The sequence below is a fragment of the Streptococcus sp. KHUD_010 genome (assembly GCF_040207525.1).
GTDB classification, from domain to species: Bacteria; Bacillota; Bacilli; order Lactobacillales; family Streptococcaceae; genus Streptococcus; species Streptococcus hominis.
In genome coordinates this window covers 994,045-1,862,500 of the sequence record NZ_CP157941.1, presented here as the reverse complement: position 1 = coordinate 1,862,500, position 868,456 = coordinate 994,045, and the positions used below count along the sequence as shown (strand labels likewise).

Annotated in this window: 766 protein-coding genes, 33 tRNA genes, 6 rRNA genes, 2 other RNA genes, 51 pseudogenes, 3 riboswitches and 2 other annotated features (1 of these 863 cut by a window edge); of the genes and pseudogenes, 701 read left to right on the top strand and 157 right to left on the bottom strand. The window is 39.2% G+C overall.

Features of this window, described 5'->3' with window-relative positions; translation table 11 throughout:
* The first annotated feature begins 3 nt into the window (after positions 1–3).
* The 28 genes from ABKA15_RS09225 (at position 4) to purH (ending at position 18,159) form a co-directional block, all read left to right on the top strand.
* A tRNA-Gly gene (locus ABKA15_RS09225) sits at positions 4–75 on the top strand.
* A gap of 7 nt (positions 76–82) precedes the next feature.
* Positions 83–168, top strand: a tRNA-Leu gene (locus ABKA15_RS09220).
* Positions 169–177: 9 nt separating this feature from the next.
* Positions 178–251: transfer RNA gene (locus ABKA15_RS09215), tRNA-Arg, on the top strand.
* A 58-nt stretch (positions 252–309) separates the two neighbouring features.
* Positions 310–383 (top strand) — tRNA-Arg (locus tag ABKA15_RS09210).
* Positions 384–423: 40 nt separating this feature from the next.
* Positions 424–497: transfer RNA gene (locus tag ABKA15_RS09205), tRNA-Pro, on the top strand.
* A 6-nt stretch (positions 498–503) separates the two neighbouring features.
* Positions 504–577, top strand: a tRNA-Met gene (locus tag ABKA15_RS09200).
* A gap of 14 nt (positions 578–591) precedes the next feature.
* Positions 592–665, top strand: a tRNA-Ile gene (locus tag ABKA15_RS09195).
* A gap of 13 nt (positions 666–678) precedes the next feature.
* A tRNA-Ser gene (locus tag ABKA15_RS09190) sits at positions 679–768 on the top strand.
* A 12-nt stretch (positions 769–780) separates the two neighbouring features.
* Positions 781–854, top strand: a tRNA-Met gene (locus ABKA15_RS09185).
* Between the two features lie 6 nt (positions 855–860).
* Positions 861–933 (top strand) — tRNA-Phe (locus ABKA15_RS09180).
* 16 nt (positions 934–949) lie between these two features.
* Positions 950–1,020, top strand: a tRNA-Gly gene (locus ABKA15_RS09175).
* 39 nt (positions 1,021–1,059) lie between these two features.
* A tRNA-Ile gene (locus ABKA15_RS09170) sits at positions 1,060–1,133 on the top strand.
* 11 nt (positions 1,134–1,144) lie between these two features.
* Positions 1,145–1,232 (top strand) — tRNA-Ser (locus ABKA15_RS09165).
* Positions 1,233–1,316: 84 nt separating this feature from the next.
* Positions 1,317–2,123, top strand: coding sequence for a rod shape-determining protein MreC (gene mreC, locus ABKA15_RS09160; RefSeq protein ID WP_186832627.1), 807 nt, complete (start codon positions 1,317–1,319; stop codon positions 2,121–2,123).
* A gap of 1 nt (position 2,124) precedes the next feature.
* A complete protein-coding gene (gene mreD / locus ABKA15_RS09155) occupies positions 2,125–2,625 on the top strand; it encodes a rod shape-determining protein MreD (RefSeq protein ID WP_106387792.1) in 501 nt (166 codons plus the stop codon).
* A gap of 109 nt (positions 2,626–2,734) precedes the next feature.
* The gene (locus ABKA15_RS09150) at positions 2,735–3,955 is read left to right on the top strand and encodes a CHAP domain-containing protein (RefSeq protein WP_186832628.1); all 1,221 of its coding nucleotides are present in this window, start codon (positions 2,735–2,737) and stop codon (positions 3,953–3,955) included.
* Positions 3,956–4,087: 132 nt separating this feature from the next.
* Complete coding sequence (locus ABKA15_RS09145; protein WP_003027164.1) at positions 4,088–5,056, top strand: ribose-phosphate diphosphokinase; 969 nt, start codon at positions 4,088–4,090, stop codon at positions 5,054–5,056.
* Between the two features lie 154 nt (positions 5,057–5,210).
* The gene (locus ABKA15_RS09140) at positions 5,211–6,398 is read left to right on the top strand and encodes a pyridoxal phosphate-dependent aminotransferase (RefSeq protein WP_049533227.1); all 1,188 of its coding nucleotides are present in this window, start codon (positions 5,211–5,213) and stop codon (positions 6,396–6,398) included.
* The gene (recO, locus tag ABKA15_RS09135; RefSeq protein WP_186832629.1) at positions 6,376–7,149 is read left to right on the top strand and encodes a DNA repair protein RecO; all 774 of its coding nucleotides are present in this window, start codon (positions 6,376–6,378) and stop codon (positions 7,147–7,149) included. The genes ABKA15_RS09140 and recO overlap by 23 nt, the downstream gene beginning before the upstream one ends.
* Positions 7,146–8,144: a phosphate acyltransferase PlsX gene (gene plsX / locus ABKA15_RS09130; protein WP_186832630.1), complete on the top strand. Its 999-nt coding sequence runs from the start codon at positions 7,146–7,148 to the stop codon at positions 8,142–8,144. Before recO ends, plsX begins: the two co-directional genes overlap by 4 nt.
* The gene (locus ABKA15_RS09125; protein WP_186832631.1) at positions 8,141–8,386 is read left to right on the top strand and encodes an acyl carrier protein; all 246 of its coding nucleotides are present in this window, start codon (positions 8,141–8,143) and stop codon (positions 8,384–8,386) included. Before plsX ends, ABKA15_RS09125 begins: the two co-directional genes overlap by 4 nt.
* Positions 8,387–8,545: 159 nt before the next feature.
* Complete coding sequence (gene purC, locus ABKA15_RS09120; RefSeq protein WP_186832632.1) at positions 8,546–9,253, top strand: phosphoribosylaminoimidazolesuccinocarboxamide synthase; 708 nt, start codon at positions 8,546–8,548, stop codon at positions 9,251–9,253.
* Between the two features lie 46 nt (positions 9,254–9,299).
* Complete coding sequence (locus tag ABKA15_RS09115) at positions 9,300–13,025, top strand: phosphoribosylformylglycinamidine synthase (RefSeq protein WP_186832633.1); 3,726 nt, start codon at positions 9,300–9,302, stop codon at positions 13,023–13,025.
* A 90-nt stretch (positions 13,026–13,115) separates the two neighbouring features.
* Positions 13,116–14,579 (top strand): amidophosphoribosyltransferase, encoded by a 1,464-nt coding sequence (gene purF / locus ABKA15_RS09110; protein ID WP_049514282.1) that lies wholly within the window; start codon positions 13,116–13,118, stop codon positions 14,577–14,579.
* 235 nt (positions 14,580–14,814) lie between these two features.
* Positions 14,815–15,834: a phosphoribosylformylglycinamidine cyclo-ligase gene (gene purM, locus ABKA15_RS09105; protein WP_049514284.1), complete on the top strand. Its 1,020-nt coding sequence runs from the start codon at positions 14,815–14,817 to the stop codon at positions 15,832–15,834.
* Positions 15,834–16,385: a phosphoribosylglycinamide formyltransferase gene (gene purN / locus ABKA15_RS09100; RefSeq protein ID WP_049514285.1), complete on the top strand. Its 552-nt coding sequence runs from the start codon at positions 15,834–15,836 to the stop codon at positions 16,383–16,385. The genes purM and purN overlap by 1 nt, the downstream gene beginning before the upstream one ends.
* 51 nt (positions 16,386–16,436) lie before the next feature.
* Complete coding sequence (locus tag ABKA15_RS09095; RefSeq protein ID WP_350015350.1) at positions 16,437–16,604, top strand: phosphoribosylaminoimidazolecarboxamide formyltransferase; 168 nt, start codon at positions 16,437–16,439, stop codon at positions 16,602–16,604.
* A gap of 7 nt (positions 16,605–16,611) precedes the next feature.
* Positions 16,612–18,159, top strand: coding sequence for a bifunctional phosphoribosylaminoimidazolecarboxamide formyltransferase/IMP cyclohydrolase (gene purH, locus ABKA15_RS09090; protein ID WP_049514289.1), 1,548 nt, complete (start codon positions 16,612–16,614; stop codon positions 18,157–18,159).
* A 58-nt stretch (positions 18,160–18,217) separates the two neighbouring features.
* On the opposite strand, the gene ABKA15_RS09085 is transcribed toward purH, so the two are convergent.
* Positions 18,218–20,152: a GBS Bsp-like repeat-containing protein gene (locus ABKA15_RS09085; RefSeq protein ID WP_049514291.1), complete on the bottom strand. Its 1,935-nt coding sequence runs from the start codon at positions 20,150–20,152 to the stop codon at positions 18,218–18,220.
* Positions 20,153–20,508: 356 nt separating this feature from the next.
* Here ABKA15_RS09085 and ABKA15_RS09080 point away from each other — a divergent pair, with 356 nt between their 5' ends.
* Together ABKA15_RS09080 and ABKA15_RS09075 are read left to right on the top strand one after the other, a co-directional pair.
* Entirely contained in the window at positions 20,509–20,724 is a 216-nt protein-coding gene (locus tag ABKA15_RS09080; protein ID WP_049514293.1) for a hypothetical protein, read from the top strand.
* Positions 20,725–20,753: 29 nt separating this feature from the next.
* Positions 20,754–20,996: a hypothetical protein gene (locus ABKA15_RS09075; protein WP_049514295.1), complete on the top strand. Its 243-nt coding sequence runs from the start codon at positions 20,754–20,756 to the stop codon at positions 20,994–20,996.
* A gap of 11 nt (positions 20,997–21,007) precedes the next feature.
* On the opposite strand, the gene ABKA15_RS09070 is transcribed toward ABKA15_RS09075, so the two are convergent.
* Positions 21,008–22,027: an IS30 family transposase gene (locus ABKA15_RS09070; protein WP_192208559.1), complete on the bottom strand. Its 1,020-nt coding sequence runs from the start codon at positions 22,025–22,027 to the stop codon at positions 21,008–21,010.
* A gap of 243 nt (positions 22,028–22,270) precedes the next feature.
* Here ABKA15_RS09070 and ABKA15_RS09065 point away from each other — a divergent pair, with 243 nt between their 5' ends.
* The 10 genes from ABKA15_RS09065 to purB all read left to right on the top strand — a co-directional run bounded on the left by ABKA15_RS09065 (position 22,271) and on the right by purB (position 32,393).
* Entirely contained in the window at positions 22,271–23,098 is an 828-nt protein-coding gene (locus ABKA15_RS09065) for a sce7726 family protein (RefSeq protein ID WP_049512398.1), read from the top strand.
* A gap of 16 nt (positions 23,099–23,114) precedes the next feature.
* Positions 23,115–24,059: a sce7725 family protein gene (locus ABKA15_RS09060; RefSeq protein ID WP_049512396.1), complete on the top strand. Its 945-nt coding sequence runs from the start codon at positions 23,115–23,117 to the stop codon at positions 24,057–24,059.
* Complete coding sequence (locus tag ABKA15_RS09055) at positions 24,059–25,156, top strand: RES family NAD+ phosphorylase (protein ID WP_049512395.1); 1,098 nt, start codon at positions 24,059–24,061, stop codon at positions 25,154–25,156. Before ABKA15_RS09060 ends, ABKA15_RS09055 begins: the two co-directional genes overlap by 1 nt.
* A 207-nt stretch (positions 25,157–25,363) precedes the next feature.
* Complete coding sequence (gene purD / locus ABKA15_RS09050; RefSeq protein ID WP_049512394.1) at positions 25,364–26,623, top strand: phosphoribosylamine--glycine ligase; 1,260 nt, start codon at positions 25,364–25,366, stop codon at positions 26,621–26,623.
* Between the two features lie 59 nt (positions 26,624–26,682).
* Positions 26,683–27,864, top strand: coding sequence for an ATP-grasp domain-containing protein (locus ABKA15_RS09045; RefSeq protein WP_049512392.1), 1,182 nt, complete (start codon positions 26,683–26,685; stop codon positions 27,862–27,864).
* A gap of 322 nt (positions 27,865–28,186) precedes the next feature.
* Entirely contained in the window at positions 28,187–28,675 is a 489-nt protein-coding gene (purE, locus tag ABKA15_RS09040; protein ID WP_002312222.1) for a 5-(carboxyamino)imidazole ribonucleotide mutase, read from the top strand.
* Positions 28,662–29,750 (top strand): 5-(carboxyamino)imidazole ribonucleotide synthase, encoded by a 1,089-nt coding sequence (gene purK / locus ABKA15_RS09035; protein WP_049512391.1) that lies wholly within the window; start codon positions 28,662–28,664, stop codon positions 29,748–29,750. The genes purE and purK overlap by 14 nt, the downstream gene beginning before the upstream one ends.
* A complete protein-coding gene (locus tag ABKA15_RS09030; protein ID WP_049512390.1) occupies positions 29,751–30,701 on the top strand; it encodes a 2-dehydropantoate 2-reductase N-terminal domain-containing protein in 951 nt (316 codons plus the stop codon).
* Between the two features lie 8 nt (positions 30,702–30,709).
* On the top strand, positions 30,710–30,937 hold the full coding sequence (locus ABKA15_RS09025) for a hypothetical protein (protein ID WP_049512389.1): 228 nt from the start codon (positions 30,710–30,712) through the stop codon (positions 30,935–30,937).
* Positions 30,938–31,097: 160 nt separating this feature from the next.
* Entirely contained in the window at positions 31,098–32,393 is a 1,296-nt protein-coding gene (purB, locus tag ABKA15_RS09020; RefSeq protein WP_049512388.1) for an adenylosuccinate lyase, read from the top strand.
* A gap of 56 nt (positions 32,394–32,449) precedes the next feature.
* Here purB and ABKA15_RS09015 read toward each other — a convergent pair.
* From ABKA15_RS09015 to ABKA15_RS09005, 3 genes and pseudogenes are all read right to left on the bottom strand, one after another.
* Positions 32,450–33,109: pseudogene (locus ABKA15_RS09015) on the bottom strand (dihydroxyacetone kinase subunit DhaK); the annotation flags it as partial.
* A gap of 123 nt (positions 33,110–33,232) precedes the next feature.
* Complete coding sequence (locus tag ABKA15_RS09010; protein WP_186832723.1) at positions 33,233–33,949, bottom strand: GntR family transcriptional regulator; 717 nt, start codon at positions 33,947–33,949, stop codon at positions 33,233–33,235.
* A 146-nt stretch (positions 33,950–34,095) separates the two neighbouring features.
* A complete protein-coding gene (locus ABKA15_RS09005; RefSeq protein WP_192208559.1) occupies positions 34,096–35,115 on the bottom strand; it encodes an IS30 family transposase in 1,020 nt (339 codons plus the stop codon).
* A gap of 167 nt (positions 35,116–35,282) precedes the next feature.
* Between ABKA15_RS09005 and ABKA15_RS09000 the strand changes: the two genes are divergently transcribed.
* The 13 genes from ABKA15_RS09000 (at position 35,283) to ABKA15_RS08940 (ending at position 50,104) form a co-directional block, all read left to right on the top strand.
* A complete protein-coding gene (locus ABKA15_RS09000; RefSeq protein WP_049514676.1) occupies positions 35,283–37,088 on the top strand; it encodes a beta-galactosidase family protein in 1,806 nt (601 codons plus the stop codon).
* Entirely contained in the window at positions 37,085–37,561 is a 477-nt protein-coding gene (locus ABKA15_RS08995; protein WP_049514677.1) for a PTS system mannose/fructose/N-acetylgalactosamine-transporter subunit IIB, read from the top strand. The genes ABKA15_RS09000 and ABKA15_RS08995 overlap by 4 nt, the downstream gene beginning before the upstream one ends.
* Before the next feature lie 18 nt (positions 37,562–37,579).
* Positions 37,580–38,473: a PTS mannose/fructose/sorbose/N-acetylgalactosamine transporter subunit IIC gene (locus tag ABKA15_RS08990; RefSeq protein WP_049514679.1), complete on the top strand. Its 894-nt coding sequence runs from the start codon at positions 37,580–37,582 to the stop codon at positions 38,471–38,473.
* A complete protein-coding gene (locus ABKA15_RS08985; protein WP_003036938.1) occupies positions 38,460–39,287 on the top strand; it encodes a PTS system mannose/fructose/sorbose family transporter subunit IID in 828 nt (275 codons plus the stop codon). Before ABKA15_RS08990 ends, ABKA15_RS08985 begins: the two co-directional genes overlap by 14 nt.
* Positions 39,288–39,304: 17 nt before the next feature.
* Entirely contained in the window at positions 39,305–39,709 is a 405-nt protein-coding gene (locus ABKA15_RS08980; protein WP_049514680.1) for a PTS sugar transporter subunit IIA, read from the top strand.
* Positions 39,710–39,875: 166 nt separating this feature from the next.
* Positions 39,876–41,045 (top strand): SIS domain-containing protein, encoded by a 1,170-nt coding sequence (locus tag ABKA15_RS08975; protein WP_049514682.1) that lies wholly within the window; start codon positions 39,876–39,878, stop codon positions 41,043–41,045.
* Positions 41,046–41,055: 10 nt separating this feature from the next.
* Complete coding sequence (lacD, locus tag ABKA15_RS08970; RefSeq protein ID WP_003041031.1) at positions 41,056–42,057, top strand: tagatose-bisphosphate aldolase; 1,002 nt, start codon at positions 41,056–41,058, stop codon at positions 42,055–42,057.
* 42 nt (positions 42,058–42,099) lie between these two features.
* The gene (locus tag ABKA15_RS08965; RefSeq protein WP_049514684.1) at positions 42,100–43,137 is read left to right on the top strand and encodes an aldose epimerase family protein; all 1,038 of its coding nucleotides are present in this window, start codon (positions 42,100–42,102) and stop codon (positions 43,135–43,137) included.
* A gap of 174 nt (positions 43,138–43,311) precedes the next feature.
* A complete protein-coding gene (gene ruvB / locus ABKA15_RS08960; RefSeq protein WP_049514686.1) occupies positions 43,312–44,310 on the top strand; it encodes a Holliday junction branch migration DNA helicase RuvB in 999 nt (332 codons plus the stop codon).
* 1 nt (position 44,311) lies between these two features.
* Entirely contained in the window at positions 44,312–44,875 is a 564-nt protein-coding gene (locus tag ABKA15_RS08955) for a nucleotidyltransferase family protein (protein WP_049514687.1), read from the top strand.
* A 331-nt stretch (positions 44,876–45,206) separates the two neighbouring features.
* A complete protein-coding gene (locus tag ABKA15_RS08950; protein ID WP_106387814.1) occupies positions 45,207–47,654 on the top strand; it encodes an Sgo0707 family adhesin in 2,448 nt (815 codons plus the stop codon).
* A gap of 53 nt (positions 47,655–47,707) precedes the next feature.
* Entirely contained in the window at positions 47,708–49,171 is a 1,464-nt protein-coding gene (locus ABKA15_RS08945) for a SpaH/EbpB family LPXTG-anchored major pilin (protein WP_049514689.1), read from the top strand.
* 87 nt (positions 49,172–49,258) lie between these two features.
* Positions 49,259–50,104, top strand: a complete 846-nt coding sequence (locus ABKA15_RS08940; protein WP_003028548.1) for a class C sortase — start codon at positions 49,259–49,261, stop codon at positions 50,102–50,104.
* Between the two features lie 163 nt (positions 50,105–50,267).
* Here ABKA15_RS08940 and ABKA15_RS08935 read toward each other — a convergent pair.
* Together ABKA15_RS08935 and ABKA15_RS08930 are read right to left on the bottom strand one after the other, a co-directional pair.
* Positions 50,268–51,325 (bottom strand): annotated as a pseudogene (locus tag ABKA15_RS08935) (IS1182 family transposase).
* A gap of 31 nt (positions 51,326–51,356) precedes the next feature.
* Positions 51,357–51,567 (bottom strand): annotated as a pseudogene (locus ABKA15_RS08930) (hypothetical protein).
* A gap of 10 nt (positions 51,568–51,577) precedes the next feature.
* On the opposite strand from ABKA15_RS08930, the gene ABKA15_RS08925 reads away from it, so the two are divergent.
* From ABKA15_RS08925 to ABKA15_RS08895, 7 genes and pseudogenes are all read left to right on the top strand, one after another.
* The gene (locus ABKA15_RS08925; RefSeq protein WP_350015349.1) at positions 51,578–52,486 is read left to right on the top strand and encodes a transposase; all 909 of its coding nucleotides are present in this window, start codon (positions 51,578–51,580) and stop codon (positions 52,484–52,486) included.
* A gap of 50 nt (positions 52,487–52,536) precedes the next feature.
* Positions 52,537–53,052, top strand: a pseudogene (locus ABKA15_RS08920) (transposase); the annotation flags it as partial.
* Positions 53,053–53,242: 190 nt separating this feature from the next.
* The gene (locus ABKA15_RS08915; RefSeq protein WP_049511841.1) at positions 53,243–53,671 is read left to right on the top strand and encodes a low molecular weight protein-tyrosine-phosphatase; all 429 of its coding nucleotides are present in this window, start codon (positions 53,243–53,245) and stop codon (positions 53,669–53,671) included.
* An 8-nt stretch (positions 53,672–53,679) separates the two neighbouring features.
* The gene (locus tag ABKA15_RS08910; protein ID WP_049511842.1) at positions 53,680–54,093 is read left to right on the top strand and encodes an MORN repeat-containing protein; all 414 of its coding nucleotides are present in this window, start codon (positions 53,680–53,682) and stop codon (positions 54,091–54,093) included.
* The gene (locus tag ABKA15_RS08905; protein WP_350015348.1) at positions 54,083–55,900 is read left to right on the top strand and encodes an acyltransferase family protein; all 1,818 of its coding nucleotides are present in this window, start codon (positions 54,083–54,085) and stop codon (positions 55,898–55,900) included. Before ABKA15_RS08910 ends, ABKA15_RS08905 begins: the two co-directional genes overlap by 11 nt.
* Before the next feature lie 361 nt (positions 55,901–56,261).
* Positions 56,262–58,913 (top strand): bifunctional acetaldehyde-CoA/alcohol dehydrogenase, encoded by a 2,652-nt coding sequence (gene adhE, locus ABKA15_RS08900; protein WP_049511844.1) that lies wholly within the window; start codon positions 56,262–56,264, stop codon positions 58,911–58,913.
* Positions 58,914–59,340: 427 nt separating this feature from the next.
* Positions 59,341–60,492, top strand: a complete 1,152-nt coding sequence (locus ABKA15_RS08895; protein WP_049511845.1) for an iron-containing alcohol dehydrogenase — start codon at positions 59,341–59,343, stop codon at positions 60,490–60,492.
* A gap of 283 nt (positions 60,493–60,775) precedes the next feature.
* Here the strand turns inward: ABKA15_RS08895 and ABKA15_RS08890 are convergent, their stop codons facing one another.
* A complete protein-coding gene (locus tag ABKA15_RS08890) occupies positions 60,776–60,883 on the bottom strand; it encodes a helix-turn-helix domain-containing protein (RefSeq protein WP_106388128.1) in 108 nt (35 codons plus the stop codon).
* A 425-nt stretch (positions 60,884–61,308) separates the two neighbouring features.
* Between ABKA15_RS08890 and ABKA15_RS08885 the strand changes: the two genes are divergently transcribed.
* The 7 genes and pseudogenes from ABKA15_RS08885 (at position 61,309) to ABKA15_RS08855 (ending at position 65,639) form a co-directional block, all read left to right on the top strand.
* Positions 61,309–62,013: an N-acetylmannosamine-6-phosphate 2-epimerase gene (locus tag ABKA15_RS08885; RefSeq protein WP_049511846.1), complete on the top strand. Its 705-nt coding sequence runs from the start codon at positions 61,309–61,311 to the stop codon at positions 62,011–62,013.
* Positions 62,014–62,059: 46 nt separating this feature from the next.
* A pseudogene (locus ABKA15_RS08880) lies at positions 62,060–62,389 on the top strand (ABC transporter substrate-binding protein); the annotation flags it as partial.
* A pseudogene (locus tag ABKA15_RS08875) lies at positions 62,389–62,652 on the top strand (carbohydrate ABC transporter permease); the annotation flags it as partial. The pseudogenes ABKA15_RS08880 and ABKA15_RS08875, both read left to right, overlap by 1 nt.
* A 13-nt stretch (positions 62,653–62,665) precedes the next feature.
* Positions 62,666–63,121, top strand: a complete 456-nt coding sequence (locus ABKA15_RS08870) for a YhcH/YjgK/YiaL family protein (RefSeq protein WP_049511853.1) — start codon at positions 62,666–62,668, stop codon at positions 63,119–63,121.
* Positions 63,122–63,145: 24 nt separating this feature from the next.
* Positions 63,146–63,793: a DUF624 domain-containing protein gene (locus ABKA15_RS08865; protein ID WP_049511855.1), complete on the top strand. Its 648-nt coding sequence runs from the start codon at positions 63,146–63,148 to the stop codon at positions 63,791–63,793.
* 25 nt (positions 63,794–63,818) lie between these two features.
* A complete protein-coding gene (locus tag ABKA15_RS08860; RefSeq protein ID WP_049511857.1) occupies positions 63,819–64,736 on the top strand; it encodes a dihydrodipicolinate synthase family protein in 918 nt (305 codons plus the stop codon).
* A gap of 18 nt (positions 64,737–64,754) precedes the next feature.
* Entirely contained in the window at positions 64,755–65,639 is an 885-nt protein-coding gene (locus tag ABKA15_RS08855; RefSeq protein ID WP_049511861.1) for an ROK family protein, read from the top strand.
* Positions 65,640–65,707: 68 nt separating this feature from the next.
* On the opposite strand, the pseudogene ABKA15_RS08850 reads toward ABKA15_RS08855, so the two are convergent.
* Positions 65,708–66,552, bottom strand: a pseudogene (locus ABKA15_RS08850) (MurR/RpiR family transcriptional regulator).
* Positions 66,553–66,839: 287 nt separating this feature from the next.
* Here ABKA15_RS08850 and ABKA15_RS08845 point away from each other — a divergent pair.
* The 29 genes and pseudogenes from ABKA15_RS08845 to ABKA15_RS08705 all read left to right on the top strand — a co-directional run bounded on the left by ABKA15_RS08845 (position 66,840) and on the right by ABKA15_RS08705 (position 94,288).
* Positions 66,840–67,163 (top strand): hypothetical protein, encoded by a 324-nt coding sequence (locus tag ABKA15_RS08845; RefSeq protein WP_022525235.1) that lies wholly within the window; start codon positions 66,840–66,842, stop codon positions 67,161–67,163.
* Positions 67,153–69,111: a V-type ATP synthase subunit I gene (locus ABKA15_RS08840; RefSeq protein ID WP_049511865.1), complete on the top strand. Its 1,959-nt coding sequence runs from the start codon at positions 67,153–67,155 to the stop codon at positions 69,109–69,111. The genes ABKA15_RS08845 and ABKA15_RS08840 overlap by 11 nt, the downstream gene beginning before the upstream one ends.
* Positions 69,112–69,207: 96 nt before the next feature.
* Positions 69,208–69,687 carry a V-type ATP synthase subunit K gene (locus tag ABKA15_RS08835; protein WP_003027244.1) on the top strand — a complete coding sequence of 160 codons (480 nt, stop codon included), beginning with the start codon at positions 69,208–69,210 and terminating at the stop codon, positions 69,685–69,687.
* A 46-nt stretch (positions 69,688–69,733) separates the two neighbouring features.
* Complete coding sequence (locus ABKA15_RS08830; protein ID WP_049511866.1) at positions 69,734–70,324, top strand: ATP synthase subunit E; 591 nt, start codon at positions 69,734–69,736, stop codon at positions 70,322–70,324.
* A gap of 11 nt (positions 70,325–70,335) precedes the next feature.
* Positions 70,336–71,346: a V-type ATPase subunit gene (locus tag ABKA15_RS08825; protein WP_049511868.1), complete on the top strand. Its 1,011-nt coding sequence runs from the start codon at positions 70,336–70,338 to the stop codon at positions 71,344–71,346.
* On the top strand, positions 71,336–71,656 hold the full coding sequence (locus ABKA15_RS08820) for a V-type ATP synthase subunit F (RefSeq protein ID WP_049511870.1): 321 nt from the start codon (positions 71,336–71,338) through the stop codon (positions 71,654–71,656). The genes ABKA15_RS08825 and ABKA15_RS08820 overlap by 11 nt, the downstream gene beginning before the upstream one ends.
* A gap of 7 nt (positions 71,657–71,663) precedes the next feature.
* Positions 71,664–72,359: a GNAT family protein gene (locus ABKA15_RS08815; RefSeq protein ID WP_049511872.1), complete on the top strand. Its 696-nt coding sequence runs from the start codon at positions 71,664–71,666 to the stop codon at positions 72,357–72,359.
* Between the two features lie 104 nt (positions 72,360–72,463).
* Positions 72,464–74,254, top strand: coding sequence for a V-type ATP synthase subunit A (locus ABKA15_RS08810; RefSeq protein WP_049511874.1), 1,791 nt, complete (start codon positions 72,464–72,466; stop codon positions 74,252–74,254).
* A complete protein-coding gene (locus tag ABKA15_RS08805; protein ID WP_003041062.1) occupies positions 74,241–75,632 on the top strand; it encodes a V-type ATP synthase subunit B in 1,392 nt (463 codons plus the stop codon). The genes ABKA15_RS08810 and ABKA15_RS08805 overlap by 14 nt, the downstream gene beginning before the upstream one ends.
* Positions 75,633–75,644: 12 nt before the next feature.
* Entirely contained in the window at positions 75,645–76,268 is a 624-nt protein-coding gene (locus ABKA15_RS08800) for a V-type ATP synthase subunit D (protein ID WP_049511877.1), read from the top strand.
* 539 nt (positions 76,269–76,807) lie between these two features.
* Positions 76,808–77,527 (top strand): ABC transporter ATP-binding protein, encoded by a 720-nt coding sequence (locus tag ABKA15_RS08795; protein ID WP_049511879.1) that lies wholly within the window; start codon positions 76,808–76,810, stop codon positions 77,525–77,527.
* Positions 77,527–78,711, top strand: a complete 1,185-nt coding sequence (locus tag ABKA15_RS08790; RefSeq protein WP_049511881.1) for an ABC transporter permease — start codon at positions 77,527–77,529, stop codon at positions 78,709–78,711. The genes ABKA15_RS08795 and ABKA15_RS08790 overlap by 1 nt, the downstream gene beginning before the upstream one ends.
* A gap of 25 nt (positions 78,712–78,736) precedes the next feature.
* Positions 78,737–79,372 (top strand): TetR/AcrR family transcriptional regulator, encoded by a 636-nt coding sequence (locus ABKA15_RS08785; RefSeq protein WP_003027272.1) that lies wholly within the window; start codon positions 78,737–78,739, stop codon positions 79,370–79,372.
* A gap of 277 nt (positions 79,373–79,649) precedes the next feature.
* Positions 79,650–81,013: pseudogene (locus ABKA15_RS08780) on the top strand (threonine synthase); the annotation flags it as partial.
* A gap of 456 nt (positions 81,014–81,469) precedes the next feature.
* Positions 81,470–82,716: pseudogene (locus ABKA15_RS08775) on the top strand (MATE family efflux transporter).
* Between the two features lie 10 nt (positions 82,717–82,726).
* Entirely contained in the window at positions 82,727–83,338 is a 612-nt protein-coding gene (locus ABKA15_RS08770; protein WP_049511886.1) for an HAD-IA family hydrolase, read from the top strand.
* A gap of 92 nt (positions 83,339–83,430) precedes the next feature.
* Positions 83,431–83,865 (top strand): MarR family transcriptional regulator, encoded by a 435-nt coding sequence (locus ABKA15_RS08765; protein WP_049511888.1) that lies wholly within the window; start codon positions 83,431–83,433, stop codon positions 83,863–83,865.
* Positions 83,866–83,877: 12 nt separating this feature from the next.
* Positions 83,878–84,231, top strand: a pseudogene (locus ABKA15_RS08760) (DUF1304 domain-containing protein); the annotation flags it as partial.
* Positions 84,232–84,238: 7 nt separating this feature from the next.
* Positions 84,239–85,270, top strand: a pseudogene (locus ABKA15_RS08755) (Nramp family divalent metal transporter); the annotation flags it as partial.
* A gap of 92 nt (positions 85,271–85,362) precedes the next feature.
* On the top strand, positions 85,363–85,641 hold the full coding sequence (locus ABKA15_RS08750) for a hypothetical protein (protein WP_049511890.1): 279 nt from the start codon (positions 85,363–85,365) through the stop codon (positions 85,639–85,641).
* A gap of 109 nt (positions 85,642–85,750) precedes the next feature.
* Complete coding sequence (locus ABKA15_RS08745; RefSeq protein ID WP_049511891.1) at positions 85,751–87,325, top strand: AarF/UbiB family protein; 1,575 nt, start codon at positions 85,751–85,753, stop codon at positions 87,323–87,325.
* Between the two features lie 94 nt (positions 87,326–87,419).
* The gene (locus tag ABKA15_RS08740; protein ID WP_049511892.1) at positions 87,420–87,629 is read left to right on the top strand and encodes a hypothetical protein; all 210 of its coding nucleotides are present in this window, start codon (positions 87,420–87,422) and stop codon (positions 87,627–87,629) included.
* 111 nt (positions 87,630–87,740) lie between these two features.
* Positions 87,741–88,184, top strand: a complete 444-nt coding sequence (locus ABKA15_RS08735; RefSeq protein WP_049511893.1) for a zinc-dependent MarR family transcriptional regulator — start codon at positions 87,741–87,743, stop codon at positions 88,182–88,184.
* Positions 88,181–88,888 carry a metal ABC transporter ATP-binding protein gene (locus ABKA15_RS08730; protein ID WP_049511895.1) on the top strand — a complete coding sequence of 236 codons (708 nt, stop codon included), beginning with the start codon at positions 88,181–88,183 and terminating at the stop codon, positions 88,886–88,888. The genes ABKA15_RS08735 and ABKA15_RS08730 overlap by 4 nt, the downstream gene beginning before the upstream one ends.
* On the top strand, positions 88,881–89,687 hold the full coding sequence (locus ABKA15_RS08725; RefSeq protein WP_049511898.1) for a metal ABC transporter permease: 807 nt from the start codon (positions 88,881–88,883) through the stop codon (positions 89,685–89,687). The genes ABKA15_RS08730 and ABKA15_RS08725 overlap by 8 nt, the downstream gene beginning before the upstream one ends.
* Before the next feature lie 9 nt (positions 89,688–89,696).
* Entirely contained in the window at positions 89,697–91,199 is a 1,503-nt protein-coding gene (locus ABKA15_RS08720; protein WP_049511902.1) for a zinc ABC transporter substrate-binding protein AdcA, read from the top strand.
* A 143-nt stretch (positions 91,200–91,342) separates the two neighbouring features.
* Positions 91,343–91,810: a CopY/TcrY family copper transport repressor gene (locus tag ABKA15_RS08715; protein ID WP_049511903.1), complete on the top strand. Its 468-nt coding sequence runs from the start codon at positions 91,343–91,345 to the stop codon at positions 91,808–91,810.
* 3 nt (positions 91,811–91,813) lie between these two features.
* Positions 91,814–94,066, top strand: a complete 2,253-nt coding sequence (locus tag ABKA15_RS08710) for a heavy metal translocating P-type ATPase (protein ID WP_053092968.1) — start codon at positions 91,814–91,816, stop codon at positions 94,064–94,066.
* A 12-nt stretch (positions 94,067–94,078) separates the two neighbouring features.
* Positions 94,079–94,288 (top strand): heavy metal-associated domain-containing protein, encoded by a 210-nt coding sequence (locus tag ABKA15_RS08705; RefSeq protein WP_049511904.1) that lies wholly within the window; start codon positions 94,079–94,081, stop codon positions 94,286–94,288.
* 284 nt (positions 94,289–94,572) lie between these two features.
* Here ABKA15_RS08705 and ABKA15_RS08700 read toward each other — a convergent pair whose 3' ends face one another.
* Positions 94,573–95,433 carry an RluA family pseudouridine synthase gene (locus ABKA15_RS08700; protein ID WP_049511905.1) on the bottom strand — a complete coding sequence of 287 codons (861 nt, stop codon included), beginning with the start codon at positions 95,431–95,433 and terminating at the stop codon, positions 94,573–94,575.
* A 138-nt stretch (positions 95,434–95,571) separates the two neighbouring features.
* On the opposite strand from ABKA15_RS08700, the gene pbp2a reads away from it, so the two are divergent.
* The 4 genes from pbp2a (at position 95,572) to nusG (ending at position 98,860) form a co-directional block, all read left to right on the top strand.
* Positions 95,572–97,791 (top strand): penicillin-binding protein PBP2A, encoded by a 2,220-nt coding sequence (pbp2a, locus tag ABKA15_RS08695; RefSeq protein ID WP_049511907.1) that lies wholly within the window; start codon positions 95,572–95,574, stop codon positions 97,789–97,791.
* A gap of 49 nt (positions 97,792–97,840) precedes the next feature.
* Positions 97,841–97,993, top strand: coding sequence for a 50S ribosomal protein L33 (gene rpmG / locus ABKA15_RS08690; protein ID WP_003074882.1), 153 nt, complete (start codon positions 97,841–97,843; stop codon positions 97,991–97,993).
* Positions 97,994–98,002: 9 nt separating this feature from the next.
* Positions 98,003–98,179, top strand: a complete 177-nt coding sequence (gene secE / locus ABKA15_RS08685; RefSeq protein ID WP_003027327.1) for a preprotein translocase subunit SecE — start codon at positions 98,003–98,005, stop codon at positions 98,177–98,179.
* Between the two features lie 144 nt (positions 98,180–98,323).
* A complete protein-coding gene (gene nusG / locus ABKA15_RS08680; protein ID WP_049511909.1) occupies positions 98,324–98,860 on the top strand; it encodes a transcription termination/antitermination protein NusG in 537 nt (178 codons plus the stop codon).
* Positions 98,861–99,104: 244 nt separating this feature from the next.
* Here nusG and ABKA15_RS08675 read toward each other — a convergent pair whose 3' ends face one another.
* From ABKA15_RS08675 to ABKA15_RS08665, 3 genes and pseudogenes are all read right to left on the bottom strand, one after another.
* Positions 99,105–100,490 carry an IS1182 family transposase gene (locus tag ABKA15_RS08675; protein ID WP_192208576.1) on the bottom strand — a complete coding sequence of 462 codons (1,386 nt, stop codon included), beginning with the start codon at positions 100,488–100,490 and terminating at the stop codon, positions 99,105–99,107.
* 156 nt (positions 100,491–100,646) lie between these two features.
* Positions 100,647–100,717: transfer RNA gene (locus ABKA15_RS08670), tRNA-Cys, on the bottom strand.
* Positions 100,718–100,757: 40 nt separating this feature from the next.
* Positions 100,758–100,973 (bottom strand): annotated as a pseudogene (locus ABKA15_RS08665) (hypothetical protein); the annotation flags it as partial.
* A 351-nt stretch (positions 100,974–101,324) separates the two neighbouring features.
* Here ABKA15_RS08665 and ABKA15_RS08660 point away from each other — a divergent pair.
* The 17 genes from ABKA15_RS08660 to ABKA15_RS08580 all read left to right on the top strand — a co-directional run bounded on the left by ABKA15_RS08660 (position 101,325) and on the right by ABKA15_RS08580 (position 108,342).
* Complete coding sequence (locus ABKA15_RS08660) at positions 101,325–101,798, top strand: sigma-70 family RNA polymerase sigma factor (protein WP_192208621.1); 474 nt, start codon at positions 101,325–101,327, stop codon at positions 101,796–101,798.
* A gap of 246 nt (positions 101,799–102,044) precedes the next feature.
* Positions 102,045–103,600: ribosomal RNA gene (locus ABKA15_RS08655) — 16S ribosomal RNA — on the top strand.
* A 56-nt stretch (positions 103,601–103,656) separates the two neighbouring features.
* Positions 103,657–103,729 (top strand) — tRNA-Ala (locus tag ABKA15_RS08650).
* Positions 103,730–103,993: 264 nt separating this feature from the next.
* Positions 103,994–106,895, top strand: a 23S ribosomal RNA gene (locus ABKA15_RS08645).
* A 242-nt stretch (positions 106,896–107,137) separates the two neighbouring features.
* Positions 107,138–107,253: ribosomal RNA gene (rrf, locus tag ABKA15_RS08640) — 5S ribosomal RNA — on the top strand.
* The 16S, 23S and 5S rRNA genes sit together here with 13 tRNA genes alongside, the layout of an rRNA operon.
* 30 nt (positions 107,254–107,283) lie before the next feature.
* Positions 107,284–107,356 (top strand) — tRNA-Val (locus ABKA15_RS08635).
* A 9-nt stretch (positions 107,357–107,365) separates the two neighbouring features.
* Positions 107,366–107,436 (top strand) — tRNA-Gly (locus tag ABKA15_RS08630).
* A gap of 39 nt (positions 107,437–107,475) precedes the next feature.
* Positions 107,476–107,549, top strand: a tRNA-Ile gene (locus tag ABKA15_RS08625).
* A 13-nt stretch (positions 107,550–107,562) separates the two neighbouring features.
* Positions 107,563–107,634 (top strand) — tRNA-Glu (locus tag ABKA15_RS08620).
* Between the two features lie 13 nt (positions 107,635–107,647).
* Positions 107,648–107,737: transfer RNA gene (locus ABKA15_RS08615), tRNA-Ser, on the top strand.
* Between the two features lie 12 nt (positions 107,738–107,749).
* Positions 107,750–107,823, top strand: a tRNA-Met gene (locus ABKA15_RS08610).
* 6 nt (positions 107,824–107,829) lie between these two features.
* Positions 107,830–107,902, top strand: a tRNA-Phe gene (locus tag ABKA15_RS08605).
* A gap of 16 nt (positions 107,903–107,918) precedes the next feature.
* Positions 107,919–107,999 (top strand) — tRNA-Tyr (locus tag ABKA15_RS08600).
* Positions 108,000–108,006: 7 nt separating this feature from the next.
* Positions 108,007–108,077, top strand: a tRNA-Trp gene (locus tag ABKA15_RS08595).
* A gap of 14 nt (positions 108,078–108,091) precedes the next feature.
* Positions 108,092–108,164 (top strand) — tRNA-His (locus ABKA15_RS08590).
* A gap of 13 nt (positions 108,165–108,177) precedes the next feature.
* Positions 108,178–108,249 (top strand) — tRNA-Gln (locus ABKA15_RS08585).
* 9 nt (positions 108,250–108,258) lie between these two features.
* Positions 108,259–108,342: transfer RNA gene (locus ABKA15_RS08580), tRNA-Leu, on the top strand.
* Between the two features lie 107 nt (positions 108,343–108,449).
* Here the strand turns inward: ABKA15_RS08580 and ABKA15_RS08575 are convergent.
* A complete protein-coding gene (locus ABKA15_RS08575; protein ID WP_186832786.1) occupies positions 108,450–109,697 on the bottom strand; it encodes an ISL3 family transposase in 1,248 nt (415 codons plus the stop codon).
* 153 nt (positions 109,698–109,850) lie between these two features.
* Between ABKA15_RS08575 and ABKA15_RS08570 the strand changes: the two are divergent.
* Positions 109,851–110,753, top strand: a pseudogene (locus ABKA15_RS08570) (IS30 family transposase).
* Between the two features lie 564 nt (positions 110,754–111,317).
* Here ABKA15_RS08570 and ABKA15_RS08565 read toward each other — a convergent pair.
* From ABKA15_RS08565 to ABKA15_RS08550, 4 genes are all read right to left on the bottom strand, one after another.
* On the bottom strand, positions 111,318–111,923 hold the full coding sequence (locus ABKA15_RS08565) for a DUF998 domain-containing protein (protein ID WP_049514087.1): 606 nt from the start codon (positions 111,921–111,923) through the stop codon (positions 111,318–111,320).
* Between the two features lie 77 nt (positions 111,924–112,000).
* On the bottom strand, positions 112,001–112,666 hold the full coding sequence (locus ABKA15_RS08560; RefSeq protein ID WP_049514085.1) for a type II CAAX endopeptidase family protein: 666 nt from the start codon (positions 112,664–112,666) through the stop codon (positions 112,001–112,003).
* Positions 112,667–112,681: 15 nt separating this feature from the next.
* Entirely contained in the window at positions 112,682–113,077 is a 396-nt protein-coding gene (locus ABKA15_RS08555; protein WP_225620222.1) for a helix-turn-helix transcriptional regulator, read from the bottom strand.
* A gap of 181 nt (positions 113,078–113,258) precedes the next feature.
* Positions 113,259–114,629 (bottom strand): PLP-dependent aminotransferase family protein, encoded by a 1,371-nt coding sequence (locus tag ABKA15_RS08550; RefSeq protein ID WP_049514083.1) that lies wholly within the window; start codon positions 114,627–114,629, stop codon positions 113,259–113,261.
* Positions 114,630–114,757: 128 nt separating this feature from the next.
* Here ABKA15_RS08550 and ABKA15_RS08545 point away from each other — a divergent pair, with 128 nt between their 5' ends.
* From ABKA15_RS08545 to ABKA15_RS08520, 6 genes are all read left to right on the top strand, one after another.
* Positions 114,758–116,086: an MATE family efflux transporter gene (locus ABKA15_RS08545; RefSeq protein ID WP_049514082.1), complete on the top strand. Its 1,329-nt coding sequence runs from the start codon at positions 114,758–114,760 to the stop codon at positions 116,084–116,086.
* Positions 116,087–116,241: 155 nt separating this feature from the next.
* Positions 116,242–116,838, top strand: coding sequence for a TetR/AcrR family transcriptional regulator (locus ABKA15_RS08540; RefSeq protein ID WP_049514080.1), 597 nt, complete (start codon positions 116,242–116,244; stop codon positions 116,836–116,838).
* Complete coding sequence (locus ABKA15_RS08535) at positions 116,835–117,401, top strand: NAD(P)H-dependent oxidoreductase (RefSeq protein ID WP_049514079.1); 567 nt, start codon at positions 116,835–116,837, stop codon at positions 117,399–117,401. Before ABKA15_RS08540 ends, ABKA15_RS08535 begins: the two co-directional genes overlap by 4 nt.
* A gap of 85 nt (positions 117,402–117,486) precedes the next feature.
* Positions 117,487–119,829 carry an ATP-binding cassette domain-containing protein gene (locus ABKA15_RS08530; RefSeq protein WP_350015347.1) on the top strand — a complete coding sequence of 781 codons (2,343 nt, stop codon included), beginning with the start codon at positions 117,487–117,489 and terminating at the stop codon, positions 119,827–119,829.
* A 1,057-nt stretch (positions 119,830–120,886) separates the two neighbouring features.
* Complete coding sequence (locus tag ABKA15_RS08525) at positions 120,887–121,294, top strand: hypothetical protein (protein WP_049514075.1); 408 nt, start codon at positions 120,887–120,889, stop codon at positions 121,292–121,294.
* A gap of 461 nt (positions 121,295–121,755) precedes the next feature.
* Positions 121,756–122,445, top strand: coding sequence for an aspartate/glutamate racemase family protein (locus tag ABKA15_RS08520; protein WP_049514074.1), 690 nt, complete (start codon positions 121,756–121,758; stop codon positions 122,443–122,445).
* Positions 122,446–122,816: 371 nt separating this feature from the next.
* On the opposite strand, the pseudogene ABKA15_RS08515 reads toward ABKA15_RS08520, so the two are convergent.
* From ABKA15_RS08515 to ABKA15_RS08435, 17 genes and pseudogenes are all read right to left on the bottom strand, one after another.
* A pseudogene (locus ABKA15_RS08515) lies at positions 122,817–124,124 on the bottom strand (transposase).
* A 126-nt stretch (positions 124,125–124,250) separates the two neighbouring features.
* On the bottom strand, positions 124,251–125,396 hold the full coding sequence (locus tag ABKA15_RS08510; protein WP_049514265.1) for a tyrosine-type recombinase/integrase: 1,146 nt from the start codon (positions 125,394–125,396) through the stop codon (positions 124,251–124,253).
* A gap of 55 nt (positions 125,397–125,451) precedes the next feature.
* Positions 125,452–125,790 (bottom strand): DUF771 domain-containing protein, encoded by a 339-nt coding sequence (locus ABKA15_RS08505; RefSeq protein ID WP_021003289.1) that lies wholly within the window; start codon positions 125,788–125,790, stop codon positions 125,452–125,454.
* A gap of 23 nt (positions 125,791–125,813) precedes the next feature.
* Positions 125,814–125,924, bottom strand: a complete 111-nt coding sequence (locus tag ABKA15_RS08500; RefSeq protein WP_225620221.1) for a hypothetical protein — start codon at positions 125,922–125,924, stop codon at positions 125,814–125,816.
* A gap of 130 nt (positions 125,925–126,054) precedes the next feature.
* Positions 126,055–127,098 (bottom strand): phage tail tip lysozyme, encoded by a 1,044-nt coding sequence (locus ABKA15_RS08495; protein WP_049514259.1) that lies wholly within the window; start codon positions 127,096–127,098, stop codon positions 126,055–126,057.
* A gap of 8 nt (positions 127,099–127,106) precedes the next feature.
* Positions 127,107–127,334 (bottom strand): hypothetical protein, encoded by a 228-nt coding sequence (locus tag ABKA15_RS08490; protein WP_049514257.1) that lies wholly within the window; start codon positions 127,332–127,334, stop codon positions 127,107–127,109.
* Positions 127,331–129,257: pseudogene (locus ABKA15_RS08485) on the bottom strand (conjugal transfer protein). The gene ABKA15_RS08490 and the pseudogene ABKA15_RS08485 overlap by 4 nt, the downstream one beginning before the upstream one ends.
* Before the next feature lie 12 nt (positions 129,258–129,269).
* Positions 129,270–131,789 carry an ATP-binding protein gene (locus ABKA15_RS08480; protein WP_350015346.1) on the bottom strand — a complete coding sequence of 840 codons (2,520 nt, stop codon included), beginning with the start codon at positions 131,787–131,789 and terminating at the stop codon, positions 129,270–129,272.
* A 10-nt stretch (positions 131,790–131,799) separates the two neighbouring features.
* Positions 131,800–132,216, bottom strand: coding sequence for a conjugal transfer protein (locus tag ABKA15_RS08475; RefSeq protein WP_049514251.1), 417 nt, complete (start codon positions 132,214–132,216; stop codon positions 131,800–131,802).
* A 186-nt stretch (positions 132,217–132,402) separates the two neighbouring features.
* A pseudogene (locus ABKA15_RS08470) lies at positions 132,403–132,975 on the bottom strand (conjugal transfer protein); the annotation flags it as partial.
* An 11-nt stretch (positions 132,976–132,986) separates the two neighbouring features.
* Positions 132,987–133,355, bottom strand: coding sequence for a hypothetical protein (locus ABKA15_RS08465; RefSeq protein WP_225620219.1), 369 nt, complete (start codon positions 133,353–133,355; stop codon positions 132,987–132,989).
* Between the two features lie 123 nt (positions 133,356–133,478).
* On the bottom strand, positions 133,479–134,033 hold the full coding sequence (locus ABKA15_RS08460) for a hypothetical protein (RefSeq protein ID WP_049514245.1): 555 nt from the start codon (positions 134,031–134,033) through the stop codon (positions 133,479–133,481).
* Positions 134,030–134,266: a hypothetical protein gene (locus tag ABKA15_RS08455; RefSeq protein ID WP_049514243.1), complete on the bottom strand. Its 237-nt coding sequence runs from the start codon at positions 134,264–134,266 to the stop codon at positions 134,030–134,032. The genes ABKA15_RS08460 and ABKA15_RS08455 overlap by 4 nt, the downstream gene beginning before the upstream one ends.
* Before the next feature lie 19 nt (positions 134,267–134,285).
* Positions 134,286–134,672, bottom strand: a complete 387-nt coding sequence (locus ABKA15_RS08450; RefSeq protein WP_350015345.1) for a hypothetical protein — start codon at positions 134,670–134,672, stop codon at positions 134,286–134,288.
* A pseudogene (locus ABKA15_RS08445) lies at positions 134,650–135,273 on the bottom strand (replication initiation factor domain-containing protein); the annotation flags it as partial. The gene ABKA15_RS08450 and the pseudogene ABKA15_RS08445, both read right to left, overlap by 23 nt.
* A gap of 71 nt (positions 135,274–135,344) precedes the next feature.
* Positions 135,345–135,991 (bottom strand): annotated as a pseudogene (locus ABKA15_RS08440) (IS30 family transposase); the annotation flags it as partial.
* An 80-nt stretch (positions 135,992–136,071) separates the two neighbouring features.
* Positions 136,072–136,718, bottom strand: a pseudogene (locus ABKA15_RS08435) (site-specific integrase); the annotation flags it as partial.
* 359 nt (positions 136,719–137,077) lie between these two features.
* Between ABKA15_RS08435 and ABKA15_RS08430 the strand changes: the two are divergent.
* Positions 137,078–137,809 (top strand): MerR family transcriptional regulator, encoded by a 732-nt coding sequence (locus tag ABKA15_RS08430; RefSeq protein WP_049513752.1) that lies wholly within the window; start codon positions 137,078–137,080, stop codon positions 137,807–137,809.
* A 53-nt stretch (positions 137,810–137,862) separates the two neighbouring features.
* On the opposite strand, the gene ABKA15_RS08425 is transcribed toward ABKA15_RS08430, so the two are convergent.
* Positions 137,863–139,035: an NAD(P)/FAD-dependent oxidoreductase gene (locus tag ABKA15_RS08425; RefSeq protein ID WP_049513754.1), complete on the bottom strand. Its 1,173-nt coding sequence runs from the start codon at positions 139,033–139,035 to the stop codon at positions 137,863–137,865.
* Positions 139,036–139,180: 145 nt separating this feature from the next.
* On the opposite strand from ABKA15_RS08425, the gene ABKA15_RS08420 reads away from it, so the two are divergent.
* The 3 genes and pseudogenes from ABKA15_RS08420 to ABKA15_RS08410 all read left to right on the top strand — a co-directional run bounded on the left by ABKA15_RS08420 (position 139,181) and on the right by ABKA15_RS08410 (position 141,757).
* Positions 139,181–139,675: a DUF536 domain-containing protein gene (locus ABKA15_RS08420; RefSeq protein ID WP_049513756.1), complete on the top strand. Its 495-nt coding sequence runs from the start codon at positions 139,181–139,183 to the stop codon at positions 139,673–139,675.
* A 39-nt stretch (positions 139,676–139,714) separates the two neighbouring features.
* Positions 139,715–139,885: pseudogene (locus tag ABKA15_RS08415) on the top strand (YdcF family protein); the annotation flags it as partial.
* A gap of 114 nt (positions 139,886–139,999) precedes the next feature.
* Positions 140,000–141,757 carry a glycerophosphodiester phosphodiesterase gene (locus tag ABKA15_RS08410; RefSeq protein ID WP_049513760.1) on the top strand — a complete coding sequence of 586 codons (1,758 nt, stop codon included), beginning with the start codon at positions 140,000–140,002 and terminating at the stop codon, positions 141,755–141,757.
* Between the two features lie 55 nt (positions 141,758–141,812).
* Here ABKA15_RS08410 and ABKA15_RS08405 read toward each other — a convergent pair whose 3' ends face one another.
* Positions 141,813–142,112 (bottom strand): YbaB/EbfC family nucleoid-associated protein, encoded by a 300-nt coding sequence (locus tag ABKA15_RS08405; protein ID WP_003032106.1) that lies wholly within the window; start codon positions 142,110–142,112, stop codon positions 141,813–141,815.
* A 36-nt stretch (positions 142,113–142,148) separates the two neighbouring features.
* Positions 142,149–144,428 carry a Xaa-Pro dipeptidyl-peptidase gene (locus ABKA15_RS08400; protein WP_049513762.1) on the bottom strand — a complete coding sequence of 760 codons (2,280 nt, stop codon included), beginning with the start codon at positions 144,426–144,428 and terminating at the stop codon, positions 142,149–142,151.
* A gap of 108 nt (positions 144,429–144,536) precedes the next feature.
* On the opposite strand from ABKA15_RS08400, the gene gla reads away from it, so the two are divergent.
* The 8 genes from gla (at position 144,537) to fni (ending at position 152,600) form a co-directional block, all read left to right on the top strand.
* Positions 144,537–145,388 carry an aquaglyceroporin Gla gene (gla, locus tag ABKA15_RS08395; protein ID WP_049513763.1) on the top strand — a complete coding sequence of 284 codons (852 nt, stop codon included), beginning with the start codon at positions 144,537–144,539 and terminating at the stop codon, positions 145,386–145,388.
* Positions 145,389–145,604: 216 nt separating this feature from the next.
* Positions 145,605–146,870 (top strand): membrane protein, encoded by a 1,266-nt coding sequence (locus tag ABKA15_RS08390; RefSeq protein ID WP_049513765.1) that lies wholly within the window; start codon positions 145,605–145,607, stop codon positions 146,868–146,870.
* Between the two features lie 81 nt (positions 146,871–146,951).
* Complete coding sequence (locus tag ABKA15_RS08385; RefSeq protein WP_049513767.1) at positions 146,952–147,692, top strand: CppA N-terminal domain-containing protein; 741 nt, start codon at positions 146,952–146,954, stop codon at positions 147,690–147,692.
* Positions 147,689–148,624, top strand: coding sequence for a serine hydrolase domain-containing protein (locus ABKA15_RS08380; protein ID WP_049513769.1), 936 nt, complete (start codon positions 147,689–147,691; stop codon positions 148,622–148,624). Before ABKA15_RS08385 ends, ABKA15_RS08380 begins: the two co-directional genes overlap by 4 nt.
* 165 nt (positions 148,625–148,789) lie before the next feature.
* On the top strand, positions 148,790–149,668 hold the full coding sequence (gene mvk, locus ABKA15_RS08375; protein WP_049513770.1) for a mevalonate kinase: 879 nt from the start codon (positions 148,790–148,792) through the stop codon (positions 149,666–149,668).
* A complete protein-coding gene (gene mvaD / locus ABKA15_RS08370; RefSeq protein WP_049513771.1) occupies positions 149,650–150,594 on the top strand; it encodes a diphosphomevalonate decarboxylase in 945 nt (314 codons plus the stop codon). The genes mvk and mvaD overlap by 19 nt, the downstream gene beginning before the upstream one ends.
* Complete coding sequence (locus ABKA15_RS08365; protein ID WP_003032967.1) at positions 150,587–151,591, top strand: phosphomevalonate kinase; 1,005 nt, start codon at positions 150,587–150,589, stop codon at positions 151,589–151,591. The genes mvaD and ABKA15_RS08365 overlap by 8 nt, the downstream gene beginning before the upstream one ends.
* Complete coding sequence (gene fni, locus ABKA15_RS08360) at positions 151,584–152,600, top strand: type 2 isopentenyl-diphosphate Delta-isomerase (protein ID WP_049513774.1); 1,017 nt, start codon at positions 151,584–151,586, stop codon at positions 152,598–152,600. The genes ABKA15_RS08365 and fni overlap by 8 nt, the downstream gene beginning before the upstream one ends.
* A gap of 28 nt (positions 152,601–152,628) precedes the next feature.
* Here the strand turns inward: fni and ABKA15_RS08355 are convergent, their stop codons facing one another.
* From ABKA15_RS08355 to pflB, 5 genes are all read right to left on the bottom strand, one after another.
* Positions 152,629–153,909, bottom strand: a complete 1,281-nt coding sequence (locus tag ABKA15_RS08355) for a hydroxymethylglutaryl-CoA reductase, degradative (RefSeq protein WP_049513775.1) — start codon at positions 153,907–153,909, stop codon at positions 152,629–152,631.
* A gap of 1 nt (position 153,910) precedes the next feature.
* Positions 153,911–155,083, bottom strand: coding sequence for a hydroxymethylglutaryl-CoA synthase (locus ABKA15_RS08350; protein ID WP_049513776.1), 1,173 nt, complete (start codon positions 155,081–155,083; stop codon positions 153,911–153,913).
* A gap of 131 nt (positions 155,084–155,214) precedes the next feature.
* Positions 155,215–155,664: a threonine/serine exporter family protein gene (locus tag ABKA15_RS08345; RefSeq protein ID WP_152907032.1), complete on the bottom strand. Its 450-nt coding sequence runs from the start codon at positions 155,662–155,664 to the stop codon at positions 155,215–155,217.
* Positions 155,665–155,667: 3 nt separating this feature from the next.
* Positions 155,668–156,444, bottom strand: coding sequence for a threonine/serine exporter family protein (locus tag ABKA15_RS08340; RefSeq protein WP_049513780.1), 777 nt, complete (start codon positions 156,442–156,444; stop codon positions 155,668–155,670).
* 100 nt (positions 156,445–156,544) lie between these two features.
* On the bottom strand, positions 156,545–158,860 hold the full coding sequence (gene pflB / locus ABKA15_RS08335) for a formate C-acetyltransferase (RefSeq protein ID WP_106388280.1): 2,316 nt from the start codon (positions 158,858–158,860) through the stop codon (positions 156,545–156,547).
* 249 nt (positions 158,861–159,109) lie between these two features.
* On the opposite strand from pflB, the gene dinB reads away from it, so the two are divergent.
* Complete coding sequence (gene dinB, locus ABKA15_RS08330) at positions 159,110–160,177, top strand: DNA polymerase IV (RefSeq protein ID WP_049513783.1); 1,068 nt, start codon at positions 159,110–159,112, stop codon at positions 160,175–160,177.
* A gap of 36 nt (positions 160,178–160,213) precedes the next feature.
* On the opposite strand, the gene ABKA15_RS08325 is transcribed toward dinB, so the two are convergent.
* From ABKA15_RS08325 to rnhC, 3 genes are all read right to left on the bottom strand, one after another.
* A complete protein-coding gene (locus ABKA15_RS08325; protein WP_264341012.1) occupies positions 160,214–162,568 on the bottom strand; it encodes an ATP-dependent RecD-like DNA helicase in 2,355 nt (784 codons plus the stop codon).
* Positions 162,569–162,953: 385 nt separating this feature from the next.
* Entirely contained in the window at positions 162,954–163,568 is a 615-nt protein-coding gene (gene lepB, locus ABKA15_RS08320; RefSeq protein WP_049513786.1) for a signal peptidase I, read from the bottom strand.
* A gap of 3 nt (positions 163,569–163,571) precedes the next feature.
* Positions 163,572–164,462 (bottom strand): ribonuclease HIII, encoded by an 891-nt coding sequence (rnhC, locus tag ABKA15_RS08315; protein ID WP_049513788.1) that lies wholly within the window; start codon positions 164,460–164,462, stop codon positions 163,572–163,574.
* Positions 164,463–164,547: 85 nt separating this feature from the next.
* Here rnhC and ABKA15_RS08310 point away from each other — a divergent pair, with 85 nt between their 5' ends.
* The 7 genes from ABKA15_RS08310 to ABKA15_RS08280 all read left to right on the top strand — a co-directional run bounded on the left by ABKA15_RS08310 (position 164,548) and on the right by ABKA15_RS08280 (position 172,045).
* Positions 164,548–164,853 carry a hypothetical protein gene (locus ABKA15_RS08310; protein WP_049513789.1) on the top strand — a complete coding sequence of 102 codons (306 nt, stop codon included), beginning with the start codon at positions 164,548–164,550 and terminating at the stop codon, positions 164,851–164,853.
* Positions 164,850–165,398 (top strand): CvpA family protein, encoded by a 549-nt coding sequence (locus tag ABKA15_RS08305; RefSeq protein WP_049513792.1) that lies wholly within the window; start codon positions 164,850–164,852, stop codon positions 165,396–165,398. The genes ABKA15_RS08310 and ABKA15_RS08305 overlap by 4 nt, the downstream gene beginning before the upstream one ends.
* A gap of 60 nt (positions 165,399–165,458) precedes the next feature.
* A complete protein-coding gene (locus ABKA15_RS08300) occupies positions 165,459–167,789 on the top strand; it encodes an endonuclease MutS2 (protein WP_049513793.1) in 2,331 nt (776 codons plus the stop codon).
* 62 nt (positions 167,790–167,851) lie between these two features.
* Complete coding sequence (locus ABKA15_RS08295) at positions 167,852–169,270, top strand: C69 family dipeptidase (RefSeq protein WP_049513795.1); 1,419 nt, start codon at positions 167,852–167,854, stop codon at positions 169,268–169,270.
* A gap of 235 nt (positions 169,271–169,505) precedes the next feature.
* A complete protein-coding gene (trxA, locus tag ABKA15_RS08290; RefSeq protein WP_003032965.1) occupies positions 169,506–169,820 on the top strand; it encodes a thioredoxin in 315 nt (104 codons plus the stop codon).
* Positions 169,821–170,582: 762 nt separating this feature from the next.
* The gene (locus ABKA15_RS08285) at positions 170,583–171,440 is read left to right on the top strand and encodes a mechanosensitive ion channel family protein (protein ID WP_049513797.1); all 858 of its coding nucleotides are present in this window, start codon (positions 170,583–170,585) and stop codon (positions 171,438–171,440) included.
* Between the two features lie 17 nt (positions 171,441–171,457).
* Positions 171,458–172,045, top strand: coding sequence for a DUF4352 domain-containing protein (locus ABKA15_RS08280; RefSeq protein ID WP_049513799.1), 588 nt, complete (start codon positions 171,458–171,460; stop codon positions 172,043–172,045).
* A 71-nt stretch (positions 172,046–172,116) separates the two neighbouring features.
* On the opposite strand, the gene gdhA is transcribed toward ABKA15_RS08280, so the two are convergent.
* Positions 172,117–173,463: an NADP-specific glutamate dehydrogenase gene (gdhA, locus tag ABKA15_RS08275; RefSeq protein ID WP_049513800.1), complete on the bottom strand. Its 1,347-nt coding sequence runs from the start codon at positions 173,461–173,463 to the stop codon at positions 172,117–172,119.
* A 552-nt stretch (positions 173,464–174,015) separates the two neighbouring features.
* Here gdhA and ABKA15_RS08270 point away from each other — a divergent pair.
* From ABKA15_RS08270 to ABKA15_RS08260, 3 genes are all read left to right on the top strand, one after another.
* Positions 174,016–174,951: a dihydroorotate oxidase gene (locus ABKA15_RS08270; protein WP_049513802.1), complete on the top strand. Its 936-nt coding sequence runs from the start codon at positions 174,016–174,018 to the stop codon at positions 174,949–174,951.
* A 116-nt stretch (positions 174,952–175,067) separates the two neighbouring features.
* The gene (gene msrB, locus ABKA15_RS08265; protein ID WP_049513803.1) at positions 175,068–176,003 is read left to right on the top strand and encodes a peptide-methionine (R)-S-oxide reductase MsrB; all 936 of its coding nucleotides are present in this window, start codon (positions 175,068–175,070) and stop codon (positions 176,001–176,003) included.
* A 222-nt stretch (positions 176,004–176,225) separates the two neighbouring features.
* Positions 176,226–176,328, top strand: a riboswitch (purine riboswitch).
* Positions 176,329–176,451: 123 nt separating this feature from the next.
* Positions 176,452–177,717 carry a TRZ/ATZ family protein gene (locus tag ABKA15_RS08260; RefSeq protein ID WP_049513807.1) on the top strand — a complete coding sequence of 422 codons (1,266 nt, stop codon included), beginning with the start codon at positions 176,452–176,454 and terminating at the stop codon, positions 177,715–177,717.
* Between the two features lie 186 nt (positions 177,718–177,903).
* On the opposite strand, the gene ABKA15_RS08255 is transcribed toward ABKA15_RS08260, so the two are convergent.
* The gene (locus ABKA15_RS08255) at positions 177,904–179,082 is read right to left on the bottom strand and encodes an ROK family transcriptional regulator (protein WP_049513809.1); all 1,179 of its coding nucleotides are present in this window, start codon (positions 179,080–179,082) and stop codon (positions 177,904–177,906) included.
* 173 nt (positions 179,083–179,255) lie between these two features.
* Here ABKA15_RS08255 and ABKA15_RS08250 point away from each other — a divergent pair, with 173 nt between their 5' ends.
* The 6 genes from ABKA15_RS08250 to ABKA15_RS08225 all read left to right on the top strand — a co-directional run bounded on the left by ABKA15_RS08250 (position 179,256) and on the right by ABKA15_RS08225 (position 185,812).
* Positions 179,256–180,521 (top strand): PTS sugar transporter subunit IIC, encoded by a 1,266-nt coding sequence (locus ABKA15_RS08250; RefSeq protein ID WP_049513810.1) that lies wholly within the window; start codon positions 179,256–179,258, stop codon positions 180,519–180,521.
* 12 nt (positions 180,522–180,533) lie between these two features.
* Positions 180,534–181,430 (top strand): PEP phosphonomutase, encoded by an 897-nt coding sequence (locus ABKA15_RS08245; RefSeq protein ID WP_049513812.1) that lies wholly within the window; start codon positions 180,534–180,536, stop codon positions 181,428–181,430.
* Between the two features lie 34 nt (positions 181,431–181,464).
* Positions 181,465–181,785 carry a PTS sugar transporter subunit IIB gene (locus tag ABKA15_RS08240; protein ID WP_003033149.1) on the top strand — a complete coding sequence of 107 codons (321 nt, stop codon included), beginning with the start codon at positions 181,465–181,467 and terminating at the stop codon, positions 181,783–181,785.
* A gap of 9 nt (positions 181,786–181,794) precedes the next feature.
* Positions 181,795–182,118: a PTS lactose/cellobiose transporter subunit IIA gene (locus ABKA15_RS08235; RefSeq protein ID WP_049513814.1), complete on the top strand. Its 324-nt coding sequence runs from the start codon at positions 181,795–181,797 to the stop codon at positions 182,116–182,118.
* Between the two features lie 348 nt (positions 182,119–182,466).
* The gene (locus ABKA15_RS08230) at positions 182,467–184,389 is read left to right on the top strand and encodes a beta-glucoside-specific PTS transporter subunit IIABC (RefSeq protein ID WP_049513816.1); all 1,923 of its coding nucleotides are present in this window, start codon (positions 182,467–182,469) and stop codon (positions 184,387–184,389) included.
* Between the two features lie 157 nt (positions 184,390–184,546).
* On the top strand, positions 184,547–185,812 hold the full coding sequence (locus tag ABKA15_RS08225; RefSeq protein WP_350015344.1) for a CapA family protein: 1,266 nt from the start codon (positions 184,547–184,549) through the stop codon (positions 185,810–185,812).
* 80 nt (positions 185,813–185,892) lie between these two features.
* Here the strand turns inward: ABKA15_RS08225 and ABKA15_RS08220 are convergent, their stop codons facing one another.
* On the bottom strand, positions 185,893–186,402 hold the full coding sequence (locus tag ABKA15_RS08220; protein ID WP_049513820.1) for an HXXEE domain-containing protein: 510 nt from the start codon (positions 186,400–186,402) through the stop codon (positions 185,893–185,895).
* A gap of 14 nt (positions 186,403–186,416) precedes the next feature.
* Positions 186,417–187,286 carry an AraC family transcriptional regulator gene (locus tag ABKA15_RS08215; RefSeq protein ID WP_049513822.1) on the bottom strand — a complete coding sequence of 290 codons (870 nt, stop codon included), beginning with the start codon at positions 187,284–187,286 and terminating at the stop codon, positions 186,417–186,419.
* A gap of 111 nt (positions 187,287–187,397) precedes the next feature.
* Here ABKA15_RS08215 and ABKA15_RS08210 point away from each other — a divergent pair, with 111 nt between their 5' ends.
* Together ABKA15_RS08210 and ABKA15_RS08205 are read left to right on the top strand one after the other, a co-directional pair.
* Positions 187,398–188,837: a glycoside hydrolase family 1 protein gene (locus ABKA15_RS08210; protein WP_049513823.1), complete on the top strand. Its 1,440-nt coding sequence runs from the start codon at positions 187,398–187,400 to the stop codon at positions 188,835–188,837.
* Positions 188,827–189,212 (top strand): annotated as a pseudogene (locus tag ABKA15_RS08205) (VOC family protein). Before ABKA15_RS08210 ends, ABKA15_RS08205 begins: the two are co-directional and overlap by 11 nt.
* A gap of 497 nt (positions 189,213–189,709) precedes the next feature.
* On the opposite strand, the gene ABKA15_RS08200 reads toward ABKA15_RS08205, so the two are convergent.
* Complete coding sequence (locus ABKA15_RS08200; protein ID WP_049513827.1) at positions 189,710–190,855, bottom strand: cobalamin-independent methionine synthase II family protein; 1,146 nt, start codon at positions 190,853–190,855, stop codon at positions 189,710–189,712.
* A gap of 361 nt (positions 190,856–191,216) precedes the next feature.
* Between ABKA15_RS08200 and ABKA15_RS08195 the strand changes: the two genes are divergently transcribed.
* The 10 genes and pseudogenes from ABKA15_RS08195 (at position 191,217) to ABKA15_RS08150 (ending at position 203,836) form a co-directional block, all read left to right on the top strand.
* Complete coding sequence (locus tag ABKA15_RS08195; RefSeq protein ID WP_350015343.1) at positions 191,217–192,047, top strand: Cof-type HAD-IIB family hydrolase; 831 nt, start codon at positions 191,217–191,219, stop codon at positions 192,045–192,047.
* Positions 192,047–192,679, top strand: coding sequence for an SGNH/GDSL hydrolase family protein (locus ABKA15_RS08190; protein ID WP_049513830.1), 633 nt, complete (start codon positions 192,047–192,049; stop codon positions 192,677–192,679). The genes ABKA15_RS08195 and ABKA15_RS08190 overlap by 1 nt, the downstream gene beginning before the upstream one ends.
* 147 nt (positions 192,680–192,826) lie before the next feature.
* Positions 192,827–193,699, top strand: a complete 873-nt coding sequence (locus ABKA15_RS08185; protein WP_049513832.1) for a helix-turn-helix domain-containing protein — start codon at positions 192,827–192,829, stop codon at positions 193,697–193,699.
* Between the two features lie 844 nt (positions 193,700–194,543).
* Positions 194,544–194,765: a hypothetical protein gene (locus tag ABKA15_RS08180; RefSeq protein ID WP_225620218.1), complete on the top strand. Its 222-nt coding sequence runs from the start codon at positions 194,544–194,546 to the stop codon at positions 194,763–194,765.
* Positions 194,766–194,799: 34 nt separating this feature from the next.
* A complete protein-coding gene (ldcB, locus tag ABKA15_RS08175) occupies positions 194,800–196,941 on the top strand; it encodes an LD-carboxypeptidase LdcB/DacB (protein ID WP_186832783.1) in 2,142 nt (713 codons plus the stop codon).
* Positions 196,942–197,197: 256 nt separating this feature from the next.
* Positions 197,198–199,003, top strand: coding sequence for a pyruvate oxidase (gene spxB / locus ABKA15_RS08170; protein ID WP_049513835.1), 1,806 nt, complete (start codon positions 197,198–197,200; stop codon positions 199,001–199,003).
* 255 nt (positions 199,004–199,258) lie between these two features.
* Positions 199,259–200,395 (top strand): annotated as a pseudogene (gene lctO / locus ABKA15_RS08165) (L-lactate oxidase).
* A 254-nt stretch (positions 200,396–200,649) separates the two neighbouring features.
* Complete coding sequence (locus ABKA15_RS08160; RefSeq protein ID WP_049513837.1) at positions 200,650–202,089, top strand: 6-phospho-beta-glucosidase; 1,440 nt, start codon at positions 200,650–200,652, stop codon at positions 202,087–202,089.
* Positions 202,090–202,289: 200 nt separating this feature from the next.
* On the top strand, positions 202,290–202,967 hold the full coding sequence (locus ABKA15_RS08155) for a response regulator transcription factor (RefSeq protein ID WP_049513838.1): 678 nt from the start codon (positions 202,290–202,292) through the stop codon (positions 202,965–202,967).
* A 2-nt stretch (positions 202,968–202,969) separates the two neighbouring features.
* The gene (locus ABKA15_RS08150) at positions 202,970–203,836 is read left to right on the top strand and encodes a HAMP domain-containing sensor histidine kinase (RefSeq protein WP_350015342.1); all 867 of its coding nucleotides are present in this window, start codon (positions 202,970–202,972) and stop codon (positions 203,834–203,836) included.
* 50 nt (positions 203,837–203,886) lie between these two features.
* Here ABKA15_RS08150 and ABKA15_RS08145 read toward each other — a convergent pair whose 3' ends face one another.
* On the bottom strand, positions 203,887–204,645 hold the full coding sequence (locus ABKA15_RS08145) for an ABC transporter permease (protein WP_049513842.1): 759 nt from the start codon (positions 204,643–204,645) through the stop codon (positions 203,887–203,889).
* A 13-nt stretch (positions 204,646–204,658) separates the two neighbouring features.
* Positions 204,659–205,567, bottom strand: a complete 909-nt coding sequence (locus tag ABKA15_RS08140; RefSeq protein ID WP_049513844.1) for an ATP-binding cassette domain-containing protein — start codon at positions 205,565–205,567, stop codon at positions 204,659–204,661.
* Between the two features lie 222 nt (positions 205,568–205,789).
* Between ABKA15_RS08140 and ABKA15_RS08135 the strand changes: the two genes are divergently transcribed.
* Complete coding sequence (locus ABKA15_RS08135; RefSeq protein WP_049513845.1) at positions 205,790–207,397, top strand: alpha-glucosidase; 1,608 nt, start codon at positions 205,790–205,792, stop codon at positions 207,395–207,397.
* 202 nt (positions 207,398–207,599) lie between these two features.
* Here ABKA15_RS08135 and ABKA15_RS08130 read toward each other — a convergent pair.
* From ABKA15_RS08130 to ABKA15_RS08100, 7 genes and pseudogenes are all read right to left on the bottom strand, one after another.
* A pseudogene (locus ABKA15_RS08130) lies at positions 207,600–208,223 on the bottom strand (Type 1 glutamine amidotransferase-like domain-containing protein).
* Between the two features lie 14 nt (positions 208,224–208,237).
* Positions 208,238–208,614: pseudogene (locus ABKA15_RS08125) on the bottom strand (pyridoxamine 5'-phosphate oxidase family protein).
* A 20-nt stretch (positions 208,615–208,634) separates the two neighbouring features.
* Positions 208,635–209,273, bottom strand: coding sequence for a class I SAM-dependent methyltransferase (locus ABKA15_RS08120; protein ID WP_049513847.1), 639 nt, complete (start codon positions 209,271–209,273; stop codon positions 208,635–208,637).
* Between the two features lie 34 nt (positions 209,274–209,307).
* A pseudogene (locus ABKA15_RS08115) lies at positions 209,308–209,841 on the bottom strand (GrpB family protein).
* 97 nt (positions 209,842–209,938) lie between these two features.
* Positions 209,939–210,592: an energy-coupling factor transporter transmembrane component T gene (locus tag ABKA15_RS08110; RefSeq protein WP_049513849.1), complete on the bottom strand. Its 654-nt coding sequence runs from the start codon at positions 210,590–210,592 to the stop codon at positions 209,939–209,941.
* Positions 210,589–211,923, bottom strand: a complete 1,335-nt coding sequence (locus ABKA15_RS08105) for an ABC transporter ATP-binding protein (protein WP_049513851.1) — start codon at positions 211,921–211,923, stop codon at positions 210,589–210,591. The genes ABKA15_RS08110 and ABKA15_RS08105 overlap by 4 nt, the downstream gene beginning before the upstream one ends.
* A gap of 1 nt (position 211,924) precedes the next feature.
* Positions 211,925–212,485, bottom strand: a complete 561-nt coding sequence (locus ABKA15_RS08100) for an ECF transporter S component (protein ID WP_049513853.1) — start codon at positions 212,483–212,485, stop codon at positions 211,925–211,927.
* 82 nt (positions 212,486–212,567) lie between these two features.
* Positions 212,568–212,655: riboswitch (TPP riboswitch) on the bottom strand.
* 264 nt (positions 212,656–212,919) lie between these two features.
* On the opposite strand from ABKA15_RS08100, the pseudogene metE reads away from it, so the two are divergent.
* The 6 genes and pseudogenes from metE to ABKA15_RS08070 all read left to right on the top strand — a co-directional run bounded on the left by metE (position 212,920) and on the right by ABKA15_RS08070 (position 220,088).
* Positions 212,920–215,168, top strand: a pseudogene (metE, locus tag ABKA15_RS08095) (5-methyltetrahydropteroyltriglutamate--homocysteine S-methyltransferase).
* Positions 215,169–215,506: 338 nt separating this feature from the next.
* A pseudogene (gene metF / locus ABKA15_RS08090) lies at positions 215,507–216,359 on the top strand (methylenetetrahydrofolate reductase [NAD(P)H]).
* Between the two features lie 196 nt (positions 216,360–216,555).
* Positions 216,556–218,025 carry a 6-phospho-beta-glucosidase gene (locus ABKA15_RS08085; protein WP_049513858.1) on the top strand — a complete coding sequence of 490 codons (1,470 nt, stop codon included), beginning with the start codon at positions 216,556–216,558 and terminating at the stop codon, positions 218,023–218,025.
* A gap of 12 nt (positions 218,026–218,037) precedes the next feature.
* The gene (locus ABKA15_RS08080; protein ID WP_350015341.1) at positions 218,038–218,877 is read left to right on the top strand and encodes a Cof-type HAD-IIB family hydrolase; all 840 of its coding nucleotides are present in this window, start codon (positions 218,038–218,040) and stop codon (positions 218,875–218,877) included.
* A gap of 11 nt (positions 218,878–218,888) precedes the next feature.
* The gene (locus ABKA15_RS08075) at positions 218,889–219,482 is read left to right on the top strand and encodes a histidine phosphatase family protein (RefSeq protein ID WP_003030523.1); all 594 of its coding nucleotides are present in this window, start codon (positions 218,889–218,891) and stop codon (positions 219,480–219,482) included.
* Positions 219,483–220,088, top strand: coding sequence for a histidine phosphatase family protein (locus ABKA15_RS08070; RefSeq protein ID WP_049513862.1), 606 nt, complete (start codon positions 219,483–219,485; stop codon positions 220,086–220,088).
* A 234-nt stretch (positions 220,089–220,322) separates the two neighbouring features.
* On the opposite strand, the gene ABKA15_RS08065 is transcribed toward ABKA15_RS08070, so the two are convergent.
* The 3 genes and pseudogenes from ABKA15_RS08065 to ABKA15_RS08055 form a co-directional block, all read right to left on the bottom strand.
* Positions 220,323–220,733: a hypothetical protein gene (locus tag ABKA15_RS08065; protein ID WP_049513864.1), complete on the bottom strand. Its 411-nt coding sequence runs from the start codon at positions 220,731–220,733 to the stop codon at positions 220,323–220,325.
* Positions 220,708–221,613: a phosphodiester glycosidase family protein gene (locus tag ABKA15_RS08060; protein WP_192208568.1), complete on the bottom strand. Its 906-nt coding sequence runs from the start codon at positions 221,611–221,613 to the stop codon at positions 220,708–220,710. Before ABKA15_RS08060 ends, ABKA15_RS08065 begins: the two co-directional genes overlap by 26 nt.
* Positions 221,610–222,652 (bottom strand): annotated as a pseudogene (locus ABKA15_RS08055) (bifunctional glycosyltransferase family 2/GtrA family protein). Before ABKA15_RS08055 ends, ABKA15_RS08060 begins: the two are co-directional and overlap by 4 nt.
* A 267-nt stretch (positions 222,653–222,919) precedes the next feature.
* Here ABKA15_RS08055 and rpsF point away from each other — a divergent pair.
* From rpsF to rpsR, 3 genes are read left to right on the top strand one after another with little or no spacing between them, the layout of a single operon-like run.
* Positions 222,920–223,210, top strand: coding sequence for a 30S ribosomal protein S6 (gene rpsF, locus ABKA15_RS08050; protein WP_003026325.1), 291 nt, complete (start codon positions 222,920–222,922; stop codon positions 223,208–223,210).
* An 11-nt stretch (positions 223,211–223,221) separates the two neighbouring features.
* The gene (locus tag ABKA15_RS08045) at positions 223,222–223,713 is read left to right on the top strand and encodes a single-stranded DNA-binding protein (protein WP_106388308.1); all 492 of its coding nucleotides are present in this window, start codon (positions 223,222–223,224) and stop codon (positions 223,711–223,713) included.
* Between the two features lie 36 nt (positions 223,714–223,749).
* The gene (gene rpsR, locus ABKA15_RS08040; RefSeq protein ID WP_000068664.1) at positions 223,750–223,989 is read left to right on the top strand and encodes a 30S ribosomal protein S18; all 240 of its coding nucleotides are present in this window, start codon (positions 223,750–223,752) and stop codon (positions 223,987–223,989) included.
* Between the two features lie 181 nt (positions 223,990–224,170).
* On the opposite strand, the gene ABKA15_RS08035 is transcribed toward rpsR, so the two are convergent.
* Both ABKA15_RS08035 and ABKA15_RS08030 read right to left on the bottom strand, forming a co-directional pair.
* The gene (locus tag ABKA15_RS08035; RefSeq protein ID WP_049513871.1) at positions 224,171–224,848 is read right to left on the bottom strand and encodes a DUF1129 family protein; all 678 of its coding nucleotides are present in this window, start codon (positions 224,846–224,848) and stop codon (positions 224,171–224,173) included.
* 15 nt (positions 224,849–224,863) lie between these two features.
* Positions 224,864–225,808: a magnesium transporter CorA family protein gene (locus tag ABKA15_RS08030; RefSeq protein WP_049513873.1), complete on the bottom strand. Its 945-nt coding sequence runs from the start codon at positions 225,806–225,808 to the stop codon at positions 224,864–224,866.
* Between the two features lie 122 nt (positions 225,809–225,930).
* Between ABKA15_RS08030 and uvrA the strand changes: the two genes are divergently transcribed.
* Positions 225,931–228,756 (top strand): excinuclease ABC subunit UvrA, encoded by a 2,826-nt coding sequence (uvrA, locus tag ABKA15_RS08025; RefSeq protein ID WP_049513874.1) that lies wholly within the window; start codon positions 225,931–225,933, stop codon positions 228,754–228,756.
* Positions 228,757–228,793: 37 nt separating this feature from the next.
* Here uvrA and ABKA15_RS08020 read toward each other — a convergent pair whose 3' ends face one another.
* Complete coding sequence (locus ABKA15_RS08020) at positions 228,794–229,549, bottom strand: hypothetical protein (RefSeq protein ID WP_049513876.1); 756 nt, start codon at positions 229,547–229,549, stop codon at positions 228,794–228,796.
* A gap of 147 nt (positions 229,550–229,696) precedes the next feature.
* Between ABKA15_RS08020 and ABKA15_RS08015 the strand changes: the two genes are divergently transcribed.
* The 4 genes from ABKA15_RS08015 to nusB all read left to right on the top strand — a co-directional run bounded on the left by ABKA15_RS08015 (position 229,697) and on the right by nusB (position 232,300).
* Positions 229,697–230,758, top strand: a complete 1,062-nt coding sequence (locus ABKA15_RS08015) for a Xaa-Pro peptidase family protein (protein ID WP_049513877.1) — start codon at positions 229,697–229,699, stop codon at positions 230,756–230,758.
* Positions 230,759–230,816: 58 nt separating this feature from the next.
* Complete coding sequence (gene efp, locus ABKA15_RS08010; RefSeq protein ID WP_003037772.1) at positions 230,817–231,377, top strand: elongation factor P; 561 nt, start codon at positions 230,817–230,819, stop codon at positions 231,375–231,377.
* Between the two features lie 115 nt (positions 231,378–231,492).
* The gene (locus tag ABKA15_RS08005) at positions 231,493–231,882 is read left to right on the top strand and encodes an Asp23/Gls24 family envelope stress response protein (RefSeq protein ID WP_003037725.1); all 390 of its coding nucleotides are present in this window, start codon (positions 231,493–231,495) and stop codon (positions 231,880–231,882) included.
* Entirely contained in the window at positions 231,875–232,300 is a 426-nt protein-coding gene (nusB, locus tag ABKA15_RS08000) for a transcription antitermination factor NusB (protein WP_049513881.1), read from the top strand. Before ABKA15_RS08005 ends, nusB begins: the two co-directional genes overlap by 8 nt.
* A 70-nt stretch (positions 232,301–232,370) precedes the next feature.
* Here the strand turns inward: nusB and ABKA15_RS07995 are convergent.
* Positions 232,371–233,612: pseudogene (locus ABKA15_RS07995) on the bottom strand (IS3 family transposase).
* A 234-nt stretch (positions 233,613–233,846) separates the two neighbouring features.
* Between ABKA15_RS07995 and ABKA15_RS07990 the strand changes: the two are divergent.
* The 6 genes from ABKA15_RS07990 (at position 233,847) to ABKA15_RS07965 (ending at position 239,845) form a co-directional block, all read left to right on the top strand.
* Positions 233,847–234,320 (top strand): sigma-70 family RNA polymerase sigma factor, encoded by a 474-nt coding sequence (locus ABKA15_RS07990; RefSeq protein WP_049514563.1) that lies wholly within the window; start codon positions 233,847–233,849, stop codon positions 234,318–234,320.
* A gap of 237 nt (positions 234,321–234,557) precedes the next feature.
* Positions 234,558–236,113, top strand: a 16S ribosomal RNA gene (locus ABKA15_RS07985).
* A gap of 56 nt (positions 236,114–236,169) precedes the next feature.
* Positions 236,170–236,242 (top strand) — tRNA-Ala (locus tag ABKA15_RS07980).
* 264 nt (positions 236,243–236,506) lie between these two features.
* Positions 236,507–239,408: ribosomal RNA gene (locus ABKA15_RS07975) — 23S ribosomal RNA — on the top strand.
* Between the two features lie 242 nt (positions 239,409–239,650).
* Positions 239,651–239,766, top strand: a 5S ribosomal RNA gene (gene rrf / locus ABKA15_RS07970).
* A 5-nt stretch (positions 239,767–239,771) separates the two neighbouring features.
* Positions 239,772–239,845: transfer RNA gene (locus ABKA15_RS07965), tRNA-Asn, on the top strand.
* 495 nt (positions 239,846–240,340) lie between these two features.
* Here the strand turns inward: ABKA15_RS07965 and ABKA15_RS07960 are convergent.
* Positions 240,341–241,690, bottom strand: coding sequence for an aspartate kinase (locus ABKA15_RS07960; protein ID WP_049514561.1), 1,350 nt, complete (start codon positions 241,688–241,690; stop codon positions 240,341–240,343).
* A gap of 167 nt (positions 241,691–241,857) precedes the next feature.
* Here ABKA15_RS07960 and ABKA15_RS07955 point away from each other — a divergent pair, with 167 nt between their 5' ends.
* The 14 genes from ABKA15_RS07955 (at position 241,858) to ABKA15_RS07890 (ending at position 253,271) form a co-directional block, all read left to right on the top strand.
* Positions 241,858–242,649, top strand: coding sequence for an enoyl-CoA hydratase (locus ABKA15_RS07955; protein ID WP_003043475.1), 792 nt, complete (start codon positions 241,858–241,860; stop codon positions 242,647–242,649).
* A gap of 91 nt (positions 242,650–242,740) precedes the next feature.
* The gene (locus ABKA15_RS07950) at positions 242,741–243,175 is read left to right on the top strand and encodes a MarR family transcriptional regulator (RefSeq protein WP_003026022.1); all 435 of its coding nucleotides are present in this window, start codon (positions 242,741–242,743) and stop codon (positions 243,173–243,175) included.
* Positions 243,175–244,149, top strand: a complete 975-nt coding sequence (locus ABKA15_RS07945; RefSeq protein ID WP_049514559.1) for a beta-ketoacyl-ACP synthase III — start codon at positions 243,175–243,177, stop codon at positions 244,147–244,149. Before ABKA15_RS07950 ends, ABKA15_RS07945 begins: the two co-directional genes overlap by 1 nt.
* A 53-nt stretch (positions 244,150–244,202) precedes the next feature.
* Positions 244,203–244,427, top strand: a complete 225-nt coding sequence (locus ABKA15_RS07940; protein WP_003026017.1) for an acyl carrier protein — start codon at positions 244,203–244,205, stop codon at positions 244,425–244,427.
* 212 nt (positions 244,428–244,639) lie between these two features.
* Complete coding sequence (gene fabK / locus ABKA15_RS07935) at positions 244,640–245,614, top strand: enoyl-[acyl-carrier-protein] reductase FabK (protein ID WP_049514558.1); 975 nt, start codon at positions 244,640–244,642, stop codon at positions 245,612–245,614.
* Positions 245,607–246,533, top strand: coding sequence for an ACP S-malonyltransferase (gene fabD / locus ABKA15_RS07930; RefSeq protein WP_049514556.1), 927 nt, complete (start codon positions 245,607–245,609; stop codon positions 246,531–246,533). Before fabK ends, fabD begins: the two co-directional genes overlap by 8 nt.
* Positions 246,534–246,535: 2 nt before the next feature.
* The gene (fabG, locus tag ABKA15_RS07925; protein ID WP_049514554.1) at positions 246,536–247,270 is read left to right on the top strand and encodes a 3-oxoacyl-[acyl-carrier-protein] reductase; all 735 of its coding nucleotides are present in this window, start codon (positions 246,536–246,538) and stop codon (positions 247,268–247,270) included.
* Positions 247,271–247,332: 62 nt separating this feature from the next.
* Entirely contained in the window at positions 247,333–248,565 is a 1,233-nt protein-coding gene (fabF, locus tag ABKA15_RS07920; RefSeq protein ID WP_021001274.1) for a beta-ketoacyl-ACP synthase II, read from the top strand.
* Entirely contained in the window at positions 248,566–249,045 is a 480-nt protein-coding gene (accB, locus tag ABKA15_RS07915) for an acetyl-CoA carboxylase biotin carboxyl carrier protein (RefSeq protein WP_003043528.1), read from the top strand. It abuts the gene before it with no gap.
* A complete protein-coding gene (gene fabZ, locus ABKA15_RS07910; RefSeq protein WP_003043557.1) occupies positions 249,042–249,464 on the top strand; it encodes a 3-hydroxyacyl-ACP dehydratase FabZ in 423 nt (140 codons plus the stop codon). Before accB ends, fabZ begins: the two co-directional genes overlap by 4 nt.
* 16 nt (positions 249,465–249,480) lie before the next feature.
* The gene (locus ABKA15_RS07905) at positions 249,481–250,848 is read left to right on the top strand and encodes an acetyl-CoA carboxylase biotin carboxylase subunit (protein ID WP_049514551.1); all 1,368 of its coding nucleotides are present in this window, start codon (positions 249,481–249,483) and stop codon (positions 250,846–250,848) included.
* Between the two features lie 20 nt (positions 250,849–250,868).
* On the top strand, positions 250,869–251,732 hold the full coding sequence (gene accD / locus ABKA15_RS07900) for an acetyl-CoA carboxylase, carboxyltransferase subunit beta (RefSeq protein ID WP_049514550.1): 864 nt from the start codon (positions 250,869–250,871) through the stop codon (positions 251,730–251,732).
* On the top strand, positions 251,729–252,499 hold the full coding sequence (locus tag ABKA15_RS07895; RefSeq protein WP_049514548.1) for an acetyl-CoA carboxylase carboxyl transferase subunit alpha: 771 nt from the start codon (positions 251,729–251,731) through the stop codon (positions 252,497–252,499). The genes accD and ABKA15_RS07895 overlap by 4 nt, the downstream gene beginning before the upstream one ends.
* 112 nt (positions 252,500–252,611) lie before the next feature.
* A complete protein-coding gene (locus ABKA15_RS07890) occupies positions 252,612–253,271 on the top strand; it encodes a VTT domain-containing protein (protein WP_003025995.1) in 660 nt (219 codons plus the stop codon).
* Between the two features lie 40 nt (positions 253,272–253,311).
* Here the strand turns inward: ABKA15_RS07890 and serS are convergent, their stop codons facing one another.
* From serS to ABKA15_RS07860, 6 genes are all read right to left on the bottom strand, one after another.
* Positions 253,312–254,589, bottom strand: coding sequence for a serine--tRNA ligase (serS, locus tag ABKA15_RS07885; RefSeq protein ID WP_350015340.1), 1,278 nt, complete (start codon positions 254,587–254,589; stop codon positions 253,312–253,314).
* A 212-nt stretch (positions 254,590–254,801) separates the two neighbouring features.
* Positions 254,802–255,173 (bottom strand): DUF956 family protein, encoded by a 372-nt coding sequence (locus ABKA15_RS07880; RefSeq protein WP_350015339.1) that lies wholly within the window; start codon positions 255,171–255,173, stop codon positions 254,802–254,804.
* An 86-nt stretch (positions 255,174–255,259) separates the two neighbouring features.
* Complete coding sequence (locus ABKA15_RS07875) at positions 255,260–256,171, bottom strand: PTS system mannose/fructose/sorbose family transporter subunit IID (protein WP_049514544.1); 912 nt, start codon at positions 256,169–256,171, stop codon at positions 255,260–255,262.
* A 19-nt stretch (positions 256,172–256,190) separates the two neighbouring features.
* Positions 256,191–256,994 (bottom strand): PTS mannose/fructose/sorbose transporter subunit IIC, encoded by an 804-nt coding sequence (locus ABKA15_RS07870; RefSeq protein ID WP_049514542.1) that lies wholly within the window; start codon positions 256,992–256,994, stop codon positions 256,191–256,193.
* A 17-nt stretch (positions 256,995–257,011) separates the two neighbouring features.
* The gene (locus tag ABKA15_RS07865) at positions 257,012–258,001 is read right to left on the bottom strand and encodes a PTS sugar transporter subunit IIB (protein WP_192208564.1); all 990 of its coding nucleotides are present in this window, start codon (positions 257,999–258,001) and stop codon (positions 257,012–257,014) included.
* Positions 258,002–258,477: 476 nt separating this feature from the next.
* Entirely contained in the window at positions 258,478–259,290 is an 813-nt protein-coding gene (locus ABKA15_RS07860) for a Cof-type HAD-IIB family hydrolase (RefSeq protein WP_049514539.1), read from the bottom strand.
* Between the two features lie 106 nt (positions 259,291–259,396).
* On the opposite strand from ABKA15_RS07860, the gene ABKA15_RS07855 reads away from it, so the two are divergent.
* From ABKA15_RS07855 to ABKA15_RS07835, 5 genes are all read left to right on the top strand, one after another.
* On the top strand, positions 259,397–259,996 hold the full coding sequence (locus ABKA15_RS07855) for a DUF1361 domain-containing protein (protein ID WP_049514537.1): 600 nt from the start codon (positions 259,397–259,399) through the stop codon (positions 259,994–259,996).
* Positions 259,997–260,115: 119 nt separating this feature from the next.
* Positions 260,116–261,555, top strand: a complete 1,440-nt coding sequence (locus tag ABKA15_RS07850) for an NCS2 family permease (RefSeq protein WP_049514535.1) — start codon at positions 260,116–260,118, stop codon at positions 261,553–261,555.
* A 242-nt stretch (positions 261,556–261,797) separates the two neighbouring features.
* The gene (gene tsaE / locus ABKA15_RS07845) at positions 261,798–262,238 is read left to right on the top strand and encodes a tRNA (adenosine(37)-N6)-threonylcarbamoyltransferase complex ATPase subunit type 1 TsaE (RefSeq protein WP_049514344.1); all 441 of its coding nucleotides are present in this window, start codon (positions 261,798–261,800) and stop codon (positions 262,236–262,238) included.
* Positions 262,231–262,752, top strand: a complete 522-nt coding sequence (locus ABKA15_RS07840) for a GNAT family N-acetyltransferase (RefSeq protein ID WP_186832779.1) — start codon at positions 262,231–262,233, stop codon at positions 262,750–262,752. The genes tsaE and ABKA15_RS07840 overlap by 8 nt, the downstream gene beginning before the upstream one ends.
* Before the next feature lie 6 nt (positions 262,753–262,758).
* Complete coding sequence (locus tag ABKA15_RS07835; protein WP_049514342.1) at positions 262,759–263,874, top strand: LCP family protein; 1,116 nt, start codon at positions 262,759–262,761, stop codon at positions 263,872–263,874.
* 46 nt (positions 263,875–263,920) lie between these two features.
* On the opposite strand, the gene ABKA15_RS07830 is transcribed toward ABKA15_RS07835, so the two are convergent.
* Both ABKA15_RS07830 and ABKA15_RS07825 read right to left on the bottom strand, forming a co-directional pair.
* Complete coding sequence (locus tag ABKA15_RS07830; protein WP_049514340.1) at positions 263,921–264,208, bottom strand: hypothetical protein; 288 nt, start codon at positions 264,206–264,208, stop codon at positions 263,921–263,923.
* 9 nt (positions 264,209–264,217) lie between these two features.
* The gene (locus tag ABKA15_RS07825; protein WP_003025977.1) at positions 264,218–264,628 is read right to left on the bottom strand and encodes an HIT family protein; all 411 of its coding nucleotides are present in this window, start codon (positions 264,626–264,628) and stop codon (positions 264,218–264,220) included.
* 68 nt (positions 264,629–264,696) lie between these two features.
* Here ABKA15_RS07825 and ABKA15_RS07820 point away from each other — a divergent pair, with 68 nt between their 5' ends.
* The 18 genes and pseudogenes from ABKA15_RS07820 (at position 264,697) to ABKA15_RS07735 (ending at position 287,038) form a co-directional block, all read left to right on the top strand.
* Positions 264,697–265,428, top strand: a complete 732-nt coding sequence (locus tag ABKA15_RS07820) for an ABC transporter ATP-binding protein (protein WP_003025975.1) — start codon at positions 264,697–264,699, stop codon at positions 265,426–265,428.
* Positions 265,425–266,471, top strand: coding sequence for an ABC transporter permease (locus ABKA15_RS07815; protein WP_049514339.1), 1,047 nt, complete (start codon positions 265,425–265,427; stop codon positions 266,469–266,471). Before ABKA15_RS07820 ends, ABKA15_RS07815 begins: the two co-directional genes overlap by 4 nt.
* A gap of 50 nt (positions 266,472–266,521) precedes the next feature.
* Positions 266,522–267,319 carry a phosphotransferase family protein gene (locus ABKA15_RS07810; RefSeq protein WP_049514337.1) on the top strand — a complete coding sequence of 266 codons (798 nt, stop codon included), beginning with the start codon at positions 266,522–266,524 and terminating at the stop codon, positions 267,317–267,319.
* On the top strand, positions 267,316–267,951 hold the full coding sequence (trmB, locus tag ABKA15_RS07805; protein WP_049514336.1) for a tRNA (guanosine(46)-N7)-methyltransferase TrmB: 636 nt from the start codon (positions 267,316–267,318) through the stop codon (positions 267,949–267,951). The genes ABKA15_RS07810 and trmB overlap by 4 nt, the downstream gene beginning before the upstream one ends.
* Positions 267,952–268,294: 343 nt before the next feature.
* Positions 268,295–268,476, top strand: a pseudogene (locus ABKA15_RS07800) (dihydroxyacetone kinase transcriptional activator DhaS); the annotation flags it as partial.
* Between the two features lie 141 nt (positions 268,477–268,617).
* Complete coding sequence (locus tag ABKA15_RS07795) at positions 268,618–269,307, top strand: VIT family protein (protein ID WP_026248194.1); 690 nt, start codon at positions 268,618–268,620, stop codon at positions 269,305–269,307.
* A 247-nt stretch (positions 269,308–269,554) separates the two neighbouring features.
* Entirely contained in the window at positions 269,555–270,043 is a 489-nt protein-coding gene (rimP, locus tag ABKA15_RS07790; RefSeq protein ID WP_049514335.1) for a ribosome maturation factor RimP, read from the top strand.
* 50 nt (positions 270,044–270,093) lie between these two features.
* Positions 270,094–271,287 carry a transcription termination factor NusA gene (gene nusA / locus ABKA15_RS07785; RefSeq protein WP_049514334.1) on the top strand — a complete coding sequence of 398 codons (1,194 nt, stop codon included), beginning with the start codon at positions 270,094–270,096 and terminating at the stop codon, positions 271,285–271,287.
* A gap of 12 nt (positions 271,288–271,299) precedes the next feature.
* The gene (locus ABKA15_RS07780; RefSeq protein ID WP_003025961.1) at positions 271,300–271,596 is read left to right on the top strand and encodes a YlxR family protein; all 297 of its coding nucleotides are present in this window, start codon (positions 271,300–271,302) and stop codon (positions 271,594–271,596) included.
* On the top strand, positions 271,589–271,888 hold the full coding sequence (locus ABKA15_RS07775) for a YlxQ-related RNA-binding protein (RefSeq protein WP_049508327.1): 300 nt from the start codon (positions 271,589–271,591) through the stop codon (positions 271,886–271,888). Before ABKA15_RS07780 ends, ABKA15_RS07775 begins: the two co-directional genes overlap by 8 nt.
* A gap of 16 nt (positions 271,889–271,904) precedes the next feature.
* Complete coding sequence (gene infB / locus ABKA15_RS07770; RefSeq protein ID WP_049514333.1) at positions 271,905–274,724, top strand: translation initiation factor IF-2; 2,820 nt, start codon at positions 271,905–271,907, stop codon at positions 274,722–274,724.
* An 80-nt stretch (positions 274,725–274,804) separates the two neighbouring features.
* The gene (rbfA, locus tag ABKA15_RS07765; RefSeq protein ID WP_049514331.1) at positions 274,805–275,155 is read left to right on the top strand and encodes a 30S ribosome-binding factor RbfA; all 351 of its coding nucleotides are present in this window, start codon (positions 274,805–274,807) and stop codon (positions 275,153–275,155) included.
* A gap of 157 nt (positions 275,156–275,312) precedes the next feature.
* Complete coding sequence (locus ABKA15_RS07760) at positions 275,313–276,944, top strand: Na/Pi cotransporter family protein (protein WP_049514329.1); 1,632 nt, start codon at positions 275,313–275,315, stop codon at positions 276,942–276,944.
* A 206-nt stretch (positions 276,945–277,150) separates the two neighbouring features.
* A complete protein-coding gene (nagA, locus tag ABKA15_RS07755; protein ID WP_049514328.1) occupies positions 277,151–278,302 on the top strand; it encodes an N-acetylglucosamine-6-phosphate deacetylase in 1,152 nt (383 codons plus the stop codon).
* A gap of 271 nt (positions 278,303–278,573) precedes the next feature.
* Complete coding sequence (locus ABKA15_RS07750; RefSeq protein WP_049514327.1) at positions 278,574–283,091, top strand: S8 family serine peptidase; 4,518 nt, start codon at positions 278,574–278,576, stop codon at positions 283,089–283,091.
* Between the two features lie 716 nt (positions 283,092–283,807).
* The gene (glyQ, locus tag ABKA15_RS07745) at positions 283,808–284,722 is read left to right on the top strand and encodes a glycine--tRNA ligase subunit alpha (RefSeq protein WP_049514325.1); all 915 of its coding nucleotides are present in this window, start codon (positions 283,808–283,810) and stop codon (positions 284,720–284,722) included.
* Positions 284,723–284,725: 3 nt separating this feature from the next.
* Positions 284,726–286,765, top strand: a complete 2,040-nt coding sequence (gene glyS / locus ABKA15_RS07740) for a glycine--tRNA ligase subunit beta (RefSeq protein ID WP_049514320.1) — start codon at positions 284,726–284,728, stop codon at positions 286,763–286,765.
* 15 nt (positions 286,766–286,780) lie between these two features.
* Positions 286,781–287,038, top strand: coding sequence for a DUF896 family protein (locus ABKA15_RS07735; RefSeq protein ID WP_003025937.1), 258 nt, complete (start codon positions 286,781–286,783; stop codon positions 287,036–287,038).
* Positions 287,039–287,086: 48 nt separating this feature from the next.
* Here the strand turns inward: ABKA15_RS07735 and ABKA15_RS07730 are convergent, their stop codons facing one another.
* From ABKA15_RS07730 to ABKA15_RS07710, 5 genes are all read right to left on the bottom strand, one after another.
* The gene (locus ABKA15_RS07730) at positions 287,087–287,752 is read right to left on the bottom strand and encodes a TrkA family potassium uptake protein (RefSeq protein ID WP_049514318.1); all 666 of its coding nucleotides are present in this window, start codon (positions 287,750–287,752) and stop codon (positions 287,087–287,089) included.
* A gap of 11 nt (positions 287,753–287,763) precedes the next feature.
* Positions 287,764–289,119, bottom strand: a complete 1,356-nt coding sequence (locus ABKA15_RS07725) for a potassium transporter TrkG (RefSeq protein ID WP_049514317.1) — start codon at positions 289,117–289,119, stop codon at positions 287,764–287,766.
* Between the two features lie 242 nt (positions 289,120–289,361).
* Positions 289,362–289,667 carry a hypothetical protein gene (locus ABKA15_RS07720; protein WP_264341058.1) on the bottom strand — a complete coding sequence of 102 codons (306 nt, stop codon included), beginning with the start codon at positions 289,665–289,667 and terminating at the stop codon, positions 289,362–289,364.
* Between the two features lie 150 nt (positions 289,668–289,817).
* Positions 289,818–289,934 (bottom strand): DUF3278 domain-containing protein, encoded by a 117-nt coding sequence (locus ABKA15_RS07715; RefSeq protein ID WP_080984172.1) that lies wholly within the window; start codon positions 289,932–289,934, stop codon positions 289,818–289,820.
* The gene (locus ABKA15_RS07710; protein WP_049507201.1) at positions 289,912–290,145 is read right to left on the bottom strand and encodes a helix-turn-helix transcriptional regulator; all 234 of its coding nucleotides are present in this window, start codon (positions 290,143–290,145) and stop codon (positions 289,912–289,914) included. Before ABKA15_RS07710 ends, ABKA15_RS07715 begins: the two co-directional genes overlap by 23 nt.
* A 149-nt stretch (positions 290,146–290,294) precedes the next feature.
* On the opposite strand from ABKA15_RS07710, the gene rsmH reads away from it, so the two are divergent.
* The 24 genes and pseudogenes from rsmH to ABKA15_RS07590 all read left to right on the top strand — a co-directional run bounded on the left by rsmH (position 290,295) and on the right by ABKA15_RS07590 (position 310,475).
* Positions 290,295–291,245, top strand: coding sequence for a 16S rRNA (cytosine(1402)-N(4))-methyltransferase RsmH (gene rsmH, locus ABKA15_RS07705; protein ID WP_049514314.1), 951 nt, complete (start codon positions 290,295–290,297; stop codon positions 291,243–291,245).
* 8 nt (positions 291,246–291,253) lie between these two features.
* Positions 291,254–291,574 carry a cell division protein FtsL gene (gene ftsL / locus ABKA15_RS07700; protein WP_003031041.1) on the top strand — a complete coding sequence of 107 codons (321 nt, stop codon included), beginning with the start codon at positions 291,254–291,256 and terminating at the stop codon, positions 291,572–291,574.
* A 3-nt stretch (positions 291,575–291,577) separates the two neighbouring features.
* A complete protein-coding gene (pbp2X, locus tag ABKA15_RS07695) occupies positions 291,578–293,833 on the top strand; it encodes a penicillin-binding protein PBP2X (RefSeq protein WP_186832778.1) in 2,256 nt (751 codons plus the stop codon).
* 1 nt (position 293,834) lies between these two features.
* Positions 293,835–294,818 carry a phospho-N-acetylmuramoyl-pentapeptide-transferase gene (mraY, locus tag ABKA15_RS07690; RefSeq protein WP_049514309.1) on the top strand — a complete coding sequence of 328 codons (984 nt, stop codon included), beginning with the start codon at positions 293,835–293,837 and terminating at the stop codon, positions 294,816–294,818.
* Between the two features lie 526 nt (positions 294,819–295,344).
* Positions 295,345–297,303 (top strand): peptide ABC transporter substrate-binding protein, encoded by a 1,959-nt coding sequence (locus tag ABKA15_RS07685; protein WP_350015338.1) that lies wholly within the window; start codon positions 295,345–295,347, stop codon positions 297,301–297,303.
* Positions 297,304–297,493: 190 nt separating this feature from the next.
* Positions 297,494–297,579 (top strand) — tRNA-Leu (locus ABKA15_RS07680).
* 11 nt (positions 297,580–297,590) lie between these two features.
* Positions 297,591–298,157 (top strand): annotated as a pseudogene (locus ABKA15_RS07675) (gamma-glutamyl-gamma-aminobutyrate hydrolase family protein); the annotation flags it as partial.
* A 50-nt stretch (positions 298,158–298,207) separates the two neighbouring features.
* Positions 298,208–298,618: an effector binding domain-containing protein gene (locus tag ABKA15_RS07670; RefSeq protein WP_003073787.1), complete on the top strand. Its 411-nt coding sequence runs from the start codon at positions 298,208–298,210 to the stop codon at positions 298,616–298,618.
* A 143-nt stretch (positions 298,619–298,761) separates the two neighbouring features.
* Positions 298,762–298,847: transfer RNA gene (locus ABKA15_RS07665), tRNA-Leu, on the top strand.
* A gap of 128 nt (positions 298,848–298,975) precedes the next feature.
* A pseudogene (locus ABKA15_RS07660) lies at positions 298,976–299,910 on the top strand (IS30 family transposase).
* Between the two features lie 179 nt (positions 299,911–300,089).
* On the top strand, positions 300,090–300,971 hold the full coding sequence (locus ABKA15_RS07655) for a class II fructose-bisphosphate aldolase (RefSeq protein ID WP_003025917.1): 882 nt from the start codon (positions 300,090–300,092) through the stop codon (positions 300,969–300,971).
* Positions 300,972–301,075: 104 nt separating this feature from the next.
* A pseudogene (locus ABKA15_RS07650) lies at positions 301,076–301,537 on the top strand (GNAT family N-acetyltransferase).
* Between the two features lie 50 nt (positions 301,538–301,587).
* Positions 301,588–301,660: transfer RNA gene (locus tag ABKA15_RS07645), tRNA-Thr, on the top strand.
* Between the two features lie 222 nt (positions 301,661–301,882).
* Positions 301,883–302,329 carry a LytTR family DNA-binding domain-containing protein gene (locus ABKA15_RS07640; RefSeq protein WP_049514692.1) on the top strand — a complete coding sequence of 149 codons (447 nt, stop codon included), beginning with the start codon at positions 301,883–301,885 and terminating at the stop codon, positions 302,327–302,329.
* A 5-nt stretch (positions 302,330–302,334) separates the two neighbouring features.
* Positions 302,335–302,997 carry a membrane protein gene (locus ABKA15_RS07635; protein ID WP_049514694.1) on the top strand — a complete coding sequence of 221 codons (663 nt, stop codon included), beginning with the start codon at positions 302,335–302,337 and terminating at the stop codon, positions 302,995–302,997.
* A 134-nt stretch (positions 302,998–303,131) separates the two neighbouring features.
* Positions 303,132–303,320: a 50S ribosomal protein L28 gene (gene rpmB, locus ABKA15_RS07630; RefSeq protein ID WP_003025909.1), complete on the top strand. Its 189-nt coding sequence runs from the start codon at positions 303,132–303,134 to the stop codon at positions 303,318–303,320.
* A gap of 175 nt (positions 303,321–303,495) precedes the next feature.
* Entirely contained in the window at positions 303,496–303,861 is a 366-nt protein-coding gene (locus ABKA15_RS07625; protein WP_003031118.1) for an Asp23/Gls24 family envelope stress response protein, read from the top strand.
* Positions 303,862–303,863: 2 nt separating this feature from the next.
* The gene (locus ABKA15_RS07620) at positions 303,864–305,531 is read left to right on the top strand and encodes a DAK2 domain-containing protein (RefSeq protein ID WP_049514696.1); all 1,668 of its coding nucleotides are present in this window, start codon (positions 303,864–303,866) and stop codon (positions 305,529–305,531) included.
* Between the two features lie 285 nt (positions 305,532–305,816).
* On the top strand, positions 305,817–306,692 hold the full coding sequence (locus tag ABKA15_RS07615) for an ABC transporter ATP-binding protein (RefSeq protein ID WP_022525422.1): 876 nt from the start codon (positions 305,817–305,819) through the stop codon (positions 306,690–306,692).
* A 13-nt stretch (positions 306,693–306,705) separates the two neighbouring features.
* On the top strand, positions 306,706–307,440 hold the full coding sequence (locus ABKA15_RS07610; protein ID WP_003043605.1) for an ABC transporter permease: 735 nt from the start codon (positions 306,706–306,708) through the stop codon (positions 307,438–307,440).
* Between the two features lie 3 nt (positions 307,441–307,443).
* Entirely contained in the window at positions 307,444–308,541 is a 1,098-nt protein-coding gene (locus tag ABKA15_RS07605) for a sensor histidine kinase (RefSeq protein WP_186832772.1), read from the top strand.
* Positions 308,538–309,137 (top strand): response regulator transcription factor, encoded by a 600-nt coding sequence (locus tag ABKA15_RS07600; protein WP_186832771.1) that lies wholly within the window; start codon positions 308,538–308,540, stop codon positions 309,135–309,137. Before ABKA15_RS07605 ends, ABKA15_RS07600 begins: the two co-directional genes overlap by 4 nt.
* A gap of 125 nt (positions 309,138–309,262) precedes the next feature.
* Positions 309,263–310,150, top strand: coding sequence for an SPFH domain-containing protein (locus tag ABKA15_RS07595; RefSeq protein ID WP_186832770.1), 888 nt, complete (start codon positions 309,263–309,265; stop codon positions 310,148–310,150).
* 109 nt (positions 310,151–310,259) lie between these two features.
* Positions 310,260–310,475 (top strand): hypothetical protein, encoded by a 216-nt coding sequence (locus ABKA15_RS07590; RefSeq protein WP_049514702.1) that lies wholly within the window; start codon positions 310,260–310,262, stop codon positions 310,473–310,475.
* Between the two features lie 515 nt (positions 310,476–310,990).
* Here ABKA15_RS07590 and ABKA15_RS07585 read toward each other — a convergent pair.
* Both ABKA15_RS07585 and ABKA15_RS07580 read right to left on the bottom strand, forming a co-directional pair.
* Positions 310,991–311,731, bottom strand: a complete 741-nt coding sequence (locus tag ABKA15_RS07585; RefSeq protein ID WP_003031085.1) for an amino acid ABC transporter ATP-binding protein — start codon at positions 311,729–311,731, stop codon at positions 310,991–310,993.
* Entirely contained in the window at positions 311,728–313,293 is a 1,566-nt protein-coding gene (locus ABKA15_RS07580; protein WP_049514704.1) for an ABC transporter substrate-binding protein/permease, read from the bottom strand. The genes ABKA15_RS07585 and ABKA15_RS07580 overlap by 4 nt, the downstream gene beginning before the upstream one ends.
* Before the next feature lie 126 nt (positions 313,294–313,419).
* On the opposite strand from ABKA15_RS07580, the gene ABKA15_RS07575 reads away from it, so the two are divergent.
* The 9 genes from ABKA15_RS07575 (at position 313,420) to sufU (ending at position 323,157) form a co-directional block, all read left to right on the top strand.
* On the top strand, positions 313,420–315,309 hold the full coding sequence (locus tag ABKA15_RS07575; RefSeq protein WP_350015337.1) for a DUF2207 domain-containing protein: 1,890 nt from the start codon (positions 313,420–313,422) through the stop codon (positions 315,307–315,309).
* Positions 315,310–315,375: 66 nt separating this feature from the next.
* Positions 315,376–316,218 carry an undecaprenyl-diphosphate phosphatase gene (locus ABKA15_RS07570; protein WP_049514707.1) on the top strand — a complete coding sequence of 281 codons (843 nt, stop codon included), beginning with the start codon at positions 315,376–315,378 and terminating at the stop codon, positions 316,216–316,218.
* Between the two features lie 92 nt (positions 316,219–316,310).
* Positions 316,311–317,255: an IS30 family transposase gene (locus ABKA15_RS07565; RefSeq protein ID WP_350015336.1), complete on the top strand. Its 945-nt coding sequence runs from the start codon at positions 316,311–316,313 to the stop codon at positions 317,253–317,255.
* Positions 317,256–317,391: 136 nt separating this feature from the next.
* Entirely contained in the window at positions 317,392–318,147 is a 756-nt protein-coding gene (mecA, locus tag ABKA15_RS07560) for an adaptor protein MecA (RefSeq protein WP_049514496.1), read from the top strand.
* A complete protein-coding gene (locus tag ABKA15_RS07555; RefSeq protein WP_003028442.1) occupies positions 318,138–319,304 on the top strand; it encodes an MraY family glycosyltransferase in 1,167 nt (388 codons plus the stop codon). Before mecA ends, ABKA15_RS07555 begins: the two co-directional genes overlap by 10 nt.
* Before the next feature lie 90 nt (positions 319,305–319,394).
* Positions 319,395–320,165 (top strand): Fe-S cluster assembly ATPase SufC, encoded by a 771-nt coding sequence (gene sufC, locus ABKA15_RS07550; protein WP_049514506.1) that lies wholly within the window; start codon positions 319,395–319,397, stop codon positions 320,163–320,165.
* Between the two features lie 39 nt (positions 320,166–320,204).
* Positions 320,205–321,467 (top strand): Fe-S cluster assembly protein SufD, encoded by a 1,263-nt coding sequence (gene sufD / locus ABKA15_RS07545; RefSeq protein WP_049514498.1) that lies wholly within the window; start codon positions 320,205–320,207, stop codon positions 321,465–321,467.
* A gap of 15 nt (positions 321,468–321,482) precedes the next feature.
* The gene (locus ABKA15_RS07540) at positions 321,483–322,715 is read left to right on the top strand and encodes a cysteine desulfurase (protein WP_049514499.1); all 1,233 of its coding nucleotides are present in this window, start codon (positions 321,483–321,485) and stop codon (positions 322,713–322,715) included.
* Positions 322,702–323,157 carry a Fe-S cluster assembly sulfur transfer protein SufU gene (sufU, locus tag ABKA15_RS07535; RefSeq protein ID WP_049514501.1) on the top strand — a complete coding sequence of 152 codons (456 nt, stop codon included), beginning with the start codon at positions 322,702–322,704 and terminating at the stop codon, positions 323,155–323,157. The genes ABKA15_RS07540 and sufU overlap by 14 nt, the downstream gene beginning before the upstream one ends.
* A gap of 359 nt (positions 323,158–323,516) precedes the next feature.
* Here sufU and pbp3 read toward each other — a convergent pair whose 3' ends face one another.
* Positions 323,517–324,758, bottom strand: coding sequence for a D-alanyl-D-alanine carboxypeptidase PBP3 (gene pbp3 / locus ABKA15_RS07530; RefSeq protein WP_049514503.1), 1,242 nt, complete (start codon positions 324,756–324,758; stop codon positions 323,517–323,519).
* Between the two features lie 160 nt (positions 324,759–324,918).
* Positions 324,919–325,938: an IS30 family transposase gene (locus ABKA15_RS07525; protein WP_192208559.1), complete on the bottom strand. Its 1,020-nt coding sequence runs from the start codon at positions 325,936–325,938 to the stop codon at positions 324,919–324,921.
* Positions 325,939–326,090: 152 nt separating this feature from the next.
* On the opposite strand from ABKA15_RS07525, the gene ABKA15_RS07520 reads away from it, so the two are divergent.
* The 8 genes from ABKA15_RS07520 to nadE all read left to right on the top strand — a co-directional run bounded on the left by ABKA15_RS07520 (position 326,091) and on the right by nadE (position 334,729).
* Entirely contained in the window at positions 326,091–327,434 is a 1,344-nt protein-coding gene (locus tag ABKA15_RS07520) for a DEAD/DEAH box helicase (protein WP_049513049.1), read from the top strand.
* A 159-nt stretch (positions 327,435–327,593) separates the two neighbouring features.
* Positions 327,594–328,403, top strand: a complete 810-nt coding sequence (locus tag ABKA15_RS07515) for an amino acid ABC transporter permease (RefSeq protein ID WP_003028435.1) — start codon at positions 327,594–327,596, stop codon at positions 328,401–328,403.
* Positions 328,403–329,146 carry an amino acid ABC transporter ATP-binding protein gene (locus tag ABKA15_RS07510; RefSeq protein ID WP_049513047.1) on the top strand — a complete coding sequence of 248 codons (744 nt, stop codon included), beginning with the start codon at positions 328,403–328,405 and terminating at the stop codon, positions 329,144–329,146. The genes ABKA15_RS07515 and ABKA15_RS07510 overlap by 1 nt, the downstream gene beginning before the upstream one ends.
* Positions 329,147–329,256: 110 nt before the next feature.
* Positions 329,257–329,481: a DUF4059 family protein gene (locus ABKA15_RS07505; protein ID WP_003028431.1), complete on the top strand. Its 225-nt coding sequence runs from the start codon at positions 329,257–329,259 to the stop codon at positions 329,479–329,481.
* 63 nt (positions 329,482–329,544) lie between these two features.
* The gene (gene trxB / locus ABKA15_RS07500) at positions 329,545–330,456 is read left to right on the top strand and encodes a thioredoxin-disulfide reductase (protein ID WP_049513046.1); all 912 of its coding nucleotides are present in this window, start codon (positions 329,545–329,547) and stop codon (positions 330,454–330,456) included.
* Between the two features lie 397 nt (positions 330,457–330,853).
* Positions 330,854–332,230 (top strand): amino acid permease, encoded by a 1,377-nt coding sequence (locus tag ABKA15_RS07495; protein ID WP_049513044.1) that lies wholly within the window; start codon positions 330,854–330,856, stop codon positions 332,228–332,230.
* Between the two features lie 217 nt (positions 332,231–332,447).
* A complete protein-coding gene (locus tag ABKA15_RS07490) occupies positions 332,448–333,908 on the top strand; it encodes a nicotinate phosphoribosyltransferase (RefSeq protein WP_049513042.1) in 1,461 nt (486 codons plus the stop codon).
* On the top strand, positions 333,905–334,729 hold the full coding sequence (gene nadE, locus ABKA15_RS07485; RefSeq protein ID WP_049513040.1) for an ammonia-dependent NAD(+) synthetase: 825 nt from the start codon (positions 333,905–333,907) through the stop codon (positions 334,727–334,729). The genes ABKA15_RS07490 and nadE overlap by 4 nt, the downstream gene beginning before the upstream one ends.
* Positions 334,730–334,833: 104 nt before the next feature.
* Here the strand turns inward: nadE and ABKA15_RS07480 are convergent, their stop codons facing one another.
* The gene (locus ABKA15_RS07480; protein ID WP_350015335.1) at positions 334,834–336,090 is read right to left on the bottom strand and encodes an ISL3 family transposase; all 1,257 of its coding nucleotides are present in this window, start codon (positions 336,088–336,090) and stop codon (positions 334,834–334,836) included.
* A gap of 207 nt (positions 336,091–336,297) precedes the next feature.
* Between ABKA15_RS07480 and pepC the strand changes: the two genes are divergently transcribed.
* A complete protein-coding gene (pepC, locus tag ABKA15_RS07475) occupies positions 336,298–337,635 on the top strand; it encodes an aminopeptidase C (protein WP_106387873.1) in 1,338 nt (445 codons plus the stop codon).
* A gap of 309 nt (positions 337,636–337,944) precedes the next feature.
* Here the strand turns inward: pepC and pbp1a are convergent, their stop codons facing one another.
* A complete protein-coding gene (pbp1a, locus tag ABKA15_RS07470) occupies positions 337,945–340,107 on the bottom strand; it encodes a penicillin-binding protein PBP1A (RefSeq protein ID WP_049513507.1) in 2,163 nt (720 codons plus the stop codon).
* A complete protein-coding gene (recU, locus tag ABKA15_RS07465) occupies positions 340,100–340,702 on the bottom strand; it encodes a Holliday junction resolvase RecU (RefSeq protein ID WP_003028424.1) in 603 nt (200 codons plus the stop codon). The genes pbp1a and recU overlap by 8 nt, the downstream gene beginning before the upstream one ends.
* A gap of 69 nt (positions 340,703–340,771) precedes the next feature.
* On the opposite strand from recU, the gene ABKA15_RS07460 reads away from it, so the two are divergent.
* The 7 genes from ABKA15_RS07460 (at position 340,772) to ahpF (ending at position 347,022) form a co-directional block, all read left to right on the top strand.
* Positions 340,772–341,299 carry a DUF1273 domain-containing protein gene (locus ABKA15_RS07460; RefSeq protein WP_049513509.1) on the top strand — a complete coding sequence of 176 codons (528 nt, stop codon included), beginning with the start codon at positions 340,772–340,774 and terminating at the stop codon, positions 341,297–341,299.
* A gap of 69 nt (positions 341,300–341,368) precedes the next feature.
* Positions 341,369–341,710, top strand: coding sequence for a cell division regulator GpsB (gene gpsB, locus ABKA15_RS07455; RefSeq protein WP_049507090.1), 342 nt, complete (start codon positions 341,369–341,371; stop codon positions 341,708–341,710).
* Positions 341,711–341,723: 13 nt separating this feature from the next.
* An RNA gene (rnpB, locus tag ABKA15_RS07450) (RNase P RNA component class B) lies at positions 341,724–342,090 on the top strand.
* A gap of 55 nt (positions 342,091–342,145) precedes the next feature.
* Positions 342,146–343,300 carry a class I SAM-dependent RNA methyltransferase gene (locus ABKA15_RS07445; RefSeq protein WP_049513511.1) on the top strand — a complete coding sequence of 385 codons (1,155 nt, stop codon included), beginning with the start codon at positions 342,146–342,148 and terminating at the stop codon, positions 343,298–343,300.
* Between the two features lie 12 nt (positions 343,301–343,312).
* Positions 343,313–344,809, top strand: coding sequence for a cell division site-positioning protein MapZ family protein (locus ABKA15_RS07440; RefSeq protein ID WP_342991560.1), 1,497 nt, complete (start codon positions 343,313–343,315; stop codon positions 344,807–344,809).
* Between the two features lie 103 nt (positions 344,810–344,912).
* A complete protein-coding gene (gene ahpC, locus ABKA15_RS07435; RefSeq protein WP_049513514.1) occupies positions 344,913–345,479 on the top strand; it encodes an alkyl hydroperoxide reductase subunit C in 567 nt (188 codons plus the stop codon).
* Positions 345,480–345,489: 10 nt separating this feature from the next.
* Positions 345,490–347,022, top strand: coding sequence for an alkyl hydroperoxide reductase subunit F (ahpF, locus tag ABKA15_RS07430; RefSeq protein WP_049513517.1), 1,533 nt, complete (start codon positions 345,490–345,492; stop codon positions 347,020–347,022).
* A 45-nt stretch (positions 347,023–347,067) separates the two neighbouring features.
* Here ahpF and ABKA15_RS07425 read toward each other — a convergent pair whose 3' ends face one another.
* Positions 347,068–347,550, bottom strand: coding sequence for an S-ribosylhomocysteine lyase (locus ABKA15_RS07425; protein WP_049513519.1), 483 nt, complete (start codon positions 347,548–347,550; stop codon positions 347,068–347,070).
* 215 nt (positions 347,551–347,765) lie between these two features.
* Here ABKA15_RS07425 and ABKA15_RS07420 point away from each other — a divergent pair, with 215 nt between their 5' ends.
* The 13 genes from ABKA15_RS07420 (at position 347,766) to ABKA15_RS07360 (ending at position 362,274) form a co-directional block, all read left to right on the top strand.
* Entirely contained in the window at positions 347,766–349,373 is a 1,608-nt protein-coding gene (locus ABKA15_RS07420) for a ribonuclease Y (RefSeq protein ID WP_049513521.1), read from the top strand.
* 164 nt (positions 349,374–349,537) lie between these two features.
* Positions 349,538–350,164: a guanylate kinase gene (gene gmk / locus ABKA15_RS07415; RefSeq protein ID WP_049513523.1), complete on the top strand. Its 627-nt coding sequence runs from the start codon at positions 349,538–349,540 to the stop codon at positions 350,162–350,164.
* A gap of 25 nt (positions 350,165–350,189) precedes the next feature.
* Positions 350,190–350,504: a DNA-directed RNA polymerase subunit omega gene (gene rpoZ / locus ABKA15_RS07410; protein WP_049513524.1), complete on the top strand. Its 315-nt coding sequence runs from the start codon at positions 350,190–350,192 to the stop codon at positions 350,502–350,504.
* Positions 350,505–350,562: 58 nt separating this feature from the next.
* Positions 350,563–352,944, top strand: coding sequence for a primosomal protein N' (locus ABKA15_RS07405; RefSeq protein ID WP_350015334.1), 2,382 nt, complete (start codon positions 350,563–350,565; stop codon positions 352,942–352,944).
* Positions 352,945–353,018: 74 nt separating this feature from the next.
* The gene (gene fmt, locus ABKA15_RS07400) at positions 353,019–353,954 is read left to right on the top strand and encodes a methionyl-tRNA formyltransferase (protein ID WP_049513527.1); all 936 of its coding nucleotides are present in this window, start codon (positions 353,019–353,021) and stop codon (positions 353,952–353,954) included.
* Positions 353,944–355,257 carry a 16S rRNA (cytosine(967)-C(5))-methyltransferase RsmB gene (gene rsmB, locus ABKA15_RS07395; RefSeq protein WP_049513529.1) on the top strand — a complete coding sequence of 438 codons (1,314 nt, stop codon included), beginning with the start codon at positions 353,944–353,946 and terminating at the stop codon, positions 355,255–355,257. Before fmt ends, rsmB begins: the two co-directional genes overlap by 11 nt.
* A 17-nt stretch (positions 355,258–355,274) precedes the next feature.
* Positions 355,275–356,015: a Stp1/IreP family PP2C-type Ser/Thr phosphatase gene (locus ABKA15_RS07390; RefSeq protein WP_003025814.1), complete on the top strand. Its 741-nt coding sequence runs from the start codon at positions 355,275–355,277 to the stop codon at positions 356,013–356,015.
* Complete coding sequence (pknB, locus tag ABKA15_RS07385; protein WP_049513530.1) at positions 356,012–357,880, top strand: Stk1 family PASTA domain-containing Ser/Thr kinase; 1,869 nt, start codon at positions 356,012–356,014, stop codon at positions 357,878–357,880. Before ABKA15_RS07390 ends, pknB begins: the two co-directional genes overlap by 4 nt.
* A 255-nt stretch (positions 357,881–358,135) precedes the next feature.
* Positions 358,136–358,834, top strand: coding sequence for a cell wall-active antibiotics response protein LiaF (liaF, locus tag ABKA15_RS07380; protein WP_049513532.1), 699 nt, complete (start codon positions 358,136–358,138; stop codon positions 358,832–358,834).
* Positions 358,831–359,826, top strand: a complete 996-nt coding sequence (locus tag ABKA15_RS07375) for a sensor histidine kinase (protein WP_049513534.1) — start codon at positions 358,831–358,833, stop codon at positions 359,824–359,826. The genes liaF and ABKA15_RS07375 overlap by 4 nt, the downstream gene beginning before the upstream one ends.
* A 1-nt stretch (position 359,827) precedes the next feature.
* Positions 359,828–360,460: a response regulator transcription factor gene (locus ABKA15_RS07370; protein ID WP_003028406.1), complete on the top strand. Its 633-nt coding sequence runs from the start codon at positions 359,828–359,830 to the stop codon at positions 360,458–360,460.
* A gap of 40 nt (positions 360,461–360,500) precedes the next feature.
* On the top strand, positions 360,501–361,901 hold the full coding sequence (locus tag ABKA15_RS07365) for a Cof-type HAD-IIB family hydrolase (RefSeq protein WP_049513536.1): 1,401 nt from the start codon (positions 360,501–360,503) through the stop codon (positions 361,899–361,901).
* A gap of 1 nt (position 361,902) precedes the next feature.
* The gene (locus ABKA15_RS07360; protein WP_049513538.1) at positions 361,903–362,274 is read left to right on the top strand and encodes a S1 RNA-binding domain-containing protein; all 372 of its coding nucleotides are present in this window, start codon (positions 361,903–361,905) and stop codon (positions 362,272–362,274) included.
* 128 nt (positions 362,275–362,402) lie between these two features.
* Here the strand turns inward: ABKA15_RS07360 and ABKA15_RS07355 are convergent, their stop codons facing one another.
* From ABKA15_RS07355 to recX, 3 genes are all read right to left on the bottom strand, one after another.
* Positions 362,403–362,720, bottom strand: a complete 318-nt coding sequence (locus tag ABKA15_RS07355) for a DUF960 domain-containing protein (RefSeq protein WP_003043378.1) — start codon at positions 362,718–362,720, stop codon at positions 362,403–362,405.
* A gap of 119 nt (positions 362,721–362,839) precedes the next feature.
* Positions 362,840–363,373 (bottom strand): DUF402 domain-containing protein, encoded by a 534-nt coding sequence (locus ABKA15_RS07350; RefSeq protein ID WP_049513540.1) that lies wholly within the window; start codon positions 363,371–363,373, stop codon positions 362,840–362,842.
* Between the two features lie 86 nt (positions 363,374–363,459).
* Positions 363,460–364,236 (bottom strand): recombination regulator RecX, encoded by a 777-nt coding sequence (gene recX, locus ABKA15_RS07345; protein ID WP_106387871.1) that lies wholly within the window; start codon positions 364,234–364,236, stop codon positions 363,460–363,462.
* Between the two features lie 37 nt (positions 364,237–364,273).
* Here recX and rlmD (ABKA15_RS07340) point away from each other — a divergent pair, with 37 nt between their 5' ends.
* A complete protein-coding gene (gene rlmD / locus ABKA15_RS07340) occupies positions 364,274–365,632 on the top strand; it encodes a 23S rRNA (uracil(1939)-C(5))-methyltransferase RlmD (protein ID WP_186832765.1) in 1,359 nt (452 codons plus the stop codon).
* Between the two features lie 18 nt (positions 365,633–365,650).
* A pseudogene (locus ABKA15_RS07335) lies at positions 365,651–366,118 on the top strand (cytidine deaminase).
* Between the two features lie 279 nt (positions 366,119–366,397).
* On the opposite strand, the gene ABKA15_RS07330 reads toward ABKA15_RS07335, so the two are convergent.
* Entirely contained in the window at positions 366,398–367,330 is a 933-nt protein-coding gene (locus ABKA15_RS07330; RefSeq protein ID WP_186832764.1) for a nitronate monooxygenase, read from the bottom strand.
* A gap of 309 nt (positions 367,331–367,639) precedes the next feature.
* On the opposite strand from ABKA15_RS07330, the gene ABKA15_RS07325 reads away from it, so the two are divergent.
* The 14 genes and pseudogenes from ABKA15_RS07325 to ABKA15_RS07260 all read left to right on the top strand — a co-directional run bounded on the left by ABKA15_RS07325 (position 367,640) and on the right by ABKA15_RS07260 (position 382,057).
* Positions 367,640–367,873: a DUF1858 domain-containing protein gene (locus tag ABKA15_RS07325; RefSeq protein WP_186832763.1), complete on the top strand. Its 234-nt coding sequence runs from the start codon at positions 367,640–367,642 to the stop codon at positions 367,871–367,873.
* Positions 367,873–369,237, top strand: a complete 1,365-nt coding sequence (locus ABKA15_RS07320; protein ID WP_186832762.1) for a DUF438 domain-containing protein — start codon at positions 367,873–367,875, stop codon at positions 369,235–369,237. The genes ABKA15_RS07325 and ABKA15_RS07320 overlap by 1 nt, the downstream gene beginning before the upstream one ends.
* A gap of 10 nt (positions 369,238–369,247) precedes the next feature.
* Complete coding sequence (locus ABKA15_RS07315) at positions 369,248–369,502, top strand: DUF1912 family protein (RefSeq protein ID WP_022525301.1); 255 nt, start codon at positions 369,248–369,250, stop codon at positions 369,500–369,502.
* 345 nt (positions 369,503–369,847) lie between these two features.
* Positions 369,848–370,426 (top strand): annotated as a pseudogene (locus tag ABKA15_RS07310) (shikimate kinase).
* A complete protein-coding gene (locus ABKA15_RS07305) occupies positions 370,413–371,030 on the top strand; it encodes a GNAT family protein (RefSeq protein WP_186832761.1) in 618 nt (205 codons plus the stop codon). Before ABKA15_RS07310 ends, ABKA15_RS07305 begins: the two are co-directional and overlap by 14 nt.
* Positions 371,005–372,987 carry an N-6 DNA methylase gene (locus ABKA15_RS07300; protein WP_186832760.1) on the top strand — a complete coding sequence of 661 codons (1,983 nt, stop codon included), beginning with the start codon at positions 371,005–371,007 and terminating at the stop codon, positions 372,985–372,987. Before ABKA15_RS07305 ends, ABKA15_RS07300 begins: the two co-directional genes overlap by 26 nt.
* A complete protein-coding gene (gene rhuM / locus ABKA15_RS07295) occupies positions 372,980–373,990 on the top strand; it encodes a RhuM family protein (protein ID WP_186832759.1) in 1,011 nt (336 codons plus the stop codon). Before ABKA15_RS07300 ends, rhuM begins: the two co-directional genes overlap by 8 nt.
* A pseudogene (locus tag ABKA15_RS07290) lies at positions 373,983–375,227 on the top strand (restriction endonuclease subunit S); the annotation flags it as partial. The gene rhuM and the pseudogene ABKA15_RS07290, both read left to right, overlap by 8 nt.
* A gap of 112 nt (positions 375,228–375,339) precedes the next feature.
* Positions 375,340–375,693, top strand: a pseudogene (locus ABKA15_RS07285) (restriction endonuclease subunit S); the annotation flags it as partial.
* A 2-nt stretch (positions 375,694–375,695) separates the two neighbouring features.
* A complete protein-coding gene (locus ABKA15_RS07280) occupies positions 375,696–375,962 on the top strand; it encodes a hypothetical protein (protein WP_264341041.1) in 267 nt (88 codons plus the stop codon).
* Positions 375,917–376,654: a hypothetical protein gene (locus ABKA15_RS07275; RefSeq protein ID WP_264341042.1), complete on the top strand. Its 738-nt coding sequence runs from the start codon at positions 375,917–375,919 to the stop codon at positions 376,652–376,654. Before ABKA15_RS07280 ends, ABKA15_RS07275 begins: the two co-directional genes overlap by 46 nt.
* Before the next feature lie 12 nt (positions 376,655–376,666).
* Positions 376,667–379,318 carry a valine--tRNA ligase gene (locus ABKA15_RS07270; RefSeq protein WP_186832758.1) on the top strand — a complete coding sequence of 884 codons (2,652 nt, stop codon included), beginning with the start codon at positions 376,667–376,669 and terminating at the stop codon, positions 379,316–379,318.
* A 77-nt stretch (positions 379,319–379,395) separates the two neighbouring features.
* A complete protein-coding gene (locus tag ABKA15_RS07265; protein ID WP_106079176.1) occupies positions 379,396–381,213 on the top strand; it encodes a hypothetical protein in 1,818 nt (605 codons plus the stop codon).
* Entirely contained in the window at positions 381,206–382,057 is an 852-nt protein-coding gene (locus ABKA15_RS07260; protein ID WP_059221073.1) for a DNA adenine methylase, read from the top strand. Before ABKA15_RS07265 ends, ABKA15_RS07260 begins: the two co-directional genes overlap by 8 nt.
* 590 nt (positions 382,058–382,647) lie before the next feature.
* Here the strand turns inward: ABKA15_RS07260 and cysK are convergent.
* Both cysK and ABKA15_RS07250 read right to left on the bottom strand, forming a co-directional pair.
* Positions 382,648–383,577 carry a cysteine synthase A gene (gene cysK, locus ABKA15_RS07255; RefSeq protein WP_106387859.1) on the bottom strand — a complete coding sequence of 310 codons (930 nt, stop codon included), beginning with the start codon at positions 383,575–383,577 and terminating at the stop codon, positions 382,648–382,650.
* A 98-nt stretch (positions 383,578–383,675) separates the two neighbouring features.
* Complete coding sequence (locus tag ABKA15_RS07250; protein ID WP_106387858.1) at positions 383,676–384,311, bottom strand: YigZ family protein; 636 nt, start codon at positions 384,309–384,311, stop codon at positions 383,676–383,678.
* A 56-nt stretch (positions 384,312–384,367) separates the two neighbouring features.
* Here ABKA15_RS07250 and ABKA15_RS07245 point away from each other — a divergent pair, with 56 nt between their 5' ends.
* The 10 genes from ABKA15_RS07245 (at position 384,368) to trpB (ending at position 393,139) form a co-directional block, all read left to right on the top strand.
* Positions 384,368–385,669 carry a DEAD/DEAH box helicase gene (locus ABKA15_RS07245; RefSeq protein WP_106387857.1) on the top strand — a complete coding sequence of 434 codons (1,302 nt, stop codon included), beginning with the start codon at positions 384,368–384,370 and terminating at the stop codon, positions 385,667–385,669.
* Positions 385,666–386,331 carry a ComF family protein gene (locus ABKA15_RS07240; RefSeq protein WP_106387856.1) on the top strand — a complete coding sequence of 222 codons (666 nt, stop codon included), beginning with the start codon at positions 385,666–385,668 and terminating at the stop codon, positions 386,329–386,331. Before ABKA15_RS07245 ends, ABKA15_RS07240 begins: the two co-directional genes overlap by 4 nt.
* Positions 386,332–386,408: 77 nt before the next feature.
* The gene (raiA, locus tag ABKA15_RS07235; protein ID WP_106387855.1) at positions 386,409–386,951 is read left to right on the top strand and encodes a ribosome-associated translation inhibitor RaiA; all 543 of its coding nucleotides are present in this window, start codon (positions 386,409–386,411) and stop codon (positions 386,949–386,951) included.
* A 188-nt stretch (positions 386,952–387,139) separates the two neighbouring features.
* Positions 387,140–387,688 (top strand): 16S rRNA (guanine(966)-N(2))-methyltransferase RsmD, encoded by a 549-nt coding sequence (gene rsmD, locus ABKA15_RS07230; RefSeq protein WP_185952239.1) that lies wholly within the window; start codon positions 387,140–387,142, stop codon positions 387,686–387,688.
* Complete coding sequence (gene coaD, locus ABKA15_RS07225; protein WP_049512405.1) at positions 387,678–388,175, top strand: pantetheine-phosphate adenylyltransferase; 498 nt, start codon at positions 387,678–387,680, stop codon at positions 388,173–388,175. The genes rsmD and coaD overlap by 11 nt, the downstream gene beginning before the upstream one ends.
* Positions 388,156–389,211, top strand: coding sequence for a SepM family pheromone-processing serine protease (locus ABKA15_RS07220; protein ID WP_049512407.1), 1,056 nt, complete (start codon positions 388,156–388,158; stop codon positions 389,209–389,211). Before coaD ends, ABKA15_RS07220 begins: the two co-directional genes overlap by 20 nt.
* A gap of 139 nt (positions 389,212–389,350) precedes the next feature.
* Complete coding sequence (locus tag ABKA15_RS07215) at positions 389,351–389,914, top strand: YutD-like domain-containing protein (protein WP_049512409.1); 564 nt, start codon at positions 389,351–389,353, stop codon at positions 389,912–389,914.
* A 38-nt stretch (positions 389,915–389,952) separates the two neighbouring features.
* Positions 389,953–391,035 carry a 23S rRNA (adenine(2503)-C(2))-methyltransferase RlmN gene (gene rlmN, locus ABKA15_RS07210; RefSeq protein ID WP_350015333.1) on the top strand — a complete coding sequence of 361 codons (1,083 nt, stop codon included), beginning with the start codon at positions 389,953–389,955 and terminating at the stop codon, positions 391,033–391,035.
* The gene (locus tag ABKA15_RS07205) at positions 391,028–391,558 is read left to right on the top strand and encodes a VanZ family protein (RefSeq protein ID WP_186832757.1); all 531 of its coding nucleotides are present in this window, start codon (positions 391,028–391,030) and stop codon (positions 391,556–391,558) included. Before rlmN ends, ABKA15_RS07205 begins: the two co-directional genes overlap by 8 nt.
* Before the next feature lie 384 nt (positions 391,559–391,942).
* Positions 391,943–393,139, top strand: a complete 1,197-nt coding sequence (gene trpB, locus ABKA15_RS07200; RefSeq protein ID WP_264341044.1) for a tryptophan synthase subunit beta — start codon at positions 391,943–391,945, stop codon at positions 393,137–393,139.
* A 159-nt stretch (positions 393,140–393,298) separates the two neighbouring features.
* Here the strand turns inward: trpB and ABKA15_RS07195 are convergent, their stop codons facing one another.
* The gene (locus ABKA15_RS07195; protein ID WP_186832755.1) at positions 393,299–393,958 is read right to left on the bottom strand and encodes an A24 family peptidase; all 660 of its coding nucleotides are present in this window, start codon (positions 393,956–393,958) and stop codon (positions 393,299–393,301) included.
* Positions 393,959–394,111: 153 nt separating this feature from the next.
* Between ABKA15_RS07195 and ABKA15_RS07190 the strand changes: the two genes are divergently transcribed.
* From ABKA15_RS07190 to ABKA15_RS07180, 3 genes are all read left to right on the top strand, one after another.
* Positions 394,112–394,639, top strand: coding sequence for a Dps family protein (locus ABKA15_RS07190; protein ID WP_186832754.1), 528 nt, complete (start codon positions 394,112–394,114; stop codon positions 394,637–394,639).
* Positions 394,640–394,912: 273 nt separating this feature from the next.
* On the top strand, positions 394,913–395,137 hold the full coding sequence (locus ABKA15_RS07185; protein WP_003043479.1) for a YqgQ family protein: 225 nt from the start codon (positions 394,913–394,915) through the stop codon (positions 395,135–395,137).
* Complete coding sequence (locus tag ABKA15_RS07180) at positions 395,131–395,511, top strand: rhodanese-like domain-containing protein (RefSeq protein WP_106082915.1); 381 nt, start codon at positions 395,131–395,133, stop codon at positions 395,509–395,511. The genes ABKA15_RS07185 and ABKA15_RS07180 overlap by 7 nt, the downstream gene beginning before the upstream one ends.
* A 58-nt stretch (positions 395,512–395,569) precedes the next feature.
* Here ABKA15_RS07180 and ABKA15_RS07175 read toward each other — a convergent pair.
* A protein-coding gene (locus ABKA15_RS07175) for an ISL3 family transposase (protein ID WP_350015332.1) occupies positions 395,570–396,827 on the bottom strand; the annotation gives its coding sequence in 2 pieces (ribosomal slippage) (positions 395,570–395,923 and positions 395,925–396,827; 1,257 coding nt in all).
* Between the two features lie 127 nt (positions 396,828–396,954).
* Complete coding sequence (locus tag ABKA15_RS07170) at positions 396,955–397,680, bottom strand: pseudouridine synthase (protein WP_186832593.1); 726 nt, start codon at positions 397,678–397,680, stop codon at positions 396,955–396,957.
* Between the two features lie 177 nt (positions 397,681–397,857).
* Between ABKA15_RS07170 and typA the strand changes: the two genes are divergently transcribed.
* The 13 genes from typA to ileS all read left to right on the top strand — a co-directional run bounded on the left by typA (position 397,858) and on the right by ileS (position 412,538).
* Positions 397,858–399,699, top strand: a complete 1,842-nt coding sequence (typA, locus tag ABKA15_RS07165) for a translational GTPase TypA (RefSeq protein ID WP_186832594.1) — start codon at positions 397,858–397,860, stop codon at positions 399,697–399,699.
* A 64-nt stretch (positions 399,700–399,763) separates the two neighbouring features.
* Positions 399,764–400,048: a DUF3165 family protein gene (locus ABKA15_RS07160; protein ID WP_186832595.1), complete on the top strand. Its 285-nt coding sequence runs from the start codon at positions 399,764–399,766 to the stop codon at positions 400,046–400,048.
* A 73-nt stretch (positions 400,049–400,121) separates the two neighbouring features.
* A complete protein-coding gene (murD, locus tag ABKA15_RS07155) occupies positions 400,122–401,474 on the top strand; it encodes a UDP-N-acetylmuramoyl-L-alanine--D-glutamate ligase (protein WP_186832596.1) in 1,353 nt (450 codons plus the stop codon).
* A gap of 1 nt (position 401,475) precedes the next feature.
* Complete coding sequence (locus ABKA15_RS07150) at positions 401,476–402,546, top strand: UDP-N-acetylglucosamine--N-acetylmuramyl-(pentapeptide) pyrophosphoryl-undecaprenol N-acetylglucosamine transferase (RefSeq protein ID WP_186832597.1); 1,071 nt, start codon at positions 401,476–401,478, stop codon at positions 402,544–402,546.
* Positions 402,543–403,601, top strand: a complete 1,059-nt coding sequence (locus ABKA15_RS07145) for an FtsQ-type POTRA domain-containing protein (RefSeq protein WP_186832598.1) — start codon at positions 402,543–402,545, stop codon at positions 403,599–403,601. Before ABKA15_RS07150 ends, ABKA15_RS07145 begins: the two co-directional genes overlap by 4 nt.
* A 122-nt stretch (positions 403,602–403,723) precedes the next feature.
* On the top strand, positions 403,724–405,109 hold the full coding sequence (gene ftsA, locus ABKA15_RS07140; protein WP_186832599.1) for a cell division protein FtsA: 1,386 nt from the start codon (positions 403,724–403,726) through the stop codon (positions 405,107–405,109).
* 18 nt (positions 405,110–405,127) lie between these two features.
* Positions 405,128–406,402, top strand: coding sequence for a cell division protein FtsZ (ftsZ, locus tag ABKA15_RS07135; RefSeq protein WP_350015331.1), 1,275 nt, complete (start codon positions 405,128–405,130; stop codon positions 406,400–406,402).
* A gap of 1 nt (position 406,403) precedes the next feature.
* Positions 406,404–407,075, top strand: coding sequence for a YggS family pyridoxal phosphate-dependent enzyme (locus ABKA15_RS07130; protein WP_049512437.1), 672 nt, complete (start codon positions 406,404–406,406; stop codon positions 407,073–407,075).
* 9 nt (positions 407,076–407,084) lie between these two features.
* Positions 407,085–407,630 (top strand): cell division protein SepF, encoded by a 546-nt coding sequence (locus tag ABKA15_RS07125; RefSeq protein ID WP_049512440.1) that lies wholly within the window; start codon positions 407,085–407,087, stop codon positions 407,628–407,630.
* 4 nt (positions 407,631–407,634) lie between these two features.
* Positions 407,635–407,898: a YggT family protein gene (locus ABKA15_RS07120; RefSeq protein WP_003033872.1), complete on the top strand. Its 264-nt coding sequence runs from the start codon at positions 407,635–407,637 to the stop codon at positions 407,896–407,898.
* A 4-nt stretch (positions 407,899–407,902) separates the two neighbouring features.
* Positions 407,903–408,694, top strand: coding sequence for a YlmH/Sll1252 family protein (locus ABKA15_RS07115; RefSeq protein ID WP_186832600.1), 792 nt, complete (start codon positions 407,903–407,905; stop codon positions 408,692–408,694).
* Positions 408,695–408,703: 9 nt separating this feature from the next.
* Entirely contained in the window at positions 408,704–409,489 is a 786-nt protein-coding gene (locus tag ABKA15_RS07110) for a DivIVA domain-containing protein (protein WP_186832601.1), read from the top strand.
* A 256-nt stretch (positions 409,490–409,745) separates the two neighbouring features.
* A complete protein-coding gene (gene ileS / locus ABKA15_RS07105) occupies positions 409,746–412,538 on the top strand; it encodes an isoleucine--tRNA ligase (RefSeq protein ID WP_186832602.1) in 2,793 nt (930 codons plus the stop codon).
* Between the two features lie 235 nt (positions 412,539–412,773).
* On the opposite strand, the gene ABKA15_RS07100 is transcribed toward ileS, so the two are convergent.
* Entirely contained in the window at positions 412,774–413,187 is a 414-nt protein-coding gene (locus ABKA15_RS07100) for a MarR family transcriptional regulator (RefSeq protein ID WP_003028354.1), read from the bottom strand.
* Between the two features lie 63 nt (positions 413,188–413,250).
* Here ABKA15_RS07100 and ABKA15_RS07095 point away from each other — a divergent pair, with 63 nt between their 5' ends.
* The 4 genes from ABKA15_RS07095 to ABKA15_RS07080 all read left to right on the top strand — a co-directional run bounded on the left by ABKA15_RS07095 (position 413,251) and on the right by ABKA15_RS07080 (position 418,266).
* Entirely contained in the window at positions 413,251–413,688 is a 438-nt protein-coding gene (locus tag ABKA15_RS07095; RefSeq protein ID WP_186832603.1) for a GNAT family N-acetyltransferase, read from the top strand.
* A gap of 123 nt (positions 413,689–413,811) precedes the next feature.
* Positions 413,812–414,936, top strand: coding sequence for an AI-2E family transporter (locus tag ABKA15_RS07090; RefSeq protein WP_003028351.1), 1,125 nt, complete (start codon positions 413,812–413,814; stop codon positions 414,934–414,936).
* Positions 414,937–415,187: 251 nt separating this feature from the next.
* On the top strand, positions 415,188–416,837 hold the full coding sequence (locus ABKA15_RS07085) for a phosphoenolpyruvate carboxykinase (ATP) (RefSeq protein WP_049512448.1): 1,650 nt from the start codon (positions 415,188–415,190) through the stop codon (positions 416,835–416,837).
* Between the two features lie 88 nt (positions 416,838–416,925).
* Entirely contained in the window at positions 416,926–418,266 is a 1,341-nt protein-coding gene (locus ABKA15_RS07080) for a hemolysin family protein (RefSeq protein ID WP_049512450.1), read from the top strand.
* A gap of 151 nt (positions 418,267–418,417) precedes the next feature.
* On the opposite strand, the gene treR is transcribed toward ABKA15_RS07080, so the two are convergent.
* Positions 418,418–419,128, bottom strand: a complete 711-nt coding sequence (gene treR, locus ABKA15_RS07075) for a trehalose operon repressor (RefSeq protein ID WP_049512453.1) — start codon at positions 419,126–419,128, stop codon at positions 418,418–418,420.
* A gap of 179 nt (positions 419,129–419,307) precedes the next feature.
* Here treR and treP point away from each other — a divergent pair, with 179 nt between their 5' ends.
* From treP to ABKA15_RS07035, 8 genes are all read left to right on the top strand, one after another.
* Positions 419,308–421,317 (top strand): PTS system trehalose-specific EIIBC component, encoded by a 2,010-nt coding sequence (gene treP, locus ABKA15_RS07070; protein WP_049512455.1) that lies wholly within the window; start codon positions 419,308–419,310, stop codon positions 421,315–421,317.
* Positions 421,318–421,524: 207 nt separating this feature from the next.
* Entirely contained in the window at positions 421,525–423,156 is a 1,632-nt protein-coding gene (gene treC / locus ABKA15_RS07065) for an alpha,alpha-phosphotrehalase (protein WP_049512457.1), read from the top strand.
* A 159-nt stretch (positions 423,157–423,315) separates the two neighbouring features.
* On the top strand, positions 423,316–425,526 hold the full coding sequence (locus tag ABKA15_RS07060; protein WP_049512460.1) for an endonuclease/exonuclease/phosphatase family protein: 2,211 nt from the start codon (positions 423,316–423,318) through the stop codon (positions 425,524–425,526).
* A 168-nt stretch (positions 425,527–425,694) separates the two neighbouring features.
* Positions 425,695–426,492, top strand: a complete 798-nt coding sequence (gene pflA, locus ABKA15_RS07055; protein ID WP_003043316.1) for a pyruvate formate-lyase-activating protein — start codon at positions 425,695–425,697, stop codon at positions 426,490–426,492.
* Between the two features lie 140 nt (positions 426,493–426,632).
* Positions 426,633–427,568, top strand: coding sequence for a manganese-dependent inorganic pyrophosphatase (locus ABKA15_RS07050; protein ID WP_049512463.1), 936 nt, complete (start codon positions 426,633–426,635; stop codon positions 427,566–427,568).
* Between the two features lie 49 nt (positions 427,569–427,617).
* The gene (locus ABKA15_RS07045) at positions 427,618–428,130 is read left to right on the top strand and encodes a YiiX/YebB-like N1pC/P60 family cysteine hydrolase (protein WP_049512465.1); all 513 of its coding nucleotides are present in this window, start codon (positions 427,618–427,620) and stop codon (positions 428,128–428,130) included.
* A complete protein-coding gene (locus ABKA15_RS07040; protein ID WP_049512467.1) occupies positions 428,123–428,794 on the top strand; it encodes a DUF1803 domain-containing protein in 672 nt (223 codons plus the stop codon). Before ABKA15_RS07045 ends, ABKA15_RS07040 begins: the two co-directional genes overlap by 8 nt.
* Before the next feature lie 101 nt (positions 428,795–428,895).
* On the top strand, positions 428,896–429,654 hold the full coding sequence (locus tag ABKA15_RS07035; RefSeq protein ID WP_049512469.1) for a CPBP family intramembrane glutamic endopeptidase: 759 nt from the start codon (positions 428,896–428,898) through the stop codon (positions 429,652–429,654).
* 113 nt (positions 429,655–429,767) lie between these two features.
* Here ABKA15_RS07035 and ABKA15_RS07030 read toward each other — a convergent pair whose 3' ends face one another.
* Positions 429,768–431,213 (bottom strand): UDP-N-acetylmuramoyl-L-alanyl-D-glutamate--L-lysine ligase, encoded by a 1,446-nt coding sequence (locus ABKA15_RS07030; RefSeq protein ID WP_049512471.1) that lies wholly within the window; start codon positions 431,211–431,213, stop codon positions 429,768–429,770.
* An 85-nt stretch (positions 431,214–431,298) separates the two neighbouring features.
* Between ABKA15_RS07030 and ABKA15_RS07025 the strand changes: the two genes are divergently transcribed.
* The 13 genes from ABKA15_RS07025 to ABKA15_RS06965 all read left to right on the top strand — a co-directional run bounded on the left by ABKA15_RS07025 (position 431,299) and on the right by ABKA15_RS06965 (position 446,099).
* Entirely contained in the window at positions 431,299–432,927 is a 1,629-nt protein-coding gene (locus tag ABKA15_RS07025) for a polysaccharide biosynthesis protein (protein ID WP_003043362.1), read from the top strand.
* Positions 432,928–433,167: 240 nt separating this feature from the next.
* The gene (locus tag ABKA15_RS07020) at positions 433,168–434,262 is read left to right on the top strand and encodes a cystathionine gamma-synthase (protein WP_049512476.1); all 1,095 of its coding nucleotides are present in this window, start codon (positions 433,168–433,170) and stop codon (positions 434,260–434,262) included.
* Position 434,263: 1 nt separating this feature from the next.
* A complete protein-coding gene (locus ABKA15_RS07015; protein WP_049512478.1) occupies positions 434,264–435,430 on the top strand; it encodes a MalY/PatB family protein in 1,167 nt (388 codons plus the stop codon).
* Positions 435,431–435,499: 69 nt separating this feature from the next.
* Positions 435,500–435,652, top strand: a riboswitch (M-box (ykoK) riboswitch).
* A gap of 261 nt (positions 435,653–435,913) precedes the next feature.
* Positions 435,914–438,568, top strand: coding sequence for a magnesium-translocating P-type ATPase (gene mgtA / locus ABKA15_RS07010; protein ID WP_049512481.1), 2,655 nt, complete (start codon positions 435,914–435,916; stop codon positions 438,566–438,568).
* A gap of 97 nt (positions 438,569–438,665) precedes the next feature.
* Positions 438,666–439,295, top strand: coding sequence for a uracil phosphoribosyltransferase (gene upp / locus ABKA15_RS07005; RefSeq protein WP_003025639.1), 630 nt, complete (start codon positions 438,666–438,668; stop codon positions 439,293–439,295).
* 112 nt (positions 439,296–439,407) lie between these two features.
* Positions 439,408–439,998 carry an ATP-dependent Clp protease proteolytic subunit gene (locus tag ABKA15_RS07000; RefSeq protein ID WP_049512483.1) on the top strand — a complete coding sequence of 197 codons (591 nt, stop codon included), beginning with the start codon at positions 439,408–439,410 and terminating at the stop codon, positions 439,996–439,998.
* A gap of 91 nt (positions 439,999–440,089) precedes the next feature.
* Entirely contained in the window at positions 440,090–440,359 is a 270-nt protein-coding gene (locus ABKA15_RS06995; protein ID WP_049512486.1) for a YlbG family protein, read from the top strand.
* An 82-nt stretch (positions 440,360–440,441) separates the two neighbouring features.
* A complete protein-coding gene (locus ABKA15_RS06990; protein WP_049512488.1) occupies positions 440,442–441,605 on the top strand; it encodes an ABC transporter substrate-binding protein in 1,164 nt (387 codons plus the stop codon).
* Between the two features lie 393 nt (positions 441,606–441,998).
* Complete coding sequence (locus tag ABKA15_RS06985) at positions 441,999–442,868, top strand: branched-chain amino acid ABC transporter permease (protein ID WP_049512490.1); 870 nt, start codon at positions 441,999–442,001, stop codon at positions 442,866–442,868.
* 3 nt (positions 442,869–442,871) lie between these two features.
* On the top strand, positions 442,872–443,822 hold the full coding sequence (locus ABKA15_RS06980; protein WP_049512492.1) for a branched-chain amino acid ABC transporter permease: 951 nt from the start codon (positions 442,872–442,874) through the stop codon (positions 443,820–443,822).
* Entirely contained in the window at positions 443,822–444,586 is a 765-nt protein-coding gene (locus tag ABKA15_RS06975) for an ABC transporter ATP-binding protein (protein WP_003034299.1), read from the top strand. Before ABKA15_RS06980 ends, ABKA15_RS06975 begins: the two co-directional genes overlap by 1 nt.
* Positions 444,586–445,296: an ABC transporter ATP-binding protein gene (locus ABKA15_RS06970; RefSeq protein ID WP_003043423.1), complete on the top strand. Its 711-nt coding sequence runs from the start codon at positions 444,586–444,588 to the stop codon at positions 445,294–445,296. The genes ABKA15_RS06975 and ABKA15_RS06970 overlap by 1 nt, the downstream gene beginning before the upstream one ends.
* A gap of 146 nt (positions 445,297–445,442) precedes the next feature.
* Entirely contained in the window at positions 445,443–446,099 is a 657-nt protein-coding gene (locus ABKA15_RS06965; RefSeq protein WP_003025613.1) for a CBS domain-containing protein, read from the top strand.
* A gap of 66 nt (positions 446,100–446,165) precedes the next feature.
* On the opposite strand, the gene ABKA15_RS06960 is transcribed toward ABKA15_RS06965, so the two are convergent.
* On the bottom strand, positions 446,166–447,029 hold the full coding sequence (locus tag ABKA15_RS06960) for a YitT family protein (RefSeq protein ID WP_049512494.1): 864 nt from the start codon (positions 447,027–447,029) through the stop codon (positions 446,166–446,168).
* 154 nt (positions 447,030–447,183) lie between these two features.
* On the opposite strand from ABKA15_RS06960, the gene tmk reads away from it, so the two are divergent.
* From tmk to nth, 7 genes are all read left to right on the top strand, one after another.
* Positions 447,184–447,822: a dTMP kinase gene (tmk, locus tag ABKA15_RS06955; protein WP_049512496.1), complete on the top strand. Its 639-nt coding sequence runs from the start codon at positions 447,184–447,186 to the stop codon at positions 447,820–447,822.
* A complete protein-coding gene (locus ABKA15_RS06950) occupies positions 447,819–448,712 on the top strand; it encodes a DNA polymerase III subunit delta' (RefSeq protein WP_049512498.1) in 894 nt (297 codons plus the stop codon). Before tmk ends, ABKA15_RS06950 begins: the two co-directional genes overlap by 4 nt.
* Positions 448,713–448,746: 34 nt before the next feature.
* Complete coding sequence (yabA, locus tag ABKA15_RS06945) at positions 448,747–449,064, top strand: DNA replication initiation control protein YabA (RefSeq protein WP_003043534.1); 318 nt, start codon at positions 448,747–448,749, stop codon at positions 449,062–449,064.
* 2 nt (positions 449,065–449,066) lie between these two features.
* The gene (rsmI, locus tag ABKA15_RS06940) at positions 449,067–449,933 is read left to right on the top strand and encodes a 16S rRNA (cytidine(1402)-2'-O)-methyltransferase (protein ID WP_049512499.1); all 867 of its coding nucleotides are present in this window, start codon (positions 449,067–449,069) and stop codon (positions 449,931–449,933) included.
* Between the two features lie 2 nt (positions 449,934–449,935).
* Positions 449,936–450,442: a methylated-DNA--[protein]-cysteine S-methyltransferase gene (locus ABKA15_RS06935; RefSeq protein ID WP_049512501.1), complete on the top strand. Its 507-nt coding sequence runs from the start codon at positions 449,936–449,938 to the stop codon at positions 450,440–450,442.
* A 19-nt stretch (positions 450,443–450,461) separates the two neighbouring features.
* Entirely contained in the window at positions 450,462–450,815 is a 354-nt protein-coding gene (locus ABKA15_RS06930) for an arsenate reductase family protein (protein ID WP_049512503.1), read from the top strand.
* A gap of 323 nt (positions 450,816–451,138) precedes the next feature.
* On the top strand, positions 451,139–451,762 hold the full coding sequence (gene nth, locus ABKA15_RS06925; RefSeq protein ID WP_049512505.1) for an endonuclease III: 624 nt from the start codon (positions 451,139–451,141) through the stop codon (positions 451,760–451,762).
* 24 nt (positions 451,763–451,786) lie between these two features.
* On the opposite strand, the gene ABKA15_RS06920 is transcribed toward nth, so the two are convergent.
* Positions 451,787–452,614, bottom strand: a complete 828-nt coding sequence (locus ABKA15_RS06920; RefSeq protein WP_049512507.1) for an exodeoxyribonuclease III — start codon at positions 452,612–452,614, stop codon at positions 451,787–451,789.
* Between the two features lie 165 nt (positions 452,615–452,779).
* Here ABKA15_RS06920 and ABKA15_RS06915 point away from each other — a divergent pair, with 165 nt between their 5' ends.
* The 33 genes and pseudogenes from ABKA15_RS06915 to ABKA15_RS06755 all read left to right on the top strand — a co-directional run bounded on the left by ABKA15_RS06915 (position 452,780) and on the right by ABKA15_RS06755 (position 479,995).
* Complete coding sequence (locus ABKA15_RS06915) at positions 452,780–452,971, top strand: hypothetical protein (protein WP_003043393.1); 192 nt, start codon at positions 452,780–452,782, stop codon at positions 452,969–452,971.
* Positions 452,971–453,858, top strand: a complete 888-nt coding sequence (locus ABKA15_RS06910; RefSeq protein ID WP_039677026.1) for a replication initiator protein A — start codon at positions 452,971–452,973, stop codon at positions 453,856–453,858. Before ABKA15_RS06915 ends, ABKA15_RS06910 begins: the two co-directional genes overlap by 1 nt.
* On the top strand, positions 453,858–454,124 hold the full coding sequence (locus ABKA15_RS06905) for a thiopurine S-methyltransferase (protein ID WP_049512510.1): 267 nt from the start codon (positions 453,858–453,860) through the stop codon (positions 454,122–454,124). The genes ABKA15_RS06910 and ABKA15_RS06905 overlap by 1 nt, the downstream gene beginning before the upstream one ends.
* A gap of 338 nt (positions 454,125–454,462) precedes the next feature.
* Entirely contained in the window at positions 454,463–454,783 is a 321-nt protein-coding gene (locus ABKA15_RS06900; protein ID WP_049512512.1) for a hypothetical protein, read from the top strand.
* Positions 454,784–454,877: 94 nt separating this feature from the next.
* Positions 454,878–455,432: a hypothetical protein gene (locus ABKA15_RS06895; protein WP_049512514.1), complete on the top strand. Its 555-nt coding sequence runs from the start codon at positions 454,878–454,880 to the stop codon at positions 455,430–455,432.
* 70 nt (positions 455,433–455,502) lie between these two features.
* A complete protein-coding gene (locus ABKA15_RS06890) occupies positions 455,503–455,730 on the top strand; it encodes a hypothetical protein (RefSeq protein WP_049512516.1) in 228 nt (75 codons plus the stop codon).
* Between the two features lie 10 nt (positions 455,731–455,740).
* A complete protein-coding gene (locus ABKA15_RS06885) occupies positions 455,741–456,496 on the top strand; it encodes a hypothetical protein (protein WP_049512518.1) in 756 nt (251 codons plus the stop codon).
* A gap of 64 nt (positions 456,497–456,560) precedes the next feature.
* Complete coding sequence (locus ABKA15_RS06880) at positions 456,561–456,977, top strand: PrgI family mobile element protein (RefSeq protein ID WP_152907022.1); 417 nt, start codon at positions 456,561–456,563, stop codon at positions 456,975–456,977.
* Positions 456,862–459,231, top strand: a pseudogene (locus ABKA15_RS06875) (VirB4-like conjugal transfer ATPase, CD1110 family). The gene ABKA15_RS06880 and the pseudogene ABKA15_RS06875 overlap by 116 nt, the downstream one beginning before the upstream one ends.
* Before the next feature lie 17 nt (positions 459,232–459,248).
* On the top strand, positions 459,249–461,891 hold the full coding sequence (locus ABKA15_RS06870) for a phage tail tip lysozyme (protein ID WP_049512520.1): 2,643 nt from the start codon (positions 459,249–459,251) through the stop codon (positions 461,889–461,891).
* Between the two features lie 44 nt (positions 461,892–461,935).
* Positions 461,936–462,577, top strand: a complete 642-nt coding sequence (locus ABKA15_RS06865) for a hypothetical protein (RefSeq protein WP_049512522.1) — start codon at positions 461,936–461,938, stop codon at positions 462,575–462,577.
* Positions 462,578–462,590: 13 nt separating this feature from the next.
* Positions 462,591–462,845 (top strand): hypothetical protein, encoded by a 255-nt coding sequence (locus tag ABKA15_RS06860; RefSeq protein ID WP_049512525.1) that lies wholly within the window; start codon positions 462,591–462,593, stop codon positions 462,843–462,845.
* A 13-nt stretch (positions 462,846–462,858) separates the two neighbouring features.
* Positions 462,859–463,677 carry a hypothetical protein gene (locus ABKA15_RS06855; RefSeq protein ID WP_049512526.1) on the top strand — a complete coding sequence of 273 codons (819 nt, stop codon included), beginning with the start codon at positions 462,859–462,861 and terminating at the stop codon, positions 463,675–463,677.
* A gap of 19 nt (positions 463,678–463,696) precedes the next feature.
* A complete protein-coding gene (locus tag ABKA15_RS06850; protein ID WP_049512528.1) occupies positions 463,697–464,578 on the top strand; it encodes an LPXTG cell wall anchor domain-containing protein in 882 nt (293 codons plus the stop codon).
* Positions 464,579–464,592: 14 nt separating this feature from the next.
* Complete coding sequence (locus ABKA15_RS06845) at positions 464,593–465,099, top strand: hypothetical protein (protein WP_049512530.1); 507 nt, start codon at positions 464,593–464,595, stop codon at positions 465,097–465,099.
* A gap of 87 nt (positions 465,100–465,186) precedes the next feature.
* Positions 465,187–465,705 carry a hypothetical protein gene (locus ABKA15_RS06840; RefSeq protein WP_049512532.1) on the top strand — a complete coding sequence of 173 codons (519 nt, stop codon included), beginning with the start codon at positions 465,187–465,189 and terminating at the stop codon, positions 465,703–465,705.
* 1 nt (position 465,706) lies between these two features.
* A pseudogene (locus tag ABKA15_RS06835) lies at positions 465,707–467,434 on the top strand (VirD4-like conjugal transfer protein, CD1115 family); the annotation flags it as partial.
* Between the two features lie 119 nt (positions 467,435–467,553).
* Positions 467,554–467,733 carry a hypothetical protein gene (locus ABKA15_RS06830; protein ID WP_049512538.1) on the top strand — a complete coding sequence of 60 codons (180 nt, stop codon included), beginning with the start codon at positions 467,554–467,556 and terminating at the stop codon, positions 467,731–467,733.
* Positions 467,734–467,735: 2 nt separating this feature from the next.
* Positions 467,736–468,341 (top strand): zeta toxin family protein, encoded by a 606-nt coding sequence (locus tag ABKA15_RS06825; RefSeq protein WP_065428422.1) that lies wholly within the window; start codon positions 467,736–467,738, stop codon positions 468,339–468,341.
* Between the two features lie 36 nt (positions 468,342–468,377).
* Positions 468,378–468,710, top strand: a complete 333-nt coding sequence (locus ABKA15_RS06820; RefSeq protein ID WP_049512540.1) for a hypothetical protein — start codon at positions 468,378–468,380, stop codon at positions 468,708–468,710.
* Positions 468,711–468,723: 13 nt separating this feature from the next.
* Positions 468,724–471,069: a DUF6782 family putative metallopeptidase gene (locus ABKA15_RS06815; protein WP_049512542.1), complete on the top strand. Its 2,346-nt coding sequence runs from the start codon at positions 468,724–468,726 to the stop codon at positions 471,067–471,069.
* A 54-nt stretch (positions 471,070–471,123) separates the two neighbouring features.
* Complete coding sequence (locus ABKA15_RS06810) at positions 471,124–471,405, top strand: hypothetical protein (protein WP_186832608.1); 282 nt, start codon at positions 471,124–471,126, stop codon at positions 471,403–471,405.
* Positions 471,406–471,604: 199 nt separating this feature from the next.
* Positions 471,605–471,997 (top strand): plasmid mobilization relaxosome protein MobC, encoded by a 393-nt coding sequence (mobC, locus tag ABKA15_RS06805; protein WP_049512547.1) that lies wholly within the window; start codon positions 471,605–471,607, stop codon positions 471,995–471,997.
* Positions 471,988–473,628, top strand: coding sequence for a relaxase/mobilization nuclease domain-containing protein (locus tag ABKA15_RS06800; protein ID WP_049512549.1), 1,641 nt, complete (start codon positions 471,988–471,990; stop codon positions 473,626–473,628). The genes mobC and ABKA15_RS06800 overlap by 10 nt, the downstream gene beginning before the upstream one ends.
* Before the next feature lie 104 nt (positions 473,629–473,732).
* Positions 473,733–474,317, top strand: coding sequence for a recombinase family protein (locus ABKA15_RS06795; protein WP_039677044.1), 585 nt, complete (start codon positions 473,733–473,735; stop codon positions 474,315–474,317).
* Between the two features lie 91 nt (positions 474,318–474,408).
* The gene (locus ABKA15_RS06790; protein ID WP_003043418.1) at positions 474,409–475,230 is read left to right on the top strand and encodes a ParA family protein; all 822 of its coding nucleotides are present in this window, start codon (positions 474,409–474,411) and stop codon (positions 475,228–475,230) included.
* Between the two features lie 78 nt (positions 475,231–475,308).
* Positions 475,309–475,542: a hypothetical protein gene (locus tag ABKA15_RS06785; protein ID WP_003043299.1), complete on the top strand. Its 234-nt coding sequence runs from the start codon at positions 475,309–475,311 to the stop codon at positions 475,540–475,542.
* Between the two features lie 124 nt (positions 475,543–475,666).
* Positions 475,667–476,992, top strand: coding sequence for an ISLre2 family transposase (locus tag ABKA15_RS06780; protein ID WP_049512552.1), 1,326 nt, complete (start codon positions 475,667–475,669; stop codon positions 476,990–476,992).
* 370 nt (positions 476,993–477,362) lie between these two features.
* Complete coding sequence (locus tag ABKA15_RS06775) at positions 477,363–477,611, top strand: hypothetical protein (RefSeq protein WP_021001410.1); 249 nt, start codon at positions 477,363–477,365, stop codon at positions 477,609–477,611.
* A 206-nt stretch (positions 477,612–477,817) separates the two neighbouring features.
* Positions 477,818–478,099, top strand: coding sequence for an autorepressor SdpR family transcription factor (locus tag ABKA15_RS06770; protein ID WP_049512554.1), 282 nt, complete (start codon positions 477,818–477,820; stop codon positions 478,097–478,099).
* Positions 478,086–478,721, top strand: a complete 636-nt coding sequence (locus ABKA15_RS06765) for an SdpI family protein (protein WP_049512556.1) — start codon at positions 478,086–478,088, stop codon at positions 478,719–478,721. Before ABKA15_RS06770 ends, ABKA15_RS06765 begins: the two co-directional genes overlap by 14 nt.
* A gap of 189 nt (positions 478,722–478,910) precedes the next feature.
* Positions 478,911–479,366 carry a DUF3290 family protein gene (locus ABKA15_RS06760; RefSeq protein ID WP_003031485.1) on the top strand — a complete coding sequence of 152 codons (456 nt, stop codon included), beginning with the start codon at positions 478,911–478,913 and terminating at the stop codon, positions 479,364–479,366.
* A complete protein-coding gene (locus tag ABKA15_RS06755; protein WP_049512558.1) occupies positions 479,363–479,995 on the top strand; it encodes a DUF421 domain-containing protein in 633 nt (210 codons plus the stop codon). Before ABKA15_RS06760 ends, ABKA15_RS06755 begins: the two co-directional genes overlap by 4 nt.
* Positions 479,996–480,360: 365 nt before the next feature.
* On the opposite strand, the gene ABKA15_RS06750 is transcribed toward ABKA15_RS06755, so the two are convergent.
* Positions 480,361–480,621 (bottom strand): SemiSWEET family transporter, encoded by a 261-nt coding sequence (locus ABKA15_RS06750; protein WP_049512559.1) that lies wholly within the window; start codon positions 480,619–480,621, stop codon positions 480,361–480,363.
* Between the two features lie 241 nt (positions 480,622–480,862).
* Between ABKA15_RS06750 and metG the strand changes: the two genes are divergently transcribed.
* From metG to ABKA15_RS06695, 11 genes are all read left to right on the top strand, one after another.
* Entirely contained in the window at positions 480,863–482,860 is a 1,998-nt protein-coding gene (metG, locus tag ABKA15_RS06745; protein ID WP_049512560.1) for a methionine--tRNA ligase, read from the top strand.
* A 220-nt stretch (positions 482,861–483,080) separates the two neighbouring features.
* Entirely contained in the window at positions 483,081–484,382 is a 1,302-nt protein-coding gene (locus ABKA15_RS06740; protein WP_049512562.1) for an ABC transporter substrate-binding protein, read from the top strand.
* A gap of 68 nt (positions 484,383–484,450) precedes the next feature.
* Positions 484,451–485,332 carry a sugar ABC transporter permease gene (locus tag ABKA15_RS06735; RefSeq protein ID WP_049512564.1) on the top strand — a complete coding sequence of 294 codons (882 nt, stop codon included), beginning with the start codon at positions 484,451–484,453 and terminating at the stop codon, positions 485,330–485,332.
* 1 nt (position 485,333) lies between these two features.
* Entirely contained in the window at positions 485,334–486,161 is an 828-nt protein-coding gene (locus ABKA15_RS06730; protein ID WP_049512565.1) for a carbohydrate ABC transporter permease, read from the top strand.
* A gap of 20 nt (positions 486,162–486,181) precedes the next feature.
* Positions 486,182–486,748: a hypothetical protein gene (locus tag ABKA15_RS06725; protein ID WP_350015330.1), complete on the top strand. Its 567-nt coding sequence runs from the start codon at positions 486,182–486,184 to the stop codon at positions 486,746–486,748.
* A gap of 16 nt (positions 486,749–486,764) precedes the next feature.
* The gene (locus tag ABKA15_RS06720; RefSeq protein ID WP_186832609.1) at positions 486,765–488,990 is read left to right on the top strand and encodes an alpha-galactosidase; all 2,226 of its coding nucleotides are present in this window, start codon (positions 486,765–486,767) and stop codon (positions 488,988–488,990) included.
* Positions 488,991–489,051: 61 nt separating this feature from the next.
* Entirely contained in the window at positions 489,052–489,765 is a 714-nt protein-coding gene (locus ABKA15_RS06715) for a GntR family transcriptional regulator (protein WP_049512572.1), read from the top strand.
* A gap of 19 nt (positions 489,766–489,784) precedes the next feature.
* Positions 489,785–490,672: an ROK family protein gene (locus ABKA15_RS06710; RefSeq protein WP_049512574.1), complete on the top strand. Its 888-nt coding sequence runs from the start codon at positions 489,785–489,787 to the stop codon at positions 490,670–490,672.
* Positions 490,656–491,312, top strand: coding sequence for an SGNH/GDSL hydrolase family protein (locus tag ABKA15_RS06705; RefSeq protein ID WP_049512576.1), 657 nt, complete (start codon positions 490,656–490,658; stop codon positions 491,310–491,312). Before ABKA15_RS06710 ends, ABKA15_RS06705 begins: the two co-directional genes overlap by 17 nt.
* Positions 491,290–492,255: an acetylxylan esterase gene (locus ABKA15_RS06700; RefSeq protein ID WP_186832617.1), complete on the top strand. Its 966-nt coding sequence runs from the start codon at positions 491,290–491,292 to the stop codon at positions 492,253–492,255. The genes ABKA15_RS06705 and ABKA15_RS06700 overlap by 23 nt, the downstream gene beginning before the upstream one ends.
* The gene (locus ABKA15_RS06695; RefSeq protein ID WP_049512583.1) at positions 492,256–493,665 is read left to right on the top strand and encodes a glycoside hydrolase family 1 protein; all 1,410 of its coding nucleotides are present in this window, start codon (positions 492,256–492,258) and stop codon (positions 493,663–493,665) included.
* A gap of 507 nt (positions 493,666–494,172) precedes the next feature.
* On the opposite strand, the gene ABKA15_RS06690 is transcribed toward ABKA15_RS06695, so the two are convergent.
* Positions 494,173–495,354, bottom strand: a complete 1,182-nt coding sequence (locus ABKA15_RS06690) for a DUF2974 domain-containing protein (protein WP_186832610.1) — start codon at positions 495,352–495,354, stop codon at positions 494,173–494,175.
* Positions 495,355–495,447: 93 nt separating this feature from the next.
* On the opposite strand from ABKA15_RS06690, the gene ABKA15_RS06685 reads away from it, so the two are divergent.
* The 16 genes and pseudogenes from ABKA15_RS06685 to ABKA15_RS06610 all read left to right on the top strand — a co-directional run bounded on the left by ABKA15_RS06685 (position 495,448) and on the right by ABKA15_RS06610 (position 510,019).
* Positions 495,448–496,134 carry a response regulator transcription factor gene (locus ABKA15_RS06685; RefSeq protein ID WP_003043629.1) on the top strand — a complete coding sequence of 229 codons (687 nt, stop codon included), beginning with the start codon at positions 495,448–495,450 and terminating at the stop codon, positions 496,132–496,134.
* Positions 496,118–497,098, top strand: coding sequence for a sensor histidine kinase (locus ABKA15_RS06680; RefSeq protein ID WP_186832611.1), 981 nt, complete (start codon positions 496,118–496,120; stop codon positions 497,096–497,098). The genes ABKA15_RS06685 and ABKA15_RS06680 overlap by 17 nt, the downstream gene beginning before the upstream one ends.
* 122 nt (positions 497,099–497,220) lie before the next feature.
* Positions 497,221–497,979 carry a TraX family protein gene (locus tag ABKA15_RS06675; RefSeq protein WP_186832612.1) on the top strand — a complete coding sequence of 253 codons (759 nt, stop codon included), beginning with the start codon at positions 497,221–497,223 and terminating at the stop codon, positions 497,977–497,979.
* 203 nt (positions 497,980–498,182) lie between these two features.
* A complete protein-coding gene (locus ABKA15_RS06670) occupies positions 498,183–498,962 on the top strand; it encodes an ABC transporter ATP-binding protein (RefSeq protein ID WP_022524390.1) in 780 nt (259 codons plus the stop codon).
* Positions 498,943–500,919 (top strand): FtsX-like permease family protein, encoded by a 1,977-nt coding sequence (locus tag ABKA15_RS06665; protein ID WP_003040190.1) that lies wholly within the window; start codon positions 498,943–498,945, stop codon positions 500,917–500,919. Before ABKA15_RS06670 ends, ABKA15_RS06665 begins: the two co-directional genes overlap by 20 nt.
* Positions 500,920–501,071: 152 nt before the next feature.
* On the top strand, positions 501,072–501,938 hold the full coding sequence (locus tag ABKA15_RS06660; RefSeq protein WP_070671100.1) for an ABC transporter ATP-binding protein: 867 nt from the start codon (positions 501,072–501,074) through the stop codon (positions 501,936–501,938).
* 1 nt (position 501,939) lies between these two features.
* On the top strand, positions 501,940–502,803 hold the full coding sequence (locus ABKA15_RS06655; RefSeq protein WP_186832613.1) for an ABC transporter permease: 864 nt from the start codon (positions 501,940–501,942) through the stop codon (positions 502,801–502,803).
* A gap of 25 nt (positions 502,804–502,828) precedes the next feature.
* The gene (locus tag ABKA15_RS06650) at positions 502,829–503,284 is read left to right on the top strand and encodes a LytTR family DNA-binding domain-containing protein (protein WP_186832614.1); all 456 of its coding nucleotides are present in this window, start codon (positions 502,829–502,831) and stop codon (positions 503,282–503,284) included.
* 11 nt (positions 503,285–503,295) lie between these two features.
* Positions 503,296–503,700, top strand: coding sequence for a DUF3021 domain-containing protein (locus ABKA15_RS06645; RefSeq protein WP_106387819.1), 405 nt, complete (start codon positions 503,296–503,298; stop codon positions 503,698–503,700).
* A 163-nt stretch (positions 503,701–503,863) separates the two neighbouring features.
* The gene (locus tag ABKA15_RS06640; protein ID WP_259274366.1) at positions 503,864–503,992 is read left to right on the top strand and encodes a hypothetical protein; all 129 of its coding nucleotides are present in this window, start codon (positions 503,864–503,866) and stop codon (positions 503,990–503,992) included.
* A 138-nt stretch (positions 503,993–504,130) separates the two neighbouring features.
* Positions 504,131–504,898, top strand: a complete 768-nt coding sequence (locus ABKA15_RS06635; protein ID WP_049512592.1) for an ABC transporter ATP-binding protein — start codon at positions 504,131–504,133, stop codon at positions 504,896–504,898.
* The gene (locus ABKA15_RS06630) at positions 504,891–506,879 is read left to right on the top strand and encodes an ABC transporter permease (protein ID WP_186832615.1); all 1,989 of its coding nucleotides are present in this window, start codon (positions 504,891–504,893) and stop codon (positions 506,877–506,879) included. Before ABKA15_RS06635 ends, ABKA15_RS06630 begins: the two co-directional genes overlap by 8 nt.
* Before the next feature lie 146 nt (positions 506,880–507,025).
* Complete coding sequence (locus tag ABKA15_RS06625) at positions 507,026–508,414, top strand: amino acid permease (RefSeq protein ID WP_350015329.1); 1,389 nt, start codon at positions 507,026–507,028, stop codon at positions 508,412–508,414.
* Between the two features lie 68 nt (positions 508,415–508,482).
* Entirely contained in the window at positions 508,483–508,911 is a 429-nt protein-coding gene (locus ABKA15_RS06620; RefSeq protein WP_049512600.1) for a GNAT family N-acetyltransferase, read from the top strand.
* 12 nt (positions 508,912–508,923) lie between these two features.
* Positions 508,924–509,384: pseudogene (locus ABKA15_RS06615) on the top strand (GNAT family N-acetyltransferase).
* Positions 509,381–510,019, top strand: coding sequence for an RpiB/LacA/LacB family sugar-phosphate isomerase (locus ABKA15_RS06610; protein WP_049512602.1), 639 nt, complete (start codon positions 509,381–509,383; stop codon positions 510,017–510,019). Before ABKA15_RS06615 ends, ABKA15_RS06610 begins: the two are co-directional and overlap by 4 nt.
* Before the next feature lie 144 nt (positions 510,020–510,163).
* On the opposite strand, the pseudogene ABKA15_RS06605 reads toward ABKA15_RS06610, so the two are convergent.
* A pseudogene (locus ABKA15_RS06605) lies at positions 510,164–510,366 on the bottom strand (cold-shock protein).
* Between the two features lie 191 nt (positions 510,367–510,557).
* On the opposite strand from ABKA15_RS06605, the gene ABKA15_RS06600 reads away from it, so the two are divergent.
* The 9 genes and pseudogenes from ABKA15_RS06600 (at position 510,558) to ABKA15_RS06560 (ending at position 517,661) form a co-directional block, all read left to right on the top strand.
* The gene (locus ABKA15_RS06600) at positions 510,558–510,794 is read left to right on the top strand and encodes a DUF2829 domain-containing protein (protein WP_350015328.1); all 237 of its coding nucleotides are present in this window, start codon (positions 510,558–510,560) and stop codon (positions 510,792–510,794) included.
* Complete coding sequence (locus ABKA15_RS06595) at positions 510,787–511,485, top strand: 3-oxoacyl-ACP reductase (protein WP_049512605.1); 699 nt, start codon at positions 510,787–510,789, stop codon at positions 511,483–511,485. Before ABKA15_RS06600 ends, ABKA15_RS06595 begins: the two co-directional genes overlap by 8 nt.
* A 13-nt stretch (positions 511,486–511,498) precedes the next feature.
* Positions 511,499–512,236, top strand: a pseudogene (locus tag ABKA15_RS06590) (GNAT family N-acetyltransferase); the annotation flags it as partial.
* Positions 512,237–512,260: 24 nt separating this feature from the next.
* Entirely contained in the window at positions 512,261–512,701 is a 441-nt protein-coding gene (locus ABKA15_RS06585; protein ID WP_049512622.1) for an ASCH domain-containing protein, read from the top strand.
* 93 nt (positions 512,702–512,794) lie between these two features.
* Entirely contained in the window at positions 512,795–514,174 is a 1,380-nt protein-coding gene (gene glmU, locus ABKA15_RS06580; protein WP_049512607.1) for a bifunctional UDP-N-acetylglucosamine diphosphorylase/glucosamine-1-phosphate N-acetyltransferase GlmU, read from the top strand.
* Positions 514,175–514,182: 8 nt separating this feature from the next.
* On the top strand, positions 514,183–514,734 hold the full coding sequence (locus ABKA15_RS06575; protein ID WP_049512609.1) for an NUDIX hydrolase: 552 nt from the start codon (positions 514,183–514,185) through the stop codon (positions 514,732–514,734).
* A 10-nt stretch (positions 514,735–514,744) separates the two neighbouring features.
* Complete coding sequence (gene macP / locus ABKA15_RS06570) at positions 514,745–515,053, top strand: cell wall synthase accessory phosphoprotein MacP (protein ID WP_049512611.1); 309 nt, start codon at positions 514,745–514,747, stop codon at positions 515,051–515,053.
* A gap of 51 nt (positions 515,054–515,104) precedes the next feature.
* Positions 515,105–515,797, top strand: a complete 693-nt coding sequence (locus ABKA15_RS06565; protein ID WP_049512613.1) for a 5'-methylthioadenosine/adenosylhomocysteine nucleosidase — start codon at positions 515,105–515,107, stop codon at positions 515,795–515,797.
* 322 nt (positions 515,798–516,119) lie between these two features.
* Entirely contained in the window at positions 516,120–517,661 is a 1,542-nt protein-coding gene (locus ABKA15_RS06560) for an ABC-F family ATP-binding cassette domain-containing protein (protein WP_049512615.1), read from the top strand.
* A 189-nt stretch (positions 517,662–517,850) separates the two neighbouring features.
* Here the strand turns inward: ABKA15_RS06560 and ABKA15_RS06555 are convergent, their stop codons facing one another.
* Positions 517,851–518,654 carry a peptidylprolyl isomerase gene (locus tag ABKA15_RS06555; RefSeq protein WP_049512617.1) on the bottom strand — a complete coding sequence of 268 codons (804 nt, stop codon included), beginning with the start codon at positions 518,652–518,654 and terminating at the stop codon, positions 517,851–517,853.
* A gap of 224 nt (positions 518,655–518,878) precedes the next feature.
* Here ABKA15_RS06555 and ABKA15_RS06550 point away from each other — a divergent pair, with 224 nt between their 5' ends.
* The 5 genes from ABKA15_RS06550 (at position 518,879) to ABKA15_RS06530 (ending at position 525,781) form a co-directional block, all read left to right on the top strand.
* Entirely contained in the window at positions 518,879–519,823 is a 945-nt protein-coding gene (locus tag ABKA15_RS06550; RefSeq protein WP_143969950.1) for an IS30 family transposase, read from the top strand.
* 121 nt (positions 519,824–519,944) lie between these two features.
* Positions 519,945–520,376 (top strand): hypothetical protein, encoded by a 432-nt coding sequence (locus tag ABKA15_RS06545; protein ID WP_049514609.1) that lies wholly within the window; start codon positions 519,945–519,947, stop codon positions 520,374–520,376.
* A gap of 119 nt (positions 520,377–520,495) precedes the next feature.
* Complete coding sequence (locus ABKA15_RS06540; RefSeq protein WP_049514607.1) at positions 520,496–520,699, top strand: PspC domain-containing protein; 204 nt, start codon at positions 520,496–520,498, stop codon at positions 520,697–520,699.
* Positions 520,700–520,784: 85 nt separating this feature from the next.
* Positions 520,785–523,082 carry a DNA translocase FtsK gene (locus ABKA15_RS06535; protein WP_049514606.1) on the top strand — a complete coding sequence of 766 codons (2,298 nt, stop codon included), beginning with the start codon at positions 520,785–520,787 and terminating at the stop codon, positions 523,080–523,082.
* A 347-nt stretch (positions 523,083–523,429) separates the two neighbouring features.
* Complete coding sequence (locus ABKA15_RS06530) at positions 523,430–525,781, top strand: HAD-IC family P-type ATPase (RefSeq protein WP_049514603.1); 2,352 nt, start codon at positions 523,430–523,432, stop codon at positions 525,779–525,781.
* A 42-nt stretch (positions 525,782–525,823) separates the two neighbouring features.
* On the opposite strand, the gene ABKA15_RS06525 is transcribed toward ABKA15_RS06530, so the two are convergent.
* On the bottom strand, positions 525,824–526,177 hold the full coding sequence (locus ABKA15_RS06525; protein ID WP_049514601.1) for a DUF3397 family protein: 354 nt from the start codon (positions 526,175–526,177) through the stop codon (positions 525,824–525,826).
* A gap of 162 nt (positions 526,178–526,339) precedes the next feature.
* Between ABKA15_RS06525 and rplK the strand changes: the two genes are divergently transcribed.
* The 12 genes from rplK to ABKA15_RS06465 all read left to right on the top strand — a co-directional run bounded on the left by rplK (position 526,340) and on the right by ABKA15_RS06465 (position 539,419).
* A complete protein-coding gene (gene rplK, locus ABKA15_RS06520) occupies positions 526,340–526,765 on the top strand; it encodes a 50S ribosomal protein L11 (protein WP_003025466.1) in 426 nt (141 codons plus the stop codon).
* A gap of 90 nt (positions 526,766–526,855) precedes the next feature.
* Entirely contained in the window at positions 526,856–527,545 is a 690-nt protein-coding gene (gene rplA / locus ABKA15_RS06515) for a 50S ribosomal protein L1 (RefSeq protein WP_003032116.1), read from the top strand.
* Positions 527,546–527,828: 283 nt separating this feature from the next.
* The gene (pyrH, locus tag ABKA15_RS06510; RefSeq protein ID WP_049514600.1) at positions 527,829–528,569 is read left to right on the top strand and encodes a UMP kinase; all 741 of its coding nucleotides are present in this window, start codon (positions 527,829–527,831) and stop codon (positions 528,567–528,569) included.
* 3 nt (positions 528,570–528,572) lie between these two features.
* Positions 528,573–529,130 carry a ribosome recycling factor gene (gene frr, locus ABKA15_RS06505; protein WP_003069936.1) on the top strand — a complete coding sequence of 186 codons (558 nt, stop codon included), beginning with the start codon at positions 528,573–528,575 and terminating at the stop codon, positions 529,128–529,130.
* Positions 529,131–529,242: 112 nt separating this feature from the next.
* Entirely contained in the window at positions 529,243–530,097 is an 855-nt protein-coding gene (cvfB, locus tag ABKA15_RS06500) for an RNA-binding virulence regulatory protein CvfB (RefSeq protein ID WP_049514598.1), read from the top strand.
* An 80-nt stretch (positions 530,098–530,177) separates the two neighbouring features.
* A complete protein-coding gene (locus tag ABKA15_RS06495; protein WP_350015327.1) occupies positions 530,178–531,755 on the top strand; it encodes a type I restriction-modification system subunit M in 1,578 nt (525 codons plus the stop codon).
* The gene (locus ABKA15_RS06490; RefSeq protein ID WP_350015326.1) at positions 531,745–532,749 is read left to right on the top strand and encodes a virulence RhuM family protein; all 1,005 of its coding nucleotides are present in this window, start codon (positions 531,745–531,747) and stop codon (positions 532,747–532,749) included. Before ABKA15_RS06495 ends, ABKA15_RS06490 begins: the two co-directional genes overlap by 11 nt.
* A complete protein-coding gene (locus tag ABKA15_RS06485; protein ID WP_350015325.1) occupies positions 532,749–533,321 on the top strand; it encodes a restriction endonuclease subunit S in 573 nt (190 codons plus the stop codon). Before ABKA15_RS06490 ends, ABKA15_RS06485 begins: the two co-directional genes overlap by 1 nt.
* Complete coding sequence (locus ABKA15_RS06480) at positions 533,290–534,552, top strand: restriction endonuclease subunit S (RefSeq protein WP_350015395.1); 1,263 nt, start codon at positions 533,290–533,292, stop codon at positions 534,550–534,552. Before ABKA15_RS06485 ends, ABKA15_RS06480 begins: the two co-directional genes overlap by 32 nt.
* Positions 534,553–534,607: 55 nt before the next feature.
* On the top strand, positions 534,608–537,652 hold the full coding sequence (locus ABKA15_RS06475; RefSeq protein WP_186832725.1) for a type I restriction endonuclease subunit R: 3,045 nt from the start codon (positions 534,608–534,610) through the stop codon (positions 537,650–537,652).
* A gap of 53 nt (positions 537,653–537,705) precedes the next feature.
* A complete protein-coding gene (gene holA / locus ABKA15_RS06470) occupies positions 537,706–538,743 on the top strand; it encodes a DNA polymerase III subunit delta (protein ID WP_186832724.1) in 1,038 nt (345 codons plus the stop codon).
* Positions 538,744–538,813: 70 nt separating this feature from the next.
* The gene (locus ABKA15_RS06465; protein ID WP_022525198.1) at positions 538,814–539,419 is read left to right on the top strand and encodes a superoxide dismutase; all 606 of its coding nucleotides are present in this window, start codon (positions 538,814–538,816) and stop codon (positions 539,417–539,419) included.
* A 272-nt stretch (positions 539,420–539,691) separates the two neighbouring features.
* Here the strand turns inward: ABKA15_RS06465 and ABKA15_RS06460 are convergent, their stop codons facing one another.
* The 3 genes from ABKA15_RS06460 to ABKA15_RS06450 all read right to left on the bottom strand — a co-directional run bounded on the left by ABKA15_RS06460 (position 539,692) and on the right by ABKA15_RS06450 (position 544,326).
* Positions 539,692–541,053, bottom strand: a complete 1,362-nt coding sequence (locus ABKA15_RS06460; RefSeq protein ID WP_350015324.1) for a bacteriocin secretion accessory protein — start codon at positions 541,051–541,053, stop codon at positions 539,692–539,694.
* Between the two features lie 10 nt (positions 541,054–541,063).
* A complete protein-coding gene (locus ABKA15_RS06455) occupies positions 541,064–543,217 on the bottom strand; it encodes a peptide cleavage/export ABC transporter (protein ID WP_152907043.1) in 2,154 nt (717 codons plus the stop codon).
* Between the two features lie 89 nt (positions 543,218–543,306).
* Positions 543,307–544,326, bottom strand: coding sequence for an IS30 family transposase (locus tag ABKA15_RS06450; protein WP_192208547.1), 1,020 nt, complete (start codon positions 544,324–544,326; stop codon positions 543,307–543,309).
* A gap of 343 nt (positions 544,327–544,669) precedes the next feature.
* Here ABKA15_RS06450 and ABKA15_RS06445 point away from each other — a divergent pair, with 343 nt between their 5' ends.
* The 7 genes from ABKA15_RS06445 to ABKA15_RS06415 all read left to right on the top strand — a co-directional run bounded on the left by ABKA15_RS06445 (position 544,670) and on the right by ABKA15_RS06415 (position 553,330).
* The gene (locus tag ABKA15_RS06445) at positions 544,670–545,728 is read left to right on the top strand and encodes a serine hydrolase (RefSeq protein ID WP_080984160.1); all 1,059 of its coding nucleotides are present in this window, start codon (positions 544,670–544,672) and stop codon (positions 545,726–545,728) included.
* A 136-nt stretch (positions 545,729–545,864) separates the two neighbouring features.
* Positions 545,865–546,551, top strand: a complete 687-nt coding sequence (locus ABKA15_RS06440; protein WP_049513746.1) for a Crp/Fnr family transcriptional regulator — start codon at positions 545,865–545,867, stop codon at positions 546,549–546,551.
* 309 nt (positions 546,552–546,860) lie between these two features.
* On the top strand, positions 546,861–548,090 hold the full coding sequence (gene arcA, locus ABKA15_RS06435; RefSeq protein WP_049513745.1) for an arginine deiminase: 1,230 nt from the start codon (positions 546,861–546,863) through the stop codon (positions 548,088–548,090).
* A gap of 23 nt (positions 548,091–548,113) precedes the next feature.
* Positions 548,114–549,130, top strand: coding sequence for an ornithine carbamoyltransferase (gene argF / locus ABKA15_RS06430; protein ID WP_049513744.1), 1,017 nt, complete (start codon positions 548,114–548,116; stop codon positions 549,128–549,130).
* Between the two features lie 153 nt (positions 549,131–549,283).
* Complete coding sequence (gene arcC / locus ABKA15_RS06425; protein WP_003025409.1) at positions 549,284–550,231, top strand: carbamate kinase; 948 nt, start codon at positions 549,284–549,286, stop codon at positions 550,229–550,231.
* A gap of 237 nt (positions 550,232–550,468) precedes the next feature.
* Positions 550,469–551,971 carry a YfcC family protein gene (locus tag ABKA15_RS06420; protein WP_049508616.1) on the top strand — a complete coding sequence of 501 codons (1,503 nt, stop codon included), beginning with the start codon at positions 550,469–550,471 and terminating at the stop codon, positions 551,969–551,971.
* Positions 551,972–551,995: 24 nt separating this feature from the next.
* Entirely contained in the window at positions 551,996–553,330 is a 1,335-nt protein-coding gene (locus tag ABKA15_RS06415; protein ID WP_049513743.1) for a dipeptidase, read from the top strand.
* Between the two features lie 142 nt (positions 553,331–553,472).
* Here ABKA15_RS06415 and ABKA15_RS06410 read toward each other — a convergent pair whose 3' ends face one another.
* Both ABKA15_RS06410 and queA read right to left on the bottom strand, forming a co-directional pair.
* Positions 553,473–553,946, bottom strand: a complete 474-nt coding sequence (locus ABKA15_RS06410) for an arginine repressor (RefSeq protein ID WP_049513742.1) — start codon at positions 553,944–553,946, stop codon at positions 553,473–553,475.
* Between the two features lie 10 nt (positions 553,947–553,956).
* Entirely contained in the window at positions 553,957–554,985 is a 1,029-nt protein-coding gene (queA, locus tag ABKA15_RS06405) for a tRNA preQ1(34) S-adenosylmethionine ribosyltransferase-isomerase QueA (protein WP_049513741.1), read from the bottom strand.
* A 306-nt stretch (positions 554,986–555,291) separates the two neighbouring features.
* On the opposite strand from queA, the gene ABKA15_RS06400 reads away from it, so the two are divergent.
* From ABKA15_RS06400 to alaS, 16 genes are all read left to right on the top strand, one after another.
* Positions 555,292–555,999, top strand: a complete 708-nt coding sequence (locus ABKA15_RS06400; protein WP_049513740.1) for a glucosamine-6-phosphate deaminase — start codon at positions 555,292–555,294, stop codon at positions 555,997–555,999.
* Between the two features lie 116 nt (positions 556,000–556,115).
* Positions 556,116–557,489, top strand: a complete 1,374-nt coding sequence (locus ABKA15_RS06395; RefSeq protein ID WP_049513739.1) for a DUF1958 domain-containing protein — start codon at positions 556,116–556,118, stop codon at positions 557,487–557,489.
* 76 nt (positions 557,490–557,565) lie between these two features.
* Positions 557,566–558,735, top strand: coding sequence for an MFS transporter (locus tag ABKA15_RS06390; protein WP_049513738.1), 1,170 nt, complete (start codon positions 557,566–557,568; stop codon positions 558,733–558,735).
* An 831-nt stretch (positions 558,736–559,566) separates the two neighbouring features.
* Entirely contained in the window at positions 559,567–561,003 is a 1,437-nt protein-coding gene (locus ABKA15_RS06385) for a 6-phospho-beta-glucosidase (protein WP_186832709.1), read from the top strand.
* 320 nt (positions 561,004–561,323) lie between these two features.
* Positions 561,324–561,563: a SemiSWEET transporter gene (locus ABKA15_RS06380; protein WP_049513736.1), complete on the top strand. Its 240-nt coding sequence runs from the start codon at positions 561,324–561,326 to the stop codon at positions 561,561–561,563.
* 115 nt (positions 561,564–561,678) lie between these two features.
* Positions 561,679–561,993 carry a PTS cellobiose transporter subunit IIB gene (locus tag ABKA15_RS06375; protein WP_049513735.1) on the top strand — a complete coding sequence of 105 codons (315 nt, stop codon included), beginning with the start codon at positions 561,679–561,681 and terminating at the stop codon, positions 561,991–561,993.
* A gap of 60 nt (positions 561,994–562,053) precedes the next feature.
* Positions 562,054–564,045, top strand: coding sequence for a PRD domain-containing protein (locus ABKA15_RS06370; protein WP_350015323.1), 1,992 nt, complete (start codon positions 562,054–562,056; stop codon positions 564,043–564,045).
* A 12-nt stretch (positions 564,046–564,057) separates the two neighbouring features.
* Positions 564,058–564,375: a PTS cellobiose transporter subunit IIA gene (locus ABKA15_RS06365; protein ID WP_049513733.1), complete on the top strand. Its 318-nt coding sequence runs from the start codon at positions 564,058–564,060 to the stop codon at positions 564,373–564,375.
* A gap of 23 nt (positions 564,376–564,398) precedes the next feature.
* Positions 564,399–564,905 (top strand): hypothetical protein, encoded by a 507-nt coding sequence (locus ABKA15_RS06360; protein WP_049513731.1) that lies wholly within the window; start codon positions 564,399–564,401, stop codon positions 564,903–564,905.
* 39 nt (positions 564,906–564,944) lie between these two features.
* On the top strand, positions 564,945–566,288 hold the full coding sequence (celB, locus tag ABKA15_RS06355) for a PTS cellobiose transporter subunit IIC (RefSeq protein WP_049513730.1): 1,344 nt from the start codon (positions 564,945–564,947) through the stop codon (positions 566,286–566,288).
* 321 nt (positions 566,289–566,609) lie between these two features.
* Positions 566,610–567,641, top strand: a complete 1,032-nt coding sequence (locus ABKA15_RS06350; protein ID WP_049513729.1) for a competence protein CoiA family protein — start codon at positions 566,610–566,612, stop codon at positions 567,639–567,641.
* Positions 567,593–569,395, top strand: coding sequence for an oligoendopeptidase F (gene pepF, locus ABKA15_RS06345; RefSeq protein WP_049513727.1), 1,803 nt, complete (start codon positions 567,593–567,595; stop codon positions 569,393–569,395). The genes ABKA15_RS06350 and pepF overlap by 49 nt, the downstream gene beginning before the upstream one ends.
* Position 569,396: 1 nt before the next feature.
* Positions 569,397–570,080 (top strand): O-methyltransferase, encoded by a 684-nt coding sequence (locus ABKA15_RS06340; protein WP_049513725.1) that lies wholly within the window; start codon positions 569,397–569,399, stop codon positions 570,078–570,080.
* A gap of 106 nt (positions 570,081–570,186) precedes the next feature.
* Positions 570,187–571,125 carry a peptidylprolyl isomerase PrsA gene (gene prsA, locus ABKA15_RS06335; protein ID WP_049513723.1) on the top strand — a complete coding sequence of 313 codons (939 nt, stop codon included), beginning with the start codon at positions 570,187–570,189 and terminating at the stop codon, positions 571,123–571,125.
* A gap of 137 nt (positions 571,126–571,262) precedes the next feature.
* Entirely contained in the window at positions 571,263–571,832 is a 570-nt protein-coding gene (locus ABKA15_RS06330; protein WP_080984162.1) for an LURP-one-related family protein, read from the top strand.
* Positions 571,833–571,886: 54 nt separating this feature from the next.
* Positions 571,887–574,505, top strand: a complete 2,619-nt coding sequence (gene alaS / locus ABKA15_RS06325) for an alanine--tRNA ligase (protein ID WP_049513721.1) — start codon at positions 571,887–571,889, stop codon at positions 574,503–574,505.
* 206 nt (positions 574,506–574,711) lie between these two features.
* On the opposite strand, the gene ABKA15_RS06320 is transcribed toward alaS, so the two are convergent.
* The 5 genes from ABKA15_RS06320 to ABKA15_RS06300 form a co-directional block, all read right to left on the bottom strand.
* Positions 574,712–576,250, bottom strand: a complete 1,539-nt coding sequence (locus ABKA15_RS06320) for an ABC transporter ATP-binding protein (protein WP_049513719.1) — start codon at positions 576,248–576,250, stop codon at positions 574,712–574,714.
* A gap of 65 nt (positions 576,251–576,315) precedes the next feature.
* Positions 576,316–577,554 (bottom strand): aminoacyltransferase, encoded by a 1,239-nt coding sequence (locus ABKA15_RS06315; protein ID WP_049513718.1) that lies wholly within the window; start codon positions 577,552–577,554, stop codon positions 576,316–576,318.
* Positions 577,555–577,566: 12 nt separating this feature from the next.
* Positions 577,567–578,781, bottom strand: a complete 1,215-nt coding sequence (locus ABKA15_RS06310; RefSeq protein WP_049513716.1) for an aminoacyltransferase — start codon at positions 578,779–578,781, stop codon at positions 577,567–577,569.
* The gene (gene yidA, locus ABKA15_RS06305) at positions 578,781–579,590 is read right to left on the bottom strand and encodes a sugar-phosphatase (RefSeq protein ID WP_049513714.1); all 810 of its coding nucleotides are present in this window, start codon (positions 579,588–579,590) and stop codon (positions 578,781–578,783) included. Before yidA ends, ABKA15_RS06310 begins: the two co-directional genes overlap by 1 nt.
* On the bottom strand, positions 579,580–580,899 hold the full coding sequence (locus ABKA15_RS06300; RefSeq protein ID WP_049513712.1) for an HD domain-containing protein: 1,320 nt from the start codon (positions 580,897–580,899) through the stop codon (positions 579,580–579,582). The genes yidA and ABKA15_RS06300 overlap by 11 nt, the downstream gene beginning before the upstream one ends.
* A 123-nt stretch (positions 580,900–581,022) precedes the next feature.
* Here ABKA15_RS06300 and ABKA15_RS06295 point away from each other — a divergent pair, with 123 nt between their 5' ends.
* Positions 581,023–581,409, top strand: coding sequence for a DUF1934 domain-containing protein (locus tag ABKA15_RS06295; RefSeq protein WP_048786092.1), 387 nt, complete (start codon positions 581,023–581,025; stop codon positions 581,407–581,409).
* 363 nt (positions 581,410–581,772) lie between these two features.
* Positions 581,773–584,466 carry a cation-translocating P-type ATPase gene (locus ABKA15_RS06290; protein ID WP_049513709.1) on the top strand — a complete coding sequence of 898 codons (2,694 nt, stop codon included), beginning with the start codon at positions 581,773–581,775 and terminating at the stop codon, positions 584,464–584,466.
* Between the two features lie 85 nt (positions 584,467–584,551).
* Here ABKA15_RS06290 and ABKA15_RS06285 read toward each other — a convergent pair whose 3' ends face one another.
* On the bottom strand, positions 584,552–584,842 hold the full coding sequence (locus tag ABKA15_RS06285) for a hypothetical protein (RefSeq protein ID WP_049513707.1): 291 nt from the start codon (positions 584,840–584,842) through the stop codon (positions 584,552–584,554).
* A 223-nt stretch (positions 584,843–585,065) separates the two neighbouring features.
* On the opposite strand from ABKA15_RS06285, the gene ABKA15_RS06280 reads away from it, so the two are divergent.
* Together ABKA15_RS06280 and ABKA15_RS06275 are read left to right on the top strand one after the other, a co-directional pair.
* Positions 585,066–585,203 carry a winged helix-turn-helix transcriptional regulator gene (locus tag ABKA15_RS06280; protein ID WP_003028121.1) on the top strand — a complete coding sequence of 46 codons (138 nt, stop codon included), beginning with the start codon at positions 585,066–585,068 and terminating at the stop codon, positions 585,201–585,203.
* Positions 585,204–585,363: 160 nt separating this feature from the next.
* Positions 585,364–586,155 carry a DUF2785 domain-containing protein gene (locus tag ABKA15_RS06275; RefSeq protein WP_049513705.1) on the top strand — a complete coding sequence of 264 codons (792 nt, stop codon included), beginning with the start codon at positions 585,364–585,366 and terminating at the stop codon, positions 586,153–586,155.
* Here ABKA15_RS06275 and ABKA15_RS06270 read toward each other — a convergent pair.
* Complete coding sequence (locus ABKA15_RS06270) at positions 586,152–587,009, bottom strand: metallophosphoesterase (protein ID WP_049513704.1); 858 nt, start codon at positions 587,007–587,009, stop codon at positions 586,152–586,154. The two genes, ABKA15_RS06275 and ABKA15_RS06270, sit on opposite strands and share 4 nt — an antisense overlap.
* 113 nt (positions 587,010–587,122) lie before the next feature.
* On the opposite strand from ABKA15_RS06270, the gene ABKA15_RS06265 reads away from it, so the two are divergent.
* The 4 genes from ABKA15_RS06265 (at position 587,123) to ftsX (ending at position 590,942) form a co-directional block, all read left to right on the top strand.
* A complete protein-coding gene (locus tag ABKA15_RS06265; RefSeq protein ID WP_049513702.1) occupies positions 587,123–587,926 on the top strand; it encodes a Cof-type HAD-IIB family hydrolase in 804 nt (267 codons plus the stop codon).
* 204 nt (positions 587,927–588,130) lie between these two features.
* A protein-coding gene (prfB, locus tag ABKA15_RS06260) for a peptide chain release factor 2 (RefSeq protein WP_100069422.1) occupies positions 588,131–589,226 on the top strand; the annotation gives its coding sequence in 2 pieces (ribosomal slippage) (positions 588,131–588,202 and positions 588,204–589,226; 1,095 coding nt in all).
* A gap of 104 nt (positions 589,227–589,330) precedes the next feature.
* On the top strand, positions 589,331–590,023 hold the full coding sequence (gene ftsE / locus ABKA15_RS06255) for a cell division ATP-binding protein FtsE (protein WP_049513700.1): 693 nt from the start codon (positions 589,331–589,333) through the stop codon (positions 590,021–590,023).
* Positions 590,016–590,942 carry a permease-like cell division protein FtsX gene (ftsX, locus tag ABKA15_RS06250; protein ID WP_186832707.1) on the top strand — a complete coding sequence of 309 codons (927 nt, stop codon included), beginning with the start codon at positions 590,016–590,018 and terminating at the stop codon, positions 590,940–590,942. Before ftsE ends, ftsX begins: the two co-directional genes overlap by 8 nt.
* Positions 590,943–591,034: 92 nt before the next feature.
* Here ftsX and ABKA15_RS06245 read toward each other — a convergent pair whose 3' ends face one another.
* Positions 591,035–591,670 (bottom strand): MBL fold metallo-hydrolase, encoded by a 636-nt coding sequence (locus tag ABKA15_RS06245; protein ID WP_049513696.1) that lies wholly within the window; start codon positions 591,668–591,670, stop codon positions 591,035–591,037.
* 136 nt (positions 591,671–591,806) lie between these two features.
* On the opposite strand from ABKA15_RS06245, the gene ABKA15_RS06240 reads away from it, so the two are divergent.
* The 7 genes from ABKA15_RS06240 (at position 591,807) to ezrA (ending at position 601,675) form a co-directional block, all read left to right on the top strand.
* Positions 591,807–594,269, top strand: a complete 2,463-nt coding sequence (locus tag ABKA15_RS06240; protein WP_186832706.1) for a bifunctional DnaQ family exonuclease/ATP-dependent helicase — start codon at positions 591,807–591,809, stop codon at positions 594,267–594,269.
* Between the two features lie 121 nt (positions 594,270–594,390).
* Complete coding sequence (locus tag ABKA15_RS06235) at positions 594,391–595,371, top strand: YeiH family protein (RefSeq protein ID WP_049513692.1); 981 nt, start codon at positions 594,391–594,393, stop codon at positions 595,369–595,371.
* Positions 595,372–595,418: 47 nt separating this feature from the next.
* On the top strand, positions 595,419–596,651 hold the full coding sequence (locus ABKA15_RS06230) for an FtsW/RodA/SpoVE family cell cycle protein (protein WP_049513690.1): 1,233 nt from the start codon (positions 595,419–595,421) through the stop codon (positions 596,649–596,651).
* Positions 596,652–596,663: 12 nt separating this feature from the next.
* A complete protein-coding gene (locus ABKA15_RS06225) occupies positions 596,664–597,212 on the top strand; it encodes a DJ-1 family glyoxalase III (RefSeq protein ID WP_049513688.1) in 549 nt (182 codons plus the stop codon).
* Between the two features lie 128 nt (positions 597,213–597,340).
* Positions 597,341–597,904 carry a hydrolase gene (locus tag ABKA15_RS06220; RefSeq protein ID WP_018543441.1) on the top strand — a complete coding sequence of 188 codons (564 nt, stop codon included), beginning with the start codon at positions 597,341–597,343 and terminating at the stop codon, positions 597,902–597,904.
* Between the two features lie 12 nt (positions 597,905–597,916).
* The gene (gyrB, locus tag ABKA15_RS06215) at positions 597,917–599,863 is read left to right on the top strand and encodes a DNA topoisomerase (ATP-hydrolyzing) subunit B (RefSeq protein WP_003031868.1); all 1,947 of its coding nucleotides are present in this window, start codon (positions 597,917–597,919) and stop codon (positions 599,861–599,863) included.
* 87 nt (positions 599,864–599,950) lie between these two features.
* Positions 599,951–601,675, top strand: a complete 1,725-nt coding sequence (ezrA, locus tag ABKA15_RS06210; protein WP_049513684.1) for a septation ring formation regulator EzrA — start codon at positions 599,951–599,953, stop codon at positions 601,673–601,675.
* A gap of 219 nt (positions 601,676–601,894) precedes the next feature.
* Here ezrA and ABKA15_RS06205 read toward each other — a convergent pair whose 3' ends face one another.
* Positions 601,895–602,908: a lactonase family protein gene (locus tag ABKA15_RS06205; RefSeq protein WP_049513682.1), complete on the bottom strand. Its 1,014-nt coding sequence runs from the start codon at positions 602,906–602,908 to the stop codon at positions 601,895–601,897.
* 352 nt (positions 602,909–603,260) lie between these two features.
* On the opposite strand from ABKA15_RS06205, the gene ABKA15_RS06200 reads away from it, so the two are divergent.
* The 6 genes from ABKA15_RS06200 to budA all read left to right on the top strand — a co-directional run bounded on the left by ABKA15_RS06200 (position 603,261) and on the right by budA (position 610,394).
* Positions 603,261–603,917 (top strand): response regulator transcription factor, encoded by a 657-nt coding sequence (locus tag ABKA15_RS06200; RefSeq protein ID WP_049513680.1) that lies wholly within the window; start codon positions 603,261–603,263, stop codon positions 603,915–603,917.
* On the top strand, positions 603,914–605,290 hold the full coding sequence (locus ABKA15_RS06195) for a HAMP domain-containing sensor histidine kinase (protein ID WP_049513678.1): 1,377 nt from the start codon (positions 603,914–603,916) through the stop codon (positions 605,288–605,290). Before ABKA15_RS06200 ends, ABKA15_RS06195 begins: the two co-directional genes overlap by 4 nt.
* Positions 605,291–605,439: 149 nt before the next feature.
* On the top strand, positions 605,440–606,618 hold the full coding sequence (locus ABKA15_RS06190) for an AI-2E family transporter (RefSeq protein WP_049513676.1): 1,179 nt from the start codon (positions 605,440–605,442) through the stop codon (positions 606,616–606,618).
* A complete protein-coding gene (locus ABKA15_RS06185; protein WP_106388127.1) occupies positions 606,605–607,834 on the top strand; it encodes a tetratricopeptide repeat protein in 1,230 nt (409 codons plus the stop codon). The genes ABKA15_RS06190 and ABKA15_RS06185 overlap by 14 nt, the downstream gene beginning before the upstream one ends.
* Positions 607,835–607,916: 82 nt before the next feature.
* Positions 607,917–609,581: an acetolactate synthase AlsS gene (alsS, locus tag ABKA15_RS06180; protein ID WP_049513672.1), complete on the top strand. Its 1,665-nt coding sequence runs from the start codon at positions 607,917–607,919 to the stop codon at positions 609,579–609,581.
* Between the two features lie 93 nt (positions 609,582–609,674).
* Positions 609,675–610,394 carry an acetolactate decarboxylase gene (gene budA / locus ABKA15_RS06175; RefSeq protein WP_049513670.1) on the top strand — a complete coding sequence of 240 codons (720 nt, stop codon included), beginning with the start codon at positions 609,675–609,677 and terminating at the stop codon, positions 610,392–610,394.
* A 125-nt stretch (positions 610,395–610,519) separates the two neighbouring features.
* Here the strand turns inward: budA and fbp62 are convergent, their stop codons facing one another.
* Positions 610,520–612,169, bottom strand: a complete 1,650-nt coding sequence (gene fbp62 / locus ABKA15_RS06170; protein ID WP_049513669.1) for an Rqc2 family fibronectin-binding protein Fbp62 — start codon at positions 612,167–612,169, stop codon at positions 610,520–610,522.
* A 118-nt stretch (positions 612,170–612,287) separates the two neighbouring features.
* Positions 612,288–612,524, top strand: a binding site (T-box leader).
* Between the two features lie 131 nt (positions 612,525–612,655).
* Here fbp62 and trpX point away from each other — a divergent pair.
* Genes trpX through ABKA15_RS06155 form a run of 3 tightly spaced genes read left to right on the top strand, consistent with a single transcriptional unit; the run spans position 612,656 to position 615,326 of the window.
* Positions 612,656–613,660: a tryptophan ABC transporter substrate-binding protein gene (trpX, locus tag ABKA15_RS06165; protein WP_049513667.1), complete on the top strand. Its 1,005-nt coding sequence runs from the start codon at positions 612,656–612,658 to the stop codon at positions 613,658–613,660.
* A gap of 44 nt (positions 613,661–613,704) precedes the next feature.
* Entirely contained in the window at positions 613,705–614,571 is an 867-nt protein-coding gene (locus ABKA15_RS06160; protein WP_049513665.1) for an ABC transporter permease, read from the top strand.
* The gene (locus ABKA15_RS06155) at positions 614,568–615,326 is read left to right on the top strand and encodes an ABC transporter ATP-binding protein (protein WP_049513663.1); all 759 of its coding nucleotides are present in this window, start codon (positions 614,568–614,570) and stop codon (positions 615,324–615,326) included. The genes ABKA15_RS06160 and ABKA15_RS06155 overlap by 4 nt, the downstream gene beginning before the upstream one ends.
* A 15-nt stretch (positions 615,327–615,341) precedes the next feature.
* Here ABKA15_RS06155 and ABKA15_RS06150 read toward each other — a convergent pair whose 3' ends face one another.
* Entirely contained in the window at positions 615,342–615,683 is a 342-nt protein-coding gene (locus ABKA15_RS06150) for a hypothetical protein (RefSeq protein ID WP_049513661.1), read from the bottom strand.
* Between the two features lie 87 nt (positions 615,684–615,770).
* On the opposite strand from ABKA15_RS06150, the gene ABKA15_RS06145 reads away from it, so the two are divergent.
* The 24 genes from ABKA15_RS06145 to ABKA15_RS06030 all read left to right on the top strand — a co-directional run bounded on the left by ABKA15_RS06145 (position 615,771) and on the right by ABKA15_RS06030 (position 647,110).
* A complete protein-coding gene (locus ABKA15_RS06145; protein WP_003025304.1) occupies positions 615,771–615,983 on the top strand; it encodes a YdbC family protein in 213 nt (70 codons plus the stop codon).
* Positions 615,984–616,179: 196 nt separating this feature from the next.
* Positions 616,180–617,073 carry an ABC transporter ATP-binding protein gene (locus tag ABKA15_RS06140; RefSeq protein WP_049513659.1) on the top strand — a complete coding sequence of 298 codons (894 nt, stop codon included), beginning with the start codon at positions 616,180–616,182 and terminating at the stop codon, positions 617,071–617,073.
* Positions 617,070–618,284, top strand: a complete 1,215-nt coding sequence (locus ABKA15_RS06135) for an ABC transporter permease (protein WP_049513657.1) — start codon at positions 617,070–617,072, stop codon at positions 618,282–618,284. The genes ABKA15_RS06140 and ABKA15_RS06135 overlap by 4 nt, the downstream gene beginning before the upstream one ends.
* Positions 618,285–618,404: 120 nt before the next feature.
* The gene (gene rexB / locus ABKA15_RS06130) at positions 618,405–621,677 is read left to right on the top strand and encodes an ATP-dependent nuclease subunit B (RefSeq protein WP_049513655.1); all 3,273 of its coding nucleotides are present in this window, start codon (positions 618,405–618,407) and stop codon (positions 621,675–621,677) included.
* The gene (addA, locus tag ABKA15_RS06125) at positions 621,674–625,354 is read left to right on the top strand and encodes a helicase-exonuclease AddAB subunit AddA (RefSeq protein ID WP_049513747.1); all 3,681 of its coding nucleotides are present in this window, start codon (positions 621,674–621,676) and stop codon (positions 625,352–625,354) included. Before rexB ends, addA begins: the two co-directional genes overlap by 4 nt.
* Positions 625,355–625,874: 520 nt before the next feature.
* On the top strand, positions 625,875–627,785 hold the full coding sequence (glgB, locus tag ABKA15_RS06120; RefSeq protein ID WP_049513653.1) for a 1,4-alpha-glucan branching protein GlgB: 1,911 nt from the start codon (positions 625,875–625,877) through the stop codon (positions 627,783–627,785).
* Between the two features lie 3 nt (positions 627,786–627,788).
* Positions 627,789–628,931: a glucose-1-phosphate adenylyltransferase gene (locus tag ABKA15_RS06115; protein ID WP_049513651.1), complete on the top strand. Its 1,143-nt coding sequence runs from the start codon at positions 627,789–627,791 to the stop codon at positions 628,929–628,931.
* On the top strand, positions 628,921–630,060 hold the full coding sequence (glgD, locus tag ABKA15_RS06110) for a glucose-1-phosphate adenylyltransferase subunit GlgD (protein WP_049513649.1): 1,140 nt from the start codon (positions 628,921–628,923) through the stop codon (positions 630,058–630,060). The genes ABKA15_RS06115 and glgD overlap by 11 nt, the downstream gene beginning before the upstream one ends.
* Positions 630,057–631,490: a glycogen synthase GlgA gene (gene glgA / locus ABKA15_RS06105; protein ID WP_049513647.1), complete on the top strand. Its 1,434-nt coding sequence runs from the start codon at positions 630,057–630,059 to the stop codon at positions 631,488–631,490. The genes glgD and glgA overlap by 4 nt, the downstream gene beginning before the upstream one ends.
* Before the next feature lie 21 nt (positions 631,491–631,511).
* Complete coding sequence (locus ABKA15_RS06100) at positions 631,512–633,908, top strand: glycogen/starch/alpha-glucan phosphorylase (RefSeq protein ID WP_049513645.1); 2,397 nt, start codon at positions 631,512–631,514, stop codon at positions 633,906–633,908.
* Positions 633,909–634,244: 336 nt separating this feature from the next.
* Positions 634,245–634,445, top strand: coding sequence for a F0F1 ATP synthase subunit C (locus tag ABKA15_RS06095; protein ID WP_003025282.1), 201 nt, complete (start codon positions 634,245–634,247; stop codon positions 634,443–634,445).
* A 39-nt stretch (positions 634,446–634,484) separates the two neighbouring features.
* Complete coding sequence (gene atpB / locus ABKA15_RS06090; protein WP_049513643.1) at positions 634,485–635,198, top strand: F0F1 ATP synthase subunit A; 714 nt, start codon at positions 634,485–634,487, stop codon at positions 635,196–635,198.
* Positions 635,199–635,212: 14 nt separating this feature from the next.
* Complete coding sequence (gene atpF / locus ABKA15_RS06085) at positions 635,213–635,707, top strand: F0F1 ATP synthase subunit B (RefSeq protein ID WP_049513642.1); 495 nt, start codon at positions 635,213–635,215, stop codon at positions 635,705–635,707.
* Positions 635,707–636,243, top strand: a complete 537-nt coding sequence (locus ABKA15_RS06080; RefSeq protein WP_049513640.1) for a F0F1 ATP synthase subunit delta — start codon at positions 635,707–635,709, stop codon at positions 636,241–636,243. The genes atpF and ABKA15_RS06080 overlap by 1 nt, the downstream gene beginning before the upstream one ends.
* A gap of 15 nt (positions 636,244–636,258) precedes the next feature.
* A complete protein-coding gene (gene atpA / locus ABKA15_RS06075) occupies positions 636,259–637,764 on the top strand; it encodes a F0F1 ATP synthase subunit alpha (RefSeq protein ID WP_049513639.1) in 1,506 nt (501 codons plus the stop codon).
* A gap of 15 nt (positions 637,765–637,779) precedes the next feature.
* A complete protein-coding gene (locus tag ABKA15_RS06070; protein WP_049513637.1) occupies positions 637,780–638,658 on the top strand; it encodes a F0F1 ATP synthase subunit gamma in 879 nt (292 codons plus the stop codon).
* 34 nt (positions 638,659–638,692) lie between these two features.
* A complete protein-coding gene (gene atpD, locus ABKA15_RS06065; protein WP_003025268.1) occupies positions 638,693–640,099 on the top strand; it encodes a F0F1 ATP synthase subunit beta in 1,407 nt (468 codons plus the stop codon).
* Positions 640,100–640,109: 10 nt separating this feature from the next.
* Positions 640,110–640,529 carry a F0F1 ATP synthase subunit epsilon gene (locus ABKA15_RS06060; RefSeq protein ID WP_003028068.1) on the top strand — a complete coding sequence of 140 codons (420 nt, stop codon included), beginning with the start codon at positions 640,110–640,112 and terminating at the stop codon, positions 640,527–640,529.
* Positions 640,530–640,633: 104 nt separating this feature from the next.
* Positions 640,634–640,864, top strand: coding sequence for a DUF1146 family protein (locus ABKA15_RS06055; RefSeq protein ID WP_018543445.1), 231 nt, complete (start codon positions 640,634–640,636; stop codon positions 640,862–640,864).
* 38 nt (positions 640,865–640,902) lie between these two features.
* A complete protein-coding gene (murA, locus tag ABKA15_RS06050) occupies positions 640,903–642,183 on the top strand; it encodes a UDP-N-acetylglucosamine 1-carboxyvinyltransferase (protein ID WP_049513635.1) in 1,281 nt (426 codons plus the stop codon).
* Complete coding sequence (locus ABKA15_RS06045) at positions 642,176–642,352, top strand: DNA-directed RNA polymerase subunit beta (protein WP_041784006.1); 177 nt, start codon at positions 642,176–642,178, stop codon at positions 642,350–642,352. Before murA ends, ABKA15_RS06045 begins: the two co-directional genes overlap by 8 nt.
* Positions 642,353–642,450: 98 nt before the next feature.
* Positions 642,451–643,296, top strand: coding sequence for a DNA/RNA non-specific endonuclease (locus ABKA15_RS06040; protein ID WP_049513633.1), 846 nt, complete (start codon positions 642,451–642,453; stop codon positions 643,294–643,296).
* 289 nt (positions 643,297–643,585) lie between these two features.
* Positions 643,586–645,325: an ABC transporter ATP-binding protein gene (locus tag ABKA15_RS06035; protein WP_049513631.1), complete on the top strand. Its 1,740-nt coding sequence runs from the start codon at positions 643,586–643,588 to the stop codon at positions 645,323–645,325.
* A gap of 12 nt (positions 645,326–645,337) precedes the next feature.
* A complete protein-coding gene (locus tag ABKA15_RS06030; protein ID WP_106388096.1) occupies positions 645,338–647,110 on the top strand; it encodes an ABC transporter ATP-binding protein in 1,773 nt (590 codons plus the stop codon).
* A gap of 375 nt (positions 647,111–647,485) precedes the next feature.
* Here ABKA15_RS06030 and ABKA15_RS06025 read toward each other — a convergent pair whose 3' ends face one another.
* On the bottom strand, positions 647,486–648,487 hold the full coding sequence (locus ABKA15_RS06025; RefSeq protein ID WP_350015322.1) for a YdcF family protein: 1,002 nt from the start codon (positions 648,485–648,487) through the stop codon (positions 647,486–647,488).
* 136 nt (positions 648,488–648,623) lie between these two features.
* Here ABKA15_RS06025 and ssrA point away from each other — a divergent pair.
* The 32 genes from ssrA (at position 648,624) to ABKA15_RS05865 (ending at position 679,198) form a co-directional block, all read left to right on the top strand.
* Positions 648,624–648,973, top strand: a transfer-messenger RNA (tmRNA) gene (ssrA, locus tag ABKA15_RS06020).
* A gap of 8 nt (positions 648,974–648,981) precedes the next feature.
* Positions 648,982–649,069 (top strand) — tRNA-Ser (locus ABKA15_RS06015).
* Between the two features lie 150 nt (positions 649,070–649,219).
* The gene (locus ABKA15_RS06010) at positions 649,220–649,600 is read left to right on the top strand and encodes a CidA/LrgA family protein (protein WP_049513626.1); all 381 of its coding nucleotides are present in this window, start codon (positions 649,220–649,222) and stop codon (positions 649,598–649,600) included.
* The gene (locus ABKA15_RS06005; RefSeq protein WP_049513624.1) at positions 649,593–650,288 is read left to right on the top strand and encodes an LrgB family protein; all 696 of its coding nucleotides are present in this window, start codon (positions 649,593–649,595) and stop codon (positions 650,286–650,288) included. The genes ABKA15_RS06010 and ABKA15_RS06005 overlap by 8 nt, the downstream gene beginning before the upstream one ends.
* Positions 650,289–650,405: 117 nt before the next feature.
* Positions 650,406–650,918: an adenine phosphoribosyltransferase gene (locus ABKA15_RS06000; RefSeq protein WP_049513622.1), complete on the top strand. Its 513-nt coding sequence runs from the start codon at positions 650,406–650,408 to the stop codon at positions 650,916–650,918.
* A gap of 99 nt (positions 650,919–651,017) precedes the next feature.
* Positions 651,018–651,962 (top strand): homoserine O-succinyltransferase, encoded by a 945-nt coding sequence (gene metA, locus ABKA15_RS05995; RefSeq protein ID WP_049513620.1) that lies wholly within the window; start codon positions 651,018–651,020, stop codon positions 651,960–651,962.
* A gap of 8 nt (positions 651,963–651,970) precedes the next feature.
* Entirely contained in the window at positions 651,971–652,645 is a 675-nt protein-coding gene (locus ABKA15_RS05990; protein ID WP_049513617.1) for a DnaD domain-containing protein, read from the top strand.
* A gap of 93 nt (positions 652,646–652,738) precedes the next feature.
* Positions 652,739–653,428 (top strand): tRNA (adenine(22)-N(1))-methyltransferase TrmK, encoded by a 690-nt coding sequence (locus tag ABKA15_RS05985; protein ID WP_049513615.1) that lies wholly within the window; start codon positions 652,739–652,741, stop codon positions 653,426–653,428.
* On the top strand, positions 653,415–654,212 hold the full coding sequence (locus ABKA15_RS05980) for a Nif3-like dinuclear metal center hexameric protein (RefSeq protein WP_049513613.1): 798 nt from the start codon (positions 653,415–653,417) through the stop codon (positions 654,210–654,212). The genes ABKA15_RS05985 and ABKA15_RS05980 overlap by 14 nt, the downstream gene beginning before the upstream one ends.
* A 12-nt stretch (positions 654,213–654,224) precedes the next feature.
* Entirely contained in the window at positions 654,225–655,322 is a 1,098-nt protein-coding gene (locus tag ABKA15_RS05975) for an FAD-dependent oxidoreductase (protein WP_049513611.1), read from the top strand.
* Positions 655,323–655,799, top strand: a complete 477-nt coding sequence (locus ABKA15_RS05970; protein ID WP_049513610.1) for an 8-oxo-dGTP diphosphatase — start codon at positions 655,323–655,325, stop codon at positions 655,797–655,799. It begins immediately after the preceding gene.
* Between the two features lie 18 nt (positions 655,800–655,817).
* Positions 655,818–656,645: a ZIP family metal transporter gene (locus tag ABKA15_RS05965; protein ID WP_049513606.1), complete on the top strand. Its 828-nt coding sequence runs from the start codon at positions 655,818–655,820 to the stop codon at positions 656,643–656,645.
* Positions 656,646–656,835: 190 nt separating this feature from the next.
* The gene (rfbA, locus tag ABKA15_RS05960) at positions 656,836–657,705 is read left to right on the top strand and encodes a glucose-1-phosphate thymidylyltransferase RfbA (RefSeq protein WP_003030472.1); all 870 of its coding nucleotides are present in this window, start codon (positions 656,836–656,838) and stop codon (positions 657,703–657,705) included.
* A 3-nt stretch (positions 657,706–657,708) separates the two neighbouring features.
* Complete coding sequence (locus tag ABKA15_RS05955; RefSeq protein WP_350015321.1) at positions 657,709–658,302, top strand: dTDP-4-dehydrorhamnose 3,5-epimerase family protein; 594 nt, start codon at positions 657,709–657,711, stop codon at positions 658,300–658,302.
* Between the two features lie 30 nt (positions 658,303–658,332).
* The gene (rfbB, locus tag ABKA15_RS05950; protein WP_049513601.1) at positions 658,333–659,379 is read left to right on the top strand and encodes a dTDP-glucose 4,6-dehydratase; all 1,047 of its coding nucleotides are present in this window, start codon (positions 658,333–658,335) and stop codon (positions 659,377–659,379) included.
* A gap of 37 nt (positions 659,380–659,416) precedes the next feature.
* Positions 659,417–660,436: a UDP-glucose 4-epimerase GalE gene (gene galE / locus ABKA15_RS05945; protein ID WP_049513599.1), complete on the top strand. Its 1,020-nt coding sequence runs from the start codon at positions 659,417–659,419 to the stop codon at positions 660,434–660,436.
* Between the two features lie 305 nt (positions 660,437–660,741).
* Positions 660,742–661,332 carry a class I SAM-dependent methyltransferase gene (locus ABKA15_RS05940; RefSeq protein ID WP_350015320.1) on the top strand — a complete coding sequence of 197 codons (591 nt, stop codon included), beginning with the start codon at positions 660,742–660,744 and terminating at the stop codon, positions 661,330–661,332.
* A 118-nt stretch (positions 661,333–661,450) separates the two neighbouring features.
* On the top strand, positions 661,451–662,146 hold the full coding sequence (locus tag ABKA15_RS05935; protein ID WP_049508104.1) for a glycosyltransferase family 2 protein: 696 nt from the start codon (positions 661,451–661,453) through the stop codon (positions 662,144–662,146).
* Between the two features lie 6 nt (positions 662,147–662,152).
* Complete coding sequence (locus ABKA15_RS05930; protein ID WP_049513596.1) at positions 662,153–662,494, top strand: DUF2304 domain-containing protein; 342 nt, start codon at positions 662,153–662,155, stop codon at positions 662,492–662,494.
* Positions 662,478–663,761: a polysaccharide biosynthesis protein gene (locus tag ABKA15_RS05925; protein ID WP_049513595.1), complete on the top strand. Its 1,284-nt coding sequence runs from the start codon at positions 662,478–662,480 to the stop codon at positions 663,759–663,761. The genes ABKA15_RS05930 and ABKA15_RS05925 overlap by 17 nt, the downstream gene beginning before the upstream one ends.
* Positions 663,751–664,752 carry a glycosyltransferase gene (locus ABKA15_RS05920; RefSeq protein WP_049513594.1) on the top strand — a complete coding sequence of 334 codons (1,002 nt, stop codon included), beginning with the start codon at positions 663,751–663,753 and terminating at the stop codon, positions 664,750–664,752. The genes ABKA15_RS05925 and ABKA15_RS05920 overlap by 11 nt, the downstream gene beginning before the upstream one ends.
* A gap of 63 nt (positions 664,753–664,815) precedes the next feature.
* The gene (locus ABKA15_RS05915; protein ID WP_225620210.1) at positions 664,816–666,330 is read left to right on the top strand and encodes a DUF2142 domain-containing protein; all 1,515 of its coding nucleotides are present in this window, start codon (positions 664,816–664,818) and stop codon (positions 666,328–666,330) included.
* Positions 666,331–666,355: 25 nt separating this feature from the next.
* On the top strand, positions 666,356–667,006 hold the full coding sequence (locus ABKA15_RS05910) for an excalibur calcium-binding domain-containing protein (RefSeq protein WP_049513592.1): 651 nt from the start codon (positions 666,356–666,358) through the stop codon (positions 667,004–667,006).
* A 103-nt stretch (positions 667,007–667,109) separates the two neighbouring features.
* Complete coding sequence (locus ABKA15_RS05905; RefSeq protein ID WP_049513591.1) at positions 667,110–668,036, top strand: glycosyltransferase family 2 protein; 927 nt, start codon at positions 667,110–667,112, stop codon at positions 668,034–668,036.
* Between the two features lie 72 nt (positions 668,037–668,108).
* Positions 668,109–668,960 (top strand): dTDP-4-dehydrorhamnose reductase, encoded by an 852-nt coding sequence (gene rfbD / locus ABKA15_RS05900; protein ID WP_106388090.1) that lies wholly within the window; start codon positions 668,109–668,111, stop codon positions 668,958–668,960.
* 102 nt (positions 668,961–669,062) lie between these two features.
* The gene (locus tag ABKA15_RS05895) at positions 669,063–670,211 is read left to right on the top strand and encodes a glycosyltransferase family 1 protein (protein WP_049513589.1); all 1,149 of its coding nucleotides are present in this window, start codon (positions 669,063–669,065) and stop codon (positions 670,209–670,211) included.
* Positions 670,208–671,143 (top strand): glycosyltransferase family 2 protein, encoded by a 936-nt coding sequence (locus ABKA15_RS05890; RefSeq protein WP_049513588.1) that lies wholly within the window; start codon positions 670,208–670,210, stop codon positions 671,141–671,143. Before ABKA15_RS05895 ends, ABKA15_RS05890 begins: the two co-directional genes overlap by 4 nt.
* A 2-nt stretch (positions 671,144–671,145) precedes the next feature.
* The gene (locus ABKA15_RS05885) at positions 671,146–671,952 is read left to right on the top strand and encodes an ABC transporter permease (protein ID WP_003040405.1); all 807 of its coding nucleotides are present in this window, start codon (positions 671,146–671,148) and stop codon (positions 671,950–671,952) included.
* Positions 671,952–673,172 (top strand): ABC transporter ATP-binding protein, encoded by a 1,221-nt coding sequence (locus ABKA15_RS05880; protein ID WP_049513587.1) that lies wholly within the window; start codon positions 671,952–671,954, stop codon positions 673,170–673,172. Before ABKA15_RS05885 ends, ABKA15_RS05880 begins: the two co-directional genes overlap by 1 nt.
* Positions 673,173–673,196: 24 nt before the next feature.
* The gene (locus tag ABKA15_RS05875; RefSeq protein WP_049513586.1) at positions 673,197–674,948 is read left to right on the top strand and encodes a glycosyltransferase family 4 protein; all 1,752 of its coding nucleotides are present in this window, start codon (positions 673,197–673,199) and stop codon (positions 674,946–674,948) included.
* Positions 674,945–676,705 carry a rhamnan synthesis F family protein gene (locus ABKA15_RS05870; protein ID WP_049513585.1) on the top strand — a complete coding sequence of 587 codons (1,761 nt, stop codon included), beginning with the start codon at positions 674,945–674,947 and terminating at the stop codon, positions 676,703–676,705. The genes ABKA15_RS05875 and ABKA15_RS05870 overlap by 4 nt, the downstream gene beginning before the upstream one ends.
* 33 nt (positions 676,706–676,738) lie before the next feature.
* Positions 676,739–679,198, top strand: coding sequence for an alkaline phosphatase family protein (locus tag ABKA15_RS05865; RefSeq protein ID WP_049513584.1), 2,460 nt, complete (start codon positions 676,739–676,741; stop codon positions 679,196–679,198).
* Between the two features lie 175 nt (positions 679,199–679,373).
* On the opposite strand, the pseudogene ABKA15_RS05860 reads toward ABKA15_RS05865, so the two are convergent.
* Both ABKA15_RS05860 and mnmE read right to left on the bottom strand, forming a co-directional pair.
* A pseudogene (locus ABKA15_RS05860) lies at positions 679,374–679,733 on the bottom strand (transposase); the annotation flags it as partial.
* A gap of 166 nt (positions 679,734–679,899) precedes the next feature.
* Entirely contained in the window at positions 679,900–681,273 is a 1,374-nt protein-coding gene (gene mnmE, locus ABKA15_RS05855) for a tRNA uridine-5-carboxymethylaminomethyl(34) synthesis GTPase MnmE (protein WP_049511970.1), read from the bottom strand.
* Positions 681,274–681,627: 354 nt separating this feature from the next.
* Between mnmE and rpiA the strand changes: the two genes are divergently transcribed.
* From rpiA to ABKA15_RS05835, 4 genes are all read left to right on the top strand, one after another.
* Positions 681,628–682,317 (top strand): ribose-5-phosphate isomerase RpiA, encoded by a 690-nt coding sequence (gene rpiA / locus ABKA15_RS05850; RefSeq protein ID WP_049511972.1) that lies wholly within the window; start codon positions 681,628–681,630, stop codon positions 682,315–682,317.
* Between the two features lie 185 nt (positions 682,318–682,502).
* Positions 682,503–683,312 (top strand): purine-nucleoside phosphorylase, encoded by an 810-nt coding sequence (locus ABKA15_RS05845; RefSeq protein WP_049511975.1) that lies wholly within the window; start codon positions 682,503–682,505, stop codon positions 683,310–683,312.
* Positions 683,313–683,495: 183 nt separating this feature from the next.
* Positions 683,496–684,206: a purine-nucleoside phosphorylase gene (gene deoD / locus ABKA15_RS05840; protein WP_049512281.1), complete on the top strand. Its 711-nt coding sequence runs from the start codon at positions 683,496–683,498 to the stop codon at positions 684,204–684,206.
* On the top strand, positions 684,206–684,961 hold the full coding sequence (locus ABKA15_RS05835) for a hypothetical protein (RefSeq protein ID WP_049511977.1): 756 nt from the start codon (positions 684,206–684,208) through the stop codon (positions 684,959–684,961). The genes deoD and ABKA15_RS05835 overlap by 1 nt, the downstream gene beginning before the upstream one ends.
* Positions 684,962–685,019: 58 nt before the next feature.
* Here ABKA15_RS05835 and ABKA15_RS05830 read toward each other — a convergent pair whose 3' ends face one another.
* Positions 685,020–687,197 carry an LTA synthase family protein gene (locus ABKA15_RS05830; RefSeq protein WP_049511979.1) on the bottom strand — a complete coding sequence of 726 codons (2,178 nt, stop codon included), beginning with the start codon at positions 687,195–687,197 and terminating at the stop codon, positions 685,020–685,022.
* A gap of 239 nt (positions 687,198–687,436) precedes the next feature.
* Between ABKA15_RS05830 and ABKA15_RS05825 the strand changes: the two genes are divergently transcribed.
* The 29 genes from ABKA15_RS05825 (at position 687,437) to ABKA15_RS05685 (ending at position 714,983) form a co-directional block, all read left to right on the top strand.
* Entirely contained in the window at positions 687,437–688,600 is a 1,164-nt protein-coding gene (locus ABKA15_RS05825) for a class I SAM-dependent rRNA methyltransferase (protein ID WP_049511981.1), read from the top strand.
* A complete protein-coding gene (gene aroD / locus ABKA15_RS05820; RefSeq protein WP_350015319.1) occupies positions 688,597–689,274 on the top strand; it encodes a type I 3-dehydroquinate dehydratase in 678 nt (225 codons plus the stop codon). Before ABKA15_RS05825 ends, aroD begins: the two co-directional genes overlap by 4 nt.
* Positions 689,264–690,118, top strand: a complete 855-nt coding sequence (locus tag ABKA15_RS05815) for a shikimate dehydrogenase (protein ID WP_049511986.1) — start codon at positions 689,264–689,266, stop codon at positions 690,116–690,118. Before aroD ends, ABKA15_RS05815 begins: the two co-directional genes overlap by 11 nt.
* Positions 690,119–690,128: 10 nt before the next feature.
* The gene (gene aroB / locus ABKA15_RS05810) at positions 690,129–691,196 is read left to right on the top strand and encodes a 3-dehydroquinate synthase (protein WP_049511987.1); all 1,068 of its coding nucleotides are present in this window, start codon (positions 690,129–690,131) and stop codon (positions 691,194–691,196) included.
* A gap of 33 nt (positions 691,197–691,229) precedes the next feature.
* Positions 691,230–692,396: a chorismate synthase gene (gene aroC / locus ABKA15_RS05805; RefSeq protein ID WP_049511989.1), complete on the top strand. Its 1,167-nt coding sequence runs from the start codon at positions 691,230–691,232 to the stop codon at positions 692,394–692,396.
* Positions 692,396–693,232 carry a sulfite exporter TauE/SafE family protein gene (locus tag ABKA15_RS05800; protein ID WP_003042980.1) on the top strand — a complete coding sequence of 279 codons (837 nt, stop codon included), beginning with the start codon at positions 692,396–692,398 and terminating at the stop codon, positions 693,230–693,232. The genes aroC and ABKA15_RS05800 overlap by 1 nt, the downstream gene beginning before the upstream one ends.
* Positions 693,229–693,609 carry a DUF1634 domain-containing protein gene (locus tag ABKA15_RS05795; RefSeq protein WP_049511991.1) on the top strand — a complete coding sequence of 127 codons (381 nt, stop codon included), beginning with the start codon at positions 693,229–693,231 and terminating at the stop codon, positions 693,607–693,609. Before ABKA15_RS05800 ends, ABKA15_RS05795 begins: the two co-directional genes overlap by 4 nt.
* 9 nt (positions 693,610–693,618) lie before the next feature.
* Entirely contained in the window at positions 693,619–694,725 is a 1,107-nt protein-coding gene (locus ABKA15_RS05790; RefSeq protein WP_049511994.1) for a prephenate dehydrogenase, read from the top strand.
* A gap of 11 nt (positions 694,726–694,736) precedes the next feature.
* Complete coding sequence (locus ABKA15_RS05785) at positions 694,737–695,075, top strand: YlbF/YmcA family competence regulator (protein WP_049511997.1); 339 nt, start codon at positions 694,737–694,739, stop codon at positions 695,073–695,075.
* A gap of 214 nt (positions 695,076–695,289) precedes the next feature.
* Positions 695,290–696,204, top strand: coding sequence for an L-lactate dehydrogenase (locus ABKA15_RS05780; RefSeq protein ID WP_049511998.1), 915 nt, complete (start codon positions 695,290–695,292; stop codon positions 696,202–696,204).
* Between the two features lie 118 nt (positions 696,205–696,322).
* A complete protein-coding gene (aroA, locus tag ABKA15_RS05775) occupies positions 696,323–697,606 on the top strand; it encodes a 3-phosphoshikimate 1-carboxyvinyltransferase (RefSeq protein ID WP_049512000.1) in 1,284 nt (427 codons plus the stop codon).
* On the top strand, positions 697,599–698,075 hold the full coding sequence (locus ABKA15_RS05770; protein WP_049512001.1) for a shikimate kinase: 477 nt from the start codon (positions 697,599–697,601) through the stop codon (positions 698,073–698,075). Before aroA ends, ABKA15_RS05770 begins: the two co-directional genes overlap by 8 nt.
* Complete coding sequence (gene pheA / locus ABKA15_RS05765) at positions 698,072–698,905, top strand: prephenate dehydratase (protein ID WP_186832702.1); 834 nt, start codon at positions 698,072–698,074, stop codon at positions 698,903–698,905. Before ABKA15_RS05770 ends, pheA begins: the two co-directional genes overlap by 4 nt.
* A 12-nt stretch (positions 698,906–698,917) precedes the next feature.
* Positions 698,918–700,255 (top strand): LCP family protein, encoded by a 1,338-nt coding sequence (locus tag ABKA15_RS05760; RefSeq protein WP_049512006.1) that lies wholly within the window; start codon positions 698,918–698,920, stop codon positions 700,253–700,255.
* Between the two features lie 75 nt (positions 700,256–700,330).
* Entirely contained in the window at positions 700,331–701,692 is a 1,362-nt protein-coding gene (rlmD, locus tag ABKA15_RS05755) for a 23S rRNA (uracil(1939)-C(5))-methyltransferase RlmD (protein WP_049512007.1), read from the top strand.
* 211 nt (positions 701,693–701,903) lie between these two features.
* A complete protein-coding gene (locus ABKA15_RS05750) occupies positions 701,904–702,077 on the top strand; it encodes a hypothetical protein (RefSeq protein WP_186821892.1) in 174 nt (57 codons plus the stop codon).
* Positions 702,074–702,892: a replication initiator protein A gene (locus ABKA15_RS05745; protein ID WP_049512009.1), complete on the top strand. Its 819-nt coding sequence runs from the start codon at positions 702,074–702,076 to the stop codon at positions 702,890–702,892. The genes ABKA15_RS05750 and ABKA15_RS05745 overlap by 4 nt, the downstream gene beginning before the upstream one ends.
* Before the next feature lie 148 nt (positions 702,893–703,040).
* Complete coding sequence (gene dcm / locus ABKA15_RS05740) at positions 703,041–704,393, top strand: DNA (cytosine-5-)-methyltransferase (protein WP_049512011.1); 1,353 nt, start codon at positions 703,041–703,043, stop codon at positions 704,391–704,393.
* Positions 704,377–704,562, top strand: a complete 186-nt coding sequence (locus tag ABKA15_RS05735) for a hypothetical protein (protein ID WP_007518276.1) — start codon at positions 704,377–704,379, stop codon at positions 704,560–704,562. Before dcm ends, ABKA15_RS05735 begins: the two co-directional genes overlap by 17 nt.
* A gap of 9 nt (positions 704,563–704,571) precedes the next feature.
* On the top strand, positions 704,572–704,967 hold the full coding sequence (locus ABKA15_RS05730; RefSeq protein WP_049512012.1) for an arsenate reductase: 396 nt from the start codon (positions 704,572–704,574) through the stop codon (positions 704,965–704,967).
* Positions 704,964–705,197, top strand: coding sequence for a hypothetical protein (locus tag ABKA15_RS05725; protein WP_037613274.1), 234 nt, complete (start codon positions 704,964–704,966; stop codon positions 705,195–705,197). The genes ABKA15_RS05730 and ABKA15_RS05725 overlap by 4 nt, the downstream gene beginning before the upstream one ends.
* 2 nt (positions 705,198–705,199) lie before the next feature.
* The gene (locus ABKA15_RS05720; RefSeq protein ID WP_049512018.1) at positions 705,200–705,781 is read left to right on the top strand and encodes a CPBP family glutamic-type intramembrane protease; all 582 of its coding nucleotides are present in this window, start codon (positions 705,200–705,202) and stop codon (positions 705,779–705,781) included.
* 75 nt (positions 705,782–705,856) lie between these two features.
* Positions 705,857–706,345, top strand: a complete 489-nt coding sequence (locus tag ABKA15_RS05715) for a hypothetical protein (protein ID WP_049512019.1) — start codon at positions 705,857–705,859, stop codon at positions 706,343–706,345.
* The gene (locus tag ABKA15_RS05710; protein ID WP_186832701.1) at positions 706,345–708,165 is read left to right on the top strand and encodes a VirD4-like conjugal transfer protein, CD1115 family; all 1,821 of its coding nucleotides are present in this window, start codon (positions 706,345–706,347) and stop codon (positions 708,163–708,165) included. The genes ABKA15_RS05715 and ABKA15_RS05710 overlap by 1 nt, the downstream gene beginning before the upstream one ends.
* Before the next feature lie 17 nt (positions 708,166–708,182).
* Positions 708,183–708,425, top strand: a complete 243-nt coding sequence (locus ABKA15_RS05705; protein WP_024052562.1) for a hypothetical protein — start codon at positions 708,183–708,185, stop codon at positions 708,423–708,425.
* Between the two features lie 16 nt (positions 708,426–708,441).
* The gene (locus ABKA15_RS05700; protein WP_049512022.1) at positions 708,442–709,296 is read left to right on the top strand and encodes a type IV secretion system protein; all 855 of its coding nucleotides are present in this window, start codon (positions 708,442–708,444) and stop codon (positions 709,294–709,296) included.
* A gap of 242 nt (positions 709,297–709,538) precedes the next feature.
* Positions 709,539–709,892: a PrgI family protein gene (locus ABKA15_RS05695; RefSeq protein WP_037613260.1), complete on the top strand. Its 354-nt coding sequence runs from the start codon at positions 709,539–709,541 to the stop codon at positions 709,890–709,892.
* Positions 709,849–712,200, top strand: coding sequence for a VirB4-like conjugal transfer ATPase, CD1110 family (locus tag ABKA15_RS05690; RefSeq protein ID WP_350015318.1), 2,352 nt, complete (start codon positions 709,849–709,851; stop codon positions 712,198–712,200). Before ABKA15_RS05695 ends, ABKA15_RS05690 begins: the two co-directional genes overlap by 44 nt.
* Positions 712,197–714,983 (top strand): phage tail tip lysozyme, encoded by a 2,787-nt coding sequence (locus ABKA15_RS05685; protein ID WP_186832700.1) that lies wholly within the window; start codon positions 712,197–712,199, stop codon positions 714,981–714,983. The genes ABKA15_RS05690 and ABKA15_RS05685 overlap by 4 nt, the downstream gene beginning before the upstream one ends.
* A gap of 96 nt (positions 714,984–715,079) precedes the next feature.
* On the opposite strand, the gene ABKA15_RS05680 is transcribed toward ABKA15_RS05685, so the two are convergent.
* Both ABKA15_RS05680 and ABKA15_RS05675 read right to left on the bottom strand, forming a co-directional pair.
* Positions 715,080–715,925, bottom strand: coding sequence for a nucleotidyl transferase AbiEii/AbiGii toxin family protein (locus ABKA15_RS05680; protein ID WP_049512028.1), 846 nt, complete (start codon positions 715,923–715,925; stop codon positions 715,080–715,082).
* On the bottom strand, positions 715,922–716,512 hold the full coding sequence (locus tag ABKA15_RS05675; protein ID WP_049512029.1) for a type IV toxin-antitoxin system AbiEi family antitoxin domain-containing protein: 591 nt from the start codon (positions 716,510–716,512) through the stop codon (positions 715,922–715,924). Before ABKA15_RS05675 ends, ABKA15_RS05680 begins: the two co-directional genes overlap by 4 nt.
* Positions 716,513–716,705: 193 nt before the next feature.
* Here ABKA15_RS05675 and ABKA15_RS05670 point away from each other — a divergent pair, with 193 nt between their 5' ends.
* The 34 genes and pseudogenes from ABKA15_RS05670 to ABKA15_RS05505 all read left to right on the top strand — a co-directional run bounded on the left by ABKA15_RS05670 (position 716,706) and on the right by ABKA15_RS05505 (position 755,325).
* Positions 716,706–721,607: an SspB-related isopeptide-forming adhesin gene (locus ABKA15_RS05670; protein WP_049512283.1), complete on the top strand. Its 4,902-nt coding sequence runs from the start codon at positions 716,706–716,708 to the stop codon at positions 721,605–721,607.
* Positions 721,608–721,802 (top strand): thrombospondin type 3 repeat-containing protein, encoded by a 195-nt coding sequence (locus ABKA15_RS05665; RefSeq protein WP_049512032.1) that lies wholly within the window; start codon positions 721,608–721,610, stop codon positions 721,800–721,802.
* A pseudogene (locus ABKA15_RS05660) lies at positions 721,786–722,339 on the top strand (hypothetical protein). Before ABKA15_RS05665 ends, ABKA15_RS05660 begins: the two are co-directional and overlap by 17 nt.
* Positions 722,340–722,388: 49 nt before the next feature.
* Positions 722,389–729,210, top strand: a complete 6,822-nt coding sequence (locus ABKA15_RS05655) for an SNF2-related protein (protein WP_186832697.1) — start codon at positions 722,389–722,391, stop codon at positions 729,208–729,210.
* A gap of 69 nt (positions 729,211–729,279) precedes the next feature.
* Positions 729,280–729,579 (top strand): DUF5962 family protein, encoded by a 300-nt coding sequence (locus tag ABKA15_RS05650; protein ID WP_350015317.1) that lies wholly within the window; start codon positions 729,280–729,282, stop codon positions 729,577–729,579.
* A 15-nt stretch (positions 729,580–729,594) separates the two neighbouring features.
* Positions 729,595–729,885 (top strand): DUF5966 family protein, encoded by a 291-nt coding sequence (locus ABKA15_RS05645; protein WP_024052551.1) that lies wholly within the window; start codon positions 729,595–729,597, stop codon positions 729,883–729,885.
* 95 nt (positions 729,886–729,980) lie between these two features.
* Entirely contained in the window at positions 729,981–730,619 is a 639-nt protein-coding gene (locus tag ABKA15_RS05640) for a hypothetical protein (protein ID WP_024052550.1), read from the top strand.
* A 38-nt stretch (positions 730,620–730,657) separates the two neighbouring features.
* Positions 730,658–731,746 (top strand): DUF3991 domain-containing protein, encoded by a 1,089-nt coding sequence (locus ABKA15_RS05635; protein ID WP_049512042.1) that lies wholly within the window; start codon positions 730,658–730,660, stop codon positions 731,744–731,746.
* Positions 731,747–731,800: 54 nt separating this feature from the next.
* Positions 731,801–732,028 (top strand): DUF5965 family protein, encoded by a 228-nt coding sequence (locus tag ABKA15_RS05630; RefSeq protein ID WP_007520115.1) that lies wholly within the window; start codon positions 731,801–731,803, stop codon positions 732,026–732,028.
* The gene (locus tag ABKA15_RS05625; RefSeq protein WP_049512043.1) at positions 732,025–732,414 is read left to right on the top strand and encodes a DUF5945 family protein; all 390 of its coding nucleotides are present in this window, start codon (positions 732,025–732,027) and stop codon (positions 732,412–732,414) included. Before ABKA15_RS05630 ends, ABKA15_RS05625 begins: the two co-directional genes overlap by 4 nt.
* A gap of 44 nt (positions 732,415–732,458) precedes the next feature.
* The gene (locus ABKA15_RS05620) at positions 732,459–732,746 is read left to right on the top strand and encodes a hypothetical protein (protein WP_049476718.1); all 288 of its coding nucleotides are present in this window, start codon (positions 732,459–732,461) and stop codon (positions 732,744–732,746) included.
* A gap of 69 nt (positions 732,747–732,815) precedes the next feature.
* Positions 732,816–733,292, top strand: a complete 477-nt coding sequence (gene pezA / locus ABKA15_RS05615) for a type II toxin-antitoxin system antitoxin PezA (protein WP_049512045.1) — start codon at positions 732,816–732,818, stop codon at positions 733,290–733,292.
* A complete protein-coding gene (pezT, locus tag ABKA15_RS05610) occupies positions 733,292–734,074 on the top strand; it encodes a type II toxin-antitoxin system toxin PezT (RefSeq protein WP_049512047.1) in 783 nt (260 codons plus the stop codon). Before pezA ends, pezT begins: the two co-directional genes overlap by 1 nt.
* Positions 734,071–734,859, top strand: a complete 789-nt coding sequence (locus ABKA15_RS05605) for a DUF6414 family protein (RefSeq protein WP_049476721.1) — start codon at positions 734,071–734,073, stop codon at positions 734,857–734,859. Before pezT ends, ABKA15_RS05605 begins: the two co-directional genes overlap by 4 nt.
* Positions 734,860–736,002: an AAA family ATPase gene (locus ABKA15_RS05600; protein ID WP_049512049.1), complete on the top strand. Its 1,143-nt coding sequence runs from the start codon at positions 734,860–734,862 to the stop codon at positions 736,000–736,002.
* 338 nt (positions 736,003–736,340) lie between these two features.
* Complete coding sequence (locus ABKA15_RS05595; RefSeq protein ID WP_049512285.1) at positions 736,341–736,700, top strand: SAG1252 family conjugative relaxosome accessory protein; 360 nt, start codon at positions 736,341–736,343, stop codon at positions 736,698–736,700.
* 9 nt (positions 736,701–736,709) lie between these two features.
* Complete coding sequence (locus ABKA15_RS05590) at positions 736,710–737,075, top strand: MobC family plasmid mobilization relaxosome protein (protein WP_049512050.1); 366 nt, start codon at positions 736,710–736,712, stop codon at positions 737,073–737,075.
* Entirely contained in the window at positions 737,062–738,939 is a 1,878-nt protein-coding gene (locus ABKA15_RS05585) for an SAG1250 family conjugative relaxase (RefSeq protein ID WP_049512052.1), read from the top strand. Before ABKA15_RS05590 ends, ABKA15_RS05585 begins: the two co-directional genes overlap by 14 nt.
* A 161-nt stretch (positions 738,940–739,100) precedes the next feature.
* Positions 739,101–739,856, top strand: a complete 756-nt coding sequence (locus ABKA15_RS05580; RefSeq protein ID WP_049512053.1) for a DeoR/GlpR family DNA-binding transcription regulator — start codon at positions 739,101–739,103, stop codon at positions 739,854–739,856.
* A 198-nt stretch (positions 739,857–740,054) separates the two neighbouring features.
* Complete coding sequence (gene lacA / locus ABKA15_RS05575) at positions 740,055–740,480, top strand: galactose-6-phosphate isomerase subunit LacA (RefSeq protein ID WP_049512055.1); 426 nt, start codon at positions 740,055–740,057, stop codon at positions 740,478–740,480.
* 18 nt (positions 740,481–740,498) lie between these two features.
* Positions 740,499–741,014, top strand: a complete 516-nt coding sequence (gene lacB / locus ABKA15_RS05570; RefSeq protein ID WP_049512057.1) for a galactose-6-phosphate isomerase subunit LacB — start codon at positions 740,499–740,501, stop codon at positions 741,012–741,014.
* A gap of 12 nt (positions 741,015–741,026) precedes the next feature.
* Positions 741,027–741,956: a tagatose-6-phosphate kinase gene (locus tag ABKA15_RS05565; RefSeq protein ID WP_024052544.1), complete on the top strand. Its 930-nt coding sequence runs from the start codon at positions 741,027–741,029 to the stop codon at positions 741,954–741,956.
* A gap of 3 nt (positions 741,957–741,959) precedes the next feature.
* Complete coding sequence (lacD, locus tag ABKA15_RS05560) at positions 741,960–742,940, top strand: tagatose-bisphosphate aldolase (RefSeq protein WP_049512060.1); 981 nt, start codon at positions 741,960–741,962, stop codon at positions 742,938–742,940.
* Positions 742,941–743,331: 391 nt separating this feature from the next.
* On the top strand, positions 743,332–744,165 hold the full coding sequence (locus tag ABKA15_RS05555; protein ID WP_049512063.1) for a transcription antiterminator: 834 nt from the start codon (positions 743,332–743,334) through the stop codon (positions 744,163–744,165).
* Positions 744,166–744,185: 20 nt separating this feature from the next.
* Entirely contained in the window at positions 744,186–744,503 is a 318-nt protein-coding gene (locus tag ABKA15_RS05550) for a PTS lactose/cellobiose transporter subunit IIA (protein WP_002894735.1), read from the top strand.
* A complete protein-coding gene (locus ABKA15_RS05545) occupies positions 744,503–746,209 on the top strand; it encodes a lactose-specific PTS transporter subunit EIIC (protein ID WP_049512068.1) in 1,707 nt (568 codons plus the stop codon). Before ABKA15_RS05550 ends, ABKA15_RS05545 begins: the two co-directional genes overlap by 1 nt.
* A gap of 86 nt (positions 746,210–746,295) precedes the next feature.
* A complete protein-coding gene (gene lacG / locus ABKA15_RS05540; protein ID WP_049512071.1) occupies positions 746,296–747,702 on the top strand; it encodes a 6-phospho-beta-galactosidase in 1,407 nt (468 codons plus the stop codon).
* A gap of 96 nt (positions 747,703–747,798) precedes the next feature.
* On the top strand, positions 747,799–748,692 hold the full coding sequence (locus ABKA15_RS05535) for an aldose 1-epimerase family protein (protein WP_049512074.1): 894 nt from the start codon (positions 747,799–747,801) through the stop codon (positions 748,690–748,692).
* A gap of 224 nt (positions 748,693–748,916) precedes the next feature.
* On the top strand, positions 748,917–749,138 hold the full coding sequence (locus ABKA15_RS05530; protein ID WP_049512077.1) for a helix-turn-helix transcriptional regulator: 222 nt from the start codon (positions 748,917–748,919) through the stop codon (positions 749,136–749,138).
* Positions 749,139–749,441: 303 nt separating this feature from the next.
* Entirely contained in the window at positions 749,442–749,543 is a 102-nt protein-coding gene (locus ABKA15_RS05525) for a hypothetical protein (RefSeq protein ID WP_350015394.1), read from the top strand.
* Between the two features lie 55 nt (positions 749,544–749,598).
* Positions 749,599–751,467 (top strand): recombinase family protein, encoded by a 1,869-nt coding sequence (locus ABKA15_RS05520; protein ID WP_049512079.1) that lies wholly within the window; start codon positions 749,599–749,601, stop codon positions 751,465–751,467.
* Between the two features lie 361 nt (positions 751,468–751,828).
* Positions 751,829–752,569: an alpha/beta hydrolase gene (locus ABKA15_RS05515; RefSeq protein WP_049512083.1), complete on the top strand. Its 741-nt coding sequence runs from the start codon at positions 751,829–751,831 to the stop codon at positions 752,567–752,569.
* Positions 752,570–752,905: 336 nt separating this feature from the next.
* Positions 752,906–753,456: pseudogene (locus ABKA15_RS05510) on the top strand (glycosyltransferase family 2 protein); the annotation flags it as partial.
* 177 nt (positions 753,457–753,633) lie between these two features.
* Positions 753,634–755,325: a phospho-sugar mutase gene (locus ABKA15_RS05505; RefSeq protein ID WP_049512087.1), complete on the top strand. Its 1,692-nt coding sequence runs from the start codon at positions 753,634–753,636 to the stop codon at positions 755,323–755,325.
* Positions 755,326–755,378: 53 nt separating this feature from the next.
* On the opposite strand, the gene ABKA15_RS05500 is transcribed toward ABKA15_RS05505, so the two are convergent.
* On the bottom strand, positions 755,379–756,347 hold the full coding sequence (locus ABKA15_RS05500) for an NAD(P)/FAD-dependent oxidoreductase (RefSeq protein WP_186832696.1): 969 nt from the start codon (positions 756,345–756,347) through the stop codon (positions 755,379–755,381).
* 126 nt (positions 756,348–756,473) lie between these two features.
* Between ABKA15_RS05500 and ABKA15_RS05495 the strand changes: the two genes are divergently transcribed.
* From ABKA15_RS05495 to ABKA15_RS05435, 13 genes are all read left to right on the top strand, one after another.
* Positions 756,474–759,017, top strand: a complete 2,544-nt coding sequence (locus ABKA15_RS05495) for a M1 family metallopeptidase (RefSeq protein WP_049512090.1) — start codon at positions 756,474–756,476, stop codon at positions 759,015–759,017.
* 153 nt (positions 759,018–759,170) lie between these two features.
* Complete coding sequence (locus ABKA15_RS05490; protein ID WP_049512092.1) at positions 759,171–759,914, top strand: DeoR/GlpR family DNA-binding transcription regulator; 744 nt, start codon at positions 759,171–759,173, stop codon at positions 759,912–759,914.
* Entirely contained in the window at positions 759,911–760,822 is a 912-nt protein-coding gene (gene pfkB, locus ABKA15_RS05485; protein WP_049512094.1) for a 1-phosphofructokinase, read from the top strand. The genes ABKA15_RS05490 and pfkB overlap by 4 nt, the downstream gene beginning before the upstream one ends.
* Positions 760,819–762,768 (top strand): fructose-specific PTS transporter subunit EIIC, encoded by a 1,950-nt coding sequence (locus ABKA15_RS05480; protein WP_049512096.1) that lies wholly within the window; start codon positions 760,819–760,821, stop codon positions 762,766–762,768. Before pfkB ends, ABKA15_RS05480 begins: the two co-directional genes overlap by 4 nt.
* Before the next feature lie 160 nt (positions 762,769–762,928).
* Positions 762,929–763,303 (top strand): DUF1149 family protein, encoded by a 375-nt coding sequence (locus ABKA15_RS05475; protein WP_003024043.1) that lies wholly within the window; start codon positions 762,929–762,931, stop codon positions 763,301–763,303.
* Positions 763,304–763,306: 3 nt separating this feature from the next.
* On the top strand, positions 763,307–764,155 hold the full coding sequence (locus ABKA15_RS05470) for a DegV family protein (protein WP_049512098.1): 849 nt from the start codon (positions 763,307–763,309) through the stop codon (positions 764,153–764,155).
* Between the two features lie 10 nt (positions 764,156–764,165).
* Positions 764,166–764,933, top strand: coding sequence for a 4-hydroxy-tetrahydrodipicolinate reductase (gene dapB, locus ABKA15_RS05465; RefSeq protein WP_049512100.1), 768 nt, complete (start codon positions 764,166–764,168; stop codon positions 764,931–764,933).
* Positions 764,930–766,129 (top strand): CCA tRNA nucleotidyltransferase, encoded by a 1,200-nt coding sequence (locus tag ABKA15_RS05460; protein WP_049512102.1) that lies wholly within the window; start codon positions 764,930–764,932, stop codon positions 766,127–766,129. The genes dapB and ABKA15_RS05460 overlap by 4 nt, the downstream gene beginning before the upstream one ends.
* Positions 766,126–767,991, top strand: a complete 1,866-nt coding sequence (locus ABKA15_RS05455; protein WP_049512105.1) for an ABC-F family ATP-binding cassette domain-containing protein — start codon at positions 766,126–766,128, stop codon at positions 767,989–767,991. The genes ABKA15_RS05460 and ABKA15_RS05455 overlap by 4 nt, the downstream gene beginning before the upstream one ends.
* Positions 767,992–768,298: 307 nt before the next feature.
* The gene (gene pheS, locus ABKA15_RS05450; RefSeq protein WP_049512106.1) at positions 768,299–769,345 is read left to right on the top strand and encodes a phenylalanine--tRNA ligase subunit alpha; all 1,047 of its coding nucleotides are present in this window, start codon (positions 768,299–768,301) and stop codon (positions 769,343–769,345) included.
* A 5-nt stretch (positions 769,346–769,350) separates the two neighbouring features.
* Positions 769,351–769,878, top strand: coding sequence for a GNAT family N-acetyltransferase (locus ABKA15_RS05445; protein WP_049512109.1), 528 nt, complete (start codon positions 769,351–769,353; stop codon positions 769,876–769,878).
* 123 nt (positions 769,879–770,001) lie between these two features.
* The gene (gene pheT, locus ABKA15_RS05440) at positions 770,002–772,407 is read left to right on the top strand and encodes a phenylalanine--tRNA ligase subunit beta (RefSeq protein WP_049512111.1); all 2,406 of its coding nucleotides are present in this window, start codon (positions 770,002–770,004) and stop codon (positions 772,405–772,407) included.
* Positions 772,408–772,497: 90 nt separating this feature from the next.
* Complete coding sequence (locus ABKA15_RS05435) at positions 772,498–773,280, top strand: nucleotidyltransferase domain-containing protein (RefSeq protein WP_049512113.1); 783 nt, start codon at positions 772,498–772,500, stop codon at positions 773,278–773,280.
* Between the two features lie 83 nt (positions 773,281–773,363).
* On the opposite strand, the gene ABKA15_RS05430 is transcribed toward ABKA15_RS05435, so the two are convergent.
* From ABKA15_RS05430 to gorA, 3 genes are all read right to left on the bottom strand, one after another.
* Positions 773,364–773,837: a GNAT family N-acetyltransferase gene (locus ABKA15_RS05430; protein WP_049512115.1), complete on the bottom strand. Its 474-nt coding sequence runs from the start codon at positions 773,835–773,837 to the stop codon at positions 773,364–773,366.
* 146 nt (positions 773,838–773,983) lie between these two features.
* Complete coding sequence (locus ABKA15_RS05425) at positions 773,984–774,526, bottom strand: biotin transporter BioY (protein WP_049512117.1); 543 nt, start codon at positions 774,524–774,526, stop codon at positions 773,984–773,986.
* A 571-nt stretch (positions 774,527–775,097) separates the two neighbouring features.
* Positions 775,098–776,447, bottom strand: a complete 1,350-nt coding sequence (gene gorA / locus ABKA15_RS05420; RefSeq protein WP_049512118.1) for a glutathione-disulfide reductase — start codon at positions 776,445–776,447, stop codon at positions 775,098–775,100.
* Between the two features lie 259 nt (positions 776,448–776,706).
* Between gorA and ABKA15_RS05415 the strand changes: the two genes are divergently transcribed.
* Genes ABKA15_RS05415 through ABKA15_RS05405 form a run of 3 tightly spaced genes read left to right on the top strand, consistent with a single transcriptional unit; the run spans position 776,707 to position 779,814 of the window.
* Positions 776,707–777,861, top strand: a complete 1,155-nt coding sequence (locus ABKA15_RS05415; protein WP_049512120.1) for an efflux RND transporter periplasmic adaptor subunit — start codon at positions 776,707–776,709, stop codon at positions 777,859–777,861.
* On the top strand, positions 777,845–778,537 hold the full coding sequence (locus ABKA15_RS05410; protein ID WP_049512122.1) for an ABC transporter ATP-binding protein: 693 nt from the start codon (positions 777,845–777,847) through the stop codon (positions 778,535–778,537). The genes ABKA15_RS05415 and ABKA15_RS05410 overlap by 17 nt, the downstream gene beginning before the upstream one ends.
* Positions 778,537–779,814 carry an ABC transporter permease gene (locus ABKA15_RS05405; RefSeq protein ID WP_049512124.1) on the top strand — a complete coding sequence of 426 codons (1,278 nt, stop codon included), beginning with the start codon at positions 778,537–778,539 and terminating at the stop codon, positions 779,812–779,814. Before ABKA15_RS05410 ends, ABKA15_RS05405 begins: the two co-directional genes overlap by 1 nt.
* Before the next feature lie 108 nt (positions 779,815–779,922).
* On the opposite strand, the gene ABKA15_RS05400 is transcribed toward ABKA15_RS05405, so the two are convergent.
* Positions 779,923–780,093, bottom strand: a complete 171-nt coding sequence (locus tag ABKA15_RS05400) for a DUF3042 family protein (protein ID WP_003024081.1) — start codon at positions 780,091–780,093, stop codon at positions 779,923–779,925.
* 77 nt (positions 780,094–780,170) lie between these two features.
* Here ABKA15_RS05400 and miaA point away from each other — a divergent pair, with 77 nt between their 5' ends.
* The 9 genes and pseudogenes from miaA (at position 780,171) to recJ (ending at position 788,730) form a co-directional block, all read left to right on the top strand.
* Complete coding sequence (gene miaA / locus ABKA15_RS05395) at positions 780,171–781,055, top strand: tRNA (adenosine(37)-N6)-dimethylallyltransferase MiaA (protein ID WP_049512125.1); 885 nt, start codon at positions 780,171–780,173, stop codon at positions 781,053–781,055.
* A complete protein-coding gene (gene hflX / locus ABKA15_RS05390) occupies positions 781,048–782,286 on the top strand; it encodes a GTPase HflX (protein WP_049512126.1) in 1,239 nt (412 codons plus the stop codon). Before miaA ends, hflX begins: the two co-directional genes overlap by 8 nt.
* Positions 782,279–782,908 (top strand): cystathionine beta-lyase, encoded by a 630-nt coding sequence (locus ABKA15_RS05385; protein ID WP_186832694.1) that lies wholly within the window; start codon positions 782,279–782,281, stop codon positions 782,906–782,908. The genes hflX and ABKA15_RS05385 overlap by 8 nt, the downstream gene beginning before the upstream one ends.
* A 10-nt stretch (positions 782,909–782,918) precedes the next feature.
* Complete coding sequence (gene rnz / locus ABKA15_RS05380; protein WP_186832693.1) at positions 782,919–783,848, top strand: ribonuclease Z; 930 nt, start codon at positions 782,919–782,921, stop codon at positions 783,846–783,848.
* Between the two features lie 35 nt (positions 783,849–783,883).
* A complete protein-coding gene (locus tag ABKA15_RS05375; protein ID WP_186832692.1) occupies positions 783,884–784,492 on the top strand; it encodes a histidine phosphatase family protein in 609 nt (202 codons plus the stop codon).
* A gap of 9 nt (positions 784,493–784,501) precedes the next feature.
* Positions 784,502–785,257, top strand: a complete 756-nt coding sequence (locus ABKA15_RS05370) for an SDR family oxidoreductase (protein WP_186832691.1) — start codon at positions 784,502–784,504, stop codon at positions 785,255–785,257.
* A 9-nt stretch (positions 785,258–785,266) separates the two neighbouring features.
* Positions 785,267–786,004 (top strand): class I SAM-dependent methyltransferase, encoded by a 738-nt coding sequence (locus ABKA15_RS05365; protein WP_049512139.1) that lies wholly within the window; start codon positions 785,267–785,269, stop codon positions 786,002–786,004.
* Positions 785,982–786,389 (top strand): annotated as a pseudogene (locus ABKA15_RS05360) (GNAT family N-acetyltransferase). The gene ABKA15_RS05365 and the pseudogene ABKA15_RS05360 overlap by 23 nt, the downstream one beginning before the upstream one ends.
* A gap of 106 nt (positions 786,390–786,495) precedes the next feature.
* Positions 786,496–788,730, top strand: coding sequence for a single-stranded-DNA-specific exonuclease RecJ (recJ, locus tag ABKA15_RS05355; RefSeq protein ID WP_106388403.1), 2,235 nt, complete (start codon positions 786,496–786,498; stop codon positions 788,728–788,730).
* A gap of 136 nt (positions 788,731–788,866) precedes the next feature.
* Here recJ and ABKA15_RS05350 read toward each other — a convergent pair whose 3' ends face one another.
* The 3 genes from ABKA15_RS05350 to ABKA15_RS05340 are packed head-to-tail and all read right to left on the bottom strand — an operon-like array spanning position 788,867 to position 790,746.
* On the bottom strand, positions 788,867–789,664 hold the full coding sequence (locus tag ABKA15_RS05350) for an ABC transporter ATP-binding protein (protein WP_186832690.1): 798 nt from the start codon (positions 789,662–789,664) through the stop codon (positions 788,867–788,869).
* A 17-nt stretch (positions 789,665–789,681) separates the two neighbouring features.
* The gene (locus ABKA15_RS05345) at positions 789,682–790,377 is read right to left on the bottom strand and encodes an ABC transporter ATP-binding protein (RefSeq protein ID WP_049512144.1); all 696 of its coding nucleotides are present in this window, start codon (positions 790,375–790,377) and stop codon (positions 789,682–789,684) included.
* 3 nt (positions 790,378–790,380) lie between these two features.
* Positions 790,381–790,746 carry a GntR family transcriptional regulator gene (locus ABKA15_RS05340; RefSeq protein WP_049512147.1) on the bottom strand — a complete coding sequence of 122 codons (366 nt, stop codon included), beginning with the start codon at positions 790,744–790,746 and terminating at the stop codon, positions 790,381–790,383.
* 154 nt (positions 790,747–790,900) lie between these two features.
* On the opposite strand from ABKA15_RS05340, the gene ABKA15_RS05335 reads away from it, so the two are divergent.
* The 7 genes from ABKA15_RS05335 to ABKA15_RS05305 all read left to right on the top strand — a co-directional run bounded on the left by ABKA15_RS05335 (position 790,901) and on the right by ABKA15_RS05305 (position 799,633).
* Positions 790,901–794,002 (top strand): DNA polymerase III subunit alpha, encoded by a 3,102-nt coding sequence (locus ABKA15_RS05335; protein WP_049512149.1) that lies wholly within the window; start codon positions 790,901–790,903, stop codon positions 794,000–794,002.
* A gap of 82 nt (positions 794,003–794,084) precedes the next feature.
* Positions 794,085–795,095, top strand: a complete 1,011-nt coding sequence (gene pfkA, locus ABKA15_RS05330) for a 6-phosphofructokinase (protein ID WP_049512150.1) — start codon at positions 794,085–794,087, stop codon at positions 795,093–795,095.
* A gap of 58 nt (positions 795,096–795,153) precedes the next feature.
* Positions 795,154–796,656, top strand: coding sequence for a pyruvate kinase (gene pyk / locus ABKA15_RS05325; protein WP_003024114.1), 1,503 nt, complete (start codon positions 795,154–795,156; stop codon positions 796,654–796,656).
* 153 nt (positions 796,657–796,809) lie between these two features.
* Entirely contained in the window at positions 796,810–797,367 is a 558-nt protein-coding gene (gene lepB / locus ABKA15_RS05320; protein WP_186832689.1) for a signal peptidase I, read from the top strand.
* Positions 797,368–797,509: 142 nt separating this feature from the next.
* Positions 797,510–798,151, top strand: a complete 642-nt coding sequence (locus ABKA15_RS05315) for an amino acid ABC transporter permease (protein ID WP_186832688.1) — start codon at positions 797,510–797,512, stop codon at positions 798,149–798,151.
* Between the two features lie 9 nt (positions 798,152–798,160).
* Complete coding sequence (locus ABKA15_RS05310; RefSeq protein WP_049512155.1) at positions 798,161–798,790, top strand: amino acid ABC transporter ATP-binding protein; 630 nt, start codon at positions 798,161–798,163, stop codon at positions 798,788–798,790.
* A gap of 9 nt (positions 798,791–798,799) precedes the next feature.
* Positions 798,800–799,633, top strand: a complete 834-nt coding sequence (locus tag ABKA15_RS05305; RefSeq protein WP_049512158.1) for an amino acid ABC transporter substrate-binding protein — start codon at positions 798,800–798,802, stop codon at positions 799,631–799,633.
* A gap of 266 nt (positions 799,634–799,899) precedes the next feature.
* On the opposite strand, the gene ABKA15_RS05300 is transcribed toward ABKA15_RS05305, so the two are convergent.
* A complete protein-coding gene (locus ABKA15_RS05300) occupies positions 799,900–801,096 on the bottom strand; it encodes a cation diffusion facilitator family transporter (protein ID WP_049512160.1) in 1,197 nt (398 codons plus the stop codon).
* 153 nt (positions 801,097–801,249) lie between these two features.
* On the opposite strand from ABKA15_RS05300, the gene pcrA reads away from it, so the two are divergent.
* The 21 genes and pseudogenes from pcrA to radC all read left to right on the top strand — a co-directional run bounded on the left by pcrA (position 801,250) and on the right by radC (position 822,197).
* Positions 801,250–803,532, top strand: coding sequence for a DNA helicase PcrA (gene pcrA / locus ABKA15_RS05295; protein ID WP_049512162.1), 2,283 nt, complete (start codon positions 801,250–801,252; stop codon positions 803,530–803,532).
* A 19-nt stretch (positions 803,533–803,551) separates the two neighbouring features.
* Entirely contained in the window at positions 803,552–803,950 is a 399-nt protein-coding gene (locus ABKA15_RS05290) for an NUDIX domain-containing protein (RefSeq protein ID WP_049512164.1), read from the top strand.
* Between the two features lie 24 nt (positions 803,951–803,974).
* On the top strand, positions 803,975–804,874 hold the full coding sequence (locus ABKA15_RS05285) for a YafY family protein (protein WP_049512166.1): 900 nt from the start codon (positions 803,975–803,977) through the stop codon (positions 804,872–804,874).
* Between the two features lie 451 nt (positions 804,875–805,325).
* Positions 805,326–807,095 (top strand): ABC transporter ATP-binding protein, encoded by a 1,770-nt coding sequence (locus tag ABKA15_RS05280; RefSeq protein WP_049512168.1) that lies wholly within the window; start codon positions 805,326–805,328, stop codon positions 807,093–807,095.
* Complete coding sequence (locus ABKA15_RS05275; RefSeq protein WP_049512170.1) at positions 807,088–808,827, top strand: ABC transporter ATP-binding protein; 1,740 nt, start codon at positions 807,088–807,090, stop codon at positions 808,825–808,827. The genes ABKA15_RS05280 and ABKA15_RS05275 overlap by 8 nt, the downstream gene beginning before the upstream one ends.
* A gap of 120 nt (positions 808,828–808,947) precedes the next feature.
* Positions 808,948–810,225, top strand: coding sequence for a DUF2130 domain-containing protein (locus ABKA15_RS05270; protein ID WP_049512172.1), 1,278 nt, complete (start codon positions 808,948–808,950; stop codon positions 810,223–810,225).
* A gap of 9 nt (positions 810,226–810,234) precedes the next feature.
* Positions 810,235–810,671, top strand: a pseudogene (locus ABKA15_RS05265) (GNAT family N-acetyltransferase).
* Positions 810,672–810,702: 31 nt separating this feature from the next.
* Positions 810,703–811,503: an alpha/beta hydrolase gene (locus ABKA15_RS05260; RefSeq protein WP_049512174.1), complete on the top strand. Its 801-nt coding sequence runs from the start codon at positions 810,703–810,705 to the stop codon at positions 811,501–811,503.
* 7 nt (positions 811,504–811,510) lie between these two features.
* The gene (truB, locus tag ABKA15_RS05255; protein WP_049512176.1) at positions 811,511–812,389 is read left to right on the top strand and encodes a tRNA pseudouridine(55) synthase TruB; all 879 of its coding nucleotides are present in this window, start codon (positions 811,511–811,513) and stop codon (positions 812,387–812,389) included.
* A 25-nt stretch (positions 812,390–812,414) separates the two neighbouring features.
* Complete coding sequence (locus ABKA15_RS05250; protein ID WP_049512178.1) at positions 812,415–813,347, top strand: bifunctional riboflavin kinase/FAD synthetase; 933 nt, start codon at positions 812,415–812,417, stop codon at positions 813,345–813,347.
* A gap of 121 nt (positions 813,348–813,468) precedes the next feature.
* Positions 813,469–813,870 carry a Spx/MgsR family RNA polymerase-binding regulatory protein gene (locus ABKA15_RS05245; protein ID WP_003042028.1) on the top strand — a complete coding sequence of 134 codons (402 nt, stop codon included), beginning with the start codon at positions 813,469–813,471 and terminating at the stop codon, positions 813,868–813,870.
* Between the two features lies 1 nt (position 813,871).
* Entirely contained in the window at positions 813,872–814,156 is a 285-nt protein-coding gene (locus ABKA15_RS05240; protein WP_049512288.1) for a UPF0223 family protein, read from the top strand.
* Entirely contained in the window at positions 814,140–814,913 is a 774-nt protein-coding gene (locus tag ABKA15_RS05235) for an inositol monophosphatase family protein (RefSeq protein WP_049512180.1), read from the top strand. Before ABKA15_RS05240 ends, ABKA15_RS05235 begins: the two co-directional genes overlap by 17 nt.
* Positions 814,914–816,218 (top strand): RsmF rRNA methyltransferase first C-terminal domain-containing protein, encoded by a 1,305-nt coding sequence (locus tag ABKA15_RS05230; protein ID WP_049512184.1) that lies wholly within the window; start codon positions 814,914–814,916, stop codon positions 816,216–816,218.
* A 105-nt stretch (positions 816,219–816,323) separates the two neighbouring features.
* The gene (locus ABKA15_RS05225) at positions 816,324–817,190 is read left to right on the top strand and encodes a phosphate ABC transporter substrate-binding protein PstS family protein (RefSeq protein WP_049512186.1); all 867 of its coding nucleotides are present in this window, start codon (positions 816,324–816,326) and stop codon (positions 817,188–817,190) included.
* A gap of 21 nt (positions 817,191–817,211) precedes the next feature.
* Positions 817,212–818,123: a phosphate ABC transporter permease subunit PstC gene (gene pstC / locus ABKA15_RS05220; protein ID WP_049512189.1), complete on the top strand. Its 912-nt coding sequence runs from the start codon at positions 817,212–817,214 to the stop codon at positions 818,121–818,123.
* Positions 818,113–818,997, top strand: coding sequence for a phosphate ABC transporter permease PstA (gene pstA / locus ABKA15_RS05215; RefSeq protein WP_049512191.1), 885 nt, complete (start codon positions 818,113–818,115; stop codon positions 818,995–818,997). Before pstC ends, pstA begins: the two co-directional genes overlap by 11 nt.
* Positions 818,998–819,008: 11 nt before the next feature.
* Positions 819,009–819,812 (top strand): phosphate ABC transporter ATP-binding protein PstB, encoded by an 804-nt coding sequence (gene pstB, locus ABKA15_RS05210; RefSeq protein ID WP_003024159.1) that lies wholly within the window; start codon positions 819,009–819,011, stop codon positions 819,810–819,812.
* 42 nt (positions 819,813–819,854) lie between these two features.
* Positions 819,855–820,613, top strand: coding sequence for a phosphate ABC transporter ATP-binding protein PstB (gene pstB / locus ABKA15_RS05205; protein ID WP_049512193.1), 759 nt, complete (start codon positions 819,855–819,857; stop codon positions 820,611–820,613).
* A gap of 163 nt (positions 820,614–820,776) precedes the next feature.
* A complete protein-coding gene (gene phoU / locus ABKA15_RS05200; RefSeq protein WP_049512195.1) occupies positions 820,777–821,430 on the top strand; it encodes a phosphate signaling complex protein PhoU in 654 nt (217 codons plus the stop codon).
* Positions 821,431–821,516: 86 nt separating this feature from the next.
* Positions 821,517–822,197, top strand: a pseudogene (gene radC / locus ABKA15_RS05195) (DNA repair protein RadC).
* Here radC and ABKA15_RS05190 read toward each other — a convergent pair.
* From ABKA15_RS05190 to ABKA15_RS05165, 6 genes are all read right to left on the bottom strand, one after another.
* The gene (locus tag ABKA15_RS05190) at positions 822,194–822,886 is read right to left on the bottom strand and encodes a gamma-glutamyl-gamma-aminobutyrate hydrolase family protein (RefSeq protein ID WP_049512200.1); all 693 of its coding nucleotides are present in this window, start codon (positions 822,884–822,886) and stop codon (positions 822,194–822,196) included. The pseudogene radC and the gene ABKA15_RS05190 overlap by 4 nt on opposite strands.
* A 27-nt stretch (positions 822,887–822,913) precedes the next feature.
* Positions 822,914–823,558 carry a redox-sensing transcriptional repressor Rex gene (locus ABKA15_RS05185; protein WP_049512202.1) on the bottom strand — a complete coding sequence of 215 codons (645 nt, stop codon included), beginning with the start codon at positions 823,556–823,558 and terminating at the stop codon, positions 822,914–822,916.
* Between the two features lie 163 nt (positions 823,559–823,721).
* The gene (locus tag ABKA15_RS05180) at positions 823,722–824,069 is read right to left on the bottom strand and encodes a DUF1831 domain-containing protein (RefSeq protein WP_049512204.1); all 348 of its coding nucleotides are present in this window, start codon (positions 824,067–824,069) and stop codon (positions 823,722–823,724) included.
* On the bottom strand, positions 824,070–825,191 hold the full coding sequence (locus tag ABKA15_RS05175; RefSeq protein WP_049512207.1) for a cysteine desulfurase family protein: 1,122 nt from the start codon (positions 825,189–825,191) through the stop codon (positions 824,070–824,072).
* A gap of 9 nt (positions 825,192–825,200) precedes the next feature.
* Complete coding sequence (locus tag ABKA15_RS05170) at positions 825,201–826,160, bottom strand: ribose-phosphate diphosphokinase (protein ID WP_152907018.1); 960 nt, start codon at positions 826,158–826,160, stop codon at positions 825,201–825,203.
* 83 nt (positions 826,161–826,243) lie between these two features.
* Positions 826,244–826,804: a CYTH domain-containing protein gene (locus tag ABKA15_RS05165; protein WP_049512213.1), complete on the bottom strand. Its 561-nt coding sequence runs from the start codon at positions 826,802–826,804 to the stop codon at positions 826,244–826,246.
* 95 nt (positions 826,805–826,899) lie between these two features.
* On the opposite strand from ABKA15_RS05165, the gene ABKA15_RS05160 reads away from it, so the two are divergent.
* The 5 genes from ABKA15_RS05160 to mutY all read left to right on the top strand — a co-directional run bounded on the left by ABKA15_RS05160 (position 826,900) and on the right by mutY (position 831,484).
* Positions 826,900–827,571: a GTP pyrophosphokinase family protein gene (locus tag ABKA15_RS05160; RefSeq protein ID WP_049512214.1), complete on the top strand. Its 672-nt coding sequence runs from the start codon at positions 826,900–826,902 to the stop codon at positions 827,569–827,571.
* On the top strand, positions 827,555–828,373 hold the full coding sequence (locus tag ABKA15_RS05155) for an NAD kinase (protein ID WP_049512216.1): 819 nt from the start codon (positions 827,555–827,557) through the stop codon (positions 828,371–828,373). Before ABKA15_RS05160 ends, ABKA15_RS05155 begins: the two co-directional genes overlap by 17 nt.
* The gene (locus tag ABKA15_RS05150) at positions 828,370–829,260 is read left to right on the top strand and encodes an RluA family pseudouridine synthase (RefSeq protein WP_049512218.1); all 891 of its coding nucleotides are present in this window, start codon (positions 828,370–828,372) and stop codon (positions 829,258–829,260) included. The genes ABKA15_RS05155 and ABKA15_RS05150 overlap by 4 nt, the downstream gene beginning before the upstream one ends.
* A gap of 10 nt (positions 829,261–829,270) precedes the next feature.
* Positions 829,271–830,248 carry a phosphate acetyltransferase gene (gene pta, locus ABKA15_RS05145; protein WP_049512219.1) on the top strand — a complete coding sequence of 326 codons (978 nt, stop codon included), beginning with the start codon at positions 829,271–829,273 and terminating at the stop codon, positions 830,246–830,248.
* Between the two features lie 66 nt (positions 830,249–830,314).
* Entirely contained in the window at positions 830,315–831,484 is a 1,170-nt protein-coding gene (gene mutY, locus ABKA15_RS05140; RefSeq protein ID WP_049512220.1) for an A/G-specific adenine glycosylase, read from the top strand.
* A 114-nt stretch (positions 831,485–831,598) separates the two neighbouring features.
* On the opposite strand, the gene ABKA15_RS05135 is transcribed toward mutY, so the two are convergent.
* From ABKA15_RS05135 to ABKA15_RS05115, 5 genes are all read right to left on the bottom strand, one after another.
* Positions 831,599–831,946: a thiol reductase thioredoxin gene (locus tag ABKA15_RS05135; RefSeq protein ID WP_049512222.1), complete on the bottom strand. Its 348-nt coding sequence runs from the start codon at positions 831,944–831,946 to the stop codon at positions 831,599–831,601.
* A 391-nt stretch (positions 831,947–832,337) separates the two neighbouring features.
* Positions 832,338–834,056, bottom strand: coding sequence for a phospho-sugar mutase (locus ABKA15_RS05130; RefSeq protein WP_049512224.1), 1,719 nt, complete (start codon positions 834,054–834,056; stop codon positions 832,338–832,340).
* A 179-nt stretch (positions 834,057–834,235) separates the two neighbouring features.
* Positions 834,236–834,799, bottom strand: a complete 564-nt coding sequence (locus ABKA15_RS05125; RefSeq protein ID WP_049512226.1) for an ECF transporter S component — start codon at positions 834,797–834,799, stop codon at positions 834,236–834,238.
* Complete coding sequence (coaC, locus tag ABKA15_RS05120; protein WP_049512227.1) at positions 834,783–835,334, bottom strand: phosphopantothenoylcysteine decarboxylase; 552 nt, start codon at positions 835,332–835,334, stop codon at positions 834,783–834,785. The genes ABKA15_RS05125 and coaC overlap by 17 nt, the downstream gene beginning before the upstream one ends.
* A complete protein-coding gene (locus tag ABKA15_RS05115; RefSeq protein WP_049512229.1) occupies positions 835,331–836,023 on the bottom strand; it encodes a phosphopantothenate--cysteine ligase in 693 nt (230 codons plus the stop codon). The genes coaC and ABKA15_RS05115 overlap by 4 nt, the downstream gene beginning before the upstream one ends.
* Before the next feature lie 137 nt (positions 836,024–836,160).
* Between ABKA15_RS05115 and ABKA15_RS05110 the strand changes: the two genes are divergently transcribed.
* The 3 genes from ABKA15_RS05110 (at position 836,161) to ABKA15_RS05100 (ending at position 839,132) form a co-directional block, all read left to right on the top strand.
* The gene (locus ABKA15_RS05110; RefSeq protein ID WP_350015316.1) at positions 836,161–837,831 is read left to right on the top strand and encodes a formate--tetrahydrofolate ligase; all 1,671 of its coding nucleotides are present in this window, start codon (positions 836,161–836,163) and stop codon (positions 837,829–837,831) included.
* Positions 837,832–837,934: 103 nt separating this feature from the next.
* On the top strand, positions 837,935–838,474 hold the full coding sequence (locus ABKA15_RS05105; protein WP_049512231.1) for a GNAT family N-acetyltransferase: 540 nt from the start codon (positions 837,935–837,937) through the stop codon (positions 838,472–838,474).
* A gap of 4 nt (positions 838,475–838,478) precedes the next feature.
* Entirely contained in the window at positions 838,479–839,132 is a 654-nt protein-coding gene (locus ABKA15_RS05100; RefSeq protein ID WP_049512294.1) for a DNA alkylation repair protein, read from the top strand.
* Between the two features lie 172 nt (positions 839,133–839,304).
* Here the strand turns inward: ABKA15_RS05100 and ABKA15_RS05095 are convergent, their stop codons facing one another.
* Together ABKA15_RS05095 and ABKA15_RS05090 are read right to left on the bottom strand one after the other, a co-directional pair.
* Positions 839,305–840,195, bottom strand: coding sequence for a LysR family transcriptional regulator (locus ABKA15_RS05095; protein ID WP_049512234.1), 891 nt, complete (start codon positions 840,193–840,195; stop codon positions 839,305–839,307).
* Between the two features lie 123 nt (positions 840,196–840,318).
* Positions 840,319–840,675 carry a helix-turn-helix transcriptional regulator gene (locus tag ABKA15_RS05090; RefSeq protein ID WP_049512235.1) on the bottom strand — a complete coding sequence of 119 codons (357 nt, stop codon included), beginning with the start codon at positions 840,673–840,675 and terminating at the stop codon, positions 840,319–840,321.
* Between the two features lie 277 nt (positions 840,676–840,952).
* On the opposite strand from ABKA15_RS05090, the gene ABKA15_RS05085 reads away from it, so the two are divergent.
* Together ABKA15_RS05085 and ABKA15_RS05080 are read left to right on the top strand one after the other, a co-directional pair.
* Complete coding sequence (locus ABKA15_RS05085) at positions 840,953–842,575, top strand: malolactic enzyme (protein WP_049512237.1); 1,623 nt, start codon at positions 840,953–840,955, stop codon at positions 842,573–842,575.
* 13 nt (positions 842,576–842,588) lie between these two features.
* Positions 842,589–843,533, top strand: a complete 945-nt coding sequence (locus ABKA15_RS05080) for an AEC family transporter (RefSeq protein ID WP_049512239.1) — start codon at positions 842,589–842,591, stop codon at positions 843,531–843,533.
* Positions 843,534–843,594: 61 nt separating this feature from the next.
* Here ABKA15_RS05080 and ABKA15_RS05075 read toward each other — a convergent pair whose 3' ends face one another.
* Positions 843,595–844,287 carry a YoaK family protein gene (locus tag ABKA15_RS05075; RefSeq protein WP_049512240.1) on the bottom strand — a complete coding sequence of 231 codons (693 nt, stop codon included), beginning with the start codon at positions 844,285–844,287 and terminating at the stop codon, positions 843,595–843,597.
* 346 nt (positions 844,288–844,633) lie between these two features.
* On the opposite strand from ABKA15_RS05075, the gene ABKA15_RS05070 reads away from it, so the two are divergent.
* From ABKA15_RS05070 to ABKA15_RS05030, 9 genes are all read left to right on the top strand, one after another.
* Entirely contained in the window at positions 844,634–845,710 is a 1,077-nt protein-coding gene (locus ABKA15_RS05070; protein ID WP_049512242.1) for an aspartate-semialdehyde dehydrogenase, read from the top strand.
* Between the two features lie 54 nt (positions 845,711–845,764).
* Positions 845,765–846,646 (top strand): 4-hydroxy-tetrahydrodipicolinate synthase, encoded by an 882-nt coding sequence (gene dapA, locus ABKA15_RS05065; RefSeq protein WP_049512244.1) that lies wholly within the window; start codon positions 845,765–845,767, stop codon positions 846,644–846,646.
* Positions 846,647–846,680: 34 nt separating this feature from the next.
* Positions 846,681–846,848, top strand: coding sequence for a hypothetical protein (locus tag ABKA15_RS05060; protein WP_157944426.1), 168 nt, complete (start codon positions 846,681–846,683; stop codon positions 846,846–846,848).
* Positions 846,849–847,045: 197 nt separating this feature from the next.
* The gene (locus tag ABKA15_RS05055; protein WP_049512246.1) at positions 847,046–847,972 is read left to right on the top strand and encodes an RADC; all 927 of its coding nucleotides are present in this window, start codon (positions 847,046–847,048) and stop codon (positions 847,970–847,972) included.
* A gap of 94 nt (positions 847,973–848,066) precedes the next feature.
* Positions 848,067–848,909 (top strand): AraC family transcriptional regulator, encoded by an 843-nt coding sequence (locus ABKA15_RS05050; protein ID WP_049512250.1) that lies wholly within the window; start codon positions 848,067–848,069, stop codon positions 848,907–848,909.
* 150 nt (positions 848,910–849,059) lie between these two features.
* Positions 849,060–849,194, top strand: a sequence feature (ribosomal protein L10 leader region).
* Between the two features lie 38 nt (positions 849,195–849,232).
* Positions 849,233–849,733, top strand: coding sequence for a 50S ribosomal protein L10 (rplJ, locus tag ABKA15_RS05045; protein ID WP_049512252.1), 501 nt, complete (start codon positions 849,233–849,235; stop codon positions 849,731–849,733).
* A 70-nt stretch (positions 849,734–849,803) separates the two neighbouring features.
* Positions 849,804–850,172: a 50S ribosomal protein L7/L12 gene (gene rplL, locus ABKA15_RS05040; protein WP_003024225.1), complete on the top strand. Its 369-nt coding sequence runs from the start codon at positions 849,804–849,806 to the stop codon at positions 850,170–850,172.
* 231 nt (positions 850,173–850,403) lie between these two features.
* Positions 850,404–851,306 carry a DUF2268 domain-containing protein gene (locus tag ABKA15_RS05035; RefSeq protein WP_049512684.1) on the top strand — a complete coding sequence of 301 codons (903 nt, stop codon included), beginning with the start codon at positions 850,404–850,406 and terminating at the stop codon, positions 851,304–851,306.
* A 62-nt stretch (positions 851,307–851,368) separates the two neighbouring features.
* Positions 851,369–851,737, top strand: coding sequence for an EXLDI protein (locus tag ABKA15_RS05030; RefSeq protein ID WP_049512686.1), 369 nt, complete (start codon positions 851,369–851,371; stop codon positions 851,735–851,737).
* A 69-nt stretch (positions 851,738–851,806) separates the two neighbouring features.
* Here the strand turns inward: ABKA15_RS05030 and ABKA15_RS05025 are convergent, their stop codons facing one another.
* On the bottom strand, positions 851,807–852,670 hold the full coding sequence (locus ABKA15_RS05025) for an IS982 family transposase (protein WP_049512690.1): 864 nt from the start codon (positions 852,668–852,670) through the stop codon (positions 851,807–851,809).
* Between the two features lie 294 nt (positions 852,671–852,964).
* Between ABKA15_RS05025 and ABKA15_RS05020 the strand changes: the two genes are divergently transcribed.
* From ABKA15_RS05020 to trmD, 7 genes and pseudogenes are all read left to right on the top strand, one after another.
* Complete coding sequence (locus ABKA15_RS05020; protein ID WP_049512692.1) at positions 852,965–853,969, top strand: NADP-dependent oxidoreductase; 1,005 nt, start codon at positions 852,965–852,967, stop codon at positions 853,967–853,969.
* A 16-nt stretch (positions 853,970–853,985) separates the two neighbouring features.
* A pseudogene (locus ABKA15_RS05015) lies at positions 853,986–854,141 on the top strand (TetR/AcrR family transcriptional regulator); the annotation flags it as partial.
* A 296-nt stretch (positions 854,142–854,437) separates the two neighbouring features.
* Positions 854,438–854,629, top strand: a pseudogene (locus ABKA15_RS05010) (hypothetical protein); the annotation flags it as partial.
* A 21-nt stretch (positions 854,630–854,650) separates the two neighbouring features.
* On the top strand, positions 854,651–854,776 hold the full coding sequence (locus ABKA15_RS05005) for a DUF5966 family protein (RefSeq protein ID WP_225620255.1): 126 nt from the start codon (positions 854,651–854,653) through the stop codon (positions 854,774–854,776).
* A 159-nt stretch (positions 854,777–854,935) separates the two neighbouring features.
* Positions 854,936–856,511 (top strand): annotated as a pseudogene (locus ABKA15_RS05000) (ABC transporter ATP-binding protein).
* Positions 856,512–856,747: 236 nt separating this feature from the next.
* Positions 856,748–857,266, top strand: a complete 519-nt coding sequence (gene rimM / locus ABKA15_RS04995) for a ribosome maturation factor RimM (protein ID WP_049512702.1) — start codon at positions 856,748–856,750, stop codon at positions 857,264–857,266.
* A complete protein-coding gene (gene trmD, locus ABKA15_RS04990; protein WP_049512696.1) occupies positions 857,256–857,981 on the top strand; it encodes a tRNA (guanosine(37)-N1)-methyltransferase TrmD in 726 nt (241 codons plus the stop codon). Before rimM ends, trmD begins: the two co-directional genes overlap by 11 nt.
* A gap of 59 nt (positions 857,982–858,040) precedes the next feature.
* Here trmD and ABKA15_RS04985 read toward each other — a convergent pair whose 3' ends face one another.
* Positions 858,041–858,985, bottom strand: coding sequence for an IS30 family transposase (locus ABKA15_RS04985; protein WP_350015315.1), 945 nt, complete (start codon positions 858,983–858,985; stop codon positions 858,041–858,043).
* 190 nt (positions 858,986–859,175) lie between these two features.
* Between ABKA15_RS04985 and ABKA15_RS04980 the strand changes: the two genes are divergently transcribed.
* The 7 genes from ABKA15_RS04980 (at position 859,176) to ABKA15_RS04950 (ending at position 866,876) form a co-directional block, all read left to right on the top strand.
* Complete coding sequence (locus tag ABKA15_RS04980) at positions 859,176–860,099, top strand: zinc ABC transporter substrate-binding protein (RefSeq protein WP_049513993.1); 924 nt, start codon at positions 859,176–859,178, stop codon at positions 860,097–860,099.
* A gap of 8 nt (positions 860,100–860,107) precedes the next feature.
* Positions 860,108–862,672, top strand: coding sequence for a pneumococcal-type histidine triad protein (locus ABKA15_RS04975; protein ID WP_049513995.1), 2,565 nt, complete (start codon positions 860,108–860,110; stop codon positions 862,670–862,672).
* A 472-nt stretch (positions 862,673–863,144) separates the two neighbouring features.
* Positions 863,145–863,768 carry an SAP domain-containing protein gene (locus ABKA15_RS04970; RefSeq protein ID WP_049514022.1) on the top strand — a complete coding sequence of 208 codons (624 nt, stop codon included), beginning with the start codon at positions 863,145–863,147 and terminating at the stop codon, positions 863,766–863,768.
* Positions 863,769–863,833: 65 nt separating this feature from the next.
* On the top strand, positions 863,834–864,331 hold the full coding sequence (locus ABKA15_RS04965) for a GAF domain-containing protein (protein ID WP_049514024.1): 498 nt from the start codon (positions 863,834–863,836) through the stop codon (positions 864,329–864,331).
* A complete protein-coding gene (dnaX, locus tag ABKA15_RS04960) occupies positions 864,331–865,995 on the top strand; it encodes a DNA polymerase III subunit gamma/tau (RefSeq protein ID WP_049513998.1) in 1,665 nt (554 codons plus the stop codon). Before ABKA15_RS04965 ends, dnaX begins: the two co-directional genes overlap by 1 nt.
* A 38-nt stretch (positions 865,996–866,033) precedes the next feature.
* On the top strand, positions 866,034–866,228 hold the full coding sequence (locus ABKA15_RS04955) for a DUF3272 family protein (protein WP_003024260.1): 195 nt from the start codon (positions 866,034–866,036) through the stop codon (positions 866,226–866,228).
* Between the two features lie 231 nt (positions 866,229–866,459).
* Positions 866,460–866,876, top strand: a complete 417-nt coding sequence (locus ABKA15_RS04950) for a YjdF family protein (protein ID WP_049514000.1) — start codon at positions 866,460–866,462, stop codon at positions 866,874–866,876.
* A 60-nt stretch (positions 866,877–866,936) separates the two neighbouring features.
* Here ABKA15_RS04950 and birA read toward each other — a convergent pair whose 3' ends face one another.
* On the bottom strand, positions 866,937–867,872 hold the full coding sequence (birA, locus tag ABKA15_RS04945; RefSeq protein ID WP_049514001.1) for a bifunctional biotin--[acetyl-CoA-carboxylase] ligase/biotin operon repressor BirA: 936 nt from the start codon (positions 867,870–867,872) through the stop codon (positions 866,937–866,939).
* Between the two features lie 2 nt (positions 867,873–867,874).
* A protein-coding gene (locus ABKA15_RS04940; protein ID WP_350015314.1) for a LacI family DNA-binding transcriptional regulator crosses the window boundary here: on the bottom strand, positions 867,875–868,456 show its 3' portion. 420 nt of this gene lie beyond the right edge of the window; only the last 582 of its 1,002 coding nucleotides appear in the window; the start codon falls outside the window, past its right edge; it ends in the stop codon at positions 867,875–867,877.

Below are 868,456 nucleotides of genomic sequence, written 5' to 3'. Positions count from 1 at the left end.
AATGCGAACGTAGTTCAGTGGTAGAACATCACCTTGCCAAGGTGGGGGTCGCGGGTTCGAACCCCGTCGTTCGCTTGAGGAAGCCGGGGTGGCGGAACTGGCAGACGCACAGGACTTAAAATCCTGCGATTGGAAACAATCGTACCGGTTCGATTCCGGTCCTCGGCATAGGAAAGAGCACCCTTAGCTCAACTGGATAGAGTACCTGACTACGAATCAGGCGGTTAGAGGTTCGACTCCTCTAGGGTGCATAAATAGATTTGACTTTTTTTGTATTTGTGATATAATAAATTTATATTCATAGAAAGAGCACCCTTAGCTCAACTGGATAGAGTACCTGACTACGAATCAGGCGGTTAGAGGTTCGACTCCTCTAGGGTGCATAGAAAAGAAGTCTCTTAGACTTCATTTTTTCTATCCATACGGGAAGTAGCTCAGCTTGGTAGAGTACTTGGTTTGGGACCAAGGTGTCGCAGGTTCGAATCCTGTCTTCCCGATGCTATGGCGGTGTAGCTCAGCTGGCTAGAGCGTCCGGTTCATACCCGGGAGGTCGGGGGTTCGATCCCCTTCGCCGCTATAATTGATCTTGTTGGACCTTTAGCTCAGCTGGTTAGAGCTCTCGGCTCATAACCGAGTGGTCGTAGGTTCAAGTCCTACAAGGTCCATTTTGTTATATGTGGAGGATTACCCAAGTCCGGCTGAAGGGAACGGTCTTGAAAACCGTCAGGCGTGTAAAAGCGTGCGTGGGTTCGAATCCCACATCCTCCTTAGTAGGAATAGCGCGGGATGGAGCAGCTAGGTAGCTCGTCGGGCTCATAACCCGAAGGTCGTAGGTTCAAATCCTGCTCCCGCAATAGGTAGGCTCGGTAGCTCAGTTGGTAGAGCAATGGATTGAAGCTCCATGTGTCGGCGGTTCGATTCCGTCTCGCGCCATTATTTGATTGATTAAGCGGGTGTAGTTTAGTGGTAAAACTACAGCCTTCCAAGCTGTTGTCGCGAGTTCGATTCTCGTCACCCGCTTTGAACAGAGATGTTCAACTATACCAAGTTTTTGGACTTGGGCGCGTAGCTCAGGTGGTTAGAGCGCACGCCTGATAAGCGTGAGGTCGGTGGTTCGAGTCCACTCGTGCCCATAATAATTTTTGGAGAATTACTCAAGAGGCTGAAGAGGACGGTTTGCTAAATCGTTAGGTCGGGTAACTGGCGCGGGGGTTCGAATCCCCCATTCTCCGTATGTAAGGAGTGTAGCGGTAGCTATCTCCTTTTCTATTACCTGTTGAATCTGGCGTGTCTATTGTGGGAGTAAAGTGAATCGTATGAAAAAATCCAAATTTCTTATTATGACTGCTATTTTGATAATCGTAACTTCTGTACTTTTAGTTACTACTCGTTCTTTAGGTGTAGTGAATGCAACTTCTAATGTCGTTTCTATTTTGGATAATATTGTTTCAAAACCATTTAATTTTTTGGCGGATGTTAAATCGGATTTGACTGATTTATCACGGACATATAAAGAAAATAAGCAATTAAAAAAAGCTATATTTAAAGCAGAAGAACAATCTGCTGATTCGGCTTCATTAAAAGATGAAAATGCTCAATTAAGACAGCTATTAGAAATGAAAAATCTTTATGAGTCAAAAAAAACGGTTTCATCTGATGTTATTACGCGTATGCCGGTTTCTTGGTTATCTGAATTAACTGTCAATGCTGGTAGTCAAAATGGGATTCAAAATACAATGCTAGCAGTGGCAAATGGTGGCTTGATTGGTAGTGTGAAAGATGTCGCTTCTCATTCTAGCCGAGTAAATCTTTTAACCAATAATAAAAATGTTGATAATATTTCAGTAAGAATTCAAACGGAGACAAGCACAATTTATGGTGTGATTGTTGGCTACAGTAAAGAAAAGTCTGCTTTTATTATCAGTCAGTTAAATAGTTCGGATACCATTAAAAAAGGTGAGAAAGTTGTGACCAGTGGTTTAGGAACGTACAACATTCCTAATATTCCGGTTGGAACAGTCCTTTCTGTTACTGAAAAATCGGACCATTTAACAAAAGAAGTCTTTGTAAAACCAAGTGCGGATTTATCAGATATTCGTGTGGTGACATTAGTAGGAAATTGATATGAAATTTTTTAAAAGCTACATTTTATCCTTTTTGGTTTTATTTGTTGTGATGTTAGTGGATGGCCATCTTTCAAATCTTTTGACTAATTTATTTCCAAATAATATCCACTTACTAAGTCATCTTTTGCTTATCTTTATTTTGTATATTTCGATAAATCTTTCAGAAAATACTAATTTTATCATGTTGCTGTTAATTGGTTTGTTGTATGATGCGTATTATTTTCATGTTATCGGCATTTCGACACTATTGTTGCCTTTAGCGGGGGTTGTTATTAGTAAATATAATTCTGTTTTGATGTCTAATCGAGTTAGTCGTTTTTTAACAGTTGCCATTTTAGTATTTTTCTTTGAGGTGGCTACGTTCGCTTTGGCAAATGTTACCCATCTAACTCAAATGCCTTTTACAGATTTTGTCGTTTATACAATTGCTCCGACAATGGTCTCAAATTTACTATTCTTTTTGTTGCTTCAACCAATTTTGGAGAAGATATATTTATGATAAGATTTTATGATGAATTGGAAATAGAAATGTAATAAAGGCGTAACATACTCGGCGCCTTTTTTTGTTATACTTATAATTGTCTTATTGAATAGGAGTATAATCATTTATGAAGAAAAAATTACTTACATCAATCTTATTAAGTACAATGGTTCTTGCACAGGGAGCGTCTCTTGTAAATGTACATGCAGATTCTACTGATGACAAGATTGCTGCACAAGATAGTAAAATTAATAGTTTGAATGATCAACAAAAATCAGCTCAATCTCAAGTAGATCAAATTCAAGCTCAAGTTTCATCTATTCAATCTCAACAAGAAAAATTGAAAGCTGAAAACGAAAAACTTCAAGCTGAATCAACAAAATTATCGGCTGAAATCGAAACGTTGTCTAAGAATATTGTAGCGCGTAATGAATCATTGGCTAATCAAGCACGTAGTGCTCAAACGAGCGGTACGGCTACAAGCTATATCAATACAATTGTAAATTCAAAATCAATTACAGAAGCTATTTCACGTGTTTCTGCTATGAGCGAAATCGTTTCAGCAAACAACAAAATGTTGGAACAACAAAAACAAGATAAAAAAGCTATTTCTGAAAAACAAGTAGCCAATAATGAAGCGATAAATACTGTTATCGCAAATCAACAAACACTTGCAAATGATGCAAAAACATTGTCTACTAAGCAAGCTGAACTAAAAGCAGCGCAGTTGAATCTTGCTGCAGAAAAAGCAACTGCTGAAGGTGAAAAGAACTCATTGTTGGCACAAAAAGCAGCAGCACAAAAGGCAGCTGAAGAGGCAGCAGCACAAGAAGCAGCTTATAAAGCACAACAAGCAGCGCAAGAACAAGCTGTAGCTTCTTCTGCTAATACAAGTTTTGCAGCCCAAGTACAAGCTGTAAACAACAATAGTGGTGCAGCAGCTACTCCAACTCAAACAAATGTGACGCAACAAGCAACAACTACTAGAACTGTGAGTCGTCCTACATATAGTTCATCTGCTTCAACTTATCCAGTTGGTCAATGTACATGGGGAGCAAAAACATTAGCTCCGTGGGCTGGTGATTATTGGGGTAATGGAGCTCAATGGGCAGCAAGTGCGGCTGCAGCTGGTTTCCGTACAGGTTCAACACCTCAAGTAGGTGCAATCATTTCATGGAACGATGGTGGTTATGGACACGTTGCTGTTGTAACAGCTGTTCAATCAGCTACAAGTATTCAAGTATCTGAAGCAAACTATGCAGGTAATCAAGCTATTGGAAATTATCGTGGTTGGTTCAATCCAGCTGCTGCAGGACAAGGTTCATTTACTTACATCTATCCAAATTAATGAATATAAAGATAAAAAGCGCATCTTGCGTTTTTTATTTTTGATTGAAAAATTCACTAAAAAGGGTTACAATGTTAAGTGGAGAAATTTGTAACTGATTTACAAAGAAACGAATATATACTGGAGGAAATCATGTCGTTTTCTGATTTAAAGCTCTTTGCTCTTTCGTCCAACCAGGAATTGGCTAAACGCGTTGCTCAAGAGATTGGTATGGAGCTTGGAAAGTCAACTGTGCGTCAATTTTCTGATGGGGAGATTCAAGTAAATATCGAAGAATCTATCCGCGGAAAGCATGTTTTTATCTTGCAGTCAACGAGCTCGCCCGTCAATGATAATTTGATGGAAATTTTAATTATGGTGGATGCTTTAAAGCGTGCAAGTGCTGAATCAATCAATGTTGTAATGCCTTATTATGGCTATGCTCGTCAAGACCGAAAGGCACGTGCTCGTGAGCCAATTACTTCAAAATTAGTTGCAAATATGTTGCAAGTGGCTGGTGTTGATCGTTTGCTGACAATTGATTTGCATGCGGCTCAAATTCAAGGATTTTTTGATATTCCAGTAGATCATCTTATGGGGGCTCCTCTTATTGCGGATTATTTTGAACGTCGTGGGATGACAGGTAGTGATTACGTAGTTGTTAGCCCTGACCACGGTGGTGTGACGCGCGCTCGTAAATTAGCTGAATTTTTGAAAACACCGATTGCTATTATTGATAAGCGACGTAGTGTAGATAAGATGAATACGAGTGAGGTAATGAATATCATCGGTAAAGTAGAAGGCAAAACTTGTATTTTAATTGACGATATGATTGATACAGCTGGGACAATTTGCCATGCTGCTGATGCGCTTGCTGAGGCAGGTGCGGTAGAAGTTTATGCAAGCTGTACTCATCCAGTACTTTCGGGTCCTGCTATGGATAATATTCAAAAATCAGCGATTAAAAAATTGGTCGTGTTAGATACAATTTATTTGCCGGAAGAACGTTTAATTGATAAAATTGAACAAATTTCGATTGCTCATCTTTTGGCAGAGGCAATTGTACGTATCCATGAAAAACGTCCTCTTTCGCCATTATTTGAAACTTTAACGGCTCTTTAATGTAAGAACATCTAGATAGGAATCACTCTGATAGCTGGAGTGATTCTTTTGCTTCAATCAGATGATAAGTGATGAATTTTCTCAATATTATGATATTTTTGCTATGACTTAGGTTTTATAGTATAATAGTTCTATCAGATTTTGGAGGTAAGATATGGATTTGGCGAAACGTTTTAACAAAAATTTAGATAAAATTGAAGTTTCTTTGATTCGGCAATTTGATCAATCTATTTCGAGCATTCCTGGAGTTCTTCGTTTGACATTGGGAGAGCCTGATTTTACAACTCCAGATCATGTAAAAGAAGCTGCGAAAGCAGCAATTGATGCAAACGAGAGCCATTATACAGGCATGAGTGGGTTGTTAGCATTGCGTCAGGCAGCTAGTCAATTTGTGAAAGAAAAATACAATCTTTCTTATGACCCTGAAACAGAAATTTTAGTGACAATTGGAGCGACAGAAGCTCTATCTGCGACATTGACAGCTATCTTAGAAGAAGGAGATAAGGTACTGTTGCCTGCACCTGCTTATCCGGGTTATGAGCCGATTGTCAATCTTGTGGGAGCAGAGATTGTCGAAATTGATACGACAGAAAATGACTTTGTTTTAACACCTGATATGTTAGAAAAAGCGATTTTAGAGCAAGGAAATCAGCTTAAAGCAGTGATTTTAAATTATCCAGCTAATCCGACAGGAGTGACTTATTCACGAGAACAAATGACTGCGTTAGCCGATGTATTGAAAAAGTATGATGTCTTTGTTGTTTGTGATGAAGTGTATTCTGAGTTGACTTATACCGATCAGCCACATGTGTCTATTGCAGAATTTTTACCGGAGCAAACGATTGTTATCAATGGTTTGTCTAAATCGCATGCGATGACAGGCTGGCGTCTAGGTTTCACCTTTGCTCCAGCTGCTTTTACAGCTCAATTGATTAAAAGCCACCAATACTTGGTGACAGCTGCAAACACGATGGCTCAATTTGCAGGAGTGGAGGCATTGACAGCGGGTAAAGATGATGCAGAGCCGATGAAAAGGGAATATATTGAGCGTCGTGATTACATTATCGAAAAGATGACGGAGCTGGGCTTTAAGATTATCAAACCAGATGGTGCATTTTACATTTTTGCCAAGATTCCAGCTGGCTACAATCAAGATTCTTTTGCTTTTTTGAAGGATTTTGCACAAAAAAAAGCAGTTGCTTTCATTCCTGGTGCTGCTTTTGGTCAGTATGGGGAAGGTTATGTACGTCTTTCTTATGCGGCCGGCATGGATACGATAAAAGAAGCTATGAAGCGGCTTAAGGAATATATGGAGGAGTATGCTGAAATCCATCACAAGTAAAGGTTTGGTTCTCTATAATCGTAATTTCCGAGAAAATGATAAACTGGTCAAAATTTTCACAGAGCAAGCTGGTAAGCGAATGTTTTTCGTGAAACATGCTAGAAATTCTAAGTTGAATCCGGTTGTCCAACCATTGGTAGTGGCCGATTTTTTGATGAAAATAAATGATGACGGTTTGAGTTATATCGATGATTATCAAGAGGTTACGACTTTCCAGCATATCAATCATGATTTGTTTACAATGGCTTATGCAACTTATGTGGTAGCTCTGGCAGACGCCAGTATTCAGGATAATGAAATAGATTCGGCTCTCTTTGCTTTTTTGCAAAAAACGTTGGAATTGATGGAGCAGGGCTTGGATTATGAGGTGCTGACCAATATTTTTGAAATTCAAATTTTGTCACGTTTTGGTGTTTCTTTGAATTTCCATGAATGCTGCTTTTGCCACCGAGTAGGGCTACCGTTTGATTTTTCCTTTACTTATAATGGCGTTTTATGTCCGGAACATTATGGCAAAGATGAGCGACGGAGTCATTTGGATCCCAACATTCCTTACTTATTGGACCAATTTCAAGCGGTTCAATTTAGTGAACTGGAGACCATTTCTTTGAAGCCTGAATTGAAAAGACAATTGCGAAAAGTGATTGATCAAATTTATGAAGAATATGTTGGGATTCATCTAAAGCCCAAAAAATTTATTGATTCTCTGGGAGACTGGGGAGAAATTTTAAAGAACAAGGAGTCGAAATGAAAAAAATAGCAATTGATGCCATGGGTGGCGATTATGCTCCACAATCTGTCGTAGAAGGGGTTAATCGAGCATTGAACGATTTTTCGGATATTGAAGTCATCCTTTATGGAGATGAAGCAAAAATCAAGCAGTATTTAAAGGCAACTGAGCGGGTTCGTATTGTTCATACAGATGAAAAAATCAATTCAGATGATGAGCCAACTAAAGCAATTCGCAAGAAGAAAAATGCCAGTATGGTGCTAGCGGCAAAGGCAGTAAAGGATGGAGAAGCAGATGCGATACTTTCTGCCGGAAATACAGGAGCGCTCTTGGCTGCGGGATTTTTCATTGTTGGTCGTATCAAGAATATTGACCGTCCGGGATTGATGTCCACATTACCAACGACAGATGACAAAGGCTTTGATATGTTGGATTTGGGGGCTAATGCGGAAAATACAGCTCATCATTTGCATCAGTATGCTATTTTAGGGTCATTTTATGCTGAAAATGTACGTGGAATCAAGCAACCACGTGTAGGGCTTTTAAACAATGGGACAGAAGCAAGTAAGGGGGATCCCTTGCGGAAAGAAGTGTATGATTTGTTAGCGGCGGATGCTTCGTTAAATTTTATTGGAAATGTGGAAGCGCGTGATTTAATGGATCATGTGGCAGACGTTGTGGTAGCGGATGGCTTTACAGGTAATGCTGTGTTGAAAGCCATGGAGGGAACAGCCATGGGAATTATGAGTCAACTTAAAAAATCTATTTTAGATGGTGGCTGGAAAGCAAAACTAGGTGCAATGTTACTGAAAGATAGTCTAAAGTCTTTGAAGAGTAGTTTAAACTATTCTGATGTAGGCGGTGCTGTTTTGTTTGGAGTGAAAGCACCTGTTGTTAAAACACATGGAGCGAGTGATGCAAAAGCAGTTTACAGCACGATTCGTCAAATTCGTACAATGTTGGAAACGGATGTTGTAGGAAAAGCAGTAAATGAATTTTCGGGAGAGGCAAAATGACAGAACAAGAAATTTACGAAAAAATTGTAGAGATTATTCAGGAAAGTCGCGGTGAGGAATTTCAAGTTTCTCAAACACTCAGTTTGAAAGATGACCTGCAAGCGGATTCTGTTGATTTGATGGAATTTATTCTAACTGTGGAGGATGAATTCGGCATTGAAATTTCAGACGAAGATATAGATGAGTTGAAGAATGTGAGTGATGTTGTCGCTTGCGTGCAGAAAAACTTGAACAAAGCATAAAAACGAACTTTTTATTGACTAAATAAAGTAAAATATGAGAAAACAGTTGAAACCCCAGCTGTTTTTTTGATGTTTGCGAATATTGTACGGCATTTTCTTGAAAATCCTTTTTGAATATGATAGACTTAAGTCAGAAAAAGGTGAAAGGCGAATATTAAAATGATAGGTGATTTGTTATATTCGGGAAAAGCTAAAGATTTATTTTTGACAGATGATGAAAATCTTATTATTGCACATTACAAAGACCAAGCGACAATGCTTAATGGCGCTCGTAAAGAGACGATTAAAGGAAAGGGTGTTCTTAATAATCAAATCTCATCTTTCATTTTTACGAAATTGAATGAAGCAGGTGTGGCAACTCACTTTGTTAAACAATTGTCAGAAACCGAACAATTGAACAAAAAAGTGGATATCATTCCGCTTGAAGTTGTTTTGCGTAATGTCACTGCAGGTTCATTCTCAAAACGCTTTGGTGTTGAAGAAGGAATTAAATTAGATACTCCAATCGTTGAATTTTACTACAAAAATGATGATTTGGATGACCCATTTATCAATGATGAACACGTAAAATTCCTTGGTATTGCAAGTGATGAAGATATTGCTTATATCAAAGCAGAAACACGTCGTATTAATGAACTTTTGAAAGATTGGTTCAGCCAAATTGGTCTTAATTTGATTGATTTCAAATTGGAATTTGGTAAAGACAAAGATGGCAACATTATTCTTGCGGATGAATTTTCACCAGATAACTGCCGTCTTTGGGATGCTGAAGGTCATCACATGGATAAAGATGTTTTCCGTCGTGATTTAGGTAGTTTGACAGATGTTTACGAAGTTGTCCTTGAAAAACTCAAAGGACTTAACTAAAAGGCTGTGATTTCTTACTAGTAAAAAAATCTAAAAAGGATAAAAAATGAATAAACGAATTTTCGTTGAGAAAAAATCAAATTTTAACATTAAGGCTCAGGCGCTTGTTAAAGAACTCAAACACAATCTTCAATTAACGAGTTTGACCGATTTGCGTATTATTCAAGTGTATGATGTGTTTGGCTTGGCAGATTCGCTTTTTGAGCGTGCTGAAAAGCACATCTTCTCTGAACAGGTAACTGATACTATTTTGGCTGAAAGTGATGTGGTTGCTGAACTTGCTAACTATGCTTTCTTTGCCATCGAATCACTTCCAGGTCAATTTGATCAGCGTGCGGCTTCATCACAAGAAGCATTACTCCTTCTTGGCAGCAGTAATGATGTAACGGTTAATACGGCTCAACTTTATCTTGTTAACAAAGATATTAATACTGCTGAACTTGATGCGGTTAAGAATTATCTTCTTAATCCAGTAGATTCTCGTTTTAAAGATATTACGACAGGAATTGCACCGCAAGCATTTTCAGAGTCGGACAAAACGATTCCAAATCTTGATTTCTTCAAGACTTATACAGCAGCTGAATTTGCTGATTATAAAACTGAGCAAGGTTTGGCAATGGAAGTGGATGACCTTGTCTTCATCCAAGATTATTTCAAATCCATCGGGCGCGTGCCAACGGATACAGAATTGAAAGTGTTGGATACTTACTGGTCAGACCATTGCCGCCACACAACTTTTGAAACTGAGCTGAAGCATATTGATTTCTCAGCGTCTAAATTCCAAAAACAATTGCAAGCAACTTATGATAAATATATTGCTATGCGTGATGAACTTGGACGTTCTGAAAAGCCACAAACATTGATGGACATGGCGACAATCTTTGATCGTTATGAACGTGCAAATGGTCGCTTGGACGATATGGAAGTGTCAGACGAAATTAACGCATGTTCTGTTGAAATTGAAGTGGATGTGAACGGTGTAAAAGAACCTTGGCTTTTGATGTTCAAGAATGAAACACATAATCACCCAACGGAAATTGAGCCATTTGGTGGTGCGGCGACCTGTATCGGTGGTGCAATCCGCGACCCATTGTCAGGACGTTCTTATGTTTATCAAGCAATGCGTATTTCAGGTGCTGGTGATATTACAACACCAATTTCAGAAACACGTCTTGGTAAATTGCCACAACAAGTGATTTCTAAAACAGCTGCGCATGGTTATTCTTCTTATGGTAATCAGATCGGTCTTGCAACAACGTATGTTAAAGAATATTTCCACCCAGGATTCGTCGCTAAACGTATGGAACTTGGTGCCGTTGTCGGTGCAGCTCCGAAAAGTAATGTTGTCCGCGAAAAACCAGAAGCAGGCGATATGGTAATCCTTCTTGGCGGTAAAACTGGTCGTGACGGTGTCGGTGGTGCAACTGGTTCATCTAAAGTTCAAACGGTTGAATCTGTTGAAACAGCTGGTGCAGAAGTACAAAAAGGGAATGCCATTGAAGAACGTAAAATTCAACGTCTTTTCCGTAATGGTAATGTGACTCGCCTCATTAAAAAATCAAACGACTTTGGTGCTGGTGGTGTCTGTGTGGCAATTGGTGAATTAGCTGACGGTCTTGAAATCGACCTTAACAAAGTGCCTTTGAAATACCAAGGACTTAATGGAACTGAAATTGCCATTTCTGAATCACAAGAACGGATGGCTGTTGTGGTTCGTCCGAAAGATGTTGAGGCTTTCGTGGCAGAATGTCATAAAGAAAATATTGACGCGGTAGTGGTTGCCACAGTTACTGAAAAACCAAATCTTGTTATGACTTGGAATGGTCAAACAATCGTTGATATTGAACGTCGTTTCCTTGATACAAACGGTGTGCGTGTGGTTGTTGATGCAAACGTTGTGGATAAGGATGTTGCCCTTCCTGAGGTGCGTACAACATCAGCAGCAACACTTGAAGCAGACACAGTGAAAGTTCTGTCTGATCTTAACCACGCTAGTCAAAAAGGGTTGCAAACTATCTTTGACAGCTCGGTTGGGCGTTCAACAGTTAATCATCCAATCGGCGGTCGTTATCAAATCACACCAACAGAAAGTTCAGTTCAAAAACTTCCTGTTCAAAACGGTGTAACAACAACAGCATCAGTTATGGCACAAGGGTTCAACCCTTATATTGCGGAGTGGTCACCTTATCATGGTGCAGCTTATGCTGTTATCGAAGCAACAGCACGTTTGGTGGCAACAGGTGCGAATTGGTCTAAAGCACGTTTCTCTTATCAAGAGTATTTCCAACGTATGGACAAACAAGCTGAACGCTTTGGACAACCAGTTTCAGCTCTTCTTGGTTCAATCGAAGCGCAATTGCAACTTGGTTTGCCATCAATCGGTGGTAAAGACTCCATGTCAGGGACTTTTGAAGAATTGACAGTACCGCCAACATTGGTTGCTTTTGGTGTGACAACAGCAGATAGTCGTAAAATTCTTTCGCCAGAATTTAAAGCAGCTGGTGAATACATTTACTACATTCCAGGGCAAGCTATTTCACAAGAGATTGATTTTGACTTAATCAAAGCTAACTTTGTTAAATTTGAAGCGATTCAAAAAGCACATCCTATCACATCAGCTTCAGCTGTTAAATACGGTGGTGTGATGGAAAGTTTGGCACTTGCTGCTTTTGGTAACCATATCGGTGCTAAAGTAGAATTGGCAGAGCTTGTGACTAGCTTGACAGCACAACTTGGCGGTTTTATCTTTACATCTGCTGAAGAAATTGCTGAAGCTAGCAAAATCGGTGAAACAACAGCTGACTTTACACTTGCTGTCAATGGTGTCAACCTTGTAGGAGATAAACTTTTGTCAGCCTTTGAGGGCAAACTTGAAGATGTTTATCCAACTGAATTTGAACAGAGTACAAAACTTGAAGATGTTCCAGCAGTTGCTTCAGATGCAGTGATTAAAGCAAGTAAGAAAGTAGCAGAGCCGCTTGTTTACATTCCAGTCTTCCCCGGCACAAATTCAGAATATGATTCAGCAAAAGCCTTTGAACAAGCTGGAGCAAAAGTGAATTTGGTACCATTTGTGACACTTGATGAAGCAGCAATTGAAGCATCCGTTGACACAATGGTTGACAACATCTGTAAAGCAAACATTATTTTCTTTGCAGGAGGTTTCTCAGCGGCAGATGAACCAGACGGTTCTGCTAAATTCATTGTCAACATTTTGTTGAACCAAAAAGTTCGTGCAGCTATTGATAGATTTATTGAAAAAGGCGGGCTGATTATCGGTATCTGTAATGGATTCCAAGCACTTGTGAAATCAGGCCTGCTTCCATACGGTAACTTTGAAGATGCGACTGAAACAAGCCCGACACTTTTCTACAATGATGCCAACCAACACGTGGCGAAAATGGTTGAAACACGTATTGCAAATATCAATTCACCATGGCTTGCCGGTGTCAAAGTTGGTGATATTCATGCTATTCCAGTATCACATGGTGAAGGTAAATTTGTCGTAACAGATGAAGAATTTGCAGAACTTCGTGATAATGGACAAATCTTCAGCCAATACGTGGATTTTGGTGGCAAACCGAGCATGGATTCTAAATACAATCCAAACGGCTCTATTAATGCGATTGAAGGGATTACCAGCAAGAACGGACAAATCATTGGTAAAATGGGACATTCAGAACGTTACGAAGACGGTCTTTTCCAAAATATTCCAGGAAATAAAGACCAACATCTCTTTGCAAGTGCTGTGCGGTACTTTACAGGGGGATAATACTCGTCAAATATCAAAAGAAACTATGATTTCGGATTCTTTTGATAATGATTGAGCATAAAAATGACAGAAAAATAAGAGGAAATGTCAGTGACATACGAAGTTAAATCTCTAAATGAAGAATGTGGTGTTTTTGGGATTTGGGGGCATCCTCAAGCAGCTCAAGTGACTTATTTTGGACTTCACAGTCTTCAACACCGCGGTCAAGAAGGTGCTGGTATCGTCACAAACGATAACGGCAAACTTCTTCAGCACCGTAATACTGGTCTACTTTCAGAAGTCTTTAAAAATCCTGCCGATTTAGAAAAATTGACCGGGCATGCTGCAATTGGACATGTTCGTTATGCGACAGCAGGCTCGGCGTCTATTAATAATATCCAACCATTTCTTTACAACTTTACAGACGAGCAATTTGGACTTTGCCACAATGGTAATTTGACAAATGCAGTATCATTGAAAAAAGAATTGGAAGACCAAGGGGCGATTTTTAATGCCTCATCTGATACTGAAATTCTAATGCATTTGATTCGCCGTAGCCATAATCCTGAATTTATCGGTAAAGTCAAAGAAGCGTTGAACACTGTCAAAGGTGGCTTTGCTTATCTTTTGATGACAGAAGATAAATTGATTGCTGTGCTTGACCCAAATGGTTTTCGTCCCTTGTCAATTGGGCAAATGGCAAATGGTGCTTGGGTAGTATCAAGTGAAACGTGTGCCTTTGAAGTGGTTGGTGCCAAGTGGATTCGAGATGTGAAACCTGGTGAAATGGTTATTATTGATGACAATGGCATTCGGTACGATACCTACACGACGGATACTCAGCTTGCTATCTGTTCAATGGAATACATCTATTTTGCACGACCTGACAGTGATATTTATGGTGTCAATGTTCACACGGCTCGTAAAAATATGGGGAAACGTTTGGCACAGGAATTTCAACATGAAGCTGATATTGTCGTTGGTGTACCGAATTCATCACTTTCAGCAGCGATGGGATTTGCTGAAGAATCAGGTCTCCCAAATGAAATGGGCTTGGTGAAAAATCAGTACACACAACGTACTTTCATTCAACCGACACAAGAGTTGCGTGAGCAAGGTGTTCGCATGAAGCTCTCAGCCGTATCTGGTGTTGTTAAAGGTAAGCGCGTGGTCATGGTTGATGATTCTATCGTGCGTGGAACTACATCACGCCGTATCGTTCGTTTGCTTCGTGAAGCTGGTGCGACAGAAGTTCATGTGGCAATCGGTAGTCCAGAATTGAAATACCCATGCTTCTACGGTATCGATATTCAAAATCGTCGTGAATTGATTTCAGCTAACCACACTAAAGATGAAGTTTGTGAGATTATCGGTGCTGATAGCTTGACTTACTTGTCAATTGACGGTTTGATTGAATCAATCGGTCTTGATACAGATGCGCCTAATGGTGGTTTGTGTGTGGCTTACTTTGACGGTAAGTATCCAACACCACTTTACGATTACGAAGAACCTTACCTCAAGAGCTTAGAAGAAAAAACAAGCTTCTATATTCATGAAGTTAATGAAAATAAATAGAACTGTTTAATAGCTCTGCTATTTCCCAAAAGGAGAAAAATATTATGACAAAAAATGCTTATGCTCCACGTCTTACCACTGACTAAAGGCTAAAGCATTTGTCAGTGGACGCTTTGTCCTATGGGACCAAAGCTAAAGACCTGACTAGCTTTTTCAGTCAAAAGAATGGTTTGACTGAAAAAACGTCGCAATCTCCAATATGGTTTTTTGACAAAAAAAGAGAAGGAAAATTATTATGACAAAAAATGCTTATGCTCAATCTGGTGTTGATGTTGAAGCGGGTTATGAAGTTGTTGCACGTATCAAAAAACACGTTGCGCGTACTGAACGTGCAGGTGTTATGGGAGCTCTTGGTGGCTTTGGTGGAATGTTTGATTTGTCTCAGCTGGACGTGAAAGAACCTGTTTTGATTTCAGGAACTGATGGTGTGGGAACAAAACTCATGCTTGCCATTAAATATGACAAACACGATACGATTGGCCAAGACTGTGTTGCCATGTGTGTCAATGACATCATTGCAGCTGGGGCAGAGCCACTTTATTTCCTAGATTACATTGCTACTGGTAAAAATGAACCTGCAAAACTTGAACAAGTCGTTGCAGGTGTTGCTGAAGGTTGTGTTCGATCTGGCGCAGCTCTTATCGGTGGTGAAACTGCTGAAATGCCTGGTATGTATGGTGAAGATGATTATGATTTGGCTGGTTTTGCAGTAGGTGTTGCTGAAAAATCACAAATTATTGATGGTTCAAAAGTTTCTGATGGTGACGTTCTTCTTGGGCTTGCTTCAAGTGGGATTCACTCGAACGGTTATTCACTTGTCCGTCGTGTCTTTGCTGATTACACCGGTGAAGAAGTGCTTCCTGAACTTGAAGGCAAAAAATTAAAAGAAGTTCTTCTTGAACCAACACGTATCTACGTTAAAGCGGTGCTTCCACTTATCAAAGAAGAATTGGTTAACGGTATTGCTCACATTACTGGTGGTGGTTTTATTGAAAATGTCCCACGTATGTTTGCGGATGATTTAGCTGCTGAAATCGAAGAAGATAAAGTTCCTATTCTTCCAATTTTCAAAGCTCTTGAAAAATACGGTAACATCAAACACGAAGAAATGTTTGAAATCTTCAACATGGGTATTGGTTTGATGTTGGCAGTTAGCCCTGATAAGGTTGAGCGCGTGAAAGAATTGCTTGACGAACCAGTTTACGAACTTGGTCGTATTGTTAAAAAAACTGATGCAAGTGTGGTGATTAAATAATGAAAAAAATCGCAGTTTTTGCGAGTGGTAATGGGTCAAATTTTCAAGTTATTGCGGAGCAATTTCCAGTTGAATTTGTCTTTTCAGACCACCGAGATGCATATGTCTTAGAACGTGCAGAAAAACTTGGTGTGACAGCTCATGCTTTTAAACTTAAAGAGTTTGACAATAAAGCAACTTACGAAGAGGCTATTGTCACTTTGCTTGAAAAATATGATATTGATTTGGTTTGTCTAGCTGGTTATATGAAGATTGTTGGTCCGACTCTGCTAGCAGCTTACGAAGGCCGTATCATCAATATTCACCCAGCTTATCTGCCAGAATTTCCAGGCGCTCATGGGATTGAAGATGCCTGGAATGCTGGTGTCAGCCAATCCGGTGTGACCGTTCACTGGGTTGACAATGGTGTTGACACCGGAAAAGTGATTAAACAAGTTCGTGTGCCTCGTCTGGTTGATGATACTATTGACAGTTTTGAAGCTCGCATTCATGAAAATGAGTATAAACTCTACCCAGAAGTTTTAGAGAGCTTAGGAGTTGAGAAAAAGTAGTCAGCGTATTTGATAGCGTAGCTATTGGCAATGCTAGCTTATTAGAAGATTATGATGATGAAAAAAATTTTGGTGTTTGTATTAACTTTTATTGTCGTTGCCTTTATAGTAAATGTACTATTTGGCAATCTTGAAAATCCATGGCGTCTTAGTTTAGCTTATGCTATCGGGTTTATTGCTGGCATTATGATTAACTGGTTTATTTTTTATAGAAAGTAGGACTGAAATGACAAAACGTGCACTAATTAGTGTTTCTGATAAAGCGGGTATTGTTGAATTTGCTCAAGAATTGAAAAAACTTGGTTGGGATATTATCTCAACTGGCGGGACTAAGATTGCTCTTGATAAAGCAGGTGTGGAGACCATCGCGATTGATGATGTGACTGGTTTTCCGGAAATGATGGACGGTCGTGTGAAAACACTTCATCCAAATATTCATGGTGGTCTTTTGGCCCGTCGCGATCTTGACAGCCACCTTCAAGCCGCAAAAGATAACCACATTGAATTGATCGACCTTGTTGTGGTTAACCTTTACCCATTCAAAGAAACTATTCTGAAACCAGAAGTGACTTACGCTGATGCGGTTGAAAATATTGATATCGGTGGTCCTTCAATGCTTCGCTCGGCTGCTAAAAACCACGCTAGTGTCACAGTTGTCGTTGATCCAGCTGACTACGCTGTTGTTTTGGATGAATTGTCAGCTAATGGTGAAACAAGCTTTGAAACTCGTCAACGTTTGGCAGCAAAAGTTTTCCGTCATACAGCAGCTTATGATGCTTTAATTGCAGAATATTTCACAAAACAAGTTGGTGAAACAAAACCTGAAAAACTCACAATCACTTACGATTTGAAACAACCAATGCGTTATGGTGAAAATCCTCAACAAGATGCTGATTTCTACCAAAAAGCTTTGCCAACAGATTACTCAATTGCTTCTGCTAAACAATTAAACGGTAAAGAATTGTCATTTAACAACATCCGCGATGCTGACGCTGCAATCCGCATTATCCGTGATTTCAAAGACCGTCCCACTGTTGTTGCCCTTAAACACATGAACCCGTGTGGTATCGGACAAGCTGACGATATTGAAACAGCTTGGGATTACGCTTATGAAGCTGACCCAGTTTCAATCTTTGGTGGAATTGTTGTGCTGAATCGCCAAGTTGACGCAGCAACTGCTAAGAAAATGCACGCTATTTTCCTTGAGATCATCATTGCACCAAGTTATTCAGAAAAAGCCCTTGAAATCTTGACAACGAAGAAGAAAAACTTGCGGATTCTTCAATTGCCATTTGAAGCTCAAGAAGCTAGCCAAATTGAAAAAGAATACACGGGTGTTGTCGGTGGGCTTTTGGTTCAAAACCAAGATGTTATTGAAGAAAATCCAGCGGATTGGAAGGTTGTAACCAAACGACAACCAAACGACCAAGAAAAAACAGCGCTTGAATTTGCTTGGAAAGCGATCAAATATGTGAAATCGAATGGTATCATCGTGACAAATGACCACATGACACTGGGTGTCGGTCCTGGTCAAACCAATCGTGTGGCTTCTGTTCGTATCGCTCTTGACCAAGCGAAAGACCGTCTTGACGGTGCGGTCCTTGCTAGTGATGCTTTCTTCCCATTTGCGGACAATGTTGAAGAAATTGCTGCTGCAGGTGTGAAAGCAATCATCCAGCCGGGTGGCTCCGTCCGTGACCAAGAGTCTATCGACATGGCTGATAAATACGGCATTGCCATGGTGTTTACAGGCGTACGGCATTTTAGACATTGAAAATAATATAAAAACCTTGGATTTGTTTTCCAAGGTTTTTAAAGTTATTCAGAGGAACTTATTTTGGATAAATGTAACTAACTGCTCCTTGTCCAGCTGCATGAGGATTGAACCAGCCACGGAAGTTGCCAATATACTGTTTCCCAGCGTAGTTGGCCTCTTGAATCTGAATGCGTGTGTTTGAGGCTACGTGAGTAACAACTCCAACATGACCGTAACCACCGTCTGTCCAACAAATAATAGCCCCTACTTGTGGAGTTGTACCGGTTTTAAAACCAGCTCGTCTGGCGCTAGCAGCCCAATCACCACCATTGCCCCAGTAATTGCCAGCCCAAGGCGCAAGAGCTTTGGCGCCCCAAGTGCATTGCCCTTTTGGATAAGTCGTTGCTGCGGCATAATTTGGTTGGAAAGAAACAGCAGGTTTCTCTACTTGATAGCTCGTACCAGTTAGTCCAATCATTTGACCGTTGAGATTGCGGTAGACATGTGTATGGAAAAGCCCGCTGCCAGTGTGTTTTTGCGTATCAATTGTGAATTTGTAAATTCCATTTCCAGCTTTAGTAGCAGTGTACCACTGAATGTCGTCTTGTCCATTGACTTCAGACCAAGTCGGTAGGGTAATTGTTCCGTCACCGTAGGCATCTGTCACTGTCACCTCATAAAGATAAGTTGAGCGTTTATCGACAGATACTTTGGTTTTAATTTTTTCTGCGGACATAGTAACCGAATCCGTTGCGTAACTATGCTCGCTACCGTCTTTATATTTCACATAAATATGATTGGTGTATGTTCCAGACAAAACTTGATGATTGCGAATATCAAATGCTGCCGTAAATGTTCCGTCACCGTTATTAGTGGCTGTATACCACTTGATATTGCTTTGATTGCTTGTGCTCCAAATAGGTACTCGGACGGATTGAATCGGCTTGGACTTTGAAGTTTCACTAACTTTGACGGTATAAGTCCCTTGTTCTTGATTGATATTTTCAACAGAGAAGAAAGGTTTTTGCTCTTCTTCAGAAGGCAATTTATCAGCATCAACTTGGGCAGTGATTCCAGCTAAGCCAGTAAACTCTGGTTTGACATAGCTTTCTCCGTAAAGATGAATGTGATAAGTTCCTGTGTCATAGTTGTGTTTTTTTAGCTCAACTCTAACATTGTAGCTTCCATCAGGATTTTTAGTAGCTGCATACCATTGAAGATCATCCTGTCTGTTGCGGTCAGACCAAGCCGGAACAGTTAGTTTGTAGATTGTTTCAGGAACATTTTTGATCTGAATATCCATGATACCAGGCTCAGGAAAGCTAGTCTGAATAGTAGGATTTGGTTTTTCAAGGTTAAAAGTGGTGCCATTTAATCCAATCATCTTTCCGTTTTTACTTTCATAAGTATGAACATGGTAAACACCGTATCCTTTATGATTGGATAAGTCAATTTCTGTTGTGTCTTGCCCTGCCGTATACCACTTGATGTCATCTTGCCCATTTTCATCAGACCAAACAGCGTGTAAAATATTGGCATTTGTTTGATCTTTGTTTCGAGTAAAGGATATTTGAGCAGTCTTTCCTAAAACGGTTGTAGAAACCGTGCCGCTAGCTGGTTTTTCTACTTTGAAAGTCGTTCCGTTTAAACCGACCATTTTTCCATTGATATTGATATAGGTGTGGACGTGAAAGGTTCCATAACCAGTGTGCTGACGCAAATCAATAGCTGTAGTTGGTGTCTGAGGTGCAGAATACCACTTGATATCATCTTGCCCATTTTCATCAGACCAAACAGCGTGGTAAATGGTGTAAGGAACTTGTGTCTGTGAGCGTGTGTAGTTAATAGAAGCTGTATTTCCAGAAACATTGACGGTAATGTTGCTAGCAAGAGTTGCTGGATTTGAGCTTTTTTGAGCATTATCTGCTTCCGAGGCTTGAGCAGTTAGTTGAGCAGAAAACACGCCCAAAATAGTGCTAGATAGTAAAAATAATTGACTGTATTTCTTCATAAATCTCCTTTGAATAAATAATTTGGATAGTTCCATTTAGATTATTCGGGAAAAAAGATTGAAAGATGGTATAATTTTTAAATATTTTAAGTAATTGAGGCTATAAGCTGTTTTGGGATTTATGTTAGAAATATTGATCAATTGTTGCTAATTATTAATATGTTATTAATTGGTTATCAGAAGAGTTCTCAATAACTTTGGTTAACTATTGAATTCTTGGTAAAATACTATTTATTTTGTTAAAATGAAATGAGCTTTTCTTTTATGGTAATAATTGAAAAAATAATAATTCAATTATTAACTAGATAAAAGATAGTGGTAGTGATTACAAAGTAACTGTTATCCGGGAGTCATATATGAAAAAACAAATATTTTTAGTTGTGATATTGTTTGTTGTCTTAGTAACAATTGATTACCTTAACATTTTAAATATCAAAAAAATAGATTTAAATTTCTTTGTTGGCTTATTGAATATTGTTTGTATAATAATATTATTTTTGATAAGTTATCATACATTAGATAGAATTTCGAAAGAAAAAGAAAAAAATAAAAGGGAATTGCTAGCATACTAGCGAGTGATACTTATAATCAAATAAGTTTCATGATTGATAGAATTTTAACTGATGATATTGTTAAAAATAATATCGTTCCTAAAATTGATTTCAATGCTTATGGTGAACACGAAATTATTACAAATTTAAAGAAAGAACCTTTTAAAAACGAAAGGAAACTCTATAGTCTAATAGCTGATGGACAATTTAATGAAAAAGATTTTTTAGAATATTTAAAAATAAAAAATTCTCAATTGTCAAGTCAAGTGCAACAAAGTTGTTCCTCTGATTAAGTGAGTATCTTTCAAGCTGTTTGAGTTAGCTCAAACAGCTTTTTTGCGGACTGATAGCCATGGATTCGTCTAGGTCTTTCATTGATAGCCTTTGTATAGTCCTCTAAAAGTGTCGGATTTAGTTTTTTTAGTGAGGATCCTTTGGGAATGAACTCTCTTAATAATCCATTGAAATTCTCATTTGTGCCTCGTTCATAAGATGAATAGGCATGTGCAAAATAAACATCTAATCCCTCTATCTTACTCAATGATGAAAATTCGTTTCCATTATCTGCAGTTATGGACTTAATGGGATAAAGTTTCATACACTCTAAGACTGCTTGATTGACATACTCTGCTTTCTTTTCCACGAGTTTCTTTGTGACAGCATAGCGTGTTTGTCGTTCTACCAATGTTAAAATAGAAGGTTCTCCTATTGTCTTTCCACCCAGAACAGAATCGATTTCCCAATCTCCAAAACGGGAACGATTATTAATCTCCTCTGGCCTTTCTTCAATTGACTTTCCTAGATGTTTCTTGGTAGAGGGACGCTTGTTAAATTTCTTACGAATCCGCACTGCTCTTGGTAAATCAATAACCTTAATCTCTAACAAACCTTGATGGATATAGTTATAGAGCGTCTTGGTTGAAGGAACAACTGCATCTACATGTTGGAGTCTATAGGTATGAACAAAGGTATCCACGCTATGCACCCTTGGTTTCTCTCTCATCGCTTCTATAAATTTTGTCAGAAAATCGTTCGATACACGATCCAGTTTTAGATAATAGCTGGTTTCTCTAGCATCCCGATAACGGTTATGGGCAGCATCTGCATAATAGTGTTGGTAGTAGACCTTCTGCCCATTGACTTTTTTCAATTGTGTTATGGAACCACGATTAATTTCACGAGTAATAGTAGAGCGATTTCTCCCCAGTCTACGAGCAATTTCAGCAGGTTTGAGTCCTACGCTTAAATAAGCTTCAATTTCTCCTCGCTCAGCTTCAGATAAGTGCTTGTAGGATTGATTTGTGGTAGAATAATTTGTGGACATGTTCATCTTCCTTTATACTGTTTTTCGCAACTCTAGTATATCAGATGAACATGTCTTCTGTGTTGCACTTCATTTTACAACAGGGCATTTTTCTTATTTAACTATGAGAATAATATTTTTTGATAATCCAGAGTACTATGAACCAATAAAGGAAGAACTACTAGGGAAATTAAAAAAATCTCTTTTTTAGTATATTTGAATATGATATAATTTAATTAAGAAAAATGAGAGGAGGAAATTAAACTGACTATTAAAAAAAATAATCTATTAAACAGATTTTTTTCAAGATCTACTATAAAGAACCTCCTCAAATATAATAAGGATGAAGTTTTTGAAAAAATATCAAAAAATGAAATAGGACACTTAGAAACGATTCAAAATGTTTATCAAGAACTATCTAAAACATACCGGAATGAATATTTTTATAAAAATACTCTTTTGAATAAGCGACTATTGGGAATGCATAGTATAAATACTACTACAGCGTTAACAGAAATACCTGTTGGTAGAGCAAAACCAGATTTTATTTTAATCAACGGGAAAGCGGTTGTATATGAAATAAAAACTGAATTGGATAACTTTGATAGGCTTGAAAATCAAATTAATGAATACTATAAAGCCTTTAATCATGTCGCAATTGTTACATATGAGAAGAGCTTAGAAATAGCAAAAAGAAAAATTGCTGAAATTAATAAACCTATTGGACTTTACATTTTACAAAGAAATACAAAAATAAAAACAGTCATTGAACCTAAAGAATATAGTAGCGATTTAAATAGAGATGTTATTTTTAAAATTCTTCGTAAAGGTGAATATGAAAATATTGTTGAAAGATACTTTTATTCATTACCACAAGTTTCTCAATTTGAGTATTATGAAGTTTGTAAAAAATTGATTGGAACAATTCCATTGGAACAATTTTATTCAGATTTCTTAATTGAATTGAAGAAGAGAAATCCAATAAATAAAGAATTATTTGCAGAAGTTCCGTATGAACTAAAGTTTTTGGTATATTTCATGAATTTTAATTCTAAAGATTACAAAGCTTTGGAACAGTTTTTACAAGATTAAATAAAAGGAGACCTATATGTATTTTCCATATTTAAGAGGCAGACAGTATGAGTTAATTGCGCTTAGGGAGTTGTTAGCAAATAATAAATTAGGCAATAATGTTATTCCAATCATTGAGCCTGTAAGATTATCGCCTACGTTAATAAGTACTTTAGAAGGATTTAAAAATCAAGAGCAACAATGTTCGTTTATAATGAATCCAGCAGTAGGTTCTTTTAATGAGGAATATAAAGATTCCTCAAAAAGTAACCTGATCACTCGATTAGATGAAGTATTTGATGATAATGAGAATTTATATCATGTTTCATTGATGAGTAAAAATTATAATGAAAATGATAATTTTAAAGTTATTGACAATATTGAAAAACTGATAACAATATGTAAAAATCCGGATGATTTGGAAGGTTATAAAGGCTATTATGTTGGAAAAACTACAGCTTACAACCTTATCTCAGAAAACAGTAAATTAAGAAGAGAAGTGGGAGGGAATAAAGTTAAGCTTAGTGATAATTTTATTAAATTACTAAGAAATACGGATTACTCAGAGAATGCAGATGAATTTTTCTCGGATGATCATAGATTTTTCTTATATGATGGATATAAGGGATTCTCAGATTACTCTATTGTTGGTGAAGACTATAGTGAGTCTGGATTTGCACCTTATGCTGTTGCTATTCATATTGTTTATTTTGATAGAGATGAAAATTTAAGAATTCGACATTTTGTTTCAAATACTAACATAGATCCAACCAATCCCGCTGGTAAGTTTGCAGAAGCACTTGAAAAATTAATCCATGATGTCAGAGCGGGGGAAATTCAACGAACGCTAGCAATAGATGAATTTGAAAGACTATATACAACAGGGTCGTATCCAGGTCTTGGAACTGTGAAGAAATTATCTATTATGCATCATATAGAATTAGTGGGTGCGTATCTGGATCGAGTTGGTGGAGAAAGTTAATGAAAATTTGTCAAAATTGTTTTGCAGATGAAATACTTAAATCCCAAGTTATTACAGCTGGGAAAAAATCTAATTGTGATGTGTGTTGCATTAGAGATGATTTTACTTATGATACGGAAACTGATGATTATTTAATTGATTTCTTTATCCCATTTATTTCTATATTTTCTCCAATCCATAAGATTGCTAATTCTCAGCCCGGGCAGGGAACCTTGTTGAAAACTGAAGTTACAAATAATTGGAATATATTTGCTACCCAAAACGAGGTTGAGGTTTACCAAATGCTCTCAGAGATCTGCAAAGATTTTTTTGAGAGAAATCCAGAAATTCTAACTTCAACTGTTGCTGTAGAAAAAATGTACGATTCGGAATATGTGCAGGAGTTTTCATTAATCCGTGGAAGTTGGCAAGACTTTGTTGAGGATATTACATATAACAATCGTTGTCATTCTGATAAATTTAATAAAAAGATTTTTGAAAAATATTGTAAAAGCCTGCTGAAAGTCTATCAAGAAGAAAAAATATTTTATCGTTGTCGAATCTTAGAAAGTGAAATTGGATTTGATAAAGGTGGTATTGGTGCTCCTCCTAGGGGAAAAACTGCTGATGGCAGAGCTAATGCAAGGGGGATTATTATACTCTATTTAGGCGATAGCGAAAAGACAACGATACATGAGACTCGAGCGGGATTGCATGATTATGTCTGCATTGGAAAGTTTAAATTAAATGAGTCTATTAGGATTATTGATTTTAAAAAGATAAATGAAATTAGTCCTTTTGAAGATGGGATTATTGATGACATTGCTGAGTTAGCAATAAATAAACGTCCTTTACAGCAAATAGGTTCTGAAATGGGGAAAGCGATGAGGAAATCGGATGATGTATTGGATTATCTTCCGACTCAATATATCTCCGACTTTGTTAGATCTATCGTTTCAGAGGAAAAACCAAATGAATATGCCTATCAAGGTATCGAGTTTCGAAGTGTCATGAATCCAGGTGGATATAATCTAGCTATTTTTTCACCAGATTATTTTGATATAATGGATGATTTAGAAACTAAAAAAATTAATCACATTTCTTATGAATTCACTTAGTAAAAAGATCTTTCAGAGAATTATTCTTTTTAGTAATCATCTTATCCATCCTTGATAGGGTGGTTTTTTTGCTTACCCAGGCTGATCCAGTCAGCCGGTAGAGGCAGCTATTTTTTATCAAATCCAATTATTCTTATTCTGATTAGAATGGAACGAAACGAACGATTGTGATATAATTTAGATAAATAATTCGCAATGGAGTCGAAAATGAAACTTTTAGTTGTTGGTTCGGGTGGTCGCGAGCATGCGATTGCTAAGAAATTGTTGGAGTCACCGCAGGTGGAGCAGGTCTTTGTTGCTCCCGGAAATGACGGGATGACGCTTGATGGTTTGGATTTGGTGAATATCGGAATTTCCGAACATTCCAAGTTGATTGACTTTGCCAAAGCAAATGCTATTGCTTGGACCTTTATTGGTCCTGATGATGCACTAGCGGCTGGTATCGTTGATGATTTTAACCGAACTGGGCTTGAGGCTTTTGGTCCAACTAAGTTAGCAGCAGAGCTGGAGTGGTCTAAGGATTTTGCTAAGGAAATCATGGTCAAATATGGCGTTCCGACAGCAGCCTATGGCACATTTTCCAACTTCGAGAAAGCTAAAGCCTACATCGAAAAGCAGGGCGCTCCAATCGTGGTCAAGGCGGATGGCTTGGCATTGGGTAAGGGAGTAGTCGTGGCTGAAACCGTAGAGCAGGCGGTCGAGGCAGCGCATGAAATGCTGCTGGACAATAAGTTCGGCGACTCGGGTGCGCGCGTGGTTATTGAGGAGTTCCTTGATGGCGAGGAATTCTCTCTCTTTGCCTTTGTCAATGGGGACAAGTTTTACATTATGCCTGCGGCGCAGGATCACAAGCGTGCCTATGATGGTGACAAGGGACCAAACACAGGCGGTATGGGGGCCTACGCTCCTGTTCCTCACCTGCCGAAAAGCGTGATTGACCAGTCGGTTGATACCATTGTCAAACCAGTGCTTGAGGGTATGATTGCTGAGGGCCGCCCTTATCTTGGCGTACTCTACGCGGGGCTTATCTTGACTAAGGACGGTCCTAAGGTTATCGAGTTCAACTCTCGCTTTGGCGATCCCGAGACCCAAGTTATCTTGCCGCGCCTGACTTCTGACTTTGCACAGAATATCACGGACATTTTGGCTGGCAGGAACCCTGACATCACTTGGCTGGATTCGGGCGTGACCCTAGGCGTGGTGGTTGCTTCAAATGGCTATCCGCTCGCCTACGAAAAAGGGGTGCTTCTGCCAGAAAAGACCGGTGGCGACATAATCACCTATTATGCAGGGGCTAAGTTTGATGGCAATAGCCAGCTGCTCTTGTCAAACGGCGGTCGCGTCTACATGCTGGTTACTACAGCCGACAGCGTCAAGGCTGCGCAGGACAAAATCTACACCCAGCTGAATAAACAAAACACAACAGGCCTCTTTTATCGTACGGACATCGGAAGCAAGGCTTTGTAAATCAAATGTATTAAACTTTGAGCCGTGAGGCTTGAATATAGAATTCTGGTGTTTGAAAAATGAAAAACAGACTGCTATTTTTAGAAGGTTCTAGCTTAACTTCAAGAGAGACTCTAACAGTATTGCTAAAAGAGGGCTACAAAGTTGATGTCCTGTCTCCTGATAAGTTTTCTATTGCAACATTCAGTCGACTCACTCATAGAATTCCGACAGTTGATGTAAATCGTTTTCCTTTAGATTATTTGAAACAAGTTAGTCAGCTGCTTCATCAAAAAAATTATGCAGCTATTTTGCCGACACATGAGGAAGGCTGGTTATTGGCAAATGGGGAAAAATTTTTACCAACTCGTTTGCCAGTAGCGCTTGCTGATAAGGAACAAATTGAAAAGCTGGCTGGGAAGATTGCGTTTGCTGAAATTTCGGATCAGTTAAATTTGCCAATTCCTAAATGGGAACGTGTGGAAAATTTAGAATCTATTTCTCTTCCTTATCCTTATTGGCTAAAGGCAGACTATGGTACTGCCGGTCGTTCAGTTTATAAAATCACAAGTAAGGAAGATTTGGCGCAAGTTGCGAGCAGATTAACAGCGAGTGATGAAAAATGGATGGTTCAGCAAGACATAGTCGGAGACTATGGTCAGGTTCAAGCAGTATTTCATCATGGTCAGTTACTTGCGGTTCATTCTAGTGTTAAAGTGGGTTCTGGTGCCGGTGGTTCAGCTGCTGCTAGATTAAGTATAGAATCTGAGAAAACGAGAGAGCATGTCGAAAAATTAGGTCAATTTTTACAATGGCATGGTGCTTTAACTTTAGATTTTATATGTACCGGCGGTCACTTTTATTACATAGAGTGCAATCCTAGAATGGTTGAACCTGCTAATGCCTACAAAGCAGGAGTTAACTTCCCAAAAATCATGATAGAGTTAGCCAATGGCTGCTATTCCAAATCTGATGTTAGTGTTGGGCAAGCAGGGGTAGGGACGCATAGCCTGATGGCTTTGCTTATCGGTACTGCTGAGCGAACGAAGAGTAGAAAGAAGATTGTACGGACAATGAGGAAGTGGCTTTTTAACAGTGACAGTGAAGAGGTGTTAACACCTATTTGGAAGGATCCTCTAAGTTTTATACCTCTTGCGATTATTATCGGTCGCTTATTGATAAATCCTAGAAGTGTCACCAAGTTGGTTGATAAGACCGTTAAACATTATAGTGTGGAACCGACCACTCTAAAAAATATTTGAGCAAAAGATTCCGTTTATTCAAAGGAACATTCTGTTAGTTTTCCTATTTTTCTATGAAAATTTTGCAAGCGACAAAAAGTCGCTATAAAATAAAAAACGAAAGGAATTAAACACGCCTACGACAACAACACTGGGCAAAAAGATGAGTCTGACGACGAGGCACAAGCCTCTAGGAAAGACTTATGCTGTAGATGTCTGAACTTTCTACGCCAGTAGGCTAAGAAAGTCCTAGTCGTCCTGATGGGGTGCATCAGCGGAATCAAAGTTTTCTGATTTACCGCCCATTTTGTTGGAGATCGCTTTATGGCGTTTGTATCTTATTATGAAACCACTTATTTCTATTATCATGGGCTCCAAATCCGACTGGAGCACTATGCAAAAAACCGCTCAAGTTTTGGATAACTTCGGCGTAGCTTATGAGAAGAAAGTCGTCTCAGCCCACCGCACACCAGACCTCATGTTCAAACATGCAGAAGAAGCCCGCAGCCGCGGCATCAAGGTCATCATTGCAGGTGCAGGCGGTGCCGCGCATTTACCGGGTATGGTGGCAGCTAAAACAACACTGCCTGTTATCGGTGTGCCTGTCAAATCACGCGCACTCAGCGGCTTGGATTCGCTCTATTCCATTGTGCAGATGCCGGGTGGTGTGCCTGTGGCAACTATGGCCATTGGTGAAGCGGGAGCGACCAACGCTGCCCTGACAGCCCTGCGTATCTTGGCCATTGAAGACCAAGACTTGGCAGTCGCGTTAGCAGATTTCGCAGAGGAACAAGGAAAAATCGCAGAGGAGTCAACGAATGAACTCAACTAAAACCATTGGCATAATCGGCGGCGGTCAGCTGGGTCAGATGATGGCTATCGCGGCGGTTTACATGGGGCATAAGGTGGTGACGCTGGATCCGACGGCGGACTGTCCTGCCTCGCGCGTGTCTGAGATGATTGTGGCGCCTTACGATGATGTGGATGCTTTGCGAGAAATGGCTGTACGTTGCGACCTGCTGACCTATGAGTTTGAAAATGTCGACGCTGACGGCCTTGATGCGGTCGTAGGAGACGGTCAGCTGCCGCAGGGGACTGATTTGCTGCGCATTTCGCAAAACCGAGTACACGAGAAAGAGTTTCTTTCAAGTACAGGTGTGGATTTGGCTCCTTATCGCGTCATTCGCTCATCTGCAGACTTGGGAAATTATGATTTCTCTGTCAAGCGTGTACTAAAGACAGCAACGGGTGGCTACGACGGTCACGGTCAGGTGGTCATTAGAGACGAGGAGAGTTTAGCGACTGCGCGTGATTTGGCAGACAAGACTCTTTGTGTGTTGGAGGATTTCGTCCCCTTCACCATGGAAATATCGGTCATTGTGTCTGGAAATGGCACGGATTTGACCCTTTTCCCTGTTCAGGAAAATATTCACCGCAACAATATCCTTTCTAAAACGATTGTCCCAGCGCGGATTTCCCAAGATTTAGCGGACAAGGCTCTGCAAATGGCAAGAAAAATTGCCACAGAAGTCCAACTTTCTGGTACACTATGTATAGAGATGTTTGTGGCTGGCAACCAGATTTTGGTCAATGAAATCGCACCGCGCCCGCATAATTCAGGGCATTATTCTATCGAAGCCTGTGATTTCTCACAGTTTGATACTCATATCTTGGGTATTTTGGGTCAGCCCCTGCCAGAAGTGACCCTTCATGCCCCAGCTGTCATGCTCAATGTTCTTGGCCAGCACATGGAAAAAGCTGAGCACTACGTCGCAGAACATCCTAGCGCTCACCTTCATCTCTACGGCAAAGAAGAAGCCAAACACAACCGCAAGATGGGGCATGTGACTTTGTTTAGTGATGAGCCGGATGAGGTGGAGGAATTTGGGAAAGGGATTGATTTTTAAGTGAAAGTAGCAATTTTAGGTCTTGGGGTTATCGGGACCATTTATGCCTATGCTTTTCAAGAAGCAGGTCATCAGGTAGAACACGTGCTGAGAGAAAGTAAGAGAAGTACAGCACCAAACGTCTTGAAAGTTGATTTGCTAGATGGACGTTATGTCTCCAAAGGTGAAAATAAACAGGATACCTATGCGGTTCATGTAGCGGAAGCTCATTCGGAATATGATTTTATTTTTCTAAGCGTGCGTCATGGTTTTGTAAAAGAAGCCGTGGAAACTTTGCGAGAAAATCAGATTAAAGGAACTCTCGTTTTTTTCTGCAATTTTTGGAATACACGAGAGGAAGTAGAGAAATGGGCAGGGGAGTATGACTATATTCTCGCATTTCCGACAGCTGGTGGTCATATGAATGAGGATCATTTAGATGGCGTCTTGTTCGACCATTTAATGTTAGAAGGGGAGAAAAAAGCACACATTCCCAATTATGCTGATTTGACGGATTTGCTGACTTCAGCAGATTTGAAGTGGGAGGTTCCCCATGATATGGTTGAGTGGATTTGGATTCACATGGCGATTAATGCGGGTGTCACCTCGACAGCTGCACGTTCGGGGAATTTGGAAAATCCAGAACAGCTGGCTCTGAACTTGATGAATAGTTCTTCAGAATTATCATTAGCCATCAAGGTCATTCGAGAGGCTTTGAAAGTCGTAGAAGCGCGTGGCGTAAATTTGAAGCTTTACAAAGCTGAACTCTTACCTTATAAAATTCCCGCTTGGATTGCAGGAAAGGCCATGAAAGCCATGTTTGCGAAAAATGAGCTGGCACGTAAAATTATGACCTTACACAATGACAAACAAGATATCTTCTACTGTTGTCAAAGTGTCTATCTGACCGGTCAGGAGTTAGGTGTTGAGATGCCTATTCTTGAAGCAAATATGAAGGGAATTTCGATTTAGGAGGTTTTATGATTCAAATCATCGTGAATGTTTTTGTTGAAAAGGATAAAACTGGAACTGTTGTTGAAGTCTTGTATGCTAGTAGTGACCATGACAAGGTTCAAGCTAAATATGATGAATTAGTTGCTCAATATCCTGAAAACTATTTAGCAATTTATGATTTACCACTTGATACAGATTTGAATACACTAAATCACTACCCATCTGTATGGATTGGGAAAGAAGAGTTTGAATAAAACGACTTTTATTCGTTAAACGGATGTTTCACGCCGTGGGAAAAGCGTAAGCGACGGAAATTTTGAGACTTTAGGCTCAAAATTTAGTCATGAGATTCCAAAGGAAGCTGCTGACGTCCGCCCCACTTAAGTGAAACATCAAAAGAAAGGAAAACAAACTATGATCAACCGTTACTCTCGCCCTGAGATGGCGAACATTTGGAGTGAAGAAAATAAGTACCGTGCTTGGTTAGAAGTGGAAATTTTGGCTGACGAGGCTTGGGCTGAGCTGGGTGAGATTCCTAAGGAAGATGTGGTCAAGATTCGCGAGAAGGCGGATTTTGATATTGATCGCATTCTGGAGATTGAGCAGCAAACTCGCCACGATGTGGTGGCCTTTACTCGTGCGGTTTCTGAGACGTTGGGTGAGGAGCGCAAGTGGGTACACTTTGGTCTGACCTCGACAGACGTGGTGGACACAGCCTATGGTTATCTTTACAAACAGGCTAATGCCATCATTCGTAAGGATTTGGATAATTTCCTCAATATCATCGCTGATAAGGCCAAAGAACACAAGTTCACCATCATGATGGGGCGCACACACGGTGTCCATGCGGAGCCAACAACTTTTGGTCTTAAGCTGGCGACTTGGTACAGTGAAATGAAGCGTAATATTGAGCGTTTTGAACATGCTGCTGCTGGTGTGGAAGCTGGGAAAATCTCTGGTGCTGTTGGGAACTTTGCTAACATCCCGCCATTTGTGGAAAAATATGTTTGTGACAAATTAGGCATTCGTGCTCAGGAAATTTCGACCCAAGTCTTACCGCGTGATCTGCACGCCGAGTATTTTGCAGTACTTGCTAGCATTGCCACATCAATCGAGCGCATGGCGACTGAAATCCGCGGTCTGCAAAAATCCGAGCAGCGTGAAGTAGAAGAATTCTTTGCCAAGGGACAAAAAGGTAGCTCTGCTATGCCTCACAAACGCAACCCAATCGGTTCTGAAAACATGACCGGTCTGGCGCGTGTCATTCGCGGTCACATGGTGACGGCTTATGAAAACGTGTCGCTTTGGCATGAACGTGATATTTCGCATTCTTCAGCGGAGCGTATTATTACACCTGATACGACCATTCTGATTGACTACATGCTTAATCGCTTCGGCAATATCGTTAAGAATCTGACTGTTTTCCCTGAAAATATGCGCCGCAATATGAACTCAACTTTTGGTCTTATTTATAGTCAGCGCGTTATGCTGAGTCTGATTGAAAAAGGCATGACACGTGAAGAAGCTTATGATTTAGTACAGCCTAAGACGGCTTATTCTTGGGACAATCAAACAGATTTTCGTCCGCTACTAGAAGCTGATGAAGCTGTGACCTCTCGTTTAACACCAGAGGAAATTGACGATATTTTTGACCCAGTTTACTATACCAAACGTGTGGATGATATTTTCCACCGCATAGGTTTGGATTAAAACAAAACTAAAAAATCCAGTAAAATCAAGCTTGATTTTACTGGATTTTTGCTCTCTCACCAAGCAAAAGCATTAGTTGGGGTTTCTAAGGCTCTCAGCCAGAAACTGTCGGAAACACGACAGAGGGTAACAGAAAGTCCTGCCATATCGAGGCTCGTGATGAGGTGACCTGTTTTGACAAAGGGCAGTTTCAATCCTTCTATATCCAACAGTTGAAGAATGTCATCTGTGAAAACAAGTTCTTCCAATTTTGAAGTGCCGCCTAAGTTATTGATGAGGAGAATAAATTCTTGTCCTTCTTGCCACTTGAATTTCATTTTGATTTTGTTGACGAGCTCAACAGCGAGCAACTCGGAAGATTCAAACGGAACCATCCGATAACCGGGCTCACCATGGATTCCTATTCCGTAGGAAATTTGACCTTGGGGCAAATCAAAGATAGGCAGCTGCTTGCTTGGTAAGGTGGCAGATTTTGTTGCGACTCCCAGTGTTGCAATGGAGGTGGACAGAGAAAGAGCGAGCTTTTCCAACTCATCCAAGTTTGCTCCTTCTTTGGCAGCCTGCCCGAGAATTTTATGTAAGAGAATTGTTCCTGCAACCCCGCGGTGGCGGATTTGGAAGTTGCTTTTTTCGACTGAAATATCATCATGGGAAATGATGTATTTGACTGGAATTCCTTCCTTGCGTGTTTGATAAATGGCTTGGGAAAATTCTTTTTTAGTATATATTTTTTTCGAAATAGTACTTTTTTGTTTCAAAATTGGTCTAGATAGGTTATAATGATGTCAAGATATAAAAAAAGAACAGCTGGCATTCAGATGTTCTTTACATAAAAATAATTAGTGATTTCCACTGCGTGACACGAACTTGATTTTAAAGAAATCGCCACGTTTGTAGGCTTCGCTATACTCTAAAATTTGCCCTGTGCTTTCTAACTGTGTTGTTTTTACTTGAAAGACCGTTGGGAAGTTTGTGTCAATGTCCAGTAATGTTGCAACAGCTTTTGGTGTCGGGAAGATAATTTCATTGGTTTCTTCAAAGTGCTCGTCATTCATGTGGATATGATAGTCTTGTTTGAAGCGATTGTAAATAGAGCTGTAATATTCAAGATTTGGATAATTTGCATTGATATATTGCTCTGGGATATAGGATTGATGATAGATGTAAGGGGTATCTTTTGCTTTACGAAGTCTCTCGATTTTATAGTAAAATTGGTGTCCCTTCAAATCTAACTTATCAAGAAATTTCAAGTCGTTTCCGCGCTCGATCGATAAAACGGTCACTTGATCATTTTGGGTGGGAAATATCTCAACGTCAGAAAATTCAACGAGTTTGTGCTTACGCGCGCGCGACACAAATGTTCCTTTTCCTTGCTGGCGAATGATATATCCGTCTTTTGCTAGCTCATTTAAAGCTCTGACAACAGTAATAGAACTCACATCGTACATTGTGATTAGCTCAGCTTCTGTATAAAATTTATCTCCATTCTCAAATTGACCTGAGATAATCTTGCTTTTGAGTTCGTCTTTAATGTATTGGTATTTAGGGATTGCCATGTTATTCACCTCTCTTTCGCTTCCCTCTCATAAAAAATTTTACCATAATTTTTCTTAAAATGGTTAAATTTATTAAATTTTTCAAAAACTTCTCAATTGTCAAGTCAAGTGCAACAAAGTTGTTCCTCTGATTAAGTGAGTATCTTTCAAGCTGTTTGAGTTAGCTCAAACAGCTTTTTTGCGGACTGATAGCCATGGATTCGTCTAGGTCTTTCATTGATAGCCTTTGTATAGTCCTCTAAAAGTGTCGGATTTAGTTTTTTTAGTGAGGATCCTTTGGGAATGAACTCTCTTAATAATCCATTGAAATTCTCATTTGTGCCTCGTTCATAAGATGAATAGGCATGTGCAAAATAAACATCTAATCCCTCTATCTTACTCAATGATGAAAATTCGTTTCCATTATCTGCAGTTATGGACTTAATGGGATAAAGTTTCATACACTCTAAGACTGCTTGATTGACATACTCTGCTTTCTTTTCCACGAGTTTCTTTGTGACAGCATAGCGTGTTTGTCGTTCTACCAATGTTAAAATAGAAGGTTCTCCTATTGTCTTTCCACCCAGAACAGAATCGATTTCCCAATCTCCAAAACGGGAACGATTATTAATCTCCTCTGGCCTTTCTTCAATTGACTTTCCTAGATGTTTCTTGGTAGAGGGACGCTTGTTAAATTTCTTACGAATCCGCACTGCTCTTGGTAAATCAATAACCTTAATCTCTAACAAACCTTGATGGATATAGTTATAGAGCGTCTTGGTTGAAGGAACAACTGCATCTACATGTTGGAGTCTATAGGTATGAACAAAGGTATCCACGCTATGCACCCTTGGTTTCTCTCTCATCGCTTCTATAAATTTTGTCAGAAAATCGTTCGATACACGATCCAGTTTTAGATAATAGCTGGTTTCTCTAGCATCCCGATAACGGTTATGGGCAGCATCTGCATAATAGTGTTGGTAGTAGACCTTCTGCCCATTGACTTTTTTCAATTGTGTTATGGAACCACGATTAATTTCACGAGTAATAGTAGAGCGATTTCTCCCCAGTCTACGAGCAATTTCAGCAGGTTTGAGTCCTACGCTTAAATAAGCTTCAATTTCTCCTCGCTCAGCTTCAGATAAGTGCTTGTAGGATTGATTTGTGGTAGAATAATTTGTGGACATGTTCATCTTCCTTTATACTGTTTTTCGCAACTCTAGTATATCAGATGAACATGTCTTCTGTGTTGCACTTCATTTTACAACAGGGCTTTTTCAAAAACTATTGACATTTCATACAAAATATATTATATTAATCAATGTAAACGATTGTAAAACCAAAGATTTGTTGTATGAAAGAAGGGAATGACTTGGCAAGATTTGAGATTAAAGAAGAATTTTATCTGAATCAACAGCCTTTTAAAATATTGTCTGGTGCCATTCATTATTTTCGGATTCAGCCAGATGATTGGTATCATTCGCTTTATAATTTGAAAGCTCTGGGCTTTAATACGGTAGAAACCTACATTCCATGGAACGTCCATGAACCTCAGAAAGGGCAGTTTTGCTTTGAGGGGATCTTGGATTTGGAGAAATTTCTTCAAATTGCACAGGATTTGGACTTATACGTTATTCTTCGTCCGTCGCCTTACATTTGTGCAGAATGGGAATTTGGTGGTTTGCCGGCTTGGCTTTTAGAAGAAGATATGAGAATTCGTTCTTCTGACCCTGCTTATCTTGCAGCAGTTGCTAGTTATTACGATGAATTGATGCCGCTCTTAGTCCCGCATCTTTTGGAAAATGGCGGCAACATTCTCATGATGCAGGTCGAAAATGAATATGGCTCGTATGGTGAAGATAAGGAATATTTGAGAGCTGTTCGAGATATGATGCTAGAGCGAGGTATGACGTGCCCACTCTTTACATCAGACGGACCCTGGCGTGCGGCGTTGAGGGCAGGGACGTTGATTGAAGACGATGTGCTGGTCACGGGAAACTTCGGCTCCAAAGCTGCTTATAATTTTGCAAATCTGCAAGCTTTCTTTGATGAGCATGGCAAGAAGTGGCCACTCATGTGTATGGAATTTTGGGACGGTTGGTTCAATCGTTGGAAGGAGCCGGTTGTCACGCGAGATCCAGAAGAGTTGGCTGAAGCGGTTCACGAAGTCTTGCAACAAGGCAGTGTCAATCTTTATATGTTTCACGGGGGAACCAATTTTGGTTTCATGAATGGCTGTTCGGCGCGAGGAAGCATTGACCTGCCGCAGGTGACATCTTATGATTATGAAGCTCTTCTTGATGAACAAGGAAATCCAACGCCTAAATACTTTGCTATTCAGCAAATGTTAAAAAAATATTATCCAGAGTATCCACAAATGGAGCCTTTGGTAAAAGAATCGTTTGAGTTAAAGGATATTCCGCTCAGTGAGAAAGTTAGTTTATTTGAAACCTTAGAAGATGTAGAGCAGCCAATCGAAAGTCTTTACCCTATGAACATGGAGGAGCTGGGGCAAAATGTTGGCTATCTGCTCTATCGTACAGAAGCGGAATGGGATGCGGACAAGGAACGGATTCGTATCATTGATGCGCGTGATCGGATGCAACTTTTTGTCGATGGAAACCGTATCACAACTCAATACCAGACAGAAATTGGTGAAGACATCTTTGTTCCTAGGCAGAAGCAATCCACGCATCAGATTGATATTTTGATGGAGAACATGGGGCGCGTCAATTATGGACACAAACTGTTGTCAGAGACACAACACAAGGGCATTCGGACTGGAGTCTGCAAGGATTTGCACTTTATGCTCCATTGGAAACAGTATGTATTAGAGTTGAAAAATCCAGAAAAAATTGATTTTACGAAAGAATGGCATGAAAACCAGCCGGCTTTCTATGCGTTTGATGTCGAATTGAAAGTGCTTAAAGATACGTATATTGATTTGACCCACTTTGGCAAAGGAATTGTCTTTGTCAACGGTGTCAATATTGGGCGCTTCTGGGACGTCGGACCGACCTTATCGCTTTATATTCCACATAGTTTGTTAAAACTCGGACAAAATCGAATTATCATTTTTGAAACCGAAGGGAAATACAGCGAATTTATTCATTTAGTTCACAAACCTACATTTAAAACGATAAAGGGGGTAAATTTATGACAATCGTAGGGAATCGAATCGATGGACGTTTGATTCATGGACAGGTAGCTAATCTTTGGACTACTAAGCTCAATATTTCACGGATTATGGTCGTGGATGATGAAGTAGCAGAAAATGCTATTGAAAAAAGTGGCTTGAAGCTGGCAACACCAGCTGGTGTGAAATTGAGTATTTTGCCAGTCGCAAGAGCAGCTGAAAATATCTTAGCAGGCAAATATGATAGTCAACGTCTGCTCATTGTTGCGAAAAAACCGGACCGCTTTTTGAAATTAGTAGAAGCAGGTGTGCCAATTGAAACACTCAATGTAGGCAATATGTCGCAAACACCTGAAACGCGTTCTATCACACGCTCAATTAACGTGGTAGATGAAGACGTGGTAGTATTTAACAAGTTGCATGAAAAAGGTGTGGCAATAACAGCTCAAATGGTTCCAAATGATCCAGTTGAAGACTTTATGAAATTATTGAAATAAATTTAGGAGGTCATTGTTATGATACAATGGTGGCAAATTCTCTTACTGACGCTGTATTCAGCGTATCAAATTTTGGATGAGTTGACGATTAACTCATCAGCAGGCTCCCCTGTTTTTGCAGGTTTTATCACTGGTCTGGTCATGGGAGATTTGAAGACTGGTTTGTTTATTGGTGGTAGTCTCCAACTCGTTGTGCTTGGGGTTGGTACATTCGGTGGTGCCTCTCGGATTGACGCAACTTCTGGTGCGGTTCTTGCAACAGCATTCTCTGTGGCAACAGGTATGAAATCAGAACTCGCTATTTCAGCTATTGCCGTTCCGGTAGCAGCACTGCTGGTTTACACAGACGTTCTTGGACGTTTCTCTACGACTTACTTTGCACATCGGATTGATGCAGCAGTTGAAAAATTTGACTACAAAGGCATTGAACGCAATTACTTACTCGGTGCCATTCCGTGGGGACTTTCACGTGCCCTTCCAGTATTTCTGGCTTTGTGGCTCGGTGGAGACGCTGTAAAAGCCTTCTCAGACTGGCTTGCCAATAATGCACAATGGATCGCAGATGGATTGATTCTTGCAGGTAAAATGCTTCCTGGTGTCGGTTTTGCAATTTTGCTTCGTTACCTTCCAGTCAAGAAAAATCTCCATTATCTTGGTTTAGGTTTTGCCATTACAGCTATGTTGAAAGTTGTTTTTGACTATATTTCAACATTGGCAGCTGCTTCAGGAGCTGTCAAACAAATCGCTACAGCTCTTGGGGGCGCAAAATTTGAAGGCCTACCAATGATTGGGATTGCGATTATTGGCTTTGCCTTGGCAACAATCAACTATAAAAATGCAACTAACAAACAAGTCATGACCGTTGCTGCAGAACAATCAGAAAGTGGGGAAATTGACGATGACGAACTCTAATTATAAATTAACAAAAGAAGATTTTAAACAAATCAACCGTCGTAGTCTCTTTACTTTCCAATGGGGTTGGAACTACGAGCGTATGCAAGCGTCAGGTTATCTCTATATGATTCTACCGCAATTACGCAAAATATATGGAGACGGTACGCCAGAATTAAAGGAAATGATGCGGACACATACGCAATTCTTCAACACATCTAACTTTTTCCATACTTTAGTAACAGGGATTGACCTAGCACTTGAAGAAAATGAAGGAGTTGCGGCTAAAGATACCGTTACAGGGATTAAAACTGGTTTAATGGGGCCATTTGCAGCGATTGGCGATGCGATTTTTGGTTCTACTATTCCTGCTATTATGGGTGGTCTGGCTGCTGGACTTGCTGTTGAAGGCAATCCTCTTGGAATTTTCCTTTGGATAGCTGTGACAATCGCAATCAATGTCTTCCGTTGGAAACAATTAGAGTTTGCCCACAAAGAAGGGGTGAAATTAGTTACAACCATGCAGGACAAATTGTCTGCCATCACAGATGCTGCAACAGTTCTTGGTGTTTTCATGGTGGCTGCCTTGATTGCTACGATGATTAACTTTAAGTTTACCTATACACAAAGTTTCGGTGGTGTCACCTTCAATCTTCAAGAAACATTGGATAAAATCTTCCCACGTTTGGTTCCAGCACTGTTTACAGGTTTTGTTTATTGGCTGCTTGGTAAGAAAGGCATGAATTCAACAAAAGCAATCTTTATCGTGATTATTATTGCAATTGGTGTTTCTGCATTTTCACACTTTACTCATACACCAATCTTAGGTGTTTAAAAGGAGCTTCTCTATAAATGACAAAACAACTTGTATTGGTCAGTCACGGTCGCTTTTGTGAAGAATTGAAGAAAAGCACCGAAATGATTATGGGGCCACTGGACTTCATTCATACAGTTCCCCTGCTTCCAGAAGAAGGAATAGACGATTTTGCTGCTAAATTTTCAGCAACTGTAAAAGATTTAGATGATTACATCGTCTTTGCCGACCTGCTTGGTGGAACGCCTTGCAATGTCGTTAGCCGTCTGATTTTGGAAGGACTCCAAATTGAACTTTATGCAGGGATGAATATGCCAATGGTGATTGAATTTATCAATTCTGCCCTGACTGGCGTTGAAGCAAAATATATCGAAAAAGCGAACAAATACATCATGAAAGTCAATGATGTATTAGCAGAAATGAACGATGACGAAGATGAATAAAGGAGTGTCTAGCTAATAGTCGCTGAAAAACACGTCCTTGCTTGAATTGCTCCAATGAGCAATCTGTATAACTAAAGGGGCTGGGGCAAGAAAATGGATTTCTTTGAAATCATCATTTTCCCGCCTCCTTTCTTTTAGTTAGCATTGCAAAGCAGAAAGGAGAACCATGCTGGATTATACAAAGGAAGACTTGATTGAATTGGGTGCGGAAATCACCACACGGGAAATCTATCAACAGCCACAAGTTTGGCAGACGGCTTTCGAAAATTATAAAGCGCAATCTGATGAGATTGTAGCTTTTCTAAATGGGATTGGTAAAAAGCATGATTATATCAAGGTTATTTTGACAGGGGCTGGAACTTCAGCCTATGTCGGGGAGACACTTCTCCCTTATTTCAGAAAGATTTACGATGAACGCAAGTGGAACTTTAATGCTATTGCAACGACAGATATTGTAGCAAATCCTTTGGCTTATCTGCACAAGGAAGTGACGACCATTTTGGTTTCCTTTGCTCGTAGTGGCAATTCACCAGAGAGTGTTGCGGCAGTTGACTTGGCAAAAGACTTGGTTGAGGAACTTTACCAAATCACGATTACATGCGCCGAAGAAGGTAAATTAGCCCAGCAGGCACATGGTGATGAACGCAATTTGCTCTTGCTCCAACCTGCGCCGTCAAATGATGCTGGCTTTGCCATGACATCGAGCTTTACGTCTATGATGTTGACAGCCTTGCTCGTTTTTGACAAAACAGACTTAGTTACAAAAGAAGAGAAAATTTCTGCTTTGATAGCCTTGAGCCAAGAGATGTTAGACTCAGCAGCAGCCATTCAAAAAATGGTTTCCTTAGATTACAACCGTGTCATTTACTTAGGAGCAGGTCCTTTCTTTGGCTTGGCGCATGAAGCCCAACTGAAAATTTTGGAATTGACCGCAGGACAGGTGGCAACGATGTATGAAAGTCCCATCGGTTTTCGCCACGGTCCAAAATCGTTAGTGAATGAAGAAACGGTCGTTGTGGTATTTAGCTCGACAGATACTTATACTAAATTATACGATCTTGACTTAGTACGAGAAGTAGCTGGAGATGAGATTGCCCGCAAGGTAATTTTATTGACAGATCAAAAAGAAAATTTGGAAAATGTTGAACAAGTCATTCTTTCTAGTCAATATCTTGTGGATGATGTTTATCGCGTATTCCCTTATATTGTTTATGGTCAATTATTTGCCTTGTTGACAGCTCTCAAAGTGAAAAATCGTCCAGACACACCGTCTCCGACAGGCACCGTCAACCGTGTTGTGCAGGGTGTTATCATTCACCCATTTGACAAAGAATAGGAAGGAATCCATGGAAAAATTAAGGATTAGTCACGAAAAATTAGCGCACTTAAAAAATCTTTCAGCTGAAAATGGCATTATTGGAGCTTTGGCGATTGACCAGAGAGGTTCGTTGAAAAAAATGTTAGCAAGTGGCGCACAAGCTGTTTCAGGAGATGAAGCGCTCATTGAATTTAAACAATTGATTTCCAGTCAGTTGACTCCGTATGCAACTTCTATTCTTTTGGATCCAGAATTCGGTGTACCTGCTACCCAATTACGTGCGCCAGAATGCGGTCTTATCGTTGCCTATGAAAAAACAGGTTATGATGCGACAACAGAAGGTCGCTTGCCAGACTTGCTACTAAATTGGTCAGTCAAACGCATTAAAGAACTAGGCGGTGATGCAGTAAAGGTTTTGATTTACTATGATGTAGATGACAAACCTGAAATCAATGACATCAAGCAAGCCTGGGTAGAGCGCGTGGGAAGTGAATGTGTGGCAGAAAACATTCCTTATTTCCTTGAAATCTTGACGTATGATGCAAAGCGTGATAATGTAGTAGATGCAGATTATGCGAAAGTAAAACCGCACAAGGTCAATGAAGCCATGAAGCTCTTTTCAAATCCGCGCTACAATGTTGATGTCTTGAAAGTGGAAGTACCGGTCAATATGAATTTTGTCGAAGGGTTTACGAAAGGCGGGGTTGAACCTGTCTACAGCCTTGCGGAAGCCAAGACATTTTTCAAAGAGCAGTCTGATGCAACTCACCTGCCCTTTATTTTCCTGAGTGCTGGAGTTAGCGCAGAGCTTTTCCAGGAAACGCTCAAAGTGGCGCATGAAGCAGGTTCTCAATTCAATGGAGTCCTTTGCGGTCGTGCGACTTGGAAAGAAGCTGTTACCGTCTTTGCTAATCAAGGAGCAGAAGCAGCCAAAGCTTGGCTTGATGAAACGGGGCGTCAAAATATTGAAGACTTGAATCATGTTTTACGTGAAACAGCCGTTTCGTGGACGGAAAAGCTAGAGATTTAAAAGAGGAAAACATAAATTTGTAATAAAAACAAGGAAAGTTGTATGAAATCTTATCAAGAAGCTATTTTTGGAACATTTCAAGGAAAAGATATTGTTGCTTACACATTTGAAAATGACTTGGGCTATCGTTTGAAAGTCATGACTTATGGTGCGACTGTCTTAGAGTATGTCACTCCGGACAAAAATCATGAATTTGCAAATATCGTGGTGGGGTTTGATCATTTTGATGCCTATGTAGGCAACAGCCCTAAATATGGTGCAAGCGTCGGACCAGTTGCAGGACGGATTGCAAAAGCACAGTTTGAGCTGAATGGCGAAACGTATCAGTTAGAAGTCAACAACGCAGAAAATTGCAATCATAGCGGTTCTACTGGCTGGGACAGTGCTATTTTTCAAGTTGAGGAAGTCACGAATGAAGGCGTCACTTTTTACACCGAACGTGTAAATGGCACTGGTGGTTTTCCGGGAAATCTAAAAGTCTGGGTTTCTTATACTTTAACGGAACTAGGTGAGTTAGAGATTTCTTACCAAGTCCAGACGGACAAGGATACCTTGGTCAATCCAACCAATCACAGTTACTTCAACTTATCAGGCGATTTCAGTCAACCGATTGACAATTGTGTATTGCAGCTAAATACCTCAGGGGTATTTCCAATCGCACCGGACGGTGTGCCTGCTAAAACGCCAGATTCAGAGCGAGATTTTGTCAAAGATTTAACAAAGGGTGTGGCTTTTAAATATATTTTTGCCAATCAAGATGAGCAGATTCAGATTGTGTCCGGTTTGGATCATCCATTTGCATTGAAAAAAGGAGAGAAAGAAGCAGGTTCCTTGTACGATCCTAAATCCGGTCGCCTTTTGACATTTAAAACAAGTGCGCCATGCCTAGTGACGTACTCAGCAAACTTTGTAGATGATACAGTCATTTTAAATGGACAATCCATGATTCAACATAATGGCTTGGCTCTTGAAACCCAAGCCCTACCAGATGCCATTCACAGCGACCTGAAAGCTGATGTTATCTTGAAAGCAGGTGAGGTTTTTACCAGCACAACCATTTATCATGCAACAACTAAATAACACGATATATTGAAACGATAGATTATTTGTCTGTCGTTTTTTTATTTGAGATATCCAACATTATCAAATAAAGACTTTCTAGTCTTTTTCATAATAACACTCCCTTCAATTTCTATTTGTAAAATCTAAGGTTAAACCAGCTTACCAACCTGATTTTTTGTTATAATAATAGTTATGAGTAGAATTTTGGATAATGAATTGATGGGAGATGAGGAGCTCGTTGAGCGCACATTGCGTCCCCAGTATTTACAAGAATATATTGGTCAAGACAAGGTCAAAAATCAACTGAAAATTTTCATTGAGGCAGCTAAACTGCGAGATGAAGCGCTAGATCACACGTTGCTTTTTGGACCTCCAGGGTTGGGAAAGACCACTATGGCTTTTGTCATTGCCAATGAACTGGGAGTCAATCTCAAGCAAACTTCGGGTCCAGTTATTGAGAAATCGGGCGATTTGGTAGCGATCTTGAATGATCTGGAGCCAGGAGATGTCCTTTTTATCGATGAAATTCATCGCTTACCCATGTCTGTTGAAGAAGTGCTTTACAGTGCTATGGAAGATTTTTACATTGATATTATGATTGGTTCTGGTGAAACTAGTCGCAGTGTTCATTTGGATTTACCACCTTTTACTTTGATTGGGGCAACGACCCGAGCTGGTATGTTGTCAAATCCCTTGCGGGCTCGCTTTGGTATTACTGGACATATGGAATACTATGAGGAGACGGATTTGACCGAGATTGTAGAGCGAACGGCCGAAATCTTTGAGATGGAGATTACACATGAAGCGGCTGAGGAGTTGGCTTTACGTAGCAGAGGGACCCCTCGAATTGCCAATCGGCTTCTCAAACGCGTACGAGATTTTGCTCAGATTATGGGCAACGGACTAATTGATGACCAAATTACTGATCAAGCCCTGACGATGCTTGATGTGGATCAGGAAGGTCTAGATTATGTGGATCAGAAGATTCTCAAGACCATGATTGAAGTGTATGGCGGCGGGCCAGTTGGTCTGGGAACTTTGTCTGTTAATATAGCAGAAGAGCAGGAAACGGTAGAGGATATGTATGAGCCTTATTTGATCCAGAAAGGCTTTGTCATGCGGACACGAACAGGGCGCGTGGCAACCCGTAAGGCTTACGAGCATTTGGGTTATGAGTATTTGGAGAAATAACATGCTGTCCGAAAAAGAGATTTTACATGCGTTTTCATCAGACCGAGATATGATGACTATCTTACAGATTATCTATGACTTGAAATTGAAAGACAGCTGGCTTTGTGCTGGTTCGGTGCGAAATTTCATCTGGAATATCCTGTCGGACAAGCCCGGCTTTGATACAGAGACGGATGTGGATGTGATTTTCTTTGACCCAGATGTTTCTTATGAGGAAACACTCAACATTGAAAATCGGCTCAAGCGAGAATTTCCACATTACCATTGGGAAGTAAAGAATCAAGTCTATATGCATCTCCACAGTCCCAATACGCACCCCTATACTAGCTCACAAGACGCCATGAGTAAATATCCAGAGCGATGTACAGCTGTGGGGTTGCGTTTGCTGGAGAATGGCCAGTTGGAACTTTTTGCTCCTTACGGTTTAGATGATATCTTCCATTTTTATGTTCAGCCCACTCCACATTTCCTAGAAGATATAAGTAGGAGACAACTTTATAATAAGAGAATACAGAAAAAAGAGTGGCAGAAGAAGTGGAGTAAGCTTCAAATCGAATTTCTTTAAAATTTTTTAGAAAAAGGTAAAATCTTTAAGAAAAATTTAAGTCAATGGCGTTATACTATAATCACAAGTTGAGAAAAGCTTAACTTGAACTCCTAAAAACTTTTCTTTTTCATAATAATCTCCCTATAAGAGTCGCCCAATCGGCGGCTTTTTTTGCTTTTTTGAAAAAATTATATAAAAATTAGAAAAAAGACATAAGAAGTTTACAAAATGTAAACATTCTAAGATATAACTATTGACTGATGAAGGTTATTGCAGTATAATAAAATAGATATTTAATTATCCGCAATAATAAGAGATACAGTTAAAGAATAAATAGGAGACAAAGTTCATGTTCAAGTCAATAGGAAAAAGAATTGCTATGACAGCCATAGCGGTTTTCAGTTTTCTTTTATTGGTTTTTTCTGCGCAGAATACTATGGCAATTTCGCGGATTAAAGACGACACAGATTTATCTAAGATAAACTTGTACCAATTTACTTTGAGACAGGATAATATGGAAGTCCTTAACCAGAATGCAGCTGTAGTTAAGGATGTTGTTCCTGCTAATGGCTCTTGGAAAGAAAGCACAGTTTTTTCTTTGAAGGTAGATAAGAATCAAAATAGCCAGTCTTTTCCAAATACGATAACACTACGATTTAAAAATGCTGGTATTGTTTATGGTAAAGTGGTTGATGTCTACGTTAAGGTTAATAATGTTACAGCTAATCTAGCTGAAAAGAATGCTGACTATAATAACTCATCAAAAACAGTAGTTCCTTTCTTAACGGTAGATGAAAATTGGGGCACAAAATCCATTCAAATTATGGATTATATTTATCCAAATCATCCAACGGTGACACATGATATCTATCAATCTTACTGGATCAACGCTAATGTTACAGCTGAGTTGCGATATCAAGATGGAACCCCCTGTGATTTAAAATTAGTTATGACACCATCTGATATTGATGTCATCAGTAATATCCATGGACAAACCCTTAAAGAATCTTTTGCATTGGAAAATGCTACTAGTACTATTGCAAAGATAGTAACCAATAATGCCAACAACTTGGCAGAAGTAGCGTCTGGAGGTAATATTACTTGGACCCCTACTGATCCTAATGGAACAAGCAATGACTGGGACGAACATAATAAAACAGGTCTTGCAGTACGGTCAGTTAACAATACAATGACATTTTCCTATGGAACAACTGCAAGTTGCGGAGGTCTCTTTGGGATTTATACTGAAGTACCCGCGGCTCCACCTGTTAAAACAGTCAGTACTGAAAAAGTGACTGCTAAGTCTGGGCAAGAGATTAATTATACAGTAAATTATACTGCTCCAGTTCCAGGGGTTGACTTGATTGGGAATCTGGATAGTATGAAGATGGCAGACACCTTTGATGAACGGCTCGATTTTAAAAGTTTAAGTGTTGTTTTAGATGGTAAGACATTAATAGAAGGAGAAGATTATACTGTAGATGTTTCTGGACAAACTGTCACGGTGACTCCAGCAGCTAAGTATCTAGCTAAAGGGAACGGTGGTAAAAATTATGTTATCACTTATAAGACGGTAACTAATAGTAAAATTGAGCAAAATGGTTCAGATATTGAAAATCGAGCTGAACAAATTCTAGATAATGTTCCGTCCTACTCTAATACGGTTAAAACACAGGTACTTTTTAAGAAAACACACGAATATCGAAGCGGAACACTAGGTAAAGAACTACCGCAATCTGTTTTGGATTTACTTCCACCGGCTCAATTAGATATTCCAAATGGAACAACGGTTACACCTGACCCACCAAAGAATAATATCCAAAAAGTCAGTGTACCAGAAGGAAATTGGGTCTTTAAAGGCTACGACAAAGAATCAGAAGTCATTAACAACAAGGATGCTCATTTTATCGGAATTTGGGTGATTGAAGAGTATGCTAAACCAGTAAAGGATGTTACCGATACAGCCGGGACTAGTATTAATGGTCAAAGCGTTAAGCCTGGCGATGTTCTAACTTATACAATTAGTTATACAAATACGACGGATAGCGATCGTGAAGTAACTATTACAGATACAATTCCAAAATCAACAACTTATGTTAATGGCTCCGCAGATAATGATGGTGTCTATGCAGACGGGAAATTGACATGGAAAAAAACGGTTGCTAAAGACACTACTTTAAAAGTGACTTTCCAAGTAAAAGTTAATGATGATGTAAATGGTAAAGCTATAGAAAATACAGGACATGTGGATGATGGTCTACAAAAAATTGATACAAATCCAACCCATAATCCAACTCCTAAAAAACCAGTCAAAGATGTCTTGGATACTAAGGGCACTAGCATTGATGGTCAAGAAGTAAAACGTGGACAGGAATTGACATATACTGTAACTTATCAAAATACAACAGGACAAGCTCAGGATGTCACTATTACGGATGCAATCCCTGAACACACAACCTATGTTGAAAATTCGGCAGATAATGCTGGAACTTATGCGGACGGTAAAGTTACTTGGACTAAGAATGTAGCTGCAAATGAAACCTGGACAGTGAAATTCAAGGTTAAAGTTGATGACAAAGTTGATCAAGATAAAATTGAAAACACTGCTCAAGTCATTACTGGAAATAACACTGTAAAAACGAATACAACTAAAAATCCAACTCCTAAGCAATATAGTTTGCCAAGAACTGGAGGAACAGGCATTGGGATCTATCTAATGCTAGGTTCAGCTTTGGTAGTAGGTGCAGTTGCTGTGTTGACTTACCGTTTCTATCATAAACGAAAAGTTAACGGATAGACACATAGTAAATTATTAAAGTTGCTATTGTAAGGTTAATAAAAGGAGAAAAAATGAAACACATAAAATATATTTTAGCGGCCCTAGCTGCTGTACTAGCCGTCTTCACTGGTGGTAAAGTTTTGGCGGATAGCTATACAGTCACTTTAAATGGAACAACTACTGGACATACTTATGAAGCCTACCAAATTTTTGCTGGTGATTTGTCTGGAAGCACTCTTTCTAACATTAAATGGGGATCAGGAGTTAGTGCTGCCGGGCAAACTGCTCTTGGCGATGCGAGTGTCAAGGCAGAGAGCTTAGATGGAAAAGCAAAAGATGCTGCAGAAGCTCAAAAATTTGCTCAAGATGTTGCTCCATATTTACAAAATCCTGCTGCTACAGTAACGAGTACAGCTGGAACAACTACTTTTTCAGGCTTGGCTGCTGGTTACTACTTGATTAAAGACAAAAGTGGTTCTCAAGATGGAAAAGCTAGCTCATACACACGCTTCATTTTAGAAGTTGTGAAAGATACACAAGCAAATCTAAAGGCTGATGTTCCAACTATCGAGAAAAAAGTGCAAGATACAAATGGCTACCATGATGCAGTTGATTATGCTATTGGAGCTTCTGTTCCATTCCAATTAACTGCAACGCTGCCAAGTAACTACGACTCTTATAAAGAATATCATCTTTCATTTAATGATACTTTATCGGCAGGTTTGACTTATAATAAAGATGCGAAAGTTTATGTTATCAATAGTAATAATGAACAAGAAGTTACAAGTAAGTTTACTATTGATTCAAATGGTGCAAGTTATACAATCAACGATTTGAAGACTGTTACGACAGATGACAAAGGGCAAGCTGTTACCATTACAAAAGATTCTAAAATCGTCGTTCGTTATACTGCAAAATTAAACGACCAAGCTGTGATTGGTTCAACTGGAAATTCAAATACAGCTAGTTTGATTTATTCAAATGACCCAAATAGTACAGGTGGTGGTAGCAAAGGTGAAACGCCAAAAGATAAAGTTGTTGTCTTTACTTATCAAGTAGTTATCAATAAAGTTGACCAAGATAAACAAACTCCTTTGAAAGGTGCAGGTTTCACACTTTATAAGAAAGATGCTACTGGAAAGTATACGAAAGTAACAGAAATTGCCGCTGGAGAAACAACGACCTTTACTTTTAAAGGACTCAGCGCAGGTGATTATAAACTTTCTGAAACCCAAACTCCTGCTGGATATAATACGATTGCAGACGTAGAATTTAAAATTTCTGCTGAAATGGATCGCACATCTGATAATCCAACCTTGAAATCTTTAACGGCTACAGCAACTTCTACGAATAAGCTAACATTTACTAGCAATATCACTGATGGCTCATTGACCGCAAATGTTGTCAATAAAAAAGGTTCAATCCTCCCGTCAACAGGTAGCATTGGGACAACAATTCTTTATGCTGTTGGAACAATCTTAGTTCTTGGTTCAGGTGCTTTGCTTATCGTAAGAAAGCGTATGAATACAAAATGATTTAGAGTTTGAGACAGACTCAAGCAAAAGAGATGGACAAATTGCTTCTATCTCTTTTATTTGCTATACAAGGAGAACTCATTTAACATGATTACTTTTATTAAAAAACACTTTATTACTTTTATATTAGTTATCATCTTGTTAAGTGGGTTATCATTACTCCTATATCCTACACTTAGCAATATCTGGAATTCTTATCATCAGTCGGAAGCAATCGCATCTTATAAGCATCATGTAGCAGATATGAAGCAGAGTAAAGAAGAGGAAATGCTATCTGCTGCTCATGCTTATAATAAAACTTTAGCGACAGGAGTAACCCCCCTTTTAAATCTGACAAAGTCCGAAATAGAAACGTATAATCATATCTTGGATGTCACAGGTACGGGCATTATGGCTTATGTTGAGATTCCTAAGCTAAAGACGACTATGCCTATCTATCATGGGACTGATGAAGCTATTTTAGAAATAGCAATTGGGCATATCCCTGGGACTTCATTTCCAGTAGGTGGGAAAGGGACGCACTCTGTTATTTCTGGACATCGTGGTTTGCCCTCTGCTAATCTATTTACTAATCTTAACCATTTGAAAAATGGCGATAGGTTTATGATTCATGTATTAGGTAAAACTTTAACTTATAAAGTGGATCAAATTTTGACAGTTAAACCAGAAGAGATTTCAGCCTTGAAGATTGATCCAAATCAGGATTACTGTACCCTTGTTACCTGTACGCCTTATGGTGTGAATACTCATCGATTGTTGGTAAGAGGTCATCGAGTAGTTACTCCAAAAACAATAAAAAATCATAAAACAGAATCAAGTAACGATTTTTGGCAAATCATGGGGAGTAGTGTTGTGTTGCTTTTAGTGGTGGTTGGCTGGGGATTTCATTCTCGAAAAGTGAGAAAAGGCAGGCGCAGCAGACGGTCAACTTAGAGTGTCGTTGATTCACTAATAATTATATGCGCAATTTGAGAGCCTGAGACAATAATGTCTCGATTCTATCAAAAAAAGCAACGGTTTTGCCGTTACTTCAGAACGTAGACAAACGTCATTTTTGGCGTTTGTCTTTTTGTATTTTCAAAAATATTTTGTCTCATCATCTGATATTCCATCCAAAAATTGGATTTAGAACAAAATAAAAAGGCTTACCCACCCTTATTTTTACTAGTTTTTTGAGATTCAAACACGCCAAAGTAAGCCCAACCTTATCTTCCATCTTGGACTTGCCTTTCTCTCTTGTATAACGGAGGTTGTGGTATTCTTTGGCGGTTCCAAAGAGTCGCTCGATTGTTTCTTTGCGCTTCTTATAGAGCTCCTTCATCCCTTTTTGGTGCCGAATCTCTTCACAAAATTCAAGCGCATCTTTCCATATATGTCTTGTGATGACTTTCTGTTGATTCTGGCTTCGAGTACAAACGGATAATAGGGGACAGGCGACACATACTGTTGGATTACTCTTATACTCACGGTAGCCTGCTCGGGTCGTCGTGCGATAGGTTAATACTTGGTTCTCTGGACAGAGGTAACAGTCATAATAGGAATCGTAAACAAAATTACTGGGTCTTAACTTCCCTTTTACTCCCTTTTTTCGTGTTTTCTCCTATCTAAATCAATCTCAACTTCCAATTGCTCCCTCATAAATGTAGCTTGTTGGGCAACCATTTCTCTATGATACTTGTGACTGTTAGCTGCCGCTTTGATAGGGGTACCATCCACAAATATTTCAGAAGAATCAATCAAACCAGCACATAAAGCTTGATGGAGTACGTGTGAAAATATCTCAGTAATCAGTGCTTTATCTTGAAAACGACGGCTGTAATTCTTTCCATATGTAGTAAAATGAGGCACCTTGTCATCCAAGCTTAGTCCAAGAAACCAACGATAAGCTACGTTTACTTCAATGTCTTTAATGGTTTGGCGCATGGAGCGAATGCCATAAAAACATTGAATCAAAGGGATCTTGACCAACATGACGGGATCTAGACTGGGACGACCTTGATCGGGGCTATACGTTTCTTCAACCAAGTCATAGATAAAGTCGAAATCAACCTCTGCTTCCACTTGGCGAATAAAGTGATCTTCTGGAACCAATTCATCTATCGTATAGAAGCCATATTGGCAGCGATTATAATCAGGTTTTTCTTTGTGAAACATAGCAAGCACCTCACAACTTTTCTTACCTCTATTATACGACTTTACAAAAAGAAAAGCCCTTAGAAACTTCTGTTCTTAGGACTTTGTCTTCAATCTGAAGCAACGGTTTTGCCGTTGCTTTTTGCATGGTTGCGATAGTCTTGGTAAAATAGAATTGCTTAATAAACCATTTAGAAAAGCTATCTCATGGAAAGGCTATCTCATGCACATTCACTATAACATAAATCAGACAACTTTGCCACTAGAACTTGCTTGTGTCTTGCCCCAAGGCCACATCGTCTTCACTATCGAAAAGGTCGTCAATGCACTAGAAGACGGTCAGTTTCAGGCTTTCTACATGATTTTGGTCGCCCTTCCTATCACCCAAAGTTACTTCTGTCTGCCCTCCTCTTTGCTTATTCCCAAAGAAATTTCTCTGGCCGTAAGATTGAAAAGATGATGGCAGAAAATCTAGCCATGCAGTACTTGACAGGGCAGTTGGTTGTCAGCTATCGGACCATCAACCGTTTCCGTGTAGCTGCCGGGATGGAAAATCTGCTGCGAGAACTCTTTATCGAGCTCAATCTTCAGTTGAAAATGGAAAAATTGGTAACACTTGATGGTCTCTACATTGATGGCACTAAGATTGAGGCCAACGTCAATAAGTACAGCTTCGTTTGGAAGAAAGCGACAGAGAAATTCTCCGCTAAACTTCAAGAACAGATGCAGGTCTATTTCCAAGAAGAAATCACCCCTCTTATCCATCAAGCTATTGAACTGGATACACAAGAGTCCATCTCCTCAGAACAGTTGACTGAGTTCGCTCAACTTCTTGAAGAAGAATTGGCTGGACTGAGCCAAGACATTGAGGAAACACCAGTTAAAGGTAAGTACGAGCGTAAGACCAAACGCCGCAAGCTCAAGAAAGTCCTGCGTAAAGTCAAGGATGACTTTTCAGTGCGGACCGAAAAATACGAGATTTATCAAGAGACCTTCCAAGGTCGAAAGAGTTTTTCTAAGACGGATCATGATGCGACTTTCATGAGAATGAAAGAAGATCCTATGAGAAATGGACAACTCAAACCTGGCTACAATCTACAAATCGCCACTGAAAATCAGTTCGTCCTTCACTATGATATCTATCCAAATCCAACAGATACCAGAACGATCTTGCTTTTTTAGAAACGTATCCACATAAGTTAAAAAGGGTTGTCGCCGATGCGGGCTATGGTAGCGAAGAGAAGCTTCTCACCTTGGATAGGATGGGCGTTGACCACTTGATTAAATATGGTCTTTTTGACAAGGAACAGAAGAAAAAACACAAAGAATCTAATAGGAATTTGGCTAACTGGACTTACGATGGAACAGCTGATTCCTGTACCCATCTAGAGGGTTGGGTATACCAGTTTGACCACCTCAAACACAGCCATACCACGACAGGTTTCAAGCAGGAAATCAGGGATTATAAGGCAGAACAACCTGACTTGGCTCCGCAAAAGGGACTTTATGTCAATGAGCAATATCAAGTCTTAAAACGAAAAGAAAGCCAAGCGCTTTTATCTGACGAAGGCAGTCACATCTTTGCCCAACGTAAAGTTGATGTGGAATCTGTCTTTGGTCAGATAAAGGCTTGTTTGGGGTACAAACGGTGTAATCTCAGAGGCAGACGTCAGGTTAAAATTGACATGGGCTTGGTTCTCATGGCCAATAACCTACTGAAATATAACAAACGAAGCACTCAAAACTAAAAAGCAGAGACTATTAGCGAACAGAACTCTGCTTGTTAGAGTGAGTTAAAACACTTTTGTCCCAAACTCTTTTTGTTTGTATACGAAGATAACAGTTTCTAAATTGAAAAAATGAAGTTTTTCAAAAAATCTCAAGGGTTTAAATTCCTATTTTTTTAGATTTTGTTATAATAGTAAAGAGGTCTATGCTATGAAGAAAATTGTGTTTGTTTGCTTGGGAAATATCTGTCGCAGTCCGATGGCAGAGTTTGTGATGAAAGATTTGACAGATGATGTTTATGTTGAAAGTCGGGCGACTTCAGACTGGGAGCATGGCAATCCAATCCACTCTGGAACGCAGGCGATTTTTAAGAAATATGCCATTCCTTACGATAAAAGCAAAACTTCTCAACAAATTTCACAGCAGGATTTTGTAGACTTTGATTATATTATCGGAATGGATAAATCCAATTTTCAAGATTTGAGGAAAATTGCACCGAGAAAATATTTGGAGAAAGTATTTCAATTTGAAGAGAGAAGTGTGCCAGATCCTTGGTACACAGGTGATTTTGACGAGACTTATCGGCTTATTTTGGCAGGTTGTCAGAAATGGATTGAGCGCGTGAAGAGCGAAGATTAGTGGAGAGAATGGATACATTAAAAGAATTTTACGAAAAGTACAAAATTTATCTCACAAGGCATAACTTGGAATTGCTAGCAGTAACGGTTATTGTCCTATCAGCGATGGTGGCTTTTACATCAGGTATTCCCAGTCAAGGGGCATTGACCTTGGATAAAGGAGCAATCAAATATAATGGCAGCCTTGTTCGTGGTAAAATGAATGGTCAAGGAACCTTAACCTTTAAAAATGGGGATATTTATAAAGGTAATTTTAAGAACGGTATCTTTAATGGGAAGGGAACCTTTACAGCTAAAGCTGGTTGGAAGTATGAAGGCAACTTTGTGAATGGACAGCCTGAGGGGCAAGGCAAATTAACAACAGAAAATAATGTTGTCTACAAGGGAAAGTTTAAACAGGGGATTTATCAAAATGCGCATTAAATGGTTTTCATTAGTGAGGATTACAGGATTACTCCTAGTTCTGCTCTATCATTTCTTCCAGAAAGCTTTTCCTGGTGGGTTTATTGGTGTGGATATTTTCTTCACTTTCTCAGGCTTTTTGATTACGTCTCTTTTAATTGATGAATTTTCCAGAAACAAGGAAATTGATGTTAAAGGATTCTTAAGACGTCGCTTTTATCGGATTGTGCCACCGCTTGTCTTTATGATTTTGATTATCATGCCCTTTACCTTGCTAATTCGGAAGGATTTTGTGGCTGGTATTGGGACGCAAATCGCTGCTGCGCTCGGCTTTGTGACAAATTTTTATGAAATTTTGTCTGGTGGAAATTACGAGAGTCAATTTATCCAACATCTCTTTGTGCACACATGGAGCTTGGCGTTGGAAATGCATTACTATATCTTGTGGGGCTTGGCGACATGGTATTTAGCTAAGAAAAGTAAAACAGTCGGGCAATTTCGAGGGATTATCTTTCTCGTTTCGTTCGCTTTCTTCTTGATTAGTTTTCTTTCTATGTTTGTCAGAAGCTTCTTCGTTTCAAACTTTTCTGTGATTTACTTTTCAAGTTTCACGCATATCTTCCCGTTTTTTGCAGGAAGTATCTTAGCGACACTTTCAGGTGTGAGTGATTTAGGGGCACCTTTTCGTAAAATGGAGCAGGCGCTTGATTTAAAAAAGACCTTCTATCTACTTGGTGGTAGTTTTGCAGCTTTGCTGTTATTAATGTTCCTCCTAAGATTTGATAATTTATTGACTTATCTGTTTGGTTTCCTTTTGGCAACGGTATTTTCAGTCGTGATGATTTTGGCAACGCGTGTGCTCCACGATAAAACGCCGCATGTTGATGAGCCGCCTGTTATCACATTTATTGCAGATACGAGTTACGGCGTGTATTTGTTCCATTGGCCGTTTTACATCATCTTTTCCCAATTGATGGGCAATGGATGGGCAGTTCTATTGACAACCGTGCTTTCCTTTGCCTTGGCGGCTTTCTCTTTCTATCTGTTGGAGCCGACATTAGCAGGTAGAGAGCCAAAAGTATTTGGCTTGAAGATGGACATCAAGCAAATCACAACGCCTGTATTTTATAGTTTGATTCCATTAACACTGGTTGCTTTTGTCATGATCATGACTGCTCCGAAAATTGGTGCTTTTGAAGAAAATTTGCTCGTCAATGGGTTAAATCAAGCTGACAGTAAAATGCAGATCACTCGTACCCAAGCTGATAATGTGAGTGCCAGTCAATACAATGTAGCAAAGGGTACGACCGTTATCGGAGATTCGGTAGCTTTGCGAGCAAGTGAATGGCTCAAGCAGGCTATGCCGGAAATTCAAGTGGATGCAGCGGTCAGTCGAAACTTAGAATCGGGCTTGCAAGTCTATCAAATTGATATTTCAAACAAAGTACTTCTGGAAACAGTGGTCTTAGCCTTGGGAACCAATACGGTTGATAACTATGAAAGTCTGCTCAATCAATTTATTGCAAAATTACCGAAAGGTCATCGCTTAATCTTGGTAACGCCTTATGACGGACGCACAGCGCATGATGGGACCAGTATCGCTGTAAAAACACGTCAGTATGAATTGGAATTGGCGAAAAAATACGATTATGTATTTGTAGCGGATTGGTATCAAACTGCTATCCAACACCCAGAAATTTGGTATGGAACTGACTATGTGCACTTTGGCTCGGAGACAACAACGATCACCAAGGGCGGTGAACTCTATGCACAAACCGTCAAACAAGCCATTGATGAAGCTGTGAAAAAAGGAACAGTGAAGAAATAATAGTAATAATTAGAAGTCATGGATTGCCTTGCGATTCATGACTTTTGTGTGCTTTAAAAAGATAGTAGGGTAGAACGAGGGTGTAGGAATACACAGCAAAAATGCTCTTTTTTACATAACTTTTGTTTTTGGAAATCTTGAAAAAGTATGTGAAATATATAATTTTAAGTTTTAAACTTCACAAACAATGTTTTAAAATATAGTAGAAAACTCATATTTTGAAACAAATTCACAATATAAAAGAAAAAGTTTGTGAAGTTTACTTGAAAGTGTTTACAAGATAAAGAAAATAAGGTATAATAATCTTGTGAAAAAATTAACAAAGGATTTGTAAAAATCCTGAGAACCATTGGAGGAACACATGGCTGATAAAAAAACATTAACTCCCGAAGAAAAAAAGTTAGCTGCTGAAAAGCATGTTGACGAACTTGTTCAAAAAGGGCTAGTTGCTCTGGAAGAAATGAGAAAATTAAATCAAGAACAAGTAGACTACATTGTTGCAAAAGCTTCAGTTGCTGCTCTTGATGCACATGGTATCTTAGCAGAACATGCTGTTAAAGAAACAGGTCGCGGTGTCTTTGAAGACAAAGCAACAAAGAACCTCTTTGCCTGCGAACACGTTGTTAACAATATGCGTGGTGTTAAAACTGTTGGTGTGATTGAAGATGATCCTATTACAGGTTTAACGAAAATTGCTGAACCAGTCGGAGTAATCTGCGGAATCACTCCAACGACCAACCCAACTTCAACAGCGATTTTCAAATCATTGATTTCGCTGAAAACGCGTAATCCAATTATCTTTGCTTTCCACCCATCTGCTCAAGAATCTTCTGCTCATGCGGCACAAATCGTACGTGATGCAGCGATTGCAGCAGGTGCACCTGAAAACTGTGTTCAATGGATTACTCAACCATCTATGGAAGCTACAACAGCTTTGATGAATCATGAAGGTATTGCAACCATTCTTGCGACTGGTGGGAATGCTATGGTAAAAGCTGCTTATTCATGCGGCAAACCTGCTCTTGGAGTTGGTGCTGGTAACGTTCCAGCTTACGTTGAAAAATCAGCAAATATCCGCCAAGCAGCACATGATATCGTGATGTCCAAATCATTTGATAATGGTATGGTCTGTGCATCTGAGCAAGCTGTGATCATTGATAAAGAAATCTATGATGAATTTGTAACAGAATTCAAATCTTACCATACTTACTTTGTCAACAAAAAAGAGAAAGCGCTTTTGGAAGAATTCTGTTTTGGTGCAAAAGCCAACAGCAAGAACTGCGCTGGTGCAAAATTGAACCCAAATATTGTTGGTAAACCAGCTACATGGATTGCTGAGCAAGCAGGATTCAAAGTACCAGAAGGTACAAATATCTTGGCTGCTGAATGTGCAGAAGTTGGAATTAAAGAACCATTGACTCGTGAAAAATTATCACCTGTTATTGCGGTTTTGAAAGCGGAAGATACTGAAGATGGACTTAAAAAAGCTCGTCAAATGGTTGAATTTAATGGTCTAGGACACTCAGCTGCTATCCATACAAAAGACGAAGCTCTTGCAAAACGTTTCGGTACGGAAATAAAGGCAATGCGTATTATCTGGAACTCTCCATCTACCTTTGGTGGTATCGGTGATGTATACAACGCCTTCATTCCATCATTAACACTTGGATGTGGTTCATACGGACACAACTCAGTTGGTGATAACGTATCAGCTATCAACCTTCTTAACATCAAGAAAGTAGGGAAACGTAGAAATAATATGCAATGGTTTAAAGTTCCTTCAAAAATCTACTTCGAACGTAACTCAATTCAATATCTTCAAACTTGCGAAGGTATCGAACGTGTCATGATTGTTACCGATAAATCAATTGAAAAACTCGGTTTTGTACAACGTGTGATTGACCAATTGAATCTTCGTAAAAACAAAGTCACGATTCAAGTTTTCTCAGATGTTGAACCAGATCCAGATATCACAACAGTTCGTCGTGGTGTTGAAGTAATGCGCTCGTTTGAACCAGACACTATCATTGCCCTTGGTGGTGGTTCACCAATGGATGCAGCTAAAGGTATGTGGATGTTCTATGAACAGCCAGACGTTGACTTCGGTGACCTCGTTCAAAAATTCATGGATATCCGCAAACGTGCCTTCAAATTCCCATCACTTGGTAAGAAAGCACAATATATCGGTATTCCAACAACATCTGGTACAGGTTCGGAAGTAACACCGTTTGCAGTTATCTCTGATAAGGCAAATAATCGTAAATACCCAATCACTGACTACGCTTTGACACCAACTATTGCAATTGTTGATCCTGCTTTGGTAGAATCTGTTCCAGCATTTATTGCTGCTGACACAGGTATGGATGTCTTGACACACGCAACTGAAGCTTATACTTCTAACTTTGCCAATGACTATACAGATGGTATTGCTCTTCAAACCATCAAGTTAGTCTTCAAATACTTGGAAAAATCTGTAAAAACAGCTGACCCAGAAGCACGTGAAAAGATGCACAATGCCTCTACAATGGCTGGTATGGCCTTTGCAAATGCTTTTCTTGGGATGAGTCACTCAATGGCGCATAAGATTGGTGCTGTTCACCACACCATTCACGGACGTACAAATGCTATTTTACTTCCTTATGTTATCCGTTACAATGGAACTCGTCCATCTAAAACTACAACATGGCCTAAGTACAATTACTGGAAAGCTGATGAAAAATTCCAAGATATTGCTCGTATGCTAGGTCTTCCTTGCTCAACACCAGAAGAAGCGGTTGAAGCGTATGCTAAAGCTGTTTATGACCTTGGTGTAGCGGTTGGTATCAAGATGAACTTTAAAGATCAAGGTATTGATGAAAAAACTTGGAAAGATAGCTTACATGATATTGCCGTTCTTGCTTATGAAGACCAATGTTCACCAGCCAATCCACGCTTGCCAATAGTTACTGACATGGAAGAAATCATGGCTGACGCCTACTATGGCTATGCAGAACGTCCAGGACGTCGTAAATAGACAGTAAAGTTTGTTCTGATTTGAATCGTTCGTCATTGTACAGACAATGTATTCAGATTTTTAGACCTAAATCAGTTTATCAGTCACCATCTCCCTGCTTTTGTAGGGAGATTTTTCTATTTGGAGAGAGTGTTCTTTCTCTTGCTTGGTATTGTATGTGTTTTCCTGTAAACTAGTTGTGAAAAAAGGAGGGCGGTCATGTTTCAATTGTTAGTGTTTGATATGGACGATGTCATTGTGGATACAGAAAATCTTATACTTCTCTTTGCCCTAAAATATCATAATAGACTGATAAGTTTTGAATCTGTAAATTTGATACTAAAATAATGAAAAGTTGATGTTGCAAAAAGCATTATGAGTGTTATAATATAATTGTGTAAGCGGTTTCTAAAATAGATGATATTTATAAAAATAAGGAGGAAATATAATGTCAGTATTTTATGTTCCATCAGTTAATCTTATTGGTTGTGGTGTGATTAATGAAATAGGTGATCATATCAAAGAATTGGGGTATAAGAAAGCTCTCTTGGTGACAGACCATTATATTGCAAGCAGTGACATTTTACCTAAGGTAACTGCACCACTTGATAAGGAAGGCATTGAGTATGTCGTTTTTAGTGATGTTGAGCCAAATCCAACTGTAAAAAATGTTGAAGACGGTTTAGCTGTTTTGCAAGATAATAATTGTGATTTTATTATTTCACTTGGTGGTGGTTCGCCACAAGATGCTGCTAGTAGTATTTCAATTCTTGCAACGAATGGCGGGCGTCCGCAAGATTACGAAGGTGTTCACAAATCAAAAGAAAAAGGCTTGCCGGTTGTAGCAATCAATACGACAGCAGGAACATCAGCTGAAATCACGATTAACTATGTTATTACTGACGAAGAGCGTAAAGTGAAAATGGTTATGGTTGATAAGAATAGCCTTGCACTCCTGTCAGTAAATGATCCAGAATTGATGATTTCAAAACCAAAAGCTTTGACAGCTGCAACAGGTATGGATGCTCTTACACATGCGGTTGAAGCCTTGGTAACACCAGGTGCGTATAATGTAACGAAAAAATTGTCTATTGGTGCAATTGAGTTAATTAAAGAATTTTTGCCACGTGCTGTTGAAAAAGGCCATGACATTGAAGCACGCGAAGCTATGGTTAATGCGATTTTCCTAGGTGGGATGGCCTTTAATAATGCTGGGCTAGGTTATGTACACTCTATGGCTCATCAACTTGGAGCAGTTTACAATCTTCCTCACGGTGTTTGTTGTGCCATGCTTTTACCAGTTGTAGAGCGTGAAAATGCAAAACGTGTGCCAGAAGCATTCCGAAATGTTGCAAAAGCTCTTGGTCTCCATACGGAAGGTAAAAGTGATAAAGAATGCGCTGATTATGCCATTTCTGAAATTGAAAAATTATCAGCAACTGTGGGCATTCCGAAAAAATTGACAGAACTGGACATTAAAGAAGAGGAATTTGACTTTGAATACCTTTCTAAAAATGCACTCATTGATGCTTGTGCACCAGGAAATCCATTTATGCCAACCTTAGAAGAAACGATTGCTCTTTACAAAGAGTTGTTTTAAGCGCTGATTTGTCGTAAAAATAAAAAAGCGAGATAGAACTAATATTTGAAAATTTTTAGTCAGTAGTTTCAACTTCGCAAAGTTGTTCAATAGCCTCTCGGGCTGTCAAAGTGGTGAATGAAGAGAAACGCAGTTTTCATCAAAAATACTCATCTAAGCTTGAAAAATGACTAAGGAGTGGTTTGCTTTGCTGTAACTTTAAAGAAGTATTTAGATATTAGCTACTACGTCAAAAGCTTTTTGCTATTATAAAATAAGGCAGGGATAATATTGTCTCTGCCTTTTATTTGCGTTCGTCTTTTGGGGAATGTCCAAAATAGGTACGATATTTGTCATAAAAGTAAGTTTTATTTGGAAATCCAACACTTTGTGCTACCTCGTAAATTGGCATACGTGTAGATAGGAGAAGATGTTTAGACAGACGCCAGGACAATACCGAAAAGAACACCAGCAATGAGAAAATTTTAAACTTTTATTCAAAAGCGACTCTGGATGATACTCCTAAAAAAAGCATTCTCCCTTGCTAATTCTATTATAGGGTCTCCATTCTAGACAATTCTTGGGGGGATAGCATTCACAGAGATGCAGTCTTTGTATGCCTCAGAGGCAATCCGCAATGATTATAGTGTCATGTTAACAGAGCTATCGTTCTGGTTGAAACTACTTTCAAGATTTAAGAGAAAAGTAATTGTTATTAGAAATTAGAACCAAAATCTCAGATATTGTTGAAAGCGCTTTGAAAAATAGTTATAATAACATCGTAAGATTGAAAGCGCTTTAAAAATTGATCTACAATAGCAAAGGAGAAGGCTGTCTATGGCACAAATGACAAAAGACGAGCTGATTGCCAAAATAAAAAATGGCATCATTGTTTCCTGTCAAGCCTTGCCACACGAACCGCTATATACTGAAGCAGGTGGAGTTATTCCCCTTTTGGTGAAAGCGGCTGAACAAGGAGGGGCTGTTGGCATTCGAGCTAATAGTGTTCGGGATATTAAGGAAATTAAAGAGGTTACTTCGTTGCCGATCATCGGCATTATCAAGCGGGATTATCCACCTCAAGAGCCATTTATTACCGCAACGATGCGAGAAATTGATGAACTAGCAGCTCTGGATATTGAAGTAATTGCTTTTGATTGTACAAAGCGGGAACGTTTTGATGGTTTAAAAATTGCGGATTTCATCAAGCAAGTGAAAGAAAAATATCCTTATCAATTGCTCATGGCAGATGTGAGCACCTTTGAAGAGGGTGTGGCTGCAGCAGAAGCAGGTGTGGACTTTGTAGGGACAACTTTGTCAGGTTACACCTCTTATAGTCTGCAATGCGAGGGACCAGATTTTGATTTGGTAAAAAAATTGTGTGATGCAGGTTTGGATGTTATCGCAGAAGGAAAGATTCACTACCCAAGTGAAGCGAAAACCATTCATGACCTAGGTGTCAGAGGAATTGTGGTCGGTGGTGCCATTACGCGTCCCAAAGAAATCACAGAGCGCTTTGTTGCGGCAGTATGTGAAAATTAGGAACAATCCTATCCGTATAAAAGGATAAAATAAAAGGAGAAAAAATATGAGAATGAAGAAAATACTTTGTTCGTTGTTTGCAGGGGCTGCTATTTTATCGTTGGCAGCATGTGGAAATTCAGCTGGTTCAAACAAATCAGCTGATTCAGGAAGTTCTTCTGGCAAGACAGAGATTACTTGGTGGGCTTTCCCAGTTTTCACGCAAAAAAAGGCCAGCGATGATGTTGGTACGTATGAAAAAGAAATTATCAAGGCTTTTGAAAAAGCTAATCCAGATATTAAAGTGAAATTAGAAACCATTGACTTCAAATCTGGTCCAGAAAAAATTACAACAGCTATTGAAGCAGGAACAGCGCCAGATGTGTTGTTTGACGCATTGTGAAACCAGGTTTTGCTGCCCTTGCCATTTTTACCTTTATCAACACATGGAATGACTACTTTATGCAATTGGTCATGCTGACATCGCGGCAGAATCTAACTATTTCACTAGGGGTAGCAACGATGCAGGCTGAAATGGCGACCAACTATGGTCTGATTATGGCTGGTGCTGCTATGGCAGCTGTTCCGATTGTAACCGTCTTTCTTGTCTTCCAAAAATCCTTCACACAAGGTATTACCATGGGAGCTGTGAAAGGATAAGGAGGGAAAACGAATGATTTTCGATGAATTGGAAAATCTCGCCCATTACAAAGGTATCCATAAGCATTTGGATTGTGCTATTGATTATCTCTTAACTCACGATGTAAACGATTATGATTCGGGACGGTATGAGATTGCCGGAGAAAAAGTATTTCTGTTTGTACAGGAAAATGAATTGTGTTCTGACACGACAGATGAATTTGAATTTCATCAAGATTATCTGGATTTACATTTTCTTTTGGCAGGTCATGAAGTTATTCAATATGGCACAAGAGTAAAAGAAGTAAGAGAATCGTATGATAAAAAGAAGGATATTGGGTTTGTGATTTGTGAGCAGCTCTATCCACTTTATTTGGACAAGCAGAATTTTGCTGCATTTTTGCCCAACGAACCACATCAGCCCAATAGATTTGCTGCTAAAGGTGATAAGGTCAAAAAATGTGTCGTAAAAGTTTTGCTCAATGATTAAACTAATTGATTAGGAGGTAGAACCATGGAAAAGAGAGGTTCTCAGTTAATACGAAGTATATTTGATACAGATAATTTCTTTATGAGAATATGTGAGAAAATATTAGATTTGGTGACTGTGAACCTCATCTTTCTTTTGTCTTGTCTACCACTTGTTACGATTGGTATTGCCAAAATTAGCTTGTATGAAACTTTGTTTGTCATCAAAGATTCGCGACGCATAAAAGTAACAGCAACCTATGTGCAGGCATTTAGGAAAAATTGGAAGGTCGGTTTCAAACTTGGTTTGCTAGAACTCAGCATTGTAGGTATCAGTCTATTTGACCTCCTGCTTTTTTGGAAGCATGAAACAATGCCATTTCAAATGTTAAAAGCAACCTGTATCGGCGTCATCATTTTTGCTAGTTTGCTATTTTTATGTGTCTATCCTTTGGCAGCTAAGTTTGAAATGACGGTAAAAGATCTATTACAAACAGGACTGATCATGGTGAGTTTGCATTTTCTGTGGTTCTTTTTGATGATAGCCTTATTAGCTGTAATTGTCTTTTTACTCTCTAGTTCAGGATTTGTATTGCTACTGGGCTTTACTCTTTTTGTATTAGTTGGCTTTGCAGCCTTAGGGTTTTTGCAATTGCCTATTATGGAAACTATTTTTAATAAGTATAAACGATAAAACCAATTAACTTGGAGAATAAAATATGAGAGATTTAAAAAAATACGAAGGGGTCATTCCGGCCTTCTATGCTTGCTATGATGATCAAGGCGAGATTAATCCAGAGCGCGTGCGAGCTTTGGTAGAATATTTTCTTGAAAAAGGAGTTCAAGGATTGTATGTCAATGGTTCATCTGGTGAATGTATCTACCAAAGTGTTGCTGATAGAAAATTGATTTTAGAAGAAGTCATGGCGGTGGCAAAAGGGAAATTAACTATTATTGCTCACGTCGCTTGCAACAACACCAAGGATAGTATGGAGTTGGCGCGCCATGCAGAGAGTTTGGGAGTGGATGCTATTGCGGCTATTCCGCCGATTTACTTCCGCTTGCCAGAATACTCGGTTGCCCAATATTGGAACGACATTAGCGCAGCTGCGCCGCAGACAGATTTTGTGATTTACAATATTCCACAGTTGGCAGGTGTAGCTCTGACGCCGAGTCTCTATACAGAAATGCTCAAAAATGAACGCGTGATTGGTGTGAAGAACTCTTCTATGCCTGTCCAAGACATTCAAACCTTTGCAGCACTTGGTGGGAAAGACCACCTCGTCTTTAATGGTCCAGATGAGCAATTCTTAGGCGGTCGCCTGATGGGAGCAAGAGCAGGTATCGGCGGAACGTATGGCGCAATGTCAGAACTTTTCTTGAAGCTCAATCAATTGATTGCTGACAAAGAATTGGAAAAAGCAAAAGAACTGCAATTTACCATTAACGCTATTATCGGGAAATTAACAGCTACTCATGGGAATATGTATTCCGTCATCAAGGAAGTCTTGAAAATCAATGAAAATCTAAATATCGGCTCTGTCCGTTCTCCATTAACACCAGTGACAGACACGGATCGTCCGATTGTAGAAGAAGCGGCACGCTTGATTCGTGCAGCTAAGGAAGCATTCCTATAATAGAAAAAGAGGTGGATTATGAGAAAATACATTGCCATTGATATTGGTGGAACAAATATCAAATATGGTCTGATTGATGATACCGACACCTTGTTGGAAGCGCATGAAATACCAACAGAGGCTCATAAAGGCGGTCCAGAAATTTTGCGTAAGGTGAAGGGGATTGTAGCAAGTTATTTAGAGCAGACTTCGGTTGCTGGGATTTGTATTTCCTCAGCTGGAATGGTCGATCCAGATAAAGGAGAAATCTTTTATGCTGGTCCTCAGATTCCGAACTATGCAGGTACTCAGTTCAAGAAAGTGGTAGAAGAAACATTTGCCGTTCCTTGTGAGATTGAAAATGATGTCAATTGTGCTGGCTTGGCGGAAGTTATGTCAGGCAGCGGCAAGGGAGCGAGCATTGCGATTTGTTTGACGATTGGAACGGGTATCGGTGGCTGCTTGCTGGTGGACGGTCAGATTTTCCACGGTTTTAGTAATTCGGCCTGTGAAGTCGGTTATGTGTATCTGCCAGACGGTGCTTTCCAAGATGTGGCTTCAACGACTGCCTTGGTCAATTATGTAGCAGAGCTTCACGGAGAAGATCCTACTATGTGGAATGGACGCCGCATTTTCAAAGAAGCTACCGAAGGAAATGCACGTTGTATCCAAGGAATCGACCGCATGGTCAACTATTTGGGGCAAGGGATTGCGAATATTTGCTATGTGGTCAATCCAGAAGTGGTGATCTTAGGTGGCGGCATTATGGGTCAAGAGGCCATTCTTCGCCCTCGAATTGAGACTGCTATGAAAGCTTGTCTGGTACCAAGTATTGCTGAAAAAACCAAGCTCGCTTTTGCTCATCATCAAAATGCTGCAGGGATGTCTGGAGCTTATTATCACTTTAAAAATAAACATCCTTAACGGAAAACTTCCTATAATGAAAACGAGCAAATCCTTCAGTGAGGAGTTGCTCGTTTTTGTTTGATGCATTATTTGTGTCGCCTATAATAGCCATTTAATTTTTGATTTTCCCAAAAGCTGTTGAAGATTTTTTCCTTCTTTTCCCGGTCAATTTCTAGGAAAAAGGCATAAAGGAGGTCAATCATAAGTAGCATAGGAAACTGTGCTGAGGTGCGTAAGATATACTCTGGTTTGCTTTGAATGGCAACAGTGATGATTTCAGTAAAGGTTTCTTTGACTTTGTTGGGGTGTCCTGTTACTAAACCGTTTTCGCACCCATTGCTTGAGCGTCGATGAGGCTGTTGATGATAGATTGCGTTCCTCCGGACAAAGAAAATCCAATAACCAAGCAATTTTCATCTAGGATACTGGTTGTCCAAGCAAAACCGTCTTGATCTGTCAATGCTTCGCAGACAACACCAAGCCGCATGAGGCGCAGCTTCATATCGCGTGCGACAAGACCAGAGCTTCCCGTCCCAAAGAAATAGACGCGGTCAGCTGCTTCGATGAGATTGGCAACGCGCAGCAGTTTGTCTTCGTCAACCAATTCCTCAGTTTGTTGACGGATTTGAGCATAGTTTCGCAGCACTCTACGAGATAAGTCATTTTGTACTTTCTCGTCCTGTTCCGCGTTTTCTTGCAATTGATGAAGGTATTGAAAATTAAACTCTCTGTAGCCTTTAAATCCGCATTTCTTTGCAAAGCGTGTCAAGGCTGCTTGAGAGATGTAGAGAGCTTGCGCAACTTTTTGAGAAGAGAGATCGTCATATATGCTAGAAGGGCTCAAAAAGTAGTTGGCAATCCGATTTTCTAAGTCGGTCATGCTATCAAAGTGGCTTTCAATCGTCGTTAAGATATGCTGCGTATTTTCCATAAGAGGTCACTTTCTTTGCTGGTGATAGTTATAGAACAACTGTTTTAAGAGTATAATTGTATTATAACATTTTTAAGGGGAATTAAGTAGGAGAGAGCTTTTCAGAACAGGTAGTTAGGAAACACGTAAATAAGCAGGAAATATAAACTGATAGAGTGGAAAATGCAATATAAAAAATGTTCATCTACCCAGAAAAGAAATAAAACTCTGTGACGAATGATTTGAAAATGTGTTATAATTTATACAAGAAAGCGTTACACCTATTGTGTCAAAAGGAGGTGCAAGATATGACGAATGCTACTCTTGAGCAAATGCAGGAAATTGAGCAAGCAGCAGATGAAGTGTTGGCGGGCTACAAAAGTCAAATTCAGGAATTGCGAGAGCAAGCGGCTAGTAATCTGAAACAGCTAGGGCAATCTTACGACGAAGAGAAAGAGCGATTGGTGACCGAGTTAAAGGAGCGCTCTGAACGAGAGTTAGCTGTCTTAACACAGGATTTAGAGCAAACGAGACAAGAGAACGAAGAAAAAGCCCAAGCGGCTTTGTCAAATAAAAAAGAAGTGCTGCTACAAATGATTGTGGACAGGGTGGTAGAAAAATATGGCCATTAGTCAAATGCAGGAGTTGTCGCTGCTATTGCCAAAAGATTTGTTGGATGATGTCCTCTCCTATTTGCAAAATCTCCAGTCGGTTGAAATTCAAAACTTGCAGACAAAAGAAACTTGGCAGGGAGCTTTCGAGCAAGAGTTAGTGTGGAATCCTGATAAGTCTTTCTCGGAACATCTTCAAACTTTGACTCGGCGGCAGGAAAAACTTGGAAATATGATTGAACGCTTGCAAGCATTTGTGCCAAAGAAGAAATTACTGGAGTCGTTGAAGGAAGCTCCTTTGGAAACAACCTTTGTAAGTCTAGAAGAAGCAGGGCAGGCGCGTGATGAAGAAGCGCTTCTTGCTAACATTCAACAACAATTTCAATCGTTGACAAGAGCAGAGGAAGTTAAAGAAAGAGCTCAGTCAGATGTGGCAGAGCTAGAAAAATGGGCAAGTTTAGCCGTTACGCCGTCAGCACTTAAGCATTTTAAACACCTTCGTGCGTTTGTGGGAAGCATTCCAAGCAGTGAGAACAATCAGCTAAATGCTCGATTACGGGACTATCCTAATCTGGAAGTCCAAGAGATTTTTACCAGTACCACAGAAAGTGGAATTCTTGTGCTATGTAAAGCAGAAACAGCTAAGGAAATGCAAGCATTCTTGACAGAGCTTGGTTTCAAACCTTTTGAATATCCCTTTGAAGAATTGCCTAGTGAGCGCTTGACATCGTTAAAAGAAACGATAAAGGAACAAGAAACGGTTATCAGCTCAACGCAAACGCAGCTTGCAGCTTCCAGTAAGGAACTGCAACAGCTCAAGCTTCAGTTGGACTATATTTTGAATCTTACTTCTCGCCAAGAAAGCAAGGGAGAACTTGCCAGTACGCAGAATTTGGTTGCTTTAGAAGGCTGGATTGAGCAAGAGCAGATAGAAGATTTGAAAATGGGCCTTGCGCAACAATTTGGTGGGGCTGTCTTGCTTCAAATCCATGAAATGGAGGCAGCTGATCGACAGCGAGTCCCGACAAAACTTAAAAATAATGCTCTGATTGAGCCCTTTGAGCTGGTGACAGAGATGTATTCGCTGCCGAAATACGAAGATAAAGATCCAACGCCCGTGGTTTCGGTCTTCTACTTTATCTTTTTTGGCATGATGGCAGCTGATATTGGCTATGGTCTGTTGCTCTTTGGCGGAACGACTTGGGCTTTGAAGACTTTATATGTTAAGCCAAGTCTAGCAAAGAATTTACGCTTTTTTAGAATTTTAGGAATCGGTGTTGCACTCTGGGGAGTGATTTATGGTTCTTTCTTTGGCTTCAAATTGCCTTTTGCGCTCATTGATACCAGCACAGATGTGATAACCATTTTGATTATTTCGGTCGTGATAGGATTTGTAACAGTCATGACAGGACTGTTTCTCAGTGGCAAAAAGAACATTCGCATGAAGGATTATGCGGCAGCTTATAATTCAGGTTTTGCGTGGATGCTGATTCTCATTGGTCTGGCTTTGCTAGCAGCGGGGCGACTGTTCCCAACTCTTGCTATGGTCGGCTTTATCGGGCAATGGCTGGCTATTGTAAATGCTGTCGGCATTGTACTGGTTTCTATTATCAGCGCTAAGAGTTTGAAAGGCTTGGGTCCTGCACTGTTTAATCTATACAATATCAGCAGCTATGTGGGAGACTTGGTGAGCTTTACGCGACTCATGGCTTTGGGGCTTGCTGGTGCAAGCATTGGCTCAGCCTTTAACTTAATTGTTAGTCTCTTTCCGCCTTTTGCTCGCTTTAGTATTGGGATTGTGCTGTTTCTCGCCCTCCACGGTATCAATATGTTTCTCTCCTTTTTATCAGGCTATGTGCACGGAGCGCGTTTGATTTTTGTTGAGTTTTTTGGGAAATTCTACGACGGTGGCGGAAAAGCTTTTAAACCTTTGAAGCCAGCAGAGAAATATGTCCGCTACAAAAAATAGCACAGCGAAATTATTTTAGCAACTCAGCTAGAAGTTTTATGTCATTGACAAAATTACCAAATAAATAATGTTTACTATTAGAAATGGAGTTTATTCATGCAAGCTTTTTCATCTTATTTTTCAACTTACGGTGGTGCTTTTTTTGCCGCACTCGGTGTGGTTTTTGCGATTTTTCTCAGCGGTATCGGTTCTGCGCGCAATGTCGGTTCAACCGGTCAGGCTGCGGCAGCCCTATTAAAAGAACAACCTGAGAAATTCGTTAGCGCTTTGATTTTGCAGCTTTTGCCAGGTACGCAAGGCTTGTACGGTTTTGTTATCGGGATTTTGATTTTCTTTAAAATCCAGCCTGAAATGGCTCTTCAGACAGGTCTAGCCCTCTTTTTTGCCGCACTTCCAATTGGGATTGTCGGTTATTACTCTGCTAAATATCAAGGAAATGTAGCAACCGCTGGTATGCAGATTTTGGCAAAGCGACCTGAAGACGTCATGAAAGGGGTTATCCTTGCTGCTATGGTAGAAACCTATGCTATCCTTGCCTTTGTTGTATCTCTTTTGATGGTTTTAAATGTAAAATGAGACAGGTTCAATGTCTTGAAACAAGATTGCATAGAAGGAGGCAGATATGGAATTTGAATCTCATTTGAGGGATTCGGTTTTGGAGCAGGCGCATGAAAATGGGCGGCAGCTATTAGCCGATGCTAAAGAGTCTATTGAGCGTGAAGCTAAAGAGCAAGAAGCACGGTTGAAACAAGAAAAACTGCAACAGCGTGAGCAAGAAATAAAAGCGATCAACCGTCAGGTACAGCGTGAAGTGCAGCAGCTAGAAAATGAAAAACGTCAGTCTACTTTAGCGACCAAGCAAGGGATTTTGAAAGAATTATTTGCGGAGGCTTATGAGCAAATGGCGACTTGGTCGGTCGAGCAGGAGCAGGCTTTCTTGGAGCAGGTCTTAAAAAAGTATCCGCAAGAAGAACTTGTTTTGACAGTTGGCTCACGGACATTGGTTAAATATTCGGCTGGACAATTGGAACGATTGTTAGAGCACTATCCGCACGTAAAATTGGCTTCCTCGTCTGTGAGTGGAGAAGCAGGTTTTCTTCTTTCGCGAGGCAATATTGATGATAATTACCTCTATCGCAATTTAGTAGATTCTTTGTGGCAGGAGGAGAGTTATCAGCTTGCTCAGACGATTTTCCAAGACGAAGCAGACTAAGGAGGCATTCTATGAATGAAAAGACCTTCGCTCAAGTGAATACAGGAATTAGCATTCATGAGAGTAGCTTCTTAAGTCTGACACAATACGAGCAGTTGTTGCGGACTTTCACTTCTGAAAGTCGGTCAGCAGCTTTGGAAGGAACAGTTTATAATCTGGATCATGAGCAACTAACAGACTTAAATGCGATTGAGAAGTTTCTCATGAAACATTTGTTTGCAGAGTACGCTTGGGCTTTTGAAGTCAGTCCAGAATCTGCTTTGGTGGAGTTTTTTACGCTCAAATATACCTATCACAATCTTAAGGTGCTGCTTAAGCACAAGGCAACAGGTTTGAATTTAAAACCCCTCTTGATTATGGTTGGGCCTTATCCTTTAGATATTTTGGAGCATTTGGTTGCAACCTTTTCTGCTGAACATTGTCCTAATTTTATGGCGGATGAAATAGCAGCAACTTGGGCGGAATATCAGGATTATCAAGATGTGCGCGTTCTGGAAATTGGAATGGATCTGGCTTATTTCAAACACTTAAAAAGCTTGGAGTCTGCATTTGAAGACGAGCGGCTTAAGCAACTGGTGCGGTTGACAATTGATTTTTATAATGCAGTAACGGTGCAGCGTGCCATTCGTCACCAAAAACCGCACAGTTTCATGACACAGTTGTTATCAGATGAAGGCTCTTTGACGAGTGCAGAGTGGATTGAGTTGGCAGAAAAAGGCGATCTTGCTGGCTGGTTTTCCAAAGTTAATCCATTAGAATTTGACGCAGAATTACGCATTTATGAAGAAAAAATGCGTTCGGATAAGTTGACAAATCTTGAACTGGAGTATTTGGCAGACTTGGTTCAGTTTAAGCTCTTAGAACAAGGGCGATTTGAAACAAGTGGTCCGCTTCCGCTCGCTCGTTATTTATTGGGAAAAGAGCTGGAAGTGAAGAATCTTCGACTTATTTTGACTGGTTTGACAAATCAGCTTCCAGTAGAGACGATTAAAGAAAGGATGAGACCGATTTATGGCCAGTAAAACTTATAAAATTGGTGTGGTGGGGAACCGCGATGCCATTCTGCCTTTTCGCCTGATTGGTTTTCAGACTTTTCCAGTCACCGAAGCGACCGAAGCGGTGAATACTTTACGGCGATTGAGTCGAGAAGATTTTGCTATTATTTATTTGACAGAAGATATGGCTGCTGAAATCCCTGAAACGCTGGCTTACTATGATAAGCAAGTGCTGCCAGCGATTATCTTAATTCCGACCCATAAAGGGGTAATGGGATTAGGACAGAAGCGTATTCGCGAGAACGTAGAAAAAGCAGTTGGACAGGATATATTGTGAGGTTTTTATGAAAATGAATGAATTAGGCCAGCCCATTGGAGATGCCCTGCCGAATTTCAAACCGGGAGATTTGCCCAATCTGGAGCGTATAGAAGGGCGGTATGCTGTTATTGAGCGTCTGTCCAAGGACAAGCATGGAGCGGATTTATATGAAGTGTATGGTTCGGATTCTCCTGCTGACATGTGGACTTATCTCTTTCAAAATCCTGTTCAAAGTCAGGATGAGTGGTCGGCCTTGCTAGATCAGATGCTGGCAGTTCCAGATCGTTTTTACTATGCCATTGTAGATAAGGAGAGTGGCAAGGCATTGGGCACTTTTGCTCTAATGAGAATTAATCGGGGTAGCCGTGTCATGGAGGTGGGATCTGTGACCTATTCGCCCCAATTGAAACGAACCAGACTGGCGACAGAAGCCCAATATCTGTTGGCACGTTACGTTTTTGAGGAGCTGGAGTATCGCCGCTACGAGTGGAAATGCGATGCACTCAATCAACCTTCAAGATACGCAGCAGAAAGGCTTGGTTTTATCTACGAGGGCACTTTTCGTCAGGCAGTTGTTTATAAAGGGCGTAACCGAGATACTGATTGGCTAGCCATGATTGACAAGGACTGGCCAGCGGTCAAAATTCGTTTAGAAAAATGGCTAAGCCCAGATAATTTTGATGAAAATGGGCAACAAATAAAATCCTTATCTGATTTTTAAAATAAGAAGTATCAATTTTTGCTGTAGAGATAGCTAAGAAGGGTTTCAAGCTCACGGCAAGGATAGAAAATAAGCAAAAATCTCCCAAAGAATGGAGGAAGATTGTGAGTCAAGGAAAGATTATAAAAGTTTCGGGTCCTTTGGTAGTAGCTTCTGGGATGCAGGAAGCGAATATTCAGGATATTTGTCGTGTGGGCAATTTGGGCTTGATTGGGGAAATCATTGAGATGCGTCGAGATGAGGCCTCTATTCAGGTATATGAAGAGACCTCTGGGCTTGGACCAGGAGAGCCGGTGGAAACAACGGGGAGTCCGTTGTCGGTCGAATTAGGGCCGGGGCTGATTTCGCAAATGTTTGACGGAATTCAGCGGCCTTTGGCACGCTTTCAAACAGTAACTAATAGTGACTTTTTGGTGCGCGGAGTGCAGCTGCCTCATCTGAATCGTGAGACCAAGTGGGACTTTGTGCCTTGTCTGGAGATTGGAGTAGAGGTAACAGCCGGAGATATTCTGGGTACGGTTCAAGAAACCGAGCTGGTAGTTCACCGCATTCTAGTGCCGATTGGTGTCAGCGGCCGTGTGACTAAGATAGAAGCGGGGAGCTATACTGTCGATCAGCCTGTCTATGAGATTGAACAGGCAGATGGATCCGTTTTTGTTGGCAGTCTTATGCAGAAGTGGCCGGTTCGTCGAGGTCGCCCCTTTGCTCAAAAGCTAATTCCAGAGGAGCCTTTGGTGACGGGTCAACGAGTGATTGATACCTTTTTCCCTGTGACCAAGGGCGGTGCGGCTGCTGTTCCAGGTCCTTTCGGAGCAGGCAAGACGGTCGTTCAGCATCAGGTTGCTAAGTTTGCCAATGTGGATATCGTGATTTATGTGGGTTGCGGTGAGCGGGGCAATGAAATGACCGATGTGCTCAATGAATTTCCAGAGCTGATTGATCCAGCAACTGGTCAGTCTATCATGCAGCGAACTGTTCTGATTGCCAACACGTCCAATATGCCAGTTGCGGCGCGTGAAGCTTCTATCTATACAGGAATTACGATTGCTGAATACTTCCGAGATATGGGGTATTCTGTCGCCATTATGGCAGATTCGACTTCGCGTTGGGCAGAAGCTCTGCGGGAAATGTCAGGACGTTTGGAAGAAATGCCGGGCGACGAAGGCTATCCAGCCTATCTCGGCAGTCGGATTGCTGAATATTACGAACGAGCGGGTCGGGTTAAAACCTTAGGGAGTGACGAGCGTGAGGGAAGCATTACCGCAATCGGCGCTGTTTCCCCTCCGGGTGGAGATATTTCTGAGCCAGTCACGCAAAACACTCTGCGGATTGTCAAAGTTTTCTGGGGCTTGGATGCTCAGTTGGCACAACGTCGCCATTTCCCTGCGATTAACTGGCTCAGCTCTTACTCGCTTTATCTAGACGAGGTGGGTCAATATATCGATCAGCATGAGCAGTTGACTTGGTCGGAAAAAGTAACCAAGGCGATGAATGTTCTTCAAAAAGAGAGTGAGCTACAGGAAATCGTGCGGCTGGTCGGTCTGGACTCTCTGTCTGAAAAGGATCGTCTCACCATGAATACAGCTAAAATGCTTCGGGAAGACTACTTGCAGCAGAATGCTTTTGACGAAGTGGATACCTACACTTCCTTTAAAAAACAAGTAGCTCTGCTCACTAATATTTTAACATTTGATGAGGAAGCCAATCGTGCCTTGAATTTAGGTGCCTACTTTACCGAAATCATGAACGGTACTGTGGAGCTGCGAGATCGAATTGCTCGCTCTAAATTTATCCCAGAAGAGCAGCTGGATGCAATTTGTAATTTGGATGCTGCTATTCGAGAAAACTTGCATGAGATTCTTGCACAAGGAGGAGCAGATAATGAACGTGATTAAAGAATACCGTACTGTTAGTGAAGTTGTTGGTCCTTTGATGATTGTAGAGCAAGTAGAAGGCGTGCATTTTAATGAATTGGTGGAAATCCAGCTCCATGACGGAACTAAGCGTCAGGGGCAGGTTTTGGAAGTGCAAGAAGACAAGGCGATGGTGCAGCTGTTTGAGGGTTCCAGCGGTATCAATCTAGAAAAAGCTAAGGTGCGTTTTACCGGCAGACCGCTTGAATTGCCAGTGTCAGAAGATATGGTAGGACGAATTTTCAACGGTATGGGCAAGCCTATTGACGGTGGACCAGATATTTTGCCGGAAAAATACTTGGATATTGACGGTCAAGCCATCAATCCGGTCGCGCGAGATTATCCCGATGAGTTTATCCAGACTGGGATTTCAGCCATTGATCACCTCAATACTTTGGTGCGCGGTCAAAAATTGCCAGTTTTCTCTGGTTCAGGTCTGCCTCACAAGGAATTGGCTGCCCAGATTGCTCGTCAAGCTACGGTACTCAATTCAGAAGAAAATTTTGCAGTAGTCTTTGCGGCTATGGGGATTACTTTTGAAGAAGCCGAATTTTTCATGAACGACTTGCGGGAAACGGGAGCTATTGATCGCTCTATCCTCTTCATCAACCTAGCCAATGATCCTGCTATTGAGCGGATTGCGACACCGCGGATTGCCTTGACGGCTGCCGAATACTTGGCTTATGAAAAGGACATGCACGTTCTCGTCATCATGACAGATATGACCAACTACTGCGAGGCCTTGCGTGAAGTATCTGCGGCTCGCCGAGAAGTGCCGGGACGCCGTGGTTATCCGGGTTATCTCTATACCAATCTTTCCACCCTTTATGAACGGGCGGGGCGCTTGGTGGGGAAGAAAGGCTCAGTGACGCAGATTCCCATTCTCACTATGCCTGAGGATGACATCACTCACCCCATTCCTGATTTGACAGGTTACATCACCGAAGGTCAGATTATCCTGTCGCGTGACCTTTACAACAGCGGTTATCGTCCACCGATTAACGTTCTGCCGTCTCTTTCGCGTCTTAAGGATAAGGGCTCTGGCGAGGGAAAGACTCGGGGAGACCATGCAGCAACTATGAATCAGCTCTTTGCAGCTTATGCACAAGGCAAACAAGCCAAAGAATTAGCGGTTGTATTGGGAGAATCCGCCTTATCTGACACCGATAAGCTTTATGTCCAATTTACCGAGCGATTTGAAAAAGAATACATCAATCAAGGTTTTTATACCAATCGGACGATTGAAGAGAGTTTGGATTTAGGCTGGGAATTGTTGTCTATCTTGCCACGGACGGAGCTTAAGCGGATCAAGGACGACATGATTGATCAATATTTGCCAGAAAGCAAGCAGCACATTTAAGGAGGTGAGCCGATGACTCGTTTGAATGTCAAACCAACCCGAATGGAGCTGAACAACCTGAAAGAGCGCCTAAAAACAGCTACTCGCGGCCACAAACTCCTCAAGGATAAGCGGGATGAATTGATGCGTCGTTTCATTGAGGCTGTTCGCGAAAACGACCGCCTCCGCAAAAAGGTTGAAGCAGCTCTGGTTGGTCACATGCAGGATTTTGTATTGGCAAAAGCTTTAGAAAGCGACCTCATGGTGGAGGAAATTTTTGCTGTTCCTATGCGAGAAGTCAATCTTCATATCGAACAGGAAAATATCATGAGTGTGCAGGTGCCTAAGATGCATGCCCGTATTGACAATCCTTATGGTGATGATGAGGGAGATGTGGTTTATAGCTATGTAGCTTCTAATAGCCAGATGGATGAGACGATTGAGGATATGGGCAACCTATTGCCTGACCTCCTGCGCTTAGCAGAAATTGAAAAGAGTTGCCAGCTGATGGCAGATGAGATTGAAAAGACCCGTCGTAGGGTCAATGGCTTAGAGTATGCAACCATTCCGGATCTCACAGAAACCATTCATTATATCGAGATGAAGCTAGAAGAAGCCGAACGCGCTAGTCTAGTGAGAGTAATGAAAGTGAAATAAAAATGTGAGGGCATTAAAAAAATACTGAAAATAGGCTGTAAAACAATTTACAAAGAGTTCTGCAAAGTTTTCAGCCAGTCGGCTTTTGCGCTGACAAATTGGAAATAAAATAATAACAAAAGAGACGATGAATTCATCACATTCATCGTCTCTTTTGTTGATTGAAAAAGAAGCAGCTTTTTCTGTGGTCGTCTATTAGTATTCTTTGAAAAACTCATGGTGTGTCGTTGGCTTCAGCCTGTCTAATTCTGCACAATCATCCAAAATTCTCTTAAATTTCTCTGTAATAACGACAGCTTTTCCTATTTTTATACTTGAAGAAAATTAAAATCACACATTGTTAACTTCATTTTGTCATACTTACTGTTACTGACAATTCGGCTCTTTGATTTTTCATTACCTGTTAATAAGATTCACGCTTTTAGCAATATTTATTTTAAAAGCTAAGAAGTTTCCACTTGACAAGTGAGTGATTACTTACTATAATGGGAATTGTAGAGGTAGTGAGTAATCACTCATCTATTAGAAAGAGGTTTTTTATGGAAAAATTATTGGATTTACAAAACCTGATAAAAAATTTTGGCAGTCAGGTTGTTCTTAATCATGTTAGTTTCCATCTAGAAGCAGGGGAAATTGTTGGTTTAATTGGACCGTCTGGTGCTGGAAAATCAACGATGATAAAGACTATGCTCGGAATGGAAAAAGCCAACGAAGGGAAGGCGCTGGTTCTCAATCATCAGATGCCTAACCGGCGAGTTTTAGGAGATATCGGCTACATGGCACAATCCGATGCCCTTTACGAAAGTCTATCTGGGGCAGAAAATCTGGAATTTTTTGGAAAAATGAAAGGGCTGACGAAAACAGAACTTTCTCAAGCCATTCACCACGCTGTTCAGGTTGTTGATTTATCTGAACACCTCAATAAAACTGTTGCGGGCTATTCCGGTGGAATGAAGCGCCGACTTTCTTTGGCAATTGCTCTTTTAGGCAATCCTCGCCTCCTCATACTAGATGAACCAACTGTTGGGATAGACCCCGCACTGCGTCGTCAAGTTTGGCGAGAACTGCATCAACTCAAAAAAAACGGCGTTGGTATCCTAGTGACAACACATGTTATGGATGAAGCTGAATTAACAGATAAAGTTGGATTATTGCTAGATGGTAGAATAATGGCTTTTGATAGTCCTGCTAACTTAAAATCAAGCTATCAAGTTAATTCCATCGAAGATGTTTTCTTAAAGGCAGAAGGAGAATTATGATGAGAATTTTCGCGATTTCAAAAAAGGTATTGACAGAATTATTACGTGACAAACGGTCTCTGGCACTTTTGTTTTTGGCTCCAATATTCATCATGTGGCTCATGAATATTGCTTTTTCTGCCAGTACCGATACGAATGTTCAAATAGCTTCCGTAAATGTTTCAAATGCTGTTAAAAAGTCATTAGATGGTGTTAAACACATCAGTACTAAAGGCTATAAAACAGAATATGCGGCTAAAAAGGCTTTAAAAGACAAAAAGGCAGATGCCGTACTAGTTTATAAAGACAAAGAAAAATATAAGCTCACCTATGCTAATACCGATACTAGCAAAACCGCGCTAACGCGGCAGGCTGTTAAAAGCACTCTAAAACAAGTGCAAATACAGGAATTGCTTCAAAATCTCAAAAAGGCACAACAACAAGCGAGTGCAAAAGCAGCTCAAGCGAATAGATTGCCAGACAAATATCAAAATAATAGCCAGTCTGATATGAGTGAAGCTAACCTTAATCAAACCAAACAAACTAATATTCAACAAACGACATTTGATATTTCTGAAGATTATATTTACGGCAATAAAGATACCACCTTTTTTACTAAGATGGTCCCAATCTTGATGGGCTTTTTCGTCTTCTTCTTTGTTTTCCTCATTTCAGGCATGGCCTTGCTTAAGGAACGAACAACAGGAACACTTGATCGCCTTTTAGCAACCCCAGTCAAACGTTCAGATATTGTCTTTGGTTACATGCTTTCTTATGGCGCTGTTGCAGCCTTACAAACAACTATTATTGTGTTGTCAACAGTTTGGCTGTTAAAATTAAAAGTATTAGGAAGCATGATAGATGTTATTTTAGTCAATATTTTATTTGCCTTGGTTGCTTTATCTTTTGGATTATTATTATCCACTTTAGCGCAATCTGAGTTTCAAATGATGCAATTCATTCCTATCATTATTGTTCCGCAAGTATTTTTCTCAGGTATTATTCCTTTAGATTCCATGGCAAACTGGATCCAATCTATGGGAAAATTCCTCCCTCTTTATTATGCTGGACATGCGTTATCAGAAATTGTTTTACAAGGGACTAGTATCCTTAACCTAGAATCTGACTTATTTGTCCTCCTAATTTTCTTGTCTATCTTAACCGTTCTCAATATTGTTGGACTTAAACGTTATCGAAAGGTATAATAAAATAGACAAAAGTGAGGTAACTATGAACAACAGTAATATTTTACATAACTACAAAGAATGGTTAGAGCATCATCAAATGCCAGCTGGAAAAAAGAAAACATTAGTTGCTGCCATTGAACTTTTTTCTCAACAAGGCTATAATGGAACCTCTACTGCTCAGATCGCTGAAAAAGCTGGGGTTAGTCAGGCTACCATCTTTAAATATTTTAAAACTAAAAGTGAATTATTATCAGAAATTATGCAGCCTATGATTCCTGAGTTGAAGAAAGATTTTTTCCCGCGGCTTAAGAACTACCATCGTTTGGAAGAGACTGTTCATTTCATTGTTCAAGATCGTTTTCACTTTTTAGCTCAAAATGCAGAACTCATTAAAATTCTTGTGCAAGAATGTTTGGTCAATACAGAATTACGAGAAGCGCTATTAGTTAACATTCAAATGTCGATCTTGACTGACTTTACTGACTATTGGCAATTATTAAAAAGCAAAAACCCTCAAATCAATTCTAATCTCAGCGGTATGGATGTTATCAGAACGAATGCTGGTTTGCTTTTTGCTTATTTCGCACAGCGTTTTATTTTAAATATACCAACACTATCGCAAGCTGATGATTTAATCCTTATTGAAAAACAAATCCTGTCTCTTTTGACATTGAAATAAAATGCTACAAGACTATGACTCAAAAATCAGAGAGGCATAGGCTTTATTGAAGTAGGGCAAGCTCAAAGCGTCCACTGTAGGAAATAGAGACAATCTAATCAGTGTCATGTCTACAATGGCATAGTATAAAAGTTCAAAGTGTCAAAAAACTTTTCGAGGTAGCTATATAAACACTGAGAATCTCCAACTCCACTCTCTCACATTTCCCATAAAATGCGGGAATTTTCTGATAAATCATGTTATAATAGAACAGACTACACGAAAAGGACAGAAACTCATGACTTTAGTTTATCAATCAACGCGTGACGCAAACAATACGGTGACAGCCAGTCAGGCTATTTTGCAGGGGTTAGCAACGGACGGTGGTCTCTTTACGCCAATTTCTTATCCGCAGGTGGAACTGGATTTTACTAAACTCAAAGATGCTTCCTATCAGGAAGTTGCAAAATTGATTTTATCTGCTTTTTTAGATGACTTTACGGATCAAGAGCTGAATGACTGCATTAACAATGCCTATGACAGCAAGTTTGACACGCCAGAGATTGCTCCCTTGGTGAAACTGAATATGCCTATGACAGCAAGTTTGACACGCCAGAGATTGCTCCCTTGGTGAAACTGAATGGGCAATACAATTTGGAGCTTTTCCATGGTGCTTACGGTTTGCTTTCAAGGATATGGCTTTTGTCCTATTCTCCCCGCATTTTGATGACGACGGCAGCGAAAAAGCATGGTTTTGAAAAAATAAAAATCGTCCATTTTGACGGCAAACTTCTGGTGATACCGGAAAAAAGCAGCTATGGCAGGGCTTTTGCCGATGTGGCCAGGAAACGGAAAATCATCGTCCTTTTTACCCTAAAGACGGTGTCAGCAAGGTTCAGGAGCTGCAAAATGACCACTCAGACGGGGGGGACAATACTCATGTGGTGGGCTATTGAGGGGCAATTTTTGATGGACGCCCCAGACCAATGTCAAAAAAGCATGTTTTAACGATTGCGGTTTTCTTCGTGAGCGGCTAGCAGCGCACAAGTTTGCAATTTTTTTCTTCTGCTAACTCCATGAAATATCGGGGCGTTTTTGGTGCCACAGATTGTTTTTACTATGTTTTTATGCCTATGCACAATTGGTTTAAAACCGGTCCAGATTTCAGGCAGGCGAAGCAGTTTAATTTTTGCTGTTCCAACTGGAAAACTTCGGCAATATCTTAGCAGCCTATTATGCTAAAACAAAATCGGTCCTTCCGGTGGGGCAAGTTGATTTTGTTGCTTCCAATGAAAAACAATGTTTTGACCGATTTCTTTAAGACGCAAGTCTATGATAAAAAGCGTAGCTTTAAGGTAACGTCTAGTCCGTCTATGGATATTTTAGTTTCTTCAAACTTAGAGCGTTTAATTTTCCACCTGTTAGGAAATAGTGCAGAAAAGACAGCGGATTTGATGAAGTCTCTCAATCAGCATGGTCAGTATGAGTTGACTGATTTTGACCCAGCTATTTTAGAACTCTTTGCGGCAGAATATGCCACCGAAGTTGAGACAGCAGCTGAAATCAAACGAGTTTATGAGGCGTCTGATTACATTGAAGATCCGCACACAGCGGGTCCGCTTCAGCTGTTTTATCAAAAAATACCGGACAGCTACAGGTGATGAGGACTACGACCTGTTTATTGCTTTCAAACCGCCAGTCCCTTACAAAATTCCCCAGTTTGTGGGCAGTCGAAGCTGTGGACTGGGCAGGCAGGTCTGAGTGATTTTTGAAGCATTGGCTAAGTTACATGAGCTTTTCCGATGTGGTAGTTTCCGCCAGCGGGTGGATGGCTTTAGAAAAACGCACAAGTCCCGCCATAAAAACGACTGTCGCTGCTGACCAAAATGCAGGCCAGCAGTAGAAAAGCTATTTAGGACTTTTAATAATCTAATAAATTTTTTGTTAACAAAACACTCAGCTGGTAGCCAACTGAGTGGTTTTTCAGATTGCAAACAGAGTGTAAAAACAAAAATATTGCCAGCAAAGTGCAGAAAAAGTGTATAATCAAAAGCAGGAGTTTCATGATGTATGACCACTTATAAAAAAGATTTTTAAAATATTTGCCCCCTACCAGCCATGGTCGAAAAACTTTTTTGCAGATGCTAATGGGAAATGGTGGGACTCGTAATTTGGTAGCGAGTCTCGGTCTCGTGGGCTATTTTCAGGAGTTTTCGGTTGCTGGTAATGTTTATTACGATTTTACCAAGCCATTTTTTTATTGCGCTGGGAGCAGCGGTATCCAGTTTAATTTTCTAAAAGTTTGGAGAGAAGGAGATCGAGGACAAATCTAGCTTATCACACTAACGAAGCCATTAAATTAACTCTGATTTTGAGCGTCTTTCTAGGACTTTTCTCGCTTGTTTTTTTTGGACGCCAGATATTAGCTTGGCTGGGAACGGAGCCTGTCGTCGCCAATGCAGGTGGTCTTTATCTGGCTTTAATCGGGGGAACGATTCTCCTTTTGGGGTCTGATGACTACGCTAGGCTCCTTGATTCGGGCAACTAGCAACCCTCGCATGCCTATGTATATCAGTTTTTTAAGCAATCTGCTCAATGTCATTTTTTCCAGTCTTGCGATTTTTATTTTCCACATGGGAATTGTGGGAGTGGCGCTGGGCACCATTTTAGCCCGTCTGGTAGGCGTTTTGATTTTTATGGAAAGAATTGTCCCTGCCTCTGGCGCCTTGGAGTTGGAGGCTGGACTGGGACTTGTTGCGTTTATCTCTGCCAGCTGCTGGAGAGCGGCTGATGATGCGGGCTGGGGACGTGGTGATTATTGCCATTATCGTTAAGTTCGGGACAGCTGCCGTTGCGGGAAATGCTATTGGAGAGGTTGCTGACCCAGTTCAACTATATGCCGGGTTTTGCGGTCGCTACCGCAACGGTTATGTTAGTGGCTCACGCAGTAGGACAGGCAGACTTTCAGACAGTTAGGAAGCTGACGAAGCAGACCTACTGGCTATCTCTTGGGACTCATGTTACTGGTGGCTCTGCTTATTTTTGCATTTGGGCAACCACTAACACATCTTTATACAAAGGATAGCGGCGCTGTAACAGCTAGCTTGTCGGTCATTCTTTTTTCACTTTTGGGTGTGCCTATGACAGCAGGAACAGTCATCTACACGGCTGTTTGGCAAGGATTGGGAAATGCCAAGTTGCCTTTTTATGCTACGACTGTTGGTATGTGGTTGATTCGCATTGTGGCGGGTTACTTTCTGGGGGTAACTCTGGGATTGGGCTTGCTCGGAGTTTGGACTGCCACCCTTTTGGACAATACCTTTCGCTGGATTTTTTTTTACAAATCATCTATCAACGAAAAATGAGGAGTCAAACATGACAAGAGCTTTTATTTGGGATTTGGACGGAACATTATTGGATTCCTATGATGCAATTTTGGCGGGGATTGAGGAAACCTATATGCACTATGGCTTGGATTTTGACAGACCAGCTATCCATGCTTATATCTTGCAGCATTCTGTTCAGAAATTGCTGGAGAAAGTCGCAATAGAAAAAGGTTTAGATGCTGAAGAGATGAACCGTTTTCGAGGTCAAAGTTTGCAAGAGAAAAATGCTCACATTCAGCTCATGGATGGTGCTAAGGCTATTCTTGCTTGGGCGCAGGAAGCAGATATTCAGCAGTTTGTCTATACTCATAAAGGGAAAAATGCTTACCAAATTTTGGCGGATTTAGAGATTTTGGATTATTTTACAGAAATCGTGACTACTGCTAATGGATTTGCAAGAAAGCCCGACCCAGAAGGTGTGAACTATCTCGTAGAGAAATACCAGCTGGATAAGACAAGCACTTACTATATTGGCGACCGGACGTTGGATGTAGATGTTGCCTTTAACAGCGGTATTCAATCAATCAATTTCTGTGATGACCGACCAAACATTAATCACAAAATCAACCATTTACTAGAGATTAAACAGATAATCTGTTAAAGGGGAGCAAAATATTTGCTTTTCTTTTTTTGATAGTCTATAATTGATTTATCAATAATTGACTAGTCAATTAAAGCCGGGAAGGAGAATATATGGTTGCCATTCATCACCTGCTATATCAATTGCATTTAACCGATCAAGCCATCACGCAACTCTTTGAGAAAAAATTAGAAATCAGCTTAACGCGGTACGAGATACTGACCTTTTTATTGGACAATGCTCCATGCAGTCAAGTTGCTGTGCAAGAGGTCTTAAAAATCGATCCTGCAGCCTTAACTCGGCATTTCAAACTTTTAGAAGAGCGCGGTTATGTTCAACGGAGCCGCAATCCCAAAAATCAACGAGAGGTTCTAGTGAATGTCACGAATGTTGCAAAAGAGCAGCTTTTGCATGAGCCACCGACCTATCATGTAAATGTCAAAAAGCAAATGGAAAAAGTTCTCTCGGATGATGAGCAAAGGACGCTGAGCACTTTATTAGAAAAACTTGTATCTGGCTTAGACCAGATTACCGTGAAAAAACATTAGAAAGAAAAAATTATGTCACTCATTACTACGATATTAGCTACAATTGTCGCACTGGAACACCTCTATATCTTTTATCTATAAAGTATCGCTACCCAATCAGACAGCACCAGCCGAGTCTTTAACATGACAAAGGAAGAATTATCTCGCCCGTCCGTCACTTCCTTGTTTAAAAATCAAGGGATTTACAATGCCTTTTTAGCTCTTTTCTTACTATATGGCTTGTATATTTCACATAATTTAGAAATTGTGACCATTTTTGTTTTGTTTGTTATTGGGGTCGCAGCTTATGGTGCAGTAACGGCTAATAAGAAAATCATCTTGACCCAAGGCGGACCTGCGATTTTAGCTATTTTAAGCATTTTAGTCAAAGCCAGTTCGCTATCTCCTTTGGGTTATTACAGAGTTGGCTTTAATGGCAACGGACTTGGCAGAAGTCATCGGTGCAGGGATTGCGCTTCATTTACTATTTGGTTGGTCTTTGCTATTTTCGATTCTGATTACAGTCTTTGATGTTTTCTTGTTGCTTTTTTTGATGAAATTAGGCTTTCGTAAGATTGAAGCAATCGTTGGAACGCTGATTTTAACTATTTTATTGATTTTCTTATATCTGGTGATCCTTGCAAAGCCCGATCTTCATCATATTTTATCAGGATATTTGCCAAATGTGGCAGCTTATCAACATACGGCTAGTAAAAATGGAACGTCCGTTTTGACCTTAGCACTGGGCATTGTAGGGGCAACGGTTATGCCGCACAATTTGTATTTGCACTCTTCTATCGCCCAAACGCGAAAAGTTAATTACAAAGCCAAACAATCCGTGCATGAAGCAGTACGATTTATGATGTGGGACTCGAATATTCAATTGAGTTTGGCTTTTGTGGTTAATTCTTTGCTGTTGATTTTAGGGGCAGCTTTATTCTTTGGTCATGCGGATAAAATTGGTGCTTTTTCTGCAATGTACAATGCCTTAAAAGACCCTCAAATTGCTGGTGCTATTGCTAGTCCTATCCTCTCAACGCTCTTTGCAGTGGCTTTGTTAGCGAGTGGTCAAAACTCAACTATTACAGGAACTTTAACGGGACAAATTGTGATGGAAGGCTTCTTAAACATGAAGCTACCACCGTGGTTTCTCCGCTTGGTAACCCGCTTATTAGCTCTTTTGCCAGTTGTGATTGTTGCTATTTTATACGGAGACAAAGAACAAGTGCTAGACAATCTTTTGGTCTATTCCCAAGTCTTTCTTTCTGTCGCTTTGCCATTTTCAATCTTTCCACTCGTGTATTTCACCTCTAATAAAAAGCTCATGGGGGAATTTGTCAACAGCAAATGGAATACCTACTTAGCTTATTCCGTTTCTATTTTATTAACTATTTTGAATGTAAAACTTGTAGTTGATCTGTTTTAAAAATTTGTCTATCATTTCATTTTTCTCTAGAATAAATGGCTTAAAAGCGCTATAATGAAAGAGGAAAGATTTGCATATATGGAGGTGTTAAAATGGACGAATTGAAAAAAGTTTTGCTGGCAGGTATTGGATTGACATCTATGACCTATGATAAAGCCACTGAATTTGTTAAAGAATTGATTGCCAAAGGTCGCTTGACGGTGGATGAAGGCAAGCAGCTTCAGTCAGAGCTAAAGCGCAAAGTAAATGAAAAAACGGCTGAAAGTCCAGAGGAGCAATCCGATGATGTATATGCCACCAAGCAAGATATTAAACGACTAGAAGATAAACTAGATCAGCTACTCAAAGGACTTTCAAAAACAGAAGAATAATCTTCCATGATAACGCAGTCACAACTTTATAAAGGCTGCGTTTTTTGCTAAACTAAAAGTAGGATTTGAAAGAAAAAATGATGATGACAAACAGGATGGAGATAACCTTATGGCAAACAAGCGCTTACGAGAGATTCTAACAGCCTTTAGTGCAGTCGGCTGGTCCAATCTGAAAGATCGAAAAAAACCGTTGGACGAGAAAAAAGCTCCCAAGCAATTGCGAGAAGCTTTTGAACAACTAGGACCCAGTTTTGTAAAAATCGGTCAAATTTTATCTACCCGTAGTGACTTATTGCCAGAAATCTATATCAAGGAATTAAGCAAGCTGCAAGATGACGTCAATCCTTTGGACAAAGAGACTGTTATGGCTGCGATTGAAGACGAGTTAAAGTGTCCGATTGAGCAACTTTTTTTAGACGTCTCGCAGGAACATTTAGCAAGTGCTTCCGTCGCACAAACTCACCGTGCTGTTTTGTTAAATGGCGATGAAGTTGTGCTGAAAATTCAGCGTCCGCATATTCAAGAGCAGATTACAGAAGATATTGCGCTCTTGATTCGACTAGCTCGTCATTTTCCTAAGCATTTACTGCCTATGGTGGATTTGCCAAAGATTCTGCAACAGTTGCAGACCACTCTCTTGAACGAAATTGACTTTCGCAACGAAGCTAAGTACATGGATGAATTTGCCCGCTACAATCAAGAGATTCCTTGTGTTGGCGTGCCAAAGGTCTATCCAGACTTTACCACTCCGCACTTGATTGTCGAGGAATATATTCCTGGCGTTCGGATTAACCAATATGCTATTTTACAAGAAGCTGGCTATGACTTGGAAGATATTGGTCAGAAGCTCATGCTGAGCTTTATCAAGCAGGTATTTAAAGATGGCTTTTTTCACGGTGATCCACATCCAGGTAATCTCTTGATTCATGAAGGAAAGATTTATTTTATTGATTTTGGGATTATGGGAGAATTGGAAACGGGTTTTCGTATGTCTCTAAACGACATGTTGTCTAGCTTTACGACACAGGACATTGACTCGATGACGCAGGCTATTTTAACCATTACGACGGCTAGTGAACCAATCAATAAATTGCAATTAGAGCAAGACGTTGAACGCATGCTAACCAAATACGGCAATTTAGAGTTAGGCTCCTTGTCTATTACAGATATGTTTGAGGATGTAGTAGCGATTTGTAGGCGTCATCATTTGCAAGTACCGTCCCAGATGACTATTTTGGAAAAATCTGCCTTGCAAATTGAAGGACTTTTTCGCGAACTAGCCCCTAACATCAATCTGATGACACTCGCCAAGCAATATTTCCTTGAAAATATGAAGTCAGATATTCTACACCAGACTTTGAGTTACGATTCTTTCTTAATCGAACTACTTTATTTGCTACGGCATGGAAAAAGTATTCCAAGACGGCTTCATCAGCTAGTGGAGCAAGTGGTGAACGGTCGCTTGGTTGTCAACCATGACTTAATTGACTACAATCAACGCTTTCGTCGTGTTGAATCTTTAGCCAATCGTCTTGTACTAAGCCTAGTTTTTCTGGCTTTATTACTGACAGGTGGGATTTTAACCCTCAATCCAGACATGCTGTTTTTGGCAAAATTTCTTTTTGTCTTAGCGACAATGGTATTGCTGTGGTTACTCTATCTCATCATTCGCTCCACAAGATGAGAAGACAAAAAAGAGCGCGACAAGTTGAATTTTTGAAAATCACAACTTATCGCGTTCCTGCAATTTTAAAATAGTATTTTAGAAATTAGATATTATGGTATTTCATTTGTTATGCTTAAATGGAGGAACATCGCAGGAATTTATCCGAGACGGAACGAAAGACTATATCAAAAACTTGGTAAATAAACAGGTTACTAGTTTAGAAGGTACTGGATTTGAAGGTTTGAAGCATCCTAAAGAGGATTCAGAGCCATTTTCGTGGAAAAAACGAACGCGAAAGAAGCTCTATAAAGGTTTGAAGTGATATTCAAGCTTTTTTGATAGGAGAGAAGGTGAAATTTTCACTTGACTCTTATTTTCTTTATGATATACTTAACTAGTAAAGAATTAACTGGTTAATCAGAAAAGGAGAAAAATGAGTCAGCTAGCACATGAAATTGATCGTTTTTTAAATGAAATCATTTTAAAATCCGAGAATCAACATGAGATTTTGATTGGTTCTTGTACAAGTGGAATGCCTTTGACAAATACCCAAGAGCACATCTTGATGTTGCTGTCTGAGGAGTCGTTGACAAACTCAGAGTTAGCGAAGTGCTTAAACGTCAGTCAAGCAGCGGTAACAAAGGCCATCAAGTCATTGATTAAGCAAGAAATGTTGGAACCTTTTAAAGATGTGAAAGATGCGCGTGTTATTTTTTATCGGTTGACAGAATTAGCGAAGCCAGTTGCTGCGGAGCATCATCATCATCATCAGCATACATTGGAAATTTACGAAAAAATTGCCAATCAATATAGTTCTGATGAGCAAGCAACTATTCAACAATTCTTAGAAACCTTAGTGGGGGAAATCGGAAAATGAGGTATATCACAGTTGAAGATTTGTCCTTCTATTATGATAAGGAGCCTGTGCTGGAGCATATTAACTATTATGTGGATAGTGGTGAGTTTGTGACTTTGACAGGTGAGAATGGAGCAGCAAAAACGACCTTGATCAAGGCTAGTCTTGGTATTTTACAGCCTCGATTTGGTAAGGTGGCGATTTCTAAGACGAATACAGCTGGCAAGAAGTTGCGGATTGCTTATCTGCCACAGCAAATCGCTAGTTTTAATGCAGGTTTTCCCAGTACTGTTTATGAATTTGTTAAATCAGGTCGGTATCCACGTAAAGGCTGGTTTCGTCGTTTGAATGCGCATGATGAAGAACATATCAAGGTCAGTCTGGACGCCGTTGGCATGTGGGAACATCGAGACAAGCGGATTGGCTCGCTTTCGGGTGGGCAAAAGCAACGGGCAGTCATTGCACGCATGTTTGCTTCGGATCCGGATATTTTTGTCTTGGATGAGCCGACAACGGGGATGGATACTGGCAGCAAGGATGAATTTTATGATTTGATGCACCATAGTGCATACCGGCATGGCAAGGCTGTGCTGATGATTACGCATGATCCGGAGGAAGTCCGAAAATATGCGGACCGCAATATTCATTTGGTGCGAAATCAAGATTCGCCATGGCGGTGCTTCAATGTTCACGAAAGTGACAAGGAGGAGGTGAGCCATGTTTAATTTATTAGCTTACGACTTTATGCAGCGGGCTTTTCTGGCCGTAATTGCCATGAGTCTGTTCTCGCCGGTTTTGGGGACTTTCTTGATTTTACGTCGTCAGAGTTTGATGAGTGATACGCTCAGCCACGTGTCGCTTTCGGGGGTTGCTTTTGGCTTGGTGCTAGGCATCTCACCTACGATTTCAACGGTAGTGATTGTTATCATTGCGGCAGTCTTCTTAGAATACCTGCGGACGATCTACAAGGATTTCATGGAAATCGGAACAGCAATTTTGATGTCGACAGGACTTGCCATTGCTCTGATTGTGATGAGTAGGGGCAAGAGTTCCAGTTCTATGAGTTTGGATCAGTATTTATTTGGCTCTATTGTCACGATTAGTACAGAGCAGGTGATTTCACTCTTTATCATTGCGGCAATCGTGCTGGCATTAACCTTCCTCTTCATTCGACCAATGTATATTTTGACCTTTGATGAGGATACAGCTTTTGTGGACGGTTTGCCTGTGCGCACCATGTCCATTCTGTTTAACATTGTGACAGGTGTTGCCATTGCCCTCATGATTCCAGCGGCAGGTGCGCTGCTGGTATCAACCATTATGGTGTTGCCGGCAAGTATTGCTTTGCGGTTGGGGAAGAACTTTAAATCCGTTATCTTGTTGGCAAATATCATCGGCTTCTTAGGCATGATTGCTGGACTGTATATTTCATATTATGCAGAAACGCCAGCCAGTGCAAGTATTACCATTATTTTTGTCGGCGTATTTTTACTAGTAAATTTATTGAAAAAATTTATCAAATAGGAGTAAGAAATGAAGAAAATTGGTCTATTAGTGGCAAGCTTACTAAGTCTCTTTTTAGTGGCTTGTTCCAATCAAAAAAGCGCAAATGGGAAGCTAAATATTGTGACAACATTTTATCCAGTTTATGAGTTTACTAAGCAAGTGGCAGGCGATACTGCCAATGTCAAACTCTTGATTGGTGCAGGAACAGAACCGCACGAATACGAGCCTTCTGCCAAAGCAGTTGCAACGATTCAAGATGCGGATGCTTTTGTATATGAAAATGAAAACATGGAAACTTGGGTACCAAAATTGCTCAAAACTTTGAAAAAAGACAAAGTAAATGTGGTGAAGGCGACTGGAAAAATGTTGCTTCTTCCTGGTACAGAAGAGGAAGGAGATCATGATCATGGTAAAGAAGGACATCATCATGAATACGATCCTCATGTATGGTTATCACCAAAACGTGCTATTAAAATGGTGGAAAATATTCGTGACAGCTTAAGTAAACGCTATCCCGATAAGAAAGCGACTTTCCAAAAGAACGCAGCAGCCTACATTAAGAAATTAGAAAGTCTGGATAAAGAATATACAACTGGTTTAGCAAATGCAAAACAAAAAAGTTTTGTAACGCAACATGCTGCTTTTCGATATCTTGCATTGGATTATGGTTTGAAACAAGTTCCTATTTCAGGGCTTTCACCAGATAGTGAGCCTTCAGCAGCGCGTTTGGCTGAATTGACAAAATATATTAAGAAAAACAATATTAAGTATATCTATTTTGAAGAAAATGCTTCTCAAGCATTGGCGTCTACATTGGCAAAAGAAACAGGTGTGAAGTTAGATGTCCTTAATCCGCTTGAAAGTTTGACTGAAAAACAAACCAAGGACGGGGCTGACTACATTTCCATCATGAAATCCAACTTGAAAGCCTTGAAGAAGACAACTGACCAAGAGGGCGCTGAAATTTCTGCTGAAAAAGAAGAAAATACGAAGACCGTTCAAAACGGTTACTTTGAAGATAGTGCTGTTAAAGATCGTACTTTGTCTGACTACGCTGGTCAATGGCAATCTGTCTATCCATATTTGCAAGACGGAACTTTAGACCAAGTCTTTGATTACAAGGCAAAATTGAGTGGTAAGATGACAGCGGCTGAGTACAAAGCCTATTATGAAAAAGGCTATAAGACAGATGTGTCTCATATCAATATCACAGATAAGACCATGGAATTTGTAGTAAACGGGCAAAAGAAGAAATATACTTACAAATATGTCGGCAAACACACTTTGACGTATTCGAAAGGTAATCGTGGAGTGCGCTTCATGTTTGAAGCGACAGACCCAGATGCAGGTAAATATAAATATGTTCAATTTAGCGACCATAATATCGCCCCAACGAAAGCAGCGCACTTCCACATTTTCTACGGTGGTGAAAGCCAAGAAGCCCTCTTTAACGAATTAGAAAATTGGCCAACTTACTATCCAACTAAATTAAGCGGACAAGAAATTGCTCAAGAAATGCTGACGCATTGATAAAGACACAATTTCTATACAGAAAGAGAAAAATCGAGTTGAGTAAATCTTCTCGATTTTTTTGCTTGACAAATTCTGATTACAGATGTAAACTATAAAAGAATTGAAAATTACAACTGTAATCAGAAAAGAGATGAAACAAAATGGAACAACAAAATATCAGTCAGGCAGAATGGCAAGTTATGCGTGTTTTGTGGGCGTATCCCCATAGCAGAAGTACTGAGGTGGTGGAGCGTTTAGAAGCTGATTTCGATTGGAAACCGGCTACTGTCAAAACCTTGCTGAATCGCCTGAAGACCAAAGAGTTTATTTCAATGGAAAAGATTGAGGGCAAATTTTACTATGATGCTCTGATCTTAGAAGATGAGCATTTGGAAAATAGTTGGCGGACCTTACTTGACAATATGTGCAATACCAAGCATGGTGATTTAGTGATTTCAATACTAGAAAGCAATCAATTCAGTCAAATGGATTTGTCCCGAATCTTGGATGTTGTAAAAGAAAAGCAAGTTCAAGCACCGGAGACGATTCAGTGCAATTGTCCACCAGGTCAGTGTACTTGTGGTGCGCATTGTCAAGATGAAACGAATCAATCTAAAATGGCGGAGTAAAAAATGGAAAATGACAAAAAAGAGTATAAATTATCCGGTATGACCTGTGCAGCTTGCGCGATGACCATTGAAATGGCAGTCAAGGAACTTCCAACGGTTGAGGAAGCTACGGTGAACTTGGCGACGGAAAAATTGACAGTTTTTCCAAAAGAAGGATTTGCAAGCGAGCAAGTCTTAGAGACTGTGAAAGAAGCAGGTTACCAAGCGGTAGAAAAAGGGGAACAAAAGCAGTCGGATTATGCAAAACAGGTTGCAGAGAAAGAAGAAACCGTGCGCAAAATGGCGCGTCAGATTTGGTTTGCGGCAGGAGCGACCGTGCCACTCCTCTATATTTCAATGGGGAGCATGATTGGGTTGCCGTTGCCCTCCTTTTTAGGTCACATGACGCATCCCATTGCCTGTGTATTGGTGCAGTTTTTCCTTACTTTGCCAGCGATTTGGGTTGGTCGCGGTTTTTATGTACGTGGTTTTCGGAATTTGGCAAAACGGCATCCGAACATGGATAGTTTGATTGCTGTAGGAACGAGTGCAGCCTTTCTGTATAGTTTGTACTCGGTCGTTCAAGTTTTACTGGGGCATCATACTTTTGTACACCAGTTGTATTTTGAATCAGTTGGTGTGATTATCACTCTTGTTTTACTGGGGAAATATCTGGAAGCCAATGCCAAGGGACGAACTTCGCAAGCGATTCAAAGTTTGATGAGTTTAGTGCCCAATCAAGCAACGGTTATTCGTTATGGCGAAGTCGTCACAATTGATACAGAAGACATCAAGGTTGGAGACATTGTACGGATCAAACCGGGAGAGCGTATGCCAGTAGACGGTGTGGTTATCTCTGGACAAACCTATGTAGATGAGTCTATGATGACAGGGGAAAGTGTTCCTGTCGAAAAAAATGTGGGCGATGTGATTACCAGTGCCACTATGAATCAAACGGGTTCTATTGACTATGAAGCAACTAAAGTCGGTTCGGACACAACCTTGGCTCAGATTGTTCATTTGGTAGAGGAAGCGCAAGGCTCGAAAGCGCCTATTGCGGCTATGGCAGATAAAATCTCGCTCTACTTTGTACCAATCGTCTTGGGCTTGGCAGTTTTGGCAGCTCTGTTGTGGTATTTTCTAGCAGGAGAAAGTCTGCAATTCTCACTTTCTATTTTTATCGCAGTATTGGTGATCGCTTGTCCCTGCGCGCTTGGGCTAGCAACTCCGACGGCTATTATGGTAGGCACAGGAAAAGGAGCTGAAAATGGCGTCTTGATTAAGTCGGGACAGGCTCTTGAAGCGGCTCATTTGGTAGATGTTGTCGTTCTGGATAAGACAGGTACGATTACCGAAGGGAAGCCAAGTTTGACGGATGTGTTAACCTTTAGTGATGTCACACGGGAGAAATTGCTGCATTTGCTTGCAAGTAGTGAGCAACATTCAGAACATCCATTGGCGGTAGCAATTTTAGAAGCCGCTCAATCGGAAGCTATATCATTAGCACCGGTAATGGATTTCCAAGCGATTTCAGGTAAAGGGATTGCAGCTTATGTAGAAGCGCAAGAAGTGTTGATTGGGAATGAAAGCTTGATGAGACAATACCAAGTCGAGCTCGGCGAGCATATCTCTGATTTGATTTCTTTATCTCATCAAGGAAAGACGGCTATGTTTGTCTCAGTAGATAAAAAGTTAGTCGGAATTACAGCAGTTGCTGATCCAATCAAAAAAAATAGCCGTGAAGCTATTGCTGAATTGCAAAAAATGGGCTTAGAAGTGGTGATGCTGACAGGGGACCGTGAGGAAACAGCTCAAGCTATCGCAAGAGAAGCTGGTGTCGATCAAGTGATTGCAGGAGTATTTCCAGACGGCAAAGCAGATGTCGTCAAGAATTTGCAAGCGCAGGGGAAAAAGGTTGCCATGGTGGGTGATGGAATCAATGATGCACCTGCTCTGGTGCAAGCTGAAGTTGGGATTGCCATTGGTTCTGGAACGGATGTGGCTATTGACTCGGCCGACATTGTCTTGATGCATAGCGACCTTTTAGATGTGGTGACAGCCATTCGCCTCAGTCAGGCTACGATTAAAAATATCAAAGAAAATCTTTTCTGGGCTTTTGCCTACAATACCTTAGGAATACCAATCGCAATGGGTCTTTTATATGTATTTGGCGGTCCGCTACTCAATCCTATGCTAGCCGGTCTTGCCATGAGCTTTAGCTCGGTTTCTGTCGTCACCAATGCGCTGCGTTTACGGCGCTTTAAAATAGAATCATAAAAGGAGTTCATCATGAAACAAATTGTTACTTTAGAAAATATATCTTGCCAAAATTGCGTGAAGCATGTCACCGAGCACTTCCTAAAATTGGAAGGTGTGTCGGACGTTCAAATTGATTTAGATACAAAGGTTGCGACTGTAACCACCAATCATGCATACAGTGCAGAAGATTATCAAGCTACTCTGGCTAAAACGATTTATAAAGTTGTTAATGTTGCATAAAAAATGAGGCTGGGCAAAAAGTGTCCCAGCTTCTATTAGAATTAGTAATAAACGAATAACGCAGCTTCAACAATTCACTGAATTGTTGAAGGCGGGAAATCAGTCTTGCACAGCAAGTCACTATGATTGCTCAAAGCACTGCTTTGAGGTGGCAGATAAAACTTGCGAAGCAAGTATCCAAGCTGTTCGCTTTTCCAGCTTGGAAGAGCACATAATTACCCTTGCGGGGGTGGAACAGAACTAAAAATCGAAAATTTTTAGTTCTGTTCCACTCCCATTATTTTTTAAATCAATCCTTTCTCAAAGCTTTGAGAGCTGACTTCAACACTAATTTTTTCAAGCGTAAAAGGGTGTGTGAAAGTTAAACGATGAGCATGGAGCATGAGACGCTTTGCTTTTTGCGGATTGTACAATGGATCTCCAACGATAGGATGTCCGTGATGAGCAAGATGTACACGAATTTGGTGGGTTCGCCCAGTTTTAAGTTGACACTTGATAAGGGTGTTGTTTCCAATTTCTTTGAGCTTAGTGACCTGCGTTTCAGCGTATTGACCGTTTTTGTTATCCACTAGCCGTTTTCGCCGATCGTGACGGTCACGACCGATTTTATCTGTATAGATTTGACGTTTTTTGAGAAATGCTCCTTGTACCAAAGCCCAATATTCACGCGAAATTTCCTTGTTTTCTAGCAATCGATTTAAGATTGGCAAGATAAAAGGATTTTTCGCAAAAAGAACAGCTCCGCTTGTTTCCTTGTCTAAGCGATGAACGACATAGCAAGTATTTCCAACATAAGCAGAGACATGATTTAAAAGTGCCAGCTCCGTTGGTTCATTGGCATGTGTTTTTATACCTTCGGGCTTGTTGACAATGATGATGTGTTCATCTTGGTATAATTCTTCCACAAGATTAGCTTTGCCCATTAAAATAGACTTTTCTGGATAATCTTCTTCGTCAAAGATTAAAGCAATCGCATCAGCTGGATGAATCCGACTTTGCCAGTTAATGGGTTGTTGGTTTACAAGGACGTGTTTTTTAATGCGCAGAAAATGGCGAATCTTTCGTGGAATCAAAAAATGTTCTTCCAGCAGCTCTTTGACTGTCATCTCTGGCAAACCATGTGGAATCGTAATCGTAAATTGCATATAGTTATTGTAACAAAATAGCCGATGATTGAAAATAAGTAGCTCGAGATTAAATAATTTCTTAAAGTTTCCTAAACTAAACGCTTGAATAAGAAGTCCTTTCTTGTCTGGATATGGAGAAGGTGATAGAATAAGGATATGAAAAAATTAAGTGAGTTATTTGAAATAGTAGTGAATCATTTTAAAAAGGAAAGTCCTGAGCGCAAGCATCAAGAGGTGACAGAGATTGAAGAATCTGAGCCGCATTTGAGCCGATCTGGGAAAAGTCGGAAAAAGCCGATTTCTCAACACCCATTTCGTCGATTTTGGCGTCGCTATCACCTGACGAAGATTGTCTTAATTTTGGGACTTGGTTTTGGTTTGGTGACAGGAGGTTATCTCTTTTATGTTGCCAAATCCACTAATGTGAATGATTTGCAGAATGCTTTGAAAGCGACGACATCTATTTATGATAAGGACGGCAAAAAAGCTGGAAGTTTGTCAGGGCAAAAGGGAACTTATGTAGAATTGTCCCAGATTAGCCCGAATTTGCAACATGCTGTCATTGCGACAGAAGACCGTTCTTTTTATAAAAATAGTGGGATTAACTACGGTCGTTTTATCATGGCGATTTTGACAGCGGGACGTTCTGGCGGTGGCTCCACCATTACGCAGCAATTAGCCAAAAATGCTTACTTATCTCAGGATCAGACCATTGAGCGGAAAGCAAAGGAATTTTTCCTCGCCTTGGAATTAACCAAGAAATATAGTAAAAATCAGATTCTCACCATGTACCTCAATAATTCTTATTTCGGGAATGGTGTGTGGGGAGTAGAAGATGCTTCTAAAAAATATTTCGGCGTATCTGCTAGCCAGCTGACACTAGATCAAGCAGCTACCTTAGCAGGAATGCTTAAAGGACCGGAGCTATACAATCCCATTGCTTCTATCAAAAATGCAACCAATCGGCGCAATACCGTTCTGCAAAATATGGTAGCTGCTGGCTATATCAATCAAGCAACAGCCAATCAGGCAACAGTGAATGGTTTGGGCAGTCAATTGGTAGATGCTTACACAGGAAAATCGGCAGATTATCGCTATCCGTCTTACTTTGATGCGGTTATCAATGAAGCAGTTCGAGATTATGGTTTGACAGAAGCTGATATTGTTAATAACGGCTATCGCATTTACACAGAGCTAGATCAGAATTACCAAGCTAGCATGCAAGTCATCTATGATCGCGAAGATTTATTCCCGCAAGCAGCCGATGGGACAAGAGCCCAATCGGGTAGTGTAGCGCTTGACCCTAAAACTGGAGGTGTTCGCGCGCTTGTCGGGCAAATCAATAGTACGAGTGCCAATTTCAGAAGTTTTAACTATGCTACACAATCTTCAAGAAGCCCTGGCTCGACTATTAAGCCCTTGGCGGTTTACAGCCCTGCAGTTGCAGCAGGTTGGTCCATCAATAAAGAGTTGGACAATAGCACAACGACTTACGGAAATTACACCGTTAACAACTATGGTGGAATTCAATCCAGTCCGACGGTTCCCATGTATCAGGCTTTAGCGCAATCTTTAAATATTCCAGCGGTTGCTGCTGCTAATGAATTGGGACTGAAAAAAGTTTTTGAATATGGTAAAAAATTTGGCTTGAACATGGATAAAGTGGACCAGACCCTTGGAGTGGCTCTTGGTAGTGGCGTAACCACCAATCCGCTACAAATGGCACAAGCCTACTCGACTTTTGCCAATAATGGTGTTATGAATGATGCTCATTTGATTACCAAAATCGAAAATGCTAGTGGGCAAGTAGTCAAAACTCATAAATCAACTTCAACACGAGTACTTAACCGCTCAACAACAGAAAAAATGACTAGTATGATGCTGGGAACATTTACTAATGGTACAGGTGTTTATGCGGCCCCTTACGGCTATGATATGGCTGGGAAGACAGGAACGACAGAGACTGACTTTAACCCAGATTTATCAGGAGATCAATGGGTTATTGGTTACACGCCAGATGTGGTGATTAGTCAGTGGCTAGGTTTCCCAAAGACAGATAAAAATCATTATCTTACAGGCACTAGTGCCAATGAAGCTTCAGCTATTTTCCGAAGTGTGGCAAATAGTATCCTACCGTACACAAATGGTACGAAGTTTGGTGACGAAAATGCCTATGCAAAAAATGGCATTGCACCGGTTGATACGAATGGTACAAATGATACTGCAAATCAAAGTAACAATAGTTCAGATATTTTGAAAGATGTGCAAGATAAAGCCAAGAATTTGGTTGACCAAGCTAAGAAGGCAATTGACGATGCTAAGATTCCTGAAAAAGCACAGAATCTTTGGGACACGGTTAAGAGTTGGTTCCAATAGACTTGTCAAAAACGGGCTTTCCTGATATAATAAACAAGATGGAGGCGTTATGGCACTAAAAAAAGCGAGTCTGGCGTGCACGGTTTGTGGATCGAGAAACTATTCAATCAAATTGAGTAGTACGCCAAAACCAAAACGTCTGGAAGTAAATAAATATTGTAAGCATTGCAGTAAATACACGATTCATAAAGAAACTAGATAGGAGAAAGTTGTGAAATTCATTAAAGATACATTTCAAGTATTAAAAGATACAACTTGGCCAACTAGAAAGCAAAGCTGGGTAGATTTTATCTCAGTCATGGAATATACAGCTTTCTTTGTCGTCATTATTTATCTTTTCGACTTACTTGTCACAAGAGGTTTGGTACGATTGTTAAATATCTTTTAATTTTTAGCCTGCTTGTTGTTTTATCAAGTAGGCTTTTATCATAAAAATGGTAGTAAAAAGATTGCATTTGCCATTTTTGTGGTATAATAGGGCTAGAAAAGAAACCAAAGCCCTCAGGTTTTTTTATTTAGGAAAGGAAGAACGATGGACAGTTTTGATAAAGGCTGGTTTGTCTTGCAGACATACTCAGGATATGAAAATAAAGTAAAAGAAAATCTTTTACAACGTGCACAAACCTATAATATGTTAGAAAATATTTTGCGCGTGGAAATCCCAACGCAAACGGTACAAGTGGAGAAAAATGGAAAAACCAAAGAAGTTGAAGAAAATCGCTTCCCAGGTTACGTCTTGGTAGAAATGGTGATGACAGATGAAGCGTGGTTTGTCGTACGGAACACACCAAACGTAACAGGCTTTGTTGGCTCGCACGGAAACCGCTCCAAACCAACACCACTATTGGAAGAAGAAATCCGCCAAATCTTGATTTCAATGGGACAAACCGTTCAAGAATTTGACATCAATGCGAAAGTTGGCGATACAGTTCGGATTATTGACGGAGCTTTTGTAGATTATACGGGTAAAATCACCGAAATTGACAACAACAAAGTTAAAATGATTATTTCGCTATTCGGAAATGATACAGTTGCCGAAGTAAATCTGAACCAAATTGCAGAATTATAATAAAAAGTGAGCTAGAAATCAATTTTTATAGTTATTGGTTTTGGCTCATTTTTTGTGCTATTTTGATGAAAAATAAACTCTTGTTGAAAATGTTTGTCTCAAATTCATCCACCAACTTCATCATATTTTACCTAATTTAACCGAACAAAAAAATAAAAAAGCCCGATTTTACGGGCTTTCAGAACGTAGACAAACGTCATTTTTGGCGTTTGTCTTTTTGTATTTTCAAAAATATTTTGTCTCATCATCTGATATTCCATCCAAAAATCGGATTTAGAACAAAATAAAAAGGCTTACCCACCCTTATTTTTACTAGTTTTTTGAGATTCAAACACGCCAAAGTAAGCCCAACCTTATCTTCCATCTTGGACTTGCCTTTCTCTCTTGTATAACGGAGGTTGTGGTATTCTTTGGCGGTCCCAAAGAGCCGCTCAATTGTTTCTTTACGCTTCTTATAGAGCTCCTTCATCCCTCTTTGATGTCGAATCTCTTCACAAAATTCAAGCGCATCTTTCCATACATGTCTTGTGATGACTTTCTGATTATTCTGGCTTCGAGTACAAACGGATAATAGGGGACAGGCGACACATACTGTTGGATCACTCTTATACTCACGGTAGCCTGCTCGGGTCGTCGTGCGATAGGTTAATACTTGGTTCTCTGGACAGAGGTAACAGTCATAATAGGAATCGTAAACAAAATTACTGGGTCTTAACTTCCCTTTTACTCCCTTGGGGCGGGTATAGGGGAAGACAGGGGTAATCTCTCTGTCTAACAAAAATTTTGCAATACTTGGGGTTTTATAGCCTGAGTCCGCAATAATGTAGCGTGGGGAGAAAGCTTCTAACTTTGAAAAAAGGGCAGGGAAAGCCTGACTATCATGAACATTTCCTGCTTCAACCGTATAAGCCAAGGCCCAACCATGCTTATCACACGCTACTTGGGCAGAATAGGCAAAGACTTCCTTGTGTTCACCCTTGTGGAACCAACCGTTCTCAGGATCTGTCCTTGAGATTTTCTTTTCTTTAGCCTCGCTTCCTTTTGCGGGCTTTAAGGACTTCTTTTCGTGTTTTCTCCTATCTAAATCAATCTCAACTTCCAATTGCTCCCTCATAAATGTAGCTTGTTGGGCAACTATTTCCTTATGATACTTGTGACTGTTAGCTGCCGCTTTGATAGGGGTACCATCCACAAATATTTCAGAAGAATCAATCAAACCAGCACATAAAGCTTGATGGAGTACGTGTGAAAATATCTCAGTAATCAGTGCTTTATCTTGAAAACGACGGCTGTAATTCTTTCCATATGTAGTAAAATGAGGCACCTTGTCATCCAAGCTTAGTCCAAGAAACCAACGATAAGCTACGTTTACTTCAATGTCTTTAATGGTTTGGCGCATGGAGCGAATGCCATAAAAACATTGAATCAAAGGGATTTTGACCAACATGACGGGATCTAGACTGGGACGACCTTGATCGGGGCTATACGTTTCTTCAACCAAGTCATAGATAAAGTCGAAATCAACCTCTGCTTCCACTTGGCGAAGAAAGTGATCTTCTGGAACCAATTCGTCTATCGTATAGAAGCCATATTGGCAGCGATTATAATCAGGTTTTTCTTTGTGAAACATAGCAAGAACCTCACAACTTTTCTTACCTCTATTATACGACTTTACAAAAAGAAAAGCCCTTAGAAACTTCTGTTCTTAGGACTTTGTCTTCAATCTGAAAGCAACGGTTTTGCCGTTGCTTTTCATTCGGTTAATCCTGTTAAATCAGGTTACGGAAGGCGGTAGACGGATTTGAACCGACGATCAAGCTTTTGCAGAGCCGTGCCTTACCACTTGGCTATACCGCCACAACGTTTATTATTTTATCCTAAAAAATCGTTTTCGTCAAGAGTGTAGATTGCTTTCTCTTTGTAAAATTTTAGTGTTTTCCGATTAAATTTAATCATTAAAGTGGTGAAATTATCATTTTGATAAGCTGACATTACGGCGATGCTTCAATGAATCGGGGCAATAATCCCGATAAAGCTGATGATAAATTTTGGATAATGGCTTCATATTCCATTGTAAATGATGGGATTTAGCGATATACTGTAAGTGGCTCATTGGGACAACCTCCTGTTTGTTTCGTCACTTACAGTATAGTCCTTTTGGGCTTTTTATAGTGTTTTGAGTTTAACTAGCACCACGAGTAGTTTACTATCTATATTTACAGATTTTATAAAGGTAGATATTTACGATAATCGTGAAAAAGCAAAGTCTACTAAAGACATGAGATAAGACAATTGTTCTTTTTCAATTTTACCCGCTGAACAGCATGTAAAAGTGCCTGAAGAGATAGATAGGTGTATTAAGAAGTACGAAATAGAAACCAAAAAGAGTAGAATAGATAGAAGAAAACCAAAGGTTTCTCCTTCATGCTATCCTTAAAAGGTAAGAGCAAGGAAGGAGAAGGAAATGGAGTTCAAGGAGTTGTATGGGAAGGTAAGGGGGATTGTATTAAAGTGCCGTCGGGAATATTATGTCCACCTGTGGGAATTAAGCGATTGGGACCAAGAGGGCATGTTAGTACTCTATCAGTTGGTAAGTCGCTATCCGCAGCTGGTAGAGACAGAAAGTCAGCTCTATGTTTACTATAAGACCAAGTTCCGCAATCATATCCTGGACATCCTCCGTAAACAGGAAAGCCAAAAACGCAAACTCGATCGTCAAGCTTATGAAGAAGTGAGCGAGATAGGTCACAAGCTCAGCCTGAAAGAGTTGTATCTGGATGAATTGGTGATTCTCCGAGACCAGCTAAAGAGCTATCAAGCTCAACTGAGTCCAGAGAAACAAGAGCAGTACGAGCGCTTACTAGCTGATGAACGTTTCAAAGGCCGCCAAGCCATGATTCGAGAATTAAGAGCCTACTTAAAGGACTATAGCGATTAAGATAAGTCAGAACTTTTCTTTTTCAAAGGTCACAAAAAACAAGAAAAATAAAAAAAGATAAAAAAGGTATTGACAAGAAGAGAAGGAGGTGATATACTAAGATAGTTGTCGCTTGAGTGGCGACAAAGACCTTTGAAAACTGAACAAGACGAACCAATGTGCAGGCGACTGTTTAAAGACAGTCCGTCAAACATTAAGAAGAAACAATAAATCTGTCAGTGACAGAAATGAGTGAGAACTCAAACTTTATATGAGAGTTTGATCCTGGCTCAGGACGAACGCTGGCGGCGTGCCTAATACATGCAAGTAGGACGCACAGCCTATACCGTAGCTTGCTACACCATAGGCTGTGAGTTGCGAACGGGTGAGTAACGCGTAGGTAACCTGCCTATTAGAGGGGGATAACTATTGGAAACGATAGCTAATACCGCATAACAGTATGTAACACATGTTAGATGCTTGAAAGATGCAATTGCATCGCTAGTAGATGGACCTGCGTTGTATTAGCTAGTAGGTAGGGTAATGGCCTACCTAGGCAACGATACATAGCCGACCTGAGAGGGTGATCGGCCACACTGGGACTGAGACACGGCCCAGACTCCTACGGGAGGCAGCAGTAGGGAATCTTCGGCAATGGGGGGAACCCTGACCGAGCAACGCCGCGTGAGTGAAGAAGGTTTTCGGATCGTAAAGCTCTGTTGTTAAGGAAGAACGAGTGTGAGAATGGAAAGTTCATACTGTGACGGTACTTAACCAGAAAGGGACGGCTAACTACGTGCCAGCAGCCGCGGTAATACGTAGGTCCCGAGCGTTGTCCGGATTTATTGGGCGTAAAGCGAGCGCAGGCGGTTAGAAAAGTCTGAAGTGAAAGGCAGTGGCTCAACCATTGTAGGCTTTGGAAACTGTTTAACTTGAGTGCAGAAGGGGAGAGTGGAATTCCATGTGTAGCGGTGAAATGCGTAGATATATGGAGGAACACCGGTGGCGAAAGCGGCTCTCTGGTCTGTCACTGACGCTGAGGCTCGAAAGCGTGGGGAGCGAACAGGATTAGATACCCTGGTAGTCCACGCCGTAAACGATGAGTGCTAGGTGTTGGGTCCTTTCCGGGGCTCAGTGCCGCAGCTAACGCATTAAGCACTCCGCCTGGGGAGTACGACCGCAAGGTTGAAACTCAAAGGAATTGACGGGGGCCCGCACAAGCGGTGGAGCATGTGGTTTAATTCGAAGCAACGCGAAGAACCTTACCAGGTCTTGACATCCCTCTGACCGCTCTAGAGATAGAGTTTCCCTTCGGGGCAGAGGTGACAGGTGGTGCATGGTTGTCGTCAGCTCGTGTCGTGAGATGTTGGGTTAAGTCCCGCAACGAGCGCAACCCTTATTGTTAGTTGCCATCATTGAGTTGGGCACTCTAGCGAGACTGCCGGTAATAAACCGGAGGAAGGTGGGGATGACGTCAAATCATCATGCCCCTTATGACCTGGGCTACACACGTGCTACAATGGCTGGTACAACGAGTCGCAAGCCGGTGACGGCAAGCTAATCTCTGAAAGCCAGTCTCAGTTCGGATTGTAGGCTGCAACTCGCCTACATGAAGTCGGAATCGCTAGTAATCGCGGATCAGCACGCCGCGGTGAATACGTTCCCGGGCCTTGTACACACCGCCCGTCACACCACGAGAGTTTGTAACACCCGAAGTCGGTGAGGTAACCGTAAGGAGCCAGCCGCCTAAGGTGGGATAGATGATTGGGGTGAAGTCGTAACAAGGTAGCCGTATCGGAAGGTGCGGCTGGATCACCTCCTTTCTAAGGAAAAAACGGAAGCCATTGAGTTTGTCTTGTTTAGTTTTGAGAGGTCTTGTGGGGCCTTAGCTCAGCTGGGAGAGCGCCTGCTTTGCACGCAGGAGGTCAGCGGTTCGATCCCGCTAGGCTCCATTAGGATAGAATCCTACTGAACTTAATAAAGAAGTGAAGTTGAATACGAGACTAACTTCTTAGGAAAAAAGATAAATTTCCTTGTGTTCATGGAACACAACGTCAGTTTTCTATTTTTCTACAGAAGTCTTCGCAAGCGAATCGTCTCTTAATATCCTAAGATTAGCACATTGAAAATTGAATAACGATATCAAATAGTAACAAGAAAATAAACCGAAAACGCTGTGAATATTAATGAGTATATGACTGAGAGGTCAAAGATAAGGTTAAGTTAGTAAGGGCGCACGGTGGATGCCTTGGCACTAGGAGCCGAAGAAGGACGTGACAAACGACGAAATGCCTTGGGGAGCTGTAAGTAAGCGTAGATCCAGGGATATCCGAATGGGGGAACCCAACAGGTAGATGCCTGTTACCCGTATCTGTTAAGGATATGAGGAGGAAGACACAGTGAACTGAAACATCTAAGTAGCTGCAGGAAGAGAAAGCAAAAGCGATTGCCTGAGTAGCGGCGAGCGAAAGGGCAAGAGGGCAAACCGAGAAGTTTACTTCTCGGGGTTGTAGGACTGCGATGTGGACTTAAAGATTATAGAAGAAGACCTTGGGAAAGGTTGCCAGAGAGAGTAAGAGCCTCGTATTTTAAATAGTCTTTATACCTAGCAGGATCCTGAGTACGGCGGGACACGAGGAATCCCGTCGGAATCTGGGAGGACCATCTCCCAACCCTAAATACTCCCTAGTGACCGATAGTGAACCAGTACCGTGAGGGAAAGGTGAAAAGCACCCCGGGAGGGGAGTGAAAGAGAACCTGAAACCGTGTGCCTACAACAAGTTCGAGCCCGTTAATGGGTGAGAGCGTGCCTTTTGTAGAATGAACCGGCGAGTTACGTTATGATGCGAGGTTAAGTTGAAGAGACGGAGCCGTAGGGAAACCGAGTCTGAAGAGGGCGCCATAGTATCATGACGTAGACCCGAAACCATGTGACCTACCCATGAGCAGGTTGAAGGTGAGGTAAAACTCACTGGAGGACCGCACCAGGGCACGTTGAAAAGTGCTTGGATGACTTGTGGGTAGCGGAGAAATTCCAAACGAACTTGGAGATAGCTGGTTCTCTCCGAAATAGCTTTAGGGCTAGCGTCGACAGAAAGATTCTTGGAGGTAGAGCACTGTTTGGGTGAGGGGTCCATCCCGGATTACCAATCTCAGATAAACTCCGAATGCCAATGAATTATGGTCGGCAGTCAGACTGCGAGTGCTAAGATCCGTAGTCGAAAGGGAAACAGCCCAGACCACCAGCTAAGGTCCCAAAATAATTGTTAAGTGGAAAAGGATGTGGGGTTGCACAGACAACTAGGATGTTAGCTTAGAAGCAGCTATTCATTCAAAGAGTGCGTAATAGCTCACTAGTCGAGTGACCCTGCGCCGAAAATGTACCGGGGCTAAAACAATTTACCGAAGCTGTGGATCCTTTAGGGGATGGTAGGAGAGCGTTCTATGTGTGGCGAAGGTGTACCGTGAGGAGCGCTGGAACGCATAGAAGTGAGAATGCCGGTATGAGTAGCGCAAGACAGGTGAGAATCCTGTCCACCGTAAGACTAAGGTTTCCAGGGGAAGGCTCGTCCGCCCTGGGTTAGTCGGGACCTAAGGAGAGACCGAAAGGTGTATCTGATGGCCAACAGGTAGAGATTCCTGTACTAGAGTATAGAGTGAAGGAGGGACGCAGTAGGCTAACTCAAGCGTGCGAATGGAAGAGCACGTCTAAGCAGTGAGGTGTGATAGGAGTCAAATGCTTCTATCTGTAACATTGAGCTGTGATGGGGAGCGAAGTTTAGTAGCGAAGTGAGTGACGTCACACTGCCAAGAAAAGCTTCTAGCGTTAATTTATACTCTACCCGTACCGCAAACCGACACAGGTAGTCGAGGCGAGTAGCCTCAGGTGATCGAGAGAACTCTCGTTAAGGAACTCGGCAAAATGACCCCGTAACTTCGGGAGAAGGGGTGCTCAGTGTAACTGAGCCGCAGTGAATAGGCCCAAGCAACTGTTTATCAAAAACACAGCTCTCTGCTAAATCGTAAGATGATGTATAGGGGGTGACGCCTGCCCGGTGCTGGAAGGTTAAGAGGAGTGCTTAGCGGTAACGCGAAGGTATGAATTGAAGCCCCAGTAAACGGCGGCCGTAACTATAACGGTCCTAAGGTAGCGAAATTCCTTGTCGGGTAAGTTCCGACCCGCACGAAAGGCGTAATGATTTGGGCACTGTCTCAACGAGAGACTCGGTGAAATTTTAGTACCTGTGAAGATGCAGGTTACCCGCGACAGGACGGAAAGACCCCATGGAGCTTTACTGCAGTTTGATATTGAGTGTCTGTGCCACATGTACAGGATAGGTAGGAGCCAAAGAGATCGGGACGCCAGTTTCGATGGAGGCGATGTTGGGATACTACCCTTGTGTTATGGCCACTCTAACCCGGATAGGTGATCCCTATCGGAGACAGTGTCTGACGGGCAGTTTGACTGGGGCGGTCGCCTCCTAAAAGGTAACGGAGGCGCCCAAAGGTTCCCTCAGATTGGTTGGAAATCAATCGCAGAGTGTAAAGGTATAAGGGAGCTTGACTGCGAGAGCAACAACTCGAGCAGGGACGAAAGTCGGGCTTAGTGATCCGGTGGTTCCGTATGGAAGGGCCATCGCTCAACGGATAAAAGCTACCCTGGGGATAACAGGCTTATCTCCCCCAAGAGTTCACATCGACGGGGAGGTTTGGCACCTCGATGTCGGCTCGTCGCATCCTGGGGCTGTAGTCGGTCCCAAGGGTTGGGCTGTTCGCCCATTAAAGCGGCACGCGAGCTGGGTTCAGAACGTCGTGAGACAGTTCGGTCCCTATCCGTCGCGGGCGAAGGAAATTTGAGAGGATCTGCTCCTAGTACGAGAGGACCAGAGTGGACTTACCGCTGGTGTACCAGTTGTTCTGCCAAGAGCATCGCTGGGTAGCTATGTAGGGAAGGGATAAACGCTGAAAGCATCTAAGTGTGAAACCCACCTCAAGATGAGATTTCCCATAACGTTATGTTAGTAAGAGCCCTGAGAGAAGATCAGGTAGATAGGTTAGGAGTGGAAGTTGTGTGAGCAATGGAGCGGACTAATACTAATAGCTCGAGGACTTATCCAAGAAGTAATGAGAACGTGAAGAAAAGCGTATGATTTTAGGGAATCAGCGCAGAAGTCATAGGGACTTCAAGCGGATTTATCTAAATCACTAGCTTTTTAGTTCGAATACAATTACTTAAGTAATGAAGGCAGATCTAGTAAGGATTTAGCCGGAGTACAATTTCATTGAGAAAGATAGCGTAGAGGTAAACCTTTTACAATTTGAGACGTTATTCAATTTTGAGTGTGTTAGATACTCAGTAGTTAAGTGACGATAGCCTAGGAGATACACCTGTACCCATGCCGAACACAGAAGTTAAGCCCTAGAACGCCGGAAGTAGTTGGGGGTTGCCCCCTGTGAGATATGGTAGTCGCTTAGCAAGGATAGGAAGTAGAGATACTTCCTTTTTGGGAGTTTAGCTCAGCTGGGAGAGCATCTGCCTTACAAGCAGAGGGTCAGCGGTTCGATCCCGTTAACTCCCATTTCTTTAAGCGGGTGTAGTTTAGTGGTAAAACTACAGCCTTCCAAGCTGTTGTCGCGAGTTCGATTCTCGTCACCCGCTTTGAACAGAGATGTTCAACCATACCAAGTTTTTGGACTTGGGCGCGTAGCTCAGGTGGTTAGAGCGCACGCCTGATAAGCGTGAGGTCGGTGGTTCGAGTCCACTCGTGCCCATTTTAAGATATATGGTCCGTTGGTCAAGGGGTTAAGACACCGCCTTTTCACGGCGGTAACACGGGTTCGAATCCCGTACGGACTATAAAAATTTTATTGGAGGATTACCCAAGTCCGGCTGAAGGGAACGGTCTTGAAAACCGTCAGGCGTGTAAAAGCGTGCGTGGGTTCGAATCCCACATCCTCCTTAGTAGGAATAGCGCGGGATGGAGCAGCTAGGTAGCTCGTCGGGCTCATAACCCGAAGGTCGTAGGTTCAAATCCTGCTCCCGCAATAAGTAGGCTCGGTAGCTCAGTTGGTAGAGCAATGGATTGAAGCTCCATGTGTCGGCGGTTCGATTCCGTCTCGCGCCATATCAGTTTAATATCAGGAAGGGTAGCGAAGAGGCTAAACGCGGCGGACTGTAAATCCGCTCCTTCGGGTTCGGGGGTTCGAATCCCTCCCCTTCCATACCTTTACGGGCATAGTTTAAAGGTAGAACTAAGGTCTCCAAAACCTTCAGTGTGGGTTCAATTCCTACTGCCCGTGTTTATTGTGATATGGCGGGTGTGGTGAAGTGGTTAACACACCAGATTGTGGCTCTGGCATGCGTGGGTTCGATCCCCATCACTCGCCTATTTTATATTATTGGGGTATAGCCAAGCGGTAAGGCAAGGGACTTTGACTCCCTCATGCGTTGGTTCGAATCCAGCTACCCCAGTTTAACTTTGCCGGCGTGGCGGAATTGGCAGACGCGCTGGACTCAAAATCCAGTGTCCGCAAGGACGTGCCGGTTCGACCCCGGCCGCCGGTATAGCTTAAGTTTGAGAAACGTTGATTTATCAGCGTTTCTTTTGTTTTTGGTCAACTTTTGGTCAACTTTATATGGCTCTTTGTCAACTGTAGTGGGTTGAAGAAAAGCTAAGATCGAGAAAGGGCGAATTTCGTTCTTTCTTTTTTGATGTTCAGAGCGATAAAAATCCGTTTTTTGAAGTTTTCAAAGTTCCGAAAACCAAAGGCATTGCGTTTGATAAGTTTGATGAGATTATTAGTTGCTTCCAATTTAGCATTGGAATAGGGTAGTTGAAGGGCGTTGACAATCTTTTCTTTATCCTTGAGGAAGGTTTTAAAGACAGTCTGAAAAAGAGGATGGACCCGCTTTAGATTGTCCTTAATGAGTCCGAAAAATTTGTCAGGGTCCTTGTTCTGAAAGTGAAAAAGCAAGAGCTGATAGTGGTGTTTCAAGTCTTGCGAATAGCTCAATAGTTTGTCTAGGATTTCTTTATTGGTTAAGTGCATACGAAAAGTAGGGCGATAAAATCGCTTATCACTCAATTTACGGCTATCCTGTTGAATGAGCTTCCAGTAACGTTTGATGGCCTTATATTCATGGGATTTTCGTTCAAACTGATTCATGATTTGGACACGCAAACGACTCATAGCACGGCTTAAGTGTTGAACAATGTGAAAGCGATCCAGAACGATTTTAGCACACGGAAAAAGCTGTTTAGCTAAGTCATAGTAGGGACTAAACATATCCATCGTAATGATTTTCACCTGACAGCGAACAGCTCGATTGTAGCGGAGAAAATGATTTCTTATGATAGCTTGTGTTCTTCCCTCAAGGACAGTGATGATATCGAGCTTTTCAAAATCTTGTGCAATGAAACTCATCTTTCCCTTAGTGAAGGCATACTCATCCCAGGATATAATCTCAGGAAGGCGAGAAAAATCATGCTCAAAGTGAAAGTCATTGAGCTTGCGAATGACAGTTGAAGTTGAAATAGACAGCTGATGAGCAATATCGGTCATAGAAGCCTTTTCAATCAACTTTTGAGCAATCTTTTGGTTGATGATACGAGGGATTTGGTGATTCTTCTTGACGAGAGAAGTCTCAGCGACCATTATTTTCGAACAATGATAGCACTTGAAACGACGCTTTTTCAGGAGAATTCTAGTAGGCATACCAGTCGTTTCGAGGTAAGGAATCTTAGACGATTTTTGAAAGTCATATTTCTTCATTTGATTTTCGCAATCAGGACAAGATGGGGCGTCGTAGTCCAGTTTAGCGATGATTTCCTTGTGTGTATCTCTATTAACAACATCTATAATTTGGATATTAGGGTCTTTGATATCGAGTAGTTTTGAGGTAAAATGTAATGGTTCCATATGATTCTTTCTAAATGATGGTTTGATCGCTTTTCATTATAGGTCATATGGGACTTTTTTTCACCTTGAATATACAATATAAGTGCACAATAAAAACTCATAAGATTTTCTAGTAAAATAGAATTGAACAAACTAGTTACGAAAGGAAATCTTATGAGCTATCATCATTTTACCATAGATGAGCGTGAGAGTATTCTCATTTACCGTATGCAAGGCCTAAATTTTTCTCAAATTGCTAAGTTGCCCCATCGTTATCCGTATAGTATTAGCCGCGAGTGGAAACGGATGCTTGAAATAGATCACAATTTAAGCAATACCGTCAAGCATCTATTTCTCGATTATCAATGGTCTCCTGAAGAAATAGAAGGCCGGTTGCGATTAGAGTACGGGAAAGCTGTTATTAGTTATCAAACAATCTATAGAGCCATCTATCGCGGTCACTTTGACGACAAGCTTTTATATGGCGCTCGTGGTGTCATATAAAAGCTCCGTCATCGTGGGAAAACACCTCATACAAAAGATCATGTCGAAAATAGAGGGCAAATGTCTATTTCTCATACCATTCACGAAAGACTTGAAGACGCTAATAACCGAACTAGAATAGGAGATTGGGAAGCAGATACTGTTGCAGGTAAAACTGGAAAAGCTTGTTTAGTGACTCTAACGGATCGCTATTCTCGTTTTCTTAAAATCCAGAAGGTAGCTATCAAGAAAAGCAAGTTGGTTATAGAAACTATGGTAAAAATGTTAGAACCCTTGACAAAGCATACAGTAACTCCCGATAGAGGGAAAGAATTCACGTATCACAGAAATTGAGTGGTCAATTGAAAGTTGAAGTTTATTTTCCAGACCCTCATGCTCCATGGCAACGAGGGTCTAACGAGAATACGAATGGACTAGTAAGAGAATATTTTCCAAAAGGAAGTGATCTAACATTGGTTGATAATCAAACCCATTCAGCTGTGGGAGAACAAACTTAATAATAGACCACGAAAGTGTCTTAATTGGAAGACACCTTATGAAGTTTTCTACGAGGAAAATGTGCACTTAATTTGACAGTTCAAGGTTTAATATTCCCCTTATTTAGCCTTTTGTAAATAAATTGTAATTTTAAGGACAGAAAGTGTTCTATTTATTTGCAATTTCTCTTATGAAAATAACAATCGCTCTTTGCCTCTTCAATTATTTTCTCTTTCTTTTACCTCAATCACATAAAGCATAGAGAATAGGTTTTAAACGAAATTGTCCCAATTAGTCGATGAAGTTCATTATAACAAACTATCGCATTTTCAACTAAAATATGTAGAATTGTTGTTTATATTTCCTGCCAATTATTGACATAGTATAACAAAAGCCCGTCTCTTTTGGAGAAATACCCGTCGGAACACAAGTATCTTGTTCATTCAGCATAGTTTTCTCTTTCTAATAAACGATTTGTATCTCAATTAGTAACCACACTTATAGTTAGTTATAAAAGTATCTCAATTGTAGTAAGCAACTTCCGCCCTTTTCGCTTTACTATCTTGCTTTACTATCTTATCGTACAGTTCAAACAATTCTTTATTAAGAATCCCATATATAATAAAGGATACACTAAACGGCTATAATAAAATCCATAATCTATTTTTGTTGAAATAGTATTATACAAAAAATCAGGATATAAATATTGCTTGCGTACAGAAAAATGCGTTCTAATAACCCAAAGAAGGGTTTTAAAAAAGGTAAAATAAGTGCGGCGACCAATCCATATAAACCAATCTTTATCAGCCATTCTATTGCCAAGAAGAAAACAGCTAACGAAGGCACTAATGCACTCATTACATCGGTCAATTGAAAAAGAAAAATGGCCAAGACGGTAAACTGTAAAATAGCAAATAGCAAGTGCAGGCGACCGCTGATTGTTTTGTGGCTTCCCTCAATATCTGTTGGAAAAACCATGACTCCGAAATAGCCAACCAAAGCCAGTACTAATAACCAAATAGCTTTTTCTTTAAAGGCAGCCTCATAGTTCCAACAGATAAGAGCACCTATCAAGAAAATATTACGGAATGTACTGACAATTCCTGCCCAGTTAAAAAGATATTTATACTCCCCTACCCCATAGTCACTGACAGCATGTCTGATAGGACTGTAGATGCCCTTATTTTTTAAATGCAAGTCTAACATTAAATAGAAATAGACTAAAATACAAAGGATGACTAAAAAACTAAAACAGCTGGTCAACATATAAAAGAACCTTCTTCCTTAATAAATATAGAATTCAAAGCAGATTAAACAACCTCGGTTTAGTATAGTCTTCGCCTTTATATCAGTAAAAATATACTGCTATTATTGAAGATATGCACAGCAGATGAAAAAAGGAGATTATCTGTTTTGTGATAAGTATAAGCAAAGACAAGACCTGACATAAAATGAGGTAAAACGCCTAACAATTCATTGGCTGTAAAATGATTGACATGAATCATGGCAAAACAAAGACTGGATAAAAAAATCGCCACTCCCACAGAGCAATATTTTTTAAAAAAATTTAGCAAAATATAACGATAGATAATTTCTTCAACAAAAGGTCCTAAGATACCTAAAACCAAGATTAGCAGAGGTACAGGAAACAAATTCATTGCCGATCCAATATTGGTATCGTTAGTTAAGTTTGACTGGTCAATGTTAAAAAATGAATAGTCAAACTGAGCTAAAAAACTGCCTGCTATCGTAAAGAGGGTCATCGCTAAAAAGACAAGCAGCGTAATCCCCAAACTTTTCAGCTTATGCTGTTTTATCCACGACAAATTTTCCTTTAACCGATAACGCAACACATAGAGTCCAAATAAAGCTAGGAAAATATAAGCCAGCAGCGGGATAATCATTCTAAGTGACTGATTTCCATATGAAAAATGTATAAAATGCGGAATTACAAAAAGAAGAAAATAAATACCCGCAATTAAGGCTAATCCTCTTGTCTCTTTCGTCATTTCTGACCTCCAATATTAATGATTGTATTTTTGAAAATGAGAATAGATGAAAAAGATTAAGAAGCAGAGAAAAAGGAAACTAAAAAATAGGATATTTGTCAGACTAACGAGCGAGCAGCATAGGAATACACCAACTAAGCCAAGCATTTGCCCGATTTCCACCTTACTAACCGAATGAGATGTCGATTTTAGCAAAACTGTCCGACCGCATAATTTATCTAAAGAAATATGATAAATATCTGCTAACTGTATTAGACTGATGCCATCTGGAATCGTTTTGTCATTTTCCCAGTTAGAAACTGTTTGCCGGGAGACACCAAGCAAATTAGCTACTTGAATCTGACTATAGCCAAATACTTCTCTGCTTCTTCTTAACTGGTTTCCAAGCATTTCTCTTTTCATCATCATCATATCGTTTTTCTCCTTTTTGGTCTAGGTTAAATTCTTTAACATTTAGGGAGGAGCTAAGTCAAAATTCTTTGACAGGCCCTATTGTACAACTTTTAACCGATTAATCCGTTTTATGTTATTTTTTCTCAATTTTCTCTTAAGAGTAAAATAATATCATTTTTAATATAATTCGTACTTCTTATCATCTTAATAAATTCGTAAGGATATTTAGTCCTCTTTCTAATTCTTCCATATTTTCTGGCGAACAGATGGATACTCGTAAGGCTGACTGCTCTATGACACCGCCGACAAAAAACCGTTCTGCACAAAGAATTTCTACACCATGCTGCTGGGCAAGAGTTTCAACTTCATATCCTTTCCATTCCTTTGGTAATGGCAGCCATTGAAATAAAGCAAAAGGATTCTCAGAAGTAACTTCAGGGAAGAACTGACGGTAAAGACGATTGCGTTCTTCTGACAATCGGTTTTTTTGCTGGATAATTTCTTGGGCTTGTCCACTTGAAATGAGTTCACTGGTAATTTCAGCATTTAACAAAGAGATATGAGTATTGATATTATTAGCTGTAAGTGAAATCTTTTTGATAAATCGGTCAGGCACGACCATATAGGCGATCCGCAAGCCAGGAAACAACGCTTTTGAAAGCCCATGGATATAAAAGGTACAGTCAGGAATCAGGCTGGCTAATGGAGGCGGCTGTTGCTTATTGATAAAGGCATAGGTATCATCTTCAATTAACAAAAGCTGATGTTTTATGATGATATCAGCTAAAGTTTTTCGGCGCTGTGCGGTTAAGGTAGCACCAGTTGGATTATTGTTTGTTGGCACTAGGTAAATTCCCTTAATCTGATGCTGTTGCCACTTTTTCTCCAAATCTTCAGGAAGAATGCCTTTAGTATCAGATATGATGGGAATCAATTCAATCCGAAACTGACGGGCTAGGGAGATAAAATTGGTATAGGTAAAGGTATCTGTGGCAATCTTATCACCAGCCTGAAATACCGTTAGAAAAAGCAAAACAAGTGCGTTTTGAGTGCCGGAGGTTAGAAAGATATTCTCTTGAGAAGTACTGAGAGAAAAATTTTTCAGCCAATACTGGGCAATTCTTGTGTGCCAGTCGGTATCATTAACCGTATCAAAGCGAAAGAGTCTATCAATAGAAGGGCTCTGCAGCAATCGCCTAACGGTATCTGATGCAATAGTGTTCAGTTGATAGTAAGGTCTCAGATTACCGAGTGGAATTAGTGACTGATTCTTTTCAAGCGCCCCTAAAGGAGTTGCTTTATTTGGCGACACAAACGTTCCCTTGCCAATAACAGCATAAATGATTCCTTTTTGTTCGCATAGTTTAAAAGCTCGTGTAATAGTGCTGAGATTAATATCTAAAAAGTCTGCTAACTCACGCTGTGGCGGCAATTTGGTTTCAGCTGCCAGCCGGCCACTGACAATATCTTGCTCTAGCAACTCTGCCAGTGTAAGGTACAGAGGGGCTTTTAACAGTTTCTTATTAGGTTTCCACGTCATGGGATAATGTTCAAATGAATTAACAGACATATTCTCTCCTTATAAAATTATCTTGCCGACAATTTTTTGGATAATAAGAGCCAATTTTTTATTTATAATGATATTGTACGAATTGTATGGTTTTAATCTTATTATAGCAGATTAAAAGGAGAAAATAAATGACGGACTTAACCAAAGGAAATGAATTAAAAACTATACTCTATTTTTCTGTTCCCATCCTCTTAGGAAATTTATTTGAGCAATTATATAATGTGACGGACACTGCCATTGTCGGAAATCTTGTGGGGACAAAAGGATTGGCAGCTGTTGGTGCTAGTACTCAGTTAGTAACCTTAACAGTTGCCCTTTCAATAGGAATTTCCATTGGAGCCAGTGTACTTATCTCCCAGCTTTATGGAGCAAAACGTTTCCAAAAGATGAAAGATATTCTTGATACGAACTTGATTTTCACGAGTATTCTAGCTTTTATTTTAACAATTTTGGGGATTTTCTATTCGAGTATATTTCTAAGACAATTAAATGTACCTCAATCTTTATTAGCTGATGCGGATGTTTATTTAAAAATTATCTTTTTAGGCTTGGTGCCGCTTTTTGCATACAATACTTTAGCGAATTGTTTGAGAGGGATTGGAGATTCTAAGACACCAACTTATATTTTAATTAGTTCGGTTTGTCTGAATGTATTTTTAGATGTAGTTTTTATTGCGGGCTTTCATTATGGTGTTGCTGGTGCCGCCGGTGCTACTGTCATCGCTCAGTATTTTTCTTTCTTTGTCTGTTTATTGTACATGAAGCAAAAATATCCAGATTTGTTTCCTCATTTATTCGATTTAAAATGGAGCAACAAAGAATTGCGTTCATCGTTATCTATCGGTCTTCCCGCTATGTTGCAGCAGGTTTTCATTAGTTTTGGCTTTCTGGTGATTCAGTTTCTTGTCAACAGTTTTGGAACAAGCGCTATTGCAGCCTATACAGCGGCGTCTAAGGTTGACTCTTTTGCAGAAATGCCTGCTGTTAATCTCGGACAGGCATTGATGAATTTTACAGCCCAAAATGAAGGGGCCGGGAAAAGAGAGCGCATTAGCAAGGGTGGTAGAAGTACCTTATTATTTTCAATCAGTTTATCAATCTGCATTTCTGTTATGATTTTTGTTTTTGCTCCAGCATTCATTTCCATTTTTAATCATGATGCAGCCGTCATTCAAATCGGTCAACAGTATTTGCGTATTGTATCAAGCTTTTATCTGATTTTTGGAGCGATGCAGGTGTTAAATGGTTTATTATTAGGTTATGGAAAATCTCTTCTTCCTTTGATTGCTTCTATCACAACTTTCTGTATTCTCCAAGTGCCTTTAGCCGTCTTGTTATCTCGCACTTCCCTAGGATTTAATGGCATTTGGATGGCCGCTCCTTTTGGCTGGACGGCAGGCTTTCTGATGCGACTGTTTTATTATAGATATATTTTAAAAAGAACAAATTCTCTGTAGAATGAATAAGCATAAACTATGATGGCTTTTCTATCTCTAATCCCTTTTTATTCTTTTTACAATGAAAAGGGATTTTATTATACTCTTAGAATTGACAAAACAATGTAGACAGTGTATACTAACGGTGTAGACAACGTATACTTTTGGAGGAGACTATGAAACGTAACACAGCTGGATTGAAAGAAAGACTCATTCAGACAGGAGTGGAAGAAATCAAAAAACATGGCATTGAACAACTTTCGCTGAGAACTATCGCTAAATCTTGTGGTGTGACCCACGGAACTCCTTATCGTCATTTTGAAAGCAAAGAAAATTATTTAAAAGTGGTTTTAAAACGCCTCTCTACTTTTCTCAATCAAGAAATGCAACAGGAAATTGATTTGGAAGCTTCTGCTCGTCATCAATTGACTAAAATGGGTTTTAACTTCATCACCTTTGCCAAACAGTATCCATATTTCTTTGAAGCTCTTTTTGTTAAATTTCCTTTCAAATATATAAGGGTCACACAGGATACTATTTCGCTGGATTCAGATTTGCCAGGTTTTGAAGAATTTAAGCGTATTGTTTTGAAGCTTCGTAAAGAGGAACAGTTCACCAATAGTGAAACTGAAACATTGTTTCACTTTTGGAGTTTCATTTCAGGTTTTGCCGTTCTGGCGAACAGTCCCATTGGTTATGATCTTGATAACAAAGCGATTCAAACCACTATTGACCATATGCTTGATATTTATATCAAAGGAGAACGATCATGAATATTTTAATCATCTATACTCACCCAACCCATCAAAGTTTTAACTGCGCAATTCTCAAGCAGGTTCAAGCTAACATTTCGAGCAAACATTCTGTTAAAACCTTAGATTTATACAATGAGCAATTTGACCCGATATTACGATTTGATGAAAGTCATAAACGGCGTGACTTGGACAAAGTTGTTGAAATGAAAGAATACCGTGATTTGATTACCTGGGCGGATCATCTAATCTTTATTTTCCCTCTTTGGTGGAGTGGTATGCCTGCCATACTCAAAGGGTTCATTGACCGTGTTTTTGTAGCAGGTTTTGCTTATTCTTATAAAAAAGTCGGTCTTGAAGGGCATTTACAAGGGAAATCTGCTTGGATCATCACGACTCATAACACACCTTCTTTTGTAACACCTTTTGCACAGGATTATGGCAAAGTCCTAAAAAATCAAATTTTAAAAACTTGCGCTGTTGCACCGGTTAAATTGACTCAATTAGCAGGTGTCGAAAAGATTTCCGATGATAAACGTCAACAATTTTTGGAAGACATAGCTCAGATCGCCAGCTGCATTTGATAAATGTCAATAAAATTATAAAAACAAACTTTTCTTGGAATTTTGACTGTATGTCAGGTAGAGAGCAAGAAGAGAGGAAATGCTGATGTTAGAATTAAAGCATATTACAAAGATTTACAATAGTGGTGAGGAAGAAAACCGAGTACTGAATGATGTATCCATCCGTTTTGGTGAACATGAATTTGTCTCTATCCTAGGCGCTAGTGGCAGTGGCAAAACAACTCTCCTCAATATTATTGGTGGTTTAGATAGTTATGATGAAGGAGATATGATTGTAGATGGCACTTCGACGAAATCTTTCAAAGATAAAGATTGGGATAGTTATCGTAATGGGACCATTGGTTTCATCTTTCAAAATTACCAGCTCATCAGCCATTTGTCAGTATTAGAAAATGTTAAAATAGCTCTATCTATCTCAGGTCTATCCAATAAAGAAAGTCAGGAAAGAGCAGTTGTAGCTCTGAAAGATGTTGGACTGGAGCAGCATATTTACAAGAAACCCAATCAATTATCTGGTGGTCAGATGCAGCGAGTGGCTATTGCTCGGGCCTTGGTAACCAATCCTAAAATTATTTTAGCTGATGAACCTACTGGCGCACTAGACAGTAGCACTAGTATACAAATTATGAAACTGATTAAGAAAATCAGTCAGGGTAAGTTGGTTATTATGGTGACTCATAATCCTGAGTTGGCAGAAAACTGTAGTAGTCGAATTGTCCGATTATCAGATGGAAAGATTATCGAAGATACAGCCCCAAATCTTCAAATTGATTCCAATAAGGGTTACAAGCTTGGTAAAACTTCTATGTCTTTTGCTCGGGCAATTAGCTCTAGTTTTAAAAATTTGCTGACTAAGAAAGTTCGGAGTATCTTAACGATTTTTGCAGCGAGTATTGGAATTATAGGTATTGCTTCTGTTTTAGCGATTTCATCTGGGATGAATGGCTATATTAAAAGTATGCAGGAAGACACCCTTTTCACTATGCCCATAACTATATCAGCAGCAGACTCAGGAGGAATTCGAACCTTATCCGATCGATTAGCAGAAAAAACTGAAAAACCAATCAAAGAAATCAAGGTAGCTGAGCAAGGGAAAACACATCAGAATCATTACACTGAAGATGCTCTAGGGGGAAAAGACGGTGATTTCATCTCATATATGAAAAAGCATGCTAAATCTTACTACAAAAGTCTAAATTTCAATACTGGTTATATTCTTAAGGCTTTTGTCAAGGATACAGATGGTCAGATCCATCAGATTCAAGATAATGTGGTACGAACTTTAATGGCAACTACTACCAACTTTGCAGTTCTTCCAACAGATGAAACCACCATTACGGATAAGTACCGATTAGTTGCTAGCGAAGATAAGATATTTAAGTATCCAACTGGTAATCAAGCTATTCTATTTTTAGATTCAGATGGTAGTTTAAGTGAACAACAACTTGCTATGTTAGGTTATAAGGGGAAAAATAAAGTAAAGATAGAAGAACTTCTTGGTAAAGAAATCCATGTTCTTACAAATGACCAATATTTCCGACAAATTGGAGAGCGCTTTATTCCTAATGAAGTGACAGACAGCCTTTATCAAGAAGGGCAAACTCTGAGAATAACAGAAATCATGCAGCTAAAGGATGCTACCACAACCCCATTTAATGGAACAATTGGCTATAGTCAAACTTTTCTCAATCAATTATTGAAGGTAGAAAAAAGTTCAGCTATTGTTCAAGCACAGGAAAAAAGCCAGACCCGTAGTGCCTTGGAAATCAGTGGCGAGGTTCTGTCAGAAGAAAGCTACCAAACAATGATGCAACAACTAGGAGGTGACAACACACCAACAAGTTTAAGTTTTTATGCCAAGTCTTTTGAAGATCGAAAGAAGATCCTGCAAACTATACACACCTTTAATGAAGATGTAGCCAAAAAATATGGCAAAAACAGCAATGATTATGAACGCTATTCTGTCTCCTATACGGATATGGCAAAAACAGTATCAGAGGCTTTTACTGATATTATTGGTTCTGTAACCTTTATTCTAACTGCCTTTTCAGGCATCTCACTGTTAGTTTCTTCCATTATGATTGGAATTTTAATCTATGTTTCTGTTGTAGAGAGAACGAAAGAAATCGGAATTTTGCGAGCTCTGGGAAGCCGTAAGAAAGATATTTCGCGCATTTTTAATGCTGAAGCAGGGCTGTTGGGCTTGAGCTCTGGGGTATTAGGTATCGGAATAGCAGCACTTCTGACTATTCCCATTAACCAATTGGTAGCTGATTCGTTGAATATCAAAGATTTTACAGCTAACCTCTCTCCTGAGAATGCAGCTGCATTAGTGGCTCTTAGCATTATTTTGACATTCTTTGCCGGCTATATTCCTTCCAAGATTGCCGCTCGCAAGAATCCTGTTGAAGCTCTTCGAACCGAATAGAGCAATGCAAGAATCGGGAAATTCTATTCCTTTGGGTAATCTGAGATAGAGTCCTAAAGAGTATCTAAAAATAGTTTCATAATTTCTGTAGTAAGTAAAATTATCCTACTTCACTAATTTCCCATACCATTCGTAAAAAAACAATAAAAAACCGATAAGTATTTGAAATAGGGAATAGAGAATATTGGTCAAAATGATAGAAATTGTCTTGCCACACTAACAGATTTGCTATTTTCATTTCCTCAAATCAACTAGCTGTTAAAGTAGGATAATTATAACTGCTAATGACTCTGATGGTGAAGTAATTGACAAATGAAATCACAACACCGGATAAAGATTGATGATTTCTTAATTCAAAAAAATAGGAAGAAAAACTAAATCATAGAGCTCAGAAATGTCTAAATTGAATAATATCTTATGAAGTATCTATGAGGAATTTGTGCACCTAATTTGATAATTCAGTACCTAATAAATAGGGAGAAAAATATAGATGAAAACATTAATCATAGTAACACACTCAGATATGGAACATTCAACCATTAATAAACGTTGGATTGAGGAATTGGGGAAATATCTAGAAGAATATACAATTTCATGAATTATATAAAGAATGCCCAGAAGGTACTATAAATAAAAAAAGAGAATAGTAATTAGTTGAATCTCATCAAAACTTAGTTTTTCAATTTCCTATATTTAATTTTTCTAGTCCGTCATTGCTAAAAAGTGGATAGATAATGTATTAATTTATGGTTAGTCTTATGGTAAAAATGGAGGAGATAAATTACAGAGGAGAAAAATAGCATTAGCAGTATCTGCTGGGATTCAGGAAAAGGATTATCAACCTGATGGGAAATATTATTATACTCTTGAGCAGGGATTAGTTCCTTTTAAGATTTTATTTAAATTTTTATTGTCGCTAAAATTATCGTGATCTCTTTGCTTTTTATGGTTCAGAGAGGACACCCGGTTTCAACAAAGTAAGAAATTGAGAGAAGCGCATCTGCATATATTCAATTTTTAAAACATATATAATATTGGTCGTTAGGAGGTATTTATTATGGCTGTTTTGCAACTTCATAGAAAACTAAGTTTTGTCAATGACAGAGGCTTGCTTTATCTGATAGTGGACGATGTCAATCAAGGCAGAGTTACTGCAATTGTAGATAAGCAAATTGAACTATCGGCAGGAAAACATTCTCTTTATATTAAAGACATTCTGGGATTTACAAGTCAGGCATTACTTCTAGATATCAAAGAAAATGACAATGTCTCTGTTACAGTTGGGAACGCCCCCCCTTTCATTGTGTTAGTTGTTTTACTCCTTATCTTATCTATTCTGTTTAAGACTATGCCGTTTACAGCTGGTCTTTCTCTGGTGAACTGGGGGCTTCCAATTTTATGGATTATTTTCTTACTTTATTTAGTAGTTTTTCGCCGCCATAATCTTTATGATATTTCAAAATAAGGCAAACTTGCAGAGCAGTATGCTCAGTTCTCCTAGTTTTGTTTAAAGAATAGAATGAACAAGTTGAGAATTTGGCAATCAGATATTTTAGGTTGGGAATAATATATTGTAAGTAAGGGATTTTAGTGGTATAATAAGGACAGCCCGTTTGAATAACTACCACATTTTTTCTTACAGTATAATACAACTGGTTTTTTGTTAACTTATTCCACCTATCACTATGAATATAAACTATATAAATTAGCCAAAATTTGATGATAGAGTGATAAGCTAAAAATCTGAATTTAGTCATATGAATTAAAACTGTTATGAACCAAATTATTATTGATCCCTTTGTGGAAGGATTTAAAGAAACGACTATCACGGAAGTGTTGTTTGCGATTGCCGTCGGAAAAAGATCTCACAGTAGCATATTGTACAATTCATTGGCAATCATTAACAAGGAGGAGTTTAATTAGACGATGAAAACAATCGGTTTAATCGGGGGTATGAGTTGGGAAAGCACCACTTCTTACTACCAAATTATAAACGAAACTATCAAAAGGGAACTAGGCGGTCTACATTCTGCTAAAATCCTGCTTTACAGTGTGGATTTTGCAGAGATTGAGCATTATCAGGCTGTTGGAGACTGGGACAAGAGTGCGCAGGTGCTGGCGGACATTGCCCAGCGCTTAGAGCAGGCGGGTGCGGACTTTATCGTCATCTGTACCAATACCATGCACAAGGTTGCACCGCAGATTCAGAAGAAAATTGCAATTCCAATTTTGCAAATTGCGCAAGCAACTGCTCAAGCCCTGGTAGATGATGGTATTCGAAAGGTTGGACTCTTGGGGACTAAGTACACCATGACCCAAGACTTTTACAAGGAGAAATTACTAGAATCTGGGCTAGAAGTGCTGATTCCAGACCAAGCAGGCATTGCGGACGTCAATCGGATTATCTATGATGAACTCTGTCTGGGAGATATCAGAGAAAGTTCAAAACAGACATATCTTACCGTTATAGACGATTTAAAAAATGCTGGTGCAGAAGCCGTTATCCTAGGCTGTACAGAGATTGGTCTTCTAGTAAAGCAATCTGATATAGCTCTTCCTCTTTATGATACAACAGTTATCCATGCAGAGAAAGCAGCGAAGATGGGGATTGAGTGAAAGAATGGTTGTATTTAGCTTAAGTTCTTAAGACTATGAGTCAATTATTGGGGGATTTGATTCACGATATTTTTATACAAGCTTTCTAAAAAGAGATAAAAAAGAGGATGTTAGATAATTTTCAGAAGTTTTAGTAAGAAAAATTCTTAATGATAGAAGTGACGGAAAATTGATATGGTGATATGGTATTGTAGAAACTAGGATTTTAGAAAATATTAGTTTCTTTGCAGAAAGGCTGAAAATGATAAAAGTGCAGTAATAAAGGCTTTTAGTATTTAATGAAATTTAGGTTCCCCCTATATTTTAACAAGACTATCTCTACAACACAAAAAGTAAAGGCTCTTTGTCAACTGTGGTGGGTTGAAAAAAAGCTAAGATCGAGAAAGAACGAATTTCGTCCTTTCTTTTTTGATGCTGAGAGCGATGAAAATCCGTTTTTTGAAATTTTCAAAGATCCGAAAACCAAAGGCATTTCGTTTGATAAGTTTGATGAGATTATTAGTCGCTTCTAATTTTGCATTAGAATAGGGTAGCTGAAGAGCGTTGACGATTTTCTCTTTGTCCTTGAGGAAGATTTTAAAGACAGTCTGAAAAAGAGGATGAACTTGCTTTAGATTGTCCTCTATAAGTTCGAAAAATTTCTCAGGGTCCTTTTCTGAAAGTGAAAAAGCAAGAGCTGATAAGGCTTTATAGTGGTGTTTCAAGTTTTCTGAATAGCTCAATAGTCTGTCTAAAATTTCTTTGTTCGTCAAGTGCATGCGAAAAGTAGGGCGATAAAATTGCTTATCACTCAATTTACGGCTATCATGCTGGATGAGCTTTCAGTAATGTTTGATGGCCTTGTATTCATGAAATTTTCGCTCAAATTGATTCATAATTTGGACACGCAAACGACTCATAGCACGGCTTAAGTGTTGGACAATATGAAAACGATCTAGAACGATTTTAGCGTTTGGGAGTGAAACAGTCTGGGAGACTGTTTCAGCTTGATCCTAGAAATTCGAAAGCGAAGCTGTTTAGCCAAGTCCATAGTAGGGACTAAACATATCCATCGTAATGATTTTCACCTGACAACGAACAGCTCGCTCGTAGCGCAGAAAGTAATTTCGGATGATAGTTTGTGTCCTGCCTTCAAGCACAGTGATAATGTTGAGATTATCAAAATCTTGTGCAATGAAACTCATCTTTCCCTTAGTGAAGGCATACTCATCCCAGGATATAATCTCAGGAAGGCGAGAAAAATCATGCTCAAAGTGAAAGTCATTGAGCTTGCGAATGACAGTTGAAGTTGAAATAGACAGCTAATGAGCAATATCGGTCATAGAAGCCTTTTCAATCAACTTTTGAGCAATCTTTTGGTTGATGATACGAGGGATTTGGTGATTCTTCTTGACGAGAGAAGTCTCAGCGACCATTATTTTCGAACAATGATAGCACTTGAAACGACGCTTTTTCAGGAGAATTCTAGTAGGCATACCAGTCGTTTCGAGGTAAGGAATCTTAGACGATTTTTGAAAGTCATATTTCTTCATTTGATTTTCGCAATCAGGACAAGATGGGGCGTCGTAGTCCAGTTTAGCGATGATTTCCTTGTGTGTATCTCTATTAACAACATCTATAATTTGGATATTAGGGTCTTTGATATCGAGTAGTTTTGAGGTAAAATGTAATGGTTCCATATGATTCTTTCTAAATGATGGTTTGATCGCTTTTCATTATAGGTCATATGGGACTTTTTTTCTACAACAAAATAGGCTCCATAATATCTATAGGGGATTTACCCACTACAAATATTATAGAGCCCTTTATATCTTTTCATTTAATCGAAATAAAAGGTTTCTAACTTTATTGTTTTCTTCCTCGGCTTTTTCTTTAACTAGATGACCATAAGTTTCTGTAATTTCTGTTATATCCTTGTGACCCATTAGTTTTGAAACAGCCCAAATATCAATTCCCATAGCTAAAAGAGAACTACAATAACTATGTCGTAAACCTGTACTTGTCATGTTCAATGGTTTAATATTTAATTCTTGTAGAATACTTTTAAGCCACTTGTTAATTGTATTATTGCTTGATACTCCATTAAATAAATCAAAGAAAATCATATTATCTGGATTCTCTAAGTTATAGTATTTTAACATTCTAAATTGACTATCTTTTAATTCTTTAAGCACTTGAATGACATTTTTATCTATTGGCACAACTCTAACAGATTCTTCTGTTTTGGCTTTTGTCCATCTCCTCCTAACAGTATCATAACGACGATAAGTTTTAATAGCTTGCTGCTCCCATAGAACACAATCCCAAGATAGACCAGCGATTTCTCCTGTTCGCAATCCAGTTTTCAATTGTATGTATAATTGATAGGGCACAATAGATGTCCTGTAATCAAGATGATTTTCTAAATAGAGAGCTAACCTAGCATAGTCCTTTAAACTATGAATATATCTATCTTGTTTTTTCTTTGGAGAAGGACGACCAGATAAAATGACTCCTTCGACAAAGTTATGAACATTTATTTTATCACGTTTAGCAAAAATAAGAACCTTTTTAACCTCAGAATTTAAGCGACTAACATTATCTCGGCAATTAGTTTTAGCATAAGTATTTATAAATTCCTGATATTCACTCGCTTTAATATCACAGACAGGTTTCTCTTGGAAATATTTCTGTATAAATTTACCACGTAATTTATGCTTATTTAAAGTTGAATCAGATTTTCTTAATGGTTCAATCTGAAGTGCCGTCCACTTTTCCCATAACTGGTATAAAGTAGTATTCCTATCAATAACAGCTCCATTTTTTAATTTTATTTCCAAATAAAGTGCTTCAAGTTCCGCTTCTTTTTTTGTCCTAAAACCAGAATTAGACGCGATAACCTTCTTTTTGTTGTCAAATATTCTATAATCCCATAATTTCTTTTTTCCTCGTTGTCTATAGGAAATAGCCATGTTTACCTCTTTCTAAAATAAAAGTGATAATCAAGACTTTGTCCTGACTATTATATCATGTATCAAGTAGAATTTCTCTGAAGTTTTTCTCGAAATATTCTTTTGTTTTAGAAGCAAGAAAAAGATATTTACTACCATGAGAATTAGGATATTTCACAAAACCATTTGGATTTTTTTCAATATCAATATCATTTTTAATAGACGGACGATAAAGAATATTTTCGATTAACCAAGGGCGACTGACAGAAAGTAATTCTAATAATTCATTCATCGTCATATATTTCCCTTTGTTAGCATTCTTTTTCAGCATATCATATTCTTCCTTTTCAATAATGACTTTATCTTCTGGAAGAGCAACCGTGATATTTTCTAAATTTACAATCAGCTTATTCATTTTATCCTCTCCTATCTTTCAATTCATAAAATACAATAAGTGGGCTCTAATCCAACATATCCAGTCAATTTATAAATAACCTTTACTTGAATTTTCCAACCAGTTAAAACGCCATCTTTTATTTCATTTAACAATAATTCATCATCTACTTGATAATTTCTATCATCTCTGCGAAGCTCAAAGTTTTTTTACCACTTTGAACATCCTCAAAGAATAAGTGAGAAAGTTTAATCTCATGTATCATCTTTTCTCCTTTTCTATTTTTTACTTCCCAATCACATAAGTAAATTGGCTCGCTGTTGCCTTATCAAATGTACGGTAAGAGACAGTTCCAAGTCCTTTAGCATTTGATTCTGAAATTAAAATAGACCCGTCTGATTTGACCTGCTCCACAAATGCAATATGCCCGTAAGTTGGGTCTGCGCCAGCTTGTCCAGGAGAGAAGCTAAGAGCGCTATGTTCAGTTGGTGTATGTGTGGTTTGATAGCCTGCTTTCTGCTTCCAATCCCCACCATTGCCCATATAAGGGTCAAAATGAACGCCCACCTCTTTGGCTCGGTTATAGACAAACCATGTGCATTGTCCCCAAGGATAGGTCGCAGAAGTATAATTAGAGGTGTTGATTGCCTTTGTAAGGCTATATCCAGCCGGCACTCCATTAGAAGTTACGCCTCCACCGTCTCGTGTTTTGGTATTGGCTGTATTACCTGTTAAAGTATCTTTGAAGAGGTTATACCATTTTCTCGCATTCTTTTTTAGGTCACTAGCTTTGGTTTGACCGTCTGATAAAGCGACCCCTTCATAATGCTCTGACCAGTAAAGCGCTGCCTCTTCAGGGTCAGTCGTTTTTTGCATTTCTGTTTTGACTTTGCTATAAGAGCCGTTTAGCTCTGTAGATAAGAGGTCTAGTTCAATATCAGAATCTAATGTCTTTTGTTTTGCCTTTGACCAGCGATTGCCATTGATAGTAGAAGACCAGCCCGACCATTGGAAATAACCAGCTACACCGCCACCTATATTGACGGCTTTAGGGTCAAAGCCACTTTCACGTTCCGCAACCGCTAAACTTCCAGAAGCTCCTGCGATAGTAAATTGTTCTTGTGAGAGTTCATAATTCAGAATTTTGATGACATCACTTGCCCGTTCTTCTGAAATATTGGCTTTTTGAGCCACCTCTTTAGCGGTTAGTTTCGTTTGTAATCCTTTGGCTTGTCCATTAGATGCAAAAGCTCCCATGATAAGGACAACCAAGAACAAGGGGAAAAGGAGAACACTTAAACCGCTGACGATTACTAGTTTTTTCTTCATCTTCCCTCCTAAGTTTTCACATAAATTGTCATTATCACGGTGTCAAACCGCCATTGAGCCGTCAAAATGAGAGGATTTTCTTTGATAGTTGCCAACAATTGCTCTTTCTCAGCCTCTTTTACTGAAAATAAAAGAAGAAAGTCAATAGAAGGCTTTCTCCTTTCATAGGCAAGGGCAACCACATTGTTCACCGTCTGTTCAAAACCTCTTTTAGAATAAATGCGTGTATTCATCATTCCTTTCCTCCTCTCAATCGTGTTAATTCCTCTATTATCTGATATTTACGGTTGATATTGACTTTTAATTTATCGTCTTTTGGCAAGGTTTTACGATAGTTCTTGATAAAGGCATTTGAACCTTGCGCTTGGTATAGTGCTTCATCATCTTTGTACGGTTCTAACTCCTTTTCAAGTTTATTGATGTGATGTTTCTGTCTCCAAGAGAGGCGATTTTGACGGCGCTCTTCAAACTCTTTCTGTTCTCTGCTTTGCTTTGTATCCATTAGCGGAGAAGGTTCTGTGTCAAAAGGTTGAACGCTTGTGTCTTCTTCCTGAATAGCAGATTCAGAAGTCTCCATTGGCATATCGGACTTTTGAAACGGTGTTGTTACCTCATCAGAAGTGATTGGTTCTTCAAAAGAAGAAGTAGCGGGTGTTTCCTCCTCGTCATTTTCTGTAGGCGTTGAACTTTCTGTTTTTTCTGAAGTTGGATGGGGATTTGAAAAAAGAGTTTTCATCTGTTTACCAGCATTCATGAAGAGCCCAGCCCCAAATCCCGCTCCAGCAAGGAAAAAATTTCCGGATGTTTGAGCCATTTCAAAGGCGTTAGTGGCTTTTGTCGGCAATTGCTTCATAGTTTCCTGTCCATTTGTCACGGTTTCTTTGACTTTGGTATCTATCTCATCAAACGTAATCTTTGCTCGTGAACCGAGTAACAATTCAATCAATTCTCCTTTGTATTTCCAAAGCAACCAATAAATCACACCTTTGGCACAAACAGAAACGATTAGTTTAAAGAGAGCGCTAAAAGTAGACAAGGAAGAAAAATCTCCAATAACCTTATCAAAACGACTGCTTACTAAGTCTTCAATGATTTTTTCAAGGTAAAGTAAAGCTAAGGTTAGCAGGCTTGTAATGGCTGGAAAGGCAAGACCTCCAAACATGACCTTAAAAACTCCAAAGAGAATATCTTGCATTTTGGGAATAAAGGAAACCAAAAGGGCAATAGGGAAAAGAAGAATCATGATAAGGACAAGGGCTTGTGCAAGGACATTGAGCAACTGAATTAAGACAATAGGAATGGCAATGACAATCGCTTCTACCATTTTAAAAAGGATATAGAAGAACTTAACAGGGATATAGTCAGGAATAGCCGATACCCAACGGTTTTTCTCTTTATCATCGTTAGCTCCGTCTCCCATTTTTAAGTAATCATTTCTATCTGCGGTAGAAACGGCTTTAAACTTGCCTGATTTATCCAAGCTTCCTAGAACCTTTGAATCATCAAACGGTGCTTCTTTTCCTGTTTGACGGTCTTTGTATTTCCCGTTTTCTTGTCCTGTATTGACAAAGAGATAGGCTTTATAAGAGGTTTCTGCGATATAAGAATCAGCGACAGAAGACCCTATTTTTAAAGCCTGATTTTTTCCGTAGGAGACAGAGACATTAGAAATGTGATGAATCACTAGCGACATTGTCTACTGTATTGAGCAAATACAGTCCGCCAGAAGTTTCAGCAACTGTCCCAAACCAACCAAAGCCTAAAAAGAGAACTAGAAGGACATGAAGCAATCTTTGAGAGAAATTGCCTTTAGACATGAGGAACTGATAAAAGAGATAAAAAGCCAAGCAAAGGAGAAGCAAAAAGACTAATGAAGATTGAGCCACACCAGAAGTAGCTCCTGTAAAGCCTCGCCAAATGGATTGAGCCCCATTAAAGACATATTGCTTGTAAGTGTCGTAAAGACGGACATTTTCTAAAATCCGAATCATCAAGGAGAAGAAACCAACAATGAGATTAAGGAGGAAAAAGGGGAAGTTAACAAAGATTTCGTTGAACATCACCCAGATTCCGCTAATATCCAAAAATCCAGTTTGGACTGTATAAGATTTTAAAGAAAAAATATCCATGCCTTTTAATTTTTCAAATGCTTCTTGCACAAGCTCACCTCCTTAAGATGCGTATTTATTTTCAAGATTAGAAGAAACCGTAGCTTTCATTGGTTTTAGAAGTGGGTCAATACTGTCAAAAATGTTATAAATGGAAATCATATTGAGATTGCCGTAAACATCTTTATAGAGGCACTGCCCTGAAATCATATTTTTAATCCATTCCAGATTTTCTTCATTATCCGTTAGTCCAACATGCTCTAAAATATCGGGAAGTTCATTGTCTTCTCTAAAGGCAAAGAGTGTCCCAAAGCCTGTGGTATCGTCATCTCCTTCAGCGTCATGGACGGATTGGGTAATCAGGCAAAGGACATTGTTAAAGAAGCGTCCAACACGGCGCATGGATTGGATAACAGCTCGTCCTTCTGCCGACTTCATCAGTACCCATGCTTCGTCGAAAAATTCAATGGTATCTTCATAGCGATTGAGTTCTCCAAAGCGTGTACAGAAAGCTCCCAAAGCAAACATCAGCGCCGTAGAATTGATTTCTTTATCGTCTGGGGTGACATCTTGTTGATTGTCTTTATCTGGTAGGGACAAGTCAGCAACTTCTAAAACGGTCACCCGTTTATCGTAAGACAATCCTTCAATATTGCCGTCTGAAAAAGCCAATTCTAAAATAGAATTTTCAACAATTGAAGTCAAATAGTCTCCTACTTCAAAGATAGTGCTGTCTGGATTATTGGTGAGCTCTTTGAGAACATGTTTTAACCCAACCGTTTCTCCTGCTTGTCTTTGAGCGACCACTTTGTTAATCGCTCTAGAAATAGCCGTCATTTGTTTCATGGTGACCTTAATTCGCTTGTTGGAAAAAATAAGATAATTGAGCATGTTTTTTGAAACCGAAACAGCGTCATCTTTATCCAACATAACAATTGGGTCAAGAGCTCCATGATTGGATTTCACCTTACTATCCAAGGTGACAAAGTTTATCTGTTTGATATGTTCAGCCAGAAGCGGGAATCGTTTTTCAAAGTCTGGGTGATGGGCAATTGCTTCAAAGTGTTTTCGGATAGAGCGTTTCGGGTCAACATACAAGCATTTCACATCTTGAAGAGAGGTTAGGAGAAAGATAAGTTCTGCTAAAAAGGATTTTCCTTCACCCGTTGCGCCAGTAATCAAGATATGTGGATTCTTTGTGAGTTTTCCTGCAATCCCTTCTTTATTTCCAACGGTCGCATTAAAGAGCACCATATTTTTAGACGCTTCTTGTGCCTTTTCAATACTTTCCCAACGTCCTGTCCAATTATCCACCCGTCCGATATGCCAGCCAATATGGTTTCCTGAAGCTGTATTGGTAAACGGCATTAGCTCCGCAAAGCCTCTTGGAGTGACATAGTGTGTCCACGTTCTGGTCTTATTTTCAAGTGGTTGACCATAGAGGAGAGACTGGAAGAGATAGGGGGTGTCATGGCTAGCTTCACTCACTTCAACGTGCATATCGTCAAAGTAACTTAAGACCACCTGACGGCGATGTCGTAATTGGGATAGGCTAGAAGCAGCAATAATGAGATAAGCTCCATATTCAATGACTTCTTCTTTCCCACCAACCTTTTTCATCAAGTCTTTGAGAGACATTGCTCCTAGAATGATTTCATCTTGTTGGACGGTGTCAGTACTTTCTGCTTCATTCATAATGTTGCGGTAGCGAATATTAGAACGTGCCATTCGCCCTTTTAAAGAGTTCTTTTCGATAAATTCTGCCTTTATCCGTAGTTCTACAGGGAAGTTAAAGCGTTGGGTAAATTCTCCCAGATGAAAGCCATTAAAAATAATGGGTGTTTTAGCAATCGGAAGAATGGTGAGAAAAGAAGAACCATAGGGGATGTCTAATTTCATAAAGCCCCCTGCCATGGGTCTTAAGACCGTATCTGTCACATTAAAGAGTGCCCGATTGGCTGTGACCTCTTGTTTTAGATGAGGAATATAGCGCAAGTATTGCATGCGTTGATAGTAAAAGAGCTCTTCATTGGTCAAGCGTTGTGCCCGAAGAGCAGAAAGGGTTTGATAGACAGTAGCTTCACTAACCAGATAGTCTTGTGCCCAATCTTCAGGAATCTCATATTGAAAGCCCACGCTATTGGCAATCATTTCAGAGACTTTAGAGAAGCGCTCAACCGCCATATCCTGAACGGTGGTGTTTTGGTCATCTTTTAAAAGATTGACACCAATCAGCCAGTCAAACTGATAAGGAATTTCCATTTCTTGTGTCAATTTGTCTGTCGAATACTGCAACAGTTCTTCCCCCAATGCTTGACTATCGGGAGACAAGGCATGAGAAAAGTCTTTCATCTTTTCTTCTAGCAAATAGTCCTTTGGAATCAAGGAGACTTCAAAGGACTTGTTTTTAACTAGTTTTTTAATCAGCTGAGCAGTAGTCAACTTGTGTTTTTGTTTCTTAGCTTTATCGGTAATGGTGATGGGAGTATTAGGAATACGATAAAAACTCATCACCGTTTTATCTGTCGTTAAAGCTATGTTATCCTGTGTTTTAAGAATCGGATAGACTAGTTTTAGAACCATTAGACCTCCTTTATAAATCTGTTTTTTCAAAGACTATTTCTTCTTCATCCATCATTTTCATTCTATCTTCATGATAAATCGCTTTTCGATTGAAACGAAAATCTATAAGATAGCAGATGTAATCCCATAAGAAAACGTGCATTTTCTTTCCTTGTGGTTCATACTCTGTATAGAACTTAGCGAGTTTATAAGGGATATACCAGTAGAGATAGAGTGAAATGGAATGCGTTAATTTGTTCAACGGAAGAAGAATTGAGTTAAGTACTGTCAACATCAAAATCAAGACCAGGGCAAAGACCACAAAAAAGGAAAGCTGCATAGGTGTAGCAAAATACCAAATGCGTTTTCCTTTTTGTGTTTTAACTTCTTGAATCCAGTAGGGAGCGTTTATCCCTCTAGCATAATCATACAATCGTTCTTCTTCCATATCACAACCCCGTTTCAATTCCAAAGAGACGGAGGAACCAACCGACAACATGAAGTAATTGTCGTCCACCTCCTGTTAAAGAGGCAATCACTGCGTAGAAAACAAGCGTGGTAAATAGTTTTCCCCAAGAGCTGTTTCTCCAAGCTAAAATGATAAGGATAATCGCTCCAAAGGTAATGAATGAACCGTTTTTGTTTTGGCATAAGGAATATTAAAACCTGTTATGATTTCTTTTTCTTCTGTTTTATCGCCATTCTTTACAGTTTGTTTGTAATGTACTTCATAGGTGGCTGCATTATCTGTTATCGTTAGTAAGCGTGACCAGCTCAATTGACTAGGATTTTTGACTTGACCCTGTGCTTGAATATCAGGTTCTGAACCGTAGAAGCTATTCAGTCGTTTTGCTTGCTTTGTTTGACCGTCTGAATCATTAGGAACGGTAAAATAGCAATTAACAAAGTCATTCAGATAATACTGCAAGCGATTATCAATTGTTGTTGTAGCAGAAGAAGTAGAAGAAGCGGATTTGTTAGAAGAAACGGCTTTTTTAAGGTCTGTGACTTGACTGGATAAAGTCATGGCTCGAATCCCACCTAGTAAACCAACTAATAAAATAAAAGCCAATCCTGATAGAACGGCAAGATTGACTGTTTTTTTGTTGGCAATGGTTAGTTTAGGCTTTCCTTTCTTTTTAGGGCGTTTGGTGAAGTGTCCCAGATAATTTCTAAATTGATAAAGTGTCTCTTTTAATTTGTTCATTTGAATCCTTTCTATTCTTCTTGATATTTGGAAATATAAAAACCTTGAGGTGTTGCGATGATTTTACCTATGCGCATGAACTTCGCAATGATTTCTGAAGCATTTCCCATTGAATGAACAATAAGAGCAATATTTCTAGCAGAACGATTTTCAAACAGTTTGGTTAATATATTTAAATCTCCTTCACCAACAAATTCAAAACGACGGGCTAGGATACTCTCTAGTGGCCAATGCTTTTTCAATAGTTCTTTCACTAAATTTTCATCCCCGTTGCAATGGTGCAAAATATAGCTCTTGAGCTGATAAGCTTGCTTCAAAGAAAGAATAATGGAAACTTGCCAATCATCGAAAGAAACAACTTGTACATTTTCACTTGTCATATTATGGTTCTCTATACTCTGACAAATTTGATTTTGACTGTATCTCATTAGGTCTACTGTAGCGAGATGTTGGCTTGAAAAGTCAGAGTAACTCCTCAAAATTGCAATCATGATTCTCCTTTTTTATTGATTAGCTAAGTCAATCAATTTATTTCCTTTAGCATAAAGTTGCTGGTGAAGTTTATTGATTTCCTCATTGACATAATAATAACCACGCAGTTCAGAGCGGAGGCTTTCAACAAGCGCTTCTGGAAGCTGCTTAGCTTCTTCTTTTTTGAGAAGACCGTTTAATTCCCCTGCTTTTCTCCAAACTTCTTTAGCATTGTGAGATTTCATCAGTTCCCCTAACTCTAAAGAGATAGTTCTGATTTTCGTTTCAATTGTATTTTGTGTTGCCATTATCAGTTCCTCCATAAATATTGTTTGATTTTCTAAGATAACTTGTCTAAAAAGAGTGACAAGTTGTGTCGTCATGTGTTGATTGAAGTCTAAAACTTGACCATCAAGAGTGAAATAAGCGTGTTGGTAGTGAGCAGAATAACTAACATCAACTGTTTCACGTGCAAAAGCATCCAGAAAATAATCTTTTTCTTTCATTAAGTCAATATAAATATTCCAGAATTCATTTTTATCAGGAAAACAGAAAATTCCTTCATAAATTTTCTTTACAAAGCTCATTCGTCATCTTCCACTAAGTCATGATAGCCAAGGAATCGATAGATATTATCAGAATCAAACCAAAGCCAATCATTGATTTCTGTTTCTGTGGGAATACTTCCTGAAAAAATATCTTCACCAAGTGAAGTTAGTCTATCCATATCACCTCGTTCACGAACAGTGGCTAGTGTATTGCGTGCGCCTGACCAAGCCTTGAAATTATCCAGACTATTTAATTCAACTTTATATTCCATTCGAGTTTTCCTTTCATTTTTATAGTACCAATTGATCGTAGCCCGTCTGTACTAGCATTTCTGCCACCCAGCGAGCGTTTTTACTCATCTTTTTTAGCGGTTTTGTTGTTAATTCATCAAAAAAAGGCTGTCTAGCTTCTTGCCTAGCTGCCTTTTTAATCGTATTTTGTCGGTGATTCTCATCTTTAAAGGCTTGATTTCTAAATTGTTCCGCATATTTTAATTCAGAATCTTTCTTAGGTTGATAATATAAGAGCCCCCAATAATCAATCAAATCTTTAACCAATTCAAAATCGTAAAACGATAAGTAGAGTTCTTCATAACCGACTGGGAAGGTCTTTGTTTGAAGAGGGCGATTGAATTTATCAGGAATATTGAGTGGCTTATATCTGTCCGACAATGACATCAAAATCAACTCCATTTCGTTTGCAGATTTCTTCTGCTAGTTTGGTATGGTTATTACTTAAATAAGCTTCAGAAATAATCTCTGAAAGCTCATCTGTTTGAAAAACAATATCTGCTATCTTCATCAACTTCAAAGCACTAGAGACTTGTTTTGTGACCCAATGTTTTGTCCTTGCGTAGTTAATTTGACGGGGACGTGTGATAAATTTAAAACCCGCTTGTGTGCCAAGCAGGTTATCCCATTCACTATCATAGTTACCGTTCCAATCTTTCACTTCAAAATAGTTATTTAAAATCCGAGCGCCTATTTTGGTCAAGTCTGTTTCCAGCGTATACCATTCTTTTAAAATATCAAACGCCTTGGTATCATGTAGTTCAATCTCATAACGGTTTTTATAATTATAAGCTTCATGGATATAGTCAACAGAAACGTCTTTTAAGAGGGCTTGTTCATAATCCTTTTGATAAAAACGAATCATGAGACTGGATTGACGGCTCCCGAAGTTCAATGTTAGCCCTTGATTGACAAAGCGATTTTCAACTTTTTTCAAGCCCTCAATAGCGGTAAAGGTGCGGAGTTTACGCATGATGATTTTATTATCTCAATTGTCAAGTCAAGTGCAACAAAGTTGTTCCTCTGATTAAGTGAGTATCTTTCAAGCTGTTTGAGTTAGCTCAAACAGCTTTTTTGCGGACTGATAGCCATGGATTCGTCTAGGTCTTTCATTGATAATCTCCAAAACGGGAACGATTATTAATCTCCTCTGGCCTTTCTTCAATTGACTTTCCTAGATGTTTCTTGGTAGAGGGACGCTTGTTAAATTTCTTACGAATCCGCACTGCTCTTGGTAAATCAATAACCTTAATCTCTAACAAACCTTGATGGATATAGTTATAGAGCGTCTTGGTTGAAGGAACAACTGCATCTACATGTTGGAGTCTATAGGTATGAACAAAGGTATCCACGCTATGCACCCTTGGTTTCTCTCTCATCGCTTCTATAAATTTTGTCAGAAAATCGTTCGATACACGATCCAGTTTTAGATAATAGCTGGTTTCTCTAGCATCCCGATAACGGTTATGGGCAGCATCTGCATAATAGTGTTGGTAGTAGACCTTCTGCCCATTGACTTTTTTCAATTGTGTTATGGAACCACGATTAATTTCACGAGTAATAGTAGAGCGATTTCTCCCCAGTCTACGAGCAATTTCAACAGGTTTGAGTCCTACGCTTAAATAAGCTTCAATTTCTCCTCGCTCAGCTTCGGATAAGTGCTTGTAGGATTGATTTGTGGTAGAATAATTTGTGGACATGTTCATCTTCCTTTATACTGTTTTTCGCAACTCTAGTATATCAGATGAACATGTCTTCTGTGTTGCACTTCATTTTACAACAGGGCTTTGTTTTTTATTTGTAGTAATGAGTTTATTCTTTTTCGTTCTTTTATCATGTTAGGCAGAACAGTAACTGTTTTATCATCTATTGGTACTGCTCGTATGGAGGTATCATTTTTTGCTTTTGTCCACCCCCATGTTGTAGTGTTATATCTTCTATGTGTGTATAAATAATGATCTTCTAACTTTGTATCATCATCAGTTATACCACTTGCTTCTCCATACCTCATGCCTGTTTTAGCTATGATATATAGAACATGATATATAACTGTTGTCTCATAATCTAATTTTTCTTCCAGATAGTTTACTAATCTATGATAATCCTCAACACTATGAATATATTTTTCCTCGTTTTTTTGAGTTTCCTTTCCTGCAAAGCGTTCTACGTTACTTGTGAAATCATCAAGAACTATCTTATCAGATTGCACTAATTGTATAGTTTTTCTAATTGTTGAATTGATTCTACTTAAGTAATCATATCCAACAGTTTCCCCATGGATATTCATGGTTCTTTGATATTCTGTCGATTTTATATCAACTATTGCTTTATCTTCAAATAGTTTTTTTATTGTTTCTCTATAAATCTGCTAATTTTTCTTTATAACTTCTTTTTAAGTATAATTTTTAAGACATACCAAGTTTGATATAATTCAAGTCAATGTTTGTTACAATTTTCTTTTCTTCCTTAATTGATTTGTGAGCTTATCTAGATCAATTAGAGTTTAAAAATTGAAAATTTGTAATTGTGAGTCTCGTCTTCGAAAGGTTTCGACAATCCAATAGGCAGTTGAAGTAGTGAAGGAAGCAAACGAAGCTTTTAGTTTGAGTGGTGTTCGTCCAAGTTTGAAAAGCGAATGGTGTTGAGATTTTCTTTGCAAGCAACGTTAGCGATTTTTTGTGCAAAGCAAGGTCGTACTTTGTGATAACTATATTGGGAGGAAAATATTTTTAAAAAAGTATTGACTTTGACCTAAGTGGAGGGTTTATAATGAGATTTGTAAGGAGGAAATGATGTATCAAATCAAAGAAGCTGCGCAGCTTTCGGGTGTTTCTGTCAAAACACTGCATCACTATGATAAAATAGGTTTGCTTGTGCCGCAAAAGTCTGAAAACGGATATCGCCTTTATAGTGAAGCAGATTTAGAGCGCCTGCAAATTATTTTATTTTACAAATATCTTGGATTTTCTTTAAAGAAAATAGCAGAGCTGCTAAGTCAGGAAGAGCAGGAACTATTGCCTCACTTGAACAAGCAATTGCAGTTTTTGCAGCAGGAAAGGGAACATTTGGATACCTTGATTTCCACCTTACAAAAGACAATTCAAGCTCAAAAAGGAGAAAGAAAAATGACGACACAAGAAAAATTTGTTGGATTTACCTACGAAGACCATGCAAATTATTATTATCAAGCGGTTGAAACATACGGTCAAGAAGTAATGGACGAGTCTCGTGCACGACAAGTTGGCAAAGAAACTGAGATGACGGAAGCATTTAACAAAGTTTTTCGCAATCTAGCTAACAATATGCAAAAAGGTCTAGCTGTGGACGCACAAGAGAATTTATCAGAAGCCGAGCAGTTATTTCAAGCAATGAATACCTATGCCTTTGATTGCTCTCTAGAAGTTTTCGCTTTTATCGGAAAAGGCTATGTGGCAAATCCAGAATTTAAGAAAAATATTGACCAATTTGGAGTTGGAACAGCCCAATATGTAGCAGATGTTATCCAAGCATACGTTCACAAGTAAAATAAAAAGTAGGGCAAATGCTAGTGTTCTGCATGGTAGCATTTGCTCTATTTTTAGTCTTCCACTCTTCCAGCGACCCAGCCAGTACAGAGAGCGACTGTAATATTAAATCCACCGGTATGAGCATTGATATCCAGCACTTCGCCAGCAAAATAAAGCCCAGAAACTAGTTTGCTTTCTAAAGTCTTGGGATTGATTTCCTTAAGACTGACACCGCCTTTGGTCACAAAGGATTTAGCTAGAGACATTTTGCCGGTAATAGGAATCGGTAGAGCTTTTAGCCGTTGAATGAGCTCTTCTTTTTCTTTTCCAGTCAATTGTTTGCCTTTTTCAGGGAATGGTTGCGCGAAAAAGTCTGCCAGACGTTCAGGAAGTAATTGTTTGAGGCTATTTTTGAGCGATTTTTCTCGGTTATTTTCTAAAAATGCTGCCAAATCTTCCGCAGAAAACTGTGGTAAGACATCTAAATAAATGGTTTCACCGCCTTTGAGGAAACTGGAAAGTCGCAATGCGGCTGGACCAGATAAACCAAAATGAGTAAAGAGAAGGTCGTGAGTGATGATATGTTTATCATAATGGAGGGTGACATTAGCTAATGAAATCCCCTGTAAAGCCTTGTGTGGAAAGTCTGTCAAAAGTGGGCTTTCTGCAGCTTCTAGCTCTGTTATCGTATGGTTGAAATGGCGCGCAATCTCATAGCCAAAGCCAGTAGAGCCGGTTGAAGGATAGGATTTACCACCTGTGGTGACAATCAATCGGTCGCTGTTCCAAATGTGCTCACTTGACTTGATGATAAAGCAATCCGCATTTTTCTTTACAGAAACCACTTCTGTCTGTGTCTTGATTGTAGCATCCAGCTCTTTTATTTTTTGTTCCAAGGCTTCAATAATTGTAGAAGATTTGTCTGTTGTTGGGAAAACGCGCCCGTGGTCTTCCACTTTAAGTTTCACGCCATTCTCAGTGAAAAAATTCATAATGTCATGATTGTCAAACTGGGAAAAAACGCTGTAGAGGAAGCGACCGTTGCCTGGTATGCCAGCTAATAAATCCTCTAAAGTGCCATTATTCGTCACATTGCAGCGTCCGCCACCTGTTCCGGCAAGTTTCTTACCCAAGCGTTTATTTTTTTCTAAGAGGAGAGTCTTTTGTCCATGAAAGGAACTGGAAATAGCAGCCATCATACCAGCAGGTCCTCCGCCTATCACGATTGTATCAAAATGGTTCATTGTACTTCTTTCTTTAAATGAATATGTCAAATTTTATTGTATCATAAATATGGTAAAATTCCTTGAAATCCGGAGCAAATTTGACAGTTAAGCCTTGATATGATAAGATTTAGATATATATCTAGAAAAAGTTTCAGAGGAAATTATGGCAATTGAAAAGACAGTCAGCGAGCTAGCCGAGATTTTAGGGATTAGCCGTCAGGCGATGAACAATCGGGTCAAAACTCTTGCGCCCGAAGATACCGACAAGAATGAAAAAGGGGTCACCGTTGTGACGCGCAGCGGTTTGATAAAGCTGGAAGAAATCTACAAAAAGACGATTTTTGATGATGAACCGGTCAGCGAAGATGTCAAGCAACGTGAGCTCATGGAAATTTTGGTAGATGAAAAAAATGCAGAAATTGTGCGTTTGTATGACCAGTTAAAAGCAAAAGATGCTCAATTAGCTAAAAAAGATGAGCAATTGCGCGTGAAAGATGTGCAAATTGCTGAAAAAGATAAGCAATTAGACCAGCAGCAGCAATTGACTGCTAAGGCCATGAATGAGCGTGAAACTTTGCTATTAGAATTGGACGAAGCTAAAGAAAAAGTTCAAGCACAAGAGCAGAAAGGTTTCTTTGCAAGATTGTTTGGACGATAGAGAGAATCTCAGTTGAAGAAACTGAGATTTTTTTATAGAATGAAAGATATGATGAAAGAAAAAGTCGCAAAAGATATCAATATTCTTGCTTCTTTTTGTGGGAAGCGCGATTTGCCTGAATTAACACAGGAAGCTTTAGAAGATAAATATAGCCTAAAACAGGCTGATGTCATGGTGCTGTTTGGTGGAAGTATTCTAGCGGGTGGAGATTCTGACAGAGGTCAGAATAGTTTTTGAAGCATTAAAACAAGATTATACTGACTTAATTCGTCTAGCAAATCCTCTCTATGCTTCAGTTGATGAAAAATAAGTTAAAGGAGAATGATGAAACAACAGCGTTTAGGTTTTCAAAAACTCTATCAAAATCTTGATAAAATTCTATTTTTGTTTTTTATTATTTTTATGCTGACAGAATATGCTTGGTTGCCTTTTAATTCGTGGGCGGCAGGTACTTTGCTTCGTCAGACGGGTTATCAATTTCTATCGTATAACAATGTAGTTGGAGTGTTATCTAGTCATCCTCTAGTTACTTTGGCTTTTATCCTCTTGTTTTTAGCCAATCTGTTGGTCGCTTATGTTCAAATCACACTTCTTTTTTTAGGAGCGCACAATCTATTGACTCAAGACAAGCGAACCCTCTTGAAGTTTACCAAGAAAACCATAGCAGACAGTTTACTCATCTTAAAGCAGGCACGTCCTAGTAAAATCTTGTTTGTCTTGCTCTACATCGCTCTGCTCTTTCCTTTTCTCCGAAAAATCCTCAAAATTTACTACCTAAACAAGATTTTAGTTCCAAATTTTATCTTAACTTATTTGAAAGAGACGTATTTTTGGGGTGCTGTCGTCCTGACTCTACTTGTATGGCTGATGTTATTGATTGCGGTCCGTTTGATGTTTGCTTTGCCCAAGATTCTGATTGAGAATATTTCCGTCAGAGAAGCGGTTCAATTTAGTTTGGAAAAAACGCGTAAGCGTTTGGTATTTTATTCTTGGCAGTTGTTTTGGATTGTGACCAAGACTTTTCTCTTCTTTTTGGGAATGGCTCTGCCTCTCTTTCTTTTACAGCATGTTGCAGACGGTCATTCCAATCAAGTGGCAACGATTGCTGGTGTGATGAATTATGTGTTGCTGAAAAATGCTCACTATCTGATGTTGAGCTATTTCTTGATTAAATTTGTTTCTTTTCTGACTGAGCAAGGTTTGGTGGATTGTCCGCGGCGGAAGTTCGATCGCGTTTTGCGCTGGCTTGTAATTTCCATTGCTTCTGTATTCTTTGCTGTGGAAGGTTATATGTATCTCATTTTTCCATTGGAAACGGTTCCGGTTACGATTTCTCACCGAGGAGTGTCGCAGGAAAATGGTGTACAAAATACGATTCAGTCATTGGAAAAGACAGCTTTGCTGAAACCAGATTACATAGAAATGGATGTACAAGAAACAAAAGATGGTCAATTTGTCATGATGCACGATGCTAATCTTTTCAATTTGGCGGGTGTCAATGCAAGTCCACAGGATTTGACCTTGGCAGAACTAACTGCTTTAGATGTTTCAGAAAATGGCTATCGGACAAAAATTTCCAGTTTTGATGCGTATCTCAAACGTGCCAACGAATTGGGACAGCGGCTGCTCATTGAAATCAAAACCAGCAAAAAAGATTCTTCGGATATGATGGAGCGCTTTTTGAAAAAATATGGTCCAACGATTAAAAAGTACGGGCATCAAATGCACTCATTGGACTATCGCGTGATTGAAAAAGTTGTGAAATACGATGCTAGCATTAAAAGCTTTTTTATCCTGCCTTATAATACAATCTTCCCACGAACCAAAGCTAGTGGTTATACTATGGAATACTCCACACTGGATGAAAACTTTGTTTCTAAATTGTGGCAAGCAGATAAATTGCTCTATGATTGGACGGTCAACGATGTAAACAGCATTGCAAAATCTTTCCGCTTGAATGTTGACGGTATCATAACGGACGATGTTCAACTGGTGCAAAGTTCCATTAAAGAGCTGAGAGACAATCCAAAATATACAGACTTACTCCTCAATAAAGCCTTTGATTTCTTTAATTTTACATAAAATAGCCCCCTCTTAGCAATGAACTAGGAAGGGGGTAAGTTTTTTGAGATTTGTTTTAAAACGGCATTTTGCCTGCAAAGGCACCTAATTTTTTCTTAGTTGCGGCATCAATCTCAGCGAGGGCAGCGTTGATAGCTTGGGTTGTCATGTCAGATAAAGTTTCTAAGTCTTCTGGGTCGACAACAGCTTCTTGGAAGTCGATTTTGACGACTTTTTTGTCACCTGTAAGAGTTGCGACCACGAGGTCTTGAGCGGATTTGCCAACAAATTTTGTCGCCGCAAGCTCAGCTTGCCCTTTTTCCATTTGTTTTTGTAATTTTTGTGCTTGTTTCATCATTGATTGCATATTCATCATTGTTTTGGTTCTCCTTAATTTTCAAACATTAACATCTTATTTTACCATATCTGGCACATCTAAGCTAGAGTTTGCTAGGTCAATGGTCAAATGATAGTCAGTATTATCGCGGACGGTGTGCTCAAAGTCGGTTGTGTAAAGGACGAGGCGAAGTGTATCGCCTATTTTCATTTTGTAAATGGTTGGCTGCAATTCAAAAGAAAATTCCAACCATTGGTCTGGTGTGACTTCTTCGACGGTTAGCAGATTGTTGCGGTTTTGCAGATTGAGAAATCCTTTTGTCACAACGCGATGCGGTGTCTCTTTGAAAGGCAATTCCATTAAATGATCCAGCATATAAAAGCGACCATTGTCCATGACTTTTGGTGCAAGGACGCCAGGAATTGGAGTGAGGCGTTTAGCTTGTCCAATATCTAACAGCTGTGCGGAAATCAAGCCTTTATCGGTGCTGGATTTAAGGCGCAGATTGAGTTTGACGGGGCCGTTAAGGGAAAGGTCTTTTTCTAAGGTGAAGTCAACGGTCACTTGATTGACTTTTCCGTCAAAGAGTTCATTTTTGAAGGTTTGATAGGTCTTGCTGAAACGCTTGTAGTACGTCTCAGAGTAAGCATTTTGAATATCTTGAGTAGTACTACCTAGATTGAAATGAGTGTAGTGTTCTGGATTGCCGAAAGTCTCTAGTGACAACCAGCTTTGTGCTTGACTATTGTCTTGCCAGATTACGGTTGGCAATGCAAACGAGGAGTCATAGCCTAGCAGTTTCTTGCTGAGAAGTGCATTCATGGACTCACGAAAGTCAATGGATTGCCAATTGTTCATGTAAACGTGAGCGCCGTTGTGGAAAAACAAATGCTTTTTGATGTTTTGTGGCAGGGCGTGGAACATGTTGTACACATTGAGCGGCTTGACATTCCAGTCTTGGGAGCCATGCGTAAAGACGACTTCGGCTTTGACCTTGTGCGCGTGAATCAGATAGTTGCGGTCATGCCAAAATTGATTGTAGTTCCCTGTTTTGCGGTCGAGATTTTCTTTTAATGATTTGAGGCTTTTTTGATACTCAGCATCGTGACGAAGACGTTCACCTGCTAGAAGATTGCGTGAGTAAGTTAATTCAGTCAAAGAGTCAAAATCTTCACCAGGATAGCCTCCAGGACTTGTCACCAAACCATTTTCACGATAGTAATTGTACCAAGAAGAAATGCCAGCTTCAGCAATAATGACCTCAAGACCATCTACGCCAGTTGTAGCTAGCCCATTTGACAGAGTTCCGAGGTAAGAGATTCCTGTTGTAGCAACCTTTCCATTGGACCAAGTGGCTTTGATTTCTCGTTGTCTGGTATGGTCTGTGAAAGCACGACAGCGACCATTTAACCAATCAATAACATTTTTATAAGCCTCGATTTGATAATAATCTCCGCTCGTCATAAGGCCTTCAGAGTCCTTGGTTCCCACACCTGATACATATAAATTAGCAAAACCGCGTGGAAGCAAATAATCATTGAGCGTGTAAGTACCGATATGACCGAGTGTTTCTTCTGCTTGCTCCACCAATACTGCTTGACCTTGTGGTTTAACCAAGCAAACTTCAGAGTTATGGACGGTAATTTTTCCAGCTTCTTTTTTAACCAAATCCACATTCATGTTATAGAGCGCTTTGTCGCTAGCTTTGTCGTTGGTTCCTTGGTGATAAGGGCTGGCAGTCATAACGGCAGGAATTTGTCCGTCAAAACGAGGACGAATGATACTGACCTTAATCAAATCAGGCAGACCGTCTTCGTCGGTATCCACGCGCGATTCCACATAGACCACTTCGCGGATTGCATTATGGCTAGTAAAGGTCGCAAGACTTTTACCATTGAAATAGTGGTAGGTATTGTCTTCAGGGATCAAACCGTCGCTCACTAGTTTATCAATCAAGAGATTGCCGTTTTTGGTGCGTGTGTTGAGCAACTGATAGAGATTTTTGAGCAGATTTCCATAGGTAATGGGAAAGTTTACGTCCTTGCGGAATGTTTCTACATCGTCGAAGTCAACAAAGGGTACAAATTCCAGTAATTGAAAAGCAATCGTATAAAAAATCTCTGCTGTCAATTCTTGCTTGGACGTAAAAAAGCTGAGTAAGTCTGTATTTGAATTGGCAACTAAAGACTTTAAAGCATAGTCTGTATGTTTATAATTAAAAAAAGTTCTACGTACAAAAGTTTCTAAATTTTCTTTATCAGAATACTCTGGGTGGAAAGAAAATCCAATGCTTTCCATTTCAGCCAGCATTTTTTCGTTTGTTTCTGGTGTATAACTATACTGATTATAGCGCATATTTTTACTCCTTTTTTACATTTTGTCAAAAAATAACCTTTACATTATCCATTGTAACTGATAAAATAGGATTTGTCTAAAATTTTTTCATTAAAGAGGAGAACAAAAATGGACGTCACATGGGCTGTGAAATATATCACAGAATTTCTTGGAACGGCAATTCTCATTATTTTGGGGAACGGAGCTGTTGCCAATGTGGAATTAAAGGGAACCAAAGGTCATCAAAGTGGCTGGTTAGTCATCGCAGTTGGTTATGGTATGGGGGTTATGATTCCTGCTCTTATGTTTGGAAATGTATCAGGAAACCATATCAATCCTGCATTCACACTAGGACTTGCGATTAGCGGATACTTCCCTTGGGCACAAGTTGCGCCTTACATTATTGCACAATTATTGGGAGCGATATTTGGACAAGCATTAGTAGTAGCAAGTCACCGCCCTTACTATTTGCAAACAACAAATCCTAATGCGATTTTGGGATCATTCTCAACTATTGTAAATACGGATGACGGAAGCAAGAAATCACATGCTGCTTCTATGATAAATGGCTTTGTCAATGAATTTATTGGTTCATTTATCTTGTTCTTTGCAGCAATGGCCATGACCAAAAACTATTTTGGTGCAGAAGTTGTTAAATATGCTGCTACTCGTGGAGTGGATGCTACTCAAATCCAAGGAAAAGTTGCAATTGGTTCTCACATCAATGCCGGACTTGCTGTTGCCCACTTAGCACTTGGTTTCCTTGTCATGGCATTGGTAACGTCACTTGGTGGTCCTACAGGTCCAGGTCTGAACCCTGCACGTGACTTAGGCCCACGTATTCTTCATTTCCTTCTTCCCAAATCAGTTCTTGGTGAGCACAAAGGCGATTCAAAATGGTGGTATGCTTGGGTGCCAGTCATATCTCCAATCCTTGCTGGTATTGCTGCAGTAGCACTTTACAAGATAATTTATGGATAAGTTGTCAAAAAAGAAACGGTTCGTTACGAGCCGTTTTTTGATAACGAAGAGATAAGATTGAGCGAAAAAATAGATAAGTGACTAGACGCTTGCCAAGATAAAATGCTATACTAAAGAGTAAGGATAACAACAGTAATGGGAGTGAGACAGCAAAACTGATTTTTTGCAAAGTAGCAATTTTTGTCTCATTCCTACCTTTTATTTGGGAGAGATGAAATGGAATTAGATAAACTAAGTGGGAGACGGACTCTATTGTTCGGTATTTTGGCGATTCTTTTTGGTGTTATTATTATTGCAAACGGTGTTGATTTTACAAAATTTGCCCTAGATTTATTGGTCATTTACTTTTTATTTGTCGGAGTTATCAATCTTTTTTTCCGTTTCTTAGTGAAGAAAAATCGTATCAGTCTTGGTTCTGCCCTCCTCCATGTTTTAGTGGGACTGGTTGTTGGCTTTCTTAACCGTGCCAGCAATCTGCCAGTCAATATTGTCATTATTATATTGGGCTGTTATCAGCTGTGTACAGCGGCAATCTATGGTATTACATATCTTCTTTATCGGCAGAATAAGTTAAAAGGTGGTTTTCGTTATCTTTTTGATACCTTGCTCTATAGTGGGATTGGACTGACAACTGTCTTTTCTCCTAGCACGGATGGTAGGATGCAATTTTTGATTGTTGGTATTTATCTGATATTACTAGGCTTTTCTAATGTTCGAGATGGTCTTATGTTCAACACCGATGTGGAGAAAAAACAACTTCGACGCCGTATTCGGATTAACCTGCCTATCATTATCGCTGCCTTTTTCCCAGCAGAGCAACTGAATCGCTTTAATCGTTTTTTACAAGGTGAAAAAAAGAAACCACAAAAGGTTTATAGTAGTATCCGAGACGAAGAAAAGCCCGTTGACTTAGAGGTGCTAATCCATACGTCAGACCAGAATCTTTTTGGGATGATTGGACACGTTGATATTTGCTATAAAGGAAAAGTTATTTCCTATGGTAGTTATGATGCTTTTTCAGAGCGTTTATTCGGCACGATTGGAGATGGTGTCTTGTTTAAAGTAGATAAAGACGCTTATATTGACTTGTGCAAAGAAGAAAGCAAAAAAACCTTGTTTGGTTATGGGTTATCTTTGACAGATGAGCAAAAGCTAGCTGTGGAGAAACGGTTGGCTGAGATTGATGAGTTGTTGGAAGTGTGGGATCCACCGGCGGATTTGAAAGATGGTAAGCGCACGTATGCTTATAAATTGAAACATGAGTTGAATGCTCGTTTATATAAGTTTAAAACAAGTCGTTTTAAGACTTATTTTATCCTGTCTACCAATTGCTGTCTGCTAGCCGATAGCATTATCGGACAGGCTGGAACAGCCATTTTAGATATGCGTGGGATTATTGCGCCGGGAACTTATCAGTCTTACCTTCAATATGAATTTGAGTCAGCAAATGAGTTGGTAGTGGCACAAAATATTTACCAGTAATAGCATAATTTTTTCTATTTTTACATAAATATTTGTAAAATACACAAAAATTATTTAAAATAAAAAGGCTTGGAGGAATTTATGTGTTCAACAAATAAAATTGTAAATACGATACCAGTATTAAAAATCAATAATCGAAAAAACAATCTCGCATTTTATTGTCAAACTTTGGGAATGAAAAATTTGCTAGAGGAAGGAGCTTTTGTCAGTCTTGGAGATCAGACAAAAGTTGAAAAATTGCAGCTAGAAGAGTCGCCCAGTATGCGCACTCGCAAAGTTGTTGGGACTAAGAAATTAGCGAAAATTGTCATCAAAGTAGCTAATCCACGAGAAATTGAAGCACTTTTGGCGCGTGGTAGCAAAGTCGATTATCTTTACCAAGGTGACAATGGCTATGCTTTTGAAGCAACTTCGCCGGAAGGAGATACGTTTTTACTGCATAGCGAGGAAGATTGGGCAACCTTACAGAGAATAATGATCGCACCAGCATTTGCACCGCTAGAGGATTTTGTAGGGCTCAGCCAATTTACTATAGAGCAGATTCACATCAATGTTCCAGATGAGGAAAAAGCAGTCACTTTTTATCAGGAATGGTTAGGAAATCAGTCTGTTCTAACATTCTCACAAGCAAGCGGAGCAGATTTATTGACGGAGAGTACTCAAACTTGGGATTTGGCAGTGATTAAATTTACAGTTGAGCAATTTGATGTGGAAGCGTTGCGCGATTTATTGCAAGGAAGAGAAATTTTTGTTCCTAAATCGGGCAAATTTTTCCTGACCAAAGATGAGAGCCAAATTGAAGTTTGGATTGAAGCGGTATGAGTTCAAGCAAGATTCTCTCAAAAGTCGAAGAACAGATAGCACAACAAATCTATCCTGGAGCCAGCTTAGCTTTGTATACTCGTGGAGAGTGGCAAGAATATTATCTTGGTGAGAGCAATCCTGAGCGCAGTGAGAAAAGCCGAGCAGGACTGGTCTATGACTTAGCAAGTGTCAGTAAGGTTGTGGGTGTCGGAACGATTTTGGCTTTTCTATTCCATGAGAAAAAACTCGATTTAGATGCGCCTCTGACACAATATTATCCCGCTTTTCATGACAATTCTGTCACGGTAGGTCAGCTGGCTACTCACACATCAGGGCTAGATCCCTTTATCCCCAATCGAGATGCACTCAATGCGGCTGAATTGAAAGAGGCGCTAAATCATTTGAAAGTGCTTGATAGCAAGCGTTTTCGTTATACTGATGTGAATTTTTTATTGCTGGGTTTTATGGTAGAAGAAATTTTTCATTCTGCTTTGAGTGACATTTTTGAACAGAAAATTTTTCAGCCTTGGGGTATGAAAGAAACAGCATTTAGCCCTGTCGCGCAAGCGGTGCCAACGGTTCGCGGTGTGAAAGCAGGGATTGTACATGACCCCAAAGCGCGTGTGTTGGGCAGACACGCTGGTAGTGCAGGCTTGTTTTCGACAGTTCGGGATTTGAAGCTCTTTTTGGAGCATTATTTACAGGATGACTTTGCAGCAACTTTGACAAAAAATTTCTCAAAGGAGATTGGGAAAACACGCAGTCTTGCTTGGGATTTAGACAAAGAGTGGTTGCAACACACAGGCTACACAGGAACATTTATTATGTTTAATCGTTTGCAGCAGAAAGCGGTCATCTTCCTTTCCAACCGAACGTATGAGAAAGACGAACGTGCACAATGGATTTTAGACCGCAATGAGCTCATGGATTTGATTAAACAAAATCTGTAAAATGAAGACAGTTAGGATAAGAGCTGGATTTCCTGCTCTTTTTCGCTGTTTTAAAAGTTGAAATAAATTAGTTTGGAATATAAAAGGAATTGACTACTAACGATCGCTTTTTTCTATGAATTATATTAAAATAATAGATGAAGTATTGTGATGTAGAGAGAGAATATGACAAAAAAAGTAGGTGTCGGTCGGGCACATAGTAAGATTATTTTGATAGGGGAGCATGCCGTTGTCTATGGCTACCCTGCTTTGTCTCTACCTTTAACTAATATTGAAGTGACTTGTCGCATTTTGCCGTCAGATCATGCGTGGATTTTGTATGAGGAAGATACCCTTTCTATGGCAGTTTTTGCTTCTTTGGAATTTCTAGGGGTGCAAGAGGCTTATATTCGCTGTGAGATTGAGTCCATGGTGCCTGAAAAGCGCGGAATGGGTTCTTCTGCGGCAGTGAGTATTGCTGCGATTCGAGCTGTTTTTGATTATTATGAACAGGAGTTGGATAGGGAAACTCTGGAGATTTTAGCCAATCGGGCAGAGATGATTGCCCACATGAATCCGAGTGGTTTGGATGCTAAGACTTGCTTGAGCGATCATGCTATTAAATTTATTAAAAATGTTGGTTTTTCAGAGTTTGAGACGAATTTTGGAGCTTATCTTTTGATTGCAGACACAGGGATTTATGGGCATACACGAGAAGCCATTCAAAAAGTTGAGCAGCTAGGAATGACCGCTTTGCCTTACCTTCATCAGCTTGGTAAATTGACGAATGAAGTTGAAGCGGCGTTGAAAATTAAAGATTTAGAAGCAATTGGTATGGCTATGTCAGAAGCTCATCTCAGCCTAAAAAGTTTAGGTGTTAGTTGCCCAGAAGCAGATAAACTGGTTTCCATAGCGCAAGCAAATGGAGCACTTGGTGCGAAAATGAGCGGTGGTGGTCTTGGCGGTTGCATCATTGCTCTAGTGGCTAACAAAGAAAAGGCTGTCAGTTTAGTCGATTTATTGAGGGAGAAAGGAGCGGTGAACACATGGATCGAAAGTCTGTAAAGGTGCGGTCTTATGCCAATATTGCCATTATCAAATATTGGGGTAAGAAAGATACTGTCAAGATAATTCCTGCAACGAGCAGTATTTCTTTGACCTTGGAAAATATGTACACAGAAACAACTCTGTCTAGCTTACCAGCGAGTGCCCAGTCAGATGAATTTTACATCAATGGTGTTCTGCAAGATCAAGCTGAACATAAAAAAATGAGTAATATTGTAGATCGTTTTCGTCCTCAAGGAGCTGGTTTTGTACGAATTGATACCAACAATAATATGCCAACAGCAGCAGGACTTTCATCTAGTTCGAGTGGTTTGTCTGCGCTCGTTAAGGCTTGTAATGACTTTTTTGAATTGCACTTGTCCACAAAAGAACTAGCACAAAAAGCAAAATTAGCTTCTGGATCTTCTTCACGGAGTTTTTATGGACCGATTGCAGCTTGGGACAAGGATAGCGGAGAGATTTATTCAGTAAAGACAGATTTGAAATTAGCGATGATAATGCTGGTTTTGTACGATCAGAAAAAGCCGATTTCAAGTCGTGAGGGAATGAAACGCTGTGCAGAAACCTCCACGACATTTGATGATTGGGTGAGACAGTCAGAAGAAGATTATAAAGCTATGCTGACTTATTTGTCTAACAATGATTTTTCTAAGGTGGGAGAATTAACAGAAAAAAATACGCTTGCCATGCATGCTACCACTCAGACAGCAACGCCAGCTTTTTCTTACCTGACCGAAAAAAGCTATGAAGCAATGGACTTCATCAAACAATTACGCAGTCAAGGAGAGCGTTGTTATTTCACTATGGATGCAGGACCAAATGTAAAAGTGTTGTGTTTGGAAGAAGATTTGGAGCATTTGGTGCCGATATTTGCAGCAAAATACCGCCTCATTGTTTCTAAAACGAAGGAATTGCCAGATGACTAAAACAGTAAGAACATGTGGGAAATTGTATTTGGCAGGGGAATACTCTGTATTGACAGCGGGACAAGGCGCGATTCTGAAAAATATTCCGATTTATATGACGGGAAAAATTCATTTTTCTGAACGTTATCAGTTGTTTTCAGATATGTTTGACCATACTGTGGATTTGACACCTGATGATGAGTACAGTCTCATTCAGGATACAGTTGCTGTTATGAATGAGTTTTTACAAAGTCGATCCATTTCACTACGTCCCTTTTTCTTAACCATTACTGGAAAAATGGAGCAAGATGGAAAAAAATTTGGTCTTGGCTCTAGTGGGAGTGTCGTAGTTTTAACCATACGAGCAATAACGGCCTTGTATGGTCTGGCGTTATCTGCTGAGGAAACCTTTAAGCTGGCAGCCTATGTCCTTCTTAAACGTGGGGACAATGGCTCAATGGGAGATGTGGCTTGTATCGCTTATGAAGATTTGATTTATTACCAATCTTTTGACCGCAAAAGAATAGCGGAGCAGATCAATGAGTCGCCCTTAGAAAGTATATTAGCTCAGGATTGGGGAACTGTCATTCGGAGAATCCAACCACAACTTACATTTGATTTTTTTGTAGGCTGGACAAAAGAACCAGCTATTTCTAGAGATCTTATCAATCAGGTCAAATCAGCAATTTCATCCAGTTTTCTAACACAAACACAAGAAGAAGTTCTTCGACTGGAGAAGGCGCTGCTTGCTGGTGAGAAAGAAATTATGAAAGAAAGCCTAGAAAAGGTTAGCCACCTATTGGCGGAACTTAGCCCCGCTATTTACAATGAAAAACTGAGAGCTTTAAAAAGAGCCAGTCAAGGATTGGACTGTGTGGCAAAGAGTAGCGGTGCTGGCGGTGGTGACTGCGGCATAGCATTGTCATTTAGCGAGACAGATAGTCAAATCTTAGTGGAACGTTGGCGGGGGGCAGGAATTGACCTTTTATATAAGGAAAGGTGGGGAATGGATGAATAAAAATCGCAAAGACGAACACATAAGATATGCGCTTGAGTACGATTCGCCTTATAATAGTTTTGATGACATGGAGCTTATTCATTGCTCGCTTCCTAAGTATGATTTGGACGAGATTGATTTGACGACGCAGTTTGCAGGCAGAGATTGGGAATTTCCGTTTTACATCAATGCTATGACAGGTGGAAGTGAGAAAGGGAAGGGCATCAATCAGCGCTTGGCACAAGTTGCAGAAGCTTGCGGTATTCTTTTTGTCACAGGCTCTTACAGTGCTGCCTTGAATAATCCAACAGATGACTCATATACTGTCAAGCAAGATAAGCCAAACCTGCTCCTTGCAACGAATATTGGACTGGATAAGCCGTATTCCTCAGGGCAGCAGGCAATCACAGACCTTCATCCTCTTTTTTTGCAAGTGCATGTCAATCTCATGCAAGAATTGCTCATGCCAGAAGGAGAACGCTCTTTTAAAACTTGGCGAGCACATTTAAAAGATTATGCTGAGCAAAGCACAGTCCCGGTAGTGTTGAAAGAGGTTGGCTTTGGTATGGATTTGGCAACGATCGAAACTGCTTATGACCTCGGTATTCGAACGGTTGATCTTTCTGGTCGTGGCGGAACGAGCTTCGCCTATATTGAAAACAGGCGCGGTGGCAATCGAGACTATCTCAATGATTGGGGGCAATCGACACTCCAAGCCTTACTAAATGCTCAGCCGATGATGGATAAAATGGATATTTTGGTGAGTGGTGGCGTACGGCAGCCGCTTGATATGGTGAAGGCTTTTGTGTTAGGAGCTAAGGCTGTAGGACTTTCACGCACCATGTTAGAATTGATTGAAACGCATTCGGTGGATGAAGTCATCACGATTGTAAACAGTTGGAAAGAAGATTTGTGCTTGATTATGTGTGCACTTGGTTGCCAAAATTTGAGAGAGCTAAGACAAGTGCCTTATCTTTTGTATAGACGTTTGCGAGAAGCACAAGGTCAACTAAATAACGAAATCCGATGAGTTTTTTCACTTATCGGATTCTTTTTTTCTATGATTTTTGACGAATGTTTTCTAAAATTTCTTGTGCTCTTTTGAGACTAAAATGTTTCTCAGAAATGAGCTGAGAAACCAGAGGAGCGATTTCTGTATCCTTAGCTCCTGCTAAAAGAGCTAGAGATTTGGCTTGTAGCTTCATGTGACCGTGCTGAATACCAGTGCTGACCAGCGCTTTTAGAGCTGCAAAATTTTGCGCTAAGCCGATAGACGCAATAATACTGGCTAACTCTTTGGCGGTTGGTTGTTTTAGCAAATCGAAGCTAACTTCCACCGTAGGGTTGAGCCCAATGGAGCCCCCTTTGGTAGCAATGGGAAGAGGAAGTGTAATCTCTCCGCAGAGCGTTTGAGTAGCTTCCTTGATTGACCAAGTAGTCAATCCTTGATAGGAACCATTTCTACTAGCATAGGCATGCGCGCCTGCTTCAATCGCCCGCCAGTCGTTTCCTGTCGCTAATACGACAGCATCAATTCCGTTGAAAATACCTTTATTGTGGGTGCTGGCACGATAAGGGTCTTGCTTGGCAAATTGGCTTGCCAGCACGATTTTTTTAGCAATGTCAATGGCTTCTGATTTATTTCGACTAAGAAAACGAAGATCAATTTCACAAGTGGCAGTTACCAAGGCTTCTGTCGCATAATTTGATAGAATTGCCATCAGGCTTTCACCGCCAGTCAACTCTTCTAATGGTGTTTTCAACGCTTCTAGCATGGTATTGAGGATATTGGCGCCCATAGCTTCTTGGGTGTCAACTGTTAGATAAACGACTAAAAATTCAGCTTCGCCATTTAGCCATTCTACACGTAAATCACGCGCACCACCTCCGCGGTTGACAATCGACGGGTGTGCTTGATTGGCCAACTCTAGCAATTCTTGCTTGTGATTTTGGATATTTTTTATAGCCGCTTCAATATTTGCTACTTGATAGAGAGAAACCTGTCCAATCATTTGACGATTGTGAATAGTCGTTTTGAAGCCTCCAGAGCGCTTAATAATTTTTGCTGCAAAGCTAGCAGCCGCAACGACAGAGGGCTCTTCTGTTACGAAAGGTACCTGATAAACTTGCTCGTCTACCACAACATCAGGAACGAAAGAGTAGGGCAGAGCAAATGTCGCCAGAACATTTTCGCTCATTTGGTCGGCTATTGAGAGAGGGAGCATGTGATTATGCTCAAGGTTTGTTTGATTATCCTCGTTTAGTAAGTGATAGTCTTTTAAAATTTGCAAACGTTCTTGAAGCGATTTTTTTGAAAAGCCCGTCCAACTTATCTTCATATTATTTTTCCACCTTGATGTATGTACGTTGGTGTTCTACGATTTCTGCTAAGGCAAAGTCTTGATTTTCATAGCCTGTAAAGCTAGCAGAGCCATTTTCATCTAGTTCTGCTTCTTCAAAAAATACCTTCTCATAATCTGGAATGCTCAGAGGCGTACGGCTGTCAAGTTTTTCCATACGATTGGCTTCAAGCTGCTGCTCAAAGCCTGCTACGAGCTGCCCACTAAAGATTTCTGATACAGCTCCGCTTCCGTAGCTAAAGAGCGCAATGCGGTCACCTGCTTTGAGTGTCGTACTATTTTCAAGCAGGGAAAGGAGGCCTAAAAAGAGGGAGCCAGTATAAATGTTACCTACTTTTTGACTGTAAAGAATGGATTGCCCAAAATTTTCTTTCAGTTGTGCTTGTTGCTCAATTGGCAAACTCTTATCCATAATCTTTTTCATACCCTTTAAAGCCAATTTAGGATAAGGCAAATGAAAGCAAACTGCTGCAAAATCTTTCAAAGAGACTTGATTGCGTCTTAGGTACTCTGCCCAAGTCGTTTTTAAGCTATCTAAATACTGCTGAGTGGAGTACATGCCATTGACGAAGGGTGTTGTGGAATAATTCGGACGCCAGAAGTCCATGATGTCTCGTGTTTGAGCGACATTGTCCTCATTGAAGGCTAGAATTCGTGGATGACTAGTGATGAGCATAGCTATCGAACCAGCGCCTTGTGTCGGTTCGCCCGGTGTTCCAATACCGTATTTGGCAATGTCACTAGCGATGACCAAGACCTTTGAGTCTGGACGTTTTTCAACGTGTAGTTTTGCATAATCCAGTGCGGCAGTAGCACTATAGCATGCTTCTTTCATTTCAAAACTACGCGCAAATGGCTGAATTCCAAGCAAACCATGAATAAAAACAGCAGAAGCCTTGCTTTGGTCAATTCCAGATTCACTGGCCACAATTACCATGTCAATAGCCTGTTTATCTTCTTTGGCCAAAATAGATGCTGCTGCACTCGCTCCCATGGTTACAATATCCTCTGTGACAGGGGCGATACTGATTTCTTTTAATAAAAGCCCCTTACTTAGTTTTTCTGGGGCAATGTTACGTGTGGCTGCTAAATTTTCTAATTTTAATACATAGTTGGTTGTTGCAAAACCAATCTTATCAATTCCAATTGTCATCATTACCTCTATATATTTCGGTTTCATGTAAATATTATTCTATTCTATTTTATCATAATTCAAGTGGAAACTGAGAAAAAGACCCTCTTAAGATAAGAAGGGTTTTAGACAGTTTGACTATTTTTGTTGAATTACGAAGAACGGTGTTTTTGTAGATAATGGTAGAGTCTGAGCACCACCGTACCACTTGCCATTCCAATTGAAATGACCAAGGCTAAAATCACTACCAAGGTAGCATTAACCATAGCATGACTATAATTTCCGGTAACAAAAAAGGCAGTTGTACGATAAGAAAGATAGCCCGGAACCAATGGAGCTAAAATGGCTAAGATAAAGACGACAGCAGGGGTCTTATAGAGAATGCTCAAAACTTGACTAATGCAAGATCCGATAATAGCTGCAATAAACGTAGCAATAATCACATTTGTTGGGCCTTTTAATACATAATACAAAAGCCAGATGAACATTCCAAGGATTCCTCCTGGGATTAACATACTTTTTTGAACATTTAAAACGATTAAGAACGTCACAATTGCAAGAAAACTTGCGGCAGCTTGTAGTAAGACAGTCAATGGATTCACCTTTTATTTCATTAGGACAAGAGCTACGGAAGTACCAGCTCCGAGTGCTAAAGTGATCAACAGCGTTTCAAAGATTTTGCTCATTCCGGAGTTGAGATGATTGGTCATCAGATCACGCACGGCATTGGTCAGAGCAATACCGGGAACAAAAGGCATGACAGCACCAGCGATGATTAAGTCAGCACTGGAAGGAAAGCCAGAATAGCGCGCCCAGATCTGTGCCAGCAGACCAAAAATAAAAGCTCCGGCAAAAGCTGTGACAAAAGGAATGCGCACGTATTTATTGACCGAAAGAGAAAAGGCAAAGCCAAAGAAGGTTGCAAGAGCAGCGCCGAGCGCATCATAGAGATTGCCACCAAACATGATAGAGAAAAAAGGGGCACTAATAGTAGCAGCAAGTGTCAGTTGCCTGTTTGTGTAAGGTGTTTTCTTCTTTTTTAGCTGAGTTAATTTCTCAAAAGCATCTTCAAGACTGATGTCCCCACTAACCAGTTCACGCGATACTTGATTGACATCGCATACCTTTTCAATATTGTAATTTGAATGAGTGATCCGTTTCATCCGCGAAATGTTGGTGTTTTCAATTGAAAAGAAAATAGCAACTGGCATTGCGAGAGCATTACAATCTATAATCCCTTGAGAATGGGCAATCCGAATCATCGTATCTTCTACCCGATAAATCTCAGAGCCACTCTGAAGCAAAAGTGTGCCTGCTAACATCAAGACATCAACAGCTAGATTGAATTGTTCTTCCCTTTCTAAATTTTGTTTCTCCACCATTTCTATATCCTTTTCTTTTAACTAACAATAAGTCTATTATAGCATAAAAAAGAAGAAAACCAGCTGGAATTTCCAACTGGTTTTTGAGAATAGACTTGAATTAGCTAAGTGCGTCATCTACTGAGAGAACTTCGTGGAAGACACGTTGAGTCAATTCAGTTTTTTGTTCTTTTGTAAGGTATTTAGTGTTGACACAGTAACCTGAGATACGAACGATAACATCTTCGCCATTCATAATCTTGTCATAGACATCTTTAAGATCCATAACGTTCAAGTTGACGTGTTGACCACCATTTTCAAAGTAACCGTCAAGAATCGTTACCAAGTTATCCACTTGTTCTTCACGAGTTTTACCAAGAGCACGAGGTGAAACTTGTGTAGTGAGAGAGATACCATCTGCTGCATAGCCAAAGTCAAGGCTGGCTAGTGAGTTGAGGTTTTGTAACCAACCACCACGAGCTTTGTTAGATGGGTTCGCACCTGGTGAGAAGAATTCTAATTTAGATAAGTTCACTGAACCATCTTCGTTGAGGTATACCCCTTTGTGAACTGGAGAGTTACCAGTTTGTTTAGAGTAGGCAACGTTCGAAGTGATAGTGAGAAGTGATACAGTCGCTTCTGCATTCTTATAGAGTTTGTGGCTGCGCAGACGAGTAGTGTAAGCTTCAATCAACCATTCAGCTAATTCGTTTGAGCGAGGGTCATCTTCACCCCAACGTGGGTAGTCACCAGTTGTTTCATAGTCGTAAATGTAGCCATTTTCATCGCGAATTGGTTTAACAGTAGCATATTTGATAGCAGCTAATGTATCAACAGTATTGGCAAATCCACAGATACCAAATCCCATGTTAGCACGTTGATGTGTAGGCAAGAAGGCCATTTGAACAGCTTCGTAGTTGTACTTGTCTGTCATGTAGTGGATGATGTTCAAAGCATCTACATAAGTGTCTGTCAACCAATCAAGTGATTTTTCAAAGTTTGCCTTAACAGTATCAAAGTCAAGGACTTCATCACGAATAGGTTCGATGTCAAATACTTTGTAATCTTTGTGAACATCATCGTAACCACCGTTCAAACCAGTCAAGAGAGCTTTAAGGACGTTTACACGAGCACCGAAGTATTGGATGTTGTGGCGTTGTTCTTCATTTTCTGGGTCAAGTGGTGACACACAGCAAGAGATACAGCTCATTTCGCCATAGCCGTCTTTTGCCATTGTCGTTACACCTTCGTATTGGATAGAAGAATGTTTGTGACTCATGTGCATGCAGTAATGACGGAAAGTGTATGGTAATTTATCCGTCCAAAGAACTGTTAAGTTTGGCTCTGGAGAGTTACCGATGTTGTCCAATGTGTTCAAGAAACGGTAATCCATTTTTGTAACACGGTGGCGACCGTCATTTCCCATACCAGCCATAGAAGTTGTGATGAAAGTTGGGTCACCTGAATACAATTCGTCATAAGCTTTTGTACGAGCGAATTTCACAGTACGAAGTTTCAAAACGAAGTCATCAACAAATTCTTGGATTTCTGATTCGGTGAAAGTACCACGAGCTAAGTCACGTTCTGCATAAATGTCAAGAACGATTGGGACACGTCCAAGTGAAGTAGCAGCACCGTTGACAACACGACAGACAGCCATGAAAGCAATGTTCACCCATTGAATAGCTTCTTTTACGTTCATAGCAGGTCTGCGAACATCAAGACCATAAAGGTCACCTAAGCGAACAACTTCTTTCAATGATTGGTATTGAAGGTTGACTTCTTCGCGAAGACGAATAGTTTCTTCATCAATGTCTGTCAAAGCATTCCAATCTTCCACTTTTTCAGCCATCAAGTAATCTGCTCCGTAAAGTGCAAGACGAGCATAAACACCGATGATACGTCCACGTGAATAAGCATCTGGCAAACCTGTTACAGTGTGTGCGTGACGTGCGCGACGGATATTTGTTGTGTAGGCACGGAAAATACCGTCATTTACAGTTGTTACGTATTTTGTGAAGATTTCATGCATTTTAGGATCTGGTTCATAGCCATGTTCCTTCAAAGCAGTTTCCGCCATACGGATACCACCTTTTGGCATGAAGTTCAATTTGAACAATTCATCATTTTGGATACCATAGATTAATTCATTGTCTTTATCAATGTATCCAGCTGGAATGTCAGCGATTGAAGTGGCACGTGTATCCATTGGGAAACGTGTTTCTTCATAATGTGCTTTTGTGTCTTCGATAATTTTTTTAATGTGAAGAGAGCGTTCAGTTGGACCAGCTAAGAAACTTTCATCTCCGTCATAAGGAGTGTAGTTTGCTTGTACAAAACGAGATACGCTAGCTTTTTCGCGCCAATCTTCCCCTTTGAAACCTTCCCAGGCTTTGTCAAAAATATCCTGTGCTTCGACAACAGTTTTAACAACCATGTTTTTTTCCTCTTGTATCTTTCTAGTAACACAAATCTGTTACATTTATAAAATAAGTATAGCATATAGTAATCGTTTCCACAAATGGAATCTAGTCATAAAAGCACTTTCTTTTATAATACAGATTTAAAAACTAGCATAAATTGTATTATATTTTTGAAAAAATCAGCATATTTTCAAATATTTTGGAAAAAATGATAAAAATTGTATAATGGAAGAAAGAACAGAGTCAAGAAAGGAGCTGTATTGATGTTAATTTTTCCCTTAATCAATGACATATCTCGGAAAATCATTCACATTGATATGGATGCCTTTTTTGCCTCCGTAGAAGAAAGAGACAATTCAGCGCTAAAAGGTAAGCCGGTCATCATCGGAGCAGACCCTCGTTTAACAGGCGGACGAGGCGTTGTCTCAACTTGCAATTATGAGGCGCGAAAGTTTGGTGTTCACTCAGCTATGAGCTCCAAAGAAGCTTATGAGCGTTGTCCACAGGCGGTTTTCATTTCGGGAAATTATGAAAAATATCAGGCAGTCAGCCAGCAAATTCGAGCCATTTTTAAACGATATACAGATATGATTGAGCCAATCAGTATTGATGAAGCCTATCTGGACGTGACCAAAAATAAGCTGGGTATGAAATCTGCTGTCAAGATAGCCAAGCTAATCCAGCACGAGATATGGACAGAGCTTCATTTGACCAGTTCAGCTGGTGTGTCCTACAATAAATTTTTGGCAAAAATGGCTAGTGACTATGAAAAACCTCACGGTTTGACGGTTGTTTTGCCAGAAGAAGCAGAAGCTTTTCTCTCTCAAATGGATGTGGCAAAGTTTTACGGTGTTGGAAAAAAGACGGTGGAAAAGCTGCATGATATGGGCGTTTACACAGGAGCAGATTTGTTAGAAATTCCTGAGATGACCTTGATTGACTTGTTTGGTCGATTTGGATTTGACCTTTATCGCAAGGCAAGAGGAATCAGCAATTCACCAGTAAAAGTCAACCGTATTCGTAAGTCTATCGGCAAGGAAAGAACTTATGGGAAATTGCTCCATAACGAAGACGACATAAAAAAGGAGCTGACCCTTTTATCACAAAAGGTAGCTCGTAGTCTAAAAAAGCATGGAAAGTCTGGTAGGACGATTGTTCTGAAGATTCGCTATGCGGATTTTTCAACGTTGACAAAAAGACAGAGCTTAGCGACAAGAACGCAAGATGCGGAGCAGATTGAGCGCATTGCACATGAGATTTATGATAGCTTGGACGAGCAGACAAAGGGTGTGCGTCTTTTAGGAGTAACAGTGACAGGATTTGGGATGTAAAAAAGTTTGGAATAGGGAGTTCCAAACTTTTTTCTATCATTCTCCAAAAACACTTTGAATATCCTCATCCGTTATTCCAATCATGGGATTGATTTTCAAGAAATTTTCCTCAGCCAAGACATAGTTTTCCACAGGTGTTTCCAAATTATCCACAGAAGTGTGTATAACTTTTTCATCATTGATCAGGTCTGAAAAGCGTTGAATTAGATAGGTATTGCGAGCTGTACCAGTGTTTTTGACAGCAAAGTCAAAGGCAGACTTTTCCCCAAGAAGAATGAGCTTGCTTTTAGCACGAGTGATAGCGGTATAGATGAGATTACGTTGCAGCATGCGGTGGCTGCTGGACGTAATCGGTAAAATGACCACAGGAAATTCACTACCTTGCGATTTGTGGATACTCATAGCGTATGCCAGACGAATCTTATACCATTCGCTGCGTGGGTAAATGACTTCATTGCCATCAAAGTTGATAGTCAACTCGTCCTGTTTAGAGTCCGTATATTTTGCTGGCAGCAAATCAGTGATATAACCCAAATCGCCGTTAAAGACATTGCTTTCCGCATCATTGACCAGATGAATCACCTTGTCGCCTTGTCGGTATTGGCAATCCGTTGCTTCAAAAATGATTTGTTCTGTTTCGGAAGGGTTGATTAGATTTTGCATGAGTTGATTGGTGTGGTCAATCCCAGCCTGTCCGCGGTACATAGGCGCAAGCACCTGCACATCTTGAGCTGGAATGCCACTGCGGAGAGCTGCCTCCACGATGCGCTCGATCATCTGTGGAATATGCTCGTTGCGCGCTTCAAAATAAGAGCGGTCGGCTTTTTTCTCAGTGAAATCAGTTGGGAGGATGCCTTTTTGAATCTGACTGGCTAAGGTGACGATAGTAGAGTCTTTGCTTTGTCGATAAATTTTTTCTAATTTGGTCTGCGGAAGAAGAGGGATTTTCAGCAAATCTGCCAGCACTTGTCCGGGGCTGACAGAAGGCAGCTGGTCGGCATCTCCGACGATTAGGAGTTTGGTGTTTGATGAAATGTTGCTGAGGAGTTGATTGGCTAACCAAGTATCTACCATTGAAAATTCATCGACAATAATAAAGTCTGCGTCCAAATAATCATCTAAATGGCTAGTGTCATCGTCTCCTGTCATGCCTAAATGCCGATGAATCGTAGCGCTTGGAAGCCCTGTTAATTCATTCATGCGTCTGGCAGCACGCCCAGTAGGAGCTGCTAGCAGGATAGGCAAATCCTGAGATTTGCGCAAATCCAACCCATGCAGCAGAGCGTAAACGGCAATGATTCCATTGATGACGGTTGTTTTTCCCGTTCCGGGGCCACCCGTTAGGATAAAAATTTTGTGATTGATAGCGTCACAAATTGCTTGTTTTTGAGTCACATCATAGGAAATGGCAAACTCATTTTCGATTTGAGTAATAGCAGCTTCAATCTTTTTCGGTTCAAATTTGTTTTGCTTCCCTTTTTCTAAAATGCGCAAGAGATTGCTACGAATCCCTTCTTCGGCAAAAAAGAGACTGTTTTCAAAAATCTTTGTATCAATATTTTGAACTTTATCTTCTTCAATCAAATGTGCCAGCTCATCCGCAACAGAACTTGGGTCTAACTCAATCTGACGGGAACTTTCGAGGAGTTCAATCGTATGTTCCAGAAGTTCTTTGGCTTCAAGATAGGTGTCGCCTTTTTCCATAGATTGAGTGAGGAGCGTGTGAAGCAACCCAGCACGAAAACGCTCTGGAGCGGTACCTTCAATTCCTAAGCTTTGTGCCAGTTGGTCGGCAATTTTAAAACCAATTCCTTGAATGTCTTCTACCAATTGGTAAGGATAGTGTTCCACGATTTCTAAGGTTTCTTCCTTGTAGAAATCTTGCACTTGAAAAGCTAGTTTGTTGGGGATACCGTATTCAGATAGCTTGGCAAGGATTCTCTCGGTACCGTAATTTTGTCTTAGTTTCGTGAGAAAGGCTTCGCGATTTTTGGCAGAAAGACCTGCAATATCCTTTAATTTTTCTGGCTCTGCTAAAACTTTATCAATCGTGTTATCGCCATAGAGATCCACGATTTTTTGTGCTGTTTTTACACCAATCCCTTTAAAATGGTCGCTTGAAAAATATTTGACTAAGCCTTTGCTGGTTGGCTTTGCCCGCTCATAGCGTGTTATTTTGAGCTGTTCCCCATATTTAGGGTGTTGCACGAGGTTTCCCCAAAAAGTATAGTCTTCGCCCTCCATAATATCCGCCATGGTGCCCGTGACAATAATCTCAAAATCATCAAAATCTGCATCGGTGTCGTCAATATCTAACAGTAGAATCCGAAAGAAACTGCTGGGATTTTCAAAAATAATGCGTTCAATAGTGCCTGAAAAGTAAAATTCCATCATCTTCCTGTATCAATGTTAAAAGAATGGGAGTGGAACAGAACTAAAAATCGAAAAAATTTTTAGTTCGTAGTCCCACCCCCGCAAGGGTGCTTAAATAGTTATCAAGCTGTTTAAGGTTGCAGATGACGAAAACGAAGTTTTCGTCAAAGGTGCTCTTCCAAGCTGGAAAAGCGAACAGCTTTGATACTTGCTTCGCAAGCTTTATCTGCCACCTCAAAGCAGTGCTTTGAGCAATCACGGTGGCTTGCTTCGCAAGTCTGATTTCCAACCTTCAACAATTCACTAGATTGTTGAAGCTGCGTTATTCGTTTATTCCTAAATCTGATAGAAGTTGGAACACTTTTTGCCCACCTCCAACGAATCAAAATAGACTTGTTTGGGATTAAAAAGTGCCAATTCTATTCAAAGGCCAGAAGCGGAATTTTGCTTCGCCCTGCAATTGACTGGCTTTAAAGGTTCCTACCTGACGGCTGTCTTTTGAAACAAGACGGTCGTCTCCTAAGAGCAGGTATTCGCCTTTTGGAACTTCAATAGTGAAACTAGTGTTGCCGTTTGCGTCCTGCGTAAAGGCTTGAGCTTTGTCTGCTAAAGATTGGAAGAAACTATTGTAGGAATAGGTTTTCTGCAATTTATCATCTTTAAACTTCGCGAGGTAATTTTTAAGATAAGATTCGTTGGTCTTTTTGCCATTTACATACAATTGGTCGTTTTCGTAGCGGATAGTGTCTCCAGGAAGACCGATCACCCGCTTGACAATTTGCTTGGTTTTTCCATCTTCGTCTTTTTCACTTGCAACGACAATATCAAAGCGATTGACAGGCAGGGGTTTGACAACAAATAAATACTCTCCATTAGCTAAGGTTGGATCCATTGAATGCCCGTCTACCTTGACAGGAACCCAAAGAAAGGCGCGTGATAAGAAAAGAACGGTCATAAAGAGGATAAACAACCCCCATTCTTTCATAAATTTTGAAAAAGTAGTTGATTTTGTTTGCATAACTTACCTTTCTAGAAGTTTCTTTGCTTTTTCAGTATTTTTAAAATGCAGTTTTGCACTCACTTCTAAACTCTTCATACCATAGGCTTGAAGAAGCTGACTTGCGACTTTATCGGACTTTCTTCCTGCTCCGCTAGGCAATTCATAGCCGAGCTCTTGACTTAAATTTTCAAGATTTTCTAAAAAGAGGTCGCGTGCAATCATGGAACTGACTGCTACGGCTAAGTATTTCCCTTCTGCTTTTTCCTCTAATGTAATAGGATTTGAAAAGCGATTGCTTTCCTGCTGGAGATATTTTTGATAATTTTTGCCGCTCGTGAAGGCATCAATGACAATTTTTTCTGGTTGCACTCCCGTTTGCAAGAGCAGATAAATGGCTTGATTGTGAAGGGCAACCTTGACAGACACCGCATTGTAGCCAGAAGCGATAACTTGGTTGTATTTTTTCGGGGACAATAGCAGAGCTTGGTGCTGGATTTTTTCTTTCAACAGAGGAACGATTTGCCTGATTTTCTGGTCTGTTAAGGTTTTAGAATCGCCAACGCCCAATTTTCGTAAAAAATCATGCTGCTCTGGTGTGACAAAGGAAGCCACAATAGCGAGCCCGCCAAAATAAGAGCCATTTCCCACCTCATCTGTTCCAATCAGAGGACAATTTTGCCGATGAGATGTCGTTTTTTCTTTGGACGCTTGATAGCCAAAAAATTGTGCTGCCTGCTCTGCTTTTTCTCCTTGGAAGAGGACTTTTCCTGAAGTATAGACGGAGACAGTTGCCTTATCAAGTTTAAAAAGATAGCGAACGTAGAGATTTTTGCTAGCGACAAGCTGTGTCTGATATTGTGTGACAAAATCTTGAATTTGTCTCTCGCTTGGTTGCAAGGTAATATTTTCCATATTGTTATTGTACCATAAAAGTTATAAATTTCTTTAAAAACTGACAAAATCGCTTCCTTTTGGTATAATATTTTGAGGTGATTTTATGGCAAACTTAAATCGATACAAATTTACTTTCGGAAAGAAGAGTGTAACCTTAACAACAAAACACGATAATTTATTCATGGAAGAAGTTGAAAAGGTTGCGACAGAAAAATATCACGCAATTAAAGAGAAGATGCCTGCGGCAGATGATGAAACATTAGCTATTTTGCTGGCGGTTAATAGTTTAGCGACGCAATTGTCACGTGAGATTGAGTTCGATGACAAGGAGCAAGAGCTGGAAGAACTTCGTAAAAAAGTGCTAGAAGCCAACAAGCAAAAGGTAAGTGAGCAAGAGGGCGCCCTATGATTTCATTAGTAATTTTGCTGATTTTATCTTGGAGTTTTTACATTGGCTATTCGCGCGGAATTGTTTTGCAAGCTTATTATACTGTTTCGGCGGTTGTTTCAGCTATTATTGCGGGGCAATTGTACCAATCTCTAGGTGAAAAAATTAATCTTTTAGTACCCTATGCGAGTGCACAGGAAGGAACATTTACCTATTTCTTTCCCAGCAGCCAATTGTTCCAGTTGGATAAGGTTTTTTATGCCGGTCTGGCTTATTTAGCAGTTTATACGATTGTTTATAGCATAGCCCGTTTTATTGGGATTTTTATTCACTTGGTGCCAAACAAGAAAGCCAATGAGCGTTGGTACAATGTTGCTAGCGGTGCTTTGGCTATTTGTGTCACTTTGTTTGGAATTCAAATGTTGCTGACCGTTTTAGCAACGATTCCCTTACCACTTGTTCAAAATCATCTCAATGCCAGTGGTTTAGCTCGATTTATCATCAGTCACACACCAATTACTTCAGGAATGTTGAAACAACTCTGGGTGACCAAAATCATCGGATAAATACAAAGACTCAGTTGGTGGTGCTAGCTGAGTTTCTTTTTCATCGGGAAAGATAAGAATATGAATAGAAAAATTTTAGAAACATTAGAATTTGAGAAAATCAAGGCGCTTTTTGAACCCTATCTTCTGACAGAACAAGGGCGTTTGGAGCTGCAGCAGCTATTTCCGTCCAATAAACAGGAAAGGCTGGAGACAGCATTTTTAGAAATGACAGACGTGCAACAGATTTTTGTACAGCGTCCGCATTTTAGTCTGGCTGCGACCCAAGACATTACGGGCTTGACCAAGCGCTTGGAGTTGGAAAGCGACTTAAACATTGAAGAATTTCTCGCTCTGAAGCGGGTTCTGGCTGTCACGCAAGAATTGACTGATTTCTATGAGGATTTGGAAAATGTTGAGTTACAAAGATTGAACCGGCTTTTTGAAAATCTGGTTCCTTTTCCGAGCTTGCAAGGAGTGCTGCAAGCTATCAATGAAGGCGGATTTGTTGAAAGTTTTGCTAGTGATAATTTGGCTCGCATTCGTCGGAAAATTCAAGAAAATGAAGTTCAGGTGAGAGATATTTTGCAGGATATTCTCAAGAACAAGGGCGATATGTTAGTAGATCAAGTAGTAGCCAGTCGAAACGGTCGCAATGTTTTGCCGGTCAAAAATACATTCCGCAATCGTATCTCAGGCGTGGTGCACGATATTTCTGCCAGTGGAAACACGGTGTATATTGAGCCGCGGGCAGTGGTCAATCTCAATGAAGAAATTACCAATGCACGTGCAGACGAGCGCTATGAGATTTTGCGGATTCTGCAAGAGTTATCAGAACGCATTCGTCCGCATGCTGCTGAAATTGCCAATAATGCTTGGATTATCGGACATCTGGACTTTGTTCAAGCTAAGGTGCGTTTTATGCAGGAGAGAGGCGCGGTAGTGCCAAAGCTGTCTAACCGTCAGGATATTCGGCTGCTCCATGTCGCTCATCCTCTGATAGAAAATGCAGTAGCCAATGACTTGTACTTTGCGGCGGATTTGACAGAGATTGTCATTACGGGCCCGAATACAGGCGGAAAGACCATTATGCTCAAAACTCTAGGTTTGGCTCAGCTTATGGCACAGTCTGGTCTGCCTATTTTGGCAGATGAAGGGAGTCGAGTGGGGATTTTTGACCAAATCTTTGCGGACATTGGAGATGAGCAGTCTATTGAGCAAAGTTTGTCGACCTTCTCCAGCCACATGACGAACATTGTCTCTATTTTAGAGCAGGCTGATGAGAATGCTTTGGTGCTTTTGGACGAGCTGGGAGCAGGAACTGACCCTCAGGAAGGAGCAGCTCTTGCTATGGCAATTCTTGAGGACTTGCGGCTACGACAAGTCAAGACAATGGCAACAACCCACTATCCAGAACTCAAAGTCTATGGGATTGAGACTGAGGGAGTGCAAAATGCCAGCATGGAATTTGATACAGAGAGCCTAAGACCGACTTATCGTTTTATGCAGGGAGTACCGGGGCGTTCCAATGCTTTTGAGATCGCAAGGCGTTTAGGTCTGTCTGATAGAGTGGTCAAAGATGCTCAAGAATTGACTGACACGGACAGCGATGTCAATCGTGTTATTGAGCGCTTGGAAAAACAAACCTTGGAAAGCCGCAAGCGGTTGGATAATATCCGAGAAGTGGAGCAAGAAAATCTCAAATTTAACCGCGCTCTTAAAAAGCTCTACAATGAGTTTAACCGGGAAAAAGAAGCTGAGCTGAATAAGGCAAGGCTAGAAGCGCAGGAAATCATTGATGTGGCGCTGACGGAGAGTGATACGATTCTCAAAAATCTACATGCTAAATCCAGTCTCAAACCGCACGAAATTATTGAAGCCAAAAGCCAGCTGAAAAAATTGGCTCCTGAAACGGTGGATCTGTCACAGAATAAAGTGTTGAAACAAGCTAAAAAAGCACGAAAACCAAAGGTGGGAGACGATATTCTGGTAATTAGTTACGGCCAGAGAGGCACGCTTGTCAATCAGCTCAAAGACGGTCGCTGGGAAGCACAGGTTGGGCTCATCAAGATGACCTTAGAGGAAGCAGAATTTAACCTGCTCAAAGCTGAAAAAGAACAGCCTAAGAAAAAGCAGGTCAATGTGGTGAAACGAACGACAACAAGTGGGCCAAGAGCCAGACTGGATTTGCGAGGCAAGCGCTACGAAGAAGCTATGCAAGAGTTGGACGCTTTTATTGACCAAGCCTTGCTCAACAATATGGCGCAGGTGGACATTATTCACGGGATTGGGACTGGCGTCATTCGCGAAGGCGTCACCAAATATCTCCGCCGCAATAAGCATGTCAAGAGTTTTGGCTATGCACCGCAAAATGCTGGTGGTAGCGGAGCGACGATTGTGGTGTTTAAGTAATGCAGAGTTGGTGAACAAAACTGTTCATGGTAAAGAAGAAAGATTGAAAAGAGGAAACATTTATGAGACAAAAAGGAATACAAGATTCTTGTACAACGATTCTGGTTGGGAAAAAAGCGAGTTATGATGGTTCAACTATGATTGCACGTACAGAGGATTCGCAAAATGGTGTGTTTACGCCCAAGAAATTTATTGTTGTTAACCCAGAAGATCAGCCGCGGCATTATAAATCAGTGCTGTCAAGTTTTGAGATAGATTTGCCGGACAATCCAGTTCGCTACACCAGTGTACCGGACGCTCTTGCAAAAGACGGGATTTGGGGTGAAGCTGGTATCAATGTCTACAATGTAGCCATGAGCGAGACCGAGACGATTACCACCAATAGCCGAGTGCTGGGAGCAGATCCTTTGGTGGCGACTGGTATCGGAGAAGAAGATATGCTGACCTTGGTGCTGCCTTATATCAAAACGGCGCGTGAGGGCGTGTTGCGCTTAGGGAAGATTCTTGAAGAATACGGCACCTATGAGTCAAACGGGATTGCCTTTTCTGACGTGGATGAAATTTGGTGGTTGGAGACAATCGGCGGACATCATTGGATAGCTCGCCGTGTGCCAGATGACGCCTATGTGACCAATCCAAACCAGCTGGGAATGGATTATTTTGAGTTTGACAATCCAGAATATTTCCTCTGTGATCCTGATTTGCCGGACTTTATTCGTCGCAATCATTTGAATCTCAACTATGACGGGGAATCTTTCAATCCGCGCTATGCTTTTGGCAGCCAGCGTGACAAAGACCGTCATTACAATACACCGCGTGCTTGGGATATTCAGCGTTTTCTCAATCCAGAAATCGAGCAAGACCCGCGCTCCTTTTTCCTTCCTTGGTGTCAAAAACCCTACCGCAAAATCACGATTGAAGATGTCAAGTATGTTCTTAGCAGCCATTACCAAGACTCTCCTTATGACCCTTATGGCTTAGAAGGCACACCTCACAGCCAGCGGACTTTCCGCACGATTGGGATTAACCGCACAAGTCAAACATCTATCTTGCATTTGAGACCCAATAAACCCCAGGAAACGACGGGCATTCAATGGTTGTCCTATGGCTCTATGCCTTACAATACAGCCGTGCCTTTCTTTACTCAAATTTCTACGACGCCGACTTATTTTGCGAATACAGGTGAGAAAGTCTCTACGGATTCGTTCTATTGGACAAATCGCTTAATCGCTGCTTTGGCTGACGCGCATTTTTCTAGTCATCTGGGAGATTTGGATGATTATCAAGAAATAACTATGGCTTTGGGACATGAAATGTTAGGGCGCGTGGATTGTGCCTTGGAAAAGGGAGAAATAGTTGATTTTGAAGCAGAAAATCAAGCCCTAAGCGATAAGATTCAAGAAGCAACGGACCAACTTCTGAATAAAATCTTGCTAGACGCCGGCAATCTGATGACCAATCATTTTTCTTTGAGCGACTAACCTATGGAATGAGAGGAGTGAGCTTTTCACTCCATGGCACATTCTGATATGACAGAAGATTTGTATCAAGCAATTTCCAACGGATAGAAGTTTATTTTCGGAATGATTGAACGCTAATCTGCGGAGGAGCTTTTCGCTCCGTAGCAAATATTTTGCAAATGCTTCCTTTTAGTGTAGAATGATGTCAAGAAATGAAATAGAGCGATGACATCGGTCATCGTCAGAGGAGAATAATATGGTAGCAGCAGTTACAGATGCAAACTTTGCAGAAAAAACAAAAGACGGACTTGTCCTCATTGACTTTTGGGCAGCATGGTGTGGTCCTTGCCGCATGCAGGCACCGATTTTGGAAAAATTAGCCGAAGAAGTACATGAAGACGAATTGAAGATTTTCAAAATGGACGTGGACGCCAACCCAAATACACCAAGTGAATTTGGAATCATGTCAATCCCGACCCTCATCTTCAAGAAAGACGGGCAAGTGGTAAAGCAAGTTGTCGGTGTTCATACCAAAGAACAATTAAAAGCTATTGTAGCCGAATTAAGTTAAAAAAGAAAAGGCTTGAACGAAAGTTTCAGGTCTTTTTTCTTTTTAAGATTAGAAGAGTACTTTTGACAAAAATTCGTTTTCATCAGTTACTACCCTTTTGCTAATAGAAAATACACCAATCGGTGCTATAATGAGAATGAAGAAAGATTGTTTCAATCAGAAGGGGCGGTCAAATCATGGGAACACTTGGAATAGTAGCTGTATTCGTCATTGTTGTACTCTTATTCATTTGTATCTATCTTCTTTTCAAAGTTATCTTCAAAAAATAAAGTTAGAAGTTAAGTAGGAAATAATTACAAACGAGATAAACTACTTTTGATTCATGCTATCCGCCCGGCGGACGGAGTAAACCAAAAGTAAGGGAGACTTTCCGTCCGGCAGACGAAGCAAACAAAAAGTAGTTGAGGTCATCCGCCGCGCTGATGGAAAGAGGAGAAGTCATTGAAACGGTCGCTTTAAGTGACAAGTAAAAAAGGAAAGAAATAATTTATGAAGCAAGAAAAGCTCATTGGACTTAAACTTAGTAATCTTCCTTTCCGTGCTCAATAACAGCCGCAAGCACTATGCGGAAATCCTTGCCCGTCGCAAGGGCAAAGAGCCTAAAGCAGAAGCAGAATTGAACTAATTAAAAATGAAGTTGGGATTTTCCTGGCTTTTTTGGCTAGTAGGTGAAGTGAAAGTCAGCCAAATTATCCTTGGCGATAGAGTACGTGCGCCGATAAGGCTCGGATATGGTATAATAGAAATAAGCAGGAGGTGACTATGTTATTTGCGAACAAGAATGTATTCTATCGCTACTTTGAAAAACTCAACTGGTCTCATTTGGTAGATGATGTCTTTAGCAAGCTCGTTTCACTTTTGCTCTTGCTAGCTCTCTTTTACCTTGCTAAAAAGCTGGTACATGTACTCGTAAGAAAGATTATCTCACCCTCTTTGAAACTCTCCAGTCAAGACGAAGGGCGGCAAAAGACCCTCACTCGTTTGATTGAAAATTTGCTGAATTACACCCTTTACTTTTTTTTGATTTATTGGATATTGGCGATTTTAGGCTTGCCGGTGTCAAGTTTACTGGCAGGAGCTGGGATTGCTGGGGTGGCAATCGGGATGGGAGCGCAAGGCTTCTTGTCTGATTTAGTCAATGGTTTCTTTATTTTGTTGGAGCGGCAGTTGGATGTCGGAGACAGCGTTCGTCTGACTAATGGCTCGATTAAAATCGCAGGAACAGTCGTGAGCGTCGGGATTCGGACGACACAAGTGCGCGATGCAGATGGCACTTTGCATTACGTTCCTAATCGCAACATTACCGTCGTCAGCAATCTCTCACGCGGCAATATGCGAGCGCTCATTGATATTCCATTATACGCTCAGACGGATTTGGAGAAGGTCACTCGGATTATCCAGCAGGTCAATCAAGAATATGCGGGCGATCAAGTAGAAATTTTGCAGGAACCAACTATTCTAGGTCCTCAACTCGCGGACAATGGACAATTTTATTTCCGTGTCAGTATCACCGTCCAAAGCGGTAGCCAAAGCACCGTTTATCATCAATTTTACAGATTGTATCATGACGCTCTATTAAAGGGAGGAATTGATTTGCCAACTATTTATGCGCCAGCATAGGCAGAAAGGAGATTACTATGGAAGAACAAGTACCGCATGAAATAACGACCTCTGACGGTCACGTCTATCGCTTGAAACAGTCTTTGTATAAACAGCCTTTGTTTTGGACGACAATCATTAGCTGTGTCACGCTCTTTTGCATCACCCTCATGGTGGTTGGCTTAAGTATTGTCAACCTTGCTTTTCTAGGGCACGGCACTCGAACTGAAATTTATCAAGATAATTACAAACATCATCGCCTGGGAGATAGCGTTCGTTTTAAAAATGGTCTGAAAGTTACTGTCCAGTACATTCACGTGGATTCTAAAGAGCGAATGGAAGGTCAAGCAACAGGTGCGATGATTACGGCTAAGGTTATTATCGAAAATACCTCTAGCGAAAAGCTCCCACTCAATGTTTATGACTTTGATTTACAAGACGAAATGGGCGAATCCTATGTAATGGATGATGATATTTTTGAGGTCAACAAAATCAAAGAGGAACTCGTAGCGGGTGAAAAGGTAGAATGGAAGCTGATGTATGACGGTGAGGACGGATCGCAGCAGCCTTACACTCTCACTTATGACAATGTCAAGTGGGGAGAAACCAAAAGCGTGAAGTTTTAGAAATTTTCAGCAGAAGAACAGTAAAAGGCTGTGGACAAATTCGTCCACAGCCTTTTATTATGTATATTCGTTTAAACAATTCCTTGGGCAATCATAGCGTTGGCGATATTTTCAAAAGCAGCGATGTTTGCTCCTGCTAGATAGTCTTTGCCAAGATTGTAGTTTTCAGCAGTTGTCTTAGCAGTGTTGAAGATGTTGGTCATGATGTCTTTCAGACGAGTATCTACTTCTTCACGCGTCCATGAGAGACGGAGGCTATTTTGGCTCATTTCAAGAGCAGATACAGCCACCCCACCGGCATTGGCAGCCTTGGCAGGACCATAAAGGAGACCATTCTCTTTGTAAACGGCAATGGCGTCAAGATTACTTGGCATATTAGCACCTTCTGATACACAGAATACGCCTTGCGCTACCAAGCGTTTTGCTGCTTCACCATCGATTTCATTTTGAGTGGCACATGGCAGGGCAATGTCAAATGCACCTTCGTAAGTCCAGACAGAGCCTTCGTGATAAGTGGCACTGGCTCTTTCAGCAGCGTATTCTGTCAGACGAGCACGACGTTTTTCTTTCACATCTACCAGAAGATCAAAGTCAATTCCGTCCTTGTCAATGATATAACCATTTGAATCAGACACAGAAATGACTTTAGCACCGAGAGCAGTTGCTTTTTGCACAGCATACTGAGCTACATTTCCAGCACCGGATACGACAACGGTCTTTCCGTCAAAACTTTCACCGTTTGCTTTAAGCATTTCTTGCGTATAGTAAACAAGGCCGTAACCAGTTGCTTCTGGGCGAATCAGAGAACCTCCAAATCCAAGTGGTTTACCAGTCAAGACACCAGCATCAAATTGGCGTAGGCGTTTGTACTGACCGTAAAGATAGCCAATCTCGCGTCCGCCAACCCCAATGTCACCAGCAGGAACGTCAAGTGAAGGACCGATGTATTTTTGCAATTCTGTCATGAAGCTTTGGCAGAAACGCATTACTTCAGCATCTGTCTTGCCTTTCGGATCAAAGTCAGATCCACCTTTACCACCGCCGATTGGCAGTCCAGTCAAAACATTTTTAAAGATTTGTTCAAATCCAAGAAATTTCAAAATCCCTTGATTAACCGTTGGGTGGAAACGAAGACCGCCCTTATATGGCCCAACTGCGGAATTAAATTGTACGCGGTAACCGCGATTGACTTGAACCTTGCCGTCGCGATCAACCCAAGGGACACGGAAACTAATCACACGTTCTGGCTCGGTAATGCGCGCCAAAATGTTTTCTTCAATGTATTCAGGATGTTTTTCAAAAACTGGTTCAAGCGTGTTTAAAAATTCTTCTACCGCTTGCAGAAATTCTGCCTCGTGAGCATTGCGAGCTTTCACAGCTTCAAAAGTGCTTTGGATATATTCTTTAGCAGTTGTCATAGATTTCTCCTTAAATAAGATACAAGGACGAGTAAAAGTCGTACAAAAATAGGAGGCTGACACCGTGTTCGATGAACACAAGGAAACCTATCTTTTTTGCTAGACTTTCCATCCGAGTTCAGTTGCAATAAGATACTAAGACTGTAAAAAAACAAAAGCAATCACATCGCTATGCTCCTTAATATCCATATCCGTAATTCCCTATGCTCGAACGGTCATGGAAAAAAAGAGGTAGCTCAACAAAAGTTGCTTTGCAAGATTTGTTAGACTTGTCTGTTCTAGCTTTCAATGGTCTTAGCCCAATCACAGAACGAGACTTTCGTCTTAGTTCTATGTATGTTATCTTTTGTTACATGTGACATTATAACAGAAAACAAAAGAGCTGTAAAGAAAAAAGTTGAATTTTCTGAAAATTCCGACTTAATATTCAAAACAAACTCTTGCTCAGCAAAAATTCAGTTGTTTATCCCGAACGTTTCTTCTTTCTATTCCGTTCAAAGAGTCAGATTTCTGCTTTTAGTGGTACAATAGAAAAAATGAAAGGAGCATTTCATGCTATCAACTCAAACACAAATTGCTGGTTTTTCTTTTGACAACTGCCTGATGAATGCGGCTGGCGTTGCCTGCATGACGATTGAAGAACTAGAAGAAGTTAAAAACTCAGCTGCGGGAACTTTTGTGACTAAGACAGCAACCTTGCAAGCGCGAGCAGGAAATCCTGAACCTCGTTACCAAGATGTACCACTAGGTTCAATCAATTCAATGGGACTACCCAATCATGGATTGGATTATTATTTGGAGTATTTGTTAGACCTACAAAAAACAGAGTCCAATCGAATCTTCTTTTTGTCGCTGGTAGGTCTGTCGCTAGAAGAAACCCACACCCTTTTGAAAAAGGTGCAGGATAGTAACTTTAAAGGCTTGACTGAGCTCAATCTATCTTGTCCAAATGTTCCTGGAAAGCCACAAATCGCTTATGATTTTGAGACGACGGAAAAGATTTTGAGTGAAGTATTTGCCTATTTCACTAAACCGCTCGGTATTAAATTGCCACCATATTTTGATATGGCACATTTTGATCAAGCGGCAGCAATTTTTAACAAATTTCCTCTTTCTTTTGTCAACTGTGTTAACTCAATCGGAAATGGTATTTATATTGACGATGAAACAGTTGTTATTCGTCCGAAAAATGGCTTTGGCGGAATTGGTGGTGAATACATCAAACCGACTGCCCTTGCTAATGTTCATGCTTTTTATCAACGGCTCAATCCTACAATCCAAATCATCGGTACAGGTGGTGTGTTGACGGGTCGAGATGCTTTTGAGCATATTCTCTGTGGAGCTAGTATGGTGCAAGTCGGAACAACGCTGCACAAAGAAGGTGTAGGAGTTTTTGAGCGTATTACTGAGGAGCTGAAAGCAATCATGTTAGAAAAAGGCTATGAAAGCATAGAAGATTTCCGTGGGAAGTTGAACTATCTGGATTAAACCAGAGTGGTATTTAACAGTTCATTGCCATATCATTCTCAAGAAAGTTCTAATCAAATTCTTATAACATTTTAGGAATTTGTGAGAAAATAAGAACAAAGAAATGAGGTGTTTTTATGGCTGAAATTTATCTAGCGGGTGGCTGCTTTTGGGGCTTGGAAGAATATTTTTCCCGTATCACAGGTGTGACTGATACAACTGTCGGCTATGCCAATGGGCAGGTGGAATCTACCAATTACCAGTTGATTCATCAAACCGACCATGCTGAAACAGTTCATGTGACTTATGATGAAAATTTGGTTAGCTTACGAGAAATTTTGCTCTATTATTTTCGGGTGATTGATCCGCTGTCTATCAATAAGCAAGGAAATGATGTCGGACGTCAGTACCGCACAGGGATTTATTACATAAACGATACGGATGTGTCAGTCATTAGCGAAGTCGTAAAAGAGCAAGAACGGCAATTTGGCCAGAAGATTGCAGTGGAGGTAGAACCGCTGCGCCATTATGTATTGGCAGAGGATTATCATCAAGATTACCTCAAGAAGAATCCTAGTGGTTATTGCCATATCAATGTCAATGATGCCTACCAGCCTCTAGTAGATCCAGGACAATATGAGAAACCGAGTGAAAATGCTTTAAAGGAAAACTTGTCCGAGGAAGCCTATCAGGTCACTCAACATGCTGCAACCGAACGACCATTTGATAACGAATATTTTGCAACGTTTGAAGAAGGCATCTATGTAGATGTGACAACGGGAGAGCCACTATTCTTTGCTAGTGACAAGTTTGATGCTGGTTGTGGTTGGCCGAGTTTTACAAGACCGATTGCCAAAGATGTGATCAAGTATTATCAAGATAAAAGTCACGGTATGGAGCGGATTGAGGTGCGGTCACGTTCAGGAAATGCACACTTAGGTCATGTTTTCACAGATGGTCCACAGGATCAAGGTGGACTTCGCTACTGTATCAATTCAGCAGCGCTACGCTTTATTAAAAAAGAAGACATGGAAGCTGCAGGATATGGCTACTTGCTTTCATATATGAAGTAAGATCAGTAGAGTAAACAGGGCCTGAGCTAGACGGCTCTGCTTATTTCGCAACTACTCATAAATGTGTGGATAGAGCGACTAGCAGTTTCAAAACTAATTACAGACTAAACAAATGTTGTAGTGATTGATTGCCCAAAGTATTGCAGATAGGATTTGCGGAGTAAATTTCAATGTTTTTCCTATTTTTTAAAGCTTGCTATTTGGTGTGGATTTTGCTACAATAACTAAAAAATTCAATGAAAACATATAATCTCCATAATAGGGTTGGAGAGTTTCTACCGTCTTACCGTAAATAAGCGTGGCTTTGTCCTTAGTTATGTTGTCAGATACAAATAGAGCATAAGGTGAATGTGAAATGATTATCCATACGGTTTTTGTTTTTGCGATTGCTGCTGACGATGCACAGTGATTGGACATCATCTTATGGCTCTTGTTTAAAGGAGAAGCAATGAAAGCATTTAAACAGGTGAATTTGGTGACATGTGACGTAGATTTTCATGTCTATCGAAATGGGCTGCTGGTGGTAAACGGGGACAAGATTGTTTATTGTGGGAATGAGGACGCTACTTGGGAAGCGCGGGCAGATGAGACAGTAGATTGTGAGGGAGCTTGGCTTATGCCTGGTCTAGTCAATTGCCATACCCACTCTGCTATGACCACACTGCGTGGCATTCGAGACGACAGCAATCTCCACGAATGGCTAGAAGATTATATCTGGCCGGCAGAAAGCGAGTTTACACCAGAGGTCACAACAAGAGCTGTCAAGCTGGCACTTACAGAAATGCTTCAGACTGGGACGACGACTTTTAATGATATGTACAATCCCAATGGTGTTGAAATTGGGCAGATTCATGAAGTGGTGGCACGCTCTAAAATGCGTTGTTATTTTTCACCGACTTTATTTAGCTCCGATATAGAAACGACGGAAGAAACCTTGGCGCGTACTCGGACCATTATTGAGGAAATTTTGTCCTACAACGATGACCGCTTTAAAGTAATGGTAGCACCACATGCACCATATAGTTGCAGTAAGGAGTTGCTAAAAGGAAGCTTGGAGCTGACGCGTGAATTACAGCTGAAATTGCATATCCATGTGGCAGAAACACAAGCAGAAAATGGCATAATTTTAGAGCGTTATGGAAAACGCCCACTTGCTTTCTTGAAAGAATTAGGCTATCTGGAGTATGAGGGGATTTTTGCCCACGGTGTGGAATTAAATGAGCGAGAAATTGCAGAACTAACAGCCTCTAAGATTCATATCGCTCACAATCCCATCAGCAATCTCAAATTAGCATCTGGCATTGCTCCCATAACAGACTTGATTCAAGCTGGCGTGACAGTCGGACTTGCAACGGACTCGGTCGCTTCTAATAATAATTTGGATATGTTTGAAGAAAGTCGTACCGCTGCTCTTTTACAAAAAATGCGCACAAGTGACGCCACTCAATTTACCATTGAGCAGGCTTTGAAAACAATGACAATTGAAGGTGCCAAAGCACTCGGCATGGATGATCAAATCGGCAGCCTAGAAGTTGGCAAACAAGCAGATTTTTTAATCATTCAGCCAAAAGGTAAAGTGCACTTGTACCCAGAGGAAAATATGCTCTCCCACCTTGTCTATGCTGTCAAGGGAAATGATGTTAAAGATGTCTATATAGCAGGTGAGCAAGTTGTAAAAGACGGACAAGTCCTGACGATGGATGTAGTTATGTAAAAATGAAAGTTCTAAAGGAATCTTTGAAGAACCTCTTTGACACAATAGAGGTTCTTTCTTTATAAATATTTCAGACAAGTTAGTAAGTCCATCTTGTATTGTATAGTAAAAATTAGAGGTTCGTGACAATTGTTCTAACCTCTAATTTTTGTAATAAGTATAACAAGCTTATGAGCCATAATGAAGCTAAATGGATAAAAACTCCTTTTGCAGACAAAGCGCAACGCCAGCTGTTGCACCAGTGAAGTCATTGTAAGGCTCGATAATGAGTTCAGGCAAGTCTTTGAAGAGTAGTTTTGGTTGTTGTGAGATTTCTTGATAGAAAGCTGCAATGACTTTGTCATCAGTCAAGATGGGACTGTGCAGATAAATTTTCTTTGCATCAATCATCATGCTAAGGTTTAGCAGGGATTGTGCCAAATACTTAAATGCCAAATGAAGGAGATTGAGAATAGCTTGGTCTCCTAAGTTATATGCTGTGAGGATAGTTTGAATCGTGATCTCTTCTTTATCTGTGACAAGTGATTTTAAATGTGTCAACTCCGCAGTTTCAAAGATGATTTTTGCTTTTTTTATCAGCCAGCTTTCACTAGCATAAGTCTGCAAACAGCCTCTGCGTCCGCAACCACAGACTTCTCCGTCAGGACAAACAACGGTATGACCAATTTCGCCGATGACAATATTGCTTTTGCCGTAGATTTTGCCATTGTACATATAAGAGCAGTGCATACCCCGTGCAAAATGAAAATAGATAAAATTCTCATCCAGTTGGTAAGCAGAAAAAAGGCGCTTTGCTAGTGCCATGCAATTGACATTATTAGAAAAGTAAATTGGAAAAGAAAACTCGTTTTTAATCTTCGCTAGATCAAATTGTTTCCATGTTTGATTGTTTGTTGTAATCAAGTCATTGTGCAAATAGCGTCCAGGGATAGCTACTCCCACGGCTTGAATTGTATAGGAATTGTTCCGAAAAATGAATTGTTCAAGTAAATGACAAAACAAATCAGCGCCTTCTGCTAGAATTTTTTCCGAGGTGACGGTTGCTTTATCTTTATCAATCACATTTCCTGTATTATCACTCAACACAAAAGAAAAGTATTTTTCAGACAGTTCACAGCCGATGAAATAAGAGTGCTGTTTTTTAATACCCAAGAGGATTTTCTTGCGTCCGACTTTTGCGTGTTCTTCATCTTCCCCCAGCTCATACAGCAGTTTTTCTTGGATCAAACTTCCTGTAATCGCACTAACTGTGGCAGGAGTAATACCCGTCTCTTTTGAAATATCAATGCGAGAAATTGGCCCCTTGGCGTAAATTTTATCTAAAATAATTGTTCGTAACTCAGCTTGTTTTTTCGTTTGATTCATTATCTACCATCCTTCCCTGCATCTATTATATATTGATTATAAAAAATTATCAAATAGAAGTGAAAGCGCTTGACTTTTACAGAAAATCGTTTTAAAATATAATTAAAAAGCGAGATAAAGTTGGTTTTTGTCTGCTATTTAATAATATATTATAACCAAAGGAGATTGTAAAGATGGACAAATTTTTACAAGAGAAGTTAATGCCCGTTGCCATTAAGTTGGGAAATAATAAAGGCTTAGTAGCGATTCGGGACGGCATTACGCTTGCAGTGCCATTACTGTTGATTGGTTCTTTGTTTATGGTCATTGCTAGTTTTCCTGTTCCAGGATGGGAAGCTTATTTGACAAAAATTGGGGTTTCTACCTATCTATGGAAAGGTGTGGATAGTAGTTTTGGTCTGATTGGTTTGGTAGCCAGTTTTGGGATTGCCTACTATATGAGCCGCCAATACAAAGTGGATGGGATTCCTTCTGGGATTATCTCGCTTGCTGCCTTTATCACAGTGACACCATTCCTTACTACTAAAACAGGAAACGGTGTTCCCACAGCATTTTTAGCTTCACAAGGCCTTTTTGTAGCAATCATTCTTGGTTTGGTAAATGGTTATATCTATCAATGGTTCATCAATCATAATGTCCAAATTAAAATGCCTGATGGTGTTCCACCGGCAGTTTCAAAAAGTTTCAGCGCCATTATTCCAGGTGCAGTGATTATCACAGGCTGGTTGTTGGTTTATGCCCTTTTAGCAAGTTTAAAACTACCAAATTTGCATGCGGTAGCTCAAACTGTTTTAGGAAAACCGCTAGGTCTACTAGGTAATAATTTATTTGGTTTGATGATTCTAGTTGCTTTAAATAGTTCATTCTGGTTTGTTGGACTTCATGGAGGAAATGTTGTCAATGCGGTTATGAAACCATTGTGGCTTTCGAATCTTGATGCCAATAAAGTTGCTTATCAAGCAGGGGAAAAACTACCGCATATCTTTACCAGTGTCTTTATGGATAATTTCGTCTTCATTGGCGGTGGTGGTGCAACTATTGGCTTAGTATTAGCGATTGGTTATTTGGCGAAAAAGAAAAAATCAAGCAAACAAATCAAAACACTGGCACCTATTACAGTGGTTCCAGGTTTGTTCAATATCAATGAGCCAACAATGTTTGGTGTTCCAATTGTCTTAAACATTTTGCTTCTGTTCCCATTTATTTTGGCACCGATTGCGAATCTCATCGTTGCATGGTCATCCATGGTAAGTGGTCTTGTACCGTTAACATATACTGACCCAGGTTGGACAACTCCTCCGATTATTAGTGGCTTGCTGGCAACGGGAAGTTTTAAAGCATCTATTTTACAAGCTGTTCTTATTGTAATTGATATTTTAATCTATATTCCATTTGTAATTGCTATTGAAAAACGCTTCAAAGCAGAAGAAAATCAGTAGGGAGATGAGAATATGAAACGATTAATTAGTGCAAATCCTTCGGAAATTTTGAATATGACAGCCCAAGAGCTCAAGCAAAGCATTCAAGCGAGTGAAGGGCGTGTTGTGTTGTCTGAAAATGTTGTCATTCGTGAAACCTTTGTCGGAGACATTACCAATGCTGAAATTGCAAAAGCTTTCGGTGCAGATATGATTTTACTGAATTGTTTAGATGTTTTTAATCCAAAGATCTTTGGATTGGACTGTGAAGATAGTCAAGTGGTTCGAGAGCTCCATCGCTTAGTCGGAGCACCAATTGGGGTCAATCTAGAACCTGTTGATTTGCAAGCAGATATGTTGGAAGAAGTGCAAGTGATTGCTGCTGGTCGACAAGCCAGTCAAGCCTCTTTTGAGCAAATCGAAAAATTAGGTTTTGATTTTGTCTGTTTGACAGGAAATCCCGGTACAGGAGTTAGCAATAAAGAAATTGTTGCTGCGGTGAAATTGGCTAAACAATATTTCTCAGGTTTGATTATAGCTGGGAAAATGCACGGTGCAGGGGTATCCGAGCCGGTTGCAGATCTTCAGACAGCTGAGAAATTATTAGACGCGGGTGCAGATGTGATTTTGGTGCCAGCCGTTGGAACGGTTCCTGCTTTCAGCGATGAGGAAATGAGAGCTGTTGTAGATCTAGTACATAGTAAAAGAGGTTTAGTCTTGAGCGCTATTGGCACTAGCCAAGAGACATCAGATGTGAATACGATTAAACAAATCGCACTTCGTAATAAAATTTGTGGTGTGGATATTCAACATATTGGTGATGCAGGTTATGGCGGTCTGGCAGTGGTAGATAACATTTATGCACTAAGTAATGCTATTCGTGGCGTTCGACATACTGTGTCACGTTTAGCAAGATCCGTTAATCGGTAGAGAGTAATTATTTGATAAAATAGAAGGAGTAAACATGGCTAAAACAACCATTATGTTAGCATGTGCTGCGGGTATGAGTACCAGCTTGCTTGTTACAAAAATGCAAGCTGCAGCCGATGAAAAAGGATTAGATACAGAGATTTTTGCAGTTCCAGCTCAGGAAGTGGACGATATAATTTTAGAGAAAAAAGTAGATGTTTTGCTATTAGGACCGCAAGTTCGGTATCTATTAGAGCAATTTACGGAAAAATTGAAGGATAAAAACATTCCAATTGGAGTTATCCCAATGGTGGATTATGGCATGATGAATGGTTCAAAGGTATTGGCATTAGCTGAGGAACTGATCGGAGGCTAGAGGTTCGATATGGAAAATTCAAATTTAGAAAGTGTTATGTCACTGATTATGCATAGTGGTGAAGCCAAAAGTAATGCTTTTGAAGCGATTCAAAAAGCTAAAAAAGGCTGTTTTGAAGAAGCGCGTGAAAAATTAAAATTAGCTAACAAGGATTTAATATCAGCTCATAAATCTCAAACCGAAATGCTGACACAGGAAGCTCAAGGTGAAAAGATTGAGCTTAGCCTTTTGATGGTGCATGCTCAGGACCATTTGATGACAAGTTTGACTTTCATTGACTTGGCAAAAGAAGTCGTTGATGTGTACGAGCGGCTGGCAAATGAGATGAAGTAAAAAAAACGATTTTACACATTCTTATAAATCAAAACTTTGGTTGGTGATAATCCAATCAAAGTTTTTTAATTGTCTTACTTCGTTATTGAATGGTAGCTCTATCTCTAGTTTGATAACGATTTTTTCAAATTTTAAAAAACTTTTAGAAACCGCTTGCATTTTTAGAAACTTGTGTTATACTTAATTCATGGATTGTTACTGGTCATGCAGGCAAAACCTAGACAAATACGAGATATGAAGTAGGGGAACTACTTTCTATTTGGTATGTGTTTAGGTTTTTTTGTTACCGTTGTTCTATATTTATATGTGTAACAACACAGCTGACCTAAAAAATAAAGGAGGTCCATTATGGCAAAAGATTATACTGACTTAGCTCAGGATATTGTTGCTCACGTTGGTGGTAAGGAAAATATCATCAAGTTAGTGCACTGTGTGACGCGTTTGCGTTTTTCTCTGAAAGATGAGAGCAAGGCAGACACGGAATATTTGAAAAATAGAGACGGTATTGTAACGGTTGTAAAAGCTGGTGGACAATACCAAGTGGTGATTGGGAACCATGTGCCAGATGTGTATGCGGCGGTCATTAAGGAAGCAGGCATTTCTGGTGAGGGAAGTATTGATGTGGATGAGGGAGATGTTCCGCAAGGAAATCTATTTGACCGATTTATCGCTTTGGTGTCAGGACTTTTCCAACCAATGCTGGGAGCTCTTTCTGCAGCTGGTATGATCAAGGGTGTAGTTGCCATTATGGCAGCTTGTGGTGTTAAGTCGACAGACGGTGCTTATATCATCTTAAATGCCGCTGGTGATGGATTCTTCCAATTCTTACCATTGATTCTGGCTTTGACTGCTGCTAAGCGGTTTAAAATGGAAAAATTCACAGCGCTTGCAATTGGCTTTGCCTTGGTCTATCCAAATATCGCAGCTAGCTTTACAGCTGCCAAACCACTCTACACGCTATTTGCAGGAACTTTTATTGAGTCAAAAATCTACGCAACTTTCTTAGGTTTGCCGATTATCTTCCCTGCTTCTAGTTATCTATCAACTGTATTGCCAATCATTCTAGCAATTTGGGTCGGCTCAAAAATTGAAAAATTCTTTAAACGAATTATTCCAGATGTTGTCAAAGTCTTTGTTGTTCCATTCTTTGTTATCTTAATCACGGTACCGTTATCATTTCTTGTCATTGGACCAGTCATGACATGGGCTTCTGATATAGTCGGTGCTATTTTCACAGGTATTTATAGCTTCAGTCCAATTATTTATGGAATTATTCTGGGTGCTTTGTGGCAAGTATTAGTTATGTTCGGTCTTCATTGGGGATTGGTGCCGCTTGCAATTTTGGAATTACAAAAAGGACCAGGTGTCATTCTTGTAGCTTCTATTGCTATTTGCTTTGCGCAAGCAGGAGCATTGCTCAATATCTTCTTGCGTACAAAAGAAGAAAAAGTCAAACAGTTGGCTATTCCAGCTTTTATCTCAGCTTTGTTTGGGGTAACAGAACCAGCTATTTACGGGATTACCTTGCCAATGCGAACACCATTTATTATGACTTGTATTGCTGGTGCGGTTCAAGGGGCTTATCTCGCTTTCTTTAATGCCAAAATGCAAGTAATGGGTGGAATGGGACTCTTTGCGATTCCGTCTTTCATTGATCCCAAAGACTCACTATTACTCATTCACTTCCTTGTAGCAATTGCAATCAGCTTTGTTCTTGGATTTGTATTGACCCAATTTACAAAGATTCCAACTCTTTATGGTGGGGCACAAGAAGTCGTTGCTGAAAAAATCAGTCAGCCAGTTGAAGAGATTGCTACTGAGCAAGTCATCACAGCTCCGCTTAGCGGGAAAGTGGTTGCACTTGAAGATACGCCTGATGCTGTTTTTGCAAGTGGCGCAATGGGTCAAGGTGTAGCAATTGAGCCTAGTGTTGGCGAAGTTGTCGCTCCTGCTGACGGTGTGATTCGTCTGCTTTTCCCAACCAACCATGCGATTGGCTTAGCGACTGATGATGGCGCTGAAATCTTGATTCACGTGGGCATGGATACAGTCGCTCTTGAAGGAGAAGGCTTTATGGCACATGTTACTCAAGGCTCAAAGGTCAAGGCGGGTCAATTATTGCTAAGCTTTGATATAGATGCTATCAAGAAAGCAGGTTATCCTGTTACAACTCCAATCATTGTAACCAATATAGCTGATTATAAGACAGTTGAAACATTAGCTGACGGCGATGTGAAACTAGGCGATGATTTGCTGAAAGTAAGTAAATAATCTAAGAAAAGGACAAGCAAAATTTGTAGAGTTCCAAAACAGTTGGTCGAAAAAATCAACTAGAGCTACAAGCATGCTTCGTCCTTTTTATTATTTATCATTTCCTGCGTCATGTTTACTTCTTTGTGCTACAATAGAGTTATAGGGAGAGCAGGAGATGAAAAGATCAGAACGGAAAATACAGTCAGCAACTAATTGGCAGTTTATTTTAGGCTTGCTTTGCGCCGTGTTTGTAGCAGCAAGTGTGATTTTAGTAGCTGAAAAAATAAACGATAGCATTACGATTAAGGGAAAGTCGGCAAAAACAGGTGTTGTACAAAAGAAAAAAATGTCTTCTTCCTCAAATGGTGTACAGATGGCTCGTATCATGGCAAATGGAGATTTGCTGTATCATGAACTTCTATATATGAGTGCCTTACAGTCAGACGGGACGTATGATTTCACAGAGAATTATCAATATGTCAAACCTTGGTTGAAAAAAGCGGACTTGGTATTAGGAGACTTTGAAGGGACGATTCGACCAAATTATCCTTTGGCGGGCTACCCGCTGTTCAATGCGCCAGAGTCGGTGGTATCTGCTATCAAAGACGCTGGTTATCAAGTCGTGGATTTGGCACACAATCACATTTTAGATTCCCAATTAGAAGGTGTTACCACAACAGCGGAGGCCTTTGAAAAACAAGGCATTACACCAATTGGGGTTTACACTCATGAAAATCGAGATAAATCGTCACTTGTGATTAAAAAAGTGAATGGGATTAAAATTGCGCTCCTAGCTTATTCTTATGGATTTAATGGCTTAGAGGGAAATCTCTCTCAGGCAGACTATAATCATCATTTGTCGGATTTAAATGAAGAAAAGATGAAAAAAGAAATTGAGCGAGCCGAAAAAGAGGCTGACATTACCGTTGTCATGCCACAAATGGGCGTGGAATACCAGTTAGAGCCAACGGAGGAACAAGTCACTCTTTATCATAAGATGATCAAATGGGGAGCGGATATTATTTTCGGCGGGCATCCGCATGTCGTTGAACCATCAGAAGTCGTCGAACAAAATGGACAAAAGAAATTCATTATCTATTCTATGGGAAATTTCCTCTCCAATCAGCGTATTGAGACGATGGACGGTGTGGAAAATAAAAAATGGACAGAACGCGGCGTGCTCATGGACGTGACAGTTGAGAAATCACAGAAAGGGACGATTATCAAGAAAGTACAGGCACATCCAAGTTGGGTTAGTCGTGTGGCGAAAGGAACGTATTCACCAGAAGGCTATCCTCTCTACACCTATCAGACCTATATTTTAGAAGATTTCATTGAAGGTGGAAAATACCGTGACAAACTAGACCAAGTCACCAAAGAGCGAATTGACACTGCTTATCAGGAAATGAATGAGCATGTAAATTTGAAATGGGACGAATAGTTGAGATTAAAATAAAAAGCGCTTAAATGAGTCTTGCAGCAGACGACGTTTAAGCGCTTTTTGAATATTTTAAAAGGATTCTAGCTTAAGGAGGCGGAAAACAGTTTTCCTAACCAAAGTGCAAAAAATAGATTGCTGATAACGATGAGAACACCAATGAGACTGAAAACAAGAAGTTCAATTGTGTTGACATGAAGTAAAGTAGTGGTTTTCCAAATGATAATACTGCTAACAGGTAAACACAGGATAGAGGTTGCAAGAGCTGGGATATAGCGCCTAATCCAGATAGCTTGCAGGATATGAAGCACCAGATGAAGAGCGAAAGCGACGAATCCACCCAACCAGATGAGGTAAAGGAAGCGAGTATGGTAAAAAATAGCAAAGAAAGAGACAAAGAAAACCACGACAAATTCCTCTGCCACAGCTAGCGCGAAACCTTCTGTGGATAAGTCTTTGTGGGTATTTAGAATGAAAGAAGCTTTTTTCGCTAGCAGTTTTTCGTTTCGCTCTATCCACGGCATGAAGCCAATGATTTCTTCCAAATCATGAAAAATGAATAGCAGCGGAAACAACCAGATAGTATCTTTCATTGAATGCCTCCTTGTTATTTTTTCCGATATTGACTAGGAGTTATTTGGTAATACTTTTTGAATTGACGATTGAAGTTAGAGAGATTGTTAAAGCCAGACTGTGTAGCAATTTCTAGGACGGGCAAGGTAGAGTGTTGCAAGAGTTCAGCCGCTTTTCGCAAGCGAAATTGAATCACGTATTCCATGCAAGATACCCCAAGATGTTTCTTAAAGAAATTCATGAAATGGGTATCGCTGTAACCACAAATTTGAGCAAGCTGATCAATCGTGAGTTCCTCTTGATAATGACTACCAATGTAATCAATAATGGTACGGATTTTTTCTTCCTTGCGATAACCTTCCAAAGATTGCTCTTTTGAAATCACATAGCCATTTTCAAATAAGAGAAAAAAGAGTTGGTTGAGCTGGGATTTGAGCTGAAATTCAAAATACTCTGTACGGTAATAGCCTGTTTTCATGGCATCAAGTAAACACTGCCGAATGTCTGCATAGGCTGGCTGATTGGGTTTGATGACACGAACAAAATCCAACTGACCATTATAAAGTGGCTGCAAATATTCAATACTAGCTTGATCCATCGCAGAATAGCCCATTAAGTCCAAATGAAAGTTAATCGCATCCATATAATGGCGACGATTTTCAATTGGGTGAATGGAGTGAAGAGCATTGGGACGAATCAGGATAATATCACCTGCTTCACTATTAAAGTAATCATAATCAATGTGAAACTGCGCAGTTCCCTCATGAACATAAACCAGTTCAACATCCGTATGCCAATGAAAGAGAATGTCCGGCTGACCGTTTTTTGTAATGGTTCGTGTGAGAGAATAAGGAGTGCCTTGATTTCTGTAAACGATATCTTTGTGTAATGTTCCCAGATCCATAAGTGTTGCTTCTTTCGTAGAATAATATCAATTTATAAGAGAATTGTGTTAGAAAATACTCTTGTCTAAGATTATAATATAATTAAGTAAAAAATAAAAGAGGTAAAAGTCATGAGTAAATTTCCAGCAGACTTTCTTTGGGGCGGTGCAACAGCTGCCAATCAATACGAAGGAGCTTACAATGTGGACGGGAAAGGTCTTTCGGTTCAAGATGTGACACCAAAAGGCGGCATGCCAGCTAAAGCAGGTGATCTCAATCCTTTGATTACAGATGAGCCAACAGCAGACAATCTCAAATTAGAAGGGATTGACTTTTATCATCGTTACAAAGAAGATATTGCCCTTTTTGCAGAAATGGGCTTCAAGGTTTATCGTACTTCCATTGCTTGGTCACGGATTTTCCCAAATGGTGATGAAACGGAGCCAAATGAAGCAGGTCTAAAGTTTTATGATGATCTCTTTGATGAATTGGCAAAATATGGCATTGAGCCTTTAGTGACTTTGTCGCACTATGAAACACCGCTATACTTGGCACGCAAGTACAATGGTTGGGCAAATCGTGATTTGATTGGCTTTTATGAGCGCTATGTTCGTACTGTCTTTACTCGCTACAAAGACAAGGTGAACTATTGGTTGACCTTTAATGAAATCAACTCCGTTCTTCATGCGCCATTTATGAGTGGAGGGATTGCAACACCAGTAGAAGAATTGTCCAAGCAAGACCTTTATCAAGCAGTTCATCACGAACTAGTGGCATCAGCTCTTGCAACGAAGATCGGGCATGAAATCAATCCAGACTTTAAGATTGGTTGTATGGTACTAGCCATGCCAGCTTATCCGATGACGCCAAAACCAGAGGATGTACTGGCTGCCCGTGAGTTTGAAAATCAAAACTATCTCTTTTCAGATATTCATGCGCGTGGTAAATACCCAGCATATATGAACCGTTTCTTCAAGGAAAATGGAATTGAGATTCAATTTGCACCGGGTGATAAGAAATTGATGGCAGAACATACCGTAGACTTCATCTCCTTCTCTTATTATATGAGTGTGGTTCAAGCTCATGATCCAGAAAGTTATTCTGCTGGTCGTGGAAATGTTCTAGGTGGTCTGCAAAATCCTTATCTGGCAAGTTCTGAATGGGGTTGGCAAGTTGACCCAATCGGTCTGCGTCTAGTTCTCAATGCTTTCTATGACCGCTACCAGTTGCCACTCTTTATCGTAGAAAATGGTCTCGGTGCTAAAGATGTCTTGGTAGATGGTCCTAATGGTCCGACTGTTGAAGATGATTATCGTATTGATTATCTTAAACAACATTTGCAACAGGTCGGCGAAGCAATTGAAGATGGTGTTGAACTCTGGGGCTATACCACTTGGGGCTGTATTGACCTCGTGTCTGCTTCAACAGCTCAGATGAGCAAGCGTTACGGATTGATCTATGTTGACCGAAACGACGATGGAACAGGGACTTTGGCTCGCTACAAGAAGAAATCATTTGACTGGTACAAAGAAGTTATTGCAACGAACGGAGAAAAACTCTATGAAGATTGAGCATGCAGCCCTTTATGTTCGAGATTTAGAAGGGGCGAAATGCTTCTTTGAAACATATTTTGAAGCAAAAAGTAATCAGCTCTACTATAATCAGAAAACAGGTTTTCAGTCTTACTTCCTCAGCTTTGACGAAGGAGCAAGATTGGAAATCATGACTCGAAAGGAAGGTTTGGCGGAGAACAACCAAGAACTTCTCTTTTTGGGCTATCATCATTTGGCTTTCAGTCTAGGAAGCAGAGAAAGGTAGATGAATTGACAGCTAGACTCCAAGCAGACGGTTATCAACTTTTAAGCGGTCCACGTTTGACAGGCGATGGTTACTATGAAAGTTGTATTCTAGTTTTGGAAGGTAATCAGATTGAGTTGACCGTATGAGTAGCTAAATTTGCTCCTTATAAATAGAGAGTGGGACAGACATCAATCATTTGAAGAATGTGATTTTTCAGCAAGTCCTAGTTTCTAGTTGCTGACCTAAAACAGCCTACTGGACCGTTTTATCCCACCTCCGCACAAGTTGGTTAGGATAGCCACTATCGCCGGTACAGCTAGGGATAAGGTTATCCAATTAACCACTGCATTTTGCAAGCTAAACGATAAATACATGAGGTTGGAAATTTTTGTCCCAACCTCCTTTTTTGTGTTAAACAAATGAACTGAAAGTTGTAACATAGATATCAGGCGAAAAATATCTCAGTGCCGCTCTCTGTTGTTTTTACCTTAAAAATTTTCCAAATAGAGAAATCATTTTGATTTTACTCTTTTTCAGTCGTATTTATTTTTGAAAGTTAAAAAAGACAAACCTCAAAAAGAAGTTTGTCTCGCATTTTATAAGGGTTTGCTAAACAGTCATAAGAGCTGTCGTCGCATACAACTTAACCCCAAAACTTCTTAGCGATTTCTTGACCTTGTTTTATTTTAGCCCATTGTTGTGGAATAGCTAGTTCATTGCCTGAATCGCAGGAAGCAAAACCGCATTGATGTGACAGCAGGAGACGTTCCTTAGGAAAGATGGTGCTGGCTTGTTCTAATAAACGAAGCACGCGTTCTTCATCATCCAGATCAGTTGTCTTACTAGAAAGAAGTCCAAGAACAACTTCGGCATCTTTATCTTTCAGAGAAGCAAGAGCTTTCAAATCACCTGAGACGTCACTGTCCCATTCTAAGAAGAAGCGGTCATAGTGTTGATCACGCAAGAATTTTTCCGCAATCGCTTCATAAGTTCCGCCTGATGCTGAACGGCTTTCATAGTTTCCGCGGCAGTTGTGTGTCCAAACTTTCAGTCCTAATTGATGCCCGTAATCAGCCACCTCGTTATTGATCGCAATGAATTCATCAGCTAAATCAGCCAGCGCAGCATTGCCATCAGCAAAAAACGAAGCAGGATTTGATTCATCAAAAAGTTCCCAAAGGCAGTCATCAAACTGGATAATCTCACCGCCAGCTTCCTTGTATTCTGTCAAAAATTCCTTGTAGGCCTTGATAAGACCAGCTTTTAATTCGTCATTGGTTTTGTAAACTTGCCCTTCACCAGCAAGTTTATCAAAGATAGCCAGTTCTGTGTAAGCATGAGCAGGACCCCAAATGGTTAATTTTGTTTGCGTATCACCAGCTTCTTCCTTGAGCAGTTTGTAAATATCTAGAAAATGATGATTTTTACCTGAAAGTGGCTGGGTAATGCGAATACCGATGTCTTTACGTGTTTCGTACTGTCCGCCATCATGGTCTTTAAAAGTGTAGCCGTGGTCTGCAATGTAACGTTCAATACCTTTAAGTCCCCAAATAAAATCTAAATGCCACATGGACTTAGAATATTCACCATCTGTCAAAATATCAATACCATTTGCCTTTTCATCAGCAATGATCTTTTTAATCTCTGCTGTCTCCGTTTCAAGATAGCCGGGAAAACTGTCGTAAAATGGATAGTGAATATCATCACGATGTTCGATTTTATTTTTGTAGGCAAGTAGGTTGGCTGGGCGGAGTAAGGAGCCAACGAGCTGGAATTTTGATTGTGTCATGTCAAAAGCCTCTTTCTAAATTTCTTACTTTTTATTGTACACAAGCTAAGCACTTTTGAAAAATAGTTAATTTAGAGGAAGAGATATAGTTTAAAACTATACCCGAAAAGGCCAGTCCTTGCTTGAATACAATTGTTTCCTCTTCAACTCTCTTTTTGGTAAAATAGAAGAAAAAGGTTTGTTTAATATTTTGATATTTTTAAATGTGCTATAATCCTTTTGAATAGGATGTAAATGTAGCCAATCCTGTCCTGCATTATCCAAGCGGAATTACAGAAATGGTAAAAGGATAGTTGTACATCATGAAATAAATGAACGATGGGATTTGAATTTGAAAGGAATGATTGTTAAAGGTGATAACATGCCAATTAAGATGATTGTGACTGATATGGATGGCACGCTCTTAGATGAAAAAGGGGAATTCAATCGAGGTCGGTTGAAAAATATATTGGATGAGCTGGACAAGCGGGAGATTCGGTTTGTGGTGGCAACGGGCAATGAAATTCACCGGATGCGCTTGCTATTTGGGGATTTGCTGGAGCGCGTGACCTTGATTGCTGCAAATGGTGCGCGGATTTTTGATAAAAACGAGGTACTGCTGGGTACATGTTGGTCTCAAGACTTAATTGCACAAGTCTTGTCTTACTTTGAAGGGAGAGAACGTGATGTGCACCTCGTCGTCACAGCTGAAAATGGTGCCTTTGTCAAAACGGGGACGGTTTTCCCTATGATTGAAAAAGTCATGACAGCAGAAATGGCGCAAGAATTTTACCGAAAGATAAACTTTGTTGAAACATTGCGTCCAGACGATTTCCCACAAGTTCTGAAAATGAGCATGGTGGTAAACGAGCAAGTAGCAGTTCAGGCTACTCGACAGCTCAATCAGGATTTTGCAGACACATTAAACGCAGTCACAAGCGGCTATGGAGCGATTGACATTTTGCAAAAAGGAATCCATAAAGCTTGGGGGTTGGAGCAATTGATGCAAAAATGGGAAATTCAAGAGCAAGAAATCATGGCCTTTGGAGATAGTGAAAATGACATTGAAATGCTGCAATTAGCAGGGATTTCCTATGCTATGGAGAATGCAGATCCTAAAACCAAGGCAGTTGCCAATCACCTTGCACCAGCAAATACAGAGGCGGGTGTCCTGACAGTATTAGAGAGCTATTTGAGCAAAGGAGAGAGTTAATGGCTGTCCAATTATTAGATGAATGGCTTTTGAATGAGCAAGAGCAGGTCAGACAAAAGTACCAAGATTTGAATCGTATATCCCTTGAAGACCCTGATGTACTTTTTCTGGGAGATTCCATTGTTGAATATTTTCCATTGCATGAGTTATTAAAAACATCAAAAACACTAATAAACCGTGGAATTCGAGGGTATCGATCCGATTTGTTGCTAGAACATTTAGAATCTCTTTTATTCGGGCAGGCTGTTGATAAGGTCTTTCTCCTCATCGGCACCAATGATATTGGCAAGGAAATCCCGCAGCAAGAAACGGTGAAAAATGTGGAAAATATCATTCAAACGATTACTAGGAATTATCCTCTTGCAGAAATCTGCCTTCTGTCTGTTTTACCAGTCAATGAAACCGCTACTTATAAAAAGCGCGTTCATCGAAGAAGCAATCAAAAAATTCAAGCCCTCAATCATGCTTATCAAGAGTTAGCTTCTGCTTATATGAATGTGACCTTTTTGAATATCTATGACAATCTGCTAGATGAAGCAGGACAATTAAAAGAATCATTTACCACCGACGGGCTGCATTTGACGGTCGCAGGCTATCAAGTGCTGGCAGAGCGAATAGCAGAACAGTTGTAATCTTTGAGTCAACTATAGATTGGCAATTTTGAACTCGTTTCAATAGATATAATACCAAAAAATTATTATTGTCATAAAAATTTAATTTTATATATTTTAACTCATATGATATAATGAAAAATAATTATAAACTGTTGAAGGAATAGTATGAGTACATTATTAGCTACAAGATTAAAAAGTAAACGATTGGAATTAGGGTTATCCCAAAAAGAATTAGCCGAAGGGGTATGTGAGCAAGGTCAGATTAGTAGAATGGAAAAAGGCAAGTATATGCCTGGTTCGGATCTTTTATATTCATTATCGAAAAAAATGAATGTAACAATGAATTATTTTTTTGATGATAGTGTACTTGGTGAGACATCTAAGTTGGTACAATTCAAAGAGCTGGTAGAATCCTTTCTAGTAAAGCGTGAGTATGATTCATTAAAATATTTATACAGTTTAGAAGTTGATAAACAACATAGATTGCCATTATCAGACCAAAATTATCTTGAATGGATAGGGGCAATTGTTTCATTTCATTGTGATAATAAAAGAGAAGAGGCTATTAAAAAATTAGAAAAAATGCTTGTACGATTAAGTAAAGATGAGTTAATGTACCTTCGTATCTCTAATACCTTGCTTAATTTCTTTTTAGAAGAAAAAAATAATGATGAATTTGAAAAATGTTATCAAGCAGTACTACCTAAACTTCAAAGTATTGATTTTACTCATATAATAGAGCTGAAAATTTATATTAAAATTAGATATAATTTTTGCCGATATCTTTGGAAAAGCTCCCAGATTGAGAAGGGGATAGAGGAAACGCTTGATGTTATTGAAAAATGTAATGAATACAGTTGTAGTTATTTATTAGCAGATTTATACTGTATATTAGCAAATATTAGCGAGGATTTTTCTAGCCAAAGTATTGTAAAACAATATTTTACGCTTTCGCAAGTATTATATAAACTAAGCGGCAATGAAAAAATGGCATTGACGCTTGAAAAGTATCTTCGTGATAATTTTCAAAAAGTGTAAGTTAAAGATAAATTGTAGAAAAACACGAATAATCTTATGTCCAGTTAATTATGGGGATAATTTTATTCGTGTTTTATTTTTGAAACTGCTACCTTAAAACTAAGGGAATATATCCAAGCGCAGAAGATAATTATAGTTATAATTATAAAAAAAATGACTATTTTTATAAAAATCTATTGAAATAGTTTATTCAAAGGTATATAATGTGTACCTAGAAAGGAGATTTAATTCTGTTAAAAATATGAAGAATGTTATCAAAAATTTTTTGTTTCTATCAGGAATATGAGAATAAAGAAAATGTTACAAATAAATTACAAATATTTCTAAAATGTGTTGATTTTTACAAAATAAAGTTGTATAATGACTTTGGAATTTAAGGATTCCTGAAAAAGAAAGGAAATACAATGAAAAAATCATATAAATTGGCAAGTGTAACCATGTTATGTTCCTTGTTTCTACTTGGTGCTTGTCATAAAAATGAAGTCAAAAGTGGGACAATGGACATTCAGTAAAAACAACGAAAACAACAAAAAGTAGTAGCTCTAAAAAGGCAAAATCAGCCAAAACTACAAAAAAGAGTACCGCTAAAGCGAGTAATTCTAAATCAGAAAGTAATACTCAAACTGCCAGTGAATCGACATCGTCAGCGCCAGTTCAGCCATCCGCAAACCAGTCCTCTTCAAGTGTAGCGAATGCCAATAATGGCAACTCTACTTCATCGAAAACAACGTCCACAGTTGATATAAATGCTCTTGCTAGTGGGAACTTCTCAACGATTTCAGGAACTTGGAGTAATGATTCTGGGAGAAGTGTTACAGTTAGCTCCAATGGTCAGGCCACTTTTGTGGGTGAAAATAGAGAATATGCTCTAGCAGCTAATGAAACAAACATCAGTGGGTGTGTTTGGGGAACGATTTATCCAAAAGACGCTCAAGTAGGTGGTGCGGCATTCATTGTGATTCCTGCAGGAATAGCTGATCCTATTACAGGAAATGTCTCTAATACAGATCGTATTTTGATTGGGCAAGATGAAAATGCCAATGCACATCCCTTTTATAGAAATTAAGATGATAAACATAAATTAGAAAGTAGGACAAGTGATGAAAAAAAGAATGTTTGATCACGAAGAACAACGTTTTTCCATTCGTAAATATTCGTGCGGTGCGGCTTCTGTTTTGATTGGATGTGTCCTCTTTATGGGTGGTCAAACCGTGTCAGCTGATGAACGAGCCACGACTAGAACAATACCTGAAGCGGCTCAAGTTGGCACAGTAAATAAGACTCAAAACACAATTGAATCAACTGATGTGTCTTCTCAATCAGCAGCAACTCAAAAAGAAACTGCTGTAACAACAACTGCGCCAACTAGTTCTTCAGCGGATAAAGCTGTTTCTGTAGCTACAGAGACGACACCTTCTCAAACAACGACTGTTGATGCAGCGACACAGACAGAAGACGAAACAACAAATTCATCTGTTGATGCAACAACAGACACAGCTACCCCTTCAACAACTGCAAAAATTGAAAAGAGTCCTGTCGAAAAAGAAGCAGGGAAAGAAGAAATTGATGTTGCGAAATTGATGGATAAAACGCAAACAGTGCACGAAGCACGTCTGGCAGAATCCAAAGTAGCGCAAAGTGTACCTTCTTTACCAAGTCAGGGCTATTACACTTATACGAAACGTACGGAAGTGAAGAATGAACCGAAAGCAAGTGCAGCATTGCAATTTTATGTGAATGCGGGGGATCGCGTTTTTTACGACCAAGTTTTGATTGCAGATGGATACCAATGGCTAAGTTACCGCTCTTATAGTGGAGCTCGTCGCTATGCGGCTATTAACAAGCTGGTTCAATCTGAACCTCAACAACCAGTGAAACCAACACTTTCTTCAACAGGAACTCTCCCTTCTAGAGGAAGATATGCTTTCTCTAGAACGACAGAGGTTAAGAATGAAGCTAAATTGTCAGCTCCGACACAATTTACCTTTAATAGGGGCGACAGTGTCTACTATGATAAAGTGCTGGAAAATGATGGCTATCAATGGATTAGCTATGTTTCATATAGCGGTGTTCGTCGTTATGCGGCTGTGACAAAATTAGCTCAGTCAGAGTCTCAAAAACCAGCTCAAAACAAGGTGACAGGTACGATTCACATTGAAAACAAGACTTCCCAAGGTTTTGATGTGGTGGTGACAAATGTCAGCTCGACCAAGGGTGTGAAGACAGTGAAGCTGCCTGTTTGGTCCAGCCAAGGCGGTCAAGATGATGTGATTTGGTACGATGCAGTCAAGCAAACAGACGGCACTTACAAGTTGAGTGTAGATATTCGCCGCCATAAAAACAATCGTGGCGAGTACAACATTCACATGTATTACATTCAGTCAGACGGTAGCTTGCAAGGTGTAACGGGTACAACGACCAAGGTGGAAGGCTCTCAAACGGGTGCAAAAGAAGTACAATATAATGGCTCTTACTACTTTATCCAAGGTAAATATGATGAAATTGTAGTAGCAAATAAAAAGCATCCGATGGCTGCTAACTACAATCCTGGTGAAAATCTAACTGCAAAAGCTGCTTTCCTTCGATTAAGAAATGATATGATTGCGAAAGGCTATAATGTTGGATATGCTTATAGTGGCTTCAGAACTTATGATTATCAAAAAGTTTTGTATCAAAATTATGTGAATAAAGATGGACAAGCTGCTGCGGATCGTTACTCTGCACGTCCCGGTTATAGTGAGCACCAAACAGGTCTTGTCTTTGATTTAACGGATAAAGCGGGCAATCTTTTAGAGGATACTGCTGCAAGTAATTGGTTGAAGAACAATGCACATCGCTACGGTTTTGTAGTCCGTTACCAACCAGGGAAAGAAGCTTCGACAGGATACATGCCAGAAGCATGGCATATTCGTTACATTGGTAAGGAAGCTGATGAAGTTTATCATTCTGGTTTGAGTTTAGAGGAATATTATGGCTTTGAAGGTGGAGATTACGCTTCATCAGTAACTTCGTCAAAACCAACGACTCCGTCACCCCAAACACCTGCTATCCCTGCTCAAGGTGTCTATCGTTTTACAAAACGCTCCTCTATCAAAGCAGAAGCTAGAATGTCAGCCCCTGAATTGGCTTATTATGATGCCGGGCAATCGGTCACTTATGATAAGGTTTTGAATGCAGATGGTGCGACATGGATTTCTTATATTGCTTTTAGCGGAAAGAGACGGTATATTGCTATTGCTTAATTCAAACTTTACAACATCTACGGTTGAGAATCCGTAGGTGTTTTTTTATATTTGAAAAGCATTGTTTATTATGTCACAAACTTAGATAAAGCATAAAAGGAAATGCTGTTGTGTATAAGCTTTTTGATATTTTCTGAGATTGTGAAAATCTGTGAGCAAATTTTTTGTAAACAAATTCAAAAAGTATTATGATATTACCGTAACTAAAAAACAGATTTTGAAATTGCAATTCCATTCTCTGAGATGGAGGATTATTATGTCTAATGTGAAAACAGTGCCCGCTGCTGTTGCTATGCTTCGTGTATTAGAAGCATGGGGTGTGGAAAATGTTTACGGTTACCCTGGTGGTTCTGTCAATTCAACTATGAATGCGCTGGATCTGGAAAAGGAAAACATTCACTTTGTTCAAGTTCGTCACGAACAAGTTGGAGCTCTTGCAGCTGCAGCTCATGCTAAATTGACTGGAAAAATAGGCGTAACTCTTGGATCTGCTGGCCCTGGTGCTGTCAATCTTTTAAATGGCTTGTACGATGCGCGGGAAGATCATGCTCCGGTTTTGGCTTTGGTTGGTCAAGTTCCTAGCACAAATATGAATTATGATTATTTCCAAGAGTTTTCTGAATTACCGATGTTTAGTGATGTTGCGGTTTACAACCGAGTGGTTATGACACCAGAAAGTCTCCCCTATGTTGTCGATAAAGCGATTCGTGAGGCTTATAAACATAATGGTGTAGCTGTTGTTATCATGCCAAATAATTTTGGTTATGTAGAAATTCCAGATGTAGATTATGCTTCTCATACAGCAGAAAAAAACTTACCGTTGCCACAAGCAACGGATGCCGAAGTGGATCAATTTCTTGAACTAGTAAAAGCCGCTAAGCGTCCTATTTTTCATGTAGGTTCTGGTATCGGGAACAATGCCCAGTTATTGATAGAACTGTCTCAAAAATTGCAAATTCCGATTGCTGTAGCAGGTCTGGCTAAGGGCAAAATTCCAGATGACTTTGAAGCCAACTTAGGAACATTGAATCGTGCTGCTTCTAAGGTTGGTGATGAAGCTTTTGCGGCGGCTGATCTGGTGATTGCTCTTGGGACAAACTTCCCATTTGCCAACTTAGTTTATCGTTCTCATGATTTTAAGTTTGTTTCTATTGATATTGATGCTGCTAATTTTGGTCGTCATCACTACTTGGATTTAGGAATTTTATCAGATTCTGGAAGTTTTCTGAAAAAAGCCTTGGAACGTAGTGAACCGGTCGCTCCGCAACCATTTTATCAAGCAAGTGTGGCAGCCATGAAAGATTGGAAAGCTTATCTGGCACGTTTAATGCAAAAAGCAGACGGACCACTAGAGTTCGAACAAGTTTATCGCGAAATCAACCGCATTTCAGATGCCAATGCTGTCTATGGTATTGATGTTGGGGACAATATTATCAATAGCTTCCGCTTCTTAAACTTTACACCAGAGAAGAAATGGACCATCTCCGCTCTTTTTGCCACCATGGGTTATGGTGTACCAGCTTCTATCGCAGGTCAATTTGCTTTTCCAAATCGCCAAGTTTTCAATATTGCTGGGGACGGTGCATTTTCAATGGTGATGCAGGATCTGACGACCCAAGTCAAATACCAGTTGCCAATTATCAATATTATCACTTCTAACAATTCACTCAACTTTATCAAGTCTGAACAGGAAGATCTGGTCATGAACTTTTCAGGCGTAGATCTCTACGAAGTAGATTTTGCGAAAGTTGCAGAAGGAATGGGAGTAGAGGGAATAACAGTTAAAACTTTAGAGGAATTGCCAGCTGCATTTGACCGCGCACTTGAAGTTTCAAAATCTGGGAAGCCTGTTTTGATTGATGCTAAAATCACAGACAAACGTGGTATCCCTGTGGAAGAGTTGGAATTGGATATTATTGATGGTGACTTTGTAGAAAAAATTTCTGCTGGTTATCAAGAAACACATGGTCAAATGAGTCCAGAAGAATTCTTTGCGGCTTATGATGGGCAAGAGCTGCGACCTATTACAGCCTATTTCAAAGAATATGGTGTCAAGCCATAACGTGAGCCACAGCTTATCTTAATTTTTACGACCTTTATAGTAGTTAGAGTGGGAAGGCATCCCCTCTAACTCTACTATAAATTGCAAAAGCTGTTTCACTTCATTAAATTGGTATAAATTTTATACAAATTCTTATTATTCTGATCTGTTAGATAGACTGATTGAGTTTTTTGTTTTGAGAGAATGAAAGCGCTTGCTTTTAAAAGGTTTAATCTGACTTTCTCTGCAGATATGCATTAGACAGGAGGAAATATGATGTCTTACCAAACTAGTAGTGCTGAAGGCCCAGTTGATTTCATTAACACTTATGATTTAGAACCCATGGCTTAGAAGGTCATTCCCAAAGCTGCATTTGGCTATATTGCAAGTGGAGCTGAGGATACCTTTACTTTGCGAGAAAATATTCGTGCCTTTAATCATAAGCTAATTGTACCTCACACGCTTCGCAATGTAGAGAATCCAAGTACAGAGATTGAATTTGGCGGGGATAAACTATCGTCTCCAATTATTCTAGCCCCGGTAGCGGCTCATAAGCTAGCGAATGTACAAGGAGAAGTGGCTTCAGCAAAAGGTGTGCATGAATTTGGTTCTCTCTACACCACTAGCTCTTATTCAACAGTCGATCTTCCAGAAATTTCGCAAGCTCTTCAAGGACCCCCCCATTGGTTCCAGTTCTACTTTAGTAAAGATGATGGCATTAACCGTCATATCATGGATCGGGTTAAAGCTGAAGGGTATAAAGCAATTGTTTTGACAGCAGATGCGACTGTTGGGGGCAATCGTGAAGTGGACAAACGCAATGGCTTTGTTTTTCCAGTTGGCATGCCGATTGTAGAAGAATACCTTCCTGATGGTGCAGGCAAGACAATGGACTTCGTTTACAAATCAGCTAAGCAAAAATTATCCCCTCGTGATGTGGAATTTATCGCATCTTACTCAGACCTTCCTGTCTATGTCAAAGGTCCACAATGCCGTGAAGATGTAGAGCGCTCGCTTGATGCCGGTGCTTCTGGTATTTGGGTGACCAACCACGGTGGACGGCAAATTGACGGCGGTCCGGCAGCATTTGATTCATTGCAAGAAGTGGCTGAAACAGTTGACAAACGTGTACCAATTGTCTTTGACTCAGGTGTCCGTCGTGGTCAGCATGTCTTTAAGGCACTCGCTTCTGGGGCAGATTTAGTGGCTATTGGACGACCTGTGATTTATGGTCTAGCTCTTGGTGGTAGTGTTGGTGTCCGCCAAGTCTTTGAGCATATCAATGATGAATTAAAAACAGTGATGCAATTATCTGGTACCCAAACGATTGAAGAAGTAAAACACTTCAAACTTCGTCACAATCCTTATAATCCAACTTTCCCAGTAGACCCACGGGATTTGAAATTGTACTAAAATGGATAAATTATCATCCAACTCTCTTTGGCTTTTCAAAGGGAGTTTTGTTATGCTAAGCGATAGAGAAATGAAGTCAGATACCCGATTTTAATAACAATATTCAGTTCTAAATGACAAAAGTTAGCAAAAGTCGTTAATGCACTTGGAAAATAGAATAGTATCACTATTTGACAGTATTTTATAAGAAAACTTCTTCTTTGTTTGTTATAATATAAAGTGTAGAAAACGTTTTATATTATAAGGAGGAAGATATGACAGAAAAATTGACTTTTCCAGATGGATTTTTATGGGGCGGAGCGACCGCTGCCAACCAATGTGAAGGGGCCTATGATGTTGATGGTAGAGGTCTTGCAAATGTCGATGTGGTGCCGATTGGTGCGGATCGTTTCCCGATTATTGCTGGTAAGAAAAAGATGTTTGACTTTGAGGAAGGCTATTTCTATCCGGCAAAAGAGTCCATTGATATGTATCATCATTTTAAAGAAGATATTGCGCTTTTTGGCGAAATGGGCTTTAAAACTTATCGACTCTCTATCGCCTGGTCTCGGATTTTTCCAAAGGGAGACGAGCTGGAACCTAATGAGGCAGGCTTGAAATTTTACGAAGACCTCTTTAAGGAATGCCATAAGTATGGCATCGAGCCTCTGGTGACTATTACCCACTTTGACTGTCCTATGCACTTGATTGAGGAGTACGGGGGTTGGCGCAGTCGCAAAATGCTGGAATTTTATGAGCGTCTTTGCCGCACGCTATTTACTCGTTACAAGGGTTTGGTCAAATACTGGCTGACCTTCAATGAAATCAATATGATTCTTCATGCACCGTTTATGGGAGCAGGACTTTACTTTGAAGAAGAGGAAAATGAAGAGCAGGTCAAATACCAAGCAGCTCATCATGAATTGGTAGTCTCAGCTATTGCGACGAAGTTGGCTCATGAAATTGACCCTGAAAACAAGGTTGGCTGCATGCTGGCGGCTGGTCAGTATTATCCAAATACAGCCAATCCAGCAGATTACTGGGCAGCTTTGCAGGAAGATCGAGAAAGCTATTTCTTCATTGATGTCCAATCCAGAGGAGAATATCCAAACTATGCTAAGAAAAAATGGGAACGTGAAGGTATTGAAGTTGAAATGACAAAAGAAGACCTAGAATTGCTTAAGACCTATACGGTGGATTTCATTTCCTTCTCTTATTATTCCAGCCGGGTGGCTTCTGGTGATCCAAAGGTCAATGAAAAAACTGCCGGAAATATCTTTGCCTCGCTTAAGAATCCTTACCTAGAAGCTTCTGAGTGGGGCTGGCAGATTGATCCGCTGGGCTTGCGAATTACCCTTAACGTCATCTGGGATCGCTATCAAAAACCCATGTTTATCGTGGAAAATGGTCTGGGAGCAGTCGATACGCCGGATGAAAATGGCTATGTCGAAGATGACTACCGCATTGACTACCTAGCTGCCCATATCAAGGCGATGCGTGATGCAATTAATGTAGACGGCGTAGAACTTCTAGGATACACCACTTGGGGCTGTATCGACCTAGTGTCAGCCGGTACTGGCGAGATGAAAAAACGTTATGGCTTCATCTATGTTGACCGTGACAACGATGGAAACGGCACACTCAAACGTTCCAAGAAGAAATCCTTTGACTGGTATAAAGAAGTCATTGCGACCAATGGAGCAAGTGTGAAATAGAGCACTTGGGGTGTGAGACAGAATTTAAAATCAGTTTAATTGGCTCTCTTATTTCAAGAATTTGGTGAGAGTGGGGCAGAAATCAGTAGTTGCGTAGAAACTTGATTTCGTCATCCCGCTCTCTTTTTTGCTTTCCGTTGACTTCCGTCTTTTTCCTTGCTACACTAGGGATAAGAGATTTTGTTGGAAATGGAAGTAATATGGCTACTATTTTAATCATCGAAGATAATAACGATATCCATGAAATTTTAAAAGATTTGTTTGAAACTGAGCACAGAGTTTTCTCAGCTTATTCTGGAACGGAAGGATTGCTTATATTTGCGCAGGAAAAGATTGATTTGGTGCTGCTGGATATTATGTTGCCAGGGAAAAATGGCGATCAGGTCTTGGCAGAAATTCGCAAAAGCAGTCAGATTCCAGTGGTCATGCTGACAGCTTTGGGTGAGAAGTCGCTGGTTAGTCAGTATCTGTTGGACGGCGCGAATGATTACATCGTCAAACCGTTCGATCTGGACGAGCTTTTTGCGCGTGTGACAGTGCAGTTGCGTAACCACCTTTCACAAGAGCAAGCAACGGAAATTCAAGGGATAAAAAATATCCGTCTTTCACCAGATACATTTGAAGTGGTCAATGGCGAGAAGCGAGTTCGTTTGGGGAAGAAGGAGTATCAGATACTTCAAACCTTGCTTCGTCATCCGAAGAAAATTTACACAAAAGAAGAATTATTTGAATTGGTTTGGGGAGAACCCTACCTGCCGGGAGATAATACACTGAACACTCACCTTAGCAATCTTCGTAAAAAATTGGCCCAAGTAGATGATTCGGAAGAATATATCGAAACGATTTGGGGACTGGGTGTACGACTCAAGGAGGACTGAGAATGCTTGATTTTATACTAATTATGTTCATCGGTCTGCTTGGGCTCTTGCTCGTACGTTATCATGCTGCGGTCCGTAATTTTTCACAGCAGGTTCGTGAGAAACGAGAAACTGGTAGTCAAATTCGTTTGGCACCTCAAAACTACACCCAAACGATTGTTGAGTTGGCAAATGAAGTTGAAAAGCTCTTTCAAGAAGTAGAGCAGACACGTTTTATCGCTCGTCAGGAAAAGAAAACCTTGGATATGGCGATTAGCAATATTGCTCATGATATTCGCACACCCTTGACCATTGCTAGTGGCTATACCCAACAGCTTATAAAGGGAAAAGAAGAAAATGAACAGCTGTTGAAAATTGCAACCAATCTGTCCGTTGTTTCCAATCGTTTAGAAGCTCTCATGGAATACCGCCGTCTTATGGAGGGTGCAGTTCGACCGCAGTTTCGACAAATAGATATTTCCAAACCGGTTGCAAAGCAAATGCTTTCTTTTTATGATGCTTTTCAAAAGCAAGGAATTGAATTGCAAGTAAATTTGCAGGAGGGGTTAGTAGCAAAGACAGATCCAGAAATTTTGGAGCGAATTGTCCAAAATATGCTAAGTAATGTCCTCAAGCATGGAAAGGAAACTGCCCAGCTATCTTTAATCCGAAAAGATGCGGCTATTCATTTAAGTGTAAAAAACATTGTCCGTCAGCCCATTCAACATTTGGAAAAATTGACCAATCGTTTTTATTCTGAAAACCTCTCTAACACGGAAGAATCCTCTGGTTTAGGACTTTATATAACTCAGCAACTGGTAGATATTCTTGGCGGTGATTTAACCATGAAAGCTGAAGGAGAATGGTTTGGATTGTTTATCCGTTTGTGAATATTTTATACAGAAAAACAACTAATCATTTGACTAGCTGTTTTCTTTTGTTATAAATCTTTTCTTTTAAATACTTGTAAACCACTAAATGCAAAGAAAAGTGTGATGAGAAGGGCAATTGTTATGGTTTTGAAGACCATATCTTGCTTAGAGACCATGTCAAAATAGAATTGCATGTTCAAGTATTTCAACCAATCAACATCTGGATAAAAGGTAGTTGGCAAACCTAGCAGGGAAGCACCGACAAAATAGGTGAAAATAGCAGCTATAATAGAGTTAGTAGCATATAATGTGAATGAAACAAGACTAACCCAAGCAAAGGCACAGATAAATTGGACGCCAATCATAATGAGAAAATTCGAAAGGAAATGTTTTGGTGCTGTTCCAATGCCATTGATAAGTGTAGCTGGAATAAACGCAGAATAGGTTAGAATCAGTTGAAACACGATGAGACTAGCCAGAACAAAGAATTTAGATAGATAGAATTCTGTTCGTGAGATACCGCTAGTAATAGAATTTTTATATAATTTTTGAGTAAGATCAATTCCAATTAATAAAACAACAAGGATGATAATAAAAATAATAGTATTACTAAAATTACCAGAAGTTTTAGTGATAGCTTCAAAACCAGTCCAACCACTCTTCTTCTCCAATGCGTTTAAAGCTTTTGTGTCTGTATGTACCCCTACATTCCCCATAACACCATAGAGCACACCGGATAATAGTGTGATGATAAAGAAGAACTCCGTAATCCAAAAACCCTTTGAGCGAAAGAAACGATAAAAGTCTGCTTGAATAGTATGAATCATGATAAACCTCCCTCTATTTTACCAAATCTGTAAAGTATTTTTCTAAGTCTTGGCGTGCATAGTAGATTTCGTTGATAGCAATATTCATCTTTCCTAATTCTTGAATGATAGTGTTAATCTCATGCGAATGAGTAAAAATGTGTATCTCATCTGTTGCATTCACGACTTTCAGACGGTAGCCCAGATGATCGTGGAGTATGCTGCTTGCCTTGGCGAGATTATTTGTTTTCAAAACAATATAATCTTCACTTTCTTCTTCAAACTCTGCTTTCGTGATTTCTTTGATAAGTTGACCGTTTTCGATAATGCCGAATTTTGTAGCAACTAGGTATAGCTCGCTTAAAATATGACTGGAAATGATAAAGGTCATATTTAATTCTTCATTGAGACGTTGCACCAACTGGCGGAATTCTTTGATTCCGACAGGGTCAAGCCCGTTAATCGGTTCATCCAAAATCATTAAATCAGGCTTGGATAGAAGTGCAATGGCAATACCCAAGCGCTGTTTCATTCCAAGAGAAAAATCTCGAAATTTTTTCTTACCAGTATTAGTCAGTCCGACATAAGAGAGAGTTTCTTGAATAACCTTATTTGCATTGGGAATATGTCGTATTTTGCAGCAATAGTTTAAATTTTCATAAGCGGTCAGGTGGGCATAAGCGGCAGGAGCTTCAATGACAGAACCGACTCGCTTGAGAGCGTGCGTCCATTCGGATTTATTAGAAGAGCCAAAGAGAGCAACCGTACCGCTATTGGGTTGAATCAGTTGGGTAATCACTTTGATAAGCGTTGTTTTACCAGCTCCATTTTTCCCAATCAGACCGTAAATTTCTCCTTGCTTCACGGTGAGACTGACATCATCCAAAGCGAGTTGTTGTCCAAATTTCTTGCTGATGTGTTTCACATTTACAACAGTTTCCATAACGTGACCTCCGTTTTTTCTATCGTAGAGTTCCCCTCTTTTCACTATTTAGTATACACAATGCCTGTCAAATAAGTCTCAAGCAATTCTCAAATATTTCTAAAATTAACAGAGCCAAACTTTTTACATGCCAAAAAGAAATTAAAATTTAACGCAAACGCTTGCAAAGAATGCAAAATTTGTATAGTATGGAAAAGAAAAAAGACGAAAGCGAGATGTACAATGCAAAGAAAATGGTGGCATGATGCCGTGATTTATCAAATTTATCCAAAGAGTTTTATGGATAGTAATGGAGATGGAATTGGGGATTTAAAAGGAATTACAAGTAAATTGGATTACTTGAAAAAACTTGGAATTACCGCTATTTGGCTTTCTCCGGTTTATAAGAGTCCGATGGACGATAACGGTTATGATATTGCTGATTACGAAGCAATTGCAGATATTTTTGGTTCTATGGAGGATATGGAGGAACTGATTGCAGAAGGAGAGAAGCGCGATATTAAAATCGTTATGGATTTGGTGGTCAATCATACTTCTGACGAGCACGCTTGGTTTGTAGAGGCGCGAGAACATCCAGATAGTCCAGAGCACAGTTATTATATCTGGCGAGATAAACCAAATGATTTAGACTCTATTTTTGGTGGCTCTGCTTGGCAATATGATGAAAAAGCTGGGCAATATTACCTGCACTTCTTTAGCAAAAAACAACCTGATCTCAACTGGGAAAATGAAGCCCTACGTCAAAAAATCTACAAGATGATGAATTTCTGGATTGACAAGGGAATTGGTGGTTTTCGTATGGACGTGATTGACATGATTGGCAAAGTACCCGACCAGAAAATTGTCAATAACGGACCAATGTTGCACCCTTACTTGCAGGAGATGAACCGTGCAACATTTGGGGAGAAGGATTTACTGACAGTTGGCGAAACTTGGGGTGCCACTCCTGAAATTGCAAAGCAGTATTCCGATCCAAAGAATCATGAATTATCCATGGTGTTCCAATTTGAGCACATTGGTCTTCAATACAAACCGAATCAACCCAAATGGGATGTGGCAGCTGAATTGGACGTTCCTAAGCTCAAAGAGATTTTTGCTAAGTGGCAAAATGAATTAGGCGTAGAAGAGGGGTGGAATTCACTCTTTTGGAATAATCACGACCTTCCGCGTGTTGTCTCTATCTGGGGAAATGATACGAAATACCGCGAGAAGTCAGCCAAGGCTTTGGCGATTTTACTTCATCTGATGCGTGGGACTCCTTACATTTATCAAGGAGAAGAAATTGGCATGACCAATTATCCTTTTAAGACTTTGGAAGAAGTGGAAGATATTGAATCTCTCAATTATGCCCGTGAAGCCCTTGAAAAGGGGGTACCGCTGGATAATATTATGGCAAGCATTTGCGCGATTGGGCGGGACAATGCTCGCACACCTATGCAGTGGAATGCTAGTCAACAGGCAGGCTTTTCAACCGGTCAACCTTGGCTAGCTGTCAATCCTAACTATCCAACGATCAATGTAGAAGCAGCTCTGGAAGATTCAAATTCTATTTTTTATACTTATCAAAAATTGATTCAATTGAGAAAAGACAATGATTGGTTGGTGACAGCAGACTTTAAACTACTCGAAACAGCTGATAAGGTGTTTGCTTATCTACGAGAAACATCTACAAAGAAATATCTGGTCGTGATGAATTTTTCTAACGACGAGCAAGATTTTACCTGGGAAAATACTGTAAAGAAAGTTTTGATTGCGAATACAGAAGTGACCACTGCACTTCAAAATCACAAATTACAAGCTTGGGATGCTTTCTGTGTAGAGATTGATTGAGTAGAAGGTTCGATGAGAATAAACGGATAAGAAAATAGAGGTTGGGAATTTGTCCCAACCTCTAATCATACTGTGTAATAAACTGATGACGCATTGGCTAATTTCAAAACATGGCTTTGAGGAGTGAATTTAAAAAGCAGACTTTTGCCTAACTCTCATACTAAATAAAGCTTGTCTGTCAAAATTCGTGACAAAAAAACACCTAAACTGACTGATTATTAACTATTGTAATCCTATCGCCTTTCACTAGCACAGCTTGCTGATTGGTTAATTTAAGCAGTTTTAACTGTCCATCGTAAACATCAGCCGTTTGTTTAGCCGTTTCTTCAAAAGGAAAGTCGCCCCAATGCGGCAGGACAGAAAAATCAACCAGACCTAAGGCAGCATCATCCGTCAAATCAAGTGCTAGATTTTTATCATCTATTATCTGGCTGTAAGTATCGCTTGATGCAATGATAGCGCTAGCTGATTCACCAATATAAACCATTCCTTGATCCATACGCTCGCGAATCAGAGACAGTAATTCTTTTCCCTTTAATTCCTGCAAAAGATAGAAGGTATTGCCGCCTGAAATGTGGAGGCAAGGCGTTTGAGTAATCTTTTCTCTCACCACAGCCTCTGTCGCTTCTGCTATATCCAGAGGAACAATGTCAAATTGCAAATCAGCAAAAACAGCCCTGCCTTCATCAATATAATCGGTGTATTCTGCTACATTTCCAGCTGTAGGAATAAAAAGAACTTTCTTTTCCAACTCATGCTACTCTGCAAATTTTTCAAATAAAGGCTGCACTCCTGCAAAATACGAGCATAAGAATAAGGTTTTCATAGTCTAATCCTTTCTTATAAAAGCTGTTTCATTTCCTTAGGATGCAAGATTAAGACCTTGCGGATAAAGGAATACTTCTCTTTCATGGCATCAAAATCTGAGCCAGAATCTTTGAGTTTAGCCTCTGCATAAAATTTAAAGCCTGTCCCTTGATAGTTATTACGTCCTTCAACGTCTCTGCTTCCTAAGGTTACAATGACCTTGGAATTTTGCGCCAGATCTGCCTCCAAGTGTGTCATGCCCGCAGCTGGGATAAGCAAAGAACCATCTGATTTGGTTTGCAGATAGCTGTTCCATGTGTTGGTAATATGAGGTTCTATTCCACTCCCCCAAGAACGAGCGACACAACTCCCTCATGCTTTAAGACTTCTAAAAATTTATCTGGAAACACTGTACTCTCCTTTTCCTTATTTATAGACCGTTATACTTTTTTGCAATCACATAGCAGAGCCAACCAGCCTGCTTATGATAATCCTGCAGCTGCAAACCTATTTTATCCAAATAGTTGGCAAAGTCTTCTCTTTCTTTTAAGTTTGGTAAATAATACTTGATTTTACTTTGCTCACAAGCTATGATGAGCCGTCCATCGTCTGCCAGCACACGCTTGATTTCTAATAAAGATTGTCTCAAATCCGGCCAATGAAAATGCGTCTGAAAAGCACAGACGAGATCAAAGGTTTGATCAGGATATGACATCTGACCTACATCCATCACTTCAAAAGTAAGCCTATCTTGTCCGTAATGCTGCTGAGCCTGAGCGATAGCGTCCTTTGAAATATCAATTCCTCTGACTTGACTATTTGGAAAAAGCCTCTGCAGATAAGCTGTTGAGGCTCCATTACCAACACCGATATCTAATATCGTTTGATAAGACCTGTTAGGGAGTAAAGACAGACTCCACTTAGCCATAGGCAGATAAGCCTTATTCCATATTTTCATCATCAGTTGTCCTACAAAACCTGATGGATGTTTTGATTGACGAACGAGATAGTTAAGTAATCCCCAAAGCAAGGCTAGAGCTGCTGCTAAAATAATGATTAAAATGATCATCACTTATATCTTCCTTTATAATTTTTTTGGCTTTTTACGTATACTTCTTAATGAAATCAGTCTTAGCATCCGTATAAGCATCACGATGAAGTTCATATTTTTGCCATAAAGCTAGTTTTAAAGCTTCATATTTTTTAGCAACTTTTGGATGCTCTCTTAAATAATCTCTAAAATAAAGTTCATCATGATCTCCCTGATAATGTAGGTGGAGATGAAAAACTTTTTTGGTAAAGCCAGCTTCTGTATAGCCCTTATTAAAAGATATCCGATTCTTCTCTTCAGACATGAGCAAATATCCGGCATTTAGCAGCTGCCTTTTGCAATATTGTAAATCTAAATCTTTAGAAACTTCTAATAGCATATCAACAATATCTTTAGCCCAGATGTTAGAAATAGCCGTGCTGCCAATATGAGAAATTCTTTTGATACTTTTACCTGGCAACAGCTGCAAAAGCCGTTTTTATTCCGCCTGATACCAATGGTTCCACTCTTCTTTGTGCTGGATAAGAAAAATGGGAAATAACTGCCAGAGTTCTTCCAAAGTCATTTCTGATAAAGGTTTCCTCATGATTTTTTACCTCTTTTTAAAACTCACCCCCTTATTGTAGCAAAAAATCACTCGAAAGAGTGATTTAGACTGTGGGGAGGACTCGCACGGTATTTTTCTATCTTGGGATAAAAAGGGTTAGATTGATAAAAAGGAAAATCAAGAAGCAAGCAGGGGTGGTGCTTTTTGGTGTTTCCAAATGTCGGTAATAGCTTCGCATGACAGTCTCATCAAACCCGTGGGCGTACATGGCTTCCACATAAGAATCTCGCCAGTTGAAGGCGATAAAAATAGCTTTGATATAAAAGATTGGCGACCAGAAATGTAAGGTTTTACCCCGCAAGAGACTGGCTTCGCGAACGGCTTGGATTTCTTTTTGAATAATTGGAATAGCATTTAAGACAACGAGCAGTCCGTAAGTAAAGTGACTTGGAAATCCCTTCTGATGCCAGTAGCGCAAGAGTTGATTGAGATTGACGCCGTATAAAAAGGTCATTCCCAGAGCCGCTAAAGCAAAGGAACGTGTAAACAGAACGCTTGCTTGACTTTTATCGCCGTGAAGCTGGATAGCCCAGAAATTTGCCAATGCCGGAAGCAACGGCAGAAGGAACACCCAGAGAATGCCCCACCATTTCCTAAGGTAAGTAAGGTAGATAAGTGCCCCTACGACAACAGCGCAGTTGAGCCATGTTGAGCGGACAAAGGAAATTTCTAGCGTCAATACAATGAGAAGGAGCAAGAGTGCTAGGACATTTGTTTCTTCTTTTTTCATAGCGCTCTCCTTTCTATCAGTCCGTGAGATGTCAGCTCTACCAAGTAATCGCTAATGCCGTCCAAGGGCTCTAAGCGATGAGAAATAATAATAAAGCTCTGTTGTGCAGCTTTTTCTCTGATCCAATTAGCAAAAAAAACACAGGCTTTTTTATCTAAACCAGTAAAGGGCTCATCCATGAGTATGACAGGAGTTTCTAAGGTCAAGATAGCCAATAATTGAATGATTTTTTTCTGCCCTCCGCTCAAGTGGAAAAGACTAGAATCCATTTTGTCCCCTAAGCCAAATAAATCCAAGGCTTCTTGTACCTTTGCTTGGTTTTCGCTGGAAAGAGAGGGAAGGTTTAATTCCTCTGCGGGTGTCGTCCGAATGAATTGCTTTTCAGCATCTTGAACAACGGCAGTAATATGGCGATACAATTGCTTGTTCTTCTTAATTTTTCGTCCCTGATAACTCATATTGCCTTTGTACTTTTGCAATTGCAAAATGGCACGAAAAAGAGTTGATTTACCGGCACCGTTAGACCCGATGAGAGTCGTAACACCTTGCTGGAAAGTAAAATCCTCAATCGTAAAAAGTATTTTTGAGTCAAATTGACAGGAAACATGCCGCAATTGTAAGAGAGGATTTCGCTTGGTATTTTCACATGTCAGCTGATAGCTTGGGAGTTCCTTTTTTAAGAGAGCTACATCTCGTTTAAAAAGTTCGCCATTTTTTAACTCAACAAGGTGGTCAACGCAGTCAGCATAGAGGCTACGATCATGGTCACATAAAATAACAGTCTTCCCCATTTTTGTCAAATCCGCTAACAGATGAATCAAGCGCTTGCGTGCCTCTTGATCGACAGAAGCAAAGGGCTCGTCCAATAGAATAATCTGCGAGTCCATAGCCAACAGAACCGCCAGAGAGACTTGTTGCTTTTCTCCACCAGATAGGGTCAGAAAGTCCCGATGAAGCAAGTGATCTACTTTGCCAAGAGCAATCGCATGCTGGATTTTTCCATCAATCTGGTCAGCAGGTATCTGGAGATTTTCCAACGTAAAAATCAATTCTTCATAGAGAGTTGGCATGGTGAATTGACGGCTTGGATTTTGAAACATCATACTGAGGTAGGTGACTCGTTTATGAATAGGTAAATGAGATAGTAGTGTATCACCTAGTTTGACCTCTCCAGAGAAGTCTAGTTCGTTGAAATTCGTTAAAATCCGAAAAAGGGTTGATTTGCCAGCACCGGTATCACCAATCAAGAGCGTCATTTTTCCTGTTTCAAAAGCGAAGGTTAAATCTTTAAAGACATCTCTAAAATAAATGTGCTCTAATGTTAGTTTCATCTTATTTACCAGCAGCTTGGTTAATCTTGTCGTAAAGATTCATAATAATTTTGACTAGAACGGCGCAGAAAAAGAATACAGAGAAGAAGCGAACAATAAGCAATGCTAAGACAAAACCGGGTTTGAAAGCATAGTAACCAATTTTGAAATATTCATAGGTAAAGCTCAAAAGTGTCGTACCAATGGCGCTATAAGTCAGAGCTAGCCAGTCGTAGCGTTTGTATCGCGTCGCAGCAAACCCAAGCTCGCTACCAAAACCTTGAATGAGCCCAGAAATCAACGTGCTCATGCCAAATTGGCTGCCATATAGTATCTCTGTGAGGGCTGCAAGCACTTCTCCAATCGTGGCGCTACCAGCTTTGCGAATGAGCATAGCCGACATAGGAGCAGCCATGCACCAAAGTCCGAACAAGACTTCATTGGCGAAAGGCTCCAAACCTGCTGGTGCTAAAATAGCTGTCAAAATGTTGTAAAGAAAACCTGAACCAACAAAAATCCCACCGAAAAGAATAGCTAAAAGAGCTAAGAGGATAACATCTCGTAAACTCCATTTTTCAAACATAAAAAACTCCTTCTAACAAAGCAGATGAGGAGTTTTGGCACGACAAAATAAAATCTAATCACATAAATGATTAGAACGGTTTGGTCTTTCTTATACATTTCCCTGCGGCAGCATTAATTGCATCAGGTTCCATGGGTATAATCTCAGCCTTAGCACCCCAAATGTTCTTTGCTTTTTATTATGTTGCTATTCTAACATCTATTTTCAAAAATAGCAAGCAAAGGATTTTCAAAAATTTTGATGTATGCGGATACCATAGCCTTAAACTATATCAAATCATAAAATATTAAACGACACGCGATGGAATCAACGTTTGATATATATTTGGAATCTCGTTATAGTTTTTAACTATAAGAAAAGTCCAAAAATTCCAATTATACAGAGCTTAGATTTTCTGTTAAGATAGTGTCAACAAGAAATTTTGGAGGATGACTATGTCAACTACGATTATTGGCTTCCCGCGTTTGGGAGAATTCCGCGAATTAAAATTCACTACTGAAAAATACTTTAGGAATGAAATTTCAGCTCAAGAGCTCCTGGCTGCTGCCAAGGACCTGCGCGCCAAGCACTGGAATATCGTCAAAGAGCACGGGATTACTGAAGTGCCGTCCAACGATTTTTCTCACTATGATAACGTTTTGGATGCTGCTTTCCTCTTTAACGTAGTGCCGTCCTCTGTTCAGGGCTTGGACCTGTCTGATTTGGAGCGTTATTTTTCCCTGGCCCGCGGCTACCAAGGGGAAAAAGGGGACGTCCGTGCCCTGCCCATGAAAAAATGGTTTAACACCAACTACCATTACATCGTTCCAAAGTTTGAAAAAGAAACTCAAGTAAAACTTGCAGGCCACAAGATTTTTGACGAATACCAAGAAGCCAAGGAACTGGGCCTGGATACCCGTCCGGTCCTGGTAGGTCCCTTTACCCTTCTGCAGCTGTCCGACTTTGAAGAAGGGGTAGAGGCTGCCCAGTTTGTGGCTGCCCTGGGCAAGGCCTATCAGGAAGTCTTTGCCAAATTGGCCGACCTAGGAGCTGAGCGCATCCAGCTGGATGAGCCAAGCCTGGTCAAGGACCTGTCCGCCGAAGAGAAGGCCCTCTTCCTTGATCTCTACAGGAAAATCCTGGCTGACAAGAAGGGACTGGAAGTCCTGATTCAGACCTACTTCGGCGATGTTCGGGATATCTACTCTGATTTGATTGAACTGCCGGTAGACGCTATCGGTCTGGACTTCGTCGAAGGCAAGAAAACCCTGGAGCTGGTCAAGTCCGGCTTCCCGTCCGACAAGACCCTCTATGCCGGGATTGTCAACGGTAAGAATATCTGGTGCAATAATTATGAAAAGAGCCTGGCTGTTTTGGAGCAGGTTCCGGCTGAAAAGCTTGTGCTGACCAGCTCTTGCTCCCTCCTGCATATACCTTTCACCACAGCCAATGAAGACTTTGAAGAAGCCATCCCTCAAGCACTTTGCCTTTGCGGCTGAAGTTGAATGAGCTCCGAGACCTAGATGCCATCCGCAATGGTGGCGGAGCAGAAGCCCTGGCTGCCAATAAGGAACTCTTTACGACAGAGCGTGTCGGTAAAAATGCTGAATTGGCAACTCGTATCGCTGGATTGACAGATGCAGACTATACTCGTCTGCCGACCTTCGCAGAACGCGAAGCCATTCAGAAAGAAGCCTTCAAACTGCCGGCCCTTCCGACGACAACCATCGGTTCCTTCCCTCAGACCAAGGAAGTTCGGGCCAAGCGCCTGACCTTCCGCAAGGGAGAACTGTCCCAGGAAGACTATGACAAGTTTCTGGCTGAGCAGATTGACGAATGGATCAAGTGGCAGGAAGAAGTTGGTTTTGATGTTCTGGTTCACGGGGAATTTGAGCGTAATGACATGGTAGAATACTTCGGTCAAAACCTGTCCGGCTACCTCTTCTCCAAGAACGGTTGGGTGCAGTCCTACGGTATGCGTGGGGTGAAACCGCCGATTATCTGGGGCGATGTAACCCGCCTCAACCCGATTACTGTTAAATGGTCCAGCTATGCTCAAAGCCGGACTGACAAGCCGGTTAAGGGAATGCTGACGGGACCTGTAACTATCCTCAACTGGTCCTTCCCACGGGAAGATATTTCCATCAAGGACTCTACCCTGCAGATTGCCCTGGCCATCAAGGATGAAGTTCTGGACCTGGAAGCTGCCGGCGTTAAGATTATCCAAATCGATGAAGCTGCCCTGCGTGAAAAGCTGCCGCTCCGTCGCAGCGACTGGTATGAAGACTATCTGGACTGGGCTATTCCGGCCTTCCGTCTGGTCCACTCTACCGTTGCACCGGATACGCAGATCCATACCCACATGTGCTACTCAGAGTTTACCGATATCATCCCGGCCATTGACAACATGGATGCGGATGTTATCTCCTTTGAGGCCAGCCGCTCCAACCTGGAAATCCTGGATGAGCTCAAGGCCAAGAACTTCCAGACAGAAGTGGGACCTGGAGTTTACGATATCCACTCTCCTCGTGTACCAAATGAAGGGGAAATCGACTACACCATCGAAGCCATCCTGACCAAGGTGCCGAGCCGCAAGCTCTGGATCAATCCTGACTGCGGTCTGAAAACGCGTGGTATTACTGAAACCAAGGCCAGCCTGGTCCGCCTGGTAGAGGCAGCCAAGGCAGCACGTGAAAAACTTTAATCAAAAAATAAGAGCTGACAGAAGGGCGGACCTGACCCTGCCCTTGCTGTCTTATACTCTTCGAAAATCAACATGATACTTTGCCAGTTTCAACAGTCCAGTAGACTGTTGAAAGTTGCGGATAAAAGGAATGCAGTTCCTGTCAAAAACTGTCTGGGAGACTGTGAGAGGTTGCAAATAAAGAAAGCGAAGCTTTTCTCTTATGTAACTCCAGTGCTTTTGATGCAAACTAGGTTTGCTTTATCTGCAACCTCAAACTCTTTCCCAAAGAGTTTGACCGACTCGCTTTCGCGTCTAATTTTGATTTTCATTGAGTATTAGTAAAGGAATTGTAAAACATGTTTATCCAAAGCCCGTCTCTCTCTTTTGAAGTATTTCCTCCCAATCCAGCAGTAGGCAATGAAAAGATTATGGCGGTCCTGAAGGAAATGCAGGATCTGGCACCTCATTTCATCAGTGTAACAGCGAGTAATAATAAGTTCAATATCGAAGAAACAACGGTGCGTCTGGCGGACTTTATCCGCAATGACCTGCACATCCCGACCATTGCTCATTTGCCTGCGGTGTATTTGACCAAGGAGATGGTCTCAGATACGTTAGAAGCCCTTGATAGAGTAGGTGTGCATAAAGTATTGGCGCTTCGAGGAGATATTTTCCCAAATATGGAGCCAAAGAAAGATTTTACCTATGCGACGGATTTGATTGTATATTAAGGAACAGGCACCGCATTTTGAAATTATTGGTGCTTGCTATCCAGAAGGGCATCCGGACTCGCCCAATCAAATCTCAGATATCCAAAATCTCAAAAAGAAGGTGGATGCCGGATGTTCCAGTCTTTTAACACAACTTTTCTTTGATAATGAGAGTTTTTATGATTTTCAAGATAAATGTGTCTTAGCAGGGATTGAGGTTCCGATTTATGCGGGGATTATGCCGATTTTAAACCGTAATCAGGTTCTACGTTTGCTCAGAACCTGTGAAAACATTTATTTACCACGAAAATTTTGCTCTATTCTAGATAAATATGAACACGATCCAGAGTCGCTCAGAGCAGCAGGATTAGCTTATGCGATTGACCAAATTGTTGACTTAGTCACTCAAGATGTGGCAGGTGTTCATTTATATACGATGAACAATTCCGACACTGCTCATCGAATTTATCAAGCGACGCATACATTTTTTGATAAGTAAGGATGTCCTGACCTTTGTTGTTCTGCAGTTGAGCTAGAAACCTTAAAAGAGTGCTGAAAATGCGCTCTTTTTGGTTTTCTAATAGATAGGGAATGTTAAGTGATGAAAGAATAGTATCACTATTTTTGACTATTATACAAGAAAAGGGTTTCAAAAAAGAGTATAATAGAAGTAATCAAAGAACGAGGTGAATGAAATGACAGAAAAAAGGTTTCCGAAGGGCTTTTTGTGGGGTGGTGCGACTGCTGCCAATCAATATGAAGGTGGCTGGGATTTAGGTGGGCGTGGTCCGGCTACATCGGATACGGCCAAGGCAGTTCGGCCTGAGGAGCGTCAGAGTTTTGAATATTTTGCGTCTCCGATGACTAAGGCCAAGGTAATGGTGGCTTTGGAAGATAAGGAAGGCCTTTATCCTAAGCGCTGGGGCTCTGACTTTTATCATCGTTACAAGGAAGATATTGCTCTTTTTGCGGAAATGGGTTTTAAAACTTTCCGCCTTTCTATCGCTTGGAGTAGGATTTTCCCTAATGGAGACGACACAGAGCCTAATGAAGAAGGGCTGGCTTTTTACGATGCGGTCTTTGACGAACTATTGAAATATGGCATTGAGCCTTTAGTGACGTTGTCACACTATGAGACACCGATTCATTTGGCGTTAGAATATGGTGGCTGGAAAGATCGCCGAGTTATTGGCTTTTTTGAGCGCTATGTGCGGACAGTTTTTGAATGTTATAAAAATAAGGTGAAATATTGGCTGACATTTAATGAAATCAATATTATGGGCATTTCTGGCTATGTTGGCGGTGGACTGCTTTTTGAAGACGGGAAACAAAATTTCCAAGACTTGTATCAAGCAGCACATCATCAATTTGTAGCTAGCAGTTTAGTAGTTAAAGCAGCACGAGAAATCAACCCAGACTTCAAAGTGGGTATGATGCTTGCTCGTATGCAAGCTTATGCGGCTACCTGCAATCCTTTGGATGTCATGGAGGAGATTCAGAAAGATCATGAAAATCTTTTCTTCTCGGATGTACAAGTCAGAGGGAAATACCCAAGTTATGCTCAACGCTTTTTCAAACAAAATGATATTGAATTGCAGATAGAAGATGGTGACTTGGAGCTTCTAGCACAATACCCAGTTGATTTCATGTCCTTTAGTTATTATATGTCCTCTGTGGTACGCGCTCAAGAGGAAGCATCTGGTGAAAAGACTGCTGGTAATTTCTCAATGGGAGAGAAAAATCCTTATCTAGAAGCCTCTGATTGGGGTTGGCAAATTGATCCGGTGGGTCTGCGTATTACCCTTAATAAGCTCTATGACCGCTATCAAGTATCACTTTTCATCGTGGAAAATGGTCTGGGAGCGTTGGATAAGGTAGAAGCAGATGGTGCTATTCATGACAACTATCGAATCGATTATCTCAAGGCGCATATTAAGCAAATGTACGAAGCGATTGAGGACGGAGTGGAGCTTATGGGTTACACGCCTTGGGGCTGTATTGACTTGGTTTCTGCTTCCACTTCTGAGATGAGCAAGCGCTATGGATTTATCTATGTGGATGCAGATGATGAAGGAAATGGAAGTTATGACCGCTCCCGCAAGGATTCCTTCTTCTGGTACCAGAAAGTGATTGAAACAAACGGGGCAGCAGCCTTAGAAGAATAGAAAGGTCAACAGATGAGCAGAAAAATTATCTTTTTAGATGTAGACGGAACTTTGGTGGATTATGACAATCGCATTCCAGAATCCGCTGTTCAGGCTATTCGTCAGGCGCGGGGAAATGGGCATCTGATCTATGTCTGTACGGGACGTAGTAAGGCGGAAATGCCTCAGGAAATCTGGGATATTGGTCTGGACGGTATGATTGGCGGAAATGGTTCTTATGTGGAGCATGAAGGCCAGGTTATTATGCATCAGCTGATTCCTTTAGAAGTGGAAAAGAGAGTTGTAGACTGGTTGCATGAGAGAGGATTGGAATTTTATTTAGAAAGTAACAACGGTCTCTTTGCTAGTGAACATTTTCGTGACGCAGCGCGTCCGGTCATGAAACTTTATGCCAAGAAAAAAGGCAAAACAGATGCGGAAGTTGAACATCAAGAGGTTGAAGATGTGATGCACGGCATGGTCTTTGGTGGCGAGCTTTACCGAGATGATCTGAATAAAATCAGCTTTATTCTCACTTCTTATCAGGATCACTTGGACTCTAAGGAAGCTTTTCCAGAGCTCAAGGCTGGTACATGGGGTGGTCGTGGAGAGGAAGCTCTCTTTGGCGATCTAGGAGTTAAGGATATTACGAAGGCACATGCGATTGATGTACTGCTAGAGCATTTGGGGGCAAAAAAAGAAGATACAACTTTTGGAGATGCCAAGATTGACATTCCGATGTTGGAATATTGTCAAATTGGGGTTTCTATGGGTAATGGCGACCCAGAAATATTAGCCATGGCGGATATGGTGACAGATGATGTGGCCGAGGACGGTCTCTACAATGCCTTTGAAAAATTAGAACTTCTTTAGAGGAATATTTTATGACAAAAACACTTTATTTGATGCGACACGGGCAAACTTTATTCAATAAGCGGCATCGGATTCAAGGCTGGTGTGACGCCCCTTTAACGGACTTAGGAGTGTATCAGGCTCAGGTGGCTAGGCAATATTTTAAAAATGCAGCAATTACGTTTGATGCGGCTTACAGCTCAACATCTGAGCGAGCTTGCGATACTTTAGAAATTGTTACAAATGGTAGTCTTCCTTATCAGCGAGTTAAAGGCCTCAAGGAATGGAATTTTGGAACCTTTGAAGGAGAAAGTGAAGACCTCAATCCTCCTTTGCCATATGAAGATTTTTTTGTGACCTATGGTGGCGAATCTCAAGACCAAGTTCGAGAGCGCACGGCTGCAACCATCCTACAGCTCATGCAAGAAACGAAAGGCAAGTCTGTTCTCATGGTATCTCACGGTGGTGCTATGGCTAATTTTGCTCGTGCTTGGAAAGATAATTGGCAACTGGATGAGTTGGGTCACATGACAAATTGTGGTATTTTGAAGTTTACTTTTGAACATGACCAATTTTACCTAGAAGAAGTGATTGGTCACGATTTTAGCGGCTGGGAGGAAGCGTAAATGAAAGATTTATATTTGATGCGGCATGGACAGACTTTTTTCAATCAAGAGGGCTTGGTGCAGGGAGTGTGTGATTCACCGCTGACTGATTTAGGTATAGAGCAAGCCAAGCAAGCGCGAGCTTTTTTCGAGAAAAATGGCATTGAATTTGGCGGTATCTACTCTTCCACTCAAGAGAGGGCTTCTGATACCTTGGAAATTGTGACTGGTCGAACAGATTACACCCGTCTCAAGGGGGTGAAAGAGTGGAATTTTGGACTTTTTGAAGCTCAGCCAGAAAGATTGCAGCCTAAGTTTCGAGCTGGTGCGGTGTCTTTTGAAGATTTATACGTGCCTTATGGGGGTGAAGACGTGGCTCAAGTAGGAGAACGCATGCTGACCTCTCTGACAGAAGTCATGAAAAAAACGCCTGCTGTTGAGAATCCAACATTGGTCGTCAGTCACGGTGGTGCCATGTGGGCCTTCTATCTCAAGATTGCAGCCCAAGCTCTGGATCCCAAGGTGCGCTTTGGCAACTGCGTTATCTGCCATTACCATTATGAAAACGACCAGTTTCTGCTTCGACAAGTTATTGACCCGTTGGCTAAAACGGTCTATGACTTGTAACGGCAACTTACTTATTATCGCTTGCTCTCTTATAGAGAAAATAGCATAGAGTGGCTGTTTAATAGTTGAATAAAAGAAAGAAAATGATGGTTTTGGCCATCATTTTCTTTCTTTTTATATGTAATTTCTCAAATTTCCTTTTTCTGTAGGTGATTGCATTAGTAAACTATTCTGGGCTCAAGCATTTTACGAAAAATCTCGAAGAATTTTTCGAGATCTGCAATATTATAAAAGCTATTCTTCTGTCACCCACACGCTTCTGGTGAAGATCATGGAGAGTAGGGCTAATCCAGCAAGTCCTACTCCTACGTACCAGTAGGGGAGGTCCATTGTGGTGGAGCGTCCAGACAGGTTGACAATGCCACGAAAGAGCACACCAGTAGCAATGGTTGCAACCGCAGAATTCCAAAGATTGAGACTGAGCCGTGAAAGATTAGGAATCATTTTTTGGAAAATCAGAAGCACCACTCCTCCTATTAGTGGCACTCCAAAGAGATAATGCATATAAACTGAAGTCTCACCAAAGCTGAAGTGCTCGTAAATACGACTAAAAATGAAGAAAAATATTGTGATTAAGGCATAGACAATGGCTGTCTTTTTGAACCGTTTCTTGCTTGCTTTAGTAACCGATGTAGACAATGTCACTCACCGCCCTTTCTGAAATTGTTCCGTTTGTTGTTGGTTTATTGATGACCTTACCATTGAAGTAAAGAGTAGACGATCCTCCTCCGTCAAGGTTATAAGCTGTTTTCACCCCGTAAGACTTCATAACTTCTGCGAGTTCATAGAGAGAAAGTCCCGCGCTTTCTGAAGTTCGACCGTCTGATACAACGATAATATAGTGATTTTTGTCAATCATTCCAATAGCTGTACGCGGATTGGAAGACATGGATTGCCCCACTTCCGAATTGCTTGAAACAGCAATCTTACCGTTTTCAACTAAAGTTGGACCAAAAGCGAGAAGGTTTACAACACCTTTTTTAACCAAGTCATCAGCAGAAACATCATTTTCGTAAACAATTCCGAAGCTCCCATCTTTATAAATTGCTAAGTCACCATTACTAGCATCTTCACGAACGGTATTTCGATAGACAACACCATTGCGGATGACATAGCCAGTCGTGTTGGCTCCGTAGTAGTCTCCGTTGATAGCAAGAATGGCGTTGTTATTGGCTGCTGTGACAGAAGTCTTAGCAGTCACGTTATTTCCATAAGTATTTTGCGCTAGAGCGGTTTTGAGATATTCAGGCGAGCTGACCGTAATATCTGCAATGTATACTTTCGTGTTGCTGACGGTTTTTGTAGTAATCTTTACTGAAATATTATCGTCTTTATAGCTCGTATCAGTCGTTGTGGCATTTGTTGTGGCTTCAGCAGCAGTTGTACTTGTCGAGCTTGAAGAAGATTTTACAGTTGTAATAGACTCTGACAAGACAAAGGTTTTTAGCATTGAATAGGTAAATGATCCTGTTAGCAAAATACCAAAGAGACTGGCATAAGCATAGGATTTTTTAAATAATTTCATAATAAGGTATGAGTCCTTTCCTTGAAAATAATTTTTTTTGCACGAGCCAAGATAGGCAAAAGAGCAACGCTCCAACAATGATTTTAACAATCAGCAAATTGAGACCGAAGATGGCATAAAAGAGTCTAATCAAAAGGGTGTCAAGGATAAACAGGCCCAAGGCTAAACCGAAATAACCAGTCCCTGTTTTGGCGACACTGTCTTTATTTTTAAAGACCAGTTTTTTATTTGCGGAATAATTGAAAATCGAGCTCGTGACACGAGCCACTCCGTTTGCCAGTAAAATTTTGAGACTAGTTGGTACCGCAGCAAGCACCAAAAGGGCTAGCGCATAGACGATATAGTCAACCAAAAAACTACTAATTGAAGAAAGAGCAAATTTAAACATATCTTTATAAATCATAAGCCCATCTCGTACCGGTCTAAAGTGAGAAGCTTGATTGTCATTGATATAAACCGTCTCAATTGGAACTTCAATGATAGGGTATTCTTTGGAAGCAGCTAGTAACATATTCATTTCATATTCATAACGCTGCCCTTCAACCTTCAACATAAATGGAATCATGTTGGTTGTAAATCCGCGAAGTCCTGTTTGGGTGTCTGTCACGGAAACACCAGTCTGTTGCTTAAACAGAAATCGTGTTAATTTATTTCCAAAAGCCGAACGTAAAGGAACGTTGCCAGAAAAAGATCGAGTTCCCAAAATCAACCGATTAGGGTTTTCTTGAGCCTTTTTGCTCACTCGGAAAATATCCCAAAGTTTGTGTTGACCGTCTGCATCAGCTGTGACCACTGTTCCATATTGACCTAAGGAATCAATATAAGAAAAAGCTGTTTTCAGCGCTTGCCCTTTCCCTTGATTTGTTGTATGGCATAGAATAGTAGCATATTTCTGTGCTTCTCGAAAAATGGAATCATCGTTAGCTGGACTGCCGTCATTTACCACGATGATTTGCAGCGAACTCTTTTCCTTCACCTTTTGCAACAAATGAATAAGATGAAGGTCAGGTCTGTATGCGGGAATGACTAAATAGTTCATGTGTTTACTCCTTTCTTAGAAAAGTGATAGAAAATTTACACAACAGTATATAGAGCATAGCTTAAAACTAACTGATATCAGCTTTTTTTAAGGTTTTGAAGTGGAATGGGTAATGGAGTATAGGGAAAAACTGTGCTTTTTACAAAAACAAAAATCGAATTTTTCTTGCTATTTACCAGAATGTTTAGTATAATAGTTATTCGTGAGAAAACCTCACTTACCCCTTGCAATGTCTAGGGGTCATTAGACCAAAAGGAGGAAAAATCAATGGCTAAATACGAAATTCTTTATATTATTCGTCCAAACATTGAAGAAGAAGCAAAAAACGCTTTGGTAGCACGCTTTGACTCTATCTTGACTGACAACGGTGCAACTGTTGTTGAATCAAAAGACTGGGAAAAACGTCGTCTTGCATACGAAATCCAAGATTTCCGTGAAGGACTTTACCACATCGTAAACGTTGAAGCTGAAGACGCAGTCGCTTTGAATGAATTTGACCGTCTTTCAAAAATCAACGCTGACATTCTTCGTCACATGATCGTCAAACTTGACGCATAAGAAGGGTTACTATGATAAATAACGTTGTACTTGTGGGTCGTATGACCCGAGATGCCGAACTTCGCTATACTCCGCAAAATCAAGCGGTCGCAACATTTACTCTTGCTGTCAATCGCAACTTTAAAAATCAAAGTGGCGAGAGAGAAGCAGATTTTATCAACGTTGTGATTTGGCGTCAGCAGGCAGAAAATCTTGCAAATTGGGCTAAAAAAGGAGCCCTCATCGGAATTACCGGTCGGATTCAGACACGTAACTACGAAAATCAGCAAGGTCAACGTGTCTATGTGACAGAAGTGGTAGCTGATAATTTCCAACTGTTAGAAAGCCGTACCAGCCGTGAAGGTCAATCTTCTGGTAGCTATACTTCTAATAACTTCGGAAATTCATCTTCCAATTTTGGGAACTCAACTTCTGTTAACCAAGTACCCAACTTTTCTCGTGATGAAAATCCATTTGGGAACACCAATCCAATGGACATCTCAGATGACGATCTACCATTTTAATGGACAAACAGAATAATGATATAAAGGAGAAAGAACATGGCTCAACAACGTCGTGGCGGATTTAAACGCCGTAAAAAAGTTGATTACATCGCAGCAAACAAGATTGAATATGTTGATTACAAAGATACTGAGCTTCTTAGCCGTTTCGTTTCAGAACGTGGGAAAATCCTTCCTCGTCGTGTAACAGGAACTTCAGCTAAAAACCAACGTAAAGTAACAACAGCTATCAAACGCGCTCGCGTAATGGCTTTGATGCCTTTCGTAAACGAAGACTAAAATATAAAAATGAGCATGAATTTCATAAAATCATGCTCATTTTTTAAAACTCAATCAGCAACTAAATAGGTTGCTTTTCTTATGCTCAAAATTGTTTGAAACGGTTACTAAAAATATTTATCAGATCTTATTCAAAACATCAACCTGTTGAAACAAAGCGGATGCTCAAATAAAAATATGACTAAAGTTGTCTTGGTGCGGTTAAAGCACTGCGGATATTGAATCTCTTTTTGAGATAGAAACGCAGTGCCAACGTTCCACCACCGAACACAAGGATAAATAAGTTTGGTAGTTTTGGATTTAAAATAGCTGGCAATAGGAAGGTTGTTCCATAAAGAACAATAGCCCATAATATCGTAGCAGCTGAAATGATAAGAAGCGATTTGAAAAATGGTGGCTTTTGACTTTGGTCTTGGTCGGAATAATAAAAGCGGTAAATAAAGTAATACATTCCGTAAAATACGAGTGCCCCCACCGCGCTACCAAGTACAATCGTCACAATACCATAATTGCTAGAATTTTTGGAGAATAAGTTAACACTACTATTTAAGATAGTAAATAAACTAAAGACAAATAAGAAAGCATCCATAATCATGAGATACGGATTGGTATTTTCTTTGATAGTTTGAGCTTCTTTTTGTTTTGCTTCTGAAAAATTCGCTGCCCAAACAGTAGGTGCTCCATAAAGTCCGCGAGCGGTGATGCCTTTTGCTTGATTTTCAAGAATGGTTGGGATAATTTCCTCTAGCAAGACTTTGATTTCGTCGTCTGTCTTTCCGTCTTTGATGAGTTGATGGGTTGCGATGCGGATGAATTCTTGATTCTTTTTACTGAGTTTATCCAAAGAAACTTGTGTCATAAGATCTCCTTTTAATTAGAATAATTTTTTGTGAATAAGGTAAACAGTCAGGGAAACACTTATCGCAAAGGCGATAAAAATAATAATCCAAAAAGCGTGCGGTTCCCCGTTGAGTGGTAAGTCATTGTTTTTGAAGTTCATTCCATAGGCTGAAAAAATCATGGTTGGAATGGACATGACAATCGTCACCAAAGCCAGAGCTTTCATGATGTTGTTTTGATTATTTGAAATGATAGAAGCAAATGTATCGGTCATGCTGTGCAAGATATTTCCATAAATATCTGCCATCTCAATCGCCTGCTGGGTCTCGATGAGTGTATCTTCCAGCAAGTCCTCATCTTCTAAATATTTCTTAATATTGCTTGTAGCGCTAGTTAATTTTTTAATCACACGCTCATTGGTTTTTAAGGACGCTTTGAAATAGACAATCGTTTTTTCAAGCTCCATGAGTTCAATCAATTCTTCATTGCGAGTGGATTTGTGCAGTTGACTTTCGATTTGTTCGCTTTTACGATCAATGGAACGAAGCGCTGTCAAATACAGCTCGGCGTTTCGATAAAGAATTTGGAAAATAAAGCGAGAACGCATGAAAGTATAGAAATTACGCAGCCGTCGATTGATAAAAATATCCAATAAAGGAAGCTTTTCCAAACAGGTGGTAATAATCGCCTCTTCGGTAATGATAATCCCTAGAGGAATAGTCACATAATAAGTCTGATTATTTCGTTCTTCTGTAATTGGAACATCCACGATAATCAGGGTGTACTCATCTTCGATGGTGACACGAGACATTTCTTCTGCATCGAGCGGCGCCCTCAAGTCGGTAATGTCAATATCAAAAGCGTTGGCAATTTCAGTAGACTCGCTTTGAGAAGGGTTGACTAAATTGATCCAAGTCCCCGACTCAAGCGTATCAATTTCTTTAAATTCAGATGTTGTCGATAGAAAGACTTGTTTCATATTTTCCTCCTTCAGTTATTTGCACACCGTACTATTATACTATAAATTTCCGAGTTTTTGGGTAAAAGATTGCAGAAAATTTTGTTATAATAGAAAGAAGTTTAAAATAAAGTGTGGTAAGAATGCAGGATAAAATTATCATTCATGGAGCGCGAGCTCATAATCTAAAAAATATTGATGTCACGATTCCGCGAGACAAGCTGGTTGTCGTGACTGGTTTGTCTGGTTCAGGCAAGTCTAGTCTCGCTTTTGACACTCTCTATGCAGAGGGACAACGGCGCTATGTAGAAAGTTTGTCTGCCTATGCCCGTCAATTTTTGGGCAATATGGAAAAACCAGATGTGGATTCAATTGACGGTCTTAGCCCTGCTATTTCCATTGACCAAAAAACGACCAGCAAGAATCCGCGGTCAACAGTCGGAACAGCTACAGAAATCAATGATTACCTCCGTTTGCTTTATGCGCGTGTGGGAACTCCATATTGTATCAATGGGCATGGAGCTATTAAAGCTTCTTCTGTAGAACAAATCGTCAATCAAGTTTTGGAATTACCCGAACGTCAGAGATTACAAATTCTAGCGCCAGTTATACGTAAGAAAAAAGGACAGCACAAGACAATCTTTGATAAAATTCAAAAAGATGGATATGTTCGGGTGCGCGTGGACGGAGATATTTATGATGTCACAGAAGTTCCAGAGCTTTCTAAAACGAAAAAACACGATATCGAAGTAGTGATGGACCGAATTGTTATTAAGGACGGTGTACGCAGTCGGTTGTTTGATTCGATTGAAGCAGCCTTAAGAATTGCGGACGGTTACGTGGTGATCGATACGATGGATGGAAAGGAATTACTCTTTTCCGAGCATTATGCTTGTCCAGTCTGTGGCTTTACGGTACCTGAGTTGGAACCTCGCCTCTTTTCTTTTAATGCACCATTCGGCTCTTGTCCTGATTGTGACGGTCTGGGTGTGAAGTTGGAAGTGGACTTGGATATGGTGGTTCCTGACAGTAGTAAAACCTTGCGGGAAGGCGCCTTAGCTCCGTGGAATCCTATTTCTTCAAATTACTATCCTCAAATGCTAGAGCAGGCAATGATGGAATTTGGTATTGATATGGATAAGCCATTTGAGGACCTGACAGAAGACGAGCGGCAGCTGATTTTCTTTGGCTCTGAAGGGCGAGAATTTCATTTCCATTATGAGAATGAATTTGGTGGTGTGCGAGATATTGACATTCCTTTTGAAGGCGTCGTGACCAATATCAACCGTCGCTACCATGAGACCAATAGTGATTTCACCCGTACCCAGATGCGGCTTTATATGAATGAGCTGACGTGTGCAAGCTGCCATGGTTATCGATTGAATCCACAAGCCTTGTCTGTTAAAGTGGGGGGTGAAGGTGGTCTTAATATTGGCCAAGTATCTGATTTGTCTATTGCAGATCATTTAGAATTGATTTCTCATCTGACATTGACTGAAAACGAAGTGGCCATTGCAACACCGATTATTAAAGAAATTCGCGATCGCTTGACTTTTCTTCATAATGTCGGACTTAATTATTTAACTCTGTCTCGGTCTGCGGGAACATTGTCGGGTGGGGAGAGCCAGCGGATTCGCCTGGCCACTCAAATTGGTTCCAATCTCAGTGGTGTTCTTTATATCTTGGATGAGCCCTCTATTGGCCTTCATCAGCGGGATAATGATCGCTTGATTGCCAGTCTCAAGAAAATGCGTGATTTGGGTAATACTCTGATTGTTGTTGAACATGATGAGGACACCATGCGTGAAGCTGATTGGTTAATTGATGTTGGACCTGGAGCAGGTGTTTTCGGTGGCGAAATTGTTGCGGCAGGAACTCCAGAACAAGTTGCGAAAAACAAAAAATCCATTACAGGTCAATACTTGTCAGGCAAGCGTAAGATTGAAGTTCCTCTGAAGCGTAGAGTTGGAAATGGGCGCTTTATCGAAATCACAGGTGCGCAAGAGCACAATTTACAAAATATCACAGCGCGTTTCCCGTTAGGAAAATTTATAGCCGTGACGGGCGTTTCGGGCTCTGGCAAGTCTACTCTGGTTAATTCGATTTTGAAAAAGGCGATTGCGCAAAAGCTCAATCGAAATTCAGATAAACCGGGGAAATTTAAAAAGATTTCAGGCATTGAGCATATCGATCGTTTGATTGATATTGACCAGAGCCCGATTGGCCGAACACCAAGATCCAATCCAGCGACGTATACTGGCGTTTTTGATGACATTCGCGACCTCTTTGCTAAGACCAACGAAGCTAAGATTCGTGGGTATAAAAAAGGGCGTTTCTCTTTCAATGTGAAGGGGGGACGCTGCGAGGCCTGCTCTGGGGATGGGATTATCAAGATTGAGATGCACTTTTTACCAGATGTTTATGTTCCTTGTGAGGTTTGCCATGGAACACGGTACAATAGTGAAACCTTGGAAGTGCATTATAAGGAAAAGAATATCGCACAAGTTTTGGATATGACGGTCAATGACGCAGTCGAATTCTTCAAACATATTCCGAAAATCGAGCGCAAATTACAAACGATTAAAGATGTTGGGCTAGGTTATGTGACTTTGGGACAACCTGCAACAACCCTTTCTGGTGGGGAAGCACAGCGCATGAAGCTGGCTTCTGAGTTGCACAAACGTTCCACAGGGAAATCTTTCTACATATTGGATGAGCCAACAACGGGTCTTCACACAGAAGATATTGCTAAACTCCTAAAAGTTTTAGCTCGTTTTGTGGATGACGGCAATACTGTTCTTGTCATCGAACATAATTTAGACGTGATTAAAATGGCAGACCACATTATTGACCTTGGACCAGAAGGTGGTATTGGCGGAGGTACTATTATTGCTACTGGTACACCGGAAGAAGTAGCTGCAAACTCTGCTAGCTATACTGGCCAGTATCTAAAAGGAAAGTTAAAATAAGATTTAAAAGACTCTGCTTTTTTAGGCAGAGTCTTTTTTATAATAAATTACGAATTTTTTCTTTTATAAATGGGTTAAGAGAATAGTGTTTATCCAGATATTCTAGGAGTGCTTGAGCAGACTCAGAAATGCGTTCGTAACCTTGCAAAAAGTGAGGCAATTGCTTGGCTTCCTTTGGATAACCTTCTTCAAATCGTCTGTTGGTATTAAAGATATCTATAAAATTAGATTTAGAAGTTGTTTCCAAACTGATTAGTTCAGTCCAAAGCTTGACGGATCTGTTTTGGATGAAATCATAAGCAGCTAAATTTTCGCCTCGCTGATAGCGACCTAGCCCTAAATATAGATTACATGAAATTTCTCCCAACAGCCATTCACGGTCTCTGTTTTCTTTTGATGGCAGTCTTTGTGGCTGACAGATTGTTTCATCAAAACCGACCTCCTTCCAGATAATCTTGCCTTCAGCGAAGGGAATGTTTACTAGTTCATGAGCTTCAAAGACAGCAAATTCACAAAAAACATCATCTTCAAATAGAACTTTATGTCCGTCCACTGTATTTTGGTAGTGAAATGCAATTGGTTCTAGCTTACTTAACCAGGTTAGGTCTTGGATATAGGTCTGCTTGTAGCCATCTTTTACAATAACAAAGAAGTCTAAATCTGAGTACTGATCCAATCGTTCTCTTTCTGTTCCGCAAGAACCAAGTGCCAGCAAAGCTAGTGCTTGTTTCGAATCTTTTAGAGACTGACCAATCTCATCTAGTCTTTGTAACAGTAATTCTGTTTTATTCATATCGTTACCTCATTCTTTCTTGTTTAACAAAAATTATACATTTAGCGCTTTCAAATGTCAATTTCATCTAGTCCTAACTATATAGATTGTATTATTTTCGGTATTTTTTTGCTATAATAAATTGAATCATTTTACGGAGGTTTTCTCATGTTATCAAGAGTTGAAAAATTTGAAGTAGCCTTAAAACAGACAGAGTGTGATGCTGTTTTAGTAACCAATCTGAAGAATATTTACTATCTAACGGGTTTTAGTGGAACAGAAGCAACTGTTTTTATCAGTGACAATCGCCGAATTTTTCTGACTGACTCACGTTATACCTTGATTGCCAAAGGCGTGGTAAAAGATTTTGATATTGTCGAAACGCGTGATGCTTTGTCAGAAATTGCGAAGATCATTGCAAATGATAAAATAGAAACTATTGGATTTGATGACGAAATTTCTTATCATTATTTCAAAACTCTTGAAGATCTTTTTTTAGGTTACAAGCTGACAGCAATGACCGCCTTCATTGAAAATCTACGCATGATCAAAGATGAAGGAGAAATTGATACGATTCGAAAAGCTTGTCAAATTTCCGATCAAGCCTTTCTAGATGTATTAGACTTTATCAAACCAGGTGAGACAACTGAGTTGGCAGTTATGAACTTTTTAGATGCTCGCATGCGGCAACTTGGCGCGTCAGGAGCCTCTTTTGACTTTATTATTGCATCAGGTTACCGCTCTGCCATGCCGCATGGGGTTGCCAGTGAGAAGGTAATCCAGACTGGTGAGACGTTGACCATGGATTTTGGTTGCTACTACAAGCATTACGTCAGCGATATGACGCGAACTATTCATGTCGGTCATGTGACGGATGAGGAGCGTGAGATTTACGATATTGTATTACGGAGCAACCAAGCTATGATTGAAGTGGCGAAAGCTGGTATGAGTCGTATTGAGTTTGATCAAGTACCGCGCAAAGTGATTAACGATGCAGGTTACGGACAATATTTCACGCACGGGATTGGGCATGGGATTGGTCTTGATATTCATGAAATCCCTTATTTTGGTAAATCCTCTGAGCCGATTGAAGCAGGTATGGTCTTAACAGATGAGCCAGGCATTTATTTGGACGGAAAATACGGCGTGCGGATCGAAGATGACATTCTTATCACAGACACAGGTTGTGAGCTTTTAACGCTTGCGCCAAAAGAGTTAATTGTTATTTGAGAATTGTCAATGTTTATGATAAAATAAAGAGAAATCTATTTTAAAAGAGGTAATAATAATGATTGAAGCAAGTAAGCTGAAAGCTGGTATGACGTTTGAAACAACGGACGGAAAATTGATTCGTGTCCTTGAAGCAAGCCACCATAAACCAGGTAAAGGGAATACTGTTATGCGTATGAAATTACGGGATGTACGCACAGGTTCAACTTTTGACACAACTTACCGCCCTGAAGAAAAATTTGAACAAGCAATTATTGAAACGCGCCCAGCACAATACTTGTACCAAATGGATGACACAGCTTATTTCATGGATACAGAGTCATTTGAACAATATGAAATCCCAGTAGCAAATGTAGAGCAAGAATTGAAATTTATTCTTGAAAATTCAGAAGTGAAAATTCAATTTTACGGAAGCGAAGTTATCGGTGTTACAGTTCCAACGACTGTAGAATTAGTCGTAACAGATACACAACCTTCTATTAAAGGAGCAACGGTAACAGGTTCTGGTAAGCCAGCTACTCTTGAAACGGGTCTCGTAGTAAACGTACCGGACTTTATCGAAGTGGGACAAAAATTGATTATCAATACGCAAGAAGGAACTTACATTTCTCGTGCATAATTTATGCTAAGAACTAGAAGTTCTTAAATTACTATCAAATTCAGACTGAGAGCCTGACAAATATTGTGCAGACTCCTTTCCTTGAATGTCTTTGTGTCTTAAGAAAGGACAAGTTATGGCAACTGAACAATTAGGCGAAATCGTTATCGCACCGCGTGTCTTAGAAAAAATTATTGCCATTGCAACGGCTAAAGTGGACGGTGTTTACTCTTTCGCAAATAAAAGCATGTCTGACAGCCTTGCAAAACGTTCTTTAGGACGTGGCGTCTATCTTCATACCGCTAGTGATGGTGAAGTAACTGTTGACATTTATTTATACTTAGAATACGGTGTAGGGGTTCCAGCAGTAGCTGTTGCTATTCAAAAAGCTGTTAAAAGTGCTGTTTCTGATATGGCAGAAGTTGAATTATCCGCAGTGAACATCCATGTAGCGGGCATTGTGCCTGAAAAAACACCGAAACCAGATTTAAAAGATTTGTTTGATGAGGATTTCCTCAATGACTGATGTACAACTGGAAGCAAGAAGAGAACTACGTGAACGTGCATTTCAAGCATTAATGAGTTTGGAATATGAAAAAGACATTGTAGAAGCGTGTCGTTTTGCATATCTCTATGATAAAGATATGACAAACGATGCTGATGTGGAAATTCCAGCCTTTTTATTGAACCTTGTTACGGGTGTTGAACAGTCTAAAAACGAGTTGGATGACAAGCTTAGCCAGTACCTAAAAGAAGGTTGGACTTTGGAACGTCTTACATTGGTAGAAAAAAATATTCTTCGCTTGGGATTGTTTGAGATGACAGAGTTTGATACACCTCAACTAGTCGCAATCAATGAAGCAATTGAGCTATCTAAAAAATTCTCAGATGAAAAATCGAGCAAGTTTATCAATGGCATTTTAAGTAAATTTGTTATAGAATAAATTTTAAGAAGAAATGAATATAGATTGAGAGGACGAACTTGTACTGACCCCCAAAAAGTTGTACAAATAATTATTGAAAGGATTTAGTTCTGTATTGCACCGGACTAAGTCCTTTTAGTTTGCCCTTAATTCGTTTGTTGTTGTAGTAATCAATGTAGTTCACAATAGCTTGCTCAAGGTCTTCTCATATCCGTAAAACATCTCAGACTTAAGAATGCCAAAGAAGGACTCCATCATACCGTTGTCAGGGCTATTGCCCTTTCGTGACATGGAGGGTTGAATGCCCTTACTCTCTAGGAACCGATGATAAGAAGTGTGTTGGTATTGCCATCCTTGATCACTATGGAGGATCGTATTCTCATGTCTCTTATCTGTAAAAGCTTTCTCCAACATGGTTTTCACTTGTTCCAAATTCGGTGAAGTAGAGAGATTATAAGCAATGATTTCACTATTAAAACCCTCTAAAACTGACGTTGAATGAGATTCTCTGCTTTCTTGCCAATCTCTCTTTGGTAGGAAGAATACTTCCGTTTTCAACGAATTCGAGCCGCCAAACCAAGGACTTTCATCAGCCGTTGAACCTTTTTGTGATTGACCGTATAACCACGATTCCTTAATTCTAAATGGATTCGACAATAGCCATAGTTACCTTTATGTTCATTCTAAATGGACTGAATTTCAACTTTAAGTTCTTGATTCTTATCTGGTTGATCTAGCTGTTTTAAGTGATAGTAGTAAGTTGAGTGAGCTAAATGTGCCGTTTCAAGAAGTAAATCTAGTCGAAATCCTTCTGAAACCACTTCTCTAAATGTCTCTGCCTTTCTCGCTCTAGGGCTTCGTCCCTTTCCTCTAATTCTTTTAACTTTTTTAGGTAGGCCACCTCTGTACGTAAACGTTCATTCTCTTCCTGAAGTCGCTCTAGTTCTGTCATTTCTTCTCAAGTCTTCTTCCGTTTACGTCCCATTTTAGCTGCTCCCCCTCTTATTTTCTCAACAATAGTATACCCGTTTTTCTTGCATTGCGCCAGCCAATTCGGAAGCATTCCTTGGTTTGGAAGGGCATAATCTAGAGATACACTTCTTTGTGAACACCCTTCCAGTAGAACTTTATCCATCATTTCTTGTTTTAGTTCTGGAGAATAGTAACAATTCTTACCTTTCTTGACAATTTCTATTCCATAATGGTCAATTAATTTCACCATGTACTTTAGACCAGAAACATTCACACCAAATCTTTTTGAAAGCTGTTTGAAGCTTTGTCCTTGTTTTCTTAGTTCATAGATTTGAACTTTATCTTCATAACTCAATTTCATAATAAAACACCCCAAAAGTTAGATTTTTTCTGTCTAACTTTTGGGGTGCAGTTTAACTTCGTTCTCTCTTTTTCAATTTTACCCGCTGAACAGCATGTAAAAGTGCCTGAAGAGATAGATAGGTGTATTAAGAAGTACGAAATAGAAACCAAAAAGAGTAGAATAGATAGAAGAAAACCAAAGGTTTCTCCTTCATGCTATCCTTAAAAGGTAAGAGCAAGGAAGGAGAAGGAAATGGAGTTCAAGGAGTTGTATGGGAAGGTAAGGGGGATTGTATTAAAGTGCCGTCGGGAATATTATGTCCACCTGTGGGAATTAAGCGATTGGGACCAAGAGGGCATGTTAGTACTCTATCAGTTGGTAAGTCGCTATCCGCAGCTGGTAGAGACAGAAAGTCAGCTCTATGTTTACTATAAGACCAAGTTCCGCAATCATATCCTGGACATCCTCCGTAAACAGGAAAGCCAAAAACGCAAACTCGATCGTCAAGCTTATGAAGAAGTGAGCGAGATTGGTCACAAGCTCAGCCTGAAAGAGTTGTATCTGGATGAATTGGTGATTCTCCGAGACCAGCTAAAGAGCTATCAAGCTCAACTGAGTCCAGAGAAACAAGAGCAGTACGAGCGCTTACTAGCTGATGAACGTTTCAAAGGCCGCCAAGCCATGATTCGAGAATTAAGAGCCTACTTAAAGGACTATAGCGCTTAAGATAAGTCAGGACTTTTCTTTTTCAAAGGTCACAAAAAATAAAAAAAGATAAAAAAGGTATTGACAAGAAGAGAAGGAGGTGATATACTAAGATAGTTGTCGCTTGAGTGGCGACAAAGACCTTTGAAAACTGAACAAGACGAACCAATGTGCAGGCGACTGTTTAAAGACAGTCCGTCAAACATTAAGAAGAAACAATAAATCTGTCAGTGACAGAAATGAGTGAGAACTCAAACTTTATATGAGAGTTTGATCCTGGCTCAGGACGAACGCTGGCGGCGTGCCTAATACATGCAAGTAGGACGCACAGCCTATACCGTAGCTTGCTACACCATAGGCTGTGAGTTGCGAACGGGTGAGTAACGCGTAGGTAACCTGCCTATTAGAGGGGGATAACTATTGGAAACGATAGCTAATACCGCATAACAGTATGTAACACATGTTAGATGCTTGAAAGATGCAATTGCATCGCTAGTAGATGGACCTGCGTTGTATTAGCTAGTAGGTAGGGTAATGGCCTACCTAGGCAACGATACATAGCCGACCTGAGAGGGTGATCGGCCACACTGGGACTGAGACACGGCCCAGACTCCTACGGGAGGCAGCAGTAGGGAATCTTCGGCAATGGGGGGAACCCTGACCGAGCAACGCCGCGTGAGTGAAGAAGGTTTTCGGATCGTAAAGCTCTGTTGTTAAGGAAGAACGAGTGTGAGAATGGAAAGTTCATACTGTGACGGTACTTAACCAGAAAGGGACGGCTAACTACGTGCCAGCAGCCGCGGTAATACGTAGGTCCCGAGCGTTGTCCGGATTTATTGGGCGTAAAGCGAGCGCAGGCGGTTAGAAAAGTCTGAAGTGAAAGGCAGTGGCTCAACCATTGTAGGCTTTGGAAACTGTTTAACTTGAGTGCAGAAGGGGAGAGTGGAATTCCATGTGTAGCGGTGAAATGCGTAGATATATGGAGGAACACCGGTGGCGAAAGCGGCTCTCTGGTCTGTCACTGACGCTGAGGCTCGAAAGCGTGGGGAGCGAACAGGATTAGATACCCTGGTAGTCCACGCCGTAAACGATGAGTGCTAGGTGTTGGGTCCTTTCCGGGGCTCAGTGCCGCAGCTAACGCATTAAGCACTCCGCCTGGGGAGTACGACCGCAAGGTTGAAACTCAAAGGAATTGACGGGGGCCCGCACAAGCGGTGGAGCATGTGGTTTAATTCGAAGCAACGCGAAGAACCTTACCAGGTCTTGACATCCCTCTGACCGCTCTAGAGATAGAGTTTCCCTTCGGGGCAGAGGTGACAGGTGGTGCATGGTTGTCGTCAGCTCGTGTCGTGAGATGTTGGGTTAAGTCCCGCAACGAGCGCAACCCTTATTGTTAGTTGCCATCATTGAGTTGGGCACTCTAGCGAGACTGCCGGTAATAAACCGGAGGAAGGTGGGGATGACGTCAAATCATCATGCCCCTTATGACCTGGGCTACACACGTGCTACAATGGCTGGTACAACGAGTCGCAAGCCGGTGACGGCAAGCTAATCTCTGAAAGCCAGTCTCAGTTCGGATTGTAGGCTGCAACTCGCCTACATGAAGTCGGAATCGCTAGTAATCGCGGATCAGCACGCCGCGGTGAATACGTTCCCGGGCCTTGTACACACCGCCCGTCACACCACGAGAGTTTGTAACACCCGAAGTCGGTGAGGTAACCGTAAGGAGCCAGCCGCCTAAGGTGGGATAGATGATTGGGGTGAAGTCGTAACAAGGTAGCCGTATCGGAAGGTGCGGCTGGATCACCTCCTTTCTAAGGAAAAAACGGAAGCCATTGAGTTTGTCTTGTTTAGTTTTGAGAGGTCTTGTGGGGCCTTAGCTCAGCTGGGAGAGCGCCTGCTTTGCACGCAGGAGGTCAGCGGTTCGATCCCGCTAGGCTCCATTAGGATAGAATCCTACTGAACTTAATAAAGAAGTGAAGTTGAATACGAGACTAACTTCTTAGGAAAAAAGATAAATTTCCTTGTGTTCATGGAACACAACGTCAGTTTTCTATTTTTCTACAGAAGTCTTCGCAAGCGAATCGTCTCTTAATATCCTAAGATTAGCACATTGAAAATTGAATAACGATATCAAATAGTAACAAGAAAATAAACCGAAAACGCTGTGAATATTAATGAGTATATGACTGAGAGGTCAAAGATAAGGTTAAGTTAGTAAGGGCGCACGGTGGATGCCTTGGCACTAGGAGCCGAAGAAGGACGTGACAAACGACGAAATGCCTTGGGGAGCTGTAAGTAAGCGTAGATCCAGGGATATCCGAATGGGGGAACCCAACAGGTAGATGCCTGTTACCCGTATCTGTTAAGGATATGAGGAGGAAGACACAGTGAACTGAAACATCTAAGTAGCTGCAGGAAGAGAAAGCAAAAGCGATTGCCTGAGTAGCGGCGAGCGAAAGGGCAAGAGGGCAAACCGAGAAGTTTACTTCTCGGGGTTGTAGGACTGCGATGTGGACTTAAAGATTATAGAAGAAGACCTTGGGAAAGGTTGCCAGAGAGAGTAAGAGCCTCGTATTTTAAATAGTCTTTATACCTAGCAGGATCCTGAGTACGGCGGGACACGAGGAATCCCGTCGGAATCTGGGAGGACCATCTCCCAACCCTAAATACTCCCTAGTGACCGATAGTGAACCAGTACCGTGAGGGAAAGGTGAAAAGCACCCCGGGAGGGGAGTGAAAGAGAACCTGAAACCGTGTGCCTACAACAAGTTCGAGCCCGTTAATGGGTGAGAGCGTGCCTTTTGTAGAATGAACCGGCGAGTTACGTTATGATGCGAGGTTAAGTTGAAGAGACGGAGCCGTAGGGAAACCGAGTCTGAAGAGGGCGCCATAGTATCATGACGTAGACCCGAAACCATGTGACCTACCCATGAGCAGGTTGAAGGTGAGGTAAAACTCACTGGAGGACCGCACCAGGGCACGTTGAAAAGTGCTTGGATGACTTGTGGGTAGCGGAGAAATTCCAAACGAACTTGGAGATAGCTGGTTCTCTCCGAAATAGCTTTAGGGCTAGCGTCGACAGAAAGATTCTTGGAGGTAGAGCACTGTTTGGGTGAGGGGTCCATCCCGGATTACCAATCTCAGATAAACTCCGAATGCCAATGAATTATGGTCGGCAGTCAGACTGCGAGTGCTAAGATCCGTAGTCGAAAGGGAAACAGCCCAGACCACCAGCTAAGGTCCCAAAATAATTGTTAAGTGGAAAAGGATGTGGGGTTGCACAGACAACTAGGATGTTAGCTTAGAAGCAGCTATTCATTCAAAGAGTGCGTAATAGCTCACTAGTCGAGTGACCCTGCGCCGAAAATGTACCGGGGCTAAAACAATTTACCGAAGCTGTGGATCCTTTAGGGGATGGTAGGAGAGCGTTCTATGTGTGGCGAAGGTGTACCGTGAGGAGCGCTGGAACGCATAGAAGTGAGAATGCCGGTATGAGTAGCGCAAGACAGGTGAGAATCCTGTCCACCGTAAGACTAAGGTTTCCAGGGGAAGGCTCGTCCGCCCTGGGTTAGTCGGGACCTAAGGAGAGACCGAAAGGTGTATCTGATGGCCAACAGGTAGAGATTCCTGTACTAGAGTATAGAGTGAAGGAGGGACGCAGTAGGCTAACTCAAGCGTGCGAATGGAAGAGCACGTCTAAGCAGTGAGGTGTGATAGGAGTCAAATGCTTCTATCTGTAACATTGAGCTGTGATGGGGAGCGAAGTTTAGTAGCGAAGTGAGTGACGTCACACTGCCAAGAAAAGCTTCTAGCGTTAATTTATACTCTACCCGTACCGCAAACCGACACAGGTAGTCGAGGCGAGTAGCCTCAGGTGATCGAGAGAACTCTCGTTAAGGAACTCGGCAAAATGACCCCGTAACTTCGGGAGAAGGGGTGCTCAGTGTAACTGAGCCGCAGTGAATAGGCCCAAGCAACTGTTTATCAAAAACACAGCTCTCTGCTAAATCGTAAGATGATGTATAGGGGGTGACGCCTGCCCGGTGCTGGAAGGTTAAGAGGAGTGCTTAGCGGTAACGCGAAGGTATGAATTGAAGCCCCAGTAAACGGCGGCCGTAACTATAACGGTCCTAAGGTAGCGAAATTCCTTGTCGGGTAAGTTCCGACCCGCACGAAAGGCGTAATGATTTGGGCACTGTCTCAACGAGAGACTCGGTGAAATTTTAGTACCTGTGAAGATGCAGGTTACCCGCGACAGGACGGAAAGACCCCATGGAGCTTTACTGCAGTTTGATATTGAGTGTCTGTGCCACATGTACAGGATAGGTAGGAGCCAAAGAGATCGGGACGCCAGTTTCGATGGAGGCGATGTTGGGATACTACCCTTGTGTTATGGCCACTCTAACCCGGATAGGTGATCCCTATCGGAGACAGTGTCTGACGGGCAGTTTGACTGGGGCGGTCGCCTCCTAAAAGGTAACGGAGGCGCCCAAAGGTTCCCTCAGATTGGTTGGAAATCAATCGCAGAGTGTAAAGGTATAAGGGAGCTTGACTGCGAGAGCAACAACTCGAGCAGGGACGAAAGTCGGGCTTAGTGATCCGGTGGTTCCGTATGGAAGGGCCATCGCTCAACGGATAAAAGCTACCCTGGGGATAACAGGCTTATCTCCCCCAAGAGTTCACATCGACGGGGAGGTTTGGCACCTCGATGTCGGCTCGTCGCATCCTGGGGCTGTAGTCGGTCCCAAGGGTTGGGCTGTTCGCCCATTAAAGCGGCACGCGAGCTGGGTTCAGAACGTCGTGAGACAGTTCGGTCCCTATCCGTCGCGGGCGAAGGAAATTTGAGAGGATCTGCTCCTAGTACGAGAGGACCAGAGTGGACTTACCGCTGGTGTACCAGTTGTTCTGCCAAGAGCATCGCTGGGTAGCTATGTAGGGAAGGGATAAACGCTGAAAGCATCTAAGTGTGAAACCCACCTCAAGATGAGATTTCCCATAACGTTATGTTAGTAAGAGCCCTGAGAGAAGATCAGGTAGATAGGTTAGGAGTGGAAGTTGTGTGAGCAATGGAGCGGACTAATACTAATAGCTCGAGGACTTATCCAAGAAGTAATGAGAACGTGAAGAAAAGCGTATGATTTTAGGGAATCAGCGCAGAAGTCATAGGGACTTCAAGCGGATTTATCTAAATCACTAGCTTTTTAGTTCGAATACAATTACTTAAGTAATGAAGGCAGATCTAGTAAGGATTTAGCCGGAGTACAATTTCATTGAGAAAGATAGCGTAGAGGTAAATCTTTTACAATTTGAGACGTTATTCAATTTTGAGTGTGTTAGATACTCAGTAGTTAAGTGACGATAGCCTAGGAGATACACCTGTACCCATGCCGAACACAGAAGTTAAGCCCTAGAACGCCGGAAGTAGTTGGGGGTTGCCCCCTGTGAGATATGGTAGCCGCTTAGCATTTATCCGGCATAGCTCAGTTGGTAGTAGCGCATGACTGTTAATCATGATGTCGTAGGTTCGAGTCCTACTGCCGGAGTTGATAGATGATTAGAAGCCTTTGATATAATCAGGTTTCTTTTTTTGCTATTTTTCAAATTTATAGAATGAGTTATAGCTGCTTCATTTATCGAGAGGATTGTATTATCTCAATCAAATTAAGATTATTTGGTTTTTAGGCTGCTCTTGGAGATTATATTTTGTAATAGATTTCCGGGTGAGATAGGTGAGATGCTTATGTTTGCTGACGAATTCACCCATGAATAATGCATTCTGGGAAGATTACGTGTAAGAAATAATCAAAATTTGAAAATTTTTAGTTCGTACTCCTACCTGCCCTTACACTGTTGCCTTCATCATCAGCTACTACATCAAGATTTTGGGGTTAATATAATGCAAGTGGCTGAGCAAAAACTCATTCATGGTCAAAGTGTAATAATCTCTCATAGCAAAAAAAGCTTAAAATCAAGTTAATTAAAACGTTGATTTTAAGCTTTTTGACTATTTTATGAATTTTTACCTAGACTCTCAATTTTTATTCAAAAAAAGCTTTGTACAGTGCTTTTATAGCTGCTTTTTCTTGTTCGGAATTGATAACAATCATGATTGAAACTTCACTAGATCCTTGTGAAATCATTTGGATATTAATATGATTATCTGATAATGCTTTTGTTGCAGTAGCGGTCAAACCAATATGACTTTTCATTTTTTCACCGACAATCATAATGATTGAGAGGTCATGTTCGATTTCTGCGTGGTCGACTTCTAACTTTTGTCTTAATTGACGAAGAATTTCTTCCTCTTTAATGGGGGTTAATTCACGATCCCGAAGAATAATAGATAAGTCATCGATACCGGTAGGCATGTGCTCCCAGCGGATATTTAGATCTTCCAATATTTGCAGAACTTTTCTACCAAAGCCGATTTCACGGTTCATGAGGTATTTAGACATGTTGATACTGGTGAAATGGGCATCTGCAGCAATACCTACTACAGGGAAGTCCCTGTTGCTGTGCTTTAAAACAATTTTTGTACCAGAATGAGTGGGGTTATTTGTATTTTTAATAACGAGTGGAATTTTTCCACGGTAAGCTGGAATGAGTGCTTCGTCATGTAATACAGTAAAACCTGCATAAGCTAATTCGCGCATTTCGCGATAAGTTAATTCTGGAATGGAGTGTGGCATGTGGATAATGCCAGGATGTGCTGCAAAAATACCGTCAACATCTGTGAAATTTTCGTAAAGATCAGCTTTTACACCTGCCGCAATAATGGAGCCAGTAATATCGGACCCGCCACGTGAAAAGGTGCAAATCTGGTCGTCTTTTGTTACTCCAAAGAATCCTGGGATAATTAAGACTTCATCGGCTTCATTTAATTCTTCAATTTTATCATAACTGGAAGGGAGAAGTCGAGCATTTCCTGGTTCGCTGGATACAATGAGTCCTGCTTCTCTAGGGTGAACATAACGAGCATCTACGCCATTTTGGGTAAAATAAGCTGCAATGAGTTTCGCATTGTTATTTTCACCTGCAGCAAGAAAAGTATCGTACAAGAACTTATTATTTTCGATAGGAAGGCTTGCGAGCTTTTGGAAACTTTTTGAAATTCTCTCTAGAATATTTGGTTTAAGCTGCAGTTCTAACGCCATATCTCGATAACGCTGAATAATCCATTGTTGGTGTTTTGTTACGTCATTACCAGCAACATAGTCTCGATAATATTTAATGAGGGCATCTGTTACCTTTGTATCCTGAGTGCTTCGCTTCCCAGGTGCAGAGACAATCACGAAGCGACGTTCAGGATCAGCTTTTATAATCTGTAATACTTTTTCTAATTGACCAGCGGAGGCAAGTGAACTTCCTCCAAATTTAACAACTTTCATAAATTCTCCTATAGGCTGATTGTTTAAATTATAGCAAAATTCTGAAATCTTTTCAAATCTGCTTGTACTTACTTGCTAAAGCAAATATTTTATGTTAGAATGTAACCATATTATTTGATATTCAAATAATTTAATTGACAAAGAAAAGAATTGTCGGAGGCAATTTAATGCAATTTGAAAATATTTTATATAGTGTCAATGACGGTGTTGCGACTTTAACATTGAATCGCCCGGAGGTTTCCAATGGGTTTAATGTTCCCATGTGTGAGGAAATTTTAAAAGCCATTGAATTGGCTGCTGAGGATAAAGCTGTCCAAATATTGCTCATCAATGCAAATGGAAAAGTATTTTCTGTTGGTGGTGATTTGGCAGAAATGCAACGAGCAGTGGAGGCAGATGATATTCAGTCTTTGGTGAAAATTGCTGAATTAGTCAATGAAATTTCTTACTCAATGAAACAACTATCTAAGCCGATCATTATGAGTGTAGATGGACCAGTTGCTGGTGCGGCAGCTAATATGGTGGTAGCTGCAGATTTCTGTATTGCAACGGAGCGTTCTCGTTTTATTCAAGCTTTTGTGGGGGTAGGTCTTGCTCCTGATGCGGGTGGTCTGTATTTACTTGCTAGAGCGATTGGTGTGACGAGAGCAACTCAATTAGCAATGACAGGTGAACCGTTAAACGCAGAAAAAGCTTTAAATTACGGTCTTTTGTATAAAGTTTGTGAAGTTGAAAAGTTAGAAACTACAACGAATCAAGTGATTAAGAAGTTGAAACGTCATTCACTTAATTCTTATCGTGCTATTAAAGAATTGGTATGGAAGAGTTTGTTTACTGGTTGGGATGAGTATGCAAAACTCGAACTACAGTTGCAGAAGACATTGGCTTTCACAGAAGATTTCAAAGAAGGGGTGCGAGCTTATGCTGAGAAGCGTCGACCAAAATTTTCTGGGAAGTAAAAAAGTAGTTGCAATTTAATTTGATATTTGATATACTTTTCTAGTCAAATGTTTTGATGTTGAAAGTTTTTTGTTAGAGGAGGATAGATTTTTGGATTACCAATTGGTCAATGATTATTTAACATCTATTTTCAATAATGTATTGGTTATTGAAGAATCTAGTTTGAGAGGCAGTCGCTTCAAAGATATCTCTATCAAAGAAATGCACACGATTGATGTTGTTGGAAAAAATCCCAATGCGACTCCTAGTAGCGTAGCAAAGGAATTGATGGTGACATTAGGAACCGTAACAACTAGTTTAAATAACCTTGAAAGAAAAGGCTATATTGAACGGACACGTTCAGAAGTTGATCGTCGTGTTGTTCATCTGAATTTGACAAAAAATGGTCGCCTAATTTATCGCTTGCATAGAAGATTTCACAAGAGAATGGTTGAAAGAATCATTGAAGGAATGGATGCTGAAGAGATGAAGGTCATGGGAAAAGGTCTGACTAATCTGTATCGTTTTCTAGAGGATTTGAAATAATGAACTATGCGAAAATTAGTCAAGTCGCTCATTATGCTCCAAGTCAGGTGGTTACAAATGATGATTTGGCAAAAATAATGGATACGAGCGATGAATGGATTTCAAGTCGGACAGGAATAGAACGCCGTCATCTGTCACAAGCAGAATCAACGAGTGATTTGGCTACAAAGGTGGCAAGTCAATTGTTGAAAAAGGCGAATATCCATGCAGATGAGCTAGACTTTATCATTGTGGCAACTATCACCCCAGACTCTATGATGCCTTCAACGGCTGCACGAGTTCAAGCAAATATTGGTGCAAATCATGCTTTTGCCTTTGATTTGACAGCAGCTTGCAGTGGCTTTATCTTCGCTCTGTCGACAGCTGAAAAGTTAATTTCTTCAGGTCGTTACCAGAAGGGCTTTGTTATAGGAAGTGAAACCTTATCAAAAGTTCTTGACTGGTCTGATCGTTCAACTGCGGTTCTTTTCGGTGATGGTGCTGGTGGTGTTTTGCTAGAGAGCTCAGAGCAGCAGCATTTTTTAGCTGAAAGTCAATATACAGACGGTTCGCGTGGGGAAAGCTTGACTTGTGGTAAAGTTGGTTTATCTTCACCTTATTCTGAAAAGGGAGAAGTAGCGCCTTACTTGATAATGGATGGTCGAAAAATTTTTGATTTTGCTATTCGAGATGTGGCAAAATCTATAAAAAATACGATTGAATCCAGTGATATTCAAGTAAAGGATATTGACTATTTACTATTACATCAGGCCAATATTCGTATTTTAGATAAAATGGCGAAAAAGATTGGTGCAGCGAGGGAAAAACTTCCTGCAAATATGATGGAATATGGGAATACGAGTGCGGCGAGCATTCCAATTCTTTTATCTGAGTGTGTTGAAAAAGGACTCATTCACCTTGATGGCAGTCAAACAGTTTTGCTGTCAGGATTCGGTGGAGGTTTGACATGGGGCACACTTATTGTTACAATTTAGTTATTATGTGGTAAACACATGAATATAAATATTTATTTTTAAAGGAGTCTATCATGGCAGTATTTGAAAAAGTACAAGAAATTATTGTGGAAGAACTTGGTAAGGAACCTTCAGAAGTTACTCTTGAGTCAACTTTTGATGATCTTGATGCAGATTCATTGGATTTGTTCCAAGTTATTTCAGAAATCGAAGATGCATTCGATATTCAAATTGAAACTGAAGAAGGATTGAACACAGTTGGTGACTTGGTCGCTTATGTGGAAGAAAAAACAAAATAAAAAATGAAACGGGGCTGAGAGAAGATTCTCGCCCTCTTTTAAAAAAGGTATTGAGGTAGACAGTCAATTTTGCTAGGGTGGAACGATAAAATCAATTTAAAGATGATAGGTTCCACTCCCTCTTGTTTAGGTAATAGTTTGATTTTCAAATTATACAAAGGGTATAATTGAAATGATTGAGCTATTACTTAAGCAATATAAAGGAAGGTATTATGCAAACACGTGTTACAGAATTGTTAAATATTAAATATCCTATTTTCCAGGGAGGAATGGCCTGGGTTGCTGATGGTGACTTGGCTGGTGCAGTTTCTAAAGCGGGAGGTCTTGGCATTATCGGTGGTGGTAATGCACCGAAAGAAGTTGTCAAAGCTAATATTGATAAAATTAAGTCATTGACAGACAAACCTTTTGGCGTGAATATCATGCTGTTGTCACCGTTTGTGGAAGATATTGTTGACTTAGTGATTGAAGAAGGTGTCAAGGTTGTGACAACTGGTGCAGGAAATCCAAGTAAATATATGACTCGTTTCCACGACGCAGGTATTACAGTCATTCCAGTAGTTCCAAGTGTAGCATTGGCTAAGCGAATGGAAAAAATTGGTGCAGATGCAGTCATTGCTGAAGGAATGGAAGCAGGTGGGCATATTGGAAAATTAACCACCATGACTTTGGTTCGTCAGGTAGTTGAAGCAGTTGATATTCCTGTGATTGCAGCGGGTGGAATCGCAGATGGTCGCGGTGCAGCTGCAGGCTTTATGCTTGGTGCAGAGGCTGTTCAAGTGGGAACACGTTTCGTCGTTGCAAAAGAGTCAAATGCGCACCAAAATTATAAAAATATGATTTTGAAAGCTCGGGATATTGATACCACTATTTCTGCTCAACATTTTGGTCATGCGGTACGAGCTTTGAAAAATAAACTAACTAGAGAATTTGACCAAGCAGAAAAGGATGCTTTTAAGCAAGAAAATCCTGATTTAACTGTTTTTGAGAATTTAGGAGCTGGCGCTCTTGCAAATGCAGTTGTTCGCGGTGATGTTGAACATGGTTCTGTCATGTCAGGACAAATTGCGGGGCTTGTCAGCAAAGAAGAAACAGTTGAAGAAATTTTAAAAGATATTTACTACGGTGCAGCAGAGGTAATCCAAAAAGAAGCTAGCCGTTGGGCAGGAGTAACTAGAAATGACTAAAACAGCCTTTCTATTTGCAGGTCAGGGTGCTCAGTATCTGGGAATGGCTCGTGACCTTTACGATCAGTTTGATGTAGTAAGGACAACCTATGATGAAGCAAGTCAAGTATTGGGCTATGATCTACGATATCTGATAGATAATGAGGAAGAAAAGCTCAATCAGACACGCCATACTCAGCCAGCAATTTTAACCACTTCGGTTGCTATTTACCGATTATTGCAAGAAAAAGGAATGTATGCTGATATGGTAGCAGGCCTTTCTCTTGGGGAATACTCTGCCATGGTAGCAGCAGGTGCTTTGAAGTTTACAACGGCGGTTGATTTGGTGGCAAAGCGTGGTGCTTTTATGGAAGAAGCAGCTCCTGCTGGCTCTGGTAAAATGGTTGCGGTTTTAAATGCCGATTTAGCTACAATTGAAGTAGCTTGTCAAAAGGCAAGCCAGCTAGGAATTGTATCACCAGCAAATTACAATACACCTAGTCAGATTGTTATTGGTGGTGAAGTTGAAGCGGTTAACAAAGCAGTGGAATTGTTAAAAGAAGCTGGTGTTAAGCGTCTCATCCCTTTGAATGTTTCCGGTCCATTTCATACAGCTTTGCTAAAACCTGCAAGTGATAAATTGGCAAAAGTTTTGGAAACAGTTGAATTTGCTGATTTCAAACTTCATTTGGTAGGAAATACAGAAGCAACTGTCATGGAACAAGGACGAATTAAGGAACTTTTAACTCGTCAAGTTATGGAACCAGTTCGTTTTTATGATAGTATTGCAACGATGCAAAAAGTTGGTGTAACTAATTTTATTGAAATTGGTCCAGGTAAGGTTCTTTCTGGTTTTGTTAAAAAAATTGATAAATCGGCAAAGGTTGCTCACGTTGAAGATGTTAGAAGTTTATCTACTCTTCTAGAAAATAAGGAATAGGTATGGAACTTAAAGGTAAAAATGTTTTTATAACTGGTTCAACACGTGGAATTGGTCTTGCAATGGCACATAAGTTTGCGAGTCTAGGTGCCAACATTGTTTTAAACGGTCGCCGTGAGATTGATGAGGTGCTCGTCTCTGAATTTTCAGATTATGGTGTACAAGTGGTTTCTATCTCTGGTGATGTGTCAGATAGCACGGATGCCAAGCGGATGGTAGAAGAAACTATCGAAAAACTTGGAAGCGTGGATATTCTGGTCAATAATGCAGGGATTACAAAAGATAAACTCATGCTAAAATTGACAGAGGAAGATTTTGAACAGGTCTTGAAAGTGAATCTTGTTGGTGCTTTTAATATGACTCAAGCGGTTTTGAAGCCAATGTCGAAAGCTCGTCAAGGTGCTGTTATCAATGTATCAAGTGTGGTTGGTTTGATTGGCAATGTCGGTCAAGCAAACTATGCGGCTTCTAAGGCTGGACTGATTGGATTTACTAAGTCTGTAGCGCGTGAAGTAGCAGCTCGCAATGTACGAGTGAATGCTATTGCACCAGGTATGATTGAGTCAGATATGACCGATGTTTTGTCTGATAAAGTGAAAGAAGCTACGTTAGCACAAATTCCGATGAAACGTTTTGGGAATACCAACGAAGTAGCAGAAGTGGCAGCCTTTCTAGCTCGTCAAGAGTATTTAACTGGGCAAGTCATTGCCATTGATGGCGGCTTAACCATGAGGTAGAAGGTGACTAAAACTTACGAGTTTTAAGCATGTGATATATTTTCTTAATAAAGGAGTTTGAAATGAAACTAAATCGAGTTGTTGTAACAGGATATGGAGTAACTTCACCTATTGGAAACACACCCGAAGAGTTTTGGGATAGTCTAAAAGAAGGGAAGATTGGTATTGGTCCAATTACGAATTTTGATCCTAGTGTGATTGGTGTACATAATGCAGCAGAAATTAAAGATTTCCCGCTAGAAAAACATTTTGTTAAAAAAGACAAAAATCGTATGGATATGTATTCTATTTATGCCATTCATGCAGCTTTAGAAGCGTTAGAAAATGCTCATCTAGATACCGAGACAGTTGACCATGATCGATTTGGGGTCATTGTATCTAGTGGGATTGGTGGCTTAAAAGAATTGCAAGATCAAATTATCCGAATGCATGAAAGAGGAGCCAATCGTATCCAACCGCTCTTCATTCCTAAAGCACTTTCAAATATGGGAGCCGGAAATATTGCTATTCGTGTGGGAGCTAATGGGGTGTGTAAATCTATTACAACTGCTTGTGCGTCTTCTAATGATGCTATTGGAGAGGCATTCCGTGAAATTAAATTTGGTTTTCAAGATGTTATTTTAGCAGGTGGTTCTGAATGCTCTATCAACGAAATTGGCATCGGCGGTTTTGCAGCTCTTACAGCTCTTTCCACAAATGAAGATCCAAAACGTTCGTCTATTCCATTTGATAAAGATCGGAATGGATTTGTAATGGGAGAAGGGGCAGGTGTTTTAGTAATTGAAAGTCTAGAACATGCTGAAAAACGTGGGGCAACAATTTTAGCAGAAATTGTGGGGTATGGAAATACTTGTGACGCATATCACATGACAACACCATCACCAGCTGGTACAGGGGCTGCTAAAGCTATGAAACTAGCCATTGAAGAAGCAGGATTACAACCTTCAGACATTGCCTATGTGAATGCTCATGGAACTTCTACACAAGCCAATGAAAAGGGTGAAAGTCAAGCGATTGTTAATGTTCTTGGGAAAGAAGTACCGGTTTCTTCTACGAAATCTTTCACAGGTCACCTTCTTGGTGCAGCCGGTGCAGTAGAAGCTATTGCAACGATTGAAGCAATGCGTCATAACTTTGTACCGATGACTGCAGGAACGCAAGAACTTTCAGATGATATCGAGGCGAATGTCATCTATGGTCAAGGGCAAGAACATGATATTCCGTATGCGATTTCAAATACCTTTGGCTTTGGCGGGCACAATGCTGTACTTGCATTCAAGCGCTGGGAGGCTTAAATGAATATCAATGAAATCAAAGATTTGATGGCTCAATTTGACCAATCAAGTCTGCGTGAATTTTCTTATAAAAATCAAAGCGATGAATTAACTTTCAGTAAAAATGAAAGAACAGTTGAATCAATTGCTCCTTCTGCAGAGGATTCAACAGTGAACACCAATCTTGTTTCACAAGTAGAAGTTACCCAGCCAACTGTTCCTCCAATTGTGGAGGAAACGATTAGTCCAGAAACACCTACAGCTGAAGGCGATGTAGTAGAAAGTCCCTTGGTTGGAGTTGCTTATCTTGCTTCTGGACCTGATAAACCTTCCTTTGTTTCCGTTGGCGACCAAGTCAAGAAAGGGCAAACCTTGATGATTATTGAGGCCATGAAAGTGATGAATGAAGTTCCGTCACCTAAGGACGGTATTGTGACGGAAATCCTTGTCCAAAATGAAGAAATGGTCGAATTTGGGAAAGGTTTGGTGCGGATTAAATGATTGATATCAATGCGATAAAAGAAGCTCTTCCACATCGTTACCCTATGCTGTTGGTTGATCGTGTGTTGGAAGTGAAAGAAGATGAGATTGTAGCGCTTAAAAATGTTACAATCAATGAGCCTTTTTTCAACGGACATTTCCCTGAATATCCTGTCATGCCGGGAGTTCTCATCATGGAGGCTTTGGCTCAAACAGCCGGTGTTTTGGAATTATCCAAAGAAGAAAATAAAGGGAAATTGGTCTTTTATGCCGGAATGGACAAGGTGAAATTTAAAAAACAAGTTGTTCCTGGTGATCAGCTCATCATGACAGCGAAGTTTGTGAAGCGTCGTGGCACCATTGCGGTTGTGGAAGCGAAAGCAGAAGTTGACGGGAAGTTGGCAGCGAGTGGTACTTTAACTTTTGCCCTCGGACAATAAAAAAGGAGATTTCACCATGTTTCGTAAGATTTTAATTGCCAACCGTGGGGAAATTGCGGTCAGAATTATTCGTGCAGCTAGAGAATTAGGGATTGCGACAGTCGCAGTCTATTCTACTGCTGACAAAGAAGCTCTCCATACTTTACTGGCAGATGAAGCGGTTTGCATTGGTCCGGCAAAGTCGACAGAATCCTACCTCAATATGAATGCGGTTCTTTCTGCCGCAGTTTTGACTGGAGCAGAGGCAATTCATCCAGGCTTTGGTTTTTTGAGTGAAAATTCTAAGTTTGCGACGATGTGCGAGGAAGTTGGTATTAAATTTATCGGTCCTTCGGGAGCGGTAATGGATTTAATGGGTGATAAAATCAATGCGCGTGCTCAGATGATTAAGGCTAATGTGCCTGTAATCCCAGGTTCTGATGGCGAAGTTCATACTTCAGACGAAGCACTTGCGGTTGCAGAAAAAATCGGCTATCCAGTTATGCTGAAAGCTTCTGCTGGCGGTGGTGGCAAAGGTATTCGGAAGGTTGAAAAAGCAGAGGATTTAGTAGCTGCTTTTGAGTCGGCTTCCAGCGAAGCCAAAGCGGCTTTCGGAAATGGCGCCATGTATATGGAGCGTGTCATTTATCCAGCTCGGCATATTGAAGTCCAAATCTTGGCTGACCAACATGGTCATGTTGTCCACTTAGGCGAGCGCGATTGTTCACTTCAAAGAAATAATCAAAAAGTGCTGGAAGAAAGTCCGTCGGTTGCGATTGGCAAGACCCTTCGTCGTAAAATTGGGGAAGCTGCTGTACGAGCTGCCCAATCTGTCGGATATGAAAACGCTGGAACGATTGAATTCTTATTTGATGAAGGCAAAAGAGAATTTTATTTCATGGAAATGAATACTCGTGTACAAGTGGAGCATCCGATAACGGAATTTGTAACGGGGGTGGACATTGTTAAGGAGCAAATCAAAATTGCTGTGGGGCAAGAGCTGCCTTTTAACCAAGAAGATATTCATATAACAGGTCATGCGATTGAGTGTCGAATCAATGCGGAAAATCCTGCATTTAACTTTGCACCAAGTCCGGGAAAGATTTCCAATCTCTATCTACCGAGTGGTGGAGTGGGGTTGCGTGTGGATTCTGCAGTTTATCCTGGCTACACGATTCCGCCGTATTATGACAGCATGATTGCCAAGATTATTGTTCATGGTGAAAATCGCTTTGATGCATTAATGAAAATGCAGCGTGCGCTCTATGAGTTAGAAATCGACGGTGTTGTGACAAATAGCGGTTTTCAGTTAGATTTGATTTCAGACCCACATGTCATTGCTGGCGATTATGATACAGCTTTTCTTATGGAGAAATTTTTACCAGCTTATCAAAAGAAAAAGTAGAGGAGTAAAGGATATAAGTCATGGCTTTGTTTTCCAAAAAGGATAAGTATATTCGGATCAATCCAAACCGTTCCAGTCGTGAGAAACCTCAAGTGAAACCAGAGTTTCCGGATGAACTGTTTTCAAAATGTCCAGGATGTAAGCATATCATTTACCAAAAAGATTTGGGAAGTGAACGGATTTGCCCGCAATGTGGCTATACGTTTCGTATTTCAGCTTTTGAACGCCTCAATTTAACGGTAGATGCCAATAGTTTTGAGGAATTATTTACAGGAATTGAAACATCAGACCCCTTGAAGTTTCCTAAATATCGTGAAAAATTAAGGACTGTCCGTGAAAAAACAGGTTTGGATGAGGCGGTATTGACAGGAATTGCGACAATCGGTGGTCAAAAAACTGCACTGGGGATCATGGATTCCAACTTTATCATGGCTTCTATGGGAACGGTCGTTGGAGAAAAAATTACTCGTCTTTTTGAATATGCTACAGAACATCAGTTGCCAGTCACTTTGTTTACAGCTTCTGGTGGCGCTCGCATGCAAGAAGGAATTATGAGTTTGATGCAAATGGCTAAAGTATCCGCAGCGGTGAAACGTCATTCTAATGCTGGCTTGTTTTATTTGACGATCTTAACAGACCCGACCACGGGTGGGGTGACGGCTTCATTTGCCATGGAAGGAGACATCATTTTGGCTGAAACGCAAGCGCTTGTTGGCTTTGCAGGTCGCCGAGTAATTGAAACAACCGTTCGTGAAAAATTGCCAGATGACTTCCAAAAGGCAGAATTTTTGCTTGAACATGGTTTTGTTGATGCCATTGTCAAACGCTTGGAATTGCGCTCCACCATTGCAATGTTATTGGCTTTCCATGGAGGTGAACAGTGACAAAGATTACCCGAATTATTAAAGAAGCACGAGATCAGGCACGATTGACAGCTTTGGATTTTGCGCAAGGAATTTGCGAGAATTTTATTGAATTACATGGCGATCGTTCTTTTCGAGATGACGGAGCGGTTATCGGTGGAATCGGAACTTTAGATGGTCAGCCCATCACCGTTGTTGGGATTCAAAAAGGACGCAATCTACAGGATAATTTGCAACGGAATTTTGGACAACCTCATCCAGAAGGTTATCGAAAAGCACTTCGCTTGATGAAGCAGGCAGAGAAATTTGGTCGTCCTGTCGTTACGTTTATCAACACAGCCGGTGCTTATCCAGGAGTTGGGGCTGAAGAGCGCGGTCAAGGAGAAGCTATTGCACGTAATTTGCTCGAGATGAGCGATTTAAAGGTGCCGATTATCGCTATTATTATCGGTGAAGGCGGATCTGGAGGAGCGCTAGCTTTAGCTGTTGCAGACAAGGTCTGGATGCTAGAAAATTCAATTTACGCGGTGCTTAGTCCCGAAGGTTTTGCTTCTATCTTGTGGAAAGACGGCAGTCGTGCTATGGAAGCTGCAGAACTCATGAAAATCACTTCTCATGAGCTTCTTGATATGAGAGTAGTGGACAAGGTGATTCCAGAAGCAAGGCTTAGCAATCAGGATTTATTGTATGCTGTGAAGCAAGAAATAGTTGCTGAATTAACAAATTTGTCTCAGCTACCACTTGAACAACTTTTAGAAGCACGTTACCAACGATTTCGAAAATACTAATAAAAATCAGAAGTGGATTGGCTTGTACCGTTCACTTCTGTTTTTTTATTTTTAAAATACGCTTTTCTGTAATATTTTCTGCTATAATAGAGAATGGACAAAGGGAGAAGAGATGTTTATTATTGATTTTATCTTGCATATTGATGCACACATTTATAATATTGCTCATGCTGTAGGTGGCTGGACATATTTGATTTTGTTTTTGGTAATTTTTATTGAGACAGCTGCGGTAGTATTTCCATTCCTGCCGGGAGACAGCTTACTTTTTGCTGCAGGCGCTCTATCAGCTAATCCAGCAATGCATTTTAATGTTCTACTTTTTATGCTTCTATTTTTTGTGGGAGCTTTTGTTGGCGATACCTGTAATTTCTTCATTGGCAGAACCTTGGGTTATCGTTTTGTACATTATAAATTTTTCAGTAAATTGATAAAAGAAGAAAATATCAAAGAAGCAGAAGTGTATTTTGAAAAACATGGTTCTACTTCTATTATTTTAGGACGCTATATTCCCATTATTCGTACCTTTGTACCATTTGTAGCAGGCATTAGCCAATTCCCAGTTCAGTCTTTTCTGAAACGAGCTTTTATCGCAGCTTTGTCTTGGTCTTTGATTGCGACAGGGGCAGGCTATCTTTTTGGGAATATCCCCTTTGTGAAAACTCATTTTTCAGCGATTATTTTGGGAATTGTCATTGTTACCTTACTCCCAACTGTGATAAGTGTGGTTCGAAGTGCAATGATTAAAAAGCGAAACAATCAAATGAAGAGATAAGAAAACTCTGAGATAATTTGAAAATCTCAGAGTTTTTATGTTATTCTGGAGCAATCACTTCCACACCGCCTATGTATGGGCGAAGTACTTCTGGAATAGTGACGGAGCCGTCTTCATTTTGGTAATTTTCAAGAATGGCTGCAACGGTACGACCAACTGCAAGACCGGATCCATTCAAAGTGTGTAGAAGTTTAACTTTGCCGTCTGCTTCGTCACGGTAACGGATTTGGGCACGACGAGCTTGGAAATCTTCGGTATTGGAACAGCTAGAAATTTCACGGTAGGTATTCTGTGCTGGAATCCAGACTTCCAAGTCGTAGGTCTTCGCTGCAGAGAAGCCCATATCTCCTGTTGAAAGTGCAACAACGCGGTAAGGAAGATTTAATTTCTGAAGGATATTTTCGGCGTTAGCGGTCATTTTTTCTAATTCTTCATAAGAATGCTCTGGTTTGGCAAATTTGACCATTTCCACTTTGTGGAATTGATGCAAACGAATCAAACCACGGGTGTCACGACCGGCAGAACCAGCTTCAGAACGGAAAGACGGACTCATGGCTGTGAAGTAGATTGGCAAGTCTTTTCCGTCTAAAATTTCCCCACGGTAGTAGTTTGTCAAAGGAACTTCAGCAGTTGGAATGAGAACGTAATTTGTATCGCTCAATTCAAACGTATCTTCTTTGAATTTTGGATACTGACCAGTCCCAAACATAGAATCGTGATTAACCATGTAAGGAGGAATGACTTCTGTGTAGCCCTCTTTTTGATGCTCGTCTAACATGAAATTATAAATAGCGCGTTCTAGACGAGCTCCTAATCCTTTGTAAAAGAGGAAGCGAGCGCCGGTTACTTTTGCCCCGCGTTCCCAGTCGAGAATATCAAGATTTTCACCAAGATCCCAGTGAGCTTTTACATCAAAGTCAAACACACGTGGCGTCCCCCAACGGCGAACTTCTACATTATCGTCTTCGTCAGCACCTACCGGCACACTATCGTGAGGAATATTTGGCAAAGTCGTTGTAAACTCGGTTAATGTAGCGTCAATTTCTGCTAACTCTGCGTCTAATGCTTTAACTTCAGCAGATAATGTTTGCATGGCAGCAATTTTATCATCAGCATTGTCTTTATTACGTTTCGCTTGGGCAATTTCTGCTGAAACCGTGTTACGCTCTGCTTTTAAATTTTCAACCTTGACCAAGAGTTCACGGCGTTTGCTATCAAACTCTTTCATTTTATCAAGTGTTGCAGCGTCAACGCCACGAGTAGCTAATTTTTTTGCGATGATATCAAAATCTGTGCGAATGCGTTTAATATCTAACATCAGAACCTCCTGAAATAAAAATACACCTATGAAAGTGTTGGAGTGGCAGAGCCACGGTCCCATCCAACTTCACATAAGTGCACTTGATTGTTTATGAAATTAATATCACGGTAGAATTTCAAGCTAGCTCCCTATCTGCTCACAGCTGCCGCAGACTTTCTGAAAGAGATACTAGATTTACTTATCCGTTTCCTATGATTATACAAGAATTCTTATTTTTTTGCAAATAGATTTTTAAAAAATTGACCAATTGTTTGAATCAGTGTCGGTAATTTAATGACCTTTTCATTGCCGATATGATTTCGAGCATGTTTCAAAATAGTTCCAGCATCTTTTGAAGCGAAAAGGAATTTTCCTTTATTGGTAAAGACTTCAAAATGACGACTAATTCGTTTGCCAGACACATTGGCGCCGATTTGATGGATAGTATCCCAAGGGATTTGAATATAGTCTTCGACATTGGTATCTGCATAAAATTCGAGCGCTTTATCTCCAACTAAGAATTTTCCAACTTTCCCTCCAATTCCCAGATAAGAAGTTCCTGTTGTTTGAAAATCAATTTTTGTATTTTGTGATTGTGCCATGTTCAATCCTCGTTTATCTATTATCCTTTCTATTATAGCACATTTATTGTCAATAAAAAAGAAGGCCAAAACCTTCTTTTTGTTGTTTACATAATTCCGAAGAAGCGTGCTACAATACCAACGATGAAGAGACCGATGATAATTGTGATTGGTGAAACTTTTTTCTTAAGTAACCACATGCATAGGAATGTAAGAAGAAGCCCCATCAAGCCAGGAATTAAAGCATCTAACTGTCCTTGAAGTGTTTGAGCTTGTATTTTATCAAGTCCAAGACCACTATTTACTTGACCAAGGATATCATGTAATTGTTGACCAGTAACATTTCCTTTAGGGAATTCAATGTAGGCACCTTTAGACAAAGTCTTAGAAGGAAGTCCTACCGTAAAGGTAATATTTACCCAACGTTCAACAAGAACGGCGATGATGAACATACCAAGGATTGAAGCTCCTTTGGTGATGTCTTGAAGGATACCGCCTGACATGTCTTTTGTAATTTCAGAACCAGCTTTGTAGCCAAGTTCTTGAGTGTACCATAAGAAGGCCATACGGATAAGATTCCAAAGTACGAAGAAGAGGATTGGACCCATCACGTTACCTGCCATAGCAAGTGAGGCACCAAGAGCACCGAGGATAGGACGAACGGTAAACCAGAAGACTGGGTCACCGATACCAGCAAGAGGTCCCATCATACCGATTTTAACCCCCTGGATAGCAGTGTTGTCAATTTCAGCACCGTTAGCCTTTTCTTCTTCAAGGGCAAGTGTCACACCAATGATAGGCGCAGCTACGTATGGGTGAGTATTAAAGAATTCCAAGTGACGTTCAAGAGCTGCAGCACGGTCTTCTTTAGAAGTGTAAAGTTTTTTGATAGCTGGTATAAGTGCATACGCCCAACCTAAGTTTTGCATCCGTTCATAGTTCCAAGAACCTTGCAAGAAAGTTGAACGCCACCAAACTTTTTGACGATCTGATTTTGATAATTGAATTTTTTCTGTCATGGTATTAGTAGCTCCTTTCTTAGTAGTCTTCTAAAATATCACCAATTGGGTCATTTGATGTAGCAGAACCGCCGCCACCATTCCCGCCTTTTTTAGAAAGGTTGATGTAGATGAAAGCCATAGCCACGCCGATTGTACCAAGAGCGATAAGAGTTAATTGACTAACAGCTGCAAGTGCAAAACCGATAGCAAAGAATGGCCATACTTCGCGAGTTGCCATCATGTTGATAACCATCGCGTAACCAACGGCAACGACCATACCACCACCGACAGCCATACCACCTGACAACCAAGCAGGCATAGCGTTCAAGACACCTTGAACAACTGACGTTGGAACTGCAAGAAGAAGAGCAGCAGGAATAGCAATACGAAGACCTTGAAGAAGAAGTGCAACTAAGTGAGTACGTTCTACAGCACCGATGTTACCTTCTTTAGCAGCAGCATCAGCACCATGAACAAGACCTACTGAAATTGTACGAACAATCATTGTAAGGAAGAGACCAGCAACTGCAAGAGGGATAGCAGTTGTATAAGCGAAACTGATACCTTTATCAGTGAAGTCGCCACCTTGTACCATGATGATTGCAGATGCTACAGAAGCAAGTGCAGCATCAGGAGCAACGGCAGCACCAATGTTTGCCCAACCAAGAGCAATCATTTGAAGTGTACCACCAAGGATGACACCTGCTTCCAAGTGTCCTGTTACTAGACCGATAAGGGTACAAGCAACAAGTGGTTGGTGGAATTGAAATTGGTCCAAGATTCCTTCAAGTCCAGCAAGAAAGGCAACGAAGACCACTAAAATCATAGAAATAATTGACATATTCTAAATCCTTTCCATTATTGAACGTTGGCTTTTTTAATTAAGTCAAACAAATCTTTTTTGGAGTCATTTGGCACTTTACGTACGTCAAATTCCACTCCGAGGTCACGCAATTTTTCAAAGGTTGCAACATCGTCTTTGTCCATTGACAAAACGTTATTGACCATTGTTTTACCAGTTGAGTGAGCCATTGAGCCAACATTGAGTGTTTTGATATCGACACCACCTTCAACAGCACGAAGTGCATCTTGAGGAGTTTCAAAAAGAATCAGTGCATGTGTGTTACCAAAACGAGGGTCTTTTGCTACCGCAATCAATTTGTCAATTGGGACAACATTTGCTTTGACATTACCAGGAGCAGCTTGTTTGATCAACTCTTTACGAAGTTTATCAGCTGATACGGAGTCAGAAGCAACGATGATACGGTCTGCTTTAGAATCTGGTGTCCAAGCAGTTGCAACTTGACCGTGAAGAAGACGTGTATCGATACGAGCAAGATTGATTTTCAACTTGCCATCGCCGATAACGGTTCCTTCTGGAATAGCAGCTTGAGCAGTTGGTGCAGCCGGTGCACTTGCTACCTCAGCTACAGGATTTAGTTCTTCAGGAAGAGCTTTCACTCCGTCCTTGGCTTCTTTGATGATGTTTGCGACAACAGCGTCAACGCCAGCATTGGCGTCCATCATTCGTTCAGTATAAGCTTGAATCAACATTGGCAGATTCAAACCTGTAATGATCGCGAACTTGCGATCCGGATTTTCACCCATTACGCGGCTAGCTTGGTTAAATGGAGAACCACTCCACAGGTCAGCCAAAACTAGAACTTCATCGTTCGCGTCAAAAGCAGCCACAGCGTCATTGAACTTAGCATACAAATCATCAGGACCTTCATTTGGCATAAAAGTTACAACTTGAACTTTTTCTTGCTCACCAAAAATCATAGAACCTGATTGATGAATACCAGCAGCAAATTCACCATGGCTTGCAATAATGATTCCGATACTCATTATTGTCTTTCCTCCTTATAAAATGTTTGACTTAAGTTTAAGAAAAATTTAAGACTACTTAAGTATAAAACGTTTTCATGAAAAATGCAATAGTTTGAGCTAAAAAAATCAAAATCTTTCATATTTTTGACAGATTGTAAACGGACAAAACTAGCCATTTAAACAATATATTAACCTTGAAAAGCGATTGGAAAAATAATGAAAATTTTGAAAAAATAATTCTATCTACATGAATTATTGAATAAGAAAGAGGAGAATCAATAAAAAATCTAGAAACATTTTAAATTTAAAAAACAAAATTTATAATATTCAATTTATAGTATAAACAAACTGATAGAAAATAATTGAAAATCAATAGCTGATAAGACCGCCCCATGATTGCGAGTGCACAATCAGTTGCAGAAAAATAAAATCTGGGAAGATTACGTGTAAATATTAAAGAGTCGGGCAGAAAAACTGTCCAACTCTAAGTCTTATTATAAAAATAGTTTCAATAATTGATGAGCGACTCCGTCTTGGTCATTGGTAAGCGGCAGTTGTTCATCTGCGTAAGGGAGAAGTGTTTGGCTAGCGTTTTTCATGGCATAGCCAGTACCGGCAAAAGCTAACATCTCTGTATCATTGTGCTCGTCACCAAAAGCAATCAAATCTTTTCGATCCACGTTCAGAACCTCTAATAAATATTTCAAAGCAAAAGCTTTGTTGACGCCTTTTGGAGTGCATTCGAGGATATTGAGCGGACCGCCCCAAGTGTTGATAGATAATTGTTGTTGATAAAATTGATTCAATTCATCCGCCAAAGCATATTTATCATTGGCATGCGTTTGCAAAAGGATACAGTTGGGATTTTTGGTAACCAATTCTGGATTAAATTGATTTTCAGGTCGAAAAGATTCTACACCAAATAATTTCGGGTCGGCAATCGTTTCATTGGGGGCGGTGATATAAAATTTCTTCCGATATTCCCCAGCAATGAAGTCTGCTTCAATCTCTTCCTTCCTTTTGACAATGTCTAATAGATATTCTTTATCTAAAGTGATACATCTTTCCTGTTGCCACTTTTTATCCGGGATATGGGTCAAAGAGCCATTAAAGTTGATCATTGGAGTATGTAGCTCCAATTCTTTATAAAATTCCCGTGCCATTCGATAAGGGCGTCCAGTTGTGATGACAACATGGTGTCCTTTTTTAGAAATTTTTTTAATGGTTTCTTTTGTAAATTCAGATAATTTGCTGTCAGAATTAAGCAAGGTTCCGTCTAAATCTACTGCAATTACTTTTTTTGTCATAGTCTACTCTTTCATTTGTGCTGTTTTCTATTATAGCAGATTTTAAGATGAAAGTGCAGAATTTGTGATATAATGTTTTCTTATATAACGAAGGAGGAAATCGAGTATGCGTAAAACAATTATCATTCATATTTTCTTTGCGATTATTTCTGCTATCGTTTATGCCGAAGGAATTTTGACAAAAGGGCCAGATTTGATTTGGAATATGTTTCTAGCTTTGGTTGCCTATGATGCGGCTTTTATAGCCATTCAATTTAAGAAAAAATGGTTTTTCTTGCCTATAGCAATTCTTTGGCTAGTGTTTTATCCCAATACGTTCTATATGATTACGGACTTGGTACACATGCACTGGGTGAGTGACACCTTGTGGAACCGAGAAAGTCTGCATCTTTTTATGGCCTTTGTTCCAAGTATTTTCTTTGGGGTTCTATGCGGAATAGAGAGCTGGAATTTGATTTCGGGCTATTTGAAGCTCAAATGGTGGCTGGAATATTTGGCTATTGGAACCGTCTCATTTTTATCGAGTCTCGCAATTTACATTGGTCGCTATGATCGGCTCAATTCTTGGGATCTAGTCAGCCATCCTACGTTAGTCTTTGAGCGGTTGGCAGCTGCTTTGCAGAGGGAGCGCCTGTTATTCATTTTAGGGTTTACCTTTATTCAAATCATGTCCTTGGTCTTTTTGACCAAAAATCAGTCTAAATAAAGATTTTCTGTATAAAACATTGAATTAATTTGTTTGTTTTTAAAACTTCCGTTGAAATCATGGATATTTTGTGGTATTATATCTATTATCGTTCGTAAATTTTAAGGAGATTTTTAAAAATGGACAAGTTTTTTAAACTAAAAGAGAACGGTACAACTGTTCGTACAGAAGTTCTTGCTGGTTTAACCACTTTCTTTGCAATGAGTTATATCCTCTTTGTCAACCCTGAAATGCTCAGTCAAACAGGCATGCCAGCACAAGGAGTTTTCTTAGCGACTATCATTGGGACTGTTGCAGGGACGCTGATGATGGCTTTATATGCCAACATTCCTTACGCTCAGGCGCCTGGTATGGGACTGAATGCTTTCTTTACTTATACCGTTGTATTTGCACTTGGTTATACATGGCAAGAGGCGCTGGCAATGGTTTTCCTCTGCGGGATTATTAGTATTATTGTCACGTTGACCAAGGTTCGTACAATTATTATTCATGCAATTCCAGAGAGTTTGAAATACGCTATTTCTGGTGGAATTGGGATTTTCCTAGCTTATATCGGAGTGAAAAAAGCGGGACTTTTGAAATTTTCAATTGATCCAGGAACCTATACTGTTGCAGGAAAAGGTGCTGATAAGGCACAAGCAGCTATTACGGCTAATGGAATGGCAACACCGGGCTTGGTAGATTTTAACAATCCAGCTGTTCTTGTCGCTTTGTTTGGAATTCTCATCACTATTTTCTTTGTCCTTAAACGCATTCGCGGAGGGATTGTTCTCTCCATTGCAGCAACAACAATCGTAGCTATCTTGGTAGGGGTCGTAGACCTTTTAAAAATCAATTTTGCTTCCAATAATATCGGTGCTGCTGTTCAGGATTTAGGAAAGATTTTTGGTGCGGCACTAGGTAAAGATGGCTTGCTGGCTTTGTTTGCAAAACCAGCTCGTCTTCCAGAAGTGCTTCTAGCCATTTTGGCCTTTTCATTAACAGATATTTTTGATAATATTGGAACTTTGATTAGTACTGGTCGTAAAGCAGGTATCTTTAATATTGCAGATGAAGAAGCTGCTAAAGATTCGTCTGGGCTTCAGACTAAAATGGACAAGGCGCTGTTTTCAGACATGGTTGGGACAACGATTGGTGCGATTGCAGGAACTTCAAATGTCACGACTTATGTAGAAAGTGCAGCTGGGATTGAAGCCGGTGGTCGTACAGGCTTAACAGCACTTGTCGTTGCGGCTTTGTTTGTTATTTCAAGTTTCTTTAGTCCACTTCTTGCTATTGTCCCAACAGTAGCAGTAGCTCCTATTCTTATCATTGTCGGAATTATGATGCTTTCCAGTATGAAAGATATCGAATGGGACGATTTATCAGAAGCAGTACCAGCCTTCTTTACATCCGTTTTCATGGGCTTTACTTACAGTATTACTCATGGTATTGCCGCAGGATTTATCATGTATGCTTTTGTGAAAATCATCAAAGGTGAAGCCAAAGAAGTTCACCCAATTATCTGGGTGTTGGATGCTTTGTTTATCCTAAATTTTATCAGTCTAGCTTTGGCTTAATGATTGAAAAATCGGGAGTGGGACAAAAATCGGTAATTTCGAAGAAATTTGATTTTGTCGTCCCACCCCCGCACAGTTGAGTAGGGCTGTAAAGGTTGATTTATCAACCGCATAGAACCCACTCAACCACTGCGACTTGCAAGAAACTCATAAAAATCTGACAAGGTTAAGGACTTTTGTCCCAGCCTCTTTTCTTTTGTTAAATTTCAGCAGAAAATGAAAACTTCTGGTATAATAAAAGAATGTTTATCCATAATGAAGATGAGTTGATGGCGTGGGGCGAGAAATTGGGTGCTTTACTCCAAAAACAAGATGTGTTGATTTTAACAGGTGATTTAGGTGCTGGAAAAACAACCTTCACCAAAGGTTTAGCGCGTGGACTGGGTATCAAACAAATGATCAAAAGTCCGACCTATACTATTGTACGAGAATATGACGGACGCCTGCCGCTTTATCATTTGGACGTTTATCGTATTGGGGAAGATCCAGATTTTATTGATTTAGACGATTTTCTCTTTGGAGATGGGGTGACGGTTATTGAATGGGGCGAATTGTTGGGAGCTAGTTTGCCAAGCGATTATCTAAAATTGACAATTCTAAGAAAAAATGATGGCCGAGAATTGGTCTTTGACGCAAAAGGACATCGAGCTGAGAAACTGCTTGAGGAATTTGTCAATGGCTGAGTTAGAGCTAGTTATAAGAGAAGCAGAACCTCAAGACGCCAAATCTTTAATTGATTTTCTTAATCAGGTTGGGCAAGAGTCAGATTACATGACATTAGATGACGCAGGGATTTTGATGACAGAAGAGCAGATGAGCTCTTTCATTCAACATCAAGCCGCGTCAGATAACCAGATTTATCTAATTGCACTATTAGATAATGAAATTGCTGGGCTTGTGATCATTACAGCTGATTTTCATGAGCGAATTCGTCATATCGGGCAGGTCTTTATCGTGGTTAAAAGAGCATTTTGGAATCAAGGCTTAGGGAAATTTCTTCTAGAAGAAGCGATAGACTGGGCAGAGAATTCTGGAGTGATTCGACGATTAGAATTGACCGTACAAGTAAGAAATAAACGTGCTGTTCATTTGTATCAGGCGTTTGGGTTTGAGATTGAGGGCATTCAAAAAAGAGGAGCCTATCTTGCAGAAGGGAAATTTCTTGATGTTTACCTAATGGGAAAACTGATAGATTAGAATAATATGTTAAAAAAAATTATCTTAATGTTTTTAAGTTTGTGTCTTGTAACGGTTGCAGGACTAGGCGTTTATGGATTTACGATTTATAATCAATCAACGGATGTGTTGTCCAAGACTTACAAGAGTTTTGGAAAAGATACAGATGTCATCGCAGCTACCAAACCGCTTACCTTACTTTTAATGGGAGTGGATACCGGTAGTGGTTCACGATCAGATCCGTGGGCTGGAAATAGTGACTCCATGATTCTCATGACAGTTAATCCCAAGACAAAAAAGACGACGATGATGAGTTTGGAGCGGGATATTCTCACCAATATAAAAAATGGCGATGAAACCATGCAAGCAAAGCTTAATGCGGCTTATGCAGATGGTGGAGCTGAGCTAGCTATTTCCACAGTGCAAAAGATGATGAATATTCACATTGACCGCTATGTGCTTATCAATATGAAAGGTCTGGTGCAATTGGTTGATGCTGTTGGGGGAATTACCGTGAACAATACTCTTGGTTTCCCTATTTCGATTGAAGAAAATGAACCAGAATATAAAGCAGTTGTTGAACCAGGTAAGCAACACATAAACGGAGATCAGGCGTTGGTTTATTCTCGCATGCGTTATCAAGATCCAGAAGGGGATTATGGCCGTCAAAAGCGTCAACGAGAAGTCATTCAAAAAGTAGTCCAAAAAGTGCTGAGTTTAAATAGTGTCAGCCATTATCAGGCTATTTTAAAAGCTGTTAGCAACAATATGCAGACCAATGTAGAGTTGTCTTCAGGCAGTATTCCTCAATTATTAGGTTATCAAGATGCTTTCAAAAATATCGAAAGCAAACAGTTAAAAGGTGAAGGAGCAACTCTGGCAGATGGTGGTTCTTATCAAATCGTCACTTCGGAGCATATGTTGGAAATGCAAAATGTTCTGAGAAAATCGCTTGGCTTGGAAGAAGTAACTAAATTGGAAACCAATGCAGTTTTATATGAAGAATTGTATGGCAGTGCTGCTCCTAGTTCCAGTCAGTCAGGAAATGGCACAACAACTGGTGCTGCTGATTCTTCTGCGTATTCAAGCAATCCTTATGGAACAGATCAAAATGGACAGTATTACGGTCAATACGGACAATGACATGATAAAAAAGAATTTAGCGTGTGTCTAAATTCTTTTTTATTTCTTAGTTGATGTGAGTGTTCCAGATATCTTGAATTTGTTGAAGTCGAGCAGTAGCGTCTTGCTCAAAAAGTTTGAATTGGTAAGTTAAATCCTGTGAAATTGTTTGGAGATTGTCTTTTTGCTCTTGAACGACTTGGAGATTTCGTTGAATGTTTTGGAGATTGTCTTGAATCCTGTCCATTAGCTCATAACTTTCAACAGCCTCGTTCATGAGTTTTTCTCTATTTTTAACAAGGCAAAAGCTGGCTGCAGCTGCACCGGTGAATAACAATAGATTACTAAGTTTCATGGTTTCTCCTTATGCTTTTGAAATTTTTTCGGCTAATTCTGCAAGAGCAGGGAAGTTTGGTTCGTGCGCCACGAAAGTCAGTTTTAAATCATCATTTTCTGTATAGCGTGGTGCTAAATGGACATGTGTATGGAAGACAGATTGACCGGCAATTTCTTCGTTATTATTGATGATATTCATCCCCTTTGCACCAGTCGCCTTCATCACTTTACGAGCAATATCTGGTATTCGTGCAAAAAGTTGACTGGCAGCTTCACCGTCCATTTCAAGCATGTTGCGGAAATGTTTTTTAGGGACAACCAAGGTATGTCCGGGCGTTACTTGTGAGATGTCTAAAAACGCTAGAATTTCATCGTCTTCATATACTTTAGAAGCTGGAATTTCTCCTGCAATAATCTTACAAAAAATGCAATCTGCCATCAAATTTACCTCTACTTTGCTAGATTTTGTTATAATATAAGAACATTATACCAGAATTTGGAGAAAATATGTTAGAAATAAAAGGGCTTACAGGGGGCTATGTGAATATCCCTGTTTTAAAAGACATCAGTTTCACAGTAGGAAATGGGGAACTGGTGGGGTTGATTGGCTTGAATGGTGCGGGTAAATCCACTACAATCAATGAAATTATCGGACTTTTAACTCCTTATAAGGGTGAAATTTTAATTGACGGTGCCAAACTGCAAGATAGTCCTACGGCTTATCGTGAGAAAATTGGTTTTATTCCGGAAACACCTAGTTTGTACGAAGAATTGACTTTAAGAGAACATATTGAAACGGTTGCTATGGCCTATAATGTGGAGCAAAAGGTGGCTTTTGCACGCGTGGAGAAATTATTGACCATGTTTCGCTTGAAAGAAAAATTAGATTGGTTTCCGGTGCATTTTTCTAAAGGAATGAAGCAAAAAGTCATGATTATTTGTGCCTTTGTAGTCGATCCAAGTCTTTTTATCGTTGATGAACCATTTTTGGGACTTGATCCAGTTGCTATTGCTGACTTGATAGAGCTTTTGGAGGATGAAAAGGCAAAAGGCAAGTCAATTCTCATGAGTACGCATGTGCTGGATTCGGCAGAAAAGATGTGTGATTCATTCGTGATATTGCATAAGGGAGAAATCCGAGCTAAAGGCAATTTAGCAGAATTACGAGCAGAATTTGCTATGCCAGAAGCTAGTCTCAATGACATTTATCTAGCTTTGACAGAAGAGGCGAGCCTATGAGAGAACTGTTTCAAAAGCGCAAACAAGTATTTCGCAATCAATGTTTGAAGTATTCGCGCTATGTTTTTAACGACCATTTTGTCCTCTTTTTATTAGTTTTTACTGGCTTTTTAGCTGTTCAATACAGTCAGTTGTTGCGAAATTTACCTTCAAATCACCTGCCAATCATTCTTGCTTTAGCAGTTCTTTTGATTTTATTGTTGCCTCTGGGACGAATCGCAACATATATGGAAAAACCAGATAGTCTATTTTTATTGGTCAAAGAAGAGGAATTAAAAAGCTACCTACAAGAACAAACGCGTTTATCTTATCGGTTATGGGTCTTGCTTCAAACTGTTGTGTTGTTACTATTAGTACCGCTTTTTCTTGCCTTAGGCATGCCGCTTTGGGGCTGGTTTATTCTTGTTTTTCTTATGTTGATAGCAAAATGGTTCGTATTTTTGCAGAAAAGTCAAAAATTTTACCAAGGTGCAGGGGTGAATTGGAGCTATCTCATTGCTTACGAAGAAAGACGCAAGCAGACAATCCTACGTTTCTTTGCTCTCTTTACCAACGTTAAGGGAATTTCCAATAGCGTAAAACGCCGAGCATATCTTGATGGTTTGACGAATATTCTACCAAAAAGACAGTCAACTACTTGGCAAAATATGTATTTGCGTTCTTATTTGCGCAATGGTGATTTTCTTGCCTTGACTATACGGTTGCTGTTTCTGTCTCTTTTGGGAATTGGTTTTATCAGTCAATCGTGGATTGCTGCCATATTTGTGGCATTGTTAAATTATCTCCTGCTATTTCAGTTGACAGCCTTGTACCATGCCTTTGATTACCAATATTTGACGTTCTTATTCCCTTTAGAAATCAATTCAAAGTTAAAAGGAGTGAAACAAGTGATTGCTCTTATTGGCTACAGCGTGCTTTTTGTGGAAATAATGATGGCTTTGCTGTTTTTCCAAGATAGAGTAGCTTTGCTTTTTATGATAGGAATCACATTGCTACTCTATGTCATTTATTTACCATTCAAATTAAGAAGTTTGGTTGACTAAAGGAAGTAAAATTAGTAAAATAGATAGGAAACTTTTTACGGAGGGGAACAATGGACTTGGTTGATAATGAGCTAACTCTGACACCAATTGCAGGTAAAAGTGGGAAAGCCTATATGGGCACCTATCCAGATGGGGCGCGCGTTTTCGTCAAGATGAACACGACCCCAATCTTAGTAGGTTTGGCTAGAGAACAAATCGCACCGCAATTATTGTGGAGTCGTCGCATGGCAGACGGCAATGTCATGAGTGCACAGGAATGGCTATCAGGAAAAATTTTGACGCCGACTGAAATGGACAAAAAACAAATTGTAAATATTTTGACACGGCTGCATCGTTCACGTCCTTTGATGACACAGTTGCGTCGGTTGGGTTATTCCTTGGAGACGCCAGCAGATTTATTGGAATCTTGGTTAGAATACGCACCATTGGCAATTGGAAATAATCATTACTTACGGTCGGTTTTAAATGATATGCGTAGTCATTTACCACAATTTCGCGAGGATCATGCAACGATTGTGCATGGCGATGTGCGTCATAGTAACTGGATTGAGACAGATAGTGGATTGGTGTATTTAGTAGATTGGGATTCTGTTCGATTGACAGATCGTATGTTTGATGTGGCTCATATATTAAGCCATTATATTCCAGAGGTGCGTTGGAAAGAATGGTTGACCTACTATGGCTATCGCTATAATGAAACGGTATTGAAGAAATTATACTGGTATGGTCAGTATGCTTACCTATGTCAGATTGCGAAGTATTATGAAAATGCAGACTTGGAAAATGTAAATCGGGAGATTTATGCCTTGCGCAACTTCCGCTCAAAATACGGAAGAAAGGTGTCATGAGAGTTAGAAATCGCAAAGGCGCAACGGAATTACTAGAAGCAAACCCGCAATATGTGATTTTAAATCCTGCTGAAGCAAAGGGCAAGTGGCATGAGATTTTTGGGAATAAGCACCCTATTCATATTGAAGTGGGAAGTGGAAAAGGTGCGTTTGTTTCAGGAATGGCAAAAGCTCATCCAGAAATTAACTATATCGGGATCGATATTCAAAAATCTGTTTTGAGTTACGCTTTGGATAAAGTTTTAGCGACAGATGTTCCCAATATCAAGCTCCTTTGGGTAGATGGTTCTGATTTGACCAACTACTTTGAAAATGGGGAGATTGATCGCCTGTACCTGAATTTTTCTGACCCTTGGCCCAAGAAACGCCACGAAAAACGGCGTTTAACCTACAAATCTTTTCTCGATACCTTTAAGCGAATTTTACCAGAACATGGTGAGATTCATTTCAAAACAGATAATCGTGGTCTCTTTGAATATAGCTTAGTGAGCTTTTCTCAATACGGCATGAAACTAAATGGTGTTTGGTTAGATTTGCACGCGAGCGACTTTGAAGATAATGTGCTGACAGAATACGAGCAAAAATTTGCCAACAAAGGTCAAGTCATCTATCGGGTTGAGGCAGAGTTTTAAGGTGAAATAGATAATTGAAAGAGGCTGGGCAAAAAGTGTCCCAGCTTCTATCAGATTTAGTAATAAACGAATAACGCAGTAGGTGATTGGGCTCTTCATTCGCTGTTTAAGTACCCTTGCGGAGGTGAGTTTGGGACAAAAAGATTTCAATTTTTAAAAATCTTAATTATTAAGATCTTCAAATCTATAATTAAATGCGAAAAGCGAACAAAGTAGAATTCTGATTACCGGAAAACTAGTTTTGTTCGCTTTTTATATTTGAGGTCGGACTTTTGTCCCAGCCTCCACTCCCTTTTCTGATTTTCAGGAGAAAAGATTGCTAAAAAACAAGAGGAGCAAAAGAATGTCTCAAGCGACAAAATGAACTTTAGAAGCTTCATTTAAACATTTTGTTATAAAAGCTATTAACAAAATTTACGATTCAGGACATTGTAGGAGATTGTGGTATCAATCGAATGACCTTTTATCATAAATATATATATGTGTGATTTGGTAGAATGGTCTTGTTTTGAGTTTGCTAAAAAGTAAAACGTTTCTGTCCAAGTAGATATTCAAGAAATTTTATTAAATAGTAGAACTTTTCTCATTTTGTTCTTTTCTCTTGTGCTTGATTAAGTTTTTATTTATAATAATTCTAAATAAAGAGAAAAGAGAAGGTTGGCGATGATGAGAGAACAAGAGATTGATAAGAATTTTAGCGGTCGGCTTAATATTTTGCGAGCTGGAGTATTAGGGGCCAATGATGGTATTATTTCTATCGCGGGTGTGGTAATAGGGGTAGCAAGTGCGACAGAAAGTATTTGGATTATCTTTCTTTCTGGGTTAGCAGCAGTCTTTGCGGGAGCTTTTTCCATGGCAGGTGGTGAATATGTATCTGTCTCCACTCAAAAGGATACGGAGGAGGCCGCAGTTGTTAGAGAGCGAGATCTTTTAATGAAAAATCCAGATATTGCTAGGCAGTCGCTCTATGCAGCTTATATCCAGAATGGCGAGTGTGAGACTTCTGCCCAGCTTTTAACCAATCGAGCTTTTTTAAAGGATCCTCTCAAAGCTTTGGTAGCGGAAAAGTATGGTATTGAAGTAGAAGAATTTACTAATCCTTGGCATGCAGCAATCTCCAGCTTTATCGCTTTTGTAGCAGGAGCTATCTTTCCCATGCTGAGCATTGTCTTCTTTTCTGCTAGTTATAGAATTCCGGCGACAGTAGTCATCGTTGCTTTATCGCTATTGGGAACGGGATACACCAGTGCCAAGTTAGGAAAAGCACCGATAAAAAATGCCATGATTCGAAACTTAGTCATTGGACTTTTGACTATGACAGTAACTTATCTTGTAGGTCAATTATTTGCTATTTAATTTCGAAATAAAAAACCTTTATGAGGAGTGATTTTGATTGTAGGTTATTCTATTTGACTTTATAGTCAATTCTTTTTAGAATTATCTGTCAACCACAATGCTGAAATCAATCAATTTTCTTACGATTGATAAGTATAGCATCAAATAAAATACAGGAATATATTTTCTTGCATTTTATTTTTTCTTATGCTATAATACAAGTGACGAATATGAAAGAGAGGCGAGGAAGTATCTTCGCCTCTTATCTGTGAGGAGGTGTAGTCTTATCGCAACGATTGTAGAATTGGTAAAAGAGGTTGTCGAGCCAGTCATCCAAGAACCGTATGAATTAGTGGATATTGAGTACGGTAAGATGGGGAGCGACCATGTTCTTAGTATTTTTGTAGATAAGCCGGGAGGGATTACCGTAAATGATACGGCAGATTTGACGGACATCATCAGTCCGCTTTTGGACACGATTAAGCCGGATCCCTTTCCTGAGCAGTATTTTCTTGAAGTAACTAGCCCAGGGTTGGAACGTCCGCTGAAAACGAAAGAACAATTAGCAGATGCAGTTGGGCAATATATCCATGTTAGTCTGTATCAAGCAGTTGATAAAAGTAAAACCTTTGAAGGAACATTGCTTTCTTTTGAGGAAGATCATTTAACAATGGAATATAGGGATAAGACGCGTAAGAAAGTTGTTCAAATTCCTTACAGACTAGTATCTAAAGCAAGATTAGCAGTCAAATTTTAGCAAGAATAAAAAGAAAGGATTGCTTTTGTTTCCGCAAAAGCTAAAAAGACATGAGTAAAGAAATGCTAGAGGCCTTCCGTATTTTGGAAGAAGACAAAGGGATCAAAAAAGAAGACATTATCGAAGCAGTGACTGAGTCACTTCGTTCAGCTTATCGTCGCCGTTATGGTCAGTCAGATAGTGCAGCTATTGAATTTAATGAAAAAACAGGAGATTTTCGTGTCTATACGGTTCGTGAAGTGGTGGACGAAGTTTTTGATAGCCGTTTGGAAATCAGCTTAAAAGATGCTCTTGCTATTAGCTCGGCTTATGAACTTGGTGATAAAATCAAATTTGAAGAAGCACCGGCTGAATTTGGTCGGGTAGCAGCTCAATCTGCTAAGCAAACAATTATGGAAAAAATGCGCAAACAAACGCGGGCAATTACTTACAATAAGTACAAAGAACATGAGAATGAAATCATGTCAGGAACAGTCGAACGTTTTGACAATCGTTTCATCTATGTCAATCTTGGCAGCATTGAAGCGCAGTTGTCTAAACAAGACCAAATTCCTGGAGAAGTCTTTGCTTCACATGATCGCATTGAAGTTTTTGTTTATAAGGTTGAGGACAATCCTCGCGGTGTGAATGTTTTTGTTAGCCGCAGTCATCCAGAAATGATCAAACGCTTAATGGAGCAAGAGATTCCTGAAGTTTATGACGGAACGGTTGAAATCATGAGCGTTTCTCGTGAAGCAGGTGATCGAACCAAGGTTGCGGTACGCAGTCACAACCCAAATGTAGATGCAATTGGTACAATCGTTGGACGTGGTGGCGCAAACATCAAGAAAATCACCAGCAAGTTTCATCCAGCTAAGTATGATGCAAAATCAGACCGTATGATTCCTATTGAAGAAAACATCGATGTGATTGAGTGGGTAGCAGATCCTGCTGAATTCATCTACAATGCGATTGCTCCGGCAGAAGTGGATCAAGTCATCTTTGACAGTCAAGATAGCAAGCATGCTCTTGTCGTTGTGCCAGATAACAAATTGTCTCTTGCAATCGGTCGTCGCGGACAAAACGTACGCTTGGCAGCTCATTTGACAGGTTACAGAATTGACATCAAATCTGCAAGTGAATTTGAAGCTATGGAAGAAGCAGGTGAGCTTGGTGGATTTGCTGAAGAAGTAGAAGAATTTACAGCAGTTGAAAGTCCTGTAGAAACAGAATTTGTGGAAAGTGAAGTTGAAGCAGCAGACTAAAGGAGGGAAAGAATGGCAAAAACAAGAAAAATCCCTTTACGAAAATCAGTAGTTTCTAACGAAATCATTGACAAGCGTGATTTACTCCGCATTGTCAAAAACAAAGAAGGTCAAATTTTCATTGATCCGACAGGTAAGGCGAACGGACGTGGAGCTTATATCAAACTTGATAATGAAGAAGCGCTTCAAGCTAAGCAAAAACGAGTCTTTAATCGCAGTTTCAATATGGAAGTGGAAGACGATTTTTACGATGAACTGATTGCTTACGTGGATCACAAGGTCAAAAGAAGAGAGTTAGGTCTTGAATAAGCAAAAACTAGCAAATTTACTTGGCTTAGCACAACGAGCAGGTCGCATCATATCGGGTGAAGAATTGGTTGTTAAGGCTATACAAAATAGGAAAGCAAAGTTGGTATTTTTAGCCAACGATGCTGCTCCAAATTTGACCAAGAAAATTACTGATAAAAGTCATTACTATAAAGTAGAAGTATCAACCGTGTTTTCAACACTGGAATTAAGCACCGCAGTAGGCAAGGCAAGAAAAGTGCTTGCCATCACTGATGCTGGATTTACAAAGAAAATGAGGTCTCTTATGGAATAGAAGAGGAGGACAAGATTTGTCTAAAGTAAGATTGTACGAAATCGCGAAAGAACTGGGAAAAGAAAGCAAGGAAATTGTGGCGCGTGCAAAAGAGCTTGGTATTGAGGTAAAAAGTCATGCCAGCAGCGTGGAAAGTGAAATAGCAACACGTATCACAGCTAGCTTTTCTCAAGCAGCAGCTCCTAAAAAAGAAACGACTCAAAAGCCGACTCAATCGTTGCCTAAAGAGCAACCGTCAGCTTTAACGGCAGTAAAAGAAACGACCGAGGCTGAGAAGAAAGCAGAGCCGAAGGCAGTAGCTCCGAAGCAAAAGTCGGAAGTGGAAATGAAGTCGGCGCCTGCAAAACCAAAAAGTCGTAATTTTAAGGCTGAACGAGAGGCAAGAGCAAAAGAGCAAGCAGAACGACGGAATAAACAGCGAGACAATCGTCCGCAAAAACAACAAAATGGCGACAAACGAAATCAAGATGAGCGCAATCAGCGTAATGATCGAAGCAATCAAAATCGCAACGAACAACGCGACAATCGCAATCATCGAAACCAAGACAATCGTCGCCAAGGGCAAAATCGTTCACATGTTGCAAATCAGAATCGCCCTCAAACAAATCAAGGACCACGCATTGATTTCAAGGCGCGTGCAGCAGCTCTGAAAGCTGAACAAAATGCTGAATACGCTCGTGGTAGTGAAGAACGTTTCAAACAAGCTCAGGCTGCGAAAGCAGCTCAACGCGAGCAGAATAAACGGAAAGAACCTGTAGAAGAATTATTTCAAGCAGCAGCTACTATCGTGGAAGCAACAAAGCCAGCTCCACAGCCCCAAGTTGCTCCTGAAGCGAGTCAAACTCCCGCAGTTGACACTCGTCGTAAAAAACAAGCCCGGCCAGACAAGAAACGCGATGACTTTGATCGTGAAGAAGATGGTCCAAGAAAACAACAAAAGAATCGAAGCAGTCAAAATCAAGTGAGAAATCAAAAGAATAGTAATTGGAATCATAACAAGAAAAATAAAAAAGGCAAGAATAATCGGAGCAATAACCAAACTCCAAAACCGGTTACAGAACGTAAATTCCATGAATTGCCAAAAGAGTTTGAATATACAGAAGGCATGACCGTTGCAGAGATTGCAAAGCGGATTAAGCGCGAACCAGCTGAAATTGTCAAGAAACTCTTTATGATGGGAGTCATGGCGACCCAAAACCAATCGTTAGATGGTGACACCATTGAACTCCTCATGGTGGATTATGGTATTGAAGCTCATGCTAAAGTTGAAGTGGACAATGCAGATATTGATCGCTTCTTTGTGGATGATGATTATCTTGATCCAGATGCCTTGGTAGAGCGTCCACCGGTTGTGACCATTATGGGACACGTTGACCATGGGAAAACAACGCTTTTGGATACCTTGCGTAATTCTCGTGTTGCCACAGGTGAAGCAGGTGGGATTACACAACATATCGGTGCTTACCAGATTGAAGAAAATGGTAAGAAAATTACTTTCTTAGATACGCCAGGGCATGCGGCCTTTACTTCTATGCGGGCACGTGGTGCTTCTGTCACAGATATTACGATTCTTGTTGTGGCAGCAGATGACGGGGTAATGCCTCAAACGATTGAAGCCATTAACCACTCAAAAGCAGCAAGTGTCCCCATTATTGTAGCGATTAACAAGATTGATAAGCCAGGTGCCAACCCTGAACGGGTTATCGGTGAATTGGCTGAATATGGCGTTATGTCAACTGCTTGGGGCGGTGATTCTGAATTCGTCGAAATTTCAGCGAAATTCAATCAAAATATTGAGGAGTTGCTCGAAACAGTTCTCCTTGTAGCCGAAATTCAAGAATTAAAAGCCGATCCGAATGTTCGCGCAATCGGTACGGTCATCGAAGCGCGCTTGGATAAAGGAAAAGGTGCGGTGGCAACTCTGCTCGTTCAACAAGGTACTTTGAATGTGCAGGATCCAATCGTTGTCGGAAATACCTTTGGACGTGTACGTGCGATGACCAATGACCGCGGACGCCGAGTGAAAGTTGCTGGACCGTCTACACCAGTATCTATCACGGGTCTAAATGAAACACCGATGGCTGGTGATCATTTTGCAGTGTATGAAGATGAAAAAGCAGCGCGTGCAGCTGGTGAAGAACGTGCAAAACGTGCTCTCATGAAGCAACGCCAAGCAACTCACCGTGTTAGTCTTGAAAATCTCTTTGATACCCTTAAAGCAGGCGAAGTCAAGTCTGTCAATGTTATTATCAAAGCAGACGTGCAAGGTTCTGCCGAAGCCTTGACGGCTTCCCTTCAAAAGATTGAAGTAGAAGGCGTTAAAGTCACGATTGTTCACTCAGCAGTTGGTGCTATTAACGAGTCTGACGTGACTCTTGCCGAAGCTTCAAATGCTTTTATCATTGGTTTCAATGTTCGTCCTACCCCACAAGCTCGTCAACAAGCAGAAGCCGATGATGTCGAAATTCGTCTTCACAGCATTATTTATAAAGTCATCGAAGAAGTAGAAGATGCCATGAAAGGGATGTTGGATCCAGAATACGAAGAAAAAATTATCGGTGAAGCTGTTATCCGTGAAACCTTCAAGGTTTCTAAAGTCGGTACCATTGGTGGCTTTATGGTGGTTAGCGGTAAAGTAACTCGTGATTCTAAGGTTCGTGTGATTCGTGATGGTGTTGTCATCTTTGATGGTGCGCTTGCTAGCCTCAAACATTATAAGGATGATGTGAAAGAAGTTGGCAATGGGCAAGAAGGTGGTCTCATGGTCGAGAACTACAATGATATCGAGGTAGACGACATGATTGAAGCCTACATCATGGAAGAAATCACCAAATAAAATATGAATGGAAAAGAGACAGGCTATGGTTCATTAAAGTCTGCCTCAACCTTTTTCTAAAGTAAGTGAAAGGAGATATCATGGCAAATCAATTTCGTGTGGATCGTGTGGGCATGGAAATCAAACGTGAAGTCAATGAAATTTTGCAAAAAAAAGTTCGTGATCCGCGTGTTCAAGGAATTACCATTACAGATGTGCAAATGTTGGGTGACTTGTCAATGGCAAAAGTATACTATACGCTGATGAGCAAGCTTGCTTCTGAGCAAGAAAAAGCTCAAATTGGTTTAGAAAAAGCCAAAGGGACGATCAAACGTGAATTGGGTCACAACTTGAAGATGTATAAAATTCCTGATTTGACATTTATCAAAGATGAATCCATTGAATACGGGAATAAAATTGACCAAATGCTCCGTGATTTAGAACGAAAATAAAACGTAATTTAGCTATATCAATATATTTAAAAAGAAAGGAAATTCTATTTTTCTTTCTTTTTTTGATAAAAATGCTAAAAAAGGCTTGTTACTTTTACACTTATCCATTAAAATAGAAAAGGAGATAATCCGCTACATATTTTTCGGAGGGGAAAAGATGTCCATCAATTGGCAGCAAATTATATTTAGCTTTTTAGGCGGTTTAGGACTTTTCCTATATAGTATTCGAATGATGGGGGATGGCTTGCAGCAGGCTGCAGGTGATCGGCTTCGTTATTTTATTGACAAATATACAAGCAATCCATTTTTTGGTGTTCTAGTTGGGATTGGTCTAACAGCTCTCATTCAGTCCAGTTCAGGTGTGACAGTTATTACAGTTGGATTGGTGAGTGCGGGACTTTTAACGCTCAGGCAGGCAATTGGGATTGTTATGGGAGCCAATATCGGAACGACAGTGACCTCTTTTATTATTGGTTTTAAGCTAGGTGATTATGCCTTGCCCATTCTTTTTTTAGGAGCAGTCTGTCTCTTCTTTACCAAAAAGCGCTCCGTCAATAATATCGGTCGCGTTCTATTTGGGGTTGGTGGTATCTTCTTTGCTTTAAATCTGATGAGTGGCGCTATGGAGCCTTTGAAAGATTTAGACGCCTTCCGTGAATACATGATAAAGTTAAGTGGAAATCCAGTTCTTGGTGTATTTGTAGGAACAGGGATTACATTGCTCATTCAAGCTTCGTCTGCTACCATTGGGATTTTGCAGAATCTGTATGCAAGTGGCTTAATTGAGCTAAAAGGAGCTTTGCCAGTTCTTTTTGGGGATAATATCGGGACAACGATTACAGCGATTATTGCATCCTTAGGTGCTAATATTGCAGCAAAACGTGTGGCAGGTGCTCATGTAATGTTTAACGTGGTTGGTACCATTTTGTGTTTGATTGTGTTAGGACCATTTACAAGCTTGATTCAGTGGTTTCAAACGGCTCTCCATTTAAGTCCAGAAATGACCATTGCCTTTGCCCACGGAACTTTTAATGTCACCAATACCATTATCCAATTTCCATTCATTGGCTTGCTGGCTACTTTGGTAACGAAGCTAATCCCAGGTGAAGATGAAGTCGTGAAATACGAGCCGCTTTATTTGGATGTGATTTTGATTAAACAAGCTCCATCGCTTGCTTTAGGAAATGCAAAAAAAGAATTGCTGCATTTAGGAAGTTATGCGATGCGCTCATTTGAGTTGGCTTATGATTATATTGTGAACAATACTGAAAAGTCAGCAGACAAAGGGCATAAAACGGAAGAAGCAATCAACAAGATTGATGAAGATCTGACACGCTATCTGATTGATTTATCTAGTGAACCTCTTAGTCAAAAAGAAAGTGAAGTACTGACTAATATTCTGGACTCTTCACGCGATTTGGAAAGAATCGGAGATCACGGTGAAGCGCTTATCAACTTGACAGACTATATCCGTCGAAAAAAAGTAGAATTTTCTCCAGCAGCCTTGCAAGAGTTGGAGTTGATTTACAATATGACTCTTAGTTTCATTAAAGAATCTTTAGCTTCTGTAGAAAATAATGATATTGAATTGGCAAATAGTCTGGTGGCTAAGCATGAAGCGATTGATAAAATGGAACGCAGATTGCGGAAGACGCATATCCATCGCCTGAACAGAGGAGAATGCTCTACGCAAGCAGGCGTAAACTTTATTGATATCATCTCTCACTATACGAGAGTAGCAGATCACGCTATGAATTTGGCGGAAAAAGTGCAAGCGGAACAAATTTAAGATTGAGAAACAAACTGCTGAGAGGTAGTTTGTTTTTTGATGATTTAAAATACACAAAATAGGTCTATACCATTTACAAAAAAAGAAGAAAGCGGTATAATAAAAGGGACATAATGAATAAATGTGAGAGTGCCTCAAAATATCAATTGCAGTTGCTAGAAATTGTAACTTAATATAAACTCTCATCGAATGAAGGAGGTTTTATTATGCCTAAATACATTCAAGCTGATCAATTTTTCTATCCCCATGGTATTCGTCAAGGTGGCTATCTGGAATTGGTCGGTGGCAAATTTGGAAAATGGTCCAAGGAAATTCCAGCAGATTCAGATGTGATAAATTACACAGGTTATTCTATTGCGCCAGGCTTGGTAGATACTCATATTCATGGCTTTGGTGGTGTGGATGTGATGGACAATAATATCGAAGGGACGCTTCACACCATGAGTGAAGGACTGTTGTCAACAGGTGTCACCAGTTTTTTGCCAACAACTTTGACCTCAACTTTTGAATTACTGCTAGCTGTGACCGAAAATATTGGTGCTCATTACCAAGAAGCAACAGGTGCTAAGATTCGTGGGCTTTATTTTGAAGGACCGTATTTCACAGAAAAATACAAAGGAGCTCAAAATCCAATTTACATGAAAGATCCTCGAATGGATGAATTTCGTGCTTGGCAAAAAGCTTCAAATGGTTTGCTTAATAAAATCGCTCTAGCTCCAGAACGAGAAAGTGTTGAAGACTTTGTTCGCACTATTACGGATGAGGGCGTAACGGTTGCGTTGGGGCACTCAAATGCAACTTTTGAAGAAGCCAAAGCAGCTGTGGACGCAGGTGCTAGTGTCTGGGTTCATGCTTATAATGGAATGCGTGGATTGACCCACCGAGAACTTGGCATGGTCGGAGCTATGTATGAGCTGCCTCATACTTATGCAGAATTGATTTGTGACGGCCACCATGTTGATCCGAAAGCCTGTGATATTTTGATGAAGCAAAAAGGCCATGAAAATGTAGCACTCATTACAGACTGTATGACTGCAGGCGGCTTGGAAGATGGAGATTATATGTTGGGCGAATTTCCAGTAGTGGTCGCAAACGGAACTGCTCGTCTCAAATCAACAGGCAACCTCGCAGGCTCTATCTTGAAATTGAAAGACGGACTGAAAAATGTGGTCAAATGGGGCATTGCTAACCCACATGAAGCAGTTATGATGGCAACCCTCAATCCCGCAAAATCAGTCCATATTGATGATGTTTGTGGTCAAATCAAAGAAGGTCACGATGCGGACTTTATCGTTTTGAACAAGGATTTAGAACTCGTTGCAACTTATCTTGATGGTGAAAAACGATACGAAGCGTAAAGATGGAACATTGAAGTATTCATACAGTTTTTTAGAATCTAGGATAACACCCTAGGTTCTTTTTTTTCAGCTTTTTCATAATCAGTATGTGTGTATTCCGAACGATGGTTATATAAATAAAATAATTTTATAGTTAAAACTTTATATTTTCTATTTTTTATATATGTTCATAAAGAAATGTTACGTTTTCATTACAAATGCTATTTTGTGTGAATCTTCAGAAAAATTTACGATATAATAACTTTAAAAAAATAAAAATGAGGAGATTTATATGCAAAAACAACGTTTTTCATTGAGAAAGTATAAGTTTGGTTTGGCTTCGGTCGTTTTAGGTACATTTTTAGTGATTGGAGCAGCTCAAGTTCAAGCTGAGGAGCAAGTGGCAGCTAAGCCCGTAGTTGCACAGGAGACGAATGTTGTTACGACAACAGAAGCGACTACTCAATCAGCAACTGCGTCTGAAAATACAGAATCTGAGGCAGAGAAAACAGATTCTTCAGTAGCCACCCCTGCTGAAACACCGCAACAGACAGCGACTGCTCAAGTTGCTGAAGTGACATCAAGCTCTCCGGCTGAAGTGTCTTCCAACGCTGAAGAGCAACCAGCTCCAGAAGATACAAATGCTACAAAGGAGGAAACTACATCAGCTTCGCAACCGGAAGCAACATCAACAGAGGCAGAGTCGACTTCTGTGACGAATTCATCAGCTGCACCTACTACAAAAGCTGAGCCGGCTAAGACACCTGTGTCAGATGAAGCAAGACCTGCAAGTGTTAGCAGTAATGAAATCATCAAAGTTCCTCAAACCTGGCATCAAGGTTATAAAGGGGAGGGTACTGTTGTAGCGATTATTGACTCTGGTTTGGATGTTCACCATGAAGTATTGCGGATTACAGATCCTTCAAAAGGAAAATACAAAACTGAAGCCGAAATGGAGGCTGTTAAGCGTGCAGCTGGCATTGACTATGGGAAATGGTACAATGACAAAGTAGTCTATGCTTATGATTATATGGACGGTGATGATAATATTAAAGAAAAAGATACGTCATCGCACGGGATGCATGTAACAGGGATTGCTACAGGAAATCCAGATAAGAAAAGTGCTAATGGTGAATATGTTTACGGAGTAGCACCTGAAGCGCAGGTTATGTTTATGCGGGTCTTTTCTGATCGTAGCGGAACTACTAGTTCAGCTATTTATGCGAAAGCCATTGATGATGCGGTTGCCCTTGGAGCGGATTCTATCAATATGAGTCTGGGTTCTTCTACTGGTTCCACTGTCAATGCTGATCCAAGCATTGTGGATGCTATTAAACGTGCCCGTGCAAAAGGAGTTTCAGTCCTCATATCTGCAGGGAACAGCAACACATTTGGATATGGATATGATAAACCACTAGCGGAAAATCCTGATTATGGATTAGTCGGAAATCCCTCTACGGTAGAAGACTCAATCTCTGTTGCTTCCGTCAATAATACAGTGGTCACAGAAGAAGTCTTTAATGTCCTTGGGTTGGAAAACAATGCTGAATTAAATCATGGGAAATTCACTTATGCAGCAGCTGAAACAGAAGGACAGTTTGAAAAAGGAAAAGAGTATGAATATGTAGACGCTGGACTTGGTCGTGAAGAAGACTTTAGCGGAGTGGATGTCAAAGGAAAACTAGCTCTTGTGCAACGTGGCAGTATTACATTTGCAGAAAAAGCAAACAATGCACTGAAACACGGCGCGACTGGAATATTGGTCTATAATAATGTCGCAGGTGCGAATGTTACAATGGCTTTAGACGGAGAGGGCAAGAAAAATCCGGCAGTCTTTATTTCCAAAGAATATGGTGAAGCGCTGAAAGCTGGCAAGTACAAGTTAGTATTTAATGGTGCGATGGCTAATCGGGCCAATCCAGAATCTGGTAAAATGTCCGATTTTTCAAGTTGGGGTGTAACAACAGATGGTCAATTGAAACCAGATGTAACTGCTCCTGGTGGCTCTATCTTTTCATCTTTTAATGATAATACTTACGGCAGTATAAGCGGAACCAGTATGGCAGCTCCTCATGTAGCTGGCGTAGCCGCTCTTGTCAAACAGTATTTGCTAAAGAAATACCCAGACAAATCTCCTGCAGAAATTTCAGAATTAGTCAAAGCCTTGATTATGTCTACAGCGAAACCGCATGTCAATAAGGAAACTGGAACGTACACTTCACCCCGTCAACAAGGAGCTGGTATTGTAGACACAGCAGCAGCCGTATCTACAGATTTATATGTAACGGGCGAAAATAATTATCCTAGTGTATCGCTTGGAAATGTTAAGGATGAATTTACATTTGATGTGACCGTTCACAATCTTTCTGATAAAGATCGGACATTGAAAATGATTGTCAATACGAATACAGACAATGTTAAGGACGGGCGTTTTACACTCACTCCTAGAAAATTAACAGAAACTGTCTGGCCTGAGATTACTGTTAAGGCACACAGCAGTGAACGTGTCACGGTCAAAGTCAATACATCTAAATTTGCAGAAGAATTGACCAAGCTCATGCCAAACGGCTACTTCTTAGAAGGCTTTGTTCGTTTTGTCGATCCGGCTGATGACGGTGATGTGGTTAGCATGCCATTTATGGGCTTCCGTGGTGAATTTCAAAATCTACCAGCAGCTGAAAAACCAATTTATAATTTAGTTAAAGAAGGAAAATCTGGATTTTATTACGATGTTCCTGAAGATAAGAGTATTTCAGCCGGTGACAATGTGAGTGCTATTTTAACGACAGCTAATGAAACCCTTTATTCAACTGGGCAAACAACAGCTCGTAGTCCGATTGTCCTTGGTACGGTGGAAAATGAGCAAGGCACAAATGTCTTGCAGTTGGATGCCAATGGAAATGTTCGTCTTGCCTTTTCTCCAAATAATGACGGCAACAAAGACTTGATTCAGTACCGCTCTGTATTTTATCGGAATTTCACCAATCTAACCGCCAGCGTCTATGCAAGTACGGATACAGATTATCGTTCACCAATTTGGAAGAGCAGCAAAGCTTTAGATGGTCGTAAAAATTACTTTGATAGTAAAGGGCCGAAATCTTATGTGGTTGAAAATACCGTATGGGATGGTCGTGATAGTAGCGGAAATGCTGTGAAAGACGGCCTATATACCTATGTAATCCGCTACACACCAGATGTCCCTGGGGCAAATGAACAAGCGGTAGCTTTCCAACTTCAAATTGATACACAAAAGCCAGTCATCACATCAGGTTATATCACAAATACAAATGGAGTAGAAACATTTGTCGCTCGTCAGGTAAAAGATGAAGGGGAGGGTGGAATTCTAAGAAAAAGCCTCTTCTACCTTCAGCAAGATAAAAACAATAGCGTCCTCTATCAAGCTAGAGATGCTTTGGGAAATGTACGCATTTATGAACGCCGTGTTTATATTGCAGCAAATCAAGACGGCAGTTACACTTTGCCAAAAGGTGTAGAAAAGACCAATATTTTCTATTTGGTAGAAGATTTTGCTGGAAATAAAGATGTTATCTCTTTAGCAAAATTAGTAGGAGATGAAAATAGTGGACGAATTCGTGTAGCTTTGGTAGATGCTGAAAGTCATAAAGATTTGGATACGAGCTTTGTATATCGTATCAAAGATGCAAACGGTAACTATGTTAATCTTGATAAAGGAAATGACATCAACTTCTTAGGATTTGGACACTATGTGGCTGAATTGTTCACTTATGACAAAGGCGGTCTAAAACTGTACAGCCCTCAAACGCAAGAATTTGATTTGACAGCTGAGGATAGCTTTAAAACGATTGAATTTTTAGCGAAAGAAATCGCCTATGCTCCATTAAGTGTAGCTTTTGACCAAGCGGTTCCTAAAAATACATCAGTCGTCTTAAAAAATGCAGACGGAGATTTATTGGTATTACCAGTGCAAAAATATGGTCAAAATGCTTTTGGAAAAACGGTTGCAGTAGGTCGTTATACAGTTCTTGTGAAACTTCCTGCGGGTTATGAATTGTGGGATGAAAATCCAACGGTTGAGGTCTTTGAAGGTCAAAATAATCTTCTTAAGTTAGCGGTTATTATAAAAACGCAGCTACTAGCGGCTGTCAATAAACAAGCCAGTCTTGTCGCATCTGCTCAGTATTATAATGCAGCTGCAGAAAAACGCACAGCTTACGATCAAGCTTACGCAGTAGCTCAAGCTGCTGTGGCTGGCAAATTGACTCAAGCAGAAGTGGATAAAGTTCTAGCAGCCTTAAATACGGCTTCTAACGATTTGGACGGTAAAGATTCTGATATTGCTTCTGTGAAGCAAGCCATTGCTGCCTATGGTGCTATGACAAAAACAGGACGTTATGCTAACGCTACAGAGAAATACCGTCGCAATTATGACCAAGCTTTCCGAGCAGTTGCTTTGCTGTTAGCACAGGAGCGTGTAACTCAAGAACAAATTGATACAGTTTTAGCCCAATTAAAAGCAGCAGAGCAGCGACTGAATGGCAAAGACACGAACTTTAGCAGCTTGCAAAAGCTAGTGGATAGAGAAGTGGAATTTCAAGCAAGTAACTATCGCTTCATTTATGCTTCTGATGATGTCAAAGCAGCTTACTTAACAGCTTTTGAAGAAGTACAAGCTGTATTGGCAAATCCAGGAGCAAGTAGGGAAGAAGTGAAAGCAGCTACTGCAAATTTAAGAGAAGCAAAACGAAAATTAAATGGGAAAAGACCTCAAAAGGTTCAAACAGTAAGTGTTTTGACAAAAACAGCAGCTTCTAATGAGTTAGTCTCTTAAATAAAAATTGAGAAAAGTTTGGGAGTGGGACAGACAGCCATGATTGCTACGCACTCACCCACAGAAAGGGTGTAATCGTAAAGATTACGTATAAGAACTAAATGAAACAAAAATGTAGTTCATAGTCCTACCCCACAAGGTTGCTCAACAGTCTCCCAGACTGTTGAGGTGGTGGATAAAGAAAACAACGTTTTCGTCAAAAGTATTTTTCTGAGCTTGAAAAATCAAACGCCTTGAGACTTGTTTTGCAAGATCTATCCGTCACTCTGTGTTGTTGATTTATTACATATTATGCTTTGAGGTTGGGAATTTTTACCCAGCCTCAAACTTTTTTCAAATCTATGGTAAATTTCATCAGTATTTCTATTTTACAAAATTTTATTTTCCTGCTATAATAGTTTTTATGAAAGAGGTCTTGTCAGGATATTTTCTAGCGAGTCTGGGGTGGTGGAAGCCAGATAAGTGAAAGATGAGGACGGAGCTTTCGGTAAATTTTAGTCCTTGATGTTATCTTAAGGCTATATTAACAATGAAGTAATAAACTAGGGTGGAACCGCGTTTTGACGCCCCTATGCAAAGCAGTATAGGGTGTCGTATCGAGTGCAGTTCTGCTTTTTGTTTTGTTAATCAAATTGATTCACTTGTTGACACTAGTATATTCCCACTATAAACTCAAGTTACAAGAATATTATAATAAAAAGAATGGAGTAAACATTATGCCGAAGAAGTTAACCTTCCAAGAAATTATTTTAACGTTGCAGCATTTTTGGAATGAACAGGGCTGTATGCTCATGCAGGCTTACGACAATGAAAAAGGTGCTGGTACCATGAGTCCTTATACTTTCTTGCGTGCCATTGGTCCTGAGCCGTGGAATGCGGCTTATGTAGAGCCTTCACGTCGTCCAGCAGATGGACGTTACGGTGAAAATCCTAATCGCCTTTACCAACACCACCAGTTTCAAGTTGTGATGAAACCAAGTCCAAGTAATATTCAAGAGCTGTATTTGCAGTCTTTGGAGTTATTGGGAATTGATCCGTTGGAACATGATATTCGCTTTGTAGAGGATAATTGGGAAAATCCTTCAACAGGTTCTGCAGGTCTAGGCTGGGAAGTATGGCTTGACGGTATGGAAATCACGCAGTTTACTTATTTCCAACAGGTCGGTGGTTTGCCTACCAACCCAGTGACATCTGAAGTTACCTATGGTTTGGAGCGTCTGGCATCTTATATCCAAGAGATGGATTCTGTTTATGATATTGAATGGGCTGATGGCGTGAGATACGGAGAAATTTTCCGCCAACCAGAATTTGAGCATTCAAAATACAGTTTTGAAGTGAGCGATCAAGCCTTGCTTTTAGCAAATTTTGATCATTTTGAAGCAGAAGCGAAGCGCTGTTTAGAATACAATCTCGTCCATCCTGCTTACGATTATGTGCTGAAATGCTCTCATACCTTTAATTTGTTGGATGCTCGTGGAGCTGTTTCTGTGACAGAACGTGCAGGCTACATTGCTCGCATTCGCAATTTAGCGCGTATTGTTGCTAAAACTTTTGTAGCAGAGCGCAGACGACTAGGTTATCCATTATTGGATGAAGCAACACGTGAGAAATTATTGGCTGAGGAGGAGTAAAAAATGACGAAGAATTTATTGGTTGAGTTAGGGCTAGAAGAAATGCCAGCCTATGTCGTGACACCAAGCATGAATCAATTACGTGATAAAATGGCAGCCTTTTTAACAGACAATCGTTTAACTTTTGATAAGATTGAAATGTTTTCAACTCCTCGTCGCTTGGCTGTGCGCGTGTCCAATCTAAGTGAAAAGCAAACAGATTTAACAGAAGATTTTAAAGGACCAAGCAAGAAGATTGCTTTGGATGCAGATGGAAATTTCACTAAAGCCGCGCAAGGTTTTGTTCGTGGAAAAGGCTTGACTGTTGAAGATATCACTTTTCGTGAAGTCAAAGGCGAAGAATATGTCTATGTCACCAAGCAAGAAATCGGAAAACCTGTTGAGGAATTGATTGACGGAGTTGCCGATGTGCTGACCTCTCTGAGTTTTCCGGTCAATATGCACTGGGGCACCAATACATTTGAATATATTCGCCCCGTTCATACCCTAACTGTGTTGTTGGATGATGAGTCCTTTTTGATGAATTTGTTCGATATTGAAAGTGGACGGACAAGTCGGGGGCATCGTTTTCTCGGCCATGAAGTGAAGATTCAGTCAGCAGATTCTTATGAAGAGGACTTGCGCAAAGTTTTTGTCATTGCCAGCCCAATGGAACGTGAAAACATGATTTTGGATCAAATCAAAGAAATTGAGAGAATGCACAATGTTCATGTGGAGATTGACGAAGATTTGCTGGACGAAGTGCTGAATTTGATTGAATACCCAACCGCTTTTATCGGGCGTTTTGACGAGCGTTACCTAGATGTACCTGAGGAAGTTCTTGTGACTTCCATGAAAGTCAATCAACGATACTTTGTTGTTCGTAACGAAAATGGCAAACTTCTTCCATATTTTGTATCGGTACGCAACGGAAATACAGAACATCTTGAAAATGTGGTCAAAGGAAATCAGAAAGTTTTGGTAGCTCGTTTGGAAGATGCAGAATTTTTCTGGCGCGAAGACCAACGATTGGTTATTTCTGATTTGGTTGAAAAGTTGAAAAATGTGACCTTCCATGAAAAAATAGGTTCTCTAGCAGAGCACATGGAACGAACAGCAAAGATTGCAGCTCTTTTAGCAGAAAAAGCTCAGTTATCTAAGCAAGAAATGAAAGATGTAGCGCGAGCTGCAGCTATTTACAAGTTTGATTTGTTGACTGGTATGGTTGGTGAGTTTGATGAGCTGCAAGGTATCATGGGTGAAAAATATGCCCTGCTTGCAGGAGAAAACACAGCAGTAGCTAAAGCTATTCGGGAGCATTATTTGCCAACTGCCAGTGACGGTGAATTGCCAGACACGAAAGTTGGTGCAATTTTAGCTATTGCAGACAAGATGGATACGATTCTTTCTTTCTTCTCGGTCGGACTCATTCCAAGCGGTTCAAATGACCCTTATGCTCTTCGTAGAGCAACGCAAGGTGTCGTGCGCATTCTTGATAAATTTGGTTGGCACATTGCTTTAGATGAATTGATAGAACAGCTCTATGCGCTGCAATTTGACAGTCTCACATATAGCAATAAAGAACAAGTGCTTGATTTCTTCCGTGCACGTATTGAAAAAATGATGGACAGCGATATTCCGAAAGATATCGTGACAGCTGTGCTCAACAGCTCGACGTTTGTTGTACGTGATTTGGTCGAGGTGGGGGCCCTTCTAGCAGAAAAAGCACAAGAAGATTCTTTCAAATCATCGGTCGAAAGTTTAGCACGTGTCTTTAACTTGGCAGAAAAAGCAGAAACGGCTGGTGTTGTGGACGAGAGTCTCTTTGAAAATGCCGAAGAAAAAGCCCTTCATGCAGCAGTAGAAAACTTAACGTTATCTGATGACTTAACAGATAATATTGAGGGACTCTTCGCTTTAAGTCCAGTGATTGATGCTTTCTTTGACAATACTATGGTTATGGCTGAAGATGAAACTGTCCGAGCAAATCGTTTGGCACTCTTAGCTGCCTTAATGACGAAAGCCAAAAAAGTGGCACAATTTAACCAAATCAATACAAAATAATTCAAGGAGGGAAAAATGGAACCAAAGAAAATCGAACGCATCAATGAACTTGCCAAAAAGAAAAAAACAGTTGGCCTAACGCCAGAAGAAAAAGTAGAGCAAGCTAAATTGCGTGAAGAATACATTGAAGGCTATCGTCGTAGCGTTCGCCACCACATTGAAGGGATTAAAATTGTGGATGAAGAGGGCAATGACATCACGCCAGAAAAACTTCGCCAAGTCCAACGTGAAAAAGGCTTGCATGGTCGAAGTTTGGATGATCCAAATTCGTAATAAAGGTAACAAAACATCGCTGAGAATTTTTCTCAGCGATGTTTTCATCTATTTTGTAATATCTTCAAAGTGGTCAAATGTTTGACTGTCAATAACCGCCATCAACAGTTCGTCCTTTTTAAAGGTATAGTCAGGTGATGTATCAATGTTGAGAACACCGTCGGGTGCTTCTCGAAAACCAATGATGTTAAGCTTATGATTCTGACGAAGTTTTAATTGTGCTAAATTTTTACCAATCCAAGCCTGAGGTGGATAAAATTCGATAATAGATACATTTTTATCTAATTCAATGACGTCAGTCGTGGCTTGGTGCAAAATATTTTTAGCAAGCGAAATCCCGGTTTCACGCTCAGGGGAGATGCAGCGATCAGCTCCAACTTTTAGCAATACTTTTCTGGTTGTCTTACTTTTCACCTTGGCAATCACCTTTTCAACGCCTAAAGATTTACAGTGCATGACGGCAAGGACACTCGATTCTAGATTGTCACCAGTAGCGACCACTACCGTATCACAGGTATCAATTCCTGCAGCTTGCAGCAAATCGTGGTCTGTAATATCGCCGACCACGCCTCGTGCTAAAATGGGTTCAAAATGGTTGATGACATCTTCGTGGTCATCGACAGCTATAATATCGCAGTTGTATTTGCGAAGTGTGTTAATGATACTGCGACCGAAAACTCCCAGCCCCAGTATACCGATTGTTCGTTTATCCATAAAATTCCTTCCTATCCAATAATAATATTTGCATTGGCAAATTTAATTGTGTCTTTTTTCTTCGGTTTTCGATTGGAAAGACTGACAATTAAGGTCAATGGTCCGATACGTCCGATAAACATTAAAAACATAATCACCGTTAAGGCGGCATGGTTTAAAGTAGGTGTTAGATTTGCCGTTACGCCCACCGTTCCAAGAGCAGACATGGCTTCAAACATTAAGTAAATAAAACGATGTCCATTATCAGCGACCATAGTCAAAAAAGTCAAGCCAATGATAAAGGTTGTTGTAAAGACAATCAAGACACTAAAGGCTTTTTGAATGGTAGAGGGAGAAAACGTATGGTGGCCAAAATTAGTATGAGGCAAGCCAAGGATTTCCGTTCGGGCAAAGGCTAATACGACCAAAAAAGTAGTGATTTTTAAGCCCCCTGCCGTTCCTCCGGGAGCACCTCCTAGAAACATCTGAATGATGTAAAGGAGAAGGGTTACTGGGCGAGCTTGTGTATAGTCAATTGTTGCAAATCCAGCTGTCCGCATGGTGACGGTTTGAAAGAAGCTGACTAAAAGTTTCTTTTCAAAGGGAAGTCGACCAATCGTAGCTGTATTTTGGTATTCTGTTAGAAATGTCAAGCAGGTTCCACTGATTAAGATGAGAGCCGTTAAAGCAAGAACCAATTTTGTGTGAAAGCGCAATTTTCGCTTATGTCCTTTTGTCTGGATATTTGTTTTTAAGTCAAACCAAACTGAAAAACCCAAGCCTCCCATGATAATCAAAGCAGCAATGGTCAAATTGACCAAGGCATCTGTTTTGTATGCCAATAAGCTAGTGCTTCCTAAGTTGTCAAATCCAGCATTACAAAATGCAGAGATAGCAAGGAAAATGGAAGTTAGAAGTCCTTTTCCCCATCCTAAAAGGGGGACAAAGCGAAAACTGAGGATAAATGCTCCAAGAGTTTCAATGCTGAAAGTAATAAGAAAAATGGAGCGAAGAAAGTCGCGAATAGAATTTGTCTCATCTCGACTAAGACTTTCTTGTAAAGTAGTACGATTGGAAAAACTGAGTTTTTGATTGGAACGTACATAAATCAGCCCAATAAAGCTAATCAGCCCCAATCCGCCAATCTGAATGAGGAGCATGCAGATGATTTGCCCCCAAACATTGTAAGTATCTGCAACAGACTGCGTAAAAAGCCCCGTCACACAAACCATTGAAACTGATGTAAAGAGGTGGTCAAAATAATTAGCTTTAGAGGTCGCTGTCTGCATAAAAGGCAGATTTAAAAGAAGAGAACCCACCACAATCACAAGGGCAAAACTCAATAAAATGCGCCTAGCAGGAGATAATCTGGATAAAAAACGTGACATTCGTATCTTCCTTCATAGAATAATGACTTTATTTTACCACAAAGCAGCTTAAAAGACGAGAAGGAAGGCGCAAGAAGTCTAGTCCTTCTTTAAAAGTTTTCGACCGAAAAATATGCAACCAGCAATCACTGCTACATCTAACCAGAACAAGATTGGATCTGTTAAGATGAAGAAAAAGTAGAAGGAAATGATAAGGAGAATTACTAGAAGAGGTAAGATAATTTTTTTATATTGTTGAAGTTTCATTTAAGTTTAGCCTTTCTATTTTCTTTCTTTTTTTCTAGGAGTTCTATTTGTGGAAAGTAGATCATACCGCCAACGAGTGGTCCGATAATGAGGAATCCCACAATGAGCAAAATGACAAGTGGACTAGTTAGGGAACGCCAGAGAGCATGTAAATAGTTTACTTTCCAGTCTAGCGATTTTTGAAAAACTATCCATAAAAAGATAGCAAGGGGCAATAAAATAGCTGTCAGAATCGCTTGCCTTTTCAGTTGTTGTGGCGTGATTGGTAAGGTTGGAAGCTCTTCTTTATCAAACTTTTGCACACCTCGGTCTTCAGTCTTTAGGTAGACGATTTCTTGTGTTAAAAGTGCTAGCAATAATATAAATATAGGAAATGCGATTGCAATCACTTTGGGGAAATAAATTCCCAAAATAGAAGCCATAAGACTAGAGAATAGCAAAATATAATAAAGTCAGATAAAAGTCGCGCTGCTGGCTTTGCCAATCTCTCGCCGTCGATATTCATCTAGTGGTCCGACAATTCTAAATATACGTTTGATTAGTTTGTCAGTTAAAGATTCCTTTTTCATTTTTGTATCCCTTCAAATCATTCTTGTCATTCCAAAAAAGTGTGTTTAGGTCTGTTCCCAAAGCTAGTGCTAGGTTAATGCAAAGTTCTAGTGTGGGATTATATTTGTTGTTTTCAATCATGTTAATTGTCTGCCGCGAAACGCCGATCTTTTTAGCAAGTTCTAATTGTGATAGCCCAAGACTATTTCGGAATTCTCTCACGCGATTCATGCATTTCTCCTTATTTTGATGTCAAATATAACTGACGTTTGTGATTTTATTATAAAAATCCTTGGCTGATATGTCAAGTATAATTGACAAAAAACTTTACATGATTCTAAAATTCTTTTTTTAAATCTTTGTGGTATAATAGTAAAGATATGACAAATGAATTTCATCATGTAACAGTTCTTCTGCACGAAACCATTGATCAACTTGATATAAAACCAAATGGAGTCTATGTTGATGCAACATTAGGTGGAGCAGGACATAGTGAATATTTATTGAGTAAATTAGGGAAAAACGGTCATCTATATGCTTTTGATCAAGATCAGACTGCTATTGAGCATGCTCAAAAACGCTTAGCGTCGTATGTTGAACAAGGAATGGTGACTTTTATCAATGACAATTTTCGTCATTTAAAAGCTCGCTTGAATGAACTAGGTGTTGAAGAAATTGATGGTATTTGTTATGATTTAGGAGTTTCGAGTCCGCAACTTGATGAGCGTGAGCGTGGCTTTTCCTATAAACAAGATGCTCCGCTTGATATGCGAATGAATCGTGAGGCAAAGCTAACAGCTTATGAAGTAGTTAATCAATATAGCTATCATGATTTAGTGCGGATTTTTTTTAAGTATGGAGAAGATAAATTTTCAAAACAAATTGCTCGTAAAATTGAGCAAATGCGTGAAAAGAAACCGATTGAAACCACTACGGAGTTGGCGGAGATTATTAAATCTGCTAAGCCTGCCAAGGAATTAAAGAAAAAAGGTCATCCAGCTAAACAGATTTTTCAAGCTATTCGTATTGAGGTCAATGATGAATTGGGCGCAGCAGATGAGTCTATTCAACAGGCAATGGATTTGTTAGCAGTTGATGGGCGGATTTCTGTGATTACCTTTCATTCGTTAGAAGACCGCTTGGCCAAGCAGCTTTTTAAAGAAGCTTCAACAGTGGAGGTCCCGAAAGGTTTACCATTTATTCCAGAGGATTTACAACCTAAAATGAAATTGGTTACTCGGAAACCTATTTTACCAAGTAAAGAAGAACTAGATAACAATAATCGCGCGCATTCAGCCAAGCTGCGTGTGGCACAAAAAGTACATAAGTGAGGATTGAGATGGCAAATAATAGACCAAGAACGACTAGTCAGATACTTCAGGCGCGTATTCAAAGATTTTCTCGTGTTGAAAAGGCATTTTATGGCGCTATAGTCTTGACGGCAGTTATCTTAGCGACAAGTGTCGTATTTATGCAGACAAAATTATTGCAAGTGCAGCGTGATTTAACAACTGTCAATTCAAAAATTGAAGCGAAGCGAACAGAGTTAGATGATGCCAAGCAAGAGGTTAATGAATTGATCCGTAGTGAACGTTTGTCAAAATTAGCGAGTTCGCAAGAAATGACTCAGAATAATGAAAATATCAGAACGGCGGAGTAGAGCATGAATGGACTCAGAAGACGAATTTTAAACCATGCTTTGAAAAATCGTAGGAATCCTAGTTACAACCGTAGACGAGTAGGGAAAAATCTAAGCGTTTTGACGGTTTTTGTCTTTTTTGTTTTCCTAATCAATTTTGCAATTATCATTGGAACGGGAAAGAAATTTGGTGTGAATTTAGCGGAACAGGCAAGTCAAGTGCATCAAATCACAAAGATTGTCCCAGCTAAACGTGGAACTATTTATGACCGTAATGGTTTGCCAATAGCTGAAGATGCGACTTCCTATAATGTTTATGCTGTTATTGATAAAAGTTATAAGTCAGCAACAGGAGAAATTCTCTATGTAGAAGAATCTCAATACGATAAGGTAGCTGATGTATTTAACAAGTATCTTGGTATGGACAAGGACTACGTCAAAAAACAACTATCTCGAAAAAAATTACAACAAGTTTCGTTTGGTACTCAAGGGAATGGTATCAGTTATAGCAATATGAATACCATTCGTGAGGAATTGAAAAAAGCGAAAGTAAAGGGAGTTGATTTCACAACTAGTCCAAATAGAAGCTATAAAAATGGGAATTTTGCTTCTGTTTTTGTTGGATTGGCTCAGTTACAAGAAAATAAAGATGGTAGTAAAACACTTGTTGGAACGACAGGTTTAGAAGCTGCTTTAAACAAAACGTTAGCTGGAACAAATGGTGTCATCACCTATGAAAAAGATAAAAACGGAAATATAGTACCGGGATCAGACAAGGTTTCAAGGCAAACACAAGATGGAAAAGATGTTTATACAACCTTATCTTCAGACTTACAGTCTTTCCTTGAAACGCGGATGAATACTTTTGTGGAAAAAGCCAAAGGAACTTATGCCAGTGCCACATTAGTCAGTGCAAAAACTGGAGAAATCCTTGCAACGACGCAGCGTCCAAGTTTTGATGCTGATACAAAGCAAGATCTGACAAAAGACTTTGCTTGGTCTAGTGCTCTCTATCAAAATCAGTATGAACCTGGCTCAACGATGAAGGTCATGACACTAGCTGCAGCTATAGACAATAACACTTTCCCAGAAAATGAAACGTATAATAATAGTGGCTTACAAATTGCGGATGTAACAATTCGAGACTGGAATGTCAACATGGGACTTTCTGAAGGACAGACATTAACCTATGCTCAAGGTTTTGCTCTTTCTAGTAATGTGGGAATGGCTTCTCTTGAGAAAAAAATGGGTGATGAAAAATGGCTAGACTATCTTAGCAAGTTTAAATTTGGACTACCCACACGCTTTGGAATGAATTATGAAGATTACGGCGGTCTTCCGGCAGATAATATCGTTACTTATGCAATGAGTGCTTTTGGTCAAGGGATTTCAGTTACTCAGATACAAATGTTACGTGCTTTTTCTTCTATCGCCAATGATGGTGTAATGGTTGAACCAAAATTCATCAGTGCAATTTATGATTCAAAAAGTGGAAGTGCGCGTAAGGCTTCTACAGAAATTGTCGGGCACCCTGTTTCCAAAGATGCTGCTAAGTCAACGAGAGACCATATGGTGACTGTCGGTACAGATCCTATTTACGGAACCTTATATAGCAAGGCAGAAGGTCCGATTATCAAAGTGCCTAATCAAAATGTGGCAGTTAAATCCGGTACAGCACAAATTGCCGGAGAAAATGGCAGTGGTTATCTGACAGGGGCAAATGATTACATCTATTCTGTTGTAGCAATGACACCAGCAGAAAATCCTGATTTCATCATGTATGTAACTCTGAAACAGCCTTCAGAATCTTTCCAACCAATCTTCTGGAAAGAAGTTGTCAATCCGGTGTTAGAAGAAGCTGCAGCGATGAAGGATACGTTGAACTTGACGACGCAATCACCTGTTTTAAAATCGGTTTCAAAAGAAATAACTTATAAAATGCCATCTACTAAAAATACCAGCCCTGGTGATTTAGCGGATGAGTTACGACGCAATCTTGTACAACCTATTATCCTAGGTACTGGTAAAAATATTAAGAAAGTTTCTGTAAGAACAGGTGAAGTGCTAAAATCCAATCAGCAAATCCTTGTCTTAACAGATGACTTTACTGAAATGCCGGATATGTACGGTTGGACCAAGAAAAATGCTGAAACATTCGGTGAATGGTTGGGCATAAAAGTGCATGTTAAGGGTAAAGGCTCTAAAGTCGTTGCCCAAAGTGTCAAAACCAATGCATCACTCAAGAAAATAAAAGAAATAACAATTACATTAGGAGATTAGCATGTTACAAGCTATCGTTGCAGGTGTTGTGACCTTTATTCTAACTTTGGTGGGAATACCTGCTTTTATTCATTTTTATCATAAAGCCCATATTTCTGGGCAACAAATGCACGAGGATGTGAAGCAGCACCGAGCAAAAGCGGGAACTCCAACCATGGGTGGGACTGTTTTCTTGCTAGCTTCCGTTTTGTCCAGTTTTGTGATTGCACTTATATCAAGAGAACTCTCAAGCGCTGCTTTGATGATATTGTTTATTCTTGTTTTGTACGGTATTGTTGGTTTCTTGGATGACTTTTTAAAGATTTTTCGCAAAATAAATGAAGGCTTAAATCCCAAACAAAAATTAGTTCTTCAAATTATTGGTGGTATTGTTTTTTACTTTTTCTTTGATACTCATGGCGGAGGTGACTTACTCAATGTTTTTGGCTTCCCACTTCATTTAGGTTATCTTTATATCGCTTTTGCACTTTTTTGGCTGGTCGGTTTTTCCAATGCAGTCAATTTAACAGATGGTATTGATGGGTTAGCTAGCATTTCTGTTACAATCAGTTTGGCAGCTTATGCAGTTATTGCAACTGTTCAGCATCGTTTTGATATTTTAATTGTCATTTTGAGTATGATTGGCGGTCTGCTCGCCTTCTTCATCTTCAATCATAAACCTGCCAAGATTTTTATGGGAGATGTAGGAAGTTTAGCTCTCGGTGGTATGTTAGCAGCCATTTCGATGGCGCTTCATCAAGAATGGACGCTTCTCATCATTGGAATTGTCTATGTCTTTGAGACAACTTCGGTCATGATGCAGGTTTCTTATTTCAAATTGACCGGTGGTAAACGGATTTTCCGGATGACACCAGTTCATCACCATTTTGAATTAGGTGGTTTGTCAGGACATGGTAAAGCTTGGAGCGAATGGAAGGTCGATTTCTTTTTCTGGGGCATTAGTCTTGTAGCTAGCTTACTAACACTTGCAATTTTATATTTATAAGAGAAACGAGGCGGGGACAATATTATTTCTGCCTCGCTTTTTTGTGACGAAAACTTCGTCCCTACCTCACTAGCCTTCTAGATTGCTGAATAACCACCCTTCTGAGAGATGAGGTTAGAAACTAAAACATGCAAATTTTATCTCTGGATGTCTCTTTTTTTGGTTTTTAAAGAGCAGAAAATCCGAAAAATATATTAAAAAATCATGATTTTTCTTGTACTTATACGAAAAAAGTGTATAATAGGTTCAATATTTAGTTGAAGGAGGGGAGTAGTTGCTATCTTCATAAAGTAAAATAGCTTATTTTTTAACTTTAAAAGAATGTTTATTCAATTTGAATCAAAAAATAGAATTTATTATTTTTGTTTCTTTATGTATTTTGTGGCTTATTTTAATCATATTATGCAGAAAATAACTAGTATTTTGAATAAATAATATTTTCTGTCAAAAACAGCTCTTTACTTTTTGAGAATATTTCGGTATAATATTCAATGTAATAAGATGTGACATTAGAGGAGGTTTATCTATGAAATCATCAAAATGGATTATTGCAACAGGAGTTGTGCTAAGTGCTGGAATCCTATTATCAGGCTGTGGCAAGTCAGCTTCTAGCACATCAACTTATTCATACGTGTATACACAAGATCCAGATACGCTAAATTATCTGATGGCGAACCGTGCGACAACATCAGATGTTGTGACTAACTTAGTTGATGGATTATTGGAAAATGACCAATACGGAAATTTAGTTCCGTCGCTGGCTAAGTCATGGACAGTCTCCAAAGATGGCTTGACGTACACGTATAAATTACGTAAAGATGCTAAATGGTACACATCAGAAGGTGAAGAGTACGCAAATGTAAAAGCGCAAGACTTTGTAACTGGTTTGAAATACGCCGCAGATAATAAATCAGAAGCCCTTTACCTCGTTCAAGATTCTGTCAAAGGTTTGGATGCTTACATCAAGGGGGAAACGAAAGATTTTTCAACAGTTGGAGTAAAAGCTCTAGATGACTATACAGTACAGTATACACTCAGCCGTGCAGAGACTTATTGGAATTCAAAAACGACCAATAATATCCTCTTCCCAGTCAATGCAGATTTCTTGAAATCACAAGGAAAGAATTTTGGTTCTGTAAAACCAACCAGCATTCTATACAATGGTCCTTATCTATTGAAGTCTCTGACAGCCAAGTCTTCTATGGAATTTGCTAAAAATCCTCATTACTATGATAAAAAGAATGTTCATTTGGATAACATTAAATTGACATATTATGACGGATCTGACCAAGAAGCCCTTATCCGTAACTTCACAGATGGTGCCTATAGTGCAGCTCGTCTATATCCAAATAGCTCTAGTTTTGCTTCTGTTAAAAAACAATATGCTAACAATATCATCTATAGTTTGCAAGATGCGACCAGCTACTATTATAACTTTAACTTAAATCGTCAGTCTTACAACCATACATCTAAGAAAACAGATGCTCAAAAGGCTGCGACACAAGAAGCGGTGCTAAATAAAGCTTTCCGCCAAGCTATCAACTTTGCCTATAATCGTACTTCTTATGGTGCACAAAGTAATGGGAAAGACGGAGCGACAAAGGTATTGCGGAACACACTCGTGCCACCAACATTTGTTTCTATCGGTGATAAAACGTTTGGTGATGTTGTGTCTTCTAAATTGGTAAACTATGGCTCAGAATGGTCAAATATGAATTTGGCCGATGCACAAGATGCTTATTACAATCCAGAAAAAGCCAAGGCGAAGTTTGCTCAAGCTAAAGCAGAATTGCAAGCAAAGGGTGTTCAGTTCCCTATACACTTAGATGTACCGGCTGGTCAGACAAGTAAAACTGGTGTTCAATGGGAAAGTTCCATGAAGCAATCTGTTGAGTCTGTCTTGGGCACAGAAAATGTTGTCATTGATATTCAACAAATGAGTTCAGATGAATTAAATAATATCAGTTATTTTGCTAATACAGCTGCTCAAAAGGACTATGATCTGTATAATGGTGGTTGGTCTGGTGACTATCAAGACCCATCTACTTATTTAGATACATTGAATACAAAAAATGGTGGTAGTTTACAAAACTTCGGTTTGGAACCAGGTCAAGAAAATGATAAGATTAAGGCAGTTGGACTGGACACATATACAGAGATGCTAGCAGAAGCAAATGCTGAAACCAATGAAGCTACACGCTATGAAAAATATGCCGAAGCGCAAGCGTGGTTGATTGATAGCGGTTTAACAATGCCCAATCTTTCTCTTGGAGGAACGCCGTCTGTGACGAAAACAGTTCCATTTAGCCGTTCTTATTCATTAGTTGGAATCAAAGGAGGCTCAAGCAATTACTTTAAATATGTCAAATTGCAAGACAAAATTGTAACAACAAAAGAATACGAAAGTGCTAAAAAGAAATGGCTAAAAGAAAAAGAAATCTCTAATAAAAAAGCACAAGATAACTATGAAAATCATGTGAAATAAGTACAAGAAATTTCTATGGCTACTAAGTTTCATAGAAATTTCTTTTTGTACGAAATGGGCTATCATTCAAGTTCTTTTTAATAATGTTACCTAGCATCAACATTTAGGATTATTGATTGGATGCCTCACTTTTTCAAAAAATTTCTTGACAAGGTATTTCTCTCCTGTTATATTAGTAAAGTATTCAATCGCGGGGATGGTGGAATTGGCAGACGCGCAGGACTAAGGATCCTGTGACCGCTTTAGGTCGTGATGGTTCAAGTCCCTCTCTCCGCATGAGATAAGCTGGTTTTGGTCAGAGAGGAACTGAGGGTAAAATTCAGGCAATCCTCTATGCGCGTGAGCAGGATGTGCCTATGTTGGGCATTTGCTTGGGTATGCAGTTAACCTGTGTTGAATTCGCCCGTCACGTCCTAGGACTGGCAGATGCCAACTCAGCGGAGCTTAATCCAGACACATTGTATCCAATCATTGACCTCATGCGTGATCAGATTGATGTCGAGGACTTGGGTGGAACGCTGAGACTGGGGCTCTATCCTTCTAAGGTTAAGCGCAATTCTAAAGCAGCGGCAGATTATGACTATCAAGAAATCGTGCAACGTTGTCATCGCCATCGCTATGAGTTTAACAATGCTTTCCGCGAGCAGTTTGAGGCAACCGGATTTGTATTTTCTGGAGTTTTACCAGACAATCGCTTGGTCGAAATAGTGGAAATCCCAGAAAACAAATTCTTTGTGGCCTGTCAGTATCACCCAGATCTTTCCAGGTGCCCGAACCGACCTGAAGGTCTTTATACGGCCTTTGTCACAGCAGTGGAAGAGCCAGGAGAGATAGACTTGCTTTTTCTAGGATAAGCGATTTTTCTAGAGAAATATTATAATGAAAAACAAAAGGAGGGAAGAAGATGTTTCTAAACATTTTAGCTAGTATTCGTACTAATAATTTTCAAGATGAGCATTGTATAGAAAAAATCCAAGCTCTCTGGCAGGAACAAGAGGGGGCTGTGAAAGAAGCTTTTGCCCAAGGGGAACCAGTCTATGCTGTCTATCATGATTATGCTAGTGATTACAAAGGAGACTACAGTCTCTCTATCTGCCGTTTGACAGATGGGGAACTCTATGATTTTGATACCTCTGAGCAGACCTATCAAGTGTTTGAAGCGGATAAGGAGGATTCTCAAGCGGTTCTTCATGCTTGGCAGAGGATTTGGCAGGCAGAAGAAACAGGTGAGCTTCATCGGGACTACACTATTGACTTTGAAAAATACGATCCCGACCAAACTGTGGCTGTCTTTGTTGCGACTCAGAAGCACTGAGTTTTCTGTGTTCCTGTCTTAGCTTTATTTTCGCTTAGATTTCCCAGTCTTGCTACTTGAGTAGAAAGTTGATTTTTTGAAATAAAGTCAAAATTTTCTTGACAAGCCTTAGCTGTCCTGTTATACTAGTAAAGTACTCAATCGCGGGGATGGCGGAATTGGCAGACGCGCAGGACTAAGGATCCTGTGACCGCTTTAGGTCGTGAGGGTTCAAGTCCCTCTCTCCGCATGAGATAAGCTGGCTTCGGTCAGTTTTTTGTTTTGATAAATTGTAAAATATAGTGCAACAAAAAACCTCATAGTGTTTCATTGGTGTAAACTGTAAGTAACCACACAAACAGAACCCGAGGAAAAACTATGAGCTACTCCCATCTTACCATAACCGACCGAATAAAGATAGAAACTTACTTGGAATTAGGTTTGAAATCTTGCCAAATTGCAAATAAACTTGGCGTCCATAAGTCTACTATTTCAAGAGAGTTAAGACGATGCCAAAATGGTTATTCCGCAGTCTTAGCACAGGAAGAGTACGATCGCAGGGCCAAACAAAAAGGTCGGAAGTCTTGTTTGACACCAAAGTTGAAAAAGGAAATTGAGGAAGGTTTAAAATCCTCCTGGTCGCCCGAACAGATTTGTGGTCGCTATCAGCTTGAACAAAAGCCAATGGTAACTTTTAAAACTATCTATAACTGGCTCTATGCTGGTTTGATTATCTGGATTTGAGCGTCCTTCGTCGTAAAGGAAAAACTCGACAACCCAAAGAAACACGTGGAACATTTAGGATTGGTACGTCGATTGCCAAACGTCCTAAAGAGGTCAGGAATCGTAAAACTTTTGGTCACTGGGAGCTCGATACTGTAGTGTCTCCCAGAGGCCAAAGCAAGGGGTGTTTAGCAACTTTTCTGGAGCGAAAAACGCGCTTTTACTTAGCTTTCAAGATACTAGACAGAACTGCCAAATCCATGTTTTCAGCCATCGAACAACTTTGTAGGCTATTTCCAAAAGAGGCTCTTAAAACCTTCACTTCAGACAGAGGAAAAGAGTTTGCTTGCTATCCTATGGTAGAAAACTTAGGAATTTCCTTTTTCTTTGCGGATGCCTATTCATCCTGGCAGAGAGGAAGCAATGAAAACGCCAATGGCTTACTAAGAGAATATTTCCCAAAGAAAACAGATTTAGCCGCTATCTCTGATGAGGCTTTGAACAAGGCCTTATATGATATCAATCACCGACCACGAAAATGTTTAGCTTACAGAACTGCTTGTGAAGCTCTAGAGGATGAGTTCGAATAAATGTTGCACTTATTCTTGCAATTTATCTTTTATCATTTTGAACTGTGAGGCAGGAAATTTTGTTTTATAAGAGAAAACGCTTAAAAAATTAGGAAACACTGGTATTTTTTCCTAAAAAGTGATAAAATAAACAATGTAAATGGGAAAACCCATAAAAATAAATAGGAGGCCTAATACTAATGGCAATCGTTTCAGCAGAAAAATTTGTCCAAGCAGCTCGTGACAATGGTTATGCAGTTGGTGGATTTAATACAAACAACCTTGAGTGGACTCAAGCTATCTTGCGTGCAGCAGAAGCTAAAAAAGCTCCAGTTCTTATCCAAACTTCTATGGGTGCTGCTAAATATATGGGCGGTTACAAAGTATGTAAACTTCTCATCGAAAACCTTGTAGAATCAATGGGAATTACTGTACCAGTTGCTATTCACCTTGACCATGGTCATTATGAAGATGCACTTGAATGTATCAAAGTTGGTTACACTTCAGTTATGTTTGATGGTTCTCATCTTCCAGTTGAAGAAAACCTTGAAAAAGCTCGCAAAGTTGTTGAGTTTGCGCATGCAAATGGCGTGTCAGTAGAAGCTGAAGTTGGTACAATCGGTGGCGAAGAAGATGGTATCATCGGTGACGGTGAATTAGCTCCAATCGAAGATGCAAAAGCAATGGTTGAAACTGGAATTGACTTCCTTGCAGCAGGTATTGGTAACATTCATGGACCATACCCAGCTAATTGGAAAGGTCTTCACCTTGACCACTTGCAAAAATTGACAGAAGCTGTCCCTGGATTCCCAATCGTACTTCATGGTGGTTCAGGTATTCCTGATGACCAAATCCAAGCAGCTATCAAATTGGGTGTTGCTAAAGTAAATGTAAACACTGAATGTCAAATTGCCTTTGCAAAAGCTACTCGTAAATTCGTTGCTGAATACGAAGCAAACGAAGCAGAATACGATAAGAAGAAACTCTTTGACCCACGTAAATTCTTGAAACCAGGTTTTGAAGCAATTACAGAAGCTGTTGAAGAACGTATCGACGTATTTGGTTCAGAAGGTAAAGCTTAATTAGGCTTACCAAATCAACAAGAAAATCTCGCCTTGTGCGGGATTTTTGTTGATTGTTGAATACATAAAAGATAAAAATTTGTTGGCAGGAATGGGAGAGAGAAATGGCTCAGATTAAAGAAATCAAGAAAGAGGAGCAGAAGTTAGCGATTGCAGCTGAGATTTTGTCTGATTTACCAGAGTGGTTTGGTATTCCAGATAGTACTCAAGCCTATATTGAGGCGGCTGGGAAACTTCATGTCTGGGGAACTTATGAAGGTGATGATCCGCTTGGTTTTATTAGTTTGTCCTATTCTAGTGAAGACTGTGCAGAGATTGACTGCCTAGCTATCAAGAAAGACTATCATAGGCAAGGGATTGGATCAAAGTTAGTGAAGGTCTTGGAAATGGCAGCAAGATAACAGGTTGACTATTTACAAGTCAAAACAGTGGCACCGGGTCATTATCCAACCTACGATAGAACGAATGCTTTCTATCAGGCTCAAGGTTTTAAAAAATTAGAAATCTTCCCTCGGCTGTGGGATTCACATAATCCCTGCATGGTTTTAATCAAGAAAATTTCCTAAAAACTTCTTGACAAAAAAATTTGACGTGTTAGAATAAGAATGTGTTGAATGCCGATTTAGCTCAGTTGGTAGAGCAACGCACTCGTAACGCGTAGGTCGTAGGTTCAAGCCCTATAATCGGCATCATTGAAGGTCTTCAAACAGTGATTTGAAGGCTTTTTGTTTATTGTCTATTAAGCAATGTTGCGTAAAAAGGTGCTAGAATCTGATTAGCTTATGAAAAAGCAAAGAAGTTATTCAGATTTCACGACCACTTGCGTCTCGAAATGAACCACTTACTGAAAACCGCTTGAATTTCACGAACCAATTGTTATAATAAAATAAAGAAAAACGAGGGGAGCGTTTATGAAAATTCGAGTTGAGCTAGATTCTAATCTGGAAGAAGCAGAAATTGTCATTAAGGCACCTCGCTTTGATGAGCAGATAGAGCGCGTTCAGCGTTCTCTGGAAGAAGTTGCTAAGCCGTCTATTCTTTTTTACAAAGATACGAGCGAATACTATGTTGATTTAGCGGATATTCTCTTTTTTGAGACAGAGGGAAATAAGATTTTTGCACATGCTCGAAATAATGCTTATGAAGTAAAGCTGAAATTGTATGAGCTGGAAGAATGCTTGCCACGCTATTTCTGCCGTATTTCTAAGTCAACGATTACGAATATTAAAGCAATTTATTCGTTGGAAAAGTCTTTTTCAGGGACCAGTAGCATTCGCTTTTATGATACTCATAAACAAGTGCATGTGTCTCGGCATTATTTTCAATTTTTAAAAGAAAAATTAAGTGAAATGAGGTAAATATTATGAGAAAAACATTGTTTGGAATGGGGCTTTTGGTATTGGCAGGCTGGGTGCTACTACAAGGAAATTTTGGTATTCCGCTTATTGATTTCAATTTTTGGCCGATGTTCGTTGTGCTTGGATTTGCTTACTTTGCGATTGAAAATTTTTGGAGAGGAAATTTATCTGGTGGGGTTATTTTAGCCATTATTTCCTTAATCGTTGCAAATAGTAGCTATCACTTTTTGCCAATCTCATCTGGAACGATTTTCTTAGCAGGGATTCTGGCTTCTATTGGTATTGGATTGATTTTTAAACCAAAACGGATTTGGGGCGTTTATCGTGGTTCAAATACTCACCGCATTATAAATGGAGACATCAATTTTGGAAGTGGTACGCGCTACATCAATTCAGAAGATTTTACTTATGAAACGCTAGATTGTACCTTTGGTAATGCCACAGTTTACTTTGATAATGCCACGATAAAAGGCGATTCTGCTACCTTTGATGTTGATGTATCTTTTGGGAATGCAACGTTATATGTGCCTAGTAATTGGCGTGTGGAGTTAGACGTAGACAATGCTTTTGGCACAGTTACCAATCCCCGTAACATCAATGAGAAAGACAAGACCCTCTATGTAAAGGGAGATGTATCTTTCGGTCGTTTGGGAATTATCTATATTTAAGACTGATGGATTGGACTGCCTTGGCTAAATTTTGAAATATAGAGAAAATAGTCTTGCAAAATCATAGAAATTGTGATAAAATCTTACGGTATGTGGTATAAAACCCGTGAAACTAATCAGGAGGACAAGTATCAATGGCAAAAGTATGTTACTTTACAGGTCGCAAAACTGTATCAGGAAATAACCGCTCTCACGCAATGAACCAAACAAAACGTACTGTGAAACCAAATCTTCAAAAGGTGACAATCTTAGTTGATGGTAAACCTAAGAAAGTTTGGGCTTCAGCACGTGCCCTTAAATCAGGCAAAGTTGAACGCGTTTAATTTATGAAGAATCGGACCTCTGGGGTCCTTTTTCTTTTTGCATAAGAAAATAGATTTTTTACGACAAGGAAAATCCCCAACATTGACTGAATCCTTTCTAATTATGTACTCTCTCTTTTACAGTCCGCGTAAAATATGGTAAAATAAACTATAAAATACTTTTGAGGTAGAAACTATGACTGTAAAAATCAATACAAAAGATGGTCAAATCGAACTGACAGATGATGTCATTGCGACAATTGTTGGTGGGGCAGCAACTGAAATTTTTGGTGTTGTCGGAATGGCCAGTAAAAATGCCATTAAAGATAATTTCCAAGCTTTATTAGGCAAAGAAAATTATGCGAAAGGCGTTGTAGTAAAGACCACGGACGAAGGTAGCATTGCTGTTGATGTGTATACAGTTTTGAGCTATGGTACCAAGATCAGTGAAGTGTCTAAAAATATTCAAGAACGTGTGAAATTCAGTCTTGAAAATCAGCTTGGAATTACTGCCGAAACAGTAAATGTCTATATCCAAAATATTAAAGTTGTAGGAGAATAATCGTGTCAAATATTACTACTAGTTTATTTCAAGAAATGGTGCAGTCTGCATCTACTCGTTTGAATAAACAGGCTGAATATGTCAATTCTTTAAATGTTTTTCCTGTGCCAGACGGTGATACAGGTACCAATATGGGAATGACCATTGAAAATGGTGCAAAGGAAGTTGCGGACAAATCTGCTTCTACTGTTGGTGAGGTAGCTGGAATTTTTGCAAAAGGGCTCTTAATGGGTGCGCGTGGAAATTCTGGCGTTATCACTTCTCAGCTTTTCCGTGGTTTCTCTCAAAGTGTAAAAGAAAAGGAAGAGCTAACAGGACAAGATTTAGCCCTTGCTTTTCAGTCTGGAGTGGAAGTGGCCTATAAAGCTGTGATGAAGCCGGTTGAAGGAACGATTTTGACGGTTTCTCGTGGAGCTGCAATTGGTGCCAAGAAAAAAGCAGAAGAGACTAATGATGCTGTTGAAGTCATGAAAGCAGCTCTTGATAGTGCTAAGGTGGCTCTTGCTAAAACACCTGACATGCTTCCGGTCTTAAAAGAAGTTGGTGTTGTGGACTCTGGTGGTCAAGGTCTTGTTTTCATTTATGAAGGCTTTTTGTCAGCATTAACAGGCGAATATATTGCGTCTGAAGAATTTCAAGCAACGCCTGCAACTATGACAGAAATGATCAATGCAGAACACCATAAGTCAGTAGCTAGTCATGTGGCAACAGAAGACATCAAATATGGTTATTGTACGGAAATCATGGTAGCCTTGAAAAAAGGTCCAACGTATGTAAAAGAATTTGACTATGATGAATTCCGCAACTATTTGAATGAACTGGGCGACTCACTTCTTGTCGTAAACGATGATGAAATCGTAAAAGTTCATGTTCACACGGAAGACCCTGGTCTGGTCATGCAAGAAGGATTGAAATACGGAAGCCTTGTCAAGGTCAAAGTAGATAATATGCGCAATCAGCACGAAGCGCAGGTTGAAAAAGAAGAACGTGAAAATAGCCAGCCAACAGAAGAAAAAGAATATGCTATTATTGCGGTAGTTGCAGGAGAAGGATTGTCAGATATCTTTAAGGCACAAGGTGTGGACTATATCATCTCTGGCGGGCAAACGATGAATCCTTCAACAGAAGATTTCATCAAGGCTGTTGAACATGTGAATGCTCGTCATATCATTATTCTGCCAAACAACAAAAATATTTTCATGGCGGCGCAATCAGCGGCTGAAGTGATAGAACAACCTGCTGTAGTGATTGAAACAAGAACGATTCCGCAAGGTTTGACTAGCTTGTTAGCTTTTGACCCAAGCAAATCCATTGAAGACAACCATGATCGTATGACGGCTGCTCTTGCTGATGTTGTCAGTGGTAGTGTGACGACAGCTGTTCGTGATACAACGATTGATGGTCTTGAAATTCATGAAAACGATAACCTTGGTATGGTGGATGGAAAAATTGTTGTTTCCAATCCAGACATGTTGACGACATTGAATGAAACTTTTAGCAAAATGCTAGATGTAGATAGTGAGATTGTAACGATTTATATCGGTGAAGACGGTAGTGAAGACTTGGCTAATGAACTAGCGCAAGATATTACTGAAAAATTTGAAGATGTAGAAGTAGAAATACATAATGGCGGACAGCCAGTTTATCCATACCTTTTTAGTGTTGAATAAAACAGAAGAATTATTGCGAAGGGCGACTCGATGGAATCGTCTTTTTTATGACATTTGTCATGTTGAGCGATGACAAAATCATCTAGTGGCGATAAAAGAGTTGAGATATAATGAAAGTAACAAGAGGAAATGTAGAGTTATAAACCAAGTCTACAACCTGTTTTATTCTTCTTGCTGCAAGTAACTTTGTGGTAATCTAATCGTTGACCAGAAACTTCCTGAGCCAATTGCTAGGACTTCTGTATGTGTTGCATTTCCACCAATAAAAATAATGAGGAGAAAAAGATGAAGCTGATTGAGGTGAACCGTTTATCTAAAAAGATTCGTGGGAAAGAAATTTTGAAAGATATCTCTTTTACTATTAACGAGGGAGAATGTGTGGCGTTGATTGGTCCAAATGGAGCTGGGAAAACCACGCTCATGGATTGTTTGCTAGGTGATAAGTTTCTTACAAGTGGGCAGGCTAGTGTTCGAGGATTAAAGCCAACAGATGAGCAATTAAAGCAGATTGTTGCCATTTTACCACAAGAAAATACAGTTGTGGCAGATTTGAAGGTAAAAGAACTACTGAACTTTTTTCAAAGTATTTACCCACGTAGTTTAACTAATCAAGAAGTTGATGCCCTTTTGACATTTACGGATAAGCAAAAAGATCAGCTAGCCAGCAAATTATCTGGTGGGCAAAAACGGTTGTTTTCTTTTATTTTAGCTCTTATTGGCCGACCTAAAATTCTCTTTTTAGATGAGCCGACTTCTGCTATGGATACTTCCACTCGGCAGCATTTTTGGGAAATTGTGGATGAATTGAAGCAAAAGGGTGTGACCATTATTTACTCTTCTCACTATATTGAGGAAGTAGAGCATACAGCAGATCGGATTTTGGTTTTGCATAAGGGTGAATTGATTCGTGATACGACGCCTTACGCTATGCGCAGCGAAGAACAAGAAAAACACTTTACTATTCCGCTTTCTTACCAAGCTATTTTGGAAAGGTTACCTGAAGTGACCGAAATTGAAATCAAGCAAAATGCTCTCTCCTTTGCAACTAGAAAGGCTGGTCAAGTGTGGCAAGTCTTGGTAGAGAATGGTTGTACGATTGAGGAAGTAGAAGTGCGCAACCGGACACTATTGGATAGTATTTTTGAGACAACGCAAGAGTAAAAGGAGATGTATCATGAAAAATATGAGAAGTTTAATGAAGGTTGAATTGATTTTAATGAAGCGCCAAGCGGCTTATTATCTATTATCTATTGGATTGCCTAGTGTCTTTTATCTGATTTTCTCAGGTATGATGTCTGGGAGTGCCACCCCTACACTTGTACTCCAAACCTATCTCTTTTCTATGACAGTTTTTAGTATTATGTCCAGTGCTTTCTTTAGTATTCCAAGCACCTTGCAGTCTGATAAAACTAATAATTGGCAAAAAATGCTTCAACACTCACCTGTTTCTATGATAGAATATTATATATCCAAACTTTTCAGTGCTTTACTGACTTTCCTTCTTTCCATAGTCGTTGTATTTTCTGTTGGACATTTTGTTCGTGGAGTCAATCTTCCTGCAATGGATTGGTTAATCATCGCCCTAATTATTTTGTTTGGAAGTTTGGTTTTCATTGCTATGGGAGTACTAGTGAGTTTGCTTCCCAGCGCTCAGCTTATGTCTGTTGTGGGGAATATTGCCTATATGGCTTTGGCAGTCCTGGGTGGTCTTTGGTTTCCTTTGACCATGTTTCCAAAATGGCTCCAATCAATCGGTAAGTTGACTCCTAGTTATCAACTCATGCAGATTGTATCTTCTTATTTGGAACATCGCGAGTTTAATGCCATTGCAGCACTGATTGTTCTGGTTTACACAGTTGGTGTCAGCCTAGTGGTTCTTCAACTCAAAAAACGGATTGAGGTAAAATAATTTATGTGGAAAAAACTAAAAAATATTCACTATCTGTTTCATATTGCTTTAGTTTTTATTGTTTTTCCAATAGCGGGGGTCATCAGCGGGGACTACTCGCTTTTGCTCTTGTTGTGGACAGCATTTTTTATCGGAGCTTATTACAATCTTCTACTCGATAATCATCCGTTTCACCAGTGGCTGTCTTGGTGGATAATGATTGCCTACATTTTTTATAGTTCTATTTGGTTAAATCCAAGTTTTGTTTGGTACATCTTTTATCTATCAAATCTACTAATCTATCACTTTAATGAAATTCCATTTAAATCTTGGCGTTTTTGGTCCTTTTTTACCTTACAGCCAATCATTCTGTTTTCTATTTTTCTTAGAAATCCGAGTGATTTATCTTATCTGATATTTTTGATTGCGACCTTTTTATTTGCTGATTTATTGACCTTCGGATTGTATCGCATGCAGGTGGCTGAATTGCTTCAGGAGGAAAAAAGAAAGCAGAATGCTCAACTCAATCTGTTTCTAGCTGAAAATGAGCGCAATCGTATTGGACGAGACCTACATGATAGTCTAGGACATACATTTGCTATGCTCAGTGTCAAGACAGAATTAGCACAACAGTTTCTTCAAATGAAATCCTATGAGAAAGCTGGTAAAGAATTGCAGGAAGTGCATGAAATTAGCAAGCAGTCTATGGCAGATGTGCGACGGATTATTGATAATCTAAAAACACGAACCTTGGATGAGGAGTTAGTGACTATTCAGGCTATGCTGGAAATGAGTGGGATTCGGGTACAAGTACAGCATCAACTCAATATTGCTAGCATCGCACCGAATATTCAATCAAGCTTAAGTATGGTTCTACTAGAATTAGCAACAAATATCATCAAGCATGCTCAAGCAAGCAGTTGCCAAATTCATCTGTATTTTGAAAAAAATAGGTTAATAGCAGATGTTGAGGATAATGGGAAAGGTTTCAAAATTGCCACAGGAAAAGAGTTGCATTCTATTCGGGAGCGTGTGGAATCATTGTCTGGACAAGTAGAGATTTTAAGCTGTAAACAGCCAACTAAGATTCGAATAAACTTACCAATGGAGGGATTCAAATGAAATTGTTAGTCGCCGAAGATCAAAGCATGCTAAGAGATGCTCTGTGCCAATTGCTAGAACTGCAATCAGACGTGGAAACGGTTCATCAGGCTTCTAATGGGCAGGAGGCAATGACTCTGTTGCAATCTCACAAGATAGATGTGGCTATTTTAGATGTGGAAATGCCTAAGCAAACAGGTCTGGATGTGTTGGAATGGGTCAAGGAGAAGCAGCCAACTGTCAAAGTTGTTATTGTCACCACATTTAAACGTCCTGGTTACTTTGAGCGAGCGATTAAAGCAGATGTAGATGCTTATGTCTTAAAAGAACGCAGTATAGCCGACCTTATGAAAACGATTCATACTGTGTTAGGCGGAAAAAAAGAATATTCTCCTGAGTTGATGGAAGTCATGATGACAAGTAAAAATCCCTTGTCCAATCAAGAAATTTTGGTTTTGCAAGCGGCAGCAAGAGGTCTGTCTAGCAAAGAAATCGCTCAAAAGCTTTATCTGTCAAATGGTACCGTTCGTAATTATATGTCAAGCATTCTAACGAAATTAGCAGCGGAAAATCGATTGGAAGCGGTTCGAATTGCGCAAGAAAATGGTTGGATCTAAACTAGATATTGTGAGATATTAAAGAGAAATTTAACATAGTGATTTAACTAGTTTTTATCGCTTTTGTTTGATAAACTTTTTTAAATATGTTATAATCTTGAAAAAGAAGATAGGAGTTTTATATTATGTTATTTTTAGTAATGCCGATTGTTGTTATCGTCCTTATTATCGTTCTTTTTAGTTCGTTGTATGTTGTTCGTCAACAGTCTGTAGCGATTATAGAACGTTTTGGGAAATATCAAAAGTTAAGTAATAGTGGAATTCATTTGCGTTTGCCATTTGGTATTGATCATATCGCAGCGCGTGTGCAATTGCGCCTCTTGCAAAGTGAGATTGTGGTTGAAACGAAGACACAAGATAATGTATTTGTCATGATGAATGTTGCTACACAATACCGTGTTAATGAAAATAACGTAACAGATGCTTACTATAAATTGATTCGTCCAGAAGCTCAAATCAAATCTTATATTGAAGATGCTTTGCGCTCATCTGTTCCTAAATTGACATTGGATGAATTGTTTGAAAAAAAAGATGAAATTGCACTTGAAGTACAAAAACAGGTAGCAGAAGAAATGTCTACTTACGGTTATATCATCGTAAAAACCTTAATTACCAAGGTTGAGCCAGACGCAGAAGTCAAGCAATCAATGAACGAGATTAACGCTGCCCAACGGAAACGTGTTGCTGCTCAAGAATTGGCTGAAGCTGATAAAATTAAAATTGTAACTGCCGCAGAAGCAGAAGCGGAAAAAGACCGCCTTCATGGGGTAGGGATTGCAGAGCAACGGAAAGCGATTGTGGATGGTTTGGCAGATTCTATCAAAGAGCTGAAAGGTGCGAATGTTGAATTGAAGGAAGAACAAATCATGTCCATTCTTTTAACCAACCAATACCTTGACACGTTGAATAATTTTGCAGACAATAAGGGAAATAATACAATTTTCCTACCAGCAAATCCTGACGGAGTGGAAAGTATTCGAACACAAATATTATCAGCACTTAAAGCTAAATAAAGAATATTCTGAATTGCTTTATTCATCAAAATAGGCATCCTTTTCCGTTGACAAAACAAACAAAAACCTTTACAATATTTAGTTAGAAATAATAAAATAGGAGAAGGAAATGGCTAAATCTAACTTTGAAAAAGTAGAATCAGTTGTTAGCTGGGTTCGTGATAAGAAAATCACGGGTTATCGCATCAGTAAAGAAACGAACGCTCGTGAAATGTCTATCATTGCCCTTGCTCAAGGCCGTGCTAAAGTGAAAAATATTTCATTTGAAACCGCTCTTGGATTGATTGATTTTTACGATAAAAACCACGAAAAGTTTGAAAGCTAATCGTTGTATTTTTAGCAGGCTATCAGCCTGCTTTTTTCTGTTTGCAATTGTAAAATAGTATGATTTTATATGGAAATAACAAATAATTATAAAGTGGAAAGTTTATTTATTCGTTATCTATCTAATTTTTAAAAATGAATATTTTTACAGAAAAATGATAAACCGCTTTCTACAATACAATCTATTTTAAAAAATATTCTTAAAAATTAGAGTTTTATTTTTAACAAGAAAATGTTCTAATGAATGTGTATTCAAACATTCTGTTTTGTTTGAATAAAAATTAGTTTTTCAATTGACTTCTTAAAGATTTTGAAGAGAAAATAAAGACGAGACTGGGACAAAAGTCCTTAACCTCGTCAGATTTTTATGAGTTTCTTGCAAGTCTCAGTGGTGAGTGGGTTCTATGCGGTTGATAAATCAACCTTTACAGCCCTACTCAACTGTGCGGGGGTGGGACGACAAAATCAAATTTCTTCGAAATTACCGATTTTTGTCCCACTCCCGTCGGTTGTGGATTATCGTAAGTAACGTTGTAAAAATTCTTTTGTGCGTTCTTTCTTAGGGTGAGTAAAAATGTCTTCAGGCTTGCCTTCTTCAGCAATGATGCCTTTGTCCATGAAAATAACACGATTGGAGACATCACGCGCAAACTCCATTTCGTGCGTGACAACAATCATGGTTAAGCCCTCTTGAGCAAGGTCTTTCATTATTCTCAGCACTTCACCGACCATTTCAGGGTCAAGCGCTGAGGTTGGCTCGTCAAATAAAATGGCATCTGGATTCATGGATAAGGCACGTGCAATAGCAACCCGTTGCTTTTGTCCGCCAGAGAGTTGTTTTGGTTTGGCTTGCCAGTAAGGTTGCCCCATGCCAACTTTTTCAAGATTTTCTTTGGCGATTTTTTCGGCCTCTGCTCGTTCTCGCTTGAGAACAGTTGTTTGTGCGACAATGGTATTTTCAAGAACATTAAGGTTTTCAAAAAGGTTAAAGCTTTGGAACACCATACCGAGTTTTTCACGGTAATGAGTGAGGTTATAGTTTTCTTCTAGTACATTTTCACCACGATAAAGGATTTCTCCTCCACTTGGCTCTTCAAGGAGATTGATAGAGCGTAAGAAAGTAGATTTTCCACTACCAGAGCTTCCGATGATAGAAATGACTTCGCCGGAGTGGACAGTGAGAGAAATGTCTTTTAAGACTTCATTTTGTCCGTAGGATTTTTTAAGATGATTGATTTCTAAAATGGTATCGCTCATGCCTTTACTCCTTTCGTTTGCATTTGATTAGCGCCCGTTGTGTAATCATCTGTGTCAAAACGGCGTTCTACATAGCGGAGAATGCGTGTTACCGTAAATGTTAGGACAAAGTAGATAACGGCAATAATCGTAAAGGTTTGGAAATATTGGTAAGTTTGGGTGGCAATAGTATTTCCTGAGAAATAAAGTTCAACAACGGAGATAACATTCAGTACGGAAGTATCTTTGATATTGATGACAAATTCATTCCCTGTAGCAGGTAGAATATTGCGCACGACTTGAGGAAGGACAACTTTGCGCATGGTTTGGTTATGTGTCATTCCCAGAGCAGTTGCAGCTTCAAATTGCCCCTTATCAACAGCAAAGATTCCTCCGCGGACAATTTCACTCATATAAGCACCCGTGTTAATGGAAACGATAAAGATGGCTGCGATTGTACGATCAATGGAAACTCCAAATGCCTGTGCTGTTCCGTAGTAAATAACCATAGATTGAACAATCATAGGTGTTCCACGGAAAATTTCGATGTAGACATTCAGGAACCAACCGAATAAAGTTTGTAAAAGAGCGAGAGCTTTATTTTTGGCTGTAGGAGCGGTGCGGTAAACACCAATTAAGAGACCAATGATGAGCCCTGCAATTGTACCAGTAATGGAAATGATAAGGGTTAAGCCAGCTCCGCGCAGAAATTGGGGCCAGTTGTCTTTCAGAATCTTTGTCACTTGTCCAAAGAAAGTAGTTTTATCTTTGCTGGTGTCAGTTTCAACAGGTTGGTTTTGAATCATCTTGTCCATTAAAGCGACTTGGTCTTTGGCACTGATTTTAGCGATAGCAGCATTGACTTGTTCTAGACGATTGTCGTTTTTGCGCATTCCGATTGCAATCGTAGCATCCTCTTCATTAACTTCAAAACCTTTTTTGAACTGAATCATTTTAAATTTTGAATTAGCGGATTCTGCTGTGAGGGCTTCGGGACGTTCAGAAATGTAGCCGTCTATCACTCCTGACTCAAGTGCTTGGCGCATTTGAGCGAAGTCGCCCATTGCAGTTTCTTGCTTAGCGCCTGTCAGTTGGGAAATCAAATTGTAGAGGTAGACACCTTGTTGAGAAGTGATTTTTGCTCCTTTGAAGTCCTTCAACGTTTTTGCATTGGCATAGGATCCGTCTTTGTTGACTAGTACCACAGGCTCACTGGTGTAGTAGCTATTGGAAAATGCGATTTCTTTTTTTCGCTCGGCAGTTGGACTCATTCCAGCGATAATCATATCTAATTTACCTGATGTCAATGCAGGAATCAATCCATTCCAAGAAGTTTTGACCACTAACGGTTTTTTGCCCAATGCTTTTGCGACTTGTTTGGCGATTTGGACATCGTAACCGTTAGCATATTGGTTGGTGCCTTCGATTTTGACAGCACCATTTTTATCGTCATCTTGCGTCCAGTTGAACGGTGCATAAGCCGCTTCCATTCCGATTCGCAAGTATTCATCGGCTTGAGCTCTATTTGCAAATCCGAAACTAAGCAGCAGAAGTGCAAATAGAGATAAGAATAATTTCTTCATATTTTCTCCTCATCTAAAAATAGCTTCCTTTCATTGTACCGAAAAATGACATGCTTTTCAATATTGGGGAAACCCTTACTTGAAAAAATGGTATAATAAAGGCAATTAGTATAAGGAGATTGCTAGATGAAAAAGTTTTTTTGGAGTATCATAATTTTTTTCTCATGTTTGTTCTTCAGTCAACGAGTCTTGGCGGTGAGTTATGATATTGAATCCTACAAAGGGAATTTGCAGATTCATTCTGATAATACAGCGACATTTGTTGAAACAGTCACTTACCATTTCTCAAGTGGCTACAGAGGACAAATCATTACTTTGGGGACATCTGGTAAAGTTCCTCTGGGCTTTGATGTGGAAGGAAAGCAGACGATTCTAGCTTTAAGAAATGGACAACCTAAGAATGATATTACTGCTGTTCAAGAGTATATTGCAGGTGGCTATAAATATAAAATTTATAATGCTGGCAATAAAGGGGATCGTGTGACCATTGCGGTTACGTGGAAACTGAAAAATATGCTGTTTGTCTACAATGATATTGTAGAATTACACTGGATTCCAATCAGTGATTGGGATAAAAAATTAAATAATGTAGAATTTCGGATTACTCCTTCAGCTACTTCACAACAGACTGAATTGTATGCTCACACGGGTTATTTTATGAAGCCAGCTCAAGTGACACGAGAGGGAGATAGCTATCTGATCCGTGTCGCTAGTATTGCTAAAAATAGAAATTTAGAATTTCATGCATATTGGGATCGATCGCTAGTAACTGTTCCTGAAAATAGTTTAGCTGTTACAAAACGCAATCGGTTGCAAGAGTTTCGTCAAGTTGAAAAGGAAGTTGCTACCAGTACAAAAAAATATCAGAGATTAGTAGACTGGGACTTACCACTTGCTTTTGTGCTAGTTGGTCTGATTAGTCTAACTTTTTATGGCCTCTTTCAGTTCGCTATAAAACCCCGTGTAACGTTTCCTAAGCGTGCTCGTCTATACGAAATACCGCAAGATTTGCCACCAATGGTCATCGCTTCCAATGTTTATTCGGTAGATTTGACAGAGCTGGATCCAACGGAGAAGCAAGCAACGTCTTTGAAATTTGAAAATCTTGTACAAGCCACTTTGCTAGATTTGATTGACAGAGGGAATCTTATTTTTACAGATGATATGAAACAACCAAAATTACAAAGAGTGACAGATAAGGGTTTAGCTGATTTTGAAAAAGAATTTTTAAAAATGGCTATGGGAAACAATAAGCAGTTGCTTGTAAAAAATTTGTTTTCAGATTTTAAAATTGACGATAAGATATATAATAGTGGCGAGAAAGCTGTTCGTAGCGCGGGCAATAGAGTGAGAAAACTATTAAAATGCTATTTAAAACTTATTACAGAAAATATACATAAAATTATTGAGCGTGAGCAATTGCCAAATAATTATCGCCCTGTTGCTAAAAAGGAGCTCTTGTGTTTATATCTTTCAATGCTCCTTATGAATCTTATTGTATTTGCTTCTCTTGTCATCTTAGCTTGGATTTTCTTGGAGTATGGACTCGTATTTTATCAATTTGTAGTTAGCTTCTTCATTGCCGGCGGAATGCTGTATTACCTTTTGAGAAAATGCAAAATGGTGAAGCGTGATGGCGTCTTAAATGAAGAAGGGACAGAAAACTATTATTACTGGAAGAGTTTTGCTAATATGCTGCATGAGATTGCTCATTTAAAGGATACAGAAGTAGAGGGAGTGATTTTGTGGAACAGATTATTGGTTTATGCTGCTATGTTTAATTGTGCAGATAAGGTGACCAAGACCATGAAACTACGAAAAATCACAATTGATAATCCATCGATGAATGCTTTTGTTTATCAGGATATGGTGTATGATTTCCATGCGAGCTCACATGCTTTTGTTGGCTATGGGGCAGCAGCTAATTCGGCTAGCAGTTTCTCTGTTTCATCAGGTGGAAGTAGCGGTGGCGGCTTCTCTGGTGGTGGTGGAGGCGGAGGAGGAGGTGCTTTTTAAAAAGTGCCTCTATTCTCTCACTTGAAATTATGCTATAATGAAACAAATCAGCCTTAGGAGAAGAAAATGTTTATCATTGAAATTTTAAAATCCATCATCTTTGGGATTGTGGAAGGAATTACAGAGTGGTTGCCTATTTCTAGCACAGGTCACTTGATTTTGATACAGGAGTTTATCAAGTATAAAAATCAGAATGCTGCCTTTATGGAAATGTTCAATGTCGTTATCCAATTAGGAGCGATTTTGGCGGTTGTAGTGATTTATTTTGATAAATTAAATCCATTTAAACCGGGAAAGACAGCGCGTGAAGTGCAGAAAACATGGCAATTGTGGGCAAAAGTAGTGATTGCAGCTGCGCCGGCTGCCATTATTGGCTTACCTTTGGATGATTGGTTTGATGCACATTTTTATAACTTCATTTCTGTCGCTTGTATGTTGATTATCTACGGTGTAGCTTTCATTTTACTGGAAAAACGCAATAAAAACGTAGAACCGACAATTACCAGCTTAGATCGCTTGCCTTATAAAACAGCGCTTTACATTGGGCTATTTCAAGTATTGTCGCTTTTCCCAGGAACAAGTCGTTCAGGAGCAACCATTGTGGGTGGGCTTTTGAATGGGACCAGTCGTTCTGTGGTGACAGAGTTCACTTTCTTCTTAGGGATTCCTGTTATGTTTGGTGCCAGTGCTTGGAAGATTTTGAAATTTATTATCAAAGGAAACACACTTGGATTTGGGCAATTCTTCTTGCTGCTTGTAGCAATGGGCGTTGCATTTGGGGTCAGTCTCTATGTCATTCGCTTCTTGACAGACTATGTGAAAAAGCACGACTTCACAATCTTTGGGAAATATCGTATCGGGCTCGGTGTTTTGCTTATCGTGTACGGAATCTTTAAAGCTATTTTTTAAGTATCCCAATTTGTAAAATTAAGCTAGACAGAAAAAGCCATCTATGTTAGGCTCAGATAAACACCACATTTGTCTGAAAAGAACTAACATAAATGACCTATACTCATCTTACCACAAACGAGCTCGTAATGATAGAGGCTTACTATCAAGAAAACATAAAAGTTTCAGATATTGTGACTTCACTTGGCCGATCAAAACAGACAATCTACAATGTCATCAACTATCTGAAAGAGGGGCACTCTGCATATGATTACTATAACCGTTATAAAGTCAATAAGAAACGTTGTGGCAGGAATAAAACAAGTCTTACGCAATCAGAAAAAGATTTTATCCAAACTCATTTAGAACAAAATTGGAGCCTTGATGTCATTAAAGGAACTTATCCAGATAGGATTTCTTGTTCTATGAGAACTCTCTATCGACTAGCAGACCGTGGTATTTTAAAGAAAGAGGATCTCCCTTGGAAAGGCAAAAGAAAACCAAATGGTCATAGCGAAAAACGAGGAAAACAAGCGTTTCGCAGAGATTTACGTGAGAGAGCAGACAGTTATCCTAATTTTAAGACAGAATTCGGTCATCTAGAAGGGGATACAATTGTGGGAGAAAAACACAAAAGTGCAGTCATTACCTTAGTAGAACGCTGCTCAAAAGCCATCATCACACTGAAAACCAATGGACGGAAAGCAAGCGATATTGAGGCCTCCATCAATCAATGGTTGTCTCAAGTTCCCAGCCATCTCTTTAAGTCGATCACTTTTGATTGTGGGAAAGAATTTTCTAATTGGAAATCTATTTCGAATGTACATGACATTGATATTTTCTTTGCAGATCCAGGATGTCCTGGGCAACGAGGTCTCAATGAACATTCTAATGGCTTATTAAGACGAAATGGACTACCGAAACAAATGGATTTTACGAATATTTCTCAAAATTATTTATCAGTTATAGCTGATAAAAGAAATAGAATTCCTAGGAAGTCTTTGAATTATCAAACACCATACCAAGTTTTTCTGAGTTACTTGAAAAGTCTAACTTAATTTGACAATTTAGGTATTCAAAACTCAACAGTTTTTGTTGAGTTTTTTATTGGTAAAAGAAAATGAGGTTGTCTATTTTTTGTAAAAAAACCGAAATTTTAGTATAATGAAAAGACTAGAAGTATGAGGTAATGCGATGGAAATGAAGCAAATTAGTGATACAACGATTAAGATCACAATAAAATTAGAAGATTTAGAAGAACGTGGAATGGAGATGGCAGATTTTCTTGTTCCGCAAGAAAAGACAGAAGAGTTTTTCTATGCAATTTTAGATGAGTTGGAAATGCCAGAGAGTTTTTTGGATAACGGTATGCTCAGTTTTCGTGTAACTCCTAAACCAGACCGACTGGATGTGTTTGTCACCAAGTCTAAGATTGATAAGAATCTGAACTTCGAGGATTTGGCGGATTTGCCAGATGTAGAAGAGCTGTCTCAAATGTCTCCAGATGAATTTTTAAAGACATTAGAAAAAAATATTTTTGAGAAAAGTAAAGATGATATGGAGACTGTTCGTTCTTTGGAAACGGCGGAAGCAGACGATAACACAAGCACTTCTGATATGGAAGAACAAGATGAAAATAGTGACGAGCTCACACAAAAATATATCTATTACATTTTGAAATTTTCCAGCCTGAAAGAAGCAATTATTTTTTCTAAAACAGTAGATTATGCTGTCAATACTTCGGAGTTGTACAAAATGGACGATCACTATTATTTGACAATTCTGGTGGATATTGAGGGACACCCGAAGCGTTATCCAGCTTGGCTCCTTGCCTCTATGCGTGAACATGCAGAAGACACGGATGTGACGAGAGCTGTTTTGCAAGAGCACGGTTATTTATTGCTTGTCAACGAGGCGGTTGCCAGTCTTAAAAAGGTTAAATGCTTATGATTCCCTTCCCTTTAAAATTCATTTTGGTGTTGCTTGGAACCTTTTTCATCGGTGTGATTCTCACACCTTTGGTGCGTCTATTAGCATTTAAGATAGGCGCAGTTGATTATCCAAATGCTCGGAGGATCAATAAAAAACCGATGCCAAGCAGTGGCGGTTTAGCCATTGTCATTGCTTTTTCGGTTGCTACGCTTGTTTTTATGCCGATGATTGTACAGGCGACCTTTCATGGAAAAAGTTATTTTGATTATATTTGGCCTGTTGTCTTAGGAGGCGGAATCATTGCTCTGACAGGATTGATTGACGATGTAAAAGAGTTGAAGCCCTTAGCCAAGATGTCAGGAATTGTGTTAGCTGCCAGTTTGATTTGGCTATTGACGGATTTCCGTTTGAATCATTTTAAAATTCCTTTTGGTGGGCCGCTGCTGCACTTTGCTCCTTGGTTGTCTTTCATCTTAACCGTTATCTGGATTATTTCGATTACCAATGCTGTTAATTTGATTGACGGGTTGGACGGATTAGTGAGTGGCGTATCCATTATTTCGCTGGTGACAATGGGGATTGTTTCCTACTTTTTCTTGCCAGATCACAATGTTTTTCTAACCTTAACTATTTTCGTCTTGGTCATGTCTATTGCAGGCTTTTTCCCTTATAATTATCATCCAGCTATTATTTATCTAGGAGATACAGGAGCGCTGTTTATCGGTTTTATGATTGCAGTTTTATCACTTCAAGGTTTGAAGAATGCGACAGCTGTCGCTGTGATTACTCCGATGATTATTCTGGGTGTGCCGATTACAGATACCTTTTTAGCGATTGTCCGTCGAACTTTATCTGGGCAAAAGTTTTACACACCAGACAAGCGGCATCTTCATCATCGGCTGTTATCCTTGGGCTTAACACATCGTGGGACAGTCTTGGTTATTTATGGCATTTCTATGATTTTTGCCATGATTTCTCTTTTGCTAAATGTTTCGAGCCGTATTGGTGGGACACTGTTAATTATTGGGCTACTTTTTGGAGTGGAACTTTTGGTAGAACTAATTGGTGTTCTGGGGCCAAATCGAACACCGCTGCTCAATATCCTTCGTTTTATCGGAAATTCTGCTTATCGGGAAGAAATCCGAACAAAGTTCAGAAATAGAAAAAAGAAGTAGACTCGCACTTAAACAAAATAAAAGCCTTTTTGGCTTTTTTTTGCTATACTGGTAAGGTAGATTATGGATATGAAGAAAGGAAAGTTTGCCATGTCTGTGTTAGAAATCAAAGACCTCCATGTAGAAATTGAAGGAAAGAAAATCTTAAAAGGAGTCAATCTGACTCTTAAAACAGGAGAAATTGCCGCCATTATGGGACCAAACGGTACGGGGAAATCCACCTTATCAGCAGCGATTATGGGAAATCCGAATTACGAGGTAACCGAGGGAGAAGTTCTCTTTGATGGTGTCAATATTTTAGAACTGGATGTGGATGAACGAGCTCGCATGGGGCTTTTTCTGGCTATGCAGTACCCAAGTGAAATTCCAGGTATTACCAATGCAGAATTTTTGCGAGCAGCTATGAATGCAGGTAAAGAAGACGACGAAAAAATCTCTGTTCGTGATTTTATCATGAAATTGGACGAAAAGATGGAATTGCTGAATATGAAAGAGGAAATGGCCGAGCGTTATCTGAATGAAGGCTTTTCTGGCGGTGAAAAGAAACGCAATGAAATCTTGCAATTGTTGATGCTAGAGCCAACTTTTGCGCTACTGGATGAAATTGACTCTGGATTAGATATTGATGCGCTGAAAGTGGTATCTAAAGGTGTTAATGCCATGCGTGGTGAAGATTTTGGAGCTATGATTATTACGCACTATCAACGCTTGTTGAATTACATTACGCCTGATGTGGTGCATGTTATGATGGATGGGCGAATAGTGGCCTCAGGTGGCCCAGACTTAGCTGTTCGTTTAGAGCAGGAAGGTTATTCCAAATTGGCTGAAGAACTTGGTTTTGATTACCAAGAAGAAGTCTAGTCAACCTTTCTTTTTGCTTAGAAAAGATAGGAGAATGAAATGACAAAAGAAACCATTAAACATTTTTCACAAATGCATGCGGAGCCTGAGTGGTTGGCAAATCTCCGTCAAGCTGCCTTTGATAAAATAGAAGAGTTGAAATTACCAGTTATTGAGCGCGTGAAATTTCACCGCTGGAACTTGGGAGACGGCACGCTGTCAGAAAGTGAAACTCTTACAAATGTACCTGATTTCACAGCGCTGAATGACCATTTGACATTGGTTCAGGTTGGAACACAGACTGTTTTAGAGCAATTGCCGGCTGACTTGGCGGAGCAGGGTGTCATTTTCACAGACTTTTATTCTGCTCTTGAAGAAATTCCAGAAATTATTGAGAAACATTTTATGTCTTCTGTCAAATATGACGAAGATAAGCTTGCTGCTTATCATACAGCTTATTTTAATGGTGGAGCAGTGCTATATATCCCAGATAATGTTGAAATCAATCAGCCCATTGAAGGCATTTTTTACCAAGACAGTGAGAGCGACGTGCCATTTAACAAGCACATTCTAATTATTGCAGGGAAACATTCCAAGTTTACCTATTTGGAGCGTCTGGAGACTTATGACTCTGGGACTGTTCCCGTGACTGCGAATATCACGGTGGAAGTGATTGCACAGGCTGGTGCTCAGATTAAGTTCTCAGCTATTGACCGTCTGGGGGAAAATGTGACAGCTTATATCAGTCGCCGGGGCAAGTTGGACGATGATTCAATGATTGACTGGGCAATCGGGGTCATGAATGAAGGCAATGTGATTGCTGATTTTGACAGTGATTTGTTTGGTCGTGGCAGTCATGCGGATATGAAAGTGGTGGCTCTCTCTCGTGGTAGACAGATACAAGGGATTGACAGTCGCGTCACCAACTACGGTTGCAATTCAATCGGAAATATCCTCCAACATGGAGTTATTTTGGAAAAGGGAACTTTGACCTTCAATGGTATTGGACACATTATTAAGGGAGCTAAGGGAGCAGATGCTCAACAGGAAAGTCGAGTACTGATGCTATCTGATCAAGCACGTTCAGATGCCAATCCTATTCTTTTGATTGATGAAAATGATGTCACAGCAGGGCATGCGGCTTCTATCGGTCAGGTAGATCCAGAAGATATGTACTATCTCATGAGTCGGGGATTGGATAAGGCAACTGCAGAACGATTGGTCGTGCGTGGCTTCTTAGGCTCTGTTATCGTTGAAATTCCAGTTAAAGAAGTCCGTGCTGAGATGATTGAAAATATTGATGAAATTTTGGCTAAGAAATAAAAGATAGGAAAAGAAATGTCTAAACTTGATGTAGAAATCCTTCGGAGGGATTTTCCAATTTTGGATCAAATCGTCAATGATGAGCCTTTGGTTTATTTGGACAATGCAGCTACAACCCAAAAGCCTACGCAGATATTAGAGGCGATTGCAGCTTATTACGAAAAAGACAATGCCAATGTTCATCGTGGTGTTCACACACTAGCAGAACGGGCAACGGCAGCTTATGAAGCTGCGCGGGAACGAGTGCGCTCCTTTATCCATGCCGCTTCGACGAAAGAAGTTCTCTTTACGAGAGGAACGACGACTAGTCTCAATTGGGTGGCGCGCTATGCTGAAAATGTCTTGCAGCCAGGTGACGAAGTGCTGATTTCCGTTATGGAGCATCATTCCAATATCATTCCTTGGCAGGAAGCCTGTAAGAAGACAGGTGCTAGATTGATTTATGCTTATCTGAAAGACGGCATGTTAGATCTCACTGACTTTCGGTCGAAATTGACTGAAAAGACGCGATTTGTTGCTTTGGCGCATGTTCCTAATGTACTAGGTGTGGTGAATCCCATAAAAGAAATAGCAGAGTTAGTGCATCAGGCAAATGCTCTTTTAGTGGTGGACGGAGCTCAATCAGTCCCTCACATGAAGATTGATGTACAAGACTTGGACGTTGATTTCTTTGCATTTTCAGGCCACAAGATGCTAGGTCCGACTGGTATCGGTGTTCTCTATGGCAAAGAAGAGCTACTTGAGCGAATGTCGGCTGTCGAATTTGGTGGGGAAATGATTGATTTTGTCTATGAACAAGAAGCGACATGGAAAGATCTGCCTTGGAAGTTTGAAGCAGGCACACCCAATATAGCTGGTGCTATAGGTCTAGCTGCCGCCATTGACTATCTGGACAAGATTGGAATGGAAACAGTTCATCAGTATGAGCAGGAATTGCTGTCTTATGTCTTTCCCAAATTACAAGCTGTTGAGGGGCTTACCATTTATGGTTCGGAGGACTTGGCTCAGCGGTCGGGTGTTATTTCTTTTAATCTAGCTGGGCTTCACCCTCATGATGTAGCAACAGCTCTGGACTATGAAGGCGTGGCTGTACGGGCTGGACATCACTGTGCTCAACCTTTGTTGAGTTACCTAGGAGTGGCAGCGACTGTTCGAGCTAGCTTTTATCTGTATAATACCAAAGCCGATTGCGATAAGCTCGTTGAAGCTTTACAGAAAACAAAGGAGTTTTTCGATGGCACTTTCTAAATTAAATAGTCTTTATAAAGCAGTTGTGACGGACCATTCAGCTCACCCTCATCATCAAGGTCGATTGGAGGGTGTAGAACAAGTTAGTCTCAACAATCCTACGTGCGGTGATGTCATCAGCTTGTCGGTTCAATTTGATGAGCAGGGCGTGATTGAAGATATTGCCTTTGTGAATTCTGGCTGCAGTATTTCTACAGCTTCAGCCAGTATGATGACGGATGTAGTCCTAGGGAAGACGAAGGGTGAAGCGCTAGCTTTGGCAGAAATTTTTTCCCAAATGGTGCAAGGTAAGGAAGATAAGCAGCAACAGGAGCTAGGAGACGCAGCTTTTTTAGCTGGTGTTGCTAAGTTCCCCCAACGCATCAAATGCTCAACCTTAGGTTGGAACGCTCTTAAAAGGGCGATTGAGGAAGCTGGAAATTCTGAAAAGTTGAGTAAATGAAGCTAAATAAATAAGCTGAGACAAAAGTGCTCAGCTTTCTTTGTTTATATCGTTAGCATTACAGACGCAGTAGCTAATTGCTCAAAGCACTGCGCTGAGGTTACGGATAGAGCTTGAAAAGCAAGTCTCAAGGCGATTCGCTTTTCAAGCTTGAAAGAGTACTTTTGACGAAAACTTTGTTTTCTTTATCTGCCACTTCGACATTCCCACAAGGTTGCTATATCAACTTTTACAGCCCATTTGTCATCAAGTTACATTTGCTTATTTCCAACCTCAAAAGCTTCCTCAAGTCTTTCGAGCTATGCGGAGATGAACGATGAAATCAAGCATCTACGAGTACTGATTTCTATTTCGCTCGTTTATAATTTTTCATTGACATATTGGACGAATTCATTCCACCATGATTTGAGGAAGAAAGGACGCCCAATTTTCTCCGCTGAAAGCATGGAAATAGTTGGTGGCTTCTTGTCAAGATAGCCTTTTCCAATCAAATCATTATCAGTATAGGTCAATTTCCCAACAACGACACCCTTTTTTAAAGGAGTGGGATAACCGTTTTTATCAGTTGTAAAATGAACAGTCGGTTTTTTATGATTGTATCTCCGCACAATGGTGAGTTTTTCACTAGCAACAGCAGTGACTTCATCTTTTTGCCCGTTAATGACGCGGGCAGAGCTTTTATTGTAGGCTTCGCCTTTTTTCACAAGAGTTTGGACTGTGAATTGTTGATAAATATAGGTCATAAATCTAGAGGTAGCCGTAAAGCGGGCATCCTCATCCTCATCTGCATGATTAACATTGAGGAGAACCGTAATCAAACGCATCCCTCTTTGCTGGATTGTTCCGACAAAGGAAGAGCCTCCTTTATCAGAAGTTCCAGTCTTGAGGCCATCTACTCCAGCTCGAAAGGCGGGCATGTTTTTGAGCATGTGGTTGGACGATGTAAGCGTCATGCCTGCAAAGTTAGACGTAGCTTTTTGGGTGATTTCTAGAACTTCTGGGTAATCAAGGATTAAACGCCGGGCAATAATTGCAACATCGTGGGCGCTCATTTTATTTTCGTCTTCTTTTCCCGAACCAGGATAAATATGTTCTTCTCCTAAAACAGAATTATTCAATCCAGAAGCATTAACGATAGTAGCATCTTTGATTCCCCATTGCTGCAATTTAGCTTTCATCAAGTCAACGAATTTTTTCTCACTGCCAGCGACTTTTTCAGCTAAGGCAATTGCTGAGCTATTGGCGCTTGCTATTAAAGAAGTTTCTAATAGTTCTTCGACAGTATATTTTCTAGCTTCCAAAGGAACGTTACTGGCGTCTGGATTAACGGTTAGTTGATAAGGGTAGTCAGAAATATCTACTGAAGTTTGTAAAGTGAATTTTCCTTGATGAATCGCTTCATAGACTAAATAGGCTGTTAGTAGTTTAGTAATAGAAGCAATTTCAACTGGCTGATTAGCATCTTTTTCATACAAAATTTTTCCGGTTGCAACGTCAACTGCGATAGCATGCTTAGCACCTACTTCAAAGTTGTCTGCTAAAACTGTAGGAGCTAGGAAGATCAAGAGAGTCGTTACAAGAGTAATAATAAATTTTTTCATGGTCATCCCTTTTTTGTAAACTTATTATTATTGTATCATAAAATAAGGAGAGCTTCATAGAAAAGGGAGGAAATAAGAAGAGAAAAACATGATTCATTTTTATTTCTCAATTGTCAAGTCAAGTGCAACAAAGTTGTTCCTCTGATTAAGTGAGTATCTTTCAAGCTGTTTGAGTTAGCTCAAACAGCTTTTTTGCGGACTGATAGCCATGGATTCGTCTAGGTCTTTCATTGATAGCCTTTGTATAGTCCTCTAAAAGTGTCGGATTTAGTTTTTTTAGTGAGGATCCTTTGGGAATGAACTCTCTTAATAATCCATTGAAATTCTCATTTGTGCCTCGTTCATAAGATGAATAGGCATGTGCAAAATAAACATCTAATCCCTCTATCTTACTCAATGATGAAAATTCGTTTCCATTATCTGCAGTTATGGACTTAATGGGATAAAGTTTCATACACTCTAAGACTGCTTGATTGACATACTCTGCTTTCTTTTCCACGAGTTTCTTTGTGACAGCATAGCGTGTTTGTCGTTCTACCAATGTTAAAATAGAAGGTTCTCCTATTGTCTTTCCACCCAGAACAGAATCGATTTCCCAATCTCCAAAACGGGAACGATTATTAATCTCCTCTGGCCTTTCTTCAATTGACTTTCCTAGATGTTTCTTGGTAGAGGGACGCTTGTTAAATTTCTTACGAATCCGCACTGCTCTTGGTAAATCAATAACCTTAATCTCTAACAAACCTTGATGGATATAGTTATAGAGCGTCTTGGTTGAAGGAACAACTGCATCTACATGTTGGAGTCTATAGGTATGAACAAAGGTATCCACGCTATGCACCCTTGGTTTCTCTCTCATCGCTTCTATAAATTTTGTCAGAAAATCGTTCGATACACGATCCAGTTTTAGATAATAGCTGGTTTCTCTAGCATCCCGATAACGGTTATGGGCAGCATCTGCATAATAGTGTTGGTAGTAGACCTTCTGCCCATTGACTTTTTTCAATTGTGTTATGGAACCACGATTAATTTCACGAGTAATAGTAGAGCGATTTCTCCCCAGTCTACGAGCAATTTCAGCAGGTTTGAGTCCTACGCTTAAATAAGCTTCAATTTCTCCTCGCTCAGCTTCAGATAAGTGCTTGTAGGATTGATTTGTGGTAGAATAATTTGTGGACATGTTCATCTTCCTTTATACTGTTTTTCGCAACTCTAGTATATCAGATGAACATGTCTTCTGTGTTGCACTTCATTTTACAACAGGGCATTCATTTTTATTTTTAAAGCAAGTTCTGGTATAATAGATAGGATAAGAGACGAATAGAGGAAAACATGAAATTTACAGAATTTAAGTTTAAAGATTATATCCAAGAGGCACTCAAGGATTTGAACTTTGTTGAGGCAACAGAAGTTCAGGAAAAACTCATTCCGGTTGTGCTTGCTGGTCGTGATTTGGTGGGAGAGTCCAAAACAGGTTCAGGGAAAACCCACACTTTCTTACTGCCGATTTTTCAAAAGCTGAATGAAGATACAGATAGTGTTCAGGTTGTCATTACTGCCCCTAGTCGTGAGCTGGCTAGGCAGATTTATCAGGCTGCGCGTCAAATTGCTGCTTTTTCTGATAAAGAAATCCGAGTGGCTCATTACATTGGCGGAACTGATAAAAATCGTCAGATTGGGAAATTGAGTTCCAGTCAGCCGCACATTGTCATTGGTACGCCGGGACGTATTTATGATTTGGTTGAATCTGGTGACTTAGTCATTCATAAGGCGCATACTTTTGTCGTTGACGAAGCTGATATGACACTTGATATGGGTTTTTTAATGACGGTGGATAAGATTGCATCCAGTTTGCCGAAGGATTTGCAGTTTCTAGTCTTTTCTGCGACCATTCCGCAAAAATTGCAGCCATTTTTAAAAAAATATCTATCAACCCCTGTCATTGAGCAAATCAAAACCAAAACAGTGATTTCAGATACCATTGAAAATTGGCTGATTTCAACAAAAGGACGTGATAAGAATGCGCAAATTTATAAAATCACACAGCTCCTACAGCCTTATCTAGCGATGATTTTTGTCAATACTAAGACACGAGCGGATGAATTGCATAGCTATCTGACAGCGCAAGGTCTCAAAGTGGCAAAGATTCATGGGGATATTGTACCGCGGGAGCGCAAACGGATTATGAATCAGGTGAAGAACCTAGATTTTGAATACATTGTTGCAACAGATTTAGCGGCGCGGGGAATTGATATTGAAGGTGTTAGTCATGTCATCAATGATGCAATTCCACAAGATCTGTCCTTCTTCGTTCACCGAGTGGGACGAACCGGTCGAAATGGTCTACTGGGAACAGCCATTACACTTTATCAACCGAGCGATGATTCAGATATTCGTGAGCTAGAAAAATTGGGCATTCACTTCATTCCCAAGATGATTAAAAACGGAGAATTTCAAGATACCTATGACCGCGATCGTCGTGCCAATCGTGAAAAAAAGCAGGAAAAATTGGACACGGAAATGATTGGTCTGGTTAAAAAGAAAAAGAAGAAAATCAAACCGGGCTATAAGAAGAAAATCCAGTGGGCTGTCAATGAAAAACGTCGAAAAACGAAGCGAGCTGAAAATCGAGCACGCGGTCGTGCAGAAAGAAAAGCCAAACGTCAACAGTTTTAGTCTTAAAATTTCTTTATCACTCCCATAAATAAAAACAATTATTCTTTAGAGAACGAATGTGATAGACTAGTCTTGCTAGTCTATTTTTATCGTAGCAAATAATTGGTAAAATAAAAAAATTGTGATAGAATTAGACATTATCGAGAAAGGGAAGTTGCTATGATTGTTACAACAGTGATTTTAGCCTCTAATTGGTATCAAGAATTGGTTCAGAAGATTCCAGACGGACAGCTTTTTAGCTGGCGATCTGTGTTTGACGGACTACCCAGAATTATTGAAAAATTACCGACAACTTTGCTATTGACTTTGGGAGGAGCTTTTTTTGGCTTGATTTTGGCTCTCATTTTTGCTATTGTCAAAATCAACCGTGTGAAAGTTTTGTATCCTTTGCAGGCTTTTTTCGTTAGTTTTTTGCGAGGGACACCAGTGCTTGTTCAGCTCATGCTGACTTATTATGGGATTCCTTTGCTTCTGAAGGCCATCAACTTGCGATTTGGAACGGGCCTGAATATCAATGCTATTCCAGCCTATCTATTTGCCATTGTAGCTTTTGCTTTTAATGAAGCGGCTTACGCTAGTGAAACCATTCGAGCGGCGATTTTGTCTGTTGATGCTGGAGAAATTGAAGCAGCTCGTAGTTTGGGGATGACAAACGGACAGGTTTACCGCCGTGTTATTATCCCCAATGCAGCTGTGGTTGCCACACCGACCTTGATTAACTCTTTGATTGGCTTGACCAAGGGAACTTCTCTGGCTTTTAGTGCAGGGGTTGTTGAGATTTTTGCTCAAGCGCAGATTTTGGGTGGTGCAGATTACCGTTACTTTGAGCGCTTTATCTCAGTTGCTCTTGTCTATTGGGGCGTGAATATTGTGATTGAAGCACTTGGGCGGTTTATCGAAAAGAGAATGGCGATTGAAGCGCCTGATAATCTCAATCCACAAATACAGGCGAAAGGAGATGTTCGATAATGATTCGTATTTCAAATCTCAGCAAATCCTTTTCTGGACAAATGGTTTTAAACAATCTTAGTTTAGAGATTCAAAAAGGAGAAGTAGTTGCTTTAATTGGCTCATCTGGTGCGGGAAAATCTACTTTCTTACGCAGCTTGAATTATCTGGAACAGCCAGACAGCGGCACGATTGCCATTGATGATTTTACTGTCGATTTTTCTAAGATTAGTAATGAAGAAATTCTAACTTTGCGGCGAAAGTTGGCGATGGTATTTCAACAGTTTAACCTTTTTAATCGTCGGACAGCTTTGGATAATGTCAAAGAAGGTTTGTTGGTTGTAAAAAAATTCTCAGACCAAGAAGCAACGAATCTTGCCAAAGAAGAACTGGCAAAAGTTGGTCTGTCAGACCGTGAAAATCACTATCCGCGTCATTTGTCAGGTGGACAAAAACAGCGTGTTGCTTTGGCGCGTGCGCTTGCGATGAAGCCAGATGTTCTGCTTTTAGACGAGCCAACATCAGCGCTTGATCCTGAATTGGTAGGGGAAGTTGAAAAATCTATTGCAGATGCAGCCAAGGCTGGTCAGACCATGATTCTAGTTAGTCATGACATGTCTTTTGTTTCGCAAGTGGCAGATAAAGTGCTGTTTTTGGATAAGGGACACATTATCGAAACAGGCACTCCTGATGAAATAATGAACTGCCCTAAAGAAGAACGCACAAAAGAATTTTTTGCCAGTTACAAACGGACATATATTTGATATAATAGAAAAAGAAGCCCAGTTGGCCTTGCTAGCTGGGTTTATTTTCAAGTTTGCGGCATCCGTTTTGAATGCCTTCAATCATAAAGTTATGAAATAAGGGAGTGGCTATGCTGTCTCAAGTTTTTTTACTCTATCTAGAGAGTTTACTGATTACGGCGCTATTGGTGGGGAGTTTTCTCGGATTATGGATTGGGCTTCGTGCTGTTCGACGTGTTGATAAAACAATCAAAGAGCGACAAGCTCATCTGTATGATATGCTATTGATTGCAGTGATGACGATTCCGATTTTATCCTTTGCAATGATGGGAATTCTGCTTATCCTCAGAGCATAATGTTTGAAAAAAGAGCTTAATAACGTTAGAATAACAGTGATTACAATAAAGGAAGTAAATTTTATGTACGACACAATTATTATTGGAGCTGGACCAGCAGGCATGACAGCTGCGCTTTATGCTGCTAGAAGTAATCTCAAAGTTGGTCTTTTAGAAAGAGGCATCCCCGGTGGCCAAATGAACAATACCTCAGATATTGAAAATTATCCCGGTTATGCTAATATCAGTGGTCCAGAATTAGCCGAAAAAATGTTTGAACCGCTCGAAAATTTGGGAGTGGAGCATTTGTTTGGCTCTGTTGAAAAAATCGAAGACCAAGGAGCAATAAAAAAAGTCTTTACAGAAGATGAGGTTTTTGAAACGAAGACACTTATTATTGCGACTGGTGCCTTTCACCGTCATCTAGGAGTACCTGGTGAAGAAGAATTAAACAGCCGCGGGGTTTCTTATTGTGCAGTCTGTGACGGCGCCTTTTTCCGAGATGAAGATTTGCTTGTGGTCGGTGGAGGCGACTCTGCGGTGGAAGAGGCTGTATTTTTGACTCGTTTTGCAAAAACGGTGACCATTGTTCATCGGCGTGATGAATTGCGAGCCCAAAAGTTACTGCAAGAACGTGCATTTGCCAATGAAAAGATTCATTTTATCTGGGACTCAGTGGTAAAAGAAATCAAAGGTGACAACCGCGTTAGCAGCGTTGTGGTAGAGAATGTCAAAACAGGTGAAGTGTCAGAGCGTAAATTTGGCGGTGTCTTTATTTATGTTGGTTTAGACCCAGTTAGTGAGTTTGCCAAAGATTTGGGCATTACCAATGAAGCAGGCTGGATTATAACCGATAATCATATGGAAACGGCTATTTCTGGCATCTATGCTATTGGAGATGTTCGCGAAAAAGACCTTCGCCAAGTAACGACAGCTGTCGGTGACGGAGCAGTCGCAGGGCAAGAAGTCTACAAGTATATCACAGAGAATTTTTAAAGCGAAAGACCAAAATCGTCTTGAAAATTTTTAATTCATAGTCTCAGCCACGCAAGGCTTCTCAGTAGTCTCTCAGACTGTTTAGGTTGTGGATAAAAAACGAAGTATTTGACAAAGGCATTCTTTCGAACTTGCTTCGCAAGTCCTATTTGCCACCTCAAAGACGTGCTTTGAGCAATCAGCTATTGAGTCGCTGGTTTATTGCACTATAATACATTGGAGCTGGAGACTTTCGTCCCAGCTTCTTTTTGTTTAATAAAAATACAGTGATGCATTGGAGAATTAGGAAAGGAAAAGGTTCTTTTGATTTGTTCAATTCTCGTGCCCTCATAAATGACTAGTGAAATTATCAGAATTGTGGTACAATGGAAAAGTTCATGTGAAAAGGAGGCTTCGTATGAGTGAAAAGAATTCTGAAAATAATAAGAATAAAATGGAACGTGGCTTAAAAAATCGTCATGTCCAAATCATTGCTATTGCTGGGACAATTGGAACGGGGCTCTTTTTGGGAGCAGGACGTTCGATTAGTTTGACAGGGCCATCTATTATCCTCATTTACATGTTGACCGGCGTCTTTATGTATTTGATGATGCGGGCGATTGGAGAAATGTTGTATTATGATCCAGACCAGCACACATTTATCAACTTCATTACCAAGTATCTTGGGAATGGCTGGGGCTATTTTTCCGGTTGGTCCTATTGGATTTCCCTCATTTTTATCGGTATGGCAGAAATCACGGCAGTTGCACAGTACGTCCAATTTTGGTTTCCAACTTGGCCAGCATGGCTGATTCAAATCGTCTTCCTTGCCGTTTTGAGTATGGTCAATCTGATTGCAGTCCGAGTCTTTGGTGAAGTTGAATTTTGGTTTGCTATGGTTAAGATTATAGCGATTATTGCTTTGATTGTGACAGCGATTTTTATGGTGTTGACAGGCTTTAAAACGCCTAATGGTGTAGCCAGCATCAGCAATATCAGTCAAAATTTCCAATTATTTCCTAATGGTTTTATGAGTTTTGTCATGGGCTTTCAAATGGTCTTCTTTGCTTATCAAGCTATTGAATTTATTGGAATCACAACGTCTGAAACGGCAAATCCTCGGCAGGTATTGCCAAAGGCTATTAAAGAAATCCCCTTGCGGATCGTTCTTTTTTACGGAGGCTCTCTGCTTGCAATTATGGCGATTATCCCTTGGCGGGATTTGGCAACCACAGATTCCCCCTTTGTGATTGTTTTCAAGTTGGCAGGTCTCAAATGGGCTGCAGCTTTGATTAACTTTGTCGTATTGACTTCAGCTGCTTCAGCTTTGAATTCTACTCTGTATTCGACTGGGCGTCATTTGTATCAAATTGCACATGATTCACCTAATCGCTTTTTGAATGGAATCGGTGCTGGGAAATTATCCAGACAAAATGTTCCGCAAAACGCTATTTTGACCTCAGCGGTAGTGATTGCATTAGCTGCTTTTATTCAGGTGTTACCAGGAGTATCAGACTCCTTTGCTTTGATTACTGCTTCTTCATCAGGAGTTTATATTGCTATCTATGCACTCACTATGATTGCTCACTTGAAATACAGAAAATCAAAAGAATTTATGGCAGATGGCTATCTAATGCCAGCCTATAAGTTTCTCAATCCTCTTACTTTGCTCTTCTTTGCCTTTGTATTTATAACCCTCTTTTTACAAAAATCAACCGTTGTAGGAGCAATCGGTTCAGCTATTTGGATACTTGTATTTGGTATTTATAGCCAATTGAAATTTAAGAATAAATAATAATAATATAATAAAACCAAGGATAAATTTGCGACTTTTTAAAGTAGTACCCAGTGCACCTTGGTTTTTAAGATGTTTTAAAACTGAAAATTTAAACACCACAATACAACAGAAAACTTGAGAATAGTTATTTAAACACCTAAAGTTGAACAAGATTTCCTCTTGCTTGTTTGATTTGTGGTATAATAAGTGAAAATACATCTTATAAGGAGTCGTTATGTATCCAGATGATAGTTTAACCTTGCATACGGATTTGTACCAAATCAATATGATGCAAGTTTATTTTAGAAGAAATATTCATAATAAACGAGCTGTTTTTGAAGTTTATTTTCGGAAAGAGCCCTTTCATAGTGGCTATGCGGTTTTTGCTGGCTTGGAGCGGATGGTTCATTATTTAAATCATTTGACATTTTCAGATAGTGATATTGCCTATCTTCGTTCTCTTGACTATGATGAAGAATTTTTAGACTATTTAGCAAATTTAAAATTGGAATTAACAGTGCGGTCTGCACAAGAGGGAGATTTGGTCTTTGCGAATGAACCCATTGTTCAGGTAGAAGGTCCCCTTGCTCAATGTCAATTAGTGGAAACCGCCTTATTAAACATTGTCAACTATCAAACCTTGGTAGCGACAAAAGCAGCTCGGATTCGCTCAGTTATCGAAGATGAGCCTTTAATGGAATTTGGTACACGTCGAGCACAGGAAATGGATGCGGCTATCTGGGGAACTCGTGCGGCAGTGATTGGTGGAGCAAATGGAACCAGTAATGTTCGGGCGGGAAAACTCTTTGATATTCCAGTCTTAGGAACGCATGCGCATGCTCTCGTTCAAGTTTATGGAAATGACTATGAAGCTTTTAAGGCATATGCTGAAACGCACCATGACTGTGTTTTCTTGGTGGATACCTATGATACATTCCGCCTCGGTGTACCTGCAGCGATTCAAGTAGCGCGTGAAATGGGGGATAAAATCAATTTCCTTGGAGTGCGGATTGACTCAGGGGATTTGGCTTATATTTCTAAAAAAGTCCGCCAGCAGTTGGATGAAGCTGGTTTTCCAAATGCCAAAATCTACGCTTCTAACGACTTGGATGAAAATACAATCCTCAACTTAAAAATGCAAAAGGCAAAGATTGATGTGTGGGGCGTTGGAACTAAGCTCATCACGGCTTATGACCAACCAGCACTGGGAGCTGTTTATAAGATTGTGGCTATTGAAGATGAACATGGCAATTTGCGTAATACGATTAAGCTCTCTAATAATGTGGAAAAAGTATCAACACCAGGTAAAAAACAAGTTTGGCGGATTACTAGCCGTGCAAAGGGAAAGTCAGAAGGAGACTATATTACTTATGACGGCGTAGATGTAAATGCTATTGCCGAGTTAGAAATGTTCCATCCAACTTACACCTACATCAATAAAACAGTGACAAATTTTGACGCAGTGCCCCTTTTGGTTGATATCTTTAAACAAGGACAACTTGTCTATGAATTGCCAACCTTAACAGAAATCCAACAATATGCTCGCAAGGAATTTGACAAGTTGTGGGACGAATACAAACGTGTCCTTAATCCGCAAGATTATCCTGTGGATTTGGCGCGTGATGTATGGCAAGACAAGGTTGATTTGATTGATCAAATGCGCAAAAAAGCGAATCAAATGGGAGAAACAAAATGACCTTACAAGAAACGATTATCCAGCAATTAGGCGTGAAACCTGTCATTGACCCACAGGAAGAAATTCGTAAATCCATTGATTTTTTAAAGGATTATCTTAAAAAACATTCTTTTTTGAAAACCTATGTTTTGGGAATTTCGGGCGGACAAGATTCCACTTTAGCAGGACGTTTAGCACAATTGGCCATAGAGGAAATGCGTGCGGAGACTGGCGATACTAGCTATCAATTTATCGCAGTACGTTTACCATATGGAGTGCAGGCTGACGAAGCTGATGCCCAAAGAGCGCTCGCTTTTATCCAACCAGATGTCAGCCTTGTAGTTAACATCAAAAAAAGTGCAGATGCTATGACAAAGGCGGTTGAGGCTACAGGAGCAACGGTCTCAGACTTCAATAAGGGCAATATTAAAGCTCGCAGTCGCATGATTGCGCAATATGCTTTAGCAGGCGCTTATAAAGGAGCAGTGGTTGGAACGGATCATGCTGCAGAAAATGTGACAGCTTTCTTTACGAAATTTGGTGATGGTGGTGCAGATATTCTTCCCCTTTACCGTCTCAATAAACGGCAAGGTAAGCAACTGTTGGCTGCCTTGGGCGCTGATCCTGCCCTCTATGAGAAAGTACCGACTGCGGATCTGGAAGAAGAAAAGCCAGGCATTGCAGATGAAGTCGCTCTCGGTGTCACTTATAACGAAATTGATGACTATTTGGAAGGTAAGACCATTTCTGACCAATCGAAAGCTACCATTGAATCTTGGTGGCATAAAGGGGAGCATAAACGCCATTTGCCGATTACAATCTTCGATGATTTTTGGAAATAAGCAGGAGAATTGTTTTGACTCATGTTTTTTAAAATGCGTCGGTTGCTGAAATCAGCTGTATAACAAAAAGTGGCTCTTTGTCAACTGTAGTGGGTCGATGTCAGCTACCATCGCGAGAGGACGAGATTCGTTCTCTCTCTTTTGATGTTCAAAGCGATGAGAATGCGTTTCTTAAAGTTGTCAAAGCTCCTGAATCCAAAAGCGTTTCGCTTGATGACCTTGATGAGATTGTTAGTCGCTTCCAGCTTGGCGTTGGAGTAGGGTAGTTCCAAGGCGTTGGTAATCTTGTGTCTGTCCTTCAGGAAAGTCCGAAAGACGGTTTGAAAAATCGGGTGAACATCCGAAATAACCTCCTCCATCAGGTCAAAGAAATAATCAGCTTGCTTTTCCTGAAAGTGAAAGAGCAGAAGCTGGTAAAGCTCATAGTGCTGTCGAAGTTGGTCCGAATAGCTGAGTAGCTGATGGAGAATCTCTTGATTGGTTAAATGCGCCCGAAAAGCTGGTCTGTAAAAACGCTTATGGCTGAGCTTGCGGCTGTCCTGTTGGATGAGTTTCCAATAGCGTTTGAGGGCTCGGTATTCCTGAGATTTTCGGTCGAATTGGTTCATGATTTGGATGCGGACACGGTTCATAGCTCGGCTGAGGTGCTGGATAATGTGGAAACGATCCAGAACGATTTGGGCATGCGGAAAAAGCTGCTTGGTCAGCTGATAGTAAGGACTGAACATGTCCATGGTCATCACTTTAACCCTCATACGAACCTGTCTAGGATAGCGTAGAAAATGATTTCGAATGACCGCTTGGGTTCTGCCGTCCAGGATGGCTAGGACCTCATTGGTATTAAAATCCTGAGCGATAAAGCTCATCTTCCCTTTCTTGAAGCTATACTCATCCCAGCTCATGATCTCTGGCAGTCTCTGCCAGTTCGTTTCAAATTTGAATTCCTTGAGCTTGCGAATGACGGTTGAGGTCGAAATTGAGAGCCTGTGGGTAATATCAGTCATGGCTTGCTTCTCAACTAATAATTGAGCGATTTTCTGTTTGACTGCGACGGCAATCTGGTGATTTTTCTGGACGAGGGAGGTTTCGGCGACAGCCATTTTCCCACAGTTCTTACAGCGAAAGCGCCGCTTTTTGAGTCGGATAAGAGTTTTGTATCCTGCTGTCTCCAGATAAGGGATTTTAGAAGGTTTCTGGAAGTCGTATTTGGCCATCTGTCCCTTGCAGGCAGGGCATGGAGGGGCATCATAGTCAAGGTGGGCCAGGATTTCTTTGTGAGTGCCGGCATCAAAAAGATTGTCTATTTTGATATTTTGGTCTTTAATTCCAAGGAGTTTTGTGATAAAATCGAGTTGTTCCATATGAGTCTTTCTAATGAGTAGTTTCGTCGCTTTTCATTATAGGTCATAGGGGACTTTTTGTATACACAAAAATAGCTCCATAACCTCTGCGGTAGTTTTACCCACTACAGAAATTATAGAGCCCAAAAAGTTAGGTGCGCCTAACTTTTTGTTTGAAGAATTTTGAAAATAAGCTATAATAGTGTTTAGAATTAGAAGGAGGTATCTATGAATTCTATAGATCAACAATTTACAGATAAATTATATGCAAATTATGAAGCAACTGCTAAGTATGCTGCAATTGAAAATGCAGTTAGCCACAATGGTTTATTAACATCGCTTGAAAAACGTAGCAGTGCGATTGAAAACAATCCTGTGTTTTCCATTGATTTAACCAAAGATAAAGTCAGCAATCAAAAAGCATCTGGACGTTGCTGGATGTTTGCAGCACTCAATACTTTCCGTCATAAAATGATTGCAGGCTTTCAATTGGAAGAATTTGAATTGTCGCAAGCACATACATTCTTTTGGGATAAATATGAAAAATCCAACTGGTTCTTAGAGCAAGTCTTAGCAACAGCTGACCAAGACTTAACTAGCCGCAAAGTGAAATTCCTCTTAGATACGCCTCAACAAGACGGCGGACAATGGGATATGGTTGTGGCACTTTTTGAAAAATATGGAGTGGTTCCAAAATCAGTTTACCCAGAATCCATTTCATCTAGCAATAGTCGTGAGCTCAACCAATATCTCAATAAATTACTTCGTCAAGATGCACAAATCTTGCGTGACTTGGTTACTAGTGGAGCAAATACAGCAGCTGTCCAAGCTAAGAAAGAAGAGCTTTTACAAGAAATCTTTAATTTCTTAGCAATGTCACTTGGACTCCCACCTCGTACTTTTGATTTTTCTTATCGTGATAAAGACAACAATTTCCACAGTGAAAATGGCTTAACACCACAAGCATTTTACAAAAAATACGTGGATCTTCAATTAGATGATTACGTTTCAATCATCAATGCTCCTACAACTGACAAACCGTACGGTAAATCTTACACTGTTGAGATGTTAGGAAATGTCGTAGGAGCACGCGACGTTCGTTATTTGAATGTTAATATGGAGCGTTTGAAAGAGCTGGCTATTGCTCAAATGCAGGCTGGAGAAACTGTTTGGTTTGGTTCTGATGTCGGTCAATCTAGCAACCGTAAAGCGGGCGTTATGGTTAATAACATGTACGACTTCACATCAAGCATGGATATTGAATTGACACAAGACAAAGCGGGACGTTTGGATTACAGCGAAAGTCTCATGACCCATGCTATGGTCTTGACAGGTGTTGATTTGGATGAAAATGGAAAATCAACAAAATGGAAAGTGGAGAATTCTTGGGGTGACAAGGTTGGAGACAAAGGTTATTTTGTTGCCAGCGATGACTGGATGGACGAGTACACTTATCAAATCGTTGTCCGCAAGGAATTCTTAACAGCAGAAGAACTAGCTGCTTATGAAGCAGAGCCAAAAGTGCTTGCTCCGTGGGATCCAATGGGAGCTTTGGCTAGGAAATAATTAAAAAGAAGCGGGATAAAACTTTGGGACTTAATGAAAATCAAATTGCAAACTAAGAGACGAGCCGTAAGCAGATAAAAAGAGGAGCTTTTGAGATCGCAGATGAAACTGACAAAGTTTGAAGAGATTTTCATAAGGTATAAGACTGCTTCATGGTGGTTTCATCAGGAATTGAAATATTAAAAACACGAACAATCTTATAGCCAGTTATTTACTGGTCTTGATTGTTCGTGTTTTTTAATTTTTACAAAACTCTGATTTGAAGGTGCTAACTTCTAAACGGCTTGGCTTTCAGGAACTTCTTCATTATCAATTTCGTGCGGGAGGAGTGTCTGAATTTCCGCCGCCATTAGGAGAACTTGCAGACGTAGAAGCACTGGGTTCCGTACTTGATGAAGAACTGCTTGATGACTCTTGAGTAGAACTTTCTTGGCTGCTTGAAGAAGATGATGATTCTTCAAGGCTTGAACTGGAAGTAGAATTATAATAATTTCCTTGGTATCTATTAGTGGAATTGGCTAAAAAGACATAATTTCCGCTACGATAAAGACCACTAGGCATCTCCCAGTCCTCAGTTCCGCCTTCAGACAAGTAAGACATCATGGCACGGTAAACATCTGTTGCGACTTTCACGCCATCGTCCAGAACAGGAGTGAGACGATTAGTGTAACCTGTCCATACCGCCATTGAATATTTCTGCGTATAACCAACAAAGAGTTCATCAGGAGTCACAACACTGGAGCCACCATAAGGCTTCGTTAGTTTCGCCAATTCATCATCGGAGTAGTTGGAAGTCCCTGTTTTACCAGCTTGATAGACGCCAGATATAGCTGCATTAGTCCCAGTACCGGAAGTCAGGACGGTTTTTAGCATATTTGTCATCATGTAAGCTGTTGTTTCTTTCATCGCGGTTGTACCTTGATTAGAAAAATCTTTTGAGGTTCCATCGCTAAAGACAACACGACTGACATATTGTGGTTTGTAATAAGTTCCACCATTTGCAAAAGCAGCATAGGCAGCAGCCATTTTTTCACTGCTGGCACCATATTTTCGATCGGATTTTGTCGTGTTACTTGAAATGGCATTTGCATATACCATTTCTGGATAATTAATGCCCAGTCTGCTTAGGAATTTTTTAGACTTGCTGAGTCCGACAGCTTCTAACGTCTTGACAGCTGGAACGTTCCGAGACTCTTGAAGTGCATACTGAATGGTGATGTTTCCAAAATAGCGCATATCCCAGTTGTATACTGGAGTAGTTGTTCCAGGATAATTATAAGGAGCATCACTAATGTAAGTAGCCGTAGAAGTGTAAATACCATTTTCAATGGCTGGAGCGTAATCCGTGATTGGTTTCATGGTTGAACCCCAGTCGCGATTGGTTTCAACCGCTTGGTTAGTACCAAAAGAAACATTTGAAGCTTGATTTCGGGCTCCTAGTTGAGCAATTACCTTACCAGTTGTAGCATCTATAATGGTAGAAGCTACTTGTAATTCATCATCTGGATAAGCAACATATTCATTGCTATTATAAATATTCCAAAGGCGCTCTTGAGCTGCTCTGTTTACGTTTGTATAGACTTCCATTCCTGTCGTCAGCAAGTTATAACCCGTTTCTTCTTGGACTTGCTCAATAACTTGCTTTAAGTAGTTATCCATGTAAGCAGGATAAGAAGCTGAATTTTTCAAGCTTTGTAGACCATCTGTGACGGGCGTATTGACTGCTTTTTCATATTGCTCAGCAGAGATGTATTTGAGTTTATACATTTCTGACAATACAAGATTGCGACGATTTTTAGCAGCTTCTGGTTTTGTATAAGGGTCGTATTGGTTTGGTGCCTGAGGCATCCCCGCCAATAAAGCAGTTTGAGCTAAGCTCAAATCTTTCAAATCTTTGCCGTAATAACTTTTAGCAGCTGTTTGCATACCGTAGTTACCATTTGACATGTAGACCTTGTTTACATAATACGTAATAATTTCTTGCTTAGTGGCTTTCCGCTCTAATTGAACTGCTAACCAGGCTTCTTGAATTTTCCGTGATAGTGTTTGGTCGGCACTTGAAGTGGAGAAGTAGGTCAGTTTAATCAACTGTTGCGTCAACGTTGACCCTCCTTGTCGATTTCCTCTGCGCAGATTATTCAAGAAAGCACCCAAAATACGAACAGAGTCCACGCCGCGATGATTGAAGAAACGGTGGTCTTCAATTGCAACGATAGCTCGTACTAAGTCAGTTGGAATATCACTTGTTGCCGCATTGACCCTTTTTTCAGAACCTAAGTCAGCAATAAGATTGTTTTCACTATCATAGATTTTACTGGAAGTTGTGGCGACTAGCTTCTTTTCTGACAAGGCAGGTGCCTTGTGAACTTGATAGAGAAAAATTCCTCCACCAGCTACAACTCCAAGCATAAATAATGTAATGAGACCGATAGCCACATATTTTGCAGCTGTCAGTAGAGTTTGCTTATTCATTTATTTTACCACCTAGTAAATTTTGTTGAATGATTTCAAGATACGGAATGCTAGGAAGACCATTCTGTGAGATAGAATATCCATGCTTTTGAATGTAGTCAAGTGGCATGGACTTTTTCCCCTTGTCAATCTTGAAAAAGTTAATTAAATAAGGAGCAGGAAGTAGATATGTCGATTTTAAGGCTGAAAAGTGCAATAAAACGAAGCAAATTCCTCCTTGTTTGACGACTTGTTCCATGTGCTTGATTTGATGAGCATGAAAATTTTTCATCGGCATGGAAGCCTTTTGATGTGTTTCTTTTGCTTCAAAATCTATATAATGTCCTTGATAGACACCAGAATAGTCTGTTGTAGAGGCTTGTCGAAAGTAGGCTTCAACAATTTTTGCCCGACTACGTCTGGGATAATCCACTTTTACAATTTGAATAGGGGTCGGTTTTTTGTGAATGACCGCTAAATCGTGACTAAGATAATAATCATTCGTTTCATTGATCATTTTTTCAAACGACATTCCTCGATTCGCAAAGTCAACGGACTTCTTTTTGGGCAGTCTTAATGAATTTCGAGAGGGAACTTTATGTGGATAGTTGACCATATATCTCCTTATTGGTACAATAACATCACTCTATTATAACATAAAAAAGGAAATAAAGGGATAATTTAAGTGGTTAGCGTAGTAGTAGTAGGTTATCGGAATTTTGATTTGGGAATTTTTAATGACAAAGACCCTCGAATCAAGATTATTAAAAAAGCCATTCAGCGAGATTTGAAGCGTTTATTGGAAGAAGGTGTGGAGTGGCTGATTTTCACTGGGAACTTAGGTTTTGAAGTTTGGGCACTAGAGGTCGCAAAAAAATTGCAGCAAGATTACGATTTTCAAATTGCGACGATTTTTACTTTTGAGAATCAAGGTGAAAACTGGAATGAAGCCAATCAAGAAAAATTAAGTCGTTTTAAACAGGTGGATTTTGTTAAATACGCCTATCCACATTATGAAAATCCCAGCCAATTTCGTGATTACAATCACTTTCTACTCAGTAATACAGACGGGGCTTATATTTTTTATGATGAAGAAAATGAAACAAATTTAAAATATCTTTACCAAATGATGAAGAAACAAGAACAATATTTTACCAAACAATTAACATTTGATGACTTGAATGAGGTCGCAGAAAATTTTTCCGAAAATTAGATGTTTAACCTTGATTTTTGCGGTTCATTTTTTATATAATTAAAGTAATGAACGAGAATGGAGAGAGAAATGGCTAGTATTATTTACACACCGAAAGATATTTTTGATCAAGATTTTAAAGTTGGTGTCCGTGGATATAGCAAGGTTGAAGTGGACGAATTTTTAGATGATGTCATTAAAGATTACGAAACGTATGCTGCTTTGGTAAAGGAACTGCGTGAAGAAAATGCTCGTTTGAAAGCAGAACTCGCTAAAAAGTCAAATGAGGCGGCAACTTCCCCTTTGACGCAATCTATCATGGAAACCCCTCAAGCGGCATCTGCTACGCTGACAAATTTTGATATTTTAAAACGCTTAAATCGTTTGGAAAAAGAAGTATTCGGCAAGCAAATCTTAAATAACGAAATATAATAAGTAATGTGCAATTTTTGGATAATCGCGTGAAGAGTTCGTCTTTTCATGAGGAAAGTCCATGCTAGCACGGGCTGTGACGCCCGTAGTGTTTGTGCTAGGTGAAACAATAAGCCTAGGGATGGAAGTATCCGTTACGGCGACTGAAATGGCTAAGTCTTTGATAAGTCAAAATAGGTCTGAAAGTGCCACAGTGACGTAGTTTTTGCGGAAACGCAGGAAGTGGAACGCGGTAAACCCCTCAAGCTAGCAACCCAAACTTTGGTCGGGGCACGGAGTGCGTGGAAACGAACATAGCATTCTGACTGGAAACAGTAGACAGATGATTATCGAAGGAAATGATACCTAGTTATTTCTGGAACAAAACATGGCTTATAGAAAGTTGCATATAGGTTTAGCTAGCGTATTATGCTAGCTTTTATTTTGAGAGGACGAATGAAAACAAAATTCAAGTTGATTGCGACTGCTGCGGCTGGTTTAGAGGCTGTGGTTGGTCGTGAAATTAGAAATCTTGGCATAGAATGTCAAGTAGAGAATGGGCGCGTGCGGTTTGACGGAACTGTTGAAACCATTATTGAAACGAATCTCTGGTTGCGCGCGGCAGACCGCATTAAGATTGTTGTTGGTAGCTTTCCGGCTAAGACCTTTGAGGAATTATTTCAGGGGATTTTTGCTTTGGATTGGGAAAACTATTTGCCATTTGGAGCAAAATTTCCAATTGCAAAAGCAAAATGTGTCAAATCAAAACTTCACAATGAACCAAGTGTGCAGGCTATTTCTAAAAAAGCAGTAGTCAAGAAGCTGCAAAAGCATTATGCACGCCCAGAAAGCGTTCCCTTAATAGAAAATGGGGCGGAGTTCAAGATTGAAGTTTCTATTTTGAAAGACGTGGCAACTGTCTTAATCGATACGACAGGTTCTAGTCTCTTTAAACGTGGCTATCGGGCTGAAAAAGGTGGCGCACCGATTAAAGAAAATATGGCGGCTGCGATTTTGCTCTTATCCAATTGGTATCCAGATAAGCCTTTGATTGATCCGACCTGTGGTTCAGGAACTTTCTGTATTGAAGCAGCTATGATTGGCATGAATATGGCTCCGGGGCTTCATCGCCATTTTGCGTTTGAAGAGTGGAATTGGGTTGATTCAGACTTGATTAGTCATGTTCGCGCTAGAGCTTTAGGACAGATTAAGCAAGACATTCAGCTTGATATTTTAGGGACTGATATTGATGCACGGATGGTAGAGATTGCTAAACGAAATGCCGAAGAAGCAGGTGTTTCTGAGCAGATTGTTTTCAAGCAAATGCGCTTGCAAGATTTGCATACAGACAAGATAAATGGTGTCATTGTTTCCAATCCTCCTTATGGAGAGAGGTTGCTGGATGATGATGCTGTAACCAAGCTTTATCAAGAAATGGGGCAGACTTTTGCGCCACTAAAGACGTGGAGTAAGTTTATCTTGACGAGTGATGAAGCATTTGAAGCAAAATTTGGTAGTCAAGCCGATAAAAAACGCAAACTCTATAATGGGACTTTAAAAGTTGATTTGTACCAATATTTTGGTCAGAGAGTCAAACGCCAAATAGATTAGAAAGGATTTTCCGTGAGTAAAGACGAAAAACATTTGCCAGAACAAGAAGAAAAAGAATCAATTCTTGATTTTGAAACAGCTAAAGAAATGACGATTGGTCAGGCTGCTCGAAAAAGTGAAGAACTTGAAGCAGGAGTGACGGAAGAGGACAATGTACTGGATAAATACATCAAACAGCACCGTCAAGAAATTGAAGCTGGAAAATTTTCGGCTCAATCTGCAGAAGAAATGCCTGAAGCAGAAGATCAAAAACAACTGAGCCAGTTAGACTTGGCAGAATTTATCCAAGAGATGCACGAGGAGGTTCAAGAGGAAGTCCCCCTAGAATCTGCAGAGGTAGCATCTGAGGAGTCTGCCTTTGGTGAAACAGTAGCTGCACTTGCAGCCAGAGAAGCAGAACCGCAAGAAACTTCGGAAGAAAACAGTACACAAACTCCAGAGGAGCTAGAGGCTGAGACAAAAATAATGGAACCAATTCAGCCTGAAATGGATGATATTCCTGTGAGTTCAACTGAGTCAACGGAAAGCTATCCGACTTTTACAGCGCTGGATGAAGAAATGGAAACGGAGAAAGTTCCATTTTATAAAAATAAAAAAGTCGTGTATTCAGCAGTAAGTGTTATTTTACTGGCTTTAATCGGCGGAACAGCTTATCTGTCTTTGAACAAAAAGCAAGCGAAAACAACCACAACTTCAACGAGCCAAACAAGTAAATCTTCTACCACTTCTAGCTCTGAAAATAAGGATTTGAAAGCTTTCAATAGCCTTTATGATTCATTCTTTACAGATGCCAATAAATTGGCTTTGAAAAACAGCAGTTTCGGAAACTTAAACAAACTAAAAGCAGCACTAGAAAAATTAAAAAACACCAACGAGTACAATGTTGCCAAAGCAAAATACGATAGCTTGGTCAAACAAGTTGAGGCTGTTCAAAATGTGAATGCACAGTTCACCTCAGCAGCTATTACAGACGGTGTTTTAGATACAAAGGCGAAGATTAAAAGTGATGCCAAATTTACAGATGTCACAACTGGAAATACGGACTTGGATAAGGTGTTGAAATCTGCGATTAGCTTAGGAAAGAGTCAACAAACCTCTGCTCCTCAATCTGAGGCTGCCGCTGCACCGTCACAAAGCTCCGCTCAAGCACCTGTAGCAGAACAACCAGCTTCTGTACCAGCGCAAACAACTGCTCCAGCAGCACCAGCGTCAGGCGCGAATTTACAGCGCCATTTAAGTCGAGTGCCATACGACCAAACTAAAATTAACGACAGTAATAATCCAGCTTGGAATTTCAACCCTGGTGTGTTAGAGAAAATCTTAGCAACCTCACGGGAACGTGGCTACTTTACAGGGGATAATTATATTCTTGAGCGTGTGAATATTATCAACGGAAATGGTTATTACAATTTATTTAGAACAGACGGAACCTACCTCTTTAGTATTAACTGTAAAACGGGTTATTTTGTAGGAAATGGCGCGGGTTACGCAGATGCTTTGGATTATTAGGAAACGTTTTCAAGCAAGATATTAGACACTAAAAATCTTATAGGCTATAATGGGCTTATAAGATTTTTATTTTATTATAAAACTAATTTTGGAGGTAACCTTTATGTCACTTATTGGTAAAGAAATTATCGAGTTTACCGCAGATGCTTATCATGCTGGAAACGGGAAATTTATCACTGTTTCAAATGAAGATCTTAAAGGGAAGTGGAGTGTAGTCTGTTTCTATCCTGCTGATTTTTCATTTGTTTGTCCGACTGAGTTGGAAGACTTGCAAGAGCAGTATGCAGCTCTGAAAGAACTAGGTGTGGAAGTTTATTCTGTTTCAACAGATACTCATTTCACACATAAAGCTTGGCATGATTATTCAGATGCCATTGGAAAACTTGAGTACATTATGATTGGAGATCCATCTCATACCATTTCACTTGGTTTTGATGTGTTAGATGAAAGTGGACTATCTCAACGTGGTACTTTTATCATTGACCCAGATGGTGTTGTTCAAGCGCTTGAAATCAATGCAGATGGTATTGGTCGTGATGCTTCTGTCTTGATTGACAAAATCCATGCCGCACAATATGTACGTAGCCATCCAGGTGAAGTGTGTCCAGCTAAGTGGAAAGAAGGAATTGAAACGCTGACTCCAAGTCTTGATTTAGTTGGTAAAATTTAAGGAGGCTTATATGGCTTTAGATGAAACAATTAAAGCACAACTGAAGCAGTACTTGGAACTTTTAGAATCTGATGTTGTATTTCAAGCGTCTTTAGGTCAAGATGAGCGTTCTGAGCAGGTGCGGGCTTTTCTAGAGGAAATTGTAGCGATGTCTCCTCACTTATCATTGATAAATGTAGCAGCTAGCCGTCAGCCAAGCTTTACCATTGCTCAGGCTGGTCAGACGGGTCGTGTTCAATTTGCAGGTCTTCCCTTGGGGCATGAATTTACATCTTTTGTGCTTGCTTTGCTACAAGTCTCTGGTCGCGCACCAAAAGTAGAAGATGCTGTTATAAAACGAATTCAAGCTATTAAGCAGCCACTTCATTTTGAAACCTATGTCAGCTTGACTTGTCATAATTGCCCAGACGTTGTGCAAGCACTGAATACAATGGCTGTGCTGAATCCAACTATCAGTCACACAATGGTCGAAGGAGGCATGTTTAGACAAGAAGTTGAAGGCAAAAAGATTATGGCTGTCCCAACGGTTTTTCTAAATGGTGAAGAATTTGCGAATGGTCGTATGACAATTGAGCAACTGCTTGACAAGATTTCTGGACCTACTTCAAGTGAGGAATTTGACAAAAAAGAACCATTTGATGTGTTGGTCGTTGGGGGCGGACCTGCAGGAAGCAGCGCAGCTATTTATGCTGCTCGTAAGGGAATTCGTACAGGTATGGTCGTTGAAACTTTCGGTGGACAGGTGATGGAGACAGTTGGTATTGAAAATATGATTGGAACCCCCTATACAGAAGGACCTAAGCTGATGGCGCAAGTAGAAGAACATGCCAAGAAATATCCAATTGATATCATGAAGAATCAACGTGTGAAGAACATTGAGAAAAAGGAATTGATTGAAGTGGAACTTGAAAATGGAGCTGTTCTGAAAGCGAAAACGGCAGTTCTTTCTGTTGGTGCTCGCTGGAGAAATGTTAATGTTCCTGGTGAAGAAGAATTCCGAACAAAAGGTGTAACTAATTGTCCACATTGTGACGGTCCTATTTTTACAGGTAAAAAAGTAGCTGTTATCGGTGGAGGAAATTCCGGTATTGAAGCAGCGATTGACTTGGCTGGTCTGGCAGAGCATGTTTATGTGTTAGAATTTCTACCAACTTTGAAAGCTGATCAAGTGTTGCAAGACAGGGTACAGCAACTTAAAAACGTGACAGTTCTAACCAATGTAGCAACAAAAGAAATTCATGGTTCCGATCAAGTTGAAGCTATTACTTATCTCGATCGTGCGAATAATGAAGAACATAAAATCGAACTCAGCGGTGTCTTTGTTCAAATTGGTCTTTTACCAAATACAGACTGGCTCAAAGATAGTTCAGTTGCTCTCAATGAACGTGGTGAAATTATTGTTGACAAACATGGTGCAACAAATGTGCCAGGAATTTTTGCGGCTGGTGATTGCACTGATAGTGCTTATAAGCAAATCATTATTTCAATGGGGTCAGGAGCGACAGCAGCTCTTGGAGCGTTTGATTATTTGATTCGTCAATAAAAAAAACGAGCAGGAGAATTTGCATTTCCTGTCCGTTTTTTTATTTTACACAAGATGACGCTCAAAAGCATCATCGGAAATGCCTTTCTCTAAGACCAGTTTGCACCATTCTTTGGCAGAAAAGAGACTGTGATCTTTGTAATTGCCACAAGATTCAATAGTTGTACCAGGGACATCTTCCCAAGTGGTTGCTTCAGCAATTTCCTCTAGAGAAGCTTTAATGACTTTAGCAATTTCAGTTGAGCTATGTTGACCCCACATAATCATGTGAAAGCCGGTACGGCAACCAAAAGGCGAACAATCAATCATACCATCAATACGAGTACGAATGAGCTTAGCTAGCAGATGTTCAATCGTATGAAGTCCAGCGGTCGGAATGGCATCTTCATTAGGCTGTACTAGACGAACATCAAAGTTGGAAACGATGTCCCCTTTAGGTCCCACCTCTTCGCCAATCAAGCGTACGTAGGGGGCTTTGACAATCGTGTGATCTAACTCAAAACTGTCAACAATGACTTCTTTGACCATAAATAGAACTCCTTTTGCTTTTAATAAATTATACCATATTTTGCTCTAGCAAAGAAAAAATTTCTACTTAACAAAGCCTGTCAGGAAAAAGGATTTGCAAAAAAGAATGTGAAAACAGTCACGTATTTGTAAGAATTTAGTTTGTGAAAAATTGATTTTTATGATAAAATAATTAAGAATTTTACAATTCAATATCAATAATTTGAGGTAAAAACATGGAAATGATTTTTGCAGGTGTTTTTGCCGTCATCATTGGTTTAGTCATTGGATATGTAAGTATCGCAGCTCGCATGAAATCAGCGAAAGAAGCTGCGGAACTTACTCTTTTAAATGCTGAACAAGAAGCAACTAATTTACGTGGACAAGCTGAGCGCGAAGCGGATTTGTTATTAAAAGAAGTGAAGCGCGAAAGTAAATCCCTTAAAAAAGAAGCACTGTTAGAGGCAAAAGAAGAAGCCAGAAAATATCGAGAAGAAGTTGAGGCAGAATTTAAATCTGATCGTCAAGAATTGAAGCAATTGGAAAGTCGTTTGACAGAACGTGCGACAAGTCTTGATCGTAAAGATGACAATTTGACCAGCAAAGAAAAAACACTCGAACAGAAAGAACAAAGTATTTCTGATAGAAACAAAAACCTTGAGGCGCGTGAAAACAAACTGACAGAGTTGGAGCAACATAAAGAAGCAGAATTAGAACGTGTTGCTGCACTCTCACAAACTGAAGCCAGAGATATCATTCTCACTCAGACTGAAGATAAGCTATCAAAGGAAATTGCGACGCGTATTCGTGAAGCAGAGCAAGAAGTCAAAGAACGTTCTGATAAGGTGGCAAAGGATATTTTAGTTCAAGCCATGCAACGGATTGCAGGTGACTATGTTGCGGAGCAAACCAATTCAACAGTTCATCTGCCGGATGATACGATGAAGGGGCGCATTATTGGACGTGAAGGGCGGAATATTCGAACCTTTGAAAGTTTAACGGGTATTGATGTCATTATTGACGATACACCAGAAGTGGTGACTTTATCTGGTTTTGACCCTATTCGACGTGAAATTGCACGCATGACAATGGAAGCCCTGTTAAAAGACGGTCGTATCCACCCGGCTCGCATTGAAGAATTAGTAGAGAAAAATCGTCTGGAAATTGACCATAAGATTCGTGAATATGGTGAAGCAGCGGCTTATGAAATCGGTGCACCAAACTTACATCCGGATTTGATGAAGATTATGGGACGCTTACAGTTCCGTACATCTTATGGACAAAATGTATTGCGTCATTCTGTTGAAGTTGCTAAGTTATCTGGAGTCATTGCAAGTGAGCTTGGAGAAAATGCTAACTTAGCTCGCCGTGCAGGCTTCCTTCACGATATTGGCAAAGCCATTGACCGTGAAGTGGAAGGTAGCCACGTAGAAATTGGAACAGAATTGGCTCGTAAGTATAAGGAACATCCAATTGTGGTCAATACAATTGCCAGTCATCATGGTGATGTAGAACCGGAAAGTGTGATTGCAGTTATTGTTGCAGCAGCTGATGCGCTTAGTGCGGCTCGTCCAGGTGCTCGCAGCGAATCCCTTGAAAGCTATATCAAGCGCCTGCAAGACTTGGAAGAAATTGCCAATAGTTTTGAAGGTGTGAAAAATAGTTTTGCTTTACAAGCGGGTCGTGAGATTCGGATTATGGTCAATCCTGGTCAAATCAAAGACGATAAGATTACTATTTTGGCTCATGATGTGCGTGAAAAGATTGAGAATAACCTCGAATATCCAGGTAATATCAAAGTGACGGTCATTCGGGAAATGCGTGCTGTGGATTATGCCAAATAGACATTACTAAGAATGAATGTTTATCTAGCTAATGTATAATTTTAGGCAAGTAAGAGTGACTTGCATTGTTTTCTCAAAAAACAAGCATCTACCTATGCTAAAAAGCAGTTGAAAAAATACTGCTTTTTTGTTACACTAGATAGAAAGACAATGAAGGAGATATGATGGCGGATCGTGGCTTGTTAATCGTTTTTTCTGGTCCCTCAGGTGTGGGGAAGGGAACGGTTCGACGTGAGATTTTTGAAAGCTCAGACAATCAGTTTCAATACTCTGTGTCCATGACAACTCGTGCTCAGCGTCCTGGTGAAGTAGACGGGATTGACTATTTTTTCCGTACGCGAGAAGAGTTTGAGGAGTTGATTCGGCAAGGTCAGATGTTAGAGTACGCAGAGTATGTTGGCAACTACTATGGAACTCCTTTGACCTATGTGAATGAAACTTTAGATAAAGGGATTGATGTTTTCCTTGAGATTGAAGTTCAAGGGGCGCTTCAGGTGAAGAAAAAAGTGCCGGATGCTGTCTTTATCTTTTTGACACCACCTGATTTGGCAGAATTGCAAGATCGCTTAGTGGGACGTGGAACAGATAGCGCAGAGGTGATTGCCAAACGCATTGCCAAAGCAAGAGAAGAAATTGCTCTCATGCGCGAATATGACTATGCGATTGTCAATGATGAAGTTCCGTTAGCGGCTGAGCGTGTCAAGCGCGTCATTGAAGCAGAGCATTTCCGCGTGGAACGTGTCATAGGTTACTATCAAGATATGCTGTCAGAACAACTTTCAGTAAGATAAGAATTTAGAAATTAGGTACAAGATTATGATGTTAAAACCTTCAATTGACACCTTGCTTGATAAGGTGCCTTCAAAATACTCCTTGGTGATTCTTGAAGCAAAACGTGCTCATGAATTGGAAGAAGGAGCAGCTCCGACTCAAGAGTTTAAGTCCGTCAAATCGACACTTCGTGCTTTAGAAGAAATCGAATCTGGCAATGTCGGGATTCACCCAGATCCTGAAGGCAAGCGAGAAGCAGTTCGTCGACATGCTGAGGAAGAACGCTTGCGCAGAGAAGAAGAAGAACGTAAAATCAAAGAACAAATTGCGAAGGAAAAAGAAGAGGGTGAAAAGATTTAAGGTTGGGTCAGCTCAATCTTATTTTTTCTTTTAATGAGAAGTGAGAGGTGGTGAGAATGTGCAACTTGCAAAAGTCATTGTGGATGTCCCTTTAATGCAGACTGATAAACCTTACAGTTATGCGGTTCCGAAAGAATTTTCAACTATGCTAGAAGTTGGGATGCGTGTGCATGTGCCTTTTGGGAAAGCCAATCGCTTGATTCAAGGGATTGTCGTAGAGCTAACAGAAGAAACGACACCAGAATTGAAAGAGATTGCAGAGGTTTTGGACTTTACGCCAGTTTTAAATGAAGAGCAACTGTGGTTGGCAGAAGAATTGAGAAAATCTGTCTTTTCTTACAAAATTTCAATTTTAAAAGCTATGTTGCCGGGATTTTTGAATTCTAGCTATGATAAGATTCTCCATGCGCAACCTTCTTTGAATGAAGAAGATCGACTGCTTATTTTTGGCAATGCAGAGCAGCAACATTTCTCATCGCTTGATAAAGAGCTGCAAGCTAAGGTAATGCGTTTGACACGGCAAGGGGTGATTCAGGTAGAATACCAAGCGATAGATCAAAAGCATATTAAAACAGAAAAATGGTATCAAGTTAATCAAGGAATTTTGGAGCAGCTAGTCATTCCCCAACGGGCGAAAAAAAAGCAAGCCTTGCGAGACGTTTTGCAAGGTCAGACTGACATGTACCGTTTGACGGATTTGAAAGAGCATTTTTCAAGAGAGGTCATTCATTATTTTGTGGAGCAAGAGGCTGTACAAATCATCGAAAAAGAAGTTAGTCGTTCTGAGGCTTATTTTGAAAATGTTGCAACGGATTCTGCACTGGTGCTAAATGAAGAGCAAGGAGCTGCGGTTCAAGCTATCACGCAGCAAATCGGGCATGGTGGTAAGCCATTTCTACTAGAAGGAGTGACAGGTAGCGGTAAGACAGAGGTTTATTTGCAAGTCATTCAAGAGGCGCTCAGCCGTGGCAAGACAGCCATTATGTTAGTGCCTGAAATTTCCTTGACACCACAAGTTACCAATCGTTTTATTGAGCGTTTTGGAAAGAAAGTTGCCATTCTTCACTCAGGCCTTTCAAATGGGGAAAGGTACGATGAATGGCGCAAAGTTGAGCGAGGAGAAGCGCAAGTTGTTGTTGGTGCTCGTTCTGCTATTTTTGCTCCGTTAAAAAATATTGGTGCAATTATCATTGATGAAGAGCATGAAGCGAGTTACAAGCAAGACTCTAATCCACGCTATCATGCACGAGATGTCGCTTTACTACGTGCAAAGTACAATCAAGCCGTTCTGGTGTTGGGGTCGGCGACGCCGAGTTTAGAAAGCAGAGCGCGAGCTGGAAAAGGTGTGTATCACTTTTTGCAATTGACCAAGCGAGCCAAGCCGCAAGCTCAGATTCCTGAAGTGGAAATTGTGGATTTTCGTGATTGTATTGGGCAAAATGAGGCTAGTAATTTCACTCCGGTTCTGTTAGAGGCAATCCAAGATCGACTAGATAAGAAAGAACAGGTTGTTTTGATGTTGAATCGACGTGGCTATTCTAGTTTTGTCATGTGTCGTGAATGCGGAACGGTTGATACCTGTCCAAACTGCGATATTTCCTTGACCTTGCATATGGATACGAAAAGTATGAATTGTCACTATTGTGGTTTCTCAAAAGGGATTCCTCATACTTGTCCGAATTGCTCCAGTCGGAGCATTCGATACTATGGAACTGGGACACAAAAAGCCTACGATGAATTAGCAGAAGTCTTTCCGCAAGCTCGAATTTTGAGAATGGATGTTGATACCACTCGTAAAAAGGGCAGTCACGAACAAATCTTAAAAGAATTTGGTGAAGGGCGTGCAGATATTTTACTGGGAACGCAGATGATTGCAAAGGGACTGGATTTCCCGAATGTCACTCTCGTTGGAGTGCTCAATGCAGACACGGCTTTGAATTTGCCAGATTTTCGTTCATCTGAGCGCACCTTTCAACTCTTAACTCAGGTTGCTGGGCGTGCAGGACGAGCTGAAAAGGAAGGTCATGTGATTATTCAAAGTTACAATCCGAAGCATTATGCGATTACTTTTGCGAAAAATCAGGATTATGAGGGCTTTTATGCTTATGAAATGAGTATTAGAAAGCAGTTGGCCTATCCACCTTATTATTTTACGGTGGGTCTTACCTTGTCTCATAAAATAGAAGCAGAGGTCGTCAAAAAGTCATACGAAGTCTTGAATATGATACGTTCTGGCTTGTCAGATAAGGTTCAGATATTGGGACCAACTCCTAAGCCGATTGCCCGCACTCACAATCTCTATCACTATCAATTGATTATTAAATACCGTTTTGAAGAACACTTGCAAGATGTGTTGAATCAGATTTTGGATTGTACGCAAGAAAAGGTCAATAAAGACTTACGCTTGAGTATTGATCATGAGCCACAAAGTTTTATGTAGCCTTATTTTTAGCCTTTTTTAAAGAAATACACGACTTCTTCTGATATAATAGTAAAAAAGAATGTGAGGAAACCATGACAAACATTATTTTTATGGGAACGCCAGATTTTTCTGCAACGGTGCTTAAAGGATTGTTGGAAAGCAAACAGTACGAGATTTTGGCAGTTGTAACCCAGCCAGATCGCGCAGTAGGGCGCAAAAAAGAAATCCGCATGACGCCTGTTAAAGAACTGGCTTTAGACTATGGTTTACCCGTCTATCAGCCAGAGAAATTGTCTAAAAGTGCTGAATTAGATAGTTTGGTGAATTTAAACGCTGATGGGATTGTCACAGCAGCGTTCGGTCAATTTCTACCAAGCAAATTGCTAGATTCGGTCTGTTTTGCCGTCAATGTGCATGCGTCGTTGTTACCCAAATACCGCGGAGGAGCTCCCATTCACTACGCCATTATCAACGGTGACAAAGAAGCCGGTGTGACTATTATGGAAATGGTTAAAGAGATGGATGCGGGGGATATGATTGCGCATCGAGCGATTCCTATTGAGGAAACAGACAATGTTGGGACGATGTTTGAAAAGTTAGCACTTGTAGGACGCGACTTGTTGCTGGACACTTTGCCGAGCTATTTGTCTGGGGATATAAAGCCTGTTCCGCAAGACAAAAATCAAGTGACCTTTTCACCAAATATTTCACCAGAAGAGGAGAGAATTGACTGGACCAAGACCAATCGACAAATTTTTAATCAGATTCGAGGCATGTATCCGTGGCCAGTAGCACACACACTTTTAAATGGAGAACGTTTTAAAATTTACGAAGCCACTCCAGTAGAAGGAGCTGGTCAATCAGGAGAAATTCTTGCTATCGGTAAAAAGGAATTGATTGTAGCAGCTGGTGAGGGCGCACTTTCTCTGAAAACAGTGCAGCCAGCTGGAAAGCCCAAAATGGCTATCGTTGATTTTCTGAATGGTCTGGGACGGCAATTATCAGTAGGTGATTTCTTTGGTCAATAAAACAAAAACAGCGCGGCAAACGGCTCTTGCAGTTTTAGAAGCAGTTTTTTCAGAAGGAGCTTATTCCAATATTGCTCTCAACCAGGCTTTGCTAGAAGTGCCTTTAAGTTCTGCAGACAAAGGACTTGTAACAGAAATCGTATATGGTACCGTTGCACGTAAAATCACTTTAGAATGGTATTTGTCTCATGTTATTAAAGATCGAGATAAGTTAGATTCTTGGCTTTATATTCTCTTGTTGATGAGCTTGTATCAGATACTGTATCTTGATAAAATTCCGGCGCATGCGGTCGTCAATGAAGCGGTAGAACTGGCTAAGGCACGAAAAAAGGGAAGCGAAAAGTTCGTCAATGCAGTGCTGCGAAGACTATTGCGGAACGGAGTGGCAGACATAGGCAGTATTAAGCGTAAAAACAAACGCTATTCTATTCAGTATTCTCTGCCAGTTTGGTTGGTTAAAGTGCTGATTGAAGAGTACGGTGAAAAACGAGCTCTAGCCATTTTTGAGAGTTTATTTCTTCGGAATAAAGCCAGTGTTCGAGTGGTGGATTTAAGCCGTAAAGAAGAGTTGAAACAAGTGTTGCAGGCAGAAGATTCGCTATTAGCTCCGAGTGCGCTGGTGAAAAACCACGGTCATTTTGCAGGGCATGCCTTGTTTGAAGAAGGAGCTATTACTATTCAAGACGAGTCTAGCCAATTGGTTGCGCCAAGTCTTGAATTGCGCGGCGATGAAAAAGTGCTAGATGCATGCAGTGCGCCGGGTGGTAAAACCATGCACATTGCTTCTTACTTAACGACAGGGCAGGTCACGGCATTAGATCTCTATGAGCATAAGTTGGCTCTGATAAAAGAAAATGCACAGCGCTTAGGTATGGCAGATAAAGTGATTACGAAAAAGCTAGATGCGAGAAAGGTTTTTGAAACTTTTGGGGCAGATGCCTTTGATAAAATTTTAGTCGATGCACCATGTTCAGGAATTGGCTTGATTCGACGGAAACCAGATATTAAATACAATAAAGAAAATGCAGATTTTGCCTCGTTGCAAAAAATTCAGCTTGAGATACTGGATAGTGTTTGTCAAAGCTTGCGAAAAGGTGGTATAATAACTTACAGTACCTGTACGATTGTTTCGCAAGAAAATTTTCAAGTTGTTGAGCAGTTTTTAACAGCTCATCCAGATTTTAAACAGGTAAAACTAGAACATAATAGACAGGATATTCTAAAAGATGGCTGTATTTTAATTACGCCAGAATTGTATGGAAGTGACGGATTTTTCATCAGTCAATTCAAACGAATATCCTAAAGGAGGAAACTGACAGTATGGAAATTTCATTATTAACAGATGTTGGTCAGAAGCGTACAAATAATCAAGATTATGCCAATCAATTTGTTAATCGTGCCGGTATGACAATGGTTCTTTTAGCAGATGGGATGGGAGGTCACCGTGCCGGTAATATTGCTAGTGAAATGGCAGTAACAGATCTCGGTGCTGCTTGGGTGGACACTCAAATTGATTCCATTAACGGTGTCCGTGAGTGGTTCGCAGAACATCTCGAAACAGAAAATCAAAAAGTTCACCAATTTGGTCAAGATGAAGAATATAAAGGCATGGGAACGACGCTTGAAGCCTTAGCAATTATTGGTAATCAAGCAATTTATGCTCATGTAGGGGATTCTCGTATTGGTTTGGTGCGTGGTGACAGTTATAAGCAGTTGACAAGCGACCATTCTTTGGTGAATGAATTGCTCAAAGCAGGACAAATTACGCCTGAGGAAGCAGAACGTCACCCACAACGCAACATCATCACGCAATCAATCGGTCAAAGAGGCGAAGTGCAGCCTGATGTTGGCATGATTAGCTTAGAAGATGATGATTACATTATTTTGAATAGCGATGGTTTGTCCAATATGATTTCAGAAAGTGAAATTTATGATATTATGACAAGTGATATTGCTCTTTCAGAAAAAGCGGAAACCTTGATTCGCTTTGCAAATAATGCAGGCGGTCTGGACAATATTACAGTTGCCCTGGTTCATTATCATAAGGAGGATGCAGAATGATTCAAGTCGGCAAGATATTTGCCGGACGATATAGAATCATCAAACAAATTGGTCGAGGAGGCATGGCAGATGTCTACTTGGCGAAAGACTTGATTTTAGACGGGGAAGAAGTCGCGGTTAAGGTTCTAAGAACCAATTACCAGACAGATCCGATTGCTGTAGCACGTTTTCAAAGAGAGGCGCGAGCCATGGCAGATTTGGATCATCCTCATATTGTCCGGATTACCGACATTGGAGAAGAAGAAGGCCAGCAATATCTAGCAATGGAGTATGTGGCTGGACTTGACTTGAAACGCTATATCAAAGAGCATGCTCCTTTGTCCAATGAAGAAGCGGTGCGAATAATGGGACAAATCCTTTTGGCGATGCGTTTGGCGCACACGCATGGGATTGTTCACCGTGATTTGAAACCTCAAAATGTCCTTTTAACTCCAGATGGCGATGCAAAAGTAACGGACTTTGGAATTGCAGTAGCTTTTGCAGAAACGAGCTTAACGCAAACCAACTCTATGTTGGGATCTGTACATTATCTATCACCAGAACAAGCGCGTGGTTCAAAAGCGACCGTTCAGAGCGATATTTATGCCATGGGGATTATTTTCTATGAAATGCTGACAGGACATATCCCTTATGATGGAGATAGTGCTGTTACGATTGCCCTACAACATTTCCAAAAGCCCCTACCGTCCATTATTGCTGAAAATCCAAACGTTCCACAAGCATTGGAAAATGTAGTCATCAAGGCAACGGCAAAAAAATTGACGGATCGTTATCAGTCAGTTGCAGAAATGTATGTGGATTTATCAAGCTGCTTATCTGCTGACCGTCGAAATGAGAAAAAGCTAGTTTTTGATGACACTGCTAAAGCAGACACAAAGACACTGCCGAAAGTATCACAAAATACCTTGACTTCTGCGACGAAGTCAACACCTGCTCCTACAAAAGAAGTAGTCAGTAGTAAGCCTACGCCAAAAGCAAAAAAGAAGCGCCGTTTAAGAACACGCTATAAAGTTTTGTTATCAGCGGTGGTTTTAGTCATCGTAGCTCTGGTGGCTTTAGTCTATTTGAGTCCGTCAAATGTAAAAATCCCAGATGTTACTGGAAAAACTATTGCCCAAGCACGTTCTGCAATCGAAACTGCAGGTTTGAAAGTTGGCAAGGAAAAAGACGAATACAGTGATTCTGTTAAAAAAGATTCAGTTATTCGCACCAATCCAGAAGCGGGAACGCAACGTCGTGAGGGCAGTACGGTGGATCTGATTGTCTCAAAAGGGACTAAAACTTTTATTATGGAAGATTATAAAGGTCAGAAAAGAGCAGATGCTATCAACAATCTGGTACAAAAATACAAGGTTTCAAAAGGCTTAATTAAAACAGAAGAAGTTGAAAGTAGTGAGTATGCGGCAGGAACAGTTGTTGATCAAACACCAGCAGCAGGCAGCACTTATGATTTGACTTCAAAGACACGTATTACGTTAAAAGTAGCGAAGTCCGTTTCAAGTGTCACGATGCCAAGCTATATCGGCTCAACCTATGAATTTGCTTATAATAATTTGACGGAAGTGATTGGTATTCAAGGTGCGAATATTGAAAAACGTACGGTTACAACAGCTCCAGCGAGTACACAGGCAAATACAATTATCAGACAAACCCCAGAAGCTGGTCAGTCTTTGAATTTGAAGAGTGATCGCATTGTCTTATATGTATATGAGCCAAAAACCGAAGATTCTTCAACATCTGAAAGTAGTTCACAATCTGATAGCAGCTCAGATAAAACCAGCCCATCCTCTAGCAGTTCGTCAGCTAGTGGTAATGATGGAAGCAGTTCAAAAACGCCAGACACAAGTGCTAGTGCAAGCAATTAAACAAGTGAGAGGATAAAGTCGTAGTTTTTAACCGATTTTCCCTCACTTTTTTTGCGCTCGTTTTACAGCATTGATAAACGTTGTTTCTGATTAATCAAGTTTATCCAGTATATTGTAAATAAACATGTTAATTTCTAGGACTACATACTAGAACCTGAAAAAATTTAGTTCCATTTCATTGCTTTATTTTCATACCTTAGCCGGAGGAATTTTTGTAAGTTTTTGATACAATAGAGTAAGAAAGGTATCAAGGCTATGAGAAAGATCCAATTTTTTATCTTTGTTGAATCTATTCTACTGACATTTGCATTAGTGACCATTTTGTCTGGTCATTTTTCGCGTGTTATTCTTTTTTTGGTGCTCTTCTTGCTATTGCTCTATTATTATTTTGGAAAACAAAGAGGAAATTTTCTGCTAGTAACCTCTACCATACTGCTTTTTTTCATTATTATGCTCAATCCTTATGTTATTGCCGCCTTGCTCTTTGCGGTCATTTATGGCATGATTGTAGCTTATCCTTATATTTATAAAGAAAATGGGGTGACAACTCTCATCTTTGATGATGTAGTAGAACAAAAACGTGAAAAAAATCAATGGTTGGGAAATCTTCATCATTTTGGTTCATCGGATACCTGTCGATTTGATGACATCAATCTTTTCCGTCTCATGGGGAAAGATACGATTCATTTGGAACAAGTCATTATCACAAACCATGACAATGTGATTATTTTGCGAAAATTTTTCGGAAATACAAAAATCATCGTGCCAGTTGATGTGGCAGTCAGCCTGAAAGTGAATAATCTATATGGTGAATTGCAGTTTTTAGATCAACCTGTCTATGAATTGCGAAATGAAAGTATCGGCCTAACGACACCGGACTTCAAGCGAGCACATAAAAGCGTCAAAATTGTCCTGTCAACGTTTGTAGGGAATGTTGAGGTGGTTCGCAAATGAAAAAAGTCTACTACCTTTTGATTAGCTTTTATTCCCTACTCATTTTAGGAATCATTATTCATTATATTTTTAGTCTATTTAATTTTGACTGGCAACTGATTTTTAGTAATGTAGAGCGGCTAGAAAAATTTAGTTTCTTTGTAATTGTGCTGACTTTATCTCTGACAATGCTGATGATTTTAGGTGTTAAAGTGATTCAAACGGTCACTTTGTCGACCATTCAGACAAACTTGAAAAATGTTTTAGAAGGTCGAGAATTGCAAGAAATTCATCAGCCTGAAATTGATGCCTCTTTTCGGGAGGTTTCAGAGAAATTGACTCATTTGACAGAAAATCTGCAAAAGTCAGAGAACCGTGCCCTGCAAAATGAGGAGACGATTATTGAGAAAGAACGCAAGCGAATTGCGCGTGACTTACATGATACGGTCAGTCAAGAGCTTTTTGCTGCTAATATGATTTTGTCAGGTGTGACAGGTCAAGTGGAGAACTTAGATACGGATAGCTTATCAAAACAATTGACAGGCGTATCAGGAATTTTAAATACTGCCCAAAGGGATTTGCGTATCTTGCTTCTACATTTGAGACCGACAGAGTTGGAAGGGAAGAGCTTAGTTGAAGGGCTGAACCTCATCTTGAAAGAGCTATCAGATAAAAGCGATATTGAGGTGAGTTTTCACCATGATGTTCAAAAATTACCGAAACAGATTGAGGAGCATATTTTTAGAATTGCTCAGGAAATTATCAGTAATACGCTCCGTCACGCTAATGCGAATCATTTAGATGTTTATTTGTATCAAATTCGGAATGAATTGCAGTTGAAAATGACAGATGATGGGATTGGCTTTGAGCATACCTCGTCTGATGAATTGAGCTATGGTTTGAAAAATATGGAAGAAAGAGTAAATGACATGGCAGGAACAATGCAGATTTTAACCGCTCCGAAGCAGGGAGTGGCAATTGACATTCGTGTGCCATTATTGAAAGGAGCTTAGGATGCAGATTTTATTAGTAGATGACCATGAAATGGTAAGACTTGGCTTGAAAGGTTATTTGGATTTACAAGACGATGTGGATGTAGTGGCAGAAGCTTCAAATGGTCGCGAAGGAGTTGAAAAAGCTTTGGAGTTGCACCCAGATGTGATTATGATGGACATTGTCATGCCTGAAATGAATGGGATTGAAGCAACTCTGGCTATTTTAAAAGAATGGCCTGAAGCTAAAATTCTCATTTTGACTTCTTATTTGGATAATGAAAAAATTTATCCAGTTTTAGATGCGGGTGCTAAAGGATATATGCTCAAAACTTCTAGTGCTGATGATATTTTACGAGCGGTCCGAAAAGTAGCTAAGGGTGAACTTGCCATTGAAACAGAGGTCAGCCAAAAAGTGGAATATCATCGAAATCATATTGAATTGCACGAAGATTTGACCGCGCGTGAGCGAGATATTTTAGGACTACTGGCAAAAGGTTATGAAAATCAACGCATAGCAGATGAGTTATTTATTTCTTTAAAGACAGTGAAAACACATGTGTCCAATATCTTATCAAAGCTAGAAGTGAGCGATCGTACACAAGCTGTTGTTTATGCTTTCCAACATCACCTTGTCCCGCAAGATGACATTTAGTGGTATAATAGAAAAACAGAATAATTGCTAGAGGGAGATTATGGACGCAAAATTAAAGTATAAAGCCCAAAAAATCAAAATCGTCTTTTTCGATATTGATGATACGTTGCGAGTGAAAGATACTGGCTATATTCCGGAATCTATCAAAACGGTGTTTAAACAGCTAAAAGAAAAAGGAATTTTGACAGGAATTGCTTCAGGGAGAGGGATTTTTGGTGTAGTGCCAGAGCTGAAAGCATTGCAGCCTGATTTTTTTGTCACCTTGAATGGGTCCTATATTGAAGATAAAGCAGGAAAGGTTATTGCGCAAACCCCGATTGATCGAAATTTAGTAAAAACTTATATCGCTTGGACGAAGGAAGTTGGGATTGACTTTGGCCTCGTTGGTAGTCATGAGGCAGCGCTTTCGACGCGAACACCGCTTATTGATGAAGCCATTGATATTGTTTATCCTAATTTACCTATTCAGCCGGCTTTTTATCAAGACCACAATGTTTATCAGATGTGGACATTTGAAGATATCGGAGATAGTTTGCAATTACCAAAAGACTTGGGAGAACATCTGCGCTTGGTTCGCTGGCATCCGCATTCATCAGATGTTGTTTTGACCAATGGCTCAAAAGCAACAGGAGTTGCAGCAGTTACAGAATATCTAGGATTGAAATCTGAAAATGTCATGGTTTTCGGAGACGAGCTTAATGATTTAGAATTGTTTGATTATGCAGGTATCAGTATTGCTATGGGCATTTCACATAAAAAAATAAAAGCCAAGGCTGACTTTGTGACAAAAAAAGTAGAAGAAGATGGTATTTTTTATGCTTTGGAGGAATTAGGAATGATAGAAAAAGAATTACATTTTCCACAAGTAACGATGGAAACAGCAGAAGGACCGAAAGCGACTATTAAAACCAACCACGGTGATTTGAAATTTCAATTATTTCCAGAACAGGCACCGAAGACGGTAGCGAATTTTATCGCTTTGTCAAAGAATGGCTACTATGATGGCGTGATTTTCCACCGCATTATCAAGGACTTCATGATTCAAGGTGGTGATCCAACTGGTACGGGTATGGGTGGCGAATCTATTTATGGAGAAAAGTTTGAAGATGAATTTTCTCCGGAACTGTACAATATCCGTGGTGCACTTTCGATGGCCAATGCTGGTCCGAACACAAATGGCAGTCAATTTTTTATTGTGCAAAACAGCAAGATTCCTTATGCACAAAAGGAATTGGAACGTGGTGGTTGGCCGACACCAATTGCTGAGATCTATGCAAGCAATGGTGGAACGCCGCATTTGGATCGCCGGCATACTGTATTTGGGCAATTGCTAGACGAAGCTTCTTATCAAGTGTTAGATAAGATTGCGGCAGTTGAAACTGGTGCAATGGATAAACCGCTTGAGGATGTCGTGATTGAAACCATTGAAATTGAGGATTGAGATGAAAATTGGTGAAAAACTAAAAGGCCGAATTACTGGTATTCAGCCTTATGGTGCTTTTGTAGAACTAGAAACGGGTGCCATGGGATTGATTCATATCTCAGAAATTCGGACAGGCTATATCGAAAATATCCATGAAATTCTTCATGTTGACGATCAGGTCTTGGTGCAAGTGATGGACTATGATGAATTTTCAGACAAGGCTAGTTTGTCAATGAGAACTCTGGAAGAAGAGAAGCATCATTTGCCTAAACGCCATCGCTTTTCAAATGACCGTTACAAGATTGGTTTTGCACCGCTCGCTAAAAATTTGCCGACTTGGACCAAGGAAGCAATGGATTTTCTGAATCAATCAAAAGAAGAAACCAAATGACAAGAATTGTGATATTTTCACATAAAAGACCCCCTCAATAAGAGAGCATTGTATCTTATTGAGGGGGTTATTTATTCTCATGCATTTTCAGGTGGATATCAATTCTGTATTCTTTGTTCAAACCACTATCACATTAAAGCATATTCATCTGGCAGCATGATGGTTTCTTTGCCATTATTGTCAGTCACAAAGATTTCTCGTGGAAAAAATGGATCGAAAGCGTCATTAAAATCAAAAGAGACAGTAGTTGACAGACTTGCTTCGGAAAATCGAAATGTTAATTTTCCTTGATGGTTGATGAGTTCGAATCGAAGAAGTTCATCTAATTCAAACACACCTTTTAAAAAATTATCAATGATGTACCAGAAAGAATCAATAATGTCATCTGGCAAACTTGTTACAACACCAAAGCTGGCATAACGTCCACGTGTATTTGTAAAAGCCATTGTTTCTTCCTTTCTGTGCTCATTCATCAAAGTATTTTCTATATGATACATAAAATAAGCTTGAATTGCAAGAAATTGTTCTTTGAAAATCAAAAAGGACCAGAGGTCCCTTGACAACTTTAGCGATTCTTTAGCTCTACATAACGTTTGTACCAAATATTGACATAGGCTTGTGAAAAAGGTCCACGCTCATTATTAATCCAGTCTACTAAGATTTTCACATTCTCCTTGAGAATGTGATCTAAATCATTGGAATAGTTCATTTGCCGCTTGTGGCGCTCGTATTCATCTACATCTAGCAATCGCTTTTCACCATTGGTGAAGACTTTGACATCTAAATCGTAATCTATGTATTTCAATGCTTCTGCATCAAGATAATAGGGGCTGGCTAGATTGCAATAGTAGGAAATCCCATTTTCGCGGATCATAGCGATAATGTTAAACCAATATTTTTTATGAAAATAGACAATAGCTGGCTCACGTGTCACCCAACGCCGCCCGTCACTTTCTGTGACCAAGGTATGGTCGTTGACACCAATAATGGCGTTTTCAGTTGTTTTTAGTACCATGGTGTCGCGCCAAGTGCGGTGCAGACTTCCATTATGCTTATAACTTTGAATTGTAATAAAGTCGCCTTCTTTTGGAAGCTTCATAATCTACCAACTTTCTACAATTTATCAGGTTATCGCTTTTATTGTAACATATTTTCATGAAAAAACATAAATAAACCTTACATTTTTTATAGATATTCTTTGAGAGCGCTCGCAATATCAGAAAAATCAAAGCCTTTGCGTGCGAGTGCTTGAGTAAGGCGCTGCTTTAAATCATAGCCGTCGTATTTTTTGGAATACTTGCGGTATTGTTTGTCTAATTCTTTGTAAAGCAATTCTTGTTGTTTTTCGTCATCGTTTTCTATGGTAAGGCTTTGATAAGCTATTTTTGCTTCTTCATAGGAAAAGCCTTTATTGATAAGCTGTTGTAAGATTTTATCGTGAAGTGCTTTTTCTGGGAGCTTCCCTTGATATTTTTTGAGTAATTTTTGAGCAACTGTTTCTGCTAGGTTTGTAAAATCATGTTGACGCAACTCATCATCAATGATAGAAGCAGCAATTCCTTTTTGCATTAACTTTTGCTTGAGCGCATATGCACCTTTGTCTCCAGACAAGAGGTTAGCATTGATAATAGCATGGACATATTTGGAATCATCTAGCCAGTTGTCTTTTTTTAAGTTGTCAATAACGTGAACAATCGTTTCCTCTTCCATGTCGTGCTTGCGCAAATAATCATTGACTTCCTTTACAGTACGCTGCTTGAAAGAAAGATGATACAGTGCCAGATTTTTTCCATAAGAAAATTGAGCATATTCTTGGATTTCTTTCAGCTCTTGCTCAGTAATGTTCATGCCTTTTGACAACATAAAATGAACAATGGTATCTTCGGTGACATACAGTTTTTCCGTTTCGTCCATCTCTAAGAGATAAAGCCGCTTTTTCTTTTCAATTTTTGTAATTTTCATGATTCTATTATACCTCAAAATATGGTAAGATAGGCTTATGAATCTGAAAGTAAAACAAAAAATCCCCTTGAAAATCAAAAAAATGGGAATCAACGGGGAAGGGATTGGATTTTATAAAAAGACATTGGTCTTTGTGCCAGGTGCTTTAAAAGGTGAGGATATTTTTTGTCAAATCACGACGGTTAAGCGTAATTTTGTCGAAGCAAAACTGTTGACGATTAACAAACGCTCCAAGTATCGAGTAGAGCATCCTTGTGAGATTTATGAAAAATGCGGGGGTTGCCAGATTATGCACTTGCATTATGACAAACAGTTAGAATTTAAGGCTGATTTGCTGCGACAGGCTTTGAAAAAATTTGCACCTCAAGGTTATAAAAACTACGAGATTCGTCCAACGATTGGTATGCAAGAACCTCAATATTATCGAGCGAAGTTGCAGTTTCAAACACGGAAATTTAAGGGAGATGTAAAAGCGGGTCTTTATGCGCAGAATTCTCATTATCTGATTTCTTTGAAAAACTGTTTGGTTCAGGATAAGGTAACGCAGAAAATCATCAATAAAGTGGCCCTCCTTTTGGGGAAGTACAATTTTCTTATTTATGATGAGCGAAAAAATGCCGGCGTTCGGACGGTTATGATTCGCCGAGCTCGGAAAACAGGTCAGGTGCAGATGATTTTTGTCACGGGAAAGAAGTTGGACTTTTCTCCAGTCATTCGTGATTTGTCAGCAGAATTTCCAGAGTTAGAAACAGTAGCGGTCAATTACCATACGACAAAATCAAGCGAAATCTATGGAGACAGGACGGAGATTATCTGGGGGAAAGAGACCATTCAGGAAGGTGTTTTGGATTACGAGTTTTCCTTATCGCCTAGGGCTTTTTACCAGCTCAATCCAGAGCAAACAGAGGTGCTTTACAGTGAAGCAGTTAAGGCTCTGGATGTCGATTCAGAGGATTGTCTGATTGATGCTTATTGTGGCGTGGGAACGATTGGCTTTGCCTTTGCTAAAAGAGTCAAGTCTCTGCGAGGTATGGACATTATTCCGGAAGCCATTGAAGATGCTAAGCGAAATGCTGCTCGCCTAGGCTTTAACAATACTCATTATGAGGCTGGGACTGCTGAAAGTATTATTCCTCGCTGGTATAAGGAAGGCTATCGAGCAGATGCCTTGATTGTGGATCCGCCACGGACTGGTTTGGATGAAAAACTGCTTGAAACGATTGTTCGCTATGCACCGAAGAAAATGGTTTATGTCTCCTGTAATGTCTCTACTCTAGCTAGAGATTTGGTGCAATTGAGCAAGATTTACGATGTTCATTATATTCAATCTGTGGATATGTTTCCACACACAGCCAGGACCGAGGCTGTAGTGAAGTTGATAAGGAAAGAGGATTAGAATGGGTATTTGGGAAAAATGCATGAAGAAGCCAAGGAGTTCTATGATCTGCATGAGATATCGCCCTTTGTGTACGCTAATCATGTTGTAGCAGCTATTGAAGCAGAGGACGGAAAGATTTATATCAGCTTTTGCTTTGCTCCAACATCTTGAGGGCTGTTGGGGGTTGCAGATAAAATCAACGAAGTTGATATCAATAAATGTGGTGTCTTTCATCTCTGTGCTGAAAGGGCAGCAGCCTTTAATATGTATCAGTATTCTGGGCAGACAAAAATGAAACGAGTATTGGCTTTTCGTGATAAACCGCCTTATGGCGGAGGTTCTGGTATGCCTTGTGGAGCGTGTAGAGAATTTTTAATGGAATTGAATCCTGAAAATCGTCATATAGAGTTTATGTTGGATTTTGAAAAACGAGAAACGATTACTTTGGGAGAACTCATGCCTTACTGGTGGGGACAAGAACGTACTGAAAATGACGGGAAATGATATGAAACACTTTTACTGTATGTTAGAATAATATACGAGGCACTTTCTAACAACGAAAGTTCAAAGGATTAGGATGTATAAATTGCAAAGAAGGTATTCTGTAGTAATGCTATTGATATTTTATAGTATTTGATAAATGGACTTGTTCATGAGTGAGTCTAGTTTGAGGCAGATGACAAATAGACGACAGAAGTTGAGCAATAAAATGAAACGCAAATATTTTCAACTACTTCAGCAATAGAAAAACTTGTAGAAAACAATCTCTACAAGTTTTTTATTTTACAAGGAAATCTCTGTATTTTCCAATACTTTTTGTGCCTCTGATACGATTGTTTCAATGATTTCTTTGCATGGTCGGATTTCTTTTATCATACCAGCAATTTGACCGCACATCATGGAGCCGTTTTTGGTATCTCCGTCATATACAGCTTTTGAGAGAGCTCCAATAGTAATCTCTTCCAGTTCCTCACGGCTGGTACCTTTATTTTCAAGTTCTATATAATGATCTGTCATTTCGTTTCGGATACAACGAACGGGGGCACCCGCCCTCCTACCTGTGACAGCTGTATCTGTATCATTTGCCTTGAGAACGGCTTCTTTATAACTTTCAGCGATTGGGCATTCTTCTGACGCGAGAAATACCGTACCGAGTTGAACTCCTTGTGCGCCTAAAACGAAAGCAGCAGCAAGTCCACGACCGTCTGCAATACCCCCTGCACCAATCACGGGAATATCAACCGCATCAGCAATCTGTGGCAGCAAAGCCATAGTATTGGTGCTACCGATATGACCACCCGCTTCAGCTCCTTCAGCGATAACAGCGTCAACACCTAATTCTTGCATTTTTTTAGCATGTTTCACGCTGGCAATGACCGGAATAACCTTGATACCTGCTTCTTTGAGAGCAGGCAGAATGAATTTAGGGGTGCCAGCACCAGTTGTCACAACAGGAACTTTTTCTTCGATGATAACATTCACAAGCTCTTCGACATTTTTCAGCATCAGCATCACGTTAACAGCGAATGGTTTGTCTGTAAGTTTGCGCAATTCACGAATTTCGTCGCGCAATTGGTCGCCAGTCATGCCACCTGAAGCGATAATCCCCAAGCCACCTGCTTCTGAAACAGCAGCAACCAATGGATAGTGAGAAATTTGCGCCATAGCACCCTGAAAAATTGGATATTTAATGTTTAATAAAGTTGTAATAGACATACTATCTCCTCAGTCCTGTTTTTAAAATTATTATATCACGATTATAAAAACGTTTTCAAATCTGTGATTTAATAAATTTTCTTTTGTTTGTGAAATATTTTGCTTTGAAAAGAGGGGTTATCAATTATTTTACTTGTGAAAAATACAGAATCATTTTATTATAATAATTACTTATACTATATTAAAAATAGTTATAGATGCTTGATTCAGAAAAATGGAATGAAGCAAAGATAAAGAATGCTTTGATTTTGCTTAGAAAGCAACTGCTTTTTGTGTTATAATAATAGAAAAATGTTCATGAGGTGAAGTATGGACAATATCATTGATGTCTCCATTCCTGTAGCAGAAGTAGTGGATAAGCATCCAGAAGTGTTAGAAATTTTGGTAGAACTTGGTTTTAAACCACTTACCAATCCAATCATGCGCAATACGATTGGTCGCAAGGTGTCTTTGAAGCAAGGATCGAAGCTAGAAGGAACCCCTATGGATAAAATTATCATGACATTGGAAGCGAATGGCTATGAAGTGGTGGGGCTAGACTAATGGCAGACGAACGAATTGAAATTTTGAAATCTATTTTGCTGGATTTGCATTATGGTGCAACAGCAGAAGAGGTTCAAGAGCAGTTTAATAAGCATTTTACAGGCGTTTCGGCTATTGAGATCAGTCTTATGGAGCACGAACTGATGAACTCAGATACGGGCGTAACCTTTGAGGATGTTATGTCGCTTTGTAATGTTCATGCGAATCTTTTTAAGGGAGCGGTGAAAAATGTAGAAGTTGCAGATACAGATCATCCAGGGCATCCAGTTCGAATTTTTAAGCAGGAAAATCTAGCTCTTAGAGCTGCTCTGTTGCGGATTCGGCGCCTCCTTGATACCTATGCTCAAACAGATGATGCAGAAATGAAGACAGAGTTGGAAAAGGGACTGATGCGCCAGCTGGGCTTGGTCGGTCAATTTGACATTCATTATCAGCGCAAGGAAGAGCTGATGTTTCCGATTATGGAGAAATACGGTCATGATTCACCGCCCAAAGTCATGTGGGGTGTGGACGACCAGATTCGAGAGCTTTTTTGCGAAGCAAAGACCGCTGCTGAAGATTTGTCTAACCTAGGTATCGAGCCAGTTCGAGCAACATTTGAAAATTTTGCGGCTGAATTTGAGGCGATGATTTTCAAGGAAGAATCCATCTTGCTTATGATTTTGCTGGAATCTTTCACACAGGACGATTGGCTGAAAATTGCAGAAGAAAGTGATGCTTACGGCTATGCGATTATCAAGCCGGCTGAGAAATGGATGCCAGCTCGTCAATCATTCACGGAGGCAGAAAAAGAGGCTGCTGAGAAGACTGGAAGCGAAGCGGCAGCTAGTGATGAGCTTGTGTCAGACGGTACTATTCAGCAGGTCATTGAGACACCTGATGGGCAGGTCACCATTTCTTTTAAGCCAAAAAAGAAAAAGGCAGAAAACAATTTTGATCGACAGACCCAACAGTCTTTTGGACATGGCTATTTGTCAGTGGAAGAGGCAAATCTAATCTTGAATCATCTGCCGATGGAGATTACCTTTGTCAATAAGGAGGATATTTTCCAGTACTACAATGACAGTGTGCCAGCTGATGAGATGATTTTTAAACGGACGCCGAGTCAAGTGGGGCGCAATGTCGAGCTGTGCCACCCACCTAAGTTTTTGGAGAAAGTTCGCTTTATTTTTAAGGAGTTGCGTGAAGGCAAGCGAGATAAGTTTGTTATGTGGTTTAAGTCGGAGTCGCGGGGAAAATTTGTTCATGTGACGTATGCAGCAGTGAGAGATAAAGCAGGAGAATTTCAAGGGGTGCTGGAATATGTCCAAGATATTCAACCTTTCCGTGATATTGAAGAAGATTTCTACCGAGGAGTAGATTAGAAGGTATATGATGACGTACGAACAGGAATTTTTAAAGGATTTTGAAGCTTGGGTCAAAACTCAGGTGACTATCAACGAAATGGCTCTTGAAGAAAGTCAGAAAGTTTATGAGGAAGATAAAGATGAACGCGCTAAAGAAGCTGCGATTCGTTATGAGAGCCGCCTAGATGCCTATCAGTTTCTATTGGGGAAATTTGCCAATTATCAAGAGGGTAAGGGATTTCATGACCTACCAGACGGACTTTTTGGACAGAGAAATTATTGATTTTCTCTAGAAAACATGTTAAACTAAATGCATTAGAGGTGTTTTGAATCCCATTTGTCACAGAAAGCGGTGTTGCTGAGAAATCCGCACAAATGTCAAAACTGGTTGCTAAGGCTAAAATTGAAATAATGGTGTTTTTTTGTTTACTTTTAGGACTAAGCCACAAGTTGCGGGTTGTACTGGCATACATCTAAGCGAGCTAACGATGTAATAAAAGATAAACAAGAAGGCTAGAGTTGCGGGCGTCTGCCCGAAATTGGGTGGTACCGCGGAGAGATTCGTCCCTGTCATGGATGACAGGGATTTTTTATTTGGGGAAGTGATGTAGGAATAGAGGCTACGATGATGAACGTTATAATAATTGGAGCCCAGGCTTCAGGAAAGATGACAATTGGGCAGGAATTAGAGAAAGTATCTGATTTGAAGCTCTTTCACAATCATGACTCGATTGATTTTGTGACCCGCTTTTTACCTATGTCACCGGAAGCCAGAGAGCTGATTGATACCATTCGGTTTGATTTTTTTGAAGCCTTTGTCAAGGCAGACCGTGGTCTTATTTTTACAGTCGTTATTGATTTCAATGATGAAAATGATCTGGATTTTTTAAGACGAATTCAAGAGATTTTTCATTCATTTGAGAGAGAAGTCTTATTTGTAGAGTTAGAAACGGACTTGCAGGAGCGTCTGCGAAGAAATACGACGGAGAATCGCTTGCAACATAAGCCATGGAAGTGAAATGTGGAATGGTCGGAGTCTGATATTCTATCAACCATGGAATATGCCCGCTTTAATCCTAAGAAAAAGCCAAAAGACTTGGTGCATTATGTTAAAATCAACAATACAGATTTATCTGCCAAAGCAACAGCGGAGCTGATTCGGGATAAGATGGAACAAATTGAAGGAGGAGCCGATGAAAATCCTTGAAACTTATAATGGTAAAGAACTGCCAAAGGTTGAAACGGAACGCCTAATTTTGCGGCAGAGAATGGTAGCGGACGCAAAGGATATTTTTGCTTATGCCAGCTTGCCAGAAGTCAGCTATCCAGCTGGATTTCCACCGGTTAAGACAGTAGAAGATGAAATTTTCTATTTGGAGAATATTTACAGAGAAAACTTAGAGAAAGAGCAAATTCCGTCGGGGTATGGGATTTGTTTGAAAGGGACAGACAAGATGATTGGCTCGATTGATTTTAATCATCGCCATGCAGATGATGTCTTGGAAATCGGCTATACCCTGCATCCAGACTATTGGGGGCGCGGTTATGTGCCAGAAGCAGCGCGTGCATTGATTGATGAGGCTTTTAAGAAACTTGGTCTTCACAAGATTGAGCTGACTTGTTTTAGCTACAATGTCCAAAGTCAACGAGTCGCAGAGAAACTTGGCTTTACCCTCGAAGCTCGTATCCGAGACAGAAAGGATGTTCAAGGGAACCGCTGTGACAGACTGATATATGGATTGCTGAAGAGTGAGTGGGGGATTGATGGATTAGAAGGAGTTGATAATGGCGAAAAAAGAAGTAAATACTGATTTATGGGTTCACGAACTTTTGAAAGAAGCAGGAATTCGAGAAAAGTTTGATGCACAGGGAAGTAATGTTAAAGAGATTGATGAAGCACTGAAAACTGCCTCGAAAAAAGGGACTGGAAATTCAGGTTTTCCAGAATACGTTGGAATTGTTAAAGATTTTTTGATTGTTATTGAAGATAAGTCTGGATTATCCAAACATGTCAATTATACAAATGATGATTTAATTGCTGATGATACGAAATCAAATACAGACTATGCCGTTAATGGCGCTGTTTTTTATGCAAAACATTTAGCAGGTAAAGTTAATTATAAAAAAATCATTGCACTTGGTATTAGTGGTAATGAAAAAAAGCACCGTATTACTCCTGTTTTTGTAAATGAACGTGGTGAGTATTTTGAACTTGCAGACATTGAAACTTTGATTTCCTTTTCAATAGATAATATTGATGAATATTACGTAAAAGAGATTCTTCAAGAAGAAACCAATTTTGAAAAAGAAACAGCTGAAATTTTAAAAGATGCAGCAACTTTACATAATGATTTAAGAAATTACGGTAATATTGAGGAAAAGAATAAACCACTAATTGTTTCAGGAATCCTGTTAGCATTGAGAGAAACGGAGCATGGAAACTTCTCTTTGGAAAGTTTAACGGGAGATACTATAAAAACAGACGGGTCAAAGATATATACTGCCATCAAGTCTAATCTTCAGCGTGCTAATGTATCTCCCGAAGTAAAAAAAGATAAACTACTTAGTCAGTTTGCCATCATCAGAGACGATGTAAAAATTAATGAGAAGAATTCTAATCTCGGCAAAACACCTATCAAACACTTTACAGAATTTCTTTATAAGAGTATTTATCAAAGTTTAAGATATAACAGTTCTGCCGAAGATTATCTTGGTCGTTTCTACGGGGAATTTATGTCATACTCTGGAGGAGACGGCCAGAACTTAGGTATTGTCTTAACACCAAAACATATCACAGAACTATTTTGTGATTTAGTTGATTTAAAGCCGATAGATAAGGTTTTTGATCCGACTTGCGGTACAGCAGGATTCCTAATCGCTGCAATGCATGATATGTTAACAAAAGCGGAAAGTGATTATCAACGTGAGCAAATTCGTAAACATCAGCTCTTCGGAATTGAGGAGCAATCTTATATGTTTACAATTGCTACGACAAATATGATATTACGTGGTGATGGGAAAAGTAACCTTGAAAACCAAGATTTTCTACGCCAAAATCCTAGTAAGCTTCAGCTAAAACAATGCAATATTGGTATGATGAATCCGCCGTATTCAATGGGTTCGACAGCCAATACCGAACTGTATGAAATCAACTTTACAGAACATTTGTTAAATTCTTTAGTTGAAGGGGCTAAGGCTGTTGTGATTGTTCCTCAGTCCACCTTTACAGGGAAGACTAAGTTTGAAAAAGAAGCTAAACAAAACATTTTAAAACGTCATACTTTAGAGGGGGTTATCACACTTAATAAGAATACCTTTTATGGAGTAGGAACAAATCCCTGTATTGCAGTATTTACAGCTGGTATACCACATCGTCCGGAAAAAGAATGCAAATTTATCAACTTTGAAAATGATGGTTTTGAAGTTTCTAAACATATCGGTCTGGTTGAAACAGCTACAGCTAAAGATAAAAAACAACACTTGCTTGATGTATGGTTTGATCGCACGGAAGCAGAAACTAAGTTCTGTGTTCAAACAACGATTGAAGCTGATGATGAGTGGCTCCACTCTTTCTATTACTTTAATGATGAAATTCCTTCTGAGGCAGATTTTCAAAAGACAATTGCAGATTACCTAACTTTTGAAGTCAATATGATTACTCATGGACGAGGTTATCTTTTCGGAATAGAAGAGAAAGAGAATTACCAAGAAATTACCGATATTGAGGAACTTCCGATGGTAGCGGAAAAAGGTGACAAGTATGAATGAAATTTCTAATTTTGTCCTTTATACGACACCTAATGGTGATGTTAATTTAGATATTCTCTTACAAGATGAAAATCTTTGGTTGACACAAAAAGGGATTTCTGAGTTGTTCGGAGTTTCTAAATCAACGGTTAGTCACCATTTATCAAATATTTATAGTGATGGCGAGTTAGATAAGCTGGCAACTGTTCGAAAATTTCGAACAGTTCAAAAAGAGGGTAATAGAGCGGTTCAGCGCGAATTAGAATATTATAATCTTGATGCCATTATATCAGTCGGTTATCGCGCCAACTCAACAAAGGCGACACAATTTCGAATTTGGGCAACGAATACCTTAAAAGAATTTATTATTAAGGGGTTCGTACTTGATGATGAACGTCTTAAACAGGGACAAACGGTCTTTAGTCAAGATTACTTCCGTGAACTCTTAGAGCGAATCCGTTCCATTCGTGCCAGTGAACGCCGTATTTATCAGCAAATAACCGATATTTTTGCAGAATGCGCTATTGATTACGATAGAAATTCTGAAATCACTAAGAATTTCTATGCCATGGTGCAGAACAAGTTCCATTTTGCTATTACAGGTAATACTGCTGCTGAGATTATTTATCATAAGGCAGATGCTGAAAAGAATCAAATGGGATTAACGACTTGGAAAAATGCACCAGATGGACGAGTACTGAAATCGGATGTGACAGTTGCTAAGAATTATTTGCAAGAAACCGAAATTCGCCAGTTAGAACGTACCGTAACCTCTTACTTCGACTATATTGAAGGTTTGGTTGAGCGACGCAATACCTTTACTATGCAATCTTTGGCGGAAAGTATTGACCGCTTCCTTTCTTTTAATGAATATGAAATTCTAGAAGGAAAAGGATCTATTTCTAAAAAACAGGCAGATGAGAAAGCCAGTCAAGAATATGAGAAATTCAACCGCACCCAGAAAATCGTGTCGGATTTTGACAAGCAAATCAAAAAACTAATGGCAGGTGACAAAGATGAGTAAGTTAAAATTGACGGATGTGGAATGGGGAGAGTTTAAGATAGGGAATCTATTCGATGTATCTAATGTCAAAGGAAGGTCAGCCGAAAATTATAATTCAGGTAACACGCCATATATTTCCTCTTCTGGTACGAATAATGCTGTTATAAGCTTCGTAGAAGCTAATAAAAATATTATTACTAATTCTGGAGTGATTACCGTTGATCCAATAAAGGGTATTTGCTTTTATCATGATTACGATTTTGTAGGTCGTGGTTTTAGCGGCGCTTCAGTAAACATATTAATAAATAAAAATTTGAATAAATTTAGTGGACAATTTATTTGTACTGTTATTCAAAATACATCTATGTCTAAGGCTTCGTACGGCTATTTATTTAATGGAAATAGATTGAGAAATGGGAAAATACTTCTTCCTATCAATTCCCAAGGGCAGCCTAACTGGCAGTTTATGGAAGATTACATCAAGCAAGAACAGAAGCAACAAGTTCAGAAAATCATCGATTATTATGAGCGGAAATTGGTCGAGCTTGCTGGAGATGTGGTAGGACTAGACAAGGTAGAATGGAAAACGTTTCGTTTCACTGAAGTTTTTCAAGAAATTCAAAGAGGAAAACGTCTGACAAAAGCTAATCAGACAGACGGTCCTAAACCATATATTTCCTCAACTGCTGAAAATAACGGTGTAGATGGCTTTATTGGAAATGATGCAGGAGTTAGAGAATTTGAAAATGTTCTCACGTTAGCCAATAGTGGAAGTGTTGGTTCAACCTTTTATCAGCAATTTGAGTTTGTAGCTAGTGATCATGTGACGGCTTTAAAATCAGAGAATGCAGATAAATATGCTTATTTATTTTTATCAACAGTTGTCAAACGTTTAGAAGAAAAATACTCTTTTAATCGTGAAATCAATGATACTCGTATAAAAAGAGAGAAAATCATTCTCCCAGCTGATAAGCAAGGTAACCCCGATTTCCAATATATGTCTGACTTTGTGAAAAAATTAGAACTTGATAAAGTCCAAGAAGTGCTCGAATATATATATATATATATCAGAGTGAAGATCATTCTTGAAGAAAAAGTTTGTGAAATTTCTTGGAAAGATTTCTGGATTGAGGATATTTGTGAGATTAAATCGGGCGTTCGTTTGACAAAAGCAAATCAAGAAATTGGATTAAGACCATTTGTAGGTGCTAGCGATAGCGATAATGGAGTTACAGCCTTTGTATCTAATAAAAATAAGGGAATTATATACCTGTTTACACAACTACAAAGTATAGTTGTCAAATTTACAAAAATCTTATTTTAAGATACTATATATTGTGATTAGTGTAAAATGCTATATAGTTCCCAAAAATAAAAGTCTTGATGCAAATGTGCTTGGTGTAAATTACAATGGTAGCGTCGTTGAGAATTTCTATCATCCCTACGAAGCCATTTTTTCTGATGATGTCAAACGATTGAAATGGAAAGATGAAATATACGGAAACAAATATACCTACCTTTTCTTGAAACAAATGATTTTGTCTCAAAAAATCAAGTATGCCTATGGTTATAAATTCAATGGCGAACGTATGAAACGTCAAAAGATTATGCTTCCAGTTACTGAAGTTGGATCACCAGATTATGACTATATGAAAGCGTATATGCAGAGACAAGAGTTGGAAAAAATTTTTAAAATTTTGAATTATTTACAAGGAGAGAAATAGAATTGTCAAAACACGATTCAATTTTATCGGATAATCAAATAAAAATAATAAATGAAAAGTATGCTGAATTAAGTGATAATGATATTATCGAACGATTAGCGTATTTAGAGATTGTTAATGATGAGAAACATATTGTTACTTCTGATATTGAACCTACCAAGGAGCTAGTATCAATTTCTAACCAAATTTTTGATATAAAAAAAGATTTTCAGAAGATTCAGGTGTGTTTAAACTGTTTGTATCAGATGTGTCGGATTTTAAAAATTTAAAAAAAGACTTAGAAATGAAAAAATTGCCAATTGAAGAAAATGTTGTAAATCGTTCCATGCTTCATTTACTATCAAGTGGAAAGTTATTTGTTGATTTTAACGAAAATCAGATTAAGGCAAAATTTTCTATGGAAAGTGAAGAGTTTGAGCGTATTCATCAATTCTCTAGTTATCAATATGATACTAATTTTTCTTACAGGTTTTGCTATTATTTGAGAAATTTTTCGCAACATGTTGGTTTACCAATTACGGAAATCAATTTAAAAGAAGTAGATATAAATTCAGGCAAACAAATAGCCAATTTATATATTGATTTAGATTATTTACTTAATTCAAGCTTTAATTGGAAAAAAATGCGAAAAGAATTGAAAGAAAAACGCTTAGAAAATCCAAAGATTGATGCAAGTGACTTGGTTGAAAATTTATTTCATTCAATGATTGAGCTTTATGGAAATTATAATCAATTCTTTTTAGAATTAAATCACCAAAAACTGATTTCTTTAAGGGAAAAACTTAAGGATTTGGCTTTGAAACCAGTCAAGTATTACGTTTCAAGAATTAGTAAATACAATCTCAAATATAAACCTGAAAGTTTTACTATATCACCACTTGCAGCATTTGCAGAAATTGACGAGATTTATATGGAACTTTCAAAAATTGGTTTGGTAAATATTGTAAATAAAAATAATTAAGGAGCAAAACTAATGTCAAAAGAACTTTCACCAAAATACAATCCAGCCGAAGTTGAGGCTGGGCGTTATCAAAAATGGTTGGATGAGGATGTTTTCAAGCCATCTGGCGATAAGAAAGCTCATCCGTATTCTATCGTTATTCCACCACCAAACGTAACTGGTAAACTTCACCTTGGTCACGCTTGGGATACGACTTTGCAAGATATTATTATCCGTCAAAAACGGATGCAAGGTTTTGATACGTTATGGCTTCCTGGTATGGATCATGCGGGGATTGCAACACAAGCTAAAGTTGAGGCACGTCTTGCTGAAGATGGTATCTCACGTTACGACCTTGGTCGTGAAAAATTCCTTGATAAAGTCTGGGAATGGAAAGATGAATACGCATCAACAATCAAACAACAATGGGGTAAAATGGGTATCTCTGTTGACTACTCACGTGAACGTTTCACTCTTGACGAAGGTTTGTCAAAAGCGGTTCGTAAAGTCTTTGTTGAACTTTATAAAAAAGGTTGGATTTATCGTGGTGAATTTATCATCAACTGGGATCCAAAAGCTCGTACAGCCCTTTCTGATATCGAAGTTATCCACAAAGATGTCGAAGGTGCTTTCTACCACATGAACTACATGTTGGAAGATGGTTCACGTAGCCTTGAAGTTGCCACAACTCGTCCTGAAACAATGTTCGGTGACGTTGCCGTTGCGGTTAACCCAAATGATGACCGTTACAAAGATTTGATTGGTCAAAATGTTATCCTTCCAATCGTTAACAAAGCTATTCCAATCGTTGGTGACGAACACGCTGACCCAGAATTTGGTACTGGTGTAGTTAAAATCACTCCAGCACACGACCCTAATGACTTCTTAGTTGGTCAGCGTCATAACTTGCCACAAATCAACGTCATGAACGACGACGGTACAATGAACGAACTTGCTGGTGAATTTGCTGGTATGGACCGCTTTGAAGCTCGTAAAGCCGTTGTTAAAAAATTGGAAGAAATCGGTGCGCTTGTTGAAATTGAAAAAATGGTTCACAGCATTGGTCATTCAGAACGTACTGGTGTGCCAGTTGAACCACGTTTGTCAACACAATGGTTCGTTAAAATGGACCAATTGGCTAAAAATGCCATTGCTAACCAAGACACTGATGACGAAGTAAAATTCTACCCACCACGTTTCAACGATACTTTCCTACAATGGATGGAAAACGTTCACGACTGGGTTATCTCTCGTCAATTATGGTGGGGGCACCAAATTCCTGCATGGTACAATGCTGAAGGTGAAATGTACGTCGGTGAAGAAGCTCCAGAAGGTGACGGATGGACTCAAGACGAAGATGTGCTTGACACTTGGTTTAGTTCAGCACTATGGCCATTCTCAACAATGGGTTGGCCTGACACAGAAGCAGAAGATTTCAAAAGATATTATCCAAACTCAACTCTAGTTACTGGATATGATATTATTCCTTTCTGGGTATCACGTATGATTTTTCAAGGTATTGAGTTTACAGGTAGAAGTCCATTTGAAAACGTGCTTATCCATGGTCTTATACGTGACGAACAAGGACGTAAAATGTCTAAATCACTTGGTAACGGTATTGACCCAATGGACGTTATCGAAAAATACGGTGCTGACGCGCTTCGTTGGTTCTTATCAAACGGTTCTGCACCTGGTCAAGACGTTCGTTTCTCTTATGAAAAAATGGATGCCAGCTGGAACTTCATTAACAAAATCTGGAACATCTCTCGTTACATCCTCATGAATAATGAAGACCTTACGCTTGACCAAGCGAGCGCAAATGTTGACAAAGTTGTGGCTGGTACAGTCGGGAATGTTACTGACCGTTGGATTCTTCACAATTTGAATGAAACAATTGCCAAAGTTACTGAAAACTTTGATAAATTTGAATTCGGTGTGGCTGGTCACATTCTTTACAATTTCATCTGGGATGAATTTGCTGACTGGTATGTGGAATTGACGAAAGAAGTGCTTTACAGCGATAGCGAGGATGAAAAAGTTATCACCCGTTCAGTTCTTCTTTACACGCTTGATAAGGTTCTTCGTTTGCTTCACCCAATCATGCCATTTGTGACGGAAGAAATCTTTGAACAAATTTCTGAAGATTCAATTGTAACAGCAGCCTACCCAACTGTTAATTCAGCCTTTGAAAATGAAGCTGCGCATAAAGGTGTTGAAAGCCTGAAAGACCTGATTCGTGCTGTTCGTAACGCACGTAGCGAGGTGAATGTTGCTCCAAGCAAACCAATCACCATCCTGGTGAAAACCAGCGATAAAGAATTGGAAAGTTTCTTCAATGCCAATGTGAACTACATCAAACGCTTTACAAATCCAGAGCATTTGGAAATTGCTTCTGACATTGAGGCGCCAGAATTAGCTATGTCCAGCATCATAACAGGTGCTGAAATCTTCTTGCCACTTGCTGACCTTCTTAACGTTGAAGAAGAATTGGCACGTCTTGACAAAGAACTTGCTAAATGGCAAAAAGAATTAGATATAGTTGCCAAGAAACTCAGCAACGAAAAATTCGTCGCTAACGCCAAACCAGAAGTTGTCCAAAAAGAACGCAACAAACAAACCGACTACCAAGCTAAGTATGATGCGACTGTAGCGCGTAAGGCTGATATGGAGAAATTGGCTAAATAACCACAGAACACGGTGTAGAAGCCGTGTTTTTATGGTATAATATCAAATATACTTGAACAGATACGAAAGGAATACCTATGTTTGATACCGTAGTTTTAAATCCTTTGGAGGTTGATTTGGATTATAATAATCCTAGATTTTCAATGTTTGATTTTAATAGTGAAGAAGAAATAATTAAATATTTGATTGATTTTGAACAAATCAAAGAACTTGCATTTCAAATTTTAGAAAACGGATATAATACAATAGGTGAGCGTATTATTGTTTTAAAACGTGAAAATGCCGGAAAAATTAGTTATACTGTTTTAGAGGGGAACAGGAGAATTGCTTCACTGAAGCTTTTATTCCAATACATATCTCTCTTGACAAGTTCAGAAAGAAAAAAGCTTGAACAATTAAAGCCGAGCTTAAAGGATTTTGAAGTTAGTTGCGATGTGGTAAAAGAAGATACTAGAGACGAAGCGCTTTTTAAAATTAGTGCAAAACATGTTGATGGAATTAAAACTTGGAGTGCTACTGATAAAAGGGTATTTTACCACAATCTTTATACCCAATATAGGAAAAAGGGCTTATCAAGTGATAAAGCTTTAGATAAAATTAAAAATATCACTCCAGAAGGAAAAGTTGCGATACGAAATGCTATACAACAACTAAATTATTTAACTTCCGTTTATAATGTAACAAAAAACTATAAACCTGATTTAAAAGAATTAGCACATTTGGATACAGATGTTCTTGTTTCAAGGGTTTTAAGACCATTGATTAAAGAGTTAGATCTTGAGTTTAATGATGATTTTCAACTTGTAGCGAAAAATAGAAAAGTTTATTATGAAATATTAGGGTTGTTAGGTAAAGCAGTCTGGGTTGATAAAAAATTAGATACACGGGTATTTAGCGTACAAGGACAATGGAATGAAATTGTCAAAAATGATAAAGTGATCCCAGGTTTAGCTGGAAAAATCACAGAATATAAAGAATTTGAAAAAAACAAAGTCTTTAAGGAAGAATCGTCAAAAAATAATCCAATAAGTAATGATACAAAAACTACTGAAGATAGTGTGATAGATAATAAAGGGACATCTAACTTACCAGTCAATGATACGCGTGAGAATAACACGAAAAATAATGACACACAAAAACAAGAAACAAAATATAAATTTTTTGTTCCCCAGAAATCAGTTGCCATAAAACAGCGAAATTATGATTTAGTTAATGATATTGATTTAGTGGACAATGAGGGAAATAAGGTATCGAAACAAAGTTCAGAATACTCTAGAATTTCGATTAGCTGTACACATCGAAATATTGTGATAAAAAATAATGTGATAGACTCTATTTCTGAAAATGGAAAATATGATATTGCTGTCAATTACGCTGGGGAGACTAAACATTTTCAAATATTTTTAAATATAGAGATTGATGCTCATCAAGAAGATTATCAATTTTTGTTTAACCAACAATGGTATGATGAATCTTTATCAAAGTTATCTGCTAATCCCAAGTATTTTAAGATTTGTGGAGTAATAAGAAATCTACAAAAATATAACTCTTTATCACATAATGACGACGAGTATATCATACTTGCATTTTTGCTTCGTGCATTAATGGAATATACTGCTAAGGCTTATATAGACTTATTCTCAATCAAGAAGCCTGCTGATAATTTATCCTCCTTCATTACCACAGTTAAAGGACATTTATCTGATAAAGGATTATTAAATAAAGAGGAAGTAAAGGCATTAAAAAACACAAATGATATAGAGACATTAAATGGTTTAATTCATGATTACGGAGCCACTATAAGTTCTATTGATATTAAAACAACATGCAGTAAGTATCAAAAATATTTCTCTGTCGTTTTTGATAGACTATCAGAAGGAGTAAATAATGGATAACTTTAGCCCGTTACGCTATCCTGGAGGGAAAAATAAAACTTATCAATATGTTAAATATCTGGTAAAGAGCAATGATATAGATACCTATATAGAACCATTTTGTGGAGGTGCTGCAGTAGCGCTAAAGTTATTATTTAATAATGACGTAAAAAAAATAATGTTAAATGATTTTGATAGATCCATATATGCAATGTGGTACTCCATTTTACATAATACTGAAGCATTTATCAAAAAAGTAAAAGAAGCAGAATTTACAATTGAGGAATGGGATAAGCAGCAAGCTATTCAAAAAAAGAAAGAAAATGCTGACTTACTGACACTAGGTTTTTCCACATTTTATCTAAATAGGACAAATCGTTCAGGGATTATTCAGGCAGGTCCTATAGGTGGTAGAAATCAAACGGGAAATTATAAAATGAATTGCCGGTATAATATAGAAGTGCTGGTAAATAAGATTGAGTTGATTGCTAACAATAGAAATAAAATTCGTTTGTATAATTTAGATGCTATTGAGTTTATTAAAAACAATATTAGACGTACAAAGCGTTCGCTCACTTTTTTTGATCCTCCATATTTTGTTAAGGGAAAGCAATTGTATACAAATTTTTATGAATATATAGATCATTTAGAATTACGAGATACAATTGATAAATACATGAGTAATCACAAATGGATCCTTACTTATGATTTTCATGATAAGATTAAGAATATGTATTCAAATTTCGAATATTTTCCATATGTATTAAACTACAGTGCAGGGAATTCAAAAAAAGGAGTCGAGTATCTTTTTTTGAGTCAAACAATATCTTCTACAAAAATTGACAAGTATTTAGATATTTTATGAACTTAAAAGTTCATACTTATAATTTTAATGTAGATGCTTCTTTACTGTATAATGGATAAACTAATATCTGATAACAGAAAGGATTCATGCTGCTGAGGTAGCATGACGAAGTGGTATGTTTCATTATGTGTAATATATTTCTTTAAGCTCCTTCTCAGTTTCCTTTAGTATTTCCTAGCTATACTGTAACTATCCTAGCAATAGAATTCTAAACTTTTCTTATTAGTCTAATAATATAGATAAATGAATCATTCATTCAATGTATATTACAAAACAAGCATAAATTGGCTATAGAAAGTTACATTTAAACTATAGAAAGCATTATTTTATCTGCTATTTTCTAATAATAAGATTTAAACACCCCCATCAAAAAAAGAGGCTGGGACAAAAGTCCGACCTCAAATATAAAAAGCGAACAAAACTAGTTTTCTGGTAATCAGAATTCTGCTTTGTTCGCTTTTCGCATTTAATTATAGATTAGAAGGGCTTGATAATTAAGATTTTTAAAAATTGAAATCTTCTTGTCCCAAACTCTTTTAAACTGTTGGCAAATCCAAATTTAAAGTTTATACGTGTATATACCTTGATTTCTAAACCTCAAAATTATAGAGAGCGGTTGAGAGGTAGCGCTCGCCGTTATCTGGAGCAAGAGCTAGGACTTTTTTACCTGTTCCTAGTTTTTTGGCTACTTCAAGTGCAGCATAGATAGCTGCGGCAGAAGAAATCCCTACAAGAAAGCCTTCTTGTCCACCGACACGGCGTCCAAGGTCAAGTGCTTGATCAGAGGTAACACGGACAATACCGTCATAAGCTTGAGTGTCCAGTGTTTCTGGGATGAAACCAGCTGAAATTCCTTGAATCTTGTGTGGTCCAGGATTTTCACCGGACAGGATAGCGGACTCATCGGCTTCAACTGCGTAAACTTGTATATCTGGATTGACTTTTTTGAGAGCGTGAGAAACGCCAGAAATTGTACCACCTGTGCCAACTCCACCGACAAAGGCGTCCAATCCTTTTTCACCGAAAGCAGAGATAATTTCTGCTCCTGTTGTTCTTTCGTGTACTTCAGGATTAGCTGGATTGTTGAACTGTAGTGGTAGCCATCCGTTACGTTCTTTGGCGATTTCTTCAGCTTTGGCAATCGCACCTTTCATTCCCTCACTTCCGGGAGTGAGCACCAATTCGGCACCATAAGCTTGGATAATTTTGCGGCGCTCCACACTCATGGTTTCTGGCATAACAATAACGACCTTATAACCTTTAGCAGCACCGACCCAAGACAAACCGATTCCAGTATTTCCGCTGGTTGCTTCGACAATGGTTGCACCCGGCTGAATCAAGCCCTCTTGCTCAGCGGTCTCAATCATGCTGAGAGCAATGCGGTCTTTGACAGACGACCCCGGATTGAAAGCTTCTAGCTTGACATAGACATCAGCAGCGCCTTCTGGAACCAGCTTATTCAATTTCACAATAGGAGTATTTCCAATGAGTTCTGTAATGTTATGATAAATTTTTGCCATAAATGATACCTCGATTCTGTTGATACAATCAGTATAAAACGAAAAAGAGTCTTTGTAAAATATAAAAAAACTATCAAGTCGATAGCTTTTTTCAATATTTAGGATGAAGAAATGGGAACCTCAACTTTCCGCAATCCCTGCTCAACAATGTCAATTTTTCCATTAAACAGTTCAATCAAACTTTCTATAACGCTGTCCTTATCGTCTTTGTCAACGAAAATGGTCGTTTGTACTTGATCTGTAAAAGCTGTATCTTGTTCTTGCAACTGTTTGGCTTTAAGAAAATTTGGCAATTCTTGATACTGACTGTAGGAAAGAGTAAGTCTTAGTCCAAGTTGTTCTTTTATATGGACGACTCCGATGTCTTTGATAGCTAGGGCAACGCTGCCAGCATAAGCCCGAATGAGTCCACCTGCTCCTAACTTGATGCCCCCAAAATAGCGCGTCACGACAGCACAGACATTGGTTAGTTGGTGATTTTCTAAAACGCCTAACATAGGTACACCAGCAGTCCCACTTGGTTCTCCATCATCGCTACTTCGCTTCATTTCGCTCCGCTCTCCTAAAATAAAGGCAGAGCAGTTATGAGTAGCTTTGTAATGTTCTTTTTTAATAGTATTGATAAACTCTCGTGCTTCGTCCTCTGTTGTCACACGCTTGATATGACAGATAAAGCGCGATTTTTTGATTTCTTCTTGGACTTGACCGTCCTCTTTGATTGTTCTAAATTCCATATCTTCATTTTACAAAAAAACTTTTATTTTGCCAAAGTTTTTCCGAATAAATAGATATGACGGAATTACAAGATTGTTTAGGTCGTATTTTTACCAAAAGTCAACTGTCACCAGAATTGCAATTGCAAGCACAAACCGTAGCTGGAATGGTAGAAGAAAAAGGGAAAATAAGTTGCAATCGCTGTGGACAAGTCATTGACAAAGAAAAACACCAATTGCCAATAGGTGCTTATTATTGTAGGTTTTGCTTGATCTTAGGAAGGGTCAGAAGTGATGAAGATCTTTACTATTTTCCACAGGAAGAATTTCCTAAAGCGAATGTCTTGAAATGGCAAGGGAAGTTGACAGTATTCCAAGCCAAGGTTTCTCAAGGACTTGTAGAGGCGGTTGCTAAACGAAAAAATAGCTTGGTTCACGCAGTCACGGGAGCCGGAAAGACGGAAATGATTTATCAAGTAGTAGCACAAGTCATCAATCAAGGTGGTGCCGTCTGCTTGGCTAGCCCCAGAATTGATGTCTGCTTAGAACTTTATCGCAGACTGAAAGTAGATTTTACCTGTGATATTTCACTCCTGCACGGTGAATCAGAAGCATACTCCCGCAGTCCTCTCGTGATTGCTACAACGCATCAGCTTCTTAAATTTTATCAAACCTTTGATCTTCTTATCGTTGATGAAGTAGATGCCTTTCCTTATGTGGACAATCCGATGCTTTATCATGCGGTTCATCAGGCAGTTAAAGTAGAGGGAACGAAGATTTTCTTAACAGCAACTTCCACAGATGAGTTGGACAAAAAAGTGGCTAAAGGAGAATTAACTCGTTTGAGTCTTCCTAGACGTTTTCATGGGAATCCTTTGATTGTTCCTCAAAAAATTTGGTTGGCAGATTTTCAAAAATATCTTGGTCAAAAGAAGCTAGTTCCTAAGTTAAGACAGTTTATTCAAAAGCAGAGAAAAACAAGCTTTCCACTTCTTATTTTTGCTTCTGAGATTAAAAAGGGGCAGGAATTTGCAGAGATTCTTCAAAGCACTTTTCCTAATGAAAAAGTTGGCTTTGTAGCCTCGACGACTGAAAATCGACTGGAAATTGTAGAGAAATTTCGTCAAAAAGAAATCACGATTTTGGTAACGACGACGATTTTGGAGCGTGGGGTGACTTTTCCTTGCGTGGATGTTTTCGTGGTAGAAGCCAACCACCGTCTGTTTAGTCGCAGCGCTCTGGTACAAATCGCTGGACGCGTCGGTCGCAGTATGGATCGACCGACAGGCGAGTTAATCTTTTTTCATGACGGTGCGACTATGGCGATAGAAAAAGCGATTAAAGAAATTCAGGAGATGAATCAGGAGGCTGGTTTATGAATAACTGTCTGTTATGTGAAAGTCTACTTGATGAAAAGCTAACATTTTGTGATTTGCTGACTTTGACGAAGCCAAAAGCAAGAGCCTGTGATACCTGTTTTGAAAAATTTCAACGCATTTCAGGGCAGCATTGCCCAAAGTGTTATCGTGACGGGGCAAGTGAAGTCTGCATGGATTGCCAAGTGTGGATAGAAAAAGGAAAAGAAGTTTGCCATAAAAGCTGTTTTGTGTATAATGAAGCCATGAAAGACTTCTTCAGTCAATATAAATTTCAAGGGGATTATGCCCTTTATTCTGTATTTGCTGAAGTTTTGCAAAAGGAATTAAAAGTTTACCGTGATTATACGCTTGTTCCTATTCCTGTAAGTAGTGAAAAGTACCAGAAGCGAGGCTTCAACCAAGTAACAGCTCTTCTTGAGGGCGCACAGTTGCCATTTAAGGAAGTTTTAGAAAAGCATGATACAATTGCTCAATCCAGTAAAACAAGAGAGGAGCGATTGCAAAGCCGGCAGTGTTTTAAATTGAAAGACAATGTTCAACTTCCACCCAAAATCCTTTTGATAGATGACATTTATACAACAGGCTCAACCCTACAATTGGCCAAGGAAATTTTAGTGGAAGCGGGAGTGAAAGAAATTGTGACATTTTCATTAGCCAGATGATAAAAAATTTGCAAAAAAAAAATGAAAGCGTTATAATAAAATAAAGAAAAACAAATGCTTAGAAAGAAGGTACTTATATGATTAAATATAGTATCCGTGGTGAAAACCTAGAAGTAACAGAAGCTCTTCGTGATTACGTAGTTTCTAAACTTGAAAAAATCGAAAAATATTTCCAAGCTGACCAAGAATTGGATGCGCGTGTAAACTTGAAAGTCTATCGTGAAAAAACAGCCAAAGTTGAAGTAACTATTCCACTTGGTTCGATCACTCTTCGTGCAGAAGATGTTTCTCAAGATATGTATGGTTCGATTGATTTGGTGACAGACAAAATTGAACGTCAAATTCGTAAAAATAAAACAAAAATTGAACGTAAAAACCGTAATAAAAAATCAACTAGCCAGTTATTTACAGATGCTGTCGTTGAAGAAGTGGAAGTTACACCTGCAAAAGTCGTTCGTTCAAAACAAATTGATTTAAAACCAATGGACTTAGAAGAAGCTCTTCTTCAAATGGATTTATTGGGACATGACTTTTTCATCTATACTGATGTAGAAGATAACACAACCAATGTTCTGTATCGTCGTGAAGATGGTGACGTTGGCTTGCTTGAAGTAAGATAATCAATCAGTCCTCTGATTTATATCAGGGGATTTTTATTTGCTCTGCAATCAGCTCAAGATAATTGCAAAAAACTGTATTGAAAAATCATCATGTTTGAACGGCATCCCAAAAGTTGGACAGCAAAAAACAATTGACTTACAGTTATCACAGAAGAAAAACTGATACATTCTTTCGAGATTTTGTTATAATATTCTTTATGAGAGTTGTTGCAGGGAAATATGGGGGGCGTCCTCTTAAAACATTAGAAGGCAAAACAACCAGACCGACGACAGACAAGGTTAAGGGAGCTATCTTTAATATGATTGGTCCTTATTTTGATGGAGGACGAGTGTTGGATTTGTATGCCGGAAGTGGCAGTTTAGCGATTGAAGCTATTTCGCGAGGCATGGCTTCGGCTGTTTTGGTTGAAAAAGACCGCAGGGCGCAAACGATTATCAGCCAAAATATCATCATGACTAAGGAAAAAGAACGATTTGAACTTCTGAAAATGGAGTCCAATCGAGCGCTTGAATTGGTCACAGGACAGTTTGACTTGGTTTTGTTAGATCCACCGTATGCAAAAGAACAGATTGCTGCAGATATTGAAAAAATGGTTGAACGAGAGCTTCTGAGCGATGATGTACTGGTTGTTTGTGAGACAGACAAATCGGTGGATTTACCAGAAGAAATCGCAGGACTAGGCATATGGAAGCAAAAAATATATGGAATTTCAAAGGTGACGGTTTATGTCAGATAAAATTGGATTATTTGCAGGCTCTTTTGACCCGATTACAAAGGGGCATATTGACTTGATTGAACGAGCTAGTAAGCTCTTTGATTGCCTTTATGTTGGTATCTTTTACAATCTTGAGAAAAAGAGTTTTTTCAATATTGAAGCAAAAGAAAAAATGGTGACAGCTGCTCTAGCTCATTTGGAGAATGTAAAAATTGTTACTTCTCATGATGAATTGGCAGTGGAAGTAGCTAGAAAGCTAGGAGTGACAACTTTTGTACGGGGACTACGTAATAGTCAAGATTTGGATTATGAGGGGAATCTCAACTTTTTTAATCATGAATTAGCACCTGAGATAGAAACCATTTTTTTGATTAGCAAACCAGATTATCAGCATCTCAGCTCATCAAGAATTCGTGAATTGATTTCCTTTGAGCAGGATATTTCAAAGTATGTACCTGAAAGTGTCGTAAAGGAGTTAAAGAAACAATATGGAAAAACCAAGAAATAAATTTAAAAAATGGCCGATAATTGCAATAGCAGGGCTGATTTTGCTTTTCTTATCTTTTGTGGTTCCCTTGCCTTATTATATTGAGGTGCCGGGTGGTGCAGCAGATGTCCGTCAGGTATTGCGCGTGGACAACAAAGAAGATAAGGAAAAAGGTTCTTACAACTTTGTAACGGTTGGAATTCAGCATGCGACCTTTGCTCATTTGGTTTATGCTTGGTTGACACCTTTTACAGATATTTATTCGGCGAAGGATTTGACTGGCGGAACTTCTGATAAAGAATACATGCGGATCAATCAGTTTTATATGGAAACATCGCAAAACCTAGCTAAATACCAAGGATTGAAAAAAGCTGGCAAAGATATTACTCTGAAATATCTAGGGGTTTACGTCTTGCAAGTCACAAAGAATTCTACTTTTAAAGGCATTTTAAATATTGCAGATACCGTGACAGGTGTGAATGACAAGACTTTCAATAGTTCAAAAGAATTGATAGACTATGTTGGAGCGCAAAAGATTGGCAGCAAGGTCAAGGTGAACTATGTAGAAGACGGTCAGAAGAAATCTGCTACAGGTAAAATCATCAAACTTGAAAATGGGAAAAACGGGATTGGTATTAGCTTGATCGACCGAACAGAAGTCACAAGCAACACACCAATTGAATTTTCAACAGCCGGTATTGGTGGACCAAGTGCGGGCTTGATGTTTAGTTTGGCAATTTATACGCAAATTGCAGATCCAACATTGAGAGACGGTAGAAATATTGCTGGGACAGGCTCAATTGACCGCGAAGGAAAAGTTGGCGACATTGGTGGGATTGACAAAAAAGTTGTTTCAGCAGCAAAAAATGGTGCAGAAATTTTCTTTGCACCAAATAATCCAGTTACTAAGGAAGCTAAAAAAGCTAATCCTAAAGCGAAAACTAACTATGAGACCGCTTTGGAAGCTGCTAAAAAAATTAAGACCAATATGAAAATTGTACCCGTGAAAACTTTACAAGATGCCATTGATTACCTCAAGGACACAAAGAAGTCGTAAAAATAATTCAATAAAAGAGCAAGTTAATGATAGAAATTTGACTTTGCTCTTTTCTTCTTTCTCTATTTCAACTATCAAAAACACTTCTTTTTATGGTAAAATAGGTTTAATACAAGAAATAAGATGATAAAGGATAACTATGCGAAAAGAAATTGCACCTGAATTATACAATTATAATAAATTTCCTGGACCGGAGTTTCGGCAAAGAGGAACCAAAATCTTGACTGAGACAATTGAATTTGACTTGGTAGATAATTTCAAGGAAGGTTTTGCTATAACGGCTTTTAATCAGCGCTTTTCAGAAATTTTAACAAAATTTGATTATATTGTTGGCGACTGGGGAAATGAGCAGTTGCGTTTGCGTGGATTTTATAAAGATGACAAGGCAAATGAAAGTGAAGAAAAAATCAGCCGTTTAGAAGAATATTTATTAGAATACTGCAATTATGGCTGTGCTTATTTTGTCTTGGAAAATTTACAGCCGCGTCGCGCATCGTTTGATAAAAAATCTCATCACAAAAAGGAAAATGAAACCAAGCCACGTCGTCCTAAACAAGCTCGCTCCTATAAAGAAGAGCAACCCAAGCGAGAAAATCACCAGCGCAGTAAGCGACAAAATCAAAAGCAAAGAGCAAGAAAGCAAAATTCAACGAAGCAACAACAAACAAGCAGCCAGCGCCATTTTGTCATTCGTCAAAAATAGTGTATGGAATGGGTTTTGTAACGAATGAAGGAGAAAAAATGAAACCATCGATTTATAGCTTGACCCGTCAGGATTTGATAGATTGGACAGAAAGTAAAGGAGAAAAGAAATTTCGAGCTACTCAGATTTGGGAGTGGCTTTATCGCAAACGGGTTCAGTCTTTTACAGAAATGACAAACATTTCAAAGGGTTTATTAGCAAAGTTAGAAGATGAATTTGTTGTCAATCCGCTAAAGCAAAGAGTGGTGCAGGAATCGGCTGACGGCACAGTAAAGTATCTTTTTGAACTGCCAGACGGTATGTTGATTGAAACAGTTCTAATGCGTCAGCACTATGGTCTGTCGGTCTGTGTAACCACTCAGGTGGGTTGCAATATTGGCTGTACCTTTTGTGCTAGCGGGCTGATTAAAAAGCAGCGTGACTTGAATAATGGGGAAATTATGTCTCAGATTATGCTGGTGCAAAAATATTTTGATGAGCGTGGACAAGGTGAGCGCGTCAGCCATATTGTGGTTATGGGGATTGGCGAGCCTTTTGATAACTATGCCAATGTTCTCAAGTTTGTGCGAACTGTCAATGATGACAAGGGGTTGGCTATCGGAGCTCGTCACATTACGGTTTCCACTTCCGGTCTAGCACATAAAATTCGTGATTTTGCAAACGAAGGAGTGCAGGTTAATTTAGCTGTTTCTCTTCATGCACCCAATAATGAATTGCGCTCTAGCATTATGAAAATCAATCGTGCCTTTCCAATTGAAAAGCTATTTGCGGCGATTGAATATTATATTGAAACAACCAACCGCAGGGTTACTTTTGAGTATATCATGCTAAATGAAGTCAATGATGGAGTAGAACAGGCACTAGAATTAGCTACTTTGTTGAAAAATATCAAAAAGCTATCGTATGTCAATTTGATTCCTTACAATCCGGTTAGTGAGCACGATCAATATAGTCGCAGCCCCAAGGAACGTGTAATGGCTTTCTACGATACTCTAAAAAAGAATGGTATTAACTGTGTTGTTCGTCAGGAGCATGGTACAGATATTGATGCAGCCTGCGGCCAATTGCGCTCCAATACGATAAAGAAAGACAAGGAGAAGGCACTTGCGAGACATGCTTAGGTTAAAAGTATGGCTGCAATCAAATGGAGAATTAACGGTTAACGGGCGTAAAATTCTGACTTGGGGAAGCATGCTCTACATCGTCTTATTGTGTTTAATGTGTTTCCTTCCTCAAGTGCCAGAAAAGGGAATGGAGACGCCAGGGATTCAGCAGTTTGGTCGTGTCGTAGTCCTTCTCATTCCTTTCAATTCTTTGGTCAATCTTGGACAAATTACTTCTCTACTTCAATTGATTAAGGTTTTCGTGCAAAATGTGATGAATATTTTTCTGTTGGGCCCACTGATTTTTCAACTTCTCTGGCTTTTTCCTAAGTTGAGGAGCACTAAGCATGTGCTATTTGCCAGTTTTGCAATGAGTCTTTTTATCGAATGCACGCAGATTTTGTTGGATATTTTAGTTGATGCCAATCGTGTTTTTGAAATAGATGATTTATGGACAAATACATTGGGTGGATATCTGGCTTTTTTGCTGTATAAAACTTGTGTCAGCCATTGGAAAGATAAGTTTCTGACTTCTAAATAAAAATAAGAGTCATTGTTCGGATTTAGGATGCTTTTCCATGGTTTTTTCACTATTTTATTGATAGAATGGTGGAAAAACTCTATAATAATGCTCAAACATCAGAAAAGTAGTAAATTGATGCTTCCAGAGAGCTTGTGTTAGGTGTAAACAAGCAGTAGATATTTATGAAATGGGCTGATGTAAATGATATGAATTTGAAACAATAAAAATTCGGTGTGCACACCTTACAGTGTAACTTGTTGATAGACAAGATAGAGATATGCGGATAAGGTCTACTTTTCCCATAACTGAGGTGGCACCGTGCTCATACGCCCTCACACAGTTTTTGTGTGGGGGTATTTTGTTGTTTAAATTCAAGAATACTAAAGATTGTGAGGAAACATCATGGTAGAAAATAAAGGATATTTTGGTCAATTTGGTGGTAGCTTTGTACCAGAACTGATTCAAGTTTTATTAGACGAGCTAGAGGGAACATTTGAAAAGTATAAGAAAGATCCAGAATTCCTAGCAGAATATCATCATTATTTAGCAGATTATGCAGGTCGAGAGACACCGCTTTATTTTGCAGAAAGTTTGACGGACTATTTAGGAGGTGCAAAAATCTATCTCAAACGAGAAGACTTGAATCACCTAGGTTCTCATAAATTAAACAATGTTTTAGGGCAAATTCTCCTAGCAAAACGAATGGGTAAGACCAGAGTTATCGCAGAGACTGGAGCTGGTCAACATGGAGTAGCAACAGCTGCAGCGGCTGCTAAGTTTGGCATGAAATGCGATGTGTATATGGGTGCAGAAGATGTGGAACGTCAGCGATTGAATGTTTTCCGAATGGAAATGATGGGAGCAACTGTCCATGCGGTTGAAACAGGGACCAAAACATTAAAGGATGCGGTGGATGCTGCTTTTGCTGCTTGGATGACAGATTTAGATGCTTTTTATGTCCTAGGTTCAGCTGTTGGTCCTCATCCTTATCCAACGATTGTGCATGAGTTTCAAAAGGTCATTAGTCAGGAATCTTGTCGTCAAATTCTAGATAAGGAAGGCCGCCTACCAGATTATATTATTGCCTGTGTCGGCGGAGGTTCTAATGCAATTGGAGCATTTTCTGAATATGTGGCAGATAAAGAAGTCAATTTAGTTGGTGTTGAAGCAGCTGGTCATGGCTTGGATACAGACAAGCATGCGGCTACAATGACTAAAGGATCCATTGGAGTTGTCGATGGCATGAAAACGTATGCTGTATTTTCAGAAGATGGTCAGGTAGCTCCTGTTTATTCTATTTCCGCTGGATTGGACTATCCGGGAGTTGGTCCTGAACATGCCTTTTTTAAAGATTCAGGTCGAGTTGAGTATGTGGCTGCGACAGATGATGAAGCAGTAGATGCACTATTATTGTTGACACAAAAAGAAGGGATCCTTTCTGCCATTGAAAGTTCCCACGCTATTGCAGAAGCAGTTAAACGCGCACCACAATTGAGTAAGGACAAGATTATCATCGTCAATGTATCTGGGCGCGGCGATAAAGATGTAGCCGCTATTGCTGACTACTTAGAAAAAAGAAACACGAAAAATCAAGAGTGAAATAGACGATTATGATTACTAGTACAATCATCCCCCAGAAATATGAAATCTGGGAAGATGACGTAAAAAAACTAAAATTTGAAAATTTTAATCATCGCTCTCTTATTTCGAGAATCTGGAGACATTATCCCAGCCTCATGACAGAACGCTATTCTAATTTTATGGAAGCAACAGTTCGTACAGAAGCAGAACAATCACTCCAATCAAAAGACAGGGAACGAAAGCTATCCTGTCTTTTCTCTTTTTTAAGCAAAAGAGACATAATCCCACTAAGCTGGCAATTTGAATCAGCCAAAGAATCTCTGTCAACTTGAAAACAGTTGAACAAGAAGATAGAAAAAGAAAGTCTCCTGCGCCAATTCGTAAGTCAAAGAAAAAAGCTACTATTCCAAGGGCTAAAAAACTAATCATTAGAAGATTAAAACCTACCAAAAATAGGAGAAGAAGATGAAAGAACAACCAAATGAGGATAGGATATTCCTGTTCTCTTTGATCATAAAGAGCTAGTGTAATTCCCATTATGAGCAAGACAAGCTGGCTGATATTTAAGTAGCTTAAGGAAGTTGCGAGAAAGAGTAAACCACCTACCAACTCTAATATCAAGTAGCGAATGGGAATTTTTGACTGACAAAACCGACAACGCAGTCGATTGATAAGCTGAGAAAGGACAGGGACTAAATCACGAGGTGCTAATTTCTGTCCACAAGTATTACAATGACTGGAAGGACTGATAATAGATTGTTCAGGAAAGCGATCAATAACCAGCCCTAAAAAAGAAGCCACAATGCTTCCAACCAAGAAAAAATAAAAATGAATCATACTTTTTTATTCGTAAATAATTCTAAAAAATTGCAACTTTTCTAATAAAAGAAATTTCAGAGTTCAATCATTTGACTTTCTTATTTAGAAAGATTATAATTAAATCATAATCAAAAAGATTAGAATCATTCTAAATAAAAGCGAGGTAGGATAATGGTTAATCTAAAAAATGAAGCAGCAAAAGATGTTGCAACTTTTTCAAGTGTTGAGTCTTTCAGTAAGTCTCTTCCCAAAACAAAAGCAGTTTTAAACCAAGTGGTAGCGGATTTATACACTGCTCACATTGCTCTTCACCAAGTACATTGGTACATGCGTGGAGCTGGTTTTATGGTTTGGCATCCTAAGATGGATGAGTATATGGAAGCCTTGGATACGACTTTAGATGAAGTAAGTGAACGTTTGATTACTTTAGGTGGAACGCCGTATTCAACTTTGAGTGAATTTATCCAACACAGTAATATTGAAGAAAAAGAAGGAAAATTCAGTAAGAATGTTGCAGAAAGTTTGGAACGTGTCATCGAAATCTTCCGTTACTTGGTAGGTCTCTACCAAGAAGCTCTGGATATAACAGATGAAGAAGGAGATGATGTGACCAACGATATTTTTGTCGGTGCAAAAGCAGAACTTGAAAAGAATATCTGGATGTTAACAGCAGAAATCGGTCAAACTCCGGGCTTGTAAGTAAATTTTTGAGAGTAGAAAATAAATTTTTAAAATCTTTTAGAATTTAAGATAAGTTTAAGGAGGTGGCGTTATACTAACATCATCAGATGAAGACCTCCTAACTTTATTTGATAAAAATCCTAAACTTTTCTTTTTCATAATAATCTCCCTATAAGAGTCGCCCAATCGGCGGCTTTTTTGTTGTTTTTGAGCACTTGAAGAATGTTTTACTTACAAAATGAGTTCTTTTCAACCTTGAAATACTCCTAAAATTCTGGTAAAATAAGCCTCATGAAAACACTTTATGATGTGCAGCAATACCTCAAAAGTTTTGGCATTATTATCTATATGGGTAAGCGCTTGTATGATATTGAAATGATGAAAATTGAGTTAGAGAGGATTTATGATGCGGGCTTGATAGAAAGAATGGACTATCTAGAAGCTGAGCGGGTCTTGCGAAGGGAACATCAGTTGGAATTACAATATTTGAAGAAGAACGAGGAGAAAACATGTTAAACTGGATTTTATTGGCAATTATTGTTGGGATGTTAGGCTGGATGGGCTTTAACTATATTCGTGTTCGTCGTGCGGCTAAGGTAGTAGACAATGCAGAATTTGGTGATATGATTCGACAAGGTCAGTTGATTGATTTGCGCGACCCAGCTGATTTTCGCCGGAAACATATTTTAGGAGCGCGAAATATCCCGTCACAGCAGTTAAAAACGAGTTTGGGAGCTATTCGTAAGGACAAGGCTGTTTTACTGTACGAAAATAGCCGCGGGCAACGTGTTATGAATGCAGCTATTCTATTGAAAAAACAAGGTTATCAAAATATTTACATCCTCTCTACAGGACTAGATGGATGGAAAGGAAAAATCAAAAGTGAGTAATCCAAAGGAGATTGCTCACTTTTAAGGCTCTTTGTCAACTGTAGTGGGTCGATGTCAGCTACCATCGCGAGAGGACGAGATTCGTTCTCTCTCTTTTGATGTTCAAAGCGATGAGAATGCGTTTCTTAAAGTTGTCAAAGCTCCTGAATCCAAAAGCGTTTCGCTTGATGACCTTGATGAGATTGTTAGTCGCTTCCAGCTTGGCGTTGGAGTAGGGTAGTTCCAAGGCGTTGGTAATCTTGTGTCTGTCCTTCAGGAAAGTCCGAAAGACGGTTTGAAAAATCGGGTGAACATCCGAAATAACCTCCTCCATCAGGTCAAAGAAATAATCAGCTTGCTTTTCCTGAAAGTGAAAGAGCAGAAGCTGGTAAAGCTCATAGTGCTGTCGAAGTTGGTCCGAATAGCTGAGTAAGCTGATGGAGAATCTCTTGATTGGTTAAATGCGCCCGAAAAGCTGGTCTGTAAAAACGCTTATGGCTGAGCTTGCGGCTGTCCTGTTGGATGAGTTTCCAATAGCGTTTGAGGGCTCGGTATTCCTGAGATTTTCGGTCGAATTGGTTCATGATTTGGATGCGGACACGGTTCATAGCTCGGCTGAGGTGCTGGATAATGTGGAAACGATCCAGAACGATTTGGGCATGCGGAAAAAGCTGCTTGGTCAGCTGATAGTAAGGACTGAACATGTCCATGGTCATCACTTTAACCCTCATACGAACCTGTCTAGGATAGCGTAGAAAATGATTTCGAATGACCGCTTGGGTTCTGCCGTCCAGGATGGCTAGGACCTCATTGGTATTAAAATCCTGAGCGATAAAGCTCATCTTCCCTTTCTTGAAGCTATACTCATCCCAGCTCATGATCTCTGGCAGTCTCTGCCAGTTCGTTTCAAATTTGAATTCCTTGAGCTTGCGAATGACGGTTGAGGTCGAAATTGAGAGCCTGTGCGCAATATCAGTCATGGCTTGCTTCTCAACTAATAATTGAGCGATTTTCTGCTTGACTGCAGAGGCAATCTGGTGATTTTTCTGGACGAGGGAGGTTTCGGCGACAGCCATTTTTCCACAGTTCTTACAGCGAAAGCGACGCTTTTTGAGTCGGATAAGAGTTTTGTATCCCGCTGTCTCCAGATAAGGGATTTTAGAAGGTTTCTGGAAGTCGTATTTGGTCATCTGTCCCTTGCAGGCAGAGCATGGAGGGGCATCATAGTCAAGGCGGGCCATAATTTCTTTGTGAGTACCGCCATCAAAAAGATTGTCTATTTTGATATTTTGGTCTTCAATTCCAAGAAGTTTTGTGATAAAACCAAGTTGTTCCATATGAGTCTTTCTAATGAGTAGTTTCGTCGCTTTTCATTATAGGTCATAGGGGACTTTTTGTATACACAAAAATAGCTCCATAATCTCTGCGGTAGTTTTACCCACTACAGAAATTATAGAGCCACTTTTAATAGCTTTTTTCTAGATAGTGCCTCACTATTTCGAGTTCTGCTTGGTTCAATACTCGATATTCTCCTGCGGCTAAGTTTGGTTCTAATTCAAAATCTCCGAAATGAGTTCGTTTCAGAGAAGTAACTTTGACGCCAACAGTTAAAAACATCTTTTTGATTTGGTGAAATTTTCCTTCAGAAATAGTGACAGTAGCACGGCTCTTGTTTGAGCTAGAAGAACGAATTGTAAGAATGGCTGGTTTACAACTTGTTCCGTCAAGAAAAACGATGCCCTTTTGAAAGGATTGCACTGCTTGGTCATCTAGTAGACCATTAACTTCAACCTCGTATGTTTTTGTGACATGATATTGAGGATGAAGCAATTGAAAACCAAGTGGACCGTTGTCAGTGATTAACAGCAGTCCAGAAGTATCTCGATCGAGCCGTCCAACAGAATATAGATCTTCACTGAAATCTTCAGGTCTGATGAGATCTAGAACTGTTTGGAATTTGGCATCGGAATTAGCTGTCACAACGCCAAGGGGTTTATTCATCATAAAATATTGATGAGACTTACTCAGAACAGGTTGTTCCTCTATCGTAATTGTCTGCAAACCTGTATCAACATTTTGACTGAGTTTTCGAGCGGGACAGTCATCTACTAAGATTTTCTTTTTTAGGAGAGCTTGCTTCATTTTTTTACGGCTAATGTGAGCTTGAGCTAGTAGAATATCTAAACGCATACAGTTTCCTTTGTTTTTTTCTTATCATATCATAATTTTGCAATAAAGAATGTAAATAAATTTGTAGGACATTGATTTTCTAATGAAAACATTTACACCCAGTTTAACCGTGTTTTTTGCCTTAATCTGTGGTATAATTGTTCAGTTAGAAATAAAACTTAAGATTTAGAGGATAAAATGACAAAATTAAGAGAAGATATTCGCAATATCGCTATTATCGCTCACGTTGACCACGGGAAAACAACGCTGGTAGACGAATTATTGAAGCAATCACATACATTGGACGAGCGCAAAGAGTTACAAGAACGCGCAATGGACTCCAACGATCTTGAAAAAGAACGCGGCATTACCATTCTTGCTAAAAATACAGCTGTTGCTTATAATGGCGTCCGCATCAATATCATGGATACACCGGGACACGCGGACTTCGGTGGAGAAGTTGAGCGGATTATGAAAATGGTAGACGGGGTTGTTTTGGTTGTTGATGCTTATGAAGGAACCATGCCACAAACTCGTTTTGTATTAAAAAAAGCTCTTGAGCAAGATTTAGTGCCGATTGTTGTGGTCAATAAAATTGACAAACCATCTGCACGCCCTGCAGAAGTGGTGGATGAAGTCTTGGAACTTTTCATCGAGCTGGGTGCAGATGATGACCAATTGGATTTCCCTGTTGTGTATGCTTCTGCTATCAATGGAACGTCTTCTATGTCAGATGATCCTGCTGACCAAGAGCACACTATGGCACCGCTTTTTGATACTATTATTGATCATATTCCAGCACCAGTGGATAACTCAGACGAGCCACTTCAATTCCAAGTTTCTCTTTTGGACTACAATGACTTTGTAGGTCGTATCGGTATTGGCCGTGTTTTCCGCGGGACTGTAAAAGTGGGAGACCAAGTGACGCTTTCTAAACTAGACGGCACAACGAAAAACTTTCGTGTCACCAAGTTATTTGGTTTCTTTGGGCTAGAACGTCGTGAAATTGGCGAAGCCAAAGCGGGTGATTTGATTGCAGTATCTGGTATGGAAGATATCTTCGTTGGTGAAACCATTACTCCGACGGATGTGGTAGAACCATTGCCGATTCTCCATATTGATGAACCAACGCTGCAAATGACTTTCTTAGTGAACAATTCACCATTTGCTGGTCGTGAAGGAAAATGGGTAACGTCTCGTAAGGTTGAAGAACGCTTGCAGGCTGAATTGCAAACGGATGTTTCGCTTCGTGTGGATCCGACTGACTCGCCAGATAAATGGATTGTATCAGGTCGTGGAGAATTACACTTATCAATCTTAATTGAAACCATGCGCCGTGAAGGTTATGAGTTACAAGTATCGCGCCCAGAGGTTATCGTCAAGGAAATTGACGGTGTGCAATGTGAGCCATTTGAGCGTGTGCAAATCGACACTCCAGAAGAATACCAAGGTTCGGTTATCCAAAGTCTTTCTGAGCGCAAGGGTGAAATGTTAGACATGGTGGCTACCGGAAACGGACAAACACGTCTGATTTTCCTTGTGCCTGCGCGTGGATTGATTGGGTACTCAACTGAATTCCTTTCTATGACGCGTGGTTACGGGATTATGAACCATACTTTTGATCAATACCTACCATTGATTCCAGGTGAGATTGGAGGACGCCGTCGTGGAGCTCTTGTGTCAATTGATACAGGAAAGGCAACGACATACTCTATCATGTCTATTGAGGAACGTGGAACCATTTTTGTTAATCCAGGTACAGAAGTTTACGAAGGAATGATTATTGGTGAAAATTCACGCGAAAATGACCTGACGGTTAATATTACGAAAGCAAAGCAAATGACCAATGTTCGTTCTGCAACGAAAGACCAAACAGCAGTTATCAAAACGCCTCGTATTTTGACATTGGAAGAATCACTTGAATTCTTGAACGATGACGAATACATGGAAGTGACGCCTGAATCAATCCGTTTGCGGAAACAAATTCTTGATAAAAACCAACGTGCCAAAGCTGCTAAAAAGAAAAAATCAGCTGAATAATGAAAGAACGGTTTGCTTAGTTGTTAATATATTAAAGAAGCGGATGGGCTAGAAAGGAGCAGAAATGTTTTATTTGATTTTTGGAATTCTCATTCTGTTATTTTACATTTTTGCTGCTCCACAGAGCATTAAAGGAACTTTAAATGTAGTAGTTTTAGTGATTGCCCTAGTCGCTTTTATCATTTTACTAGGATTGGCAGTATTTCAGATTTTTCAATTACCGTCTGAGTTTTTCATAGGAATTTTTATGATAGGCGTAGCATATTTTTCTCTACGTGATATTTCAAAATTGTCACAAAAAAATAGAAAAGTATCGTTTCGCTCAAAACTTCGTAACAGACAAGAATAAAAAGCCGTAAAGGCTTTTTTATTTTCTGAAAAAAAGGTAAAATAGATACAGAAGAATTAAAAAGAGGCATGTTATGAAGCACATTACAAATTTTGAAAATAAAAAAGTGTTGGTTTTAGGTTTGGCCAAATCTGGTGAATCCGCTGCTCGTTTACTAGATAAGTTGGGAGCGATTGTTACAGTGAATGACGGAAAGCCGTTTGAGGAAAATCCTGCTGCTCAGTCTCTCCTTGAAGAAGGCATCAAAGTGATAACAGGTGGTCACCCTTTGGAACTCTTGGATGAAGAGTTTGAACTGATGGTCAAAAATCCCGGTATTCGTTACGACAATCCTATGGTAGCGAGAGCTTTGGAAAAGAAAATCCCCGTCATCACTGAAGTGGAGTTGGCCTATTTGATTTCAGATGCCCCAATTATTGGGATTACGGGCTCTAATGGAAAAACAACAACGACAACGATGATTGCGGAAGTCTTGACTGCAGGTGGTCAAAATGGTCTGCTTTCTGGGAATATTGGCTTTCCAGCCAGTCAAGTTGCAACAACCGCAACCCAAAATGATACATTGGTCATGGAGTTGTCTTCTTTCCAACTCATGGGCATTGAAGCCTTTCACCCAGAGATTGCAGTGATTACTAATCTGATGCCAACTCACATTGATTATCATGGCTCTTTTGAAGAATATGTCGCTGCTAAATGGAACATTCAAAAAAATATGAGCAAATCTGACTTCCTCATATTGAATTTCAATCAAACATTAGCGAAAGAGCTGGCTGCAAAGACGCAAGCGACCGTTGTACCATTTTCAACGACGGAAAAGGTAGACGGCGCTTACTTAGAGGGAAACATGCTGACTTTCCGTGGAGAGCCTGTTATGGCAGCAGATGAGCTTGGCGTTCCGGGTAGCCATAATGTTGAAAATGCCCTTGCAACTATTGCAGTTGCGAAACTGCGTGGCATTGAAAATCAAGTCATCAAAGAAACATTGGCAGGTTTCGGTGGCGTTAAGCACCGCCTTCAATATGTCGGTGAAATCAACCATGTTAAATTTTATAACGATAGTAAATCAACAAATATTCTTGCAACGCAAAAGGCCTTGTCTGGTTTTGACAATAGCAAGGTTATCTTGATTGCTGGTGGACTGGATCGTGGCAATGAATTTGACGAATTGGTGCCAGATATTCAAGGATTGAAGAAAATGGTTATTCTTGGAGAATCTGCAGCACGTGTCAAGAGAGCAGCGGATAAAGCAGGTGTTAGCTATATGGATGCTGCAGATGTGAAGGATGCGACGCAAAAAGCTTTTGCTGAAGCTCAAGCAGGTGACATTGTTCTTCTCAGTCCAGCAAATGCAAGCTGGGATATGTATCCAAATTTTGAAGTTCGTGGCGATGAATTTATTGCAACATTTGAAGAATTAAAGGGTTAAGATGAAAAAGATTGTATTTACAGGTGGAGGAACGGTTGGTCATGTGACTCTAAACCTTATACTCATTCCAAAATTCCTAGAAGCAGGTTGGCAAGTCCACTATATTGGTGACAAGCATGGGATTGAATACCAAGAAATCCAGAAGTCAGGTTTGGATATCACTTTTCATTCTATAGCAACGGGGAAATTACGCCGTTACTTTTCTTGGCAAAATATGTTAGATGTATTCAAAGTGGCTTGGGGCATTTTGCAATCTTTAGGAATTATGTTAAAGGTTCGTCCGCAAGCTCTCTTTTCTAAAGGTGGTTTTGTATCAGTTCCTCCTGTCATTGCAGCTCGCTTAGCTGGGATTCCAGTTTATGTACATGAATCAGACCTCTCTATTGGTCTAGCAAATAAAATTGCTTACAAATGTGCGACAAAAATGTATTCTACTTTTGAACAAGCCCATGCGTTGACAAAAATTGAGCATGTGGGAGCTGTAACAAAGGTAGGAGAAAAAATAACTGCACCAAATGAGCAGATTCAAGCAATTCAGCAACATTTTGATGAAAACCTTCCGACACTTCTGTTTGTTGGTGGATCAGCGGGAGCAAAGGTTTTTAATGATTTTGTAACGGCAAATAAAGCAGAGCTAACTCAGCATTACAATATTATCAATTTATCAGGCGATGCTAGCTTAGACGAATTATCAAATCATCTGTACCGAATTGCCTATGTGACTGACCTCTATCAACCGTTGATGGACTTGGTGGATGTCGTTGTTACACGTGGCGGATCTAATACTATTTTTGAATTGTTGGCTATGGCAAAGCTTCATGTAATTGTCCCTTTGGGACGCGAAGCAAGTCGCGGTGACCAGATTGAAAATGCAGATTATTTTGTGAAAAAAGGCTATGCCAAAAAATTAGACGAGCCTCAACTGAATTTGGAGAATCTTCAAAAAATGATAACAGAGTTGCTTGAACAGAAAGAATTTTATGAAGAAAACATGAAACAGTCCCACGAAATAAAATCGTTAGATGAATTTTATAACCTTTTAAAAAATGACATGGACAAAGGAAGAAAATGACAAAAAAGAAGCAAGAGGATCAGAAAGGGCAAGAAACAGAAAAACTTTCTGAGTGGCAAAAAAGAAACAAGGAATACCTTGAAAAAAAGGCTCAAGAAGAAGCTGAAAAAGAGAAAGAATTGGCAGAGCAAAAAAAGCAGCATTTGCCAAATCCTGAAAAATCAGATGTAGGCGAGGAAGATGAAAAAACAGAAGTAACATCTGATACTCAAGAAGCAGAATCAGAGGACTTAGAAGAATCCACTGTAACAGAGTTTTCCGAGGAAGAACAAGATGAACTTCTTGATAAAGCGACCTTGCGAAAAAAGAAGAAAGCGGAACGCAAACAAGCTAAGCAGGAAGCAAAAGAGGCAAGAGAAAAAATCGCTCCTCGCCATGTTTACCGTGCTTTGCCAGTATTGATTCTAAGTTCTATTTTGTTAATTTTAGCTATTTATTTTATAAGTCCCTATTCAAAATTAAAGAATATAGAGGTGACGGGCAATAAACAGCTTTCAAAAACAGAGGTGCTGGATGCTTCTAGTATTCAAAAAGAGGATTACACCTTGACGACGTATTTGAGTCAAAAGGCACATGCTAGAAATATTAAATTGTCAAGTCTATGGGTGAAAAAAGCAGAGATAAGTTACCAATTTCCGATTACATTTAAAATAAAAGTAACAGAATACACGGTTGTTGCTTATGATTATTCTGGGGAGCAGTATTTCCCAGTATTATCTAGTGGAGAAGAAATTGCTACTCCGGTTAAAAAATTCCAGTTGCCGAAAAGTTATATAACACTTGATTTTTCAGATAAAGCAATGCTTAAGAAATTTGTGCAACAATTATCAGGTATTTCTAATACAATCAAATCAGAAATTCAAACGGTTCAGCATACACCAAGTAAAGCGACTGAGGATTTGCTGACAATCACTATGACAGATGGAAATAAAATCTTAGTTCCTTTGTCAGAAGTAGCTAAAAAACTACCTTATTATGAAAAAATTAAACCACAATTGACGGAAACAAGCGTTGTGGATATGGAAGCAGGAATATTTAGTTACAGAAATAGCTAAAATAATGCAGAAAATCTACCCAATTTTTATTTTTTTATGTTATAATATGCTTTGAATAACTATACTTTTTTGATAGTTAAATTGATAAGTGAGAAACTTGGTAGATAGAGAGGAATGGTCTAATGGCTAGAGATGGCTTTTTTACAGGATTAGATATCGGAACAAGCTCCATTAAGGTCTTGGTAGCAGAACACGTAAACAATGAATTAAATGTAATCGGAGTTAGTAATGCAAAAAGTGCTGGTGTAAAAGATGGTATCATTGTAGATATCGAAACAGCAGCAAGTGCTATAAAATCTGCAATTTCACAAGCAGAGGAAAAAGCAGGGATTTCCATTAAGTTGGTGAATGTTGGCTTGCCTGCTAACTTGTTGCAGATCGAGCCAACACAAGGTATGATTCCTGTAACAAGCGAAACGAAAGAAATCACAGATGCAGATGTTGAAAACGTTGTGAGATCTGCTTTGACAAAAAGTATGACTCCAGACCGCGAAGTTATTACCTTTATTCCTGAAGAGTTCATTGTAGATGGTTTTCAAGGAATCCGTGATCCTCGCGGAATGATGGGCATTCGTTTAGAAATGCGTGGACTTCTCTACACAGGACCACGTACCATTCTTCACAATTTACGAAAAACAGTTGAGCGTGCAGGAGTTCAAGTAGAAAATATTATCATTTCTCCACTTGCTATGACCAAATCTGTTCTAAATGAAGGAGAACGTGAATTTGGTGCAACTGTCATTGATATGGGTGGTGGTCAAACAACAGTAGCTTCTGTTCGCAACCAAGAACTACAATTTACCAATATCTATCAAGAAGGTGGCGAATACGTCACAAAAGACATCTCAAAAGTTTTAAAAACTTCTAAAAAACTTGCAGAAAGCTTGAAGTTTAACTATGGCGAAGCATACGTACCTGCTGCTAGCAATGAGTCCTTCCAAGTGGAAGTGATTGGAGAAGTGGAACCAGTTGAAGTAACAGAGCACTATTTAGCAGAAATTATTTCAGCACGAGTTAAACATATCTTTGAACAAATCAAGCAAGATTTAGAAAGAAGACACTTATTAGAACTTCCAGGTGGAATTGTTATTATTGGTGGTGGTGCAATTTTACCAGGTGTGGTGGAATTGGCGCAAGAAGTTTTCGGTGTTCCTGTTAAACTATACGTACCAAATCAAATCGGTATTCGTAATCCAGCTTTTGCTCATGTCATTAGCTTATCAGAATATGCTGGAAATCTATCTGAAGTGGATGTTTTAGCACAAGCTGCTGTTCACGGTGATGAACTTTTGCGTCATCAACCGGTTGAATTTTCTCGTCCGACTCAACAAAGTCAGTCATTCAATCCGTTGCAGCGCTTTACTCAGCCGCAACAAACAACTGTGACTCCGATTGCTGAACCAGCAGAAGAAGTTGAACGTCCCGAACCACTTCCGACACAATCTCAACAACCAAAAGAAAAATTGACAGATCGTGTTCGAAATCTACTTGGCAATATGTTTGATTAAAGGAGAAGGTAATACATTATGACATTTTCATTTGATACAGCTGCGGCACAAGGAGCAGTAATTAAAGTTATTGGTATCGGTGGTGGTGGTGGTAATGCCATTAACCGCATGATTGATGAAGGAGTATCAGGCGTTGAATTTATCGCTGCCAATACAGATGTACAAGCTCTTAGTGGCTCAAAAGCAGAAACCGTTATTCAGCTTGGACCAAAGTTGACTCGTGGTCTTGGTGCTGGAGGACAGCCTGAAATCGGTCGTAAAGCGGCTGAAGAAAGCGAAGAGGTGTTGACGGAAGCTCTTACAGGAGCTGATATGGTGTTCATTACTGCTGGTATGGGCGGTGGCTCTGGTACAGGTGCTGCACCAGTTATTGCTCGTATTGCAAAAGGTCTTGGCGCCTTAACTGTTGCAGTTGTTACTCGCCCGTTTGGCTTTGAAGGAAGTAAGCGTGGTAACTTTGCGATTGAAGGAATCAATGAACTTCGTGAGCATGTAGATACACTTCTTATCATTTCAAACAATAATTTACTTGAAATTGTTGATAAGAAAACTCCTCTTCTTGAAGCTTTGAGCGAAGCAGACAATGTCCTTCGTCAAGGTGTACAAGGAATTACGGACTTGATTACAAGTCCAGGACTTATTAACCTTGACTTTGCCGATGTAAAAACCGTTATGGCGAATAAAGGTGATGCTCTTATGGGGATCGGTATTGGTAGTGGTGAAGAACGTGTTATTGAAGCTGCACGTAAGGCTATCTATTCGCCGCTTCTTGAAACAACGATTGATGGAGCTGAAGATGTCATCATCAACGTTACAGGTGGTCTTGATATGACCTTGATTGAAGCAGAAGAAGCATCAGAAATTGTCAATCAAGCAGCTGGTCATGGTGTTAATATCTGGTTAGGTACTTCTATTGATGATAGCATGAAAGATGAAATTCGTGTAACAGTTGTTGCAACGGGTGTTCGTCAAGAAAAAATTGATCGAGTAAGTGGTGTTCGTCCAGTTGCTCAACAAAATTCTTATGCAGCTGGAACTCGTGAAAATCGTAATTCTAGAGGAAGCCAAGGTTATGACCGTAACTTTGATTTGACTGAAAATCTTGAAGTTCCAAAACCAAGTCGTCAACGGACAGAAGCACCACAGGCTTCAGCATTTGGTGATTGGGATTTGCGTCGTGAGAATATTGTTCGCTCAACAGATGCGAGTGCCGCACCAGCTGTGAAACGTTATGAAGACACTAGTTCTGATGACGATGAATTAGAAACACCACCATTCTTTAAAAACCGATAAAATGGATTTAGCAAAGAATACATATCAAGTTTTAGAAAATGTAGCACAAGCTACTCAAAAAGCTAATCGCTCAAAAAATTCAGTAGAAGTAATAGCTGTCACCAAATATGTTGACAGCTCTACTGCTAAAGAGCTGGTTAAAGCAGGAATTCATCATATCGGTGAAAATCGAGTTGATAAATTTCTAGAGAAATATCAGGCTCTGAAAGATGAACGTGTAATTTGGCACTTAATTGGTACACTTCAAAGGCGAAAAGTGAAAGACGTCATCAATTATGTTGATTATTTCCATGCCTTAGATTCAGTAAAATTAGCTCAAGAAATCAACAAAAGAGCTGAACATATCATTAAATGCTTTTTACAAGTAAATATTTCCAAAGAAGCTAGTAAACATGGTTTTACTGTAGAGGAAATAGATACGATTTTACCTGAGCTAGAAAAACTTGAAAACATTCAGATTGTAGGTTTGATGACAATGGCACCGATTGAAGCAGATGAAGCGGAATTAAATGTCATTTTCCAACAAGCCTATCAATTACAGCAAAGATTACAACGTAAACAGTTACCTAATATGCCTTTTACTGATTTAAGTATGGGAATGAGCCGTGATTATACAATAGCCATTGCAAATGGTTCGACTTTTGTCAGAATTGGTACCGCATTTTTTAAATAGGAAAGTATTATGTCTCTTAAAGATAGATTTGATAAATTCATTGATTACTTTACGGAAGATGGTGAAGATGCTGTCGTTCAAACGCCTGAGCTACCACCACGTGCGAGTAGTCAATCTGTAACACCTACTAAAGAAAGAACAGTACATACGGCAAGTAGTTCTGTACAATCTTCTACAAGGTCAGGAGCAAATGAGAATATCACTCGTCTTCATGCGCGCCAGCAAGAATTGGCACAACACCGCACGATTTCAGATGACAAAGTGACCATCAATGTTCGTTATCCAAGAAAATATGAAGAAACAACTGAAATTGTTGATTTGTTAATTGTTAATGAAAGTATTTTGATTGATTTTCAATATATGACAGAAGTGCAAGCTCGTCGTTGTTTGGACTATTTGGATGGTGCACGTTATGTGCTTGCTGGGAACATTAAAAAAGTTGCGAGTACAATGTACCTTTTAACACCAATCAATGTTATTGTAAATGTTGAGGATTTAAAATTACCTGATGATTTGCAAAGTGGCGAATTTGATTTTGATATGAAACGTAGATAAAAGCATGGTTTGGATTGTAAATATACTTTATAATTTAGTGAGATTATATTCATTCATTTTAGTGGTGTATGCTCTATTATCATGGTTTCCAGGTGCCTATCAAACGTCGTTTGGTCAGTTAATTCTGCGGATAGTAGAGCCTGTTTTAAAACCATTTCAACGTTTCAACCTACAATTTGCTGGGATTGATTGGACGGTTCTTGTCGTTATCTTTCTTCTGAATTTTGTTTCTGGCATCATTTTGAATGCACTTTTGCTTTTAGCTTAAATTCATGAAGAATATTAAACATTTATACCAACATTTTACAGAAGAAGATCGTGAATTTGTTGATAAAAGCTTAGAAAAGATGCAGCGAGTTGAGGATTCTTATTCTTTTGAAGTAACTTCGTTTGTGAATCCACACCAAGTTGAAATTTTACGGAATCTTGGAAATCATTTGCAATTGCAAATATTTTCAAGTTCGGATTATTATACGAGTGAATTTGCGAAAGTCATTATTGCTCCTCTCTACTATGAGTTACAGGTAAGTGATTTTGAAATAGATCTGTTAGAAATCAGCTATGCGAATAAATTTCATCACTTAACCCATTCGCAAATAATGGGAACGTTATTGAATCAATTAGGGATTGAACGTAAAGTTTTTGGTGATATTCTTGTAGCTTCAGGTAGAGCACAAATTATGGTAGATAGAAAATTTACTCAATTTTTCATCGATCATATCTCAAGGATAGCAAAGACACCTGTAAAATTAAAGCAAGTAGATTTTTCACAACAAATTATCGCTCAAACTGATTTAAAGCTAAGAGATGTGCTTGTCTCTAGTATGCGTTTGGATAAAGTGATAGCTGCCTCATTTCATTTGTCACGAAGCATTGCCGCTCGGCTGATAGCAACAAAGCAAGTTAAGGTAAACTATTCTATGCTGGATGATCCCAGCCATCATTTGTTATTGAATGACTTAATTAGTGTACGAGGATATGGGAGAGTAAAAGTTTTAAGAGAAAATGGCTTTTCAAAAAATGGGAAGTATAAGTTAACTGTTGAATTATTGTCTAGTAAGTAAGGAGAAAATATGGCTATTACATCGTTAGAAATTAAAGATAAAGCTTTTGCTCACAAATTTAGAGGATATGATGTTGATGAAGTAGATGAATTTCTTGATATCATTGTCCAAGATTACGAAGATTTAGTTCGTGTCAATCATGAACAAGAGTCAAAAATTAAAAATCTGGAAGAACGTTTGACCTATTTTGACGAGATGAAGGATTCCCTTAGCCAGTCTGTATTGATTGCACAAGATACGGCAGAACGTGTAAAACAAGCGGCAAATGACCGTTCTGAAAACATTGTTCATAAGGCTGAGCAAGAGGCCCAACATTTGTTGGATGAGGCAAAATACAAGGCTAATGAAATTCTTCGTCAAGCGACTGATAATGCTAAGAAAGTGGCTGTTGAAACAGAAGAGTTAAAAAATAAAACGCGTGTTTTCCACCAACGTTTAAAATCAACCATTGAAAGTCAATTAAGCATTGTGAATTCTTCAGAATGGGAAGATATTCTTCGTCCAACAGCTACTTACTTGCAGACTAGTGATGAAGCCTTTAAAGAAGTTGTTCAGTCTGCTTTGGGTGAAGTTGTAACGACTCCAGAAGAAGATGAAGTAGATGTGACGCGGCAGTTCTCTCCAGAGGAAATGGAAGAATTACAAAGACGCATTGAAGAAGCAAATCGTGAATTAGCCGAAACACAAGCGTTTGAAACATTAGATGAGTCTGTCTTAGGATTAAATCTGACAAATGCTGAGACTTCAACAGATGACTCAGGAGCTACTTCAACAGAATCTGTAGATATTTTATAAGAGAATGTAAAAATAAGGTGCTAACAAAATATTCGCAGCGAGCAGGTGACGGTGAGAGACCTGTAATCCCTTTTGTTAGGATTATCATTTTGCAAACTTAAATCTGAAAACAGTAAGATTTAACGCTTAACTCACGTTACGAGTAAGAGGGATAGGAATCTTATTCTTATCTAAATGAAGGTGGTACCACGAATTTTCGTCCTTTTGATGAATTTGTGGTTTTTTTAGTTGTTACTAATATGAAAAAGGAGAACTTATGAAATTAAAAGAAACTCTTAATCTTGGGAAAACTGCTTTTCCAATGCGTGCTGGCTTACCAAATAAAGAGCCTATTTGGCAAAAAGAGTGGGAAGATGCAAAGTTGTATCAACGCCGTCAAGAATTGAATGAAGGTAAACCACACTTTACACTTCACGATGGTCCTCCTTATGCTAATGGAAATATTCATGTTGGGCATGCCATGAACAAGATTTCTAAAGATATTATCGTTCGTTCAAAATCGATGTCTGGCTATTATGCGCCTTACATTCCAGGATGGGATACTCATGGTCTTCCGATTGAGCAAGTTCTGGCAAAGCAAGGTGTGAAGCGAAAAGAAATGGATTTGGCAGAGTATTTAAAACTTTGTCGAGATTACGCACTCAGCCAAGTAGACAAGCAACGGGAAGATTTCAAACGCTTAGGTGTTTCTGGTGATTGGGAGCATCCGTATGTGACGTTGACTCCGGATTATGAAGCTGCTCAAATTCGCGTATTTGGAGAAATGGCGAAAAAGGGGTATATCTACCGCGGTGCGAAGCCGGTTTATTGGTCATGGTCATCTGAATCAGCTCTTGCAGAGGCAGAAATTGAGTATCATGATTTGGTTTCAACCTCTCTTTACTATGCAAATAAGGTAAAAGACGGCAAAAATGTGCTAGATACAGATACTTATATTGTAGTTTGGACGACAACACCATTTACTATTACGGCTTCTCGCGGTTTGACAGTAGGTGCGGAGTTTGATTATGTTGTGGTAAAACCAGCTGGGGAAAGCCGTAAATTTGTCGTTGCTGCTGACTTGCTCAATAGCTTGTCTGAAAAATTCGGCTGGGAAGATGTAGAGGTCTTGGCAACTCATCGCGGTGCTGAACTGAATCATATCGTGACAGAGCACCCGTGGGATGAGGAAGTAGATGAATTGGTGATTCTTGGTGACCACGTTACACTAGATTCAGGTACAGGAATTGTCCATACTGCTCCTGGTTTTGGTGAGGACGACTACAATGTTGGGATTGCAAATGGCTTAGAAGTAGCCGTTACAGTCAATGAACGTGGTATCATGATGGAAAATGCTGGTCCAGATTTTGCAGGGCAATTTTATGACAAGGTAGTTCCTACAGTAATTGAAAAGTTAGGTCAACTTCTCCTTGCGCAAGAAGAAATCTCTCACTCTTATCCATTTGACTGGCGGACGAAAAAGCCAATTATTTGGCGTGCAGTACCGCAATGGTTTGCTTCAGTTTCAAAATTCCGTCAGGAAATTCTTGATGAGATTGAAAAAGTGAAGTTCCACTCTGAATGGGGTAAAGTTCGTCTTTACAATATGATCCGTGACCGTGGAGATTGGGTCATTTCGCGTCAGCGGGCTTGGGGAGTGCCACTTCCAATCTTCTATGCGGAGGACGGCACACCGATTATGACAGAGCAAACAATTGAGCATGTGGCTGATCTCTTTGCGGAACATGGCTCTATCATTTGGTGGCAACGAGAAGCGAAAGATTTGCTTCCAGAAGGATTTACTCATCCAGGGTCACCAAATGGTATGTTCACTAAAGAAACAGACATCATGGATGTGTGGTTTGATTCAGGTTCTTCTTGGAATGGTGTGGTGGTCAATCGTCCTGAATTGACTTATCCTGCCGACCTGTATCTTGAAGGATCTGACCAATATCGTGGCTGGTTTAACTCCTCTCTCATCACATCTGTTGCAAATCATGGAGTGGCTCCTTATAAACAAATCCTTTCACAAGGCTTTGCTTTGGACGGCAAAGGTGAGAAGATGTCGAAATCTCTCGGCAACACCATTGCCCCAAGTGATGTTGAAAGACAATTTGGAGCTGAAATCTTGCGCCTTTGGGTGACGAGTGTGGATTCTAGCAACGATGTGCGTATCTCAATGGATATTCTTGGTCAAGTATCTGAAACCTACCGAAAAATCCGTAACACCCTGCGTTTCTTGATTGCTAATACTTCTGATTTTAATCCGAAAGAAGACGCTGTTGCCTACGATGACCTTCGCACTGTTGACAAATACATGACTGTTCGCTTTAATCAACTTGTCAAGACGATTCGTGAAGCATATGCAGATTTTGAATTTTTAGATATTTACAAAGCGATTGTAAATTTTGTGACAGTTGATTTATCAGCTTTCTATCTTGATTTTGCAAAAGATGTTGTCTATATTGAAGCCGCTAAATCATTGAAACGTCGCCAAATGCAAACCGTCTTTTACGATATTTTAGTAAAAATTACAAAATTGTTGACTCCAATTCTTCCACATACAGCAGAGGAAATCTGGTCTTACTTAGAACATGAGCCAGAAGAATTTGTTCAATTAGCAGAATTGCCAGATGCGCTGACTTTCCCTAATGAGGAAGAAATCTTGGATACGTGGACAGCCTTTATGAACTTCCGCAGTCAAGCGCAAAAAGCTTTGGAAGAGGCACGTAACGAAAAAGTGATTGGAAAATCCTTGGAAGCTCACTTGACTGTTTATCCAAATGAAGTCGTGAGAACGCTACTTGAAGCGGTTAATAGCGATGTTGCGCAACTTCTCATTGTTTCTAAATTAACAATCGCAGACGAAACAGCTCCTAAACATGCTATTGCTTTCGAGGATGTAGCCTTTACAGTTGAGCATGCAGAGGGACAAGTTTGTGAGCGTTGCCGTCGGGTAGATGAAACAGTCAAAGAACGCAGTTATCATGCAATTGTTTGTGACCACTGTGCAGAAATCGTTGAAGAACATTTTGCGCAAGCAGTTGCAGAAGGATTTGAAACGAAATAATCAAAAGGGAGTAGGACAAAAATCGGTAATTTCGAATAAAGTTGATTTTGTCGTCCCATCCCCGCACAGTTGAGTAGGGCTGTAAAGGGTGATTTATCAACCGCATAGAATCCACTCAACCACTGCGACTTGCAAGAAACTCATAAAAATTTGACGAGGTTAAGGAGTTTTGACCCAGCCTCGTCATTTTTTAATTTTAAAGTTGCAAATGCAACTAACGCCTGTTATACTGATTTCATTGAGAATTTTCTATTTTATTGAGGATGGCTTCTAATTGAAAGAGTTCAGAGGAAGTCAAATCTTTCATGACAGTCTGGATATAGGTCGTTTCAAATCCAATCAATCGGTCGTAGATTTGCAAAGCCTTCGTCGTAGGGAAAAGCTCTTTAAATTTCTTATTTTGAGAGTTGACTTTTTTTGTGATAAATCCTTTTTCCTCTAGTTTTCTAAGGGAACGACTAAGTGTTGTTTTATCAATTTTCACCATATGAGAAAGTTGAGATTGATTCAGTCCTTCATGCTCAACAATGCGGATAAGGATAAGAAAGAGATTATTATCTAGGTTATATTGGCTGGCTTCATGATTCATATTCATCATGGCTTGGCGAGAAATTATGCCCATTTGACGAAAGAGATGACGATAATCCATAAAAGGCTCCTTTTATAGTTGCATTTACAATTATTATATAATAAAGAAGAAGGGAAAAAAAGTATGTGGTATAAAAGGACATTTGAGGAATTAACCACCTTAGAATTTTATAAATGTTTAAAATTGCGTTTGGAAACATTTGTCGTAGAGCAAAATAGTGTTTATAATGATTTGGACGAGCATGATTTAGAAGCTATCCATATTTTTCATGAAAATGAAGCCGGCGAGGTAGACGCTTATGCGAGAGTATTTGAAACGGGCACTACCATTCATTTTGGACGTGTCGTGACAGCGGCTTCTACTCGCGGTCAAGGGCTTGGTCGTAAGTTGGTCCAAGCTATTATGGAGACTTGTGATGAAAAATGGCCTGAAAAAGAGGTTCACATAGAGGCGCAAGAGCAGGTGGTGGGCTTGTATGAGAAATTTGGATTTGAAGCTGTTAGTGAACCCTTCATCTTAGAATCACGTGTACATGTGAAAATGATTTACAAACGAGAATAAATGGAAAAATAAGTTTTGATCGTGGGAAACGAAAGAGTCTGTTCCTAAAATAATTTAAGTCGTTTACAAAAAGTACTCTATTTTAGTGGAAAATATGATAGAATAGCTGATAGGAGGAACAGTATGTTTCATAAAAGTAAGTTATTTTTTTGGACAACAGAAGTCTTACTACTAACCATTATCTTTTTTATCTGGCGGCAAATGGACGGCTTGATTTCCCCTTTTGTGAGCGTTTTAAATACGGTTTTAATTCCTTTTCTAATTGCGGGATTTTTGTACTATGTGACGAACCCATTAGTGAAATTTTTGGAGAAAGAGCTGAAAATTAAGAGGATTTTTGGAATTTTGATTACCTTGGTTCTCTTGTTTGGAATTATTGCTCTGGGAATTATTTATCTGCTACCTATTTTGATTACGCAGTTGACAAGTTTGATTTCTTCTAGTCAAAATGTTTATGGAGAATTGCAAAATTGGATTAACCAGCTATCGCAGCACTCTCTCTTTAAAAATCTGAATATCCAGTCTATTATTAAGCAGTTAAATTTGTCTTATGTGGATATTTTGCAAAATATTTTAAATAGTGTCACCAATAGTCTGGGGAGTGTCGTTTCGGCAGTAGTGAATACATTTTTGATTCTCATCATGACGCCGATCTTTTTGGTCTATTTCTTAATTGATGGGGATAAATTACTGCCCATGTTGGAAAGAACTGTTTTGAAGCGGGATAAGCTCAACATCACGAAATTATTGACCAATCTTAATGCAACGATTGCTCGGTATATCAGTGGGATTTCGATTGATGCGTTTATTATTGGAACGTTGGCTTTTATTGGCTATAGTGTTATTGGTCTGAAATATGCTTTGATATTTGCTATTTTTTCTATGATTGCTAATCTTATTCCTTATGTGGGTCCAAGTATTGGGTTGATTCCGATGATTATCACTTATCTGATTGCCGATCCGAAAAAAATGGTAATTGCAGTTATATATATGTTGATTGTGCAGCAAATTGACGGAAATATTCTCTATCCACGGATTGTAGGTGGCGTGATGAAGGTGCATCCCATTACCATTATGGTTCTCTTGCTTTTGTCAAGTAATATTTATGGGATTGTTGGGATGATTGTAGCGATTCCGATTTATTCTATTTTGAAAGAAATTGCAAAATTCCTAGCAAATTTATATGATAATCACCGAGCTGCGCAGGAGCAAAAGAAAAATGAGGAGTACGGAATTATCAACAAGTAAGGAAGAAAACAAAATCGATATTGCGAAAAAATTGATTTTGTCATCTCACTTTCAACCACTGCTTCGTTATAAAAACAATATCTTGTAAGGGTCTGGGAAATTTTTGTTCCAGATTTTTTATTTTAAAGTTATCTGAATGAAGATTCGAGATGGGAAAAATCCCTTTTCCTCTTTTTTATAATACGTTTTATTAAAACCATAAGTGTATTTTTATGCTAAAATAGAACTAATAAGATAGAGGAGGTACACTTATGGTAACACGTCGTAAATATTCTCCGCAAGAAATAAGAAAAGATTCTTCTTATTTTTCACCTTTGAAGGCAATCATTGAAACAGCTTTTTATGAAAATCAGGTTGTTGCAATAAAAACCGTAGAAGAAGCGTATCAATTGGCTTCCGCAGCTGCTGGGACAGTTGTCTTAGATATGCCTGTCATTCATACAAAGGAATTGGGCTTGCCTTCTTATGCTCGCGTTTTATTAACGAATTCTGGCGCAGTCGTTGGCCGAACAGCTGAGGCTCGACGGATTTTTGGTAGAGACAGTGAGGAAGATGAGAAGTTGCTTTCGATAGTACGCAGTGCAATTTATCAGGCTCATCATCGAAAATTTTATAAGGCAGATACAGTTGTAGGGCTTGATGAAGCCTTCATGGCTTGTGCTCATCTTATGGTTCCTGAGGATGAAATTAACAACCTGTATTCGTGGCTTTTAAATTTCCAAATTTTGGATGAAGAGTTTAAAAATCGTTTGAGAGTTTCTAAAAAGTACGATGAAAATGATATATTTGTCTTTTTTGACCCCAAATGGAAGCATCCAGATTATCCTGAAGGGTTGGTTTATTTTGATACTCAGCACAATTGTGTCATTATTTTGGGTTTAAATTACTTTGGTGAGTTGAAAAAAGCGACTTTAACTTTAGCTTGGGCAACTGCTGCTAGAAATGGATATGTAGCTTGTCACGGTGGCTTGAAAATCTTTAAACAAGAAGAGGCTGAAAAGAAAGACTATGTAGCCTCCTTCTTTGGTTTATCTGGCTCAGGAAAATCCACGCTGACGCATGCCAAACATAATGGAAAATATGATATTAAGGTTTTGCATGATGATGCCTTTATTATTTCTGTCAAAGATGGCTCTTCCATTGCTTTGGAACCGTCCTATTTTGATAAAACAAATGACTATTCCATTGGGCATAGGGAGCAGGACTTTTTTGTAACAGTTCAGAATTGTGGTGTGACACTGGATGACAATGGTTTAAAAAAATTGGTGACAGAGGACATTCGAAATGGAAATGGTCGGACAGTCAAGTCTCGCTTTGCAACGCCAAATCGGGTCGATCGAATTGATGAGCCGATTCAAACCATTTTCTGGATTATGAAAGATGATTCTCTCCCACCTTTGGTCAAAATCAACGATCCGCTGATGGCTTCTACGATGGGCTGTACCTTGATGACTAAGCGTTCCAACGCTGAAAATGTCACTGGCAAGCACGATGATTTAGTCATTGAACCTTATGCCAATCCATTTAGAGTTTATCCTTTGGTGGAAGATTATCAGAAATTCTGTAGTCTTTTTGAATCTGGTGTCGATTGCTATATCATCAATACTGGATTTTATATGGGAAAGGGAATTTCAAAAGAGGTCAGCTTGAATATTATTGAAAAAATTGTTGATGAAGAAGCAGAATTTAAACCATTTGGGCCATTGGAAGGTTTTGAATACATGGAATGTGAAGGTTATCCTATTCCGAATTTTGATTCTCGCTACAAACAATTACTTAGAGAAAGGATGCAAGTGCGGCTGAACTTCTTACTTGCCTTTAATCAAAAATACCCTAAAACGGCACTTCCTGTTGATGCAATTTCACGCTTGGAAACAGTCCTGCAAAATTTAGAATCCTAACCAAGCAATTTTCTTTTAACGCTCTCTATGCAAGAAGTCAAAAAGTATGCTATAATTAAGATTACTTATATATGAGGAGAGAACATTCATGGAAGACCCTAGCAGTCAGACCTTGTTACTGCAAGCTTTACTATTACTAGTTTTAACACTTTTAAATGCCTTTTTTTCAGCAGCAGAGATGGCGATGGTATCTTTAAATCGCGCTCGTGTAGAGCAAAAAGCTGAAGAAGGCGATGCAAAATACATTCGTTTGTTAAAAGTCTTGGAAAATCCTAATCATTTTCTGTCCACTATTCAAGTTGGGATTACTTTGATTACGATTTTGTCAGGGGCTAGTTTGGCCAATACACTCGGTCAGGAAATTGCTTCTTGGATGGGAAATTCCGAGACTGCAAGAGCCATTGCAAGCTTTTTATCTGTTGCTATTTTGACTTATATTTCGATTGTTTTTGGTGAATTGTATCCAAAGAGAATCGCTCTGAACCTCAAAGATTCCTTAGCGGTTCGTACAGCGCCAGTTATCATCTTCTTGGGAAAAATTGTCAGTCCCTTTGTTTGGCTTTTATCAGCCTCTACCAATCTGCTCAGTCGAATCACTCCCATGACTTTTGATGATGCAGATGAGAAAATGACACGTGATGAGATTGAGTATATGCTGACCAATAGTGAAGAAACATTAGATGCAGATGAAATTGAAATGCTGCAGGGGATTTTTTCACTAGATGAGATGATGGCGCGTGAGGTAATGGTGCCGCGTACCGATGCGTTTATGGTGGACATCAATGATGATACCAAGGAAATTATCGAAAGTATTTTGAGGCAGAATTTCTCACGAATCCCAGTCTATGATGATGACAAGGATAATGTTATTGGGCTTATTCACACCAAACGTCTGTTAAATGAGGCGTTTACTAATGGTTTTGATAATATTGTACTACGAAAAATTTTGCAGGAACCGCTCTTTGTGCCAGAAACGATTTTTGTGGATGATTTGCTGACAGAGTTGCGGAATACGCAAAATCAAATGGCGATATTGTTAGATGAATATGGTGGTATGTCTGGTCTGGTAACGTTGGAAGACCTACTGGAAGAAATTGTCGGTGAGATAGATGATGAAACAGACAAGGCCGAAGTAGAGGTGTATCAGGCTTCTGACCATACTTACTTTGTCCTTGGAACCATGAGTTTGAATGACTTTAACGAGTATTTTCAAGTTGAACTGGAAAGTGATGACGTTGATACCATTGCGGGCTATTATTTGACGGGCGTAGGCTCGATACCCGATGTGAAAGAGCGTTTGAGTTATGAAGTGGAAAGTCAGGGCAAAAAGCTCATTTTAACCAATGATAAGGTAAAAAATGGACGAGTGACAAAGCTCAAAGTAGAAGTTTCTGAAATAGTAGAAGAAGAGGAAGAAGTTGAGAAATAATCTCAGCTTCTTTCGTTTTTCAAAAATTGATAAGTTTGCTTTACTTTTATAAATATGTGAATGACATTAAAAATAAAGGAAGCAGATTGATGACATCCTTCCTTTTTGGCTATTTTAAATATTGAAGAGTGAATTTTGTGAAGGGTCATGATCATTTTTGCCGCTTGGCAAAGTCAACGAAACGGAATTTTTCGAGTTTATGACGACTATCTGTAAACTGAAATTGCTGTCCGTCTGCGAGATAGACTTTTGATTTGACAGAGACGACATGGTGGTCATTTCCAATGCTCATCAATATTTTATCGCGATTGGTAGCTGGATCAATTGTGATTTCTTTTTGGGCGTAAGCAATGTGTAGCCCCAGTTCACCTTCTAAATAAGCATAAATTGAATGCTCTGCAATTTCACGGCTAATAGAAGGGACAAAACTCTTATCAAGGTAATCAATATCTAAGACGGAGGCAATCCCGTCGACGACCCTTTGGCGAATAATCCGCCACACCAGACGGTATTCAGGAAAACCAGTAAGACTGGATAATTTTTTATCAACTGTAATTTTTTCTAACTGGATGACATTGGTTTTAGAATTCATTCCATGTTGCCGGACAAGTTCTTGGTAACTAGTTAGGTTGGAAACGGGAAAGTCAATCTGTTCTTGTTGGATGACTTTGGAGCCTTGACCTCTCATTTTTTGAATGAGACCAGCTTTTTGAAGCAAATCAAGCGATTTACGAATCGTGTCACGGCTGACCTTGTAGGTCTGGACAAGTTCGTGTTCGCTAGGAAGATAATCATTCATCTGATATTTCTCGTTTAGAATATCTTGTTCTAAGAGTTTAAAAATTTGTTCATATTTTTTCATGATATCCTCACTTGTTTTCTTTTTAGCATACAACTAAATAAATTTTACCAAAAAAGAGCTTTTTTTACCACAAACAACTTGCGGACATCTTTGGTATCGTTTACAATAAATGTATCAATCAATTGTACAATGATGAAAAAAAGAAGGAGAGTGTTAGGTTAAGCCTAGCCAAACAGAAAATGGGAAAATTTGAGAAAGACGCCAAGACGCTATTAGATGCTATCGGCGGCAAGGAGAATGTCTCAGCTGTCAGCCATTGTGCAACTCGGATGCGCTTTGTATTGGCAGATGAAAAGAAGGCAGACGTAAAAGCAATTGAAGCCATTCCAGCTGTAAAGGGAACTTTTACAAATGCAGGGCAGTTTCAGGTCATTATCGGAAATGATGTGCCGATTTTCTACAATGATTTTACAGCTGTTTCAGGGATTGAAGGTGTATCAAAAGAAGCAGCCAAAGCCGCTGCCAAAAGCAATCAGAATCCAGTACAGCGTGCCATGACAATGCTGGCGGAAATTTTCACTCCAATTATTCCAGCCATTATCGTTGGGGGGCTGATTCTCGGTTTCCGCAATATTCTGGAAGGTGTGCAGATTCAGGCGCTCGGTCAAAAAATGGTTGACGGTGTTGCTCAGTTTGCTAAAGACGGTACTCCGATTTACAATACAATTGTGGATGTATCACAGTTCTGGAGCGGGGTAAACTCATTCTTGTGGCTACCAGGTGAAGCGATTTTCCACTTCTTACCGGTTGGTATTGTATGGTCGGTTTCTCGTAAAATGGGAACCAGTCAGATTTTGGGAATTGTTCTTGGAATCTGTTTGGTATCACCGCAATTGCTCAATGCTTATTCAGTAGCTAGCACACCGGCTTCAGAAATTGCTAAAAACTGGGTGTGGGATTTTGGTTTCTTTACAGTTAGAAAAATTGGATACCAAGCACAAGTTATTCCAGCTCTGCTTGCAGGATTGTCGCTATCTTATCTTGAAATCTTCTGGCGCAAACGCATTCCAGAAGTTGTGTCCATGATTTTTGTGCCATTCTTATCCTTGATTCCAGCCTTGATTCTAGCGCATACAGTCCTTGGCCCAATTGGTTGGACACTTGGACAATGGCTGTCAACAGCGGTGCTTTCTGGCCTGACTGGTCCTGTTAAATGGCTCTTTGGTGCGATATTTGGTGCTCTCTATGCTCCGTTTGTTATCACTGGTCTGCACCACATGACCAATGCCATTGATACACAGCTGGTTGCAGATACAGGTGGCACAGCACTATGGCCAATGATTGCCTTGTCCAATATCGCTCAAGGTTCAGCTGTGTTTGCTTACTATTTGATGAACCGTCATAATGAACGTGAAGCACAGATTTCTCTGCCAGCAACGATTTCTGCTTATCTAGGTGTTACAGAACCAGCACTTTTTGGTGTCAATGTGAAGTATGTCTACCCATTTGTGGCAGGGATGATTGGTTCTTCTATCGCAGGTCTGTTATCGGTAACCTTTAACGTAACAGCCAATGCTATCGGAATCGGTGGGATTCCAGGTATTTTATCTATCCAAGCTAAATACATGCTGCCATTCTTCTTTGTTATGCTGGTGGCCATTGTAGTACCAATGCTATTGACCTTCTTCTTCCGCAAGACAGGTGTGCTTACAAAAACGGAAGATGAAAGTGTGAAATCACCGCAAATTGAAGCGATTGACGAAGCTAAAGAAGCAGCAAAAGTGGATTTTGCAGAAATTGTCAGCCCGCTTGCTGGAGAAGTCAAAGAATTAAGCCAAGCAACTGACCCCGTCTTTGCTCAAGGCGTGATGGGACAAGGAGTTGTCATTCTTCCAAGTGAGGGAGAACTGGTGGCCCCTGTGAACGGGACAGTATCAGTACTTTTCCCAACCAACCATGCTGTTGGAATCGTGTCAGATGAAGGTGTCGAATTGCTCATGCATATCGGTATGGACACTGTTAATCTCGACGGAAAAGGTTTTGAAGCTCATGTGGCTCAAGGAGACAGAGTGAGCGTAGGTCAGAAACTGGTTAGTTTTGATATAGCAGCTATTCAGGAAGCTGGCTTAGTGACTGAAACACCTGTGATTATCACAAATCAAGAGCAATTTCAGGCTGATGAACAGGGAACATTACCGCGAACTGTTAGACGTGGAGATAAGCTGATGACAGCTACTCGAATCGGATAAAATGTTTGATACGAGCTATGATGAGCAGGATTTTATCTAACGAATAGACAAATTTATCTCAGTAATCCATTTGCCTCACTGCTGGAAATCCAAGCAGCAATTTCTTAACGAGAGGCACAAAGGGCTCGTAGCAAAGAATAAAAGTAACGATAAAGGGGAGGAGCGCAAGCCCCGCCTCTTTCTTTTAGAAATAGAAAAGGAAGACAAATGGCATTAGATAAGACAAAAGTCGTCTATCAAATTTATCCAAAATCATTTAAAGATACGACCGGTAATGGGATAGGAGATTTTCAAGGTATTATTGAGAAAATTCCTTACCTCAAAGAATTAGGAGTGGATATGGTCTGGCTCAATCCTTTCTATCCCAGCCCGCAGCGTGATAATGGTTATGATATTTCAGATTACACAGCTGTCAACCCTCTTTTTGGAACGATGTCTGACTTTGAAGAGATGATCCAAGTTGGAAGAGAGCACGGCATTGATTTCATGCTGGACATGGTCTTAAATCACTGCTCAACTGAGCATGAATGGTTTCAAAAAGCTTTAGCTGGTGATCCGTACTACCAAGATTTTTTCTTTCTGCGCGATGATCCAACAGACTGGCTGTCTAAGTTTGGCGGCAGCGCCTGGGCGCCTTTTGGAACAACGGGCAGGTACTACCTGCATCTCTTTGATGTGACGCAAGCTGATCTCAACTGGCGCAACCCTCATGTCCGTGAAGAACTTTTCAAAGTTGTCAATTTTTGGCGGGACAAGGGTGTCAAAGGTTTTCGCTTTGATGTCATCAATCTGATTGGAAAAGCTGAGGTGTTGGAAAACTGTCCGGAAAATGATGGTAAGCCTGCCTATACGGACAAGCCCATTGTACACGACTACCTGCACATGCTGAATGAAGCGACTTTCGGACAGGCTGCCTCATTTATAACTGTCGGGGAGATGAGTGCGACTACTATTGAAAACTGCATTCTCTATACAGATCCGGCACGTCACGAATTGTCTATGGCCTTCAATTTCCATCATTTGAAGGTGGATTATGAAAATGGTCAAAAATGGAGCTTGAAAAAATTCGATTTTGAGGAACTCAAGCGTCTTTTCCATACGTGGGGCAAGGAAATGAGTGACCATGATGGCTGGAGTGCTCTATTTTGGAACAACCATGATCAGCCACGTGCCTTAAATCGTTTTGTTGATGTTCAGCATTTCCGTAATGAAGGAGCAACCATGCTTGCGGCCAGCATTCATCTGTCTCGTGGCACGCCGTATATCTATATGGGAGAAGAAATTGGCATGGTGGATCCAGACTATGACTCTATGGCAGATTATGTGGATGTAGAGTCTATCAATGCCTATCAGATGCTGCTGGAGCAAGGCAACACACCAGAAGAAGCTTTTGCAATTATTCAGGCCAAATCTCGCGATAATTCTCGCACTCCTATGCAGTGGGATGATTCAGCGAATGCTGGCTTTACGACAGGCGTCCCTTGGCTCAAAGCTGGGAAATCTTATCCTGAAATCAATGTTGAAAATGAGATGCAGGGCCCGATTTTCACTTTCTATCAAAAACTGATTGCCCTTCGCAAGGAGCTTCCTATCATTGCCGAAGGCAGCTATCGACCAGTTTATGAAGACAGTCAGCAAATTTATGCTTTCGAGCGTCAATTGGGGGCCGAAAAACTTCTGGTACTCAATAACTTCTATCCAGATCCGATTACGATAGATATTTTACCAGAGTATCAAAATGGTGAAGTGCTCCTTTCTAATTATGAAGAAGCTCAAACAGCAGAAGTTGTAACCTTAAGACCTTATGAAAGTTTGGCAATTATTGTAAATAAACACTAAATGTAGCAATAAATCCTAAAATCGACTGAATCATTCAGGCGATTTTTTTAAATCCGAGAGAAAGCGCTTGCATTATCCTTCTGTTTTATTTATAATAATTACGGTAGAAATACATCTCAAGGAAATTTGATTTCCAAATTATGATGTAAAGGAGAATATATGAAAAAAACTTCAAAGCAATTGCCTGTATTGTTTGCGACAGCTATTTTGTTAGCTAGTTTCGTTCTAAGTCCTGTTGTTCAGGCAAATGAGGCGAGCTCTTCAAGTTCAGAAACTTCTGTAACAACGACTTCAGAGTCTAGTTCTGTTGCTTCGACAACTCAGTCGCAATCATCAGAAACAACTTCTGAAAGTTCAGCAAGCAGTACGAGTAGTACGAATGATCCAAGTAGCACAAGCAAAGAAACACTTAAGACAGAAGCTTCAAGCAGTGAAGCAAGAGCCGCTGCTTCGGAATTTACCGAGGTAGCCAATATTGGTCAAATTCAAGGCGAAGCGCATGAATCGCCTTATAATGGGAAAAAGGTGCGCGTGTCAAATGTAGTCGTCACTAAAACGGATCGATATGGCTTTTATGTACAAGACATCAAAGCTGACGGGAACACAAAGACTTCAGATGCTATCTATGTAGTTTCAAAGGAAAAAGTAGCTGTTGGAGACCGATTGACGATTGAAGGTGAAGTTAAAGAAGGTTACATGGAGTCGCTCAGCATCCGTCCGGGACAACAATTTCAAAATCCGGCTGGTAGCTTGACTGTCACGCAATTGATAGCTTCAAAGGTAACAAAAGACGGAACAGCGGCATTGCCAGCTCCTGTCAATATTTCAGAGCGTATGCCAAAAGATGTCGTAGACAATACTCCGACTGTCTATGATCCAGAGCATGATGCTTTGGACTATTGGGAAAGTCTTGAAGGCATGTTGACAACAGTTAAAAAACCTCATGTGCTTGGACCACAATATCGCGGGGATATCTACCTGTTGCCTGCTGGCTATCAAGAATTACCGTTAAATAATATCGGTGGCGTCAATTTACGTCCGAATGTACAAAATACGGCAACCATTCCAGTTTATGTAGGAAATAAGTTTGTTGCCAAAGCCAAAGATTACTTTAACGAAGATGTTGTTGGAGTCGTGAGTTATCGCAGTAAAGTCTTTAAATTGGAGCCAACCCAATTGCCAGCTTTGCAAGACGGTGGTTTGCAAAGAGAGGTTTCTAAACTTTACCCAAGTGAAGATAAATTGACGATTGCTTCTTACAATATCGAAAACTTCTCGGCGAACAATGCAGTGGGCGAAACACCTGATGCAAAAGTGGAGAAAATTGCCAAATCCTTTATCAATGAAATCCATAGTCCAGATATTATCACACTCATAGAAGTTCAAGATAATAACGGAAGTGTCAATGACGGCACAGTAAGTGGTGTTAAAAGCGGGGAAAAGTTAGCTGCTAAGATTAAACAATTAGGCGGCAAAGAGTATAAGTATGTCGAAGTAGCTCCTGTTGACGGTGCAGATGGAGGAAAACCTGGCTCCAATATTCGTGTAGCTTTCTTGTACAATCCTCAACGAGTGAAGCTAGTAGAACGTGAAGCAGGAAGTAGCACAGAAGCGGCTGCTTTCAAGGACGGTCATTTGGTGAAAAATCCTGCCAGAATAGACCCAGCTAATCCAGTCTTTGAAAAAGTTAGAAAATCTTTAGCAGCTGAGTTTGAATTTAAAGGCGAACGGATTGTCGTGATTGCCAATCATTTAAAATCCAAGCTCGGGGACGATGCGGTCTATGGTTCAAAACAGCCTGCAGTACAAAATACATTGGCACAACGGATTGAACAAGCTAAGTTGCTGAATGCCTTTGTAAAAGAAGGTTTGAAGCAAAATCCTAATTTGAAGTTTGTCTTGACTGGTGACTTTAATGACTTTGAATTTTCTGATACAGCAAAAGCAGTTGCTGGTAATGAATTGGTAAATATGATGCTCAATCATGATGCAGCTGATCGGTATTCTTACTTCTACCGTGGCAGCAATCAAAGTTTAGACAATATCTTTGTTTCAAAAAATATTGCGGATAAAACAGTATTCTCACCAGTTCATATCAATGCTTCCTTTATGGAAGAACACGGTCGGGCGTCAGATCACGATCCCGTTATTGCACAGCTTGATTTTAGTCAGAAGAAAGGTAATACGACACCGACACAACCAACTGAGCCAAAACCTTCTGGTGACACCACAATGCCACCAAATAAAGATGATAAACTAACTAAAAAGAGGATTTTACCATCTACAGGAACAACAGGCGCTGAAGTCGCTGTTGTAGGGATTGTCATCTTAAACGCAACCCTCCTTTGGCGAAAGGAAGTGGCGGATTAAAAGGAATAGATGATAAACGAGAGAGTTTTAGACTTCTCTCGTTTTTTGAAAAATATTGAAAATGAAACTGAAAAACAGATTATTTTCTAAAAAATAGACAAATTGTGCCTCTATCTAGAAAAGAAGTGTTATAATAATAGTATAAAACGTTTTCAAGAGGATAAGACGATGGAAAAAGAAGTAATTGATTATGGAAAAGTAACAGGAATGGTCCATTCAACTGAAAGCTTTGGAGCTGTTGACGGGCCTGGCATCCGTTTCATTGTCTTTTTGCAAGGTTGTAAGATGCGTTGTCAATATTGTCACAATCCAGATACATGGGCAATGGAAACAAATAATTCAAGAGAGCGAACGGTGGAAGACGTCTTGCAAGAAGCGCTTCGTTATCGTGGTTTTTGGGGTAAAAAAGGTGGGATTACAGTAAGTGGTGGTGAAGCCCTCTTGCAGATTAATTTTGTGACGGCTCTCTTTACCAAGGCTAAAGAGCTGGGGATTCATTGTACTTTAGATACTTGTGCGATGCCTTTCCGCAATACACCAGAGTATCTCAAAGTTTTTGATCGCCTGCTTGAAGTGACAGATTTAGTGTTGCTGGATATTAAAGAAATCAATGATGCCCAGCATAAATTTGTGACAGGGCACACCAATAAAAATATTTTAGAATGTGCAAAATATCTGTCTGATAAAGGTGTTCCAATGTGGATTCGCCATGTTTTGGTTCCGACTTTGACAGACCGTGATGACGACTTAAAAGAGTTAGGTGAGTTTGTCAAAACCTTAAAAACAGTTGATAAATTTGAAGTGCTGCCGTATCATACAATGGGAGAATTCAAATGGCGTGAATTGGGTATTCCTTATCCATTAGAAGGCATAAAACCACCAACTGCTGACCGAGTAAAAAATGCCAAAGAGCTTATGAAAACAGAATCCTATACCGAGTACATGAACCGCGTACACAATAGTTGATACAAAAAAGTGAAATGTTAATAAGCACTCAAGGAGTTAGCCAGAAAAGCTGACAATTGGGTGCTTTTCTATTACTCTCTTTGTGAAAATCTTAAAATTGTGCTAAAATAGGGTGTATAAAAAGTTTATGAGGTACTATCATGTCTAAAATTTTAGTTTTCGGTCACCAAAATCCAGATTCAGATGCGATTGGTTCAGCTGTAGCCTTTGCTTACCTTACACGTGAGGCTTATGGATTGGATACAGAAGCGGTTGCTTTGGGAGAACCAAATGAAGAAACAGCGTTTGTCTTGGATACTTTTGGTGTAAAAGCACCGCGTGTGGTGATATCTGCAAAGGCAGAAGGAGTTGAGCAAGTCATTTTAACAGACCACAATGAATTTCAACAATCTATTTCTGACATTGCAGAAGTAGAAGTGTACGGTGTTGTGGATCATCACCGTGTAGCGAATTTTGAAACGGCAAGTCCATTGTATATGCGTTTGGAACCTGTCGGTTCAGCTTCTTCTATCGTTTACCGCATGTTTAAAGAAGCTGGCGTAGCTGTACCAAAAGAACTGGCTGGTCTGATGCTCTCCGGTTTGATTTCAGATACCCTTCTTTTGAAATCACCAACTACACATCCAAGTGACAAAGTCATTGCTCCAGAATTGGCTGAATTGGCTGGTGTGAATTTGGAAGAATACGGTTTGGCTATGCTTAAAGCTGGAACGAACTTAGCCAGCAAAACAGCAGAAGAACTGATTGATATTGATGCTAAAACATTTGAATTAAACGGAAATCAAGTTCGTGTGGCACAGGTCAACACAGTTGATATTGCAGAAGTTTTGGAACGTCAAGGTGAACTGGAAGCAGCTATTGAAAAAGCAAACGCAGCTAATGGTTATTCTGACTTCGTTTTGATGATTACCGACATTGTCAACTCAAACTCAGAAATCCTGGCAATCGGTCGCAATATGGATAAGGTAGAAGCAGCTTTCAATTTTGTTCTTGAAAACAACCACGCTTTCCTTGCTGGTGCTGTTTCTCGTAAGAAACAAGTCGTTCCGCAATTAACAGAAAGTTTTAATGCTTAAGAATAGAATAAAAAAGGAGTTTCGGCTCCTTTTTTGATACAATAGTTTTATGAAAATTCAAGATTTACAAAATGGGGATTTACTTTTTGTGTCCAGTCAATCTGATATGGCAGAAGCTATTCAGCGATCAACTGGGCGGTATAATCATGTGGCAATCTTTTTTGACGGCTGGATTTACCATGCGACAAGCGAGCGGGGAGTCATAAAACAGCCGATAGAGGAATTTTTACAGGACGATGAATGTTATAGTGTCTATGTTTTCCCTGATATAGATGCGAAAGCTGTCTGGAAAAGAGCAGAACAACACCTTTACAAGCCTTATAACAATAGCTTTTATCCAAATACGACAGGTTTTTACTGTTCTGAATATATTGCGGAAATTCTCCCCATTTTTGAAACTATTGCTATGCAGTTCGGTGATGAAGATGAGAAAATTGCTCCTTTTTGGCAGCAGTATTACAAGGAATTGGGGCTAGCTGTTCCTCTTCATCAGCCGGGAACCAATCCTAGTCAATTAGCTCAATCCGAAAAATTAGTTTATAAAGGAAGATTAGATGATTAAAGTAATCAATCCCAGTCGTTTGACGCGTCAGCCCTTTTTTCATGAATTGATAAATTACTTAGACCGACATGACGATGTTACTTTGCGAGAGATAAAGCGTGAGTTTGCAAATTTTCCCAATATTGATCGCTCCATGGAGGAATATATCAAAGCAGGATATGTACTTCGGGAAAATAAACGCTATCGTCAAAGCGTTCCTCTGTTGGAAAATGTGACGGATTTGTCTTTGGATCAGGAAGTCTTTGTGCGAGATGACAGTCCTCTTTATCAAGAATTGCTGAATATGCGTTTTGAGACGCATTTAACCAATCAAACAAACCAAGCTATTTTAGTAGAAAAAACGGATTTTCTCAGAAAGCAGTTGACGCTTTCCAATTATTTTTATAGGTTGAAACAACAATATCCATTGACCAATCAGCAACAAAAACTCTATGATTTGGTAGGAGATGTGAATCCTGAGTATGCCCTAAAATATATAACGGCCTTCCTCTTAAAATATGGTCGCAAAACTGAGCTGATGCAGAAACGGCGTGATATTTTTGTAGATACTCTAGTGATGTTAGGTTATATTGCGCCTAACGAGGCTGGGAAATATGAATTAAAATTGGATTTTGATAAGGAAACATTGACCTTTCGTGTAAAGAAAGCATTAGATAAACCTTAGAATAATAAAATTTTAAGGTTTATTTGATAGATTTATAAGTATAAGGTTTAAGTTTAGCAAGATTTGGTAGTCACTAAATCATTTCATGAAAGGAATGTATCGTGAATCTTTTAGCAAAAATTCGTCCGCCTCAGCCGTTGAAGTATTTGAAATGGTTTGATATTGTCATTGTGACAGCTCTGTTGTTTGGACAATTTATTTATCGTTCAACAGAACTTTATCTTGCGAGCTTGTCACCGTCCACTACGGCAGCAGTAACAGATACAGCTAGTAAAACAGCAAGGGACGGAGCAGCTTATTCCAGTAATTTAGAATTGCAGCTTCTCATGTTGGCTTTGACGATAGCTTATTTAATACTTCGCCGTTTTGACTTTAAGCAGTTGCCAATTCGTTTATCGTGGTCTGTACTCTTTTGGGTTCCATTTATCTTTGCGGTTATGGGGATTCTCGCGGATACAGTGACGACCCTTAGCGGAGAATACAATTATTTTGATTCGCAATTGTGGAAATATATTGATCTGACGGAAATTTTCCGCAAATTTATTGATTTGACACCTATGGCTATTCTCTATGCTTTGCTCAATGGCTTCTATGAAGAATTTTTCTTCTTAGGTTTATTGACCTCAGTAAAAGATAAATATAAGTGGTGGGTTCTTCTTTATTCGACGATTATTCGCGTTTCTTTCCATACCTATCAAGGAATGCTCTGGGCACTGACAATTGGTGTTGGCTTTGGAATTCTCTATTATTTTCTTTACAAATATAAGGCTAAAAACCTCTTACCATTCTTCCTCGTGTATGCACTTGCAGATATGTTTGGGTCAAGTCTGATGTATGTTTTGATTAGTTGGAGAAAGTAAAGTCATAAAGCAAGATTTTGATTTCTGAAGAATTGTGCTCAGCTCTCCTTGCTAGTATAAATTTTCTTAAATAATTAAAGGTCGAAAACGTTTGTCTCGACCTTTATTAGTTTCTATAAATATTTTTCAGCGATGGCATAATCACCTAGATAGTCTGCTTTTTCTCCGTTGATAATTTGGTAACAATCTGCGCCTTTACCAGCTAAAATGACAGCATCGCCTTCTCTGCTAGTTAAGCTAAGGGCTGTTTTAATGGCTTCTTTGCGGTCAGCAATCATATCAACATCAAAGGATATGTAAGAAGCAATTTCTTTTGCGATGGTAATTGGATCTTCGTAATTTGGATCATCTGCGGTTAAAATCACCGTTAGTTCAGGATGTTGATTCAGCAAGAGGCCAAAGTCCTTGCGGCGACTCTCGCCCTTATTTCCAGTTGCACCGAGCACCAAAATAATCTTACCTTTTTGATGTTCTTGAACGACCGATAGGAGATTAGCGAGACTGACACCATTGTGTGCGTAATCCACAAATACTTTGGCACCATTTTGTTGGGTCAGCACCTCCATACGTCCAGGTACACGTGTGCTTGCGATTCCCTTCTTGATGTCCGCAACGGAAGCACCCAAGCGGAGACAAGCAAGTACAGCGGCAAGCGCATTTTCTTGGTTGAAACGACCAATCAGCTGAATGTCAAATTTTTCTGCTAACTTTCCGCTGGTTTCAAAAGAGAAGGCTTGCGAGTGACGAATTTGATTGTCTGAATGCTGTCCGTAGAAATCATGCTCCATGGAAGCAACTTGCTCAGCCAAAACTTCAAAATGGTCCATTTCGCTATTGACCACCACAGATTGGCTATTTTCCATGAGAAGCCGTTTATGATAAAAATAGTCTTCAAATGTTGGATGTTCAATTGGTCCGATGTGATCAGGACTAATATTGAGGAAAACGCCAACATCAAAGGTCAAACCATAAACCCGCTTTTTCAGATAGGCTTGACTAGAAACCTCCATGATAAGATGAGTTCGTCCATTCTCAACAGCTGTCGCCATCATTTTGAACAAATCCAAGCTTTCCGGTGTTGTCAAAGCAGATTTGAAGAAATGTTCTCCGTCCAGCGTTGTGTTCATGGTAGACAAGAGAGCTGGCTTGTAACTTTGTTGGAGGATATGATAGGCGAAATAAGCAGAAGTGGTCTTTCCTTTGGTTCCTGTAAAAGCGAGCAACTTGAGTTTATTTTGTGGATTGCCATAAAATTCCATGGCAAGAAGGCTCATGGCTTGTTTTACGTCATTGACTATGAGAGCAGGAATTCCCACTTCAAAATCCATTTCACTGATATAAAGCTGTAGACCCGCTGTCACTGCTTTTTCCAAGAATTCTTTTTTAAAATTGTCACCCTTGACAAAGAAAAGAGTGGAAGCATCCACTTCACGGCTGTCGTAGCTGATTTTTTTAAAAACAAGATCACGATAATGATAAAAATATTGTCCCTTGTCGATAATCTCGCGGAAATTGTGATCGTTTTTTAAAATGTTTAATGCGTTTTCAATTGTTATCATACTTCTATTGTAAACTTAATGGCGAGGTTTTACAAGCGGAAAGGAAAAGTTTATAATAAGATGAGACTATTTTTAGAGGTTATGTATGGACCAACAAACAACAAATCAACAAAAACAAATGCTTCTAGGGACAGCGTGGCTGACAGCTAGTAACTTTATCAGCCGCTTTTTAGGGGCAATTTATATTATTCCTTGGTATATCTGGATGGGGAAACACGGTGCAGAAGCCAATGGATTGTTTACTATGGGCTACAATATTTATGCTTGGTTTCTTCTGATTTCTACGGCAGGAGTTCCAGTTGCAGTCGCCAAGCAAGTCGCCAAGTACAATACGATGGATCAAAAAGATCATAGTTTTACTCTCATTCGTGAATTTTTGAAATTCATGCTCTTGTTGGGGGTCATTTTTGCAGTTGTGATGTATCTTTTATCACCGTTCTTTGCGCGTGTATCAGGAGTTGGGAAAGAGCTGATTCCGGTCATGCAAAGTTTGTCGTGGGCTGTGCTAGTATTTCCAGCCATGAGTGTTATTCGTGGATTTTTCCAAGGTTTTAACAATTTAAAACCGTATGCCATGAGCCAGATTGCTGAACAAGTCATTCGTGTGATTTGGATGTTACTTGCAACATTCTTCATTATGAAATTGGGCACTAAAGATTATGTTGCTGCAGTGACCCAATCTACTTTTGCAGCCTTTGTCGGTATGTTTGCCAGTATGGCGGTTTTGGTTTATTTTCTTTGGAAAACGAATCTCTTGACATCTATCTTACACAAACCGGCTAATAGTGCTGAAATCAACAGCCGTGCTTTGCTGGTGGATACGATTCGTGAAGCCATCCCTTTTATCATCACGGGTTCTGCTATTCAGCTTTTCCAAATTATTGACCAGATGACATTTATCAATACGATGAAATGGTTCACCAATTATAGCAATTCTCAGCTGGTGGTTATGTTCAGTTATTTCTCTGCCAATCCAAATAAGATTACCATGATTTTGATTGCAGTAGCAACTTCGATCGGCGGTGTGGGGATTCCCTTGCTGACAGAAAACTATGTCAAAGGTGATTTAAAGGCGGCTGCGCGCTTAGTTCAAGATAATTTGAGTATGTTACTGCTGTTTCTTTTACCAGCAACGATTGGTTCTGTCTTAGTAGCGCGGCCATTATACACGATTTTCTACGGACGACCAGATAGTTTGGCCTTGGGGCTCTTCATTTTTGCTATGTTACAGACGATTATTCTTGGCGTCTATACTGTCTTATCGCCAATGATTCAGGCACTTTTCCAAAATCGTAAAGCAATTATCTATTTTGGTTATGGAGTTCTTGTTAAGCTCATTTTGCAAATTCCATTTATTTATCTGTTCAGAGCTTACGGCCCCTTGCTTGCGACTACTATTGGACTTATTGTTCCAATCATTCTGATGTACCAACACATTCGTCAAGTAACTGGGCTCAATCAAACCATTCTCTTCAAACGGAGTTTGTTGATTGGAATTTTAACGGCAGTTATGGCTCTTTTGATTGCCATTGTGGAAGTCGTACTTGGATTTGTCTTTCATCCAAGTGGACGCATTTCTAGCATGCTTTATTTGGTTATCATCGGTGGCTTGGGCATCGCTATTTATGGAGCAATGGCTTTGCGAGTCCGTTTGTTAGACCGTTTTATTGGTGAGAAAGCTCAAACCTTACGTCAAAAATTTCATATTCATTAAAAGGCCGAAAGGCTTTTTAATATTGTAGAAAATTTATAAGAATTAAGATATAATGAAATTGGTTATTGTGAGAATAAACATCTATGATTTGATAATCTTTTAATAGCTATTATAGTTATTAACTATATCTAGGTCTTGAAAAGAACAAAACACAGTGCTTTCGTAAGATGATACAATAGAATCACTTAGAAAATATAAGAATTGCTTGATTCCGCTCTTATCTTATGGAGGTTATTTATTATGGACAAAAAGTTACAATTAGACACGATTTTAGCTCATGCTGGTATTAAAACGGATGAAGCAACAGGTGCCTTGACAACACCTTTGCATTTTTCAACGACCTATCAACATCCAGAATTTGGAAAATCTACTGGATATGACTATACGCGCACGAAAAACCCAACGCGAAGCAGCTTGGAAAAGACGTTAGCAGCCATTGAGCATGCGGATTATGCGTTAGCGGCCAGTTCAGGAATGAGTGCTATTGTGCTAGCCCTTAGTGTTTTTCCAGTTGGAAGCAAGGTTCTAGCGGTTCGTGACCTTTATGGAGGCTCTTTTCGTTGGTTTCATCAAGTGGAGCAAGAAAGTCGCTTTCACTTTACATATGCAAATACGGAAGAAGAATTGCTTGCGGCTTTAACAGAGGATATAGATGTAGTGTATCTGGAAACCCCGACGAATCCGTTAATGCTTGAGTTTGATGTTGCATCTATTGCAGAAAAAGCTCAAGCAAAAGGTGCAAAGGTTATTGTAGATAATACGTTTTATACTCCAATCTATCAGCGACCATTGGAAAATGGTGCTGACCTCGTTCTTCATTCGGCGACCAAGTACTTAGGAGGACATAATGACGTTCTGGCTGGTGCCCTTATGACGAGTGATAAAGAGCTTTATGAGAATCTATTCTACAATCTCAATACGACAGGATCTGTTTTGTCTCCATTTGATAGTTATCTCTTGCTTCGAGGTTTGAAAACCTTGTCTCTGCGTATGGAGCGTTCAACAAAAAATGCACAAGCTGTAGTAGCTTTCTTGAAGAATTCACCAGCAGTAAAAGAGGTTCTCTATCCGGGAAAAGGCGGCATGATTTCCTTTAAAGTCAAAAATGAAGCAGTTATTCCACATTTGCTAAATACGTTAAAAGTCTTTACCTTTGCAGAAAGCTTGGGGGGAGTAGAAAGCTTGATTACCTATCCTGCGACTCAGACACACGCAGATATTCCGGCTGACGTGCGGGAATCCTACGGTTTAACAGATGACTTATTGCGATTGTCCATTGGGATTGAGGATAGTCGAGATTTGATAACAGATTTAAAATTTGCTTTGGAGGTATAATATGAGCAAATACAATTTTCAAACAGCACCGAATCGCTTGTCTCATCACACTTATAAGTGGAAAGAGACAGAGACAGATCCTCAATTGCTGCCAGCATGGATTGCAGATATGGACTTTGAGGTCATGCCGGAAGTAAAAAATGCGATTCATGACTATGCAGAGCAGTTGGTTTATGGCTATACTTATGCGAGTGATGAGCTGCTCCAAGCGGTGTTGGATTGGGAAAAGAGCGAACATCAGTATTCGTTTGATAAGGAAGATATCGTTTTTGTAGAAGGTGTTGTGCCAGCTATTTCTCTTGCGATTCAAGCCTTTACCAAAGAAGGAGACGCTGTTCTAATCAATTCTCCTGTCTATCCACCTTTTGCTCGTAGCGTTCGCTTAAACAATCGAAAATTAGTATCTAATTCTCTCAAAGAAGAAAATGGTCTATTTCAAATTGACTTTGAGCAATTGGAAAAAGAGATTGTCGAAAATAATGTGAAATTATATCTTCTTTGCAATCCGCATAACCCTGGAGGACGCGTCTGGGAAAAAGAAGTTTTAGAAAGAATAGGTCGTCTCTGTCAAAAGCACCATGTTATTTTGGTCTCAGATGAGATTCATCAAGATTTGACCTTGTTTGGTCATGAGCACCTTTCTTTTAATACGGTTTCATCAGATTTTAAAGAATTCACCATTATACTATCCAGTGCTACCAAGACTTTTAATATTGCAGGCACTAAAAATTCCTATGCTGTTATTGAAAATCCTTCATTACGTGCGCAGTTTAAACACCAGCAACTTGTTAATAACCACCATGAAGTGTCAAGTTTAGGGTATATTGCGACAGAAACGGCCTATCGTTATGGCAAACCTTGGTTAGTGGCACTAAAAGCTGTTTTAGAAGAAAATATTCAATTTGCAGTCGAGTATTTTGCCAAAGAGGCTCCGCGTTTAAAAGTAATGAAACCACAAGGGACCTATCTGATATGGCTTGATTTCAGTGCCTATGGTTTGACAGATGATGAACTTTTTGCTTTGTTGCATGACCAAGCCAAAGTCATTCTCAATCGAGGAAGTGACTATGGAAAAGAGGGGGAGTTGCATGCAAGATTAAATATTGCAACACCAAAACCCTTAGTAGAAGAGATTTGCAAGAGAATCGTGCATTGTTTGCCACAATAAGAATGAAAAGAAATTTTCAGAAACAGCTATTTTGGGTTGACAATCATTCTCAAGTGGAGTATAGTTAGTATGAAAAATCGGTAGGTGAGGCTACCATAGGGATACGGATGACTACCGCAAAGTAGTGGAGACACTACGCGTTGGTTAGCAGTTGAGATCGCTAAGGTTTCGACTAATGTCATTTCACCGCCCTATGGAGTTAAAGCTTGAACGGTAACACAAGACATACAGTCCTGCCATGTTTTTTCATGGTAGGATTTTATTGTTTTGAACTGATTTTTTAAAAGGAAAACCGCAAGGGAAAGGAGTGAGGAATATGCCAAATGATGATCACCCGAGTCAACAGAAAACCAGTCGATTGCCATATCTGAGCATTCCTCATGCTCCCTTTGGAATCGACTCTAGCAAATGAACGACATCTGAGCAAAAAGCTGTGTGCAGTTATTTTGTTGCTTGAATGCGTCTTAGATAGAGGAGAAATCAGTGAAAACAGCAAAAGAAAGATTAACAGATGCTCTTCATATGTCTGTAGGGGATACGATGACTTTTTTCAACACTTCCAGAGCAGGACTGACAGAAGAGCAAGTAGAAGAAAACCGTGATCTATACGGTGAAAATGAATTGACCAAAGGGCAAGAAGATTCAATTGTTAAAAAAATTTATGAGTCTATTATCAACCCGTTTACCGTTATTCTTTTACTCATTGCATTGGTGTCTTTGGTGACCAATGTTTGGCTGGCAAAACCAGGTCAAGAAGATCCGACAACGTTTATCATTATTGTTGTCCTTGTCTTGTTGTCTGGCAGTATTCGCTTTGTGCAAGAATTGCGGAGTGACAAAGCTGCCAGTAATCTTTCGCGTATGATTGTCAATACAGTGACAGTTATTCGTGAGGGAAAAGAGCAAGAAATTCCAATTACAGAATTAGTGGTAGGAGACATTATTCGCTTGAGTGCAGGAGATATGTTGCCAGCAGATGTGCTAATTTTGGATTCGCGCGACTTCTTCGTACAACAGTCAGGTTTGACAGGTGAAAGTGATGCGGTTGAAAAAATGGCATTGGATAAATGTGAGACAAAAGAAGCAGATAGCTTGCTTGAGTCTGAAGCACTTGCTTTTATGGGAACCAATGTGATTTCTGGTCGTGCCAGCGCACTTGTACTTGTTGTCGGGGACGATACCAAGATGGGCGCCATTGAGCAAACGCTTAATACGTATGACGAACCTACCTCTTTTGAGCGGGAAATGAACAGCATTTCATGGTTGCTCATTCGTCTCATGTTGGTACTTGTACCCATTGTCTTTCTTATCAATGGTTTGACAGACGGAGATTGGCTGGAGGCTGGTGTATTTGCACTTAGTGTCGGTGTTGGTTTGACACCAGAAATGCTGCCTATGGTCATCACTGCGAGCTTGGCTAAGGGTTCCATTCTTATGGCAAAAGAAAAAGTTGTTATCAAGAAACTTAATGCTATTCAAGATTTGGGAGCGATTGATATTCTTTGTACGGATAAAACAGGAACGCTGACACAAGATGAGATCGTTTTGGAATATCCGCTGGATATTCATGGAGAGCTTGATTTAGCCGTTCTTCGCAGAGCTTATCTTAATTCGTATTATCAAACAGGGCTAAAAAACCTAATGGATCGTGCTATTATCAATCGGACAGAAAAAGAAGCTGAAAAGCACGAAATTGTTTGCAACTTGGACCAAACTTTTAAGAAGATTGATGAATTGCCTTTTGATTTTGAACGCCGCCGCATGAGTGTGTTGGTGCGAGATGATGAAAATGTCGTTAGCATGGTGACAAAAGGTGCTTTGGAAGAAATGTTATCCATTTCAAATTATGTTGAAGATAAAGGGAAAATCCTTCCTTTGACAAAAGAAATTCGTCAAGAAATTTTAGCAGAAGTTGCACAGTTAAATGAACAAGGATTGCGTGTGCTGGGCGTCAGCTATCGCTCAGACTTAGATGCTGACTATGAATACACAGTAGAAGATGAGTCAGACATGATTTTGACGGGGTATCTTGCCTTTCTTGACCCGCCAAAACCTTCTGCGGCGCCTGCTATCAAGGCTTTAGCAGAATATGGTGTTGCCACCAAAATTTTGACAGGTGACAATGAAAAAGTCACAGAAGCGGTCTGTGAGAAAGTTGGCTTAGATGCAGAACATATCCTACTTGGTTCTGTGATTGAAACGATGTCGGATGACGAATTGAGCAAAGTTGTTGAAACCACAACTGTTTTTGCGAAATTATCTCCCGACCAAAAAGCGCGTATCATTTTGCAGCTGAAAGCAAATGGGCACAAGGTTGGTTATATGGGAGACGGCATCAATGATGCACCTTCTATGAAAGTAGCTGATGTAGGGATTTCAGTTGATACAGCTGTCGATATTGCCAAAGAAACAGCTGATGTTATCCTATTAGATAAGGACTTGTTGGTGCTTGAAAAAGGCTTGGTAGAAGGTCGCAAAGTCTATGCTAATATGACCAAATATATTAAGATGACAGTCAGTTCCAACTTCGGGAATATCTTTTCCTTGTTGATTTCAAGTATTTTCCTACCATTTTTGCCCATGGCACCGATTCATTTGATTGTGTTGAATTTGGTCTATGACATTTCTTGTATCGCTTTGCCATTTGACAATGTCGACCGTGAATTTTTGCAAAAACCGCGCATTTGGAGTGCCAAATCCATCACGCGCTTCATGGCTTGGATTGGTCCCATCAGTTCTATTTTTGACTGTATGACCTTCTTGATTTTGTTCTTTATCATTGCACCGATGATGACAGGTTCTGTTTATCATCATGGGATGTCTAGCGAGTTCATCACCATTTTCCAAACAGGCTGGTTTATTGAGTCCATGTGGACGCAAACGATGGTTATCTATATGTTGCGCTCACCCAAGTTACCATTTATTCAAAGTAGACCAGCTTTGTCCGTAGTTATGACAACCCTAGCAGCCGTGTTCTTTGTAACCTTATTACCCTACGGTCCTTTTGCTACGCTTTTAAAAGTGGCTCCATTAAACGGTACTTACTTCTTATTCTTAATCCTTGTCATGATTTTGTATATGGCAAGTGTTACGTTTGTGAAGCATCTTTATATTAAGAAATACCATGAATGGTTGTAAGCAATTGACAATCTTTGAAAAGGCTTGTTTGTCACGAGCCTTTTTTATGTTTTTTTGATATAATAAGAAGAATAAATTGAAAGAAGGAAAACCAATCATGGAAAAATTTCAAGTGATCGCACATCCGCTCATTCAGCATAAATTGTCTATCCTACGTCGTACAGATACCTCTACTAAGGCTTTTCGTGAGTTAGTAAATGAAATTGCTATGCTGATGGGCTATGAAGTTTTACGTGACTTACCATTAGAAGATGTGGAAATTGAAACACCCATTACAAAGACGGTTCAAAAACAATTGGCTGGTAAAAAATTAGCCATTGTCCCAATTTTACGTGCAGGTATCGGTATGGTGGATGGTCTTTTGAGCCTTGTGCCAGCTGCTAAAGTCGGACATATTGGCATGTATCGCGACGAAGAAACCCTAAAACCAGTTGAGTACCTTGTGAAGTTACCAGAAGACATTAGCCAACGTCAAATCTTTGTGGTGGATCCCATGCTGGCGACAGGTGGTTCAGCTATTTTAGCCATTGATTCATTGAAAAAGCGCGGAGCACACAATATTAAATTTGTCTGCCTTGTTTCAGCGCCAGAAGGTGTGAAAGCCTTACAAGAAGCTCACCCAGACGTGGAAATCTTTACAGCAGCCCTTGATGATCATTTGAATGAAAACGGCTATATCGTTCCAGGATTGGGAGATGCAGGAGATCGTCTTTTTGGTACAAAATAATGAGTTTTATGTTTGACCTTTTTTGACCAAAAGGCTATAATAGTCTCATATTTGAAAAATCTCACTAAAAATTGTTAGTCAGATTAAAATATCAGATGAAAAGGAGAATACAATGATTCCTGTAGTTATTGAACAAACAAGCCGTGGAGAACGTTCCTACGATATTTACTCACGCTTATTAAAAGATCGCATTATTATGTTGACGGGTCCTGTTGAGGACAGTATGGCTAATTCCATTATTGCGCAATTACTTTTTCTTGATGCGCAGGATAATACCAAAGATATTTATCTTTACATCAATACGCCAGGCGGTTCCGTATCAGCTGGTCTAGCGATTGTTGATACCATGAACTTCATCAAATCAGATGTCCAAACAATTGTCATGGGGATGGCTGCTTCCATGGGAACCATTATTGCTTCAAGTGGTGCTAAAGGCAAGCGCTTCATGTTGCCGAATGCAGAATACCTGATTCACCAACCAATGGGTGGAACTGGTAGCGGTACGCAACAAACCGATATGGCGATTGCGGCTGAGCATTTGCTGAAAACCCGGAATAACTTGGAGAAAATCCTTGCGGATAATTCAGGGAAAACCATTAAGCAAGTACATAAAGACGCAGAACGCGATTATTGGATGAGTGCTCAAGAAACCTTGGATTATGGTTTCATTGATGAAATCATGGCAAATAATAATTTAAACTAATCATTTGTTTATTACTGTACGAAAAATGTCCTCTGATGGGCATTTTTTTGATATACTTATAAATGATAAAAATAAATTAGAAAGAAAATTCATGTTTAAAAAAGAAGAACGAACAGGTTTGATTGTGTATTTGTATTACAATCGAGATGTGAAAAAAATAGAAACTATTGGCGATATTGTCTACCATTCTAAAAAGCATCGTTACCTCCAGTTGTATATTCCGACAGAGCAAGTAGAAGAGACGATGCAAAAGTTATCTAAGGAAAAATATGTCAAACAAGTACGGATCTGTCACATTCAAGAATTGGACACAGACTTTGTTGGAAACTTGTTTAGAGATAAAGAAAACGTAAACATATAAAAAAATCTCATTTACCACTTGACAATTGTCAGATAATTCGATATATTCTAAACATATCATTTCGGAACGAGGAGATAAGAATATGAAGAAAAAATTTGCTCTATCATTTGTTGCCCTTGCAAGCGTTGCCCTTCTTGCCGCTTGTGGGGAAGTAAAGTCAGGTGGCTCCAATGCAACTGGTACAAAAGTTGCTGATAAAACTATTAAAATCGGATTCAACTTTGAAGAAACTGGTGCAACAGCAGCTTATGGAACAGCGGAACAAAAAGGTGCCCAACTGGCTGTTGATGAAATCAACAAAGCCGGTGGTATTGATGGCAAGAAACTTGAAGTTGTCGACAAGGATAATAAATCTGAAACAGCAGAAGCTGCTTCTGTCACGACTAACTTGGTAACCCAATCAAAAGTAAATGCGGTTGTAGGCCCTGCAACTTCTGGTGCAACAGCAGCGGCAGTTCCTAATGCGACAAAAGCAGGTGTGCCTTTGATTTCACCTAGTGCGACACAAGACGGTTTGACGAAAAATCAAGAATACTTATTCATCGGAACTTTCCAGGATAGCTTTCAAGGTAAAATCATTTCTAAATATGTGACAGAAAAGTTAAAAGCGAAAAAAGTTGTGCTTTATACAGATAACTCAAGTGATTATGCCAAAGGTATCGCAAAAGCTTTCCGTAATGCCTACAAAGGTGAGATTGTTGCAGATGAAAAGTTTGTCGCTGGTGATACAGATTTTCAAGCAGCACTTACCAAGATGAAGGGAAAAGATTTTGATGCGATTATCATTCCTGGTTATTATACGGAAGCTGGTAAAATTGTCAACCAAGCGCGTGGTATGGGAATTGATAAACCAATCGTTGGTGGTGATGGCTTTAATGGCGCAGAATTTGTCCAACAAGCGACACCAGCTAAAGCTTCAAATATCTACTATATTTCAGGCTTCTCTTCAACAGTTGATGTCTCAGCGAAAGCTAAGAAATTCCTTGAAGCTTACAAAGCGAAATACAACAATGAAGAGCCTTCAACATTTGCAGCGTTAGCATACGACTCTGTTTATCTTGTTGCCAATGCTGCCAAAGGTGCTAAAACATCTGTTGACATCAAAGACAACCTTGCTAAGACAAAGAATTTTGAAGGTGTAACAGGTGATACCAGCTTTGACAAAAATCATAATACTGTCAAAACAGCCTTTATGATGACCATGAACAATGGGAAGGTCACAGCAGCTGAAACGGTTAAGCCGTAATCCTTCGCAATAAATTGCTTAAAATATATTTTATAGTGTATAAAAGAGTAACTATTTATGGTGAACATCGTAGATAGTTACTTCTCTTTATACGGGTTAAAAGAAAAGAGGCGGGATAAAAGTCTTAGTCTTAAAAATATGTTTCATTAAGGTTTGTAAGACATAGTGATTGATTGTTAGATATGTGTTTTAAGCTGTTAAAAATCAGTCAACTGTGAAATGAGACCTTAAAAGGTTTAAAGGTTTCATTTGCTCAAACTTAGAATAGATGAGTGAGAAAAATCAATTTTTTTGAAATGATGACTTGACTCGCTCTTTTTTCACAATAGATAAGAAAATGTGAACGATCACATAGTTCTTTCTTCTATACTATAATTAGAAAGTGTGGTGGCCATGCTCCAACAACTTGTTAATGGTCTAATTTTAGGGAGTGTCTATGCTTTGCTCGCTCTCGGCTATACCATGGTTTATGGGATTATCAAGCTCATCAACTTCGCTCATGGAGATATTTATATGATGGGCGCTTTTATGGGCTATTTCCTGATTAACTCCCTTCATCTTAATTTTTTTCTTGCCTTGATTTTGGCAATGATTGGGACGGCAGTTTTAGGTGTGCTGGTTGAGTTTCTGGCGTATCGTCCACTGAGAAATTCGACTCGGATTGCAGCTTTGATTACTGCGATTGGTGTTTCATTTTTCTTGGAATATGTGATGGTCTATTTTGTGGGGGCCAATACTCGTTCTTTCCCACAAGTGATTGAAACGGTTCGTTATAATTTTGGTCCGATTAGTCTCACAAATATCCAATTGATGATTTTGGTCATTTCCTTGATTTTAATGGTATTGCTGCAGGTTATCGTTCAAAAAACCAAAATGGGAAAAGCCATGCGGGCAGTTTCTGTTGATAGTGATGCAGCGCAGCTAATGGGAATCAATGTCAATCGTACAATTAGTTTCACTTTTGCTTTAGGTTCTGCTTTGGCAGGAGCAGCAGGTGTACTCATCGCGCTTTATTATAATTCCCTTGAGCCTTTGATGGGAATGACACCAGGGCTGAAATCATTTGTCGCTGCGGTACTTGGTGGGATTGGTATTATCCCCGGAGCAGCACTGGGGGGCTTTGTCATTGGTCTATTAGAAACCTTTGCGACAGCTTTTGGTATGTCAGATTTCCGCGATGCGATTGTGTACGGTATCTTAATCTTGATTTTACTTGTCCGTCCTGTAGGTATTCTTGGTAAGAATGTGAAAGAGAAGGTGTAAGCGATGAAAAAGAATGTAAAAGTAAATATTCTATGGTTTGTGCTCCTTCTTGCTGGTTACGGTTTGCTGACTCTCCTTGTCAGCGCTGGAGTTTTGAATGATTTTTACTTGCAAATCTTACAGCAAATCGGTATTAACATTATTTTAGCAGTAGGGTTGAATTTGATTGTCGGCTTTTCTGGTCAATTTTCTCTGGGGCATGCTGGCTTCATGGCAATTGGTGCTTATGCAGCTGCAATTATTGGTTCGAAATCTGCTACCTATCCTGCCTTTTTTGCGGCTATGGTGTTAGGGGCATTGATTGCAGGAGCAGTCGCTTTGATTGTCGGGATTCCTACTCTTCGTTTGAAGGGCGATTATCTAGCAATTGCCACACTTGGGGTCTCTGAAATCATTCGGATTTTAATCATCAACGGTGGTGATTTGACTAATGGAGCTGCGGGTATCTTGGGTATTCCTGCCTTTACCAATTGGCAAATGGTATATTTCTTTGTAGTTATTACAACTATTTTGACCATCAATTTTTTGCGCAGCCCAATTGGACGAGCAACCTTGTCAGTTCGTGAAGATGAAATTGCAGCAGAATCTGTGGGGGTCAATACCACTAAAATCAAAGTCATTGCTTTTGTTTTTGGAGCGATGACAGCTAGTATCGCAGGCTCACTCCAAGCAGGATTTATTGGCTCTGTTGTGCCGAAAGATTATACTTTTATCAATAGTATCAATGTCTTGATTATCGTGGTATTTGGTGGTCTTGGTTCTATGACTGGTACCATTGTTGCAGCGATTGTTTTGGGAATTTTAAACATGGTACTTCAAAATGTAGCAAGCATTCGGATGATTATCTACTCTCTTGCTTTAATTTTGGTGATGATTTTTCGTCCGGGAGGACTTCTTGGTACATGGGAATTGAGCCTATCACGCTTCTTTAAAAAAGATAAGGAGGTCAACTAATGGCGCTTCTTGATGTAAAAAACTTAACAAAAAATTTCGGCGGGCTGACTGCTGTTGGCGATGTGACCTTGGAGCTGAATGAGGGAGAATTAGTCGGTCTCATTGGTCCAAATGGTGCTGGAAAAACAACTTTGTTTAATTTACTGACCGGTGTTTATGAACCAAGTGAAGGAAGCGTAACCTTGGACGGTCATTTGCTCAATGGCAAAGCTCCTTATAAGATTGCTTCCTTAGGACTCAGTCGGACATTCCAAAATATTCGCTTGTTTAAAGATTTGACAGTCCTAGAGAATGTCTTGATTGCTTTTGGAAATCACCACAAAGCACATGTTTTTGCTAGCTTCTTTCGTTTGCCAGCTTTCTATAAAAATGAAGCAGAATTGCGTGAGAAAGCATTGAAATTGCTAAAAATCTTTGACCTAGACGGTGAAGCAGAAACACTTGCTAAGAATTTAGCTTACGGTCAACAACGTCGTTTGGAAATCGTGCGTGCTCTAGCAACAGAGCCTAAAATTCTTTTTCTTGATGAGCCTGCTGCGGGAATGAATCCGCAGGAAACAGCAGAATTGACAGAGTTAATTCGTCGCATAAAAAATGAATTCCAAATCACAATCATGCTGATTGAGCATGACATGAGCCTAGTTATGGAAGTGACGGAACGAATTTATGTATTGGAGTATGGTCGTCTGATTGCGCACGGAACTCCTGACGAGATTAAAAATGATAAGCGTGTTATCGAAGCCTATCTGGGAGGTGAAGCCTAATGTCTATGCTAAAAGTTGAAAATCTTTCTGTCCATTATGGCATGATTCAGGCTGTCCGAGATGTCAGCTTTGAGGTCAATGAGGGCGAAGTTGTTTCCCTTATCGGTGCTAATGGTGCCGGAAAAACCACAATTCTTCGAACCATTTCAGGACTGGTTCGTCCAAGTGCAGGAAAAATTGAGTTTCTAGGAAATGAAATTCAAAAAGTTCCTGCTCAGAAAATTGTAGCAGCAGGGCTTTCTCAGGTACCCGAAGGACGCCATGTTTTCTCAGGCCTGACTGTTTTGGAAAACCTAGAAATGGGTGCTTTCTTAAAAACAAATCGTGATGAAAATCAAGCAAATCTAAAGAAAGTTTTTTCACGTTTTCCGCGTTTGGAAGAGCGTAAGAATCAAGATGCTGCAACTCTTTCTGGAGGTGAGCAGCAGATGCTTGCTATGGGACGAGCTCTTATGTCTACGCCCAAACTCCTGCTTTTAGATGAGCCTTCAATGGGACTGGCTCCTCTCTTCATTCAAGAAATTTTTGATATTATTCAAGATATTCAAAAACAAGGCACAACTGTTCTATTGATTGAGCAAAATGCTAACAAAGCCCTCTCAATTGCCGACCGTGGCTATGTTTTAGAAACAGGAAATATTGTCTTGTCTGGCACAGGAAAAGAATTGCTCGCTTCCGATGAAGTCCGCAAGGCTTATCTCGGTGGGTGAAAAAAGGAGAAAGAAGTGGTTTTCTACTTCTTTTTTATTCACTAATAATATTCTTGAAAACATAAGCAAGTACCTTGAAAGCGTTTGAAATAAACTAGAAAATACAGTATAATAGAACTGAAAAATCAAAGATAAAGGAGATTCCCATGGCAGTTAAAGATTTTATGACACGAAAAGTAGTGTACATTAGTCCAGACACGACGGTAGCGCATGCGGCGGATATTATGCGGGAGCAAGGATTGCACCGGCTTCCTGTTATTGAAAATGACCAATTGGTCGGTTTGGTGACTGAAGGAACGATTGCCGAAGCAAGTCCTTCAAAAGCGACCAGCTTGTCTATCTATGAGATGAATTATTTGCTAAACAAGACCAAAATTAAAGATGTCATGATTCGTGATGTGGTGACGGTGTCACAATTTGCTAGCTTGGAAGATGCTACTTACTTGATGCTGAAAAATAAAATTGGCATTTTGCCAGTGGTGGACAATCAGCAAGTATACGGCGTCATTACAGATCGTGATGTTTTTAGAGCCTTTCTTGAAATTGCTGGCTATGGTGAAGAAGGTATTCGCGTGCGTTTCATTACAGAAGATGAAGTCGGTGTGTTGGAGAAGATAGTGCATTTGATTGTCGAAGAAAATCTCAACATCTCTAATGCTGTTAATATTCCACGCAAAGATGGCAAGGTTATCATTGAAGTTCAAATTGATGGCAATGTGGATTTGCCGGCTTTAAAAGCGAAATTTGAAGACAAAGGTATTCAGGTAGAAGACATTACCCGTACGTCAGCAAAAGCATTATAAAATAACAAAAACGCATGAGAGCAGTCTTTTAACTGTGATCATGCGTTTTTTATAATGGGAGCAAGATTATTTCTGAATCGGTTGCTTATTGACATCTAAGGTAAAGCCTTCACCAAGGATTTCATGGGCATCTGTAATGGTAATAAAGGCATGTGGATCGACGCTATGAATAACTTTTTTCATGGATTGCATTTCGTTTCGTCCAACAACGCAGTAAATGAGTTTCAGATCATTCTTGCTGTAGTAGCCTTGCCCATTGATGAAAGTAACTCCGCGACCGAGATCTTCGTCAATTTTCTTTGCTAATTCTTCTGGACGGCTAGTGATAACCATGAAGCCCTTGCCGGCATAACCGCCTTCACCAATCAAGTCAATTACTCGCGAAGCGATAAAGACAAAAATCAAGGTATAAGTCACTAAGCGAACATCTTTAAAAACAAGTATAACGAAAATAAGGACGCAGAAGTCTACAGTAAACATCAATTTTCCCATGGAGATATTCGTATACTTGTTAGCGATTCGAGCAATAATATCGGTACCGCCAGTCGTACCACCGGCATTGAAAACAATTCCTAGTCCAACGCCAGCAATAATCCCTGTCAGAAGCGTCACAATCACGAGGTCGCCTTCAAGGTTAATCACGAAAGGGATTTTTTCAAAGACCGCCAGCCAAGCAGAAACGGCAAAAGTCCCTAAGATACTAGAGTACAAAAGCCGCGATCCAAAAATTTTCCAAGCAATAATGAAAAGAGGAATGTTGATGATGAGATTCATCAGTGAAACAGGAATCTTAAAAAGATAGTATGTAATGAGGGTCACACCAGTTGCGCCTCCCTCATACAAATGATTCGGAATAATCAGATAATTGATTGCAAAAGCAAAAATTCCAGCTCCTAGAATAATCGTTAGATAGTTTTTAAACTTAGACATGCTAACCTCCTAATAATTTCTGTACATTCTATTGTATCAAATCTTGAAAACTTATGTATCATTTTGAAAAAATTTTTTTAAACTTTTTCTGGCAATGATTTTTCTGGAGTTTTTTGTTAAAATAGAAAGGAGAAAAAGGAAGAAATGAGTTAGTATGGCAAAAGGAATATTCATCTCTTTAGAGGGACCAGATGGTGCAGGAAAATCAAGTGTTTTAGAAGCCTTGATTCCGATTTTAGAAGCAAAAGGGCAGGCGCTTGTCACTACGCGTGAGCCTGGTGGAGTGGCAGTTGCGGAGAAGATTCGCGATGTTGTTTTAGATCCGAAGTATACGGAAATCGATGAAAAAACGGAATTGCTCCTCTATATTGCCAGTCGTAGGCAACATTTGGTGGAACGTATTTTACCTGCTTTAGATCGTGGTGAAATGGTGCTGGTGGATCGCTTTATTGATAGTTCGGTGGCGTATCAAGGTTTTGGTCGAGGCTTGAAGGTGGCTGATATTGATTGGCTGAATGATTTTGCGACCGACGGTTTGAAGCCAGATTTGACCCTTTATTTTGATATTGAAGCAGAAGAAGGCTTAGCCCGCATTGCTAAGAGCAGGGAGCGTGGAGCGGATCGCTTGGATCGTGAAAGTGTGGAATGGCATCGGCACGTGCGTGAGGGGTATTTGTCTATTCTTGAAAAAGAACCAAATCGTGTGAGAAAGATTGATGCTAGTCAGCCATTAGAAAAGGTCGTTGCAGATACTTTAGCAGTATTGGCAGAACAAGTTGAGAGTTTAAGATGAAAATAGAAGAAATAGCTCAGTTGCAGCCAGTTTTGTTTGAGCGTTTTGAGCACATTTTACAGCAACATCGGCTGAATCATGCTTATCTGTTTACAGGGGCTTTCGGCAGTTTTGAAATGGCTCAATGTTTGGCACAGAGCTTGTTTTGCACCAATAAAAATAGCGTTCTTCCTTGTGGAGAATGTCGAAATTGTCGGTTGATAGAAGAAGAAGATTTTTCAGATGTGACAGTCGTCCGTCCTGTCAATCAGATTATCAAGACAGAGCGAGTTCGAGAATTGGTACGCAATTTTTCGCAGTCTGGATTTGAAAGCAGCAAGCAAGTGTTTATCATTTGTGATGCGGACAAGATGCATGTCAATGCAGCTAATTCGTTGTTGAAAGTCATTGAAGAGCCGCAAAGTGAAGTGTATATTTTCTTGTTGACAGCGGATGAAAATCTTATTTTGCCCACGATTAAAAGCCGAGCGCAGCTATTTCATTTTCCAAAAAATCAAGCCTATTTGCTTGAAAAATTGGAGCAGGCTGGGCTGATAAAGACACAAGCAGAATTGTTAACTGCTTATAGTCAAACAGAAGAAGAAGCCTTACGTTTGGCAGCCAGCCCAACTTTTTTTGACTTGGCAGCAGAATGTGAGCGTTTTGCATCGCTTTGCTTAAATCGAAAAGAGGCCGCTTATTTGCAGGTTGCGAAGTTGGCTAGTCTGGCAGATGATAAGGAAAAGCAAGAACAGGTTTTGAAACTCTTGGAGCTTCTCTTTGCAAAAGAAATGCAAACAACGTGGGGATGCTTCTATTTAGAAGGTATATTTACAGCAAGAAAAATGTGGCAAGCCAATGTTAGTTTTCAAAATGCACTAGAATATATGGTGTTACAAGAAAGAGAATGATGTGCTACGTTGGCACAGGGAAATGGTAGTGAGGATGAATAAAAAAGAATTATTTGATGCCCTTGATGAATTTTCTCAAAATCTGCTTGTTACTTTGGCAGAGGTAGAGGCGATTAAGAAAAATCTGAAAAGTGTGGTGGAAGAAAACGTAGCGCTTCGCTTGGAAAATGATAAATTAAGAGAGCGATTAGGTCAAGTGGAGCACGCAGCAGCACCAAAAACGAAAAGAAATCGAGATAATTTGCGCAAACTCTATGAGGATGGTTTTCATGTGTGCACGGATTTTTATGGGCAACGTCGTGAAAATGATGCAGAATGTATGTTTTGTGATGAATTGCTTTTTAGGGAGTAAGCATGCAGATTCAAAAGAGTTTTAAAGGTCAGTCTCCTTATGGGAAGCTCTATCTGGTGGCTACTCCGATTGGGAATATGGACGATATGAGTATCCGTATGGTGAATACTCTGAAAGAAGTTGACTTCATTGCAGCAGAAGATACCAGAAATACTGGTCTGTTGCTCAAGCATTTTGACATTGCTACGAAGCAGATTAGCTTTCATGAGCATAATGCCAAAGAAAAAATCCCTGATTTGATTCGTTTGCTGAAAAGTGGTCAGGATATTGCGCAGGTTTCGGATGCCGGCTTGCCTAGCATTTCGGATCCAGGGCATGATTTAGTCAAAGCTGCTATTGCTGAGGAAATCGCAGTAGTGACTGTACCTGGTCCCAGCGCAGGTATTTCAGCTTTGATAGCTAGTGGTCTTGCTCCGCAACCTCATATTTTTTATGGATTTTTGCCACGCAAGGCCGGTCAGCAAAAAGAGTTTTTTTCTAATAAAAAAGCCTACCCAGAGACACAGATTTTTTACGAATCTCCTCATCGGGTTAAGGCTACTTTAGAAAATATGCTTAGTATCTATGGAAATCGCTCCGTTGTTCTGGTACGGGAATTGACTAAGATTTATGAGGAATACCAACGTGGCTTGATTTCCGAAGTGATAGACCATATTTCAGAAAATCCGCTTAAGGGTGAATGCTTGCTGATTGTGGAAGGAGCGAGCGAAGAAGCGCTTGATTTGTCGGAAGCGGATTTGTTGGCAGAGATTGATTTTCTAGTAGCAGCAGGAGCAAAGAAAAATCAAGCTATCAAAGAAGTGGCTAAAAAATATGGTTGGAATAAGAGTGAATTATATGCTCGTTATCATGAGCAAGTCAGTGAGTAAAAATGACTTTTTATAAACAAATTTATACTTCCCCTTTAGGAGAAATGTCTTTAGTTGCTGATGAGACAGGGCTGGTTGGAGTCTGGTTTCTCAAGCAGAAATATTTTGAGCGTGGTTTAGAGAAGGCCACGATGCCAGTAAAAAATGATATTCTGAAAAGAACTCGTCTTTTGCTAGATGATTATTTTAGCGGAAAGTATCCAGACTTTTCGAGTCTTCCTTTAGCTATTGTTGGGACGGGTTTTCAACAACGGGTCTGGGCTTATCTGCAAACTATTCCTTATGGGAGAACGGTCACGTATGGTCAGATAGCAAAGGAGTTAGATATTCACTCGGCGCAGGCTGTTGGTAGCGCTGTGGGTAGAAATCCCTTTTCTATCATCGTTCCCTGTCATCGGGTACTGGGAAGTCAAGGGCAATTAACCGGCTATGCTGGGGGATTAGACAAGAAAATATGGCTTTTGGAGCATGAAGGCGTAGAACTTAGCGAGAAAACTTTGGATAAATGATACAAATGGAGGAAATGATATGTTACGATTTATTGAATATCCAAAATGTTCGACCTGTCGCAAAGCCAAGGCTGAATTAAACCGCTTGGGTCTGGACTTTGAAGCAGTAGACATTGTCAAGGAAACACCTAGTAAAGAGGAAATTCTAACTTGGATGAAAAATTCTAATTTAAACATCAAACCTTTCTTCAACACTAGCGGACTCAAATATCGTGAGCTAGGTTTGAAAGATAAACTATCAGGATTGTCCGCAGGAGAAGCCGCAGAGCTTCTAGCAACCGATGGTATGCTCATCAAGCGTCCAATCTTAGAAAAAGACGGAAAAATCCTGCAAATAGGCTACCGCACAGAATATGCAACATTAGATTTGTAAATAAAAAAGAAGTGAGACGACAAAATAGATTTCTTTAAAATCGCAATTGTTGTCCCACTTCTTTTTAAGCTCTCCATTTTGGTATCATTGGTGTTCGTGTTATAATGTTTTTATACACTGAGAAAATCTCTTCAAACCTTGTTAGCTTGATAGTGAGATAGATCTAAAATTTGAAAATGTTAATCGTCAGTCTCTTAATTTAATCATCCAATACAACATATCCCGCTAGATATTTTGTATAGTCTCACTTTGCAAGGTTACTGAACAGTCTGTGAGACTGTTTGATTTTCATTGAATATTAGTAAAAAACGAAAAGAGAAAAAATGGTTTTATCAAAAAAACGTGCGCGAAAGGTGATTGAGGAAATCATCGCACTATTTCCAGATGCAAAGCCTAGTTTGAATTTTACCAATCATTTTGAATTGTTAGTAGCAGTCATGCTGTCGGCTCAAACGACCGATGCAGCAGTCAACACAGTCACACCAGCCCTTTTTAAAGCCTATCCAACTCCACGGGAAATGGCGGCGGCTTCAGAAAGCGAGATTGCCAAGTATATTGCTCGTCTGGGGCTTTATCGCAATAAGGCTAAGTTTTTGAAAAAATGTGCGCAGCAATTGCTCGATGACTTTGATGGTCAAGTTCCTCATACACGGAAAGAATTAGAAAGTTTAGCTGGTGTAGGGCGTAAAACAGCGAATGTGGTCATGAGTGTTGGATTTGGTATTCCTGCTTTTGCAGTGGATACCCATGTGGAGCGAATCTGCAAACACCATGATATTGTCAAAAAGTCCGCTACACCTTTAGAAGTCGAACAACGTGTGATGGAAGTACTACCTAAAAATGAATGGCTTCCAGCTCACCAAGCTATGATTTGCTTTGGTCGTGAAATCTGCCATCCTAGAAATCCTAAATGCGATCAATATCCGCAGTTGTACCATTTTGATTGAAAAAAAGAGGAGAAACCTCTTTTTTTATAACTCAATTTCCAATACAATTGGTGTGTGGTCTTGCCTTGTACCTGAGTCAATCATTTCTGACTTGGTTACTTTATCTGCAATTCGATTGCTGGTCAGCCAGTAATCAATTCTCCAGCCACTGTTATTGATTTTGCTGGTCTTGCTGCGTTGTGCCCACCAGCTGTAAACATTTGGAATATCGCCGTGAATGTAACGGAAAGTATCAGTAAAACCACGATTTAATAGATTAGTAAATCCAGATCGTTCTTCATCTGTAAATCCAGGTGAACGACGGTTGCTAGAAGGATGAGCGAGGTCAATCTCATTGTGGGCTACATTGTAGTCTCCTGTTGCAAGGACAGGTTTTTCTTTGTCTAAAGTTGTTAGATAGTCAGCATATTTTTGATCCCATACTTGGCGTTCTACTAGGCGTTTAAGTCCATCACCTGCATTTGGTGTATAAACTTGTGTAACGAAAAAATTGTCAAATTCCAACGTAATGATGCGTCCCTCGGCGTCCATAGTAGAAGGAGCGCCGATTTCTGGGAAAGTGATGATTGGTGTTAGGTTATTCTTATAGAGAAACATAGTACCGGCATAACCTTTACGAGCAGGCTCGATAGAAGAACGCCAGGTAAGTTGATAATTGGGGAAAAGCTCCTCTAAGATTGTTAAGTGCTTTTTGGTCGGTCCGTTAGCAGATAATTTAGTTTCCTGAATGGCGATAATATCAGCGTCTAATCTTACTAAAGTTTGTAAAACAGCTTGTGACAATTGCGCGCGTGCAGAGTCGCTGGTCAAAGCTGCGTTGAGAGAGTCAATATTCCAAGAAATGAGTTTCATACGGATACCTTTTCTAGATTTATTTTTTCTATTGTATCAAAAAATGACTGGCTAAGCGAGGTATGTGTCCCAAATTGGGAGAATTGAATAAATAATATTGAGAGAACGCAAAAAAGCGTTCTCTATTTTGTTTTTCTCAAAACCAATTTTAGGAGCTATTCTGTTATGAATATGAATCAGAAAAAATTACGTGCTAAACAAAGACAATCAAAGAATATGGTGATTGTAGAACTCATGGAATTGACAGGGTGGTCACGTGATCGTGTTATTGCTTCACTTGGCTATCTTGAAGCTACTAGAATGATAAAATTTCCTGAACAAGGTGGAATCATGCTGAGAGCAGGTGAGGTGAAATAATGGCATACGGAAGAATTTCTTTAGAACAAGCTCTAAACAGTGATAATTTTTATCAACTGCCTAAAGTAATTATTGGTACTAAGTTTTACAGCAAACTAAAAGCAGAAGCCAAATTATTATTCATGCTTTGTAGAGATCGTTTGAGTGTCTCACTTGACAGCACCCGAAAAGGAGATTTGAGGTTTGTGGATGAAGCAGGAGATATCTTTATCTATTACTCCATTGAAGAACTTGCTGAAGATCTTGGTTGTGGTAGAGCGAAAGTTATTAAACTAAAAAAAGAGTTGATCAAATATAGCTTAATTGATGAAGTTAGACAAGGATTAAACAAGGCTAATCGTATCTATGTGAAGAATGTTATTACTGATATTCAAATTCTAAACATGACTTTTGAAGAAGCACAACCTCTCTTAAACCCAGTAAAATCAACGGAAGTCTCAAAATCGAACTTCCAGAAGTTCGAAAATGGAACTTCAAGAAGTACCAAAAACGAACTTCAAGAAGTCTCAAAATCGGACTCAACTTATATTAAAGAGAGTAAGACTAAAAAGAATAAGAATAAAATAATTCTTTCTGAGGATGAGGAGGAATCTCCTTCTCGAAATTTGGAAGAAAAGAACCAAGAATTACTTTCTCGAAAAGTGGATAAAGCGACTCGTTATGATAAGGAGTACATTTGGAATCTGGTTCATGAACAGTTATTAAAAGATAACTTTACAGAGACCACAGTAAGCTATATATTGTTAAATTTTGAAGAGCGTTATCAATATGCTTTAGACAATATGAAATATGCTAGCTCCTCGGAGAGGATTGCTGAATATGTCTATAATGGCTTATTAGCTAGCTATAACAGCATAATTAGAAAACAAAACAAAGGAGTAAACTAATGGCACTTTTTGGAAATAATAAAGAGTCACAAAGAATGGCTGCAATGCGAGAAACTCAAAAACCAGAAGAAGAGCTAGAGATGTTGATTGAGTATTATGATAAAACAACAGAAACGATTTCAATTACATCCAACCTAGAAGAATTACAACAATTGGTTGGTAATTCCTTATCAACTGGAGCCAGTATGAATTTTCCAAGTGCACAACCACCTTTTGTAATCAATCCAAGGTGGGTTAAGAAAGTGACTCTTACAAAAAGGCAGTAGATTCAAAAGGGGAGTCTATGACACTGATTGCATACATTTTAGATTTTTGACCTGAGCATGTCAGAAAACTACTTGTGGCCTTTGAAAACTGAATAGAACGACTGTCCCGATTAGCGTGGCTTGGTATAAAAAGAAGCAGGGGCGGTGTAACGGGAGCTAGAAATGCATATCTAGTGCCTGCCACAGGAACGTAAAAGCATAGCAATCAATGCTATAAGCCAAAGGAGTTTGAGGTGAGCTAGACTATAAACCTTGCGTAAAAAACCACGGCGGAGGTGAAATACCCTCCCAAGATGGCTGCGTAGTTCAGCCTTCCATATCACAAAGGAGAAATCAAAATGAATGGAATCAAAACACAAAAAGACACGGAAGTGACCGTGTCAGATTTAAAAAATTTAGGACGTCAGGGCGACGTGACAGCTCGACTAGATTCAGGCGAGATTATTGAATTGAAAGCAAAGTATGCGATAAGAAAACGCCTGGCAATTGTTGCAGGTCAAGAAACTGAAGCTGAAATAATTGTTTTCTACCCAGAAATTTACAAACAGATAAGAACAGTGAAACGAAGAAATATTCTTATCGCTAGGAAAGTTAAGCACAAGAGAGAGACAATCTTACAGCTCACTGGTAAAGGCTATCACAGACCTAATAACGACTAAAAGGGGGTGTTGATAATACACGAATCATTATTATACCAAAAAAAGTTGTAAAACATGGTATAATAAAATCAAGAAAAGGGAATGGGGTGAGAAGATGACTGAACAAAAAGAATCACTAACAACGACTCAAGAGAAGCCCAAAGATAGACTGGATCAGCTAGTTGATCAGTACAATGCTGCAGTTCGTAAGTATGAACAAGAAACTAGTCCTGAACAAAAGCGAAAAGATTTGAAAGAGTTCCGCAAGCAGCGGAGAAAAGCAAAACGTCAGAACCGAGTTTATCCATGGACGGGTGCATCTTTTTGGGATTTCTTGGTTGGGTTATTCAAGGTTCTTTTTTACAGCCCTATCTTTCTTGTTCTCTTTGCAATTAACTTGTTGAAAATGATTATCGGGGTTTTTATCACTTGGATAGTCGGTAAATTTGCTATTTTATTTCTAGTTTTATTAGTGGGAGGAGCGATTACTTCTTTTTTACCTGATACTGAAAAAAATCTTATTTTTATTGTTGAAGGTCTCCCTAAACTATTTTTTAATATTGGTGGGATAGGAGGTTTCCAACTCTTCCCTGGAGGTATGATTGAAGTTTCTATCATGCTTCTGCTGGCGGTTATTGGCGCTGTTGGCGCTACAATTAACCCTGATTAACAATTATACTTACACTAGACGTCCCAGCTATTAAGAGGCGTCTTTTTCATACTCAAAAGGAGAAAAAATTATGGACACTATCGTACGTATTATTACTGTTGTTGGAGCAATTATCACTGTTTTAGGTCTCACATGGGGCTTGACTGGAGCTTATGATTACTTTGGCGGTCGTCGCAGCCGTGACACTACCCGTCAAGATCAAGGGCTGGAATCTATCATCTCAGGAGGTGCTATGGCAATCATTTCAGGTAGTCTGACAACAGCTATAGTGGCAGCTCTCAACGCCATTGCATTTTAAGGAGTCGCTTATGATTGATACGAATATTATCAATCAATTGACCTCAAGTCTCAGTAAATATAACCCAACACTAAATACTCAGATAATGGCTATCAATCAGTCTTTGTTAGCTGTAGGTTATATTTTATTATCCTTCTTTTTTATGCTAGAAATGCTCTCTTTTTACCAACATTTACGTCTTTCAGGTGGAGGAATTACTGTAAGAACCTGGTTAGAGGTTGGGATTAAATACCTTTTTGCTTTTGTTTTAATCACCTATTCTAGCCAAATCTTTGATGCAATTCTATGGTTGACAAATGCAACTATTCATCTGGTCGCAACGAACAAGAATATTACCTATGAATTTGTTGAACCAACTAAAGGAAACTGGTTTTTTAAACGTATTATTTCATTTATCGGAGGTAGTACTGAATTTATTACAAAAGTTACTGTCAATATCCTTGTTATGTTACGCTTTATTGAAATGTACCTACTCAAAGCTATTGCACCTGTTATCGTGGCTTTCTTTATGTCAGATGCTTTTCGAGGCATTGCGAAAAATGTCATTATGACCTTTGCGTCGGTGGCGCTACAAGGGTTGGTATTGATTGTGCTTTGTGCCATCTATCCCCTAGTGATTCAGGATGATTTGTTTAAAGTCACTATGACTGGATTTTGGGGAAATTTTGTGGCTTCCTTCGCTTCTATTGCCAAAGGAATTGTCTTTATTTTTCTTCTGATTGGAAGCAGTCGCAAAGCCAGGAGCTTATTAAACGTAATGGGTTAAGTTATTAGTCAGGACAGGAGTTCTGACTTTTTTATTTCCCTGCATTTTGGATAAAGGAGACCGTATGAATAAATTAGGCAGTGAATTTTTGAAAGAAGTCAAAAATTATGAACGGAGTATCATTGGCGGATTTACTTTTCGCCATATAGTCATGCTGACAGGTGTTGTTTTAGCGACTATTCTAGCAGCAGGAATCATTTTATTAGGCTTACCTGATATTTTGCATTATATTATCCTCCCTATTATTTTGATTCCCTTTATGATTTTTGGACTAAAACAAGAGGAACGATTGAAAGATATGTTGACTTTTAGGCTAACCATTCAAGAAAGAGCCTATCAAACTGAATTTGAAAGTGAGGAACCTTATGGTAAATTTACCATTTCTCAAGAAAAAGGGGTCAACGAGTTTGACCCCATCCCAACAGGAGAGGGGGAAGCGTCTCAAACGAACAATGAAGCCCTCAACACAAAATACAATTGATTATGAGCTACTCTTTGAGGATGGGCTTATGTATATTGATGGGAGTGAATATTCCCAGACTTTTCGGCTCGGTGATGTGAATTACATCACTGCAGGTGAGGAAGAAAAGGTTGATATTGTTGATTTTTACGCTGGAGCTTTGAACAGTCTCAACTCAGATAATGGCTATCAACTTCTTATCATCAACCGTCAGGTCGATAGTAACCTATTAACCAATATCACCTATGACGCCGAAGGAGATGGTTATGACGACTACAGATAAGAATATAATGATTTGATTGAGCACCGCTTTGCTTATGACCAAAATAATTTTACAGTAGAAAAATTTATTACCGTCACAACGTCAGCCTTTGACCGTAAAATGGCTAAGCGTCAACTGAAAGATGTGGAGACGAATTTGCGTAACCAATTTCAAGGGGTTGAGGTTACACTAACTGCACAGACGGGCAGCGAACGCCTCAATATCTTTTCTGATCTGCTTCGTGGGAATCCTTATCTCAACTTGGATTATCAAGATTTGGTCATTTCAGGATTGAAGACAAAGTCCTTTGTAGCCCCTAATCGGATTCGATTTTTTGAAAACTATATGATGATTGATGATAAGTTTGCCAAAATTATGTTTATCCGTCAATATCCCTCATTCCTTAATGATGGAATTGTTAAATCTTTAACAGATACAGGAATTGAACTGGCCATCTCTATCAATGCTAAGCCTTATGATATTGGTGAAGCAGTGAAAGATATTAACACAGCAGAAAGCAATGTCAAGCTGGATATGATTAAATCAATGCGCCGAGGTTTCTCGGAAGGGATTCCTGAAGATTTTGCTATCGGTGGAGTTGCCAGTGAAACCAATGAAGCAGCTAAGCGTTGGCGTAAAGAAGTACAAGATAATGATCAGAAAATCTTTTCAGGAGTGATTTGTGTCTTTTTTAAAGCGGACAGCTTAGAACAACTAAATGAATATAGTAACCGTGTCAAAACAGCTGGTCGTAAACATGTGGTAGATTTTGAAGATATTTATTATCATCAAGAAGAGGCTTTAAACACGGTCTTACCTATCGGACGTTGTTTTTTAGACGTGAAAAAGTCCCTTATGCGTGATATGACCACTTCAAATATCGCAACCCAAGTACCTTTTACCAATGTAGATTTACAATCTACATCAAAAAGGGCGATATATTATGGTCAAAACCAACTATCCAATAATATTATTACAGTTGACCGTAAGCGAGACCTTAATACAGGCTCTGGCGTTGTGTTGGGATCTTCTGGTTCTGGTAAGTCTGTTACGGTTAAAGCAGGTGAGATTATTCCAACTATTTTAAAATATCCTGAAGACCGTGTAATTATTGTTGACCCAGAAGATGAATACTCTGATATTGGTCGTGAATTTGGTGCCCAACTCATTGATATTTATGTAGGGTCAAACACTCACTTGAACCTCATGGACTTACCAGATGAAGATAGTTTATCTTCAGATGATACAGACCCAATCGGTCAAAAATCTAACTTGATTATGGGATTGTTTGAAAACATCTTGACAGAAGTTACAGACGAGGAGTTCTCTATTATTGACCGTGTTACTCATCTTTGTTATGAGAAAATTACAGACAGAACGCCAACGCTTAAAGATTGGCATGTTATCTTGAAGCAACAGCCTGAGCAAGAAGCACAAAATCTTGCGCTTAAATCAGAATCCTATGCAACGGGATCTCAGGATGTCTTCTCGTATGAGACAAACGTTGATATGGAGAGTCGCTTCGTTATTTTTAACCTGAAGAAACTCTCTGGAAAACTCAAACCATTTGCCCTCATGGTTATCCAAGACTATATCTGGAACCAGGTAGTCAATAACCAGGGAAAACTTACGACACATATTTATTTTGATGAAATGCAGCTGCAGTTTACTACAGATAATCAGGCGCAGTTCTTTACAGAATTATACTCACGTGTCCGCAAGTATGGAGCAATCCCAACAGGGATCACTCAAAATGTAGAGACTCTTATGTCACGTGAAGAAGGTCGTAAGCTGCTTTCAAATAGTGAATTTATTATTCTGTTGAAGCAAAAGCCAACAGATTTGAAAGTTCTGGCTGACACCATTCACTTAACACCTGCTCTTTTACGCTATGTAGCTAAACCAAAGGCTAAGGGGACAGGTTTAATTGTGGCTGGATCAACAGTTGTACCATTTGAAAATCCTATTCCAAGAGGAACAAAACTTTTCAATTTAATTGCTACAGACGCTTAGAAAAGTGAGGTGGCAGATTGACGGAACATAAAAAAACACGTGGCTTTCGAGAACGTCGTCAGGCTGTCAAGGAAGCCACCCAAGAGGCATTAAATACTTATAATGCTAAAGAATCTAAGTTTGCTATGAAGGATGCCTATAAAGAGGCTAAAGAGACTCAAAAAGCGGAAAAGAAACTCTATAAGTTGGTCAAAAAGCGCAAGCAACATTACGGTTTGAAAGTCTCTCCCAAAGATAAGGAAGCTTGGAAGCGAGCTAAGCAGGATAAACGGATTGCTAAAAAGGTTTATGTCAAAACAGCGGAAAAATCAGGTGGCACAGTAGGACAAAAGTTTCGACGTGGGACTTATCGGGCGTCTAAACAACTTGTTCGCTCAAACCTTGAGAACGCCGCTTCTCAAGATGAAACCCTCGGCGCAGTGGCAGAGGGCAGACGAAAAATTCGTAACTTTCATTATCAAAAAGATAGTGCCAAAAGTGCGGTTAAAGCAGGTGGAAATTTAGGAAAATGGACGATACAGAAAAGCTATGGCCTTACTAATCGAGGCTATAATTTTGTCCGAGGTCGAGGTTTTACAAGGACACCATTTCAGGAAAGCTGGCAAGGTAAATTGGCTAAACGTTATCGTAACTTTACAGTCAGATTTAAAGCCTCTAAGACTGGTAAAGTGACACGTGGAGCGGGTCGAGGGATTGACTTACTAACTAAGCCTCTTCGTACGGTTTTACATAATCCCTTATCTGCTAAGAGTTATATTATCATGTTCTTAGCAGCAGTCATCGTTGCCCTTGTCGGTGTTTTAGGTGGAAGCTCTACGGTTTCTCAAGATGAGTTCAAACTCAACCAAGCTTGGCTTTATTTCTCTCAGCTGGATAGAGAAAACTCAAATTCTAGAGTTGATTATTGGTCAGACATTGATTCAGTCATGACTTATATGAATTATCGTTATGGTGATTATGATTTGAAAGGAAAATGGGATGATGGTATTAACTCTAATCAAGCTGGAGCAGACCATAACAAAACTTATGAGAATGCCTTAACCAGTCTTTGGAATGGTATGAATCAGGAGACAGACCATCTTAAAACAATGAAAGACTTGTATAGTAAGAAGTCAAAAATTGCTTGGGCTATCTTACCAAAAGATGACCGTGAAGATTATGAAGAACTATTAGAAAGTGCTCAAACAGATGGCTATTATACTTACCTGCAGGAATTAGACAATCCATTCTATACGGATAAAGATGAGGCACATTATAATAGCCCCTTGCGTATTATCAAACGTTTTGGCTATACCAGTAAAAGCAAGATCTACCAAGGTTCTGTTCTTCAGGCAAATACAGGGCAGCAGCTTTTGGCGGTCATGTCTGGGACGGTTAAAGTTTCAGGTGCTGATGTCACGATTGAAACCAAGGAATCTAAATTCACTTACAAAGACGTATCAGGTATCCGTTTCAAGACAGGAGATACCGTTGAACAAGGTACGTTTATTGGAACTGTTAAGAGTAGCACTGGTCAGGAAGTTTATTACCAGAAACAAGAAGAAAAGGCGACGAAAAAGCAAAAAGCTAAATGGACGTATGTAAACGTCGGTTTTTACTTCCAACTAGTGAACTATACACAAACGACTTCTGTTTTAACAGATTTGAATTTGTCTGGAGATTTAGCCCAACGTTCTAGAGCTGTACGGGATTTCATTAAAAAGAAAATTCCGAATGCGACGGATAATGGGATTGCGGCAATGTTAGGAAATTTTGCGACTGAGAGCGGCATTAAGGCTAAACGAGCAGAAAGCGATTATTTAAGTCCGCCAGTCGGGGCAACCGAACAGTCTTGGGATGATGAAAATTGGCTCAATATGGGTTTTGCTCAAGGAGCCAGTGTTGGCCCTCTAGTTATTCACCGTGGCTTAGGACTTGGCATGTGGACAGATACTTCGGATGGAGCAATTAGAAATACACTTCTTAGAAACTATGCAAAGACAAAAGGAAAGAAGTGGTATGACCTAGAAACACAAATAGACTTCATGCTAGAAGGAGATAATCCTTATTATATCCGCATTTTGAAATCTATTTTGACAAGCAGCGAAAATGTCAATACTTTAACCACACGTTTTTTAAGCCAATGGGAGGGGAATGCTGGAGATAAGCTTGCCCAACGTCAAAATAATGCGAAACAAATGCTGACGTATTTCAAGCAAACCATCAAAGGAAGTGGAACAGAGGCCTCTTCTTGGAATTTCCCAAGCGGTTGGGAAAGTAAATTGGCTTTTGGGAAGCCTTCAACGACTTCAATGACAACACAGCCAGGCAATAACTACCCAGTTGGTCAATGTACTTGGTATGTGGCGAACCGACTCGTGGAAACAGGAACGGTTGGCAATGCCCTTTCAAGTAATAACGGCAATGGTCAAGATTGGGTGAGGAATTTAGTTGCTAAAGGCTGGAGATTCAGTACAACTCCTACCCCTGGAGCTGTTTGTTCGACAGCTGGTGGATTTGACTTCACTACAGTGGCTTATGGGCACGTAGCTTTTGTTGAGGCTGTCAATCATGACGGAACCTTCTTAATTTCAGAATGTAATTATTTGGGAGTCCAAGACAAAGTTCATTATCGTGTTCTATCAAATCAGGCGTACTATACTTTTGCAACACCAAAATAAATAGAAAGGAGCAGCGGTAGTCGAAAATCTACCGCTTTTCAATCATGTTAGATATTCAAAAAGTAAAATTTTTCAAAATTTTAGCTACTGTTCTGGGAATTGTGTTGATTTTCTTGATTGGTTTTGGTTTTGGAGCAAGGGGACAATCTCAAAGTTCTCCAAAGACTATAACCAAGAAATCAACTACAACTAAGAATAGTAAAACACAAGACGGTTCATTAACACAAAATTATGTAGAGGATTTTCTGATGGTTTACTATACTAAGAAAGACCTGGGAGAAAATCGCAATCGTTACAAAGAATACATGACAGACGCAATGTATAATCAGGCAGTTTCTCTAGAGAACGAACCAACTACACAAACCTATAAGGGTTATGTGGTGGACTTTGAGTATCGAAGCTCTAAGATTTACTTGGATACAAAAGAGAATGTAGCGCTGGTTAGCGTGACTTATACCAATACGCTTTTGGCCAAGAAAAACGACTACTCACAGTCTCAAAACACTACCAATACAGCTACTTTACGATTGAGTTTTTCTAAAATGAAGAACAAATTTTTAGTAAACCGTATGGAAAGTATTATTTTGGTGGATGCTAATAACAGTAATGACTATGCAAGCGTCAATACTCAAAAGACTTCTGATGATGCAACACCTCCATCAGAAAGTAATTCAGAAACAAAATAAAGGAGATTATAAAATGGCACAAAAAAACCTTAAAGACCGTTTGGCTGAAAAAGAAGAAGCACTGCAGAAAGCGGAAGAAAAGAAAAACTTCTATGCCAAGCGAGTAGCTAAACTCAAAGACGAAGTGAAAAACCTCAAGACGGAACGTACTCTGGCACTTCTTTCGGAACGTGATCTGGATTTGGATGACTTGGAACTGTTTGCAGATGAAATTAAATCACTTAAAAAGGCGTCTGAAACGTCTTCAGAACCTTCTTCCTCATACTAGGAGGTGAAGATAGATGACTTTTAAAATCATAGATGTCAACACCTTACATAGCCAACTGGTAACCAATCGTGACGAGTTGCTCAATCAATTGGAAATCAGAGAGAAACGCTGTAAAGCATTAGGTGAAACGGAAAGCTATTTGATTGAACATCTAGACCGTGATGATTCAGTGATGGAAAATCTTGAGTTTAACCTACCATACGATGGAATAATTGATGACTTGCTGAAGGACTTTGGTTTCAAGCGTCCTAGCAAAACAAATCCTCTGAGTACATTAACTAAGACTTCAGGAAAATCGCTTAAAAATGCCTCAGAATCGCCCTCTCAGCACCAACTATCTTCCTCACCTAGTTCAACAAGACAAAAACGGTCACTGCTTGCCCTGTTGAGTTTGCTTGTTGCGATTGTTAGCTTAATCTTTGCCAGTCTGTCCTTTAGTCAGATAACTAGCTTAAAGACGATGAATCAATCTCTAACTAAGCAGGTGAAAATGCTTCAAACTTTTGAGAAAGAAAAAACTGCTATTGATGTATTTGACCGTTATTTCATACCTAGTTACTATGCGAATACTAGAAAAGCTGTTAGCGATTTTGTTACAGAAGATTTGAAAGAAACTATTAACGTTTCAGAGGGTACCCTCCAATCGGTGATTCTGGAAGGTATCACTAAAAAAGGTAATAGCTATACCGTTACCTATGTATTAGTTGTTAAAGATAACAAGGAGAATCGAGCAAATGTCCGCTTGACCTATTCCCTTAAAAAATCTGTTAAAGCTCCTTATGGTTATCTTATAACTACACAACCGAAAACTCAAAAATATCCGAATAACTAATAGAAAAGGAAAAATTATCATGAAAAAAACATCATTTATTGCACTTATTACACTCTCTAGCTTGGTTCTTAGTCAAGTGGCTGCCTTTGCGGACGAAGGGACACCCCCCGTTGATTCAACAGCCAGTGTTGTTGTCACACCTACGCAACCTTCATCAACTCCTTCAGAGACTAATCCTACACCTACCATCCCACCCGTTGACAATACAGCAACACCAAATGTAACACCCTCTATACCTGATGCTAGTACAGACCCAACAACTCCAAGTACTACAGAACCAAGTAAAGATGATGCGGTATTACCAAAAGATTCTTCTTCAACTGTAGAACCTAGTACAGATAAGCAAGACTCAACAACATCGCCATCTGAAGATACCACACAAAAACCATCTGACCAGCCAAACCAAACTGATACGACAGATAAGCAGGATACAACAACTATAGATAATAAGACAGTGACTGTTCCAACGGTTGATGGCGGAAAAACAACCTTAACCCCAAGTGTAGATGTACCGACTAATAATCCTAACGTATCTGCCCAAACAGCTGTCAATGCAGGGGGAAGTCAAGTTGGTACAACTTCACAAGTGACAGGGCAAATTGTTCAGAACGTAACTCCAGCTGCTCCAGTTTACACTAATACTGGTTATCAAATTGTCTCAACCCTGAATAGTCAGGTAGTTGTAGCTTATGCGGACGGTTCCAGAGCTACAGTCAGTCCAGAAGAAGTTGGAGGGACAGTGAATGCAGATAAAACAATCTCTGTTCAGACTGCTTCAGGGGAAATGAAGACCCTACCATCAACAGGGGATGAGTTAGGATTATTGGCCAGTTTCAGCGGATTTGTTCTTCTGATTGGCGCTTGGCTGCTTCGCAAAAAGAACGGTGCAGATAAGGCCTAAAAGAAGGTAAGGAAGTGACAGACTTAAAGGGGCTTACTGAAAAGGAATTTAATCAGCTGAAGCCAAAAGCAGTTTATCCAACAGTAACAGAAGATTTACAAGAAGAGCTGACGTTTTCTCAAAAGACTTCTAAGGAACTGGAAACAGGCTATGAAGGCTTAAGGAAAGTTATTTTTAAAGGTCTTCTTAGACATCAAGTCACACTACGAGACATTCCTCAAACATTGCGAATGAACCCTATTGAGAATAATGGTTATTTCTGTGTAGTGGCTCATCGTTATGCAAGTGGTAGTGGTGACATCGATTATTTAACGGAAGTGTTATCAACGATGTATGAGGATGCTGTTTATGGTGTTTCAAGTGGTGTCATTAACCATACTGAGTTTTACGAGTTGATTTTTAGTTGGTTAAACTATCTTGACTATGATAAAATAGAGTTCAAAGGAGATGACGATTTTGAGCGCTATTTTCAAGAACAAAAAGCAAGACACAAAGAGTATTTTGAAGCTTTCTGGATATGAAAGACAGACACATTTACTCAATCAGCAGTTCTTAATGAAGAGCTGCTTTTTTAAATGAATGAGACTAATTTATGGAAAGGAGACTAAATGGAACAGGACAGAGTAGTTTTTCAACTGTCTAATGCTTCTAAAGTGACAGGAGAAACTATTTTAAAAGCCCTTTGGGCTATAATTCAATATGCTCATGAAAAACATGAGTACAACAAAAATAATCAGAATTTTATTGGTGAGACGAACTATAATCAATTCATGGCAACTAACACTAATAAAGATATGCTGATACTGGAAAATAAAGATATTCATATAGGAAAACTGAAAGAATATCTTAATGAAAAAGGCATTGGATTTACTACCAAAGCAGGGGCAGAAAAAGGGACGACAACCTTATTATTTGACGTTAAAAATAAGATTTTGGTTGAAGGAACAGTAGATAAAGTAATCAAAGAATTGACTTCAAATCCACAAAAGGCTGCTGAAAAGTTAGGGAAAAAATTTCCTACTCGGACAGTTGCAGAAAAAATAGCGTACTTTAAAGAACACGTCAAATATGGAGGTATTGGAACACCGCTTAAAGGAAAAGGTAAAAAGAAAGGAAGTGTGAAATGATATGCCACGGAAAAGAAAGCATTTATTACCTTATATCATTTTAGGCTTGCTCTTCTTTTATGGTTTTCATTGGCTGGTCAAACTTTATCAGTCAGCTCCAGGAGTAACCGACCCCCTCAATCCGTTTTCTAAATATGCATGGGTTATCAATCATCTAGAGACCAAAAATTGGTTAGACCTTCAGTTTAATCAATTCTCACTTATTGGTGGGGCGCTTGGTTTTGTACTTCCTTTTTTCATCTACCTACGAGTGGGTGATAATGGGGTGTATCGTCACGGAGAAGAAAGAGGATCAGCTCGGTTTGCGACGGTAAAAGAGATTGCTACATTCAGAGATAAAGTATTTGAGAACAATATGATTCTTACAAAGAATGGATTTGTTGGCCTATTTAATAAACTTTTACCATATGATAAACAACTGAATAAAAATACGCTGGTTGTGGGGCTTCCTGGAGACGGGAAAACACAAAATTATGTGAAACCTAATCTTATGCAGATGAACGGCAGTTATATTGTTACAGATCCCAAGGGCTTGCTTGTTCATGAAGTCGGAAGTCTGTTAGCTAAAAATGGTTATAAAATTAAAGTTTTTGACTTAGTTCACCTGGCTAATTCCAATACCTTTAACATCTTTAACTACATGAAATCGGAGTTAGATATTGATCGTGTGACTGAAGCCATTGTTGACGGGACAAAGAAAACAGATAATCAGGGAGAAAACTTTTGGTTGACTGCTGAACTCTTATTGACTCGTGCTTTGATTGGTTATCTGTATTTTGATAGTCAACTAGATGATTACACCCCTAATCTGTCTATGGTAGCGGATATGATGAGAAATATTAGACGAACAAACGAAGAGCAGCCTAGCCCTGTTGAACAAATGTTTGAAGAATTAGAGGAGCGTTTACCAGGCAACTATGCTTACAAGCAATGGGCCTTATTTAACTCTAATTTTGAAGCAGAGACACGTATGGGGGTCACTACTCAGGTGGCGACTCGTTATTCTATTTTTGACCATACGGACGTGGCCAAAATGATTGCAGAAGACACAATGGATATTGACCGCTGGAATATTGAAAAGACGGCGGTCTTTATTGCCATTCCTGAAACTAATAAGTCCTTTAACTTCTTGGCTTCCCTTTTATTTGCGACAATCTTTGAAGAATTGACCCACGGTGCGGACGCTATTCTTCAAGGGGAACGTCCAGGTTTATCTGCAACTGACCTTTTGCACGTGCAAGTCATTATTGATGAGTTTGCGAATATCGGGAAAATTCCTAACTTTAACGAAGTTTTGGCGTCAGTTCGTAGCCGTGAAATTTCAATCAAAATTATTATTCAAGCAATCAATCAGCTTAAATCGCTTTATAATAAGGATTGGGAAACTATTTTTAATAACTGTGCTTGTCACCTGTTCTTGGGAACAAATGATAAGGATACCATGAATTACTATTCAACGCGTGCAGGAAAACAGACGATCAATCAAAAACAATATTCTGAGTCACGAGGAAGAAATCGCTCCAGTTCCTTCAGCGAACAAACTCAACAACGTGAACTCATGACCCCTGATGAGGTAGCTCGTATTGGTGTAGATGAAGCCTTACTGTTTCTATCCAAACAAAACGTTTTGAAAGATAAGAAGTTCTACGTTAAAGATCATAAAAACGCTCAATTCTTATCGAATAGTCCTCAAGATGACAACTGGTACACCTATGAGCGCCGTATGGATGGGACAGATGATTGGTATGAAAATGTGGATCAGACAGAATTTGTTGACCTTCAGATTGAGGAGAATGTGGCTTAATGTGGTATAATAGACTTATCTAAAAGAAAGTGAGGACTTGCTTCATGGCAAATGAACTGAATCAATTTTTTGAAATGGTAAGAAGCCTTGAAACGGCTGACTTGTATCAGTTGTTTATCCAGGAGACAGACCCAGAAAAACAAGCCTTCTATAAAGCTATGTATGACTACAGTATGCAAGCTCATCAACGTGAAGTAATTGCCCGCCCTGATTTTGTGAGATAGGTATGAGACCACGCTATATTATTGTAGCTGGCGTCAACGGCGCTGGCAAAAGTACACTTTACAGCTCGCAACCCTGGCTTTTTGAAGGGACAAGGCGAATCAATGCGGACGAATGGCTCAAAGCAAACGGTGGTGACTGGCGTAGCCCTGCAGATAATGTGAAAGCAATGAGGGCAGTTCTGAAAGATTTGAAACAGGCTCTGGAAAAAGGTGAATCTATTCATCAAGAAACCACTCTAGCAGGAACGGGCAAGCCATTCTTAAACTTGATAGATAAGGCACATGCCAAAGGATACGAAGTTACTGTTTTATATGTTACTTTAGATAGTCCAGAAACAGCTATTGATCGGGTGGCAGATAGAGTTAAAAAGGGAGGTCACGGCGTTGATGAAGACCTTATTCGTAAGCGTTATGACCGCTCAAAAGAGAATCTCAAGGTGATTGCTGAGGTTGCGGACAATGTCTTGATGTTTGATAACTCTAAAGCCTTCACCCAAACCTATGAACGTCGAGGGAATCACATTCTCTATGATATTCGTAAAACACAAACGCAACCAACTAAAAATCAAAACCAACATAAAGATAATACACAATCAAAGCACTTGTAAGATTTACAAGCGCTTTTCTTATTGAGGAGAAAAAGTATGATGACAGAAACAACCTTATTAACTCCAGAACTCTATGGTATCGGCTGTTTTGAGGGGATAGAAGCCCTCTATCCAATTCATGTCTTAGCAGATGCTATTAAGAAATTGGTACTTACTAAAACCATTACAGAAGAAACCTCATCTGCAGAGATTAGAACTCAGTTAGCAGTGGAAGTGATGAAAGAGCTGACTTATCCTGATTTTAAATCTCTAAGAGGGTATCTATTTGCTTATCGACGCCATAAGCCATCTATTAGAGCAGAATCTTTAGCGCTGACTCCTGAACTTTTCCATCTCTTGCAGGAAAAACCAGAGGCTTACTTTAACTAGGAGGGATAACCTTATGGCAGTAAATATTGATGAATTGAAACAACTTTCCATGATTGATGTAGCTGAATCTTTGGAAATGGAACTTAAGCGCCAGTCTGGTCACACCTATTATTGGACTGAACACGATTCTTTGAAAATCCTTACTAATACAAACCGTTTCCATTGGTTCAGTCGTGATGTTGGTGGAGATGTTATTCAACTGGTTCAATCTGTTAAGGATGTATCTTTTAAAGAAGCCGTTCGTTTCCTTCAGGAAGGAACATTTTCTCAAGTAGAAAATGAAATGATAGAACCAGTCAAACAAGAACCGTTTAGTTATGTTCTTCAACCGTATGAACACCCTGATTTTGAACTCGGTAGAAACTATCTCAAAGAAGAAAGAGGATTAGCAGATGACACAATTAACACTTTCTTAGCAAGTGGAAACTTAGCAGAAGCCACTCGGAAGAAAGGGGATTACTTTGAGCCTGTTATTGTCTTTAAATACAAAGATTTAGACGGGAAGCTGGTTGGTGCTAGTTTACAAGGAATCGTAGAAAATCGAGTTCAATATCCTGAGCGTGGTCGTTTGAAACAAATTATGAACCATTCAGACGGGTTAGCTGGTTTTTCTTTTGATATAGGAACTCCAAAACGACTGGTATTTTTTGAGGCACCTATCGATTTGATGAGTTATTATGAATTGAAAAAAGACACCTTACAAGATGTCCGATTAGTTTCTATGGATGGCTTGAAAAAGGGGGTAATCAGTCGCTATACAGCAGATTTATTGACGGATGGTAAGTTTTCCCAGGTAAACTCTTATACGTCTATTTTGAAGGCATTAGATAGCTTAAATAAGACAACAAAACTTATTACAGATGACTTAATCACAATAGCGGTTGATAATGATAAAGAAGCGCTGAAGTTTATTGAAAAACTGAAAGAAGATAACATTCCTTTTCAAATCGATCTTGCTCCAAAAAGTGATGGAGTTAAGAAAATGGACTGGAACGAGTATTTACAGAAAGAAAAAGCAGGAGAAAAAAAGATGCCAGAAGAAAATAGTCATAAGGAATTTCAGGCTCCTTCAGTTAGCTTAGAAGAACTGTATCAATCAGAGTTTCTAGCTGATAAACTAGATAGTACAGAACAAGAGAATCTTCAGGAAGAAAGGAATCTTGAACGTACTAGAGATTCTGACGGAGATGGTCTAACTGATGAACTTGAAAAGTCAATTGGTACAAATCCCTATAACTCAGATACGGATGGAGATGGTTTGACAGACTCTCAAGAAGTTGCGATGGGGACGAACCCACTTGAACCTAACCCTCTTTCTAAGGAATTGACTACTGACCAGCCAACACAGTCGCCAACTCTTTCTGAGTTGATTCAGGCAAAAGATACTAAAGGACTTTCTAAAATTATGAAAGAGGGAATTAAAGATTACTTTAATTCCGATCAATACAAAAATTATCTGGAAGCAATTAGTAAACTTCCCTCATATTCAGCTAATAATGTGATGTTGTTATTAAGCCAAAATTCAGAAGTTTCTATGGTTGCTTCTTTTAAAAAGTGGCAATCCGACTTTGAGCGTAGTGTAAAAAAAGGTCAAAAAGCTCTTTGGATTTTTGCTCCTTATGAATTTAAACTAAGGGATAATAACGGTCAATACAAGGTTAATGAAAATGGGGAGATTGAGAAAGGAATTGGTTTTAAATTAGTACCTGTCTTTGATGTCAGTCAAACCCAAGGAAAGGAGATTCCACAAGCTGTTTACGAACTCACGGACGAAGGTAAAAGCTTTGATTATGAAACACTTTATCGTGCACTTAAAAGTGTTTCTGATGATAACAAAGTGGCTATGCACTTCCAAGAGATTGATTCAGGAGCCAGAGGCTTTTATAACCGTGAAACCAATGAAATTGCTATCAAGCGAGGTATGACAAAAGCACAGACGATTAAAACCATAATTCATGAAATGGCACATTCTGAATTGCACAATAATAAGATAGTGGCAGAAGCAGGTGAGAAACTCACACGAAGCACTAAAGAGCTTCAAGCTGAATCTGTCGCTTTTGTCGTTTCAAATCATTACGGTATTGATACCAGTGAATACTCTTTTGCTTACTTAGCTAATTGGTCTAAAGACAAAGAGGCTTTAACCGACCTTGAGGCACAGCTTTCAATCGTCCAAAAAGAAGCCAGTCAACTAATTAAAAAGGTGGATTTAAAACTTGAAAAAATCAAAACATTAAATTTGACAAAAGATAAAACGAAAGAGAGTGCTTTTCATGAAAAACTCAATCGTTTCAAAGAAAAACAATCCATTCAAGAAAAAAACAAAGAGCCAAAAAAAGCAAAGGGAATCTCGATTTAGTGTCCAGTCGGGGTTCTCGTAAACTAGCATTAGGACAGATAGAATACGGAGGAAATGATGATGACGGAAACAACACAGGGAATTTTGCTGACTTACCTTTTTGATAATTTTGAGGTGGGCAACCGTAAAGAAAATAACCAGCTTAAAAATGCCAGCCGTAAAAAAATGATGGCAGTCATTAACCGAGATATGGTAGATATAGAAGAACTCAAATTGGATATTTTTGCAGATTATCAAAGAGCCTATGATGAACTTTCTCACCTGACAGATGAAGCTTACGAACAGGAAAGAGAAGAGATTCTTGGTTGGGAACCAACAGAGGAAATCATCTTCTAACCAAAGAGCGAAGCGGCAAAAAGGGGCTTGGGGATTTCCCCAAAACTTGACACAAAACAACAGCTGTTTCTTGCAGAAGCGGCTGTTGAGTTTTTGTCAACTATCGCAAGTGGGTACCCACTTGCTACGCTTGCCAGATGAAAAGTAAATGAAATCTGGAGGTACACAACTCAAATTTTAATCAAGAAGGAATACGTTAATGGTTGAACATGTAAATAGACACAGACCGATTCAGAAAAAAGTCTGGTTAAATGCAGATGAAGAAAAATATATCAAACGGAAAATGACAAACGCAGGTGTTAAAAATTTCTCGACCTATGCTCGAAAAATGATGTTGCTTGGTGCAGTTGTCAAAGTTGATTTGTCAGAATTAGTTGGAATCAAACAAGAAATCAATCGAATTGGGGTGAATATCAACCAGATTACTAAGTATGTTAATACTACTGAAACAACTTCTTTAGAAGAGCTAGAAGCTATTAAACTTGAACTGAAAGGAATCACTCAATTATTATCCTCAAAACTAAAAGAAATTAAAGGGCTGGAAAAAGAAAATAGAGATAAAGATAAGGAGAAAATAGAAACATGGTTGTGATTAAAGTCGCACAAATTAAAAAGCTTGACCGACTGAAAAGAGCCCTTGATTATATCACTCAAGAGACCAAAACACTTAGGATGATTGATAAGTCTACTTTAGTTGGAGAGTTTGATATTCGCTTAGAAGAAGAAAATGTTAGTTTGCAATTGGTATCAGGTCACAACATCATAACACCGACAAATGCTTTTGATGAGTTTGTAATGACTAAATACTTGGCAGAGTTACAATCTGAAAATAAGGAATTGTCCGACTTACACAATGAAAAAAGAGTGTTGGCTCATTATCTCATTCAGTCGTTTTCGCCAGAGGACAATTTAACACCAGAGCAAGTTCATGAAATCGGACGTAAGACAGCTTTAGAATTTACAGGCGGTGATTATCAATTTGTGGTGGCTACTCACATAGATAGAGGACACCTACACAACCACATTATTTTTAACACGACTAATGAGGTGACTCTAAAGAAATTTCGCTGGCAAAAAAGGACACGAAACAACTTGAAAGAAATTTCAGATAAAATATCGGACTTGTACGGTGCTAAGATTATTCAGTCTAACATGAAAAATTCACACAAGAAATATACAGCTTGGCAACAAGCCAACACTTTCAAAGTGGAGATTAAGAATCGTTTGGAATTTTTGCTGAAGCATTCTACCAGTCTGGAGGATTTTAAAGCTAAAGCAAAAGCACTTGATCTTAATGTTGATTATTCTGGAAAGTTTGTTAAATATCGTCTAACCGTTCCGCTTGATGGAAAACTCCAAGAGCGGAACACACGTGATGATATTTTGTCTAAACGTCGCAAATATAGTTTAGAGAATATTCTTAAACGTTTAGATCAGAATCAAGTAACCTTTGATTTATTAGAAATTAAAAATCGTTATCAGAAAGAAGAACAGGAGCGGTCATCTGACTTTGAAATAAAATTGGAAGTGGAAGATTGGCAGGTAAAACAAGAAACGTCACGTGGAATTTACCTTGAAATGGAATTTGGAGTGAATCAAACGGGTACTATCTTAATACCCGCTCGTCAGGTAGATAAGTTGGAAAATGGTTCCTATGAAATTTACTTGAAGCAAAAAGATTTTTTCTATTTTATCAATCCTGACCAATCACAAGATAACCGTTTTATGAGAGGTTCAACAGTTATTAAACAGCTATCTAAGGATAGCGGCGAGATGATTATGCGCAAAAATCCAAATATTTCTCGTATGGAAATGCTTGTTAAAGAGTTTAACTTTTTAGCAGCCAACAATGTGACAAATGGCGATCAGTTTCAGGCACTTCAAGCCAGATTTGACCAACAGCTCAAAGAGACGCAAGAAGAATTGAATAATTTAGATCAACGAATTGGTAATGTGAACAGAATTATTTCAGCTCTAATAGTTTATCAGGAAAGAAAGCCAGAAGGTGTTACCGCTGAGAAAATTCTGGAACAATTCAAGATTGATAAGACCACTAATCCGAAGATCTTGAATAAAGAGTTACAAGAAATTCAGGTGGAAAGAGAAGCACTACGTGAACATCTTGACCTAGTGATTAAGAACTATACAGACTATAAGGAAATCAAGGAGAGAGTGGAACAGCGTGAAAGAAATGAAGAGAAAAACCAACACAAGACAATATAAAAAAATAGGTCAGTAGGGTATACTCTATTGACCTGCTTGTGTTTTATTGATTTTAGTGGATTTGTAAGGCGGACAATAGAGTTCGGCAAAATAAGGAGGTAAAAATGGCTAAAATTGGCTATGCTAGAATTAGCGCTTCAGACCAAAACATGGCTAGGCAGCTGGAGCAACTGAAGCACGTGGATAAACTGTTTCAGGAGGCTATCAGTGGAGCAAGCAAAGACCGTCCACAATTACAAATTATGCTGGAGTATATCCGAGAAGGGGATATAGTGGTCGTAACTGAGCTGGAACGGCTAGGAAGGAATAATAAGGAGCTGACTGAGGTCATGAATGAAATTCAGATCAAAGGGGCAACTTTGGAGGTTCTCAACCTCCCAACCCTTCGAGGGATTGAAGATGATAACTTGAGACGGCTATTGAATAACTTGATTTTAGAACTCTACAAATACCAGGCACAAGCTGAAAGAGAACGGATAAAGGAGCGTCAAGCACAGGGAATTGTCATTGCCAAAAATCAAGGTAAATATCGAGGGCGTAAATCTCTCTTTGCTAAAGATGATAGCCGTTTACAACACGCCTTTGAACTGTACTTATCAGGAATGTCTGATAAAGATGTGGCAGGTCTTACAGGGATTAACGAGCGTACTTTCAGACGTTACCGTGATAAATATCAGATTAAGCGATAATATAAAAATAATATTTTTATATTTACTTATAATTATTTTTGTAGTATAATTATATTATAAAAATAATATAATTATAAAAGGAGAATTGAAAATGAAAATTATAACTTTTGCGGCCATTAAAGGCGGTGTAGGCAAAACAACGTTGGCTTTTAACTTTGGGGAATGGTTAGCACGTAAAGGATACCAAGTCTTATTTCTTGATTTGGATCATCAATGTAACTTGACTCAAACTTACGGTATTTACGATGATACAGATACTGTAGCCAATATTTTCAAAGGTGAGGGGGATGTTAAAGTTATCCCTATTAAACAAAACATTAGCCTGATACCAGGTTATATGCAACTAGATACAATCGAAAAATCTTTAGAAAATAAGGTAAATAAAGATATGTTGCTGTATATGTGGTTAGAAGATCACTATGAGGACAAAAGGTTAGATCTATTTGATTATGTCATTATTGATTGTCATCCTGACTTTTCGACAGCTACTCGCAATGCAATTGCAGTTAGTCACTCAATTATTAGTCCGATCATTCCAAGCGAACACGGCTATAATGCAAAGTTTAACTTAGAAGATCGCCTAGAATCTTTTCGACAAGAAGTTATCAATTATCGTACAAGGGAGAGCTACATCACTGCTCAGCTGTACTTTATTCCAAACATGATTAAACACAATACCAGTTCCTCTAAGAGTCTTTTAGAAACACTGAATAAGACGGAAGAGGAAGGTAGGATTCTTTCTCCTGATACACAGGAAGTGGTCTATATTCCACAAAAGGAACTATTTAACAAATCTACAATGGATAAGCAATCTATTTTTGAAATGGCAGAAGAACCAGCCGTCCTTCAAAAAAATCGTAAATTCTTTGAAGAAATGGCTAAGACATTTCAAATCATTTGTGATATAATATAAAAATAATAGTTCTATATTATTTTTAAAATATAGAACTATTAAATAAATATTATAAAATTAGTCAGAAGGAGCGAAGAGATGGCATTTGAACCCAAAAAAGAACAAATTAAAAAGGCATTAGGGGAAAAGATAGCAGAGAGACGTGTTCCAACTGCCAGTCTTCCCAAACGAGAAGAGCCTGAAAAGGTGATTACCTCGTTTACGCTGGATAAGAAAAATAAAGAGAAGTTAGCTCGCTTGGCTAAAGCCAATGGCTATGGAAAATCAACTGCTGCCTTTTTAAATGATTGGATTGCTAGCGTTGAAGAATAATAAAATATTATAAAAATAATATTAAACTAATACAAAGTTATTTCCTTCCCCAAAAGGGAAGGCTTTTTTCTTTGCCTTGATTTGCGGTATAATATATTTTTATTCTAGTAGAAGAGGTGAGTAGATGGATTTAGCAGTCTTAGACGAAAGAGATTTCTTTACTGCTTTACAAGAGAACAATCGCCAAACGTTCCTCAAAATGATTGAAAAATATGAGAGCTATATCGCCCCGATCATGAGAACCCAGGGTTTCAAGAGAATCAATCAGAAAGAGCGGACTGTTATCTTTCCTTTTGGGGAGATGACTTTTTCACGAAGCAGATGGAAGAAAGGGGATATTATCAGGATACCTGTTGATGAAAAGTTAGGACTTAAACCACGTGCCAGGTTCTCACAAGAACTCCTTTATCAGCTAACCACACTCTCTAACTTTATGCCATATCGTAAAGTGGTATCGGTGATGGAATTGCTGAAGAATATTTATATCACAAAAAATAGCGTTCAACGAGCGCTAGAGACAGCAGGGGGACTCCTGAAAGAGCGGGACGAGTACCGAGTATTAGCAGTTCCTGAAGAGAAAAAGAGAATCAAACCAGAGATTCTATACGTAGAAGGAGATGGTGTTTGGGTGAAACAATCTCATCCTGAAACGGAGACCAAGTCCGTTGAATTAAGTCATTTTGTCGTTCATACTGGTAGCAAGAGAGGAAAAAGGAATGTTTTAAAAAATAAGATGGAAGTGGTTTCGACACAATACTATAAGGCGAAAGACAAACTCATTGACTTAATCTATAATCACTTTGAGATTACACCTAAAACACTCATTATCACCAATTCAGATGGCGGTCATGGTTATTCACCACATATTTTTCAAGACCTAGCAAGTGCTTTTAAACCCAAAGCTCATTTTCATTTTTGGGATGCTTTTCATGTGCATCAGGCTTTGAAAATCAACTTAACTCCTTTATCAGCAGAATTGACAGAAGAGGCTTTTAAGGCTATTAAGAAACGAGATAAAAGTAGGCTAAAGACTGTTTTAGATACTGCAGAATCTTTGATTGATTCGGATAACAAATTTGAGACCTTTGGTCGTTTCAAGAGGCAGCTGCTTAGAAATTTTCAGTACACGGTTACACCTGAACAGATGGGATTGAGTTCCAGGGGTATTGGGATTATGGAAAGTCAACACCGTAAAATTGCCTATCGAATGAAGAATAGAGGGATGTATTGGAGTAAAAAGGGAGCAGATACAATGAGTCGTACGATTCTTTTGAACCATACTGGCGAGCTAAGAGATCTCTTCTTTGGCAATTGGCGGACGGAGTACGAGAAAATACAAGAGATAGATGACACACAAAGAGAGCGTCTTACCACTTTTAGAAAAGCCCATCATGCTTTGCCGGATGTTCGTCCTTCTCGAAGAATTAAGAGTTATTTGTATAAGAAGTAGATTATAAAAACACTAAATCCCTTAAGATTTAGCGCTTTTGTGTACAATTTTAACATGAAATGCTTGCATTATTTGTAGGATATGGTATAATACAGCTATAGAAAAACACGAAGAAAAGGCGCTGAGTGCGACAACACTCAAACGCCCACCGATTAAACAAGTAGGGCTTGTTAATCAGTTTAGAAATATTGTAACATCAAAAGAGCAATAAATCAAGACTGAAACAGGAAAAAAGTCCAAACGTTTCGGTCTTGATTGTCGTTCTCTTGATGATTTTTCATTTTCTCCCAAAAACAGACACATTCCTAAGCGAGTTTGAGGTTGTAAAAAGGGATAGTAAGGTGTATAATATTAGTCAAAGGGGATAAAAATGGGTGAATTATTATTACTATTATTATTATTGAAAGTCGTCTTATTCATATTCTTTCTTTGGTACCTTATTAAGTTACTTCGTTTGAGGGGAAAACAAACATCTTCTGAGCCATTTTGGGTACCGAAGAAAATTGGTGTTGGAGTTGGGGTCAATCCAAGGAATACAGCTGGTTTTTGGGTAAGTCTGGCTGTGACACTTTCGGTCCTGATTGTTCTTTCTGCCTTGATAGTCTCTTTCTTTTTGTAGAAATCATTTGAAGGTGTAGAACCTTCTTTTTTATTTAGAAAGTTAAGTAAATATCTATTGTATTTTTTAAAAATAAAGCGTATAATTCTATTTAGAAGAATATCTAAATAGAAGATGGAAGTGATGAAGATGTCAAAAAAGAGTAGTATCTTCGCCTTTATTGTTTCTTGCGCTAGCCATTTTACAAAAGGAAAGGAAGAGTAAACATGAGTTTTACTAATACCTTCAAGGCCCTATCTCATCCTGTGAGACGAGAGATTTTAGATTTGTTAAAAATGGGCAAGATGTCTGCTGGGGAAATAGCAGACCAGTTTGAATTGACAGGAGCTACCATTTCGCATCACCTCAATGTCTTGAAGCAGGCGGATTTGGTTGTGGAAACACGGGAGAAAAACTTTATTTACTATGAACTCAATACGTCTGTGTTGGAGGATATGATGGTGTGGTTGGCAGACTTGAAGGAAAATAAAAGAGATGAAAATGAATAAAAAAATATTAGGACTAACAACTGTTATGATTCTGTTGCCTGTGCTTGTGGGTTGTTTCTTTTGGGATCGGCTACCAGAAACGATGGCAACGCATTTTGATTTTTCGAATCAAGTAAATGGATTCAGTAGTCGATGGGTAACAGTTTTTGGTATTCCTAGTTTTCTGCTGCTTATACATTGGTTTGGTTTATTTGTGACTAGCAAGGATCCTAAATCTAAGAATATTAGCTTGAAAATGTGGCATCTGGTTTATTGGATTATTCCTTTGACATCTTGTTTAGTCATGACAGCTATTTACGCGCAAGCCTTGGGTTATGCAGTTAATCATGCTCTGATGAATGGTATGTTTTTAGGAGTTCTATTTATTGCTATTGGGAATTACATGCCAAAAACTCGTCGCAATTATACGGTTGGTATACGTCTCCCATGGACTTTGGATAATGATGATAATTGGATAAAGACACATCGTCTGGCTGGTAAAATTTGGGTAATTGGTGGTATTATCATTTTCTTTAATGGTTTCGTTCAGATTGCAGTTACGTTCGTGCTTGTTTTTACTCTAATCATTATGATTGTAGTGCCAATGATTTATTCTTACTGGTTATCTAAAAGGATACATTGATTCATTTGCTGTTTAGCTTGAAACTTTTTTAGTCTAATTATCGTTGTGGGAGCGGGACGACAAAATTGAACTCTTTGAGTTGCTGATTTTTGTCTCGCTCCTATTATCTTGTTAAAATACGATTTCTAGAAATATTGAAAAATATTGAAAAATTTTCTATAATAGGCCGAGAAAATAGAGGGAGAAAAAATGAAATTTTATTCTTATGATTATGTTTTGAGTCAAATCAGCCAGCAAAACTGGGTGACGATTGGACTTTCTATTTTGTTGTTACTTGTGACAGGTTTTTTTGCTTTTAAGGCCTATCGAAATAAGCGCGATTCGAAATTTCGTGAATTGGCGATTATCTCCATTTTGTCTTTGATTGCTATCGTTCTGATTGGGATTAGTACTTTTCAGACCAATCAAGCCTCTAATAACCAGTTCCAAACCTCTCTTCATTTTATTGAAGTTATTTCAAAAGATTTGGGAGTAGATAAGTCAGAGGTTTATGTCAACACTTCAGCTGCGACGGATGGAGCAATTTTAAAAGTTGGAAAAGATTTTTATCGAGCTATGAGTGGCAGTGAGCCAGATAAGTATTTACTGGAAAAAATTAAATTACATAAGACAACAGATATCAAATTAGTGGAGGTTAAAAAATGACATTGAATTTTCTTGAAATCCTGATTAAACTAGCGTTGGGACTGTTTTCACTCGTGTTTGTTATCAATGTGACAGGAAAAGGAAATCTGGCACCTAATTCCGCAATCGACCAGATTCAAAATTATGTTCTAGGTGGTATTATTGGTGGGGTGATTTACAATAGTTCTATTAACATTCTCCAGTATGCGATCATCCTCATTATGTGGACGATTTTGGTCTTGACTCTAAAATGGCTCAATAACAATATTCGGACAGTCAAGCATTTGATGGATGGCAAACCGACTACTCTGATTCAGCATGGGAAGTTGAGCCCAGAAGCTTGCCGCTCCGTTGGTCTTTCAGCAGCAGATGTAGCTTTGAAGTTACGTAGCCAAGGAATTTTTCAACTAAAGCAGGTTAAACGAGCAGTCATGGAACAAAACGGTCAGCTTATTGTCGTACAGGCAGGTGAGGAAAATCCGAAATACCCCATTATCACAGACGGTGTTGTCCAGATTGATATTTTAGAGTCTATTGACAAAACAGAAGAATGGTTAATCGAGAGGCTCGCTAAGGAAGGCTATACTGATATTTCTAATATCTTCATCGCAGAATATGAAAGTGGCAACTTGAGCGTTGTGACGTATTAAGACTCTTTTCCTTTTTGAATAGATAAAAGCAAAAGAGAGAAGAAGAGCTTGCTAGGAGTTCCGCAGAAAAATGAAATCAGGATAAAGATACTGCGAAGCTTATGTGAGATAAAAAGGTGAAAAATGAAGCTGCTGTTGAAATTATAGTTTAAAAATAGATAGCATTAAAGATAGTAAAGGAATATTAAAAAATCTTTTTCTAAAACGGCACAAATATAAAAAATAAAGCCCTATCCGACTAGTCCATCCAGATAGAGCTTTTGTTTTTGAGGAAATCAGAGTTTTTGTTTGTAATTCTATTCTTGTAAGAACTGTCAACAAAAATCCTTACTGTCAGATAGGACAGTAAGAGAATTCAATTAGGGTTAGAATATTGCTGTTAGTACAGTAATAAATCCAAATACAATACCTGGAGCATTTGCAGCAGCAAGTGGTAAATCGCGTTCTTTTTTAAACAAACCATAATAAACCCAAAGGCTACAGTTAATGGCAGCTACCAAAGGTTGAATAAAGTTTCCCTTATGTCCAGCTAAATTGTCCATAATTTGTGGGATATAAGATACATACATCATAACAGACATGAATGTCGCCACCCAACCTATCATTTTCATTCGTTTTTCGTTCATTTATATAATTCCTCATAAAATGTAGTGTAGAAAACTAGAATTCATTTATAACTAAATTAATGTAAAACAATTAATGCAATATCACTATTTTATACTAATCATAAAATTTAAGCAAGAATAATATACTAATAACTATGAGTGTAGCATAAATCAACTCTATTTTTTATTTAAAAAACTATGTAATATGTTATAATAAAGTGTTATCAAATATGAGGTTTCATTTGCCTTGAAAGGAAAAGCTATGACTGAAAAGAATTTTTATATTACAACACCAATCTACTATCCAAGCGGTAAGCTCCATATTGGGAGTGCTTATACGACCATTGCTTGCGATGTCCTTGCTCGTTACAAGCGTCTTATGGGTTATGATGTCTTTTACCTAACTGGTCTGGACGAGCATGGGCAAAAGATTCAGCAGAAAGCGGAAGAAGCAGGTATTACACCGCAAGTCTATGTTGACAGCATGGCAGTTGGTGTTAAGGAACTTTGGAAACTCCTTGATATTTCTTACGATAAATTTATCCGTACGACGGATGATTACCATGAAAAAGTAGTAGCAGATGTTTTTGAACGTCTCTTAGCTCAGGACGATATTTATTTAGGTGAATATTCAGGTTGGTACTCAGTCTCAGATGAAGAATTTTTTACCGAAAGTCAGTTAGAAGAAGTTTTCCGTGATGAAACTGGCAAGGTTATCGGAGGCATTGCACCATCAGGTCACGAAGTGGAATGGGTTTCAGAAGAATCCTATTTCCTCCGTCTCAGCAACTATGCCGATCGTCTAGTAGATTTTTTCCATGCTCATCCTGATTTTATCCAGCCAGATGGTCGTATGAATGAAATCATCAAGAACTTTATTGAGCCAGGCTTGGAAGATTTGGCTGTATCGCGTACCTCATTTACTTGGGGAGTAAAGGTACCTTCCAATCCTAAACATGTGGTTTATGTATGGATTGATGCTCTTCTCAACTATGCGACGGCCCTTGGCTATGGTCAAGATGCAGATGCCAACTTTGAAAAATTCTGGAATAATGGTACAGTCTTCCACATGGTTGGGAAAGACATTCTGCGCTTCCACTCCATTTATTGGCCAATCATGCTCATGATGCTTGATTTAAAGATGCCAGAACGTCTGATTGCTCATGGTTGGTTTGTCATGAAGGACGGTAAGATGTCTAAATCTAAGGGCAATGTCGTCTACCCAGAAATGCTGGTGGAACGCTTTGGGCTGGATCCGCTTCGTTATTACCTCATGCGTAGCCTTCCAGTTGGTTCTGACGGCACTTTCACGCCAGAAGACTACGTGGGTCGTATCAATTATGAGCTGGCAAATGACCTTGGAAATCTCCTCAACCGTACGGTTGCGATGATTAACAAGTATTTTGGTGGTGAGATTCCTGCTTACGTGGAAAATGTGACGGACTTTGATGCTGATTTGGCAGCAGTAGTTGCTGATAATTTGGCACAATACCATAAACAAATGAATGCTGTGGATTATCCACGCGCCCTTGAAGTGGTTTGGAATATTATTTCTCGTACCAATAAATACATTGATGAGACAGCTCCGTGGGTATTGGCTAAGGATCAAGCTAAACGTGATGACTTAGCAGCGGTTATGGCGCATTTGGCAGCCAGCCTGCGCGTGGTGGCTCACCTCATTCAACCGTTCATGATGACGACATCAAATGCTATCATGGAGCAACTTGGCTTAGGGGCAGATTTTGACCTAGAAAATCTAGATTTAGCAGGACTGCCAACGGGTATTAAAGTAGTTACCAAAGGGACACCAATCTTCCCACGTCTTGATATGGATGAAGAAATTGCCTATATCAAAGAGCAGATGGAAAGTGGCAAGCCAGCTATTAAGAAGGAATGGAAGCCAGAAGAAGTAGAGCTCACACTCAACCGTAAAGAAATCAAATTTGACGACTTTGATAAGCTGGAAATTCGTGTCGCAGAAGTCAAAGAAGTTTCTAAAGTGGAAGGGAGTGATAAATTACTCCAATTCCGCTTGGATGCTGGAGATGCAGAAAATCGTCAAATCCTCTCTGGGATTGCTAAATACTATCCGAACGAACAAGAATTGGTTGGCAAGAAAGTCCAAATCGTAGCCAATCTTAAGCCACGCAAGATGATGGGACGTATCAGCCAAGGCATGATTCTCTCAGCCGAACATGGCGATCAGTTGATACTTCTGAGTGTTGACCCAAGCGTGCCAAATGGTAGTTTGATTGGGTAATTTATAGAATAATATAGAATGATATGATTACAATTGTGGTCATGTCATTTATTTTTGTTTCAGTTATTAATTAAGCATTTAATACATATGAAATTCACCTATTTTAGATAAAAACAAAAAGTATAAATTTTTCTTTATAAAAGTATATACTTTTATAAAGAAAAGTGATATACTTAATTCAAAAGATATCTTTCACAAAAAACTTAAGGAGGCAAATCTGATGAAAAAAGGTTTGTTAGGTGTTGGAATTATTGCTGCGGTTGCATCAATCACTTTAACAGGTTGCTCAAATGGAGGTTCTTCTTCATATGGAAAAAAGGAAACGATTACATTTATTAACCATCGTACAGACTGGGAAACAAATGGTAAGTGGGACGAATATATCAAGAAATTTAACGAGAAATATCCTGATATTAAGGTGAAAATACAAACGATTACGGATTATGCTGGACAAATAAAGACGCGGATGAACAGCAAAGAATATGGCGATTTACTAATGATTCCGGGTGATATTAAAGCTCAAGATTATAAAAACTTCTTCGAGCCACTTGGCAAGAAAGAAGAGCTATCTAAGAAATACCTAGGAATGAACGACCGTTCATACGAAGGTACTTCTTATGGAATACCTAGTCAGGTAAATGCGACAGGTATGGTAACCAATATGAAAGTCTTTAAAGATGCAGGTATTAAGACTTTCCCTAAGACACCAGAAGAATTTTTAAAAGCACTTGAGACGATTAAAGAGAAAAATAAAGATGTAACACCACTATATACAAACTATGCAGCTGGTTGGACATTGTCAAATTGGGACTTTGTGAAGGCTGGTGTATCTGGTGATGCTGATTTTACCAACAAAATGACAGCGGATACAGCACCATTTAGTGATGGAAAAGTGATGAATACGATTTATCGTTTGCTTTATGATGTTAGTAAAAATAAATTGATTGAAAGCGACCCAACAACTAGTGACTGGGAACAATCAAAAGTTGACTTGGCAAATGGAAAAATTGCTGTGATGCAATTAGGAAGTTGGGCTGTCCCACAAATTCAGCAAGCAAACTCTGATAATGCTAAGAACATTAAATTCCAAGCATTTCCAGTAACAGCAGCTGATGGTAAGCAATATATGAGCGTTGCTGGTGATTACAACTACGGCATTAACGTACATAGCAAACATAAAAAAGCTGCACGTAAATTGTTGGATTGGTTAGTCAATGAATCAGACTATGCAAAAGACAATGGTGGTATTCCAACGGTTCGTGGGGCTGAATATCCAGAAGCCTTGAAAGCAAGTAAAGAAGCAGGTGTTCAATTGATGGAAGAAACACCCGCTCCAGAAGGAAAAGAATCACTCTTTGGAGATATCAACGACCAATCACAATTGGGAATTGGCTCTACAGATAAAGAAAAACAAAGAATTATTGATGCTGCAATTGGAAACTCGAAAGAAAGCTTTGAAGATATTATGAAAGACTTCAATACTCGTTGGGCAAATGCCATTCAGTCAGTATCTAAAAAATAAATGACAACAGGGAACTTGGGTCATGATGGAGGAATTGTGACCTTGATTCCCATGATGGGAGGACTTCAATGTTAAAAAACTCTGGTGGACGAAATTTTGAGAAAAACCTCGTGATTTTCTCGTTTACGATTATACCAGTTTTATTAATTTTAACTTTTTCCTATTATCCTTTACTAAAAATGTTCCAATACAGTTTACATGATTGGAATGGTTATAGTGTTAATCCAAAATTTGTGGGATTGGAAAATTATAAAACGGTATTGACAAATCCAAATTATTTTACTGTATTTAAAACCAGCTTGTATTACTTTATTGCTACATTTTTCCAATTAGCGATTGCCTTGTTATTTGCAACGATTTTATCGTTTAAAGTAAAATTTGCTAATTTCTGGAAAGGAATTCTATTTTTCCCTTATTTACTAAATGGAGTTGCGATTGGCTTTATTTTCCTTTATTTCTATAAAGGTGGTGGAACGTTTGATACGGTCTTGAAAGCTATCGGCTTAGGAGATCAGATTCATCTCTGGCTAGGAGATCGGTCTATTAATAATATTTCTCTAGCTTTTACTTCTATTTGGCGTTATACTGGTTTTAACTTCTTGGTGTTTTTAGGAGCTATTCAATCCATTAACCCAGAAGTTTATGAGGCGGCAGAAATTGATGGTGCTAATCGTTGGGATGAATTTCGGTATATTATCATGCCAAGCATTCGGAACATTATTTTCTTGAATATTATTTTAGGTGTGAGCGGATCACTTAGTGTATTTGATATTCCATATATCATGACGGGCGGTTCAAATGGGACAACAACTTTTGTCATCCAAACTATTGATACAGCCTTTAAGTATAATAAAGTTGGTTTAGCGTCAGCGATGGCAATTATCTTGCTCATCATCGTGATTGTTGTATCGCTCGTACAACGTTTAGCGACTCAGGAAAGGAAGAAATAATATGACAAAGAAAGGAATAACGATTGGAAAAGTATTTCAATATCTTGTATTGGGAATCGGTGCTGTTGTTGCTTTGCTTCCGATTTTAGTGGTCTTTCTAGGGTCTTTCAAGTCGAACTCAGAATTTCTAAATAGCGGTGTACTTGAATTGCCAAAATCATTGAACTTTTCAAATTATAAAACGGCTTTTGTCAATGGACAAATGCTGCTGGGCTTTAAAAATACTTTGTTCATTTTCCTTGTCAGCATGGTTGGAAAATTGACTTTAGCTTCTATGTTTGCTTATGCCATGAGTCGCTTTGATTTTCGCTTGAAAAAGCCTATTTTAACCTTATTTTTATTAGCGATGCTGATTCCAGGTATCACTAGCCAAGTTGCAACTTTCCAAATTATCAATTCTCTTGGCTTGTTTAATAAAATTTGGTCTGTCATTTTGCTAAATCTGGGAACAGATGTTATTTCGGTTTATGTTTTTCTGCAATATTTAGAAGAAATTCCGATTTCCTTGGATGAGTCAGCTTATCTGGACGGTGCTAGTTATTTTGGAATCTTTTGGAAAATTATCCTACCTAACTTAAAAGCACCGATTGTGACCATGCTGATTATTAGCGGAGTAGGTGTTTACAATGACTTCTACAATCCCTTCCTCTATATGCCTGACCGCAATTTAAAAGTCATTTCAACGGCTTTATTTGCTTTTAAAGGCCCATATGGAACAAATTGGCCGGTTATTCTAGCTGGAGTTGTGATTGTTATTTTGCCTATTTTGATTGTATTCTTGTCTCTACAAAAATATATTTATAATGGTGTCTCTGGCGCAGTAAAATAAACGAAAAAAAGAAGGAGGAAATGATGACTAAGAAGAAATCCCGTTTGATGTTCTGGACGGAACAATTATTTGTAGCGGTGAAAGTTTCTGTTCTCTTTTGGGTTGTACTGCTCAAAAAAGGAATGGTTTATGCTTGGATTCCAGCAATAAAAACGGCTTTTGAGTTTATACAATTAGAGCATCCTTATGATGAATCTTGGTGGCAGTTTTCTAAGAAAAAAACAGAAGGCACTCTTTTCGAAAAGTTTCTTTCCTTTTTATTGACATTGGCATTTATTTTAGCCATGACCAGTTGGTTATCATTGATGCGTGTTTACACAGATATTTATTTGATTGTGTTCGTCCTGGCTAGTTTTGTTTGGATTGTTGGCATTCTTTTTAGTACAGTCTATGTGTATAAAGAGAATGACCATGTTAGCCAGCGAATTTATGAGACATTATTTTACATGGTAAAGCATACCCAGCAATTGTTGATCTTAGCACTATTTATCGGAATGTCTTCTTGGTTTACCCTGACAAAAAATATTATTGGTTGGTTCATCTTTCCTGGATTTTACTTGATGATTGATAAAAAATTAAAACAATAGATAGAAAGCAAAAGAAATGATTTATTTTAACGAAAAAACTTTGGAATTTCATTTGACAAATCAAGCAATGAGTTATGTATTTCGTGTCATGGACCAGACCGGAACATTAGAACATTTGTATTATGGCTCAACAATTCCGCATTATAATGATTTTAGTTTTTTAATTGAACGCGAGATTCGTCCTTCTAATAATCAAGTGTGGGGAAATAATCTGACTTCTTTGGAGCACGTAAAGCAAGAGTACCCTGTGTTTGGAACAACAGATTTTCGTTATCCTGCTTTGGATGTAGAGTATCCAGAAGGCGATCATATTAGTCAGTTTGTTTATCAATCATATCGCATTTTTACAGGTAAAAAAGTAACGGGTGCCCTTCCGGGAACCTTTGGTGAAAAAGATGAAGTAGAAGTTTTAGAAATTACCTTGAAAGACCATTATTCAGACCTTCTCTTAGTTTTGACCTATCACTTGTATATGGATGAGCCAGTTCTGACACGACAGGCTAAACTTATCAATCAAGGGCAACAAGCTGTTTCTCTTCATCAACTAGCAAGCTTGAGTGTGGATTTTCCAAAGGGAAATTATGAGTGGCTGCATTTAAATGGTGCGTGGGCAAGAGAAGCACATTTGACCAGAGAAGCTGTTCATCTAGGTGTTCAACATGTTTCTAGTACCAGAGGACATAGCAGTCACATGCACAATCCTTTCCTTGCCCTTTGTCAACCAGATACGACTGAAAAGCAGGGAGAGGCTTATGGATTTAGTTTGATTTATAGTGGCAATTTTTTAGCCCAGATTGAACGAGATAATTATGATGTTGTGCGTGTTCAATTAGGAATCAATCCTTTCCAATTCAACTGGCAATTGAAAGCAGGCGAAACTTTTGAAAGTCCTGAAGCTGTCATGGTTTTTAGTGAATCAGGGCTGAATGGTATGAGTCAAACTTTTCATCGTTTCTTCAAAAAACATTTGATTCGCAGTCCATGGAAAGATAAAAAACGACCTGTCTTAATCAACAATTGGGAGGCTACTTATTTTGATTTTACAGAAGAGAAAATTCTCGAAATTGTTGATGAAGCGCAGCAATTGGGCATTGACTTGTTTGTACTAGATGATGGTTGGTTCGGTCATAGAAATAGCGATACTGGTTCACTGGGAAATTGGACAGAAAATCGTGCTAAGCTTCCTCATGGCTTAAAAAATCTTTCAGAGAAAATCCATGAAAAAGGTTTATTATTCGGTCTTTGGTTTGAGCCTGAAATGATTTCTAATGATACAGAGCTTTATGATCAACATCCTGAATGGGTCTTAGGACAGCCTGATAAAAATATTTCTCATGGACGTAATCAGTTTGTTCTTGATTTTGGGAATCCAGCCGTTGTAGAGCATATCTTTGAGCAAATGACCCAAATTTTAAGTAATGTTGAGATTGACTATATCAAACTTGATATGAATCGCTATATTTCTGAGGCTTATTCAAATATGCTAGCGGCCAATCAACAAGGCGAAGTCTGTCATCGCTATATTATAGGGGTCTATGATTTATATGAGCGCATCGTTAAGAATTATCCGGAGATATTGATTGAATCCTGTGCGGGCGGTGGTGCGAGGTTTGATGCGGGCATGCTCTACTATTCACCGCAGATTTGGGCAAGTGATGACACAGACGCTGTAGAACGTTTGAGCATTCAGAGTGGATTGTCAATGCTTTATCCGCTTTCCACTATGGGCTCTCATGTGTCAGCTGTTCCAAATCACCAAGTGGCGCGTGTTACATCTCTTGAGATGAGAAAACACGTTGCGATGTTTGGTACCTTTGGTTATGAATTAGATCCTACAAAATTGACTTCTAAAGAAAAAAAAGCTGTGAAACAAGATATTCTAGATTATAAACGGTATCAAGAGTTAATCTGTTCTGGAGATTTTTATCGTTTAGAGACAACTGATGAAAATCAAGTAGCTTGGATGGTTGTTTCGCAAGACAAAAATGAAGCACTTGTGGGCTATTATCAGATATTAGCGCGTCCAAATCCAAGCTATGAGCGTATCAGATTGCTTGGGTTAGCGAAGGAAAAAGAGTATTCTGTGTCAGAAGGGGATAAAAAAACGGTTCGTTATGGAAAAGACTTAGAAACGATTGGTTTGATTTTAAATGAGAATTATATCGGTCGAGAGCAAGAATATTGGTCACGTACAATGCCAGGTGATTTTCATTCGAGAGTATTTCATTTAACAGCAAGGTAAATCCTTCATTGTGATTTTCTAGGTTTCTTTGTCATCACAGTAGAAAAGGAAATGATAAAATATGCAAAAATATAATTATATAGCTGGTGTAGTTCGGAAGAAAATTATTGATGGTGATTATGAAATCAATCAAAAATTGCCTTCTGAAAAAGAACTAGGAGCAGAGTTTTCAGCTAGCAAATTGACAATCAAAAAAGCACTGGACATTCTAGTTTCAGAAGGTCTGATTATTAAGAGACGCGGAGCTGGAACTTTTGTCAAATCCTTGTCTGTGGATGAAATGGAGCGACTCATTATTGATAACCAGATGAGAGGGACAACTGCATTTAATCCAGGAAAAACAGTAACCAGTAAAGTCTTGGACTTCTCAGTTATTCCAGCCCCAGAAAAAGTCAGCAAAAAATTAAATATTGCTGAAAAATCTTTTGTTTACGAGATTTACCGTGTTCGGTTGGTGGAAGAGCAACCTACTGTTATGGAAAAAATGTACATGCCGATTGACTTGATTGTAGGTTTGAAAAAAGAAGATATTGAAGGGTCTATTTATGAATATATTGAGGAAAAATTAGGCTTAACCATTCAAAGTGGGCATCGTACCATTACGGTCAGAAAAGTAACGGATTTTGAAGCAGAAGAATTGAACTTGGAACAAGGTGATCCAGTTGCTGTTGCAGAGCAAACAGGATATTTGAGTACGGGTGTACCATTTGAATATTCGATTAGCGTTCACCGCTACGATCAATTCTCTGTTGAAATGATGTTGACGCATAATTAGAAAGGTAAAGGGAGATAGAATGGCAATTTTAGCGTTTGATATAGGAGGAACGGCTGTAAAATATGGTGTGTTTCAAAATGGAATTTTACAAGAAACCAGTTCCTTTTTAACTCCTGAGACATGGGCAGAAATGAAAGCAGAGCTTTTAAAAGTAAAGACTGCTTTTTCTAAGAATATCGATGGGATTGCTATCAGTTCACCGGGCTCGGTTGATTCAGAAACTGGTATCATTCATGGAATTAGCGCTATTCCTTATATTCATCATTTTCCGATTGTAGCAGAGCTAGAACAGCTGTTCCAACTTCCAGTGTCTATTGAGAATGACGCAAATTGTGCAGGTTTGGCTGAAGTCGCATTTGGTGTGGCAAAAGAAGTACAAAATGCAGCCTTCTTTATCGTGGGTTCTGGTGTAGGTGGTGCCGTCATCATCAATCGCCAGCTGCTCAAAGGTAAGAATCTATTTGGTGGAGAGTTCGGTTATATGTTGATGTCACCAACAGAAACACTTAGCCCTTTAGCTAGTCCAGTACAAACAGCAAGGCATTATTCTGAACTTGCAGGACTGCCAACTGCTATTTCAGGGAAAGAGTTATTTGCTTTGGCAGATGAGGGAAATGAAGACGCACAAGAAGCGGTTTCTAGCTTGTATGATGCCTTATCTCGTGGTATTTATAATGTTTTAATGGTATTAGACCCAGATATCGTTGCAATCGGTGGAGGCATTTCACAAAGAGTAGGGCTACGAAAAGAGGTAGCCCAGCGAGTTGTAAAATTGTTAGAGCAAACGGGTGCAATGGATTTGAAATTTCAATTGGAAATTTGTCAGTTTCAAAATAATGCCAATCTCTTAGGAGCTGTGTCCAATTTTCTGAATCAAAAAGGAACAAAATATGAAAGTGAAAAATGATGACTGTCTTGTCTTTTTTGGAGATAGCATTACCGAATGGGGTAGAGACAGAGAAAATCCAACTAGTTTAGGAACTGGTTATGTCAAATATGTAAGCAATTACCTATTGGATGTTTATCCAACTATCAAACTATACAATCGTGGAATTGGTGGGAATCATATTCAGGATTTGAATGAGCGCATTCATGATTGCCTTGATTTAGAACCCTCTGTCGTCATCCTTTTAATCGGAATCAACGATGTCTGGCATGGTGTTGGTTTACAAGAATTTGGTAGTGATGACGAACAAGAACGCTTTGAAAGAGAATATGTGAGATTATTGACTAGCCTAAAAAATGCAGGCATTGAACGAGTCTTATTGATTGAACCTTTTGTCTTGGATGATCCAGTGGATCGATTATCTTGGAGAGAAGATTTGAACAAAAAAATCCAGGTTGTACGCAATATGGCAAAACGATTTCAGTTTGAATTTGTTCCTTTGGATGGGCTTATCAACGAAAAAGCTATTAAATGTGGTGCTAAAATGTTGACTGGGAAAGATGGTGTTCATCCTACTCCTGTCGGCGCAGCTTTTATTGCGAAAGAAATTATTGCGAGATTAGAAATGGAAGTTGATGATGAAAAAGCAAGATGCTCTTGAAAAGTGGGGAAATTATCAGGGCTCACAAATGAAACCAGCAGATTTTGATACATTCTGGCAAGAAGCTAAAGAGGAAGTAGAAGCGCTAGGTTTACGGTATGAATTAAAAGCTATTGATTTTCCGTCTAACGTAGTTGAAGCTTTTGAATTGAGTTTTATGGGAGTTGGACAAGCTAAGATTGTCTGTCAACTTGTTCAGCCTAAAAATATAGCTAAAAAATTACCAGTCATTTTACAATTTCATGGTTATCATGTAGATGCAGGAGACTGGAGTGAAAAGGTTTCTCTGGCGGCAGAGGGTATGATTGTAGTAGCGATGGATGTGAGAGGTCAAGGAGGGCTATCACAAGATACATTGCAAACAACTGGCGGGACTTTAAAAGGTCACTTGATTCGTGGATTAGAAGAGGGGCCTAAGAAATTATTCTATCGAGCTGTCTTTCAAGATGTGTATCAGTTAAGTCGTATTGTGGGAGCAATGCCAGAAGTAGATAATCAACAAATGATTTCTTATGGGGTTTCTCAAGGTGGGGCATTGGCATTTGTCTGTGCCGCACTCTGCCCAACTATTTCTAAAACATTTGTACAGTATCCATTTTTGAGTGACTACAGAGAAGCTTACCGTTTGGAAGTGACGTCATCAGCTTATGAAGAGTTAGCCTATTGGTTTCGTTACCGAGATCCTTTGCATAAAAAGGAAGAACAAGTGTTTGCAACCTTGGATTACATTGATGTCCAATATTTTGCATCATTCATTCAAGCTGACGTTGTTTGGGCAATGGCTTTGGAAGATCACACTTGTCATCCCAAAACGCAATTTGCTGTGTTCAATCAATTGAAATCTCAGAAACAATTGCTTTATTATCCAGAATATGGGCATGAATACTTGCCACAATTTAGTGATGAAATGAGAAAAGTTTTACTTAAAGAAGGAGTTATTTAAATGAAAAAATTTCCTAAGAATTTTTGGTGGGGGGCTGCGACATCAGGACCTCAGACAGAGGGACGTTTTCATAAGAAACATGCCAATATGTTTGATTATTGGTATGAAATAGAGCCAGAAGCCTTTTATAATTACGTTGGTCCAGATACGGCTTCTAACTTTTTTAATAGTTACGAAGAAGACATTGCCAAGATGAAAGAAATTGGCTTAAATAGTGTGCGTACTTCCATTCAATGGACACGCTTGATAGATGATTTGGAAAAGAATACTCTCAATCAAGAGGCGGTTGATTTTTATAATCGTGTTATTGATTGTTTCCTTGCTAATGGAATTCACCCGATTTTTAATTTGCATCATTTTGATTTACCGGTAGAACTTTATCATCAATACGGTGGCTGGGAATCTCGTCATGTGGTTGATCTGTTTGTTGGCTTTGCAGAACAATGTTTTCAATTATTTGGTGATCGCGTAAAAGACTGGGTTGTTCACAATGAGCCGATGGTTGTTGTAGATGGGGAATATCTGTATCAATTTCATTATCCAAAATTGGTTAATGGGAAGAAAGCGGTTCAGGTAGCTTACCACCTCAATCTAGCAACAGCAAAAGTAATTCAAAAATATCGTGAGTTGGGGTGTGACAAAAAAGATGGACGTATTGGTACAGTGTTAAACCTAACTCCGACTTATGCAGCGTCAGAAAATGAAGCTGATCAAGCCGCAGCACATTTCGCAGAATTGTGGAATAATAAGATGTTTTTAGAGCCAGCTGTTTTAGGACATTTTCCAGAGGAATTGGAAATGATTCTCAAAAAAGATGGTGTCCTCTGGCAGGTAGAAGCTAGTGACAAATTACTTTTTGCAGAAAATACAGTAGATTTTCTTGGAGTGAATTTCTATCATCCAAATCGGGTTCAAGCACCAGCTATTTCACCCGACTCGGTGGGAGAGTGGCTACCAACTCGTTATTACGATGATTATCAAATGCCGGGGCGTCGGATGAATATTGACAAAGGCTGGGAGATTTATCCGCAAGCTCTGTATGATATTGCTATCAATATCCGTGATAATTATAAAAATATCCCTTGGTTTGTTTCAGAAAATGGAATGGGAATTTCACGTGAAGAACGTTTTATGAATACAGATGGGCAAGTACAGGATGATTATCGGATTGACTTTATCCGAGAACATTTAACCTATCTGCATAAAGGCATTTCAGAAGGCTCCAATTGCTTTGGCTATCATCTTTGGACACCGATTGATTGCTGGTCTTGGACAAATGCGTATCGCAATCGGTATGGTTTAATTTCTAATAACATCCATACTCAAGTTAAAACCATTAAAAAATCAGGATTCTGGTTTAAAGATGTCATTAGGGAAAATGGTTTAGAAGATACAGAAATTCAAGATTGATCTGAGGAAATGATATGCAATTAAAAACATTGAAAATTGGATTTGTTGTAAAATTAGTCTGGGAACAACACACAAGTGAAAGACGGAACTTTGACAACGACTGTTTCGGATTGCTCTGGTAAAAAGAGCTCAAATAACGTTATTAGTTGGCTATTGTTTGTTTTAGGATCATTATTTCTTCTCTTCAAAAAGGTAGATTAACCACGATAAATAAGGCTGGGACAATAAAGTCTCAGCCTCACTTTGTCTATCGTTCTGGTCAATGGAATGAAAGAAATTGGTAGTCTATCACCTACATCAACGGCTTACCTAAGAATTGTTTCCCACATCTGAGGGTCGGACAGCTTTCCAGAAAAGTGGTTCATTTCGTCCGAGGGTCAGATAGCCTTCCTGAGAATTAGTTCACTTCGTCTGAGGGTCGGACGAACTATTTGAGAAGTCGTTAAAAAAGAAGGGAGTGAGACGGAACTCCCTTTTGTAGTATAAGGTATAAGATATGATGATGTACTACTCATCTTTATTTGAAAACGAAAACCTCTCCGCCAGACTAGTCCAGCTTTCTCGTACATCGGTCATAAAGGCCATTGGACTAGGTGTTTTAAAATCATCAATCCAGGCTTGGTAACGGATAGAGATGAGTAGGCGTGTTAGGCGGCTGAGCATTTCTTTTTCTTGCTCGGTAAGGGCGTGGGCATTTTGGACGATAGTTAGCACTTTCTTGATACTGTTGGGTTGGAAAAATTCATCAATGGACGTAATTTGAGCGTCTAAAATGAGACCGAAAAAGGTATCAAAGAAATCTTTGAGCTCGTCATCAGGAACAGTTTCCACCCATTCTTTTAGAGTTTTGTCTGTCTGAATGCTGTCTGGGTTGAGCGTGTCAAGTAAGACAAAGTGCTCATTTTCAATTTGCCAAGAGAAAGTGTCATGCTGGGCAATTCCACCAATGGCTACGCTTTTAACGATGTGAGCTTGTTTAGGCGTTTCCAGCATCATCCCGACGATAGAGCCTTGAGGAATGTAGCGTTTGATTTTTGAAGCAATGCTTTGATAACCCTCTGTTTCAATAATCGTATGGTTTAATCCTGGAGCATCAAAACTGTAGATTTGCTTGATTCTATCTTGCAAAGAAGGCTCTACTTGGCTGCTAGCATAAGTCGCTAGATTACCACCTTTGGAATGTCCGGTCAAGATAAAAGTGGCTTTTGGAAATGCCTGCATGACCTTTTGAACGTAGCGTACAGCAGTTTGCTGCGCAGGGACATGCTCCATATAAGTCATGTGAAAATCTTCTTTCCAACCGATAATGGAATCATCCGTTCCGCGAAAAGCAATGACGAAGTTATCCAAATCAATCTTATAAGTCATAGCAGCAAATTGTTTTTGCACATCTAAGTCAATATCATTCACATACCCTAAGAGTTTGATGTTCTTATAGCGTTTGACACTTGCTGCCTGCTGCAAGAGTGCCAAGCGGTGTTTGGTATTCATCATGGAGTTTTCTTGGGGCATATATTGTGGCACATCAGTTAAACGGCTGGCTTTTTGCAGGTCAAGACCGTCCGTGACGATTGTGTTATAGTTTAGATACGTAATCTCGGTCAAAAGCAGAATATCCAGCTCTGTAAAGGGCTGATCGTAGATACTGTCGTATTGTACATCTTCTAAATAGTTAAAAATATTTCCCATAAAGGCTCTCTTTTCTGAAAATCTATTGTTAGTATAGCATATTTTCCCAAGTCTTTGTTATAATAGAGAAAGAAAGCGGAAATGAGGGATAGAATGCACAAGATATTATTAGTAGAAGACGATGCCGTCATTCGCCAACAAGTCAAAAAAATGCTGGAGCAATGGGGATTTGAAGTGGTTGCAGTAGAGGATTTCATGCAGGTTTTGACGATTTTTGCCAAGGAAGAACCACATCTAGTGCTAATGGATATTGGTCTCCCACTTTTTAATGGTTATCATTGGTGCCAAGAAATTCGCAAGATTTCTAAAGTGCCCATTATGTTTTTGTCATCAAGAGACCAAGCAATGGATATCGTCATGGCAATCAATATGGGTGGAGATGATTTTGTCACAAAACCATTTGACAATAATGTCCTTCTTGCTAAAGTGCAAGGATTGTTGCGGCGGTCTTATGAGTTTGGAACGGATCAAAGCTTACTGGAATATCATGGAGTTATTCTCAATCTCAAGTCCATGGATATGGTTTATGAAGGTGAAGTCATTACCTTGACCAAAAATGAATTTCATATTTTGCGCGTGCTGTTTGAGCATTCTGGCAGTATTGTCGCGCGTGATGACCTGATGAAAGAGCTCTGGAATAGTGATTTTTTCATTGATGACAATACCTTGTCGGTCAATGTGGCACGGTTGCGGAAAAAATTAGAAGAAGTCGGTCTCAAGAATTTCATTGAAACAAAGAAAGGTATAGGCTACGGATTAACCAATGGATCATCAGAATAAGCGTCTATTTTTCAAATATTACTTCCGCTCGCGCCAGTTTTTATTTTTACTGTTACTTATTTTTTGTACACTATTATTTGCTTTTTGTTACCTTTTTGAAGATGAACGAGCAGTCTTACAGTATGTCCTATTGATTTTATTGCTGATTAGTCTGGCGGGTTTTCTATTGGACATTGTCAAGCAGTACCAAAAATTTCGTCATCTTGTCTTTTATGGGGAAGGTCAGGCACAGACACCGATAGAAGCTCTGCTATTTTCCAAAATTGAAACGTTAAAAAATGATAAAAAAGAGTTGAAATTGCAGGAGCAAATAAAGCGAAATGATTTGCTGGATTACTACACGCTCTGGGTGCACCAGATCAAGACGCCGATTGCTGCGAGCAAGCTCTTGGTGGAGGATTTACAAGAGCAGACACTGAAAAATCAGTTAGAGCAAGAACTGTTTAAGATTGATTCTTATACAAACTTAGTCTTGCAATACCTGCGGTTGGAAAGTTTTCATGATGATTTAGTCGTGAAAAGAGAAAATATAGAAGACTTGGTCAAAGATATTGTCAAAAAGTATGCGCTTTTCTTTATTCAGCAAGGCCTTCGTCTAGATTTGCATGATTTGAATCACACCATTATCACGGATAAAAAATGGTTTGTCGTCATTTTAGAGCAGGTGCTCTCAAACAGTCTCAAATACACCAGCCAAGGTGGTATTGAAATTTTCTTTAAGGAAGATACTTTATATATAAAAGATACTGGCTTAGGGATTCAGGATGCGGATCTTCTGCGTGTATTCGAGCGTGGCTTTTCCGGCTACAATGGGCGTCTAACGCACCAGTCATCCGGTTTGGGGCTCTATTTATCTAAGAAAATTGCGGATGAACTGGGGCATGAGTTGCATTTGCAGTCGGTGGTCGGTGAGGGCACAACCGTTATGATTACTTTTAAAGAAAAGAAATTATTGTTTGAATAAATGCAATCTTACAAAAGTGTAAGGTTGATATCTAAAAATGAAAGGTTATGTTATGGTAGCAGCCTTTCTTTTTTTGTATCATAAGTTTAGAAAATGAATGATGTTTAACAGAGGAGACAGTCATGAAAACAAAAGGATTGAACGCTTTTCAGCTCAAGCTCTTAATGGCTTTTTTAATGGTCTTTGACCACCTTGAAAAAATACCAGGCTTACTGTCAGGTGAATGGGCGAGCATTTTTCATGCTTTAACACGCTGTGTGGCGGTTTGGTTTGCATGTGCAGCGGTAGAAGGCTTCTTATACACTCGAAGTCGTCTGCTTTACAATATGCGCCTCTTTTTCTGGTCAGCTATCATGTTTGTCGGAAATACGATTCTCAATTTGCTGTTTCAGTCTAAAGGAGTTCAGATATATAATAATATTTTCTTAACCTTGGCTTGCGGTGTACTTGTCCTCAATATCTTTTTTGGCATAAACCAAACGAGCAAGCCAGTTGACATTAAACGCCAGCCCATTCGCTTTATCTTAGGCATTGTTGTTTGCTTGCTTGCTGGTTTTGTGACAGAAGGTGGTATGGTCATTATTCCATTTATGTTGATTACCTATACTTGCAGGGAAAAGAAAAACCTACGCAATCTTCTGTATGGTATTTTAACGGTTGTCCTATTTTGTATGAGCATTCAGATTTATCCGTCATGGAGTGACACGCTGTTAATGATGTTTTATAATTCAGATTGGCTCTTTATTACAGTACTGCCTTTCATTTCACTTTATAATGGTGAGCGCGGTCCTGCGACCAAGTGGAGCAAGTATTTCTTTTATATCTTTTATCCAGCTCATTTATGGTTAATTACATGTATTGCTTATCTCGTACACAAGTAGATGAAAAATTGGACGATGATGAATTGGCTACAATAGGAAGACTGGAAAAAGAAAGCTGAGGATAAATATGGTAAAATTTTATTGAAACAAGACAGTCAATTGCTTCAGCCAAACGTAAAAGATATTGAAAAAGCGCAATTTGGCTATGAAGTGAGTCAATCAGCGCAACAGTTATATTTTAGATTTTAAAAAAGGAGAAAATGATGACACTATTAGATGTACAACATGTGAAGAAAATTTACAAAACTCGCTTTCAAGGCAACCAAGTAGAAGCACTGAAAGACATTCATTTTACGGTGGACAAAGGTGATTATGTCGCTATCATGGGTGAGTCGGGGTCTGGGAAATCCACTCTGCTCAACATTCTTGCCATGCTAGACAAGCCAACCGAAGGACGCGTCTTTCTCAATGGCACGGATACAGCGATGATTAAAAACAGTCAAGCTTCGAGCTTCCGTCGGGAAAAATTAGGTTTCGTTTTTCAAGATTTCAACCTGTTAGACACGCTCTCGGTCAAGGACAATATCCTCTTGCCGCTCGTTTTGTCGCGCCGTCCGATTACAGAAATGATGCAAAAGTTGGTTACTACTTGTAATGAACTGGGGATTAACCAATTGCAGGAAAAATTCCCCTATGAAATTTCCGGTGGTCAAAAGCAGCGGGTGGCAGTAGCGCGTGCTATTATCACCAATCCAGAAATTCTGCTGGCAGACGAGCCAACAGGGGCGCTCGATTCTAAGTCTTCTGCGGCGCTTTTAGATGTATTTGATGACATCAATGACCGCGGACAGACGATTCTTATGGTAACGCACTCGACTTCGGCGGCAAGCCGAGCTAAGCGAGTACTGTTCATCAAGGACGGAATTTTGTACAATCAAATTTTCCGAGGCGATAAAACAGAGCGGCAGATGTTCCAAGAAATTTCAGATACCTTAACGGTTATGGCAAGTGAGGTGAGTGGTTATGTTCAAACTAACGAATAAATTAGCAGTCTCAAACCTGATAAAAAATCGCAGTCTGTATTATCCATTTGCTCTAGCAACGATTGTGGCAACAGCGATTTTGTATAGTTTCGTATCGCTCGCTTACAGTCCAAATCTAGAAGCTAGTTACGGCGGTTCGGCGGCTCGTATGACCCTGCAATTTGGGATTTGGGTCGTTCAGATTGCAGTTCTTATCCTTATCACCTATGCCAATAGTTTTGTCATGAAGAATCGCTCACGGGAGCTTGGTTTGTACAGTATCTTAGGAATGGAGAAGCGGCACATGCTGCTGATGACTTTCTTTGAAATGCTTTACTTTTTCTTAGTGACTGTCGGACTTGGAATTGGTTTAGGTCTTCTTTTAGACAAATTGCTTTTTGCAGTTTTGCTGAAATTCATGGGAATGAAAGTAGTAATTGCCTCAACTTTCCAATGGTCGAATATTTTCACCGTTTTAGCTAGTCTGGGTGTGGCTTTTGCGCTGATTCTCTTTTTAAATTCTACGCGCCTGCTTCGTTACAGCTCACTTCATTTGATGAGAGAAAAGAAGGCTGGAGAGAAAAAAGGACGATTTCTTGGCTTGCAGACGCTTGTGGGTTTAGGGCTTCTGGCTGCGGCTTATTATATCGCACTCACAGTTGACAAGCCGGTGTCTGCCATTGCGACTTTCTTTATTGCAGTTCTTATGGTTATTTTTGCGACCTATCTTCTTTTTAATGCAGGGACAATCACATTATTGCAATTTTTAAAGAGAAGAAAAAAATATTACTACAAAACGCAGAATTTCATTTCTGTATCCAATTTGATTTTCCGTATGCGTAAGAATGCTGCAGGTTTAGCAACGATTTCAATCCTTTCAACCATGCTGCTAGTAACTCTAGTCGGATCTATCAATATTTATGTAGGTGGAAAAGATTATCTGACAACTTTGTATCCAAAAGATTATAATATCATGGTTACAAGCGCAAAGACGGATAAAAATGCAGCGCTTTTGCAAACAGTCAAAGAAGTAGCACGGGAAAAAGGCTTGACAGATGCCAGGTATGAAGATTATAGTTATCAATTTTCTATGATTTCGAAAATCAATGGCAATCAGCTGACTATTGCTGAAACGACGGAAGGACTAAGTGTAGAAGAAACTCAAAAGATGATTGCTCCTTTCCTTGTCATCAGCCGTCAAGAGTACGAAAAAATGACAGGGAAAAAAGTTGATTTGGCTGATAATGAAGCACTTCTATATGCAAAAAATCTTCGAATCAATCAAAAGCAAGCTCTCACCATCAATGGAAAATCGTGGAACATCAAAGAGCATCTGACGACAGATTTTGCACATGGAAAGATTGTCAATCCCTCTGGTATGGTGTCACAAAAAAACATGTATATGGTTGTCAATAATCCCAGTCAAGTCGGTCTGAAATCTTTCTATACTTACTACATCGGTATCCAATCTTCCAATAAACAGGTTGATCTCCAAGAAAGTATTTTCAATGCTCTTCAGCAACAAGGTCAGGAAAGTGGCAATATCAGTCTTTCTGAGCGTTACCGCATTGAAAAAGATTATCAAGGAGTTATTGGAACTCTTCTCTTTATCGGCATTTTTCTTTCTACGATTTTCCTACTTGGGACAGTTCTTGTGATTTATTACAAACAAATTTCAGAAGGTTATGAAGATCGTGAAGGCTTTATCGTTCTGCAAAAAGTTGGACTGGATGAAAAGCAAACGAAGGCAACAATTCGAAAGCAAATCATAACAGTTTTCTTCTTACCACTTATCTTTGCCTTTCTTCATATTGCTGTTGCTTTTCATATGTTGCAGCTGATTGTAGCTCTCTTAGGTGCAACAAATATACCATTACTCATTCAAACAACGATAACCACTTGCGGTGTTTTCCTCTTAGTTTACATCTTAGTGTTTGTAATGACCTCCAGAAGCTACCAAAAGATTGTAGCACAATAAGTATTTTGAACCATTCGTTTTTTGGCGAGTGGTTTTTATCTTGTAAATCTGACTTCTTATCTAGCTAGTAGAACCTCTTATCCAAAAGTGCGAGATTTTTTTTAAAGTGAGGAGTATGATAAGTTCGTAAAATAAATTATTGGAGGAACGTTATGCTACTAGAAACACGCCATCTTAGCAAAGTCTATGATAATAAGCAAGCTGTGAATGATTTGAATCTTCAGATTGAAACAGGAAGTTTTACCGCTATTTTAGGACCAAATGGTGCTGGAAAGTCTACAACGATTCAAATGTTGACAGGGCTTTTGCAGCCTACGGCAGGAGAGATACTGTATGATAACCCCATTAAATTAGGTGTTGTTTTCCAAAACAGTGTTTTAGATGATATGCTAACGGTGCAAGAAAATTTAGAAATCAGAGCAGGTCAATATAAGGATATTGATAAAGGAAAAGTTGATAACTTAGTGAATCAATTGGGATTGCAAAATTTCTCAACGCAATTATATGGGACTTTATCAGGTGGACAAAAACGACGAGTGGATATTGCCCGTGCTCTGCTGAATAGCCCAGATATTCTCTTTCTTGATGAACCAACTACGGGTTTAGATATTCAAACTAGGAAAGCCATTTGGGAGCTGATTCACCAGTTGCAAATAAAAGAGAAGATGACGGTTATCTTAACCACTCATTATTTAGATGAAGCAGATGATGCAGATATGATTTATATTGTGGATCACGGTCAAGTGATTGCTAAAGGCTCTGCTAATCGGATTAAAGAGCAGTATGCTCAGAATTTTCTCAAGGTATTCGTGACTGATACTGCTGATTTTAAAGAAATTTTGAAGGAAGAGATTCCTTTTGAGGAAGTAAGAGTGAATGAACTGTTGATTCACCCAGAAACGACAGAAAAGGCTTTAGAGATTCTAACGTGTGGTCGCTCTTTTATTCGACAATTTGAATTTCGACCAGGAACAATGGACGATGCTTTTATGGCGTTGACAGGAAGAGAGGTACGTTAAAATGATAATGCTCATTAAAAGAAATTTTTTACTATATTTTCGTAATCGTAGTGGGGTTCTTTTCTCCCTTCTTGGAGCAATGATTTCCTTTATTTTGTACTTGGTCTTTTTGAAAGCAAATATCAAGACCTCTTGGAGTCAAGTCCCTCACACTAATCAGTTATTGGATTCGTGGTTGATTGGTGGAACGCTTGCCATTACAGGGTTAACCACAACTTTTTCTAGTTTTTCCCAACTAGCAAAAGATAGAGAAAGTAACGTAACACAAGATCTAATTCTGACAGATTTGGGACGCTGGGGCTTGTCTATCAGTTACCTTCTGAGTACTGCCATCATTGGATTTTTGATGCAAATCATTATGTTTGCTGTCATGGAAGGTTACTTTATCTGGGACGATCAGATTGTCTTTGATTGGACTTTGCTTCCTCAGGTTCTCCTTATTATGGTGCTCAATGCACTCTTATGCTCGATTTTCAATGGTATTCTTGTGAATCGCTTCAAATCAGTAGATACGCTTGGAAAGCTAGCAACGATTATCGGAGCTGCCTCTGGTTTCTTAGTTGGAACCTATATTCCAATAGGGGTTCTTCCGTCATTTGCTCAAACGATAATGAAATGTACTCCCTCCACATATATTGCTTCTCTCTTTAGACAAGTAATGATGAAAGATAGCTTAGCTACTACTTTTCATCATAATACAGCAGCGCAAGATTATTTTGAAAAGATGATGGGTATTCAATTAAAGTGGGAATCTCTATTGACAATGAAAGAAACATACTATATAGTTGTAGTAGTTTTAGTTGCCTTGCTTGTCATTTGGACAATCCAACAGTTTGCTACCAATCGGTGGACTAAAACTGCTTAAATTGATAGAAAGTTAGAGAAATTTTTTGCAGACTAAATTCAAAATGAATCCAACCATTCCTTCAAATGATCCGCTTGTTGTGATTCAAGCGGACGAGTTAGAGGCTGAAGCCAAAGAAATTTTTGAATATTTACATCAGTACAAGTCGTGTTATGTGAATGCTATTCCCATTAAAACAGATGATAAAATTGTCATGGTAAAGACGGATCAGATTATTTTGGCAGACATCAATCAGACAACATTGATGGTGTATTGTGTGGATGGTATCTATGCGACGACCGAAACACTCACACATTTTCAAAGTCGGGTTAATCGTAAAAACTTTATTCAAATTTCAAAACACGCTGTCATCAATATTGACCATTTGTTATCATTATCGGATAGCTTTTCAGGAAATATGACGGCTAGATTGACAAACAAAATTAAGTCAAGTGTCAGTCGAAAATACGTCAGATTGTTGATGGATTATCTCGGTTTGTAGAAAGGACAAACATGAAAAAAATTGTAGTGTCTATGCTAGCAGGTCTGCGCACTGGTTCCTTGTTTTATTTACTTGTCTTAGCTTTTCGGATCCAAGAATCCCAAGCGACAACCGCTAATATCATCAGTATCTTGATAATGAGTGCTTTGATAGGCTTATTTACTTTGCTATTTGAGGTTGAAAATTTTTCTTATTTGCTACAGTTAACGATTCATTTTTTCCTAACTTTAATTGTAGTTTGTGTGATGATGATTTATAATGGCTGGGCTTTCAATCTTGTGCGAGCTGAGTTTTGGCTAGATTTCATTGTTATTTATATTTTAATTTGGCTATTTGTTCGCTTAGATATTTATCTAAAAACAAAGAAAATCAATGAATCACTTGTAAAATTAAGAAGAAACCGTACAAAAGAATAGCTTAGGTCTTGTAGTTATATCCAAAGGGCTGGGGACACATTTGTCCAAGCCTTTTTTCTTACAAAAATGTAAGTTTTTAAGGCTCAAATGAAAGGTTATGTTATGGCAGCTGTTTAGCGATTTTTGTATCATATAAGTGTAAAGAAAATAAAGGAGAAAGAGCATGAAAGCAATTTTATTAAAGCAAAAATCAATGCCAAAAACTGAAAAAATTTCCAAAGAAGAAATCGAAAAGACAAAAATCGGCTGTGCTTCTAGTCAATATTATTTCTGGTTGCAGTATAGTCATTGAGATACATTTTTAATATCAGTACAGCTTCAGGCAATCTTACAAAAATGTAAGATAAAAGTGAAAAATGAAAGGTTAAAGTATGGAAAGTTACTTTTCTTTTCAGTATGATAGATATATAAAAATTGTTAGGAGAAAATGATGACACTATTAGACGTACAACATGTGAAGAAAATTTACAAAACTCGCTTTCAAGGCAATCAAGTAGAAGCGCTGAAAGATATCCATTTTACAGTAGATGAAGGTGATTATGTCGCTATCATGGGCGAGTCGGGTTCTGGGAAATCCACTCTGCTCAATATTCTTGCCATGCTAGACAAGCCAACCGAAGGACGCGTCTTTCTCAATGGCACGGATACAGCGACGATTAAAAACAGTCAAGCTTCGAGCTTCCGTCGGGAAAAATTAGGTTTCGTTTTTCAAGATTTCAACCTGTTAGACACGCTCTCGGTCAAGGACAATATCCTCTTGCCGCTCGTCTTGTCGCGCCGTCCGATTACAGAAATGATGCAAAAGTTGGTTACTACTTGTAATGAACTGGGGATTAACCAATTGCAGGAAAAATTCCCCTATGAAATTTCCGGTGGTCAAAAACAACGGGTGGCGGTGGCGCGTGCTATTATCACCAATCCGGAAATTCTGCTGGCGGACGAGCCAACAGGGGCGCTCGACTCTAAGTCTTCTGCGGCGCTTTTAGATGTGTTTGACGACATCAATGACCGTGGACAGACGATTCTTATGGTAACGCACTCGACTTCTGCGGCAAGCCGTGCTAAGCGCGTACTGTTCATCAAGGACGGAATTTTGTACAATCAAATCTTCCGAGGAGATAAGACCGAGCGCCAGATGTTCCAAGAAATTTCAGATACCTTAACGGTTATGGCAAGTGAGGTGAGTCAAGGTGCTTAGATTAGCGGGAAAATTAGCGGTTTCTAACCTAGTGAAAAATCGTAGATTATACTATCCATTTGCGTTGGCAACTTGTTTAGTCGTCGCTATTTCATATATTTTTAATTCTTTAACGTTTAATCCTCATTTACAAAAAATGCAGGGGGCAAGCTCCATATTATTTGTCTTAGTCCTTGGAGTGGTTATTGTGACAATTGCTGCTACGATTATCGTTTTTTATGCTAATAGCTTCGTCATGAAAAACCGTTCGAAAGAGCTAGGCCTTTATGGAATGTTAGGACTTAACAAACGTCATCTTTTTACGATGGTTTTCATTGAACTCTTGATTCTAGGTTTGACGACTGTAGCCATTGGTTTAGGATTCGGTATCATATTTGACAAATTGATTTATGCCTTTTTATTGAAATTGATGGGGTTTAAAGTTGTCTTGGTTTCTACTTTCCAATTGCCTGTTTTGATTTTTGTTGTAGCCACCTATGCCTTTATTTTTATGGGCTTGCTTATTGTTAATGGCTGGCGCATCATGCGCTTGAATGCATTACAAATGGCAAAAGAGACAAATAGTGGTGAGAAAAAAGGACGTTTTCTCCTCCTCCAAACAGTTATTGGTATGGCCTCTTTAGTCTATGGATATTATTTAGCACTCAGTGTTCAAAACCCAATAACAGCGATTTTTGTATTTTTCGTAGCGGTTCTCTTTGTTATTTTAGGGACTTATCTGCTGTTCAATGCAGGGATTACGGTATTTTTGCAGTTGCTCCAGAAAAATAAACGATATTACTATCAACCAAACAATATGATTTCTGTCTCTAATCTCATTTTTCGGATGAAGAAAAATGCGATTGGCTTAGCAACGATTTCGATTTTGTCAACCATGGTCGTAGTCACCTTAGCTGGTGGTATCAACATTTATGCAGGTGCTGATTATTTGAAAAAAGCGATGTATCCTCAAGACTATACTATAAAGGGAAGAGAAGTATCAGCTGCCCAATTGGAACAAGCATTGACAGAGTTTGCAAATGAAAATCATCTAAAAGTTACTAAGAAAAATGCCTATCAATATTATTCTATGGGAATTAAAAAACAAGACAGTAATCAGCTTGACATTTATCCAAAAGGAGAAACACGAGTTTCTCCACAAGCTTACATTCTTCTGTTTTCAGCTGCTGATTATCAAAAGATGACTGGCAAAACGTTGGACTTAAAAGACAATGAGACAGCCATCTTTGCAAAAGGAATATCTGTAAGGCAAGATCAACCTCTTAAGCTGATTGAGCAAGAATTGACAGTGAAAGAACTTTTAACAGAGGACTTTGTTCTTGGAAATGTCGCGGATCAGTATAATATCGTTGTACCGCAGTCACTTTTTATGGTTGTCAATGATCCACAAAAGATAGTAGATGCACAAAAGGAGCACTACACGATTAACACGGAATTATATGGTGGATTGAATATCAAGGCTTCTGATAAGGCAAAAGGTGATTTGGATACAGCTTATCAAAAGAAGTTGAAACAGTTCAATACGACTCTCCCCGATAATGCCGGTGTGTATGGTTATACAAGAATCCAAGGTATGCAGGAAATCATGAGCATGCTCGGTGGGGTTTTCTTTATCGGAATTTTCCTATCTATTGTCTTTATGCTAGGAACGGTTTTAGTAATTTACTACAAACAGATTTCAGAAGGATATGAAGACCGTGATCGCTTTGTGATTTTACAAAAGGTGGGACTGGATGAAAAGCAGACCAAGCGAACCATTCGCAAGCAAATTCTGACGGTGTTCTTCTTGCCACTCATCTTTGCCTTTGTTCATCTGGCTTTTGCTTATCATATGCTGAGCCTTATACTGAAAGTTCTGGGTGTCTTAAATGCTACATTGATGTTGGAAGTTACACTTGGCGTTTGTGCTGTTTTCTTTATCGTCTATGTACTTGTCTTTCTCATCACATCACGCAGTTATCGTAGAATTGTGTCGATGTAAGTTAGTGATAAGTATAGATAATCGCGAAAAGGAGTAGGGCTATTCTTGCTCCTTTTTCAATTTATTTAACAAAAAAGAGAGACGTTTGATTCCTTTTTGATTGCTTTTATGGTAGAATAATTCAATCTAATAAATTGGAGTTGAGGATGAATATTTTTCGGAAAAAAGATGTTAGTCGAGATCGGACTGACATGCGGCGTCATTTACGATTGTTGGATTTGATTTTGTTAGGAATTGGCGCTATGGTGGGGACGGGGATTTTTACGATTACTGGAACGGCAGCTGCCACATTAGCTGGTCCTGCTTTAGTTGTTTCGATTATTATTTCTGTTCTTTGCGTGAGTATGTCTGCTTTCTTTTATGCAGAATTTGCGTCGAGGATTCCTGCAAATGGAGGTGCTTATAGCTATCTCTATGCTGTCCTTGGTGAGTTTCCAGCTTGGATAGCAGGCTGGCTGACTATTATGGAATTTATGACGGCGGTATCTAGCGTTGCCTCTGGTTGGGCATCCTATTTGAAAGGCTTGCTAAGTGGATTTGGTTTAAGTATGCCCAAGGCTCTCAATGGAACCTTCAATCCGCAGGCAGGAACTTATGTAGACTTACTGCCGATTCTTGTTTTGGTATTTGTGATAGGCGTGGTTTTATTAAATTCCAAAGCAGCTCTGCGATTTAATTCCACTTTGGTTATCTTGAAGTTTTCGGCACTGGCCCTTTTTATCCTTGTAGGGATTTTCTTTATTAAACCTGAAAATTGGTCTCATTTTGCCCCATTTGGCTTTGGTAAACTTTATGGTGGCAATGTTGGAATTATGGCTGGCGCCTCTCTGATGTTCTTTGCCTTTTTGGGTTTTGAGTCTATTTCTATGGCAGTGGACGAGATTAAGGAGCCACAAAAAAATGTTCCACGAGGAATTGTGCTATCTTTGTCCATTGTAACGGTACTTTATATATTGGTGACACTGGTTCTGACAGGGATTGTTCACTACAGCAAGCTAGATGTGGCAGATGCTGTCGCATTTGCGCTTCGCAGTGTGGGGCTTAGCTGGGCGGCTAATTATGTGTCAGTGGTGGCTATTTTGACTTTGATTACTGTCTGCATTTCCATGACTTATGCTCTGTCGCGCATGATTTACAGCATTGCGCGTGACGGTTTGTTGCCAAAGTCTTTTAGAAAATTAACCGCTACTAGTCGTGTACCGAGAAATGCTACGATTTTGGTAGGAATAGCTGCAGCAGTTTGTGCGGGGATTTTTCCGCTAGCCAGTATCGCATCCTTTCTAAATATCTGCACCTTGGCTTATCTGATTTTGTTAGCAGTGGCTATTTTGAAGTTGCGCAAGGATAAAGGACTTCCTCAAGCAGGGGAATTTAAAACTCCCTTTGTACCTCTGACGCCTGTCTTATCCATTATTATCTGCCTGTCTTTCATGAGCCAATATGGCTCTGATACTTGGCTAGCATTCGGGCTTGCCTTACTAGTTGGAACAATTATCTATTTTATCTATGGATATCAACATTCGGAAATCAATTGATAAGCTTTAATCCAGACAACCACTTAGGCTGTTTTTTGCTATACATAGAAAGAAAAAGAGGTGCGAATATGATACGATCTGCAGAACTTTCAGATGCAGCGGCTATTCAGGAAATCAATGCAACTGCTCTCGGCTATGATTTTGGCTTGATAGAAACTCGTCAGAAACTATCAGAGCTGTTGGATAGGTCTGATCATTTTATCTTGGTAGCTGAAAATGCAGCAGGTCAAATTGTCGGCTGTGCCCACGCAGCTAGCTATGATTGCTTATATTTTCCGTCTTTGCTCAATCTGTTGGCTTTGGCTGTAGCTCCAGATTTTCAAGATCAGGGGTATGGCAGAGCGCTTATGCAGGCTGTGCGTGAAGAGGGTTCAGCTGCAGGCTATGCAGGTATTCGAATAAACTCTGGTATTTCACGAATGAAGGCTCATGAGTTTTATCGAAAATTGGGTTGTGAGGAAAAAGCTGATCAGAAACGTTTTTATTGGGAATTTTGAGAAATGATATCTATGAAGATTGAACCATTAAGGCAAAGTAATGCAGAAGAAATTGCTAATAATTGGCATTATGAAGGAATTTATAGCTTTTATGATATGCAAGCAGATCCTGAGGATTATGAAGAAATTTTATCTCCTGAAGCGCGTGGCAATCACTATTATCAAATTCTCAAAAATGATGAATTGTATGGTTTTTTCTGTCTTTTCCCAGTTGGCAAAGACAAGCAAGAGCTAGGTTTAGGGATGAAGCCAGAGTATTATGGTAAAGGTCAAGGGGAAGAGTTTTTACAAACCATCTGCAGTTTATTGAAGAAAATATCTCAGTAAAAAGCCTAACTCTCTCAGTTGCAGATTTTAATCAAAGAGCTCAAAAGCTCTATCTTCGCTGTGGTTTCAACGTGATTGGGCGACAGCCTCAGGAAAGCAATGGCGATAGTTACCTTTTTGTCAAAATGGAAAAGGAGTTGAAATGAGAGTTGCGGTTATCCAAGGAACCACTCGAAGAAATATGAATTCGCTGCTATTTGAATCTGTAAAAAAAGCAGTCCAAGCGTCTGACGAAGTGCTGAATTTTGGTATTTTTGAGGAGGAGAACGAGCAGTATTCTTATGTTGAGATAGCGATGACGATTAGTCTCTTAATAGAAAGTGGAGCAGTAGATTTTGTTGTAACAGGTTGTTCTTCAGGTCAAGGTATGATGCTTGCCTGTAATAGTTTACCAGGTCTTTTGTGTGGCTATATAGAGACCCCACAAGATGCTTTCCTCTTTGGACGAATCAATGGAGGAAATGTTGCTTCCCTGCCATTAGGGTTGAATTTTGGTTGGCAAGGAGAATTGAACCTACAATATACATTGGATAAATTATTTGATGGTGAGTTTGGTATGGGCTATCCTGAACATGAAGCAGAAAGAAAAAGAGCAGAAACAAGTGCTTTAAAGGATTTGAACCGTTTGGCGAAACGCAGTTGGGAAGAATTATTAGACCAAATTCCAAAAGATAACCTCAACAAGTTGTTGCAAAGAAAGATAGTGATGAATGCTATTATAACGAATGGAACCAATGAAGAGTTCATCCGTTTGCTGAAAGCAAAAATAGGTAAAAAGTGAAATGAAAAAACGGAGGCACTAAGTAGATGCCCCTACACATTTCATTATCTTTGCAATTTTGACTGTTTATGGTAAAAATTGAGCTTGACATTATAACGTCATTTTAAAACAAGACAAGACTGGAAATGCCAGTCTTGTCTTGTTTTATGCTAATGTTGTAATATTGACTGCTTGAAGACCGCGCTGACCTTCTTCAATGTTAAACATTACTTTGTCACCTTCATTCAGTGATTTGAATCCGTCGGATTGAATCGCTGAAAAGTGAGCAAAAACGTCTGGTCCATTGTCTTGTGAAATAAAACCATAGCCTTTTTCAGCATTGAACCATTTACTGTACCTTGTGTCATACATCTTACTTCCTTTCTCTAAAAGATTGTGTAAAAAATAGAAAAAGTAAAGATGAAAAACAAAAATACTCACTCAAAATCCATTTACTCTTGCAAGTCTAACAAAAGTAGCAGCAAAAAGCAAGGAAAAAACAGCGTAGGACATCATATTTTGCTATACTAGTAATATGAAAAGCAGAAAGAGGTATATCATGACATTTGAAGAAATTTTACCGGGTTTGAAAGCTAAGAAGAAATATGTCCGCGTAGGCTGGGGCGGTGCTGAGAATTATGTCCAGCTTTTTGACAGCATTGAGCAGAACGGAGTGGCGCTTGAAGTGACGCCTTATTTTCTCATCAATGTATCAGGCGATGGAGAAGGCTTTTCCATGTGGAGTCCGACTCCTTGTGATGTCTTAGCAGATGACTGGGTGGAAGTTCATGACTAAGACAGTACTGGTGACGGGAGTCAGTTCAGGGATTGGACGAGCACAGGCACAGCTCTTTTTGGAAAATGGCTGGCGCGTCTATGGTGTAGACCAGTCTAAAAAACCAAACCTGACAGGAGATTTTCATTTTCTTCAGCAAGATTTAACGCTGGCGCTTCAGTCAATTTTTAACTGGTGCCCGCAGGTAGATGTCCTCTGCAATACAGTTGGAGTACTAGATGATTATAAACCTTTACTGGAGCAGACTGCTCAAGAAATCCAAGAAATTTTCGAGATTAACTATGTAACACCAGTAGAGCTAACTCGTTATTATCTGACGCAGATGCTGAAGAAACAATCAGGCATCATCATCAATATGTGCTCTATTGCATCGAGTTTAGCTGGTGGTGGTGGTCATGCTTACACTTCTTCCAAGCATGCTTTAGCAGGATTTACCAAGCAGTTGGCACTAGACTATGCGGAGCAGGGAGTGCAGGTTTTTGGGATTGCTCCCGGTGCGGTCAAAACGGGCATGACTGCTGCGGATTTTGAGCCGGGAGGCTTAGCCCAGTGGGTAGCAGACGAGACTCCTATCAAGCGTTGGATAGAACCAGAAGAAGTCGCTGATGTCACCCTTTTTCTAGCTAGTGGTAAGGCAGCTGCTATGCAGGGCGAGATTATCAAAATCGACGGTGGTTGGAGTTTGAAGTGAGGTAGCAAGTAGAATGAAAGCAACGACCATTGAGCCAAGACTGCAGAATTCTTTCCAATATTGGAAAAAGAATATGGTGAGATATGGTTTGAAGGCGAAGCTAGGGCAGTTTTATACAAATGAAGACGAGACCGCCATTTTGTACGAACAGGGAGATTTTCTCTTTTTGGCTGGACGGGCAGATATGGCGTTGCTGGCTGATTATAGAGACATCTGTGAGCCAGACTACCGAATTCTCATATCAGAAGAGGTTTCTTGGCAGGCCTGCTTATCCTCTTGTCCAGCCTTATCTACCTTTACCCGCTATGCTTTTAAAGATGAGGCAGATTTTGATGATAAGGTATTGAAAAACATCGTGGAGCAGCTATCGAAGCAGCTCGTTATTGAGGCAATCAATTCAAAAACCTATCAAGAACTAGCTCAGGAAGAATGGTCTCAGGATTTGCAGGGGAATTTTGCAACTTTTAAAGACTTTCAAGAAGCCGGAGCTTTTGGTTTTGTGATCCGAAAGGGTGAGGAAATCGTCGCTGGGGTCTCGACAGCACTTGTTTACCAAAAAGCCATTGAAATCGAGATTGCAACGAAACCGGCTTATCAACAGTAGGGCTTAGCTGCTGTACTTGGGGCGAAGATGATTTTGGAATCCCTGCAGCGTAGCGTTTTTCCGCTCTGGGACGCCCATAATGAAGCTTCGAAGAAAATAGCTGAAAAGCTAGGTTATCAATGCTTAGGAGCTTACCCAGCTTATGAGTTAAAATTACAGATAGGAGAAACCATGACCCCAGAACAATTATGGAATGAATACAAAACAATCAACCCCGCAATCGGCGACAAAATAGACGCCTGGGCCTTCGGTACCTTGGCAGATCAGCTTGCCGACTTAGTGCTTCGTGGTGAAAAGACAGCGACGGCTTCGGCCTATGAGCTCTATAAGATTGAAAATGAACCCTTGCCGCAAGTAGGAACCTTTGATGTCGTCCTAGACAGCCAGGATCAAGCCGTTTGTATCATCGAAATCACCAAAGTAACGGTTGTTCCTTTTAAGCAAGTCTCTGCAGAGCACGCTTTTAAAGAAGGAGAGGGTGATAAATCTTTGAATTACTGGCGGCAGGTGCATGAGGAATTCTTCACGGAATGGATGGCTGAAGCCGGCCTCTCCTTCTCAGAGGAGACAGGTGTAGTCTTAGAGGAGTTTCGTAAGGTTTATCCGCTATGAAACAAACATATATATGTGTCATGGAGAGAATCTTAACAAATGACACAAAAAGTGATATAATAAAGTAAATTTACTTTGATAAAAGGAACTATTATGACAAACTATGCAATTATTTTAGCAGCTGGAAAAGGCACTCGCATGAAATCAGATTTACCAAAAGTGCTTCACAAAGTTGCTGGAATTTCAATGTTAGAACATGTATTTAGAAGTGTTGGAGCTATCGCACCTGAAAAGACTGTGACGGTGGTCGGACATAAGGCAGAGCTGGTGGAGCAGGTATTGGCAGGGCAAACAGAATTTGTTCGTCAAACGGAGCAATTAGGAACTGGTCATGCTGTGATGATGGCAGAGCCTGTGCTGGAAGGTTTGGCAGGGCAAACATTAGTCATTGCAGGAGACACTCCTTTAATCACAGGAGAAAGCCTGAAAAATCTGATTGATTTTCATGTCAACCACAAAAATGTTGCAACGATTTTGACAGCAGAAGCGGAAAATCCATTTGGTTATGGACGGATTGTCCGTAATCAGCAGGAAGAAGTGATCAAAATTGTGGAGCAAAAGGATGCTTCGGATTTTGAAAAGCAAATCAAAGAAATCAATACAGGAACGTATGTTTTTGATAACGCTCGTCTTTTTGAAGCCTTGAAAAATATCAATACCAACAATGCGCAAGGAGAATACTACATCACAGATGTGATCGGCATTTTCCGTGAGAATGGCGAAAAAGTCGGCGCTTATACTCTGAAAGACTTTGATGAAAGTCTTGGTGTCAATGACCGCGTGGCATTGGCAACGGCAGAAAGTATTATGCGTCGCCGAATCAATCAAGCTCACATGGTGAATGGCGTTAGTTTTGTAAATCCAGAAACGACTTATATTGATGTAGACGTACAGATTGAACCAGAAGTCCAAATTGAAGCCAATGTTACCTTGAAAGGAACAACGAAAATTGGTGCAGGCAGCATTTTGACAAACGGTACGTATATTGTTGACTCTGTTATTGGTGAACAAACGGTTATTACCAATTCGATGATTGAAGAATCTACAGTTGCAGACGGTGTAACGGTGGGACCTTACGCTCATGTTCGCCCAGATTCAAGCCTTGCTAAAAATGTACATATTGGTAATTTCGTTGAAGTGAAGGGCTCTTCTATCGGTGAAAATACCAAAGCTGGGCATCTGACCTATATTGGTAATTCTGAAGTGGGTGCGAATGTTAATTTTGGTGCTGGAACGATTACAGTTAATTATGACGGACAGCACAAATTTAAGACCGTCATTGGGAACAATGTCTTTGTAGGTTCTAATTCAACCATTATTGCGCCGGTAGAACTTGGGGACAATTCTCTTGTAGGTGCAGGCTCAACCATTACCAAGGATGTGCCAGCTGATGCGATTGCTCTTGGACGTGGTCGCCAGATCAATAAAGAAGAATACGCTAAGCGCTTGCCACATCATCCAAATAATAAGTAGGGATTGCTATGGATTTTGAAGAAAAAACACTAAAACGAACAGAAATTTACCAAGGACCTATTTTTAAACTTGTAAAAGATGAAGTTCAGTTGCCAGCAGGAAAAGGAACAGCTTACCGTGATTTGATTTTCCATAATGGAGCGGTGGCAGTTATCGCGCTAACGCCAGAAGACAAAATGATTTTGGTTAAGCAGTACCGCAAAGCTATTGAAGCAACCTCTTATGAAATTCCAGCTGGAAAGTTAGAAGTTGGTGAAAATGCAGATCCAAAGGCTGCAGCTTTGCGCGAATTAGAAGAAGAAACGGGTTATACAGGTGAGTTAGAACTGCTCTATGATTTCTATTCGGCGATTGGCTTTTGCAATGAGCGCATCAAACTTTATAGCGCTAACCATTTGACAAAAGTTGAAAATCCTCGTCCACAAGATGAGGACGAGACCTTAGAACTCTATGAAGTGACCTTGGAAGAAGCGAAAGCTCTCCTTGCTAGTGGTGATATTTGTGATGCAAAAACCATTATTGCACTCCAATATTGGGAAATGAAAATGAATCGAAGATAGGGGAACGATCATGGGAAGACCTTTATTAACAGATGAAATGATTGAACGGGCAAATCGCGGTGAAGATATTTCAGGTCCACCTTTGCATGATGAGGAAGAAACCAAAATTTTAAAAACGACTAGAAGTCAGTTTGGTTATTCCTCTCTAAATAGTAGTTTCAATCAAGATACGCTGCAAATTGATGTAGAACCAACGGTGACCAAAAGCCGACGCATTGAAAATGCAAAACGTGGAGTATTCCAAGCGAAATTAAACAAAATTCTATTTTGGATTGTTCTGCTTTTGATTGCTTTGATTGCTGCTATTATTTGGCTATAAAAAGCGATAAGCTCGACTTTCGCTTTTTTTGTGATAGAATGAGAGGAAAAAATGAAAATCGGAATTATTGTGGCAATGCCTGAGGAACTAAAAATCTTAGTGGAAAACTTGGAAAATTCCGAAAAGCACTTACGTTTGGGGCATGTTTATCATACGGGAAGTATCGGTTGTCATGAAGTTGTGCTGGTCGAAAGCGGGATCGGAAAGGTCATGTCTGCTATGAGCGTGGCTGTTTTGGTCAATGAGTTTAAAGTGATGGCTGTCATCAATACGGGTTCTGCTGGTGCGGTAGCCGAAGGTTTGCAAATCGGCGATGTTGTAGTGGCTGATCGGCTAGTGTACCACGATGTAGATGTAACAGCTTTTGGCTATGAATACGGACAAATGGCGCGCCAGCCACTGTATTTTGAAGCGAGCCGCTATTTGGTTTCTGAGATGAGAAAGATTTTAGAAAAGACATATCAGACAAGTCGCGTTGGCTTGATTGCAACAGGAGACAGTTTTATTGCGGGACAAGACAAGATTCAAGCCATTAAGCATCATTTTCCAGATGTTTTAGCGGTAGAAATGGAAGGAGCAGCCATTGCGCAAGCAACCCATTCTATCGGTCTGCCTTTTATGGTCATTCGTGCCATGAGTGATACAGCTTCTCATGATGCAAATATCAGCTTTGACGAATTTATCCATGAAGCTGGCAGGCAATCAGCTGAGACCCTGATAGCGTTTTTGAAAGAATTAATTTAAAGAATGAGTTAGCAGTGGTAGATGGATAGATTGGCTTTATCATTGACTGTTTAATATTATGAAATAAGAATGGAACAAAATCAGCGTTTTGTCAGCAATTGATTTTGTTGTCCCAGCCCTGCAAGGTTGAGTAAGTCTGAAAAAGCTGATAGTATCAGCACATTAGAAGGTATTCAACTAAAGTGCATTGAGTTTTATCGAGTCTGGAATACTGTTATTCCAGACTATTTTTTCTGTCCTTGCCAATTTGACAAAGAAGATGATATAATTTTTGAAGGGCAGATTCTGTCTCACGCCCAATAAATCAGAAAGTTTTATAAGAATGAGTATTTTAGAAGTAAAAAATTTGAGCCACGGTTTTGGTGACCGGGCTATTTTTGAGGATGTATCTTTCCGCTTGCTTAAGGGTGAGCATATCGGTTTAGTTGGAGCAAACGGTGAAGGGAAATCCACCTTTATGAGCATTGTAACTGGTCAATTGTTGCCAGATGAAGGCAAGGTTGAGTGGCCCAAGTATGTGACAGCTGGTTACTTAGATCAGCACGCTGTGTTGAAAGAAGGCCAATCCGTGCGTGATGTGTTGCGGACGGCTTTTGATGAACTTTTCAAGACTGAGTCTCGAATCAATGAGATATATCTAGCTATGGCAGAAGACGGAGCTGATGTTGATGTCCTTATGGAAGAAGTGGGTGAATTGCAGGAGCGATTGGAAAGTCGAGACTTTTATACTTTAGATGCTAAGATTGATGAGGTAGCTCGTGCTTTAGGGGTTATGGATTACGGTATGGAAACGGATGTCACCGCTCTTTCTGGAGGTCAACGAACCAAGGTGCTCTTAGCAAAACTTCTCCTTCAAAAACCAGACATCTTGCTCTTAGATGAGCCTACCAACTATTTGGACGCAGAGCATATTGATTGGCTCAAGCGCTATCTGCAAAATTATGAAAATGCTTTCGTACTCATTTCCCATGATATTCCTTTCTTAAACGATGTAATCAATATCGTCTACCATGTAGAAAATCAAAACTTGACCCGCTATTCTGGTGATTATTATCAATTCCAAGAAGTTTATGAGATGAAGAAATCTCAGCTGGAAGCAGCTTACGAGCGCCAGCAAAAGGAAATTGCTGATTTAAAAGACTTTGTAGCGCGCAACAAAGCTCGGGTGGCTACCCGCAATATGGCTATGTCCCGCCAGAAAAAATTAGATAAAATGGAGCTGATTGAATTGCAGGGTGAGAAGCCTAAGCCTTCCTTTGACTTCAAAATGGCTCGTACACCAGGGCGCTTTATTTTTCAAGCAGAAGAGTTGCAAATTGGTTACGATTGTCCTTTGACAAAACCCCTTAATCTAACCTTTGAGCGCAATCAGAAAGTTGCCATTATCGGAGCCAACGGAATCGGGAAAACAACTCTCTTAAAAAGTTTGCTTGGAATCATTCCTCCTCTTGCTGGTCAAGTAGAGCGTGGAGACTATTTGGAATTGGGCTATTTTGAGCAGGAGACAGCTGGTGGTAATCGCCAGACCCCTTTGGAAGCTGTTTGGGATGCTTTCCCGTCACTCAATCAAGCGGAAGTTCGCGCTGCTCTGGCTCGCTGCGGTCTGACCTCCAAGCATATTGAAAGCCAGATTCAGGTTCTCTCAGGAGGTGAGCAGGCTAAGGTTCGACTTTGTCTCCTCATGAACCGAGAAAATAATGTCTTAGTGCTGGATGAGCCTACGAATCACCTCGATGTGGATGCCAAAGATGAGCTCAAGCGCGCTCTCCAAGCATACAAAGGCAGTATTCTCATGGTCTGCCATGAGCCTGACTTTTACAAAGGATGGGTAGATCAGATTTGGGATTTTAATCAATTAACGTAGGCATAAAGAAAACGGGGTGTAGGACAAAAATCAGTATTTCGTAAGAAATCGATTTTGTCGTCCCACCACTCCGTAAGGTTGAGTAGGGCTGTAAAAGCTGATAGCATCAGCACATTAGAGACCACTCAATGAGTTTTATTCTAGAAAGTAAACGAGTCTGGAACATTTTTGCCCAGACTCGTTTTGTGATTATTTCTTAAATGTATAGTCCTTGATGACTTCAATTTTCTCAATTTTGATTTCTTTTTTGGGTTTGTCGTTTTCGCCAGTCTCGGTAGCAGCGATTTTATCCACAACATCCATGCCAGAAATGACTTGCCCAAAGACAGTGTAATTTCCATCTAAACTTGGATTTCCACCTTTTTTATAGGCTTCAATGATTTTTTCAGGATAAGTTGTACTAGAGAGCTGATTAGAACTGTCCTTGGTATTTTGGTTGATGAAGAATTGACTACCGTTGGAATTTGGATTGGAAGAACGAGCCATGGCTAATGCGCCACGGATATTGTAGAGATAAGACGAAATCTCTGTTTTAAAGCCACTTCCAGAGTCGATCTTAGAATTTTTGCCTTTCCAAATGGATTCACCACCAGTACCGTCTCCCTTAGGGTCTCCTGTTTGAATCATAAAGTTCTTAATGACACGGTGGAAAGTCACGCCGTTATAATAACCTTCTTTAGCATGCGTTAAGAAATTTTCAACTGCAAGTGGAGCATATTTTGGAAAAAGCTTCATAGAAATAGCACCTTCAGTTGTGGTTATTTTCACTTCCGCTTCATCGTCAGCAACCTTGTCAGACAGCTGTGGAAAGTTAGCATTTTTATCGCTCAAAGCAGCTTTTTGCTCTTCTTTTTGTTTTTCCGCTGCTCTTAAGCTGGATTCGGAAGCAAGGCTGGAGTCTACATAGTCATTTCCTCTAATAGCTCTTTGTAAGTTTGTACAGCCTGTCAAAAATAAACCAGCAGCCAGTCCTAAGATAAGTAATTTTTTCATAGATTTCCTTTCTGAATGTTGAACTATTCACATTTTACTATAAATAAAAGCCTTTTTCAAACCTTTTGAGAGTTTGTCCATGCTAACTGAAAGGCACTATTGGGCTACTTTTTTGATGTAAAGATAGTTCAATCGTCCCAAATTGTAAAATTAAGCTAGACAGAAAAAGCCATCTATGTTAGGCTCAGCTAAACACCACATTTGTCTGAAAGGAACTAACATAAATGACCTATACTCATCTTACCACAAACGAGCTCGTAATGATAGAGGCTTACTATCAAGAAAACATAAAAGTTTCAGATATTGTGACTTCACTTTGCAGATCAAAACAGACAATCTACAATGTCATCAACTATCTGAAAGAGGGGCACTCTGCATATGATTATTATAACCGTTATAAAGTCAATAAGAAACGTTGTGGCAGGAATAAAACAAGTCTTACGCAATCAGAAAAAGATTTTATCCAAACTCATTTAGAACAAAATTGGAGCCTTGATGTCATTAAAGGAACTTATCCAGATAGGGTTTCTTGTCCTATGAGAACTCTCTATCGACTAGCAGACCGTGGTATTTTAAAGAAAGAGGATCTCCCTTGGAAAGGCAAAAGAAAACCAAATGGTCATAGCGAAAAACGAGGAAAACAAGCGTTTCGCAGAGATTTACGTGAGAGAGCAGACAGTTATCCTAATTTTAAGACGGAATTCGGTCATCTAGAAGGGGATACAATTGTGGGAGAAAAACACAAAAGTGCAGTCATTACCTTAGTAGAACGCTGCTCAAAAGCCATCATCACACTGAAAACCAATGGACGGAAAGCAAGCGATATTGAGGCCTCCATCAATCAATGGTTGTCTCAAATCCCCAGCCATCTCTTTAAGTCGATCACTTTTGATTGTGGGAAAGAATTTTCTAATTGGAAATCTATTTCGAATGTACATGACATTGATATTTTCTTTGCGGATCCAGGATGTCCTGGGCAACGAGGTCTCAATGAACATTCTAATGGCTTATTAAGACGAAATGGACTACCGAAACAAATGGATTTTACGAATATTTCTCAAAATTATTTATCAGCTATAGCTGATAAAAGAAATAGAATTCCTAGAAAGTCTTTGAATTATCAAATACCATACCAAGTTTTTCTGAGTTACTTGAAAAGTCTAACTTAATTTGACAATTTAGGCGTTTAAAGTATGAAAACATTTTCTTATGAAAAGTTTTGTAAATTTGCTTACGAGAAAAAATTTTTTGTGCTAAAATAGCGTTTATCAATAAAGAAATGGAGTTTTTATGCCGAAGAATTTTAAGGAATCATTATTTTTTACAGCCCTTATGTGTAGCATGATGGTATTTGGAATGAGCATTTGGAACCTGTCCATTGTAGGATATTTTTCATGGGCTCATCTAGCAATGGGATATGTTCCTGGATTGATTACCGCTTTTCTCTTAGACCTTCTTGTGGCAGGACAAGTTGTGAAGGGAGTTGCTTTTAAATTTTTAACAGAACGCCATAAACCTTGGCAGAAGATCCTCGTTGTTTCAGGTGGTATGGTTCTGATTATGGTTTCATTGATGTCTCTTTATGGTATGCTTTTTAACGGCGTGCCGCTTTCAGTATCCAATTACTTTGGAGCTTGGTTGACTAATTTTATTGTGGTTTTTCACTTGAATTTTCTGATTGTTGGACCAATTTCTCGCTTTATTCTAGGTCAACTGCAATAGCAACTTTTTTAATCTTGCTGCCGATAATATCTGTCAACCAGATTATGGAACTTCTTTATGATATTTATTTAGTGGTAAAAAATTTATGTTATAATAGATTTATAAAGGAGGGATAGAGAATGGCTAAACGATTGACAAGAGATGTGCGGAATAAGAAAATTGCAGGTGTCTGTGCAGGCGTAGCAAATTATTTTGACATAGATCCTACCATTGTGCGACTGATCTGGGGAGTAGCATTTTTTGTATATGGAATCGGTCTAATCCCTTATTTGATTTTGTGGTTTGTTTTACCAGTAGATGATGGTGATGTGATTTGGAAGTAAAGATTATTATTTAAAAGCAGGAACATTGATTTTCTGCTTTTTTCTTTCATTGGATTAGTGTCCGACTTATGGTATAATAAAAGTTATGGCAAGTAAGAAAAATAGTAAAAAAGGTCGGACAACGAGACGACCTACAAAAGCAGAGTTAGAACGGCAAAAGGCCATTCGGAGGATGTTGATAACTTTCGGAGTAGCTTTTTTGCTTCTTTTTGCAGCCTTAAAATGGGGTGCCGTTGGAATCACTCTTTACAATCTCATTCGCTTATTGGTAGGAAGTTTAGCTTATGTAGTTATTATAGCCAGTTTCATTTATCTTTTCTTTTTTAAGTGGGTCAATAAGCATGAAGGGTATAAATCAGGCTTTTTCAGTATTTTTATCGGCTTGCTGCTTATGTTTCAAGCTTATTTTGTAAATGTTTTAAATTTAAAAGGACCGGTTCTAAGTACAACCTTGTCACGGATTTTAACGGATTTGACAGCTGTTAAAGTCAGTGCTTTTGCTGGTGGTGGTTTATTAGGAGCGACACTCTATACTCCTATAGCCTTTTTATTTTCAAATATTGGCACCTACTTTATCGGGCTCCTCTTAATATTGCTAGGGGCGCTACTCATCAGTCCATATTCGATTTATGATATTTTTGAAAAATTAAGTGAAACCTATCATGCTTGGAGTGAGAAGCGAGAAGCAAAGCGTCAGCAACGTTTTATCGAAAAAGAAGAAAAAGCTGCGCAAGCAGCGATGAATGCTATTCAGGTAGAGCAAGACGAGCCACAAATTGATCCCGCAACGGGAGAAATTTTAGATGATGAGGTCTTAGCTCATACGCCGATTCAGTTTGAAGAAGCAGAACCAGAAATTTATGATTATGATGAGAGTTTGTCTGAGAAACAACACAAAGAAGAGCAGCAAGATAACACAGATGAAGATGTTGAAGTTAATTTCACCCCCAAAGAAAGTTTAGATTACAAACTTCCAACAATCAATTTGTTTGCGCCAGACAAGCCTAAAAATCAATCCAAAGAAAAGAAAATTGTTCGCGAAAATATCAAGATTTTAGAAGAAACATTTGCTAGCTTTGGTATTCGTGCTAGCGTTGAACGTGCTGAAATCGGACCGTCTGTGACTAAGTACGAGGTCAAGCCAGCTGTCGGAGTGCGGGTCAATCGCATTTCCAATCTGGCTGACGATTTAGCTCTGGCCTTGGCAGCTAAAGATGTGCGGATTGAAGCACCTATTCCGGGAAAATCTCTAGTCGGAATTGAAGTACCAAATTCCGAGATTGCAATGGTCACTTTCCGTGAACTCTGGGAGCAATCTAAGACAGATGATAAGAAATTACTCGAAATTCCTTTAGGAAAGGCTGTCAATGGCTCTGTTCGGACATTTGATTTGGCAAAAATGCCTCATTTGCTAGTAGCAGGTTCGACTGGTTCAGGGAAATCCGTTGCAGTCAACGGTATTATTGCTAGTATTCTCATGAAAGCACGACCAGATGAAGTCAAGTTCATGATGGTCGATCCTAAAATGGTCGAATTGTCTGTCTATAATGATATTCCCCACTTACTGATCCCTGTTGTGACCAATCCTCGCAAAGCGAGTCGGGCTTTGCAAAAAGTGGTCGATGAAATGGAAAATCGCTATGAGCTCTTTTCTAAGGTTGGTGCTCGCAATATTGCAGGTTACAATGCCAAAATAGCCGAGTACAATGCCAGTCAACCAGAATATAAACAAATTCCTCTTCCATTGATTGTGGTCATTGTGGATGAGTTGGCAGACCTTATGATGGTAGCCAGCAAAGAAGTGGAAGACGCTATTATTCGCTTGGGACAAAAAGCTCGAGCGGCTGGTATTCACATGATTTTGGCCACTCAGCGACCGTCTGTTGATGTCATCTCTGGGCTCATCAAGGCAAATGTTCCTTCGCGGATTGCTTTTGCTGTCTCTAGCGGAACTGATAGCCGAACGATTCTAGATGAAAATGGTGCCGAGAAACTCTTGGGACGTGGGGATATGCTCTTTAAGCCGATTGATGAAAATCATCCTGTCCGTCTGCAAGGATCATTTATTTCCGATGAAGATGTAGAGCGCATTGTCACTTTTGTTAAAAATCAAGCTGAAGCAGATTATGATGATAATTTTGACCCAGGCGAAGTATCTGAGAATGACATGGATTCAGGTAGTGAGAGTGAACAAGGTGATCCACTCTTTGAAGAAGCCAAGGCTTTGGTCATAGAAACTCAAAAAGCGAGTGCTTCAATGCTCCAACGTCGATTGTCCGTCGGATTTAATCGTGCGACTCGACTGATGGAAGAGTTGGAAGCTGCAGGTGTCATCGGTCCAGCAGAAGGCACCAAGCCAAGAAAAGTTTTATTGCATAACTAAAATAGGTGCTGTTTAAAAAATGTAACATCCTTGGGAGTGGGACAAAAATCGGTAATTTCGAAGAAATTTGATTTTGTCGTCCCACCCCCGCACAGTTGAGTAGGGCTGTAAAGGTTGATTTATCAACCGCATAGAACCCACTCAACTACTACGACTTGCAAGAAACTCATAAAAATCTGACGAGGTTAAGGACTTTTGTCCCAGCCTCTTTTTCTGTAGCTGTTTTATTTTGAAAGTTTTGTAGAAAAGGTATGGAAAATCTCACATTTTTCAATTCTGTAAGTTTTCTATGACTTAAACCGGACTTTTTTGATAGAATACTAATATGATTTGTGAATGGAGGCTATATGTCAGAACAGATATACGCAGGGCTTAGCCAACAAGAGGTTGAAGAACGAATTCAAAAAGGCTTCGTCAATAAAGTAACGGTTAGTACGGAGAAGACAATTTGGCAAATCATTCAATCCAATGTTTTTACTTACTTTAATTTCATCTTTTTTGTTCTTGCTCTATTGTTGATAATTGTACAATCGTGGAACAATCTACTCTTTTTGCCTATTGTTATTATCAATTCTTTGATTGGAATTGTTCAAGAGCTTAGAGCGCGCAAAATATTGAGCAATATGCAGTTGCTTCATCACTATACAGCGATTGTCGTGCGAGACGGTAAAGAAATCCAACTAGAGACAAAAGATTTAGTACAAGATGATATCGTTCTTTTCTCGACAGGAGACCAAATCTATGCAGATGCTAAGATTGTATCAGGTGAATTGAAAGTCAATGAATCACAGTTGACAGGAGAAGCAGATGAAATCGCAAAGCAAATAGATGATACTGTCATGTCAGGCAGTTTTGTCGTATCTGGCAAAGCCTATGCTCGCTTGGAAAAAGTGGGCGATGAATCCTACATCAATCAACTGACATTGAAAGCAAAAGAAGTCTCTGGAAAAGAAGAATCTGAAATGGTACGTTCGGTCAATAATCTGGTTAAAGTGATTGGATTTTTGATTATTCCTTTAGGGCTTCTTCTATTTTTCCAAAGTTATGTGACCAATCACGAAAGTTTTCAAGTTAGTATTGTCTCCACGGTAGGAGCTATTATCGGTATGATTCCAGAGGGGCTTTATCTTTTGATGACTCTGGCGCTGGCTTTGGGAGCAGCTAGTCTAGCAAGACAGCAGGTTTTATTAAACAGTATGAAAGGGATTGAGTCTCTTTCTCGTGTAGATGTTTTGTGTGTAGATAAGACAGGAACTATTACGGAAAATACGATGAAAGTTGCACAAGTACTCTCTGTTCAGCAAGATAAGAATGCCTCACAGGAAGCTCTTAAACAATATTTGGCAGCAAGTCCAGATGAAAATGAAACGATTGCAGCGATTCGAGACTTTTTTGCTTCAGAAGTAGTAGAAAAGGCTTGGACCGTAGTGAAGGTCTTTCCGTTTAGTTCAAAGACCAAGTTTGGTGCTATTTCTTTCAAAGAGGGCAATTTCATTTTAGGTGCTCCAGAGCTTGTATTAAAAGAAAAGTTGGAAGAATATCGCAGCTATTTTCAACAATATGCAGAAAGTGGCTCACGCGTTCTTGTTTTTGCTGAATCAAAAAATCAGCCATTTACAGGTGATTTGACTCAAATAGTAGAACCCCTACTCTTCATCTTATTAGAAAATCCGATTCGAGAAAATGCAGCTGAAACCTTTTCCTATTTTGCTCTTCAAGGTGTGGAAGTCAAAGTTATCTCAGGAGATAATCCTGTCACAGTTGCTGCAGTGGCTGCCAAAGCAGAGATTCCTCATGCTGAAAATTATGTAGACGCGCAAAACTTGGATACTGATGAAAAAATCACTCAAGCAGTTGAAAAATATACGGTCTTTGGTCGAGTGACCCCTCAACAGAAACAAAAATTAGTCCAAGCACTTCAAGCTAATCAACATAAAGTTGCAATGACAGGTGACGGTGTAAATGATATTTTAGCAATGAAGACTGCAGATTGCAGCATTGCTATGGAGTCAGGCAACGATGCTACCAAGCAGATTGCACAAGTTGTTTTGCTGGATTCTGACTTTTCGCATATGCCGCATATTGTGACAGAAGGACGTAGGGTTGTCAATAACATTCAGCGTTCCGCTAGTTTATTTCTTGTGAAAAATATTTTTTCTATTTCCCTTGCTATCTTATCTAGTTTGTTTGCTTTTACCTATCCTTTGCAGGCATCACAAGTTTCCTTGATTAGTGCGTTCACTATTGGTATACCCGGATTTATGTTAGCTTTGGAGCCTAATAAGCAGCGCATTCGAGGGCGTTTTATCAGAACGGTTTTACAGAATGCCATACCAGCAGCTTTTGTTGATTTACTAGCCGTTTTGATTGTCATGGCTTGTGGTCGGATTTTTCGATTATCTACGCAAGAAGTGGCGACATCATCTGTTATCTTATTGGCAGTAGTTGGTTTCATTATCATCATCAAGCTTATTCAGCCACTCAATCGAATGAAAACCATTGTTGTAATCTTTAACATCATCGGCTTGGTGATTTCAGGCTTGTTATTTCACTCTATCTTTTTGTTATCTAAAATCTCACCGATTACCATTATCTTCACAGTCATTCTCTCCTTGATGTTAGAATCACTTATGAGATTGTTCCAATTCATAACAAATAAGTTATTTGCTCTATTTGATAAGTTCTCAGCAAGAAATTAAATATAAAAATATCGGAAGCAGATGAATCTGTCCGATGTTTTTTTATTTTGCTAAAAATAAGCTAATCACCATGGCGAGGTAGAGGAAGAAGGTCAAAATAAAACCAGCTCGCCAGAAAAATTTAAAGAACTTAGGATAGTAAAAACTGCGTTTAACTCGAAGAAAGTAGACAGTAATGGTAATTGCTAAAGCAGAGAGAGCTAACGCCAATTCTGGCAAGAGACTGTGGTAGAAAGCTCTATCAGAGATGATATAGAATTCCAACACAAAAAGTGGAAAAGCCAGATCCGCAAAATTCAAGCCAAACTGTTTCAGGCGAAATAATTTAGTGATAATAATGGTTAAAATAATAGTTAAAAAGATAAATAAAATAGATGCGATTTTTAATAATGTCATACACATATTTTACCACAAAAATAGAGAAAAATAGAGAATTTTTTTAGTATTTTTTCTTGCAATTTAGTCGTTTTAGTGTATAATAGAAAGGTATGTAAGAAGCATACTTGTGGGAGGTAAAAATCTTATATTACCGCCAAAACCACAAAGGAGGATTTAAAGATGGCTAAAAAAGTCGAAAAACTTGTAAAATTGCAAATCCCTGCTGGTAAAGCTACTCCAGCTCCACCAGTTGGTCCTGCGCTTGGTCAAGCCGGTATCAACATCATGGGATTCACGAAAGAGTTCAACGCTCGTACAGCTGATCAAGCTGGTATGATTATCCCAGTTGTTATCTCAGTATATGAAGACAAATCATTTACTTTCGTAACAAAGACACCACCAGCTGCTGTTCTTTTGAAAAAGGCTGCAGGTGTTGAAAAGGGATCAGGTACACCAAACAAAACAAAAGTTGCAACAGTTACTCGTGCACAAGTACAAGAAATTGCTGAAACTAAGATGCCAGATTTGAACGCTGCAAACCTTGAGTCTGCAATGCGTATGATCGAAGGTACTGCTCGTTCTATGGGATTCACTGTTGTTGACTAATCAATAACACCCAAACCCGCAAGACTTCATCATTTCGAGAAGGACGTGGGAGATGAAAATCGATTGAACCACTTACAAGGAGAATAGAAAATGGCTAAAAAAAGCAAACAACTTCGTGCTGCTCTTGAAAAAATCGACAGCACAAAAGCATACAGTGTAGAAGAAGCTGTAGCACTTGCAAAAGAAACAAACTTTGCAAAATTTGACGCAACTGTAGAAGTTGCTTATAACTTGAACATTGATGTGAAAAAAGCGGATCAACAAATCCGTGGTGCAATGGTTCTTCCAAACGGAACTGGTAAAACTCAACGTGTGCTTGTTTTCGCACGTGGTGCAAAAGCAGAAGAAGCAAAAGCTGCTGGTGCAGACTTCGTTGGTGAAGATGACCTCGTTGCAAAAATCAACGGTGGCTGGCTTGACTTTGATGTCGTAATTGCTACACCTGATATGATGGCACTTGTTGGACGTCTTGGACGTATCCTTGGACCACGTAACTTGATGCCAAACCCTAAAACTGGTACTGTAACAATGGATGTTGCAAAAGCAGTTGAAGAGTCTAAAGGTGGTAAAATTACTTACCGTGCAGACCGTGCAGGTAATGTACAGGCTATCATTGGTAAAGTTTCATTTGACGCTGATAAGTTGGTTGAAAACTTCAAAGCATTCCACGATGTGATTGCAAAAGCTAAACCGGCTACAGTAAAAGGAACTTACATGACAAATCTTACTATCACCACTACTCAAGGTGTGGGTATTAAGGTTGATGTTAACACACTTTAATTTAAGAATAAAAACTCTATCGATGGATAGGGTTTTTTTATGAATAACTCATATTTAAATGGAGTTTATCAGACTGATAAAAATAACAGATAAAAGCAACAACGTTTTTGAAATAAATCAATTAATCTATTAAGAGAAAAAAGGATATGCTACATACATTATTGAAGTAGGAGTCAGTCAAAAAACTAAATTTCTTTTGTTAATTTTGATATTTTGAAAAATAGGACTATATAAAAATTATAAATTATGGTAAAATAGTACAGATAAAATAAGGAGAATAAAAATGGTAGTCCCGAAATATAAACGTATTTTAATCAAGTTATCAGGTGAAGCTCTTGCCGGTGAGAAAGGGATAGGAATTAACATTTCAACCGTTCAAAAAATGGCAGAGGAAATCAAGGAAGTACATGATTTAGGTATTGAAATCGCCCTTGTTATCGGTGGTGGGAATCTTTGGCGTGGAGAGCCTGCGGCAGAAGCAGGAATGGATCGTGTGCAGGCTGACTATACTGGAATGCTTGGGACCGTTATGAATGCTTTGGTGATGGCTGATTCATTGCAACAAGTAGGTGTGGATACTCGTGTACAAACTGCGATTGCAATGCAGCAAGTGGCAGAACCTTATATTCGTGGACGCGCTCTGCGACACTTGGAAAAAGGACGTATCGTCATTTTTGGTGCCGGTGTTGGCTCACCTTATTTCTCAACGGATACAACAGCTGCCCTTCGTGCGGCCGAGATTGAAGCTGATGCGATTCTTATGGCGAAAAACGGTGTTGATGGGGTCTATAATGCAGATCCAAATAAAGATAAGACAGCTGTGAAATTTGATGAATTGACTCACCGTGATGTGATTAACAAAGGATTGCGGATTATGGATTCAACAGCTTCTACTCTTTCAATGGACAATGATATTGATCTTGTTGTGTTCAATATGAACGAATCTGGTAATATTAAACGGGTTGTTTTCGGAGAACAAATCGGAACAACTGTTTCAAATAATGTAGAAAAAGAAGAGGAATAATTTATGGCAAATGCAATTGTAGAAAAAGCGAAAGAAAGAATGACCCAATCACATCAAAGTTTAGCGCGTGAATTTGGCAGTATTCGTGCTGGGCGTGCGAATGCTAGTCTTTTAGATCGCATTACAGTAGAATACTATGGAGTGGAAACTCCACTCAATCAAATTGCTTCTATCACAATTCCAGAAGCGCGCGTGTTATTGGTAACACCTTTTGATAAATCATCTATCAAAGATATTGAACGTGCTTTGAATGCTTCTGATCTGGGTATTACACCTGCTAGTGATGGTTCTGTTATCCGCCTCGTCATTCCTGCTTTGACGGAAGAGACTCGTCGTGATTTGGCTAAAGAAGTAAAAAAAGTTGGAGAGAATGCTAAGATTGCTATCCGGAATATCCGCCGTGATGCTATGGATGAAGCGAAAAAGCAAGAAAAAGCAAAAGAAATTACTGAAGATGAACTGAAAGGTCTTGAAAAAGACATTCAAAAAGTGACAGATGACGCTGTTAAACACATCGATGAAATGACTTCTACTAAGGAAAAAGAATTGCTTGAAGTGTGATGTTTCTTTCCATGATTGAAAATGAAAAACTAAAACTCAGTTAGTTTGGCTAGCTGAGTTTCTTTTGAAAGGGAGCTGAAGCAATGCTCCTTTAAATGATAGAAAGAGAAAAATGAATACAAATCTTGCAACATTTATAACAGGTCTAGTAACTGATGAAAACGATCGTTTTTACTTTGTTCAAAAGGATGGTCAGACTTATGCTTTAGCTAAAGAAGAAGGTAAGTATCAGCTAGGAGAAACGGTCAAAGGTTTTGTCTATAGTGATATGAAACAGAGACTTCGCCTGACGACTCTCGAAGTCACAGCAACTCAGACGACTTTTGGTTGGGGGATGGTAACAGAAGTTCGCAAAGATCTGGGGGTCTTTGTCGACACAGGACTTCCGGATAAGCAAATCGTAGTGTCGCTGGACATTTTGCCAGAAATAAAAGAACTTTGGCCCAAAAAAGGAGATCAGCTTTATATTCGCCTAGATGTCGATAAAAAAGATCGAATCTGGGGACTTTTGGCCTATCAAGAGGATTTCCAACGCTTAGCTCGTCCTGCTTACAATAATATGCAAAATCAAAATTGGCCAGCCATTGTTTATCGACTCAAACTCTCTGGCACCTTTGTTTATCTGCCGGAGAACAATATGCTGGGCTTTATCCACCCCAGCGAACGTTATACCGAACCACGTCTCGGTCAAGTACTAGATGTGCGGGTGATTGGCTTTCGGGAAGTTGATCGTACCCTTAATCTTTCACTCAAACCTCGCTCTTTTGAAATGTTGGGAAATGATGCTCAAATGATTCTGACATACCTAGAAAGTCAAGGAGGCTTTATGACTTTGAATGATAAGTCGTCCCCAGAGGATATAAAGACTACCTTTGGCATTTCCAAAGGACAGTTTAAAAAAGTTTTAGGCGGTCTGATGAAAGCTGGCAAAATCAAGCAGAATGGGACAGGGACAGAGTTGATTTAAAAAGAAAATGCTTGTTGTCAATTGAAACAAGCATTTGTTTTTTGTACAATAGAGAGTAGTAAGAAGATGAAGGAATGAATATGTCAATACATAATACAGAAGCTAGTCAGAGAGCAGAATTACACCGTAAAATTTGGGCGATTGCGGACGATGTTCGTGGAGCTGTAGATGGTTGGGATTTTAAGCAATATATCCTAGGTATCCTTTTCTATCGATTTATTTCAGAGCATATGGCAGACTATTTTGACCGTGCTGAGCATGAAGCAGGTGATTTAGAATTTCGTTATGCTGAATTGAGTGACCAAGAAGCTGAGCAAGATTTTAAACCAGATACAGTTGAGGCTAAGGGATTCTTTATCCTTCCTAGTCAACTATTTGAAAATGTGGTCAAGAACGCCTCACAAAATGAAAATTTAAACGAAGAATTGGCCAATATTTTCCAATCCATTGAGAAGTCAGCGATTGGATTCAAATCGGAAGATGATATCAAGGGCTTGTTTGATAGCTTGGATACACGAAGCAATATCCTTGGTGGAACTGTTCCAGAAAAAAATAAACGCTTATCTGATATTCTAAATGGAATCAACAGTATCAATTTTGGTAACTTTGAGGACAATGACATTGATGCCTTTGGTGATGCTTATGAATATTTGATTTCTAACTATGCCAGTAATGCAGGGAAAAGTGGAGGTGAATTCTTCACACCTCAGACCGTTTCTAAACTGCTAGCTAGATTAGTGATGGTTGGCAAGGATAAGATTAACAAGGTTTATGACCCGACATGTGGTTCAGGGTCACTCCTTCTTCAAATGAAAAAACAATACGAAGACCATATTCTAGAGGATGGGTTCTTTGGTCAAGAAATCAATATGACCAACTATAACTTAGCTCGCATGAATATGTTCTTGCATAATATTAACTATAATAGTTTCAATATAAAGAGAGGAGACACGCTTTTAAACCCTCAGCATCTGGAAGAAAAGCCTTTTGATGCTATCGTGTCGAACCCACCCTATTCTGTCAAATGGGTGGGAGACGGAGATCCGACCCTTATCAATGATGACCGTTTTGCGCCAGCAGGGAAACTAGCTCCTAAGTCAAAAGCTGACTTTGCCTTTATCATGCATAGTCTTAACCACTTGTCTAATAAAGGTCGAGCAGCTATTGTTTGTTTCCCAGGCATTTTCTATCGTGGAGGTGCTGAAAAGACCATTCGTCAGTATCTGGTAGATAACAACTTTGTTGAAGCAGTCATTGCTCTTCCAGATAATCTCTTCTTTGGAACCTCTATCGCAACCACTATTTTAGTTCTGGCGAAGAATAAACTGGAAAGCAAGACACTCTTTATTGATGCAAGTAAGGAATTCAAAAAAGAGACTAACAACAATGTCTTGACCGATAGCAATATCGAGCATATCGTTGAATTATTTACTAATTATCAAAATGTGGACTATAAATCTGCTCTTATTGATAATGAGGTGATTGGCTCAGAGCAAGATTACAACTTATCTGTCTCAACCTATGTCGAACAAGAAGATACACGTGAGAAGATTGATATTGATGTGCTCAATAAAGAAATCGCAGAGACTGTTGCCAAGATTGACCACTTGCGTGCGGAGATAGATAAGATTGTAGAGGAACTTAGCCATGGCAAATGATGTGATTCTCTATAGAACTGATGACGGTGAGTCCGCTATTGAGCTTCACTTGGATAATGGAACAGTCTGGCTGACCCAACAAGAACTAGCTGAGCTCTTTCAAACTTCCAAGCAAAATATTAGTAAACATATCAAGGCGATTTTTGAAGATGGTGAATTGGATGAAACAGTGGTTGTCAACTATCAGTTGACAACCACTCGTCACGGTGCGATAGCTGGGAAAACTCAGTCGAAAAAAGTCGCCTTTTATAATCTCGATATGATTTTGGCGATTGGCTATCGAGTGCGTTCCCCTCGTGGCATTCAGTTCAGACATTATGCTTCGACAGTCTTGAAAGAGTATCTGATCAAGGGCTTTGCTATGGATGATGAGCGCTTGAAAAACTTGGGTGGAGGCTCTTACTTTAAAGAACTCCTTGAAAGAATCCGAGACATTCGCTCCAGTGAAAAAGTCTTTTACCGTCAGGTTTTGGATCTTTTCGCGACATCAAGTGACTACAATGCAAATTCACCAGAGGCAAAGAAATTTTTTGCGACAGTGCAAAACAAGATGCACTATGCCATTCACCATAACACTGCGAGTGAACTTATCTATCATCGTGTCGATAGTGAAAAGGAGTTTATGGGCTTGACTACCTTTAAGGGAGACCTCCCTACTCTATCTGAAGCAAAAGTTGCCAAGAACTATCTGACAGGGAAGGAACTCCGTGGGCTTAATCAGCTTGTATCAGGATATCTAGACTTTGCTGAAAGACAGGCAGAGCGAGAAGAAGTCATGACCATGGCTGACTGGGTGACACACGTAGACCGTATCCTTCAGGCTACTGGCGAAGATTTGCTAGATAACAGTGGCTCTATCTCTCGTGAACAGATGAAACATAAGGTAGATAGGGAATATAAGAGCTACCAAGCCAAGACCCTCAGTCAAGTTGAAAAAGACTATCTCAAGGAAATTAAAAGCATTGAAAATCTAGCCAAGGAAGGAGGTAAGTGATGAATATCCTAGAAGAAATCCAAAACTGTCCTGTTGAGTGGAAAGAGTTGGGGGAAGTGTGTGAAATCGTCAGAGGTGTGAGAATAACTAAAAAAGAGCTTATAGAAAAAGGATTTCCTGTCGTTAGTGGGGGCACTAGTTTTATGGGATACACTAATAAGTACAACAGGGAAGCAAATACGATAACTATTGCTCAATATGGAACAGCTGGTTATGTTGATTGGCAGTCGGAAAAGTTCTGGGCAAATGATGTATGTTTCTCAGTTTATCCCCGAAAATCCATCTTGAATAGATTCTTGTATTATTTTTTAAAGAATAAACAGAATTATTTATATGAAATATCAAATAGAACAGCAGTCCCTTATTCAATTTCAAAAGAAAAAATTTTAAGGATAAAAATCCCTATCCCTCCTCTAGAAATTCAAGAAAAAATCGTGCAAATACTTGACAAAATGACTGGGTATGTTACAGAATTGACCTCAGAATTGACCTTACGCCAAAAGCAATATTCTTATTTTAGAGATTATCTCTTGAACTTTGATGAAGATGGTTCGGGGGGGGGCGAACAATAAAGTATATCAGGTGGAGTGGAAGACGTTAAATGAGTTTCTTAAAAAAGGGAAAGGAACTAAAATTACAGCTAGTCAGATGAAATTACTTCACAAAGAAGGTGCGCCAATCCGTATCTTTGCAGGAGGAAAGACTTACGCTGATGTGAACTATAGAGATATTCCCGATAAAGATATTCATACAGAAGAGGCAATTGTTGTAAAATCTCGTGGAATTATTGATTTTGAATACTGTACAGAACCATTTAGTTTTAAAAATGAATTTTGGTCATACAGTTCAGACAATGAAAATATCAACTTAAGATATATCTATCATTACTTAGTTCATAATAAAGAACATTTTCAAAACATCGCTAATAATATGCAGATGCCACAAATTTCTAGTAATGATACTGAAAAATTCAAAATCCCAGTCCCCTCCCTCGAAATTCAATCACGCATTGTTCAAGTTCTAGACAATTTCGATATGGTTTGTAATGACCTAAATATAGGACTTCCCAAGGAGATTGATCTACGCCAAAAACAGTACGAATTTTTTAGAGAAAAACTCTTGACATTCGTCGCCGAAGGCGAGTACACTGAGAGTAGAGTAGAGGAGTGGGACAACTCCGCTATTATCAAGCTTTTACAGTGGGTATTTGGCCCAATTCGAGTGGAGTTGGGAGCTATTTGTGACTTTGTAAGAGGAAATGGACTTCAGAAGAAAGATTTTCAGGATGTCGGTGTTCCGTGCATTCATTACGGACAGATATATACATATTATGGAATTGAGACTGAGAGAACAAAATCATTTATAAATTCAGAGTTAGCAAGAAAACTTCAAAAAGCTAAAACTGGTGATTTGATTGTTGCGACGACGTCTGAAAATGTTGAGGATGTTGGTAAATCTTTGGTTTGGTTAGGGAAAGAGGAAGTTTGTATAGGTGGGCATTCATGTATAATCAGAACTGAGCAAAATACTAAATTTTTAGCCTATCTTTTTAGAACTAGATTTTTCCAAATTCAAAAGGAAAAAAGAGTACTTGGTACAAAAGTAATTGAACTTTATCCTAAAAATCTTGCAAAAATGAAAATCATCTTACCACCCCTTTCCGAACAAAAAAGAATCGTCTCTATTCTTGACAATTTCAACACTTTAACCAACTCTCTTTCTGAGGGACTTCCAAAAGAAATCGAACTAAGACAGAAACAGTATGAATACCGGAGAGAACAATTATTAAACTTTACTAGATAAATTCTTTAATCATTTTGAGATAGAATCTCAATTAAAACAAAAAAGGAAGCATACTATGGTTGATTATTCAAAAGTACATGAAGTAATTGCGGAAACAAATGAAGGGATTCTCTTGGCTGAGTATCAACCAGAGTATCGCACAGATAGAGAATATCAGTCAGAAGCTGATCTAGAAAATCAGTTGATTTCTGATTTGGTACATCATCTCAACTATGAATGCTTAAATATTCATACACCTGAAGAACTCTTAGCAAATGCCAAGGTGCAAATAGAAAAACTCAATAAGGTAACCTTTACGGAGGCTGAGTGGAATCGCTTTGTAGTTGAGTATTTGGACTGTCCCAATGAAGGGCTAGTTGAAAAAACACGCAAAATCCAAGAAAATCATATCTATGACTTTGTCTTTGATGATGGACGGATTAAAAATATTTTCATCCTTGATAAGAAAAACATTCATAACAACAGCATGCAGGTCATCAACCAAGTGACCCAAGTGGGTAGCCATACTAACCGTTATGATGTTACTATTTTAGTGAATGGTCTTCCCTTAGTTCAGATTGAATTGAAGAGACGAGGGGTTAGTCTGCAAGAAGCCTTTAATCAGGTTCACCGTTATAGCAAGGAAAGCTTTAATAGCGAAAATTCTTTATACAAATACATTCAGATTTTTGTCATTTCTAATGGGACTTATACACGCTACTTTGCAAATACAACAGCTCAAAATAAAAATCACTATGAGTTTACCTGTGAATGGGCAGACCGCAAGAATAAAACCATTCATGACCTCGAGGACTTTACTGTTACCTTCCTAAGTAAACGAGTTCTCTTGGAAGTATTGACCAAGTATTGTGTTTTTGACGCTGATAATACCTTGCTCATCATGCGTCCTTATCAAATAGCAGCTACTGAGAGTATCATACGCAAGATTCATTCTTCCAATGAAATGAAGAATTTTGGGACAATTAATGCATGTGGCTATATCTGGCATACGACAGGGTCGGGGAAAACTTTGACTAGCTTTAAGACTGCTCGTTTGGCGACAGAGTTGGACTATATTGACAAAGTGATATTTGTCGTTGATAGAAAAGACCTTGACTATCAAACCATGAAGGAATATCAAAAATTTCAACCAAATTCAGTCAATGGTAGCAATAACACAAAAGAACTACAACGCAGTATCGAAGAAAATGATGACCGAATCGTTGTCACAACTATTCAAAAGTTAAATAAATTCATCACTGCAAATCCAAATCATCAAATCTATAACAAAAAATGTGTCTTAATCTTTGACGAATGTCACCGATCTCAGTTTGGGAAGGCGCAGAAGCGCATCAAAAAGGCCTTTAGGCAGTATGCTCTATTTGGTTTTACAGGGACACCGATTTTCCCAGAAAATAGTTTAACGGGAGAAACAACGCAAGAGGTTTTTGGCGAACAACTTCATAATTACGTTATCACGGATGCTATTCGAGATAAAAAAGTATTGAAGTTTAAGGTTGATTACAACTACATCAAGCCTGAAATCAACAAGTATAGAGAAGCAGAAAAGGCGGTTGGTCAAGAGATTGATGAGAAGAAACTCAAAAAGATGGAGAAGGAGCTCCTTTTGCATCCAGAACGGATAGCAACCATCACTGAGTATCTGTTGAGAGTTTATAATGATAAGACGCATCGAAATCAACACTATACTCATAAGCAAAAACAGCTGTTTGGATTTAATGCCATGCTAGCTGTACAAAGTATTGAAGCAGCAAAATTATACTATGAAGAACTCCAGCGACAACAAGCAGAAATACCAGAGCCTAAGCGTTTGAAGGTCGCAACTATCTTTAGCTTTGCGCCAAACGAAGAACAGTCTGCTTATGGGGAAATTCAAGACGAAGAGCTAGAACCTCAAGATACAGCTATGCCTTTATCTTCTAAAGAGTTCCTTTCTAGAGCAATTGACAACTATAATCACATGTTCAAGACCAACTTCTCAACCGATGGGAAAGAGTTTCAAAATTACTATCGTGACCTTTCTAAACGAGTTAAGTCCAAGGAAGTGGATTTACTGATTGTAGTAGGTATGTTCTTGACGGGATTTGATGCTCCGACTATGAATACTCTCTTTGTCGATAAAAACCTACGTTATCATGGTTTGATTCAGGCATTCTCGAGAACCAATCGAATTTTTAATAAGGTTAAACCTTTTGGAAATATTGTTTGTTTCCGTGATTTAGAAAAGGCTACGCAAGAAGCCATAAAAACATTTGGTGATACTAATAAGCTTGACATCATCTTAGAAAAAAGCTTTAGTGAATACATGGATGGTTTCGTGGATCAAGTAACGGGTATTGAGGTCAAAGGATATACTGCGGTTTGTCAGGAAATTCTGGAAAGATTCCCGAATCCACAAGAAATTGAAACAGAGCATGAGAAAAAAGAGTTTGTTAAGCTCTTTGGTGAGTTGCTGAAGCTTGATAATGTTCTCAGAAATTATGATGAATTCCAAGAGATTGAAAAACCAATTTCAGAAGGTTATCTTCAAGATTTGAAGAGTGCTTATGTGGAAATTCGAGATGAATTCTTAAACCTTAAAAACTATGAAAAGACCAAAGATCTAGATGTTGACCTTTCAGATGTTGAATTTGAAATTGAACTCTTAAAAACAGATGAGATTAATCTAGATTATATTCTGGCATTGATTGTTGAAAAATCTAAGAATTCTGAGTCCAAAGAGGCAATGAAAGCAGAAGTTAGTCGTGTGATTCGTTCTAGTATTGATATTCGTGCCAAAGAAGAGTTGGTTATTGGATTTATCAATGATACTGATTTAGCGAATCTGAAAGATCATGATGAGATTATCAATGCTTTTTATGCTTATGGTAAGGAGTGTAAGGCAAGAGCTATCCATGAGTTGGCTGAGTCTGAAAGGCTAGTAGATGGCTATCAATTATTCATTGATCGGGCGATTCAACGTGGATATGCGGAAAATAGTGGAACAGATTTGGATGAAATCATTCCACCAACCTCTCGTCGTAAGGGAGCTCGAGAGTTGAAAAAACACCAAATTCTTGTTAAAGTTCAGCACTTAGTTGAGATTTATAAAGGTATTTAATAGAATAAACAACATGTGAAAAGAGAAAAGTAAATTTATAAAAGGAGGTCATTGTGTTAGCGATTGAAGAGTGCAAAGCTGTAAATCTGACAAATCTATCTAGTTTGACGATTTTGACTGGTGATGATACAGGTCAATTTGAAGCAATGAAATCACAATTTTTACGCCAAATTCGATATAATGCGGCAGATTTAAATATGGCTTATTTTGATATGAAAGAAGCTGTTTATCCAGATGTGGAGATCGATTTAGTGAGTTTGCCCTTCTTTTCTGAAGAGAAGATCGTCATTTTGGATCATTTTTTGGATGTGACAACAGCTAAAAAGCACTATTTGACAGATGAGGAATTAAAATCTTTTGAGCAATATTTGGAAAATCCTGCAGATACGACAAAATTAGTCATTTTTGCAGAAGGGAAGTTGGACAGCAAACGACGAATTGTAAAGCTGCTCAAACGGGATGGCAAAGTGTTTGAAGCAACTGAGCCTAAAGAACAAGAATTACGAACCTACTTTAGTAAGCTGGCTCAGGAACAAGGATTAGAATTTAGTTCACAAGTTTTCGAGGAGTTATTTGTCAAATCCGGCTTTGATTTTAGTGAAATCAGCAAAAACCTAGCTTTTTTAAAGAACTATAAAAAAGATGGCATCATTACAAGCGATGACATTGCTGAAGCAATTCCAAAAACTTTACAGGATAATATTTTTGATCTTACCCAGATGATTTTGCATCAAAAGGTGGACGCAGCGAGAAGCTTGGTACGAGATTTGACTTTGCAAGGTGAAGATGAAATCAAGCTGATTGCGATTATGCTGGGACAGTTTCGCATATTCACACAAGTGAAAATTCTCTTTGAAAATGGACGTAACGAAAGTCAGATTATAGCGGATTTGTCCAGTTATTTAGGACGAAAGGTGAATCCTTTTCAAATCAAATATGCTTTGCGTGATGCGCATTCTTTACAGCTTGATTTTCTGAAAAAAGCACTTGCTTGCTTGATTGAAACAGATTACCAAATCAAGTCTGGAGTTTATGAGAAAGGTTACCTCTTTGACTTGGCTTTATTAAAGATTGCTACCCACAACTTATAAGCAAATAAGTTGAAAATTTTGTTGGTCTACGTTATCATTTTCATATAAAATGAAAAAGGAGAACAAACCAATGGCAATTATTTTACCTGATCTACCTTATGCTTACGATGCTTTGGAACCATATATTGATGAAGAAACGATGCACTTGCATCATGACAAACACCACAATACTTATGTCAATAATGTAAATGCGGCTCTGGCAAAACACCCTGAAATTGGTGAGGATTTGGAGCAACTTTTGTCAGATGTAGAAACGATTCCAGCGGATATTCGTCAAGCTGTTATCAATAACGGTGGTGGTCATCTCAACCACGCGCTTTTCTGGGAATTGATGACACCAGAAAAGACAGAGCCATCAGCAGCATTAGCAGCAGACCTTGAAGCAACATTTGGTTCATTTGAGGATTTCAAAGCAGCATTTACAACAGCTGCGACAAGTCGCTTTGGTTCAGGTTGGGCTTGGCTCGTGGTCAACCCAGACGGCAAATTAGAAGTGACTTCAACTGCTAACCAAGATACACCAATCTCTGAAGGAAAAACACCAATTTTAGGAATTGATGTTTGGGAACATGCCTACTATGTGAAATACCGCAATGTTCGTCCAGATTACATCAAAGCCTTCTTTTCAGTCATCAACTGGAACAAGGTCAATGAATTGTACGTAGCAGCAAAATAAGATGTGCAATGAGATAGAAAAAACGAATCTGATAAGGTTCGTTTTTTCTGTTATAGTAAAATTACCTATAAATTTCTTCCAAATAAAACCAGATTTGTTGTTTGAGGAAATTCAGAGAATGATCGTTTGTTCTGTCAATCACGCCAAAAACGAGATAATGATTTTTAAATAATAGCTCATAATCAATATTTTCTCCGACAATAATAATTTTTTCCTCCTTGTAAATACCTTATCATATGAGACAATCTTCTGATGAGCAAATCCCTAAACAATCATTCAACGTTGTTTAACAGTTTATCTTTGTAGTAATGAAAGAATGATTTTTTCGCAATGACACTCGTTACTTGTCCTTGCAAACCGTACTTCAAGATTTGGCTATCTTTTTTAGGTACGGAAGCTTTTGCAGTGATTTTAAACAGGTTTCCCTGTTTTGTTTCAGTAGCAGAAGTGTCAATGCTATTAATTTTACCGATAATAGTGATTGTCTGATTTCCAATTTTTTCTAAGATAAGTCGGGAAGTTTGTCCCTTTTTTAAATTGGTCATATAGGCTGAAGGCACGTAATAGGTGATAAGAACTTCTTTTGTTTTCGTGATATCTGGATAGATCTGAGCAATTTCCGTTCCTTTGGGGAGTAAAGACTTCTCTTTGAGCGCACTGCTGATATGAAGAATCCCTGTTTCGGGAGCAGTCAGTTGATTATTTTGAAGTTGAGCATTTGCTTGGTTCAATTGATTTTGCAAATCGGTAATTTTGGTCGAAAGGCTTGTTAACTGTTGGTCTGCTATTTGGATAAATTGTGTGCGAAGTACCTCAATTTTAGTCGAAAGGCTATTATCATAGGTTGTTGCAGTTCCAGTACCAGCTTTTTGAATGTTTAGATTGGCTAGGGAAGATTTGAGGTTGGATATATTCGTATTAATCTGAGATAGGTATTGATTTGTAGTTGACGGATCAGGTTTGACTTGATATTCATTTTTATATAGGTTAAAGGTTGCTTGATGAGGATTATTTTGGGGCAAATTTGAAGCGTTGCTAGAAATGGCATGATACAGTTCATGATAATCATTCATTTGTTTTGTTAATTCGTTCATTTGATCATCAATAGCAGCAATCGTATGGTTGGTTAAAGAAGCTTGTTTACTAACTTCGGAATTATTTTTTGAAATGCCGATAGTTAAATCTTCTGATTGTTTGATAAAATTGTTAAATGTGTTGGCATAGCCAAACTCATCTTTGTCTGTAAAAAGATTTGTTCCCTGCTGTAAACTGTTCTTTAATGTTTCTAATTCTGCTTTTTGGCGCTGGTAAGTGGCAAGTTGCGTTTCAATGGCTGTTTGTTGGGAAGCTTCCATATTTTTTGTATATTGAACCAACAACTCTCCTTTGGTGACGGTCTTATTTTCAGCTAAATGATTGGTCAGAACCGTATTGTCACTGGTTGACTGAATCATGGCAATGACTTTCGTTGGTGTGATTTCGCCAATGGATTTGACAGTCACTTCTTTTTGCCCGACAAAGGAAAAGAGGACAAGAAATAGAACGAAGATTGCCAAAGGCAGAATGAGAACAGTCGCAAAGTTGTGGTATCTTCGATGATAAAATTCTGCACTTTTAAACAGATTGGGATTCATAATTTACTCCTTATTTATTAAATAGATGATAATAAAAACCTTTTCTTCCTATCAATTCAGTATGAGAACCAGTTTCAATCACTTTTCCTTGGTCGAGGACAATAATCTGATTTGTACGCTTTGAGATGCTGAGACGATGAGCAACAAAAATAATGGTTTTGTCGGGTAATTTCATGAGATTATCAATGACTTTTTTCTCTGTTAAAACATCTAATCCACTCGTTGCTTCATCTAAAATGAGAATGGGAGATTTCGTCAGCAGAGCGCGTGCAAGTGCAATTCGTTGCTTTTGTCCACCAGATAATCCAGCTCCGTCAGACAATTCTGTCTGGTATCCCAGAGGCATTTGTTCAATGTCTGAGCGGATTTCTGCAATTTCACAAGCACGAAGAATGTCTGATTGAGAAACTGCTTGATTGGCTCCTAATGTGAGGTTTTCTAGAATGGATCCGCTAAAGATGTAAGCTTGCTGAGGTAGATAATTGATGTATTGACGAAGAACTTTCCTGTCAATTGTCTTGAGGTCATTTCCATTGAGGCGGATTTGCCCTTGATAAGGCTCATAAAAATGAACAATCATCTTAGCAAGTGTTGTTTTGCCCGAACCACTGATGCCGACAAGACTAATTTTATCTCCCTTCTTGATAGTCAAACTAATATCTGATAAAGTATCTCGTCCAAAGCCGTATTTATAGGAAACGTTATGGAAAGTAATGTCTCCAGCTAAGAATCTTTTTTCCGTAAGGACTTGCTTGGTTTTGAATTCAGATTCTACCAGATAAACTTCATTCAGTCGATGATTGGCAACTTTGGCTGATTGCAGTTTGGTTTGAAGATTGATGATACTTTCAAGTGGACTTGTGAAATACGAAAGGAGTGCATTGAAAGTAATCAATTGCCCAATCGAAATTTTTTGAGACATGACTAAAGAAGCTCCAAACCAGAGAATGATCACATTCAAAATAAATTGTGCTCCTTGTTTGAGTGCTGTCTGCATAATAGAATATTTACTTAACTTGAAAGTCTTATCCAGATAATCAACAAACTCGCTATCAATCTTCTGGTAACGACTTTCTTCGCTGGTTAAGGATTTAATGGTTTCAATTCCATTGATATCTTCGATAATGGCAGAATTTATCATAGCATTGCTTTGCATAACATCGTTGTTCATTTTTTCAAAAGGCTTCATAAAAGCAAAAATAATGAGAGCGTAGATAGGAATTGCAAGCAAGGTGAGTAAAAAGAGATTGGCGTTTTGCAGTAAAAGAACACTGCCGACAATCATCACAATGGACAAATCAAGAAAGAGAGACAGGATAGTTGAAGCTAGAGCATCAATAATGGAGTTGGCATCTGTAAAACGAGAAATAATCTCCCCAGTGCGTCTCGTCGCAAAAAAGGACATTGGTAATTCAAAAATATGCCGAATATAAGACAAAATCACATCAATTGTTAATCGTTGACTGAGCACTGTTAGCAGGTAGTCTCTTGAAAAACTCATCATTTGCTGTAAGATGTAGGCAATGATAAGCCCAATTGAAATAATCCCAAGAGTTGATTTCATCCGATTTGGGATGTATTCGTCCAAAACACCTTGCAGATAATAGGAGCCCACAATGTTGATGAGGGTCACGATCAAACTAGCTAAGACAATATAAAAAATCAAAGAACGCTGTTTAAAGATGAGTGGTAAAAGGCTAACAAGCCCGTCCTTCTTATCCTTATAAGGTTTATAGCTAGGTTTCGGTGCGAGAAAGATAGCAACACCAGTCCAATCTTTTGCAAATTGTTCTTTGCTAATTTTAGTTATTTTGACAGTTGGATCAGGATCACCGATAAGCAAATGCTTTTTCTCGTTTTTATAAACGACATAATAGTGCTGAAGGTTGCCGTTTTTATTGATATGTACGATGAAAGGATAGGGAAGCTCTTCTGTATCAAACAATGTCATATCTGCTTGGATTGGTCGGGTTTCAAAGCCCATTTCTTTTGCTGCTTTGACAATTCCAAGTGCAGTTGTCCCTTCTTTGTCTGTCTTTGCGAGCTCTCTCAAGTGTGCTAAAGAATAATTTGAACCATAGTATCTAGCAATGGAAGCCAGAGCAGCAATACCACAATCTCTAGCATCTATTTGCGGCACAAACGATTTTTTAAAATTCACTATAATATTTTCCTTTCGTCTTATACTGTTATTTTCTCTCAATTGTCAAGTCAAGTGCAACAAAGTTGTTCCTCTGATTAAGTGAGTATCTTTCAAGCTGTTTGAGTTAGCTCAAACAGCTTTTTTGAGGACTGATAGCCATGGATTCGTCTAGGTCTTTCATTGATAGCCTTTGTATAGTCCTCTAAAAGTGTCGGATTTAGTTTTTTTAGTGAGGATCCTTTGGGAATGAACTCTCTTAATAATCCATTGAAATTCTCATTTGTGCCTCGTTCATAAGATGAATAGGCATGTGCAAAATAAACATCTAATCCCTCTATCTTACTCAATGATGAAAATTCGTTTCCATTATCTGCAGTTATGGACTTAATGGGATAAAGTTTCATACACTCTAAGACTGCTTGATTGACATACTCTGCTTTCTTTTCCACGAGTTTCTTTGTGACAGCATAGCGTGTTTGTCGTTCTACCAATGTTAAAATAGAAGGTTCTCCTATTGTCTTTCCACCCAGAACAGAATCGATTTCCCAATCTCCAAAACGGGAACGATTATTAATCTCCTCTGGCCTTTCTTCAATTGACTTTCCTAGATGTTTCTTGGTAGAGGGACGCTTGTTAAATTTCTTACGAATCCGCACTGCTCTTGGTAAATCAATAACCTTAATCTCTAACAAACCTTGATGGATATAGTTATAGAGCGTCTTGGTTGAAGGAACAACTGCATCTACATGTTGGAGTCTATAGGTATGAACAAAGGTATCCACGCTATGCACCCTTGGTTTCTCTCTCATCGCTTCTATAAATTTTGTCAGAAAATCGTTCGATACACGATCCAGTTTTAGATAATAGCTGGTTTCTCTAGCATCCCGATAACGGTTATGGGCAGCATCTGCATAATAGTGTTGGTAGTAGACCTTCTGCCCATTGACTTTTTTCAATTGTGTTATGGAACCACGATTAATTTCACGAGTAATAGTAGAGCGATTTCTCCCCAGTCTACGAGCAATTTCAGCAGGTTTGAGTCCTACGCTTAAATAAGCTTCAATTTCTCCTCGCTCAGCTTCAGATAAGTGCTTGTAGGATTGATTTGTGGTAGAATAATTTGTGGACATGTTCATCTTCCTTTATACTGTTTTTCGCAACTCTAGTATATCAGATGAACATGTCTTCTGTGTTGCACTTCATTTTACAACAGGGCTACTGTTATTTTCTCAAAAAATAAAAGAAAAACAACACTCGAATCTTAAATGGCCGTTCTGATGTCTTAAATGATTAAAAATACCATTCAAGATGTCAAAGCTACCATTCAGGCTTATTTTAAATTAACTAGAATTGTTACTTTATACTGTATATATACAATAAAGGAAGTTGAAAATAGTTAATGATTCTGTTTATCATATCTTGTCATTTTTTCATTCTTCCTATATAATGAGGTATATAAGTTAGGAGAGGTGCATGAGTAAAAAGACAATAATTCCTTGTTTGATTGGTTGCTTTATGATATGTGGTGTGTTGGTGTTAAGTGCTGTGCACTTTGGGCAAGCTAGAAAGCCACATCATACGAAGGTAGCTAAAAGTTACACAGTTAGTCAAGAAAAGAAAAAAAGTCCGTCAAAAGAGTCGAAACCAGCAACTACTCGTGTTCCAACAAAAAGTATGGAAGAAAAGCAGAAAGTCATGGAAGTTGATTTGCCGGTAATGGGAGCTTATGGTTTGTATTATGATTATGCCAATCTAAATTTGGTTCAAGTCGTACAGGCGTATCTAGATGAGATGGGAATTGATCATTCACAAGTTGCATTTTCTTATAAGGATTTAACGAGTGGGCAAACCTATGCTATGAATGAGACGCAGCCGATGACAGCAGGCTCAACCTACAAATTGCCATTAAATATGTTGGTCGTTGATGAGGTAGAAAAGGGAAATTTATCACTAACCGAGCGGTTTGATATTACACATACTCGCTATGAATATATCGGTGAACACAATAATTACGTAGCGGCATTTAATGGGGAAATGAACATTCCTGAGATGCAGGAATACTCTCTTCTCTATTCTGAAAATACACCTGCTTATGCTTTAGCGGAACGCTTAGGTGGCTTGGATAAAGCCTATACGATGTATCAGCGCTATGGAAAAGGAAGGGGCGAGATTAAGACAATCAACCAACAGAATCAAACAACGACGGGTTATTATATTCAGGTATTGGATTATCTTTGGAAACATCAGGAAAAATATAAAGATATTTTGTATTATATCGGTGAGTCTTTTCCAAATGAATACTATAAACGATATGTAAGAGACATTCCAATCTACCAAAAGCCAGGTTATGTTGCAGAGGCATTAAATGTAGACGCAGTTGTGTGTGAGGAAAAGCCTTATTTGATTGCCCTTTATACAGCAGGACTGGGAGGAACGACTTCAGAGAGTGATGAAATCAGCGGTGTTGGTATTACGCAAGTTGGGCAATTGGCCTATGTCATCAATGAATGGCATCGAGTGAATATGAATTAAGATACATATATTTATGTGGCAAAGGACACGTTGTAAAAAGAACAAATTTCAGAAAAATGTAAGGGCTCTCTTTAAGATTGAAGCCCTTTTGTGTTATAATAAGAGCAGAATGTAAAAAAAGGATCACAAGGATATCATGATTAACAAAGAGCATTATCGTTACATTAGGGAACATCCTGCTTTTGAAAATTTACCAGTTGAATATTTTGATAAAATAGCGGTTGAGATTCAATTTCGTAAAGTACCAAAAGGACAAATTATTTTCTTTTCTGGAGACAAACGAGAGCGACTTTTTTTGATTTATAAAGGCTATGTTCGGATTGAACAGTACGACCAGACAGATTCATTTAATTACATTGATTATGTGAAAGAAAATACCATGTTTCCTTATGGTGGTATGTTTGAAGATAAAGATTATCATTATTCTGGGATTTCTGTGACGGATTTAGAATACTTTTCGATTCCTGTTGACTTGTATGAATATTATTCTAAGCAAACTATAAAGCAAACGTTATTCATTACACATAAGTTATCGAATATTTTGCGTTTCCATGAATTACGCTTGCGAAATTCTGTTTTGGCGAGTGCGACAGAGCGAGTTATCCAAGCGATTTCTATCTTGTGTATTGATTTTTGCCAAGATAGAGATGATATTCCTTTTGCACTTAGTATGAAAGAACTAGCTAAACTAGGTGCAACTACTCGTGAAACAGTTAATCAAGTGTTGAAAAAATTAACAGAAGAAAACATTATTCAATATAAACGAAAGAAACTAGTCTTTTTGGATAAAGAATACTTTTTAAAATATTTTGAAGATATGTAATGCAAAAGAGGGCGAAATTGTAGTAGAAAACGCAATTTCTTGTCCTCTTTTTCATTTAGAAAAATATGAGCTTAAGAATTTGATTTATTTCTAAAAAATAATTATTCATAAAACCAATAAAATGAATAGAATATTTATAGTAAGCGTTTTATTTTGGGAAAATATCTGAATTTATTTTAAAAAAAGCAAAGGATTTGGTGTTTTGAATGTACAATTGATTGTGAAAGCGCAAACAAAAGATATTACAATATAACATGTAAATAGAGCTTAAGGAAACTTAAGTCACAAAGAAAAAGAGGAGGACATAAGATGTCTACACATCCTATTCATGTTTTCTCAGAAATAGGAAAACTGAAAAAAGTTATGCTGCATCGTCCTGGTAAAGAGTTGGAAAACTTGATGCCAGACCACTTGGAACGTCTGCTTTTTGACGATATTCCATTTTTGGAAGACGCTCAAAAAGAACATGATGCTTTTGCAGATGCTCTTCGTAAAGAAGGTATTGAAGTTCTTTATCTTGAAAAGTTGGCCGCTGAATCATTGACTTCTCCAGAAATTCGTAACGAATTTATTAAAGAATATCTTGACGAAGCAAATATTCGCGGGGCACAAACAAAAGTTGCTATTCGCGACATTCTTCATGGTATAGAAGACAACCTTGAATTGGTTGAAAAGACAATGGCAGGTTTCCAAAAAGCAGAATTGCCAGAAATTCCTGAAGAAGCTAAAGGCTTGACAGACTTGGTAGAATCCGACTATCCATTTGCGATTGACCCAATGCCAAACCTTTACTTCACACGTGACCCATTTGCTACAATTGGTAATGCGGTGTCATTGAACCACATGTACTCAGATACACGTAATCGTGAAACACTTTATGGTAAATACATTTTCAAATACCACCCAGTATATGGTGGCAATGTTGACTTGGTTTATAACCGTGAAGAAACAACTCGTATCGAAGGTGGAGATGAACTCGTTCTTTCTAAAGATGTCCTTGCAGTAGGTATTTCACAACGTACAGACGCAGCATCTATTGAAAAACTTTTGGTTAACATCTTCAAGAAGAATGTTGGCTTCAAGAAAGTGATTGCATTTGAATTCGCTAATAATCGTAAATTCATGCACTTAGATACAGTCTTCACAATGGTTGACTATGACAAGTTCACGATTCACCCAGAAATTGAAGGCGACCTTCGCGTTTACTCTGTTACTTATGAAAATGAAAAACTTCATATTGCAGAAGAAAAAGGTGATTTAGCAGAATTGCTTGCTAAGAATCTTGGTATTGATAAAGTTCATTTGATTCGTTGCGGTGGTGGAAATACTGTTGCTGCTGCTCGTGAACAATGGAACGACGGTTCAAATACCCTTACAATTGCACCAGGCGTGGTAGTGGTATATGACCGTAACGTTGTTACAAATAAGATTCTTGAAGAATATGGACTTCGTTTGATTAAGATTCGCGGAAGTGAATTGGTTCGCGGTCGTGGTGGACCTCGTTGTATGTCAATGCCATTTGAACGTGAAGAACTTTAAGATTAGAAAGAGGAAATAATAGAATGACAAACTCAGTGTTCCAAGGACGTAGCTTCTTGGCAGAAAAAGATTTTACACGTGCAGAATTAGAATATCTTATCGGTTTAGCAGCTCATTTGAAAGATTTGAAAAAGCGCAATATTGAACATCACTATCTAGCAGGTAAAAATATTGCTCTCTTGTTTGAAAAAACTTCAACTCGTACTCGTGCAGCTTTCACAACAGCAGCGATTGACCTTGGTGCTCATCCAGAATACCTAGGAGCTAACGACATCCAACTTGGCAAGAAAGAATCTACTGAAGATACTGCTAAAGTATTGGGACGTATGTTTGATGGAATTGAATTCCGCGGATTCAGCCAACGCATGGTAGAAGAATTAGCAGAATTCTCAGGTGTTCCTGTATGGAATGGTTTGACAGACGAATGGCATCCAACTCAAATGTTAGCTGACTATTTGACAGTTCAAGAAAACTTTGGTCGTTTGGAAGGCTTGACTCTTGTCTACTGTGGTGACGGACGCAATAACGTTGCAAACAGCCTTCTTGTAACAGGTGCTATCCTAGGTGTGAATGTGCACATCTTCTCTCCAAAAGAACTCTTCCCAGCTGAAGATGTCGTGAAATTGGCAGAAGGATATGCGAAAGAAAGTGGCGCACATGTCTTAATTACTGACAATGCAGATGAAGCTGTTAAAGGTGCAGATGTCCTTTACACAGACGTTTGGGTATCTATGGGTGAAGAAGACAAATTCGCAGAACGTGTAGCCCTTTTGAAACCTTACCAAGTAAATATGGACTTGGTTAAGAAAGCTGACAATGAAGATTTGATCTTCTTACACTGCTTACCAGCTTTCCATGATACAAATACTGTCTATGGTAAAGACGTTGCTGAAAAATTCGGCGTGAAAGAAATGGAAGTAACTGACGAAGTATTCCGCAGCAAATACGCTCGCCAATTTGACCAAGCTGAAAACCGTATGCATACTATTAAAGCAGTTATGGCAGCAACTCTTGGTAACCTTTATATTCCAAAAGTATAATTTAAAACCAAAACCGTTTACCAACAGCTATGAGGGCTGCGACTAATAGCTTTAGTCCAGTCCTCATTTTTGATAGTGCTCGTTTCTATTGTTATTACTAAATACTAAAATAGAAACATAATACAAGAATAACTCTAAGGAGGCTCATTATTTATGGCAAATCGTAAAATCGTTGTGGCTTTGGGAGGGAATGCCATCCTTTCATCTGATCCGTCAGCAAAAGCACAACAAGAAGCATTAGCAGAAACAGCAAGTCATCTTGTAAAATTGATTAAAAATGGTGATGACTTGATTATCACTCACGGAAATGGACCGCAAGTTGGAAATCTTTTGTTGCAACATTTAGCAGCAGATTCTGAAAAAAATCCAGCATTTCCGTTAGATTCGCTTGTTGCAATGACAGAAGGAAGTATCGGCTACTGGTTGCAAAATGCTCTTCAAAATGCTTTACGTGAAGAAGGTATTGAAAAAGAAGTGGCTTCTGTTGTGACACAAGTCGTGGTTGACAAAAATGACCCAGCTTTCACAAATTTGAGCAAACCAATCGGACCATTCTACACAGAAGAAGAAGCAAAAGCAGAAGCTGAAAAGAGCGGAGCTACTTTCAAAGAGGATGCTGGACGTGGCTGGAGAAAAGTAGTTGCGTCACCAAAACCAGTTGGAATCAAAGAAATTGAAACCATTCGTACACTCATCAATGCAGGACACGTTGTTGTGGCTGCTGGTGGTGGCGGTATTCCCGTCATCAAGGAAGACAATGGTCATCTTGCAGGCGTAGAAGCAGTAATTGACAAAGACTTTGCTTCACAATGTTTGGCGGAATTGGTCGAAGCAGATCTCTTCATCGTTTTGACCGGTGTAGATTATGTCTATGTCAACTACAATAAACCAGATCAAGCCAAGTTAGAGCGTGTCAATGTAGCTCAATTAGAAGAATACATCAAGCAAGAACAGTTTGCACCAGGAAGTATGTTGCCTAAAGTGCAAGCAGCTATTGCCTTTGTAAATGATCGACCAGAAGGCGAAGCTGTCATTACTTCTCTTGAAAACTTAGGTGCTTTAATTGAGTCTGAAAGCGGAACGATTATTGAAAAGGGATAACAGAGTGTTATCATTTATAGGTTTAAGACTGTAATAAAACTTTTTAAAACAATGTTGGTGTTTCCTATTTTTAGATTTGCTTTCTTTTGATCTATTTTACTGTTGTGAAATGATAATTGTTTTGAAAATGACTAGTTTTTTCCAGATGAATATGTTAAAATATAGTCAAAGGAAGCGCTTTCTGAAAATGGGATTCGGTTAAATTTTTACAATTTGTTACATTTAGGAGGAAAACAAATGAGTGAAAAAACAAAAAAAGGGTTTAAGATGCCGTCATCTTATACCGTTTTGATGATTATCATTGCTATTATGGCAGTATTGACCTGGATTATTCCAGCTGGTCAATATGATGCTGATAAGTCTGGTAATCTAATTACAGGAACTTACAAGACCGTTGCTCAAAATCCACAAGGGATTTGGGATGTCTTAATGGCTCCGATTCGTGCTATGCTTGGTAAAGAACCTACTAAAGCAGCGATTGATGTTGCCTTCTTTATCTTGATGGTTGGTGGTTTCCTTGGTGTTGTCAATGAAACAGGTGCTTTGGATGTAGGGATTGCTTCTATTGTCAAAAAGTACAAAGGCCGCGAAAAGATGTTGATTGTCGTTTTAATGCCTTTGTTTGCTCTTGGTGGCTCAACTTATGGTATGGGCGAAGAAACTATGGCTTTCTATCCACTTCTTGTGCCAGTTATGATGGCAGTAGGATTTGATAGTTTGACTGCGGTAGCTATTATCCTTCTTGGTTCTCAAATTGGATGTTTGGCTTCTACTCTAAACCCATTTGCTACAGGTATAGCTTCTGCGACAGCAGGTGTGGGTACTGGTGACGGTATCGTTCTTCGGTTAATCTTCTTTGTTGTGATGACAGCACTTGGTACGTATTTCGTTTATCGTTATGCGGATAAGATTCAAAAAGATCCGACAAAATCTTTGGTTTATAGCCATCGAGAAGAAGATTTGAAACACTTTAATGTAGATGCAGTTGCTAATGTAGAATCTACTCTTAGCAAGAAACAAAAACAAGTGTTGGTACTCTTTGTCTTGACCTTTGTTCTTATGATTATGAGTTTCATTCCGTGGACGGATTTGAACGTAAATGTCTTTGAAAACTTCAACAAATGGTTGGTTGGCATTCCTGTAATTGGTAAAATTGTGGGTACATCAACTTCTGCATTAGGTACTTGGTACTTCCCAGAAGGAGCAATGCTTTTTGCAGTTATGGGTATTATCATTGGTTTTGTTTACCGCATGAAAGAAGATCGCTTCATCACTGTATTTATCAATGGTGCAGCTGATTTGCTTGGTGTTGCACTTATCGTAGCTGTTGCTCGTGGTATTCAAGTCATCATGAACGATGGTATGATTACGGCTACAATCCTTCACTGGGGTGAAGTAGGACTCAAGGGTCTATCATCTCAAGTATTTATCGTATTGACTTATATTTTCTATCTGCCAATGTCATTCCTTATCCCATCAACATCTGGTCTTGCCAGTGCAACAATGGGTATCATGGCACCTCTTGGAAAATTCGTCAACGTTCCAGCAAGCTTGATTATCACTGCTTACCAATCTGCTTCTGGTCTTTTGAACCTTGTTACTCCAACATCTGGTATCGTTATGGGAGCACTTGCTCTTGGACGTATTGATTTGGGTACTTGGTGGAAATTCGTTGCAAAATTGGTTGCAGGAATCTTTGTAGTAAGTATTCTACTTCTTATTTTAGGAACGTTCTTATAATAGGAAAATAACGAGGTGTTCTTTATGAAACAATTTTTAACCGAAGAAATTAAGTCTGATTATTTAGAATCGCTGAAAACAATCGTTTCCTACCCATCAGTTCTTAATGAAGGAGAAAGCGGAACACCTTTCGGACAATCTATTCAAAACGTCTTAGAAAAAATGCTAGAGATCACTAGGAGTTTAGGTTTTAAAACTTACATTGATCCTCAAGGCTATTATGGATATGCAGAAATCGGTCAAGGAGAAGAACTCCTGGCCGTTCTCTGCCATTTAGACGTTGTTCCTGCGGGAGATTTGTCTGATTGGGAAACTCCTCCATTTGAAGCGACGATAAAAGATGGTTGGATACATGGGCGTGGGGTTCAGGACGATAAAGGTCCGTCTCTAGCTGCACTTTATGCTGTTAAAGCACTGATGGATGCGGGTGTGACATTTAACAAGCGGATTCGTTTTATCTATGGTACAGACGAAGAAACACTGTGGCGCTGTATGGCTCGTTACAATGAGCTAGAAGAAACAGCAACACTTGGTTTTGCGCCTGACTCATCTTTTCCATTAACCTATGCCGAAAAAGGATTGCTGCAAATTAAATTGCATGGTCCTGGTTCACAAGCGCTTGCTATCGAGGCAGGAGAAGCCTTTAATGTTGTACCTGCAAAAGCAAGCTATACGGGAAATTTAGCAGATTCGTTAGAAGCAGAGTTAAAAAAAGCTACATTTGAATATGAACGGTCAGGCGATACAGTCACTGTCATCGGTGTTCCTAAGCATTCAAAAGATGCGGCTGAAGGAGTGAACGCCATTGTACGTTTGACTACAGGACTAAATCCGCTTGTTCAACACTCTGCCATTCAATTTATCGCTGAAGTAGTTGGGGAAGATGCCACAGGCAGCCGCTTGTTTGGTGAAATTTCAGATGAGCCTTCAGGAACCTTGTCCTTCAATATCTCTGGATTAACCATAAATCCAGACAAGTCTGAAATTCGGATTGACATGCGGATTCCAGTTCTTGCAGACAAAAATAAATTAGTACAAGAATTAAGCCAAATTGCTGAAAAATATCAATTGCATTATGAAGAGTTTGACTATCTTGCACCATTATATGTGCCGCTTGATAGTGAATTGGTCAGTACGTTAATGGCTGTCTATAAAGAAAAAACCAATGATGACAATCCTGCTGTGTCCTCTGGTGGTGCTACATTTGCTCGCACCATGCCAAATTGCGTGGCCTTTGGCGCACTTTTCCCTGGTGCTTTGCAAACAGAACATCAAGCTAATGAACGAACTGTGATTGAGGATTTGTATAAAGCAATGGATATCTATGCTGAAACGATTTATCGCTTAGCTGTAGAATAGTTAGAAGAAAGTAGAAGTGAGAATGAACTTGTAAATTGTACAAGAATTTATTTTTCGCCCTGCTAGCAGTCAATCATTAAGACAATACGGTATTACTAACTAAAATAAAGCTACGACTGGATAAAAATCCAGCCATAGCTTTTTAATTTTTACTAAAAAAGAATGGAGGTGCAAACTGTTTTAATTTGTTAAAACAATCTTGCGCTTTTTGATTGTCCTCGCAGATAATCAAGCAGACATCATCACCGCAGACTGTCGCAACAATTTCGGAAAATTCTAAAGCATCTAAGATAGAGCCGAATGATTGTGCCAAACCAGGGAGTGTTTTCATGACGACTTGGTTTTGAACAGGACGCAGCATAATCAAGGCATCTTCCATATAGAGGCGCAGCCGTTTTTCCCAGCGTGAAGGTGCCATGCTATTGATAATGTAATAAGAAATATCTGCCTCGTGTACTTTTACTAAGTTCAAAGCTTTAATGTCTCGAGAAAGTGTGGATTGCGTCACTGTAACGCCATTTGCTGAAAGCAAATCTTGTAATTCTTGTTGTGTGTGAATTTTTTTCTCTAGGACAAGCGAGCGAATGAGTCGATGACGACTTTCAATTTTATTCATATTTCACCTATTATTTTATAAACATGGCATCGCCAAAACTGAAAAAGCGATATTTTTCATCAATGGCATGCTGATAAGCAGAGAGCACTAATTTTCTGCCCGCAAATGCTGAGACGAGCATGACAAGAGTGGACTTAGGTAAGTGGAAATTGGTAGAAAAGGCGTCCACCACTTTCCAATCATAACCTGGTTTGATAAAGATATTGGTCCAGCCGGAGTCAGCTTTGATTTTCCCATTAAATTTTGAACCGATTGTCTCCAGTGTACGGATAGAAGTTGTTCCAACTGCAATGACACGATGTCCACTAGCTTTGACTTGTCGAAGCGTGTTAGCTGCCTCTTCAGACAATGTATAGAATTCTGAGTGCATTTCGTGTTCGTCTATATTATCTACAGAGACAGGACGAAAGGTTCCTAGCCCGACATGAAGCGTCAGATAGACTAATTTCACACCTTTGGCTTCAATCTGAGCTAGCAGCTCTTTGGTAAAATGAAGCCCGGCAGTAGGAGCAGCAGCTGAGCCATTTTCTTTAGCATAAACAGTCTGATAGCGCTCACGGTCTTTTAGCTTTTCATGAATATAAGGCGGTAATGGCATTTCGCCCAGACTTTCAAGCACTTCTAAGAAAATGCCTTGGTAATGGAAACGTACAATTCGTCCGCCGTGCTCTAATTCTTCTAAGACGGTTGCATTCAATCGTCCATCGCCAAAAGAAATAGCAGCTCCGACTTTTAAACGTTTGGCTGGCTTCGCTAGCACTTCCCAATCATCCCCTGCGATGTTTTTCAACAGTAGTAATTCAACATGTCCGCCTGTTTCAGGTTTTTCACCATGAAGGCGTGCTGGTAAGACGCGCGTATCATTCATAACCAAAGCGTCTCCGGGATTTAATTGGTCGATAATGGCATCAAAGTGAGTATCTTCCATTTGACCAGTTTCGTGATTGACTACTAAAAGGCGGGAAGCATCTCGCTTTTTTAAAGGTGTTTGTGCGATTAACTCTTCTGGTAAATGAAAGTCAAAATCAGCAGTATTCATATATTCTCCTTAGGCTGTAAATAAAATCCATAACGAATAACAAGAAGCAACAAGTGGCAGGCACATGAGTAAAATACCTAAAATCAGTAAGGTATAATGCCACAGTCGCTTGGTTTTGAGAAGGAGTGCAGTTATGACAAAAGCAACTCCTAACAAAAATAAACAGAATAAATAGACTAACATTCTTCTATTATAACACGATTTTTCTTGCAAACAAGCTCGTATTCTTTAAAAAGGAATAAATTCTCTTGACAAAAATTGGTCTATACCATATAATGTAATTAAATAAGGAAAAGGAGCTTAGCGATGAGAATTATTCAAGTGGAAAATCAAGTAGACGGTGGTAGAGTAGCTTTTGAATTATTAAAAGAAAAATTAGCGAAAGGAGCTAAAACGTTAGGCTTAGCGACAGGTAGCAGTCCTTTGAGTTTTTACGAGCAAATTGTTGAAAGTGATCTTGACTTGACAGATTTAACAAGTGTGAATTTGGACGAGTACATCGGGCTAAGTGGAGAAAATCCTCAGTCATATCGCTATTTCATGCAGGAGCATTTGTTTGATAAAAAGCCATTTAAGGAAAGCTTCTTGCCAAATGGTGTTGCAGAAAATGCGGAAGCGGAAATCAAACGCTACAATCACGTTCTGGCAGAGCATCCTGTTGATTTGCAAATTTTAGGAATTGGCACAAATGGTCATATTGGTTTTAATGAGCCGGGAACTAGTTTTGACAGTACGGTTCATGTAGTGGATTTGGAGCAATCAACCATTGAAGCCAATGCTCGTTTCTTTGACAGGATAGAAGATGTGCCAACTCAAGCTTACTCAATGGGCATTCAAAATATTCTCAATGCAAAGTCCATTATTTTATTTGCTTATGGTGCCTCAAAAGCAAAAGCGATTGCAGGAACAGTAGAAGGATCGATTACAGAGGAATTGCCAGGCAGCGCCCTTCAAAAACATGAAGATGTTGTGATTATTGCAGATAAGGAAGCCTTAAGTCTATTGAAAAAATAAGAATCTATTTCCTATCTAATTTTTAGGTAGGTTTTTTGGTATTTTGAAAAAGTTTGTTATCTTAATAAAAAAAGTATGTTATACTAGAAACCGAGTGAAAACTTAGGAGGATTCTAGTGAAAAAGCTGTTAGCTATTGTTTGTTTTTTGGCATTGTGTTGGGGAGTAACTTCTATTCATGCGGACGAGTTAGTTGATATGGCACAAAAAATGTATCCAAACGAGAAGATCAATCCAATCAATCGACCTAAATCGTCCTTGATTGTAGATGCTAATACGGGAAATATCCTTTGGCAAGACAATATTGATGAAGTTCGTGATCCTGCTAGTATGAGCAAATTGATGACATTGTATTTGGTATTTGAAGCGATTCAGCAAGGAAAATTAAATGAAAATACAATTATCAAAGCAACACCACGTGATGAAGCAATTGCCAAAATTTACGAAATTTCCAACAATAAAATTGTGGCAGGAGTAGATTATACTGTTTCTGAATTGATTACGATGACAGCTGTTCCATCTTCAAATGCGACAACTGTCATGTTAGCCAATTATTTATCTAATAATGATCCAGATACATTTTTGGATATGATGAATGCCAAGGCAAAAGAATTGGGTATGACCAATACAAAATGGTTCAATGCTAGCGGAGCTGCAGCTGTTTCTTTCAAAGGCTTGTATACTCCACAACGGTATGATAACAACGCAGCCAATCAGACAACAGCGCGCGATTTAGCCATTTTAGGATACCATTTCGTCAAGAATTATCCAAATATTTTAAATTACACCAATAAACCAGTCGTAACGGTGAAAAAGGGAACGCCGTATGAAGAAACCTTTGAAACCTATAATTACTCACTTCCCGGTGCCAAATATGGCATTGAAGGCGTCGAAGGTTTAAAGACAGGGTCAAGTCCACGAGGAGCCTTTAATTACATCGCAACGATTAAACGAGGTAATCAGCGTTTGATTAGTGTTGTCATGGGAGTTGGAAATTGGGCTGATCAAGATGGAGAATATTATCGTCACCCATTTGGGAATGCTTTGATCGAAAAAGCCTATGCTGATTATGAATATAAAAAAGTTTTTAATGCTGGTAAGCGAAAAATCAATGGAAAGACCTATAAATTATCAAAAGATTTATATGCCACAGTGAAAAAAGGAACTGCAGCAAAAACGGTTGTGGAAAATGGAGTATTGAAAAACGAGAATGGTTTGGAACAACTTTCTTCGCTCATTTCGAACGGAGAACATGTTACAGAAAAAGGAAGAACAACTAAAAACAGTACAGCTAAATCAACTGTAAAAACTACAACAGCAAAATCTAGCGGAAAAAGTTTGAAGCAACTCTTCTTAGATTATCACATTCTGGTCGCAGTTCCGTTGCTCATTCTTTTGCTCATTGTCGTTTTTGAAGCAACGAAACGTAAGCAAAGAAGAAAACAGCGTACAACTAACGATACACAGCTATCTCGTCGTCAGAAACGTTAATCACTCATTGCAGAATAGAAAGCTCGATTGATTTATCCAATCGGGCTTTGTCACCTTTTTAGGGAGAAGGAAAATCATGTTTAAGAAATTTCAGAATAGCTATTTCGCTTATTTTTTAATGTATAATTTTTATTTTTTATCGTACTCATTGTTTTCAACTTTAATTTCTGTTTATATGTTGGATAAGGGGTACTCAGCTAGTCAAGTTTCATTTGTTGTTTCTGCTTCGTTCTTTTCTTCTATGATTGTGCAGCCTATTATGGGTGTTTTAAATGATATGATTGGCATTAAAAGAGTAACCATTTATAGTTTCCTTCTGATTATTGTGGGGGCAATCTTTTTTATGCAAGCCAATAATCTTTTACTGCTGACGATTTGGTATAGTGCTGTTTTAATGTTGGTAAATGGTGTCAACCCTGTTATGGATGTGCTGGCGGCTCAAAGTCCTTATACTTATGGGAAAATCCGTATCTGGGGCACTTTTGGTTATGCAATGGGTTCGCAATTGGCAGGCTTGATTTATAAATTCATCTCTCCTCAAGCAATTTTCATTGTGTTTATCGGCATGATGTGTGTGAGCATTCTTGGAGTGCTAGGGATTGATCCGAAACACGATCAACCTCGCAAAAAGACTAAACAAACGAAAAATGATTCCTATATTGGACAGATTTTTAAAAATAAAACATATTTGTTTTACCTCGTTATTGTAGCGCTCTATTCTGGAGTGGGAAATACAGGGCATACTTATATTCCTTCTATGTTAGAGCACAGCGGTTTAAGTGTCAATATGGCAACAACTGTGGTAGCTATTTCTGTGATTTGTGAGTCGCCCTTAATTTTCTTTTCTTATCTTTTTATGGATAAGATTCCAATTAAAAAATTGCTCTACATTCCTTTGGGAATTTTGCTTTTACAGTATGTAATTTATGGGTTGGATTTGGGGCTTACCTCCAAGATTCTCTTGACTTTGATGTCCAAGCACGCCACAGGCATGTTGCTGATTATGGTGACCCTGAAGATTGTTGCTAACTTAGTAGATGAGAAATATCTGGTGACAGCCATTGCACTTGTTCAAACAGCGCGAAATTTGGGAACCATTCTGATTCAGAATATTGCAGGCGATTTGATAGACCAGTCTGGCTATGAAATGATGAGCTTTTTCTTAGCTGGTGTAATGATTGCTGTTATTATTCTTGTGGCGTTTTTAAAAATTCCAGAGCGAAAGAATCAAAACTTATTTGGCTAAAGCAGGAGACGTGTAAAAAAGCTGGGACGAAAGCCTCCAGCTTCATGGCATATTGTATAATAAAGCAATGATACAGTAGTAGTTGTCAGATAGGACTTGTGAAGCAAGTCTTAACGTTGTTTGCTTTTTAAGCTTGAAAAGCACTTTTGACAAAAACGTCGTTTGCGTCATTCCCCACTTTGACAGTCTGAGAGATTATTAAGTAACTTTACGGGTGAAACAGAATTAAAAATTTTCAAATTTTAGTTCTGTTTCACTCTTTTTATTTTACTCGTTTGTTTTTTTCCTAAATAGAAAGAGGCACACACAGGCAATCAGGCTGATACATCCATAAATGACTAAAAACGAAAGTGCAATATTAAAAGGCTTGATACCAAGTAGAAAAAGTCCTGTTTTTAAAACACCGTCTATAAAACCAGCAAAGATAAAAGTAGAAACTTTCTTTTTCTGAAAGAAAAGAGGTAAGCTAAAAGGAAAAGTAAAGAGGAAGAGAGAAAGCGGGCGTGAATCAATGGGCAAAAAGTATACTAAAAAGGCTATTATCGAACAAGTTATAGCAATAATAGGTATATAACTCAAAGATTTTTTGTAAACATTGAAGAAATTTGTAATCATAGCTGAATGAGACGCCCTTTCTTGGATAGAGAAACATGATGTAGATTTTATATTCTTTTTCTTCATTATAGAAATAAATGAGTAGAAAAGCAGGCGCTTTCACAAACTTTGAATTTATTTCTATCATTTTTCCGCATTGCTGTGGCAAAAATATGAATTTTAAAAGCGTTTTTTTAGGAGTATAATAAAAATATCAAAATTAGGAGGATTTTAGACATGTCAACATTTAAAGACGGATTTCTCTGGGGCGGAGCAGTTGCAGCTCATCAACTGGAAGGTGGTTGGCAAGAAGGTGGCAAGGGCATTAGTGTGGCTGATGTGATGACAGCAGCTCGCCACGGGGTTCCGCGTGAAATTACGGCAGGAGTGTTGCCGGGCAAATATTACCCAAATCATGAAGCAATTGATTTTTATCATCGTTATAAGGGGGACATTGCTCTGTTTGCGGAAATGGGCTTCAAGTGCTTCCGAACTTCTATCGCTTGGACGCGGATTTTTCCTAAGGGAGACGAAGGAGAGCCCAACGAAGCCGGTCTGCAGTTCTACGATGATCTTTTTGATGAATGCCTCAAATATGGGATTGAACCGGTCATTACTCTATCTCACTTTGAAATGCCTTATCATTTGGTAACCGAGTATGGTGGTTGGAAGAACCGCAAGGTTATTGATTTCTTCGTCCGCTTTGCAGAAGTCGTCTTCAAGCGCTATAAGGACAAGGTCAAATACTGGATGACCTTCAATGAAATCAACAATCAAGCCAACTACCAAGAAGATTTTGCTCCTTTCACCAATTCCGGGATTTTCTACAAAGAAGGAGATGACCGGGAGGCCATCATGTATCAGGCAGCTCACTACGAATTGGTGGCTTCTGCACGAGCAGTTAAAATCGGTCATGAAATCAATCCCGACTTCCAAATTGGCTGTATGATTGCCATGTGTCCGATTTATCCAGCTACTTGCAATCCTAAGGATGTCCTCATGGCTATGAAAGCCATGCAAAAGCGTTATTATTTTGCAGATGTCCATGTTTTCGGTCTCTATCCGGAACATATTCTTAAATATTGGGAAAGAAAAGGTATAAAGGTTGATTTTACCGAGCAGGATCAGGAAGATTTGCTGGCTGGAACGGTTGATTACATCGGCTTTAGCTACTATATGTCCTTTGCCATTGATTCCCACCGGGAAAACAATCCCTACTTTGACTATGTGGAAACCGAGGACCTGGTTAAGAATACTTATGTTCAGGCTTCAGAATGGGACTGGCAGATTGACCCAGAAGGTCTGCGCTATGCTCTCAACTGGTTCACCGATCATTATCACCTACCGCTCTTTATCGTAGAAAATGGTTTTGGTGCCATTGACAAAGTGGAAGCGGACGGTATGGTGCATGATGATTACCGGATTGACTATTTGGGCGCCCATATACGGGAAATGAAAAAGGCTGTGGTAGAAGACGGGGTTGACCTCATGGGTTATACACCTTGGGGCTGTATCGACTTGGTGTCTGCAGGTACCGGTGAAATGCGCAAACGTTACGGTTTCATCTATGTAGACAAGGACGATGAGGGAAATGGAACCTATGAGCGTTCGCCTAAGAAATCTTTTGCTTGGTATAAGGAAGTGATAGCTTCAAATGGAGCAGCAGTAGACTAAATCGGAGATTATCATGAGTAAAAGAATAACCTATGTCATCAAATTTTCTAAAGGAGTCGCTGTGCCAGATTTGGCTAGCAATCCAGCTATTACCTAGCATTTAACCATTAAGTTGAAAAATGCAGACGGTTTTGTCGTAGACAGTGACATCAATGATGTGAAGATTCAAGAGTTGATAATGTCTGCTTACGGTTTGGAAAAGAAAGATGTTCTGGTTTTATCCAAATTTCCGGGGCTGACAAATCTTTTTTAGACTGCGTAGATAATAAAAGAGCGAGGTTAGATTTTCCTATCCTCGTTTTTATGAAAGGGGAACATATATGATTGGAAGTATAGCAGCGATATTAACTACTTTTGCCTTTTTACCGCAGGTCATTAAAGTCATCAAAACCAAAGGCACAGAGTCTATTGCGCTTTGCATGTATCTGATGCAAGTTGTTGGTATTGCTTTGTGGCTGTTCCATGGTCTGGTGATTGACGATCTGCCTTTGATTATGGCAAATGGTGTTTCCTTGATCTTATCAGGGACTATTCTCTACTATAAACTGAAATACAAGTAAAAAGCACAAGGGAAATTTTTCCGTTTCACTACGGAAAAAAATGAGATGGATATTGTAATCGTTTTCATCTATAATGAGTTTATAAAATAAATTTTATTTATAAGGAGAAAATCTTATGGCTAAAGCATTGATTATTTGTGCAGCAGGTATGTCATCTTCTTTGATGGCAAAGAAAACAACGGAATTTTTAAAGGGTAAGGGTCATGATATTGAAGTAGATGCTGTTAGTGCGACAGAAGGCGGCAAAGCGATTGCTGCTGCCGAATATGACCTCTATCTCATCAGCCCGCAAACAAAGATGTATTTTAAACAATTTGAAGAAGCAGGTGCAAAGGTTGGAAAGCCTATTGTACAAATTCCGCCGCAAGCTTATATTCCAATTCCAATGGGAATTGAAAAAATGGCAAATCTTATCTTGGAAAAGATTTAAAGTTTCAGCGCAAAAAAGGATAAAATAGTTCTTACAGACAGATGTGGAAGGAGAACTGTATTGCTACATCAGAAAGAAAAATTGATTCTGCAATCCTTATTGGAGAACAAAAATCACTATATGACGAGTAAGGAGTTAGCCAGTCAGCTGTCTTGCTCTGATCGTACGATAAGAACTTATCTGAAATCCTTGATGGACTGGAATCCTCATGAAACAGGCTGGAAAATTATTGCCAAGCAAGGTTATGGCTATAAATTAGAACTGCAAGATAAAGCCCTTTGTCAAGATTTTATACAGGCTGAACTATTGACCGAGGTAAATGCTGCTAAGACTGAAAATATAGAAGATCGTTACAATTACATTTTAAACAAATTGCTTTTTGAGCAAGAGAAGCTTTATTTTGACAACCTGGCAGAAGAATTATTTGTCAGTCGGTCAACCTTGTCAGCGGATTTTAAGAAAATCAGAAAAGACTTGGCAAAGTATGACTTACAAATCGAAAGTAAAGCCAATCGAGGTGTTTATGTAAAGGGAAGTGAGCGCAACAAGCGTCGATTTATCATGGATTATTTTTTCCGTGATAATTTCTTTCAAAGTTTGCATAATTACATCACGATTGAAGTTCCTGGTCGGCAAATCAGTTTAGAAGAATTGACGATTATTGTGCTAGATGAATGTCGCGAAGGATACTTAAAGTTATCAGATTTTGTCATTCAAAACTTGGTGATTCACATCGCTCTTTCTTTTAAACGAATTGCGGAAGGTTTTCAAATCAATCAAATTGAAAATTGGAATCAAGAAAATTATCTGGCAGAGCGAAAAATTGCGGAGAAAATTTCACATAGAGTGTATCTAGCAACAGGGCTGGAATTTCCAAAGGAGGAAGTAGACTATATCACCTTGCACTTGATTTCTAAAGCTTCTTGCCAAGATAATCAATATGCAAAGAAGGATATAAACCAAGAAATCCGCAGGCAGTTACTAAAAGCATTAGAGCAGGTCGAGTATGTCAAGGATTATCAATTTCAACATGACTTCCAGTTAGTTGAGGGAGTTGTCACGCATTTAGTTACCTTGCTTGTACGTTTGCAAAATCATGTGGTGCTGGAAAATCCTCTTTTAAAGGACATTCAGCAGCAGTATTCATCTGTTTTAGCGATGACAAGAGAGCTCTTGCAGGCCATGCCGATTTTTTCTAAGGAAAACTTGTCTGATGATGAAGTTTCCTACATCGCCCTGCATTTCATGGCTGCCTTGGAGCGGTTAAAGGAAAAGCAAAAATTTAATATCTTGGTGATTTGTGCAACGGGCTACGGATCAGCGCAAATGCTGAAAAATCGCATTGAGAATGAGCTGGGTAACTTAGTCCACATTGTGGATGTGATTGGCTATTATGAGTTGAGTAATGAACGTCTGAAAAATATTGATTTTATCATTTCATATATTGATTTATCCAATCTGGTCTTCAGTGTTCCTGTTTTTACCGTCAGCATCTTTTTAAATTCAGAAGAGCTAAAAGAGATAAAACATAAAATGGCTCAGCTGAAACCTGTAGAAAGTTCTTTGATACCAGAAACAGCAGTAATGGTGGATCAAAATGAAGAAAAAATCTTTGATGACTATTTCTCCTCCGCTTGTTTTGTTCTTACTCAAGATGCGACAAAAGAGGTCATCTTACAAGAGTTACTGATCCAAATGGAACAAGGTGAAGAGCAGGATTTTGTTTCTTGTATGCAGGATTTAATGGAGCAGCGTGAAAAAATGAGTTCGGTTATTTTCTCAGAGCAAATCGCGGTGCCGCATCCGATTAAACCGATTGCTAAACATCATAAAATTGGTGTCGCTATTGTAAAAAACGGTCTTCAGTGGAACGAAGAAAATCCTCATATTCGGCTTATCTTTCTTCCATCGCCAGCTATCTATGGGAATGAAGGAATGGCGACGTTGACATCTAAGATTGTGGATTTGTTAGAGCAGCCTGACTTGCAAAAACAGATCTTGGATTGTCAGTCATTTGCAGAGTTTAAACAGTTATTTTTAAAAATAAAGTAAAGGAGATTGTCTATGAATCAGGAAGAATTACAGGTGGCCGCTTTTGAAATTATCTTGCACAGTGGTTCAGCAAGGACAACGGTTCACGAAGCTTTCGCCGATATGCGAGAAGAACACTATGATGAAGCGGCTGAAAAGTTAGAAGCTGCCAATGCAGAGCTATTGGAAGCTCACCATGCACAAACAAATTTGCTACAAGAATACGCAAGTGGAACAGAAATCAAAATTGAAATCATTATGGTGCATGCTCAGGATCACTTGATGACAACCATGACCTTGCGTGAAGTGGCACTTGAAATGCTCAGCCTTTATCGGAAGGTTGAAAAGTAAAAGAAGAGGTGGGAGGAGTAGATATGACTGAAAAAGAAAAACAAGAATTGGAAGCTAGACGAAAAGAAGCAGCAATTAAAAATATGTACTATACGCGTTACTTTTCAGTCCGCTATGCGACAGCATTTTTCTTCTTTGCCAATCTGTATTGGATGCTCATGTTGTATCTTTCTAATGCTGGCTTACTTTTGCTATTGCCTTTATTGCTAACGATTCTTGCAGCGTTAGCAATGTGGGAACAAACACGAATGTACACCGTTCATCAAAAAGAAGCGATATTAACGCGATTCTTTTACAATGTTTCTATTTTAGCAAATGTTGTGCTACTGCTGCTTGTTTTTGCGGGACAGTATCATTTTCTCTTTCCATTTTTTTCGATTAGTACAACCACTGTAACCGTTTTAACGGTTGTACTTTCATTGGGGCTATTTTTAGCCATTCTCATGTTAAGAAAATTAAGTCGGATTCATCACCATACAGATAAGCAATATAAACGCATTCAAGAATATATTGCCACTGTTCAACGTTAGTTTATAAATTATATTTCAAACATCATAGGAGGATATATTATGAATAAATTGTTTGAATTTCTAGAAAAGTACCTCATGGGACCAATGGGGAAAGTCTCTACTTGGCGTCCTGTTCGTGCTATTGTTGCTGCCGGGATGGCCAGCATTCCCTTTACAATCGTAGGGTCTGCCTTCTTGGTTCTTAGTGTTATACCGCAGGCCTTTAATCTTCAATTTATTGTTGATTTGTGGGCAAATTCATTTGATAAGATTCAAGCTCTCTACTTGCTAGCTTATAAGTGTACAATGGGGATTTTGTCTCTCTACTTTGCCATTGTTATTGGGTATGAATACACAAAAATTTATGTCGAAGAAGAAGGGCTCAATCTCAATCCACTCAATGGTGGTCTGTTAGCGGTATTTGCTTACTTTTTGACCATTCCTGAATTGACTTATTCAAAAGGAATGATTTCAGCCGTGACAGGAAAAACAACGATTGGTGGCTGGACTGTTGGCGGAGATAGTTTGACACGTCTGTCTACATCAGGTATGTTTACTGCGATTCTGATGTCCATTCTCGCTGTACAACTATATCGCCTTTGTGTGAAGAAGAATTGGGTCATCAAGATGCCCGAAGCTGTTCCAGAAGGAGTTGCTCGTTCATTTACAGCTCTCATTCCAGGATTTGTCATTGCATTTGCAGTACTTGTTATTAACGGTATCTTTATCCTATTTGGTACGGATATTTATAAAGTTATTGCAATTCCGTTTGCCTTTGTTAGTCATATCACTAACACATGGCTAGGTATCGTTGTGATTTACTTATTGGTTCATGCTCTTTGGATTGTCGGTATTCATGGTGCGAATATCGTTATGGGACTGGTTAATCCAATCTTGCTTGCTAATATGGCACAAAACGTTGACGGCAAATTCATTGCCTATGCAGGTGAATTTACGAACTCTTATGTTACAATCGGTGGTTCCGGTGCGACTTTACTGCTTTGCTTCTACATCGCTTTCCGTGCAAAATCAGATCAGCTGCGCATGTTGGGCAAAGCTTCAATGGGGCCAGCTATTTTCAACATCAACGAACCCTTTATCTTTGGTCTACCAATTGTGTATAATCCAATGTTAACCATTCCGTTTATTTTGGCTCCAATCGTCTCTGCTTCCATTGGTTACTGGTCTGTTCAACTTGGACTAGCTGGTAAAGCGATTGCCCAAACACCATGGCCAACACCTATTGGTATTGGAGCTTACGTTGGTTCAGGTGGTAATATTGGTGCCTTTGTAGTTGCACTTATCTGTGCTCTGGCTGCCTTTGTCATTTGGTATCCATTTATTAAGATGTATGATACTAAGTTGTACAAAGAAGAAATGAATAGTGCTGAAGCGATTCAATAATTTTGTTTCCCCTTATAAAAAATTTGAAGCTGGAACGAAAGTCTCCAGCTTCAATTTATATAGTGCAATAAACCAAGGACACAGTAGTTGCTTACTCAAAGTAGTTGCTAGCTAGGGCTTGTAAGGCAAGTCTTAACGTTTTTGCTTTTTAAGCTCGAAAGAGCACTTTTGACGAAAACTTTTTTTCTTTATCCACCACCTCAACAGTCTCCTAGACTGTTGAGCAACCTTGCGGGGGTGAGATAGAACTTAAAATTTTTAAGATGAGTTCTGTCTCACTCTTTTTTTACGAATAATTTAAGTAAAAGGGGAAAATAATCTATGTTAATGGCTTGTCAGGAAAACGGAAAAATGCTAAATGCTGTGGAAGATACGGTAAATCCATTGGATAGGTTTCTCTGCCCGGCTTGTAAGGAAGCGGTGCGATTTAAGAATGGCAAGGTGATGCGACCTCATTTTGCTCATATTTCTTTAAAAGAATGTCATTTTTATACGGAAAATGAAAGCGCAGAACACTTAAATTTGAAAGCTGCTTTGTTTACTTGGGCTAGAAAATCCAATCATGCGATTCAAGTAGAAGCTTATTTACCAGAATTGCAGCAAATCGCAGATCTGTTAGTTGAGAAACAAATTGCACTTGAAGTTCAGTGTAGCTCGCTTAGTCAAAAGCGTTTAAAAGAGCGCACGGACAATTATCGTCAGCATGGTTATCGCGTTCTTTGGCTCTTGGGAAAGAAACTTTGGCTGAAAGATTCCTTGACCAATTTACAAAAGGATTTTCTCTATTTCAGTAAAAATATGGGCTTTCATCTGTGGGAATTGGACGAACAAAAACAGCTTTTGAGGCTTAAATACTTGATTCATGAAGATTTGCATGGCAAGGCTCAGTATAAGGAAAAAATTTTTACTTTTGGCAAAGGAAATCTTTTAGACATCTTTCGTCAGCCATTCTGCAAGCAGGAGATGACGAGTTTTCTGGCAAAAGAAGATAAAAACATTTGCCGTTATGTGCGTCAGCAGCTCTACTATCAGCAGCCCAAATGGATGAAATGGCAAGCAAAATTGTATCAAGCGGGTGATAATTTATTAACCAAAACAGCTAATGACTTTTATCCGCAGGTTCAACCTGTTCGTTCCAGCTCTTTCTGCCAGATTTTTCAAGATCTCACACCTTATTACCAGCAATTTTCAGCTTATTATGAAAAAGAAAAAAATAAAAATCTCCAAATTCTCTATCCTCCAGCTTTTTATGCAAAGATTTTTGGCAATATTTATGATAGAATAGGAAGGACGGAGGAAATTTTATGGCAAAACAAAGAAATGAAATTGAAGAAAAATACACTTGGGACCTAACAACGATTTTCCCAACAGATGAAGCTTTTGAGGCAGAGTTAAGTCAAGTTTCAAAAGAATTAAAAGAAGCCAGCAGCTTAGCAGGTCATCTTTTGGATTCGGCTGATAGCCTTTTAAAAACAACAGAAATCCAATTGGACTTAATGCGTCGCATAGAAAAGCTCTATTCCTATGCTCACATGAAAAATGACCAAGATACGCGCGTGGCAAAATATCAAGAATACCAAGCCAAAGGAATGGCCATTTATAGCGAGTTCGGACAAACTTTTGCTTTCTATGAACCAGAATTTATGGCAATCACAGACGAGCAATATCAGACTTTCTTAGCTGAAAAGCCCGAATTGAAAATCTATCAACACTTCTTTGATAAGCTGCTGCAAAAGAAAACTCACATTCTTTCTCAACGTGAGGAAGAATTGTTAGCAGGAGCTGGTGAAATTTTTAGTGCTGCGGGTGATACTTTTGGAATCTTAGACAATGCTGATATTGTCTTTCCAACCGTGCACGACGAAGAAGGAAATGAAGTGCAATTGACGCACGGAAATTACATTAGTTTAGTGGAGTCGAAAAATCGTACAGTCCGCAAGGAAGCTTATGAAGCGCTTTACAGCGTCTATGAGCAATACCAACACACTTATGCTAAGACACTCCAAACGAATGTTAAAGTTCATAATTACAATGCCAAAGTTCGTGATTTTTCTTCTGCGCGTGAAGCTGCCTTGTCTGCTAACTTTATTCCAGAAAGTGTTTATGATAGCTTAGTGTCTGCGGTCAACAAACATTTGCCACTCTTACATCGCTATATTGCGCTACGTGCAAAGATTTTAGGTCTTTCTGATTTGAAAATGTACGACCTCTACACACCATTATCAGAAGCAGATTATAAATTTACTTATGAGGAAGCCTTGACGAAAGCAGAAGAAGTCTTAGCTATCCTTGGAGAAGATTATCTAGGTCGAGTAAAAGAAGCCTTTTCAGATCGTTGGATTGATGTTTATGAAAACCAAGGCAAGCGCTCTGGGGCTTATTCTGGTGGTTCTTACGATACCAATGCTTTTATGTTACTCAACTGGCAAGATACGTTGGACAATCTTTTCACGTTGGTTCATGAAACAGGTCACAGCATGCATTCCAGCTATACTCGTGAAAATCAGCCGTACGTTTACGGAGATTATTCTATTTTCTTAGCTGAGATTGCTTCTACGACCAATGAAAATATCCTTACGGAGAAATTATTGGAAGAAGTAGATGATGACCATACTCGTTTTGCGATTCTGAATCATTTTTTGGACGGTTTCCGTGGAACTGTTTTCCGCCAAACTCAATTTGCCGAGTTTGAACATGCCATTCACAAAGCTGACCAAGAAGGTCAAGTCTTGACGAGTGAATTTTTGAATGATTTGTACGCAGATTTGAATGAAAAATATTATGGTTTAACGAAAGAGGACAACCCACAAATTCAATACGAATGGGCACGGATTCCACATTTCTACTATGATTACTATGTTTTCCAATACTCAACCGGTTTCTCAGCTGCTTCTGCCTTAGCTGATAAGATTGTTAACGGAACGCAAGAAGATAAAGAGAAGTATCTCAACTACTTGAAAGCAGGAAATTCTGATTATCCGCTAAATGTCATTAAAAAAGCTGGTGTAGATATGGAAAAAGAAGACTATCTCAATGCTGCCTTTGCAGTCTTTGAGCGTCGTCTTGATGAATTTGAAGCACTCGTAGAAAAGTTAGGATTGGCATAAAATGGTCGAATCCTATAGTAAAAATGCTAATCACAATATGCGTCGTCCCGTTGTCAAAAAAGAAATCGTCGATTTTATGCGGACACGGCAAAAACAAGTTTCGGGCTCTTTAAAAGAGCTCGAAACTTTTGCTCATGCAGAAAATATTCCCATTATTCCTCATGAAACAGTTGCCTATTTTCGTTTTCTATTAGAAACTTTACAGCCAGAAAAGATTTTGGAAATTGGAACAGCCATTGGCTTTTCAGCTCTTTTAATGGCAGAACATGCACCGCAAGCTCAAATTACAACGATTGATCGCAATCCAGAAATGATTGCTCTTGCTAAAGCGAACTTTGCTAAGTTTGATAAGCGCAAGCAAATTACATTGCTGGAAGGTGACGCAATGGATATTCTTCCTAGTTTGAAAGATTGCTATGACTTTGTCTTTATGGACTCTGCTAAGTCCAAATACGTTGTCTTTCTGCCGGAAGTTCTGAAGCGCCTTGCTTCAGGAGGGATTATCATCATAGATGATGTTTTTCAGGGTGGTGATATAGTGAAAGACATTAAGGAAGTGCGTCGAGGTCAACGAACGATTTATCGAGGGTTGCACCAATTATTTGATAAAACACTAGATCAACCTGACTTGACTGCAACTTTGTTGCCTCTTGGTGACGGCATTCTGATGATTAGAAAAGAATGAGATTCTTAATATTTTCCTAAACTTTCACAGTTTTTAGGAAAATTTAAGATATTAAATCTATTTTATGGTACAATAAGAAAGTGAATTAAAAAAAGGAGTTTTCATAATGAAGAAAAAAATTCTAGCAGGAGCTATTACGCTTTTGTCAGTTGTAACATTAGCGGCGTGCTCGCAAGCTGGTGGTAAAGATATTATCACAATGAAAGGAAATACAATCACTGTCAATGATTTCTATAACAAAGTGAAAAATAATGCAGCCGCTCAACAAGTACTTCTCAATATGACCATTCAAGAAGTTTTTGAAAAGAGCTATGGTAAACATGTTACAGAAAAAGAAGTCAATGAAACGTTCAATAAGAGTAAGAGCACTTATGGAACTGCTTTCCAACAAGTATTGGCAAGAGCAGGATTGACGGAAGATACTTATCGTGAACAAATCAGAACCAATAAATTGGTCGAATATGCTGTCAAAAAAGCAGCTGAAAAAGAATTGACAGATGCAAACTATAAAAAAGCATACGAATCTTACACACCAGAAGTGACTGCTCAAATCATCAAGGTAGATAGCGAAGATAAGGCAAAGGAAGTATTGGAGAAAGCAAAAGCTGAAGGTGCTGATTTCGGACAAATTGCCAAGGAAAATTCTACAGATACCAAGACAAAAGATAAAGGTGGCGAAGTGAAGTTTGACTCAGCTTCAACAGATGTTCCAGATGCTGTTAAAAAAGCGGCTTTTGCCCTTGAAGCAAACGGTATTTCGGATGTTATCACCGTTAAATCATCAACTTATTCTTCAAGTTATTATATTGTGAAACTAAATAGTAAGTCTGAAAAATCAACAAACTGGAAAGACTACAAGAAACAACTGAAAAATGTTATCTTGACACAAAAGCAAAATGATCAAACCTTTATCCAAAAAATTGTTGCCAAAGAATTACAAGCAGCCAATATTAAAGTGAAAGATCAAGCTTTCCAAAGTCTATTCTCACAATATGTCAAGTCAGATAGCAAATCAACATCTAGTTCGTCATCTTCATCAAAATAAGTTGACGAAAAGCTCATAAGTGAGTATAATAGGACTATTGAGAATTGATTTTTGACCTCTTAGTTCAGAGAATTGGCGGTGCTGCAAGCCATGTAAGAACGAAAATCATGCTACTCAAAGAAAAAATTGCATACATAATGAGAATGACAAGTTCATTGAATGAAGGTGGTACCGCGGTTTTTCGCCCTTTGTCTAGTGGACTTGTCTTTTTGCGAGGGATCGTCATGAAGACCTATCTTGTAAAACAAAAATTTCGCTTTGGTGGTGAGAAATTTGACATCAAAGATGATCGTGGGAACATTGATTATCAAGTGGAGGGGAGCTTTTTAAAAATTCCCAAAACTTTTACGATTTATGATGACAAGGGTGAAGTGGTCAGCCAAATTCAAAAGACTGTGCTAACAGTCTTACCTCAATTTGAAATTCAATTGCGCAATGGTTCGAGTTTTTATATCCGTAAAAAGCTTACTTTTTTACGAGATAAATATGAATTTGATAACTTAGGTCTGCGCATTGAGGGGAATATCTGGGATTTGGAATTTCGTCTGCTGGATGCGCAGGGGCAAGTGATTGCAGAGATTTCAAAAGAGCTCTTGCACCTAATGTCCACTTATCAAGTTGTAATTTATGAAGATGCCTATGCTGATTTAGTCATCTCTTTGTGTGTGGCTATTGACTATGTAGAAGCTCTTGAAAGTAGTTCTTAAAACTCACATGGGCAATAGAAAAATCAGTTAGAGAAATGTTTTAAGGAGAAGAAAATGAAACAATTATCAAGTGCTCAAGTACGCCAAATGTGGCTAGATTTTTGGGCTTCAAAAGGTCATGCTGTCGAACCGTCTGTTAGTCTAGTACCAGTCAATGACCCGACCCTACTCTGGATTAACTCTGGCGTAGCAACATTAAAGAAATATTTCGACGGGACCATTATTCCAGAAAATCCACGGATTACCAATGCGCAGAAAGCGATTCGGACGAATGACATTGAAAATGTCGGAAAAACAGCACGTCATCATACCATGTTTGAAATGCTGGGGAATTTTTCTATTGGTGATTATTTCCGTGATGAAGCGATTGAATGGGCTTTTGAGCTCCTGACTAGTCCTGAGTGGTTTGATTTCCCGAAAGATAAGCTCTATATGACTTATTATCCGGATGATCATGATTCTTATAATCGTTGGATTTCAGTTGGTGTCGATCCAAGTCATTTGATTCCAATTGAAGACAATTTCTGGGAAATTGGTGCAGGACCTTCTGGGCCCGATACAGAAATTTTCTTTGACCGTGGAGAAGCTTTTGATCCTGAACATCAAGGACTTCGTTTACTTGCAGAAGATATTGAAAATGATCGTTATATTGAAATTTGGAATATTGTTTTGTCCCAATTCAATGCTGATCCAGCTGTTCCAAGAAGTGAATACAAGGAGCTGCCTCACAAAAATATTGATACGGGTGCAGGTCTAGAGCGTCTTGTAGCTGTTATTCAAGGGGCAAAAACTAATTTTGAAACAGACCTCTTTATGCCGATTATTCGTGAAGTAGAGAAGTTATCCGGTAAGACTTACAATCCAGACGGTGACAATATGAGCTTCAAGGTCATTGCAGACCATATCCGCTCTCTGTCATTTGCTATTGGCGATGGTGCGCTTCCAGGAAATGAAGGACGTGGTTATGTTTTGCGTCGCTTGCTCCGTCGTGCTTCTATGCATGGTCAAAAATTAGGAATCAATGAGCCTTTCCTTTACAAACTTGTTCCAACTGTCGGAAAAATTATGGAAAGCTATTATCCAGAAGTGCTTGAAAAGCAAGATTTTATCGAAAAAATCATCAAAAGTGAAGAAGAGTCCTTTGCTCGCACGCTTCATTCCGGTCAACACTTTGCACAAAGCATTGTAGAAGAGTTAAAGGAAAAAGGACAGTCTGTTATTTCAGGAACGGATGTCTTTAAACTGTACGACACCTATGGTTTCCCAGTAGAATTGACCGAAGAAATTGCTGAAGAAGCTGGTATGACAGTAGACCGCGAAGGCTTTGAAGCTGCTATGAAAGAGCAACAAGAACGCGCACGGGCTAGTGTTGTTAAAGGTGGATCTATGGGCATGCAAAATGAAACCTTGCAAAACATTACAGCTGAAAGCCACTTTAACTATGAAAAAGAGGCTTTGTCTGCGAAGTTGGTTGCGATTGTGGCAGATGATAAAGAAGTAGAAGAAGTGACTTCTGGTAAAGCTTACCTCGTTTTTGCAGAAACGCCATTTTATGCTGAAATGGGCGGACAAGTAGCAGACCACGGACAAATCTTTGACCTTGCAGGCAATCTCGTTGCACAAGTCGTAGATGTTCAAAAAGCGCCGAATGGACAACCGCTCCATACGGTAGAAGTGGTAGCACCACTCGCATTAAACCAAGAGTATAAGCTTGAAATTGACCACAATCGTCGTCACCGTGTTATGAAGAATCACACAGCAACACACTTGCTTCATGCGGCTCTTCACAATGTTTTAGGTAAACACGCAACGCAAGCAGGCTCTCTCAATGAAGTAGAATTTCTTCGCTTTGACTTCACTCATTTCCAAGCAGTTACAGCAGAAGAACTACGTCGTATTGAGCAAGAAGTCAATGAAAAAATCTGGGAAGCGATTGACATCAAAACGATTGAAACAGACATTGATACGGCTAAAGAAATGGGAGCAATGGCTCTCTTTGGTGAAAAATACGGCAAAGAAGTTCGTGTGGTGACAATTGGAGATTATTCTATTGAGCTGTGTGGTGGTACTCACATGAAGAATACTTCTGAAATTGGTCTTTTTAAGATTGTCAAAGAAGAAGGAATTGGCTCAGGAACTCGTCGTATCCTCGCTGTGACAAGCAAAGAAGCCTTTGAAGCGTACCGTGAGGAAGAAGATGCTTTGAAAGCTATTGCAACGACACTGAAAGTCCCACAAATGAAAGAAGTTTCGCGTAAGGTTGAAGCCTTGCAAGAACAACTTCGCCAATTGCAAAAAGAAAATGCTGAACTGAAAGAAAAAGCAGCAGCAGCAGCTTCAGGTGAAGTCTTCAAGAATGTTCAGGAAGCTAATGGACACAGCTTTATTGCCAGCCAAGTTTCTGTATCTGATGCGGGTGCTCTACGCACTTTTGCAGACACTTGGAAACAAAAAGACTATTCAGACGTTCTTGTCCTTGTGGCAGCCATTGGTGAGAAAGTGAATGTTCTTGTGGCTAGCAAAACAAAAGATATTCATGCTGGCAATTTAATCAAAGAACTTGCTCCAATCGTAAATGGTCGTGGTGGTGGTAAAACAGACATGGCTATGGCTGGAGGAAGCAACCAAGCAGCTATTCAAGAATTACTTACAGCTGTTCCTGAAAAATTGTAATGTCATATTACTTTAAGCGAGATAGATCTGTGCTTGTCTCTACAAGGATTTCAAAAAATGAAATCTAAGAGAGTTGCATAAAAATCATACAAAAAACGAACAGTTTCGATATTCTGTTAGTCAGAACATCGGAATTATTCGTTTTTTTATTTGTACGATTAAGTTCTGGCGTTTTATAAAGATTTTCTTACGATTCGCTCACATTTTTATAACTCAATGATTTTGTCATATCGTTTTAGAGTTTCATCTGAGTAATGATGAATGACTTCGATAACCGTTTGTGGAAGTGAAAATAAGACATCTTCGATTTCTTGAGCCGTTTGTTTATCCAAATTGAATTTGACCTCGTCAGCTAAAATGAAATCTTTTTCGTAATAGAGACTTCTAGCAATCTCTAAGCGTTGTTTTTCACCGCCAGATAAGGATTGATTGGTGATTCTATTTTTCTCTTTTAGATAGGGCAGACGAACCTTTGTCAGAACATCTTCTATTTTTTCATGGTTGATAGGCTTTCCTAAGCTAATATTTTCATAGAGGCCCAAATTATCAAAGTAGTAACTTTCTTGCAGAATGTATGAACCGATTTGCTGCCTCGCTTCTTGATTTAGCTCTTGGTCATTAAAGGTAATATGACCAGAATCCGGCTGTAAAACTCCAAACAACAAATTTAACAAGGTTGTTTTTCCACTGCCACTCTCTCCAATAATAGCAACCTTTTCACCAGCATTTATGGTAATAGAAAAATCGGATAAAATAATGTTTCCTTGATGACTGAAAAAGACATGCTCACATTTTATTGGGAAGCAGTTTTTAGGAGAGATTGTTTCATCAGTTTTTGTTCTTTCAGCCAAAAATTGATATTTATCACATAGATTTTTGCTGGATTTTCGAGTATTGATAAAGTAAGAAAGCTCTTGAAATTGATAGCCGATATTGTAAGAGACAAGATAAATCGCTACAAAGCTAGCAGGCGTTAGTCTACCATAATAAGTCATAAAGCCACCAACAATAATGGGACAAATAGAGCAAAATACGTCAATAGTGTTGATAAGGATATTGTTAATGGTTCGCTGTTTTTCAAAATGAACATTCTGCTCAATATTTTGAGAGAGTTTTTGCTGAAAAAAAGTGTAAAAGAATGTTTGACTGTGGTAATTTTTAATGACTCGAACACCTGCTATAAAACTGGAAAGCAAGTTTATGTAGCTCTGATTGACTTCTGATTTTTGCTTAGAAAGCTGGTCTAGCTGTTTGGAGCCAATACCACTACACAGAGCTGGAATGGCATAGAAAATGATGAAAATTGCTCCTAGCCAAAAATTTGTCAGTAAAGCATAAATGATAGAAACACAGGTGAAACCCAAAGAACCAATGATAATCAGAGTGGATTCTACATAATTTTCCTCAATTTGCTTTACATCATTTTCCAAGTCAGAAAGAATATCTTCATTTGACAGTTGATTGTCATAGAGAAAAGCAGCAAACATCTTTTCTTTTATATTTGTATTGAAGTCTGCAATGATTTTTGCATAGAAATAGCGTTTGCCTGCCAAACCTAAGACAATCAGCATATTTCCAAGAATTCCCAACATCAAGATTTGCCAGAGAATTTTTAAATTTTTCGATTGAAAACTATCAATAATCATCCGAACGAGCGTTGGGTTTAAAACTGACTCAATCCATGTGAGCACGATAAACAGAAGGTAAATTGTCAGTAATTTTTTTGAAATAAATCGTTTCAGCATATCTGATAAATCCTTACAGAACATAGTAATACTTTAAAAACTCTCAAAAAGCTGTTTGAGAGTTTTTAAGCGCGCCGTAGCAGTTTTTTAATCAAACTGAGAATTTTGAATTTTAATGGCTGTGGATAATAGCGGAAGGTACCCATTTTGCGAACAATGTAGCCATTGAAATTTTGCTTGAAACGGAGCACGCCGTCTGAGCCGTCGAAAATTCCAGTAATACCAAGAAAATTATAAAAAGGAATACCTCGCTTGATAGCTTCTTTCATGACATATTCTTGGAGAAGTGCTGGGGCATAGAATTTGTTAAATTCAGGATAGGAACCACTAAAGAGGTAAGTCGCTTCCTGTGGTGTATAGATAAAGAGGCTGCCTGCAAGAACTTGGTCTTCTGTTCCATATTTATCTATCAATTCTTGCGCTTCGGCTTTGCGTGTTTCAAAACTTTCAAATTGGCTAGAGAATTCACGCAGTTGATTGTGTTTTTTCTCTGACTGAGGATTTTTTTCTAAATCCGCTTTTAATTTTTGAATTTTTTGTTTTAGTTTTTCTTGATCATGTTGCAGATGTTGCAGATAATCTTGAAAATTAAGCGTTGCAATCATAAAGTCCGCTTGATTGCCAAAAGCATCATAGAAATCTTGATAATAATCTAATGATTTATCGCTATATTCACGCCGTTCGGAAGTGGCAGAAGTGATTTCTTTGAAAATATTTAATTCATCTCGCTTCAATTTTTTTAATTGAATGCCGAAAGTATTCGCCTTTTTGACAGTTGATTTGCCATTTTTGCCGAAGGATTTGATGAGGTCTTTTTCGGTAAGACCTGCCAGATCTTTGACATAGTGCCAATCAGGTTCGCCACCTGGATAACCTGTCTGCAAGCCATCAAATTCATAACCTAAGTCTGTCAACTCTTTTATCAATTCTGTTTTTTCGAGCGAAGTAGGCTGTCCATTACTGTCAAATGTTTGATAAGTTTCATAAGGTTTGACAACCAGCTCTAAAGCACCATTTTCTTTGGCATAGGTCTTGAGTTCACGGTAAAAGTGTTGCAGGTCGTGAGGATTTGTTGAAACAGGACCGCAATTGATTTCCATGTGAAGTCCGCCTGTCATGGGCATACTGTAGAGCACGGCTGAAATGGTTAATTCACCGTGTTCATTTGTGTGACCGACATATTGGCAAGTAAAACCGCGTTTCGCTAAGAGCTTTTCCAGTTCTACTGTTTGCATAAAAGAACGTTGATCACAAGACGCGCTATGGTTTACAAATTCTTCCTGACTAAGTTGTCTGAATGTCATACGATTCCTTTCTTAGTGTTTGCTGCGGAATTTCTTTCTCAAAGTATAGGCAAGGTTAGAGAGATGATAGAGTGGATTGGTTGGCAAGTTAAACTCTCCGACAAACTCTTCAATAGTTGGATTGAACTTGGACTTAAAGTGATAAAGTCCGCCGTCTAAATCATTTTCAACACCGCCCATGTTTTGCCAGTCCGCTCCACGGTCGAAGGCGTGTTTTGCTGTTTCATACCAAGTGAGGAGAGCTGGCTGGTAGCGGCGGTACTCTTCATTCATTCCAGCATAGATATTTTCAGAGGTAGCTCCATATTCTAGAACCAATGTTCCAGAGAGAGGAACATTGGTTGTTCCCCGTGCTATTTTTTCTGACAAGAAATCCATTTCTTCTTGCAGTCGTTTTTGTTCTTGCTTATTGTTTTCAATTTTACTAGGTTTAGTTTTTTCAGTGAATTTGCTGGCTTCTTTTTCAGCTTTGGCTTTTTGAGCTTGAAGACTTTCTAGACGCTCATTTAGGTCAATGCTTGCAAGTGTGATATAGGAATGCTCAGGGTAAGTATCCAGCAGTTTTTGATAGTAATCCTGCCCGCGTAGATGAATGCTTTTCCGATTCTCGGTTTTTTTCATCAAAGCAGAGAAATCATCCAAAAGTTCTTTGCCAGCAAACTGGACTTGAATGCCTTTGTTTCGTGCAGTGCGAATGGCTTGGCGTGTACTTTTTGATAAAAGTTCTTCGCTGAAATTGTCCTTGTAAATATTTGCTTGAAAACGCGGTTGAATCGTTTCGTCTAATAATTCTGTCCGCCCTACCCAGATAGCACCCGCTTTCTGGAGATTTTGAATCAAGTCAAGCGTTTCCTGCTGTTCTTTTCTGTCTTCTCCGATTTGAGCCTGCACGAGGAAAAGACTCGGATCAAACTTGATAAAAAGGGCTTTTTTAGTTTTAGCAAATTGTTTCAAGGAAGTCAGGACAAATTGCAGTAATTCCTGATCATGATAATCCATAATAGGACCGCGAGGAATATAAAGCATAGTCATACCGAGCGGTAGAGGCTTGATGAGAATACTAGCAGAAGCCACTAATTGGTCATTTTTGTAAAAGCCAATTCGTTCATTGTCCCAATTATCTTTGACCTTTGCCCAAGAAGCGCTTTGAAGCAAGTTGGTTTGAGAACTTGCCTTAACAAAATCATCGTGTTCTTGAGCAGATATTCCGATTTTATAAGTGTACATTAGTTTAAAACCCACTCTCTAATAGCGTATGCAACGCCGGATTCATCGTTTGATTTGGTAATATACTTGGCAATTTTCTTCAACTCGTCAGTCCCATTTTCCATTACAACAGGATTTCCAACGACTTCTAGCATTGCACGGTCGTTTTCTTCGTCCCCAATTGCCATGGTCTCCTCTTTTGTCAATCCTAATTTTTCTGCTAGATGCACGACTGCAGCTCCTTTGTTGACATTTTTTTTGACAATTTCTAAGTAAAAAGGTGCAGATTTCACGAGTGTGTACTTGTCGTACAATTCTTTTGGAAGTTTGGCGATTGCTTGCTCCAAAATTTCTGGTTCGTCAATATACATGATTTTGACAATTTCTTTATCTACCATTTCTTCTGGAGTGCGGTAGTAGACTGGCATATTGACCAGCCCAGCTTCGTAAACGGTGTATTTTCCAATGTTACGGTTAGCAGTATAAATACCGTCCTTAGTGATAGCGTGCATGTGAACCCCTAGCTTGCGACTGAGGCATTCGATATCCAGATAATCTTCATAGGACAAAGGTTCTTTGATGTATTCTTCCCCAGTGACTGTATCTTGAACCAGCCCGCCATTGAAGGTAATGACATAATTTTCTGGCTCATTTAGATGTAATTCTTCAAGCAAATTTCTCACTCCTGGAATGGGGCGTCCGGTTGCAATGACAATCTTTATTCCAGCAGCTTTGGCATCTTGTACAGCAGAAAAAACTTCTGGTGTGACTTCTCTTTTGGTGTTTAATAAGGTTCCGTCAATATCAACGGCAACTAGTTTAATACTCATGTTCGTGTGCTTCTCCATATATAAATTGATCGTTTTTGATATACGACAAGAAAGTCTTACTATTTTCACTAAAAAGTCCAGCTTCTTTTAGCATTTCTTTTGGAAAATAGAAGCGGTTGTCGCCATGCCTTGTACCTGCTAATGTTTCGACGATAGGGGATAAAGTGGATAACTCAGCGAGACTGCCATCCTTTTGGATAATTTCAATCTGAGTGCGTGGTTTTTCGACATCTGGACGATAAAAATCATAAGGCAGATCAAAATTGCGGTGAATAGCGGTATAGTAGTCAGGATCAAAACCGACTTCTGCAACCAAATCCCGCATAACATTCAGATATTTCTCATTTTCTTTTGAAAAAATAATGGATTTAAAGACTTTGCGGTTGATGAAACGCTGTGCCAAGTCAGATAAAATCGTATCAGGGCTTGTCATCCAGACCTGGAAATAAGTATTCATCACGCCGTCATCCAGTGCTAAATAATCTTTCAAGGTTACCCGCTTTTCAAAGAAAGGAATGAGGTTGGGAGAAGAGAGTGCAAAATAGTCTTTCTGCTTTTCATAGAGAAATTTTGCTCGCTTGAGCAAGTTTTGCAAGAGCACTTCCATTGCCCGACTAGCAGGGTGAAAATAAACCTGCATATACATCTGGTAGCGACTGACGACATAGTCTTCCACGGCATGCATACCATTGCGTTTGAAAGCGATGCCATTTTCAACAGGATAAATAACGCGCAAAATCCGTGTTAAATCAAATTGCCCATAAGAAGCGCCTGTGTAGTAGGAGTCTCGCAAGAGATAGTCCATGCGATCGACATCAATCTGACTGGAAATGAGCTGCACCACCTGTTTGTTTGGATAGGTGTGATTGATAACGCTGGCTACTTTTTCCGGAAAATCAGGCGAAACTTGAATGAGAACTTGGTTAATCTCTGTTTCAGGGTTTGTGATAATCTGGCGTGTAATTTCCTCGTGGTCAGTATCAAAGAGACGCTCGAAAGTATGTGAATAAGCACCGTGACCTACATCGTGCAAGAGTGCTGTTGCCATGACAAGTAAGCTTTCATGACGATCCCAAACCTCTGGATATTTTTCGTCAAATATCTTTGTGATTCGTCTTGAAATTTCATATGTTCCGAGGCAATGCGAAAAACGGCTGTGCTCGCCTCCGTGAAAAGTATAGCCGGAAGTTCCTAACTGTTTAATGCGGCGCAGTCGTTGAAATTCTTTGGTGTTTATTAAATCATAGATGACTTGGTGATCCACATGAATGTAATTGTGGACGGGATCACGAAATACTTTTTCAATCATGGCTCTATTATACCATAAACAGAAGAAGACCACACTGAAAAAATTAAGGGAAAGACGAGAAGAAATCTTTGACATTTTCTGGTAAAATAGAAAAGGAGAACTAGTAAATGAGGAGTTTGTAGTGTGAAGGTTAGAATCAGAAATCAGATTCAGTTCGATGAACAAGTAGAACAAATTGATCAAAGGTATGATGGAAAATGGATGCAAAAAGGGTCTTATTGCTATTTAGTCTTTAAAAATGAAGAAAATGAACAAGTAGTGCTGAAATTTCATGATAAAGAACTGACTATGACACGATTTTCTACTCCTAAATCTTTGATGCGGTTTATCAAAGGAGGGAAAGCCGTGGTTGATATTCCCACGCCAGTTGGCATGCAGCAATTCATCACGGAAACCAGTCATTATCAAGTTGATTTGAAAAAACAAGTACTTGAACTTCATTATCAATTGAGAACACGTGATAGTGAGCAGATTTTTGCAAGTTATCAAATGGAGATTTCCTGGAAATAGGATAGAGAAAAATGATTCCCAGTTTAGCAATAGTTGCTATGTTGGTTGTCAGTAGATGTATTTGATTTTTCGTAATCAGAGACAATATGTCTTTAGATTCAATTTTGCCAAACTTCATAGTGATTATTTTATTTATTTCAGCTGGGTATCTGTTGAGTAAAAATAGGCAGTTACTGAACTTTTTTGCTTGAAAAAATCAAAAAATTTGATATAATAAAGACACTCAAGGGAGTAGCTAGCGGGATATCCGTTACAAGGTCGTCAATACGAAAGCAATTTCCGGCCTTGTATGAAACAGCGAGACTTGTTACAGTAAACAGGTCTCTTTTTGTTTGTCAAAAAGAGATTAAAGGAGGAACTATTTTGTCGAAAGAACAAAAGCGCCAAGCGTTTTATACGCAAAGTTCGGAAGAAGTTTTAAAGAATTTGGAAACTTCTGAGCAGGGTTTAACAAGCAATGAAGCTGCTAAGCGTTTAGATGAGTACGGTCGCAATGAACTAGATGAAGGAGAGAAAAAATCCCTTCTGATGAAATTCGTTGAGCAATTCAAGGATTTGATGATTCTCATATTGCTGATTGCTGCTATTCTTTCAGTTGTGACTTCAGGTGGTGAAGATATTGCAGATGCGATTATTATCCTAGCTGTGGTCATTATTAATGCCATTTTTGGAGTTTATCAAGAAGGCAAGGCAGAAGAAGCAATTGAAGCACTAAAATCTATGTCTAGCCCAGCTGCGCGCGTGCTGCGTGACGGGCATGTGACAGAAGTGGATTCTAAGGAATTAGTTCCAGGAGACATCGTTATACTGGAAGCTGGTGATGTGGTACCTGCTGATATGCGTCTTTTGGAAGCGAACACGTTGAAAATCGAAGAAGCAGCTCTGACTGGTGAATCTGTTCCTGTTGAAAAACATCTGACTGTTGATGTAGCTGCAGATGCAGGACTGGGTGACCGCATCAATATGGCTTTCCAAAATTCAAATGTTACGTACGGACGGGGAATGGGTGTAGTTGTCAATACAGGTATGTATACGGAAGTTGGTCATATTGCTGGTATGCTTCAGAACGCTGATGAAACAGATACTCCACTCAAGCAAAATCTAAATGGTCTGTCAAAAGTGCTCACCTATGCGATTTTAATTATTGCAGCTATCACTTTTGTGGTTGGTGTATTCGTTCAAGGAAAAGATCCACTGGGAGAATTGATGACATCAGTTGCACTTGCCGTTGCAGCAATTCCAGAGGGGCTTCCTGCTATTGTAACCATTGTCTTGGCACTTGGTACCCAAGTTTTGGCGAAGAGAAATTCCATTGTCAGAAAGCTTCCTGCAGTTGAGACGCTTGGCTCTACTGAAATTATTGCTTCTGATAAGACTGGTACATTAACTATGAACAAAATGACAGTTGAGAAAGTCTTTTATGATGGTAGCTTGCACGAAGCAAAACAAGCTATTGACCTCGGACTCGACTTGCCATTGCTACGCTCGGTTGTCCTTGCTAATGATACTAAAATCGATCAAGATGGAAAACTCATTGGAGATCCAACGGAAACAGCCTTTATTCAGTATGCTTTAGATAAAGGGTATGATGTCAAGACGTTTTTGCAACAGTATCCTCGTGTAGCAGAGTTGCCGTTTGATTCTGAACGTAAGCTCATGTCAACTATTCATCCTTTGCCGGACGGTAGATTTTTGGTTGCTGTAAAAGGTGCGCCAGATCAACTCTTAAAACGTTGTGTGGCTCGTGACAAGGCAGGCGATATTGCGCCGATTGATGAGGCAACGACTCAGTTAATTAAGGAAAATAACTCAGGTATGGCCCATCAGGCTTTGCGTGTTTTAGCTGGTGCCTATAAAATTATTGATGACATTCCAGAAAACTTAACGTCTGAAAATCTTGAAAATGATTTAATATTCACAGGTATGATTGGAATGATTGACCCTGAACGCCCAGAAGCTGCTGAAGCTGTTCGAGTGGCTAAAGAAGCAGGTATTCGTCCAATTATGATTACAGGTGACCACCAAGACACAGCGGAGGCTATTGCTAAGCGTCTAGGTATTATCAATGATGATAGTAAAGACCATGTCATGACTGGTACTGAGCTTAACGAATTGTCAGATGAAGAGTTTGAAAAAGTTGTTGGTCAATATTCTGTCTATGCGCGTGTATCTCCTGAGCATAAGGTGCGGATTGTTAAAGCATGGCAACGTCAAGGTAAGGTGGTTGCTATGACAGGTGACGGTGTAAATGATGCACCAGCCTTGAAGACAGCCGACATCGGTATCGGAATGGGGATTACAGGTACAGAAGTGTCGAAAGGTGCTTCTGACATGATTTTGGCTGATGATAATTTTGCAACGATTATCGTGGCTGTTGAGGAAGGACGGAAAGTCTTCTCTAACATTCAAAAGACCATTCAATACTTGCTTTCAGCCAATACAGCAGAAGTGTTGACGATTTTCCTTGCAACTCTTTTTGGCTGGGATGTGCTGCAGCCGGTTCATCTTCTCTGGATTAACCTTGTGACAGATACTTTCCCAGCTATTGCTCTGGGGGTTGAACCTGCTGAGCCAGGTGTGATGACACATAAACCGCGTGGTCGTAAGTCTAGCTTCTTCTCAGGTGGTGTCATGAGTTCGATTATTTATCAAGGCCTTTTGCAAGGTGCTTTGGTACTCGGTGTTTATGCTTATGCTTTGATGAATCCTGTTCATGTTGGTGACATGAGAGCCATTCATGCGGATGCGTTGACCATGTCCTTTGCAACACTTGGACTAATCCAGCTTTTTCATGCCTTTAATGTAAAATCTGTTTATCAATCACTTCTAACAGTTGGGCCATTCAAATCTAAAACTTTCAACTGGTCTATTCTTGTTTCATTCATTTTATTGGCTTCTACCATTTTGGTTGAGCCACTAGAAGGAATTTTCCATGTAACAAAATTAGACTTTTCACAATGGGCAGCCGTTCTCATTGGAAGTTTCTCCATGATTATCATTGTGGAAATTGTCAAATTTGTTCAACGTAAATTAGGCATGGATAAAAATGCCATTTAAGACAGAAAAGTCATCTTCGGGTGGCTTTTTTAATTGTCAAAGTATAATAAAAAATTGCCGTGAATGCGACAATTTTGAGTACTTATTATAAGCTATAAATACGGACATCTGGATCTTGTTTCCAAAGTGGTTGAAGTCCAACAAAAACATCATTTTTGGACGTATCGCTTTGTAGATAATTTTGAGCGTGCTCAACAGAGTCAAAACCATGTAAAACTTGCACATCTTCTGTGCGAATAAGTAAGTTCTTGCTCACAGCCCCTTCGATAGTATCTAGAAATGGCCTGCGATAGTCATTATAAACTTTCGCTGCGGCAGGACGATTTTCATCCGAAATATCTAGAGTGATTTGTAAATATGCTTTAACCTGAGACATAGTATTAAGTCTCCTTTCCTTTTATTTGAATTTATTATAAAATAGTGCTATTTTAAATGCAATACGTTACCAAATTAGTGAGTAACTAACTATTTTGTGAGGAGGCAGATATGTATCAACGAAAAATCGAAAGAAAACTCCGCTGTCCATTAGATATGGGTTAGATATCTTTTGAGGAAAATGGAATTCGCGCATTATTTGTATTCTTTTTATCAAAGGTTCATTGCGCTATAATGAACTAAAAGCAGAAATGCTAGATATTACAGATACTGTTCTCTCTAGAACTTTGAAAGAATTAATGCAAAATAATATGGTGGAAAGACGACAATATAATAAAATCCCTATGCGCGTTACTTATTAGTTAACAGAAAAAGCAGAGCCTGTGATACCAATTTTTGAAATGATATGTCAATGGTCAAAAAAGTATTTAGCGCCTGATGATATTAATAATAGTATTTGTGGACAGTTTCCTAAACAGGATGGTGAGTTCTTCATCTTAGCCGAGGAATAAAATAGTAAGAATAAAAGATAGTTTACAGCAGAAGTTACTTGATAATCAAGTGCGTTATGAAAGGGAAGAAATTCTTTGGATGTTAGATTATATCGGTCATCCTGATTATAAAATACGAGATGAGTTGATTTTCGTTACTCTAGCTAGAGCCATACAAGAGCAACTATTTACAAAGGAACAGTTTGATTTTGTAGTGGTTGAAGCTCTAAAACGACAAGGACTCTTGTATAAAAAAGAAGAAGTTGGTCAAGCGACTCTGACTCGATCTTTTACGGCTTTATTATTAGCTAATTTGCTAAATGCGGATGCTAAGAAAAATTCACTTTATTTTAAAAGGCTTTCTAGTCAGCAAAGAATGGCTCTATTTGAACAAGGAATGTCTTATTTGCTGTATGAAAATGATAGGACTGGCTATTCTGAAGAATATGGTTGGATACATGCCTTTGCTCATGGTGCAGATCTTTTAGTTGAGATTATTTGTCACCCAGATTTTCCTATAACACGAGTAAATGAAGTTCTACAAGTATTAGAAAAGATTTTTAAAAGAGTGAATTGGCGTTTTATCAGTGATGAGGACTGGCGTTTGGCACGAGTCATCTATCAGGCTGTTTTAAATGATAGACTCTCACAAACCAGAGTTGCAGCTTGGTTAACTTCACTTGACTTTCCACTAGAAAATTCAACAGACTTCTTACAATTTTCTAATGCTCGTTCATGCTTGTTAGAAGTTTATCTTCAGTTAGACAAAGAAAAAGCTCTCTCAGACGAGCTAAGAGAAGCTATTCAGTTGTTTTCGTACTAAATATCAAAAATGATAAGTGCATCTTCTAGTTCTTTTTGGAGGTGCTTTTTCTTATATGATTGGAAAAGAGATAAGTCTTTTACTGCATTATAGCGTTTGTGGAGACGGTACATTTGAGATATTTTGTATTGAGGATAATCCTCGAAGAATTGTTGGGTCAACTGCCATTCGCGGATGTAACCAAGAGGTCTTGTATGGTAGCAGACACCGTCAATCATTCGAGCGGAGTGGCGGTGGTGAAGATGACCAAAGACAACATCTTTCACACCATATTTGACAAAGAGATTATGAAAGGCTTGACTGCCCAGAAAAGCATTAAAGCGCTGAAAATAAGGGTGATTGTAAAGAAAATCTTTGTGAGGAACAAAATGCATAGCTAGGATAATAGGACCATTCAGAGAAGCCAAAATTCTCTCAAGTTGTTCTAGGGTCTGTTGAGTGAGTATAGGGTCATCAGTGTTGCGGTTCAATCGTCTATCAAACCAGAAAAATTGCTTGGTTCGTTTGTGTTCTTCAGGTGTTTTTTCGGGAACGAAGCCATAGTCATACCAACCTGCTAGGCTAATAAACTGAGTCTGTCCAAATGATTGTACATTGAAATTGTGCTGTTGAATGTCGTCTTCTGTCATTCCTAGCATGTCATGATTGCCTAAATTATAAGAAACGGAGAAGGATTTTTTGAGCTTTTGTAAAAAAGGCAAACTAATGTGTTCAAAATCATTAGACAGATCCCCTGCAAAGTGAATGTGGTCAACTTTTTTCTTTTTTAGTAAATCAATCAAAATGGTGATGTCTTCATCGGTAAATTGATTTGAATCCAAATGAAGATCGCTCATAAATGCTAAATTTGTCATGCTCCTAGTGTAGCATATTCTAGGTAAAATGAAAGAAATAAATTTTTCGTCAAAAATCATGGGAATTTTTAAGTCTTTTAGTGTAAAATGGAGGTAAAAAGGAGGGGTAAAAGATGATTAAATTAGTAGCATTTGACATAGACGGTACATTTCTTCGCTCTGACAATACCTATGATGTGGAGCGCTTTGAGAAAATTTATCGAGCATTGCAAGAAAAAGATATAAAAGTGGTCGTCATTTCAGGCAATCAATATGCCCAGCTAGTTTCGTTTTTTCCAGAACACCAGTCTGAATTGATAATCGTTTCAGAAAATGGAGCACTAATTTTTGAAGGCGAGAAGTTATTGCGAGAAGAAAAAATCGCTAGAATAGAGATTGAAAAGGTTTTAGACGTGCTTGTGTCAGAAGGATTAGAAAATGCGACAACTCTTTGCGGGCTTCATTCTGCTTATTTGATCAAGTCAGCACCCAAACAGTACAAAGAAGAAATTGCAATTTATTACCATGCATTGAAAGAAATCTCTAATTTTCAGGATTTGCCAGAAGATGATTTTGTCAAATTAGCCTTATTGGTGTCAGAAGAAAAAACAGATCCACTCCTTGAAAAGCTAAATCAAGCTACTGGTCAACTCGTTCAGGCAGTTTCAAGCGGACATGGTTTGATTGATATCATCCAAAGAGTTGTTCATAAAGGCTCTGCTCTTGAATTCCTTAATCAGCATTTTGATATTTCACCACAGGAGATGATGGCTTTTGGCGACGGTGGAAATGACCTAGAAATGCTAGCTTATGTAGGTCACAGCTATGCGATGGCAAATGCTCCTGAAAAGGTCAAGAAAACAGCAATGTATCAAGCACCAAGCGATCAAGAATCAGGCGTTTTAGAAATTCTAGAGCGAAAGGTTGTAAAGGGGTGACTATCATGAATGTCATTTTGACGTATCTAACCTCTTAATATTTTTAGCCAGACGGCAACCTATCTAACAATCATGTAACAAAGAACGAAATTTCTTGATTCAGAATTAGAAATTTTATACAATAACTATTATTGGACTCTGTCAGAAATTAGAAAAAAATACTGACTTGTGATATAATAAAACGATATGTGAAAAGAGGTAAGTATGGATATTTCAGAAATTCGTCAAAAAATTGACGCAAATCGTGAAAAATTAGCTTCTTTCAGGGGGTCTCTTTGACTTAGAAGGTCTGGAAGAAGAAATTGCAATCTTAGAAAATAAGATGACAGAACCTGATTTTTGGGATGATAATATTGCGGCGCAAAAAACATCTCAAGAATTAAACGAACTCAAGCAAACCTATGATAACTTCCAGCAAATGGCTGATTTATTTGACGAATCAGAGATTTTGCTTGATTTTTTAGCGGAGGATGATTCTGTACAGGAAGAGTTGGAAGAAAAATTAGCAGAGTTGGAAACAAAAATGACCAGCTATGAAATGACACTCCTCTTGTCTGAACCTTATGATAATAACAATGCTATCCTTGAAATTCATCCAGGCTCTGGTGGAACAGAAGCTCAAGACTGGGGGGATATGTTGCTGCGGATGTATACACGCTTTGGCAATGCTCATGGTTTCAAGGTTGAAGTATTGGACTATCAAGCGGGAGATGAAGCGGGGATTAAGTCTGTTACCTTGTCTTTTGAGGGTCCTCATGCCTATGGTTTGTTGAAGTCTGAAATGGGAGTTCATCGATTGGTACGCATTTCGCCATTTGACTCAGCTAAACGTCGTCACACTTCTTTTACTTCAGTGGAAGTCATGCCGGAGTTGGATGATACGATTGAAATTGAGGTGCGAGACGAAGACATCAAGATGGATACTTTCCGTTCCGGTGGTGCCGGCGGACAAAATGTCAACAAAGTTTCAACTGGTGTTCGTTTAACCCACATACCAACGGGAATTGTGACACAATCCACTGTTGACCGCACACAATATGGAAACCGTGATCGGGCAATGAAATTGCTTCAAGCGAAACTCTACCAAATGGAGCAAGAAAAGAAAGCAGCTGAAGTGGATTCCTTAAAGGGAGACAAAAAAGAAATTTCTTGGGGAAGTCAAATTCGCTCTTATGTCTTTACTCCTTACACGATGGTCAAAGATCATCGGACAGGCTTTGAAGTCGCACAGGTCGACAAAGTCATGGATGGAGATATTGATGGCTTCATCGATGCCTACTTGAAATGGCGGTTAAACTAAATATTAAATTTACGAGAGTGGCATAGACAACTATAATTGCAATGCAATCATGGTCACTTCTCCCACTCCCTCAACTATCTTACGAAAGGAACTCTTAACAATAAATGTCAATTATTGAAATGAGAGATGTTGTCAAAAAATATGACAACGGAACAACAGCCCTGCGTGGTGTGTCCATTGAAGTAGAGCCAGGAGAATTCACCTATATTGTAGGTCCTTCTGGAGCAGGAAAATCAACATTTATTCGTTTATTATATCGAGAAATAAAAGTTGATAAAGGTGATTTACAAGTAGCTGGGTTCGACCTTGCTAAGATTAAAAAACGCGATATTCCAATGTTACGTCGGAATGTTGGTGTCGTTTTCCAAGACTATAAGTTGCTACCCAAAAAGACAGTTTATGAAAACATTGCTTATGCAATGGAAGTTATTGGTGAACGCCGTCGGAATATTAAAAAGCGAGTTATGGAAGTGTTGGATTTGGTTGGTTTAAAGCACAAAGTCCGTTCATTTCCAAATGAACTCTCAGGTGGTGAGCAACAACGGATTGCCATTGCACGTGCGATTGTGAACAATCCTAAGGTTTTGATTGCCGATGAGCCGACAGGAAATTTGGATCCAGATAATTCGTGGGAAATCATGAATCTACTGGAGCGAATTAACCTGCAAGGGACGACTGTTCTAATGGCGACCCACAATAGCCAAATTGTAAATACTTTGCGTCACCGCGTTATTGCCATCGAAAATGGTCGTGTGGTGCGTGATGAAGCAAAAGGAGAATACGGATACGATGAATAGTAGATTTTTAAGTCACCTGCTTGAATCGCTCAAAAGTTTGAAGCGAAATGGTTGGATGACAGTTGCTGCAGTCAGCTCCGTGATGATTACACTAGGGTTAGTCGCAATCTTTGTGTCAGTCATTTTAAACACAGCGAAGCTAGCAACAGATATTGAAAATAATGTGCGGGTTATGGTCTATATGCGACCAGATACAGCGGACAATGAAGAGACCATTACAAAAGAAGGTCAAACAGTCAAAAATGAGGACTACCATAAGGTATATGATGCTCTCAACAAAATGTCAAATGTGAAATCAGTAACATTTTCTAGCAAGCAAGAACAATTAAAGAAACTAACAGAAGTTATGGGTAAAGATTGGAAACTCTTTGAAGGAGATGCCAATCCCCTGCATGACGCTTATATTGTTGATACAACCGACCCCAAATACGTCACGTCTGTCGCAAACAATGCGAAGAAAGTGGAAGGGGTTTCTGAAGTAGAGTACGGTGGAGCCAATACAAAACGTATTTTTGCGTTAGCTAATTTTATCCGTACGTGGGGAATTGTAGGAGCGCTCCTCTTAGTCTTTATTGCTGTTTTCTTGATTTCAAATACTATTCGGATTACGATTATTTCACGCAGTCGTGAAATTCAAATCATGCGTCTGGTGGGAGCAAAAAACAGTTACATTCGAGGTCCATTCTTGTTAGAAGGAGCCTGGATTGGCTTGCTTGGAGCAGTTGTTCCAGCTGGCTTGGTCTATTTTATTTACGAAATGGCCTATAAGTCATTTAATCCATCTCTTGCTAGTCAAAATCTTTCAATGATTGTACCAAAAACCTTTATTCCATTGATGATTGCCTTCCTATTTGTTGTAGGAATTATCATCGGAGCATTTGGTTCGGTTCTCTCAATGAGACGATTCTTAAAAATTTAAAAAAGAAGTGATAATAAAAACCCTATTGAACTCTGACCCGAAAGTTAGACAGAAGAATCTAACTTTTGAGATGCAGTTCATTTAGGGCTTTTTTAATGCAAAAATGGATTAAACATTTTTTCATGAACAATGGTGGTTTGAGGACCATGCCCAGGATAAACATCATAATCAGGCAAGGTCAACAACTCATTTTTGATGCTAGAAATGAGTTGTTCCATATTTCCAGTATAGAGATCCGTTCGACCAATTGATTCGCAGAATAAAGCATCGCCAGTTAAAACAAAGTGCTCGTTAGGAAAGATGATTGAAACACCACCGATGGAATGTCCTGGTGTTGGTACGACGTAAAAATAAAAATCATCTAGACTATAGGAACTATGATAATCAAAAAAGACATCAGCAGGCTGGAGAATGATGTTATCCATATCTTGGTGGCGAGCTAGTCCAGATAGATTATATTCCGGAGTGTAAAGCCAAGTTGCTTCACTTTCAGCGACATAGACAGGCGGCTGGTGAAATTGCTGACGGACTAAATCAACACTCATAATATGATCATAATGAGTATGGGTCAGCAAAATAGCTGTAATTGGCTTATTGATTTCTTGGATTTTTGTTGCAATTTTATCCCAGTCACTACCTGGATCAACTACGATAAGATGATGCTCATTTTCTAAATAATAAGTATTTTCGTATGCTTGAGCGTTTAAAGTTTTATGAATTGTTATCATGAGAACTCCTTTCACTTCATAGTTTAGCAAAAAATATGAAAAATGACATAAAAGAAATATCAAGCTATTTATCAAGGGAAAATAAGGCATAAAATGTGATACGAAATAGTTGGATTTATGGTATAATTTTTCTAATATGACACAAGAAAAAAGAAAATATGCCGTGGTGGATTTAGAGGCGACGAGTGCCAGCAGCAACGCAAAAATTATTCAAGTCGGGATTGTGCTGATTGAAAATGGTCAGATTGTCAAAACTTATGAAACCGATGTGAATCCTCATGAAAAGTTAGATCCGCATATTCGCCAATTGACAGGATTGACAGATAAGCGATTGAGAAAGGCGCCAGACTTTTCTCAAGTGGCTCGTAAGATTTATGAGTTGATTGAAGATGCCATTTTTGTGGCGCATAATGTGAAATTTGATGCTAATTTATTAGCAGAAGCTCTCTTTTGGGAAGGATTTGAATTGGTGACTCCGAGGGTAGATACGGTAGAGCTTGCACAAGTCTTTTTCCCAACGTTTGAAAAATACAATCTAGGAATATTATGTGAGCAGTTAGATATTCCTTTGAAACATGCGCATACAGCACTTGCGGATGCCTCAGCAACGGCTACATTATTTTTAAAAATACAAGAAAAAATTCAAAAACTTCCAAAAGAATTGGTAGAGTATTTGTTGAAATTTTCGGATAGTTTGATTTACGAATCACGCTTAGCGATAGAAGATGCTTTTAACCAAATGTCGGACATAACTTGCCGTGATTTGATGAAGTGGCAGGGAATTTTTCTTCGAAAAAGTAAAAAAATCCAAAAAGCGAGGAAATTGTCCAAAAATTTCACTCACAACATCAATTTGCTGGATTTAGAGGAGCGAAAAGAACAAGATGAGTTTGCACATGATGTGGAACAGGCTTTGAAAAGTCAGCAACCAAGTTTTTTACAAGCTCAGACAGGTTTAGGCAAGACCTATGGTTACTTGCTTCCTGCTTTGGCCCAAACGAGCAAGCAAATTCTGGTAACAGTTCCTACGAAAGTATTGCAGGACCAGATTGTGGCAAATGAAGGACAAAAGTTAGAAGAAATCTTTCATCTTTCTGTTCATAGCTTGAAAAGCCCTGCTAATTATTTAAAGCTTGACTTCTTTTATGACAGTTTGCAGCGGGTAGATGACAATCGTTTGGTCAATCGTTGCAAGATGTTGCTTTTAGTTTGGCTCACAGAAACAGAATCTGGTGATTTGGATGAAATTGGTCAACGGCATCGCTATCAGACCTATTTTCAACAGGTGCTTCATGATGGTAAATTGAGCAAAAAATCCCTCTTTTATGGTGCAGATTTTTGGCAAAAAGGTCAAGAAAAATCCAAACGCAGTCGTGTATTAGTGACTAATCATGCTTATTTTTTGACGCGGTTAGAAGATGATAAATCCATTGTGGAGAATCGGCTTTTGATTGTGGATGAAGCTCAGAAGTTGTTTTTAGCTTTGGAAAATCTCTCTCGAAAATCCCTCAATATGACAAAATGTTTGCAGCAAATTCAGTCAGAACTTGAAACAACAAATACCATTTTGCAACGTCGGTTATTAGAGGACATTCAATTTGAATTGACTCATGCGGTGGAACAATTCCAACGCTACAAGAAAAATGAGCTAACGAAAGAAACCTGTTCCAAACTCCGACAAGATTTATCAGAGTTAGATCAAAGATCTTTTTCTGACTTACGCACTATTTTTGCCACAAAATACGACCAGTTCTGGTTAAAAGAAGAGCAGTTCGATGATTATCGAGTGACGATGTTGGAAGCCGCTTGCCTAGAAGTGCTAGATTTTCGAGCCTTGCTGCCTGAAGAAGTTCAAGTCTTATTCGTTTCAGCCACGCTTGAAATCAGTAAAAAAGTGCATTTAGCGCATTTACTTGGTTTTGAAAATGCACCATTTTATCAGTTACCACAAAAGCAGAAACATCAGCAGAAAATATGGTTGGATAAGAATTTTCCAAATGTTGTAGATTTGGATGTGGATACTTATGCAGAATTGATTGTCAAGTGGGTTCATAAATTAGCCACTCAAGAAGTGCCACTTCTCGTTTTATTCACATCGAAAGCGTTGTTGTTAGCTGTTTCGGAACGTTTGCGCTTGCCACACTTAGCCCAGTATAAGAATGGTGAAGCGGCTAATATTAAACGACGTTTTGACAGAGGGGAAACGAGTATTTTACTAGGGGCAGGCAGTTTTTGGGAGGGAACAGATTTCTCTAGTCAGAAGCAAATGATTGAAGTCATTACACGGATTCCATTTGATAATCCGAGCGATTTCTTTACGCAAAAACTCAACCGCAAATTGCGGCAAGAAGGCAAGAATCCTTTTTATGATTATAGCTTGCCTGTTGCTATTTTACGCCTAAAACAGGCTTTGGGGCGTACAATTCGACACCAAGAGCAGCAGTCAGCAGTCGTTATTTTAGACAATCGCATGTTAACCAAACGTTATGGACGGCAAATTCAGACAGCCTTGGAAAAAATTGCTCCAATATCCGTCACCAGTATGAAAAAAATTCCAACAGAAATTGAGCAATTTTTGAAGAAGAAGGAAACGGTGTAATTTTACCCCATTAGAAAACTCAGTTCACTTTTTAACTGAGTTTTTTGCTAAAAATGGTAATTTCCTCTGCTGCTAGTTTTAAATTTTGTTATAATAGAAACACAAAGAAAGAAGGTTCAATATGTATCAAAAATATCTTCCAGGGATTGGTTTTGCTTTTGTATTAGCGGCAGTAGCAACCGTCTTGGGAAATTTATTCCCCTTGATTGGCTCTAGTGTTTTTGCCATTCTTTTGGGAATTCTAGCTAATAATCTTTTTCATATAAAGAAGACCTATCATGCTGGTCTAGCTTATTCAGGTAAGAAATTACTGCAATATTCCATTATTTTGCTGGGGTTCAGCATGTCCATTGGTCGTGTCTCTGCTACGGGTATTTCCTCTTTAAAAATTAGCATTTTAACTATACTGATTGCTTTTATTTCAGCTTATGTGGTAGGACGTCTGTTGGGAATGGGCAAAGTTCTAACCACTTTAATTGGATTTGGAACGGCTATTTGTGGTGGTTCTGCCATTGCAGCAGCTTCGCCGATTTTAGAAGCAAAAGATGAAGACATCGCTTTATCTATTTCAACAATTTTCTTCTTTAACATTTTAGCAGTCTTTATTTTCCCTTTTTTGGGACATCTCATGCATATGAATAATGCAACTTTTGGAACTTGGGCAGGAACCGCTATCAATGATACATCATCTGTTGTAGCAGCGGGCTACACTTACAGTCAGTCAGCAGGAGATTTAGCAACGATTGTGAAGCTCAGTCGTGCTCTAATGATTGTACCAGCTTGTCTCATCTTTGCAGGAGTCCGATATGTACGCTCACAAAACAGTCATCAAAAAGTCGATTTAAAGAAAATTTTCCCTTGGTTTATTTTGTGGTTTGTTGTGGCGTCTATTGTTACTAGTGTTGGGATTTTTCCAAGTTCGCTCGTTCCTGCAACGAAGTTCTTGTCACAATGGCTCATGGCAATGGCTCTTGCTGGAATTGGTGCAAGAGTATCCTTTGGGCAATTTAGAAAAGCAGGCGCAGCGCCGTTGTTGACAGGAGCATTTGCTTGGTTTGCAGTTGCTGTATCTAGCTTAATTATTCAATACTTTTTCTCGTAAAAGTGCTTTAAAAGTGACTGACATTTATTACGTATGTTGGAGGAGATATGCCTTATCAAAAACGCTCGATTGATTCACGAGTGGACTATAGTTTAATATTACCGGTATTTTGTTTGCTTTTTATTGGTGTTGTAGCCATTTATATCGCTGTTAGTCATGATTATCCAAAAAATGTTTGGCCAATTGTAGGGCAGCAGATTGCCTGGATTGCTCTAGGGACAGTTATCAGTCTGGTTATCATGCTATTCAATACAAAATTTCTTTGGCAAATCACGCCATACTTATATGTGTTCGGATTGGCATTGATGGTGCTACCACTTATTTTTTATAGTTCAGAATTAGTCGCTTCAACAGGAGCAAAAAACTGGGTGACTATAGGACATGTGACCTTGTTTCAACCATCTGAATTTATGAAAATTTCTTATATTCTGATGCTGTCACGAGTTGTTGTTAATTTTTTACAGCGTTATAAAGATAGAGAGCGAACGGTTAAATTGGACTTCTTCCTGATTTTTGAGTTAGCCCTTTATACCTTACCCGTTCTGATTTTATTGGCATTGCAGAGTGACCTAGGGACAGCATTAGTCTTTATCGCAATCTTTTCAGGAATTGTCCTCTTATCAGGTGTGTCTTGGAAAATCATTGTACCAGTTGTTTTGACCATTCTGGTTGTAGGCGGTGGCTTTTTACTTATCTTCATTTCAAAAGACGGGCGAGCTTTTTTGCACCAAATTGGGATGCCAACCTATCAGATCAACCGTATTTTGGCTTGGCTGAATCCGTTTGACTACGCTCAAACCACTACTTATCAACAGGCACAAGGTCAAATAGCAATTGGTAGTGGTGGTCTCTGGGGACAAGGGTTTAATGTATCCAATCTATTGGTTCCTGTGCGTGAAAGCGATATGATTTTTACGGTTATTGCAGAAGATTTTGGCTTTGTCGGCGCAACAGTTGTGATTGCCTTGTATTTGCTCTTGATCTATCGTATGCTAAAAATTACGCTGAAATCAAATAATCAATTTTATACATATATTTCAACTGGTTTCATCATGATGTTGCTCTTTCATATTTTTGAAAATATCGGAGCAGTGACGGGAATTTTGCCTTTGACAGGGATTCCACTTCCATTTATTTCGCAAGGGGGATCCTCTATCATCAGTAATTTAATCGGGGTTGGACTCTTGCTTTCGATGAGCTATCAAAATAATCTCACAGATGAAAAAAAGATACGCTATCCTCAAAGACGTAAAAAAGTGGTTTTAAAACGATTAAAATAAAGGAGAAGAAAAATGATAAAAGTAGCTGTTATGTTAGCCAATGGCTTTGAAGAAATTGAAGCATTGACGGTTGTGGATGTTCTTCGCCGTGCAGGAATTCTATGTGACATGATTGGATTTGAAAAAGTGGTAACAGGTTCTCATGGTATTTCAGTTCAAGCAGATAAAGTTTGGGCTGGAAAGTTAGAGGATTATGACTTAGTGGTACTGCCGGGAGGAATGCCTGGTGCGACCAATTTGCGAGATGATGATCGTTTGATGTCAGCTCTACAAAAGATGCAGGAAGAAGGCAAGTGGATAGCTGCCATTTGCGCAGCACCGATTGCACTCAATCGTGCAGGTATTTTAAAGGACAAACAGTTTACCTGTTACGATGGTATCGAGTCAGATATTGATTCTGGCATTTATATCAAGCAAACCGTCGTTGTTGACGGGAAAGTGATTACTAGCCGTGGACCTGCAACTGCTCTAGCTTTTGCTTATGAGTTGGTTCATCAGTTAGGCGGAGACAGTGAGCAGCTTGCAACGGCGATGCTTTACAATGATGTTTATGGTGATTGATTATCTATGATACTAAAACTTATTTGGAATGATCCAAGTAAGTTTTTTGATGGGAACTTATACCTAAAATAAGCACTCCTATCCCTTTTTACAGCCATTTTTTACAAAAATATGTTATAATAAGGGGTATGGATTATCAAGATTATATTTGGGATTTAGGGGGGACTCTCCTCAATAATTACGAGACGTCAACGGCTGCATTTGTAGAAACGTTAGCTGGTTTTGGGATTCAAGCTGCCCATGATGATGTTTACAAGGCGCTAAAGGTTTCAACTCCCTATGCAGTTGCTCAATTTGCGCCCAACATTCCTGCATTTTTACAAACTTATAAAGTGAATGAAGCAAGAGAGTTAGCTCATCCAGTATTATTTGAAGGTGCTGCAGATTTGCTCAAGAATATCGTTGCACAAGGAGGGCGTAATTTTCTGATTTCTCATCGGAATGATCAGGTTTTAGAGATTCTTGATAAAACAGGGATTTCAGGCTACTTTACAGAAGTTGTGACTTCTAATCGTGGTTTTAAGAGAAAGCCAAATCCTGAGTCAATGCTTTATTTAAAAGATAAGTATCAGATTGAGAATGGGTTAGTCATCGGAGATCGTTCAATTGACACAGAAGCAGGTCAATCAGCTGGCTTTGCAACTTATCTCTTTGATGATATGGAAAATCTCAAGAAATTTATAAAAATATAGAAAAGGAATCGTATGTCAGAAGAAACTAAAGAAATGCAAGCACAAGATTATGATGCCAGTCAAATTCAGGTTTTAGAAGGTTTGGAAGCTGTCCGAATGCGTCCAGGGATGTATATTGGCTCAACTTCAAAAGAAGGACTGCATCATCTTGTTTGGGAAATTGTAGATAACTCAATTGATGAGGCATTAGCTGGTTTTGCAACACATATTCAAGTGTTTATTGAGAAAGATAATTCGATTACCGTTGTTGATGACGGTCGTGGAATCCCTGTAGATATTCAAGAAAAAACAGGTCGCCCTGCGGTAGAAACTGTCTTTACCATTCTTCATGCTGGAGGAAAATTTGGCGGTGGCGGGTACAAGGTATCTGGAGGATTGCATGGTGTCGGATCTTCTGTGGTTAATGCTCTTTCTACTCAACTTGATGTTCGGGTTTACAAGAACGGTCAAATTTATTTTCAAGAATACCGTCGCGGGCACGTCGTAGCGGATCTGGAGATTATCGGTGAGACTGATCGCACAGGAACAACTGTTCATTTTACACCAGACCCAGAAATCTTCACAGAAACGGTTGAATTTGATTTTGAAAAATTAAATAAACGGGTGCAAGAACTAGCATTTTTGAATCGTGGCCTGCGAATTTCTATTACTGATAAACGGGAAGGTTTGGAGCAAACAAAAGATTACCATTATGAGGGTGGGATTGCTAGCTATGTCCAGTATATCAATGAAAATAAAGATGTTATCTTTGAAAATCCGATTTATACAGACGGAGAAATGGATGATATTACTGTTGAAGTAGCTATGCAGTATACAACAGGCTATCACGAAACTGTCATGAGTTTTGCAAATAATATCCACACTCATGAAGGTGGGACGCATGAACAAGGTTTTCGTACAGCGCTCACACGTGTCATCAATGACTATGCCAAGAAAAATAAACTTCTGAAAGAAAATGAAGACAACCTGACTGGTGAAGATGTCCGTGAAGGATTGACAGCGGTCATCTCTGTCAAACACCCTAATCCTCAATTTGAAGGACAAACAAAGACGAAGCTTGGAAATAGCGAAGTTGTTAAAATAACCAATCGTCTCTTTAGCGAAGCTTTTTCAGATTTCCTTTTGGAAAATCCTGCGGTTGCTAAGAAAATTGTTGAAAAGGGAATTTTGGCATCTAAAGCTCGGATTGCAGCTAAGCGCGCACGTGAAGTGACCCGCAAGAAATCAGGACTAGAAATCTCCAACTTACCTGGTAAATTAGCAGACTGCTCTTCCAATGATCCGCACGAAACAGAATTGTTTATCGTGGAAGGAGATTCAGCTGGTGGTTCAGCCAAGTCTGGTCGAAATCGGGAGTTTCAGGCTATTTTGCCAATTCGCGGTAAGATTTTAAATGTTGAAAAAGCTAGCATGGATAAAATTTTAGCCAATGAAGAAATTCGTAGTCTCTTTACCGCAATGGGAACAGGCTTTGGAGCGGATTTTGATGTGAGCAAGGCTCGTTATCAAAAATTAGTCATTATGACCGATGCTGATGTTGATGGTGCGCATATCCGAACCCTTCTTTTGACGTTGATTTATCGCTATATGAAGCCTGTTTTGGAAGCAGGTTATGTCTATATTGCTCAACCGCCTATTTATGGTGTGAAAGTCGGCAGTGAAGTGAAAGAATACATCCAGCCCGGAGCCAATCAAGAAGAAGAGCTACAGTTGGCATTGGAGCGTTATTCTGAAGGGCGTTCTAAACCAAGTATTCAACGTTACAAAGGCTTGGGAGAAATGGACGACCACCAACTTTGGGAAACAACGATGAACCCAGAACATCGCTTAATGGCGCGTGTTTCAGTAGATGATGCAGCAGAAGCGGACAAGATTTTTGATATGCTAATGGGGGACCGTGTAGAACCTCGTCGTGAATTTATCGAAGAAAATGCCGTTTATAGTACATTGGACGTTTAAAAAAATCTGAAAAAATTCACATTTACCAAGAAAATTATGATATAATAATCATGATTATTTTCAAGTAATATTTTGAAGGAGTTTTACATGTCTAACGGACTAATCGTACTAATTATAGTGATAGCAGTTCTCTTGATTGTTGCTTACATAACTGCTGTCTTATTAAGAAAAAGAAATGATGCCTTGCTTGCTAAGTTAGAAGATCGCAAAGAAGAACTTTATAATCTTCCTGTAAACGATGAAGTCGAAGCGGTTAAAAACATGCATTTGATTGGACAAAGTCAAGTGGCTTTTCGTGAATGGAATCAAAAATGGGTTGATCTTTCTTTAAATTCTTTTGCAGACATCGAAAATAACCTCTTTGAAACGGAAGGTTACAATAATTCGTTTCGGTTTCTAAAAGCAAAGCATGGTATTGATAAAATTGAGAGCCAAATTGACTTGATTGAAGAAGATATTACTGCTATTCGCAATGCACTTGCTGAATTAGAAAAGCAAGAGTCTAAAAATAGCGGTCGTGTCTTGCATGCTTTGGATTTATTTGAAAAGTTGCAAGTGTCTGTGGCAAATGATACAGAAAGTTATGGTTCAGCGCTTCCTGAGATTGAAAAGCAATTAGAAAAAATTCAATCTGAATTCTCTCAATTTGTAACTTTAAACTCATCAGGAGACCCTGTTGAAGCAGCGGAAATTTTGGATAAAACAGAAGATCACATCCTTGCTTTAACGCATATTGTTGAAAAAATCCCAGAGCTTGTATCAGAATTAGAGCAAAAGTTACCAGAACAATTGGAAGATTTGGAATCTGGTCATCGCAAATTACTGGAATCCGGTTATCATTTTATTGAAACTGATATTGAATCTCGCTTCCAACAGCTGCATACTAGTTTGAAACGCAACAGTGAAAACATTGCTAGTTTAGAATTGGACAATGCACAATATGAAAATACGCAAATCCAAGAAGAAATGGATGCTTTATATGACATGTTTAACCGTGAAATCAAGTCACATAAAGTAGTTGTCAAATTAGTCAATAGTTTACCAGGTTATTTAGGTCATACAAAAGAAAACAATCAAAATCTTTTGACAGAGATTGCCCGCCTTTCAAAATTGTATCTCTTGACAGAAAGCGATACGAATCATGTTCGTCGACTTCAAAGTGAACTTTCTAGCTTAGATGATGTTGTTTTAGAAGCTATTGAAGATTCTTCAGAAAGAAAACAAGCTTATTCTGTTCTTCAAGAAAATCTTGAAACCATTCAAAAACGTGTGAAAGAAATTGAAGATGAGCAGTTAGTGTTGAGTGAAAAATTGGCTAAAATTGAAAAAGATGATGCCAATGCTCGACAAAAAGTTAACATTTATATCAATAAATTGCATACGATTAAGCGTTATATGGAAAAACGCAATTTGCCGGGTATTCCACGGAGCTTCCTGACCACTTTCTTTACTGCAAGTGATAACACAGAAGCTTTAGTAGCAGAATTGGAACAGTATCGTGTCAATATTGAATCAGTAAATCGTATGTTAGAGATTTTGACAAATGATATGAATGAACTGGAAAATGAGACTTACCGGATTGTTGAAAATGCTACTTTGACAGAGCAATTGTTACAATATTCAAATCGCTATCGTTCATTTGATGAAGGAGTTCAAACTGCCTTCAACCGTGCACTAGAGATTTTTGAAAATGACTTTGATTATCAAGCATCGTTTGAGGAGATCTCGCAAGCATTGGATGTAGTAGAACCCGGTGTAACCAATCGTTTTGTTACATCATATGAAAAAACGCGAGAAAATATCCGGTTTTAAATTAAAACAATAAAGAGACAAGGTTTCATTCCCTTGCCTCTTTTTTTATTATGTTCTTTTCGTCAGTATCGTGATGTTCGGTATAAAATTGGTGACTAAAGCAGACGGTCGTGCTCCCTAATACAATTACTTGCAAATGAATAGAATCTGGGAAGATGACATATAAGACAACAAAAAATCCCAACCATAGGCGATTGGGATTAGTCTCTTAAGAAGAGATTAATGAGTAAAAGCAACACAAACACCTTCTGGAACAAAGAAATCATGTGATAATTCTGTTAATTTTCCTGTTTCTGGGTCACGTTTGAAGACAGTCGCATTGTCTGAGTCTTGATGAGCTGCGATAATATACTGTTGATCTGGTGTAATATTAAAATCACGTGGATTTTTTCCATTAGTTGGTACGAATTCTACAAGTTCAAGTGTTCCGTCTCCTGCTACTTTGTAAACAGCGATTGAATTATGTCCGCGGTTGGATCCATAAAGGAAGCGACCGTCAGCAGATAAGCGAATAGCAGCTGTTCCATTAAATTCTGAAAAGTCTTCTGGTAAAGTGGAGATGGTTTGCAGGCGTTCAAATTGACCATCTCCATCGTAAATTAAAACTTCAATAGTAGAGTTTAATTCACAAATAAGATAAGCAATTTTGTAGTGAGGGTGGAACACAATATGACGTGGGCCAGCGCCGGGTATCGCATGATAAGTTTCTAATCGATTTAGGCGTCCATAATCACTAATTTCATATGTCACAACTTCATCAGTTCCTAAATCGCACGTAACCAGATACTTATCGGGTGTTAAATCTGCAAAATGCACATGAGCAGCAGCTTGGTTTTCATGAGGGCCGTAGCCGATATGAACATCAGAATCAACTAATTTAAGGCTGCCATTTTCTTGTCGTCTATAAACTAATACTTGTCCTTTATGGTAGTTTGCCCCGTAGACAAGGCTTCTTGCTTCATCTACACTCACATAGCATAGAGGAGCACCTTCGGCCACAACGTGATTGAGTAACTGTCCCGCTTTATTAAAGGCTGCAATGCCTCCCTCACCGTGTTCAGTTCCGACAGAATACAGGTTCTGTTGCTTGTCAAAAGCTAAATAAGTAGGATTTGGCTCTTTTGCAATAAGTGTTAAATTTGCCAGTTCTCCTGTGCTAGTATCAAAATCAGCTTTGTAAATTCCTTCTGAGCTACGACGTGTATAAGTTCCAAAATAAACTGTTTGTGTCATCATTCACCTCGAAATATTTGATACTTTCATTATAACACAAAAAGAGATGAAATGATTTTCACAAATGAAAGCTGCTATCAGTTCTATGATGAAAAAATAGATAAAAAATAGATTCGAGATAGGATGGGAACAGATGACTTTGATACAATAAAAATAGATTTGCGGGTGGTGGCGCTAACAATCAGGATTGTCTGTTTGACTTCTGAAAAATGTTTAGTTTTTTGGGAAGAAAGTTTTTATCCTGCATCACGGTTCAATCTTTGTAAGTTCACTATTTTGTTGTATAATAAAAGTAATCTTTACATTGATTAGCAGTCATTTAATTTTATATCTATATTTTAAGGAGTAAGAAATGCATAAGATTTTAGTAGTAGAAGATGACACTACGATTAATCAAGTGATTTGTGAATTTTTGAAAGAAAATCATTATGAGGTGACACCAGTTTTTGACGGGGCAGAAGCCCTACGTGAATTTGAGAAAAAATCGTTTGACCTCATCATTTTGGACGTTATGTTGCCCTCTATGAGCGGTCTGGATGTGTTGAAGGAAATCCGGAAGACGTCGCAGGTACCAGTTATGATGTTAACTGCACTAGATGATGAATATACTCAGCTGGTCAGCTTTAATCACCTTATCAGTGATTATGTTACCAAACCATTTTCGCCACTTATTTTGATGAAACGCATTGAAAATATTTTCCGGAGTACTGTGACAGAATCAGAGATTGTCGTTGGAGACTTACGTGTTTCAATTGACGATTGTACAGTTTATTGGCAAGAAGAGAAAATGTCTCCTACTAAAAAAGAATATGAAATTATCCAAGCTTTAGCTAAAAGAAAAAATCATTTGGTGACTCGGGATCAATTGATGAATACAATTTGGGGTTATAGCGAACTGGATAGTCGTGTTTTGGATAATCATGTAAAAAATATTCGGAAAAAAATTCCTGGAATACCTCTTAAAACGATTACTGGTATGGGTTATCAACTTGGAGGAGAAGAAGAGTGAGAATTGCTAAAAAGCATTTCCTTTTGACAGGAACGATTATTTTTATTGTCGTAACAACGGTTCTAGCAACACTTTATTTTGTGATGCCTGTTTATTATGAGCAAGTTAAGCACCGGGAGGCAAAAAGTGAGTTTCGTCAGATTGCACAGCAAGTCCAAGGAAAACCGTCAAATGGCATAGGAAAGCTTTTAAGTGATTATAATCGAAAGAATACGCGTGTCTGGTTTAGCTTGTTTGATTCAAAAGGAAAAGTAATTTATCCCAATCTGGATTTGACTACTGGGAAAGGTGAACTTCAGTTGACGATTTTACCGTCTGATATGAGTTTAAATGAGCAAAGCAAAAGTATCAGCAAGAAAATAAAAACAGCTGAGGGGACTACATTAACACTACAGGGTGAATATTCGCTTCAGCCTATATCAGACGCAAGTTACGTTCTTTTAAATCTCTATCCTTATATTTTGTTTTTTTCACTAGCTTTAGGTGGTGTTGCTGCTTTTCTTTATAGTCGATTTGCAACCAAACGCATTACAGATATTTCAGAGAGCACGCGAAAAATGGCAACTCTTTCTCCAGATGTGGCTTGTCCTGTCAAAGGGCGGGATGAAATTTCCACTCTCGCTCAAGATATTAACAGTCTGTATAATAATCTTTTGACAAGTATTGAAGCGCTGCGATTGGAAAATGAGAAGGTTGCTGAAAGTGAACGGGAGAAAGCAGAATTTCTACGGATGACTTCTCATGAGCTGAAAACGCCGATTACCAGCATGATGGGAATTGTGGATGGTATGATTTATGGTATTGGTGACTTCAAAGATAAAGATAAATACCTACATAAATGTCGTGAAATTTTGGAAGAGCAATCAAAACTTGTACAGTCTATCTTGGCAATTTCTAAAATTGAAATGCGGATAGAAGCGGAAGAGGAAGAATTTTCACTTAATCAGCTCTTGGAGGAAAACTTGAGCAGCTATAAGATGTTAGCTGATGTGAAAGGCTATCAATTTACTGTACAGTTAGAAGAGCTTCAAGTGCATGGCAACAAGACTTATTTGCTGAAAGCTATTAAAAATTTACTAGATAATGCTTTCCATTATACATTAGCCGGTGGAGAGATTCTTTTAATGATTAAAGACAATCAGTTAATCATTGAAAATGATGCGGAACATGTGTTGGATGAACAGCAAATCCAGCAAATATTTCAGCCATTTTATCGTCCGGATTACAGTCGTAACCGCAAAGATGGTGGAACAGGTCTGGGACTCTTTATCGTGCAACAGATTTTGGGAAATCATCATTTGCACTATCTCTTTGAAGCTGTTGATGACAAACGAATGCGGTTTACAATTTTTTTCTCAGATAAAGGAAGCTAAAAGTGGGAATCCGTTCATGAATTGAATGGATGACCGCTTTTTGTGTTTGACTCGATCGTAAGAAGAAAATTCATAAAGGACTACCCTTTCTTCAAGAATTTTTTAGTGAAAAATGCTACAATGAGATAAATAAAGAAAAGGATGTCTGTATGGAACACAAAAAGAAGGATTTCAGCCTATCATGGTTTTTTCGGTGGTTTTTAGACAATAAAGCAATTACTGTTTTTTTGGTGACCTTATTGTTGGGGTTGAATATTTTTGTATTAAGCAAAATTAGTTTCATTTTCATTCCTGTTTTAGAATTTATTGGGGTTATTATGCTGCCAGTTATTTTAGCAGGACTTTTGTATTATTTATTAAATCCGATTGTGGATTGGATGGAAAAACATAAAGTCAATCGTTTAGTTGCGATTACGATTGTTTTTATTTTGATTGCATTGCTCTTAATTTGGGGCTTGGCTGTAGCAATTCCAAGTTTGCAACATCAGATAGTCAGCTTTGTTAAGAATTTACCAGCTAATTTGAAAAAATCAAATAAAATTATTCAAGATTTTTTAGAAAAACGAATTTCTGATGATGTCAAACCTCAATTGGAAGAAATTGCGAATAATTTCTCAGATCAAGTGACAGCTTGGGCGAGTAATTTCTCATCTAAAGCGGTGAACTGGGTTAGTACATTAATTAGTACAGCTTCGCAAGTGATTGTGGCTATCATTATCATGCCATTTATCCTCTTTTATTTATTGCGAGATGGGAAAAACTTGAAATCTTATTTGACAAAATTCATACCAACTAAGTTTCGTGAGCCTGTTGGGCAAATTTTGACAGACGTCAATACACAGCTTGCCAACTATGTTCGTGGTCAGGTGACTGTTGCTATCATTGTAGCGATTATGTTTATCATTTTCTTTAAGATAATAGGACTTCGTTATGCAGTGACGCTTGGAGTAACTGCAGGGATTTTAAATTTGGTTCCCTACTTAGGAAGTTTTCTCGCGATGTTGCCGGCTCTTGTTCTGGGGTTAATTGCTGGACCAATTATGCTCTTGAAAGTCATTGTTGTCTTTATTGTAGAGCAAACGATTGAAGGGCGGTTTGTATCACCATTGATTCTCGGTAGCCAATTGAATATCCACCCGATTAATGTCCTTTTTGTCCTTTTGACATCTGGTTCTATGTTTGGTATCTGGGGCGTTTTGCTGGGAATTCCCGTTTATGCGTCTGCAAAAGTTGTGATTGCTGCTATTTTTAAATGGTATAAAAAAGTTAGCGGTTTGTACGAAGAAGAATTAGTAGATGAAACAGGAGAAGAAATTGAACAACAGTGAGAAAATGATTGCTTCTTTGCAAAAGCAGGATTTGGCGCATGCCAATAAATATTTTGAAAGAGCTCTAACAAATGATACGGAAGAAGAATTACTTGAATTAGCCGACTACTTAGAAAGTATCGGCTTTTTCCCTCAAGCTAAGCAAATTTATGAAAACTTAGCTCCCCACTATCCAGAATCCTATATTAGTTTAGCACAGATTGCTAGTGAAGATGGACAAGTGGAAGAGGCCTTTGCCTATCTGGAAGAAATTACTTCTGATAGTGACTGGTATGTGACAGCACTCTTGGTCAAAGCCGATCTCTATCAAATGGAAGGATTGCCAGATGTTGCAAGGGAAAAATTAGCCGAGGCAAAGCAATTGTCTGACGAGCCGTTAGTGACTTTTGGCTTGGCTGAAATAGATTTTGAATTGGGAAATTTCAATCAAGCTATTAAAGAGTATGCTAGCTTAGACAATCGCCTGATTTATGAGCAGACGGGTGTTTCTACTTATCAGCGGATTGGCGTTTCCTATGCAAGTTTAGGGAAATTTGAAGTAGCGATTGAGTTTTTAGAAAAAGCTTTAGAGATTGAATACGATGATGCTGTAGCCTTTGAACTAGCGACTATTTTGTATGATCAGAAAGAATATCAAAAAGCCAATCTGTATTTTAAGCAAATTGATACGATTTCGCCGGAATTTGAAAGCTATGAGTATGGTTATGCTTTGTCGCTTCATGCAGAACATCAGACGGAAGAAGCATTGCGCCTTACACAACAAGGCTTGTCGAAAAATCCATTTGATACACGTCTTTTGCTGCTAGCTTCGCAGCTCTCTTATGAGCTGCACGATGAGCAAAAGGCAGAAGATTATCTTTTGAAAGCAAAAGATAATGCGGAAGACTTGGAAGAAATTGCATTGCGTTTGTCTAATCTTTACTTAGAGCAAGAGCGTTTTGATGAAGTTTTGAAATTTGAGGAGCAAGACATAGACAATGTACTGACTAAGTGGAATATTGCGCGTGCCTATCAGGCTTTGGAACAGACAACAGCAGCTTTGGAGCGCTATCGTCTGTTGCTTTCGGATTTAAAGGAAAATCCAGAATTTTTAGAGCAATATATCTATTTGCTTCGTGAAATGGGTGAATTTGAAGAAGCAAAACACCAAGCAGAGTATTATCTTCACTTGGTTCCAGATGATGTGGGGATGCAGGAATTGTACGATAGTTTGTAAAAAGAATAACAAGCACAATCCTATAAGACGCATGGGAATTATGATATAATGATGAGCGTGATATTCAGGAAGGACGAAGAAAATGACTGAAAAATTTGGTGCTGATTTAATTGTAGATAGTTTAATTAATCATAAAGTGGATTATGTGTTTGGGATTCCGGGTGCAAAGATTGACCGTGTGTTTGATACCTTAGAGGACAAAGGTCCACAACTGATCGTGGCTCGTCATGAACAAAATGCTGCTTTTATGGCGCAAGGAATTGGGCGGATCACAGGAGAGCCGGGTGTCGTGATTGCAACGAGTGGACCAGGTGCTTCAAACTTAGCAACGGGCTTGGTTACGGCGACCGCAGAAGGGGATCCTGTACTAGCTTTAGCCGGTCAGGTCAAACGAGCTGATCTTCTCAAACGTGCACATCAGTCCATGGATAATGCTGCACTGTTTAAGCCGATTACCAAGTATTCTGTCGAAGTGCAAGATGGCAATACTCTTTCAGAAATCATTGCCAATGCGTATCGTCATGCCAAGTCAGGAATGCCGGGGGCAAGTTTCATTTCCATTCCACAGGATGTGGTGGATAGTCAGGTGCAAGTGAAAGCAATTAAACCGCTGACGGATCCGCAGTTGGGTTCTAGCTCGGTGGCTGACATCAACTACTTAGCGCAAGCGATTAAAAATGCTGTGTTGCCCGTTCTTCTCTTGGGGAATGGTGCTTCAAGTGCCAAAGTGACGGCTTCTATTCGTCAGTTATTGGAGCAAGTACAGTTGCCTGTTGTGGAAACATTCCAAGGGGCTGGGATTGTGTCTCGTGAATTGGAAGAAGCTACGTTCTTTGGACGTGTCGGACTGTTTCGCAATCAGCCGGGTGATATGCTTCTGAAAAAATCTGACCTAGTCATCGCTATCGGCTATGATCCGATTGAGTATGAAGCACGCAACTGGAATGCTGAAATTTCTGCCCGCGTTATTGTGATTGACGTAGAGCCAGCAGAGATTGATACTTACTTCCAACCGGAGCGTGAGCTGATTGGAGATATTGCAAATACTTTGGATTTATTGCTGCCAGCGATCAACGGTTATCAATTACCAGAAGGGTCGCGGGAATATCTGCAAGTTTTGCGAGATAAAATGGACGGTGATGTGAAATTTGATCGCAGCCAAACTGAAACAGGACGACTACACCCGCTGGATATTGTCGAAGTCTTGCAGGAAAATACGACAGATGATATGACAGTTACAGTAGATGTGGGTACGCATTATATTTGGATGGCACGTTATTTCAAGAGCTATGAACCAAGGCATCTGCTTTTTTCAAATGGGATGCAAACACTAGGTGTGGCACTTCCTTGGGCAATCTCAGCGGCCTTGGTTCGTCCCAACACCAAGATTATTTCTGTGTCTGGCGATGGTGGCTTCCTCTTTTCGGCTCAGGAGCTAGAGACAGCGGTTCGCCTGCACTTGCCGATTGTTCATCTCATTTGGAACGACGGGCATTACAATATGGTGGAATTCCAAGAAGAAATGAAATACGGTCGTTCATCTGGAGTGGACTTCGGACCTGTTGATTTTGTCAAATACGCAGAGAGCTTTGGTGCAAAAGGATTCCGAGCAACCTCTCCAGCAGAATTGACGCAATTACTGCAAAAAGCCTTAAAGGAAGATGGACCGGTCATCATTGACGTACCAGTTGATTACAAGGATAGCAGCACGCTGGGAGAAACGATTTTACCAGATGAGTTTTATTAAAGAAGAAGTGGGAAAGAACTCGAAATTGTTAAAAGAGTTCGTTTTTTCACTGTTTTTTCAAGGAAAGATAGTAAACATTGTCTAGGAGGAGAAATGGCAGAGCTTGTAACATTATTTCACTACAATACTTTGGGAGCTTTAATGGCGGGGCTTTACAAGGGGACGATGACGATTGAAGAATTGCTTCAACATGGCGATTTAGGGATTGGTACTTTAGACTCTATTGACGGAGAGCTGATTGTGCTTGACGGTAAGGCTTATCAAGCAAAGGGAATAGGATCAACTCCTGAAGTGATAGAAGTTTCAACAGATAGGACGGTTCCTTATGCTGCAGTGGCTTTTCACAGAGCAGAAGCGTGTTTTCGTCAGGACGTTGAGCTGACTGATGAAGCGTTGAAGAAGCGCATAGAAGCTAGCTATGTCGGGGAAAATCTTTTTCGCTCAATTAAGATTCATGGTGAATTTAGCAGCATGAAAGTGCGAATAGCTCCAAAATCCTATCCGGGAAAGAGGTTTGCAGAAATCGCAGCTCATCAGTCGGAGTATCATGCAGAACACATTTCAGGAACGATTGTTGGCTTTTGGACGCCGGAGCTGTTTCACGGTGTCAGCGTAGCTGGTTATCATCTTCATTTTCTATCTGATGACCACCAATTCGGTGGACATGTCATGGATTTTGTCATGAAAAATGGAGAGGTTGAAATCGGAACGATTGCGGCTTTGGAGCAGCGTTTTCCGGTTCAAGACCAAGATTTTCTCTCTGCAAAATTGAATGTGGCGGAGCTAAAGGAAGATATTGAGAAATCGGAATAAAAAGGCGGTGGGGTAGGTTTAAGAGACTTATCTACGCCTTAAATAGTCTGGAATAGAATACAAAGGTTGGAATTCAGTTTCCAACCTCTTTTATAGTCAGAAAAAGGTGCCAGTTAGTAGACACCTTACATCTTCATGGATTTAATTTTGGCTTCATCAGGAGTAACGCGTAGGGTATTTTGCCCTGTGTAGGTTACAAAACCAGGTTTACCACCTGTTGGCTTGTTAAGTTTTTTGACTTCAATCATATCCACCTGAACGAGATTGGACAATCTCGCCTTAGAAAAGTATGCCGCCAATTCCGCAGCATCTGTCTTGACATCATCACTTGGATGTAGATTTCCTGTGATAACGACGTGACTGCCGGGAATATCCTTGGCATGAAACCAAAGGTCCTCTTTTTTAGCCATTTTAAAGGTCAACTCATCATTTTGTAAGTTGTTTCGACCGACCAAAATAATAGTCTCACCATCAGTTGCCAAGTATTTCTCAGGTTTCTTCCGTTTTTGGATTTTCTCACGCTGACGCCGGCGAATAAAACCTGTCTGGATCAATTCCTCACGAATCTCTGTGATTTCTGTCAAGCTAGCCTGTGATAGGGCGGTTTCCACACTCTCCAAGTAGTGAATGGTTGCCTTGGTATCCTCAATCAATCCTGTCAAATGCTTGACTGCTTCCTTCAGCTTTTGGTATTTCTTAAAATAGCGCTGAGCATTTTGGTTAGGGGTCAAAGCTTTATCCAGCACAATAGTAATTTTCTCGCTTGTGTAGTAATTGTCCAGTTCTACTTGGTCTTGATTGTTGGGAACTTGGTGCAAAAAAGTAGTGAGGAGTTCTCCTTTTTGGCGAAATTCTTCAGCATTTTCAGTCGCGACTAATTCCTGCTCTTGTTTTTTTAATTTCTTGCGGTTTTTTTCTAATTCATTCTCCACTCGATGAATCAGTTCACTGGCTTGCTGATTAACACGATCGCGTTCCGCCTTGTCTTGATAGAAGTCGTCTAGCAGCTGCGATAAGCTCGGAAATTCTTTCTGACTATCCGCAAAAAGAATGGGCGCAAAGGATTTAGTTGTCAGATGAGCTTGCGTGGGACTGGCAAAGAAAGCACGGAAGGTTTTTAACTTATCACTTGTTAAGCGCTGACTAAGCTCGGTCGCTGTATCACGCCCCAAGCCTTGGAACAGCTTTTGTAAAGAACGAGCTGATAAATCCTCTGTCTGGAGAATTTCAAATAACTTTTCATCAGAAATCGTAAATGGATTACGGTTGCCTGTTTGAGGTGGAGCGACATAGGTCGAGCCCGGCAGAATCGTGCGGTAACTATTCTGCGAGAAGCCAACATGCTTAATGGCCTCAATGATATTACTACTTGCCTTGTCCATTAAGATGATATTGCTGTGTTTACCCATGATTTCGATGACTAGAGTTGCTGCCACGCTATCTCCAATTTCATTTTTATTGGAGACAGAGATTTCCAAAACTCGGTCATTGTCAATCTGTTCAATGCTTTCAATCGTAGCGCCTTGCAAGTATTTCCGCATGACCATAATGAATGTATTAGGCACTGCAGGATTTTCAAAGCTGGTATTGGTTAGTTGAATGCGACCAAAAACAGGGTGAGCGGATAAAAGCAATTTGTGATTTTGCCGATTGCTACGGATTTGCAGCACTAATTCCTGCTCAAAAGGTTGGTTGATTTTTTGAATGCGACCATATAGCAACTGTTGCCGCAATTCCTCTGTCATGTGGTGTAAAAAAAATCCGTCAAAGGACATGGTTTTCTCTCCTTGAATGATACTAAAGAAGATTATAACAAAAAATAGCAAGAAAAGGTTGGAAAATTATTGTCAGAAAAGTTTGACAAAACACTTGACATTTGTTTCAGAAACATCTAAAATAATATCAAATTAGAAAAGTAATAAAATAGTTGTTGGCAGAGAGCTTGTGGTTGGTGAAAACAAGCAGCAGCGTTTTATGAAATTGGGCTAATGGATAGAAGTTGAATTTGAAACGATAAAAATTCGGTGAGCACACCTTACAGTGCAACTTGTTGTTAGACAAGATTGAGATGTGGGATAAGTCTATTATTTTTCCCATAATTGAGGTGGCACCGCGATTTACGCCCTCACACAGGATGAACTGTGTGTGGGTTTTTCTTTTATTGTTTCAGTCTCGTTAATGGAGGTAAAAATATGTTTAAACGATGGCGACTCTGGCTTTTACTCGAATAAAAATTAGAAAATACGAAATGGAGAACAGATATGAAAAACAAACGGTTAATGGGAATGATTGCTTTTTTGGTGGTATTAGTTGTCGGAGGCATTATTTATTCTAGCGTAAATGGCGAGAAAGCGATGAAGACAAGCAATACAACAAAAACAGTAAAAGTTGGTGTGCTGCAATATGTCAGTCATCCGTCACTTGATTTGATTTATAAAGGGATTCAAGAAGGATTGGCACAAGAAGGTTATAAAGGTAAGAAGATCAAGATTGACTTTATGAATGCAGAAGGTGACCAAAGTAAAGTGGCGACGATGAGTAAGCAATTAGTTGCAAATGACAACGACGTGCTGATTGGAATCGCAACGCCTGCTGCTCAAGGTTTGGCTAGTGCAACGAAAGACAAGCCAATTGTCATGGGAGCGGTGACTGATCCAGTTGGGGCAAATTTGGTGAAGGATTTGAAAAAGCCGGGAGGCAACATTACAGGTGTGTCTGACCACAACCCAGCTCAACAGCAATTGGAGCTCATCAAACAATTAACACCGAATGTGAAAACAATCGGCGTCCTTTATTCAAGCAGTGAAGACAATTCAAAAACGCAGGTAGAAGACTTTACAGATTTGGCTGAAAAAGCAGGTTATAAAGTGCTTCCTTATGCTGTACCTTCTACAAATGAGATTGCTTCAACTATGAATGTGATGACAGGAAAGGTAGATGCTATTTGGATTCCAATTGACAACACCATTGCTTCAGCTTTTTCAACAGTCGTTTCCAGCAATCAAACGGCTAAAAAACCTATCTATCCAAGTGCGACAGCTATGGTAGAAGAAGGCGGTCTGGGCTCGGTTGTTGTCGATCAAAAAGATCTTGGAGTAGCGACTGGAAAAATGACTGCGAAGATTTTGAAAGGTGCCAAACCAGCAGACACAGCTGTTGAAATCTTTGCTACTGGCAAATCAGTTGTGAACAAAAAAGTGGCTGCTCAGCTAGGAATAACGATTCCAGATGATGTTCTGAAAAAAGCAGGACAAGTCATTAAGTAATCCGATTGATAACAAACGATATTTTTAAAAGTTAGGACAACAGTATGATACTTTCAATTGTCTCACAAGGACTTGTTTGGGCTATTTTAGGCTTGGGGATTTTTATGACTTTCCGCATTTTAAATTTCCCTGATATGACTACAGAAGGATCTTTTCCATTGGGCGGAGCAGTGGTAGTTACGCTAATTAGTAAGGGAATCAATCCTTTTCTAGCAACTGCTGCTGCCATTCTAGCTGGCTGTCTGGCAGGTATGGTAACAGGGCTTCTCTATACTAAGGGGAAAATTCCTACTCTCCTTTCAGGGATTTTGGTCATGACTTCCTGCCACTCCATTATGCTCATGCTAATGGGGCGGGCTAATCTTGGACTTCTCGGAACGAAGCAAATTCAGGACTTTTTGCCATTTTCTGTCGAATTAAACAATCTTCTGACAGGATTGATTTTTGTTAGCTTGGTAATTGCAGCATTGCTCTTTTTCTTAGATACAAAATTGGGTCAAGCCTATATTGCCACGGGTGATAATCCGGATATGGCAAGGAGTTTTGGCATTCACACAGGACTAATGGAGTTAATGGGGTTGGTGCTGTCTAATGGCGTCATTGCCCTAGCTGGAGCCCTTATTGCCCAGCAGGAAGGTTATGCGGATGTCTCGCGTGGGATTGGTGTCATCGTTGTGGGGCTTGCTAGTCTCATTATCGGAGAGGTGCTTTTTACTAGCCTGACATTGGCAGAACGCCTATTGACGATTGTTGTCGGGTCTATTTTCTATCAATTCCTGATTTGGGGCGTGATTGCGCTTGGCTTTAATACCAGCTATCTTCGCCTTTACAGTGCGGTTATCTTGGCAATTTGTCTCATGATTCCGACTTTTAAAAATAAATTCTTTAAAGGAGTCAAGTTAAGCAAATGACAGCAATTTTAGAATTAAAAAACGTGACAAAAATTGTCAACACAGGTATTGAGGAAGAAAAAGTTATTTTAAATGATGTTTCACTGGATATTTTTGAGCATGACTTCATTACCATTTTAGGTGGAAATGGTGCAGGGAAATCCACGCTTTTCAATGTCATCGCAGGAACATTGCCATTGACGAGCGGCAGCATTTATATTTTAGGTGAAAATGTGACCACTTATTCGCCAGAAAAGCGCGCTAAGTATCTGTCGCGCGTTTTTCAAGACCCAAAGATGGGAACAGCTCCGCGCATGACGGTGGCAGAAAACCTATTGATTGCTAAATTTCGTGGTGAAAAACGCCGTCTAGTGTCACGCCGTCTGAGTCATTATCGCAAAGAATTTCAGGAGACGATAGACAAAATCGGCAATGGTTTAGAAAAACACTTAGATACGCCGATTGAATTTCTCTCTGGCGGACAAAGACAGGCATTGAGTCTTTTAATGGCGACTCTCAAACGCCCTGAGCTGTTGCTTTTGGATGAGCATACAGCAGCGCTTGACCCCAAAACCAGTGTGGCATTGATGAGTCTGACAGATGAATTTGTGAATCGTGACCAACTGACTGCTCTCATGATTACTCACCACATGGAAGATGCTCTTAAATACGGCAATCGCTTGATTGTCATGAAAGACGGACAAATTATCCGAGACTTACATCAAGAGGAGAAAGCGAAAATGACAATCGCGGATTATTACAGCTTATTTGAATAAAAAAATTCCAATCTCCTAGTTGAGGTTGGAATTTCTTTTTTGCGCTTCTCTGATAGTGTTGGGAACCAGACGAATCCGCTTAATATCTGAAATACGAATAATCGTTGACATACTTTTCTGGAAGTTTTTAACAATCAATTGCTGACGCTCTTTGTCATATTTGACAATATCACCAGTAAAACTTTTATCTGAAAAAATGACATGCACACCCGATTTCTTTTGCAAAGCTGTTTCAATCGTTTGCAAAATATTGGCATTGTCCTCCTCTACCTCTTGCGTATCCTTTTTGTAATTGATAAATTCACTTGCTCGCTCTAAAATCATTTCGAGAAATTTTTTCATAGCTAAATTCTCCATAACTTGTTACAATATATTATATAACAAACTCGCTAAAAAAGTAAATTTTTTACGAATAAATCAAGAAAGAAGAAAAAGGAGACAAAAATGTCAGAATTCAAATTTGAGATAGAAGAAAAGTTATTGGTGTTATCAGAAAATGATAAAGGCTGGACGAAAGAGCTGAATCGAGTGAGTTTCAATGGTGCGCCAGCTAAATATGATATTCGTAGTTGGAGTCCTGACCATACAAAAATGGGGAAAGGGATTACGCTCTCCAATGAAGAATTTCAAGTATTAGTGGATGCTTTTAAAGCTTAGCAAAGCGCAAATAGAATCAAGGCAAGAGAGTGAGAGGCAGTCGCACTGTGGGCAATTGTTGATGGCTCTCTTTTTGCTGTAGAAAATAAGGAAATTTTACACAAAAACTTGAAAATACGCTTTCAAAATGTTATACTATTAAATATAGAGATTGTATATATACATATAGTGAGCTTAGAATTTTAGGAGGTTTAGGATGCTTGAAATTCAGAAGTTAGAAAAAAGTTTTGGGCAAAAACAAGTACTATTTGGTGTTGATTTCAGGGCTGAATCAGGACAAATCCTCGGTCTGATCGGCAAGAACGGTGCTGGGAAAACAACGATTTTCCACAGTATTCTGCGTTTTTTAGAATACAGCGGAAACATTACATTTGATAAGCAACCGATTTCTCAGGAGACCTATCGGAAAATTGGTTATTTGCCAGAAGAGCGAAGTCTGATGCCTAAGTTAACCGTTTATGAGCAAGTGCGGTATTTGGCAAATTTAAAGGGAGTGCCAAATGCGGTTGTGAAAGAAAAATTGCCTCAGTGGATGGAGCGCTTGCAAGTCAAAGGCAAAGTGACTGATAAAATCAAGAGCTTGTCCAAAGGGAATCAACAAAAAGTGCAGTTGATTATCACACTTTTGCATGAGCCAAATTTGATTATCCTAGACGAGCCATTTAGTGGTTTGGATCCTGTAAATACCGAGATTTTGAAACAAGTCATTATTGAGGAAAAAGAGCGAGGAGCAACCATTATTTTCTCTGACCATGTGATGACCAATGTGGAAGAATTGTGTGATGATGTTGTCATGATTCGTGATGGGAAAGTCATTTTGGATGGCAGCGTGCAGGAAGTTCGTAATCAATATGGCAAAACACGTCTGTTTGTGTCTAGCTCGCTGTCTCAAACTGAATTAGAAGCACTTCCTCATGTGACGAAAGCCAGCCTAACCAATCAAGGAACATGGCGTTTAGTCTTAGATGACGAAGCGGCTGGTAAGGAATTGTTTGACTTGCTGACTAAAGGACAATATATTGAAACTTTTGACCAACAAGCTCCAACAATTGATGAAATCTTTAAGTTAGAATCAGGGGTGGAAGTATGAAACAGACTTTAATTGTTATCAAAGAAACCTATCTTCGTCATGTCAAATCATGGAGTTTTGTCTTTATGGTCATATCCCCTTTTATCTTTGTAGGATTGAGTTTAGGTGTTGCCTACCTTTCTTCTATGTCAAGCAGTAATTCTAGTCGGGTCGCAGTTGTATCAAACAATGCTCAAGTGAAGGAAGTTTTGAAAGATACTAAGAATCTAGACATCAATTATAAAGATGAAGCAACAGCTAAGAAAGCTGTAAAAGATGGCAATGTTGGTGGATATTTGCTAGTATCAGAAGCAGAGGGGCAAATCAAGGCAACTTATTTTGCAGATACGAGCATGAGTAGTGCTATAAAAATTGAGATTACACAGAAATTGATGCGGTTGCAACAGGTTACAAATATTAGACAAGCTAATTTATCAGCTAATCAAGTGAAGCTACTTTCAAGAGCTATTGATTTCAAAGAAAAGATTGATGAGAAGAAAGAAGCGAAGAAGACCACTCAAACGATTGTCGCAACAGCAGTTGGTCTTGTACTTTATATGATTCTCCTTGTCTATACAAGCTCCACTGCTCAAGAAATTGCAAGCGAAAAAGGAACGAAGATTATGGAGGTTATTTTCTCCAGTATCAAGGCTTCTGAATATTTCTATGGTCGAATGGCAGGGATTTTTGCAGTCATCTTGACCCATGTCAGCATTTATGTAATCGGCGCTGTGCTGTTGCTTGCTTTTTCGGACCAGATTTCTTTTGTAAAAGAATTCTTAGATGCCAATCCAAATCTGATGAAGCATTTGGGAGAAGCAATTTCCTTTAATACTATTGCTTTTATCACCTTGAGTGTCTTTATGTTTGTGGTCTTATCTGCCTTTTTAGGCTCAATGGTAACGAGGATTGAAGACGTTGGGAAAGCTGTTCAGCCTGTTGTGATGCTGATTATGTTGTGCTTTTTGGGAGTGACAGCTCTTGGGAATGCAGGTGACACAATTTTGCTTAAAATTGGTTCTTATATTCCGTTTATTTCGACCTTCTTTATGCCTTTCCGTGCCATTAACGGTTATGCAACTGGTCTAGAAGCCTGGATTTCGTTTGTCATTGCCTTTGTCTTTACCTTAGGAATGACAGTTTATATCGGTCGGATTTACTCCAGTTTAATTTTACAAACAGATGACATTGGCATTTGGAAGGGCTTCAAAAAAGCTTTAGCTTATCATTAAAAATCGTTCTCCACAAGTATTCTTGTGGGGATTTTTTTCTTGAAAAGGTATGTAGTCAATCGCTGTTGAAAAACTTTAAAAATGATATAATAGGACTATATTTTGACAAAAAGGATGCTCATGAAATTACTTTATACGGATATTCGCAATCCCTTAACAAACATTCTAACAGAAGAAACAGAGCGTTTAGCACAAGCAGGCAAGCGCGTGTTTTATATTGCACCCAACTCTCTTTCATTTGAAAAGGAAAGAGCCGTTTTGCGTCTTTTAGAAAACCGTGCTTCATTTGCCATTACGGTGACACGTTTTGCGCAGATGGCGCGTTATTTTGTCCTCAATGATGTGCAGCAAGGCAGACCATTAGACGATATTGGTTTGGGAATGCTCTTTTATAAGGTCTTATCTGAAATGGAAGAGCATGATTTACAGGTGTACGGCGGCATTCGGACGGATGCGCAGTTTATTCAGCAATTGGTTGAGCTTTATCATGAGTTGCAAGAAGCTCAAATGACTGTTGCAGACTTGGACTATTTGGATGAAGGTGAGAAAAAAGCAGATTTAATCAAGATTTTACAAGCTGTTACGCATCAGCTGAATCAGAGTGAATTTACTTCTGAGTCAAATATCATGGCCTTTGCCAATCACATTATAGCAGCTGATGTAGATAAAGAATTGCAAGGATTGGCTTTGGTCATTGACGGTTTTACACGGTTTTCTGCTGAGGAAGCTTATTTGGTAGAGCTGCTACATCGTAAAGGTGTGGAAATCGTCATTGGTGTTTATGCAAGTGAAAAAGCTTATCGTGCGACTTTTCGAGAGGGCAATCTCTATCAGGCTAGCGTGGATTTCTTGCGCCATTTGGCAGATAAATATAAGGTGAAACCTGAATATAGATTGTCAATACAGCTAGATGATGCTTTTGGAAAGATTTCAAAACTGCTAGAAAGCCACTATGATTTCTCAGATGTTGAGCTAGAGCTGACGGAGCAAGACCGTTCGCATGTACAGATTTGGTCGACTGTCAATCAAAAAGAAGAACTGGAATATGTGGCAAAGAGCATTCGCCAGCGAGTTCATGACGGTGCTCGCTACAAGGATATTCGCGTTCTTTTGGGAGATGTAGAAGCCTATCGTTTGCAGTTAAAGACGATTTTTGATCAGTATCAAATTCCCTTTTATCTGGGGCGAAGCGAGTCTATGGCACATCACCCTTTGGTGCAATTTATCGAATCTTTAGTGCGTTTGAAACGCTATAATTTTCGGACGGAGGATTTGCTCAACCTTGTGAAGACAGGTCTTTATGGTCGTTTAACGCAAGAAGAGCTGGATTTGTTTGAGCAATATATTCGCTTTGCGGATGTAAAAGGGATTAGTAAATTTTCTAAAGATTTTACTCACAATCAGCATCAAAAATTTGACTTGATTCACATCAATCAACTAAGAAAAAAAATAGTCACTCCGCTCTTGGAATTTTTCAAATCTCGCAGTCAAACAGCGACAGGTCTGCTCCAGAAATTTCATCACTTTTTGACAGAGATTGCTTTTTCTCAGAATTTTGCTTCTTTGGTAGATTCTACGAATCCGCAAGACCAAGAAAGACAAGAAGAAGTCTGGAAGGCTTTTTGCCATGTTTTGGAACAATTTGCTAGCGTCTTTTCAGCCAGCAAGGTCAAACTAGATGATTTTTTGACTTTAGCGCAGTCGGGAATGCTGTTATCCAATTATCGGACTATTCCAGCAACGGTGGATGTTGTGGCTGTTCAGTCTTATGATTTGATTGAGCCTTTGTCAAGTCCTTTTGTCTATGCTGTTGGTTTGACTCAAGACTATTTTCCAAAAATTACGCAAAACAAGAGCCTTTTGTCAGACGAAGACCGATTACGATTAAATGAAGCAACTGATGAGCATTCGGAGTTGCTGATTGCTGCTCAGGAAAATCTCCAGAAAAATCGTTTTGTCGCTTTGTCACTTCTGAATGCTGCAACAGAGAGGTTGGTGCTCTCTACTCCTCAGATTGTCAATGAAATAGAGAACAATATTTCTCCATATTTGTTAGAATTGCATGAGCAACCAATTGGGCTGCCTATTGAAGTGAAGCGTCCGCAGGTAACAAGTGATGATATTGGAACTTATCGAGCTCTGTTGGCAAGAATTATTGAGCTGAACCAAGGAGATATTGATCGGGAGCGTTCTCTGACTGAGAAAGAGCAAACTTTTTGGTCAGTCGCCGTACGGGTTTTGCGCAAAAAATTGGAAAGCGAAGGTATTTCGATTCCTAATGTAACGTCAAGTCTTGAAACAGCAACCTTGTCAACGCAGACATTACAAGTTCTTTATCCGCCTCATCAAGCATTTCAGTTATCTACTTCAGCTTTGACAGAATTCTATCGCAATCAATATGCTTATTTTTTGAAGTACGTCTTGGCTTTGCAGGAAGAAATGACGATTCATCCAGATGCGCGCAGTCATGGAAATTTTCTGCATCGTGTGTTTGAAAAAGTTATGCAAGAGCAGTCTAGTGAGTCATTCGATCATCGTCTAGAAAAAGCCATTCAAGAAGCGAGTCAGGAAGCGGAATTTGAAGCTCTTTATACAGAAAATGCAGAAGCATTATTTGCTCACGAAGTTTTGCTGGACACCGCGCGTGCGACAGGACAGGTTTTAGAGAGAAATGATTTAGTCGAAACCATTCAAGAAGAGGCTGTTTTCGGACAGGAAGAAACAAATGTTCTAACCTTGTCAGACGGACGCAATCTTCAAATTCGAGGGAAAGTTGACCGCATTGACCGATTGAGAAGTGACGGGAGTCTGGGAATTGTGGATTATAAATCAAGTGACACAAATTTTGATTTTCAAAAATTTTTCAATGGTCTAAATTCTCAATTGCCTACATATCTAATGGCGTTGAAGCAAGAAAAGTGGGCGAATGATGAAGTACAGACTTTTGGTGCCATGTATTTGCAGATGACCAATCCGCTTGTGCCTTTAGCCAAGACGAAGTCGCAAGGCGACGCTGTCAAAGAAGCAATGAAGAATCTAGAATACAAAGGTCTGTTCTTGTCTGAGCAGGCTCGTCAGCTGAATGGTTTGTACGATAAAAAGAAAGTGAATCTGTTGAGTCAAGAGGAGCTGGAGACATTGTTAGCTTATAATGCACTCTTGTACCGTCGTGCTGCCGAGCAGATATTAGCAGGGCATTTTAACATCAATCCTTATACGGAAAATGGTAGAAGTATTGCGCCTTTTGTGGAACAATACAAATCCATTACAGGTTTTGAAGCGAATCTTCACCTCTCTAGTGCCCGCCATTTGGTTAAGTTAGATAGTCACCCGATAGGTGAAAAGAAGCGTCAAGCATGGATAGAAAAGATGAAGGAGGAGCTAGAAAAATGAGACAGATTCCATTTTTGAGTCAGGAAGAAATCTATACTTTGCAGGACCAAGAAGCCCAGTCTAACAAAGCTCAAAAACGTACACCAGAGCAAATCGAAGCCATTTACTTCTCCGGTCAAAATATTCTTGTGTCTGCTTCTGCAGGATCAGGAAAAACCTTTGTTATGGTGCAACGGATTATTGACCAAATTCTGCGAGGAGTTCGCATTGACCAGCTCTTCATTTCGACCTTTACCGTTAAAGCCGCAAGTGAGCTAAAAGAGCGCTTGGAGAAAGAGTTATCCAAGGCTTTGAAGGCAACAGGCGATGAGGAACTCAAACAGCATTTGGCACAGCAATTAGCTGATATTCCGAATGCTGACATTGGTACCATGGACTCTTTCACCCAAAAAGTCCTAAATAAATATGGTTATCTCCTAGAATTGGCGCCGAATTTTCGCATTTTACAAAGCGCAAGTGAGCAGTTATTGCTGCAAAATGAAGTTTTCAAGCAAGTTTTTGAAGAATTCTATCAATCTGATCAGGCTGCTTTATTTAAAAAATTAGTCAAAAACTTTACCGGTCAAAGAAAAGATTTGCTCGGTTTTCGAGAGCAGGTTTATAAGATTTATGCTTTTTTGCAATCCACCAGTAGTCCAATAGCATGGTTGGGAAAAGACTTTTTGAAAGGCTATGAGCGTGCGGATTTCCAAGAAGAAAAAGCGCGACTTTTAGCACAAATAAAAGAAGCTCTTTATGACCTAGAAGATTTTTTCCATTATCATTTGGCGAATGAAGCCAAGGAATTTCCAAAAGCAAAATACCTTGAAAATGTTCAGAGCGTGCTTGATTGTCTGGCAAGCTTACAAGGACAGTCCTCTGAGGAAGCTTATCTCACAGCACTTGATAGAATTGTAGAGATTTCACGCGCAAGCAATGGCAAAGCCTTGACAAACAGCGGACGCAAAGAAGAATTAAAAGAAATCATCAACACCTATAATGAAAAGCGCAAAGAAAAAATTCAAGTTTTACGAGATTTGGCAGATCAATTTTATCGCTTTGAATTTCAAGTGACCTATCATGAGGAAGCAAAGGAAATCCTGCTTGTCTTACAACGGTTTATGAAAGCATTTGTTGAAAGTTATTTGAACCGCAAAAAAGAAGAAAATGCGTTTGAGTTTGCAGACATCAGTCATTTTGCTATTCAGATTTTGGAAGAATTTCCTGATGTGCGCCACTTTTATCGGACAAAATATCATGAAGTCATGGTGGATGAGTATCAGGATACCAACCACACGCAAGAACGTATGCTAGAACTGTTATCAAATGGACATAATCGTTTTATGGTGGGGGATATTAAGCAGTCTATTTATCGTTTTCGTCAGGCTGATCCACAGATTTTTAATGATAAGTTCAAGTTGTATCAAGACGATAGCCAGCAAGGGAAATTGATTGTTTTGAAAGAGAATTTCCGCAGTCATGTGGAAGTCTTGGAAGCCACGAATGACGTTTTCAAACGTCTCATGGATGAGGAAGTGGGAGAAATTGATTACAATGAAACGCATTATTTGGTAGCTGGAAATCCTGCTAAAAAAGCACCAAATCCACAATATCAGACGGAGTTTCTCATTTATGACGGAACGTTTGAGACGAATAATGAGGAAAATGATAAGGATGTTTCTTCTGTTTCTGCGGGAGAAGTGGCGCTGGTTATCAAAGAGATTATTCGTTTGCACAATGAGGAAAATGTCCCATTTGAAGATATGACATTGCTAACAGCTTCGCGTACGCGCAATGATGTGATTTTAGCTGAGTTTGCTAAATACGATATCCCAGTCGTTTCAGACGGTGGCGAGGATAATTATTTGCAATCTGTAGAAGTTATGGTGATGTTGGATACCCTGCGTACGATTAACAATCCGCTCAATGATTACGCTTTGGTGGCACTTCTAAAGTCACCAATGTTCACCTTTACTGAGGATGAATTGGCTCGTTTGGCCTTGCAAAAAAAAGTGACTGAAGCTAATCACGTTGTTCATCAGGAAAATCTCTATGAGAAATTGAAAAACGCTTTGAGTGGACACGGTCAACATCCCGAACTCATCACACCTCCTCTTTTAAAGAAAATCCAGCAGTTTCAAGAAATACTGCTAGATTGGCGAGAGTTTGCAAAAATAAATTCGCTCTATGATTTGCTTTGGAAAATCTATCAAGACCGCTTTTATTATGACTATGTAGGAGCCCTACCAAATGGAGCGGGACGTCAGGCAAATCTTTATGCCCTGACCTTGCGAGCAAATGATTACGAAAAAATGAGTTTTAAAGGCTTGTCACGTTTTATCGGGATGATTGATAAGATTTTAGAAACTCAAAATGACTTGGCAAGTGTCGTCGTTGCGGCTCCGAAACATGCAGTCCGCCTGATGACAGTTCATAAGAGCAAAGGTTTGGAATTTAAATATGTCTTTTTGCTTAATATGGATAAAGCCTTCAATCGTAAGGATAGCAGCTCTGCTTTGATTCTCAGTCGTCAAAATGGCGTCGGTATCAAGTATGTCGCGGACGTAGCGGTAGATGTAACTGATAAGTTGACGCCTAATCATGTTCGTTTGTCTATCGATACTCTTCCTTATGTGCAAAATGAGCGTGAGATTCATTTGGCAAGTATTTCTGAGCAAATGCGTCTGCTCTATGTTGCTATGACGCGGGCAGAAAGAAAGCTATATCTGGTTGGCAAAGGTCGTCAAGAAAGCTTGGAGAAAAAGACCTTCCCTGTTCTTGAAAATGGTCGTTTAGCAGCCTCCATTAGGCAAACTATGACAAGTTTTCAAGACTGGATTTGGGCTTTGCAAACCGTCTTTAAGAATGATGACTTAACCTTTTCAACCCGATTTGTGACGGATAGCGATTTAACAAGTGAGAAAATAGGTCAGCTAAAGCTAAAGGAACCGATTGTGGAGGAGAACTTAGCGCACAATCGCCAGTCTGAGGATATTCGCAGGGCTTTGGATATTTTGGAAAATGTGGACAGGCTAAATACTCAGTATCGAGCTGCCATCCATTTGCCAAGTGTTCGGACACCGAGCCAAATCAAGAAATTTTATGAACCGGTCATGGATACAGACGGCGTTGAAATTATGGAGAAAAAAACTCCAGATTTTATTGGAAAAACTTCTTTTGAACTACCAGACTTTGCTAAAAAAGCCCCTGTTACAGGAGCGCAAATCGGTAGTGCTGTCCATGAACTGATGCAGCGTATTCCTTTGGATCAAGCCCCTACGATAGTTATTTTGAGAAAAGTTTTAAAACAGGTGCAGGCAGAAGAAATTGTCAAAAAGAAGATTGATTTGCAAAAGATAGCTGGTTTCTTTGAGACAGAGCTTGGTCAACTGCTCTTGAAGCAGGCGGATAAAGTTTATCGTGAAGCTCCTTTTGCTATGTTAAAGCAAGATCAAGCGAGCGGACAGGATTTTGTAGTTCGTGGAATTTTGGACGGTTATCTCCGACTGGCTAATCGTATCGTTCTCTTTGATTATAAGACAGATCAATATACAAATCCAAGTGAATTAGTGGATCGCTACCAAGCACAATTATCACTTTATGCTGAAGCTCTTCGTCGTTCGTATGGTATTGAAAAAATAGAAAAATATCTAGTGCTGCTAGGCGGAGTTCAACTTCAAGTAGTAAAAGTAGACTAGATATGATTTTTAGAGAATTGGGCTGATGAATGCTCCTAATTCTTTTTTACAAAAATAGAATCCTCTATTTCCGAATATTTGAGTTGCAAAAAATAAAAAAGTTCACAAATTAGCTGATTTTTTAGAAAAAGTTATTGAAAATTTCAGAAAAATACGGTAAACTAATATGTAACCAGACGATGGAGGAATGATATTTGAAATTATATCCTGTTGTTGCGATTCAATCTTATAAACTAAATCAAAAGGCGGCTTTGTGCGGCCTTTTTTGTAAAGCTGTCTAGACCTTTATGAAAATTTTCATTTAAAAAAATTTCACTCTTTTATCGGCTATTTAGTAGGAATGGAATGAAAAGTTTAAAATTCTAACAAAATCTAGTTATTTTTTCTAATAGTGGGCATTGTTTGAAGAAATGTTCGGTTTTGAGAATTATTTGTAATAATAATGGAAATTTACTTGAAAAGCAATAGGAAAAATAGTAAAATAGAAATATAGAAAACGCTTACAATGCGAGGTGATAGAATGGATATACAAGAAGCATTGAGAACTTTTACCACAGGTGAAAATTTCCATTTGCAGCACTATTTGGGAGCTCATCAAGATGAAGTAGGTGGGCACAGTGGCTATACATTTCGTGTATGGGCACCGAATGCTCAGAGTGTGCATCTGATTGGAGACTTTACCGACTGGTATGAAAATCAAATCCCTATGGCACGTAATGAAGGTGGCGTATGGGAAGTGTTTACGGATTTGCCTAAGGAAGGAGACATTTACAAATACAACATCAAACGAAGTAGCGGGCAAGAAATTTTGAAAATTGATCCGCTGGCAGTTTATTTTGAAAAACGCCCTGGCACAGGAGCTGTTGTTCGAACAATTCCTGAAAAGAAATGGAAAGACGGTCTGTGGTTGGCTCGCAGAAAACGTTGGGGATTTTTCTCTAGACCGGTGAATATTTACGAAGCTCATGCAGGATCTTGGAAGAAAAACGAAGATGGGACCCCGTATTCATTTGCCCAATTAAAAGATGAACTCATTCCATATCTTGTCAAAATGAATTATACGCATGTGGAATTCATGCCTCTTATGGCGCATCCGCTTGGATTGAGTTGGGGCTATCAGTTGATGGGATACTTTGCTCTTGAACATACTTATGGTACGCCAGAAGAATTCCGTGATTTCGTTGAAGAATGTCATATCAATAACATTGGAGTAATCATAGACTGGGTGCCAGGACATTTCACTATCAATGATGATGCTTTGGCTTATTATGACGGTACACCTACATTTGAGTATCAAGATCATGACCGTGCCCATAATTACGGCTGGGGCGCTCTCAATTTTGACTTAGGAAAGAATGAAGTGCAGTCTTTCTTAATTTCTAGTATCAAGTTTTGGATTGACTTTTATCACTTAGACGGAATCCGTGTGGATGCTGTTAGCAACATGCTCTACCTAGATTATGATAGTGGTCCATGGCAACCAAATATAGACGGTGGTAATCGCAACTACGAAGGCTATTACTTCCTTCAACGCTTGAACACGGTTATCAAACTGGCTCATCCAGATGTTATGATGATTGCAGAGGAAAGCACGAGTGATACAAAGATTACAGGTATGGTAGAAATGGGTGGTCTTGGATTTGACTACAAGTGGAACATGGGCTGGATGAATGACATTCTGCGCTTCTACGAAGAAGATCCAATTTACCGCAAGTATGATTTTAATCTAGTAACCTTTAGTTTTATGTATGCTTTCTCTGAAAATTTCTTACTGCCATTCTCTCATGACGAAGTGGTGCATGGTAAGAAGAGTCTCATGCATAAGATGTGGGGAGATCGCTACAATCAATTTGCTGGTCTGCGAAATCTCTATACTTACCAAATATGTCACCCAGGTAAAAAATTACTTTTCATGGGTAGTGAATGGGGACAATTCTTAGAGTGGAAATGCGAAGAATCTTTGGAATGGCGTGATTTGGCTGATGATATGAATGCCAAGATGCAGCATTTCACTTCTCAGCTCAATCAGCTTTATAAAGAAAATCGTGTTTTATGGGAAAATGACTTGAGTTGGGACGGTTTAGAGATTATTGATGCGGATAATACAGATCAAAGTGTGCTTTCCTTTATTCGGAAAAATGACAAGGGAGATATGTTAGTTTGCGTCTTTAATATGGCTCCGGTAGAGCGCAAAGACTTTACCATTGGTGTTCCGGTATCAGCCATATATGAAGAAATTTGGAACACGGAATTAGAAGAATGGGGAGGTGTGTGGAAAGAGCACAATCAAACGGTTCAGTCTCAAGAAGGCTTGTGGAAGGATTATCCTCAGACGTTGACCTTTACTTTGCCAGCATTAGGGGCAAGTATTTGGAAGATTAAACGTCGTGTGAAATCAGCAAATGTAAGTAAAAAGTCAAAAAAGGAGTAACAAATGAAGAATGAAATGCTAGCTTTGATTCTTGCCGGTGGGCAAGGAACACGTCTTGGAAAACTCACTCAAAGTATTGCCAAACCAGCAGTACAATTTGGTGGACGCTACCGTATCATTGACTTTGCTTTGTCCAATTGTGCCAATTCAGGAATTCATAATGTTGGTGTCATTACTCAATACCAACCATTAGCTTTGAATAGTCATATTGGGAATGGTTCTAGTTGGGGACTGGATGGTATTAACACAGGAGTTTCTATTCTCCAGCCGTATTCAGCAAGTGAAGGAAATCGTTGGTTTGAAGGAACTAGTCATGCGATTTATCAAAACATTGATTATATTGATACTATCAATCCTGAGTATGTCTTGATTTTGTCTGGTGACCACATTTACAAAATGGACTACGATGATATGCTTCAATCTCACAAGGACAACAATGCCAGTCTGACGGTAGCTGTTCTGGATGTTCCTTTAAAAGAAGCTAGTCGTTTTGGTATTATGAATACAGATGCCAATAACCGCATTGTCGAGTTTGAAGAAAAACCAGCTGAACCTAAGTCTACTAAGGCTTCTATGGGGATTTATATCTTTGACTGGAAACGCCTGCGTAATATGCTGGTAGCTGCTGAAAAGAGCAATGTAGATATGTCTGACTTCGGTAAGAATGTTATTCCAAATTATCTTGAATCCGGCGAAAGTGTCTATGCTTATGAATTTAAGGGATATTGGAAAGATGTTGGAACGATTGAATCACTTTGGGAAGCCAATATGGAATATATTGATCCAAACAATGCTTTAGATAGCCGAGATCGTCAATGGAAAATTTATTCACGTAACTTGATTTCCCCACCAAACTTCCTTGGAGAAAATGCTCATGTAGAAGATTCTTTGGTTGTGGACGGCTGTTTGGTAGACGGAACAGTTAAACATTCGATTCTTTCTACGGAAGCTCAAGTGCGTAAAGATGCAGTTGTAGAAGATTCTGTTGTTATGAGTGGAGCTATCATTGGTCAAGGTGCAAAAATCAAACGTGCTATTATCGGTGAAGGAGCTATCATTTCTGATGGTGTAGAAATTGATGGAACAGACGAAGTACAAGTTATCGGATACAATGAGAAAGTGGGGGTACCATCAGATGAAGATTGATAAATATTCAGCAATTTTAGGAAATACAGTTGGATTTCATGATATGTCTACTTTGACAAGTCATCGTCCAGTTGCCAGTTTGCCATTTGGTGGGAAATATCGTTTAATTGACTTTCCGTTGTCTAGCCTGGCCAATGCAGGGATTCGGAGCGTCTTTTGCATTTTCCAACAAGATAATATTAGTTCTGTCTTTGACCATATCCGTTCTGGACGTGAATGGGGGCTGTCTACTCTTTTGAGTCACTACTATCTTGGTATTTATAATACGCGCGTAGAAAGTTCTACTGTTGGTAAAGAATACTACGAGCAATTATTGACCTACTTAAAACGTTCGGGCAGCGATCAAACGGTAGCATTGAACTGTGATGTTTTGGTGAACATCGACTTGAACCAAGTCTTCCACTTACATGGTACAACTGATCAACCAATCACAGTTGTCTATAAAAAATTACCAAAAGAAGAAATTTCCGAAGTCAATGCTGTTTTGGAAATTGATGAAACAGATCATGTGAAAAATCACCATCTTTTTGATGATAAAGAACAGCAAGATTTGTACAATATGTCAACAGATATTTTTGTTGTGGATACACCTTGGCTGATTGAAAAGTTAGAAATAGAAGCACAAAAAGAATTTCCTCAAAAATTACGTTATGTTTTACGTGATTTAGCTGCTCAGGAAAAAGCATTTGCTTACGAATACACGGGTTATTTAGCAAATATTCATTCTGTCACTTCGTACTTCAATGCTAATATTGATATGCTTGACTCGCAAAAATTCTACTCTCTTTTCTCTCCAAATCAAAAGATTTATACTAAAGTAAAAAATGAAGAACCAACTTATTATGCAGTTGGATCTAAAGTGTCAAACGCTCAATTTGCTTCTGGTAGTATTATCGAAGGAGAAGTGAGCGATTCTGTCATTTCTCGTAATACTCGTATTAAAAAAGGAAGTCGTGTAAAAGACAGTATTCTTTTCCCACGTGTCCTTATTGGTGAAAATGCAGTAGTTGAGTATGCTATTTTAGATAAGGGGGTTGAGGTTGCTGAAGATGTGACCATTCGAGGAACGGTTGATAACCCAGTTGTCATTAAAAAAGGTGAAAAAGTAACAGAGGATAGAATTCAATGAAAATTTTATTTGTAGCAGCAGAAGGGGCACCTTTTTCTAAAACAGGAGGTTTGGGAGACGTCATTGGCGCTCTCCCTAAATCTCTTGTGAAGGCAGGTCATGAAGTGGGCGTCATTCTTCCATACTATGATATGGTAGATACAAAGTTTGGCGACCAAATGGAAGACTTGTTCCATTTTGAAGTAAAGGTCGGTTGGCGTGGTCAATATGTAGGCGTGAAACGTACCGTTTTAAATGGTGTGACCTTCTACTTTATAGACAATCAATACTATTTCTTCCGTGGACATGTTTATGGCGATTTTGATGACGGCGAACGCTTTGCCTATTTCCAAATGGCAGCTGTTGAGTTAATGGAGCGAGTGGATTTTATTCCAGATGTTCTCCATGTGCATGATTATCATACAGCGATGATTCCATTTTTGGTGAAAGAAAAATACCATTGGATTCAGGCTTATCATGGTATTCGGACTGTTTTAACCATTCACAATTTAGAATTTCAAGGGCAATTTTCTGATGGCATGCTCTGGGATTTGTTTGGAGTGGGCTATGAGCGTTATGCAGACGGTACCTTGCGTTGGAATAACTGCTTGAATTGGATGAAAGCAGGGATTTTGTATGCAGATCGGGTGACAACCGTATCACCAAGTTATGCACATGAAATTATGACACCAGAGTTTGGTTGCGGTTTGGATCAAATTTTACGGATGGAGTCTGGTAAAGTATCAGGTATTGTCAACGGAATTGATACAGATATTTATAATCCAGAAACGGACAATTTGCTGGAGTACCATTTTAATAAGGATGACTTATCTGGTAAGTTAGCAAATAAGCGTGCTTTGCAGGAAAAAGTTGGTCTGCCTGTGCGAGACGATGTGCCTTTGGTAGGAATTGTATCTCGTTTGACTCGGCAAAAAGGCTTTGATTTGATTGTGGATCAGTTGCACAATTTATTGCAAGATGATGTACAAATCGTTCTTTTAGGGACAGGAGACCCGTCTTTTGAGCAATCCTTTGCTTGGTTCAGTCAAGCTTATCCAGAAAAATTATCTGCCAACATCACTTTTGATGTGAAATTAGCGCAAGAAATTTATGCAGCTTGTGATATGTTCTTAATGCCGAGTCGCTTTGAGCCATGTGGATTGTCCCAAATGATGGCCATGCGTTATGGAACCTTACCTCTCGTACATGAAGTTGGTGGCTTGCGTGACACCGTTCAACCGTATAATGCCTACGAAGGAACAGGAACTGGATTTAGCTTTAATAATTTCTCAGGCTACTGGCTGAAATGGACGTTTGATATGGCTGTCAGTCTCTATCATAACGATAAAGAAGCATGGCAGTCGCTTCAAAAGCAAGCTATGGAGCGTGATTTCTCATGGGACACCGCTAGTCAGGCCTATAGCCATTTGTACCAATCTCTTTATTCATAGAAGGGAGTTTGCTATTCAGAAATGGAACTAACAAAAGAACAGTTTCTTCAAGATTTTAAAGATATTTTACATGAAGAACAGTTAATTAAGGTAGAAGATGCCACTCCGACAGAGCTGTTTCAAACCTTAGCACGTACGATTCGCAAATACATCACTCCTATGTGGTTGGAACGACGAAACAAACTAGTAGAAGACAAGCAAAAAATTGCTTATTACTTTTCGATTGAATTTCTGCCTGGGCGAATGCTGGAAACCAATTTACTAAATCTTGGAATCCTCGATGTTGTCAAAGAAGGCTTTGACGAATTAGGTGTTGATTTTACGGCTGTCAAACAGGCTGAGCGCGATATGGCGTTAGGAAATGGCGGTCTTGGTCGTCTTGCAGCAGCTTTTATGGATTCACTTGCAACCACAGGCTATCCGGGATTTGGCAATGGAATCCGCTATCGCTACGGACTTTTCAAACAAAAAATTGTAAATGGATATCAAGTCGAATTGCCGGATGATTGGTTTGGTAGTCTAGGAAACGTCTGGGAAACGCGGAAAGATCATGATGTTGTAGATGTTAAAATCTTTGGAAATGTCTATCTGCAAGCCAACAAAGAAGGGCGAATGCTTCCCGTTTATGAAAATTCGCAAACTCTTCGTGCGGTGCCTTACGACGTGCCACAAATTGGTTTTGAAAATGATACTGTCAACAATCTTCGTTTATGGGATGTTGAAATTCCTGAAGAATATGAGCTAGAATATCCAACGATTGAAGCACGTCGTAAGGTACAGGATATTACAGCTATTTTGTATCCAGATGATTCAAACTATGAAGGAAAAGAACTGCGCTTGATTCAAGAATATTTCATGACCAGTGCTGGCTTGCAGACAATTATCAAATCCTATCGGAAACAAGGTCTGCCTTTAGAGCAAATTCATGAAAAGGTATCGGTTCATATCAACGATACCCACCCAGCAGTAGCACCAGCAGAATTTATGCGGCTTTTACTTGATGACTGCGGTCTTGAATGGGCAGATGCTTGGAATGCAACAGTAAAGACGATGAGTTATACCAATCACACCATTCTTTCGGAAGCCTTAGAAAAATGGGATGCGGAACTCTTTAAAAATGTTCTTCCTCGTGTTTACCAAATCATCCTTGAAATTGACAATCGCTATGTCTCTGAAATGGCTGCGCGTGGCGTTGACCCGCAAGTGATTGAGAACACTCGGATTGTCAAAGATAACCAAGTTCACATGGCGCATCTCGCGATTATTGGAGGTCATTCGGTCAATGGGGTGGCAAAACTTCACACAGAACTTCTCAAAGAAGATACGCTCCGTGATTTTTATGCCATTTATCCTGAAAAATTCAATAATAAAACAAATGGTATCATTCAACGTCGCTGGTTGCAAATTGCAGATGAACCATTGTCAAATGAGATTGATCGCTTGATTGGTAACGGCTGGCGGACAGACATTCATGAACTTCGCAGACTTTTAGACTACAAAGATGATCGGCAAGTTTTGAGTGAATTTTATAATGTCAAGCAAGAAGCCAAGGCGCGCTTAGCAGTTTTCATCAAAGAATCTACAGGAGTGGAAGTGTCAACGGAAGCTATTTTTGATGTACAAGTGAAACGGCTTCATGCTTATAAGCGTCAATTGCTCAATTTGCTCCATATTCTTAAACTATATTGGGATTTAAAAGACAATCCTAATAAAGATATGGTGCCACGTGTCTTCATTTTTGGTGCCAAGGCAGCGCCGGGTTATCATTTTGCCAAATCTGTTATCAAATTGATCAACGAAGTGGTAAATCTTGTCAATAATGATGAGAGTCTACAAGGCAAGCTAAAGGTTGTTTTCCTTGAAAATTATCGTGTCAGCTTGGCTGAACTCATCATTCCCGCTGCAGATGTGTCAGAGCAAATCTCGCTTGCTTCTAAGGAGGCTTCCGGCACATCTAATATGAAATTCATGATGACAGGCGCCATTACTTTGGCAACCCTTGACGGAGCCAATATTGAAATCAAAGATGAAGTCGGAGATGACAATATTGTAATTTTCGGTATGGACAAAGACGAAGTCTATGACCATTATGCCCGTCATGATTACTACTCACGCGGTGTTTATGAAAGCAATCCTGTGGTTCGCCGTGTGGTGGATAGCTTTGTGGACGGAACTATTCCAAATGTCCGAAATGAAGGTTCTGAGATTTATGAAGCTTTAATTACGCACAATGACGAATACTTCCTTCTGGAAGATTTTGCTTCGTATGTAGCTGCACAAGAAAAGATTGATCAACTCTATCGTGACAAAGAAAAATGGGCGCATATGAGCCTTGTTAATATCGCAACGTCTGATAAATTCACATCAGATGATACGATTGAACAATACGCCAAAGAAATTTGGAACCTGAAAAAGTAATAAGCTAGGGGCTGGGACTTATCCAGCCTCTTTGTTGAAAAAGTGTATTGTAGTTTTTGTCTATATTTAATCGATAAAGATTGCCTATAATATACATATATATAGGGAAACAAAATTCGATAATTGGAAATAGCTATTTCCACATCAACAAACTGATAGTGGGATCAAGTTCGTTTTACTACTATTCTACAACCACAATTGTTTCAGGATAGCCTACTTTTTTGGAAATTGAAAGAAATCCGTATAAAACGTTTCCAAAAGACAAAAACATTTGACAAAAAGAATTTTTAGGACTAAACTAAGTAAGTAAATTTTAAACATAAAGGAGAATTCATCATGAATTTAACATTTTTTGGATTATGTCTTGCCTGTATGGGTGTTTCACTCGCTGAAGGGTTTTTAATGGCAAATCTATTTAAATCAGCATCACGTCAGCCAGAAATCATTGGTCAGTTGAGAACACTTATGATCATGGGGATTGCCTTTATCGAAGGTACTTTCTTCGTAACACTTGCGATGTCATTCATCATTAAGTAAGAAAAGAAAGTTATCCTTTAGAAAAGGGGGTGGAGTTCGTTGGAAGAAAGTGTAAATCCAACCATCACTTTAGGTCCTGTGACCTTTGATTTGACTCTACTTGCTATGTCTCTTCTAACCGTACTTATTGTATTTGCTTTCGTCTATTGGGCTAGTCGGAAAATGACGCTGAAGCCTTCTGGTAAGCAAAACGTCTTAGAATACCTCTATGATTTTGTCATTGGCTTTACAAAGGGCAATATTGGCGATAAGTATATGAAGAATTACTCTCTATTTATCTTTTCCTTATTCCTTTTTGTTGCAGTAGCTAACAACCTTGGCTTGATGGCAAAAGTGCAGACAACCAAGGGATATAACTTGTGGACATCTCCAACAGCTAATCTTGCATTTGACCTAGGATTTTCATTCTTGATTACCTTGATTTGTCACATTGAAGGGATTCGCCGACGTGGGGTGAAAGCGTATCTCAAAGCTTTTGCGACACCTGTTGGAATGACTCCAATGAATATTTTGGAAGAATTCACCAATTTTGCTTCTTTGGCTTTGCGGATCTATGGTAATATCTATGCAGGGGAAGTTCTGTCTGGCTTGTTATTAACTTTGTCACAACAAGCTGCTGCTTGGTATCCAATAGCATTTGTCTTGAATCTTGTTTGGACAGCTTTTTCAGTCTTTATTTCATGTATTCAAGCCTATGTATTTACCATGTTGACATCTATGTATCTAGGTAAGAAAATTAATGGTGAGGAATAGAAGGGAGAAAAGAGATGAATATTACTTTAAGTAGTCTTATTGGGGATTTTATCCTTGTAGCAGGCTCATTTCTTCTGTTAATCGTTTTAATTAAGAAATTTGCCTGGGATAATATCACAAGTACTTTTGAGCAACGTGCCAAAAAGATTTCAGATGACATTGATGGCGCAGAATCTGCTCGTCAAAAAGCAGAAGATTTAGCTCAAAAGAGAGAAACAGAATTAGCAGGTAGTCGTCAAGAAGCGACAACAATTATTGAAAATGCCAAAGAAACTGCCGAGAAAAACAAGGCAGGAATCTTGGCAGATGCAGCTGATGAAGCTGGACGTTTAAAAGAAAAGGCTAATCAAGAAATCGCTCAAACCAAAGCAGAAGCCATGAACAGTATCAAAGGTGATGTAGCCGATTTGACTGTAAATCTTGCTAGCAAAATTTTAGGCCAAAAATTGGATCAAGAAGCTCACAAAGAGCTCATTGACCGCTATATTGACAAGCTAGGAGATGCTTAATGGACAAAAAAAGATATGCGGTAATTGAAAAATATACCACACCTTTTGTCCAACTCGTGATTGAAAAAGGTCAGCAAAAAGATGTTTTTGAAAAACTTCAGCAAATCAAAGACATTTTTGACAATACACATTTAGCTGCCTTTTTATCACATATTGGTGTTGATGATACAGAAAAAGAAAGAAGCCTTCGCTATTTTCAAGGTTCTGATTCATCCTTGATTGACAATTTCATTGAAGTTATTATTCATAATCATCGTGAAGATCTTTTTTATGATATTTTAGTAGAAAGTCTTCACCAGCTTGAAAAGATTAGTAATGAATTTGAAGTGACAATCAAATCAGTTCAAGGTTTATCGGAGGAGCAAAAATCTAAAATCATTCCGATTATTGAGCGAAAATTTGGATTGCAGGTTCGTTCTTTAAAAGAAGAACTGGATGCAAGCCTCATTGGTGGCTTTATCATCACAGCTAATAATAAGACAATTGATGCAAGTATTAAACGTCAATTACAAACAGTAAAAGAAAATTTGAAATAGAAAGTGGTGTGAATTTTGGCGATTAACGCACAAGAAATCAGCGCTTTAATTAAGCAACAAATTGAAAATTTCCAGCCAAATTTTGACGTCACAGAAATAGGGGTCGTCACATATATTGGTGATGGAATCGCCCGTGCTCATGGTCTTGACAATGCAATGAGTGGTGAGCTGTTGATTTTTGAAAATGGCTCATACGGTATGGCACAAAACTTAGAATCAACAGATGTAGGGATTATCATCTTAGGTGATTTTACGGATATTCGCGAAGGGGATACCATTCGTCGTACTGGTAAAATCATGGAAGTGCCTGTCGGAGATGCTTTGATTGGTCGGGTTGTTGATCCGCTTGGTCGTCCGGTTGATGGACTTGGCGAGATTAAGACAGATAAAACGCGTCCAGTTGAAACACCTGCTCCGGGAGTTATGCAACGGAAATCTGTATCAGAACCGCTTCAAACAGGTTTGAAAGCGATCGATGCTTTGGTGCCAATCGGTCGTGGGCAACGGGAATTGATTATCGGAGACCGTCAAACTGGTAAAACAAGTATTGCGATTGATGCGATTTTGAACCAAAAGGGACAAGATATGATTTGTATCTATGTTGCCATTGGTCAGAAAGAATCAACGGTTCGTACGCAAGTAGAAACGCTTCGTCAGTATGGAGCGTTGGACTATACAATCGTTGTCACAGCGTCAGCTTCGCAACCTTCACCATTGCTGTTTTTAGCACCTTATGCAGGTGTAGCAATGGCAGAGGAATTTATGTATAGTGGCAAACACGTTTTGATTGTCTATGATGATTTATCAAAACAAGCGGTTGCTTATCGTGAACTGTCACTTTTGCTTCGTCGTCCACCAGGTCGTGAAGCTTTCCCAGGAGACGTATTCTATCTTCATAGTCGTCTTTTGGAACGTTCTGCAAAAGTTTCGGATGAATTAGGTGGTGGTTCTATTACAGCGCTGCCGTTTATCGAAACGCAAGCAGGAGACATCTCCGCTTATATCGCAACCAATGTAATTTCAATTACAGACGGTCAAATCTTCTTAAGCGACAGTCTCTTTAATGGAGGTGTTCGACCTGCTATTGATGCCGGTTCATCTGTATCACGTGTAGGTGGTTCTGCACAGATAAAAGCGATGAAGAAGGTTGCCGGAACCTTGCGTATTGACCTTGCTTCTTATCGTGAATTGGAAGCATTTACCAAGTTTGGTAGTGATTTGGATGCGGCAACGCAAGCGAAATTGAATCGTGGTCGTCGGACAGTAGAAGTCTTGAAACAACCTGTTCATGAACCACTACCAGTTGAAAAACAAGTTGTTATTTTGTACGCCTTGACACATGGTTTCTTGGATAGTGTACCGGTTGATGATATTCTTCGTTTTCAAGCAGAACTGTTTGATTACTTTGATGCTCATCATGAAGACCTCTATGAAATCATTCGTACAACAAAAGACCTTCCAGAGGAAGCAGTCTTAGATGCTGCAATTACTGAATTTATCAATCAGTCTAGCTTCAAGTAAGAATAGAGGTGTCAGATGGCAGTTTCATTAAATGATATAAAAAATAAAATTGCATCCACAAAAAACACCAGTCAAATCACAAATGCTATGCAAATGGTATCTGCTGCCAAGCTAGGAAAGTCAGAAGAAGCGGCCAAGAATTTCCAAATCTATGCTTCTAAAGTCAGAAAGTTATTGACAGATTTGCTTCATGGGCATGAAGTGCAAAATTCCAAATACCACCCTATGTTGATTAGTCGTCCGGTGAAAAAAACAGCCTATATCGTTATTACATCGGATCGTGGCTTAGTAGGTGGTTATAATGCGACCATTCTCAAATCCATGATGGAACTTTTTGCAGAATATCATGATAAAGATGATTTTGTCATTATTTCAATCGGTGGTATGGGTTCGGATTTCTTTCGTGCTCGTGGTCTCCAACCAATTTATGAACTGCGTGGTTTAGCAGATCAACCAAGCTTTGATGAAGTCCGTAAAATCATTAACAAAACGGTTGAAATGTATCAAAACGAATTATTTGATGAATTGTATGTTTGTTATAATCATCACGTCAATAGTTTGACCAGCCAAATGCGTGTTGAACAAATGCTTCCAATCGTGGATTTGGATCCAAATGAAGCAGATGAAGACTACGTTTTGAATTTGGAATTGGAATCAAGCCGCGATGTTATTTTGGATCAGTTGTTGCCTCAGTTTGCTGAAAGTATGATCTACGGGGCGATTATTGATGCGAAAACGGCAGAAAATGCAGCTGGAATGACCGCGATGCAGACAGCAACAGATAACGCGAAAAAAGTTATCAATGATTTGACCATTCAGTATAATCGTGCTAGACAAGCAGCTATCACGCAAGAAATTACTGAAATTGTGGCGGGTGCAAGTGCACTAGAATAGTGTCACAGAAAATAAATATAAAGAGGAGAAAAGAATGAGCTCAGGCAAAATTGCTCAGGTTATCGGACCAGTCGTTGACGTTGCGTTTGCAGCTGGTGATAAATTACCTGAGATAAATAATGCACTTGTAGTCTATAAAAATGACGAAAAAAAATCGAAAATCGTCCTTGAAGTAGCTCTTGAGCTTGGTGACGGAGTGGTTCGGACCATTGCTATGGAATCAACTGACGGGTTGACTCGTGGCATGGAAGTCCTAGATACTGGTCGTCCAATTTCTGTCCCCGTTGGGAAAGAAACACTCGGTCGCGTCTTTAACGTTTTAGGAGATACCATTGACTTGGAAGCTCCTTTTGGTGAAGATGCAGAACGTCAACCAATCCACAAAAAAGCTCCAACTTTTGATGAGTTGTCTACTTCATCAGAAATCTTAGAAACAGGAATCAAGGTGATTGACCTCCTTGCACCTTATCTAAAAGGCGGGAAAGTCGGGCTTTTCGGTGGTGCCGGTGTTGGAAAGACAGTCTTGATTCAAGAATTGATTCACAACATTGCCCAAGAACACGGTGGAATTTCTGTCTTTACTGGTGTTGGAGAACGAACACGTGAAGGGAACGACCTTTACTGGGAAATGAAAGAATCTGGCGTTATTGAAAAAACGGCCATGGTCTTCGGTCAAATGAATGAACCACCTGGAGCACGTATGCGTGTGGCTTTGACTGGTTTGACCATTGCCGAATATTTCCGTGATGTTGAAGGTCAAGATGTGCTTTTATTCATTGACAATATCTTCCGTTTCACGCAAGCAGGTTCTGAAGTATCTGCCCTTCTTGGGCGCATGCCTTCAGCCGTTGGTTACCAACCAACACTTGCGACAGAAATGGGACAATTGCAAGAACGGATTACGTCAACCAAGAAAGGTTCTGTAACCTCTATCCAAGCTATCTATGTGCCAGCCGACGACTACACTGACCCTGCGCCAGCGACAGCGTTTGCCCACTTGGACTCTACAACCAACTTGGAACGGAAGTTGGTGCAATTAGGGATTTACCCAGCAGTTGACCCACTTGCTTCTAGCTCTCGGGCCCTTGCTCCTGAAATTGTCGGAGAAGAGCACTATGCTGTAGCGGCAGAAGTGAAACGTGTCCTTCAACGTTACCATGAATTGCAAGATATTATTGCAATCCTTGGTATGGATGAATTGTCAGACGAAGAAAAGACTTTGGTTGCGCGTGCGCGTCGGATTCAATTCTTCTTGTCACAAAACTTTAATGTTGCTGAACAATTTACTGGGCAACCAGGTTCTTATGTACCAGTTGCTGATACAGTTCGTGGCTTTAAAGAAATCCTTGAAGGAAAATATGATCATCTTCCTGAAGATGCCTTCCGTGGTGTTGGTTCCATCGAAGATGTTGTTGCTAAAGCTGAAAAAATGGGATTTTAAGAGGTGACCTATGGCTCAAATGACAGTACAAATCGTGACACCTGATGGTCTAGTTTTTGACCACCATGCAACGTTTGTTTCCGTTAAAACTCTTGATGGAGAAATGGGGATTTTACCGCATCATGAAAATATGATTGCTGTTTTGGCTGTCGATGAGGTCAAAGTGAAGCGGATTGATGATGAAGATCATGTCAATTGGATTGCTGTGAATGGTGGAATTGTCGAAGTGGCTGATAATGTAATCACCATTGTTGCAGACTCTGCCGAACGTGCTCGCGATATTGACATCAGTCGTGCAGAAAGAGCAAAATTACGTGCTGAACGTGCTATTGAAGAAGCACATGAAAAGCATTTGATTGACCAAGAACGTCGTGCCAGAATCGCTCTTCAACGTGCCATTAATCGAATTAACGTTGGAACAAGATTATAATATGAAAAGGCCAATTGGCCTTTTTTATAATGGCTTTTTTGTTATCGGTACATGATTCGTGTCCGATAGTTTGCTCTCATCTATTTTTTTGGTATAATGAGGATATGATTCAGTTAATTTTTACGCTTAGTAGCCATATGATCTTTATTTTTCTTTCATTTCACTTACTTTCTACTGTTGTGAATTGGGAAAAACTATTGAAAGTGAATGCTGACAATGCTTTTAGAATTCGTTTTTTGATTTTATTGCTTAGCATTGCATTAGGCTTTTTGCTCAGCTCTTTCTTCCTCAGTCTCTATACATTAGGACGTGATGTGTTTAATAGCAATTTATAAGATGAGAAAAGTAATAAAATAAGTGTTTTGGAGAAAATATGGATAAAATTATTATACAAGGCAGTTCGAATCCATTAGTTGGTTCGGTTAAAATTGAAGGTGCCAAAAATGCTGTTTTGCCTTTGCTTGCAGCAACTATTCTAGCGACGACAGGGAAAACAACTCTAACCAATGTTCCGGTTCTATCAGATGTGTTTACGATGAACAATGTGGTTCGTGGATTGAATACAAAAGTGACTTTTGAGCAAGAAGAAAACCGGATTACGGTGGATGCTACACAGCCGTTGAGTGAAGAAGCGCCTTATAAATATGTGAGTAAAATGCGTGCTTCAATTGTTGTATTAGGACCTATTTTGGCGCGTAATGGTCACGCAAAAGTTTCCATGCCGGGTGGTTGTACGATTGGAAGTCGTCCTATTGACCTTCATTTGAAAGGATTAGAGGCAATGGGGGCTGAAATTAAGCAGACGGCTGGATTTATTGAGGCCAAAGCTAACCGATTGCATGGAGCTCATATTTACATGGATTTTCCAAGTGTAGGTGCGACACAAAACATTATGATGGCAGCAACTTTAGCAGATGGTGTAACAGTGATTGAAAATGCAGCGCGCGAACCGGAGATTGTTGATTTAGCTGTTTTATTGAACAAAATGGGGGCTAAAGTTCGTGGTGCAGGCACAGAGACACTAACCATTACTGGAGTTGAGGAGCTGATGGGGACAAGCCATAGTGTAGTACAAGACCGCATTGAAGCCGGGACTTTTATGGTAGCAGGTGCTATGACTGGTGGTAATATTCTTATTCAAGACGCTATCTGGGAGCATAATCGTCCACTTATTGCGAAATTGCTAGAAATGGGTGTCTCTGTTACCGAGGAAAATGAGGGGATTCGGATTCGTTCAGATTTGGGCAAACTGAAGGCAGTCAATGTCAAAACACTTCCTCATCCTGGTTTTCCAACAGATATGCAGGCACAATTTACAGCTTTGATGACGGTTGCTAAGGGCGAATCCACTATGATTGAGACTGTTTTTGAGAATCGTTTCCAACATCTGGAAGAAATGCGTCGAATGGGTCTACACTCGGAAATTATGCGAGACACAGCTCGTATCGTTGGTGGCCAAGCTTTGCAAGGAACCGAAGTGATGTCAACGGACTTGCGTGCAAGTGCCGCGCTAATTTTGACTGGTTTGGTTGCAGAAGGTGAAACAAAAGTAGGACAGCTAACTCACTTGGACAGAGGCTATTACCAGTTCCATAAAAAGTTGGCTAACTTAGGTGCTTCTATTAAGCGAGTGAAGGAAGATGACGATGAATAATGATTTGAAATACGTTGGAAAACAAGTTGGAATTGTTCTAGCAGTCTTATTGCTTGGTTTGATTTTGTTTGCACTCGGCTTAGTTGTTGGCTACGGTGGCAAAAATCCATGGGCTATTTTATCGCCAGATAAGTGGCAGGAGATTATCAGCAAATTCACAGGACAATAGACAATAATATTGATAGGAAAAAGGGAGTGAGACAGAGGTCGTGATTTCGTAGAAGTTGGCTTTGAGTCCCGCTTCCTATTTATTTAAAAGGGGGAGAAATGGCGAGAAAGAAATCCAATCAGAAAGTAGCACAAAGTGTAGCTGGTCTGGTTATAGCACTGGTTCTTGCGCTGGGAGGTTATTCTTTTAGCAATCATCATGGTAGTACGAAGCCTTCTGACAGCACTGCTATTAATCGAAGTATTCGGACGAATCATGCAGCACCCAGTCAAGAATTAGCACAGAGTGTTTTGACAGAGTCCGTTAAACGGCAACTCAAAGGAAAGATTGAATGGAATGGGGCAGGAGCCTTCACAATCAATGAAAATAAAGCAACATTGGATGCTAAAGTTGCAAGCGTTCCTTATGCGGATAATAAGACTAAACTCGTCCGAGGTCAGACCGTTCCGACGGTTGCAAATGCTCTTTTGTCTAAAGCCACTCGTCAGTATAAGAATCGTGAAGAAACGGGAAACGGCTCCACGGCTTGGACACCTGCTGGCTGGCATCAAGTCAAGCATTTATCGGGTGAATACAATCATGCGGTTGACCGAGGACATTTGTTGGGTTATGCTTTGATTGGTAACTTGAAAGGCTTTGATGCTTCGACCAGCAACCCGAAAAATATAGCTGTGCAAACAGCTTGGGCTAATCAAGCAAATACTAGTCATTCTACGGGTCAAAATTTCTATGAAACAAAGGTTCGCAAGGCACTAGACAAGAATAAACGAGTTCGGTATCGGGTGACTTTGATTTATGCTAATGAACAGGATTTAGTGCCAGTTGGTTCGCATATTGAAGCTAAATCAAGCGATAGTAGCTTGGAAATGAATGTCTTTGTTCCCAACGTACAGACAGGACTTCGGCTAAATTATCAAACAGGAGAAGTGACCGTTACCAACTAGATTATTGCTAGTGTTGCATTTATATCATCCTTTTGTTATACTATTGTTACATGAGGTCGGACAAAAAGTATCTCAGCTTCTATCTAATTTAGTGATAAGCGAATGACGCAGTAGGTGATTGGACTCTTTATTCGCTTTTCAAGCTCGAAAGAGTACCTAATCACCCTCGCGGGGGTGGGACCACGAACTTAAATTTTTCAAGATAAGTTCTGTCCCACTCCCATTTTGTCTAAAAAGTACGTTGGTGCTTTTTTATTGTGGATTTGTTTTATGAGGAGAAAGGAGAAACATGAAGTATATTTGGTCTTATTTGAAAAAATATCCCAAATGGTTGATGTTGGATTTCTTTGGTGCTGTCTTCTTTGTTGTGGTGAATCTCGGTTTGCCGACTGTTTTGGCACGAATGATTGACGAAGGGATTAATCGAGGAGACAGCAATCGTTTGTATTATTGGGCAATTGTGATGCTCATTGTCATTTTGCTAGGAGTCTTTGGACGGATTGTCCTTGCCTATGCTGCTGGGAAATTAACGACGAGCATGGTACGTGACATGCGCAATGATGTGTATGATAAATTGCAAGAGTATTCCCATCATGAATACGAGCAGATTGGCGTTTCGTCTTTGGTGACACGGATTACCAGTGATGCTTTTGTTCTTATGCAATTTGCAGAGCAATCCTTAAAAATGGGTGTCGTCACGCCTATGATGATGATTTCCAGTGTGATGATGATTTTTGTCACCAGCCCCTCTTTAGCTTGGATTGTCGCAATTTCCGTTCCTTTTCTCGGCATTGTCGTTTGGTATGTGGCGACAAAAACACGTCCTCTATCCGAAAAGCAACAAAAAACGTTAGATAAAATCAATCAATACGCGCGTGAAAATTTAACGGGTCTGCGTGTTATTCGGGCTTTTGCACGAGAAGAATTTCAAGAAGAGCGCTTTGCTTCACAAAATGAAATTTATGCGGATAATTCCAATCGCTTATTTAAATTAACTGGTTTGACAGAACCGCTCTTTGTTCAAATCATCATTGCCATGATTGTTGCCATTGTCTGGTTTGCTTTAAAACCACTTGGTACAGGAGACTTGCAAATTGGGGATTTGGTTGCTTTTATCGAATACAGTTTCCACGCTTTGCTGTCTTTCTTGTTGCTATCTAGCTTGTTTACTATGTATCCTCGTACAGCTGTTTCAAGTGAACGGTTGAAAGAAGTAATGGAAATGCCCATTTCAATCAATCCAAATGAAGATGGTGTGACTGAGACAGAGAATCATGGTTATTTAGAGTTTGATAATGTTACCTTTGCATATCCTGGTGAAACAGAGAGTCCAGTCTTGCATAATATTTCCTTCAAAGCCAAGCCTGGTGAAACGATTGCTTTTATCGGCTCGACCGGCTCAGGGAAGTCCTCATTGGTGCAATTGATTCCGCGCTTTTATGATGTGACTTTAGGAAAGATTTTAGTGGACGGAGTGGATGTGCGTTCTTATAATCTAAAAGCACTACGGCAGAAGATAGGTTTCATTCCACAAAAAGCTCTGCTCTTTACCGGCACAATCGCAGAAAACCTCCGCTATGGGAAAGAAAATGCTAGTCGTGAGGAATTGGTGCAAGCAGCAGATGTAGCACAAGCGAGAGACTTTATCGAAAGCAAGGAAGAGCGTTTTGAAACGCATTTGGCAGAAGGAGGGAGCAATCTCTCTGGTGGTCAAAAGCAACGTCTCTCCATTGCGCGAGCGGTCGTGAAAGAACCAGATATTTATATTTTTGATGATTCGTTCTCTGCTTTGGACTATAAGACGGACGCTATTCTTCGAAGCAGACTCAAGGGAGTCACGCAAAATGCGACAGTTTTGATTGTTGCACAACGTGTGGGAACCATTATGGATGCAGATCAGATTATTGTCCTTGATAAGGGAGAAATCGTCGGTCGTGGGACGCATGAAGAATTGATGCAAAGCAATGACATCTATCGTGAAATTGCCAATTCTCAGCTCAATAGCCAATCACTAACAGAAGAAGAATAGGAGGGAGATGACATGAAAAAACAACATAGTTTTATTCGTTTGTGGAGTTACTTAAAAGTTTATAAAGCTTCCGTTATCCTTGCTATCTTTTTAAAAGTGGTTAGTATTGTCATGAGTGTGCTAGAGCCTTTTGTACTTGGTCTTGCTATTACAGAATTGACACGAAATGTGCTGGACATAGCAAAAGGAGTCGAAGGCGCCAGTATAAATACAACATATGTCTTTGGGGTAATGGCACTTTACCTTTTGCGTGGTTTGTTCTATGAAATTGGGTCTTACTATTCTAATTATTTTATGACCAATGCAGTGCAAAATACCGTACGTGACATGCGCAATGAGTTGAGTTCTAAAATTAATCAAATTCCAGTTTCTTACTTTGATAAGCATCAATTTGGAGATTTGCTAGGGCGCTTTACCAGTGATGTAGAGACTGTTTCAAATGCGCTTCAACAATCATTCTTACAAGTTGTAAATGCGGTTTTGACCATTACCTTAGTCATCGGAATGGTCTTGTATCTTAATTTTCAACTGGCTTTGATAGTGATTGCTAGCATTCCATTGACCTATTTTGGCGCGACTTTTATTTTGAAAAAATCACAACCGTATTTTAAAAAGCAAGCAAATACGCTAGGTGTCATGAATGGATTTGTTCAAGAAAATCTAACTGGTTTTAATGTGCTGAAACTCTATGGCCGTGAAGAAACATCTTCAGACGATTTTCGAGAAATCACGCAAAACCTCCAAGAAGTCGGGTTCAAAGCTAGTTTTATTTCTGGCTTGATGATGCCAATTTTGAACGCAATTTCAGATTTGACTTATCTGCTTGTAGCGGTTGTTGGTGGTCTGCAAGTCGTTTCTGGACAATTAACGATTGGGAACATGCAAGCATTTGTACAATACGTGTGGCAAGTAAACCAGCCAATCCAAAACTTAACGCAATTGGCTGGGCAATTGCAGAGTGCTAAGTCTTCGCTAGATCGTGTCTTTCAAGTCTTGGATGAACCAGACGAAGTAACAGATGCGAAAGAGCGGCTGGAGCATGATTTGACAGGACAGGTCAGCTTCAAGCATGTTGATTTTCAATACGTGGAAAACAAACCACTCATTCGAGACTTCAACTTAGAGGTTAAGCCGGGCGAAATGGTGGCAATTGTCGGTCCGACTGGTGCTGGAAAGACTACCCTCATCAATCTACTGATGCGTTTTTACGATGTAACTGCCGGTTCAATTTCTGTTGACGGCCATGATATTCGCAATTTGTCTCGCCAAGAATACCGCAAACAATTTGGTATGGTCTTGCAAGACGCTTGGCTTTATGAAGGAACAGTCAAAGAAAACTTGCGCTTTGGAAATCTGAATGCGACAGATGAAGAGATTGTGGAAGCCGCCAAAGCAGCTAATGTCGATCATTTCATTCGGACGCTTCCAGGTGGCTATAATATGGAAATGAATCAGGAATCCAGCAATATTTCGCTAGGACAAAAACAATTGCTGACCATCGCGCGAGCACTATTAGCCGATCCAAAAATCTTGATTTTGGATGAAGCGACTTCGTCCGTTGATACGCGCCTAGAGCTCTTGATTCAAAAAGCGATGAAGAACCTCATGCAAGGACGAACAAGCTTTGTCATTGCTCACCGCTTATCGACGATTCAAGAGGCAGATAAGATTTTGGTTCTCAAAGATGGACAAATCATTGAGCAAGGAACTCACGAATCGCTTCTAGCTGATAAAGGTTTCTATTACGACTTATATACAAGTCAGTTTGCCAAGAAAGAAGCCTAACGAATAAAGGAGCAAAACAAAACTCCAACGAAACAATAAAAACACGAACTCTGTCTTGACTAGTTGCTAGCTAATCTGGACGAGTTCGTGTTTTTTTATTTTTGATCGTACTAAGATTGAAAGGAAATCATTCTGTATCGCGACTCTTTTTCACAACATCTTTGAGGGGCAGATCATTTCTTCTATCAGTTTGGGAGATGTAGGGAATAGGTTTCGTTTTGCATGTCAGCTGGACTGATAACAAGAATTGGTTTTATACATAGTTGTCCTAGTCGATAGCAAGCATTCATTTTAGTTTGCCTGTTATCCTAGTTGATAGTTTTTAATCATGGCTTGTGAATGGTTCCATTAAGGCAGATAGCTGCAAAGATTACATTATCGAAAGAGATTAATCAGCCAAACAATGAAATAAAACCCAAGAAAAATAGCGTGCCATTTCCAATAAAGCATGATTAGTCCAAACGTTTCACGTATCCAAGCCGACGGGAGAAAATAAAGTGCTGTTCTAGAGCCGATACTTCGCCCCTTTATGCCGAGCTTTCGCATGTAAATACCTGCTCGCAAAGAGTGGAAGGAGTTGGTGACGACCAAGCAATAGTAATTTTCCTTACTTTTTTCGTCTAAAATAGTTTTGCTAAACTGCAAATTTTCTAATGTATTGATTGACTGCTGTTCAATTATAATATCTTCTTGTGGAATACTTACTTGCCTTAAATATTGCGCCATTGCTTCTGCTTCGGTTATTGGTTCATCGACACCTTGTCCTCCAGACACGACAATTTTAGGACTGTTATTAAATTTTTCATACATCATTTTTCCTTTTTCGAGCCGTTGAGCGAGAAGAGGCGGAACCTTGTCTCCTATCAAACCAGACCCTAAGATGATGATGTAGTCTGGATGTTTTATGACGGGAAAAGTATTATAAACAAAACCATAAATTATATAGGTCACATAGAGATAACTACCGTAAATTAAAAGTCCGTTTGTGAGGGAAAGCATTTTACGAAGAACAATAAAATGGGGAAAGAAAAAAGTAAGCGCTAGGGAAAGAGCAATAGCGAGTCCATAAAAGAGGGAGAGGAGGTTTGCTAAACGCCTGCCTTCAAAGGTCATCATCTGTCTGCCATTAAAAATGAGATAAATGGTTGAAATTATAACACTCAAAGGAATGAAAAGTGCTAAGATGAGCAAAGAAAGCATTACCAGATTTCTATTGACAAGTTGTTCCATATGCATCACAAACAAACCAGAAACGATAGCGGCAAATAAAATTAAAACGATACTAAGCAAATACGCATTGAAGAGTCGCCTTGGCTCTATATAAAACAAGACAAGAAAAAGAAGAGCAGGAAGAAGCCAAATAAGATGCAATACCATAATGTGATAACAATCCTTTCAAACAGATTCCTTTTTAGTATAGCATAAAAGTTCCTGTAAAAAAGTAGATTTAAAAAACAATGGACTTAAAAATTGAAATATTATTAAAAAATATGGTATAATATTTTTATGTCTTGGGGTCGTTACGGATTCGACAGGCATTATGAGGCACATTTTGCGACTCATCGAGCGGATGTAAAGCGCCAGTTAAATATAACTGCAAAAAATAATAATTCTTACGCTTTAGCTGCCTAAAAAACAGCCAGCGTGACCAGATTCGGATTGCTCGTGTTCGATGACCGGTCTTAATAATAGCGAGATACGATTAGGCCTTGTCTAGGGACTTGATAAGAGATTAATAGACTCGCTTGGCTTGGGCTTGAGTTATGTGTCAAAGTGAAGTTAAATCCAATACATAACCTATGGTTGTAGACAAATGTGTTGGCAGGTGTTTGGACGTGGGTTCGATTCCCACCGGCTCCATTAATAAATATGGAAGATTACTCAAGAGGCTTAAGAGGCTGTGTTGGAAACGCAGTAGGCGTGTGAAAGCGTGCGTGGGTTCGAATCCCATGTCTTCCGTTTTGTTACAAAACGCTCGTTAGTGACGTTTTTTTCTTACTAGAAGATAAAATGAGTGAAGAGAACGGATTCACTCATTTATTTTTTTGAAAAATATTGAAATTTTTCTGAAAAGTAGTAGACTGTTACTAGAAAGTTTGGAGGTTTCTCGTGAAATTATACGTACAATTGATGATTATTTTTTCAATTTCTTTGATAGGAGAAGGGATTTCCTATCTTTTTCATTTGCCTATTCCGGGGAGTATTATTGGGCTTCTTCTTCTTTTTTTGGCTTTGCAATTTAAAATTTTCAGATTACGACATGTGAGTATGGTGGGAAATTTTTTATTAGCCAATATGACCATTTTATTTTTGCCGCCAGCGGTCGGAATTATGGATAAATTTCATGTCATTGCGCCTTATTTGCTGCCGATTGTTTTGATTATTGTTGGAGCGATTGTAATCAATGTGATTGTCATTGCCGTGGTTGTTCATTTTATCAAAAATCGCTTTGAAGGAGATTACGGAGAAGGAGAAACAAGAAATGTCTAATTTGTGGGGCAATCCTTTATTTGGTTTGGCTTTATCGATCTTTGCTTATCTGGTAGGAATGTTGATTTTTCGCAGATTTCCGCATCCTTTGACAACACCTTTGCTTCTAGCCACCATATTTGTCATTGTATTTTTAAAATTGACAGGAATTTCTTATAAACATTACTACATAGGTGGAACGTATTTGAATAATCTCATTGTGCCGTCAACGGTTGCACTGGGAATTCCTTTGTATAAAACATTTCATCTCATGAAACACCATGCCAGAAGCATTTTGATTGGTACTTTTATAGCGGTGGTAGTGAATACTAGTTTTACGGCCTTGGTCGCCAAGGCTTTTGGAATGGATTTTTTCTTAGCAATTTCACTCTTTCCCAAATCAGTAACAACAGCTATGGCGGTTGGAATTACAGATAAAATGCAAGGGCTGACGACGGTGACGTTGGTGGTCGTAGTAGCAACGGGAATTTTGACAAGTGTGATAGGGCCGACTGTTTTAAGGATTTTAAAAATCAAAGATCCTGTTGCAGTAGGTTTAGCTCTTGGAGGAACAGGACATGCTGTTGGAACAGGAACTGCCTTTAAATACGGACAAGTTGCAGGTGCTATGGCTGGTCTAGCTATTGGCGTGACAGGGATTATGTATGTGATGGTCAGTCCAATTGTTGCAAGTATTATTTTAAAATAGCAAAAAACGAGAATGACTGTGCTGTGACTATTTTTTGAAAGCAAGTATGTTTTCTGCCCCATTTCTTAAAAAACATGATATAATAGAGAGTAAAAACTTTTTGATAGAAAGACAGTTATGGATTTAAAAGATTATATTGCAACCATTGAAAATTACCCGCAAGAAGGGATTTTATTTCGTGACATTAGCCCATTGATGGCAGATGGGAATGCCTACAGCTATGCTATTCGTGAAATTGTCCAATATGCTACGGACAAGAAAATTGACATGATTGTCGGTCCAGAAGCGCGTGGATTTATTGTTGGATGTCCGGTAGCTTATGAGCTTGGAGTTGGTTTTGCTCCAGTACGTAAGCCTGGGAAATTGCCTCGTGAGGTTATCTCAGCTAGTTATGAAAAAGAGTATGGTGTAGATACCTTAACAATGCACGCTGACTCTATCAAGCCTGGACAGCGTGTACTGATTGTTGATGACCTTCTTGCAACAGGAGGAACGGTTAAAGCAACAATTGAAATGGTTGAACGTTTAGGTGGTATCGTTGCAGGTTGCGCTTTCCTTATTGAATTGGATAAATTGAAGGGACGCGAAGCTATTGGTAACTACGATTACAAAGTTCTCATGCATTATTAAGGTATAAGTAAAAGCTATATCTTGTTGTAGAAAAAGTATAATTGAAAACTATATCTCCTTTCAGTATAATAAAAGCAGAAAGTAAAAGGAGATATTTTCATGCCTATTAAAATTGATAAGAAATTACCAGCTGTTGACATTTTAAGATCTGAGAATATCTTTGTCATGGATGATGAGCGTGCAGAACACCAAGATATTCGTCCTATGAATATCTTGATTTTGAATTTAATGCCGCAAAAAACAGTAACAGAAACGCAGTTGTTGCGTCATTTAGCAAATACGCCATTGCAACTTCGGATTGAATTTCTTTATATGTCTTCTCATACCTTCAAAACGACACGTGCGGACTATATGGAGACCTTTTATAAGACTTTTGATGAGATCAAAGGTCGTTATTTTGACGGTTTGATTGTCACTGGAGCGCCAGTCGAGCATTTGCCTTTTGAAGCAGTAGATTATTGGGAAGAATTTCGACAAGTTATTGACTGGTCCAAATCGCATGTTTACTCTACCTTGCATATTTGTTGGGGAGCGCAAGCAGCTCTTTATGCTCGTTATGGCATTGCTAAACACCAGATGAAGCGCAAGTTGTCCGGTATTTATAGTCAATCCATATCAGAAAAACCAAATTTGCTGTTTCGTGGTTTTGATGATGAATACGCAGCTCCTCATTCGCGTTATACAGAAGTTCGCAAAGAAGATATTTTAAACAAGAGTAATTTGGAAATTTTAGCTTGTGGAGAAGAGGTTGGTGTCTCCGTTGTGGCAAGTCGTGATCTTCGCGAAGTGTATAGCTTTGGTCATTTGGAATATGACCGCGAGACCTTGGCAAAAGAATATTTGCGTGATGTAGACGAAGGGCTGAATCCGCATATTCCAGAAAATTATTTCAAAAATGATGACGTTACTTCAGTTCCCTGTTTACGATGGAATCTGGCTGCGGCGCTGTTTTTCAACAATTGGATTAATTATGCTGTTTATCAAGAAACGCCATTTGACTGGGAAAATGCAGCAAATGACGCTTCCTTGTTTGCTTATTTATAAGAGGTGTTATGACTTATTTATCAGCGTATAAGACGGGCAATTTAGTATTGCCAACGGAGCTTCTTTTTCATTTTCATGAAATATTTGATAATAGTGATGACTTTTTGGTCTGGCAATTTTTCTATTTGCAAAATACAACGTCGCTAGAAGAGATTTCTCCTGTTCAGATTGCAGAAAGTATCGGGAAATCCGTTGCAGAGGTCAATCGCTCTATGTCAAATTTGACAGAAAAAGGATTGTTGCAGTACAAAACAATTGCCCTCAATGGTGAAATTGAGGCAGTTTTTGATGCACTGCCAGCGCTTGAACGATTGGATAAAATTGTAGAGAATCACTCAAGCGTTGCGCAAGCTATTTCTCAAAATGTTTTAAAAGACTTGGTCGAGACTTTCCAGCAAGAATTAGGTCGTCTCTTGACACCATTTGAAATCGAGGATTTGACAAAAACGATTCAAGATGACAAGACCAGTCCTGAACTTGTTACTGTTGCTCTTCGTGAAGCTGTTTTTAATGGAAAGGCAAACTGGAAATACATTCAAGCTATTTTACGGAATTGGCGCCGTGAAGGCATTACAACAGTAGCACAGGTAGAAGCGAAGCGAGAAGAACGTGAAGCAGCAAATCCGCAAAATATCACTGTCTCAGATGATTTTTTGAAGGCTATGGATTTGTGGCGAGATTAAGATGTTGGAGTTTATTCCCTTGGAATAGACTCTTTTTTTAGTTCCTTAAAAATGATATACTAAGTGAAACGATTATTTTAGAAATGAGTTATCATGCAAGTAAAGAATATCTCAAAACGTTTGAGAAAAGTGGCTGGTTTTGTACCACAGGATGCCAAAATCTTGGATGTAGGAAGTGACCACGCTTATTTACCGATTTATCTAATTCTGCAGGGTAGAATTTCCTCAGCCATTGCTGGTGAAGTTGTTGAGGGACCTTATCAGTCTGCGGTGACGAATGCAGCCGATAACCAGATGTCCGATAAAATTGATGTTCGTTTGGCAAATGGTTTGGCAGCTTTTGATGCAGAAGATCAGATTGATGTTATCGTTATTGCAGGAATGGGAGGAGGATTGATAGCAGATATTTTAGACAATGGCAGTGCAAAATTGGCATCTGTTAAGCGCCTGATTCTTCAGCCTAACAATCGGGAAGATGAACTTCGCAGGTGGTTATGTAGTCATAATTTTCAAATTATTGAGGAAGCTATTGTGGAAGAAAATGGGAAATTTTACGAGATAATGATAGCTGAACAGGGGCATCAAGTGTTGAATGCTGAACAAGAACGCTTCGGACCTTATCTAATGAGGGAGCAATCAGCTGTTTTTCTAGATAAATGGCAGCTAGAAGTAGACAAGCTGGAAAAAGCTCTGGCTAAAATCCCTGAGAGAAATCTAACGGAACGCTCTGCTATGTCTCAAAAAATCAAACAAATCAAGGAGGTGCTCCATGCTGGCAAGTGAATTTATTAACCGTTATGAAGCATACTGTCCTAAGGATCTGTCCATGACGGGAGATGTCTGCGGACTGCAAATTGGAACTCTGAATAAGGAAGTTAAGCGAGTACTGGTAGCTTTGGATATCCGCGAGCAGACAGTTGCAGAGGCGATTGAAAAGGGAGCGGATTTGATTTTGGTCAAGCACGCACCAATCTTTCGCCCTATTAAGGATTTAGTGGCAGACCGATCTCAGAATCAGATTTACATCGATCTGATTAAGCACGATATTGCAGTTTATGTCAGCCATACCAATATTGATATTGTAGATGACGGTCTCAATGACTGGTTCTGTAATCTATTAGAAATCACTGATACGGATTATCTTAGCGAAACGGCTTCTGGACACGGCATTGGTCGTATTGGCAAGATTGTGCCTCAGACTTTTGGAGACTTTGCAGGCAAGGTTAAGGAAACTTTTGGTCTGGATAGTTTGCGTTTGGTGACTTATTCGAATGTGGATTTGGAGCAAATGATTGAGAAAGTGGCGATCTGTGGTGGCAGTGGTCAGTCCTTTTACAAGGAGGCTTTAGAAAAGGGTGCTCAGCTTTATATTACAGGTGATATTTACTATCATACCGCTCAGGATATGCTGAGCGAGGGGCTTCTAGCTTTGGATCCGGGTCACCATATAGAAGTGCTCTTTGTAGAAAAATTGGTTGAAAAATTTCAAGACTGGAAAGTAGAAGAGAGTTGGGAAGTTGAATTTTTAGCCAGTCAAGTTTCTACAAATCCTTTTAAACATATCTAAGTAGGAAATTGTATGAAAAAAGTAGCGATTATTGGAGCAGGGATTGTCGGATCAACTGCTGCTTATTATCTATCGAAAAATCCTGCTTATCAGGTGACAGTTTTTGACCATGGAATAGGTCAGGCAACCAAGGCAGCGGCTGGTATTATCAGCCCGTGGTTTTCTAAGCGGCGCAATAAAGCATGGTATCGTATGGCGCGGCTGGGAGCTGATTTCTATCTGGATTTGATAGCTGATTTACAGAAGGACGGTTTTGCAACGGAGTTTTATCAGCAGACTGGCATCTTTTTGCTGAAGAAAAAAGAGGAGAGCTTGGAGGCACTCTATGACTTGGCAGACCAACGACGAAAAGAGTCACCGCTCATTGGCGACTTGCGGCTGCTTTCACGAGCTGAAGCGGCAGAGTATTTTCCGAGGCTTCAAGGGTTTGACCGGCTGCTCTATGCTTCTGGAGGAGCACGCGTGGAAGGCTCATTATTGACTCAGACTTTGCTAGCGGCTAGCGGTGCAGAAGTAATCCAAAAGAAAGTAAGTTTGGACATTCGAGATGGGGCTTTCTGGGTTGATAGTTGTTGTTTTGACCAAGTTATATTGGCAACAGGAGCTTGGTTACCTGAGCTTCTGAAACCATTAGGTTATCAGGTGGATGTTCGTCTACAAAAAGGTCAGCTACGAGATTATCAGACGGATCTGGTGACAGATGATTATCCAGTTGTCATGCCAGAAGGAGAGCTAGATATTATTCCTTTTCAAAACGGCAATATCAGTATGGGAGCTACGCACGAAAATGAAATGGGCTATGACCTTAAAGTAGATCAGGTCATGCTGGATAAAATGGAACAGGAGGCTCTCTACTATTTTCCTAGGTTATCTCAGGCGAAAGTGGAGAGCGAGCGGGTTGGAATTCGAGCCTATACTAGTGACTTTTCTCCCTTCTTTGGTCAGGTGCCAGATCTTCCTCAGGTATTTGCAGCTAGTGGTTTAGGCTCGTCTGGCTTGACGACAGGACCACTCATCGGATATCATTTAGTTCAGATAATTCAGGGAAAAAACGGTAGTTTAAATCCAGCGGATTATCCCATTGAAATCTACATTAAGAAAGAGAAGTAGATGACAGAGAATATTTTAAATTGGGTCAATGTTTGTGTGAAAAAAGGGAATCAAGTTCTCTTGCTCAATCGACAGCATGATGATTTTAAAGGCTGGATTCAGCCAGGTGGGAAAGTTGAGTTTCCAGAATCTTTTTTTGAAGCAGCAGCTCGTGAGTTGAAAGAGGAAACGGGGCTGACGGCTTTGAATCTACAGCTTAAAGGCATTTCAGGTTTTACCAACCCAGCAAAAGCAGAGCGTTATGTCTATTATGATTTTCTCTGTGAGGATTTTGAAGGGGAACTGCTAACGGAATCACGGGAAGGTCAGCCCAAATGGTGGTCAATTGATGAACTGGACCAGCTCGATATGCAGGACGACATCAGAGATAGGCTTCCTTTGTACTGGCGAAAAGGCTCCTTTGAGCGGATTAACTATTGGGATGAAGAGAACCATTGCATCAAAGAAACCAAGACGATATTGTATGATGAAAGATAATGAGGAGATGAAGTTGTTATGAACTGGTTGCAGGAGCAGCCTGTGGTGCTGCAGGCTTTTTTGGCGGGACTCTTTACATGGGGCTGTACCATTGTAGGCTCTGCGGTTGTCTTTTTCTTTAAAACAGTCAGTCGTAAGCTGCTGGATATTATGATGGGATTTGCAGCTGGTGTCATGATTGCAGCTTCATTTTGGTCGCTCTTGCAGCCTTCAATTGAGTATGCAAAAGGTAACTATGGAGTCTGGTCTTGGATGCCAGCCGCCCTTGGTTTTCTGTTGGGTGGTTTCTTCTTGCGCTTTATTGATGCGGTAGTACCCCATTTACACCTTAGCAAGAAGGATGTATCTGAGGCAGAAAGTCTGCCGGAGCACAGCCGGAATAAACTGTCCAAAACAGCCCTGCTTTTTCTGGCTATTACCATACACAATTTTCCAGAAGGATTGGCAGTAGGAGTGGCTTTTGGTGCCTTATCCAGCAATTCCAGTCCGGAAGTTTTTATTGGAGCTGTAGGTCTGGCTTTGGGAATTGGTCTCCAAAATGTGCCGGAAGGGGCAGCCTTGTCCATTCCTATACGGACAGACGGGGAATCGCGTCTTAAGGCTTTTTACTGGGGCTCGATGTCAGCTATTGTTGAGCCTATCGGAGCGGTTCTTGGCGCTTATGCGGTTATGGCAATGACGGCTATTCTCCCCTATGCCCTGTCTTTTGCGGCGGGAGCCATGATTTTCGTCGTCGTGGAGGAGCTGATACCAGATTCTCAGACAAATGGCAATACAGATGTTGCAACTTTAGGCCTCATAGTGGGCTTTGTATTGATGATGGTATTGGATGTGGCTTTGGGATAGCAGATACTTTTTTTAAATTAGGCGTCTATTTTATCAGTTGCCTAGATAACAACAGTTCTATCTTGGTAGATTTTTGGTTTTTTCATTAAGTATGAAAAGCTTTGAATAAAAGTACTCTCTTTCTTGAAGGATGACATCCGCTTTCAAAAATGGTAAAATAGGGAGAATACATTAAGAGAGGAAACTCATTATGAAAGGTATTATCCTTGCAGGTGGTTCTGGTACACGCTTATATCCTTTGACTAGAGCTGCATCTAAACAACTCATGCCGGTTTATGACAAACCCATGATTTATTATCCATTATCAACTCTCATGCTGGCTGGTATCAAGGACATCTTGATTATCTCAACACCGACAGATCTCCCTCGCTTTGAGGATTTGTTGGGTGATGGCTCGGAGTTTGGTATCAAACTTTCTTACGCTGAGCAACCAAGTCCAGATGGTTTGGCCCAAGCCTTTATCATCGGTGCTGACTTTATCGGAGATGACCATGTGGCTTTGATTTTAGGTGATAATATTTATCATGGTCCAGGTCTTAGTAAAATGCTGCAAAAAGCTGCTTCAAAGGAAAATGGAGCGACTGTCTTTGGTTATCAAGTAAAAGACCCAGAGCGTTTCGGTGTGGTTGAATTTGATGACAATATGAATGCCATTTCTATCGAAGAAAAACCAGAACAGCCACGTTCTAACTATGCAGTTACAGGACTTTATTTCTATGACAATGACGTAGTAGAAATTGCTAAAAATATCAAGCCTAGTCCACGTGGAGAGCTGGAAATCACTGATGTCAATAAGGCTTACTTAGACCGCGGTGATTTGTCTGTTGAGCTGATGGGACGAGGTTTTGCTTGGTTAGACACTGGTACACACGAGAGCTTGTTAGAAGCTGCTCAATACATCGAAACCGTCCAACGTATGCAAAATGTTCAAGTAGCAAACTTAGAGGAAATTGCTTACCGTATGGGTTATATTACCAAAGAACAAGTGCATGATTTGGCACAATCACTTAAAAAGAACGAATACGGTCACTACTTATTACGTTTGATTGGAGAAGAATAAGACATGTCTGAACAATTTTTTGAAAAAAAATTAGCAGCCCATAAGATTGAAGCTATTCCTGGCATGCTGGAATTTGATATTCCAGTTCATGGGGACAATCGTGGCTGGTTCAAGGAAAACTTTCAAAAAGAAAAAATGGTACCCCTTGGTTTTCCAGAAAGCTTTTTTGCTGAAGGTAAGCTCCAAAACAATGTCAGCTTTTCCCGCAAAAATGTGCTCCGTGGTCTTCATGCAGAACCTTGGGATAAGTACATTTCTGTCGCAGATGGCGGAAAAGTTCTCGGTTCTTGGGTTGATTTGCGTGAAGGGGAAACATTCGGAAATACCTACCAAACGGTCATTGATGCCAGCAAAGGGATTTTCGTTCCTCGCGGTGTAGCAAATAGCTTTCAAGTATTGTCAGATACGGTTTCTTATAGCTATTTGGTCAATGACTACTGGGCATTGGAATTGAAACCTAAGTATGCCTTTGTCAACTATGCTGACCCCGCTCTTGAGATTGAATGGGAAAATCTTGACCAAGCAGAAGTTTCTGAAGCAGATAAGAATCATCCAATGCTTAAGGATGTTAAGCCTTTGACCAAAGATATGTTATAATACCCTTAGAAAATAGGAGAAAATCTTTTCATGACTGAATATAAAAATATTGTAGTGACAGGTGGAGCAGGATTTATCGGTTCTAACTTTGTCCATTATGTCTATAATAACTTTCCAGATGTGCATATTACTGTTCTGGATAAACTGACTTATGCTGGTAACCGTGCCAACATTGAAGAAATTCTAGGCGACCGCGTGGAGTTGGTTGTTGGAGATATTGCTGATGCAGTGATTGTTGACCAAGTGGCTAAGGATGCAGATGCTATTGTTCACTATGCGGCAGAAAGCCATAATGACAACTCACTTAATGATCCACGTCCATTCATTGATACAAACTTTGTCGGAACTTATACGCTTCTTGAAGCGGCTCGTAAATATAATCTTCGTTTCCACCATGTATCTACTGACGAAGTTTATGGTGACCTTCCTCTTCGTGAAGATCTTCCGGGGCATGGTGAAGGACCAGGCGAAAAATTCACCCCAGAAACCAAATACAATCCAAGTTCGCCTTATTCTTCAACTAAGGCAGCTTCTGATTTGATTGTCAAGGCTTGGGTGCGCTCTTTCGGTGTTAAGGCAACCATTTCTAACTGTTCAAACAACTACGGACCATATCAACACATCGAAAAATTCATTCCGCGTCAGATTACCAATATCCTTTCAGGCATTCGTCCAAAACTTTATGGGGAAGGAAAGAATGTTCGTGACTGGATTCATACTAATGACCATTCATCAGGGGTTTGGACCATTCTCACAAAAGGGAAGATTGGTGAAACCTACCTAATTGGTGCAGACGGTGAGAAGAATAACAAAGAAGTGCTAGAGCTCATTCTCAAAGAAATGGGACAACCAGCTGACGCTTACGACCATGTAACAGACCGTGCGGGTCACGACCTACGCTATGCTATTGATGCTAGCAAGTTGCGTGATGAACTAGGTTGGAAACCAGAATTTACCAACTTTGAGGCTGGATTGAAAGAAACAATCAAGTGGTACACGGATCACCAAGATTGGTGGAAAGCTGAAAAGGAAGCTGTCGAAGCCAACTATGCCAAGACTCAAAAAGTATTAAAATAAAAAGTAACTATTGAAGTTTTGTCTTAAAAGGAGAATCATGAAACATAAAATTTTAGTAACAGGTGGAGCCGGATTTATCGGAACGCATACCGTTATTGAGTTAGTCAATGCTGGACACGAAGTTGTTATTGTTGATAATTTAGTGAACAGCAGCAAAAAAAGTGTAGAAGTTGTAGAACGAATTGTTGGTCAGAAAGTTCCATTTTATCAAGTGGACATTCGTGATAAGAAAGCCTTGCTGGAAATTTTTAAAGACGAACAACCGACAGGCGTGATTCATTTTGCGGCGTTGAAAGCAGTCGGTGAATCAACACAAATTCCGCTGACTTATTACGAAAACAACATTACAGGAACCTTGACATTGCTACGTGTTATGGAAGAAGTTAATTGCAAAAATATCATTTTCAGCTCTTCTGCAACTGTCTATGGCGATCCTCATACCGTTCCAATTTTAGAAGATTTTCCTCTGTCAGTCACCAATCCTTACGGACGTACAAAACTGATGATTGAAGAAATGCTGACGGATATTTACAAAGCTGATGCAAACTGGAATGTTGTCTTGCTTCGGTATTTTAATCCAATTGGTGCTCATGAAAGTGGTGATTTGGGTGAAAATCCAAATGGCATCCCAAATAATCTCTTGCCATATGTGACACAAGTTGCTGTTGGAAAATTAAAAGAAGTGCAAGTATTTGGTAATGATTATCCAACAGTTGACGGTACTGGTGTTCGTGACTATATTCACGTGGTGGATTTGGCAAAAGGACATGTGGCTGCTCTGCAAAAGATTGAAGGAACTGCTGGTCTAAATATCTATAACCTTGGTACCGGTAAAGGATATTCTGTTTTAGAAATTATCCAAAATATGGAAAAAGCAGTCGGCAAACCAATCCCTTATAAGATTGTTGACCGCCGCCCTGGTGACATTGCCACTTGTTATGCCGACTCTACAAAAGCAAAAGAGGAATTAGGCTGGGAAGCACAATTTGATATTACACGCATGTGCCAAGATGCTTGGCATTGGCAAAGCAAACACCCAAATGGATTTGATGACTAAATAAAAAATATGTCAATAGTAGACGAGGCTGGGATAGTAGTTTCTCAGCCTCGCTTTTTGCATAGAAATAAGCTTGATGCACAGTAGTTGATTACTCAAAACATTGCGTTGAAGTTGCGAATAATGCTTGCGAGGTATTTTCTATTCAAGCTTGTAAGAAGTATCTAATCAACCTTGTGGAAGTTGACCAGAACTCGCTGTTCTAAAGTTTTTGCATGATGACTTGAAAGTAAATTTACTAAAAAATTAGAAAACCAGTTAAGCATTTTTTGGTGGAATAATGTTCTTTGTGTTAAACTAAAAATATGGAACATCATTTTAATCATAAAGCAGAATCATTCGATTCTCCCAAAAATATATTTATTGCCAATCTTATTCGCCAAGAAGTGGAGAAACAAATTGTAGATTTCTCTGACAAGTGCATTTTAGATTTTGGCAGTGGTACAGGATTGGTGAGCCTGCCATTGGCAACTCAATCCAATTCAGTCATGCTTGTTGATATTTCTGAAAAAATGCTTGAGCAAGCTCGCTTAAAAGTGGAAAAACAAGCTATTGAGAATGTTTATTTGTTACAGCAGGATTTGTTGACAAAACCATTAAACCAATTATTTGACATCATCGTGGTTAGTCGTGTTCTTCATCATATGCCAAATATTGAGAAGACTCTAGCGATGTTTAGAAATCATCTTGTAGAAGACGGACAACTTTTTATTGCAGATTTTGTTAAAACAGATGTAAATCATCATGGCTTTCATCTTGCTGACTTGGAAGGAAAACTGTCTCAAAGTGGCTTCTCATCCGTCAAATCTCAGATAATTTATAGTGCAGAGGAACTCTTTTTAGGAAATTATGCAAAGCTTTTCTTGATATTAGCACAAAATCACTCGTTTGCATGACGAGTGATTTTGGCTTGTCTTTATAGTAAATTTCTTGATTCTTTTATGGAAATAGTAGAAAATGGCGCGTGGATATAGTATAATGGGATTATATAATTTTGAAGGAGAATGAGATTAAGTGAAATCTTCGGATTTATTGATTATTATCCCTGCCTACAATGAAGAAGGCTCTATTGAGAATGTTGTCGATAATATCATCAGGAATTATTCACAATATGATTATGTGATTATCAATGACGGATCAAAGGATAGAACATCAGCCATTTGCCATGCAAACGGTTATAATATTGTGGATTTGCCGGTCAATTTAGGATTGGCAGGCGCATTTCAAACAGGACTTAGATATGCTTATGAGCAAGGCTATAAAAAGGCAGTGCAGTTTGATGCAGATGGGCAACATTTGCCTGAGTATATCTCAGTTTTAGAAGCAAAAATGAACGAAGGCTATGAAATGGTTATCGGATCTCGTTTTGTGACGGAAAAGCGCGAAACGTCTCTACGGATGATGGGGAATATTCTCATTAGTGCAGCCATTAAATTAACCACAGGAAAGACAATCAACGACCCAACTTCTGGCATGCGGATGTTTTCTGAAGGACTTATCAAAGAATTTGCTCTCAATATCAATTATGGACCTGAGCCAGATACCGTTTCATATCTAATTCGTCATGGTGTGAAAGTAGCAGAAGCCCAAGTGCGAATGGAAGAGAGACAAGCCGGTGAGAGCTATCTGACACTTTCTCGCTCTATTCAATATATGACGCACATGTTTGTATCGATTTTGATCATTCAGAATTTCAGAAAGAGAGGGTAGACTTAAATGACTATTTGGTTTCAAATTGTATTGATTTTTGTCTCTGTTATGACTTGTGCCTTTATTTTACGTAGCATTCGAAAATCACAAGTTCAAATCAACGATGCTATATTTTGGATGTTTTTCTCTTTAATTCTATTAGTATTTAGCATTTTCCCTAGTTTAGCAGAAACTATTGCAAGTGCATTAGGAATTGTGTCAGCAGTCAATTTTATCTTTTTATTTATCATTTTTTTATTGCTCATCAATCAATTCCAACTCACTCTTAAATTATCAAAATTAGATACGAAATTTAAAAATTTAGTTCAAACAATCGCATTGAGGGATAAAGATGAAAATAAAGACTAACCCTTCTGCTAAAGAGATTTATTTTTGGAATTTATTGGGGAATTTAGCGGCTTCAGGAGTTTCTGTTCTTTATTTACTGATTGTAACAAGATTAACTTCTGCTAAAGTAGCTGACCAATTTAGCTTGGCTAACTCCATTGGAACTCTTTGGATTGTTATCGGACTTTTCCAAGTAAGAAATTATCAAGGAACGGATGTAAATCAAAAGCATTCTTTCATAGGATATTTTCAAACTAGGTTGATAACAATTCTAGCGATGTTGGTCACATTGTATCCCTATTTATATATTGTCGGAGAAGGCCGTTATTCTTTTGAAACGATTTTACTGACATTTTTAATGATTTTGTATCGTATGTGGGATGCAGTGTCTGATTTATTTCAAGGCTTATTTCAACAAAGAGAACGTATGGATATAGCTGGGAAAACAATGTTTTACCGTTATTCCACTAGTGTAGTTGTCCTGTTTCTTAGTATTTTGCTTTCCAAGTCTGTGATTGTAGGTTTATTTTCATTAGTCATTTGGAATGGCTTAGTTATCATTTTTTATGAAACCAGTTTTCTTAAGTACTTTGAAACGATTCATTGGAAAGAACTCTTCTCTAGCAATTATAAAAAAGATATAAAAGATATTTTTCTGGCTTGTTGGCCATTATTTGTGAATGGATTTATTTTATTATATATTTTAAATGAACCTAAAATTATTATTGAAAAAGGCCTAAATCAAGGAATTTTGCAGACTGGCATGCAACGTGATTTTAACATTCTTTTTATGCCTGTTTTTTTTATGAGTCTCATCATTTTAATGGTTAGACCCCTAATAACCCAAATGGCTATTTTGTGGAATCGAGAAAAGTATGCAGAATTTTCTCTAATTGTGAAAAAGCTCTTGTTCTATTTATTTATAGGTGGGATAGTCGTTACGATAGTGGCTTACTTCATAGGTACGCCAATTCTTAGTTTGGTATTTGGAGTGGCATTATCACAATACACTCTTCCTTTTGCAATTCTAATCTTTGCAGGAGTTTTATATGCTTTAGCCATTGTTTTTGAAAATATTTTAACCATTGTTCGAAAGCAACACTTATTAGTAGGTTTATATGTCGTTTTATTAGTTATCACTAAGTTGGTAACAGAACCATTTATTTATCGTTATCATATGTTGGGGGCGTCACTCGGCTTTTTGATTGTTATGATAGCTTATTTGGTCGGTATTTTTGGTATTTATATGGTAGTTGGGAGAAGAAAAGGAAATAAGAATGAAATATGATTTAACTGTCATTATTCCCGTTTATAATACAGAAAAATATTTAAGAAGATGCTTAGATAGTATTGTCAATCAAGACAATCTAGAGAAATGCGCGATCCGCGTTATTTGTGTTAATGACGGGAGTACGGACCATTCGGAAGAGATTATTAAGAAATATGTTGCAAAATATCCATTTATCGAACTGTTTTCAAAAGAGAATGGAGGAGTGTCAGATGCAAGAAACTATGGATTAAATCAAGTTTGTGATAGTGAATATACTACTTTTATTGATCCAGATGATTGTATATATCCTAATTATTTAACAGAGTTTCTGTTAGCAAAAGGAAATGATGCTATTTATTTTGATTTTGATTTAATTGATAGCGATGAGAAATTGATAAAACATTTAAATGTCAATCCTTTCTTTAATGATAGTAAAGATTCAGATGATAATATTCGTTTATTTATGCTAACAAAACACGCTTCTTGGACTAGAATTTACAAGTCACATTTTTTTGATTTCAATTATTTTCCAAAAGGGAAAATTTATGAAGATGTTGCCTTAATGCCCTATATGACTTCAAAATGCACTAGTATTTCTTATATAAAAAAATATTTATACCGATACACAGTTGATACTTCTGGCTCAATCATGAATTCAAGCAAGTCGAACATTTTTGATATCTATGATGCTTTGGAATATCTGTTTGTTCTATTTGGTGATGATTTTGATAAATATAAATCTGAATTACAATATTTAGCCTTAGAACATCTGTGTGTTGGTCATACTTACAGATTATTGAAATATCCAGAAGCGAAGAAGCAAGATTTCAAAGATATTATCCGCTTTATGGAAAAGCATTTTGGAAAAGACTGGGAAAAAAATAAATATATCAAACAAGGTGTACAAAAAGTAAATATTCACTCTAAACTAGCTTATGTTGTACCATTGTTTTTAAAAGTGTTGAAGAATGAATGGTTTGGGTTACTATTGTTGGCAAGAAAACGCTAATATTTTATTAAAAAGATTGGAGAATAGATAATTGTGATAAAGAGGTCTATTAATTGGTCGTTTATGTTCAATATAAAAGATTGGTTTTATTCTTTTGTATTGAATATAACAAAACGCTGGAAATATTTATTTTGGTTATGGGGGCTGCTATTCCTTACTTATTTTTATTTAGGTGGTTCAACGGCTACCATTCCAAGGACTTTATTGCTTATAACAGGTTTGGTATTTAGCATAACTATTTGTTTATCTGGAAAATTGCATAATAAGGTATTTTTGAGTATTCTTTTTTCGGGAGGGCTTTTTGTTATTTTGACCCCTGTTTTAGATGTTCCTGATGAGACTGCTCATTATTCAAGAGCTTTGTACATATCAGAAGCGCACCTCTATCTTCCCAAAAAGTCTTCAGAGTTTAGAGTTTCTAAGGATGCTGTAGAAGCTGAAAAGGTATTTAAAAAACCGTTGATACATTCTGGGTTAGATAAAGTTAAGACCTCGTCAAAAACTGCACGTTATCCTAAATTTTTAGCAACGAATGCTTCATCGTTTATTCCTTATCTACCCCAAGTATTTGGCTTGACAATCTCTAAGATTTTAGGATTAAGTGTTCTATCTTCAATCATTTTAGGGCGTTTATGTAATCTTTTGGCTTATGCGTTGTTAATTAGGTTAGCTATAAAAAAAGCTAAGGGGAAAGAATTATTGTTCGCAAGTCTAGGGATGCTACCAATGAGTGTATATTTAGCATCTTCTTTCAGTACAGACAGTATGGTGAATGGGTTTCTCTTTTTGATTATTGCTTTGTTTTGTGAGTATGTTCAAAAAGATAAGGTTTCTTTATTAGATATTCTATTATTTGCAACATTATGTTTAATAATGACTACCATGAAATTGCCATATGTATTATTGGTAGGATTGTTATTATTTATACCAAAAAAGAAATTACCAGATCGGTATACTTATGTATTTATTACTGGACTCATTTTGCTAGTAGGAATTTTAAGCTTCTTTTGGTTGCGTTTATCTAGTAATATTAATATGAATCAGGTAACTTCTGATGTAAACCCAGTTGAAAAGATTAAATACACAATAGGACATATGAATGAATTTTCAAGAATGATTGTACAAGAGTGGGTGAATTTAATTCCAAATAAACTCCCTTCCCTGTTTACATTTGGCTGGTTAACCTATGGTTTAGGGAACTTACTATGGTTCTATTTAATATTTATCAGTTGTGTCATATTTATGATACCTCAATATAATCCTTTACCTAAAATTAGTAAATATGGAACTTTTTTAGTTGGGGTTGGAATTACGTTTGGCATTTTGATGACAGCCTATTTAATGTGGGGAAAAGTTAATGAAATTGCTATTCAAGGTGTTCAAGGTAGATATTTTACTGGGGTTATTTTACTTTTAGGTTTAACATTTAATAGTATTAAACTATTTGTGCCAGTATATCCGACACTTTCTCCAGAAGAAGAGGAAAAAAGAGATACCTTTATTTTATTTATTGCCTTGGTCTTTATAATGATGTCTGTCGTATTAACAGTACTTCAATATTATGGTTTTAAAATTTAATAGTTAAAGATAGGAATGATTTTAAATGAAAAAAGCACTGAGCGGTTTTGTTTTATTGATATTAATGATACTGTTAGGAGTTGAAAAGGCTAGCGCTGACAATGAAGGCTTAGAAATGTACCGTCTGTATAATCCAAATAGTGGCGAACATTTTTATACAGCTAATTGGAATGAAAAAGAAATGCTTTCAAAAGTGGGCTGGCGTTATGAGGGGAGTGGTTGGATTGCTCCTTTGCAAGGACAAGATGTATATAGAATGTACAATCCTAATGCTGGCGATCATCATTATACTTTGAATGTTAATGAAAGAGATTTCCTTATTAAGTCAGGATGGAGATATGAAGGAGTGGCATGGAAATCTTCTGGCCAATATCCATTATATAGACTTTATAATCCAAATGCTAGAGCAGGTAGTCATCATTACACATTATCTGAAGCAGAAAAAGTGCATTTAACTCACGTTGGTTGGCGTTATGAAGGTATTAGTTGGTATGCTGTTGGGTTAGGAACTCCAATTTCTCATCAATCGTCTTCTAATTCAGGAAATATAGCTAATCCAGAAATGTATCCAAATTGTGAAGCTGCCCGAAGAGCCGGTGTAACTCCTATTTATCGTGGACAGCCTGGTTATAGTAGTAAATTGGATAGAGATGGAGACGGGGTCGCTTGTGAATAGTTAGCAAATCATTTATTTTTAAACAGTCCTTTTAAAGTTAGGCTTTGTTCCTAACTTTTTTATTTTTATGTTAGAATATATTTAATGACATAAGGAGGCTAAAATGACAATTTCAATCATCGTTCCTTGTTTTAACGAGGAAGAGTCGCTTCCGTTGTTTTATGCGGAAATGGAAAAAATTAAATTTCAGCTAAATGATCATTTTGAATACATCTTTATCAATGACGGCTCAAAAGATAGAACCTTAGCTATTTTACGAGAACTCAATCAGAAAAATAATAGTGTTCGTTATCTTTCTTTTTCGAGAAATTTTGGAAAAGAAGCAGCTCTGTATGCGGGTCTCAAACATGCAACTGGTGATTTAGTGACTGTCATGGATGCGGATTTGCAAGATCCTCCGGAACTTTTACTCACAATGAAGTCCATGCTGGAGGCGAATCCAGATTTGGATTGCGTAGGAACGCGTCGTACAACACGCGAGGGAGAACCTCTGATTCGTAGTTTTTTTGCGAAGATGTTTTATAAATTGATTAATAAAATTAGCCAAGTTGAGATGGTAGATGGAGCGCGTGATTTTCGTCTTATGCGCAGACAAATGGTAGAGGCCATTTTAGAAGTTTCTGAGTACAATCGTTTTTCCAAGGGAATATTCGCATGGGTTGGATTTAAAACAGAATATTTGGAGTATAAGAATGTGGAACGAGTCGCAGGAAAAACCAGTTGGAGTTTCTGGCAATTATTGAATTATTCTTTAGAAGGGATTGTCAATTTTTCAGATGCTCCTTTGACAATAGCTTTTTTGGGAGGTGTTGTTGCCTGTTTATTGGCATTCTTCCTTATCATGATTGTCATTATCCGTACGCTGATTTTTGGAGATCCAACATCTGGCTGGCCTTCTATGGTGTCGATTATTCTTTTTCTAGGTGGTTTTCAGTTGTTGACAATTGGCATTCTTGGTAAATACATTGGAAAAATTTTCATGGAAACCAAAAAAAGACCAATTTACGTGGTTAAAGAGAAGAGCGAGTAGAAAGCAGATTTTTTCTGCTTTTTTTGATATAATGGATTCGTTGAATGTTTATTGTTCAGAAAGGAATTTCAAATGATTTTAATTACAGGAGCTAATGGACAGCTTGGAACAGAACTTCGTTATCTTTTAGATGAACGCAATGAAGAGTATGTGGCAGTTGACGTGGCAGAAATGGATATTACAAATGCCGAAATGGTAGAGAAGGTTTTTGCAGAAGTGAAGCCAAGTCTCGTCTATCACTGTGCTGCCTATACAGCTGTGGACGCAGCAGAAGATGAAGGTAAAGAACTGGATTATGCAATCAATGTCACAGGAACTGAAAATGTTGCTAAAGCAGCAGAAAAGCATGGTGCAACACTTGTTTACATTTCTACAGACTATGTTTTTGCTGGAGATAAGCCAGTTGGGCAGGAATGGGAAGTAGATGATCAACCAGACCCTCAGACAGAATATGGTCGCACGAAGCGCATGGGAGAGGAATTGGTTGAGAAATATTCTAGCCGTTTCTACATTATCCGCACAGCTTGGGTCTTTGGAAATTATGGAAAGAACTTTGTTTTCACTATGCAGAATTTAGCGAAAACACATAAAATCCTGACTGTTGTGAATGACCAACACGGTCGTCCAACTTGGACACGTACGTTGGCTGAATTTATGACGTACTTAGCAGAAAACCAAAAAGAATTTGGCTATTATCACTTGTCGAATGATGCCACAGAAGATACGACTTGGTATGACTTTGCAGTAGAAATCTTAAAAGATACAGATGTCGAAGTTTTGCCAGTAGACTCTAGTAAGTTTCCAGCGAAAGCGAAGCGACCACTCAACTCTACCATGAGTCTAGCTAAAGCTAAGGCAACCGGCTTTGTCATCCCAACTTGGCAAGATGCCCTCAAAGAATTTTATAAACAAGGAAAGAAATAAGGTAGAAGCAGCCGAAAGGTTGCTTTTCTATTTTATGTTACACAAACGATTTATAAAGTGATATAATAGATTAGATTGCAAAATCTTGAATTGAGGTAAATCATGAAACATGTATTCATCATCGGAAGTCGTGGCCTTCCTGCTAAATATGGTGGATTTGAAACCTTTGTTGAGAAATTAGTGGAGAACCGCATATCTCCTCAAATCCAATACCATGTAGCTTGTTTATCAGATGATGAAGCTTATCATCATTTTGATTACAAAGGCGTAGACTGTTTTACGATTAAAGCACCAAAACTTGGTCCAGCTCGTGTTATTGCTTATGATATGATGGCAATCAACTACGCACTTACATTAGTCAAGCAACAACAGATTGAGCGTCCTATTTTCTATATCCTAGGAAATACAATCGGAGCTTTTATCGCACCTTTTGCTCGAAAGATTCACCATGCTGGTGGTCTCTTTTATATCAATCCTGATGGACTTGAGTGGAAACGCGCTAAGTGGTCTAAGCCCGTTCAAAATTACCTCAAATATTCTGAGAAAGTGATGACCAAGCATGCCGATTTGGTGATTTCGGACAATCAAGGAATTGAAAGCTATATCCAGAAAGCTTATCCGTGGGCTAAAACCACTTTTATTGCCTATGGAACCGATTTGCGCTTGTCATCTTTAACTTCTCAGGATGAAAAAGTCCGACACTTTTTTGACACGTGGGCAAGTAAAGAAAAAAATTATTATTTGATTGTTGGGCGTTTTGTTCCAGAAAATAACTATGAAAGTATCATTCGTGAGTTTATGAAGTCGCAGACGCAACGAGATTTACTGATTGTCTGCAATTATCAAGGGAATGTTTATTTTGACGAGTTGCGAAATAAAACAGGTTTTGACCAAGATAAGCGGATTAAGTTTGTTGGAACGGTTTATGATCAGGAATTATTGAAGTATATTCGCAATCAAGCGTTTGCTTATATTCATGGTCATGAGGTCGGCGGCACCAATCCTGGACTGCTGGAGGCGCTAGCTCAGACAGATTTGAATTTAGTGCTGGGTGTGGACTTTAACCGACAAGTAGCAAAAGAAACAGCTCTTTACTGGGATAAGAAAGTAGACAACTTAGTTGATGTAATTCATCAAGTGGATAAACAGTCTGACTTTTCAGATCTAGGTCAAGCTGCGAAAGAAAACATGGAAGAACACTACACTTGGGAAAAAATTGTGGGTGAATACGAGGAATTATTTTTATCATGAAAGTGACCATTCTCATGTCCACCTACAATGGTGAACGGTTTTTAGCAGAACAGATTGAAAGTATTCGGCAGCAGACCTATACAGGCTGGCAACTGTTAATCCGAGATGATGGTTCTAAAGACAGGACGCGTGAGATTATTCAAGATTTTTGTCACAAAGATAATCGCATTCAGTTTGTGAATCCTGATAGCATCGAAAATCTTGGTGTTATCAAAAGTTTCTTTTATCTTTTGAAATATCAAACATCAGATGTTTACTTTTTTAGCGACCAGGATGATGTCTGGCTGCCTGAAAAAGTAGAAATGCAGCTAGAAGAAGCGATTAAGCACGATGACAGTCAGCCTTTACTGGTGTACACGGATTTAAAAGTTGTAGATCAAGAGTTAAATGTCGTACATGAAAGTATGATTCGTACACAGTCTGACCATGCAAACACGGAACTGCTCCAAGAATTAACAGAAAATACTGTTACAGGCGGTGTTTCGATGATTAACCAAGCTCTGGCTGACTTATGGACAGGTCAAGAAGTTCATGACCTTCTCATGCATGACTGGTATTTGGCTTTGTTGGCAGCAACTTTTGGTCATTTAGTCTATATAGACCAACCAAGTGAATTATATCGGCAACATTCCAATAATGTTTTAGGTGCAAGAACCCTCAGAAAAAGAATGCAGAATTGGATTCGCCCGCATATTCTCTTCGCAAAATATTGGAAATTGATTCAAGATAGCCAAGAACAAGCAAGGAATTTATTGGCCTTGCCTCTGACTGCTCAAAATAAAGAACTGATTGAAAATTTTGTGACAATCATGGAATTCCCGTTTATGGAACGCTTGCGTCGTCTTCAAAAATATGGTTATCGAAAGAATCGTGCCTTCCACACTTTTGTCTTTACAACCCTAATTCTTACAAAATTTGCTTATAAGGAGTAATGATGGACTTATTTAGTCGAAAAAATATGATTCTCTTACGCGAGATGATTAAAACAGATTTTAAATTACGGTATCAAGGGAGCTTGATTGGGCATTTATGGTCTATTTTGAAGCCCTTGCTCTTATTTACGATTATGTATTTAGTTTTTGTGCGCTTCTTGAGATTTGATGATGGAACGCCACATTATGCTATCGGTCTTTTAATCGGTATGGTAACTTGGAATTTCTTCTCTGAAGCCACAAATATGGGAATGATGTCTATCGTTTCTCGTGGTGATTTGCTTCGGAAACTGAACTTTTCAAAAGAGATTATTGTTATTTCTTCAGTTGTAGGTGCAGCAATTAACTACTCTATTAATTTATTAGTCGTTTTCATCTTTGCTTTGGTTAATGGAGTAGCAGTATCCATTGGCTGGCTCACAGTTATTCCATTATTTGTTGAATTGATTTTATTTTCAACAGGAATCGCTTTTGTGTTGGCAACGTTATTTGTTAAATATAGAGATATTGGTCCAATTTGGGAAGTGGTGATGCAAGCAGGAATGTATGCGACACCTATTATCTACTCTCTTACCTTTATTTTGCAACGTGGTCAGGTAACAATTGCAAAACTCATGATGCTAAATCCTTTGGCACAGATTATTCAAGATTTGCGGCACTATATTGTTTTTTCAGGAAGCATGCGTGGCTGGGATTTAATTGGTCATAAAGGTGTTGCTATGGTACCCTACATTCTTCCTTTCTTTATCTTTGGAATTGGGTATTATATTTTCCACAAAAATGCTAAGAGATTCGCGGAGATTTTATAATGTCAGATAAAAAAATTGCAGTAAAAGTTGATCATGTCAGCAAGTATTTTAAACTTCCTACTGAAGCAACGCAAAGTTTACGTACCAATTTAGTCAATTATTTTAAGGGGATTAAAGGCTATACGGAACAGCATGTTCTAAAAGATATTAACTTTGAAGTTGAAGAAGGTGATTTCTTTGGGATTGTGGGTCGTAATGGTTCTGGGAAATCCACTCTTTTAAAAATTATTTCTCAAATTTATGTTCCTGAAAAGGGAAAAGTCACAGTCAATGGGAAAATGGTTTCTTTTATTGAACTTGGTGTCGGCTTTAATCCAGAATTAACTGGACGTGAAAATGTCTATATGAACGGTGCCATGCTTGGTTTTACAACAGAAGAAATTGATGCCATGTACGATGATATCGTTGATTTTGCTGAATTACATGAATTCATGAATCAAAAATTGAAGAATTATTCAAGCGGAATGCAAGTCCGTTTGGCGTTTTCGGTCGCGATTAAAGCACAAGGTGATGTTCTCATTCTTGATGAAGTTCTTGCAGTCGGTGATGAAGCTTTCCAGAGAAAATGTAACGACTATTTCTTAGAACGAAAAAAATCTGGGAAAACAACCATTCTTGTTACGCACGACATGGGCGCTGTTAAGAAATATTGCAATAAAGCTGTTTTGATTGAGGACGGATTAATTAAGGTGATTGGAAATCCGGATGATGTTGCGAATCAATATAGCTTTGATAATGCGATTCAACCAACACAAGAAAAAGCTGCTGCTTCAGAGAATAAAACGAAACAAGCTGCATTGGTTGAAAACTTTGAAGTAAAATTGTTATCTCCAAATCAAGTAACACCAGACGATGAATTGAAGTTTGAATTTACTTTTACACAGCTTCAAGATATTGAGACTCATATTGCTATGTCGTTCGTTGATATAAACACTAATTATGGCTATTACAATGATAATTCTATGGATTTAAAAATTAGTAGAACAGGAGAAAAGAAAGTCATCTATACATGCAAACTTCCTTATTTAAATCATGCTCGTTTAAGATTGGAAGCAACCATTCGTGATTCTGACAAACGTGTTTTAGCCTTTGCCGTATCTTCAAAAGCTCCAATCGTCTTTATTGAACGGAATGATATTCCAGAGGATGACGAATCAGCACTAGATTCGGCAACAGGTTTACTTGTTAGAAATGGAAGTTGGCAAGAATCGCACACATAAAACTTTACAAAGCGAGGGCTTAATATGGTAAAGCGTATTTTATTTATCTCTCCAACTGGAACATTAGATAATGGAGCCGAGAAATCAATAACGAATTTAATGGTTTATTTATCTGAAATAGGCTATGATATTTACAACGTCTATCCTGAAAATGGGCACCCAACTCATGCAAGTTATGAAAGCAAGCTGTCGAATGTCAATGTTCATTTATTTCCACTATCTACGATAAAATGGTGGTGGGAAGAAGCACCAGGCGATCGTCTCTTTTCTAAGGAAGAAAGGGTAATATATTATCAAAAGAATATTAAAGAAATACGGGATATTATTGTTGAGCAAGATATTGATTTAGTTATTTCTAACACAGCAAATGTTTTTCAAGGAGCTGTAGCTGCAGCCTGTGAGAATATTCCACATTTTTGGCTTATTCATGAATTTCCAGAGAGAGAATTTCAATATTATACTAAAAAGATGAATTTTATTTTTGAGAATTCAGATAAAGTTTTTTCTGTACGAGGAAATCTAGCCCAAAAATTAGCTGCGCTAAACAACAATCCTGCTAATTTAGAAACATTTATTCCTTACACACAATTTACATCTGAAGTTTTGGGCAAGTCCAATCGAAGAAGAATCGTTTCAATTGGTGTCATAAATGAAAATAAAAATCAAATTGAGCTTCTCAAAGCCTATAAAAAACTGGGTCACTATGATATTCCATTAATTTTTATTGGCGGCTGGCAAAAAGAGTCGAAAGAAGAATGCGATGCTTTTATTGAGAAATATGAATTAACTAATGTCCAATTTTTAGGTTATAATGATCAACCATGGACAGAAGTGACAGACTCAGATATTTGTGTGTACACCTCTAAATCCGAAGCCTTTCCTCTTGTTTTTATTGAATCTATTTTAAGAGGAGTTCCTACAATAGTTTCAAATAATAATGGTTATAAATCAGTGAAAGAGTATTTTGGTGTAGGTACAACCTATCAGTTAGGAGATATTGATTCATTGGCTGATAAGATGGCAGATGTTCTTGAAAATTTCGATATAAATAAGAGGAATGCAGTTCTTGCAAGCGAGAGAGCTAAACAGCTTTATACACTTGATAAGTGTTATGATAATTTACTTGCACATATAGCATCTCTTTCAACAAGAACAGAAAAATCACTACAAGCTCTTAGCCCCCTGCTAGGAGAAACGTTGCCAAATCATTCCATACTGAATATAAAGAAGCAGCATATTACGATTTTTTATGCAGGGGCAGACGAAGAATTTTCGGAAACAAATAGTCTGAAATTCCCATTACAGTATGCAGATGAGCTTTATTTCCAGATACCACATGAAGCGGCTAGATTGAGAATTGATTTATCTGAGGTTCCCAATTATTATAAAAACGTTAGTCTAAAAACTTATCATAACCAAACAGAGTTGAAAGTTGCCTTTACAAACGGGCTCTTGCTTTCTAATGAATTGCTTTTCGGGAAAAATGATCCTCAGCTTCATTATCAGATTAATGATGTTGAGGATTCAGAATTTATTTTTTCGTATGAAATGAAAGATATTTTTGACCCTATGAAAGAAGGTTCAGTTTTGACTGAACTTTCAGAGGCGAATGAAGTTAACCAGAAATTGCTGGAGAACATTACGGATTTGGAAGAGCGCATTCACCAGTTAGAATGTAATTATCAAGAATTAGTTCATGAACACAATGCGGTTATAGGGAGCCGACGCTGGATAATTCCGACTAAAATTATTAACTTCTTTAGGAGAAGACAATGAAACGATTATTAATTTATGTTCATTTTAACAAATACGCCCATATCAGTCGACATGTATTTTACCAAATTGAACATATGCGACCTTTATTTGAAAAACTTATTTTTATTTCAAATAGTCAGTTAAGCCTATCTGAAGTGGAAAAACTTCGTGACAAAAAGCTGATTGATGAATTTATTCAACGTGAAAATACTGGCTATGATTTTGGAGCTTGGCATGATGGCATGGCTTTAGTCGGTTTTGATAAGTTGAAAGGATATGATTCAATTACCGTGATGAACGATACCTGTTTTGGTCCACTTTGGGACATGGAACCTATTTATCAAAGATATGAGTCCGATCCAGAAGTAGATTTTTGGGGAATGACAAATCATCAAGAAGTAAAACAAAGAAATCTGTTCATTAATGAGCATCTTCAATCTTATTTTATTTCTTTTAAAAAGAGACTCGTTCAGTCTACTGTATTTCAAAATTTCTGGCAATCGGTTGAAAATTATATAGATGTACAAAAGGTTATTGATAATTATGAGACCCAGTACACTAAGAAATTTGTAGATGCAGGTTTTAAATATCAGGCAATTTTGGATACAGTGCCTTTAAAGGATGACTTCTTCCATAGTAACTTCACAATTCATTATCCGCATGTTTTGTTGGAAAACCACGTTCCTTTTATTAAGATAAAAACGTTTGATTTAACTCAACATTTATCCCCTTACTTATTGCAAGAGATTGAAAAGGTATCAGATTATCCGACAGAATTTATTTTATCTCACATGTCTGATATGAGTTTACCAACACCTCCATATTTGCTTGATAGAAAAGTATTAAAAGATAATAAACTTCAGTATTCAAATCAAAAGAAAGTTGCGGTACATCTCCATACTTATTATGTGGATCTTTTGGAAGCATTTTTAACGGCTTTTGAAAATTTTCATTTTGATTATGATTTGTTTTTGACAACAGATTCTGAGAAAAAGAAAGCAGAAATTGAGAAGATTCTAACAGAACGTGGTAAGGTAGGCAAAATTTACATTACTGGAAATCGCGGTCGTGATGTTATTCCGATGTTGAAACTCAAAAAAGAACTATCAAAATATGATTATATTGGTCATTTTCATACGAAAAAATCTCCAGAGTATCCGCATTGGGTAGGAGATTCATGGAGAAACGAACTTTTTGATATGTTAATCAAACCGGCGGATAAAATTATGGCTAGTTTGGAAAGTGATGAACGGTTAGGCTTGGTTATTGCTGATATTCCAACTTTTTTCCGTTATACAAAGATTGTTGATCCGTGGAATGAGAATAAATTTGCAGATGATATGAATTTACTCTGGGAACGAATGAATATTAGACGATCTATAGATTTCAATCAATTAAATACATTTATCATGAGTTATGGAACCTTTATTTGGTTCAAATATGATGCTTTAAAGCCTTTATTTGATTTGAATTTGCAAGATGCTGATATTCCAGCAGAACCATTGCCACAACATACCATTCTACATTCTATTGAACGAATTTTAGTTTATTTAGCTTGGTCTCAACGTTATGACTATGCAATCTCTAAAAATGAGATTTATATCACTCCTTTTGTGGATAATATTGTTTTAAATATTCGTCCAGATACCTTACCAAATACCTATATAAATTTTGACAATATTGGTGGTATTAAAGGCGCTCTGAAATATATCTATCGTGGACCTGGTAGTGCTGTTAAATATTTGCTGAGAAGATTAAAAAGAAAAGTTACTTCGTGAAGGTTTTTAAATTAGTTTTATTAGATAATCGTTATGAAATTTTTAAATAAATATTATAGACAATTTAGTATATTGTTAATCAGCTTCTTATTTTTTAATGTAATAGGGGCTTGTTTAAATTTTATATTAGAAGAAAGTAAAAATATAACAATCAATTCATATCTAACGCTAGGCTTGTTATGTGTACTAGCAGTAGAAATATTTTTAGGATATGTTGTATCAAAACTTGTAAATAAAAAATTATATGCTTTTATATTATTTATTTATATTGGCTATTTAATTTTTTCTTACTTGCTAGAAATGTCTATGCATTTGACGGTACCTTCTTATAATTTATGTGATTTAAAAGCTAATCACTTTTTACAATATAATTCGCTAGTTTTTATTATTCCTACATTGTTGATAGCAATTATTTTTAAATATATTCCTAAATTAAATAATATAAAATTCAATAGGTTGAGAATTGATAATGAAAATCATGATATTTTAGAAACATTCTTTTTATCACAGATATTATTGAATTTCGTATTGTTAGATAGTAAAACATTAAACTTTCTTAAGCAGACTAGTTTTTTAAAGAAATTTATTGTTAATAATAAATTTCAAATAACCGATTACTTCGCTTTCTCTTTAATAGGATTACTGGTTTATTTAACGATTCTACTTATCATTCCTAGTTTTTTCTCAGTAAAAGCAATAAAGGATATTTGTAAAAATAAAGCTAGTTTTTCAGTTGCGAGCTTATTAAGTCTATTATTTGCGATTGTTTTTAATTTTACAATACAAAATAGTATAAGAGGGGATGCAGAATTTCGCCTTTCAACAGGAGCAACTCCATTTCAAATTATTATTTTCTTTGCTATTTTTTTGATTATCTATCTAATATTTAATCGTTTTTTAATTTCTACAATATTTATCTTATTAGTCATTAGTGGAGTGACAGTAGCAAGTAGCCTTAAATTCCAATTCCGCCAAGAACCGATATTACCTAGTGATATAGTTTGGTTAAAGGAGCCTAAACTACTATTAGAATTCATTAACGGATTTTCGTATATAGTGTATCTTTTACTAGGACTTCTTGTACTAGTAAGTTTGTATTATTTTTTCAGAAACAAAATATTAGCAAGTAAGATCATACAAAATTACAAATATCGTTTCTCTATTTTGATGTTAACTGTAATATTTCTAACCTCAATTGTAGGGATATTTGCAAATAGAAAAGACGGTAAAATTCAAGAAAACATACCTATAATTTCTGTTCTTAATAATTATGAAGATTTGAATTGGTATGGAAACACGATAAATGCTCGCTCTCGTTCACTTGCATTTGTTTGGTTATCGCAACTGTCAGATAGCACCATGTATAAACCTCAGAGTTATAGTGCCGAAAAAATTAAAGCAATTGAGCAAAAATATCAAAAAGCTTCTCAAATTTTAAATACAGAACGAACAAATAAGATAGAAGAACAAACGGTTGTTTACATATTGAGTGAAAGTTTTTCTGATCCTGCTCGTGTTGAAGGGGTTAAGCTTTCTCAAAATCCTATTTCAAATATTCAAGACATTAAGAACCAAACTACGAGTGGTTTAATGAAATCAGATGGCTATGGTGGTGGAACAGCAAATATGGAGTTTCAATCGCTAACCGGTCTACCATTCTATAATTTGTCACCTAGTATTTCTGTTGCTTATACAGAAGTTGTTCCTAAAATGAACAAATTTCCTGTCATTAGTGACCAATTTGAAGCCAAGAATCGCATTGCTATTCACTTGGCTGCTCCAACAAATTATTCTCGAAATGTTATTTATAAGTCTCTAGGGTATTCTAAATTTGTTAGTTTATTAACAAAGGGACTAGATGTTCATTATCAGGGAGTAAATTATAGTGATAGTTCTTCTTATCAATTAATTCTTGATAATATGAAAGATAGCCAAAATCAATTTTTCTCTGTTATGACGATGCAAAATCATTCTCCTTGGAAAGAAGAAGAACCAAATAATATTGAAGCTTCTAATTCAAATTTTTCTAATGAGGAAAATGACCAATTAACTAACTATACTCGTTTATTATACCACACAGATGTAGCCACAAAGGATTTTCTTGATCAACTTTCAAAAATAAATAAAAAAATTACCGTTGTTTTTTATGGAGATCATTTACCAGGGCTTTATCCACAGTCAGCTTTCAAAAATAATCCAGAGAGTCAATATTTAACAGACTATTTTGTGTGGAGTAATTATGAAACACCTAAATTGGACTATCCGATTGTAAATTCAAGTGATTTCACAGCTTTATTATTAGAACAGACCAATTCAAAAGTGTCCCCGTATTATGCTTTATTAACAGAAGTTTTGCATAAGGCAAGTGTTGGTAAAAAAAATTTGGATGCAGAAGGAAGGCAAATTGCAGAAGATCTGAAGCTAATCCAGTATGATATAGTGGCTGGGAAAGGCTATTTGTCAAAAGATTTTTTTAAAGTACATAGTGAGTAAAAAGCTGTAATAAGTAGCCCTACAAATCTCTATAGTTGGTTAAAAAATTATCTCTTTGTCAATTGTAGTGGGTTGCGCTAATCTAACATCAAGAGAGAACAAACTTGAACCGCACCCCAAAAGTTAGACAGAAAAAATCACGGCTCTTTGTCAACTGTAGTTGGTTGATGAAAAGCTAAGATTTAGAGAGGACGAGATTCGTTCTCTCTCTTTTGATGTTCAAAGCGATGAGAATGCGTTTCTTAAAGTTGTCAAAATTCCTGAATCCAAAAGCGTTTCGCTTGATGACCTTGATGAGATTGTTAGTCGCTTCTAGCTTGGCGTTGGAATAAGGTAGCTCCAAGGCGTTGGTAATCTTGTCTCTGTCCTTCCGGAAAGTCCGAAAGACGGTTTGAAAAATTGGGTGAACATCAGAAATAACCTCCTCCATCAAGTCAAAGAAATGATTAGTTTGCTTTCCCTGAAAGTGAAAAAGCAGGAATTGATAAAGTTCATAGTGTAGTCTGAGTTCATCCAAGTGGGTTTGTGATAAAATCGAATTTTCCCATATGGAGCTGGTTTTAAATTAAAGCCAGATGAACCTCTTTTTACTTAAAACGTTAAGAATTCTTTTTGCTGTATTCAGCAAAAAAACTCTATGATTCTACAGGAAAAACCTCAGAAATCATAGAATTTGATTGTTTTCGACCGAATTTGTCTATTTATTTTCCCAAACAAAATTGGCTGAAAAGTTGGCTAATGAGTTCATCAGGAGCGGCGTCACCTGTGATTTCACCAAGGATTTCCCATGTTTGGGTGAGATCCACTTGCACTAAGTCAACAGGCATTCCTAAATCCAGTCCCTCATTGACAGCGTGGAGACTTTCGACAGCTTTTTCAATCAGAGAAATATGGCGAGCGTTAGAGAGATAAGTAGCATCTTGTTCTACAATACCTGCATTTTCAAAGAAAAGTTGGTTGATTCGTTCTTCGATTTTATCAATATTTTGATTTTGGAGAACAGAAATCTTGATAAAGTCATCGGGAAGCTGGTCAACTTCAATCTTTTCTTCTAAGTCGGTTTTATTGAGCAGCAAGATACGATTGGTGTCTTGACTGATTTCTAACAGTTTGCGGTCTTGTTCTGTCAATGGCTCGCTTGCATTTAGCACAAGAAGCACAAGGTCAGCGTCTTGGAGCGCTTTTTTAGAACGTTCTACTCCGATTTGTTCGACAATATCATCTGTATCACGAATACCCGCAGTATCAATCAACTTGAGTGGCACTCCGTTGATGTTGACATATTCTTCAATGACATCGCGAGTGGTTCCAGCAATGTCCGTTACAATAGCCTTATCTTCACGGAGCAAGTTGTTAAGGAGACTAGATTTTCCAACATTAGGGCGACCAATAATAGCAGTCGAAATTCCTTCGCGTAGAATCTTACTGCGGCGAGCTGTTTTTAAAAGTTGAGTCAGCAGTTTTTCAAATTCAGCAGTTTTTTCACGCAACAGTTTGGTAGTCATTTCCTCAACGTCATCATATTCTGGATAGTCAATATTGACCTCGACTTGAGCCAGTGTGTTAAGAATTTCCTGACGGGTGTTGTTGATGAGGTCGGACAGAGAACCGTCCAGTTGCTTGACGGCGATATTCATGGCTTTGTCCGTTTTTGCCCGAATAATGTCCATGATAGCCTCTGCTTGCGTCAAATCCATGCGTCCATTGAGAAAGGCGCGCTTGGTAAATTCACCAGGTTCTGCCATTCTGGCACCTTCGCGAATAGCTAATTGGAGGATTTCGTTGGTCACAGCAATCCCTCCGTGGGTGTTAATCTCAATCACGTCTTCACGTGTGAAGGTTTTCGGAGAACGCATAGCTCCAATCATAACTTCATCTAAAATTTCGTTTTTTTCTGGGTCAATAATATGCCCATAATTTAGTGTGTGACTGGCAACCGTACTTAAATCTTTTCCTTTGAAGATTTTTTGAGCAATGGCAAAGCTATTCGTCCCGCTCAGTCTAACAATGCCGATAGCCCCTTCACCAAGAGGAGTGGAAATGGCAGCAATCGTATCAAATTCTTTGGTTATCATCAATTTAATCCTTATAATGTGTTTATGCAATCTATATTCATTGTAACGCAAAACAAGGTTAGTCGCAAGATTTTTACATACTATTTTTGTTCAAATAAGTTCATCATCTCTCTTTAATACAATAAAATAAATTTTAAGAAAGGTTCAATCATCATTCGGTTACTCGTTTGATATATCAAATTATGGCGGAGAAAATTTGGAATTTTTGGTGTTTTATAATCAAGAAAAATAGAATATTCGGATTTTAGAATATTTGTAAAAAAGGATCATTTAAAAAGAAAGTGGTTTCATTTTTGGGGTGCTAAAGTTGGCAAATCATGGTATACTAGAAGCAGATTGAATAAAGGAGCAAAAATGGAAAACCTCAAAAAAATGGCGGGAATCAAAGCTGCAGAATATGTGAAAGACGGTATGGTAGTTGGTTTAGGAACGGGTTCGACTGCCTATTATTTTGTGGAAGAAGTTGGACGGCGTATCAAGGAAGAAGGACTGAAAATAACAGCAGTTACAACTTCAAGCACAACGAGTGAACAAGCTCGGCGTTTAGATATTCCTTTGAAATCAATTGATGAAGTAGATGAAGTAGACGTGACCGTTGACGGAGCTGATGAGGTGGATACTGACTTCAACGGTATCAAAGGCGGTGGCGGCGCTCTGCTTATGGAAAAAGTTGTCGCAACTCCAACCAAAACCTACATTTGGGTAGTTGATGAAAGTAAAATGGTTTGTAAACTAGGTGCTTTCAAATTACCGGTAGAAGTCGTACAATACGGAGCAGAACAGCTTTTCCGTCGTTTTGAATATGCAGGCTATAAACCGTCATTTCGTGAAAAAAATGGGAAGCGCTATGTCACGGATATGCAGAATTTCATTATTGATCTTGACTTAGGCGTGATTGAAAATCCAGTCGAATTTGGGCAAAAGCTAGATCATGTAGTCGGTGTGGTAGAACATGGACTCTTTAATAAAATGGTGGATATGGTCATTGTTGCTGGAAGAAATGGTGTGCAAATTTTAAAATCAACCAAATCAAAAGGAGAATAGAATTTTATGTCACATGTTATTATATTTATGTCATTGTCATGGATTCAGTCCGAATTAGTGTTGCACTAAATGCTGATGTTCAAAAAGAATAAGAAAGATTAGAATATGCTCTTGAGAGTGGGACGTAATTGTGTCATTCAGCATTTTTCGAGTGAAAATTAAAAAAGATAAAAAAGGATAAAGATATGAATTTAATGGATAAAATTAACGAAACAGCACAGTTTTTAAAAGACAAAGGAATTACTGCACCAGAATTTGGTTTGATTCTCGGTTCTGGTTTGGGAGAATTAGCTGGTGAGATTGAAAATGCTGTCAGCATTGACTATGCAGGCATTCCAAATTGGGGTCGCTCAACAGTGGTGGGGCATGCTGGTAAATTGGTTTATGGCGACTTAGCAGGTCGGAAAGTACTGGCTTTGCAAGGACGTTTTCATTTTTACGAAGGCAATCCGATGGAAGTGGTGACCTTCCCTGTCCGTGTAATGAAAGCGCTAGGCTGTGAAGGTGTCATTGTTACCAATGCCGCTGGAGGGATTGGATATGGTCCAGGGACGTTAATGGCTATTTCAGACCATATCAATCTGACGGGACAAAATCCTTTGATTGGAGCAAATTTGGATGAATTTGGACCACGCTTTCCAGATATGTCTGATGCTTATACAAAAGCTTACCGTGAAAAAGCCCACGCCGTAGCAGAAAAATTAGGCATTGAATTGAAAGAAGGAGTTTATCTGGGTGTGACTGGTCCAACTTATGAAACACCAGCTGAAATCCGTGCTTTCCAAACATTAGGTGCAAGTGCTGTTGGTATGTCAACTGTTCCGGAAGTAATTGTGGCAGCGCACTCAGGCTTGAAAGTATTGGGAATTTCAGCTATTACAAACTTTGCGGCAGGTTTTCAAAGCGAGCTAAACCATGAAGAAGTCGTAGAAGTGACAGAACGTATCAAGGAAAACTTTAAAGGACTTGTAAAAGCAATCCTTGCAGAACTATAAAAAACATAAATGTAAAAAGAGTCGAAGATTGAGCTTACAATCACATCTCTTTCTGAACTCAACTAAAAACGAAAGGAATAAAACCCACACGCAATCCTTTCTGAGATGAATAAGCTCCTAAGAAAAGTTTTTTAGCGCTTGTACTTTTCAGTTTGGGTTTTTGACGGGCTTGGTATCTTACTTATGTCAATCCATATTGCAGCAAAACAGGGCGAAATTGCCGATAAAATTTTACTACCTGGAGATCCACTCCGTGCCAAATTCATTGCCGAAAACTACTTAGAGGACGCTATATGCTTCAATGAAGTTCGCAACATGTTTGGCTATACAGGAACTTATAAGGGGCATCGTGTTAGTGTTATGGGAACTGGAATGGGAATTCCGTCTATTTCTATCTATGCACATGAGTTGATTGTTAACTACGGCGTGAAACGTTTAATTCGTGTAGGAACGGCTGGTTCGTTGAATAAAGACGTTCATGTACGTGAATTGGTATTAGCGCAAGCAGCAGCGACAAATTCAAATATCATTCGTAATGATTGGCCTCAATATGACTTTCCACAAATTGCAAGTTTTCGTCTTTTAGATAAGGCTTATCACCTTGCCAAGGATTTTGGCATGACTACGCACGTTGGAAGTGTCTTATCATCAGATGTTTTCTACTCAAACTATGGTGAAAAAAATATTGAACTTGGTAAAATGGGAGTTCTGGCTGTGGAAATGGAAGCGGCAGCTCTTTACTATCTAGCGGCTCAATATAATGTCGAAGCACTTGGCATTATGACTATTTCAGATAGCTTGGTGAATCCAGATGAAGATACAACAGCAGAAGAACGACAAACGACTTTCACAGATATGATGAAAGTTGGCTTAGAAACGATTATTTCAGAGTGATGCTTGGAAATTTAGATATAAAAGAAGAAATAGTGTATGCTATTTCTCGCTATGATTATGCTCATGCCTATAAATTGGCTCAAAGACTGAACGATGCAGAATCAAAGCTAGTTGAACTTTTATATATCATGACAGAGCGGAGAGAGTTAAATATTCGCCCTGCTATGGAATATCAGTTGAAAATTAGAAATGATTTTCAACCTTTTTGTCATGATTCTGAGGAAGATGAACAATTAGCAAACTACCTGTATGACTTAGAAGCAAAGCTCAAAAACGAACAAGTGATTGATTTTATTCGTGCTGTTAGTCCAGCTATTTATCGGATTTTTATGCGTTTAATCAAGCTGGAAATTCCTGATATTGAATCCTACATTCATAATTCCAGAGAAGCGAGTTACGATCGTTGGAATTTTGAAAAGATGAAAAATACAGATCATCCTATTTTGAGTACTTTTCATGCTGAAAGTCCAGTTCATTCTTCTAGTCTAGCTAGCTTGATTTTACTGTTGGATTTACCAGAGCAAGTTAAAATCATGGTCAAAGAACTACGAAAGTTGGAGAAATCCGTTCGGAACCCATTAGCGCATTTAATTAAACATTTTGACGAAGAAGAATTGCATTCCACTACAGGTTTTTCTTCTCAATTTTTTATGGAAATATTGATTTTGTTGGCAAAAGCAACAGGTATTACTTATGACGAGGAGCAATTTTTCTTTGATCAAGTCAATCGAGTCATCAAAACATTGATAGATTGAGTGCTTTCTTTCATTATAAAATCCCATACAGTTCATTTTACTTGTATGGGATTTTTGGTTATTTAGAAGAAGAGCTGGATTCTTCTGTTGATGAGGAAGAAACGCTACTTGTTGATTCAAATTGTTCAGGGTGAAGAGCACGATAGCTTGGGGAATTAAACAGATCAACAGTTGAATTACCACCTCGTTTGCTATAAAGACTTGTAGATTCATCACCTTTTTTCTTTTCAATAGATAATAATGATTTAAGTGAGTTGGTATAAGAATAGTTCTTAGGATTCACTTTTCCTAAATCATTTCCAGTATAGAAGCGAAGCAAGTCTCCGGTTTGAATCAGGTCACTCATTTTCAACTGCTCATTAGTTGTGTTGCGGATTTTTTCCAATTCTGCCTTAGTTGTTTCATCTGGATTGGTAATTTCTTCTCCTGTTTCTGTGTAGTAAGTACGTCCACTATAGCTAGTATACTTAGGAGTTACGAAATAGTTTGATGAACGGAAGGCAACGGTTTGCTGATGTTTTGGAGAGAGTAAATCTTGACCAACTTGTAAGTATTGTTTAGAGTCAATACCGAGCAAATGTTCCAGAGTAGGTAAAAGGTCAACTTGCCCGCCATAGGTATTAATGACTTTTCCTTTTGTCATACCAGGAATAACAACCATATAAGGAACTCTTTGGAGCATGGCATTGTCGTAGCTAGACCAAGTTTCAGAGTTTTTGCCTAGTAATGGCGCCAGCGAGGGATTCCGTGAATTGGAAATACCGTAGTGATCACCATAAAGAACGATGATTGAATTCTCATAAAGACCAGACGCTTTTAAGTAGTCAAAGAATGATTTAACGGCAGAATCTAGATAATTGGCCGTTGCAAAATAACCATTGATTGTTTCATCCTTAGTCGAAGCAAGTGGGAAACCAGTCTCGTCTCCAATCAAGCTAGTTGTATAGGGATAGTGATTAGAAACGGTGATATATTTTGCATAAAATGGTTGTTGCAAATGTTCAAGATATTTAATAGAATCTTTGAACATAATCTTATCATTCAAGCCATATTGGAATGAATTTGTTTTGTCTTGCTTAGAGAAGTAAGAAGAATCGAAGAAATAGTTATATCCCCATTGTTTGTAGGTGGTATTTCGATTCCAGAAACTACCAGCATTTCCGTGGAAAACGGCACTAGAATTATATCCATTTTTTGAGAGAATATACGGAGCAGCTTGCTGCGTGTTTGTTCCACCATAGTTTACCATAAAGGACCCCTGATTGAGACCAAATAAACCAGTTTCTAGCATGGTTTCTGCATCAGATGTTTTTCCGGCTTTTACTTGATTAAAGATATTAGAAAAAGCAAAAGTTGAGTTGGAATGATATAGTGAGTTGAGGAAAGGTGTTACTTCGAATTCTTTGCCATCAGACTTTAATTTATAATCAATCAGGAATTGTTGGAAACTTTCTAAATGAAGATAGATGACATTTCTACCTTTAGCAATTCCGTAATACTCTTTATTTGGCTCGGCATAGTGTGACTTGACGTATTCTTCAACTGGTTTCAAATCTTCAGCACTTGCTTTGGAGCGTTCTTTGTTGGCGCTATATGTCTGATTAGCACTATAGCCAAGAAAGGCTGGCAAGCCTAAAGCGCGGACAACATAATAATTAGAGAAGCCGCGTGTCAATAACTCTGGACGGTCAACTTCTGCTAAAAAGAGATTGGCTGAAAAAAGCATACTGGACAGAGCAGTAATTGCAAAGCTAGCTCGCTTGTTGAATGGCCGATCGTCTAAACGGATCCATTTTTTATAAAAAAGAAAACCTAAGATTGGAAAATCAATGATGTAAATCAAATCTCCAGGGCGGAATAATTCAAGCGCAGCCTCTCCTAGACCAGCCGAGACACTACTTGAAGCGAGCATGGTATTGACAGTAACAAAATCACTAAACTCGCGATAATAGATAGAGTTTGAAATGAGCCAGACAAATAATAAAATGTAAAGCGCAACTGCTAGAATATAGAAAACTTTGGTGCGCTTAATATAAAGTGCCAGTCCAATCAACAGCAATCCCAATGGAAGGGGATTGAGAATCGCGAGAAAGACTTGATAGGCACCCTGAATATCAAGATTAAAGTCAACAGAATAAGCCCACATGGTTTTCAGCCAATAAAGGGTCAGTAAGGTCAAGACAAAACCTAGTCTTGTACTCATGAAGTTGAGTATCTTCCTAGTCATAGTTTTCACAAATATATACTTCCTTGTCTTATTTCCTAAAATTTTCACTACTAAGTATAACATATTTTTGATTTAAGTTGGTAATTTAAAATGTTGCATTTTCTTTTGCTAGATAAAAAACAGAGAAAGGATTTTTATCCATTGAGAATAAATAGAATTTTTACGTATGAACGCATTTTTTGCAATCATTTTGTAATAAGTAGTACATTTTTTTGAGAAAATTCATAACATTTGATATAATAGAGCTTATGAAACAGCTTACGATTCCTTCTTATACTGAAGAAAACATAAAAAAAGGACGATTTGTTTTAGAAAAACAAGATTTTCCTTCACTTTCTTTTCATCATCAAGTCGTAGAATTGGTAAACGCAAAAGGAAATTTTGTAGGCATCGGATACTTATCGGAGCAAAACAAAGGGATTGGGTGGTTTATTTCACATAAGAAAGTAACTTTAGATGTCTTGTTTTTCTGTCAGTTATTTCAGTGTGCGAAAGAAAAGCGACAAGTTTATCAACAATCAAAAGAGATAACAGCTTACCGCCTTTTTAATCAAGAAGGAGATGGTTTTGGTGGGTTGACAATAGATTTGTATCAAGAATATGCTGTTTTTTCTTGGTATAATCTCTTTGTTTACGAGATTAAAGATACTATTGTTCAAGCATTTCAGCAGGTTTTTCCAGAAGTTACAGGAGCGTATGAGAAAATTCGTTTCAAGGGTTTGAGTGTTGAATCTGTTCATTTATACGGGCAAGAAGCGCCAGCATTTTTCCCAATTTTGGAAAATGGCGTTCGTTATAAAGTATTTCTAAATGATGGATTGATGACAGGAATTTTCCTTGATCAGCATGAGGTGCGTGGTAGCTTGGTAGACGGTCTAGCAGCTGGCAAGTCGCTGTTAAATATGTTTTCCTACACGGCAGCTTTTTCGGTTGCGGCAGCGATGGGAGGAGCCAGTCAGACAACCTCCGTTGATTTGGCAAAACGAAGTCGTGAGCTATCTGAAGCCCATTTTAGAGAGAATAATCTTGACTTAAGCAATCATACATTTTTTGTGATGGATGTGTTTGAGTACTTTAAATATGCAAAGCGACATAGTCTGACCTATGATGTGATTGTTTTAGACCCGCCGAGTTTTGCAAGAAATAAAAAACAAACTTTTTCAGTGGCTAAGGATTATCATAAGTTAATTGCTCAGTCTTTAGAAATTTTAAATCCCCAAGGGATTATCATTGCTAGTACAAATGCTGCGAATGTTTCGCGTACTAAGTTTAAAAAAGAAATTGAAAAAGGTTTTGCAGGAATGAAGCACCGTTATTTGAAAGAATACGGTTTACCAGCAGATTTTACTTATAATAAAAAAGATGAAAGAAGTAATTACCTCAAGGTATTTACCATTAAGGTGAACAAATGAAATTAGTCGTATCAGTGATGCCGAAAAATTTAGAGGAAGCGCAGAATATTGATAGCTCGCGTTATGATGACGCGGACGTTATTGAATGGCGTGCGGATTTTTTAGCAAAAGATGATATTTTGACCGTTGCACCTGCTATTTTTGAAAAATTTGCTGGTCGTGAATTGATTTTCACTTTGAGAACAATTGGCGAAGGTGGAAATATTGAATTGACGGATGATGAATATATTTCTACCATTAAGGAAATCTCAACGATTTATCAGCCAGACTATATTGATTTTGAATATTTTTCTCACAAAAATAGATTTGAGGAAATGTTGGATTTTCCAAATCTTGTTTTGAGCTATCATAATTTTAAAGAAACGCCTGAAAATATGATGGAAATTTTATCTGAATTGACCAGTTTGACACCAAAAGTGGTGAAAATTTCTGTTATGGCACGTAGCGAGCAAGATGTGTTGGACTTGATGAACTATACGCGTGGTTTTAAAACCTTAAATCCAGATCAGGATTTTGTAACGATTTCCATGGGTCAAATTGGAAAGATTTCGCGGATAACAGCAGATTTGACAGGCTCGAGTTGGTTATTTGCAAGCTTGGATGAATCCAGTGCGCCAGGTCAAATTTCTCTTACTAATATGAAGCAAATTCAGGAGATTTTGAATGAAAATTGACGGCTATACTCGTTTAGTGGCAGTTGTCGCCAACCCAATCAAACACAGTATTTCTCCTTTTATCCATAATGCAGCGTTTGAGCAAACGGGCGTTAATGGAGTTTATGTGGCTTGGGAAATCTCACATGATGACTTGAAAGCAACTGTTGAAAATATTCGTCGTTACGATATGTTTGGAATCAATTTGTCTATGCCTTATAAACAGGCTGTGATTCCTTTTTTAGATGAGCTCACGCCGGCTGCGCAGATGATTGGGGCGGTGAACACTGTCGTGAATCAAAATGGAAAATTGATTGGTTATAACACAGATGGCAAGGGATTTTTTATGAGCTTGCCTTCTTTTGTCGTCAAGGGTAAGAAAATGGTCATGCTTGGAGCTGGTGGGGCAGCGACAGCGATTATTGTGCAGGCTGCTTTAGATGGTGTTGATGAGATTTTTGTGTTTACGCGCCATTCTTCTTTTGAACGCGTTTCGCAGAAAATGAAGGAAATTCAGCAGAAGACTGCAGTGAAGATTTGGGTATTACCTTTAGAAAATCAAGAATTATTGCAAGAAAAAATTAACATTTCTGCTTTATTGGTCAATGGGACCAGTTTAGGTATGGACGGTAAGGCTTTACCGATACCAAGCAGTATTCGTTTACCACATTCACTTCTTGTGGCAGATGTGATTTACCAGCCGTTTGAAACCCCATTTTTAAAATGGGCAAAAGGAAAAGAAGTTGAAGTAGTGAATGGCTTGGGAATGTTGTTGTATCAAGCAGCAGAAGCATTCAAATTGTGGACAGGAAAAGAAATGCCAACTAAAGAAATTTGGCAGACATTGGAAAAAAAGTACAAATAAGGAGTTGCCTATGAAATTAAATGTGAATATCCCCAATCATCCTTACGATATTGTCATTGAAAAAGGGACTTTAGCTAAAGCTGGAGAATGGTTGGCAAGTTTATGGTCAGCTCAAAAGGTCGTTGTCATCACAGATAATCATGTGGCAAGTCTGTATGCTGAAACGGTTAAATGTAGCTTAGAAGTTGCCGGCTTTGAAGTGTTTGTATTTGATTTTCTGGAAGGGGAAGCTAGTAAAAATTTAACAACGGTCAATAAAGTTTATGAATTTCTCGCTAAAGTAGGGATGACCCGCAGTGATGGTATTGTTGCCTTGGGTGGCGGTGTGGTCGGTGATTTGGCTGGCTTTGCAGCTTCAACTTATATGCGAGGCGTTCATTTTGTACAGATACCGACGAGTTTGACAGCTCAGGTAGATTCTTCGATTGGTGGGAAAACAGGAGTCAACACGCCGTGGGCTAAGAACATGGTGGGTACTTTTACTCAGCCGGACGGAGTTCTGATTGACCCAGATGTTTTAAAAACTTTAGGACAACGTGAATTGATTGAAGGCATGGGAGAGGTCATCAAGTATGGTTTGATTGAGGACGTGGAGCTATGGCAGGAACTGTCTGACATGGATGGTAGTCCAGAATCCATTTTGGAGCATGCAGAAAGTATCATCTATCATTCTTGCAATGTCAAACGAAAGCTAGTAGTGGAAGACGAACTTGACAATGGTGTGCGCCTTTATCTAAATTTTGGACATACGATTGGCCATGCAGTGGAGGCGACTGCTGGTTATGGCAAAGTCATGCACGGAGAAGCCGTGGCTATTGGCATGGTTCAAGTAGCATACGTAGCAGAAAAAAAGGGGCTGATGCCTAAAGGAATTACCACAGATATTGAAAAAATGTGCTGTAAGTTTGGTCTTCCGACCGATTATCAACCTTGGCGACAAGAAGAGCTCTATCATGCCTTACTTCATGATAAGAAAGCTCGTGGAAAGACAATCAAATTAGTCATTATTCCAGAATTAGGCAGGACTGCCATTCATCAGATCCCTTTAGAAGAGATGAAAGATTATTTAGAAAAGTAAGTGCTAAATAGCAACAACAGATGAGGTAATTAAATGAGATATTTAACTGCTGGGGAGTCACATGGACCGCGTTTGACAGCTATCATTGAAGGAGTGCCAGCTGGGCTTCCTTTGACAGCTGATTATATCAATGCAGAGTTGAAACGCCGTCAGGGCGGATATGGTCGTGGAGCTCGTATGAAAATAGAGAGTGACAAAGTGGAAATTACTTCTGGTGTTCGGCATGGGCGAACCATGGGGGGACCAATTACACTCAATGTGACCAATCTAGATCATCAAAAATGGTTGGACATCATGAATGTAGCAGATGTGGAGGACAAGAAAAAAGAGCTGCGCAAGATTACCAAACCTCGTCCGGGTCATGCAGATTTGGTCGGAGGTATGAAATATCGTTTTGATGATCTGCGTAATTCATTGGAGCGCTCTTCTGCGCGTGAAACGACCATGCGGGTGGCGGTGGGAGCAGTTGCTAAGCGTCTCTTAGAAGAAATCGGAGTTGAGGTGGCTAGTCATGTCGTGACTTTCGGTGGTATTGACATTGAGATACCTGAAAATCTGACCATTTCTGAAATCAAGAAACGCGCTCGTCGGTCAGAAGTTTCGATTGTCAATTCAGAGCAAGAAGAAGAAATCAAAGCCTATATTGATCAGATAAAGAAAGATGGCGACACGATTGGTGGAATTGTTGAAACCGTTGTCGGTGGTGTGCCAGTTGGGCTTGGTTCCTATGTTCAATGGGATAGAAAACTAGATGCTAAAATTGCTCAAGGAGTGGTTTCTATCAATGCATTTAAAGGTGTGGAATTTGGAGTTGGTTTTGAAGCAGGGCGGCTTAAGGGCAGTCAAGTGATGGATGAAATAATCTGGTCTAAAGAGGATGGATTTACTCGTCGCACCAACAATTTGGGCGGTTTCGAGGGCGGTATGACCAACGGAGAACCTATTGTAGTGCGCGGAGTGATGAAGCCGATTCCAACTCTCTACAAGCCACTTATGAGCGTTGATATTGAGACACATGAGCCTTATAAGGCAACGGTGGAGCGAAGCGATCCGACAGCTCTGCCAGCTGCTGGTGTTGTTATGGAAGCTGTTGTTGCAACAGTGCTTGCAACTGAGGTTTTGGAGAAATTCTCTTCGGATAATCTGGAAGAATTAAAAGAAGCCGTTCAACAATACCACAATTATGTGAAAGGATTTTAATGCTCACCTATATTTTTACAATGACTTTGGTCGGAATTTTTGCAGGAATTTTGGGAGCTTTGCTAGGACTTGGAGGTGGAATTGTTATTACGCCTGTGCTGACTCTTTTATTTGGGGTGGACATCAAGTATGCAGTCGGAGCTTCTATTATTGCGGTTTTAGCAACCAGTTCAGGTTCTGCGATTGCCTATCTCAAAGATGACATGCTCAATCTGCGCATTGCCATGTTTTTGGAAATTTTCACAACTTTAGGAGCTTTTGTAGGCGCAATGTTATCAGTAATAACAGATTCTCAAGTCCTTTTCTTACTTTATGGCGCTCTCATGCTCTTTCAAGCATTTAATATGTACCAGAAGATTCATGACAAAAAGGACAATCAGAGTGTGAGTCACAATGATGCTATCGCAGAGAAATTAAATCTCGGTGGTGAATATTTTGACAAAGGTCTCAATCAAACAATCAAGTACCAAGTGACCAATGTCCCTGGTGGCTCTGTTGTCATGTTTTTTGCTGGTGTTATGTCGGCGCTTTTAGGAATTGGTGCGGGTGCTTTCAAAGTATTGGCCATGGATACTGTTATGAAAATGCCCTTAAAAGCTAGTTCAGCGACTTCTAACTTTATGATGGGAGTGACAGGAACGGCTTCAGCTATCTTTTATCTTTTTGTAGGGCAAATCAATCCGGTATTGGTTACGCCAATCGCCTTAGGTGTTTTAGCAGGTTCTTTCATCGGAAGCCGCATCATGCCTTATGTGCCTGTAAAAGTATTGCGCTGGATTTTTCTAGTCGCTTTATTAGCTTTGGGTGTGCAGATGTTTATACGAGGTATGCAATGACAGATAAAATGCAAGAAGAAAAAGAGCAGCTAGATTTGGTCATGGGAAAAATTCTTCGCATAGGGATTTTTCTCTCCATTCTTTTTATGTTTATTGGCTTGGTTCTTTACCTTTTTAGTGGTCAGCAGGTCATTTCTTTAAAAAATTTGGAACAGTTTAATCCAGTTACCTATGTAAAGAGTCATTCCATTTTTGATGCAGTGACGTTTATGTTGCTGGGGGCTTTTATGCTTATTTTGACACCGATTTTTCGAGTGATTTCAACATTTATCATTTTTGTCAAAACAAAAGATAAAATGTATACGATTTTCACAGCGATTGTTATGGTTATTATTTTAGTGTCGATTGTTCTGGGATTTATTGTTGAGCCAAAGTAAGGAGTAAGCATGGTAAAGAAAGTTATTTATATTGCGGGTCTTGGTTTGATTGGTTCATCAATCGCACTTGGAATTCGACGTGATCATCCAGACTATACTATATTAGGTTACAATCGTGGAGAAGAATCCCGAAAAATTGCCCTTGAAAAAGGCATGGTAGATCAAGTGACCGATCAGTTTGCTGAATTTGCTCCTCTGGCAGATGTGATTATCCTTGCTGTTCCTATCAAGCAAACCATTGAGTTTATCAGGCAATTAGCAACTCTAGATTTGAAAAAAGATGTGATTATCTCAGATGCAGGTTCTACCAAAGCTGAAATTGTAACTGCCGCTGAAGAATCTCTAAAGGAAAAAACTATTCGATTTGTAGGTGCTCATCCGATGGCTGGTAGTCATAAGTCAGGTGCTAGTGCAGCAGATGTAAACCTCTTTGAAAATGCCTATTATATTTTTACTCCGTCTCATTTGACGAAAGAAGGCACGATAGCAGAAATGAAGAATCTCTTATCTGGTCTGCATGCTCGCTTTATTGAGATTGATGCCAAAGAGCATGACCGGGTCACCAGCCAGATTAGTCATTTTCCGCATATTCTCGCTTCTAGTCTTATGGATCAAGCCGCTGCTTATATTCAACAGCACGAAATGACGCAGCATTTCGCTGCTGGGGGATTTCGTGATATGACACGGATTGCAGAAAGTGAACCGAGCATGTGGACTTCGATTTTATTGACAAATCCAGATGCCATTTTAGAGAGGATAGAGGATTTTAAGAAGCGATTGGATACTATTTCACTTGCTATTCAGAATAAAAATGAAGATGTGATTTGGAACTTCTTTCAGCATGGTCGCCAAGTGCGAAAAGCTATGGAAATTCATAAACGAGCAGGTGTGGATAGCTTTTATGACATTTTCATCAATGTTCCCGATGAAGAAGATGCTATTTTAGGAGTGTTGGAACTTCTAAGGGGAACATCCATTGTCAATATTCACATCAATGAAGAAAATCGCGAAGATATTAACGGAATTTTGCAAATCACCTTTAAAAATCGCGAAGATTTGGAAAAATCTGCTAAAATAATAAGAGAAAAGACACACTATCAAGTCTTTTTAGATTAAGGAGGAAAACTATGTCAAATATTTATGATTTAGCGAATGAATTAAGCCGTACTCTGCGTGACCTTCCTGAGTACAAAGCCGTTGTCGAAAGCAGAAAAGCAGTAGATGCTGATAGTGAAGCAAAGAACCTTTTAAAGGACTATCTAGCTTTCCAACAAGAACTGCAAGCTATGGCGCAATCAGGTCAAATGCCAACGCAAGAAGTGCAAGACAAGATGAAGTCGTTTGGGGATAAGATTCAAGGCAATCCTGCCCTGACTGAATTTTTCAATAAACAACAACAATTGTCTATTTACTTGGCTGATATTGAACGCATCATTTTTGATCCAGTTCAAGAATTGTTGAAATAAGGTTATGATTCAAGTTGATTCAAGATTTTGGTCAGCTTTTTATGTGCATGAAATCCATAGGAGAAGAAAGGATGCAATAAATGCGAGAGAATTTTCTGAATATTTCCACTAAATACTTGTTTTTTACTAATTTCTGAGTATAATGAAATGTATCAACTAGACAGATTTTCAGTTTAATGGTGAAGCTGAACGGTGTATTTTATGGAGGTGCTTTATGTCACGTAAAATTGCGATTATTGGTATGGGAAATGTTGGTGCCGCAGTCGCGCATGGTCTGATTGCGCAAGGAGCCTTTGATGATTATGTGTTGATTGATAAAAATGAAGCGAAAGTCAAAGCAGATGCACTTGACTTTCAGGATGCCGCAGCAAATTTGAATCATCACGCAAATATTATTGTTAATGATTATCAGGCGTTGGCAGATGCGGATGTGGTGGTGTCAGCACTGGGCAATATCAAATTACAAGATAACCCCAACGCCGATCGATTTGCGGAATTACCCTTTACATCTAAGGAAGTTCCTTTTGTCGCTGGACAATTGAAAAAAGTTGGATTTAAAGGGATTATCATTGTTATTAGTAATCCAGTAGATGTCATTACTAGTCTTTATCAACACTATACTGGTCTGCCTAAAGAGCGTGTTATTGGAACGGGAACGCTACTGGACACAGCTCGTATGAAACGTGCAGTTGGTGTTCGCTTTGGTGTCGCTCCTCGAAGTGTTTATGGCTACAATCTTGGAGAACATGGAAATTCTCAATTTACAGCTTGGAGCCAAGTACGGATAAAAGGACAACCGATTTCTACATTTGCTTCAGTAGAGGAGTTGGATGAAATTGCTCTAGAAGCCCTTAAGGGAGGGCATACCGTTTTTTATGGCAAAAAATACACATCTTATGGTATTGCGAGCGCAGCTATCCGTTTAGCAGTAGCCCTTGTATCGGATTCGCATGAAGAATTGCCAGTATCAAATTATTATCAGCCATTAGACACCTACCTGAGTTATCCAGCGATTGTAGGACGCGAGGGAATTCTTGAGCAAGTCAAACTTAGTTTAACGGAAAAAGAGGAAGAAAAATTAGCGTATTCTGCACAATTCATCAAGCAAAAATTTGCAGAAAGTTTATAATTTTAAGAGGGTGAGGAAAAGTTGAATTCAACGAAATGAAGCTTTTTCCCCGCTCTCTTTTGTTTCCCTCCTCTTTTTATGGTACAATATGTAAAAAGAATCAGGTATGAGGTTTTCTATGCAGTTACGTACAAATGCAAAGGGATTAGCTGGGTGTATTCGTGTGCCGGGTGATAAGTCTATTAGTCATCGATCGATTATGTTTGGTAGTTTGGCCAAGGGAGTGACAACGGTTCACGATATTTTGCGTGGTGAAGATGTTTTATCCACCATGCAAGTTTTTCGTGATTTAGGTGTTCAAATTGAAGATGATGGCAATGTAGTAACGATTCATGGAGTAGGTTTTGCTGGTCTTCAAGCGCCGACAAACAAACTGAATATGGGAAATTCTGGAACCTCTATTCGCTTGATTTCAGGTGTATTAGCTGGGCAGGATTTTGTGGCGGAAATGTTTGGTGATGATAGTTTATCTAAACGTCCTATGGATCGCATAACGATTCCTCTTCGTCAAATGGGGGTGCAAATCGCCGGGCGAACCAAGCGAGATTTGCCACCGCTCACTATTCATGGGAATAAGAACTTACAGCCCATTCATTATACCTTGCCTGTGGCGTCTGCTCAGGTTAAGTCTGCTTTGATATTTGCGGCTTTACAAGCTCAGGGCGAGTCTGTCATTGTGGAAAAAGAAATGACCCGCAATCATACAGAAGACATGATTAAACAATTTGGCGGTCAGATTTCTGTCAATGGAAAGGAAATCCGCGTTCAAGGCGGACAAGAGTTTACTGGACAGAATGTGCTGGTGCCAGGAGATATTTCTAGTGCGGCTTTCTGGATAGTAGCAGGACTTATCATTCCCAATTCTAAGATTATTTTGGGAAATGTTGGTATCAATGAAACACGAACTGGCATTTTGGATGTTGTCAAGGCTATGGGGGGGAATATAAACTTGTCCAATATAGACAGAGTTGCTAAGTCCGCCACCATAATGGTAGAGACATCTGAATTAGTCGGCACAGAAATTGGCGGAGAAATTATCCCGCGTTTAATTGATGAATTGCCAATCATTGCACTTCTGGCCACTCAAGCTAAGGGGCAAACGGTGATTCGTGATGCGGAAGAATTAAAGGTAAAAGAAACAGACCGTATCCAAGTTGTGGCAGATGCACTAAATAGCATGGGGGCTGATATTACTCCGACAGAAGACGGCATGATCATCAAAGGGAAAACGTCTCTTCACGGTGCTAAAGTTCATACATTTGGCGACCACCGAATTGGCATGATGACGGCTATTGCAGCTCTTTTGGTAAAGGACGGTCAAGTCGAGTTGGAGCGCGCCGAAGCTATCAATACGAGCTATCCAAATTTCTTTGATGATTTGGAGGACTTACTTCATGGCTAAGATTTTGATTGGTTTCATGGGGGCTGGGAAAACAACGGTTGCTAGCTTGATAGATGAAAATTTTATCGACATGGACGCTCTTTTGTCAGAGAGACTGGAAATGCCGATTAAAGAATATTTTGAGCAGTATGGCGAAGCAGCTTTTCGGCAAAAAGAAAGTGAATTATTAAAAGAATTGCTACAGTCAGACCAAGTCATCTCAACCGGTGGCGGCATCATCAGCAATGCTCAAAATCGCGAGTTGTTAAAGCAGAACGCTGAAAATATTTATTTAAAAACAGATTTTGAAACGCTTTACCAGCGTCTTGAAGAGGATCAAGAACACCAGCGTCCACTTTATTTGAACAATAGCAAAGCTGATTTGAAAAATCTTTTCGATCAACGTCGGGCTTGGTATGAAGAAGTGGCTACAAAAGTTATTGATGTGACTACTTTGACGCCAAAACAAATCGTGGAGGTGTTGCAATGAAAATTGGATTTTTAGGTCCGAAAGGGTCTTTTTCTCATCATGTGGCGCAAGAAGCATTTCCAACAGATACATTGGTGGCTTTTGAAAATATCACGGAAGTTGTCAAAGCCTACGAGACAGGAGAAGTGGATTATTCTGTAGTGCCAGTTGAAAATTCAATTGAAGGAAGCGTTCATGAAACATTGGACTACCTTTTTCATCAGGCAGCCATTCATGCTGTGGCAGAAATCGTCCAGCCAATCAAACAACAATTATTGGCAACGGCAGCTGATAAGCCAGTAGAAAAAATCTTTTCTCATCCGCAGGCAATTGCGCAGGGAAAAAAATATGTTCGCCAACATTATCCACAAGCTAAAATCGAAATGACAGCTAGCACAGCTTATGCGGCTCGTTTTGTGGCTCAGCATCCAGAAGAAAATTATGCAGCCATTGCGCCAAGGAGTGCAGCTAGTGAATACGGTCTGCAGATTATTGCAGAGAATATTCAAGAAATGGCTGAGAATTTCACCCGTTTTTGGTTGCTGGGACAGTCGATTCCGACTTTGTCATTATATCCTAAGGAAAAGAAAATAACGCTTGCTTTGACTTTGCCAGACAATTTGCCCGGTGCTTTATACAAAGCTCTTGCAACTTTTGCTTGGCGGGGAATTGACTTGACAAAGATTGAAAGTCGCCCGTTGAAGACCGCTTTGGGAGAATATTTTTTCATTGTGGACATCAATAATGAAAAAGAGGATTTAGTGTCATTTGCGATGAAAGAGTTAGAAGCGATTGGCATTACTTATAAAATTTTAGGAAATTATACCGTTTATACTATTTCAGAACAGTAGATTGGAGCAATCATGGGTAAAAAATCAGATAATCTCAGCCACCATGAGCAGTTGAGACTGGACTATCTTTACAAAAATATCCATTATTTAAATGAACGCGAGAAAAAAGAATATCAATATCTTCTGAGAAAGCAAGAAGGAGACCAAAGAGTAGAATCAGCTCGTGAATCGAGAGGTACCTTTTCTGACCAACAAGTACCTGAGAATTTTGGTTACACCGAACAGGGACTCCCTCAATATCCAGAGAGAAGTCGCCGTAATAAACGAGCTAAATCAGAGCACATACCAACTAATGTGGCTGAAAGTGTTGTAGAAAATATACCCAAGCCTAAAAAGGAAAAACGGCATAGAAAAATACGTGTGAAGCGGATTCTAGCTTGGCTTGCTTTAATTTTGGTTCTCATTGTAGGGGGCATGTTGTTCATGTTTATAAAAGGCTTGAACACTTCAAAAAGCAATCCAAATGCCAAAGCTGCCCAAACAGAAGTCTTTAATGGGAAAGATACCAAAGATGGTGTGAATATTCTTATTTTGGGAACAGATGGACGAATTGGGCAATCTTCTTCTGAAACGCGGACAGATTCGATTATGGTCTTAAATGTCGGTGGAAAAAATAAAAAAATGAAACTCGTCAGTTTCATGAGAGACACGCTCGTTCACATTGATGGAGTCAGCCAAGGTTCTGGTTATGATCAAAAGTTAAATGTAGCATATGCCATTGGAGAGCAAAATAATAATCAAGGCGCTGAATTAGTACGTCAAGTGCTGAAAGACAATTTTGATATTGACATTAAGTATTATGCCTTGGTTGACTTTTCGACCTTTGCGACAGCTATCGATACCCTTTTCCCAAATGGTGTTGAAATGAATGCGAATTTTTCAACTATCAATGGTGAAAAAGTGAGTGAAGTACAGGTGCCGGACGACCTCAATATGAAAGACGGCGTGGTTCCAGAGCAGACGATTAAGGTTGGCAAACAGCGAATGGACGGTCGCACACTTTTGAATTATGCGCGTTTCCGTAAAGATGACGAAGGAGATTTCGGCCGAACACGTCGCCAACAAGAGGTGATGAGCGCGATTATTCAGCAAGTCAAAGACCCAACGAAGCTTTTTACAGGCTCTGAAGCGCTTGGAAAAGTATTTGCTTTAACCTCAACCAATGTTCCGTATAGTTTTTTACTAACGCACGGCTTGTCTTCTCTTACCAACGCTCGTAATGGTGTTGAAAAGGTGACCATTCCTGAAAATGGAGATTGGATAGATGCCTATGATATGTATGGCGGTCAAGGCTTACTAGTTGATTTTGAAGCCTATAAAGCAAAATTAGCACAATTAGGACTCAGATAAATGATAGAATAGAAAGTGATGATGCGGTCGCTTTCTTTTTTTGGGAAATGGCAGAGATGATAGAAAGAGAAATATATGTTAAAAAAGAATGATGTGATAGAAGTTGAAATTGTGGATTTGAGCCATGACGGTGCAGGAGTGGCTAAGGCAGAGGGGGTGGTTTTCTTTGTAGAGAATACTCTGCCTACGGAATGTATCCGTATGCGCATACTGAAAGTCAATAAAAAAATTGGTTTTGGCAAGGTAGAAGCCTATCTGACGAAATCCATTTATCGAAACGAAGATGTTGATGTGGCTTATCTGAGGACAGGTATTGCTGACCTTGGGCATCTAAAATATAGTGAGCAATTGAAATTTAAAACCAAGAAAGTTAGAGATAGTCTTTACAAGATTGCTGGAATTGCAGATATCGAAGTGGCACCAACCCTTGGTATGGAGCACCCACTACATTATCGAAACAAAGCGCAGGTTCCTGTTCGCCGTGTCAATGGACAGCTAGAAACGGGATTTTTCCGAAAAAATTCGCATGATTTAATGCCAATTGAGGATTTTTATATTCAGGATCCAGTTATTGACCAAGTCGTTTTGGCAGTGCGGGATTTGCTGCGTCGTTTTGGCCTAAAACCTTACGATGAGAAAGAGCAATCTGGTTTGATGCGCAATATTGTGGTTCGTCGGGGACATTACTCTGGTGAAATCATGGTTATTTTAGTGACAACTCGTCCTAAAATTTTCCGTATTGATCAGTTGATGGAGCGATTAATCGCGCAATTTCCGAATATTAAATCTATCATGCAGAATATTAACGACCAGTCAGGTAATGCGATTTTTGGGAAGGAATTTCATGTACTGTATGGACAAGATTATATTACTGACCGCATGCTGGATAATGACTTTCAAATTGCTGCCCCAGCATTTTACCAAGTCAATACAGAGATGGCAGAGAAACTGTATCAAACTGCGATTGATTTCGCTGAGTTAAGTACAGAGGATATTGTAGTAGATGCCTATTCGGGAATTGGCACCATTGGATTGTCAGTTGCGAAACACGTCAAAGAAGTCTATGGCGTGGAGGTTATCCCTCAAGCAGTTGAAAATAGCAAAAAGAATGCTGAGCTAAACAGTATTAGCAATGCCCATTATGTTTGTGATTCAGCAGAGAATGCTATCAAAAAATGGCTAAATCAAGGTATAAAACCTAGTGTCATCATGGTTGATCCGCCACGTAAAGGTTTGACTGAAAGTTTTATCAAATCAAGTGTCAGCATGAATCCAAAGAAAATCATCTATATATCTTGTAATGTAGCCACTATGGCGCGTGACATCAAGCTCTATCAAGAACTAGGCTATAAACTCACAAAAGTTCAGCCCGTGGATTTATTTCCAATGACACATCATGTGGAGTGCGTAGTGTTGCTACAACGAAGCAAAGAGTGAAAATCCTTTATTTTAAGCACTTCTTCAAGCATTTTGTCTTTATTGAAAAGAATGATTTTGACATAAAAAAGGTACAAAAAAAGTATATTGATGTGAACGTCTGTTTGGATGTCGACTGCGTAGACAAAAAATAGATACGTCGTAAAATATATTGGTTCAGCGAGAACATTTTATAAGTGTTCTCGCTTTTTTTATTTTCAGGAGGAAAATTATGGAAAAAGAAGAAAAGTCATCACGGTATGCTGTGATGCGTCATCTCATGGCTATCATGGGAATTGATGTTGATGAAGCAACACATTTAGTTGCTGAAATGGAGAAAGCAGAGTTGATTCAATTTGATGAACTGGGGAATGTTGGACTTTTATTGTTGGAGGGACAATCATGAAGCGTATTACCGCAAATCACTATCAAACGTCAGAGCGTTACTATAAGCTCCCAAAACTTTTGTTTGAGAGTGACCGCTATAAGGAGATGAAACTAGAGGTTAAAGTGGCTTATGCAGTCTTAAAAGATCGATTGGAATTATCTCTGAGTAAGGGATGGATTGATGAGGATGGGGCTATTTATTTGATTTACTCTAACTCCAAACTAATGGCACTCCTTGGTTGTTCCAAGTCTAAATTGCTGACGATTAAAAAGACATTGAGAGAATTTGGACTGATTGATGAAGTCCAACAGTCTTCCAGTGAAAAAGGGCGTTTGGCTAATAAGATTTATTTAGGGGAGTTAGAACATGACACCACCCCAGTCTTAAATTCAGACGGGGGTAGTGTTCAAAAAACACTAGGGGGGTCTCCAAATCAGCCGGGGCCGGTTTTAAATTCAGCCCCTAGTGAGACTGAAAGAAGTGAGACTGAATATAGTGAAACTGAAAAGAGTGATTTCCTTTTTGAGGATGAGGAGGAGAGACAAGTTGTAGTTGAAAAACAAGAAGATACCTTTTCTCCAAAAGTTGACTCAGTGACCAAGTACGATCGAGATTATATTTGGGGCTTGGTTCATGACCAGTTGAGACAAGTCGGTTTATCACAGGTAGCTAGTGATTACGCCATGATTTATTTTAGTGACCGTTATCAGTACGCTTTGGAACATATGAGATTTGCTCGGTCGGCAGAAGCGATTGCGGAATACGTGTTTAATGGTGTGCTGTCTGAATGGACCAAGCAGCTAAGGCGACAAGAAACGAAGGGAGGTGATTAAGATGATTTGGTGGATACTAGGTGGAGTCTATCTCATCTCCCTTATTATTTTATTGATTGAAATCATCCGTGCACCAGAGATGGATGACCATATTTAAGTAAGAGTTTTACAAATAGTAAGGCTCTTTTTATTTTGAAAGAGAGGAAAAATGAAGTTTTTAGATTTGTTTGCTGGAATTGGAGGCTTTCGACTGGGATTGGAGCGTCAAGGCCATGAGTGTGTTGGTTTTTGTGAGATTGATAAGTTTGCGAGGAAATCTTACAAAGCTATGTATGAGACTGAAGGAGAGATAGAATTTCATGACATTAGACAAGTCACAGACCAAGATTTTAGACAACTTAGAGGGCAAGTGGACATCATCTGTGGGGGATTCCCTTGCCAGGCATTTTCACTCGCAGGCCGACGATTGGGATTTGAGGATACTAGAGGTACTTTGTTCTTCGAAATTGCTCGAGCGGCCAAACAGATCCAACCACGTTTTTTATTCTTGGAAAACGTCAAGGGCTTACTCAGTCACGACAAGGGAGAGACATTTCGAACAATCCTCGCTACATTGGATGAGTTGGGGTATGATGTTGAATGGCAAATCCTTAACAGTAAAGATTTCCAAGTCCCACAAAACAGAGAAAGGGTCTTTATTATCGGACATTCTAGAAGATACCGTCCCCGATTCTTATTTCCTCTCCGAAGAGAAAGTAGCACAGCTGGTCTTGAGCGATTAGGCAATGTTAATCCATCAGGAAAAGGCATGAGTGGAGAGGTTTACTTGAGTCACGGATTATCCCCAACCCTAACCAGAGGAAAAGGGGAAGGAGCTAAAATTGCTATATCAGTTTTAACACCAGATAGACTGAAGAAACGCCAACATGGCAGACGCTTTAAGGACAATCAAGCCCCTATGTTTACCCTAACTGCTCAAGATAGGCATGGTGTCGTTGTCGCAGGAACCTTACCAACATCTTTTGTTCAAACGGGACGCATCTATGATATTTCAGGGGTATCCCCAACACTTACCACCATGCAGGGAGGCGATAAAGTTCCTAAGATTCTTTGTCGTGAAGAAGCTCCGCATTTAAAAATCAAAGAAGCTACTAAACTAGGTTATGCCAAGGCGACAATAGGGGATTCTGTCAACCTTGCTTATCCAGAGTCCACAAAACGAAGGGGACGAGTCGGTAAAGGGGTATCTAATACGATAACCACTTCTGACAATATGGGGGTAGTCGTGGCAGCTCTTGAATATCGCAAGGACAAGTGGTATGAGGTGACAGGGATTGTCATTGATGGGAAACTCTATCGTTTAAGAATCAGACGGCTGACTCCCAGAGAGTGTTTTAGACTTCAGGGTTTTCCTGACTGGGCCTATGAAAGAGCGGAAAGCGTCTCCAGTAAAAGCCAGCTGTATAAACAAGCAGGCAATAGTGTGACCGTGACAGTCATCGAAGCCATTGCTGGAGCATTTAGAAAGATTGAGGAAGAAGAACATGAAGTTGTTACATAATAAAAGTATTAGGGAATGTACAGAACTGGATGAAGCCATCCATCAAGCTGAAGTGGAGATGACAAGTCTGATTACGATTGAATGTTTCGGCGAAGGCAAGTCTCCGATTGATAGGAGTAAAGTTTTCACACCACTGACTCAAGAATTGCAGAAGGATTTATCTGTATAGGAGGGAGACATGTTAGAAATCTATTTAAGTCGAAATACCAGTCGTAATCAGAAACTCTTTAACTTTTGTAGGTCACATGACATTTCCTATACCTGTAAAGACGTTGGCCACTTGGCACATGAGGACTTACTGGGATTATTTGCCAAAACCAGTGATTGTTTTGAGTTATTAGCTCCCTCCTTTCAGCGCTTTAAACGTCAGGAACGGATGAAATTGAGTGAGTTGGTGACTTTAGTCTTAACAAGACCAGAACAAAATCTCCGTCTTCCACTGGTGGTCAGTCATCAGAAAGTTTATCCAGATATGAGTGTAGAAGAGGCACGAACCTTTCTTCCAAGAGACCATAAGGAAATGCTCTTTCGTGAACATCTTTTTAAGGACATGACAGAACAGGAGGCTCTATGAACGAACGCTTTTGGGAAAATTTAGAAATCCTCCTCATTGATAAGGGCATGTCTTGGGCAGATTTAGCACGGAACATTTTTAAAGGTCAATACGTCTATCCTAGTGAGTTTAATCGTCTCTATCAGACTTTCCGTCATTACAAGTCCAATCGCCTTATGCCTCAACTCAAATGGGTGGAGAGAATTGTAGCAGTATTAGAGATTGATTATGAAGATTTGTTTAGGAGGTAGAGATGGGACGAATATTACTGATGTACGGAGCCATTCATGCTAATGTGCTCTTAGTTAGTCTCTTCTTAATGGGATGGATTGATGGGATAGGCTTAATCGTCTTACAAGTTGCTTTTTTAAGTTTTTTGTTGTGGTTTTGGAAACACTATGGCATGCCCAAAAGAAACATGTCCTGGATAGAGAGAGGAGTTTGGCTTTTAGGGAGCCTTGGCGTGATGGTGAGTATAGCTCTTGCCATGAGTGTCACGCTTTCAGGAATTGAGACTAACCAACAAACGATGGTAACTGTTCAGGATCAAGTTCCCGTTCTGTCGTTTATTATTTTTCTACTTAATGCCAGTATAGTGGAGGAGGTCTTTTACCGAGAAGTTTTGTGGGATAGGCTGTCTAAGCCATTTGCTCAGCTTTTGTTGACGAGTTTCCTCTTTTCCTTAGCGCACCACCCTTCTAGCATGATGACTTGGTTCATTTATGGCAGCTTAGGAGTGACATTAGGACTGGTTCGTCTCAAAACGGATGTTTTAATGTCTACTCTGGTTCATCTCTCTTGGAATGGTGTGGTTTTTCTTCTATCATTTCTGTGATACCAAAATCAAGAAGGCTTTCGTATTATGAAGGCACCCTGATTTTTATGAGGGAATCATACAAAGGAGGGAGTTATGTCTTCAGAACAACAGGAACGCCAAGCTTTGCAATATGCGGAGAGAAGTAGCCTGTTTACGGTTCAAACGCTCTTAAAGCTCTTAGAGTGGTCGGCTAGGCAAGCCCTAGCTCAAGACTCAGCTTATAAGATTGGGGTTCAAAAGTTGGAAGAACTGCTTCAAAGTCCCTATGCCATTGAATCAGTAAACGTGACCAGGGATATGTTGGATAAACCGATTGATATGGAGAAATTCAAGGAACTGATGGAATCCGAGAACCTTCCGATTGCCATTAGCTGGCAAGGGAACTATCTTCATTTCTACGCCAAGGACAAGTCTCTTTTAGACAGACACCTAGATGAGTTACTGAAAAAGTTAGTCTCTAATCCAGAAAAACTTCAAGACTTAACATTCGATAAAACCCTTGATGAGGAAATTGAAAAGGCTAAGGAACAGATTGTGATGTCAAAACCTTCTGCCGTGAAGACCAAGGAGGTGACTCTCTAGTGTATTCAGGGAAAAAAGCCATCGTCTTTGGGAGCTTAGGGCTTGTATTTGGCTATTTCTGTCATCGTTTGGTTTTGCTGTACGAGAGTCTTCCCAATCAGCCACCCATTGAACGTCTTGCTTATCTCTTAGGAGAAGGACAAAAACAAGTGCTTCATCCCTTGTGGGATGTCAACTTCACTGGAAAATCCTTCTTAGGCTTTCTCTTTGGACTTATGACCATGGGGTTTGTCTATCTTTACATCTCAACAGGCAAAAAGGTCTACCGAGAAGGGGCTGAGTATGGCTCTGCTCGTTTTGGAAATAGTCGTGAGCGTAAAGCCTTTACCAGTAAGAATCCTTTGAACGATACCATCTTGTCTCGAAATGTCAGGTTGACTCTTTTAGAAAAGAAAACGCCACAGTTTGACCGAAATAAGAACCTGGTTGTTATTGGTGGGTCAGGAGCAGGGAAGACCTTTCGCTTTGTCAAACCAAATCTGATTCAGCTTAACTGTTCCAACATTGTGGTTGATCCCAAGGACCATTTGGCAGAAAAAACTGGGAAGCTCTTTCTAGAAAATGGCTATCAGGTCAAGGTCTTAGACATAGTGAATATGACTAATTCGGATGGTTTTAATCCCTTTCGTTATGTGGAAACTGAGAATGATTTGAACCGCATGCTGACGGTGTATTTTAACAACACGAAAGGTAGTGGTTCAAGAAGCGATCCCTTTTGGGATGAGGCCTCCATGACCTTGGTCAGAGCTATTTCATCTTACTTAGTGGATTTTTACAATCCTCCAGAAAGCTCCAAGGAAGAAGCTGAGAAGCGGCGCAAGCGTGGGCGTTATCCAGCTTTTTCAGAGATTGGAAAACTCATTAAACTCTTATCTAAAGGAGACAATCAAGATAAGAGTGTCCTTGAAGTCATGTTTGAAAATTATGCTAAGAAGTATGGCATGGAGAACTTTACCATGCGTAACTGGGCAGATTTTCAGAACTACAAGGACAAGACCCTTGATTCAGTCATTGCCGTGACGACGGCTAAGTTTGCACTCTTTAATATCCAATCAGTGATTGATTTGACGCAGCGGGACACCATGGACTTGAAGACATGGGGAACTCAGAAGACGATGGTCTATTTGGTCATTCCTGATAATGACACGACATTCAGATTCTTGTCTGCACTTTTTTTCTCAACAGTCTTTACAACCTTGACCAGACAGGCTGATGTGGACTTTAAGGGGCAACTACCTATTCATGTGAGAAGCTACCTGGACGAATTTGCCAATATCGGTGAAATCCCAGACTTTGCCGAACAAACTTCAACGGTTCGTTCCCGAAACATGAGTCTCGTACCCATTCTTCAAAATATCGCTCAGCTCCAAGGGCTTTATAAGGAAAAAGAGGCTTGGAAAACCATTCTTGGTAACTGTGACAGTCTGCTGTATCTGGGTGGGAATGACGAAGAGACCTTTAAGTTTATGAGTGGCCTTTTAGGCAAACAAACTATCGATGTGAGGAACACCAGTCGGTCTTATGGCCAAACAGGGTCTGGTTCTACTTCTCATCAAAAAATTGCAAGGGACCTGATGACCCCTGATGAAGTCGGAAACATGAAACGAGATGAATGTTTGGTAAGAATTGCAGGAGTTCCAGTCTTTAAGGAGAAGAAGTATCTCCCTCTGAAACACCAGAACTGGAAATACCTTGCGGATAAGGAGACGGATGACCGTTGGTGGCACTATCAGATTGATCCGCTAAGCAACAAGGAAGCACTTCTTGATTTATCGAACCACAAGGTCAGGGATTTAAGCAAAGAAACCACACTACACTAATAGAAATGAGGAATCATATGGATCAAAAATTTACAGGCTTTGTTTACGGAGTGGACGCCAGCTCCATGTTTGCACAAGCCATGTCTCTCTTACAAAAAGGCTTGATTGCCGTAGGGGCTTTTCTTGTTGTGATGGGCATTATCAACCTTTCGACCAATATCAAAGATGGAGGACCAGGTGTCCGTAATGCTATCTTAGAAATTGTGGGTGGGGTGATGGTCGGTGCTGCTGGCGCCTTTGTTACTCAGATTACAATTTAGGAGGGCAAGGTATGACATGATAATGAAACTAACCTCAGCTTTTGTCTTTCTAGCCTCAGAGAAAATTTCAAGCGACAGCCTTTTTGAAGGCTTTAATGTGGATTTAAAATCAACAGCTGATTTAATCAAATCCTTGGCAGAATACAATCCGACCGTCTGGTCTTATATGTCTGCTATCACCAAAGGGATTATGCAGCCTTTGGGAGTAGCGATTTTAGCGGTTGTTTTGATTCTGGAATTTTCTAAGATGGCAAAGAAAATTGCGGGCTCAGGAGGTGCCATGACTTTTGAAGCTGTTGCCCCAATGATTGTCAGCTACATCATGGTAGCAGTGGTGATTACTAACACCACTGTGATTGTGGAAGCTATCTTAGCTGTTGCTTCCCACATCATCGAACAGGTGGCAGGCGTGGTGTCACATGGGAGAACAGCCTATGACACCATCTCAGGTCTTAAAGGCTCAGGCATTGTTGGAAAAATGATTGTCGGACTCTTTGCCATCATGATTTGGTTGGTTCGTTTAGTTAGTGTGATGGTCGTGAATATTCTCATTACCATTCGCTTTATCCAACTTTATCTCATGATTCCTTTTGCGCCACTGACGATTCCAGCTTTCCTTAGTGATGATTGGCGTGGCATTGGGATTGGCTATCTTAAAAATATTATGGTCTATGCCCTGCAAGGAGTTTTAATTTTCCTCATCGTCTCTCTTGTACCTCTTTTTGAATCAGCTGGAAAAATCGCTGTTTCAAATGGGGCAGGGATTATGGAAAGCCTAGCCATTATGTTTGGTAGCTTAGTGCAGGCTATTTTGTTAATCATTGCCTTGGTGGGCAGTCAACGCACTGCCCGAAGTATTTTGGGCATGTGAGAGTAGGATAGCTTAAACAGTCCAGTGGACTGTTTAAGGTTGTTCCTTGGAAATCGAAGAGGAACAAGGTACTGCTTTACGGTCGATTTCGTTGTCCGACCTCCGCAAGGACGACTAGAACTGTCATAGCTAGGAACTAGCGTAGAGAGTTCAGACGCCTACTGTGTCAAAGTCACAAAACAATTTAAACTGGACTAAGATTTCCATCTTGGTCCTTTTATCAAAGAAGGAGTTACTATTTTATGAATACACGTGTTTTTAAGGACGTTACAAAGGTTCAACACAGGGCTTGGTTAGGTTTTACCACACGGCAAGTCATTTTTGTCTTGCCAGCTATTGCCATCACCATCCTTGTCTTAGGGTTAAATCTCTTTTATTGGCAATTTGGGGACTGGTTTGTCTATGGATTTGTTTTTACGTTTACCATCCCCCTCATGTTATTTGGGGTTTATCGTCCTAATGATCTCCCCTTTGAAACCTATTTAAAATACCGTTTTCATTACGAGATGACGGTACCAGACCGCACCCTAATCGAACAGAAAGGAATTCACCATGAAAAACTTAAAACACTTCATGAAACCAAAGACCTCTTCTAAGGTCAAAAAGACAACCCCAAAGAAACAGGAGGTTCTACCAACAACCGTTAATACTCTTTTTTATCAAGGTCTCTTTCCCAATGGCCTTATGCAGGTAAGACCAGATTATTTCTCTCAGTCCTATCTCTTAGGGGATGTCAATTACCAGACCGTGGGATTGGAGGATAAGGGGGCTATTGTTGAGAAGTATTCAGATTTAATCAATTCGCTGGACGATAAAACAAATTTCCAACTGACCATCTTTAACAAGAAGGTCAACTTGGAACAATTCCGAAAAAGTGTCCTTTATCCCTTACATGAAGATGGTTTTGATCCCTACCGTGAGGAATTCAACAGTATGATGGATTCTAACTTAGAAGCAGGAAAGAATAATTTTTCAGCTATCAAGTTGATTTCTTTTGGGAAAAGTGACCAAACGCCTAAACTGGCTTACCGCTCTCTGTCTCAAATTGGAGAATACTTCAAGAGTGGTCTTTCAGAAATCGAGGCTAGCTTTAACCTCTTGACAGGAGAAGAACGAGCCAATCACCTGGCCGATATGTTACGCGGAGAAAACCATCTGCCCTTTACTTATCAAGACCTCGTGCGTTCAGGACAAACCACCAAACATTTTATTGCACCACCAAGCTTATCTTTCAAACACAAAAATCATATTGAAATAGACAATCGACTCTTACAGATTGTCTATGTTCGGGATTACGGTATGGAGTTAGGGGACAAGTTTATTCGTGATTTAATACAGTCGGATTTGGAAGTGATGATGAGCCTGCATGCCAAAGGCTCAGCCAAGTCAGAGGCCATGAAGAAACTCCGAACCAAGAAAACCTTGATGGAATCACAAAAAATTGGCGAGCAACAAAAGATGGCACAATCTGGTGTTTATTTGGAAAAGGTTAGTCAGGTGCTTGAAAGTAACATTGATGAAGCTGATGAGCTGCTTAAAACTATGACACAGACTGGAGACAAGCTCTTTGACACCCTTTTTTTGATTGGGGTCTTTGCGGATAATGAGGATCAGCTGAACCAATCCTTAGACATTGTCAAACAAGTGGCCGGCTCAAATGATCTCATCATTGATAATCTGACTTATATGCAGGAAGCTGCCTTTAATAGTCTGTTACCCTTTGGGAAGAATTATGTTGAAGGTGTTTCTCGGTCTCTCTTAACCTCGAATATTGCCGTCAACTCACCTTGGACTTCTGTTGATATTCAGGACAAAGGTGGAAAATTTTACGGGATTAATCAGATTTCAAGTAACATCATTACCATTGACCGTGGGAAACTCAATACCCCATCAGGTCTAATTTTAGGGACATCAGGTTCAGGGAAAGGCATGGCCACAAAACATGAGATTATTTCGACTAAATTAAAAGAAGCGGATAATGATACCGAAATCATCATCGTCGATCCTGAAAATGAGTACAGCATCATCGGTCAAGCCTTTGGTGGGGAAAGCATTGACATTGCGCCTGACTCCACCACTTTCTTGAATGTCCTAGACTTGTCAGATGAGAATATGGATGAAGACCCTGTTAAGGTCAAGTCAGAATTTCTCCTGTCTTGGATTGGGAAATTGTTGGACCGCAAAATAGATGGTCGTGAGAAGTCACTAATCGACCGTGTGACACGCTTGACCTATAAGCATTTTCAAGAACCGTCTTTGGTGGAATGGGTCTTTGTCCTCTCCAAGCAACCTGAACTAGAAGCGAAGGACTTGGCTCTTGATATGGAACTGTATGTGGAAGGTTCTCTAGATATTTTCTCACACCGCACCAACATCAAAACCGATAGCCACTTCCTCATTTACAATGTCAAAAAGCTGGGCGATGAACTCAAACAAATTGCCCTCATGGTGATTTTTGACCAGATTTGGAATCGTGTGGTGAAGAATCAAAAACTAGGGAAGAGAACCTGGATTTACTTTGATGAAATGCAGCTGCTGTTATTGGATAAGTACGCTTCTGATTTCTTCTTCAAACTCTGGAGTCGGGTTCGGAAGTATGGGGCAACGCCAACAGGGATTACGCAGAATGTGGAAACGCTGCTTCTTGATGCCAATGGCAGACGCATTATCGCGAATAGCGAATTCATGATTCTCCTAAAACAGGCTAAGAATGACCGAGAAGAATTGGTTCACCTCTTAGGTTTATCCAAGGAGTTAGAGAAATACTTGGTTAATCCTGAAAAGGGAGCAGGTCTCATTAAGGCTGGCTCAACAGTTGTACCATTCAGGAATAAGATTCCACACCAAACCAAGCTCTTTGACATCATGAGTACCGATCCAGAAAAGATGAGGCTTGACAAATGATACTAGATAAGAAAACCCTTAAAGCTGCACGAAAAACCTTTCAAAGCAGTTTAAAGTCTAGCCGAATTCATTACCGTAGGGAGAAGAAAGCCATACAAATAGCTCTCCCTAAGAAACGCTTTCTCACCAGACGAGCTGAGAAAGCAGAAGCAAAAGAACAGAAGAAAACTCTCAAAGAAGCCTATCAAGATGAAAAAACAGCTGCGACAGAATCTTTTAAGGAGTCTATCGCCTATGTATCTCCCAGATGGTTAAAGGCAAAGGAAATAAGAAAGTACCGTCTCCCACAAGCAAGAAATCGTCTGAAGCTTGCCCAAAAACACTTGGCAGAGGTCAAGCTAGAAGAAAAAGAGAAAACTGTCAATCCTAAGTTTACCTATCTCAAAGAGTCAAAAGAAACGAAAACTTCACGGTTTCAGTTCCAAAAAGAGAAAAATTTTGACCGCCTTCAGGCAGAAAAAGAAGTCACTTCCGCCAAACGTGAGGTTCATCAGCTCAAAAAGGCTCATAAGGCCAAGAAAACCTCTACCAAAGTTAAACGAGGGTTGCGTTTTCTAGCGTCCGAATCGCTAGATGTAGTTGCTCAAGACGATGATTTAGATGGTCTTAGAACCCTAAAAGATACCAGTCTGAAAGGCAGACGCTATGCTAGATTTACCTATCAATCTGGAAAAGTCGTCGTGAAAGGTGGGCAGACTGGACATCGTTTTGTCAAAAACAAGATTGCTCATGGCAAGGAACGGTATCAGAACTTTAAAAAGGGGAAAGGCTGGAAACGCCAAAAACCTTTAAAGCCAAGAAGACGTTACCAAACTTTTCTTAAACAGGCTGGGAAGCAAGGTATTGCAGGCTTTTCAAAAATAATCCAAGCCATTAAGGGGAGCCTGACCTTCTTTTCAGCTCTTATCACAAATCCCATGACTTGGGTGGTATCAGGCCTGTTGTTTCTGTTTCTTCTCATGATGAGTTTTGTCATGGGGATTTCAGGAACCAGTCTCATCCAACAAGATGAGATAGAGTTGACCAAGAGTTATACCCATCTGACCTGGGAGGATGCGGAGCACACGAGAACCAATGATAAAGGCATTACCTACTACACTAAGATTGATGAGGTCATGGCCTTCATGAATCATAAGTATCAGGATTATGCCTTAGACGAAGTGATGGAAGAAAGTCCTCAAACCTATCAAGCTTATTTGAGTCAGCTTTGGCAGGACTTAAATGGTGGCTCATCTATTCAGTCCATGTCAGACTTAACTAAAAATCCTCTTTATAAACTCTCAGATGAAGAACGAGCAGACCTGAAGGAATTAAGCGAGGAAGGAACTTACCTTTCCCTTCAGGAATTGGAGAATCTCTTTCAAGGACAAACGGAAGATGACGCTCTAACCATGACCGTTCGCTATGGCTACGAGGTGATGGATGAGAAACCAATGCTTCATCATCACATCACTTTAGAGGCTAAAGAGAACCAAGTGATTGTGGCACCTATGGATGGGAAAGTCTCTCTTGATGGGGATAATATTATCCTCACATCAGGCAAAGGACTAAACAAAGCTCAACTCACTCTTTATAATGTTCATACTGGTCGAGTGACGGCTGGTCAGCGAGTCCAAGCAGGAGAGGTTATTGGCCAAACTAAAGATGGTACGGGGCTAAAAGTCACCTATCAAAAGGTGGATGATGACACGGACAAGTTGGTTTATGTCAATCCAGCCTTTTACTTTCCTAAAGTGATTCAGCTTCAAACCACTATTATACCAGCCATTGGTCAGTTTGGCGGGGATGAGTTTGCGAGAGCGAAAGCGATCTATGAGTACCTGAGAAGTCAAGGAGCGACCAATCAAGCCATCGCAGCTGTCCTAGGAAACTGGTCGGTAGAATCCTCTATCAATCCCAAACGAGCTGAAGGCGACTACCTATCTCCTCCAGTTGGGGCAAGAGAAAACTCTTGGGATGATGAGGGGTGGCTATCTCTGGGTGGTCCAGCCATTTATAACGGTCGTTACCCTAATATCTTGAGACGTGGACTAGGGCTAGGACAGTGGACAGATACTGCTGATGGGTCACGCCGTCACACACTTTTGTTAGAATATGCCAAACGAAAGAATCAGAAGTGGTATGACTTAGGCTTACAACTGGACTTCATGTTGCATGGGGATAGTCCCTATTACACCAACTGGTTAAAGGACTTTTTCAAACATTCAGGAAGTCCAGCAAACCTTGCTCAACTCTTTCTCATTTATTGGGAAGGAAATAGTGGAGATAAGCTCTTAGAGCGCCAAACCAGAGCAACCGAGTGGTATTACCAAATCGAAAAAGGGTTTAGCCAGCCGAATGGTGGGACTGCCCAAAGTGATCCCAAAGCTTTGGAAGCTGTTCGTGGTGACCTCTATGACAATTCTATCCCAGGTGGTGGTGATGGTATGGGCTATGCCTACGGTCAATGTACATGGGGAGTGGCTGCACGGATTAACCAATTAGGATTGAAACTCAAAGGCAGAAATGGTGAGAAAATTCCGATTATCAATACCATGGGCAATGGTCAAGATTGGGTACGAACTGCGGCTAGTCTCGGTGGTGAAACAGGAACCATCCCTAAAGCAGGAGCGATTGTCTCCTTTGCGGGTGGACAGTACGGGCATGTGGCATTTATTGAGAAAGTTTATCCAGATGGGTCATTTCTTATCTCAGAGACCAACTATAATGGCAATCCCAACTATACCTTCCGCAAGTTATCAGGAGTGGATAGTACCATCAGTTTTGCCTACACAACGAAATAAAAAGGATATGCTAACAAAGTATAAAAATGTTAGCATATTCTTTTTGTTTTTTTATGGCAAGGTCAGCTGCTAGCTTTAAAGTCTTTCAGTCACGACTTAAACGTTATGATTAGAATTGAGAGCTATCAAGAGGCTGATAATCTCATTAAGTATATCTGTGAATAGAATGTCTTTTGTATAGCTATATTTTTTTGAATAATTTTGCCATTGTTGCTGTTGAATAGAGTCAGATTTGAATCTCTCCAGTAGTTCAATGATTTTATTGAAATCGAGTTCAGTTTCACGATAGGAAAAGGTTCTTTCACAAGCAATTTTTAATTGTGAAAAATCAATGTCATCTTTCTTTAGCTTTGAAAGGATATAGACATCGTAAAAATCTTTGCTGCGACTGTTCAAGAAATTTCGTGAATAAATGGTTTGGAGTTTTTCAGCTAAGATTGTTTCAATCGTATAAGCAATGATTGGAAAATTGTCATCATCAAAAATGGCTTTGTAGTCATAGGTAGCAGGGTAAGGTGTGACAATGTCTCCAGTCGCAATATCTAAATGGATAATTTGTTTAATATTTTCGAGTTGACATAAAATGGTTGCTCGGTAACCACCATAATCATCGCTTTCCTTAATAGCTGTTATGGATTGAATTGAAAATTGAATACCATCTTTCGATTCAGTTAAAATTTCTTCAAGCTGTTGTTGAATATTTTCTTCTGATAAAGTTTGTTTATGAAACAGGAAGTCAATATCCGCCGTACTACGAGATTCGACCCCAATGACGTTTGAAAGTAGGAACCCACCTTTAAAAATATAGTGATTCGAATAAGAACTCTGACTTAATTTTTTCAGAATAGCTTCAAGAAAGTAATAGGTCATGACGGAATTAAAAGTTAATCCAGTATTCTTCGATATTTTATGGCAGAGTGCTGTTAATTTTGCTTTATTCATAGTAGTACCTCCAAGGTTCGTTTAACTTCATCTAAGATATTCAGTTTTTGAGCATATTCATAGAGCTTTGAGAGATTTTTTTTAGGGAAGTTGCTATAAGTTTGAAGTGTTTTAACAAATAGCTCAGCATCAATGCTATCTCGATTAAGGATAAAATCACACAGAACACGTTCAAAATTATAAACGTTAACGGTGTTTCCCATTGGAGTTTTTACACTGGTGACCCCGAGGTTGACAATGTCTTTAGAAACAGTGTGGATATTTAAATTTAATGGTGTATTCCTAAAACGGTAGTCCCTTGGGACTGTTACTTCAAAATATTGAGGAATTTCATCTGTAAGTCTCTGTAGATAAAGAGCAGAGATATGAGAAAAAACAGTTCTGGGGTAACGATACTGAAAGAAATAGTATTCATCATAATCTCCACTAGAGGACAGATAGATTCCTTTATCGACCCTAAAGATAACCCCTTCGTTTTCTAGTCTAGTTAGATAAATGGTTGGAATACCTAATTTTTTACAATCTCTATGAGTAATCATGCCATTGTGACTGTCTAAGTACTCAAGTAACAATTCTTTTTTAGACATATTCGACCCTTTCTTTGTTGCTTTTGTACCGCAATTTTAACATTTTTACGGCACAAAAGCAACATTTTTAGATGTTATACATACAGTTTACTATTCTCTTACTTGATGTGATACCAAAATCAAGGCTTCTTTTTTATGATGGGGAAAGAGTGACAGTTTGTTGCTACTTATCAAAAGAAAAGAAGGATTAGTTATGACAAAACAATGTCATCATCACTTTTTAGTGAATCAGGAAAAAGCAGAGAAGCATGTCTTTCGTAAAAGTAAGAAGTATCGTACGCTTTGTTCGGTAGCTATTGGAACAATGGTCACAGCTATTGTCGCATGGGGTGGTGCAGTGGCGCAGGCTGACGAAGTAACGACACCACAGGATAACATCATTCAACGAACGGAAAATCCTGCAACCAATTTGCCTCAAGCACAGCCAGCACCAGTTGTGGAACAGACGAAGCGTCTTGATTCAACTGGTCAAACAGACGGTGCTATCACGGTTACGGTTCCTCATGATACAGTAACCCAAGCTGTCAATCAAGCGAAAGCAGAAGGTGTCAAGACTGTTCAGGACCAATCGATGGATTTGGGCAACACGACATCAGCTAGTGAGACTAACCAACAATTAGCTAAAGCTGAAGCAGATGCTACCAAACAAGCTGAGGAGATTTCTACGGTCACAGAGAACTACAAATCTGCTAAAGCAACCTATGAGCAAGATAAAACACGTATTGAAAATGGGAATGCTGCGTTAGAGGCCAGTCACAAAGAAGCGACTCAAGCAGGAAATGGCTCAAACAGTTTGGTGGATAGCACAATTTCGAAGTTGAAAAGTAAAGATAAGTCTGCTGATGTGACCGTAACGACTCAAACGGTATCGTCAGGAGATGGCTCGACTGTTTCAGGCTATCAGGATTACATATCTTCAGTAGCTACTATTGATCAGAAAAATAAGGAGAATCTTGCAGAATATGTGACCAAGAAAAAAGCCGCAGACGTCCTTGTTGCGAAGAACTTTGCTACTCAAAAGGAAAATGAAACTGGTCTAGCTAAGGCCAAGGCTGATAATGAAGCGATTGACAAACGCAATCAAGCCGGACAAAAAGCGATTGATGACGAAAACAAAGCAGGTCAAGCTGCTGTTGATAAGTACAATAACAACCAACAGAAATTGGCCACAGATCGTGCGGATGAAATTGCAGCTATCACCAAACGCAACAAGGAAAAAGAAGAAGCCGCAAAGAAAGAAAATGAAGCCATTGACGCTTATAACGCAAAAGAACTGAACCGCTACAAGCGTGATTTAGCGGAGATTTCAAAAGGGGAAGAGGGATATATTTCAGAAGCCCTTGCTCAAGCTCTAAACTTGAATAATGGTGAGCCGCAGGCTAGACATGGCGCAACTACTCGCAATCCAGACCGTATTATTGCGAAAGGCGATGCAATGCTTGGAGGCTATTCTAACATTTTAGATTCCACAGGTTTCTTTGTATATGACTCTTTTAAGACAGGTGAAACCTTAAGCTTCACTTATCAAAACTTACAAAATGCCCGATTTGATGGGAAGAGAATTAGTCGTATCACTTATGATATTACTAATCTTGTTTCACCAACTGGCACCAATGCAGTACAGTTAGTCGTGCCAAACGATCCAACAGAAGGTTTTATTGCTTACCGAAATGATGGAACAGGAAATTGGCGAACCGATAAGATGGAGTTCCGTGTCAAAGCCAAGTATTTTTTGGAAGATGGAACGCAAGTAGCTTTCACCAAGGAAAAACCAGGTGTCTTTACCCATTCCTCACTGAATCATAATGATATCGGTCTGGAATATGTGAAGAATTCGTCTGGTAAATTTGTGCCTATCAATGGCTCAACGATTCAAGTGACAAATGAAGGCTTGGCTCGTTCACTAGGTTCAAACCGTGCCAGTGACTTGAAGTTGCCAGAGGAATGGGATACTACGTCTAGTCGTTATGCCTATAAAGGTGCGATTGTCTCAACCGTCACATCAGGGAATACCTATACAGTGACTTTTGGGCAGGGAGACATGCCAATGCAGGTGGGTGGAAAGACCTATTGGTTTGCTTTAAATACTTTGCCCGTCGCACGAACTGTTAAACCATATCGTCCCAAACCATATGTGACCCCAAAACTGGATCCCGTACCTGATCCGATTAAGGTGGTGCCAAAAACTTTCACACCAAAGACGTTTACGCCCGAACTACCTGTGACTTTTAAAGAGAAACCACTAGAGAAAGTGACACAACCTAGCTTGACCTTAACAAAGGTCACTTTGCCGAAAATTCCTACTTCAAAACCCTTGCCCAAAGCACCACAAGTGCCAATGGTTCACTACCATGACTACCGTCTGACAACAACGCCCGAAATTATGAAAAAAGTGGTGAATACAGACCAAACTAATCTTCATGGCAAAACAGTCGCAAAGGCTTCAACTGTTATTTACCCACTGACAGTAGACGCTTTTTCTTCCAATCGTGCCAAAACAACAAGCCTTACTTTCGAAGACTACCTGCCAGCAGGCTATGTGTTTGATAAGGAAAAAACACAAGTGGAGAACGGAAACTATGAGGTGACCTTTAATCAAGAAAAGAACTTTGTGACCTTAACTGCCAAGGAAAACTTGTTGCAGGAGGTTAATAAAGACTTAACCAAGGTTTATCAACTGACCGCCCCAAAACTTTATGGAACTGTTCAAAATGATGGGGCCACTTATTCCAACAGCTATAAGCTCTTGATGAACAAGGGAACACCAAATGCTTATACCGTCACTTCAAATGTTGTAACCATTCGGACACCAGGTGATGGAGATACGACCAGCCACATTGTACCTCAGAAACGCAATGAAAATGAGGACGGTGTCGTCATTAACGATACCGTGGTTGCTTTAGGAACCACCAATCACTACCGTTTGACTTGGGATTTAGACCAATACAAGGGAGATAGCTCTTCTAAAGAGACCATTGCACGTGGCTTCTTCTTTGTGGACGACTACCCTGAAGATGTGCTGGATTTAGTGGATCAGGGAACAGTCATCACCACTCGTGATGGCAAGTCTGTGTCAGGAATTTCTGTCAAAGCTTACGCTTCTATAAAGGATGCTCCTAAAGACCTTCAAGACAAACTGGCTCGTGCCAAGATCACACCAAAAGGGGCCTTTCAAGTTTTCATGCCTCACGATAATCAAGCCTTCTATGACCAGTACGTTAAAACAGGAACTTCATTGGAACTGCTAACCAAAATGACCGTTAAAGAGAGTCTTTATGGTCAAACTGTTAACTACAAGAATAAGGCTTATCAAGTCGATTTTGGCAATGGCTACGAAACCAAGGAAGTGACCAATACCCTCGTTTCTCCAGAGCCTAAGAAACAAAACCTGAATAAGGATAAGGTGGACATCAATGGGAAGCCCATGCTTGTGGGAACTAAAAACCATTATACGATGTCATGGGACTTGGACCAATACCGAGGCATTAAAGCAGATAAGGCTCAAATTGCACAAGGGTTTTACTTTGTAGATGATTATCCCGAAGAAGCCCTATTACCAAATGAAACAGCTATTCAGCTAACCACATCTGATGGTAAAGCAGTATCAGGTGTTACGGTGAAAACTTATTCTAGCTTATCAGAAGCGCCTAAAAATCTACAAGCAGCCCTTTCTAAACGAAAGTTTGAGCCTAGAGGAGCCTTCCAAGTCTTTATAGCAGAAGACCCTCAAGCCTTTTATGATACTTATGTGACTAAGGGACAAAACATTACTATTACACTGCCTATGACCGTTCGGGAATCCATGCTTCATTCAGGGAAGTCTTATGATAATGTGGCTTATCAAGTGGACTTTGGGCAAGCCTATAAGACCAACACGGTGACTAATCATGTACCCAAAGTTACTCCACACAAGTTTAATACTAATAAAGCAGGCAGCACAATTGATGGCAAGACCATTCTTCCTAATACCATCAATTACTATAAAATGGTTCTGGATTACAGTCAGTACAAGGACTTGGTAGTGACAGATGATACCCTTGCTAAAGGTTTCTATATGGTAGATGACTATCCCGAAGAAGCTCTGACTTTAAATCCAGATGGTGTTCACATCATGGATAAGTCAGGCAATCTTGTCAAAGGTGTCTCTGTTAAAACCTACGCCAACCTATCAGAAGCCCCCAAAGTCATTCAAGAAGCTATGGCCAAACGCCAGTTTACACCCAAAGGAGCCATTCAAGTCTTAAGTGCCGATAATCCTAAAGCCTTTTATGAGACTTATGTTAAAACAGGTCAAACCTTAGTCGTGACACTGCCGATGACCATTAAGAATGAGCTGACAAAGACTGGTGGCAAGTATGAAAATACGGCTTATCAGATTGATTTTGGCTTGGCTTACGTGACAGAAACCGTGGTCAATAATGTGCCAAAACTAGATCCACAAAAAGATGTGGTGGTTGATTTGTCTCAAAAGAAGAGCCTTGACGGCAAAAGTCTTGCTATGAATCAGGTCTTTAACTATCGCTTAGTAGGGGCACGCATTCCAGCTAATCGTGCGACACCGCTCATTGACTATCGTTTTAACGATGATTACGATGAAAGTCACGATGCCTATAACGGTGTCTATAAGGCTTATACTTTGGTGGATGTCACTCTAAAAGATGGAAGTGTTCTACCAAAAGGTACAGAAGTGACCAAGTACACGCTACAAGAGGTGGATACTTCAAAAGGCACAGTCACCATTCGCTTTGATAAAGATTTTTTAGAAGGTCTCGCAGAAAAATCTGAATTTCAAGCAGATGTTTACTTGCAGATGAAACGAATCGCTTCAGGTGAGGTGGAAAATACAGTGCTTCATACTGTTAATGGTTATACCATCAGTTCAAACACCGTTAAGACGCACACTCCTGAACCAGAACCACCAACTCCAAATCAGCCAACACCATCACAACCACCAGTTGAGACTCCTGAGCCGCCAGTTCCTGCTAGTGTTCTCCCAAATACAGGGGAGAGTCAGTCTCTCTTGACGCTTGTTGGTGGAGGACTTCTTCTCGGTCTAGCTTATGGCTTTTCAAAGCGGAAAATGGAGGACAACTAGATGAAACCAAAAACAATTTACAATACGGATTCTGACCAGGATGGCTTAACGGACGCTGTGGAACTAGATCGAGGAACCAATCCCTTGAGCAGTGACACGGATAGTGATGGCCTAACGGATCTTGAAGAAGTACAACAAGGTTTATGGCCAACTCAACATCAGCGTAAGGAGAGAAGCTATGACTTGGAACTATGAAACCATTTCTAAGACATTTTCAGAGATGGCACGCGAGAAAACTATGAAGATATGGTTAAAGCCTTTCTAGCCATGGAGTTAAGTGTTGATAATATGTCACTACTTGATACCCTCTATCGTGACTTTATGGCAATAGATGACTTGCCTTTGGTTAGTGATGATTTACGCCTAAAGGCAGAAGGATATCAGGAACAGCTTCAAGAAGAGCTGACCGATTTGTTAGATAAACTCTATCTAACAGGGGAGGGAGCTAGTTTCATCATGGAAGTGATAGCGTCCAACAACATTTCAGACACCCTTGCTCGGTATGAGGTTTTGGATGAGGACGATTATTCGTCTCTCACCTTAGAAACCTTGCAAGACATTATCCAAAAGGACTTGTCTCTAACTAGCCAAGATTATTTTGGAGATGTGACCTACATTGCCTTGCAGAAAGATTTGTTAGACCAGAGAAGCCATTTCTTACAACAGTATGTGACGACTTTAATGGATAAGTTGCCACAAGAAAAAGACCAAAGAGCCTTGGTCCTAGATTAAAGCAGTGGGCTGAGAACATTTCTCAGCCCATTTTCGATTGGAGAGAAGCATGAATCAAGAACACTTACTAGAGATGTTGCGGGCAAGATTGCCACGTGACCATATTCTTTTGGAATCCTTTTTATGTTATCAGGCAGCCCATTTTGATGAGGACTGGGACAGTCTGATCCAACACTTTACGACCCATAGGGGAGAGGTCAAACCACCTGTTCAAGTGGTTCAGTTTGAGACGGATGTCTCTGCCTTCGTGGCAGCTAGTCCATTTGAAGCAGCTCATGACTTACGTACCTATACGCAAACCTTTGGTCAGCCTGGACTAAATAAGTTGCCCCAATTATCAACCAATGAGAAAGCCTTGGTAATTGAGGTTGCCCTCTTTAACCTGGCGACTCGCTTTCAACTCTTAGACCAAGAAGGAGCTTATCAGTCCATTTCAGTATCCTCTCTGTTGGAAAAAGGCAGAGCCGCAAACTTAGTCAATGTGTACCGTGTGGCTAATAACCTGTCTGATCGTATCAGTCGTGATATTGAACAATTTCTTTTGAGCTATGAACCAGAAGCAGAGGCAGTGAAACCAAAAGCTATTGAAGAAGAGAAAGAAATCATGGGACCAGAACCACCTCAAGAGATTACTTTTCGAGAAGAAGGTTTTATCATGATTGCAAGCCTTGACGAAGACCTGTCACAACTGGATTTTCGAACGGGACAAACGGAACACTTACCAGCGTATGAGAAATTGAATCTGACTCAGAAATTTGAGATACTGAGCCATTTTGACCAGGTACGAAACGACCTTCCTAAACTTCCGAACCTTAGACGTGGGGATTTTGATCATGAGATGGAAATGATACCAGTCTATGAGGGAAAGCAACTGCTCACCTACTTAGAGGCTGATGGTAGTGCCTATGATCTGAAACGAACACTGACTAAAATCGAAGAAAAGGAATTAGAAAAGATTGGTCAAGCTATCAGGACTGAAAATCAAGAGATATTGAATCAGGTTGGGATTGATTTGTTTCAGTTTGAGCCAGACCAAGTCAGCGTTTTATTGGACGCAGCAGGTCGCTTCCGTTTGGAAAATGCGGACCTTGCATTATTAGGTGGCTATCCCAAAGCCACAGTAACTCAACTAGCTCTTGCGACAGAATTGCTTCAGATGGGACTTAGCCATGAAAAGGTTGAATTTTTCTTGACCAGTCAGCTGGATTTGGAAGATTTAAGACCAGTTGCTTATGGCTTTTTACACGAAGACTTATCTTTGGAAGAAGCTAGAACTTTTGAAGCAGAAAAACAGGAAACTCCAGACCTTGTCTTTAAAGACTGGAGGGACACCTTTATTCAAACTGAGGCTGACATGTCCATTCCTCAGCCAACCCCCAACAATCCTATCATACAAGAAGCTCTTGAACGTTTTCCCCTTGACTCTATGGTAACTTATAAGGGACAAGACTTTAAGGTGATAGCCATAGAAGAGTCAGGAGTTAATAACCTGATTCGGATTGAATTACAAAATGATTTCTCCTATCTCATTGAACAAAATCCAGTCCTTTTCTTCCAGACACTAGACGACATCACCCAGGCTCTCCATGTTCCTTCTGTCGAAGAAAAAGAAGAGATGGAGCAAACCAGTCAGGAATTAGACCTCTTTTCCTTTATGGATATGGAAGAACAAAAAGATCCAGTTTCTAAAGTGATGATGACAGCACAACCAGTCAATGCAATAGAAGAGAAAGTACCAGAAAGTATTGAGATGGAGACTGATTCAGAGGTAGCTGATGTCGTTGAAACCATTCCTGCTGTTGATTTTCACTTTCCAGAAGATCTGACAGAGTTTTACCCTAAGACAGCTAGAGATAAGGTGGAGACGAATATTGCTGCCATTCGTCTTGTGAAAACACTTGAAGCAGAACAACGACAAGCGACTCCGAGTGAACAAGAACTTTTGGCCAAATATGTGGGTTGGGGTGGACTTGCTAACGATTTCTTTGATGACTATAATCCTAAGTTCTCTAAAGAACGTGAAGAACTAAAAAATTTAGTATCCGATAAGGAATATTCGGATATGAAACAGTCCTCTCTAACAGCTTATTACACTAATCCTGCCCTTATTCGTCAGATATGGGATAAGTTGGAACGAGATGGCTTTAAAGGTGGTAAAATCCTAGATCCTTCCATGGGAACAGGGAATTTCTTTGCGGCTATGCCCAAACATTTGAGAGAAAAAAGTGAGTTATACGGTGTGGAGTTAGATACCATTACAGGAGCTATTGCCAAACACCTTCATCCAAATGCGCATATTGAAGTCAAAGGTTTTGAGACAGTTGCTTTTAATGATAATAGCTTTGATTTGGTAATTTCAAATGTACCGTTTGCTAATATTCGGATTGCAGATAACAAGTACGATAAGCCTTATATGATTCATGACTACTTTGTGAAGAAGTCGCTTGATTTGGTACATGATGGTGGGCAAGTGACCATTATCTCCTCCACAGGAACCATGGATAAACGGACGGAGAATATTCTTCAAGATATTCGTGAGACAACCGAGTTTCTTGGTGGTGTGCGTTTACCAGATACTGCTTTTAAGGCCATTGCAGGAACCAATGTTACAACAGATATGTTGTTCTTCCAGAAGCACTTGGACAAAGGATATGTGGCAGCTGACCTAGCCTTTTCAGGTTCCGTTCGTTATGACAAGGATGACCGCATTTGGCTCAATCCTTACTTTGATGGAGAATACAATCGCCAAGTTCTAGGAACCTATGAAGTCAGAAACTTTAACGGTGGAACTCTTTCTGTTAAGGGCAGTTCTGATAACCTGATAGGAGATGTTCAGACTGCTCTGGAACAGGTCAAGGCACCAAGAATGGTAGATGCTTCTGAAATCATCATCAACCCAGATGTACTGGCCAAACTAGTTATTGATACCTCCATTCCACCTGAAATGAGAGAGAATCTTGGTCAATACAGTTTTGGCTATCAGGATTCTACGGTTTACTATCGAGATAACAAAGGTATTCGAGTGGGAACCAAGACGGAAGAAATCAGCTATTATGTCGATGAAGATGGAAACTTTAAAGCCTGGGACAGCAAGCATTCCCAAAAGCAGATTGACCGCTTTAATGCTTTAGAGGTGACGGATAGTACGGCTCTTGATGTCTATGTGACCGAGGAAACAGCAAAACGAGGACAATTTAAGGGATATTTCAAAAAAACGGTCTTTTATGAAGCACCGCTATCAGATAAGGCAGTGGCACGGATTAAGGGAATGGTGGACATTCGTAATACTTATCAAGAAGTCATTGCCATTCAACGCTATTATGACTACGATAAGGAGAAATTTAATCAATTGTTAGGCAAACTCAATCATGTTTATGATAGCTTTGTCAAACGCTATGGTTATTTGAATAGTGCTGTAAACCGCAATCTTTTTGATAGTGATGATAAGTATTCGCTCCTTGCTAGTTTAGAAGATGAAAGTCTTGACCCAAATGGAAAAACGATTATCTATACTAAGTCGCTTGCCTTTGAAAAAGCTCTGGTTCGTCCTGAAAGAGAAGTGACAGAAGTTACCTCAGCACTTGATGCTCTCAATTCCAGCCTAGCAGATGGGCGTGGAGTGGATTTGGATTACATGATGTCTATTTATCACACAGATTCCAAAGCTACTTTGATTGAAGAACTGGGAGATGCCATTATTCCTGACCCAAAACGCTATCTCCAAAACGGAGAAGTGGTCTATGTGTCTCGTCAGGATTTCTTATCAGGGGATGTGGTGACTAAGTTAGAAATTGTGGACTTACTCATTAAGCAAGAAAATTCTGATTTTCCTTGGCAACACTATCAAGCTCTCTTAGAAGAGGTTAGACCACAACGTGTCACTCTAGCTGATATTGATTATCGGATTGGCTCACGTTGGATTCCTCTAGCCGTTTATGGAAAATTTGCCCAAGAAACCTTTATGGGCAAAGCCTATGAACTCTCTGGCCAAGAAGTAGCGACAGTCCTTGAAGTCAGTCCTCTTGATGGAACAATTTCCTACCAGTCTAAGTTTGCCTATACCTATTCTACGGCAACGGATAGAAGTCTGGGTGTTTCAGGTTCTCGTTATGATAGTGGTCGAAAAATCTTTGAAAACCTCCTTAATTCCAATCAACCGACCATCACAAAACAAATTGTTGAAGGAGACAAGAAAAAGAATGTGACAGATGTGGAGAAAACAACAGTTCTTCGTGCCAAGGAAAACCAAATTCAAGAGTTGTTTCAAGACTTTGTGGCAAGGTACCCAGAAGTGCAGCAGATGATTGAAGACACCTATAACGGCCTCTATAATCGAACAGTGTCCAAGGTCTATGATGGCAGTCATTTAGCCATCGATGGGCTTGCCCAGAATATCTCCTTACGTCCTCACCAAAAGAATGCCATTCAACGGATTGTGGAAGAAAAACGTGCCCTACTAGCTCACGAAGTCGGTTCTGGAAAGACCTTAACCATGCTGGGAGCAGGCTTTAAACTGAAAGAACTTGGTATGGTGCATAAACCTCTCTATGTGGTTCCTTCTAGTTTGACCGCCCAGTTTGGTCAAGAAATCATGAAGTTCTTTCCAACGAAAAAGGTCTATGTGACGACCAAGAAAGACTTTGCCAAAGCCAAACGCAAGCAGTTTGTCTCTCGCATTATCACAGGGGACTACGATGCTATTGTCATTGGGGATTCCCAGTTTGAAAAGATCCCCATGAGTCAGGAAAAACAGTTGACTTATATTCAGGATAAGTTAGAGCAGCTAAGAGAAATCAAACAAGGTAGTGACAATAACTATACAGTTAAAGAAGCAGAGCGTTCTATCAAGGGATTAGAGCACCAGTTGGAAGAACTCCAAAAACTGGAGCGAGATACCTTTATTGAATTTGAAAATCTAGGCATAGATTTTCTCTTTGTGGACGAGGCTCATCACTTCAAGAATATCCGTCCAATCACTGGACTTGGGAATGTAGCTGGAATCACCAATACCACTTCTAAAAAGAACGTGGATATGGAGATGAAGGTCAGACAGGTTCAGGCAGAGCATGGAGATAGAAATGTCGTTTTTGCGACAGGAACACCCGTATCCAATTCTATCAGCGAACTTTACACCATGATGAATTACATTCAACCAGATGTTTTAGAGCGATACCAAGTATCCAATTTTGATTCGTGGGTTGGAGCTTTTGGGAATATCGAGAACTCTATGGAATTAGCCCCAACAGGAGATAAGTACCAGCCTAAGAAACGGTTTAAAAAATTTGTCAATCTTCCTGAACTTATGCGAATCTACAAGGAGACTGCCGATATTCAAACTTCTGATATGTTGGATTTACCTGTACCAGAAGCTAAGATAATTGCGGTGGAAAGCGAGTTGACAGAAGCCCAGAAATACTATTTAGAAGAACTGGTAGAGCGTTCAGACGCTATCAAATCAGGTAGTGTAGATCCTAGCGTTGATAATATGTTAAAGATAACCGGCGAAGCCAGAAAACTAGCTATTGATATGCGTCTCATTGACCCTGCTTATACCTTAGCGGACAATCAGAAAATCCTTCAAGTGGTCGATAATGTCGAGCGAATTTACCGTGAAGGAGCAGAAGACAAAGCCACTCAGATGATTTTCTCTGATATTGGAACGCCAAAGAGTAAGGAAGAGGGCTTTGATGTTTACAATGAACTCAAAGACTTGCTTGTGGATCGAGGGATTCCAAAAGACCAGATTGCCTTTGTCCATGACGCCAATACTGATGAAAAGAAAAACTCACTGTCTAGAAAGGTCAATAGCGGAGAAGTACGGATTCTCATGGCTTCAACGGAAAAGGGCGGAACTGGTTTAAACGTGCAATCACGAATGAAAGCTGTCCACCATTTGGATGTTCCTTGGCGTCCCTCTGACATCCAGCAACGCAATGGACGTTTGATTAGACAAGGTAATCTGCACCAAAATGTAGAGATTTATCATTATATTACGAAAGGTTCTTTTGATAATTATTTGTGGGCAACACAGGAAAATAAGTTGCGTTATATTAAACAAATTATGACATCTAAAGAACCTATTCGAGCAGCAGAAGATATAGACGAACAAACCATGACGGCTTCTGACTTTAAGGCTTTAGCGACTGGTAATCCCTATCTCAAACTCAAAATGGAGTTGGAAAATGAACTGACAGTATTAGAAAATCAAAAACGAGCCTTTAACCGCTCCAAAGATGAATACCGCCATACCGTTTCCTATTGCGAGAAGTACCTCCCTATCATGGAAAAACGATTGAGTCAATATGATAAGGATATTGCTCAATCCCTCGCAACTAAGCACTTAGACTTTGTCATGCGATTTGACAATCAAGCAATGGACAATCGTGCTGAAGCAGGGGACTATCTCCGAAAACTCATTACCTATAACCGTTCAGAGACAAAGGAAGTCAGAACTCTTGCCACATTTAGAGGATTTGATTTAAAAATGACAACTCGAGGTCCTAGTGAGCCCTTACCAGAGACTATTTCTTTGATGATTGTAGGAGATAATCAATATACAGTCGCCCTTGATTTGAAATCAGACGTGGGAACTATTCAACGGATTAATAATGCCATTGACCATATTATTGATGACCAAGAAAAGACAGAAGAGATGGTAAAGAACCTAAAAGATAAGTTACAAGTAGCGAAAGTTGAAGTTGAGAAAGTCTTTCCAAAAGAAGAGGATTATCAGCTTGTAAAGGCTAAGTATGATGTTTTGGCACCCTTGGTAGAACAAGAAGCTGAAATCGAGGAAATTGATGTAGCACTGGCCAAGTTTAATGAAGGCACACAACATCAAAAACAGCAACAAATAGCTCTTGAGATTTAAGAAAAAGGCTGACAAATATTTTTGAACGCGGTAAAATGAAGTCAAGAAATCACAAAAGGAGAACAGACCATGACCCAAACAGTCGAAGAAATGCGTTATCAACTAGAAGAATGGTTAGCACAAGGATTTACAAGACCAGAAGATAGAGAAAACTACCAATCCTTAAAAGAACAGTATGAAGATGAGACCCTTGATTATAGCTTTTCAAAACAAGAAATCACTAGTCAATTAGAGGTCATCATCACAACTCGTGAGAATGACTTTCCAGACTTAGATGAGGTGACAAAAGCAGAATACCTTGATTTAGTTAGTCAATTAGATGAACTCGACAAGGAACAAGCTGATTATTACCGTAAGCAATTGACTTAGGAAGAGGTGCAAGACATGATGGAACAGATATTACAAAGCTCTCTTCTTATTACCGCATTAGGATTAATCTTTATTGTTTTATTTCAGATTGTAAAGGCTGCAACAGGGTTAGTTCTTATCGGCCTCATTGGAAGCTTGGCCTTTATGGAAATTTTTGGGATTTACCTCTTCTTCACAGAACGAAATCTCTATACAGAAGATTTAGCCACCAATGGTATTTGGAGTTTTACAGGATTTTATATTGCATCAAACTTTTTATTCTTCCTTACTCTGATGATTAGATTATGGAGAAAAAGGGTAGCTTAATACTTAGGATTACCAATTGGTAGTCCTTTTTCTTGTGATAAAATCTCCAAGTTAATCTTGATATGATGTGGCTATCACTTATAAAGGAGAAAGCCATGTTAAATAAAGTAAAGGCTAGATTTCTGATTGGAGTAGGAGGTTTAGTCGCAGTAAGTTTTATGGTCATGATTGGCTATACGATTGGCTCACAATCCGTTTCAAAGCAAACTGAGCACCAAATACGAGCAGAAGCAAATAAGCTAGTGACAAAGGAAAGGCAGGAAGAAAAAGCAACGATCTTATCAGATGAGCTTGTTAAAGAGTTTTTGACACGGTATTATACCAAAGTTCAGCTAGGTGAAAATAACACTCGTATTAAGCCCTACATGACTGATTCGGCATTTTCAGAAGAAGAAGCAAATCAGAAAGAAGCCATCAATCAAGTTTATAAAGATTACATGCTTGACTACCGATTTGAATCAGCTAGTATCTACGTCGATACAGAAGAAAATGAAGCACTTGCAGAAGTATCCTATCAAGTGACCTATGTATCTGATTTGAGTAAGCAGCAACAACGAACTACTCAGACAGAAACTAAGACGATTAAGTTGTCCTACTCCAAGGTTTCAGACAAGCTCCTGGTTAATCATCTAACCATTTGTAATGGAAAACTAGAGAACTTAAAAGAAGCTACCGATGGGGCTAACTCTAGTATTCCAAACATTCAAGGAGATACCACACATGAGACAAACTAGCAGGAGAGATTCTTCTGCTTTTTTGATAGGGAGATGAGATGACAATAATTAAAGCAGTAAAACAAAAGTCCATTTTAGATGTGGCTGAGAGTCTGGGTTATTCCTTTAGATGTTTATCAGGACAAGTTTATGAACACCCAGAACATGATTCCTTTCGGATTTTTGCCGATACCAATACTTTCAAATGGTTTTCAAGAGATATACAAGGAGATGTGATTGACTTTGTTCAGTTAGTGGCAGGTGTTTCTTTCAAAGAAGCCGTGTCCTATCTTGAAACTGGAGATTTTAAACAGGCTAAAACGATAGAAGAAACTTATCGACATTTTCGTTATTATTTGCCTGAAGAAACTTTTCAGCAAGCAAGAACTTACTTGACCCAGGTTCGTGGATTAAGTGATGATGTTATTAATGCCTTCGGTAGAAAAGGGATCTTGGCTCAAGCATGTTACCAGACAAAGACCTTTCAGGAATCTGTCCTTGTCTTTAAGAGCTACAACCACCATGGTCAGCTAGAAGGAGCAAGCCTTCAAGGTCTCGTCAAAAATGAACAAAGACATGATCGAGGATACTTGAAGAAAATCATGAAGGGGTCTCATGGTCATGTGGGTATTAGTTTTGATGTTGGCAAACCTAATCGACTCATCTTTTGTGAATCGGTTATTGATATGATGAGCTATTATCAGCTTCATCAAAAGCAGCTATCAGATGTTCGCCTGGTTTCAATGGAAGGCTTAAAACTTTCAGTGATTGCATACCAAGTCTTGCGTCTAGCAGCAGAGGAACAAGGGAAACTAGATTTTTTAGACACCGTCACACCTAATCGGTTAACCAACTACCTATATGCCATCAAAGATACGACACCCTATTTTAATGAACACCCTGAAATGATAACATTGGCAGTTGATAATGATGAAGCCGGGAGAGACTTTTGTCAGAAATTGTCAGAGAAAGGTATTCCAATCGTTCAAGAATTGCCACCATTACAGGGATTTGAAACCAAGTCAGACTGGAATGATTTGGTGAAACAACAAAGGGAAATTTCTTTAGGGGAAGTTATCCAATCAGTTCAAGCACAAGTCATTAGGAATCATCCTCCACCTAAACGAGAGACTGTTTTAGAATTGTGATAACAAAATCAAGAGTCTTGTCATAAGCTAGAGTGTGACAAGGAGGAATGTTTTATGAGTGTGATTGAACGTCTGGCTGAAAAAGTGGCTAGACAAGAAGAAAAAGTCTCGCGAGAGACGGAAAAATTGGAAAACTATCGTGACCAACTTCAAACAGTTATGTACAGTACCTTTATCAAACGGCAACAATCTAGTCATTTATCCTTTCATGAAGCTTTAGAACAGGCCTTTGGTAAAGAAGCCCCACTCCACCCAAATGATAGAAATGAGGATACAGAATGAGTAAATCATGGAATTTTGATCAGCCACTAGACGATGCGACACCAACATCTTCAAATGAAGAGCGAGCTAAAATCGCAGCACTCTTCCATAAAAAGGATGATCAGCCAAATGAAGAAGTGGATTATGTGGCTGCTTTTGAAAAGCAAAAAAAGAATCCAGAAGCTAAAGTAGAATCAAAGACTGAAGAAAAAGATAAGCAAAGTCAGTCGCTGAAAGTAAATATCACTAGTGACTACAAACAACATTTGGCGAATACAATTGCACAAAACAACAATGACATTTCAGCTTGTCAAAAGCAAATTGAAGAATTCCATCAGCTGATTGATGAAAAGAAGATTCAAAATAAAAAGCTACAGGCTATTTCCGTAGCTATTGATGAACTATAAGCGAGAGCAGTCCAGCTGGACTGCTTTTTATAAGGAGAAAAACTATGCGATTATTCAGAAAGAAAACTCATAACCAGAATAGCTTTAAACGTCTCATTCATCGCTTATCAGGGATGTCTGAAGCCGAATTATTTAAGGTAGACCAATTACTAGATGTTGTCTTTGATTCAAAAACTCAGACCACTAGAGCAGAAGAAACCATCTCAAAACCTATACCAAGGGAACTAACTTTAGATGAAACCATTACTGATGTCAAGAACAAACTGAACACCGAGCAACTGGCGAAACGGATTGAAGAATTTAAGCAGGCAAAGAAACCGAAGAACGGATAATGCACCAATTTTGGTGCGTTATCCGTTCTTTGTGGTATAATAAGAGTAAATACAAGGAGGAAACAGTATATGATTGGAGATAATATTAAGTCCTTACGCAGAACTCATGATCTAACCCAGCCAGAATTCGCAAAAATTGTTGGGATTTCACGCAATAGCTTAAGTCGATATGAAAATGGAACTAGCACGGTTTCAACAGAACTCATCGACCGAATTTGTCAGAAATTTAATGTTTCATACGTTGATATTGTAGGGGAGGACAAAATGTTAACACCTGTTGAAGATTACCAACTAACCTTAAAAGTAGAAGTGATTAAAGAACGTGGAGCAGCCATTCTATCCCAACTCTATCGCTACCAAGATAGTCAGGATATTGCTTTTGATGACGAAACTAATCCTTGGATTTTGATGAGCGACGATCTGGCTGAATTGATCCATACAAAGATTTACCTTGTTGATACTTTCGATGAAATAGAGCGTTATAATGGCTATTTAGACGGTATAGAGCGGATGTTAGACACGGTGTATCATCGGGTGGTGGCTTGATGAGACTGGAAGAATTTAGTGAGGATGAATTTCAGAAAGCCTTACAGCGAACGATTCGAGCTCTAACTCGTGGAAAGACGATTCCAGACCAACCTAAAGCCATCTTGCTTGGTGGTCAAAGTGGAGCAGGAAAGACGACTATTCATCGAATTAAACAAAAAGAATTTCAGGGAAATATCGTTATCATTGACGGTGATAGCTATCGTTCTCAGCACCCAAATTACTTAGCTCTGCAAGAAAAGTATGGTAAAGATAGTGTGGACTACACCAAGGGATTTACAGGAAAAATGGTAGAGCATCTGGTTGATGAACTCAGCATACAAGGCTATCATTTGTTAATTGAAGGAACTTTGAGAACGACGGAAGTCCCAAGAAAAACTACACAGCTATTAAAATCAAGGGGATACCAAGTCTCGTTAGCCTTGATAGCCACCAAGCCTGAATTGTCTTATCTCAGCACCTTAATCTGTTACGAAGAAGTCTATGCAGTAAATCCAAGCCAAACTAGAGCAACACCTAAAGAGTACCATGATGGTATTGTGGACCATTTGGTTGAGAATCTAAGAGAGTTAGAAAACGATAAACTCTTTGACCGCATTCAAATTTATCAAAGAGATAGGACTTGCATTTACGATTCTGAAACGGATGAGGGGGCAGCAGCAGAAGTTCTTCAAAAATCTCTCTTCGGTAAATGGAGTAAGGTTGAGAAAGAGATGATGAAGATGGGAAAAGAAAAATTAGCTAACTTAGTAGATAAGAATATGATTGGGAGTAAGAAATGACAACAATAAAAAAGGTAATCTATTTTGATGAATCGACAGCGATGGATTTTTTACAAATTGAATCAAAGGGGAAATTAACGAAAACAACTGAGCTAATGTCAACATTGGAAGGAGGTATTGATGCACAGATTACTGGGGAAGTCTCGCTAGGTAAAAATGGTGCATTAAAAACTATTTTTGAAAAAATGGCAGGTCTAAGTGGTGGGGTAAGTGTATCAAGTACTACTTCAGGTGCTATCCAAGGAAACAAAATAGCAAAAACAATTCTTGAAAATTCTCTATTATACGATTTCTTAGATACCGTAGAATTACGGAAGAAAAACTATCTTGTTGATATTACAGAAAACTATACTCTAGAAATTAGTGAAAATTCGATGTCTTATTTTGCTATGATTGCACCAATTTCAGAAATGATGGAGGGGAGTCAAAGTATAGAAGGCATGGAAAATGTATCTATGTCATTTTCGAAGTTGAATTCTGGAATAAGAGAGATAAAAGGTTATTTTGAGCTTCTAGGATATAATAAAGAGCATAAGATTGAAAGAATTTTCCGCTTTAATATCAATTCTTTCAAAAATAATTATCGAATTCACGATTTAACAAAAATGACCCTAAAACTTTATTCGATAAAAGTCGGGGAAACAACTATTGGTGATTTAGATTTTGAATCACAGTTTAATTTGCGACGTAATCATTTATCCTTTTCTGGGATTTCAGAAGATGAAAAGACTTATTCGAATATGGAATATCCAGTCTATGATGTTATACTTGCAGGGGTGAATTAAATGGATAGTATTGTACTTTTTAAAGGTTCTAAGAGAGATTTTAATGAATTATTAAAATCGAGAGATATTGAAGGATATACTCCATTCATGGAACTTATTCGTCAATACAATATCACTGTGAGAGCGAATGATGTAAATGCATCACAATATATTGCAGATGGCTTTGGCAAGGAACAAATTGAAAATGTTGTTATATATGCTGATGATTATGCTTCAGTAACTGACCATGTAATATCAAATTTTAATAATATTGTTCTTTTAGGACATGATATTCAAAATCTTTATATCCAAAACCCACCTAAAAGAATTGAAACCTCATTGAGAGTTCAGTTTGAAGATGTCATAGAAGAGATTTGTTCACAGTATAAGGGGATTGATAAAGAAGAAGTTGTTGATTTATATAATCATATGTTGTCTTCGAATGTTGTAGGTCAGCAGCAAGCTAAAAAAGACGTTTCAATTGGTCTATTAAAGAAAACCACCCTTACTGATAAATCTCCACTTGTCATGTTATTTTACGGAAATTCAGGTGTTGGCAAAACTGAGTTAGCTAAAACGCTTAGTGAATACTTTAAAGGAAGATTGACACGAATACAATTCTCGATGATGCAAACTGAAGAAGCATATAAATATATATTCGGGGATGCTCATAGTAAAAATTCGTTGGCAAAAGATTTATTGTCAAGAGAAACAAACATTGTCTTAATTGATGAATTTGACAAGGTAAATACTGGTTTATACAATGTTTTTTATCAAATGTTTGATGAAGGGGAGTTGGAAGATATAAATTACTCTGTAGATGTTTCTAACTGTATATTTGTTTTAACAACAAATTTTTGTAATGATAAAGAAATAGCAGAAAAACTTGGACTTCCTATATTCTCTAGGATTGATTTAAAAATAAAATTTCAAAACTTAACGGAGAGCGAGTTACTCCAGGTAATTGATAATATATTTGAAAATGTAACGTCAAGGCTATCAGAGGAAGATAAAAATATTATAGAAAATTGTGGTTTACGTGAAACTTATAGAAAACATGTAAGTTCTTTTGAAAATATAAGAATGCTAAGGAGTTTTATAGAGAAGGATATATTTCAAATTATTTTTGAAGAACTAGTTAATCACAATAGTAGTTTGACCTAAATATAGCATTGAGAGCTCAGGCTCTCTTTTTTCTTACCCACTTTTCAACGCTGTGATAACTTTTCCAAACCATCCTTGTTATCCTAATATCATTCCTAAGAAAATCAAATATTGATTTTCTACTGGGGGTTTAGGGGCGGAGCCACCAAGTTATCTTATCGTTAGCTGTCAAAACTGGTAGGTTTTGGACAGCTGGCGATATGATTTTTGGGATATTGTGGACACAATATCTGAGCTCGCAAAGACCTAACAAGAAACGAGTGAGAGCTTTAGAAATTCTCCGTATGTATTACGGGGGCGGGTTAAACCCGAGAAATGATAAAAATGAGGGAACTGAGATGGTTGAACAATATCGAGATGTCCGAAAAGAGGTCAATCTAACTGCGGAGGAGCTGGAGCAAATTGAAAAACTGATGAATCAATCAAATTATAGGCATTTTTCTCCTTTTGTAAGGGATAAATTATTGGCCTATGATGAAGAAAAGTTAGCTATAAAAGCTTGGTTTTCACTGTGGCAATTGCAAAAGCTAGAACAAATTAGCCGTGATGTTTATGAAGTATTGGTTATAGCCAAAGTAAGTAATCAAGTGACTCAAGACCATGTTTCACTTCTTTTAAATTGTGTTCAGGAACTGATTAAAGACGTGAGCCGAACTCATCAACTCAGTCCAGAGTTTTGTGACAAGTATTTAGGTTAGGAGGGTGCTGTGGAGCATCGTTATCGAACGAACTTGAAAAAAGTTTTTCTGACTGACTCGGAATTGAACCAACTAAATAATCATCTTTCTAAGAGTAGATGTAAAACTTTTTCTGAATATGCTAGAAAAGTTTTGCTTAACCCTAATATGAACTTCCTCACAATTGATACGGCAACTTATCAAGACTTGATTTTTGAACTCAAGCGTATTGGAAATAATGTCAATCAAATTGCGCATGCAGTTAATCAAAGTCACATTATTTCTTATGAACAGTTTCAAGAGTTGCGTCAAGGAATGGCAGAGCTTGTATCAGAGGTGGAAAAAGATTTTCAAATTAAGGTAGAGAAATTAAAGGAGTTTTATGGTAGTCACTAAACATTTTGCGACTCATGGAGAAAAATATCGCAGACGATTGATTAAATATATCCTCAATCCTGACAAGACAAACAATTTAAAGTTAGTATCTGATTTTGGTGTGAGCAATTACTTAGACTTTCCAACTTATGAAGAAACAGTGGAGATGTACAATACTAATTTTCTGAATAACGATGCTCTCTATAATTTCCGAAATGATCGTCAAGAAAAGCGCCAACAAAAGATTCATGCCCATCATTTGATACAGTCTTTTTCTCCTGATGATAACTTATCTCCAGAAGAAGTCAATCGCATAGGATATGAAACAATTCAAGAATTAACTGGTGGGCAGTTTCGATTTATTGTAGCAACTCACACTGATCACTCGCATCTTCATAACCATATAGTAATAAACTCTGTTGATATCAACTCATACAAGAAACTTAAGTGGGACTATGCTCAGGAAAGAAATTTTCGTATGATTTCTGATCGCATTTCTAAAATAGCTGGAGCAAAAATTATTGAGAATCGTTATTCACATCGTGATTATGAGGTCTATAAAAAATCGAACCACAAGTTTGAACTGAAACAACGCCTTTATTTTTTGATGCAGCAGTCTGATTCTTTTGAGGACTTTTTGAAAAAAGCAGAGCAGCTTCATGTTAAAATAGACTTTACTCGCAGGTATAGTCGTTTTTTGATGACAGATAGAGATATGAAGCGGATTATTCGTGGAAACAAACTTAGCAAACGGGATTTGTATGATGAAGAGTTCTTCAGAACCTATTTTGCCAAACAAGACATTGAAAACCGATTGGAATTTTTGCTTGAGAAAACAAATTCTATAGAAGAATTACTTTCAAAAGCTAGAGAACTAAATCTTACCATAGACTTCAAACGGAAAAATGTGAACTTTACCCTAGAAGAAGATGGACAAAGAATCAGTTTAAATCATAAAAAAATAAGTGATAAGAAACTCTATGATGTTCAATTTTTTCAAAGTTATTTTGAAGAGAGAAAAATAATAACGTTAGAAGAACAGGGGAATTTACAAGAACAATATCATAACTTTAAGGAAGAGCGGAAACAGGAAAAGGTTAATCTTGATGAGACTGAATCAGCTTATGAGAAATTTAAGAAGAATCGAGATGCTGTACATGAATTTGAGGTTGAATTAGCAGAAGATCAAATTGAGAAGTTGGTTGATGAAGGAATCTACATCAAAGTTTCTTTTGGAATAAGACAAAATGGTATCATCTTTATTCCTAACTACCAGCTAGATACCATAGAAGAAGAGGAGTTTAAAAAGTATAAAGTCTACATTCGAGAAACCACATCTTACTTTGTCTATAATAAAGAGAGTTCATACAAAGATCGCTACATCAAAGGGCGCACTCTGATAAGACAGCTAACACAGGATAGTCAAAAACTTCCCTATAGGAGACCAACTGTCGCTAATATCCAACAAAAAATTTCTGAGATCAATCTCTTGATTGAGCTGAATACTAGTGATAAGAGTTATCATGAAATTAAGGAAGAGTTTGTAACGGAAATAGCAAAACTAGATATTAGATTACATGAGACACAAGAAAAAATCGCTGCCTTAGATAAGATGGCAGAAGTTTTTATCAATCTAAAAAGTGGTAATCAAGAAAGCCGAAAACTAGCTAAATATGATTTTGCAAAATTTAATTTGTCAGAAACTCTCAGCTTGGAAAAAGTGAATCAAGATATCTTTAAACTTCAAAAACAATTAGATAATTATCTAGAAAATTATGAAGATGTAGCAAGGAGATTGGAAAACTTTGTAGAAATCTTGAATAAAGAATATACAGAAGCCTCCAAATTCAAGTATCAAGAATCATTAGATCAACCTGAAATATAGAAATTTTCAGAGGTACTAATGCAAGTCGAAAGTGTTTGAATTAAACATGAAATGTTGAAATGTTAAACAGAAAGAGTTATAATGAATACTAGAATCTTTCTGTATAAAATATCAGAATAAACAATGAACAATTGGTAACAATGTAGATAAGGGGATAAAGGATGAACAAACATCAACGACTGGATGAATTAGTCAAACTAGTTGATAGAGCGGGAACAGTCACTGTTTCTGAGATTATGGACAGTTTGAAAGTTTCAGATATGACGGTGCGGCGTGATTTAACAGAGTTAGAAAGTCAAGGAAAACTGACTCGAATTTTTGGTGGAGCCAAAAGTAATAAATCCCAATTCTATCGTGAACTCCCCCATGAAGAAAAGCTATTAAAGAATATAGAAGAAAAGAAGAAAGTAGCTAAGAAGGCTGTAGAATTAATTAAAGATGGAGATACCATTTTTCTTGGCCCAGGAACCTCTGTTGAGGTTCTTGCTGATGAGATTACGAATGAAAACCTTCGGGTGATTACTAATTGTTTACCAATCTTTAATGATCTACAGAAAAAGAAATCTGATACGTTTAAAGTATTTCTCTTAGGTGGAGAAATGAGAGATGCCACCCAGGCTTTTGTTGGAGAGATGACGAATGCCATTATGGATCGGATGTATTTCTCCAAGATGTTTTTTAGTGGGAATGGAATTAAGAATGGTCAGATTATGACTTCGTCTTTTGAAGAAGCTTACACTCAAAAGCTAGCCCTAGAACGATCTACTGAAAGCTATCTTTTGATAGATTCCTCTAAAATCGGGAAGGAAGATTTCACTTCTATCTGTTCCTTATCAGATATCACCGCTGTGATTACTGATCAGTCCTTAGATAAGGTACAAGAAAAGATAGAGGAGTATACAAAAGTGATTTTGTAACTTACTCTGATTATATTGTTTAAAAGCTCTTTTTAGGGCTTTTTTTGTTTGACTTAATCAGATTAATAAAATTATTGATTATTTTAAACAAAAAGTGTTGACAATAAACTTAGAAAGGAGTATATTGTGATTATACAAAACAGATTGTGTTGGTTGGTAACAACAATTTGTTCAAATAAATCAAAAAGGAGAATGCTCATGACAATTATTATTGGAGCAGATGCTGCAGGAAGCAAGCTGAAAGATGTGGTCAAAGATTATCTCGTTGGAGAAAGCTTTGAAGTAGTCGATGTGACAAAGGAAGGCCAGGATTTCATTGATGTGACACTAGCGGTTGCCACTGAAGTGAATGAGCAAGAAGATAATCTTGGTATTGTCATTGATGCATACGGAGCAGGTCCGTTCATGGTTGCGACAAAAATTAAGGGTATGGTTGCAGCAGAAGTTTCAGATGAACGCTCTGCTTATATGACTCGCGGTCACAACAACTCTCGTATGATTACGATGGGATCAGAAATTGTTGGTGAAGGCCTTGCTAAGAATATTGCAAAAGGATTCGTCAATGGGAAATATGACGGAGGTCGCCACCAAATCCGTGTTGATATGCTCAACAAGATGTGCTAAGGAGAGAGGAGAATTTAAATGAAAATTGCAATTGGATGTGACCATATCGTAACTAACGAAAAGATGGCTGTTGTTGATTTTTTGAAATCAAAAGGCTATGAAGTTCAAGACTACGGAACATACGACCATGTACGGACTCATTATCCAATCTATGGTAAAAAAGTCGGAGAAGCAGTGGCCAGCAGAAAAGCAGATCTAGGAATCTGTATCTGCGGTACAGGGGTCGGCATTAATAATGCGGTTAACAAGGTTCCGGGAATCCGTTCAGCCCTGGTCCGTGATATGACTTCAGCTCTCTACGCTAAAGAAGAATTAAATGCTAATGTTATCGGGTTTGGTGGCAAGATTACCGGAGAACTTCTCATGTGTGATATCATTGAAGCTTTCATTCATGCAGAATATAAACCAACGGAAGAAAACAAAAAGTTGATTGCAAAAATTGAGCATGTCGAAACTCACAACGCTCATCAAGCTGATGAGAACTTTTTCACAGAATTTTTGGAAAAGTGGAATCGCGGAGAATACCACGATTAGTGAGGTAACCAGATGATTCTTACAGTTACAATGAATCCTTCCATTGATATCTCTTATCCGTTGGAAGAGTTTAAGCTAGACACTGTTAATCGTGTTGCAGAAGTCAGTAAAACAGCTGGCGGAAAAGGTTTAAACGTAACAAGGGTTCTAGCAGAAATTGGCGATCATGTCGCCGCAACAGGATTAATTGGTGGAACAAATGGAAAATTCTTGCTTCAGAATCTCCATCAGAATGTGCAGCAGTCTTTTTATGAAATTTCTGGGGATACCAGGAATTGTATCGCCATTCTGCACGAGGGTAAGCAAACGGAAATCCTGGAAGCTGGGCCAAGAATTTCTGCATCAGAGGCAAATGGCTTCTTGCATCATTTTAAGCACTTGATGGAATCGGCTGATGTAGTCAGCATCTCAGGTAGTTTACCGGCGGGTCTACCAGTTGAGTATTATATTCAGCTTATTGAAATTGCCAATCAATTTGATAATAAAGTCGTCCTGGACTGTTCAGGTGCTGCCTTGGAAGCCGTTTTGAAATCGAATGTAAAGCCAACTGCAATCAAACCAAATAATGAGGAGTTATCCCAATTATTAGGTAGAGAAGTTTCAAAGGATATTGGCGAACTCAAATCTGTTTTGTCTGATCCTTTATTTGAAGGAGTCGAATGGATTATCGTATCACTTGGTGCAGATGGTGCCTTTGCCAAGCACTGGGATACTTTCTACAAGGTAGATATCCCTAAAATTGAAGTAGTCAATCCAGTTGGATCTGGGGACTCGACTGTTGCAGGAATTTCTTCAGCTCTGAGTCATCATGTAGATGATGTCTCTCTATTGAAAAAAGCAAATGTTCTTGGCATGTTAAATGCTCAAGAAAAGATGACTGGACATGTCAATGTTTATCATTATGACGGTCTTTATGAACAAATAAACGTAAAAGAGGTATAAACAATGGTATTAACTGAGCAAAAACGTAAATATATGGAAAAACTTTCTGATGAAAATGGTATCATCTCTGCCCTGGCCTTTGACCAACGTGGAGCCTTGAAACGATTGATGGCTCAATACCAAGAGGCAGAACCAACAGTTGCGCAAATGGAAGAACTGAAAGTTCTGGTAGCTGAAGAACTGACCCCATACGCTTCCTCCATGCTGCTGGATCCAGAATATGGCCTTCCAGCTACAAAAGCCCTGGACAAAAATGCCGGTTTGCTGCTGGCTTATGAAAAAACAGGTTATGACACCTCCAGCACTAAGCGTCTACCGGACTGTCTCGATGTCTGGTCTGCCAAACGTATCAAAGAACAAGGGGCAGATGCAGTCAAGTTCTTGCTTTACTATGACGTAGACAGCTCTGAAGAATTGAACCAGCAAAAACAAGCTTATATTGAACGTGTGGGTTCTGAGTGTGTTGCGGAAGACATTCCTTTCTTCCTTGAAATCTTAGCCTATGATGAAACCATTGCGGATGCTTCCAGTGCCGAGTATGCCAAGGTGAAGCCTCGCAAAGTTATTGAAGCCATGAAAGTTTTCTCTGATTCACGTTTCAATATTGATGTTTTGAAGGTTGAAGTACCAGTCAATGTGAAATATGTAGAAGGCTTTGGCGATGGTGAAGTGGTGCATACGAAGGAAGAAGCTGCAGCTTTCTTCAAAGAACAAGATGAAGCAACCAAGCTGCCTTATATCTATCTGAGCGCCGGTGTGTCCGCTAAACTCTTCCAAGAAACACTTGTTTTTGCTCATGAGTCTGGTGCGAATTTCAATGGTGTTCTTTGCGGCCGTGCCACTTGGGCAGGTAGTGTCAAAGACTATATTGAGCAAGGGGAAGAAGCTGCTCGTCAATGGCTTCGTACGACAGGCTTTAAAAACATTGATGAGCTTAATAAAGTTCTACAAAAAACAGCCACTTCTTGGAAAGAAAGAGTCTAATTCTGCTATTTTATAATGAAATTTTTAACAGCTCTGATTTAAAATAGAAGGGGGAAATAAAAATCCAACGTAAGCGTTTCTGCATAAAATAGAGCTTCTGGAAATTTCCTAAAATAGGATCAGTCATTGGTATCCATTTAGGGAGAGTTATCAATGACTGATTTTCGTTTAAAATCACCAAAAAAAGAAAAAAATGTTTAAAAAGCTCAAAGAAAGGGTTTACAAATTATTAACCTTATGATATACTATAGTCACAAGTTAATAAAAGGTGAATGTTAGTAACTAAGATTACGCATGATCACAGACGAATTAGAGGTAAAAAACTTTCTAAGGGTGTTTGTGGTCATTTTTTATTTTCACAATTCTTGAATATTCAAGTAAGGAGGTTACCATGTATCGGATTCTAAATCCAATGAACCACAATGTCGCTCTTGTCAGAAATGAAAAGGGGGAAGAGTTGGTCATTGTTGGGAAGGGAATCATTTTTGGTAAAAAGAAGGGTGATTTTATCCCAAAAGAAAAGGCTGAGAAAGTCTTTCGGATGAAAACGGAGGAATCGAGAGAAAACTTTGTGAGTCTTCTCAAAGATGTTCCGCTGGATTTCATCACTGTGACCTACGAAGTGATTGACAGTCTTTCAAGGAAGTACAGCTATCCGGTTCAAGATTATATCTATGTCACTTTGACGGACCATATCTACTGTTCTTATCAAGCAGTACAACAGGGACGCTACAAGGACAGCGCTCTTCCAGATGCTAGAGAGAAATATCCAGTTCCTTATAAAATCGCTCAAGAAGCTGTAGCGATTTATCGTGAACGCTTATTAGATACCTTTCCAGACGATGAAATCAATAGAATTGCCTATCACTTTATTAATGCAGAAGGAGATTCTAATTCAGAAGGACAGAACCATCTAGATAAGCGGAAAGAAATTCTAGGTGAGGTCGAAGCCGAGCTAATGAAAAATGGAATTAGAAGAACAACTGATAATAGTAACTTCTATGACCGTTTCATGATTCACCTTAATTACTTCTTAGACTATTTAGATAGGAGTCGGGATGATAATGTGTCACTCCTTGAAATGGAAAGTCAGATAAAGCTGACTTATCCAGAAGCCTATCAAATTGGAAGTACCATTTACGAGATTGTCGCTCAACAAACTGGAGTAGATGTATACAACAGTGAGCGAGTCTACCTTGTTTTACATATTCAACGATTACTTTAACTAAAAAAGGAGGTTCTGTCATGAACAGAGAAGAAGTAACATTACTTGGTTTTGAAATTGTAGCCTATGCAGGCGATGCCCGTTCCAAACTGTTGGAAGCCTTAAAGGCTGCAGAAGCGGGAGATTTTGCTAAGGCAGATGCCTTGGTGGAAGAAGCCAATGGCTGCATCGCTGAAGCTCATCATGCTCAGACCAGTCTCTTGACAAAAGAAGCTGCTGGCGAGGACTTGGCTTACAGTGTGACCATGATGCACGGCCAGGATCACCTAATGACTACTATCTTGCTAAAAGACATGATGCACCATTTGATTGAACTATACAAAAGAGGAGTAAAATAATGAACAAACTCATCGGACTTATTGAGAAAGGGAAGCCTTTCTTTGAGAAGATTTCTCGGAATATCTATCTCCGTGCTATTCGGGATGGCTTTATCGCTGGTATGCCAGTCATCCTCTTTTCATCTATCTTTATCTTGATTGCCTATGTGCCAAATGCTTGGGGCTTCCACTGGTCTAAGGACATTGAAACTTTCCTTATGACTCCTTATAGCTATTCGATGGGGATTCTGGCATTCTTTGTAGGCGGAACAACCGCTAAGGCTCTGACAGACTCTGTCAATCGTGATCTGCCAGCGACAAACCAGATTAACTTCTTGTCTACGATGCTGGCTTCCATGGTCGGCTTCCTCCTGATGGCTGCTGAACCTGCTAAGGAAGGTGGCTTCCTGACTGCCTTTATGGGAACCAAAGGTCTTTTGACAGCTTTCATCGCAGCCTTTGTAACGGTTAATGTCTACAAGGTTTGTGTGAAAAATAATGTCACCATTCGTATGCCAGAAGAAGTTCCACCAAATATTTCCCAAGTATTTAAGGACTTGATTCCATTCACTTTGTCAGTGGTTATCCTTTATGCCTTTGAACTGATTGTTAAAGCATCTCTTGGTGTAACTGTTGCAGAATCTATTGGTACGCTTCTGGCTCCTCTCTTCTCTGCAGCTGATGGTTATCTCGGAATTACCCTTATCTTTGGTGCTTATGCTTTCTTCTGGTTTGTGGGTATCCATGGTCCATCAATCGTTGAACCAGCTATTGCAGCCATTACTTATGCCAATATCGATGCCAACCTGCACTTGATTCAAGCTGGTCAACATGCGGATAAGGTCATCACCTCTGGTACACAAATGTTCATCGTTACCATGGGTGGTACTGGTGCAACCTTGATTGTTCCATTCCTCTTCATGTGGCTCTGTAAATCAGAACGAAACAGGGCTATCGGACGTGCCTCTGTTGTTCCTACCTTCTTTGGAGTTAACGAACCAATCCTCTTTGGAGCTCCTATCGTATTGAATCCAATCTTCTTCATTCCATTCATCTTTGCCCCAATTGCCAATGTCTGGATTTTCAAATTCTTTGTCGATACCTTGAACATGAACTCCTTCTCAGCTAACCTTCCATGGGTAACCCCTGGACCTCTGGGAATTGTTCTTGGTACCAACTTCCAACTCTTGTCATTCGTCCTTGCGGCTCTTCTGGTTGTAGTGGATATTATCATCTACTACCCATTCGTCAAGGTTTATGATGAACAAATTCTGGAAGAAGAACGTTCTGGTAAATCAAACGATGCTCTGAAAGAAAAGGTTGCGGCTAACTTCAATACAGCTAAAGCAGATGCGATTCTTGAAAAAGCAGGTGCTGCAGAAGAAGCTCCAGCTCAAAATAATATTACAGAAGAAACAAATGTCCTTGTTCTTTGTGCTGGTGGTGGGACCAGTGGTCTCTTGGCTAACGCTCTCAATAAAGCGGCAGCCGAGTACAATGTCCCTGTTAAAGCAGCAGCTGGTGGTTATGGTGCTCACCGTGAAATGCTTCCTGAATTTGACCTTGTTATTCTGGCTCCTCAAGTAGCTTCTAACTTTGAAGATATGAAAGCTGAAACAGATAAGTTAGGCATCAAATTAGCAAAAACAGAAGGTGCGCAATACATCAAGTTGACCCGTGACGGTCAAGGTGCTCTTCAATTTGTTCAGGAACAATTTGAAGATTAGTCCATTACTTGAGGTGAAGTAAAAATAATCTATTATTCCCTGTCCAGTTTGCTTCATCTCAAATGCTTTTGAAAGAGGAGAAAAAGATGACAAAAACACTCCCAAAAGATTTTGTTTTCGGTGGTGCTACAGCAGCTTATCAAGCTGAGGGCGCTACTCATACAGATGGAAAAGGTCCTGTTGCTTGGGACAAATATCTAGAAAATAACTACTGGTATACAGCAGAACCTGCCAGCGACTTTTACCACAAATATCCAGTAGACCTTGCGTTAGCTGAGGAATATGGAGTAAATGGTATCCGTATTTCGATTGCTTGGTCACGTATATTTCCAACTGGGTATGGCGAAGTAAATCTAAAAGGCGTGGAGTTTTACCACAAGCTTTTTGAAGAATGTCATAAACGGCATGTGGAACCATTTGTGACCCTTCATCACTTTGATACTCCGGAAGCCTTGCATTCAAATGGTGATTTTCTCAATCGTGAGAATATCGAACATTTTGTGGACTATGCAGCTTTCTGTTTTGAAGAATTCCCAGAAGTTCGCTATTGGACGACCTTTAATGAGATTGGGCCGATTGGAGACGGCCAGTATCTCGTTGGAAAATTTCCGCCGGGCATCCAATATGACCTAGCCAAGGTCTTCCAATCCCATCACAATATGATGGTCTCTCACGCTCGTGCAGTAAAGCTCTATAAGGATAAGGGCTACAAGGGTGAAATCGGAGTTGTTCATGCACTCCCTACCAAGTATCCTCTTGATCCGGAAAATCCGGATGATGTGGTTGCAGCAGAGTTGGAAGACATTATCCATAACAAATTTATCTTGGATGCGACTTATCTGGGATATTATTCCGAAAAAACCATGGCTGGAGTCAATCATATTCTGACTGCCAATGGTGGTACTTTGGATTTACGAGATGAAGATTTTGAAGCACTCGAAGCGGCTAAAGACCTCAATGACTTCCTCGGAATCAACTACTATATGAGTGACTGGATGCAAGCTTTTGATGGCGAGACTGAAATTATTCACAATGGTAAGGGCGAAAAAGGAAGTTCTAAATACCAAATAAAAGGTGTTGGTAGACGGGTTGCTCCAGACTATGTTCCAAGAACAGACTGGGATTGGATTATCTATCCGCAAGGACTCTATGACCAAATCATGCGGGTTAAGAAGGACTATCCAAACTACAAGAAAATCTACATTACGGAAAATGGTCTGGGCTACAAGGATGAGTTTGTAGATAATACTGTCTATGATGATGGACGGATTGACTATGTTAAACAACACTTAGAAGTCTTATCTGATGCTATTGCTGATGGAGCAAATGTCAAAGGTTACTTTATTTGGTCGCTGATGGATGTCTTTTCTTGGTCTAATGGTTATGAAAAACGTTATGGGCTTTTCTATGTGGATTTTGATACGCAAGAACGCTATCCAAAGAAGAGTGCTCACTGGTATAAACAAGTAGCTAAAACACAAATTATTGAGTAGGTTTTAAAGATACTTCTTTATTATAATTTCTAATATAAAACGAGAATGTGAGTCTTTGAACTGATATTCTCGTTTTCTTTTGTTTTGGAGGAAAAAATGGTTATTGAATTAAGAAATAATGAATTAACTGTACAGTTTAAGGAGTTTGGAGGTGCTTTATCATCAATTAAAGATGAAGATGGAATAGAATATCTTTGGCAAGGGAATCCACAATATTGGAGTGGCCAGGCCCCTGTTTTATTCCCCATTTGTGGAAGTGTTCGTGACGATAAAGTTAGTTTTGATTCTGACAACAAAGATATTCTAAGGATTATTCCTAGACACGGTTTAGTTAGAAAAGAAAATTTTTTATTTAGACAGATTGATGAGCAAACGATAGCTTTTACTTTTAAATCCACAGAAGTTACTTTGAAAAATTATCCTTTTAACTTTGGATTAAAAATTATTTATCGCTTACACGAGTCAACGATAACGACTCAATATCAAGTGACGAATACTGAAAATAATAGGATATTACCCTATTTTATTGGAGGACATCCAGGTTTTAATTGCCCGTTAATAGATAGCGATATTTACGAAGATTATTATTTGGAATTTTCTGAAGAAGAGACTTGTAGTATCCCTAAAAGTTTCCCAGAGACAGGGTTGCTTGATTTACAAAATCGTACACCATTTCTCATGAATGAAAGAAAGATTGATTTAGTACATTCACTGTTTTCTCATGACGCTATTACATTTGACAAACTTAAGTCTCGTAGTGTCAGTTTGAAATCTAAGAAAAGTAATAAAGGACTGAGAGTGGATTTTAAAGATTTTTCTAACTTAATTATTTGGTCAACAACTAATAATAGTCCGTTTATTGCTTTAGAACCATGGAGTGGTTTATCTACTTCACTTGAAGAAAGTGATATTTTTGAAGAGAAACGACAAGTGACATTTGTGGAACCAGGAGAAACAAGTATTAAATCATTCGATATTACAATTTTGTAATCACAAGAAGATCAATATGTCCAGAAAAGTTAAAAACTAGTTTCAAAAAACATGCATCTGTCTTATGAGAAAAGGAAAAATATTATACCATTTTTTGATAGCTAACAGCATTAGAAACCTCAACTGGCATTCAGATAAGGATGATATAAATTTTGCTGTCATAACATGACAATTTCCCAGCTTTTTTCTGAAAGTGACATATACTTTTCTTAGGAGAAAGCTAGATGTACCAACGTATAAGAGATTTGAGGGAAGATCATGATTTCACTCAAAGATATGTTGCAGAAGTGCTTTCCTTTTCTCATACTAACTATGCAAAAATTGAGAGAGGGGAGGTGGTTTTAACAGCCGATGTTCTTATAAAACTCTCTAAACTCTATAACGTTAGTACAGATTATATTTTAGGACTAACTGATCATCCTCATAAAATCAATTTTAAAAAATAGTCTCTCCTTGATTTGTTCTTTGACAATTGAATAAACCGAGGTGGGACTTTCTTATTTGTTGAGCAGCTTAGTATGATACGCTGGGATATGAGCGGTAATTGTCAGCTATAAAATAGAGTGGTCCTCTATATGCCAAGATTACAAATAAGGACAATGATACTTCTGAACGTTCAGGCTGCCAGCGTAAAAGGACAGCGGGTGAAATGCCCATGAGTGATCTAACCAATCATACCCACGGAGGATTTTATATAGTACAATTTACGAGGAGGGGAGAGTTTGAATCAATCAGCAGTAAAATATGGTATGCAATTATCAATGATTAACTTTTTATACTCAAAAAATATGCTATCGAAAAATGAGTATGAAAAGATAAAAAACAAACTGCGTATTAAGTACACAAAATAGCTGACCTTTTTGTTTGAACGCGGTAATATAGAATCAAAAAGGAGTAATTTCAGTTATGAAAAAAAATAATGTTGAAATAATAAAGGCTGATTCTTTAGTTAGACGAAGAGGTATCAATGTAGAAAGACATTTAAAAAGGGTTGCTGCGTATTGTCGAGTGAGTTCTGATAGTGAGGATCAAAAAAACAGTTATGAATCTCAAGTAAGACATTACAAAGATTATATCTCTCAGCGTTCAGATTGGGAACTTGCAGATATTTATGCAGATGAAGGAATTTCAGGAACACAAGCAGGAAAGAGACAAGATTTTCAACGTTTAATAACTGATTGTATGAATGGAGAAATCGATTATATTGTCACTAAAGCAATTGCTAGATTTGCAAGAAATACCTTAGATACTTTGAAGTATGTCAGAATGTTAAAGGATATGCAAATTGGAGTATATTTTGAAGAAGAAAATATAGATACCCTCACAATGGATGGAGAACTGCTTCTGACTATTCTGAGCTCCGTTGCACAGCAAGAAGTAGAGAATACTTCTGCCCATGTGAAAAAGGGATTGAAAATGAAGATGCAACGTGGTGAATTGATTGGTTTTCAAGGGTGCTTAGGCTATGACTATGATATAGAAACTAAGAAACTTTCTATAAATAAAGAAGAAGCAATAATAGTTCGTTATATTTTTGAAAGATACTTAGAAGGTATTGGAGGGAAAGTCATAGCAAGGGAACTTGATGAACTAGGTTACAAATCTCCAAGAGGATTAGATCATTGGAATGATACAACAGTCTTAGGAATCATAAAGAATGAAAAATATAAGGGTGATATTCTTATGGGAAAAACTTTTACAGTTGATCCAATAAGCAAGAGACGGTTGAGTAATTTGGGAGAAGAAGATAAGTACTATATCAAAGATAATCATGAAGCAATAATATCTAAAGAAGATTTTGAAAAAGCTCAGGAAATTAGATTGCGTCGAGCAGGAAATAAGAAGACTGCTGCAAATGTAAATGGCAAACGTGAACGCTATTCAAAAATGTATGCTTTTAGTAGCATGTTAGAATGTGGTTTTTGTGGTTCATTATTGTCTAGAAGAAGTTGGCACTGTCGTTCAGATTATCGAAAAGTTGTGTGGCACTGTGTTACTTCGATAAAAAAAGGGAAAAAATATTGTAAACATAGTAAAGGATTAGAGGAGGTAGCTATTGAGGGAGCTTTCATGGAAGCTTACAGACAACTATATCATTCAAACGAAAATATAATGACAGACTTACTTGAAACGATTGAATCTGAATTGAATGACAATAGTCTCAATAAGGAGCTAAAAAAAATTACTAATAAACTTCATGCATTGTTAAAAAAAGAGGAGAATCTTGTAAATTTAAGGCTAGAAGGGGAAATTAGTGATTCTATCTATACCGAAAAATACAATGAGATTTCATCAGAAAAAGAGTATCTTGCTGAAGAAAAAGTAAATATTGAAGTAACTTTAAAATCAGAAATCGATGTAAAGAAGAGACTTACTGAGTTTAAGCAATTACTATCTTCTCAGAAAATACTCACGGAGTTTGATCGTACAGTTTTTGAAAGCATTGTTGAGAAAATTATCGTAGGTGGTGTTAATAGTGATGGAAAAATTGATCCAGCAATGTTAACTATTATTTTCAAAACAGGAGAAACTCAAAATAAGAATGGAAAAAAATTTAAAAGTAAACGCAAAAATGCTAAACTAAAATCAGATAAATTGTGTTCTCAAAACAGTGACGAGAATAAAAAATTGTATTCCCAAGAGATAGACAACACATGTCGAGTGTGTAGTGTCGCTACAACGAAGCAAAGAGTGAAAATCCTTTATTTTAAGCCCTTTTTCAAGCATATCGTCTTGACGAGTGAGGGTGATAAAATCCGAATACAGACACGATAAATACATCGAGCATTACTATCTGGGATGATGTGTTCGTCTATACCTCGCAGGACGAAGAAAAAGGCGGGTTTTTGGAGCTGAAAGGAAAAGGCTATCGAACTGGTATTCAATGTTTGCGATGTCGAGGACGAGCTGTTAGAGCTGTTCAAGCGTATCATTGGAGCGTAGCAATCAATAAGCTTGCGGTTTACACAAACTTGCCATTCTCTATGAGAGTTTGGACATAGAGAGAATGAAAAAGGGGGACGTAATGGAATACAGATAAAAGATAGTCATGTTATGAATTTCATTGAATGGTTCACAAATATATGGCATAATATGTGAGTATGTGAATTGCTAAATTATAATTTAGAGGTGTAAAATGAAATACAAAGAGTATGGATTAAAAAATAAAGATATTATAATTTTATTACACGGTGGTGGTCTTTCTTGGTGGAATTATATAGATGAAATAGGCTTGCTTGAAGATGAATTTCATATTGTTATTCCTATACTAGATGGACACTCAGACAGTGATACAAATTTTATTTCTATTGAAAATAATGCTTCAGAAATAATAAATTTTATAAATGAAAATTATAATGGAAAAGTAAAATTGATTGGAGGATTATTATTAGGAGGACAAGTATTGTTAGAAATATTATCTAGGAATCCCAATATATGTGAATATGCTGTTATTGAAAGTGCTTTGGTGATTCCAATGAAGTTTACTTATAAAATGATAGGACCGATATTTAATTTAACATATGGTTTAACTAAAAAAAGCTGGTTTTCAAAATTACAGTTTAAAAATTTAAAGATAAAAAATAGTTTATATGATTTATATTATGAAGATACTTGTAAAATTTCAAAAAATAATTTAATTGCTTTTATGAAGTCAAATTCTAGTTATGAATTAAAAGATACTTTATCACGTACTAGAGCAAAGGTTCTAATACTAGTTGGGAGCAAAGAAAGATCTATTATGAAAAAATCGGCAGTTAAAATTGCTGAATTAATACCAAATAGTGAACTTGAAATATTACAAGGGTATTATCATGGAGATATTAGCATAAATCATGCAGATGATTATGTTGAAAGAGTAAAGAGATTAGTTCGTTAAATTCCAGTTTAGCAATTTCATATCCTACGCAAAAAGTGGTTACTCATTTGAAAAATCCCTAGTCAATTATCAAAATGATACTTGGACTAGAGAAGATATGGCTAAAGCAACAGAAAAAGTGGCTAAGAGAATTGTGGATTATATTTTTGAATTGTAAAATTTACTTTTCTAATGCTGAAGTGCTGGCATAAAATAAAAATATTTTGATTTATAGTGTTGAGAAGTTCTTGTTTCTCCTTTATGGAAATAGTAGAGAATGCCATGTGGGTATGGTATAATATGATTGTTGCGAGTCAGAGCTATTCTAACAGAAGGAACATTCAGAAAGTGAGAAGAATGGCAATATCAGCAGTTATTCCTTGTTATTATGAAGAAGAGACGATTCCACTGTTTTATGCAGAAATGGAAAAAATAGAATCACAGATGAACGAAGAGTTTGAATATATTTTTGTTAATGATGGTTCACAAGATAGACTTTATAAATTCTACGCGACCTAAATCAAGTAGATGAACATGTTCATTATCTTTCTTTTTCAAGGAATTTTGGAAAGGAAGCGGCTCTTTATGCAGGTCTCAAACGTGCAACTGGTGATTGGGTGACCGTCATGGATGCAGATTTGCAAGATCCTCCGGAACTTTTACTCACAATGAAATCCATGCTGGATAAGAACCCTGATTTGGATTGTGTGGGAACACGATGGACAACTCGTGATGGAGAGCCTCCGATTCGTAGCTTTTTTGCTAAGATGTTTTATCAATTAATCAATAAAATTAGTCAAGTTGAAATGGTGGATGGTGCGCGTGACCTTCGTCTCATGCGCCGACAAATGGTAGATGGCATTTTAGATGTTTCTGAGTACAATCGTTTTTCCAAGGGAATATTTGCTTAGGTTGGTTTTGATACAGAGTATTTTGAATATAAAAATGTCAAAATGATTGTAAGTAGCAAAAAAATTAAAAAACTGCAAGCGTTTTAAAGAAAAATCGGAAAAAGGATTGATAAAAACGAAAAGGTAGTATAGAATGGAATTATTGAGAAATAATATATTAAAAGGAGTCGTTATATGAACTACAAAGAAGTTTATGAACAATGGCTAAACAATGATTTCTTCGATGAAGAAACAAAAGCTGATTTGCTGTCTATTCAGGATGATGAAGCTGAGATCGAAGATCGATTCTACAAGGGTCTTGAGTTTGGGACAGCTGGTCTTCGTGGGAAATTGGGTGCTGGTACCAACCGCATGAATAAATACATGGTAGGAAAAGCAGCCCAAGCATTAGCTGAAACCTTGAAAGACCATGGTGAAGAAGCAATTAAAAGAGGTGTTGCAATCAGTTATGATGTCAGATATAAATCAAAAGAATTTGCTGAGTTGACCTGCTCTATCATGGCTGCTCACGGAATCAAAACCTATATTTACAATGGGATTCATCCTACGCCAATGTGCTCGTATGCAATTAGAAAATTGCACTGTAAAGCAGGAGTCATGGTGACAGCTAGCCATAATCCACAAGAATACAATGGCTATAAAGCGTATTGGGAAGAAGGTTCACAGATTTTAGATGATATTGCAGGACAAATTGCAGGTCATATGGATGAAATTGTGAATTTTGAAGACATTAAGTCCATTCCTTTTGAAGAAGCCTTGGAAAGCGGTCTTGCAAATTATATTGATGCATCTGTTGAAGAAGATTACTACCAAGAAGTTCTCAATTTAACGATCAATGAAGATGTTGATAAATCTATCAAAGTTGGCTACACTCCTTTGAATGGTACAGGAAACATTCCTGTCAGAGAAATTCTGAAAAGAAGAGGATTTGAAAATATTTTCGTCGTAAAGGAACAAGAATTTCCTGATCCAGATTTTACAACCGTTGGTTATCCCAATCCAGAATTTCCAAAAGCATTTGCCTATTCTGAAAAACTTGGAAAAGAAAATGATTGTGATATTTTGATTGCTAATGACCCAGACTGCGATCGTGTTGCGCTGGAAGTAAGAAATGCAAACGGTGATTATGTCTTTTTAAACGGAAATAAGATCGGTGCTTTGCTTTCTTATTATATTTTCTCACAACGTTCTGCTCTCAATAATTTACCTGAAAATCCTGTCATGGTGAAATCTATTGTTACAGGTGATTTATCTAGAGCGATTGCGAAGAAATATGGTATTGAAACAGTAGAAACCCTGACTGGATTTAAAAATATTTGTGGCAAAGCCAACGAATATGATCGTACTAAAGAAAAAACGTATGTGTTCGGTTACGAAGAAAGTATCGGTTTCTGTTATGGAACTTTTGTCAGAGACAAAGATGCTGTCAGTGCTTCTATGATGATCGTGGAGATGGCTGCTTACTTTAAGAAACAGGGTAAGACTTTGTTAGATGTTTTAAATGATATCTATGCAGAATTTGGTTTCTATAATGAAAGACAAGTTTCGCTTGAGTTAGAAGGTGTAGAAGGTCAGGAGCGAATTGGTCGCATGATGGAAGAATTTAGAGAACATCCTTTGACAACAATTGGAGCAATGGAACTTGAAAAAGTGATTGACTTTAAAGATGGCTACCTTGATTTTCCAAAACAAAACTGCTTGAAATATTACTTTAACGAAGGTTCATGGTATGCACTCAGACCGTCAGGGACCGAACCTAAAATCAAACTATACATCTATTCAATTGGTAAAGATGAAAAGGAAAGTGTTGAAAAACTTGACCTCATCGAAAAGGCTTGCCGAGAAAAAATGGATAGCGTGAAATAAGCACATATAAAAAACTTGAAGCGCTCTTTTGAGAACTTCAAGTTTTTTGCTTTTTAAAGACTGGTCGAATGTTTTGGCTGTATTTTTTGGTCGGGATAGATATAGTTCATAGCATTGTTGATAGCTGTAGGAGCTTCGCCTAGTCCTGTGGCTATCAAATCAATCTTTCCGTCATAGCTACAGCAATCGCCAGCAGCATAGATACCTGCAACAGAAGTTTCTTGTTTGCTATTGACGATAATCTTGTGGCGATTGAGTTCTAGTCCCCATTTTTTCAAGTTTCCAACAGATGATTTGAAGCCATAATTGACAAAAAGCTGATCAAGCGGCAAGAGCTCTGTTTCATTGCTTTTCACTTTAGTGATCTCAAGATGAGTAAGTTTGTTTCCATCGCCTATAAGTTGACTTGGGATAAATGGTGTTTTAATCGTGACAGTAGAAGCTTTTAGTTCATTGACACTGTGTTCTAAAGCACGGAAATTATCCCTGCGGTGAATGATGCTGGTCGGTGCAATCTTATCAAAAGCCAATGCCCAATCAACAGCAGAGTCACCACCGCCTAGAACAACAATGTTTTGCCCAGCGTATTGATTGATATTTGACACGTGATAGTGAATGTTTTCAAATTGGTCTACATTTTCTAGCTCCAGCGGGCGTGGTTTAAAAGCACCACCTCCCATAGCAATCAAAATGGCTCTTGAAATGTGCTTCCCATTGCTAGTTGTTAAGGTAAATAATTCATCATTTTTTTCAATATCTAATACAGTCTCATTGAGATGTATGCTTGTTTCAAATGTTTTTACTTGATCAATCAAACGCTCAATCAATTCCTCACCTGTTAGATTAGTAAAACCAGGAACATCCAGAATTTTCTTTTCAGGATAGAGAATAGCCGGCTGTCCACCGAGCTGAGGTAGCGAATCAATCAAATTCACTTTTGCTTGACGCATGTGAGCATAAAAAGCAGCAAAAAGACCCACAGGCCCCCCACCAACAATCGTAATATCAAAAATTTCAGACATGATTTCTCCTTAAAATAGTAACGTATTTCTATTTTATCACAAAATGAGGAAAACGATAGAGAAATTGTGTTAGGACACGTGAATTATGTTACAATAGTTACAGATTATATTATTAAGGAGACATACATGCAAGCAGTTGCACATTTTATTGAAACATTTGTTCCAGAACATTATGATATTTTTTTAGATTTGAATCGGGAGCAAAAAACGTTCACAGGTAAGGTCAGCATTAGCGGAGAAGCAAAAGGTGAAAAAATTTCTCTTCATCAGAAGGATTTGACAATCCAGTCCGTTGAGGTAGCTGGCGAAGCTCGTCCTTTCTCTGTAGATAATGAAAATGAAGCAGTTTACGTTGAGCTTGGTCAAGCAGGAGTTGTTGAAGTAATGCTGACTTATACAGGTAAAATTACAGATAATATGACGGGGATTTATCCTTCTTACTATACTGTTGATGGAGTCAAAAAAGAAGTTCTTTCTACTCAATTTGAAAGTCATTTTGCGCGTGAAGCTTTTCCAAGCGTAGATGAGCCAGAAGCAAAAGCTACATTTGACCTTTCTTTGAAATTTGACCAAGAAGCAGGAGAAATCGCACTTTCAAACATGCCAGAAGTTGATGTAGAAAATCGAAAAGCAACTGGCATCTGGAAGTTTGCAACGACTCCTCGCATGTCGTCTTATCTTTTGGCGTTCGCGGCTGGTGATTTACAGGGTGTTACAGCAAAAACGAAGAATGGTACCTTGGTCGGCGTGTACTCTACCAAAGCTCACCCTGCTTCAAATTTGGAATTTGCTTTAGATATTGCAGTTCGCTCTATTGATTTTTATGAAGAATACTACGGAGTAAAATATCCGATTCCTCAATCTCTGCATGTAGCTTTGCCAGACTTTTCTGCAGGGGCTATGGAAAATTGGGGCTTGGTCACTTATCGTGAAGTTTATCTTTTAGTAGATGAAAATTCAACTGTTACAAGCCGTCAGCAAGTAGCTCTTGTGATTGCTCACGAATTAGCTCACCAATGGTTTGGTAATTTGGTTACAATGAAATGGTGGGATGACCTTTGGCTCAATGAAAGTTTTGCCAATATGATGGAATATGTCTGTGTGAATGCTATTGAGCCGACTTGGAACATTTTTGAGGACTTCCAAACAAGTGGCGTTCCTCTGGCTCTAAAACGGGATGCAACTGACGGTGTTCAATCTGTCCATGTGGAAGTAAAACATCCAGACGAAATCAATACCTTGTTTGACCCAGCAATTGTCTATGCCAAAGGAAGTCGTCTCATGCACATGCTTCGTCGTTGGTTAGGAGATGAAGCCTTTGCAAAAGGTTTGAATGCTTATTTTGCCAAACACCAATACAGTAATACGATTGGTCGTGACTTGTGGAATGCTCTCGGTGCAGCTTCAGGACGTGATGTGGCAGCCTTTATGGATTCGTGGTTAGAACAACCAGGTTATCCAGTTTTAACAGCGGTTGTGGAAAATGATACTCTCAAAATTTCTCAAAAACAATTCTTTATTGGTGAAAAAGAAGAAAAAGGTCGTCTATGGGTTGTACCATTGAATAGTAATTGGACTGGTATTCCAGATACTTTAGAAACCGAAACGCTTGAAATTCCAAATTATGCAGCTCTGGCAGCGCAAAATGAAGGAGCACTTCGTTTCAATACAGAAAATACGGCGCATTACATTACTGATTATCAAGGGGAATTGTTGGATAATATTTTAGCAACTATTACGGACTTGGATAATACAAGTAAGTTGCAAGTGGTGCAAGAACGTCGTTTGTTGGCGGAAGCTGGTTTTGTTTCATTTGCAGATTTGATTCCAGTGGTTGAAAAGTTAACCAATGAAACATCTTATCTTGTAGTATCTGCTGTGAAGGCTGTTCTAAATGGTTTGAAGACTTTTGTGGACGAAGGGACAGAAACAGAGGCAGCCTTTAAAAAATTACTCGTTAAGCTGAATCAAGCTAACTTTGACCGACTTGGTTTTGAAGCTAAAGCAGGTGAAACAGATGAAGATGAATTGGTACGTCAAATCGTTGTGGCAAATATGATTGCAGCTGATGATGAACAAGCGAGCCAAAAAGCGAGCCAAATCTTTGAAACCTACCAAGAAAACATGGAAAAACTTCCAGCAGCCACTCGCTTGCAAATTTTGATTAACCAAATCAAACACCATGAGACAAAAGAATTGACCGATCAATATCTAGCAACCTACATTACAACGGTTGATGGCAACTTCCAACGTCAATTGGCTTCGGCTCTTTCTTATACGAAGAGTGAAGCAACATTGACACGTCTTTTAAAAGAATGGAAAAATAAGGATGTTGTAAAACCGCAGGATTTAGCAATGAGCTGGTACTTTACTTTCTTGCAACACGATTTCACACAAGGAACTGTCTGGACTTGGGCGCGTGAAAACTGGTATTGGATCAAGGTAGCTCTCGGTGGAGATATGAGCTTTGATAAATTTGTCATTTATCCAGCAAATGCTTTCAAGACGCATGAACGTTTGGCAGAATACAAAGCTTTCTTTGAACCGCAATTATCAGATCTAGCTATCAGCCGTAACATCAGCATGGGAATCAAAGAAATTTCCGCTCGTATTGATTTGATTGACAAAGAAAAAGCAGCTGTTGAAGCAGCAATCAAAGCGACAGTATAATAGTATAAAAAAGGTTGAATGATAATGTCAGCCTTTTCTTATTGCATTTTGCTATTTTATTAAAAAAGTGATAGTTTTTGAAAGAAAATGCTTGACTTTGAAATAAAATGGTGTATAATGAATCTGTAAACGATTGCAGGAAGGGGTGGAATTATTTTAAAATCAGAGCGCAAACAGGTGATTTTAGAAGAAATCAATCGTCATCAAGTTGTTTCTCTGGATAGCTTAGTTCGTTTGTTAAATACGTCTGAATCAACAGTGCGCAGAGATTTAGATGAATTGGAAGATGAAAGAAAACTGCGTCGGATTCACGGTGGAGCAGAAAGTATTCATTTTCTTCAAGAGGAAGAAAGCAATCAAGAAAAATCTATCAAAAACGTTCAAGATAAATTGCGAATTGCTCAAAAAGCAGCGGAATTGATACAAGAACAGGATGTCATTTTTATTGATGCTGGAACGACAAATGAATTGTTAATCAATGAGCTTTCAAGCAAACATATGACGGTTGTGACCAACTCCATTCACCATGCTACAAAATTAGTTGAGAAAAACATTCCAACGGTTATTATCGGAGGGGTTGTCAAAAGCTCAACAGATGCTAGTATCGGGGGGGTTGCTTTGAACCAAATCGGTCAGTTGAATTTCAATAAAGCTTTTATTGGTATGAATGGGATTGATGAAAATTTCTATACAACGCCTGATATGGAAGAAGGAGCAGTCAAGCGAGCGATTCTTGAAAACGCCAAACAGACTTATATCTTAGCTGACGCCTCAAAAATCGGTCAGACCTCTTTCGTGAAAGTCGCACCTATCAAACGTGCAAGCATTATTACTAGTGCTTGTGCCAATGAGCAATTGGAAAAGATAAAAGAAAAAACGGAGGTTATTGAAGTATGATTTATACTGTTACGCTTAATCCTTCTATTGACTATATTGTCCGTTTGGATAAGGTCAATGTTGGAAGCGTGAATCGTATGGAGAGCGATGATAAATTTGCCGGTGGCAAAGGTATCAACGTCAGTCGTGTGCTCAAACGTTTGGGAATTGACAATACAGCGACTGGCTTTATTGGTGGCTTTACTGGAAAATTTATTACTGATACCTTGGAAAATGAAGCGATTGCGACCAAATTTGTCCAAGTGTCAGAGGATACGCGTATCAACGTTAAGATAAAAGCAGACGCTGAGACAGAAATCAATGGAACGGGTCCGACTGTCTCACCAGAGCAATTGATAACATTAAAAGATATTCTTTTAGGGCTGTCAGAGAAAGATACAGTTGTCTTTGCAGGGTCAAGCAATAAAAATTTAGGCAATGTTGTCTACAAAGAGCTGATTAGCCTGACGAGACAAACTGGAGCACAAGTCGTTTGTGATTTCGAGGGACAAACACTTATTGATTCACTAGAGTTTCAACCATTATTGGTAAAACCAAATAATCATGAACTGGGTGATATTTTCGGAATGAAGCTGGAAAATTTGGATGAGATTGAGAAATACGCTCGTGAAATTCTAGCTAAAGGTGCGCAATATGTTATTATTTCTATGGCAGGAGACGGTGCGCTTTTGGTAACAAAGGACGGAGCTTATTTTGCAAAACCAATCAAGGGAATCGTAAAAAATTCTGTCGGAGCTGGTGACTCAATGGTTGCAGGCTTTACTGGCGAATTTGTTCGTTCAGGAAATGCTGTTGAAGCCTTCAAATGGGGAGTAGCTTGCGGAACGGCAACGACTTTCTCTGATGACTTGGCAACAGCCGCTTTTATTAACGAAACGTATGAAAAAGTAGAGGTAGAAAAAATATGAAGATTCAGGATTTACTGAGAAAAGATGTGATGTTGCTTGATTTACAAGCAACTGAAAAAACAGCTGCTATTGATGAAATGATTCATCGTTTAGTTGACCGTGGTTATGTGACGGATTTTGAAACATTCAAAGAAGGAATCTTGGCTCGTGAAGCTTTAACCTCAACAGGCTTAGGGGACGGAATTGCCATGCCACACAGTAAAAATGCGGCAGTCAAAGAAGCAACCGTTCTTTTTGCAAAATCAAACAAGGGTGTGGATTATGAAAGTTTAGACGGGCAACCGACAGATTTGTTCTTCATGATTGCTGCACCAGAAGGAGCGAATGATACTCACTTGGCTGCACTTGCAGAATTATCCCAATATCTGATGAAAGATGGATTTGCAGATAAACTTCGTCAAGTGACTTCACCAGACGAAGTGATTGCGTTATTTGACCAAGCGTCTGATAAAGCAGCAGAGCCCGCAACGGTAGCACCAGCAACCAAAGATGGTGATTTCCTTGTTGCGGTAACAGCATGTACAACAGGAATTGCACATACCTATATGGCGCAAGAAGCTCTTCAAAAGGTAGCTGCTGAAATGGGAGTTGGTATTAAGGTTGAAACCAACGGTGCTAGTGGTATCGGAAACAAACTGACCGCAGAAGATATTCAAAAAGCAAAAGCGGTTATTATTGCGTCTGATAAAGCTGTAGAAATGGATCGATTTGACGGTAAACCATTGATTAACCGCCCAGTTGCTGACGGTATTCGTAAGACAGAAGAGTTGATTAACTTAGCACTATCAGGAAAAGCAGAAGTGTATCATGCAGCCAATAAAAAAGCTGCCTCCTCTTCAACAAATGTAGCAGGTGGATTCTACAAACACTTGATGAGTGGTGTTAGCCAAATGCTTCCATTCGTTATCGGTGGTGGTATCATGATTGCGGTGGCATTCTTGATTGACCAAGCAATGGGAGTGCCAAAAGATCAATTAGCAAATCTCGGTACTTATCATGAGTTGGCAGCAATGTTTAAGAATATTGGTGGTTTGGCCTTTGGCTTTATGCTTCCTGTACTGGCTGGTTATATCGCTTATTCTATCGCTGAAAAGCCAGGTTTAGCACCAGGTTTTGTAGCAGGTAGTATGGCTTCAGCAGGTCTTGCTTTTGGTAAAATTCCATTTGCTGAAGGTGGGAAAGCAACTCTTGCACTTGCTGGTGTACCTTCTGGTTTCCTTGGAGCTCTAGTGGGTGGTTTCCTTGCAGGTTACGTTGTAAACTTCCTTAAAAAAGCCTTGAGTGGTCTTCCAAAATCACTTGAGGGTATCAAGTCCATTCTACTTTATCCACTTTTAGGTACATTGCTAACTGGTTTCTTGATGCTGTTGGTAAATATTCCAATGGCCGCTATCAATACTGGCTTGAATAGTTTCCTAGAAGGCTTATCTGGTAGTTCAGCTGTCCTCCTTGGACTCGTTGTAGGTGGTATGATGGCTATTGATATGGGCGGTCCTTTCAACAAAGCGGCTTATATCTTTGGTACAGGAACTCTTGCTGCAACTGTTTCAACAGGTGGTTCAGTTGTAATGGCAGCAGTTATGGCTGGTGGTATGGTTCCACCTCTTGCAGTCTTTGTCGCAACCCTTCTATTCAAAGATAAATTTACTGAAGAAGAACGCAATTCAGGTTTGACAAACATTGTTATGGGACTATCCTTCATCACTGAAGGTGCCATTCCATTTGGTGCTGCTGACCCTGCTCGTGCCATCCCAAGCTTTATGGTTGGTTCAGCTTTAGCAGGCGCACTTGTCGGCATGGCTGGTATTAAACTCATGGCACCGCACGGAGGTATCTTCGTTATTGCACTTACTTCAAATGCCCTTCTTTATATCGTATTTATCTTGATTGGAGCTATTGTAAGTGGCGTGTTATTCGGAGCACTTCGCAAACCATTGAATAAATAATGATGAGTTTCATCGTTCTAGGAGTTGGAGAATAATTCTCTAGCTCCTTTTTTAATCTAAAAGAAACATTGAAAGGAGATGATTTTCATACTGATTAAAATAGTCAGGCGCTGGAAAATATGTTATAATTTTAATAACGCATATTTTGAGGAGAAATGAAATGGAATTACAACGCGAAAAAGAATTTGTCAGTCAATATCACTATGATGCACGTAATTTAGAGTGGGAAAAAGAAAACGGAACCCCAGAAACAAAAGTGGATGTCAATTTTCAATTGTTAAATCAAGATCAAGAAGGACAAGTAACTTCTATCGTTGTAATTGTGAGCTTTATGATTGTCTTTGATGCTTTTGTAATTAGTGGAACAATCTCACAAGTCAACCATATCATGGGACAAATTGTCAATGAGCCAAGTGAATTTGAGCAGGACGAAGTGGAACAATTAGCTCGTCCAAGTTTGTCCGTCTTAAATCGTTTGACCTATGAAGTAACAGAAATCGCCTTGGATTTGCCAGGTATTAATTTGGAGTTTTAATGCATGAAATTAGCCGTAATTACTGATTCGTCAGCATATTTGGATAGCAAAGTCATCGAAAATGAGCATTTATTTGTCTTAGATATTCCCGTTAGTATCGACGGGGTTGAGTACATCGAAGGAAAGAATCTTTCTGCTAGCGAATTTTATCAAAAAATGGCAGCTTCTAGTGAATTGCCAAAGACTAGCCAACCGAGTATTGCCAGCTTAGTGAACACTCTGTCTTTAGTAGAAGGGCAAGGTTATACTTATGTCATTGGTCTGTTTTTATCGAGTGGCATTTCTGGCTTTTATCAAAATATCCAGTATTTGAAAGATGAATTTCCAAGTTTAGAAATTGCTTTTCCAGATTCAAAAATCACAAGTGCGCCGCTTGGAATGATGGTGGAGCATATTTTAAACTGGGCTGAACAAGGGTTAGCGTTTGAGCAAATTCTGAGCAATCTTGACGTTCAAATTAAGGGAATTGGTGCCTTCATCATGGTAGATGACTTAAATCATTTGGTGAAAGGCGGTCGTTTGTCGAATGGCGCTGCAATTCTGGGAAACTTGCTCAGTATCAAACCAATTCTTTACTTTAATGAAGAGGGCGTCATTGAGGTTTATGAAAAGATTCGTACCGAGAAAAAAGCTACGAAACGCCTGATTGAGATTGTCAAAGAGCAAACTGCACAAGGAAATTACCAAGTGATGATTATTCATGGAAATGCACTGGAAAAAGCAGAACATTTACATCAATTATTGTTAGAAGATGGTGTTTCCGGAGAGGTTCCGATTGCGACATTTGGTAGTGTGATTGGAACTCACTTGGGTGCTGGAAGTATTGCCTTAGCCTATATTCCGATTATTTAAGGAGAATTCCATGAGTATAAAGGTCATTATTGCTGGTTTCAAAGGAAAAATGGGACAAGCTGCTTATAACATGGTGACAGAAGATCCTGCATTAGAGCTCGTTGGATTGCTTGACCCACTTACTCCAGAAAAAGAAGTAGCTGGTGTTCCCGTTTTTAATCAGAAAGAAGATTTGAGTGGTGTAGAAGCGGATGTGTGGGTTGATTTTACAACTCCTAAAGTAGCGTATGAAAATACTCGTTTTGCATTAGAGCATGGTTTTGCACCTGTGGTCGGAACGACTGGATTTACATCAGATGAAATCAAAGAGTTAGTTGAGTTTTCTCGGCAAAAAGAGCTAGGAGGCTTGATTGCTCCTAATTTTGCTGTGGGAGCGGTTCTTTTGATGCAATTTGCAACGCAGGCAGCTAAATATTTTCCAGATGTGGAAATCATTGAATTACATCATGATCAGAAAAAGGATGCGCCGAGCGGCACAGCGATTAAAACAGCTGAATTGATCAGCAAGGTTCGCCCCAAGAAGCATCAAGGTGCAATGGACGAAAAAGAAATATTGGCAGGAGCACGTGGTGCAGAAATGGACGGCATGCGCATTCATTCGGTTCGTTTACCAGGATTGGTGGCTCATCAAGAAGTCATCTTTGGCGGTCAAGGTGAAGGACTGACACTTCGTCATGATTCGTACGATCGTAAGTCTTTCATGACGGGGGTGAATTTAGGTATTAAGGAAGTGGTCAAGAAAAAAGAGCTTGTCTACGGATTGGAATATTTGTTATGAGATTAAAAAATCTGCCTTCTGAATTTCAGGAGGCTTTACCAGTATTAAAGAAGATTAAGAATGCCGGTTTTGAGGCGTACTTTGTCGGTGGTTCAGTCCGCGATGCTTTATTGAATCGACCGATTCATGATGTGGATATTGCAAGTTCTAGTTATCCAGAAGAAACCAAACGTATTTTTGAGCGAACGATTGATGTCGGAATTGAGCATGGGACAGTTTTAGTCTTAGAGGACAATCATGAATATGAAGTGACGACTTTTCGGACAGAGGATATCTATGTAGACTATCGCAGACCTAGCCATGTCACGTTTGTTCGTTCTCTAAAAGAAGATTTAAAACGGCGCGATTTCACGATCAATGCTTTGGCTTTGGATGAAGCAAGGAATGTGATTGATTTATTTGAAGGGTTAGCTGATTTAGAAAATCAGATTTTACGTGCTGTAGGAATACCTTCGGAACGTTTCAACGAAGACGCCTTGCGCATTATGCGAGGATTTCGTTTTCAGGCAGCTTTAGGGTTTGATTTGGACACAGATACATTTCAGGCTATGAAACTGTGTGCACCACTATTAGAAAAAATTTCTGTAGAGCGGACTTTCATTGAATTTGACAAACTACTGACAGCGTCTTATTGGCGTAAAGGATTGAAAAGTCTGCTTGCCAGTGGTGCAACAGACTATTTGCCTGACATGCGCAGCAGCCAATCTCAGTTGGAAAAGATGTTTGATGTTAAAGCAGATTTTCAATTTACGAGTTCAGAGCAAGCTTGGGCTACTCTTTTAATGACTCTTCAAGTAAAAAATGTTAAAAAATTCCTCAAGCATTGGAAAACTTCAAATGAATTTCAAAAGCGCGTAGAGCAAATTGTCACGATTTATAATATTCGCCAAAGGCATTTTCTGAATAAGGAAGAATGCTATCGTTTTGAACTGGACCTGATGATGCAAGCAGAAGAAATTCGTCAAGCACAGGGATTAGCTGTTGATTTTGAAAAGATTCATTCTACTTATGATTCACTAACGATTCATGATAAACATGAAATTGTCGTCAATGGTGGTCTGTTAATCAAAGAATTTGGCTTTAAGCCGAGTCCTGCTTTAGGACAGCTCTTGACTGAGATTGAGACAGCTATTGTGAATGGTACCTTGGACAACCGTCTGGAGGCTATTTTAGCTTTTGTAGAGGAGAGAAGATGAGTGACTTTATTGTTGAAAAGTTGACTAAAACGGTGGGAGATAAGACTGTTTTTAAAAATATTTCCTTTATTATTCATGGTTTGGATCGGATTGGCTTGATTGGGGTTAATGGAACTGGAAAAACGACCCTTTTGAATGTTCTGTCTGGAAAATCTGGATTTGATGGGGATGTCAATCCCTTTTCTGCTCATTCAGACTATAAAATCGGTTACTTAACTCAAGAACCGCACTTTGATGACGATAAAACAGTGCTAGATACGGTTTTATCTAGCAATCTGCGAGAAATGCAGCTTATTCGTGAGTATGAGCTATTGCTGTCTAACTATGATGAAAGCAATCAATCTCGTTTAGAGAAGATTATGGCTGAAATGGATGCTCTTCAAGCATGGGAAATTGAAAGTCAAGTTAAGACTGTTTTGTCTAAACTGGGTTTAAATGACTTATCTGCTAAGGTCGGCGACCTGTCAGGTGGTTTGCGACGCCGAGTGCAATTGGCGCAAGTCTTGTTAGGAGACGATGACTTATTGCTCCTTGATGAGCCGACCAACCATTTGGATATTGATAGTATCGAATGGCTGACGAATTTTTTGAAGAATTCCAAAAAAACGGTTCTTTTCATTACTCATGACCGCTATTTTCTAGACCATGTTTCGACACGAATTTTTGAATTGGACAACGGGGATTTACTTGAATATCAAGGAAATTATCAAGATTACGTCCGTTTGAAGGCGGAACAAGACGAACGAGATGCTGCCCTTCTCCATAAAAAACAGCAGCTTTATAAACAGGAATTATCCTGGATGCGTCGCCAACCACAGGCTAGAGCAACCAAGCAACAAGCTCGAATCAATCGTTTTCAAGATTTGAAAAAGGATTTATCTGATCAAGCAACTCAGACAGACTTAGAAATGAATTTCGAGACCAGTCGTATTGGGAAGAAAGTGATTGAATTTAAAGATGTGGACTTTGCTTATGGTGACAAGAAGATTCTTTCTCATTTCAATTTGTTAGTTCAAAATAAAGATCGGATTGGGATTGTGGGGGATAATGGTGTTGGAAAATCTACCTTGCTCAATCTAATTGCTGGGAAATTAGCACCTCAATCTGGTCAATTGATCATTGGTGAGACGGTTCGTGTGGCTTATTTCTCACAGCAAATTGAAGGGTTGGACGAATCCAAACGCGTTATTAATTTCTTGCAGGAAGTCGCAGAAGAAGTTAAGACATCGGTGGGGACGACATCTATTGCTGAACTGCTAGAACAATTTCTCTTTCCTCGCTCCACTCATGGAACTTTGATTGAAAAATTGTCCGGAGGAGAGAAAAAACGGCTTTACCTTCTCAAGTTATTGTTGGAAAAGCCGAATGTTTTGCTGTTGGATGAGCCGACTAATGACTTAGATATTGCGACATTAACGGTGCTGGAAAATTTTTTGCAAAGCTTTGCCGGCCCAGTTATGACTGTTAGTCACGATCGGTATTTCCTTGATAAAGTAGCAGATAAGATTTTAGCCTTTGAAGAGGGAACTATCAGAGAATATTTCGGTAATTATACTGATTATCTGGATGAAAAGGCGTTTGAGCTAGAGAGATCTGCCATTTCCCAACAACCTGAAAAGGAAAAAGTAGCTAAAGTGCGAGAGGAAAAGAAGCGTTTAAGCTACTTTGAAAAACAGGAGTGGGAGTCTATTGAGGGAGATATAGAGAAGCTTGAGGAGGAAATTGTAGCTATTGAGCGGGAAATGCAGGAATATGCTTCGGACTTCAGTCGACTCGCTGAACTTCAAAAAGAACTGGATGGTAAAAACGATTTACTTTTGGAGAAATATGAGCGCTACGAATACTTGAGCGAGCTAGTATAGAATCGACTGCTGCCTGTAATGTATGTTGAGTACGATTACCTTTTTAAACAAGGTCTATTTACAAGTCCTATAAAATTTGGTATAATACCAATTAATTAAATAAGAATCCGCAAGACTAGTAGCTTAGGGGAAGTTTGACAGGGAGAAGAGCCAGAGACTGAGAGCTCTTTAGATGGAATCTAGGTGAATTCACTTGCAAAGGGATTTAGAATTAAGGTCTGGAAAACCAGATGAAAACGGATGGTACCGCGTGTCAACGCTCCGCTTATGGAGTTTGGCATGCGGTTTTTATATTTGGAGGAATTATATGTCAACCATTGAAGAACAATTAAATAAGCTTAGAGAAGAAACGCTGGCGTCGTTGAAAAAAATCTCGACTGAAAATGAAAAAGAAATGCAGAATCTACGAGTTTCTGTTCTTGGGAAAAAAGGCTCTTTAACAGAGATTTTAAAGGGCATGAAAGACGTCTCTGCTGATATGCGTCCGATTATTGGGAAGCATGTCAATGAAGCGCGAGATGTGTTGACCGCTGCTTTTGAAGAATCGTCAAAGTTACTGGAAGAGCAAAAAGTTGCCAATCAGTTGGCGAGTGAGTCTGTAGATGTCACCCTTCCTGGTCGGAAAATTCCTGCTGGGAATCGTCATGTTCTTAGCCAGACAAGTGAAGAAATTGAAGATATTTTTATTGGGATGGGTTATCAAGTTGTAGATGGTTTTGAAGTCGAAACAGACTATTACAACTTTGAGCGGATGAATTTACCAAAAGACCACCCAGCGCGTGATATGCAGGATACTTTCTATATTACAGAAGAAATTTTACTGCGGACTCACACTAGTCCGGTTCAAGCTCGAGCGATGGATGCACATGATTTTTCTAAAGGACCTTTGAAAATGATTTCGCCAGGGCGTGTGTTCCGACGGGATACGGATGATGCGACGCATTCTCATCAATTTCATCAAATTGAAGGTTTGGTTGTCGGGAAAAATATTTCTATGGCAGACCTTCAAGGAACATTGCAGCTCATTGTGCAAAAAATGTTTGGAGAAGACCGCAGTATTCGTCTGCGTCCGTCTTATTTCCCATTTACAGAGCCGTCTGTTGAAGTGGATGTTTCCTGCTTCAAATGCGGTGGTCAAGGGTGCAATGTTTGCAAAAAGACTGGCTGGATTGAAATTATGGGAGCTGGAATGGTGCACCCTCGTGTCCTTGAAATGAGTGGCATTGATGCTGATGTTTATTCTGGCTTTGCTTTTGGACTGGGTCAAGAACGGGTGGCTATGCTGCGCTACGGTATCAATGATATTCGTGGCTTCTATCAAGGTGATGTTCGTTTTTCAGAACAATTTAAATAAATGCTATGTTAGTAAAAGTAAAAGAAGGACAGGTTGAAGTTCTACGAGAACTGGAAGTGAAAACTTATCAAGAAACTTTCGGCCCTTATATTAAAGTGGAAGATATGCAAGATTATTTTACTCATGAACTCTCCCTTGAGCAGATTCAGAAGGATTTGGCGCAAATAGAGTCGGAGACCTATTTTGCACTAGATGAGAAAGAAAAGATTGTTGGCTTTCTCAAATTTAACTGGGGGCAAGCACAGACTGAGCCCGTAGAGGCAGAATACTTAATGGAGAATGCTTTTGAGGTTCATCGGATTTATGTTTTGAAACCTTATCAAGGACAGGGCTTTGGCAAGGAAATGTTTAATTTTGTCATGCAAGAAGCTACTAAACGAAAGTTTTCGTGGATTTGGTTAGGTGTTTGGGAAAAGAATTTCAAAGCGCAAAACTTTTACTTTAAATATGGTTTTGAACGTTTTAGTGAGCATGAATATGCGACTGGTGAAACGGTTGATATTGACTGGCTCATTCGGAAAGAATTAAATTAAGCGAAAAAGCACTTGGCTTGGGTACTTGTCCCAGCCTCAAAAAGAAAGGAAGTAATATGAGGCAAAATTTTTGAGCAGAAACAATAGTTCTCAAAGATTTCTATGCACTCATATAGATGAATTATGCTAGTAAGTTATAAATGGTTAAAAGAACTAGTTGACGTAACTGTTCTGAGTGAAGAATTAGCTGAAAAAATGTCAACGACAGGGATTGAAGTAGAAGGGGTCAGCTCTCCTGCTGAGGGATTGTCAAAAATTGTAGTTGGTGAAGTAGTCAGCTGTGAAGATGTAGCTGAAACACATCTCCATGTCTGTCAAGTGAATGTTGGAGAAGAAGCGCTTCGACAAATCGTTTGCGGCGCTCCAAATATACGAGCAGGAATCAAGGTTATGGTAGCTCTTCCAGGAGCTCGTATTGCAAATAATTATAAGATTAAAAAAGGAAAAATCCGTGGTTTAGAATCCCTTGGAATGATTTGTTCTCTTGGAGAATTAGGCATTTCAGACTCGGTTGTTCCAAAAGAATTTTCCGATGGCATTCAAATCCTGCCAGAAGAAGCTGTGCCGGGGGATTCTGTTTTTCCTTACCTTGACCTAGATGATGAAATTATTGAGCTTTCTATCACACCGAACCGTGCAGATGCGCTTTCAATGCGTGGAGTAGCGTATGAGGTAGCAGCTATCTACGACAAGTCAGTTCATTTTAAAGATTTTCCGTTGTTAGAAGCACAAGAGCAAGCTGCAGAACAACTCTCTGTTGCGATTGAAACGGACAAGGCGCCTTTTTATGCAGCACGTATTTTGGAAAATGTAACCATTGCTCCAAGTCCGCAATGGCTTCAAAATCTGCTGATGAATGCAGGAATTCGTCCTATCAATAATGTAGTAGATGTGACAAATTATATTTTGCTTTACTTTGGTCAACCAATGCACGCCTTTGATTTAGATACTTTTAAGGGCAATCAAATTGTGGTGCGCGAAGCGCATACGGGTGAAAAATTAGTAACTCTTGATGATGAAGAGCGCGAATTAGAAACGAGCGATCTTGTGATTGCAGTAGCAGATAAGCCAGTCGCTCTTGCTGGTGTCATGGGTGGAGCTGCAACGGAAATTTCTCCTCAATCAAGGCGTGTAGTGCTTGAAGCAGCAGTTTTTGACGGAACTTCTATTCGTAAGACAAGCGGGCGTCTCAATCTTCGTTCAGAATCATCTTCTCGTTTTGAAAAAGGAATTAACCTAGCGACAGTAACAGAAGCTCTAGATGCTGCGGCTAGTATGATTGCAGATCTTGCAGGTGCAACAGTACAAGCCGGTATCGTCTCAGCAGGTCAAGTGGACACATCAGATGTTGAAGTTGTTTCAACATTGGCAGATGTCAATCGTGTACTTGGAACGGAATTAACTTATACAGATATTGAAGATGTTTTCCGCCGTCTTGGTTTTGGTCTTACTGGCAATGCAGAGAAATTCACAGTCAGCGTACCACGCCGTCGTTGGGACATTCACATTGAAGCAGACCTTTATGAGGAGATTGCGCGTATCTATGGTTATGATAAATTACCAGCAACTCTTCCAAAAGGTGACGGGACAGCTGGTGAATTGACAGAAACCCAAAAACTCCGCCGCAAGGTTCGCACAGTAGCAGAAGGTGCTGGTCTGACAGAAGTTATCACCTATGCTTTGACCACTCCTGAAAAAGCTGTGCAATTCAGCACCAACCCAAGTAACTTGACAGAGTTAATGTGGCCTATGACAGTAGATCGTAGTGTCCTTCGTCAAAATATGGTAGCTGGCATTTTGGATACCGTTGCCTATAATGTAGCACGTAAAAATAAGGACTTGGCTCTGTATGAAATCGGAAAAGTCTTCGAGCAAACGAGGAATCCACAGGAAGAATTGCCGACTGAAATTAACAGCTTTGCCTTTGCTTTGACAGGTTTGGTTACTGAAAAGGATTTTCAAACTCCGGCTGTACCAGTTGATTTCTTTTATGCAAAAGGAATTTTAGAAGCACTTTTGGACCGTCTGGGTCTAAACGTAGAATACACAGCGACACAAGCATTCACTAGTATGCATCCAGGTCGTACAGCGACTATTTCACTAGACGGACAAGTCATTGGTTTTGTCGGTCAAGTTCATCCAGTAGTTGCTAAAGCCTATAATATTCCAGAAACTTATGTAGCAGAAGTCAGCTTGACAGCGGTTGAACAAGCAATTCAACCAGCAAAACCATTTGTAGAAGTTACTAAATTCCCAGCTGTAACACGTGATATTGCTTTGCTTCTTAAAGCAGAAATCAGTCACAAAGAAGTCGTTGAAGCTATTGAAGCTGCTCGTGTGAAGCGTTTGACAGATATTAAATTGTTTGATGTCTTCTCAGGTGAAAAACTTGGGCTTGGTATGAAGTCCATGGCTTACACTTTGACTTTCCAAAATCCAGAGGGTACGCTAGAAGATGAGGAAGTAGCTCGCTATATGGAAAAAATCCAAAAGTCTCTTGAAGAAACGCTTGGTGCAGAAGTGCGATAAGACGTGAAAAGTTCCTAAATTGAAGTTTAGGAGTTTTTTCTTGTAGCAATATAATGTATAATAAGGAAAAGTTTTATATCGGAGGAGAAAATGACAGTTTTTACACAACTTTGGAAAGCATTTTCCAATTTACCAGAAGTGACAGCGATTGCTTTAGGCGGATCTCGTAGCGGAGAAACTTATGATGAGACTTCGGACTATGATTTATATATTTACTGCACGAGCATTCCAGATGAAGACAGTCGGAAGTTGATTTTGACCCAATATTGTTCTTATATGGAAATAAGCAATCAATTTTGGGAATTGGAAGATGACTGTACCTTAAATAATGGTATTGATATTGATATTCTTTATCGAAACATTCGCGATTTTGCGCAAGATATTGAAAATGTTGTCGAAAAATACCAAGCAGGAAATGGCTACACCACCTGCTTTTGGCACAATTTAAAAACCTGCAAGATTCTTTATGATGCTAACGGAGAGTTCGGAAAATTGAAAAAACGGTTTGACGTTCCTTTTCCTCCGAAATTAAAAGACAACATCATTTCACGAAATTTTAGTTTGTTAACCGAGCATTTGCCATCCTATGATACGCAGATTTTAAAAGCAGCAAAACGAAAAGACTTTGTCAGTGTCAATCATCGTATAGCGGCCTTTTTAGAATCCTATTTTGACATCATTTTCGCAGTTAATGAATTGACCCACCCCGGCGAGAAGAGAATGATATCATATGCAGCAGCGCATGCGAACCTTCTTCCTAATCAATTTGAGCAATCTTTAAATACTTTACTAATGAGCATTACTGCTAGACCCGAAATTCTCGAAAAACAATTAAGGGAAATTATTGTAAATTTAGAGGGAATTTTATCATAAAATCGGCTGGAATTGAGTATAAAAAAACGGCTTAAACCGTTTTTCGTATTGCAGTTGTTTTCTCTCTTACTCATGCACTTTTCCTATTTCTTTAAAATTTTTTCCATGATTGTTTGTTGGGGCTTTAGAGCTAAACGTTCATAAAAGCGCAAGGCAGCGACATTATCATTCCATACATCAAGGGTTAAGTTGTAACAGTCAATTTCTTGGGCAAGTTCTTCTGCAAAATGGCAGAGCTGCTCACCAATTTTTTGACCACGAGCATTTTCATCAACGCAAAGTTCTTCAATAAAAAGCGTTTTGATAGGTGTTTGTGCGAGACTTTGTGGTTCTTTAATGATGCAAAAGAGATGACCTAAGATTTTTCCTTCTTCATTTTCAAAGACAAAGATTGGTGTATTTTCCTGAGACATCAGTGTTTTCAACTCTTCATCGTTGAATTTGCGACCACTCTCTTTGAAAATATCTGGTCGAACTTTATGATGAACAAGCAAGACTTGCTCTAAAAGATGATTGAGTACTGGAATATCGCTTGGGATTGCTTTTCTAATAGGCATAGTGAACTCCTTTTGTGACCACCGGTCATTTTTATATAAAATATTATATGACTATCAGTCATTTTTGTTAAGAACAAAATGCAAAAAGTTTTTGAGTCATATAAAAATAATGCTATGAGCGAGTTTTAAGACTGTTTGTACAATATTTATTTTATTAGCTTAAAGTAAGGATGGTTTTTTAAATTTTTAAAAATAGGAATAGTAACAAGACTAATTACGATGAGTTTTATGAAATCTGGTAGGATAAAAGGAATAATTCCAACAGTGATAGCTTTATCTAAGCTAAATCTTGCTAATAACATTAAACCAAGTACACCACCGACAAAAACAAAAGCATCTCCGAGTAGATTGGCTAAGAATATCGTCAAAAAGCTACTATTTTTGGAAGTTAGACTAGCTGTTACTAGGGCGTAGAACAAATAAAACCAGAGATAACCTGCATTTGGACCAACAAGTGCTTGAAATCCACCGTTTCCTCCTGCAAAGACAGGCAGACCGATAGCGCCTAAGAGAAGATAAAGAGCGACTGCTAATAGAGCTTCTTTTCGATGAAAAATAGTAGCCACTAAGCCAATTGCCATATTTTGCAGAGCAAAAGGTACCGGACCGATAGGAATGGTAATTTGAGCAAAAACGGCTATCAAAGCTGCGCCAATTGCTGGCAAAATGAGTGTAAATGATTTTTTCATAATTGTAACCCTTTGTTTTATAACATGGTAACTATTATAAAATAAATAAAAAAAATGTCAAGGGTTAAATAAAAAGGTGAAAGACTGAATTTACCTTTTTGTCAAAATGGTTACTTTTTCCGCGATATTGCTTTTCTTTTATTTTTACTGCGAAAGAATAATATCAAAAATGCAATTAGTCCAAAGACATTTAAGAAAATAAGTAGGACAGTTACAAGAATTGTTTTAGTTTTTTGTATAAAAGCACCTCCTCGTAAAATAGCTTTGAGATTATCATAACAAAATTTGCATCTTTATCAACTAAAAAATCACAGGAAAAAGGAGAGGCTAGGCAAAAAGTGTCCCAGCTTCTATCAGATTTAGTAATAAACGAATAACGCAGTAGGTGATTGAGCTCTTCATTCGTTTTTCAAGACCGGAAGAGTCCCACTTCCTAGCGGATAAAATGAAAGAATAAGTTATGGAATGAGAAGAAGTTATCGTGTAAACTAAAATAGTCAGAAGCGCTGGTTGCAATTCTGACTATTGAGATAAAGTTGGAAAAATTCGGGGAGTAAGATATTCATGACGCTCAGCGCATGGTGACAAACTCTTCTGAACCGGTTGGGTGAATGGCGACAGTCGCATCAAAATCTGCCTTGGTAGCTCCCATTTTAATAGCAACGGCAAAACCTTGAATCATTTCATCAACACCATAGCCAATAGCGTGGAGACCGATGACTTTCTCATCTGGCCCAGTTGTAATGAGCTTGAACTTAGCTTGTTGTCGGTGTTGGGTGACAGCTGAATACATGGAGGTGAAACTAGAGGTATAAATATGGAGATTTTCTGCTCCATATTGTTGGATTGCCTGTTCTTCAGTCAAGCCAACGGTTCCAATCGCTGGATGAGAGAAGACAACAGTTGGAATGTTAGAATAATCCATTTTAGCTTCAGTTTTTCCATTAAATAAGCGCTCGGCTAAGGTACGACCTGCTTTGATAGCAACAGGGGTTAATTCTTTTTCGCCTGTAACATCTCCTAGAGCATAAATCCCCGGTGTTGCTGTATTTTGAAATTCGTCAACTGCTATAAAGCCACGAGAATTTAGGGTAACACCAGCCGCCTCTAAATTCAACCCTTTGGTGTTTGCAGTTCGCCCAGTTGCCCAGATGACGTGTTGAGCGGTGTGGCTCGTTCCGTCCTCAAAGGTAATGCGAATCGATCCGTTTTCAAGTTTTTCAAGCTTTTCTGGTATTTTGTGAGTATGTAGAGTAGGACCTGATTTCTTCATTTCTTCCACAAGACCATCAATGATATAAGAATCAAAGTTGCGGAGAGGACGATCTCGACGAACGAAAAGGTCTGTTTTTACACCCAGAGCATGAAGAAGTCCAGCTAGTTCAACTGCAATATAGCCGGCACCAAGAATGGCAACGGATTGAGGGAGTTCTTCCCATGCAAAAACATCGTCAGAGGTTTCACCGAATTCTGCTCCGGATACTGCTGGAATATGAGGGTGAGCACCAGTTGCGATGACAATGTGCTTGGCTTGGATAAGCTCGCCGTTGACTTCAACCGTATGACGGTCTATGAATTTAGCGCGACCTTCAATCAGCTCGACGCCATTTCTATTGAAACTATTATTGTAAGAATTGCGGGCACGATCAATATAGGCTTCGCGATTTTTCCGAAGCATCTTAAAATCAAACTGCTGATTATCCGAAATAAAACCATAGTCTGGTCCGTAATCTTGAATGGCTTCAGCGATTTGGGCACCATACCACATGATTTTTTTAGGAACACAGCCGACGTTGACACAGGTGCCTCCTAATTTCTTTTCTTCAATAACGGCAGCTTTTGCACCGTGTTCTCCAGCACGATTCATGGTTGCAATTCCTCCGCTACCGCCCCCAATAGCAATGATGTCAAATATTCTCATACGAGTCTCCTTTTATCTATAGTATGAAATCATTGTAACGTTTTTGGAAAATGATTGCAAAAATCTGCTACAAAAATTGATAAAAGGCTTGATTATTCAATTGTATTATTGTATTATATATTTAATACAATATGAAATAACTAGAAAGAAGGTAGACGGATGTTAAAAGAGTAAAGGATTTCTTATAGATGCTATTTTATTTTTAATCGTATGTGTTATAATATAAAAAATAGACCGTTTTCATCAGGAGGAGAAAGAGATGAAAAAATTGAAAAAGTGGCAGTTGTACAGCTTGATTGGTGTAACTGTGGTTGTCGTTTTAGGAGCGATAGGTACGATGTTATTGTTTAATGGTAATAGTACTGCTGATAAAGATAAAGAAGAAACGATTCAAGTGCAGAAAGCAAAAGAAGGGTCAGTTGCTTCATCTGCTTTGCTGTCAGGAAATGTTGCGGCTAACAATGAGCAATATGTCTACTATGACGGGACAAAGGGCGATTTGGATAATGTTCTTGTAAATGTTGGAGATCAAGTTACAGCCGGACAAGCCTTAGTTCAATACAAGAGTGTTGAAGCACAAGCTACATATGATACTGCTGTTCGTGCTTTAAACAAGATTGATCGCCAAATTTATGATTTGAAAACGTATGGAACAACTGTTGATGTGACGGGTGATGCGGCTACAGATAATAAAACAACTGCGTCTGCACAACGTTCGGTGGATTCTCAATTAAACGATTTGCAGGACAGTCGCGCAGATGCTGTGGACAATGTCAATAAAGCACAGGCATTACTAGATGCAACGACTGTCACCAGTACAAATAATGGAACTGTAGTAGAAGTCAATCGTGATGTTTCTAAGTCTACGACAGGTACTAATCAAACACTCGTTCATATTGTCAATAACGGCAACCTTCAAGTAAAGGGAGAGCTATCAGAGTATAATCTAGCAAATCTTTCAGTTGGGCAAGAAGTGACGATTACGTCCAAGGTCTATCCAGATAAGAAATGGACTGGGAAAATCAGCTATATCTCAAATTATCCAAAAGACAGTCAAAATGCAGCGGCAGCTGGTGCAGGCACTGCAAATTCAGGAGCAAAATACCCCTATACAGTAGATATTACAAGTGAAATTGGTGATTTGAAGCAAGGATTTTCCGTCAATGTTGAAGTAAAAAACAATACAAGAGGGATTCTAGTGCCGGTCAGCAGCGTTGTTTCTGAAAACAATAAAAACTATGTTTGGACATTAGAAAAAGGAACTGCAAAAAAAGTGCAAGTGACACTAGGAAATGCAGATGCTAAAAATCAAGAAATCTCATCTGGTTTGACAAAAGATAGTAAAGTTATCACCAATCCAACAGATAGCTTGAAAGACGGTCAAGAGGTGAAATCGTATGAAGAAACTCATTGATTTAAAAAATGTTAGCAAAAGTTATCGCAATGGAGATCAGGAGCTTCAAGTTTTGAAAGATGTTCATTTAGAAGTTGAAGAAGGTGAATTTGTTGCGATTATGGGGCCTTCTGGCTCAGGAAAGTCAACCTTGATGAATATCATTGGTATGCTGGATCGCCCAACGAGTGGCGAATATTACTTGGAAGGTGAAGAAGTTGCCAAGCTCAGTGAGAAAAAGCTAGCCAAAGTGCGTAATCAGCAGATTGGCTTCGTTTTCCAACAATTCTTCCTCTTGTCAAAATTAAATGCTCTTCAAAATGTAGAACTTCCTTTGATTTATGCAGGGGTTTCTCAATCCAAACGGAAAGCTTTAGCAGAGCAATATCTTAAAAAAGTTGAGTTGGAAAAGCGGATGTACCATTTGCCGTCAGAACTTTCTGGTGGTCAAAAGCAACGAGTGGCTATTGCGCGTGCCTTGGTCAATCATCCCTCCATTATCTTAGCAGATGAGCCGACGGGAGCCTTGGATACCAAGACGGGTGAGCAAATTATGGAATTGCTGACGGAGTTAAATCGTGAAGGAAAAACCATTATCATGGTCACTCATGAGCTTGAGATTGCAGCCTTTGCAAAACGACAAATCGTTATTCGAGACGGTGTCATCTCGTCAGACAGTAAGAAAGGAGAAGCATGATGCAGAATTGGAAATTTGCAATCAACTCCATTATGGGGCATAAAATGCGCTCTTTCTTAACGATGTTGGGCATTATCATTGGTGTTATGTCTGTTGTGGTTATTGTGGCTCTAGGAAGTGGTATGTCAAATGCTTTCACAGATGTTCTAGGTGGTGCCCAGCAAGATGTTTCCTTATTTTACTCACACAAGAGAAGTAAAAACGGTGACGGTGTTATGACGTATCAAGAGATGCGTGATGATGCTGAAAGTGGAAATGGTGATGAGACAGTTTCGACAGAAGAAGAGCCTCAAATCCAAGAAGTTTGGGTCAAGCAAGCGGTTAATGATATTAACGGAATTGACAATTATTATGTTACAAATAACACAACCGCTACAGTAAATTATGGTAAGAAGAAGGCGGATAATATTCCTATAACGGGTATCAATTCCACTTACTTTACGGTAAAGAAATACCAAATCGTTGCAGGACGGACATTGAAATCAAATGATTATCAAACATTTGCAAGAGTTGTATTACTGGATACGAAACTAGCTGATATTCTTTTTGGAGGTGCAGATAAGGCGCTCAATCAGATTGTCCAGCTGGGATCTAATAATTACCGTGTGATTGGGGTTTATAAAGATCCGAATGAAACGCGAAATCGCTTAGCCAATATGAACAACGGAAATTTATTAATGGCTAACACTCAGTTAGCAGCTGAATACAATGTTGCTGAGATTATGAATGTCGTGGTACATGTTAAAAAATTAGATGATGTGTTGAAAGACGGAAGTGCAGCTGCGCGCTTGATGACAAAATTGTCTGGTGTGAGAGAAGGCGAGTACCAGATGTTTGATCAAGCCAGTCAATTGGCTGCTATCCAAAGTCAGGTTGCCATTGTGCAAGTGGTTTTTGGAGCGATTGCCGGGATAGCACTTCTCGTTGGTGGTATTGGTGTTATGAATATTATGCTTGTATCAGTGACAGAACGAACCCGTGAAATCGGTCTTCGAAAAGCCCTTGGAGCAACCCGTGGCAATATCTTGATGCAATTTGTCATTGAGTCAATGGTGTTGACAGCGATTGGCGGTTTGATTGGGCTTGCTTTAGCAGCTCTTATCGTGGCATCTATCGGTCATAGTTTGGATGCATTTTTCGGAGCTCCTCCAACCATTACGACGGTATCTGCTGTCGGAAGTGTGCTCTTTTCTGCAACTATCGGGATTGTTTTCGGTATTTTGCCAGCTAATAAGGCTTCTAAATTGGATCCGATTGAATCCTTGCGGTATGAATAAAAAACTGACCGTTGTAGTATGAGAAAAATGTTTTACAAAAAAACTCCAACAGATACTCATTTTTCTAGTGAGTTATCTATTGGAGTTTTTATATGAAATGAATGATTTTTAATGTGATACACGTTTGCGAGCTGCTTTTTTACGGTTTTCTTCGATGAAAGCTGCTTTCTTTTCTTCAGGTTCAATCACTTTTTTCTTGAATGTATAAACTGCACCTGCAACGGCAGCAACAGTACCAGCTACGCCAGTTACAACACCTTTAACAAATCCTTTAGCCATGAGATTTCTCCTTTTCTGAACTTTATTTATGTTATAATATATAGTAACGAAAAATTAAATTTTTTTCAAGGGAAAAGATGAAAACCAAGATAATTGTAATTGTAGGACCAACTGCTGTCGGAAAAACAGCTCTCAGTATAGACCTCGCAAAACGTTTCAACGGGGAGATTATTAGCGGTGATAGTCAGCAAGTGTATAGAAAACTGAACATCGGAACGGCTAAAGTCACTCCAGATGAGCAGGAGGGGATTCCTCATTATTTGATAGATGTTCGGGAAGTGACCGAGTTTTATTCGGCCTTTGACTTTGTAAAAGAAGCCGAGGCTGCTGTTGAGATGATTGTAGCAAAAGGAAAACTGCCGATTATTGCAGGCGGAACGGGGCTTTACATTCAAAGTTTGCTGGAGGGCTATCATCTGGGGGGGTCAGCTTCTCATGAGGATATTTTAGCCTATCGAGCTGAACTAGATACCTTGGCTGATGAGGAATTATTTGGCAAAATAGCAGAGCTGGGATTGGAAATTCCCCAGATTAACCGCAGGCGGGCTATGCGAGCGCTGGAAATTGCTCATTTGGGGAATGAACTTGAAAACAAACAGCCTGACTATGAAGCCCTGCTGATTTGTCTGGACGATGACCGAGAAGTTCTCTATGAGCGTATCAATCAGCGAGTAGATCTAATGCTGAAGGCTGGCCTTTTAGAAGAGGCAAAGTGGCTTTATGACAACTATCCACATGTCCAATCCAGCAAAGGAATTGGCTACAAGGAACTTTTCCCCTACTTTGCTGGGGAGTTGACCTTAGAGGAAGCTATCAATAAACTTAAACAAAATACTCGCCGCTTTGCTAAACGTCAGCTAACTTGGTTCAGAAATCGCATGAATGCTACTTTTTATCAGGTTTCAGAGCCGAATGTCAAAGAGCGGATTATGCAGGATATAGAGGAATTTTTGAATGATTGAAACAGAAAAACAGCAGGAACGAGTGATCCTCATCGGAGTAGAATTGCAGGGAATAGAAAACTTCTCTATGTCTATGGAAGAATTAGCCAGTTTAGCCAAGACTGCTGGCGCTCAGGTGGTTTCCTCTTACACTCAGAAACGAGAGAAGTATGACAGCAAGACTTTTGTTGGTGCTGGAAAATTAGAAGAAATCAAGCGTATGGTAGAAGCAGATGAGATTTCAACTGTCATTGTCAATAATCGTCTGACACCTCGCCAGAATATCAATTTGGAAGAAATTTTAAGGGTCAAGGTTATTGACCGCATGCAATTGGTTTTGGATATTTTTGCTATGCGGGCTAGAAGTCATGAAGGAAAACTTCAAGTTCACTTGGCTCAACTCAAATATCTCTTGCCTCGCTTGGTCGGGCAGGGGATTATGCTCAGCCGTCAGGCTGGGGGAATTGGTTCCCGTGGTCCTGGTGAAAGTCAGTTGGAACTCAATCGTCGTAGTGTTCGCAATCAGATTCATGATATTGAGCGCCAACTCAAAATTGTAGAGAAAAACCGCGCAACTGTGCGAGAGAAACGTCTGGATTCTAGTGTTTTTAAAATCGGTCTGATTGGTTACACTAATGCTGGAAAGTCTACGATTATGAATGCCTTGACCAACAAGAGTCAATATGAAGCGGACGAGCTTTTTGCCACTTTAGATGCGACAACAAAAAGCATCAATTTGACAGGTAGGCTGAATGTGACACTGACGGATACAGTCGGCTTTATTCAAGACTTACCGACCGAGCTAGTATCTAGCTTCAAATCCACTTTGGAAGAGAGTAAAAATGTGGACCTTTTAGTTCATGTGATTGACGCCAGCGACCCTAACCACGAAGAACATGAAAAAACAGTCTTGGCTATTATGAAGGACTTGGATATGCTAGATATTCCTCGCTTGACCCTCTATAATAAAGCAGACAAAGTAGAGAATTTTACTCTAACCTTAACTCCCTATGTCCTGATTTCGGCGAAAAATGAAAATAGCAGAGCAATTTTGCAGAATGCTCTGTTGAATAAGATGAGAGAACTCTTTGTCCCTTTTCGTATCAAGGTTAGTCCTAGCAAGGCTTATAAGTTACATGAATTGGAAAGTCTGGCAATCATTGACAAGAGAGAGTATCTGGAAGAAAGTGAAACAATTTCTGGCTATATAGCAGAAAAGAATAAATGGAGATTAGAAGAATTTTATGACTAATTATATCAATTTAGCACTTAAATATGGCGGTTTCACGAGCTTAGACCGTGTTTATCTAGGAAAGGTTTTGGACAAGTTGTCCGATTCGCAAAAAATGACTTTTATCACGCCACCGCCTAGCGTTATCAATGCGTATTTTTCGGAACTCTATCAAAAAAAGAGTCCGGAAGCTGCAATGGATTATTTTTTAGAATTAAGTAAAGAATTAGCCCTTTTTAATGACCACCCTAGTTTTGATGAGGAAAAACCTTTTATCCGCCTGAATCTTTCAGGTAAGTCTTATGGTTTCTGCTTTGAAAACGAAGATGGGATTGGTTTGATTTTTCCAGAATGTCCAGAGGTAATTCAGTCTGATCTGCTTTTTGAAATTGCTCAGATTTTTCCTCACTATTTGGTTTATGAAGAAGAAAATGTCATTCGGATGATGCCAGCTATTTCTGAAGAAGTAGTGCAAAAGCAGCCGCTCTCTGCTCTGACAGATCTTTATAAGCTAGCAGATGGTCGCCTGAAACTGGAAGGGTACAATCAGGAAGAGCTAAACCAGTTGGCTCAAGACTATTCTGGTCAGCTTTACTATCGCTCGCAGAATCGCTCTGCTATGATTTATATTAAGGAAAAATAGAGAGAATAATATGCAACTACAATTTTTAGGTACAGGAGCAGGTCAGCCGTCTAAGGCTCGCAATGTATCCAGTCTGGTTTTGAAATTATTGGATGAAATCAATGAAATCTGGATGTTTGATTGCGGTGAAGGAACCCAGAATCGCATTTTAGAGACGACGATTCGTCCTAGAAAGATTAGAAAGATTTTTATCACTCATTTGCATGGGGATCATATTTTTGGTCTACCGGGCTTTTTATCCACTCGATCATTTCAAGCTAATGAAGAGCAAACAGATATTGAAATATATGGACCGATTGGCATTAAAAATTTTGTCATGACGAGTCTGCGAGTGTCGGGTTCGCGCCTGCCTTATCGGATTCATTTTCACGAATTTGACGAAAAACACTTAGGAAAAATTTTAGAAACCGATAAATTTACAGTTTATGCAGAGAAACTAGATCATAGCATTTTTTGTGTGGGTTACCGCATTATGCAGAAAGACTTAGAGGGAACCTTGGATGCAGAGAAGTTAAAAGCTGCGGGGCTTCCTTTTGGTCCTCTCTTTGGTAAGGTAAAAAATGGGGAAGACGTAGTGCTAGAAGACGGGACGAAAATTATAGCAGCAGATTACATTTCAGCTCCGCGACCTGGCAAGATCATTACTATTCTGGGAGATACGCGTAAAACGCATGCCAGTGTGCGGCTTGCTGTTAATGCAGACGTCTTGGTACATGAGTCCACTTATGGTAAAGGTGACGAAAAAATCGCCAAGAATCACGGACACTCTACCAATATGCAAGCAGCAGAAATTGCTAGAGAAGCTGGTGTCAAGCGCCTCCTTCTCAATCATATTAGCGCACGCTTTCTATCAAAAGATATAGGTCAAATGCGCAGAGATGCCAGTTCCATTTTTAAAAATGTTCACTTAGTCAAGGATTTAGAAGAAGTAGAACTATGAAATTTTAGCGAGAATCAGCTAGAGGAAAGGAATTCATGAATCTATTATTTGTCAGACATGGGAAAGATTCTGATCAACACAGAGGTGGCTGGAGTCAGCTCGATTTGCTTCCTGAGGGAAAAAGGGAAGCAAAAATGTTAGCGGATTACTTAGAGCGACACAAAGAAGACTACCATTTTACGAAAATTATTACGAGTGATTTAAAAAGAGCTGAGACAACTGCAACAATTTTAGCAGAGACACTTCAACTGTCGTTGGAAAAAGAAAGCAACTTACGAGAAATGAATAATGGTGATTTAGCAGGAATGTTAAATAGTGAAGCTGATCAAAAATTTCCTCGTCTTTATTTTAGAAGTCTTGCGATGGACGAGCATTATCCAAATGGAGAAAGTCCGAGAGAATTTTATCAACGGATAAAAACTTGGTTTCAACGCTTCTTGCAGGAAAATGACGATTCAGATGAGACACAAATTGTGGTCACACACGGTGGAGTGATCAACATTATCTATCATTTAGTGAACCAGATAGAATGGACGAATAAAAGCAATCTATTCCACGTTAAACATTGCAGCATTAGTCTATTGAATACAAAAACGCTTGTTTTTGAGGTTGAAAATCAAACGGATTTTTTAGAAGAAAAATAAGGAGAACACATGCGAACAATCGTTATTACAGGGGCTAGTGGCGGTGTGGCTCAGGAAATGGTGAAGTTGTTGCCAAATGACCAGCTGATTTTAGTGGGACGCAGTCAAGAAAAATTAACAAAACTTTATTCAAATCATGCGCATTGCGAATTCGTTGAGTTGGATATTACGGATTACAAAGCTTTAGAAGCTTTTACTGAAGAAATTTACCAGAAGTATGCTCAGGTGGATGTTCTAGTCAACAATGCTGGTTATGGGATTTTTGAGGAATTTGACAAGATTAGCAACGAGGATATTCATGCCATGTTTGAGGTCAATACATTTGCTCTCATGAACTTGTCTCGTCTTTTCGGAGAGCGGATGAAGCAAGCGGGTCATGGGCATATTGTCAATCTTGTTAGTACAGCTGGGCTGATTGCCAGTGCCAAATCCAGTCTTTACTCAGCTACCAAGTTTGCTGGAATTGGCTTTTCTAATGCTTTGCGCTTAGAGCTCATGCCATACAATGTCTATGTGACCACCGTTAATCCGGGACCAATTAAGACGGCTTTCTTTGACAAAGCTGACCCTGACGGTAGTTATGTTAAGGCAGTTGATAAGTATATTTTAGAAGCGGATGTTGTTGCTAAGCAAATTGTGGATAATTTTGGAAAGAAGAAACGGGAGCTGACGATGCCTTTCGCTCTGAAAGCAGCCCACAAACTTTATACGCTTTTTCCAAATATTGGTGATAAACTAGCTAGTAAAATGTTTAATTATAAGTAGGAGAATTTTATGGATGTGACAGCTTACAAAGAATTTTTAAACCAACCTTGGGGTAAGCTTTATTATGATATTCTCTTTTCTCAGCTAGCACATATAAAAAACAAGGAAGTACTGGATTTCGGTAGTGGTTTTGGTCTGGTGGCGAATTTTTTAGCACAAAACAATCAGGTAACAGCCATAGAACCAAATGACGAGATGGTTGCAGAGCGGAAGAAGAATTTTCATTATCATCAACTACAAGGCAGTCTGGAATTGTTGAAGGAAATTCCAAGTGCTCGTTTTGACCTGATCATTTGCCACAATGTTCTGGAGTATGTGGATGAACCAGCTCTTTACCTAGCTGAATTTAGCAGATTGCTGAAAAAAGGCGGACAGATTTCTCTCATCAAGCACAATGAAGTGGGGCGAATCATGCAGACGGTTGTGTTTGCAAATGATACAAATTTAGCATTGGATTTATTATCAGGTAAGTCCTATCAATCACATACAATGGGGCAAGCAACCTATTATGAAATAGCAGACTTATTACAAAAAGCTGACACTGAACTGACTGTTCAGGACTATCAAGGAATCCGAATTTTCTATGGTCTGCAAGACAATGCAGTGAAGACTGCTAATGACTGGCGAGAAAAGATGCTGGAGGTAGAGCTTGTAGTTTGCCAACAGTCTCCTTATCGGGACATTGCGGCTTTTCAGCACATTTGGCTGCAAAAAGGAGACAAGAATGATTCGTTACTTTGCAAATAGACAAATTGCAATTGAAGACTTGCTTCCGCTTTATCAATCTGTTAGCTGGACCAACTATACAGAACGGTCAGATATGTTAGAACAAGCATTTCAGCACTCACTATTTACTGTATCAGCCTATGATGGAGAACAGCTAGTTGGTCTCCTTCGAGCAGTCGGAGACGGATTTTCTAGTGTTTTCATTCAGGATTTGTCAGTTTTACCGTCTTATTAGCGCCAAGGTATCGGTCGAGAATTGGTTCGACAAACGCTGGAGACGTTTGCAGATGTTTACCAGATTCAGCTAGCAACAGAGCAATCAGATAAAAATTTAGCTTTTTATCACTCTTTAGGATTTCGAGCATTGTCAGATTTGAATTGCACAGGTTTGATCTATATAGGTTAAAAGGCTATTAGGTAAATGTATGTGTATAAAATTGGAGGTTTGGGCTAGTGAAAGCTAGTCTTTTCGTGTTATAATAGATGTTATATTGCAACAGAAAGATAAAAGCATGATTACATCAAAATATGATTGGCAGATTGCCACAAATTTTTCAGATGAGGGTTTTATTAAAAAAGCTAAAAAACTTGGCTTGGAGGCTTCGGTAGCTAATCTGGTCTACCAGAGAGGGATCCAGACAGAAGAAGCGCTGCGAGATTTTCTAGAACCTAGTTTGGACCAGCTGTACGATCCTTATGAATTGCATGATATGGATAAGGCAGTGACGCGCATTCGTCAAGCGATTGAAAATGATGAACAAATCTTGATTTATGGAGATTACGATGCGGATGGAATGACTTCGGCTTCTATTGTTAAAGAAGCACTAGAACAACTTGGAGCAGAGTGTCAGGTCTATTTGCCCAATCGATTTACAGACGGTTACGGTCCTAATGCCAGTGTTTACAAGTATTTTATTGAAAATCAGGGAATTTCACTCATCGTTACAGTGGATAATGGCGTTGCAGGACATGAAGCAATCGAACTGGCTCAGTCTATGGGAGTGGATGTCATTGTGACGGATCACCATTCTATGCCAGAGGTACTTCCTGATGCTTATGCAATTATTCACCCAGAACATCCGGAAGCTGATTATCCTTTTCAGCATTTAGCTGGTTGCGGTGTAGCTTTTAAGCTAGCGACTGCTCTTTTAGAGGAAGTACAAGTAGAGTTGCTAGATTTAGTCGCTATTGGAACTATAGCAGATATGGTCAGCCTAACAGATGAAAATCGCATTCTGGTCAAATATGGCTTATCCATTTTGAAAAATACTCAACGAATCGGCTTGCAGGAGCTTTTTAAGATTGCAGGTATTCAGGAAAATGAAGTGGATGAAGAAACGGTTGGTTTTCAGATAGCCCCTAGGCTCAATGCTCTAGGTCGGCTTGATGATCCAAATCCTGCTATTGAACTTCTGACGGGCTTTGATGAAGAAGAAGCGCGTGACATTGCCCTGATGATTAACCAGAAAAATGAAGAGCGCAAAGAAATTGTTCAGAAGATCTATGATGAAGCAAAAACCATGGTTGATCCCAATAAACCTGTTCAGGTTCTAGCCGGCAAAGGTTGGAATCCAGGCGTTTTGGGAATTGTGGCAGGTCGGTTTTTGGAAGAATTACACCAGCCAGTTATTGTCTTGAATATTGAAAATGATTTGGCAAAAGGCAGCGCCCGCAGTATTGAAGCAGTTGATATTTTTGAAGCGTTAGATCCTCATCGAGATTTATTTGTGGCTTTTGGTGGGCATGCAGGAGCAGCTGGTATGACTCTAGAGGTCAGCAAGTTAGAAGCTCTCAGTCAGGTTTTGGTAGCATATATTGAGGACAACAAGCTGGATTTGTCTACTAAGAATGAGCTTTTTTTGGATGAGGAATTATCCTTGCCAGATTTGACACTAGAGACCCTCAAAAACTTTGAAAAGTTAGCTCCTTTTGGCATGGACAATAAAAAGCCTGTTTTTTATTTGAAAGATTTTAAGGTTGAAAATGCCCGCACCATGGGGGCGGGAAATACTCACCTTAAGCTGAAAGTTTCTCAGGATGACGCAGTTTTTGAGGTAGTGGCTTTTGGTCTGGGTGATCTTGCGACAGAATTTTCCCAAACTAAAAATTTAGAGCTGGCGGTTACTCTGTCAGTCAATAAATGGAATGGTCAAACTAGTCTCCAGCTTATGCTGGTGGATGCTAGGGTCAATGGGATTCAGCTCTTTAATATCCGAGGTAAAAATGCTCCTTTGCCTGAAAATGTGCCCGTCCTGCGTTTTTCAGAAGAAATGCCTAATTTGGAAAAGAGCAGAGCAATTGTCGTGTATGACTTGCCTGAACGCCTAAATCAGCTCAAAGCAATCATTCAGCAAGGACATTTTGAAGCAATTTACTTTAAAAATGAGATTGCTCAGCCTTATTATCTGACAGGTTTCGGAACGAGAGACCAGTTTGCAAAACTCTATAAAACAATTTATCAGTTTCCAGAGTTTGACATTCGTTATAAGCTCAAAGAACTAGCAGCTTATCTCAAGATTGACCCAATTCTACTCATCAAGATGATTCAGATATTTGAAGAGCTGAACTTTGTGACAATTCAAGATGGAGTGATGCAGGTAAACAAAAAAGCAGAAAAAAAGGCTATTGAAAACAGCCATATTTATCAAGAACTGAAGAAAACAGTCAAAGAGCAGGAGCTTATGGCTCTAGGAACGGTGCAGGAAATTTATGATTATCTGATAGAAAAAGATGAATTTTCAAACTAAATTTTAGATGAACTATTTATTTGTCTCGCACCGAAGGCTGCGAGACGGACTGAAAGTCGCATAATAAAAAAGTCATGAGTAAGATGGATCTCATGACTTTATTGTTTATATAAGTATTGCTATCAGCTTGTGTTACCTACTGCAAATTCACTTTGTTTTTAAGGATATAATATGTTCCGGCATAGTAGATAAGCCCTAAAAGAAGATAGGCTATGACTCCGCTCACACTACCTAAAGAAGTTGAAAGCGACGGGAAGGCTGAAACATATAGATTAGCAGCGATAATCAGAGCAAATTGAATTCCAAAATAGGCCAGAAAGGCTATAGCGGCGCGGTGGTCTTGGAAAAGTTGACCAATAGAGATAGAAAGATAAATCAATAGGATATTTGGAATAAGGGCTACAAGATAGTATCCAAGTGATTTCAATAGTTCACTAGCAATTTCCCAAAAGTGCTTGCCGAATAATTGTAGAACTGTTCCCATTTCAAATTGTGTATGAGAAGCTACCCCTACGATAAGAACAATGATTCCAAAGCTAAGAAATAATGCAAGTGTGCTAAGAATCGTCCATATAACAGCACCGAGTAATTTTGAGAGAATAATTTGATGCTCATTAACTGGTAAAGTGAGTGTTAGATATCCTTCTCTTTCATAAACACTATTTTTAAAGCGACGAATAATCAGAAAGAGTGTTGAAATTGCAAGTGCCACAAGGAGACCTGAGAAAATCAGCATTGTAAAACCGAAGAAAGTACTTGTCATACTCCCTGCTTCATTAGTAGAAGACTGCAAACTGTAGAAAAAGTTCCTTCCATTTGCAAAATGTCTTAGCCAAAGTCCAATACTAATAGATAGAAAGAGTACGATTCCATATAATCCTAAATACCACTTGTTCACATTTTTAAATTCGTATTTTAATAAATTCCAAAACATAGTCAATCTCCTTTGTTCTAAGCCTTAAATTCTTGGCGGAAGAGCTGGTCAATAGATTCACCAGACTCATAGCGAATATCATCTACATTCCCTTGTCGAACAATCTTGCCATTATCAATAAAGATGATTTCATCTAGGATTGGTTCAATATCTGAAATCAAATGTGTTGAAATGAGAACGGAAGCGCTAGGTGAGTAATTGTTGATAATCGTCTTTAGAATGTAGTCCCGCGCTGCTGGGTCAACCCCTCCAATAGGTTCATCCAGAACATACAGTTTGGCTTGGCGGCTCATGACTAAAATCAACTGAACTTTTTCCTTGTTTCCTTTAGACAATTTTTTGAATGTCAAATTTTCGTCAATATGAAGATCTTGCAAGAGTGCCTGTGCACGCTCTATCTCAAAGTCTGCATAGAAAGATTGAAAATACTGCAAAGCATCTTTGACTTTCATATTTTCATTTAGGTAAGTCGTATCTGGTAAATAAGATACGATTTTCTTGGTTTCTGAAGACGGTTGAAGTCCATTGATGAGGATTTTTCCGTCATTGGGTTGAAGCAGTCCATTGATTAGTTTTATCATGGTTGTTTTTCCAGAGCCATTTGGACCAAGTAAGCCGATAATTTTTCCAGCTTCAATTTCAAAATTGATGTGTTCTAAAGCAGGTGTGCTGCCGTATGATTTTGAGACATTTTCAAATGCAAGTAATACCATTTCCTAAACTCCTTTTATATAATCTTCAACAATTGTTGGTAATTCTTCTTTCTGATAACCAAAATGAATCATACCATTTACAAATTTCTCCACTTCCTCCTTAGAAAGTTTTTGTCGAGTTTTTAAAATCAAGTCGCGATTATCTGTGACGAAACGTCCTGATGTTCGTTGAGAATAGACAAATCCTTCTTTTTCCAAGTCAGATAAAGCACGCTGGATTGTATTGGGATTGACCCCCGCTTCAGCAGCCAATTCTCTGACGGCAGGTAGCCTTTCGCCAGCTTGCAGTTGATTGGAGATGATTTGTAATTTTATCCTGTCCATGATTTGTAAATAAATGGGCAGATTATTATCAAAAGTCCAACTCATGATTTCTCCTTTCTTTTGTATCTTTGTACTAATTAAATAATACAATGTTTTTAAAAAAATAGCAAGTTTTTAGAAAAAAATTCTGTATTTTTTCTTCAGCAAGCAAAATAGAAATTTAGTATAATAGAAAAGAGAAGAAACAAAGGAGAATGCCGTGGTTGCTCAATTAGATACCAAAACTGTTTATACATTTATGGATAGTTTGATTTCTATAAAAAAATATGTAGAAACAGCTAAAAATTTAGGCTATCAAACTCTAGGGATAATGGACATTGACAATCTCTATGGAGTTTATCATTTCATGGAAACGGCGACCGAGCAAGGAATTCAGCCGCTTTTAGGCGTGGAAATGACCTTGGATTACGCTGGACTTCCTCTTAATCTTCGCTTTCTAGCTCTTGACAGTCAAGGTTATCGCAATTTAATGAAACTTTCTACTTTAAAGATGATAGGAAAAAGCAAGTGGGAAGAATTTCAGCATTTATTGGAAGGAATAGCGGTTATTGTGCCTGTGTTTGAGGGCATTGAAGCCTTAGACTTGGGACGAGAGTTTTATATTGGCGTATTTTCTGACACTCCTAAGCAGGCGTTTCCTCATGCAACCTTGCCTTTGCAGACAGTTCGCTATTTTGATACAGGGGATTTAGACACCTTGCAAATGCTATGTGCCATTCGTGAAAATAGTAGCTTGCGGGAAGTTGGAAATTTGCCAAATCACGACTATCTCTTATCACCTGAGCAATTCACACAATCCTTTCAAGAAAATTATCCAGAAAGTCTGGATAATTTAAAGCAGCTAGTTGCAGGTATTCATTACGAAATCAATACAGAGTTGAAATTACCACGTTTTAATCCAGAACGACCAGCAGTAGAAGAATTACAAGACCGAGCAGAAGCAGGGCTAGAGGAAAAAAGGCTAAATAGTCTGGTTTATAAAGAGCGATTGCAGCAAGAGCTGTCTGTCATCCACCAAATGGGTTTTGACGACTACTTTTTGATTGTCTGGGATTTATTGCGCTTTGGTCGCAGTCAGGGATATTATATGGGCATGGGACGTGGTTCTGCCGTTGGAAGCCTAGTCGCCTATGCGCTAGAGATTACAGGGATTGATCCTGTCGAAAAGAACCTCCTTTTTGAGCGTTTTTTAAATGTGGAACGTTATACTATGCCCGATATTGATATTGACATTCCTGATGTCTATCGTCCAGAATTTATCCGCTATGTCCGCGATCGTTATGGAACCATGCATGCAGCTCAAATCGTGACCTATTCGACCTTTGGAGCTAAGCAAGCGATTCGTGATGTTTTTAAACGCTACGGTGTTCCAGAGTATGAATTGACCAATATTACCCGTAAAATCAGTTTCCGTGATAATCTGACATCTGCTTATGAAAAAAATATGTCTTTCCGCCAGATTATCAATAGTAAGCTGGAATATCAAAAAGCTTTTGAAATTGCGAAAAAAATCGAAGGAAATCCTCGTCAAACCTCTATCCATGCAGCAGGTGTTGTGATGAGTGACAATGATTTGACAGATTACATTCCACTTAAATACGGGGAAGATATGTATATCACGCAATACGATGCGCATGGTGTTGAGAGTAACGGTCTGCTCAAGATGGATTTCCTTGGCTTGCGCAATCTAACCTTTGTCCAACGAATGAAAGAAGCAGCTTTGGAGAAATACGGTGTCGCTATTGATATTGCAAAGATTAACTTAGAAGACACAGCAACCTTGCAGCTCTTTTCTGCTGGCAGAACCAAAGGGATTTTTCAATTTGAGCAAGCAGGTGCCATTAACCTTTTGAAACGAGTGCAGCCAACTCAATTTGAAGAAGTGGTTGCAACAACCTCACTCAATCGTCCAGGAGCTAGTGACTATATAGATAATTTTGTCAGAAGAAAGCATGGACAAGAAAAAGTAGAAATGCTGGACCCAAGTTTGGAAGACATCTTGGCGCCAACTTACGGCATTATGCTTTATCAAGAGCAAGTAATGCAAGTAGCGCAACGGTTTGGGGGCTTTTCACTCGGAAAAGCTGACATTTTACGTCGTGCTATGGGTAAGAAAAATGTTGTTGAAATGCATAAAATGGAAGCAGAGTTCGTCACAGGAGCTCTCGAACTTGGGCATTCTGAAACTAAAGCAAAAGAAGTATTTGCAGTTATGGAAAAGTTTGCAGGTTATGGCTTCAACCGTAGTCACGCTTATGCCTATTCTGCACTTGCTTTTCAGTTGGCTTATTTTAAGGCACATTATCCTGATATTTTCTTTGATATTATGCTGAATTATTCAAGCAGTGATTACATCACGGATGCGCTAGAATTCGACTTCCAAGTTGCTTCTTTAAATATCAATAACATTCCTTATAGAGATAAGTTTCAAGATAAGCAGATTTATTTAGGGCTGAAAAATATCAAAGGTTTACCACGTGATGTTGCTTATTGGATTATTGAAAATCGTCCTTTTTCAAATGTAGAAGACTTCGTTTTGAAGTTGCCAACGCAATATCATAAGGTTCAGTTGATAACCCCTTTGGTACAAGTCGGTTTGTTTGATGTATTTGAAAAGAATCGCCAAAAAATCCTACAAAATCTTCCGAACTTATTTGTCTTTGCAGATGAGCTGGGCAGTCTTTTTGCAGATACAAATTATAGCTGGACAGAAGCAGAGGATTATACAGAAGCAGAAAAATTTGAGTTAGAAAAAGAAATTATCGGTGTCGGTTTGAGCGAGCATCCCTTGGTAAAACTTGCAAAATCTGCTACTCAAGCCTTTACCCCTATTCAAGACTTGGTTGAAAACAATCATGCAACGATTTTAGTAGAGATTTTGTCCATTCGTGTTATCCGTACCAAAACGGGTGAAAATATGGCCTTCTTACAAGTGAGTGATGCTAAAAGAAAAATGGAGGTAACAGTCTTTCCAGATGCTTTTAAACAGTTCAGCAAAGGTTTGCATGAAAAAGGCTTTTATTATCTGACTGGTCGGGTTCAAAAACGCGAGGAGCGTTTGCAGCTGATTTTAAATGATTTGCAGGAAGCTGTTACAGAACGTTTTTGGATACAAGTAGAAGATCATAAAAGCGATGCAGCAATATCCGCTATTTTACGACAATTTCGAGGAGATATCCCGGTTGTTCTTCGATATGAAAAAGAAAGAAAAACAGTAGCAATTACTCAATATCGTGTTCAAAAATCAGAGAAATTACAAGAAGAATTGAAAAAAATAACCATGAAAACGATTTATCAATAAAAAATTAGGAAAAAAGAAGAATTTTGGTTTTGATTGTGGTATAATCAAGGGTGAATGTAAAAAGAAAAAGGAGCACAAACGAATGAAACGTATTGCTGTTTTGACTAGTGGTGGTGATGCCCCTGGTATGAATGCTGCTATCCGTGCAGTTGTTCGTAAAGCAATTTCAGAAGGAATGGAAGTTTACGGTATCTATGACGGTTATGCCGGCATGGTTGCTGGTGAAATTTATCCGCTTGATGCCGCATCAGTTGGAGATATTATTTCACGTGGTGGTACTTTCCTTCACTCAGCTCGTTATCCAGAATTTGCCCAATTAGAAGGACAATTAAAAGGGATTGAGCAACTTAAAAAACATGGTATTGAAGGAGTCGTAGTTATCGGTGGTGACGGTTCTTACCATGGTGCTATGCGATTGACAGAACATGGCTTCCCAGCTGTCGGACTTCCTGGCACGATTGACAATGATATCGTTGGTACAGACTTCACAATCGGCTTTGATACTGCTGTAACAACTGCAATGGACGCCATTGATAAGATTCGTGACACATCATCTAGTCACCGTCGTACTTTTGTTGTTGAAGTAATGGGACGCAATGCTGGAGACATCGCTCTCTGGGCTGGTATTGCTACAGGTGCTGATGAAATCATCGTTCCCGAAGAAGGCTTCAAGATTGAAGATATCGTAGCTAGTATCAAACGTGGCTATGAAGAAGGAAAGAAACATAACATTATCGTTCTGGCAGAAGGTGTTATGTCGGCCGATGAATTTGGTAAGAAGTTGAAAGAAGCTGGTGATGTGAGCGATCTTCGTGTGACCGAACTTGGACATATTCAACGTGGTGGTTCACCAACTGCACGTGACCGTGTTCTTGCTTCACGTATGGGTGCTCATGCTGTCAGCCTTCTTAAAAAGGGCATTGGTGGTGTTGCAGTTGGTATTCGCAACGAACAAATGGTTGAAAATCCAATCCTCGGTACAGCAGAAGAAGGTGCTTTGTTTAGTTTAACTGAAGACGGCAAGATTATTGTTAATAATCCACACAAAGCTGATCTTGATCTTGCTAAATTAAACCGTAGCATTTCAATGTAATTTTAATTTGTTATCCTGGTCATAAAGACCATTAAATAAAAAGGAGTTTTCATATATCATGAATAAACGTGTAAAAATCGTTGCAACTTTAGGTCCTGCGGTAGAAATCCGTGGTGGTAAAAGATTCGGTGAAGACGGATATTGGGGCGAAAAACTTGACGTTGAAGCTTCAGCGCAAAATATCGCTAAATTGATCGAAGCTGGAGCTAACACTTTCCGTTTCAACTTCTCACATGGTGACCACGCAGAGCAAGGTGACCGTATGGCTACTGTTCATCGTGCTGAAGAAATTGCTGGTCAAAAAGTTGGTTACCTTCTTGACACTAAAGGTCCTGAAATTCGTACAGAATTATTTGAAGGCGATGCTAAAGAATATTCTTACAAAACAGGTGAAAAAATCCGTGTTGCAACTAAACAAGGTATCAAATCAACTCGTGAAGTTATCGCATTGAATGTTGCTGGTGCACTTGATATCTATGACGATGTTGAAGTTGGAAAACAAGTTCTTGTTGATGACGGTAAACTTGGTCTTCGCGTTATTGCAAAAGATCCTGCTACACGTGAATTTGAAGTAGAAGTTGAAAACGACGGTATTATCGCTAAACAAAAAGGTGTTAATATTCCAAATACAAAAATTCCTTTCCCAGCACTTGCTGAACGTGACAACGACGATATTCGTTTTGGTCTTGAACAAGGAATCAACTTTATCGCTATTTCATTCGTACGTACTGCAAAAGACGTCAACGAAGTTCGCGCAATCTGTGAAGAAACTGGTAATGGACATGTGAAATTGTTCGCTAAAATCGAAAACCAACAAGGTATCGAAAACTTGGATGAAATCCTTGAAGTAGCGGACGGTATCATGATTGCTCGTGGTGATATGGGTATTGAAGTACCATTTGAAATGGTTCCAGTTTACCAAAAAATGATTATCACAAAAGTCAATGCAGCTGGTAAAATTGCGATCACAGCAACAAACATGCTTGAAACAATGACTGAAAAACCACGTGCGACTCGTTCAGAAGTATCAGACGTATTTAACGCTGTTATTGATGGAACAGATGCGACAATGCTTTCAGGTGAATCTGCAAATGGTAAATACCCACTTGAATCTGTAACAACAATGGCTACAATTGATAAAAACGCTCAAACTCTATTGAACGAGTATGGACGCTTGTCATCAGTTGACTACGCACGTAGTTCTAAGACAGAAGTTGTGGCTTCAGCTGTTAAAGATGCTACAAACTCAATGGACATCAAATTGGTCGTAACAATGACTGAATCAGGAAATACAGCTCGTTTGATTTCTAAGTATCGTCCAGATGCTGACATCTTGGCAATTACATTTGATGAATTAACGCAACGTTCATTGATGTTGAACTGGGGTGTTATTCCAGTAGTAACTGAAAAACCTGCATCTACTGATGATATGTTTGAAGTTGCTGAAAAAGTTGCTCTTGAAAGTGGTCTTGTGGAATCTGGTGACAATATTGTGATTGTAGCTGGTGTTCCAGTCGGAACTGGTGGAACAAATACAATGCGTATCCGTACAGTCCGTTAATCTATCTCATTCAGAAAACTAGCCTATCAATCCAACGATTATCTGATTGATAGGCTTTTTAGTTGCAAATGGGAGCAGAGATAACAGTTAACTTTCCTACCTTTGTTTATTTTATGAAAACATGATATAATGAGTAGAAGAAGAGGAGAGACTATGGTTAAAAGAGATTTAATTAGGAATGTTATTTTTTTATCTATTGTTGTGGTAATCATTGCTTGTTTGCGAATGTTCATTTTTACACCATACAGGATTACTGTAAAAGATGCGAATCATTTTTTGCAAGATAAAGATGTTGTTGTTGCCAATAGAAATGAAGAAATTAAAAGAGATGATTTTGTCTTGTACGAGGTGAAGGGAAAAGAGTATGTCGGACGTGTCATTGGTCTAGGAAATGACTCCGTTGTTTATATGGATGATGTTCTTTACTTAAATAATAAAATCAAGTCAGAAGATTATTTAACGAAGGCTAAGGAAGAATACTTAGCAAAAGCTACTAGTACAGGTTATTTCACTCATGATTTCACCATTCAGACATTAACTAAATCGAATGCAAATAAAATTCCAGCGCAGTCATATCTGATTCTGAATGATAATCGGCAAGATATGGAAGATAGTCGGAAGTTTGGCTTGATTACAGAAAAACAAATTAAAGGAGTTATCTCATTTAGAGTACTCCCGTTTAATCAATTTGGATTTATTAAAACAAAGTAGTTCAACTATTTTGTTTTTTTATTCTTTGGAAAATGAAGTTTTTGCGATATTTAGTAAAAATCCATGGATATATTTGTAAAAAGATGTTGAAAATATAAAAATTTTTGATATAATGATAAATATTTATTTAGGAGGTGTACGCATGAACTATATTTTTGAAGTTTTGCCAAGCTTATTGAATGGCGCATTGGTGACTTTACAAGTATTTGTTTTAGTCTTAGTTTTATCCATACCACTTGGAATTGTGATTTCCTTTTTAATGCAAATCCACTTTAAGCTGCTTCATTGGCTTATAAATATTTATATTTGGATTATGCGCGGTACACCTCTCTTGCTACAACTGATTTTTATTTATTATGTTTTGCCAAGCATTGGTGTGCGTTTGGATCGGCTTCCAGCGGCTATCATAGCATTCACGCTAAATTATGCTGCTTATTTCGCCGAAATTTTCCGTGGTGGGATTTTATCTATTTCAGCAGGGCAATATGAGGCGGCTAAGGTTTTGAAGTTTACACCATTTCAAACGATACGGTTTATTATTTTACCGCAAGTTGTCAAAGTGGTGCTTCCGAGTGTCTTTAATGAAGTGATGACGTTGGTAAAAGATACATCCCTTGTTTATGCGCTTGGTGTTTCCGACTTAATCTTGGCTAGTCGGACTGCAGCCAATCGTGATGCGAGTTTAGCACCGATGTTTATAGCAGGGGCTATTTACCTTGTCTTGATTGGTCTTGTGACGATTGTATCGAAGCAAGTTGAAAAGAGATATAGTTACTATAAGTAGGAGGCGCTTATGTTAGAATTAAAGAATATTAGCAAACGTTTTGGCGAAAAGCAAATTATTTCCGACTTGAATTTAAAGGTGCCAGAAAAGCAAATCCTTGCCATTGTAGGACCGTCTGGCGGCGGGAAAACGACATTATTGCGGATGTTGGCTGGCTTGGAAACAATTGATTCGGGTGACATTATTTATAATGGAGAAGAGTTGCCCTTGGATGAACTTGAAAAACGTAATTTATTGGGATTTGTGTTTCAAGATTTTCAGCTATTTCCACATTTAACGGTTCTTGAGAATTTAACTTTATCACCCATTAAAATAAAAAATGTTGCAAAAGAGGATGCGGAAAAGAAAGCAATTAGCTTATTGACCCGATTGGGGTTAGCAGAACATGTAAATGCTTATCCTTATTCTTTATCAGGTGGTCAAAAACAACGTGTAGCATTAGCTCGTGCGATGATGATTGACCCAGAAATTATCGGTTATGATGAGCCAACTTCCGCATTGGATCCGGAATTGCGTCTTGAAGTTGAAAAGTTGATTCTTCAGAATCGTGAGCTAGGAATGACGCAAATTGTAGTGACCCATGATTTGCAGTTTGCGGAAAATATCGCAGATACGATTCTTAAAGTTCAGCCTAAATAGGAGGAGAATATGAAGATAAAACGTTATGTTCTTGCGATCTGTGGTTTGATTCTTTTTTTGCTCCTTACAGCTTGTAGCAATGTTAGCAACCCTAAAGTAGATAATTGGTCAAAATACCAACAAAAAAAGAGCATTACTATTGGTTTTGACAATACATTTGTTCCTATGGGATTTGAGCGAAAAAATGGTCAATATGCTGGTTTTGATATTGATTTGGCAAATGCTGTTTTTAAAGAATATGGGATAAAAGTGAATTGGCAGCCGATTGATTGGGACATGAAAGAAACTGAGCTCACAAATGGAACGATTGATCTTATCTGGAATGGGTATTCGGCAACTGATGAGCGACGAAAGAAAGTACAGTTCACCATTCCTTATATGAAAAATGAACAAGTACTGGTTACTAAAAAATCATTGAACATTGCAAAAACAGCTGACATGAAGGATAAAATTCTTGGTGCTCAGACGGGTTCTTCGGGTTACGATGAGTTTGAAGCTCATCCGGAGCTTTTGAAGAATCTAGTTAAAAATCACAAAGCTGCTCAATATCAAAGTTTTACAGAGGCGTTGATTGATTTGCAAAATAGCCGGATTGATGGATTGTTGATTGACCGAGTTTATGCCAATTATTATTTAAAAGAAGAGGGGATTTTGCAGGATTATTATGTTTTCCCAGCCGGATTTGATAGCGAATCCTTTGCAGTAGGTGCTAGAAAAACGGATAAGCAGCTCGTTGAAAATATAAACCAAGCATTTAAAAAATTATATCAAACAGGTCAATTTCAAAAAATAGCAGACAAGTGGTTTGGTGAGGATATTGCGGCAGATGAAGTCAAAAAATGAGAGAACATCTGATTGTTGCCCCAATCACCCACAGAAGAAGTAAAGACAAAACCCAAAGTTTTCGCTAGGAGTATCATCTTAGTGAGGGCTTGGGGTTTGATGATTTATTGATTGTGAGAAACGGGGGACAAATTAGATTGCTTTACTGATAAATTCCTAAAAAATATAGGCTGAGAATACTTTTATCTCAGCCTTATTTTTATAGCAAAATTCCTTATTAGCCTTGTGGGAGCGAGATAAGAAAGTCGATTTCTATGGCATTACGACTATTGTTCGCTCTCGTTTTTTCGTGTTTCCTGATGGAAAATATTCTGCCATGTTTCGTGACGACGCCAAAGGCTGGTATGAATAATCCCATCTTCTTCGTAGCAAATTAGTTTGGTTTTTTGGCTGATAGAAGTTAATTGGAAATTTTTGATAGGAGATTGTTTTCCTTTTTCGATTTGAAATTTCTCTTTGTTCATTTGGCAGCCATCCTGAGAAATGTACACAAATTCAGGTGCTAGTAAATCCTCTAATTGGCTTCCCTGATCAACCAATTGCTCTCTCATAAAGAGCTTTCGATAAACATTGTCCAATATTTCATCTTCGGGGATAGGAGCAGGCTCAATGTGGATGTCAATATCAAAGACACCAAAGCGCTCTTTGAGCATATTTTCAACCTGATCGGCAATTTCGTGGCTTTCATAGACAGACAAGTCGGGATTCATTTCTAAAATGAGGTCAAGATAGATGTTGCTACCGTAGGTTCGCCCTCTTTGAGATTTAACACGGGAAATTTTAGGAATTTCTAAAATGGCTTCTTTGTATTCTTTTAAAAGATTTTCATCAAAGCCGTCTGATAGACTAAAAGAAGATTCCATGAAAATTTCATAAGCCGTTTTAAGGATGAAAAAGGTAATGACGATAGCGACCAGTTTATCTACAATCGGGAAATTGAAGGCGCTTGCGATGATTGCAATGGTTGTACCAAGCGAAGTAATAGCATCAGATAAATTGTCTTTGGCAGCTGCGTCGAGTGCTTTAGACTGCGCTTTTTTTGCTAAGGCTTTATTGTAAAAATACACTCCTGTCATGACCAAAGCGGAAATAATCCCGACGATGGCGCCTAAGGGATCGATAGTCGTTTCTTGGTTAGAGATGATTTTTTGAACGGTATCAATTAAAACATCAAATCCGACAAAAAACATGATAAGAGAAGTGATAAGGCTGGCTAAGTCCTCAATTTTCCAGTGACCAAATTTGTGATCTGTATCGGCAGGCTTACGTGCCATGCGAAGTCCAATCAAGACGGCAATATTAGCAACAATATCCGAAACATTGTTAAAACCGTCGGCTGTCAAACTAGAGGACTGTAAGACAGAACCGGCAATCATTTTAGCAATGGATAAAACGATATAGGCTAGAATGGCTAAAATAGCACCACGCTCTGCGAGCTTCAGATTTTTTGCTGGATTATTCATGCTTTTTTCCTTTCAGAATGTTTATTATAACGCTTTTTAAATGATTTTTCAAACTTTTATGAGGAAGAACTAAAGCAAAGATTTTCTTTTCTAGTTTAGCTTATGAGTGATTTTTGTTATAATAGAATCACTGACTTTGAAAGAGGAAAAAAGATGAATCCCTTATTAACTGGTATGAATGACCGTCAGGCGGAGGCAGTTCAAACAACGGAAGGACCTTTACTGATTATGGCAGGAGCTGGGTCTGGGAAAACCCGTGTTTTAACTCACCGTATTGCTTATTTGATTGATGAAAAGTTAGTCAATCCTTGGAATATCTTAGCGATTACCTTTACCAATAAAGCAGCTCGTGAGATGAAGGAGCGTGCTTACACTCTCAATCCAGCAACAGAGGATTGCTTGATTGCGACTTTTCACTCAATGTGCGTGCGGATTTTGCGTCGGGAAGCTGACCATATCGGCTATAACCGTAATTTTACGATTGTCGATCCTGGCGAGCAGCGAACTTTGATGAAACGAATACTTAAAACGCTCAATTTAGATCCTAAAAAGTGGAATGAACGAGCTATTTTAGGGACGATTTCTAATGCGAAAAATGATTTGATTGATGAAGTGGCCTATGCAGCTTTAGCAGGAGACATGTACGCAGAGATTGTAGCGAAATGCTATGAAATGTATCAGAAGGAACTCCGCCAGTCAGAAGCGATGGATTTTGATGATTTAATCATGCTGACCTTGCGCCTTTTTGATAAAAATCCAGATGTGTTGACTTATTACCAGCAGCGCTATCAATACATCCATGTGGACGAGTATCAAGATACGAACCACGCTCAGTACCAACTGGTCAAACTGTTGGCTTCACGTTTTAAAAATATTTGTGTGGTAGGAGATGCCGACCAGTCTATTTATGGCTGGCGAGGTGCTGATATGCAGAATATCTTGGACTTTGAAAAGGATTATCCTGAAGCTAAAGTTGTTCTTCTGGAGGAAAATTATCGCTCAACTAAGACCATTCTGCAAGCTGCTAATGATGTTATCAAAAACAACCGCAACCGCCGTCCAAAGAATCTCTGGACACAAAATGCTGATGGTGAAAATATTGTTTATTATCGGGCTAATGATGAGCAAGACGAAGCTCTCTTTGTAGCTAAAACCATTGATGAGCTATCTAACACATCTGACTATGTCTATCGGGATTTTGCTGTTCTTTATCGAACTAACGCCCAATCTCGGAATATTGAGGAAGCTCTCCTAAAGGCTAATATTCCTTACACCATGGTGGGGGGGACTAAGTTTTATAGTCGTAAGGAAATTCGAGATGTCATCAGCTATCTCAATCTCATCGCTAATACTAGCGACAACATCAGTTTTGAGCGTGTTGTGAATGAGCCTAAACGGGGTGTCGGACCGGGTACAGTGGAGAAAATTCGTAATTTTGCAGCTGGTCAAGAGATGTCTCTTTTGGATGCTTCTTCGCAGATTATGCTCTCACCTGTTAAGGGGAAAGCTGCTCAGGCTGTTTTTGACTTTGCCAATCTCATTTTGAATCTGCGCGAGCAATTGGACGAGTTGACCGTGACAGAAGTGGTAGAGCTGGTGCTTGAAAAGACTGGTTACACCGAGCAATTAGCAGCTCAAGCTACGCTGGAAAGTCAGGCTCGGATTGAAAATATCGAAGAATTTCTTTCTGTTACTAAGAATTTTGACGAAAATCCAGAAAATGATACTGAGGAAACTGGTTTGGACAGACTTAGCCGTTTTCTCAATGATTTGGCTTTGATTGCAGATACAGATGATGGCGATCAGGAAAGCTCAGAAGTGACACTTATGACGCTACATGCTGCCAAGGGATTAGAGTTTCCGGTGGTTTTCATTATCGGTATGGAAGAAAATGTCTTCCCACTTAGTCGTGCGGCAGAAGATGAAGATGAGCTAGAGGAAGAGCGCCGATTAGCCTATGTCGGAATTACTCGTGCTGAAAAAGTCTTGTTCCTAACCAATGCAAACTCGCGCCTGCTATATGGGAAAACTAATTACAATCGTCCAACTCGTTTTCTAAATGAAATTAGCTCAAGCTTGCTAGATTATCAAGGCTTGGCTCGACCTGCTAATACATCCTTTAAAGCTTCCTATGTGAATGGCAAAACTGTTCAGTTTGGTCAAGGAATGAGTCTCGCTCAAGCATTGCAGGAACGCAAGTGGCAAGCTGCACCGAGCAGCATTTCTTCAAGCCAGTTGCCATTTGGTAAGAATGCAGCTGCTAATCAGCCGACTATTGATTGGGCTATCGGTGATATTGCTCACCATAAAAAATGGGGGGACGGAACGGTATTGGAAGTGTCAGGCAGTGGCAGTAGCCAAGAATTGAAAATCAATTTCCCAGAGGTTGGATTAAAGAAACTGTTGGCAAGTGTTGCACCAATTGAGAAAAAGTGAAATCTAAGGGACTACTGCGATGAAATATTCCATTGAAGCCTGGATTTATGACCCGATTGCTAAGGAAATTTTGCTCTTAAAAGTTAAAACTGGACAATGTTCTTTCTGGCAACCGATTACTGGTGGTATTGAAAGTGATGAAAGTCCTGAAGCAGCCTGCATTCGTGAGATTTTTGAAGAGACTGGACTGGAAATCGAGCTAACAAAGCTTTTGAAAATCAGTCATCACACAGTTGTTGTTGATGAAGACTTGACTATTTTTAAAACACTTTTTCTTGTGAAAACACAGAAAAAAGATATTCATCTTTCTGATGAGCACATTGATTTTATGTGGACAGAAGTTAAAAATGTGCCTGATATATTGTACTGGCAGAGCAATCAAGAGACTTTTCAAAAGATTTTAGAGAAATTGAGATAAGGTATTCATGGAAAGGCACGGTCTATGACAGAGAGTAGATTATTTAGAATAGTGTATGTTCTTTTAGAAAGGGATAATGTTACAGCGAGGGAGCTGGCAGAACAATTTGAAGTATCTGTTAGAACGATTTATCGAGATGTTGACCGACTTAGCAGTGCGGGCATTCCAATCTACACCATGCAAGGCAGAGACGGAGGCATTCGACTGGCGGAGGATTTTGTACTAAATAGTTCTTTGCTTAATCAATCAGAAAAAGAGCAACTGTTGGTTGCTTTACAAGGATTAGGGGTTACGGGTCTTCTGCATGAAAACGAGCTTTTGACCAAACTATCGGCTTTATTTAAATTGAACCAACCAAACTGGATAGAAGTAGATTTTACCAGTTGGTCCAATAGCAAGAAATATGAAGAGCTATTTCAGAATTTGAAAAATGCAATCATCAGTAAGCAAGTGATTTCCTTTTCGTATGTTAGCAACAAAGAAGAGTGCACCCAGCGTCAAGTAAAACCAGTTCGCCTGCTTTTTAAAGGACAATCATGGTATCTTCATGCATTTTGCTTAGTCCGAAATGATTTTCGTTATTTTAAACTTTCTCGCATAAGCCAGCTAAAGCTTTTACCACAACATTTTGCAGATAACTTTGACAATGTGAGCTTGGAAAAAGAAGCGCGATTAGAAGAGGTCGTACGAGTCAAGCTGAAATTTAATAAAAAAGCCGCTTTCAGAGTATATGATGAACTGGATTGTCCAGTCAAAGAAGATGAGCAAGGAAACTTGTATGCAGAGATAGAAATTCCGAATGACTATAGTCTGTACTGCTATATTCTTTCTTTTGGAGACAATGTGGAAGTGCTAGAGCCAACAAAGATTCGTGAGCAAATAACAGAAATGATTGAACGTATGGCACAAAAATATAAAAACTGATAGCAGTGTCTATTTTTTCAAGCTACAATGAAGTTGGGGCAAAAGTGCTCAGCTTCCTTTGTTTATATAGTCAAAATTATAAGACGCAGTAGTTTGGAGAAGCTCTATTGACTTTCGTCAATGTAGAGTTTCTCATGCATAATCAATCACTACCGAGTGGACTCAAATATGTTGATAACTCAACTTTTACAGCCCTTTTAACGCCAAGCTTCACTTAACTTTATTTCCAACCTCGAAAGGTTTCCCAAACCTTTCGAGTTGTGCGGAGGTGGGAGAGAAATCAGGTTTCTACGAAACTACTGATTTCTGTCTCGCTCTTTTATTTTTGTTTGACATTAGAATTGTCAGAATTTATAATATAAGTATAAATTAAATAACAGCATTGTCAGCATATCATGAATTGTTTGACTAGAGTTCTTTATTTGTTTTTTAGGAGAAAGAAGGGATTTGTATGAAGAAAAAGTCGGTTGTATCTTGGATACTGGAATTTGTTTCTCTTCACAAATTTTATTTTATTGTTAGTCTTGTTTTTGCCTTTTTATCTGTTTTATGCGGATTTTTGCCTTATTTTTTTGTAGGAAATATCATCAATCAGCTCTTACAAGGCAATCGAGATTGGAATTTTTATGCCCTTCAGTCCATTTGGATAGGACTGGCATGGATAGCGCATTGGGGATTTCACGGGATTTCTACGCTCTTGTCTCACACAGCAACCTTTAAAATTTTAGCAGAAATGCGCTATCGTCTGACAGAGAAATTGGTCAAATTGCCTCTGGGAACGGTTTTAAGTCAATCTTCTGGAATTTACAAAAATATCATTGTTGAGCGAGTGGATGCCACAGAAGTAACCTTGGCGCACTTAATTCCTGAGTTTACATCTGGGCTATTTGGTCCCTTTATTATCTTAATTGCCATGTTGGTGATTGATTGGCGCTTAACTTTGCTTTCGCTACTGACAATCCCGATTGTTATCTTAGCTTATGGGAATATGCTACGCAAGAGCGAAGATGATTTTGAAAATACAGTAGAGAAAACGAAGAAGCTCAATGATACAGCAGTAGAATACATCAATGGGATTGAAGTCATCAAGGTTTTTGGAAAAGAGAAATTTTCTTACGATAAATTTGTCAAGGCTGTCAAAGAAGGAGCTGATTGCTTTATTGAATGGATGCGCAAGTGCGTAGTTGAAATGGGCATTGTTACAGCTTTCTTACCGTCCGGCTTGCTTTTCTTACTCCCTTTTGGAACTCTCTTTTACCTTCAAGGTAGCCTAACAGCTAGCAACTTTATTTTACTGATCATTCTGTCTCTTAGTCTTTTGACGCCGTTTATTTTAGTGGCTTCCTATATGGATGATCTACGGAAAATTGCGACAATCTTTGGTGAAGTGATTGCTATTTTGGAAAAGCCTGATTTGCCTCGTCCGACAGAATTAACGGACATTCCAAAGGGAACAGAACTTCAAATGACAGATGTTAGCTTTGGTTATTCAGATGAGGAAGAAGTATTGCATAGTATTTCCTTAACGATTGAGCCTGATACAGTGACTGCTCTTGTCGGTCCCTCTGGCTCAGGGAAATCTACGATTGCTAAACTTCTAGCTTCTTTCTGGGATGTTAGTTCTGGTAGTATTACCTTTGGTGGCGTGGACATTCGAAACCTACCTCTTGATTATTACAGTCGTCAGATTGCCTATGTCACACAGGATAATTACCTTTTTGATGAAACGATTATGGAAAATATTCGTATGGGGAATTCTGCCGCTTCAGACGAAGACGTGATAGAGATTGCTCGCAAGTGTGGCTGTTATGATTTCATTATGAAATTGGAAAATGGGTTTGAAACGCGCGTTGGTACTGGCGGCGGTCATTTATCTGGTGGAGAACGGCAGCGAATTGCGATTGCACGAGCTATGCTGAAAAACGCACCAGTCATTATTTTGGATGAAGCAACGGCTTATACTGACCCCGAAAATGAAGCTCTCATTCAGTCTAGTTTAGCTCGTTTGATAGAAGGTCGTACGCTTCTGGTCATTGCTCACCGTCTTTCAACGATTGCAAGTGCAGATCAGATTGTCGTAGTTAATGACGGACGTATTGAGGCAAAAGGAAAACATGCAGATTTGCAGAAGACTTGTCCGCTTTATGCTTCTATGTGGCAAGCTCATCTTGCAGTAAAGGATAGCGATCAAATGACAGAAGGAGGATTGGCAGATGCTTAGTACATTGAAAAAATTCTTTGATTTTTGTACAGAAGAAGATCGCAAGAAATTCTACACTTCTGTTTGTTTAGGGCTTCTAAAAGCTTTCATTATTGCTTTTCGGATTCCAGCTATTGGGCTGATTGTTATGGCTATCATTCATGATACTGTTTCTATGCAGACTGTATGGCTCTCTCTTGGAATTATGCTCTTGTCTGTTATTCTTAACATTTTGATTAGCTTGAAAATTACAATGTTGCAGACAGAAGCGGGCTATCATACATGTACTCATAAGCGGATTGAAATTGCTGAACACATGCGCTACCTGCCAATGGGGTATTTCAATCAAAATAGTCTGGGACAAATCACCAGCGTCACAACCAATACGCTTGAAAGTCTAGCAGATGTTGCTACTCGAGTTGTTATGATGACGTTGGAAGGATTTCTAACGGCAGGAACTATTACGGTTTTTGTATTTATCTATGATTGGAGAATTGGTTTGATTTTGTTGGCAGGATTGATACTGTTTCTCTTGCCAAATGGATTGATGCGTTGGCAAGCTGGAAATGTGTCAGAAGCTAAACAACAAGCTGATACAGATTTGGTAGCAGTTGTGCTAGAATACAGTCAAGGGATTGCGGAAGTAAAGAACTATAATATTGTTCAATCATCGGCTAAAAAACTATCGCGTGCTATTGAGAATAAAAGGCATTTAGATACAAAGCTGACTTGGGTTACCTTGCCTTATATCGCTCTGCAAGGGATGATTACCAAGCTGACTGGAACGATTATAGGGCTGCTCTCCATTTACTTTTACCTGCAAGGAAGTATGAGCCTTTTGATTTGCATCATGATGCTCATCAGTGCTTTTATGATTTACGAAAGTCTGGACGGAGTTGGTAGTTTTTCTTCTCTTCTTCGCATTGTTGATTTATCGGTTGATATGATCAACAAAGTTTTGTCCATTAAACCAATGGATATTAGCGGAAAAGATTTACAGCCAAAAACCAGCAATATCAAGTTGGATCATGTCAGTTTCTCCTATGAAAGTAAGAAAATTATTGATGATGTATCGTTGGATATTCCAGAAAAGACAACGACAGCTCTGGTAGGGCCTTCTGGTTCTGGAAAGACAACTCTTTGCAATCTCATTGCCCGTTTCTGGGATGTAGAGAGTGGCAGCATCAGCTTAGATGGTCATGATGTAAAAGAATACAGCTATGACAGCCTTATTCGTAATTTTAGTTTTGTTTTTCAAACGGTCTATTTGTTTGAGGATACCATTGAAAATAACATTAAATTTGGAAAGCCAGACGCTAGTCATGAAGAAGTTGTAGCTGCTGCGAAAAAAGCTGCTTGTCATGACTTTATCCTGTCTTTTCCAGAGGGTTATCAGACCAAGATTGGTGAAGGCGGAGCCAGTCTTTCTGGTGTAGAACGGCAGCGGATTTCCATTGCTCGTGCCATTATCAAGGACGCTCCTATTATCATTCTGGACGAAGCAACTGCTAATATTGACCCAGAAAACGAAGAAGCGCTTATGCAAGCCATTTATTCTTTAACAAAGAATAAAACCATTATTATGATTGCTCATCGGCTAAAAACAGTAGAGCATGCCGATCAAATTATTGTTCTTGCTCAAGGTCGTATAGTTGAGCAAGGCAAACACCAAGAACTGCTTGCCAAACAAGGCTTGTACAACCGATTTATTCAGGAAAGACGCAGTGCCTCCAGCTGGCGAATAGAGGCCTAATTTTAAAAAAGATCGTTGTTCAAATGCAACGGTCTTTTTGTATTTAAGCTGTTGATTTAAAATAACCATAAGAAATGGTATAATAAGATGTTATAGAGAACAATCAATGAAGAGGTATCCATGAACGAAATCAAATGCCCCAACTGTGGGGAAGTCTTTACAGTCAACGAAAGCCAGTACAGCGAGCTCTTGGCTCAGGTACGGACGACAGAATTTGACAAGGAAATTCATGCTCGAATTGAGCAAGCGTTAGCTTTAGAAAAACAAAAGGCACAGAATGAGCAGCAACAGACCTTAAGTCAGAAAGAATCTGAAATTCAAGAGCTCAAGGCGACTATTTCCAATTTTGAATCCCAAAAAGAGCTAATCAAAAAGGATACAGAGCAGGCTTTGTCTGGAAAACTATCGGATAAAGAAAAAGAATTGGTAGAGCTACAAGCCCAACTAGACCGTCTTCGACTGGAACACCAAAATGAGCTGCAAGCTTCGTTGACAAATATTGAAAAAGAACGCGACCAAATCCAAAATCAGCTTTTATTGCAAGAGAAAGAAAATGAATTATCCCTTGCATCTGTTAAACAAAATTACGAAGCTCAGCTAAAGGCGGCCAATGAACAAGTAGAATTTTACAAGAACTTTAAAGCACAACAATCTACTAAAGCGATTGGAGAGAGTTTAGAGCATTACGCTGAAAGCGAATTCAACAAGGTTCGCAGTTTTGCCTTTCCTAATGCTTATTTTGGCAAGGATAATGAGGTGTCATCTGCTTCTGGTTCCAAGGGGGACTTTATCTTTCGTGAAGCTGATGAGAATGGGGTTGAGATTCTTTCCATCATGTTTGAAATGAAAAACGAGGCTGACACGACTAAAACCAAGCATAAAAACAGTGACTTTTATAAGGAATTGGACAAGGACCGCAGGGAGAAGAAGTGCGAATATGCTGTTTTGGTGACCATGTTAGAGGCTGATAATGATTACTTTAATACAGGCATTGTTGATGTTAGCCATGAGTATGAGAAAATGTATGTGGTGCGGCCGCAGTTCTTTATTCAGTTGATTGGACTTTTGCGCAATGCTGCGCTCAATTCGCTCAAGTACAAGCAGGAGTTGGCTTTGGTCCGTGAACAAAACATTGATATTACGCACTTTGAAGATGATTTGGAAACCTTTAAAAATGCTTTTGCCAAAAACTACAATTCAGCTAGTAAAAATTTCCAAAAGGCCATTGATGAAATTGATAAGGCTATTAAGCGAATGGAAGCGGTCAAGCAGGCACTTCAGACATCAGACAATCAACTGCGCTTGGCCAACAACAAACTGGATGACGTCTCCGTCAAAAAACTGACCCGCAAAAATCCAACTATGAAAGCTAAGTTTGAGGCGTTGAAGAACGACTAGTAGGACACTATGCAGATGCGACAAGCAACCTTGAAAGACATAGAAGCCTTGCTCCCCCTCTATGAAGATTTAGGCTATCCGACGACTGCTTCTAGTCTAGCTGAGCGTCTAGAGATCATTCTCTCCCAGCCTTATTATGGCTGTCTTTTAGCTGAAAAAACAATGAAATCGTAGGTTTTTTAGGTTATGCAAAACTCTTCTTTTTCGAAGCAGATGGATCTTACTATCGTATTTTGGCTTTGTCTGTTTCAAAAAAAGTAAGACGGCAAGGAGTTGCTAGTAGGCTAATAGATGAATTGAAAAAACAAGCGGTAAAAGAAGGAGCTAAGGCACTGGCTCTAAATAGTGGATTAACCGCTGAACGAAATGCTGCACATCAGTTTTATCAGGCAGTTGGATTTGAAAAAGTGACTGCCGGATTTGCCTTGTATTTGGAGAGTGAATAAAATTAGAGGAAAGGAACAGAGAAGCTAAAAGATGTCTACAGCAAAGGGTCGAACCTTATATTTAAATGGAAAAAGCATGGATTATGCTACTTTTGGGAAAGGTCAAGAACCTCTGATTGTCATACCAGGCTTAGGAGACGGATTAGATACAGTTAAGTCCATGGCTAAAAGTTTATCTCTTGTGTATAAACGCTTAGGGAAAAAGTATCACGTATATGTATTTAGTCGCATCAATGAATTACCAGATGAATATTCCACTAAAGATATGGCTGCAGATATAGCCGAAGCTATGAATGTTTTGAACATTGAATCTGCTTTTGTACTAGGTGTCTCACAAGGGGGAATGATTGCTCAGTATCTGACTTTGGATTTTCCGGAAAAGGTAAAAAAATTGGTACTAGCAGTTACGACAGGACATTGTACTAATTTACTTGAAAAACGGATTAAGCGTTGGCTATTATTAGCGCAAGAAGGGACTTATTCTGAGTTGATGTTGGATATGGCGCATGTTTCTTATACAAGAAAAAGTTATTCCTATCTTCGTTATCTTTATTGGTTTTTAGGTCAATTTGGCAAAGTCAAAAACCAGCATCGTTTGGTAGTGCAAGCGCAGTCTTGTTTACATCATCAAGCAGATTTGTTAGAAAAGATAGTATGTCCAACACTCATTGTTGGTGCGGTAGATGACCAAGTTATCGGACTAGAGGCCTCGTATGAGTTAGAGAAAAGGATACCAAATAATCGCTTGGAAATCTTAGCAGACTGTGGTCATGCTCTTTATGAAAAAAACAAGGAATTTAATCAACTACTAATAGAATTTTTAGCAGAATAAGGAATCAATGAACGGAATTATCAATTTAAAAAAAGAAGCGGGAATGACCTCGCATGATGCGGTTTTTAAACTGCGTAAAATTTTAGGAATGAAAAAAATCGGTCATGGTGGGACTTTAGACCCAGATGTGGTGGGTGTCTTGCCCATTGCAGTCGGGAAGGCCACGCGATTGGTAGAATTTATGCAAGACGAAGGTAAAGTGTATGAAGGAGAGGTCACTTTAGGTTTTTCGACAACGACAGAGGATGCCAGTGGAGAACAGGTGGCTTTCAGCCCTGTGACAGAAGCGCTAGATGAAAAATTAGTGGATCAAGTCATTGCCAGTATGGTTGGAGAACAGACTCAAGTGCCACCTATGTACTCGGCTGTCAAGGTCAATGGACGAAAACTCTATGAGTATGCTCGAGCTGGGGAGGTAGTAGAGCGACCAAAGCGTCAGGTAATAATTTACAACTTTGAGCGGACAGGAGCTATTGTCTATGAAAGTAACTTGGCACGTTTTCCTTTTCGAGTTAAATGCAGCAAGGGGACCTATGTGCGAACATTGGCAGTTGATTTAGGAGCGAAGTTGGGTTATGATTCCCATATGTCTAAACTGACTCGCACTGCTGCGGCTGGTATGGATTTGGAAGAAGCTTTGACTTTAGCAGAAATTGACGAGAAGGTGAACAAAGGCGACTTTTCATTTTTGCAGCCCATTGAATTTGGCATAGGAGATTTACCTAAGGTAAACCTTACGGAAGAGCAGGTTGAAGAAGTGCGATTTGGACGCTTTATTCGTATAAATACCAAGGCAGAACAGGTGGCTGGCTTTTATCAAGGGAAATTGCAGGCCATTTTAGAAAAGCGCGATAAAGAATATAAACCTAGAAAAGTATTTCTTTAAAATTTTGTGATAAAATAGTTAAGTGATGAAAACGATTAGAATAAAAAATGAAAAAGACATTCAGCAAATTGAACACACAGTCCTAGTGCTAGGGTATTTTGACGGACTGCATAAAGGACATCAAGCATTGTTTGCTGAAGCGAGAAAAATGGCAGCAGAGAAGCATCTGAAGATTGCAGTGCTGACATTTCCAGAATCTCCCAAATTAGCTTTTGTACGCTACCAGCCTTCATTGATGCTTCATTTGACTAGTCCAGAAGATCGCTTGCAGCAAATGGAAAATCTTGGTGTAGACTACCTTTATTTGATTGATTTTACCAGTCAGTTTGCTCGTAATACTGCGGAACAATTTTTTGAAAAATACATCTCGCATTTGAAAGCAAAAGTTGTCATTGCAGGCTTTGATTATCATTTTGGTTCAGATCGAGGCAATGCAGAGGATTTGGAGAAACTATTTGACGGACAAGTTATCGTAGTTCCTTCTGTAAATTTCAATGGAGAAAAAGTTAGTTCAACCCGTATTCGAGAAACAGTACTAGCAGGAAATGTCGCCGAAAGCAATCAATTGCTAGGCTATTCGTTATCCACTAGAGGAATTGTCGTTCATGGCAATGCAAGAGGACGAACGATTGGCTATCCAACGGCAAATCTTGCTCCGCTGGATCGGGTTATTTTACCAGCCGATGGTGTCTATGTGGTTGATGTAGAACACGAAGGAAAGGTGTATCGCGGGATGGCTAGCGTCGGCAAAAATGTCACTTTTGAAGGAGATGAACTTCGTTTTGAAGCCAATATTTTTGAGTTTTCACAAGATATTTACGGTGATACTATTCGCATTTTTTGGTTGGATAAAATCCGAGATATGGTAAAATTCGATAATGTGGACAGACTAGTCAAACAATTGCAAGCAGATGAGGAAATCGCAAGATATTGGACACCTAAAAACGCAAACCACTAAATCATGTAGTAAGCTTCTTATTTTTCCTAAAAAAATAGGAGAAAATTTATAAAAATACCTAGTAATCTTACATAAAATTTAGTATAATGATAACAGTTACAAATAATAAGAAGAGAAATGCATGGTTACACTATTTTTATCACCGAGTTGTACAAGTTGTCGCAAGGCGCGTGCATGGCTATCCAATCATGAAGTTCCTTTTGAGGAGCACAATATCATGACGAGCCCTTTATCTGCACCCGAATTACAACATATTCTTTCTCTGACGGAGAATGGAACAGACGACATTATTTCAACTCGTTCAAAAATTTTTCAAAAATTAAATTTGGATGTTGAAAATTTATCAATTTCTGAATTGCTTCGTTTAATCGAGGAAAATCCAAGCCTTTTGCGTCGCCCGATTATTCTGGAAGACAAGCGAATGCAAATTGGATTTAACGAAGATGAAATCCGTGCGTTTTTGCCTCGCGGATATCGAAAACAGGAATTGCGCGATGCAACTCTAAGAGCTGAGATTGAATAATATGAATAAAAACTATCGTTACCCACTAGACATATCGTGGAGCACTGAAGAGCTTGCTTCAGTGCTTTCTTTTTTGAATGATGTTGAGCAGGCTTATGAAGCGAAAATAGCAGCCGAAAAGATATTGGCTTCTTATCAACTATTCAAAAAAATTGTTCCAAGCAAAGCTGAAGAAAAGCGGATCGGACGTGAATTTGAAGCAGCAAGTGGCTATTCTCTCTATCGAGCTGTTCAAGCTGCAAAACTAAAGGAGAAAGGAACGTTTTCTCTTGGAAAAGAAATTTAATTTTGCCAAGCAAATTGTACTGAATGTGGCTTCTTATATTAAAGAACATTTGAATGATCAGTTGCAAATTGAGACCAAGTCCAGTCCGACTGATTTGGTAACTCAAATGGACAAAGAAGTTCAAGATAATTTAGTAACCTGGATTTTAGAAGCTTATCCTGCAGATCACATTTTAGCTGAGGAAAATGGCTTACGACATTCTATTTCAGATGGCAATGTTTGGGTCATTGATCCTATTGATGGCACGAATAACTTTGTAGCACAAAAAGCAGATTTTGCTGTTGTTCTGGCTTATTTTGAAAATGGCATTGGTCAATTTGGTGTCATTTATGATGTGATAGGAGATAAATTGTATCACGGCGGTGGTCAATTTGATGTCTATTGCAATGAGCAGAAATTGCTTCCCTACCAAGATCGCCCTTTAAATCAGTTTTTAATGGCATCAAATGCTGGTATTTTTGAGCGCAATGATTGGGGAATTGCGGATTTGGCAAAAGAAACCTTGGGCGTTCGAGTGTACGGAAGTGCTGCGATTAGTTTTAGCAAGGTTTTATCAGGACAACTGTTAACCTATATTTCCTATATTTGGCCTTGGGATTATGCTGCAGCTTCCATTATGGGAGATAAGCTAGGCTATACGACATTGACATTTGAGGGTGAGGAACCTGATTTTGAAAGCCACCAAGGTATTATGATGATTCCAACTATGAAATTGAACGAAATTAAAAAATACATATATCGAAAGCGAGAGGATTAGATGCATTTTCCAAAAGGATTTGAAGAAAAGTACAACAATCTTTTGGGAGAGGAAGCTCCCTCTTTTTTTCTAACTTTCGATGAGGAGTCAGTTTCCGCTTTCCGGGTCAATCCATTAAAAGAGCAGCAAAAAACTTTTCCAAATCCTATTCCTGATACGAACTGGGGTTTTTATGGCAAAGTTTCTGGAAAATCAATAGAGCATGTCACAGGATTAGTCTATTCACAAGAACCTGCTGCACAAATGGTTGCCCAAGCTGCAACGCCACAACAGAATATGAAAGTACTTGATTTGGCAGCAGCGCCGGGTGGAAAATCCACTCACCTATTGTCATACTTGAATAATACAGGTATTCTTGTTTCCAATGAAATCAATCCGAAACGTTCTAAGGTTTTAGTAGAAAATATTGAGCGATTTGGAGCAAGAAATGTTGTAGTGACAAATGAATCGGCTGACAGATTAAGCCAGATCTTTCAGGGCTATTTTGATATGATTGTCTTAGATGCACCATGTTCTGGTGAAGGAATGTTTAGAAAGCAGCCAGAAGCAACGGAGTATTGGAGCGAGACTTATCCTGCTCAATGCGCACAGCTTCAACGTGAGATACTAGCGGATGCTTTGAAAATGTTGACAACTGGTGGTGAACTGATTTACTCTACTTGCACTTGGGCACCAGAAGAAAACGAGGAAATCGTTGACTGGTTGTTAGAAAATTATCCGCTTGAATTAGTCGAAATTCCTAAAATCAATGGGATGATTGCAGGTATTAACTTTCCAGAAACTGCACGTATGTATCCTCACCATTTCAAAGGTGAAGGTCAATTTGTTGCAAAATTTCGCCTTTGTAGTAAGCAGTCAGCAAAAAAATTAAAAGTAAAAAAGAGCCATCTGACATCTGAGCAGAAGATGTTGTGGCAGAAGTTTCAAAGAGAACATCTAGCTATAGATCTGACTGGAGAATTACAGACTTTTGGAGATCATTTATATCTATTGCCACTAGGTCTTCCAGATCTATCGAAACTCAAAATTGCCAGAAATGGCTTGCACCTAGGTGTTTTTAAGAAAAAACGATTTGAACCGAGTTTTGCTTTGGGACTGGCTTTAAAACCAAGTGAAGTAAAGCACATAATTGAAATTGATGAAGAGCAGTTTAAAAAGTACGTTGCTGGGGAGACAGTCAATCTCAATCAGAACCCTGCAAATGGTTGGTATCAAGTTGTTGTCCAAGGTAATGGTTTAGGGTTTGCAAAAGTGACTGGAAATATTCTGAAAAATTATTTTCCAAAAGGCCTGAGATTTCAATAAAGAATCTTTCCAAATATCTAAAGATATGTTATAGTGAGATTAGATGTGAAAAGATTAGGGAAATCTTAGAATGAAAATGTTTTCACATCTGAAAAGGAGTTTCATGTGATTAAACACAAAAAAATACTTTGGGCAGTCACTCTCGTGATTTGCAGCATCGGTCTTTCAGCTTGTTCTTCCTGGATTAACCGCGGTGAGGCGATAACAGCAGTTGGCTCAACAGCTCTACAACCGTTGGTTGAAGCAGTCGTGGACAAATACACCGAAGAAAATCCGAAAAAAATTGTAAATGTGCAAGGTGGAGGATCGGGAACAGGATTATCACAAGTCCAATCTGGTGCAGTAGATATTGGAAATAGCGATTTATTTGCAGAAGAAAAAAGTGGTATCAATGCGAAGGCTTTAGTTGATCATCAGGTCGCTGTTGCAGGTACCGCTATCATAGCAAATAAAGGCATTAAAGTAAACAACTTAACCACAGAGCAGCTACGTAAAATTTTTACCGGAGAATACACCAATTGGAAGCAAGTTGGTGGTCAAGATTTGGAAATTACCATCATCAACCGTGCCGTTGGTTCTGGTAGTCGAGCAGTTTTTGATAGTGTTATTATGAATGGCAAAGAAGCTAAGCAAGCGCAAGAGCAAGATTCTAACGGAATGGTCAAAACGATTGTTTCGCAAACTCCAGGTGCCATTTCTTATTTAGCTTTTTCTTATGTTGATACTAGTGTGAAAAGTTTAAACTTGAATGGCTACAAGCCAACGAAGAAGAATGTGACGACGAACAACTGGCCTATTTGGTCTTATGAGCACATGTATACTAAGGGAGAACCTAACAAATTAGCTAAAAAATTTCTAGAGTACATGATGACAGCAGAAGTCCAAAATAATATTGTTGGTAAAATGGGCTACATTCCGATTAACGATATGAAGGTTACTCGTAGTCTTGACGGAACTATCAGCTCAAAGTAAAAGAAAGAATTTAGGAATAACATGAACGAAGTAGCAAAAAAAATGCTGACAAAGTCAAAAAACTCTCGTTTAGAAACATTTGGAAAAACCATTACTTTTCTTTGCATGAGTTTAATTGTTTTTGTCGTCGCAATGATTTTATTATTTGTAGCGGAGAAAGGACTTTCGACTTTCTTTGTTAATAAAGTAAACATCTTCAGTTTTCTTTTTGGAGCAAGGTGGAATCCATCCGGTAAGGAATTCGGTGCTTTACCAATGATTCTGGGCTCTTTCCTCGTAACTCTCCTATCAGCTTTATTGGCAACACCATTTGCAATTGGAGCAGCTGTTTTTATGACGGAGGTTTCCCCTAAAGGCTCAAAAATTCTGCAACCAGCGATTGAACTTCTAGTCGGAATTCCATCAGTTGTGTATGGATTTATTGGATTACAGGTAGTTGTTCCCTTTGTTCGCAGTATCTTTGGTGGAACAGGTTTTGGAATCTTGTCAGGGATTTTTGTTCTCTTTGTCATGATTTTACCAACGGTGACCTTTATGACAACAGATAGCCTACGTGCTGTACCGCGGCATTATCGAGAAGCTAGTATGGCAATGGGAGCGACTCGTTGGCAAACGATTTGGCGTGTGACGCTAAAAGCAGCTCGCTCAGGTATTTTTACAGCTATTGTCTTTGGAATGGCTCGTGCCTTTGGTGAAGCTTTGGCGATTCAAATGGTTGTCGGAAATTCAGCGGTTATCCCAACTTCTCTGACAACACCTGCTGCAACCTTGACTTCTATTTTAACAATGGGAATTGGAAATACCGTTATGGGAACTGTTAATAATAACGTTCTGTGGTCGCTTGCTCTGGTTCTGCTTTTGATGAGTTTAGCCTTCAATACTGTGATTAAATTGATTACAAAGGAAAGAGGTAAGAAGAACTATGCACGCTAAAAAAATGGATAAATTAGCAACAGGCGCCCTCTATACCATTGCAGGAATCATTGTTGCTATTCTTGCTTCCTTGATTTTGTATATCTTAGTAAGGGGCTTACCTCATGTTTCGTGGAAATTCTTGACTGGTCAATCGTCTTCATATCAAGCAGGCGGCGGAATTGGAATTCAGCTCTATAATTCATTGTTTCTGTTAGTTATCACCTTAATCATTTCCATTCCTTTATCAATGGGAGCAGGGATTTACTTATCTGAGTATGCCCAAAAAGGTCCGGTAACAGATTTTGTCAGAACCTGTATTGAAATTTTATCATCCCTGCCGTCCGTTGTTGTCGGTCTCTTTGGATATTTGATTTTTGTTATTCAATTTCAATATGGTTTTTCAATCATTTCTGGTGCTTTGGCTTTGACTGTATTTAATCTGCCACAAATGACACGTAGTGTCGAAGACAGCTTACAGCATGTGCATCATACACAGCGTGAGGCTGGACTTGCTCTTGGCATCTCTCGCTGGGAAACGATTGTCCATGTCGTTGTTCCAGAAGCGTTACCAAGTATTGTGACGGGGATTGTCCTAGCTTCTGGTCGTATTTTTGGGGAAGCTGCTGCGCTTATCTATACAGCAGGTCAGTCTGCCCCAGCACTTGACTGGTCAAATTGGAATATTTTCAGTGTAACTAGTCCAATTTCTGTTTTCCGTCAAGCTGAAACTTTGGCTGTTCATATTTGGAAAGTCAATAGTGAAGGAACGATTCCTGATGCAGTAGAAGTGTCAGCTGGGTCAGCAGCAGTACTTCTTATCTTTATTTTGATCTTTAACCTTGGAGCTCGTAAGCTCGGAGGTTATCTGCATAAGAAATTAACATCTGCCTAAAAGGAGAAGAAATGACAGAATATAACTGGAATGAAAAACATATTGTTACTTTTCCTGAGGAAGAGGTTGTTTTATCAACGAAGGATTTGCACGTTTACTATGGTAAAAACGAATCCATTAAAGGGGTTGATATGCAGTTCAAGAAAAATAAAATTACAGCTCTTATCGGGCCTTCAGGTTCTGGTAAGTCAACCTATCTTCGCAGCTTGAATCGGATGAATGATACGATTGACATTGCTAAGGTTACTGGTGAGATCTGGTATGAAGGTATTGACATTAACCGCCCAGATATCAATGTCTATGAAATGCGGAAGCATATCGGAATGGTCTTTCAAAGACCAAATCCTTTTGCCAAATCTGTTTACCGCAATATCACCTTTGCGCATGAACGTGCCGGTGTTAAGGATAAGAAAATCTTAGATGAAATTGTAGAAACATCTCTAAAACAAGCGGCTCTGTGGGAACAAGTAAAGGATGACCTTCATAAATCTGCTTTGATGTTATCAGGCGGTCAGCAGCAACGTCTCTGCATTGCCAGAGCCATTTCCGTGAAGCCAGAAATACTTCTAATGGATGAACCTGCTTCTGCACTTGATCCAATCGCAACAGCACAGTTAGAAGAAACGATGTTAGAATTGAAGAAGAACTATACAATTATCATCGTGACCCACAGCATGCAGCAAGCGGCGCGTGCAAGCGATTATACTGGTTTCTTCTATCTTGGTGATTTAATCGAATATGATGAAACAGCCAATATTTTCCAAAATGCTAAGTTGCAGTCTACGAATGACTATGTTTCTGGTCATTTTGGCTAAGAAAATTGCTGATTAATTAGAATTTATTAAAGGACTATCAGAATGACAGAACCTATTTTACAAATCAAGGACTTGTCGGTTTATTATAATAAAAAGAAAGCTCTCAATAGTGTATCATTAGATATACTACCGCAGGAGATTACCGCTTTGATTGGTCCTTCTGGGTCAGGAAAATCAACCCTTTTAAAGGCAATCAATCGCATGGGAGATTTAAATCCAGAGGTGACAACGACAGGTACTGTAATTTATAACGGGCACAATATTTACAGCCCACGGACAGATACGGTAGAGCTTCGCAAAGAAATTGGAATGGTTTTTCAACAGCCCAATCCATTTCCAATGACGATTTATGAAAATGTTGTTTATGGTTTGCGGATCAATGGTGTCAAGGACAAAGAAGTGTTAGATGAAGTTGTTGAAACTTCACTAAAGGGAGCATCCATTTGGGATGAAGTAAAAGATCGTTTACATGACTCAGCGATTGGCTTGTCAGGCGGTCAGCAACAACGTGTTTGTGTGGCTCGCGTTTTAGCAACGAGTCCGAAAATCATTCTTTTAGATGAGCCAACGTCGGCACTTGATCCCATTTCTGCAGGAAAAATTGAAGAAACACTTCATGGGCTGAAAGATCAATATACAATGTTACTCGTGACCCGCTCAATGCAACAGGCTAGTCGTATTTCGGACAAGACTGTTTTCTTCCTAAATGGCGATTTAATTGAGTTTAATGCCACGAAAGAGATGTTCCTCAGTCCGATTCATAAGGAAACGGAAGATTATATCACAGGCAAGTTTGGTTAGAGATTGTAATTGCTCACTACAATATTGTGGCTATTCCAATGTTTTGGCGACTACTGATCCTCTATATATTTATATATAAAATGAACATATACTTGTAGACAAGAATTATGTAAAAAGATGGATTTTCGTATAAAATTCTTTAGATCTTAGGAAAGGAAAATTTATGCTTAGAGTACAATTTGAAGAAGACTTAGCAAAACTCCATAACCAATTTTATGCAATGGGAAATGAAGTTTTGTCACAGATTAATCGCACAGTTCGTGCATTTGTGACCCACGACCGTGAATTAGCAAAAGAAGTAATCGAAGAAGATGCAGAAGTGAATGAATATGAAGTAAAGTTGGAGAAAAAATCTCTGGAAATCATTGCTTTGCAGCAGCCTGTTTCGCAAGACTTACGAACCGTTATTACAGTTTTGAAGGCTAGTAGTGATGTGGAAAGAATGGGCGACCACGCTGTTTCCATTGCACAGGCAACGATTCGCATGAAAGGAGAAGTTCGCATCCAGTCTGTTGAGGAAGAAATCAGCAAAATGGGACGCGATGTCAAAAATTTTGTGGAAGCAGCACTTGATCTTTACCTTAATGGCGATGTGGACAAGGCTTACGAAATAGCAGCTATGGATGAGAAAATCAATCAGTATTTTGATGATATTCGCGATTTAGCTACACAAGAAATTAAGGCTAATCCTGATTTGATCGTCACGGGTCGTGATTACTTCCAAGTAATTTCGTTTTTAGAACGTATTGGTGATTATGCCAAAAATATTTGTGAATGGGTTGTTTATTTTGAAACAGGCAAAATTGTTGAAATGTAAATACTAACTTAAAAAATTTGAGAATCATTTCTCAGATTTTTTATTTTCCTCTTCTTTTTCCGAATAAGGATATGAGGAGGTTTTTTATGTATAGTATTTCATTTCAGGAAGATTCTTTGTTGCCAAGGGAACGTTTAGTCGCAGAAGGTGCAGAACAATTGAGCAATCAAGAATTGTTATCCATTCTTATCCGCACAGGCAATAAAAAAGAAACTGTTTTTCAAGTTTCTCAACGGATTTTATCAACTATTTCTAGTTTGAATGACTTGCGCAATATGACGCTACAATAATTGCAATCAATCTCTGGAATTGGTCGTATCAAAGCTATTGAATTGCAAGCCATGATTGAATTAGGCCAGCGAGTCAGTAAGGCAGAATTGATTATGCAAGAGCAAATTTTAGGTAGTCAAAAGTTAGCGAAAAAAATGCAACAGGAATTGGGGCATAAGAAGCAGGAACACCTTGTAACTTTATATTTGAATACTCAAAACAAAATCATTCATCAACAGACGATTTTTATTGGTAGTGTATCACGCAGTATTGCAGAACCACGAGAAATTCTGCATTATGCTGTGAAACACATGGCGACATCCATTATTTTGGTGCATAATCATCCATCAGGAGCTGTACTGCCAAGCAAAAATGACGATGAAGTGACCAAACATGTAAAAGAAGCGTGTAAGCTAATGGGCTTCATCTTACTGGATCATCTCATCGTCGCAGAGAAAGATTATTATAGTTATCGCGAAGAAACAGACTTGATTTAAAGTCTATTGACAACATAGTCAAATAGCATTCGATCTTTAGGGCGTGTTTCAAATAAGAATTCTGGATGCCACTGGACTCCCAGATAAGCGATTTCATCAGTTGTTGTAATGGCTTCAATGGTGTTGTCTTTCGGATCACGGGCAATGACTTCGACATTTTCTGCTAAATCTTTGATACTCTGATGATGGAAAGAGTTGATATGAGATACTTCGCCGTAAATTTTTTCCAAAACAGAACCGGATTTAGTGACTAGTTTTTGAGTAGTATATTCAGCAGAACTGTCTTGCCAATGGTGCTCAATATCTTGATAAAGAGTTCCGCCCATTGCAACATTAAACAATTGCGTACCGCGGCAAACGGTAAAAATTGGTTTTTGTTGCTGGATAGCTTCATGGATTAAGGCTAATTCAAACAAATCACGCTCCAAATGGTAATCATCACTGTCAATTGTTTTTTCTTCGCCATAGAATTGTGGTGATACATTTTGCCCACCCGTTAGGATAAGTTTGTCAATCATCTGGATGTAGCGCTGTGCCATATCTGCATCTCCAATCGGCAATATGATGGGAGTTCCACCAACTTCTTTTACGCCTTCCACAAATCCTTTAGCAGCATAACTCATGATGGCAAATTCATCTTCAGGGTTTGATCTTTCATTTCCAGTAATGCCGATAATAGGTTTCTTCATAAATAAATGTCTGCTCTTTCTAATTGCTTAATGCTCTTTTTTCATAAAATAAAGGAGTGTTTGTAGCTCACTTGTCAAATCAACATATTGAACGACAACATCTTTTGGAACGGTTAAGTGAACAGGAGAAAAACTGAGAATACCTTTTACACCAGCTTCCACAAGAACAGTTGCAACTTCTTGCGCTTTTGCACTAGGAACTGTTAAAATAGCTGTTTTAACATCCACACCTTTTAATTTGTTATTGATTTGTGAAATGCCATAAATAGGAATTCCGTCATTTGTAGTAGTCCCAACTTCAGGATGATCATCTGTATCAAATGCCATAACAATCTTCATTTTGTTCCGTTCGTGGAAACGGTAGTGGAGCAAAGCATGTCCCATGTTACCGATACCAACTAACATCACATTGGTAATGGAATTGTCATGAAGTAAGTCAGCAAAAAAATTCATGAGTTTTTTTACATCGTAACCATATCCACGACGACCTAATTCGCCAAAATAAGAAAAATCTCGACGGACAGTTGCAGAATCAATCTCGATCGCATCTGCGATTTGTTTTGAATTGGCTTTATCAATTTTTTCGGAATTAAATCGTTTGAAAATCCGATAATACAGAGAGAGCCTTTTAGCAGTTGCTCGTGGAATGGTTGTATTTTTTTCAGATTTCACAAAATCACATCCTTTCAAAGACTATTTTATAGAAAGTTTGTGAAAAAATCAACTTATTTGACAAAAATAGAAAAGGAGTAGAACAAAATCAAAGATTTTTGGTTTGTTTCCTACTCTTTATTGTTTTACTGATGATTTAAAAATGAGTTTTTAAGCTATTTGTTTATTGTTCTTGTTCAGTGAAAATACCACGTTCTACCAAGCTATCCATTAAGAAATAAAACTTTTCTTGAATGATGTGATTGTCTTCTGATTTAAAAATATTCACTAACCGAAGGCCAGATTTGTCTGTGATGTTGATTTTTGCACCTGAAAGGTTTTTGTTGATAATGATTTTCAACAAAAAGCCGTTTTCACTATTGGGAACATTTTCTAATAAGCGTGTCAATTCGTAATTTCCGACTTTTGTTTCGGCAAATGTGTTATCACGCAAAGTAAATTTTTTTACATTTTCTCCAAGAGAGTAACTGTAGGGGCAGTCTTTTAAGTGAATAGTGGTCTGAAAAGCCATCTATTTTATCCTCCTAAGATTTCTTTTTAATATCGTAGTAAATTGTCGAACTTCTTCTGAAGTATTTTGTTCTGAAAAGCTAATGCGAATAGATTCTCTTAAACGCTTTGAGTCGCTACCATAAAAAGCTTTAAGCACATGACTTGGCTCAACCGTTCCTGCTGTACAAGCAGAGCCAGTTGAGATAGAAATTCCAGCCAAGTCTAAACGCATGAGCAGTAAATCATTTGCTTGTCTAGGAAAGCCGAGATTTATTACATAGGGGAGTGTATGAGAATCATTATTTATATAGTAATGGATTCCGTCAAGTTCAGAGAGAAGTTGCTGTTTCAAACTTTCAACATGTTCCATGTTTTCTTGGTAGCAATTGAGGCTCTCTTTTAGAGCCGCAACCATACCGGCAATAGCCGCTAAATTCTCAGTTCCTGCACGTCTTTTATCCTCTTGATCTCCACCGTGTAAAAATTTGTCAAATTTTACATGATTGAAGTACAAGAAGCCGACGCCTTTTGGACCATGAAATTTATGAGCTGACGCACTCATAAAGTCAATTCCTAGCTCGTCAGGATAGACAGGTAATTTGCCTATAACTTGCACAGCATCCACATGATAAGCAGCGGGATGATGTTTCACAACGTCAGCAATTTCTTTGACTGGAAGCATATAGCCTGTTTCATTATTGGCGTACATGGTTGAGACAAGTATTGTATCTTCTCGAAGGGCTTCTTTTATCTGTTGAGCCGTAATCTCTCCATTTTTAGGTTGGATATAAGTAGCTTCAAAGCCAAATTTATCCACCAGATATTCAATCGTTTCAAGAACCGAATGATGCTCAATAGCAGTAGTAATAATGTGTTTTCCTTGATCTTGATGGGCTAAGGCATATCCTTTTATGGCTGTATTGTTACTTTCTGTCCCACCAGATGTAAAGATGATATGTTGACTATTAGTATGAAGCAGTTCAGCAAGCTCTTGTCGGGCTTCACGAAGAATTTTGCTAGCAGCTCTTCCATGACTATGAATGCTAGATGGATTGCCGAAGGTATTTTCCATAACCTGTGTCATAGCAGTAATAGCAGCTTTTGACATAGGAGTTGTTGCTGCATTATCGAAATAAATCAAGATTTCTCCTTATTTCTTTTTATTGTAAGCAAAGAGAGGACTAACTGGTTTTCTTTTATGAATACGAACGATTGCATCTCCGATTAGCTCACTTGCAGTAATGTATTGAACATTTTTCGGAGTTTTTTCTTTGGTTGCCACTGAGTCGGTTACTAGAATTTCTTTGATTGGGGCATTGTCTAACTTTTCAGCAGCTCCCTCAACAAATAAACCATGACTAGAAACTGCATAAATCTCTGTTGCACCTTCACGTTCAACGATTTTTGAAGCTTCCGCAAAGGTACGTCCGGTATTTAAAATATCATCAATGAGAATAGCTTTTTTGCCAGCAACATCTCCGATAATATATCCTTCGTTACGATGAGAATCGTCTTGTGCATAGTCAATAATCGCAATTGGAGCATCTAAATGTTCTGCTAAGCTTCTAGCACGTTTAACACCAGAGTTTTTGGGACTGACCACAACTATATCCTCGCCAGACAAGCCTTTTTCGCAGTAATGTTTGGCAAAAAGAGGAACGGTGTAAAGATTATCAACAGGGATATCAAAGAAGCCTTGAACTTGGACGGCATGTAAATCTAGGGTTAGAACACGATCAACTCCTGCCTTTACTAGCATATTCGCTACGAGCTTGGCTGTAATTGGTTCGCGAGGAGCGGCTGTACGGTCTTGACGAGCATAGCCAAAATATGGCATCACAACATTGACAGAATTAGCGCTGGCACGATTGCAAGCATCCACCATGATGAGAAGTTCCATCAAATGATTATTGACAGGAAAACTTGTTGATTGAATGATAAATACATCAAAGCCACGCACACTTTCCTCGATGTTTACTTGGATTTCTCCGTCTGAAAATTGACGTGATGAAAGTTTCCCAAGAGGCACACCAGCAGCTTTAGCGATTTTTTTGGCAATATCGTGATTGGAATTTAGTGCAAACAACTTCATCTGTGATTTATCCGTCAGTATATCCATCATAACTTATTAAGACTCCTTTTGATTTCTACACTTCATTTTATCAAAAAATAAGTAAAATTTCAGCTTTTTATTCATAAGTTTTGAGCAAATCTTGCAACTTTAGGTTTTGCATATTTATAATGGATATGATGAGCTTGTAAAAAGTAGTCAAATTGTTCTTTACCCATTTCAGCATCTGTCACTTCTAGCTCTAATTCGTAGTCTGTTTTGTCAAAATAATGATTCTCATCAAGTGCCATTAAGCCAATAGTGGTTTCTTTTTCATAGCGAATAGTTGTTAAGCTCCCCAGCACCTTTAGTTCATCGAGATTGATAGCAGCGTGAGTCAGCAGTATGCGTATTTCTCCTTTAGGTAGCACACATGTATTGATGAGTGTGTGACACTCTTCTAAAGTGAGAGATTGATTGTATTCCATATTACCGACCTGCTGCGGAATTTTTAAAGTTAATTCGGCACGAGTTTCAAAAGTACGAATCCGAAGTGCCATTTTTGCATCTCGAATTGAAAAGTCGGCTGTGTCAATATAGTAGTTTATCTGCTTGGTAGCTTTTATCTTTGAAAACAGTGGTAACAGCTGTTGGTACTCATTTTTTGTCAGAAGCGTTTTGTATTCAATTTCCAAATGATCCATTTTCCAATCCTTTTCTTTTGTTTGAAAGCGATTTATGTTATAATAAGTATTGTGTTTATTTTATAAAAAATTAAGTAAAATGACAAGGTGAGTGTATGCAATTAGAGTGGGAAGAGTTTCTGGATCCTTATATTCAAGCGGTTGGTGAATTAAAGATCAAACTGCGTGGGATTCGTAAACAGTATCGAAAACAAAAAAAACATTCTCCGATTGAATTTGTAACGGGGCGTGTAAAACCGATAGAAAGCATCAAAGAAAAAATGGCTTTGCGTGGGATTAAAGAAGAAAATCTGGCGCAAGATATGCAAGATATAGCTGGTTTGCGCGTAATGGTCCAATTTGTGGATGATGTAGAAGAAGTTTTGGATGTTTTGCGAAAACGTCATGATATGCGGATTATTCAAGAGAGAGACTATATTAAAAATCGTAAAGCTAGTGGTTATCGCAGTTACCATGTTATTATTGAATACCCCGTTGATACCATCAATGGGAGCAAAACGATTTTAGCAGAAATTCAAATTCGTACTCTGTCCATGAATTTTTGGGCAACAATTGAACATTCTCTGAATTATAAGTATAAAGGAGAATTTCCAGATGAGATTAAGAAACGTTTGGAAATTACAGCAAAAATCGCCTATCAATTGGACGAAGAAATGGGGAAGATTCGTGATGATATTCAAGAAGCGCAAGCTTTATTTGACCCAATCAGTCGCAAATTGAATGATGGCGTAGGAAATAGTGACGATACAGATGAAGAATACAGGTAAAAGAATAGGGATTATCAGTAATCGCAGACGGCAAAGTCAAGAAATTTGTCGCCAATTGAAACAGAAACTAAAACAAAATCACTTTATTTTGAATGATAATAATCCTGATATTGTCATTTCCATTGGTGGCGACGGTATGCTTTTGTCAGCATTTCACAAATATGAAGATCAGCTAGACAAAGTTCGCTTTGTTGGTGTTCACACAGGACATTTGGGCTTTTATACAGATTATCGAGATTTTGAGTTGGACAAACTAATTGATAATTTAAAATTAGATACAGGCGCAAAGGTGTCTTATCCGATTTTGAATGTGAAAATTTTCCACGGAAATAATGAGATTTGTATAAAACGTGCGTTGAACGAGGCGACGGTCAAGCGTTCTGGACGAACAATGGTCGCTGATATCATTATCAATCAAGTGCATTTTGAGCGCTTTCGTGGTGATGGTATTTCAGTATCAACTCCAACAGGAAGTACAGCTTACAATAAATCGTTAGGCGGAGCTGTTCTGCATCCAACCATTGAAGCTCTTCAGATTGCAGAAGTTGCAAGCTTGAACAATCGTGTGTTTCGGACCTTGGGCTCCTCAATTATCGTTCCTAAGAAAGATAAAATTGAAATCGTGCCGACTTGGAATGACCGACATGCAATTTCGATTGATAATCAAAATTTTATGATAAACAATATTTCTAAAATTGAATTTCAAATTGATCAACATAAGATTAACTTTCTTGCTACACCGAGTCATACTAGTTTTTGGAATCGTGTCAAAGATGCCTTTATTGGCGAGGTGGAGGAATGAGGTTTGAATTTACTGCAGATGAGCATGTGAAAGTCAAAACATTTCTAAAAAAACATGAAATTTCCAAAAGTTTGCTTGCAAAAATAAAGTTTTCTGGTGGGGATATTCAGGTGAATGGCAAAAAGCAAAATGCCATTTATTTGTTAGATATTGGTGACAAAGTTGCCGTTGATATTCCTGCAGAAGAAGGTTTTGGCAGCTTGCAAGCTGTAGAGAAAGATTTAGAAATTGTCTACGAAGATGAACATTTTCTGATTTTGAACAAGCCGGCAGGCGTAGCCAGTATTCCTAGCATGAATCATTCCAATACAATGGCTAATTTTGTGAAGGCTTATTACATTGCAAATCATTATGAAAATCAGCAGATTCATATTGTGACTCGTTTAGACCGTGATACGAGTGGTCTGATGTTGTTTGCAAAGCACGGTTATGCTCATGCAAGATTGGACAAGCAGTTGCAAAAGAAAGTCATTGAGAAGCATTATTATGCTTTGGTCAAGGGTTCGCCACCGTTAAAGCCAGAAGGAGATATTATTGCTCCCATAGCGCGTGAAGATAGTAGTATCATTACTCGCTGTGTGGCAAGAAATGGAAAATATGCTCATACGAGTTATAAAGTTTTAGCGCAGTATGATGACATTTATCTCGTGGATATTCACCTTCATACAGGACGGACACACCAGATTAGGGTTCATTTTTCTTATATTGGTTTTCCGCTCTTGGGAGATGATTTATATGGTGGGAGCATGACTGACGGAATAACGCGGCAAGCGCTTCATTGTCATTCATTGCGTTTTTACAATCCATTCCATGAGGAAGTTGTGAATAAATCAAGTCCTCTTCCGAAAGATTTTCAAACAGTCATTCAAAAATTAAGCAATAAGTAAGGAGTAAAACATGAAAATTTTTGAAACAATTCGTGAAACATTGCAAGGCAAAGAAGTGAAGATTGTCTTACCAGAAGGTGAAGAACCACGTATTCTTCAAGCTACTAAACGTTTGGTAAGGGAAACAAGTATCACACCTGTTTTATTGGGGAATCCTGAAAAAATTCGTATTTATCTTGAAATTGAAGGTGTGACAGAAGGTTATGAAGTCATTGATCCTCAAAATTATTCATGCTTTGAAGAAATGGTTGCAGCTTTTGTAGAACGCCGTAAAGGAAAAATCACAGAAGACGAAGCGCGTAAATTATTGAAAGAGGACGTTAATTATTTTGGTGTCATGCTTGTTTATCTTGGTAAAGTACAAGGTATGGTTTCTGGTGCGATTCATTCTACAGCAAGCACGGTTCGTCCAGCTCTTCAAATTATCAAAACACTTCCTTGGGTTTCTCGCACATCTGGTGCCTTTCTCATGGTTCGCGGTGATGAACGCTATGTTTTCAGTGATTGTGCAATCAATATTGACCCAGATGCTAAAACATTAGCAGAAATTGCTATTAACTCTGCCTTGACCGCGCAAATCTTTGACATTGACCCTAAAGTGGCGATGCTGAGTTATTCAACTAAAGGTTCTGGATTTGGTGAAAAGGTTGATAAAGTCGTCGAAGCAACGAAACTTGCGCAAGAAATGCGACCAGATTTAGCTATTGACGGAGAGTTACAGTTTGATGCAGCTTTTGTGCCTAAAACGGCAGAATTAAAAGCTCCAGGCAGCAATGTAGCTGGTCAAGCGACTGTCTTTGTATTTCCTGGTATTGAAGCTGGAAACATCAGCTATAAAATGGCAGAGCGTCTCGGTGGCTTTTCAGCAGTCGGTCCTATTTTGCAAGGATTGAATCATCCAGTAAACGACCTTTCACGTGGATGCAATGCTGATGATGTCTATAAATTGACATTGATTACTGCCAGCCAAGCAGTTGGTCATTATTAGAAAGCCAAGACAGAATCCAGAATTCAAGTTCTGGGTTCTCTTTTTATTTTGTGATATACTAAAGTTATGTTAGATTTGAAAAAATATGGAATTGAGATGTGGGAGGATGAAAAAATTGCCTCCTTTCGTCAAAAATTATTAGCTTGGTATGATGAGAATAAACGTGATTTGCCTTGGCGGAGAAGCAGTAATCCTTATCATATCTGGATTTCAGAAATTATGCTTCAGCAAACACGGGTAGATACGGTTATTCCTTACTATGAGCGCTTTTTAGCCTGGTTTCCGACAATCAAAGATTTAGCAATGGCTTCAGAAGAACGTTTGCTTAAAGCTTGGGAGGGGCTAGGTTACTACTCGCGAGTACGCAATATGCAACAGGCTGCTCAGCAGATTATGACAGATTTTAGTGGCGAGTTTCCTCACACTTACGAGGAGATTTCTAGTCTGAAAGGAATTGGTCCTTATACAGCAGGAGCTATTGCAAGTATTGCTTTTGGCTTGCCTGAGCCAGCGGTTGATGGGAATGTTATGCGGGTCCTGAGCCGTTTATTTGAGGTGAATTTGGATATTGGTGTCCCTGCTAACCGAAAGGTTTTTCAAGCGATGATGGAAATTCTGATTGACCCCCAAAGACCGGGAGATTTCAACCAAGCTTTGATGGATTTGGGCTCAGATATTGAAGCACCTATCAACCCTAGACCTGATGACAGTCCAGTAAGGGAATTTAGCGCTGCTTACTTACATGGAACAATGGATAGATACCCTATCAAAGCTCCTAAGAAAAAACCAGTTCCAGTTTATTTGTATGGTTTGATTATCCAGAATAATCAAGGAGAATTTCTTTTAGAGAAAAAAGAAACAAGCAGTCTTTTGTCAGGATTTTGGCACTTTCCTTTGATTGAAGTGGAAGAATTTCCGGACGGTGAACAGTTATCCTTTTTTGAAGTGGCAGAAAATCAAGTTGCATTTGAATTATCTCCGCAAGAAAGCTTTGAGCAGGATTATGATGTGGTAGTGAATTGGCAGGAGCAAGCTTTTCCGACAATTCAACATGTGTTCAGTCATCGCAAGTGGCAGATTCGTTTGCTTTACGGTCGAGTAGCAAATGTGACAAAAAATCAAAAAGAGGAACAAGTTCTGTGGCTGGATCCTGAAGACTTTACCGACTATCCGTTTGCGAAACCTCAGCAGAAAATGTGGCAAACTTTTCAAGAAGGCAAATTAAAAGGAAATTAATGCTAAGAGGCAGGGATAATCTGTTCCCTGCCTCGCTTTGTGATTGTAAAAGCCACTGCCTAGTTGGTTTATAATATGCTGTGAAGTTGGTGATTCTATCTCAGCTTCATTTTTTTATAAGTTAGCGAATGACTTGATTTCCTCAGCTGTCATAGAAGAGTCACAACGGACAGCTACTTGGCCATTCTCTATGTGTAGGAAACCTGGTACAGTTGGGATTCCGTATTCGGAACGGAAAGCTTGGAGCTCTTCCAGTTCACTAGGTTCCTCACTATTGATAAAGAAAATATGTGCTTGGGTTTCAGCGACAACACTAGCTAGCGTAGTGGCGAATTTACGACAGTAAGGGCACGTTTTACGCCCAATGAAAAAAGTTGCGTTTTCTTTATTTGCAATGGCTTGTCGAGCACGTTCTGCAGTCGTGACTTCTAAATCTTTGATATCTTGCGTAAAATTATCCATAAAAAAACCTCATTTCTTTTGCTCATTCTAGTATGCCACAAATAGGAAAATAATGCAGAGATTTGAAATGAAATGTAAAATATTGAAAGAGAAGTAAAACAGAACTAGAAACTGAAAATTTTAATTGTCATCCTTTTATCTCAAGACTCCGGTATAAGATGTTCCCCAGCTATTTTGTATAGTCTCCCCTGTAACGTTGAGCAAATGTTAAAAAGCGAAAAGACCTTGAGACCTACTTCGAAAGCTCTGTCTGCCATCTTAAAGCAGCATTTGAGCAATTATCTGTCATTTGTTACAAGACAATTTCGAGTCTGAGACACTCTTGTCCCAGACTCGAAGTTTGAATATTGTAGAAGTTAGACTGAGAAATCAAAGCCTTCTTACTTTTTGCTTATTTTACAAAATCATTGATTTCTGCTTCAATTTTTGCAATTTTTGCTTGAGCATCTTGGCTAGAATTTCCGACAACAGCAATGTAGAATTTGATTTTTGGTTCAGTTCCTGAAGGACGTACAGCAATCCATGAACCATCAGTAAGTGTGTATTTTAATACATCGCTTGGTGGAGTTGTTAATTTCGTTACATTGCCGTCAGAATCGATAGCGGTTTGTGCTTTGAAATCTTCTGTGACGGCAATAGCAGTAGCGTTAAATTCTTTTGGTGCATTGTCACGAAACTTGCTCATAATAGCTTTGATTTGTTCAGCGCCATCAACACCAGACAAAGTAACTGAAATCGTCTTTTCAGCATAATAACCATATTCTTTGTAGATTTCTTCAATTCCGTCTGCAAGAGTTAAGCCGCGAGAACGGTAGTAGGCAGCTAATTCTGCAACAACTAATACAGCTTGGATAGCATCTTTGTCACGTACAAATGGTTTAATCAAGTAGCCAAAGCTTTCTTCAAAGCCCATCATGTAAGTGTGATTGTGTTTTTCTTCAAATTCTTGAATCTTTTCGGCGATAAATTTGAAACCAGTTAAGACATTGAACATGGTTGCGCCGTAGCTTTCAGCAATCTTGGTCACAAGATCGGTAGACACAATGGATTTGCAAAGTGCTGCATTGGCAGGAAGTGTTCCAGCAGTCTTGTGCGCTTCAAGGATATACTTAGCCATAATCGCACCGATTTGATTTCCTGAAAGATTGCGGTAGCTACCGTCTTTTTGGAGAACTTCAACACCCACACGGTCAGCATCTGGGTCCGTTGCGACAAGAACATCCGCACCAACTTTACGTCCCAATTCTTCAGCAAGAGCGAAAGCAGCTTGGTTTTCTGGATTTGGTGATTTGACAGTGGAGAAGTCTGGATCTGGCACGCATTGAGCTTCAACAACCTGAACAGAATCAAAACCAGCTTGGGCAAATGCTCGACGTGCTAACATTTCACCTGTACCGTGAAGCGGAGTGTAGACGATTTTCATGTCTTTTCCATATTCATCAATCAATTGTTGATTGATATTCACGTCTTTTACTTCTTTAAGGTATTCAGTATCAATGTTTTCACCGATGATTTCAATCAATCCAGATGCTTTTTCGGCTTCAACATCAGCTACTTCAATAGTAAATGGATTTTCAATGGCACGAATATAAGCTGTTAGAGCATCAGCATCATGAGGCGGCATTTGACCACCATCTTCGCCATAAACTTTATAGCCATTAAATGGAGCAGGGTTGTGGCTAGCAGTAATCATAATTCCAGCAAAAGTTCCTAAATGGCGAACTGCAAATGAAAGTTCTGGTGTTGGACGGAGACTTTCAAATACATAAGATTTAATGCCATGTTTTGCTAAAACAGCAGCAGATTCAAAGGCGAATTCTGGTGAGAAGTGGCGAGAGTCGTAAGCGATAGCGACACCGCGTTTTTTGAAATCTTCGCCTTTTTCGTCAATCAAACGTGCTAAACCTTCAGTTGCCTGACGAACAACATAAATATTGATACGATTCGTACCAGCACCTATCAGACCACGCATACCAGCAGTACCAAATTCAAGATTAGTATAAAATGCATCTTCTTTTGTTTTTTCATCCATTGAATCCAATTCTTTACGAAGATAGTCTGGAAGTTCTGCAAAATCAAGCCATTTTTTGAAATTTTCTTGGTAAGTCATTACGAAATCTCCTTTTTAAAATAGGAAAGCTTATGAAAAATCAGTGAAAACAGGAGATATCATTGCTTATTTAATAAAGGAACGAGCATATCCATTTTTCTCAATTTTTCAGCTTTCTGCATTTGTTTAACCGTTTTCATTATAGCATTTTTTCATAAAAAAATCACGTTTTCACGTGATTATTTTCTAACTTTTTCAAGTGCTGGGATAATGGTAACTGTCAAAACCGCAGAAATAATCATTTCAGCAATAGAATTGGTTGAAATGACAGAGGCAAGCAGCAACTGAATGTTTCCGTTATACACTTTGGAGAATAGCAGGAAAATCCCTCCTAAAACAAATATGGTATTTGTCAACGAACCGACTGTTCCAGCTAAGATAAGTCCGGTCTTATTTTGAAGATATTTATAAACAAAATAAGGAGTGACTCCGATTAAGATTCGCGGAACGAGGGCAATGAGGAGCGAATAAATATTCCCATTAGGTACAAACGGGCTAAACAAGTAACTGGTTGGCAAGAGAACAAGTGTGTTCGTAACCAGACTAATAATACCCATTAGCGCCCCTAAAATAGCACCTACCTTTGGTCCATATAAAATACTTGCAATAATAACGGGAATGTGGACAATCGTTGGTTTGATCGGAACAGGGAATAGGTTAAATATTACTGAACTCAATAGATGAATGACGAGCATAATCGCAAAAAAGATAGCAATTTGAGCAATATTAGATTGTTTCTTCATAAATCATTTCCTTTACTTTTTTTATAATTGTTTCTATATCAGCAAGTGCGCCGATTCCTTTGTCACCACAGGCGAGGACGGTTTCTCTAGGCTGAATGATTTGCCAGCCATATTTTTCTAATTTAGATAGATTTTCTTGAGTGATTGGATTTTCATACATTTTTGTATTCATAGCGGGAGCCAGCACTTTTTTAGCTATTGATGGCAGAGCAAGTGCGGTACTGGTTATCATATTGTCTGCAAAGCCATTGGCTAATTTAGCGATTGTATTGGCAGAAGCAGGTGCAACTAAGAAAAGATCCGTTTGCTTGGCAATTTCAATATGATTGACCTTGTTTGGCGCAGGCTCGTCCATGACGTCTGTATGTACTAAATTTTTCGACAATACTTGCAAAGTCAGTGGTGTAATGAAATTTATAGCTGCTTGAGACATGAGAACAGTTACATTTAGATCGTCTTTTGTCAATTGACTGACCAAGTCGGCAGCTTTATATGCAGCGATACTTCCTGTAACAGCTAGTGTAATATGTTTCATAGATTGTCCTTTGTGTGAATGTGTGTTACGAGTTGTTGAGCGATTTCCTCTTTGGTGCTGGCTTCTATGACAGAATTTTCTTTGACTAAGTAAGCATGATGTTGATTATTGGAAATATCATACAAGTCATTTGCCACAATTATTTCTGCTTTGTTTTTTATGAAACTAGCACGAGCAACTGACAGTAGTTCTTCCTTAGAAACATCAACTAAGAGTTTAAAACCAATTAGACGGATATCGGGATTCCATTTTTTTACTTGGCTGATAATTTTTGGAGTTTGCTTGAGAAAGAGTACTTGATATTCATCTTTTGATGAAATCTTGCCTTGATGATTGGTCTTGTTTAAAAATTCTGTTAAATCCTGTGAAGCAGTAATTTGATCAAAACCTGTCATGTAAATAGGCGTATAGTCAGAGACGGCCATTGAATGAATCAAAACATCATGAGTCTTGACCAAAGACTGCATTGTTTCTAGCAAATCCTGAACATTTTCAATGATTTGAATGGTTAAATTCGGATGAGCAGTAGGTTTGACAGCACTCTGTGTAGTGATTAAGGTGACCTGATCACCTTGTGTTAAAAAACTCTCTACAATAAGAGCACCAAGTCTTCCTGTTGAGTGATTCGTAATAGAACGAACTTGATCAATTTTTTCGCTTGTTCCGCCAGAAGTAATCAATAGTTTCATAACTAAATTTTACACAAAAAAACTTAATTCGTAAATAGGAAAGACTTTCCCGAACGTTTTTGAGAAGTTTAGCTTTGAAAGTGTTTGTTTTCTTTATTTTTTGGTATAATAATCCTATCAAAACTGGAGGATTCCAAATGAAAACGGATATAGAAATTGCTCAGAGTGTTGACTTGCAGCCGATTGCTGATGTAGTGAAGAAAGTTGAAATTGATTACGACGATTTGGAGCTTTACGGTAAATACAAGGCTAAATTGTCTTTTAATAAGATTCAGGAATTACAAAAGAATCCAGTTGGTAAGCTGATTCTGGTAACAGCCATCAACCCAACACCGGCCGGCGAAGGAAAATCGACTATTACCATTGGTTTAGCAGACGCTCTCAACAAAATAGGCAAGAAAACCATGATTGCGATTCGTGAACCATCTCTTGGACCAGTAATGGGAATCAAAGGCGGAGCCGCTGGAGGTGGTTATGCACAGGTTCTACCAATGGAAGACATCAATTTGCATTTCACGGGAGATATGCATGCGATTACCACTGCCAACAATGCCCTTTCTGCTTTAATTGATAATCATTTACATCAAGGAAATGCTCTAGGAATTGACCAACGTCGCATTATCTGGAAGCGCGTGGTAGATCTGAATGACCGTGCTTTGCGGCATGTGACCGTCGGTCTGGGCAGTCCGGTTAATGGAATTCCGCGGGAAGATGGTTTTGATATTACGGTTGCATCTGAAATCATGGCTATTCTCTGTTTAGCGACAAGTATTGAAGACTTGAAAGAACGTCTAGCTAATATCGTTATTGGTTATCGTTATGATCGGACGCCTGTTTATGTTCGAGATTTGGAAGTAGAAGGGGCTCTTGCTCTCATCTTGAAAGACGCTATAAAGCCCAATCTAGTACAGACTATTTATGGAACCCCTGCCTTTGTTCACGGTGGACCGTTTGCCAATATTGCTCACGGCTGTAATTCCGTTTTGGCAACGACAACAGCTTTGCATTTGGCGGACTACACGGTGACTGAAGCTGGATTTGGTGCGGATCTAGGGGCTGAAAAATTCCTAGATATCAAAACACCCAATCTTCCGACTGCTCCAGATGTAGTGGTTATTGTTGCAACTCTCAGAGCATTGAAAATGAACGGTGGTGTAGCCAAGGATGCCTTGACCGAAGAAAATGTAGAAGCAGTGCGGGCTGGATTTGCCAACCTCAAACGTCATGTGGAAAATATCCGTAAATTTGGCATTCCAGCTGTTGTAGCAATTAATGAGTTTGTTTCTGATACAGAAGCTGAAATTGCTGAGCTGAAAGTACTTTGTGCTCAAATTGATGTACCTGTGGAATTAGCTAGTGTCTGGGCAGATGGTGCTGACGGTGGATTAGCTCTTGCGGAAGTTGTGGTCAAAACGATTGAAACGAGACCTGCCAAATACACTCGACTCTATGATAATAATCTGACAGTTGAAGAAAAAATTGAGAAAATTGTCAAGGAAATCTATCGTGGAACAAAAGTCAATTTTGAAAAGAAAGCCAAAACTCAAATTTCTCAAATTGTCAAGAATGGCTGGGATAAGTTGCCAATTTGTATGGCCAAGACCCAATACAGTTTTTCAGATAATCCAACGCTTCTGGGAGCGCCAGAAGATTTTGAAATCACTATCCGTGAAGTCGTTCCAAAACTAGGTGCAAGCTTTATTGTAGCCTTGACCGGTGATGTTATGACTATGCCCGGTCTGCCAAAACGCCCAGCAGCCCTCAATATGGACGTAGCAGCAGACGGAACTGCTATTGGACTATTTTAAAACGAAAAAGGTTCAAGAGAGCCTTTTCTTTTTGAATTTGGTAAAATATACATGGTGATATACTTCATTTTTATGAAAGTAATAAGAAGAAAGGAACGTTCGGATGAACATCAGATTAGCAGATAAAAACGACGCCGCTGCTCTTGTAGCTATTTACGCGCCTTATGTGGAGAAAACAGCCATTACTTTTGAGTATGATGTTCCATCGGTGGAGGAATTTTCTGGTCGGATTGAGAAGACCTTGGAAAGGTATCCTTATCTGGTGGCTGAAGAAGAGGGAGTCATTCTGGGTTATGCTTATGTTTCGACTTATTATGGTCGAGAGGCATACAACTGGGCTGTTGAACTATCGGTCTATGTAGCTGATGAGAATCGTGGCAGAGGGATTGGGAAGCAGCTTTATGACAAATTGGAAGAAATTCTTGAACAGCAAGGTTTTGTTCATTTACTAGCTTGTATTGCTCTGCCGAATGATGCCAGTATTTCTTTTCATAAAAAACGTGGTTATCAGCAAGTGGCTCATTTCCCAAAAATCGGTTATAAGTTTGGTCAGTGGCATGATACAGTTTGGTTGCAGAAGAGTTTATATAAACCAGCAAGGCCAATCAAATTAGTCAAAAATATAGGTGTTGAAAATGAATGATGATATGAATGCAGAAGATATTTTTCAGAATTTAAAAGAAGTAGCTAACTCCGATGACGCTGTTCATATGAGAGCATATATGAAAAATCAATTTGAATTTTTAGGAGTTAAAACACCTATTAGACGAAAGCTTTCCAAGGTATTTTTTAAGAAAAATAGCAGCCCTGCAATTTATTGGAAATTTATCCATCAGGCTTGGGAGAACCCCTATCGTGAAATGCAATATGTGGTGCTGGATTATTTACAACTAAAACAAAAATTTTTGACCTCAAACGATTTGCCAAAGATAAAGAAATTAGCGCAGACAAAACCTTGGTGGGACACAATTGACTTTTTGTGTCGCACGGTAGGCTATATTAGTTTGCATTATCCTGAGACAAAGAAATTTGTGTTGGAGTGGAGCAGGGATGAAGATTTTTGGCTGCGGCGCCTTGCCATTGAACACCAATTGCTTCAAAAAGAAGAAACGGATGTCCAGCTGCTGGAGCAAATCTTGGTTAATAATCTTGATCAGACCGAGTTTTTCATCAATAAAGCTATTGGCTGGGCTCTGCGAGATTACTCCAAGACCAATCCCGACTGGGTGCTGGAGTTTATTGAAAAATACAAAGACAGGCTGAGCAAACTCAGTATTAAAGAAGGAAGTAGGTATTTGTGAGATCGATAGGCGATAGGGTTTTCTCGTTTATCTTTTCCCTCCGCATCCATTAACAATTGAAATTATTTTTGAGTCAAAAGATAAAACATATCAGACAAATATCAATCAATAAACAAAAAAACTGAACCAATCCTCTAGGATAACTCTCCTAAGGGGAATTGATTCAGTTTTTTTATTTTTCATCAAGAAGATTGGTGGTATAGTCAAAGAAGTTGAGAACGTCCTCATTTAAAATCGTTGATTTTAGGCTGGCAAGATAGACGTAAAATATGATCTTATCCCCCTTAGACAGAGGAATTTTAACCAATTTTTCCTCATCATTTGGAAAAGCAAAATCAGCCAAGAGACTGATGCCGATATTTTTTCTCAACATTTGCTTCAGCAAATCAACATCATCCGTCTGAAAAAAGATTTCAGCTTTATTATGATGCTTTTGGTTTAACTCACGAAAAGCTTTCAGGTGAATGAAATGCTGGTCCAAGACGATAAAAGATTCATCAATCAATTCTGAAAAAGAGAGAATTTCTTTATTAGCTAACGGATGGGATTTAGACATGACGACAAATACTTCACTTGAAAACAACCTCTGCAAGTTTAAGCCATTGTGTGAGAGAGGGCCAAGCGTTGCAACAAAGCTGGCATCTAAATCTCCATTTTCCAAAAGGCGAAGCAGTTCGACAGAGCCTCCGCGAATAGGGCGGATTTTTTGGAAAAGGGCAGCCTTGTCATCATTTTCAGGAATAAATGACAGTAAATAATTCATAATCATCGGCGGAAAGCCAACAGTCGAATAATGCGCTAAGGAACGATTGATTTCTTTATGGGCAGAAGAAAGCTCGGGCAGTATACGCTTGAGATGGCTTAGGAGAATCTCTCCTTGCTCTGTCAAAGAAAAAGTACGATGAGAAGGATCTGCTGCAATGAGCTTACAATTAAATTCCTCCTCTAAGCGCTTGACAGCGTAAGAAACAGACGGCTGACTAATATCAAATTTATTGGCAACAGCAGTATAAGACTGGAGCTGCGTGAGAGAATAAAAATACTCAAAATCTTTTATGTTCATGCTTTAAGTGTAACACAAAGAGGTGAAATAAGGGCAAAAGAAAATTGATATAAGTAAATTTTATCTGTACTGTCGCTTTTGACTATACGCACAGCAAAAGATTAGAATAAAATACTGAAGCGACTACTGGTCAAGGTTATCAAGAATGTCTTCAAAAATGCCAACGAATACTTCTTGTTTTTCCTTTGGTAGTTGTTTTATTTTCATATTTAAGCGTTTAAGGGAGAAAGGATGGTTTGAATCTCTATTTCCTTCCAGACTTCTAAAGTCAAAAAATTCTTCCGGTGTCATATCTAAAGCTAAGATGACTTTTTCCAGAGTTTGAATGCTGAGATTGCTGCTTAGGTTTTCTAGTTGATTGATATATTTCAAGCCTAAACCAGCTTTTTCAGATAATTCTTCTTGACTTAAATCCTTTGCTTTTCTATGAAAGCGGACCTTATTAGCAATAAAACGCTGTAAAAAAGTTGTTTTGTTCATATACCTATCATACAAGTTTCACATTATCTTTTTAACCCTGTGTATAAAACTTTGTATGATTTATAGCACAATTCGTGCTATAATAAATATAAAAGAAGGTGAATTTTTTATAGTCGGCTATGTTGATTTTAAAAATCAATTGTCATTATAGTCATTTAGTTTATCTTTTATTACTGTGTTAACTCGCTTTGCCTAACTTCAGTTATACCTGCAGCTCGTTGCCTTGTACTAAAAGCAAACTAAACGACTATATTCTTAAAATGCAAGGAGAAAGCTCATGAAAGCACATGACATTTTAAATAATCCTTTTTTGAATAAAGGAACGGCCTTTACAAATGAAGAACGTCAAGAATTAGGATTGGTAGGACTTTTGCCTCCGTATGTCCAAACTTTGGAAGAGCAGGCTGCTCAGACCTATCACCACTATCAGCAAAAGCCAAGCAACCTTGAAAAGCGTTTGTTTTTAATGGAAATTTTTAATACCAATCGGACTTTATTTTACTATCTGTTCAGCCAACATATTAAAGAGTTCAATCCTATCGTGTACGATCCGACAATTGCAGATACGATTGAAGGATACAGCGATCTTTTTGTAGACCCTCAATATGCTGGTTATCTTGATATTAACCACCCTGAAAATATTGAAGCAACTTTGAAAAATGCAGCAGGAGACCGTGAGATTCGCTTGATTGTGGTGACGGATGCAGAAGGAATCCTAGGAATTGGTGACTGGGGAACCAACGGAGTAGATATCTCAGTCGGCAAGCTTATGGTCTATACAGCCGCAGCAGGAATTGATCCAAAATCTGTTTTACCTCTGGTTATTGACGCAGGAACCAATCGCAAGGAATTATTAGACAATCCAAATTATCTTGGAAATCGGCATGAAAGAGTTCGCGGAGAGCGTTATTATGATTTTGTTGATCAATTTGTCCAAACAGCTGAACGTCTTTTCCCTAAGCTCTATCTGCACTGGGAAGATTTTGGCCGCTTAAATGCTGCAACGATTTTAAACGAATACAAGGATAGAATCCCAACATTTAATGATGATATTCAGGGAACAGGGATTGTGACCTTAGGCGGAATTTTTGCTTCACTTGACATCACCGGAGAAAAACTAACGGATCAAGTCTATCTCTGCTATGGCGGGGGTACAGCAGGTGCAGGAATTGCTGCGCGTGTCCACAGAGAAATGGTTGTGGATGGTTTATCTGAAGAGGAAGCCTATAAACGCTTTTTCATGGTTGATAAGCAAGGTCTCCTCTTTGATGATATGGATGACTTAACTCCTGAGCAAAAACCGTTTGCGAAGAAGCGCTCTGATTACCCAAATGCAGATAAGCTGACTAATTTGTTTGAAGTTGTGAAAACCGTCAAACCGACGATTTTAGTTGGAACTTCTACACAGCCAAATACATTTACAAAGGAAATCGTAGAAGCGATGTGTGAAAACACGGCCCGTCCGATTATTTTCCCGCTCAGCAATCCTACAAAATTAGCTGAAGCAACTGCGGAAGATTTGATTAAATGGTCAGACGGGAAAGCATTTGTCGCAACAGGAATCCCGGCAGATGATGTAGAGTATAAAGGTGTTACTTATCAAATCGGCCAAGCAAACAATGCCCTTATTTACCCTGGCTTGGGACTTGGGGTCATGGGAGCTGAAGCTAAATTATTGACAGATGAAATGATTGGCGCTGCGGCTCACTCTTTGAGCGGTATTGTGGACATTACCCAGCCCGGAGCTCCCGTTCTTCCGCCTTTCAAATATGTGACAGAAGTGTCTATCAAGGTAGCAGAAGCAGTTGCTAAAAAAGCCCAAGAGCAAGGCCTTGCTCAAGCAGACGAAAAAGACATGGCTAAAGCAGTACGTGATTTGAAATGGTATCCAAAATACTAGATAGGAGGTTTTTATGAATATCTTTTTAACCTCTATTCAAAGTATCATCCCGATTATTGCAATCATTGTACTGGGCTATATCTTACAAGTAAGGGGCTGGTTCGGAGAAGATTTCGGTCCCAATCTGTCCCGCCTCATTATGAATGTAGCGTTGCCGGTTTCAATCTTTGTCTCTGTCTTGAAGTACCTGACTTTGAGTAAGTTAATTTCGTTATCAAGTTCTCTTGTTTGGGTTTTGGTAGCTTTTGCTATTGGATACATTTTTGCTTTTGTTGCCGTTAAGCTCTTTAAAGTACGGCCAGGCCGTCGGGCAACGATGATTAATACCTTTGTCAATGCCAATACAATCTTTATAGGGCTTCCTTTGAATGTTGCTCTCTTTGGAGACGAGGCACTTCCATATTTCTTGGTTTACTATATTGCGAACACCATCTCGACATGGACAATCGGGGTCTATCTCATGACAACCGACAGCAAGTCTGGCGAGAAAAAAGCAGGAAAATTTGACTGGAAGAAACTCCTGCCTGCTCCTTTGATTGGTTTTCTCGTTGCCTTAGTCTTTCTTATTTTAGGTTGGGAAGTACCTAACTTTGCCAGCAGCACTCTTACCTATATCGGGAACTTGGTAACTCCTCTGTCTCTTATTTATATTGGAATCATTTTAGCTAAAGCAGGTCTGAGCACAATTCGCTTCGATAAGGATTCTGTTGTGACCTTGGTCGGTAAATTTATTTTAGCGCCATTAACAATGGTTGTTCTTTTGAATTTAGTAGCAAGCGGATTGCCTGCAATGGAATACAAAACCTTCGTCGTTCAATCTGCTGCACCAGCCCTTGCAGTTCTTCCAATCCTTGCAAGCCAAGGAGACGGCGATGTGGAATTTACCACGAATGTTGTGACACTAAGCACGGTCTTATTTGTAGTCGTTGTTCCAGTTGTTGTGACACTACTGGGATAAACCATTCTTAAAAATAATAGCAAAACGCCCTAATTGCTTCTGTCAGGGCGTTTATTGAGTGTTAGATATTTTTTTGCTCTAAGTGATGTATATGATTATATCTAGTATAATGGACGATAATAATGGTTAAAATAGCAGTAACTGTCCAGATAGCATATTGATGAATGAAGCGTGTGAGAAAACCAGTAAAAACAGCACCGCCGATGAAACTGGCAACAATCATAGAGTAATTAACAGCCTGTCTTTGAATAATATGTCTACGCTCTTTAAAACGAACATACTCGTACCAAGCAGTGACCATTTTCCGATAATTTCCTGAGGTCATCATAATCATGTAGGGGTGAGACTCGACTTTTGAGCCTGTATAAGTTAACATGACCATTCCGGTAGAGGTTGCAAATAATATCACCCAGATAAAATAATGAGAGTGAAAGAACGGAAAGAGGAAAGTGATGAGAGTTAACGGTAAGATTCCCCAAGTACGCCAATGTGAACTTTGAGCCTGTTCTTTAAGTAGAATACCAAGGATAAAACCAAAAGTAAAGAAGACAAGTGAAAGAATGCGATAAGCCGTCTTTACGCTTGGACCATCCCAGTCGGCTACAATTAAAAGAATATTCCCTGTTTGGGTTGCGATTAGCGTACTAAATTGCATATGCGAGAAAACATCAAGGCAACCACCTACAGCACCAAGTAAGAGAGCCATTATTCTTGTATCCTGAGGCATGGGGACAGGCTGTTTCATAGTATCCATAACTTCATCCTCCTAAAGACTATTTTACTCTTTTAAGACACCAATTTCAAATATGGATAAGCTAGAAAATCTCTCATAAAAAATAGTTTGACTTTTAGGATTTTCTATAGTAGAATGCTAGATATGCGATGAGTCGATAAGTGGCGCAAGCCACATATTGAGCATGGGAGGTCATATACGCAGGAGCGGACCTTGATGAGTTGTGTGAACCTGCTCATCACACGAAAGTGCCCTCAATCCCTACTTTTTAGTGGGGATTTTTTTCTTATAAGTCTTTTCAATTCTTTAGAAAAGTAGTATAATACCAGCAATACACAAATTTTTTGAAAATTCAGAGAGGTATGTTATGGGATATACAGTTGCTGTGGTTGGTGCTACAGGTGCCGTTGGAGCTCAAATGATTAAAATGCTGGAAGAATCAAGTCTTCCAATTGAGAAAGTACGCTACTTGGCTTCAGCTCGTTCTGCTGGGAAAGTTTTGAAATTCAAAGACCAAGACATCACAATTGAAGAAACAACGGAAACTGCCTTTGAAGGTGTAGATATCGCTCTCTTTTCAGCAGGTGGCTCAACGTCTGCCAAGTATGCTCCTTACGCTGTCAAGGCAGGAGCTGTTGTCGTTGACAATACCTCTCATTTTCGTCAGAATCCTGATGTGCCTCTGGTAGTACCGGAAGTGAATGCTCATGCACTTGATGCTCATAACGGGATTATTGCCTGTCCTAACTGTTCCACCATTCAGATGATGGTGGCGCTGGAGCCGATTCGTCAGAAATGGGGCTTAGAGCGCATCATCGTATCGACCTATCAAGCTGTGTCCGGAGCTGGTATGGGAGCTATTCTTGAGACTCAGCGTGAACTGCGTGAGGTCTTAAATGACGGAGTCGATCCGCGTGATGTCAAGGCTGAGATTTTGCCTTCCGGCGACGACAAGAAGCACTATCCGATTGCTTTTAATGCTCTTCCTCAAATCGATGTCTTTACGGACAATGACTACACCTACGAAGAGATGAAGATGACCAATGAAACCAAGAAGATCATGGAAGATGATACGATTGCGGTTTCTGCTACTTGTGTTCGTATCCCTGTTCTTTCAGCACACTCAGAGTCTGTCTACATCGAGACAAAAGAAGTAGCACCCATCGCAGAGGTCAAAGCAGCTATTGCGAACTTCCCAGGAGCAGTATTAGAGGATGATGTTGCTCATCAAATCTACCCTCAGGCTGTCGATGCTGTCGGTAAAAAAGAAACATTTGTTGGTCGTATCCGCAAAGATCTGGACGCTGAAAAAGGCATCCATATGTGGGTGGTTTCAGACAATCTGCTTAAAGGTGCTGCTTGGAATTCTGTTCAAATTGCTGAAACTTTGCATGAGCGTGGCTTGGTGCATCCAACAGCAGAGGTCATTTTCGAATTGAAGTAAAATGTGAGATAATATTCGTATAGTTGTATTTTGCATGCTAGGAGGACGAGGTTTATGTCTATAGAAGATTTAAAAAAAGCAAGAATCATAACAGCACTTGTAACACCGTTTAAAGAGGACGGTGGTATTAACTTTGAAGCTCTTTCTAAGCTGATTGAACATCTTTTAGCGCATCATACAGAAGGATTGATTATCGCAGGAACGACAGGCGAAAGCCCAACTCTGACGCATGAAGAGGAGCTGGAATTATTTGCAGCAGTTCAAAAGATTGTAAAAGGGCGAGTTCCGCTGATAGCCGGAATTGGTACAAATGATACTCGAGATTCAGTTGAATTCGCGCGTGAAGTTGACAAATTTGGTGGTTTTGCTGCCGGACTTGCAGTGACTCCTTATTATAACAAACCGACTCAAGAAGGTCTATATCAGCATTATAAAGCGATTGCGGAGGCTTCAAATCTGCCAATTATTATTTATAATGTTCCAAGCCGAACGGTTGCTGGTTTGACAGTAGAAACTTCCTTGCGCTTGGCGCAGTTGCCAAATGTTATTGCTATCAAAGACTGTACGGGTATAGATACTCTTACACATTTGGTTGAAAACGCGCCACAGGACTTTCTAATTTATACTGGGGAAGACGGACAAGCTTTTCATGCAAAGGCAATCGGAGCACAGGGTGTTATATCTGTTGCGGCTCATACCAATGGTGATGATTTTTATGAAATGTTTTCAGCCTTAGATGAGGGCAATCTGAAAAAAGCTGCTCAGATTCAACGTCAGCTGTTACCAAAAATAGAAGCTCTCTTTTCTGTGACAAGCCCAGCACCACTTAAAACTGTGCTAAATTATCAAGGTTTTGAAGTCGGATCACTCCGCCTCCCACTGGTTGCTTGTACAGAGCAAGAAAAAGCCGTTATTCTTTCAGTTTTTGAAGATTGAAATCAGCATTTTAGATTTGTAAAAAGTCGTAAAGATGTTGTTAAAATTGAATGCCGAGAAAAAAGAAAACGTTGGTAAATTATATTTCAATGATGAAACACTTTATTCAGTAACAAAAGAGATTGTTAAAAAGTTAGAGGCTGAAAATCAGATGCGCTCCTCAGGGTATTTAGCATTGGGTCTGAGTGGTAATAATGGTTAGAAAAATTGTAAAATTGCAAAGTAAAAGTTTAGATTTCAATGTCTTCAGAAAACAGTTTCATTTTTTAAAAAGCTCCTTTTGATTTACGATAAAATGTGTGAAGTTTCCTTCTCCACCTTAACCCCATAAACTCTGTACAAATTTGATGGGGCGGTAAAATTTTCTACCTTCTATACTATAGAAAAGGAGGTAGGAAGATGAATTTATACTTTGGTGATATTCCGATTTGCTATTCTCATTCGACAGCTATGGTCTTACAGGCTGCGGGCTATGATTTTCGCTCGGACTACCTAGAAGCGATCATGGTCATGGGTAATGGAGCTACCCTTGTGAAAAAAGATGACAGACATCCTTTGGTTTTCTTTGATACTGGCATGCCAGATGAGTCCATTAGTCATTGTTTACAAATTCTTGGATTTGACTATGAGGAGTTTTTCTGTGATTCTTCAGAGCCAGTCAATGTGATAGAACTAAAAGAAAAACTCAAGAAATATCTAGACCATGGCTCTGTTATTGTAGGTCCTTTGGATATGGGATATCTGACTTATAATCTCAATTATAACCATCTACAAGGTGTGGATCATTTTGTTTCAGTTTATGACATGGATGAGCATTGGATTTATTTCCATGATCCGGCAGGCTATCCTTGTGTGAAAATGGGTTTTCGTGATTTTTGCAAAGCATGGAAAGCAGAAGCGATTGACTATAAAAGAGGGGCTTATTCTATGTGGGGAAGCTTGCAAAGAAATAAGCTTCCGGCTAGTCAGGAGATTTATCACAATGTCTCTGCTATCATGAAACAACGATATGAAACTGGCGAGGTTGGTATAATTGAGGAATATGCTAAAACCATTCGAGCAAATGGCTTAAATGCAGAACAAAAACAGCTCCATCAATTTTTTTCATTTCGTTTAGCAGCAGCTAGAAGTCTTTACTTGAGTCAGTTTTTGAAAGACTACGATCCTATCAGGGCAGCCTTGAAGGAAAAAATTGCTCTGCTTTTTAGCCAAGCCTATCTGGACAGCGGTCATGATGACTATAATGTTTTAGCAGATACCCTGATGGAGATTGCTCAATTGGACGAGCGGTTTAGGGATTTGTGTCTTCGATGTATCAAGGGATAAAATTTTGAAAAATCATTGTACTAGGTATAAGGCAAAGAAGTTAGAGATTCCGGTATCTCCATATAAGATAGAAAATCATGAATAGAGGTAAAATATGCTGATGATTCAATTTTTTAATGAAACCATTAACTACATTGAAAGTGTGTTGGACAACGAAATAGATGAAGATGAAATTACCCGTTTATCCACCTATTCTTATCCTATGTTTAGTAGACTCTTTTCTATATTAACAGATATAACATTATCGGAGTATATTAGAAGTCGAAAGCTGACAGAAGCAGCTGTTTTACTGAGAGATACCGATATCAAGGTCATTGATATAGCGATGAAGTATGGATATGAATCATCTGATTCATTTGGGACTGCATTCAAAAAATTTCATGGATTTACACCTTCAGAGGTAAGAAATGGAAAACCATTCAAAATAGTTTCACGAGTGCAGCTAGTACTAAGTGTAAGAGGAGGAAGAAGTATGAACATCACAATTCAAAAGAAAAATTCATTTACAGTTGCAGGTAGGAATGAACAAAATATCAATTCATCATTATGTCCGAGTATTTGGGAGAAGCTATATGAAAAATATAGCCATGATGAGCTTGCAAGTTTGGGAGAAGGACAAAGTGTAGGCGTTTGTCATGATGTAGAAAATCCAAGTATCATAAACTATATAGCAGGTTATATCGTTACCGATGTAGACAAAGTAAAAAGTATGGGCTTAGATATTCTAGAAATTAAAGAAGCAGAATATGCTATTGTAGAGTTAACAGGAAGTGTTCCAGAGTGTATTCGTAATGGTTGGAAATATGCAATGGAAGTATTTTTTCCAGAGCATGGTTATGTTCATTCAGGAAGTCCTGACTTTGAATATTACTATGAAGGGGATGTGGATAGCAAAGACTACAAAATGGAACTTTGGATTCCAATTGTAAAAGCATAATATAAGATATTTAGGGCAGGTCTTTATGGTCTGCTTTTTTTCTTTTGAAAAATTTAATAAATCTACTAAGCAAAAAGGATAGATTTTCGCTCTAGCTATAAAAATTATCAAAAACTCTTGCAATCTTTTTTTTCTTATGTTACAATAATTCTTGGTTTGAAAAAACTGCCTAAGACAGTAGGGGAGCTCGACTCATAAAAATCCTACCGAGGACAAAACGGATCATGTAAAAGAAACGTATTGTACTTTCGTGTCTAGGTTTGGGCGCGTTTTTCTTTTGGAAAAATTCCCCAAGCAAAATAATTACGGAGGTGAAACACTAAATGAGTGAAGCAAGTATTGCAAAAAAAGCGGAACTAGTTGATGTAGTTGCTGAAAAAATGAAAGCAGCTGCAAGTATCGTTGTTGTTGATGCTCGTGGTCTTACAGTTGAACAAGACACAGTTCTTCGTCGTAATCTTCGTGGAAGCGAAGTTGAGTATAAAGTCATTAAAAACTCAATCTTACGTCGTGCAGCTGAAAAAGCTGGACTTGAAGGTCTTGCTGATGCATTTGTTGGACCATCTGCTGTTGCATTTTCAAATGAAGATGTTGTAGCACCAGCAAAAATCATCAATGATTTTACTAAAGAAGTTGATGCACTTGAAATTAAAGGTGGAGCTATTGAAGGTGCTGTTGCATCTAAAGAAGAAATCGTTGCTCTTGCAACTCTTCCAAATCGCGAAGGACTTCTATCTATGCTACTATCTGTGCTTCAAGCACCAGTTCGCAATGTTGCTCTTGCAGTCAAAGCGGTTGCAGACAACAAAGAAGAAGCAGCTTAATTTTAAGTTGCGCGTAGCCTATGCTACAAACTAATAATAAATAACGAAAATATATTTGGAGGAAATAACAATGGCATTGAACATTGAAAATATTATTGCTGAAATTAAAGAAGCTTCAATCCTTGAATTGAACGACCTTGTAAAAGCTATCGAAGAAGAATTTGGTGTAACTGCAGCTGCTCCTGTAGCTGTAGCTGCTGCTGGTGCTGGTGAAGCTGCCGCTGCAAAAGATTCATTTGACGTTGAATTGACTGCAGCAGGCGACAAGAAAGTCGGCGTTATCAAAGCTGTTCGTGAAATCACGGGTCTTGGTCTTAAAGAAGCTAAAGAACTTGTTGACGGAGCACCAACTGTTGTTAAAGAAGGTGTTGCAACTGCAGAAGCTGAAGAAATCAAAACTAAATTGGAAGAAGCTGGAGCTTCAGTTACTCTTAAATAATAGAGCGACTACATTAGTAGCTTAAAAACATGATTAAACCGCTATTCGTAAGAGTAGTGGTTTTTTCTGTTCTAAATAGGTAAATCTACCTGGAAATTATAGTCTAATACGAAAGATCTAGTACGTCATTTTTCTAAAAGTTACTAGAATTTTGATATAAATTCAATTTTCTTCTTGACTCTGACCTTAGGTAAGGGATTATACTAATAGTAGATAAGAAAGGAGATTACTATGAAAATTAATATGATTCGTTCAGATAAAGTTTATCAAGAGATGCTCGAACTTCCTTTAGAAAAGAGAGAAGGTTGCTTTCGAGCTAAAATATTAGCACCTTTTGCAACCAAATACCAAACTCAACATATTCCTCTGAAAGCCAAGTATCCCGGAGGATTTGATGCTCTATTCCTACTTGGTTTTATGAATCAGCTACCCGGAACTCTGTCAGAGAAGGATAGACCAGCTATCAACGCTCTGAGCTCTGATCAACTCTGGCAGGATTGTCAAGATACCATCAAGAGGAGTATTGGTCTTTTTGAGCAGGCTGGCTATGACTTAGATGTTGAGGATTACTATTTTACTATTTTATTGGGAAACCCTGAAAAGCCCATGTTACAGCTCAATAAGGGTTATAGCGGAGATGGCGGAATTCCAGGCTACCTCATGCTTAGTCTGCTACCAAATGACTATACTTTACCACGTGTGCAGGCGGCGTTGGCTCACGAGTGCAACCATAATGTCCACTTCCAATTTATCAAATGGAATCAGCAGACGACACTAGCAGACTGGGTAGTTAGTGAAGGTCTGGCAGAGTCTTTTGCAGCTGAGCTCTATGGCAAAGAGCTCATTGGACCTTGGGTCACTTCAACCAGTCCAGAGCAGTTAGAAGAGATCAAGCCCATCATCTCAAGTCAGCTTCAGCTAACAGGGATGGCGGAAATGGCTCCTTATCTTTACGGTGATGAAATAGCTGAGATTCAAGGTCAAATACCAGTCGGTATGCCCTATGCTGCGGGCTATGCTTATGGCTATCATTTGATACAAGCCTATCTCAAAAAGACTGGCAAGAGCATTATTGAAGCGACAGTAACACCGACAGAAGAGATTTTAGAGGCGACTAAAGACTTTTGGAAATGACACTTTTGCTTGAAAATCTACCAAAACTTGATATAATGTAGGTGATTTCTGGAGGTATCAGTATGCATTATAAAAGAATTGAATTAAAAGTCACAAATCAGGGTATCCATGAACGAAAGATTTTTCAAGGGGTTAAGATTTTCAGCCGCAGCAAGTTATCCAAAGATCAGAAAAGCATTTTGATACAGAAGATTTACCTGACACCGAAGCAAAATATTGTTTACTATCAACGAACAGATATCAATTATGAGCAGAATTGGCAACATCATAAGGACTATTACGAACTAGCTTATGACCAGTTGGATAGAGAAACTGTCTTTAAGGTTTGTCAAGATTTTGACGAACTAGGTCCTTTTCTGGAGAATGAGCTACTGGAGAAGCTAAAAGAAAAGCAGTCAACAAGCAAATTTTTTGAAAAATTAGATATATAAAAATCCGGCTGCTTTTATAAGCAGTCGGATTTCTTTGAGTTATAGTTTGATAATCTTTTACCCGTGGTGCTAGTTAAGTTCAAAATAGCTCAAATTATAAGCCAATAGGATTTGTTCAATCCTCAGTTGTAGTCCAGTTACTCCTCTGGCGAAGGTGTGTTCCATATCAAAGAGAGCACATAACTCAGAAAAGCGAGTTTCAATGGTTCGCCTCATAGCCAGTAATCTCCCATTGTTATGCTGGCTCGCGCTTCCCATATTCTGACGCAAGGGCGTCCATAAATGATACCCTCTCTGTTTCAACCGATCTTTAAGAGCCTGGCTGAGATAACCTAAATCTGCTAAAATCACAGATTGTTGGCAGCCTTCCAATAAATCCTCCACCACTTTGATATCATGAACAGAAGCTGAGGTGACAATATAGTTCAGAATATAGCCAGATAAGGTAACGAGCATGTGAACTTTGAAACCGTAAAACCACTGGTGTTTTGACGCATTGTAGCCAATGTCTGCCACTCCTTCGAAAATACTTGCTCTATGGTTGCGAACAGACTGACAAAGTGGTAGGGGAAAACTGTCTACGATGGCAATCGTATCGGAGGACACTTGGTCATTCATCGCTTGTCGAATGAGTTGTAGCAACCAAATCAACTGTCTTGAACGACGATTGAAGCGACTTCTTTCAAGCAGTCGGCCACAGGGAAATAGTCGACAGATTCGGTGAAAATGACGTTGCGATTTGATTCCTAGTTCAGCTTGCAATAACAGTAGGACTAATAGAAATTCATCCGAAACTTTTGACAAGCTGACATTACGGCGATGCTTCAATGAATCGGGGCAATAATCCCGATAAAGCTGATGACAAATTTTGGATAATTGCTTCATATTCCATTGTAAATGATGGGATTTAGCGGTATACTGTAAGTGGCTCATTTGGATAACCTCCTGTTTGTTTCATCACTTACAGTATAGTCCTTTTGGGCTTTTTATTGTTGTTTTGACGTTAACTAGCACCACGGGTAATCTTTTATAAAAAAATATAGAGCTATTGAGCAAGCAATCTTTTTATTTATCAAGATACTGAAATTCGATTCATTTTTATTATGAACATCTAACTTAGTTAGATGTTGTGGGAACAGTATAGTTGACATCTTTGAAGAATAAGCATATAATCAAAAAAATAATTGAGCACTCACTCAATACGTGAAAGGCAAAGGAGTTCATAAAATGGTTGTTCAAGCAATACAATATAGTCGTTTCGGTGATGAAGAAGTGTTAGATTTGGTGAATATTAAATCTGATTCTTTAGAAGCGAATCAAGTTAGGGTAGAAGTTCATGCTGTTGGTTTAAATCCTATTGATTATAAAACTTTTGAGGGTGCAAAGCCACTTAGATTTTTATCTTTTATGGCGAAACTAAGGAATCCCAGTCGTTGGTTTGAGTCGAAATCATCTCTTTTTCCAAGAGGTGTTGGTAGGGATTTCGCTGGAGTCATCACAGAAATTGGTGAAGGAGTAAATACGTTTTCAGTAGGGGATAAGGTTTTTGGATCAATGATCAGTGACCCTGGATTGGGGACCAAGAGGGGAGCTTTGGCAACAGAAATTTGTGTCAATGTATCGGAAATTGTATTAAAACCAAAGATGATTGATATGAACCACGCAGCTACTATGGGTGTAGCCTCTCTAACTGTGGGTGGTGCTTTTAGAAAAATTGAGTTAAATTCTAAAGATGTTGTAGTTATTTCAGCAGCGACAGGTGGTATTGGAAGTATTGCAGTACAGTATGCAGTTGCTAAGGGTACAACGGTTATCGGAATTGCAAGTAAGAAGAATTCAGAATATCTGAGGTCCTTAGGCGCCATACCAGTAGCTTACGAAGAGAACATCCAAAATGCTCTTCTATCAGCAACTCCAAAGCCGATTACAAAATTCTTGGATTGCTATGGAAGTGATTACGTTAAGTTAGCTTTTAGTCTAGGTTTGAAGGGGAGTGAGATCGGAACTCTAGTACCTTCTCCATATGTTACAATAAGAGGAGCTCAGTTCACGGGTCCGAGACACTCTACATATGATGATTTTAAGGCTCTAGCGGAGATGGTCTCAGATGGGAAGGTTCAGCTAAATATTGATCAAGTATATGACTTTTCTCTAAAGTCAGTTAGAGAAGCATATCGTAGTCTAAAATTGGGACACACTCGAGGTAAGAAAGTCGTAAAAGTAAGAGAGTAGCAGGGAGGTGCTAGTGATGGAAAGTTTAGAATAAAAGTATGCCCAGACATTAGAAAATAGCAATTTGAGTTTAAAACAACGTCAAGTGCTGTTATCAAGTCTAAAGTTATTTTCAGAAATTGGTTTTGAAAACACAACATCCAATCTTATCGCCAAGGAAGCTGGAGTTTCAGTTACTTTGAAATAAGAATCACATAGCAATTTGGGAGTGGGATCCCGATTTACCAGTCTTTGATTGCGATAAGCAAATGAAAAAACAGGTGAAATCATTTGATTCCTTGTTAAAAATCCCTGTCAAAATTTGTTTGGCAGGGATTTTTGTTTTTTTAAAGAATTATTTATCTCAAGTGAGAACTATTTTCATAATTCTCGCTTTTTTGTATTTAAGGAGGAAGCATGCAGAAGGAAATACAATTGTCATGGTACATCGTGATTTTCTATCTAGTCCGACAAAAGGGATACTAAACTTATAAGGAACTCAAAGAACATTACGAGGAAGCGACTGGGGGACTCTTCTCGAAGAGAGAAATCACTAGTCAACTAGAAATCGCCCTCCAAGAGCACCGTGAAGTAGAGTTTGAAGGCCATGAAAAAGAAGATTATCTGATTCTTCCTCTCATTCTCATGGCTGTGAGAGTGATTGTCTTGATTCTTTGGTGACTCCTAATCCTAGACAGTGGTGTGTTTTTTATAGGACTGGCTTGTGCTATTCTTTTTACAGAGGTTTATGGATTCTATCTTCTCTTTACAGAACCTGAACTTTATACAGCAGACCTGATACAAAATGGATTTCTGAGTTTTACTTGAATCATTATTTTAATGGATGTATAATGCATTTAAAGAAAAACAAAGAACTTCCTAAGAGATCAGAAACTGTAACCAATACCTGTAATATTTGCAGTTAGTAGATTAGAAATGATAATATGGAGAGGAGTGCTAGCCTCTCTATTTTTCCAGGAGGACATTATGAATAAAATTTTTCACTATCTGGATAAGAAAACGAAATTTTATACTGTCATCGGGGCACTGGCAAATGGAGGATTGGCTCTTGCTCAACCTTTAGTAGTATCTCGAGCTTTGTCCTTAAACCAAGGAGAACTGACCTATTTTAAGATCGTGCAATTTGCTATTTTGGGTTTTACAGTCTACTTTGTCTTGTATAGCTTGATGCTCTTTTGCAATCACACACATAACGTATTTCGGCGAGAAATTCAGATGAATATGAGAGCAGATTTATTTGGTAAGTTAATGACAAATAAAGATTATAGCGAAGATGAAAAAATCACCATGCTCACACAAGATATGGAGTATTTGGGGGATAATTATTTAGAAAAGTACATTAACATAATTTGCTGGGGATTTGTTGCTTTACTAACAGCTATTTATATTATTACGCAAAATCTGTTACTGGGGAGTATTTTTGTATTTTTTACTATCTTACGCCCTATTCCTCAATATTTAATGAACAAAAGGCTCAAACATACTGGTGACGATATGGCTCAAGGCAGAGTGGAGGTTCATAATCAGGTATCTGACAGCATCCGAGGGGCGCAGACTCTGCTCATGAATCAAGCGATTCTGGAAAATAGACAAAAATTGTGGAATGTGAATTGGAAATATCAACGAGCTATCCAAAAATTTTGTTTCACCCATAATATCGTCTTCTTTTGCAATGGCTTTATGGTATTTCTGAGTCAGGTTTTACCGCTTGTGTTAGGTTTCTTCTTTGCTATGAATGGTCATAGGGTATCTGTCGCTAGTCTTGTCGCCATGTACATCGCAGCTGGTCAGCTGGTGAGTCCTTATCCAGACAATTATGTATGATGCAGTAGATATCCAAGGGGCAAAAACGACTGCGGACAAGATTTATGGAGTATTAGACAGTAAAGATGATAAACAACTGGCGAAAGATGATATGCAAGAACTTCGTGCTCTACACATCCAACATCTAAGTAAGTCCTATGGTAACAGACAGCTTTTTTCCCATCTGAACTTGGACATCCAAACTGGTTAGAAAATTTTAATCAAGGGACCGAGTGGCTGTGGGAAATCGACATTGTTTCGGATAATTATTGGTGAGGAGCAGGCTGATGAAGGTCAGATTACTGGTGTGACAACAACTAATAAATATACATCTCATTTTGTATCTAGTGTTGGTATCATTAGCCAGCATCCATTCCTTTTTAATGACACGGTTCGATATAATTTGACTTTGGGACAAGTCTTTTCTGATGAAGATTTGTGGTCTGTTTTAAAACAAGTCAAGCTCGACAATGAATTAACAGAAGGGTTGGACTTTGTTGTCAGTAACAATGGTGACAATATTTCGGGTGGTCAGAGGGTTCGGATTGAACTGGCAAGATTTCTTCTGCGTAAAAAGGATGTTTTACTAGTAGATGAGGTAACTGCTGCCTTGGACGAGGAAAACAGCCAGATGGTGCGTGAGCTACTGTTTTCTCTATCTGTTATGATGCTAGAAATTGCTCACCATATTGAGGATGAAAGTAGATATAATCAAATTTTAGACTTAGGAAAATATTGAGCTATTTTTGATAGCTCTTTTTTGTGATAGAAGCTCCAAGCTGTATATAATACGCTTGAGCTAATTTATAGAAAGTATAGGAAAACTCCCCTTATAGTTTTAGTGAATTTTTGTTTTTTCATTGTCCACTATAAGGGGAGTATATCACATCATAGCGTGGGTGGGTCTTTGTTTTCTTGAGAATTCCCTTTATTCATGATAGAATAAATAGGAGAATGCTAGTATTTGGAGAGAAAATGAACTATTATAATGTTGGAAAAATTGTAAATACGCAAGGTTTGCAAGGTGAAATGCGTGTACTATCGGTGACGGATTTTGCAGAGGAACGTTTTAAAAAGGGAAGTATGTTGGGCCTTTTTGATAAGAAAGATAATTTTGTCATGAATGTGGAAATTGCTAGTCATCGTAAGATGAAAAATTTTGATATTATCAAATTCAAAGGAATATACCATATCAATGACATTGAGAAATATCGTGATTTTACTTTGAAAGTGGCTGAAGAAGATTTATCGGATTTAGATGAGGGCGAATTTTATTATCATGAAATTATTGGCTTAAATGTTTATGAACAGGATATTTTGATTGGAACTATTAAAGAAATTTTGCAGCCGGGTGCCAATGATGTCTGGGTGGTAAAGCGTAAAGGTAAGCGCGATTTACTCTTGCCTTATATTCCACCTGTTGTGCTGAATATTGATCTTGAAAATAATCGAGTAGATGTGGAAATTCCGGAAGGGCTGGATGATGAAGATTGATATTTTAACATTATTTCCGGAGATGTTTGCCCCGCTGGAGCATTCAATAGTTGGTAAGGCGCGCGAAAAAGGATTACTAGAGATTCACTATCATAATTTTCGAGAAAATGCAGAGAAATCACGGCATGTTGATGACGAGCCTTATGGGGGCGGTCAGGGAATGCTGCTCAGAGCGCAACCAATTTTTGATGCTTATGATGCGATTGAAAAAAATCAGCCACGAGTCGTTTTGTTGGATCCTGCTGGTCGAACATTTAATCAAGCCTATGCGGAAGAACTTTCTCAAGAAGAGGAATTAATCTTTATCTGCGGGCATTATGAAGGTTATGATGAGCGGATTAAAAGTTTGGTGACAGACGAGGTCTCTCTTGGAGATTATGTTTTGACCGGTGGAGAGTTGGCTGCTATGACGATGATTGATGCGACGGTACGACTGATTCCTGAAGTTCTTGGTAAGGAAGTTAGTCATACTGATGACAGTTTTTCATCAGGTCTTTTAGAATATCCTCAATATACGCGCCCTTATGATTTTCGTGGAATGATTGTGCCAGATATTTTGATGAGTGGTCATCATGAAAATATCCGAAAATGGCGTCTGTATGAGAGTTTGAAAAAGACTTACGAGCGTCGTCCAGATTTGCTAGAAAAATATGAGTTCACAGCAGAAGAAACTGAAATGCTGGAAGAGATTCGTAAAGAAAAAAGCGATTGGTAAGAGTAAAAGTTTTCTAATATTATTTAGAAAGCTTTTTTATTATTGCCTAAATTGTCAAATTAAGTTAGACTTTTCAAGTAACTCAGAAAAACTTGGTATGGTATTTGATAATTCAAAGACTTTCTAGGAATTCTATTTCTTTTATCAGCTATAACTGATAAATAATTTTGAGAAATATTCGTAAAATCCATTTGTTTCGGTAGTCCATTTCGTCTTAATAAGCCATTAGAATGTTCATTGAGACCTCGTTGCCCAGGACATCCTGGATCCGCAAAGAAAATATCAATGTCATGTACATTAGAAATAGATTTCCAATTAGAAAATTCTTTCCCACAATCAAAAGTGATCGACTTAAAGAGATGGCTGGGGATTTGAGACAACCATTGATTGATGGAGGCCTCAATATCGCTTGCTTTCCGTCCATTGGTTTTCAGTGTGATGATGGCTTTTGAGCAGCGTTCTACTAAGGTAATGACTGCACTTTTGTGTTTTTCTCCCACAATTGTATCCCCTTCTAGATGACCGAATTCCGTCTTAAAATTAGGATAACTGTCTGCTCTCTCACGTAAATCTCTGCGAAACGATTGTTTTCCTCGTTTTTCGCTATGACCATTTGGTTTTCTTTTGCCTTTCCAAGGGAGATCCTCTTTCTTTAAAATACCACGGTCTGCTAGTCGATAGAGAGTTCTCATAGAACAAGAAACCCTATCTGGATAAGTTCCTTTAATGACATCAAGGCTCCAATTTTGTTCTAAATGAGTTTGGATAAAATCTTTTTCTGATTGCGTAAGACTTGTTTTATTCCTGCCACAACGTTTCTTATTGACTTTATAACGGTTATAATAATCATATGCAGAGTGCCCCTCTTTCAGATAGTTGATGACATTGTAGATTGTCTGTTTTGATCTGCCAAGTGAAGTCACAATATCTGAAACTTTTGTGTTTTCCTGATAGTAAGCCTCTATCATTACGAGCTCGTTTGTGGTAAGATGAGTATAGGTCATTTATGTTAGTTCCTTTCAGACAAATGTGGTGTTTATCTGAGCCTAACATAGATGGCTTTTTCTGTCTAGCTTAATTTTACAAATTGGGATTGTTAAAAAAACAGATAAAAAATTCTTGACAGCTAATTTCTATCATGGTATCATATTAACCAGTTAATGAACTGGTTAAATACTAGTTAAGGAGTGATATATGAAATTAAGGAAATATTTATTTTCTATTTTTGTGGCGGAACTGGTTTTGCTTTTAACAGCGTGCGGTGCAGGTAGCAAAAAGCAGAGCAAGGGAATGAAAATTGTAACAAGTTTTTACCCGATTTATGCCATGGTCAAAGAAGTGTCTGGGGATTTGAATGATGTTCGGATGATTCAGTCAAGCACGGGAATTCATTCTTTTGAGCCATCGGCGAATGATGTAGCTGCTATCTATGATGCGGATGTCTTTGTTTACCATTCTCATACACTAGAGTCATGGGCAGGAAAATTGAATCCAAATCTAAAAAAATCCAAAGTGAAGGTGCTTGAAGCGTCAGAAGGTATGAAGCTGGAGCGCGTACCGGGATTAGAAGATGTAGCTGCTGGTGAGGGAGTGGATGAAAAGACTCTTTACGATCCACATACATGGTTAGACCCAGAAAAAGTAGCAGAAGAAGCGCAGATTATCGCTGATAAACTTTCGAAGATTGATGGTAAAAATAAAGAAACCTATCAAAAAAACGCGAAAGAGCTGGCAGATAAGGCAAAAGAATTGACTAAAAAATATCAGCCGATTTTCAAAGTGGCGAAACAAAAAACGTTTGTGACGCAGCATACGGCCTTTTCTTATTTGGCAAAGCGATTTGGATTGACTCAGTTGGGGATTGCTGGGATTTCACCAGAGCAAGAGCCTAGTCCGCGTCAGCTGACGGAAATCGAAGAGTTTGTGAAACAATACAAGGTCAAAACAATTTTCGTGGAAAGCAATGCGTCATCAAAAGTTGCTAAAACCTTGGTTAAATCCACAGGGGTGAAATTAAAAGAATTGAATCCTTTGGAAGCTGACCCACAAAATAATAAAACTTATCTTGAAAATCTAGACGCCAATCTAGCGGTATTGGCAAAAGAATTGAAAAAATGAGGAGAAAAATGAAGAAAAAATATATTGTTGGATCTATTGCAGCTCTTGCATTGAGTATTTGTGCGTATGAGCTAGGGCGTTATCAAAGTGTTTCTAGCAAAGCAGACAATCGTGTAGCTTATGTTAATAGTAAGTCCAAGGTCAAAGCGAAAAAGGCTGAGAATTTGACTCCTGATGAAGTGAGTGCGAAAGAAGGAATCAACGCAGAGCAGATTGTTGTTAAAATCACAGATCAAGGCTATGTAACATCTCATGGGGATCATTATCACTATTATAATGGAAAAGTTCCTTATGATGCCATTATCAGTGAAGAGCTAATCATGCGCGATCCAAACTACACTTTGCAGCAGTCTGATATTGTCAACGAAGTAAAAGACGGCTACATTATTAAGGTGAATGGCAAGTATTATCTTTATCTGAAAGATCCAAATCATACCAGCAATGTTCGGACAAAAGAAGAAATTGCTCGCCAAAGGGCAGAATACAGTGGAAAAGGGCATAAAGGCGCAAAAGGAACTGTAACAACAGCTGTCAAAGAAGCTCGTGCGCAAGGTCGTTATACGACGGATGACGGCTATGTCTTCAATCCAACTGATGTCATTGAGGATACAGGTGATGCCTTTATCGTTCCGCATGGCAATCATTTCCATTATATTCCAAAGAGTGATTTATCGCCTAGTGAATTGGCAGCGGCTCAAAACTATTGGGATAATAAAACTGGGAAAAATCGTCCACAATATCCGTCTAATTCAGGTCAAATTCCTCAGTCAAACGGAGGAATGAACCATCCGTCGTTGGACCATCGTCCTGCTAATCCGAGAACGTCTAATCATACAGGAAATCAGCAAACTCAGCTTTCTCAACCAGCTCCAAAACAAACTGAACCGAGGCGCGGAAGTAAAGCTGAAATCATTAAATTGCTGCGGCAATTGTATGCGACTCCTTTGAGTCAACGGCATGTAGAATCCGACGGTCTGGTATTTGACCCAGCACAGATTGCAAACCGGACTTCTAATGGAGTGGCTGTTCCGCACGGTAATCATTATCATTTTATTTATTACAATGAAATGTCTGATCTGGAACGAAAGATTGCGCAGATGATAACGCTGGGTGAGGATTATTCGGAAGCTAAGCAATCGGATCAAGCGCAACAAGATCATCAAGCAACACCAGATAAAAATCAGCAAGATACTGGCAAAACTTCTGATAAAAACGAGAAGAAAGAGGAACCTGCTGAAACAGAAGTTAGTGATGAGCAGATTAAAACCTTTATTAGTAAGGCAGAAGCTTTGTTAGAGAGGGTTTCAGATGCACGTCAAAAAGCAAACTTTGAAGAACAAATAAATGGTCTCAACTCAAATCTGTTATTAGGTATAGAGGAGAAAGAGAGCCTGCTTGCGAAAGCAAAAGCCTTGTTAGCCGAAATGGTGAAAGCAACTGGTTCAGATAATGATTCTGCTAGTCAAAACACAGAATTTGCAAAGAAAGCGAAAGTTGTGTTGATGTCTATTCGAAAAGCACTGGAAGAAAAAGGAAATGCAAGTGACAAACTGGCTCAAGTGAATGATTTGCTCCAAAAAGTGGCAGACAAGAATGCGGATAAATTGGCTTTGCTAGATCAAGTCTTGAAACTCTCCGCCGAAGTGCACCCTGATCGTGCAGGCAAAGCAAATTCGCAAATTGCTTATACGGCTGATGAAGTTGCGCTAGCTAAAACTGCAGGTCGTTATGCGACATCAGATGGTTATATCTTTGATCCGCATGATGTGATTAAGGATGAGGGAGATGGCTACACTGCGCCACACATGACACACAGTCATTATATCCCTAAGAAAGATTTGTCAGAATCTGAGCGTAAGGCGACAGAAGAATATCTGAAAACCAAAGCGCCGAATGAAAAGAAAGAATACAAGCCTAAAACTGATCCAAAGCAACCTCAAAAAGAAAGTGCGCAATCAATCTATGAACGTGTGACACCAGCTAAAAAAGTGCCGGTTGAGGCAATGCCATATCATACAGCTTATGTTGTGGATTACAAGAATGGGCAATTGATTATTCCGCACCATGATCACTATCACAATATTTCTCTCTCTTGGTTTGACGAAGGTCTTTACAACGCGCCAGAGGGTTATAGCATGGAAGATTTCCTTGCTACGGTGAAATATTATGTGCAAAATCCAAACGATCGTCCTCACTCTGATGATGGTTTTGGTAATGACAGCGACCATGGCAAGCAAAACCAATCAGATGATAGCAAGAATTATGCACCAAATGAAGAGCCAGAAGATAAGAAAGACGACTCTGCAAGTAAAGAGGCAGATGATGAAAAGGAAAATTCAGAAGGGACTGAAAAACCAACAGTTAATGCTGAAGAAGAAGCTGAAAAGGCACGCGCAGCAAGCTATGGATTGTCTCTGCAAGATTTCCGAGCAAAAATGATTAATATTGCTTTTAAATATGGTTTGAGCTTAGAAAACTTTACCTATCATCCTGAAAACAAGACAGTCAGCTATACTGATTCGACAGGAACTGTCAAGTCTATCAATGTACTCACAGGAGAATTGGTTTCTTAATAATGCACCCCTCAAGAGTTGGAAATTTATTTTCCAGCTCTTTTGTTATTCTATGTTTATAGAGGGAGATTTTATCTTGTCCGCTGAGCGGATAAGACAAACTAAAAGCAATTTACTCTGTCCGCCGGGCGGATAGAACAAACCAAAACTAATTTACCCTGTCCGAGGGTCGGCTTGCCTTAATAAAAATTGATTGGCTTCATCCGAGGGTCGGATTGCTTCAACAAAAAGAGATTTGCTCCGTCTGAGGGTCAGTTAGCCTTAATCACAATTGATTTGCTCCGTCCGAGGGTCAGATTGCTTTAATAAAAATTGATTTGCTTCGTCCGAGGGTCGGCTTGTCTCAACCAAAATTGATTCACTTCGTCCGACCCTCGAACGACTTTTTATAAACTAACAAATCTATCATTTTTGAGGAATGACTTTATTGGTGGTATAATAGGTTATGAAAAAGAGGGAAGGGAAACATATCATGCGGGATAGACCGGATTTTACAACGATAAAGACTTATCAAGAGTTTTCTCAATATTATTGGTATCGTGCAGAATTGGCAGACATTTGCAAACGATTGGGGAAGGAGCGTTCAGGGGTCAAAAAAGAACTAGAAGCACAAATCAAACAATATTTTGCAGGGAATGTTGCTCAAAAGAAAGTCCGTTTAAAGACTAAGAAAGAGAAAGATGTAGAGCTTACTTTAGACACGCCCTTACTTACTTGTGGTTTTGCCTTTAATACCCGATTTCGGGAGTTTTTCGCTCAGCAGACGGGTAGCAGTTCATTCAAGTTTACAGCGGACATGGCGGCAGCTTGGCGAAAGGTAAAAGCTGAGGGAAATGACCGATTTACTCTGCGAGACATGTTAGCCATTTATCAGGGACAATCAACTTACGCAAAATACGATAATGCTAGTTGCCAATGGAATCAATTTCTCAAAGACTTTTGTGCTGATGAGAATAATGCTGCTTTCCAGCCAAAACTAAAAGTTGCTGCTATTCTTTGGCAGAAAGTGAAACATTCAACCGCTCCTAAAGTCTATCACCAGCAGCTAGTAAAGAACTTTTGGGATGATATTTCTATGTATTGGAAAGGGAAATAAGAAGAATGATTTGTCCACTTGCGAAAAAACAGTCACGAGGCTGTTTTTTTGATATAATAGAAAGTATGAATCAATCAGAAAAAATTTCAAATTATCAATTACTTTTAGCGCAGCTTGAAGCATTACTAGAGGGCGAAAGCAATGCGTTGGCGAATCTCTCAAACAGCTCTGCTCTGCTAAACCAAGCCTTGCCTCATTCTGTCTTTACTGGCTTTTATCTTTATGACGGAAACGAGTTGGTGTTAGGACCTTTTCAAGGGGGCGTTTCCTGCGTGCACATTGCTTTAGGAAAAGGGGTCTGCGGTGAAGCAGCAGCCAAACGGCAGACGATGATTGTAGAAGATGTGACCCAACATGGCAATTACATTTCCTGTGATAGTAGAGCTCGCAGCGAGATTGTAGTACCAATGGTCAAAAACGACAGCCTAGTAGGGGTGTTGGATTTGGATTCTCATCTGGTGGCAGATTATGATGAGATTGACCGAGAATATCTGGAAAATTTTGTGGCTCTCTTACTAGAGAAAACAAGTTGGAATTTTGAAATGTTTGGAGACAAAGCCTAATGTATCAAGCTTTATATCGAAAATACAGAAGCCAAACCTTCGGTCAGCTAGTTGGGCAGGAGGTTGTGGCGACAACCTTGCGGCAGGCAGTTGAACAGGATAAAATCAGTCATGCCTATCTCTTTTCAGGTCCCAGAGGGACAGGAAAGACCAGCGTAGCCAAGATTTTTGCTAAGGCGATGAATTGCCCTAACCAAAAGGGTGGCGAGCCTTGCAATGAGTGCTATATTTGCCAAGCCATTACCGAAGGAAGCCTAGAAGATGTCATCGAGATTGACGCGGCTTCCAATAATGGTGTGGACGAAATCCGAGATATTCGTGATAAATCTACTTACGCTCCCAGTCTAGCGAAGCACAAGGTTTATATTATTGATGAGGTTCACATGCTCTCAACGGGCGCTTTTAATGCGCTTCTTAAGACTTTGGAAGAGCCGACAGAAAATGTCGTCTTTATTTTAGCAACGACAGAACTGCATAAAATACCAGCAACCATTCTTTCGCGTGTTCAGCGCTTTGAGTTCAAGTCGATTAAAACCAAAGATATTGTAGAGCACATTGAGTGGATTTTGCAGCAAGAAAATATTGACTTTGAAAATGAAGCGGTGCAGATTATCGCAAGACGAGCAGAAGGCGGTATGCGAGACGCTCTATCTATCTTGGATCAAGCTCTCAGCCTAACCCAAGACAATCAGCTGACAACGGCTATTTCTGAAGAAATCACGGGTTCTATCAGTTTAGGAGCATTAGACGCGTATGTAGCAGCTGTATTAGCGCATGATACGTCAGTGGCATTAAAAAATCTTGATGTCATATTCGACAGCGGCAAAAATATGGCTCGCTTTGTCACAGACCTGCTGCAATATTTTAGAGATTTGCTCATCGTTAAAACGGGTGGAGAAAATACGCATACGAGTGAAAGCTTTTTAGAAAACCTCAAGACTCCGCAGGAAAGATTGTTTGAGTTGATTGAGATTGCAACGAAGAGCCTTGCGGAAATCAAGAACAGCTTGCAACCCAAAATTTATACAGAAATGATGACCATTCGACTGGCAGAAGGGCAAGATAAAGCAGAATTACCCTCCAATATAGCAGGCGAGATAGAAACGCTCAAAGAAGAAATCAACCAGCTTAAGAATCAATTGGCAAGTTTGCAGTCAAGTTCTGCACCTAGTAAGCCAGTACATACAACACACCCAGCCAAAACAAGCAAGGGTTATCGAGTAGACCGCCATAAAGTGAATGCCATTCTGCAAGAAGCAGTTGAAAATCCTAGCCTGGCTCGCAGTAATTTAACCAAGTTGCAGAATGCTTGGGGAGAAATTATTGAAAGTTTAGCCGGAGCAGATAAGGCACTTTTAGTCGGCTCACAACCCGTCGCAGCTAACGAAAACCACGCTATTCTGGCATTTGAGTCGAGCTTTAATGCAGAACAGACCATGAAACGGGAAAATCTCAACACCATGTTTGGGAATTTATTAAGCAATGCTGCTGGATTTTCACCAGACATCTTGGCGGTTTCTATGACAGATTGGACAGAGATTCGGGCTGAATTTTCGGCTAAAGCGCGTGGAGAAAATGCACCACAAACTGAAGAAAAAGAGAATACGGTCATTCCAGAAGGATTTGATTTCTTAGCGGAAAAAATTACCGTTCAAGAGGACTGAATTTAGATTTTTCTGCTGTTTCGTGCTATAATAGAATCATGACAAGACAACAATTTCTTACAACAGCTTTTTTCACAGCAATTGAAACGTATTTTTTTAACGAAGCAATGATGTCAGGACACTATTTATTTGCCGTTTTCTGGGCGCTTCTAGTGATTCGCAATTTACAGGTGAGCTATGTCATGGGTAAAATAGTGGACGAAATTGACAAACATATCAAACGTAAAAAATAACAAGAAAGGTTGGGGCGAAAATCCTCAATCTTTTCTTTTCAATTTGAAAAAATATTCTGCTTGCTGTAAAATAAAAGTGCAAAGATAAAAACACAGTTTCGGTTGGTAGTCCGAACATATTCGTGACAGGCTAGATTTGTTTTTCTAATGACAATTGAAGTAGGTCACGACTATCAGTAACCCTCCTCCTTGGTTGTCCCTTCTTTGTAATGTATTTAAGGAGGATGCTGTATGGAACATGTTTCACTAGAATTGACCATATACTTTGAAAATGGCTTTTATTATGGCTTATTTGAGCAAGAAAATGCTCAAGGTTTGTCTGTTTGTCGGGTGACATTTGGAGTTGAACCCCAGATGAACGAGGTTTTAGAATTTGTCAATCGGAGGTTTTCGCAATTACAATTTAGCCCAGCTGTTGCAGTAAAGAAAAAAAGACATTGCGCAAATCCTAAACGTTTGCAACGATTAGCAAAAAAAGAAATGAAGCGTGAAAAACGCTCAACGAAATCACAAGACGCACTAAAACTGCAACAAGAGTTAGATAAACAAGCTAAACGTTCCAGATTGAAAGCTCAAAAAGAATATGTACAAAATAGAAAATTCCAATTAAAACAGCAAAAACGCAAAGAAAAGCACAAAGGTCATTGATTTTGTGCTGAAAAAGAAGGAGACAAGTTGATGTTTACTCAATTTATCTCCTTTTTTTATTTACCAACTTGTTAAAGAAATTTCACCGCTATTTAGCCACATTTCTTGTCCAGTATCTAATTGAACCAATAGCTGACCGCTATCTGATATTTCCTTGGCAACTCCTTTGTAGTCTTTGTCATTTTGACAAAAAGTGACCGTCCGACCTAAGACAAGGGAGTGTTGTTTGTAAAGGTAAATCAGCTCGTCTGGCTCACATTCATAGAAATCTTTCCAAATCTCAGCAATGAGTTCACTGCGTGTGATAGGTTGCTTTTCGTGGAAGAGAGAGTCAGCCTTATTTTTTAACTCTTTCGGAAAATCGGAGATTGCGAAATTGATGCCCACTCCAATAATCACATCAGTGACTAAGCCCGTCTCGACAGAAGTAATAGCTTCGGTTAAGATGCCAGCTATTTTCTTGCCCTTGTAGTAAATGTCATTGACCCATTTAATGTCCATTTCCATTAAAGTGAGGTCTTTAATAGCCTTGTAAATGGCTCCGGCAGTCAGGATAGTATAGGCGGGAATTTGTTGAAAAGGGAGATTGGGTTTCAGATGAAGCGACATATAAATCCCGCCTTGATCTGGAGCAAAATAATTTCTGCCAAAGCGCCCACGACCGGCTGATTGAGAGGAAGCCAGATAGAGCGTGTTGGCAGGATTGCCAGCTTCGATTCCTGCTTTGGCGTCAAGTTGAGTGGATTTGCAGTTTGGATTGAAAGAAACTTGAATGGGAGCAGTTTCTTCAATTTTTTTAGCAATCAATAAATCGCCTGAAAGGAGCTTATAGCCTTTATTTTTTATCGATGCAACATGAACGCCTTCTTTTTCCAAATGTTGAATAGCTTTCCAGATAGAAGTGCGTGAAATTCCTAAGTCTTGCGCCAATTTTTCACCGCTGATATAATCAGATTCTCGACTTAAAATGTCAAATAAAATTTCGTATGTTTTCATTTCTATAAGCTGCTCTTTCTAAGGGTTAGGGTGGTAGCAAGTGTTACCATACGCGGAATGGTTGGTTCAGCACGTTGAAATTCCTCGTGCAGCAGTTGCAAGCCTTGTCGACCCATTTTTTCTGTACAGACAGTAACCGTGCTGAGTGGTGGATAGACGTACTTGGCGATAGATGTATCGTTAAAAGCAATCAAACTAACACGATCTGGCACAGGAATATCCGCTTCTTGAAGCGCTCGAAGAGCACCAACAGCTAAGGCGTCGCTTGCCATGAAAAATGCAGTTGGAAGTTGTTCATCTAAATTTTCAACCAATTCTTTCATCATAGAATAACCTGATTCAGATGAAAAGTTTCCTATTTTGACGTATTTTTCCTGATAGAGTTGTTTTTCAGTTAGATAATTTTTAAAGGTTACTAAGCGTGGGTCAGATAAGGTAGTGGTTTTGTCAGAAGTTTGTTCTTGCCCCACTAGCAGTCCAATTTGCCGGTGCCCATTTTCTAAAAAGTGATTAAGAACAGCTATAACAGAATTTTCAAAGTCTGTTGTGACGCAGCTATGGCCATAGGCAAGCGTATTGCTATC

Bases quoted from the DNA above. Each gene is read 5' to 3' on its own strand.
- mreC (WP_186832627.1), top strand. From the start codon at position 1,317: ATGAAAAAATCCAAATTTCTTATTATGACTGCTATTTTGATAATCGTA.
- mreD (WP_106387792.1), top strand. From the start codon at position 2,125: ATGAAATTTTTTAAAAGCTACATTTTATCCTTTTTGGTTTTATTTGTT.
- ABKA15_RS09150 (WP_186832628.1), top strand. From the start codon at position 2,735: ATGAAGAAAAAATTACTTACATCAATCTTATTAAGTACAATGGTTCTT.
- ABKA15_RS09145 (WP_003027164.1), top strand. From the start codon at position 4,088: ATGTCGTTTTCTGATTTAAAGCTCTTTGCTCTTTCGTCCAACCAGGAA.
- ABKA15_RS09140 (WP_049533227.1), top strand. From the start codon at position 5,211: ATGGATTTGGCGAAACGTTTTAACAAAAATTTAGATAAAATTGAAGTT.
- recO (WP_186832629.1), top strand. From the start codon at position 6,376: ATGCTGAAATCCATCACAAGTAAAGGTTTGGTTCTCTATAATCGTAAT.
- plsX (WP_186832630.1), top strand. From the start codon at position 7,146: ATGAAAAAAATAGCAATTGATGCCATGGGTGGCGATTATGCTCCACAA.
- ABKA15_RS09125 (WP_186832631.1), top strand. From the start codon at position 8,141: ATGACAGAACAAGAAATTTACGAAAAAATTGTAGAGATTATTCAGGAA.
- purC (WP_186832632.1), top strand. From the start codon at position 8,546: ATGATAGGTGATTTGTTATATTCGGGAAAAGCTAAAGATTTATTTTTG.
- ABKA15_RS09115 (WP_186832633.1), top strand. From the start codon at position 9,300: ATGAATAAACGAATTTTCGTTGAGAAAAAATCAAATTTTAACATTAAG.
- purM (WP_049514284.1), top strand. From the start codon at position 14,815: ATGACAAAAAATGCTTATGCTCAATCTGGTGTTGATGTTGAAGCGGGT.
- purN (WP_049514285.1), top strand. From the start codon at position 15,834: ATGAAAAAAATCGCAGTTTTTGCGAGTGGTAATGGGTCAAATTTTCAA.
- ABKA15_RS09095 (WP_350015350.1), top strand. From the start codon at position 16,437: ATGATGATGAAAAAAATTTTGGTGTTTGTATTAACTTTTATTGTCGTT.
- purH (WP_049514289.1), top strand. From the start codon at position 16,612: ATGACAAAACGTGCACTAATTAGTGTTTCTGATAAAGCGGGTATTGTT.
- ABKA15_RS09085 (WP_049514291.1), bottom strand. From the start codon at position 20,152: ATGAAGAAATACAGTCAATTATTTTTACTATCTAGCACTATTTTGGGC.
- ABKA15_RS09080 (WP_049514293.1), top strand. From the start codon at position 20,509: ATGAAAAAACAAATATTTTTAGTTGTGATATTGTTTGTTGTCTTAGTA.
- ABKA15_RS09075 (WP_049514295.1), top strand. From the start codon at position 20,754: ATGATTGATAGAATTTTAACTGATGATATTGTTAAAAATAATATCGTT.
- ABKA15_RS09070 (WP_192208559.1), bottom strand. From the start codon at position 22,027: ATGTCCACAAATTATTCTACCACAAATCAATCCTACAAGCACTTATCT.
- ABKA15_RS09060 (WP_049512396.1), top strand. From the start codon at position 23,115: ATGTATTTTCCATATTTAAGAGGCAGACAGTATGAGTTAATTGCGCTT.
- ABKA15_RS09055 (WP_049512395.1), top strand. From the start codon at position 24,059: ATGAAAATTTGTCAAAATTGTTTTGCAGATGAAATACTTAAATCCCAA.
- purD (WP_049512394.1), top strand. From the start codon at position 25,364: ATGAAACTTTTAGTTGTTGGTTCGGGTGGTCGCGAGCATGCGATTGCT.
- ABKA15_RS09045 (WP_049512392.1), top strand. From the start codon at position 26,683: ATGAAAAACAGACTGCTATTTTTAGAAGGTTCTAGCTTAACTTCAAGA.
- purE (WP_002312222.1), top strand. From the start codon at position 28,187: ATGAAACCACTTATTTCTATTATCATGGGCTCCAAATCCGACTGGAGC.
- purK (WP_049512391.1), top strand. From the start codon at position 28,662: ATGAACTCAACTAAAACCATTGGCATAATCGGCGGCGGTCAGCTGGGT.
- ABKA15_RS09025 (WP_049512389.1), top strand. From the start codon at position 30,710: ATGATTCAAATCATCGTGAATGTTTTTGTTGAAAAGGATAAAACTGGA.
- purB (WP_049512388.1), top strand. From the start codon at position 31,098: ATGATCAACCGTTACTCTCGCCCTGAGATGGCGAACATTTGGAGTGAA.
- ABKA15_RS09010 (WP_186832723.1), bottom strand. From the start codon at position 33,949: ATGGCAATCCCTAAATACCAATACATTAAAGACGAACTCAAAAGCAAG.
- ABKA15_RS09005 (WP_192208559.1), bottom strand. From the start codon at position 35,115: ATGTCCACAAATTATTCTACCACAAATCAATCCTACAAGCACTTATCT.
- ABKA15_RS09000 (WP_049514676.1), top strand. From the start codon at position 35,283: ATGAAAGAAGGGAATGACTTGGCAAGATTTGAGATTAAAGAAGAATTT.
- ABKA15_RS08995 (WP_049514677.1), top strand. From the start codon at position 37,085: ATGACAATCGTAGGGAATCGAATCGATGGACGTTTGATTCATGGACAG.
- ABKA15_RS08990 (WP_049514679.1), top strand. From the start codon at position 37,580: ATGATACAATGGTGGCAAATTCTCTTACTGACGCTGTATTCAGCGTAT.
- ABKA15_RS08985 (WP_003036938.1), top strand. From the start codon at position 38,460: ATGACGAACTCTAATTATAAATTAACAAAAGAAGATTTTAAACAAATC.
- ABKA15_RS08980 (WP_049514680.1), top strand. From the start codon at position 39,305: ATGACAAAACAACTTGTATTGGTCAGTCACGGTCGCTTTTGTGAAGAA.
- ABKA15_RS08975 (WP_049514682.1), top strand. From the start codon at position 39,876: ATGCTGGATTATACAAAGGAAGACTTGATTGAATTGGGTGCGGAAATC.
- lacD (WP_003041031.1), top strand. From the start codon at position 41,056: ATGGAAAAATTAAGGATTAGTCACGAAAAATTAGCGCACTTAAAAAAT.
- ABKA15_RS08965 (WP_049514684.1), top strand. From the start codon at position 42,100: ATGAAATCTTATCAAGAAGCTATTTTTGGAACATTTCAAGGAAAAGAT.
- ruvB (WP_049514686.1), top strand. From the start codon at position 43,312: ATGAGTAGAATTTTGGATAATGAATTGATGGGAGATGAGGAGCTCGTT.
- ABKA15_RS08955 (WP_049514687.1), top strand. From the start codon at position 44,312: ATGCTGTCCGAAAAAGAGATTTTACATGCGTTTTCATCAGACCGAGAT.
- ABKA15_RS08950 (WP_106387814.1), top strand. From the start codon at position 45,207: ATGTTCAAGTCAATAGGAAAAAGAATTGCTATGACAGCCATAGCGGTT.
- ABKA15_RS08945 (WP_049514689.1), top strand. From the start codon at position 47,708: ATGAAACACATAAAATATATTTTAGCGGCCCTAGCTGCTGTACTAGCC.
- ABKA15_RS08940 (WP_003028548.1), top strand. From the start codon at position 49,259: ATGATTACTTTTATTAAAAAACACTTTATTACTTTTATATTAGTTATC.
- ABKA15_RS08915 (WP_049511841.1), top strand. From the start codon at position 53,243: ATGAAGAAAATTGTGTTTGTTTGCTTGGGAAATATCTGTCGCAGTCCG.
- ABKA15_RS08910 (WP_049511842.1), top strand. From the start codon at position 53,680: ATGGATACATTAAAAGAATTTTACGAAAAGTACAAAATTTATCTCACA.
- ABKA15_RS08905 (WP_350015348.1), top strand. From the start codon at position 54,083: ATGCGCATTAAATGGTTTTCATTAGTGAGGATTACAGGATTACTCCTA.
- adhE (WP_049511844.1), top strand. From the start codon at position 56,262: ATGGCTGATAAAAAAACATTAACTCCCGAAGAAAAAAAGTTAGCTGCT.
- ABKA15_RS08895 (WP_049511845.1), top strand. From the start codon at position 59,341: ATGTCAGTATTTTATGTTCCATCAGTTAATCTTATTGGTTGTGGTGTG.
- ABKA15_RS08890 (WP_106388128.1), bottom strand. From the start codon at position 60,883: ATGCCAATTTACGAGGTAGCACAAAGTGTTGGATTTCCAAATAAAACT.
- ABKA15_RS08885 (WP_049511846.1), top strand. From the start codon at position 61,309: ATGGCACAAATGACAAAAGACGAGCTGATTGCCAAAATAAAAAATGGC.
- ABKA15_RS08870 (WP_049511853.1), top strand. From the start codon at position 62,666: ATGATTTTCGATGAATTGGAAAATCTCGCCCATTACAAAGGTATCCAT.
- ABKA15_RS08865 (WP_049511855.1), top strand. From the start codon at position 63,146: ATGGAAAAGAGAGGTTCTCAGTTAATACGAAGTATATTTGATACAGAT.
- ABKA15_RS08860 (WP_049511857.1), top strand. From the start codon at position 63,819: ATGAGAGATTTAAAAAAATACGAAGGGGTCATTCCGGCCTTCTATGCT.
- ABKA15_RS08855 (WP_049511861.1), top strand. From the start codon at position 64,755: ATGAGAAAATACATTGCCATTGATATTGGTGGAACAAATATCAAATAT.
- ABKA15_RS08845 (WP_022525235.1), top strand. From the start codon at position 66,840: ATGACGAATGCTACTCTTGAGCAAATGCAGGAAATTGAGCAAGCAGCA.
- ABKA15_RS08840 (WP_049511865.1), top strand. From the start codon at position 67,153: ATGGCCATTAGTCAAATGCAGGAGTTGTCGCTGCTATTGCCAAAAGAT.
- ABKA15_RS08835 (WP_003027244.1), top strand. From the start codon at position 69,208: ATGCAAGCTTTTTCATCTTATTTTTCAACTTACGGTGGTGCTTTTTTT.
- ABKA15_RS08830 (WP_049511866.1), top strand. From the start codon at position 69,734: ATGGAATTTGAATCTCATTTGAGGGATTCGGTTTTGGAGCAGGCGCAT.
- ABKA15_RS08825 (WP_049511868.1), top strand. From the start codon at position 70,336: ATGAATGAAAAGACCTTCGCTCAAGTGAATACAGGAATTAGCATTCAT.
- ABKA15_RS08820 (WP_049511870.1), top strand. From the start codon at position 71,336: ATGGCCAGTAAAACTTATAAAATTGGTGTGGTGGGGAACCGCGATGCC.
- ABKA15_RS08815 (WP_049511872.1), top strand. From the start codon at position 71,664: ATGAAAATGAATGAATTAGGCCAGCCCATTGGAGATGCCCTGCCGAAT.
- ABKA15_RS08805 (WP_003041062.1), top strand. From the start codon at position 74,241: ATGAACGTGATTAAAGAATACCGTACTGTTAGTGAAGTTGTTGGTCCT.
- ABKA15_RS08800 (WP_049511877.1), top strand. From the start codon at position 75,645: ATGACTCGTTTGAATGTCAAACCAACCCGAATGGAGCTGAACAACCTG.
- ABKA15_RS08795 (WP_049511879.1), top strand. From the start codon at position 76,808: ATGGAAAAATTATTGGATTTACAAAACCTGATAAAAAATTTTGGCAGT.
- ABKA15_RS08790 (WP_049511881.1), top strand. From the start codon at position 77,527: ATGAGAATTTTCGCGATTTCAAAAAAGGTATTGACAGAATTATTACGT.
- ABKA15_RS08785 (WP_003027272.1), top strand. From the start codon at position 78,737: ATGAACAACAGTAATATTTTACATAACTACAAAGAATGGTTAGAGCAT.
- ABKA15_RS08770 (WP_049511886.1), top strand. From the start codon at position 82,727: ATGACAAGAGCTTTTATTTGGGATTTGGACGGAACATTATTGGATTCC.
- ABKA15_RS08765 (WP_049511888.1), top strand. From the start codon at position 83,431: ATGGTTGCCATTCATCACCTGCTATATCAATTGCATTTAACCGATCAA.
- ABKA15_RS08750 (WP_049511890.1), top strand. From the start codon at position 85,363: ATGGACGAATTGAAAAAAGTTTTGCTGGCAGGTATTGGATTGACATCT.
- ABKA15_RS08745 (WP_049511891.1), top strand. From the start codon at position 85,751: ATGGCAAACAAGCGCTTACGAGAGATTCTAACAGCCTTTAGTGCAGTC.
- ABKA15_RS08740 (WP_049511892.1), top strand. From the start codon at position 87,420: ATGGTATTTCATTTGTTATGCTTAAATGGAGGAACATCGCAGGAATTT.
- ABKA15_RS08735 (WP_049511893.1), top strand. From the start codon at position 87,741: ATGAGTCAGCTAGCACATGAAATTGATCGTTTTTTAAATGAAATCATT.
- ABKA15_RS08730 (WP_049511895.1), top strand. From the start codon at position 88,181: ATGAGGTATATCACAGTTGAAGATTTGTCCTTCTATTATGATAAGGAG.
- ABKA15_RS08725 (WP_049511898.1), top strand. From the start codon at position 88,881: ATGTTTAATTTATTAGCTTACGACTTTATGCAGCGGGCTTTTCTGGCC.
- ABKA15_RS08720 (WP_049511902.1), top strand. From the start codon at position 89,697: ATGAAGAAAATTGGTCTATTAGTGGCAAGCTTACTAAGTCTCTTTTTA.
- ABKA15_RS08715 (WP_049511903.1), top strand. From the start codon at position 91,343: ATGGAACAACAAAATATCAGTCAGGCAGAATGGCAAGTTATGCGTGTT.
- ABKA15_RS08710 (WP_053092968.1), top strand. From the start codon at position 91,814: ATGGAAAATGACAAAAAAGAGTATAAATTATCCGGTATGACCTGTGCA.
- ABKA15_RS08705 (WP_049511904.1), top strand. From the start codon at position 94,079: ATGAAACAAATTGTTACTTTAGAAAATATATCTTGCCAAAATTGCGTG.
- ABKA15_RS08700 (WP_049511905.1), bottom strand. From the start codon at position 95,433: ATGCAATTTACGATTACGATTCCACATGGTTTGCCAGAGATGACAGTC.
- pbp2a (WP_049511907.1), top strand. From the start codon at position 95,572: ATGAAAAAATTAAGTGAGTTATTTGAAATAGTAGTGAATCATTTTAAA.
- rpmG (WP_003074882.1), top strand. From the start codon at position 97,841: ATGGCACTAAAAAAAGCGAGTCTGGCGTGCACGGTTTGTGGATCGAGA.
- nusG (WP_049511909.1), top strand. From the start codon at position 98,324: ATGGACAGTTTTGATAAAGGCTGGTTTGTCTTGCAGACATACTCAGGA.
- ABKA15_RS08675 (WP_192208576.1), bottom strand. From the start codon at position 100,490: ATGTTTCACAAAGAAAAACCTGATTATAATCGCTGCCAATATGGCTTC.
- ABKA15_RS08660 (WP_192208621.1), top strand. From the start codon at position 101,325: ATGGAGTTCAAGGAGTTGTATGGGAAGGTAAGGGGGATTGTATTAAAG.
- ABKA15_RS08575 (WP_186832786.1), bottom strand. From the start codon at position 109,697: ATGGAACCATTACATTTTACCTCAAAACTACTCGATATCAAAGACCCT.
- ABKA15_RS08565 (WP_049514087.1), bottom strand. From the start codon at position 111,923: ATGTTGACCAGCTGTTTTAGTTTTTTAGTCATCCTTTGTATTTTAGTC.
- ABKA15_RS08560 (WP_049514085.1), bottom strand. From the start codon at position 112,666: ATGACGAAAGAGACAAGAGGATTAGCCTTAATTGCGGGTATTTATTTT.
- ABKA15_RS08555 (WP_225620222.1), bottom strand. From the start codon at position 113,077: ATGATGATGATGAAAAGAGAAATGCTTGGAAACCAGTTAAGAAGAAGC.
- ABKA15_RS08550 (WP_049514083.1), bottom strand. From the start codon at position 114,629: ATGTCTGTTAATTCATTTGAACATTATCCCATGACGTGGAAACCTAAT.
- ABKA15_RS08545 (WP_049514082.1), top strand. From the start codon at position 114,758: ATGACGGACTTAACCAAAGGAAATGAATTAAAAACTATACTCTATTTT.
- ABKA15_RS08540 (WP_049514080.1), top strand. From the start codon at position 116,242: ATGAAACGTAACACAGCTGGATTGAAAGAAAGACTCATTCAGACAGGA.
- ABKA15_RS08535 (WP_049514079.1), top strand. From the start codon at position 116,835: ATGAATATTTTAATCATCTATACTCACCCAACCCATCAAAGTTTTAAC.
- ABKA15_RS08530 (WP_350015347.1), top strand. From the start codon at position 117,487: ATGTTAGAATTAAAGCATATTACAAAGATTTACAATAGTGGTGAGGAA.
- ABKA15_RS08525 (WP_049514075.1), top strand. From the start codon at position 120,887: ATGGCTGTTTTGCAACTTCATAGAAAACTAAGTTTTGTCAATGACAGA.
- ABKA15_RS08520 (WP_049514074.1), top strand. From the start codon at position 121,756: ATGAAAACAATCGGTTTAATCGGGGGTATGAGTTGGGAAAGCACCACT.
- ABKA15_RS08510 (WP_049514265.1), bottom strand. From the start codon at position 125,396: ATGGCTATTTCCTATAGACAACGAGGAAAAAAGAAATTATGGGATTAT.
- ABKA15_RS08505 (WP_021003289.1), bottom strand. From the start codon at position 125,790: ATGAATAAGCTGATTGTAAATTTAGAAAATATCACGGTTGCTCTTCCA.
- ABKA15_RS08495 (WP_049514259.1), bottom strand. From the start codon at position 127,098: ATGAAGAAAAAACTAGTAATCGTCAGCGGTTTAAGTGTTCTCCTTTTC.
- ABKA15_RS08490 (WP_049514257.1), bottom strand. From the start codon at position 127,334: ATGATGAATACACGCATTTATTCTAAAAGAGGTTTTGAACAGACGGTG.
- ABKA15_RS08480 (WP_350015346.1), bottom strand. From the start codon at position 131,789: ATGGTTCTAAAACTAGTCTATCCGATTCTTAAAACACAGGATAACATA.
- ABKA15_RS08475 (WP_049514251.1), bottom strand. From the start codon at position 132,216: ATGGAAGAAGAACGATTGTATGATTATGCTAGAGGGATAAACGCTCCC.
- ABKA15_RS08465 (WP_225620219.1), bottom strand. From the start codon at position 133,355: ATGACAAGTGAAAATGTACAAGTTGTTTCTTTCGATGATTGGCAAGTT.
- ABKA15_RS08460 (WP_049514245.1), bottom strand. From the start codon at position 134,033: ATGAGCTTTGTAAAGAAAATTTATGAAGGAATTTTCTGTTTTCCTGAT.
- ABKA15_RS08455 (WP_049514243.1), bottom strand. From the start codon at position 134,266: ATGGAATATAAAGTTGAATTAAATAGTCTGGATAATTTCAAGGCTTGG.
- ABKA15_RS08450 (WP_350015345.1), bottom strand. From the start codon at position 134,672: ATGTCATTGTCGGACAGATATAAGCCACTCAATATTCCTGATAAATTC.
- ABKA15_RS08430 (WP_049513752.1), top strand. From the start codon at position 137,078: ATGTATCAAATCAAAGAAGCTGCGCAGCTTTCGGGTGTTTCTGTCAAA.
- ABKA15_RS08425 (WP_049513754.1), bottom strand. From the start codon at position 139,035: ATGAACCATTTTGATACAATCGTGATAGGCGGAGGACCTGCTGGTATG.
- ABKA15_RS08420 (WP_049513756.1), top strand. From the start codon at position 139,181: ATGGCAATTGAAAAGACAGTCAGCGAGCTAGCCGAGATTTTAGGGATT.
- ABKA15_RS08410 (WP_049513760.1), top strand. From the start codon at position 140,000: ATGAAACAACAGCGTTTAGGTTTTCAAAAACTCTATCAAAATCTTGAT.
- ABKA15_RS08405 (WP_003032106.1), bottom strand. From the start codon at position 142,112: ATGATGAATATGCAATCAATGATGAAACAAGCACAAAAATTACAAAAA.
- ABKA15_RS08400 (WP_049513762.1), bottom strand. From the start codon at position 144,428: ATGCGCTATAATCAGTATAGTTATACACCAGAAACAAACGAAAAAATG.
- gla (WP_049513763.1), top strand. From the start codon at position 144,537: ATGGACGTCACATGGGCTGTGAAATATATCACAGAATTTCTTGGAACG.
- ABKA15_RS08390 (WP_049513765.1), top strand. From the start codon at position 145,605: ATGGAATTAGATAAACTAAGTGGGAGACGGACTCTATTGTTCGGTATT.
- ABKA15_RS08385 (WP_049513767.1), top strand. From the start codon at position 146,952: ATGTGTTCAACAAATAAAATTGTAAATACGATACCAGTATTAAAAATC.
- ABKA15_RS08380 (WP_049513769.1), top strand. From the start codon at position 147,689: ATGAGTTCAAGCAAGATTCTCTCAAAAGTCGAAGAACAGATAGCACAA.
- mvk (WP_049513770.1), top strand. From the start codon at position 148,790: ATGACAAAAAAAGTAGGTGTCGGTCGGGCACATAGTAAGATTATTTTG.
- mvaD (WP_049513771.1), top strand. From the start codon at position 149,650: ATGGATCGAAAGTCTGTAAAGGTGCGGTCTTATGCCAATATTGCCATT.
- ABKA15_RS08365 (WP_003032967.1), top strand. From the start codon at position 150,587: ATGACTAAAACAGTAAGAACATGTGGGAAATTGTATTTGGCAGGGGAA.
- fni (WP_049513774.1), top strand. From the start codon at position 151,584: ATGAATAAAAATCGCAAAGACGAACACATAAGATATGCGCTTGAGTAC.
- ABKA15_RS08355 (WP_049513775.1), bottom strand. From the start codon at position 153,909: ATGAAGATAAGTTGGACGGGCTTTTCAAAAAAATCGCTTCAAGAACGT.
- ABKA15_RS08350 (WP_049513776.1), bottom strand. From the start codon at position 155,083: ATGACAATTGGAATTGATAAGATTGGTTTTGCAACAACCAACTATGTA.
- ABKA15_RS08340 (WP_049513780.1), bottom strand. From the start codon at position 156,444: ATGGTGGAGAAACAAAATTTAGAAAGGGAAGAACAATTCAATCTAGCT.
- pflB (WP_106388280.1), bottom strand. From the start codon at position 158,860: ATGGTTGTTAAAACTGTTGTCGAAGCACAGGATATTTTTGACAAAGCC.
- dinB (WP_049513783.1), top strand. From the start codon at position 159,110: ATGTTAATTTTTCCCTTAATCAATGACATATCTCGGAAAATCATTCAC.
- ABKA15_RS08325 (WP_264341012.1), bottom strand. From the start codon at position 162,568: ATGGAATTTTACTTTTCAGGCACTATTGAACGCATTATTTTTGAAAAT.
- lepB (WP_049513786.1), bottom strand. From the start codon at position 163,568: ATGCAAACAAAATCAACTACTTTTTCAAAATTTATGAAAGAATGGGGG.
- rnhC (WP_049513788.1), bottom strand. From the start codon at position 164,462: ATGGAAAATATTACCTTGCAACCAAGCGAGAGACAAATTCAAGATTTT.
- ABKA15_RS08310 (WP_049513789.1), top strand. From the start codon at position 164,548: ATGGCAAACTTAAATCGATACAAATTTACTTTCGGAAAGAAGAGTGTA.
- ABKA15_RS08305 (WP_049513792.1), top strand. From the start codon at position 164,850: ATGATTTCATTAGTAATTTTGCTGATTTTATCTTGGAGTTTTTACATT.
- ABKA15_RS08300 (WP_049513793.1), top strand. From the start codon at position 165,459: ATGAATAGAAAAATTTTAGAAACATTAGAATTTGAGAAAATCAAGGCG.
- ABKA15_RS08295 (WP_049513795.1), top strand. From the start codon at position 167,852: ATGAGACAAAAAGGAATACAAGATTCTTGTACAACGATTCTGGTTGGG.
- trxA (WP_003032965.1), top strand. From the start codon at position 169,506: ATGGTAGCAGCAGTTACAGATGCAAACTTTGCAGAAAAAACAAAAGAC.
- ABKA15_RS08285 (WP_049513797.1), top strand. From the start codon at position 170,583: ATGTTATTTGCGAACAAGAATGTATTCTATCGCTACTTTGAAAAACTC.
- ABKA15_RS08280 (WP_049513799.1), top strand. From the start codon at position 171,458: ATGGAAGAACAAGTACCGCATGAAATAACGACCTCTGACGGTCACGTC.
- gdhA (WP_049513800.1), bottom strand. From the start codon at position 173,463: ATGACAACTGCTAAAGAATATATCCAAAGCACTTTTGAAGCTGTGAAA.
- ABKA15_RS08270 (WP_049513802.1), top strand. From the start codon at position 174,016: ATGCTATCAACTCAAACACAAATTGCTGGTTTTTCTTTTGACAACTGC.
- msrB (WP_049513803.1), top strand. From the start codon at position 175,068: ATGGCTGAAATTTATCTAGCGGGTGGCTGCTTTTGGGGCTTGGAAGAA.
- ABKA15_RS08260 (WP_049513807.1), top strand. From the start codon at position 176,452: ATGAAAGCATTTAAACAGGTGAATTTGGTGACATGTGACGTAGATTTT.
- ABKA15_RS08255 (WP_049513809.1), bottom strand. From the start codon at position 179,082: ATGAATCAAACGAAAAAACAAGCTGAGTTACGAACAATTATTTTAGAT.
- ABKA15_RS08250 (WP_049513810.1), top strand. From the start codon at position 179,256: ATGGACAAATTTTTACAAGAGAAGTTAATGCCCGTTGCCATTAAGTTG.
- ABKA15_RS08245 (WP_049513812.1), top strand. From the start codon at position 180,534: ATGAAACGATTAATTAGTGCAAATCCTTCGGAAATTTTGAATATGACA.
- ABKA15_RS08240 (WP_003033149.1), top strand. From the start codon at position 181,465: ATGGCTAAAACAACCATTATGTTAGCATGTGCTGCGGGTATGAGTACC.
- ABKA15_RS08235 (WP_049513814.1), top strand. From the start codon at position 181,795: ATGGAAAATTCAAATTTAGAAAGTGTTATGTCACTGATTATGCATAGT.
- ABKA15_RS08230 (WP_049513816.1), top strand. From the start codon at position 182,467: ATGGCAAAAGATTATACTGACTTAGCTCAGGATATTGTTGCTCACGTT.
- ABKA15_RS08225 (WP_350015344.1), top strand. From the start codon at position 184,547: ATGAAAAGATCAGAACGGAAAATACAGTCAGCAACTAATTGGCAGTTT.
- ABKA15_RS08220 (WP_049513820.1), bottom strand. From the start codon at position 186,402: ATGAAAGATACTATCTGGTTGTTTCCGCTGCTATTCATTTTTCATGAT.
- ABKA15_RS08215 (WP_049513822.1), bottom strand. From the start codon at position 187,286: ATGGATCTGGGAACATTACACAAAGATATCGTTTACAGAAATCAAGGC.
- ABKA15_RS08210 (WP_049513823.1), top strand. From the start codon at position 187,398: ATGAGTAAATTTCCAGCAGACTTTCTTTGGGGCGGTGCAACAGCTGCC.
- ABKA15_RS08200 (WP_049513827.1), bottom strand. From the start codon at position 190,855: ATGACACAATCAAAATTCCAGCTCGTTGGCTCCTTACTCCGCCCAGCC.
- ABKA15_RS08195 (WP_350015343.1), top strand. From the start codon at position 191,217: ATGCCAATTAAGATGATTGTGACTGATATGGATGGCACGCTCTTAGAT.
- ABKA15_RS08190 (WP_049513830.1), top strand. From the start codon at position 192,047: ATGGCTGTCCAATTATTAGATGAATGGCTTTTGAATGAGCAAGAGCAG.
- ABKA15_RS08185 (WP_049513832.1), top strand. From the start codon at position 192,827: ATGAGTACATTATTAGCTACAAGATTAAAAAGTAAACGATTGGAATTA.
- ldcB (WP_186832783.1), top strand. From the start codon at position 194,800: ATGAAAAAAAGAATGTTTGATCACGAAGAACAACGTTTTTCCATTCGT.
- spxB (WP_049513835.1), top strand. From the start codon at position 197,198: ATGTCTAATGTGAAAACAGTGCCCGCTGCTGTTGCTATGCTTCGTGTA.
- ABKA15_RS08160 (WP_049513837.1), top strand. From the start codon at position 200,650: ATGACAGAAAAATTGACTTTTCCAGATGGATTTTTATGGGGCGGAGCG.
- ABKA15_RS08155 (WP_049513838.1), top strand. From the start codon at position 202,290: ATGGCTACTATTTTAATCATCGAAGATAATAACGATATCCATGAAATT.
- ABKA15_RS08150 (WP_350015342.1), top strand. From the start codon at position 202,970: ATGCTTGATTTTATACTAATTATGTTCATCGGTCTGCTTGGGCTCTTG.
- ABKA15_RS08145 (WP_049513842.1), bottom strand. From the start codon at position 204,645: ATGATTCATACTATTCAAGCAGACTTTTATCGTTTCTTTCGCTCAAAG.
- ABKA15_RS08140 (WP_049513844.1), bottom strand. From the start codon at position 205,567: ATGGAAACTGTTGTAAATGTGAAACACATCAGCAAGAAATTTGGACAA.
- ABKA15_RS08135 (WP_049513845.1), top strand. From the start codon at position 205,790: ATGCAAAGAAAATGGTGGCATGATGCCGTGATTTATCAAATTTATCCA.
- ABKA15_RS08120 (WP_049513847.1), bottom strand. From the start codon at position 209,273: ATGATCATTTTAATCATTATTTTAGCAGCAGCTCTAGCCTTGCTTTGG.
- ABKA15_RS08110 (WP_049513849.1), bottom strand. From the start codon at position 210,592: ATGAAAAAAGAAGAAACAAATGTCCTAGCACTCTTGCTCCTTCTCATT.
- ABKA15_RS08105 (WP_049513851.1), bottom strand. From the start codon at position 211,923: ATGAAACTAACATTAGAGCACATTTATTTTAGAGATGTCTTTAAAGAT.
- ABKA15_RS08100 (WP_049513853.1), bottom strand. From the start codon at position 212,485: ATGTTTGAAAAATGGAGTTTACGAGATGTTATCCTCTTAGCTCTTTTA.
- ABKA15_RS08085 (WP_049513858.1), top strand. From the start codon at position 216,556: ATGACAGAAAAAAGGTTTCCGAAGGGCTTTTTGTGGGGTGGTGCGACT.
- ABKA15_RS08080 (WP_350015341.1), top strand. From the start codon at position 218,038: ATGAGCAGAAAAATTATCTTTTTAGATGTAGACGGAACTTTGGTGGAT.
- ABKA15_RS08075 (WP_003030523.1), top strand. From the start codon at position 218,889: ATGACAAAAACACTTTATTTGATGCGACACGGGCAAACTTTATTCAAT.
- ABKA15_RS08070 (WP_049513862.1), top strand. From the start codon at position 219,483: ATGAAAGATTTATATTTGATGCGGCATGGACAGACTTTTTTCAATCAA.
- ABKA15_RS08060 (WP_192208568.1), bottom strand. From the start codon at position 221,613: ATGAAATTATTTAAAAAATCCTATGCTTATGCCAGTCTCTTTGGTATT.
- rpsF (WP_003026325.1), top strand. From the start codon at position 222,920: ATGGCTAAATACGAAATTCTTTATATTATTCGTCCAAACATTGAAGAA.
- ABKA15_RS08045 (WP_106388308.1), top strand. From the start codon at position 223,222: ATGATAAATAACGTTGTACTTGTGGGTCGTATGACCCGAGATGCCGAA.
- rpsR (WP_000068664.1), top strand. From the start codon at position 223,750: ATGGCTCAACAACGTCGTGGCGGATTTAAACGCCGTAAAAAAGTTGAT.
- ABKA15_RS08035 (WP_049513871.1), bottom strand. From the start codon at position 224,848: ATGACACAAGTTTCTTTGGATAAACTCAGTAAAAAGAATCAAGAATTC.
- ABKA15_RS08030 (WP_049513873.1), bottom strand. From the start codon at position 225,808: ATGAAACAAGTCTTTCTATCGACAACATCTGAATTTAAAGAAATTGAT.
- uvrA (WP_049513874.1), top strand. From the start codon at position 225,931: ATGCAGGATAAAATTATCATTCATGGAGCGCGAGCTCATAATCTAAAA.
- ABKA15_RS08020 (WP_049513876.1), bottom strand. From the start codon at position 229,549: ATGAATAAAACAGAATTACTGTTACAAAGACTAGATGAGATTGGTCAG.
- ABKA15_RS08015 (WP_049513877.1), top strand. From the start codon at position 229,697: ATGTTATCAAGAGTTGAAAAATTTGAAGTAGCCTTAAAACAGACAGAG.
- efp (WP_003037772.1), top strand. From the start codon at position 230,817: ATGATTGAAGCAAGTAAGCTGAAAGCTGGTATGACGTTTGAAACAACG.
- ABKA15_RS08005 (WP_003037725.1), top strand. From the start codon at position 231,493: ATGGCAACTGAACAATTAGGCGAAATCGTTATCGCACCGCGTGTCTTA.
- nusB (WP_049513881.1), top strand. From the start codon at position 231,875: ATGACTGATGTACAACTGGAAGCAAGAAGAGAACTACGTGAACGTGCA.
- ABKA15_RS07990 (WP_049514563.1), top strand. From the start codon at position 233,847: ATGGAGTTCAAGGAGTTGTATGGGAAGGTAAGGGGGATTGTATTAAAG.
- ABKA15_RS07960 (WP_049514561.1), bottom strand. From the start codon at position 241,690: ATGAAAGTTGTTAAATTTGGAGGAAGTTCACTTGCCTCCGCTGGTCAA.
- ABKA15_RS07955 (WP_003043475.1), top strand. From the start codon at position 241,858: ATGCAATTTGAAAATATTTTATATAGTGTCAATGACGGTGTTGCGACT.
- ABKA15_RS07945 (WP_049514559.1), top strand. From the start codon at position 243,175: ATGAACTATGCGAAAATTAGTCAAGTCGCTCATTATGCTCCAAGTCAG.
- ABKA15_RS07940 (WP_003026017.1), top strand. From the start codon at position 244,203: ATGGCAGTATTTGAAAAAGTACAAGAAATTATTGTGGAAGAACTTGGT.
- fabK (WP_049514558.1), top strand. From the start codon at position 244,640: ATGCAAACACGTGTTACAGAATTGTTAAATATTAAATATCCTATTTTC.
- fabD (WP_049514556.1), top strand. From the start codon at position 245,607: ATGACTAAAACAGCCTTTCTATTTGCAGGTCAGGGTGCTCAGTATCTG.
- fabG (WP_049514554.1), top strand. From the start codon at position 246,536: ATGGAACTTAAAGGTAAAAATGTTTTTATAACTGGTTCAACACGTGGA.
- fabF (WP_021001274.1), top strand. From the start codon at position 247,333: ATGAAACTAAATCGAGTTGTTGTAACAGGATATGGAGTAACTTCACCT.
- accB (WP_003043528.1), top strand. From the start codon at position 248,566: ATGAATATCAATGAAATCAAAGATTTGATGGCTCAATTTGACCAATCA.
- fabZ (WP_003043557.1), top strand. From the start codon at position 249,042: ATGATTGATATCAATGCGATAAAAGAAGCTCTTCCACATCGTTACCCT.
- ABKA15_RS07905 (WP_049514551.1), top strand. From the start codon at position 249,481: ATGTTTCGTAAGATTTTAATTGCCAACCGTGGGGAAATTGCGGTCAGA.
- accD (WP_049514550.1), top strand. From the start codon at position 250,869: ATGGCTTTGTTTTCCAAAAAGGATAAGTATATTCGGATCAATCCAAAC.
- ABKA15_RS07890 (WP_003025995.1), top strand. From the start codon at position 252,612: ATGTTTATTATTGATTTTATCTTGCATATTGATGCACACATTTATAAT.
- serS (WP_350015340.1), bottom strand. From the start codon at position 254,589: ATGTTAGATATTAAACGCATTCGCACAGATTTTGATATCATCGCAAAA.
- ABKA15_RS07880 (WP_350015339.1), bottom strand. From the start codon at position 255,173: ATGGCACAATCACAAAATACAAAAATTGATTTTCAAACAACAGGAACT.
- ABKA15_RS07875 (WP_049514544.1), bottom strand. From the start codon at position 256,171: ATGACAGAAAAAATTCAATTATCAAAATCAGATCGTCAAAAAGTTTGG.
- ABKA15_RS07870 (WP_049514542.1), bottom strand. From the start codon at position 256,994: ATGTCAATTATTTCTATGATTTTAGTGGTCTTCGTTGCCTTTCTTGCT.
- ABKA15_RS07865 (WP_192208564.1), bottom strand. From the start codon at position 258,001: ATGAGTATCGGAATCATTATTGCAAGCCATGGTGAATTTGCTGCTGGT.
- ABKA15_RS07860 (WP_049514539.1), bottom strand. From the start codon at position 259,290: ATGACAAAAAAAGTAATTGCAGTAGATTTAGACGGAACCTTGCTTAAT.
- ABKA15_RS07855 (WP_049514537.1), top strand. From the start codon at position 259,397: ATGCGTAAAACAATTATCATTCATATTTTCTTTGCGATTATTTCTGCT.
- ABKA15_RS07850 (WP_049514535.1), top strand. From the start codon at position 260,116: ATGGACAAGTTTTTTAAACTAAAAGAGAACGGTACAACTGTTCGTACA.
- tsaE (WP_049514344.1), top strand. From the start codon at position 261,798: ATGTTTATCCATAATGAAGATGAGTTGATGGCGTGGGGCGAGAAATTG.
- ABKA15_RS07840 (WP_186832779.1), top strand. From the start codon at position 262,231: ATGGCTGAGTTAGAGCTAGTTATAAGAGAAGCAGAACCTCAAGACGCC.
- ABKA15_RS07835 (WP_049514342.1), top strand. From the start codon at position 262,759: ATGTTAAAAAAAATTATCTTAATGTTTTTAAGTTTGTGTCTTGTAACG.
- ABKA15_RS07830 (WP_049514340.1), bottom strand. From the start codon at position 264,208: ATGAAACTTAGTAATCTATTGTTATTCACCGGTGCAGCTGCAGCCAGC.
- ABKA15_RS07825 (WP_003025977.1), bottom strand. From the start codon at position 264,628: ATGGCAGATTGCATTTTTTGTAAGATTATTGCAGGAGAAATTCCAGCT.
- ABKA15_RS07820 (WP_003025975.1), top strand. From the start codon at position 264,697: ATGTTAGAAATAAAAGGGCTTACAGGGGGCTATGTGAATATCCCTGTT.
- ABKA15_RS07815 (WP_049514339.1), top strand. From the start codon at position 265,425: ATGAGAGAACTGTTTCAAAAGCGCAAACAAGTATTTCGCAATCAATGT.
- ABKA15_RS07810 (WP_049514337.1), top strand. From the start codon at position 266,522: ATGGACTTGGTTGATAATGAGCTAACTCTGACACCAATTGCAGGTAAA.
- trmB (WP_049514336.1), top strand. From the start codon at position 267,316: ATGAGAGTTAGAAATCGCAAAGGCGCAACGGAATTACTAGAAGCAAAC.
- ABKA15_RS07795 (WP_026248194.1), top strand. From the start codon at position 268,618: ATGAGAGAACAAGAGATTGATAAGAATTTTAGCGGTCGGCTTAATATT.
- nusA (WP_049514334.1), top strand. From the start codon at position 270,094: ATGAGTAAAGAAATGCTAGAGGCCTTCCGTATTTTGGAAGAAGACAAA.
- ABKA15_RS07780 (WP_003025961.1), top strand. From the start codon at position 271,300: ATGGCAAAAACAAGAAAAATCCCTTTACGAAAATCAGTAGTTTCTAAC.
- rbfA (WP_049514331.1), top strand. From the start codon at position 274,805: ATGGCAAATCAATTTCGTGTGGATCGTGTGGGCATGGAAATCAAACGT.
- ABKA15_RS07760 (WP_049514329.1), top strand. From the start codon at position 275,313: ATGTCCATCAATTGGCAGCAAATTATATTTAGCTTTTTAGGCGGTTTA.
- nagA (WP_049514328.1), top strand. From the start codon at position 277,151: ATGCCTAAATACATTCAAGCTGATCAATTTTTCTATCCCCATGGTATT.
- ABKA15_RS07750 (WP_049514327.1), top strand. From the start codon at position 278,574: ATGCAAAAACAACGTTTTTCATTGAGAAAGTATAAGTTTGGTTTGGCT.
- glyQ (WP_049514325.1), top strand. From the start codon at position 283,808: ATGCCGAAGAAGTTAACCTTCCAAGAAATTATTTTAACGTTGCAGCAT.
- glyS (WP_049514320.1), top strand. From the start codon at position 284,726: ATGACGAAGAATTTATTGGTTGAGTTAGGGCTAGAAGAAATGCCAGCC.
- ABKA15_RS07735 (WP_003025937.1), top strand. From the start codon at position 286,781: ATGGAACCAAAGAAAATCGAACGCATCAATGAACTTGCCAAAAAGAAA.
- ABKA15_RS07730 (WP_049514318.1), bottom strand. From the start codon at position 287,752: ATGGATAAACGAACAATCGGTATACTGGGGCTGGGAGTTTTCGGTCGC.
- ABKA15_RS07725 (WP_049514317.1), bottom strand. From the start codon at position 289,119: ATGTCACGTTTTTTATCCAGATTATCTCCTGCTAGGCGCATTTTATTG.
- ABKA15_RS07715 (WP_080984172.1), bottom strand. From the start codon at position 289,934: ATGAAAAAGGAATCTTTAACTGACAAACTAATCAAACGTATATTTAGA.
- ABKA15_RS07710 (WP_049507201.1), bottom strand. From the start codon at position 290,145: ATGAATCGCGTGAGAGAATTCCGAAATAGTCTTGGGCTATCACAATTA.
- rsmH (WP_049514314.1), top strand. From the start codon at position 290,295: ATGACAAATGAATTTCATCATGTAACAGTTCTTCTGCACGAAACCATT.
- ftsL (WP_003031041.1), top strand. From the start codon at position 291,254: ATGGCAAATAATAGACCAAGAACGACTAGTCAGATACTTCAGGCGCGT.
- pbp2X (WP_186832778.1), top strand. From the start codon at position 291,578: ATGAATGGACTCAGAAGACGAATTTTAAACCATGCTTTGAAAAATCGT.
- mraY (WP_049514309.1), top strand. From the start codon at position 293,835: ATGTTACAAGCTATCGTTGCAGGTGTTGTGACCTTTATTCTAACTTTG.
- ABKA15_RS07685 (WP_350015338.1), top strand. From the start codon at position 295,345: ATGAAATCATCAAAATGGATTATTGCAACAGGAGTTGTGCTAAGTGCT.
- ABKA15_RS07670 (WP_003073787.1), top strand. From the start codon at position 298,208: ATGTTTCTAAACATTTTAGCTAGTATTCGTACTAATAATTTTCAAGAT.
- ABKA15_RS07655 (WP_003025917.1), top strand. From the start codon at position 300,090: ATGGCAATCGTTTCAGCAGAAAAATTTGTCCAAGCAGCTCGTGACAAT.
- ABKA15_RS07640 (WP_049514692.1), top strand. From the start codon at position 301,883: ATGAAAATTCGAGTTGAGCTAGATTCTAATCTGGAAGAAGCAGAAATT.
- ABKA15_RS07635 (WP_049514694.1), top strand. From the start codon at position 302,335: ATGAGAAAAACATTGTTTGGAATGGGGCTTTTGGTATTGGCAGGCTGG.
- rpmB (WP_003025909.1), top strand. From the start codon at position 303,132: ATGGCAAAAGTATGTTACTTTACAGGTCGCAAAACTGTATCAGGAAAT.
- ABKA15_RS07625 (WP_003031118.1), top strand. From the start codon at position 303,496: ATGACTGTAAAAATCAATACAAAAGATGGTCAAATCGAACTGACAGAT.
- ABKA15_RS07615 (WP_022525422.1), top strand. From the start codon at position 305,817: ATGAAGCTGATTGAGGTGAACCGTTTATCTAAAAAGATTCGTGGGAAA.
- ABKA15_RS07610 (WP_003043605.1), top strand. From the start codon at position 306,706: ATGAAAAATATGAGAAGTTTAATGAAGGTTGAATTGATTTTAATGAAG.
- ABKA15_RS07605 (WP_186832772.1), top strand. From the start codon at position 307,444: ATGTGGAAAAAACTAAAAAATATTCACTATCTGTTTCATATTGCTTTA.
- ABKA15_RS07600 (WP_186832771.1), top strand. From the start codon at position 308,538: ATGAAATTGTTAGTCGCCGAAGATCAAAGCATGCTAAGAGATGCTCTG.
- ABKA15_RS07595 (WP_186832770.1), top strand. From the start codon at position 309,263: ATGTTATTTTTAGTAATGCCGATTGTTGTTATCGTCCTTATTATCGTT.
- ABKA15_RS07590 (WP_049514702.1), top strand. From the start codon at position 310,260: ATGGCTAAATCTAACTTTGAAAAAGTAGAATCAGTTGTTAGCTGGGTT.
- ABKA15_RS07585 (WP_003031085.1), bottom strand. From the start codon at position 311,731: ATGAGCGATACCATTTTAGAAATCAATCATCTTAAAAAATCCTACGGA.
- ABKA15_RS07580 (WP_049514704.1), bottom strand. From the start codon at position 313,293: ATGAAGAAATTATTCTTATCTCTATTTGCACTTCTGCTGCTTAGTTTC.
- ABKA15_RS07575 (WP_350015337.1), top strand. From the start codon at position 313,420: ATGAAAAAGTTTTTTTGGAGTATCATAATTTTTTTCTCATGTTTGTTC.
- ABKA15_RS07570 (WP_049514707.1), top strand. From the start codon at position 315,376: ATGTTTATCATTGAAATTTTAAAATCCATCATCTTTGGGATTGTGGAA.
- ABKA15_RS07565 (WP_350015336.1), top strand. From the start codon at position 316,311: ATGACCTATACTCATCTTACCACAAACGAGCTCGTAATGATAGAGGCT.
- mecA (WP_049514496.1), top strand. From the start codon at position 317,392: ATGGAAATGAAGCAAATTAGTGATACAACGATTAAGATCACAATAAAA.
- ABKA15_RS07555 (WP_003028442.1), top strand. From the start codon at position 318,138: ATGCTTATGATTCCCTTCCCTTTAAAATTCATTTTGGTGTTGCTTGGA.
- sufC (WP_049514506.1), top strand. From the start codon at position 319,395: ATGTCTGTGTTAGAAATCAAAGACCTCCATGTAGAAATTGAAGGAAAG.
- sufD (WP_049514498.1), top strand. From the start codon at position 320,205: ATGACAAAAGAAACCATTAAACATTTTTCACAAATGCATGCGGAGCCT.
- ABKA15_RS07540 (WP_049514499.1), top strand. From the start codon at position 321,483: ATGTCTAAACTTGATGTAGAAATCCTTCGGAGGGATTTTCCAATTTTG.
- sufU (WP_049514501.1), top strand. From the start codon at position 322,702: ATGGCACTTTCTAAATTAAATAGTCTTTATAAAGCAGTTGTGACGGAC.
- pbp3 (WP_049514503.1), bottom strand. From the start codon at position 324,758: ATGAAAAAATTTATTATTACTCTTGTAACGACTCTCTTGATCTTCCTA.
- ABKA15_RS07525 (WP_192208559.1), bottom strand. From the start codon at position 325,938: ATGTCCACAAATTATTCTACCACAAATCAATCCTACAAGCACTTATCT.
- ABKA15_RS07520 (WP_049513049.1), top strand. From the start codon at position 326,091: ATGAAATTTACAGAATTTAAGTTTAAAGATTATATCCAAGAGGCACTC.
- ABKA15_RS07515 (WP_003028435.1), top strand. From the start codon at position 327,594: ATGATTGTTACAACAGTGATTTTAGCCTCTAATTGGTATCAAGAATTG.
- ABKA15_RS07510 (WP_049513047.1), top strand. From the start codon at position 328,403: ATGATTCGTATTTCAAATCTCAGCAAATCCTTTTCTGGACAAATGGTT.
- ABKA15_RS07505 (WP_003028431.1), top strand. From the start codon at position 329,257: ATGCTGTCTCAAGTTTTTTTACTCTATCTAGAGAGTTTACTGATTACG.
- trxB (WP_049513046.1), top strand. From the start codon at position 329,545: ATGTACGACACAATTATTATTGGAGCTGGACCAGCAGGCATGACAGCT.
- ABKA15_RS07495 (WP_049513044.1), top strand. From the start codon at position 330,854: ATGAGTGAAAAGAATTCTGAAAATAATAAGAATAAAATGGAACGTGGC.
- ABKA15_RS07490 (WP_049513042.1), top strand. From the start codon at position 332,448: ATGTATCCAGATGATAGTTTAACCTTGCATACGGATTTGTACCAAATC.
- nadE (WP_049513040.1), top strand. From the start codon at position 333,905: ATGACCTTACAAGAAACGATTATCCAGCAATTAGGCGTGAAACCTGTC.
- ABKA15_RS07480 (WP_350015335.1), bottom strand. From the start codon at position 336,090: ATGGAACAACTCGATTTTATCACAAAACTCCTTGGAATTAAAGACCAA.
- pepC (WP_106387873.1), top strand. From the start codon at position 336,298: ATGAATTCTATAGATCAACAATTTACAGATAAATTATATGCAAATTAT.
- pbp1a (WP_049513507.1), bottom strand. From the start codon at position 340,107: ATGAATAAGCAAACTCTACTGACAGCTGCAAAATATGTGGCTATCGGT.
- recU (WP_003028424.1), bottom strand. From the start codon at position 340,702: ATGGTCAACTATCCACATAAAGTTCCCTCTCGAAATTCATTAAGACTG.
- gpsB (WP_049507090.1), top strand. From the start codon at position 341,369: ATGGCTAGTATTATTTACACACCGAAAGATATTTTTGATCAAGATTTT.
- ABKA15_RS07445 (WP_049513511.1), top strand. From the start codon at position 342,146: ATGAAAACAAAATTCAAGTTGATTGCGACTGCTGCGGCTGGTTTAGAG.
- ahpC (WP_049513514.1), top strand. From the start codon at position 344,913: ATGTCACTTATTGGTAAAGAAATTATCGAGTTTACCGCAGATGCTTAT.
- ahpF (WP_049513517.1), top strand. From the start codon at position 345,490: ATGGCTTTAGATGAAACAATTAAAGCACAACTGAAGCAGTACTTGGAA.
- ABKA15_RS07425 (WP_049513519.1), bottom strand. From the start codon at position 347,550: ATGGTCAAAGAAGTCATTGTTGACAGTTTTGAGTTAGATCACACGATT.
- ABKA15_RS07420 (WP_049513521.1), top strand. From the start codon at position 347,766: ATGGAAATGATTTTTGCAGGTGTTTTTGCCGTCATCATTGGTTTAGTC.
- gmk (WP_049513523.1), top strand. From the start codon at position 349,538: ATGGCGGATCGTGGCTTGTTAATCGTTTTTTCTGGTCCCTCAGGTGTG.
- rpoZ (WP_049513524.1), top strand. From the start codon at position 350,190: ATGATGTTAAAACCTTCAATTGACACCTTGCTTGATAAGGTGCCTTCA.
- fmt (WP_049513527.1), top strand. From the start codon at position 353,019: ATGACAAACATTATTTTTATGGGAACGCCAGATTTTTCTGCAACGGTG.
- ABKA15_RS07390 (WP_003025814.1), top strand. From the start codon at position 355,275: ATGGAAATTTCATTATTAACAGATGTTGGTCAGAAGCGTACAAATAAT.
- pknB (WP_049513530.1), top strand. From the start codon at position 356,012: ATGATTCAAGTCGGCAAGATATTTGCCGGACGATATAGAATCATCAAA.
- liaF (WP_049513532.1), top strand. From the start codon at position 358,136: ATGAGAAAGATCCAATTTTTTATCTTTGTTGAATCTATTCTACTGACA.
- ABKA15_RS07375 (WP_049513534.1), top strand. From the start codon at position 358,831: ATGAAAAAAGTCTACTACCTTTTGATTAGCTTTTATTCCCTACTCATT.
- ABKA15_RS07370 (WP_003028406.1), top strand. From the start codon at position 359,828: ATGCAGATTTTATTAGTAGATGACCATGAAATGGTAAGACTTGGCTTG.
- ABKA15_RS07365 (WP_049513536.1), top strand. From the start codon at position 360,501: ATGGACGCAAAATTAAAGTATAAAGCCCAAAAAATCAAAATCGTCTTT.
- ABKA15_RS07360 (WP_049513538.1), top strand. From the start codon at position 361,903: ATGAAAATTGGTGAAAAACTAAAAGGCCGAATTACTGGTATTCAGCCT.
- ABKA15_RS07355 (WP_003043378.1), bottom strand. From the start codon at position 362,720: ATGGCTTTTACAAATACACGTGGACGTTATGCCAGCTTTGGTGTTGTA.
- ABKA15_RS07350 (WP_049513540.1), bottom strand. From the start codon at position 363,373: ATGAAGCTTCCAAAAGAAGGCGACTTTATTACAATTCAAAGTTATAAG.
- recX (WP_106387871.1), bottom strand. From the start codon at position 364,236: ATGAAAATTACAAAAATTGAAAAGAAAAAGCGGCTTTATCTCTTAGAG.
- rlmD (WP_186832765.1), top strand. From the start codon at position 364,274: ATGAATCTGAAAGTAAAACAAAAAATCCCCTTGAAAATCAAAAAAATG.
- ABKA15_RS07330 (WP_186832764.1), bottom strand. From the start codon at position 367,330: ATGTCTATTACAACTTTATTAAACATTAAATATCCAATTTTTCAGGGT.
- ABKA15_RS07325 (WP_186832763.1), top strand. From the start codon at position 367,640: ATGGACAATATCATTGATGTCTCCATTCCTGTAGCAGAAGTAGTGGAT.
- ABKA15_RS07320 (WP_186832762.1), top strand. From the start codon at position 367,873: ATGGCAGACGAACGAATTGAAATTTTGAAATCTATTTTGCTGGATTTG.
- ABKA15_RS07315 (WP_022525301.1), top strand. From the start codon at position 369,248: ATGACGTACGAACAGGAATTTTTAAAGGATTTTGAAGCTTGGGTCAAA.
- ABKA15_RS07305 (WP_186832761.1), top strand. From the start codon at position 370,413: ATGAAAATCCTTGAAACTTATAATGGTAAAGAACTGCCAAAGGTTGAA.
- ABKA15_RS07300 (WP_186832760.1), top strand. From the start codon at position 371,005: ATGGCGAAAAAAGAAGTAAATACTGATTTATGGGTTCACGAACTTTTG.
- rhuM (WP_186832759.1), top strand. From the start codon at position 372,980: ATGAATGAAATTTCTAATTTTGTCCTTTATACGACACCTAATGGTGAT.
- ABKA15_RS07270 (WP_186832758.1), top strand. From the start codon at position 376,667: ATGTCAAAAGAACTTTCACCAAAATACAATCCAGCCGAAGTTGAGGCT.
- ABKA15_RS07265 (WP_106079176.1), top strand. From the start codon at position 379,396: ATGTTTGATACCGTAGTTTTAAATCCTTTGGAGGTTGATTTGGATTAT.
- ABKA15_RS07260 (WP_059221073.1), top strand. From the start codon at position 381,206: ATGGATAACTTTAGCCCGTTACGCTATCCTGGAGGGAAAAATAAAACT.
- cysK (WP_106387859.1), bottom strand. From the start codon at position 383,577: ATGGCAAAAATTTATCATAACATTACAGAACTCATTGGAAATACTCCT.
- ABKA15_RS07250 (WP_106387858.1), bottom strand. From the start codon at position 384,311: ATGGAATTTAGAACAATCAAAGAGGACGGTCAAGTCCAAGAAGAAATC.
- ABKA15_RS07245 (WP_106387857.1), top strand. From the start codon at position 384,368: ATGACGGAATTACAAGATTGTTTAGGTCGTATTTTTACCAAAAGTCAA.
- ABKA15_RS07240 (WP_106387856.1), top strand. From the start codon at position 385,666: ATGAATAACTGTCTGTTATGTGAAAGTCTACTTGATGAAAAGCTAACA.
- raiA (WP_106387855.1), top strand. From the start codon at position 386,409: ATGATTAAATATAGTATCCGTGGTGAAAACCTAGAAGTAACAGAAGCT.
- coaD (WP_049512405.1), top strand. From the start codon at position 387,678: ATGTCAGATAAAATTGGATTATTTGCAGGCTCTTTTGACCCGATTACA.
- ABKA15_RS07220 (WP_049512407.1), top strand. From the start codon at position 388,156: ATGGAAAAACCAAGAAATAAATTTAAAAAATGGCCGATAATTGCAATA.
- ABKA15_RS07215 (WP_049512409.1), top strand. From the start codon at position 389,351: ATGCGAAAAGAAATTGCACCTGAATTATACAATTATAATAAATTTCCT.
- rlmN (WP_350015333.1), top strand. From the start codon at position 389,953: ATGAAACCATCGATTTATAGCTTGACCCGTCAGGATTTGATAGATTGG.
- ABKA15_RS07205 (WP_186832757.1), top strand. From the start codon at position 391,028: ATGCTTAGGTTAAAAGTATGGCTGCAATCAAATGGAGAATTAACGGTT.
- trpB (WP_264341044.1), top strand. From the start codon at position 391,943: ATGGTAGAAAATAAAGGATATTTTGGTCAATTTGGTGGTAGCTTTGTA.
- ABKA15_RS07195 (WP_186832755.1), bottom strand. From the start codon at position 393,958: ATGATTCATTTTTATTTTTTCTTGGTTGGAAGCATTGTGGCTTCTTTT.
- ABKA15_RS07190 (WP_186832754.1), top strand. From the start codon at position 394,112: ATGGTTAATCTAAAAAATGAAGCAGCAAAAGATGTTGCAACTTTTTCA.
- ABKA15_RS07185 (WP_003043479.1), top strand. From the start codon at position 394,913: ATGAAAACACTTTATGATGTGCAGCAATACCTCAAAAGTTTTGGCATT.
- ABKA15_RS07180 (WP_106082915.1), top strand. From the start codon at position 395,131: ATGTTAAACTGGATTTTATTGGCAATTATTGTTGGGATGTTAGGCTGG.
- ABKA15_RS07170 (WP_186832593.1), bottom strand. From the start codon at position 397,680: ATGCGTTTAGATATTCTACTAGCTCAAGCTCACATTAGCCGTAAAAAA.
- typA (WP_186832594.1), top strand. From the start codon at position 397,858: ATGACAAAATTAAGAGAAGATATTCGCAATATCGCTATTATCGCTCAC.
- ABKA15_RS07160 (WP_186832595.1), top strand. From the start codon at position 399,764: ATGTTTTATTTGATTTTTGGAATTCTCATTCTGTTATTTTACATTTTT.
- murD (WP_186832596.1), top strand. From the start codon at position 400,122: ATGAAGCACATTACAAATTTTGAAAATAAAAAAGTGTTGGTTTTAGGT.
- ABKA15_RS07150 (WP_186832597.1), top strand. From the start codon at position 401,476: ATGAAAAAGATTGTATTTACAGGTGGAGGAACGGTTGGTCATGTGACT.
- ABKA15_RS07145 (WP_186832598.1), top strand. From the start codon at position 402,543: ATGACAAAAAAGAAGCAAGAGGATCAGAAAGGGCAAGAAACAGAAAAA.
- ftsA (WP_186832599.1), top strand. From the start codon at position 403,724: ATGGCTAGAGATGGCTTTTTTACAGGATTAGATATCGGAACAAGCTCC.
- ftsZ (WP_350015331.1), top strand. From the start codon at position 405,128: ATGACATTTTCATTTGATACAGCTGCGGCACAAGGAGCAGTAATTAAA.
- ABKA15_RS07130 (WP_049512437.1), top strand. From the start codon at position 406,404: ATGGATTTAGCAAAGAATACATATCAAGTTTTAGAAAATGTAGCACAA.
- ABKA15_RS07125 (WP_049512440.1), top strand. From the start codon at position 407,085: ATGTCTCTTAAAGATAGATTTGATAAATTCATTGATTACTTTACGGAA.
- ABKA15_RS07120 (WP_003033872.1), top strand. From the start codon at position 407,635: ATGGTTTGGATTGTAAATATACTTTATAATTTAGTGAGATTATATTCA.
- ABKA15_RS07115 (WP_186832600.1), top strand. From the start codon at position 407,903: ATGAAGAATATTAAACATTTATACCAACATTTTACAGAAGAAGATCGT.
- ABKA15_RS07110 (WP_186832601.1), top strand. From the start codon at position 408,704: ATGGCTATTACATCGTTAGAAATTAAAGATAAAGCTTTTGCTCACAAA.
- ileS (WP_186832602.1), top strand. From the start codon at position 409,746: ATGAAATTAAAAGAAACTCTTAATCTTGGGAAAACTGCTTTTCCAATG.
- ABKA15_RS07100 (WP_003028354.1), bottom strand. From the start codon at position 413,187: ATGGATTATCGTCATCTCTTTCGTCAAATGGGCATAATTTCTCGCCAA.
- ABKA15_RS07095 (WP_186832603.1), top strand. From the start codon at position 413,251: ATGTGGTATAAAAGGACATTTGAGGAATTAACCACCTTAGAATTTTAT.
- ABKA15_RS07090 (WP_003028351.1), top strand. From the start codon at position 413,812: ATGTTTCATAAAAGTAAGTTATTTTTTTGGACAACAGAAGTCTTACTA.
- ABKA15_RS07085 (WP_049512448.1), top strand. From the start codon at position 415,188: ATGGTAACACGTCGTAAATATTCTCCGCAAGAAATAAGAAAAGATTCT.
- ABKA15_RS07080 (WP_049512450.1), top strand. From the start codon at position 416,926: ATGGAAGACCCTAGCAGTCAGACCTTGTTACTGCAAGCTTTACTATTA.
- treR (WP_049512453.1), bottom strand. From the start codon at position 419,128: ATGAAAAAATATGAACAAATTTTTAAACTCTTAGAACAAGATATTCTA.
- treP (WP_049512455.1), top strand. From the start codon at position 419,308: ATGGGAAAATTTGAGAAAGACGCCAAGACGCTATTAGATGCTATCGGC.
- treC (WP_049512457.1), top strand. From the start codon at position 421,525: ATGGCATTAGATAAGACAAAAGTCGTCTATCAAATTTATCCAAAATCA.
- ABKA15_RS07060 (WP_049512460.1), top strand. From the start codon at position 423,316: ATGAAAAAAACTTCAAAGCAATTGCCTGTATTGTTTGCGACAGCTATT.
- pflA (WP_003043316.1), top strand. From the start codon at position 425,695: ATGGAAAAAGAAGTAATTGATTATGGAAAAGTAACAGGAATGGTCCAT.
- ABKA15_RS07050 (WP_049512463.1), top strand. From the start codon at position 426,633: ATGTCTAAAATTTTAGTTTTCGGTCACCAAAATCCAGATTCAGATGCG.
- ABKA15_RS07045 (WP_049512465.1), top strand. From the start codon at position 427,618: ATGAAAATTCAAGATTTACAAAATGGGGATTTACTTTTTGTGTCCAGT.
- ABKA15_RS07040 (WP_049512467.1), top strand. From the start codon at position 428,123: ATGATTAAAGTAATCAATCCCAGTCGTTTGACGCGTCAGCCCTTTTTT.
- ABKA15_RS07030 (WP_049512471.1), bottom strand. From the start codon at position 431,213: ATGATAACAATTGAAAACGCATTAAACATTTTAAAAAACGATCACAAT.
- ABKA15_RS07025 (WP_003043362.1), top strand. From the start codon at position 431,299: ATGGACCAACAAACAACAAATCAACAAAAACAAATGCTTCTAGGGACA.
- ABKA15_RS07020 (WP_049512476.1), top strand. From the start codon at position 433,168: ATGGACAAAAAGTTACAATTAGACACGATTTTAGCTCATGCTGGTATT.
- ABKA15_RS07015 (WP_049512478.1), top strand. From the start codon at position 434,264: ATGAGCAAATACAATTTTCAAACAGCACCGAATCGCTTGTCTCATCAC.
- upp (WP_003025639.1), top strand. From the start codon at position 438,666: ATGGAAAAATTTCAAGTGATCGCACATCCGCTCATTCAGCATAAATTG.
- ABKA15_RS07000 (WP_049512483.1), top strand. From the start codon at position 439,408: ATGATTCCTGTAGTTATTGAACAAACAAGCCGTGGAGAACGTTCCTAC.
- ABKA15_RS06995 (WP_049512486.1), top strand. From the start codon at position 440,090: ATGTTTAAAAAAGAAGAACGAACAGGTTTGATTGTGTATTTGTATTAC.
- ABKA15_RS06990 (WP_049512488.1), top strand. From the start codon at position 440,442: ATGAAGAAAAAATTTGCTCTATCATTTGTTGCCCTTGCAAGCGTTGCC.
- ABKA15_RS06985 (WP_049512490.1), top strand. From the start codon at position 441,999: ATGCTCCAACAACTTGTTAATGGTCTAATTTTAGGGAGTGTCTATGCT.
- ABKA15_RS06980 (WP_049512492.1), top strand. From the start codon at position 442,872: ATGAAAAAGAATGTAAAAGTAAATATTCTATGGTTTGTGCTCCTTCTT.
- ABKA15_RS06975 (WP_003034299.1), top strand. From the start codon at position 443,822: ATGGCGCTTCTTGATGTAAAAAACTTAACAAAAAATTTCGGCGGGCTG.
- ABKA15_RS06970 (WP_003043423.1), top strand. From the start codon at position 444,586: ATGTCTATGCTAAAAGTTGAAAATCTTTCTGTCCATTATGGCATGATT.
- ABKA15_RS06965 (WP_003025613.1), top strand. From the start codon at position 445,443: ATGGCAGTTAAAGATTTTATGACACGAAAAGTAGTGTACATTAGTCCA.
- ABKA15_RS06960 (WP_049512494.1), bottom strand. From the start codon at position 447,029: ATGTCTAAGTTTAAAAACTATCTAACGATTATTCTAGGAGCTGGAATT.
- tmk (WP_049512496.1), top strand. From the start codon at position 447,184: ATGGCAAAAGGAATATTCATCTCTTTAGAGGGACCAGATGGTGCAGGA.
- ABKA15_RS06950 (WP_049512498.1), top strand. From the start codon at position 447,819: ATGAAAATAGAAGAAATAGCTCAGTTGCAGCCAGTTTTGTTTGAGCGT.
- yabA (WP_003043534.1), top strand. From the start codon at position 448,747: ATGAATAAAAAAGAATTATTTGATGCCCTTGATGAATTTTCTCAAAAT.
- rsmI (WP_049512499.1), top strand. From the start codon at position 449,067: ATGCAGATTCAAAAGAGTTTTAAAGGTCAGTCTCCTTATGGGAAGCTC.
- ABKA15_RS06935 (WP_049512501.1), top strand. From the start codon at position 449,936: ATGACTTTTTATAAACAAATTTATACTTCCCCTTTAGGAGAAATGTCT.
- ABKA15_RS06930 (WP_049512503.1), top strand. From the start codon at position 450,462: ATGTTACGATTTATTGAATATCCAAAATGTTCGACCTGTCGCAAAGCC.
- nth (WP_049512505.1), top strand. From the start codon at position 451,139: ATGGTTTTATCAAAAAAACGTGCGCGAAAGGTGATTGAGGAAATCATC.
- ABKA15_RS06920 (WP_049512507.1), bottom strand. From the start codon at position 452,614: ATGAAACTCATTTCTTGGAATATTGACTCTCTCAACGCAGCTTTGACC.
- ABKA15_RS06915 (WP_003043393.1), top strand. From the start codon at position 452,780: ATGAATATGAATCAGAAAAAATTACGTGCTAAACAAAGACAATCAAAG.
- ABKA15_RS06910 (WP_039677026.1), top strand. From the start codon at position 452,971: ATGGCATACGGAAGAATTTCTTTAGAACAAGCTCTAAACAGTGATAAT.
- ABKA15_RS06905 (WP_049512510.1), top strand. From the start codon at position 453,858: ATGGCACTTTTTGGAAATAATAAAGAGTCACAAAGAATGGCTGCAATG.
- ABKA15_RS06900 (WP_049512512.1), top strand. From the start codon at position 454,463: ATGAATGGAATCAAAACACAAAAAGACACGGAAGTGACCGTGTCAGAT.
- ABKA15_RS06895 (WP_049512514.1), top strand. From the start codon at position 454,878: ATGACTGAACAAAAAGAATCACTAACAACGACTCAAGAGAAGCCCAAA.
- ABKA15_RS06890 (WP_049512516.1), top strand. From the start codon at position 455,503: ATGGACACTATCGTACGTATTATTACTGTTGTTGGAGCAATTATCACT.
- ABKA15_RS06885 (WP_049512518.1), top strand. From the start codon at position 455,741: ATGATTGATACGAATATTATCAATCAATTGACCTCAAGTCTCAGTAAA.
- ABKA15_RS06880 (WP_152907022.1), top strand. From the start codon at position 456,561: ATGAATAAATTAGGCAGTGAATTTTTGAAAGAAGTCAAAAATTATGAA.
- ABKA15_RS06865 (WP_049512522.1), top strand. From the start codon at position 461,936: ATGTTAGATATTCAAAAAGTAAAATTTTTCAAAATTTTAGCTACTGTT.
- ABKA15_RS06860 (WP_049512525.1), top strand. From the start codon at position 462,591: ATGGCACAAAAAAACCTTAAAGACCGTTTGGCTGAAAAAGAAGAAGCA.
- ABKA15_RS06855 (WP_049512526.1), top strand. From the start codon at position 462,859: ATGACTTTTAAAATCATAGATGTCAACACCTTACATAGCCAACTGGTA.
- ABKA15_RS06850 (WP_049512528.1), top strand. From the start codon at position 463,697: ATGAAAAAAACATCATTTATTGCACTTATTACACTCTCTAGCTTGGTT.
- ABKA15_RS06840 (WP_049512532.1), top strand. From the start codon at position 465,187: ATGGAACAGGACAGAGTAGTTTTTCAACTGTCTAATGCTTCTAAAGTG.
- ABKA15_RS06830 (WP_049512538.1), top strand. From the start codon at position 467,554: ATGGCAAATGAACTGAATCAATTTTTTGAAATGGTAAGAAGCCTTGAA.
- ABKA15_RS06825 (WP_065428422.1), top strand. From the start codon at position 467,736: ATGAGACCACGCTATATTATTGTAGCTGGCGTCAACGGCGCTGGCAAA.
- ABKA15_RS06820 (WP_049512540.1), top strand. From the start codon at position 468,378: ATGATGACAGAAACAACCTTATTAACTCCAGAACTCTATGGTATCGGC.
- ABKA15_RS06815 (WP_049512542.1), top strand. From the start codon at position 468,724: ATGGCAGTAAATATTGATGAATTGAAACAACTTTCCATGATTGATGTA.
- ABKA15_RS06810 (WP_186832608.1), top strand. From the start codon at position 471,124: ATGATGATGACGGAAACAACACAGGGAATTTTGCTGACTTACCTTTTT.
- mobC (WP_049512547.1), top strand. From the start codon at position 471,605: ATGGTTGAACATGTAAATAGACACAGACCGATTCAGAAAAAAGTCTGG.
- ABKA15_RS06800 (WP_049512549.1), top strand. From the start codon at position 471,988: ATGGTTGTGATTAAAGTCGCACAAATTAAAAAGCTTGACCGACTGAAA.
- ABKA15_RS06795 (WP_039677044.1), top strand. From the start codon at position 473,733: ATGGCTAAAATTGGCTATGCTAGAATTAGCGCTTCAGACCAAAACATG.
- ABKA15_RS06790 (WP_003043418.1), top strand. From the start codon at position 474,409: ATGAAAATTATAACTTTTGCGGCCATTAAAGGCGGTGTAGGCAAAACA.
- ABKA15_RS06785 (WP_003043299.1), top strand. From the start codon at position 475,309: ATGGCATTTGAACCCAAAAAAGAACAAATTAAAAAGGCATTAGGGGAA.
- ABKA15_RS06780 (WP_049512552.1), top strand. From the start codon at position 475,667: ATGGATTTAGCAGTCTTAGACGAAAGAGATTTCTTTACTGCTTTACAA.
- ABKA15_RS06775 (WP_021001410.1), top strand. From the start codon at position 477,363: ATGGGTGAATTATTATTACTATTATTATTATTGAAAGTCGTCTTATTC.
- ABKA15_RS06770 (WP_049512554.1), top strand. From the start codon at position 477,818: ATGAGTTTTACTAATACCTTCAAGGCCCTATCTCATCCTGTGAGACGA.
- ABKA15_RS06765 (WP_049512556.1), top strand. From the start codon at position 478,086: ATGAAAATGAATAAAAAAATATTAGGACTAACAACTGTTATGATTCTG.
- ABKA15_RS06760 (WP_003031485.1), top strand. From the start codon at position 478,911: ATGAAATTTTATTCTTATGATTATGTTTTGAGTCAAATCAGCCAGCAA.
- ABKA15_RS06755 (WP_049512558.1), top strand. From the start codon at position 479,363: ATGACATTGAATTTTCTTGAAATCCTGATTAAACTAGCGTTGGGACTG.
- ABKA15_RS06750 (WP_049512559.1), bottom strand. From the start codon at position 480,621: ATGAACGAAAAACGAATGAAAATGATAGGTTGGGTGGCGACATTCATG.
- metG (WP_049512560.1), top strand. From the start codon at position 480,863: ATGACTGAAAAGAATTTTTATATTACAACACCAATCTACTATCCAAGC.
- ABKA15_RS06740 (WP_049512562.1), top strand. From the start codon at position 483,081: ATGAAAAAAGGTTTGTTAGGTGTTGGAATTATTGCTGCGGTTGCATCA.
- ABKA15_RS06735 (WP_049512564.1), top strand. From the start codon at position 484,451: ATGTTAAAAAACTCTGGTGGACGAAATTTTGAGAAAAACCTCGTGATT.
- ABKA15_RS06730 (WP_049512565.1), top strand. From the start codon at position 485,334: ATGACAAAGAAAGGAATAACGATTGGAAAAGTATTTCAATATCTTGTA.
- ABKA15_RS06725 (WP_350015330.1), top strand. From the start codon at position 486,182: ATGATGACTAAGAAGAAATCCCGTTTGATGTTCTGGACGGAACAATTA.
- ABKA15_RS06720 (WP_186832609.1), top strand. From the start codon at position 486,765: ATGATTTATTTTAACGAAAAAACTTTGGAATTTCATTTGACAAATCAA.
- ABKA15_RS06715 (WP_049512572.1), top strand. From the start codon at position 489,052: ATGCAAAAATATAATTATATAGCTGGTGTAGTTCGGAAGAAAATTATT.
- ABKA15_RS06710 (WP_049512574.1), top strand. From the start codon at position 489,785: ATGGCAATTTTAGCGTTTGATATAGGAGGAACGGCTGTAAAATATGGT.
- ABKA15_RS06705 (WP_049512576.1), top strand. From the start codon at position 490,656: ATGAAAGTGAAAAATGATGACTGTCTTGTCTTTTTTGGAGATAGCATT.
- ABKA15_RS06700 (WP_186832617.1), top strand. From the start codon at position 491,290: ATGAAAAAGCAAGATGCTCTTGAAAAGTGGGGAAATTATCAGGGCTCA.
- ABKA15_RS06695 (WP_049512583.1), top strand. From the start codon at position 492,256: ATGAAAAAATTTCCTAAGAATTTTTGGTGGGGGGCTGCGACATCAGGA.
- ABKA15_RS06690 (WP_186832610.1), bottom strand. From the start codon at position 495,354: ATGGGAAATATTTTTAACTATTTAGAAGATGTACAATACGACAGTATC.
- ABKA15_RS06685 (WP_003043629.1), top strand. From the start codon at position 495,448: ATGCACAAGATATTATTAGTAGAAGACGATGCCGTCATTCGCCAACAA.
- ABKA15_RS06680 (WP_186832611.1), top strand. From the start codon at position 496,118: ATGGATCATCAGAATAAGCGTCTATTTTTCAAATATTACTTCCGCTCG.
- ABKA15_RS06675 (WP_186832612.1), top strand. From the start codon at position 497,221: ATGAAAACAAAAGGATTGAACGCTTTTCAGCTCAAGCTCTTAATGGCT.
- ABKA15_RS06670 (WP_022524390.1), top strand. From the start codon at position 498,183: ATGACACTATTAGATGTACAACATGTGAAGAAAATTTACAAAACTCGC.
- ABKA15_RS06665 (WP_003040190.1), top strand. From the start codon at position 498,943: ATGTTCAAACTAACGAATAAATTAGCAGTCTCAAACCTGATAAAAAAT.
- ABKA15_RS06660 (WP_070671100.1), top strand. From the start codon at position 501,072: ATGCTACTAGAAACACGCCATCTTAGCAAAGTCTATGATAATAAGCAA.
- ABKA15_RS06655 (WP_186832613.1), top strand. From the start codon at position 501,940: ATGATAATGCTCATTAAAAGAAATTTTTTACTATATTTTCGTAATCGT.
- ABKA15_RS06645 (WP_106387819.1), top strand. From the start codon at position 503,296: ATGAAAAAAATTGTAGTGTCTATGCTAGCAGGTCTGCGCACTGGTTCC.
- ABKA15_RS06640 (WP_259274366.1), top strand. From the start codon at position 503,864: ATGAAAGCAATTTTATTAAAGCAAAAATCAATGCCAAAAACTGAAAAA.
- ABKA15_RS06635 (WP_049512592.1), top strand. From the start codon at position 504,131: ATGACACTATTAGACGTACAACATGTGAAGAAAATTTACAAAACTCGC.
- ABKA15_RS06625 (WP_350015329.1), top strand. From the start codon at position 507,026: ATGAATATTTTTCGGAAAAAAGATGTTAGTCGAGATCGGACTGACATG.
- ABKA15_RS06620 (WP_049512600.1), top strand. From the start codon at position 508,483: ATGATACGATCTGCAGAACTTTCAGATGCAGCGGCTATTCAGGAAATC.
- ABKA15_RS06610 (WP_049512602.1), top strand. From the start codon at position 509,381: ATGAGAGTTGCGGTTATCCAAGGAACCACTCGAAGAAATATGAATTCG.
- ABKA15_RS06600 (WP_350015328.1), top strand. From the start codon at position 510,558: ATGACATTTGAAGAAATTTTACCGGGTTTGAAAGCTAAGAAGAAATAT.
- ABKA15_RS06595 (WP_049512605.1), top strand. From the start codon at position 510,787: ATGACTAAGACAGTACTGGTGACGGGAGTCAGTTCAGGGATTGGACGA.
- ABKA15_RS06585 (WP_049512622.1), top strand. From the start codon at position 512,261: ATGACCCCAGAACAATTATGGAATGAATACAAAACAATCAACCCCGCA.
- glmU (WP_049512607.1), top strand. From the start codon at position 512,795: ATGACAAACTATGCAATTATTTTAGCAGCTGGAAAAGGCACTCGCATG.
- ABKA15_RS06575 (WP_049512609.1), top strand. From the start codon at position 514,183: ATGGATTTTGAAGAAAAAACACTAAAACGAACAGAAATTTACCAAGGA.
- macP (WP_049512611.1), top strand. From the start codon at position 514,745: ATGGGAAGACCTTTATTAACAGATGAAATGATTGAACGGGCAAATCGC.
- ABKA15_RS06565 (WP_049512613.1), top strand. From the start codon at position 515,105: ATGAAAATCGGAATTATTGTGGCAATGCCTGAGGAACTAAAAATCTTA.
- ABKA15_RS06560 (WP_049512615.1), top strand. From the start codon at position 516,120: ATGAGTATTTTAGAAGTAAAAAATTTGAGCCACGGTTTTGGTGACCGG.
- ABKA15_RS06555 (WP_049512617.1), bottom strand. From the start codon at position 518,654: ATGAAAAAATTACTTATCTTAGGACTGGCTGCTGGTTTATTTTTGACA.
- ABKA15_RS06550 (WP_143969950.1), top strand. From the start codon at position 518,879: ATGACCTATACTCATCTTACCACAAACGAGCTCGTAATGATAGAGGCT.
- ABKA15_RS06545 (WP_049514609.1), top strand. From the start codon at position 519,945: ATGCCGAAGAATTTTAAGGAATCATTATTTTTTACAGCCCTTATGTGT.
- ABKA15_RS06540 (WP_049514607.1), top strand. From the start codon at position 520,496: ATGGCTAAACGATTGACAAGAGATGTGCGGAATAAGAAAATTGCAGGT.
- ABKA15_RS06535 (WP_049514606.1), top strand. From the start codon at position 520,785: ATGGCAAGTAAGAAAAATAGTAAAAAAGGTCGGACAACGAGACGACCT.
- ABKA15_RS06530 (WP_049514603.1), top strand. From the start codon at position 523,430: ATGTCAGAACAGATATACGCAGGGCTTAGCCAACAAGAGGTTGAAGAA.
- ABKA15_RS06525 (WP_049514601.1), bottom strand. From the start codon at position 526,177: ATGACATTATTAAAAATCGCATCTATTTTATTTATCTTTTTAACTATT.
- rplK (WP_003025466.1), top strand. From the start codon at position 526,340: ATGGCTAAAAAAGTCGAAAAACTTGTAAAATTGCAAATCCCTGCTGGT.
- rplA (WP_003032116.1), top strand. From the start codon at position 526,856: ATGGCTAAAAAAAGCAAACAACTTCGTGCTGCTCTTGAAAAAATCGAC.
- pyrH (WP_049514600.1), top strand. From the start codon at position 527,829: ATGGTAGTCCCGAAATATAAACGTATTTTAATCAAGTTATCAGGTGAA.
- frr (WP_003069936.1), top strand. From the start codon at position 528,573: ATGGCAAATGCAATTGTAGAAAAAGCGAAAGAAAGAATGACCCAATCA.
- cvfB (WP_049514598.1), top strand. From the start codon at position 529,243: ATGAATACAAATCTTGCAACATTTATAACAGGTCTAGTAACTGATGAA.
- ABKA15_RS06495 (WP_350015327.1), top strand. From the start codon at position 530,178: ATGTCAATACATAATACAGAAGCTAGTCAGAGAGCAGAATTACACCGT.
- ABKA15_RS06490 (WP_350015326.1), top strand. From the start codon at position 531,745: ATGGCAAATGATGTGATTCTCTATAGAACTGATGACGGTGAGTCCGCT.
- ABKA15_RS06485 (WP_350015325.1), top strand. From the start codon at position 532,749: ATGAATATCCTAGAAGAAATCCAAAACTGTCCTGTTGAGTGGAAAGAG.
- ABKA15_RS06480 (WP_350015395.1), top strand. From the start codon at position 533,290: ATGAAGATGGTTCGGGGGGGGGCGAACAATAAAGTATATCAGGTGGAG.
- ABKA15_RS06475 (WP_186832725.1), top strand. From the start codon at position 534,608: ATGGTTGATTATTCAAAAGTACATGAAGTAATTGCGGAAACAAATGAA.
- ABKA15_RS06465 (WP_022525198.1), top strand. From the start codon at position 538,814: ATGGCAATTATTTTACCTGATCTACCTTATGCTTACGATGCTTTGGAA.
- ABKA15_RS06460 (WP_350015324.1), bottom strand. From the start codon at position 541,053: ATGAATCCCAATCTGTTTAAAAGTGCAGAATTTTATCATCGAAGATAC.
- ABKA15_RS06450 (WP_192208547.1), bottom strand. From the start codon at position 544,326: ATGTCCACAAATTATTCTACCACAAATCAATCCTACAAGCACTTATCT.
- ABKA15_RS06445 (WP_080984160.1), top strand. From the start codon at position 544,670: ATGAGTAAAAAGACAATAATTCCTTGTTTGATTGGTTGCTTTATGATA.
- ABKA15_RS06440 (WP_049513746.1), top strand. From the start codon at position 545,865: ATGATTAACAAAGAGCATTATCGTTACATTAGGGAACATCCTGCTTTT.
- arcA (WP_049513745.1), top strand. From the start codon at position 546,861: ATGTCTACACATCCTATTCATGTTTTCTCAGAAATAGGAAAACTGAAA.
- argF (WP_049513744.1), top strand. From the start codon at position 548,114: ATGACAAACTCAGTGTTCCAAGGACGTAGCTTCTTGGCAGAAAAAGAT.
- arcC (WP_003025409.1), top strand. From the start codon at position 549,284: ATGGCAAATCGTAAAATCGTTGTGGCTTTGGGAGGGAATGCCATCCTT.
- ABKA15_RS06420 (WP_049508616.1), top strand. From the start codon at position 550,469: ATGAGTGAAAAAACAAAAAAAGGGTTTAAGATGCCGTCATCTTATACC.
- ABKA15_RS06415 (WP_049513743.1), top strand. From the start codon at position 551,996: ATGAAACAATTTTTAACCGAAGAAATTAAGTCTGATTATTTAGAATCG.
- ABKA15_RS06410 (WP_049513742.1), bottom strand. From the start codon at position 553,946: ATGAATAAAATTGAAAGTCGTCATCGACTCATTCGCTCGCTTGTCCTA.
- queA (WP_049513741.1), bottom strand. From the start codon at position 554,985: ATGAATACTGCTGATTTTGACTTTCATTTACCAGAAGAGTTAATCGCA.
- ABKA15_RS06400 (WP_049513740.1), top strand. From the start codon at position 555,292: ATGAGAATTATTCAAGTGGAAAATCAAGTAGACGGTGGTAGAGTAGCT.
- ABKA15_RS06390 (WP_049513738.1), top strand. From the start codon at position 557,566: ATGTTTAAGAAATTTCAGAATAGCTATTTCGCTTATTTTTTAATGTAT.
- ABKA15_RS06385 (WP_186832709.1), top strand. From the start codon at position 559,567: ATGTCAACATTTAAAGACGGATTTCTCTGGGGCGGAGCAGTTGCAGCT.
- ABKA15_RS06380 (WP_049513736.1), top strand. From the start codon at position 561,324: ATGATTGGAAGTATAGCAGCGATATTAACTACTTTTGCCTTTTTACCG.
- ABKA15_RS06375 (WP_049513735.1), top strand. From the start codon at position 561,679: ATGGCTAAAGCATTGATTATTTGTGCAGCAGGTATGTCATCTTCTTTG.
- ABKA15_RS06365 (WP_049513733.1), top strand. From the start codon at position 564,058: ATGAATCAGGAAGAATTACAGGTGGCCGCTTTTGAAATTATCTTGCAC.
- ABKA15_RS06360 (WP_049513731.1), top strand. From the start codon at position 564,399: ATGACTGAAAAAGAAAAACAAGAATTGGAAGCTAGACGAAAAGAAGCA.
- celB (WP_049513730.1), top strand. From the start codon at position 564,945: ATGAATAAATTGTTTGAATTTCTAGAAAAGTACCTCATGGGACCAATG.
- ABKA15_RS06350 (WP_049513729.1), top strand. From the start codon at position 566,610: ATGTTAATGGCTTGTCAGGAAAACGGAAAAATGCTAAATGCTGTGGAA.
- pepF (WP_049513727.1), top strand. From the start codon at position 567,593: ATGGCAAAACAAAGAAATGAAATTGAAGAAAAATACACTTGGGACCTA.
- ABKA15_RS06340 (WP_049513725.1), top strand. From the start codon at position 569,397: ATGGTCGAATCCTATAGTAAAAATGCTAATCACAATATGCGTCGTCCC.
- prsA (WP_049513723.1), top strand. From the start codon at position 570,187: ATGAAGAAAAAAATTCTAGCAGGAGCTATTACGCTTTTGTCAGTTGTA.
- ABKA15_RS06330 (WP_080984162.1), top strand. From the start codon at position 571,263: ATGAGAATGACAAGTTCATTGAATGAAGGTGGTACCGCGGTTTTTCGC.
- alaS (WP_049513721.1), top strand. From the start codon at position 571,887: ATGAAACAATTATCAAGTGCTCAAGTACGCCAAATGTGGCTAGATTTT.
- ABKA15_RS06320 (WP_049513719.1), bottom strand. From the start codon at position 576,250: ATGCTGAAACGATTTATTTCAAAAAAATTACTGACAATTTACCTTCTG.
- ABKA15_RS06315 (WP_049513718.1), bottom strand. From the start codon at position 577,554: ATGACATTCAGACAACTTAGTCAGGAAGAATTTGTAAACCATAGCGCG.
- ABKA15_RS06310 (WP_049513716.1), bottom strand. From the start codon at position 578,781: ATGTACACTTATAAAATCGGAATATCTGCTCAAGAACACGATGATTTT.
- yidA (WP_049513714.1), bottom strand. From the start codon at position 579,590: ATGAGTATTAAACTAGTTGCCGTTGATATTGACGGAACCTTATTAAAC.
- ABKA15_RS06300 (WP_049513712.1), bottom strand. From the start codon at position 580,899: ATGATTGAAAAAGTATTTCGTGATCCCGTCCACAATTACATTCATGTG.
- ABKA15_RS06285 (WP_049513707.1), bottom strand. From the start codon at position 584,842: ATGTCTCAGGTTAAAGCATATTTACAAATCACTCTAGATATTTCGGAT.
- ABKA15_RS06270 (WP_049513704.1), bottom strand. From the start codon at position 587,009: ATGACAAATTTAGCATTTATGAGCGATCTTCATTTGGATTCAAATCAA.
- ABKA15_RS06265 (WP_049513702.1), top strand. From the start codon at position 587,123: ATGATTAAATTAGTAGCATTTGACATAGACGGTACATTTCTTCGCTCT.
- ftsE (WP_049513700.1), top strand. From the start codon at position 589,331: ATGTCAATTATTGAAATGAGAGATGTTGTCAAAAAATATGACAACGGA.
- ftsX (WP_186832707.1), top strand. From the start codon at position 590,016: ATGAATAGTAGATTTTTAAGTCACCTGCTTGAATCGCTCAAAAGTTTG.
- ABKA15_RS06245 (WP_049513696.1), bottom strand. From the start codon at position 591,670: ATGATAACAATTCATAAAACTTTAAACGCTCAAGCATACGAAAATACT.
- ABKA15_RS06240 (WP_186832706.1), top strand. From the start codon at position 591,807: ATGACACAAGAAAAAAGAAAATATGCCGTGGTGGATTTAGAGGCGACG.
- ABKA15_RS06235 (WP_049513692.1), top strand. From the start codon at position 594,391: ATGTATCAAAAATATCTTCCAGGGATTGGTTTTGCTTTTGTATTAGCG.
- ABKA15_RS06230 (WP_049513690.1), top strand. From the start codon at position 595,419: ATGCCTTATCAAAAACGCTCGATTGATTCACGAGTGGACTATAGTTTA.
- ABKA15_RS06225 (WP_049513688.1), top strand. From the start codon at position 596,664: ATGATAAAAGTAGCTGTTATGTTAGCCAATGGCTTTGAAGAAATTGAA.
- ABKA15_RS06220 (WP_018543441.1), top strand. From the start codon at position 597,341: ATGGATTATCAAGATTATATTTGGGATTTAGGGGGGACTCTCCTCAAT.
- gyrB (WP_003031868.1), top strand. From the start codon at position 597,917: ATGTCAGAAGAAACTAAAGAAATGCAAGCACAAGATTATGATGCCAGT.
- ezrA (WP_049513684.1), top strand. From the start codon at position 599,951: ATGTCTAACGGACTAATCGTACTAATTATAGTGATAGCAGTTCTCTTG.
- ABKA15_RS06205 (WP_049513682.1), bottom strand. From the start codon at position 602,908: ATGACACAAACAGTTTATTTTGGAACTTATACACGTCGTAGCTCAGAA.
- ABKA15_RS06200 (WP_049513680.1), top strand. From the start codon at position 603,261: ATGCATAAGATTTTAGTAGTAGAAGATGACACTACGATTAATCAAGTG.
- ABKA15_RS06190 (WP_049513676.1), top strand. From the start codon at position 605,440: ATGGAACACAAAAAGAAGGATTTCAGCCTATCATGGTTTTTTCGGTGG.
- alsS (WP_049513672.1), top strand. From the start codon at position 607,917: ATGACTGAAAAATTTGGTGCTGATTTAATTGTAGATAGTTTAATTAAT.
- budA (WP_049513670.1), top strand. From the start codon at position 609,675: ATGGCAGAGCTTGTAACATTATTTCACTACAATACTTTGGGAGCTTTA.
- fbp62 (WP_049513669.1), bottom strand. From the start codon at position 612,169: ATGTCCTTTGACGGATTTTTTTTACACCACATGACAGAGGAATTGCGG.
- trpX (WP_049513667.1), top strand. From the start codon at position 612,656: ATGAAAAACAAACGGTTAATGGGAATGATTGCTTTTTTGGTGGTATTA.
- ABKA15_RS06160 (WP_049513665.1), top strand. From the start codon at position 613,705: ATGATACTTTCAATTGTCTCACAAGGACTTGTTTGGGCTATTTTAGGC.
- ABKA15_RS06155 (WP_049513663.1), top strand. From the start codon at position 614,568: ATGACAGCAATTTTAGAATTAAAAAACGTGACAAAAATTGTCAACACA.
- ABKA15_RS06150 (WP_049513661.1), bottom strand. From the start codon at position 615,683: ATGGAGAATTTAGCTATGAAAAAATTTCTCGAAATGATTTTAGAGCGA.
- ABKA15_RS06145 (WP_003025304.1), top strand. From the start codon at position 615,771: ATGTCAGAATTCAAATTTGAGATAGAAGAAAAGTTATTGGTGTTATCA.
- ABKA15_RS06140 (WP_049513659.1), top strand. From the start codon at position 616,180: ATGCTTGAAATTCAGAAGTTAGAAAAAAGTTTTGGGCAAAAACAAGTA.
- ABKA15_RS06135 (WP_049513657.1), top strand. From the start codon at position 617,070: ATGAAACAGACTTTAATTGTTATCAAAGAAACCTATCTTCGTCATGTC.
- rexB (WP_049513655.1), top strand. From the start codon at position 618,405: ATGAAATTACTTTATACGGATATTCGCAATCCCTTAACAAACATTCTA.
- addA (WP_049513747.1), top strand. From the start codon at position 621,674: ATGAGACAGATTCCATTTTTGAGTCAGGAAGAAATCTATACTTTGCAG.
- glgB (WP_049513653.1), top strand. From the start codon at position 625,875: ATGGATATACAAGAAGCATTGAGAACTTTTACCACAGGTGAAAATTTC.
- ABKA15_RS06115 (WP_049513651.1), top strand. From the start codon at position 627,789: ATGAAGAATGAAATGCTAGCTTTGATTCTTGCCGGTGGGCAAGGAACA.
- glgD (WP_049513649.1), top strand. From the start codon at position 628,921: ATGAAGATTGATAAATATTCAGCAATTTTAGGAAATACAGTTGGATTT.
- glgA (WP_049513647.1), top strand. From the start codon at position 630,057: ATGAAAATTTTATTTGTAGCAGCAGAAGGGGCACCTTTTTCTAAAACA.
- ABKA15_RS06100 (WP_049513645.1), top strand. From the start codon at position 631,512: ATGGAACTAACAAAAGAACAGTTTCTTCAAGATTTTAAAGATATTTTA.
- ABKA15_RS06095 (WP_003025282.1), top strand. From the start codon at position 634,245: ATGAATTTAACATTTTTTGGATTATGTCTTGCCTGTATGGGTGTTTCA.
- atpF (WP_049513642.1), top strand. From the start codon at position 635,213: ATGAATATTACTTTAAGTAGTCTTATTGGGGATTTTATCCTTGTAGCA.
- ABKA15_RS06080 (WP_049513640.1), top strand. From the start codon at position 635,707: ATGGACAAAAAAAGATATGCGGTAATTGAAAAATATACCACACCTTTT.
- ABKA15_RS06070 (WP_049513637.1), top strand. From the start codon at position 637,780: ATGGCAGTTTCATTAAATGATATAAAAAATAAAATTGCATCCACAAAA.
- atpD (WP_003025268.1), top strand. From the start codon at position 638,693: ATGAGCTCAGGCAAAATTGCTCAGGTTATCGGACCAGTCGTTGACGTT.
- ABKA15_RS06060 (WP_003028068.1), top strand. From the start codon at position 640,110: ATGGCTCAAATGACAGTACAAATCGTGACACCTGATGGTCTAGTTTTT.
- ABKA15_RS06055 (WP_018543445.1), top strand. From the start codon at position 640,634: ATGATTCAGTTAATTTTTACGCTTAGTAGCCATATGATCTTTATTTTT.
- murA (WP_049513635.1), top strand. From the start codon at position 640,903: ATGGATAAAATTATTATACAAGGCAGTTCGAATCCATTAGTTGGTTCG.
- ABKA15_RS06045 (WP_041784006.1), top strand. From the start codon at position 642,176: ATGAATAATGATTTGAAATACGTTGGAAAACAAGTTGGAATTGTTCTA.
- ABKA15_RS06040 (WP_049513633.1), top strand. From the start codon at position 642,451: ATGGCGAGAAAGAAATCCAATCAGAAAGTAGCACAAAGTGTAGCTGGT.
- ABKA15_RS06035 (WP_049513631.1), top strand. From the start codon at position 643,586: ATGAAGTATATTTGGTCTTATTTGAAAAAATATCCCAAATGGTTGATG.
- ABKA15_RS06030 (WP_106388096.1), top strand. From the start codon at position 645,338: ATGAAAAAACAACATAGTTTTATTCGTTTGTGGAGTTACTTAAAAGTT.
- ABKA15_RS06025 (WP_350015322.1), bottom strand. From the start codon at position 648,487: ATGGTATTGCATCTTATTTGGCTTCTTCCTGCTCTTCTTTTTCTTGTC.
- ABKA15_RS06005 (WP_049513624.1), top strand. From the start codon at position 649,593: ATGTCTAATTTGTGGGGCAATCCTTTATTTGGTTTGGCTTTATCGATC.
- ABKA15_RS06000 (WP_049513622.1), top strand. From the start codon at position 650,406: ATGGATTTAAAAGATTATATTGCAACCATTGAAAATTACCCGCAAGAA.
- metA (WP_049513620.1), top strand. From the start codon at position 651,018: ATGCCTATTAAAATTGATAAGAAATTACCAGCTGTTGACATTTTAAGA.
- ABKA15_RS05990 (WP_049513617.1), top strand. From the start codon at position 651,971: ATGACTTATTTATCAGCGTATAAGACGGGCAATTTAGTATTGCCAACG.
- ABKA15_RS05985 (WP_049513615.1), top strand. From the start codon at position 652,739: ATGCAAGTAAAGAATATCTCAAAACGTTTGAGAAAAGTGGCTGGTTTT.
- ABKA15_RS05980 (WP_049513613.1), top strand. From the start codon at position 653,415: ATGCTGGCAAGTGAATTTATTAACCGTTATGAAGCATACTGTCCTAAG.
- ABKA15_RS05975 (WP_049513611.1), top strand. From the start codon at position 654,225: ATGAAAAAAGTAGCGATTATTGGAGCAGGGATTGTCGGATCAACTGCT.
- ABKA15_RS05970 (WP_049513610.1), top strand. From the start codon at position 655,323: ATGACAGAGAATATTTTAAATTGGGTCAATGTTTGTGTGAAAAAAGGG.
- ABKA15_RS05965 (WP_049513606.1), top strand. From the start codon at position 655,818: ATGAACTGGTTGCAGGAGCAGCCTGTGGTGCTGCAGGCTTTTTTGGCG.
- rfbA (WP_003030472.1), top strand. From the start codon at position 656,836: ATGAAAGGTATTATCCTTGCAGGTGGTTCTGGTACACGCTTATATCCT.
- ABKA15_RS05955 (WP_350015321.1), top strand. From the start codon at position 657,709: ATGTCTGAACAATTTTTTGAAAAAAAATTAGCAGCCCATAAGATTGAA.
- rfbB (WP_049513601.1), top strand. From the start codon at position 658,333: ATGACTGAATATAAAAATATTGTAGTGACAGGTGGAGCAGGATTTATC.
- galE (WP_049513599.1), top strand. From the start codon at position 659,417: ATGAAACATAAAATTTTAGTAACAGGTGGAGCCGGATTTATCGGAACG.
- ABKA15_RS05940 (WP_350015320.1), top strand. From the start codon at position 660,742: ATGGAACATCATTTTAATCATAAAGCAGAATCATTCGATTCTCCCAAA.
- ABKA15_RS05930 (WP_049513596.1), top strand. From the start codon at position 662,153: ATGACTATTTGGTTTCAAATTGTATTGATTTTTGTCTCTGTTATGACT.
- ABKA15_RS05925 (WP_049513595.1), top strand. From the start codon at position 662,478: ATGAAAATAAAGACTAACCCTTCTGCTAAAGAGATTTATTTTTGGAAT.
- ABKA15_RS05920 (WP_049513594.1), top strand. From the start codon at position 663,751: ATGAAATATGATTTAACTGTCATTATTCCCGTTTATAATACAGAAAAA.
- ABKA15_RS05915 (WP_225620210.1), top strand. From the start codon at position 664,816: ATGTTCAATATAAAAGATTGGTTTTATTCTTTTGTATTGAATATAACA.
- ABKA15_RS05910 (WP_049513592.1), top strand. From the start codon at position 666,356: ATGAAAAAAGCACTGAGCGGTTTTGTTTTATTGATATTAATGATACTG.
- ABKA15_RS05905 (WP_049513591.1), top strand. From the start codon at position 667,110: ATGACAATTTCAATCATCGTTCCTTGTTTTAACGAGGAAGAGTCGCTT.
- rfbD (WP_106388090.1), top strand. From the start codon at position 668,109: ATGATTTTAATTACAGGAGCTAATGGACAGCTTGGAACAGAACTTCGT.
- ABKA15_RS05895 (WP_049513589.1), top strand. From the start codon at position 669,063: ATGAAACATGTATTCATCATCGGAAGTCGTGGCCTTCCTGCTAAATAT.
- ABKA15_RS05890 (WP_049513588.1), top strand. From the start codon at position 670,208: ATGAAAGTGACCATTCTCATGTCCACCTACAATGGTGAACGGTTTTTA.
- ABKA15_RS05885 (WP_003040405.1), top strand. From the start codon at position 671,146: ATGGACTTATTTAGTCGAAAAAATATGATTCTCTTACGCGAGATGATT.
- ABKA15_RS05880 (WP_049513587.1), top strand. From the start codon at position 671,952: ATGTCAGATAAAAAAATTGCAGTAAAAGTTGATCATGTCAGCAAGTAT.
- ABKA15_RS05875 (WP_049513586.1), top strand. From the start codon at position 673,197: ATGGTAAAGCGTATTTTATTTATCTCTCCAACTGGAACATTAGATAAT.
- ABKA15_RS05870 (WP_049513585.1), top strand. From the start codon at position 674,945: ATGAAACGATTATTAATTTATGTTCATTTTAACAAATACGCCCATATC.
- ABKA15_RS05865 (WP_049513584.1), top strand. From the start codon at position 676,739: ATGAAATTTTTAAATAAATATTATAGACAATTTAGTATATTGTTAATC.
- mnmE (WP_049511970.1), bottom strand. From the start codon at position 681,273: ATGATAACCAAAGAATTTGATACGATTGCTGCCATTTCCACTCCTCTT.
- rpiA (WP_049511972.1), top strand. From the start codon at position 681,628: ATGGAAAACCTCAAAAAAATGGCGGGAATCAAAGCTGCAGAATATGTG.
- ABKA15_RS05845 (WP_049511975.1), top strand. From the start codon at position 682,503: ATGAATTTAATGGATAAAATTAACGAAACAGCACAGTTTTTAAAAGAC.
- deoD (WP_049512281.1), top strand. From the start codon at position 683,496: ATGTCAATCCATATTGCAGCAAAACAGGGCGAAATTGCCGATAAAATT.
- ABKA15_RS05835 (WP_049511977.1), top strand. From the start codon at position 684,206: ATGCTTGGAAATTTAGATATAAAAGAAGAAATAGTGTATGCTATTTCT.
- ABKA15_RS05825 (WP_049511981.1), top strand. From the start codon at position 687,437: ATGAAACAGCTTACGATTCCTTCTTATACTGAAGAAAACATAAAAAAA.
- aroD (WP_350015319.1), top strand. From the start codon at position 688,597: ATGAAATTAGTCGTATCAGTGATGCCGAAAAATTTAGAGGAAGCGCAG.
- ABKA15_RS05815 (WP_049511986.1), top strand. From the start codon at position 689,264: ATGAAAATTGACGGCTATACTCGTTTAGTGGCAGTTGTCGCCAACCCA.
- aroB (WP_049511987.1), top strand. From the start codon at position 690,129: ATGAAATTAAATGTGAATATCCCCAATCATCCTTACGATATTGTCATT.
- aroC (WP_049511989.1), top strand. From the start codon at position 691,230: ATGAGATATTTAACTGCTGGGGAGTCACATGGACCGCGTTTGACAGCT.
- ABKA15_RS05800 (WP_003042980.1), top strand. From the start codon at position 692,396: ATGCTCACCTATATTTTTACAATGACTTTGGTCGGAATTTTTGCAGGA.
- ABKA15_RS05795 (WP_049511991.1), top strand. From the start codon at position 693,229: ATGACAGATAAAATGCAAGAAGAAAAAGAGCAGCTAGATTTGGTCATG.
- ABKA15_RS05790 (WP_049511994.1), top strand. From the start codon at position 693,619: ATGGTAAAGAAAGTTATTTATATTGCGGGTCTTGGTTTGATTGGTTCA.
- ABKA15_RS05785 (WP_049511997.1), top strand. From the start codon at position 694,737: ATGTCAAATATTTATGATTTAGCGAATGAATTAAGCCGTACTCTGCGT.
- ABKA15_RS05780 (WP_049511998.1), top strand. From the start codon at position 695,290: ATGTCACGTAAAATTGCGATTATTGGTATGGGAAATGTTGGTGCCGCA.
- aroA (WP_049512000.1), top strand. From the start codon at position 696,323: ATGCAGTTACGTACAAATGCAAAGGGATTAGCTGGGTGTATTCGTGTG.
- ABKA15_RS05770 (WP_049512001.1), top strand. From the start codon at position 697,599: ATGGCTAAGATTTTGATTGGTTTCATGGGGGCTGGGAAAACAACGGTT.
- pheA (WP_186832702.1), top strand. From the start codon at position 698,072: ATGAAAATTGGATTTTTAGGTCCGAAAGGGTCTTTTTCTCATCATGTG.
- ABKA15_RS05760 (WP_049512006.1), top strand. From the start codon at position 698,918: ATGGGTAAAAAATCAGATAATCTCAGCCACCATGAGCAGTTGAGACTG.
- rlmD (WP_049512007.1), top strand. From the start codon at position 700,331: ATGTTAAAAAAGAATGATGTGATAGAAGTTGAAATTGTGGATTTGAGC.
- ABKA15_RS05750 (WP_186821892.1), top strand. From the start codon at position 701,904: ATGGAAAAAGAAGAAAAGTCATCACGGTATGCTGTGATGCGTCATCTC.
- ABKA15_RS05745 (WP_049512009.1), top strand. From the start codon at position 702,074: ATGAAGCGTATTACCGCAAATCACTATCAAACGTCAGAGCGTTACTAT.
- dcm (WP_049512011.1), top strand. From the start codon at position 703,041: ATGAAGTTTTTAGATTTGTTTGCTGGAATTGGAGGCTTTCGACTGGGA.
- ABKA15_RS05735 (WP_007518276.1), top strand. From the start codon at position 704,377: ATGAAGTTGTTACATAATAAAAGTATTAGGGAATGTACAGAACTGGAT.
- ABKA15_RS05730 (WP_049512012.1), top strand. From the start codon at position 704,572: ATGTTAGAAATCTATTTAAGTCGAAATACCAGTCGTAATCAGAAACTC.
- ABKA15_RS05725 (WP_037613274.1), top strand. From the start codon at position 704,964: ATGAACGAACGCTTTTGGGAAAATTTAGAAATCCTCCTCATTGATAAG.
- ABKA15_RS05720 (WP_049512018.1), top strand. From the start codon at position 705,200: ATGGGACGAATATTACTGATGTACGGAGCCATTCATGCTAATGTGCTC.
- ABKA15_RS05715 (WP_049512019.1), top strand. From the start codon at position 705,857: ATGTCTTCAGAACAACAGGAACGCCAAGCTTTGCAATATGCGGAGAGA.
- ABKA15_RS05705 (WP_024052562.1), top strand. From the start codon at position 708,183: ATGGATCAAAAATTTACAGGCTTTGTTTACGGAGTGGACGCCAGCTCC.
- ABKA15_RS05700 (WP_049512022.1), top strand. From the start codon at position 708,442: ATGATAATGAAACTAACCTCAGCTTTTGTCTTTCTAGCCTCAGAGAAA.
- ABKA15_RS05695 (WP_037613260.1), top strand. From the start codon at position 709,539: ATGAATACACGTGTTTTTAAGGACGTTACAAAGGTTCAACACAGGGCT.
- ABKA15_RS05690 (WP_350015318.1), top strand. From the start codon at position 709,849: ATGAAAAACTTAAAACACTTCATGAAACCAAAGACCTCTTCTAAGGTC.
- ABKA15_RS05685 (WP_186832700.1), top strand. From the start codon at position 712,197: ATGATACTAGATAAGAAAACCCTTAAAGCTGCACGAAAAACCTTTCAA.
- ABKA15_RS05680 (WP_049512028.1), bottom strand. From the start codon at position 715,925: ATGAATAAAGCAAAATTAACAGCACTCTGCCATAAAATATCGAAGAAT.
- ABKA15_RS05675 (WP_049512029.1), bottom strand. From the start codon at position 716,512: ATGTCTAAAAAAGAATTGTTACTTGAGTACTTAGACAGTCACAATGGC.
- ABKA15_RS05670 (WP_049512283.1), top strand. From the start codon at position 716,706: ATGACAAAACAATGTCATCATCACTTTTTAGTGAATCAGGAAAAAGCA.
- ABKA15_RS05665 (WP_049512032.1), top strand. From the start codon at position 721,608: ATGAAACCAAAAACAATTTACAATACGGATTCTGACCAGGATGGCTTA.
- ABKA15_RS05655 (WP_186832697.1), top strand. From the start codon at position 722,389: ATGAATCAAGAACACTTACTAGAGATGTTGCGGGCAAGATTGCCACGT.
- ABKA15_RS05650 (WP_350015317.1), top strand. From the start codon at position 729,280: ATGACCCAAACAGTCGAAGAAATGCGTTATCAACTAGAAGAATGGTTA.
- ABKA15_RS05645 (WP_024052551.1), top strand. From the start codon at position 729,595: ATGATGGAACAGATATTACAAAGCTCTCTTCTTATTACCGCATTAGGA.
- ABKA15_RS05640 (WP_024052550.1), top strand. From the start codon at position 729,981: ATGTTAAATAAAGTAAAGGCTAGATTTCTGATTGGAGTAGGAGGTTTA.
- ABKA15_RS05635 (WP_049512042.1), top strand. From the start codon at position 730,658: ATGACAATAATTAAAGCAGTAAAACAAAAGTCCATTTTAGATGTGGCT.
- ABKA15_RS05630 (WP_007520115.1), top strand. From the start codon at position 731,801: ATGAGTGTGATTGAACGTCTGGCTGAAAAAGTGGCTAGACAAGAAGAA.
- ABKA15_RS05625 (WP_049512043.1), top strand. From the start codon at position 732,025: ATGAGTAAATCATGGAATTTTGATCAGCCACTAGACGATGCGACACCA.
- ABKA15_RS05620 (WP_049476718.1), top strand. From the start codon at position 732,459: ATGCGATTATTCAGAAAGAAAACTCATAACCAGAATAGCTTTAAACGT.
- pezA (WP_049512045.1), top strand. From the start codon at position 732,816: ATGATTGGAGATAATATTAAGTCCTTACGCAGAACTCATGATCTAACC.
- pezT (WP_049512047.1), top strand. From the start codon at position 733,292: ATGAGACTGGAAGAATTTAGTGAGGATGAATTTCAGAAAGCCTTACAG.
- ABKA15_RS05605 (WP_049476721.1), top strand. From the start codon at position 734,071: ATGACAACAATAAAAAAGGTAATCTATTTTGATGAATCGACAGCGATG.
- ABKA15_RS05600 (WP_049512049.1), top strand. From the start codon at position 734,860: ATGGATAGTATTGTACTTTTTAAAGGTTCTAAGAGAGATTTTAATGAA.
- ABKA15_RS05595 (WP_049512285.1), top strand. From the start codon at position 736,341: ATGGTTGAACAATATCGAGATGTCCGAAAAGAGGTCAATCTAACTGCG.
- ABKA15_RS05585 (WP_049512052.1), top strand. From the start codon at position 737,062: ATGGTAGTCACTAAACATTTTGCGACTCATGGAGAAAAATATCGCAGA.
- ABKA15_RS05580 (WP_049512053.1), top strand. From the start codon at position 739,101: ATGAACAAACATCAACGACTGGATGAATTAGTCAAACTAGTTGATAGA.
- lacA (WP_049512055.1), top strand. From the start codon at position 740,055: ATGACAATTATTATTGGAGCAGATGCTGCAGGAAGCAAGCTGAAAGAT.
- lacB (WP_049512057.1), top strand. From the start codon at position 740,499: ATGAAAATTGCAATTGGATGTGACCATATCGTAACTAACGAAAAGATG.
- ABKA15_RS05565 (WP_024052544.1), top strand. From the start codon at position 741,027: ATGATTCTTACAGTTACAATGAATCCTTCCATTGATATCTCTTATCCG.
- lacD (WP_049512060.1), top strand. From the start codon at position 741,960: ATGGTATTAACTGAGCAAAAACGTAAATATATGGAAAAACTTTCTGAT.
- ABKA15_RS05555 (WP_049512063.1), top strand. From the start codon at position 743,332: ATGTATCGGATTCTAAATCCAATGAACCACAATGTCGCTCTTGTCAGA.
- ABKA15_RS05550 (WP_002894735.1), top strand. From the start codon at position 744,186: ATGAACAGAGAAGAAGTAACATTACTTGGTTTTGAAATTGTAGCCTAT.
- ABKA15_RS05545 (WP_049512068.1), top strand. From the start codon at position 744,503: ATGAACAAACTCATCGGACTTATTGAGAAAGGGAAGCCTTTCTTTGAG.
- lacG (WP_049512071.1), top strand. From the start codon at position 746,296: ATGACAAAAACACTCCCAAAAGATTTTGTTTTCGGTGGTGCTACAGCA.
- ABKA15_RS05535 (WP_049512074.1), top strand. From the start codon at position 747,799: ATGGTTATTGAATTAAGAAATAATGAATTAACTGTACAGTTTAAGGAG.
- ABKA15_RS05530 (WP_049512077.1), top strand. From the start codon at position 748,917: ATGTACCAACGTATAAGAGATTTGAGGGAAGATCATGATTTCACTCAA.
- ABKA15_RS05525 (WP_350015394.1), top strand. From the start codon at position 749,442: ATGCAATTATCAATGATTAACTTTTTATACTCAAAAAATATGCTATCG.
- ABKA15_RS05520 (WP_049512079.1), top strand. From the start codon at position 749,599: ATGAAAAAAAATAATGTTGAAATAATAAAGGCTGATTCTTTAGTTAGA.
- ABKA15_RS05515 (WP_049512083.1), top strand. From the start codon at position 751,829: ATGAAATACAAAGAGTATGGATTAAAAAATAAAGATATTATAATTTTA.
- ABKA15_RS05505 (WP_049512087.1), top strand. From the start codon at position 753,634: ATGAACTACAAAGAAGTTTATGAACAATGGCTAAACAATGATTTCTTC.
- ABKA15_RS05500 (WP_186832696.1), bottom strand. From the start codon at position 756,347: ATGTCTGAAATTTTTGATATTACGATTGTTGGTGGGGGGCCTGTGGGT.
- ABKA15_RS05495 (WP_049512090.1), top strand. From the start codon at position 756,474: ATGCAAGCAGTTGCACATTTTATTGAAACATTTGTTCCAGAACATTAT.
- pfkB (WP_049512094.1), top strand. From the start codon at position 759,911: ATGATTTATACTGTTACGCTTAATCCTTCTATTGACTATATTGTCCGT.
- ABKA15_RS05480 (WP_049512096.1), top strand. From the start codon at position 760,819: ATGAAGATTCAGGATTTACTGAGAAAAGATGTGATGTTGCTTGATTTA.
- ABKA15_RS05475 (WP_003024043.1), top strand. From the start codon at position 762,929: ATGGAATTACAACGCGAAAAAGAATTTGTCAGTCAATATCACTATGAT.
- ABKA15_RS05470 (WP_049512098.1), top strand. From the start codon at position 763,307: ATGAAATTAGCCGTAATTACTGATTCGTCAGCATATTTGGATAGCAAA.
- dapB (WP_049512100.1), top strand. From the start codon at position 764,166: ATGAGTATAAAGGTCATTATTGCTGGTTTCAAAGGAAAAATGGGACAA.
- ABKA15_RS05460 (WP_049512102.1), top strand. From the start codon at position 764,930: ATGAGATTAAAAAATCTGCCTTCTGAATTTCAGGAGGCTTTACCAGTA.
- ABKA15_RS05455 (WP_049512105.1), top strand. From the start codon at position 766,126: ATGAGTGACTTTATTGTTGAAAAGTTGACTAAAACGGTGGGAGATAAG.
- pheS (WP_049512106.1), top strand. From the start codon at position 768,299: ATGTCAACCATTGAAGAACAATTAAATAAGCTTAGAGAAGAAACGCTG.
- ABKA15_RS05445 (WP_049512109.1), top strand. From the start codon at position 769,351: ATGTTAGTAAAAGTAAAAGAAGGACAGGTTGAAGTTCTACGAGAACTG.
- pheT (WP_049512111.1), top strand. From the start codon at position 770,002: ATGCTAGTAAGTTATAAATGGTTAAAAGAACTAGTTGACGTAACTGTT.
- ABKA15_RS05435 (WP_049512113.1), top strand. From the start codon at position 772,498: ATGACAGTTTTTACACAACTTTGGAAAGCATTTTCCAATTTACCAGAA.
- ABKA15_RS05430 (WP_049512115.1), bottom strand. From the start codon at position 773,837: ATGCCTATTAGAAAAGCAATCCCAAGCGATATTCCAGTACTCAATCAT.
- ABKA15_RS05425 (WP_049512117.1), bottom strand. From the start codon at position 774,526: ATGAAAAAATCATTTACACTCATTTTGCCAGCAATTGGCGCAGCTTTG.
- gorA (WP_049512118.1), bottom strand. From the start codon at position 776,447: ATGAGAATATTTGACATCATTGCTATTGGGGGCGGTAGCGGAGGAATT.
- ABKA15_RS05415 (WP_049512120.1), top strand. From the start codon at position 776,707: ATGAAAAAATTGAAAAAGTGGCAGTTGTACAGCTTGATTGGTGTAACT.
- ABKA15_RS05410 (WP_049512122.1), top strand. From the start codon at position 777,845: ATGAAGAAACTCATTGATTTAAAAAATGTTAGCAAAAGTTATCGCAAT.
- ABKA15_RS05405 (WP_049512124.1), top strand. From the start codon at position 778,537: ATGCAGAATTGGAAATTTGCAATCAACTCCATTATGGGGCATAAAATG.
- ABKA15_RS05400 (WP_003024081.1), bottom strand. From the start codon at position 780,093: ATGGCTAAAGGATTTGTTAAAGGTGTTGTAACTGGCGTAGCTGGTACT.
- miaA (WP_049512125.1), top strand. From the start codon at position 780,171: ATGAAAACCAAGATAATTGTAATTGTAGGACCAACTGCTGTCGGAAAA.
- hflX (WP_049512126.1), top strand. From the start codon at position 781,048: ATGATTGAAACAGAAAAACAGCAGGAACGAGTGATCCTCATCGGAGTA.
- ABKA15_RS05385 (WP_186832694.1), top strand. From the start codon at position 782,279: ATGACTAATTATATCAATTTAGCACTTAAATATGGCGGTTTCACGAGC.
- rnz (WP_186832693.1), top strand. From the start codon at position 782,919: ATGCAACTACAATTTTTAGGTACAGGAGCAGGTCAGCCGTCTAAGGCT.
- ABKA15_RS05375 (WP_186832692.1), top strand. From the start codon at position 783,884: ATGAATCTATTATTTGTCAGACATGGGAAAGATTCTGATCAACACAGA.
- ABKA15_RS05370 (WP_186832691.1), top strand. From the start codon at position 784,502: ATGCGAACAATCGTTATTACAGGGGCTAGTGGCGGTGTGGCTCAGGAA.
- ABKA15_RS05365 (WP_049512139.1), top strand. From the start codon at position 785,267: ATGGATGTGACAGCTTACAAAGAATTTTTAAACCAACCTTGGGGTAAG.
- recJ (WP_106388403.1), top strand. From the start codon at position 786,496: ATGATTACATCAAAATATGATTGGCAGATTGCCACAAATTTTTCAGAT.
- ABKA15_RS05350 (WP_186832690.1), bottom strand. From the start codon at position 789,664: ATGTTTTGGAATTTATTAAAATACGAATTTAAAAATGTGAACAAGTGG.
- ABKA15_RS05345 (WP_049512144.1), bottom strand. From the start codon at position 790,377: ATGGTATTACTTGCATTTGAAAATGTCTCAAAATCATACGGCAGCACA.
- ABKA15_RS05340 (WP_049512147.1), bottom strand. From the start codon at position 790,746: ATGAGTTGGACTTTTGATAATAATCTGCCCATTTATTTACAAATCATG.
- pfkA (WP_049512150.1), top strand. From the start codon at position 794,085: ATGAAACGTATTGCTGTTTTGACTAGTGGTGGTGATGCCCCTGGTATG.
- pyk (WP_003024114.1), top strand. From the start codon at position 795,154: ATGAATAAACGTGTAAAAATCGTTGCAACTTTAGGTCCTGCGGTAGAA.
- lepB (WP_186832689.1), top strand. From the start codon at position 796,810: ATGGTTAAAAGAGATTTAATTAGGAATGTTATTTTTTTATCTATTGTT.
- ABKA15_RS05315 (WP_186832688.1), top strand. From the start codon at position 797,510: ATGAACTATATTTTTGAAGTTTTGCCAAGCTTATTGAATGGCGCATTG.
- ABKA15_RS05310 (WP_049512155.1), top strand. From the start codon at position 798,161: ATGTTAGAATTAAAGAATATTAGCAAACGTTTTGGCGAAAAGCAAATT.
- ABKA15_RS05305 (WP_049512158.1), top strand. From the start codon at position 798,800: ATGAAGATAAAACGTTATGTTCTTGCGATCTGTGGTTTGATTCTTTTT.
- ABKA15_RS05300 (WP_049512160.1), bottom strand. From the start codon at position 801,096: ATGAATAATCCAGCAAAAAATCTGAAGCTCGCAGAGCGTGGTGCTATT.
- pcrA (WP_049512162.1), top strand. From the start codon at position 801,250: ATGAATCCCTTATTAACTGGTATGAATGACCGTCAGGCGGAGGCAGTT.
- ABKA15_RS05290 (WP_049512164.1), top strand. From the start codon at position 803,552: ATGAAATATTCCATTGAAGCCTGGATTTATGACCCGATTGCTAAGGAA.
- ABKA15_RS05285 (WP_049512166.1), top strand. From the start codon at position 803,975: ATGACAGAGAGTAGATTATTTAGAATAGTGTATGTTCTTTTAGAAAGG.
- ABKA15_RS05280 (WP_049512168.1), top strand. From the start codon at position 805,326: ATGAAGAAAAAGTCGGTTGTATCTTGGATACTGGAATTTGTTTCTCTT.
- ABKA15_RS05275 (WP_049512170.1), top strand. From the start codon at position 807,088: ATGCTTAGTACATTGAAAAAATTCTTTGATTTTTGTACAGAAGAAGAT.
- ABKA15_RS05270 (WP_049512172.1), top strand. From the start codon at position 808,948: ATGAACGAAATCAAATGCCCCAACTGTGGGGAAGTCTTTACAGTCAAC.
- ABKA15_RS05260 (WP_049512174.1), top strand. From the start codon at position 810,703: ATGTCTACAGCAAAGGGTCGAACCTTATATTTAAATGGAAAAAGCATG.
- truB (WP_049512176.1), top strand. From the start codon at position 811,511: ATGAACGGAATTATCAATTTAAAAAAAGAAGCGGGAATGACCTCGCAT.
- ABKA15_RS05250 (WP_049512178.1), top strand. From the start codon at position 812,415: ATGAAAACGATTAGAATAAAAAATGAAAAAGACATTCAGCAAATTGAA.
- ABKA15_RS05245 (WP_003042028.1), top strand. From the start codon at position 813,469: ATGGTTACACTATTTTTATCACCGAGTTGTACAAGTTGTCGCAAGGCG.
- ABKA15_RS05240 (WP_049512288.1), top strand. From the start codon at position 813,872: ATGAATAAAAACTATCGTTACCCACTAGACATATCGTGGAGCACTGAA.
- ABKA15_RS05230 (WP_049512184.1), top strand. From the start codon at position 814,914: ATGCATTTTCCAAAAGGATTTGAAGAAAAGTACAACAATCTTTTGGGA.
- pstC (WP_049512189.1), top strand. From the start codon at position 817,212: ATGAACGAAGTAGCAAAAAAAATGCTGACAAAGTCAAAAAACTCTCGT.
- pstA (WP_049512191.1), top strand. From the start codon at position 818,113: ATGCACGCTAAAAAAATGGATAAATTAGCAACAGGCGCCCTCTATACC.
- pstB (WP_003024159.1), top strand. From the start codon at position 819,009: ATGACAGAATATAACTGGAATGAAAAACATATTGTTACTTTTCCTGAG.
- pstB (WP_049512193.1), top strand. From the start codon at position 819,855: ATGACAGAACCTATTTTACAAATCAAGGACTTGTCGGTTTATTATAAT.
- phoU (WP_049512195.1), top strand. From the start codon at position 820,777: ATGCTTAGAGTACAATTTGAAGAAGACTTAGCAAAACTCCATAACCAA.
- ABKA15_RS05190 (WP_049512200.1), bottom strand. From the start codon at position 822,886: ATGAAGAAACCTATTATCGGCATTACTGGAAATGAAAGATCAAACCCT.
- ABKA15_RS05180 (WP_049512204.1), bottom strand. From the start codon at position 824,069: ATGGCTTTTCAGACCACTATTCACTTAAAAGACTGCCCCTACAGTTAC.
- ABKA15_RS05165 (WP_049512213.1), bottom strand. From the start codon at position 826,804: ATGGATCATTTGGAAATTGAATACAAAACGCTTCTGACAAAAAATGAG.
- ABKA15_RS05160 (WP_049512214.1), top strand. From the start codon at position 826,900: ATGCAATTAGAGTGGGAAGAGTTTCTGGATCCTTATATTCAAGCGGTT.
- ABKA15_RS05155 (WP_049512216.1), top strand. From the start codon at position 827,555: ATGAAGAATACAGGTAAAAGAATAGGGATTATCAGTAATCGCAGACGG.
- ABKA15_RS05150 (WP_049512218.1), top strand. From the start codon at position 828,370: ATGAGGTTTGAATTTACTGCAGATGAGCATGTGAAAGTCAAAACATTT.
- pta (WP_049512219.1), top strand. From the start codon at position 829,271: ATGAAAATTTTTGAAACAATTCGTGAAACATTGCAAGGCAAAGAAGTG.
- mutY (WP_049512220.1), top strand. From the start codon at position 830,315: ATGTTAGATTTGAAAAAATATGGAATTGAGATGTGGGAGGATGAAAAA.
- ABKA15_RS05135 (WP_049512222.1), bottom strand. From the start codon at position 831,946: ATGGATAATTTTACGCAAGATATCAAAGATTTAGAAGTCACGACTGCA.
- ABKA15_RS05130 (WP_049512224.1), bottom strand. From the start codon at position 834,056: ATGACTTACCAAGAAAATTTCAAAAAATGGCTTGATTTTGCAGAACTT.
- ABKA15_RS05125 (WP_049512226.1), bottom strand. From the start codon at position 834,799: ATGAAGAAACAATCTAATATTGCTCAAATTGCTATCTTTTTTGCGATT.
- coaC (WP_049512227.1), bottom strand. From the start codon at position 835,334: ATGAAACATATTACACTAGCTGTTACAGGAAGTATCGCTGCATATAAA.
- ABKA15_RS05115 (WP_049512229.1), bottom strand. From the start codon at position 836,023: ATGAAACTATTGATTACTTCTGGCGGAACAAGCGAAAAAATTGATCAA.
- ABKA15_RS05110 (WP_350015316.1), top strand. From the start codon at position 836,161: ATGAAAACGGATATAGAAATTGCTCAGAGTGTTGACTTGCAGCCGATT.
- ABKA15_RS05105 (WP_049512231.1), top strand. From the start codon at position 837,935: ATGAACATCAGATTAGCAGATAAAAACGACGCCGCTGCTCTTGTAGCT.
- ABKA15_RS05100 (WP_049512294.1), top strand. From the start codon at position 838,479: ATGAATGCAGAAGATATTTTTCAGAATTTAAAAGAAGTAGCTAACTCC.
- ABKA15_RS05095 (WP_049512234.1), bottom strand. From the start codon at position 840,195: ATGAACATAAAAGATTTTGAGTATTTTTATTCTCTCACGCAGCTCCAG.
- ABKA15_RS05090 (WP_049512235.1), bottom strand. From the start codon at position 840,675: ATGAACAAAACAACTTTTTTACAGCGTTTTATTGCTAATAAGGTCCGC.
- ABKA15_RS05085 (WP_049512237.1), top strand. From the start codon at position 840,953: ATGAAAGCACATGACATTTTAAATAATCCTTTTTTGAATAAAGGAACG.
- ABKA15_RS05080 (WP_049512239.1), top strand. From the start codon at position 842,589: ATGAATATCTTTTTAACCTCTATTCAAAGTATCATCCCGATTATTGCA.
- ABKA15_RS05075 (WP_049512240.1), bottom strand. From the start codon at position 844,287: ATGGATACTATGAAACAGCCTGTCCCCATGCCTCAGGATACAAGAATA.
- ABKA15_RS05070 (WP_049512242.1), top strand. From the start codon at position 844,634: ATGGGATATACAGTTGCTGTGGTTGGTGCTACAGGTGCCGTTGGAGCT.
- dapA (WP_049512244.1), top strand. From the start codon at position 845,765: ATGTCTATAGAAGATTTAAAAAAAGCAAGAATCATAACAGCACTTGTA.
- ABKA15_RS05060 (WP_157944426.1), top strand. From the start codon at position 846,681: ATGTTGTTAAAATTGAATGCCGAGAAAAAAGAAAACGTTGGTAAATTA.
- ABKA15_RS05055 (WP_049512246.1), top strand. From the start codon at position 847,046: ATGAATTTATACTTTGGTGATATTCCGATTTGCTATTCTCATTCGACA.
- ABKA15_RS05050 (WP_049512250.1), top strand. From the start codon at position 848,067: ATGCTGATGATTCAATTTTTTAATGAAACCATTAACTACATTGAAAGT.
- rplJ (WP_049512252.1), top strand. From the start codon at position 849,233: ATGAGTGAAGCAAGTATTGCAAAAAAAGCGGAACTAGTTGATGTAGTT.
- rplL (WP_003024225.1), top strand. From the start codon at position 849,804: ATGGCATTGAACATTGAAAATATTATTGCTGAAATTAAAGAAGCTTCA.
- ABKA15_RS05035 (WP_049512684.1), top strand. From the start codon at position 850,404: ATGAAAATTAATATGATTCGTTCAGATAAAGTTTATCAAGAGATGCTC.
- ABKA15_RS05030 (WP_049512686.1), top strand. From the start codon at position 851,369: ATGCATTATAAAAGAATTGAATTAAAAGTCACAAATCAGGGTATCCAT.
- ABKA15_RS05025 (WP_049512690.1), bottom strand. From the start codon at position 852,670: ATGAGCCACTTACAGTATACCGCTAAATCCCATCATTTACAATGGAAT.
- ABKA15_RS05020 (WP_049512692.1), top strand. From the start codon at position 852,965: ATGGTTGTTCAAGCAATACAATATAGTCGTTTCGGTGATGAAGAAGTG.
- rimM (WP_049512702.1), top strand. From the start codon at position 856,748: ATGAACTATTATAATGTTGGAAAAATTGTAAATACGCAAGGTTTGCAA.
- trmD (WP_049512696.1), top strand. From the start codon at position 857,256: ATGAAGATTGATATTTTAACATTATTTCCGGAGATGTTTGCCCCGCTG.
- ABKA15_RS04985 (WP_350015315.1), bottom strand. From the start codon at position 858,985: ATGACCTATACTCATCTTACCACAAACGAGCTCGTAATGATAGAGGCT.
- ABKA15_RS04980 (WP_049513993.1), top strand. From the start codon at position 859,176: ATGAAATTAAGGAAATATTTATTTTCTATTTTTGTGGCGGAACTGGTT.
- ABKA15_RS04975 (WP_049513995.1), top strand. From the start codon at position 860,108: ATGAAGAAAAAATATATTGTTGGATCTATTGCAGCTCTTGCATTGAGT.
- ABKA15_RS04970 (WP_049514022.1), top strand. From the start codon at position 863,145: ATGCGGGATAGACCGGATTTTACAACGATAAAGACTTATCAAGAGTTT.
- ABKA15_RS04965 (WP_049514024.1), top strand. From the start codon at position 863,834: ATGAATCAATCAGAAAAAATTTCAAATTATCAATTACTTTTAGCGCAG.
- dnaX (WP_049513998.1), top strand. From the start codon at position 864,331: ATGTATCAAGCTTTATATCGAAAATACAGAAGCCAAACCTTCGGTCAG.
- ABKA15_RS04955 (WP_003024260.1), top strand. From the start codon at position 866,034: ATGACAAGACAACAATTTCTTACAACAGCTTTTTTCACAGCAATTGAA.
- ABKA15_RS04950 (WP_049514000.1), top strand. From the start codon at position 866,460: ATGGAACATGTTTCACTAGAATTGACCATATACTTTGAAAATGGCTTT.
- birA (WP_049514001.1), bottom strand. From the start codon at position 867,872: ATGAAAACATACGAAATTTTATTTGACATTTTAAGTCGAGAATCTGAT.